This window comes from Acinetobacter sp. 778_lipA (genome assembly GCF_058242985.1).
Map to the genome: position 1 here is coordinate 3,284,001 of NZ_JBZAYT010000001.1, position 922,746 is coordinate 4,206,746.

Genomic DNA, 922,746 nt, shown 5'->3' on the forward strand with positions numbered 1-922,746 from the left:
TACCTAATTTCGCCTGTTGCTTGGCAACCCCAGTCGCAATATTGCCTTGATTTTTACCACCTGCAGTTTGGGTTAATTCAGGATCAATATAGGCAACACCACCGATTACACCAAGATTCGCAATAGGTGCTCCAAAGAAGCTCCATTCAATTTCACTTCAGCTAAAACTTGTTATTGATTATTGATCAGTAATTGTGAAGCCCTCCCACACACGATTCATTAACCAATAACATGCCTTATTGAGTAGTATGATTTCTAGGGATGCACAATAATCTTGACCGCAGATTCGTTGTTATGAATCAAGGTTTCAAAGCCTTGCGAAACCAAATCATCTAAAGCAATTCTTTGGGTAATAAAAGGTTCTAAATTGATTTTACCTTGCTCAACCAAGCGAATGGTTTCTTGATGGTCATTAACATAGGCTATCGTACCGCGAATATCCAGCTCTTTCATCACCACACTATGCACATTAATCGTTGCAGGATGACTCCAGATCGAAACTATCACTACCACACCAGTTGGTTTCATAGCTGCCACCAGTGTATCCATGACCTTATTGACACTACTGCATTCAAAAGCCACGTCTACCCCACGGTCTTGGGTGATTTTCATGACTTCAGCCACAACATCCACTTGAGACGGATCTAGCACATAGTCGGCAACACCCGCTTCTAAGGCTTTTTCTTTACGTTTTGCACTGAGCTCGGTAATGATGACGGTTAAGCCTTTGGCCTTTAAAATTGCAGACAATAACAATCCAATCGGGCCCGCTCCACCCACCAAGGCAATATCACCTGACTGTGCTCCACTTCTTACAAAGGCATGATGCCCGACAGATAAAGGCTCAATCAATGCGGCTTGATCCAACGGAATTTGGGCAGAAATGGGATGTACCCAACGGCGTTGTACCGCAATTTTTTCAGATAGCCCACCACCGCGACCACCTAGACCAATAAAATTCATATTTTTTGACAAGTGATAATTGTCATGCGGTCCAGTCGGAACATCATCCGCAATGATATAAGGCTCAACCACAACATGTTGCCCCACCTGAATATCATCAACGCCATCCCCTACAGCGTACACCACACCTGAAAACTCATGCCCCATGGTTACAGGTGCAGCTTCACCCGAAATCGGGTGCGGATGACCACACGGAGGAATAAAAATTGGACCATCGATAAATTCATGTAAATCTGTGCCACAAATACCACACCATGCGACTTGAATGCCAACTGTTCCTGGTTGTACCTGTGGTTCTGGAATATCCTCTATTCGGATATCCCCTTTATCATAAAAACGAGCTGCTTTCATAGATGCATTCCTCATTCCAATATTAACGATAAACCATTCCGCCATCGGTCAAAATTGACTGTCCAGTAATATAATCAGCGTCCTCACTGGCTAGAAAAGCAACCAATGCGGCAACATCATCTGGGGTTTCGGCACGTCCTAAAGCAATTCCATCCACATATTTCTGATATGTTTCACCAACGGGTGCACCAGTGATATCAGCGAAACGTTGATCTATTTCCACCCACATATCTGTACCAACTACACCGGGACAGTAACTATTCACAGTGATACCAGCACTGGCATATTCTTTTGCTGCTGTTTGAGTCAAAGCACGAACGGCAAATTTAGTAGCTGAATAGACACCAAGCAAAGCAAAACCTTCATGCCCAGCAATCGAACATGCATTGATAATTTTGCCAGAATTTCGGCGCTGTTTAAATTTATCGGCAGCGGCCTGAATCCCCCACAGCACACCACCCACATTGATATTCATAATCCGATTAAATTCATCTGGACTGACCTCTGCCAAGGCTTGGACTTGGGCAATCCCTGCATTATTAATAATGATATCAAAGCCATTTAATGTTGATTCTGCATGGTCAATCGCACTGCTGATTTGTACAGGATCAGCAACATCTGCAATAAATGTGGTGGCTTTAACCCCAAATGCTTGAATCTCTTGCTGAACAGCAGTTAACTTTTCTTGGTGAAGATCAACCAAGGCAATATGTACGCCCTCTTGTGCCAAGCGTAAAGCAATACCGCGTCCTATGCCCTGTGCGGCACCAGTAATTAATGCGACTTTATTGTTTAGACCTCTAGGCATGTTGCGACTCCTTAAATATGGATTGCACGTTGCATTGCCGATAAAACCGACTCATGCATCGCCTCAGATAACGTAGGATGTGGGAAAATAACCTGTGCTAGGCTTTCATCAGTGGCTTCTAAATATTTAGCGATGGCAAAGCCCTGAATATGTTCAGTGACCTCATGACCCACCATGTGTGCCCCCAATAATTCCCCTGTTTCTTGATTAAAAATAGTTTTTACAAATCCTGTGGTCTCGCTTAAAGCCAAAGCTTTACCATTGGCTTGTAAAGGGAATCTACCCACATTGATTGTAAAACCAGCTGCTTTGGCTTTTTGCTCGCTTAGACCAATACTTGCCACCTGCGGATGGGTAAAAATACACCCTGGAATTTGGCTACGATCTAAAGCATGTACATGCGTCAGCCCTGCAATTTTTTCTACACATAAAATTGCTTCATGACTGGCTTTATGCGCCAAGCACGGCGCACCAGCGACATCACCAATGGCATAAACTCCAACTACATTGGTCTTACACCACGGATCAACTTTAATAAAACTATGCTCAAACTCAATACCCAATTTTTCTAAACCCAAATTTTGAGTATTAGGTTGTACACCAATTGCGGAAAGGACTTTTTCAACAGTAATGATTTGTACACCTGTTGCGGTTTCAACATGGCAATGTACTTGGTCCTTATCTATTTCGATGTTTTGTACAGCAGCTTCAGTCAAAACCGTCATACCATGCTGTTCAAATTGCTTTTGCACATATTTGGCAACTTCAATGTCTTCACTAGGTAGGATCTGTTTGGCAATATCAACCAAAGTCACTTGGCAACCTAAGTCCTGATATAAACTGGCAAACTCACTGCCAATGGCCCCTGAACCAATTACCAAAAGTGATTTCGGCAAGTGTTCTGGGACTAAAGCTTCTTTATAACTCCAGACATGCTGTCCATCGACAGGGACATGCGCTAAATTGGCGGCTCTGGCGCCCGTAGCCACAATAATATGCGGTGCAGAAATCTGCTGTTTTTGACCCTTTGCATCAGTCAGTTCTAAGCTTTCTTTCTCGATAAATTGAGCGCTTGCATTAAATACAGTAACTTGATTCTTTTTCAGTAATTGCCCAATCCCTTGTACCAACTGTTCAGAAACCTGACGGCTATGACGAACCAGTTGTTGGATATCAAAATCGATAGAACCTAAAGAAAAACCAAACTGTTGTGAATGTTTAAATTGCTGTGCAAGTGCCGCTCCACTCAATAAAGCTTTGGTTGGAATACAGCCCCAATTCAGGCAAATTCCACCCAAATGCTTTTCTTCTACAATGGCGGTTTTTAAACCCAGTTGGGCTGCACGTATCGCAGCCACATAGCCACCTGGACCAGCGCCAATCACAATGAGATCAAATTGTGTGTCTGACATGCTCATACTCCTACACCAAAATCAATGCAGGATTTTCAACAAACTGCTTAAATGCTGCCAAGAACTGTGCACCTAACGCCCCATCAATCACCCGATGATCACAAGACAAGGTCGCGGTGACCATCTGTCGAATCACGATGCTCTCATTTTCAACAATTGCCCGTTTTTCTGCTGCACCTAAAGCTAAAATCGCACCTTGGGGTGGGTTAATAATCGCGTCAAACTGTTGAACGCCGAGCATACCTAAATTCGAAATACTGAAACTACCGCCCTGAAATTCATCAGGCGCCAATTTGCCAGTTTTGGCACGTGTTGCAAGATCACGCATATCATTGGAAATTTGTGCCAAAGACTTGGTATTGGCAGCTTTAATGATTGGAGTGATGAGGCCATTCTCAATCGCTACAGCAACAGAGATATCCGCCTGATCAAACTGCAAAATCTGCTGATTCTCTTCATCAAACTGAACATTGACCTGTGGCACTTTGATCAATGCAGCTGCTGCCGCTTTAATCAACATGTCATTGATTGACAATTTCACTTGCGGCACAGTGGCATTAATCTGTTGACGTAGTCCCTGAATAGCATCCACATTTAAATTTACGGTTAAACGGAAGTGTGGTGCATTACGTTTTGCTGCCTGTAAGCGTGAAGCAATGGCTTTACGCATACCATTCATCGCAATGGTGGTCACCTTGGCAGTTTCAGTTCGCATTACATCAGCGCTATTTTGGGCAAGTGCAGGGTTTTCACGCTGATGAACTGCTTCAACATCTTCCTTACAAATACGCCCTCTTGATCCTGAGGCACGACAGTCATGTAAATTAATGCCCCATTGTTTGGCTAAACGACGTGCAACTGGTGTTGCCAACACTTGGCTATCATCAGCTTTAGATTTCGCCACTTTACCACTCGGTTGCTGCCGAATATCGGGCCATGATCCACCCGCAGCTTGAACTGCGTTTTGAATGTCTTGCACACTGATACGACCTCCACGCCCTGAGCCTGAAACCAGCGCCAAATTCACTTGATGCTTTTCAGCCAATTTCAAGGCATGCGGTGTTGCAAAAAAATACTCAACATGTTGATAACCTTGTAATGCAGCAGGAATTACATAACCATTTTGGGCAACAGCTTTTGATACCTGCTCAATACGATTCTGTTTAGGCGCAGTTTGTGGCTTGGTTTCAGGCTGCGTTGCCGTCAGCTTTTCAGTAACCACTTCAACAGCTTTGCTTCCATTGAGAATAGGTGCGCCAGCCAAAGATTGAGCAAAGGCATCAATTTCAGCATCGGAAACTTGCGCATCTGCACAAATTGCAATGATCCCGCCCACCACTAAAGTATCGCCATTATTGGCAATGATTTTACGCAAGGTACTATCAAACGGTGCTTCAAGGACATTGACGATTTTTGTGGTCTCAATTTCACAAATTTCTTGTCCTTTACTAAACTGCTCGCCTGCTTGAATCAACCATTGGGCAATGGTGCCCTCTTCCATCGACAAACCCCATTTTGGGATTTCTAAAGTTTTAATTTCGCTCATCCTAAGCCTCCAACGTTTTACGTACAGCCTGTTCGATACGTTCTACACTTGGTAGCCATTGTTTTTCTAATACGGGTGAAAATGGCACAGGTGAATGCGGTGGTGTCACCAGTTCAATGGGTGCTTTGAGATAATGAAAGCCTTTTTGTGCAATCAATGCGGCCACATCATGCCCAAAACCACAACGGGCAGCAGACTCATCAACAATCACCACACGCCCTGTTGACGCGACAGATTCTAAAATGCCTTCTTCATCCAATGGAGAAATCGTTCGTGGATCGACAACTTCGACAGAAATTCCCTCCTTAGCAAGCTTATCCGCGACTTCATTGGCACGATGCACCATTAAACTTAAGGCAATAATCGTGACATCGGTTCCTTCACGGGTGTAATTTGCTACACCAAAAGGAATGGTATATGGTTCATCTGGCACTTCACCTTTGATGTCATAAAGCAATTTATGTTCACAAAAAACCACTGGGTCATCATCACGGATGGCTTGGATCAATAAGCCTTTTACATCATATGCACTGGACGGCACCACGACTTTTAAACCGGGTACAGCAGCAAACACGTTATACGGGGATTGTGAATGTTGCGCGGCAGCAGAAAAGCCTGCGCCGATCATGCCTCGAACCACCAAAGGCGCTTTGGCTTTTCCACCAAACATATAACGAAATTTGGCCGCTTGGTTATACAACATGTCATGACATACGCCATAGAAGTCCATAAACATCAGGTCAGCCACAGGTCGTAAACCTGTTGCAGCAGCCCCTGCCGCCATTCCAATAATTGCAGATTCAGTGATCGGGGTATCAATCACACGCTCAGAGCCAAACTCTGTCCATAGCCCTTTGGTGACACCAAGTACGCCCCCAAAGCCTTCGAGTTTATTGTCATCTGTATTTTTACCGCCATGCCCGCCACGCACATCTTCACCGACAACAATCACACTTGGGTCACGGCGCATTTCTGATTCAATCGCTTCTTTAATCGCGTTTCGATAACTTTTATTTGGCATTGTTTTACTATTCCTTTAGTAAGAGACATAAACATCAGTAAGAAGTTGAGAAAATTCTGGATAATTGGCAGCACGTGCATTTGCGACAGCAGCATCGACATTGGCTTTTGATTCAACATCAATTGCATCCAGCGTGGCTTCAGCAATCTTGCCTTTGACTTTTTCACGGAAAATTTTCAACGGATCTTTATGCTCTTTGACATAATCGAGTTCTTCTTTGGAACGAATCAGTCCTGGGTCACCTTCAAAGTGTCCATAAAAACGATTGGTAATGGTTTCAATCACACTTGGGCCTTCGCCACGCCGTGCACGTTCAATGGCTTTTTGGGCGACCTCATACACAGCAAAGAAATCTGTCCCATCTACTTTTTCAGCAGGCATCCCAAAAGCCGCAGCACGACCTGCAATGTCTTTGCTTCCGACTGCATAATCATGCGCAGTACCTTCACCAAAACCATTATTTTCAAAAACAAAAATCACGGGAAGTTTTAAAACCACAGCCATATTCATGGCTTCAAAGGTCAGACCTTGGTTAGAACCACCATCCCCAGTAAATGACAAACCAACTCCACCCGTCTTTAAGGTTTTTGCGGTTAACGCTGCACCAATTGCCAAAGGTGGCCCACCACCAACAATTCCGTTGGCTCCCAACATACCTTTGTCTAGATCAGCAATATGCATTGAACCGCCTTTGCCACGGCACAAACCATCATCTTTACCAAAAATTTCCAACATCATGCCGTGAATATCACATCCTTTGGCAATGCAGTGACCGTGACCACGATGGGTTGAGGTAATAAAATCTTTGTCAGTCAAATTTTCACAAATTCCAACGGCTACCGCTTCTTCACCACTGTAAAGATGGATAAATCCGGGAATATCACCTGTATTATTTTCATCGTGAAGTCGATCCTCAAACTCACGAATATCTCGCATCCGTCTGTATGCTGCTAGCAATTGCTCTTCCGTTAATTGCATATACTTATTCCTTCATGCTCACAGTTAAAAGTAAAAACCATATATTTAAAAATAAATATTGGTATTTAAAACCCGTATATTTATATAAAATTATTTCATTAAAAATTAATATTAGACTAAAAAAATATCCCTTTATAAAACACAATAAAAATATTAAAAACAGCACCTTACAAAGCAAAAAATATTTTTAAATTTTTATAATTTTCAAAAACTTAAAAAACCAAACCTTTAACCAACCTTTATTTTATAATATTAATATTTTTCACTCTTTTATTATATTTAAAAAAATTTTAAATATAATTGACATCGAAAATAAAAATGTCATCTTATATTAAGTTATTTTATTTAATGGACTATTTAAAATGGATTTAAAAGTTTCAGTCACCACAGGACAAAAACTACGTGGTGCAGATAAATTGGCACGTATTCCAGTAAAAATTATCAGTACAGAACAGATCCCACAAAAGCCTGAATGGATTCGCGCCAAGATCAGCCAGCCTGAAGAAGTGCAACGTATTAAAAATTTATTACGTCAACAAAAACTACATACCGTATGTGAAGAAGCCGCGTGCCCCAATTTGCCACAATGCTTTGGTGGTGGAACAGCGACCTTTATGATTATGGGAGATATTTGTACCCGTCGATGCCCATTTTGTGATGTGGCCCATGGACGTCCAAATATTTTAGATGCTGATGAACCGAAACATTTAGCAGAAACCGTTAAAAATCTAAATTTAAACTATGTGGTGATTACCTCAGTAGACCGTGATGATCTTATTGACGGTGGAGCACAACACTTTGCTGCATGTATTCGAGAAATCCGTAAAAGTAGCCCAGATACGCTAATTGAGATTTTAGTCCCTGATTTTCGGGGCAGATTAGAAGTTGCCCTCAACATTCTGAGCGAAACCCCGCCAGATGTATTTAATCATAATATTGAAACGGTCCCTCGTTTGTACCGTGCAATGCGTCCAGGTTCAGATTATCCACATTCCTTGGAACTGTTAAAACGGTTTAAGCATTTACGTCCAGACATCGCAACGAAATGTGGCTTGATGGTGGGATTAGGTGAAGTCGAAGCAGAAGTTATTGTGTTGCTGAATGACCTCAGTGACTATCAAGTGGACTATGTCACCATTGGTCAATACTTACAGCCATCTAAATCTCATGCCCCAATACATCGTTTTGTTTCATTGAAAGAGTTTGAACATTATCAAGCGCATGGTGAGTTATTAGGGTTTAAAAATATATGGAGTGCGCCAATGGTTCGTTCTAGCTATTTTGCTGATCGTCAATACAAGGGCGAGCCTGTACCTAAGCCGTTTACACGTGAAAACATTGCCACAGAAATTTAGGATGATTCAGTGTTCAAAGTGAATATGTACACCTAAATATTAAACAATGAGTACCAAAAAAAATACGCTGTCTTTTTATTGGTAACTTTATTTAACATTTGTGAGCAGAAAACTCATTTTAAAGCAAAACATTAACTTCTAAAGTGAGAACCTAATAAAGATGATTATTTTCAGAACACTATTTGTTTGAATATAGATTAAAATTTGGTGTCATCAAATAAAATCACCAGATACAGCGATAAAGAATACAAAGTATTAATGGCATAACCATTCATCATAAAGGAATATGATATGAAGCTATTGAATCAACTACAGCCGCAAGCGCTTCGTTTACAGACCACACATTTTGTCAATATCGAATCCGTCACTGCTGCGCCACTTCTCGCTTTACCTCCCGAACCAGAACCCTCTCTGTTTCGTCGTTCTCTTCAACATAATTATGCGGATTTACTAAAAATTGCAGATGATTCTGAAATGGCAATTGGAATCACAGATCATCATGGCACCTTACTTTGGACATGGAGTAGCCGTGCTATGCTCTCCTCTGCTGAGCAAGTGCATTTTGTCGAAGGTGGACATTGGTCAACACAGGCTGTCGGTACAAATGCGATTGGTTTGGCCTTAAATAATCATCTCTCTAGCTGTGTTTATTCACATGAAAATCAGATGAACAGTGTACAGGATTGGGTTTGTTATGCCGCGCCGATCGTTGACCCTGTATCTGGACAATTTCACGGTGTGATTAATTTATCGACCAAGTACAAGAAGCATACTTCACTGGGTGTATTGGCTGTAGAACGCTGTGCAGAGTTGGTTCAACGTGCGATTCAATTTGAACAAAAAAACATGCTTTATCTCAAAGTATTTGGTACACCCAAAGTTCAATTTAACCAACAGCTTTTAACATTGACCCATCGACAAATTGAAATTTTATGCATTCTTGTGTTACACCCTGAGGGTATTAACCTAGATGAACTGCACTATGCCTTATACGGTGATCGGGACATTAGTGAAAAAACCTTAAAAGCAGAAATGTCACAATTACGCACCTTGCTCCCCAACTGTATTTTATCGCGCCCGTATAAGCTAGTTTGTGAGATTCAAACCGACTTTACCAGAGCTGAACAATCCCTCAATACAGGTTTTCTCGCCAGTACATTTTCACTCTACAAAGGAAGTTTTTTGGCGAAATCAGAAAGCCCTTTCTTGACCACATGGCGTGATTGTTTCGATGCGCGTTTAAGTCATCTGATTTATCAAATTCAGGATATTGACCCGCTTTTAAAAATTATTAGTCGTCTTCCTGAACGTAATGATGCAATACAACGGGTACTGGAATTATTGCCTGAACAAAGTCAGCATCGTCCGTATTTTTTAAAATTACTTTAGGCTCAATGAACTTAGATATTTTATTGCACAACTGATAGCACAGCACTGTTTTGCCCTGATGTTTAAGGCTATAAAGTTGCTCTGTATAAAAATAATAAGTGAATCAATCTAAGACTAATTTTTAAAGCCAACGACAGAAAATGCACGGTAAATATAGTCAACCTGTCAAAAAAAATCAGACACAATAATATAATTTCTCTTAATTAATATTTTTAATTAAATCAATAATATGATGAAATAGTATTGTTTAATTATATAAAAGCTTACACTGCCACATCTTACCTCTCTCCGCAATAAATCGATTGCTAAAATTAAAATACAAGTAATTTAAACATAAATGCTCTTTAAATGATAATGATTATATTTTACATTTAACACCATGCAGATTTTCTCGATCCGCTCAGCACTGAAAGAAAGGCAATTGTGGTTTATTGCTCAATAAAGATAGGTAGACTTAATGATGAATAGCCAACAACAAACGACATTAGATCAAAAAATAGTACCAGACCAAAAAAAGGTTTCAGACAAAAAAACAGTATCAGATCAAAAAGCGATACTGAAACAAGATGATCATATGCGGAATCTGGAAGTCATTGAGATGACGCTAACGGCGATTTCTCATCCTTTTCCATCAATTGTACGTATTCGGGGCGAAATCAATACAACACAGCCAGACTTATGGACAACACCTAACCTTGCTATTCGTTTAGAAGTGCATCAACAAGCAGACAGCTTACCTATATCACGTGTATATACCGTGCGTTGCTTTGATCCAAGTACTCGTCAAATTGAAATTGACTTTGTTCTACATGCTGACCCAAGTCCAGCAATGCTTTGGCTAGATTCAGCAAAAATTGGCACTAAAATTCAACTTACGGGTCCAAGACCGCACTTTCTCCCCAATTTTACCCCAGCTAAACGCGTGGTGATGTTTGCAGATGAAACCGCCATTCCAGCCGTCTATTCAATTTTACAGCAATGGCAAATGGGGATTCAGGGAGAGATTTATATTGAAAGTTGTGAAGCCAATATTATTGATGATTTGCCAAAACATCATGGCGTAAATATGCATTTACTCCATCGGGGAAAATCACAGCAAGCGGGTAAATTGGGCTTACTACTTAAAGTTGCCGAACATTTTAAAGATCGTGAAGATATTAGCATTTGGGCAGCCTGTGAACGTAATGAAGCAAGAGCGATACGGAAGCTGTTTACCCAACACGGTCATTTGAGTAAAGATGATATTCGTGTGGCCGGCTATTGGAATGTCGGCATGTCCAGCTCAACATTAGATCTAAGCAGAGTCGCATATTATCAAAAACACCTAGAACAAGGTAAAACGCTAGAAACATTTGATGATCTAGATATGCCTGTTTAAATGAAATCATTGACCTATTTGCCCCCCATCTCAGTTTTCTTAAGACGATTATTTAGAGGGAGTATTTGGAATGTAAATCAATCTTTGAGGTTGATACTCTGGCATTATTATGGCCTAACTCAATGATGACCCAACACAATTAACAGCACTCGACTTGGATCTTACGATCCAAGTCTTTATATTATTCATTGCACAGCCTGTGTTGCATATCTTTACATCATGGTCTGCTTAAAGATCCAAAGCGAATCCACTACAACATTTTTACATGATGGCTAATTATAACAACGGCGAAAACATGGTGATGTAATTGCTGAAAACATGATTGCCAAGCTTATTTTTCTCTAGCCAACTGCAAAGCTTAAAATCAATCTTCCCTCGTTCACAGATAGGCCCATGCAATCTCAAAATGACAGGGATAAATTTATTTGATCCTTTTTTAAATCTCAAACGACATTATAAGCATACTCCTCACATCTTATAAGGCCGCTTTCGATGTCATCAACAAGAATACAAATGGCAGACAAAAAATACCTGTCAAAAATGATTCAAATGATCATGTTAGGTCTCACTTCTGTAGTTGCTTCTACCCTTTTGCATGCTACTGAAGAGATAACTCAAAATAATGCAGAACCTCTTGCATTGCCAACGCTCAAGTTTACAGCAAACCAATTGGGTGAAATTACAGAAAACAGTGGTGTCTATACTCCGGGTTCAATTGCCACAGCAACGCGTTTGGTTTTAAAACCCAAAGAAACCCCACAAACGATTAGTGTGATTACTCGCCAAGAAATGGATGATTTTAATCTCAACTCTATCGATGATGTTATGCGGCATACCCCGGGTGTTAGTGTGGTGACCTATGACAGTGAACGGACAGAATATTACTCCCGTGGTTTTGCAATACAAAACTTCCAGTACGATGGGATCCCGATGAATCGTGATTCGGCCTACTCAGCAGGAAATACCCTAAGTGATATGGCGATTTATGATCGTATCGAAGTTTTAAAAGGAGCAACGGGGCTTTTAACTGGGGTGGGTGATCCTGGTGCAACGATTAATTTGATTCGTAAAAAACCAACCAAAGATTTTCAAGGGAATGTTTCTCTGGGTCTAGGCACATGGAATAACTACCGCGGCCAAATTGATTTAAGCGGTCCACTTAACCAAACGGGCAGTATTCGTGGACGTGGCGTTGCTGCGTATCAAGACAAAGAATCTCAATTAGATCGCTATGAACGCAAGACTCCTGTGTTCTACGGCATATTAGAAGCAGATTTAACTGAGAATACCCTACTGACTATAGGCGCAGATTATCAAGACAATAAACCTAAGGGCTCAACGTGGGGCGGTATCCCAATTTATAATTCAGCGGGTCAATTTAATAAAATGTCGCGTGGCTTTAACAATGGTGCAAATTGGAGTAATTGGGAACAATATACTCGAACTATTTTCTCAACTTTAGAGCATAAGTTTGATAATGATTGGGTCGCAAAAATCCAGTTAAATCATCAAATCAATGGCTATGATGCACAATTAGGCGCAGCGGCAGGTGGTCATCCAAATCCATCGACGGGAACTGGTGTTTCAATGTGGGCTGGAAACTATAAGGGCGAAACCAAAAGTGATGCTGCAGACATCTATGCAACAGGTCCATTTCAACTTTTTGGCCGTGAACACGAGCTGGTTGTAGGCGCAAGCATTTCTGAGAGCACTTGGAAAAATAATGGTTATAGTGCACCAACTGGTTATAAAACCAGTGTAGATCAATATTATCAATGGAATGGGAACGTTGCGGAGCCTGATTGGCAAAAAGGTAATCATTGGTCAAACAATGAAACCACCAAGCAGAATGGATTTTATCTCACCTCACGTTTGAATTTACATGATGATTTAAAAGTCATTTTGGGTGGACGTATTGCAAACTATAAGTCAGAAGAGACTAAAGAGTCAGGTATCTTTATACCTTATGTCGGTGCGGTTTATGATTTAAATGACCAATACTCAGTTTATGCAAGCTACAGCACCATATTTAAACCTCAATCTGCACAAAATCCAAACGGTAAAACACTTGATCCGCTTGAGGGAGAAAACTACGAAGCTGGAATCAAAGGTGAATTTTTTGATGGTCGCTTAAATGCAAGTTTGGCATATTACCAACTCAAACAAGACAATTTTGCGAAAGAGATTCCAAACGTCCTTACACCATCTGGTGGTGTCGCATCTGAAGCGCTCCAAGGTGTCAAAACCAAAGGGGCTGAACTCGAAGTTACTGGTGAAATTCGTCCTGGTTGGAATTTACATGCTGGCTTTAATCATAAAATCTCTAAACAAGATGGGATAAAACAGAGCACTTTGACTCCTGAAAATGAATTTAGCCTTTATACCAGCTATAAGCTCAATCAATGGGTGGATGGTTTAACTGTTGGTGGTGGTGCACGTTGGCAAGATAATACTTGGGGCGATGTCACCAATCCACTGTATAAAGATCCTGTTAAACATGTGGTGTCTGATTATTGGTTATTTGATGCAATGGCAAACTATGAAGTAAATGATCAATTATCCGTTTCTTTTAATGTAAACAATCTTCTAGATGAAAAATATTATACGATTTTTAGCTGGTATAGCACGTATACATGGGGCGAAGGTCGTAATTATAATTTAGGACTTAAATATAAGTTTTAATCAGGTTTAACTGACTTCCTCTAGGTAATAGACAAACATCATACTGCATGGGGAAGTTTCAACTATTCAGTCAGCTTTTACTATTGTTCCAAAATCACTGATCTCATTTCATCCTACGCTAACATCAACCTAATTTGGTCTTAAATCACCCGGTTGATCTGCGGATTTTATTATTTATTTTGAGCATTGAATTTTTTAAAACTCAAGCCCTATCTTTAGCTATGCCTTTTCACTGTCTAGTGGAGGAAAAGGCAAAGCTAAACCAAGCACAAAGAAGAATCATAAAACTATAGTATTTCTGATTTTTATTTGTTCCGATCTGAGGATTCAATGGGTTTGTTGATGACTTTTTTGGGGGCTTGATCAGCTAAGTCCTGATTAATTGCTTTGGTTAAACCAAACATATAAAGCAAAATAATCACCGAGAATGGTAATCCACATAATACCACAGCACTTTGCATCGAATGGAAACTACCTGCTAACAATAAACCAATACTGACAATAGTAATCACCACCGACCAGAAAATTCGCAACCAAATCGGTGAATCACTTTCATTACTTCCGCCTTTTGTAGACAGATTTGCAATCATCAGCGTGCCAGAACCCACTGGAGTCAAAAACAGCACAAAACATATCACCACAACAATCCCAGCCACATAAGGATTAAAAGGTAAATATTCGAGTAACTTAAACAAAGATAAAGCTGGATCGGTGAGAACCATATCGCCCAAAACTTTTTGTTTTTGATTCAAAATTAATTCAATTGCAGTATTACCGAAAATGGAAATCCAAGCCAAAGTAAAGCCTAAAGGGATTAGACACACACCCAAGACTACTTCACGAATGGTGCGCCCTTTTGAAATACGCGCAATAAACATCCCAACGAAAGGTGCCCAAGCAATCCACCAAGCCCAATAAAACACCGTCCAAGAACCGAGCCAGCCTTTCGCTTGTGAATTGTATAAATACACATCAAAACTTTTCGCGACAAAATGGTTGAGATAGTCACCCACGTTCTGTACCAAACCATTGAGCAAATGATTGGTTGGGCCTGTTAAGAATACAAATAACAATAAGCCATAGAGTAAACGTAAGTTAATCCGTGAAAGCCAAGCCAGTCCTTTTTCAATCCCCACCACTGTGGTGATGGTCGCAACAGACATCATCACCAATACCACTGCGATCAGAGTAACATTGTTGTCTGGAATGGCTGGGACTAAATAACTGATGCCCGAAACCAATACCAAAGCACCTATACCTAGATTGGTGACCAAAGATATCACCGTGGCTAAAATCCCAAAACCATCTACGAAGTCACCGATCAAACCATAGATCCGATCGCCAAAAATTGGATAAAGTGCAGAACGTAAAGCTAGGGGTAAATCTAAGCGAAAAGCAAAATAGCCCAAAGTGACACCTAACAAGGCATAGAGCACCCAGCCATGTATACCCCAATGTAAGAAGCTATACATCATGGCATCTCTGGCAGCTTGGATTGTGCCACCCTCGCCTTCAGGTGGTCTTAAAAAATGATCGACAGGTTCAGCAACACCATAATACAGTAAGGCAATACCGATACCTGCGGAAAACAGCATAGATACCCAAGCCAAGTAACCAAACTCAGGTTTATCGCCATCTTTTCCAAGTGGAAGTTGTCCAGCACGAGAAAAAGCCAACCATCCAACAAAACCTAGACATGCCACAATCACCAGCATGTAATACCAACCAAAGAGTTGATTGGCCTGCTCTTGTACATAGGTTAGCCAAAACTGACTTTTTTTTGGAAATAAAACAAACAATAGACCAAAAATACCGATACTGATTGCAGAACTTCCAAACACAAATAAATTTAACCGAATCCGTTCGGATGAATATCCTTTATGGCTATTTGACACCATGCTATTGCTCCTTGCAATTGGTGTATTTTCTTAAAAAATAATAGGATATGTACTCTTTTTACTGAACATTCTGATGGATCAGAATGTTGATGTATACACTTACATTTCTTATTACTCATCAAAAAATTATTGATTTTTGTAGATTATACTTTTTATTGATTGAACGTTCAATCAATAAAAAGTATTATAAAAAAATGCTAAGATGTTCTACATTGAGTAATGTTAAATAAAAAGTGCCTTTTCAGCACTTTAAGTGGATATACATGACAAAACGTAGAGTCAAACCAGAGCATGTGCGACGTGAAGAAATTATTAACGCCGCATTTGATGTGATTTATGAAGTGGGTTTATCCAATATGACCATTGCACAAATCGCAAAGAAAGCCGAGCTATCCACAGGTATTGTGAGTCACTATTTTGGTGATAAACAGGGATTAATAAATACCTGCATGCAAGAAATGTTGAATGTTTTACGTCGCAAAACCGACCAAAATAAAACTGAAGCAGACGAGCATCCAGAAAGCCAACTTAAAGCGATTATTGATTCTAACTTTGATATTAGTCAGGTCAATAAACAAGCCATGCGCATCTGGTTAGACTTTTGGTCTGCAAGCATGCATCTACCCGAACTTGGGCGCTTGCAACAAATTAATGATCAACGCCTGTACTCAAACTTGAAGTTTCACTTTCTCAAGTTATTGGACAAAGAACAGGCAAGCATTGCCGCTCGTGGTTTAGCGGCATTGATTGACGGATTATGGTTACGTGGCAGTCTAAGCAGTCATGATGAATTTGACAGCCAACTGGCACGTTCCATTGCTTACGATTATGTAAAAACGCAATTACAATTTGCGGAAAAGCCTTTGCAGGAGAGACAGAATGAGTGATTCACAAGTTCATCAATTGTACATCCATGGTCGCTATGTAGCAGCGACCAGTGGTAAGACCTTTACCAGTATTAACCCTGCCAATGGTGAAGTGATTGCAACCCTTCAACAAGCATCACAACAAGACATCGAAGCGGCTGTTCAAAGCGCACAACAAGGTCAAAAAATTTGGGCCGCAATGACAGCGATGGAACGTTCTCGTATTTTACGTCGCGCTGTCGACATCTTACGTGAGCGTAATGATGAACTCGCTCGCTTAGAAACCCTCGATACAGGTAAAGCCTTTAGCGAAACATCGACCGTTGATATTGTCACAGGTGCTGATGTCCTCGAATATTACGCAGGTCTCGCGACTGCAATTCAGGGAGAGCAAGTTCCGCTTCGTGAATCAAGCTTTTTCTATACCCGTCGTGAACCACTTGGTGTTGTCGCGGGAATCGGTGCTTGGAACTATCCAATTCAAATCGCATTATGGAAATCTGCCCCTGCTCTAGCTGCTGGGAACGCCATGATCTTTAAACCAAGTGAAACCACACCGCTGAGCGTATTCAAACTTGCTGAAATCTATACTGAAGCGGGACTACCAGATGGCGTATTTAACGTGGTACAAGGTGCAGGCCGTGAGATTGGACAATGGTTAACTGAACATCCTGTTATTGAAAAAATTTCTTTCACTGGTGGTGTTGAAACAGGCAAGAAAGTTATGGCAAGTGCCGCAGGCTCTACACTCAAAGAAGTGACCATGGAACTCGGCGGTAAATCCCCTTTAATTATTTGTGATGATGCTGACCTCAATCGAGCAGCAGACATTGCGGTGATGGCTAACTTCTTTAGTTCAGGTCAAGTATGTACCAATGGTACACGTGTTTTTGTTCCAAAAGCCCTGTTGGCAGATTTTGAAGCCGCTATTGTAGAACGGGTAAAACGGATCCGTATTGGTGATCCAATGGCTGAGCAAACCAACTTTGGTCCACTCACCAGCTTCCCACATATGGAAAAAGTCTTGTCGTTCATTGAGTCAGGTAAACAACAAGGTGCCAAACTGTTGATTGGCGGTGGTCGTGCGACAGAAGCTGAATTGGCGCAAGGTGCTTATGTGTTGCCGACAGTTTTCAGTGACTGCCAAGATGATATGCGCATCGTTGAAGAAGAAATCTTTGGCCCTGTCATGAGCATTCTCAGTTATGAAACTGAAGAAGAAGTCATTCGTCGTGCCAATGACACCACTTTTGGTTTAGCGGCAGGTGTTGTCACACAAGACATCACCAAAGCACATCGTATTATTCATCAAATCGAAGCAGGTATTTGCTGGATCAACACTTGGGGCGAATCCCCTGCTGAAATGCCAGTGGGTGGCTATAAACAATCAGGTGTCGGCCGTGAAAATGGTTTAACCACACTTGGACATTACACCCGTATCAAGTCAGTTCAAGTTGAGTTAGGTGAGTATCAAAGCATTTTTTAATGCACTCAGGCTTTCTCCGTATATCAATCCTATGTGCCATGTCATCACCTGATTGCATTGGCACTTTTAAAAATACAAAAAGGATAATTATGAATACTCTAGCATATGACTACATTATCATCGGCGCAGGATCTGCCGGAAATGTGCTCGCAACACGTTTAACTGAAGACAAAGACATTACAGTTTTACTCTTGGAAGCAGGTGGCCCAGACTACCGTTTAGATTTCCGTACTCAAATGCCAGCAGCGTTGGCTTATCCACTACAAGGACGCCGTTACAACTGGGCATATCTCACTGATCCTGAACCACATATGAATAATCGCCGTATGGAATGTGGCCGTGGTAAAGGTTTAGGTGGTTCATCATTGATTAACGGGATGTGTTATATCCGCGGTAATGCGATGGACTTAGATCACTGGTCGACGCTCAAAGGGCTAGAAGACTGGAGCTATGCAGACTGCTTACCGTATTATAAAAAAGCTGAAACCCGCGATATTGGTGGCAATGACTACCACGGTGGCGATGGCCCTGTATCTGTGGCAACCCCTAAAAATGGCAATAATGTCTTGTTCCATGCCATGGTTGAAGCAGGTGTACAAGCAGGCTATCCACGTACAGATGACTTGAATGGTTATCAACAAGAAGGTTTCGGTCCAATGGATCGTACTGTGACACCAAAAGGCCGTCGCTCTAGTACTGCGCGTGGTTATTTAGACATGGCAAAGGGTCGCCCTAATTTAACTATCGTGACCCATGCCACCACCAATAAAATTTTATTTAATCAAAAACACGCCATTGGTGTGGAATATATTATTGGTGCAGATCAAGCCAATCTCACACAAGCACGCGCAAACCGTGAAGTCTTGCTTTGTGCAGGCGCGATTGCATCCCCACAAATTTTACAACGTTCGGGTGTTGGCGAAAGTAATTTCCTTAAATCGATGGACATCGACGTGGTACATGATTTACCGGGTGTCGGTGAAAACTTACAAGACCATTTGGAAATGTACTTACAATACAAATGTAAGCAACCTGTTTCACTCTACCCCGCTTTAAAATGGTTTAACCAGCCTGCGATTGGCGCTGAATGGTTATTTAATGGGACTGGTATTGGCGCAAGTAATCAGTTTGAAGCAGGTGGTTTTATCCGCAGCTCAGATGAATTTGACTGGCCAAATATTCAATATCACTTCTTACCTGTTGCGATTAACTATAACGGCAGTAATCCCGTCAAAGAACATGGCTTCCAAGCCCATGTCGGTTCTATGCGCTCACCTTCACGTGGTAGAATTAAGCTGAAATCAAAAGATCCTTTTGAGCATCCAAGCATCCTGTTCAACTATATGTCGACTGAGCAAGACTGGCGTGAATTCCGTGATGCCATTCGCATCACACGTGAAATCATGCAACAGCCTGCACTGGATGCATATCGTGGCGAGGAAATCAGTCCTGGAAAACAGGTGCAAACTGATGCGGAACTGGATGACTTCGTGCGCAACCATGCTGAAACGGCATACCATCCTTCATGTAGTTGCAAGATGGGTGAAGACGAAATGGCAGTGGTTGACGGTCAAGGTCGTGTACACGGTCTACAAGGCTTGCGGGTTGTTGATGCTTCGATAATGCCACTGATCATTACTGGAAATTTAAATGCCACAACGATCATGATCGCTGAAAAAATCGCAGATCAAATTCGTGGTCAAAAATTGCCACGTTCTGAAGCGGGTTATTACAAAGCTGGCACTGCACCCGTGCGCAAAGCACCTTTACGTCCGATCGTGTAAAAGTATTCATATTTTAGCGACACCTGAGTTTTGACTGAGTGTGTCGCATCTTGCAAGGACGAATAAAATGAGAAAAAAATTATTATTGACCATCCCTTTGAGTCTATTTTTTCAAACCATACATGCCAATGAATCAGGTGTAGAAACACCATCTCCTTATAGTGCAAATTTGACAGTGGCCAGCCAATATATCTCACGTGGTTTTCAACAGACCTGGGGCAACCCTGCTATACAAGGCGGATTTGATTATGCACATCCCAATGGTTTTTATGCAGGAACTTGGGCTTCTACTGTGAGTGATGACTTCATCCGTGATGCCAATGTTGAATGGGATGTCTATACTGGTTATAGCCGTAGTTTCGGTCAGTTAAATCTGGCTACTAAAGTCGCTTATTACTACTATCCTGGGGCAAAAACCACTGCTGAAACAGGTCATACCCGTTTTGATTATGGTGAAATTATTCCAGAAATCAGCTATGGTCCGCTGAGTGTTAAATATGCAATCACCTATACCCAAGATTATTTTGGCAATAATTCTGACACTTTAGCAATTGGTTCCAATAAGCACTCTCGAGGTTCAGGCTATTTAGATGTAAATTGGTTACAACCCATCGCTCAAGGCTGGTCGGTGAATATGCATTATGGCAATCAACGTATAAAAAACTTTTCTGCCGCAAGCTTTCAAGATGCCAGTTTTGCCATTAATAAAGTGCTACCTTATGGCTTATCTTCCAGTTTAAGTTATAGCAAAGCATGGGACAAAAACGGATATTATCAAAAATACAGCAATGGCAATCACAATGCCAAAGTTTCCAATCCAATTGATTCTACCCTCACTTTTTCACTCACTAAAAAGTTTTAAGCTAAAGTTTAGATATTTAGTAACCTGTTATAGATTAACCAAAAACCATGCCCTCCAAGAGCGTGGTTTTTTAATGTCTATAGTCACCCCCTTAATTATTCATACAAGTGATTTCTATCAAGTCATTGATCAGAAATGAACTTATGTTTTTGTATGTGCTTTTAGAAACTGTTGGGTATCAATTCATTTTTTTTACTTTTGAATTATAGATGGTGATCCTACCCCTCGCCCAACATGAGCAAAAACAAAGCACTGCTTTGTTTGAAACGCAAGGTTTGGCACCTCTTACGAAAGTGAGGCATCGCCTACGCAAAGCTATTTAAAGTTTGAATGTAAGGTGTGGCATTGCAAGCTTTTTATAATTAAATAATTTATTTTCTCATGCAATTGATTTAATTAAAAATATTCATTAAAAAAAATTATATTATTATGTCTGAGCTTTTTTGACAGGTTGACTTATATCTTGGCTTAATTCAATAAAGCAAACTCAAATCTCCCCATACTGTTGAATTATCATTAGACAGCCATTGATTGTTTGTATAAAGTATCAGGAACGATTGTTCCAGTATGAATTAACATTATGCGCACTAAAGCGTTTGATCCAGAAGAAGTTGAAAATGCCGTTATGCAAGTTTTCTGGCGTAAAGGGTTTGCAGCGACATCCATTCAAGATTTGGTTGAGGAAACTGGACTTTCACGCAGCAGTTTATATAGTTCCTTTAACAATAAAGAGCAGCTATACCAACAAGCCTTATCTCGCTATCAACGCCTGATTAGTAAATCAAATATCGACTTATTATCCAGTGATGGATCAGTCAAAAGTATCATCCAACAATTACTATCTCGTATCATTGAAGATGAATTAAACGATCCGCAACAACGGGGCTGCCTAATGGCCAATGCCTGTTTGGAGTTAGCAGGACATGATCAAAAGACAGCTGAATCTGTCACGTATAATTTTGAACGATTACAACTTGCACTAGAACAGCTCATAATCAGAGGAAAGCAATCTGGTGAAATCATCCTACATAGTTCGCCACAAGCTTTAGCTCTTTTTTTCGTGAATACCATTCAAGGCATTCGCGTTTTAAGTAAAGGCTGTAGCCCAGAAAATCGTCAGCAATATCTAGAGAATGTTGCTGAAGTAGCATTGAATATCTTGTATTAATTTCGAGTTACCCCTTAGCAGACTGTCCAATTTGCAATGCTGAGGATTTTATTTACCCTAAAATGGAACGATCGTTCCATTATAATGACAACATGGTGTTTAGTATGGATATTTATCTTCAATATTTTGTGATGCCTATATTCCTTAAGCGAGATGATCTTTCTGTCAATCATACACAGAGGTATCACGCATGAATCAGCTCAACAACAGACCAGAGCTGAATCGATCTGCGTCAAGCTTACCAATTTGGAAATTATTGGCCTTTACGGTTGCAGGTTTTATTACCATTATGACGGAAATCATACCAGCTGGCTTATTGGCATTGATCAGTCATGACTTAGAAGTTTCTCAAGCTTTAGCAGGGCAAATGATTTCAGTTTATGCCTTAGGATCGGTCATTGCGGCGATCCCTGTGGTTGCTGTAACACGAAGTTGGTCAAGAAAACCTTTATTATTATTGGCAATCGCCGGCTTGTTTATCTTCAATAGTCTAACAGCGCTATCTTCTAGCTATATCGTCATCCTGATTTCACGATTTATTGCCGGAATGTCTGCTGGAATTATCTGGGGTATCTTGGCTGGTTATGCTCGAAATCTGGTTCCTGCCCATCTACAAGGCAGAGCGATGGCAATCGTTGGGGTTGGTCAACCCATCGCATTATGTATGGGTGTGCCTTTAGCCATTTGGTTGGGCAATCTGTTTGGCTGGCGTGGGGTTTTCTGGATGATTTCAGGGCTTGCCTTAATCCTAATCATCTGGATTAAAGTAAGCCTTCCTCATTTGGCTGGACAACCCCCGAGTAAGCAACAGTCTATCCTCAAAGTCTTGGTTCACCCTGGTATAGGCGCAATTTTGACAGTTATTTTTGTTTGGATTTTGGCACATAACATACTTTATACCTTTATTTCTCCTTATTTATCAGCTGTTCAGCTGAGTGAGCATATTGATCTTATCCTGCTTATTTTTGGTCTTTCTTCAATATTCGGCATTTGGATTACAGGGATTTGGATAGATAGATCATTACGCAAATTAATCCTGATCAGTTTAACAGGCTTTGCAATCGCTGCTCTTTTCCTGGGCTTGAGCGGTCATCACATCTGGCTTGTGATGCTAGGTATCGTACTTTGGGGAATGACTTTTGGTGGTGCACCAACTCTACTACAAACTGCGCTAGCAGATGTTGCAGGTGAAAATGTAGATATTGCCCAATCAATGCTGGTGACAGTGTTCAATCTTGCTGTTGCAGGGGGCGGTATTTTTGGCGGCATCCTACTGCAAAATGTAGGAATAGACTCATTTTTTGTTTGTATCATCGCCTTATCATTATTGGGGTTATGTATTGTATTTTTAGCAAGTGAAAATGGTTTTAAATCGGGGCATCGTTTAAACAGCAAATAAGTTTAAAACCGTCATTTAACTGCATGTTCTGATGACAAAATCTATTGGATCAAACAGTGCCATCATCGTTGACTGTGCTGTTTGATCAATCTCTTAAACAACAGCTATGGTTTGGTTTACTAAAGTTAGCTTATGGTCTGTTTATTTCACTTTTACACACTTCTGCTGCTGAAGCTTGCTTCATAATGTCAACAATATTTGCGATACAGTAGATGGTATTTAATTGAACATCCGCATTATCATAACTACTTGCATGTTCATAACCATTGATAATAAATGTTTCAATTGGACTACGACCATCAGCACGCACATCCTGTCCAGACTGATAACAAACCGTTCCATCTCCCTTTGAGGTTGGCTTAATATCTAAATAAAACGTGGCTTTATTGGTTTTAGAAATTTTTGACTTTTCATCTAGCAAGACTTCCCTTATGCCATCTTTTTTATAGGCATTGTCTAATAAATTATGGATTTTCGAACCTTTTATGCTTAATTCAGCATCATCTTCCGGAACAGGTGTTACATCGTCTTCTTTTATATCACTTCGATCTTTTATATCTGGGAGTTCAATTAAATTTTTCTTGCCGTATAAGTTCATTAATTCAATTAGCTCATTTTCACTGCTAATATTTAGCTCTTCTTTACAACGCCACACCACTTGACCAAATGCTTTAAACCCTTCGTCAGCACCATAGCTTGCATAAGTATTGGCATGATAAGTATCTTTTATATGATCATGTAACTTTTTTACAATAACTAAAGTATCCCTATAAACATCAAAAATACTATCATATCCTTCTTTATCTACCGTTTTTGCAACCAATCCAGCAGGATCGATAAAATCAGGATTGATCATCGCCCACCAACAGTCTTTTCTTTTATAGAGATCATTATAAGGATCATTGCTTTTTGGCAATGTGGCAGTCATTTCACCTGTAGGCGTTTTCGCTTTAATGACCAACCATGCTTGAGAATTTTTGGGAAAATCCCCAACATTGGAATAATTTGAAAAAGGTAATAACTCTAAGCCACCGGGCGCATTTGCCAATGTTGCGGTGAGACGTTCAGAAGTATTCCCAAACATAAATTTGGTTGCCCAAGCCACAGCACTTTTGAAAAGTCCTGTTGAGGCTTTCCAACCATCCCAGCCTACAGTGAGGCGTTGATATACTGCTGGCGCACCACTGGCAGGCATCGCACCATGTATCACACCAGCAATCTTATCTTTAACCTTAGCATTTTGGATCAAGGCGCGAGTCACTAAGCCCCCCATAGAGTGGCTAACGATAATAAATTTTTTAAATTTTGCTGTAGGAAATTCTTTTTTAACTTGCGCCATAACTTGATTATTCAGTCGGTCTGCAACATGATCTGCTGACTTCATATTACTTTGTAACCAGTTATAGCCACAGGCAAACACTGGAAAAGCATAATCTGCCAATTCCTCATGCTGTTCTAGACCTAATAATTCAACGGTTTTTTGCGACGACCAATTTTTAAGTATTTTTTCCGTATCTGCATTGCCGGGTTGGACAATTTTTTCCCATTCAGCTGTACCATTAAACTTATCCTTCTCTTGATCTTTCAATTTCTTGAAGGGTTGATTTAAATTACTCTCCAAATAAATCAGTAAATTTGCATAACCCATGGTAATCACTGAACCCCAACCGCGTGCCAAAGCCAAGTCTTTGGTCATATGCGGAATTACTTTTTTACTTATTTTTACATCGCCATCATACCCAACCTGAGTTGTTGCTGGGTTCAGGGCAATCTGTCGTTCTCGTGCATCTCGTTTACTGTATTCAATAATTGTAGACAGTGATATTCGGGGATACCAAACCTCTTTATCATCAGCGGTATCTTTAATATTTGACCCCATAATCCCTGGAATAAAAATAATCGGCACAACATATTTGACAGGTGCAGGAATTACACACTCGGAATTAACACTATCTGGTGTGGTATATGAAACATAAGACACACTTCCAGATTCGTAAAGTATTTCATAGGCTTCATGACGATGGACATTATTTGACATTATTATTCTCCGAATTTACGGATGGTTTTTAGAATCGATTCATATAGTTTTAAGGCATCATATTGTTCTAGGCTACTGCTCTGTGTAAGAGGTGAAGAACGTGCCGTATCTACCTCAAAACTAATCAATGGATCTTGGTTATTATTGGCACTGCCTGTATGTTCCCATAAGGCACTAATGCCATTTTTCCCTTTCATTTTTTCTACTGAAATCCATTCTTGTCCCGTTAAATGCGCGGTATTTTTTTCACCTTTACGAATATTGCCTTTATCAATTTGACGCTGGCTTTGCCCGACCTCTTTAAACTTTTTTTCTATCCGTGGAATCATTGGCAAGACATATTCATCATTTGTTTCTGCCTCAAAACGTAACACCACTGTTGGATAGTCCTTAAATCTAAAACCAAGCTTTTGGATACTATAGCGGTACTGTTTGGTTTGATCTTTAATAAAGCCTTGGTAAATACATTGTCCTGCTTCCTTGGGAATCTCATGTTCATTACGATAGCGTAAATTTTTCACTAAATTATGAATCGCCTCGTTACTTCTCTTGGTTCTTGCAGGGGAGTCACTATGCCCTCCTTCAATTAAAAATAAAGTATTTTTATCCCATACGAAACCAAAGACTGTAAAGGGATGTCCTTTATCATTCGATTTTTTACCTTTTATAATTTTAGCAATACGTCCATCAATTTTTTGTTCTTGAGGATCATCAGTGATAAACCAACCGTCTTCAGAATATTCTTTTCTCACTTTTTGAACTGCTTCATCAAAATCTTGACGTGTTGCTTTAGTTTGAACCTTAATAGTAAAAGAATCATATTTATCATAACGTTCTAATGGATTAGCCTCAGCAGGAATATCAACCACATAACGCCCAATACAATAAGTTTTAGTTTTTTCTAAATTGATCATATTATTTCCAGTATTTTTTATTGCTGATTGTGCAAATGCGCAACTTGTCGTGATCATGCAAGTGGTGAGTAATAAAGAAGAAAATAGTTTATTCATTAATATTTCCTTTTTAGATAAGCGTTATCAGATGTATAAGTATTTTTAGCTATTGAAGAAAGTAAAAATATTGTTCAACATTTATTTATTCTTATAGCCTAAAATTAATAAGCAAAACTTAACACAAAATGTAAATAATCTCAAAAAAACAATAAATATCATTTAATTATTAAGCTATTAAAAATAATTGGTATATTTGAACTCTGTAGTTGCAGTCTTTGTTAAATCGATTTTTTCTTATAAAAGCTTTTTAAATTTCACAATACAGCTTTCAACACACCATTTAAGAAATTTAATGATTATCAAATAGACTTTTTGCAAAATATAATTGATAATGATTATCAATTTCATTATCTAAAGATTGGTGAACACTTTGGAACAGCCTACTCTAGCGACTGAAGCGATTCGAGCATTTTTTACCTTACAATGTTGCTGGTTAAACAGTGAAGAAATTTATCTTGAACAAGGTTGTTTGCATTGTGGTTCGGCAGCGACTTATTTAATTTATTTTACTCACGCCCCTATTCAAAAAATAATGCTTGATTTTATTCAAAAATATAACTGCCATAACAGCAAAAAATCAGATTTACTCGACTTATTAGACTTTGAACAGAATTATAATGATTTTTTACAAGTGCTTGAAAATGCAGTAAACAGCTATGCGCGACAATATCAAAACCAAACTTGTCATTTGGTATTTGAAAGTGTTGAATCTATTTTTGAACGTGAAGCAGCAATCGCATGTTAAACAATTCACGCTGTAATAAATCAAGCTGTAATGATTGAATCGAATAGACTATTTTTAACAGCTATTTTTTAATTTAATCACATCAATTTGTTACTCTCAATCTATCAAAATAAAGGGGCCAACATGTTGCTTGAAGTCTTCTAGACAACAGCAACTTATTGCCCCCGATAATAAATCTTAAGTTAAGATCTCGCATATAAAATTTAGCCAACAAAAGTTAAGCGATTAAATTTTCATACTTATACCCAGCTGTACCCCACGCCCAGGAAGAGGTGCAATGTATTTTAATGGCGAGTTCTGTGGTCGTGCATCTTCATTTAACAAATTAGATCCATTGAGGAAAACATCAAAATTGGCATTTTGTAATTTGAAGTGTTTTTGAATTTGTAGATCCAGCAAGTTATAAGACGGCAATGGAATTTCTTTAGACACATTTTTGCCTAAATACTGAGCTTGATCATAGTAAATATTGGATAAGCGTGCTAACCAATCATTTTTATTCCATTCAAGATTTAGCCCATAACGGTTCGTTGGCATATTAGGTAAGTAATTTCCATCATTTGCTAAACTGGTTTTGTTTGGATTCAAGTTTTTATTTTTCACCAAATCAGCAAAAGCAGAGATCAAAAGATTGCCATACTGATTGAGTTCAAACTTTTGTTTTAAATCAATTTCAAATCCAGTAATTTCAGCATCTGTCTGGGTCCAATATTTGAGTGGCAAACGATTACGCATTTGTGCCCCTGAATGCGTCAAATACAAATACTTGTCATATTTCATCTTATATACAGTTGCTTCAAAATTAAAATTTTTATAATTGAACAGACCTGTTAACTCAAGATTTTTGGACTGTTCTTCTTTGAGTTTTTGGTTACCTTCTTCTTGTAACATAATTGAATAATGTGGATGGCTGGCATAAAGTTCATTAATTTCAGGTGCTCTATCTGATACTGAATAACGCAACTTTAAACCCAATAGATCATTATATTTTAAGAATGAACCGAAACTATAGCTTTCAAGATTAAATTTCGTATCGGTGAGTTTTGTATTCGGTGAGTTTCTGGAGGGTACAAAATCACTTTTTTGAATTTTATGTTCAACCTTTTCGTTACGATAACCAGCATCGAGTTCTAGCCAATCAAAGTCTAATTTTTCCTTGATAAACACGGCTTGTGTTTGCGTATTGATATTCGGTAAATAACGTAAATTTCCATGCCCTACCACTTTACGATCAATCTGATTAAAGCCAATAAAACCATTCCAAAATTCAACAGGTCTATGCATAAGTAATAATTCAGCCTGTTGGGTATCAAATTTATAGTTATTGGCCATTTTTGATCCTAAATATTCACCTGATGTATTAACGCTCTTACTCACATCAAATTGTATTTGTTTCAATAACAACGGGCTAAAATTAAACTCGCTGTCTAAGGCATATCTTCGCTGATCTGTTTTTACCCCGACTGGTATGCTGTCACTGGTAGATTGAAAAGATTTATTTTCAAGAGAAAATCCGGGTACCCCATATTCACTTTTTTTTGAATCAGCACTGAGCCCAATACGTCCATTGTTAAGAAAATAAGTGCTTCCAATCGCAAAGTGTTGATTGTCTAAATAGCTATTGCCCAGCTTTTTTTTATAGTTGGGTGTGACATCTTTATTAATTTTGTTTTCAGTATATTGCTGGGTATTGGGCACATATTTAGGGTTTATCGGATTGGTATAGGTTTTTCCACGCATCTCAGTAGTTGGTTGATCCGTATAGAAGGAAAATGAACCATCTGCCCAATCAGGGTTTTCTGTCATAAACTGGTTAATATAAGGCTGAGATGCAGTGTTATAATTTTTTTGAATGCGTGCTTCTTTTTGGCAAGCATCTGCTAATGCTGTATTTACCCCACCCGTCGCTGGAAATACGCCACTATTACATACGCTCGCTTTACCCTCTCCCGGAATTTTATAAGCTGACATATCTTGGCTAGAAAACAATAAATTGGTGGAAAAATTACTTTGGTTATTGAGATTGAGCTTAAAACCTTTGGCATCAAAATCATTCCAGCCCTTTTTCGCTACCAGCTCTAATTGAGAACTTTTATTCGGCATCGCTGTATCGATTAGACCAGAATCAATATTCACACTTCCGCCAATGGCATTGCCACCATAACGTACACTGTCTGAAGATTTATTGACAGTAACAGATTGAGTGAATAAAGGATCAAAAGGGATATTAATATTGCCGCTGATACTATTCATTCCATAAATAGACTGACCATCTTCCAAAATCTGCACTCGGTTTCCACTTAAACTGCGAATCACAGGCGCACCTGAATTGGGACCAAAAGCGCTACTTTGTACCCCTGAAAGATGCTTTAAAGCATCACCTAAAGTTTTATTGTCTGCATTTCTATTTTCTACAACAATACTTTGATTGATAAATGGATCATTTTCGGCATTGACTCGAATCACTGGAAGTACAGTCAGTTGTTTGTTATCAATCGCATATGCAGGAAAGACCGGTAAAGAAATAGCGATTGCTAAAGTATGGTGACGCATCATGGATTCCGAATTGTAATTTATTGTTATGTTATAACATTACATAAACAGATGTACAACAATTATCATCAGTGCTTATACAGCTAGACCAGCTAGCGATTTATATAGGAAATGAAGAAATATAGAAGATGAAACTGGAATCCGTGTTACTTGTGCTTGATCTGTTGCGCCAGCTTCTGAATATTCATGCTAATCTCATCTGGAGTATGCGCTGCATAGCCAAACAATACCGCAGCTTTTTCATAAGGTTGTTGACAGTAGCGGGATAAAGGCTGAACAGCCAAATGAATGGCAAGACACTGGTCAATAAAGCTTTGCTCAGTCCATGGGGCATTTAGCCAACAAATCACATGAATCCCTGAGTCGGTTGGCTGAACAGTCAATACATCTGCAAGAAATTGTTGAATCGCAGCAATTAATGCCTGTTGACGTTCTTGGCAAGCTTTACGCACTTTACGTACATGGCGTGCATAATGCCCCTCTTTGATAAACAAAGCCAAAGCCGCTTGTTCTAAATAAGCACTCCGCGTATCAGTATAGTATTTTGCCAGACTCAATGTTTCTATCAGCGATTCTGGAACCACCATAAATCCAAGTCGGAACTCCGGAAACATCATTTTAGAAAAAGTACCAGAATAGATCACTCTTTGTTGTTGGTCTAAGCCCTGTAAGGCTTGAATTGGATGAGTTCCATATCTAAACTCACTATTATAATCATCTTCAAAAATCCATTTTTGCTGACTCGCTGCCCATTCCAACAGGGCCAATCGTCGACTTAAACTGAGTGTTCCACCTAAAGGGAACTGATGAGAAGGTGCGGTATAGATTAATTTACTTTCGGAATAATGCTGAATAATCTCGGCAACTTTCATCCCTTCGTGATCACTTGATACAGGATGAACTTGAATGCCAAAACTCCGAAAAATATTTAAAGCGGCATCATAGCCCGGCTCATCTAAACAGATCTGATCCAAAGGTTGTAATAATGCATAAGCTGCAAGATGAATCGCTTGTTGGGTACCATTTACAATCAAAATTTGTTGTACATCACATTTTAGTCCCCGTGTAGAACGAACATAATCACAAATTGCCTGACGTAAAGGCAAATAGCCTCGACAATCATGAAACTGCCCCAATTGCTGATGAGACTGCCGCCAAGCACGTCCCAATAATTTCCCCCAAAGCGAATGTGGGAATAAATCGATACAACCAACGCCGACATGAAATATTTTTTCACCCTGCCCAGATACATTTTGTTGCTGCCAAGCAGGTAATAAGCTTGCGATATGCGGATTAATATTTAGCTTGTGACAGATATCAGATGAAGATTCTGTCGGTATCTCTTGTATAGAAATTAATTGATCAGGAATCAGCTCTGCGACATAAGTACCAGAGCTTGGCTTGGTCACAATATAGCCTTCATCCAGTAAACGGTCCATTGCAGCCAAGACTGAATTTCTAGAAATCGACATCATTTCTGCCAAGACACGACTAGAGGGCAGTTTGGTTCCAGAAGCTAGACGACCATCTAAAATTGCATCACGTAAGACGCTATATAAACCCTCTTTAATCACCCCTTTAGGTAAGATCAAATGAGGGAAATAAGCAGAAGTTACTGTCACCATAAACAAAACTGGTACTGTTAAAAATACTCAAAGTGTATCTTATTTCAATACCACAATCATACTTAAACTCATTTCTCCTCTTTCTTTCCCGACAACTGGAGAATACCTATGGAAAATTTAGTGGTTCAAATTGTGCCTGTTGCACAACAAGACTATAAACAATGGCTGGAGTATTGGCTGGCTTATCAAGACTTTTACAAAGTGGCTTTATCCAACACTGTTACGCAAACCACTTGGCAACGTTTTTTTGATGATCAAGAGCCGATATATTGTGCTGTTGCTAAACAAGCTGAGCATGTTCTTGGCTTTGTACATTATGTGATCCATCGCTCGACATGGGCCGAGACCAACTTTTGCTATCTAGAAGACTTATATGTTTCTCCACAGGCAAGAGGTCAACATGTAGGCAAGCGCCTGATTGAATATGTACAACAGCAAGCTATAGTTCAACCCTGCGCGCGTTTGTATTGGCACACTCAACAAAGCAATCAAACTGCACAAAAACTCTATGACTGGATTGCTGAAAAACCAGGGGTCATTGAATATCGTATGCCTTTAAATTAATCCATAAAAAACCAGAAACACAATGCTTCTGGTTTTTACTTAAATCTCAATATATTGTGATTATTTCAATTTGTAGCATCTTTACTTAAACCTAAACCGTTCTAAAGTCAGTTCAACATGACTTAAGCTGATTTTTCAATCTCTTGAGCATCATGAACTCACAAAAACCTGATATAACTTTTCAACAGTTTGACGGATTTCCAATTCGGTCAGGGCTGCAAAACCAAAACGAATATAAAAACTATCATCTGAATGATGCCATACCGAACCAAAATCATATTCAGAATCAATATGTAATTGTTTTAAAAACATTAAAAACTGCTGTTGATAAGGCAACTTAAATTTTACCCACAACGCCATGCCACCTGCCGGTGTGGCTATTTTAACCCTATCTTCAAACGTCTGTTGAAAAGCCATCACAGCAAAATCTCGACGTTGCTGATAAATCTTGCGCATTTTACGGATATGTCGCTTAATTTCACCCTGCTGCATCAGCTCAGCCATTGCCAATTCAGTAATCGCATTGCCCTGTTTATCGATCAGCAAAATATCTTGTTTCATCGCCTGAATAATCTGTACATTGGTCACCACATAACCAATTCTTAAACTGGGCGCGAATACTTTAGACAAAGAGCCGATATGAATCACTTTGTCTGCTGCTGGTAAGCTAATTAACGGCGGAATGGGTCGGCTGTCATAATGAAACTCATGGTCATAATCATCTTCAATAATATAGAAATCAAAGGCTTTAGACAGCTCTAATAGTTTTAATCGTCGATCCATAGACATCGTCACTGTCGTTGGATATTGATGATGGGGTGTGGTGTAGACCGCAGCAACTGCATGGCTGGACAAAATTTCAGTTAAATGATCGGTATCTAAACCATGCTTATCCAAACGCACGCGAATAATTTGATAATGATTAGAAAGAAATGTTTCTACTGCCGGTGGGTAAGCCCATTGCTCTACCACAATCATATGACGCTGAGACTGATGTTGAGCCAGAACCCGCGCAGCTAGAAAAATCCCCATTTGACTGCCACGAACCACACAAATGTTTTCCATAGAGGTTTGTATAAAACGCTCCATAGATAACATATTTAATAAGGCTTGACGAAGTTCTAAACTGCCCTGAGGATCTCCATATCCCATGGTTTGATGGCGTGTCACTTGAATCAATGCATGCCGATAAGCCCGAGAAAACAATTCATAGGGGATCAACCGATTGTCTGGCACACCATCATTTTTGATAAGTATCTGCGTAGGAAAAACGGGAGTGATATCAATCTGTTTGAGTGTAGGCGATGACTGCACTTTTAGGTCTGGTAAGTTTTCTGAAACAAAAGTGCCTTGTCTGGCTTTTGAGACCAGCCACCCCTGTGCCTCCAAATCTTCATATACCGATTGTACGGTTTTTCGGTTAATCCCAAGTTCATCTGCCAGAGTGCGTGAACCAGGCAAGCGTGTTCCCTGAGTAATTCTGCCAGATAAAATCTCTTGAATAATCTGATTTGCCAACTTTAAAAAAAGGGTCTTTTCTTCACGATCTTCTAAATGTAGCCGAATTTTCCAAGGCTGACGCATAACTCTCTGGCCCATATAAGTTTTAGAAACTGGATATTTTAATCCATCCACAGAATTTTTATTCTGTACTTAGGCGATGTGAAAATCAACTCAGCGAGAGGTTTTATTTATGCAAACGGCACAACTAGACAAACAGCAATTGATGCAAAATGCACAGCAAAACATGCAGCAATTTATTCAAGATTCAAGCTATACAGATCGACAAAAGTTGGCATTAACCTGCCGTATTTTATTTGACCACGGACATGATGCTGGCTTAGCAGGACAAATCACTTGTCGTACCACGCAAGGCAATACCTTTATCACTCAGCGTTTTGGTCTCGGCTTTGATGAAATTACAGCGCAAAATTTATTGGAAGTTGATGAAGATCTAAAACCACTTGACCAACAAGGTATGGCAAATCCTGCAAATCGCTTTCATACATGGATCTATAAACAACATCCTGAAGTGAATTGCATTATCCATACCCATCCAACACATATTGCAGCGTTGTCAATGCTCCGTGTGCCCTTAGCGATCGCACAAATGGATACTTGCGCTTTATACGAAGACTGTTCTTTTGTGGAAGAGTGGCCGGGAGTCCCTGTCGGCAATGAAGAAGGTATCTTTATTTCAGAAGCCTTAGGTAAAAACCGCGCTGTACTACTGTCACATCATGGTCAGCTGGTGGCAGGTAAAACCATTGAAGAGGCTTGCAACTTAGCCATTTTAATTGAACGCGCTGCCCGACTTCAGCTTTTGGCAATGGCTGCTGGACAAATTCAACCTATCCCACATGAACTGGCAAAAGAAGCTCATGACTGGGTCTCTACCAACAAGCGTAATCATGTCAATTTTGCATACTATGCGCGTAAAGCTTTAAAAAATCATGCGGACTGTATCGAGGAGTAATGAAAATGAAATTAGAAGGCATTATTGCATACCCAATCACACCATTTCACCCAAACACCCAAGCTGTCGATGTTGATGCGCTGACCATCACATTAAATGCTCTGCTAGAACAACAATGTAATGCGATTGTGCCATTGGGCAGTGCTGGTGAAAGTGCCTATTTATCTTGGCAAGAATGGCAACAAGTCGCACAAAAAAGTATCGAAGTCGTTAATCAACGTGTCCCAGTCATGTTGGGAATTTCTGAACTCACAACGGCGATGGCGATTCAAAAAGCCCAAAAAGCTGAGGAGCTTGGCGCTGATCTAATTATGGTGATACCAGTGTCTTACTGGAAACTCAATGATCAAGAAATCTATGATTATTACCAGCAAATTGCTGCATCGACCAAGCTGCCAATCATGGTATATAACAACCCTGCAACCAGTGGTGTAGATATGTCACCAGAATTGATCGTGAAAATGTTTCAAGAAATTGAGAATATTTGCATGGTTAAAGACAGTACTGGCGATATTCAGCGCATGCATAAATTTCATGAATTATCTCAAGGACAGTTGCCCTTTTATAATGGTTGTAATCCTTTGGCACTTGAGGCATTTTGTGCAGGGGCAAGTGGCTGGTGTACTGTGGCGCCAAATCTACTCGGTGAGCTACCAAGTCAGTTATATCAGGCAGTCAAAGATGGTGATTTAGACCACGCCAAAGCCTTGTTTTATCGTCAATTGCCTTTGCTGCGCTTTATTGTACAAGGTGGCTTACCTAAAACAGTCAAAGCGGGTTTAAATGAATTAGGTTTTTCTGTAGGTGAACCAAGAAAACCGTTACAACATGCTACCCCACTGGAAGTTCAGCAATTAAAGTCGTTGATGGCCTTAGCAAAACAAGCGTAAACGATCGTCGTATGCGCTTGTGAAGTTATAAAATTGATCCGATAAACATGCTTTGTTGCATACACAGCCGATCCGCTGCTTTGACAGATACTCAAATGATAAGTAAATGTCATCCAGCGGTGTTTAAATCTAAGTGCAACAAAGCGGTTATTGCCATAGCAAATATCGGCGTAATAAATAAATCAATTCCCAAATCAGCTTTCTAAAAACTAAATCCAAGGTTTAAATTGATACGATACAACCATTGGTCACTATAGGGTGAAACGGTCGAGCTAAAACCGGTTGAATTCATTGCACCACCAATAATATTGGCATTTTTCCCCCAAGTATAATCGGCCCACACCATAAAGGGTGACGCAATAAACATCATCCCAGTGGTATTCATTTGAGAATCTGACCAATCATCACGTTTCTTATCCATATAACTATAATCATTGTAGAATCGGATCGCTTTGAGTTTGCCCATATTTTGCATAGGTAAGGTATAGGCAAGATTTAAACTGGCAACTGTCGCTTCAGAGGCAATAAAATAAGCAGGGGTAAATCCGTTATTCCCCATTAAAGTCATATCATTATTGACCCCATCAGGATTCTTTGCATCATATTGATAATGAATCACAGAGCTTTGTAAATTAAAGCGTTTGTAATTGTTATCGCTATGCACCCCTACTGCATAATATTGACCATTTTTATCGGTGGTTTTATTATGCAATTGCGCAATTGCCCCTGATACCCCGACTTCCTGCTTACCCACTTTGGTGTCTAGCTTGCGCACAATCCGCGTATTGAATTGATGGCGCTTTTCATTTTGATAGGCTTTTTGACTTGGAAATGCATTGTCGGCTAGGTCATCATAAGTGGCACTTTCGGGCGAATAGCGCAGATTGGTTGCCAGCATTTCAGGGTAATAGCCCAATTTTACATCCCAGTCCTGATTATGAAAATTCCAGTTCAAACCTGGCGCAATGTTATTGCCATAGCCCAAAAAGAATGGGATATGGTAAGTCCAACCATTTTGCGGATAAGGATAAATCGCAAAAGGCTTATATACAAATCCTGCTTCTAGACTATTCTGTTGGTCTAAATTGTAGCCCACATAAGCTTTTTCAATCGAGCGCTTCTCTTGATCTTGAAACAGATAACTTGCATTAAAATAGGCATCGTCAAATTTACCCTTTACATCGACTCTAAAAATATCAAAATAGAGTTTGCCAAAGCCATCATTGGGCCCTTCCCAATTTTCATAGCGTTGGTTTAATCGCACCACGCCACCCAATTTTATAGAGTCCGTCCCATCTTCACTTTTCCATTCTAATGCTGAGCTTTGCGCCAAAACATTGGATGTGGTACCCAAATACATTGCTGCAAGTAGCATCGCGATTGATGTCTTTTTCATAATTGCGTCCTTCCCTTGTGTTCCAACGATCCTGTTGGACTTTTGTTTTACCTATAAAACATAGTTTTTATTGTATTTTGAGCAAAAAAATTTGCCGGAGCTTTTGCTGAACATCCGATGCCAGCATCGGATGTTCAACTGGGTTTAATAGAGTTTTTTCTGCGGTGGTCCTGCAAAGTTCAGTGGTCCAATCGAATTCATATCCAATTCGATCACACTTGGCCCTTGAAAATCGACCGCTTGTTGAATCACGCTTTTAAACTCATCTGCACTGCCCACTTTCCAGCTTTTCACTCCCATTGCTTCCCCTAAGATTTTATAATCTGGGGTATGCAATTCATTGAAATATTGACGCCCTTCAAAGTAATTCTTTTGGATACCACGCATGACGCCATAACCACCGTCGTTCATGATCATCAGCACCATGTTGGTATTTTCTTGTGCCATGGTGGCAATCTCACCGATACCGAGCATCAAACCACCATCCCCTACTAAGCCGATCACTTTTTTATCTGGATTGGCAATAGAAGCACCAATTGCTGTGGCTAAACCAAGACCAATTGCCCCTGCAAGTGAGTGAATATTTTGATTTGGTGCTTGTACTGGAAATAATCGGCTGCCCCAAGTACTGCCTGACATGGTAATGTCACGAACAAAGATGCCGTCTTGAGGTAGTGCCGCACGTAAGTGATCACAGATCAGGGCATATTGATCCAGCTGAGTACGCAACGCCTCAATAGCTGACTGTTTTGCCGCAACAACCGCTGCATCATAATCTGCATCAACTTTTGAGATACCGCTTAGCCCTGTGAGCACACGTTGTAATACATCTTTGGCATCACCACAAATGAAGTTACGAACTTTATAATTACGTTGCTGTGCTACTGGATTGGCATCAATCTGAATCAGATTATCAGGGAATTGTACCGAATAGGTTTTAGTTTCATTGCTGCGTAAACGCGAGCCCACCACCACCAATAAGTCAGCCTCTTTTAACAGTTGCTCAACCCCTGCTGAATTATGGAATGCACCTAAACTACGTGGATGCTCATCCGCTAACACACCACGAGCATGGGTAGAAGAAACAACAGGAATCCCAAGATCCGCAATGGCTTTCACTTCATCAACACTATTTAATGTGCCACCACCAATCCAGAAGATGGGGCGTTTGGCTTTTTTAACTTCTTCAACAATTAAATCTATTTCAACTTGCTCAGCCTGCGGTAATTCAAGCGCTTTGACAGGACCTAAATTCAATGGCAAGTCAATTTCTGCAGCTTGCACATCAATCGGGAGCTCAACACTTACAGGCCCCATCGGTACTGTGGTTGCAACACGAATTGCTTCACGAATTACACCCACTGCATTGTCTGGGCTGGTAATACGAAATGCAGCTTTGCTTGAAGCACGTAAGAAGGTCAGTTGATCTTTGGTTTCATGGATAAAGCTGGCATCACGATCAAGATATTCACGTTCAACTTGCCCTGTTAAATGCAACACAGGACTTCCAGCATTCATCGCTTCAATCAATGAACCTACTGCATTGCCTGCCCCAGCACCGGTACTGGTCAAAGCAACCCCTAAACCTTTAAAGCGTGAGTGACCATCTGCCATCGTGACTGCACCTGCTTCGCCACGCGCTGCCACAAAACGAATTTTTTCACGACGCCCTACGGCATCTGCAATTGGTAGGTTATGAATTGAAATCACCCCATAGATACTTTCCACTTGGTGTGCTTCTAAAACACGCGCGATTGCTTCGCCTACATTTACACGTTCTGTCATTGTTTATTCCTCAAAAACTTTTTCATTCCATGAATTTATTATTCACACCAAGGATTTGGCTGTTCGCTTAATCCCATATAAATACTTTTTTGCTGCATATAAGACAAAATACCTAAACGCCCTTTTTCACGCCCGATACCACTTTCTTTAAAGCCACCAAACGGTGCCGAAATAGAGAATTTTTTATAGGTATTAATCCAGACTGTACCGACTTCCAAAGCACGCGCAATTTGCCAAGCTTTACGGTAATTTTCAGTCCAGATTCCTGCTGCAAGCCCAAAACAACTGTCGTTGGCTTGGGTGATTAAATCAGCTTCATCGTGATACTTCATCACCACCAAGACTGGACCAAAAATCTCTTCCTGACAGGTTTGTGCAGTATTATTTAAGCTGGTGATGATGGTCGGTAAGTAATAACTTCCTTTCGCCAAATCACCATCCGTCAGCGCTTGACCACCCACTACAACTTGACCACCTTCTTGCTTGGCCAATTGCACATAGGCATCGACAGAAGCCAAATGCTTTGGATTAATTAAAGAGCCCAAATGTACACCCGCTGTTTCTGGATGTCCCACTCGTAAAGCTTTGGTAATTTCAACCAAACGCTTAAGGAACTGATCGTAAATACTGTGATGCACGAAGAGTCGTGAACCTGCAATACAGGCTTGTCCTGCGGAACTAAAGATCCCATAAGCCACACCTTTAGCAGCCAATTCAATGTCTGCATCAGGCATAACAATCGTAGGGGATTTTCCACCAAGCTCTAATGAGGTGGTAATCAATTTATCTGCGGCAAGATGAGCCAAATGACGCCCTGTAGTGGTTCCGCCAGTAAATGAAATTTTGCGGACCAAAGGATGCTTTACGATGGCATCACCAATTACAGAACCACGCCCCACTAAAACACTGAGTAAGCCTTTTGGCAGTCCTGCTTGTTCAAAGATTTTCGCAAGTTCCAAGGCAATTAAAGACGTTGCCTCTGCCGGTTTAAGGATCACCGCATTTCCAGCAGCAATCGCAGGGGCAAGTTTTTGAACTTCACTGGCAATCGGTGAATTCCACGGTGTAATCGCGGCCACCACACCGACAGGTTCATGCACACTCATGGTCATAAAGTCAGCCGCACGTTGTGTGGTGAGTTCATCATTCAGCGTTTCACATGCTGCGGCAACATAGCGTGCTGTCGCGGCTGCACTCATCACTAAACCACGTGTTTCAGCCAGTGGCTTACCATTATCACGGGTTTGTAATTTTGCAAGCTCATCTACACGCGCTTCAATAATCTCTGCCACTTTATACAAAATACGCGCACGTTCATGTGGCATGCTATTGCGCCAGCCCGCTTGTCGCCATGCCAAGTCTGCTTTTTCAATTGCTTCATTGACATCATCTAAACTCGCTGTAGAAATTTCAGCATTGACAGATTGATCTGCTGGAAACAGACTTTGAATCGTATTGCCTTTACCTAATCGCCATTCACCTGCGATATAAATTTCCTTTACCATGATCAAATCCTTTTAAATCTGAATTGCTTCAACGCTATTGCGACATGCACGAATCACGCTAAGCGCAGCCAAAGTTGAGGTTTTAGGATTGCTTGCCAAAGGCACACCCACCAATTCAATGGTCATTTCACCAAACACGCCTTCTGCCACAATGGTGTGCTTGTTCTTATTAGTTTTTGGATCAACCGTAAGCTCAACCATGGTTTCATCCATGCCTAAACCTGCGAGTGCAATGGTTGCTGCAACATTGGCATTGGCTGGAAACTTCAGTGCTGCTTCTCTGGCTGTACCACGAAAAAAAACCATAGCTTCACTGACCTGATCGAGATCAACCAATTGTTCAGCATAACTGCCACGCCAACTCTTCGGGCTTTTACAGCCTTTATAGGTGACCTTTTCCAAACCACCTTCTTTTGCCGCAGAGATACCATCGATCCCCGCAATCGCACCCGCTAAAAGATGCAGATGGGCATCGTGTTGTTCCGCAGTCTGTTTCAGTTGAGAGAAAAATTCGCTATCGGCTAAGGTTCCTACTGAAATCAGACCAATGGTCCAACCTTTCTCTAACACCTTTTGGGCATGTTCTTTTACCGCCGCTTGGCCTGCCACTTCGATCACATAATCAGGCGTGCCAAGGCATGCATCAATCGAACTAATTACTTGTACCTGAGCGGATACTTGTGCCTGTACTTTTTCAACACTGCGTGCAGGCACCACAATCCATTTAAGCTGTAAATCTTGTGGCATATGTGCGTACACTTCTGCTGCCATTGCACCGAAACCAATCATCATCAACTGTTTCATGGGCACACCTTATAAATGTTTGTTAAATCCACCAGAGACATCCAAGGCTGCACCCGTGGTATATGATGCCAATGGTGAAGCCAAGAAGACCAAAGCGTTTGCTGGTTCTTCAGGTTTACCTAGACGTTGCATTGGAATACCACGGTTTTTTGCAATATTGCCTGTCCACTGTTCCCATGACGCTTGGCTATCTGAACGTGTTTCAAAACGGCGTTTCCACTGTGCTGACTCCACCATGCCCAATAAAATTGAATTCACCCGAATCCCATACTGGCTAAATTCATGTGCTAAGGAATGAGTTAAATTCAGCAAAGCGGCGCGTGCCGATGAAGTCGCGATCATGTGTGGTTCAGGTTGCAAGGCCAGTAAGGAATTGACATTGGTGATTGATCCACACGCCGAATTTTTTAAATCATCTAAAAATGCACGTACAGGATGCAAAACACTGAAATACTTCAATTCAATTTCTTTCATCCAATCTTCATCTTGGGTGTCTTCAAAATTGGATACACGCCCTTGACCTGCGTTATTGATCAACATGTCGACATTGCCTAAATTTTGATTGACCTGTTGTGCAAAGCGTTTTACATCTTGTTTGTCTAAAACATTGCAGGCTTGAGTAAAAATATGGGCTTGCGGATACTTTTCCAAAATATAATTTTTTGATTCTGCTAAACGCTGTTCATCCCGACCACACCATGCCACTTGGGCACCTTCTGCAACTAAAATTTCGACAGCAGCCAAACCAATGCCTGACGAGCCACCTGTTACTACTGCTATTTTTCCTTCAACTTGGAAGCTCATTTTTTTCTCTCGTTTGAGTATTAACGTGCCGATAAAATAATGTCGTTAAACTGTTGTGGTTGATCGACATAACTCAGATGACCTGCATCTGTAATCAGATGACATCGGCTCAATTGCATTTCTGCGACAAGGTCTTGGATACCTTGTGCAGGTGTAATTTGGTCCTGATCGCCTGCAATCGCGACGCAAGGAACACGAATATCTGTTAAATAATTTCTAATTTCGTCATAGGCCAACAAATACGATGCATGGGTAAAACCGTCTAGGGTCAAATCCTGCATCACCGCTGTGACCAAAGCCAAAGCTTGAGTATCTTGTTTATAAATTAAATGCGGTCCACGACTTGCCGCCATGCCTGCATGACCTAAGCTTTTCAACAGCATTGGGCGTTTTTGATAAACCTGTGATTTGCTTTCCTCATCTGAACGTTGATAACCTTGTGCTACATTGGCAATCAGCAAAGTCTGTACACGTTCAGGATAAAGATGAGCAAAAGCACTGGCCTGTAAAGCCCCAAGGGAATGACCAACCAAAATGGCTTGCGAAATTGCCAAAGCATCGATTAAACCCAACAAACGTTGTGCATAATCTTCTGCATTCGGTTGCGCTGTATTTAAACCTTCTGATAAGCCATAACCCGGTGCATCCCAAGCAATCACACGAAAAGAGTGACTCAGTACATCAAGTTGGTTGATCCATGAAGCAGAACCCGAACTAATCCCATGTAGCAAAATCAACGGCTGGCCTTGACCCGCCTCACGATAGGCGTGTACTTGTCCATCAACTACAATGGTTTTGACTGGATATTTGGCTAATCGATCAAGCAATGTCATGGCTGGATTCCTTTGCTGTAGGGCTGGGCTTTGTCGATTCAATCAACGTTTGATTTGCGACAATGGATGTTCTGGTGGATAGTTCGGAATGGTCGGTTTACCCGCACCTAACATCACACACATCAAGGCATCTTCCTGACCTGGATTAAACAAGCCACGGTAAATTCCAGGTGGAATTGAAATCAGATCACGCTCTTTAAGTTTGGTTTGAAATTTCTCACCGTTATGTTCGATAAATAGGTCAATCTCACCACGCAACATAAAAAACACTTCCTCAACATCATGATGAATATGCAAAGGCCCTTCGCACTGCGGAGGTAAAACCATGGTTGAAAAAGTGAAGTTTTCTGCTGGAACAGTGTTGCCATCATTCACTACACCTGTTGCACCCGTGCCCATATAACGCATTTGGGCACGACGATATTTGGGGTCATAGTCCGCTTGGAACTTCAAGGCATCAAAATCATATTTACGTGTTTCAAAACGTGCGATACGGGTATTTAACCAATCTTGTAAGCTTGTACCTTCAGGCTGTGACCATGATTCGAATTGTTGAGTAGTCATGTTTTAACTCCTAGATATCTTGAATTAATAACGTTTTAGTAAAGGAACTAAGAAGAACGATCCAATCACAGCAACTGCTGCTAAGAAGGTAATTCCTAAATTAAAACTATGGGTTTGCATCACGATGTAACCGATCAGAACGGGTGCAATTGCACTGGCAAAATTACCCAGTCCATTAAAAATCCCACCCGCAGTCGCGCCCACATCAGCAGTGGTCACACGAGCAAGTAGTGCAAATATTGCTGCGACACCAAAGCCCCAAGCCATTGCGCTAAGAGACATTGCAACAATCACTAAAATTGGATCTGTCATAATGACCATGACATACATAAAGATGCCGGCCACCAATAAGCCACTAAAAACTTGAATGGCACGACGACCTAACTTGTCAGAAAGAAATGCACCAATCACTTCACCAATCAACATGGCGATAAATGGGAAACTTGAATAAATTCCAAACTCTTTAAGGTTAAAGCCCTTGTCTTGAATCAGGTAGGATGGAACCCAACTGTTTAATCCCCACAGATAAGTCATCAGTGCAATATTGAAAATACACACCAACCAAAATGAACCGTTCTGTAATAGCACCTTGGTGTTATGGATATGCCCTTTAAAATTGACACGTTTACTGGTCGCCTCCAGCTCAATGGTTTTCTTGAGTTGTAAATTACGTAAGCCAAAGACAATCGCAATCAGTGCAATTACAGTTAAACCAGCCATCACAAAGAAGGTGGTATGCCAATCATGGTTTGCGAGAACAGCGGCGGTAATTGGAAAACCTAAGAAGGCACCAATCGGTGTACCCAACAAAAACATGGTAGAAGCACGTGCTTGCTGACGATCTGTATAGGTTTGTTTCACGATGGTATAAGCCAAGGCAAATAATGGGCCTTCAGCTAATCCAAGCAGAACGCGGAGGACCAACATCCCTGTATAATTGGTGGTAAAACCCATACAGAACATGAGTATTCCCCAAGATAAGACACTCCAAAACAGCATTTTTTTAGGGCTAAAAATATCGCCTAAGAAGCTTAAGAACACAGAGGAAAAACCATAAGCCAATAAAAAGCTGGTCATTAACCATCCAAGTTTTGCTTTGTCTTGGGCAATCCCCATCGCGCCCTGAAAGTGCGGGTCAGCAAATAAGACTGCGATACTAATTTTGTCGAAAAATGCCAGAACGACACAGATCATCAGGACAAAAGCAGGAACCCAATGCTTCAATCCACTTTTCTCTTCATTACTCATATTTCATTCCTTCGATTGAGTCATGAACCGGATCTAGGTGCTGTTGACATTTCACAATGGTTTAAATATCAACAGACTCTAAGGTTTACGGTTTTAATTTCATTACATTAAATTCAGGGTCTGCTAATAATTTGGGGTCTAACACGGTATTGGATTGCATCCAGCGTTTTGCCAGTTTGACCAGTTTTGAGTCATTGATTGCAATCATGTTGATCAAACAGTTTTGCTCATCCAGATAAAGATAACTGCACTGATCTGCTGCATTTTGACGTAGCACAATCTGCTTAGTTTTTTCAGGTTGGTAAGTTCCTAAAATCTGAATGTTGTAGTGATACTGATCTGACCATAACCAAGGAATATCCAGATATTCCGTATCCATACCTAACATTGACTTTGCCGTGGCAATGGCTTGATTTTGTGCATTGGCCCAAGACTGAATGCAATAGCCCAAACTTGGATGTATCGCCACATCACCTGCGGCATAAATGTCTTGGTCTGAAGTTTGTCCAAAACCATTGACGACAATGCCATCTTTAACGTCTAAACCAGCACTCACACCCAGCTCTTTGGCAATATCAGCACCCGCACCCACTACTACACAATCAAACAGTTCACTGGCATTTGGATGATTCACCACTTCAACTTGCTGTTGACCTGCTTCAATCAAATGCACATTTTTACTATTTAAATGGATTTGAGTACCTTGTTGTTGATGCATATTTTGCAGAAATTCAGACACATCAGAGCTAACGCTACGTGCACAAAGTCGATCACCGTATTCAAAAACATGCACTTGTTTGCCTTGTTTCCGTGCCGTTGCTGCAATTTCCAAGCCGATCCAACCACCACCAATTACTGCTAACTTTTGCGTATGTTGTAAGATTTCGGCTAAACGTTCACAGTCTTGTACATTACGTAAAGTCACCACATTGGGAATAAACTGCCATGTATTGACTGGCACACGTGCTCGGCTTCCAGTCGCAATCAATAATTTGTCATAAGGCAAAACTTGACCGCTTTCTAAAACCACATGTTTTTGTTGGCGATCCACTTGAGTTGCCACAGCTGGTTTATGCCACTCGATATTAAAATCTTGAACCTGTTCAGCAGAGAACAGATGCAAACTGTCATAACTGGCTTCTTTGGAGAGGACTTGTTTTGACAGCGGTGGGCGTTCGTAAAATACCCGTTCCTCATTGGATACCACATGAATTTCACCTAGAAATCCATGTTGACGGAGTGTGCTGACCGCCCAACCTGCGGCTTGTCCTGCGCCAACGATGACAATTCTTTGCATAGCTTAATCTCTCTGTTCCAACTGCTTATACAGGTTTGACTTGGCGACGAGTGTGGTCATCTAAACCACCTTCAACCGCCCACTCAGTAAAGAGTTCTAAACAATGTTCTTCAACACGTGGTTGCCATTCTTCCGTCAAATAATCATCATTGGTGTAGTATTCAAATGCACCACCCAAAGGTGAGTTGACATACCAGAAGTAAGCCGAAGAAATTGGATGACGACCCGGACCAATAAAAGTAGACCATTCAGAACGGTTCATGTTTAAGCCACCGCCAATCACTTCATGAATATCACGCACCACAAAGGCCACATGATTGAGTCCAGCAGGTTTATTGGGTACCGAAAGCAAAAACAAATCATGGTGATAGCCTTTGCCACGACAACGTAAAAAAGCACCACGATTACGATAAGCATCCGATAAGAAGAAACCGAGCTTTTCGATATAGAACGATTCTGTTTTTTCTAAATCTGGGGTAAAGAACACCACATGTCCAATCGCAACAGGTTGCCCTTTTTCATACACTGGACTAGCTGCATTGACACGAGTGATACTGCCGTATTGATTAATCCCTTCTGTTTTTAACGCAGGTAGCTCTTGGGTAAAGCTGGCTTGAAAGCGAATGGTCATCCCATTTGGGTCTAAGCATTGCAGCATGTCAGCCGTGGCTTGATAACCATCTACATCTTTCAGGCGAGTTGCTAAATCAGCCAAATCCTGTGCTGCATCATCCAAGCCCCAAGTCACTTCACGTAAAGTTGAGCCTGACTCGATGGCCTGTGGTAGACGCTGATCATCACAATCAAATAAATAAATTTTACTACCGTTCTGGGTTTGGTAAAGATCCGTACCCTCAATATCTGATTGGCTTGGCTTTAAACCAAAATCTGCCAAAAATTTATTTGAAGCAGCCCGATCCTCAACGCCAAACTTTAAAATCTCAATCCCTGTAATCATGAAACAATTCCTTAATTAAAGACAAAACCACCATTTACGGGAATATTCTGTCCAGTCACAAATGAGGACAAATCCGAAAGTAAATAAAGTGCTGTTCCGTTCAGATCCTGTGGTAACTGCTGACGTTGAATGGCACGGCCATTTACATATAAATCATGACGTTCTTGCGGTACATATTCTGTTGCTTCAACCAGCGTCAATCCTGGAGAAAGCGTATTTATACAGATATTAAATGGCCCTAACTCTCTTGCCATCGAACGGGTCATTGCCAGCAAAGCACCTTTACTTGCAACATAAGCCATCAAGTTAGGTGCGCCCCATAAAGCCGTATCCGATGCCACATTAATCACCTTGCCTGCATCGGACTGCTTGAGATATGGCACACATGCTTTGGTGACCAACCACGTCCCTTTGACATTGATGTTCATGACCCGGTCCCATAGATCGGCGTCATAATCCATCAAGCTTTTACCACCCACATTGGTCGCAAGTGCAGCGCAATTCACCAAACCATCTATTCCAGCTAAATGTTCAGCTGCTTGCTGAACAGCCTGTTGAATCGAATCAGCATCAGCCAAGTCAATCGTGACCGCAGTCACCTGTAAACCCTGTGCCTGCAATACTGCTGCTTCTTGTTGCACAAGATCTGTCAAGATATCCGCCATGACCACTTGAGCACCTGCTTCGGCAATGGCCTGTGCAAAGTCTCGTCCCAAGCCTCTTGCTGCGCCTGTAACAAAGACTTTCTTGCCCTGCAACAATGCGACATTAACCATGAACTTGTTCCTGCATTTCAATACGGTTTGAGCTATTCAAGCTCGCAATTTTCTTTAACTGCTTTTCCGCTTCTTTTTTCATTAAACGGCGTAAGCGCGATAAACCGACATCATGTTGATAGAGGAATTCATGTTGACGTGCATTTGGCGCAAGATTTTCTAAAATAATTCGATCTTGTTCCAAGACATCCCAATGCAGTTTTTCTAAATGATTGCGATAAAGAAAACGCCAGACATTACGTTGCCAACCACTGACTTTACGACAACGCCAGAAGAAAACACGGGTATTTTGAGCATCAATCGGTGTGGCATAACCCACAATCCAAAACTCACCGCCTGGACCAAAATCTTTACGATAAGGAATCGAAAGACGCAACCAACTTGCACCGGTATTGGCATATTCAACCCAGTCAAAATTGACCCCTGTTTGTCCCTCTTTTTCAAAGACAAAGCCATTTTCTGTTGAACGGTGTTTCATTTCTGCGGTACGTTCACCGTCTGCCATTGAGTGCGAGGTACAATGCAAATAAGTGCCATGCATTGGGTCCATCACATTATCAATCGCATATTGATGATTGACCTTCCAATCCGCTTGGCATAGGAATGAACTCCACTCCTCACTCGCCAATTGCTCAGGAAAATCAAGGGGTTTAGCGACTTCATTTGGATCAATCCCAAACCACAGGAAAATTGCACCATGTTGTTCAATCACTGGGTAGCTTTTCACACAGGTTGTGCCTTTCATTGGGCATTCATTTACTGCGGGTACATCTTCAACCTTGCCATCATAGCGAACTTCAACGCCGTGATACCAACATGCCACGCGATTACCTAAGTTCCAGCCTAAAGAAAGACGCGCACCACGGTGCGGACAACGATCTTCTAAAGCATGCACCTGACCTTGGTCATCACGCCAAACCACGATATTTTCACCTAAACGGGTAATACCCACAGGATTGGCTGCGACTTCCCAACTTGCCAGTACCGGATGCCATTGATCACGTAAACCTAAATCTAAATACTCCTCAACACTCGGAGTCACTGTTACTGCTGCATTCATCACTGTTCTTCCTTGAATCAATAACCTAAACGTTGCATTTCTTCAGAAAATGTTTCAGAAGTCCAAAGATCGCCAGACTCGCAACGAAAACCTTGTTGATTTAAAGATTGAACCAAATCAGTAAGTTCTGTTACGCCTGAAGAAAAGGCTTGAATTAAATGTTGAACAAAATCCTGCTCATAGACTGTTGGCACTTTATAGCGTGTTTGCCAAACCAGAAGTTCTGGCTGTCCCGGTATTTGAATATTGTTGATCCCTGCTTCGGTCGCTGGCGTGGCATGAATCCAGTTCGCTAGCTTCTCATTAAACGTTTTCATGAGATTCCATCCTTATAAATAAGACTTATAGTTGAATTTGAACGTCCTGCCCTTCAACACGTACGGGATAAGTACACAAATCACGACATCCCGGTCCACTCTTTAGCTCACCTGTTTGAATATCAAAAATTGCCTCATGTAATGGGCATTCCACAGTTTGATCTTCAATAAAACCTTCTGTTAGCAACGCAAAGGCATGTGGGCAAACATTCTCGATCGCAAAATAATTGTCATCGATAAAAAAAACACCAATTTTCTTACCCTCGACTTCTATGGCTTTCGGCTCGTCTTCGGTAATGTCATCTTGCTGACAAACTGAGATCCAACTCATTTTTGCATCCTTATTTGTTTTATATATAAAACTTAATTTAGCATTTAAAACATAATGAATAGCATAAGCTTTGATCATTTTGCTTGTCAAATACTATATTTTTATGTTTTTCAATGGATTAATAAAAAGTTATATTTTTAGATGTTTCTTAATCAAAAAAATGTTTTATATATAAACATTGAGATTAGAAAAATTGATGATTACTATAGTGGTATTCCATGTGCAGGAATTGCAAAATAAACACAGGGCAACTTGGCAATGAACTTAATAAATACAGATGCTCTCTTGGAGCAAAATGCTGAACCCAATAATGATGAGCGTTATTTAGTACCGGGTTTGGTGCGTGGCTTAGCCATTTTAAAATTATTTGATCAACAGCATCAGGAAATGACCATTTCTGAAATCGCAGAAAAATTAGATGTAAACCGTTCGAGTGCTTTTCGTTTAATCCACACCTTAGAGTTTTGTGGTTATTTAAGAAAAATGTCGCAAAAGACTTATGCGCTGAACAGCAACGTGATGGAACTTGGTTTTAACAGCTTATCCAAATCATCGCTGACTGATCTGGCTAGCCCCATCATGCGTGAATTACGCGATAAAATTAAAATCGCTGTGCATCTTTCGATTTTAGAAGGCACTGATATTGTCTTTATCAGCAATGCCCAATCTATTGGTTCATTTACCAGTAATGTGCATATTGGTACACGTTGGCATGCCCATGCCACCGTAATTGGACAATTAATTTTATCTCGCCTTTCTGAGGCTGAAGTGATTAAACGCTATGAACATTTTACCGATTGGAAAGTCTATTCTGATCGTACACCACGTGATTTGGCGAGTTTATTAGAACGTTTAAACTATGTCCGCAGTCAGGATTTTATGATCAGTTGGGGGCACTTTAATACCGATATGGCTGCCAGTGCTGCACCGATTTATAGTCAGGCAACTCAAGAAATCGCTGCCGTATTATCTGTAAGCTGCCCATTGAGCACCTATACAGAAGATTTATTTAGAGGTGAAATTTCTCAAAATGTGGTTGAGTATGCCGATAAAATTTCAAAATTTATTTATTTTTAGGCATCGATAAAATCTAATTACTTCAATTTGGGCATCATGAATACAGACAAAATTTTCTAGATATACACGCCAAAGAAAAAGTCCTTCTGGTTTTTATTTGGCGATCATTATTATTTTATTTCTTTTCTTCTTTTTTTTGAGGGGGGACTTAAAATCTCAATGCTCACGCTATGCTTCGTAAAAGAATCACTATATTTTTGACTAAGCCTGCATGTTTAAAAGTCGCAAACATCGGGCTGCTTTATAATTCAATTTCTCTGCTGATGATGGCAGAAGCAATTGCTTGAGCAGTAGATTTTACTCCTAAGCGCTTTCTTATACTGCGTAAATGATTTTCAACAGTTCTCTCTGAAATTTTTAAAATGTCGGCAATCTCAAAATGCTTTTGACCCACTGCTGCCCATTTTAAAACTTCTTTTTCACGTTTGGTCAGTATTTTTTTATGCGCAATTCTATGCTTTTGTTTATGTAGAATTTCACCAAAAGCAATATTACAAACCATCTGTACTGTGAGTTTAAAATCAGCACCCATATCCGAAAATTCACCCGCAAATGAAATTGCACCCTCTAAACCTGTTCGACCAAATACGGGCACTTGTATTCCATTGACCTCACCAAGATGCAGAGGGCTTTTGATAATCCGATAGGTTTCTTTTGCAGTTTTTTTATGCAAGCTCTTTGCCCAAAAAAAGGCTTGATCGTATTCAAAAATATGCTTGGTGATTGGGCAGCGGCGTAAATATACTTCACGCTCTTCGATATTGCTGCGATCAACCCAGTTACCATGGACAAAGAAAACCTCATCAATCCATTCATGTTGGTTTTGAGGTGAAACACTACATACAATAATTCGATCAAAATTTAGCTTAGCAGCAAATCCCACCAGAATTTTAAATAGACTTTCGAGGTCACGTGCTTGTCTCAATTGGTGAACAGTCTGAAACAATAAATCAGCCAGTTGATTGCTTGCAAGTCTCATAAAGCCGTCTTCTCACTAAACTGAACGCTTAAAACTAAAAATATTGAAGATCAGCAGCAAATCGCCTCTAGATCTCCAATATTGAGATAAAAAGTTGCGTCTAAATAGAAACAACCTCTTGATTGATGCTTATACCAATTCAGGATCAGCCAATAATGTTTCAGCGGCTAACTTACCTAAATTATGCGATGCCAAAGGACTGTCTCCAGTCAGAAGTTTTCGGTCTTTATGGACCTGCCCTGTAATACCTTTATTTAGGATTTTAACGCCTAATTTATCGAGATTTTCACCCACCAACCATTGTAATGGTCCCGGCATATAACCAATTTCAATATTTGCGCCTTTATCTAAAAAGTCAGGAAATACACAAATTTCATAATCTTTAAATATATAGTTTTCTGGTTTTTCATCGACGGCTGCGGCAAGTAAAGCTGCGGGTCCATGACACAGTGTAATCACATATTTATCGTTGTTTATCGCCCATTCTAAAACTTTTTTTACACTTTTACTTTCAGGAATTTTCGCGAGTACACCATGACCACCGGGAATGAAAACCCCTGCATATGGCGAGTTTCCAGCAATGATCTCGTCCAAAATATCATCAAGCTTTAACGGGTTTTTAAGTTTTTCAGCATACTTTGCATAAGTATCTAAAACTACCTTATCTTCATTCGGCATCGCCCACATTTCCAGCTTGGCAGGATTGCCTGAAAGCGTTGCAATATCAAACTCAAAGCCTGCATTGTCTAAATGAAATACTGGGAGTAACATTTCAACTGGATGATTTCCTGTAGAAAAGAATTTTCCGTTCTGCATTAGGATATAGCGCTCATCCGTTGCAATCATCAGAATTTTTTTGTCGCCACGATATGGGTTGGGATAAGTCGTACCGTCATAATCTGTTTTCGATGCGGTGTACTGGCTTAAAGAATAAGGGGATGGAAAAAATGCATTATCTTCAGCAGTATCTGGTGTAGGTATTTTACTTAGTTCAGTCATTTTTACTCCAAGCGTTCTTATAGAGGATATATTCAACATGCACAGTATATTCTGCCCTAAAAAGATTTTTGAATGAGGGAAAACCCCTATTTCTACAATTTTAAAACATATGCTGAATTCAATTTTTATCAGGCTATCACTGCCAATAAACCCTGCTTTTATTAACAGTAAGTATCTGATTTTTATTTAATTAGATTTTAAGAAAATTTTATATTTTCTACGATCAATACTCACCTTCGATACAGAAATACAACGTGGCGATGAAATGGAATACTGGGAGAGATTTTTTAAATGTCGATTGTGTATTGGCTTTGAAACTCAAAATTCCGCTTAAAAAAAATCAATGGCTTTAATGATGAAACTTAACCGTGATCTTAGATTAAGTTTCACCTGATTAGATTAACCCATTATTCTCGTTCACAAACAATGACGAAGTTCATGAATTTAAAACAACAGGTCATCGTTAAATTATTTCCATTCCATCTCACCCGTCAACACTTTAGAGCTTAACTCCAAAGAACTTTCTTCGGCCAAGTTCGGGTATTTTTCTTTTAAAGCAGCAATCACTGATGCTGAATCTTTATGATCTTTTAAAACTTGATCAACATCCACAAGATATTGATAAGTAAAGTCGATTGCTTGAGTTCCTGTTGGAATATCACCAATATAATGTCCAGGAATCACTGCACGAGGGTTTAAACGATTCATTTGTTTTACCGTTTTTCTCCACTCATTACGCTCTTTTTCAGTTTGTGCATCTGCTGTCCACAGATGAATCCCTGAAGATAACCCTACACCACCTAGAATTGTACGATTGCTTGGAACCCAAAGATAAGATGCGTATTTACCCGGTGATTTGATCTCAATTTTTTCACCTTCTAGCACAATGGTTTTATCTTCACTGGCACTCGGTACAATCACTTGAGATGGCGCACCATTTTTTAAGATAGGTCCCCAATAAGCAAACTTGCCTTCTTTGGTTGCTTCAATATGTTTAACAACTTCTGGGGTTGCAATCACTTTTGCATCTGGAAACGCTTGTACCAGTGGCTCTAAACCAAAATAAAAATCTGGATCACCCGCTGTAATCACAATATATTTAAGGTTTTTACCGCTGTCTTGAATGATTTTAACCAAGTTCTTTGCATCGTTAACACTGAATTGCGCATCGACCAGCACTGCATCTTTTTCACCCGAAATAAGTGTAGATGTAACTGGAAAAATGCCTTGTGCTTGTGGGTTATAAACTTTATAGCTTAACTCTGCTGCAAATGCAGAAGCACTCAACATCACTGAACTTGCAAGAAGTGATTTTAAAAATAATTTCATATTGTTGGCTCTCTTTAGAATTAAATTAAGATTTAAGTAGTTGTTGCTCTAAAAAACGTACAAAATCCTCTGATTTATTATAAAAACCATGAAGCGGTATTTTGCCCATTTCACCATGTTGATTTTCATACACCAATGTTGGAAAACCTTGTCCTCGAACATGGGATAATAATTGGCGTGCATGTTGAATATATTCATCTTGTTGATCTTGATCGATCACATCTAAATATTTTGACCATTGGTCATTATTCAGTCCTAACTCGACAGCAAATTGCGCCAGTACACTATATTGTGTGACATTTAGACCTTTTTGATAGTAGCCCTGTTGTATTAAATTTAATAACGATATCATCGCGCTATGCCCTCCCCCCTGCTGAATACTCAGTAAAGCATGAGTTGCAGGGATAGAGTTCATGATCAGTGTGCTGTCTTTAAGCAAGCCATTTTTATATTCATCACCAAAATCCACGCCTGTGAGTTGATGGATTTGTTCATCATAGTGAATGATCTGTGTTCGCATTGCTGCTGTCATTTGTGGTTGATGATCTTCACTATAAAGTCCACCAAAATGTAGACGTTGTAGATTTGGAAATTTTTCTTCGACTGCATTAATTAAAGGCAGTGCACCATAACTCCAGCCGCAGATCGGGTCGATAATCCAGTGTAGAATTGGAGAAGCCATAAATTAACTCTCATCTATAAATATATGATTCAAAATATGTGAAAAGCCACACAGTTTTGCTGATATTTGTTATAGTAAATAATAAACTTACTTTTTATAAGTACTTACTAAAAAGTAAGTGTTTTTTAGTCGTGGAAAGTTTATGAATACTGATGAATCTTGTTTAGCCGCAAATGTGTTGTCAAAGAATTGCCCGTCTCGGGTTAAGCTTATGCATTTAACCAATCGTTGGGGCGTTTTGGTCATGTTCTGTTTAAGAAGAGGGACTCACCGTTTTAGTGAGTTAAGACGGAGAATTGATGGCATCAGTGAAAAAATGTTGACTCAAACTTTACGTGATTTGGAAAATGATGGTTTTGTGATTCGTAAGGAATATCCAATTATTCCGCCACATGTAGAATATTCTTTATCTGAAAATAAAGGAGTTGAAGTCGCTGAAAAAATTTATGATTTGGTTCAATGGATTGAACAGAATGAAAATTAACTTGGAATTGTTATAAGTTTCCATCCATTCTTTAGAGTACGGCACTAATGGTTTTAACGCAGAAGCTTTAAAAGACATTTGGTCTATACTGCCAATGAAATACTTATTTAAACCAAGGACATCAACCCATTGTTTAGAATTTGTGCATATTGATATTTGTTCAATCCACCAAACAATCCAATTGGATCTTTAATTATATATCGCCCAACATTATACGAATAGTAACGATAACGGTATAGTGAAGCCCTATTTCTTGATCCTTGCGCTTCAGACAGAGCAATGCTCTGTCTTTGCTCATGCACCTTGGAAACGGATATTATTACTAATGCTTTCTAGGTTTTTACAATAATAAAATATAAAAACCCAGTTTTTTGACTAGGTTTAATTATATGTATAAAGCTTAATCTTTATGGTTATAAACAATCATTTGACCTTTTGGAAACTCGCCTTTCCATCCACATGGCATCCCCCCTTTCTTCAATATATTGAGTATATTTTGCCAAAATTCTGGTAAAGCATCTATAAAAACCAGATATTTGAATAAATAGAAAAATTCTCCACTTAAACAATTTTGAAGATCTTCATCAATTTTTTTATTATCAGTTATTTCAAATAATACTTTGTTTATTCTTTCATATGATTTCTAACGCTTATCTTGATATTTTTCATAAACATCTTGTGGTAACTAATTCAAAATCATTTAAATAAGTACCATCTCCTTGCATTTCAATAATATGAGTCCAATATTGATACTCTTTTCCTTTAACATAGTCTACATCCTGATCTGTAGCAAAAGTGATAGCATCCTTAGTATCATTAATAATAATACTTTTTGAATCAATATACATACCATCAAGAAAATTTGCTGATTGAATTAGATTAATTAAATCAGAAACTATATTGTCCATCTTGGTGAAGATTTCAAATTCATTCATCTTCTCGCTCCTTTTATTTAAACTTAGTTAAAATTTCTTTCCATTGGTCAGTAGTAGCTCCAAGTTTAGGTATTTATGTACTCAGTTAGATTACGATGGAAGAGTATCTATGCTTTGAAGGTTATTAGAATAAAAAAAGCTCAGCAATATCACACTGAGCTTTAAATTATTTTTTATAAAATCATAAAATTATTCATTAGAAAATACCACTAATCGATCCTCTGGTAAATAACTATCCCATCCACAAGAAAATCAATTATTTAAATATACGTCTAAAATATCTTTCCAAACTTCTGGAAAATAATTATTAGCATAACACTGTAAAATAATTTCTATACATTAATTCGATCAGTATACAAGACTCATCACATTCTAAATTTTTGTCAGTACCATTAATTTTTCCTTCAAAATTAAAGTAATTATTTACTTCTAGTTTTGAAGGAATTTTAGGATCCCATTTAAAAGTTTCAGGAAGGGATTCACATGAATTTGTTACCGTTCCCCACTCATCAAAATCATCAAAACTAGAATTTAAAGCATACTCTCTCAACAGCCGCATCAGTAATAATTTTGAATTTCGCAGTATAAGGGAAATTTTTTGCAAAAAATCTCCGTTTTTAAGAAATTATAAATTTTGATGCTTCTTTTATTACTTCTTCCCAAGTTTTCATTATTATCCTCTTTAAAATATCTCATTATTCAACATCAAATAAAATGTATTTAGTGAAACTTAGAACAAAGACATAGATATCCAAAATTTCAGAACGATTCGAAAAAAATATTCAACTCAATGTTAAATCAAAAATATTGTAATATTTCCGTTTGGTATCATCAATTACTAAAAGATAAGCCGCTGTTATTTCATAATAATCATCTCTATTAAAAAGTTCTCGCCATTCTTTATTTTCATGACTCATAGTCTGCTTTTGCACTATTAACTTTAAACTTGCCACTAGGCGTATCTAGATAACTCTTAAAATTCAGAATACTATCGTCAGTTTACTGTTTTAGAAAAAACTCTAATCTCTACCTTTAAATATTTGAATAAATTTAAAATTTATTGAATTTAAAACAACTGCAAAACTTTCCCCTCCTTCGACACCACCATTCATCCAATCCACTTTATGTGAATGAAAGTGAATTTGATAAACTGGATCTTTTGAGAATTGATTTTCAACAATGTAATGTGGATATATATAAAATTTCTCAGGAATATAGCCATTATCTTCTGCACTCTTAAATGCAATCTGAAGTATTTTGACCCATTTCCTAGACAAATAGTTAAATGGAATTTCTTCTTCATTAATCATTAAAATCTTACCTGTGTTGTATCTAAACCTGTCATTTTATAAAAAACACCACTTGGAGTCCCTAAATAACTTTTAAAATTAGGTATTGCTAAAGAAGCACCTCTATGTATATCTATATCCTTAGGAGAAAAATAGTCACTATTATATTTTGCTTCAATATCCTTTTCTTTAGTAGACCTATTTCCATTACTATCTGTATACTCACCATGTGTATGATAATTACCAACTATTTTAGCACATTTTGGCATTCTACTTTTTGTAGTTGCCATAGACGGTGCTGTTCTACCAGTTCCAAGTCTACCTTCTGTATAACCATAATCTCCCTTACAGTTTTTATAAATTATTCCACCATATTCTCTATTTAAATATTTGGACATTGGATTGTATTTATTTAAAGCAGCTTTAGCAGCTGCATCTGAACTACCGAATCCATTTACATTATTTCTAAGACCAAGTTTATCTGTATATCCTATAGGATTTGATGCATAAGTATGAGTATTAAATCCCCCCAACAACCCAATTGGATCTTTACTTACAAACCGTCCCACATAGGGCGAGTAATAACGATACCGGTTATAGTGTAAACCCGTCTCTAAATCGAAATACTGACCTTGGAAACGAATATTATTGCTGATGATTTCTGAATTTTCAAAGAAATTAGACTTCGCTTTCTCTGTTTGACATTCACCCCAAGCCTTATATTGTGCTTTCCAAATGATTGCCCCTGAGTGGTCTGTCATTTCCTGTGGCGTACCTAAGTGGTCACAATGATAGAACCATACATCATCAAAGCCTTTGCTTTGTTTGGTAGTTTTCCACAATGGGTCACGATGTACACTATACGGCTTGTCTGACCAATGAGGTGTTTGGTGTAGTTCTATAGGGCTTTGATAGACGGCTTGCAGCATCGGCACAAAACTATCTTTTTCGTAGATATAGTGTTTAGTGGCTTGTTCTGTTGACTCATAAGCCAATGTGTCACCATCCCATCCATAGATGATGTTGTGCTCATCACCTGTATGGTGGTGCTTACTACGTTTTTGTATTCTTCGTCCTAAAGCGTCATAGCGATATTCTGCTGTGTATTGGCTGTTACGGCTTTTGATCATTCGACCATAAACATCCCACTCAAGATTTAAATCACCTTGCGTTGATTTTTGTCGAACCAATTGTCCGTATGCATCATATTGGTATTGTTGGTCTAGGTATTCTTTGACCACGTTATTGACTAGACGATTGTAGCCATAGCCTTTTTCTTCTGCTCGTTGTACATAGTTTTGATCTTGATGTTGGGCTTTGTCATCATTGTAGCGATCTATGATGTTACTGGCAGGGTCAAATTTAAAGGTTTCTTTACCCAATTTACTGCTTGCTTCAAGTAAGCGTCCTACAGGATCGTATTTGTAGGCAATGTTGCCACGACGAGAATCTTTGATGGCAGTCAATTCACCTGTTTTATCATATTGATATAGTCGTTGTACCAATTGGCTAGTTTGTTGTAGTGCATTGTTCTTTTCTTGGTTTGGGACTTTGTATTGGTTTTGGTAACCATTGTCATGCTCATTGAGCATGACTTGGCTGTGTAATCGCCCTGCTAAGTCAAACTGTTGCTCTTGGCTAACCCCATTAGCATAGTGGCGAACAACTTCACGATGTAGGTCATCTCGCTCAAAACTCACCAAATCCTGTCCATTGACAATCAGGCTTTGTACATGCCCTGTACCATAAGTTAGCCAATCAATGTTTTGTCCATCAGGACGTATGGTTTTGATTCGATCATTGATTTCATCGTAGCTGTGTTTCCATACTGCTGTTTTGTTACTCTTGTAATCCTGTTGGTGTTCTTTGATCACATTGCCCGCAGCATCGTAGAACCATTGTAGGTTAGTCTCTGCATTCTTGGCATGCAAAATACGCCCCATGTAATCGTAGGCAAATTCTTCAGTCTGTTTGGCTTCAAGTTCTAAGCCGTAGTGACCATAGCCTGCGGTACGTTGTTCCAAACGCCCCATACTGTCAAAGATGAATTGTTGAATTCGATCTTTCGGGGCAGCACGGTCTTTGAGGTCTTGCCCATGTGCTGAAGCAACTTCGATACTGGTCGCAAGCTGTCCTGTGCCTTCATCGTAGTGGTAAATGGTTTCTTTATCATCAAAGTCAATTTCTTTGATTAAGCGTCCACCAAGATCGTAGAAGAATTGGTAACTTGCACCGTTCTCATTAATCAATCGGGTCAAACGTCCAAGGCGATCCCACTTGTATTTCAGTTTATGGTTGAGTGCATCGGTACGTGACAGGATTAAACCTGCTTCGTCGTATTCATAGCGTGTTTGATGTTGTTTTGGATCAATATGAACCAGTAAGCGTCCTTCAGCATCATGAACAAAGTGTTCTACTACGCCATCAGCATGTTGGATTTTTTCCAGTTGACCAAAGGCATTTAAAGGTAAGCCTTTGATGATTGGTTCTCTTTTTTCAGTGGTCAGCTCAGTATAGAAATATTCAACTTTTTGTTTTAGAGCATTTTCAATATTTTTAACACGGCCACGTTCATCGTATTGCCATTTTGTTTCTTTGCCTGAACAATCGGTATAGCTAAGTAAGTTACCTTGATCATCGTATTTCAGGGCTTTAGAGCCACCTTTGGCATCGGTGATTGAAGTCACTAAACCCATGCCATTGTAAGCATAAGCAGTTTCATGTTTCAGTGGATCAATCTCTTTGATCAGATTGCCTGAACTATCGTATTGCTTAAACCAACGACCTTGTTCTGCATCAACCATCCCAATCAGATTATCTTTGTCATCATATTCAAAATAACTGGTTGCACCATTGTCTTGGGTATTGGTTAAGACATTACCACGCTCATCGTAAGTATAAGAGGTTTTTGAGCCATCTTTAGCGATATGCAAAGTGATGTTTTTGGCATTGTCTCTAAAGAACCATTCCTGAAAATTATCGGGATAGACAATACGATAGGTATAGCCATCGATATCGTAAAAATGTTCAGTGGTATTACCTTCAACATCCATCACATAGGTTTTACGAATGTTTTGATCCCAGTCAATTTTTGCAGCACGACTGGCATTGTCTGCCCATTCTTCAATGGCTTTAGATGTCGGTAAAATACCATCCCATTTCAGATTCATACCGCGTTGGGTCAAATCAGTATATCGAGTGATAAGGTGGTGCTTATATTGGTAATGGTAGGATGCAGCAAATTCGTTGGTGGCTTTGATTAAGTCACCGTGCTCATCATAATCGTAGCTGGCTAATACACGATCTAACTGACCTTTTTTGACTGTCCAAATATCAGAAACTAAGCCTTGTGGAGTGAGCTGTAGAGCGAGATGTGCCAGTTCACGGTCGTCCTGTTTGAATAGAATGTCCGAAAGAATAGATTTCTTCTCTGCATTGACATGGTCATAGCGTAGTGCAACTTTAAATCCATGTTTACGTTCTATATAAGACAGGCGATAGTCTTCACCATATTTTTCATAGAATCGCTTTTCATCATCACCATAAGCGATGAGATGTAATTGATCTGACAGTACCGTATAAGTATGCTGTTCGACTGGATCATAAATACTTTGACCTTTCTTTAACTCAGGCAGATCAATTGGTCGTCCATCCAAACCGATATATTCCAAGCCTTTTTGGTAGTCTTTTTGCTCTTTGTTTTTAGGATCGTATTTGAATTTACGTGAAATTTTAGTGGTGAAAGGTGTAATCCAACGTGCGCCAAAAATGGAGTCATCCATCTGATACAAATTTGACGCATAGGTACGATTGATACTGTCTTGAATCATACCGCCAATTTGAGCATCAAAATGGGAGAAGAATTCCGTCCCCATGGCAAAGGTAATTGCACCACTCGTACTCCCCATACAATTTTTACATTGGCTGGCATTTTTATTTGCTGGGGCTTGAGACGTTGATTTTTCTAATCGAGCATCATTATGTTGTTTTTTAGCTTCAGCTGTTTGTTGTGCTTTGATTTGTGCTGCTTTAGCGGCATCTTTTTTATGTTTTTTTACTGCCAATAGTAAAACAGATAACAGCCATCCGATGGTGAAAGCTGTTTCAGCACCCCCTAAACTTTTTATTTTTGTGTTTGCTGTTATTCCGAGTTGATTAATATTGCTACCGAGTTTTAAAACAGCAGCTTTATCTTCATTTTTAATTACCCACATTGCACCTTTGGTCAGTAAATTAGCACCACTCTTTGCATCTCCTTTCCAAGTATTCTCAACAGTGTAAACTATATTTTTTCCTGCTCTTAGAATCTCGCCATTCATTAAGCGAGGAATAATGGCAGCTCTTTGTTCTTCTGCTCTTTTATAATTGGCATCAGGTTTTGCAATTGTCCCTTTCTCAACAATTTCACGTATTCCTGTATTGATTGTTGTTGCACTCTTTTCAACCCATGCACCCGTGTCAGTCAGTGTTGAATTTAATCTCTTCTGAGCTTCAGTCGCAAACTTTTCGACATCGCCCGCCAATGCCGAGCTTAAATGCTCAGCTATAACACTAACAATAGTTGCGCTAATCGCGGGACCAAGTTGCTCTTTAGTGAATTTTTTTACACCATTTTTGGTAATTCGTCTTATTTCTTCTCTAACTAAAAATAATGCAGGACGCGCCATTGTGCGGGCAGTCGCTGTTGCTGGACCTGGGATAATTGCAATTGCATCAATTCCTAAATTTGCCCAATCTATAATATCAGCGTTGCTAAATCCCTTATCATAAATTTGCATCACATCAGAGACCACATCAACAGCAGCAAATATACTCCCTAAAAATGGTATATTTCTTGCCACCGTTTCAACTCGATCCAAAGTAACATTATTATTTGTTTTAGCTTTTAACCATTTATCGATCTTTGCTTTAGAATTTTGGACATCAGCAATTGTTAATGTATTTAAGGGTGCGACAACTTCAGGAGTACTTTGTGCCATGTTCTTCTCTAATTATAAAAATGTTTTAAATGGTGATTGAATATTAGATGTAATGTTGTTGCTTATATTCGGCTGAGAAGACTGTGTTAATGTTCTTAATGGATTACTTTGCTGATCCGATGCTACAAAACCTGTGCTACGACCAAACGACTGACTTAAATTTGTAATCTCACTTGAGCCTGCCACCTGTTGCATCACCATTGGTAATAAAGCTTTCGCACCTTGGTCTTTCAACTTTTTAACAGATTCAATTTTTTGTTGTACCGATTTAACATTACTCGTAAGCTGGCTCAATTGCTTAAAACCATTTTTCAAAGTATCCGTTAAACCTTTAGTACCAGATTGAATACCAATATTCCCTTCTTCATCATTTTTATTTGGCCAATCTACTTTACGTTTAAAATCACTCGATTCATCCCATGGATCACGAGGATCAGGCTCAAATAAAACTTTGACTGAACCAGTCGCTAAACCTGAAACACGCGCAAAACCTTTATCATCCAACTTCCCATTGACAACTTTGCCCAAAGTGTCTGTGACTGTATAACCAGCCCCTTTAACAAATTCACCATGCGAATAATCATGTAATAACTCCAAAATACCTGAAGCACGTTTCGGTGGTGGTGGTAGATTAGATTTAGCACTAACACTTGCCCCGCCCTGAAACACATGCTGTCCAGCATTCACCTCAAACTTCCCACCTGTTTTTGGGAAAATTCCTGAATTATTCAGTGCAATTTGCGATGAACCACCTGTAATCACAACCTCTTTAGGACTACTAATCACAACTTTGTCATCAGTAGATGAAATGTTAATCCCCAGCTTGGCAAATACATCTAAAGCATCGGACTGTGCTTGAATCTCGACTTTACTTTGCGCTGCAATAGCTTTAATGCCACCTTGAGCAGCAAATAAACTGAGTTTGTTTTGCGCGTGTGCAATCAAATTCTTTTGCGTACTCAAGTTGATGCTATCGCCTGCAATTTGATTGATCTGCGAATCTGCGGAGATATGAATATCTTCTGGGGTACTTAAGGCAATCCCATCTTGTGAACTTAATAAAAGTAAGGCTTTATTAAATTTAGCAATTTTTTGCTCGAGCTGTTCTGTAAATTCTTTTAGTTGCTCAATCGATTCTATTTCATCCGTCTTTTGATTCTTGGCAATATCACTTAAGGCTTTACTGTTGGTCTGGCTGCCTTCAAGTTGCTTTTTGGCAAGCTCTGAATCAAGGTGATCACCTTTGGCTTGGTCTTGTTTATAGGTCGAAAGCAGTAAACCTTGCCCTGCGCGAACGGCCCCCCATTGGTCAGTACGAAGTTCAAAACCTTCACCACGATCATCACTTTCTGCTTTGTCTTTAGGATGACTCAGTTTGCCCAAGTTGAGTTGGCTGGCGGCATGACTACTTTGTAACTGGCTGCTGATTTGGCCAGTAGTATCGTCAAACCTCAGTTGATTGTAGCCACTGCCTTGATACTCTCGACTTTTTATTCCTGCCAGTTTCTTGGTGTCAGGCAGTTTGCCTTTGTCATCAAACTTGCTTGGATGACGTTGTGCTTCATGGATGCGCCCAACCACAAAGGGACGGTCAATGTTGCCATCAAAGAAGTCAATCACGACAATCTCACCGATTCTCGGTAAGAACCGCGCACCATAGCCTTCGCCTGCCCATGGGGTCAGGACATCGACCCAAGCTGAATCTGTATCGTTATCATTGGAACCCGCACCGCCATCATGGGTGTTGTCCTCATTACGGCTAAACAAGAAGCGAACTTTGATACGCCCCCATTCATCAACATGGATTTCTTCTCCACTTGGCCCTACTACTTTGGCCCGCTGTGGAGATGCAATCGGTCGGTGTTGTAATGGGTTATAGGCTGGAACCGTGCTGATGTTACGACGTTGAATGGTTAAATTGCTGGCTTGACGTTCATCACTCGTGTTGCTGGTGATTTGACTTGTTTGCCAATTGCTTTGTTGGACTAAAGCGGTGACTTGATCGGTGAGATCTTTAGGTAAGTTATTTTGGTTATAAAAGCTTTTAGCCGTGATTAAAAATTCTTTGTCTGCACCTGAGTGTTGATCTATCTCAGGATGTTCATTTAGTTCAAACCAATAACCAACATGTGCATCGCGCACTGTTGACGTTGCTGTAAATTGTTTGGCTTGTGAATCATAATAGTTGCTGAGGTTTTGGTTAAACTTTTCAATCTGACTGTTGCCCGATGGCGTTGCACCATCTTCACCATTCAAGTCTTGAATCCATGCAGGGCTAAAGTGCCATGCTTGTTCTAAAGCTAGACTGGCATTGTCATAATTTTCACTATGGCTGTGTTTACTTTGGACACTGCCAGCGCCTTCATCAATATCCAGTACATCAGCTTGCCAACGCTGGATATGCACCGAAGTCGGTTGAATGGAACGCTGACCAATAAAATTGGTAATTGAATCAGTTTTTTCTACGGCGCTGCTTCTATGGAAGCGAATATTGCGGCGTTCTAAGGCACTAAATTGTGAATTGTCATCGATTAAACGAAGCTTCTGTGCTTGAATTTGTTCTGTTGAGCTCGATACTTTAAGCTGAGCTTCATCGATCAACCAGTTAATCCCTTCACTTCTCATCAAACGGGTCAGGAAGTCAAAATCACTTTCAGATGCTTGCATAATGAATGGGCGCACATCATAGTCTTTGCTCAGTCCACTCTTATCTAATGTCAGACTTGAAGCAAACAGTGGGCTGCGTCGTACCCATTCTTGGAACACGGTCTGGATCACATCCACAACCGACTTATTCATAAATACTCGAGAGTTTCTACGGTGTTTCCAAAGTGCTGTTGGGTCTTCTACAGTCAAACGATAGATGGTAAGAGAACCATCAGATGCGCCAATATCGGCTTGGGTCACAATTCCTGAAATACGGGTTAATTCAGATTTATCTGTGACAATATCGATTGCAGCTTGCGTTCCAATAAAGCTTTTTAAAGGGATAGTTGCTGACGTTGCAAGACAGATGAGTTGGAGCCGAACACCCTCATTGATTTGATGTGTTCCATCGATACGTTGTAGGAACACTTGTTGGCTCAACGCCGAATTAGAAAATTGTACGTGGATCGCACGTTTTTGTGCTGATAAGCCAAGCTGCTCCAAAGCAGCGTAAATATTGTTAGACATGCATTATTATTTAATTTTAAATTGTGATGTATTCTACTAAAAAGTTAGGCGGACTGTCTATACAGACCTGTCTATTTATTACTGGTTATTTACACAACACTGACTTGGTTTTGAATATGCCCGTTTTAGCTCAATATCATTATTGATAATGGTCATTTGCACTGATTAAAAGCTTGAAAGCGCGCTTAGAGTTTTTTCATCAAACATAAGTGATCAACAGCTCAAGATAAAAAGCTAAAATATCAAACGTATCCAATATTAATATTGGGTTCTTATTCACGCTCTAAAATACGGGGACCAGATCCTTCGTGTCTCAATACATCTTCTGGATTACGTAAAGGACATTGTTTTAGAGATAAACAACCACAACCGATACACCAATCCATTTCATCTCTTAAACGTGTTAGTTTTTGAATACGCTCATCTAAATCCTTACGCCAATGCGATGATAACACTGACCATTGTTCTGCGGTTAATTTGCTTCCCATAGGATAAACACTTAATGCATTTTTAATTTCTTCCAGAGAAATTCCGACTTTTTGTGCAACCTTAATAATTCCAATATAACGTAAGACAATTGATGGAAAACGACGCTGATTTCCATTTGTTCTGATACTTTTAATTAGTCCTTTCGACTCATAAAAATGCAAGGTTGAAACGGCTACACCACTCCGTTTAGCCACCTCTCCTACTGTCATCATTCGATTAAAATCAATTTTTTCTTCTGCCTGCATTTTGATATTTCTCAACATTACTTGAGGTTTTATAATTCAGCAAAGTACATTTGTCAATTGATCTTAGCTGCCATGGCTTTTCATCATTACAACTCAAAATACAAAAAACGTTATCGCCAATTTAAGCCATTATAAAAATCTTATCCCTCTACAAATTTTCTGATCAAAGCCCATTGACCTAAATATAACTTGAGGTTTTAGACTGCTTGCCACAGCTGTTACGAGTAACAACAAGCTATTCATTTTAAAGGTTTTAATCATCCAGTCTTATTTCTTCAGGAAATATTCTCATGCCATATTTCATTAAATTAAGTTTAGAAAACCAATGGCTGTGGGCCATCAGCAGATGTTGTCTTGCGCTTCTGTTTCTAAGTTCAGGACTTAGTAAAATTCTTGCTGTTGAAACAGGATTTTTGGAAATGCAGGCGGCTGGTCTAGAGCCTGCGTGGTTATTTAACTATGCTTCTGCGTTGATTCTACTTGTGGGCGCTTATTGTATTTTATTTGAGCGACATATGTGGTTTGGCACACTGATTCTTTCCGTATTTTTAGCACTGACAATTGTGATTGTGCATCACTTTTGGAGCATGACTGGTCTTCAAGCCAATATCGCCTTTTACTTTGCACTTGAACATATTTCAGTGATTGGCGGTCTTTTAGCGCTGACCATTGCCAGTCATTTTCGACAACAACTCCGCAACCTTGGAGTTGTCGCATGAAAAACAACAAATGGCTTTTTCTAATCACGACCATTTTAATTCTCGTGGGTGTCGCAATCTATTTTTATTTAAATTCTCGTTCCAGTGAAACGCATCAATCTGGCGCTTATCCTCCAGTCAAAGTGGCATTGAGTTCAGTGGTCGAACAAAGTATTCCACAGACACTTTCCAGTATTGGTGAGTTGGAAGCAATCCGACAAGTCAAAGTGTCTACAGAAACAACAGGTATGATCAAACAGATTTATTTCCAATCTGGACAAGCTGTTCAACAAGGTCAAATACTGGTTCAACTCAATACCGATGTGGAACAAGCTCAATTAGGTCGCTTGCAAGCCAAATTGAAACAAGCCGAAATGGCCTATCACCGCACCAAACTTCTGATTGATAGTCATGCGATTTCACGGGCAGAAATGGATACCGCATTGGCTGATCGAGATATGACGCGTGCAGAAATCCAACAGCTACAAGCCAGCATAAAACAGAAAGCGATTCGAGCCCCCTTTTCTGGTGTCATGGGAATACGCCAAGTACATCAAGGACAATATTTAGAGGCAGGCACTGGTATTGCTAATCTGGTCGACTTTCGACAAATTCTTGCCAATTTCACATTGGATGAACAATTGGCATCAAGGTTAAAAATCGGACAATCTGTACAACTCAAAATTGATGCATTTCCTGAAAAGTCCTTTACAGCTGTGGTCAGTGCAATCGAACCGATGATCACAACATCGCGAACTGTGCAGGGGCAAGCAATTTTAAATAACCATGATCAACAGTTAAAACCGGGCATGTATGCCAAATTAGACATCCAAGAATCTGAACGCCCAAGCTTGGTCGTTCCTGAAACTGCAATTACCTATACGGCTTATGGCAATACTGTCTTCCTTGCAAAACAAGACCATAACAAGCTGATTGTGCAACGTGTGGCGGTAGTGCTCGGTGAGCGCCATCAAGCCAAAGTTGTAGTCAAATCTGGGCTCAAAGCAGGTGATCAAGTTGTTGTATCAGGACAACTTAAATTAAGTGATGGTATGCAAGTTGAGCCGACCATAAATACACTTGAGCATCCCCAACCTTCCTCGATCAAGCCCAAAGTCTAGGGAGATAAGCGAATGAAATTTACTGACCTTTTTGTAAAACGCCCTGTATTGGCCTTGGTCGTCAGCACCTTGATCTTGCTGGCGGGCTTGTTTTCCCTGAATAAACTGCCTATCCGACAGTATCCTTTACTTGAAACTTCAACGATAAGTATCAATACAGAATATCCCGGTGCATCTGCTGAGCTTATGCAAGGTTTTGTCACCCAACCCATTGCTCAAGCAGTGTCTTCGGTAGAAGGCATCGACTATCTCAGTTCTTCTACTGTACAAGGTCGTAGTGCTGTAACCTTACGCATGCAATTAAATCGTGACTCAACCCAAGCATTAACAGAGGTGATGGCAAAGGTTAATCAAGTCCGTTACAAACTACCAGAACAGGCATTTGATCCAGTCATTGAACGTTCTTCAGGTGAATCTACCGATGTTGCCTATATCGGATTTTCCAGCGAACAACTGTCCTTGGCTGAATTAACCGATTATTTGTCTAGGGTGGTAGAGCCCATGCTGTCTACCATTGATGGCGTTGCTAAGGTACAGACCTATGGCAGTCAGCGTTTGGCTATGCGGATTTGGTTGGATGCCGATCGTTTGGCCAGTCGTGGGGTAACTGCCGCCGATGTCGCCAATGCGATCCGTCAAAATAACTATCAAGCCGCACCGGGTCAGGTCAAAGGCGAATTGGTGGTTTCAAATGTCAATGTTTCCACAGATCTCACCAGTATTCAGGACTTTAAAAATCTGGTGATACGCAATGATGCTCAAAATCTAATTCGTCTACAAGATGTGGCAACAGTTGAACTTGGCGCTGCTTCGACAGAAACAAGTGCCTCTATGGATGGTAAACCTGCAATTTTTGTTGGTCTACAAGCGACGCCTACAGGCAACCCCTTGGTGATCGTACAGGGAATTAAAGATAAATTGCCTGAGATCAAAAAAACTTTGCCACCGGGGGTTACAGTTAATCTTGCCTATGAAACAGCCCGTTTTATTGATGCCTCTATTGATGAAGTTTTACATACTTTTATCGAAGCGCTGATTATTGTTATTGCGGTGATCTATCTGTGTTTAGGTTCTTTACGTAGTGTCTTGATCCCTGTAGTGACAATTCCACTGTCAATGTTAGGTGCCTTGGGTTTAATGCTGTTATGTGGCTTTAGCATCAATTTACTCACACTTTTAGCCATGGTACTCGCCATAGGCTTGGTTGTAGATGATGCAATCGTGGTGGTTGAAAATGTCCATCGGCATATTGAAGAAGGAGCACCCCCAGTTGCAGCAGCTTTGATCGGGGCACGAGAAGTCGCAGGCCCTGTAATTGCAATGACCATTACACTGGCCGCAGTGTATGCTCCGATTGGTTTAATGGGTGGATTGACTGGTTCCTTATTTAAAGAATTTGCTTTTACTTTAGCGGGCGCAGTTTTGGTTTCAGGGATTATTGCCTTAACCCTGTCTCCTGTTATGAGTTCATTTCTACTTCAATCCAAACAGCAAGAAGGTAAAATGGCAAAAGCAGCCGAATGGTTCTTTGAACATTTGACTCAGCTTTACAGTAAATTGCTCAATTTTTCCTTACATCATCGTTGGATCACAGTGGTTTTTGCGATCGCTATTTTTATTAGCCTTCCATTGCTTTACCAACTTCCTCAAAAAGAATTGGCGCCCAATGAAGATCAAGCCAGTGTATTGGCAGCCATCAAAACACCACAACATGCCAATCTGAATTATGCTGAACACTTTAATCAAAAACTTGATGAAATCTTCTGGACTTTCCCTGAAACCAGTACCACGTGGATTATTAATGGTACAGATGGGCCTGCATCAAGTTTTGGTGGAACAACCCTTTCCACATGGTCTGAGCGAGTGCATTCTGCGGATGAAATTCAACAGCAACTTCAAGCCAAAGTTGGTGATGTAGAAGGCAGCAGTATTTTTGTATTCCAAAATCCTGCGCTTCCCGGTTCAACAGGTGGTTTACCCGTACAAATGGTGTTACGTAGTGCACAAGACTATTCAACCATTTATCAGGCGATGCAGAACATCAAGCAAAAAGCCCGTGAAAGTGGCCTTTTTGTGGTGGTCGACAGTGATCTCGACTTTAATAACCCCGTGATTCGAATCGAGGTTGACCGGGCCAAAGCCAATAGTCTGGGTATTCGTATGCAAGATATCGGCGAAGCCTTGGCGACATTGGTTGGTGAGAATTATATCAATCGTTTTAGTATGCAAGGTCGTGCCTATGATGTGATTCCTCAAAGCATCAATACACAACGTTTGACAGCTCAAGCACTGACACGACAGTTTATTCGTACCGACCAAGGTACACTGATTCCCTTATCGACTGTGGTCAGTCTAAGTGAACAGGTAGAACCCAATAAACTCACTCAATTTAATCAACAAAATGCTGCAACTTTTCAGGCAATCCCCGCCGCTGGGATTTCCTTAGGTCAAGCTTTAAGTTTTCTGAAACAGGCTGCCTCTGAATTACCGACTGGATTTAGTTACGACTGGCAAGCCGATGCACGTCAGTATGTACAGGAAGGTAACGCTTTGATGTTTGCATTTTTAGCCGCGCTGATTGTGATTTATCTGGTTTTAGCCGCTCAATATGAAAGCCTAGTGGATCCATTTATTATTTTAATTACGGTTCCGCTGTCGATCTGTGGCGCATTAATCCCCTTGGCTTTTGGACTTGCCACAGTCAATATCTACACTCAGATTGGTTTAGTCACACTGATTGGACTGATTAGTAAGCATGGTATTTTAATGGTTGAGTTTGCCAATGAATTACAAGTTCATGAAGGTTTAGATCGGCGAGCGGCTATTCTAAAAGCTGCTCAAATTCGTTTACGTCCAATTTTGATGACCACGGCGGCAATGGTGTTTGGGCTGATTCCTCTTCTTTTTGCCACAGGCGCTGGCGCACATAGTCGCTTTGGTCTAGGGCTTGTAATTGTTTGTGGTATGTTGATCGGGACCTTCTTTACGCTTTTTGTCTTACCTACTATTTACAGTCTGTTGGCTCGTCAACACAATCAAGACCTTCACTCTAGCCGTTTACACGAGCTACAACAGATTGACCAACATGAGCAAAAATCATGACGTTGAATGGGTTGAACATCCAGCATGCTGCTGTCTAAGCTTCTGTGTATGATCAGATCGCTTGAATATAATTTTTTATTGATAAAGTTCTATATCTATAGAACTTTATCAATTTTTTAATGCGTGATTCTAACCACTGATTTAAAGCGACTGATTTTTAACGACATGGTTCACTCATATTTTTACAGTTGAGTTTTGCCGATTTGATTGTTTTATGATTCTAGAATCTCATTTCGAACCCTGCTTTGATGGTACGGCCGGGAATCGGCATACCAATCACTGTACCAGGATCAAAGTTATAACGATTGGTTAAGTTATCAACATTAAACGAGAGATTTAGATTTGGATTCAGTTTATAGCTCGCAAAAATATCAACTAAGGTTTCCGAAGAAATTTCGGTCACCGCACGCCCACTCACCCCTGTACCCTGTAACCAACCTTTAGGATTTTTCTTTTCAGAATGATATCTAGCACGTACCCCCACATTAAGTTTATTTTCAAACAAACTCTTGCCTAAGCTCATATTAAAAAGTTTACGTGGTGGCAAGCGTGTTGAAATCAAACTCCAAGAATCACCGACCTCATTACAATCATCTTTCGTCGCTGGGCATACTTTCGGTGCTTGATATAAAGTTCCATTCATGTTTACAAAGAAACTTGGATGATGGTAAGCAAGACTAAACTCTAAACCTTTCAATACAACTTGCTCATAATTTAGGAAAGTATAGGAGGTGGTATAAGGCAAAATAAAATCAGGCGTAATCTCATTAACAATATCTTTACGTTGTACTCCTTGGGTCAGGAAATTTTGGGTTTGATTACGGAAATAATTGATATTGAATTTTAACTGATCTGCTTCAGTGAAAACGTTATCGTTGTGCCCAATAAAGCCAAACTCAACAAGACGAGAATTCTCTGATTTAATCGGCAAATCTGGATCATAACTAAAGGTTTGTTTGGAAACTGTCGATTCAAACAAACTTGGACTGCGGTACATATTGGAAAGTTTTGCATAGACATCAATACCATTCAGCAACTGATAATTCAGCTGCGCCATCCAGTCGATCTTTCCGTCATAGTCTCGAAGCGCATAGCCTTTGTCATTTAAATCTGAATTGGCGACCGGTCTCATTGCGACATACTGGTCTCCATAATCCTTAATTTTTGCCTTATGCCATTTGCTGCCTAAACTCAAAGTAAAATCTTTAAAGAGATAATCGCCATTGAGAAATAGAGAGGATTCCTGACGTAATCCATCACGTGCGATTTCATTATCAATAAGATTTTGTGGCTTCATCCGTTGCTCATCATATGTCAGACCATAATTCAAGGTTAAAGCATCAATTTTACTGGTATTTTCTAAATTAATCCCGCTACGGTAGTCCTGAAAACTCCCCCAATATTGATCACCATACTGTGAATTCGCAATACCAAGCATACCATTGTGCTGGCGATATTTGGCATTGGTATGCCAAACCCCTAACTCTAAATCAAACCACTGATTATTCTTGGGCTTATAGGTATAGTTGGCACTGAATGCATTAATCGCTGCGGTTCCAAGGGACCATTGTGGCATGGTATATGCGCCCTCTATATATTTGGGTAGAACATAATCACCATCGATGTATCCCCAAGGTGGAGAGTTGGGATCAATCACTTGCGATCTATTCCAATAAAAAGCCATGACCTCACCCGCTTTTTGCATATGGCGGCGCATATTCACTTCAACACGATGTTCGTCTGTAATATTCATACCCGCTTTGATGATGCCTGAATCACTTTTATAACTGGTGTTTACCACCTCTTGACCGGGTCCAACATCAACAATATCTCGCGCTTCATAATAATCAATGCCATGTTTTCCAGCATAGTAATTACCGACTTCCCGTTTACTATAAGCAGCCACCAGATCGAATACATCATTCCGATAAGCAGCAGCGATTGTGCCAGCGCCATTTTGAAAATTATTCGAGGACAGTTTATTACGAAGCAGATAAGACATCTGCTCACGCTCATTATCTGAGGTCTGTGGTGCTTTGTTATTGTTATAAAAACTGCCTTTTAGCATGACACCTGATTGACGATTAGGCAGCAAAATATCGTTTGCACTGAGTGTACGCATTTTCACGATTCCGCCAATACCGCCCACACTAAATTTCGCTCGCGATGCGCCTTTTTCGACTTCAATCTGACTAATCAAATCCATATCGATATAAGTTCGGTCACTCTCTCCTTGATAGCCTCGAAAGGTATGACTGGATTGTAGGCTACCATCAATAATTACAGGGACACGTCCCTCACCTTGTACTCCACGGATACCAATATCAATTGCACCCGCTTCGTTACGTAGGCTATTGACTTGCACGCCAGCGATATCAGAAAACACATCGCCATTCCCCGTGCCTCTAAATCGGCTAATGTGTTCACGATTCAGCTGTGTTGTATTGACCTTTTGTTTTTGTTGTACAGCATTGACTTTAATCTGAGGAAGCGTAACAACATCACTGTCCGTATTATTGAAAAGCGAAGGGTTATTTAACGGAGTGCTTGTATTTGCAATCGCAGTGTTTTTCTCTGTATTCGGTTTAACTGAGCCAGATTTAGCAATTAAGACATAAGTCGAACCTTGCTGCTCTACCCGATAAGGGTGATCTGCAAGCAAGTAATCGAAGCCTTGCTTTACACTATAATGCCCGGTAATTCCTTTACTTTTTAGCCCTTTTAAAATATTTGCATCATAACTTAAGGCAATACCCGACTGTGCTGCAAAACTTGATAACACATAGCCCAACTGATTCTCTGAAATTTGATAATATTTTTCTGGCGCTTTTTTCGCTGCCATTGAAACATTTGGAGTCATTTGTGCATAAACACCACTGATACAAAAGCACTGTATTAACATGGCTAGAGTTTGTTTTTTAAACTTCATAGGAACGCCCACACTTGTGAATGATTTTCATTTTCAATAATCATTACCCAGTGAATTGTTAAAACATGACATGAAAATTTATATTTTTTCTGGTCTGGTCCAAATCCCGATCAACCCAATCAGCAAAATGACCAGCAGGCTAAGTTTTAAGTGCAAATGCAGTGAGGACACCATTAACATGGTCGTACCGAATAAAATACTCAATGTCATCATCCATTTACGTGAACGCGAAATCTGTTTAAAACCGCCACGATACTGTGCGAGCAACATTGCAATATAACGATTTTGATGTAACCAACAATGCAAGCGTGCTGAACCTTTTGAGGCAAAAATCGTTGCTAAAAAGAGGAAATCAAAAGTTGGGATCCCCGGCAATACAATGCCCACCACAGCGAGAACAAGACATAAAATTGCCAAGATGATGCAGATCACACGCACCACTGAGGATGAATGTAAATTTGCGGATGGCGTTACTGGCAAAGACGCTAACAGCGTTAAGTCTTTGCCTTGGGTGTGATTGCTGACAGAAGACGCTTTCTTCATGTTGAATGAATGTCTTTTAATAATGCGCCAAAATAATCAAAGGCTTGTTGAGCAGCGTAAATGACGCGATCTTGCTCATCTTGAGTAAAGTCAGCCTGATCAAGTTCCTCAATAAAGTGTTTCCAGACTTTGGCCCGCCCTTCTGGATAGGCAGCTAAATTTCTCGCAGCAAAATCTGCGGAAAACCCCAAACTTTGTTGCGCTTGTTTAAATAAGAATGCTGCACCCAGCGTAGAACCTTCAGATACATAGATCCAACCCAGCGCTTCAGGAAAGCCGATCTTTTCAGTAACCAAGGCCAACGATTCTGGTTCGATCTGAAGGTCTTGTAGATCTAAGTAAGCTGCTTGCGAACGCCCACGAATATCTAAATCAGAAATCAAGTCTGCAACCTTGGGATGTTGAAATAAATATTCGACATTTTTTTGAAAATAATACTGCGACAAAGTAAATTTTGCATAATGTGCGACGTCTTTAAATACTTGGGCTTTTTCCATTAATTGATGCATATATTCATGTTGACTGGCTGTCTCTGTTTTTAAACGAGATGCAAGGCGGTTGAGTGTGAATGAGGTGCTCATCAATTTTCTCCAGTTTGTTTGGTTTAACTGTATTACCCGCCTTGTCTGTAAAAACTGACATCATTTCTTAATTATTTTTACTTTTCTGATTTTCAGCTTTAGGCTGAATACTCAACACACGATCCCCGAAATAACGTTCTACTTTGATTGGATAGCTGAATTGCAATGCTGTTTGTAAGGTGCCAAAGTCATTGACTGGATATGAACCTGAAACTTTTAACGACTTCAATTGAGGGGCAATATCTATATATTGGTGTTGATAGCGCCCAATCTCTTGAAGCAATTTTTCCAACGGCATTTCAAAAGCCATGACCATGTGGTTTTTCCATGCCAATATATTCGGATCTAAACTTTGTAATGCTTTAAAATTGCGATCATCAAAGCATAGCTGCTCACCAGCATGGACAATTTTAGTGTGTTTGGACTGGTTCAAACTGACTTTCACTGCGCTTTCTATGACGCCTAGACAGGTTTGCTTTTCACTGTTGTTGAAATACTGAACATTAAATACAGTGCCAAGCGCTTGCAGATTTGCCGATTCAGTTTCGACCAAGAATGGGCGATAAGCATGATTTTTTTCTTTGCCCGTACGTATTTGTATTTCGCCATAATGTAATTTTACAATACGTTGTTGCGCTGTATAACGCACGTCCAAAGCCGTATGAGTATTTAATTGAAGTTGTGTCCCATCTTCCAGCTCAACCTGTTTCTGCTGACCCACCGCAGTACGATAATCCGATAACCATCTATAGCGATAATCCGAGTTCCATAGCATGACACTGCCAAAACAGAGTAAACAGGCAAGCACCAGTTGTTTGTTTAAATTAAATTGGGCATTTTTCTTGCCTTGCTGAATCAGCTGCTGCCCATCTTTGGGAAATTCCTCAAGGCTATACAATAAGCGTTCGGCTTTAGACCATGCAGCTTGGTGTTGGGAACTTTGCTGTTTCCATTGTTCAAATTCAAGCTGTTCAGTTTCATTCAATGGTGCGTGTTGGATTTTAATGATCCATTGCGCTGTTTCTTGATAAATTTGATCATGCAACATGCAGGCATTAATCCATAACAGCTAAACATTGACTCAGTACTGAAACCAGATCACGCATCACGGTTCGGGTAGAAATATTTAAGCGTGTTGCAATTTCCTGTTGAGTCAGCCCTTCTAATTGTGACCAAATAAAGACCTGTTGCTGGCGCTCAGGCAATTGATTGAGTAATTGATTAATCAAACATAAAGATTCAATTGCCGATATTTTTTGCTCAGGTGTAATTTCATCATATTCAGGTCTGCTTGAAAGCGCCTCTAAATAGGCTTTTTCAATCGATTTACGTTGATACCAATTAATCAAGATTCCCTTGGCAACAGTGGTCAAAATTGCACGCGGCTGATCAAAATACAATTCATCTTTACGCTTTAAGATACGCAGAAAAGTATCATGGGCTAAATCAGCGGCATCTTCACTATGGTTGAGGCGACGTTTTAACCATTGATATAACCAAGAATGGTGATGACGATATAGCGTGCTAATAGGATCAGACATGTTTAAAGAGAATGAGAATTATTAGCAATATCTTAGCAAAAAAATAAAGAAAATGAGAGCTCAGTTTGCCCTTTTAATTGAATTTTTTAATTTATCCAACTCATTTATAAGACTACGCAACATACTCAAATGGGACATATGGTAATTCTAAAAGAACATTTAATTCAAAATTATTATAATTTTATCAAAAACTTATCACTTTTAAATAAAAAAATTTCTCGATCATCCTCAAGATGACCGAGAAACTGTTTATTAGGTATTGACTATAATTTATTTGCTAATCGCTTGATCTATATTTTTAGCAAATTTTTGAATATCACTGGCTTGAATTGTTGTTTTACCTTTACCAATCACTTGAAATTGTTGTGCTGCCGTTTCCTGCATTTTGACTTTACCTGTTGCAATATTGGCATCAAAACGTTGCATAAACTCATCCACATATTCCTTTTCAGTGACAATATGATCACCATTCGCATCGGTTGCAAAATATTGTTTGTCACGCGCTGTTAGATAATCTCCAAGCGTTACATAGTTTTTCCCTTGACCATATTGACTAATAAATTCGTTGATGTTGCTAGGCATTGGCATTGAAATTGGTAGTTTCACACGGAATCCATCATGTGTTGCATTACTATTGCCCGCTAATTTGGCATCTTCTGCATTTACTAAACCATCCAAGTTTTTATCAAACTCATTAAAGGTTTTTAAACCTGTCTCCTGAAATTCCTTTAAAGTCAGTTTCTGGTCTTTATTATTATCGAGAATACCATAACGTACATGCGCCTGTTTTTCTGACATTTCACGGCGCTGTTTAAGTAATGGCTCTAAACGAGCTTGCTCGTATTGAACAAACTGCACTTGATTGACTTTTTTATTCGCCTTAAACAATTCGGCATAGTCCTGAGTATATTGTTTAATTAAGGTGCTACTGTTCTGCTCTTTATTATTAGGATGGTAAAGCACATACAATGCATATGCCTGTTGATAAGCATTGGGTTGATCTACTGTTTCAGCAATCGCTGAACCAGCAGTTGCCATTGCAGTTAAACTGGTCATCCATAGCGCCAATTTTTTCATGTTCGTTTCCTTGTAGGTGAATATTTGTTGAATTAAAAAATTCTTTCCATTGTGCTATTTAAAAAATCAATATTTAAATTCAATACTTGCCACAACATTACGTCCTGGTTCAGCAGCACGATCGATTACACTAGCCTGATTCGCTCCTGTAATTGTTCCCACAGCAGCATAATCCCAATAGGTCTTATCAAAGATGTTATTCAATGCTACGTTCAGCTTGGTAAACTTGGTCACATTCCAATATGCGGATAAGTCAAATACGGTATAACCTGCCACATTCTGATATTTGATATCATCCTGATAAGAACTGACATCTCGCGTTGCCATCCTTCCACCAACAGCAGTTGCGGTCATGCCTAAGCCAAAGACTTTATTTGGATCATCATAAGCAAAGGTAAAGCTGCCTTTTTCTGGCTGAACAGAATTTACACCACTTTTTCCGCCATTTTTATTTTTTGCCGAGCCTTTGGTTTTACCTGCAACAAGTGCAAGACTATAGCCATCTGAGTTTTGAATAAACTGACCTAAGTCAATTCGTGTTGAAAGCTCTCCACCCCAGATCTGTGCATTAGCTAAGTTTTCTGCGCGATAATAGCCAAAAGGATATTGAGGCGTATTGCCATAGTTAAAGTAGTCGATAAAATCTTTATATTTGCTGTAGAAACCTGTCAAATCAAATTTAATCCCTTCAATTGAGGTGTTTCTTAAACCCACTTCGAAAGCATCACTGGTTTCTTTTTTTAAGTTCGAATTACCCACCACAATATAAGCAGGATTAGCTAACATTGTTTGATAAATCCCGCCAATTTCAGTTGGCGATGGAATACGATTACCTCTTGAATATTTTAAATAGCTATAATTATTTGGGGTAAACTGATAACTTGCAGAAAAACTTGGCGAAACATAATTATAGTCTTTGGCTTGTATATCACTATAAGAGGTAATTTCAGGTCTAAACTCCTGACGTTCAAAACGAATCGCTGGAGTTAGAGTTAAATCTCGTCCCAATACATCCAATCGGATATCATCAGCAACATAAGCAGAGTAACGTTTTAATTCAGAATTTAATAAATAACTACCTTGATATATGCTTGTAATTGGAACGCCATTACGAAGATCTAATTTAGTACTTGCGTAATCTTTCTTGTCTGCTGTCATGCCATATTTAAGCTTTTGGTTAGTAAGTTCTTTGCTTGCTTCAATTTTTATACCAGTATTTTTCTCTTTATAAGTGGTTGAAAAATCACGTGCAACTGTCGCACTATTCATAAATGAAGTATCAGTATCATTGTTCGATTCCTGATACCATATTTTACTGTTTAATGTATCAAAGAGCACAAAGTCATTCGGTCGATAAATATGATCAATACTCAATTGTGTTCGATCTATATCTTGGTGTTGTTTTGCATCGCTCTTAAAGTTAGAGAATAAATCGGCTGCAATATTATCTGTGTCAGACTTTTTCTTATAATAATCCGCAGTAAAATTGAGTTGGTGTTGGTCAGATAGATTCCACAATAATCGGGTAAGCACTGCATCCGAGGTCCAATCTGCTGGAAAAGCTGCCGTTTTTGAATTTGGTTTGGTTTCACTCCCCTCACGATGTGCATAAGCCACAAGTGCTTTGAGATTATCATTGCCGACAGCGCCTGTCACAGAACTTAACCATGCGCTGTCCGCAGAGCTATAACCTACTTTTAATGTTCCAGCGGCGGTTTTACCATCAACCAAATAATCTTCTGGTGATTTATTTTTAAAAGAAACCCGACCACCAATACCATCTGTTGATACATCAGTTGTTCCTGAAACAATATCGACACTGGTAAACATCTCTGGTTCAATATAATCCCGACCAGCACCGCGCTTGCTCATGCTTTTAGGTGGTATATAAGTACTTACTGTTGCCTCTGCTAAATCTATCCCATCTACATCTAAGCCAATTCGATTTGCATCTATACCACGGATGTTATAACTACTGGTGCCAGTACCATCAAAAAATGTTCCACTCCCTCCAACGGAAAACGGTGCATTGACCAAAGGCAAATATTTCACTATACCGGCCATATCGGTTACGCCCGTCTTATCCATGTTTTCTCGGTTGATTGAAGTTCGAGAAACAGGCGCATCATTTTTATATTCGGCATAGACCGTAATCGTCGTCAAAGCATTCTCATTCTTTTCCAATTTACGCTTTTCGGAATTATTCTCTTCTGCATAGCCTACCGTAGTGATGCTTGCTGTCATTAACGCAAGCAAACATAATGACAAATAACGTGGTTTTAAAACCACAGTATCAGACTTGGCTATATTATATAGCGCAACAGGGTTTAAATTCATGAGGGAGAAACCTTATTAAATGATATTAATCATCATTAAATGTGTATATTTAGACTCATCCAATATGTTCAAATCGGGAGTCAAAACATGGATTACAAATATACACATACAATCTATCAAATGAGAATAATAATCAATAACAATATCATTTACAATAACAGTACTACCAGATGTATTTTAAAGCATCAAAAAAAATAATTAAGATATTGAAAAATAATAAATATTTATAATTAAAAATTAACTCTTTTATCAAAATTTGTACATGATTTTAAGTGAGAATCTGTATTTTTGGATGATCTTATTGCCTTAGAATTCGTATATTTTGTTGTTGTTTATAGTTTTACAATGTCATTTTCCGTTTAGCTTTTCCACCCCAATTATTCTATTTTTATAATATAAAAACTTATAGCATCTTTCCTTTTTATATCTCTTTAATTTCTCGTTATATTTAGCTTTGTTCAATTTTTTATTTAGATTAGCGTTATTAAAATATAAACACTCAAATATTAAAGATCTTTCATAAATCAAATAATGATCATGTGGAGTGAATCATATTGGTATTGAAAGTTCCTTCTCCCTTTGGGAGAAGGCTAGGATGAGGGCGCTTTTATGTTGATTTATGGTTTTAAAAAGGACTTATGAAAGAAGTCTATTAACCATAATAATCAAGTCTTATAAAAGTTCTAACAGCAAAAAATTAATTTTTACGTTTTAGCGTAAAATTGATTTTGTTATTTTTTATTCAAGGCTTTTTCATTAATATCCAATCTCTGAGTTTGCTCGTGCTTTTATCCAGTCACTAAATGCTTTAACTTTAGGTAATTCATTATTTTTCAATGACGTAATATAGTAATGCTGATCGCATTTTAAATACATATTTTTAAATGGCATTACCAACTCACCACTTTCTAAGTCTTTTTCTACGAGCTTTTTACGCCCCATGGTAATACCCAAGTGATTTTTAGCAGCTATTAAAGCCAGATCAGATCGGTCAAAACTCATCTCTGAAGAATGATCCATATTTACATTAAAGTGCTGCGTCCAACTGTTCCATTCATCTGCGCCTGTGCCGTTACTCCATGCTTGGCAGTCATGCAGCAATGTGCAGTTTTTTAAGTTGTCTAGATGATCGTAGAGGTTAAATTTTTCAGCATATGCCGGACTACATACTGGGATAATATATTCGTCCATTAAATACTGATAATTCAACTGAAAAGACGGTTGATTGTCAAAATAAAGCGCAATATCAATTCCGCTACGTTGAAAATTTACATCCTCATTGCCCGTTAAAACTGAAAGTTGGATCAATGGATAGCGTTGGATGAAATCAGGCAATTGGGGCACTAACCAACACTGAGCAATCGATGGTCTCGCATAAATCGTGAGTGAGCCGACAAGTTGCTGATTTTGCAGTGCCTTAATTTCAACATTTAACGAGTCTAATGAAAATTGTAAAGCAGCTAAAATCCGCTGTCCCTCAGTGGTTAACTTTACTTTACGATGCAAACGTAAAAACAGTTTGATATTAAGTTCTTTTTCTAACAAATTAATTTGGTGACTTACCGCACTTGGGGTTAAAGACAGTTCTTCAGCGGCGAGTGCAAAAGACTCATGTCTTGCCGCAACTTCAAATGTATACAGTTTTGAGAGCTGAAAACCAGTTAGATTTTTATGTGCGGTGGTCATGCGTTTTTCCTTTTTGCTGAAACAAAATGATTGATCACATGCTTCTTGCTGTCCTATGCCCATATAAATAACGTATAAATCATTTAAAAATCAAAATTTATTTAGGATTTATTTTTCAAGTGAATTATTTTAACCCGTAGATCAAATATCATCGTTTGACGGATTTCTCTGGTTTAACTTCAATAGACCAAGAACAACTTTTGTCACAGAGATATATGGTATGGAAACCAATTTCGTGGATGTCGGTATATTATTAACCAGTATCGGGTTAATTATTTTCACTATTTTAAAATTTAAACTGCATCCCTTTTTAGCTTTACTTCTGGCAAGTTTCTTTGTCGGTGTAGCAATGAAAATGCCATTACTGGATATGGTCAATGCAATTGAAAATGGGATCGGAAGCACCTTGGGTTTCCTTGCCACAGTCATTGCACTGGGTACTATTCTCGGCAAAATGATGGAAATCTCTGGTGCTGCTGAACGTATCGCCCTGTCTTTGCAACGATGTCATTGGATATCCAGTGATGTGGTCATGGTGCTGATTGGGCTATTTTGTGGTATCACTTTATTTGTAGAAGTTGGTGTAGTTTTATTAATTCCTTTGGCTTTTTCTATAGCGCAGCATACCAAAACCTCTTTGTTTAAATTGGCGATTCCATTATGCACCGCATTAATGGCTGTACACTGTGTAGTACCGCCTCACCCTGCAGCACTTTATGTCACCAATAAACTAGGGGCTGATGTCGGTACTGTAATTATTTTTGGCTTAATGGTGGGTTTAGCCGCCGCACTAGTCGGTGGCCCATTGTTTTTAAAATTAGTTGGTCAACGTTTAACGTTTAAAGCCGTACCTGTCGAATTTTCAAAGCTTACCTTAAAAGAAGAACACAACTTACCTTCTTTAAAAATCACCTTATTTACGGTATTTCTTCCAATCGGGTTAATGTTAATCAAAACTGTGGCTGAATTAAATAATCATACATCCACTCAGCTTTCACACATTTTAGGCTTTATCGGCAATCCGATCACCGCGATGTTTATTGCGGTATTTGTTGCTTACTACACCCTCGGTCTACGCCGTAATATGCAGATGGGAAGTTTATTAAAAGCCACCGAAGACTCTTTTTCTTCAATTGCCAACATCCTATTCATCATTGGGGCTGGCGGTGCATTTAACAGTATTTTAAAAGCCAGTGGTTTAGCTGACTCAATGGCAGTCACGCTTTCCCACTTGCATATGCATCCAATTTTACTTGCGTGGTTGGTTGCGCTGATTTTACATGCAGCTGTAGGCTCTGCAACTGTTGCAATGATGGGTGCAACCGCTATCGTTGCACCGATGTTAACGCTCTACCCTAATATTAGTCCCGAGATCATGGCGATTGCGATTGGTTCAGGTGCCATCGGTTTTACCATTGTGACAGACTCTTTATTTTGGTTAGTCAAACAATACTGTGGTGCTACATTAAACGAAACCTTTAAATACTATACCTCTGCAACTTTCCTTGCCTCGCTCACTGCATTGGGCTGCACCTTCCTGCTTTCTCATTTTATTTAAGCCTTTAGGAGTATTTTATGAACGCTCAACAGATTCATCAGCTGATTGCCCAATATCCGATTGTTAAAGACCTTATCGCACTCAAAGAAGTGGCGTGGTTTAATCCCAATTTTACCTCACTGGTAGAAGGGCTGCCCTATGTCGGGTTGGACCAAAAAGATATTGATGATGCCAGTGCACGTTTGACACGCTTTGCACCCTATTTGATGAAAGCCTTTCCAGAAACAGCGGCATCTCAAGGTATTATAGAGTCCGAACTGGCAGCGATTCCTCAAATGCAGCAACAGTTGGAACAGTATTTTGGACAATCGATCCATGGTCAATTATGGCTTAAAAAAGACAGCCATCTTCCTATATCGGGTTCAATTAAAGCCCGTGGTGGCATCTATGAGGTACTTTGTCATGCTGAAAAGCTTGCGATTCAAGCACAACGTTTAAACCTTGAAGATGATTATGCAAAACTGGATAGTCCAGAGTTTAAACAGTTTTTTAGTCAATACAGTATTGCGGTCGGTTCTACCGGAAATTTAGGCCTTTCTATTGGTATCATGAGTGCAAAATTAGGCTTTGATGTGACTGTGCATATGTCAGCAGATGCACGTCAATGGAAAAAAGATAAGTTACGTGCGCACAATGTCACAGTAGTTGAATATGCTGAAGATTATGGTGTTGCCGTAGAACAAGGCAGAAAGGCAGCATTAGAAAATCCAAACTGCTTTTTTATCGATGATGAAAACTCACAAACCTTATTCTTAGGTTATGCAGTTGCTGGGCAGCGTTTAAAACAACAATTAGAACAAAAAAATATTTTGGTTGATCAACAACATCCTTTATTTGTTTATTTACCTTGTGGTGTTGGCGGTGGCCCCGGTGGCGTTGCATTTGGCTTAAAAATGGCCTTTGGTGATCATGTACATTGTATTTTTGCCGAGCCGACCCATTCACCTTGTATGTTACTCGGTGTTGCAACAGGTTTACATGATGAAATTTCAGTTCAAGATCTGGGTATAGACAATATCACCGCTGCTGATGGCCTCGCTGTTGGGCGAGCATCTGGCTTTGTTGGTCGAGCCATGCAAAGGTTATTAGACGGTTTTTATACATTAACTGATGAAACCATGTATGTACTCTTGGGCATGCTCAATGATGCAGAACAGCTTAAATTAGAACCTTCTGCGTTGGCGGGTATGCTTGGACCAATTTTGACCAATCAACATCAAGACTATGCCGCGCTACATCACTTTAGCCAACAGCAATTGGAAAATGCTAATCATATTGTCTGGGGGACTGGAGGAGGAATGGTTCCAGATGAAGAAATGGAAAAATATTTAACCCAAGCGAAAGCCTATAAAAAATAATTTGTATAGCCTTGATTCTCACAGACCTTGATCTCATCAGAATCTGGGGCGATAGCAGATAAATAAAGTGATTATCCTCTATCGCCCCCCATTAAAGACTTGAGTCAGGATTTTCCATCTGGAATTAAACGATCCCACCATTGACTCGAAGGACTTGGGCATTGACCCAATTACTCGCTTCATTTACGGCGAAATCCAACACTGCGGCAATATCTTCTACAGTGCCTAAACGCTCTAAAGGTGCAGCTTTGCTTAACTGAGCAATCAATGCATCACTTTTGCCTTCAAGAAAAAGTTCAGTTGCCGTAGGCCCAGGTGCAATTGCGTTTACCGTAATATTTTTTCCTCTTAACTCTTTGGCTAAAATAGCTGTTAAGGATTCAATAGCAGCTTTTGATGCAGTATAAACACCATAAGTTTCGAGCTTCATTCCCACCACACTGCTGGATAAATTAATAATTTTACCGCCCTTTTGCAGTCGCTTAGCAGCTTCACGCATGGTATATAAAGGGCCTTTAATATTAATTGCTAAAACTTGATCAATACTTTCATCGTCTAATTGTTCAATCTTACTTAATTTCAAAATCCCTGCATTGTTGATCAGCACGTCCAATCGACCATAGGTTTGAATTGCATAATCAAATAATGCAATCACTTCATTAGAATGGCTGATGTTGGCTTTAAATAAACTCGCTGTTCCGCCTAACGCTTGAATACTACTCAAAACATGCTCTGCCTCTTTATCATTACTGGCATAATTAATAATGATTTTATGGCCTTGCTGTGCCAATAAGCTGGCAGTAAATGCACCAATTCCGCGAGAAGCGCCTGTAATTAAAATCACTTTTTCTTGCTGTGTTTGATCTGTTGTATGCATGGTGATGACCTCATGGAATAAAATATACCTCTAATCGCGTCTATGATACTGTTCAGATAAAACCAGATAATCTAGTTAAATCTGACATCTTTATCCGAATAAATCGAACAATTGGAATGGCGTATGGATAAACTCAATGCAATGTCTGCTTTCGTCAATGTGGTAGAACAACAAAGTTTTACCAAAGCTGCGCAGATCTTAAACCTGCCACGCTCAACGCTGACTGATGCAATTAAACAATTAGAATTCCAACTCAATACGCGCTTATTGTTGCGTACCACTCGTCAGGTAAAAGCAACAGATGAAGGCCATATTTATTATGAGCGTTGCAAATATATCTTAGGTTATATCAATGAGTCTGATCATGATTTTCTTGATGCAAAACCTCAAGGGCCTTTAAAAATCGCAGTTCATGGTATTTTTGCTGCGTATTTTATTCTGCCAAAATTAGATGATTTTTTAACAGAGTTTCCACAGATACAGTTGCAACTCACCGAAAGCGACCGTTATGTAGATCTGATAAAAGAAGGCATTGATTGTGTGATTCGTATAGGTCAGCTCAATAACAGTGAGTTAATTGTCAGGCATCTGGGCGATATTCAACAAGTGACTTTAGCCAGTCCAAAATACTTAGAAAAATATGGCACACCACAACGCTTAGAAGATCTGCAAGCACATTTTATGGTCGGATTTTATTCATCTGCTCGACAAAAGCCACTGCCGCTTGAGTTTCTGACAGGCAAGAAAACACAGGTTTTTGAGTTGCCGTTGAAGATTCAAGTCAATGGTGCAAATACCTATGCAGCAGCAGCCAAACAGCATTTTGGGATCATCCAAGCACCACGTTATGGTTATTTATCTGAGCTAGAACAAGGCACACTTTGTCAAATTTTAACTGACTATCCTGTTCCATCCCTGCCTATTTCTTTACTTTATCCATCAAAAACACTGGTTTCACCACGACAAAAAGTTTTTATCGAATGGATTGTACGATTGTTTCAGGATAATCGATTGCTTTGAAGTTTGAATCACGCTGCTTGGGATGGATATGATTAACTAGCGCGCTCTCGCATTAATCCCCATAGCATTTATACACCAACACTCAATTCCTGACTCCAAGTTGAATCAGGTTGGTGATAAAGATGCCAACACATATTTTTAACCGAATCCATCAAGGCAATATTCTGACTATCCCAACTTTCCAACATACAATAAGTGATATGGATACCTTTAGGATGAAACTCTCTTGCCAAAGATTGTGCCAATGCCCGAATACTGGCAAACATACTCTGAGTTAAGCCATTATTTTCAGCGATCAGGTTGGGCTGTGTTCCTAGAAAGATCAAAGTTCCTTGTGACTTAATCAGCATCTGTCGAATGATCGCTTGGGAAATATTTACCGCAGCCAAACCAGTGTTTTGCCAAAGTTGTTCGATCTGTTGGGCTGAAGCATCGGAATTCGACAATGATTTTGAAAAATCAGCTTGGAAAATACACAGTTTAACTGAATGCCCTGTGCGTTGAATATAGCCCACTAAGTTTTTTAAAGCAGTCGGATTGATCAGATTCAAACGAACCCGCTTTAGACCTGAATCTTGTTGCTCAATCTTTAGATTGGTTTGCATAGGATCATGCTGAACTTGATATACAGGCATTGCCCTGTTATGTGCTTGATCCACAAAAAGCTGGCTGAGCGAGTGGGTTTCATTGCCAATAACAACAATACAGCCCTGTAGTTTGGATTTTTTTCTCAGCAATGGAGGAATTAAATTGTACATATTAGAATTTCTCCTGATAAGGACGTAAATCCAGTTCATGGGTCCATAAATCACGATTTTGTTGATAAAGCATCCAATAATTCTCAGCAATCGCTTCGATATTTAATCCACCTGTGCCTCGTGTTAGTCTCAGTAAGCGTCCTAAACCTAATACAGCCTTATTGACCCGATCACCATTGACCATGCCATCAACAATAATATGTGCAACATGGATATTTTGAGGCTTATATATCTGGGCGAGATGCAGTGCATAGGTGCGTAATGCGGATTTGCCCATAGTAAATGCCGCAAAAAAAGGTTTACCACGAAGAGATGCACTTGCTCCAGTAAAAATCAACGTGCCATATTGCTGTTGTTCAAAGATTTTTAAGGACTGTTGTGACACTAAAAAAGCCGATAAAAAAGTAGAACGCCACATTTGAGTAAAAAACTGAAGAGAAGTCTTTAAAAAAATTGAGGGAATATTGCCTCCTACATTATGAATAACAGCGACGAGATGCTCCTTTTGCGCATTCCTCTTTGCAAAAAAAGCCTGTACTTGTTGTTCATTTTCAGCATCCAAAGCATGTGCTACGGCATGCCCACCCTGCGCATTGATTGAATCAGCTACGGCTTGCACTTTCACTAAAGTACGCCCCACAACATGTACTTTTAATTTTTCTTGAGCAAAACGGTGACAAACTGCTGCCCCAATTCCTTGTTCAGCCCCTACGCCCATAACAACCACACATGGTAGTGTTGCTATATTTTGAGATGTTGCATTCTGCTTGTTCATAGCAAGTCAATCCATTGAGCAATAGAAGGATAAGCTTTAATTTTAGCGCCCCAAATCTTACTTGTGCGGACAATCTCTAAAAGCTGCGAACCAACCGCAATATCAGCCAGTGTTTTAACCTCGCCAACCAACCATCCTGTTTGAGCCAATACCAATTCGATACGTTCTAAATGACGAAGAAATTCTGCCTCAATATCCTGCTTGGTCATGCGACCTGTACCCTGCATTTTAAGTTGCAGGTTTAATGTTGCTTTGAGCAAAGGTTTCAACAAATATATTTCATGTTTGGGGCGACCTTTTGCACTCATTTCAACCGCATAATCTAAGGCATCAGCATCATTCACACGAAAGTGCATTTCATAGAAATATAACAACTCGTCTGACCAATCTTCCCAAAGTTCAACATAAGCCTTTTGTAAGGGATCAATAGGATATAACCGTGGTAAAGCTGGGTAAGCCTCATCTAGATAACGCGCAATACGTGTACTGTCCTGAATACGTTGACCATCAATATCTAGTACCGGAACCTTGCCTGCTTTACTGAGCATTGGCACCTTTGCACCCAGTACACCGTTATAATCCACAGTCCGATAAGCAATCCCTTTAAATTGCAACATTCTGGCAACTTTTTGGCAAAACGGTGAAATTTCCCATTGATGTAATACAACTGGATTCATTTTATATTCTCAGCTTAACTTTGGGTCGATTGACATTTGAAGAGCGACATCACAGGATCAACGCTTAATACATCACAGACCTGATTCAAAGGCGATAAATCAAAAAACCTGAATTAAAAGCCATGATCCAAAAATTCTGGTTCAAATCCATGATGCAGAAACAGAGTCTTTCAACGACGGATGATCATATTGGTTGCTGTGGCATGTGCATACAATTTTCCATCTTCATCTCGAAGATAACCTTCAGATATAACTAAATTTTTCCCCACGTTAATCACTTTTCCTTCTGCAATCAGCTTTTTATTAAACGGCATCGGCCGGCACATTTTTATCGCCAGATCTGTGGTTCCATAACCTTCACCCGCAGCTAATACTGTATGGGTGGCACAACCTGTAGCCGAATCAAGTACAGTTGCGGCAAAACCACCATGTACCCCACCCAATGGATTGCTATGACGTTCATCCGCAATTGCGATAAATACAATGCGACCGTATTCAACGTCTCCTACTTCCTCCATTCCCATAGTTTTTGCAATACCAGGCGCTGGCACCAGTCCTTTTTGGAATGCTTGCATAATTTCCAGACCCGTCATATTGAGTGGGTTCATCACTATTTCCTATTTTGATAAATATTTATTGAATAAATGTTGATTGTTCAGGGGATAAACCAATTTTTACTTTAGTTTGTGCAACAATTTCAGATTCATCGGTATCATTCGGATGAAAATCAAACTGATAATAAGAGAAAAATTGCGGTACCAGCTTACGATAGGCTTGCACTGTAAACCCAGCAAACTTAGTCCAAGACTTAAAGTTTAATAATTGTTTATCTCTCGACATCAACACCACTTGATATACATTAGAAAATAGCGTGATCAGCACAAGACTAAATGTAAAAATCGCTACGCGAGGAATGTAGGCATCTAAGCCCTTGCCATATAAATATTCATACATGTCATAAGCCACGGCCTTATGTTCAGTTTCTTCTACACTGTGCCATAACCATAAATTACGAATGGTAGTATCGGTCATTAACTCATTGACATTTTTCATCATTTCTACCACCAAAACTGCGGTGTAATGTTCTAGACCCACAGTCACCAAGAGATTCCATTTCTTAGGGAAAGTGCGCTCAATCGCTTTTAATATGATTCCTGTGACTTTTTCTAAAGATTCAGGATCTAAACCATATTGTTGTGCACTAACATGAAAAGCATGATGTTCTTTAGAGTGCATGGCTTCTTGTCCAATAAAGGCACCAATATCACGATCTAATTGTGGATTGTTTTTAATTTTTTCACGCAAAGCGCGCACTGAACGGACAAAGTACGACTCACCTTCAGGAAAAAGCGTCGATAAACCTGTGAAGTAATGGGTAAAGGTTGGTTCGTCATTACACCAATACTTGGGCATATCCTGAAATTCATAATCCATACGACGTACTGGAAATGATGCAGGTGTTTTTTGCTTTGATTTTTCTTTCACCGCTGATATAGACATGGTTCACCTCAAGAATTTATCTTAAAATAACAAGTTCTAAAAAAGAACTTGATGAGTTAAAATAATGATCCATGTTGATCTTGTCAATGATGTGAATACGTTAAAGCTTCAGGTTGTCCTTAAATGACAGACCTGTTCCTATAAAGACAATCGATCTAAGTAAAAAAACTTAAAAACTGTTTTCATCCATCACTTTTTGACCAGATGCATGATTACGCACCCCATAAAATATAAACAATAAAATTAACCACTTAAAATAAAAATACTGAATTGATATCTAGATTTCAACAACAGTTCAAATTAAAATTAAACATTCCCCTCTAACCTCTCCATCAAAACCGATTAAGCTTTTCCAATTTTATTTTCTATTTCTATCTGGATTTCTGTCTCGATTTCTAACGCTATTGCCATGTCAATGATTTGTCATAAAGGTGACGCCTTGCTGTCACAAGCGCTGTCTAATGTGTGGGCATCTTTATAATGGATGAAACACATGTTAAGAAAATCAAAACAATGGCTATCGTACATTTATATTTTCCCCATTTTACTAGCACTCACAGCTTGTAATGATTCAAATGATGATAAGACCACCACACAGCCTGATGGATCTAAAAAACCATTAATGCGTTGCGCACCATAAACATAAAAATACCAAAGGGAAATATTGTGATTAATCGTCGTCAATTTTTAGCAAATACACTTAAAACAAGTTTTGGTGCTGCTGCCTTATCTACATTTCCAGCCAGCATTCAAAAAGCATTGGCTATTCCTGCAAATAATAAAACAGGAACCATTCAGGATGTCGAACATGTGGTTATCCTGATGCAGGAAAACCGTTCATTTGACCATTATTTTGGTACACTAAAAGGCGTTCGTGGTTTTGCCGACCGCTTAACCATTCCTTTGCAAAATGATCGTACTGTATGGCAACAACAACGAAGTAATGGTGCTTTATTAACACCTTTTCATTTAGATGGATCGAGTAATAATGCACAACGTGCACCCGGTACAAATCATACTTGGGTGGATAGCCAAAAAGCATGGGACAACGGCCGTATGTCAAACTGGCCCACCCATAAAACTGATTATGCAATGGGTTATTTTAAAGAGCAGGAAATCCCTTATCAGTTTGCTTTAGCCAATGCTTTTACCATTTGCGATGCGTATCACTGTTCAATGCACACGGGTACAGATGCCAATCGTTCATTTCATTTAACGGGCACCAATGGTGCAGTACCGACCAGTACTGCGTTTGTGAATAATGAATGGGATTGGATTGATGGTGATCCCAAAAACGTTGATGTCGGCTACACTTGGAAAACCTATGCTGAACGTTTAGAAGAGGCAGGTGTTAACTGGATTTGCTATCAAAATATGCCGGATGAATGGGGTGATAACATGCTCGGTGCATTCCGTACCTTTAAAAAAGCCAATATTGCCTCAGGTTACCCAGTTTCAAGTGGTGGTGCGCCGAATAGCCCATACAATAAAGCAGCGCAACCGTTACCTTATAAAGCTTATGATGCCACAACCGATAATGCTAAAAATCCACTGTATAAAGGTATCGCAAACACTCTGCCTGGCAATAAACCCGAAGAGTTTTTAGATGCTTTTAAAAATGATATCAAAACAGGCAAACTTCCCCAAGTGTCTTGGATCAATGCACCATCCATCTATTGTGAACATCCAGGTCCATCAAGCCCAGTACAAGGTTCTTGGTTTATTCAAGAAATCTTAGATGCTTTAACAGCAGTGCCAGAGGTTTGGAGTAAAACCGTTTTCTTGATCAATTTTGATGAAAATGATGGTTATTTTGACCATGTTCCGTCTCCATCAGCACCGACCTTACAAGCAGACAATACGTATGCAGGTAAATCCACACTTAGCCAAGCTGATATGCAGTATGAATATTATCTACATGATGCGCCACTAGGAAGCAACAGCCAGCCTAAAAAAGACAATGGTGTTTATGGACCGGGCCCACGAGTACCACTCTTTGTAATTTCACCGTGGAGTCGTGGTGGTGTGGTTAACTCTCAAGTGTTTGATCATACGTCCGTATTAATGTTTTTAGAACAACGCTTTGGGGTAAAAGAAACGAATATCAGCCCTTATCGTCGTGCCATTTGTGGTGATTTAACCTCAGCATTTAATTTTAAAACCCCAAATGAAGATGTTCTGCCAGAATTAACAGGTAAACAAACCCGTGAGCAAGCAGATCAACTTCGTTCAGCTCAACAAAAGCTGCCCAATGTTCCAATTCCAACCAATTTACAACTTCCAATTCAAGCCAGTGGTATTCGCCCGTCTAAAGCATTGCCTTATGAATTACACACCAGTGCACGTTGTCAAAATGATGGAACAGTTAAACTCATGTTCTCAAATACAGGGACTCAAGGCGCAGTTTTTCATGTCTATGACAAGTTAAATCTCAGCCGTGTCCCACGTCGTTACATTGTAGAAGCGGGTAAAACACTGGATGATGTTTGGAATGTGAAAAAGGATAATCAAGGTTTGTATGATCTTTGGGTAATGGGACCGAATGGTTTTCATCGCCATTTCAAAGGTGATTTAAATCGTAATCAAACCCTGCAAATCAATCCTGAAATTCGTGTGTGTTATGATATTGCCAATGGTAATGTTTATTTAGACCTGACCAATACGGGCACAAAAGATGTTGAACTGGTCATTAATCCAGTCGTCTATCGTAGTGACGCAGCGTTAAAAATCACTGTAAAAGCAGGTCAAACATCAACACGACATTGGGAACTGAAAGATACATGGCAATGGTATGATTTTGCAGTAACTTGTACTCAGGATACTAAGTTTTATCGACGCTTTGCAGGACGCGTTGAAACAGGAGCAGATTCTGTCAGTGATCCAGCGATGGTTTAATATTTAAGCAATTGTAAATATTCAATTTTTTAGATTGTTAACACCGAATCAAATTTAACAGCACCTCAGATTTTATTTAAAACTGGGGTGCTTTTTTTAGTGCTTGCTTAGGAACAGGTCACCCCTTCCATCACCACAGCTTTTTTGGCTTCTGTTGCAACTACAGAAGCGGCAATCGCTTCAACCACCTTACTCAATGACTGCCGTGAAACACTGACTATATCAACAATTTTGTTGCCATCTGCACCAACTGCGTCGGTAAATGCCATTCGACAACTGAGTTGTCGGTTGGGCAACACAGCATTCTGTATTGCTGTTGGCTGATTTAAGGGGCGGGCTGGATCATCACGTTTAATAATCCAAGCAACCGCCACCTCAATATCCCGATTCATCGCTCCCATTAACGAACGTGTGTTAGAGTGTTCGATAATATCAAACCGAGAAAAGTCGGTTGCAACACGGTATGACACTTTACCACCAGTCATACCACTACTATAACGATCTACCGCACCTAATTTCTGTTGCAAGCCTGCAGACAACCCATCACGTAATTCAGCGGCCAAAGTGGACGTCCAGCGTTCATTATCCAATACATTAGATTTACCACTGCTGTCCTGTAAGACTAAGGGTGCCCTGTTTAAACGGTCTGGCAATCCCACTGGCAGTACTTCAATTACCCGTACATTTGAACTCACCAAGGGTTTAACTGTTGGGGTCAAGGTATAGTAATTTGGAGTAGGCGAACTGGAACAGCCAATTAAACCTACAATGGCCAGTAGCAGGCCACAACCTGCTCGACTAGACTGCGGTAAATAGGACTTAAAATGTGGACTATTTTTTTTATTTACCATTTTTAACCTCAGGCGTTTTCCCACGAATGAGTGATTCAGGGTGTTGTTCAATATAGTCTGCCATTAACTGTAAAGATGCGGCAGCACGTGTCATTTGCTGTAAAGCACGGCGAACATCCTGTTGCATTGGCGCGTCACTCGACAAAATAGTTTCAGTAGAGCGCATGGTTTTACGTACATCATCCAAAGTCGCTTGTAGTCCTGGTGCAACTTTACCATCTAACTGCTTCACTAATTTATCTGTTGAGCTAATCGCTGAGTTCATATTATTGAGGGTTTTACGTACATCCTGCCCAATTTCTACCAATGGGAATTTATTCAATTTATCTGCAATTTGCGATACTTGTGCTTGTAATCCCTTCAACTCGGTTGGTGTGGTTGGAACCTCAATCACACCATTTGATCGGATGATTAAGTTTGCTGGTTTTGCTTTAGGGAATAGATCAAAGGCAATATAGTTCTGCCCTGTGAGTAAATTTCCTGTACGCATTTGAGCACGCCAGCCTCTTTCGATGAAGCGTTTAAAAATTTCACCATCAGGGTCTAGCTCTTTACCGTTGGCTAAACGAGATGGATAAATCACCCCCTCAGCCCGCATACGAATCTGAGTGTAATTTGCATCAAATTCAGCATTAATTGACTGTATATTGCCAATTTCAATTCCCATAAAGTCAATCGGTGCACCTGCTGACAAACCACGTAGAGACTGATCAAAATACATAATAATGCGATGAGGATTTCCATCAGGCTCTTTCAATGCTTCAGTACGAGAATCCCATAAATTAAAACGGCTTTGATCCGAAGCAACAGCAGCATGTGAATTCTCAGGATAACCGAATGCAATACCGCCTGCGATAATACTCACTAAAGACTGGGTATCTAGCTTAAATCCTGATGCACTTAAGCTGACATCGACACCACTGGCCTGCCAGAAACGTGCATCGGTTGTCACGAACTTATCATAAGGTGCTTGAATAAAGGTCTGTAGCTCAACACTCTTTCCATCTTTGGCCAATTGATAAGCAGTAATTTGACCCACATTGATCTGACGATAATAAATAGGAGAGCCAATATCCAGTGAACCTAAATTATTGGCTTTGAGGAAAAAGATTTTCCCCGGTACATCTGATGAAATGACTGGAGGAACTTCTAAGCCAGTGAATTCATCCTGTTTTTGTTCAGCCTTACCGCCATCAACCTCAATATAAGCACCCGACAATAAGGTATCAATTCCTGAAACACCACTGGCACCAATGCGAGGACGAACCACCCAGAATCGTGAATCTTTTGCAGCAAAATTACTGGCATCCTTACGTAGTTCAATTTTGGCAATAACATGTGAATGATCATCAGCAAGATCAATTTGGCGAACAAGACCGATATCCACTTGTTTAAAGCGAACGGTTGTCTTACCTGCAACCAACCCTTCAGCGGTTCTAAAAGCAACATTAATGGTCGGACCAGTATCTAATACCGCTTTGACTGCCAACGACAGACCGATCAGCAATGCAATAAACGGAATCAGCCAGATCAACGATGGTCGCCAGCGTCCTTTATTTTTCTCAGGTTCAGGTAAAATCTGCTGCGTTTCATCTACAGCATGAGGATCCTGATGATCTGAGCTTTCGTTATTGGTTTTATTTTCAGACATACACACCCATCATTGTTTTATTGACTGGAATTAGATAAATCATGATTCAAGGGAGGATGATCCACGTGAATCACATCTGAGCCTTGCAGGGAAAGCCCGTTCTTGTTACGCGTATTCTGGGCAGCAGAATAATTATCCCAAATAATACGCGGGTCAAAACTCAGTGAAGCAAACATGGTTAAAACCACGACTGCACCAAAAGCAACCGCGCCTGGCCCAGCAAGAATAGTTGCCAGTGATTGAATCTGAATCAGGGCGGTCAATAAAGCCACCACAAAAACATCAATCATCGACCATCGACCGATAAACTCAACGATCCGATAAAGCATTGAGCAATGCTCAGGTGAAAAATGCAAACGTTTAGAAGACTGCATTTTTACTGCAATCAACAGAAAACACAGAATCAAAAGTTTTAACATGGGAATAAAGATACTGGCCATAAAAATAACAGCAGAAACCAAATAATCCCCATTCTGCCAAAAATAGATCACACCACTCATGATCGTATCTTGCTGACTACCTAACAAAGAATCTGTGACGGTCATCGGAAGTACATTGGCTGGAATATACAAAATACTCGCAGCAATCACTAAAGCAAGGGTTCTGTCTAAGCTCTTTGGTTTACGTTGATGCAGCACACTATGACATTTCAAGCAATGTGAAGCGTGTTTTGCTTCAGCCTCTGGAACCTCTTTATTGAGCGTTCCACAGCAATGACAAAGCACCAAAGACAAATCTTTGGCTCTTGGATATTGCAGCGAATTGTTACTGTCTATATTCGCTGAGTATTTTGAAAAATTAGCCTGAGACGGTTCAGTTTTCATGTAAGTCTCCTGTCGATCTCATCCCAAAGATCTTTGACTTTTACTGAGGCAATATAAACCAGTAATACACTCAGTATGGAGAATCCCCATAATGCAACGCCTGGAATCACCACAACCATTCCGACCAGTTTAACCAAGGTAACCAATACCCCAATCAAAAATACCTCAACCATTCCCCATGTTCTAAATAAAAACAAGGTACGAAATGCTGCAACTAAATAACGAGGCCGAACTTTACAGAAATGAACTGATGAAAGGACATAGAACAGCAGTAACAAATCCAATAGAGGCACCACGAAAGTCGTGATAAGAATCAGCACACCTACCGGCCCTTGCCCGGCATGAAACATCGCCCATGCAGCACCCAGTAGGGTTGTCTGGGAATCATTACCCTGCAATTCCACCTTAACAATCGGAAAACTATTGGCAATCACAAATACGATCAGCGCTGTTGTGACCATTGCCAATAAAACACTAAATGGCTTGCTTTGCCGATAAAGCTCAGCACCACAACAGAGACAATAAGCACATTCACCTTGGGTCAGCTGAATTCGATGATAGAGCGTGTCACATTCCTCACAGGCAACCAGCGTTTGCGGTGCAATATCACCTTTTTGAATCAATGCTTGCTGATTCATGGGCACAGAAACTGGCGGATAGGAGGACGGCTCACGCATAGAACATCAACACCATTTTATAGATTCTTTTTAGACCGAAGCTCATCTTGCTATATTTTACTGAGATGTATACAGATGAGTTGTGATATTTTTTGATGATATCCTGTTGGTTTTATATAAACAATTGATCTGGCGAAATCTAGTCTAACAATTGACCATGCATTTTATCTATTCTCAATATCAACATATATTTTGACATGATTAAAGACACAGTCGTTGCACCAAAAAATCGATAAAGACACGGGTTTTTGCTGGCAAGGTTCCCGTATTCGGATAGAGCAATTGGACATTTTGTACAGGTAAATCAAAATCAGCTAACACCCGAGTTAAACGATTTTGCTGAATATCTTCATCGACCAACCAAGCTGGCGATATCGCAACGCCCAATGAAGCAAGTGTCATCTGATGTATCGCTTCTGCCGAATTAGATTCATACTGACTTCTAACAAAAGGCAATGTATGTTTTTCACCTTGATCATTTTGTAAAACATATTGCGCATCCTGCCAATTCAATAAGCGATGACCAATCCAAGGAACATGTGCTAAATCAGCAATGCTATTGATTGGATAACGTTTTAAAAATTCAGGGCTGGCAACCAAATAAATCGGATATTCAGCAATTTTTCGTGTCCGCATCGATGAGTCTTTTAAGTTTCCCAACCGAATGACCAAATCTAATTTTTCAGTGACTAAATCATCTAAGGAAGAATTAAATGAATATTGTAGTTGTAATTGAGGATATTGGCGGCAAAACTCACCCAGCAAAGGTAAAATGAATTTCCGTCCAAATTCATTGGTCGATGAAAAACGCAATATCCCTGTGACACTTGTGGCTAAGTTTTGACTGCGCTCAAAAGCTTCTTCGATTTGCAATTGAATGTGTTTGAAATCCTCATAAAAGCTTTTGCCTATTTCAGTCAGTGCGATATTACGTGTATTACGAATCAGCAAACTCACATTTAAATGCTGTTCTAAATGCTTAATATCAATACTCACCATCGATCGGCTTAAACCCAAAATCTCTGCTGCCTTGGTAAATGATCCTGAATCAACCACTTGCAGAAAACTTATAATCTGTTTTAGGTTTTTTTGCATAATCACACTGATTGTTTGAAATTATTAAACAATGATTTTACTTCGCATGCATCGACAATAAAAGGCCTGAATCGTACCCTCCTGCATCTTGGAGGTCGCTATGTCATATCGCTATAAAATAGCAACAGTGTTTTTACTTGGGTTCTTTATTGATTGCATCAATATTTTTATGTCTGCAATTGCCTTACCCGATATAGCAACAGCTTTCTCAGTCAGCCCATCGATGGTTGCATGGGTAAGCAATGCTTATATTTTAGGTTTGGTTTTAATCATGCCCATGAGCTTATGGTTAGCAAGCGTATTGGGTGATCGGAAATTGCTTTGTTATTCAATGCTGCTCTTTTCCGTCAGCGTTTGGTTGATTGGCATGAGTGAATCAATCCATAGTTTAATTTTTTGGAGATTTGTTCAGGGTGTGGCTGGCGGATTATTAATCCCTGTCGGTCAAGCATTGGTATTTGCACTGTTTCCAAACCATGAACGGCAACGTATCTCCACAATGATCATGGCAATCGCATTAATTGCACCCGCCTTTTCACCAACGATTGGCGGCATAATTATTGATGCTTTATCTTGGCGTTGGGTGTTTTTTGCCAATATCCCCTTTACCATGATCACTGCTTTATTAGCATGGCGATGGATCAAAGAAACTCAAGCTAAAACGTCTGGGAAACCTGACTTTTTAGGACTGTTTATGGTCAATGTCAGCCTGTTGTGTTTGTTACTCTCTTTCTCATTATTTAACGATTACCATAGTGTTGTACTCGCGATCAGTAGCTTTCTGCTTTCCGTCACAATGCTTCTGATTTATCTCAAATACGCGAAAGGATCTGCTCATCCAATCCTTAATTTGCAATTGTTAAAAAATTATAATTTACGCAATGCATTTATCGTTTATTACGCAGTACCCGGTATTTTTACTGGTGTGAATTTACTGAATATCTTTAATTTACAACGTAACCTTGAGTTTAATGCAAAACAGACTGGCTTATTTATGCTGCTCTATGCAGTGGGTGCATTGGTATCGATGACCAGTGGTGGACTTCTCTATCGCCATCTCGGTAAAAAGCAGCTTTTTATAATCGGTATTACGCTACATAGTTTAGGAATTTCACTGTTGTTCTGGGTCTCAAACGCCAATGATTTAAGCATCTTGATTGTTGCTTATCTACTGATGGGAATGGGTGGTGGTCTAAGTGCCAATACTGCCCAAATCAGTGCCCTCATCGATTTTAACGGCCAAGACTTATTACAAGGCAGTGTGCTGTGGAACATAAATCGACAAGTCGCTTTTAGTTTAGGTACAGTTGCCCTTATTTCAATCTTTAGTCTATTGCCTGCTGCAAATGACTTAATACGTTATCAGCATACTTTTTTGATTGCAGCTGTGCTGTGCCTTTTATCATTAATTTCCATTTTTAAGGAGAAAACCCATGTCTAATCCTATGGACAATGCATTACAACATGTCATCGATTTACATATTTTGATTGAAAATGTATTTACTGGTCAAAATGCAAAAGAAAGCCTAAATCAACTCTTAGCCAGTTTTGACCCAAATTTTAAAATGATTACGACGCAAGGCAATGTCATTGGTTTACCCGAAATAAATGACTTGTTTAGTCAAAATGTAGGTAATAAACCTGCGTTAAAAATTAAAATCTTGAATACACGTGCTTTATTTGAAGCAGACAACCACTGCTGGATTCAATATCAAGAACATCAACAAAGCCATGAACCTGATACATTACGCATATCGACGGCTTGTATCAAAGTTGAATCAGGTCAATGTTATTGGGTTTATCTACATGAAACATTGGTCAATTTAGCCTCATCGAGTTAAATTGTGTGAAGAGTTTATTGATGTAAACAGTCTAAATTGCTATTCATTAAACCTCAGTAATTAACTAACACCAATCCAACCAGTCCTGTGATGGATTTTCCTGTAATAAATTAGGGTTATTTTTTTTTGCCTTTTCAATAGATTCTAAATTAATCTCAATTGGAATTAATATTTTTTTATTTTTTTCATTAGGACTATCCTCTTCCAATAAAATTTTTTCAACATTTAACACCAATTCATTTTCAAGTTTTTTTAAACAACCAATAATTGAAGCTCTATGAAATAAATAAGACTCACCGCCTATAGGAAATATTACTTTTTCATTAAGAATATAAATAATATCCCTATTTGAAATTTTTAATTTCACCGTATCTTTATAATTTATTTGCAAAACCTCATCTAAAAAAATAAATTATTATTTAAGATAGTTAACCATCCCTCCACTTCTACTTTTTTCTCTAAATAATCAATATTCAGAAAAATCAAATCAGAAACTTTCATTTTACTTTCCTATAATAATTGCATTAATATTCAGCAAGGCGTCGAGCTTTTTTAAGTAAGCATTCTCAGCGCGTAAATAGAGTAGTTCACGTTAAAGTTCAGCAGTTGTTTTTTCATGATCTGGTTTATCAACAATATATTTATGTTTATTTTTAGACATGGATACTCTTCCTTTAGACTTTGGTTCTAGTCCAAGCATACCATCAGTTTGATAGATTTTACGCCATACACTGATCAAACTCGGGGAAGAAATACCAAAACGAAGAGAAGTATTAGATAAACTTAATCACTCATCTTGCATAGTTGTTAATACGTTATATTTAAATTCAGCTGTATAAATTGTCTTATTCTGTTTTGGCTTTATTGCATCAATTCCACCTAAGTCAAATTGAGCCAACCATTTAGAGACATCCCTATCACTAATCGAAAAATGCTTGGCTGTTGATAAGCTAGAATGGCCTTGAGCATAATAAGCAATGACTGCTTGTTTAAACTTTAAATCGTATTTGATAAAAATACCCTATAAGTTGTGTCCAACTTATAGGGTTCAGTTCACATGAATAACAGCTCTTTTATTTTATCGATACCTACTAATCATGCAGTAGATTTAAAAATTCATCAAAAGTATCTGCTACTTTTATAACATGCATCTTACTATCACCATTTTCATCTTCTACATAATCATCATGATACATAATTACCACTAGTGGATCATCAGTCGCAGGGTTTTTGCGATAATCAAAGGCTATATAATCACCTCTAGCAGTATTACCAAATACAATTACTTTATCATAGCTATATTCATCAGGTTGGTTACGTTCAATTGCATTTGATTCCTTTATAGAGTTCTGAAATATTAGGAAATCTTCCTGATCGTAAACTTCCTTTTTTTCATAACCATAACCATAACCATAACCATAACCATAACCATAACCATAACCATAACCATAACCATGAAACGATATATCTGCTATTCCAACTTCACCATTATACTCTTTAAAATAAAAATGCTCTTTTAGTGGTCTAAGAGCATTATATTTGGACAATAAATTAATATAACTTTTGGGTAGTCCAATCCCTTTTTGATCAAAAAATCAACAATAATAGATGTATCAATCTCACCATAGTCTCTATAAGAAATGATTTCCACAATTAATTACTTACCTTTATTTAAAGATTTCTTTCCAACATAATATATCCTCTCCACCTTACTAAAAAAACATAGAAAGGAGAAAAATCAATAAATAACAAAATCATCTGGATGTGTATCTAAATCAAGTAATCGCTTTGATTCTCTTAAATATATATTTAATATTTCTTTTGAAACAAAAACATTCAATCTAGAATCATATTCATAATGAAGCATAGCAGTTGCAATTGTATCTAGAAACAAAAATAGTTCTTTATCTGTTATTTCATTTCCTTTACTTAATATATTTAAACGTAGCATAACATTCTTATTTCTTAAATTTAAATAATCTGTCAAGCAATCAAAAAAAGCATCAGGACTTGTACCGCCAAAATAATATTTATAGCCTGAAATTATAGGATTATCATGAGGATAATCTTTATAAACATGTTGACCAATAAAACCAGTTATATCGCCAATAAAATTTAATGATTTGTCGATCATAATTTCTATAATTGGTATATTTTTTTCGTAGTGTTCCGCGCAAAAAAAAGCATATAATTTGGATTCACTCATTTTAATTTTCTCCAGGTATTACCATAAGGTTTATTGCTAGGTGAAATTGCTTTATTTGGATCAGGTCGACTTTGCCCATAATGATTCGGTGAGTACCACATTGATCCATCACTACCTTCTACAATCCGTTGTAGTCTTCTTCGATTAGCACCATTATTAAACATTACTTACTAAAAATTAGCCTTATTGAAAATTAGGATTTACACTATTTTATATATCTTCCAACATTAAATTCTATTTGGTCGAATGTTAAGACTTATTAAAATACCAGCTCTAAATATGAGCCTGCTAATCTTTATTAGATATAGAGTCATTTTTATTGACTCTTATTTTACAATAAGATAATAAAAAGCTATCACATACTCAATTAAAAAATTTTATTAATTAAATAAAAAATTAAGACCTTCTCATTTCCAATATTTTCTCCCAAGCCACACCGCACCAAATATCTGGTTTAATTTTAATATAATTTCCACCATAATATTCATATAAGCGTTCTAAGTCACTTAGTGTTAAAAAACCGACTATTGATTCTGAAAAGAACAATGGATTTTGATTTTTTTTCGACCTCATATAGCTCAAAATTATTCTAAATGCTTTATCAATACACCAATTAATATCATGAATATAAAACTGACGCTTATAAAAATTTTCTTCTACACTTTTAATTAACTTAACAAAATTTTTATCAGCATCCATATAAAAATCACTATCAATACTTAGATTAGTAAAAAAATTTCCAAAGTTTCAACACTTTCTTCACCATTTTCATCGATATATGTTTCACCATGTACATATATTTCAATTTCACTCTTAATATTTACAACCTCAGCATTAGCAACAAGATCTGCTAAATCCAATACCATACCATTCTCAGCAAAAATTTTCTTAAGATTTAAAATCTCTGAATAAAAATCATATTGATTATTTTTTTGTTCTTCAACAATCCAAGCAGAATGCCCCATATTATTTACCTTTCAATATATTTTCCAATTCACTTTTACCAGATACAATCTTAATTTTATCACCATATTGATTTTTTAATTTTCTTGATTCACTATCTAGACCTCTTGCGAAAGTAGCTATATAAATCATTTGGGCTTTATGCAATACCTTATAAATCAAAGATCATGTCTACTCAAATTTTGACTTATACAAGAGATTTAATATTTATAAAATTATTTTTCTTAATTTAAATATGCTTCTTTAGCAGAATATATTCATCTAAATTTTACTAAAAAAGCATAAGAGGAGAAATTTAATAAATAACAAAATCATCTGGATGTCTATCTAAATCAAGTAATCGCCTAGATTCTTTTAGATATATATTTAATATTTCTTTTGAAACAAAAATCCTTAATTTTGAATCATAATCATGATTTAATATATTAGCTAAAAGACCATGCAAGAATACATAAATTTCATTTTCTGAAATTTCAGCACCTTTATCTATTATTTCAATACGTAATAAATTTACATTTTGATCTAAAAATTCAGTTAAACAATCTGAAAAACCATCAGGACTAGCACCAAAAAATAATTTATTCTCAGGTAGTATTGAATTTATATATTTATATTTATTATATATATTAATTGAAAAATACGAATAAACTTCATAAATTGTTTTAAGATTATTATCAATCTTTAAAATTAGCTCTTCATTTTTTTTACATTCTTCAGCACAAAAAAAGGCATATAATTTTGGGCTACTCATTTCAATTTCCTCCACGTAATTCCGTATGGTTTATTTGTTTGTGATATTGGTCTGCTCATATCTGGTCTAATATCACCATAATGATTCGGTGAGTACCACATTGACCCATCACTGCCTACTACAATCCGTTGTGGACCACGCCCATTTACACCTTGAGTAGGAACTACCCATTCTGTATAAGTTGGTCCATTTGGTAATTTTGGATTTGTTCCATTTCCGTAAACCTTCCCGTCCTTCAAAGCTGAACTCGGTTGATTATTTAATATTCGTTGTAATGTTGGCTCAAGATTAACATTTGTTCTTACTATACGATCATTCACCATAATTGGTTGATTTTCGATTGTCTTAGGTAATGAGTCCATCCAAGCTTGTTTTTGTTCAACGGTTAACTGTCTATTATTTACTGTATCTGGATGATATGGATCATTTTTAACAGATGGATTTCCACCACTTACTTGTTGCCCTGCTGGTGGCTTAGTTCTATCACAATTATTATGAACCCAAACTCCATCAAGATTAACATTCAAACCTTTAATAAAATAAGTATGATTTGTATCAACAGTTAAATTATACGCTTGTAATGCTTCAGATTTAACATCAACTGATATAACTTCATACCATTCGTTATTACTTACTAATAACTTATAACCTGCCTTTAAATTTGATGCATCTACCCATTTTCCACCGTTTACAACTCCATGGTATACATGTCCTTCAGATGATTGCGGTACATCATTATATGGAACTGTAAAATAAGGATGAATTTTATTAGAAACTATTGTTTGCTCTTGACCAGTTTTACTCCTAACTGTGACATATACTGTCTCTTTATAAGGGTTACTGTATTGTGCAAGAACCTGCTTATAACTGCCGTTTCCAGTAGTTTCGTTTAATGAATACACCCAATCCCCAACAGAAATTTGCTGTATTGGCGTATATCCATGGTTTGTTTTAACTTGCATATCTCCCCGGAATGAACAAGTTAAGTGCTTATATTGACTCTCAGTTATACTTGCTAAATTTTCTCCTGCTTTAGCTTCAGCACTTGCCAGTTTTGCACCTTTAGTCGCAGCTCCACCAATTGCCATTAGTGCTACATCTGTCCCACTCTCTGGAAATAGAATTTCTGTAGCGACATAGCCTATACCAGCAAGATAGTAACTCGCCCCAGATCTTGGTTTTTCTCCAACGATATAATCCAATACTTTAGATTTTGCAGGAATTAATATATTTTCCGCAGCACTGCGATGACTAACTGTATATTTTGTACCACAGTCACCATAGCTCATACCTTGGCAATTTTTTTGAGCATACTGCAAAAACTCTAATTGCTTAAACAATTGAGGATCTGCTGCTTTAACATCATAATTAGAGGCGAGTCCAACATTCGTTGATCCTAATAATTGTTTTAACTTATTATCATCAAATTGTTCAGCTGCCCAAATTTGTTGTACATTTTTCTCCATACAGGCAGATTGACCAGATGCTTTGCAGGATTTATATACTGATAAATTATCAGCACTTATTTGCTTTATCTTAGCAACAAGTTTATTTTTATCTGCTTGACTACACCCATTTGCGTTTGGCGATGATTTGCAAATTTCCAAATACTTCTGTAAATCTACAAATCTTTTATTCGTCAAATGCTCATCAAATTCATCATTATTTGCTATCTGCGACTCGTATTTTTCAGTATTAGCTTTTAATAAATTCAGTTGTGTTTGAGCATCATTAATACCTGCAACTTCAACTTTTGGAATATTCTGAATTTGGGTTTTAGCAGTATCAATATTTGATGAATTTACCCAACTATTGACATTAAATGCAGCTTCTCCCATCCAACCTAAAGCTTCTGATGATTTCTCTCCAAAACCAACCTGATGCGCATCTTCATGTGTCACCAGATTTACAGTATTTTTCTGAGCGTCCTTATCAAGATAAATATCTGTTTTATTGGTGATATTGGTCGTTGCATCCGCTTTTAAATAATTTTCATTGAATAAACTTTCGACCAAACTAACATCTGTATTTTTTATAGATGTTCCTTTGGTCAACTGATCATTATATTCATTGATCAGTTTTTGGTTATCCATAATATTATTGGATATTCCATCTTGGATGAGCTGTAAGTTAGCAGCCATTTCAACATCATACGCTACGTTCGCATTATTTTTAGTTAATGTTGTTGCATCTTGTACTGAACCTTTTTCATCCAACAACCCAACAATACCAGAACCTAAAATTAATCCGCCTGTCGCAGTCGAACCTGCAATAATTTTTCCATTCTGAGGTAAATCCTTCTGCTCTTGAATAATCTGAGTACAGTTCTAATATAGTAAAATATTAAATTTCAGACCAATCCAATGGATATATAACATTTTTAGGCTCTAAAACTATCGAAGAATCCAAATTCATAATCTCATTTCTAATTTCATTTATTCCATTAAAATATTTTTCCTTATTAAAAATAAATCTATAATTAATACTTCCAATCTCTAAATCCCAGATAATATCATTCGTTAGATGTTTTACTTCTACACCATCCCAGCACCCTTCATCAGCATATCCATTTAAAGCAGTAAAAATTAAAAATCTTCCATCTTTCTTTGTACTTTCAAATAACTCTTTATAAACAATTAATGCATCGTCAAACCCCTTATACTTAAATATATTTTCATAATCAATCTCAATATTCACTATTGCTGAATTTGAAAAAAACAAACCATTCCTTTGATAAACATTATCATCAATATATTGCTCTAGTTTACATTTAAAATCATTCATAATTACTTGCTCTCATATCTAGGGGCTAGAGGAAATTGTGTGGATTTTTCTGCATCAGGATTAATCATGACTACATTAGTATTCGACTTTTGTGAAGTTGGGGATATTTTTGAATCATTAATATTAGTGCTTATTAAAAAATCATACTTTTTTTATAAATTGTAGCAGCACTACCCAAATCACTATAATGTATATCTGGATTTGATAAATTATCTTCTATTAATTTTTTAATATTTAAATAAAAAAGCCGTTACATGAATAACAGCTTTTTTATTTCATCAATGCTTACTAATCATGCAGTAGATTTAAAAATTCATCAAAAGTATCTGCCACATTGAGAACTTTCATTTTAGATTTACCATTTTCTTCTATAAATTCATCATGATACATAATTACCACTAGTGGTTCATCAGTCGCAGGGTTTTTGCGATAATCAAAGGCTATATAATCACCTCGCCCATTAACACCAAATACTATTACTTTATCATACCCTAAACCATCATTATCTTGAAATTTATAAATATTATCAGCACCAATTTCATTTCCATATGCACAAAAACCTATACTGGACTCACCAATATCTCCATTAGAATCTATATAATCAAAACAATTCTCTACGAACTGGACACCATTATGTTTTTGAATTAATTCTATATATTTTTTAGGTAAAGTTAATCCATAGTTTTTCATAAAATCTAAAATAAAACTTTCATTAACAGTTCCAAAATCATACATTACAGTTAAATCTTTCATTTATTTTCCACCACTCAAACTTGCTTCACCAATTTGTTTAACTGCATCATGTATCTCTCTTGCTAATAATTGAAAGTTATTTGGTTTTGACTGAGCATTATAATGTTATTTTTGTATACAGTTACAGAGTCCAATTAATAAACCTGTCACTTGGTTTCAGGTGATTTCTTGAGTATTGTTGATATCACGGTTATTGGTCGTTGTCGTGTTGGTTACACTGCCTTGACCCATCGTCGCTGTGGTTATCTGCTCTTTTCATTCCCTGTACTTTGTAAACCAAGCGTTGTACTACCACTTGGATGACGAGAACTCTCCTTACTCTCTCCTTTGATAGATTTACCCACACTGGTCGATACATTGAAACCACGGTTGCTTTCTAAGCTATGGTCTTGAATATCTTTAAGCTCAATTGCTCCTGTATAATTCAGTTTGCCATGATCTGTTAAAGTTCCATCAGAAAAGTGTTTAGCGGAGCGGAGACTGCTCCGCCACTTTGCAAGACGGAGCTTTAGCGACGTAACTTGGATTGGTAATCACAACATCGATATTAGCAACTCCAAAAATTCATATAAAAGAATTTTCAGAGTTACTTTAACACCGTTTTATCCTCTAATCTCATTTGCTTTTATATATTAAAAACAATCCATCTCAGCAATAATATTTTTTCCAAAATTCGAGAATAAAAATTCATTTCATTCAAAATCAATATCTATTCTATCAACCGTCCACTTCACTTTTCTGTTGTCTAAATACCCATAATCACTTAGTAAAATTTCATCAAATATTAATAAATCATCAACATGTATAACCCCATTTATTAATACTCCTACAATGTTATAACCCAAAGTATTTCCAATTTTTTTAAATCCAACTTCCTCATTGGTTTCAATAACTTGATAATCATCAAATACTTTAGGTTCTAAATCAACCATATAATGATGTGTTTTATCTAAAGGAAATGGCAAATTCAGTGTTAATACTTCGAGTACCACTCCACTCAAATTTATTTTCAAAACATTTTCAACAAATTCATCTACACTTAATATTTCTATCTGATATTTCATTTTACGACCTTTATGCTTTTATCTTGAGCATTACCATTAATTGTTTTCCAAAAATCCTTACCACTTTGAGTATGAAGAGTTGTTATCTGCCCTTGAGCATTTGTACCAACCAAAGCAAATTTTGCTTTACCTTTTGAATCATTACCAATATAAGCTACATATCCTGTCCTAATTTGACCATTATAATTGTACTCAACTTTTTCACCATTTTTGATAATTTCTCTACTTAAGTTTAAATACTCTTGTTCATTCGTAACTCCTAGCTTTTTGAACTCTCCTCCATGTTTTTTAAAATGTTCTGTTAATTTTTGAGAATTAGCAAAATTACTAGGTTGTAATTGATTTGTATTTGAATAATTTTTTACCGAATTTTTTGGGCCATTTGCGTTTTCAGTAACAGACATTCCCCAATGCGGTGCAATAGTAATATCACTTTTCCCTAAAGGCGTATCATTAAATCCACCTGTTTTTATTGCTACACCTGAACCAACAACTGTACCAATCAAAGCTCCACCTATTGCCAAGTTATCTGCTGTCTTATCGTCCACTCCCAATAGACGAGTCGATGAACCTAAAGCACCCAATGGGCTAATTGCAGAACCAATAATTGCATTTGCTCCTCGACTTTCATTGGCTTTGATTGTTTGGGCTGAATTTGCATTTAGACCTAAATTTTTATAGTAATCAGGTAACATTCCATAGTTTTTATCTCCTGGATATAACCACTTATCCTTCTCATTTCCATTATAATAGCCTCGATATAAATCCATATCGACCTTCTTATAAATCTCTTGTTGCATTCCTGCTAACTTTTGTACTTCGTTATACTCTTTCGAGCCTTTGGGGAACATGCTAAATAGCTGACTCAACTGATTGCCATTTAAGAAGGTTGGCAATTTTGCCTTTTGTGCCATCGCATCTATATTGACATTTGGAACTGCAAGTAAACTTTTAGCATCCTCTTTTTGATACTGGTTATATTGCAGATTCATATATTTTGAAAAAATTTCTAATAACTTTTTCGCTTCATTTGGATTATTACCTTTTAATGCGGTATTAATCTTTTCTGAAAAAGCCACGGCCATATTGGTCGTTGTATAATTTTCAAAAGAGTTGGGTTCACTATTGAGTTGATCAAAGAATTTTTGGTTATCTTTGTTTAAAATCGCATCATTATTTAATTGTGTACTTTCATCATTACCGTCTCCAATTTGCTTTTGATAGTAATCTACAGCTGCTTTGCTATAAGTGATTCCTGCTGTGAAACCTAGTTCTCCTGCTTTACCTGATAAGTTACTCAACAACTCATTTGATAGCCCTTGGTTATGGCTGACTTCATGTTCAAGTACTTCTATATTGGTTTTACGATTATCTCCATTTACATCTATCGCAATGATATTTTTATCTGTCGTTCCTTTTAATCCGTAGACATCTGTAATAGTAGTGGTCGATACATTGAAACTACAACTATAGTGGAGTCGTGAAATAATTCATACAAAAATATTTCATAACATTTTGATTTTATTTTAAATTAATCTTTACTTCTGTATGTGGTTAGTATGATTTTGACTATACTTTCAGCACTATAAATCTCTTGCGAAAATAGGTTCTTTGATCATTTGGTCTTTATTTAATACCTTACAAATCAAATGTCATATCTGCTCAAATTTTGACTAACGCAAGAGATTTTATGATCTTGAACATCTTTAAGCTCAAGTACACCTGTATAATTCAGTTTGCTATGCTTCTGCCTTAAAGGCAGAAGCATAAATCCATTTATTGATAATCAGAAAACTTAATTCAAATTAAATACCGTAAACTTGTTTGAGACGAGATATAAAATGAATAATCTTTTCATTATCTTCAGGATTAATTTCAGCATATGCTAATGCTATTAATTCCAAAACCGAGGCAAAAACTTCAAATGGTACTTTACCATCAAGCTCATCATAGAAATAAAATTCTGCTGCATCAACAACATGTCCCTCATCCAAAACATCATTCATAAGGAAATAAGTTGATGTTTCTTGGAGGCTATAACCTTCGCCTCGAATAGCATTTTTAAGGATATCAATAAATGTATGCCCACCAGTACATGTAACAAAATAGTCCATAAAGAAAGATAATTCTGGGTCTGCTTCTGGATATTTTTTCAAGATGTCATTTCGATTATTTCTCAACCACTCAATCATATATTGCATCATAAAATCTCCTATTTAGGTTTATATTGTGGTGGTATAATAGGTTTGTATGTAGATGAATCCGGGATAATTGGAAATGCATTTGATATTTTTCCAGTCTTTCCATCTCGAGTTACACTAAATACATAGCCATTTACATTCACATTTACCATCCTCTCATTTGCAGGCATTTTTAGAAGTGATTCAGCACCTTTTTTCACAGCCTGGATTTGCATACTCACCATTTGCTTATCAGAAATAATTTTAGGGTCATAAACAGTTTTTTGTTGTACTGGTTTATAACTTCCATCTGGTTTACCAGCTCTATCTACTCCGGGAGCCTGATAATTATAAGTTTTTAAACCAGGATATCTAGGATCTATTATAGGTTTACCAATTAATGCTGATCCTGATTTATCTAATGCTTGATTAAATGAGTCAGCGTTATGAGAACCACCAATTGACCCTTTACTATTTCGAGAACCAATCTGTGTATTATGTTCTAGAAGAATTTGCTGCATATTTGATGGAATTGTAGCTGAAACTTTTTCATTAATGACATGAACATCAAAATTAGAAGCATTTCTAGCCTTTTGACTTTCTTCTATATTTGCTTTAATTGTTTCTTTTTGCTTAGCGGCTTCATTCGCTTTTGCTTTTTCTGCCGCTTTCAACTCTTTTTTAAGTTTTACAGCTTCTACTGTAATAGTTGCACCCTTTTTAACTACAGTAACTGAACCAGCACTTAATGCAGCTGAAAGACCATTAAGCGCTGTAGTCATCTCAGCATTACCCATCTTTTCAAATTCCGCTGGGCTGCTACCAACTAAATTACCTTTTGTTATCGTCTTTCCTGTGTCCAATAACTCACCTGGAATATTTTTTACACCTTCCCAAATCGCTGACATTGTTCCCATTGGGTCTTTCGTCAATGCTTCATAAACTTCTTTTGGAACATTAGGTAAATTTTTAATATCATTTATAAATTTTGTTGTCGCCTTTGACTGACCTAACCTATAGGCTTTCTCTTGTGCTGCATCCATTTGTTTATAGGCTGTTACACACTCATCACTCCAGCAACCTAGGTGCTTTATGTCCTGCCAGTATGATGTTTTTTCATCGATCTTTTCCCCATGATCCGATATTGCATCCACAACAGTTGTATTGTCTTTTGCCAATTCAGCTATATTTTGAGCTTGAGTAGAAGCATCTTTGCCATCACCCAGTTGGCCTTTAAATTGATCAATGGTGTCTTGATTATTCTTAACACCTGAATTAAACGCCCAATCTAACGATTTTCCAACCAAATCTGCTGAAGTTTCATTTTTAATCCCTTGACCATGCGCTATTTCATGTCCTGTTGTATTTAAGATTGATGATCTATTTTCATTATTAACATCTAAAACAATTGTATCTGTTTGATGATCATAAGCACCTTTGATATTTAAGAATGAGGTAATTGAAGTTGTGAGAACATTCACATCTTGACCTAAAGCTTGTGCCAATAGCTGGATACTTCCTTTTGTTACTAATAGCCCATCATAATCACCGTTTTTAAACTGCTCTAAAACAGTTGCTGCCTCTGGATGCTTTTGTACGAAATCAAAAGTTCTCGCAGGATTCATCACAATATCGTAAGCTTGTTTGAGATTTTGATCCCCACTTGCTAAAGAAGCCGTTGCAACACCTAAGCTTGTTACACCTGCTGCCGTCATTTTTCCGATAATTTCAGCATTCTGCGGTAAATCCTTCTGCTCTTGAATAATCTGAGCACGACCATTCTCTGTCAGTAAACGATTGTCTACAGTCACTGAACCATTTAATAAACCTGTCACTTGGTCTCGGGTGATTTCTTGAGTATTATTAATATCACGGTTGGTCAGCTCAGTGCTATTTTTCACTGTGCCTTGACCCATTGTCGCTTTAGTTAACTGCTCTTTTTCATTGCCTGTACTTTGTAAACCAACCGTTGTACTACCACTTGGGTGGAATGAACTCTCCTTACTTTCACCTTTGATCGATGTACCCACACTGGTCGATACATTGAAACCACGGTTGCTTTCTGAGCTATGATCTTGAATATCTTTAAGCTCAAGTGCCCCTGTATAATTCAGTTTGCCATGATCTATTAAAGTTCCATCAGCATTCTTATTTACATTGGCAATCACACCACCAATATTACTCACCTTTTGCACACCCATCGCATCGAGGTCTGCATCATTTTGAGCATTGCCGATAAGCAATTTGCTAGTTTCATTCACCCAAGCTTTGTCGTTTTGACCTTTGGCTTGATTATAACTTGCCGTGACATTGCCACCACCTGAACCAATGCCTACACCAACTGAACCACCTTTACTGCTACTGTTGCCTGTTGCTGTATCTTGTAAACTTTCAACATGGATTTGATTGACTTTTATATCGCCACGATCTGCAATACTGACTACTCCACCTTGGATATTTAACTTATTTAAAGATCCAGATACTGTGTTGAGATCAACCGTACTATTTACATTTGTCAGACTTTCATCATGTGATTTCGATGTTTGCTTGCCCACCGATACGCTACCACCACCGCCATAAGTGTAACTCACACTTTGGTTGTTGGTTTTACTGCTGGTATCTTGTTGACTCTGTTCTTTCCCAGCACTTACATTTAAATCTTTGGTACCATCAAAAGTGGTTAAACCTGTTGCTGTGAGACGACTACCTTGAACATTCACGTCTTGATTTTCAGACTTAAGCGTGAGGTTATTTAACTCTAACTGACTGCCTTGCCATTTACCTTGGGTGGTGTTTGTGGTGGTGGTGGTTTCGATACGCTCACCATTTGCACCTATGGTAAAACCATAAGTTGCTGAACTTGCTGCTGCGGTTGCTGCTGCCGAACCTACCGCAATCTGTGCATTGGCAAGATTGGCGGTTGCCAATGCAACATTGGCTTTGGTATCGTTCAAAGCTTCTTTGGTGATTTTTCCTGATGCATAGTCACGCTGTGCCTGACTATATTGATCTTTGGCTTGTTTAACGGCCTCAGCTGCATCTTTGACAGCGCCTACTGCAAGCGCGGCGTCCAAGTATGCATTTCGTACCCCAACTTCAGTACTAATCGTTTCCTTATGCGTCTTATCTTCAACCGTGGTTTTATTTTCATAACCACCAATATTTAAATCACCTCGACCATGATCAATAACAGTATCACCTGTCGCTTTGATATTTTGACCGAGTATGTCTACCCCTTCAGCACCTTGTATTTTAAGGTTTTCAGTCTGGATTGAACCTACTTTATGGGTTATTTCAGTAGTTTTAGTACTTTGCGTGGTATCTTCTGAAACAAAACCACCTAAACGCACGCTATCTTTGTTGAGCTTAACGCCTAATCCTTCAATGGTTTCCTTACTATGTGAAGTGACTGAAATGTTTTGTTCTTCGGCAGCATTCAATGTCACCTTTTGACCTGAAAGGATCGTATTCTTTGCAGTAATATCAGCACTGGTCAGTGTAGTTTGACCTGATGATCCAACATAAACATTGTTCGCTGTTAAATTTGTACCCGTTTGCTTAATTTGCTCTTCACGTTTGCTGTTGGACTCACCCACTGTCAGTTTGGTATCTACTTTAACGCCAGGGAATAAAGATTGAACGCCAGCCAGACCAACTTCGGTGACTTTCATTAACTCTTTAACAACGCCACGATAACCTTTTTGTTGTTCATCCCACTGCTGATCTTGTGTTTCCAGCGTAGTCAGTTTTACATTTTCAGGCATCAATGAACCGTCAGCAGATTTCAATGTCCCATCGACTTGACGTTGCATCAAAGTATTGCCTACAAAAATACTTTGCCCAGCCGTGATATCGTTGGCTTGTAACTCTATATTTTTAGCTGCATTGATATCAATATTTTTTCCAGCAACCAACTGGGTTTGGGAAACTTCTTGATCAATATAACCCTTTTGACGATTGTTATAGGTCGCAAAGTTAGATTTTGAAGATGTTTCGCTTACGCTCTTTTCATTGATTGTTGAGAGTAGGTTGACATTACCTTGTAAAGCTTGAATCTGGATACTATCACCAGCACCTACTTGTAAATGTGTCGCAGTGATATTGCCTTGTTGGCTATTTAAAATAATATTTTTCCCAGCATTTAGCTGATTGGCGATTGAAGTGGTTGTATTCTCATCATAAGTTGATGATTTCTTACTACCAAATGAACCTTTTGAATGAAATTGGCTAGACATAGAACTCAGGTCTAACCCATTCTCAAGTAAAATATTGTTTTGGGCAGAAAGTTGAATACTGCCTTGTTTGCTGTTCAGGTCAACCGCTTTACCACTAATATTTTGGGCATTTATGAGTAACGACCCTTCGCTGCTGATTTGACTGCCTATGTCCTGTTGCTTTTTATACTGGTAACCACTTTTTGAATCAATTTTCAATTGTTCTGTTTGACTTGTGGTTACTGTTCCAATATCAAGATTACCCAAAGTATTGAAGATGGTCGTACCTTGACTATTATTGATTTGCGCAGCTTTTAAGTTGGTATTTCCCGCGACATTTATCAGTAATGTAGTTTGGCTTGGGTCAATCTTGTTCTGACTACCTGAACCAACATAAATTCCCGCCATGCGATCGATATTGGTTTGTGATGAACTAAAACCACCAACTTTCGATTCGGTTGAAAGTGTAGTTGATTCAATATTCAAATTCCCGCCAACCTTCAACGCCATAGACTCTTTGGCACTAATTTGACCACCGATATTGTTCAAATCTTTTTTGGTTTCTATAGCAACTTGATTACCATGAATACGTCCATTTAAATTTTGCACATTATCAGCAGTAATTTGCACTGCTTGGCGTCCAGCAATCGTTGCACCATTGATCAAATCACCATCTAACTTAAACTGAATGGCATCACCAGAAAGTAAGGTACCATCTCCTTTTAAGTCACCCACTCGTGCTTTAACATATACTTGTGGAACAAGGGCTTGAGTCTTTGTGCCATTTGGTAAGATCACAGTTTGTTCAACGAGCCAAACAATATCACTGGTCAACTGCGCAGTTTGAGCAGCAGTTAATGCAATACCAGGACGTAGACCATACAACTTAGCGAAACTTACCCCATTGTTCATGAGTGCTTTATATTGCTCATCATCATTGGCATAACCTTCTAAGAAGCGATAACCAGTTAAGTTCGCAATCTGATCTTGCACTAAACGTTGTTCATATAAGCCATCAGCTAGGCGCTTTTGTTGCAAAGCTGGGTCTAATCCAAGTGCATCCAACATATAGTCAGAAGATAACCAAGTTTTATAATTGGTAAAGCTCGGATCTGTTTCAACAAGATATCCTGCTTTACTGTTTGCATTGACACGATATAAAGCGCTATTTGGAACTTTTATCTCAGTGGATTGTAGCGTTCTTATTTCATATTGTGTTGATTCATCGGCTTCACTAGGTGCATTGGCCTGTTGAGTAAAATTATTAGCTTGTGCTTGACCAGCAGCATCACCTTGTTTTTGCGATGTTTGCCCTACAGAAATATTTAAATCTTTAGACTGTAATGAAGATAAATTTTTCTGTAAATCATTCACTTGACTACTATTATTGACTTGCTTTGTATCATTAAGCTGCTGGTTTCGATCATTCACTTGTCCTGCTTTTGATAAACTTACATTTTCATCAAGCAGATTTGCATTTAAATCTTTTGATTGTTGTGATGGCTGATTGAGTTGACCTGCCTGAGTTTGGATTGTATTCGTTAAATCAGCTGAATGACCCGTTGTTAGGTTTTTGCCATTGACCTGCTCAGCTTGCAATATATTGACATTTACCCCTGAAGCATTTACATCCAAATCTTTTGATTGTAATGAAACTTGAGCCCCTTGACCCTTCTGAGTTTGAATGCTATTGGTGATATCAGATGCCTGACCAGTAGTCAAATTTTGCGCATTGGCATGTTCAACCTTTGATACCGTGACTTGTGACCCTGACACATTTAAATCCAAATCTTTAGACTGCAATGATGATTGGTTTTGCTGTCCTGTTTGAGATTGTGTGCTGTTTGATATATTCTCAGCTTGTTTTACAGTTAAATTCTCGCCTTGAGAGTTTTGAGCTTGCTCAATTTGGGTTGAATTATGAGTCTCTTTTAATCCATTTAGATTGGTCTGCTGAGTTTGACTTGATTGAGTTTTATCTCCACTTTGATTATTAGATACCAAAGTTGTCACAATTTGATTTTGGTTTAGCTTCTGGTTGCCCAAAGCTTGACTGACCGCTAAATCAAATGTATCTGTTTGAGTATTTGTAAAAGATTTATTTTTGGTTTTACGCTTCTTCTTCCCCCAACTGTTATATACAATTTCAGATAAACGCTGTGTACCAGTTGCTACAACCTTTCTAATACCTTTAGTATCCTCAAGATCACCAGATGTGATACTACCGCCCAAATTAGAAAGCACGCCACCTGCCAAGATTTGGCTTTTATCATTGAGGACTTGAGCACCATCGAGATTTAAAGCACCACCCGCTTTAATTTGACCAGGTGCGGATTCCATGACTCGCGTCTCAGAAGTCACTTGGCTATAAGTATATTTGGCCCAATCTTCCTTTTTATCTTTTCTTGCAATAAGTACCCCATCAAATGTTTTCCAATCACCCTGATAAAATTTTTCAAGATTATCCTTGCGCTCAATTTCAACCAGTTGGGTCTTAAAGTTCTTATTAATATTGTTGATTTGCTTCGCTGACAAACGCATATTGCCTAAGGATTCAATGGTCGCACTTTCATTATTGATTACTAAAGCTTGCCCAACAGTCTTGTCATTGGTATCTAATCCACCACCGAGATATAAGTTACCAGCACTAAAAATCAGTGATTGGCTTGCATAGTCAGCTGTGTTTGCCAAGTTATTCAAAACTTGAACACCTAGATGCATATCTCCACGAGAGGCAATCACTGGCGCAACACCAGCACTATTAGGTTGATTATTTAAAGTATTTGCATTGATCGCAAGCGTTGTTCCATAAATACGTCCCGTACCTTGATTGTTGAGTGTATTCGCTTGTAGGCGAGTATAATCACCATTGATCAATCCGGTATTATTCAACTCATTTTGTGCAGTCAATCGGGTTTCATGACTTTCAATTTTAGCATCAACCATATTGCCAATATTGACGGCATTTATATCCAGTCGATTACCTGAATTGATCGTTCCATAGTTAATCACATTGCCTTGAGTAATCAGACTTAAGTTTTGATTGGCTTGTAATTGAGCACCTACACTATGAGTATAGCTCTCTTTTAAGTTCACTTGAGCATCGCCCAAACTTAAAACTTTGCCATCCCCTGAAAGGGATTTCGCTGTCAAATTCAGTCCAGTGCCTGATAAAATTTGCCCTTTTAAGTTATTAATTTCCAGTTGATCGCCCACAATGATCAGTTGTTTTTCACTGCTGATTTGACCTGACTGATTATTCAATATTTGACGAATATTCAGATTTTGGTTACCACTACTACGGATAGCACCTGTTTGGTTATTTAAAATATTAGTCGTGATATTTAAATTATTTGCATCAATCCCCTGAATTGATGTGTCAGTTGGACTGGTTGTCAGGGTATTTTGATTATCGAATTGTTGTGTGGTGATATTTAAGTCACCTACTGCCATGATATGACTATCAGCATCACTTGGCTTTAACTTACCATTGTTATTAATCCGATCAATATTGAGTGTCATTCCCCCCATAGACAACAATTGTCCAGACTGATTATCCAGTAGTTGGTTTTGTCCTGTTCCCCAAATATTTAATTGTTTCCCTGCGAGTATTGTGCCTTGTTGATTCAATACTTGATTGACTTGGATACCTAGCTCTTTAGCACTTGCGAGATATCCCTGTGAATTATTCAACGTTTCAACATTACTTAGCTGTATATCACCTTGACTCAGTATGCCTCCTTGTTGACCACTATTAGTGTTTACAAGATCCTGATTGTGAGTATCAATCTGGATGGTTTGCTGAGCCTGAATCAACCCTTGATTATTGTTTAATCGTCCAGAGTCAATTTTAATACTTTCAGAACTTAACGTTCCCTGACTGTTATCCAGTAGCTGCCCTTGGCTATTGAGTTGTAGTAAATTTTTACTATTGATTTGCCCCTGAGCGTTATTCACACCATTCGCGACAATATTGATCCCTTGACCAGCTTGGATTAGCCCTTGTTGATTTTCAAGACGTAATTGTCCTGCATCCAATTGAATCTGTCCTTGAACACTGCCGATTTGTCCTGCATTGTTATTCAGTCCCTGACTCTTTAAGCTCAGTTGTTGGTTTGAAGCAATTACACCACTTTGGTTATTGATCTCTTTTACCGTGCTGATCGCTAAATCTGCTTGGCTATTGATCTGTCCTTTGTTGCTGTTATCGACTTGGCCTGCATTGAGCGTTAACGCTTTGCCTGACAACACCACGCCTGCCTGATTGCTCAATAAGCCACTGCCTGCATTCAGATCAACATCACCCTGCGCACTTCCGATCTGACCTCGGTTGTTATTTAAACCTTGGCTGTTGAGTTTTAACCCCAAATCCGCTGCAATTAAACCTTCTAGGTTGTTGATCGCCTGTTGGCTAGTCAGTTGTAAGTGTCCCTGACTGTTCATTTGCCCAGACTGGTTATCTACACTTTGTGCTGTAACACTCAAGTCTTTCTTCGCTTGGATTGTACCCGACTGATTGGTCAAGGCACCTTGTCCAGCTTGAACAATCACCTGATCTTGTAAGCTGCCGATCTGTCCTTGAGTATTGTTGAGCCCTTCGTCTTTCACCTGTAATAATCCATTGGCGATCAGTTGACCCGTCTGGTTATTAATCTCAGCTTGGCTCAGAATGTTAAGCTGGCCCTGTGCGGTAATTTGACCTTGTGCACTGTTATCAATACTTTGGGCTATGATCTGCTGGTCTGCTCCACTGTGAATTTGACCGGTCTGGTTGCTTAATGCGCCACCCAACTTAAGACTTAGATTCGACTTCTCGCCTGTCTGGATCAATCCTGACTGGTTACTTAAGTCATTTGCTGTAATCTCTAATTGACCATTTGAAGCAATTTGACCGCCATCATTATGAAGATCACCCTGACTATCAATATTGAGTGTATTTAATGCACTAATTACTCCGCTGTTCGTTAGACCACTACTGCTGATATTAAGTGTCTTAGCTGACTGAATTTGCCCTGTAAGGTTGTCTAGACCTTTCTGACCAGTCTGAATCTTCAAATCTCCCTGTTCAGTACCAATCTGACCGTTATTATTGTTTAAACCTTGACTACTTAAATTTATATTTTGTTTCGCAACCATGATGCCTGCTGCATTGTTTATGTCTTGCACACTGGTAATACGAAGATCACCCTGAGTACTGATTAAACCCTGCTGGCTATTCTCTAATTGCTGGGCATCAATCTGCGTGTCACCACCACTGATCAATTGCCCTGATTGGCTATTGTCCAATTTGCCAATCAGTTTAAAACTTAGGTCTCGACCACTTTGTAATAATCCATCCTGATTATTGAGATCTTGGCCTGTTAAATTCAGGCTTTCACCTGAGATCACTTGCCCTTTATGATTGTTTAACCAGTGTTGTTCTAAGACCAGATTCTCTTGGGTCGCGATTAAACCTGACTGGTTATCAATCCCTTGTGCCTTCACACTCAGGTCTTGTTTAGACTGCAGTTTGCCTTGTTGGTTGCTAATTACACCTTGACCAGCATCTACCTTCAGTGTGCTTTCAACACTGCCGATTTGACCCGCATTATTATTTAAGCCCTGACTATTAAGCTGCACCGATTGATTTGCAATGATCTGTCCTGCATTGTTATCAATCTCTTGTTGAATCTGTGCTTGTATCGATCCTTGCGCATTGATTAAACCTGACTGACTATGTAAGCGTTCTGCTTTGATCGCAATGTCTTTCGCTGATTGTAGTGATCCCGATTGATTACTCAGTAATCCTGTACCTGCATCAATGGTCAAGTGTTCTTTGATACTGGCAATTTGACCTTGGTCATTGTTCAGTCCATGACTTTGAATGGTCACCGCATCATTAGCAACAATCTGACCCGCACTGTTGTCTATGCCTTGGTCAATGCTGAGTTCAATACTCTTCTCTGAACTGATCTTACCCAAATGGCTATTTAATTCTTGAGCCTTAAGCTGAATATCATTCTGTGCCTGTATCACACCAGAATTGTTATCAATAGCACCTGAACCACTATCGACTACAACGCCTGCATGAATACTGCCGATCTGTCCTGCATTGTTATTCAACCCTTGGCTCTTTAAGCTCAGTTGTTGGTTTGAAGCAATTACACCACTTTGGTTATTGATCTCTTTTACCGTGCTGATCGCTAAATCTGCTTGGCTATTGATCTGTCCTTTGTTGCTGTTATCGACTTGGCCTGCATTGAGCGTTAACGCTTTGCCTGACAACACCACGCCTGCCTGATTGCTCAATAAGCCACTGCCTGCATTCAGATCAACATCACCCTGCGCACTTCCGATCTGACCTCGGTTGTTATTTAAACCTTGGCTGTTGAGTTTTAACCCCAAATCCGCTGCAATTAAACCTTCTAGGTTGTTGATCGCCTGTTGGCTGTTCAGTTGCAGTTGGCCCTGACTGTTCATTTGACCAGACTGGTTATCTACACTTGGTGCTGTAACACTTAAGTCTTTCTTCGCTTGGATTGTACCCGACTGGTTGGTCAATGCGCCTTGTCCAGATTGAACTATCACCTGATCTTGTAAGCTGCCGATCTGTCCTTGGGTATTGTTGAGCCCTTCGCCTTTAACCTGTAATAATCCATTGGCAATCAGTTGACCCGTCTGGTTATTAATCTCAGCTTGGCTCAGAATGTTAAGCTGGCCCTGTGCCGTCATTTGACCTTGTGCACTGTTATCAATACTTTGCGCTGTGATCTGCTGGTCTGCTCCACTGTGGATTTGACCGGTCTGGTTGCTTAATGCGCCACCCAACTTAAGACTTAGATTCGACTCCTCTCCTGTCTGGATCAATCCTGTCTGGTTACTTAAGTCATTTGCTGTAATCTCTAATTGACCATTTGAAGCAATTTGACCGCCATCATTACTGAGATCACCATCACTCACTAACTCGACTTTGCCTAAACTATTCAGTGTTCCTTTATTGTTGTTCAGCCCCGTACTCTGTACGTTTAAATCACCTGTCGATTGTAGCGTACCAGATTGGTTAAGCAGTGCGCCCTTGCCTGTGCTGATCGTCACCTGTTCTTTGACACTGCCAAGTTGGCCTTGGCTATTGTCTAATCCTTGACTCTGAATTTCGACAAACTTGTTGGCGGCAATGATACCCGCATTGTTATTGACGTCTTGCTGAGTCCTAATGCTCAAGCTGCCTTGCGCATTGATTAAACCCTGCTGGCTATTCTCTAATTGCTGGGCATCTATCTGCGTGTCACCGCCACTAATCAGCTGCCCTGATTGGCTATTGTCTAGTTTGCCAATCAGTTTAAAACTTAAGTCTCGACCGCTTTGTAATAATCCACCCTGATTATTGAAATCTTGGCCTGTTAAATTCAGGCTTTCACCTGAGATCACTTGCCCTTTATTATTTTTTAACCAGTGTTGTTCTAAGACCAGATTCTCTTGGGTCGCGATTAAACCTGACTGGTTATCAATCCCTTGTGCCTTCACACTCAGGTCTTGTTTAGACTGCAGTTTGCCTTGTTGGTTGCTAATTACACCTTGACCAGCATCTACCTTCAGTGTGCTTTCAACACTGCCGATTTGACCCGCATTATTATTTAAGCCCTGACTGTTGAGCTGCACTGATTGATTTGCAATGATCTGTCCTGCATTGTTCTCAATCTCTTGTTGAATCTGTGCTTGTATCGAGCCTTGCGCATTGATTAAACCTGACTGACTATGTAAGCGCTCTGCTTTGATTTCAATGTCTTTCGCTGATTGCAGTGATCCTGATTGGTTACTCAGTAATCCTGTACCGGCATCAATGGTCAAGTGTTCTTTGATACTGGCAATTTGACCTTGGTCATTGTTCAATCCATGACTTTGAATGGTCACCGCATCATTAGCAACAATCTGACCCGCACTGTTGTCTATAGCTTGGTCAATGCTGAGTTCAATACTCTTCTCTGAACTGATCTTACCCAAATGGCTATTTAATTCTTGAGCCTTAAGCTGAATATCATTCTGTGCCTGTATCACACCAGAATTGTTATCAATAGCACCTGAACCACTATCGACTACAACGCCTGCATGAATACTGCCGATCTGTCCTGCATTGTTATTCAACCCTTGGCTCTTTAAGCTCAGTTGTTGGTTTGAAGCAATTACACCACTTTGGTTATTGATCTCTTTTACCGTGCTGATCGCTAAATCTGCTTGGCTATTGATCTGTCCTTTGTTGCTGTTATCGACTTGGCCTGCATTGAGCGTTAACGCTTTGCCTGACAACACCACGCCTGCCTGATTGCTCAATAAGCCACTGCCTGCATTCAGATCAACATCACCCTGCGCACTTCCGATCTGACCTCGGTTGTTATTTAAACCTTGGCTGTTGAGTTTTAACCCCAAATCCGCTGCAATTAAACCTTCTAGGTTGTTGATCGCCTGTTGGCTGTTCAGTTGCAACTGGCCTTGACTGTTCATTTGACCAGACTGGTTATCTACACTTTGTGCTGTAACACTTAAGTCTTTCTTCGCTTGGATTGTACCCGACTGGTTGGTCAATGCGCCTTGTCCAGATTGAACTATCACCTGATCTTGTAAGCTGCCGATCTGTCCTTGAGTATTGTTGAGCCCTTCGCCTTTAACCTGTAATAATCCATTGGCAATCAGTTTACCCATCTGGTTATTAATCTCAGCTTGGCTCTGAATGTTAAGCTGTCCCTGTGCCGTCATTTGACCCTGTGCACTGTTATCAATACTTTGCGCTGTGATCTGCTGGTCTGCTCCACTGTGGATTTGACCCGTCTGGTTGCTTAATGCGCCACCCAACTTAAGACTTAGATTCGACTCCTCTCCTGTCTGGATCAATCCTGTCTGGTTACTTAAGTCATTTGCTGTAATCTCTAACTGACCATTTGAAGCAATTTGACCGCCATCATTACTGAGATCACCATCACTCACTAAGCTGACTTTGCCTAAACTATTCAATGTTCCTTTATTGTTGTTCAGCCCCGTACTCTGTACGTTTAAATCACCTGTCGATTGTAGCGTACCAGATTGGTTAAGCAATGCGCCCTTGCCTGTATTGATCGTCACCTGTTCTTTGACACTGCCAAGTTGGCCTTGGCTATTATCTAGTCCTTGACTCTGAATTTCGACAAACTTGTTGGCGGCAATGATACCCGCATTGTTATTGACGTCTTGCTGAGTCCTAATGCTCAAGCTGCCTTGCGCATTGATTAAACCCTGCTGGCTATTCTCTAATTGCTGGGCATCTATCTGCGTGTCACCGCCACTAATCAGCTGCCCTGATTGGCTATTGTCTAGTTTGCCAATCAGTTTAAAACTTAAGTCTCGACCGCTTTGTAATAATCCACCCTGATTATTGAAATCTTGACCTGTTAAATTCAGGCTTTCACCTGAGATCACTTGCCCTTTATGATTGTTTAACCAGTGTTGTTCTAAGACCAGATTCTCTTGGGTCGCGATTAAACCTGACTGGTTATCAATCCCTTGTGCCTTCACACTCAGGTCTTGTTTAGACTGCAGTTTGCCTTGTTGGTTGCTAATTACACCTTGACCAGCATCTACCTTCAGTGTGCTTTCAACACTGCCGATTTGACCCGCATTATTATTTAAGCCCTGACTATTAAGCTGCACCGATTGATTTGCAATGATCTGTCCTGCATTGTTATCAATCTCTTGTTGAATCTGTGCTTGTATCGATCCTTGCGCATTGATTAAACCTGACTGACTATGTAAGCGTTCTGCTTTGATCGCAATGTCTTTCGCTGATTGTAGTGATCCCGATTGATTACTCAGTAATCCTGTACCGGCATCTAAATCTAATCTGCCCTGTACAGAACTGATTTGACCTTCACTATTATCAATACCCTGAGATTGAATTTGAACATCGGCATTTGCTGCAATTTGCCCAGTTTGATTGTTAACCTGTAACTGGCTATTTAATTTAAGATTTTGTTGAACATTGATTTGACCTTGCGTATGGTTATCAAGCGAACCTGCCTGAATATTGGCATTATTACCTACATAAATTTTACCTGAATGACTATTGTCTAAAAGCCCTTTAACCTTAAGGTTGAGATCCTGTCCCTGTGCTGTACTAAGTGTTCCACCCTGATTATTTAAAGCCCCCGTATCCATACTCAATACTGTCTGGCTTTGGATAAAACCCAACTGATTATTCAGTTGTTGCTGTATCGCTAAAGTCAAAGGGCTCTGCTTACCACGCTGGATAAGCTGTCCTTGCTGATGATTTAATTGATTCGCTTTCAGAATAATGTGTTCAGCTGAAGTTACACCCTGACTTAAATCAAGAATTCCTGCTTGTAATTGTAATTGACCATTACTGAGTATTTTTCCTTGATTACCCTGTAACTGATCAACCTGAATATCGAGTTGTCCTGTTCCTGCATGGATAAGTTGCCCTGCAGTATTATTTAATGATGTCGTGTTGAGATTGACCTGTGCTGCATTACTACGAATCTCACCTGACTGGTTATTTAGGATCTGACTAAAATTCAAATCCAACTGATCAGTTCCAGTGTGTAAGATATGACCTTGACTATTATCTAAACTATTGGCATTTAGCTTAAGGTCTTTAGCACTTAAAATACCTTGCTGATTATTAATAACATCATGACTATTCAATGATAAGTGTTCTGCAATCACCTGAGCTGAATGCGTCGAGATATTGCCTAACTGACTACTTAATTCAATATTTTTGGATTGAAGTTGCCCTTTACTCGCATCAATGTGATTTTGACTTTGCACATTAAGATTTTCACCTGCAAAGCTTTGTCCATGTAGTTCCACCTGATCTGCAATAATCTTAAGATCGCCTGTTGTACCTAGTTTACCTTGGCGGTCCAACCCTGCTGCAATTAAACCAGACTGTTGATGTTGCAAGGTTTGGCTCTTGAGCTGAATTTCCTGTCCTGCGCTCAAAGATCCGGTATTTTGTAAGTTTTGCCCTATGATATTCAGATTTTGATCGGCATAAATACTGCCACTGTTATTCAACTGTTGATGTTCAAATTCAATATTATTAGCTTGAATCTGCCCTTGATTATTATCAAATTGAATGGCACTACTGATTAGGTTTTGTTTTACAACAATGGATCCTAGAGTATTATCGACTGAACCATGTTTTTGCTGAACATTTTCAGCTAGAATTTGACCTGAGTTGTTATTTAAGTTTTGGCTATTCAGATTCAGCTGAGTTTTCGCTTGAATAATACCTGATGCGTTATCTAGTGCTTGTTGTACGTCTAGACCAATATCTTGTTGCTCAGAATAGAGTAGGCCAGATTGATTATTAACTTGTCCTGCCTGAATGCTCAGTTGTTGTCCGCTCGCAATTTTTCCTTCACTATTGTTTAATGCGTCGTTGATATTAATATCAACTTGATCAACTGCTTGAATGGCGCCTTTGTTATTATTCGCACTTGTTGATTGAACCTTTAAGCTTTTATTGACTGCAATCTGACCTGATTGATTACTCAAGATTGTGCTGAGAATATCTGCCTGTTGAACTGTTAATTGACCTTGATCATTATTAAAGTTTTCGCCCTGAACTTTAATATGACCTAGATTCAGCTTACCCTCTTGATTCGCCAAAATATTATTGGTATCCAAATCAATTACACCACGGGCAATAATCGCGCCTTGATCATTATTCAACTGTTCCTTGACATGGATATAACCCTTATCATAGTCTTTTGGAACATTTGTTGTAGAACTGTCCTTGGCAATCTCAACACTGCCACCATCTTGAGCTGGATTGTTCGGTTTTACTGCAGTTGAACCTGAACCACTTGTTTCACCTGCACTTCCTTGATTATTAACATCAGTGTCACCTGAGGTTGCTGAATTTTTAGCAAGACCAATTCTGCCGCCAGTATTACTTATTGAGCCTGAGATTAAATCTAGTGATTGCGCCCCAGTCTGCTCAATTGAGCCACTGTTTTTTAAGCTCTCGGCATCCAGCACAATACGTGCCGCGTTTAATATTCCTGCATTGGTTAAAGTTTTTTGTTGGTTTAAATACAGTTCATCTGCACTGCTGATTAAACCTGAGTTATCCAAATTTTGGCTATCTACTTTAACTTGTGAGGTAGCACTACTGATATTTCCTGTATTTTTAATATTTTCTGCATTTAATTGCAGTTGATCTTTATTGGCGATCATATTGCCTGTATTGATTAAGTCACCATTGGCATTTAAATGCATTTGACCTGTCGTAGCATTGAGTGACCCGGCATTACGCACTCCTAAACCTTTTTCAGTACCGACCAAATAGATTTTCCCAGCATACATCCCACCTAATTTTCCAACATCAAGGGCAAAGCTCGGTGTAGGTGAAGATGGGGTACTTGTTGTTGCACTAATTTTTGCTGAGTTTGGATCTTGAACATTGATGTCGTTTTGACCCAACACGGTTTTTAGCTCATTGGCATATAGACCCGCATTGACATTTAAAGCACGTGCATAAATATCGGTATAAGGGGTTAAGCTTCCATTTAAGCCTTTCCCTTCAATCGTAACTTGCCCTTCACGTACTCGGAATGAATCAAGATAACCTTGATGCATTACTGCTTGACCCGTGGTTAAGGTAAAACGATCTGCGTTAATCACCCCACAGCCATCACAGACCAAACCAGATGGATTGGCAATCACCACTTGCGCTTGTTTACCCGCAACCTCCAAATAGCCCTTTAATTGACTCGGATTACTGCTGTTCACTTCATTCAGGATGACCTTGGCTTCACCTTTGGCGAGCCATGGATTACCTTGTACCCAGCCACCCAATTGGGTTTGGGTATTATTTCGTGCATTATTTAAAATCGCACCTTCCTGCCCCACATCAAATTGGCTATAGGTATTGCGAGAGACACCACCGGCACTTGGGGTTTGAATATTGACTTGGGTCAAGCCATTGCTGCTGTTGAGAATGGTGGCTTGTTGTGAGTTTGGTGCTGATCGATCTGCCACAATTTGACTTTCAGCAATCGTCGCCATCGGCAAGGTGTAAATTGCTGCACCCAATAGGCTCACCACAGCAAAATTAACAGGATTGAGTTTTTTATAAGTGATTGAAGATGCTCCCGTGACATCCTCTATCTCGATTTCACCAACAGCATGTGATTGCCCCGCTGTTTTGGTACGGCTTTTTACAATCTCAGCAACCGCAATAAACATGCCACGTGCTTGGCTAAAAATAACGCGATAACGATTCTTATTCATAATGTTTTACCTAAATGTTTTAATATTTTTTCAAGATTGAATGTTGCATATGGACATTGAATGTAATGGATTAATACATCCAGTTCAGGCTAAATCCTGTCGTCACATTGTCTGTTTTAAAGTGGTCTGGTTTTTTTAACGGCGTCCCAACAAAAACGTCATAATTGACCGATTTTAAGACTTGCCCACGTAATCCAAAGGCAGCACCCATTAAACTTGTTCCCAGCAATGGATTTGGCTCATGTGCGGTTTTACCCCCCACTTCACCATAGTCAATTCCGATGTACCATTGCATCGGAAGCTTAAACATCGAGCCACTGATTTCATTACGCACTAAAAATCCATTATCTGCCAATAAGGTCTGTTCACCATCAAACCCTCTTACCGTATAGCGATTCCCAATCGAGAATCGATCTTGTGGGGTCAGGGGTTTTTTACTATATTGTGTTCGCCATTCAGCGAGATACTGTAGCGATTGATTACCGACTTTAAATGGCACTTGCAGACCGGCATTGGCTTGTAAAATACCGACATGAGTATAAGCTTCGCCAAACTCTTCTTCAGGTGCATGCATTGCATTAAATGCACCTGTGCCTCGTTTATAGGTTAAATTGCCTGTTAAAGTCGCATTGGCTAGATATTCTATATGATCCAGACTGGCTTTCCAGCCACCAGTTTTTCGACGTTGTACTTCAATTTCTACATCATTGATAAAGTTTTGTGATTCCCGATACCAGCCTCCTACACTGGCTGTAGTTTTTCGTTTGGCATCACGATAAAGTACCCGAGATAAATCAGCCCCGATCAGTTTGCTTTTGCCGCTATAGTTATAGCTTTGGCTATCACCTGCAACCGTTTGGTTATAATCAGACTGACTATAACTGGTGCTAAGTAACCAATATTTGAGTGGAATGCTATAACTTAAGTAATAGCCATCTGTACCTCGTTTACCTTGATCTCCTCCGCCCAAATCATGGTTATAACTACCATAAAACAGGTCATTTGCAGTAAACAGATGGTCTAAAGATAAGGTTGCTGTACCTTGATACTTCCCAGTTGAATCTGAGCCTGCATCATCAACACCTAAATGAATCCGGTAGGGTTTTGTTTGTTGCCATGCCAGTTCTAAATCACTATAGCCAGGTTGATTACGTTGTTCTGAGGGCTTGATTTTAAAGTCTGCCTCAACAGTCGGCACACGTTTAAAGTTTTCTAAGCCTTGTTCAATATCCCGAATATTTAAAATATCCCCAGAGCGAACAGGCAAGGCATTAAATTTATGAGCACGCTTTGACGTTCCTTGAACAAATTGAATTTGATCTACCTTCCCAGCAATCACTTGTAGTTTAATCTCGCCCGAAGCAATATTTTGTTGAGGGAGCAGCATGCGGGTGGTGACATAACCATGACTAATAATACTGTTTTGAATCAGATCTAAGGCTTGGTTTAAGCCTTGTACCCCAATACATCGGCCAATGAGATTATGTTCACCTTGCGTGACAGAGCGCATAGCAAAAGTAAATTGATGCGCATCCTCTCCCATCAACACAAATTTTTTAATTTCAAAACATACATCTTCACTGTTTGATTTTAGATAGTGCAGTTGTGTTTGGGTTTGAAGTTGTTTTTCTAATCCCGTTTGCACTATAGCTTCGGGCTGTAATTGCTTTTGTAATGCTTCATCACGTTGTTGCTGGCGCTGAACAGCATCTAATTCTAACTCTGGACGCGGCTGTGGTTCTGCAGCTTGTATTGTTGTTGCTAAAATGGTAAAAAAAACACTCAAAGTAAGTTTATTAAATTTAAAATTCATATTGAAGTTAGTGTAAGATAATTTTATTAAATTATTACCAATTGGTATAGTTATGTAAACAAAAAATAAATAATCAACGCATTAATTCAAATATACGATTGATTTATAAAAAGTTTATAATTTACAAATAAAACATATTAAAAACACACTATATCTAGATTTTCAACATTTTTTTGGTTATATCAATTCAAAGTATAAACAGCATCATCTGTTTTAAATCCCCCAATCTTGACCTATCAACGGAAAGGTCATATTTGGGGGATAGATCAAAAACATGAAATGGTATTAACTTAGCATTTTGATCGTATCGGCTTTCGTTTTATGCTACAGGCTTGATGTTTTCTTTGCTCTAATTCTCTCGAATGAAAGCCTGAAGATAACAACAAGTACACTTGGCTTTAATTATTTTACAAGCATTAAAGAAATTCTAAATTTCTATGCCTAAATTAAAGAAACCAACTTTGTGTTCAATGGTTTGTAATTTTTGAATTAATAGAAAGCCACCATCTTTAATCAAGATTTAAAACCTTGCTCAAAATAGGTAACTTTTTTATTTTTCAAAATTAATAACTAACCAAGTCTGAATAGTGCCCCTTTATCTCATTAAGCGTTTTAATTTCATAAGGTAAACCCACATAGTTTTCAGCCAATGTAGTTAAACCCGCATGTGAGTCTAAAATATAACTCAATTCAGCCTGCTTAATTTTATGATCAAACTCACTTTCCGTTTCAAAACGATGCAATAAATGCGTCATCCACCATGAAAAACGTTCTGCTTTCCACACACGTTTTAAGCATTTTTCAGAATATTCCTCGATGCCTTGTTCTGAACCATTGAGATAAAATTCAATAAAGGCATTTGACAAATAAGCGATATCAGATGCAGCTAAATTTAAACCTTTTGCTCCTGTTGGCGGAACGATATGCGCCGCATCACCAGCTAGAAATAGTTTGCCAAATCGCATCGGCTCAGTCACAAAACTGCGTAAAGGTGCGATACTTTTTTCAATTGAAGTGCCTGTAACTAAATTTTTACGACTTTCTTCATCAAGGCGATTTTTTAATTCATCCCAAAATCGTTCGTCAGACCATTCATCAACATGATCTGTCACAGGAACTTGCAAATAATATCGGCTACGGGTTTTTGAACGCATACTACATAAAGCAAAACCACGCTCTGACTGCACATAGATCAACTCATCTGAAACAGGTGGAACATCTGCAAGTACCCCCAACCAACCGAATGGATAAATCTTTTCAAAAGTTTTGATTTTATCTTGTGGCACACTTGCACGACAGATCCCATGATAGCCATCACAGCCTGCAATAAAATCACATCTAAGTTGGTAGGTTTGACCATTTTGCTGAAAGCTAACATACGGGTTTTGCTCAAAATCATGAATTTGCACATGCTCAGCTTCATAGTATGTGCGTAAACCTGCCGCTTCACGTGCATGCATTAAATCTTTGGTGACTTCCGTTTGTCCATAAACCGTAACTTGTTTACCCTGAGTTAACTCAGATAAATCCACACGATGTTTCAAGCCATTGGTTAAAATTTCAATACCATCATGCGCTAAGCCAAACTTCTTGAGGTTTTCATCCACACCCGCTTGCTTCAATAAATCAACCGATACTTGTTCAAGTATCCCTGCTCGAATACGTGCAGCTACATATTCAGCACTACGTTGCTCAATGAGCACATGCGAGATACCCGCTTTAAACAACAGTTGTCCAAGCAATAGCCCGGCTGGACCTGAACCAATAATCGCAACTTGTGTGGTTAAATTTTCCATAACATTTTCTCCATATCCTGACTATTAAATTAATTTTTTTGATCTATTTTTGATATGGTGAAAACTGGATAATCACCGTATAGTGGCAGTAATGACCGTATATCGGCCATAAAATCATAATCGGGAAGGGATGAACGATGAGATACGATTTAATTGAGAACGAAGTTTCAGGTGAAACCATTAAGCAAGATGATTACATCGCTGGACTGGCCAAAGGACTAAGTTTACTTGAAGCCTTTGGGGTTGATCGCCAAAAACTCAATTCGACCCAAATTGCAGAACGCACTGGATTGAGCCGTACAGCGGCACGAAGATATTTACGAACTTTAAAATATTTAGGTTATTTAGAAACTGATGACCACTATTTTTGGTTAACTCACAAAGTATTACGCTTATCGAGCTCCTATTTAAGTTCTGCACATTTGCCTAAAGTTGTGCAACCTATTCTCAATCTGTTAAGCGCACAAACCAGTCTAACTTTTTCACTGGTGGTTTTAGATGAACATGAAGTCGTTCCGATTGCCCGAAGCTACTTACCTCAACACGATAATTTGCGCTTAAGCCCTTATGGGATGCATTTGGGCAATCGTTTGCCTGCACATGCAACTTCAACAGGCAAGGTTTTATTGGCAGCATTAAATTTAGAAGAACAAAAACACTGGGTAAATAACTATAGTTTGAAACGCCTCACCGCTTATACCATTCAAGATGAAGCTCAGTTTTACCAAGTATTGGCAGAAATTCAAAAACAAGATTATTGTTTATCAAAAGAACAACATGAATTAGGGGTTATTGCCATTGCAGTCCCCGTATTAAATGCACAAGGCAAAGCAGTCGCTGCATTAAACTGTATTGCACAAACATATCGGGTCACTGAAGAACAACTGATTCAGCAGGTCTTACCATTACTAAGAAATACAGCTTATGAATTGAGAAGTATGGTTTAAAATTATTCCAAAAACTTTTTTATGAATACCGAAATTACTAAATACCTTTTTTATTTTAGAAATAGCTGGCTTTTATGTAAAAAGGCAGCAGATTAGGGAACAATGGTTCAATTCGACCTATTCTACCAAAATCATTCACCGTATTATTATCATATTTATTTTCTGAAACTTGAGTTAATTCAAAAATATTCATTACTGTTTATAGTGGTAACTGCTCCCGATAAAGGATGAATCTTCACATATGCTAAGTTTTACACATTCAATTGAGCTGTCTAAAGCACTTTTTGAAAACCTCCATGTAGATTTTTTAAAGTGGAGTGAATTTTATAAGTATGTTGTGGATTAAGATTCAATTTACGCAATGGTCCTTTAGGTGCTTGAGTTTTAGGAACAATATTTTAGCTGCTTTTAGTATAGTACCCGTACATCCTATAGTTATGAGTAGCGCTATTGTTAAAACGGCTACCACACCAATTTTTAGTAGTTTGCGCATATTTATAGTCTTACTCTTTTGACCAATATACTCATCATTCGCTTTATCATAGTGCACTGAGGGTGTTCTTAGGCGGATTCATCTAAGCTTGATAGTGCCTATAAACTCACATCATCAAGCCTCAAGCATTCATAATTGAAAAAACACCCGAAGGTGCTTTTTAAAAATCAGATACTATTTAATCGCCTGCGCATAACGGTCACTAACTTTCTGCCAATTCACAACTGACCAAAATGCTTTGGTATAGTCAGCTCTGCGATTTTGATATTTTAAATAATACGCATGTTCCCAAACATCCAAACCAAGTAAAGGCTTGCCTTTGACTTCAGCAATATCCATTAGTGGATTATCTTGATTTGGGGTAGAACTTACATCCAGCTTACCTTCTGGTGTCACAATCAACCAAGCCCAGCCTGAGCCAAAACGTCCTGTGGCAGCTTCATTAAATTTTTTCTGGAAATTTTCAAATGAGCCAAAGTCATTATTAATTTGTTTTAACAATGCTGCTGAAGGTTTTCCTGATTTGGATACGGGGGTTAAGCTTTCCCAGAAAAAAGCATGGTTGAAATGTCCACCACCATTGTTGCGAACTGCTGCGTTATACTTTGAAATTTGAGCTTGGATGGCTTCAATATTTAATTTATCTAAAGCAGGATAGTTCTTAATTTGTGCATTTAAATTATCAACATAAGCTTTATGGTGCTTGCCGAAATGGATCTCCATGGTTGTTTGATCAATTGCCGGCTCTAGTGCATTAACACTATAAGGTAATGGTGCTTGCTTGAATTCAGCGTTCGCAGAAAAACTCAGCCCTGCGATTACCGCAACGACTAAGGTTTTTAAACTTTTATTCATCAGACTTCCACTTAAATGATAATACAAATCATTTACACGCTATAGGTATTCGCTCTTATTGTCAAATCTTAATAACCTTCTTATTCAGATATGTATAAAAATCAGAACATAAAAAACACCTGAAGAAAGCTTTTTATTTGAAAGTATTTTCACCAATGTTAAAGTAATGTTTACGCAAAGATTTAGTTTATAAAAGCCTAAAATTCGAGCTTGAATCAAGAAAAATTAAACATATATAAAACTTATTAAATTTATCTCATGAATTAGTAGAAAACTCCCTTCTAATCGCCTTTTTAAACTATACTCAGAGGCCTACAACATTCTATATTTTTATCTAAGCTTCAATAATCTTTATCTGGCCTAATCTATATTATCAGATTTTATTTTACTCGTTGCCTAGAGTATTAAAATAAATAGTTTAATTCTCACCATGAAATTGAAAAAATTTTTTGATTAACGACATGTGTGATCTTAACGCTATAACCTGCACTTTTAAATTCTTTTGTCAAAGCATCAATTTCAGATAAACTAATACCACTTGCAATATATTCATTAGCAAATTTTTCTCCACGACCAGCATTGGCTATAATATTATTGATCAAGTTACTTTTAAGTTGATATAGAGAATCATCCTGAGATGAATCTGAGATTTTCTTTGCCTCATAGGCCGGAATTATGATCATAACTTTATCTCATCTAATCAAATACAATCTATATCCAGATGACATCAAGAAGAATTTATGAGTGCCAAATAAATACTTATAAAATATATATTAGAAAAAAATACCCATGCTTTGGGGAAAGATGGGTATATAAACTTAACAAAGCGTTTTTCTTAACTTTAATAATATAGACTAAACAAAATTATTTCAATTTTATTTAAATTTAAATACATGTTTTAGAAACCATTTCTGATTAAAGTACATAAAAATTTACTTATGAGCGTATTGAGAGGTTAAATTTCAATAAATTTGTTCATAAATAAAGAGCGGTTTAGTTTGTTAAATATTTATTAGCTAAATATCCAATAAAAATTAGATAAATCCAAATCCTAAAAATTCCTGTTTTTATTTAGTGTATTAAATTACATGATTTATTTACATTTTTTAATATTAAACTTATATCTATTATTTTAAAAAACTCATATTTTACTCGATTAAACAAAAAAATATAAATTAATTTAATTATCTCTTAAAATAATTTACTAATCCAACAATCTGGGAATATCTTCAATTTTAAAATCAGCATCATATTTTCTTTTAATAAGGTAAACCAACTCATCAAACATGTTCTGATAATTCTCTGCCCTATTCTGAGCACTTATAACATGTTGTGTGGAGTCAATAACGATCGCAAGTAATTGCTCATTCTCAGAACAAAGGCTGCTTATTTCTTTTTCTGCTTTTTCCAAAGCTTTGATGAGTTGCTCTTTATTCATTTTTTCAACACTCAAATTTTATAACGTAGATAATTTTTTAAATTTTACCTCACATTTCAAGAGCTTTTATTTGCTAAATATTTAATAAATAAAATTTATAACAAAAAAATCCTCCTCTAGATAGAGATAAATATATTTTTATTTATTCAATCATTTTTAATTATAAAAATTTTTAATTCAAGGTTTTAAAAACTATGAATTTTAATAAAATAATTTAATTCTTTTGAATACTAGATTTCCCTCATAGATCCAATAAATTTTCATTACGCAAGTTAGAAGCTCATTTCTCTAGAGTATTTTTCTTAATAAATCCAACTAATCTAGCTTAGGTCAAAATGAGTGATGAATGTCTGATGGCTAATATTATCAAAACATATCCTGATCTAATTATTTTAATAGATAATGCTTATTGAACATTTGCAGATAACTTTAAATCTTTGTTTGCAGTTTACCCTGACAATACCATCTTGATTTATTCTTTCGCTAAATATTTTAGTGCAAATGGATAGAGACTTGGAGTCATTGCCTCGAATAATCATAATATTTTAGATAAGAATGTGCGGTACTATCTACTAAGCACAAAAATGAACTAGAACTATATTACTCATCCCTCACCACAGATCCATCTATTATGAAGTTTATCGACTGCCTTCTTGCCGATAGACGAAAATGTTGCATTAAATTACACGGCTGAATTATCCACACCTCAACAAGTTCAAATGGTTCTCTTTGCCTTATTTAATATGATAGAAGCTCCAAAGCTATAAAAAGCAGTGAAATCGCTAGTTCGAGAACGTGATGCGGCCCTTTATAGACTCCTTGGCGTTCAAACTCCACAAGCTCCGAATGCAGTTGATTACTCTACCTTGGTCAATTTAGAAAATACCTCACAAAAACTATATGGTGATGCGTTTGCTGATTGGCTGAGGAAAAATAAGATTCCAACAGAATTACTCTTCCGAGTTGCTGATGAAACAGGTTTAGTACTGCTTCTGGGTTCAGTTTTTGGAGTTTAATATCCTTCTGCCGATGTCTCGCTAACCAATTTAAAGGAATTCCAATATGCAGTAATCAGAGCTTCATTACGAAAATTTGCTGAAGTAGCCTATCAGGAATATAAAAAAGTCAGCAATAAGAATAAATAAGTATTGATAGCTTAATGATTTTTTTTAAAAGAAAAAGATCGCATTAATACGATCTTTTTTGTTTATGAATGAATAGCCAAGTTAAACTCTTTTACCTGTAGCTATCAAATCTCATAACAGTATTCAAACAGTCTTAATTTTGCACTTTACATTTTATTGCTTGTGCTGGAGTAATATTGGTTGCTGAAACTAATTGAGTAGAATCAAAACCTTCTGTTTCCTCTATAAATAAATGATAGTTTTTAATTTGAATCGTTGCCTGTCCTTCATATTGGCAATACCCTTTTTTAATATTGTTTGGTAATTTAAACGTCTTTTTTGCGACATCAAAGTTGCTAAAGCAAAACCATACATCTCGGGTATCACCTTTTGGACGTGGAATGAGTGTAGCTGATGTTTTGTTGGGTTCAAAGCAAATATCATCGCCCATATAATCCAAATATTCAGGGTCTAAATTACGTGAAAATTTTCCAGTTAAAGTGGCTAGTCCCTGATAATTTTTAAAACCAGACTCGGTATTTTTGTATTTGAAGCTTTGTGCTTGTACAAATACTGGCAATATCCCTAAGGCGATCACTAAAATTTTTTTCATCATCATCCTAATCTACATTTTATAAAGTACTAAATTTTCAGTAATCTTACCCAATCTCAACAAATAAAAAAACTACTTAGACATCTATTACAACTACCTTTTACTCAACAATTTGACTTGTTCAATTTGTTGCGTGGTTACTATGAATTTTAGACAATCGTCAGTAAAAATATATAGAAAATAGATTTTAAATTAGACTCATAGTGAACTGACCCCATAAGTTGAGCACAACTCATGGGGTATTTTTATGTTAAGACACTAGTCTTGTGAGTCAGGATACAAAGGACGATTTCCGGGACTAATTCGGTTGATATGCAAAAAGGTCATATGACGTTCGTACTTATCCAGAATGTCATTAATTACCTGCTCTTTGGTGTATCCAACCAAGTCATTGTCCTGTGAACCTTCGTACAAGAAGGTTTCTAAACGATAATAATATTGCATACCGCGTTTACCCCGTTCACTAAAAGTCGGCGCAATATAACGCACAGGCCAGATCTGATAAACGAAATTAAACTCTTCTTCGATGTAGATGGTTAAATCAAGATGATACAGCGTATCACTATCTTCAACCTCTCCCTGCATTACTTCGATATTCATCCCACGTTTAACCAACTCATCCGCAACCGTCTGAACTGCAGGTTTACACACACTATCGAGCATACTTAGTGTTTCGCTGCTGCCAGGATGATACATGACGCGAGACAAACGTTGCTTCCAATTTAGAATATCAACATTACCTACAACAGGCGCTGCATTTGGGCTACGACTCGCTTTACGATAATCCTCTAAGCGCAAGGATTTATACAAACCTGCCATCACTAACAACATGACAAAACTGAAGGGTAATCCCATGATGACCGTTGCACTTTGCAAGGCGGTAATTCCATTAGCCATCAGCATGGCTATAGTCAGTAAGCCGATTGCAGTAGCCCAGAAGATACGCAACCAACGAGGTGCATCATTATCAACATTTGAGAATTTGGTCGTGAAGTTCCCAAGAACCAAAGCTCCTGAATCTGCCGAAGTGACATAGAATAGTAAACCGGTAATTGTGGCAATACCCGCAATAAAGGCAAAGCCTGGATACTGAGCAAGTAAATCATAGAAGCCATGTGCGGGATTGGTCAATACGGTTTGTGCCAATGTGGTATTACCATCAAAGATCACGCTATGTAAGGCACTATTACCGAAAATAGACAACCATGTGATGGTGAACAATAGCGGAATGATCAAAGTACCGCAGACGAATTCACGGATCGTACGGCCACGAGAAATCCTCGCCAGAAATAAGCCTACAAATGGAGACCATGCTACCCACCATGCCCAGAAGAACAAGGTCCAGCTATTCATCCAGTCTTTTGGTCGATCAAAGGCAAAACTTTCCAAAGCTAAACTTGGGAAGCGACTAATATAATCACCAAAGTTTTGTACCAGCGCATTCAGCAGAAATTCAGTATTTCCGAGGAACAATACGAACAGCATCAAGCCAATTGCAGCATAGATATTAATTTCTGACAGGACCTTGATGCCTTTATTTACCCCAGCAGTCACCGAAATAATGGTCACAATCACTGCGACTAAAATCAGGGCAACCTGAACCCAGAGATTTTCTGGGATATCAAACAGCACATGTAGACCATAATTGATCTGAACTACTGCAATACCGCAGGTAGTAGCAATACCAAAGATTGTGCCGATCACGGCAGCAATATCCACAGTATGCCCAATAGGACCATCAATTTTTTTACCAAAGATTGGATATAGTGCAGAACGAATGGTTAATGGCAAATTATAGCGGTAACTAAAATATCCCAATGCCATCCCCACCAAAGCATACATCCCCCACCCTGTTAAACCATAGTGGAATAATGTCCAGACCATGCCCTGACGTGCAGCTTCATAAGTCTGTCCTTCACCTATGGGTGGATTCATATAGTGTGATAACGGCTCCGCAACCGAGAAGAACATTAAGTCTGTCCCAATCCCCGCAGCGAACAACATCGCTGACCAACTCAGTAAACTAAACTCAGGTTTCGAGTGTTTAGGACCAAGTTTGATATCGCCATAACGTGAAAAGGCAATAAAAATCACAAAGATTAAATACAATGTTGCAGCTAATAAATAATACCAACTGAATTTATCACTGACCCAAGCCAATACCACATTCAATAAATGATTGGCAAAGTCATTAAATAAAATCGTAACAAGTGCAAATGTTAAAATAAGTAGAGCTGAAACATAAAAGACCACACGATTCAAATGATCTTTATTCGCTAATGTAGCATCATCAACCGCTCTTGGATTATCTGTCGCCATACAATCCTCAGGAAGTTAGAGAAGAAAAAGAAGATATTCATCTACGTCTTTCCATCGCTAAATCAATGAAAATAAATATTTGAATAGAAAATGAAAAACAAAAGTTATTTACCCAATTAAAATGTTTCAGATTTTTTCAGTTATGTGATGATTGAGTTAATGTCTTTATCACTTGCATTGCTATAGGACTAAATTGGTCCTCTTTAAGTGTATTGGCTGAGCCAAACATATACAGCACAATAATGATAGAGAACGATATACCAAAACAGCGCGTTAGAGTCGAAACTTCCTACCAACACCTGTCAAATGCATACTATGCTAATCGCCACAGACCAAAAAATTAGTAAACAAATTGGTGATACACTTTCATTACTTCCCCTTTTAAGGAAAGATTTGCGAGCTGAGTATAACAGAACCTACAAATTCAAAAATAATACGAAACAAATCACAACACCCCATTTACATAAGGATTGAAAGATTAAAAGGAAAAATGAGACCGAGTCACCGGAGATTTTTGCTATTGTTCTAAGATAAATCACAATATTGCTAAAATCGGCATTCAATCACCAGATAAAATTCGGGCGAAAAAAGCGTAGACCAAGCATAGCATCACTTATGATCAGAATACTTCCCCCCAAAATAAAACAGATATTCCCTAAAAAGGGAACTGCCAGCTCAAATTTGAGCTAATACATATAAATCTTTCCCTCTTTTTACATCCCACTTCAATATCGAAGTCAAAGGGTAAAATCCGTAAAGCCTCATGTCGATATTTAATGAAAAATTCGACACGTATATATATAGATATGTTGATAAAACTTATAAAAATCGGCATAAGATATTAAATGTGTTGATGACATCAGCATAATGCAATTTGAATAAGGCCGCTATTTTTAAAGCAATTGCAATACATCCACTTAAACCTTAGCCACTTTCGCCTTCAAACTTTTTAAAACTATATTTTGACTCTTTTATATCTTGGTATTGACTCGCCTTATGTGTTAATTCAAAAACAAGATAAAGTTAGAAATTTTCTTTCCAATAAAAAATCTATCATTGAATAAACAAAATAAAGGATCAAAAAATGAAAAAATTCCTACTTCTCTTCCTCTTAATTAGTGGTGAAACTTGGGCTGAGTTGCCAAAATCCAAATCATTATGTCAAATCCAAGCTCAACAATTAAAATTTGCTCGTTTAGTTGCTCTTAGTAGTCTTTTTGATAAAGATGAAAATTCAACTTACGGAAAAAGCTTAAGTGCTTTGTTTTTAAAAAATCAAAAGAAATGTAAAGTTTCCCGTGAACAGATTGAGCCTACAGATGAACAGGTAATGAATGCTTATGATGAACTCATTGGTTTACCTATAGAACAGCAAAAAATACGATGCAGAACGGCAGATAAACAAATCAAAGCCCATTTCTGAAAACTTACGACTTATTCGGTAAAACTATTTCAGCATAGTGAATTATAAAACTGCTTTGGCTAAGATATAGATGTTGAAAGTAAGATTTCAAGTCACCTGTATTATGGTAATTTTACGGAAATCCGAATTATTGGCATTCTTGTATACTCTTATCCCGACTATTGAAATTCATAATTGAATTTTTTTTACTTAGACAGAAGTAATTTATAAATTCATATTGTCTAAAGGATTTTCCTTTTTTTAACTCAATACGGATCTGAGTCTCTAAATAATTTGACATAAGCATATCTTTTGAAAAGCAAAAAATATACTTACTATCTTTATTAGATAAATTTTCTAAACTTTGTGCATATATTTTGTTTGATAATTCATCATTGAAACTTCCACTTTCATTTTTAAATGATGTGTCAAACATTGAAAATTCATTAGAATCATAAATTTCTTGGGGTTTTAATGAACAAATGCTATTATCTTCTAATATTTCATATTGGAAATCAGCTACACGTTTCTCTTTACAACCAATTAATATTATTGATATAAAAAAAACACTTAATATATTAATATTTTTCATGAGATGATAATTCAGAAAATTAAAAAAATTAAAGGAACTAGTGGAATCGGAGTAGAATTAGAAACCAATGTATATCCTGAAGGATTACTTATAATCGGTTGCATTACCTGTCTTATATATTGTGAATTATCAGCTTTATGATTTCGCCAAGCTAAACTGAAATTAATCTGATTATATCCTTCAATTAATCCAAAATAATCAGCTACAATATTAGCCTGTTGCTCAGGATTCAACTTTTTAAAATCCGTATCTTTATTTAATTCATAATTATATGGGTCATAGACAGAATCAGGTAAAGTCCGCTCTAATGTTTGTAGCACTACTCCTCTACCCATTACATTGATATTAAAGCATAAGAAAGAAACAATACAAAATTTGATCACCCTAGCTCGAAACTTCCTCCATTAACAAAATGATTCCTATACGAAATAGCAGGTATTTTCAGTACCAAGCTAGAATCATCCATTAAACAAAAACTACCCGAAAGTAGTTTTTGTTATCCTAAAAAATCATATTAGCTCGATTCCGAATCCTTATTCCCAAGCTTTGCATTTCATATTTTAATCACAAAAAAAAATCTTATGGAAGATTGAGTCTACGGCAATCTTCATAAATAATTTTGCATTGACTCTCAGTAAAGCCATCATAACTACATGCCTCTAAAACTTTTTTCCGCCCCAAAGCTTTTCTACTACCAGGAACCAACATAGGAACAACATCACTTACTTCTCCTGCTGTTGTTCTAGCTTTATATAATTTATTTGTCCCAACCGCTTGCCCTACAGTCGCACAATGATTGTCATCATAAGTGAACCAAATTCTACAATCAGTCCCACCTTTTTTTTCACAATCTTGCAATGCTTTTTCTTCCAACTTTCCACGGAAAATCTTCGCAGTAGCAAAACCAATAACGCCATTTGTACTCGAAGCTACGTAGCCTTCTGTACTTGGTGTACGTGAGCTTGAACCTGAATACCCCCCATTACCACCACCGGGAATAGGCGCACAGCCTTGTACACCTTGACCACCGACAGGATAATACCCCGGAGGACAATTCCCCTCAGCATGTGCAGCACCAGAAATAATAATTGAAAATAGAGCCACACAAATTAATGATATAAAATATTGAATGCTCTGCGGTCTATTGTATTTAGTCATAATTGTTTCATCCGTGTTTGTAATTTAATAGGTGAAATATTTATTTGATCTAAATCTTAAAATAATTCTTAGCTAAAAACCACCTTAGGGTGGTTTGGTTTATCATGTCTTTTATTGAATTAAATGTGTGTCGCAATGAAAACCCACTCAGGTGAGTGAGTTTTTGAGTTTTAATCGGCTTGTTGCACAAAGTCTTGAAAGCTAGAGTTTTCCTAAGTGACATAAATTTAAGTCACAACTTTAGTATATGGACGACCTAATTTAGTAAATTTATTGAGCACTGCTACGCGTGCGTGAATCTCACTCACTTGGCTTTGGAAGTTCCTAGCAGTCAGTTTATCTCCTAATAGTTTGCTACAGTGCATCTTAGTTTCCACTAAACTTCTTCGATGATAGCCTACCCAATTTTTCCATATCGTCCTGCCCAAATGCTTAATCGTTCTTAATCGTTCATTTCTTTCTAGTGAATGAGTTTTTATATCTTTCCACGGCTTCGCATTCTTTCTTAGTGGAATAACGACATGAGCTTTTCTAGATACAATCAATTGACTGCAAATCTTAGTGTCATAAGCACCATCGGCATAGACTGAGTCTATTTGTTCTTCTTATGAAATTTGATGAAGTAAATCACCGAGTACCTGTGAATCACTGAGATTGTTCGTTGTGAGCTGAACTGCACGTCTTTGCAGGGTTTTAGCATCTATCTCTATGTGTAATTGACGCCATTGGCGACGATACTCGGGTTGGTGTTTCTTTCTTTTCCATCAACCTTCATCTAAAAACTTTAAACCAGCAGAATCCACAAGTAGATGTAATCCATTACTGCTTTTTTGATAGCAAATCGCAATATCAATATGCTTTTGTCTTCTGCAAAGAGTGGAGTAATCTAGTGCTGCCCAATCTAAACCACAAATTTAAATGAGGCTTTAAATAAATCCCGAGGTCATTCGTAAAGTTAAACGAAATAGAGATTTGATCATCATACAGCATTGAATTGCTGTATCGGAGTAGGTTTGATTTCGTCCTTGTGTGCCTTTTAATGGCGCATACCATTGGGTAGTAGGATCAAACCAGATCGAGAGATTCCCTCGATTCACCAAAGCTTGGTTGTAAGAAGACCAATTCGTTGTACGATAGGTTTTAGGTGCAGACTTATTCATTCGGAAATTATATTACTGAATCAGACCTTACCAACACCTTTCTGCAACAAAGCCGTATTAGGACATACTTATGACCAAATCAAGATCAGAAATTAATCAAAGAAGTAATGAGCGTCGCGGTATTCTGAGCAAAAGTTATAAGCTTCATGAAAGTACGGTTGAGCAAATCAAAGTACTTTCATAATCTACTGGAGAGTCTCAAGCAAAAATTATCACTGAAGCTGTCAAACTTTACGCTGAACTATTAAATAAGCCCAATTAATTCGCGCTTCTTAAATCTTCAATACAACTTTTCTCTTTTTCTTCCTTATTTCGTGTATCAACCGAGTTCTTAACGCAACTACAGTAATCGTAATACTTTTTCTTATCCAGCTCTTTGGGTGGGTCTATGCCCTGACATTCCGTTAGTACTGTCCCTAGTCTAGGAAATTCTTTACTCTTTTTATTTTCTGAAGGAATACTAGGTTTATATAGAATTATGAGTAGTGATGCTATTATTGCTAAGAAAAATAAATATTTCATACAACCAATAGCCTCCCTAATTCAAAATATTCATATCTATTTATAAAGTAAACCTTAATATTAAATTAAGGATTACTTAAGTCTAATCAATTGAAAATAAAATTAATATAGCAATTTAGATACCAGGAAAAGTAATTACTAAAGCTGATTTCCAATTGAGTTTTGCAGTATTTACGCAGATTTTTGATTGCTTATTATTCAATAAAATATTAGTTCAATTAGTGACAAAATAATAACTAAGGTAGTACCAACGCTTTATTTCAAGCTACTAACAAAATTATTTTGATCAACTTTTCATGTTAAAATGTCATGCATAAAATTAAAAATAACAAACTCTGCTACTGACTGCAAACCATTTGCAATACCTTGCACAACAGCTTACAAATGCGAATCAAACGATATGCAAAATGGATTCATGGTGATAAAAACAGGAAAGAAATGGCAAAACTAAATACACGCACTTAATAAGTGCCTTTTCATATTTATAAAAATGTGGTGCAAAAAATGGTATGTATAGCAAAAATGTGAAAATAAAAAATCCACTTAATATAAGTGGCTTTTTTATAACAAGAATTTGGTGGAGATGGCGGGAGTTTAATTAAAGCCTTAACCCATTATATATATTAAATATTTATTGTCTAGGATATGTATTGTGTAACTTATGTGTAACACACCGCTTTGATAGTTAATGATTTTTTGTGACAGTTTAAAACTTATTCTGAGTTAGGTTTCCGATTTCCGAATTGAACTCAGATCCTCTTTCTTAATTTTACCATCATTTCCTCACTATTAAAGCAAAACATTATAAAAACAAACCGTCGTATTCTGACGCACCTTAGGATATATATTTTGAATCACTTACCAAAATTTCCACCAAGCTTTATGAGGCCAATTAGCGCAAGGGTCAGGAAATAAACCGTGAATTTTGACAAATTCATCTTCTACAAGTTTTCCATCTTGATTTTCATCTAGATATTTAAATAATTTAATGTTTTTATCTTTGCCTTGAAACCGTCTATCATCTGGCCAAGAATATGGTTCAAAATCTTTAACCTTTAAAAATTCATTAAGTTCAAAAGTACCATTTTTATTTGAATCATAGATTTTATAAAATTTCTCCCAGTCTAATGAAGTCGATTCACAGGCATGACTGAAACTTGAAAGTACGCTACAACTGAGAATCAGAATACAGATTATTTTTTTCATTTGTTTTATCCCATCTTTAATTAGCTTTGATTATATAGACAAATTGATTTAGGAAAAATCATTTAAAGAAAGCTATTTTGCAACAATATCAATGTTCCAAAGTGTGATTTCTTTACCCTGCCCTGACTCAAGTTTTAAGCGTTTAGGGCAAGGTATCATTAAGTCATTGGTATAAAATATTACGTAGAATTTGATATAAAACATTACAACACAAATAGTTCCATCAAAATATTATCAATATATTTTTCATTATCTTTCAATGCTTTCTTTTCAACTCCATATGTTTCAAAACCAAATTTTTTATAGAGATGAACTGCTTCCTTGTTATCATCTGCAACAGAAAGTAAAATTTGTTCAACATGCTCTTTACTATATTCTACAACTGAAGTAAGTAGCCGAGTAGCAACGCCTTTTTTTTGAAATTGAGGCTCAATAAACACGCTTGTTAAATGTCCTTTATGAGAAGATTTTGCTGAAATTTGTTTTGTAAATGTGGCTAAACCTATAATTTGATCTTTATGATATACACCAAATACGGTTGAATTTGATAAACAAGCTTCAAAAAAATTTAATGGTTTCTCCACCTCAGCCGAGTATGTAGCTCCAAACATTTCTGGTGCTTTTTCTAAAGCTGATAATCTGATAGTTCTGAAATCTTTAAGCTCATTTTTACTTAAAATTTTAATTTCAATATTTAACATGTACTTATATTTTAAAAATTCAACATGTTTTAACTTTAGCATAAAACACTTATCTAAATTTTTTGAAAATGTAATTCAACCTTTTTTGAATTAATAGCCATTTTACGAGATAGCTCTCAATCTGAGGGCCATGCTTCAATCAATCTTTCCGCATCAGCTGCTTGCAATTTTAAGCTGCTTTGACAAGCTGTCAGCGCTAAGTTTTCTGCTCGCCTCCATGGGAAGGTAAATTTTTTCATTGCTCATAAATTTGGTCTAATAAAAACCCACTCGGGTGAGTGGGTTTTAAGTTGAAGTACATGAGAAGGATTTAGAAATATCTTTTTGACGTAACACTCATGGTATTACCAGATACTGTCGGCTCTTTATCAGCATGCGGAGTTTCGACAATCAAGAATTTTGTTGCTATGAATGCATACATAATCATTGCTAGTATAAATACAGATATTGGAAATAAGTTGCTTTTGCTTTTTTCGCTATCCGATTCATAGTGCGCTGTTGAATTACAAATATTTCGCTCCATGTCCAAGCTCAAATTTTAAAAATATCTTACTTTTAGCACATAATTGTTACTTTATCTTGGATGAAGATTACAGAATTGTAATTTTATAATTAAAAAAACCTCCCGAGGGAGGTTATGATAAATTCAATATCTAATCATTTAATACTTTGGATTTCTTGATCTCTTCGAGTTTAAAAATCTTGGAGTTTATTTTAATCCCATTCGAAGCATACACAACAATTGGAAGTTTACTGTTGTAACGTAAAATTGTGTTACCGCTCAGATTAATTGGAATTTCACCCATTTGGGGTATTTCAGAACAGCCCATCAGAGTTGTTACAACATCACCAATTTTACCAACTTCATAATATGGATATTGCATTCCTTCAACTACTTTTTCCGTATACTTAGCTGATCGGCTTTTAGTGTTGCAATCTTGCATTCCATCTATAGAAGCTGTAATCAAAACTCTATAATCATCTTCATTTTCTTTTGGCTCTAAGACAATCACATTCCTATTTTGATCCTTTTTAACAGGAGGATATACGTTAAGATCATTTACACCTTTATTGGCATGGGCACTAATTGACAGAGCAAGAACACCTAAGACTAAAAATATATTTTTTTTCAAAATCCGACCCTCTTATGTTAATTATTCAATGTGCTTATCAAAGTCATTCTACTGAGTTTTCAAACAATTGATAAAAAAATACACCAATTCATTACTTGAATCTTGCACATTATCAACACGAGTATATAATAATTATTCTTACATGAAAATTATAATCATTATCAAATATAATAGAGGTAAATCATTAAAAAAACCTCCCGAGGGAGGTTTTAACAACTGATCCAGATATTTAATTTCTTTACTGCACAATATGAATTTCACCATTTTGATCTATAGTAAATTCTTTAGAATTTGCTCCTATTTTTTTTGCACCATAAATTTTTGCAAAATACTCGATAGTAATGTTTACTGAATTACCAACCTGATAAATATAAACATTTATTGGAACATAAGAGTGTCGATTTTTAAGACCATCTAGAATTGGAATCTCTGTCATTTTGATCCCAAACAAAGCTTGATCTCTAGTTAATTTTTTCCCATCTTTTTGGTCTACAAATGTTGATACATTCACAATAACGTCTTTTTTATTACCATCTTTAAGTGTTACATCATAATATTTTCCATCTAAAACATAATCATCATCTGTGAGCCTTACTATAGCCGAAGTTTGATTGTCCTTTTGTTCTACTTTTTCACCTTTAGAGTTTGTGGCCAACTCTGCATTACCTAATGCTGGCAATAACCCCAAAGTACCAATTAATAGTAATTTATTCATTCTGAAACATTCCTTTAGGTGTGTTAAAAGTATAAATAAATTAATTAAAAAACCCGCTTATGAGGTTTTTTTAAGTTGAATTAAATGAAAAGACTCTAAAAATATCTTTTTTGATGCAACACTTATAATGTCACTAGTTGCAGTGAGTCTCTTTAGTCAAAGATAAACTTTTCTATCTCGTCAATTATTTTATCTAAACCAGATTTTTCTTCCTCTTCTTTTTCTTTCTTTTCTTCTGAAGTAGTGAGTGGAAGTTCAGGATATGTCCACTTCCATGGAAGCAATATCCCGACTACTCGACTTCTGTTATAGATCATATCAATTTGATATTTTGAAAATATACTTAATCTATCTATAAATTTTGAATCTGTATTATCTTCTCTCTGAGGATAATCCATGAAATTATCTGTATAACCCCTTTTATATATAAACATCTCACCAGACTCGAATGTATGAGTTAGCCCTAGCGCATGACCTAACTCGTGAGCATAAGTTTCAAGAAGTCCAAATTCCACACTATCCTTAAATATTACAACTGCATTTGAAAATTCTTGATCACTTGAATACTCACCTTCAGAATAGAGTATGTTTGAATGGGCCTTGAAACTTGCGCTACCTAAAACATAACTCCATTTGTCAGTATCCTTTACACGTGCATTTCTAACAGATACTGGTGCAAAAAAAATGTAAGTATTCCTTTCTATTTCACTATATGGAGACAACCCCACCTTTTTTTTCCGCCAATATAGTTCTTTTAACTCTCTAATGAATTCAGCATTAGCAAATTCAGTGGGATCTACAGTTTTCTTTCGCTCTATACTTAATTTAAGGAGTTCCTCTTTATTCGAAACAACCTCAAGATACTTTTCTTTACCATCATTTTTTAATCTTTTGTTCCACCATTTATCAACAAAATCTTTTACTTCAGTGTCACTTACAGATAGTAAGTCCAAATCAAAAACTTCCTTTTTAACCACTTTAAAAACAGTAAGTGCTTGATTAAAAAATTTATTTCTTAGTTCTATTTCGTGATTTTTCGATTTTGGTATAATTTTACCATTAACCTTCACATCTATTTCTACAATATTTATAGTATAAATTGTTTCGTTTCGAGCAATATAAATTATCCCGACATCTACTGGCTCACAATTATTTCTTTTTGCTTTAACTATAATGTGCTCATTCTTTTTTAATGTACCTCCAGAACAGATTATCTTTATCGCACTCTTTTTCTTATAAAAGTATCTATTTCTTTCAACTAAGTTATTATGTTCATCATAATCCAATCCTAATTTCATAAAATTTCGATTTGAATTTATAAAATTACTTAAAGGTTCTTCTATACTTTTGGCATTTTGATTATTGTCAAAAGTTGAAATTTTTATATTATCATTTGATGCTTCAAACTGTAAAACAGTTCCATTGTCAGTTAAAGCTTCTTTTTCCTCAATATATTCTCCCTTAATACTTTCCAAATATTCCTGATGAATTTCTATATCAAGGCAAGCTCCCTGTTTATTGATCTCCTCACTCCCATAGATGCCTTTACAATCAGTAGCAAAAATGTATAGCCATGATGGAAAGTATCTAGAAGGAAAATTAATACGAGTATTAACATCATGATAAAATACTTTATATAATTCTGAATGAACAAAACGCGGAGTACCTAAAATATCTATAACTGTATCTTTCTTTCCACCAATACTAAGCAGTGGATAAATATATTCATCCCGCACCCAATCAAACCCATACTCACCATTATAATTATCAGGTGGTATGCCTATTTCATAAGGACGTCGGAATTGAACTGTAAAATTTCTTACACAATTTGAAGATGATTGACCAATTTTGGGACTACTTTTTATATTAGGCATATTAGTTCCACTACTAACTAAATGATTGTTTTAAATAAATATTTATTTTCAATGTAATACTATTATAAATTTAATTAAGTTTTAATTCTAGTTTTTCTGATCCTATGCCTCTTTTCCATAAAGTTGATATAAAAAAACCCAATAGTTGCTAGCTATTGGGGTTTTGTTTGGGGGGTAAAAACCTCACGAAGGAGGATATGTTTTTAATTACATTATTCCACTACAATTTTCATAGACGATTTTGCACCGTTCTTTAGGAAAACCTTCGTTTTGACATTGCGAATATACATTTTCTCGACCATCTAACTTTCGACTCCAGCCACGAATCCTACTGCCAGTAACACGGCCATACAGTAAGGTTGTTCCTTCAGCTTGTCCAACTGTAGCGCATTCAGTTTCTGAATAGGTAAACCAAAGCTTACATTGGGTGCCCCCTTTCTTCTGGCAATCTTCAAGAGCATTTTCCTGTATTTTTCCGCGGAATACTTTGGCAAATGACGTTCCGACAACACCATTAGTACCAGCAGCAATTGCTCCTACAACTTTCCAAGTGCGGTTACTTGCAGCTCCTTGATTACCACCACCCCCTGGAATTGGTGCACAGCCTTGCACACCTTGACCGCCAACTGGATAAGAACCAGAGGGACAATTTCCTTCAGCATGTGCAGAACCAGAAAAAATAATTGAAAATAGAGCCATACAAATTAATGATATAAAATTTTGTATAATCTGAGGTTTATTTTCATTTGTCATAATTGTTTCGTCCCTGTTAGTAATTTAATAGGTGAAATATTTATTTGATCTAAATCTTAAAATAATTCTTAGCAAAAAACCACCTTAAGGTGGTTTGGTTTCTCATGTCTTTTATTGAATTAAAAGTGTGTAGCGCAATAAAAACCTACTCGGGTGAGTGGGTTTTAAGTTTAATGCTGAATAAGTATTTGAATATTAATCACTTGATGAACTTAAACCAAAGCTAAAATCTGCAGTTGTTTTGATAAGTTGAGGCTCCCCATTGATAACTAAAGGCTTAAAACTTGCCTGCTTCATGTATTCACTTAAAACATATTTATCTAGAGCAGGTATTCCAGTCCCTCGAAAAACTTTGACTTTGGTTAATTTACCTTTTTCATTAGCCTCTACACTCAATCTTATCGTTCTATCACTTCCTTTTAAATCAGCATTTTTATAATTAAATTTAGGATACACAGCATAATCAGGAATTCTGGAAACTGAAAAGTTAAAAGGTAATTTCAAGCGCGATGGGTGATTTGTTTTTACATCCCATTCATTCCACACTTTGAGTTTTGATCTTTTCACAGCCCTTAATACTAAATTGTCTAAATCATCCAATCCACTACTTTTGCTTACTTCCGCTTTTTGAACCCTTCCACTCTCATCTGTTTCTAAATAGATTAATATATCTCTGTCGTAACCCTTTAATATTTTATTATCAATTCTAACTTTTGGCGGTATTATCCATTTCATTAACATTCCACTATCTTTGTCTCTGTTTACCTCTCGAACCTTAGAATCTGCTCCAAAACAAAAACTGGAAACCAATAAGCAGAAAATTATAAATAAGCTTTTCATGATATATCTCTATTATATTTAGTCCAAGATACTAATTTTTATGCCAAAAAGAAACCTCCCGAAGGAGGCTTGGTTTATCTTTTATCCAAAACTAGTTTTAACGAATCTTGATGCAATTCTTCCATTTCTAGATCCCAAGAGTTATTACTTTCGAGATAATATTTATTTGAAGATAATCGTTTTTTGCATATAAGATACTTGTTAAAAATGCCTCATATTAAGCCATGTTAAAAATAAGCTAAGATAGTTTAGTAGTCTATATCATATTATCTATCTATATAAAGAATACCTTGTCTATTAATATGACGAGATAATTTTGACTGTATATCTGCCAATAATGTTGATCTTAAACGGAATAGTAAGGTTCCTGTTATATCTTGAGTATGTATCGTCTTTCTTGTAAATAAAAACCTATAATCAAAAACCAAAAATACATTTTTATCTTCAAAGCTAAAAATTGGAGAAATATAAATAGCTTCAGAATTTTTATCAATATATTCTAGAAAACACTCTTCTAAAATTACTCCTTGAATAAATTTAGAATGAACCAATTTATTTTGGACATAATCACATAGTGGATCAATACAAGTTTCTATTAAATATATAGAGTTATTTATATATGTTTCTTCGCTCTCTTTTTTCTTTGATTTCGATAGTTGACCAATTTTAATAGAATATACCGTTTTTTGTAATTCAGTAATTATCTCCCGTTTATATGCTCTTTTTTCACTTACTTCTAATGTATCAAAATGTTCGTTCTCAGAAATGCACTTATTATTGCAAATTTCCGTTTGCATATTTTGGTTTAAATCACAAAATGGAATTTCATTGAGATCCCATTCTGAAATTATTGAAGTCACATTTGATGTCAGTATTTTACTCAATATCATTTTTTTCAAATTTTCATCACTTGATGTTATAACAACACCTGGATAAAAAATATCTTGTTTAACTGCAGTACCAGTTAATAATTTGGTATTAATTTTCTTTTTGGATATGTCATCATTATAAATAGTATTAGAAAACTCAATATTTTCCTTGTCTAAAGCATAGAAATGTGTTTCAAGCTTATCCATAAATAATTGATTAATAACTTCAAAAGAGGAATTCAATTTGGTGCTGTTATCTGATGTAGAAAAATGACTTCCTATGCTTACTTGTGCAAATAAGCTAAGTATATTCCTTGTATTTAAAGCCCAATCTTGATAAGAACCTTGCAAGTTAAAAATTTCTGATGAAACTTGATGAGCAACATTATTTATAGCATTCTCCCATTGCAAAATAGACTTTAACTCCGGAAATTGCTGAAGCTCTGTTTCTATCAAGATTTTTAACTCATTGAAATCTGAACCTACTACCTCTGTCCCATCCAGCTCATAATAAGAAAGCTTATTTGCAGAGATAATATGACAAGGTTTTTTAAGATTCATTCCTCCAACTTCATCAAAAACATAATCTTGAAGCTCGCTTATCTTTTCTTCATGCCTTGACCAGATAACCAATAAATAAGGGTGTGATACACTTTCAATAATTCGATTCAATACAGCTTTAATTTTAGAAAAGTGCGTCCTATCAGGTATGGAATTATCAACTAAATTTAAGTCTAAAAAGATTAATCTAATATCGGTAAAACCTTGTCCTTGATCAGGTAAATTACTTAGCTCGCCATTAAAGTACTTAAACGGAAATCTATATTTAGATAGATAATTAATTAATGGTAATGCTTGATTAATTTTATCATCAATAATAATTATTCTTCCTGTTTCAGGTAAACTCATTATTTGACCTCATTCTTCTTACTAAAGCTAAGAGCTATAATTGCTCCATCCTTGAATTCTTCAGGAATTTCAAAATCATGAAAATCCGGAAACTCCAAAATCCCATTACTCGCAATCAATGCTTGACTAGCAATATGTAATCCTAATCCCATACCTGAATCATTTGGTTTATATGATACAAATGGCTCAGTGAGTAATGATTTATCAGCACTTAAAAAACCTGTACCATTATCAGCAATAAGAAGATGATATTTGTGTTCACTTTCTTGGAAATCGATAAAGATTTTCTTATGACCTATTGATTGATCTTTATCATCATATTTTCGGCCTAACCAATAGAAAGAATTATCAAGGATATTTTGCAAACTTCCTAAAACCAAATTTTTTGAGATTTTAATTTTAATATCTTCACGTTTTTTATATTGACTTATAATTTCGACAGAATGTGACATTTGACGAAATTCGGTATTAAACAAAGCTTGATCAATAATATCACTTAAAGATTGTACTTTTTGAGAAGATTTTTTTAATAATTCAGAATAGCCATCAATCATTGATGATAAATGTTTGACTAAGTTTTGTGCTCTTACGGAGCTCCCTTCTTTTTTAAGAATTTTTTCTACTTCGTAGATAATTTTTTCTACTTCATGAATTACAATTGATAAACTCAAGCCTGAACCAGCCGCATGCAATAGATTTTCTTTAACTAATTTATAATCAGAATCAATTTTTTGAAGATATTTTACAATTTCTTTTCTAACTGGCTCATCTTTAACATTCTTCTCAACATAATTTTTAGTTTCATTAATTACATAATCAACCGTTTTAGATTCTTTTTTTCCACCAAATTCAAGTCTTAATTTAAGTTTGTCTTCCACTCTAAGAGCTTCAATCAGATCCAATACATGTAAAACTGAATCTTTAAAAACGTGATACGCTTCATTCTCAACAAAACCCTCTCTGTTGGTTTTTTCTTGCAAATCAGTACTATTTTTCCTACCTACTTGCACTGCGGCTACGACTAAGTTATTACTCAATGCCTTAGCCGGACTTTGAAATCTACGATGATCTAAACCTAACCAATCATTTTCAGGCTCACCATAATCATAAACCCTTAAGTTATCCCTGAAGACTTTCACACCAGAATTCATTTTTAGAATATCTTTGAAACCTTTTTTATCAACTATTCCAAAATTCATCACCATAGAATCTAAATCGAATATATAACCAACAAATTGAATTTTTCCAATATTATGTTCATCAAGATTTATTAGTGTTCTATTTTTACCTTCTGATTTATAAAGAGTGCGACTTTCAGCAATAAGCGGATAATTTACATCAAGTTCTCTAGGTGAAAGTTTATCTAACATCTCAGGCCAAGGCATAAATTTATAGCTAAATTCTTCAATTATAGTGCCCGAAAGTACTGCTCTAAATTTAAACAAAGCTCTTTCTCGCACAGACTCCCAGTTTTGTAATTCTGATAGCCATGCGTCATTTTGCATAAGCGTTAAAGATGGTTCGAACTTTTCACTTGACTGTACAAATGGTGACTTTAAAGAATTTACCGTTCGTGCGAGCTCACGAACTAACTTTCTATCCCATTTATTTTTGAGCCCTTTAATGATAATTTTAGTGCCAGTCTGATTTTTTGACTCATTAAAAACAGTCGGGATATCATGTTCTACAACTTGGATAGGTACATCTTTTAAATATTTAACACTATTAATGTCTTTCCAATCGATTTTAACTTCGACCTCTTTACAATTTTCTTTTTTTGTAATGAGTTGAATAACATTCCCTAATTTATGCACACCAAATCGTCCAATTCCCTTTTCTCCAATTGGCAATCTTTCATATTTTGGAGAAAGTTTAGGTGTGTTATCAGCATTCACTTTTGAATCACTACCTGGTTCTAACCAAGCATTTTCGACAATATCAATATCCATGCCATTACCATTATCTAGAATAGTAATAGTTCCAGTTTCAGGATTAATAAAGTCATCCAAGATGACTTTACAATATGTGGCATCTGCATCGTAAGCATTTTTAATTAATTCAATTACTGCGATATGCTCATTCTTAATAAGTTGATCACCCAACTGAGCTAGCAAACGAGCACGGGGTTTGAATTCAAATTTTTTATGATCATTCATTATCTAAATTATCCTTTATTGCTTCTGCTATAACTCGAGCTAATAATACTGGAACAGCATTACCAATCTGTTTATATGCACTTGTACGGCTAGGCTTTCCTGATTGACTCTCAAAAAAATAATTATCAGGAAAAGTTTGAAGCCTTGCAGCCTCACGAGGAGTTAACGATCTATTTTGTTTAATATCAGGATGAATATAGTGATGCCCATCTTTAGACATATGTGCAACAACAGTATGAGAGGCTTCTAAGTCACTCGCAACAACTTTAAAACGATCGGTAAATGATGATGTTACTTTATGACTTTTCAATCTTTCAGGCAAGTCATTATAATTTAATCTTTTTTTATGTTTATCCCATTTTTTAACAGCGAATTTATATATTTCTAGATCCTGCTTAGTATTTGGTCTAGATTGATGCCATGTAACAGGCAAATTAGTCTTAATATTCGCTTGAACTAACCATTGACTTTGAGAATGTGAAATTTCACAAGGTAAATGTGACCCCTCTCCAGCTTTTATTTCTGGCAAATCAGCTAGGGCATCATTTACAGTAGCTTTTGGAATATTAATACTTAATTCAGGATAGAAGTCTTTATGGTCTCTACCTTTTTTCCCTATAAGTATAATACGTTTCCTGTTTTGTAAAACACCAAAATCTACAGCATTTAGTATTTTATATTCTACGGAATAACCTACTTCTTTAAAAAGTTTAGTCATCTTTTCTAAATATAATTCACCATCTGGGTCTCTCGCAGAAAGAAGCCCTAGTACGTTTTCAAATACAAAATATTTAGGTTGATAATGCTTTAAAAACTCTACATATTGTATATAAAGATGATTACGGGGATCATCTTTCATATTGCCACGTGCTCTACCAATAATGGAGTATGCTTGGCATGGTGGACCACCTATAATTAAGTCAATTGATTGCCCTTTAAGAGCTTTATCAATTTGTGAAAAAATTCTATCTATTGAATCTGGTCCAATAAACTCGTTAATAATAGAATTTAAAACATCAGGTGGCGCCTCATTCCAAAGCTGATTTCTTCCAATATTACCATTTAGGTATCTTACATAAGGCTCTAAATTATTTTGTTGTTTTAACCAATGAAAAACTTGACGGGTTTTTAGAGTTGCACATGCAGCAACATCTGCCTCGACATGTGCGATAGGTCTAAATCCTGCTTGAATAAATCCTTCAGATAGCCCACCAGCACCTGCAAATAGATCTAGGAAATTAAATGATGAGCTAAAGTTTTCCATACCACAAAAGTCATAAAATTTATATGTCTAGAGTGCCAGGTAACTTAATCAGTTTCAAGTACAAATTACGAATTTTCTCTAGCCTAGTTGGTTAATGCATAAAGCATAAATACAATAAATCGTTCGAGCTTATTACTTGTAAGAAAACTCCATTATGTTAGTAATCACATGGCTTTGGCTTCTTTCTAAACCGCCTTTCGGCGGTTTCTTTTGAGGTGGTTTCCTATTTAAGGATCTCTAATTCTTGAGATCTAATTTTATCAACAAGTCTTGATAAATTTTCATCTGTTTGAATTCCCTCTTGGATAGATTGTGCTATGTTACCAAATCCATCCCAATATTCATTTTTTTTATACATCCCTGCATCCCAAATATCTTCCCACCACGTACTATTAAATTCACTTTTTAATAAAGATAGAGGATGTATTATTCCTTCACTTAAATCATCAAACTTATTATTTTTAACTATGTAACCACGCACATTAACAGCATTTTTACATAAAGAAGATGTATATAGACTATATAAAATTCTTAATGTGACAAAGAAGCTTTTAAGCATTCCATATCCCCCAGCACCAATAACATTACTTACATGCATAGGTGTTCTAAGAATATCGACTCTCCATTCACCATATTTTCGAATTATTAATAATTCTCCAGCTTGTGACTGGTTTCTTATTAAATATATATCTGTTGGCTTTTCTTTCGTTTCATCATTTAAATTTAATAACTCAACTGTAGCTATTTCTGGATTAAGTGACATCCTGAAATAATCTGCGTTAAATTTTGGTAAATTACCATGTTTTAACCAACCCTCATTTACACCAAAAAATACTGCAAATTTCTCTAGCTCCTTAAATGATGGTTCGTTAATTCCCGAGAAATAATCTTGAAATTTTGAAGCAGACTCTTCTCCAAGTAATTCAGCAACTCTAGACGGTGTTAAATTAGGATGAACTAAATCATTGGTCATCTTCAAACAATCAACTAATCTTGTAGCAACCTCAGAACTTCTATCAAACGCGAATTCTTTTGATTTTAATAAATTTTCAATATTTTCTAAACTTTCTAAAACTGTTAATTTAGATAAAGTAATATCATCGTTCAATGTTTTTTCAAGTATTTCAACAATTGCAGAATTCATTGATAAACCATTTTTTTCGGCGAATTTAACGAGCCTTTCATGCAAGTCTAATGGCAAACGAAGTTGCGACCTCTTCAATTCATCTTGTTTGAAAATCATATTAATTCTCTATAAAAGTTTTAAAATAAATTGAAAAAACTATAGTACCAATAATAGTATAAAAATTAATAGTGTCAACAGTAGTGTCAAAAATTTAGTGTCATAAATAGTATTGACTAAAGTTTAACAAATACATATATTAAAAAAGCCCTGATAACTTTCGACGGCATCAGGGCTCCTATCAACTTTCATTCAAGGAAAAGTGACATGACAAGTCTAACATTAAGTTTCAACGAAGTGAAATTTAACCCAGTTCAGCATGAACAACAAATCTGGCTTAAGGTTTCTTGTTTAAGCGTTCCACAACCTTGTCGGCTATAGAATCAATCACACTCTCACTAATCTCCATTTTTTCTTCGATTAAATCAAGATGCTTAATTGGCTTTAATCCCCTTTCCATTAACTCCAACATGGCAGAATTTAGAGATAGGTTGTTTTTTTCAGCATACACCATAACAGCCTCATACTGATCATGAGGAATTCTTAATTGTGTTCGCTTCCATTCATCCTGCTTTTCTCTGCTCATGAACTTAAACTCAAAAATAACTTGACACTAATTTTAGTAATATATTATTGTATTGTCAATGACATTAATTTTAGTGTCAAAACAAGTAACCCCTTGCCTGATTTCGACGTCTGCAAGGGGTTATATCTAAATCTTAGGAGAATTAGACATGTCTAATATAGCATTAAGCTTTAACGATGTGAAATTTAACCCTGTTCAGCATGAACAACAAATTTGGCTTACGGCGAGTGAACTTGCGAAAGCTTTAGGTTATGCAAAATCTGATGCTGTAACTCAAATCTATGAACGTAATAAAGATGAGTTTACTAACGATATGACCTTGACCCTCAATATGAGTGTCAAGGGTTTTGGTAATGGAAACTCTGAAAAATCCACTCGTATATTCAATTCTCGAGGGTGTCACCTTATTACTTTCTTTGCACGAACATCTGTTGCAAAAAAATTCCGCAAATGGGTGCTTGACGTTTTAGATAAAGAAGTCGGTCAACCAGTAGCTAAAACCCACAAATCTGAACGTGAACCTTTAACCAATGCTGTAAATCTTCTCGTAGCCAAGACTAAACATCTTAACTACAGTGATGCTTACAAGCTCGTTCATCAGCGTTTCAACGTAAAACACATTGATGAGATTCCTTACGATACGATTCCTGTCGCAGTTGAATATGTTCATCACTTGATTGCTTTGTATAGTCAGGCAAACAAACACAAAGATACTGAGCCGCATATTCAAGCTGTATTACAAGATCAAAATGTTCAATTTCTAATGTGGTACGTGCCGATTCTTGCGAAGTTCGTTAAAAATGAACTCTACCCTGCACTAACCGCTATTCAAAGCAGTTATGCAAGTCGCCTGATGGGTTTAACACAAGAAGTTTCGTGTCATGCCAATCTATTGAACCGAAAAGCAATTGGTTACGGCATTACGCTAAAGCATGTTGGTGATATGCAACCCCATTCAATGGAATGGTATTTGGCTTGATGGATTGAAGAAAACCCGCTTAGGCGGGTTTTTTAATTTGGTAGCCTTAAACAGCTCCAATAATTTTTCCATCCTGACTAAATTTAAAAATTCGCTTGTTTGCAACATCAGCACCATATGAATTTTTCGCAGTATATTCTACAACCACATACCATAATGTAGCACTGCTATCCAAAATTTGGATTTTTCTAGGTACAAAAGAGTAAGGATTTTTTAATGTTGATTTTGTATTCTCAATCGCTAAAAAAATCATTTTATTCTGCTTTTCTAAATCGAAAGATTTAATGTTCTCAGGAATACCTACCATAAAATCAATTTTTACATCAGTGTCATGATCTTCTCCATTTTTAAGTTTTTTACTTAAAGGATTTGGGTTTCCTGTGATAATTTTATCCGAAAAAATTAAATCATCTTTTGTGATTTTATGCGAGTCTATGGATTTAGAATTATCACTAGCAGCCTTTATCCACGTGCCGTTTGGTTTTAACTCTATTTTCTCGCCAGCAGAATTGGTAACAATTTCAGCATTAGCTAATGTTGAATATAGTCCCAATAAACCGATTAATAATAATTTTTTCATTCTAAAGCACTCCTTGAAGTGCTTATAAAATATCAATTAATCAAGGGAAAAGCCACCAAAGTGGCTATCTACCTTTTTTTATTCTATCCAAAGCACCACCTTGACGCTCAGCGTCTCGCCAAGACTGAGCAATTAATGATTGGGTTTCTGCTTTATTTTGCTTCTTTAAATCCTCAATGATTACTGTCAGCTCCTTCCCATCCCAAGAAGTGGTAGCCTCCACCTTATCTGAGACACTATTGTAAATATTGACAATAGGTGCGCTTGATCCTGAACTATTTTGCTTAATAGATTCAAACTGCTTCCTTTCAACATCAACATTACTTATTCGAGAAACACCAATTAAGCCACCATCCTTGTATGCAGGAATATTCTCACTCTTATTTGGTATTAAAAATTGCATCTTTAACGCTTCATATTCACGTTGATAAGGCATTTCACCAGTGCGGTTCATGTAATTCATGTTTTCAACACCGATTTTTTTTACCGCCCAAGCACGTGTCACAAACTCGTAATCCGATAGTTTTGCATTTATCGAATCACTTGTTTCTGTTCCAGCACCTCTTACTTGACCACTTCCAGTAAATAAGCCACCTGTAGCAAATCCTGCAATTGCTTGTGATGCAATCAGTCCTGCTTGAGCATAACCCATTGCAAGAATAGCTGAGTGTGCTGTCACTTTCCCGAACAAAGTTGGATTTGCGCCATCTGCTGTCACCTGCATTGCTGCTAAATGTGTTGCTATTAGTGTGGATGCAATCGAGAAAGCTTGCTGCATTGCAAACATAGTTTTATATGATGCACTTTGCTCACCAGAAGCTTCTTTAACCGATTGAGTTAGTTGTGACCACATTGTTTGACTGGAAGAAACCAATCCACTCCATATTTGCAATTGATTTTGCTGTTGGAATTTTGCTAAATCTTCCTCTTTACGCTTAAATTCAAGTGAAATAGCATACTCATTCTCTTTATGTAATCGACGCGCATTTTGCATCCTTTCAAAATGCTGCTCCTGAAGGATTTCTCCGTCACGATATTCCTTGTCAACTTTAAGAAGACCTTCTGAATAAGATTTGTCATTTTTAGCATAAGAATCAGTCTGTTGATTTATTAATGCTGTACGTTGATAATCAAATGGATTTAAAGAATATTGTGCAATTTTATCTCTAGCACGATTCAATTGATCAGTGTACATCAAGTTATATTCTAATTGCTTAAGTTGCTGAGTCTCACGAAACTTCTTAAGTTCATATGCAAATTTTTCATCAACCTCTTCTTTAGCAATCTGTTTTTGAATATCAGAATATTCTTTGTTTAAAGAAATAGTTACTTTTTGAGTGTCGATTTCATTTTGAATTCGTTGCTCATATGTCCAGTTCCAACCCCGTACATTTAAGTCAAATTGAAGTTCAGCAAGTCGATTTTCATTTGCAAATCGTTCATTCTCTTGACGCTCAAGTTTTGTGTATGTATCACCAGAAAAATGAGATTGAATATTTGATAATTTCTTCTCATGTTCCGTTTTGCGTTGAATCTCACCACTTGAATATTGCAGTTCTATGTCTTGCTTAACTTGCAAGAACTTAACTAAATCATTGACAGAAGTATCAAAGTCTTTAGTTGAGCCTTCAAAACCATTTGTTCCTGCAATATAGCCTTTTACGTTTTGAACATATTGACGGTTTACTGGTCCAATTTTAGTACCTTTCTCTACGTTCCCTTCGCCTGCATGATAAGCAGATATTGCCTTATCCCACGAGCCAAATTTTTTATAGAGAATTTGAAGGTATTTAGCTGCTGCCTCTGCTGATTTACCTAAGTCAAATACATCGCTTCCAGTCAATTTGAAACGCTTAGCGGTATCATCAAGAAATTGAAATCCACCTTTTGCAGTACCATATTTAGTCATAGGACCAATGGCATTAGCATTACCTCGTGATTCCTGCATATGAATGCCTGAAAGCAGCCCTGGCAAAATACCGTATTTTGACTCTATATTTTCAAAGCCATATTTAGCAGCATTAGCCTTAACTTTTTCGTTAATCTGTAAGACTTTAAGCTGCTTCTCAAGCTCCTTAGTTTGATCTTTTTTCGCTTGGGTAATTAAATCCTCTTTTTCCTTCATTTTTGCCGAAATATCAGCAACCTTAAACATTTCCTGTGCGTAAGGAGTCTTAGTTTTAAGTGGATCAAAATTTAATGCTTTTAAAACCTTCAAGTTTTGCTCAATTAAGGCATCTGACTGCCCCATACTTTGCAATTTAGCCCTTGCTGCCATTTCTTTAATATCATCAAAAGCTCCTGACTTATAACTGTCATAGGCCTTTTTTGACTCTTCAAGAGCTTTCTTCTTAAGAAGGATGGAGTCTGTTTCGTCTTTATTTGCCTTTATTGCAGATGAAGTTTGATTTGTTAATGCTTGTTGAGCAGTTTTAACCTTTTTATATTCTGCATCAGCTTTTGCATGGGCTGTAGTCAACTCATCGATTTCAACTTTATGCTTTTTCTGAACTCCTGATAAGTTATTTACTGCTGTTGCAAATTCAGATGAACTTATTTTGCCCTTATTGTATTCTTTGAATAGCTTATTGATTTCTCTTGCTGTAGATTCTGACACCGAGCCTGACTCTTCAAGCCATCCAATCATTGCGCTCAAATCTGAATAAGCAACTGTATAACTCGTGGCCAAGCTTTTAACTTGCTTTTCGAGCTCTCGCATTGTTGTGCGTTTTTGAAGCTCATCCAACTTTGAATATTCTTCAACTAACTCACTTACAGTGCCCTTTTGTAAATTAAGCGTGGCAGTTGTATCTTTGGTACTATCTTTGAGCATTAGATATGAACCAGCAACAGCCGCAACAGTTAAACCTAATCCTACTGGTCCACCCAGTACACCAAGTAAACCACGGCCAACACCCATTGATAGGTTTTGGGCTGCATTAACTCGGCTTTGAGAAGCGGCCAAAGCATTTTGAGCAACTGTTAATTCAGCAGTAACCTGAGTCTCAACTCTTCTAAGCTCAGCCATTCGTGTTATTGATGCAGTCCGACCAATACTATTGATTTGCTCTTTTAATCTTTGTACCTCTAATGCTTTTTCAGCTGCAATTGCCGCCAAAGTTGCCTGTGTTGAAACTACTCGAGCCTCTGCACCAGCCAACTCTTGAGCTGCTGCTACCCGCTCTGCTTGTATAGCAGCATACTGAATGGATGTCTGTTCAGTAAGTTGCTTAATTTTTCCATAGCCTGCCATTGTGCTTGTATAAAGTGCTGGAATATAAGTACCAAGCCAATACGCCCCACCAATCATGGCAATGTTTGTTACTGTGTTTAAATTATCAGCAAGGCTTTTTAATGATTCTTGCATCGTTTTAGATATACCTGTTGACTTACCAAGTTCACCAGCATAGTTAGCTACAGCATTGCCAAGTTGAACAAACCCTTGACCAATTGAAAAATCAGTTTTCCCAAATAAGTCATCAACAGAAACTTTTGCGTTCTTTAAAGCCTTGATGACCACATCAGTTGTGAGCTTTCCTTCATTAGCCCAATTTCTCAAATCACCAACAGAAATATTTAACCCTTTCGCAATTGCATCTCTTAATCCACCTGCCTGTTCTGCGATAGAATTATATTCCTCCCCCCTTAAGATTCCTGAGCTAAGGGCTTGTCCAAATTGCACCAATGCAGCTTCTGCTGATGCTGCTGTTCCACCGCTAATTGAGATTGCTTTTGAAACTGTCTCTGTGAGTGTTGCTGCATCCTTTAAATTAATTCCAAGTGATTTCGCATTTTGAGCAAATCTTTGATATACCTGAGCTGTTGAATCCCACGCTTGAGCAGTGTTTTGCGCAATAGCAAAAGTATCTTTCATCGCCTGATTAAGCTCATTCTGATTTGCAGTCACAAGCTTCAGTCTATTTTGTAGACCTGTGTACATATCCATCTTAGCGATCGCAGTACCGACAGTCACAACCCCAGCCAAATACCCTGCCAACTGCCTTGCTGCCACTGACATAGAGTTCATTGAAGTAGTTGCGTAATTACCAGTGCGTTCGATACTTTGTAGCTCTCGATCTAAAGCACGTGCATTACGTGCTGCTTGTTCTGAGCTAATTTCAATAATGAGTGTGCTACGTTGTTCAGCCATGACTTTTCCTTAGGCGTAAAAAAAGCGCCTAACGGCGCATTGCTGATAAACAAAACCCCGACAGTGCAAACTCTCGGGGTTTTATTTTGGGTATAAAAAACCGCCTATAGGCGGTAAGATTTGATTAAGCAGAAGGATTAATTAACCGATCTATTTCAGCTTTTAAAAAACCGAAGTTATAAATACTTGAACCTTGCTCTAGTGTCTCTTCATTCAAAAAAAAGATCATTTGATAATTAGAATCTTTACTTTTAGGCAATGCGGTTCGTAAAACATAAGCATTTTTTAGAGCATCTAATTCGATTGAATAAGATATTAAAACTTCTTTTAATTTACTATGAAATAACTTCGATTCATGTACAAGCCAATCATCATATATATTCAACCACTGATTTTTTTCCAAAGTTAACAATGAGTTCATTGCACTTAATAGTTTTGATTCTGTTAATAATGCATAACACACTTGTATAACATCATCTGTAACAATTTCATCGTTTTCATCAATTTCATTAGTCATCGTTTTTTCCTTTATTTGATAAATGATTTTAAAAGATCAATCTCAGCTTGAGTTGCAAACCGTCTATCACCTTGATTCAAAAGTTTATTATGTTGTTTGGTCGTTCTTAACTCAACAGTTGTAATATGTTCAGCATCTTTGCTTACGATATGCTCTCGTGAGTTAACCCCTCTTACAATAAATCTATTATTACTGGTCTGAATAAAAATATCTGAGTTTCTTGCTCTTTGAATATCATTTACAACTTTCCCAACTGGTCTTCCCTCTGATGCTCGAAGTTTGGAATGTTCTGTAGGTTCGATTCCACAATTTACATCTTCAGGATCTGGGTCATCAGAATTACAATTCGTTGAATTATTTTCTAACTGCTGAACAATCGGTTTAGCTTTCTCTGCATCATTCTCAGCTTCATTTAAGATATCTTGAGCTGCTGCAACTGTAGCAACTTGTGCATCAGTATTGCCAGATTGGGCGTTGCTAATGATCTTTTGGGAAACTGCATCAAGTGGGAGGGTTTTCTCGTTATTTTGTGCATTAGGGTCATAAAGAGGATTAGCTTTGCCTTGAACATCCCAATCATCTGGCGAGCCATCTTTACGTAAGCAACGAACATAAGCTATGGTTGAGTTAGAGGGATTATCACTATTTGAATACCAATAAACTGATTTGAAAGTTTCATTGTAAAAAGCACAAACATCACGAGCAGCAGTTTGAGGATCTGAATAAATATAGTCAGTGTTTAATCCTCCACCCGCCTTCCAAATCCATGGAATAGTAGGATCCTCATTAGCAGGTTTTGATTTTTCTTTATACCGAATCTGATTATTCGCTGGATCCATCACCCAATCTACAGCACCCAACAACTCCTCTACTGCTACTGAAAGTGCTAAACCACCAGCACCTCGAACTAAAACCTTACTCACATCTTTTGCAACAGGCGCAATAAGAGCATGAGATTTCTTAGCTAGATCAGCAACATTTTTAGAACCATTAACTAAACCAGATGCATCTAACGCAACTGGATTTGTTAATGCCCAACCATTAAGCGTTACGGCACTTGCTAAACCCGAACTCAGGGCTAAACAAATACCAGTTAAAAAAGCTAAGCTCTTTTTCATTGTGTTTCCTTTTCTTTAGACATAAAAAAAGACAGTCATCGGACTGCCTTGGGGTGAAATTGGTAATAAAAAAGCACCCTGTTTGGATGCTTTCTAATACCTATTAGTAAATTCAGTAAAGCTAAGTTTGACGATTAATTTCATATCGTTAATTACTATTCTTCATATCTGACACTGCGTACTTTAAGTTATCTGCAACCCGGTTCGTCCAGCCTTTGCCATAAGTTCCCCAAGTGGTTAACGATGTATAAAATCGCAAACGCTCAGCAGTTAATAAAATCAAAACATCAGTCACAGATAATGCTTTAACCGCAGCAATCGTTTTTGCACCTAAAATACCGTCATCAATCACACCTGCGACTTGTTGTAATTCTTTTACGGCTCGACTCTTTCCAGCATTCACGGCGAAATCCCATAATTGATAAACAATCGCAGGATGGAGTTGTTCAGCTCCCAGTTTGTCCCACCAATCTTTTTTATAAATTGCTTTGGCTTGTTCGAGTGTTAAGTTTTTGATGTCTAAATTCGGGTAGGTGTTGGCAGCAATACCATATTTAGTTCCTTTCAGAACTCCCTTCCCAACTTTTCCACCTGTCCAGTTACCAGGATCATTACGATCAGTTGAGTAGCCACCTTCATGGCCAATTAATCGAGCAAATGCTTTCTCAAAATTCATTTAAATATCGCTCCAAATGCTTCTTTAATCTCTGTGATGATTTCATTAAATGATTTACCTTTTAGAAGCTGTACGGACTGATAAGCAATACCAATACAAAGCATTCCAAAAATGGCAAAAATCAACATCACAAAACCTTGTGCCATATGTGTGTAATGGGCTAAGTCATAGTATTCAATAAAAGCTGAGCCACCATACAAACTAATGGCCACGCTAAAAGTGAACTTCATAATGACGCCCATGGTGATTTTAATGCGGCCTTGAGTGTCTATATCTCCACTTAAAGTAAGTGCAAAAATAGCCCCAATAACAGCTGCAACAATTTTAAAAAGCCATGGTAGACCTTTGATTGAAATTGGATCGTTCAATATATTTCCCCTAATTTTTGGCAATAAAAAAGCACCCGGTTGGGTGCCTGTTATGTTTTATATTCAGATTCATCTATAAATATGTTCCCTGTTTCTGAGGTACATAAACTACATTCTCAAAGTATCCACCAAATGAATATGCTGTACTTTTACCAACAGAGCTTGTCCTAACCAATTGAACAACAACATTTGTTGGATTTATTGTCATCCTTGGTACATAGAAAGCATCATCCATTCTTACCCCACTGGAACTGTAGTCATACCCAGCATAATATGGTGGTCTTGACCTGAAGGAGATGAAAATATTATTGGAATCAAGTCCGTCTGGGGTAGGGATTGTATACGTCCTAGCAACAGACTGCCCCATATTCAATGAACCTTCAAGAATTCCAATATTTTGCATTGTTCCTCTCATAGCATCAAAAATTAATGTCCCATCTTCAGAAAAAGCATGAACACCAAATTTACTAGGCATCAGCTTTACATCAAATGCATATACAGCAAACTCAACATTTAGGAATTGCGTGTCTGACCTTCCACTAACAGAGATGTAACATTCATTGTTAGATGTAAACCCTACGTTAGAAAAAACCTCAAAAGGTGCATTGGAGCCGATAGACCTACCAAACACCATAATCTTGTTAGAGATCATGTTGGCATTTTGAACAGTAGTATCGTAATCGAAACCAAGCTCTCTTAGTGTGTTTGCCCTCTTAAAAACCATACCACCTTGAAATTTCCAGTACGGTCTGAAGAATCTAATCTGCTTAATATTTGGTGGCACTGGAAGAACTGTATCAATAGAAAAACTCCATCTACCTAGCAGTTTAGGTATCAGGTACTTATCATCAATAACAGTCACTTGATTGTCATTGGTAATTCTTAAATACTCAGCCACGATACCCTCCAAAGTGGATTCTGTAATCCTTATCTGCTGGATTGATTGGGTTTGACCAGTTATGTCTCCGACCTACAGCAGAGTCAACATAATCATCCCCAACGATATATAAGTCCCAAGTATCCCCTGAGACATATCTAAAATAAGAACTAGCATTGTGAATCTTATCGAAGTACAAGAATGGGTTTTGTAATCCAGATGGTAGATCAAATCTATATCGCCCTGTACTGTTCCCATTGTCCAAATTAATTGGTGGCACTTGAATGGAGCCTTGCATATAGCAAATTTGCAATGTAGGGTGAAAGGCACTAACCAATTCACCGGTACCGAAGTAATCAACCAAAAGTCCTGCTGTCAATTTTTAACTCCTATAAAAACTCGAAGCCTATCCGACTCGTCAAAAATCTCAATTGACTGTCCTTGAATTACAGTACGTCCAGCACCAGCAATCCTTGACTCAAACCTCCCCAAGTTCGCACTAACAGCACTCAAACTTTCAGCATGAATCTTAGTTGCTGAAATATAGCCAATGTTAGCGTTATCAAGATAAAGACCAGCAGGAACGACAGTCCCATTTGGTAAAGTCACTGGTCCTGCTTGGTAATTAAAAGCATACTTGGCTTCATTTCCTACCGATGCTGGTGCCGCAATTGCAAACTGGTCGGCACGAATAATAAACAGACTCTTTCCTGAACCCTCGTTAATCAATCCAATACCAGCAACATAACCATTCACATCTGTTTTCACAGTGTACTGGGCCTTGATACCATTAATAGACTGCAATGATTGTTGGACCAAAGCAGTGTTTTCAGACGTAGACTCCTGCCAAGGAATTACAGGTGTTGTATCTGTATTACTTGTAGGTGCAATCTCAGTGAACTGCGCCCTAGTCAAGATGATCCAAGGGCTTGAACCATTGAACTCATGTCCTCTAAAGGCAACAGTCATTGTTGTACAACTAGCAGGTGCAACTCCATTTATATACAACCTATTCCAATCACTTAAGTTTGCTCCAGAACCCTGACCACTATTAATAATCTCGTTTACACCCCAATTACCGAAGTTTGTGCCTACGTTGTTGCCATTAGCATCATAGAAGTACATAAATAATGTACCCTTACATCGGTGTGTTTGGGCGTAACAACTTAGTTGATACTTTGTACCACCTTTAACCCTAACGCCTGTCTGCTGTAGCTCCATGAAGCCACCAGCAACGTTAGTTGAACTGTTTATTCCAAAAGCATTACTAGGCTTAAACAGTGGCATATAAGTTGGGTATAGTGGAGAACCTTCTTTTACAACACCATAACTAATTGTATTTAAGTGCGATACAGCATTCCAACCTGTCGCATCACCTAAAGAAAAGTCAGGGTTTCTCAACAAATTTCCTGATCCTGTAGGGATTCCAGAAACCGTTGTACCGACCTGTGTAATTGCCTGTGAGTTCGCATTAACCTTCCCATCAATATTTGTGACTGTAGCATCCAACCTTGTAGTTGCTGTTGCTGTTGCATCCAACCTACTCTGATTAGAAATCGGCACTAAACTTTGTTGGAAAGCTATAGGTTCAATATACTCGTCCCCAACCAACTCACCTTGAGTTACAAGCCTTGGAGTACCTGTAAACTGGTTACAAGTCAGCTCATACCAAGCACCGCCACGAAGATAAACATACTCATTGCTTGAGTGTGTTAACTGCCCTAAACCTATTGCTGGCGATTGGTTGTTCTGAGTCCAAGCAAAACTAAAGTTAATAACTTGTCTGTCTTCTGATTGTGCGCCCCAAGCAGATGCCCTAGCTGTCCACCTAAGGCCAAGAGAGAATGTGCCTGTACCATGACTAGACCAAGGTGCATTAAATCTCCCAAGCCCCATCTCAAAAGCCATCTCACCAATTCCCTCTGACATGACAGGAATTAAAATTGGATAGTAAGTGTTAGGGTTTAAGCCTGTAAGGTCAAAAGGATATTTCCGACCAAACAGTGCAAGGTTTGTGTTTGCTTCAACCTGAGTCAATGCGATACCTTGGGCTGTGATTGTATTCCCTTGTTGATTAACCCTTGTCTCTAACTGATTCAGTGCATTTACATCAGCTTTTCCAGCAATAGAACTTTGAAGTCCTGTAATGGATTGAGCTTGTGCAGAGATGTCCTGACCATGTTGAACCACAGTAGCATCTAACTTAGAAATAGCTGTAGCATTGGCAAAAGTGTTTTGACGATCTTGTGTGTTCGTACCAAAGCCAACAGGTGTACCATCAACAAGAGTGAAACTATGCGAGAACCAATCCATATTATGTGGTGAATCAAACAACACATAGGCAGGGCTTCCAACAGTTGCACTTCTTCTTGTAATGGCAATTGGCATTCTATTACCTGTCCAGTTTCTAAGGTCTTCCAACCTGAAACCACAGTTAATAAGCACATTTCTTAGGTTTACGACTCGTTGATCCTCGTCCCACCCAACGTTACCAACATTGTCACATCCAGCAATAGCAAAGAAGTTACCGTATGGCATCAGTCCTATTGCATCAGCCATGTTTTGACAAGCATCCCAAGATGCGTAAGTATCAAAATTACTATACTTAATTAAATCACCAAGTCTATTAAACTCATATAAGTTAAGTCCACGACCAATACTTTGAGTCCATTCCCCAAGAGCGTTATACAATCCACGCTTTTCATGTTGGCTGTCACCATTCCTAAAGGTGAAAATAGACCAATTTCTTGTGAGACCAACCTTATTTGCTGTCTCACCAGCTTGGGCTGAAACAGAGGTTATAGCCTGACCTTGTGAAGTAAGCGTATTACCCTGCTGTTCAACAGTTGACTTCAAAGAGTTCAATACAGAAGAATCAGCTTTGTTGCTTACAGAAGTTCTTAAATCAGTGATTGCCTCTGCGTTAGCATTTGTCTTGTCACCGATTGTCGTAACTTTAGCATCCAATGTTTGAACAGCTCTTGCAGTAGCAAAATCGGTATCAGAGATGTTCCAAGCTGTTGGGATGTTGCCACGTTCGATGATAGGTCTTCTGAATCGGTAAACACCTTGGTATGGGAAGCTAAAGTGTGGAGCAAGCCCCCCTTTAACATACTTTCTTGTGTGGTAGTATCTTTGCCAAATATCATACCTTTGTACCTGCCCCTTAGCTAATTGCAGTGGAAGATAGTTCATAGAATCTTTCCAATACAATAGCGGTGGATTAGGTACACTACCGCTCTCGATCAAAATCTCAACAGAGAAAATTACATCGTCATCAGTGTTGCAATTTTCATCAACTCTCTCGATCTTATCTCCAGCTAACATACCTGTAACATAGTTAGATGTACCACCAGACCAGACATACAAGACACTTAAATCTGAGGATAGGGTCGCTACATCTCCACCAGTAGCGAGACCTGTAGACCAAACCCCAGCCTCATCAATTAAATTCTCAGAACCTATAGCGATATTTTCAACTTTAGCCTCAACCTTTGTGATTGCTAGACCTTGTGATGAAATAGTACTGCCCTGTTGCTCAACTGTAGTCTTCAACTGATTGACAGCAGAAGCATCAGCCTTGCCAGCAATCGAGTTTTCAAGAGCGGTAATCGCTTGCCCTTGTGATGTAACGTTGCCATCAATAGTTGATATCTTAGAGTCAAGCGCTGTTAAAGCAGAAGCATCGGCTTTACCTGCTAGAGTATTTTGTAAACCAGTGAGGATATTACTTTGTGAATTAACCTGATCTCCTATAGTCACTACATCATTTTTTAGATTTTGTACTATTGATGCATCAGCCTTATTCACTACAGTATTTTGTAATCCAGTGATAATACTACTTTGAGTATTAACTTGATCTCCTATAGTCACTACATCATTTTTTAGATTTTGTACTACCGACGCATCAGCTTTACCGTCAATCACTGAATCTAATGCAGTCAGCTTGGAAGTGTTGGCTTCAGTTGCCGTTGCAATGGTACTGATACTAGTTTGGACATTAGATAGTGAACCATCTATTGAAGCTTTGTAGTTGTCCAGAGTTTCAATCTGTGACTTATCAGCATCTTTACTTCGTGTAATTTCCTGAGTTAAACCATCATTCAGTGCTTTGATACCCTCTCTACGCTGTACTGTTTCCTGAGTTAAAGCATCATTCAATGCTTTGGTATCATCTCTCCGCTGCGCTGTTTCTGCTGTAAGCTCGTTCGTTAACTTATCGACTTGTAAAGAAGTAGCAGTTGCAATTTTATTTACTTCTACAACTAAGTCTTTTGCCTCTGAACCCACTTCAATGCGACTAATCAAATCTTGATTTAGCTGACTATCTGTAATCTGGCCATCAAGTAATTCAAGTACATCTTTCGCATCAGTTGTTGTTGTACTATTTGTCCAGTCGGACCAGTCACCAACATTCCCGATTCTATCGATCAAACGTGCTTGATAAAATTGAGTTAGATTTGGCTGTAGTCCTTGGATTACTGTGGTTGAGGTTGGATAAGCAAAAGAGCCTAATGTTGCAATGTTAGATTTACCATTTGGTGAGACCTGAATTTCTACATAAGCAGTATCCAAAGCATTTGCTGGATAACTCCAATCCAGTTTCATACCAAATAAAATACCAGTTGCTTGGATAAACGCCACTTTAGGTGGTTTGCCCTGCTTTCCTTTTAATTCAGTCAAAATTGAATAGGTTGGTAAAGATGAAATATCAAAAGCACTAATCGCAACAACTCGCGCTTCATATTTACCTGCGTAGATACCAGCTATCTCTGCCGAATTATTTCCAGTTATTGGTAGCTTTAACCAGGTACCATTATCTTTACGCCATTCAACTTGATACTTGGTTGCACCTTTGGCTTGTGGCCAACTGATCACCATGGTTTCAACTGACATTCCTTGCTGAACCATTTGCTCACTGGAAATGCTGACTGATTCAACAGGATCTTGAGTTGTAGGATTGATGATAGAGATTGGGCGATCATCAATAAATGCACCATGATCAATGGCATTAAATTTAGAATCAGCATGTTGTAATGCAGTAATGGTAAATTGGTGTGGCTCATCTTGTGAGATCGAAACTACACGAAATTTCATCGTCGCTAAATCTTGTGCATCAATCACCCATACATTTTGTGGGGCAACACTATCAAATGCTGATACTACAGTAACAACTCGACCAGCTATACTTGATACAACTCGTGCTTGTGCCTTTCCATTCTCTCCATTAACAACTAGACGGTCCCCAGCTCGGCACACCACATCATCACGATCTAAGGTGATTTGTTTTAAATCAGCACTGACTGAAGAAATACGCCCACCATTTGCACGACCAGCTAACAACTCATCAGCAAGTTCAATCACTTTACCTGGTAATGGAATATAGCCATCTAACCCAACTTTAAATGTGACAGTTCGAGTTTCAAGTTGTTCTGTTTTTAAAGCCCATTGGCCAGTACGTTGTGCTTGTCCTTCTGATGTACAGCCCCATGCCTCTAATTCTAATAAACGTACCGCTTTAGCCTCTGCAATTGATTTTTCATCACGTACAAAAACATATTCAGTCTTATAGCGATTTTGCGGATTATCCCAAGCAACTTTAACTGCATTATGCCGATCACGTGCACGCGTACCGGTGTAATTGATACCAAGAACACCATCAATAATATTGGCAGATGTGTATGTAAAAATAGCATCTTGAGGTACATCAGCCTCACATACGATCGATGCACCATCCCAATAACTGATTGCACGAAATAAACCTGCAAGTTTGCTTAAAATATCGAAAGCAGATTCGGCACTTTGAATATACACATTACAAGTGAACCGTGGCTCTTGACCGCCTTTACCATTCGGTACCAGCTGATCACAATATTGGGCTAAACGATATAAAGACCATTTATCAATCATTTGCTCGGTTAAACGGTTGCCAAGTGCGTATCGCTTATTGGTGCATAAATCGTAGTAAATCCAAGCTGGATTATTACTATAAGCACGCTTAAATAGACCATCCCATATCCCGATGTATGTTCTACTTACTGGATCATAGTTGTTTGGTACTTTGATCTTTACACCCTTTAGATCAACAGCAATTTTGGCAATATTCGAGAATGTTTCAGCATCATATTGCACGCCAATCAATGCAGTATTTGGGTAAGCAAGCTTAAGATCCACAACTTCAGTAATGGCTTGAATATACATCTTATCGCTGACATATTCAGAGCTTGAACTCGGTGTTTTACGTAAGACGCGAATCAACCAACTATTATTGGCTTTAGGCAAACCGATACGATGGGTACGTTCATAATTTGCTGAAGTTTTTCCTGACATTTGAGTATCAAGCATTAACTCCCATGATCCCCCATCAGTCTGCACTTCAATCGAGTAATCAATAACAATACCTGAGACATCGCCATTACTTGGGTCTTGCTGTTTTAAAGCCCCAAAGCGCACTCTTACAATCACGGCATCGAGATTAAGATTGGTAATCCCTTTAACCCAAGGCGTATCACTTTTAAGTTCAACACCCACAGCAGTTTCAGAAGCAATGCTTTCAAAACCTTCCATGTATGCCTGATCATTGGTACCTGAGCGAAAATCTAGAGTGACATCTTGAAAATTTCTTGCACCACTATCGTTTTCAACTGGTGTGTCATCCAGGAAGATTGACTTAAAGCCATTTGCTAAGCCCTCAACTTCGCCCTCACTCATGCCATACTGTAAACGTGCATAGGTTTTTGAAGCGGTTGTATCATTTTCAACTTTTGGTTGTCTTTGGTTTTTGCTACCGCCTTTTGCGCCTTTTACTGTTTTAAGCATACTTTTTCCCACACAATAAAAAAGCGCTTAATGCGCTTATATTCTTAAATTATTTCTTCCCACCGCTGCTGCCACCACCGGTAAAACCAGCATCTGCCGAACTAAAAGTATCTACTGCAAATTGACCAGCATTTACAATGAATCCACCGACTTCGCGCTGACCATACAGAATCGGAACTGGATTGCCTTGTGAGATTGTGGTGACTGCTCCACCAAATCCCTTATTTGCCCTGTTTCCGTCTTGATTTTGATCTTGTGCGTCAACCTTGGGTGTAAGCATCTGTGCAATACCGCCTACAACCATTCCAGCGCCAGCACCAATTAATGCTATGCCTAAATTGGAAGTTGCACCGCCAGTCCAAAAACCAGCAACAATCAAAACCGCCCCAAGTACAAGTTGTAAAACACCACCATTCCCCCCAGCCCCAATGACTTTAGGCACAATCTTGATAACTTTGGCACCAGTCTCAAAATCAATCTGATCCTCACTGATATTTTCATCATCTTGAAAAACAGCAAAGGTAAGTCCTTGTTCATGAGCGGTTAGCATGAATTGTTCAAAGCCGGGCACTTGGACTGATAGTGCTTTTACAGCTTCACGGGTGCTTTCAACAGCAAGCTTAAATTCCTTACCAAACTTCTTTCCGAGTACGCCATATAATTTGATCGTTTTAAGCATTCTTATGCCTCACAATTTTGACAACACGCTCTTGCCATTGTTGCCCAAAGATTTCACGCACTGACTTTCGACCATAAGGATGATGTAGGATTAATGGTCCACCAAAACAACTTGTGCTTTCTTCTGACTTTAATTGCCAGTAATCACCCAACCAAATCACAGCATGATTCGGGTGTTCTGTACGGCCAACATTACACACCAACATGTCACCATACTGAGGTTCACTGACTTCATAAAATCCAGCTGCGTCTAGGTTTTCTAGATAAAGGGATTTGTGATTTTTATCACCCCACCAATCATTTTTACGTTCAAAATCAATCAACTGAACACCTAGCTCACGGTTATAAAAATCACGAATAATTGAATAGCAATCTTGATATCCATGATGGTAATCACGACCAATGAGTGGTGCTTTATAGCCACATGGCTTATAGACTTGAAAATCTACTTCGGGCCAAGCACAGATCACCCATGGCATTTCATGAAGTTCAATTTGCAATAAATCTAAATCAGAAGCACGTGCTGTAGCATTTGGATGTGAATGTACATAAGCTTGAATCTCACCGTGATCTTCAGCATTCGCCAAGTCTTCATGATGAATTTGAAACTGACCATTTTCAGCGACATTACGGCATGGAATATACTCACCTGAAACAATAACCCCGCAACATTCTGCGGGGAAACATTTTTCAGCATGAGATAGAATCGCTGCTTTGAGTTTTTTATTTAATTTCATTTTTACACCATTGAAGATGCAGGGAATCCACCAAAATGAAGCTCATTCTCTCGGCAACGACAGCCTGATGTTCGGTAGTTACATCGATCTAAAGCTGGATTGTCTGTTGATTCATCTTTTTCAGTAAACATTGCAGATCCGATATATCCACACTCTTCACTTCGATATTCCCAATTGCAGTAGTTTGAGATTTGCCGTGTAGGGATTTTTAGCCCTTCAAAATCCACGGGATTAGAAAGTTCAAACGTCACTTGCTGAGCATTTTCAGAAGTCTTTTGTTCAATGAACCAAATCTGCTCGCGCTTCTCACTTGGATTAGCCGTAGCATTACCAGCACTAAAGTTTTCAGCATCAAGATATTTGGCTAATGTGGTAATGACTTTGATTTTCGCACCAGCAAAATCACCAAACTGTAAACAATATGCAGTAACCGCACCTTGAATACCTTTAATATTGTTGGCCATACTTAAAGTTGGTGCTGAAGCCTTGCCATCACTTCGCATTTCTAAGCCTGATACTTGCAACGCCATTGGCTCAAAAGTCTGACCATTAAAAATGATATTACGTTGCCAAACTTTTTCATCACCAGGATCAGATCCCTCACCGGTTGAGACAGACTCATTACCAATCGATGAATAAATCTTTTCCCAGTCTACATAAGAAATATGTCCGTGGAAACGTAAAACGCCAGCTCCTAATGCGCTGGCGTCTAATTCAAATAGTGTGATTAATCCATCTACATACAGCTTTTGAAAATCACTGTTTAACATTGTCATTCACCACAATATCAAGATCCAAGCCTTCCGCATCATAAATGGCTTGAATCGATTGAATTGAAACTCCCGAACGATTCTGTAAAGAAATAATATGGGGGATCAACCAACTTATAAATTGTGCTTCTTTTAATGAGACTCGGCTCACATCAGGCTCTTTATCCTTTTTTAAACCGATTAAGACATCATCTGTGGCCTTGTTATAATCAATCGACAGATAATCTATTTTTGATCCAAATTCATAGGCTGATGCTTCAATTTTGACTATGAGTGCTGCAGTAAAACTTGCTTCAATTTGTGTAAATTGCTTTGACATTTTTCATGTTCCTTCAAGTAAAAAAGCCCCAACGAGTGGGGCGTGAAGTTAATTAGATTTATGGGTAAAAAACTTGGGTAAAGGTTGTGGAAATAGTCCAAATCATTCCACCCACTTGACTAGGTGTATAGCTTGTATCTGTTTTAACTCTCACCTCACCATCCAATGGAGAATTCCATAGAAATGAATCAGCCCCTTTATGTCGATCAAAAAAAGCTTTGATTTGAAGAATCTCTTCCTTGGTAGATGTAAATTTGTAAGGCCATTCCCCCTTTTTATTGTTGATTCCTACTGAGATATTCTGTTCGTAGCCATCACCAAATTTTGAAGTCAAAATATTGAAGTTTTGTTTGCCTGAGTTTCCATCTAGATCACATGGATATGTAAATTTTTCATTGCTCATAAATTGCGTCCAATAAAAATAACCATTTGATGGTTCTATATTTATTTACACCCTTCCAAAAACTTCCCGTCCAACGCAAAAATACACTCTACAAAAACAGCTCGATCTAAATCACATCCATAAACATCAAAATAACTCTTAATGTCTGCTAGTGTAAGTGAATCATATGATCCACCACCGCTAGGAAAAGCAATAAAACGGCGAGCCTTTGAAATTAAATTAAAGGCTTTGATGATATGGTTTGCGGTGTAACTTGGCTCTAACCGCTCAGGTGGTTTTATGCCGAGCTTTTGGTAGACTTCTGAGGTTTTTTCTTCGCACCATTTGATGTTTCTTTGTTCGTAGTGCTTGAGGACTTTCCCACTTCATCAGCAATCTCTTCAGTCTTAGAGTCATGGATCACCTTAGCCTTTTCCATGATGAAAACAATAATTTCAAGTGATTGCTTTGAGCTTGTACAAATCAGCTCTGCATTTTGCGCGCTGTATTCGATCGGCTTCTTATCCTTACCGACTAGTCCAACCCATCCTAACAATAGATGTGAAACAGCACGGTTAAAACCTAATTTTGCTTTAACCGCTCCTTCATCTGTTACTGCTTTAATGCCTGCAAGCTCTTGCTCAGCTTGAATCCCATTGAGCTCTAGTGAACGTTGAAACGATGGCTTATCAATACTTGCAATGAGTAATTTCACGCCATCTTTAAAATCAAACCATTCTTGAACGTATTCAATGGACTTCTGTTCTTCGATTTCAATTAACATGATTAAGGCCCCGCAACTACAGGAATACGTGTAAGAGTCGGTGCAACATCCGCGACTGTGAACGAGAATTGGGTAGTTAATACATCACCAGCACCACCACTTGGCAAAGGCGCAGATACTTGTACCTTAGGTAGTTTGAGCGTGTATTTATTACCTGCAGTATCTTTCAATGAATATTCAAGGCCGATCGGCTCATTTAAGAATTGTTTTTCATAAAGTTCTGCAGTGTTTTTGGACCATGCAATTGTAAAGTTACCACTGCCTTTCATAATGGTTTCTAAGATTGCGGCAATGTTATTTTCGTAGTCTAAGCACTTTTGAATTTGCATTGTATTATCAATGGTTAATTCAATCTGAGTGATGCACATTCCTGGTTTCTTTTCGCCATCAATAAGGATGTCACCAGTGGATAGACTTGTTAATGGAACAGCATCCACTGCAGGTGTTACGGTACCAGTCGGTGCAACCTCATAAGCTGTGCGCTTCATTCCCATAATTGCAAATTTAGAAGTCACAATGCCACTATCAGGAATTGATAAAGTCCATTGGTTAATGTGGCAACCAGTGAAAACTTGGAAGTTATCGATATCACTAAAGCCGCGAATAATCGAAAGCGTTCTTCGAGTAGTACCACCAAATGTTAAAACGTTGCTATTCCAAGCATTGAAGGCAATTAGCTCTAAGACTCCATCTTGAATGCCAAAAGCCCATTCAGATTCAATATCGCCTTGCACTTCAACACCAGTCACTAAAGTACCAGCTGCAATTCGTGAATCTTTTATCGTTTGTGATTCGGTGGTTTGTGCTGATGCATCTAAACCATTAGTGGTAAATGCAAATGTATTCCAGGTTGTTGCAATCACACCAGGTGATGCTTCAAAACCAATTCGGGTTAATTGTTTAGCTCCAGAACTCATTAAGTTCTCCTTAATTTAGGCGTAAAAAAACCTCCGTTAAGGAGGTGGATTGATTAATTAAGGGGTTGGATTTGAAATCTAACCCTCTAGTTTTAAACTTGGTTGAGCATGTTCAATAAGCTCGTCTAATTTTTTCAGTATCTGTGGTCTAATTTGTTTTCCTCCAACGCTTAGAATTCTTCCTGCATTGGATAAGGTTTCTTTCCACTGATCAGCAATCAAAGATAATTTTCCAATTTCAATTTGGATGCCATTTAATGTATTGCGTGCTAATTCTTCTTGCTCAATGTAAAACTTGCGGATTTCAAAACCCTTTTCATTTCGTTCCATCATTCCAAGATGCTTTGTCATATCTACAGAAATAATGTATTCAGTTGTTGGACGACCACCTTTTAGGTTTTCGTCTTTTTTGACGAAAACCGTATAATCAAAATTTTCTTCAAATTTGCATTGGTTAATTCGTCGTTTAATCCAATGAGAAAACTCCGCTTTGACTTCTAGCATTTTGTGCAAATCACGGGCATTTACGCCAAGTTGAATTTTTCCATTAAGTTCCACTTCGATAAATGGACTTTTACCTTCAATTTTTACAATCGCATTCATTGTTATGCTCCGACCACTCATAAATAAAAGAAAGCCAACAAGAAGATGCAATGAGTAGTCGAAATGACCATCTTCCTTTCAGGAGCTACCCTAGTCGGCTTGGATGCCATATTTCAGGCATTAAAAAAGCCGACTTGTTAAATCGGCTTCGCTTGTTAAACTTTAAATCTTTGTCAATAGGTAACGTTACACCTACAGGGGGTGGTCTAATAAATTCAATAACTTAAATTCATTAAAAAAGCCGAACTGAGTAAGCTCGGCTTTAATATTTGAATTAAACAATTTATAAAAATTATTCGCTATTATTTGAATTTCGCTGCATGCATTCTTGCTCAATGTCGCTCATAAAATTCGACATTACAACCATTTTCCCCATTACATTTGAGTTGATTGGCTCTTTATATGCTTTTTGAATAAGTTCGTTAATTTCATTTTTATTATATTTTTCATCTATAGAGTGAAGTTGATTTTGAAGCTCTCTTATCTTTTTCCCATCTTGCCTCAGGCCCATTATTGAAAATGCTCTATTTGCCAGTACAAAGCAATGATCACCCTCATCTTTCTGAAGAATATCTTCGAGTTCATTTGCTTTATTTTCAGCAAACGTTATGGGTGAAACCAATATAAATGACAATAGTAGAGATTTTTTATTTATACCTTTCATCTCAATTCACTCTAAATTCAGCTCTAACTATCTTAGCGTAAAAATTATCATCATCCATATCTTGTGGCGCATGGACGTTATAGACTTCAAGAAATGAAACACCAAAGGATTGTAAGAACTTTCGCCATTGAACGCACAGCGTTGTCATTTCAATCGTGCCTGAATTCTTTGGTGCAAAGCATTGGATTGAAATAGTGCCTATATCTCGAATACAGGGTCCATTTCCAATACCTGCAATCAAACTATCTCCATACTGAATATAAACTTTGCACCAAAGTTTATTTGATGGTGGATCAAATGGTTTACCATCTGGAGTTTTCTGATTTTCAATACGAAGATTTGTTTTTTCCACACCACTAAATTGACCTATTCGCTTGTATATCGCCAATTCAGCCTCTGATAAAGTCATCATTTATATCTACTCGTAACTGACTGAAATGTGATTGAATAAATTCCTAGTGGTGCTTGCCCAGAATGTCCATTCTCTAGAGCGATTGCGTAAGGCAGATTATTACTAATAAAAACTCGCATACCCAATTGAACACTTAGTATTTTAGCCATCCCATCTGCAATGGTTGTGGTGCCTGTTGTATCTTTTTTCTGAAAGTCTTTGGTGTAATCCACACTGCCAATTGAAACTCGATTGTTGCCTCTAAAAGCCCCTGTATCAACGGGACTTCTAAGGATTACTCCTTGAAGCATTGCAGCTGTGATTTTTCTTTGTAGTTCTGAGCCATCACGTAATACTTGGAGTGTGAAATGTGATGGTCTTAATCCTCTCCAACTCATATTACACCTATTAAAAAACCCACCAAGGTGGGTTTAATACTAATTATGTAGTTTAATTATGCCTTGTAGTATTCCCTAGCGTGAAAAAGAAAACTTTTCATATGCTTGTATAAATTTTCATCTCTCCCAGAAAACTGTTCTTTTAATGAACAAATCTGTAATTCCTTATCAATACTTCCATCTAAATCGATTAAAAGCTTTATTAAATTTTCAATTGTTTTAAATTTACTTTGTAAGTCTGTTATTAGTGGAAAAAAATCACGCTCATAATCTTCCCTACTTACAACTTCACAAATATCTGACATTATCTGAATCATCCTATCGGATGCATCATTAAAAATACTAAGAGCTGATTTCAGATCATTAGTAGTATAACCGTCACTTAGTAACTTATTAATTCTAGACATCACTAGATTAATTTTGAATCTATACTCAAAATATCCTTCATATATTTTTAAGAAGAAGTTTGCATTAACGGATTTGTTATGTTGCTCTCGCCAATCACTAAAAAGAAGAAAGGCTGCAATTGGACCTAAAAAATATGCAGTCAAAGTCAAAGAAGTTGTCAATAAATCGTATGCCTTTTTAGTATCCAAATTTGAACCTGTTTTTGTTAAGCATACACCAATTAAAAAATATCCAATTGCAAATATGGCCGCTGACCATTTCACACAATTTATTTTTTGCTGTAAAGTTTTCTTACTCATATATCCCCCTTACCCGTAGGAGGATGATACTAAACTTTCCTCAACTGGCAAACCCAAATACTTTCACTTGGATCCTCACCAACATTTAAAACTTTAAAACTACCATTTGAAGATTCCCAAACATCATCAATCTGAGGTACACCATCAACTTCATTTTGAAGCACCATGGCTTTTACATCCTCTACTTGATAATCGATAGGCTTTACCAAATCTCGCTTGTATGAACCAAATACACCACGTCCAGAGTATTGCTCAACAGTCACTACTGGATAAGTCTGCGTTTCAAAGTCGAAATCACCAGATTGGATTTCTTTAGAACATGTGAAAGTGGTGATGGCATCTGCAAGCTTAGTATTAAAGGCTTTTGCCACTTTAGATTGAATCTTATCTCTCATCCGCGATACACCTTGAATGTGAATCCCTTGGGTTTTAGATCCAGCGAATTTATAAATGCTTTTGCAATCTGCTCAAATTCTGAAATTTCACGACTACCCTCTACAAATGACTCTTCAACTTCAACTGTATCGGCCTTTACTCGTTCACTTGTTGTTTGACGAGAAGTACCAGCGTAAATCACACCAGCTTTGATACCTTTAACAATTTCACAAGCAGCATCGATTAAAAGTGGATCAAATGGTTCTGGAACAAAACCAATTTCATTTTTCATCCAAGTATTTGCCAGTAAAACAAGACGAGCTTTATCACCATCTGGTGCAAAGTCATTACCCAATTTACGATTTGCGTCATCAACAGTGATAAAGCTCATAACTCACCTATTTAGCTTTTGTAGTTTTCGGTTCTTCTTTGTCCGTTTTATTAGAATTAACTTCCAATTCAGCAATACGTGCTTTCATTGCATCGATGTTATTTTGGAATGCAGTAAATTCACCTTGAGAATTTTGAAGCTGTTCTAGACAATCCTTTAATTTGATCTCAGCTTCTTCTAGTCGTTTCTTGTATTCTAAACTTGAGCCAACACCTGAAGCTTGGTTGGACAAATTCGATAATTTAGAATCACCATAGAGTTCGTGTTGTCCATGAATAAAATCAGATTCATTGATTACACGATATCCATCACCATCTTTGATTTGGACTGTATTTAATAAAGTCATTTTTATTTTCCAAAAAATAAGGGCGATTTCTCGCCCTTTTGGTTAACCTAAAAGTAGTCCGATATGTCGCGGTGCAATAGCTTTGACACCCCACGCCAAACTGACTTCATAGACAACTTGTTTGTATTGGCGATAAACCGCAATTTCAAATGCCAATCCAGTAACAGGATCTACAATTTGCGTACGATCATCTGCACTATCCCCACCTTCTGGTAAAGCTGGAGTACGTGTTGCTAATGCAATTGCTGATCGTGAAAATGCTAGGTTTGGTACATAATTGTTTCCAACACTAACAGCAGCTTTATCAGCTGGGACTAAAGCTAATCCATGATTGAGAATTAAATTAGAACCGGCTAAACCACCAGATACATATTGAGTCCCATCACCTGCAAAAGTCACAATATCCCCACCGAGAATTGTTCCAGTTCCTGTGTTTACCTCAATCGACTTATCACCAGCTAATGGAACTCCATTTACAAGATATCCAGCACCAGTCCCTTTAGCATGTACACCTACAGCATGAGAGTGACGAATCGCAAAGTTCATAATACGATCAGTCATACCATTTCGTAGCATGTCATCACGACCAGCTTCATTGACTTTAAATAATCCTGCTTGCTTACCGCGCAAATTACCAATTGCTGCATGACCTAAAACTAATTGCAGGTCATTACGAGGAGCACCATTGTTTTCTAAGATACCTAACGTTCCAGCAAAATCAGTCATATCAGCTGCAGTACTGAACGGCGTTTGTCCTGCAGTACCATATGCAATTGATGCATTTTTATAAGCTTCCAGCCAACAATCTCGTTCGATTTCATTCACTAGCGTTCGCATAGCTTGAGCAAAACGATCGGTTTGAATTGCTGCAAAAGTTCCCGCATTCTGTAGTGAACGGGTTTCTTCACCATTCCAACGAATAGGTACATTTCGTGACTTGGTAATTTTAGCCACGATATTATCTACAGTGCCATCACCTGCATCTGGTGCATGCACACCTGGTTTAGTATCTTGTGCTTCTGCAACGGTTGTTACTGGAATTTTGACATCATCACCAACTGCAGCGCGTTCAATACCTGTATCACGTGTAACTGCTGGAATAAATCCAGTAATCTCACGAGAAACAATATCAAGTGCTGCATAAAGCGTTGGCAATAAGCCATTTAAATTATTAGACATTCGCTAATCTCCAAAATTAATTTTCTGTAATTTGTCCGCCATCTTTCATAAATGACTGTTTTTCTGGTGGTGCTAACTGTTCAAAGCTTTGACGTGACATCGCCTTGCCACCCCCTTGTCCGCCTTGACCTGAAAAACCACCACCACCTGCTTGTGAACCTTTTAAAATGGAATCTTTGTGTTGGTATCCACCAATTAAGATTTCTAAAGCCTCATCAAAAGCAGCTTCATCACCATGATTTGTGCGGGAATAAATTTTTTGACCTTTGCCGTCATATGCGACAGGTTTGCCATCTTCGACCTTGAAGCTTTGGCCAAACATGGCTTGAACCATATCAATAGGAACAGCAACTTTTTCTTGAATAAACTTAGAACGAGCAAATCCACCACCGATCAATTCATTATGTAATTGCTGCTGAAATGCATCACGTTCAGTTGTGATTTGACCAAGTTGTGTTTCATAAGTTTGTTTTACTGAATCAATTGCTTCAGTTCGTACCCGTTCTGCTTCACCTGCATCAATCAACTTTTTATCATCAAAGTTTTTGATGGTATTTAAAGCATTGCGGGCTTTTTCTGCATCTAAACCTTCAAATGTTTTTAAACTTGCTTCCGCTTGTTCTTTGGCAATTCGATGATTTTTTGCTTCTGATCCGAGTTCATTAATTTTTGCAATCGCATGTGGTGCATCAAAGGCAATCTCTGTTCCATCTTCATGGAGGTATAAAGGTTTACCTTCTTCATTCACTTCTGCGTAGGTCTTATTTTCGATTTGAATCGTTTTGAGTTTCATAGGTTTCCACCATTTTTAATTAAGCTTCCGCTCGTTTCACCAATCGTTTCCACTTTTGGCAGGCAATAAAAAAGCACCCTTTTGGGTGCTTGTATTAAAATAAATATGCTAGTTGGTTTCTTGAGGACCAAACTCTTTTTCACAAAGTTCTTTCAGATCATTCCAATATTTAACAGCATTCGGACCATCAAAAGTTAGATATTTCTCTCCTGAAGCCTCTACATCTTTAGTATGAATAATTTGATCAGGTGTAATCCCAAATTTTTCGAGCATTATCTTTTCAAACCGGAGTCTTTCAAGCTCTAGATCTTCTTCCATTAGCTTTTCTCTCTTTTATATTTAAGCCCAAGTTTTTGTGCAGTCAACATCCACAATTGATGTTCTAACTCAGATTGTGCATATCTTGAATTAATCCTATCACTATTAATCATATTTCTAGTTAAATCTAGTGCTTTCGGATTTAACTCTTTTAATGCTTGTCTAATTTCACTCTCACTTGGCCATAATTTATTAGATTCACCTTTAGACATAATAAAGCGCATATGCTGAGTAACAGCTCTAACTTCAGCTAAGTTTAATTCAGCAGCAGTAATAATATCATCAACAGAGAAATTAGAGCCACCTGGGTGATTATGTGTGAATGTTGTTCCGACTACCTTATCCCATAGCTCACTAGGGACGTTAACTTTATTAATGTCTCCAGATAATGGATAAGATTTTTCACCATCATTGCTAATAAATATCCCATACTCCTTTCTGCTTTCTCTAAATTCTTCCTCAAAAGCAACAGCTTTCTTTCTCGCAGGTGTTGAAACGTCAGGCTTTTGTGTTTTGTTAGGTAAATCATAAAAACTTGGTTCATTTTGAGGCTGTTTAAAACTCTTGCCAGTTTTTGAAAATTTAAACACTGACTCAAAGCCTTTTTCATCCAACTTGCGCAATTCATCTAAAGTGAATTTTTGACCAGACAGTGGATCTACAAACTTATCAATTGGAAATCCACCCTCTTTATAGAGCTTGTATTTAACAGGACCTAACCATTCTTTTTGAAAAGACTCATCTTGCCGATTAAACCAATCTTTATAGGTTGTATTCGCATCAACTTGTCCAATCTTTCCATCTCGCTGATCCTTGGGAATATTTTTAACTGAGCGTTTATCTGCAACAAACGGTCGCAAACCCTCCAACGTTCCATCTTTCTCACAACCGACCTGAACAGTTCTACAACGGCGGTGATAAGGAGGTTTTTGATGGCCAACACCAACCAATTGGACACGGCCATCTTTTACAGCACATCCGAAACTTGTTCGACCATCTAAAGTTGCGACATCTCTTGTATATTCAAATCCTAAAGCCAACCACGTCTGCAAATAAACATCATTGCTTAAATGTGCTCGGGCTGTACGCAATTCAGCATCAATTGCATTTCGTGATTGATTAAGCAATCCATCTGCATAATTTAGCTTTTTAGTACCTTTTATTCTTTGAATAATTTGTTGATTTGTCTGACCTAAATTCACACCATCACGAATAACATATTCAACTTTCTTTCGAATACTCTCAGCAACGGTAGGGAAAATATAATCTAATAATTGACCACCCGCATAAGGAGTTTTCTTTGATTTTTTGAGTAAATCAGCTCCATTAATCTTGGGTACTTTTTTACCAGCCAACTTATAAATATATGCCGATTCATACGAAGCCAAAGCAATCATCGAAATATCAAGAATTTCAGGAAGAACAGTAGAAATTGACTGCTGCCAACCTGCCATGACTCCCTGAATTTCTTTCAATGACGAAGTAGAGTATTTAGCACTAGCTAAACTAGTCTTCTCAGCTTCATTTAAATCATCGAGCAAGTCGCGAAGCTTATTTAACGCTTGGATAGATAAAGCATCGAAACTTTTTAAGATTTCATTGATCGAGGTAGAGGAAAGACGCTGAAGATAAGAATTATGTTGATTTAAGGCATCAAGTATTGCTTGCTCTATCAGTTGATCTTTCATCATCTACACCTTGATATGGCTGATAACCAGCTAGTGGCTTACTCATCCGATATTCTTCAATCTTCTTTTCTATCTCTTCCCATTTTGCATCTGAGAATGTTCCAGTTTGCTCATATTGATAAAGAATTTCAGGAGGCAGAAGATCACCTTGGACCATCTCTAAAATCAGTTTTGAACGTTCCACACTGTATTTTTGCTTATTGAAATCTTGAGAAATAACATAGGTCAGTTCATCAGGCTTTATATCGTGATTAGGCAATGCAAATTTTGCACACCAACGTAACGCCATTTGTAATGCTTCGCTGATATTAGACACTGCCAGTGAAACAACTGAATGCTGTAAAGAGTCCTCATTATCTGCTTGTGTCGCAGTTTTATTAGCAGACCCCACCTCAATTAAGCGAGCACCCATTTCTTTCATTTGTAGCCATTTATCAGTCATTAATTGCTTGGCCAAGTTGTTTTCACTCGCTTGAGCAACCTCAACCTTAGTTGGAAAACCATTCCTAGCACCAATCGCTAACTTGTCCTTTTTAATGATTTCATATTGATCAGGTGTGATATTCGGCATTGAAACAATGGGCTGCCCAACAATAAATCCTGATTCTTCAACATCTGCAGAATTACGATAATGAGCAAGATTTAGATCAGCTAATTCAAGCAACGGCGGATTATTAATTTCGTCTGTATTATCTATCGCACCACAAAATGTAAATGGAATATAGTTCCAATGCTTACCGTGATAATCCGTAGGGTAATAAAGCTGTCCAGCTTCAAAAATTTGTTTTTCATTCCGCTCATAAAGCTGTACTGAATAAACAAAATCATCCTGACCTTTGTGTAATCTCAAAACACGGTACTGGGTATCACTTGTACGACCAAATCCATCATCATCAAGCTTTGAAATATTCTCTTCAATCACGACCAAAGATAGTTTTTTCTGATTTCCCACAATGATGAAATCCCAATTAATAACGGATTGAGCTTTCAATGTGTGAATCATTGGAAATGCATTCTTTTGCTTATCTTCAGCCCTATTTCGACTAGGCTCAACTTGTGGGAAATCAACATAAATTCCACAACGATAATGCTTAAAAATCAATCGCAGCATTTGTTGTGAACTTTGATAAATAGATCGTCCAGCACCATCTGCATTTCGCTCTAAATACTCAAGCTCATCAGGTCTTTTAAAATCAGGCAACTTATTAAATGCTGAGCCAATATGACTAATTAAAGTTCGACCAGTCGCACCATAGAAAACCGCTCGATCTAAATACTCTTTATAACGATCTTCATCCCCATCACCAAAAGTGACAGGCACTGGTAAATATGTTTTACCCTTTTTCTTAATTGCATCCTGACCATCACAAACATCATCAACTTTATTCCAGGTATCGATGTTTTTAATATATTCGGGATGCTTTGAAGTTACACCTGTCATCTTCTTCTTCCAAAAATTGGTATATCGAGAGTAGTTACTGGTTTTGGTTTATTCATCGCTACACCAAACATGCGGAATGCATCAGCACCATGAGAGGTATGATCATGCAGAGGTTTATCTTTCCAACACCCTTTTTTGTCATCCCACTCTTTACGATAGTTTTCTAAATGAGAAATACCTTCTTCACACTTGGTTTCATCAAACTCACAGTATTTAAGGATCTCACGAGTCTGTTCGATACCATCCATCACACCTATGCTTTCCACTACTTCAAATCGAACGGAATAGATTTCACCATCGATTTCATAACCTTCTTTAGCGATATCTAGACGAGATTTAGCATCACCTGTTAAAGAACGGTTTTTAATGTCGTGTGGTGCGTAGTGTTTTGAATATGAGTAGCCTCTATCTTTCAGCACTTTAAAGTAATGTCTTAAGCCTTCACCCGAGTTTTCGTAGTAATCAATGACTTGATAACATTCATCAGAAATTTTCCTGATAAACCAAATTGCCATTGAGTCCGAAACGCCCAAATCCCAAAAGGTCATTACGGGCAAATGATCATTACTTGGTAATTCTCCAACTCGGCCATTTGCATATAAGAATTTAAATTGCTTCTTGTAATATGCGCCTTCAACTGATTGCTGAAATGCCTCAGAAGGAATGCTTGGATATTCTCGCTTGATGTCATCACCAAGCGTTTTCTCTTTTTGCCAGTACCACTGTTGTTGTTCTGGTGAGGTGTTTATATTGTATTTTGCCTTTAACTCAGCAAAATAGTCTTTTAGGCGCTGCGGTATTTCTCCAGCAACTGGTAAGGCATATTCACCATTTTTCCACCAAGAGAAAAAAAAGAATTTCCAGTCCAAGATTCCTAATGTTCTGCCTTGTAATTGAAGTTTTTCAGCTTCTTGGCAGTAATCATAAAAATAACCTGCCTTACCTTCAGCTGTTGATTCAAGCGTGATTTTTCCATCAACACTTACTGCTTCAAACGCACCAGTGACAATTTCACGGGCTTTATCTGGATATTTGGCGCAAATTTTACCAAACTCAGAAATATGCAGGCGTTTTAATGTACCGCCCCGAAATGACGTACTAACAGTGACAGATCCACCCTTCTTAAATACCAATTCTTCTTTTGTTTCGATAAGAAGTGGATTTGCAGCTCTTAAAGGGTGAGGTAATTTCTCATAAGCATATTTAACTTTCTCGCGAAACAAGCGCTTAGCATCATGTAAGGTATGTGCAATCAATGCACATTTATCAGACATGAATAAAGCAGCATCTAATTGAATAATACAAACTTCTGTTGTAAACCCAAGCTGCCTTGCTTTTAAGATAATGTTTCTTGACCACTCGTTTTCAAAGTATTCAAGTTGCTCAAGAGTCATCTTGAATTTGAATTGTTTACCTTTTTTATTAGTGATGTAGTAGAGGTTATTTAATCGCCAGTGCTGATCAACAAGTTTTGCTTTATGCTCAGGTTTAAGCATATGCCCTCCTTATTAATCCCCTTTGCTTAATTCATCCATCAAATCGGAAAGAGATTGAATTTCTATAGTGCCTGAGTGTTCTATCTTTCCAACAAACGTACCAAGATGTTTACCAAGCATTTCAATTGCCTTGTTAGCTGCTGCACGGTTCGGCTCTGCACCACTCATGCTGGCTTCCAAATTGTCCTTTAACTTACTCAGTACATAATAAGAGTCTAAACCCAGTTCATCAGCCCGTTCTTCTTGTAAAAACTTAATTCTATCTTGAACATCTGGTCTTAAAATGGCTCGAAATGCGTTTGATTTATCTGTATAGCCTGCCTTTTCCCCTGCTTTCTTTTTACTCGCAGTCTCAACATAGGCTTGGGCTAAGTTTTCATGCTGTTGATTTGCTAGTGGCTCACTCCCTTTCGGAAGCTCAATATCTTCCATAAAGGAATCTCCCAATTGATTAAATTCAATTCAAAATTTATAATTGTTAATGCAGGAGCAAGGACTTCCCGATGGCTTGATGATTCAATGCACAGGGTTCCTGCCGTTAGGAAAGTGTATTTACACTCCTATTGACAGAAGCAGTAACCAGTCTGTAGTCAATCGAAAGAACGAAGGACGCCACCCTAAAAAGAATCACGGTAACTGTGAAATCTTTATTAAAAGCCCAATTTACGGGCTTTTATTTTTTCTGCATTACTTTCCTAGCCCAATAAAAAACCTCCCGAAGGAGGTTATTAATATTTAATTAAGTGTTGGTTTCGGAATTGGTATCGAATTTGGAATAAGTTCTTGGTTTTTAAGAGTGAAACGTTTTGGACAACCTTTATTACCCCATTTAGTTACAATACCATTTTCGATTAAATACTTCATTACACAAAGTGGTGAGTTTGCTCCAATACCCCAATCCACTTCATAAGATATAATTTTTGAACCATTTGAAGCAGTATAGTTATAATCAGGTGGACCTAATTCACTCACTAAAGTGATTTCTGATTGCCCTACTCTTTTACTCATTTTATCGCTAATCGTGGCTACTCTATTACTACTCCCTGGTAAAGTTCCTGTTGGGGAGTTAACACAACCTGAGACGAAAAAAGCAATACTTGTTAATAAAATTATAAATTTCATAATTATGTCGCTTATTATTAATCAAATTCTTTTTTACTTTATATTTTAGTCTGAACATTCTCAACTAAAAAATGTTTTTCTTTTTACAAAGTTCACGGAAGTGCTTGAATTTTGGTGTTGGTTTTTCATCCCACTTTCCTCTAGGTATTAAAAAACCCCTTGGAAGGGGTTTTAAGATTAATTAAGACATTCTTGTTCAGAGGGGATCAGGAACACAACAATCAACCTATAGTATTTTTTAACATTTATTCAATTTTGTGTTTACTACCTTGTAGAACAATTTAGTTCAAATTTACTATTTATTGAATTTATGTGGCATCAGTCACTTTCCCGAACTTTCTCACCATAAAGAAATCTGATTATTCCTAAACGTGTTGGCAGAAGATTTGTTTGATGATCTCCATTTATTAACCCAAAATGTCAAAGATTTTGGCAAATAAAAAGCCCGATTAATTTAGGCTTCTTAAATCTTCAATACAACTTTTCTCTTTTTCTTCCTTGTTACGTGCATCAACAGGATTCTTAACGCATTTACAATAATCGTAATACTTTTTCTTATCTAGCTCTTTAGGTGGGTCTATGCCCTGACATTCCGTTAGTACTGTCCCTAGTCTAGGAAATTCTTTAGTCTTTTTATTTTCTGGAGGAATACTAGGTTTATAGATAATTATGAGTAGTGACACTATTATTGCTAAGAAAAATATATATTTCATACAATCAATAGCCTCTCTAATTCAAAATATTCATATCTGTTTATAAAGCAAACCTTGATATTAAATCAAGGCTTACTTAAGTCTAATCAATTGAAAATAAAATTAATATAGCAATTTAGATACCAAGTAGAGCTATAGCTAAAGCTGATTTCCAATTTAGTTTTGCAGTATTTACGCAGATTGTTGATTGCTTATTATTCAATAAAATATCAGTCCAAGTAGTGACAAAACTAATAACAAAGGCAGTACCAAAGCTTTCTTTCAAACTACTAACGAAATTATTTTGACCAACTTTTCCTGTCAAAATGTCATGAACAAGATTATAAGTAACAAACTCAGCTACTGACTGTAAACCGTCTGCAACACCTTGCACAATTGATGTGAAAATTCCTAAATTTTCAGTACATGTTCGAATCGCCACTAAGATATTATCAACGATTTCAGCTACTTCATCAGAAATTTGGTCATCACTAACGCTAATAGTATTACCATAAAGCTTCTTAATAATTGTCACATACATTTGACGTTCTTCGTTTGTCATAAGTTTTCTCCAGACATAAAAAAAGCCACCCTTATGAGGTGGCTATCAATTGATTTAGCCATTAGATTTTAATGGCACAAAAAAACATCCTTTTAAGGATGTTATACAATACGAAGTTTAGCTAAATTTTCTCTAAACTAAACTCGTACAGTATCTAGTAATAAAATAAAGAAAAATTTAGTTATTAAACTTCTGCATTTTAAATCCATATTAAAAACAAAAAAGCCCACTAAAAAGTGAGCTTTTCTACAAATATAGGTTGACTTATAATATAGGTCATCCTATAATATCATTATCAAGACGAGATGGCAGTCTCAACTTGATGGGTGTAAGTCCTCAAGACTTACGAACTAACAAGGAATCTGGCATGATTAAGTTAGTTATCTTAGTAATTCTACTGTTAATCAGTATGAAAGTCTACTAAGAAAGCCCACCCCGAAAGGGGTGGCACTAACTAACTTAAGAAGTTATCAGGAGTACAGAAAATGGCAAAATCACCTACAGAAATTCAACGTGATAGCGATTCAAAACGAGGCGTAAAAGTTAAATCTTTTAAACTCAAACTTGATGACATCGCATACATTGAACAAGTTGCCAAGAAACATGACTTGAGCCATAACGAATTACTTATGCAAGCGATTCGTTTCTATGATGAGAATAAAAAGTAATAAAAAAACTCACATTTTGTGAGTTTTTTTAAAGGAATATATTGACCTGTATTGTAGGAACACCTACAATATATTTATCAAAGCAATTAAGCGATGATGACAGTAACGGTTAGATGTTACAAACGCTCGGAGAGAAACGATGAACAGAATTGCAATCCTCATCGTAATTGTTCTCTTGGTACTGATCTCTCAATCAGTCTACTAAGATAACAAGGGTTAGGTAGGTGACACTACCTAGCCTCTCCTCCGATTAAATCAACTATAGGACATAATTATGGCTAAATCAAGATCAGAAATTAATCAAGAAAGTAACGAGCGTCGCGGTATCGTGAGCAAAAGCTATAAACTTCATGAAAGTACAGTTGAGCAAATCAAATCACTTTCAGAATCTACTGGAGAATCTCAAGCTAAAATTATCACTGAAGCTGTCAAACTTTACGCTGAACAATTAAATAAGCCCGATTAATTCGGGCAAGTAAAAAGCCCACTAAAATGCGGGCTTTAAATTTGTGATTGGTGAAATCGCGACTTCCACAGCATTGGTTCTGCTTCACACTACCAATTCAATCATATAGTGGATTACCATAACTTCGTCCACTATAGCTGAAATATGCCATATTGCGTCTAGACAGTCAACCTATTATGTTACTAAGCTCAATGAATCCAATAGAGTTTAATACCATGAAAATAATTAAAACTTTTTCTTTAAACGCCTTTTCATCAGCTCCAAAATACTTATTTAAAACCAATTTTAATCTATTAAATTCCATCGTTGTAAAAATAGAAACCAAACCTTGGTAATCATATTCTTCCAAATAACTTAAAGCCTCTTGACGACTCACTCCACTTTTCAAGCTAATCCAATCCATACATTTTATTTCTCTATTTAAATTCGTAATCTTTTATCATGACCAGCCAGATAAAATCTAGCACAACTCACCATAATTGCTGCTTGAGCCTTTGACTGATTAGTAATTGAAGCTACAGCGCTTAGACCTCTATTTTCAACTTTATTTTTAACCAAGCACATCAATGCAAACTTAGTTGTGATGTCCACATTTTCGCTATTGAACACGCTTCTTAGCAATGCCTGTACCTGCTCTGCCTCAAAGTCACTAATCTCACAACGGATATAACACTTCGAGTTACGTGGCGTTTTATCTGCTTCACGAATCAACCAATAAATCTGATTAACATGTAGACCATCAGGCAATTCACCCCCTTTTAAACGAGCGGTTTCACACCAAGCACCAAATTGCTCAAGCCATCCATCAATTGTGTATTTAGACCAATCCATCACTCTCACCGCTACGTTCATTCCAAGCCCCTTAAACTTTACTCAAATCTAAAATTGTCATAGTTCCCCAATGCACCGCACCTGTATCAATGTAATAGCAGTTATCTCGCTTGAGTGGCTTTGGAGTGACTGTATGCCCCATGATGACCGCATCTACACCTGAAACATTGGTATATTGTTCACTGTCTGTATTTGCACGGGCACGTCCCCATATTGCCAATTCTACTGGTCCTCGAAATGGTGAAATTTCATATTCAAATGAGCTTTTAAATTGATTCCAGTCATTTTGTTCAATGTGTCCATGAACAAAACCATATTTACGCCCTTTGTGATTGATCTCTAGCACAACAGGCAATTTAGAAAAGGCTTTTGCAATGTTGTACATCGCTTGCCCATCTAGCTGATAAAACCACTCTCCACCATTCGAGATATGACGGCGCTTATATGATTCTTCTTGAATCCCACCTATACATAAATCCTCATGATTACCAAGAACAGACGTAAACCAAGGCTTTGACAGCAACTCGACACACTCAATGTTTTGAATGCCTCGATCCACCAAATCACCTACTGCAACCAACAAATCATTTTCAAAATCAAAACCAATTTCATTTAAACGATTCATCAGCAAGTTGTAGCATCCGTGAATATCACCGACTGCATAGAGCTTGCCTTTGATCTCTTTGTCCCAAACTTTGACTAAGCTCATACTTCCACCACTTTAATTTTTACCAATCCACCCTTAACCACATTTCCACGTTTTACTAGCAACTCGTCAAACTGTTCATCATCTTCACATAAACCACACTTCACCAAACTATCTAAAACCGCTTTTAAATGATTGTCGATATCTCTAGTACGTTGATCAGGAAAATGAAAAGTAATCTCTGCTTTGAGCCTAGCTGTGCTTTTGAGAGGCTTAACAAACAAACTCACAATCTTCTGAAAATTTTTAGCTCGCTGGCTTAGGTAACGTCTTTTCCCTGCTGCCACCCAGTAATGGTTCACACTAGGCGGAATCATGGCAATTTCACAATTGAGTAAACTCATAAATCCACCACCATTGTGCTTGGGCTAACGTGATTGCGAATATCTGTGATGTGGTCAGTGGTGTCATCAATGCGGTGACCTGCTTTGATTTCTTCGGGGGTTGCGTGGCGCCAGTAGTTCATGTACCACTGACCAATGTGCTGATCTTCAACAGTCTGAATACTGTAGTCCTCTGGAAAGAATGGTTGATCCTTAATAACAACCAAATCCTCCACCTTAAAGTCATGTTTTGTCAGGTTGTTTTTTGTTGTCATAGTGCCACCTTAAATAACTCTTTTGCTTTCTGGGTAGGTTCATAAAAGATCGTTGTGTTATATCCTTTACGGCGCTTACTTTTAATAAATCCTAGCTGTTCTAAATCTCTTAAATATCGTTGTGCTGTTCTGATTTCTTTATCCAAAACTTTTTCTGTAATGTCGTATCGGTTTACTGCACGAGAATTGAATGTGATGAAAATCAAAACATCCAGCATTTGATCAAAGATTTCTGTAATTCTTCTCATACCCCACCCCCTACGCTTTCGATGTCTGCGATGGCTTTTTTCAACTTAAACCCTGCGGATGCAGGCTTTTTTTCATAAGGAGATAAATCATATAGTTTTGCATCCTCTAATCCTCCCCATGACTCCACCAACTCATAAGACTCGACTAGTTTTTTTAGCTCAGTACGGTTACAACAAATAAATCCAAGGTCAACATCAAAAGCTCTAGAAAATTCAGTGATAGACATCCACACTGCTTTTTTTGATCGCTCCCACCCAAAATTCCTCACAAACTCAACTGCATTCATACCAACTCCCCTTGCATCATTGCTCTACGCTTCTCAACAATCTGAGCAAGAGTCATTTCATAATTCCTAATTACATTTGGTACTGGCTTGCCATCTTGTGCCAATCTCGCTTTGTACTGCTCCATATCGTCGAACGGATCAATGTGTTGTTCTTCTACCGCTTCCCAAGGTTGAACCTCTTTAAGCTCAGGTTTCATCTTGTTCACATTGCGTTTTATCTTGGTACCCAATTCGGCTAAAGCTTTCTGAGCTGTCGTTTTATACTTCTCTGCATCAGCTTGGATCTCAGCCTCAGTTTGCTTGTGTTCTAATTGAGCCTGTGCAACTGGTGCAGTTAAAAATCCCTCCAACTCTGCCTGTTGAATTGCAGTGATTTGTTGATCTTTGTTGGTACCCAAACTGGTGATATAGGCTGGTTTCAACCCTTGATCTTTTGCTTGAGTCACTAAACGATCATACGCATCACAAAAGATTTTCTTTGCTTCAGCTCGTTGATACTTGTCACCTGTCTTGACCAGTTCTTCACAGCGACTGAATGCCGTAGACATTTGCTCAGTCCAGATCACAGTCAATTCCTCGCCATCAAAACCAATAGATTTTTCAGCAATTGACCAAGCCTCATGTGCACCTAACCAATCGTCAGTTTGAGGTTCACACCACCCTGCGAATTCTGGAAAAGTAGGACAGAATGTTGAACGTTTCATTCGTGCCAAACCACGTTTGATATCGTTAGGATTTAAACCTTCAAAAACTTCACAAGCATCGTCGATAAGATCACTTTCATATTCTTTTGCTGTTTGTTCAGGTCGAATCGGGAAAGTGTTTGAAAACTTAGCTCGGTAATATCTCTGCATACGAGAAACAATTTCTTCAGCCCATTTTCTTGGAAAAGTTGAATCAAACATTTTGAACCTCCAAAATTTCAACTGTGCTTACAGTTCGTTCAGATTGTTTTTTGTTTGATCCAATCAAAGGAACCTGCTGGACTTGTTGTCTTGGTTGATACGGCTGTTGTTGTGCAGTGTTAAGTTTTGCCCAATCATCACGAATTGCTGTTTTGAATGCAGAATCCCAATTTAAATACTTGTATCCGTTTGCCTCACACTTGCTAATGAAATACTCAAGGTGTTGTTCAAGATGTTTGAAATTTTTCTCATTCGCCCATTTTTGAACTTGAACACTGATTGCGAAGTTTTCAGGAATTGTAGTTTTGGCTTTTCCTAAATTTGATTTTTTTACTTAGATCTTGTTCTCAGTTTTTTCAGGTTCTGATATACAAACTGGTTGTTCCTTATAGTTAATGGTAGTTATTAAATGTTTGTGTGACTCTGCGTCACTGCTTTGTGTGCTTAAAGTCACTGCTTCATGTATTAAAGTCACTGCTTCTATGTCATCAAAGTCACTGGTGACTTTCCGTAACTGGTGACTCTGCGTCACTGCTTTAGAGATATTTTCAGCAATAAATTTGTACTTCGTGTTTCGTCCATTTGCTCTTTTTGCAACAAGCAAACCCACTTTTTCAAGTTCACGAAGATGATGACAAACAACCCTATTTGACAGCCCTGAGTCAGCCATGAGTGTTTGAATTGTTGGATAGCAAATGCCTGTTTCATAATCCGCATAAGTCGCTAAGATGATACCAACAAGTTTTGTTGTGGAATGTAGATCCACTGAGCGAATCCCATTCACATAATTGAATTTCTTCTCCGAATTGAATTTCTTCTCCGACATAGCTTGTCGCTCTTTTTTTGGAAACTGAACCAGCTCTCCTTGTAGGATCGGCGGTTCATGTGCTAAATTTGTTTTCATATTCATTGGTCCCAAAATTGATGAATGGAAACCACTCCAGTTCGCGCTGGCAGTGGTTTTTTTATTTAAATAAGATCCGCATGTATTCAGGCGAACTAAACGCATTACTCAAATAAACTCGCGTTGCTTCCGCAATTTCTTGCGAACAATAAACATCGTTAGCATTTACAACTTTCAATCCAATAGAACTCAACAAAGATGCAAAAAACTCAAGATCAGTCAAGTTATTGGATTTCTTATCATTTTTCATACGAGATAAAGTGCTTGCATCAACTCCAAGTTGTTCAGCAACCTTTCCCTGGTTAGAGGAATTAATTGCTTTCAAAATGAGCGATGCGTTATTGCTAGCGCTTGCGTTTTCTTCAATTGATACTTTGCTCATGGTGGTTCCTAAGCAGAAAGTGCTTGTAAGTTGGCTTTTAACTTGCCTTTGGTTAGAACTTGGATTCTTGCTTGTGTATCTACAGGAATTCCTTTATGACGCCATTTGCTAATGGTTCCTCTAGTGACCCCAAGAATCGTTTTAGTAAGTTGAATATCGTTTTCAACTCTAAAATGCATTTTTAAATCATCAACTGTCATGGTTTACCTTTATAAACTTTTTAGTTTCCATTAGTAAACCATAAGTTTATTTCTAAATCAATATGTATGTTTACTATAGGAAACATTAAAGAGGATGTTTTTATGAGCACTATCAGTGATCGAATAATTCAAAGAATGACTGAGCTAAAAATTCGACAAGTTGATTTAGTTGAAGCTACAGGTGCAACAAAAGGCGCAGTCTCAAAATGGGTGGCTGGGACTAATATCCCTAAAGCTGAATTTTTGTCTTCTTTAGCAAATGTGCTTAAGACTTCTCAAAATTGGTTATTAACTGGCGAAAATGAGCCAAAGAAAAATAACTTTAATATGCAAGAATTTATGGATAAACATGGGTTAACACGAAAAGAAGAATCTTCATTCGATGTTAACGATATCCATGAGCCTACTGTTGTTGACTATGAAATTGAAAATGGATTTATTTGGATAGATGTTGTGGAAGCAAACTTTTCATGTGGTACAGGTGAGTCAATAGAATTTCATTTTGATGTTATTAATGGAAAGTTTCCCTTCCCTCCATCATTTTTCCAAAAAAAATATGTTGATCCTAGATGCATGAGAATCATTAAAGCTAAGGGTGACAGCATGTCTGACTTTATTCATGACGGCGATCTAGTAGGAATTGATATTTCTCAAACTGAAATAATAGATGGTGAAATTTATGCTGTTTATTTTGAAGGTGAAGGCATGATTAAGCAGATATTTAAAGAAGAAGGTGGAAAACTAAGTCTTCACAGCCTTAATCCTAAATATCGTGATCGTGAAGTTAGTGAAATCAACGGGTTGAACTTTAAAGTTATGGGTCGTCAATTTTGGCGAGCAGGTTAAATCAGTAGATACAAATATGAAATTTAAAAAGACTAGCCTTTTACTTGTTTTCATTTCTATTTCTAATTATGTTTACGCTGAAAATTTTATTGTAATTCCGAACAGTAAAGAAAAACTTAGAGGGTATGAAGTTTCTGTAAGTGATGTAATTGAGGGGCAACCTGATGCAACTATCTTATTTACTTATAAAACTAATTTTAACTTCGACCCCTCTATCTACACACTCAATAAGGTTTTAATTAACTGTAGAGAAAAAACTTTTAAATATATGGGCGGTGACGTAATTCCTAAAAGTTCATATAGCTTAAGTTTACAAAGTCATTTTGAACCTTGGAAGGAATTTCGCAAAATAGAACCTCAAAGCGACTTCTTGTTAATTTACAACGAAGCATGCCCAAATTTCTTAAAATAACCAAATTAGGAATTTATCAGCTTGATAATTCGCCCACCCCGTGTGGGTTTTCTTTTGCCTAAAATAATTAAAAGTTTCCAATAATAAAAATAAAGTTTCTTTAAATAAACTTTTTATTGACAATAAAGTTTCCTTTGGTAAACTAAATGCATCAGATAACAAAAAAGCACACCGACCGTCAAATCAAATGTGCTTTTACTCAGAGAGTGAGAACATTATGCAAAAGATACAAACCAAAAGTCAAACAGGAAGGCTATACCAGCACCCCACTCCTGAAAATACAATCAAAAATAAGAAATCAGGCTTACTTATCCCTGCTCTTATCGTTATCGCAATGTGTCTTGCTGGTGTAGTGAATTGCGCAGGCTATCAAAATGCAGTCGCTAAAATGGGGGTTAAACAATGAATATGCCCCTACTCACACTGCCAGTAGTCATCAAGCCACCTTTCAGACTTGACGAAATCAGTTTAGATCAAGGTCAAGCAGACTTCTTTACTGAGAATGATGAGTTTTGTTTGGAAGTGAAATTTAATGCTCGTTACTTCAAAGATGGGGATGGCTTTCAAACTTGGAAAGATGCAGATATTGAAGAACTTTGCAATATCAAGGCATACAACGAAGATGGCTTACTCGATCATTTTTATATTAATCCACAAAATTGGGATGTTCTAAAAGAAGCTATCGAGCAAGAAGTTCAGGAGAGATTGTTATGAAACTCTATGAAATTGAAGTTTCGCGCTTAAAAGCAAAAATTAAGAAAGCCATCAAGCAATTAAAAATAACCTGCACTTCGTATGGCTTTGAAACTTTGGATTTATCTGAATCAGTTTGGATTCACAAGATAGAAAACAATGAATTGGTTTTTAGTAAATCAGTTCTATTAGATGCCAGTAAGCATCAAGACAGTTTACAAATTTATGTTTTAAACCAACAGCTTGAGAAAATTAATGAAATTAAAACTTTCGTTAAGTCAAGTGTTTATGAATTAGTGGCTTAGGAGAAAGAGATGAATTCTCAAGTTCAAAATAGAACACACTGGAAGCAATTAATTAATCCTAAATATTTAGGTGTTTATTGCCTTCCAAATGGGCAGGATCTGACTATCACGATCCGTTCAGTAGGTCGTGAAATTGTTATTGGTGACGGCGGTAAAAAAGAAGAATGTACTGTCGCACAACTCGTAAATTCAAAACCTATGATTCTTAACCGAACCAACTGTAAAACAATTGAACGCATGTATGGTCCATATTTAGAGGATTGGGCTGGAAAATCAATCACAGTGTTTGAGTCATCTGTAAAAGTTGCTGGTGAAATCGTTGCTTGTTTACGAGTCAGAAAAGAAGTACCCCACGTTCAGAAAGTATTACATCCAATTACCCCGCAGCAGTTCGACAAAGCGCTAAAAGCAGTTGAGACAAGTCATTACTCCATTGATCAAATCGTCGCTGGATATGCTTTAACTCAAGATCAACTCAACCAATTAAATGGAGTCAAAAATAATGAAACTAATTAGAGCTTCATCGATGGGGAGGATTATGCCCTACCCTGAAAAAGATACTTTAAGCAGTGGCGCATATACATATCTTGAGTGCTTAGCATCACAAGTTGCTTTGGATTGGGATGAGGATTTAAGTTTTAACATGGTCGAAAAAGGACGCCTCGTTGAGCAAGATTCTATCGATCTTTATAACAGCTATAACTTCACAAGTTATGTGAAAAATACTGAACGTAAAAACTCAGAACTAATCACCGGCGAATGTGACATCGATGATGTGGAAAACAGCCTAATCATTGATATCAAATCTTCTTGGTCTAAAGCCACTCACCCCTACCAATTGAAGCCAGGCGGTAAAACAGCGTATGAATGGCAACTCTTAGCCTACATGCACCTATGGGATAGAAACCAAGCTGAACTAGCACATTGCTTAGTTGATACACCATACGAATTGATTGGCTATGAAGATGAAAATCTGCATGAAGTAAATCATATCGACAAAGCATTACGTGTGACTACGCTTCGTTTTGAGCGTGATGCAATCAAAGAAAAACAAATGTTGGCCAAAGCAAAAACAGCACAATATATTTTGGCTGAATTACTTGATAAGAAAGGAATTGCAGCATGAGTAAACCAATTTCAAATGATGACATTGATTACATATCAGATTTAGCTGAACAGTTAGCTCCACGTGTAATCAGTGGGAATGGCTTTACAGTTGAATTAGATACAGATCAAACCACTTTGTTCTATCACATTCTTACGGATTTTATTGTGAATAATCAAATGAGTGATGATTTGCCAAAAGATATTCGGAAAGCATTGGGAGAAGTGGCGTGAAAAATCACATAGGTATTCGATCTAAACTCAAAGAGCTCAATGTAGAAATGATGTCTACTGTATTGCGTCGCGATAAATATCAAAAAGAAGGCAATGAGTTTGCATTTGATTTAATGCTTGGAAAGCTGGGAGAAATTTTGGCTCAAATTAAAATATTGAAATGGGTTTTAGAAGAAAAGGAGCGAGGTTTATGAAATGGTACTCTATGACGCAAGTAGCGAGTGAATTAGGTGTGTGTCTAAATACTTTCAAAAAATACTATTTAGAGAAGTACCCACCTGATCAGGAATTTGGAGTTCAAAAGAAATATACGGCTTCAACTTTGCTAAGGATGAAAAAAGAAATATTAAAGGAAGGCGCTTAATTAGCGCCTTTCATCCAACGATCAACTTGTTCTGAATACCACTTCATCAACTCTACTCTTTCATCCCAATATTCAGCTCTGTTGTAAATACCGCGAATACGATCTTTAGGAACGTGCGCAATTTGGTATTCAATTACATCAGGTCTGAATAATTTTGAGTTATTTGTGTGGGTAAAGAATAAAGATCGAAAACCATGTGTAACCATCTGCCCTGCATAACCATTTCGCTTAATGATTGCTAAAATGCTTTCAGATCGTACATGCTCACCAGGATTGCGAGTGTGCTTAAAAATATATCCATTATCCGTCTTATGATCATATAGTTCTTTAAATAGCATGTAAGTTTGATCAGTCAAAGGGACAACATGATCTCTACGCATTTTCATACGAGATGCTGGAATCACCCACTGTCTATTATCTAAATCGATTTCGCCACTATCCCAACGTGATTGAAGTAACTCAGAAATACGAACGGCTGTGTAACATGCGAGTTTAAGTGCGTGTAACAGTTCTGGTGTAACATTGCTATGTGTTACACGGTTCCAAAACTCAGGCATCTGCTCTGCATCAAGACTCGGCATATTACGAACAGTTTGCTGCGGAATAACGTCAGAAATCAAAGTACATGGATTTTTTTGCGTATAGTCTGAAGCAATAGCAAAGTTAAAGATTTCATTTAGTAATCGTAGTGAACGTTTTGCGGTTTCTAGTGTTCCCTTATTCACGATTTCTTTTACTTTCTTAACGATTATTTTTCTATCAACTTCATCAATCGGCTGGTTTTTAAAATCTTCAGTAATATAATTTAGCCTATAAATAACTGTATCTATGTACTTTTTACTGGACCAACGTGGCATCATCAGTTTAAGCCATTCTTCAATCACAGCATTTACGGATGGTGAATTTAGCATTTTGCCTTGTGCTTCAGCTTTACACTGACGAGCTAACTGGCGGGCATCTTTACACCCTAACTCAGGGTATTCACCTAAATTCTTTCTAGTCTGTTTTCCATTTACTCGGTATGAAACGATCCATTTCTTTTTACCAGTAGGAAATACATCAACTGACAAGCCCTCACCATCTGCAAGTGAATATCTTTTTTCTTTTGGTTTTAAAGCTTTTACTTGTGAGTCTGAAAGCATAGTTTACCTGTTACACGCGTGTCACACCTGTGTAACATCATATAGTGATAGTGCGTGATTTTCAAATTGCGCTTGTATATGTCCATGATAGAAATTCAGGCATTAAAAAAGCCCTGAAACTGTTAAATTTCAAGGCTTTATTAAGTTTCATGATACATCGTATAACTAAGTGACAGATCATGATTTACAAATTTGGTGGAGATGGCGGGAGTTGAACCCGCGTCCGCCAACACTACACTCGAGAATACTACATGCTTAGATATCGTCAATTATTTTAACATTAAGTGACCCGACGAACAGGGTACAAAACGCGATCCTCTAAGTTTAGTATAAAGCCCCGAGGCTTGACTTTATACGGACTTGTGTGCGTGCGCTACAGTCGGGTCCACTGACCACAAGTATTCAGTGAAGCGGACAAGCTGCCCTTAGGCAGCTAGAGCGTAAGATTCGTCGTTTGCGACTAAAATATGCAAATTTGATTTACGAGAGAAAATGCGCTCTCGGCATGCATCTATGAGCTTCATCATCGGCGTCGAAGCCAATAACATCCCCAGATAACACAGCTATCATAACATAATTGTTGCAAATTAAGCAGATAATTCACTACATTTACATCAAATGATGCGCCTAGTTCTATAATTGCGCTACTATCACTATTTTTCAAGGGACAAATATAAAAAAGATGAGCTATTTACTCTCACTTGATCAAGGAACGACCTCTAGCAGAGCAATTATCTTCGATGAGCGTGGAAAGGTATATGCCTCTGCTCAACGCGAAACCCAAATTAAAACCCCGCATTCTGGATGGGTTGAACAAGATGCGATGGAGATTTGGACAACACAAATCACCGTCGTACAGCAAGCAATCGCATCGGCAAGACTATTGGCCAAAGACATTAAAGCACTTGGTTTAACCAACCAACGTGAAACCACGGTGGTTTGGGATAAGAGAACAGGAAAACCACTTGCTCCTGCCATTGTATGGCAAGACCGACGCGCTACAGACTGGTGCAATCAGTTAGTTCAAAACAATTTATCTGAAAAAATACACAAAAAAACCGGATTAAGAATAGATCCTTATTTTAGTGCTGGAAAACTGGTTTGGTTATTGGAAAATATACAAGGCTTAAGAGCGCTTGCTGAACAAAATCATGTGGCATTCGGGACAGTCGACAGCTGGTTAATTTGGAATTTAACCCAAGGTTCAGAGCATGTCATCGAAGCAAGTAATGCTTCACGCACCATGCTGATGAATTTAAAAACACAGCAATGGGATGCTGAATTAATTGAATTTTTTAATATCCCGGTGAGTGTTCTACCTAAAATCATTCAATCCGATTGTTATATTGCCAATACAGCCACAGGGCTTCTTGGTGCGGAAATTCCAATTTGTGGTGTATTAGGGGATCAACAGTCTGCACTCTTTGGGCAATCATGCTTTGAAGCTGGAACAGCCAAAAATACTTATGGGACAGGCTGCTTTATGCTGTTCAATACAGGAACTGATATTCAATATAGCAAAAATAAATTACTCACCACCTTAGCATGGAAATGCCAGGACCAATCGCATTATGCCTTAGAAGGCAGTGTATTTATGGCTGGGGCGATTGTGCAATGGTTAAGAGATGGTTTAGGAATTATCAAAAATAGTGCTGAAGTTGAAAAGTTAGCTTGCCAAGTCGACACTACAGATGGTGTCGTTCTGGTTCCTGCATTTACAGGTCTAGGAGCACCACATTGGGATAGTGAAGCACGCGCTTTACTCTGTGGAATGTCACGTGGAACCAATAAATCACATATTGCCAGAGCTGCCTTAGAATCAATTGCTTTTCAAGTTTCAGACGTTTTAACTGCAATGCAATCAGATATCGCCCACCCCTTAAAACAATTACGTGTGGATGGTGGTGCAAGTCAAAATGATATGCTAATGCAATTTCAGGCAGATATTTTAAATGTACCTGTGCTACGCCCTAAACTTTTAGAATCTACCGCTTGGGGCGCTGCGGCATTAGCAGGATTAAAGGCAGGTGTTTTTAATAATCTCAGTGAAATTTCCGAATCTTGGCAATTAGATCGTGCTTTTGAGCCGAAGATGAGCGCAGACCAAAGACAATATCACCTAAGCTTATGGAATGGTGCGTTGCAGCGTGCAAAGTCCAATTAACAATTCTGCTTAGAAAAGCTTGGCTAAAGTGAAAGATAAAATTCAAGATGAAATTTTAGCCAAGCTTGCTCAGTTTAAAGTCTTTCAACAAACAGTACCCCATTTAAATGGTCGATTTCATGTTGTACAATACGTGCAGGAAAACCATGAAATTGCTGAATAATCTTTTCGCCAGTGAGGGTAAAAAATTGTACAGTAACTGCTTCAGCACGAGCCACTTGCCCTCTTTCATTGGGCACACTTAAACATCCTTCCTCACCCAAGATAGTCTGTTCAGATTTTTCTAAGATTTCAGGATTAATCATTGTAATTGCATCCATTTCAGGAGCATCTGGATAACGTGGATTCGCTCTTGAAGCAACAATAATCACCCGTTTAGAAACATACACTTGTGGTGCTGCGATCCCAACACCATTACGCTCTAACATGGTGGCCTGTAAGGCCTTGGATAATTCGTTTAACCAAGTACTTGAAAACTCAGCTTCAGCCACAGGCACAGCGATTAATTTTAAAACGTCTTCGCCACGTTGGGCGACAGGTAGCATGGCACTCATTATCTTGTACCTTGATCAAATGTAAATCGAATAAATATGAGTTTAGCATTTGAAATGCGATTTCCAATTCAATTATTGTGCAAAAGTATGTGATTATGTACAAATGAGTTTCTATTTATCCAAACCAAATGACAGCTTGTCTTTTAAGCCGTTTTTAATCATGATCGTGTAAATAACAAACGTCCAGTCTATCGTTGAAAATAATGAATACAGCATCCCTATTTTTAGGCTTGATCTTTAGCTCAATTGGCTTAGGCTATTTTATTTATGGAAAAAGACAGAGAATGAATATACCTTTTATCTGTGGCATGACTTTGATGATTTTTCCTTATTTTATTGAAAATACAATGATTATGTCTGTATGCGGTATTATTCTGAGTCTTATTCCGTGGTTAATTCGCATGTAAATGATCAATATTCAACCCGATTGAAATTTAGCTTAGTGCAATCCTTTTAAAGAAAAATGATTTTTAAATAACCTCGATCACATATAAAAATAAGTAGGATGTATAAAAATAAATATTGATTTTTTAAGTAAAAAATAGTCAATTAAAATGATTACATTCAATCTCTATTTTAAGGCATTGCATCATCATGGACGAAAAATTGGGCCTCAATAAGGAAGCGAAAAGAACGCTTGCGTTGTCTTCTTTGGGCGGTGCGCTCGAATTTTATGATTTCGTTATTTATGTATTTTACGCAAAAATCATTGCTGAACTATTTTTCCCCAGCTCTTTAAGTCCATTTTGGGCAATGCTGAATACTTATGGAATTTTTGCGGCAGGATATTTCTTCCGTCCGTTAGGTGGCGTGATCATGGCGCATTTTGGTGACCTCGTAGGACGTAAGAGACTGTTTAGCTTATCCATTTTACTGATGGCACTCCCTACTTTGTTCATCGGTATAATGCCAACATATGCAGACATTGGTTTAGCTGCCCCGCTGTTATTGTTGTTAATGCGCGTGGTTCAAGGCATTGCAATTGGTGGAGAAATTCCTGCGGCATGGACATTTGTTTCAGAGCATGTACCGACAAAGAAAATTGGTTTTGCCAATGGTTTGCTTACCGCGGGTTTGTCACTGGGGATCTTATTAGGCGCTGTGATGTCGCTGTTTATTTCACTTAAGTTTAGTGAAGCAGAAATCCATGCTTGGGCTTGGCGTCTCCCGTTTATAGTCGGCGGAGTTTTTGGATTAATTGCCTTATATCTAAGAAATTATCTTAAAGAAACTCCTGTATTTAAAGCGATGGAGGCGCGTAAAGAACTCTCAAAAGATCTACCCATCAAGCAAGTTTTGGCATCACATAAATCTGCTGTTTTAATTGGGATGTTGTTCACTTGGTTCTTAACTGGTTGTGTTGTAGTGATTATCCTATCTACTCCAAATTTACTGACCACCACATTTAACTTTCAACGTGCAGACGCATTTCAGATGCAAAGCATGGCGATTCTCATGCAAATGCTGGGTTGTATATTGGCAGGTTTGCTCGCTGACCGTTTTGGTTCAGGGCGCGTTATTTGTTTGGGATCGCTCAGTGTGGCAATCACCGCAAGTATTTTTTATTACAGCTTAGGTCATACCGCTCATTCAACGATCTTCGGATTGTACATGTTACTTGGGCTATTTTCTGGCACAGTCGGTGTGGTTTCCTATAGCTTGGTCAAGATGTTTCCCGCCCCAATTCGCTTTTCAGGAATATCATTTTCATACAATGTTGCATACGCGATTGCAGGTGGCCTGACCCTGCCATTAGTCCAATGGATAAGTTTATATCGTGATATTGGTGCTGTGTACTATATTGTTGTGCTTTGTCTAATCACCCTTATCACAAGTCTAGTTTATCGTAAAAAATTTGAAACAGTTTAACGGCGTTGTTTATATTCAAATGAATGCGGAAGTTCTACTTCAAAGAAATGACAAACCTGATTGCGCCCCTTATTTTTTGCCAAATATAGGGCCTGATCAGCCTGACGAATCAACTCCTCTTTTGTTGTTAAAAAAGGATTCGTTGATACTGCGACACCAAAACTAGCTGTCACTTTGAGCGTCTGTTGATGATCTAATCGTATTTCTTCTTTTTCAATTGCTTGACGGCATCTCTCAGCCAGTCTCAGCGCATTTTCTAATGCACCATTGTTCAAGAGAATAATAAACTCTTCTCCCCCAAATCGTCCAACAACATCCTGTTCACGAATATTTTCAGTCAAAATTTTTGCAACCTGTTTTAAAACTGCATCCCCAATATCGTGTCCATACTGATCATTAACACTCTTAAAATAATCTAAATCTAATAACACAATCGCAAAAGAGCTTTGCTGCTGTTTTAATAAATCAATATTCTCACCAATCCTCCTTCTGTTATAAATACCTGTAAGTGGATCTAGAACGCTAATTCGCTGAATCATTTGCTCTCTTTTGCGCCATTGAATTAAGAGAACCTCGAATAAAACGAGACTTGCAAAAAAAATCGGAATATAAAAATACAACATGCAAAACACCCAAAATGTATTTTTATATAGCGACATCGATTGTAAGTGTTCACTAAAAATTGGTGCATAAGTCATTTTATTCATTAGGCTTAATCCAAGGCTGATCAACATAAAACCAGTGATTGGAATGATGATGAGATACACCACTTTTCGTTCAAATAATACCAGTGCCACCGTGACTAAGCTGACATAACCTGCACTTGATGCTGGACTAAAAACTCCGATGCAATGTGCACCAAAAACAAAGATAAGACCAAAATATGCGATGGTTATATACGGTATTATTATTTCAAAAATAGAAATTTTATTTAAAGCACGAATAATAAAAATAAGCGTAAAAAAACCCAATGCTGAAAAAGACAATAATCTGATGTAGGTTGGATAAAAATCCTGATTAATCCAAGCTTGTAGCTCAACTTGAGCGTTGCTAAAAAACCACCAGACAATCCATGATAAAACAGCAACACCTCCCAAGAGGAGCACAAGAGTACACTTCTTAAGATTACTCCAATTCATAATCATGACATCATGCATGAAGTGTTCCGTTGAGCACTGTATTGCCACTCTATTTTTTTGTTTCATATAATAACTAATCCATAAATTTGTAAATTTCTATCCGTTGTTTTATTTATCTGTATCTATCACTTAAATATAACATTCTAGCTATTTTATGTAAGTGTATTTCAAAACATAGATTTTTATTCTAAATAAACCTTAAGGTTAGGATATTAACCTTCATATTCCTTGCAAATATTTCCTAAAGAACTATCATTTTATTACGTTTATTTTATCAATTTAGATTTTAAGTTTTCCTAAAATTTCAATGAGTAAAGTTATTTTCACTTACCCACTTTGACCGAATTCAACTATTTTTTAATAGCTTTATTTGTCAACCTTTAGCCTATTTGGACATATACGTTGAGTTGGATACAAGCACTTTTTAAAATAAGATTTTCCGCCTTTATCATTTTTATTGTTAATTTACTCTAATTTATTTTTATTTTATATTTTAACTTTCTAAAAGTTAATTTCAGCCGTGTCAAAAATTGAAATATCCAATTAGGCTAGTCTTGATCTGGGACCTGAGTATTAATCATCATACTGTTTTAAAACAACAAGCCATCACTACTTTTATTTAAATTCAGTACATACATCACTTTATCATCATCTCTCCAAAATTACTAAAATACAATTGAAGTAAAAATCAAATAAAAATATTTTTTTCAAACACTTAACAAACATACTTGGCTTTATATTTTTTTATAAACTCTAATATTTTTACTGTTAAATTTTAAAACGATAGAAGTTGATTGAATTTCTATATTAAAAATCAGCTCTCTAAATTTGATCTGAATACAAAATTCTTCTGCGCCATCATCCAAACCAGAAGTATTCCAAATTGTACCCTGTGGAAATTGATCTAACCATTGGGCTTTGTAAAAATCAGAGACTGAATCAAAGTCAAGATAATGCTCAGGTTGAGCCATGATTTTTTCAACAAGTTGTTCAAAATTTTGTTTTTGTAATTGAACAAAATCAATAATCATGGCAGCCCCTTAAATGATGTTAAATTCCATTATACATGCTACTCGTTTGTTTCTTTTTGACCTGTTCCCATTGCCACCATCCAAATGCAGCCAGTCCGACAAACGCTGCATACAAAGCAGCTGTTAGGAATAATTCTTTATACATAAACATGCCGACATAGACAATATCAACAAAGACCCAAAGCACCCAAGTCGCAATATGTTTACGGCTGGTCCAATAGGTTGCCAGTAAACTAAATGCAGCCAATTGGGAATCTAACATAGGCAAAGCTGCATCAGTAAAATAGTGCAACGATAACCCAAATACTCCCCCTCCAACAGCAGCGATGATCATTTGTAGAATTACGGTTTGTACGGCAATCGGCTCTATTCGAATCTCATGATCTTGCTGCTTGCCTTTTAGCCAGTGATAAAAGCCATAAAAATTCACCACCATAAAGAACAATTGTAAGATTGTCTCACCATATAATTTAAATTCAAAGAATAAATAGGCATATAAAACAAAGGCAAAGAAATTAAATACCCAACACCACATATTTCGCTTAATCGTCAATGTGACACCAATAATACTGATAATAACCGCAAATATTTCTAATGGTGACATGGTAAAAAGCTAATAATGAGAGTTAAGGCTATTATGAAAAAATACAGGATGATTGCAAGCAAAACGAACACTAAAATTGAGATGAGGATCTGAAATATAATTTTTGAATCAAAATTCCCAAAAAACGTTATTGTTTTGCGTTTATTTTAATGGCTACGGCAATAAGAAGAATTCATTAAAAAATATAGAATTGTCTTTAAATTACAATTTGCGAATATAATTTTTTAAATGGTGCCTCTTTAAAGATGATACCAAATAGATAAATCAGTCCTCCACGACGAATTGATCATTTCTTTTGAAATATGCAATTTAAGATTTGAAATATGGAAAAATCAACCTAATAGCGCATAGAAACTGTCTGTTTTACATTTAAAAATCACATAAATAACTGATTAAAAAAAAGCGCAACAGAGCATATTTCCAGTCAATAATATGTTTAAAAACATTTATTAAGGTATTATTTTTAGTTGATGTCGATCACATTTCAATCATCTTTACGAGATTTAACACTTGTTTACGTGAATACCAATGAATTTACAGAGGGGAACCTCTACTATCAAACTTAAGTTATGAACAATCCCCAATGTTCATAACATTTCTCCTTAACCGAACTGTGAAAGCAGATTCGTTGTTCTACGCAGTGATCACCCCAATCATTGCGTATTTTTTTGTCTTCAGTTCCCTCTGTAAACTCAATCAGTTATAAGGAATAGTTGGCTAAAATGCAAGCATTACTTTTCAACCAATTCTCATAATATGAAACAATATATTAAATTATAAGATATTGATTTTAATTAATATCATAAAATATTTTGTTGCAACAATACGACAAAACCGATAAACTTAATTTATTAATTGAATTAACTGATGATCATTTAATTATTCAGTTCAAATTAAAAATTTTATTTATAAAAACGCGCGACAATAATTTAGAGTAGAACAATATGTGGGAATTATTTACACACTCATCCAACTTACTGTTTAGCGTGAGTCTTTTCCTGATGTTTTTATTGGGTATTGTGGAGTGTTTACTCCTTATTATTGGTTCAACCTCACAAGGTTTCTTAGACCAGTTTATTCCAGATCAACTCTTAGAAACTCATCATGCAGATGTAGACATTCATACAGATCACAATCTTTTGGTTCAGCTGTTAGATTGGCTCTATCTTGGCCGTGTCCCCGTCTTGGTTTGGTTGATCATTTTTCTAACTGTTTATGCGTTATTTGGTTTTATTGCGCAAAGTATTTTTTTCAATTTCACTGGAAATTATTTTTCAATTTGGATTATTGCGCCAGCCAGTCTTTTTTTATCTATGCCGATTGTGCGAGTGTGTGCAGCACTCATTGCAAAAATTTTACCAAAAGATGAAACCACTGCAATTCACAGTGACGAATTGATTGGTCGTACAGCTCAGATTATTTTAGGCGAAGCAAAACAAAACTATCCTGCACAAGCCAAAGTTATCGATCAATTTGGACAGACACATTATATTTTGGTTGAACCAGAATTAAATGAAATCTTCCAACAAGGTCAAAGTGTGATTTTGACACAAAGAACAAAACTAGGCTTTCAAGCAACTCCACTTTAATTTTTCAATAACAAACCTAGGTATAATAAAATGTTGAATTCAAATTTATATCAAATCCTTGTTTTAGCAGGCATTATATTGATGGCACTGATTGTCATCGGGGTTATTATCGCCCGCCTGTATAAACGCTCAAGTAAAGAAGTTTCTTTTGTCCGTACTGGTTTTGGCGGTGAAAAAGTCATTTTAAATGGTGGCGCAATTGTATTGCCAGTTTTACATGAAGTGATTCCCGTCAATATGAACACCCTTCGTCTTGAAGTCAAACGTGCCACAGATCAAGCGTTGATTACTCGTGATCGTATGCGTGTGGATGTGATGGCTGAATTTTATGTACGTGTTAAACCAACCGCTGAATCTATTGCGACAGCTGCCCAAACCTTGGGTAAAAAAACGATGTCACCACAAGAACTCAAAGATTTGGTGGAAGGTAAATTTGTAGACTCACTGCGTGCTGTTGCCGCTGAAATGGCAATGGAGGAATTACATGAAAAACGGGTTGATTTTGTTCAAAAAGTTCAGCAAGTTGTTTCTGAAGATCTGTTTAAAAATGGCTTAGAATTAGAAACGGTTTCACTGACCGGTTTAGACCAAACCAGTTTTGAATATTTTAATCCTCAAAATGCTTTCGATGCAGAAGGTTTAACTAAACTAACTGAAACAATTGAAGACCGCCGTAAAAAACGCAATGACATTGAACAAGACAATGACTTAGCCATTAAAGCAAAAAACTTAGAAACAGAACAAGCACGCTTGCAAATTCTACGTGAAGAGGAATATGCAAAACTTCAGCAAGAACGTGAAATCGCCATTCGTAAAGCTGAGCAATCGGCAGAAATTGCAACACAAGAAGCCGCAAAAAAACGCGAAGCAGAAGAAGCTCAGATTGCCGCTGAACGTGAAGTCGAATTAAAGCGTATTGCGTCTGCACGTGATGTTGAAAATGAAAATATTCAAAAAGCACAGCTGATCCAAAAAGCCCAAGTTGAACAGAAGAAAACCATTGAATTGGCCGAACAAGATCGTGCAATTGCGATTGCTGAAAAATCACGTGCTGAATCTGAAGCTAAAGCATTGGCTGACCAAGCACGTGCACAAGCTGTAAAAGCGGAAGAAGAAGTGACAACTGTTCGTGAAACTCAGCGTGCAGAGCGTTTAAAAGCCGTTGAATTGGTGGCTGCAAAGCAAGTTGCTGAAACAGATGCGATTGCGATTACTGTAGCAGCAGAGGCCGCTAAACAGGCAGCTGCAGATGATGCTGAAGCAGTCCGTATTGCAGCACAAGCGGATGCTGAAAAAATACGTTTAAAAGCCAAAGGTGAAGCAGATGCAAAAATGTTGCTTGCTGCGGCACAAGAAAAGCAATATCAAGTCGACGCTGAAGGTACGCGTGCAGTCAATGAAGCCAACAACGTGCTATCAACAGAACAAGTTGAGATGCAAATCCGTTTAGCCTTATTGAAATACTTACCTGAAATCATTCGTGAAAGTGTTAAACCAATGGAGAATATTGATGATATCAAGATTCTTCAAGTCAATGGTTTAGGCGGTATGGCAGGTTCAAATGCAACAGGTGAATCTGGTGAACAAAATCAAATTGCTTTGTCTGATCAAGTGGTTAATAGTGCGCTGCGCTATCGTTCTCAAGCCCCACTGATTGATAGCTTAATGAATGAGTTAGGCATTAAAGGCGGAGATATTAATGGTTTAACGCAATCGTTAAAACCAAGCAATGACTAATACAACTCATCTCCTATTTAATTAATTACTAGCCTCTGTCATCAGGGGCTTTTTATTACATAAATTTTTATTCATGATCTGATCGTTTTTAATGGTATACATGTTTACGATACAGATATGCTTATCAAAATAAGTCATGATGGAAACCCATAATTTCTTTTAAAATTGGCTGATTCAACCAAGATTACTCATCTCAATGCTATGCTCTAACTCTATCCAATTTTGTTTAAAATGACTTGGTTTATTTTTATTCTCGGTGCCATGATTGCCGGATTTGTTCAAGGTCTAACCGGTTTTGCCTTTGCTTTAATTGCGATGTCTTTTTGGATTTGGGTATTACCACCACAGTTGGCAGCACCATTGGTGGTGTTTGCTTCGCTATGGAGTCATATCATTGCATTAGGAAAAGAACAAAAACATCAACTCCCGTTTTCCCTTGTTCTCCCCTATATTATTGCAGGATTGATCGGTGTACCTCTCGGTACCTATCTTTTACACCTCATTGATGGAAATACCTTTAAGACCATTCTTGGGTTATTTTTAGTGATTTGGTGTCCAACCATGTTCTTTGCACCTGTGTTTACTCGTATGCAAGCATTGGGTAAAGTTGCAGATGGAAGCATTGGTTTTATTGGTGGTATTTTAGGTGGTCTCGGCGGTTTTTGTGGTGCAGCACCATCAGCTTGGGTCATGCTTAAAAACCTACCCAAACAACAACAACGTTATATTTTAAGACATTTTAATTTTGCAATTCAATTATTCACAATTATTATTTATTTGTGGCAAGGAATCATCCATAAGATCCATCTCCCCTATTTTGCACTCATCATACTGACAGTGAGTATTCCAGCGCTGATTGGTGCGCAAATGTTTTATAAAATATCAGAAAAACAATTTAAACAATTGGTGCTGAGTTTATTATTCGCCTCAGGTTGTTTCTTATTGCTAACATCATTGTTTTAGCAAAATAAAGAGAAAATTGAATGAATTTCACTGGCTATTTATTCAACAACTGGTTGCTAAAATGCAAACAATATCCGAGCGGCTCTATTTTTAATACCCGATTCATCCTACAATTCCGCCACTCATTTTTCTTAAATATCTGTGATGAAAAACTCATTTTTGTTAAGTGCCAGTATTCTCTTAACAGGATGTGTACTTGGCACATCTAGTGAAATTAAAACTGCGGAAAAACTACTTAGCCAATTTCAATGTAATAATATTGAAACAGCAGAATTAGCGCATAGTTCAATTAATACTTATCATGAACGCTCACTTGTAGTGAGTAAAGAAAAAGCCACTGAGTACATCGATCGCTATAAATCTGGAGATGAACTATTTAAAATTCCTCTCGACGAAGTTGTTCAACAGCAATACGATATTTATAAAACAGCCTGTGAATCTCTCGGCGGTGTACAACACTCAATAGTAAGCAACGCTAAAAATAAATAAGCCGCTTACTGTTGAATATTGCAAAGCATTATGTTTTAAAATCATAGTGCTTTTATATCTTGGTATTTAAAAAAATAGGTGGTGTTTCAAAAAGTATGCTGAAAAAAAGCAGGTTGGATTTTGATAAAATAGAGAAATGCGAATAACTCTAGAAATCAAGTGTCCAGCCTGCCTAAGTGACAGTATAAAGAAAAATGGCACAAAAGTAGATGGTAAGCAAAATTACCAATGTAAAATATGCAGACGTCAATTTATTGGTGATCATGCTCTCAGTTATCAAGGCTGTCACTCAGGTATCAAAACCAAAATATTACACCTCATGGTGCGAGGCAGTGGTGTCAGGGATATAGCAGAAATTGAAAGAGTAAGTATCGGTAAAGTTCTACGGACACTTAGCCAATCAAAATATCAACTTCGAGCACAGCAAAGTCATTATGAAACCCTTGAAGTAGATGAGTTTTGGACTTTTGTTGGTCATAAGCAAAATAAACAATGGCTAATTTATGCCTATCATCGAGAAACAGGTGAAATTGTTGCTTATGTATGGGGTAACCGAGATTTAGCCACTGCAAAACGACTTAAATTAAAATTGAAGCAGTTAGGTGTAAGCTATACATGTATATCAAGTGACCATTGGGATAGCTTTGTTACGACCTTTAAAGAATGCAAACAGTTGATTGGTAAATTTTTCACTGTGGGTATAGAAGGCAATAATTGTCGATTACGGCATCGAATCAGGCGAGGCTTTAGGAGAAGCTGCAACTTCTCCAAAAAGCTTGAAAATCATTTCAAAGCCTTTGATTTAGTATTCTTTTATATCAATAATGGATTCGTTTAATGCCAGCATACTTTTTGAAACACCACCAAAAAATAATGTGAAAAAGCATATAGGCTATTCGCCGCTTTTCCACACTACAGTGACTATCATTGTGTTAAATCAGTCTCAAAGATATATAACATATTAATTTTAGGCGTGAGTAAATCGAGTATCTATACTAAATAAATCTGGATGTTTCGGATTGATCTGAGCATAAAATCCCATGATTTCAGCCATGTCCTGTTCATAATTTCCAGTTGGATAAACAATTTTACCAATCCCAGTTTTCTTATTTTTATAATCCATATACGCCAATGCAATAGGTACACCAGCATTAGTGGCGACATGATAAAAGCCTGTTTTCCACTGTTCTTGCTTTGCACGCGTTCCCTCCGGAGTCACCAGCATCACCAATTTAGGGTGGGTCTTAAACAGCTCACTCATCAGTTGAACCATACTTGGACGTTTCTCTCCATCCTGCTTAGGACGGCGATCAATCCCAATTCCGCCCATAGCACGCACAAAAGGTCCAAAAGGCAATTTCATATAGCTGTCTTTAATGGTAATACGTACATGAACGCCCAAAGCTTTCAGCGCTAAACGTGCATATAGTGCATCCCAATTACTAGTATGGGGCGCTGCAATCATGACACATTGGTCGATGTTTAAATCCCAATGGTTATCAATTTGCCATCCCATCCAGCCTAAACTTTGTTCAGCTAATTTTTCAAACACCCAGCACACCAAAATATAAAGAATTTGCGCTGGATTGTAGCAACCAATAGATCAGATAAAAATCCACTTCGTATAAAAAAACAGCAATTAATATATAAATGTATAAAATTAATTCATCGAAAAACTTGTCAGTAAATATTCAGTTTTGATGAAATTCTGCAATGAATTTGCATATATCAATTTTTCGTTTGGTTAAAATAGTTAATCCAATATAATTCACCACAATGATTATCAAAATGAATTTTTTACGGCTGAATATTCACATTTAACTGGTGAAGGACCTGATATTCAATCCAGCTTCCTAGACAAGACACCACTTCAAACAACTGATTGTCTTGTTCTATGCTTTGTTTCAATTGTGTCCCATCTGAAAAGTATAAATTTTGCTAGTCTGAATGATCTCTATATCTTGCTCATAATTTTTTTCGCATTGCAAAATGACATTTTCAATTTTAATTTAATCATTGCTTTTTTGATTGTGGTTTTTTTCATTGTAAATACGAGCAACATATTCAGCCAAATGAGACATAGATTCGACTACTTAAAATAGCACAATAAGAGAAACTCTATAATAGCCTAACTTTTTAACATCGAACTACATTACTCAGCAATTTCTTACATAATTCACATTTCATATCAGGGAGATAATTTATATTCTGGATAAAATCATTCGCATATAATTATTTATTCATTTGGGTTATGTTATGAAAAAAACACTCTTCGTCATGTCTATTTTAGCGCTGTCATTAAGCGCTTGTTCTAAGCCGACTCATAATGCATCAGAGGATATCAAAGCGACAGCTCAAACACAGGCTGCTGCATCGCATGAAGCAGCAACCCCAACGATTGATTCAGAACACAATGCTCAAAGTAGCTTGGACTGGGCTGGGGAATACAAAGGCTTACTTCCGTGTGCTGATTGCTCAGGAATCAAAACCAAACTCATCCTCAAATCAGATCACACTTATGAACTGACTGAAGAATATGAAGGGGTTAAAGGTGAAGGCAAAGAATTTAAAACTCAAGGTCATTTTAGTTTTGATGAATCTGGATCGATTATCGGTCTAGATAAAAATGCAGATAACCGCAAATACTTTGTTGGCGAAAATATGTTAGAAGCACGTAGTTTTGCAACGGGTGAAAAGATTGAAGGTCCAAATGCTGAACTTTATCAATTAACCAAAGACGTGGAATAATTTTTAAATTATTTCCGAAGAACAGCATAGGGTCTGTTGACAATTCGTCTAGGTTTGCGACTACGTGTGTTTTTTAGGCGATACTAGGCGCGAAATACGAAATTTAGTCATTCTAAATAAGTAGTTCGTAACGACGTAACGGCAAAAAACACACTAGTCCCCGCTGCGCCTTGCGCTGCAAACAAAGCACTGCTTTGTTCTTGCTCAGGGTTGTGGCTAAAATTATCTCAGCCTACGTTATGAAACTCGAAAATAGTCTCGCTATTCTCTTCGTTTCATGCCTTGCCTGCTCAATTTTAACCTACAACGCAAGCCATTTATGAAATGTCTACAGACCCAAATAAAACCTGCTTCAAGCAGGTTTTTTTAAATTTTGGAGCATGCTTTTAGCGATGGCCAATCAAATATGCACCAAAGAGCGTAAAGATCCCACCTGAGATACCATCAATCCATCTTGAGGCATTTTGGTAAGCGGCTTTAAAGCTGGGTAATGAAAATACAAAGGCAACAAAGCTAAACCAGATCAGCGTTTCTACGGAAACAATTATAAATAATAATGAATGCACCCCATCTAAATGTGGATTGGCTAAAAACACTGAAAATACACTACCGAAATAAATCACCGCTTTAGGATTTGATAAATTGGTTAAGAAACCTTTAAGAAAGAAACGCAGATTGCTTTGCGGTAACTCAAAATGATGCTGTGACACAGTCTCTTTCTTACTCAAAGCAGATCTAAGCATTTGGTAGCCTAACCAGCACAGATAAATCCCACCAACAACCAACATTACTTGCTTTAACCATGCCATTTTTTCAAAAATGATATTCAACCCAGCCAAAGCTAAAAAAGCCCAAAACATCACCCCTGCGGTAATCCCCAAAACCACAAAAATAGATTGCTTTCTTGAACGGCTAATTGCGGTTTGCGAGACCAGAAAGAAATCAGGGCCTGGTGTAATCAGGGCACAAAAATGAATAAAGATTAACGTACATAATGCGATCAACATGGACCAGATTCCGTTCAGTGAGACAGATTAATATTAGTGTGAAAATTCATGTTTTTCCATCGATATCTGTACATCCATAAAATTCTTTATACTGATCACAATAGTTAAACCACCTAATTATTCATACAAGTAATTTCCATCAATTCATTGATCATCAATGAAGATTATGTTTTTGTAGGAACTTTTAGAAATTATTGATTACTCATTCGTTTTTTACTTTTGAATCATAGATGGTTATTCTACTGCGGGGCGACACGAATCTCTCTGTTGGTCGTGAGTACAGCACGTCCCCCTCGCCCATGAGCAAAAACAAAGCATTGCTTTGTTTGCAGCACAAGGTTTGGCATCCCCTACGAAAAGTGAGGCATCGCCTACACAAAGGTATTTAAACTTTGGATATAAAGTTTAACATGACAAACTTTTGATAATTAGACAACTATACCAAGCAACAAGGATATACAGAAAATTTCTCATAAGACTTGATGTCTATAGGATTTATTGTTTTTTCAGTACTGATTAAACTACCTGAATCTTATGACCCGATTACTGTATTGAATTTCATTTTCTCTACCTGCCTTTAAAACTCTCAGTTTTGCCAAACAGCAAGCCAATCAATTTATGGTCATTGAACAAAAGCAATTTAGTAAAGCTCAAATGGTACTTATCATGTTATTTTCTATTTTTTGGCTCTTGTATTTAATCGACCTATTTCTCAAACCTACATCATTGCAATGAGCCTAAGCTCATTGCAAGCTGTTTAAATTAGACCAAAATATCTCGCTTACCATTTGGTCCTTGTTCACTGACAATACCCTGCTCCTGCATTTGATCAACAATACGGGCGGCACGGTTATAACCTAAGCTAAACTTACGTTGCAGTGAGGATACAGACACTTTACGTGTTTCTAAGACAAATGAAACACATTGATCATAGAGTGCATCACGGTTCGGATCACCATCACCATCTTCAAAACCACGTGTGGCCGGTTCTTCATCAAACGGCGTAAGAATTTCATCAACATAATTCGGTTCACCACGTTCACGCCATGCGTCACAAATACGGTTGACTTCATCATCGGAAATAAATGCACCATGTACACGCTCAGGATCAATTTTACCCGGACCTAGGAATAACATATCTCCATGACCCAAGAGATCTTCTGCACCACCACCATCCAGAATAGTACGAGAATCAATTTTGCTGTTTACACGTAACGCCACACGAGTCGGAATATTGGCTTTGATCAAACCAGTAATGACATCTACCGATGGACGTTGCGTCGCTAAAAGTAAATGAATTCCTGCTGCACGCGATTTTTGTGCCAGACGGGTAATCATTTCCTCTGCCTTTTTACCCACTTGCATGATCATATCTGCAAATTCATCAGCTACAATCACAATCGAAGGCAATGGTTGCAAACGCGGCGCTCTATCTTGTGTCGCAGAATCACTTGGCTTCCAAGTTGGATCAATGAGATCCTCACCATTTGCAATGGCTTCTTCCACTTTACGGTTATAGTCTGCTAATTTACGGATCTTTAAAAAAGACATCAGCTTATAACGACGTTCCATTTCATTGACACACCAATTCAATGCACTGACAGCATCTTTCATGTCGGTTACAACAGGTGTCAATAAATGAGGAATATCGTTGTAGTTCGCTAATTCCAATTGTTTTGGATCGATCAGAATCAAACGCAATTGATCAGGTGTATATTTCAACAACATCGACAAGATCATTGAGTTTACAGCAACTGATTTACCTGAACCTGTCGTCCCTGCAACCAACATATGCGGGGCTTTACCTAAGTCAGTAATTACAGGATTACCCGAAATATCCTTACCCATTGCCATTGAAAGCAATCCATTTGGATCTTTAAAAACAGGAGTTTCTAGCAGTTCAATCAGGCGTACCATTTCACGGCTGCTATTCGGTACTTCAATCCCGATATAAGGCTTCCCAGGAATCACTTCAACCACACGCACAGATGCCATCGACATAGAACGTGCTAAATCTCGGGAAATATTGGTTACTTTCGAGGCTTTTACACCGGGCGCCAAATCTAACTCAAAACGTGTAACCACTGGCCCAGGTTGGGCTTCGATGACTTTGGCTTTGACATTAAATTCTTGAAGTTTAATTTCTAACAGTTCTGATAAACGTGACAGTTGTTCTGCGGTAAAGTTAACTTTTTTATTTGGATCGACTTTATCCAACAATTCATAACCTGGCAATGTTGGTAAGTCTCGACGCTTATTTGCAACTTGCATTGCACGTGACATCGGACGACCAAATGCATCTGTTAATGGTGCATCTAAGTCAAACTCATCATCCAGCGCTGCCAATTCATTTTCTGACTCATCATGCGGTTTTCCTGCAGTTTCTTGCCAAGCATCTCTAAATGCATCTTTATCTGCAACAATTAAAGACTTTTCTTCTTCACTGACCAAGGTCGAACTATTTAGATTAGTTTGAATATTGGCACGAGTAAATGGTGTAGATTGAGCATAATTACTGGTTGTGCGAACTTCTGCAGATTGCTGATTTTGTTGGTACGCAGTTGGGCTTTCAGTAAGCTCTTCATCTGCAAGCGATGCAAGCTCATCTAATTCATTGGCTAAATTTTGTATTGCCACCCCTGAACTTGTTGCTGCAGCCACCCCACTCGCAAAGCTTACTCCACCATGAACAGCAGTATCTACATAACCAGATTCCACTTGAGTCTGCGCCGTAGGAGTATTAAATGGGGTATGGATATCTGTGGCTGTTTGTCCATTTGGCACAACTGACAGCAACTCATCAAACACTTGATCATCATCCCAATCAAGCGAAGATTTTTTATTGATCTGCCTATGATCAACAACATGTTGATGCTCGCGTGGTAAATGATCTGCATATTTTTCTTCAGTTTGATCTTCTGAAGCTTTGATCAAGGCATCAATATCACGATTATGGTCTTGATCTTGATGCAAGGCTTTCCATACTTCACCAGATGAAACAGTACGTTGACTGTCTTGTTCTAGACGATGTGCTTTTTCTAAAGTCCGCTCAAATTCCAAATCATCAATATCATCTTGATCAAATTGAACATGATGTTGAGTTTTATTTTCTTGTTCAATCATGTCATCAAATAAGCGTTCAGCTGTTTGATTATGTTTAGTATTTTTAACAATCAAATGCTCTTTTACTGATACCTGATCATCAGCTTCAACGAATTCAGCTTGAGCTGTTATTGGTTCAACCTTATGCGTATGCGCATGCGCATGCGCATGATTTTTATTTTTTTGAGGGGATGTCAAATCAAAAGCAGATTCACTTTCAGGAACATTTTTATAAAACAAATCTTGTAAATAAGCAGGTATGGCTTTGAGTGTTGTCCACGTTCTGTTCCATTGAATACCAAATGCTAAGGTAAATAGAACAATGAGCAAGAGCAAAATAAATACAACTGCGCCATAAATACTCATCAGTTGGGATAGGCTTTCACCGAGCTCATAACCAATGATTCCACCAGAAGCATTGGCTAATGTGTCTGCTGGTACATTCCAAAGCAAATACAATAGGCTTGAGCTCGCAAGCAAAATAAAAAATTGAGCAGCGTAACGAAACGGGCGACTCACAAAACTTCTTGGCCACCACACTTGGACTGCTTCTATAAAAATAAATACAGGAATGAGTAAGCTTGCCCAACCTAAAAAACCAAACAACAAATCAGCAATCCAAGCACCCGCTACACCACTGGCATTTGAAACCTGTTGTGTATCACTCGAAATATGCATCCAGCCTGGATCAAATGGAGTATATGTCACTGTTGCAAGGAACAGATATATCCCAAATGAAATCAAGAATATTGTTGTTAAAAAGCGCTGTGCATAAACATTTGACACCGCAGTCATATACTATCCTGTAACCAATTGTTCAAATTACTCTTTTCTGAAGCTTGATCAGCTTTCTTGAGAGAAGAAATTTTTATATTATGCACCTGTTCTTAAAAAAAAGATGCACTATTATTTACTTGTGTTGTAAAGCATTGTTAGAAATTTAAGCTTTTATTCCGATAAAAATGCTAAACAGTATTATTTGATTATTCTATATAGCTCAATTCGATTTAGATGATCAATATTATCGACATTGAAGCCACACAACTTTGATAAAGTTTCACGTATAATTCAAACAATTTCTATATTTTTCATAAAAAAGGATGACTCATGAGCGCTCGCCACTCTCGGTTAATTATTTTAGGTTCTGGACCTGCTGGTTATAGTGCTGCTGTTTATGCAGCGCGTGCAAATTTAAAACCAACTTTAATTGCTGGTATGCAACTCGGCGGTCAATTAACCACCACGACTGATGTTGAGAACTGGCCTGGTGATGCTGAAGGTTTAACAGGTCCTGCATTAATGGATCGTATGCAAGCGCATGCTGAACGTTTTGGTACTGAAATTTTATATGATCATATCAATGAAGTTGATCTTCAGGTTCGCCCTTTCGTGCTTAAAGGCGATATGGATGAGTACACTTGTGATGCATTAATTATTGCAACAGGTGCAACAGCGCAATATCTAGGACTTGAGTCTGAACAGGCTTATATGGGTCAAGGTGTAAGTGCTTGTGCTACTTGTGATGGTTTCTTCTATAAAAACCAAAAAGTCATGGTTGTGGGTGGTGGTAACACTGCTGTTGAAGAAGCATTATATCTTTCGAACATCGCCTCACACGTGACCTTGGTACACCGTCGTGACAAATTACGTTCTGAAAAAATTCTTCAAGACCATCTCAATGAAAAAGTTAAAGAAGGTAAAATTTCAATCATTTGGAACCATCAAGTTGATGAAGTTTTAGGTGATAGTAACTCTGGTGTAACTTCTGTACGTATTAAGTCTACCCAAGATGATTCAACTCAAGATGTTGACGTATCGGGTATGTTTGTAGCGATTGGTCACAAACCAAATACAGCAATGTTTGAAAATCAACTTGAATTGCGTAATGGCTATATTCAAGTACGTAGCGGTACTGCTGGCAATGCCACAGCGACATCTGTAGCAGGTGTATTTGCTGCGGGTGATGTTGCTGACGATGTTTATCGCCAAGCAATCACATCTGCAGGTTCAGGCTGTATGGCTGCACTTGACGCTGACCGCTATTTAGATGGCTTAGAATAATTGATTTATTTTGTGTAAAAACAAACCGCCTACATGGCGGTTTGTTTATTTTTGATTTATAAATAAACAAGACCAATGACTTTAAATGAATACAAATTATAGGAAAAAACATGACAACAGCATGGACAGATGGCTATCAGACCGAAGTAAATTACACCTATGGTTACTATAGAGACTTAAGCCCGAATTACCAAAAGTTTTGCTTGTTACTCAATGGGGTTGATTGTCCACCTACCAATGAACGCCACAAACATTGTGAACTCGGCTTTGGTCAAGGTGTCAGTCTAAATATTCATGCTGCATCCAGTTTTGGTTTATTTTTCGGTACAGACTTTAACCCTGCTCATGCTGCCCATGCCAATGTCTTGGCTGAACAAAATCAAGTCCCACATCACTTTTATGACGCAAGTTTTGAAGAGTTACTCAACAAAGACTTACCGATGTTTGACTCGATTAGTTTACACGGGATCTGGAGTTGGATTAGCCACGAAAACCAGCATATTATTTTGCAATTTATCCGAAAATTTTTAAGCCCCAATGGGATTGTCTATATTAGCTATAACTGCCTGACAGGTTGGGCTGCCAATATGCCAATCCGCGAGTTATTTCACAGTCATTTTAAATTTAATAGCACCAGTACCAACCCGCTACAAAAAGTAAATGATTCACTTAACTTTAGTGAAGAGCTGTTAGCGCAAAATCCCCTATTTGCTCAGAGAAATCCAAATGCACTCAACAAAGTGCAAGACTTAAAAAAACAAAATCCAAACTATTTGATTCATGAATACCTGAATCAAGACTGGCAGTGTTTCTCTTTTCAACAAGTGGTAAGAATTTTAGAAGAAATTAAACTGACCTACGCAGGTTCAACAGATTTAAATTCGCATCTAGATAATATTAATTTTAGTGAACAGCATCAGCAATTTTTAAATACCATTGAACACCCTGTTTTTAAAGAGCAATGCCGTGATTATTTTGCCAATACACAATTTAGAAAAGATTTATATATACGCGGGAAAAACACCTTAACCGCATTAGAAATTCAACATCGCTTGAGAAACACAGCCTTTGTCTTATTAACAGCTCCAGAAAAATTACCAAAAACAATTTCAGGATACTTAGGTGAGTTCGATTTAATCCAAGAGATTTATCAACCACTCGGTGCCTATTTTAAACAATGTGACTATAAGCCACAGACGATTGCAGAACTTGAACAAGCCATCCCTGATATTACCTATTCTAAGTTGCTCAATGCCTTGGTGATTTTATGCCACTTAGGTTTAGCACAACCGTGTCAGGCAGCTTCAAATCAAGATATGGTTGAACATGCTCAGAAATTAAATCGTTATTTCCTTGAGCAAGCTAGCTATCATACCAATTATCAAGTCTTGGCCTGTCCACTAACCGGGATTGGTATTCCAGCCGATCAGTTTACCCAACTCTTCTACCGCGCTCATTTTATCGATGGTTTAGACTCTGCCGCACAATTTGCACAATATGTTTGGGATGTGCTAATCCAATTAGGCTGGTTAGTATTAGATCAACAAGGCAATACTGTTTCAGATCCAAAAACCAGCCTTGAAGTCATTCAAGAGAAAGCTCAATTCTTTCTAGATAGTGATAAACTCAAAATTGCAAAACATTTGAAACTTTTTGCATAGGGTCTGTTTAGACATTTAATCACATGATCAGCTAAGATAAAGCTGATCTTTTTTATTGATGAATTCTCGTGAATCAAATCTCCCCTTCACAATTTATTTTTCCAGATCCAATAGAAGCTGATCCAGATGAACAAGGCTTGATTTGTATAGGCGCAGACTTAGCACCTTCTACATTATATGAAGCCTATACACATGGCTTATTTCCATGGTTTTCCGAAGGTGAGCCAATATGTTGGTGGTGTCCAGAACCTCGTTGCATCATTCGCCCTCAGGATTATCATCCAAGTAAATCACTACTGCGAAATATGAAAAAGTTTGATTATAAAATTACCATCAATCATGCTTTTGAACAGGTCATCCGTTCCTGTTCACTCCCACGTAGCTATGCGGATGAAACCTGGATTTCTGAAGAGATTATTCACGGTTATTGCCAACTGTTTGAGGCTGGCTATGCCTATAGCGTTGAAGTCTGGGATCAAGATAAAATTGTAGGTGGATTGTATGGTGTGACGATTGGGCATGGTTGTTTTGGTGAGTCGATGTTTAGCACTCAAACCGATGTTTCTAAAATGGCTTTTTACACACTGATGTTATTGGGCCGAGAAAATAACTTACCGTGGATTGACTGTCAGTTGGTCAATGATCACTTACTCAGCCTCGGTGCTTGTACACTTTCTCGCCATGAATACCTTAAATCGTTACAAGATGTAATAAAACAACCCTCAATAGATTGGAAAAATTATCAAGAGCGTGTATTTTCAAGTAAAACAATAGCGATTTTATCGCGCTTAATGGAATGAAAATAAAAGGAGGGACATGATTTATGAATTCTTATCATCCTAAGTCCCTATTAAACGACTTACAATACTATATTACGCCACCACATGATTGCAGTTATCTAGAAAATAAATCTGCACGTATGGTGTTTCTCGATCCTGTACATCGTATTGATGTTGTCACACTTTCCGAATTATCGCGTGTAGGTTTTAGACGCAGTGGTGACTTTGTTTATCGCCCTGAATGTCATCTTTGCCGTCAATGTTTATCTTGTCGGGTGCCAGTTGCTGAATTTAAAATGAGCAGTGCTCAAAAAAAAGCATGGAAACGCAATCAAGATTTAACCGTTAAAATTATTTCGACCCAAGAGGCGACACAAACGCATTACCATTTATATGAGCGCTATATTATTGAAAGACATGCTGATGGTGATATGTTCCCACCCAGCTATGACCAATTTGAAAAATTCCTGATCCATAGCTGTACCAACAGCTTTTTCCTTGAACTATGGAAAGATGATCGTTTAATTAGTGTCTCTACCTGCGATCAATTGGATGATGGGGTCTCTGCGGTGTATACCTTCTTTGATCCAAATGAAAGTAAGCGCTCACTGGGGGTTTTTGCGATTCTCAAACAAATTGAATATGTAAAATCGTTGGATTTAGATTTTGTTTACCTCGGGTATTGGGTTCCACATGCTGAAAAAATGAATTACAAATCTCAATATGCACCATTTGAATTATTATTAGATGGGCAATGGCGACGGATCAATCGTCATTTGGAGGCTAAAGAAATTGAAGAATTGGGCGATATGCTGATGACCACCCTGCCTTCAGAATGGAATGAGCCGATTATTAAATAATCGGCTTTCACTGTAAATATTCTATAAATTATTAGAACTTATTTAAATAACTTTGAAAAATCATCACTACAGGATTTGACCATAATAATTGCATGTTCACGGCCACCCTGTTGATTTGGATAATAATTTTTTCTTAAATCAATTTGATGAAAGTTGGCTTTTTCATAAAGCGCAATCGCAGCTTTATTTGACTCACGCACTTCAAGAAAGATTTGTACTGGATTATTTTTTAATAATGCAATTGATTCATCTAACAGTTGATAGCCTAGCCCTTTACCTTGCTGGCTCGGATGAATCGCCATGAGTAATAAATTCGCTTCATCTAAAACAGGTTGCAGAATACAAAAACCCACCACTTGATGGTCTTGTTCAATCACCGTACTTAGATAACTTGTTATGGACTCTTCAAATTGACTTTTTTTCCAAGGATGACTTTGTACCAAGTCTTCAATTTGAGAAACAGTGTGCAGATCTGAAGATTGCATTAAACGAATCATCTGCGTTTATCAACTCAATATAAAAAATGAATTATAAGAAATTAAACCAATAAGTCTAATAAAAAGAGCAACAATTGTTGCTCCTTAATTTAAATACTCACTTTAAAAGCCTTACAGACCCAGTTTCGCTTTCCATGTCTCGAGCAAACTTACAGTATCTAGGTCATTTGGATGGAAACCTGGTTTAAAGTATGCCAACATTTCTTTGGTCATTCCTGTGATAATGCCTTTAGATGGGCTATAAGCATATTTATAAATAATACCGAGCTCTTTTAGGTTGAGCTTTCCATCCTCTTTTAATAAACGCACTACAAAAGATGATTGCGCCATAAAGATCAGTACCATTGCAAAAACTAAAGCTGTGGTACGTAAACCATAAGCTTTGATACCTTTACCAAATACAGCTTCATAAACATCATAAGCTACTGCTTTATGTTCATTTTCTTCCACAGCATGCCAATACCACATATACGACATGGTTGGATCAGTCATTAACTTTTGGATATGTCCATTGACTAACAGTTGCGAAGCAATTGTTGCAGTAAAATGCTCTAATGCAGTCGTCGCGGTTAAATCCACCATTTCTTGAGTCATACCAAATGGTTTGACTGCACGTGCAAACCATTTACGTGCACCCTGAATTAACACACCTGTTTCACGCTCGTATTTCTCAACATCATGACCAAACTTTTTTGCTGAAGCATTAAAGTTTTCATGCTCTTTGGTATGCATGGCTTCTTGACCAATGAAAGCACTAATCTCTTTTTGTAATGCTTCATTGTCCTTAATCGCAGGGTGATAACGCACCGCACGTACTGAGTCGATGAAAAGTTTTTCGCCATCTGGGAACAATGCTGACAATGCAGTCATGAAATGTGTAATACCCGCCGAACCACTTGCCCAATATTCAGGTACGTCGTCAAAATTAAAATCCATACGACGTACAGGGAAAGATGCACCAGCACGGTTTGAAATATTCACTTTTGCATTCATTGCGATTCCTCCTATTAAGTGAGATTCACTTAAATTCTTTATGTTTGTTTTTCTCTTTCTTTATATTACGTTTTTATGAAAGTTTAATAATTGCAGATTAGGTCACACAAATATCAGTTAAGGACAGCTTTTGATAGGTATTGTCTAACAATTTATAGCTGGGTTTATTTTATCGATAAAAAAAGCGCTCCAAAGGAGCGCTCTTTTTACACAATCAGCGATTATGCAGTTACTTTAGCAACTACACCAGCACCAACTGTACGACCACCTTCACGGATCGCAAAACGTAGACCTGGATCCATTGCGATTGGGTGGATAAGTTCTACTGACATTTCAACGTTGTCACCTGGCATAACCATTTCAACGCCGTCTTGTAATTGGATTGCACCAGTTACATCAGTTGTACGGAAGTAGAACTGTGGACGGTAACCGTTAAGGAACGGAGTATGGCGACCACCTTCTTCTTTAGAAAGTACATATACTTCTGCATCGAATTTAGTGTGCGGCTTGATTGTACCTGGTTTAGCAAGTACTTGACCACGTTGTACGTCTTCACGCTTAGTACCACGTAAAAGAACACCACAGTTCTCGCCCGCACGACCTTCGTCAAGAAGTTTACGGAACATTTCTACGCCAGTTACAGTTGTTTTAACTGTATCTTTAATACCAACGATTTCAACTTCTTCGCCGACTTTAACGATACCAGACTCTACACGACCTGTTACCACTGTACCACGACCAGAAATAGAGAATACATCTTCGATTGGCATCAAGAATGCTTTATCGATAGCACGTTCTGGTTCTGGGATATAAGAGTCAAGCGCTTCAACAAGTGAAAGTACAGCTGATTCGCCATATTGACCAGCATCACCATTAAGTGCAGCAAGTGCTGAACCACGGATGATAGGCGTGTCATCACCTGGGAAGTCATAAGTAGATAGAAGTTCACGAACTTCCATTTCTACCAATTCAAGTAATTCTTCATCATCAACAAGGTCACACTTGTTAAGGAATACAAGAATATAAGGTACGCCTACTTGGCGAGAAAGAAGGATGTGTTCACGAGTTTGTGGCATTGGACCATCAGTCGCAGCACATACAAGGATCGCACCATCCATCTGAGCAGCACCAGTGATCATGTTTTTAACATAATCGGCGTGACCTGGGCAGTCTACGTGAGCGTAGTGACGAATTGGAGAATCGTATTCTACGTGTGAAGTATTAATTGTAATACCACGTGCTTTTTCTTCTGGTGCAGAATCGATTGCTGCGTAGTCTTTAGCTTCACCGCCGTAAGTTTTTGCACAAATTGTTGCAATTGCAGCAGTTAAAGTTGTTTTACCATGGTCGACGTGACCAATTGTACCCACGTTTACGTGTGGCTTATTACGTTCAAACTTAGCCTTAGCCATGAGAGCTTCCTTTTTAAACTACTCATGCAGGGTCACTGCATGAGCACTTGGTTTTTAACTATGAATTAGTTTGGGCTTATAGTAATCGAAAGATTACTCGTCGTCACCTTTTTTACCGCCAGACTGGAATTTAGAAATGATGCCTTCAGCCACGTTACGTGGAGTTTCAGCATATTTAGCAAATTCCATAGAATATGTCGCACGACCTTGAGACATAGAACGCATTTGAGTCGCGTAACCAAACATCTCAGCAAGTGGAACTTCAGCACGAATTGCTTTAGTACCGCCAGGTAAGTCGTCCATACCCTGAACCATACCACGACGACGGTTTAAGTCACCCATGATATCGCCCATGTAGTCTTCTGGAGTTTCTACTTCAACTTTCATGATTGGTTCAAGCAAGATAGGATCTGCTTTCATGAAACCATCACGGAATGCGTAAGAACCTGCCATTTTGAACGATAATTCGTCAGAATCGACATCATGGTAAGAACCATCAAATAATGTCGCTTTGATACCCACAACAGGGTAACCAGCCAATACACCATTCTTCATACGTTCTTGAATACCTTTGTCAACCGCACCGAAGAATTCTTTAGGTACTACACCACCTACAACTTCTTCAGCGAATTGATATTCTTTACCAGCTTCTTCAACATCCATAGGCTCTAAACGAACATATACATGACCGAATTTACCTTTACCACCTGTTTGACGTACGAATTTACCTTCTTGCTCAACAGTCTTTTTGATTGTTTCGCGGTAAGCAACCATTGGTTTACCAATGTTCGCTTCAACGTTAAATTCACGCTTCATACGATCAACAAGGATGTCAAGGTGAAGCTCACCCATACCCGCAATAATCGTTTGACCAGATTCTTCGTCTGTGCGTACACGGAACGATGGATCTTCTTTAGCCAAACGACCAAGAGCGATAGACATTTTTTCTTGGTCAGCCTTAGTTTTTGGCTCAACAGCAAGAGAAATTACTGGCTCTGGGAATTCCATACGCTCTAGCGTAATGATGTTTTTCTCATCACACAACGTATCACCAGTTGTCACGTCTTTAAGACCTACACATGCAGCGATGTCACCAGCGCGAATTTCTTCAACGTCTTGACGATCATTTGCGTGCATTTGTACGATACGACCAATACGTTCACGTTTAGACTTAACTGGGTTATATACTGGGTCACCTTGTTTAAGAACACCAGAATAAACACGTACGAAAGTCAAGTTACCTACGAACTTATCGTTCATGATTTTGAACGCTAATGCAGAGAATGGCGCTTCATCAGATGCTTCACGAATCGCTTTAGTTTCAGCTTTGTCGTCAAGAATACCTTCGATAGGCTTAACTTCAGTAGGCGATGGTAAGAATTCAATTACAGCGTCCAACATACGTTGAACACCTTTGTTTTTGAATGCTGTACCACAAAGCATTGGTTGGATTTCGCCAGCCAAAGTTTGCGCACGAATACCCGCAACGATGTCTTCTTTAGAAAGATCGCCTTCTTCAAGGTACTTGTCCATCAACTCTTCAGATGCTTCTGCAGCAGCTTCAACCATATTGGTGCGCCATTCTTCAGCAGATGCTTGAAGATCAGCAGGAATATCACCATATTCGAACTGCATACCTTGAGAAGCTTCATCCCAAATGATTGCTTTCATTTCGATCAGGTCAACAACACCTTGGAAATTTTCTTCAGCACCAATCGGAATCACTACAGGTACAGGATGAGCACCTAAACGAGTACGCATTTGTTCAACAACACGGAAGAAGTTTGCACCAGTACGGTCCATCTTGTTCACGAATGCTAAACGAGGCACTTTATATTTATTTGCTTGACGCCATACAGTTTCTGACTGAGGTTGAACACCACCTACAGCACAGTAAACCATGCACGCACCGTCAAGAACACGCATAGAACGTTCAACTTCAATTGTGAAGTCTACGTGTCCCGGTGTATCAATTACGTTGATACGGTGTTCAGGGAACTGCTTACCCATACCAGACCAGAAACACGTCGTAGCAGCTGAAGTGATTGTAATACCACGTTCTTGCTCTTGTTCCATCCAGTCCATTGTTGCTGCACCGTCATGTACTTCACCAATTTTGTGAGATACACCAGTGTAGAACAAAATACGTTCAGTAGTTGTAGTTTTACCCGCATCAATGTGCGCAGAAATACCAATGTTACGATAACGAGAAATTGGGGTTTGACGAGCCATGATTTCTTGCATTCCTAAATTTTGTTGTTTAAAACAGGACGCATCAATGAAGCATTGATGCGTACGGATACTCAATACGTAATGGGCAACTTAAATACCCGCAAATCCCCCACTTTGGTAGAGGGCGATGTTAAATCGTGCTGCAGTACGCATGAGTATTCTCCTGATTAGGGACTGTTTTAGCCGCTTAGAAGCGGTAGTGAGAGAAGGCTTTGTTAGCTTCAGCCATACGATGCACATCTTCACGTTTTTTGATCGCTGCGCCTTTACCTTCAGCTGCATCAAGCAACTCACCAGCAAGACGTAACGCCATAGTTTTTTCAGAACGCTTAGCAGCAGCATCTACCAACCAACGCATAGCTAAGGCAGTACGACGGGATGGGCGTACTTCCATAGGTACTTGATAAGTAGCACCACCAACACGGCGTGCTTTTACTTCGACCATAGGACGAACTTTTTCAAGAGTAGTCTCAAAAAATTCAACTGGGTCTACTTTGTTTTTTTCTTGAACGCGGTCTAAAGCACCGTAAACGATACTTTCAGCAATAGACTTTTTACCATCTTGCATTACGTGGTTCATGAATTTAGCGATTGTTTGGCTACTGAACTTAGGATCCGGAAGGATTTCACGAGCAGCAACTACGCGACGTCTTGGCATTTTAATCTACCTATAAATATGACACTTCAGGTTTATCCAGCATCAGCACAAAGTGTCGTGTGCTATTCACTGGCCTTACTACACGTCGCTTGAATTTCACAAAATTAATGCAGAAATCAGACAAGCGAGACGCTAAAGGATTGCGGCTCTATCTTCTTAAGAAGCTAATCTTTAAAAGATTATTTCTTAGGACGTTTAGTACCGTATTTTGAACGAGACTGGTTACGATCTTTAACACCAGCACAGTCCAAAGAACCACGAACGGTATGGTAACGTACACCTGGTAAGTCTTTAACACGACCACCACGGATAAGAACAACACTGTGCTCTTGTAGGTTATGGCCTTCACCACCGATATAGCTAGAAACTTCGAAACCTGAAGTTAAGCGAACACGGCAAACTTTACGCATTGCTGAGTTAGGTTTTTTAGGTGTAGTTGTATAAACACGTGTACAAACACCACGACGTTGTGGACAAGCCTTCAACGCAGGAACTTTTGATTTTTCAATCAAAGTTGTGCGACCCTTACGGATCAACTGATTTGTTGTTGCCATATGGCAATTCTCCCGTTAATAAAAAGCCTCAAAAAATTACCACTTTTTGAGGGCATGCAATTGTAAGCCAAGAAGTAAAAATGGTCAACATTCAACATGGTGTCAAATATTGACCATTTCAAGCTTTGGCTGAATAGATGATTCAACCTAATCAGGCTTATTTTCTGATTTTGTTTCAGTAACTTCTTGCGATTTTTCAGTTAATTTTACCACATTTTCTGCAGTCGCTTTAGCTTTTATAGGGGTGCGCTTTTTTGTTACAGTTTTCGCAGGTGCCGATGTTTTCGCTACTTCTTTTGCTTTCTCTGTAGAAGCATTCACTGTTACTGCTTTCTTTTGCCCAGTGCGTTGAGGTTTTACTGGTGTCGCTTTATTTTCCAGTTGAGTCGCATGTTTATCTTCAATGTGAGTTTCAGCCAGTTTTTGAATCCCCTGCCCAACTTTTTCCTCAGCATTGGGCTCTTCAACAGTTTCACTGGTTTTTTCTTTCACTTCAACATGAGTAATTGCTTCATTTTCAACCTGATGCTCTGCTTTCTCTGTAAGTGTTTGTGCTTTACTGTCGTCTAAAAGCAAGGGATGCGCATCTGAGATCAATTGACTAAATTTTTCATAAGCCTCTAATACATCAATTTTTTCATCAGAATGCTGTAACAAATATTGCCTTGCACCTGAAAATACGATTTGAGCTTTATCAGTTGCATCATCGACTAACTTCCAGCTATATACAGCACTGATTCCCATCGTAGCTAGGGGTGTAAGTCGTGTCAGCAAGCTAAAATGTGGAAGATTATTCATCCACGGCAACTTAAATGTACCATCCTCATTTGCCACCCATTTTTTTAACAGCTCTATATCATTGCTTGAACCTAAAAGCTGTTGCAATTGACTCACATTGTGAGTTTGCAACACCCCTGCAAAAGTTCGTATTGCCGCCATTAATGCGTGTTTTTCAGCAACAGTGCCTAGATCAATTTGTTTAAAGATGTATTCAACAACGGCATGATCTTTTGCATTCAACTCAAAACCATGCGCTCTTCCAGTGTGATAAACACTTCGAAGTGCCAAAGCCAGTGAACTAGGTACATCAAGAATTGCACCTACGCCACCAAACGCACCAGTAACCGCACCTTGAATTGCAGCTATAATTTTATTCTGATTTGCCAATGCAATACTGATTCGTTGTGAACGTTCAGTATCCTTAGCCAATTCTGCCAAGCTTTTTGCACCCACTTCTTTTAGAACAGCATCTACAGACGTCAATTCTGAAACAAACTCATTGAGCTTATCAAAAATAAAATCAGACAATTTATCGTTTAAATCTGGCGAAATAAACGAAGCGACATTATTGATTTTTTTAAAATGTTTCCCCAAAAGCTGTCCCGTTACATTCGGTAGATGTTCTCGTAGCATCTGTTGAGGATTTTCATATTGTTTACGCTCAAAAGCACTTCTTTCTTGAGCAGTACCTTGCACAACGGATTCAACTTTAGGACTGTGGCTCAATTTACTCACCGTACCAGGAGCAACATGATTGACCACACTTAAACCTGTTTCGCTTAGCTTTTTGGCTACGCCAAAAGCATTTGAAATAAATCCGCCGGATTGTTTTTTATTAGAATTTGCCATGTGCACCCTCGTAACTGTGGTTTTTCAAACACTAAAGCTTGTATTAAATAGTTTCTCAACGCTTACATTAATGTACTGATTTGCGAATCAATACAATCACTATTTCACAAAATTTCAATACAGATCATCATACTATACAATTATAAACAATCTAACCCTAGTTCACTTGCAATTACAGTACTCAATTTACTTAAAAATACTTTCTATAACAAACAGATGTCATAATTTGTCGCGGGCGACTTACGTACTAGTGGTCATCTTAGTCTTTGCCAGTTATGATAGATTCATTGGATAAAATATACAGAATCATTATGAAGCAAAATTTTCAAAATCAAATTAAACACAGTTCAGAACAAAAATATCAAGCAGAACTAGAACGCTTAAAAGAACAAGATCAACATAGAAAGCCAGCAGGTTGGCAACTTTCTGCCTACGCTGTTCGCTCATTTATTTTGGGTGATGCCAAACTTGATATTCAAAAAAAATTTTATGGTGACGATGCTTTAGTTGACCGTGCCTTGGTTACCTTGATGGGCAATCAGGGTTTGATGCTGGTGGGTGAACCAGGTACAGCAAAATCAATGCTTTCAGAGCTATTTAGTGCTGCAATTTCAGCCAATTCTCAGCTCACGATTCAAGGAACAGCGGGGACGACCGAAGACCATATTAAATATTCTTGGAACTACGCATTACTTTTATCGGAAGGACCAACAGATAAATCATTAATTCCCTCCCCGCTCTTCTATGCTATGAAAAATGGACAAATTGCCCGCTTTGAAGAAATCACACGTTGCCCACCTGAAATTCAGGATGTATTGGTGTCTTTACTGTCTGAAAAGCAAATGATGATCCCTGAAATGGGACAAGATTTTAGTTTGCAAGCAACACAAGGATTTAACATCATCGCAACAGCAAACTTGCGTGATCGTGGCGTACATGAAATGTCAGCAGCATTAAAGCGTCGCTTTAACTTTGAAACGGTAAAACCGATTCGTGACCAAAAATTTGAAATCGAACTGGTGGGACTACAACTTAAGAACCAGCTTGCTGATTTATACAGTGAAATCCAAGTTCGCCCAGAAGTCATCGAACTCTTGGTGACCATTTTCAATGAGCTTAGAACAGGACAAAGTCTGCAAGGCGCAACACTTAAAACGCCTGATGCTGTTATGTCTACTGCTGAAGCAGTCAATATTGCCCATGCGGCAGGTCTACAAGCCATTTATCTCAGTGATGGAAAATTAAAAGCAGAACACCTCGCACAACAATTGATTGGGGTTGTGTTTAAAGATAATCCAGATGATGCTAAACGCCTGCGTTACTATCTTGATACTGTGGTGAAAGAGCGTGCACGTAAGGATGCTGATTGGAAAAGTTTCTATGAAGCCAGCCGAGAGTTTTAATCATGCAGCTGCTGGATCGAAATATAGAGAGAGGGGAAATGCCTGAACGCTTAAAACAGGCATTTCAACTGAAACAGCAACTGGCAAAACAAAACGTTTTTTTTGCGCCAATCCGCCATCATAGCCCCGCTTGTGCATACGCGCTCAAGCAATATATCGATGAAGTTAAGCCCACACACATTTTAATCGAAGCACCAACAAGTTTTGAATTCTTAATTGAAAGCTTACAGAACCAAGCCACTCAGCCTCCTGTGGCAATATTTGCACAAGCGCAACGTTATTCAAATAAAACCTCCCCCCAAAAAGGCGCTGCAAATAAAAATGGTGCTGACGAAGCGCATGAAAGTAATGCAGAAGTTCAACCAGAAATCTTTTCTGCCTACTTCCCTTTTTGTGAATACTCCCCTGAATGGGTCGCTATCCAACAGGCAAAATACATTCGAGCAGACGTTAAATTTATTGACTTGGATTGGGCAAAACAAAGTGCCTTAAAAACGCAACAGTCTGATTTGGACTGGCAACAAAAAAGTCTGCTGTCTGAACGTTATTTTGCACATAGCCAATATATCCAAAAACTTGCTGAAACGATGCATTGCCGAAATCATGATGAACTTTGGGATCATTTATTCGAGCTGCAAAATGTTGAACAACTGCAACATGCTCAAACATTTTTTGATGATGTTTTTGCTTGGTGTTCATTAGCACGTTTGGATTATGAGCGTGAGGTACTTTTGCAAGATGCTTCATTACATCGTGAAGATGTGATGTGGAATTGCATCCAAGATAGTATTGATCCCAAGCATAAAATTTTGGTGATCACGGGTGGCTTTCATAGTCTTGCCTTAATTGAAAATCTAGTAGCCCCACAGCAAGCAGAACGTTTTATTGTCCAAGATCAAAAGCAAAACTGGCAAGAGCAAGCTTGGCTGATTCGCTATAGTTTCGATCGTTTAGATGCTTTAAATGGCTATGCTTCAGGTATGCCCTCACCTGCATATTATCAACAACATTGGCAAAATTTAAAATCTGCAAACAATCCAACAGTTGAACAGACACAACTGCAATTTTTTCAATATTTAAATAAGTTGTGCCATTTTTTAAACCAAGAAAATGCACTGGATGTAACGCCTTATATCGCACTAAAAAATACCGCTGAACTTGCTTGGCAATTGGCTTGCCTTCGTGGACATCATCAACCAAGCCGTTATGATTTACTCGATGCTTTGCAATCAGCACTCATCAAAGGGGAAATGGATGATGGACAACAGCATTTATTTACCCTAATTTTTCAGTTTTTAAGTGGACAACAACTTGGTAAGGTTGCTCAAAATCAGCACAGTCCTGCATTATTACAAAATACCTATCAACAGATTAAAGCCTATCGTTTTAATTTAAATGACACCATTATACGCAATCGAAAACTCGATATTTATCGAAAACCTTTACATCAGAACATTAGCCAATATTTGCATTTACTGGAATTTGTAGGCTGTAATTTTGCCCAACGTATTTCAGGTCCAGATTTTGTACAGGGTGCCAGTCTGGATTTGTTGTTTGAGGAATGGCGCTATGCATGGACACCAAGTGTTGAAGCACGTTTGATTGAACTGGCAGAAATGGGCAACCAACTCGAACAAATTGCACTGCTTAAAATTATTCAACTACAGCAAGGAAATGAAGCAAAAGGTGTCGGGCAATCTGCCTTTGAAACTGCCAAATTGCTAGCTTTGGCGTGCCGCTTAGGATTAAAGCAACATTTAGAATTGCTCAGTCAACAACTCGATACTTTTTTAGAAAGCGATCAAAACCTTGCATCGGTGATTGGTGCAGCACAGCAATTGTATTATTTATGGCATGGTCACAAACTGTTAAATTTACCCGAAAAAATCGTGATACAAAGTTTAAGTTTTGCCGTCTATCAGGCCTGTTTTTTACTTGATCAAATTTACGATACCCATGAAGAAAAAATTGAACAAAATCTTAGCAACTTAAAAACCTTGCATGAACTGATTTTAAATATCAAGCAACGGAATTCTTCACTACAACATGCAGTCGTGAATGCACAAGCTGTGGATTTACTGGAACTGATGTATAGCCAAATTGATCTGGCAAAAATTGATGAATTTCATCTTAGCTCACTCAAAGGCGCGCTAAATACTTTGCAATTTTTAGATCATCAAATTGAGCAAAATCAACTTCAACAACAATTACAACTGGCTTTTGCAGTGGGCAGCGATCCTGAAAACGCTGTGCAATACCTACATGGCATGTTTTTTATTGCGCCTGAAATCTTTGTGCAATCCAATGTTGCAATTGATGCACTTCACCAATTGGTCAGTCATTGGACGGAAGACACCTTTATTCGGATTTTACCTGATTTACGCTATATCTTTAGTCAGCTCACCCCAAAGCAAAGCACCAAAGTATCTAAAATTATCGCTAAAACCACAGGACTAGGAGAGAATGTCATTCTCGATCAAGTGCTTAGTCATATTGGGGAACAGGATGTATTCCAGGGCATACAACTTAACCAACTACTGCAAAAAATATTTGAATATGATCACTTAGATCGCTGGGCAATCAATCGCTCTAATCAAGAACAACAGCTTGAACAGCAATCAGAACAACAAGGAGTGAATAAATGAGTCAATTACCTCCTGAACCAAATCTTGATGAAAACTCCGATCCCCCTGCTTCTCTTGATGCCATGGATCAAGCACGCCGTTGGCGCTTGATGCTCGGTCGATATGCCGACCAGAATTTATCAACAGCGGCATTGTCAGGCGATCAACTTAAACTTGAACACAATCTCGATTATCTCTACCAAAATGAATATAAGCGTCGGGGCATCCAACAAGGGAAAAACCGCCATGGCGGTTTAGAAGCCTCTCAACTTAACGCGATTAACTGGCTCAACCAAAGTCGAAAACTGTTCCCAAAATCGACCTTTGAACGTATGCAAAAACAAGCCATAGAACGTTATGAGTTAACTGAATTATTTAAAAACCCAGAGCATGTAAGACAACTTGAACCCAACCCTGCGGTTGCCAAAGCTTTGCTGAGTATGCGCGGTCGTTTAAGTAATGAAATGAAAGATGCGATTCGAGAATTAATTCAAAAAGTCGTGGAAGAGCTCTTACAAAAAATCCGCACACAATTTTTAAAAGCGTTACAAGGTCGCCGTAATCGTTTTAAGCGTTCACATCTTAAACAGGCACAAAACTTTGATTGGAAACGGACCATTCAAGCCAATCTCAAAAATTATCAGCCTGATTTACAAAAACTGATTATCCAAACCCCTTATTTTAATGCCCGTGTACAGAAGCATTTGCCATGGGAAATTGTACTGTGTGTCGACCAAAGTGGCTCGATGATGGATTCGATCATGTATGCAGCAGTATGTGCCAGTATTTTGGCAGCTCTGCCTGCGGTCAATATTAGTCTAGTCCTATTTGACACTCAAATTGTTGATTTAAGCCATTTGGCACATGACCCAGTTGAAGTCTTACTGACCATTCAACTCGGTGGCGGAACCAACATTGGTCAAGCTTTGCAATACTGTCAAAAAAAGATTAAACAACCCAATCGCAGTATTTTAGTCTTGATCAGTGACTTTGAAGAAGGTGCATCCGTTCAACAAATGCTCAACACCACCAGTCAACTCAACCAACAAGGCTGCAAACTACTTGGGCTTGCGGCGCTGGATCAAGCAGCCAATCCTGTTTATGACATCAATATGGCACAAAAACTCCAAGAACGCGGTATGCAAATCGCTGCAATGACCCCCGAACATTTGGCGACATGGTTTGCAGAGGTGATGCAATGAGTTGGCATATTTATACTCAATACGATGAAGACAGCCTAACCATGCACAGCAATGCTGGTCTTCTACGTCGTGCCCGTAAAGCCTTAGATGCTGTTGAACTACTGCAACAAGAGCACGATCAACTGGTATTTAAAGTCGAAGAATGTGAAGTTAAACTGCCCTTTGAAGGCATCACCAAAGCATTGTGTAGTTGTTCAGCACAAGGTTGTTGTAAACACATTCTCAGCAGTATTTTATGGGTTCAGGAACATGAAACACTCCTGACGACCGCAAATACCCCAAGTGAAAATAGCCCTAACAATAATCGAGAAGATACAGTACTGCTCGCTCAACAGGAAGCATCTCAACATACTGAGACATCTAAACAAGCTACAACATCGGCCCTTGAAACTGTTTTAGAATTTGATCTAAGTAAAATCCAAAAACAAGCAGGCAAAGCCAATATTCGTTTGGCCTATGAATTTGTACAAAATTGGTTGCTTCAATCTGAACATTGTCAAATTGGTATTCAAGAATATAAAATCATTTTTCAAACCGATTTAAGTCCCAATCCAGTTGTTCTCTACCCCGCAACAGGGTTTGAAGGCATGTTGTCAGAAATCGCTGACAAACAAAAAGTTGCTGGGCATTTGGCATGTATTGCTTATTTATTTCTCAAAAATGTCCCTGAAAAATGGCAATGGTCAATTGATATAACAGCGCAACAACACCATCCTACACAGCAACTTTCACCTGATGATCGGGTATTGATCCAAGAACTTAAAATCATTTGTCAAAACTTTATTCAGCAAGGTTTGTCACATTTGGCCAAAGAAATGGTCATGTCACTGCATATTTTAAATATGCAAGCACGCGCACAAAACTTACCACGTTTAGGGAGCTTATTGCGTGCTTTACATGGTTCAATGAAGCAGTTTTTAGAAGCAGATATACAGGTTGATGAGCAACAGATTTTTAATCAATTGGCACATTTGTATGCCTATTTGGCTGCACTGTCAGAAATCGAGCATTTAAATCCAGATGTTCAAGCCGAAGCATTGCGACAACTTCGAGGTGCTGTACAACGTGACTATCAACAAGAAAGCATAGCGCATCTGATCCCTCTTGGTTGTGAATGGTGGAATACAGAGAGTGGTGCACATGGTCTAACAGTATGCTTCTGGGATGTAAAAGAGCAACAACTCAAAGAAGTGACTCAGGCACGTGCCAATCATTTAGATCGCACCTTTGATATGCACAGTGCAGCCAATACTGGGATCTGGGGGAGTTCTCTCAGCTTTTTACTGCAACATCAACTTGAATTAACCCATGCAAAATCCAGTTCAGAGACACAACTTAGTGCCAGCACAGATACTCGTTTTTTACCAAAAGGCATGTTGAATGCACTTAGCCAATCCGATTTAGAACAAATGAATATTGGCATTTCAACATGGCAATCTTTACAGCAAATGCTTCTTCCGCATTCAAGCCTAGAACAGCTTAAATCACGTTATGTACTGCTTCGCCATAAAAGTATCACAGCACCTGAACTCAACGAGCTAGAGCAATATTTTGAATACCGTATCACTGACGATGAAAATAGAGCACTCAAACTGGTCATTCCGATAGAACCTGAATACCGTGCACGAATTAAACATCTCACCCAACTGATTCATAATGAAAAAATTATCGCAACGTTGGTACGTATCGAAACAACACAGCAACAAATTCAATTCATTCCATGTAGTGTATTTTTAACAACGCCAAAAGGTTTAAAAATATTCAGTCTGGATTATGACCATCCTGTACAGAAGAAAAGTAGCTTGGTTGAGCTGATTACGGGTCGTATTGAAAAACTGCTCGAACAAAAAAAGCAGTGGAAACAGCAGCAACATTTATCTGTATTAGACCTTTTGATCTTGGAGTCACAAGCCTTGTTTGAATTCTATGCGAATACAGGTCGTTCAAAATTGGATACGGATGATTTGGTTAAACTAGATGATTTTGCTGAAAAGTTTGCAGATTTGGGTTTAAGCTTTATTCAAAACTCACTCAAATCAGATTCCACCCAGCACAGTTTAGCCAGTCAGCTTTTAAAATGGCGACATGTTTTATTACAACTACAACGCCTAAATCATAGAATCGCTTTAGAAGGACAAGTTACGTCGTGATAAATTAAGCTTGCTATTTAAATTGATGATATTTTTCTATAATTTTAGTGAACTACCAAGCACAGTATTAAAGCCTAAAGTATTAGCGCCTATAGAAAAGCAACAGCGATTTGCTCAAAAGGAATACAGATGTTAAATAAACTTTTTTCAAAAATTGAGTCGATGTTTTTAAAGCCTGAGGATAAGGCGGTTAAAGCACAACAAGCAAACTCAACCAATGATCATGACCATATTCAAAAATATAATGAAGATCTAAAAAATAAAGTTGAAAAGCTCTACCATATTTTCCAGCCTTTGGCCGTCATTGAAGAGCAACTTGATCAAAATGTGGTTTTGTTTATTTTGGATGGAGAAAATCCGGAAATATTACTTAAATTACAGCAATACCCTAATGAAAAAGCACTACTTTTACTGGGAAAGCCGGGTACCTATAGCTGGTACTGGCCTCAAAACAATCAATCACTGGATAAAAAAGAAAATAAGCTTGCTGAAGCAGCACTAAAACTACGCCGTCGTTATTATGGTGAGATCTTTGAAGAATTAGAGTTTGAACAAATCATTCGTTTTGCCAAAGTGCTTGAAGCTGCAACACAACAGAAAAATTTTACCAATATTTATGAAAAAGTACCCACTTGGTTTATTTATCTCACAGTAGACACATTTATTACCGCTTTTGATAGCCAGCATTTTAGCGAAGCAGATCCGAATAAATTGTTAAAGCAAAATTGGACCCAACAAAAACTATTTGATTTACTTGAAAGTGATCAACAGGGTTTAGGCGATGAACTGCTACCTTATCTATTTGAACGCCAAAATATCGACAGTTATCATTCTAGTAAATTAGATAAAATATTATTACTCAAGGACACCCAAGATTTCATTTCAGCCCGATTAGATCAACTCAGAAAACTTATTCCAACACTGAGTATCATTGGACAAGAAAACTTTTTAGACTATATCGCCAAACAAACAATATTGATCAAACAAATCCCTGACTTGATTGTAAAACTTTCTGTAGGGAAATCTAAAACTATTCGTACTAAAGCCACCAGTCTATTGACGAATTTAAATCCAGAAGATAGCCAAAAATATTTAAATCAAAATCTATTGGAAGGTTCAAGTCAGGAACGAGGTTTCTCTGCAGATCTATTGGCACGTTTAGGTGCTGACAACCTGACTGTACTAGAACAAGCATTTGAACTGGAAAAACAAAAATCTGTACAACAAATCTTACAAATGGCGATTCAACGCTTAAGATCTGTTGATACTGCGCAATTACAACAAGATTTTGAAGCACCAATCTTTCAACCGTTTGTTGAACAAAAAATTCCAGCAAGTTTTACCGAGGTTATTTTAGAAAATTATCAAGAAATTTTGGCAAAAGCTGAACAGAATGCTGCCGATGAAATTGAAGAGAATAAAACAGCAAGTTATAAAAGAACTTGGGCTCAAGATCATTTAAAGCAACTTAAAAAAATCAATCATCAAACTTTAACGTCGATTGTTGACCAACTGAACGGTGATGCATCTTTTAAAAATGTACACCAAGTTGAAAATATTATTACCCATAAAAATAAATATAAAAAATATCCTGAATTTTCCATTAATCATGCCATGAGAATCATTGCGATACGCAATCGGAATTGGATCTATTGGCCTAATTTATTTGAAATGCTTAAACCTGAAGAATATGCCAATTATGAACTTCGCCATATCGTTCAGGCCTTGGATGCGGCAAAATTTAATAATCCAAAACGTCGAGTTGCTCAAGGGATTCTAGCGGGATCATCCTATTATCAAAGTTTACAAGATCATATTTATGAGAAAGATAAAATTTGGCCATTTTTTGCGGAAAATCAAGAGTATTTAACTGAAGCATTGGGACTTTCTCCATCTTTAGAACAAAATGAATACCAAAGCTTTAATCCATCAGATGCCATCTTTGTACTTAAATGCTTCCCATCCTTGCCAGTACAGTTTATTCCGCGTTTACTCGAATTTGCATTGGGTGAAAATAAGCGTTTGCGTTATGAAGCGCAAGAAACCTTACAACATCTTCCTGACATTCATCAACGTGCCATAGAAGCCTTAGAGTCAGGTAAACAAGACATTCGAATCACCGCAATTGAATGGTTGGCACGTCTACAAAATCAGGATGCAGTAAAACCTCTGAATGCTTTACTTAAAAAAGAGAAAAAAGAAATTGTTCGAGCTGCACTTTTAACTGCATTGGAAAAGCTTGGGCAAGATATTAATGCTTATCTCAAACCAGAAGTGCTGTTGAAAGAAGCAGAAGACAGTTTGAAAGGCAAACTTTCAAGCAGTTTTACATGGTTTGATTTTGAAACATTGCCAAAAGTGAAATGGCAGAATGGCAAAGAGGTTGATCCTAGAATTGTCAAATGGTGGGTGATATTGGCTGAAAAATTGAAAGAGCCTAGAGCCAATGCCCTATTGCAACGCTATAGTGGCTTACTCGATCAAAAAGATCAGGTACAACTTGCCAATCATTTATTACACAGTTTTATTCATCAAGATACCTTACAAACACCATTGGATGAAGCAACACAATATGCAACCACAGAAGCACCTGGCCGTCTGAGTTCTTATCGTGATTCATACAAACGTTATGGTGAAAAATATCCTGAACATTATGCCAAATACGGTACCATCACTTTAGAAGAAGTGATTGAAGAGATTAAACGCGAACGTTTAGGACTTTATCTGGGTTCCGCGATCAAAAGTAAAGGTATGCTTTCACTGACGGCCAATGCGCAAGGAAGTTTCGCAGTAAAACAATTGCAGAACTATATGAAGCAACACTACCCTCGTCGCTCACAAATTGAAGCCATGATTAGTGCATTATCGATCAGTAATGATCCATTAATCATCCAACTGTTGCTTTCACTTTCACGTCGTTACCGTACCGCTTCGGTGCAAACACTTGCAAACACATTGGTTGCTGAAATTGCTGAACGTAATCAATGGACAAGTGATGAGTTGGCCGATCGCACTATTCCAACAGCAGGTTTAGATGAAAATGGAGTGTTACAGCTACAATATGGTTCACGTAACTTTAGTGCAATTGTTGATGATAAAGATAAATTCATTCTTAAAAATGAAGAAGGTAAAGAAGTTAAAGCGCTACCTGCTGCCCGCCAAAATGATGATGAAAGCCTGATCAAAGAAGCCAAAGCACTGTTTAGTACCAGTAAAAAAGAGTTTAAACAAGTCGTTGATATGCAAACAGGTCGTTTGTACGAGGCAATGTGTAGCGAACGTCAGTGGAATGTTGCTGAGTGGCAAGAATATATCTTTGCTCACCCAATCATGAGACGCTTAATCCAAAAACTGATTTGGCTTGAGATCAAAACCAATGGTGAAAAAATCAGTTTTAGACCAAGTGATGATGGTGCATTACTGAATTTAGACGATGATGAAATCGAGCTTTGCACAGACAGTAAAATTCAAATTTCTCATGCGGTTTTGGTCGGTGAAAAGGAAGCGAAAGAGTGGATTGCACATTTTAAAGACTATAAAGTAAAATTCTTATTTGAACAGATGACCCATCACCTGCCAAAGCTTGAAGATGATAATGTCACTGAAATCAAGGATCATAACGGCTGGCTTACAGACACATTTACCCTACGTGGTGTTGTAACCAAATTAGGCTATCAACGTGCCAGCATTGAAGATGGTGGCTCATTTGACCGCTATACCAAACCTTATAAACAGTTGGGTATAGATGTAGAAATTACATTTAGTGGAAGTTATGTACCAGAGGAAAATATTCCAGCTGTACTTTATGAACTCACCTTTAGCAAAAAAGCCAGTCGATCTTGGAATAACAATGAACTTCCACTTAAACAGATTCCACCAATTTTATTGGCTGAGAGCTATGCAGACTATTTAAAAGTTGCTGCATCGACATCAGGTTTTGATCTAGAGTGGGAAAAGAAAACGCCTTGGTAATTCATAAAGACTAAGAATTTTTGTTTAGACTTGCTACAGGGGATGTCAGCTGTATTGCAACCGATATGATGACTGTTGATAGTCATCATATCGGTTATATGGGTAATTCGATTCAGCATCTAAATACAGGCATCGTTCTACAATAGGCAATAAAACACCATGCTCATTCCAGTATTTAAAATTTATTTCAAAAATTACTGCTTCAAACCCTCTCTAATTAGTCCTGCTTATGGATGGTTTTGCCTAATTGATGTAAATATCCATCATGAATTCATATTATTATAAAAATAATAAATATATTTATTTTCAGCCACTTAATTGACTTTTGAGCATACAATATAAGGTTTTTAATGATGCACAAGAATCAATATCTTTCGCCATTGAACTAAAAAAGTAAACGCGTTTAAATGTAAACATTCATTCTGTATTCTAAAATAAAGGACTTTGCATGAACCGTCGTGTTGTCATCACTGGTATGGGTATTAACTCATGTATCGGTAATACATTGGAAGCTGTTAAGCACTCTTTGGAAAATGGTATTTCAGGGACACGTCATAATTCAACGTACGAAGAACTTAATTTTAAAAGTCATGTCAGTGCCGCAGCTGAACAAGATTTTGATGGTATTGACCGTAAACTTAAACGCTTCATGGGCGTATGTGCAATGTATGCCTACAATTCAGCACTTGCAGCTGTAGAACATGCTGGCCTAACACCAGAGCAACTGGGCGGTAATCCTCGTTACGGTATTGCAGGGGGTTCAGGTGGGAACTCAACTGCATCTGTTACAGAGATGGTTAAACTTTTAGAAGAAAAAGGTGCACGTAAAATTGGCCCGTTCTTCGTACCACGTAATATGTCTAACACCATTACTGCCAATGTCGGTGTTGCATTCAAATTACAAGGTGTTGCTCATTCAATCACCAGTGCTTGTGCAACTTCAGCTGATGCAATTGGTTATGCTTACAACCTGATTCAATTAGGTAAACAAGATTTAATGTTGGCGGGTGGCGGTGAAGAAGATCACTGGTCACAAAGCTTATTGTTTGATGCGATGGGCGCACTATGTTCTAAATATAATGATGCTCCAGAAACAGCGTCACGCCCATACTCAGCTGACCGTGACGGTTTTGTGATTGCGGGTGGTGGTGGTTTTGTTGTACTTGAATCACTTGAACATGCTCAAGCACGTGGTGCAAATATTCTTGCAGAAGTTGTTGCTTATGCTGCAAATTCGGATGGTGCGGATATGGTTGCACCATCAGGTGAAGGTGCTACCCGTTGTATTTTGATGGCTTTAGAAGAAGCAAAACAACATGGCGTGGATCAGATTGACTACGTCAATACCCATGGTACTTCAACACCTGCTGGTGACGTGACTGAACTTCTTGCGATGGGTCGTGCATTTGGTGAAGGTAATGTTCCACCATTAAGCTCAACCAAGTCTATGACAGGTCACAGTCTGGGGGCTGCTGGTGTTCAAGAAGCCATTTATTCTGTATTGATGATGCAAAATGACTTTATCGCGCCAAACATCAATGTCACAGAACTAGATGAAGGCACAAAAGGTTATGACATCGTACTTGAAAAACGTGATACAAAATTGAATACTGTGATGAGTAACAGTTTCGGTTTTGGCGGTGTCAATGCTTGTCTCATTTTTAAAAAATGGGAAGGCTAAACAAAGAATTGTTGATCATTCAAATTTATAATAAGTTTGGATGATCGGCATCTCCCACACTGCCCTTAAAAGGGTAAATTGATGGATGCTCCTTCAGAAGCTTTCCTTTGGGTAAAAGCTTTACATATCATTGCAGTCGTGTGTTGGTTTGCAGCACTGTTTTATCTCCCGCGTTTGTTTGTCTACCATGCCATGAGCGATGATAATCTAAGTCATCAGCGTTTCGAGATCATGGAGCGTAAATTATATCGGGGCATTATGTGGCCATCGATGATCGCAACTTTGATCACCGCACATTTTCTCGTAGACTGGGGTGATGCAACACGTCATTACCATGAAGCTTTATGGTTTTATCTAAAAGTCGGTTTAGTTGGTCTTTTGGTGATTTACCACTTTGTCTGCGGTTATTACCGTAAAAAACTGATTGGCAATGCACATTATAAATCGCATAAGTTTTGGCGATTTTTCAATGAGATGCCAACCCTGATTTTATTTGCAGTGGTGATTTTAGTGGTGGTTAAACCCACATTTTAAATTGTAGATAGAAACCTCCTAAATGGAGGTTTTTTATTGATTGTATGTAATTTACAGGCCCACCTAAATAATTTTTTAATAAATTCAGCAACATGAAATTATAAAAACTTAATCAACAATATCATTAAAAACACTTAATACATGCCTTTATAGAGGCTTCACTGTCACATCTTAGATACAAGGTTTAATTTCATTTGTGCTGGCAATGCCCCATTTTTCGTAGGGGACAGCAAACCTTGCGCATGCACGATTCAATAATGTAAAAAGTAGTTGTTATTACCTTAAACACTGCACAATCACTCTATTGCGCTCAACATCAGTCCATTAGATCTGTTCCGGAATAATCATTTGCTTGTGCAAACTCAATATATATAGGATTTCTTTCAATGGCTCTTAATTAGCCAATTTCTAATTTTTGCATTCATCGGTGTTGAATAATACTTTTCAATGGCCCAACTCAATACAAAAACAGCAATAAAATAAATTGGCAATAGCATTAATTTTTCAACAGCTAAGGTTTCTTGAGGAAAATAAAAAACTTTAAATAAACCCAAGATAATCAAATGAAATAAGTACATTTCATAACTACGTTGCCCAATCCACGCTACACCTTTTGACAATATAGAGCGAGATTCAGTGTGTGGGTTCTGAGCAAAACAGAAGATCAGCATTGCTGACAATATGGCAAAAATGCTGATTCCCCACGTACTAACCTCTTTGATTGGTGCATATAAATAAACAGCAGCTATCAACACGACAATGATTGGAACCACGATTTTGGAAACCTGAATTTTTTGTCCCATCCGCTGATTCATTAAAGCAGTTAAGCAACCAATCGCAATTCCGTCAAAACTTGAGAAGTAATGATAAAGATAAGCCCCGCTTTCCTCAGCAAAATGCAATGAACGGAAATAAGGTGCATAAATGATGATTGCCAATAAAAATATAATAAACCCTTTACCACGGCCTAATACAACACACAAAATTGGAAATGCTAAGTAGAAGACTTCCTCAACAGATAAAGACCATAGCACGCCTAGCGCATAATTCACCCAGCCATTTTCAATGATTAGGATATTCATCCAAAAGGTAAAAGCAGAAAATACAGTTAAGCCGTAAGAAACTTCAATATCGTTTGGCGCTTGATTGAGAAAGGGTTTTAACCCCATTGCACCCAGTACTGTGACCAGCACCACCAGTAGGACCAAACAAGGCATAATTCGGGCAATACGGCGAATATAGAAATCTTTGAGTTTAATCTGTGCAAGTGTCCCACTTCTTTGTAAAGTATGTTGAGTGATTAAAAAACCCGAAATCACAAAAAATAAAGTCACTCCATAATTACCATTGCGGGCAATTAAAGTACTTAAGCTTTCTCCAAAGATCTGTATACCTAGAAATGTGTCATGCAGTTTATAAGGAATATTAAAATGGTGGAGAAGGACCAATAAAATTGAAATTCCACGTAAGAGATCGATCTTGTTATTGCGCATATCTGCTATTGCTTATCATAAATGATGCTATTAAACGTGTTTTTTATTTTTATTTCAGTATTTTATTTTGAATAATTTGTTAAATTCTACATTTAATCTATGTAATCAATCACGGATAAAACCAAAAACTTGAGCATTTTATATTTAATCTAAGCGTTTAATTTATATCAAAATTTTTCATATCATAGTTATTCAGGAGATGATCTAACACCATCTCCTGATCAATTGAATATTCAACATTAAAGCTGTTGATTACGTTTTTTCATACGCGGTTTATACATCATTTGATAGGTCACCGCTAAAATAATCACCCACAACGGGCTGATGATTAAAGCTTTTAAAGTATCAGGCTCAAGACTTAAAATCACCAAAGTAAAGGCAAGGAAGATCAAAACAAGATAAGACATCCATACACCACCTGGCATTTTAAAGTTTGATTTCTCATGTAATTCTGGGCGTAATTTACGGTAGCGTATATAACACACCATAATAATACTCCAGATACTAATGAATAAAATCACACATAAAGAACTGGCTAAGGTAAATGCTTCGACGGTATTTGGAACAAAATATTGTAGTGCTGCACCTGCCATAATAAAGCCACAAGAGAACAACAAACCTTTTGCAGGAACGGCGCGTTTAGACAGCTCAGCCAACTTAGTCGGTGCTTGCCCTTCTTTAGCCAATCCAAACAACATACGACTGGTTGAAAATACACCACTGTTCATCGATGACATTACCGAGGATAAAACCACCAAGTTCATAATCACAGCTGCTGCACCAATACCAGCATGTAGGAACAATGTGACAAATGGGCTTTGATCCGCAGGAATTTCATTCCAAGGGGTTACCGACATCACGATAAAGAGTGCCAATACATAGAACAAAATAATACGGGTCGGAATCGCATTGACCGCTTTAGGTAAGTTCTTTTCAGGATCTTTGGTTTCTGCCGCCATAGTACCAATCAGCTCGACACCGACAAAAGCAAACAAGGCAATTTGGAAACCTGCTAAAAAGCCACTTGCGCCTTTCGGGAACATGCCACCATGCGACCAGACATTGCTAAAGCTTGCAACTGAACCTGTCGGTGCTTGGAAATGGCTCAACACCATATAGCCACCAATAAGAATCAATCCAACAATGGCTAAAATTTTGATCAAAGCAAACCAAAACTCAATTTCACCAAACAACTTTACTGTGAGGAGATTAATTCCCAATACCAAGAGTACGCATCCAGCACTAATTAAGGCTTGTCCCATGGGGGTAAAGGCGGTTCCGTCAGGAAGCCAAAAATTGAGATAATTAATAATTGCAGCTAAATCCGCAATACCCACTAAGATCCAACCGAGCCAGTATGACCAGCCAATATAATAGCCAGCACCCGGACCAATTAAGTCATGTGCCATATCAATAAAGGATTTGTAGTGCAGATTTGAAAGTAAAATTTCACCCAATGCGCGCATCAGGAAAAAGAACATTGCACCAATGATCATATAAATGATCAGAATTGAAGGGCCTGCAAGGGAAATGGTTTTCCCTGAACCCATAAATAAGCCAGTACCAATTGCACCACCAATCGCAATTAATTGTAGGTGACGATTGGATAATTTCCGTTGTAGCTCATTTGGCGACGATGGTACGTCATCTGAATGGCTTGAAGTTGTCATAAAAATATCCTTTTTGACAATTTTTTGGAGGTAAAACCCGCTTGTGGCATAAGAACATTCCCGTTCTATTGTTCTACCTAACGCGAACTGGGCCACATGGTTTACATGTGACCAGCTTTAATTCGGGGCAAATACTGCTTTAATTGTTGACAATAATCAATTCTACTTTATGACAAGCGGTTAATTTATGCCTGCGCCGCAATAACTGCGATCTCAATCAACCAATCTGGATTAACCAAATCAGCTTGAATTGTTGCGCGAGATGGAGCAACACAACCTTCTAACCAATCAATCCAAATGGTGTTAAAAGTTGCAAAATCATCTAAATTTTTGATGTAGACATGCGCAGACAATAAACGTGATTTATCGGTATTTGCCTCAAGCAATAATTGATCAATCGTTGCTAAGATTTCTTGAGTTTGACCAATAATATCCTGTTGGGTGTTTTTAGGAACTTGGCCTGACAAATAAACCACTTTATTGAAAATGGTGACTGCACTCATTACTTGATTGCTGTTGAGTTTTTGAATGTCTGGGTGTTGAACGTTGTTTGACATGTTGATGTCCTTATTTTGAAATTTTAAAATTTACCCGTGCAGTTACACCACACATGAGCTCATAACCTACGGTTCCAGAACTTGCTGCAACTTCATCAATCGGCAGTACAGTTCCATTTGAAGACTGTCCCCAAAGTACCACTTCGCTTCCAACTCGCGCATCTGGGATATGAGTTAAATCAACCGCCAACATATCCATACTGACACGACCAATAGTTTGTGTTCGTACAGAATTGACCAATACTGGTGCATCCATCGAAATACGTTGGTAACCATCTGCATAACCACATGCCACGATTCCGATTTTCATGGCTTGGGTTGCAGTAAATTTAGATCCATAACCCACTGTTTCACTCGGCTGTAAATCTTGAATTGCGATGATTTCACTGCGTAAACTCATGCTTGGTTTAAGATTCCAGTCTTGAATTGAGTGTGTTGGATAGTCAGGAGAACTGCCGTACAGCATAATCCCACTGCGAATATAATCTGAACGTAAATCTTGTGAATGTCGGAGAATGGCCGCACTATTTGAAACTGAACGCTCTCCGTCTAAATCTTGAATGGTTTGTTCAAAAATAGCCTGCTGGTAGGCAATCCCAGATTGCCCCAAACGCTCACCATCTGCATCTGAAAAATGCATCATATGCGTGATAGATTTCACCACCTCGAATTGCTTTAATCTTTGCCACATTGCGCGATACGCATCAGCTTTAAAACCAAGGCGATTCATTCCTGTATTCATTTTTAAAAATACATCGAATTGAGTCTGTGCTGGATTGTCTTTGAGAGATTGGCTTTGAAATTGTTCTAGCCAATTCACTTGTTCTTCATTATGTAGGCTAAAACTTAATTGATACCTTTCACAGTCCAATAAATCATCTGCTGAAAAAATACCTTCTAAGAGCAGAATTGGACCTGTCCATCCCGATGTTCTTAGGCGTTTTGCTTCATCGATATCTAACAAAGCAAAACCATCTGCGGATTTGAATGCATCATAGACACGCTCAATACCGTGTCCATAAGCATTGGCCTTGACCACGGTAAAAACTTTACTTTGTGGCATAAATTGACGGGCGACATTCAAGTTATGCAACAAAGCATCCTGATGGATGACAGCAGTAATTGGTCTAGGCATTTTATTCATCCCTGAATATGGATTGGCGTTGTAAATTATTTATCGCTAAACAATTTATTGATTACTGTTTTAACAATGTGGCTGACTTAAGCAGCGTGTGGATAACGCTGAATAGATAAGCCTTCGGTACTAATATCAGTTTGATGATTAAGTACTAGATCGCTGATTAATTTTCCTGAACCACATGCCATGGTCCAGCCTAAAGTGCCATGCCCTGTATTAAGGAATAAATTTTTAAAACGTGTTGCGCCAATAATTGGTGTGCTGTCTGGGGTCATTGGGCGAAGACCGGTCCAAAATGACGCTTGTGCCAAATCACCACCCGGGAATAAATCTTGGGTCACCATTTCCAACGTGCCACGACGATCAGCATTTAAACCATGATTAAAACCGCTTAATTCTGCCATTCCACCAACACGAATACGTTGATCAAAACGAGTAATCGCAATTTTATAGGTTTCATCCAAAACTGTAGATTGTGGTGCAAATGTTGGATCAACAATCGGGATCGTTAAAGAATAACCTTTCACTGGGTAAACTGGTAAATTCAATTCCAGCGGCTTTAAGAAATCACGTGAATAGCTACCAAAAGCCAATACATAGCGATCAGCAGTTAACACGTCACCATTAACCACTACACCTTTGATTTGATCACCTTCAACCACCAATCTTTCAACATTTTGGTTGAATTTAAACTCGACACCTAAACCTTTGGCTAAATTGGCTAAAGCATTGGTAAATAAATAGCAGTCGCCTGTTTCATCATTTGGAAGATGTAAACCACCGACCAATTTATCTTTGGCATGTTCTAGTGCTGGTTCTACTTTAGCAAGATCATCTTTAAGCAATAACTCATGTGGAACACCACATTCTTTGAGTACAGCAATATCACGCTGAACCATTTCTAATTGAGCTTCATTACGGAAAACTTGCAACGTGCCTTTTGAACGGTTTTCGTATTCAATGCCAGTATCTTTACGCAGTTCTCTTAAACAGTCACGGCTATATTCTGCAACACGTGTCATACGTTCTTTGTTAATCGCATAACTTTCTGAGTTACAGTTTTTAAGCATTTGCGCCATCCACTGTAACTGCCACATACTGCCATCGATATTAATCGCAAGTGGTGCATGATGTTGAAACATCCACTTAACCGCTTTAAACGGAATACCGGGTGCAGCCCACGGTGTCGAATATCCTGGAGAAATTTGACCTGCATTACCAAAGCTGGTTTCTTCAGCTGGACCTGCTTGACGGTCTAAAACTGTAACTTGTGCTCCTTGCTGCGCGAGGTAATATGCACTTGCTACGCCAATCACACCACTACCTAATACTATTACACGCATTTCTTATCCTTTATGCATTTACTAGTTTATTTCACTAGTATATTTTTGGTTCAATAGTTTATTTCACTATTTTTAATGCTAAAATTTAGGTGTTTTAATTTATTGTCGTGAAAAATGATTAAAAAAAAGGGAATAATTGATGCGTAAATTAGACCGTATAGATCGAATGATTTTAGATATTCTTCAAAATGAGGGTCGAATTGCCATCAGCGAGTTGGCTTCACGGGTCAGTTTATCGACCACACCTTGTTCTGAACGCGTCAAACGTTTGGAGCGAGATGGCATCATTATGGGCTATCATGCACGACTAAATCCGAAACATCTTGATCGCAACTTATTGGTTTTTCTAGAAATTAGCTTATCAGCAAAGTCTGGTGACGTGTTTGAACAAGTGGCCAAGGACTTAATGGAAATACCAGAAGTACAAGAGTGCCATCTTATTTCGGGAGATTTTGATTATTTAGTCAAAGCCCGATTAAAAGAAATGAGTGCTTACCGACGCTTACTGGGTGATTTACTAAAAAAACTTCCCTCCTCTGCTTCTTCACACAGCTATATTGTAATGGAAGAAATTAAGGAATCATTGTATTTGGACGTTCGCTAATCCATCATTTTTTATTTTTAGATGGATTGATGTGGTGCATTGCAGATTTGAATATCTCTCCACATTAGATCCAAATTTTACTGCAAGTAGATCTTAAATTGAGCGGTGATGGACTTAAGAGTTTAACGCTTCCCCATCATGCGGTATCTCTACCCAATTGAGTGAATGACATTAAAAGATTATCGGGGGGATTCAGTCCGTGTTTAAATGTGTGATTGCTACTCACTATGTGATTACAAGTAAAATCCCCAACCGAGAATATCTTATCGATGTGTTGGGGATGATTAATTTGATTCGAATTACTCCAATAACCTAGATTTAAACCAGATTTAACAATTCAGAAAACTTTGCAATTCTTGCTTTCGGCACTGCTTCGTCCAACTCTTGTTTTGAACCATATCCATATTCTACCGCAATGGTTTCAATGCCATTTTTACGTGCACCAAAAATATCATGTTCCCGGTCTCCCACCATCAAACACTCTTTTGGATTTAACTTTTCTTTTTCAAGGATATAAGTGATTAACTCACCTTTATTGGTGCGCTCGCCATTTAACTCACTGCCATAGGGATAATCAAAATATTTTAATAAATCAAAATGATCTAAGATTTGCCGTGCATAGACTTCAGGTTTTGCAGTGGCTAAAAACAGTCGATAGCCCTTACTTTTTAAGGCTTCCAAGGTTTGTACTACATCATCAAAAACATGGTTTTCAAATAGGCCAGTTACAGCAAAACGTTCACGATAACCTAATAAAGCTTGCTCAGCTAAAATATCATTTGCTTCAACTTTGAGTAGCTTTGCCAATGATGCCTTTAACGGTGGACCAATAATCCAGTCGATATTTTCACTGTCAGGAATCGGATGCCCAACCTTTGCAAGTCCATAACGTGCAGATGTCGTAATGCCTACTTTTGGGTCGGTTAATGTGCCATCGAGATCAATTAAAATATTCTTTATCACCATCCAATCCTTTAAATCTGTGTTTGAAACAATTATCAAATTACTATCGAGTGTTCTCGCAAACTTGCCTATACTAACGTAAATTTGTGAATTAAGGACATCATCGTGCGCCCTACTGTACTTTGTTTTTCAGGTCTAGACCCTTCTGGTGGTGCTGGTATACAGGCTGATATTGAAGCGATTGGTCAAAGTGGCGCACATGCGGCAATTGCTTGTACAGCATTAACCATTCAAAACTCTCAACAAGTTTTTGGTTTTAAAGCCAGCTCCAAAGAACTACTGCTTGCTCAGGCCAATGCAGTTGTTGGTGATTTACCCATTAAAGCCATCAAATCGGGGATGTTGGGGACGACAGATAATATTGCTGCACTGGCTGAGTTTTTACGTGAACATCCAGATTATCTATATGTACTTGATCCTGTTTTAGTGGCAAATAGTGGTGGTTCACTGGGTAATCAAGAGACCTTGGTTAAAGCCTTTATCGAACTGATTCCTCTAGCAACAATCATTACCCCAAATACGGTAGAATTACGTGCATTAACAGCAGAACAGGACATAGAAAAAGCCACAGCCAAGCTATTTGAAATGGGCGCACAAGCTGTTCTGGTAAAAGGTGGTCATGAAGATACCCCAAACTATATTCGTAATGCCTTATATGTGAACGGTGAAATGATCGCTGAATCTAAATGTCCCCGTTTAGAAGGTGAATACCATGGTTCAGGTTGTTCATTGGCAAGCTTTATTGCAGGACGTTTAGCACTAGGAGATCCGCTTAAAATCGCGGTACAACATGCTGAAACATGGTTATTTGGTGTATTAAAAAATGCCGAAACGCCGATTGAAGGTGGCCAAAAAATTCCAAAGCGCTTTTAAATGTTGAATATTACTCTGCACTTTTGAAAATAGCATCCAAGTTTCAATAAACAGCTGAAACTTGGAAATCCCCTAAAACAATGGGAATGACAACGAGAATAACAATGCATAAAACACTCACGACAATAATGCTATCAAGTTTACTTTTAACCCCATTCGCATTTGCCCAACCTCAACAACAAACTGTAAGTCGCAATATTAACGATGTAGTGAATGGGCAAAAAACCCATTTTATTTTTAAAGATGGCGATGACGAATCAGGTCAACTCATCATTCAAACACCGGCTAAACAGCAAGCATTTGATCTTGCAGAATTACCATTTGAACGTAAAAGACAAATTCATTTTCAAGACTACAATTTTGATGGATTTACCGATATTGCTGTGTCTACACCTGATATGGGAATGGGGGTTTATTCAATTTTTGATATTTTTCTCTATCAACCTAAAAGTAAAGACTATCAAGTGTTGAACCAAGGAAAAATTGATTTTAGTCATGCACAGTGTTCTGGATTGACGGATCTCAAACTGATTACCCACAAGAAACAAATGACCAGCTCATGTCGAGGTGGCGCAAGATGGTGGGTCGACACGTATCAATTTAAAAATGGGCAATGGAAATGGTTAAAGTCTAAAGTGGAGGATGAATGAATTTTCGCTTCATCCTCTACTGAACTTAATGCCATAGATATAATATAAGCATCCAATCATACAAAAAATATAATTTAATCTGTAGAATGTTGATTATGCGTAATATGTTCATTTCTCAGTATATTTATCTTTAAGACTTTGTATATGTTGGCGATTGGTTTTCCACGAATTTTCTAAAATTTCTTTCTCTAGACGATACTGAATACGTTTTAATTTCATTGGAGGAATGTTGATTTGCTTAAATTGTTTTACATAATCTGTCCAACCTGCACCACGAAAGACATTGTTTGGCATTTTGGTTTTAAATTCGCAATCAGACATAAAAACCACGATTGAATGGATCTGAGTGGAATCAACAATATCTGTGAGCACACTTTCTAAAACTTTTTGATGCTTATAATTTTGATGTAATGGGTTTTGGAACTTATAGCTCTTTTTATAAATCTTTTGTGTCCAAATCTTTTGACGCTCGCCACCAAATATCCAACCTTTATAATTCTTTGTTTCAATGACAAAAACACCATAAAGACTTAATAAAATATGATCTATTTGGGTGGTCTGATTTTGCGCATCAGGCAGAGTACAATCATTTAATAAAATATAATTTTCTTTATCTAAATAGACTTTTACATGGGTACTGACAGCAAATTCACCTATTTTCCCTTTTAAAAAGGGCTTAAATAATTTAACTAGCGTAATCGCAACGAAAAGTAAAACGATCCAACCTAGATTTGATAAGAATGATGTAAAAATTTGAGCAAGCATTTTAAATTGTAATGTAATAATAAATAGCGTTGAGTCTATGGCACTTGTTCAATTTTTAAAAGAATATCCTTATTATCCAACCCACCCGCAAAACCCACTAATTTACCATCTGCCCCGACCACACGATGACATGGTGCAATAATAGAGATGGGATTTTTACCATTCGCTGCACCCACTGCCCGAACCGCTTTGACATTTCCAATCTGTTCTGCGATCTCTTTATAGCTACGCGTTTCACCAAATGGAATCGTCAATAAAGCTTGCCAAACTTTTTGCTGAAACTCAGTCCCCGCAAAATCTAGCGGTAAATCAAACTGGGTTCTTTTTCCTTGAAAATATTCATTCAATTGTTTCGCCGTCTCCAACAAAACTGGATGCGTATTGTTTTTAATTAATTCAGCCAGACGAACCCGTTTAGGATTTTCATTTTCCCAAAGTACTGCAACCAAGGCATGATCATGGGCGACTAATTTTAATATCCCGACTGGGGAACTCATTTCCATAAATGCAAGTTGCATGTCCTTATTCCCTTTCCAACTCAGCAACAGCTTAACTTAGCTTGAAGATAATTTCATCAAAATAAGACCTGAAATAATCAATACAGCAGCCAACATCCGCATCGCTGAGGCTGGTTCACCTAAAAAGAAAATTCCGACGGCAAATGAACCAATCGCACCAATCCCTGTCCACACCGTATAAGCGGTACCAAGTGGTAATGTTTTCATTGCATAAGAAAGTAAAGCAAAACTTGCGATCATAAAGATGATGGTCAAAATACTAGGTGTCAATTTAGTAAACCCATCAGACACCTTCATAAAATATGCCCAAACCACTTCAAACAAACCAGCAACTGCCAATAAAACCCATGCCATTATATATTCACCATTTTCTATTGGGTGTTTCCAATATTGATTACACCATGAACTACACATAAAAAAAGTGCTACCTCCTACAGAAATAGCACTTAAATATTTAAATAAATTAAGACGAAGAAAGTTTCATTAAAACTAAGCCAGAAACAATCAGTACAGCAGCGAACATACGCATTGCTGTTGCAGGTTCGCCTAAAATAAAAATACCAACCAAGAATGAGCCTATCGCTCCAATCCCAGTCCAAATGGTATAAGCAGTTCCCAATGGCAAAGTACGCATCGCATATGCCAATAGACCAAAGCTTAAAATCATGAAAAATAAGGTGACAATACTTGGTGTAAGCTTTGTAAAACCTTCGGACAATTTCATGCTATATGCCCAAACGATTTCAAAGATACCTGCGAAAATAAGAAAAACCCAAGCCATGACCAGCTCCAAATTTAAATTAGAATCAGGCCGTCCTGACGATTTTTCTCAAATTGAGGGAGGTCGTTCCTCCTGAAGAACGCTAATTATATCAACTCATGTTGAGGAGTTTATTAAAATTTACAAAATTTGACCTTTTTTACATTTCGAATAATTTTTTTTCGTGAGGCTTACTTTATGATCAAGCATGCTAAATATAAAAATCAGGAATCAAAACCATGAAACATGATTATTGGGGTGATATCCACCCGAGCTGGGCTGGGCTTAGTTCAGAAACATTTTTTTCACATTGTTTTTTTAATCAAAATGCTGATCGGGAGATTTTCTTAGGGGAAGAGTTTGATGAAGATGGCGAAGAGATCGAAGAAGCACCCAATCTTGATCAACTCAACGCTTTTGCAAAAACCTACCAATTATTTATCAACAGTATTGAACAACATATTCAGACCATTCAGCAACATGCTTTTGAACGCTATCAAAAGCTTTATGCACATTATTATGAAAATCCAGAAAAATCCGGTAAGGCTGCATTGAATATTCAGGATGTGGAATCCCATAATCCTTATATTCAGACCATGTTAAATTTGCGTGTGAGCGCACCCGATAGCTTAACCCTCTCTATTCACTATGATTTAGATACAGAGCATGGAATGGAATTTAAGTTTGTAAATAATCAGCTTGAATGTGTCGCTGGCATTGCAGAAACGTAAAAGGTCACTCCTAAAGAAGTGACCTTTTGCTTTATACAAAAAACTAAAGCTTAGAATCTAAAACGCAGACCTGCACCATATAACCAACCTGATTCGGACTTAGTTGCAGTTTGCCATGCTGTCTCTTTTTTACCTTTAGAATATGTATAGGCCACACTCACATAAGGCATCACCTTTTTTGTAATTTCATAACGGGTTTCTAAACCTGTTTTAATACTGTTTAGGCCTGTTTTTTGGGCATAGCGTGAATCATCGCTAAATACCACATTTAAATCTAAATAAGGCTTTAAAATCAGCTTTTGTGTCAATAATAAATCACGTTCAGTTTCTAGGCTAAATGCAACCCGACTGTCCTGTCCGAAATACAGATAAGCATCTGTTTCAAAAAAGTACTGCGCCAAGCCGTGTAAACCCAAAGCCGCATCTACACGTTCCTGATCAGTGGTTCGCTCAGGATTATCACTGTAACGCACACCCGCCTGTACATCCCAAAAATCAGCAATGTTACGGCTATAGAGGGCACTTAGATCATATTCTATTTTGTCTGATTCAGCCTTACTGGAGCTCCCTTTAATGAATAACTTATTTTCATCAGTACCTATGCGTAACTCTAAAGATGAATCTAAAGTACCTTTTCCATCTTCATCCAGCATCCAAGCATTATCAATAGTCACTCGCTGATAAACCTGCGCACCATGTTCTTTACCATGATCATGGGTACTATGCGAAGCTACGCTTTCCGCCCCCTTAGTGGTTGTAATCGCTTGATGCTGTGTATGATCTACAACATTGCTTTGCTTATCCAACTGATTCATTTTTGAATGATCCATGCTTGAATGATCAGTCACTACAGTTGATTCAGTCGCAATACTCTCATCACTTTGCATCTGATGCCCTTCATGGGCCAAAGCCAAACCACTCAGCATAAGTAATGAACTTGCCAGAGCTGATTTAGAAAAAAGATTAATGATTTGCATGTTCGTCCCCTTTCACTTCAGCCTTTTGAGTGGTATTTGTTGTTTGAACTGGCTGGGTGGACACTTTGCCATCACTCACATTGGCAACAATCAATTTATTCATCATCCCTGCACTCATGTGGTAGAGCAAATGACAATGGATTGCCCATTCACCCAATTCATCAGCGGTTAATAATGCTGTAACTGTTTTTGCAGGTGGTACAATAATGGTGTGTTTATTGGGCATATACACAGCAGGCTGACCATTTTCAAGTTGCATAAACATGCCGTGTAAATGCATTGGATGCGCCATCATACTGTCATTGATAAATTTAATTCGGATACGTTCGCCATATTTCACTTTGAGTGGTTCAGCATCACTGAATTTTTTACCATTGATCGTCCAAACATAACGCTCCATGGTTCCGCCTAAGCGAATCACCAATTCACTGGTGGCATCACGAGTATCAGGTTGTGGGGTTAGTGATTTTAAATCACTGTATTGCAGTGCTTTATCTCCTTGCGGGGTCGAAGCATTTGCCCACCCATAAACCGCTTGGTCATTTTTTTGAACTGCAGATGAGCTGTTATGCTGTGAATGATCCATAGCTTGCGTATCATTCGCATTCATTTCTGAATGCTCCATACCTTGCATAGCATCAGCACTCATTTTTGAATGGTCCATGCCCTGCATATCATTCGCACTCATTTTCGAGTGATCCATGCCTTGCATAGCATCAGTATTCATTTTTGAATGGTCCATGCCTTGCATATCGTCAGCACTCATTTTTGAATGGTCCATACCCTGCATATCATTCCCATTCATTTTTGAATGGTCCATGCCTGACATATCACCCATACTCATCTTGGAGTGATCCATCCCTCCGCTACCATGACCTCCCATATCATCCATAGTTAGCAGAGCACGTGGACGAGCAGCAGGCATATGAATAGCAGCACTTTTTGCTGTTAATTCATTGTGGAGTGTTCCAATCGCAAATCCTGAACGGTCAATAGACTCTGCTTCGATCTGATAATGACTGATTTTAGGTTCAACAATCACATCATAGGTTTCTGCTGTACCAATACGAAACTCATCCACACTCACAGGTTTTACTGGTTGACCATCGGCACTGACCACTGTCATTTTTAGCTGAGGGATGCGTACATCAAAGAACGACATTGCCGATGCATTCACAAAGCGGAGTCGAACTTTTTCATTTGGCTTAAACTGACCTGTCCAATTTTGTTCAGGCGTTTTCCCGTTTACAAGAAAGGTGTAACCCGTCACATCAGACATATCTGTTTTTAACATACGCATCTGATTCCACATTTTGCGATCAGACCGTGTTGCTTTTAAACCATCACGTTGTAACTGTTTCCAAACATCCCCTAATGTTTCACGTCGATTTTGATAATATTCTGCGGAAACCTTTAGATTTTTTTGGATCTGGTCACTGGTTTGCTCATGGAAATCCGACAACATCACCACATAATCACGATCTGTGCGTTCATGCGCTGCCAGCGGTTTTTTATTCTTTGGATAAATCACTAAAGAACCATATAAACCATCTTGTTCTTGGCCTTTCGAATGGGCATGATACCAATAGGTTCCACTCTGACGAACTTTGAACTTATAGACAAATTCTTCGTTGGGTTTGATCCCGTTATAACCATTAAAGCCAGGTACACCATCCATAATGCCGGGCAATAATAGGCCATGCCAGTGGATCGATGAATCCTGATTCTTTAAATTATTTTTAACACGAATCACCGCTTCATCACCTTCTTCAAATTCTAAAAGTGGTGCGGGAAACTGGCCATTTACAGTAATTCGTTTTACCGGTTTACCTGTTACATTGACGATTCCTTCATCAATGCTGAGTTGATATTCTTTGATTGCGGCAATTCCCCAAGTTGAGGAGACCAAGCACAATGTCGCAACCAAGCTTTGAGCTAATCGCTTTTGAGATAACTGAATAAACATAACTTAACCTAAATTTTAACAAGCAATTTTGAATAAAAAAGTGTCTAAAATCAGATTAAGCTTTTGGAGGACGTAGGATTTCTTGCCAATGCCCTGCGAGGTGCTGAGCTTGGTAATTGATTTGATAGGCTTGAGTGTTGTGCAGATGATCGGGTGCAATCAATTTGGGAATATCAGGATTGAACCAAACCACTGAAGATTGGCATGATAATGCAGCACAGTCTAGGCATTTGCTCTGCTGCGTATCTTGAGATTGAACCTGTAGATTATGGCAATCTTTTAAATTTTGCACCTGCTGCTCATGATTGAGACGCAATTTTTGATCATTTTGTTTTTGTTGTATGTCTAAACAGTGTTGTTTCATTTCTTTTACAGTACTGTTTTTCATCATCGATTGATGTTCATCTAAAAGTGATGCATTCATCATTTGCGCATGTTGCATTATATTTACAGATGCAATAGACACACTGCTCCAACCTATGGCAAAAACCATAAGACAAACAAACCAAAGCTGTTTGTGCAGTTGTCTAAACAAAACTAAAACCTATGTTTTAATCCATAATGAAGCTAAGAGCATAGCCAATAATAACGATTTTGGCAAATATCATGTGGAAAGATTGCCAATATCACTGAATAATTTAGCATCAATTCTACTTTGAATAAAAAATGAATAATCAAATTGATGAAGAGCAGATAATTTTTATAACAAAAGAGCCCATTTGGGCTCTTTTTAAACAGAAATTGCATACATGATAAACGATTGATCACCCTTTGATTAATCTATACCCAGCTTATCCATATGCTTATCAACATGGTTATCCATATAGTTATCATCAGAGTTATCCACAATTCACACAATACACTTGTGGAAAAGTTTAAGCCGAAACTTGTCCAACTTTTGCTAATTCAGCACGCATTTCGTTAATCACAGCTTGATAATCAGGTTTACTAAAAATCGCCGAACCAGCAACAAACATATCAGCTCCTGCTTCAGCAATTTCACGGATATTTGCTGGGCCAACACCGCCATCAATTTCTAACCGAATGTCACGACCTGAAGCATCAATAATTTTACGCGCTTCGCGTAATTTATCCAAAGTCGTTGGAATAAATTTTTGGCCGCCAAAGCCAGGGTTTACACTCATTAAAAGCACTTGATCCACTTTATCTAAAACATAGTCGAGATAATGCAAAGGTGTTGCTGGATTAAATACCAAACCTGCTTTAGCACCACCATCTTTAATCAATTGTAATGAACGGTCAATATGATGTGTTGCTTCAGGATGAAAAGTAATAATATCTGCGCCTGCTTCTAAGAAATCACCAATCATACGATCCACAGGTGAAACCATAAGATGCACATCAATCGGGGCTTTGATCCCATATTTCTTTAATGCCTTACATATACCCGCACCAAAAGTTAGGTTTGGAACATAGTGGTTATCCATGACATCAAAGTGGACAACATCTGCACCAGCTGCCAATACTTTTTCCACATCTTCACCCAGACGGGCAAAATCGGCAGATAAAATTGAAGGTGCAATCAGAAATGGCTTGGACATGAAACAACCTGGCAAAGAGAAATATTTTTCCCATTATAACAAACTTACCTTATTGGGTTGTTTTAAAAAGCAACAGTTTTACTTATCTTGGTCATTTATCAGGTCATAGCAATTAATCTGATTGAATGAGTGACTGTCTATTACTTGATGATATGGGTTTTAGCGAATAATCTAATCTTTTGAGAAAATACAAAAAAATAAAGGGCTTCATTAAGCCCTAGATCAAGTCACCACCACCTTGCACAATCTATAGATAAAACATCGCTTATCTATACTGCTTAAGGTTTAGCCTGTTGTTTTTTCTCAAAATCACGAACCATTTTAACGCGTTCTTCAGTTGCAGGATGTGAAGATAAGGCATCAAAAATCTCTAGAGAGCTTTCTTTTTCACTAGATTCATTTTGAGGTTGTTTTTTATTTGGATCCGCTTTTTTATCAGCTTCTGCTGTTTTACCTGATTGCTTTGGTTTTTCTTCCAGTGCAGTTTCATCACTTAAGCGTTGTAAGAAATTCGCAAAATGAGACACTTCAATGCCTTTACGATCCATCAATTTCAGCGCATACATATCCGCCTCAGCTTCAAATTTACGTGAATAATTTGCACCGATCATCGCGGCAGGTAACGAGGTCAATAGGTCTGAACTATCACCCGTCATGGCAATATACAACACACTCAACCCCAGACTGGTCAAGCCTTGTTGTAAACTATGCCGTTCAACCAAATGCCCTTGCTCATGAGCCAATACACCTAAAATCTCTTGATCACTATGCGCCATTTCAATCAACTCATCAGTGATAATAATGGTATTGTTGGGTAAAGCCACTGCATTGGCACCCAATTGCCCACCTTCACGGAAGACCAATTTTGCAGGTTTTCCTTCAGCGATGGTATTTAGATATTGCTTGGAAATTAGATCTTTTTGACCTTGTGCCAAATGACTGGGGTTAGTCCAATTATTCAATACATATTTTTCCGCTTCATCACCTAATTTATTCAAACTATTTTCAGGCAGCTGAAAAGCAACATAATGTGATGCTGCTGGAACACCCCATTTCACTAAAGCAAAAACAAAAACCGCGACAAAGACGATACTGAATACAATTAAACTTGGAGAACGTTCTAATTTCCAAATTGAATGCTGAACATTTTTAGTCCCAAAATTAAACCATTCTGGTAAAGCCCCCTGAAACTCAATCCTAGCGTCATCTTTAAGCTCAATCGCAGGATTTAATTGCCCCAGTGCGCCAATTAATTCCATATCGCGATATGCATAACGGCGTTGATGCTCTAAACGCTCACCATACTGAATCAGCACTTCGAACTCAGATTGAGCAGAAAGTTGGGCATGGTGTGGTTTAGACACCACACCATCATAGAAAATGACTTCTATTGGTCGTGACATAAATTATTCAACTCATATCATTATAAAGAAATATCAATGTCGAAGATGTCACTAATTTCTTCAGCTAAAGCACTTTGCTCTTGCTGTGCAAGATTCATCATTTGATCTGGATCATCATGCAAAATTAAACTCATCGAATCAACTTGATATTTGTGAATACGAATTGCCGCCCATGCAGACATTAAACCAATGCTTAGAATTTTAACCAGCCAATTTGATGCCACAATCCATGCATAACGCCATTGATTACAATCTGTTTTAAATTGGCTACTCCCCACCGTTGTATTGTTCCATGTAGTAATAAAAATACGTGCTGCGATCAATGGATAAATAAACAAACCTGCCACAGCATACATTGCAAAGACACCAAAGATAAAAAAGTTTGGTGTATACCCAGCAATAAAACCGATAATACCAAAATAGATAATGCCAAATACAAGCATGATTCCAAAAGACATAAAAATTGGAATGTAGACTGCACCCATATAAGCTGACCAATCGGCATTCAATTTAAAATCCAACTGACCTGCATATAAATGATCAATGTAGTATTTTTTATACAACCAGATCGCAACAGGAGAAAATATACCTAAACTAAAAATATAAATTAAAATACTAAGAAAAAAGACTTTATAGGATTCTTTTGTGGTTCCCGCAAAATAAAAACGACTATTTCCAAACTTACTATTTCTTGCAGTAAAGCGCATTGTTGCCCGAATAAGCCAAGGTACAGCTGCATATAGCACAACTAGACCAACTACCGTTGCAATCATGGAATACTGCGAGGAAATTGAAAAGGCTGCATAAATACCCAATGCAATCAATCGTCCAACTAAAATCTTGGTTGGAATACCCGTGAAGTCAAAACGTCTTTTAAAGAATTCAGTATTGCCATAAAAATAACGTAAACGACGCACTTTCGCCCAAGGTGCATACAAACTTAAGGTGATGATGGTCAATAGGATATTCACAATCCATATACCAAAATATTCCATCGCATCACCGTGAAATTTAAAACGATGAATTTTAGGATACTGCTGGTCTATGGGTTGCTGTATTTCTGGTGGTGTAGCGCCCTTTTCCAAATTCAAATGACTTGGAAATGGAGGCGGTATTTGTTCTTGCATATTCTTCTCTTTATTTAAATTATTTAATGACAATCTAAAATGATATGAAATAAAACCTCAAAAAGTAGTTTATATTTTTTCTAAGCTGAAAGAAATAGAGTAAAAGTAAACTATAGTTTACTTTTACTCAAAATTTAATTTTTTGTTAGGTGACCCAACTATTTTTGCAATTGCAAAGCATGAAACTGTAAATGGTCATCAATAAAGCTTTGAATGAAATAATAACCATGATCATAGCCTTCATGAAATCTTAATGTGATTTTTTGCCCTACTTTATTACAGGCTTTCTGGTATTTCTCAGGATTCAATTGACTAAAAAACTGATCTTTTAAGCCTTGATCGATAAGTATTTCGTCAAATAACTGACCTTTAGAAAGCAGTAACTGGGTTGCATCATGCTTTGCCCATTCTGAACGATTATTCGATCCTAAATAATGAGAAAAAGCCTTCTCACCCCAAGGGCATTCAGTAGGCGCACAAATCGGGGCAAATGCGGACACTGATTTAAAATAATTTGGATGTTTCCAAGCAAGTGTTAATGCGCCATGCCCGCCCATGCTGTGACCAAATATTCCCACTGCCTCAGATTGAATTGGAAAAGTTTTTATCAGTAATGGATAAAGTTCATCTACAATATAACTTTCCATCTGAAAATGCTCAGCCCAAGGTGCTTGAGTTGCATTAATATAAAATCCGGCACCCTGTCCCAAATCCCATGAATCACCTTGCGCAACCTGTTCACCACGAGGCGATGTATCTGGTGTAATCAAGATCAAGCCAAGCTGAGATGCCAACCGTTGCGCATGTGCTTTAATAATAAAGGTTTCTTCCGTACAAGTCAGTCCTGCTAAATAGAATAATGCAGGACATTTCTGTCCTTTTAATGCTTGAGGCGGAAGATATGTCGCAAACTTCGTTGCCCCTTTTAAATAATTTGACTGAATTTGGTAAATTCTTTGTTCACCATCAAAACAGATATTTTTACTTAAAAGTTCCATTCGCGCATCGCTCCATATTTCGATCTTTAAATTGTTTAGAACTACAGTCTTAAAGCATCAATACAATCAACCTAAATATAAATTAAAAGCGCTTTTGCTTTCGCATTTAAAGCGCCGCTATTTATCATGGCTTTTGTTGTGTATTCAGTTTTACATTTTGAGTTTGAGCAGTAGTAATAGCCCCTTGTTGTGGAAATAAATGTTGTTCCAATTGCGGTAACATCATTTCCATATTTTTCCCAATCACCCATTGCGGTTCAGATGGATCAAAGCCTTGTGCATTTTCCCATTTCGCAACTGTTTCAGTCGCTTCTTTAAATGCGGCTTTGAGAGAGCCTTGTTCACGCATTGCCTGATCAAAGAAAGCTCGACCAAAATAAGTATAATCAGCTTCATTTGAACAACCAAATGAAGCACGGTCTGCTGCAGAAGCAGTAATAATCAAAGTATCTGGTGATTGGAGTGCTGAAACAAAGCTACCTGAATAACAGGCTGAAATCACAATCACTTTCCAACGAATACCCGATTTGTCTAGGGTTTCTCTTAACCATTTTGGATCGACATCATCCAAATTAATCGGTTCATTTTCTAGTTCAAAACGATTAGGTAAGCCATGAGAAGTCATATAAAGAAACAATACATCACTTTCGCGATTCATCTGTTGACCAATACGGCGTAAAGCAAGGTCGATACTGGTTTTAGATGCAATAGGAGTGTCTTTAATGCTTTGTGGGTTATTAACCAACTCGACAGAGCGTCCAAAAGTTCCAAAACGGGTATCAAATTGTTCTTTAATTCGATCAATTTCAAATTTAAATACGTCTTGATAACTAGCACCAGCAACACCCAAAAAGTACCAATGTGTTTGAGCAAACTCACCAAACTGCACCTGTTCCAATGCTTTATTGAGCAAATGACTTTGTGCATAAAAAGCACTTTCACTGAGACTCGGAGGAACTTCTTCTACTTTCCAAATTGGCTGTTCCTTGATCGAAACCTGCCAAGTGAACAAAGTGGCTATTGTAGCAAACATGATTAAGGCACGTTCCCACCATGGCCATTGTAATTCTCTTGAAAAAACCCATACTACAGCAAGGCTTTGCCAAATAAACAAAGCAAAAAATAGCAATGGGATCACATCATAAGTGAAATAAGGCAGTAGATCTTGGTTGCCCAAATATTGAAGCAAACATTGAAACAACATGATATGCGTATCAAGCACTAACCATAACAGTGCTGGAACCAACATCAAGCGTGGATTATTGGTACGTTGTGATAGAAAAATCCCCACAATCAAGGCAATAAAAGGCCACAATGCATAGCTGACAAGACCCTGTCGATTAAAAACACCACCATCACCAGCAACTAACCAGCTAAACAGTGTATTGGCACCTGCACCCAACAGTCCCCAAAAAATCAGTTGAAGAATAGATGGACGAACAATTTGTAAAGACTTTCGCGAACCTAAGAATAACCAAATCCCTGCACGTTGGTTACTTTTCAAATCATGCCAAAAGTTAATCGAGGGTTTAAGATCTATCATAAAGATTCTGTTAAGGCAGTGGCTTCAATCAGCCTATCTAGTTTAGGCTTGGCTAAAAAATTATCAATCTTTGATTTAACTATATATCAATAATTCGACTATTATTGAAACAGTTACCAAATTACTCAATAAGTTTGCTGTTAAAATAGGCATCAAAACGACAAGCATCACCTTGCCATTGATGATCGGTTGCCTGATCATTTAAAAATACAGCCAGTCTAGGACGTTTTACCACAACTCGCTTCGCAATTTGCCGTGCTAGGACTAAAAGATGATCGCCTAAATCCATTTCACCATCTTCTGGTAAAAGCATGTGTAATAGCTGCATTTGCTTTTTGACTTGAGCCTGTTTTTTTATGGCTTGCTGATTTTGATCCCGTTGCGGAAACATCGGATCTAAATAAACAACATCAACAGTTTGATGCGTGATTATCAATTGTTGTAAATATTCAGCTGAATCAGAAAAAACCAAATGAATACGCTCAACAACTTTGGCTAAAAATGGATCGTTTTCTAGCTGTTTTTTTGAATCTTCCAGTAAAGTAAATAAAATTGGATGACGTTCGATCAGGGTTATTTTTGCCCCTAAATGTGCCATCAATAATGCGTCATGTCCTAGACCCGCAGTTGCATCAATTAAGTTTGGTTTTTCTGAAATACTACATGCCCGTGCAATCATTTCAGATTTTAAACTGGCACGTTTTAAACGTGGGATTTCAGCTTTCCAGTCAGGTTGCATTTTCATGCCATTGGCGCACAGGCTTAAACCTTGTTCATCGACACACAAGGCAAGTTCAGGGTTCAGCCTTAAAAACCGTGCATTGAGGTTTTCAATTGTTGCAATGTTTACTATGACACCACGTAAAGAAAGCACAGTTTGGTAGGACTGTGCTTTCTCAAAAAATGTGGATTCAGTAAATAAGCGAATTTCGCTTACCATAATTTCCAACCTGTTAATGCAAACAATAAAATCAACAAACCTGAAGCAATACGATACCAAGCAAAGACCATGAAATCACGCTTAGAAACATAAGCCACCAAAATACGGATCAAAATTAAAGCAGAAACAAAAGAAACGATAAGACCCACAAAGAATACAGTCCAATCTTGTGTCGTTTCATAAATATGGTAATTCTTAAAAAGATCTAATAAACCTGCGCCGACAATTACAGGTATGCCAAGGAAAAATGAAAATTCAGTCGCAGCCTTACGGGATACACCCAACATCATGCCACCAATAATGGTTGCACCTGAGCGTGAAGTTCCCGGAATAAGCGCCAATACTTGGATTAAACCAATATAAATGGCTTCTTTAATAGAAATATTATCCACTTCAACTGCATTGACTTTTGGAGGATTTTTTTCAACCCACCAAATGATTAAACCACCGACAATCAAACCAATCGCAACAGAAATATCATTAAACAGCAGCTCTTTTACGATATCCCCAAATGTCAAGCCAACAAGCATAATTGGAATAGAGGCCGCAATAATACTGATCCCAAGATGACGGCCTTTCGGTTCACCTGAAAACAAACCAGTTGCTGCGCCCCAAAGCTTGCTCCAATACTCATAAATCACTGCAGCGATCGCGCCCATTTGAATGGCAACAACAAATAAATCACTCTTTTCTTTGGTCCAGAAATTCATTAGCTCGGATGCAAGAATTAAATGCCCTGTACTTGAAATAGGTAAGAATTCGGTAATACCTTCAACAATACCCATAATGGCTGCTTTGAGTAGCAGTAAAAGATCCATTGTGAAATCCTAAAAATTAAAGCGAAAAACGATTATGGTTTACCTTGTTCTGGAATTTTCTTCCATGCATTATCACGTAAATATACAGGTAAGGCCTGCTCTGCACTGAACCATTGCTTTTGCAGTGCATTTTGACGCGCAATTGTGGCAATATCATCAGCGGAAGCAGCAATTTGTTGAAACGCTATTGCCTCAACATTCACCAAAGCTGAACCTGAACCGATCAAGATATATTTTTGATATTCCGCAGCGTGTTGATAGTCCAATAATTTTTCTTCGTCTACAAGTTGCATAATGTTATTTTGGTCAAGCTTAAAACTTGCCATATAGACTTCCTGCATACGCGCATCTAAAACAGCGGTCACTTCAGTCAATTGGGCCTGACGATAAGCAGCTTGAGCCAGCGCTTGCAAGGTTGAAACTGGAATCACAGGAATATCATTTGCCCATGCCAAAGCTTGAGTCACAGCTGCATTGATACGTACACCACTAAAAGAGCCTGGTCCACGACTAAATGCAATTGCAGTCAAGTCTTTATTGGAAATTTTATTTTGCTCAAAACCTTGCTCAATCATCGGCAAAATGGTTTGAGTTTGTGCTTTTGCTCGCGTATCAAGTTGAAAATAGAGTGTTTGAGTTTCATCAACAATCGAAACGGAACACTGCTCATTGGCAGTTTCCAATGCCAGCAATTTCATGCACAACCTTACCATGTTAAAAATGTTGCCTATGATACTCCACTCATTTCAATAGCGCGAGAGCTTAGAGATAAAGCCTGTCAGATAAAATCCATTAGATCAAAATAATCCATAAAAATGCCAAGACATTGTGCTTGGCATTTAAGTGACAAATTTTAAAACTAGTCATTTATTCAAATTTAAACTCTTCTAAATCAATAAAATTCTTGTAATGGGAGGCATAATGCAAAGCACTCATTTTTAATAAGTTCTCCGCATTCTCATCCAACGTTCTTACGACTTTACCCGGCGAACCCACCACCAAGGAATTATCAGGAATAACTTTACCTTCTGGAATCAAACTATTTGCACCTATGATACAATTTTTACCAATCACAGCATGATTTAAAACTACAGCGTTAATACCAATTAAACTATTATCGCCTATCGTACAACCATGCAACATGGCTTGATGCCCGATGGTCACATAATCGCCAACGATTAATTCAATCCCTGTATCTGTATGTAAAACGGCATTTTCTTGAACATTACTAAAATTCCCAATATGAATTTTAGCGTTGTCCGCACGAATGACTGCACCAAACCATACACTGACTTGTTGCCCGAGTTCCACTTGGCCAATCACTGTAGCATTATCCGCAATCCAACCATCAAAAGGTGCATGCAAAGCTTGTGGTGCAAAACCTTTAAATTTATACATCATGGTATTACATTCCTTTGAGATATTTTGAGACCATTGGCTTTGATCATAACTTTTTAGCATTACTTCTTATTGAATATTTGTGACTTAAAAGATGGAGAGTTCAATAAAAACGGCCAGTTTTTTTGATAATCCAAACCATATTTAAATAATGAAATCAGAATTCGAGCGGTTAAACCCCAAATGATTTCATTTTCAATTCTTAAACTGGGAAAATACACCGATTGATGTGCCAAACGTACTTCATAAGGAATAGGCTGTGATTCCATCATTTTTTTAATCGGGGCATAGAATATACGATCAATTTCACTTGGCTGAGCAATCAACTGAATGTCAGGCGGGATTAATCCCACCACAGGTTTTACCGTTATTCCACTTTTTGCCCGCTCCATGGGTAAATCACCAATCAGCTTGACATCAAATGGATTGAGTGCGGTTTCTTCCCATGCTTCTCGCAAAGCCACAACGATATTACTGGTATCATTTGGATCGCGTTTACCACCAGGAAAGGAAACTTCTCCAGCATGATTTGATAGGTAAGCAGAACGTCTTGTCAGCAAAATTTTAGGATCAGCTTCTTGAGTAATAGCAATGAGCACTGCGGCATTGGCTGGATAGGTTCTTTTGCCAAAACGTAATCTATTTTGCAATACTTGGGTTAGCTCATCATCCTTCATTGATCTCACTCTATCTTTTTTGTTCTTGTTCTATCATATAGGAAATTTTATCGATAAGGCTATAAATGATGCGAAAGTAGAATTTTTCAGTTATGCTGAGTTATCTCACATTTTTAATGAAGCTTATGAGTTTTTGCAGTGCATGTGGTCATACAACCATAGAAAAAATTCCTTTAGGTGATCAAAAAATCCGTAAAGTTTGTACACACTGTGGCACCATTCATTATATTAACCCCAAAGTTATTTGTGGTGCACTGGCGATCTGGGAAAATAAAGTTTTACTCTGTCGGCGTGCTATTGAACCACGTTATGGACTATGGACTTTGCCTGCTGGTTATATGGAACTATTTGAAACCATGGAACAAGGCGCAGCTCGTGAAACACGTGAAGAATCTGAAGCTGAGGTTGAGATTGAACAGCTCTACTGCATGTATAATATTCCACGGATTGGGCAAGTTTATGTTTTATTTAAAACACAAATAAAAGATGGTGTATTTGGTGCTGGTGAAGAAACCATTGAAAGTCGTTTATTTGATGAACATGAAATTCCTTGGAACGATTTAGCTTTTCCAAGTGTAGAACGCACCTTAAGACATTATTTTGAAGACCGGAAAACCAATACATTTCCAATGCATCTTGAAACTTTGGGCACTCGATTAGACCAAACAGGATAATATCGAATAGATATTCCTTTGATCAACTGCCCAGTATTAAAAATATGAGTAAAAAAAGCCTCAATTCTAATCACTTGAATTGAGGCTTTTTAATCGACATAAATTACTTGGTTTTAATGCTATAACACTGCGGTAAACTTACAGTTAATGTCCCCGATAAACGTTTCGCTAACTCTTTTTGCTCAGCTGTAACTTTCTCTTTATTTGCTTCAACATTGTTATAGATTGATTGATAAACTGCCTGTAGATTTACCCATGTTGCAGTAATCGTTTGATCCCCATTCCAACTGGTAATATTTACACCACTGGATGTGTTTTGTTCATTGATTAATCTCTGAAGATTTAAACGTATACCACCAGAAGATACAGATGCTTTGGCTAAATCATCATTAGATGAACCGCTAGTTGGTGTAATCACTAATGTTTCATTTAAACCTGCTAATGCACCATCAAGGCTGCCAAATACAGGATTTGCTAAAATCATACGCATTGTAATCGACTTTTCAACATTCCCATTAATATAGGCTGTACCTGTGGTTCCAATACGATATTGTTGTACCCCTGTTTCTTTGTCAATATAAGTGCTTGGATCTACATCAGCACATGTATCTGAATTTAGAGCACTATTTTTACCTAAATTGGTACGTATATCTCCATTTTCATCAATCACAATACCGAGTGTTTGCGTATTTGGAGAAACTTCTTTGTTATCAAACGTAAATGTAATATTTGCATACAGTGGGAAGTAATATTTTTCACCAGTTTTTACTGTATTTTTAGTCAGGAAAACTTTGCGATCTAAGTAATTAGCAGGATTAGTTTTATAAATATCAATCCCCCCAGAAAGCTGATCACCATTTAAAGTTTGACGCCATTTCCCGTATACTGTTGGATCGGTAGGTGCTGTTGTTGCGCCTGTTGCTCGCTTATACATATACTCTGTGCCAGCAACATTGGTATTATTCAGCAAAGCTCCCTGATAAATTTCAAGTTTATCCGTTGAACTTTGATCTTTTTTAAACACAAGTGGAGATGTAATTTTACGTGTGAGTGGGTTAATCCAACCTTGTTGGGCATTTACATTAAGTTTTTGTGGAACAACTTGATTTAGCAGTAAAAATTTTAACAGTGAGTCAGCAATTGTACTCTCTTCCACTTTTTGAGGTACACCAACCCATTGCATAGCATATCCTGAGGTATAGCCTTGACGGTCAGTAACAACATACATGTTGGCAATAGATTCATTCTTGGTACTTAAATCACTTTTACCTGTAAAGCCTTGAATATCAACGTTCGCACCACTAAATATAAGGAAATTTGTCGAATAAATATTAACCAGTGACTGTTGAACCAAACGTTGCGCAGTCGCAATTGCCGAAGCCTCATTAACAGCTTCTACATTGATCCATGGTTTTAGTTTTGCAACATAACTGCCATTAATAAAATCAGTTACGACAATATTGGCATCAACTGCTTTTAAATTATTTTTAATATTATCTGATAATTCAATTGGTTGTACATCCCCTATTTGATTGGCATCCTGTTCCAATCCTATCGCTTGGAAAACTCGGACCAACCCAACCATCACCTTGAACGTATCATCACTCATGGTCATACTTTCTGGTTGTTTACCTGTCATGGCACTTGCAATATCGATCAAGCCAATAGCAGCAGGTTGACCACGAACTTTCAACGGACGAATTTTTGCAAGATCAACATCACCTAAAATGATTTTTCTTTCCGATTCAGAACCTTGGATAAAGAACTTCGCTTTATCTCCAATTAAACAACCACCAAGTGCTAACCCACCCTCAAGTTTAGTTACATAATGATTTTTCGTATCGGTACTACAATCAAAATTTAAACCATCAACAGGATAGTCAACATAAAAACCTAAACATTTTTCTGTAGTATCAGCATCACAACCATTTGAATACGTTTTAATGCCTTTATAAGGATCTTCATTCACTGTCGAACTTTCACCGCCACAACCTGCGAGTGCTAAGCCTAAACTCGTTAAAACGAAAGGGGCTAATAATCTTTTTTTCATATTTTCATCCTTACTGAATAACACTCAGCTTAATTTGTCCATGATTTGTTAACTGTTTATTTTCCACATCTAATGCTGAGGATAATGGTGTTAAAAATAGATATACTGCCTGATCTGGTTTTCTTAAAACGCCTTCCATCGCTGCGTATTGTAAATTATTGTCGTGAGATTCATCATTTTTAAAACCACTCACACCTTCAAGGACACAACCTTGTCCATCTAAAAATACAACTAATGGCCAATAATAACTTTGGATCTTTGAAGAAGATGCATACGATGTTAATAACACATTTTGCACTTTAGGGTCTAATTTCACCACTTCATAGGCAAAACTTTCTTTAATTGGTGCGACTGGCCAAAGCCCAATTTCTTGATTTTTTATTGATAAATCTTTCGCTTTAACTAATTTTTTTCCAGAGAAACATGATTGTTCTAAATTTTGAACAACCTCATCTTTAGCTAAACGAAAATAGGTAGAAGATAAAACAACGGGCTTCTTTTCTTCAGATTCTGAATTCCCACGAATACGGTTTAAAAGACTCGCACTAAGCCCTTTTTGTCGTTCAATAGTTTCATATCGCCCATGAACTGCGCCAATTTCTGGCGTCATATAAAATCTTTTTTTACCTTCTAAATTGAATTCGCGATCTTCTAAATACTCATTATTTACATATTTTTCACCATCAATGACAGTAAAATGCTGATCTTCTACAGGTTGAGTATTTTTCGGCACAACCTCTTGATTGATCTTTACTTCATCTTGGCGTGGTGTACTCTCTTTCGCTAGTTTTTCGACTTTATTTTTTTGTTCAACAGTACTAATGGGCTTCCGTGAAGACTGTTCGACGACAAGTTGAGGAGTTGTTTTTCGTGATACTGACGATGAAGACTGATCTGTTGCCGGAACAGGATTCATTTGAGCTTTAGCTTTGTTGTTATCCATTAAAGGAGGTTGGCTGGCAGGCTGAGAAGTCGGAACAGTCAATGAAGCACTCTTCGGCTCAATCTCTTTCTGATTATGTTTAACTACAGGTAGGGTTTCTATCCCTTGCACATTTGACTTTGTAACTTTAGTTTCTTGTATTTGTTTAGTTTCTTGTATTTGTTTGTTTTTTTGCTTTACTTCCCCTTTGGGACTAGTTTCAGGCTTCTGAACAATCATTGGATGCCCATCAGGGCCAATAATGGTATAAAAATTGGCAGCATAAGAAACAGATGTGGTTGAGCTAAAACTTAAAGCTAGCCACAAAGAGGTTACGACTGTTTTTTTTTCAAGGTTTAAACGCATTACCATCTCGTTCTGTAGTTAATCCCTAGAATTGTAACTTTTGTATTGGTTTTTACATTCAAACCAGCATAAGGGTTCAGTAGCAAGTTATCTACCCCTGTTTTGTTTGCCAAACTACTTGTGTTTGCAGGAATATTATCTCGACTACGCAGGAAACCCACAGACAAGTCAATATCCGTATCTTCATCAAAACGATAGCCCAAACCTAAACCAAATAATTGCGCATTGTTAATCGGAACCATGGTATTACGCTTATCATCTGGGATTGCACTAGCACGAGGTTCATAACCTGCACGAAGCTTTAAGCGATCATTTGCAGAATACTCAACACCGATACCCCAACTCCATGGAGACTTAAAGCCCAATGGAAAAGCCAATGATGTATCTGTAACTTGATTAGATAATAATTTTGCAATTTTTAATGCTGAAATTTGCCGATCGAATTCGAACTGAAACTTTTCCCATGCTTTAAAATCTGTCCAGCCCACGTCAAAGTTTACCTGTAAATCAGGTAAAACCTTATATTTTATCCCCGCTTGGAAGTGAGCTGGATATTCCAAATCCATTGAAATCAAACCAGATTCAGTTGGTGGGATATAACCAGGAAAACCTAAAATCGCAGCAAGAATTTGCCCTGTTGCCGAAGAGTTCAAACCTTTTATCAGCTCTCGTGGTGCATTAGCATTGTCGATAAAGTATTTACCTTTCATACGCATTTTAGCTGAGCTTTGATAAACCATACCAAAACCAAAATTCTCTGTAGGTTCCCACATTAAGCCTAAGTTATAACTTGGACTTAAACTCTGCTCCAGACTAACCTGCATTTTTCCGAATTGGCCAAAAGGATTCATTCCTTCATCGGCATTACAAATACCAAATAGCAGGAGGTCAGTAATCACATTTGAATTATTTCGGAAAGGACCACAAACAGACTCATCAATCATTCGTAAAACGCCGATCATTTCATTCGGAAATCTTAAATCGGTTTTTAATGCCATTGCGTTATATGACATTCCTATTGAAGCACCAATAGACAGTTCATCACTGACTTGGTAGGCAACAGATGGAGATAAGTAGGTTATCCTTTCAATCGCAACTTGTTGCCCCATAAAATTACCAGGATTGCCATCTTCCGAACCAAAGCCTGCAACCATTGGAGCATATGCAGCTGTTGCATAGGTCAATTTTGAGCCAGGGGGATTATAAGAAATACCCCCCGTTGGTGCTAAAACTGGCCAACCGGGCCCCAAATCCACCACTTTCTTTAGAATAGGAATATATAAACTTGCGTATTCCACGTCCCCACGCACTGAATCCTTATAATCTGTACAAAGACTTGAAGGATTATCTGGCGTATCATTACAGATGAGAGGATCATCAGAATACCCAAACACGTTATAACCAGGAGGGGCTGAAAATTCACGCTGTACATCAAAGTTTGCAATAATTCCCTGTACATCAGTTTGCAAACCTTTGAGTTTAGTTAACCCGGCAGGGTTAAAATGAATCGCACTGATCCCCGGTGGGTCTGCAGTTACCGCATTCCCCATTGTTAATGAGCGTATATCTACAGATAGGTTAAGTCCTAAATGTGCAAATACTTGAGTCGAACACCCTGTTAATAAAATCGCTGTAACTAATGGGCGCAAACGTATGTTTTTCATACTTTACACTCCTTTAGTGAGCTTTCTTCTTACCGAAGCCTAAGATGTCCAATGGGAAAGACAAGCCAAGTGAAATATCTGGTGAATCTTCAGTTAAACCAATACCCAATGTTCCATTTACAATCGTATCTGGATTAACACGAACCCCTAAAGCAATTGAAAACATTCCACTAGATTGGTCAGCTGCTTTATATGAATCTGCAAGTCCCTCTGTTGGTTTATATTTAAATGAAGTATTCATATTAAATGATTGTTGGTATGACATAGTCATCGAAACATCATAGTTAAATGAATATGCAAAACCAAAAGAGAAACCACCTGTCATACCAGGATCAAACTCTTCTAAAACGCGTTGATAAGTCTGATCCCCACCTTGCCCATTAGCATTACCTCCACCACGGACTTGATTCAAGCCAGTTTCTTTAAATCCATAATTAGCAGAAACAGATGCAAAGAGTACGACTGGATCGATATATTTACGGGTACTTGCACCGACTCCTACTGAATAATACCCTTTACCTGTTGAAAGGTCTTTTTCAGGGTTTATTTCATATGGACTGTCACCAGTTTTGGTCGATAAGCTACCAAATAAAATTAAAGGTAATCGTCCTGCTTTCAGTGGGAAAGGTTCCCAACGAGCACCTAAATTAATATCCCCCAAACCTGCAGCCGTGGCATCTTTCAAGCTATCTGATTTGGCAATAAAAGGGATAGATGCGGTAAAGGTTAAATTATCCCGTACCCCATACTGCGCAGTAAAAGTATTACTGATGGTATGGCTAGCATCCTCATCAACACGGAGCTGGTAGGCTGTTCCTTCATTAATCCCTAAATTTAACTGTGAATCACGATAGTATGAATAATCTAAATCATAAAAAGTTGAGATTTCACCCTTTTTAATTAAAGAGTATTGACGCTCATTAGATGTAAAAACTTCTTGTAAATTAGTTTCTTGTGAGGCATCGCCTTCTTTTTTCTGTAATGCTTCTGCCGCTTGCGTACCAGGCTTAGGTGCTAAAGATTTTGTTTCATCTTTATTAATTATTACATCTTCTTTAACATCTGTAACAGGAACTGTTTGGCTCGTGTTTTCAGAACTGTTATTGTCTGTGCTTGTAGCCTGATCTACTGCAACCTCAGCACTTGTATCTGTCTCCGCTGCATATAAACTTCCAATTGCAAACTGAATACTCATTGCAAGTAAAGTTCTTTTCATCCATTGATTATTCATATTATTCCTATTCCAAAAATCCAATTCAGTTATGTAATTTTTAATCCATCTTTACTTACGTTTATAATAGAGTCGCATATAGGATGTAATTGGCTGATTGTATGTCGCAGACTTGGTATCTTGGTCAATCACCTTACGCATCGTAGAAGCCTTATCGGCTAATTTATTGGTATAATCGGTTGAATATTGTGCTTCTACTAAAGCATAGCGGTTAATAGTTGCATCATCCACATGGCGCATATCGGCATCCTGTAAGGCCAACATATTCCGTTGCTGATCTTTAGGAGCATTGATCACAAATAATGTGTTGTTTTCCCAAACGTCCTTAAATCGCTCTTGATCAAAACTAATATTCCCCAATGCAGGATCCGCGACATAAACTCGGCCATCTTTATAGGCTTTAAATACAACAAAATGTTTAAAACCAGCATAAGAAATCGGAACAATTACGGGTTGATTTTGGTTGATTAAATCGGTGAACTCCCCCTTATAACCACCACTCTCATATCCAATTGCAGCAACAAAACGCTTCATATCCAGCAATGAGAAACTTCGACGCTCAATAATACGATTGTATTCTCCAAAGCGTAATAAGCCTTCCATGGTTTGCTGTTCAGTTAAATTTGTCCCAACATAACCATTTAACAGTGTTGTTAATGCAGCAGAACCACAGCTATAGTCATATGCTTGACGTACAATGCCACGGAATTGATTTTCCAAGGCGGGTTTAACATGTACCATTTCACGATGGTTACGTGTAAACGATTTATCTCTGGAATCCGCAAGCTCAGTATAGTAAATTCCATCCTTTGGCTTGGGTTTCACATCTAGGGCATGGTTGGCAAAATAATACATTAATGCCGAACCTAAAGTAATTTCTAACATAATTTTAACTATCAAGTATCGGCAGTATTTTGCCTAAAGTGCTGATTTTATTTTTAGAGTGAACACTCTACTTCCCTGTGATTAGAAGATAACGTTTTTTGAAAAAAAAAACAGTTTTTTTTTCAACTTTTGTCGCTTTTACTCAGCTTTTTTGTAAAAAAAAGACGCATGCGTTGCATGCGTCTTTCATTTTCTAATAACTAAACTTAGTGACCAGAAATTGTGATCACAGCACCTGGAGTTGTACCAGCACTACCGTTATAAACTTTCAAACCACTAATCGCAATATCACCAATTGAAGCTGCTGACGCACTACCCAGTTGAATTTTTTGAATATAAATATCAGTCGGTTTAGTCATCGCTGTAATTTGAAGACCATCTGCAGTAGCACCGCTCACACCTGTTGCTCGTACAGCAATAGCTGCATCAGTAGATAAGTTATTAGAACCTGTATCTGTCAATTTAATTGATCCAAGAACAATATCACCACCACCACCAGTTGATGCATCATGCAATGAAAGATTACTAATTGTTAAACCACCAGTCATGCTACCAGCCAATTTAATCATCGCACCTTGTGGAGTGTTACCCAATTGGATATTTGCAGCAGTTTTACCCGTAGTCAAAGTTAAACCATTTAAAATAGTTGCAGTACCAGTACCCACTTTATAAGGGCTTGTAGTAGTCGTTGCATCTACATCATTAACTTCAATTTTACCCAAAGAAATATTTAAACCTGAAACCGCAGCACCAATATTTAGGAATGGACTACCCGCATTACCATCAGTATCAATAGTAATATCTGCCAAATTATGGCTTTGTAATAAAGATGCAGTATTTGCAGTTAATACAATATTATTAATTGTTATTGCACCAGCTGTTGCCGTACCACCCGTGATAGCTGTCCCATCGGTAGTACCATTTACACCATCCGCCAATTTAGCTGTTGCAGATAAACCATCACCATCAAACACATGAACTTTATCAATTTCAACTTTTGAAATACCAATTCCAATAGAAATACCATCTTGACCAGTTGTTGCACTGAGTGCTGCATCATCCATTGCTTGCATTGCCATTGCATTTGAACTGATAGCGATAGCTGAAACCAAAGCAAGTTTAGTAAATAATTTCATAACCTGTACTCTCCCAAGAGCATTTTTTTTCATTTTTAACCACTCTCCGTAGTTCCCTGTTGTTTTAGTTGTTTTACAACTTAGAACACCAATCCTTGAGTAGTCCGTTTTGCCCTTTTAAATTAACTGTATGTTACTTTTTGTTCAACTGCTGTTTATCAAAAAGCCAATTAAACCGATAAACGGTAAACACTTTTATAAGTCCTATTTTCAGGTAGAATAATGCTTTACAAACCCTTTTCGCGCTCGAGTTAAACCTCCCTATGTTTCGGAAGTTATTAGATTTTCCATCAAATGGCATTGCAGATTTATTACACCGACTTGATTCATTATTCGGTTGTATCTATTTAAAAAACTCAGGTGAAGACATTATTGCTTTTTCACCTGAACAATATTGCATTTCAATCCAGCAACAACTTTTTAGCTATTCAAGAAATCATTTTACACATTATCAAAAAGACAAAACCAATCCTTCTTTGAATCACTTTTTTAATTTCACAACTCAATCTGCCCCAAAAACACAGCATACTTTTCAGGGGGGATATATGGGTTTTATTGATTACAACTATGCCAGTCGGCAACACATTGACGCTAATACAAAATCTCAACCCAATTTTTATGTGGGGATTTATAAAACCTTTATTAAACAAGAAAAAGGGCAATTATTTTTTTATAGTTTAGAAGCTTGCGCAGAAGCATTTTTTAAATTTATACAACAGTTATTAGCAACACAATCCTTAAATAATCAAAAATTTAAACTTTTATCAAAATGTAGTGCGACTTGGACAAAATCACAATATGATCAAGCATTTGCACAAATTCAAAAATATATTAAAGCTGGTGATTGTTATCAGATTAATTTAACTCAAGAATTCATAGGAAAAGCAAACGGTTCACTGTTAGATACAGCCGAAAATTTTTGGAAACTCACTGATGCCCCTTATTCAGGTTATTTAAAAATTGATGATTTTGAGTTACTCAGTTGTTCACCTGAGTTATTTATTGATTTCGAGACTGATCGTAAAATCACCACCAAACCCATTAAAGGGACAATGCCTCGTTATGACGATCCAATTTTAGATGAGCAGTCAAAAAATACCTTGATTCACTCTGAAAAAGATCAGGCTGAAAATGTCATGATTGTGGACTTATTACGCAATGATTTAAGTGTATATGCTGAAACAGGTTCAGTAAAAACCCCAAAACTGTTTAATATTGAATCTTTTAAGCAGGTACATCATATGGTAAGTGAAGTCACTGCAACCTTAAAATCGGATGTAAATCCATTTGAGGTTTTATTCACCGCACTACCAGGCGGTTCAATTACCGGCGCACCCAAAATTCGCGCGATGCAAATTATTGAAGAACTCGAAAGTGCACCAAGAGGCGCTTATTGCGGCTCACTGGGGTATTTTAATTTTGATGGAACTGGTTCTTGGAATATTTTGATTCGTTCAATTCAAAAATATCAAGATGAAGTTTCATTGTGGGCAGGTGGTGGGATCACCATTGCTTCAGATTGTAATGCAGAATATCAAGAATGTTTTGATAAAGTTTCTGCCATGCTAGATTTACTCAACACATGGCATCAACCTCAAAATGAATTCTAGACTAAAATCTCATGTTTTAGCGTATCAACAAGGCGTTGATTTTGTTCATCTGTACCAATAGTGATACGTAAGAATTGATCAATCCGTGGCTTATTAAAATATCGAACAATAATGCCATGTTCACGTAATGCTTTTGCCAATTCACCAGCATCTTTTGAGGGTAAACAAGCAAAAATAAAGTTGGCTGAGGATGGTAATACTTTAAATCCTAGCAACTCTAGATCTGCAACAAGTTTGTCACGACTTACAATCACTTTTTGACATTGTGCTGCAAAGTATTCTTGATCTTCAAATGATGCGACAGCTGCTGCAATTGCAAAACGATCAATTGGATAGGAGTTAAAGCTATTTTTTACAGCTTCCAATGCGGCGATCAAATGTGGCTGTGCAATTGCAAAGCCAACTCGTAAACCAGCTAAAGAGCGAGATTTTGAAGTGGTTTGACAAACGACTAAGTTTTCGTATTTTTCCACCAGATTCACGGCTGACTCAGCACCAAAATCTACATACGCTTCATCAATCACAACTACAGAATCTGGATTGGCTTGCAAGACTTGTTCAATTGCAGATATCTCTAATGCAATACTGGTTGGTGCATTGGGATTGGTAATGATAATCCCACCATTCGGCTGTTTATAATCAGCCACATCAATTTCAAAATTCTCATTTAAAGGCAAGATTTTAGTTTGGGTTGAAATTCCAAAAAACTGACTATAAACAGGATAAAAGCTATAGGTAATATCTGGGTATAGAATTGGTTTTTCTTGAACAAAAAATGCTTTAAAAATATGTGCTAAAACTTCATCCGAACCATTACCAACAAAGACATTTTCTACTGCTACATGCTGTTGCTTAGCAATCGCTTGTTTGAGTGCTGATGCATCTGGATCTGGATATAGGCGCAATACATCTGCAGAATCTATAAGTACAGACTGAACTGCTGCAACCACTTTTGGCGATGGTGGATATGGGTTTTCATTGGTATTCAGTTTTAATAAGTTTTGGATTTTAGGCTGCTCACCTGGGACATACGGTTCTAACTCACGTACTTCAGGACTCCAAAAACGCATTTGCTCAGGGCTAATATTTGGCATTTTTATCTCGTATTTTTTCTCACATGACTTACTTTATATAAGCGCTCTCACTCTAGGAGAGGGTTTGGGCATTTCAATAGAATCCCCAAACGTAAGTCAGTTAAATTTTTACGCCCTCATCCTCACCTTATCCCTAAGGGAGAAGGATTTGTACGGATACTGGGCCATTGGTAAATTATTGATAACGATATCTAGCTGATCGGGCATGCGCATCTAAATTTTCTTGTTGAGCAAGAATATCTGCGGCCTTAGCAAGCGATTTAACTCCTTGCTCAGAACACATGATCAAACTTGAACGTTTTTGAAAATCATAAACACCTAAAGGTGATGAAAAACGTGCTGTACCAGAAGTAGGTAGGACATGGTTAGGTCCCGCACAATAATCACCAATCGCTTCTGGTGTATAGCGCCCCATAAAGATTGCACCTGCATGGCGAATACTTTCTGACATCTGCTCAGCATCATCTAAGCACAATTCCAAATGCTCAGGCGCAACTTGATTAATCAAATCAATGGCTTCTTGGCGATCTTTAACCAAGACCAAAGCACCTCGATTTGCAATCGAAGTTCGTGCAATTTCAGCTTTGGGTAATGTAGCCAAATGTTCTTCAATGGCTTGCTCGACATCATTTAACAGCTGTTCATCAGGCGTAATAAAAATCGCTTGCGCAACCGTATCATGTTCAGCTTGTGACAAAACATCCATCGCCAACCATTTAGCGTCATTATGACCTTCTGCATAAACCAAAATTTCAGAAGGTCCTGCAATCATGTCAATACCAACTTGACCAAAAACAGCACGTTTTGCGGCAGCAACGAAACGGTTACCCGGTCCTGTAATTTTATCTACCGCTGGAATCGTTTCTGTTCCATAAGCAAGTGCGGCAACTGCTTGCGCACCGCCAATCGTAAACACACGACTTACACCCGCTAAATAAGCAGCCGCCAATACCAAAGGATTTAAATCACCATTTGGCGCAGGCACCACCATAATAATTTCTGCTACCCCAGCCACGTGCGCGGGTAGAGCATTCATCAGCACAGAGGATGGATAAGAAGCCAAACCACCTGGAACGTAAATACCCACACGGTCTAAAGGGGTAACTTTTTGACCAAGGGTATTTCCTAATTCATCCACATAGGACCAACCGTCTTGTTTTTGAGCCTGATGGAATGAGCGAACACGATTGGCCGCCATTTCCAAAGCTTCACGTACTTCTGAAGTTAAACCTTCAAATGCAACTTTAAGTTGCTCTTGTGTCAGTTCTAAATCTGAAAATTGATGCGCTGGATGTCGATCGAACTGTTGAGTGAGTTTAAGTACATGTGCATCCCCATGTAGGCGCACATCTGCAATAATTTGGTCTACTGTTTTTAAAAGCTCAGGATCACTCACTGTTTCAAAAGCTAACAAGTCAGCAAAGACTTGTTTAAAGTTCTGCTCTTGAGTCGATAAACGTCGCATCAATTTACCCACAAGGTTGTTTAAGAAAGATTTAGTTTACCTTGTTTTAAGTATCTTGTGGGCAACATCACCGCAACATTTCAATTTACTTTCAGAGGAAAGTTTGATTGCAAATGACTTTTGATATAGCAAATTTTTATTTAGGTACTCACATCAGGATAATCCCAGTCACTATCAGCCTGAATCAGCCAGTTCAAGGCGCCATGCCGTTCCACAACAATAGATGAATTTAAATTTTCAGGTGCATCCTGTTGCTTTAAACGCGCATTTACACATGCCCAATCATAACGATAAATTAAATCAGCCTGATCTAAGATTTCTTCAATATCTCGTAATTGGACTTTTTCCATAAATGCAGCAAATGTATCGCACGATGAAACGGCTTGAATTGCAAAATCACAATCAACGATATCTACCGGATAACTCAAATCATCCACAATACCCAAAGCCCATAACAGCACCCAATATGCTTCATATTTCCACACCATATTGATGACATCTTGTGCGGAAGCATCACGATTTAAAATTGCCTGTTCTTTTTCTGTTAAAGCATCAAAAACTTGCAATTTTTTTAAAACATCAAATATAAATATCTTTGTTTCATCATCATATTGATCATTATTTAGGTCACATGCGACCTGAATCACCCATAAACAAGCAATCGCGCGTTTTGCAATTTGTTCTGCACTGCGTGCTTGAACATCTTCTGCAGATTCAATCACAGGTAACCAGTCAATATAAGGAATTGAATATTTTTTAAGTTTTAAAATAGACTGTTCTTTGCGTTGTTGAGGTGTTTTCATAAGCTCTTTTTTGATTCATGCATGGTTATTTTTTAACATAAATTACATAAAAAACCGCCTAAAATTAGACGGCATCTTTATTGAACAAACATGAATGGATTAATTGTTCTTTTGACGCTCTTCTACTGCTTTTTCAAGCTGAGTAAGAATTGGATTTAATAAAGTTTGCTTACGCTTAAAGCTCGCTTTATTCACAATTAAACGTGAAGAGACTTTACAAATTTCTTCCAAAGGCTCTAGACCATTGGCACGCAAAGTGTTCCCAGTATCCACCACATCAACAATATAATCGCCCAAACCAACCAATGGGGCTAATTCCATTGAGCCGTAAAGTTTAATCACATCAACTTGCTCACCTAAGCTTGCATAATATTGACGAGTTAAATTTACATACTTAGTGGCAATTTTTAAACGCCCTTTAGGACGAACCATGCCTACTTTACCAGCTGTCATTAATTTACAGTTGGCAATCTTTAAATCCAATGGTTCATAGACATTTTGAGCGCCATGTTCCATCAACACATCTTTACCCGCTACACCTATGTCCGCTGCACCATTTTCCACATAAGTTGGTACATCAGAAGCACGCAAGATTAAAATACGAACGGATTTATGTGTGGTTGGAAAAATCAACTTACGAGATTTATCAGGATCTTCCAATAAGTTAATTCCCGCAGTTTCAAGTAAAGGCAACGTTTCTTTTAAAATACGCCCTTTACTCAATGCCAAAGTTAAACCATGATCAAAATTGCCCATTACGTCAAAGTTTGGATCATCGTTTCTCATATCGCTCATTAACTTACTCGCTCACTCGCTTAATTTGGGCACCTAGACCTTGTAACTTTGCTTCGATATCTTCATAACCACGATCAATATGATAAATACGATCGATGATGGTTTCCCCTTCAGCAGCTAAAGCAGCCAAAACTAAAGAAAACGAAGCACGTAGGTCAGTTGCCATAACAGGCGCAGCAGATAGTTTTTCCACACCTGTTACAACAGCATCATTACCTTCAACCTGAATATTTGCGCCCATACGAGCTAACTCAGGTACATGCATAAAACGATTTTCAAAAATCGTTTCAGAAATTGTTGCAAAACCACGTCCAATGGCATTTACCGCCATGATTTGTGCTTGCATATCCGTTGGGAATTCTGGATGGGGCAAGGTCCGGAAGCTAACTGCTTTCGGACGTTTCCCCAGCATATCCAATTCGATCCAGTCTTCACCACGTGTGACTTCTGCACCCATTTCTTCAAATTTATCTAAAACAGATTCAAGAAGATTTGGGTCAGTATGTGTGGTTTTTACCTTACCACCCGTTATGGCTGCGGCGGCTAAATATGAGCCCGTTTCAATACGGTCAGCAACCACAGAATATTCACAACCATGTAGACTTTCCACACCAGTTACTACTAATGTATCTGTATCTAAACCCTCAATTTTTGCACCCATTTTAATGAGCATAAGTGCAAGGTCTGTGATTTCAGGTTCACGGGCTGCATTGCGGATGGTAGTAACACCATCTGCCAATACTGCTGCAGTTAAAATATTTTCAGTCCCACCTACAGTCACCATATCAAAGATGACTTCACCACCTTTTAAACGGCCATCCACTTTGGCATGTACATAGCCTGCTTCGACCTCAATTTGTGCACCCAAAGCCTCTAAAGCCTTTAAATGCTGATCAACAGGGCGTGAGCCAATCGCACATCCACCAGGAAGTGAAACTTTTGCACTACCATAGCGCGCCAAGAGTGGACCAAGCACCAAAATAGATGCACGCATGGTTTTAACCAGTTCATAGGGAGCAAATTGATTATCCAGTGTAGATGTATCTGCGACAACCGTGTCCCCCTCATAACTCATGGTGATGCCTAAACCACCAATCAACTTGACTAAAGTACGAACGTCTTTAAGATCTGGAACATTTTTTAATGTAATCGGGGTATCTGCAAGAATCATTGCAGCCAATAAAGGTAAAGCCGCATTTTTTGCACCAGAAATACGAACTTCACCTTCGAGTTTTACACCACCTTGAATGACAAATTTATCCATTGACGCTTAAGCTCCAAACATACTGGCTTTGCGCCATTCTTCTTTAGTCATTGCACGAATAGTTACCGCATGTACCTCACCACTGGCAATATAAGAGTTAAGTGGCGCATAAACAGCTTGTTGACGAGGAACTGGACGTTTCCCTTCAAACTGATTGTCGACAATACGGAGGTCAAATTTACCTGCTTGTCCACTGACAGCAACTTCAGCATCAGGAAAAGCTGCTTTTAAGATTTCAGTGAGCTGTTCACTATTCATTGCATCGACCTCTTATAGGACTGACAGTGTAAAAACTGGCTATTTTACTATAACTCACCGAAATAATTCATTAACTCGTACAAAAAATATAGATAAAAAAAAGAGGTCTTTGCAACCTCTTTTTAAAAATATCAATTTTACGTCGCTAAAATCTCTACAGGTTGATAATCCAACTGCATTTTACGATGCTTGTGTAATTGCCTTTTTAATTTGTCAGTCAATTTTGTAATCGCATTATACATATCATCTGCTGTGGCTTGAGCAAAAAGCTCTATACCTGGCAAACGAAAAATTGCCTCTGCAATATGATTTGCACTGCCTTTTTTTGATCTTTTATCCAATTGATGATCTTTACTGAGTTTGACCTGCATACTGTTCACCTGATCAATATGCTTGGTCATTTGGTTAAATCGATCTCGAATGTTTTCTTCTATTGCGGGTGTAATACTTAAATGATGTCCACGGATTGTAATTTGCATAGCTTTATCCCTCTCCTTATATAGGAATATGAAAGTCATAACCCAAACGATCTCATGACAGCCTTCGCTAAGGAAAACTTTGCTCTATATCATGCAATCATTTAAGTTACTCCAAAAGACAAAAAGCGATTCATTATTTCGTCATAATGAACAATTAGAATAGCCACACTTTAAAATTTAGATCAACACTTTTCGGTCAGATGAAGACGGAATATGTAACGATTCACGATATTTTGCGACTGTCCTTCTTGCCACATCAATTCCCTCTTCTTTTAATAAATTGGCAATTGTATTGTCTGACAATGGCTTACGTGGGTTTTCATCGGCAACAAGTTTTTTGATTTTTGCTCGAATGGCAGTCGACGATGCCTCTCCCCCAGTAGTTGTTCCCACATGGCTAGAAAAGAAATATTTCAGCTCAAATAAGCCACGTGGTGTCAACAAAAACTTATTTGTGGTGACACGAGAAACCGTGGACTCATGTAATTCAACTTCTTCTGCAACATCGCGCAATACCAAGGGTTTCATTCCTTCAGCGCCGATTTCCAAAAACTCACGTTGATGTTGCACAATGCAACTTGCAACTTTTAATAAAGTTTTGTGACGCTCATCGACACTTTTGATAAAGTTTTTAGCTTCAAGCATTTGATTGCGTAAATATTGATTATCATCGCTTTGATCAGCACGTTTAATCATGCCTGAATAAAATGAGTTAATTCGAAGTTTTGGTAAAATATCAGGGTTAAGTTGGACATACCAATGGTCATTTTTCTTAGACACAACCACATCTGGAATTTGATAATCTGATTCTTTTTGGTCGAATTCAGCACCCGGATAAGGTTTAAGTGTTTTCAATAAATCAATTGCTGATTTTAATAACTCAGCATTTAAACCCGTTTGCTTAATCAATTTATTTAAGTCATTACTCACCAAAAGCTCATAATGTTTTAACAACATCAGCGCTTCTTTCCTAAACAATGTAGTTGTAGGTAAAGCCTCAATTTGTACAAAAAGACATTCTGCAAGACTACGAGCACCAATACCAAGAGGTTCTAAGCGTTGGATATGTTTTAAAACCACCAAAACCTCATCCTCTTCAACGTCAATGTCATAATCCATTTGTTGTAGTAGATGTTGTACAGAGCTCACTATTTCTTCAATATCGGCAGCCAAAAATCCTTTTTCATCTAGAGCATCCACAATACAATATGCAATCAATTTATCGACTGGAGAAAAATGCAATAAATTAACTTGCCCTAACATATGCTCTTTTAATGATGCTTCTGAATGACGATTATCTTCACGATCTTCAAACTCAGGGCGCTCCATAGCTGTTGTTTGATGGGTATAGACATCATCCCAATCCGTATCTACAGGCAACTCATCAGGTAAGTGATTGGCATTTAAAGAATCTGAAAGTTCATACTCTTGTTGTTCTTGTTTTACATTTTCAGGGCTTTCATGTGTCTCTTCTTCAACCTTTTCAAGCAAAGGATTACTATCAAGTTGAATTTGAATTTCTTGTTCAAGCTCCAAACTCGATAATTGCAGTAATCGAATGGCTTGTTGCAGTTGTGGCGTAAGCGACAACGAATTTGCAACTTTTAATCCAACCGATAACTTCATACCCATAGTTCCCACACTGTATTATTTCATTTCATCTTATGTGAATAAGCAATGCAAAATTCATGCCTACTCATTTTTTATATCACAGGAAATAGATTAGGACTAGTAAAAAAAATGAATACGTTACATAAAAATGTTTGTTATTTATCAATTAAAGATAAATTATAATTATGTCGTTTTTTTATTCAGTTTTTTTAAAAATCATCAGTTCTAGGTGCGCTGAAATAGTCATCAATTATATAAATAGTGATTTAAAACTTATAAGCAAAAATAAATGGCTTTAGGGCTATTTATTTCAAAATATTTAAATAAAATAGTTTCCACTTTGTGAGAACAGTCACATTTCTAGTTTTTGAAATTTATTATTTTTATCCTTTACTTATTGGAATAGTGAGTATAAAAATAATGATATAAAGAAATATGATGAATCGTAGTTTCAAGGAAAAGGTTTGGCACGATAACTGCTTAATTTTAGAAACGAGCGGCTTAAACTGCCAAAAAAATCATGTAATGGAGAACTCAAAATGACACTATCTACAAAAACACTATCAAAAAAAGTTTTAACCACAGCGCTTGGTGTACTTATGGCTGGCGGTGCTTTTTCACAGGTTCAAGCAGCAGACACATTAGCAAAGATCAAGCAATCAGGAAAAGTGATTATTGGATATCGTGAGTCATCTGATCCAATTTCCTATGTTATTGGTGGTAAACCAATGGGATATGCAGTCGATATTTGTAATAACTTTGCCAATGAGCTGAAAAAAACGCTCAAAATGCCAAATCTTAAAGTTGAATATAAAGCTGTCACTTCTTCTACGCGTATTCCGGAAATGTTAGCAGGTAACATTGATATGGAGTGTGGTACAACGACAAACTCTATTCAACGCCAACAACAAGTAAGCTTCTCTACAAACTATTATGCAACAGAAGTACGCATGGCAGTTAAAGCGAGTGCACCAATTAAAACGATTGCAGATTTAAATGGTAAAGCGGTAGTTACCACACAAGGTACAACATCTGACAAATATATCAAAATGGGTGAGAAAGGCGAAAAAGTTAACGTAAACAATGTTTATGGTAAAGATCACTCAGACTCATTTGCAATGGTGGCTTCTGGGCGTGCTGCTGCATTTGTGATGGATGATAATATTCTTGCAGGGTTAATCGCAAAATCATCAAATCCAAAAGATTTTAAAATTGTAGGTCCAGTACTTTCTTCAGAACCATACGGCATTATGTTACCTAAAGGCGATGCAGCATATAAAGCAATTGCTGATAAAACTGTAACGACGATGTGGAAAAATGGTCAAATGGCGGCGCTATATAAAAAATGGTTCCAATCACCAATTGCACCTAAAAATGTCAATTTAAATATGCCAATGAGCTCATCATATTTAAAACTTAAAGCGAATCCTACGGATGCTGGTATTAACTAAAAACGTAGTTTAAAACAACGGTTTATAGATCAGATTATATTTAAAGTCTGGTCTATAAATTTTTATAAAATTAAAAATACAAGGAGCACACATGTCCGTAGGCTCACTTAACTGGACAGCTTATTGTCTCCCCTCGAATGAATATAGTCTTGATAAAGCTGCATGGGCTGAATCTGTCTGTAAAGCAATTGGTGGTGAAAGTTATTCCCCGGTTGCAGATGCACCAACATGGTTACAACTCCTAGGTTCAGGTGTTTGGACAATGGTGTGGACCGCGATTGCTGCATTTTTCATTGCATTTCTTCTTGGTTCTCTGATCGGGATTTTACGCACATTACCCAATAAACCGCTTTCATTTATTGGTACCTGCTATGTCGAACTTTTCCGAAATATTCCCTTGATCGTACAACTGTTTTTCTGGGCATTCGTATTCCCGCAATTACTCCCACTCAGCTTAAGTACGGGTAGTGGTGAGATGGTTCATGGTGGATGGTGGCAAAATATTCTCAATGACAATCCCGCAGTGGTTGGGGTATTTGCACTCGGTCTGTATACCGCTGCACGTATTGCTGAACAAGTACGCTCTGGCATTAATACGGTTTCAAATGGACAAAAAAATGCAGCTTTTGCAATTGGTTTAAATCAAAGCCAAAGTTATCGCTATGTCATTCTCCCTGTCGCTTATCGTATTGTTTGGCCAACGCTCACTTCTGAAGCAATGAATATTTTCAAAAACTCTGCGGTGCTTTATGCGCTCAGTGTTTTGAACTTCTTTGCTTATACTAAAACCATGCGTGAAGAAACATCTCAAGATATTGTTATTCTTATTCTTTCGACACCAGTTTACTTAGTCATTACCTATACCATTAAATTGATCATGGCTTGGGTTGAAAAACGTATGGCTGTTCCTGGCCTAGGCTCGGGGGGTAAATAGTCATGGATTTTAGTATTTTACAAAATCAAGATGTCATTCAAACGCTACTCGCAGGGTTTAAATTTACAGTTACTGTGACGATTTTATCCATTATTGGTGGAATTCTGATTGGCACACCTTTGGCCATGATGCGTTTATCTAACAATAAAGTCGCTAGTAATTTTGCTAAAGTTTATGTCGATTTCTTCCGTGGTGTGCCACTGATTCAAGTCATCTTCATTTTTTATTTTTTATTGCCAAAGATTTTTGAATTTCAGTCGGATACTTATTATGGCCCACTGTTTTCAAGTGTGGTGACCTTTGCAATTTTTGAAGCCGCATTCTTTTCAGAAATCGTCCGGTCAGGCATTCAGTCTGTCTCTAAAGGTCAAGTCAATGCAGGCTATGCACTTGGTTTCACTTATGGACAAACCATGTCTAATGTGGTGTTACCGCAGGCTTTCAGAAACATGCTCCCTGTAATTCTGACTCAATCTATCGTACTTTTCCAAGACGTATCATTAGTTTACGTGATTAGTGCGCCAGACTTCTTGGGTAATGCCAATACCTTAGCAAATACCTACGGTGCTGAAACCAAAGCAACTTTCTACCTGATTGTAGCCGTTGTTTACTTCTGTATCTCCTTTGCGCTTTCACGACTTGTGAAGCGTTTACATCAAAAAATAGCAATAATTCGATAATTGGAGAATCAATATGCCAATGATAGAAATACAACATATCTCAAAATGGTATGGAGATTTTCAAGTTCTTACAGATTGCACTACTTCAATTGAAAAGGGTGAAGTTGTGGTGGTGTGTGGGCCTTCAGGTTCGGGTAAATCTACCCTGATTAAAACTGTGAATGCATTAGAACCATTCCAAGAAGGTAATATTGTCGTTGATGGAACTGCGTTAAAAGACTCAAAAACTGATCTGGCTAAATTCCGTTCTCGTGTGGGAATGGTCTTCCAACATTTTGAATTATTCCCTCATATGACTGTTTTGGATAATTTAACCATTGGACAACTTAAGGTATTAAATCGTTCTAAAGCAGAGGCTGAGAAAAAAGCGTTGCAATATTTAGATCGCGTTGGTTTGGCAGCCCACAAAAACAAGTTCCCAGGACAACTGTCTGGTGGTCAGCAACAACGTGTTGCAATTGCTCGCGGTCTGTGTATGGATCCTGTGTGCATGTTATTTGATGAACCTACTTCTGCATTAGACCCTGAAATGGTGGGTGAAGTGCTTGAAGTAATGAGTCAATTGGCAAAAGAAGGCATGACCATGATGTGTGTAACTCATGAGATGGGCTTTGCCCGTAAAGTCTCAAGCCGGGTTATTTTCATGGATCAAGGTAAGATTTTGGAAGACTGTGCAACAGATGACTTTTTTAATAAGCCTGATGAGCGTCACGAAAGAACCAAATTCTTCTTAGACAAGATTTCTATGGTGCACTAATCAGCAATATGCATTAAACATAAAAACCCCAATTTTTAATTGGGGTTTTTATTTAATACCTACAAACAATACCAGTAATTAAGGTTTCGCCGCATTTTGGCTAAAGTTTGGAGATCGTGGTCCATATAACAGACCTTTTTGCTGATTTATACTCGGTGAATATAGTTGCGAACTTACAGTATTGGATAAAGTATAGGCTTTGTCTGACAGATGATTAGATATTTGATCAACTAAAGCACCCACCAATGCGCCAATCAAACCAGCATTACTATTATCATTGGCTTGCTGAAGTCTCTGCTCACCTTGCCAAAGTAATGTGCCAGTTTGCAAATCTATAAGTTTGGCTTCTACTGCAACTGCTGCTACAGATTGAATCACCTGATATTTAGAACCATACTCTTTAACTTTAATATATAACGCAGCATCAGCACCGAAAATTTCTTTTAACTTTTGAGGTGGGATTGCTTGAGCATCAAATCCATTGGTCACCCCATTCTCTTTAAACATTATATCAACAACCGAAATTGGAAATACATAATAACCAGCCTCAGCCACAGGCAATGTTACTGTTGACCAGTATCCATAGGTTGCACGGGTATCAGGAGACTCATTGATTGGAGGAAGTACCAAAATCGACTTAGGGATATGCTCACGATATGCTGCTAAATCACGATTTTGTTTAGGTGACACCGCACAACCTGTAAAAAGCATCATCAGTAAACCAAGGATGAATAATTGTTTCATATTTTTCATTTGGAATTTACCTCAGTCGATTGAGTGGTCATTTTCTTCAATAAACGATCCATCAATACAGTTGACTCAGGATAAATTTGGCGCTCTAACTCAAAATACTGAATTGCACGTGGGCCATTTTGAATATTAAGATTTAACAGCCCCAGATGTGCATATAAACCTGGCGGCACTGCAGCATTTTTTGCTTTTGCTTTCTCAACATCTTTTTCGAGCGCTAAAATTTGTTGCTGAGGCGAAGTTTTTTCAGGAACCGCCAGCATTAAATAAGTCTGCTGTGGATATCCGCCCCAACTATATAAAGAGTGTGTTCCAGATGCACACCCAACTAAAGTTAACGTAGAAAAAAAACTTAAGAATAATAAAACCCGTTTCATTTATTCAAACCTATTGTACGGACCACTTGTTTGTTTGAATATCTGTGACAAGGTGATTAACCGCTTCGCGTACAGCCAGATCTAGAACCTTACCATTTAAAGTTGAGTCATAAGATGCTGTAGAACCAAAACCTAAAATTTCACGTTCACTGAGCGCGTATTCACCTGCACCCTGCACAGAATGGACAACTTCTGCTGTATTTACATCAACAACATTAATATTGACTTTTGCATAGGCAATTTGAGTTTTACCACGCCCTAATAGCCCAAACAATTGATGGTCGCCCACTTCTTTGCGCCCAAATTCAGACACATCCCCAGTAAGCACATAACGTGCGCCCTTAATTGATTGAGATGCTTTACCAAAACCAGCCTCTTGTTGCAGTTCAGATAAGTTGTCTCGATTTAAGACTGAAAAATAACCTGTTTGTTGCAAGTGTGTTTCTAAAATCGTTTTTGCTTGACCGCCTAAACGATCTACATTATCAGAGAAAATTCCACGCATATAACTTGAGCGGTTATCAAACTTACCAATCGAAACTGCTGTTTTCACACCTGAATATTTGACCGCTGAAGTCGCTACAGCCACTTGGGGTGCTTGGATGGTTTTAGAACTTTCAGTGGTAGAACAAGCTGTAAGTACCAAGCCATTTAAGGCAGCAATCAATAATATTTTTTTCAAAATTACATCTCTCTAAGGTTTGAACCATTATAATGAATAAATATATAATAAAAAATAAACATACCATTAATTAATTTTTAACAAATAGAATTTACTGATAAAATGCATAACTATTTTTGTTAGTAAAAACAATCATTTCATACCAAAAATTAGCTTTAAACCAAGTAATGTCATAACACCACCCGCGATTCGATCGAAAACTTTCTTAAACTTTAAATAAACACGACGCGGTTTTTCCGCTGAAAGCGCAACAGCAACCAGTGAATACCAGCCTGCATCGATAAAGAAGCACAAGATAGGCAAAACAAAATAAAAATACGTTGGAATTTCTTTGGGTAAAAGCGCAGTAAAAATACTGGCTAAAATAATCGCAATTTTAGGATTACTTAATTGAGTAATTAAACCTAGACGAAACGCTTGTTGATAACTCATCACCGTGGATGAGTCAGATGCTTGTGCCATTGGATCTTTAGCATGTTTAATAATTTTATAGGCCAGCCAAAGTAAATACAGACCACCACAAATTTTTAAAGCTAAATATGCAGAAGGTACAGCCAATAAAATTGCTTGTAACCCCATTACAGCTAAAAAACCAAATAAAGCTGCGCCCGTGCCAGTCCCTAAAGCGGTAAACAGACCATGTTTACGAGAAATCGCAATTGAATTTTTAGCCACATAAACAAATGTAGGACCAGGGCTAATTGCGCCTAGCATTAATGCCAATGCAATTGAACCTAAAATCAATAATGATTCCAAGAGACACCCCAACCCAAACTATTTTTAAGAATAGATATTTTACGCTACAACCGATTTTTGAAGATATAAAAATCTTTATTATTTCGCGACCATGCTTTTATTCAATGCAAATTCATTAAAGTCTCAATCATGAATTTAAATACACTTGTGTATTATTATGCACAGAACAAATAAATTATTTTAGAGCAAAAACTCAATAAAAATTTTATTTTTCAATATTTTAATTATATCAATAAAATCATCAACGTATATAAAACATCCTAAAAAATTATGAAATCGACCATTTTAATCACAAAAATTAACTTCCATTTTCATGTATTTATAGGCTATAAAAAACCATAATAAAACTATGGTTTTAAATTATCCAAAATCAATATTTATACTTAGGGGTAAAAAATGCACAACAACAAAACGAATCGTTTAGATGCAAACCAAGCACATCTATGGATCATTGGTGGTGGAATTGCAGGAATGGCAGCTGCCGCATTTGCCATACGTGATGCTAAAGTACCCGCTAAAAATATCCACATTCTCGAAGAGTTAGATGTCTCAGGTGGTTCAATGGATGGCGGTCATACACCACATGCTGCGCAAGCATGGGTTACCCGTGGTGGGCGGATGCTAACAGATGAAACATATTTATGCCTTTGGGACTTATTTTCGAGTATTCCATCCTTAGAAAATCCTGAAATTTCTGTTCGTGAAGAATGTCGTGAGTTCAATGAACAAGTCAAAACTCATGCACAAGCCCGTTTAATTGATGCGCAACATGTGATTTCAGACGCCGCTAAACTGGGTTTAAATACACGCCATCGTGCGCAGATGCTACGCTTATTGGCAGCGAAAGAAGAAAAAATTGGCAGTCGTCGTATTGATGAGTTTTTTGATGAGACCTTCTTTGAAACGAACTTTTGGCGTATGTGGCGCACTACATTTGCCTTCCAAAAATGGCACAGTGCTGCAGAACTTCGTCGCTATTTCTTACGTTTTATCCAAGAGTTACCACGCATTCATACCCTAGCTGGAGTAAAAAGAACTAAATACAACCAATATGATTCAATGATTTTGCCGCTACAACGTTGGTTGATTGCACAAGGCGTAGACGTTCGTTTTAGCAATTATGTGACAGATGCAGACTTTCAAACCGATGAAGCAACCCTAGAGCGTCGTGCAACACGCTTGTATGTCAACCTTCCTGAAGGTACAGAGCAAATTGACCTTCAAGAGAATGATCTAGCCATATTTACTTTAGGTTCAATTACAGCAGATTCTCGTTATGCAGGGAATGATGATGTTCCAGCGCTTATTCGTGATCGACTTGATCATGGTTGGACGCTATGGGAAACCCTTGCGAAAAAAGCACCTGACTTTGGTCGACCAATGACCTTTTATGGCAACATTGATGAACATAAATGGGAGTCTTTTACCCTCACCATGAAAGATGATGTTCTGTTAAATCGCATCATTGATTACACAGGCAACCAGCCAGGTACTGGGGCACTGATGACTTGGTTTGAATCGGGCTGGCATTTATCAATTGTAGTACCTGCTCAACCTCATTTTGCAAATTTGCCAAAAGGCACATTTACCCTCTGGGGTTATGGTTTTCAAATTGATCAAACTGGTGACTACATCAAAAAACCAATGTCACAAGCAACAGGTAATGAAATACTTACTGAACTAATTCTACAACTCGGTTTTGATGACATTCTTGAGCATGTTCTAGCAAATACCATTGTAACAACTGCAATGATGCCTTATGCATCGGCGTTATTTGCCTGTCGTAAGCCTGGTGACCGCCCACAGGTTATTCCACAAGGTGCAAAAAACTTCGCATTCTTGGGCCAATTTGTTGAAATTGAAGATGATGTGGTTTTTACTGTTGAATATTCTGTTCGTGGTGCCATGATTGCAATTTATGAGTTCTTTGGCGTAGAACGTAAAATTCCTGAGATCTATAATGGATTACTTGATCCTAAAGTCGGATTAAAAGCTTTAGAAACTGTTTTTCATTAATTCATTTAAAATCAACTGAGTTAAATAGAATTAAAACCAAACGAGTGCATCCTCTTTTGATGCACTCGTTTTTATATTTTGAATACAAATCAAGGTTGTGAATCCACTGAACGAGCACTGAGACGATAATCTTTTTCATACACAGGCATACCTGCAATATGGATTGAACGAACTTCAGTTTTTGTTGGTGTAGGTGGTTTCTTTTCACACCCAACCAAAAATACTGCAAGTATTACACTCACACTGATGGCTAGCTTTTTCATAGCATCTCCTCCATTTTTTGTTTTATTTATAGTTCGAGCATAACAGTTCTGATTAAAAATACAGCTATTTTTTATTTCAAAAGGTGTCTATCTATAGAAAGTAGCTATACATCACAAGAATGTATCATTAAAACAGCTTGATCTTCACCATTTTTATTTTTGTAACGGTAGTGAAAGCCACCATTTCCATCAAACTCCATGTCACTAAAATATTGAAAAGCATCTACACTTACAGACTCAATTTTAGGGTGTTGCTCTGGCTGAAGTTGAATTTTGTTTAAAATTTTCGCGGTAAATGCTTTTTGGAAAATAATCATAGGCGCATCTTTTAATTCAAATCGAGCGATACATCCGGTGTTTTCATCCACAGCAACAACGTTGTCTAAAGCCTGAACAATCCCCACCTTCGAAATGAAAAGACTATGATGAACATTAAAAGTATAGCCATAGCTTAAATGCAAGAAATCCTCGGTTTGGTTTTCGACATTTAAACCACGCTCCCAATCCATGACCAAGGGCAATCTATAATCATCACCTTCATAGAGTACAAAATCACAATGATAATTTGCATCTTCATCGCATGTTTGCTGAATGACTGAAAATTGTCCTATCTTCGCCACTGTGCGATGAATCTGCTCAGCATAACTACTGCTTGTATAAGCCATCATGCTAGATAATATCGGAAATATTGTATTGATTATTTTTTTTGGCATCAGACTTCTAATCAAGTTTTACTCAATACCAAATATACAGCCTCACTGGTAAATGTACCATCTTGCTGAATCTGATAATACTGTTGTACTTGATCAGCGGCTTTGGACTGTAAATAGCGAATGGTATTGATCCCCTCTACGGGTGTTTGCATACGCTCTACCCAACTTTGAAAATTTAACTGTAAACTTTGCTTTTCAATGGTTTCTACCTTAAAGCTCGCTTGTTCAACGATTGTTACCCATTCCGCCAAACTATAATTTCGAACATGGCTTGGATCACGAATGGTTTCTATAGTCTGAATAAAGGTATCTAAAATAGGGTTAGAATTACCAATAATATCAAACAAGATTACTTTACCATCAGCGCATAATACACGATAAATTTCATGAATCGCTTGAGTGATACTTTGCCAATGATGCGCAGAATAACGACTGATCACACAATCAAAATGCTCAACAGGAAAGTCCAATTGTTCTGCCGCACCAACCTGCCCTATGACATGATTGAATCCCTTGTTTTGAGATTGCGCAGTCACAAGATTGACCATTTCAGGCGTAATATCATAAGCAATCACTTGCTCAGTCAATGCTGCAATCTGATAAGTCACATGCCCACCGCCACAGCCAAGATCCAAAACTCGCTTTAATTGATGCTGTTGGATTAAATTTTGCATTTTTTCAAACTCAATGCCTTGTGCATGTACTTGGCTATTTAAGTATGCTTCTGATTTATTTTGATATTGTGACTGATTAACTTGCTGTTGAGTGGTCATTATCGTGTCCTTCTTGTTGAATAAAACTACAATAGACAACTCAATTTAAAAATAAAAATAATGAATTTTAATAAAATTAATAACTTTATTTTATTGTTAGCTCATGATCACCCGATAATCAGACTGACACGGGTTTTGAATGATGACATCCTGTACCCCCATCTCGTTTCCGATCTTGATATTATAGTTAAATGAAAAATCACCATTATCCTCAAAATTCGCCGTTGTAGGATAGTTCAGTTTTTTAAATTGCGGCACTTTGTTATTGAGCACTAAACGTACCCGAAAATCAGGAATACTATAAAATACCAATGAATTTGGCATATTTTTTAAATTCGATTCAAAAGTTGTAAAACAACTTTGCTGCGCATTCATCGCAAGAAAACTGCCATAATCTTTTTGTTGGTTTTTATCGTTAATCACAGTGAGATTATACTCACTTCCTGTTACCCCCAACAAAAAACCCATTAAATTTGGATTAAATTGATAAACATTTGCGGTTTTACTCCATTTTTCCATTAATACCTGCTTCTTTCCTTTCGCATCATAGAGCACATAGTCACAACTAGAACCATACTGAGTACACGACTCTTTTTGAATTTTCAGTTTTCCTGCACGCCCCAATACTTCGTATTCAGAATCAACTTCGACAGCAGTATCAGCTTGCGCAAAAGCAGAACAGCTACTCAAAAAAGGCAGAGCAAATAAACAACTCTTTATTATTTTCAACATAAATAACGTTCCCGATATCTCAACATTTTTTAATATAGATGCAAGTTCAATTCTTGCTCAAAAAATACAATTTTAACTTTTTACACACGGCGAACTTTTCGATTTAAAGTCCTTACCCCAAGTACGATATCCTTGAGTATCAATATGATAGCGATTATTACCATAAACGCCTAAACCCATTTTATAACTTTTGCCTTCCACTTGCCAAAAATGACACATTTTTTTAAGTAATACTTCGCGATCTTTTTTAATCGTTTCTTTGGGAGATAGCACGTGAAAATCAACTGCATAATTACTTAAATGCTTACTTTTTTCAGCCCCACCTATGCATTTATTTAATTCAGGGGCACGATAGATCGCTGAAATCGTATATGTTTTAAAATAGTCATTTCGATTTAATTTTTCTACCAATTGTAAACTACTCACCACATTTTTCCAAAAGGCTTTAGGTGGAATGGCAAAACGTTTTGAGTAACACTGTTCTGGCATATAGTTTCGGCTGGTTGTCAGCTCCATCAGACTAGGCGGGTGTTTTAAATACTGCGACATAAACTGATAATAATCTGCCAATAATTGGGGGTCTTGTTGCGCCTTCCAAAGCTTGAATTGTTGTTCAATCTGTTGATCTGATGATTTTCTTGAAGATGTGGCCTGATCTGCTTTTTTCTCAGATGGCGTACAGGCATTGAAAACTAATACACCGATGCAGCAGATCGAAATAACAATATTTTTAAAAATTTTCACAATTTCAGCACACTTATTGTTTTATTTTAAAGGGTAAATATTTAGAAATCTAAACCTATTTATACGATTTATTAATCATTGCCATAAGTCATTCTAACCAATCTCATTCACTTTAAAGCTGCTATTTACAAAAATCCACAGAGTTAGTAATTTACAACGGACAAAAATGTCCGTTAAATATCATAATAAAATTTAATGCAATTTTCCCTATGCGTATACGTCAAAAACAAGCGGCACAAAATCGCGAAGATTTGCTCAATGCTGCACTGAAAATATTCCGTAAACAAGGGATTCGTGCGCCATTACAGCTTGTGATTGATGAAGCTGGTGTTGGACGAGCAACCTTTTATCGAAATTTTCAAGATCGCCGTGAGTTGGTCATCGCCTTAATGGAACAAGCATTAACTCGTCTAGACGAACGTGCAAAAAGCTTTTCAGAATATCCTGATGGTTTGATTCGGTTAATTCGCAACCATGTCGAGAATCTGCCTTATCTCACCGCATTGATGGAATATTGGCGCGTGATTGATCGTAATGACCCAAGTATGGTGGATATTTACCAACGGCGTGATGCAATTCTTCAACCGCTGATTGATCAAGCCATTAACCATCATATTTGCCGACCAGATCTCACCCCAAAAGATTATGCGCTGATTACGGGTATTCTAAGAGCTTCCTTTCAAGGATTAACCGATGAAGAGCAAGTTCAACTGGCCGCACGGGCAGTCGACTTACTAATTGATGGCATCAAGGCGTAATTGAGGCAGTTATGGATAAATCGCCACGTTTACTTGAACCCGCTCCAGATTGGACACCTGAAGAGCGTCCAACCTTACCAGGTTCACCTGCGGCTATCGCTCATCCAACACATAAAAAACTGATTTATTTTTTTATTGGTCTGTTTGTTGCCATTTCAGGCAGTTTAAGTAATGGTTTTATTACCGCAAATTTACCACTTATTCAGGGTGAATACTCGCTAACGCCTTCAGAAGCCGCATGGATTCCCGCAGCTTATGTGATGGCAAATATTAGTTCCAACATGATTCTGTTTAAAGCTCGACAACAATATGGATTACGGCTTTTTTCTGAAATTGGTTTAGTGCTTTTTATTTGTGTATTGCTGCTGCATATCTTTGTGCATACCTTTGAAATGGCATTATTTGTCCGTGTGATCAGTGGTTTAGTTGCTGCCCCTCTTAGTTCTTTAGGCATGTATTACATCATGCAGGCCTTTAAACGAGAAAACTTTGGGCGAGGAATTTATCTCGCACTGGGCTTTCAGCAATTGGGTATTCCACTAGCATGGATCATTTCCCCATCTCTGGTCGATGTAAATGACTGGATTGTGCTCTATACCTTTGAGTTAGGTTTAGCGATATGTTGTTTGGCAATGGTGGTTTCTTTAAAACTGCCACGCAGCTTAAGAATCGAAGTCTTTGAAAAACAGGATTTTTTCACTTTTTCCTTACTTGCACCCGGTTTTGCGCTGCTATGTATCGTCTTGACCCAAGGCCCAATCCTTTGGTGGTTTGAAGTCAAATGGTTAGGTTATGCCTTAATTGCTGGATTCAGTCTTATTATTATAGGACTGACTTATGAACATTACCGTGTCAATCCACTTATCATCACTCGTTGGCTAGGCTCAGCCACCACACTTAAGTTTGTGTTTGGTGCATTGGCAATTCGTTTGCTTATGTCTGAGCAAAGTTATGCGGCTGTTAACTTTTTAAAAACTATGGGCATGGGACCTGATCAGTTCGTTACCTTGTATAGCGTAATTTTTCTTGGCATTGTGCTCGGCACGGTTTTTAGCGCCATGACCTTTAAAAGAGAACGCATCTCATGGCACTTGGTCGGTGCTGTGGTCTTGGTTCTTATTGCCTGCGCTCTAGACTATCACCTCACCAGTGATGTACGACCAGAAAATTTTTACCGCAGCCAATTTATCGTTGGCTTTGCCAGTGGTATGTTTATTGGACCATTATTGCTGACAGGGATTATTAATGCCTTACAAAAAGGCCCATCACACATGGTCACTTTTGTGGTGTTGTTCTCTGCAACACAAAGCTTTGGTGGTTTAATTGGAAATTCATTTTTTTCAACCTATCAACAATTACGCACCCAAAATTATCGGGCTGAAATTGTCAGTGACTTGTCACCAACTGATCCATTGGTGGTACAACGACTTGCAGCCTATCAGCAAGCAGCCAATAAATATACTTTAGATGTAGCACTTGAACAGAACCAAGCTTATCGCAATTTAAACCAGATTGTGACACGAGAAGCGCAAGTGCGTGCCTATAATGATGTGATTGCATTAAATGGAATTTTCGCCATTTTACTGTTGATTTGGAGTAGCTTTAATATTGCTTGGACACGCTATCAACTCAAAAAACAGCAACAGCTCCTCAATAGCAGTTAGACAGATCTCAGGCTATTTCTAGATCAGATGATCCATGATGTCACGCTATGTATTAAAAAATATTTGAGAATTCTTATGTCGCAAGATCAAAAACCAACAGAGCAAACAGCAGTTACACCACCACAAGCACCTGCAACAGCAGCAGCGCCACCACCATCCAGTAAGCTTATTCCAACAGCGAAAAGAACATTGCTGTTGATGCTCTTGGTCTTGTTAGTGGGAATTGCTGTGATTATGCGCGCTTGGAAAATTGGTCCTTTTGATAGCACCATAGAATCCACCGACAATAGTTATATCAAAGGCAGAACCACAGTTTTATCTTCTCAAATTAATGGTTATGTCAAAGATGTGTTGGTGACTGATTTTGACCATGTCAAAAAGGGGCAGCCGTTAATGCATATTGATACTACAACCTATGATCAAAAAGTGACTCAGGCTGAAGCTGGAGTTGATCAGGCCAACACCACTTTAGCCAATCAAACCCAAACTATTGAACAACGTAAAGCGGACATTGTGGCTGCACAAGCCAAAGTTGAACAAGCCAAAGCAAGTTATGAACTTTCAACAGCACAGCTCAATCGTTATCAACAATTGGGAAATAGTGGTGCAACCTCCAAAACAGAGCAAGACAAAGCGGCTGCGGATGTAAAAAATAATTTAGCCTTACTCAAACAAGCTGAAGCCAATGTATTGGTTGCTCAAGAAGCATTAAAAACAGCACAAGTGGCTCAATCGGGCTTAAAAGCACAAGTCACCAATGCCAAGGCACAATTTGATCAAGCGGTAACGACAAAGGATTACAGCCTGATTACGGCACCAATGGATGGGCAGTTGGGCGAAGTTAGCCCTCGTGTGGGACAATATGTTGCAGCTGGAACCCAGTTAATGTATCTGATTCCACAACAAACATGGGTGATTGCCAATTTCAAAGAAACACAAATTGCCGATATGCACATCGGACAAAAAGCATCATTTACAGTAGATGCCATGAAACATCAAAAATTTACTGGCCGTATTGAACAGATTTCTCCTGCTGCTGGTGCTGAGTTTAGTGTACTTAAACCTGACAATACCACAGGTAATTTTACCAAGGTCGTGCAGCGTATTTCTGTGCGAATCGCGATTGATCCCAATCAGAAAGGTTTAGAATTTTTACGACCAGGGATGTCTGTAGTGACTTCCGTAGATACCAGCACTCCATGATCCGCCTAATTGAAAAGCTTGAGTTAAAAACCTAGAGATTGAAAAACGCATATAGGGATGAAACTAAATCAAACCTGTCTTGTTTTACAGGTTTGATTAGAATATCTTGAACAGGCTTAATTCAAAGCGATTCATATAACCCCATTCAGTTAAAAATCAGCATGTTTGATCATATTGCCCAAGCTATTCCCTACCAAAATTTAGATGTTGCTGGATCTGTTCAACTTATAGTTAAACGGCTTGATCTAATCCATCCACAAATTTCTGGCAATAAATTTTTTAAACTCAAATATAATTTGATTGAAGCACGTCAGCTTGGCCTAAAACAGATTCTGACTTTCGGTGGTGCTTATTCCAATCATATCGCTGCAACAGCATATGCAGCACAGTTATTTGGATTTAAAAGCATCGGCATAATTAGGGGTGAGGAGTTAGCGCATAAACCGCTCAACCCGACACTGACAACAGCACAACAATTGGGTATGCAGCTAGTTTTTGTTTCACGTGAAAAATATAGGCAAAAAAATAATCATGACTGGATAGATGAATTAACACAACATTATCCGAACACTTATATTATTCCTGAAGGTGGAACCAATGAGCTTGCTATACAAGGTTGTCAGGAAATTTTAACTATAAAAGATTTAAATCATTATGATGTAATTTGCTGTGCGGTAGGAACAGGTGGCACAATGACCGGTCTGATTAACGCAAGTTCACCGCAGCAGGAAATTTTAGGATTTTCAGCACTTAAAGGTGATTTTTTACAACAAGATATCAGTCAACTCACTCATAAAAAAAATTGGCAAATATTGGATGATTATTGTTTTGGAGGTTATGCCAAAACCAATGATGAATTACTTAGCTTTATAAATAACTTTGAGCAGCAATATCGCATTCCGCTTGAACAGATTTATACTGGAAAAATGTTTTATGGAGTTTTTGATTTGATTTCAAAAGGTTACTTTAAAGAAAATTCAAAAATTTTGATCCTGCATAGTGGTGGTTTGCAAGGACGTAGCTGAATCACATCAGTTTATATTTGTCCTGAAAATTAATTTAAATTTGTCTATAATCCCATGCTCAAAGATTCCATGAGTGTAATATGTCTTCTAACCAATATGATGTGATTGTCCTCGGCGCAGGTGCTTCAGGTTTAATGCTTGCGGCAAAAGCAGCTGCCCGTGGTCGTAAAGTCTTAGTGGTTGAGAAAGCCAATAAAATTGGTAAAAAAATCCTCATGTCAGGTGGTGGTAAATGCAACTTCACCAATCTTTATGTCGAGCCTGAAAATTTTATTTCACATAACCCACATTTTGTCATCTCTGCCCTGACGCGTTATACCAATTGGGACTTTATTGGAATGGTCTGTGAATATGGCATTGACTACGAAGAACGCAAACATGGACAACTGTTTACCTTAAATGGCGCAAAAGAAATCTTAAGCATGCTGCTCAACGAATGTGAAAAAACACATCGTGTTGAGATCAAAACTAGTTGTGAAGTCAAAGCGATAAATACCGTTGACGATCTGACTTTTCAAGTCGCCACCAATTTAGGCTATTTTCAAGCTGAATCTGTTGTTGTTGCCTCAGGTGGCTTATCTATACCAACATTGGGTGGCTCTGGCATCGGCTATGAAATTGCCAAACAATTTGGGCATCATATCTATCCTACACGCGCAGGTTTAGTTCCCTTCACTTTTTCAGATCAATTTAAAGAAGTTACGACTCGTTTAAGCGGGAATGCGGTTGAAGCCACGCTTTCTAACGAGCTAATTGCATTTACTGAAGCGTTGCTGTTTACACATCGTGGCTTAAGCGGACCAAGCTCATTACAACTTTCAAATTATTGGCATGCAGGACAAGCATTCCACATTAACTTTCTACCAAGTCTTGAGCTGTTTGATTTTTTAAAGCGCAAAAAGCAAAGCCAACCGAAGGTGTTAATCAGAACCTTACTGACTGAACATCTACCTAAAAGTGTGGTGATTGAACTCCAAAATCTCATTTGGTCCGAGTGGGCTGAAACGGCGATTGGACAATTAAGTGATGAAAAACTAGAAAATATAGCCAATAAATTACAGCAATTTGAAGTTAAGCCTTCTGGCACTGAAGGTTATCGTACTGCAGAAGTCACTTTAGGTGGTGTCAACACCGCTGAAGTTTCATCAAAAACCATGGAAAGTAAAAAACAAAAAGGTTTATTTTTTATTGGTGAGATATTAGATGTGACAGGTCATTTAGGCGGTTTTAATTTTCAGTGGGCATGGGCTTCAGCACATGCCGCTTCAGAATATGTTTAATCTAAAGTGATCAATAGAAAGCTTATTCTAAATAATCTGTTTTAAATAAAATAAGATGGCTTTGGATTTGCTGCTTCTGCGTCACCCGTTGAATCGCCAAGTCCATCGACTTTAGATCATTGTTTTTTGCAAATAACGACTGATGAATTTTGTTTAAAAAAAAGATTATCTTCATTTCAATTCCTTTGAAAATGATATTTATCAGATATATAAATTTTATATCGCCTACATATTTATCCATCAAATTTAGACAATAAATCATCTGATGTCTATCTATTTTCTTTAAAAAAGCCGATAAAATTCATGCGTTGCAAATACAATCACTCTTGAGATTTGTTTTGAGATTCATGTTGTTGCTTAACGATTTCTGATGGTTGCTTTTTGGGTTTTGCAAATACAAATTTATAAGCACTTGCTAAAAAACCTACAGTGATTCCTGCAATCACAATCGGCGCAATAAAATTATTTGGCTTTTTCTTTGACATCTTTATTTTCCTCTCACTTTTGCCCTAAAAATAAAAAGATCGATCAAGCATCAATCCTGATCGATCTTTAAAAGAATTTAAATGTTAATTCGGGTCATCTTTATCCTGTTTGAGCGAATCAGTAAGTGATTTGTACTCATTTTCAATCGTAGGAGTATCTGCTGTTACTTGCGTAGCATCTGTACTACTTGGCTGTGATGAATAAGTATTTTCTTGCTTTAAAGGATTCGGCTGATTTGCCTCTTTCTTGGCTTTATCAATTAAATCGGTTAAAACGCGTTCTGCAGGTTGACGGCCACCTAGACCAAAAGCCAATGCAAAAGCAACCGCAACAGAACCCAAGGTTAAACCAAATGCAAGGTTAACAATCGAGTCAGCAATTCCCATAGCTTTTAAGCCCATTGCGATAACCAAGCCCATGATCAAAACCCGAACCAAGTTGCCTAACCATCTTGAGCTATTGTACTCACCACGCTGTACCACATTCGCCACGATATTGGCCAACCAAAAACCAATCACCAAAATTACTGCGCCTAACAAAATGTTGGCACCAAAGTAAATAAACATGGAGATCAAATGACTGACTTGTTCAAATCCAAGTCGATTTGCCGCTTCGGAAACTGCAAATAACATGGTAAAGAAAACAATCAGATAACCAATGATACAAGAAACTTTAGTGTCACCCAAAAAGCGTTGCAAATCTAATTTTGCAGGAATCTCATCAACACCTGTTCCAGCAACAACTTCTGAAACCAAACGCCCCACAAAACGAGACACCACATAAGCCACAATTAAAATTAATCCAGCTGCAATAATATGTGGAATCGCATACATGATTTCACCCAGCATAGCGGTTGCCGGCTGTGAAATAGCTTGTATACCAAGTGCTTCAAATGCCACAATTAAAGCAGTAATCATGACAATTGCGAAAACAAAAGAACCTAAAAACTTAGCTAAACCTTGATTTGAGTTTTTAAATAGTCCTACCTTTTCAATTTGGGTTTGTAAATTTAAACTGTTGATTAAACCTTCGACAATCCCTCGTAGGATTTTTGCCAAGATATAGCCTACAAAGACGATTACACCCGCAATGAAAATATTTGGAATATAAGAGACTGCTTCAGTCAACATATTCTGCACTGGAAGCAATAAACCTTGTAAACCTAGAATTGACAAAACAATTGGTAAGAATAGTAATAAAATGAGCCAATAAACAATATCAGCGATATTTTGGCTGATCGGGCTCACTCCCACATCTGCACTTAATTTTTCATCAAGTTGAGTACGATCCAACGCTTTTTTTAAACCAACTTTAACCAGATTTGCTACAATCCAACCAATAAATCCAATAGCTACAGCAGCAAGTAATTGTGGAATAAATAATAAGAATTGCTGAATCATCAAACTGAATGGGCTACTTACGCTGGTAAGATTAAGCACATTTAATGCACCAATCACAGCAATCACCATCACGACCCAAAAAATAATTCGTGAAAGAATATTTTCAATATTTGAACGATGACCTGTTGCGGAAGATAATTTTGTATTTGTACCTAATTTTTCTAGGATTTTTTTAATTCCTGCTGCAACAATAAGTGCAATAATCCATCCAACAATAAGGATGGCTACAGCAGCAAGAATCGGATGGAATTGATCCCAATAATACATGGCATCAAATCGACCCCTTGTTTGTAAAATTTCATTCATTTTTATTCCCTCAAGTTGTAGATTTATAGCAATATGAGCGTGCTCAAATGACTTTAAGCAACATTCTTTATTTGAATTGAATACTTGATGAATTACTCTTCTACTTTATCTATTGCTTATATAACGAGCAAATTTAACTGCATAAATACAACAAAAGCATGCAAAAAATAAAAAACTCCAGCTTTAAAGCTAGAGTCTTGTCTTATGAATATTTTATTTATATGTGATAAATAAAAATTAAAGCCAGTCAGCGATCATGTAAACAAGCAAGGAAACGAGAAATAGCCCCACAAGAATTAGCATATAAATGGGTAAGCGATTCTTATGCGTTATATCTTCAGTACTTGTTACATAAGATGGTTTATTGAAATCGTGTTTCATGACGTCCACCTCCATCAATTGATGTATTTTTATACTAACAGGCTATTTGTGATCTGTGTGTAAAAATATTTTAAGCAAAAGTAAATTTTAATTCGGGCAGTTCTTGAAAGATAAATGAGCTATAATATGTACCCCATTTTTTGGCTATTGTAGATATGGCTTATCAACGACAAAGTGTCGAGTTGGACTTGGACACTGATGTCACGCATCAATGCTTCACACATACCTCAAGAGATGATCATCTCATTGGAATTATTGAATTTAATAAGCCAAGTTATATTCTAAAATGGGGCGATTTGGAGTATTTCCGTCGCCGTACAGATGAATTATCAGTTATGCCATTCCCAGAATGTATCAATGCCATGATTATTGATATTCGCAATATTGTGCCATTTCTGGATAACGAAGTTCCAATCGTGCCATGGCGTTTACTTGAAGAAGACTGCCCTATACGACTTGTTGTACCTCAAGATCGTTTAGAACATTATGCAGGGATCTTTGAACCGACGTGGTTAACAACAGACATTGAAATTGCCATTCAAGAATTACGCGAATTTATGGATATGTTCGTACACTAACAGCATATCCATAGCTTAAAAATAAGATTTATTTTTTACTTATTTGTATTAATACAAATTTCATCAATGACTTTGATTTCTCAAAGTAAAGTCAACAATTTAAATAGCTCATTGACCAAACATTTTAGCTGCCATACGCTGCGCTTGCTTTCCATAAAACCAATAGGTAATTAAATATAAAGGGATTGCTAACATCAGCAACATGATCAATGCAGTGAGCAAAAATTGAGTATTTTGCAGATACATCACAAAGGTTTTCCACACTTCTGGATCATTCTGAGAAAAAAACCAAACACCCGCAAATACCCCAAGTAAATTATAGCCCCAAAATATTGCAGTATAACCAAGGGTCAGTTTTTTACGCTCTTGGTCTGTAGGCGCACGGCGTTGTTGTTTGAGAAAACGATATAACACGATAATCATCGCAATCAAATAAGGTATTGCGGTTAAAACGCCAGCAATTTCATTGGGCAATAATGCAGCCAATACACCTGCAACCATGGTCAAGACTAAACAAAGCAGCAAAAACCACAAAAAATATTTGTTTAAAGACACCATGAATACAGCCTTGATTGCATAAAGAACAATATTATAATTTTTTTTCAACTTTTTTTCATTTTCTTGTCAACCAATTTGAAACTGTTGTCGTTATATAAGTATAAGGTCTGCAGCAACCAAATTGATTGCACGGCATCCGCAAAAAAATTTGGAGACCTTCTCTCAGAGAAACTAAAAACTTATGCTTCTTAAGATTCAACTTAGCAGCCTGAATCTTTATAACGAAGTATTTTGGCCGACGATTTACTCATCACTCGAATCGTCGGCTTTTGTTTTTCTGGCGTTTATGTTTCTAGCGTTTCTGCTGATAAAACTTACATGTGCTTTGTGTACTCGTTCTAAGACAAAAAAATTTTAAAACTTGCAATTAAAATCATGCCTCAATAAAAATGTATAAATCACCTTGTAGTTGATAAAACAATTTTCACTTTTTTGTATTGTCAATAAGTAAGACAATCTCTGGTTAAACATCTGCTCAATGTGAAGTTTGCTTCATTTTGAACTGTTGAGCCACTTTTAAAATCGCCATAAACCCAGCGACTGTAAAAGCCAACATCAAAATTCCCATATTCAATAAATGATTCCATACGAGAAAATTCAATATAACACCACCCAATAGACCACAAGCAAACTGCATACTGCCCATAATTGCACTTGCAGTTCCTGCTCTTGAGCCTTGTTCAGACATCGCTAATGCCATCGCATTCGGCCCAGTAAAACCAATACCTGAAACCGTAAGGAATAAACCCAACATCACAATCGCCAGTGGCGCAATAGACATGAAACCTGCATAGACAACAATCAGCCCACCTATTACTTGAATCACACCACCAATTTTTAAACGTAGAATCACCGAGAGTCGGTTGGCTAAATGCTTATTGATAGAAGACAGCAAAATAATACCGAAAGCATTAAAACCAAAGGCAATAGCAAACTGTTGCTGAGTTAAATGATAGCCATCCATCAACACTGCTGCTGCGGAACTGATATAACAAAATAATGCTGCTCCGGTAAAACAACCTGCCAACATTGGAAAACGAAAGCTTCGGTCTTTAAAAATAGAAGCATAGAGGATAAAAACTTGTTTAAAATTGAGATGCAACCTGCGTTCTGATTCTAGTGTTTCTTTAAAGAAAAAATGTACACAAAACAAGCAAAATAATCCAATTATAAACAAAGCGATAAACACACTTTGCCAACTAAAGAATTGTAGAATGACTGCACCCAAGGTTGGAGCAAGAATTGGGGCAATCCCCATCACAATCATCATACTGGAAAAAGCTTGCGCCGAACCTTGCACATCTAAACGGTCTCGAATTGCAGCCCGTGCCATCACCACCCCCACACAGCCCCCTAAGGCTTGTAAAACACGTGCGGCAATCAACGACCAATGATCAGGTGCTAAAACACACAACAAGCTAGCAAAAGCAAACAAGGTCATACCAAAATAAAGCGGTTTCTTACGCCCAATACGGTCACTGATTGGTCCATAAATCAATTGACCAACAGCAAGACCAAAAAAATACGCCGGCAAGGTATTGGCGATCTGCTGGGTCGTCACATTAAAATCTTGCGCCATTTGTGGCAATGCTGGCAAATACATATCAATGGATAATGGTCCCAAAGAGGTAAATAAAGCCAAAAGCATAATCCAGCCCGTTGAATACTGCTGACCAACGTTTTTTTCAGACATAGATGGTTTATAATTTGATAAGGAATGTTGCAGACAAGTTTACACTGTCCATTGTATGATTTGTCACAAAGATAAGTGAAAAGCCATATAAGCCAAATCGCATTGCCCAAGTAAATAACACCCTATTGATTTAACAAGGATTTCCTTTGAACACTTGGCTGTTAAAACTCAGAAAAGCAACCTACAACACAAGTTTCATGTATAACTTGAGAATGATCATTGCCTTTACAGGGACTGCATTTGTACCTTATCTGTTGGGGCAGCAGTTAATGACTATTCCTCTTACATTAGGTGTGGTTGCAGCAGGTCTCAGTGATATAGACGATCGCTTCTCTGTACGTATCATGAATTTGATCTATACCTATATCGGATTCTTTATCACCGCTGCCTCAGTGAGCCTGCTCTTTCCTTACCCTATTCTGTTTGCCTTAGGTTTGATTGTTTCTTGTATCGGTTGGATTTTATTGGGTTCTTTGGGACGTCGCTATGCCACCATTTCTTATGGCTGTTTGGTGGTTTCTGTGTATTCCATGCTTGGGGTGCATTTATTTGATCAATGGTATATCCAGCCAAGTCTATTGGTGGTTGGTGCAATTTGGTATGGGCTTATTTCAACCATCAGTTTTTTACTGTTCCCAGTACGGCAAGTTCAAGACAAATTGTCTCAATGTTTTTCATCATTAGGTAATTTTCTATTTTCCAAATCCAATTTGTTTGATGTCGATATGACACCAACCAGCTATCAAGACAGTATGATTAGTTTGTCTATGGAAAATGGGCAGCTCATCAACATTTTTAATGATATGCGTACTGCCTTGTTGACGCGTTTAAAGGGTGACCGAGGTCAACGAGATACGCGTCGTAGTTTACAATATTACTTTGTTGCACAAGATATTCATGAACGGGCCGATTCAGCACATATTGATTATCAAAAGCTGGCCAAAATGTTTGAACATAGTGATGTGTTATTTCGTTTTCAACGCATTTTAGCGCTGCAAGGCAAAGCCTGCAAGGATCTAAGCGATAGTATCTTACACCGTACCACCTACCAGCATAATGTCCGTTTTGAGCATGCTTTTAAAAACCTCAGATACTCGCTGGATAAACTCAAAAAAGAAGAAAATTATGACTTAATTTGGGTCAATTCACTGTTTGCGCTTTATCAAAACTTAAAGTCGATTGATGCACAATTACAAAATCTCGAAACTGAACGACATATAAAATACGATCAAAGTAAAAATTTTGAAAACCAACTCAAAGATGATGACCTCAAAGGATGGGATGATATTGCCATTCGAATCAAACAAAATTTAACCCCCGAGTCTGTACTTTTTAGACATGCAATTCGCGTTTCGATTGTTTTGTTTATTGGCTACGTTTTTGTGCAACTCACCAATATTGAATACGGTTACTGGATTCTATTAACCGCGCTGTTTGTCAGTCAACCGAACTTTAACGCCACCAAGCGTCGTTTGAGATTACGGATTATTGGAACATTGGGTGGTATTATTTTAGGTTATATGATTTTGTATTTTGTGCCATCTATTGAAGGACAACTCTTATTACTCGTACTCAGTGGTGTATTGTTTTTTGATTTACGCAGTAAACAATATGCTCAAGCCACAGCCTTTATTACCATCATGGCATTGATCAATTTCAACTTGGACGGATTGGGGTATGAAGCCGCTCTGCCCCGTATGATCGACACTGTTATTGGCTGTGCCCTCGCCTGGTTCGGTGTCAGTTTTATTTTCCCTGACTGGAAGTTCCGTCGTTTACCCCGCACCATTCAACGCTCACTGGAAGCTCAATGCAATTATTTGGCAAACGTTGTCGTTCAATATCATCAGGGACGCAACAATAGTTTAGATTATCGAATTGTTCGTCGTGCTGCGCATAATCGCGATGCAGATGTTGCCTCACTGATTTCAACCCTTGCCACTGAACCAGATTTTGACCCAAGTCAAAAAAGCTTAGCTTTTGAGTTCTTATGTCTAAATCATACCTTCCTTAGCTATATCGCAGCACTCGGTGCACATCGTGAGCAAGTGAAAGATCAACAGGTGCTTAATCTATTGGATCAAGCTTTAGATGATATCTCTGGGGCTTTATTACGGGATGAAATGCCTGATTTAACCGCGCATAATATGTTGAAAGCCATTCGTGCCCGTTTAAGCCAATCTGAGTCAGAAGACTCTAAATCACTCATTATTCTTCAACAATTGTCATTAATGTTCAGTATTTTAAAGCAACTGAGTAGCTTGAAACAGAATTTAAGCCATGAACGAGATGATCAATCTACTGAATTGGCTTCTTTATAAATCTGCATCTAAATTGCATCGTTATTTGGTACAATAGGTGCACTAAATCTTGAGATTTAGTGCTAAACTCTGACTAGATTTACATACATTACTGACACTATGACTGCCAAGAATATTTACGCTTATACCTTACAACCTGTTCCGTACGAAGTTTCGGAAGCCGAACAACGCGGCGCTCAACTTGCAATTTGGCGTAGTACCAATAAAATTGGGATTAAAGCTTGGGCAATCATGGGTGTAGCAGTCATACTCTCATTACTTGGCATCGCTTTAATTAAAAACTATTCAACCATTATTTTTTGGGTGGTTCTTGCTGCAGTTGCCATCTATCTTTTGGTTCGCAAGTTCGGTCTTGAATGGTATGTAAAACGCAAGATGAATGAATTTCCAGTTCAGGAAATCAAAGGTGTAAAATTAGGTGTACAGCCAAGCGGTATTGTGATGCGTCAACAAATGGGTGTACAAGAAGGTGTTGGAACAGTGGCTTGGAAAGACATTTATGAATGGTACAATACCCCTGAATTCTTACTGGTAAACTTTAAAGTAAAAGGCCAACAAGGCGCATATATTCTACCTAAACGTATGGATAGCAAGAATTTCCCCTTTGAAACACTGCGTAAACATTTAAAAGAAGTTGTTGGTGAACCCAAGACACTTTAATTTAAAATTTTAAAAGACCTCCATTTTTGGAGGTTTTTTGTACTTCGCTATTTTAATAAAAATGATAATGAGAATAAATATTATCTGCAAAATTCATTATCTCTCCGATTTATTCAGCTATAATTTGCTATCAAAAATATTCTGCCCTTTGCATTGCCATGTTTAAAAAGACTTTTTTTCAAATTCACTGGTTTCTAGGGATTACAGCTGGTTTAATTCTCTCAATTATGGGAGTGACTGGTGCAATCTATTCTTATGAACAACCTATTCAAAGATGGTTAAACCCAGATAGCTACACGGTAAAAGTTGAAAATCAGGCAAAACTCACGCCTGCTGAAATTTATCAGCATTTCCAAACCCAAAACCCTGAAATGAAGATCAACAGTATTACGGTTGCGAAAGCCGCTGAAGAAGCTTCAAATATTAATATTGTCAAAGAAGGCGCACGTAGAGGTTATACCATGATGGTAAACCCTTATACGGCCGAAGTTCTTCCTGAAGTGAAAGGCAAAGATTTTTTTCAATTTATACAGCAATTACATCGTAACTTAACTGTGGGTGAAGTCGGTAAACAAATTACTGGTGCCAGTACCTTGATGTTAATTTTCTTTGTACTCAGTGGGCTCTATTTACGCTGGCCGAAAAAGCATTCTTTTAAACAATGGTTTGCCATTAAGCCTAAACTCAAAGGTCGTAATTTCCTTTGGGATCTACATGCTGTTGTCGGAACATGGGTGGTGATCTTTTATTTACTTTTAGCATGTACAGGGCTGTATTGGTCGTATGACTGGTGGCGTAATGGTATGTTTAAAGTAATGGGGGTTGAACGACCTCAGCCTGAAATGCAAGCGGTACGCGGTGGAGAAGGTCAAGGACGTCAAGGAGCTTCTGGCAATCCTCAACAACAACATGGCGAAAAGCAAAATCCAACGGCAGGGCATCAAGCACAATCAGGCCGTGAAAATAAGCATGAGAATAAAGAAGGTTTAAAACCAGAACAAATTCAACATGTACTTACTCAAACATGGAATGGGTTTAATGCTCAAATTAAACGTGACTATTCGACACTAACTGTTTCGATTCCTAAAAAGCCAGATGGTAAAGTTGAACTCACCTTTGTTGATGCTATTCCACAACATGAGCGTGCACGAAACAAAGCAACCTATAACTATCAAACTGCACAAATTGAAAAATTAGACTTATACGAAAGTAAACCACTCAATGAAAAAATCATGGGAAGTATGCTCCCTGTGCACCGTGGTAGTTTCTTTGGCCCAGTTTTTCAATTCATCGCAATGCTTGCAGCATTGGCAATGCCATTATTTTTTGTTACTGGATGGATGCTGTATTTAAAACGTCGTAAGCAAAAGCGACTCACCCTTGCTGCAAAACAATCTGGTTCAGCGATTCAAATTGATCCCAACGCAACACCTTGGTTAATTGCTTATGCCTCTCAAACAGGAATGTCTGAGCAATTGGCATGGCGCACCTCAACCAGTCTGCAAGAAGCCCATCAGCCAACAACAGTAAAAGCTGTACAACAACTCTCTGAAGATGACCTCAAGCAAGCCAAACAAATTCTCTTGATTGCAAGTACCTATGGTACAGGTGAAGCACCTGACTTAGCCTCGCACTTTGAGAAAAAGCTTATGGCTACATCATTGGATCTTTCGCATTTGAAATATGCGGTTCTAGCATTGGGTTCACAAGACTATCCTGAGACCTATTGTAGCTTTGGGCATCGCATAGATGCATGGTTTAAACATTCTGGCGCGCAACAATTGTTTGCTACGCTTGAAGTCAACAATGGTAATAATGCAGATATCCAACATTGGAATGATGCTTTAGCAAAAGCCACAAAACTCGATCTACAAACAATGTCTATTGATAAAGTATTTGATCAATGGCGTCTAACAAAACGAGAATTACTCAATCCAAACAGCTTAGGCGCACCCGCATTTAATCTTGAATTACAAACAAGCTATGATACGGATTGGCAAGCTGGCGATATTGCAGAAATTCAAACTGGGAATAGTCCTGAACGTATTCAATTGTTTTTAAATAAATATCAAGTTCATGCAGATACAACCGTGGATTCACTCGAGCAAAGTATTCAAGAAGCACTTTGGGATCGCGATTTAACGGTTGATGTTGAACCTTTTGCCAACATGCAGCATTTACTAGAGCAACTCCCTGCACTACCTACTCGTGAGTATTCGATTGCCAGTATTCCAAGTCAGCAAGTATTGCGTTTAGTAGTTCGCCAGCAACTGAATGCTCAAGGTGAACTTGGTCTAGGCTCTGGTTGGCTGACGGAACATGTTCAATTACGTGATAAAATTGCGTTGAGAATTCGTAATAATGAATCATTCCATTTAATTACGGATAACCGTCCGATTATTTGCATTGGAAATGGTACAGGAATTGCTGGATTAATGAGTTTGATTCATGTCCGTGTCCGTATGGACTATACTGAAAACTGGTTGATTTTTGGTGAACGCCAACAAGCAAACGATTATTTCTTTAAAGATACAATTCAAGCTTGGCAAAATACAGCAATGCTAAAACGTATTGATTTAGCTTTCTCTCGTGATCAAGCTGAAAAAATTTATGTACATCATAAACTGCGTGATCATGCCGAAGAACTGAAAAAATGGGTTACCAATGATGCGGTGATCTATGTCTGTGGCAGTATCAATGGTATGGCGACTGATGTTGATCTCGCTTTAATTGATATCCTTGGAGAAGACACAGTTGAACAATTACGTTTAGATGGTCGTTATCGTCGTGATGTTTATTAGGGGCTATTGAATAAATTTACCCACCAAAACCGAGTTCAATTGCTCGGTTTTTTTTGATTCATATATAATAAATGCACAGATTTCGTTTAGAATTAAACTAATTTTTAATGATTTGTTTTCACCCATGAATAACAATAAACTCTTCCACATTGTCTTTTTTTTGCTGGGATTTGTCTTATTCCTCGATGGATTTATTTTAATTTTATATAAAAAAATCCACTTAGGAACAATACTCCCTTTGCTGATTGGCTTAGTCTTTATCACTACAGCGCTATGGAGCCAACACATTCAGCAGTATTTAGCACAACACTTAAAGTTAAAGAAAATCTGGCGTTTAGGATGGGTTCTATTTACGCTTTGGTCTGTCAGCTTAATCGGCTTCTTTGGTTATATCCACTTAAAATCCCAACAAAATACAGCAGAAAATAATCTACAAGCAATTATTGTATTAGGCAGTGGCATTACCCAAGGAAAAGCCTCACCGACCCTCGCAAAACGTTTAGATCAAGCTGGTGAAATTGCAAAACAACAATCACAAGCTTTGATCATTGTCAGTGGTGGTTTAGATTTTGGTGAAGAAAAACCTGAAGCAGAAATTATGTCGCAATATTTACAAGAGCACATGCAAATCAAAGCCAGTAGAATTCTACAAGAAAATAAAAGCACCAGTACTGACTTAAATCTTAAAAATAGCCAAGCGATTTTAAAAGAACATGATTTGACTTTAAATTCTAAAATTGCAATTGTCACCAGTGATTTTCATACTTTACGTGCCGCAGCAATCGCAAGAAAACAAGGCTATCACAATTTCATTACAGTAGGCGCTGAAACCCCACTCACGACACGCTATAACGCATGGTTAAGAGAGTATTTTGCCTATATCAGTGGTTGGATTTTAGGCGAATATTAAAATGCACAACGCCATCACGTTGATTATGTATACGACTTTACTAATGTAAGCGAATTTTACGTGGTAAAGGCAAGCGCTTATTGTTTTGAAATAGTTCTGGTTGAGTCGTATACATTCGATATAAATAATTCTTTATATCAAGTAGAAATTTATTTGTTGAAACTAAAATATTTTGCCCTTCTGGGGTTAAATTTATAGAAATCGCAGTATTATTTTGTTTAATAAAAGGAATCATCTGTTCAATAAAAACAATGAGTTCAATTTCTTGAACCGCATAACGGCTCCAGTTATCTTTAATCAAAATTTGTGCCAAATTTCGGCTTTGCCAAACGGCTAAAGACTGTTGCCCGGTAGGTGATGCACATAAAGCCCAACCATCATCATAAAGTACAAAAACCTTAGTTTGTGAAACAATCGTTTCCACAAAATGTTTGTATTGATCTAGAGTTTGTACTGAGTTTTTTTGAGTTGCGGACGCAGCTTTACGTTGATATGGATTTCTCATTGAAAATTTATTCTTAAAATACTTATGCTTATATATTATATAGAAGTTCTAAACAAATAACTAGATCGGAAAACATGGTGGGCGCTGACGGGATCGAACCGCCGACATTCTGCTTGTAAGGCAGACGCTCTACCAACTGAGCTAAGCGCCCTGAGCGAGGATAAACAAAGTTGTTAACTCTGTTTGAACCTATAGAAAATCGATGATTTAATTTTAAGTTCTATCCTAAAGATGGGGATAAGCTATACAAAGCATATAATATTTGATCTTTAAAAATCAAAAACTTTGAATTCTTACAGTTCCAAATATCTTGATCTCAGGAAAAAAGATAAATGGCGCAGCGGACGGGACTCGAACCCGCGACCCTCGGCGTGACAGGCCGATATTCTAACCAACTGAACTACCGCTGCGTTGTATATGGTGGGCGCTGACGGGATCGAACCGCCGACATTCTGCTTGTAAGGCAGACGCTCTACCAACTGAGCTAAGCGCCCTAAACTAGAAAAAATAAAAAACTATTTAAATTCTAATTAGGTATTACATCTTACTACAAAATCATTGTAAAGTGGCGCAGCGGACGGGACTCGAACCCGCGACCCTCGGCGTGACAGGCCGATATTCTAACCAACTGAACTACCGCTGCGTTGTATATGGTGGGCGCTGACGGGATCGAACCGCCGACATTCTGCTTGTAAGGCAGACGCTCTACCAACTGAGCTAAGCGCCCTAAACTAGAAAAAATAAAAAACTATTTAAATTCTAATTAGGTATTACATCTTACTACAAAATCATTGTAAAGTGGCGCAGCGGACGGGACTCGAACCCGCGACCCTCGGCGTGACAGGCCGATATTCTAACCAACTGAACTACCGCTGCACTTTTAACAATAAAATTGCTACACATACGATGATTGAATTTAAGTGGCGCAGCGGACGGGACTCGAACCCGCGACCCTCGGCGTGACAGGCCGATATTCTAACCAACTGAACTACCGCTGCACTAAAAAATTCAACGTTAAAGCTTGGTGGGCGCTGACGGGATCGAACCGCCGACATTCTGCTTGTAAGGCAGACGCTCTACCAACTGAGCTAAGCGCCCTAACGACTTCATCGTTTGTGAGGTGCATTATAGAGAATCTTTACTGAGTGTCAAACGCTTTTCTCGATGTTTTACCTATTTTAGGTTTGAGTGATTAAAAAATAGATCATTTTTGTTTTAATTGGTGTTTTTTGTTTATTATTTATCTATTTATAAAGTTTTAAAACCTGTATTTAAATAAATTTAGCTGATCATTTAATCACTATTTTAATCGTATTATTCATTTCATCTAGACTTAATAAGATTTTCAGTGATTAAAAATACCGAATAAAGGCTATTCGGATTTATCCACTTCATTCAGATTTTTTATAGTAAGTTTTGGTTCAGGACGTAACCAAAGCCAGATAGCCACAATTAACATGGTCACATCGGTAAAAATTTTCACAGCCAATGGCGCATTGGTGAATAACATAATCACCCCACTGATCAACATCATAATACTGGCGATCCACTTTGCTTTACGTGGTACTGTGCCATTTTCACGCCATGCACGAAGCGTTGCACCATATTTTGGATGATTGAGTAACCAAGCATCCACCTGTGGCCATCCTTTTGATGCTGCCCAAGCTGCCAAGATGAGGAAAACTGTCGTTGGCATTCCCGGTAATATTGCCCCAATAAATCCGAGTACAATAAAAACAATTACCAATGTTCGCCAAAACAAAATTTTCATAAATTAACTCAATTTGACCGTGCGACTAGTATACCGTCCAAATGATTTTGCCAGTATATTTTAAATCAATTGAAATCATTGTATTTTAAAATCACGATGTTCATCATTTCCAATACAGTCAAATTGAGCTTGCATGTATATCTACTTATTTGCTTGAATCTCAATACACTAAAAACCTTTTCTTTAAAAATAAACTGAGTGAGTCCTCAGCTTAGGACAGCATACAATGACAGACTACTTTGAGCCTTGGTTAAAGTACAAACACCCTATTGTTCGTCAATTGGCTTTTTGCATTGCCAGTCCCAATATTATTCAGCATCTGCCTGATGAATTAGAAATTAAAAATCGTTTTGAAGTACACGACACGGGGTTTTGGCAACAACAATATATAGATTTTCAAACGCGCTTAGATCAACTCGATCACGACCCCACCCCACTCATTGAATTTTTGCAACAACTCAAAAGTACACGTTTAGGGTTACGTTTTGAATATTTATTTTGGTTCTGGTTGCAAGATGAAGCCAATCAACATTATCAACTCATTCAGCATAGTATCCAAATCATTGAAGCAAAGAATACATTAGGCGAAATTGATTTCCTTGTTCGTAATCAGGCCACAAAACAGATCGAGCATTGGGAAGTTGCTTTAAAGTACTATTTAGGCGAATCAAACTTACAATTAATGCATTGGTATGGTCTAAACCGTAGTGACACTCTTTTACGAAAACTTAATCATTTCTCAAAAAAACAATTTCAATTTACACAGGCTTTAGATTTTAAAATTGAAAAGAGGCTGGCTATAATGAAAGGACAACTTTATTTGCCAAATCTTGCAGACCTTACTGTACTTCCCTCATGGATCAATACTCAACATCGATTGGGACAGTGGGGTCATCATATTGAAACAGGGTATTATCGGTTACAGCGGCATGAATGGATTTGTCCAGATCTAGAGCAAAGCTCACCTGTTGCACAATGGTGGTGTAATGGCTTATATCACAACACAAGTACCCTACAATTTTATATGTACCGCCAAGCCCCTCTGGTATTTTCTTTTGACATAAATGCTTAATTATTCACGTTTCTTATACATGGATTAACGAATTCACTCATAAAAGCATAACGATATATTTACGAGATACTCGTATACTAAAATTCTAATTAACGCGTGAAACACGGAGATAGTAATGAAAAAAATTTTAGCAGTTTCAATGTTATTCGCTTTTGTTTTAGCTGGTTGCAACACATTTAAAGGTGTTGGCAAGGATGTCTCTAAAGCGGGGGATGCTGTATCGAATTCTGCAGAAAAAGTTGAAAATAAATTGTAATTCTCAATTTTATTCTACAACATGAGCCTTATCTAATTAGATAAGGCTTTTTAATGCTGATTTAAATAGTTTTCTACTTTCTCTCGTTTTTAGGTTTTCATTCGGTTTTATCTTCCTCTATTATATTATTTAATTTACTTACTTGATCAATGTCCATGAATCATTCGGATACTTTAGAACTGAGTTTACAACTTCTTCGCCAGCCTTCTGTGACACCTATAGATCACACTTGCCAAACCATTATGGCAGATCGTCTATCTGCTATCGGCTTTAATATTGAAAATATGCGTTTTGAGGATGTTGATAATCTTTGGGCAAGACGCGGAACAGCATCTCCAGTTTTCTGTTTTGCAGGTCATACCGATGTGGTACCTACAGGGCATCTAGATGCATGGGAGTCTGATCCATTCTTACCTGAAATTCGAGATGGTAAACTTTATGGTCGTGGTAGTGCTGATATGAAAACAGCATTGGCCGCAATGGTGGTTGCATCAGAACGTTTTGTGAAAAATCATCCCAACCATAAAGGTTCTATTGCTTTTTTAATTACTTCTGATGAAGAAGGCCCTTCTATCAATGGTACGGTTAAAGTAGTTGAAACTTTAGAAGCACGTAATGAAAAAATGACATGGTGTCTGGTAGGTGAGCCTTCAAGTACAGATACGTTGGGGGATATAGTAAAAAATGGTCGTCGTGGCTCATTAAATGCAGTATTAACTGTAAAAGGTAAGCAAGGTCATGTTGCCTATCCACATTTAGCCATTAACCCAATTCATACTGCATCAAAAGCCTTATCTGAATTATGTGATACTGTTTGGGACAATGGCAATGAGTATTTCCCTGCAACTTCTTTTCAGATTTCCAATATTCAAGCAGGTACTGGAGCAACCAATGTTGTACCTGGCAACATGACAGTAACCTTTAACTTCCGTTATTCTACTGAAGTTACTGCGGATCAGCTTAAACGACGCGTTGTTGAAATTCTAAATCTTCATAATGTTGAATATGATATTGAATGGACTTTATCAGGTTTGCCGTTCTTAACTCCAGTTGGCGAGTTGGTCAATGCTGCACAAACTGCAATTAAGAACGTGACAGGAACAAAGACTAAACTATCAACCAGTGGTGGGACTTCTGATGGACGTTTTATTGCGCCTACAGGTGCTCAAGTGCTAGAGTTAGGTGTTTTGAATGCAACTATTCACCAAATTAATGAACATGTAAACATTGATGAATTAGAGCCATTAGCTGAGATCTACGAACAAATCTTAGTCGAATTACTTGCTTAAGTTTTATAATTTTCAATCAATAAAAAGGACGCAAACGCGTCCTTTTTATTGATATTCTTTGGAGTTATGACAGATTAAGTCTTCTTTATCCCAATCTGTAACTGAATTTGATCTAGATCTGGCACATGATAAGTCTGATCACCAATTTTCACATACTGTAAAATAGTTTTATCTTTAACTGTATCCTCTGCATCGACTACTTCAGAAATACGTAACCGTATCGAACTTGGCATTTCATTGCACATCAAGGCAAAACGCTCATCTGCGTCTTCCCCTTCAATGATCAATGCGACACCCAGTGTCTTTTTAGGATCATTCACACTAAAAGTCGGTAACTTCTTTTCATGCCATTCTACGACATTAACATAGGTCGGACTATTCTGAGCAGAAAGCACCACATTTTGTGGTAACAACATCGGTGCTTTATCATAACAATCAATAATATATGCATCAATAAATCCAGTAGACACCGTAATTAAGTGCTGTAATTCTCGTGTGCTAATTTTATCAATGGAAGATTTTTCGATATTCTTTATCATGAGTGCTCCTATTTAACCGTCAACAAAGCATCAATATTTTCCAATAAATCAGCTTCTTGGAATGGTTTACCCATATAATTTGTCACACCTAAGCTAAATGCACGTTCACGATGTTTTTCCCCTGTTCGTGACGTAATCATAATAATAGGCAAATCGCGGTGAATTTCATGGTGGCGAACCAAATTTGTGACTTCAAAGCCATCCATTCGAGGCATTTCAATATCCAGCAACATCAAGTCTGGTTTGACATTTTCAAGTTGCTCAATCGCATCCACGCCATCTTTGGCAGTAATCACATCGAAACCTTGACGCTCTAGCAAGCGTGAAGTGACCTTACGAACTGTAACTGAGTCATCCACAATCATAATCAAACGGCGTTGATCACGATGACGTTGTTTGTCCTGTTGAAGATGTTCAGCACTACTACGAGTAGATGCCTGAACCTGTCGTGCAATATTTTGCCCATCAAGAATCAAACAAACCTGCCCATCACCAAGAATGGTTGCACCTGCAATCGCATTGATTGTTGCAAACTGCTTACCAATTGGTTTGACCACAATTTGTGAGCGTGAACCAATTAATTGATCGACAAGAATGGCAATGGATTGCCCTAAGCTTCCCTTGATCAGCAATACCGGTAATGAATGTGCAAGCCCGTGTAAACGTGGAGTGACTTGACTCGCTGTGAACTCACCTAAATAACGTAGTTTATAGCTCTGGAAATCGATGTCAAAATAGTCATTTTGAGTTTCAAAATACTCTTCCAAAGCAGCTGGAGAAATTCGAACAATACGATCAATTTGCGATAATGGCACTGCAAATTGCTGATCACCCACTTTCACCATCAAGGCATCACTAACCGCAACTGTTGTGGGTACAGTAATTGTAAAGGTTGAGCCGTAACCTAATTCAGAACTGACACTCACTTGTCCACCAAGTGATTTAATTTCACTTTGCACGACATCCAAGCCAACACCACGACCAGAGATTTGTGTTACTTGCTGTGCTGTACTGAAACCAGGATGGAAAATAAACTGAAGTATTTCCTCAGGCTCTAACTGTTGATCAGTTTTGATCAACCCTTTTTCGATCGCTTTGTCACGAATAACTTTTGGATCAATTCCTTTACCATCATCTTTAAACGATACAAGCACATCTGTACCTTGACGACTAATATTCAAATCAATTCGACCTGTCAACGCTTTGCCAGATTTCTGACGCTGTTCGGCATCTTCTATCCCGTGGTCAATCGCATTACGTAGCATATGTTCTAACGGCGAAACTAACTTTTCCAGAATATTGCGGTCCAATTCCCCTTCAGTATTATTGACTAAAAGCTCAGTGGGCTTATTAACTGTTGAAGAGGTCTGGCGAACCAAGCGCTGTAATCGAGGTAACAATCTTGAGAATGGTACAAGACGAGTACGCATCAAGCTTTCCTGAATTTCAGCTTGAATACGAGATTGCTGCAGCAATAAGCCTTCAGTATCACGAATCTTTTCAGCCAGTGTGGTCTTAAAATCAACCAAGTCAGATGCAGATTCAGCCAGCGATTTTGATAACTGATTTAGAGATGAATATTGATCCATTTCTAAAGGGTCAAAATCGGCATAACGAGAGCTTAAATCACCATGTTTTGCAATGATTTGACTTTCCAACTCGCCTTCCATTCGGCGTAGCTGATCAGCCAAACGTTGGATTGCCAACTCCATATCAGTCAAGGTATTACCTAACTGCCCTAGATCCATCTCAATACGTGAACGGTTAATTGCATTCTCACCAGAAAGATCAATCATTTTTTCGACTAAATCCGCAGAGATACGGATCATCTCATTGTTGGATTCAGTTTTTTGTGAAAGATCCCATTCACCCAACATTGACGGTGGCTCAGTGCCATCCCCCTGAACAAACTCATTAATTGATTGCTCAAAAATTAAATTGGTACGGGATAATTTTTCTGGAAGCTGTGCAGATACATCAACATATTCAATGCTATTTAAACTCGATTTTAAGCTTTCAAAGTTGTCATAATCATGTTTAAAAATAGCTGTATCTAGCCAATGAAAGGTTTTTTCCAGCAAGCCATCATAAACATTTGAGTTAAAATTATGTAAACCAAATTGTTCAAATGCATTTTCCAACTCATAAGCAATATCTGCGACTTCTTCCAATTTCACCATCTTCGCACCACCTTTTAAGCTGTGTGCAATACGTTGTAATTGGAGTAAGAAGCTACGATTACTTCGGTGATCAAACCATTGAGTTAAAATGCTTAGACCTTCATCAATTAGCTCTCGAGCCTCTTCAATAAAAGTTTCTTGAGCAATCATTTCAACAGGATCCAAATTCAGATCTTGATCAATATCTACAAACAAGTGATGATCATTAATTGCTGATTGATGATCTTTATCAGATTGTTCAATTTCAAGCTGTTCCGATATTGGATCGTTCGTTAAAACAATTTCATCTTCAATATATTCAACTTCATGCAAATCTGATAAATCATGGGTAAATTGCGATTCAAGTGCTGTTGAAGCTTGGCTCGTGTCAATCGGACGTTGCTGATCAATATTTTGTAAAACATTGAGAATGTGAGTCGCAGGATAATCGATTGCTTTTTCACGAATCAATTGAATACGATCTGCCACATCATCCTGAATTAAACGAATAGATTGAATAAGATGTGGCTCAGCTTTGAGCTGACCTTTGATCACTCGTTCATAAATCGTTTCTAACTCATGTGCAATCAAACCAATAAAGGTGGCTTGAACCATATTTGCCCCACCTTTTAAGGTATGCAAATAACGCATCAAATTATTTAATGCAGTTGTGTCATCAGGATGGCTTGACCAAGTATTTAAGTCATGATCCATCCCAACCAACAACTCATCCGCTTCTTCAATAAAAATGTCTAAGACATCTGCATCAAATTCACGCTGACTATGCTCTGAGTCAATATTCTGTTTATCAAGATTAATTTGTGTCAGTACATAATTACCCACTGATTCAACAGGATTTACTTCAATGAATACTGTACTTGACTGTTGCTCAATTTCCGGCTCTATACTTGTTTCAATAGTCTGATCATCAATACTTGTGTCTATTTCTTGGTGTAAATAGTCATGTAACTCAGCCAGAATCGCTTGTGTTGAATCATTTAAGCTGACCCGTTGGCCTGAGGCCAAGGTGTCGAATAAATGAATAAATTCTTGATGCGCCTTAGAAAACATTTCAAAAGCATAATCAGTATTTAATAAATCAGGCTTGCGAATAACTTGCTCATAGCCATCTTTTAAAGCCAGACTAAAATCATGGATGCCTTGTGCAGCACGATTATTAGTATGATCAATCAGCATCTGTGCTTGTTGTGTTAGCTGTTGGAAATATGCTGGATATTCAACTTGGGCTCGCTTATCAAACTCAAACTCGGCATCTAACAGTAGATCAATCTCCAGATCAACTAATTGTGTGACTAACCCCGTTTGTGAATGCTGGTATTGGTGTTGGAAATCATAACGCTCCCAAGCATCATTAAATTTTTGATATATAGTTTTCAGCTCAATGGCTTGATTACCTTTCAGCTTTAAAACATAGAGATAGTCACTGACAAATTCAGCATAGTAGGTTAGTAAAGCATTTTCATTTTTTGAAGATTCAGTATCTTCTTGAACCAATACTTTAAATAAATGCTCTACTTTACCACTTGCTTCAAAGACCTCATTGACATGCGCCATTGAAGAACTACCACGCAAAGTATGTAAGGCACGAATCAAGCGATTATATTGATCAGGCGTATGTTCTTCTAAGTGCAAAAAGTCTTTAATTGCCGCCAGATGTTCCTCTGACTCTTCGACAAAAATCTCCAAGGTTTCAGATGTTAAACTATCATCTAAAATCGTCGATTCAAGCACTACATCTTCAACAGTATTTAAGGAACCACTTACAACTGGATCAATCACATGCGGAGTTGTCATAGAGATTAGGTCTGCTATTACCGTATCTTCGCCAATCTCCAACCCCGTAATGACATTTTCATTATCTAGTGTATTTGATAATGCCAGTAACTCGCCTAAAGCAGGTTCTAAGCTTTGTTTCTGTTGTAATTGTTGCCCCAAATACACCAAAGGTGCTAAAGCTAAATGATGCGGTTTTCTATTTAAAAACTCTGAATACAGTTTAAACTTATAAATATTAAATACTGCGCGTACATATTGTTGAATCTCAGCAGTAAGTTCCAGATTTTTCGTAATAGTACGATTTAATGTATCTTCAACAGTCCAAGCAAGCTCACCAGAACGTTTAGCCCCCACCATGCGTCCAGACCCTTTAAGAGTATGAAAATAACGGCGAATATTGACCAATTCTGTATCTTTAAACTCTTCGAGTTGCCAGCGATCAAGAGACGTTTGTAACAATTCAAAAATTTCTTCGAGTTCTTCTACAAAAATTTCTAAAATTTCATCATCCTGACCAAGATACTCATCTTCAGGTAAAGTGACATGTTCCACTAAATGTTTTAATATTTCTTTCATAGCTCAGGCTTCTATGTTAGTTCCCGTCTTTGGGACTAAAACCTTTCAAAATACAGTCAATCTGAATGGCTTTAGAAGGCTTTCCATTCAGTGCAATACCCACTTGTTACAGGAGATATTGCACGTATAAAGTATCAATCGTTTTAGTCAGGTAATTTAAAGTCTGAAACTGATTGACGTAATGAATCCGCCATACTTGCCAATTCAGAAACCGAACGGGCTGTATCAAACGTTGCCCCTGTAGTTTGTGAAGTAATTTCTTGTACGACATTCATCGTATTTGCAATATGACCTGCTGAAGCAGACTGCAATTTAGCCGACTCAGAAATACTTTCAATCAAACCAGCCAAATTACTTGATACCGTTTGAATTTCACCCAAAGCAACGCCCGCATCTTTTGCAAGGTTCGCACCACGCACAACTTCCGATGTGGTTTGTTCCATTGAAATTACAGCTTCGTTGGTATCGGTCTGAATGGTTTTAACCAGCGTTTCAATCTGTTTCGTTGCAGATGCTGAACGTTCAGCAAGGCGCTGTACCTCATCCGCAACCACAGCGAAACCACGTCCCGCTTCACCAGCCATAGATGCCTGAATTGCTGCATTCAATGCCAGAATGTTGGTTTGGTCGGCAATATCATTAATTAGCGATACAATGTTACCAATCTCTTGAGAAGATTCACCCAAACGTTTAATACGCTTAGAAGTTTCTTGAATCTGTTCACGAATGGTATCCATACCTTCGATTGAGCGGTTTACCACATCTGCACCATTGGATGCAATTTGTACTGAACGCTGTGCTACTTCTGCTGATTCAGCCGCATTTGCAGATACGTGGTCAATGGACTGTGCAATTTCATTAATCGCTGTTGATGCCCCTGCAATCTCTTGAGCCTGATGCTCAGAGGCTTCAGCCAATTGGTTAGTAATCTGTTGCGTATTCTGAGTATATTGTGCAACTTCTTGAGAAGTATCGTTAATTCGAGATACCAGATCACGTAATTGGTCAATCGCAAAGTTAATCGAATCGGCAATAGCACCCGTAAAGTCTTCCGATACTGTTGCATACGAACTTAAATCACCATCTGCCAAATCGGCAATTTCATCAAGTAAACGTAAAATCGCATTCTGGTTACGGTCATACTCATCTTGTAAGCGTGTTACACGGACTTTATCCGACTCACTACGTAAACCGAGTAGTTTAAATACTGCAAATAAAAATGCGACGAGGGCAAGGATTAAAATCAATGCAGGTAAAATCGTACCCACACCAGTATTCACTGAAAGTCGATCCAAACCTTTTAATAAATTATCCGATTGAGCAAAGATGTCTGACGATGCTTGACGTACTTTAAAAATCTGATCCGAGTTCTTCAATACAGAAGTCGAAGCAAGTTGCACAATTTCATTGTAATCAGCTTTAATACTCTCTAAAGACTCGCGTAGTTCAGGTTTATCAATACGTGTTACACCTAAATCAGCACTACCATCTAATTGAGCATTTAAGTAGGTACCAAAAGTTTCGGTATCCGCATTAAAGTCGTCAGCTGAAGCACGTGTATTATCAGAACCACCTAGTACTGAACCAATAGAACGTAAAATACGTTCCGCAAGAAATACTTGGTTCTTCGCGATGACAACCTGGGTACTTGGCATATTATCACGAGCCATCTGGTCAACCATTGCGTTATATTCAGCCTGCATCCCAGGAATCACATCAGCAACAGCAATGTTGGTATCATATAATTGGTTAATAATTTTCTGATGTGTCGCGATCATGTCGATATCAGCAGAAACTTGTTGCCAAATTTTTTCAACACCCTCTACTTGTTTTGAAGACGCATGAATATCTTTGACGACATCTAAGTTTTCTTTAAATTTCTTTTGTGATGTAACTAAAGCACTAATTGATTCTGCTGAACCAGATGCCGTCGCTTCAGTTGCTTGACGAGATAATGTCTGTGATAAAAGTTTTAATTCACCCAAACTACGAGTTAAGTCGTTATTTCGAGGAACTGTATAGAATAAAACCAAAAGCAAAATAATCGCAACGATGATACTGGCAATGGCCATTTGAATAAATGGCTTAGATTTGTCGCTTTCCCCAAACAACTTTGCAAATTCATCAATTTTTGATTTGGTTTTGGTTACTACACCTGAACTACTTTTTTGAGCAGTATCCCCTGTATTTTTCTTCTTTAGTTTAAAGCCCATTCAGCTTCTCCCGATTCGCTTAACTCTTAATTAGGCGTCAAAGCTAGTTTATAAATTTTTCTGATGCATTCATGTATTGAGGATCATTTAACAAACGACTAAATAAGAATATATTCCAAGCTTGATTATGCTGCTGAAAATATCCCTGACAGTAAGTTTGAAGGTTTTCTTCTAATTCATTGTTTTTAGAAAAAAAACCTTTTTTATTAAAATGTTGAATCCCCAAAACCTGATCTACGATCAGCCCAACATAGTGGTCATTATGACTAATACATAAGACTTTTTGAGTAGGTAGAAATTGGCTTCTATGCCCCGTTAAATAAAAAGCCAAATCAGAAACTGATAATAATCGTCCGCGAATATTTGCTAAACCTTTCACCCAACCTTGAACATTAGGAACAGGTGTATATTTTGGCGGATAAATAACTTCTGAAACCTCACCCAAAGGAGCAACAAAATATTGCCCCATCATTTCAAATGCAATGCCTGACCATCGGTTTACTTCATTTTCATTGTCAGCGTAATTTTTATTTCCTCGCTTAGACAATCGAAGTAATTCGATAAATCCATTTGCTGCCATACACTACCCTGCTTGTAGATGTTGCTTAATCGTATTGATCAGCTGATTCTCATCAATTGGCTTTGTTAAGTAGTCACAAGCCCCTTGACGTTTTCCCCAAACGCGGTCGGTTTCTTGATCTTTAGTACTTACAATCACAATCGGAATATGCTTGGTGACCGCACCGCGCGCGATCTGACGAGTCGCTTGGAAACCATTTACACCTGGCATAACAACATCCATTAAAACAAGATCAGGCAATTCAGCTTGCGCGAGTGTTATACCATCTGCCCCATTGGTCGCTTCAATCACCTCGAATCCATGTTTAGCTAGAATTTCTTTAAATCTAAACATTTCTGTCGGTGAATCATCAACTATTAAAATTTTTGTCATTATTTCCCCCAAATTAACCGTTAAGCAGTTACATGATTGCGAATAGCATTTAATAGTTCATCTTTACTAAATGGTTTTGTTAAATATTCGTCCGAACCGACAACACGACCTTTTGCTTGATCAAACAGGCCATCTTTACTTGATAACATGATGACTGGAATATTTTGATAATTTTGAGAATTTTTAATCAAAGCGCAGGTTTGATAGCCATCAAGACGAGGCATCATGATATCGACAAAAACAATATCTGGATTTGCTTCAGCAATTTTAGATAAAGCTTCAAAACCGTCTACAGCAGTGACAACCTCACAACCTTCTCTTTGTAATAATGTTTCAGCAGTACGACGAATAGTTTTAGAATCATCGATCACCATGACTTTTAAATTTTGAAATTTATCGTCCATTTAATGCCCCTTTCCGTAAGCTTGGAATGAATTGTGCTGTACAGATTTATTTTTACAATTAAGCATGTTTTTTTAACATATATTAACTCACTTTATCAATGAGCATTTCTTGTCGGAAATCTCACTTCAAACAGTAAAACACAGCAAAGCTCACATAAAAAAAAATATTATGCTTTTTTTTAGAAGTTAATTGTTTATTAAAATTTTGTAACCACATAAAATGGCCAAAGATAGTTTCAAAATCATATAACTTACATTGATTTTTTGGGGATGGCAGACTTTAAATGGATAGAATAATCTATTACCAAAATTTAGGTTCAAAAATAAAAAAAATATTCAGTATTTTGCTCTCAGTTTGCTTACTCATTTACACGTTATCGGTCTATGCTGATACACCTCCGGTTAAGGCAGTATGGTATAGGTATTATGATAAAAATGGGGTTGCTAACATCAGCACATCGGTTACACCGGCACACATTAAAAATGGTTATGAAGCACTTGATCGCAATATGCAAGTCATCAAACGCAACCAAGCTTATAATGTCGAAAAAGATTTGCAACAATCGACTTCACGCGCATCTGAAGTACGTAAGTTAGAACAAGATGCACGTTTAAAGCGTGCTTATGGCAACTCATCTGTTGCAATCAACAAAAGAAATGAACTTCTAAACAGTCTAAAACAACAAATAGCACTTCAAAACCAAACACTTAAACAGCTTCAAAGTGCAAGAATTATACTTAAACGACAGGAAATGGAATATTATCGCAAAGGAAATACCGTCCCTGTAACACTTAAAGATCGGATCAAATACAACTCAGAAAATATCGAAAAAACAAAAAATTATATCGAAAACCTACAAAACAACTATCGCTCTACACAAACACACTATGATGATATTATTAACCGCCTCAAAAAGCTTGAATAATCACCTTTTAATTAAAAGTTTTTCAGCTTTATTATTAAAGAAATCTTAACAAAAAATCTAAACTTTGAGAACAGCCACCCGCAATGTTGGATGCTTTTAAGTTAAAAGCAAAGTCAGATCACATCGATAGCGTAAGAATATAAAGTTTCCAATTTAAACAATCATTAAAAATGTTCAGCTTATTTTTTTATCGTATTTTTTTATCGTATAATCCTTTTTTAAATCTAAAAATTTTAGGACAGTTTCCATGCGCGCGAGTCGCTTTTTATTTGCAACGTTAAGAGAAACCCCAAATGATGCTGAAGTCATTTCACATCAGCTCATGTTACGTGCTGGGATGATCCGTAAATTGGCTTCAGGTTTATACACTTGGCTGCCAATGGGTGTGCGTGTGCTCAATAAAGTTGAAGCGATTGTTCGTGAGGAAATGAATCGTGCAGGCTCTTTGGAAACATTAATGCCCGTAACACAACCAGCTTCGCTATGGGAGGAATCTGGTCGTTATGTACAATATGGTCCAGAACTGCTGCGTTTTAAAGACCGTCATAGCAATGATTTTGTATTAGGTCCTACACATGAGGAAGTCATCACGGATTTAGCTCGTAATGAATTAAAAAGTTATAAACAACTTCCGATGAATTTTTATCAAATTCAAACTAAATTCCGTGATGAAATTCGTCCACGTTTCGGCGTAATGCGTTCTCGTGAATTTATTATGAAAGATGCCTATTCTTTTCATGTCGATCAAGCCTCATTACAAGAAACTTATGATGTCATGTATGACACATATTGCCGAATTTTCACACGCTTAGGTTTAAATTTTCGCCCTGTTCAAGCTGACACTGGCTCCATTGGTGGTTCAGGTTCACATGAGTTTCATGTACTTGCTTCAAGTGGCGAAGACGATATCGCCTTTTCAACAGTATCGGACTATGCGGCCAATGTTGAAATGGCTGAAGCAGTATTGACTGGTGAGCGTGCTGAACCAACTCAAGATCTAAAAATTGTAGATACACCAAATAAAAAAACAATTGCTGACGTTTCTGTATTTTTAAATACAGATCCAGCTCAATCTGTAAAAGCCTTACTTGTACAAGGTGTTGTTGATGAAAAGGGCCATGTCCCAGTTATCGCGTTATTCTTACGTGGCGACCACGAGCTTAATGAAATTAAAGCTGAAAAGCATCCACTCATTGCTGCACCTTTAACATTTGCAACAGATGCTCAACTGAATGCTCTAGGTTTAACCGCAGGATTCTGTGGTCCACAAGGACTCGTAGATAAAGGTTTAACTGTAATTGTTGACCGTGCAGCCTCAGTACTTTCTGATTTTGTTGCTGGTGCCAATGAAGTTGATAAACATGCAACTGGAATAAATTGGGAGCGTGATGCAAAATTTACAGAAGTTTTTGACTTACGTAATGTGGTTGAAGGTGATCCCTCTCCAGATGGTCAAGGAACAATTTTAATTAAACGAGGTATTGAAGTTGGTCATATTTTCCAATTAGGTACAAAATATTCTGAAGCATTAGGTTGTAAAGTTTTAGGTGATGATGGCAAACCTTTAGTCGTGACGATGGGGTGTTACGGGATTGGTGTAACACGTGTAGTCGCTTCAGCAATAGAACAAAACTTTGATGAGAAAGGTATTATTTGGCCATCTGCGATTGCACCCTTTGAAGTTGCAATTGTTCCAATGAATGCTCAAAAATCTCCACGTACACTTGAGGCTGCTGAAATACTTTATGCTGAATTACAGGCTGCAGGCTACGATGTTTTACTCGATGATCGTAATGAACGTCCAGGCGTTAAATTCTCTGACTTAGAGTTAACGGGTATTCCTCACCGTATTGTCATTGGTGAAAAAGGCTTAGATGCTGATACTTTCGAATATAAAGGTCGTAGAGATGCAGAATCTATAAATCTAAGTAAAGATGAGTTATTGGCTAAATTAGTAAAATAGTTTTTTCAATAGTATTAAAAAACCCACTGCATGCGGGTTTTTTAATACTTTACTATTTATAAAACATTATTACAGCCCATTAATTTTTACTTTTAAATCTGTAACGGATGTCCCGATTGCCCCAAAGTTCCCCATCGAGCCATTTTGCAAACCATTAAAAGCTCCTGCTGCACTTGCTCCACTTGTTCCCATAATCATCTGATTGATTCCAAGATCAAACTTACTCGATTCACCTGTATTACCAAATACAAAACCTGTTGGTTCAACACCAGCATAGAAACCTTTTAATGAAAAACCATTGGTTTTATCTGTTCCTGTTAACTGGAAATTAAAATTTGCACCAATATCACTATCATCCGATAAAAGTGTAATAGCACAGCCTGTTCCCGTACCACAAATTGATTGAATTGCCCCACCAAATACAATCATACGTCCTTGAGGTGCATTTCCAAGCTGCAAATTAATCGATGGTTTAGCTGCAGTAAAGTTAATATCAAAACCGTTGTCCATTTTTAAAAATTTAATGACATCTGACTTTTCACTGGTTCCTGTAAAAATAGATTGAGATCCTGTAGGCCCAGAAGATGAATTCGCACCAACCAAGTAAAGTGCAAATGGTGAAACTTTAATACCCGAAATATTGCTTGCAAAGCTCATTCCTATATTGGCAAAAGGTTTACCACTTATTCCACTATCTGTGTCCATGACAATATTCATGGTTGGGGTATTTGAAGCCCCAAGAAAAGTAATATTAACGCTTTGGTCAGCAACAGTAGTTGCACTTTTACCCGCAAGAACTAGGGATGCTTTATTGGCATCATTCACAGTCGAACCAAATCCATCACGATCAATGATTGACAGTTGATTCAGTTGAACCTTACTCAGATTTATACCAACATTAATTCCATCTTGCCCTGTTGTTTGGGAAAGACTTTGATCATCCATAGGTTCCATTGCCATCGCAACTGGACTTAGTATCAATAATGATATACATCCTAGCTTTCTATTTTTTTTCATTATCCTAATCCTTAGGAAAATTTATATACTGCCTACCACGTCACAGTCTAATCAGAAATTCTTTATGATAAAAGCATAACCCGACCAATAACGCATTAGTTCCGTGGAATAATGTTGAATTCACTGGTTAAACGACCACCTGTCAACGCCATTTCACCTAAACGCGCACCTGAAACCAAAGCACCATTCATTGAAGGTGGATAAAAGTTTAAATCTCTCGCTCTAAATACACCATCAACCGATTGTGTTGGATTAAATTGTAAACTTGCATTAAATCCAACCTGACCATTCCCAGTGGTTGAGTTTTTGCTGATCACAATCGCATTGTTAAAGCGAATATCGCCTGTCAAGTTATCTAAACCAAGTGTAGAACCATTTGCTGGATCACTAATTTGAATTGTATTATTTGTAGTTGCCAATTTTAAATCGCCGACCACAGTTAATCGATTTCCTGTTCCATCTGCTTTAATTTCACTATTTGGAATAAGTGACAAATCCATATCACCACCAAAGCGAAGTTTTAGACCAAATAGCACATCATCACTTTTGGCGAAATTATTAGAATCTGAAACACGCTTATTTCCACAAGCTACACTTGCTGTCGCAATACCACCAGCACATGATGCATATGTGGTTCCAGGCAAATAACCTGCTGCCACTTCTGCCGCCATTACCACCAGCATGTTTTTTAAACTTAAATTTAAACTTCCATTCTCAACGCCTATGCTGCCATTCCCTTTCAGCAACATATCAATGTTTCTTAAGCCTAAATAATAGTCCCTAGAAGTACCTGCTATAGGAACACCAGCATCATTTTTCACCTGACCACCATCAATCACCAGAATAGATGTGGTTTTATTGCCAAGCTTAGTTGTCCCATTTTTATCCACACCGTCCGTACTAAGACCTAAAGAAAATCCAAGTCGAGAGGTTTGAGTACCAGCTGTTGCTGCTACACTGTTTTTAGTACCATCAGTTAAGTAGTAATAGGCTTTATCAGCATCAACTGTTGTACCATACATCGCTAAATTAGCATTTAAGTTATAAAATGGTAAAGCCAGCCCCCATCGATTATTTAGACCGTTCTCGGTAAATAAATTCCCCGCTGCAACACCAGCAGTAGTAGTAAATCGCCCTCGTCTGGAGATGGCTTGGAACTCTCCACCACGGATTGAAGCTACCACAGCATAAGGACGATTAGCTGCCGATAGAGTCGTATAAATATCTTGTTTATAATCATTCAAACTAGTTAAAGCTTGACCATTACCAAAACTTGAATTTTGAAAGGTTGCATTTACAGGTATGGTGACTTGCTTAGAATCAGTTAGGTTTAAAAAAATATTTCCCGTATCAAAAGAAGCACGAGTTCCTTTTTGTAAACCTGTTAAATTACCAAACTCGAAGCCATAACTATTTAATCCTGCACCACCAATTTCCAAAGTTGTTGCATCTCCACCGCCAGTCAGCATAGTATCGCCCTCTTTGGTGAAATCCGTCTTCATACGAAAGGCGATACCTGAACTACCAACGATATCTTTTCCTGTATCTGTACCACTCGAATTAACAGCAGAACCAATTAAACTACTGGCATTTTGCACACCACGAAATTGGAGTGAGCCATTCACCATACGCCCACTTGCACCTACGCGAATCAGTCCTTTTGCTCCCGTTGGCGTATTATAATTATCTACATCATAAAGAGAGGTAGGATTTATTCCTTTATTATTCACCATAATTTCAAGGTTTAGTCCGGCATTTGTTGTAGAACTTCCGTTTCCATAACTACCTGTATTAATAAAACCCGCTTTTGATGAAGCTGGATCAACCACTCGTGTTAAATCCACATAGCCATAATTAGTATCGGGTGCCTGACTTGCACCTGCTATATTGCTTCCAGAATTCGTTTGTAATTTAAAACCTTCAGCGGCATCTATAAATGCAAAGCCTTTACCTTTAAAATTAAAATTAAAGTTTTTTAGAATTAGTTGATTTAACTCACTTTTTGCACTACTCTGCCCCAAATAGATGTTGGCATTTTGAAGTCCTAAAGTCAGCTCAACCTGATCTGTTTTACTTAAAAGGCCATTGCTGGTTTTTAATCCAATACTTGTATTTGACGCCGTTTGTACCGCTAAATTGCCCAGTTTTGCACTACAACGTGCTCCACTTGGATCACTATCACAAACACGAAATGAATCGACAGTCATAAGCATAGGAGAGAGGGATAAATCTAAATTCACTCCAGTTTTTCCTGCAACAGTCCCTATATTAAGCTTCATATCGGCTTTTAATGGATCTGTAGAAGTATTGCTCTGTTGTATTTTAACCGTATCTGCTGTTGCAATAAGCGCTTGACTGGTTGCATCTGATTCTGCGCGACCGACCTGATCTGTCCAATATAATGTTTTAATATTGGCTTCTTTTAAGCTTGCCTCAATATGTACACCATCTTGACCATTTACGTTTCTTAAATCACTATCATCTAAAGCTTGCAACGCATAAGCTGGTATATGTATAGCCAACAAGCTCAAAGCTAATGTATTTAAAATAAATCTTTTTCCATGGTCTTGTTTTTTTATGTTCATTCCTAAACCCTCAGATTTACTTTATCTTAGCAACGCTTGTTACTCGTAGAATTACAACTAAACATCATAATTTTACCTTGCAATGCCAAATTTCCATTCATACGCATGCCCATAAAACCGGTTTCGTTACCTTGGTCATAAGTGGAGTTGGCTGCAGTCGTTGCATCATAGATGGTCTTTTTTAAATAGCCGTACTTATCGGCTGTTGCTCCAGAAGAGTTTTCAGTGACTGTTCCATTTGCATTGGTCTGGCTTGTGAATTCATCCTTTTCAATTGATAATGCATTAAAACCAAAGTTTCGAATTTGAATTGGATTTGTTGCATCAAAACCCAGCTGAATCGCAGGTTTAATCCATGGTGTCCCAGCAGCGTCAATACCTCTGTAGACTAAGTCCACACCATCTAATCCAAGTTTCTGAATATTAATCGTACCTTGAATTCCTTTAAATACCACCCACAGTTTATTGCCACTGACACTGTTTGCAGCGCCACCAGCATCTACATATCTATTGTTTACTGAAAGTGCTAAGCGGCAAAACTCTAATTTTGCACACACCCCACCAGTATCACTATCGAACTTATAAGCATTTCCAGTAGCGTAATATGAGTCACTTGCATTAACCTGATTCAACACCAATTTTAAAGATAAATCTGCGCCAGCTTGCCCCTCAACCTGTTGCAAATCGGAATCAGTTAAAGCTTCCATAGCGGCCAAATGAAAACTTACCAAACTGGTTAAAATAAGAAGCACACTTTTTTTCATCATATTTCTCCTTATCTTATAAGCCTTTGGTGGTTATTTTCATATGCTGAATCAGCATTCCATCAATTAAGGCTGAACCTAAATTGTTCAAGGGTGTTGCTGACATAGTCGGTGTTGGCGCTACGTTATTCGACATTGTCGTCCCTGTAATACCATTACCTGATCCTATAAAATTATCCACTGTAGTATTTGAAATTGTCCGCCAAGCGGCTCCATTTAAATTTGAATCGGACCATGTACGATTAGCTGTTGAGCCATACAATGGTGTTGTTCCAGAATTCGGACTAGTACATCCAGTGAGAAATCCTGTTGAACAGGTTGGCGTGTCTGGATATTTTGTTTGTGGATCTTTTATTAACCATGCAGTACCAGTGTAATATTCCCACTGTTTGAGGGATCCCGTTGTAGTTGTACAACTTCCAGTCCATGTACAAGTATAACCCTGTCTCCAATTGTAATCATTAAGCTGACGTTGCGCATACCTAACTTCACGACCCGTTGCAGTAGTAGTTGCAGAACGTGATTGGGCTAAATTCCCAAAAGACACCCCCACAGCATCTGCTCCTGTATACGCTTTTAAAGTTTTTCCACCGTCATCACTATAAACGGTTCCGATACTAATACTACTGTGGGTTGCATTGTTACCTTGATAGCCTGAAATACTAGAAGTACCACATTGGTAAATATTACAAGTTGAACCCAAATAGGATGAATCGGCTCCAGTATAATCCGTATAAATCTTTTTATAGATCGACTCTTTATTTGGAATACGTGCAATTTCCAAACTAAAATTCTTACCATCAGATCCTAAAATTAAAGGCTGGTACAGAGAACCTAAAACCAAGTTGGTATTTAAATTATAAATAAAAATACCTTCGTCTTTTGCAAATGTTGGTGCTTTTGCATTTCCAGAAGTATCTAATGCTGGTGTGTACAGTAAATTAGTATCTGTGGTTTCTTGAGTGCTTAAACGTAATACTCTATTTTGATATTCTGCGGGTAAAGACCAGCTTCGTGTTAAAGTCTTGGAGTCAGTACGTGAGCGATTCTGTACTATATATTGACAACCAGTTCCTGTACCGAAAGCTCCAGTTCCCGCATTTCCACAATCCCCTGTAGAAGACGCACTCAAACCTGAGTTTGCTCCAGCATGAATCGTATTCCACGCTGAAAACGTGCCATTATTTTCAGTTATTACATCCGAAGAGTTTAGCTTCAAATTAGCAGCATCACCACTATTTAAACGGATTACACCCGCTAAACCCAAAGTTTTATTATAAAATGGACTCAAACCACCAGTATTAGTTGCACCATCTAAAGTTTGAAATAACTGAATTTTACTACCATTTAAACTAAAGTTATTCCAAATTGCTTGCAACCGAATCCGATTTTCTCGATTTGTTATTTCGGTTCCATTACCTCGAGTGCCTGTACTTGTTCCATATTGAAACTGGTTTGGATCACCATCTTTTTTGTTTGGATTTCGGACAAAAGCATCTGCCCACATCCCTAGTTTAAGCTTATAAGCATCTGAACCCTCGGCATCCAATGTTCCAGTCTCAAAAGCAGGTGCTTCTAAAGCTAAATAAGTGACTTTGCCTGTGTCTGTATTTTTTGAGCCACCTGCAATATCTGGCGTAAATGTTGGGACTGCATCCATCGTATCTACTTTCAAAATCCAAGGATTAGTTGCAGTTCCCCAGCTTTTGATTGCATTAATTGCTGTTGCAACACCTGAAGTGTTTTTAAGCATTCCCACCCGTTCATTGATATCATTTGGATCTGCATCATTGGCTTTAGAAAGTGCTAAACCGTATAAAAATAAATCCGCTTTTCCTACAGCCAAATCACCAGAATCAATGCTGTTATTTTTATTAGTGTCTGCGGCCGTAAGACTTAATGGTCCAACAGGAATATAGTTAATAGATCCCGTATCTTTAGTTCGATCTAATAATTGTGTAGCTGTTTCATTAACACCAACGCCACGAAAAACCATATAAGCATCTTGAGGAAGTAAGGCAATCCCTTCACCCGTTGTATTACTTAACTTTTCATCTGACATTTCTTCAAGTGCGAAGCAAGATTGACTGATCAATAAGCCAATAAAACTCGCTAAAACGGTTTTATGAAATTTTACCGTATAATTGAGTGTAGTCATCCACGACCTTCCTGTGTTATACGATGCTCCGCACCATATTTTATTTTATTTCTTAAATTTTCACTTCAACTGTATAAAATTATCTTCCCTTGTTCATACAGTTTTGTTATCTATATCACATTTTATATTATGCAATATTTTTTATTATGACAAAGTCTTTTGTGTAAAATATACGATTTTCCGATAAACGAATATTCGTAGACAATGAAAAGCAATAGCCTTTAACGCTATTGCTTTATAGATCTTCAAATAGTTGGGTTAACAAAATTTTAAAGAACCATAACAGTTGGTTGAAACTTCTTGGTTCGTTAATTTTAAATTTTGAAGTGTTAATCTTGCTGGATTTGTGGCCGTATATGGACCAATATCAATATTCAGAGTTTTGGTAATTGGCGCACTGACTAATGCTGTAATTGCATCTCCAAGTCCTAAATCAATTGGATTATCTGCTAATTGTTTAGTAATCAGAACTGCTAATTGTGGCAAAACGGGAGAAATGTCAACTTTATCCCCACCTTTTAAATAGCCTAGCTGCACAGGATCAGCAAAAGACATCCACCACCCCTTTTGAGCAACATCAGTTTTTGTCATTTGGTTTAATGTCTTACCAGTAGTATCAGATGAATCCACATAACTTCCTGGCCATAGTAAAGCCATTTGTTGCAAACTTAAATAACCACCTGTTCCTTGTAATGGAATATTATGAAACATACTTAAAGCCTGATTAAAAGTTACATTTAAATTTAAATTACTTAAATTTGAACCTTGACCCATTTTGAAAGTTGCATCACATAACCATAAAATACATGACTCAGCATTATGATTACCCGTATCTCTTAAATTTACTTTTAATTGATCATTTGCCCATTGATTACAATATGTTGCCCCTCCAGTACAATTATCAGGAGTTGCCAAAGGAATTGAAGGAAGTGTTAACAAAATATCTTTTGCTATTGCAGCATTTAGTCGAGAACCATTTACCTGAAATGATGGTAATGTGAAACCTACTCCATTAATTTCAGGAACAGTAATACCTGTTGTACCATTGAGTATATTGTCTTGTGCATTTGGATAACTTTGAATCCATTTATTTATAGCCCCTCCTAATAACTTAATATTTCCACCAATTGATTGATCTTTTACCAAACCAAATTTACCACCTAAAGTATCAACTTCCCCTTGTGTCTGTGCTATACGCATAAAGCCACTAAGTGACTGGATGCCATCTGTTGAAGAAGGAGTGCTTCCATTGGTTAAACCTGCTGTTAAAAGCCCCGTAATTTTTTCAGCACTAAAACGTAAACCAACAATTTCACGAGTTGAAGCGGAGTTTGGATTTTTTACAGCAAACTCCATGAATGGATTGCTTAATTTTGCGCTAGTAGATGCTCGACCCGCACTTCCGAAATCAGGGGAATTACCACTTGAGGAATCGTAATTTGCAGGTAACCCACTCAATGATAAATTTTTAATATCAACATCACATGCACCAGCACCATTTGCACCACCACAACCTAGCTGCAAGTTTTTAATATTTGCATTTAAGTCCATTTCTGCTTCAAGTCCAAGTTTATAAAAACCAACGTTTGAACCACTACTATATTTACTCATTAAATTAGTAGAATCATTTGGTGCAAGATAAGCTAGACTCATCAAAGCTTGGCCTGTGGTTTCAGACAGTTGTTCATCTGACATACTTTTTAAAGTTGTAGGTTCTGCGTATACATTAAATACTGCAAAAGCACTTAAAGAAAAAAGTGTTAAACATAAAGGCTTTATTTTCAGCATGAACATCTCCTTATCCTTAGACTATGTTCAAAATTGTGAATCTCTATTATTTTAATAACGCAGCCAGTTCTTAGATAAATCTCATAAAATTTAGGCTGTTAGCGCTACAAAAATGTATTTTAGTTTTCAATAGAGAAATATATTGTGATTAATCTATCACAATATATTTCTGTTAAGACTAAATTTCCGACAAAATGATTGTAATTTTTATTGAAAAATTATGATGCTATAAAATAAAAAAACTCTAAAACTCATTACAAGGAAAAATCCACGCAAATTCAGCTATCAACCCAAAGCTAAGGACGTCTATAAAATCGATGGCTATTCAGAATTGGTTTATATTTAGAGCAAGATTCAAAACAAATTGGAATAAATTTAAAGGGTGTAGATAAAGACTATATTAATAATACAGCACTATAAAAATCAGTTTCCAAATTTTTGGTCTTATAGATAGCTATCTAGTATTATTTACAGGAACTTATCAGCCAATGGAAACACTTATCTTTGACAGCCACCAAGTGACTTTAAACTACTCTTCCAACACCAAAGATATCTACAGTAATCGTATTTAACATATAAAAACCCACAAAAGTGGGTTTTAAAATATTTATACAGAAAATTAATTCATCAAAATATTAAAACTTTTTGAAATCGCTATAACGTGATAAAACTAACAGAATTTTAATGAGCCATAGCAGTTCGATACTACATTTTGAGAAGTCAAGATCAGATTTGACAAAGGTATATTTACTCGTTGACCACTTAAATCAATATTTGGCAATGTTTTTGTAATACCACTTCCAAATAATGCATTTATACCATCAGCACTATCAACTGAAACTTTATAAGGTGCAGTAGCAAGATATGTACCTAAAATTGACGCTACTTGGCTATATACTGAAGAAATATCAACTTCTCCTTGCGGGTTTAACTTACCTAAATTAATTGGATCTTGCATAGATAACCACCATCCATTTTGAGCAACCTCTTTAGCTCCGGGCCACTGGATTTGCCCCGCTTGCAATGACAAATAACCTGCACTACTGATTGGTATATTATGGATATAGCCTAACCCTTCACTAAACTGAATATCCCCTTTTAAATTAACTAGATTTGTATTTAGTTTAATAAAAGTATCTTGTTTTGCACATATGCCTAAAATCTTAATACAATCAGCCATATGAACACCTAATTGCCCAGCTGTTTCAGTCAAAGGAATAGCAGGAATATCCGTGACAGCTAGTACATTTGCTGACTTCATACGATTGCCCAGTACTTGTGCATTATTAATAACAAAGTCTGCTTTTAGTGAAGGAATCACAATTCCTTTATTATCACTGTTCACATTACCAGCTGTATACTTTTGATTACTACCACAACCACTAGTACACAACGGAGGTAAAACATTTACATCCGCATAAGATGTAACTTGTTCAGAATTTTTTAAACCAAACGTTGATTGCGCGGTCGTTGCTGTACCATACCCAATAATTTGCATGAAACCAGATAATGTATTGATTCCATTAGGTGTATTATTATTAGTTCCAGCCGACAATAGACCGACTATTTTATCAGCACTTAATCGTAAACCAACTATTTCCCTTGTAGACGCTTTATCCGGGTTCTTTATTGCAAACTCAAGAAATGGATTAGTTAGTACTGCATCTGAAGAGGCTCTTTCTTCGTTAGTCATAGCGACATTCCCGTCACTATTTAATTTTAAGCCGCTCAAACTTAAATTATCAATATCAATGTCACAATCTCCAGCACCATTCATACCACCACAACCAAGTTGTAATTTTTTTATGTTCGCATTTATTGATACTTCTGCTTCTAAGCCTAATTTATAAAAACCAACATTTTTCGCACCATTCACTCGCTGAGATTCAAGATTGCTAGCATCTGTAGGTGCTGTATACGTCAAACTCATCAATGCTTGACCTGTCGTTTCTGATAATTGCTCATCAGTCAGTGCTTGTAATGTTGCAGCATAAGTAGCATTTATCCCTAAACCACTCAATGCTAGCAATACAAAACTTAAATATTTTCTTTGGGACATCTTACGCTTCCATCCTTAGCAAAGCTTGACCTTATTACTTATGCCAAATTATCCTTCGAGATAAGAATAAATAACATGATATAAATTACATTTAGATTTAATGTTTATTTGTATCATAGATCGAAATTCAGACCGAATAAAAATTTGTATTTTCCGATAAAAAACAATAATTTCACATAAATTAAAATTTTATTTAACTAAACTTAACTCTCATTCTATTATAAAATTTTTATTATAAAATAATGTCTAAATCATATTTATTATGTTGGTGAACACATAAAGAAGCAAGTGATATACACTTGCTTCTTTCATCTCATTTTCTAATTTAAGCTTTAGGTAAGGTTACCCCAACCTGACCTTGGTATTTACCACCACGATCTTTATAAGAAGTTTCACAGACTTCATCAGATTCAAAAAACAGCATTTGAGCAACACCTTCACCAGCATAAATACGTGCAGGTAAATTCGTTGTATTTGAAAACTCTAATGTTACATGACCTTCCCACTCGGGTTCAAGAGGTGTGACGTTTACAATGATACCACAACGAGCATAAGTCGATTTACCTAAGCAGATCGTCAAAACATTACGAGGAATACGGAAATATTCAACTGTACGTGCTAATGCAAATGAATTTGGAGGGATGATACAGACATCAGACTCAATATCGATAAAACTACGCTCATCGAAATTTTTAGGGTCTACAATGGCAGAGTGAACATTGGTAAAGACTTTAAACTCACGTGCACAACGTACATCATAACCATAGCTAGATACGCCATAAGAAATTAGCTTTTCACCTTGTTCATCATAACGCACTTGGTTTTCTGCATAAGGTTCAATCATACCGTGCTTTTCGCTCATTTCACGAATCCAACGATCAGACTTAATTGCCATTTATCTCTATCCCAAAACTGTGCTATTTACTGCGCTGTACTTTAACTGAAATTGCTTTTGAAAGGAATGTTTATGACGAAATAGAGCAACCCAAGTCTGTAAGTAAACGTACAAACTTAAGTTTAACTAACATCGATTTTTAAAGGCTTAAAAGTGCTGAATAGCTCAGAGGTACAGTAAAACTCACTAAAACTAAAGATGCAGTTCTTTGCATATTGCGCTGATTGAGCCACGTCACTTTATTACTGCAAATTACAGAACCAATAAATGTCCAAAAAAATGCAATGGGGATGATTAACAATAAAAACACCAACATATGTGAAGTATAAGCAGATGCATTTTGCCAAACGTATGTTGGGAAAATTGCAGAAGCAAAAAGAAGTGCTTTCGGGTTTAAAAGGGTTGCAAAAAATAACTCACGCGCCCGAATTGTCGCATGACTAAAGTTTTCATCTCGATTTGCTGTACGCCATAATTTTAAAGCAAGAAATAAAATATAACCTGCACTAAATAATTTAAGAATAACAGGTACACTTGGAAACTGTTTAGACACAGATCCAATAATTAATCCCCAAATCGAAATGGAGATCAGATAGCCAAGTGCTTCTGCTGGAATTAATGCAAGAGATTTTCTAATTCCAACTTGAATCCCAGAAGATGCTAAAAGTGTATTGGTTGGTCCTGGTGTCAAAAGAATCGTCACCACCAAGCCAATAAAAAACCATGAAATCATCAAATGACCTCATCAATGGATTGACCGCAGATTAAATCTTTTAAATTGAATTGGCAAAAAAATAATTGTAAGAGAACTTATTAAAGAACATTATCCCAGATTAAAATACATTTAATTTTCAATGCATTGATAACTTAAAATCCGATAAAAACTGCAAAGTCACTGGTCGAAGAAATACTGCTTTATGTCCAAATTTAAACTTAAAAATTAATAATAATATCTTTTAAATCAGTATGTTTATTCCAAAATAGAACATTGATTAGCCATAAAATAAGAAGTAGTTCCAATATAGGCAGACCTAGTTACGAATAGAGGGCTTTTTTAAGTAAATTTTCAGTTTTATTGACTATTCTTTATCCATATTTTTCCCTTACTCATTAGGTTTTTGTCAGAAAGGTTGTCGTTTTTATCTACATTGATGCACAATAGTGACCTTTCTTGCATTTTCTACTTTTATGGCAAAGCATTTTTTTCAGTCTTGGCTCCCGAGTCCAGAGCGAGTCAACAATTTGAAATTCATGAAGATTTTTGGCGATAAAGCCTTAAGTCCTCAGCTTTGGTATGTCAATCGAAAATCGATTTCTAAGGCAATGTTTATTGGCACGTTTTGGGGCATCTTGCCTATTCCATTCCACACCTTATTAATTATTTTTTCAGTATTATTCTTTGAAGCAAACCTACCCATTGGTTTAATTTTAGCTTGGATCATGAATCCCTTAACTATTGTCCCGATTTTGATTTTTGCCTTTTGGATTGGTTCCAAAATTTATCATGTACATATGATCAATAAGGAAATGCTACTCGGCGTTTTCCATCAAATCATTCATTGGGTCAAAAACTTTGGACACGGACATATTGACTTTAGCCTAGCTAAAATTCTTGCGACGGGTTTGTTTATTGAAGCATTTGTATTTGCATCGCTACTCTTTATTGTGACACGTATTTATTGGCGTTGGAGCGTGATTAAGAAGTGGAATAACCGTAAAAAGCAGCCAAATACTCTCTAAGCAAGCTCCAACTTATTCTGGTAAAACTTTACTTCAAAGTGGCTTGTTTAGCTTTCATGTATTCAACAACGATATCTAAAACATATTGCTGGCATGCTTCTCCAGTACCTGGGTCATATGCGCCCCCGTTGGTAATATTGTTCGATAAAATACGAACACCAAGGAATGGTACTTTATATTGGCTGGCAATCTGTGCTACCGATGCCGCCTCCATTTCCTCTACAGAAGTGCCATAATTTTTATGGAAAAATGCAATTCGATCTAATTCATTGTTCCATACATCAGCTGAACCAATAGTACCTTCAACCACACGACCCTTACTATAATTAGTTTTTGCACGCTGCGCTGCCAATAACAGCTCTTTATCTGCTTCAAATTTACGAATCGCAATCGGTTCAGGATCAGACTCATCCGTAGGAAGCACATCAAAAGCTTCTGTCCATTCAAGAGAATTCGAACCCTCTCCAACAGCTTTTTTAGGTGTTCTAAATGCACCAATATTGGTGGTGTAACGACCTAAAACAATATCATAGACATTAAGATCTGGATCATGGCCACCCGATGTTCCTTGGTTAATAATTGCGATGGGTTTATAACGTTCAATCGCAATTGCTGTTGCAGCAGCAGAGTTGCTCATTCCCATTCTTGTTTTAGAGATAATCACAGGATACCCTTGATAGCTACCCTTCCAAAACGTCCAGCCACCAAAAGTTTCAACTGTAGAATTGCTTAGTTTTGAGGCCATTTGCTCAGACTCTACAGGTAATGCACCTTGAATGACTATGGGTTGTAAAGTTTTCTGGGTCGTTGAATTAGAACTTGTTTTATCTGAATCACTATCGTTACATGCAGCCAAGAACATCGAACTACAGATTCCCAAAGCACATAAAAAAAATTTTAATAGCATGGTCTACTCAATGGTTTAAATTAGAAATTATACCTAAGCAATGAATATACCAGTTGATCAATTTTCTATATTTTTATATCGATATTAAAGAGAAGACGATTTAAATTCTATTATTGAATTAAGAATATTTTTAATCATTTTAGCATAGTACGCTGATTAGCCCTATTTTACCTTACTCCTCATATTTAGCATTAATTATTTGATTTTTAAGGATACTAAAAATGGGCAGTGCGTATAAAATCTTATTATCGAGTAAGTTTAAATATTTCATTGATTCATTCTCAATTTTCCTCTCTTTAATTCGGTCTCTAAAATAAAGAGAGGACGCTTTCGAAGTTGATTCTTAGAAAATTCTATGTGGATCTTTTTCGGCTTTAGGTAAAGCTTGTGCAATTTTTTCAGCAATAGCCATATAGTTTTCTGCAGCAACATCTCCTGCAATTACAGAAGGCTTGCCTGCATCAGCATTTTCACGGATTTGAACATTTAAAGGCAATCGACCCAGCAACGGGATATTATATTGCTCAGACAATTGATCTCCACCACCTGTACCAAAAATTTGTTCTTCATGACCACAGTTTGAGCAAATATGCGTTGACATATTTTCTACAACCCCCATGACAGGAATATGTACTTTATTAAACAGTTCAATACCTTTAACTGCATCCATTAACGCAACATTCTGAGGTGTTGTCACAATCACGGCACCTGTCACAGGAATACGTTGGGCAAGGGTTAATTGGATATCTCCTGTACCAGGTGGCATATCAATGACTAGAACATCTAAATCAGGCCATAGCGCTTGATTAAACAGTTGCATCAATGCACCTGTAGCTTTTGCACCACGCCAAGCAACTGGCGTATTTTCTTTCCCAATTAAATGACCGATCGAAAGTACCGCCATTCCATAAGCTTCTAGTGGAACAAAATTTTCACCTTCAATTTTAGGTGTTTGTCCTGCATTCCCCAACATTGTTGGAATACTTGGACCATAAATATCAGCATCTAAAACCCCGACTTTTAAGCCTAGTTTGTGCAAAGCCAATGCGATATTTACTGTGGTGGTTGATTTACCCACACCACCTTTACCCGATGATATAAGGATGACATTTTGAATTCGAGGATGCTTCGGAATATCTCGTTGTTGTGGTGCTGCTTTTTGAATTGGCGGATTATTAGGATCTACTTGTGTGTTTGCCATTTTAGCAGAAGCATCAACAACAGGAGGAAGATTAGTGTGTTCAGCTTTTGGCTTTGAAGAGCAACTATGTCCTGCTTTTCCATGCTGATCACTAGCACAACTCGAATCATGTTGAATTTTTTGTTGAATCACATGCAGATTCAACTCTTGAATACCGCACTTCTCCAATTCATCTGCAAGATCATCATGAATTTTTTGTAAATGATCTGCTTCTTCAGGATAAGTATTAATTGTCAGTTGTAATACCCGACCTACAACATTGACTTGGGTAATACGTTCTTTTAAAACACTGGAATTTGGCAAAATATAGTTTTGCAAAACAGATTGGACTTCTTCCTCTTTCACCTCCTGTGCAGGAGAAAAAACTGATTTAAGCGAAGAAAGCCACGACATAGATTTGCTCCAAATTTGCAAATACAATAAATACTGAGACAGCTAGTTTAACTGTAAATTGACGTGAGGTTAAGTAAACTTCTATTCAGCTTTTTGAATGTCGTTATTAATCCTACTTATTTAGTTGGTTTTAATATCCAAAATAGTCCATTTAATTATTCTATCTGCTTGTTCAGAATGAACTTTTAGTTTTTATCATTTAGATTTCTATGGCAAACTCTGTGTTAATAATTCCCATACAAATACTGGATAAAAAAATAGCTATAGTCACATTGGGTCAATAACAACTTTATATAATTTTTGACAATAATAAGATCCATCTATGGAGTTTCTATTATTTTTATCTTTAATCATTTCAAGTTTAGCTTTTGCTAGAACGTCTACAACTTCCAACTGCGTACGTACATCTTAAGCATTAAGCACAATTGGTTTCTGTAGGTGATAGTTTGACGGAAATGTCATCGCGTATTGACCAATCTCCAATTTCAATGAACACTTATGAACGTACAAAAAGAAAACGACAGTGACAGTATCTAACTATACCTATGAGATTGATCATTTAAATGATAGTTTTACTGTGGTGAATAATCAGATTTATGAAATTGAGTGGATTTGTAAAAAATATTAACTACAAGGTATCACTGAACAGCGTGACGCTGTTCAGTGATTGTTCCATTTAATTTTCATCATCTTTTTTGTGCTTCAAATCATTTACAGCTTGCTCACCTTTAAGCAGTGTTTCTTTTGCTTTATGTTTGAGGTCATCTGCAACCTTTTCAGCACCTAATTTTGCTTCTTTGGCTTTTAACTTAACGTCATCAATTACTTCAGAAGCTTTGTTTTTTAAATCGTCTAAATTTGTCATGATTTTCTTCCTATTTAATTAAGTCTCACCCTAGTTATAACAACAGAAACTCCATAAAATGTAAAAAGATGCATTTCTTTAACAATTCATACACAGTTTGTATCGATGTGTTTTTTTGTTTCAAAATGAATAAAATAGCTTATTCTGATTGATTGAAAAATCCTTCAATTAAAACAAACACTGAGTCTATTTAATGCAACAAATAATGAAAGAAAAAATTATCCGAGTCTGTAATGATAAAATTGCCAAAAAGGGAGATGATGTTGGTTTATCCTTTTATGCATTCTTTGCCAATAAAAATGATGATCCTGAAACCTTAATGCAAGTGGCAGAATGGTGGATTAAAACCCATCAACTTGATCATTTTGAAAAGGCAATAAAAATTAAGAAAATGATCAAAAATGAAGATTAAGTATTCATTTTTTTAAACAATTCATCATAATGCTGCATATGGGTAAAAATTCCATCTTGTCTTCTATGTTGATCAATTTTCGGAACTAAATCCTGAAAATGGAAGGATTGAACATGGGCGTCTAAAGCAGCACGATCAATCCATTCCTCAATAAATACAAAATGCCCTCTGTTGCGTAAATCATGATATAAATCATAGGCAATACAGCCTGCTTCTTGTTTGGTTTTCTCAACTAACTCTTTATATAATGGTAAAACTAAATCAATTTTATCCACTTGGATAAAGTCTTCGGCAATCAGTTTAAGCATGGATGATTTCTTATTGATATCAAAGCTTGAACATAACATGAAATGTTAACCTATAGGCAATCATTCAATTAAACCCAATGATGCACTTGTTTTCTAAATATCTTCTGAGTATTAAATTTTTTATTTAAAATTAAGTAAACAGCATTTCCGAAGCTTAAACCTATACAAAACGGGAGCAATAACAGTAAATAAACCAAAATTAAATAACTCAATACCTCGATAAAGCTATATAGAGCACCATCTAAACATAAAACTAAGAATAAAAAACTTAGCATCATGATAAAGATCAAAGTTATAGATTTTATAATTTGTGTTGTTTCGATGATTTTTTGAGGTGCTTTAAATACTTTAAAAATAACTGTGTAGCTAAAACACCCGACCAGCAGAAAACACGGGGTGAGATAAAACACGACTTGAATACCCTGTGTTGGGCTTCGTTCTGAAGCCGAAATAAATAAATCACCTTGATAAAAATATAGAAAAAAACAAAATGGCACAACTAAACTGAGAACAGCCGCCAAACTGGCAATTGCTGAGGCAACAAATACATACCAAGACCGCATGATTTTCTCCTTCTTCGATCTTGGTGTTAGTTTCTAAAATTAAAATGTAGCGTGTTTGATTAGGATGTGAAGTTTAGGTGAAGAATCATCACGATTCGAACTTTATGATCGGACATTTCCCATAAAACTGACTGCCGCAAACAGCCAAATAAACAATACGAAACTGCGCTCCTGATTAAAATGATTCAAATCTGTACCATGTAGAATGTTATGCCGGGTCATGCTTACCGTTGAGCTGCTATCCATCTTATAAGCAGCCAACTCTAAAAAATAATGATTCAATTCATTGGCAATTTTAGCTTTATGCCACAAACTTTTAATCTCATGACCTTTTAACCCAGGAACGATTTTATAGACATCAATAAACTTGGTGTCCTGTTGTTTTAAATAACCATTTTGAACTAAAACAGCTGTTAACAAACCTTCCAATTGGGCATAAAGCAATGGAATACATCCCGCATACAACTCTAATTGATAGAGTTTAAAGCTTTGTTCTAACACAGCTTGATATTGTGGCTTCTGCTCGCCCAACGCTAATTGATCAAAAGCTTTAAACATTTCAGACTGAAAAAACTCACTGTTGATCACATCTAAAAGATTAAACTGAGTAATATCTTTAGCTTCATGTATCAATTGCCAAAAATACAATAGATTAAGAGCGTCATTGGCAATTTTAGTCCCAACAGGCTGATTCAATTGATTGGCTAAAACTTCAAAATAAGCCTCCTCCTGAGCAAACCCATTGAGTGTTTCAATAAGATACTGATGTTCATTTTCTGAAATATCTTCAAAATAGCGTTCAGCTTGTTTCAGAATATTTTTTTCAATTAGATTTTTACTATTTTGATTTTGTGGAATACGGATTACAGGCTGGTCATCATCAAAATATTCATCATCAATCATAGATTTATTGCTCTTAAGAAATACACGAATACACCATTCTATAATAATGAATTGGCAGTTATAAGAATAAGCATAAAAATCTACATTTGAAAAGAATTCACCTATTCTGTTGTGCATCTTCATAGCAATTACGCTAAAATCAATGCCCTTGCATTAACTTTGAGAAAGAGAGTTATATCCGTGCGAAATATTTTAGTCACTAACGCCCTTCCATACGCAAATGGTCCTATTCATATGGGTCACCTACTCGGCTACATCCAAGCAGATATCTGGGTTCGTGCCATGCGTGCAATGGGTCATGAAGTGACTTATGTCTGCGCGGATGATGCGCACGGTACAGCAATCATGCTCCGTGCAGAAGCAAATGGGATTAGTCCAGAAGTACAAATTGCCAATGTGCAAAAAGAGCATATCCGTGATTTTGATGGCTTTGGGGTACATTTCGATCACTATGATTCAACCAATAGCGATGAAAATAAAGCACGCTCGGAAGAAATCTATATTAAAAACCGTGAGGCAGGCAATATTGCGATTCGTCCTGTTACTCAGTTGTTTGATCCTGAAAAAAGCATGTTCTTGTCAGACCGTTTCATTAAAGGGACTTGCCCAAAATGTAAATCAGAAGATCAGTATGGCGACTCTTGCGAAGTGTGTGGTACGACCTATAATGCGACAGAGCTATTAAATCCACGCTCAACATTAAGTGGTGCCACACCTGTTGAAAAATCATCAGATCATTATTTCTTTAAACTTCCAAACTTTGCTGAATACTTGCAAAAATGGACGCGTGATGAAGGTCGTTTACCTGTTTCGATCGCCAATAAGTTAGATGAATGGTTTGAAAATGGTCTAAACGATTGGGATATCTCTCGTGATGCACCTTATTTCGGCTTTGAAATTCCAGATGCACCTAATAAATATTTCTATGTTTGGGTTGATGCCCCGATTGGCTATATGTCAAGTTTTGAAAATTACATCAAAACGAAACGCCCAGAATTAAGCTTTGACGACTACTGGAAAAAAGATTCTAAAAATGAGGTGTATCACTTCATTGGTAAAGACATTGTATATTTCCATGCATTGTTCTGGCCTGCGATGTTAGAAGGTGCAAATTACCGCACCCCTACAGGTTTATTTGTAAATGGTTTCTTGACTGTAAATGGTCAAAAAATGTCAAAATCGCGTGGCACATTTATTAAAGCTGAAACCTATTTACAGCACTTAAATCCTGAATATTTACGTTATTACTTTGCATCAAAACTCTCTGATAAAGTTGAAGATTCTGATTTAAATCTTGATGACTTTGTACAAAAAGTAAATTCAGATTTAGTAGGAAAAGTTGTGAATATTGCCAGTCGTTGTGCAAAATTCATTAACAGCAATTTTAACAATCGCTTGTCTGCAACATGTGCTGAACCTGAACTTGTTCAAAGCTTTATTGATGCGGGTGACTCGATTGCTCAATCTTATGAAGCTCGTGAGTTTTCAACCGCTATACGTGAAATCATGGCACTTGCTGATCGTGCAAATCAGTATATTGATGAGAAAAAACCATGGGCTTTGGCGAAACAAGAAGGTCAGGAACAACAAGTTCATGATGTCTGTTCTGTTGGAATCAACCTATTCCGTCAATTGGCTGTTTACTTGGCACCAGTACTTCCAACTTTGGCAACACAAGTTCAAGACTTCTTAAAACTTGAAAGTTTTGATTTTGCTTCAGGAAAAACGGTTTTAGTTGAGCATGAAATTGCTCAATTCCAGCCATTGATGCAACGTGTTGATCCAAAAGCAGTTGCTGCAATGGTTGATGCATCAAAAGAATCTTTAGCTGCGGTAACACCAGCGAAAGCAGAAAAGAAAACTGAAAAAACCAAAGAGAAAAAGCCTGAAGCCAAAGTGGGTGAAGCAGAAATCATTACGATTGATGACTTTATCAAAGTTGACTTGCGTGTTGCTGAAGTCTTAGAAGCAGCAACAGTAGAAGGTTCTGATAAGTTGCTTCAATTGACTCTAAATGTCGGTGAAGCTGAACCACGTAATGTATTCAGTGGGATCCGTGAGTTCTACAAACCTGAAGACTTAACTGGCAAATTGGTGGTTATGGTTGCAAACCTTGCTCCGCGTAAAATGCGTTTTGGTATTTCAAATGGTATGGTGCTTGCTGCTGGAAATGGTGATGGTGTTTGGGTGATTTCACCTGAATCTGGTGCAAAACCAGGTGATAAAGTTTCTTAATTATTGATTGTCTCATCCTAGACGATTATAAATCACTAAAAGGCTTCTTCGGAAGTCTTTTTTTATACTAATGTTTTACTATACTATCATTATAAAAATGAAAAAAGGGGCTAGCCTCAATATGGATATGTCAAAAAATAACAAAAGAAAAATATCTGCATTTATCCTCTGTGGTCCATTCATCGGTACATTTATTATCGCAATCACATTTCACAGCGAAATTATTTTTTATTATCCAATGCGGTTTTTAAAAGGACTCATTACACCATCTATTATATTTCCAATGATCGCTGCATTCATCTTGATTACTCCTTTTGGTTATCTCCTAGGGTGCATTCCAGCTATCATTACCAATCTCTTATTTAAACACTTTTTTGCAAGTAAATTAGCCTTAGCCTCTTGGCGTTATAGTTTAATCTATGGGTGTCTTTTAGGCTTTATGCTAGCTCCTTTTATTCTTATCATCGCTATAGTTACGCCTTCCACTTTATTTACTTTTCTTTACCTCCAGTTTGTCCTTATACTACCAACAACGCTGATTTGTACTTTTATTGAATGGATAAGAGCCAGAAATCGTCAGAATATAAACGAATGACCTCACATAGCTGATTCGATCATTGTGCATATTAATAAAAAATTCGCTTACAAAAGTAGATTTTTTTTCATATATAAAAAGCGCCGTGATGAACCAATCCATGTTAAAAAATAATTCGTTAAATTAATTTTGATCAAATCCAATGAAAAAAACTGCCCTATCATTATCAGTCCTTTTATTCGGCTTATTCCCTCTTACATCACAAGCAGAAGTCACCAAAACATTGCCGATCATTGAACAACAAGCGCAAGTAGCAGGGTTTTACCAACATCAGCTGGGCAATACACAAATTACCGCCTTGCTAGATGGCACCAACTTTATGTCTCCCACACTATTTAAAGATATTTCACAGGACAAGGTTCAAGAAATTTTAAAGAAATATCATGCAGATCAAGCCAAAGGTGTACAAACATCGGTGAATGCATTTTTAGTTAACACAGGTAAATCACTGGTTTTGGTGGATAGTGGTACTGCAGATTGTTTCGGTGCGCATCTAGGCTCTGTATTAAAAAATCTCAAAGCTTCAGGTCATCAACCTGAACAAGTCAATACGATTTTACTGACACATTTACATCCTGATCATTCCTGTGGTGTCAGTAAAAATGGCATAGCAAACTACCCAAATGCCACTGTCTATGTCTCTGAAGATGAAGAAAATTATTGGTTGAATCCGAAACAGGCTGAAAAAATAGCACAAGATAAACGTGCCAATTACTTAGCAACTGTAGAAAAGATCAAAGCCGCCCTTACACCCTATCAAGCTAAAAAGCAGTTTAAAACATTTAAACTGGGTGACAACATCAATGGATTTGAAGTGATCAACACAGCAGGTCATACCCCGGGACATTTTAGTTACAAGCTAAAAACAACGGGTGAAGATATTGTTTTTATTGGGGATATTGTCCACTCTCATACAGTACAATTCGATAAACCTGAAACAGCAATAGAATATGATATTGACCCGAAAACAGCTGTTCAAACCCGATTAAAGCAGTTTGCTGATTATGCAAAACGTGGACAAACCATCGCAGCACCCCATTTGCCTTTCCCAGGCATTGGACATATTTACTCAGCAGATGGGAAGAGCTATCAATGGATTCCTGTTCATTTTAAAGATTAATGATTTTATTGTTTAAGTAGAATCTTTTTAATGATCTTTAAAAGCTCCTGCTAAGGCTAGAGCTTTTATTTTGCTTCTTAATTTCTTATCTTTTTCTTTCATCTGGGCATAAAAAAACACCCCGTTCTCTAACGAGACCGGGGTGTTTTAGATTTAAAAGCTGGCGATGACTTACTCTCACATGGGTAACCCCACACTACCATCAGCGCTAAGAGGTTTCACTTCTGAGTTCGGGAAGGGATCAGGTGGTTCACTCTTGCTATTGTCGCCAGCAAACTGTTATGGACTTGTTCGGGTCTTATTTAAATGCCTTACTTCGTACCAAATGAGTTTAACAGAACATTTGAGTTGAATATTTTAACTAGCTTTACAACTAAATCAAGTATGTTTGATCTTTTATGAATCAAATGATGCTTCGTATACAACTGCTTGGGTGTTGTATAGTCAAGCCTCACGAGCAATTAGTATTGGTCAGCTTCATGCGTCACCGCACTTCCACATCCAACCTATCAACGTCGTAGTCTTCAACGGCTCTTTAGAGGACATAAAGTCCTAGGGAAATCTTATCTTGAGGTAGGCTTCCCGCTTAGATGCTTTCAGCGGTTATCCCTTCCGAACATAGCTACCCGGCGATGCGACTGGCGTCACAACCGGTACACCAGAGGTTCGTCCACTCTGGTCCTCTCGTACTAGGAGCAGATCCTCTCAAATTTCCAACGCCCACGGTAGATAGGGACCGAACTGTCTCACGACGTTCTAAACCCAGCTCGCGTACCTCTTTAAATGGCGAACAGCCATACCCTTGGGACCTGCTTCAGCCCCAGGATGAGATGAGCCGACATCGAGGTGCCAAACACCGCCGTCGATATGAACTCTTGGGCGGTATCAGCCTGTTATCCCCAGAGTACCTTTTATCCGTTGAGCGATGGCCCTTCCATACAGAACCACCGGATCACTAAGACCTACTTTCGTACCTGCTCGACTTGTGGGTCTCGCAGTTAAGCGCGCTTTTGCCTTTATACTCTACGCGTGATTTCCGACCACGCTGAGCGCACCTTCGTACTCCTCCGTTACTCTTTAGGAGGAGACCGCCCCAGTCAAACTACCCACCAGACATGGTCCTCGTCCCGGATAACGGGACAGAGTTAGAACCTCAATATTACCAGGGTGGTATTTCAAGGATGGCTCCATAGCAACTGGCGTCACTACTTCAAAGCCTCCCACCTATCCTACACAAGTAAGATCAAAGTTCAATGTCAAGCTGCAGTAAAGGTTCACGGGGTCTTTCCGTCTAGCCGCGGGTACACCGCATCTTCACGGCGAATTCGATTTCACTGAGTCTCTGCTGGAGACAGCGCCCCCATCATTATGCCATTCGTGCAGGTCGGAACTTACCCGACAAGGAATTTCGCTACCTTAGGACCGTTATAGTTACGGCCGCCGTTTACTGGGGCTTCGATCAAGAGCTTCGCTTACGCTAACCCCATCAATTAACCTTCCAGCACCGGGCAGGCATCACACCCTATACGTCCACTTTCGTGTTTGCAGAGTGCTATGTTTTTAATAAACAGTTGCAGGGGCCTGGTTTCTGTGGCTGCCAATAGCTCAAGGAGCAAGTCCTATCACCGTCAGCAGCGTACCTTCTCCCGAAGTTACGGTACCATTTTGCCTAGTTCCTTCAGCAGAGTTCTCTCAAGCGCTTTGGTCTACTCGACCTGACCACCTGTGTCGGTTTCGGGTACGATTCCTGTGTAACTGAAGCTTAGAGACTTTTCCTGGAAGCATAGTATCAGCCACTTCGCTAGTAAACTAGCTTGCTATCAGCTCTCAGCATAGAGCACCCCGGATTTGCCTAAGATGCATGCCTACTGCCTTTCACCTGGACAACCAACGCCAGGCTGACTTAACTTTCTCCGTCCTCTCATCGCATTACACAGAAGTATTGGAATATTAACCAATTTCCCATCGACTACGCCTCTCGGCCTCGCCTTAGGGGTCGACTCACCCAGCCCCGATTAACGTTGGACTGGAACCCTTGGTCTTTCAGCGTGCGAGTTTTTCACTCGCATTGTCGTTACTCACGTCAGCATTCGCACTTCTGATACCTCCAGCATACTTCTCAATACACCTTCATCGGCTTACAGAACGCTCCCCTACCACGTATACTAAGTATACATCCGCAGCTTCGGCATATAGTTTTAGCCCCGTTACATCTTCCGCGCAGGCCGACTCGACTAGTGAGCTATTACGCTTTCTTTAAAGGGTGGCTGCTTCTAAGCCAACCTCCTAGCTGTCTATGCCTTCCCACATCGTTTCCCACTTAACTATAATTTTGGGGCCTTAGCTGGCGGTCTGGATTGTTTTCCTCTTGACTACGGACGTTAGCACCCGCAGTCTGTCTCCCGGATAGTACTCATAGGTATTCGGAGTTTGCATCGGTTTGGTAAGTCGGGATGACCCCCTAGCCGAAACAGTGCTCTACCCCCTATGGTATTCGTCCGAGGCGCTACCTAAATAGCTTTCGGGGAGAACCAGCTATCACCGAGTTTGATTAGCCTTTCACCCCTATCCACAAGTCATCCCCTGGCTTTTCAACGACAGTGGGTTCGGTCCTCCAGTTAGTGTTACCCAACCTTCAACCTGCTCATGGATAGATCACCCGGTTTCGGGTCTATACCCAGCAACTAAACGCCCTATTAAGACTCGATTTCTCTACGGCTCCCCTATACGGTTAACCTTGCTACTGAATATAAGTCGCTGACCCATTATACAAAAGGTACGCAGTCACCGAACAAGTCGGCTCCCACTGCTTGTATGCATGCGGTTTCAGGATCTATTTCACTCCCCTCACAGGGGTTCTTTTCGCCTTTCCCTCACGGTACTGGTTCACTATCGGTCAGTCAGGAGTATTTAGCCTTGGAGGATGGTCCCCCCATATTCAGACAAGGTTTCACGTGCCTCGCCCTACTCGTCATCATTATATGTGCCCTTTCGTGTACGGGACTATCACCCTCTACGGTAGCACTTCCCAGAGCTTTCCGCTAAAACACATATAACTTAATGGGCTGATCCCCGTTCGCTCGCCGCTACTGAGGGAATCTCAATTGATTTCTTTTCCTAAGGGTACTGAGATGTTTCACTTCCCCTCGTTCGCCTCGCATGACTATGTATTCATCATGCGATACCTACCTTATGGTAAGTGGGTTTCCCCATTCAGAAATCTCCGGATCACAGGATATTTGCCGCCTCCCCGAAGCTTATCGCAGGCTATTACGTCTTTCATCGCCTCTGACTGCCAAGGCATCCACCACATGCACTTAATTACTTGACTATACAACCCCAAACAGTCGCTAATCCCTACAAGGAGGATCAACAATGTGGATTCAACCACTTCTATTTGTTGCCTGTGAATTTAATCACTATACAGCTTCAATTTAATTCATATACCAAAACGCTTGATTCAGTTTTATCGCTAGTTCTCATTTCATTCAATATTAACAATTGCTTGCTAACATCAACTAAAACGAGTTAAACAATTATTTCAACTCAAATATATTCTGTTAATGATTCACTACCGCCTCGTCAGCGAGTAGTTAACTGTGATAAATCACAGAACTTAATAAGCTATCGGCTTACTAAGTTCTGTAATCACTTAGTCTGTAATTAGTGGTGGAGACTAACGGAGTCGAACCGTTGACCTCCTGCGTGCAAAGCAGGCGCTCTACCAACTAAGCTAAGTCCCCAGCTTAAGATCTTAATATATCTGCTCTTCTGTGTTCAGTAGACTTGGTGGGTCTGACAAGACTTGAACTTGTGACCCCACGCTTATCAAGCGTGTGCTCTAACCAACTGAGCTACAGACCCTCAGATACATCAATGAAGAACAACTTGTTGTGGATTCTTACCAATCGTCAATCTTTCGTTAAGGAGGTGATCCAGCCGCAGGTTCCCCTACGGCTACCTTGTTACGACTTCACCCCAGTCATCGGCCACACCGTGGTAAGCGTCCTCCTTACGGTTAGACTACCTACTTCTGGTGCAACAAACTCCCATGGTGTGACGGGCGGTGTGTACAAGGCCCGGGAACGTATTCACCGCGGCATTCTGATCCGCGATTACTAGCGATTCCGACTTCATGGAGTCGAGTTGCAGACTCCAATCCGGACTACGATCGGCTTTTTGAGATTAGCATCCTATCGCTAGGTAGCAACCCTTTGTACCGACCATTGTAGCACGTGTGTAGCCCTGGTCGTAAGGGCCATGATGACTTGACGTCGTCCCCGCCTTCCTCCAGTTTGTCACTGGCAGTATCCTTAAAGTTCCCACCCGAAGTGCTGGCAAATAAGGAAAAGGGTTGCGCTCGTTGCGGGACTTAACCCAACATCTCACGACACGAGCTGACGACAGCCATGCAGCACCTGTATGTAAGTTCCCGAAGGCACCAATCCATCTCTGGAAAGTTCTTACTATGTCAAGACCAGGTAAGGTTCTTCGCGTTGCATCGAATTAAACCACATGCTCCACCGCTTGTGCGGGCCCCCGTCAATTCATTTGAGTTTTAGTCTTGCGACCGTACTCCCCAGGCGGTCTACTTATCGCGTTAGCTGCGCCACTAAAGCCTCAAAGGCCCCAACGGCTAGTAGACATCGTTTACGGCATGGACTACCAGGGTATCTAATCCTGTTTGCTCCCCATGCTTTCGTACCTCAGCGTCAGTATTAGGCCAGATGGCTGCCTTCGCCATCGGTATTCCTCCAGATCTCTACGCATTTCACCGCTACACCTGGAATTCTACCATCCTCTCCCATACTCTAGCTTCCCAGTATCGAATGCAATTCCCAAGTTAAGCTCGGGGATTTCACATCCGACTTAAAAAGCCGCCTACGCACGCTTTACGCCCAGTAAATCCGATTAACGCTCGCACCCTCTGTATTACCGCGGCTGCTGGCACAGAGTTAGCCGGTGCTTATTCTGCGAGTAACGTCCACTCATCCTAGGTATTAACTAGAAGAGCCTCCTCCTCGCTTAAAGTGCTTTACAACCATAAGGCCTTCTTCACACACGCGGCATGGCTGGATCAGGGTTCCCCCCATTGTCCAATATTCCCCACTGCTGCCTCCCGTAGGAGTCTGGGCCGTGTCTCAGTCCCAGTGTGGCGGATCATCCTCTCAGACCCGCTACAGATCGTCGCCTTGGTAGGCCTTTACCCCACCAACTAGCTAATCCGACTTAGGCTCATCTATTAACGCAAGGTCACAAGTGATCCCCTGCTTTCCCCCGTAGGGCGTATGCGGTATTAGCATCCCTTTCGAGATGTTGTCCCCCATTAATAGGCAGATTCCTAAGTATTACTCACCCGTCCGCCGCTAGGTCAATTACCGAAGCAATCTCCCCCGCTCGACTTGCATGTGTTAAGCCTGCCGCCAGCGTTCAATCTGAGCCATGATCAAACTCTTCAGTTAAAAATCATTAGTGACTTAAGGTCACAATTCTGGCTCATCAATGTACTGACAAATTCTCTCAAATAAACTTCGAGTAATTTAAACCAATCAATCAATGATAATATTTCGATCAATCAATCAGTAAAAATCCACACAAGTTGTTCTTCATATTCTCTTAATGATCTTCTCAATGCTTCGTCAGCATCAAGCTAGGTCGGCTATACTACTCTCTATCTCTAAAAAGTCAATCTATAATGTTAATTATTTTTTCTAACAAACCCAACCCTAACCTCATCTTAAAATCTCAATTCGAAATCTTAACAACTTAATCAAGTGCCTGATTTATCAGAAGTTTTATTTAACATCACCGCCGATGGATGTGCATTCTACAGCATTCCATTCCCAACACAACCCCTTTTTTTAAACTTTTTTATCAGTTGGACATTTTTTCGACCAAAATGGCAAAATAAGTCCTTTTTCCGCTATTTTTTGTCGCTTTTTTCATCATAAGAGCAACCCCTTTCATGTTTTTATTTAAATTTTAAGCTATTTATATTTGTTTTTTTTCTTTAAACTATTTGAAATAATTTTATCATTTAATAAATTAAGTCGAATATGGCCCGTTTTATAAATAGAAGAAGCTTCTGTTTAGGAATTTTGCTCTTATGTTGCAACTATTCCTCAGCCAATTCGTCACATAATATTTTCATGATGACATTGTCTATATTAAGCTATGCCAAATGGAACACTCCTAATCCAGAATTGTGCGTCGTTGATAATGCATCCTATGCAAACCAATTTTCTGCTTATATCAAATCAAATAAGTCTCCTTTTAATATAAATTCAATACATTCCGCTGATCTAAAAAATCATCATTGTGATGCGGTATTTTTTTCGAATACTTCAGCACAAACCGAACAGGCCCTTATTGGGAAATCATTAAATTCATCTATTTTATCGTTTAGTTCAAGTAATTCTGAATGTGAAATTGGCAGCGTTTTTTGCTTATCCACCAACAAAACAGGAAATACTATTTTTAAAGTGAATTTAGATAGTTTAGCTCAGTCTAAAATACATGTTGATCCACGTGTTTTATTGCTGGCAAAGAATTCGGATTAAAATAATGATGAATAAATTTTTTAAATCGAGTTCCTTACAAACATTGTTTCGTAAATCTCAATTTACGACCTTTGCAATCACTTTATTTATTAGTACGTCTACTTTTGTCACGATTTCAGTATTTACCGTTGAATCTTATGCGAAACAAAACCTATTATTAATCAGTCGAACCGTGTCTGAACGTGTTCAACCTGCGCTAGTCTTCTCTGATAGAATCGCGATTTCACAGATTATCAATGAATATACCTTTCAACATTCAGTACGTCTGATTGAGGTTTATGATAATCAAGGTCATAAAGTTGCTGAAAGCCTAAAAAATGTTGAACACTATTCCTATATTCAAAACTTTTTTGACCATATCTTTTTAAAAGATGCCATCAAGCTAAATGTGCAACATCAAGGAAAGCTTGTCGGCCAAGTTGTGCTCTATGGAAGTTCCAATGAAATTTTAATGTTTATTTTTAAAATTTTTACGGGCTTAGCATTTGGCATGCTATTTATGGTTTTTGCTGTATGGTGGTCAGTAAACTTAACTTATCGCCATATTATGGGGTCATTTTTACCGATTATACAAATTGCACAACTATTAAGGAATCAGAAAGCATACAACTTAAGATTCCCCAAAAGTGATGTAAAAGAATTTCAAGACTTAAACAGTGTGTTCAACCAACTCTTAGATGAAATTCAATCTTGGCACACCCATCTTCAAAACGAGAATAGTGAACTTTCTTATCAAGTTCAACATGATCATTTAACCGAATTACCTAATCGTAATTATTTTTATCAAGTGTTATGTAATCTATATGAAGATACCAATCAACGTGAGAATTTAGCTTTATTATTTATTGATAATAATAATTTTAAAGCCATTAATGATCAATATGGACATTTGGTCGGTGATGAAGTTTTAAAAGAAATGGCTTCACGATTAAGACGCCATATTCGTCAAGATGATTTTGTCGCGCGCCTTGCGGGAGATGAGTTTGCAATTATATTACGTTCCATTTCTAAAATTGAACACCTCATCTCTATTGCGGAAAATCTGATTAAATGTTGTGAAGATCCTTTAATTTATAAAGGACAATCGATTTCTTTTAGCTTTAGTATCGGTATTGCCATCTCTAGTCAGGCATCAAGCCCAGAAGACTTAATTTCTCAAGCAGATCAAGCCATGTACAAAGCAAAATCTTTACAGCACCATTGGTTTATTTACCATTCATAATATTAGGGGGTTTTTATGACTTTAAAAAACGTACAACTTTCTATTCTTGCAATACTCTGCCTAGCACTTACGGGTTGTATGAATCTAGGTGGATTGAGCTATAAACAAGCTCGTGTACTCAAGAAAGAAGGTTTTGTATTAACAGATGAAGGCTGGAGTCTAGGACTACCAGAACGTTTATTGTTTGGTTTTAATGAATCGAATATTAATACCGAGCGACAAACTGAATTGGTTCGTTTAGCCACGCAATTAAACAAATATCATCTCGATAAGCTTAAAATTGTAGGTCATACCGATAATATCGGAAATCCTGAATACAATTTAAAATTATCCAAAGAACGTGCTCAAAATGTTTCAAATATATTTATTGAGCAAAAATTCAATCCACAAAATATCCAAGTGATTGGAAAAGGGGCTGACCAGCCACTTAAAGCAAATGATTCAGAAGAAAATAAAGCTGAAAACCGTCGTGTTGCTGTGATTATTATTCCTTGATAATCTTCTCTTTATTGAAAAAGATCTCTACGGAGATCTTTTTTTAGATCTATAGAATTTGACACTCGTTGACAAGCACAAATTTTAGGCATAAAAAAACCGCATCTAAGCGGATAATTTATACTTAAGCTAATACTTAAATGGTCGGAGCAGTAGGATTCGAACCTACGACCCCCTGGTCCCAAACCAGGTGCACTACCAGGCTGTGCTATGCTCCGAATTTACAACAAACTTAAGGGAATTGGGGTGAATGATGGGGCTCGAACCCACGACAACCGGAATCACAATCCGGGGCTCTACCAACTGAGCTACATCCACCGTCACATTAAGTTTTAGGATCTATAGTATCAAGCAACATATGGTGCGCCTGACAGGATTCGAACCTGTGACCATCCGCTTAGAAGGCGGATGCTCTATCCAACTGAGCTACAGGCGCATGACCAATGATACTAATATCACAGATTAACTTGCCTTGAAGAATTGGTCGGAGCAGTAGGATTCGAACCTACGACCCCCTGGTCCCAAACCAGGTGCACTACCAGGCTGTGCTATGCTCCGTTCATCTCAGCTTTTGTGTATCGCACATCGTGCGGTACGGTGTGCATTCTAGGCGTGACGCCACAAGACGTCAACACCTATCTTGAAAAAAAGTTAAAAAAACACGTCAAATGTATATTAATCAAACATTTCAGATGTTTTTTATACAATTTCTATCGTTTTAATTGAGCACTAAAGTTCAACATACGATCTAAAGGTAATTTAGCACGTTCAGCCAAAGCTGCATCTACGAATATTTCTTGATCAGCCTTTTGCAAAACTGACAAAATGCCATCTAATTCATTCATTGCCATCCACGGGCAATGTGCGCAAGAACGACAAGTTGCACCCTCACCTGCTGTAGGTGCTTCAATCAAGGTCTTATGCGGTACAGCTTGTTGCATTTTATAGAAAATGCCACGGTCTGTAGCCACAATCAAAGTGTCTTGTGGCAATGTTTGAGCTGCTTTGATTAGTTGTGAAGTACTTCCCACCGCATCCGCAATATCAATCACTGATTCTGGTGACTCAGGATGTACCAATACAGCTGCGTTCGGATACAGTGCTTTCATCTTTTCAATACCACGGGCACGAAACTCCTCATGCACGATACAGGCACCATCCCAAAGCAACATATCAGCACCAGTTTTCTTTTGAATATAACGGCCTAAATGTTGGTCTGGTGCCCAAATAATTTTCTCGCCCAAACTGTCTAAGTGTTCAATGATCTCTACAGCACAACTTGAAGTCACCACCCAATCAGCACGTGCTTTAACTGCTGCTGAGGTATTGGCATAGACCACAACAGTATGTTCAGGATGCGCATCACAAAATGCAGTAAATTCATCTACAGGACAACCTAGATCAAGCGAACAGGTTGCTTCCAAAGTTGGCATAAGTACTGTTTTTTCAGGAGAAAGAATTTTTGAGGTTTCTCCCATAAATTTAACCCCAGCGACAACCAGAGTAGTTGCCTCATGATCACGTCCAAAACGTGCCATTTCCAAAGAATCAGAAACACAACCACCCGTCGCTTCCGCAAGTTCTTGTACATCTGGATCACAATAATAATGTGCCACCAAAACAGCATTGTTTTTTTGCAACTCAGCTTTAATTTGCGCAAACTTCTGCTGTTTTACCACTGGACTCAGACTATTGTCCTTAGGTTCACCTAAACGATCTAAATGCGCTTGCACAACCGATTTTGCTTCGTTGGCAATTAAATTATTCGCATCATTCATAAGAGGTCTTCTCTTTCCTTGTCGCTGGCATCATGCTAGCGTTTATACACTTGTGAATTGATTGTACGGTTTAGCGCACATAAATTCACCACGAAAAATGTTTTGTTATAAAAAAGCCTCACGAATGAGGCTCCTTAAAAAATCAGTAGTTAAGAACGATAGTCCGCATTAATTTTCACATAATCATATGATAGGTCACAGGTATATACCGTATCTTTGGCCTGCCCTCGACCAAGGTTTACATGAATGGTCATTTCTGTCTGTGACATTACACGCGCACCAGCTTCTTCGGTATAGTCTTCAGCAGCACCACCATCTTTACAAATTTGCACGTCGTCTAACCAGACTTGAATTTTTTCAACATCCAAATCTTTCACGCCAGCATAACCAATCGCAGCAAGAATACGCCCCCAGTTTGGATCAGACGCAAAAATTGCCGTTTTAACCAATGGTGAATGGGCAATGCTATAAGCAATATCACAGCATTCTTGTGTGTCATTTCCACCATCAACCGTGATAGTAATGAATTTGGTCGCCCCTTCCCCATCACGAATAATCAGTTGCGCCAAACGCTTCATCACACGCGATAAAACATCCAAGATCACAGTATAACGAGCATCATCTTCACTGCTAATTTCTATACCACCAGCCATTCCGGTTGCAGCAAAGATGCATGAATCATTGGTAGAAGTATCACCATCCACAGTAATCCGATTAAATGATTGGTCTGCACTAATTTTTAACATTTTTTGCACAAGATTTCGTGCAATTGGCGCATCGGTTGCAACAAAACTCAACATGGTCGCCATATTGGGGCGAATCATGCCTGCACCTTTAGAAATCCCAGTCATTGTATAGGTTATACCATCAAGCTCGAACTGTTCTGAGGTGCCTTTTGGTGTAGTATCCGTGGTCATGATCCCAGTCGCAGCGTCTGTCCAAGTGGAGTCATTCAAACTATTTAGTGCAGGCTGTAAACCTTGCGTTAAACGCTCAATGGGCAGTTGTTCACCAATAACCCCTGTAGAGAATGGCAATACCTCAAATTCTTCTACCTGCGCTAACTCAGCAAGCTTTAAACAGGTCAATTGTGCATTTTGCATGCCCAATTTGCCTGTACCCGCATTAGCATTCCCAGTATTGATGACCAAATAGCGCGGATTAGCTTGTGCTAAATGCGCTTTCGACACATGAACTGGTGCTGCGCAAAATGCATTTTGGGTAAATACACCCGCAACATTGGTACCTTGTGCAAATTCAAAAATAACTAAATCTCGTCGATTTGGATAACGGACATACGCCTCAGCAGAGCCAATTTTTACACCTTGTACCACATGCATATGCGGCATAGACACGTCACCAACAGCCATTTTCAAATGTCCACATGAATTAAAATGAAAATACAGCTTATTAGAATTCTCCATAAAAATCGAGCTTATTAAAATGCTTATTTATTTTTACTATAAGAAAAGCTTATTCATTTGAATATAAAATAAAAAAGCCAGTAAATATACTGGCTTTACATCAGCAACGTATCACTGTTGAATAGCAGTTGTTGTATCTGCAGCCAACAATGCTTGCTTTACTTTTTCTTGACTAGATACTGACAAGGCTGGATTCGAAGCAACAACACGATTAATCGTGGCCGGTGTTACCGCAGCAATTGCCGCAGTTTTTAAAATAATTGGGCGTCCGCCTGTATTACCTAAAGTATAACGAATACCAGTACGTGGACTGATTACAGTCGTGGTTTCATTTTTTACTTCTGCTTGGGCTGTCACTGCGCCTGTAGCAGCTTGTACTTTTTCCACTGTCGTCGTTTGTGGTGCTGTATCTGCAAATGCCAATGCTGGAACTGCTAAAGTTGCAACAAATAAAGGTTTTAATAATTTTTTCATTATCTTCCCAAAGATCTTTTCCAATTGAGCAACTTAATACCACTTAATCACATTTCCTGCAATAAAAATTAACGCATGGTAATAACTTGTAAAAAAAGCAGAACAATTGTTCTGCTTTTTCGTAACACTTTCAGGGTCTATTCACTAATTAGATTTTGCCGTGACATTGTTTGTATTTCAAACCTGAGCCACAAGGACAAGGTGCATTTCGGCTTTCTGGTGCAACAACCTTATCACTATCAGTGAATTGTGCATCAACAATTTCATTACTGACCGTACCGCTTAAACCATCCACTTCATCATGTGCAAAGTTAAGACGCATAGATTCAGCTTGAGCCTGTTGTTGAGCTTCCATTTCAGCAAGCTCTTCAGGTGTTGGGATATGCACACGAGAAATATCAGTAACCACGTCTGACTTAATCACACCCAACATATTGACGAATAAATTGAAGGCTTCCTTCTTATATTCTTGTTCAGGGTTCTTTTGTGCATAACCACGTAAGTGAATCCCTTGACGCAAATAGTCCATCGCAGCCAAATGGTCTTTCCAATGACGGTCTAATGAACCCAACATGAAGTGACGTTCAAGTGTCGCAGCAGTATCATCCCCCATCTGTTCACGACGATTACGGTAACGTGTAACGATCTCATCAGAAATACGCTCAACCAAGGCTTCTTCATCTAGACGACGATCTTCTTCCAACCATTGACTTACAGGAAGATTAATCCCCAAATCTTCATTCAATGCATTTTCAAGCCCTTGAATATCCCATTGATCATGGATAGATTCAGGTGGAATATAGGTTTCGATTAAACCTTTCACGACTTCACGGTGCATTTCTTCAATATAATCTTGAAGTGAACTTTCCTCTAAGATTTCATCACGCTGCGAATAAATAATTTTACGTTGTTCATTATTTACATCATCGTATTTCAATAAGTTTTTACGAATATCAAAGTTACGTGCTTCAACTTTGCGCTGTGCATTTTCAATAGAGCGTGACACCATTTTATGTTCAATGGCTTCATTCTCTTGTAATCCCATCGCACGCATCATTGCCACAACACGATCACCTGCGAAAATACGCATCAAATCATCTTCTAATGACAAGAAGAAACGTGAAACACCGGGGTCACCTTGACGACCAGAACGCCCACGCAACTGATTATCGATCCGACGCGATTCATGGCGCTCAGAACCAATGATGTGTAAACCACCTGAACTCAACACCATTTCGTTGTTTTGTTCCCATTCCGCTTTAAGACGAGCTTCGTCTTCAGCAGTATAGTTTTCAATTTTGGCAAGTTTTGCTTTCCAGTTACCACCAAGCAAAATATCTGTACCACGACCAGCCATATTCGTTGCAATGGTTACTGCACGTGGTGAACCTGCTTGAGCAATAATATCTGCTTCACGCTCATGTTGTTTAGCGTTCAAGACTTCATGGGTAATACCTGCATCTCGCAACTTATCAGATAAAATTTCTGATGCTTCAATGGTTGCAGTACCAATCAAGATAGGTGCAACACCTGCTTCATGAATTTTCTGAATTTCTTCAATAATTGCATTGTATTTACCATTACGGTTTAAATAAATTAAATCGTTTTGGTCATTACGAATCATCGGACGATGGGTTGGAATAAGCACCACATCCAAACCATAGATTTCTTTCATTTCCGCAGCTTCAGTATCAGCAGTACCTGTCATACCTGAAAGTTTTTTGTATAAACGGAAATAGTTTTGGAATGTCGTAGTTGCCAAAGTTTGGTTTTCAGGTTGAACTTCTAAGCCCTCTTTGGCTTCAACGGCTTGGTGTAAACCTTCAGACCAACGACGACCTGGCATGGTACGACCAGTATTCTCATCAACAATAATTACTTCACCATCATGTACGATGTAATGAACATTACGTTGATAAAGGAAATGTGCACGAATTGCAGCAGACACATGATGAACGAGATTTAGATTTGATGGTGAATATAAGCTTTCGCCTTCAGCCAACAAGCCCATTTTAATCAATTCATCTTCAACAGTTTCATAACCGACTTCAGTCATTTCAACTTGGCGTTGCTTTTCATCAATCCAGAAATGACCGCCATCTGCGACTTTTTCTTCTTTTTGAGCATGCAACTTCGGTGGAATACTATTGATTGCAACATAAAGCTGTGATGAGTCATCACTTTGACCCGAAATAATCAACGGTGTACGTGCTTCATCGATCAAGATCGAATCGACCTCATCGATAATCGCATAAATCAAACCACGTTGCTTTTTCTCAGCCATAGAGAAAACCATGTTATCGCGCAGATAATCGAAACCAAATTCATTATTGGTACCGTAAGTAATATCTGAACGATATGCTTCAGCTTTCTCTATCGGTGATTGCATCGAATAGATTACACCAACGCTTAAACCCAAGAACTCATAAAGCGGACGGTTTAATTCAGCATCACGTTGTGCCAAGTAATCGTTGACCGTGATGACATGAACACCTTGCTCACTAATTGCATTTAAATATACAGCCAAAGTACCCATCAGGGTTTTACCTTCACCTGTACGCATTTCTGCAATTTTTCCTTCATGCAAAGTAATACCACCAATGAGCTGCACATCATAATGACGCATACCCATGACACGTTTTGCTGCTTCACGACACACCGCAAACGCTTCTGGCATTAATTTATCTAGGCTTTCACCTTTCTTATATCTTTGTTTGAATTCTTCAGTTTTTGCAGATAAGTCTGCATCACTGAGTGCAGATGTCGTCGGCTCGAGCGCATTAATCTTATCGACAATTTTACGCATACGTTTTAGTTCGCGCTCGTTTTTAGTACCGAAGATTCCTCCGATCAGACTTGCCAACATATAAACTCTCTAAATCTTTGTGAAATAAATTTTTCTCAGACGATATTATGGTGGTAGAAATTTGAAGTACAAGGGTTTTGCACAAATCCAATCAAAAAAATCTGACGATTAGTTCTAGCACGTATCAGCTAAGGCGCATTAATGTAGCAAATTTAACCGATATTTGCAGTGAGGTAGAGATCAATTATATGTTTTTTTTCATATGCTTCTTTTATTAATATCCATTTTCTTCATAAAGAAATACAAAAACACTATTTTTAATTATAAAAAAACTGGGTAATAGTAGTTTGGACGAGCCAAATAACAAACAACATTTTTAGATATTGAGGTTTCAAAATGACTTTACGATTAGGTGACATTGCACCAGATTTCACTCAGGAATCTAGTGAAGGTCCAATTAAGTTTTATGATTACTTGGGCGACAGTTGGGGGGTTTTATTCTCACACCCTGCCGATTATACGCCAGTATGTACCACTGAGTTGGGTTATACCGCAAAACTAAAAGATGAGTTTGAACAACGTGGGGTAAAAGCCATTGCCCTTTCAGTGGATGATGTGGAATCGCATAAAGGTTGGATCAACGACATCAATGAAACGCAAAATACCACTGTAAACTTTCCAATCATTGCAGACAAAGATCGGAAGGTGTCGACGCTGTATGATTTCATTCATCCAAATGCCAGTGAAACTCTCACCGTGCGGTCTTTAGTTATTATTGATCCCAATAAGAAAGTTCGCTTAATCATTACCTACCCTGCATCAACTGGACGTAATTTTAAAGAAATTCTACGTGTAATTGATTCATTACAACTGACTGACAATTATAAAGTTGCCACACCTGCAAATTGGCAAGATGGTGAAGATGTGGTCATTATCCCGTCGATCAAAGATGAAGCGGAGCTGAAGCAACGCTTCCCAAAAGGTTATACGGCGGTTAAGCCCTATCTTCGTCTTACTCCACAACCCAATAAATAATATACAATATTGAATTTTTTAGAATAAAGCGATTAACTTCAAAAGATCACATAGCAATTTTATGTGATCTTTTTTTACATCCTTTTGTTATAAAAAAATATTTTCAATACACTTTAAAAAACACTTCAAACAACAATAAAATCATTAAAAAATATAAAAGACACCGAAGTGCCTTTTATGATCAAAGATCAGCGAACAAATATTATGCAGGAATACGTAAAACTTGTCCTGGGAAAATATCATCCGCATTTTTTAATAAAGGGCGGTTCGCTTCAAAAATTTTATTATATTGGTTGGCATCACCATAAAATTCTTTTGAAATTTTAGACAAATTATCACCTGATTTAACCGTATAAAACTTACTTTCAGGTTCAGGTGTTGCAACTGTCATTTGGTCATCAACTTGCGCAACATGATCAATGTTTCCCACAGCAAGAATGATTTTCTCTTTATCTGCCTGAGTTTGTACTTGACCATGAATTGTCGCCAAATCAGAAGCACCGTTATAACTTACGGAAAGTCCTGTTACTGGTAAACCTAACGCTTTAATGTGTCCCAATAACTTATTGGCTATTTCTTGTGCAGATGGTTCTGATGGCGTTGCTGGTGCTGCTTGTGGCTCAGCTGGTGCTGTATTTTTCTTACCAATTCCTTTAATAAAATCAAAAAGACCCATATTTAGTACTCCATATCATTATTGAAAATTGTTTTACTGAGAATGTATTACTGTGAACTGTTATACAAATTTACGAACTCTATTTTTATAGCTAAAAAGCATCAGGATGTGCGTTGTCATTGGTGATAAAAAGGTAACGATATGTAACCAATGTTTTGATTTTAAACTTATTTAGTTGTTATTAATGGTTGAGTCATCGCCAATCAAAGATTCGCTCGAAACCCTAACTTCAGGCGTAAAAAAACCACCCAAAGGTGGTCTTTTTACGTATAACAACACCGTGTTATACAATCAACACATTAACCAAGTTTTTTAGTTACATAGTCGATAGCTGATTGAACAGTTGTGATTTCGTTAGAATCTTCATCTGGAATAGTGATGTCGAAGTCATTTTCGAAAGACATAACAAGTTCTACTAGGTCTAGAGAATCAGCACCCAAATCATCCATGAAAGATGCTTCGTTTTTGATTTCTTCAGCTTTGATACCTAATTGTTCTGCAACAGCTTGTTTAATGCGTTGTTCGATATCGCTCACAGGAATTCTCCTCATTGCTTGTGGCGGCTTTTAATTGCCTGATAGTTTAATTGAATATTTACTTTTTTCAAAGTTTATACATCGCATTACGCCATGTATAAACCACCATTTACGTGTAATACTGTGCCTGTAATGTAACTGGCTTTGTCAGAAGCCAAAAAACTTACTGCATTTGCAATATCTTCTGGTTGACCAAATCGATTTAACGCAACTTGATCACTCATTTTTTTGCGAATATCTTCACTCAACTGCTCAGTCATTTCTGTTGCAATAAAACCTGGTGCAATACAGTTGACTGTAATCTGACGGCTTCCCATTTCTTTTGCGAGACTGCGACTGAAAGCTTCAATCCCTGCTTTTGCAGCAGAATAGTTGGCTTGCCCTGGATTAGCAAAATGTGCAACAACAGAACTAATATTGATAATGCGTCCAAAGCGAGCTTTGGTCATACCTTTCAATACACGTTTAGATAAGCGGAATACAGCTTTTAGATGGATATTGAGAATATCGTCCCAATCCTCTTCAGACATACGCAACAATAAATTGTCTTTGGTAATTCCAGCATTATTCACCAGTATCATCACTGAACCATATTTTTGTTCAATGTCTGATACCAATGCATCAATTGCTGCACCATCACGTACATCTAGTAATGCACCAGCACCATTTTCAGCAAAAACTGTTGAAAGTTTTTCTGCACCCGCTGCCGATGTTGCTGTACCTACAACAAAATAACCATCTTGAATTAATTGCTGAGCGATGGCAGCACCAATCCCTCGGCTCGCGCCTGTCACTAATGCGACTTTGCGTTCTTGTGTCATGCAATTTTCCCTTCAGCCACTAAGATAGCATTCAGTGCATCTTCCATACGACTTTGTGTATCGAGTGGAAATGCTTTTTCGATATTTGGTAAACGTTTTGCTAAATTCGCCAATACATTCCCTGGACCACATTCAGCAACATACTGAATGCCTTGGTCTTGAATGAATTGCATGGTTTTAGTCCACTGTACTGACTGATACAACTGTGCTGTTAACGCTAAGCGCAATTGGCTTGTATCTGTCGCGATTCCAGCATTGACATTTTGTATTACAGGAATGCTTGGTAGCTCAATGGCAGTTTGTTCCAAAGCTTCTGCAAACTGTACAGCAGCAGGTTTCATTAGAGAACAATGTGATGGTACAGATACAGGTAATGCAATTGCTTTACCGCCGTTTTCTTTCGCAATGATCATGACAGCTTCGACTAGAGTTTTGTCACCTGCGATAACAACTTGACCTTGCGCATTATAGTTTGCAGCTTCAACAGAACCACGACCTTGCACATTGGCTTGCTCGCACAATTCAAGTACTTTCGCATCATCTAGACCGAGAATGGCGGCCATTGCGCCTTGCCCCTGAGGCACAGCGCTTTGCATCAATTTACCGCGTAAATTTACCAACTTGACTGCATCTGCCAAAGTCATCGACTCTGCAGCAACTAAAGCACTGTATTCGCCTAATGAATGACCTGCGAGGTATTTTGGTACAACACCACCAAGATCTAACCATACACGCCATAAAGCAATACTTGCTGTCAATAAAACAGGTTGGGTATTTTCAGTTTGATCTAAACCTTCACCGCTTTGTGCAATGTGCCATAAATCAAAACCGATGGCATCTGATGCTTCAGTAAAGGTTTCTTGTACACCACTAAACTGTTCTGCAAGTTCAGCAAGCATACCCACTTTTTGTGAACCTTGACCTGGAAACAAAAATGCAGTTTTTGTTGCTTGAGCTGCTTGTTCGAATCGTTTGGCAGACATATAAAAAGTCCCTTATTTAATCTTGATCGTTTCCGATGGCGCAATTTTACATTAAAAAAAAATTAATTTAATTGCGAAATACAACAAAAAAACCAGTCATTCAAAACAAAAAAAGGGAGCTTTCGCTCCCATTTTTTACTAAGCTTGCGCTTAATACTTACCAATTATTCAGCATCAGCTGCTTTAGCGAATAATTGACGACCACGGTAGAAACCATCTTTAGTCACATGGTGACGACGGTGAGTTTCACCAGTAGTTTGGTCTACAGTTAGTGCATTCTCGGTTAAAGCGTCATGTGAACGGCGCATGTCACGGCGAGAGCGACTTTTACGGTTTTGCTGAACGGCCATGATGGCTCCTTACAAATCGAAAAAATGGATCAGAACAAATTCGGTTGTCTTAACTTAACAGTATAACACAAAATTTAGTTAAGTTTACCCTTCAAACCTGCCAAAACTTCAAACGGATTATCCCGTTTTTCTTCAACAGTGTCCTGAACGGCTGGTTGGTGCTTATGTTCACAAGCATCATGCTTAGGAGACAGAGGCATCAACAATAACAATTCATCTTCTAAAAGTGCAAGTAAATCAACAGTTGCAGGAGTATTGGTTAAATAATCCCCTTTAATTGTTGCTTCACTTTCACCTAGTACGATGAAATCAGCATCCTCATCCAAGCGCTCTATCAGTGACTCATCATCTATTAAAGCTAAATGGAAATCAGAAACTAGTGTAATTTCAACAGAATCCAGACAACGCTGACATTCCATTGGAACTTTAGTATCTACATGACCATCTAGCCAAACAATACGATGATACGCATCCATTGATAGCTTACAGTCTATATTGATCAATTGATCATCAATTGATCCAACAGCTTCACGGGAAATACGAACAAAGCGAGACAATGGCAGGGTACCTGACCATGTAAAGCCTTGTTCAGCCCATTTAAACGGCTCTATCTGTGCCGGAAAGGTATTTGCTGACATAATTAAGGCGGCAATTCTACAAATTCATAGGTACTCTGTCAAAGATTAAGATACAATTTTGTACTTATTTAGACAGATCTCTTGAGTAATACAAGCCATGCATCAGTTGCAGCCGCAACCTGAAGTCACTACTTCATTACAATTCAATACGCATTCAACTTCTGAAAACACATTGCAAGCCGCCGATGTGCAACGCTTATCATGGGCTAACTTACAAACAGAAGTACAACACGTTGATTGGCTTATCTTACACTTTAATCACTGGTTTTCCCACCTAAATGTGACGCTTGTTCGTGGTGATTTTGAACCAGAGTATTTCCCTGCTAGCGAACACAGCCCTGCCCGTATTCAGTTTGCACATGGTTTTTTCAACAGTGCTCTGCATGAAATCAGTCATTGGAGCATTGCCGGAGAACAACGCCGTTTATTGCCTGATCTCGGTTACTGGTATGCACCCGATGGTCGTACAGCTGAACAACAAGCCTTATTTGAGCAAGTTGAAATCAAGCCTCAAGCCATTGAATGGTTATTTTCCAAAGCATTTGGACGAAAATTTCGAGTTTCGCTGGATAATCTGACTGGTGAAGGTGGTGACGGCTCGACATTTAAAGACAATGTCTATGTACAAGTTCAGGAATTTTTTTCGGGTAAAGCCAAACTTCCACGCGATGCAAAACATTTAATTCAGTGTATTTGTCTATGTACTCGAGGTGGCAAAACATTACAAAGCACTGAATTTAATCGTAACGATCTTGATTAAACCCGTAATTTTTTTAAAACATTGATTGCAACGATTTACTTTCCCAAGTAATAATTGAATTAACAATAAATCAGGAGAATAAATATGCTGCATTTAAGAGTACATCCTGACAATCCTCAACCACGTTTAATCAGCCAAGCAGTCGAAAGAATTCGATCAGGTGATGTTGTGGTTTACCCAACTGATGCCGCTTATGCAATCGGCTGTCAAATTGGAAATAAAAGTGCAATGGAGCGTATTGCTCAGATCCGCGGTCTAGGGGCAAAGCATCAGTACGCGATTATCTGTGCAGATTTATCTGATATTGCAACCTATGCCAAAGTAGACAATGCAATGTATCGTCTACTTAAAGCCAATACCCCAGCCGTAACCACATATATTTTACCCGCAACCAGTGAAGTTCCACGACGCTTGATGCATCCCAAGAAAAAAACTATCGGCTTACGTGTTCCAAGTAATCCCGTCTGTCAGATACTATTAAAAGAGTTGGGAGAACCCTTACTGACCAGTACTTTGATTTTACCTGGTCAAGATGCACCAATGGATGATCCCTACGATATTGAACAATTACTGGAAAAACGTATTGATGTGTTTATTGACAGTGGTTTAGGTACCTTAACCACCACTAGTATCGTTGATTTATCAGGAGCGAACCCTGAAATTATTCGTCGTGGTGTAGGCGATGTAAGCGCTTTTGAGTAAGCTCCAAACTGCATTTAATCGCTGATACGTGATTAAAGAATCAAGGCTTGATAGAAGTAAGATGCGATGGATTTATTCACCACGTTATTAAATATTAATAACGTACAAAATGATCAAATTTTCTTTGTTGAAAAGCCTTGGACACCTGAATCACAAGTTACTGTGTTACATGTCTCTTTCGCTAAAAAATCCCTTAGCAAAAAAATTTCAGTTCTATCTAGTAGTCAAAGAACTAAAACACTTAGTCTTGCAGTTTGAAACTCGAAATGTTTGTTTAATAGAGCTGTGCTATTTAATTATCGAACATGTCCTTGAAAAAAATAAAATTATTCAACATCTTTAAAACTTAGATTAAATATGAAAAAAATTCTTTATGTCTTGGTCATTATTCTTGAATTACTTATCAGTTATCCCTTTATTAAATCACCTAATGTTCGTATTTATCATGAAGAGCATGAAATCATTTTAGAAAACATTTTCTTAGGTGAGTATTATTTAGATTTCAATAAACTAAAAATTCAATCTATACAAAATCATACCCTTATTTGTGAAATTGAACACCCTCACATTCTTTACCCTGCAGATCGGCAAAAGATTAATACTCATCAAGTAAGCATTCATCAAGCAAATAATAAGCAACAGATCAGACTCAAAAAAGGGATCAATGATGAACTGAGTATTTGGGGAAGCGCATTTCAACACCCCACAGTAAAACCGTGCCTATTAAAAAATGAAACTTATATTGTTTCAATCTGGGGAAACAACGGCTCTGGTTTTTCAACACGTAAACGCTTAAAAATCTTCATTCCATGAGCTGTGATTTGAGCTCTATTAAACACAACAATTGTATTTTTAGATTGGTATTTTTCTCAATTCAGTTTATAAACAAAGCACAATCCTAAAAACAAATGCTTAATTATGATTTATAAGGTACATCATTTACATTGTGGAACCATGTGTCCGATGTGTGCACCACTATACGGACAAAAAGGTTTGTATGGAAAAATGGTGTGTCATTGCCTATTGATTGAAACAGACAAGGGGCTTGTTTTGGTCGATACCGGTTTTGGGATGCAAGACTACCTTCACCCACAAACACGTTTAGGTAAAGCTTTTACTAAAATAAGTGGCATACAAGCTGATTTCAATCTCACAGCCATTTCTCAAATTCAACAATTGGGTTTTAAACCATCCGATGTTCAACATATTTTGGTCAGCCATTTAGACTTAGATCATGCAGGTGGTATTTCAGACTTTCCCAATGCCACGGTTCACATCTTATCCAGTGAGTTTAATGCTGCACAAAAACTTTCAGTCATGAATAAATTGCGCTATCGACCACAACAATTTAAAAATCATCGCTACTGGAATTTTCTTGAACCTATAAATGGCGAAGCATGGTTTAACTTCCAAAAAGTTCAAGGTTTTAATATTTTCAATGATGAAATTTTATTAATTCCTTTAGTCGGTCATACTGTAGGACATTGCGGTATAGCGATCAAACAACAAGAGAGATGGTTATTGTTCTGTGGCGATGCTTATTTTAATCATCTAGAACTCAACCCTAAGAATAAATTACGCGCGCTCGACAAAATTGAATATCTCCTAGCAGAAGATAATACATTGCGCTTAAAAACATTATCACAACTGCAACAGCTTGCACAGAATAAAGCAAAAATTGAAATTATCTGTGCCCACGATCCTGTTGAACTAGACCGATATTTAAAACATGCTTAAATCTCAATTATTACGTTATACCACTATCTTCGCACTCAGCGTACAGCTTTCAGCATGTATGACAACAGCTGCACTTCCAGATCATGAGCGCCCAAAACAATGGGGAACTATTGTTGCTCCACAGTATAATTTTTATCGAATCAGTGACACCGTTTTTCGTAGTGAACAACCCAGTGCTGAACTTATTCCTGAGTTAAAAACCAATCATATTGATGTCGTTATTAATTTAAGAAGTCGCAATAAAGATAAAACCGTCTTTTCAAAACAAAACTTTCAATTGGTTCATATCCCGATCAATACTTGGGCAATTGATCGTCATGATCTACTCAATGTCATGAAAACAATTCAAATCGCAAAAGCCCAAAACCAGAAGGTTTTAATCCATTGCTATCATGGTTCTGATCGTACTGGGGCAAGTGTTGCAATGTACCGAATTATTTTTGAGAACTGGTCTGTGAAGGATGCTTTAAATGAAATGAAGCATGGCGGTTATGGCTTCCATCCAATCTGGGGCAATATTGAAAAACTTTTTACCCCTGAAAATATAAAATGGATCCGTGAGCAACTCGCGAATCCATCTTTAACCACAAAGACCTAATTCATAGCGTTTAACGTCGGTCTAGAGGTACCCACTCGATTACCCAAGCCGACTTCATGCCTAGACTCGCATCAGAATTGATCTTCTTACGTGCTGAATCAGCAGTCTCTCGATCTTTCGATGGTCCAACCATAATACGAATACCTTTTGAGGTTGGACTCTTAGTCACTTTGTAGCCCTTGGCACGTAGTTTAGCAGCGACAGCATCTGCATTGGCTTCATTGGCGGCAAGCGCAACTTGTACCATCCATTGCTTATCACCATTTTCAAGCAAATCACGTGCTTTTTCAGCTTCCGCTTTTTTCTTTGCTTCTTCTTGTGCTCTATGTTTTTTATCCGCTTCTACTTTCTTGTCTTCCGCTTGCTTTTTCTCAGCAGCAGCTTTCTTTTCAGCATCTAGCTTACGTTTTTCATCTGCTTTTTGTTGTTCTTCTAATTTACGTTTCTTGTCTTCAGCGGCTTTTTTATCTGCTTCTGCGGTAGCTTGACGCTTCTGCTCAGCTAACTTTTTTTCAGCATCGGCTTTTTGCTTTAATTGAGCATTTTGCTGTTCAAGTTTTTTCTGCTCTGCTGCTTTCTGTTGCGCTTTGGCTTTTTCATCCTGTACCAGCTCAGGAGGAATATCAGCCCCTTCCTGTGCTGCCGCAGCAGCTGCACCACGTCTTGCATTTGCAGCGGCATACTCTTCAGCTGCTTTACGTGCAGCATCTGCTTCTGCCTGTTGTTGCGTACGTAAAAAATCAGCTGCTTTTGCTTCTTGTTCAGCAACCGCTTTTTCACGGGCACGCTTCTGCTCTTCTAACAGACGTTTTTCAGTCGCAACGTCGACAGTCAACGGCTGCAATTGTACAGGCTCACCTGCAGGTGTCGCTTTATTTTGCTGAGCTTGGCTTGTCGGCTGTGTCTCCACTTGGCTTTGGTGGATTTCTTCTTTACCTTTTAGAAGCAATGCCGCCAATAGAACACCACCACTTAATAAAACAACACCACCCATCCAGCGTTGTTTGTTATTCATTGACATTCGTCTAAATACTCCCAGACCGCTTCTAAGGTATGGAATGAACCACACACCAAAATCAGCTGATTATTATTGGTTTCTGCAAGCGCTGATTGAAATGCTGCTTGTACACAATCAAACTGTTCAACTGTCTCATACTGTAAAGCAGTTTGTAATTGTTCCAATGATGCCGCACGAGGCACAGTTAATGGTGCAATTTTCCACTTTAATACAGTATTTTTCAACAACTTGACCACAGAATCTACATCTTTGTCGGACAACATTGAAAAAACAGAGACAACTTCTGTGTACTGTTTATTGTATTCTAGGAATTTTCGCAATTGCTTTAACAAAAATTCTACACCATGCGGATTGTGTCCCGCATCAAAAATTACTGTTTTATCGTGTATTTTTCTAATCTCAAAGCGCCCTGACAATTGTGCGTTCAGGATACCTTGCGAAATCGCCTGTTGTGAAACTGTTAAACCACTCACCAAAATTGCAGCGACAGCCGCAGAAATATTTTCCAGTGCCAAGTGTCCCAAAGGAAGTTTTAAAGTCGTTCCTGAGCTTGCAAAATTCCAAGATTGGCCATCTTCTGAGTTATCATAAAAATAATCGTGGTTTAACGCATATAGCGTAGCATTGGTTTCTTGTACTTTATGTTGTATAGCTTGTGGTATGTCTTGTGCACCCGCAAAAATAACGGGGATATTTGCCCGAATAATGCCCGCTTTTTCAAAAGCAATTTTTTCAATCGTATCGCCAAGCCAATCGGTATGGTCTAAGCCAATATTGGTAATCACAGCCACATCTGGATTAACCACATTGACCACATCCAGACGACCACCAAGACCAACTTCAAGTACCCAAACATCACATTGTTTTTGTTTAAAAATAACAAATGCAGCCAAAGTTGTGGCTTCAAAAAAAGATAAAGATAAATCACAAATACGGCGGGCTTGATCAACCGCAACAAAAGCATCAATCAAAGTTTGATCATCAACTTCTTGTCCAGCCAGTTTAACCCGCTCATTAAAACGATAAATATGTGGAGACTGGTATAAACCAACATTCAATCCTTGGGCATTGAGAATCGCAGCGAGTGTAGTTGTGGTTGAACCTTTGCCATTTGTTCCCGCAACAGTAATCACTTTGGCTTTGGGGTTAATCACTCCAAGTTGTTCTGCCACAGGAATCACGCGCTCTAAGCCTAAATCAATCCCTGTAACGTGAACATGGCTCCAATAATTGAGCCATGTTTTTAAATCATCAGTATTTAAAGGTGCTGTTTGGTTGTTCAAGGCAAATTCATCAGTTTCGCTACAATACGATATACAGTATCACGTAATGCGTGACGATGAACAATTTGATCGATTACACCATGATCAAGCAAAAATTCCGCACGTTGGAATGGTTCTTCCAGCTTCTCACGTACAGTTTGTTCAATCACACGTTTACCTGCAAAGCCAATCATCGCTTTAGGTTCAGCAATATGTACATCACCTAACATTGCCAATGATGCTGTTACACCACCATACACAGGATGGGTTAATACCACGATATAAGGAAGATGCGCATCTTTCATTTTTTGAATCGCCGCAGAGGTACGCGCCATTTGCATCAAAGACAACATGCCTTCCTGCATACGAGCACCACCTGAAGCAGCAAAACAAATCAGTGGTTGCTTGTCTTTAATCGCTTTTTCAGCAGCTTGTACAAAACGGTCACCGACCACAGTACCCATTGATCCAGCCATAAAGTCGAATTCAAATGCGCATGCAACCATTGCAATATTTTTAACTTGACCTTGCATCACCACAAGGGCTTCAGTTTCACCTGTTTTTTCCTGCGCTTCTTTAATACGCTCTGGATAAGGCTTGCTGTCTACAAAATGCAGAGGATCTTTTGCAGCAAATTCTTGACCAAGTTCAGTGGTCACATTATCAAAAAACCAATTTAAACGATCACGTGCTTTCATTTTCAAATGTTCATCGCATGACGGACAAACATAAGCATTGAAAGACATTGCAGTACGAGTCACGAGTGCATGACATTCAGGGCACTCAATGGTTGGTTCTGTAAACGTCGCTTTGAGTGTTTGTTGTTGGTCAGGCATATGAATGCCTGGAACTGTACGATCTGTCCACGGCGTTGTTGCGCTGAGGATTTTCCCTGATTTCACTTCTTGATTCATACTAACTCATCGAGCGCGGCTCGAAGCTCCTTGACTTTATTCACTGCTGCTTCAACAGCTTGTTCTGGTGCAAGATTTGCAAATGGTTTGACAAAAGCACTTCCGACAATCACTGCATCAGCAACTTGACCTACTGCTTTTGCAGAAGCGGCATCACTAATCCCAAAACCTACCCCAACTGGAATATCGGTAAAGGTTTTGATTTTTTCAATACGTGCTGCAACTTCAGTTGTATCCAATGTTGCTGCACCCGTTACGCCTTTTAAAGACACATAGTAAATAAAGCCACTTGCTTGTTTCACTACATGCTGAATACGTTCATCGGTAGAGGTTGGTGCAAGCAAAAAGATTTGATCCATATTGTACTTTTGCAATACTTCATCTAAATCTTGTGCTTCTTCAGGTGGTAAATCCACAAGAAGTACCCCATCAACACCACAGTCATTCGCATAAGCCACAAACTTTTCATAACCAATCACTTCAACAGGGTTTAAGTACCCCATTAAAACAACCGGCGTTGTCGTGTCTTTTTGGCGAAATTCTTTAACCATATTCAAGGCATCAAAGGTATTGGTACCCGCAGCTAAAGCGCGCTCTGCTGCAAGTGCAATCACTGGACCATCTGCCATAGGATCGGAAAATGGCAATCCAAGTTCAACTACGTCTACGCCTGCTGCAACCATTTGATGTAACAATGGTACGGTTACATGTGGTTGAGGATCACCCGCCATAACATAAGAAACCAAAGCCTTACGCTGTTGAGATTTAAGCTGTGCAAAACGAGTGGCTAAACGTGACATAGGATTGTACATTCCTTGAATTGTTCAAACTTGAGGAGTTTTTAGATCATTAAACGCCAGTAAACAAACTCAAAATAGATTTATTTACGGTTTAATCATCCAAATGTATAAATACAAGACACTGCATTGTAACGCTATTTTTTACTCAAAGGATAGAGTCACATAGTCGCTCTCGCATATCTTGTTTTATATCACAAATAATAAAACAACCCATGGATACATTTAGCGCTATTTTCAAGTTGAGGACAATGATCAAAGCTACCTATTTTTAAGCTTGTGAAAAAATATCAATATAAGTAAAAAATAAAGTTAAATCATAATCCTATAACTAAAAACCTTATCACCCACATTACTTAATTATTTTTCAGAAATTGCAAAAGCTGTTTATACTAGTCAGGATTCTGATTTTTTATCTCCTCTTATGACCACACATTCTCAGGCTAAAGTGCAAGCCAGCGTGCTTGCGCTCTTGCCGCTTATTGTTTTTTTAGCCATTTTTTTAGGCAGTGGTATTTATCACACGATCATTGGTACTGAATTTGCTTTTTATCAAGTGAAAGCCCCTATTGCTGCTCTTCCTGCAATTATTTTAGCCATCCTGCTGTATAGAGGGAAAATCAATGCCGCTATAGAAACATTTTTGCATGGTGCAAGCCATCCCAATTTAATTTTGATGTTTATGGTCTTTATGCTTGCAGGGGCCTTTGCCAGCGTAACCAGTGCAATCGGTAGTGTGGACTCCACTGTTCAATTTGGTTTATCAATTATTCCATCTGAATTTGTCCTTCCGATGCTTTTCATCATTTCAGCATTTATTGCCACAGCAATGGGAACATCGATGGGAACCATTGCAGCATGTGCACCGATTGCTTTTGGTTTTTCTCAAGCAACGGACATTCAACCTATTTATGCAATTGGTGCTGTGGTCAGTGGGGCAATGTTTGGTGATAATTTGTCCATGATTTCAGACACCACCATTGCAGCTACTCGAAGCCTAAATGTAGAACTGCGTGATAAATTTCGGGTAAATATCTGGATTGCACTTCCTGCTGCGATCATCACCATATTAATTTATATTTTGACCAGCCATCATGCACAAACTATTGAATATAAAAGTTATAACCTATGGCTTATTTTGCCTTATGTAATCGTATTCTTTTTAGCATTTACACGTTTGCATGTGCTTGCAGTACTGACCATTGGAATAGTACTTTCTGGTTGTCTTGGCATCATTGAAAATCCTGAATTTACCCTGCTTAAATACAATACCGCTATTTATGATGGTTTTGTTGGTATGTTTGAAGTTGCCTTACTTTCTATGTTCTTAGGTGGTTTATCTGCCATTATGCAAAAAGAAGGGGGGTTAGAATGGTTAATTCAACATATTTATGCCTTAACCCGCCGATTTAAAATCGGTCAGCAACATGCGGGAGAAATTGGAATTAGCTTTCTTGTGGTTTTCTCAAATGTGTTTGTTGCAAATAATACGGTTGCCATCATCTTATCTGGAGACATGGCAAGAGAAGTTGCCAAAGAATATGCTGTTGATCCCAAACGTGCAGCCGCATTTATGGATATTTTCTCTTGTGTGGTTCAGGGTTTGATTCCATACGGCGCTCAACTTTTACTTGCATGCTCAATTGCCAAACTGTCCCCTGTTGAACTAATTGGTTCAATTTATTATTGTTGGGTATTGGCGATATTTGCAGTATTGGCAATCGTATTTAGATTTCCTAAGTTAAAAAGAACTTGAAACCATGTTAAATCAGGGTTTTAAAAACCAATTCAACAATCAGATCAACCAGCGCTTTGTGCATAAATTAAAAAAATACAATCATACTAAGCACTTTGATCGCAGTAACGCGATCTAAGGTGCTTGACTTTTGAAGCTAACTTTATTTGCACTGGTTTTTTATGTTGACTTCAACTTTTGTTTTTTCTCTAATAAGGTTTGCCCACTAAAAGCCTTATATGCTCTGGTTAAAGCAGACTGATCTGAATAACCTAAATGCATTGCAATTTCACTGAATGGCATTTGGCTTTCCAATAAAAATTCACAACGTTTCATTCGCTCAATTTCTACAATTTTCTTAAACGATGTCTGTAAGTCACTTAACTGTCGTTGTAAAGTCCGTGTAGATATATGAAGTTCTTGAGTGAGTTCTTCTATTTTTGGTGCTTGTTGTTTTAATTTTAAATATTCCGCCACAATCAAATGTAAGCGTTGAGCAATGGTTTCATAACGAGGTTTAGACGCAATGGCCTCCTCTGCCTGCTTGACCAACAACTGCATTAAGGATGGATCTGCCTGTTGGATTTTTAAATTTAAACCTGCTGAGGCTAAGACAAAACTGTATTGCGGTTGATGGAAAGAGACTTCACAGTCGTAGAACTTTTGATAATGATACATTGCCATTTGTGGTGCATGAGCAAAACGCACCGCATGTAATGGAAATTGATTTGGCGGTACAATTTTACGTGCGAGATGCATCATTAACGCATTGGTAAATTCATTTATAAGAATGTATTTTTCATGATGAAAGGGCCAAATTAAATGTACATATTCCCCCTTGAGCCGCATTTGCATTGGAATAACTTCATCACCATCAATCACCAAACGGCTAAAACGCATAATATTTTGTAACGCTTCTGCGACAGTTGTACTTCGCGATGCCATATAGCCCAAAACCCCAAAATGTTCAGGTCGAACATATTCTGCCATTTCAAAAACAATCTGAGGACAATCTAGCACTTGTTTGGTTTTTTCAATCAGTTGATGAAAGAAGAAATAGGAAGATTGTGTATCAATCGGCTGCGATAGAATTTCAATTAAATGTTTTTTTTCATCCGCTTGTAAGAAATCAAGGGTCGCAAGATCAATCCCTTGTTCAGACAAATACATCTGCCAGAGATGAAAATAACCATTAGGGATCTGTAATTCATGCATAGTCTTGCACTCTTTTATGATCATTAAAGTAAAAAACTGACATTCCAAATTTTCATTTTGTCGTAAAATGTATAAAAAATGGCAATATCTGTCAAAACAAACTTGCAAATTCCCGACATACTGAATTCATCAACAGCAATGCAAGTAAAATAAAATGAATGCATTAGTTAAATATCAGGTCGATCCTGTGGTTCGAACCAAGCTCAACTTTAAACTTGAAGAAGTACCGCGCTTCTGGTTTGGAGGAGATCCATTCCGCACGCGACTATTTGACGCACTAAGTCTTACCTTCCCAGATGGTGAGCGCTATTTCATTGAAAGTGTCCGTCTATTTCGTGATAAAATCACCGATCCAGATTTACAACAACGTGTTGCGGATTTTATTCGTCAAGAAGCACAACATGGCATTGCCCATGACAAAATGAATCAAGTCATGAAAGATCAAGGCATGCCTGTTGATCAATTTATCCAGTTTTTAAGTAAAATTTTTAAATTTGAACTGACTCAGCGCTCGCCTCAATACAATATTGCTATGACAGCAGCAGCAGAACACTTAACTGCTTTGATGGCAGAAACATTTTATCGCCATAAAGTAACGCTATCTGAAGCACATCCTTATGTACGAGCGTTACTGGCATGGCATTCTATTGAAGAAATGGAACATCGTGATGTTGCTTTTGATGTCATGAAACAGGTTGGAGAGGTGCCAGATAACTTACGTCGATTTGCTTTAGCCTTTACCACAATAATGATGTTCAACTTTACCCTATACCGTGCCAATATCATGCTTAAACATGATGGATTCAGCCGTATAGAACGTTTAAAAATGGCAACACAAGGATTACCTTGGTTCTTCGGTAAAAAAGGGATTTTATCTGCAATGAAAGGTGAATATTTGGACTGGTTTAAAAAAGATTTTCATCCTAGTCAACACCCTGTAATTCGACAATATCAAGTTTGGGGCGATACGATGGCTGAAACCAATGATCCTATTCAAGCAGGTGAAGCATTTTGGCAGGCTGGATTATAGCCGTCTTGATATAAACTGATCAGTTCTGTCTTGAATAAGGCTTTGAACTGAATAATGCGAGAAATAAAACAATGAATGCATATGTAAAACACCAAGTTGATCCTGTGGTTCGCAGCAATTTAGATTTTAGATTGAATGAAGTTCCACGCTTTTGGTTTGATAATGACCCTTTTCGTACCCGTATGTTTGATGCCCTGAGTTTGACCTTTCCTGTAGGGGAAAGATATTTCATTCAAAGTGTTCGGGCACTGCGTGACAAAATTACCGATCCAAATTTACAGCAACGTGTCACAGATTTTATTCGACAGGAAGCACAGCATGGTATTGCACATGACAAAATGAATGAAGAAATGCTGCACCAAGGCATGCCTGTTGACCAGTTTGTAAAATTTATGAGTGCGCATTTCGAACATATACTCAAACATCGTTCCAAACAGTACAACATTGCTATGACTGCCGCAGCAGAGCATCTCACAGCGTTAATGGCAGAAACTTTTTATAGTAAAAGGGAAACTTTAGCCGATGTTCATCCTTTTGTGCGGGCCCTATTTGCTTGGCATGCAATTGAAGAAATGGAACATCGAGATGTTGCTTTTGATGTCATGAAAGAGGTTGGAGAAGTCCCTGAAAACTTACGTAAATTTGCGCTTGCCTTTGTCACTTTACAAATGTTTGGATTTACCTTCTACCGTGCCAATGTCATGCTCAAATATGATGGATTTAGTCGTTTCCAACGCGCTAAATTTGCTATCAAAGGCATTCCATGGTTTTTTGGGAAACAAGGTAAATTATCTGCAATGCGTGAACAATATCTAGACTGGTTTAAGCCTAATTTTCATCCTAGCCAACATCCTGTGATACGACAATATCAGGTTTGGATAGATGTGTTGGCTGAAACCAATGATCCTATTCAAGCCGGTGAAGCTTTTTGGAAAGCAGCTTTATAAAATTAAAAACCTTAGAGTCGGAACAGCGTTACCATTTAGCATAATGCTGTTCCAACAAACCATAGACTTGATTTAATTGAATACACTCACCAATTTCAGATTCTACAGTTCCACTAATACGTGATTGCCATTGACTAAACTGGCTTCCTACCAAACGTAAATTTAGATTTTCAAACCTACGCCAGCCTGTTTCCACTGTCAGATTTAATTTATGATCTAAAGAACGAATTGACCACACGTTTACATCTAACTTTTCAAAAAGCACATCTGCAACTGGGTATAGAATACCATTGACCCAAAGACAATTTTCATTGCCAAAACTCTCATTCACCCCTGAAGCTAGATTTAACCCTATACGATTTCCTTGCGTATCCCAAAAGTTACACGATAGCCAAAACCACGCTGTTTCTGGTCTTAAAAACCCACAAGTATCATCTAGAGATGCCAATGTTTTTTCATTAAAATCTATACGCACTTTATTTTTATTGATAAAGAAACCTTCTACAGCCAATGTTGTTTTTTTTTGCGTATAGGTCCAACCATTAATGCCGTTGGGGCTACATAAGCTTAAAGGTTCTGTTCCTGCACAGAAAATGCGGGCTTTTAACTGCTCTTCTCCACTTCTTGTCGCTCGAATATAACGCACACCATTCGCATGTTGCATTTCAAATTCAAAAGGTGACTTATTAAAGTGGCTTTGGCTGTATAAAGGTTGTTCATCTAAAGCTGTGCCACGCCCTAAGATTGTATTGGCATTCCATTCAAAAACGTCATTATTAGAATGGTCATATATATAAATAAAACCATGCCCAGCCCAACCAATATCTGCAATTGCGATACCAATTGAATAATGTTCATGCTGGATACCACAAAATTTAAATTTTTTATATTTTAAATGTTTACGCCAACCAGTTAATACTTTGCCATACGGTGTTTTGTAGATGTATTGATTGACATTAATCTTACTTGGAATATCTTTAAAACGCCCATAACGGGGTTGACCATTGCTTTGTATTAAATCCATGTGAATTCCCAATCCTTTTATAAGGGAAATATTAGACTTTAGTCGGTTCTTTGATTATTGCTATTTTTTTGAATATAGCAACACTATCTCACACCCAATCAATCCATTTTTATCATGATTAAACCTATCGACCATTTGGTTGATATGTAAAATATTACTTTGTAGCCCGCCACAGTTTTGTCTGAGGCTTGATATCTGAAATTTACAAGTAGATTAATACCAAACACCTAAGGGAATAAAAACGATCAGGTATCACCCACCAACTCTTCACGCATCATGTAAACGACAAGAAAGGACTGATATTCTAGGCACTATAAATGCTATTGAAGAGATAAGATACAATAACGATAGTTTCTTAAAAATGATTGAATAGATAATCACTACAATGATAAGCACACCCAACTGTATCTACATCAAGAACTTTTATTCATTATGGCGAGCGAGTTCAGAAAAGTTGATGTAGTTACTTAGAGATTTTTAAACCAATCGATTGAATTATATTAATCTTTAGTTTTATTGTGTAATATTGATTTTCTCCGTTTATGTTATAAATGTTAATAGAGTTTTTGCACTCAAGCTGTAGTCAATCTTAACGGGTTCTGCCTATTTTTCTCACACATTTATTCAATTAAAAGTTAAATCTAGTCAAAAAAGAGGCGCTTGGCCTCTTTTTTTAAATCATTGTCTAACCTAGAATTGACTCTTCATCTACAACTTTTAAAGCAATATATAAAATCAGATAATCTTTCCATATGGAATTTGATCAATTAACTTTTGTGGTGCTTTAAAACGCTCACCATATTTTGCTTCAAGCGTGTTCGCTCGAACTAAAGCTTTCTCTAAACCATATTGATTCAAAAATTGAATCGCACCTCCTGTCCATGGTGCAAAACCAATACCAAAAATTGAACCAATATTGGCATCAATCACAGATTCCAATACATTCTCTTCATAGCAACGTAAAGTATCTAAAGCCTGAACAAATAAGAAACGGTCAATCATTTCTTGTTCTGAAATATCAACATCTTTCTTCCAGTGACTTAAACCATCCCACAGATGCTTTTTGCCACCTTCTGGATACTCGTAAAATCCTGCTCCTGCAGCCTTTCCTTTACGTTCAAATGTATGAATCATGGTTTCAATGACATCATCTGCGCCTGAAAGTGGTAAGTCTTTACCTTCTGCTTGAAGTGCTTTACGAGTTTCTTTAGCAACATGTTCAGAAAGTGTGAGTGCCACTTCATCTTGAATTGCCAATGGACCAACTGGCATTCCTGCTTTAAGTGCAGCCATCTCAATACGCGCAGGATGCACACCCTCATGCAGCAAGCGTAAACCTTCTTGCACAAATGTACCAAACACACGGCTGGTAAAAAATCCACGACTATCATTGACTACAATAGGTGTTTTACCAATTTGTTGCACATAATCATAGGCTTTTGCCAAAGTTTCAGCAGAGGTATTTTTACCTTTGATGATTTCGACCAGTTGCATTTTATCGACAGGGCTAAAGAAATGTAGACCAATAAAATGCGTATCGTCTTTAGAAGCTTTAGCTAAACCTGTGATCGGTAATGTTGATGTATTGGAAGCCATAACACCATCATCTGCAAGAAATTGTTCCGCTTCTTGCGTCACTTTGGCTTTTAATTCTTGGTTTTCAAAAACCGCTTCAATAATCAGATCGCAGCCTTTTAAATCCTCTGCGGATGCAGTTGCTGTAATTAAACTTAAAACTTGATCACGTTTTTCAGCGGTCATACGACCTTGTGAAACACGTTTATCTAATAGTTTTTGGCTATATGCTTTACCCTTTTCAGCATTTTCAGTAGATACATCTTTTAGAACGACTTGAATACCTTTGATTGCTGTCGAATACGCAATACCAGCCCCCATCATGCCAGCACCAAGAACACCGACTTTGGTCGCTTGCCACTTGGCAATATTTTTAGGTCGGCTTACACCTGCTTTGATTGCATTCAAGCCGTGCCAGAATGTTCCAATCATATTCTTTGCAACTTGCCCTGTTGCAAGGTAAGTAAAGTAGCGCCCCTCTATACGGAAAGCTGTATCTACATCAACTTGGGCCCCTTCAACGGCAGCAGCCATGATCGCTTCAGGCGCCGGATAACAGCCCTTGGTTTTATCACGTAGCATTGCAGGAGCAATTGCGAGAACTTGAGCAACTGCAGGGGTTTTTGGGTCTCCACCCGGAATTTTATAACCTTTTACATCATAAGGTTGTTGTGATTTTGGATTGGCTTTGATCCAAGCAATCGCTTTATTCATCATGTCTTGCTCATTATCTGCAAGCTCATTGACTAAGCCTAGAGACTTGGCTTTATCTACTCCAAATTGCTTACCTTCCATGAGGAATGGGAATGCATTTTGCAAACCAAGCAAACGCACCATACGCACGACACCACCGCCGCCAGGAAGTAAGCCCAGTGTTACTTCAGGTAGACCTAATTTGGTTTTAGGATCATTTAAAGCAATACGATAATGACAACTTAAAGCAATTTCCCATCCACCACCTAATGCTGTTCCGTTAATTGCCGCAACCACAGGAACACCTAAAGTATCAATTGTACGAAGATCACCTTTTAGCTTTGCAGTCATATCAAAGAATTCAGTAGCATGTTCTGGCGTGGCCTCGATCAGCTCATCTAGATCACCGCCCGCAAAAAAAGTTTTTTTCGCAGAGCGATAAATCACACCTGTTAGGTCTGTTTCAGATTTAAGTTTAGAAACAATATTTTCTAAAGCCACACGAAAATCAGCATTCATGGTATTTGCAGACTGGTTGGGAGAGTCCATCGTTAAAATAACAATACCATCCGCATTTTTTTCATATTGAATTGCACTCATTATTATTCTCCTTATACCAACTCAATAATGGTCGCAATACCCATGCCACCACCTACACATAATGTTGCTAGACCACGTTTTTTACCTTGACGTTCTAATTCATCGAGTAACGTACCGAGAATCATTGCACCTGTTGCACCCAACGGATGCCCCATTGCAATTGCCCCCCCATTCACATTGACTTTTTCAGCTGGGACTTTAAGTTCAGTCATAAAGCGCATCACTACAGATGCAAATGCTTCATTCACTTCAAAGAGATCAATATCATCTATGCTAAGACCTGCTTTTGCCAACGCCTTACGCGCAGCAGGTGCAGGGCCTGTTAGCATGATGGTTGGATCTGTTCCAACCAATGCCGTTGCCAACACTTTTGCACGTGGTTTTAAACCTTGCTCTTTGACTGCTTTTTCAGAAGCAATCAGCACCACTGCTGCACCATCTACGATACCCGATGAGTTTCCAGCATGATGTACATGGTTAATTTTTTGCGCTTCTGGATATTGTTGTAATGCAATCGCATCAAAGCCCATTCCACCCATCATTTCAAAACTTGGATTAAGTTTTGCCAAGCCTTCAGCAGTTGTAGTTGGTTTAATGAATTCATCTTTGTCAAGAATCGTAACACCAGCTTTATCTTTAACAGCAACCACTGACTGATCAAAGCGACCCGCAGCCTGTGCAGCAGCAGCTTTACGTTGGGAGTTGGCAGCAAACTCATCCACATCTGTACGACTATAACCATCTAGCGTGGCAATTAAGTCCGCTCCAATCCCTTGAGGAACAAAATGTGATTTTAAATTTGTTTCAGGGTCTAACGCCCAAGGTCCACCATCAGAACCCATTGGAATACGTGACATAGACTCTACGCCGCCAGCAACAACAATGTCTTCCCAGCCTGAACGTACTTTTTGTGCAGCCATATTGACGGCTTCAAGACCTGAAGCACAGAAACGGTTGATTTGCACACCGGCAACATCATTGTCCCAACCTGCTGCAATTGCAGCAGTTTTAGCAATATCACCGCCTTGATCGGCAATTGGTGTTACACAACCCAGTACGATATCGTCTACTTTTGAAGTATCAAGCTGATGACGATCTTTCAATTCATTGAGCAATGTGGTTAATAATGTAATTGGTTTCACTTCATACAGTGAACCATCTTTTTTTCCTTTTCCGCGTGGTGTGCGAATGGCATCAATGATGTAAGCCTCGCTCATAGCTGTTCCTTCTTATGACTTCTAGGTTGTTATCTGCTTTGAGTGTACGTTATAAAGTTGAGAGTTCAATGACGAGAACGAAATAGTCAGTTGATATTTTTTGTCAATTGGCTGGTTCGTTCTGAATGGGAAAACGAAAACAAATCGCGTATTTCAATTAAGTGCCAATCTCATTGCACATCTGCTGTTACGAGAAAAACCACATGCAACTTCATACTCAAGTTTATGCTCAAGATAGAGAGGCATCTCAAGCGCATTGATCTTTTCAAAGCCTAATTTTTCATAAAATGGCCGATTCCAAATCACATTATGAAAGGTAGTTAATGTCACAGCATCACAGCCCTCTCCCTGAGCTATAGTAATCGCATATTCAATCAATTGCCGACCAATCCCTTGTTTTTGAAATGCGGCACTCACATCTAGTTCAATGATATATAAATCAAGTGCTTGTCTTTCTGCATATAAAAAGCCTGTAGCTTGATTCTTTTGATTAATCGCGATAAATGCATAAGCAGAAGAAATCAATTGTAAGTGATCTTGTGCTGACAATACGGGGCTTTCGACAAGCCAAGATAACTCGGGAATACTTGAAAATGCTTGTGTAGCAGATTTTTCTATTTCGATCAGTTGCGCTATATCCGAAGGATTAATTTTTCTAATTAAACATGCCATCTATGTATCCAGTATAAAAACATTCAAATCTCACCTAATTACTTAGCTCAAATCTAAAATAAGCAGGTGCGATATTCTCTTTTTTCACAATCATCACTAATATTATTCAATGCGCTATTGAGTGGATAAATCTAAATGATAGAATTGATTAAAATCAGACTCCTGATATTCTGAAAAAGAAGCACCTTTAATAAAGCCAAATTTTTTATACAAGCAAATTGCAGGTTCAAAAGATAAGTGTGTTCCCGTTTCCAAACTCAATTTTTGGTATTTACGTTGTTGAGCAATCATTAAAAGATGTTTCAGCATTTCTGTTGCAGCACCTTTACGTAAATGTTTGGGATGTGTCCGCATGGACTTTAATTCGGCATGTGTAGATGAAAGCTCTTGAATTGCACCACAAGCTAAAAGTTCATTTTGCTCCCAAAGGGTAAAAAAGCTAATTTCTGGTTGTTGTAACGCAGTTAGATCTAATGCAAAACTATGCTCAATCGGTGAGTTTTTATGCATACCATGTAAGTGAATTCTGAGTAAATCTTGTACCTGCATATCATCAAACTCAGCCAGCCTAATCATTTTTTAATACCCTATTTGTTTAAAATTCTTTTGCTTTATCGCTTATATCTTACAAGATATTTTAGGTGAAATGATCAGGCATAAAAAAGCCCAAGTGATACTTGGGCTTAGGATCAACAAAAATACTTTTGAATTCATCTATGTTTGATTAATGATAACCATGCAATTGACGATAAAGCCCTGGGGTAACCCCTGTCCATTTTTTAAATGCGCGATGGAAGGTACTGGTTTCACTAAAGCCCACTTGTTGTGCTACATCCTCCAAGGTTAAATCCGGATTTAACAACAAATGAATCGCTGCATCACGACGCAAGGCATCTTTAACGCCTTGGTAACTCTTCCCTTCTGCAGCTAAGCGGCGGCGCAAGGTTTGTGGTGATAAATACAACATTGAAGCCACATCATTTAAGGTTGGCATTTCTTCACCAATTTGACTCTTTAAGACTTCACGAATACGCGAAGTTAAAGAATTGGTATTTTTAAACTTCACCAAAAGCTGAGCAGGCGCAGCTTTTAAAAACTCTTCTAAACTTGCTTCATCCTGACGAATCGGTAAATCCAAATAGTCAGCGGCAAAAGTAATTTCAGTACGTGGCATATCAAATTGCATCACAGGTGCAAAAAACAGCGCATCATACTCATCTGCATGATTTGGACGTGGGTAACCAAAATGTACCCGTTCTAAAGGAATACGACGTTCAATTAACCATGAAGCTAAACCATGCCAAATCATCAGCATACTTTCAGTAATAAAATGATCAGGATCCATGGTTTTTGGAATCAGTGGTACTAAACGCGCTTCATGTTTATCACGTTCAACTGCGACCGACCACTCATCCCCAAATAATTTATAAAATTGTGATGATAACTCTAAAGCATCACCCAAAGTTTTAGCGTGGATAATCAATTGGCACATAATGGCAAAAGACCCCAAACGACGAGGTTGGATATCAAAGCCAACATGTTCATCTTGGGTCACCATCCACAGCATTTTTACAAAACGTGTATATTGCTCTGGTGAAATACGTGCTTTAGGTTGGCGAAGTAACTCTGCTTCTATGCCAACATGTGAAAGTAAGGTGTCAACGTCCATTCCTAGACGCTTCACACCTGTTAAGGCGGCATTCACAAAATGGATACTGATCGTATCACGACTCATGGTAAATCCTTCACTCTCTTTGATGTTCACTAACAATTGACCTAAATGACGCTAAAAAATGTTTTATTGGCGATTTACAACAGTGCAGATCACCTTTTTACATCATAAATTGCCGAAATGATCAAGGTAAATGGCTGAACATGACATTGTTTTGTTAATTTTATATTTCTATTATGGGTCTAAAATCAAGACACTATTGGTAAAAACAATTATGACAACAGCTTTAAAGGGATTGAAAGTACTCGATTTTTCCACTTTATTACCCGGTCCATTTGCAACTTTATACCTTGCAGACTTAGGTGCAGAAGTGATCCACATTGAATCACCAACGCGTCCAGATCTGGTTCGCTTGTTCCCGCCTTATGCCAATGGACAAGCAACTTCACACAGTTATCTCAACAGAAATAAGCAATCCGTCACTTTAGATTTAAAAGACCCTATCAGTATTGAACAAGTCAAACAAAAGATTTCCGAGTTTGATATTGTTGTTGAACAGTTTCGTCCGGGGGTAATGCAACGTTTGGGCTTAGATTATCCAACCTTGGCTGAAATTAACCCGCGTTTAATTTACTGTTCAATTACGGGTTATGGTCAAACAGGCTCATATAAAGACAAAGCTGGACATGATATTAACTATATTGCACTGTCTGGTATCGCTGGACATTGTGGTCGTCAAGACAGTGGGCCACCGCCGATGGGGATTCAAATCGCAGATGTGGCAGGAGGCTCCTTACATGCTGTCATTGGCATTCTTGCTGCTGTAGTGGAACGTCAAAGTAGCGGTCTGGGTCAATATATTGATATTTCCATGACCGATTGTGTGGTGGGACTCAATAATATGGCAGCAGCAGCCAGTTTAGCTGGTGGTCAGCACCAACAACGTGAATCAGAACAGCTCAATGGAGGAACCTTTTATGATTACTATGAAACTGCCGATGCTCGTTATTTATCTATTGGTAGCTTAGAGCCACAATTTATGACAGGACTGGCAAGCGCCTTAGAATTGCCAATCCTTCTACAAAAAGGTGCTTCTTTCGATACTGAAGATCGTCAAATGGTCAAACAAGCGATTCGAGATAAAATTAAAAGTAAAAATCTGGCTGAATGGAATCAACTGTTTGAGCAACTGGACGTTTGCGTAGAACCCGTACTGAGATTAGATGAAGCACTACAGTCCCAAATTTCACAACAACGCAATTGGGTGGTTAATGTTCCATTGAAGCCCAATTCTGATCAAACTGAACCACAGTTAGCCTGTCCAATTAAGTTTTCAAGATCACAAATACAATATCACTATATTGGCCAGCAATTGGGTGAAGGGAAATGGTAATTACCCAGTTAATACAACACAATTCAAGTTAAATAAAATTACAATTCTGTCATTTTCTTTACAATTTGTATAATTTGTAAGCTCAGCATCCTGTGTAATCTTAATTCTAAATAAGTTACACAGGTGGCCTAATTTTCTCGAATCAATTTTAATCCATCGTTTTTAATTAATTTTTAAATAAAATTTAGTAGTTTAAAAACAATAGATTAAATTGACCGAAAATATTCAAAAAGCCAATATTCATTTATTAAAAAATTATCACCATGAGATAAAATACTCACATTAATTACAATTAAAAGTCAAAAATAATAGATTTTTATACAAATATGAGAGTATTATAAATAATTAGTTACAAAGTGTTATCAAGGTCACCAAATATGAATAAATCTAAAGGTCACTTTTATTGGGCTATCAGCTTATTATCTTTATGTAGTTCTTTTCAAAGTGCTCATGCAGCTGAAGCATTTAATGCAGAAAGCCCATGGATGTTTGGTGATTGGAACGGAAAAAGAACCGAGCTCCAACAAAAAGGTTATGACTTCAGCTTCGGCTATACTGGCGAATTAGCCACCTTATTAGATTCAAAAAACCATTCAAGCCATGGAACTGAGTATGCAGACCAGTTTGCAATTGGTAGTCATGTAGACTTGGAAAAAGTGCTTGGATGGAAAGACACTGAAGCCCAAATCACCATCACTGAACGTAATGGTCGTTCATTGTCGCAAACCTCTGATGCCCTTGCAGGACAACTCAGCTCAACCCAAGAAGTTTGGGGTCGTGGTCAAACTTGGCGCTTAACTGATTTTTGGATCAAGAAAAAATTCTTTGATCAAAAATTAGATATTAAAATGGGTCGTTTTGGCGAAGGTGAGGATTTTAACAGCTTTGACTGTGATTTTCAAAATCTCGCACTTTGTGGCTCTCAAGTGGGTAACTGGGTAGGCGATCAGTGGTATAACTGGCCTGTTAGCCAATGGGCTGCGCGGGTTAAATATAACATCCAATCTGACTTATATGCTCAAGTTGGCGCTTATGAATATAATCCTGAAAACTTAGAACGTGGCAAAGGATTTAACTTAAGTACAGATGGTTCACATGGTGCAATTATTCCTGCGGAAATCGTTTGGCAACCGAAACTCAGTGTTGCAAAATTGTCAGGTGAATACCGTTTGGGCTATTACTACAGTACTGTCGATACACAACGCATTAAAAATCCAAATGAAACAGATCATAAACAAGGTGGATGGCTGGTTGCCAAGCAACAACTTACAGCACATCACGGTGATGCACGTCGTGGCTTAACGGGTTTCATTAATTTAACCCTTCATGACTCAGACACAAACACTGTCGACAATATGCAAAATATTGGATTGGTCTATAAAGGTCCTTTCGATGCGCGTCCTCAAGATGATGTCGCAATTGGTTTTTCTCGTATCAGCATCAACAATGATGTGAACAACACTCAAATTCGTCAACAAGATGAAGAGTACAACACTGAAATTTACTACGGTGTACATGCAACAAATTGGCTGACGATCCGTCCAAATGTGCAATATATTCGTCATGTAGGTGCATATAAAGATGGTGAAAATGCATGGGTTGGCGGTATCAAATTCCAAACTGCATTCTAGTGTTATAGATCATAAATATTTCGATGCCATTTTAACTCTTTCTCTCCCCTCGCATCGAAATATTTAAAATCTAAAAATTTAAACAATGTGCTTCATCACTCCTTAATGGGAAGGTAAAGCGTAGAAAATTAATCAAATAGATAGGTGGTCAATATGCAAACTCCATCTTCAGGACTCAGAACCCTAACAGTTGTGATTGCAATTGTTTTCGGTGTAGTTCTATTAGGCGGCGGAGTATGGCTGGCAGCACTGGGTGGGTCTTGGTACTACATCATTGCCGGTATACTTTTCATTGCAACAGCAATCTTATTACGCAAATTAAATAGTTCTGCTTTATACGTCTATTCAGCATTAGTACTCGGCACAGTTGTCTGGGGATTATGGGAAGTCGGTTCAGACTTCTTCGCGCTTGCACCGCGTTTAGATATTTTAGGTGTGTTTGGCTTATGGCTACTCATTCCAGCAGTGACACGTGGTTTCGATGCCAAAGGTGCTAAAATTGCACTCTCAGGTACATTGGCGATCACCATAGCGGTTATGGCTTATTCTATCTTTAATGATCCACAAGAAATTCGTGGGACATTAACCAGTAAACAGCCAACACCAGCAGCGATTGATGGTATTGCAGATGCAGACTGGCCAGCTTATGGTCGGACTCAATCAGGTTTACGCTATTCGCCTCTGAACCAAATCAACTCAGAGAATGTTAAAGATCTTAAAGTTGCTTGGACCTATCGTACAGGCGAAGTCAAGACGGAAAATGACTCAGGCGAGACGACCAATCAAGTCACACCGATTAAAATCGGTAACAACATGTACCTGTGTACAACACACCAAAAATTGGTTTCTCTTGATCCTTCTACAGGTAAAGAGAAATGGGTATTTGATCCTAAACTCAAAGCCGATAATACTTTCCAACATTTAACTTGTCGTGGTGTTTCTTATTACGATTCAGATAATACCGTTGGGTTCGCTGCAAGTTTACAAGCTAAAAAATCGGCTTCTACAGAATGTCCTCGTAAAGTTATTTTACCAGTCAATGATGGTCGTATTGTTGCTGTAAACGCTGAAACAGGTAAAGCATGTTCTGACTTTGGTCATAACGGTGAAGTTGATTTACAGAAAGACATGCCATTCCCTTATCCAGGTGGTTATATTCCAACATCACCTCCAGTTGTAACAGGCACTACCATTATTATTGGTGGTTCAACAACTGATAACTATTCTACTCAAGAGCCTTCTGGTGTTATCCGTGGTTATGATGTAAATACAGGTGCATTGCTTTGGGTATTTGATACTGGTGCTGAAAATCCGAATCAGATTCCGGGTCCTGGTCAGAAATATGTCCAAAACTCACCGAATGCATGGGCTCCGCTGGCATATGATGCAAAACTCGATATCGTTTATGTACCAACAGGTGTAGGTACACCAGATATTTGGGGTGGTAACCGTACAAAACTGCATGAACGTTATGCAAACTCAATGCTAGCAATCAATGCTACAACAGGTAAATTGATCTGGAACTTCCAAACAACTCACCATGATTTATGGGATATGGATGTACCATCACAACCAACCTTAGCGGATATCAAAGATAAAACTGGGCAAACTGTTCCAGCAATCTATGTATTGACTAAAACAGGAAATGCCTTTGTTTTGGACCGCCGTAATGGTAAAGCAATTGTACCGATTAACGAACGTCCAGTACCACAAAGTGTAAAACGTGGTCCGCAAACTAAAGGTGAGTTTTATTCTCCAACACAACCGTTCTCAGACTTTAACTTAGCTCCTCAAGAAAAATTAACGGATAAACAAATGTGGGGTGCAACCATGTTTGACCAGTTAATTTGTCGTGTGTCATTCCACAAGTTAAATTATGACGGTATTTATACCCCACCTTCAGAAAACGGAACTTTAGTTTTCCCTGGTAACTTGGGTGTATTTGAATGGGGTGGCTTATCACTTAACCCTGATCGTCAAATCGCAGTCATGAATCCAATTGGCCTACCTTTTGTCAGTCGATTGATTCCTGCTGATCCTAACCGTAAACAAACAGCTAAAGGTGCAGGCACAGAAGCGGGTGTTCAACCCATGTACGGTGTTCCTTACGGTGTTGAAATCAGTGCATTCCTTTCACCATTTGGCTTACCATGCAAACAACCTGCATGGGGTTATGTTGCTGGTGTAGATTTGAAAACGCATGATGTTGCTTGGAAACGTCGTATTGGTACAATTCGTGACAGTATGCCAGGTATTCCATTGCCACCATTTAAAATGGGTGTGCCAATGTTAGGTGGTTCGATCTCAACTGCGGGTAATGTGATGTTCATTGGTGCGACTCAAGATGATTACATCCGAGCGATCAATGTCAGCAATGGTGATGAGCTGTGGAAAGGTCGTCTACCTGCGGGTGGGCAAGCAACACCGATGACCTATGAAAGCAATGGTAAACAATACGTTGTGATCATGGCGGGTGGTCATGGTTCATTTGGTACCAAAATGGGTGACTCTATCGTTGCTTATGCATTACCAGATAAATAATCTTAAATTGAGGTAAATAAAAAACAGGTCTTGATGGCCTGTTTTTTATTGCTTTATTTAAACCCATACCATTGTCTGAAAGTGAATCTGCTTTTTGAATGAGACGGATATTCTATCCCCTGTTTGATAGCGATATCCAATCCTTAAAATGCCCTGCTCTTTACCTGACCATCAAAATGAAAACAATCTTCAATACGAATTTTTTGCACAGGTGAAAGTTGGTCAAAATCAAACCATCGATACTCTGAATGCTCATCACTTAAATTGATTGGCTGATCGCTCTGCAATGTACACTTAAACATAAATGCGTGGGAATTTACTGCAGAATGATAATAAACCCCTGATAAATATTCGATCGAAACTTCACAACCTAATTCTTCTTGGCATTCACGAATTAGCGCTTCATGCACTGTTTCACCTTGATCCAATCCACCACCAGGTAAACCCCATGCACAATCAGCATAAGTCGCTTTCAACAATAAGACTTGTCGATTTTCATTAAAAATCACAGCGTGCGAACTCAAACGATAAAAATCATGAAATCCCATTGCTCAGAATCCAATTAATTTATTATCTTGCCAAATAACATTTTGAAAAAATCAAACGTAGCGCATAAACAATTGCCATAGCAAAAACAGCATAACCCACTTGGGTAAATATCATCGGAATACAGAGTACGATGGCTGCTGTAATTGGATAAAACCATTTCTTAATCCCTGAAAGATGGTGAATTTCCTGCAATAACCAAAGGCTCGCAGTATAGACAATCAAAGAGATTGCAACAAAATAGCTAACAATGTCAGCCGAGATTTCGGCTTTATGCGTCACAACATCCACGGCAGCAGCTAAACCTGCGCCAAGAGCTGCAATACTCACGAAAATAAAAAAATGACCATAGCCCCATGAAAATGCACGCTTACGGCTATTGAGTCGTTCAGCAACATCATGATCAAAATAAGCCCACCACATAGTAAACATAATGAGTAGCCCACCAATCATCAAAAAGATTAACTCTTGGCTTAATAACTGATTGTTTAATGCATCAGAAATTGCAGCAAAACTACCAATGATCGATTCACCAAGGACAATAATCGTAAGTAAGGCATAACGCTCGGAAATATGATGTGGATGCCAAGGCGTCATATTATGTGCTTCAGCAAAGATTGGCACAGTCAGTTCAGCGACCACCAAAAGTAGAAACAAATAAAGGGTGAAATTGATCGGCGTAAAATGAAAAAGTAACCAGCCAATCTGTACGATGATAATACCAGTTGCATATCTCAATGCTGTTTGTTTACGCTCAGGATCATTTTTAGCAACACGAAACCATTGTGTAACGAGGCCCAAACGCATGATGACATAACCAATAATGATCACATCAAAATCTTGTTGTTGAAATGCGCTAGGTATCCCTGCTGCAATCACAAGTGAACCAATAATCTGCACAAAGGTCATGATTCGATAAAATACATCATCATTGTCATAGGCAGATGCAAACCAGCTAAAGTTCATCCATGCCCACCACAATGCAAAAAACACCATAAAATAAAGTGTTAAGCCATGGGATAAATGATTTTCGATAATGCTATGGTGTAATTGTTGCCCTGCTGTGGCAATGGCTACGACAAAAATTAAGTCAAATAATAATTCTAATGAGGTTGCTGCGCGATGTGGTTCGTGCGGATTTCGTGGAGCAAGTGGCTTTAACCACCCATATTTTACAAATAATGAATTTGGCATTATTTTCACATTATTGGGATTATTATCATGATTTTTTCAAAACTCTAGCTTTCATTCAAGTAAAAAACTGAGTTCTTTTGACAATTTTGTTAATGATCCAAAATGTATCGGAAAAATTTAAAAATTTATCAATAAAAAGCCCAATCAAAGGGCTTAATAACGAATAAATCTAATGGGCTAAACCACTAATTTCAATTTAGAAATATCCTTGATCACGATGGCTTTACCAGTGCTCATATCAATTGGCATAGAAATATGTTGATGAACCACTAACCATTGGCCTCCTTTCTTTTTAAGGCATAATGTCGTTCGGCACCATGGCATCTGTATCTTTTCTTTAAGCACAGCATTCTCCACTTTTGAATGGCAATGCAATACAGCTAAATCGTTTGATACATAAATTTTCATATTTCGACGTACAATCTGCACATTTTCACTAAAATATGGACTGAACTTCTCCCATTCTTTTTTGTATGCATCAACACCGTCTAATTGTATACTCACATCAAACATATTGACATCATCGGCACATTGATCTAAGAGATGATCAATTTTATTACCAAGAACAGCAGCATCCCATAATTCAATTTGAGATATTATCTCGTCAGCAATTTTCACATTACCATCGATTGCTATTTTCATCATAAAACCTCATTATTCTTGTTTGTGATGAATTTAACACTTAATAAGTATTATGTGAAGTTTTTTGTTTATTTTTTCCAGCATAATCAATTTAAATCAAATATCACAGTTACTTAATTCGATTTAATCAGTTTATAAAACAACAATATTATGCTTAGAGATAAACAAAACCTTTCACAAAAATAAATCACTCAATAATACAAATAGATATATTAAGTTAGTCTTTCATCATCAAAAACTTACCTCTTAATTTGATTAATAATACTTTAAAAACTCATTAATTAAAGTTAATAATAATTTTAATTAATGTTGAATCTTTTATTAAATAATCATTCTCCTTTTATTTAATATTGAAGTTAGCCTAACATATTTAAACTTTTAAAAAGCTTTAAAAAAATCATAAAAGATCATGAAAAAAAATCATATTAACTGTTGAGTATAAGGAGAAATTCAAAGCCAAAAATATAGATAAACTCTCTAAACCGATACCGACCTAAAGCGAATATATTGTGATTAGGGTAATTATTCTATACAACTTAATAATACATTTTTTTATCGTTTGTTTTTGGTTCAAAAAAAAGCACATCATTGCAATGACATGCTTTTAGTGATTGATGTGGGTAATTTATTGCTGATCCTATGCCTGTTCTGTTAAATCTTTTACTTTCTCTGATAGACCATTTTTCTTAACTGACTCAATACCATTATCTCGAGCAGCATCGCCTGAATAGAATTGACTTGTTCCGATAATTTGATGATTTGCTGCTTTTAAGTTGAAATAAGGTTTACCATTTTTCGCTTCTAAACGATCATAACGCGCATCATCAGGGCTATTTTTTTGCACGGATGCAATCCCATTTTGTGCAGAAGCTTTAGCTTTATAAAGCTCGCTGGTGAGAATAATTTCCCCATTTCCGGCTTTTAATACAAAGCGATATTGACCATCTTTAGCTTGACTAATTTCATACCATCCTGACATGCTTCACCTCTTCATTATTTTCGGTTTATTTTATTTCACAGCGCTGATTGAACATAAAGTACGCTACTGATATGAAATATAAATGACTTTGCATGTTTAAAAAAGATTAATTTGTTATAACTTTATTCTTTATGTAATCCTGCATTGCCACAAAACCCAAATTACGAAAATTCATTTTATTATCAAAATCATATAAAATTTTAAAGCCATCAAAAAATGACTTTAAATTTTGATTCCAAGTTTAATGATCAAAAAAACCAGTATTGGTATAACTTGGATAGACTGTTTTCATTAAACGCTCTATTTCAACATCATTGCCACGTAAAAAATTTTCTAAACAATCTCGAAATACAGCAAAAGGAACATCATCATTATCAAAACTTGGCATCGCTTCAGATTTAAATAGCCCAAACAAATGCGATTTTTGTTGCTTTTGGTAGAGCTCAGCATGTGTATTAAAGTTAAATTCATTGCGACTATAAACCACAAATAATCCACCAAACTTACGTCCAGTTTGAATATGCTCAATCTGAAAAAATGGAAAATCACCATTGTGCTCTTCCATGTATCCCCATACAGCTTGCTGCATCCAATCAATCTGATCAAAACTACTCAAGATTTGTGTCGCCGCATTACTTTCAAAATCAAGGTAAGTTATTTCAAGTTCTTTAAATAACTCAATTTGAATTTTAAAACTCATCAGGATTACCTTTTATACACATCGCTTTTTTAAAGCATTCAAATTTTTAAGCAATAAAAACACAGAGAATCAAAATAGTGAATCTTGTGTCTCAGCACTCAATTAAGAAATCAAATTAAGAGATTACTGGAATATCAATCCATGCACTGTTCGGAAAATGTTTCATTAAATGATGCTTTAAAAATTCTGCAGTATCTTTTGAAATGACAGCATCCTGAGATTCATCATTTAAATTATAAGCAAGTGCATAAAGTTCTAACCCACGATTTTTTAAAGCTTCTAAACTCAAAATAGTATGGTTAATGCTACCCAATCGCCCTGAACTGACTAAAATCACAGGAAACTTTTTCTCTGCCACATAATCAATTGAAAGCAAAGTAGTTGTTAGGGGTACCATCAATCCACCCGCACCCTCTAACAAGACAACATCATACTTTTCTGTAAGTTGTTGAGTTGCATCTGCAATTTTTTGAAAATCAACCTCACGTCCGTCAATTTTGCTGGCTAAATGAGGAGATGCGGGATAGCTAAAGATTTCAGGCATAGTCAGCTTGGTTTCATCCTCTGGAAACCACCCCATTCCCATAATCTCACGATGTTGTTCGATATCTTCTGAAATATCGGTATTACCAGTTTGGATTAATTTCTGAGTAATGGTTTTCTGACCCTGCTCATTCCATAATTTGGCTAAATACCCCGTGGTATAGGTTTTGCCAATTCCGGTATCTATTCCACTGATAAAGTAAACCGATCCAGTCATGACATTCTCCGCAAAATACAATAAATAGGATGATAAGTCAGTGAGTAGCGTATATTGCCTGACTGATCAGCCTGTGAAAACTGTTGATAGTGATGATAAAAATCGGAGAGACTCTGCTTTGTCCATCTAAAGCCAGATGCTGTCGCAGTCACTCCTGTGGCTTTTAAATGCTGCAAAATATATTTGGGATGTGGAAAATTGAGATGCTCAATTTGCTCGGAAATATGTAGAATTTCAAAACCATTTCGCTTTAATTGTTGTTGCAGATCGTCAAGAGATAAGTAATTCAGACCTTGCCCCGTTAAGCTTTTAATTTCCAGTAAATTATGCTGTCCAAAAGTTGAAAAACAAAAATACGCATTAGGATTTAAATGATGAAAGGCTTGTTGAAAAATACCATTTAAATCACTCATCCATTGTAAAACCGAACTTGAGCTAATTAAGTCTAAATGTTTTGGAAATTCAAGCTGCTCTATATCGCCAATCCGATATTTAATCGGTTTATCCGCAGGAAAATGCTGCTGAACTTCCGGATATAGATCATTTAAAATCAAATGTTTAATTTGAAAATTTTGCAGTAAAAGCTCAGTTAAATTTCCTGAACCACAACCGATTTCAAACACATTTTCATATTGTGCTGGGCAATATTCACTTATTAAATTAAACAGTTGTTGTGCAATACTCTTTTGCACAACTGCATGCTCGGTATAGCTCTGCCCTGCCTGTGCAAAACGCAAGGCAACCTGTGATTTATCAATTTCTGGGGGGGTCACATTCAACTCACAACAACGGAATCAGCTGATCTAGATCAGCTTGGGTGATTTGAGCAGTTAAGCAAATTCGTAGACGTGAGCTGTGTTGCGGCACAGTCGGAGGACGTACAGGCATAATATAAAAACCCTCATCTTGTAAGGCTTTGGCTTTTTCAACCGTTTTAATCGAATCACCCAGAATAATAGGAACAATATGTGATGTTGAGGGGCACTCAAAACCTTTGTTTTGAACAGCCTGTTGTAGATACTGACTTTTAGATTGTAAATGTTGACGGCGCTGATCTAAGCCTAAAACTTTTTGAAAAATAAAGTTTGTCCATGCCATACACATTGGCGGTTGTGCAGTACTGAAAATCAAAGGGCGCATAGAATTAATCAAATATTCCCGAATTACCGCATGACAAATTAAATAACCGCCAACCGAAGCGATTGCCTTACCAAAAGTCCCCACAAGTAGATCAATATCATCAATCACTGTATATTGTTCAGCACAACCTAAGCCCTGCTCACCACGCACCCCAATTGCATGTGCTTCGTCGACATAGAGCATGACTTTTGAAAATTGTTGCTTAATACTCACCAATGCTGCTAAGTCAGTTTCATCGCCATCCATACTAAAAATCGACTCAGTCACCACGATAATGCGCTCAAAAGCCTCATCTGCATGATATTTTTGTAAAAGCTGAGTCAAATGATTTAAATCATTATGGCGATAACGTACATATTTGGCTGAGGATAAACGAATGCCATCAATCATACTGGCATGAATCAATTTATCTGCCAGAATCAGCGTTTTACTGTCTGCAAGTGCAGGTAAAATACCAATATTCATATGATAACCGCTGTTAAATAACAATGCCGCCCGACCATGGAAAGCCTGACTTAAACTATTTTCAAGTAGTTCATATTCTGGAAAATTTCCCGTCAACAAACGTGAGGATGAAGAACTCATTCGTCGTTGATCATGGGGTGTTTCATCAAAAAACTGTTCACGTAATGTGAGATCAGATGCCAATCCTAGATAATCATTTGAAGCCAAATTGAGCATTTGATGCTGATCAAGGCAGATATAGCGACCTTGCTGAACATTCGAACGAAATTGGCGTAAATTGCCTTGCTGCTTAAGCCCATCAAGCTGCTGTGAAAAATGTTCAAGATGTGTATTGATCAAGCTCATGCGCTTTGCTCCATAGCCTTGACCACCTCAACCAATTGCTCAAGTAAAGTTTGTAATTCTTGTGCTGTGATGATATATGGAGGCATAACATAGACCAATTTACCAAATGGTCGTATCCAGATACCACGACGTACAAACTCCTGCTGTAAGGTTTTCATATCGACATTCACAGTCAATTCAACCACCCCTATCGCACCAAGAACTCGCACGTCATGAACATGATTAAAGGACTGTAAGGGCTGTAAAGCATGTCTAAGCTGAGCTTCAATTCGTTGAATATTGCTCTGCCAATCTTGAGAAATTAATAATTGTGTACTTTTGACAGCAACCGCGCATGCCAAGGGATTTGCCATAAAGGTTGGGCCATGCATAAACACCCCCACTTCACCCTGACTTATCGTTTCAGCAATATGTTTGGTGGTTAATGTCGCAGAAAGCGTCATATAGCCACCGGTTAAACTTTTACCGATACACATAATGTCAGGTTCAACTTGTGCATGCTCCCAAGCAAATAGTTTCCCTGTACGCCCAAAACCCGTAGCGATTTCGTCAAAAATCAGCAGAACATTGTATTTTTCACAAAGTAGTTTGGCTTGACGCAAATATTCAGGATGGTAAAAACGCATCCCTCCCGCACCTTGCACAATCGGTTCAAGAATTAAACCTGCAATCGTTGCATGTTGTTCAGCCAAGCTTTTCTCAAGTTCAGTAATATCACTTTGATCCCATTGCTCATAGAATCCGACTTGGGGTGCTGGAACAAATAAGCGATTGGGCAAACTTGAACCAAAAATTTGATGCATGCCTGTTACAGGGTCACATACAGACATCGCATTCCAAGTATCGCCATGATAGCCAGATCGCGGAGTGACAAAATTAGTTTTCTCTGTATAGCCCTGTGAAGACCAAAACTGTACCGCCATCTTTAATGCCACTTCTACAGCGACAGAACCAGAATCGGCAAAGAACACTTTATCTAAATTAGGCGGGGTCAGTTGAACCAGTAATTTTCCAAGCTGAATCGCAGGATCATGGGTAAATCCACCAAACATGATATGTGACATATCCTTTAACTGATCTGTCACCGCTTGATTCAACTCAGGATGGTTATAACCATGAATGGCACACCACCACGAAGACATCCCATCTATCAATTGGCGGCCATCTTCAAGTTCAATAGTTGCAGCATAGGCTTTTTTAACCTTGAAGGTCGGTAACGGATTGGTCATAGAAGTATATGGATGCCAAATATGTTGCCGATCAAAGTCCAGATCATCTAACTTTGATTGTTCAAGATTGACATCATCAAACCCATTGTTTAAATCGGTCATCCGTTCACTCCATGTGCATTACAATTACAGCAAAAAACAGTTTAGCGATGTTAAACCTGCGCGCAATAAAAATAAATTGCGAGATTCACCACTGATCCATAGATTTATTCTATTTTTTGTAAATATTGGCAGATTTTGTCACTTAGACTTAAAAAATCAAAAACTGGAACACCATGTGAACCATTGACCAGCTCAACATCTAAAAACTTTGCTGTGAAATTTTTAAATTTCTCATAGACTTTGTGACTAACTAAGAAATCCTGTTGAGCAAATATATGATACTGTTTGCCTGCATAGTTATTTAAGATAGCCACATTATTTAATTGTTCAAGACAGGCCAAACCCTGTTTCAGTAACTCTAAATTTTGTGGCTGAACCAAACTTTGCAAATGTACAAAATCTTCTCGTGTGGTTGCGGTACCCTGGCAAACCATAAAACCAAATTTCTTTAATGTCGCTATCGCATCATGTTCAAAGGACTGTTTAAAGTTATGAAACATTGCTTGGCTCATTGCGGTTTGCCATTCAGCATTTGCTACGAAACAAGGATTAGAAGCCAGTGTAATCAAGACTTTTTGCTGTTGATATTGCTGTTCAATTTGCTTGACTAACAAAGTCGCCAATTGCCCCCCTAAAGACCAACCACAAATCACATCAAAATCTTTGGCTATTTCCACATGCTGTTGTAAGACACTTTCATCCAATGCATTAAAGATATTGATTAATACAACTTCATGGCCTTGCTGTTGTAGAACCTGTTGTAAAGCATGGAGTAGGTTGGTTCCACCGCCCCAACCGGTGATCAGCAAAATACATTGATTCAATTTAAATCACTATAAAACTGTAAAGATGTTTTATTAGATCATGCTTAAAATTGAAGGACAATCAGACTTACAACTATTTCTGATCTTGTAAATCGACCAATAAGTTAGCTGGAATGACTTTTTGCCAAGTGCGTTTAAATCGCTGATGTACTTGATCGATTGCAAACTGACTTTTTTTCGAAATTTCATGTGCTTTTGCAATATCATCTGCACGAGTATAAGCAATCAAATAATCTAGTCCATCGAGTTCCACATGGATCCATGATTCAATATGCACACCTTCAGCCTGAAGTGTTTCAATCGCTTCATGCTTACGCCTATTCAACTCATTTTGCCATGTAATAACATCGTCCATCATGGCCACTTTTAATTGAATCAATACTGCACCAACGTCCATAATTCTACGTCCTATTTATTTTAAATGTACTTTCATCGTAAATAGCATGTGAACAATTGCAAAACATTTTACATACCGGCAAAACCTTAAAATTTGCTAAGATCAAATCAGGATCAATTTAGGAAAGTGTTTGTCATGAAATTATCACGACTGTTCAGTATTAGCTTACTTTCCGTTTCAGCTTTATGCGTATTGAACACGCCCAGCCATGCGGAAAGCTCTATCCTCTCCAAACTGGATTCCAACCAAAAGCAATGGGTAGGTAAGCCTGCACCAAGTTTTAAACTACAAGATCAAAATTCAAAATGGCATGATCTGAGTCAATATAAAGGTAAATGGGTTGTTTTATATTTTTACCCAAAAGATGATTCACCTGGCTGTACTCAAGAGGCCAATCAGTTTAAATCACTCTACCCACAATTTATAAAAAACAATGCGGTGGTACTCGGTGTAAGTTTGGATGATGTGAAATCTCATCAAAAATTCTCCGAAAAGCTGGGACTAAATTTTCCAATTCTTGCCGATAGTAATCATCAACTCGCAGACCAATTTGGAATTATCCGAAACTTAGGTATCGCCAAAATAGCAAAACGAGAAACTTTTTTGATTGATCCACAAGGAACAATTGTTTATCACTATAGTAGTGTAAATACTCAAACCCATGCTGATCAAGTTTTAGCGGATATTCAGAAGTTTTCAAAAAAATGAAGACTGAAGTATAAAAAAAGCCTTTAGATGAATGTCTAAAGGCTTTTTTAATCTAAAACGTCTCACCTTAAGCAAGAAGCTTAGTGTGTCTTACATTTGAGATTGAATATAATTCTGTAAACCAATTAGCTCAATCAAACCTAATTGTTTTTCAAGCCAGTAAGTATGATCTTCTTCAGTATCGTTCATTTGTTGACGAAGCATATCACGGGTCACGTAATCGCCTTTTTCTTCACATAGCTTTACGCCTTGCGCCAGTTTTTCACGCACATGATATTCCAATGCCAAATCGGCTTTTAAACAAGTTACAACATCTTCACCTGTGACAATATCGTCACGATTCATGTTCGGCGTACCTTCAAGGAAAAGTACGCGGCGAATTAAAGAATCTGCATGTGAAGCTTCTTCTTGCATTTCATGATCAATACGTTCATAAATTTTGCTTAAGCCCCAATCTTCATACATACGTGAATGAATAAGATACTGATCACGAGCAGCCAGTTCGCCACCGATCAACATGTTTAGATAGTCTATGACTTCTGGATTGCCACGCATTTCACTTACTCCACATTCTTTTGCAATAGTATGGACAAATTCCACAAGATTTGCAAAAGACAAAATGTGTAAGTTTATGATTTTTATAAAATTAAAATGATAAGCATACGCATTTGCAATTTGAATAAGCATTTTTCCATATATAAAATAACTGCTTACAATCTTGCACTGATGGTTGATTGGTATTTTTTTCTTTCAAATTCTAAATGATTTATTTTGTAACCATTAAAAATGCTTCTTATTCATCCTCATTATTCTATTTTCTGTTCATTTTCAATGACAGCCCCATCCCTTTATCTTATTGGCTTTTTTTAATACTAATATTTCAAGACAATTTTAACTTTAATATTTATGATATTGAATATTAACAATTAGCAGGAAAAAAATAATGTCTCAGGGAAACACATCAGCACCCATTCTAGTTACAGGTGCAACAGGCTATATCGCCAGTTGGGTGATTAAAAAATTACTTGAGCAAGGTTATACCGTGCATGCGACAGTACGTGATCTGAATAAAAAACAAAGCTTTGCACATTTAGAGAAAATCGCACAAGCAAGCTCTGGTACACTAAAACTATTTAAAGCTAACCTTTTAGAAAATGGTTCTTTTGATGAAGCCATGCAAGGCTGTGAAGTTGTGTTACATATGGCTTCACCATTTGTTGTAACCAATTATAAAGATGCCGTTAAAGATATTATTGAACCGGCAATTTTAGGCACGGAAAATGTCTTAAATAGTGTCAATAAAATAGATTCTGTCAAACGCGTTATTGTGACCTCAAGTATCGCCTCTACTTATGGCGATGCAATTGATATTTTAAAAACACAGCATAATCAGTTTGATGAATCTCACTGGAATACCACCAGTTCAACCACGCACCAACCGTACCCTTATTCGAAAGTTATGGCAGAGCGTAAAGCATGGGAAATGGCGGAAGCACAAAATCGTTGGACGCTGATCTGTGTCAACCCTGCATTGGTACTTGGTCCATCACTGACCGCAAATACACAGTCAGGGAGTGTGGAAGTTTTAGAGCAGTTTGCCAACGGCATGACCTTACTCGGTGTCCCACCGATGTGGAATGGTATTGTAGATGTGCGTGATGTTGCCGATGCACATCTTTTGGCAGCATTCAAGGAAAATGCAGCTGGACGTTACGTTATTAGTGGTGGTTCACTCAGCCTCTTGGAAATGGGTAAAATTTTACGTCAAAATTTTGGACAAAAATTTCCTTTTCCACGCAACCAAGTCCCGAAAAAAGCGTTTAAATTCATTGGACCTGTATTTGGCTATTCACGTGATTTTATTGAAAAGAATATGGGCTACCCTATCTTTTTTAATGCTGATAAAAGCAAACAAGAATTGGGGATGAGTTATCGTAATATTGAAATCAGTTTAGTCGAGCATTTCCAGCAGCTTCTTGATGACGGTGTGGTAAAGAAATATATTTAATAACAACTCAAATGATTGTTAAATCAAAAAAGCCTTTTTCAATCATGAAAAAGGCTTTTTGGCTTATAGCGCTCAATATCAGCTAAGGCTTAGAAATCAAAAGTTACACCGACTTTATAAGTTCTTGCACCACCGACTAAAGCATAGTTTGAATTAAACACACCTTCCCAATATTTTTTATTGGCGACATTATCAACATTGGCGAGGAAGGTGGTATTTACCCCACCAAGTTTGGTTTTATAGCGGGCGCCTAAGTCAACAATCGTATAGTCAGGTAGCTCTAACGTATTCTCTTCATTCAAATATTGCTCACTCACATAACTCACACGAGTATTAATATGAAGCCCCTCAACATTAGGAATGGCATAATCAAGCCCTAACGAAGCAGTAAAATCGGGTACACCATATACTTTATTACCTTCGAAAGCGACCTTAGCTGATTTCACATATTCAGCATCGATATAGGCCAAATTCCCCATCACAGATAAAGTATCTGTAACATTGCCAGAGAATGACCATTCTACCCCACGAGAACGCGTTTCAGCATCATCTTTGACTTTATTACTTATGGTGTCCTGATAAGCCTCAGGCTTTTTAATCTGATAAAGTGCCAAAGTATTTAACCACGAACCCAACTGATATTTTACACCTAACTCATATTGCTTGGTTTGATAAGGTGCAAGTGTTTCGCCCCTATTTGTTGCTGTTGGATAGGTCATTTCAGAGACCGTTACCCCCTCAGCTAAACCCTCGACATAGCTTGCATAAAAAGATAAATCCTCACCAAATGGTTTGACGACAACCCCCAAACTTGGTGATAGCTTGTCTGCACTATAAGCTGATTTTTTGACAAGATTCTTAGTATCGATATCTTGATAACGTCCACCTAAAATAAGTTGTAATTTATCATCCAACATTGAAAGCTGATCCGTTAAGGTATAACTCATATACTCATTATCACCATAAGGAACAATTTCTGGGTAAGTTGTTGGCATTGTACCTGTATTTGATGGCTCATATAAATTGGTCGTAAACCCTGAACTGGTTGCGGATCTATGTTGTGAATATTTGCGGGTTAAATAATCAGTGCGCAATCCCAAAGTATGCTTGATCGCCCCTGTATCAAATTTTGCTTCAAAGCCTGCATTAGCAGCAGTGTTATGTTCTTTTGATCCCACTCGATAATATTGTGAGGTTGCATTTCCATTTAAATTATTGACAATCATACGTGTGCCAAAAAGATGACCATCATATGATTTTTCTACATATCCAATGCCTGCAAATGCTTTGATATCAGGGGTAAATTTATATTCACCTGACAAACCTACAAATTGACTGTCGGTATTGCCTTCTAAGTTTGAAAAGTAGTTTAAATCCCCTTTAGGTGCTGCAAGTACATGATTAACACTGCCCTTACCACCCATGGCAACCATTGCAGGTGAACCGCCTTTACGATTTCCTTTGACCGCATAAGCATCTAAATTAATCTTTAGTTTATCCGTGGTGTAATCCGCAGCAATTGCCCCCAAAGCTTGACGATCATTCATTCCATCAATGATATGTTCACCATCTGCATAAGCACCATTCACACGCAGACCAAACTCTTTGTTCTCACCAAAACGACGAGATACATCAAAGCCTGATTGATAATATCCTTCATCTTGAAACGATGCAGAAACTCGAGTGAGTTCTTGATCTGCCCGTTTAGAATGCCCCATCACAATACCGCCTACACTGCCTGTAGGTGCAACACCTGCAACCAATGCATTTGGACCCTTAAGCACAGTCACTGACTCTAAAAATTCCGTAGGCATCCGACCATAAGGTGCAACGCCATAAAAGCCGTTATAATTTAAATCTTCATGATTGACATCGAAACCACGGATTTTAAAGTTTTCATTTAAATGTCCTTGATTGGTTGTGGTGCGAATACTGACATCATTTTTTAACACTTCCCCCGCAGTGCTTGCTTGTTGATTTTCAATCAATTGTGCTGAATAAGACGTGATACTAAACGGCGTGTCTATGATTTTCTTATTTCCCAATGACCCCAAATCTGTATTTTTTTGCAAAGCACCGTTGGCAAATGTTGGTTTTTCTTGTTCCTTTTCAGCAGCGACTTTAATCGTAGGCAAAGCAGTAATTTCATTATTTGCCCAGATTGTTTGTGTAAGTCCCCCACCAAAAAGCACGATTGAAATAGAATTGACTAGAAATGTTCGAGAAAAATTTTTCATATAAATAATAAGACACTTTTTAGATGATAATGATTATTATATACACTTTCACTATTGTTAAGAATTGTAATTTTTCATCTAAAGTTAAGTTTAATGGAAAATTCAAATGAATAAGAATTATTATCATGTAGCATGCTAATGATAGATCAAGCAAACTTCTGAAATACATCGGTAAATACAGAACTAAAAGTTCTATTGAAAAATGATGACTTGTTGATTTGTTATCACATCAATCTTGAATTGATGATTTTAATTTTTGAAAACTGTAAAGATACAACACCTGTATCTTTACAGTAATTTTAGAGATAATTTAAACGAATCTATGCCTGTCCATACTCAGCCATTAATGCTAAAAACTCCTGTTCATTCAGTACAGCGACACCAAGTTTCTCTGCTTTTTCAAGCTTAGAACCTGCTTTTTCACCCGCAACCACACATTTGGTTTTGCTCGACACACTGCCACTGACACGCGCACCAAGAGCTTGTAGCATTTGAGTCGCATCATCACGCCCCATGGTAGCCAATGTACCTGTAATCACCCAACTCTCACCATTTAAAGGCTGGCGGGTGGGTGCAACTGGTGCATCCCAATGAATCCCAGCTGCAAGCAAACGATCAATCACTTCAAGATTATGTGGTGCTTGGAAAAAATCAACAATCCACTCAGCCGTAATATCACCAACATCTGGAGTTTTCTTCAATGCTTCAAGATCAGCATGACGGATCGCATCAAGCGTTTGGAAAGTGTTGGCCAGCATACGTGCTGTCGTTTCACCTACACCACGAATACCCAAGGCATAAATAAATGCAGCAAGTGTGGTTTTCTTACTGTTCTCAATCGCATCCAATAAATTTTGGACAGATTTTTCACCCATTTTTTCAATGGTCAGTAACTGTTCACGATGCTCATGTAAATGGTAAATATCGGCGACATCCTTTAATAAATCAAGATGTAATAATGACTCTACCCAGCGATCACCGAGACCTTCAATATCCATTGCTTTACGAGAAACAAAGTGACGAATGGCTTCAATACGTTGTGCAGAACAATATAGACCACCTGAGCAACGTGCTAAAGCCTCGCCTTCTGGCATGACCACTGGAGAAGAACATACTGGACAATTTTCAGGTAAATGTACTTCTGTCACGTCATTTGGCCGGAATTCTAACCATACTTTTTCAACTTTGGGAATCACATCACCACTACGATAGACACTGACCGTATCGCCAATACGAACGTCCAAACGGTGAATTTCACCAATATTGTGCAAAGTCACATTAGAAACGGTTACCCCCCCCACAGCCACGGGATTTAAGCGTGCTACAGGGGTTAAAGTCCCAGTACGTCCGACTTGCCAATCAATATTTTCAACTGTTGTTAATGCTGCAACTGCAGGAAACTTATACGCCGTTGCCCAACGCGGTTCACGACTTAAAAAGCCCAGCTTTTGTTGTTGTTGAAGATCATCAACTTTGATCACCATGCCATCAATTTCAACCGCTAAGTTCGGGCGCTCTTGGTTGATTTGCTGATATTTTTCTTGCACTTCTTGAATACTTTCACAAATAAAATGACGTTCTCCCACAGCAAAGCCAAAGTTAGTCAACCATTCAAGACTCGCTGACATTGACTCAATGCCATGATGCGGTTCACATTGTGCAATACCATAAGCATAAAAAGCCAACGGGCGAGATGCTGCAATACTTGGATCAAGTTGACGTAGACTACCAGCCGCAGCATTTCGAGGATTGGCAAAGGTCTTTTCGCCTTTCGCTTCATTTTCAGCATTGAGTCGCTCAAAGCCAGCTTTTGGCATCAATACTTCACCACGAACTTCCAACAAGCGTGGCACTGCCACTTTATCCGAAGACAAGACTTTCGGTAAATTACGAATGGTTTTTACATTTTGCGTAATTACTTCGCCTGTTTCACCATCACCACGGGTTACACCACGTGTCAAGACTCCATTTTCATACCAGAGCGAAATCGCCAATCCGTCAAATTTTAGCTCAACATCATATTGAATCTTTTGATTGGGCAATCGTTCTTCGATACGGCGAGCAAAGGCAAATAATTCGTCCTGATTAAATACATTGCCCAAGGACAGCATCGGTACAGTATGGGTAATGGTTTCAAATTTAGACAGTGGTTTTCCACCCACTTTATTGATTGGGCTATCTGCCTGAGCCAATTCTGGGTGTTGTTGCTCTAAGGCTTTGAGTTGGTGAAATAACTGATCATATTCACTGTCTTCAATACTCGGCTGATCCATCACATAATAAGCATGATTATGTTTCGCAATGAGTTGAATCAATTGACGCATTTGCGTTACGACAGGATTATTTTCCATAAATTTTTTTCACCATAAAAAGGCGGAATACTCCGCCCAAAATTCTGAATACCAATTATAAAGTAAATATGACGTTATGCTAAGCGTCATGCCCTGAACGATAATCGATCGCTTTATGGCGCCAATGCTCTTTCAGTTGTGGGGTAAATTCAAGATTGTTCTCATCATAGACCGTACCGTCTATTTCACGAGCAATTAAGCCAGCAATACTGACCATGGTATCAAAGCCTTTTTGCACATCTGAATGAGGGAGTGCCAAGAAAAAAGCCAAACCTTGAACTTGTTCAGTCGATAAGGTTTCTAAATCAAAACCATCTGGACCGTTGTCGGTGACACGTAATACAGAAAACAGTAAATGGCTTTCTTCCTCTGGATTCTCATAACGATGGAAGCAAGAGAGTTCACCAAAACGTAAACCATATTTTAACAACATTTTTAAGGTTTTATCCCCGGACAATGCTTTACGTGGATTCGGATAAACATTCAGTGCAATAATAGTTTCAGCCGTAGACAATACGCTTTCATCATCATATTTTTGTTGCTCGTTTAAATGAACATCTAAAATACTGCTTTCCTCATCAAACTCTTTGATTTCAGCTGTTTCAACATGGGCATTAAACTGAAAAGCTTCCTCTTTGTCCTGACTGATTACGACTTTGGCAGAATCATTAGTTTGAGTCGTCGGTTCTGTTTGCACATTAAGTGCTTTTTCAGATTCTGTTGTGGATTCAGCACTTGCCACTGTATCCGTCTTTTCAGTTTGTTGTGTAATTGCTGCATGCTCAAGCTCAGTTGACTGAACAACATTCGACTCCGCTGCTGCATCCTCAATCTTTTGCTGTTTTTCATCTACAACTTCGACCGAGTCTAAAGCAGTTAAATTCGGTTCAACACGCACTTGCTCTTGAGACTCACGATCTGTTCGCAATTGATCTCGTACATGACGAGGAATCACGGGTTGCTTACAATCTTCATTGATATGCAATTCAGACTCTAAAGAAGGTGCGGCATCATTGGGCTTTCGTAGCACCATCCTTAAACCCACCAGAATGATGATTACTGCAACAACAATTCCAATAATTGTGGTGACTTCCATACTATGACTCCGCGGCTAAACCGTATTCTCTTGCCTCTTCCAAATTCACAGTGACGAGCTTTGATGTGCCTGGTTCAGGCATCGTCACACCCAGCAAATCGGTTGCCATCGTCATTGCAACTTTATTATGTGTAATGTAAATGAATTGGACTTGATCAGAAAGCTCTTTTACTAAATTACAAAAACGACCAACGTTAGCATCGTCTAAAGGCGCATCAACTTCATCCAAAACACAGAAAGGTGCAGGATTCAAACGGAAAATAGCAAATACCAAAGCCAATGCCGTTAATGCTTTTTCACCACCAGATAACAAAGCCAATGAACTATTTTTCTTACCCGGTGGGCGTGCCATCAGCTTTACGCCAGACTGCCAATCATCCTCAAGGCTTAAACTGGCTTCACCACCATTGAAGACTTTTGGAAATAGTACTTTTAATTCAGCATTAACCTGATCAAAAGTCCCCATAAATAATTTTTTGGTTTCTTGGTCAATGGTCTTCATGGCATCTTTCAATTGCCCAACCGTATTTTCCAAATCTTGCATTTGATGGGTTAGATCTTCAAAGCGCTTAGAAACTTCTTCATATTCTTCTGAAGCTGCTAAATTGACCGCGCCTAATTTCTCAAACTGACGCTGTGCTTTCTCAAATTTTTCTTGATGTGCAGGTAAATCAATCAATACACCTTGCTTAACTTCAGCATTCATCTCTTTGAGTTGATCTGAATAATGCTGGAAATCTGATTTTGCCGCTTGCCAAGCTAAACGTCGCTCTTCCAGTTTTGTACGCAATTGCTCATCATTTTGCTGATGCAAATGGCGCATTTCTGTAAGTTGTTGCTGTTTAGATTGAATATTATTCAATTCAACTTGCCACTCACTCCAAGTTCTTTGCAGTTTTTCAGTTTGTTGTGCCTGCTCAGCATATTGCGATTCTAGACTTGGTAATTCCAATTGAATTGGATCTACAAACTTCTTGGCTTGCGCCATTTGCGCAATAATTTGTTGATATTGCGTTTTAGAGAAAGATAGGTCTTTGTCTAATAATTCAATTTGCTGTTTATTTTGTTCAGCGAGACGACGTGTGGTTTCGGAATCTTGTTGTTTAAGCTGTAATTGCTGTTGTTGTTCTTCAACGTGCTCATTGAGCTCGTCCAATTTGAATTGCAAGGTTTTAAACTCAGGAAGATTTTGTTCAAGCTTGAGGATGACCGAGTGCATATCGATTTCAAGATCATCTTTCTGCATTGCATCTTCTTCAAGTTGCTCATCTAACTGTTGCAATTGACTATTGAGCTGAACTTTCTGCAACTCAAATGCTTGTGAAGCACTTTGCTGCTTAGCAATTTGCACATCAAACAGTTGTAGCTGTTTTTGCTGATGTTTTAGCGTATCTTGCTCTATTTGAATCTGTTTTTGCAGATCCTGCAATTGCTGATTTAAACTCGGCAATATAGTTTCAGCTTCAATCAACTGTGGTTGTAGCTGCGTAAGTTGTGTTTCAATTTCTTCAAGGCGAATACGATGACTGAGTGCACCCTGTGCAGCCTGACTCGACTCATCAAAGAACAAACCAATCACCCAATCTTGACCGACATGATAACCATCCAGCGTCAATATGCTTTGCCCTACTTTTAACTGTGCTTTTTCCGTTAAAGCTTGAGCAAGGTTTTCAATTACAACAACTTGACTCCACAGTGAATACTGTGGAGATTCAATCCAATCTGCTAGACACGCCACTCCATTCATTTGAATTTTATCTTGTGAGCCTGATGCTTTAAGCTGGCGTGCCATACTTTCAGCAAAATCAGCATTTTGATCAACAATATGGGCTGACAACCATTTGGCTAAAAATTTTTCAACCAGCTGTGCATGTGCTTTGCCATGTTCATTCAGCGTTAATACCTGCATCAATTGCACAGTATCAGCCTTACTATTTACAACACTCTTCGCCATTAATTGGGTGAGGTTTTTCTGTTCAGATTGCAACACTTGTACATCAGATTTTAAAGCTGAAATCTGAGCTTTTTGCTGATTAATGCGCTCGTGTAGCTGTTCAAACTGCTGCTTTGCTTGATTAATTTTTTGTTCTAATTCAACAATCGCAGCTTGTATTGCTAATTTTTCTTGCTCAAGTTGTTGAACATCTTCAATTTTAAATTGACTTTGAACCTGAACTGCTTGGGTTTTTAAGGTGTCTTTCTGCTGCTCAATACGTGCAACATTTTTTGCAAGTTGTTCAATTTGCGCCTGCATTTGTGCTTTTTGCTGCTGTTGCTTTTCAACTTGAACTTTGACCTGTTCATATTGTTGTTGTGCTTGCAATTGCTGCGCTTTTAAATCGGTAAATGCTTGGCTACGTTGTTGTGTATCAGCCTCAGCATGTTGTAAATGTTCAGTCTGCTGCTCCAATTGACTGTGCAAGGTTTCCAATTGCAATTCCATCAACTGAATTTTTTCTTTGGTTTGAGCTTTTTGCTGTTCAAAACTTCCCAAAGCTTCTGAGTTTTGTTGAAATAAACTTTGTTTCTGTTCCAAAGTCATTTTCAACTCAGAGAGTTTTTTCTCAGCTTGTTGCCACTCATTTTGCAAAGGCGTGGACTGTTGAATCAGACGTTGGAACAACTCATTGGTTGAAGTCAGATCATGTTCCAAGGTACTCATATCAGAGCGCACCAATTTAAAGTGCTCCCCCAATTCGTTCATTTCAACCGTATATTGTTCTTGTAAACGGGAACTACGATCACACTGAAAAGATAGAATTTCTATCTTTAATGTACGAATTTCAGTTTCTAAAGTCTTATATTGAACCGCAGTTTCAGACTGACGTTTTAAGGTTTTAAGCTGTGATTTGAGTTCTGAAGCAATATCTTCGAGACGGTCTAAGTTCTGCGTGGTATGTTCTAAGTGTTGTAGTGTTTCACGACGACGAGCCTGATAACGAGAAACCCCAGCAGCCTCTTCAAGAAAAATACGCATTTCTTCAGGTTTGGCATCAACCAAACGGTTAATCATTCCCTGTTCGATGATTGCGTAGGAACGAGGACCTAAGCCTGTACCCAAGAAAATGTCGGTAATATCACGACGTCGGCACTTCGTCCCATTGAGAAAGTATTCAGATTTTCCATCACGATTCACTTGACGGCGAACAGCAAGTTCAGTATACGCGTTATAGGCCCCACCTAATTTGCCATAGGTGTTTTCAAAGCGCAGTTCTACACTTGCCATACCTACAGGTTTACGTTTTGCCGTTCCTGTAAAAATAACATCCTGCATACTGCCACCACGGAGCTGGCGTGCACTGGATTCCCCCATCACCCAACGGATAGCATCAATCACATTGGATTTACCACAACCATTAGGACCAACCACCGCTGTACGGTTATCTTTGAATTGTAGTGTTGTACTATCGGCAAAAGATTTGAAGCCTGAAAGTTTTAAGCTGCTTAAACGCATAATGTCCTAGTAATTACCGACGCGATCTCCGCGCCCAAGCGAGTTCGATTTGTTTCATCCGTGTCAGAGATTCCAACACCAGATTACGTAAGTGTCGACAAAAATCTTCCATAAATAAAGTAGCTTGTTGTGATTTTCGGATTAAAATTGCGTCAATCACCAACTTAAGCAATTCTAAAGCTTCTTGAAGCTCGCGTCTTGAAGTATTTAAGGTTAAAAAATAACTTCTTCGGAGTGAGGGTAACAACTCTTTATAAAATTTCATCAGGTAGGGATTCCCCACCATGTCTTGTTGCCCCGATAAAAATTGAAAAATACCATCATAAAACTTTTCAGTATTGCCTTGCTTCACTTGCTCAACCAAATGATTCATCATCTGCTGGATCGCTTCAGCCTCATGATTACGCCATGTTTCACTCATACGTTGCACGATTTGACCTAATAACAGTGCACTGGTATCAAATAATGCGCGTACTTGTTGAGCTGACATTTCTGAGACAATAGCACCACGGCGAGGATAAATTTCAATCAAGTGGGTTCTTTCTAAAAGCAAAAGGGCTTCTCGTACTGAGCCACGACTGACATCCAGTTCTTTGGCAATACGTAGTTCTTGTATTCTTTCTCCTTCAACCAACTCGCCACTAATAATTTGTTCACTAATATGTTTGGCAATTTGTTCTGAAAGGCTATCCACTTCTTCCGAATGCATATAATTCCTATCTTGGGTTTATTATTCTTTCTCAGACAATGTCAATTGTCATTATTTTAGTTTTACCTGATTTAATTCAATTGAAACCATGACATTGTCCGACAATTTTAATGCATTTTAAGTCAATTTAGTGTTTAGAAAAAGTACCTTTGATCGGAATCTACTTAGTAATTCCTTGATAAATAAAATAAAGACCAACAACTGTAAGTAAACATGCAAAACATTTTTTCAACATGGCTGGAGAAAGCGCATGCGCAACCTTTGCGCCGAATTTGGCGGTGATAAAACTCATCACACTGATCCCAATAAAGGCATAGATATGGACATAACCAATTGAATTTTTAATTTCAATTGGTTCTTGCGCGCCGAAGAACATGAAGCCTAATGCCCCTGCGATTGCAATCGGTAACCCACAAGCTGCTGATGTTGCAACGGCTTTTTGCATCACCACACCATTTTTGTTGAGATATGGAACAGTTAAACTTCCGCCACCAATACCAAAAATTGCCGATGCGACCCCGATTCCCCCACCAGCCAGCATTTGCATAGGTGCAGTCGGCAATTGTTTAGATTCATCGACTTTGACATTGGCCCCTTTAAACATTTTAAATGCCACCCAAATTGCAAATGCCCCAATAATCAATTGTAAATGCTGACCTGATAAAATATCTGCAATGCCAGCACCAATAAATGAGCCAATCACCAAACCTGGAGCTAAGTTTTTAAAAACACTCCAAAGTACTGCACCTTTTTTATGATGCGCTGTTACAGAACTAATTGAAGTTACAATAATAGTTGCAAGTGAAGTTCCCAATGCCATGTGCATAATGACCGAAGGATCATAGCCCATTTTGGTAAAGACCACATAGAGAATTGGTACAATAATTAAGCCACCGCCAACACCAAATAGCCCAGCAGCAAATCCTGCGATTGCACCAATACCTAAATATATGATTAACTCCATAAATGTTCCTTCACTCTTCTCAGATTCAACATGGATTTAGAGACTCGTCATCTTAGACAACTTCTTACACAAACAAATGAGCTCCCTGAAGTGCTGCTTTTAAAGCAGACTACAGCATCGACCAATGATGATGTGCGTGAAATTGCGCTCAGCGGCGTCAAGACAGTTTTGGTCTGTAGTGAAACTCAGACTCAAGGACGAGGTCAGCACCAACGGGAATGGGTTTCGCCAATTGGTAATATTTATTTAAGCACATTGCTTGAAACACGAACACCCTTAGATGGGCGTTTAGCATTGGAAATTGCTTTAAATATCTTACAAATGCCAACACTTAAGAATTTACCAGAATTACAAATTAAATGGCCCAATGACCTATATAGCCCTCAAGGAAAATGGGGCGGAATTTTGGTTGAGCCCATTTCACCACATCAAGCCATTGTTGGAATCGGGATCAACTTATTTCCGATCCCTAAAGAAAATGTGACTCAACAAGCCACCTCGCTAATGCAATTAGGCCTACAATTTCCAAATCGAATCCAAATCATTGCAGAAATGTATTTGGCAATTCAACAAGCCGGACAATGGTTTGATCATGGTTGCTATAACCTCTCAGCACGATTTAATCACTATGCTGCCTTTATGGATCAGCAGGTTTATTTTGAACAAATTCAAAATTCAATTGAAGGTATTTTCAAAGGGATTTCTGATGATGGTGCACTGAATTTATTGACGGCTCAAGGTTTAGTCAATGTCTATCAGGGGCGTTTACGCTTAGCTGAAGCATAAATAACGAGGTGATCTGTTTTCTAAAATGAGATGGATTGATCAGATGTATCGTGAAAAAGTGATCGGCAATTAGGGGCTGTTGACATTTCATAAATGGCTTGCGTTGTAGGTTAACATTGAGCAGGCAAGGCATGAAACGGAGAGAATAGCCAGACTATTTTCGAGTTTCATAACGAAGGCTGAGATAATTTTAGCCACAACCCTTCGGGACTAGCGTGTTTTTTGCCGCTACGTTGTTACGAACTACTGATTTAGAATAACTAAATTTCGTATTTCGCGCCTAGTATCGCCTAAAAAACACACGTAGTCGCAAACATAGACGAATTATCAACAGACCCTATTTAAAACAGGGCTTTTTTCGCTATACATTTCGCTATATATTGCGCAGTAATCGTATTGATCCAAAGATCATAGCAAACAGTTACTAACAGTACGGAACAACGTTCAGCAAAATGAACCGCAGGTTATTTGCCCTATTTGATTGATCAGATTGAGAGGCTCTCTAAGTCGTTCAATATTTTCAAATAAAATAATTATGCAGATTGTGTTCAGTTTCAATTAGGCAAAATCATGAAAGCACTTTGGTTAGATATAGGAAATACCCGTCTAAAATATTGGATTACTGAAAATAATCAAATTATCCAACAGGCAGCAGAATTACATCTCCAATCCCCTGCGGATCTGCTACTGGGTTTAATTCAACATTTTCGTGGTTTAGGCTTAGACAAAATTGGAATCTCCTCAGTCCAAGATAAAAAGAACAACGAACGCATTGTCCAGATTTTAAAATTACTCGATATTCCGGTGACTTTTGCCAAAGTGCATGCTGAATATGCAGGATTACGTTGTGGCTATGACCATATAGAACAACTTGGAATCGATCGTTGGTTACAAGTTTTGGCCGTGGCGAAAGCTGATGATGACTTGTGTGTGATTAGCTGTGGTACAGCTTTAACAATTGATTTAACCCAAGGCTTACAACATTTAGGCGGTTATATTCTGCCTAACCTCTATTTACAACGCGATTCTTTAATTCAAAAAACCAAAGGTATTAAAATTCCAGATGCGGCTTTTTCAGAGCTGAGTCCTGGTCGGAATACCATAGATGCAGTACATCATGGCATTTTCTTAGGGCTGTTAAGCACCATTGAAAAAGTGCTTGAGCAACAACCACGCAAGCTTATTTTAACAGGCGGTGATGCCAATCTATTTGCACAATTTCTTGAGAAATATCAACCAAGAATTGAATCAGATTTATTACTTAAAGGCTTACAGTTCTATATAGATCGACAAACCGCTTAAACCCAAATACAATTTAATGGAAGATCAGCAATCTTCCATTTTTAATAAATACAACCATAAACACGATAAAAGAGCAATCATTATGAAAACGATACCCTTACTGCTTAGTGCCTGTTTAATGAGCTTCACAATGGTGGGGTGTACCAGTTTACAAACTACGCACTCATCTTCAACAACCATGGCAACAACTGAACCCGTTATTGCTTACTTTGCTCCAGATGCAGGTGAAGAAGCCTGTGACTGCGGTTTAATCATGGATCAGGGTTATTCACTCACACCCGTAGAAAATGGATATTTCAGAAAATTATTAGGTCGTGATAAAGATGGCCGTTTCTTAGTTCAGGACTTCTATCAAAATAGTCGTAAAAAACAATCTGATCCCTTTTGGATTAAAGCCCCTCAAGGCTTAAATAGCTTTGATAGTAAATATGTCGATGGTGAAGTTGTGGGCTATTTTGAAAATGGAAAAGTCAGCTTTAAATCGACCAGCCAAGACCAGAGATTAGTTGGAAAAACTGAAACGTACTATTCAAATGGTCAACTTGGGCTACAGGAAGAATATCTTGATGCTCAGCCCATCGTTCAAAAGGTATGGTATGAAGATGGCAAACCTGCAGCAGAACTAAAATTAAGCCCAAGTGAAGATTATTCGATTCTAGACAGTAAAGTTTGGGATCAACAAGGCAATTTGATTCAAAATGAGCAACGCGCTCAGGAGATTCTTGACGAGCTTTATCAAAAACTAAATCAATAAAACAAAAGCAAATCGAGATAAATCTAGTATACGACTTGAGTGCGAGATTGAGATTCAGGTTGTAATAAAACCGCTAACTTTTCCCAAAGTACGTTTAAGCGAGTATATCCCTCAGCTGCCATAAAATGCCCAGCATCTTTCACTTCAATCATTTGTGAATTCAGAGAATAACCCTGTTGAATACTGATCGGTGCTGGAACAAAAGGATCATTGTTGGAGAAAAAGACAAAACGATTGAGAATATTCATTCTTAACAATGCATCGTCAACCTCGGCTTGTTGTAAAAATGAATTAAGTTCAGGTACAACGGATAAATTTTTACTAAATCCTGCTACTAAAAACAAAGCACCTAATTTTCGGCCCAATATTTCACTTGAAAGGAAATCCAGAGTGGCAATACCACCTAAGCCATGTGCCACAATGATGGTATCTTCATTGAGTGACTTAATTTGCTGAGTAATATTATGCTTCCACACCTCATAGCGAGGTTGTTCTGCATGTTCTAGATGAATAATTTCACATGTATGCCCTATAGCCAATACTTGCTGCTTCAACCAAGGATACCAATGTTGTTCAGGGGAGTCTTTATAACCGTGTACGATAAATACTTTTTTCATAAATAGACTACTTATCAATTATTGTTTAAATCATATTCAAATAATGTGCTTAGAATATCTAAACAACCAATAAAAGTATGTTATTTTTATTTAACAAAAAAGCGCCCGAAGGCGCTTTTTATAAAATAAATGAGGCTTATTTTTTATCATTATTACCAAACAATGGTCCCATACCGCTACCACCGCCAAACTGTTTTTGCATCCCGCCCAATGAGCGCATCATTTTTGCCATACCCGATGGATTGGCAAATTTCTTCATCATTTTCGCCATTTGCGCATGTTGTTTGATCAGTTTATTGACTTCAACTACATCCATACCACAGCCTGCTGCGATACGCTTTTTACGGCTCGGATTCATTAAGTCTGGATTACGACGTTCTTTGATGGTCATCGATTGAATAATCGCTTCCATCTTTTTCACTTGCTTTTCAGGATTTGCTTGCGCAATCGCATCTTGAATGCCTGAATTGCTCATGCCAGGCAACTTATCCAAGAAGCCCATCATACCGCCCATTTTATTCATTTGTTCAAATTGCATCAGCATGTCTTCAAAGTTGAAGCTCCCACCCTTTTGCAATTTTTTCGCCATTTTTTCGGCTTTTTCTTTGTCGATTTTACGTTCAACTTCTTCGACTAAAGAAAGTACGTCACCCATACCTAAGATACGTTGTGCAACACGCTCAGGATGGAATGGCTCTAAGGCATCGAGTTTTTCACCCATACCTAAAAATTTAATTGGCTTACCAGTAATTGCACGTACCGAAAGCGCCGCACCACCACGTGCATCACCATCGGTTTTGGTGAGGATAACACCCGTTAATGGTAATGCATCATTAAAGGCTTTGGCAGTATTTGCCGCATCCTGACCTGTCATTGCATCAACAACAAATAGGGTTTCGGTTGGGCCAATTGCGGCGTGTAATGCTTTGATTTCGTCCATCATGTCATCATCAACATGCAAACGACCTGCCGTATCGACAATCAAAACATCATTAAAGTTAATTTTGGCTTGACCAATTGCACGTTGTGCAATTTTAATCGGATCTTCAGAAGCATCCGATTCAATAAAATCAACACCCACTTCAGCAGCAACTGTTTGCAGTTGCTTGATCGCAGCTGGACGGTAAACATCGGCAGAAACCATCGCCACTTTTTTCTTTTGACGCTCTTTTAAGAAACGTCCAAGTTTTGCAGCTGTCGTGGTTTTACCGGCACCTTGTAAACCTGCGAGAAGAATCACAACAGGAGGTTTTGCAGCTAAGTCTAGACTTTCGTTTGCCTCACCCATCATTTTGGTGAGTTCGTCATACACAATTTTAACGAAAGCTTGACCTGGTGAAAGCTGAGTCATGACTTCTTGACCCAATGCTTCTTCCTTAACTTTCGCAATAAACTCACGAGTTACAGGCAAAGCAACATCGGCTTCAAGAAGTGCCATACGCACTTCACGTAAGGTATCTTTAATATTATCTTCGGTTAGCTGCCCAGAGCCAGTAACATTTCTGAGACTCTGCGTGAGTCGTTCTGTTAAGGTATCAAACATTGCAAAATCCGCTTAAAATAGCTAGTAGCAAAAAAAATCTTTCTTAAAATAGAAAATTTATGCTCAAGATGCTATAGGATACTGTAGTTCACATGGAATTTATATCTTATAACATGAATATTCATCATCCTGAAAAAGGTTTGACATGATTAGCCTCCCCTTGGTTTATACGATTTTAGCATTAATTGCCTATACCTCTTCATTTTGGTATTTGTTCATGCACTTAATGGCTAAACGTTCCGCAAACCCATGGTTTATTGGCATCATGTCAGGTTTAGGGCTGATATTACATGCAAGTGTACTGCATAACGACATACTTACACCACTAGGGATTAATTACGACGTCTTTAACTTGATGTCTTTTACCTCGGCGTTAATGTTGGTTCTAAGTATGCTTTATAGTACCTATCGTCCTGTTATTTCACTAAATTTGATTGGCATTCCGGTTGCAGCCTTTGGTCTGATTTTAGGATTTTGTTTTAGTAAACCAGATCAATTTATTGAACAGCATTCTATCGGTTTAGACATCCATATCATTCTGTCTTTATCTGCTTATGCCGTTTTACTCATGGCAACCATACAAGCCGTTTTGATTTGGTTTCAAAACCGCGAACTCAAAAAGAAACAAAAAAAACGTATTTGGGTCAACTTCTTACCATCATATCAAGCCATGGAATCCTTACTTTTTGATATGCTCATTACTGGTTTTGTTTTATTAACTGTCGCTTTATCTTTTGGTTTCTTTACCATTGATGACTTCTTTGCACAGCACCTAGCACATAAGACTGTGTTTAGTATTGTGTCTTGGTTTGTTTACGGTGCGTTGTTAATTGGTCACTATAAGTTTGGCTGGCGTGGTCAGAAAGCCATTCGCTTTACCATGATTGGATTCTTTTTATTGGCAGTTGGCTTTATTGGTTCTAAATTTGTTTTGGAAATGATTTTGCATCGTTGATAAACGCAGCACTGAACAAAAATGGGCAGTATTTTGTATTCTTACTATAAGTATATTAATACAGAAGCAGAAGAAATTGTTTTAATTGTTTTATATGAGTTAGATCTGGAATATTACTGCCTTAGATCAATTCTGGTGACAGCTTAACTCAGCATCCAATACAAATTTAAACATAGAACAAGCGCATTTTCTCTTAGCTGAAAGAAGTTTTTCTGACGTTTTAGACGAAATTATTCCCATTGAAAATGTTAAGTTTTTAAATTTTTGGAATCAATCGAACTCTAAATATTTAAGTGATTGGATGAATTAACGAACAAATTTTACATTGGGCAAAACATTGAAACCGAGATCTTGTGTTTCTACCCTCAAAGGGTGATCGTTAAATAAGGCAAAGGATTTCATAGTTTAGCCAATGAGAAGGATTGTGAATCACATTTAGGTTATAAAAACATGTATACACAGCAAAAAACTCGACTTTATATAGAGGTTTCGATAATGAAAATTTATGGATCAACTTTTCAATAACACTCCATTTAGCACTGATCTAGAATATATTTGCATCAGTAGACATCTCCTACAAAAATGCGTATAACGCTGTTTTCATCTCATCAGGTAACAATCGTGAAACTTATACTCGCCCCAATGGAAGGCTTAACCGACCCTATCATGCGTGACGTTCTCACACATGTCGGTAGCTTTGACTGGTGCGTGACTGAGTTTATCCGTGTAACGGATTCGGTCTTACCTGACCATGTTTACCATAGCTATTGTCCAGAACTAAACAATCAAGGCAAAACAGCTGCTGGCACACCAGTACATGTTCAGTTTTTAGGAAATAATCCTGTAATGCTCGCAGCCAATGCGGTACGCGCTGCTGAATTAGGTGCTCCTGCAATCGATATGAATTTTGGTTGTCCTGCTAAAACAGTAAACCGTCATAGAGGTGGTTCAGTACTTCTCGATGAGCCTGAGGTTGTACATGAGTTGGTCAAGGCTGTACGTGATGCAGTACCCAAACATATTCCTGTATCTGCAAAAATGCGTTTAGGTTATATGGACCGAAATTTTACCCTTGAAAATGCGCATGCCATTGAAGATGCTGGCGCAGCTTGGGTCACTGTCCATGCTCGGACCAAAGCTGATGGGTACACCCCTCCAGCATTTTGGGATCAGCTACAGCCGATTCGTGAAGCACTCAAGATCAATGTGATTGCCAATGGTGAAATCTGGACCAATGCTGATGCGAAGCAATGCCAACTTGAATCAGGTTGCCAAGATTTGATGATTGGTCGTGGTGCTGTGACTACACCAGATCTCACACAATGTATTCGTAAAAATACAGATGAACCACTTATCACTTGGTCTGAACTATTAAATTTACAAATTCGTTTTTTAAATGGTCCATATAAAAAAGAGCTGAACATGGTCGGCCGTTATAAACAATGGATTGGGATGATGTCTAAGCATTACCCCGAAGCCAAAGCCTTATGGGATGAAATCAAACGGTTGAAAAAAATTGATGAAGTGCTGGAGAAATTGAATCCTGCACATTTTTAAATTGCTTCATCAATCTCTAAAATTGCTTTAATTTCTTCAGGTTGAAATTCTTTTGATAATTCAGAAGTTGGATTCAATACCAATGTTGCCCCTTGAGTCATTTCAAAAAACTGCCGTGTATTTAAAGCGATATATTCAGCATCGACTCCAATATCATTTTGAATGGTTTCTAGCTCTATGAAGAATGGTATTGCTTGATCACCTTCGGGTGTTTCTAGAATACGGAATTGAATTTTTTTATGCTGATCTTGTGTTCCCAAACAATAAATATCCGATGCTAAAAGCAGATCGATAAAATCAGGGATCAATTCGTAGTTTTCTTGGGTGTTGATAAAGAGTTGTTGTAAATTTTGCATGTTGTTGATTGTCTATTTTTGGTGCCATTAATATAGCTTATTCACGGTAGATATGGAATTGATCTGAGTGCTCAATTGGATATCCTTAAGCCTCGAATTTCAAATTATCAAGATTTAAGCTATTGAATTTAAATTATTATAAAAGCTTTAATCTCGTTTAGGAAACTATATTCATAAAGCATCTACTGCTGAGGGGATACGAAATCACCATCACTATTAGTTTTTCTATAATCACCACAGGATGCCGGAAAAGGGACTAAGCAAAAAATCCAAACAAAGAATTTCACAAATTGCATTTTTGAGGAATTCCTTTACTTTGGTAAATATTGAAATAAGTATTATTCTTTGTGAGTTCAGTATTTAATTCTAACCAATAATCCTTAACATTTACTCTCGTCGTCACTAAAAATTCACAATACTCATTCACATTATTTTTTATATTTAAAATATGTTGCTTCATGAGTGAAACATACACCTCTTTTGATTTCCTCTCATCAATCACATTCAGAGCAGAAATAAAACTTGTGGGAACAATCGGATCTGTATTCATTTTTTTAAATCTTTTCCCATTGTATTCAACACTTAACCCTAGACGAATGCTTTTGAGTTGATTAAATTTAGAGTTCGTTGCATAAATCTCAGAAAAGAGATCAGATGTTTGACTGCTATTATTAAAAAAATAAATTTTCTTGGTCGTCAAACCATAGGATAGCACTTCATAGCGTTTACTATGCGAGACTGTATCCCTATTGATATAATCTATTTTTTCAAGGTTCTTTATTATTTCGCCTAAATCTACAGACATTGCTTTTAAATTAAGCTGGTTTACTGGTGCAAATCTTGAGTAATTTATTTCAGAAGATAACGCTGATATTTCTTTATCTTCAAAATTAAAAATTCGATTTTCTACATTCGCTCCAAAACTATAGGATGTCAAAGAAAAACATATCAGGAATACAGTTTTAAATTTAATAATATAATGATTTTTCATAATTTTTATCTGTCATTTTTGTATAGTATACAGTATAAGCAAAACTATTGACTTGACCTTTGCTTACAAACCATTCAGGTTCAGATTCCAAGATAATATGTACACCATTAAAATTCTTTTCAGAAATAACCTTTCTGTACTGATCCCCACCTTGACATCGCCCTTTAGTTAAAAAATTTTCTATGAAGTTATCAAGACTGCTTTTATCTAAAGCTACTGAATTTATTAAAAAAATTTGATCAGAAATTGATTGATCGATATTTTTATGGATATTTTCATCAAATGGAACGAAATTATCACTAGCATAATAATTTGTATTTGGACCTTGTCCTGTAGTTCGTACTTCTAATGTAGACATATGATGATAATTATCTTCAAAATTTTCATTGTGAACTATTCCATTATCAAAACCTTGAGTAGCAGATAATCGATCTATAACTTTTAACTTCAAATAATTTGAATTCATTTCCTTATATTTGCTATATATTTTTTTAAAATTATAGTCCAAATACAAATCATGATTAACAACAAATAAATTAATATCTCTCGATATTTCCTTTACGTCACTTCGAGTATCGCTTTTCTTAGTTTTGTTATTTATCTGGCATAGATGATCTAATGGCTCATTAGGAGCACATGCAAATAGAAAAAAAGAATATATAAAAATAGTTAAAATTTTCCTCATAACTTATTAAGCCTTATCAAAGGTATAAAATTTTTATATGATTTTCAATATCATAGATATAAAACACTAATATATTGATGTCTCATATTTTTTATCCGTTTTCTTTGTAAAATAAATAAAAAAATTCAAACTATTATATTTCCTATTTTTAATTTGTTTTCCATCAGCTTCCAAAACAATGTGCATATCATTTACATTCCATTCTTCTACTTCAGGTTCATTTGAATTACTACATTTTAGTTTTTTTATAAAAGTACTAACTTTACTATTCAAATCTACCCCACCCACTTTATCACCACTTACCACATAAATCTGATCTTTAACCATAGATACAATTTCTTCTTCTAATTGCTCACTATAAGGAACATAGTTATCACTACTAAAAAACATATGATTACCCTTTAAATTACTATTAGCTGAAAGACGAGAAATGTAATCAAAATTCCTCTTCACATTATTATTAACAGTACCATCACTAAAACCTACTTCAGGAGAAAGACTATCTAGAACTTTCAATACTAAATAATGACTATTTAACTCAAAATATCTTTTAACAATTTCATTTTGATCATAATTTAAATAAATTTTATTATTTTCAACAAATGATGATATATCTCTAGCTACTCGAACATCATAGCCATTTTCATTTTTTATATTTTCACTATTTTTTAAACTACAATTATCCTTATTTGAGTCAAATGAGCAAGCAGACAGACTTAAAATTACTACTAATAAAATCAAAAATTTCATAATATCTTTATCCATTGTAATCTAAGCTTCTATCGTTACGCATAAGTAACCATTGATGCCTAAATAAAGCTATTTGATTACCTTTATAAAGCGATTTTTTAGGTGGATCTTCATCAGTATCCTCATAATCCATAAAATTATCGGTAAAACCTTTATGAAAACAATATGGTATATCTTTCCCATTTTGGAATACATGGGATAATCCAAAGCTATGAACTATTTCATGAACTACAGTCTCCAATTCAGTTGCTCCATGATGATAAATAACAACTGAGTTCCCCCATACTTTTTTCCTATTAGATCCTGCTTCAGGTGCAAAAATAGCACTACCTTTTCTATTAAAAATTTGACCATTTTTGGTATATGAACATTGTGTATTTGTAAAAAAAACATATGTAACATCATTAGAATCAGAATTTATTAAACCATTAACTTTTGCATATTTCTGAAATAAAAAGCGCTATTATGTAGCAACCGCACAATAAATAAAACGATTCGCTGTTTACAATAATTCTTTAAAAAAAGGATGAATGAAATGGCTGAATCGCATGTAGTTTCAAGTTTAATTTCAAAACGTGCAGAGTTACTTGGTCAGATCAGCGTACATAAAAAAGAAATTCAACGTATTTCGGCTGCATTATCCCATATAGATCATACCATTAAGCTGTTTTCACCTGAGTTTGATTTACGCACTGTTAAAGCCAAGCGAACCAATCAACGCAATCCATACTTTGCTAAAGGTGAACTACAGTCATTGCTTTTGGATTGCTTGCGAGATTTCAACCAACCGCTAAGTTGTAAGGAAATATCAAGCAGAATTATTGATACTAAACACCTTGTCGATATTCAAGCGAAAGATATAGAGTCAAATGTGGTTGTCATTTTAAGGCGATTGCGTGATAAGGGTGTTGTGAGTTGTATTGATGCGAGTACACGACCTTATTTATGGCAATTGGTCTAATTAACATGCTAGTCGTTCAGTTTTACGCTTATTACCCTGCCAATAGCCACACCAATCTTTATGCGTTGCTGTTTGGGCGCATTTACTCAGAATATCAGTAAAGATTTCACCATTTGACCATCTGCGAGTATCTTCACGATAAGCTGCTTCATTGGCGTAGTTGGCAAGGTACATCACGCCAAACTTGTGCATTTGTCCTAACTGCATCCGTCTAAAGCGACTAAAATAACTTTCAGCTAAATTATTGGTAATGCCTTCTTCTGAACAGTATTCATATTGGTGATTCACTCGTTTGGTTGCAAACCGAGCATTGAGTGTATCGTATGCTGTGCTTTCATCAGAATGAATAGTTGAGCCTAGATTAATATGCTCATTTGCAAGCTGATTAATATCCATTTGATTTTCACTATAAATCACGTAGGTTTTGGTTTTATCAGCACCTTGCATATCACTATTTGTTGTTTTTTGGCGTAGCACCATGATACATCGTTTGTTCGGGTTTTGATGTTCAGCTTTGCGTCTATCAATACGATCTTCTTTACGATTTTTAGGTCGAATATGCCCATTAACATACGCACCATCCATGTGAACTTCACCTGAGAGTGATTCATCGTCACGTTGCTCAATCAAGCTTTCACGGATTTTATGTGCTAACACAAAAGCAGTTTTGTATTGCACACCTAAATCCCGACCTAGCTGTAAAGCAGATAAACCTTTAACTGCATTAGCGTAAATGGCAATGGCAACTAAATAGATTTTAAGTGGCAATTTATGGAAAGCGAAGATCGTACCTGATGTTACGCTGAATGTATGGTTGCAGCATTTACACCGCCATTGTCTGCGACCACGAATAAAATAGTGATTATCTTGTGTTTGGCAGTGAGGGCAAATTGGGTGAGCTTTACCCCACCGCATTTCCTTGAATAATAAGAATGCTTGTTCATGCGTGATTTGCATGACCTCGCAGACTGATAAAGTACGTGCCTTAGCTGATAATAAAAAATGTTGCTTAGATTCTTTTTTCATAAAATCACCCATCACAAACACGATATGCTAAATATATTGTAATGTTTTTAATCATCAAATATAATGATTTAAAATATTTTAGCGACATACTATGTCGTTTATTTTTAAGAGGTCAAACCGTGAGTGATGATGAATGGAAAGACTATGCCAAAGGCTTAATTAAGGCAGAAATTGCCCGAAAAAATATAAGCTTGATTGATCTAGCAAAGAAATTAGAATCAATGGGTATATCTGAAACACCGCAAAACATTAGCAATAAGATCAATCGTGGTACATTTGGGGCAATATTCATGCTTCAAATACTCAAAGCGATTGATTGTAAAGACATTCGGTTAATTTAATATAAATTTGGATTTCAATATGAACAGCGTTTTGAAAAATACGAATCTCTCAAAAGCAAGATCAGCTAAAAATGATGAATTTTATACTCAATATGTTGATATTGAAAAAGAAATGAATGCTTACTTAGAATTTGATTCAAATGTATTTAGAGATAAAGTAGTTTTATTGCCCTGTGATGACCCTGAATGGAGTAATTTCACATTATATTTTGCTCAAAATTTTAGTCGGTTAGGCTTGAAAAAACTTATAAGCACAAGTTATGCCCCTAAGAACAAACAAGGTGATCAATCTTATCAACCTTCATTATTTGAAGAAAAAAGCCCTCAATTTGATAGTGATAAATCTACTGCTTGTGGCAAGTTTTTTGAACTAGAAAGCGATATAACTAAAGATGGCGTGGTTGATATTAACGATATTCATTGGCAGTACCTCAAAGGTGATGGTGATTTCAGAAGTGATGAAGTCAAAGCGTTGCGTGATCAAGCCGATATAATTGTAACCAACCCCCCATTCTCCCTATTCCGTGATTTTATTGCATGGATTATGGAGGGTGAGAAAAAATTTGCGATTGTTGGGAATATGAACTCCCTTACTTATAAAGATATATTCCCTTTGATTCAAAAGAATATCGTATGGCTTGGTGCGACAATCAGTAGTGGTGATCGTGAATTTAGAGTTCCTGATAGCTACCCTTTAAATGCAGCAGGGTTTAGGGTTGATAGCGAGGGTAATAAATATATTCGAGTAAAAGGTGTTAGATGGTTTACCAACATTGAACATGGACGTAGACACGAACCATTACAACTAATGACAACCGCAGACAATAAGAGATTTAACTCTAAAATTGAAGGTAAAAATGCTTATCAGTTATACGATAATTACAATGCTATTGAAGTGCCTTTTACCAATGCTATTCCTAGTGATTATGATGGTGTTATGGGCGTACCAATTAGTTTTTTAGATAAATACAACCCTGAACAATTTGAAATTTTAGGCATGGATTTTTATGTAAAAGATGATCTATTAGAAAATATTGCTTTAGCAGAATGGCGTGGAAAATTAGATCGTGCATATCTCAATGGAAAACGCTTGTATTCAAGAGTTTTAATTTGTCATAAGAGAATTTAAGCATGGATATTTACTATGTTGATTGTGTGAATAATACACTTCTGAAAACATCCGATAATAATTTTCTTTGTCACTCATTTTCAAATATTCCATTTAGAATACAAAAAATCACTTTAAGTCCTAACAATGAACGTAGCAAAAATATTATTCAGACTGCTAAATCTAGGTTGAGTTCTATACAATTTAATTCAGCTAGTTCATCAGGAGTTGCTAGGGATGAAATTGAGATTAAATTAAAATCATTTTGTGGATTGATAATAGAACAACTATGTTTTTCTATGCTTACTCACTACAACAAAAATCCCAATGTTGTAATTGAATTGGATAGTGGTAATAACTCTATTGATCAAATAGATTTGAAAATTCATAAGAAATGGCTACAGCATGGTTCGGATGATTATAAATCTCTTACCAAGACAGTAGAGATACGCTCATCTTTTCCATTTAAATCAATTGAAAAAGTTGTTTCCCAAGATTTTGACATACTTGGTGGGTACAAGAATGATATTAAAAAAGGAGAAATTGAAAAAGATTTTTACCTTAGATTCTTGTTTGCCTTAGATTATAAGTCTGATTATTACGTGAAAGAAAATGGAAAAATTCATTATGGTAAAACTACAACTAAAACACTAAAGGAATGTTACTTTGATAATGACTTAAACTTAAAAAGAGAGCTTGTGATTTTTTTCATTGGCGGTGCGACAAACGCAATGATGTTGGATGAAAGCATTGCATATCTAGGTTCAATGACTTCATCAAACTTTAACATCAATCAAAATGCTGAATTTAAGAAAATTAAAGTAAGGAATGGACTAGATTGTATCGCAATCATGCAAATGATGCTGAATGTGATAACAACAGAAGCAAGTCAGGGGAAATAAATGCAAACAAATTTAAATACCAAAATCACGATCAAAGACCTATGCGAAGGCTTTATTTATAACGAACTTGAGGGAAAAGGTTTATTTGGCTTGTCGGGTAAATTGACTATTCAGCCTGAATATCAACGGAATTATATATACGCAGATGGTAAAAAAGACGTAGCTGTTATTCAATCCATTTTAAAGGGCTATCCATTAGGATTAATTTACTTTAATCAGACAGGTGATGATACTTTTGAGGTGTTAGATGGTCAGCAAAGAATCACAAGTATTGGACGGTTTTTAACAGGAAAGTTCGCTATATTTTTTGAAGGTAGCAAAACCCCACAATATTTCCATAGTTTACCTAAAGACCAAAAGCAGAAAATACTAGATACAACGATCTTAGTTTACGAATGCAATGGTACTGAAACCGAAATTAAGGAATGGTTTAAAACTATCAATATATCGGGTGTTCCACTTAATGAACAAGAACTACTAAATGCGGTGTATTCAGGCTCATTTGTTACATTGGCGAAAGCCCAATTCAGCAACTCTCAAAACGCTTTAATTCAAAAATGGAGTAGCTTTGTTAGTGGTAGTGCTATTCGTCAGGATTTCTTAGCTACAGCCCTAAATTGGGTGAGTAAAGGCAATGTTAGTGATTACATGGGGCAGCACCGCCACGACAATCATATAAACGAGCTAACTACTTATTTCAACACTGTTATAGATTGGGCGAGTACCATTTTTCTTAATATTGAAAAAGAAATGAAAGGTTTAGAATGGGGTAGCTTGTACGAAAGCTATAAAACCATTGCTTACAACCCGACTAAAATAGCTGATGATGTTAAAAGACTGTATGCAGACCCTTATGTAAAAAACAGAAAAGGAATTTTTGAATACATATTGGGCGGTGAAACTGATACACGCTTATTGGATGTTCGTATATTTGACGATGCAACCAAGCGAAAAGCTTACGCATTACAAACCAATGACGCTAATCAAAAAAGTATCTCAAATTGTCCGTTATGTGCCAATGGTAACAATGCTAATAAGACAAAGATTTACTTACTCAAAGAAATGGATGCAGACCATGTTCAGGCTTGGAGTAAAGGCGGTGCAACAACTTTAGATAATTGTGAAATGCTTTGCATTACACATAATCGAAGTAAAGGTAATCGTTAGTAATATTGGTTTTGTATAGATTGCTGATAGTTATTTTTAAAGAAGCTAAATTTAATTTGGCTTCTTTCTTATTAAATAATTGATTATTATAATTTTGTGCGGTTGCTACATAATATCGATAAAAAGATTAAATCGTGCTTAAATTCATCATCTAAAGTATTGCTAATTATACTATTACCTAAACTGTTTTTCGTTTGATTTACATAATATTTATTATAAAATCCTTCCAAGTCCCATGTTTTATTTTTATCTAACATGTCCTTTATATTAAAAATTGTATCTCTTACTATTTTAGGTCGTATAAGTGCTTGATTAAAAGATTCATATTTTAAACTATATTCCAATCCTGTACCTGTAGGCCGTTGAACTTTATTTTGATTAAAACTAACATCAACAAAGCATATTTTAGCTATTGGAACTTTATCATTTGCAAAAACGCTCATTTGCCCAACTTCAAAAATATTATTCCCTTTTATTGCTTTTACACTAATTAGAGCACCTTTAGTTGTTGCTCCTTCACAAGATATTCTAATTGCATTTTTAGTACTGTAACTCCACCTAGACTGATCTACCAAATCTGTTTTTTTCCTATTTTTTATGAAAAAAGAAATTGGTAACTCCAGACGATTACTTTTTTCATTACCAGTTGATGTAGAAATTTTTATACATTTTTCATTAGTTTCAAATATTATTTTTGTACCATCATCTTGTAGAGGTACTTCATCATCCCCGACAACTTGGTGAAGTTCAATAGATAATAGTGCATCATCTACATTAATTTTAGAACTTGCATTTTTATCTTTTACCTTAGTTGCAAAAATTGCTAAATGAGATGGGATGTACTCTATACCCCAAGGGGTTATTTTCCGTGTACCATCTATATATACTTTCTTTAAACCACTAATGTAATTTTTATTAATTAACGCAGGCTGCATTTTTCTATTTATTTCAAAAACAGGGAATATGTACTCATCTCTTAACCAATCAAATCCAAACTCTCCCTTATATTCTTTTGTTCTTTTTTGAAAATTATAGGGTCTCCGAAAATGAACTGTAAACTTCCTTAAACACGTTGCACATGAAGCACCCGCTGTAGGACTTGCACCACCAACACCCATCTTAAATCTCCAAATTAATCAAATTTTTTATAAAAACGTTATGATGAAATTCTTTTCCCAATACATACTCTTTATATGATTGGATATCATTGGAATAATTTTCTTGAAGTGAACCCAATAAATCTTTTTGTTTTAAAAACTCTATTTTTTCTGGATAAATAATTGAAAGATTTTCTTGAAGATTGGAATGACTAAAACTGTGATTTAACTGGTCTATTGCTTTAAAAACAAATTTAAAATTATGCCCTAAAACCACACTTTTATAGCTTTCCAAAAGTGTATAAAAAGCATCTACATAGGACACTTGCTCCGCAATATTGTAATGCTGCATTTCATTTTTGAGCCAAAGATATTGCGGATCATTTGTATAATCTATTCCCAAATAAACATGGCTCTTCACCATATATTTGAGTGTATAAATTTGATTGATACCTTTTTCAACATATAGATTGATCAGGCTTTGGACAGGTTCTAATAGCTGATCAAATTGCCCATTCAGTTTAAGGGCTAGGTTTTCTTTTATAATTTCATAGACAAGGTCATATAAAAATTCTTTATTTTGCTCAACATCTAATTCATATAATTTTTCTTGGCTGAGTATGAGCATTATGCATTCTCCAATACCATTAATTGATTAGAATCTACATCCTGATAATTTCGAATTGAAATGATCCATTTTGTAATACCCTCAAAAAACTCATCTTCTTGTTGATCTGTCAGTATTTTATGAATTTTTTTAACAATTCTTGGATCAAACCATCTAAATAATTTTTGTGTACCATCAGGAAATTCTACTGTGAGATAGCGTTTCATCTTTTTAACAAACTGAGTCAAATCCAATGAACTGCATACCAGATTTAAAGCCTGTTCATCTTTCCATGTTTGATGAATAAAGCTAAACCCTTCTTCTTCGAGCATCTCTAAATCATTGATTAAAACAAGTACAGGGGCCACTTCAAAAGGTGCATTGCCCTCCGTTGTACCTGAGAATAATGAATAAAACTCTAACCTTGCGTCATTTCGCCATGTATTGATAAAGTGCAAAGTTTGATCTGAAACTTGCGCTGCATCCAAGATTAAATACATGTTCAAATCATGTTGATCATCTTCGATACAGCTTTTTATATTTTTAAATGGAACAATTTTTCTTTTCATTTTATTTATCAACAAATGCCATTCCAAACTTTGCTGCATCCAACAAACAAGGCTTACAAATATTTTCATAGAATGATGGAAGTGAATAATCGACTTTTGCTCCACCAATAAAACTATGTTGCCCTGCCTTCACTTCGAACTTAGCAGCCGTGGTCACAAATACACCTGAACCATTAATTTTTAATTGAGAGCCACCAGATGTGATAATAATTTCTTTGAGACTCTTGAGCTCAATCATCTCTTCAGTCGAAATGATTTGAATACCTTTGCGTGCAATCACATCTGCACCACCATCTTGTGCTTGGATCTCAACCTTACCTTTCCCAGCAAAAAGTCTTGCACCTTCTTGTGCCGCAAAAAGACTGATCTTTGATTGTGCATGTGCAACTAAATTCTTTTGCGTACTCAGGTTGATACTGTCACCTGCGGTATAACTGATTTGTTTATCCGCAGAAAGATGTAAGTCTTCATTGCTTGCCAATGCGATTGAATTCGGTGCAGCCAAAATCATCAAAGCTTGTTTAAATGCATCCGCTTTGTCTTTTTCACCTTTTTCGATTTGATCAAGAAATTGCTTGAGATTTTCCAATACATCCAGTGGATCAGTTTGCTGATTCTTGGCAACTTCACTTAAAGCCTTAGAATTATTTAGGCTGCTTTCTAACTGACTTTTCGCGGCTGTTGCATCAAGGTGATTGCCTGAAGCTGAATCTTGGCTATAGGTACTCAGTAGTAGGCCTTGCCCTGCACGTACTGCTCCCCATTGGTCTGTTCTTAGTTCAAAGCCTTCGCCTCGTCCTTCACTGGTATCCGTTTCTTTAGGATGACTCAGATTACCAAGGTTAAGTTGACTCGCACCGTGACTGCTTTGTAGCTGGCTGCTGATTTGATCAGTGGTATCATCAAATCTAAGTTGCCCATAGCCACTGCCTTTAACTTCTCGACTTTTGATCCCTGCCAGTTTTTTGGTATCAGGCAATTGGCCTTTGTCATCAAATTTCGTTGGACTTCGTTGCGCTTCATGAATACGCCCCACCACAAATGGTCGGTCAATATTGCCATCAAAGAAATCTATCACAACAATCTCACCAATCCTCGGCAAGAACCGCGCACCATAGCCTTCACCTGCCCACGGGGTCAGTACATCCACCCAAGCGGAATCAGTGTCGTTGTCATTGCTCCCTGCACCACCATCATGACTATGATCTTCATTACGGGTAAATAGGAAGCGAACTTTAATGCGCCCCCATTCATCGACATGGATTTCTTCTCCACTTGGCCCAACCACTTTGGCTCGTTGTGGATGGGTACTAGGACGATGTTGTAGTGGATGGTATTCAGGAACAGTGGTGATATTACGGCGTTGTAGTACCAATTGATTGGCTTGGCGTTCTGGGTTGTTTGAGTCTACATTTGAATTGACCCAATTACTTTGTTGGAGCAAGCGATTGATTTGCTCGCTCAGATCTTTGGGTAAGTTGTTCTGGTTATAGAATGTCTTTGACGTAATCAGAAATTCTTTGTCTGAGCCACTGTGTTGGTCTATTTCTGGGTGTTCGTTTAGCTCAAACCAATACCCCACTTGTGCATCACGTACAGTGGAATTGGCTATAAATTGTTTGGATTGAGCATCGTAATAATGGTTGAGGTTTTGGTTGATCTTTTCAATCTGATTGTTATTTGACGCGGTTGCTTGGTCTTCACCATTCAGGTCTTGAATCCATGCTGGACTAATATGCCAAGCCTGTTCTAAACCAAGACTGGCATTATTCTGGTTTTGACTGTGTTGGTGTTTGCTTTGAACACTGCCTGCACCTTCTTCTTGCTCTAACACATCTGCTTGCCAGCGTTGTACATGGACAGCAGTGGGTTGTAAGCTACGTTGCCCGATAAAGCTGGTGATGCTGTCTTGTTGTTCTGTGGCACTGCTACGATGGAAGCGGATGCTTTTGCGTTCTAGCGCTTTGTATTCGTTATTATCATCCACCAAACGCAGTTTTTGTGGTTGAATTTGAGTCGCAGAACTAGGCACAATCAATTGCGCCTCATCAATCAACCAGTTGATCCCTTCACTGCGCATCAAGCGGCTTAAAAATGCATAGTCACTTTCGTTGCTCTGCATAATGAATGGTCGGATATCGTAATCTTTTTTCAGTCCACTTTTATCGAGGCTTAGACTCGATGCAAAGAGTGGGCTTTTATCTTGCCATTCTTTAAACAGCGTTTCTATCACTTGCACAACCGACTTGTTCATAAACACTCGGCTATTACGGCGTTTATGCCACAGTGAAGTGGCATCTTCGAGTTTGAGCTTATATAACGTCAGCGCGCCATCACTTTGCCCTTGTGCTGCTTCGGTAATCACCCCTGTACTACGAAACAGTTGCCCATGATCTGTGACTTGGTCAATGGCCACTTGGCTACCGATGAATTGTTTAAGCGGAATCGTTGCTGAAGTGGCAAGGCAAATCAGTTCCATAGACACACCTTGGTTTAGACCATGTTGTCCATCGATGCGTTGTAAGAAGACTTGGTTGTTTAAGTCTGTATTGCTAAATTGGATATGCAAAGCTCGTTTTTGTACGTTTAGTCCAAGCTGATCCAATATTTTATAAATGCTATTTACTAAGCTGTTCATTTTAATAATTTATTCGTTTTAATTACCTCTATTATAAATTAATTCTAAAATTTTTCTATTAAAAAAAACAATTTCATTACTAAAAATACTTAAATTCAAATAGATTTTTTGATTAATTGTTGAAAAATTAAATAAATAATATCATTAAAAATGTAGTTTAAATATTCATATATTTCTAATAAATCAACATTATTCATTTCCATAAACACCTAAAATCAAGCTCAAAATAATCTTGTTTATATGCTTGATTTCAATTTTAATCTCAGCCTGCTTGTTATGTCTGATATGTATTCATATGCTGATCAACCCATGTTGTGTTTATATACATAAGCCTCATTTAATTTATGTCTTTTATAGCAATGCCAACTTTACTACTGCTTTATGTTATAAAATAGCTACACATTTCATTCTTTTAGGAATTTTCCTATGAACGATGTTAACTCTCCCAAAAAACCGTTGTGGAAATCTAAAGCCGTGATTTTCGCAACAATCTTTAGCTGTTTATTCCTTGTATTCTTCTATATGGCTGTAACCAATGAACCAGATTATATGCCGAGTCAGCAAAATAAGCAGATAGCGACGCCTCAGACGGAGAATACCGATACAGCACCTCCACATGACACGCAGCAAATGTCGAATGATGAAATGAAAAACATGCCACACAACTCAGCTCAGCCAGAACATGCAAACTAAACAATCTATGATCAATGATTCACGTAATGCGCTTGTCGTAGAAGGTGGTGGTATGCGTGGGGCTTTTACCTGCGGTGTACTTGACGCTTTCCTACAACAAAATTTTAACCCTTTCGATCTTTTTGTTGGGGTGTCTTCTGGTTCAACAAACCTCGCCAATTACCTTGCTCGACAACAAGGTCGCAATATCGAACTCTATTTAGACCATTCACTTCGACCTGAATTTATTCGTTATGCTCGCTTTTTTAAAGGTGGGGATTTATTGGATATGCAGTGGATGTGGGATATTGTCGAGAAAGAGAATCCTCTAGATCAACAGGCCATATTTAGTCAAAATCCTGACTTTTATATGGTGTTGACTCATGCTCGTACAGGTTATCCTGAATATTTACGTGCTGGGAAAGACAATATTATCGATGGATTACGTGCTTCTAGTTCTATTCCCTATCTGACACGACAGGCTGTAGAAATTTTTGGAGAGCCTTATTTTGATGGCGGTGTCGCAGATGCCCTCCCTGTTCAATGGGCAGCGCAACAAGCAAATATTCAAAATCTCTTGGTGATTCGTACCCGTACACAAAATTACTTTAAAGCCAGCAGTAAAGCAGATCAATTCTTGGCAAAATATTTGCTTAATCAACATACTGGCTTTGCAGATAGTCTGAAAAACCGTTGTACTCGTTATAACCAAACTGTCGATTTTATCCGTCAAAATACGCAACAAAGCATTTTGGAAATCTGCCCGCCTGACAATAAAAAGTTAGCAGGCCGTTTATGTAAAGATAAACGCAAGTTGCAATATACCTATGAAGTTGGCTTAGAAAGCGGACAAAAAGCCATAGAAGACTGGAGGTAACGCACACAAAGGCTAAAAGCGAAATTCCCAACAGACTAGTTTTTTAGATTGTATTGCGTGACATATCCTTCTTGTGGAAAAGCATCCTGAGTGATGCTTTCTACTTGTACAACTTGCCCTTTGACTAAACTGGTCAAAGGTGGCTGTTCAATCGTAATTCGCATACGTTGATTGACCAGTGATTGACATCCACTATCAGCTCTTCCATTCTTTTTAGCTTTTAATATTTTGATATACATCGTCAATTTACTTTTTTCAAACTCACCTTGTGGCCCATTGATTGCCATCGTCATGGTTGAAGTTTCTTCTAAGACTTTAACCGTTAAGAGACATTTATTGAGATAAGATGCCCAAGTCAAATTGGGTACAATAAGCCCCATCATCAAAAAAATACCGAGTATTGCACGTTTCATTTACTGATCCTTTTTCCAAAACTTCCATGACTTTTCAGGGCAAGTATAAAGCTTGTCAGAAACAGGGATTTGATCATTGGTTTTGAGATCAAATACTTGAAATTGGCATTGGTTATTTTGATATTTACCTAAAATTTCATAATCGTGTCCAGCCTGTGGTCTGAACGAAGCAACAGCATCCACACATTGATCAATCAATTGTGCTTTTGTCCGAGATGAATCAGTCGCTCCAAATACAAAACCATATAAATTCACAGGTTGGTCGGCATTTAAAATAAACTCTTTATAAGAGATCAGTTGGTAAGTCCGCATAGCATTGCTTTCAGCTTCTTTCTGAATCGCACTACGAGGCATCCCTTCTTCGATATTAAAGGTAATTCTGGCATACGCTTTTAGCGCAGATAATGCACCATTTCCACTTAAGTAATCCCGTATCCCAGCTTTTCTTCCAGCACAATCAAATGAATGTTGAATTAAAGTTTTTGTCGCACCCTTTCGATAGACCCGAATCCGTGACTGTGTCGCTGGATCATAAGTTTTTGGCTTTGTTTCCACCTGTAACTCATAGGCTAACGGTTGTTGTTTATCTGTTTCGGCTTGTGCAAATACACTGAATTGAGATACTACTCCAAATAAAAATAAAACCTGAAACTTTACCCTACCGTGCTTATATAATCTTTTCATTTTATTTTTAAAATACTAAGTATGTCTTGAAAAGACTTTACACGATGATCGGCCTGTGTCGATGTTACTTTTTGTTGAGGGTCAAATAAGATCGTTTTCATGTCCAACGCTTTTGCACCGCAAATGTCTGCTACCTCATTGTCGCCAACAAAAATGCAGTGCTGAGGAATAACACCGAGCTGCTGACATGCCAATTGGAAAATTTCTGGATGAGGCTTTCGCAGTCCAACAGCTTCTGACACAATCACACTCGAAAAATACTCACTTAAACCTAAGGCTTTGAAATTATCTTCCTGAAAAGGTGTCTTTCCATTAGAGATTAATCCAAGATAAAAATTTGCCTTAAACAAGCTATAAATAACCAGATCAACACCACTAAAGCATCGACAAAATTTATTAAAGTCTTGAATATAATTCTCTAATAGCGCTTGTGTCGAATAGCTGGATATTTGAAACTCTTGAATAAGTTGAGCATACACCTGATCTTTCCATACAGAACCATTATTATCCAACTCAATAAAACGCTGAATAAATTGTGGTTTCTGTTGAATCGCAACCAGCTCGAAGAAATTTACCTGCCAATTTAAAAAAGCCTTTAGGGAGGAGGTGCGATCAAGTAAGGTTTGATCTAAATCAAAAAGTATAACTTGAATCATCTCACCATCCTCTAAATCGAAAAGACTTGCTAAAGGATCAATAGATTATAATCATTGATTATCTATTCAATCCGATCTATCCATTGAATGCTTGTAGTGTTTCTAGGGTAATCCCTGCGCCACCACATACAATCACCAAGACCTGATCAGCGGGTTTAAATTGAATCGTCTGATCATAAAGCACTGATAACGTTGCACCACATGCCGGCTCAACCAAAATACGATGATCATCCACAAATTTTAAACAAGCATCTACAGTGTCTTGATCTGAAACTACCAAACTACGAACTTCAAGTTCTTGGCCCACTTCAAATGCATTTTGACAAACTTTTTTTGCTGCAAGTGTTGTTGCTATACCACTCACTTGATCCAATTCAACATGTTGCTTAGCGACAATCGAAGCATGTAAGGATGCTGTACCTTGGGTTTCAACCGCATAAATTGGAATATGGGCTAAACCATGTTTCTTTAATCCTGCTGCAACACCTGAAAGTAAACTTCCGCCACCCACAGATAAGACCACTGCATCTGGAGTAACCCCTTCTGCAATGACTTCATCAATCATCGGGATAATGCCTTCCCATAACAGTGGATGATCAAAAGGATGAATAAATACATCATGCTGTGTTAATAAGGACTGCGCTAAAGCATTGGCTTCAGTCCATGAAGCGCCATGTACAATAACCTCTGCCCCTTGCTGGGCAATTAATTCTCTCGCACGTTGTGCTGTGGTTTCAGGAACAACGACGGTCACTGGAACACCCAGTTGTCGACCTGTATAAGCAACAGCTAAGCCTGCATTGCCACCCGATGAACTGATAAAACGCTGGGCACCTTGTTCAAAATATTTCTGACAGGCATGGCTAATACTTCGTTGTTTAAATGATGCCGACGGTTGTAAGGCTTCCATTTTTAACCACACCTGACATTGATTCAGTTGGCTTAAAACTAAAGATTGTATTAACGGGGTTTTTATACTGAGCATGGGCAAATCGATTCTCTTGGTTTATTTCAATCTTGGCTTATTTCAATGTTGGTTTATTACAATTCATTCATTTTTTAAACTTAACCCCATATCGATATGTGGAATCTCACAATCTAAATATTCTTCACCTTGTACCTGAAAGCCTAAGTTTTCATAGAAGTGCGTTGCATAGACTTGAGCAGATAATTGAAGAAATGCTCTATTTTGCTGTTTTGCAACTTGAATAATATGTTGCATGAGCAGTTTACCAATCCCCTCACCTCGATATTGTTGCAACACAGCAACTCGACCAATACTGTTATTTTCCAATAACCGCGCTGTAGCAATGGCTTGATCTTGCGCATATACAACAAAATGCAATGAAATGGCATCCTGCTCATCCCATTCATCTGCTTCACTGATGTTTTGTTCTTCGATAAAAACCATGCTTCGAATCAATTTCGCATCATGTTGAAGCTGGCTCCACGGCCCAGATTGAATGACAAATTGACTCATTATTTAAATCCTAATGGTTGAGAAATTGATCCTTCATTCTTGCAATTATGTTAGGGTCTGTTGACAATTCGTCTACGTTTGCGCCTACGTGTGTTTTTTAGCCGATACTAGGCACGAAATACGAAATTTAGTTATTCTAAATGATGAGAAACATCGTTTCGCAAGGTAACACGTAGCGGCAAAAAACACGCTAGTCCCCCGCTGCGCCTTGCGCTGCAAACAAAGCACTGCTTTGTTCTTGCTCAGGGTTGTGGCTAAAATTATCTCAGCCTTCGTTATGAAACTCGAAAATAGTCTCGCTATTCTCTTCGTTTCATGCCTTACCTGCTCAATTTTAACCTACAACGCAAGCCATTTATGAAATGTCAACAGACCCTCATGTAATGCACAGTGACAATGCGTTCACTTTCACCAACTTAACTAAACTTGTAGAATAATTATGTTTCTAAATCATAAATTTAAAGTATTTATTTATAGCGCAATTTTACTGACGACTCAAAGTATTTATGCAAAAACATCCGAGCTAGATCGTGTGAACATTATCTCAAAAAGCATGATTGGCTTATTTTCTCAAGACCCAAATCAAGATCAGCTTAATTTAAAAATGAGTGCCGCAATTGCAGGTATCTCAGAGGCTGAAGCTAAAAAAAACCGCGATGAAAGTGGCGAAAAACAAGCCACTGCATCTGAAAAGATGAAGGAAATACTCAAAGAACAATTTAATGCCAACGATTTTAAAATTGTCGCGCCAGCATTTGAACGCCAAATGAAAGCTCAAAGTGTTGCATATCAAAGCTGTAAACAGGATGGTAAAATTATTGAAAATAGTCAAAGTTTTCAAGTACCGTTAACCTGTAAAGTCCCTGTGCTTAATTTAGACAATGTCCAAATGCCTGAACGTGCTAGCAAAGAAAGTGATGCGCAATTTGCAGCTAAAGCAACAGACTTTCTGACAGAACTACTGGTTAAAGCCCCAACAGAAACATTAAAAACCAATATCTTGATTCATAAAATGGGTGAACAATTGATTCCAGAAATGGATGATCCACAATATTTTCCAGATACTATTTCTCAAAAAACCACGGGCTCAAGCGAAGCTGAGCTTGATGAAATGAATCAGCAATAAAATAATTTATCTAAATAGTACCAAGAGAGAAAGCAGTTAAACCTGCTTTCTCTCCTCACAACGCGCTAGCACTTAGCGCCAATGTCTTGCTGGTCCCACTGATCATTCAATAATAATTCTAAGGATTGCTTTTGAATCCCATACATCTCTTTTAAAGCACGAATTTGATCTAAGACTGTTTGATCAGGTGCAGTGAAATCTTTACGCTTGGTTGCCAAAATCATTTTGTTTTTACTGGTATGTTCTAATGCCACAAATTCAAAGACTTTGGTTTCATAACCATACGCTTTCAGCAACAGAGCTCGCATGGTATCTGTCAGCATTTCAGCTTGTTGTCCTGCATGAATACCGAATTGCAACATTGGTTGTAGCACTTGCGGACTGTTCAATTGTGGGCGTAATTCTTTATGGCAACATGGTGCACACATAATCATTTGAGCGTTTAAACGGATACCTGTATGTATCGCAAAATCTGTTGCAACATCACACGCATGTAAGGCGATCATAATATCCAAATGGGATGGATGATACGTTCTCACATCACCTTGGAAAAAATCCAATTGATTAAAATCGGACTTTTGCGCAACCTCTTGGCAAAATTTCACCATTTTGTCATTCAGCTCAACACCCGTTACAAATGGGGTTTGATGTTGTTTTGCCAAATAATCATATAAAGCAAACGTTAAATAGCCTTTTCCTGAACCAAAATCGACAATTTTTAAAGCCTGCTCTTTGGTTTTTCCATCATGCACTAAAGTCTCTGACTGTTGAATATGCACTAAAGCACCTGAAAAGATTTCAACAAATTTGTTAATCTGCTTCCACTTACGTGCCATGCTTGGAATAATTTGTGCATTGGCATCGGTAATGCCGAGCGGTTGGAGAAAATAGCTTTCTTGGTCGACAAAACGATGTTTTGTACGATCATGCCCTTGTTGTTGGTTTTTAGCGGTTTTATCTAGCTTATTTTTACTGATGGTCAGCAAGGCTTTCTTTTTATTTTTCTTCAGCTGCGTTTCAGCCTCATCAGTAAATAAATTGGCTTGTTTACAATCCTCAGCCAGCCCCTGAATTGTCGTTAACGCATGGGGAAGTGGATAGTTTTTAGTAATATCATTGGTTTTATAACGATATAGACAGCTTAGAACCGTTTCATTCTGTAGCTGAATGACGCGAAAGGTCATTTTCTCTAAATCAACCAATTCTCCTTTATACTGACTTAAAATCAAACGATCTAAGCTTTGATTATCAATAGCTTGCTGTACGCTATCAAAAAATTGTTGTTCCTGAACAGATAAGCTTGCCACATTGGACATAATCAAAACTCGTATTAATTAAGTTACCTATTTTAAGACGTCTTACTTTAAAGGTAAAACTCCATTACTATACAATTGTATTTTTAGGATAATAAGGTCCAATGTCGACAGATAAATTGATTCACATCTATGCACCACAAGAAGAACGTATTAATGCATTGAGTCATGCATTTGGTGCGATTTTGGCTGCGATAGCGACTGTTTTGATGCTGATTAAAGGCAACTATCTACATGGATGGCAATTTTTTGGATTGCTTGTCTATGGTCTAAGTATGATTCTACTGTTTTCCAGTTCAGCGATTTATCATTTTTCTGTCGATGAAAAAAAACGCCAGTGGTATAAAAAGCTGGATCATACCGCGATTTATTATTTAATTGCGGGAACCTATACGCCCTTTTTGGCAATTGCCATCCCAACAGCAAAAGCACATTATTTATTGATTGCACTTTGGGTCATCGCGGCCATTGGAACACTATTCAAGTTAATATTCATTCATCGTTTTGAAAAAATTTCACTGATTGCTTATTTGGTCATGGGTTGGCTTGCCGTGCTTGTAATGGATGATATGCAACAGTATTTAAAACCAGAAGCATTAAAATTATTGGTCATTGGTGGTTTAGCATATACAATAGGCGCATTGTTTTATGCCTTAAAAAGAGTAAGATACACTCATGCTATTTGGCATATATTTGTTTTGGTCGGTGCAGGATCACATTTCCTTGCAATCTATCTTTACGTCATTTAATTCATAGACACTCAAAATTCAGTGACCCTGATGGAGTGAATTTGGGTTGATCTCGTTGTTTTTTTAAGAAATTACGCCTTTTTTAAAAAGATTACGCTTTAAAGACTCGTTTTACTTTTAAAAGTGTAAGGTTCACCATGGCGTCATTATCTACTGCTACTCCAGAAATTCAAACAAATTCAAAGACTCGTGTGCTTTTCGCAAGTCTTGTGGGTACAACAATCGAATTCTTCGATTTTTATATCTATGCAACTGCTGCAGTCCTCATTTTTCCGCATTTGTTCTTCCCTGCAAGTACAGATCCGATGACGGCAACAATTCAATCACTCGCAACATTTGCCATCGCATTTATTGCCCGCCCTATTGGCGCAGCAATCTTTGGTCACTTAGGTGATCGTATTGGTCGTAAAGCAACCCTCGTCGCGGCTTTATTGACCATGGGTGTTTCAACAGTGTGTATTGGTCTACTTCCAACCTATGCACAGATTGGTATCGTTGCACCGCTATTACTTGCACTTTGTCGTTTAGGTCAAGGCTTAGGTCTTGGTGGTGAATGGTCTGGCGCAGTCCTGCTTGCAACCGAAAATGCACCTGAAGGCAAACGTGCTTGGTATGGGATGTTCCCACAACTGGGCGCACCGATCGGTTTTATCTTGGCAACGGGTTCATTCCTTGGTCTTGGCGCATTGATGTCTGAAGCAGACTTTATGCAATGGGGCTGGCGTATTCCATTCCTTGCAAGTGCTGCATTGGTGATTGTGGGTTTATATATTCGCTTAAAATTGCATGAAACCCCAGCGTTCCAAAAAGTATTAGACAAACAAAAAGAAGTTAATGTTCCATTTAAAGAAGTTGTGACCAAACATTATAAAATGCTCTTCCTCGGCACAATTGCTGCTGTGTGTACATTCGTGGTGTTCTATCTCACAACAGTATTTGCACTCAACTGGGGAACCAAACAACTGGGTTACTCACGTGCAGAATTCTTAGAGATGCAACTGGTCGCAACACTGTGTTTTGCTGCGTTTATTCCGCTTTCTGCTGTATTTGCTGAGAAGTTTGGGCGTAAGGCAACCTCTATTGGGGTATGTATCGCCTCTGCACTTTTTGGTTTAGTATTTGCCAGTATGCTTGAGTCAGGTAGCACAGTGATTGTGTTCTTGTTCTTATGTGTAGGTTTAGCATTGATGGGAATGACATATGGTCCAATTGGTACGGTCTTGTCTGAAATTTTCCCGATTTCTGTACGTTATACAGGCTCTGCATTAACCTTTAACTTGGCAGGTATTCTGGGCGCATCTTTTGCACCTCTGATCGCAACTGAACTTGCAACCAAATATGGCTTACAAGCGGTGGGTTACTACTTGACAGCAGCATCCATTCTTTCACTGTTAGCATTCTTGGCCATTCGTGAAACAAAACATGATGATGTTAACAACCAAGTTTAATCACCCTCTCAATGATCAAAGCCTGCAATTTTGCAGGCTTTTTTGATTTAGCGAAATGCTAAAACTCAGGCTCAGATACAATCTCAACCAGTAGATTATTAAAAGGCTGCATAAAAGACAAATAGCTTGCATGTAATGCCATACGCGCTAAATCAGTGTTAAACGGCGTAGGATGGTAAAGCTTATCGCGCATAATCGGATGCCCAATATGTTGCATATGCACCCGTAATTGATGAGAACGTCCTGTAATCGGTGTAAGTAGCACTCGACTTACATCCTTTTCAGCATCATAGCTTACAGATTCAAATAAAGTTTGAGCGGGTTTGCCTAACTCAAAATGCACGATCTGGCGTGGACGATTTTCCCAATCGGTAATCAAAGGCACATCCACACGACCATTGCTATTGATTTGCCCTTGCACCAAAGCAATATAATTTTTTTTAACAGTTCTCGCTTGAAACATTTTACTTGCTGCAACTTCCGCATCACGATGTTTGGCGAACAACAGAATGCCCGAGGTTGCCATATCCAAACGATGGGTAATTTTGGCATTTGGATATATTGCCAATACTCGAAAATAAGCGCTGTCATGATGTTCAGGCAAACGCCCCGGAACTGAAAGTAACCCTGCGGGTTTATTGATGGCAACAAAGTCATTATCTTCAAAAATAATGTCAAGTGGATCTAAAGGAGGCTGATAAACAAAGCCATCATCAATCGGCATGTGGATCGTATATTGAGAAGAATTGCCGAAAAATAGCAATAGACTAAAAAGCTGTCAAGCATGTACATGCTTTATTATTTTCCGCAATCAAAAAAACTCCAATACACGAGAATATTGAAGTTTTTAAGTCACTATACAATGCACTTGATCTGATCAATCAAGCCTGAATATTCAATACCAACTGACGTTTCTTTACCTGTTGTCCAACTTGCCCAATAATCTCATTAACGACCCCATCAACATCAGACTTAATCTGTTGCTGAATCTTCATCGCTTCTAAAATCAACAAAGTTTGACCTTTAGTCACCGTATCACCCGCATTTACCAAGATATTGATAATCGCACCATCCATTGGTGCACGAATGTTACCATCGCCTGCGACATCGGAAGTTTCAGGTGCTGCATAGGTGGTATTTTCAATGCTGATATTGCCATTTACCGCATCTAAATACAGCTGATTTCCATCTAAGACATAGTCAATCGAACGGCGTACACCATCCACCTCATAAATGAATTTTTCTGCTTGCTGTTCGACAATGCTGATCCCAAGTGTCTGCCCACAAATTTCAACGCTCACTTGGTTTTGATCACGTTTCACCAAAAGCTGTAATAACTGATCATCATGCTTGAGTTTTAAAGGTAAAGATAACGCAATTCCGGTATTCCAACTGCTTTGACTGGAAGCATTGGTCAACAGTGCCGCAGCAATAGCTAGGTGTTCTAAGCCCAAAGCTTGTTTATGTAAGCTGCCATCTGTTTGGAAATGTTCTTGAATAAAGGCAGTATTGGTGTCTCCTTTAACAATAATAGGGTGTCTTAATAAATTCACTAAAAACTGCTTATTACTATTCACCCCCAACAATACACAATCATCTACAGCACGCGCCAAGAGCCGAATGGCATCCTGACGGGTTTGACCATATGCAATGACTTTTGCCACCATTGGGTCGTAAAACGGACTAATTTCATCCTGTTGCAACAAACCATGATCAATTCGAACATTGGGTAAATCAGCAGCTTGCCAGCGCTGTATTTGACCAGTCTGTGGCAAGAAATCTTGGCGGGGGTCTTCTGCATATAAGCGAACTTCTATTGCATGTCCTGACAAGGTCAATTCAGACTGTTGTAAGGGCAAGGTTTCACCATTGGCCACACGCAGTTGCCATTCCACCAAATCTAACCCTGTGATCAGTTCCGTTACTGGATGCTCGACTTGCAAACGTGTATTCATTTCGAGGAAATAAAACTCACCTGATTGATCCAATAAAAACTCCACCGTTCCTGCACCGACATAATCACATGATTTCGCTGCTGCAACAGCAGCCTCACCCATTTGTTGGCGTAAGCTTTCAGTCATCACTGGACACGGGGCTTCCTCAACCACTTTTTGATGACGACGCTGAATCGAACAATCACGCTCAAATAAATACACATAATTGCCATGGGTATCGCCAAACACCTGTATCTCAACATGGCGTGGAGCAATCACAGCTTTTTCAAGAATCAGCTCACCTGAACCAAAGGCATTTTCTGCTTCAGAACGCGCTGTTTTTAAGGCTTCAACAATATCAGCAGATTGCTGTACCAGACGCATACCGCGCCCACCACCACCTGCTGAAGCTTTGACCATCAGTGGATAACCAATTTTATTGGCTTGTTGTTCTAAATACTCTATATCTTGCTGATCACCTTCATAGCCCGGCACACATGGTACACCCGCCTGAATCATGGCAATTTTTGACAGTCGTTTACTGCCCATCAATTCAATTGCTGGTGCAGGGGGGCCAATAAAGGTAATTCCATTTTTCTTACAAGCTGCTGCAAAATCGGTATTTTCAGAAAGGAAGCCATAACCGGGATGAACAGCATCAGCTCCCGTTTTTTTACATGCATCGATAATATTCTGAATAGATAAATAAGACGCTGAAACTTTTGAAGCACCAATATATACAGCCTCATCTGCAAGCTGTACATGACGCGCCTGACGATCTGCATCTGAATAGACAGCCACGGTCTGATAGCCCATTGCTTTTGCTGTTTTCATCACGCGAACAGCAATTTCACCACGATTCGCCACCAATATTTTTGAAAATGCCATTCTCGTTTTCCCTATTTTTAGTTTTATATTCACTTGATTATCTTGGTTGAATCACACCGATCCCAATCAAGATCACTGATCAGCAGTATCACACTTATGCATCAAACCAATTTGGATGACGCTTTTGGATAAAGGCCATTGTGCCTTCTATACCTTCTTCCCCCCCCACAGCATTGGCAAATTGCTGTGCGGCATCATCCAATAAAGGCGTCAAAGCTTCATTTAAAGTACGGTGCAATAGAGCTTTAGTTACACGAGATGCTTGTGGGGCAGTACGTTTAATCTGCTGAATGGTTTCGATCAATAAAACTTCCAGTGCTTTTTCATTCTCAACCACTTCATGTACAACACCAACCTTCAATGCGGTATGCCCCTCAAAACGTGCACCAAGTAAAGCCAAACGACGCGCTTGAGTTAAGCCAATTCGCTTTACCACAAATGGGGCAATCTGGGCGGGAATAACCCCTAATCCTGTTTCAGGTAAACCAAATTTGGCATCGGCAAGACTAATTGCAATATCTGAAACACATGCCAAGCCAAAACCACCACCCAACACCGCACCTTCTAAAACCGCGACAACAGTTTGTGGTACTTGATCCACTTGCTCCAGCATATGTCCAAATTGACGATTGAAATCAACATAAGGCTGATTAGAACCAATATTGATGGCCTCACCACGCAGTTGAGCCATATCTTTAATGTCACCACCTGCACAAAAATGTCCATCTTTGCCACGTAAAATGACTGCACGAATGGAGATATCATCTTGGATCGTTTTAAACACTTGTTGAATCGCTTTGACCATATTCAAACTCATTGCATTGCGACTCTCAGGTCGGTTGAGCCATAAGGTTAAAATACTGCCTTCTTGCTCAAGCTCAATGCTGCGATCAAATTGTTGTGTTGTCAGAGATTGCGAAAGTGCCATATTTATTCTCCTTATTATTTACGCTTAGATGGAAGAATGTCCATCAACTTACAAATAATTCCAAGCATAATTTCATCTGCACCACCACCAATCGAACCTAAACGACCATCACGATACAGCTGAGAAGCGGGGTTATCCCACATAAAACCATTTCCACCCCAAAACTGTAAGCAACTGTCTGCAACTTCTCTAGTTAAACGACCTGCTTTAAGTTTTGCCATAGAGGCAATTTCTGTTGCATTTCCACCGTCAATGTGAATTTCACAAGCACGATAGGTTAAGGCACGTAAAGCTTCCACTTCGGTCATCAACTCAGCAAAACGGAAATGTACATATTGGTTATTAATCAACGGTTGTCCAAAGGTGCTTCGTTCTTTGGTATATTGAATGGTTTGTTGAATCACATTTTCCAAACCACCAATTGCATTGGCAGCCGCCCACATTCGTTCTTCTTGGAACTGCATCATTTGCATCATAAAGCCCATACCTTCTGTACCCACCAAGTAGCGTTGTGGTACACGAACATTGTCAAAATAGACTTCTGCTGTCGTGGTTGAACGCATTCCCAATTTATTAAGTGGTTCAGAGAAAGAGATGCCAGCGGATTTTGCCGGAACAATAATCATAGACTTATTGACATGCGGTTTATCATCAGAGGTATTGGCCAATAAACAAAAAAAGTCAGCTTGCAGGGAGTTGGTAATCCACATTTTGCTACCATTAATCACATAATCATCACCCTGTTTTTTTGCAGTGGTTTTAATGGCTGCAACGTCTGAACCTGCATGTACTTCCGATACAGCAATTGAAGCAACATATTCACCTGCAATTGCAGGTGTTAAAAATTCATCTCGTAATTCTTGACTACCAAAGCGTGCCAAAGCTGGTGTTGCCATATCCGTTTGCACACCAATCGCCAAAGGTACTCCACCACAGGCGGCTCGTCCTAACTCTTCTGCAACTACAAGGTTATAAGAATAGTCTAAGCCTAATCCACCATTTTCTTCAGGCTTACAAATCCCCAGCAAACCCAAATCAGACAGTTTTTTAAACACATCATGAATAGGAAATCGTCCTTCAGCTTCCCATGTCGGAATATAAGGATTGAGTTCAGTCTCAACAAACTGACGTGTAGTACGACGTAGTGCTTCATGCTCTGTTGTAAATTTCATTGTTTTTCCTTAAATTTAATCTTCTCTCACTCGCTTTAATAAAGCGGAGAACACCTCACTTTTAAAAGATGAGGAATAATGCGTTTCGCAAGGGCGAAGGACTTTTAAAGCCTCGATACACCAAATTGTATTGGATTTAGTTTGCGATGTTCTGCTTCATAAATTGTTTCTAGTAAGAAGATCAGGACTTTGCGTGTATCACGCGGATCGATAATTCCATCATCATGCAACATGGCCGTATTAAATAAGGCGGTTGACTGCTGTTCTAATTTGGCTGCTGTACTTTGCTCTAAGAAATCCAGCATCTGCTCGTTAGGCTCCATCCCTGAAGCCTTTTGCTTTCCTTCCGCTACAATACGTAATACCTTTCCAGCCTGAGCTGAACCCATCACCGCCACATGCGAGTTTGGCCATGCAAAAATAAATTGCGGTGATAATGGACGTCCACACATGGCGTAGTTCCCCGCACCATAGGAACCCGCCACAACAATAGAAATTTTCGGCACAGTGGTATTGGCAACGGCCTGAATCAATTTCGAACCATGCTTAATAATGCCATTCTGTTCAGCATCAGTTCCAACCATAAAGCCTGTGGTGTTATGTAAAAACAGTAATGGGCGTTTAGTCTGTTCACAAAGGTGAATGAACTGTGCAGCTTTGGTTGCGCCTTGTGGGGTAATCGGTCCGTTGTTGGTGATAATTCCGATATGTAACCCACCAATTTTTGCCCAGCCACACACGGTCAATGCATCATATTCTTGTTTTACTTCAAAGAATTCAGAGTCATCAACAATTCGTGCAATCACATCTTTCATGTCAAAAGGCTGCTTCGGACTTGCAGGAATGATCCCTAACAGCTCCTCGGCAGGATAACGTGGCTCTTTATAGCTTAAGTTTAACTTTTGAGTTTGCTCTTTCCAGTTAAGATGCTCAAAAACCTCACGGGCAATACGAATTCCATCGGCATCATTCTCGGCTAAAAATTCTGCTGTTCCAGCAACCTGTGCATGCATTTCTGCACCACCGAGTTCCTCTGCTGTTGCCACTTCTCCGGTTGCCGCCAAAAGTAAAGGTGGCCCTGCGAGTAACATCTCAGTTTGCTTACGAACTGCAATCACATAATCAGATAGACCCGGTTGATACGCTCCACCCGCTGTTGCATTGCCATGTACCACGGAGACTTGGGGTAAACCTGCGGCAGACAGTCGTGCCTGATTGGCAAAGGTCATACCCCCATAAGTAAACACTTCAGCAGCGTAGTTTAAGTTGGCACCCCCACTTTCAGTGAGAGTCAGCATCGGTAATTTTTGTTCAAAAGCAATCGCCTGCAAACGTAAGGTTTTTTGTACCCCCATCGGTGACATTGTTCCGCCTTTGATTGCACTGTTACTTGCTGAAATCAGACAACGAACACCGCTGACAAAACCGATCCCTGAAATAATCCCACCACCTGCATCTGACCCATCTTTATCATCATGCATGGCATAACCCACCAAGCCACACAGTTCTACAAATGGTGAATCAGGATCAAGAGCTAAACGGACACGTTCATGCGGTAAAATTTTACCTTTCTTGTCAAACTTAGGTTTGGCTGCATAAGATTTTTCAATATTCTTATTTTGTACTGCACGCACTTCGGCAATTTGAGCAAGTAATGCCTGCTTGTTCTGTTCAAATTGCTCACTACCAACTGTAATTTCGGATTGGAGAACAGTCATGAGTTTTCTCCTGTCTGTTGGTTATTGGTTTGATCACTCAATTGTTGTTTTAATACATCTGGAATAAAGGCACGATGGAAGCCATTAAACGACTCACTATTTGAAGCATCTGCCAATGGGTACATTCGAGTACCTAAGGATGCAGCACCATCAATACGAATCGTCATGCCAGAAATAAAACCTGCGGCTTCTGAAAGTAAATAACAAATGGCAGAAGAAATTTCAGATTCCGTGCCCATCCGTTTCAATGGCACATTTCCCGCCAAACTTGGGATAATAAATTTGGCAAAATCACCGGTATAATTATCCATTCCTGAAGAAACAACCCAGCCAGGTGCAACACAATTAACACGTACGCCAGAACGTCCCCACTCCACCGCTGCTGTTTTGGTTAAATTATCTACCCCAGCACGGGCTGCACCAGAGTGTCCCATCCCCGGCATGCCACCCCACATATCAGCTGCCATATTGACAATACTGCCACCATGTTTTGCCATCCATTGGTTATAGGCTTCTTTCATTAAATAGAAGGTCGAATGCAGGTTGTTCCGCACCACTGCATCAAAACCATTGGCAGAAATCCCTTCTAAATTTGAGGGAAACTGACCGCCAGCATTATTGACAAGGCCATCGAGTCTGCCAAATTTTTCAATCACTTCAGCAATCATCTCTTTCACGTTTTGTTCTTCGCGATTATCACAAACGATAAAATGAACTTTGCCACCATCTTCGATGATTTCTTTGCTGACATTTTCCAGCTTTTCAATTTTCCGCCCTGTAATCACCACTTGAGCCCCTAAAGCAGCCAGTTCATGAGCAGTACAGCGTCCTATACCCGAACCACCACCGGTCACAATGATGACTTGGCCCTGAAAAGCATCCGATCTAAATATTGAGTGATAATGCATTTTTATATCCAAATTGTTGTCGTTTAACTTGCTTAAATACCACTCCAAGCTCCCTTTTAAAAAGCGACGAATTCCCCCTACTTTCTTAAAGAAGGATTAGAGGGACTTTAAACTCGCTGGAATTTTGACTGACATATCTAAAAGCTGCTGTGCAAAAGCTTTACCTTGTGGATCAATACGTAAACTGGCAATTCCTCCACCACCTAATGCGTTTTCAAGCATAAAATTTAAGGCATTAAATCCCGTGATTTCATAACGAATCACTTTAGACTTTTCAGGGTCTAAAACATGCTGCATATATTCTTTGACCTTTTCTTCAGTCAAATTGGCGCGAATCCAGGGTAGATATTCAGGCTGACGTGCGATCACTCCAATATTACTGTGATTGCCTTTATCACCGCTCCGAGCATGGGCAATTTCAACTAAAGGAACTTCAATCTCCTGCCCCGTAAATTGAGCAACCTCACCCACTGCAACAGCATCAAAAGATTGATCTGAGCAACCTGATGGAATCTGTATATTTTGACGCTGACCATTGATATCAATCGCAACACTTAGTTTTGATTTATCCACTAAAAATGAGAACAACTTAATCACAGGGGAAGCTTTGGGACGCCCCCCAACAATTCCAGCCAATGCAGGTGCCATTCCGGTAGATGCTTGGGCAATTTCAGAAGCAAAGAACATACATGCTTCTTTAAACATGTGCTTTACAGCGATTTTGACAACTACTTCTCGACTATTAATCTGCTGCGCATTTGCGCCATAGGTACTTTCAATACCCAATATTTCAACTGATTTTTCTGAGAATGGCGGAACTGAACGTAATGCTAAAACACGCTCACACTTATTTAATATCGCATCTGCAATGACTTGGGCTTTTTCAGGGGCTTCGCGTCCTGCAATCAGGAAGCTCACCAAAACACGATAACCATCGGGATAGGTTGCACTGACTTTATATTGTTGTGTCGGTGCTCTACCTTTTGCACCAGTCACTAAAACTCGATCCTCACCCACTTGTTCTAATTTCACTTGGCTAAAATCTGCAGTGACATCAGGCAGTAAATATGCTTGCGGATTGCCAATTTCATAGACAACTTGTTCAGCAACAGTTGCAACCGAAACCAGTCCACCGGTTCCTTTGGGTTTAGTTACAATAAATGATGCATCTGCTTTCACTTCAACAATTGGAAACCCCATATTGTCAAAGCCTTGTACTAAGCGCCAATCCGTGAAATTGCCACCTGTACATTGTGCACCACACTCAATGATATGCCCTGCTAAAGAACCTTGGGATAGCTTGTCATAATCCTCTAAGGACCATTGATATTCATGCAACAAAGGTGCAAGCACCACAGCTGAATCCACCACTCGCCCAGTGATGACAATATCTGCACCTTGATCAAGTGCGTCTCGAATTGGAACAGCTCCTAGATATGCGTTACAACTGGCCAATTGGCTGGGTAAATCTTCGCCACTAAACATTTCTTTAATATTTTGTGTTTTTAATTCGGCTTGTTGTGGCAATAGGTCATCCCCTAATACCACTGCAATTTTTAAATCCAATCCTTGTGCTGCAAGCACTTTCTGTAAGGCATCACGACATGCCAATGGATTGACACCACCAGCATTGCTAATCACTTTTATTTTTTTATCACTGATTTTTTTAAGCAGCGGTGTCATCACCCGACTGACAAAATCCAAAGCATAACCATGTTGTGGATTGGTCATCATCGCTTTTGCCATGATAGACATGGTAATTTCTGAAAGGTAATCAAAAACCAAATAATTGATGTCAGACAAATGTACCAACTGAAATGCTGCAGTATTGGTGTCCCCCCAGAAACCTGAAGCACATCCAATTTTTACAATACGCTGATCTTCCATTTTCACACCTATCTTGTTTTCATTGTTCTGAATAAAATTTATACTCCAATCTACCAAGCAAGCGCTTGGTTTGTAAAGAGCAAAATGTTATCCTGAATTGGCAAATGTGTTAAAACGCGTTTCTAACAATGAATAATTTGCTTAACTTTATGGAAAAAATGATCCGATGATTGCTCACTCAATCGATGATATCCAACCAATCGCATGTTTTGATGACAGCCCTAAAGGTCGTTTATTACTTGGTGCTGCCTATTTATTTCATAAGCAAGGTTATGCCAAAACCACAGTTCGTGAGTTAGCAAATTTTATTGGAATTCAATCAGGTAGTTTGTTTCATCATTTTAAAAGCAAGGATGATATTCTTGCCCATGTCATGCATGAAACCATTATTTACAATCATGCCCGTATGCTTGATGCGATCCAAAAATCGGATGATGCTGAACAACAGTTAAAACACTTAATCAAAGCTGAGTTAATTTCGATTACAGGAGATACGGGTTCAGCCATGGCTGTTTTAGTTTATGAATGGTTTGCATTGTCAAAACAACGGCAAGAAGAACTCCTTAAACTGCGAAATGATTATGAGGACATCTGGTTCGCTGTGATTGAAAAATTACGTGACCTCGGTAAAGTTCAGCATGATGCTTTTATTTGGCGCCGTTTGCTGGGCGGTGCGATTGCTTGGACCGTCACTTGGTATAATCCCAATGGTAAAATGAGCTTAGATGAACTGACTGAAATCGTTTTGGAAATGGCTTTGAAATGAGCACAGTTTATCTTCGCAAGCCCAACATTTCAGATCTTGAAGAAATCGAAAAGGCCTATAAAAAAAGCCAAATACTTCATCATCCTTGGACATATCCTCCTAATGATTTTCAACATTACCTACAACAAGAAGGCAGATATTTCCTTTGTCTGACTGAAACCCATCAAATTATAGGTACCTTTAACATTTCCAATATCATTCGCGGTTATTTTCATTCTGCTTATTTAGGTTATGAGGTTTTTGAGCCTTTTCAAGGACATGGCTACATGCGTTTAGGCATCAATTTATTGTTGAATGAAGCATTCCATGTTTTAAATTTGCATCGTTTAGAGGCAAATATACAACCTGAGAATACTGCTTCCATTCGCCTTGTTGCGGGTGCTGGCTTTATTCAGGAAGGCTTTTCTCGACAATATTTGCGGATTGGTGGTCAGCAATGGATGGATCATCAACGTTGGGCGATAATTAATGAGGATTGGGCCGAAGATTGACAAGCAATGGTTGATTTCTCAGCTTCACTTGTTCTAAGTTCTATAGAACCGAAATAACTTAACATTTGCTTGCATGATAAAACAGACAGAAATAATTTATAAAATATACCCTCAACGGTACATTACAGCTTCGGCAATTAACGCATTAGCTCAACGTTTCAATTTACCTACTGATCCTTATATGCAAGATTGGGAATATGAAGTTGCAGATCCGAGTCGTATTGATGAATTTATGCATGCTTATCTTTCAAATGAACTTAACGATGACGAAAAATTTGCACTTATGGAAACACTTTTACAATCGTTTGAGGAATCATCGAAAATACTAGGCTCAGATCAACAATGGATGACGATTCTTCAAGTTTTACAAGACAATCTAGACATTCATGCAACGACCATTTGTTATTGGGCATGTGGAAATTCAGCTTACAATCTTTGTTGGAGAATAACGCCATATCTACGTAAAATTAAACTTCGGAATCATCTAAAAATCACACAATAAGAGCAGCATTAGATTTAGGCATTGAGTTGTTCTAAAAGTGAAAACTTTTGAGAATTCACAACAATTTTTCTCAACTTTAAGTACCTTGATCTTCCCGCTCAAGCAAAAAAACTATCTTCAAACTCAAACACAGCCTCTTGCATAATTTCCCAAGGATTATTTAAAGGTAATAGCAAAACACCATTACCAAAGTGTTTAACCACAACTGCTTTGCCCTTAAAATGAAATGCCGTAGGTAAAAGAACGGCCTGACTCTGTCCTGATTGAAAAGTCTTTGTTACTTTCATAAGAACTCCTTAAGTTGATAATAACCAATAGGTCTATAGCGCACCTATGGTTATTTTTTACAGAAAGCAGCATTGTAAGCTTTTATCACTTAAAAATGCCTCATTAAAACCCCAACTGCTTACTAATCAAATCTTTCATGATTTCCTCAGCACCACCACCAATCATATTTACTTTGACTTCACGATAAATACGCTCAGATTTAGTCCCTCGCATAAAGCCCATCCCCCCCAAGGTTTGCACTGCTGCATCTGCACAGAACTGCATAGTTTGGGTTGCGACATTTTTTGACATACAAATTTGGGCAATTAAATCACTGCCCTGTAGTTCAACTTGCCCCATACGATAAGCAGTATCTTCCAATAATGCGCGTGTTGAGGTTAAACGCGTCGCCATATCAACTAACTTATGACGTACTACTTGATGATCAACTAAGCGTTTTCCAAAAGTCTTACGCGCTTTAGACCATTCTAAAGCCTCTTGATAACAGACCAAGGCATAACCATAGGCCATAGAAGCCAACCAAAAGCGTTCCATATTGAAGTTTTTCATAATGACCTTAAACCCAGCATTTTCTTCACCAAGAAGATTTTCGACAGGAACTTTGACTTGGTCAAAATGCAAATGAGCAGTATCCGATGCCCACCAGCCCATTTTTTTTAAAGGTGATTTAGTAATGCCAGAACTGTGTGCATCAACCAATAACATCGAAATACCATTTGCACCTTTATTTTCATGATCGGTTCTCACTGCAACCGTATAATAATCTGCGCGCATACCTGAAGTAATAAAGGTTTTTTCACCACTCACCAAATAAAAATCACCTTCGCGGATTGCTTTGGTTTGTAGTGCAGCAACATCAGAACCGCCGCTTGGTTCGGTAATCGCAAGTGCAGAAATTTTTTCACCTGAAATAATTTGTGGCATCACCTTGTCACGAATATGTGGCTGGGCAAAATGATGAATGGGAGGTGTACCTATGGTATGAATCATCAAAGAAATATGTACACCACCAGAGCCAGCTTTGGCTGTTTCAACTGCTGCTAAGAACACATGAAATGCATCTGCATCTGAGATTCCCCCATGCTCATCATCAAAGCCTAAGCCCAATAGACCAATTGCAGCAGCCTTTTGATAAAGCGCACGAGGAAAAGTTTCAGCCTCATCCCATTCATTCACAAAAGGAGAAATCTCTTTTTCAACAAATTTCTTCACACTGTCTGCAAATACACGATGCTCAGCGGTGTAGTAAATCGGGTTATTTAAATGATCCATATCTTGTTGTTCCCTGCTTATTTTTATTGCGATTTATTGTGTACAGTTCTAGTTTAATCCATTCTCGATATTCTAATAGCCCAATTGACGACTCGCGAGGTCTTTCATAATTTCTTCTGCTCCACCACCAATCATATTGACTTTAACATCACGGTAAATCCGTTCAGACTTGGTACCTCGCATAAAGCCCATGCCCCCTAAAGTTTGTACAGCTGCATCTGCACAAAACTGCATGGTTTGAGTGGCCACATTTTTAAGCATACAGATTTGTGCAATTAACTCATTGCCCTGCATTTCAGGCTTCCCTAAGCGATAAGCAGTATCCTCCAACAAAGCAAGTGTTGTGGTTAAGCGAGTCGCCATATCAACTAATTTATGCCGAACCACTTGATGATCAACTAAACGTTTACCAAAGGTTTTTCGTTCTCGTGCCCATTCCAATGCTTCTTCATAACAGGTTAATGCAAAACCATAACTACTGGCAGCAAGGAAAAAACGCTCCATATTGAAGTTATTCATAATCACAAGGAAACCCATATTTTCTGCACCCAACAAATTGCTTGCAGGAACACGAACCTGATCAAAATGGAGATGAGCCGTATCCGAAGCCCACCATCCCATTTTATCGAGTTTTGATTTGCTTATGCCGTCACTATGTGCATCAATCAATAACATCGAGATACCATTCGGGCCTTTAGCATCAGGATCTGTACGTACCGCAACGGTATAATAATCCGCACGAATGCCCGATGTAATAAAGGTTTTTTCGCCACTAACAATATAGTCTTGACCATCCCGTACAGCTTTGGTTTTAAGTGCTGCCACATCAGAACCACCCGTAGGTTCAGTAATCGCCAACGCTGAAACTTTTTCGCCTGCCAAGATTTGAGTCAGTACAGTTTGTTTAATCTCATCTGAAGCAAAATGGTTGATTGGAGGCGCGCCAATCGAATGTGACAATAAGGAAGCACATAGACCACCTGAACCTGTTTTGGCTAACTCAATCGAAGACAACAACACATGAAAAGCATCGGTTTCTGGAATTCCCCCATAGTTTTCGTCAAAACCTATCCCCAATAAGCCAATATCTGCGGCTTTTTTATAAAGTTCTTTTGGAAAGGTTTCTGCCTCTTCCCATTGATTAATATGTGGCATTAATTCTTTTTGAACAAACTTTCGAATGGAATCTGCAAATGCAAAATGCTGATCTGTATAGTAAATTGGATTATGCTTCATCTTGATTTGCTTCCCAGCATTATTTTGAAAAACTTATACTGACAGATTTTATTTAATTTAAAGTTGCAGAAACGATCAATTTGTATTTAAAAACATGTCATTTTTGATCAAAACTCCTATATTAATTTCAGATTCATGCTCAAAAATCCGTTACACTGTTAGTAATTTCCTTTTAATTTTTAGCTCTATAAATAATGGCGACATTGAATCAATTTTTATCACGTTTTAACCCTGCAACCATTCAAAGAAGCTTGAGTTATGTCAAAAAAATTGATCTAAAATCCTTAGAGGTCTACCCTGATCGGGATAATTTAGTCATCGAAGCTCAAATTCAGGGAACGGATTATTATGAAACGGCTGTTATCTATAATCCTTTAACAAATAAAATTGTGGATACTGACTGTAGTTGCCCTGTTGGTTACGATTGTAAGCATTCGGCTGCACTTGCACGTTATTTTTATGATCAACAACTTTCCAACCCAGTTGCTCGTCAAAAACTAAACCCATTAGACCAAGCTCAAACCACAACAAATAGCTCTACCCACACCACGGCAAAAGCTTGGCTCGCTCAATTTAAACAACAATTGGCACAAGTTCAACGTACTGAAACGCCAGTACAGCACCAACTTATTTATATTTTCCAACCAAAAACTAACACCGCCAAATTACAACTGAGTGTTTTTAAAGTTCGGCGTAACAAAGATGGAAAAATTAGAGATACTGCACTCTACACCAGCTATGACAATGTATTAAATGAACGTCTTAAAGTGAGTAAAGAAGAAAAGAAAATCTTTAGTCATTTGTACTTTTTCGCTAAGCTAAATTTTAGCGATGTTCATTTTTATCCAGCGTCATGGGATATTTCAGGAATCTATCAAGAACATCTAAGAACGGCTATTCAAAGTAGCGCTTGTTTTGCACTAGATGTACAAAGATTACCTTTAACATGGTCTGATCAATCTTATAAAATTGAATTCAACTGGCAAACGCGTACAGAACAGCAAACAGAAAAACTCAAGGCACAATTTTTTGATGAAAATCATCTAGAAATTTCACCTGACCATGCTGAACAAATTTATATTATTCATTCTCATCCATTAAGTTATCTCGATACCCTTAAAAACCAAGTCGGTGTACTTGAGTCGTTATATTCTAGTGAAATGATCGAAGAATTGCTGAATATGCCACAAATGCCTGTGGAATTAATGGCTGAATTTGAGCAAGTGATTCAACCCTATGCATTTTTTGAAGATTTACCTCAAGCGCCATTTACACAAAGTATAGAAATATTAAAAGGCAAACCCACACCTATTTTACGTTTTGGAACACATCCGCAATATGATCGTCTTGGTCATATGCATCATTATGCAATTGCTGAAATTGAATTTGAATACTCAGCTGGACGAATTAAAGCGGGTTTCCCTGATGACAGCTTCATTATCAATATTGATGAAAAAGCAGTTCGCCAACAACGCGACTTAGTTGCTGAAAAGAAACATATTGATGAATTAATTCATTCAGTTAAATCCATGCAACGGATTAGCAAGCTACCAAAGAGCAAACGCCCTGCTTTTGATGACATCACTGAAAACTCAATTGTGTATGCAGATCCCATGGCTTGGGTTGAGCAACTGGTTCCTGAAAATAAAATCGAAGGTCTTGGCTGGAAAGTTGAACATACCCTAGATAGTCAGTTCAATTTAAGTGCAACACAAAACCTGCAACTCTCATTAAATGAATCTGAAAAAAAACAAGACTGGTTTAATGTCGGTGCGACGATTCAGGATATGAATGGCAACACCTATAACCTGATTGATCTTCTTGGCTATGCGATACAGCATAATCCACATCTTTTAGAAGATGACTATATTGAAAAAATGGACAGTGACAGCTTCTTAATTGTTCATTTAAGAGAAGCTCAAACACAACTGGCACTTAGAAATCAAGAAATTAAGCCCATCCTGATCTATTTAAAAGAAATTTTACGACATCCTGAATCTGCAACATTAGATCAATACGATGCCGCTCAATTCTTAGACTTACAGCATCATTTGGGCATGCCTTGGCGCACCAACGAACGCCTGAAAATATTTGCTGAAAAGCTTCAAAATAGTTATCAAGATCAAATCTGTACACCACAAGGTTTCCAAGGCGAACTACGCCCATATCAACAACAAGGTTTAGCATGGCTACAGTTTTTACGTGAAACTGAACATGGTGGTATCCTTGCAGATGATATGGGACTCGGTAAAACCGCACAAACACTTGCACATATTCTATTAGAAAAGCAAGCAGGCAGATTAAATCAACGACCTGCCTTGATTATTGCACCAACATCTTTAATGCATAACTGGCGTAAAGAAGCTGAGAAGTTCACTCCTGAATTAAAAGTTTTGGTCTTACAAGGGCATGATCGAGTTGAGCATTTTCAAGAGATTAAAAATGTAGATATTGTGCTCAGTACCTACCCACTTTTGGGCCGTGATGAAGAGTTTTTACTGCCTTATCAATATCATTTATTGATTTTGGATGAAGCACAAAACATTAAAAATCCACGTGCCAAAGCCTCTCAAGTTGTACGACAAATCAAAGCAAAACATCGTCTATGCTTAACTGGTACGCCGATGGAAAACCATTTGGGTGAGTTATGGTCATTGTTCCATTTCTTAATGCCTGGTTTTTTATATAGTCAGGAATTGTTTAATAAAAAATATCGCAATCCTATCGAGAAATATGCAGATCTTCAGGTTAAAACCAAACTCATTTCTCGTATTAAACCGTTTATGTTGCGTCGTTTAAAAACAGAGGTGGCGAAAGAGCTTCCTGAAAAAACCACGATTGAAGTCAATATTGATATGAATGAACAGCAATCTAAGCTCTACGAAGCTGTTCGTGCAACAATGCAAAAGAATATTCGTGAGTTGATTGCAGCTAAAGGCTTCCATCGTAGTCAGATTCAAATTTTAAGTGCATTACTTAAACTTCGACAAGTTTGCTGTCATCCAAGCCTTTTACAACTGGATCAAATCAAAAATCAAAATGTTGAATCAGCAAAATTAGATCATTTATTGGAAATGGTTCAAGATATGGTTGAGGAAGGACGTAAGATTTTAATCTTCTCTCAATTCACCACGATGCTACAACTCATTGAAGAGCATTTAAAAACCTTAAATATTCGAAATGTAAAACTTACTGGACAAACCAAGAAACGTGATGAAGTGATCACGGCATTCCAAGCAGGTGATATTCCTGTTTTCCTCATCAGTTTAAAGGCAGGCGGTGTTGGGCTTAATCTCACTGCTGCTGATACTGTGATTCATTATGATCCTTGGTGGAACCCAGCGGCTGAAGATCAAGCGTCTGATCGTGCATGGCGTATTGGTCAAGATAAACCTGTATTTGTTTATAAGTTGATTACCAACCAGAGTATTGAAGAAAAGATTTTAGCCTTACAGAAAAATAAAGCTGATCTTGCCAAATCTATTCTGAGTATCGATCATGAAAATGAAGTGAAATTATCTGAAGATGATGTCATGAGTTTGCTGGATTGAAACTTTAAAGATAAGGTGTGAAATTTAACAAAAGCTAGATCTAACGCATCAATATGAAGCCCCCGTCATCGTGATGGGGTTTTCTTTTTTATACCTACATTGTTTTAAAATCTATAGACTGTTCAATACCGTTGCTTCACTTCACTGCATCGTTAGCTTTCCCAACTTAAATGATCCAAATTACCGTAATGATCTGTTTTAACGACGATTAACTGATCAGTTAACTCTCTATTTGTAGTGTAATCAAAGACAGCAAAATACGATGTATCATACTTTCCATCTGGATAAAGCCCAACTCTTGTTAAATATAATTTGGTTAAAAACTGCTGTGCTTTGTCTATTGGATTAGCAATCCCAATTTTTTCTAAGAAATCATCTCCTAATTCTTCAATATGAAAATCCACATATTCTTTAACAGTCCCTTCCTTTTCATTTTCAAGATCTTGCTGAATATAATCTTGGTTTTTTTGATCAAATTTTTCTATATTTTCAATAAAAGACTTAATTCGTTGAAAAGTTTCTACGTCCAAAGTGTTCGCTTCAAAATTTAAATCAACTTGAACGGCTTTGCCATTAAGCTCAATATCCACTTGATAATATTCTTCTAGGGATTCTAATTTCAGTGTTCCAAAATGCGGCAAGGTGTATTCTGACATTTTTTATATTCCTATATTTTTTTCATGTTAGGTAAAGCAATTAATTTATCATTTAATGATAAAAAATTCTTGGTCTAGATTTTATATTTATGTCTTTAAAAATAATAAAACACTTAAAAATAATACGCATAAAAAAACACCCCGTTCTCGTTAGAGACCGGGGTGTTTTAGATTTAAAAGCTGGCGATGACTTACTCTCACATGGGTAACCCCACACTACCATCAGCGCTAAGAGGTTTCACTTCTGAGTTCGGGAAGGGATCAGGTGGTTCACTCTTGCTATTGTCGCCAGCAAACTGTTATGGACTTGTTCGGGTCTTATTTAAATGCCTTACTTCGTACCAAATGAGTTTAACAGAACATTTGAGTTGAATATTTTAACTAGCTTTACAACTAAATCAAGTATGTTTGATCTTTTATGAATCAAATGATGCTTCGTATACAACTGCTTGGGTGTTGTATAGTCAAGCCTCACGAGCAATTAGTATTGGTCAGCTTCATGCGTCACCGCACTTCCACATCCAACCTATCAACGTCGTAGTCTTCAACGGCTCTTTAGAGGACATAAAGTCCTAGGGAAATCTTATCTTGAGGTAGGCTTCCCGCTTAGATGCTTTCAGCGGTTATCCCTTCCGAACATAGCTACCCGGCGATGCGACTGGCGTCACAACCGGTACACCAGAGGTTCGTCCACTCTGGTCCTCTCGTACTAGGAGCAGATCCTCTCAAATTTCCAACGCCCACGGTAGATAGGGACCGAACTGTCTCACGACGTTCTAAACCCAGCTCGCGTACCTCTTTAAATGGCGAACAGCCATACCCTTGGGACCTGCTTCAGCCCCAGGATGAGATGAGCCGACATCGAGGTGCCAAACACCGCCGTCGATATGAACTCTTGGGCGGTATCAGCCTGTTATCCCCAGAGTACCTTTTATCCGTTGAGCGATGGCCCTTCCATACAGAACCACCGGATCACTAAGACCTACTTTCGTACCTGCTCGACTTGTGGGTCTCGCAGTTAAGCGCGCTTTTGCCTTTATACTCTACGCGTGATTTCCGACCACGCTGAGCGCACCTTCGTACTCCTCCGTTACTCTTTAGGAGGAGACCGCCCCAGTCAAACTACCCACCAGACATGGTCCTCGTCCCGGATAACGGGACAGAGTTAGAACCTCAATATTACCAGGGTGGTATTTCAAGGATGGCTCCATAGCAACTGGCGTCACTACTTCAAAGCCTCCCACCTATCCTACACAAGTAAGATCAAAGTTCAATGTCAAGCTGCAGTAAAGGTTCACGGGGTCTTTCCGTCTAGCCGCGGGTACACCGCATCTTCACGGCGAATTCGATTTCACTGAGTCTCTGCTGGAGACAGCGCCCCCATCATTATGCCATTCGTGCAGGTCGGAACTTACCCGACAAGGAATTTCGCTACCTTAGGACCGTTATAGTTACGGCCGCCGTTTACTGGGGCTTCGATCAAGAGCTTCGCTTACGCTAACCCCATCAATTAACCTTCCAGCACCGGGCAGGCATCACACCCTATACGTCCACTTTCGTGTTTGCAGAGTGCTATGTTTTTAATAAACAGTTGCAGGGGCCTGGTTTCTGTGGCTGCCAATAGCTCAAGGAGCAAGTCCTATCACCGTCAGCAGCGTACCTTCTCCCGAAGTTACGGTACCATTTTGCCTAGTTCCTTCAGCAGAGTTCTCTCAAGCGCTTTGGTCTACTCGACCTGACCACCTGTGTCGGTTTCGGGTACGATTCCTGTGTAACTGAAGCTTAGAGACTTTTCCTGGAAGCATAGTATCAGCCACTTCGCTAGTAAACTAGCTTGCTATCAGCTCTCAGCATAGAGCACCCCGGATTTGCCTAAGATGCATGCCTACTGCCTTTCACCTGGACAACCAACGCCAGGCTGACTTAACTTTCTCCGTCCTCTCATCGCATTACACAGAAGTATTGGAATATTAACCAATTTCCCATCGACTACGCCTCTCGGCCTCGCCTTAGGGGTCGACTCACCCAGCCCCGATTAACGTTGGACTGGAACCCTTGGTCTTTCAGCGTGCGAGTTTTTCACTCGCATTGTCGTTACTCACGTCAGCATTCGCACTTCTGATACCTCCAGCATACTTCTCAATACACCTTCATCGGCTTACAGAACGCTCCCCTACCACGTATACTAAGTATACATCCGCAGCTTCGGCATATAGTTTTAGCCCCGTTACATCTTCCGCGCAGGCCGACTCGACTAGTGAGCTATTACGCTTTCTTTAAAGGGTGGCTGCTTCTAAGCCAACCTCCTAGCTGTCTATGCCTTCCCACATCGTTTCCCACTTAACTATAATTTTGGGGCCTTAGCTGGCGGTCTGGATTGTTTTCCTCTTGACTACGGACGTTAGCACCCGCAGTCTGTCTCCCGGATAGTACTCATAGGTATTCGGAGTTTGCATCGGTTTGGTAAGTCGGGATGACCCCCTAGCCGAAACAGTGCTCTACCCCCTATGGTATTCGTCCGAGGCGCTACCTAAATAGCTTTCGGGGAGAACCAGCTATCACCGAGTTTGATTAGCCTTTCACCCCTATCCACAAGTCATCCCCTGGCTTTTCAACGACAGTGGGTTCGGTCCTCCAGTTAGTGTTACCCAACCTTCAACCTGCTCATGGATAGATCACCCGGTTTCGGGTCTATACCCAGCAACTAAACGCCCTATTAAGACTCGATTTCTCTACGGCTCCCCTATACGGTTAACCTTGCTACTGAATATAAGTCGCTGACCCATTATACAAAAGGTACGCAGTCACCGAACAAGTCGGCTCCCACTGCTTGTATGCATGCGGTTTCAGGATCTATTTCACTCCCCTCACAGGGGTTCTTTTCGCCTTTCCCTCACGGTACTGGTTCACTATCGGTCAGTCAGGAGTATTTAGCCTTGGAGGATGGTCCCCCCATATTCAGACAAGGTTTCACGTGCCTCGCCCTACTCGTCATCATTATATGTGCCCTTTCGTGTACGGGACTATCACCCTCTACGGTAGCACTTCCCAGAGCTTTCCGCTAAAACACATATAACTTAATGGGCTGATCCCCGTTCGCTCGCCGCTACTGAGGGAATCTCAATTGATTTCTTTTCCTAAGGGTACTGAGATGTTTCACTTCCCCTCGTTCGCCTCGCATGACTATGTATTCATCATGCGATACCTACCTTATGGTAAGTGGGTTTCCCCATTCAGAAATCTCCGGATCACAGGATATTTGCCGCCTCCCCGAAGCTTATCGCAGGCTATTACGTCTTTCATCGCCTCTGACTGCCAAGGCATCCACCACATGCACTTAATTACTTGACTATACAACCCCAAACAGTCGCTAATCCCTACAAGGAGGATCAACAATGTGGATTCAACCACTTCTATTTGTTGCCTGTGAATTTAATCACTATACAGCTTCAATTTAATTCATATACCAAAACGCTTGATTCAGTTTTATCGCTAGTTCTCATTTCATTCAATATTAACAATTGCTTGCTAACATCAACTAAAACGAGTTAAACAATTATTTCAACTCAAATATATTCTGTTAATGATTCACTACCGCCTCGTCAGCGAGTAGTTAACTGTGATAAATCACAGAACTTAATAAGCTATCGGCTTACTAAGTTCTGTAATCACTTAGTCTGTAATTAGTGGTGGAGACTAACGGAGTCGAACCGTTGACCTCCTGCGTGCAAAGCAGGCGCTCTACCAACTAAGCTAAGTCCCCAGCTTAAGATCTTAATATATCTGCTCTTCTGTGTTCAGTAGACTTGGTGGGTCTGACAAGACTTGAACTTGTGACCCCACGCTTATCAAGCGTGTGCTCTAACCAACTGAGCTACAGACCCTCAGATACATCAATGAAGAACAACTTGTTGTGGATTCTTACCAATCGTCAATCTTTCGTTAAGGAGGTGATCCAGCCGCAGGTTCCCCTACGGCTACCTTGTTACGACTTCACCCCAGTCATCGGCCACACCGTGGTAAGCGTCCTCCTTACGGTTAGACTACCTACTTCTGGTGCAACAAACTCCCATGGTGTGACGGGCGGTGTGTACAAGGCCCGGGAACGTATTCACCGCGGCATTCTGATCCGCGATTACTAGCGATTCCGACTTCATGGAGTCGAGTTGCAGACTCCAATCCGGACTACGATCGGCTTTTTGAGATTAGCATCCTATCGCTAGGTAGCAACCCTTTGTACCGACCATTGTAGCACGTGTGTAGCCCTGGTCGTAAGGGCCATGATGACTTGACGTCGTCCCCGCCTTCCTCCAGTTTGTCACTGGCAGTATCCTTAAAGTTCCCACCCGAAGTGCTGGCAAATAAGGAAAAGGGTTGCGCTCGTTGCGGGACTTAACCCAACATCTCACGACACGAGCTGACGACAGCCATGCAGCACCTGTATGTAAGTTCCCGAAGGCACCAATCCATCTCTGGAAAGTTCTTACTATGTCAAGACCAGGTAAGGTTCTTCGCGTTGCATCGAATTAAACCACATGCTCCACCGCTTGTGCGGGCCCCCGTCAATTCATTTGAGTTTTAGTCTTGCGACCGTACTCCCCAGGCGGTCTACTTATCGCGTTAGCTGCGCCACTAAAGCCTCAAAGGCCCCAACGGCTAGTAGACATCGTTTACGGCATGGACTACCAGGGTATCTAATCCTGTTTGCTCCCCATGCTTTCGTACCTCAGCGTCAGTATTAGGCCAGATGGCTGCCTTCGCCATCGGTATTCCTCCAGATCTCTACGCATTTCACCGCTACACCTGGAATTCTACCATCCTCTCCCATACTCTAGCTTCCCAGTATCGAATGCAATTCCCAAGTTAAGCTCGGGGATTTCACATCCGACTTAAAAAGCCGCCTACGCACGCTTTACGCCCAGTAAATCCGATTAACGCTCGCACCCTCTGTATTACCGCGGCTGCTGGCACAGAGTTAGCCGGTGCTTATTCTGCGAGTAACGTCCACTCATCCTAGGTATTAACTAGAAGAGCCTCCTCCTCGCTTAAAGTGCTTTACAACCATAAGGCCTTCTTCACACACGCGGCATGGCTGGATCAGGGTTCCCCCCATTGTCCAATATTCCCCACTGCTGCCTCCCGTAGGAGTCTGGGCCGTGTCTCAGTCCCAGTGTGGCGGATCATCCTCTCAGACCCGCTACAGATCGTCGCCTTGGTAGGCCTTTACCCCACCAACTAGCTAATCCGACTTAGGCTCATCTATTAACGCAAGGTCACAAGTGATCCCCTGCTTTCCCCCGTAGGGCGTATGCGGTATTAGCATCCCTTTCGAGATGTTGTCCCCCATTAATAGGCAGATTCCTAAGTATTACTCACCCGTCCGCCGCTAGGTCAATTACCGAAGCAATCTCCCCCGCTCGACTTGCATGTGTTAAGCCTGCCGCCAGCGTTCAATCTGAGCCATGATCAAACTCTTCAGTTAAAAATCATTAGTGACTTAAGGTCACAATTCTGGCTCATCAATGTACTGACAAATTCTCTCAAATAAACTTCGAGTAATTTAAACCAATCAATCAATGATAATATTTCGATCAATCAATCAGTAAAAATCCACACAAGTTGTTCTTCATATTCTCTTAATGATCTTCTCAATGCTTCGTCAGCATCAAGCTAGGTCGGCTATACTACTCTCTATCTCTAAAAAGTCAATCTATAATGTTAATTATTTTTTCTAACAAACCCAACCCTAACCTCATCTTAAAATCTCAATTCGAAATCTTAACAACTTAATCAAGTGCCTGATTTATCAGAAGTTTTATTTAACATCACCGCCGATGGATGTGCATTCTACAGCATTCCATTCCCAACACAACCCCTTTTTTTAATTATTTTAATTGTTCGAACAAATAATGTTCGTTTATCATATTTATTCACACTTTTTAATCAAATTTGCTTTAATACATATGCAATAACTACTGTTAGAATACGATTATGAAGTCTTTAATATAGCTATATCATTATCGACTACTTTTACTTTAAGAATATTTCAAGGAATTCTATGCGTCCTTATCATGTACTTTGGGCTTGTTTACTTAGCATTGGTCTGACTAGCCATGTATTTGCTCAAGACGAATTATCTGCTCAAGAGAATTCGGACAATGCTGTTTCTACAAACTCTGATTCAGATGATAAGTCGTCTCAAGAGAATTCTTCGGTACTAGAAAACGAAGCAGCTTCTAAACACCCAAGAATTGAAGCCCTTAGAGAGCTTAAAAACATCACAAAAAATGACTTAAAAGTGAATGCCAATGCAGCTCAACCAGATGCTGTAAAAGATCCACTACAACCATTGAACCGTGAAATTTATGCGTTTAATGACATGATCGACCGTAATGTTGCTCGACCTATTGCTGTTCAGTACAAAGCAAAAGTGCCTGGTGATGTACGTTCTTCATATAGTTTATTTCGTAAAAACTTAAGTGAACCATGGAATGCAGTCAACCAACTTGCTCAAGGGCGTTTTAGTCGTGCAGCCAAGTCTCTAGGTCGTTTTACCATTAACACCGTCAGCTCTTTAGGTTTAGCTGATCCTGCAACTCGCTTAGGTTTAGCAACTGAAGAAGAAAGCTTAGGTACCACATTAGGTTACTACGGTATTCCAAGTGGTCCTTATGTCATGCTGCCTATCTTAGGGCCAAGCACACTTCGTCACTCAGTTGATTATGTTGCTGAAGGTTATGCTAATCCGCTTACCTATCCAATGGATAACAACCATCAAACGGGTTTAATCTGGGGTAACCGTGCATTAGGTGGGATTAATACTCGTTCTAAACTTCTAGATGTGGAAAGTGTATTGCAAGGTGATCGTTACTCAGCAATTCGCGATATCTATTTACAACGTTTAGCATTCCAAATCGCTGAGAAAAAAGGCCGTGGACAGGAAGCTGTGGCGTTTGTAGATGATGACGAGGATGATAGCAATAGTCCTGCTGATACAAACGCAGACAAATAATCACAATATTTTGTTAAACTTATTTGCTAGTAATTCATATGGTTTTACTAGCATTGTGGTGTCATCTATAGTAAATCTACTGGATAATGCTTTTATACCGATTAAGGATCATTCATTTCTTCTATGTATTTCATTCAACCCAGTCGCCAAATTTCAAGCTTAGAACAAGTATTAGATACGCTTCCTAGCTTGCAGATGATTACCATTGAAGACATTCATCGTTATGATCCAACAATTATTGCAATTGCAGACGTCCACGATTTTTTACAGTACCAATGGACTTTGCCTACCATTGTGATTGCGCAAGAAAATGAAGGAAGCGAACTTTCCCAAGCATGGGAGCTTGGCGCCCTTGCGGGTTGGATCTGGACCAAGCTTCCCGCCAATCTTGAAGATTCTTTATTAAAAATTGATGCGCAATATAAACGTAATCAAGATAGCCGTGATTTACCTTCTGCCGCAGAACTACAAAAAAAACTTCTTCCAAATCCAATTGAACTACAAAACTATAAAGTTGAGACGCTTTTCCAGCCTTCTGCGTATTTGTCTGGTGACTGGTATGATTACTGGAAAATCAGTGATAAAGAAATCATGTTCTATTTGGCCGATGTATCGGGTCATGGGGTAACCAGCTCTTTACTGACATCTTGGATGGCTGCCTTTCATGGTCGCTCGAAAACACCAAGAGAATTGATTAAAAAACTCAATGGTATGCTGGTTCAAGAAAATATTGAAAAACATATCACAATGTTGGCTGGCATTCTAAATCTAGAAACACATGCTTTAAAATGGTCAAGTGCAGGGCATTACCCTCCCCCCATTATTTTTGAACCCAACCAAGCCCCTCGTGTTTTGAATACCAGCAGTTTTCCTTTAGGACTCACCGAAGACTTAGAGGTTGAAGAGTTTCAATGTACCTTAACTAAGCATGCGCGGTTTATTATTTGTTCTGATGGTGCCCTTGAACCATTCTCGGGTGGTTTGAATGAACAGTTCTCACAATTGGTCTATCATTTGCAAAATCAATCATTCCGTGCACCAGAACATGTAGCAGATGACATAGCAATCCTCAGTCTCCGCAGAATGAATTAACAATATAATCAAACATATATAACAAATTAGACTAATAACCTATACGCAAACGCTTGAGTATAGACTTGCGCTATGTGATAATTTTCCTATCCTTCTCTGCAAATGGCATTTATATGTCAACAGGTCATGTTGAATATGCAAGCTTGAATGGAACGCATATTTTCAAACTTATTGGTGAAGTGCGAGCCCAATCTTGTATTAGTTTAGACAAACTTTTGGCAAGGATTGAACAACAAAAAAACGTCATTGGCGCAATTGTTGATTTAACCCAAACCACATTTATTGATAGTACAGTTCTTGGAATACTTGCCAAGCTTGGCTTAAAGTTGAAACAAGTACACCACATCCAAGCGGTGATGCTGTCCACAAATCCAGATATTACCACTCTAGCCAATAGCATGGGCTTAGGGCAGGTTTTTGTCATTTTAAATTACTGTGGTGACCCTCAAGTGTGCACCAATGCTTTGATTGACGATAATGTTAATCACAGCACAATGCTGTGTACCGTTCTCGATGCACATAAAACTTTAATGAAGCTCAATGAAAACAACCAAAATATGTTCGAGCCATTAGTTAAACAACTTGAAAAGCAGCAAGATACTATGGAATGTGTATCTTCAAACCAGCAAAACGCTTAATCATCTCAAGATTGCTTTATCAGGGATAGCCCATGACTTTACTTTCCGTTGTTCAAATGAACTCTCAAAATGACATCGAAGCAAACTTCAGTGTGATTGAGTCGTTGATACAACAAAGTAAAGCTGATGGCGCTTCTTTGATTGTGTTTCCTGAAAATTTTGTCTGCTTTGCCGCAGGTAAACAACGGGAAACTGCTGCACGTTTTGAAGAAATTCAAAAGCGTTTAGAAAACTTAGCACATCATTATCAAATATGGATTGTTGCAGGGACTTTACCTTGCCCTTTCCGTCCAGATGGTTCAATTATTGCTGATGGTCGAGTTCGTACTGTCAGCCTATGTATCAGTCCAGAAGGCACTGAAGCACGTTATGACAAAATTCACTTGTTTGATGTACACGTGGGTGACGCTGTTGGCGGGTATCAAGAATCTCAGTTTTTTGAACCAGGCAGTGATGTTGTTGTCGCGAAAACACCTTTTGGACAAATCGGTTTGATGGTTTGCTACGACTTACGCTTTCCAGAACTTGCACTCACCTTGAGAGCGCAAGGTGCAAATATTTTGACTGCACCAGCTGCATTTACCTATACCACAGGCCAAATGCATTGGCAGTTATTACTTCAAGCACGTGCGATGGACAGTCAATGTCATGTTTTAGGTGCAGCACAACAAGGTTGGCATGGTGAAAAACGTCAAACCTGGGGACATGCTGGCGCAACTAATAGTCGTGGACAAATTTTAGCGATCACAGATGCAGAAGGTGCGCAATTGATGACAGTTCCTTTTAATTTGAATGAGCAGCGCTCAATTCGTGAATCAATGCCTTTAATGCAACATCGCAAATTGATGTCATTCTAAGTCCGTATTGCCATTAATGACTTTTATTTCCTGAACAAGACAAAACAACGTTATACTTGTGAGGCGTAATATCTTCACGAGACAAGCATGCAACAAGACTATTCAAACTTAAATCTTGATCATCAACTCTGCTTTCTTGTTTACTCTACAAACTTAGCATTAAATCAACTTTATCGTAAATTACTCACACCACTAGGACTGACCTATCCACAGTATTTAGTTATGTTAGTGCTTTGGGAAAAAGATGGTCTAACTGTGTCTGAAATCGGTGAAAAACTCTTTTTAGAATCATCTACGCTTACCCCCTTACTCAAAAAATTACAAAGTAATGGTATTGTTAACCGCGAACGTTCTACGAAAGATGAACGTCAAGTGATTATCAGCCTCACTGCTGAAGGTCATGCACTAAAATTAAAAGCCGTGGATATTCCATTAAAAGTTGCTCAAGCCAGTGCTTGTGATTTAGATAGCATTACTCAATTGAAAGATCTTCTTTCAAATTTACGCGAAAATATTTCAAACTAAAGTTATCAAATTTTACACAAATGCTACTTGTTTAAATATTTATATCGTATACGATATAATTGAACACAATCAAAAATGGAAGATTTCCGATGTCTTTAGAAAAAGTGGTTTATACAGCACATGCAAAAGCAACTGGCGGTCGTGATGGTCGTGCAACATCATCAGACGGAATTTTAGATGTTAAATTAGCAGTGCCTAAAGAAATGGGCGGGACTGGTGGTGGTACCAATCCTGAACAACTTTTTGCAGCAGGTTATTCTGCTTGCTTCCTTGGTGCGATGAAGTTCGTTGCAAATCGTGATCATTTAAAAATTACCCCAGATGTTTATATCGAAGGTGATGTTGGTATTGGTCCAATTGCTACTGGTTTTGGTATTCAAGTGACTTTAAATATTCATTTAGAAGGTTTAGAGCAAGAAGAAGCACAGAAATTAGTAGATGCTGCACATATCGTTTGTCCATATTCAAATGCGACTCGTGGCAATATTGATGTGACATTGAATGTGATTGTTTAATGCTATGATAAAACCTACCTAGAAGTATAAATTTATTTTTAGGTAGGGGTAATGCTTACTTTTATTTTTCTGGTTGGTTTTTTATGGACTGGGTAGAACTAAAAGATAAAATATATTATTGCGATGATACTCTAAGAGACCTTTATATATTCGATACTAATATTAAAGACCTAAAAAATGGACTGCCTTTGTAAATGAAAATTATACAATCAAATGGCTTAACCAGCAGACACAAAAGAATGAGAGCCAAATTAATTTTGAAGTCCTTCAAGAATGTTTAAATGACGCTCATAATCTATGTTGACATGCTAATCTCTATTTAGACAAAACTCAGATAAATAATCATTTTTTCTTAGTCGACAAAATTGAAAATGATATTAATCCAAATGATATTAATTCACTACAAGACCATGAAAAAATCATCAACTACATGATTTGTATTTCGAATTTAATAAATAAGCAGATTATTTTAACACCTGAGAACGAACCAGAAACTATACTTATAAAAGTAACTAAAGGCTCTGTAGAATTTATAGCTAAATTATAAAGCCTAAAGCATACTCTGAGAAAATTTTAAAAAGATAGATAAATAATTTTCAATTATTCAGCCGCTTCATTGGTAACACGTAAAACCTCTTCCATTGTGGTTTTACCCGCTAATACTTTACGTAAACCATCATCTCGAATTGAACCTGCATCTTTACGTGCATATTCTTCAAGCTCATATTCTGCTGCATTACCATGAATCAAACGGCGCATCTGCTCATCAATCGGCACAATTTCATAAATCGCAGTACGTCCTGTAAAGCCCGTATGGGAACAAAAATCACAGCCGTTCGGCACAGGCAGTTTTAAATTCGATTCCAAACTCACAGGTTTAAATACATCTTTTTCAAAGTCATCTGCTTCACGCCATGTATGACAATGAGAACACAATGTCCGAACTAAACGCTGGGCAATCACCCCAATCAATGAACTGGATAATAAGAAGGGTTCAATGCCCATATCTTTTAAACGGGTCACAGCACCAATTGCAGTATTGGTATGTAGCGTAGACAAAACTAAGTGACCTGTTAAAGAGGCTTGAACTGCGATTTCAGCCGTTTCCAAATCACGGATCTCCCCCACCATCACCACATCTGGATCTTGACGAAGCATGGCTTTTAACGCACGGGCAAAGGTCATATCCACTTTGGTATTCACTTGAGTCTGCCCAATCCCTTCAAGTTGATACTCAATCGGATCTTCAGCAGTGAGGATATTTTTAGAACCATCATTCAAATCAGAAAGCGCGGCATACAAAGTCGTCGTTTTACCCGACCCTGTAGGGCCAGTGACTAGAATAATGCCATGTGGACGATGAACCAATTGGGTTAAACGCTCATAGTCAGGCTTCATTAAACCCAAATGGGTCATGTTGAGTCGACCCGCTTGTTTATCCAACAAACGCATAACGACACGTTCACCATGCGACGATGGCAAGGTCGAAACACGGACATCCACCTCACGTCCTGCAAGACGTAAAGAAATACGACCATCTTGTGGAATACGTTTTTCTGCAATATCGAGTTTTGCCATAACTTTAATACGCGATACCAACAATGGCGCAAGTTCACGACGAGGCTGTACGATTTCACGCAATTGCCCATCTACCCTTAAGCGAACAGATAATTTCTTTTCAAAGGCTTCAACATGAATATCTGAAGCCCCGACTCGAATCGCTTCAGACAATAAAGCATTGATGAGTCGCACAATTGGTGCATCATCTTCCTGATCCATCAAATCTTCAGTTTCAGGAATCTGATCGGCCAGACTCAATAGATCAGGGTGATCTTCAAGACCAGCGGCAACCTGTTGTGATTCGCCCGTTTCACCTGCATAGCTTGAACTGAGCATGTGATTAAACTCAGTTTCATTACATAATTGATGTTGTGCTGTACGACCGAGATAGCGGCGGGCTTCCTGAATCGCAATTTGTGCGGTATCCTGACGGCGAACAATAAAAACTTGATCACCTTCATAACGCAACAGCACTCCATGCCGTTTTGCAAAACTATATGGTATTTGTAATTGTTTGAGAACTTGCATTACAACTTATATTAATGATTTAAATTGCTTTGAGTGTACTCTATGCTCATGACAGCGTGAAGTCTGTTTGTTAAAGATTTGATGATGATTTTATGAATGGGATAAACACTTTTGTCTAAGAAGAAAGAACATCTGGAACCAGAACTCCCTGATTTAAAGTGGTGGGGAGAACAACTGTTTGAATTGAACCAATCCAAAGCATGGCAATTTGGTTCTATGATGATGCGCATTACTCGTGGTCTGCAAGAATGGCGCTTGGAATATTATCGTCCAAAATTCCAATATGACTATGAACAGCAATGGCATAAAATCCATGATGTAAATTTTGGTTTTCCTGAACCTGTACATGTTGAACGCTATATGTTTCGCGAGACCCATAAAGCGTTTCAACTCATGCCCCGTTTAGCTGATCGCTCTGTAGTGATTCGTCCTGTCGATCCAATTTATATTCCAGCAGGCCAACGCGGTACACTCTACATCAGTACACCCCTGTGGATTTCAGGTTTTGTGCAAGCCCAAAAAGAACCCTTATTTGATATTCCCGTAATTTTACCTAAGGATACATGGTTTGGCCCTGATCACCGCACAGGTGAAATGTGTTATGCCACCTCAGTCGATGGTCGTACCGAATTAAATTTATTACGTCCACGTGCCTTTCGTGCAGTAACACCGATTGATTTCCACAACGTCAGTAGTCATCAGCTTCGATTTGACCGTATGAATGTGCCTGTTCCTGCGCTACCTTTATTTTATAGTGAAAGCACAGGACGTTTATGGACATCACAAATCAAGGTCGTGTATGAAGGCAATGACCGCCCTGCCCGTGTAAGAATTGAAAATCGTACACCACCTTTGGCCGGCGAAGTGATTTATGTACATCCGCCACGCTCACCAGGTGGCGCTTTGTTCAATATGTTTGATTCATTTTTCTAAGGGATGAGGTAAAAATGGCTGAATCCAATATTCCCAAAGACATTGCCAATAGCCTAAAAGGCATCTTTACCAATGTAAATGTCGACCGCTTAAGTGAAATTGCTGTTGCTCTGATCCTCTGCTTTGTTGGTTTTGTACTGGCACGTGTTATTTCCAATACCTTTATCCGCACCATAGGTGCACGCTTTAATGCACATCAACGTTTGGTTTGGCGTAGAGGTATTTTTTATTTTATTTTCTTACTGTTTGTGATCGCCAGCTTAAAAGAAGCGGGCTTTAAACTCAGCGTATTTTTAGGTGCAGCAGGGATTTTAACTGTTGCATTGGGTTTTGCCTCACAAACTTCAGCATCGAATTTAATCAGTGGTTTATTTTTAATTGGCGAAGGTTCATTTGAAGTTGGCGATACAATTCAAATCACCCTGATTCGTGGACATACCATTGAAGGTGAAGTGATTTCCATTGACTTACTTTCCGTGAAGCTTTTGACCATGGATAATGTCTATGTGCGCCTCCCCAATGAGCAATTGATTCGCGCCCCTGTACATAATCTATCAAAATTCCCGATACGGCGATTGTCGATTACAGTTGCAATTAACTTTAATGAGAACATCAATAAAGTTCGTGAAGTTTTAATTGATGTTGCCAACGATTACCCGTTGGTTTTAGCAGATCCAAAACCACGTGTGACTGTTTCTGCCTTTGGAGAATCCTCCATTGAAATTTTATTTGCACTGTGGTGTATGCAAGCAAACTATCTACAAGTCAAAGATGAAATTCATGAGTTAATCCGTAATCGTTTTGTGGAAAATCAGATTGAAATCCCTGTACCAAAAATTGGCTTTGTAGATCGTCCAAATCCAAATGAAGTTCTTCAAAATGAAGATATTGACGGTTATGCCAATAAACAGGAATTAAAATTAGAGCAACAACAAGATAAACAACTTTAAGCAGACAAAAGCGATAATCTAGAAAATAAGAGTCCCTCATTTATGATTGAGGGATTCTTATTTTCAATTACAAAATATTCATCAAGTTTTAAACCATGAGCTGATAAATTAATCACTTCAAAACAACAAAATGGACAATCACAATGCAACTCAATCACTATTTAAACTTTGAAGGCCAGACTGAAGCCGCTTTTAATTTTTATAAATCTGTTTTTGGTGGTGAATTTTCATTTTTAAAACGTTATTCCGAACTACCCGATGTCCAAGTGCCAGACCAAGAAAAAAACTATATTTTACATGTTTCTTTACCGATTAATGAGTTTACCGTGTTGATGGGTTCAGACACCAGCAAACAGTTTTGCGCGCCTAATACTGCGGCTTTCAGCAAAGGCACCAACCATTATATTTCGATCAACTTAGAAGCTCATGAAGCGGATGAAGCACAGCGATTATTTACAGCACTCTCTGCCAATGGGCATATTGAAATGGCACTAGAACCTACATTTTGGGGTACTTTATATGGTGCTTTCACCGATCAGTTTGGTATTCGCTGGATGGTAAACTGTCAACTGAGTGAAGGATAATGAACTGAATATTGCGATAGCCTATTGATTGACAATGATATAGGTTATATTGCTGTTACGATAACAACGTCATTTATAACAATATGATCACTGGTCTTACCCATACCCTTCTGATTATTTTAATCACACTTGCGATTTCTTTTATTGCTTGGCAACAACGCAATGTAATGAATCGTTTGATTTTCAATGTTTCAGCGATTAAGCATGGTCAATATGATCGCTTTTTAACCCATGGTTTTATCCATAAAGATGGTATGCATTTATTTTTCAATATGTTTACCTTGTACTTCTTTGGACGAAATGTTGAATGGTTTTTCCGTGATTACTTAAGTGGTATGGGCTTTGTCTTATTTTATTGCAGCGCCATCATCATTGCTGCGATTCCCAGCTATTTACATAATCGAACCCTAAATTCCTACCGAAGTTTAGGGGCTTCGGGTGCCGTTAATGCAGTATTATTTAGTGCGATTCTGTTTAACCCTTGGGGCATGCTTTATATCTATATTTTACCTGTGCCCGCGATTATTTTTGGGACGATTTATTTATGCTATAGCCTGTATGCAATCCGTTCAGGACATTCGCCATTAATCGATCACCGCGCGCATATTACCGGTGCAATCTATGGTTTCTTATTTCCTTTACTGTTAGAACCATCATTAGCTACAGCATTTTTCTATAAGTTTATTAATTCGCCTTTATTCTAAATTTCATATGGATTCAGTGATATCTAAACTGCTCTGTAAGGAAGTAAGACCTCAATATTTGAAAATTGCACAATGATCTTAAAAGCGTTCTATCTTGAGAGAATAAATACGACTAACACAATTTCACCAATACTATAAAAGTTGAATTCTTAAACCCAACTTTTATATTCTTAACATTTAAAATTAATGTTGATCAAGTCGAAATGAGGTCATGGTTAATGAACCAGCGACGGCTTGATCATTAAAAATATGTAACTCATCTTTCTCTTCCTGTAAGCCTAAGGCATATAACATCGGATAATAGTGATCAGGTGTGGGGATCGACAATAAAAACTCAGCACCTTGCTTTTGCCAGTCAATTAAAGCTTGATGGTTATGCGTGGCTAAGAAATTTTTCATCTTTGCATCAGCTTCTAAAGCCCAATCATAACCATAATGATCATCAAATTTATCAAAGGCAATTTTGCTTAGGTTATGTACGAGATTACCACTGGCAACAATCAATACCCCTTTACGACGTAACTGCGCTAATTGTTTAGCCAAGTCATAATGATATTGGGCACCTTGACTATAGTCGACACTCAATTGAACAACAGGAATATTGGCTTGTGGGAATACATGACATAACACGCCCCATGTTCCGTGATCTAATCCCCAACTATGATCATGATGAATTTCTATACTGTGAATTGCTTCAGTTGTTGCCTCAACCAAAGCTTTATTTCCAGTAGCAGGATATTGCACATCAAACAAAGCTTGAGGAAAACGACCAAAATCATGAATGGTTTTCGGTTGTTGCATTGCAGTGACGGCAGTACCACCTTGGGTAAGCCAATGTGCGGAAATACATAAAATTGCTGTGGGCTGTACGTCCATTTCTGCACCAATGCTGTTCCAAGTACGGGTAAAATCATTGGTTTGAATCGCATTCATGGGTGAACCATGTCCCAAAAATAGTACAGGCATGACTTCAGTATTGGGTAAAGTTGCGTTCCAGCCTTTGAGTAGCGATAAGTCACCCATTGTTTGATTTAACATTTCATCCACCATGAATCATCTTTGTTTAATTATCTGCTGTTCATTGTTGTAGATATATAGACTTTTCCATCCTACAACATTGCAAAAATGCAACGATGAAATTTTTATCAATAGTTTTAATCAGAGAAAGGTTTTACCAACAGATGATCTTATGTTGAATCAATATTGATTTGGGCACGATACAGATAAAGCCGAATACCAATTTATATCGTTCATATCATATTCATAATAAGCAATGGCTACACCAGCTTTAACTTGAGAACAATAAAAAGCCGAACTTTCGTTCGGCTTTCATTTCAAAATCAGTACTTAATACAATCAAGCACCTGTTTGATAATGTGCTTTTGGTACAGCTGTAGAGGCTTGGTAAGGATGAGTAAAATCACCTAAACCTGCTGCTGCCTCATGGATATCTTTACCTTCTTTCACAACAAAAGTATCGAAACCAGAACGCTTCATATAGTTCAAAACATCTTTAAACACATCGCCTGTTGCACGAAGATCGCCTGTATAGCCTTGGCGACGTAACAACGCAGCAAATGAATAACCACGACCATCATTAAAACCGGCGAAATCAATAAAGATCGCATCTAACTGATCTAATGGAAACGTATTGGTTTCAGGTGAAGCATCTACGGTAAGAAATAGTGCTTTTTTCCCCGTCACATTCGCAAGCTGATCCAGCTGCTCAACGGTCAACAACACATCACCTTGTGGCAATACTCCATCTTCAGCAATGATTTGATAGGTATTGTCTGCAACAGTGCCATCTTTAGAGAGGACTTGAAGTGCGGTATTAAGCATATGCGCGCTCCTTAAAAGGTTGAATACCCACTCGACGATAAGTTTCAATAAATTCTTCACCTTCGTTACGAAGATCAAGATAAGTATTTAAAATTTCATCAATAATGTCAGGTACAGATTCTGCTGCAAATGATGGTCCTAAAATATCACCAATTGATGCATCATGGTCTGCATTTCCACCTAAGGTAATTTGATAGAATTCAGCACCTTTTTTGTCCACACCCAAAATACCGATGTTACCGACATGGTGATGACCACAAGCATTCATACAACCTGAAATGTTCAAGTCGATATGGCCTAAGTTATAGACTGTATCTAAATCATCAAAACGGCGTGTAATGGCTTCAGAAATTGGAATAGATTTGGCATTTGCCAATGAACAGAAGTCACCGCCTGGGCAGCAAATGATATCGGTAATAAAACCAATATGTGCCCGAGCAAGATTATTCTTTTCAAGCGTTTGCCACAATTCAAATAAATCTTTCTGTGGTACATCAACCAATGAAATATTTTGTTCGTGTGTGGTCCGTAATTCACCAAATGTATATTTGTCTGCAAGATCTGCAATCAAATTCATTTCTTCAACAGTCATATCACCTGGTGCAATACCCGCACGTTTCAGTGAAATAGTGACAATACGATAGCCTGCAACTTTATGTGCATTGGTATTGATATTGAACCACTGTTTAAACTTTGGATATTCAGCAAATAAGCCACTGAAATCTTCATCTGCATAATTTTGATAATCAAACGGCATAAACTCTTCGTCTAATTTTTGCAAAATTTCAGGTTGAACTTTCAATGTTTTAATTGTTTCAGCAAATTCAGCTTCAACTTTTTCAGCAAAAACTTGTGGTGTTAATGCTTTAACTAAAATTTTAATACGAGCTTTATATTTATTGTCACGGCGACCATGCAAGTTATAAACACGCAGAACCGCTTCTAAATAAGCAATTAAATCTTCACGTGGCAACCACTCACGAATCATAGAACCAATGATAGGTGTACGGCCTAGACCACCACCCACTTTGATTTTATAACCCAACTCACCCGCTTTATTACGAGTTAAATACACCCCAATGTCATGGAATGAAGTTGCTGCACGATCAATTTCTTCAAGTGCAGAAACTGCAATTTTGAACTTACGTGGTAAAAATGCAAACTCAGGATGGAATGTAGACCACTGACGAATCAATTCACACGTTGGGCGTGGATCTGCAATTTCCCCAGCAACAACACCAGCATATTGGTCAGTTGTGGTATTACGGATACAGTTTCCTGAAGTTTGAATCGCATGCATCTGAACAGAAGCTAAACCTTCTAGCATATCAGGCACATTTTCTAGCGCAGGCCAGTTAAACTGAATGTTCTGACGTGTCGAAACGTGTGCATAACCACGGTCATATTCTTTGGCAAGCTCTGAAACTTTACGTAATTGTTTAGAGTTCATTAAACCGTAAGGTACAGCAATACGTAGCATTGGCGCATAACGCTGTACGTATAAACCATTTTGTAATCGTAATGGACGATACTCATCTTCAGTGAGTTTTCCAGCTAAATAACGTTCCGTTTGATCACGGAATTGTGCAACACGTTCATTGATCAGTTGCTGATCGAAATCAGTATATAAATACATGGCGTACAGCTAGTAGTTTCATTATAACGATGCACAATATAACGAGTATTGATCTATCAAAGAAATGCTTTTTTTCCATATTTTATAGCGATTTTATTGATAAGCATTGTGCAAAGATCGAATTGGCAATGCTTTACGGGCAAAGCATACTTTTATTACGTTATGGATGTTTTTCTTCATTGCTTATCTTTATTTCAGATAATAAAAAGAGCATATCGAATATGCCCTCTCTTTAATCACAGCTGTCATCCCAATACTGAACTTGTTCAACCCTGTAGTTTATTGATCTTATACAGGATTGATTAAGATCAATGCCCAAAGCTGAGTTTAGCGATTTTGAATTAATCCTCTGATTTCTGCTGCTCATCACTATTTTCTAATTTATCTTCGGCAATTTTTGCGACTTCATAACCTGCAAATGCGCCAGCTGCTTTTTCTAGCAAGCCAGCATCAGGATCTAACTTATCGACACTTTGCTCAGCAATCACTGCACCTGCAATTTTACCTAACTCGTCTAATAAACCACTCATTGATCATACTCCGCAGTGTTTTGTTTGAGTTTCAAGTCTATGCATACTTGCTGAAAACATTGCGAAGATTCTGTTGTTACACTGACTAGATTATGAGAGAGCAATGCAATGATTGATGTCAATTTTTTAAAATTAAGATCCGCTTAATCTTTTAAGGCTGCAATACAACGCCCTTTTAAGCAGATCAAACGATGACAATTCAGATGGTCAAATAGGTATTCTCCCAAACACTTTGGTCAAGCTCTGCATGAAAATCAGCATTCAAATCTACTTCAACCAATTGCACATAACGGCCATATACCTGATCTATCGCCAGACAATCATCTACCTCTAAAACTCGATCGGTATGTGGCTTTTGCCAATGCCCTGCAAAATACTGTTTACCCTTGGCTTTCGCTTCAATCGCATCTTGAGCAACAATCAGGATATAGCGGTGTAACTCACCAAACTCATTTGCATCATAGCCGCCTAAATTAATCAGCCAAAGCTTCTGATCTGATACATTCGGTTGCGCATCAGTAAAATGTATTTGATATTTTTTATTTTCAAACACTAAAGCCTGTAATTTTTGCCATGCGTCGATGTGTAAACCCTGTTGCTCACCAAACCACGCATTTTTTAATTGAGGATAAACCTCTTCAAGCGAATCGCCCACGGCAAGCACCACATCATGAACCTCAACATTGGCACGTGCATGACGGCCACCCAGCATAACAATAAATAAACTAGACATATTCAGTCACTAAGTTAATGTTTGAACAAGTTTTAATAATAAAATCCCACCCACAGATAATATGGCATTATTCAAAAAATGAATGAGTAATACATGCCAAATATTGCGTGTCCACAAATAGATCAGATTTAAAAATAAACCTGCACTCATAAAGCTGATTGTCGAGATTAAATTTCCATCAAAATTATAATAATGGATCAGACCAAATAATATAGAGTTCAATATAATCAGTACAATGCGCCATAACCACGCTTGGATAAATAACTTTTGCAATAAAGTATAGCGAAACACAATATCTTCTAAAAGCGCAGTTAATAGTGGACCCAAGCTAATGATCAACAGACTGAGAAAAGGAATATATTCAGGGTCAATCAGGTCTTTTTCTTGTGTACTCGACCCAAGGGGTAAAAGCTGACGTGTCAATGTGATTACTACTTGTAACACGATTGCACCAACCACCACCAAGACACTTGAGCGCCAAAAGGCCTGTTTATACTTTTGCCAATGTGTAAGCAACATATCCTTATATAAGTAGCACACTAAAATAAATAGCACGCCTCTTAAAATGGTATCACCCAGACTAACAGCTATCGAGATTCCAAAGATTTTTTCTAAAATAAAGCCATTTAAAATAATTAAAGGGATGATACAAATCGCAAATGTGTCTTTCCATCCCCAGACAATTTTTTCAGGAAAAGGTTCAGCTCGAACCCGTTGTAAAAAACGCATATAAAAAATTAACCGATTATTTTCATTAAATTTTGGGTAATTTAGCTCATGATTTCCATGTGCTTTTTGTAGAGTTTCCCCATGATCCTGTCTAGTCCAGAAATAAAAAAGCCTCTATAAAAGAGGCTTTTAAATTGATCGAGTAAGATGAATTACATCTCGACCATTTCAACACCATCAATACGTGCAACAGTCATTAAGTCTTTGTCACCACGACCCGATACCGTCGCAATAATAATTTGATCCTTCGACATTGTTGGCGCGAGTTTAGTCACATAAGCCATTGCATGTGAACTTTCCAATGCAGGAATAATCCCTTCAATATGAGTCAAATCACGGAAGCCTTGAAGAGCCTCTGTATCATTAATTGGCACATAATTCACACGATGCATGTCTTTTAAGAAACTATGTTCAGGACCCACACCAGGATAATCCAAGCCTGCTGAGATTGAATGTGTTTCAATAATCTGACCTTGCTCATCTGACATTAAATAAGTACGGTTGCCATGTAAAACACCAACATGGCCTGCATTTAATGGTGCTGAATGTTTACCTGTTTCAATGCCTAAACCTGCGGCTTCAACACCGTACATTTTGACGTCTTGATCATTTAAGAATGGATAGAACAAGCCCATTGCATTTGAACCACCGCCGACACATGCAACCAAAGCATCTGGTAAACGACCTGCTTGCTCTTGAATTTGTTTACGTGCTTCACGACCAATGATCGATTGGAAATCACGTACCAATTGCGGATATGGATGTGGACCTGCAACCGTACCAATCACATAGTAAGTCGAATCTACATTGGTTACCCAATCACGCATTGCTTCGTTCATGGCATCTTTTAATGTTTTAGAACCACTTTCTACAGGTACAACTGTTGCACCAAGTAAACGCATACGGTAGACATTCATGGCCTGACGTTTTACGTCTTCAGCCCCCATGAATACCACACACTCAAGACCTAAACGCGCGGCAATTGTTGCAGTCGCCACACCATGTTGACCTGCACCCGTTTCCGCAATAATACGTTTTTTGCCAGAAAGCTTCGCAAGTAGCGCCTGACCAATGGTGTTATTGACCTTATGTGAGCCTGTATGATTTAAGTCTTCACGTTTAAGATAAATTTGCGCACCACCCAACTCTTTCGACCATCGCTCAGCATAGTAAAGCGGACTAGGACGTCCGACATAATAAGCGAGATCACGGTCGAATTCTGCCAGAAACTGCGCATCATCTTTCATACGGAAATAGAGTTTCTCTAAATCCTCTAAAGCTGCCATTAAAGTTTCTGACACAAAACGTCCGCCATGGATACCGAAATGCCCGTTTTGATCTGGGAATTGGGTATAGTCAATCACACTATTTTGTTGATTACTTTGCTGATCCACGTTGGACTCCTTGCATAAATCGTTCTACGAGTTGTTGGTCTTTGATACCTTTTGCGGATTCTACGCCTCCGCTGACATCGACTGCATACGCTTGAGTCGTTTGTATAGCGTCTTCAATATTTTCAGGTTTTAAACCACCTGCCAAAATTAAAGCAATATCGAGTTTAGGGAATTGAGACCAGTCAAAACTGTGTCCAGTCCCTCCTTTCAGTTCAGGATGCCATGCATCTAAAAGCATAGCACTTGCGCCAGCCTGTTGGTATTGCTGAATTGTCGTAATAATATCTGAATTTTTTGCATCGGGTTTAATCTGAATCGCTTTATACCAACGACGCTTATTATACTGTGCGATCTGCTGACATTGTTGTGCGGTTTCATCACCATGAAACTGAATGATATCCAAAGGCACCTGCTCTAATACTTGTGCAATGTTTTGTGCACTGGCATTGACAAATAATCCAACAATGTTGATATACGGTGGGATCAGTTGTGCCAATTGCTGAGCCAATTCAATCGTGACATAACGTGGACTAGGTTCATAAAACACAAAACCAATCGCATCTACACCTGCTTGTACAGCAGCTTGGATATCTTGGGGTCGTGTAATCCCACAAATTTTGGCACGGGTACGCATAGCTTTGAACTCGAATTTGTTCAGATCAAACTGATTTTTTCAGTATTTTAAGCAAATCATTGTAAAGCAAATTTATTCACTTGCGTTAAAGTTCAATAGGATTATCTGTTTTACATTGTTTATACACTAAACAAACTTTATACTGCACACAAATGCAACAAGTCTAGCTTAAGGCTTTGGGAAGTTGGTGAAAATCCAACACTGCCCCCGCAACGGTAAAATGAAAATATTATTCTTTATAAGTCAAAAGGCTTACACCACTGCAATGTTTTGTGGGAAGGTGGAATAATCTGAATCACGTTAGGTTCTATATTTAAGTCCGGATACCAACTTGTTGTGCCCTTAAACTCAATCATTCACGGGGAGTGAATGTATGGAGCATATCATGTCTGTTATTTTTAAACCTACTGCACTTGTAGGTGCTGTCGCTATTGCGATGGGGTTATCTTCTACTGCTTTTGCAGATACTTCTTCAAATTCAGAAGCAAATTCGAAACTCGATACAATCGTTGTCACAGCATCTCGTACTGAGCAAAAAATCAGTGAAGTTCCTGCTCGAATCAATATTATTGAGCCGAAGATTCTTGAACAATCACCAATAGCATCTTTACCGCAACTGTTACAGAACGATGCTTCTATCAATATGGTACAAAGCGGTGGCTATGGACAAACAGCTGCTATTTTCTTACGTGGTACAAACTCTAACCATACTTTACTTTTAAGAGATGGCGTTCGCTTAAACTCAAATACTGCTGGTGCAGCATCTTTACCTTTTATTGATACAACAGATATTAAACAAATTGAAGTATTAAAAGGACCTGCTTCAGTTTTATATGGTGCCGATGCGATTGGTGGTGTAGTTCAGCTGATTTCCAAAACACCTGAAAAAACAGGCGCTTTTGTTACTGGTGAAATGGGTGAAAATAACACCTATAAGGCAGTGATTGGGGCTGATCTTGCTCAAGATGGTTTCTATGCCCAAGTTCGCGGACAACGCCTAGAAACTGATGGTACTCCTGTAACAGATGCAAAAAACAACAAGAAAGCAAGTTTTGATCAAAAGGGTTATAGTGCCAAAATAGGTGTTGAAAAAGAGCGCTATGCAGCCTCAGTCGATTATAGTGAAAATCAAGGCTATAGCGATTATGACAATTACGGTAATCTTGTTTCTCAAGATTTTAAAAACGAAATCATTAATGTAAAAGGTCGAGTCGATATTTTAGATAATGTCGCACTTCATGCCCGACTTTCGCAATTTAAAGACAATATTGAGCAAAATAGTTCTCCAGATTATGTACATAGTACAACCAAAGAAGCTGAGCTCTATACAAAATGGCAAATGACACCTGCTCAAAACATTTTATTCGGCTCAACCTTTAAAGATATTAAAGGTGATGTTTATTCGAAAAATCTGTTTGGCGGACAAGATGTTAAATACAAAGAATCTGTAGATACTATTGGCTATTTTGCACAGCATCAATATCAACACAATGGTCTAGAAACTCAAGTCGGTATTCGTGTAGAAGACAACGATAAGTTTGGTACACACACAGTGGGTCAAGGTGCTGTCCGTTATCAAGTTTTACCACTTACAAGCATCTATGCAAATGTGGGATCAGCTTTTCGTGCACCAACAACCAATGATTTATATGCAATTTCTTGGGGAGCAAATCCTGATTTAAAACCAGAAGAAAGCTTTTCTTATGAAATCGGTGTCGATCAAAAACTCAATCATAATATTGATTTAGGTTTATCTATCTATCGCAATAAAGTAGACAACCTGATTAGTTATCAGGCGGGTAAATTAGTTAACGTAAATAAAGCAAACTTTACTGGTGGTGAAGCTTCATTTAAATGGCAACAAGATAAACTCTTTTTAACTACAACTTATGCTTATGTTCAAGCAAAAGATGATGAAACTAAAAAAGATTTGACTCGCCGACCACGCCAAAGTTTAACTCTAACTACAGGTTGGGATGATGGCGTATATGGTATTTCTGCATCTGTCGTCGCAAAATCTAATTCAAAAGATTTTGCAGATTATCCATCGACCACACCAACCACAACGCCTGGTTATGTTAGTACTAATGTCAATGCTTACTGGCAAGCGACTCCAATGATTAAACTCTTTACCAATATTGAAAACATTGGTGATGTTAATTATAAGACAGCATATAACGGTAGTGGTGTTTACTATATCAACGGTGGTCGACTTGCATCTGCTGGGGTAACTTTCCGCTACTAAAAGCGACACCCAAAAAAATATCTAAAACAGCGCAGTTTATGGATAATGTTTTGACCGACATTATCCTTTTTTATTCTTTATCTTTTCATTTTTATCTAGGACAAAATTATGGGACATCGTTTAAGTAAAATTTATACCCGTACAGGCGATTCAGGCACCACAGGATTAGGAGACGGTTCTCGCGTAGCGAAAGATGACTTACGTATTACCGCTCTCGGTGATGTAGATGAACTAAATTCTATTGTTGGTGTATTACGTTCACAAATTTCAATGAGTAACATCGTTGATAAAGCCCATTGGGATAAATCACTGAGCTTGATTCAACACTGGCTATTTGATTTGGGTGGTGAAGTCTGTATTCCCAACTACAACTTACTCCAACCTGTTTGTGTTGAATTCCTTGAAAAGGAAATCGACAAAATGAATGAAGACTTACCAATGCTCAAAGACTTTATTCTACCCTCTGGAACTTTAGCATGTAGTTATGCACATCAAGCACGTGCTGTATGTCGTCGTGCAGAACGTAGCTTAATGACTGTACACAGTCGTGATCAAAATATTCAAGCAACTACTCTACAATTAATCAACAGATTATCCGACTGGTTTTTTGTTGCTTCACGCACCTTACAACGCGCAGAAGGTGGTAGTGAAGTACTTTGGCAAAAGAACATTAATGACACGATTTAACGATAAATCACTGTCTAAAAGTAATTTTTTAACAGTATGATAAAGTCAAGTTATTGCTAAAAGTAAGACTTAAACGATTACCAGACAGATGAAAATGAGTATGTGAGTTCATTATGAGAATTATCGGACATCGTGGCGCACGTGGTGAAGCACCTGAAAATACCTTAGCTGGATTTCAATATATTCACGATTTAGGTATCCGTGCAGTTGAATTCGATGTTCGACAATTAAAAGATGATGAACTCATTATCATGCATGATGATAATTTTTTAAGAACAACTGGAATAGATCAAGCACTGTATGATTTAAACAGCGCTGAATTAGCGGCCTATAACCAAGCCAATATCTGGATGGATTGGGAAAAACAAATTACCCCAACCTTAAGCCAAAGCCTAAAGGTTATGCAGGACTTTGAGCATATTGAAGTTGAAGTGAAAGCTGTAGAAACATTGCAACACGCTGAAAAACTCATCATCGAATTACAAAAACAACTGCAAAGTTTTGAAAATGTTGCGGCGATTACCAGTTTTGATTTAAAAATACATCAAGCCTTACAACAGCAAAACTCAAGTTTTAAACGTGGTCTACTGATTGAAGATGACATCCAACAACGTGCAATCGAACAAGCATTACAACTGGGATGCTGCCAGATTGGATGGATGAATCAATTAGCAACAGATGAGCTCATTCAAGCAACCCAGCGTGCAGGTTTGGACATCAGTGTTTGGACCGTCAATGATATTGAGCGCGCTAAGCATTTAAGAGATTTGGGGATCAATGGATTAATTACAGATTTCCCCAAAATGATGCAGCTTGCCTTAGCACAAATTCAATAACTCAAATCCATTTAATAACACAATAAAGTAGAATTTTATTTTGAACTTTAGAGGGTTTCAAAAATTAAAATTTAACTTGAGAATCAAGCGTCTAAACCCTTAAAAATCAAATTGGATAAGACAGAAAAATTCTTACACTATTTTGACATTTAAATACGACGTTTTAACCATTCATTTTTTTCGATCAAACCGCTAGAATTCATGTTTTATTCTGTTACTGTTTTATACAATACAGATGTACACTAATACTAGTGAACACATGTTCGCCCATGATAATATCTGTGAAAGTATAGCCTAGAAAAATGCTGAAGCTATGCGTTTAACTTTACCTGATAAAGGTTCTTAGGAGTGCTGTTGGAGATGAATGCTCCCCTACCCAAAGCCCCAATAAATTGGATCGGTGTTTTTGCCTTGGTGTTTTTACCCCTTGTGGCAGTAATTGCGATCCCTTTATATGCCTACCACCATGATTTTAGTGCGGCAGCTTGGATTAGTTTATTCGTTTTACTCGGTCTCAGTAGTTTAGGTATTACTGCAGGTTATCATCGCTTGTGGGCACATCGTGCATACGAAGCGACTTTACCACTTAAAATCATTTTGATGATCATGGGAACTTTTGCTGTTCAAAACAGTATTTTGTTCTGGGCTTCTGGTCACCGTACACATCACCGCCATGTGGATGATGTGGATCAAGATCCGTATTCGATTAACAATGGTTTTTGGTATGCTCATATTGGCTGGATGTTACGTAACTATCCCGCTTCTGAATCAAATTATAAAAATGCACCTGATTTGTTGAATGACAAAGTGGTTATGTTCCAAGACAAGTATTATGTCCCACTTGTTATTGTCGTACATGCTGCGATTTTAGTTCCTCTGGGGTGGGCTGTAGGTGACATGTGGGGTGTACTACTCTTAGGTGGTTTACTCCGCTTAATTATTAGCCACCATGTAACATTCTTTATCAACTCACTCTGTCATATGTGGGGCAAACGTCCTTATACTGACGAAAATACTGCACGAGATAACTTTGTTCTTGCCATTGCAACATGGGGCGAGGGTTATCATAACTATCACCATATTTTCCAATACGATTATCGTAATGGTGTGAAATGGTGGCAATATGATCCAACAAAATGGTTGATTTGGTCCTGCTCTAAAATCGGTTTAGCCAAGAACCTACGTCGTATCCCAAGCTTTAATATCAAAAAAGCGGAATTGGCGATGAGATTTAAATATGCTGAACAGGATTTAGCGATTTATGGTCATAACGTCAATGCAGATATTATCGCGATGAAACAAAAAGTATCGCAAGAATATGAAGCATTCACCAATACATTAAATGATTGGGCTGCGTTAAAAGAACAAGAGCTACAAGCGAAAAAAGCATCTGTTGCTGAGAAAATTCACCAAATGGATGTCAAACTCAAAGTTGATTTCCAATTGGTCGAACAGAAACTTGCTTTCCATCGTGAACGTTTAGAAACATTGATGCGTGGAATCAAAAAGAACGTTGTTTCTTAACTCTCAATACACATCAAAAGCAAAGCTCCGAAAGGGGCTTTTCTTTTATCCAGTTTTTACAGACATTCCTACTGATAATATTGAGAGAAAATAGTATGCAAATTAATAACATCCCCTTTGGCATTACCAACTGGTCAGAAGTTCCAACAACGCGTCATGAGGGTGAGCAAGGTTTTGCGCTTTGGCGCACACAACAATTTGATAATATTCGAGTGCGAATGGTCGAATATTCTGTAGATTATTTGGCTGACCACTGGTGTCTTAAAGGTCATATCCTGTTTTGCTTAGAAGGTGAATTGGACACTGAACTCGATGATGGACGTACCTTTACCTTAAAAGCAGGGATGAGTTATCAAGTTGCAGACCAAGCTGAAGCGCATCGTTCTTCCACCGCATTTGGTGCAAAGCTATTTATTGTCGACTAAAACAGTCGACATTATCTCAACAGCTTAAAACTTTGCTATATTGAGAGGACAAGTGAAACCATTGTGACCGATCGCTATGCAATTTGCCCCACGTTACCCATTTCTCGATTCAAAGCTCTATCATGAGCAAATGCCTAGCCCACTGAAAGGTGCAAAGGCTGGGCATTTTAATGCTGCACTTGCGGATGAATTACAATGGTCTGAAGATGAAAAGACCCAATGGGTCAAGATTTGTAGCGGGCAAAAAACCTTTCCTGAATTTCATCCCCTTGCCATGGTTTATGCAGGGCATCAATTTGGACAATGGGCAGGTCAATTGGGGGATGGGCGTGGCCTATTGATAGCGCAAATTTTAAATCAACAAGGTCAAACCATTGACCTCCATTTAAAAGGCGCAGGCTCAACTCCCTACTCTCGTATGGGAGACGGACGTGCTGTATTACGTTCTGTGATTCGTGAATATCTAGCGGGTCATGCACTCAATGCACTGGGGGTTCCTTCAAGCAATTCCGTAGGCTTTACCTCTTCAACCCAAGGCGTACAACGAGAAAAACTTGAACTTGGTGCAATGATGTTACGCACTTCGGATTGCCACATCCGTTTAGGGCATTTTGAATGGATCAATCAATATCAGCCTGAGTTACTCACTGAATTTACCCAAAAATGTATTGAATGGCACTATCCACAATGTTTGAGTACTGAACAACAAAAGTTTGAAGACACTGTTTTAGCATTTGCAACGCAAGTGATGCAAAACACTGCGATCATGATCGCCAAATGGCAATTGGTGGGTTTTGCTCATGGTGTTATGAATACGGATAATCTCAATATTACAGGTTCTACCCTTGATTTTGGCCCTTATGGTTTTATGGAGCGTTTCCGTCCCAATTGGATCAACAATCATAGTGATTACAATGGCCGTTATACCTACCAAAACCAACCGAGTATTGCACATTGGAACTTATGGAATTGGTTAAACAATTTAATTCCACTAGCACAAGCAGAAAATAAAGAACAATTTAAGCAAGACCTCGTCAAATGTTTAGAGCATTTTGAACCGACCTTTCTAGAACATTATACCCATGGGCTATGCCAAAAACTTGGACTACCTGCCTTCCATAAAGATAGTTTTGATTGCGGTATGGCATTTTTAAGAATTCTACAAAGTGAGCAACTCGACTATACCAACAGTTTTCTTCGCTTACAGAATAAAGAATATGAAGCTATTAAAGATGATTGCCTAGATCGCTTTCAATTTGAAAGCTTCTTGACGCAATATCACAGTATTCGTGAGCAGCAAGATATTGATGTACTTGATGCGGAAATGAAAAAGGCCAATCCAGTCTATATTTTAAGAAATCATATGCTACAAACAGCCATTGAACAGGCTGAATGTGATGATTTTTCTGAGGTTGATCGTCTATTTAAATTGCTTGGTCAGCCCTTTACCAAACAAAGGGATTTAGAAACAGCCAAAGACTTAGCACCTTTACCAAGTGATGTTCCTGAAGTAATGGTGAGTTGTTCGTCTTGATCAAATAAATTGCCGAATCACTTTCTTTGATCTGACTCATCATAGTTACCCACAATTTCTGTGGATAAACTTGTGTTTATCCACAGGATAAATCCATAATCACAAATTAACTACAGCTTTTGTCTTTAGAGTGAATAAAATTTAGGCAATACAGGGTTTTACAACATTAGTATTCTAAAATGAATAAAAAATACCTCATTCCATGCTTGATTCTTTTGGCTATAGCTATAGCAAGTGTCTGGACTTATCAAAAATATAATCAATTTATTCCAACGGCAAATGCTGCCATACACGTGCAGAATTTATCTGAGCAAGACATTCAACGTCTCCGTCAAGACACGCCAATCACCGAAGTTAAAGTTTATAAATCAGATCGTATTGTTAAACTCATGCATCATGATCAAGACATACGAACATATCCAATGCGCTTAGGTTTTGATCCTATTGGACATAAGGTTAAAGAGGGTGATGGAAAAACCCCTGAAGGTCGTTATATTTTAGATTGGCGTAATCCTAATAGTGCATTTTATAAATCGCTGCATGTGTCCTATCCAAACCAACAGGATAAATCTAAAGCCAACCAACTCGGCGTTTCTCCTGGTGGCGACATTATGATTCATGGTTCAGCAACACGCTCACAAATGGAAAAACTCCCTAGTTTAATGACGTACTTACCTAGAAATGACTGGACATGGGGGTGTATTGCCGTTAGAAATATAGATATGGATGAAATTTGGAAGCTGGTCGATGATGGAACAGTGATTAGCATTTATTCATAAAGAATATTTTAAAAAGAGACAGTGATGACAGGTGAAGAAATCCGAACTTTAGCATTTAAGATTGCATCAGATTTGCCTAAATCCGAACTTAGCTACCCTTTTGGTGAGGATATTCCTGTTTTTAAGGTGGTGGGAAAAATGTTTATGTTAGGCTCTGAACTGCATGGCAAAAAACTAATTAATTTAAAAGTTGAACCTGATCATGGCGAAATGTTAAGAGATCTCTACCCCTCGATTCAGATGGGCTATCATATGAATAAACGTCATTGGATTTCAGTCTATGAAGGTGAACAGATCAGTGCTGATTTGATTCAAGACTTAGTTGAAGGCTCTTATGAGCTAGTGGCCAAGAGTCTAACCAAAGCTCAAAAGCAGGTATTGGCGGTTTATCAACAGATTAAATAATTAGCGGTCTTTTGATAACTGCATTTGATAGTAGCTTTGAATTACAGGTTTAGATCAACAGACCTGTCTATACCTGATTCAGTCAAGTCAGCATCTATCGATAACCATAAGTTATATGCTTATTTTTCAAACATAAATTTTTACATTTATAAACATTTACCCACAATATCTGTGGATAAACCTGTGTTTATCCACAATGGTGAACTTAAAATGTTGAAAACTTAATCTTCTGGATATTCAAAACGATAGCCTACGCCATAAACAGCTTGTACCCATTCATGACGATTTCCAGTTTCAGCAGCCTCAGATATTTTACGACGTAAGTTCTTGATATGACTATCAATAACACGGTCAGCAACATCAAAACTATCTGGGTTGATATGGTCTAAAAGTTGCGCTCTAGAATAGACTTGTCCCAAATGTTCGAGGAAAAGCTCTAAAAGGCGGAATTCAGTTGGCGTTAAATTCAACGATTTTTGTTGATACCAGATACGTTGTTGTGCTTTATCAATACGAAATAAGTCATTGGCTTCAGGTTCAGCTTTACGTTCTAAACGGCGTAATACCGCTTGTACACGTGCCACCAACTCTTTTGGGCTAAAAGGTTTACAGACATAGTCATCTGCTCCCATATTTAAACCCAAGACACGATCGATTTCTTCTGTTCGTGCAGTCACCATGATAATCGGTAAGTCGGTTTGCTCACGCACTTTACGGCAAATGGTCAAACCATCCATACGCGGGACCATCAAATCCAATACCATTAAACTCGGCTTACGTTGCAGGAAGCTGTCATAAGCTTCTTGACCATCATGAAACATACTGACTTCAAAGCCCGCTGCTTCTAGATAATCCCGCACCAATTGCGCAAGTTCAACTTCATCCTCTACCAGCATGATATGCTTCATGTTGTACTATTCCTTTTAAAATTTAGTATGTTTTGAAAATGTCAGTTTGCAACGCAAACCGCCTAATGGCGAATGATCAAAAGTAAGCTGACCACCGAGTGTTTGTGCAATTTTACCTGATAAAGCCAAGCCCAATCCTGTACCACCTGTACTACGTGTACGTGAATTATCCACACGATAGAAGCGTTCTCCCAAGCGTGCAATCTGTTCATCACTCAGACCCAATGGGCTATCATCTACGATCACACTCCATGAATCTGCATCTTGCTCTGTATGGACTTGAACTTCACCGCCTGCTTCAGTATAACGAATACTATTTCCAAGTAAGTTGACCATAATTTGCTTAAAACGATCTATATCTAATTGTAATTTTGCCCCCTCACCTCTGGCTGAAATTGTTAAATCAGCCTGTTCAAATTTAGGTTTAAAATTCTCTATTTCCTGTAAAATGACGGACCAAGGATCAACTTCTGCAAAGTAGCATTTCAATTGTTGTGCTTCAGCTTGGGCTAAATCCGCTAGATCCTGTGTCAATTTTTTCAAGCTTGTGACTTGACGTAACATCGCTTCAAAATGTTCTGGTGTGGGCTTTCGAATCCCATCTTGCATGGCTTCAATTTGTGCCTGCAATACTGCCAATGGTGTTTTTAACTCATGTGAAGTATCTGCAACCCATTGACGGCGTGATGTTTCATGCTGGTCGAGAATGACAGCCAACTGATTTAACTCAGTAGACAAGTCTCCTAATTCATCATTGCGGTTAATCACCACTTGATGCTGGTAGTTACCTTTGGTTAATTCACGAGTTGCGTTCAATAAACGTTGAATCGGTGTTTTAAAATAAGTCGCCAATAACAAGGCTGCAACCAAGCTTGATAAGAATGTGAAGATATAGATCAGTACTAAATAACGTTTTTGATTACTAAAAAAGTTAATACTCAATGCATCATCCTGATCTAAAACTGGTTTTAAACCTAGATACCCTACCACCTGATCATTGACCAAAATCGGACGATAAGAAACCTGATCATCAGAAGGTTCACCCAAAATAAACTGTTGTTTTGCATCATATAATGAAAGGCGTGAACTGAGTCCTAAGCGGTCAGGCAATGATACAAATATCTTTTTGCCATTCTGTGGATTTACAGTCCGCATTGAATCTCTCGTTGACGTTTCTTTAGGTGCTGAAGCTGCTTCTTCACGACCCGCTGAAAGATGTCCTTTGTCTATAGATGATTTTTTTCCTTTACGATCAGAGGGTCTAAATAAATTTTGATTTGAGCTCAGTGGAAACTTCAAACCTTCAAATGGCTGATAAGCTGAGGGTAAATTCTCTTCAAGAATTTTTAGTTCTTCTTGATCCAGCTGAGACTTATGAACTGCACCATCTGTTTGTCCCAAAGTCGCTACTATCGTATGTTCTTTAAAATAGCGCTGTTGTAAAGCAATATCATATTGACGACGTAGCCACCAGCGTGACAACTTATCATAATCATCAGGAGCAGCATCGCCTTCAATTTGTAAAATCTGTGCTTGAACCGCATTACCCCAGTCTTGATAGACCCCATATACATCTGCCAAATTTTCTATCAGATGATCAAGTTTTTGCATTTCGACATCTGCGACATATTTGGCAAAATTCTTTTGCATGGTCCAGTGCAAAACACTTAAGCTCACCGTTGTAATGACTAATGTCGTCAATAAAACGGTGAGAAATAAGCGCAGTGCAATGGGGACTCGACGTATTTTCAAAACTGATCTCACGTTTTTCTTCTCATTTCAACATTGTACCCAACAGTTGTTCAAAATTCTCTCCATTGTTTCTACATCATTATTATTTAATCTTTACGGTATCAACAGAACACAACACAAAATATTCATTGGAGTAGTAACAATGAAAGCTATGACAAAAATCGCACTGGTATCGGCAAGTATTTTAACTGTAGGGGCTTTGACTGCCTGTCAATCTAATCCAGGTCCAAAAGAGGGCCACCCGATGATGCATGGTGGGCATCATAAAATGTCACCTGAACAACGTGAAGAAATGAAACAGAAACGTGCTCAACATAAAGCGTTACGCCAACAAATGCAAAAAGCCTGTGATGGCAAAGCAATTGGTCAAACGGTTCAGGTGACAGCAGGTCAGCAAAATATTAATGGTACATGTAATATCGTATTCAAGCCTGATCACAAGGCGATGAAAGAGATGAATCAGGATTTCCGTCGTGATGGAGAACAACGTGGTCATATGATGCGTCATGACGGCCCCCGTATGAAAGACATGACCGAAGAACAACGTGCTCAAATTAAGCAAGAATTTGCCCAAAAACGTGCAGAACGTAAAGCGAAGTGGGATGCGATTCAAAAATCATGTGCAGGCCAGACTGATGGTAAGGCAATCCAAGTAAAACTGGATGATAAAATCATCGATGGTAAATGTGTTGTTAAATTCCAGCCAGAGTTTAAATCAGGCGATAACATTCCCATGATACCATCAAAAGTTTAATTCATATCTTGGCTAAATATAAAAAACGACCCTGTTGGGTCGTTTTTTATTTGCCACAATAATTTACTTGGAATTATCCGAAATCAAAGCCACTTGTTGGGCATAATTTAATAACTTAAGTTTAGAAGCCGCTAATTCTTCAGCGGTGGCTTGACGGGTGATATCCCGATGAATACGCAATACATGCTGACGTAAAGAATGACTTTCAGCAGCATTATAAGATTTACAGAATTCTTTAATTGCAGGGTCACGCTGCTCAATCATTCGATCCACCCAACGATCCAATTGCGCCAACTTTTTAATCCCTTGCTTAGGGGTTAAATAAGACAAAATGATGGCTTCATCTTCATTACGCAAAAGCTTACCAATCCGTTGAAATTGACGGCGACGTGCTTCAAAAGATGTGATCAATTGCACATCAAGCAAAGCCTCTATCAACCGATCTTCAACAGGTAAAGATTCAATTTGTTTCTTCGACAACTCTGCGAGTTGTTCACCTAAAGCAGCCATACGTTGTACAGCTTTTTTCTGTTCGGTTTTACTTGCACGCCCTTCTAAAGATTCAAAATCATCTTCAGTAAAACGTTGCGGACGACGTGCCACGATTATTCTGCCTCGTAAAATTTATCTGCGAACAGTGCTTGAACTTCAGACAAAGCTTTTTCTTCATCTGCACCATCAATCACTAGACGCAAGGTGGTTCCTTTACCAGCTCCGAGCATAAGTAAAGAAAGGATATTCTTGGCATCGACTAACTTGTCACCCTTACCAATTTGAATAGAGCATTTAAATTTAGTCGTGACTTCGATTAGTTTTCCAGATGCACGCGCATGTAATCCTAATTTATTAATTACGTCAACAGTTGTGTCAATCATGACCAGTGCTTCATTTCTCTATGTAATACTTGAATAGTCCATTTTGACTCAAGAGCCTTTTTCAACCTATCCACAATATAAACTGAACGATGTTGTCCCCCCGTACAGCCAATTGACACTGTAATATAGTGACGATGACCTTCCGAAAAAGCAGGCAACCACTTATTTAAAAACTGATAGATGTCTTGATACATCTCATTTGCTTGCTCACTGGCTTCTAAAAATTTACGTACTGGTTCATCTAAACCCGAATATTTACGTAACTCTAAATCCCAATGTGGATTTGGCAAATGCCTGACATCAAAAACAAAATCTGCATCTAATGGAATACCATGTTTATAACCAAAAGATTGCAAAATTAAAATGAGTTTATCGGACTGTCCAAGTTTGGACAATAAGGTATCTTTTAAATCGTGTACACTTTTATCCGTTGTATCGATATGTACTGTTGCTCGCAGTTGAATTGGGAGCAATAAATTTTTTTCTTCTTGAATACATTCATTCAAACTTTGGAAGCGGTTTGACAAAGGATGTGGACGTCGCGATGCGCTAAAACGTGAAATCAACTCCTGATCACGCGTCGTTAAATAAATAACGTCTACGCTGCCATGTTTCTGTAACTGTTGAAAAACCTGATCAAAACCTTGTAAATCTTCTTTGGCGCTTCGAACATCGACACCCAGTGCCAATAATTCTAAATTGTTTTCTCTATCCAGCTTTTCAACGATTTCAGGAAGCAATGCCAAAGGCAAATTATCGATACAGTAATAACCCAAATCTTCAAGCACCTGCAAAGCAGATGATTTACCTGAACCAGACTGTCCTGTTACGATAAGTATGCGCTTCATGGCATCGCGATCCTAAAAGCAAAGTTTATGTAAAATGTTTTACTTGTAAATTGTCAATCAGACGAGTCTTGCCTAATTTCGCTGCAACAAACAATACAACATCTTGGTCGAATTGTTCAACTTTTTGCAACGCTAGACTACGTGCTTCGACATAATCCACAATTAACCCTGCATCATTTAAACTTTCACGAATTTGAGCCAAGACATCTGCAAGTGTTTTACCTGCATGTAAATCTTGTTCAGCAGTCGTTAAGGTCTTAAAAATAACAGGAGCTATTTGACGCTCTTGTTCAGATAAGTAACCATTACGCGAACTTAAGGCCAAACCATCTTCAGCACGTGCAATTGGTACACCAATCACTTCAATTGGCATATTCAAATCACGAACAACCTGCTTAATCACAGCCAATTGTTGATAATCTTTCTGTCCAAAAAATGCAAAGTTCGGCTGTACAATATTAAACAATTTGGTGACAACAACAGCAACACCATCAAAGTGACCTGGACGTTGTAAGCCACACAAATCATTGGTAATTTCACCCACAGTAATATTTGTTAAACGTGGGAATTTACCATACATTTGCTCAACAGACGGTGCAAAAACAATGTCACACCCCACTTCAGCAAGTAAATTACTGTCTTGCTCAAGTGTACGCGGATAGTTATCAAAATCTTCATTGGGTCCAAACTGAATTGGATTCACGAAAATACTAACCACCACCACATCACATAATTTACGCGCTTCACGAACAAGGTTTAAATGGCCCTGATGTAGATTTCCCATCGTTGGTACAAAACCGATGATTTTACGTGCCGATCGAGCAGGATTAAGTGATGCTGTTAGTCCTTGAATGGTCGTTTCTGTTTTCATGTCTACAGCTCTACTTGAAAAGTATGTTCTTTTGCAGGAAACGATTTCTCTTGCACAGCAACATGATATGCCTTGAATGCATCTACAATTGCAGATTCACCTGCTTGTTCTTTCATAAAATTGCGTACAAAGCGAGCCACTTTACCAAAAGTCAAACCAAGCATATCTTGCACAACAAGAACTTGACCATCAGTATCTGCCCCAGCCCCAATACCGATCACAGGAACGTGTGGGAATAATTCAGTAATTTCTTTACCCATTTGAGCAGGAACACATTCGAGCAATAACACAGCTGCACCAGCGTCTACCACAGCTTTACAGTCAGCAATTAATTGATCTGCCGCTTCACGCGTTTTCGCTTGTAATTTATAGCCACCAAAGACATGTACCGACTGTGGTGTTAAGCCCAAATGTACACAAACAGGTACACCATTTCGTGTCAAAACTCGTATAGTTTCAGCCAGCCATTCACCACCCTCAATTTTCACCATCTGAGCACCCGCTTGTATCACGGTTTTTGAATTAAGCAACGCATCATTAAGCGTTGCGTAACTCAGAAAAGGTAAATCACACATGATAAATGCGTGTTGATTCGCACGACGTACAGCTGCAGTATGATACGCCATATCTGCAACAGTAACAGGCAATGTAGAATCATGCCCTTGGATTGTCATCCCTAAAGAGTCACCAATTAAAATGGTGTCAATCTCAGCAACTTCCATACCTTTTGCCATACTCGCATCATAGCAAGTTAAGCATGAAAATTTACGTCCCTGAGTTTTGAATTGTCTTAAATCACTTAGGCTAATCATGACGATATTCCTCTATCAATGAGAGTTCCTCTGCCCATTCAATCCTTTAATCAGCCCATGACTGATCTGCTAAAACGCTAAGGGTTGAATGTTGCACGAAATCTAACTTTTGCAATGATTGTCCATTGACTTGAAGCTCAGGATCGAGATCCAACAATGGAATCACTACAAAATCACGCTCTAAAATACCAATATGCGGTACTGTGAGCCGCTCATTTATAATGTTTTTTTCAGCATAAAGCAAAAGATCTAGATCTAAAGTACGCTCACCCCAATGACGTGAACGTACTCGACCTGATTCATTTTCAATGCGTTGCAACTCATCCAACAAGGCCAATGGCGCTAAATCTGTGTGCAATTCTACAACCGCATTATGATAATTTGGTTGATCTTGAGGCCCCATTGGGGGACTTTGGTACAACTTTGAAACCGTAACACCACCAAATTTTCTAAGCTTTTCTACAGCTGCTCGTAGAATTTGCTCAGAATCTCCTAGATTACTTCCTAAACCAATGTAGGTTTTAATCATGGCTGGGTGGGTCCAAAAATCACACTGTTCAAATCACGTTGTACTCGTCTACGCTTGGTAATTGGATGATCAGCAGTGATTTCACCTTTGTTTACAGCTGTTCGAGCATCATTTCGTGTTCTAAAATCATGAGATGATGTTGAATTTGGCTTATTCCGTGAACGACGACTACGAGATTCTTGTTCTTTGACCAATGGCTCAATTTGCGTTGAAACTGCAGCTTTTGCATCTTCAATTGGTGCGACTTCAGCAATTTTTTTACGGCTCTTAGCACGCTGTCGATTATAGCTACCAATTGCACGCTCTTTCTCGTCAGTCGACATATCTTGGTAAGCTTCCCACCATGCTCCCATACCGTTGGTAGAAGTATCACCAGACTTCTCTCTCAATAACAGGAAATCGAATCCTGCACGGAAACGTGCATGACCAGAAAGTGCTTCAATCTGTTGAGGTTTTGGATTTAACAAACGGCTTTGCATTTCCCAAACTTCACGAATAAAGGTTTCCGCAAAACGAGGAATAATGGTTCGAGTCGCTTGACGTTTTAACACATCCAAACCTGCTTGAGCTCGTGCTTCTGCAGCAACAACCCCTTTAGCATGGTAAAAATCACAACGCGCTAAGAAATTATTCCATAGCAATACCGCATAGAAAAAAGCAGGATTAATGGTTTTACCCATTTGAATCCGTTGATCGGTATTTTTCGCAGCACGTTCAATAAACTGAGTAATTTCAGGACTAATATCAGCAAATAATTGCTTCCAAATACCAAATTCAATCAACATAGGCATAACACGATGTAAATGTCCCATCGTGAATAATTTTTGCGACTCATCATATAAACGGTGCGGAGAAACATCACGCAGCAGCTGTGTCATCTCTTGGGTAAAAACGTCTAAAATTTTAGGATCAATACTAAAATTTAACTTCGCAGCAAAACGTAAAGTACGCAACATTCGTACGGGATCTTCTTCAAAACGAAGTCCTGGATCACCCAATAACCTTAAAGTTTTGGTTTTTATATCATCAATAGCATTACAAAAATCGAGCACTTCCCCTTTTCTTGGTTGGTAGTACATGGCATTGATGGAAAAATCACGTCGAGCAAAATCTTGCTCTATAGTTCCCCAATTGTTGTCACGTAAAATCATTCCTTGTGCAGAGGTAATTGCTTTTTTCGGTGGGGCACGGAATGTCGCCACCTCAATCAATTCACGACCTGAATACACATGTGCCAATTCAAAACGTCGCCCAATAATTCGGCAACGACGACCAAATACCTCTTTCACCTGAGAAGGCGTTGCATTGGTCACTGCATCATAGTCTTTCGGATTTAAGCCAAGCATTAAATCACGTACACCACCACCGACTATATAAGCTTCATAGCCAGCTTTAGTTAAAGAATCAATAACATCTAAAATGGAGGAAGGTAATTGAGCGGTGGATAACCCACACTTTGACGCACGCAAAGTTTGCAAAAGACACTGTCTCCTACGTCAGGACGTAAAAATCATAATTGTGCTAATGATATCGCTTACACAGCTAAAGGGCAATTTGATTCTCGCAAACTTCACTTGAATTTAATATATGTTGATAATTCATCGATCCATACAGCATTAAACACGTCACAAACTAAGTCTTGCTTGATTCTGCTCGAAAAATTTCGCCCCAATCCCCTTTACCTTTTTTAAATCATCAATACTTTTAAACTTCCCGTTCTGATTGCGATAATCAATAATCGCCTGTGCTTTCTTTGTTCCGACACCTTTTAACTGTTGTAATTGTTCAATATTTGCAGAATTTAAACTAATTCTCATACCTGAGCTATTTGAATTTTGAACACGTGACAAGGTGTTATTGTTACCACTATTCTTAGGTTGTGATGTCTGGTTATTCGGTGTCGAAAGATAATAGTGACCATCAATCTTGTTTATTTTTCCATCATGTGCTTGTTGTTCTGCTTTCCATTTTAAATAAGCTTGATCAAATTGTTGCGCATATAAGCTGAAAGAGCAGCTTAAAAGCACCAATAAAAAAGACAATTTAATTAACTTTACTACACGATTACAATAAAAATTATGATTACTCATGGATAACCTATGGTTTTAATTGTTGCTTTGCCTGATCCCAAAGAAGATCCATTTCTTCTAAAGATATATCTCCTAATCTTTTATTTTTAAAATTGATTTGATTTTCAATATAAGCAAAGCGAGATTTAAATTTATAAATGGTTCCTAAAAGAGCCATCTCACTTGAAATGCCTAGTTTACGCCCAACATTAATTAAAGAAAATAAACAATCACCAAATTCATCCATAATTTCATCAGGTTTTTCCGATTGCATGGCTTCTTCAAACTCTGCCAGTTCCTCTTTGACTTTATCGTAGGCCTGAGCCACATCAGTAAAATCAAATCCTACTTTTGCAACATTTTTTTGCAGGTTTTCCGCCTGAGACAAAGCAGGACCATGCTTTAACTCATCTAACCGAAATTGAGGTTTACCTTGTTTTTCTTGTTGTTTAATCTCCTGCCACAAAAGTGACACTTGTTCAGGAGTTAAATTCTCAAACTGCTCTTTTTGGAAAACATGCGGATGACGACGTATCAATTTTTGACAAATAGCTTCTACAACATCATTAAAATCAAAAGCACCCTGCTCACTGTACATCTGTGATTGAAAAACCACTTGTAACAATAAATCCCCTAATTCATTTTTAATTTCATCAACATCGCTAGAGCGTACAGCTTCTTCCACCTCGTACGCCTCTTCGATCGCATAGCGCGTTAAACTTTCAGGGGTCTGTTCACGATCCCAAGGGCACTCTGCACGTAATTGTTTCATAATGGCGAATAACTGTTGCATTTAATGTCCTTTAAGATCAATAAGAAATGACTGCACAACACTTGTTGTTATGCATATTTTATGTTCAACTCACTGCAATCAAAATAAACTAAAAAGGATACTGCAATGCGTCAGAGCATATTCATAAGCGGTGCTGCACAAGGCATTGGGGCAGCGATCGCACGTCTATTCTACCAACAAGGTTATCAAGTTGGTATTTATGATATCAATGAAGCTCAGGCTCAAATTTTAGCAGATCAATTAGGTCACAATGCCAAAGCTGGCAAATTAGATGTGAGCGATTATGCACAATGGCAAATAGCGCTTAAAGAGTTTTCTCAATGGGCAAATGGTCTTAACATTTTAGTGAATAATGCTGGCATCCTTTATTCTGGAGATTTTGAGAAAACTGAAATTAGTGCACACCACCGAACAATCAATATCAATGTAAATGGTGTTTTAAATGGCTGTCACGCCGCACTTCCCTATCTAAAAGAAGCAAAATTTGCGCGTATTATCAATATTTCTTCAGCATCAGCCATTTATGGACAAGCAGATTTAGTCTCATATTCTGCCAGTAAATTTGCGGTACGCGGTATTACCGAAGGATTAGATATCGAATGGCAAAAATATGGCATTCGTGTACTGGATGTTATGCCGCTGTTTGTCCAAACGACTATGGTAACAAACATGGATGCAGGCGCGATTCAAAATATCGGTGTTAGCCTCACACCCCAAGATGTTGCTGAGCAAGTGCTTGCACAAGTTAAAGCCAAAGACTCACTTTTCACTGCTACACATCGTCCAGTTGGTTTAAAAACTAAAGTGATGTTTACACTTTCTACCATTAGCCCTCAATTTATCAATCGCTTGAGCAATTTAATACTGACGAGAAAATCTAAGTATTAATATTATAAAAACTCATTCAACAGATATCATCTTTCTTTTTATAAATCAAATTCATAGTTTAATTTATTATACTGAATAATAAAAAACTCGCATTTCGCGAGTTTTGTTATTGTTCAAATCATAAAATCTGATCAAGGCAATATAGCTTAATTACCTTGAACCAAACGTCGAGCACTGATAATGCCAGGCTGTTGTTCCAATCTTGCTAAAAGGCGAGACAATTGCGCCAAACCTTTCACTTCAATCAACAATTTCATATTGGCAATACCATCTGCTTCAGAAATCGTATTTACCTGACGAATATTGATCTGATCTGAAAAAATCACTTGGGTCAAATCTTTTAACAAACCACGACGATCATAAGCTTCCACCACAATTTGCACACTTTGCCCACGTGTCGGTTGCATTTCCCAATCGGCTTCAACAGCACGATCAGGTTCTAACTTGATCATGCGCATGTAATCGGGACACGCAACCTTATGAATACTCACACCACGATTCAAGGTGATATATCCAGCAATCGATTCACCATGAACAGGCTGACAACATTGTGCAATGTGTAATTCAACATTATCCAAACCATCAATTAAAATTCCATGTGCAGATAAGGTATGACTTGCACGTGGATTTAACGTCGGTTTTAGAACAAGTTCTGGTTCATCTTGATCTAAGTGCATGTGGCGATTAACTTGATTAATCAAGGCATGCAGGCTAATTTCCCCACTTACCAATGAAACAAGGATGTCATCACCAGTTTTTACATTGAAATGATTACAATAATCACTTAAATCAATACTTTTTGGATGAATCGCTAGACGTGAAAGCTCTTTATTGAGTAGTTCACGCCCAACTTCCAGATTTTTACTGCGATCTTGTTGTCTAAACCAGTGGCGCAACTTGTCACGGGCACGTGCAGTTTTGATATAACCCAATGAGTTAACTAACCAATCACGATTGGGTTCACGATCTTTCTTGGTTAAAATCTCAACCTGTTCCCCTGTTTTCAGAGTATAGGTTAATGGCACATAGCGTTGATTAACCCTTGATGCATAGCACTTATTCCCGACCTCGGTATGCACATGATAAGCAAAATCAAGCACCGTCGATCCACGTGGTAATTCTTTAATATCCCCATCACGACTAAAAACATAGATTTTTTCGAACCCTTCAAAATCTTGAATTTGTTCAAAATCTTCTGTTTCATCTTCATTGGGATGTGCACTGGTTTCAGTACGTTCTTGATAATGTTCAAGGACTGCACGTAATGAATGCAAACGATGATTAAATGAATAATCAGTGGTTTTCGAGCCTTCTTTATAGTTGAAATGCGAACATACACCCAACTCTGCTTCTTCATGCATTTCTTTGGTACGGATTTGGATTTCCAAAGATTTATTTTCTGCAATCACCGCAGTATGTAAAGAGCGATAACCATTGGCTTTTGGATTGGTAATATAATCATCAAACTGATGAGGAATATGGCGCCAAATTTGATGCACAATGCCCAAAGCGTGATAACACTCTGCTACAGATTTAACCAAAACTCTTAACGCACGAATATCATATAGCTGATCAAAACTCAGATTTTTACTCTTCATTTTACGGTAGATCGAATAAATATGTTTTACTCGACCTGAAATCTCTGCCTCAATATCATGCTCACCAAGCTCACCTTTCAGTTTATCAACCACAAACTGAATATATTGCTCACGTTCCAGCCGCTTTTCATTGAGTAATGAAGCAATCTCTTTATAGCGTTCAGGAGCCAAATAACGGAAAGCAAGATCTTCGAGCTCCCATTTTAATTGAGCTATCCCTAAACGATGCGCCAAAGGAGAATAGATGGTCAAGATTTCTCGTGCAACACGCTCTTGACGCTCTTTTGAAGAGTGTGCCAATTCACGTAAAGCAAATGTCCGTTCAGCCAATTTGATCAATACCACACGAACATCTTCTGTCACAGAAATCAACATCTTATAGATGCCTGTCAGGTGTTCGCGCTGATTATTGTTAAAGTGATCTTCTAACCGTTTATTCTTTTCAATCAGTTCAGAAAGTTTACCCATAGCCAAAGTGCCTTTGACAAGGTTATAAACTTGTTCACCGCATTGCTGCTGTATCTCCTCTAAGGTGGTGAGATCCTCACGCACGCTACGATAAAGTACAGCTGCTGCTAGTGTATCTTCATCGACATGTAAATGCGCGAGGATGTCAGCCATTCCAATACCTGTTGCAAAGGTATTGGTTCTGGAATTTACTGTGGTCGCCAATTCTTTTTGTAATACTAATTGCGCGACTTCTTCTAACTGCTTAAGTTCAGCACCGTCTAAAATTCCACGCACTCGATCTAGCCAAGTTGCTAGAGCGTGTTGCGCTTCATCGGCATGCTCTACAGTCGCTTCCTCTGATAGCTCATTGAGCTCATCAGGAAGTTGCTCACGTACTGTGACCATACCCTACTCCTCTAACTCTATATTTCATTATAAATCGTTTATCTCTAATTTCTTTTCAAACAAAGCAATAGATTCAACATGCCCAGTGTGAGTAAACATGTCCATTACACCTGCTTTAGTGAGCTGATAACCGTGTTGTACCAAAATCCCAGCATCCCTAGCCAAAGTTGCAGGATTACACGACACATAAACGATTCTTTGCGCACCAAATTTGGGCAAATAATGCATAACTTGTTCTGCTCCCGCACGAGGAGGGTCAATCAATAATGCATCAAATCCTTGATTTGCCCAAGAATAATGCGAAAAGTCTTTTGTTAAATCTTGTGAATAGAATTTAACATTGCTGAGGCGATTGTTCAGTGCATTTTCTGTACCACGCTTCACCATTGCTTCACTACCTTCTACAGCAATGACTTTTCCTGTAGCACCCACACGTTTAGCAAGCGGGAGTGAAAAATTTCCCAATCCACAAAATAAATCTAAAACAGTCTCACCTGCTTTCAACTCAAGCAAATCACATGCCAGATTAACCATCTGCGGATTTACAGTAGGATTCACTTGGGTAAAATCTGTTGGATTAAATGCAAACTCAATATCAAAATCTTTTAAACGGTAATGCAAATGCATGTCTGCTTGAGCATGATCTACTCGATGTACACTTTCCACACCCGCAGGTTGCAAATACAACTGCCACTGTTTCTGTAACGCATATTGTTGCAATAGGTTGACATCATGGGCTTTTAATTTTTCAGTATGGCGAACCAATAATGAAATTTCGCTATCGCCTTTGGCTAATTCTATATGACCAATGCTACTTTTGCCTTTTAGACTTTCGAGTAATGCCTTTATTTCAGGTAAGGCCTGATCCAATTCAATATCTAAAATTTTACAGGTTTGGATTTCAGTTAAATGGTTACTCTGTGCTTCACGAAACCCCATAAGCAATTTATTTTGTTTGGGCAAATGACGCACACCTATTCTGGCTTTATGTCGATAATCGGAACGAGTTGAACGCAATGGGTCTAACCATTGTTCAGGCGCTAATCCCGCAAAGTGACTGAGATGCGATTTTAAAACATCTTGTTTTAAACGAATTTGTTCATCTGGATGGATATGTTGCATACTACATCCACCACAAATGCCAAAATGTGGACAGATCGGCTGAATACGATGTGGATTGGCCTCACTGAGTAATTCAATACTGTCCGCTTCTTCAAGTTTAGATACCTGACGAGTCACTTGAGCTTTTACAATTTCACCAGGTAGTGCATAACGAATAAAAAGTTTTTTACCCTGCTTTTCATTTGGATGATTGAGCTCTGTTCCATAATGCGCAATCCCTCGCCCTTCATGTGACAATCTTTCAACTTTAAAAATATATTGTGGAAGCTGAGATGGTCGAGGTTTTGCTCTATGTTTCAAAGGGATACCTAATCGGGTGTGGAGGAAAAATCTGCTTGAGTAAATTCAGTTCGTTGTGACGTTTCACGCCAAACATTTAAAAACTCATGTTGTTGAGGTTGTCCTTGCAAATAATGAATAGAGGCTTGAATCCATAACTGGTGATCTTGCAAAGAAATTTGACCTTTTAACAAAGCCCATCTTAAGAAGATTAACCACGTATTTAAAACATCACCTTCGCAATAGCTGGTTAATTTCAGCCATTGCTTTGTATTCACATATTCGGGAACAAAATAACCTGAAATACCACGTTTACCGGGATAACCCAATAAATGAGCAACATCATCCAATTTCTGAAAATGACGCCCGTTAAACATCGCCATAACATCCATTAAGTCGACATGACGGTTGTGATATCTGTTCTGATAGTTATTATACCTTTTTTGTGTGTCAATCTCACCTTGATCAAACAAACTTGGCGCAGATAGTCCGTGATACATTGCACGGAACAAAATCACTGGTAAATCAAACTGTGAACCATTCCAACTCACGAGGGTTGGGTGTCTTTTATCAAAGATAGATAAAAATTTTTGTAAAATTTCAGTTTCAGTATAGTGCTCACGACTAAATGAAAATAGTTTCATCACACCATTTTCATCAATCCACAAACCCGAAATACAGACAATTTCATGTAAAGATAATCGCTGAAAATCCATCCCTGATTCTTGACGACGTAATTTTGCCAACGCCTGTTCTAAATCGTCCTGTGGTAAATCCAAACCATATAAATGCGCTCCAGATTTAAGATCTGTCAGGGTTTCGATATCAAAAACTAAAACTGGAAGGCGCATAAAAACTTTACTCAATAATCAACTTTACCATCATGAGGCAATTTATGACCTTGAAGCAACTATTCTTCATCCTCAACAGAGAACAAACCTGTAGAAAGATAACGATCACCTCGGTCGCATACAATGCACACAATCACTGCATCTGGGTTTTCTTCAGCAATTTTAACAGATGCCCATACAGCCCCTCCTGAGGAGGTTCCTGCACTAATGCCTTCTTGACGCGCTAAACTGCGTGCAGTTTTTTCAGCTTCAATTTGCGGAATATCCATGATCTGGTCGACACGCTTTGGATCAAAAATTGTCGGCAAGTATTCTTGTGGCCAACGGCGTATACCCGCTATATTTGAACCTTCTGAAGGCTGTAATCCTATAATTTGAATATCTGGATTTTGTTCTTTTAAATATTTAGAAATTCCCATGATCGTGCCAGTTGTGCCCATAGAGCTGACGAAATGAGTAATTTTCCCCGCTGTCTGTTGCCAAATTTCAGGGCCTGTGGTCAGGTAGTGTGCTTCCACATTGTCTGGATTCCCAAACTGATTCAACACCAGACCTTGGCCTTCACTTTGCATTTGCAAAGCCATATCACGCGCAACTTCCATATTGGTTGCTTCGATCAATTCAGCACCATAGGCACGCATCGCATCTTTACGCTCTTGGCTTGAGTTACCTGGCATGATTAATTTCATTTTATAACCACGCATTGCGGCGACCATCGCCAACGCAATTCCCGTATTTCCACTCGTCGCCTCAATCAACGTATCACCTGGCTTAATTTGACCACGCTGTTCAGCTTTCATGATCATATTATATGCAGGACGATCTTTTACAGAACCAGCGGGATTATTCCCTTCCAGCTTTGCCAATACTGTTGCTTGAGTATGACTTGCCAACCGTTGTAAACGCACTAAAGGAGTTTTTCCTACATAGTGATCTAACAAAAATTCGTTGGCTAAGAAATCAGGTTGTGTGTGACTCATCTGTTGCACCTATATCGAGGTGGGCATATTGTATGAAAAAAAGAAACATACTGCACATCTTTCCGCTTTATTTTACTTGGAATGATCAAACTAAATTCATATATATCAACAAGCCTAAGTGGGATCATGATTTTGTTTATTGAATAAAATTAAATACATATAAAAAAATAAACTTTACTTAGAATTAGAAATGATAAAGTTATCTATAAAACAGCATAACTTATTTCCAATTCTCAAGATTTTTAGTCATATTGTCATGCAGGATGAGTAAAGCATGTTAATATCTTTGCCATGGGCAATGAGTTGCTGGAACAATGTCGAATTTCAATAAAAAACTCTTTAAACGCTTAAAACTCAATCACGCTTATGGTCAACTTATTGCGTTAATTTTCGTGCCAATTATGATTTTGGCAGGTGTTGGAACAGCACTTGTTCTTTCTGAAACGTCAGCTGCTGCCAAGTCTAAACAGCGTTTCCAAGCCATCGCGATATTGAGTCGTTACCAATATACTGCTGAGCAACTCACCGCAGTAATGGAACAAAATCCAACACAACACGCAAAAGCTGAAAGCATTTTACAAAAAATGTTTAACGAAAAGCATTTATTGAGTGCAGCAATCATAGATGAAAATAATGTCAATCATTTAAGCGTTGGCTACCAAAATCAGCGTGCTTGGCCAAAAATTCCAAAATCAGGCACATTCTTTGGGCCTGTTCAAAATAAGTACAATAATATTTATGGGATTAAACTTAACCCCATCAACTCTGATCAAAATATGTGGTTGGTGATTGAACTTGATAATCAACCTTTAGAAATTGCACATTATCGTGTCATGATCGTTTTGATTACGACTGCTTTGCTAACCCTTTTGCTACTTCTATTGTGTCTAAACTTCTATTCAAGACGGTGGATTGCACCGATGTACGAAATTCGGATGCAACTGCAACGTTTAAATGCAGATACGCTTGATCAACATATGGTGATCAACAGTACCGGTGAACTACGCTTATTACAGCGTGATATTGCCAATGTGGTGAAACGGCTACATTTCAGCTTCCTTGAACTAAAAGAACATACTGAACAAACAGAAGATGATTTACGTCGTACATTAGACACCTTAGAAGTTCAAAACATTACCTATAAACAAGCCCGTGATCAGGCGATTTCATCCAATCAGGCAAAGTCAGTCTTCCTTGCCAATATCAGTCATGAATTGCGGACCCCGTTAAACAGTATTGATGGCTTTATCCATTTGATGTTGCGCCAAGACAATTTAAGCAATGATCAAAGTTTATATTTACAGACCATTCGCAAGTCTTCTGCACATTTATTAGCCCTGATTAACGATGTACTCGATTTCTCAAAAATTGATGCTGGTAAATTAGAACTTGAGACCGCGCCCTTTGATCTAGAAGAAGCAATTTTCGATGTCATGGATATGCTCTCGCCATTGGCAGCGCAAAAACATATCGAGATGGCATTCTATTTTGCAGACAATGTGCCTAAGCATGTCATTGGTGATGCCTTACGCTTTAAACAAGTACTGACCAATCTAATTTCTAATGCGATTAAATTCACACCCGATGGTGAAATTATTGTTCGTGCGCGTATGGAACATGATGATATTGGGCAATGTTTACTGCATTTTAGTGTGCAAGACAGTGGAATAGGTTTAAGTGGTACAGATCGTAAACGACTATTTGAATCATTCTCTCAAGGTGATGCTTCTGTCACTCGCCAATTTGGTGGTACAGGACTCGGTTTGGCCATTTCTAAGCAACTAGTACATTTGATGCATGGTCAAATTGGCTTTGAAGATAACCAAGAACGTGCACCTACTGAAAAAGGTTCAACCTTTTGGTTTACTGCCCTGTTAACGGTGAATGAAGATGAAGAAATTGTTCACCCATCATTTAAAAACTTAAATGTGGTGTCTTTCTTGGCCCATCCTGCAACAGCCAATGTATTACGTCATTATTTAGAAGACTATCAAGTTAAACATGCCGAAGCACAATCGATTTTAGATCTGTTTAGCAGACTAAACAGCCTAGAAAAAAATACTGAAAATACATGGTTGATCGTTGATCATAGTGGAGATACTGAAGCCTTACTTAAAGAAATTCGTGGTCGTTATCAAGGTCATTTAGCGGTATATGGTTATCAAATGTCACTTGATCCAAATATGTTGACTGAATATAAAGCGCGTCCTTTATATCAACCACTGAGCCGTAGTTCAGTGATTCAACTGCTCAGCAATCAACCTGTCTTTGAACAAGAGCATCACAAAGACTTTAAAGGGCAAGATTTACATGTTTTAGCTGTAGATGATCATTTACCGAATTTGATCGTGCTTGAAGCATTGTTAGGCGAATTGAATGTAAAAACCACTAAGGCACTCAGTGGTCAAGAAGCTTTAACCATTATTCAGCAAGGGGTTGAACAAGGTGCGAAGCCTTTTGATCTCATCTTTATGGATATTCAAATGCCAGTCATGTCAGGGATTGATACCACGCGGGCGATCCGCTCTTTGGAATCAACCTTAGATGGTATGCGTATGCCGATTATTGCGTTAACAGCACACGCATTGGCCGATGAAAAACAAAAATTACTCAAGGTCGGTATGGATGATTATGTAACCAAGCCGATCCAAATTGAACAAATCATTCAAATCCTCACCAATTGGACAAGCGATAAATTTATTCAACATCAGCAACCTATCGAAAATACAGTATATATCGAAGCGCTGGATGCTTATATTCTAGATTGGAAACAAAGTCTTGCTTTAGCAGCCAATAAAGAAGATCTCGCACAAGATTTGTTAAAAATGTTAGTCGACAGCTTCCCAACAGAGCTAGCTGAAATTGAGCAACTCATTGAGCTGGAAGACTTCCCTCAATTAGAGCATGTCTTACATCGCTTATATGGTGCAACCCGTTATGTCGGCACACCAAAATTGCAACGCATTACAGGCGATTTCGAACAATTTATTTCGATGCTACGCAAAGAACGTCGTAAAGCAGATGAAGCCTTTATCCAAGATGTGATGAAACGCTTTGATGAACTTCAATTGGCGATTCATGAAGTTGAAACAGCTGCACAGCAGATTTTACCCGTTTCATAAATACAGCGCTGTTCTATCCGATTCAGCTCTATAAATGCTTTTCTTAAGGCGTTTTGAGCTGTTTTAAATCGTCTGTATAAAACCCAAGTTTACTGTGGGTTTTATCTTACATACGGTTTTATTGTTTCTTTAAATCACCATGAATTAGAATGATCTTTTCATTGCAATCATCTTTTTAGAAATCCAATAAAATTATACAAGCCGCTGTTTCAACCCTGTTTTGGCTTTACCATCCAATTGGCACACCAACACAGTTTCGGTGACTCTACTGTCATGTAACTATTCAATTCACATGCTATGCTGATGACCAAGGAAAAAATGAGTCAAGATCATGGCACTACTACACATAGAAAAAAACAATGGTATCGCAACAGTTTCATTAAATCGTCCAGATAAACGCAACGCCATGAGTTTTGCTTTACTCCGAGAACTGGTAAGCGTCGCACAACAGATTAAAAAAGACCGCAGTATTCGTGTGGTGATTCTAACAGGTGAAGCCAATGTATTTAGTGCAGGTATTGACCTTGCTGACTTAAATAGTCCAAAAAATACAGCCTTTGCTGCTTGGGAACTGATTAAACCTGGTCAAAGCCTATTCCAAAAAGCATTTTTGATCTGGCAAGAACTGCCTGTCCCTGTCATTGCAGCAATTGAAGGTTTCTGCTTTGGTGCAGGGATGCAACTTGCATTGGCTGCAGATATTCGTATTGCACACCCAGAGACTAAAATGTCAATCATGGAAAGCCGTTGGGGGCTTGTGCCTGACATGGGCTTAACCCGCTCAATCAAGGGCGTGATTGGTATTGATTTAGCCAAAGAGCTTACTCTCACTGCACGTATTTTTGATGGCAATTATGCCAAAGACATTGGTTTGGTGACGCATGTAGACGACTCACCGTTGGCAAAAGCTCAAGCCATTGCAGAAGAGATGCTGCAACGCTCGCCAGATGCGCTGATGGCTGCTAAACGTGTTTTAGATGCTATGGAACATCAACCTCAGAAATCTTTACGTTTAGAGAAGATTTGGCAGTTAAAATTACTCTTGGGTAAAAATAGTCAAATTGCACGTAAAAAGGATAAAAATCCTGAATTAAAATTTTTACCGCGCCAATACAAATAATCCAAAATTATTATTGAAAGCTTTTTGAGTTATAAAATGAATTTTGATCGTAACAGTAAAATTGCATTTTTAGGGATGGGATTAATGGGTAGCCGTATGGCAACCCGATTAATCCAAGCAGGCTTGCATGTCGCTGTCTGGAACAGAACAGCATCTGCTTGTGACGCCCTTATTGATCTAGGTGCTCACCCATTACAACTTGAGAATATTGCAGAATATCCGATTATTCTCAGCTGCCTTGCTGATGATAAAGCTGTACAGCTAGTCTATGAGCACATTGAGCCCTATTTACAAGCCAAGCAAGTGATTGTGGATTTCTCCAGTTTATCTGTAGATAAAACCAAGCAACTGGCGGAAAGCGCAACAACAAAACAGGTGATTTGGATTGACTCACCTGTTTCAGGTGGAACCGCAGGTGCTGAAAATGGCACGCTGGTCATTTTCGCTGGGGGAAATGCTGAGGTGATCCAAGCATTGAGCCTCATTTACAATATCCTGTCACAGCGTGTCACCCGTATGGGTGAAACAGGTACTGGACAAGCCACTAAAATCTGCAACCAACTGATCGTTGCTGCCAATAGCACCTTGATCGCGGAAGCTGTTGCGCTTGCCAGTAAAGCAGGTGTAGATACAACCCTATTGGCGCCGGCTTTGGCTGGTGGTTTTGCCGACTCAAAACCTTTCCAAATTTTAGCCCCACGCATGGCGACACATACTTTTGAGCCCGTACAATGGAAAGTACAAACGCTTTCTAAAGACTTAAATAATGCCATTCAACTTGCACAAAAATTTGATTTAGAAATCCCTGTGGCTCAACGTGCACTGGGACAATTACAAAGCCATCAAAACAACGGATTTGCTGAGTCTGATTTAGCCACAGTCATTCATCAAGTGGAAAATAAATCGGGTTAAAATACACGGAACTACACATAAATAAGTTGAAAAATAATCTATTGCCTACTACATTGAAGATGAGAGTCCAAATATAGCAAGGAGCGTTCTTATGACTAAACTCGCAGTAAACCTATCCTTGATTTTTACTGAAGTGCCGCTCATTGAACGCTTTGCTTTGGCACATCTTCATGGCTTCCACAATGTCGAAATTCAATTTCCGTATGAATTAAGCATTGAAGAGATTCAAGCACAGCTTGAACAATATGACCTCAGCCTTTGCCTGATCAACGTTCCCACCGGTGACTTGATGCAAGGTGGAAACGGTCTTGCTGGTGTGCCTGGTCGAGAACTAGCATTTCATCAAGCCTTAGAACTTGCAATTGAATATGCAGAAGCGCTCAATGTTCCAAACGTCAATATTTTAGCAGGTAAACAACCACAAGATGCCGACTTACTCCCCTGTTTAAATACATTGGCAAACAATTTAAAACTGGCTTGTCATCTGCTCTCTAATCGTGATATTCAGCCTGTATTTGAAATGATTAATGGTACAGACATGCCACGGTTCTTAGTTCAAAATATTGCACAAGGCCAAGAAATGTTAGAAGCAGTACAGCATCCTGCATTAAAAATGCAATTTGACTGTTATCACATGGCGATGATGGGCGAAGATGTACTGGCAGCCTTACAAGAAAATATTGATTGGATTGGGCACATCCAATTTGCTGACTGCCCTGGTCGTCACGAACCAGATACCGCACAAATTGATTATTCTGCAATTTTTTCATGGTTAAAACAAAGCGCCTACACAGGCTTTATTGCAGCAGAATACAAACCACAATCTCATTCAAATCAGTCATTTGCATGGAAAGAAAAATATTTTTCAAACAACCATAGCTATTAAATCAGTGTGTACTTAGGCAAACGATTGCATTGTATAATTTGTATTTTTTAGACAAAAGCGCTATATTAGAAGGTGAGATATTTTCTGGAAAATATACCTTATATGAATTTAGAACCATCGCCCAGCGCTTCTAATTCTCACGAACTTGCAATGAACACTCAAAATGAAGATGTACAGACTTGTTTAAAAGTCGTACAAGAAGCTCTACTTGATGTAAAAGCCAAAGATATTATTCAACTTGATGTCAGCGCTATTAGCAACGTTTCAGATGCAATTGTCATCGCGAGCGGGACATCAACACGCCATGTTAAAGCACTTGCTGACAATGTTGCTGAAGAAGCACGTAAAGCAGGCTTTCGCCCAATTGGTGTTGAAGGTGAACGAGACGCTGAATGGATCCTTATCGATTTAGGATTTGTAGTCGTACATGTGATGCTACCAACAGCACGTAAATTTTATGATCTGGAAAGTTTATGGCGTGCGACACCTGAAAGTGTTGCCTAACTTTTAATACAGAACTTAAATATAAAAAAAGCGACTTTATGTCGCTTTTTTTAGTGCTTGGCTTTTTTCAAAGCTTTATTTTTGAATCCTTAATTTAGTATGTATTACGCAATTTACAAATCAGTTTAAATAATAAGAATGCAACGCCAAAACTCCACACAAAATTTACCACAATCCCAATACTTTGATCGATAACACTGGCCTTGTTGGCTAAATTAATCACGGGGTTATCTGTCAAAGAAACAGCCAGTGTCCTCCATGCTCCACAAACACCATGTACCACAACAACTTCACGAATATGTTTAGAATCAATCCAATAAGCCAAAAAACGAGGTAAATATATGGTCAATAAGCCTGAGACTAAGCCAATAATCAATGCTGAAGATAAATTCACCAAGCCACAGCTTGCCGTTATCGCAACTAAACCACCTAAAGCACCTTTAATCATTTCAACCCATGAAATAATTTTATTATTCAATACCAAAGAAAAAACTAAGGATGCAACCATTGCCCCAAAGAGTGCAGCAAAAGCATTGACAACAATTAACCCAATATCCGCATAAAATGCCGAGATATAAACCACATTTAAACCTGACCACGCCAGCCAAAGAATAAAACCAGCCAATGCCAAAGATAAAATCTTATAATCCTCAAAGATTAAATCTTTTTTTAAGATTTCTTGTCGGTCGTGAGGTTTTAAGGTTAAATATCCCGCCAAAACGATCCAAGCCGCAGTGGAATGCACCACAGTTGATCCTGCAAAATCAATAAAGCCTAATTCTTTTAACCAGCCCTTGCCAAATAAGATATTGCCCCAGGTCCAGCTACTAAAGAACGGAAAGATCACACCTGCGATCATTAAACCGGTTATCCAGTTTACAAATAAAGGAACTTTACTCGGAATCACTCGTCCAACTACAGTGGTTATTGTCGTGGCCATCAAAGTATAAAAAAACAATAAATTCCAATGCCAGCCATGTAGCATGCCATTCATATATTTTTCGGAGTAGGCATCACCTGCAAGGAGAATTTTTGCGCAGAAGAAACCAAAAATAAGCGTTCCTAAAATTGCTGAAATATAATTAACCAATAATGCGGAAATTGACTTATAGGTATTTTCATATCCGCCTTCAACTACAGCAAAACCAGCTTGCATCAGAATGACAAATATTCCACCAAAGAATAAAAGCTCGTAGTTGGTAATGAGATTAAAAGCAGCAAGATCACTTTCTAAGCTTGAAGCAAAACTAAAATTTGGATAAAAAAATATGATGCAAATTAAGCTGATGAAGTATTTAAATCGCACTATATAATTAATCCTAACCTATCGCTTTTTCATCGCTTTAAATTCACAATAATTAGTATTTTCGCTACTTAATTATCATTTAATTTATCAAGTATAGAGAATTTCATGGAGAAATAAACTAATTTTTATGTAAAAAATATAGCTTCCAAAGTACACACGACTAGCAAGATTGTTTGTTCGTGATCGAGTACTATTTATTTTTATTTAAAGATAAGCAGCTTACATTTAACTGGATTTATTAAATAATGCCGATTTGCAATACAGGTGGCTTAAGGTTGAAAATTTCAACACTTAGACGTATAGATGCCACACTCCAATATGGAATAACGTTGTTGCAATTTATATGTTATGCAGAATGAAAACGTCTATACGGTCTTTAATTAGCCATGTTGAATGACTTGAATCTGTGGAAATGCAAAACCCTTACAGGATAATTCAGAACGCCATGCCACCGTAAGCATGACTCGGCTCAGCTGGAGATTTTGATAGGCAAAGCTGCCCAATAACGGATGCGTAGAGATCCCACCATCATTCATCACATGCACTCCAGTATTTAGCTCATTTAGACTCAAACGAATCCCTAGGCCCGATGCTTTTAAAATCGCCTCTTTTGTGGTCCACACCTTAAACCAAAAAGTAGGATCAAAGTCTAACGCTTGCCAAGCCTGATATTCTTGGGGATGAAAAGCATGTTTAGCTAAAGCCTCAAAGCGCACCTTTCGATCTAAGTCCTCAACATCTACACCCAAATCTTGGATCTGCTGGCTACTCGCCAAAGCATAATGGTGCTGGCTATGTGAATGATTCACGTGAAACTTTGGATAATCAATTAAATAGGGTTTACCAAAATCTGTTTTTTCAAAAGAGTGGTTACTGATTTCAACTGAAAAAATATCGGACAATAATTGGTTTCTATATTGATAGATCGCCTGTTTCAGTTCTTGGATCTGCCCCTTTCGATCGATCGAATGGTAAGTCGGAAGAATATTTTGAATAGAATTAACATCCAATTGAATAATACGATTCACAATCCATTCCCAAACATTTTTCATTATCTTAAATCAAAAAAACCCAAAGATCACTTTGGGTTTTAATGTGTTCAACGCTAAATTTAGCTTCTAAATTTCTTTTCAGCCTTTTTAAATTTCTGTACATAACGACGACGACGTGCTGCAACACGCTCATCAATTTGAGATTTACGGCCTTCAAATGGATTTTCAGCTGTTTTAAAGTCAACGCGAACCGGTGTACCTTCAAGGTTATACACTTTACGGAAGACATTTTCTAAATAACGACGATAATCCGCAGGGGTCTTATCAACCTTATTACCATGAATCACAATCGTTGGTGGATTTTGTCCACCCATGTGGGCATAACGCATTTTAATACGTTTACCACTGATCATTGGCGGTTGATGTGCTTCAGTTGCATCATTCAAAATCTGGGTTAATTTTGCAGGTGAAACTTTTAAGTGGGATGAATCATAAGCACGGTGAATAGTTGGATACATCTCCCCCACACCTGTTCCATGTAAAGCAGAAATCAAATGCACTTTTGCCCAAGGAATAAAGTCAAAACGACGATCAACATCTAATTTACATTGTTTGCGATCATACTCAGTCATGTTGTCCCATTTGTTAATGGCGATCACCATGGCACGACCAGCTTCGAGTGCATAACCGATCAAATGTAGATCTTGTTCAACCACACCTTCACGTGCATCTAAAACCACTACAATGACATGCGCATCTTTAATCGCTTGTAGGGTTTTTACGATTGAGAATTTCTCAATCATCTCATCAACTTTACCTTTACGACGTACACCAGCAGTGTCGATCAAGGTATATTGACGACCATCACGCTCAAACGGAATATAAATCGAGTCACGAGTTGTACCTGGTTGGTCAAAAGCGACAACACGATCTTCACCTAACAAACGGTTAACCAAAGTAGATTTTCCGACATTTGGACGACCAATAATTGCTAAACGTAGACCTGTTGCCTTATCGTGTTCTTCTGGGTTTTCATCTTCAGGGACATCCACCAAGATATCCTCAAGCATTTGTTGAACACCGCGGCCATGACTTGCCGCAACTTGTAAGGGTTCACCCATACCAAGTTTATAAAATTCAACTAATGCAGCTTCAGCGTGCACACCATCGACTTTGTTGGCAACCAAGTAAACCTTTTTACCAAGTGTACGCAATTCACGGGCAATCTGCTCATCAGAAGCCAGTAGCCCAGCCCGTGCATCGACAACAAAAACAATAATATCAGCTTCATTAATCGCAGTTTTGGACTGCTCTGCCATATATGAGTCGATACCACCTTCATTTTCACCGATACCCCCAGTATCAACGACAATGAAAGATTTATTTTCATAAGTTGCATCACCATATTTACGATCTCGGGTAAGACCAGCAAAATCAGCAACGAGTGCATCACGGCTCTTGGTAATCTGGTTGAATAACGTTGATTTGCCGACGTTTGGACGACCAATGAGCGCAATTACGGGTTTCATAAAATAACCTTTATTCAAGATCAGCCAGTATGACTGGTCTGAACATCAGAAATGTATAGGAAGAAGAATAGGAAAAACCTAAAATAAAAACACGGGGTATTGATTTTCAATCACCCCGTGTATGGAATTCATACGGATTGCTCTATTTTAACACAAGACTAAAAAAATAGAGAATCCTAATCGTGTCTGTTGATTAACTGTTAACGACTTTGCCAGATACTCATAGCACCTTTGCGTGTCGAAACATAAACTTGATTGTCAATCACTCTCAAAGTACGGACTTCACCACTGGTTTTAGCACGCCCTAAAGTTGTTCCAGTATTTGGATCAATTTGATGTAAATAACCATCTAAATCACCCACAACAAGATTTGAACCGAGCAATACAGGGTTGCTTAAGTTACGATTGAGCAGTTGCTCATTTTTCCAAAGTTGCTGACCTGTAATCAAGTCATAAGCAATAATCTGACCATCAGTTTGCGATACGATGACTTTACCATCAGTCACTTCTGGACGGTTGATACTGCTTGAGTTTTCACTCCACAAAACGCGTTGTGAAGCCAAATCTAGAACAGTGACTTGACCTTGGAAACTTGTCGTAACCACATACTGTCCTGAAACAACAGGCTCACTGTCCACATCAATCAAACGCTGAATATCAGAACGCCCTTCAGATACCGCAACACGACGTTGTAAACGCGGTACACCCGCAAGGCTATCTATTGCAAAAATATAGCCAGTAGAGGTACCGATAAGCACTGTACGTGGATCTAGACTAACTGGAGTGGCTTGGCCTCTTAAGCTAAATGAAGCGCTTGGTAATTTATAAGTCCACGCTTGCTGACCTGTCGCAACATCTAAGGCATAAACTGTACCGTCATTTGCAACCACAATCACACGACCAGATTGAATCAAAGCAGAACTGATAATTGCTCCCGACAATTGCGCAGACCATTTGGTCCCACCTGTCGCTTGATCTAATGCAAAAACATGCCCTTTTTGGTTACCCACAATAACCACGCCATCTGCCGCTTCAACACCAGAACTTAAGCCGTCTTTGGTCACTTTAGCATTCCATAGACGCTGTTTACCTTTATAGGCAGCCACTTCGCCTTTTGGATCTAAAGCAAACACAACACCATTGTCTGTATCTAAACGTAGACGTAATGCATCTTCACTGCTGGTCGAAGATACACTGGTCGAAAATACTTGAACCAAGCTCGAGGCTTGTGCAACTTTAGGCAGTGGATTAGGCTTAATCTTCACTTCTTTCGTCTTATTACTTGAACAGCCGATTAAAGCGATTGATAAGATTGCTAAAGCAAAAGGTATTTTAAAATTTCTATCCATTAAGACTCATCCACTTGTGTTGCTAAAATTGGGCGTTCAAGATCAGGATCTTCTACTAATACGCCAACACTTTCGAGTTTAATTTGTAAAATTTGACGTTCTTGTTTACGTTCAACGACCGCATTCCATGCTGCTTGATACGATTTTTTTGCATTTTCGGTGTCATTTTTTGCCACATAAATATCACCTTTCAACTCGTCAGCACTGGCCTGAAAAGCAGGATCATTCACAGCTGACAAGGTTTTCAAAGCTTCATCAAACTTCTTTTGCGCCAATTGTGCATCGGCAAGTTTTATTTTTACAACTTGTAACAAACCAGCATCTTTAATTTTAGAATTTTCAACTTTTTTGAGTTCACGCTCAGCCAATGCATAATCATTTTTATCGTAAGCAACTTTTGCCATGACAATTTGTGCTTGGATCGCTTGAACTGAATCAGGATTATCTTTCACAATTTTATCTGCTGATGCGACTAAAGCTGCAGTAACTTTAGCATTCCCATTAGCTGCTCTCGCCTCATCCATCAATTGCTGAACTTTGGCTGTCTCATTTTGATTTTCAGCCAGAGTTTTCTTTTGCCAATATTCCCAACCGAAAAAGGCAATCAATGCAATGAGGACACCTGTCACCATAGCTGAGCCATATTTCTTAAAAAATGACTTCACACTATCCAGTTGCTCATCATCAGTCATTGCACTCATTTGACTCCCCTTTTCCTTATGATTATCGGCTTATTTTGACGAAAATTTTTCTATGAAGAAAGGCACAATTTCAGTGACCTTAATTTCATATTGTTCTGCTGTCGCAAGTTCTTTGACTAAAACTTGTAGTGCTTCAGCCTCACGCTCTCCAAAGATCAAAGCATAGATAGCACCAGATTGGTCTGCTTTCTTCATTTGACTCTTCATTGAACCCTGTGAACCTGTTTTCAAACGAATTGTACTATTTAGAGCTTCAAGTTGATCACGAATTTGTTCAGCCAATACCAAAGCCTGACCTTGTGTTGCTGGATCTGATACCAAGAATAACTCGCATTCACGCACTGGCGTATTATCTTCAACTTGTTCAAGAAGCAATAATAAACGCTCCATACCCATGGCAAAACCAACTGCGGGCACAGATTGATCCGGCTTACCTTTAAGCTGTCCAACCAAACCATCATAACGACCACCCGCACATACTGTTCCTTGAGAACCTAAATGTGTGGTTGTCCATTCAAAAACAGTTTTGTTGTAATAGTCTAAACCGCGCACTAATTTTTGATTGATGACAAACTCAATACCCGCATTAGTTAAATACTGTTGCAATTGAGCAAAATGATTCAAACTTTCTTCTTTTAAGAAATCATGCAATTTTGGTGCATTTTCAAGAATTTGCTGAGTTCGAATATCTTTTGAATCTAAAATTCGTAATGGATTGGTGGTTAAACGACGTTGTGAATCTTCATCCAAATCAGCGTGATGTGCAGTAAGGAACTCAACCAACGCAGCACGATACTCTGCACGTTCATCCGACTCCCCCAACGTATTCAATTCAAGTTGAACTTTATCCGCAACACCCATGCGTTTCCATAAACGTGCAGTCATAAGAATCAGTTCAGCATCTTGATCAGGTGTCGCCACACCAAAAGTTTCCACACCAAATTGGTGAAACTGACGATAACGACCTTTTTGCGGTTTTTCATAACGGAACATCGGTCCAACATACCACACACGCGGATTTGCACCACGGAGTAAGTTATGTTCCAACATCGCACGTACACAACCCGCTGTGCCTTCTGGACGCAAAGTTAAAGATTCAGGTGGATTACCCTTATCGAAGAAAGTGTACATTTCTTTCTCAACGATATCAGTGGCATCACCAATTGAACGCTTAAATAAGTTGGTATGTTCAACCACTGGCAAACGGATTTGCTGATAACCGTATGCATCCATAAGCGATGCTAAGTGCTGCTCAAGACGTCTCCACGCAGGTGTTTGCGATGGAAGAAAGTCATTAAAACCTTTAATTGCGACAATTGAACTCATGATGAACTACGAATAATCTCTTTAGCTTTAGCTTTTTCAAGCTCTTGAACACGTTGACGAACCATGCTTTCGATTTCATCAACCAACTGATTTGTATCTATTAAGTGACTCTTTTCGCCATTACGATACACGAGTGAGCGCGGGCTTGCACCGACTATACCAATATCAGCTTCTTTTGCTTCACCCGGACCGTTGACTTTACAACCAATGACAGACACATCCATTGAGGTACGAATATCTTCTAACCGTTCCTCTAAAGCCTGCATCACTTTAATCACGTTAAACTCTTGACGTGAACAGCTTGGACAAGCAATAAAATTAATCCCATTTGACCGAAGGCTCAGAGATTTTAAAATATCAAAACCAATTTTTACTTCTTCTTCAGGCTCAGCTGCCAATGATATACGCATGGTGTCACCAATGCCATCCAACAGCAAACCACCTAAAGCAATCGCAGATTTCACTGAACCGGTACGATAAATCCCAGCTTCAGTTACACCTAAATGTAATGGATTATCAATTTGAGCAGATAATAAGCGATAAGCATCCATTGTTAAAAATACATTTGATGCTTTTACTGAAATTTTAAACTCATGGAAATTTAAACGATCCAATATATCGATATGACGCATTGCAGATTCAAGTAAAGCCTGACCTGTTGGTTCACCATATTTCTTTTGGATATCTTTTTCTAAAGACCCTGCATTGACACCAATACGCATGGAAATATCATGATGACGTGCAGCTGCAACAACTTCACGAATCTTAGCTTCAGAACCAATATTACCTGGATTGATTCGTAAACAATCCGCACCCATATCGGCAACTTTCAAAGCGATCTTATAATCGAAATGAATATCTGCAACCAATGGTACAGTGACACGTTTACGAATTTCACCAAAAGCTTCAGCAGCTTCCATAGTCGGTACAGAAACACGCATGATGTCCGCACCCACATCCGCACAGCGTTGAATCTGCGCAACTGTTGCATCTACATCACAGGTTTCAGTATTGGTCATACTTTGAATACTGATAGGTGCATCACCACCGACATACACCGAACCTACACGTATTTTACGAGTGGGACGGCGCTTGATTGGATTCTCAATCATGATCTTATCTACTCTTGCCCATTAACGTGACAAACGGAATTCTGCTTTTCCGTTCACTGTATATGGAGACAATGAAATCTGTTCATTATTAAGGCTTAATGACACAGCAGTTGCATCATCAAGGCGAATTTGGAATGGTGATTGGCCATTGACAGTTAAAGCAGCCGACTGACGACCAGTCGCCAAAACTTTTCCTGTACTATCTACGATATGTACAGAAGTAGGATGACTGAAATTCAACACCATTTGATCACCTGAAGTTGCTGTAGCATTGTTTAAATTCAACACTTCTACTTCTGATTCTTGTGGTTTGCTATCTACATCAGTACTTTTACCCGATGTTATTTTTTGAATTCCAGCAATCACAGCCCAAATCACAGCAATCGCAACAATGGCAATTAAAATTCGCTTTAGCCACTTTTTATTACGATCACTGTTTGAGCCAGGCAGTTTCCCCATAATTTTGATTGGGGAATTGTTCAATGCATGATTTGGTAAAAGCCCTGTATCATTTTGATAAATTTCATCAAAACGCTGAATGACTACTGTTGCATCAACACCTAAAAACTTGGCATATGAACGATAATAACCTTTAATAAAGGTTGCTTCTGGCAAAGACTTATACTCATCTTGTTCCAATGCTTGTAAGGTTTTTACAGGCATTTTTAGTTCGTTTGCAACATCTTTAATGTCTAGGTTCTTGGAGACTCGAATTTGACGCAAGTACTCACCTGGACGTTGAACATTTCCTAAGCCATTAGATGCTACGTTTGAACCTGTAGGTTGCTGTGAATTAGGATTTACTTCCATACGGCCTCAGTACTGTACTGTAATTGCAGATAACGTTGATATTCTTTACTGTCCGGGAATAATGCACGTAGTTGGTTCACCAACACTTGCATTCCCATCTGATCATTATTGGCACGTGCAATACGTAAACCAATCCAAAGTGCTCTAGCACCTTGTTAGTCCTGACCTACTAAACGAACATATTGCTCATAGAGTTGACTTGCTTGTACACTTTTTTGTTGCAAATAGAAAATCTCTGATAACTCTACCAGAGAAATAATCGAATCGCGATTGACTTGTAAAGCTTGTTTGAATGCTTTTTCAGCATTTGCCACATCACCTACTTTTAAATAAACTCGACCTAGATTTTCTAAAGCTTTGTAACGTTGGTCATAACCAAGCGTAGTACCAGCTATACTCAACTGTTCTATCGCATCATTATAGCGCTCAGTAACAAATAAATATGTTCCATAATTATTACGAGCTTGTGCATTTTTTGAGTCACTGGAAATCGCACGCTTAAAATAGCCATCCGCTTTTTCCAGACTAATCTTACTTCCTTCTTGTTGCAGTAAGACACCCATCATCATATTTGCCGCTGAATCACGTGAATCAGTTTCTAAAGCTTGATCTAATGCACGTTTTGCAGCATCTAAATCACCTGTACGGATATATTCAGCAGCAAGCTGAGTACGTACTTTAACGGCTTTTTCAGGATCTTTTTTTATTATTGTGTCTGAATTTGTCGTTTGACAACCCTGTACGACCAATGCAGATAAACCAATTGCCAATATTACAACTGCTTTTTGATACATCGATTTTCTCAAAGTCAGCCCCTGCTTATTTGTTGATATAAATGTATGCCTACAAATCTTTAAGCTTATGAACGGATAATCTCACCACGTTCAGCAACTTTCTTTTTCCACTGCTCTGCACGACGGGTACGATCTGCCACTTGCCCGACCAACTGCCCACACGCCGCATCAATATCATCACCACGTGTCTGACGAATCGTACACACAAAACCTGCATCAGACAAAGTTTTTTGGAAAGAAATAATACGATTTCGACTTGAACGGCCATATGGCGCATGCGGAAAAGGATTGAATGGAATTAAATTAATTTTACTTGGTAAGTTTTTCAGTAACTTAATCATTTGCTGTGCATGTTCAGGATGATCATTCACACCCTCCAACATTACATATTCAATGGTGACATGTTTACGAGAACTTTCATTACCATCTTTGGCAATATAACGCTGACATGCAGCAATTAATTGTGCTAATGGATATTTTTTATTAATCGGCACCAATTCATTACGTAATTCATCATTTGGCGCATGTAAAGAAATCGCCAAAGCCACATCTATATCTTGTGCCAATTGGTCAATTTTGGGTACAACACCTGAGGTTGATAATGTAACTCGACGTTTAGACATTCCGTAAGCGAAATCATCTAACATGATATTCATTGAGCTCAATACAGCGTCATAATTGAGTAATGGCTCACCCATTCCCATCATCACCACATTGGTTACCGAGCGCTCACGTTCAGCAACAGGTACTTCTTCCATATAAGAATAGTTGGCCACCCATAACTGTCCAATGATCTCATCAGGGGTTAAATCACGCTGAAAACCTTGTTTTCCAGTTGAACAAAATGAGCAATCTAAAGCACAGCCCACTTGTGATGAAATACACAGTGTTTTACGTAAACCTGTTTTATCTTCTGCCGGAATCAATACCGTTTCAACCAAAGAGCCCGCACCATCGCCAACACGGAATACCCACTTACGGGTTCCATCTTTCGAATAGTTACGATGCACTACTTCCGGCGCTTTGATTTCACAAATTCTTTCTAGTTTTTCACGCAACTTTCCTGAAATATTGGTCATTTCAGCAAAATCAGTGATAAAAAATTGATGCATCCATTTCATTACCTGCCCAGCACGGAATTTTTTCTCGCCGATTTCTTCGAAGAATTTTTCCAATTGCGGACGTGACATGCCAAGTAAATTCACTTTCTGCACATTTGCAGTCTGAATACGATCAGCCTGTGCAGATTTTGATGATGCAGGCTGCTGTTCATCTAGATTTAACGATGAAGCGACAACTTCAGAATTCATGGGGATTACCTAAATCATGCCGTAGTAATAAAACATATTGACCAATATTTAGCCAAATAAAGCAACAAAAATAAAAAAACCAGACAAGTAGTATATCACCTATCTGGTTTCGGGTCTGTTATCAATTCATAAATCGGAGATTTATTCGTATAGAAAAAAAGACCCTAGATACGTCGAATTAACGAGTACGTGGGCAAACTTCAGTTTGAGCGAAGAAGTAATTTACTTCACGGTCAGCAGATGCAACTGAGTCAGAACCATGCGCAGCATTTTCATCGATGCTTACAGCGAAATCTGCACGGATTGTACCAGGAGCAGCTTCTTTAGGGTTTGTAGCACCAAGAATTTCACGGTGAGCAAGAACTGCGTTTTCACCTTCAAGAACAGATACTACAACAGGACCAGAAGTCATGAATGCAACAAGGTCACCAAAGAAACCACGTTCTTTATGCTCAGCATAGAAACCTTCAGCTTCTGCTTTAGAAAGGTGTTTCATTTTAGTCGCAACGATTTTAAGACCAGCTTTTTCGAAACGAGCAAAGATGTCACCAATGTGGTTTTTAGCAACTGCATCTGGTTTTACGATAGATAAAGTACGTTCAATAGCCATGAGTGGCTCCTTTAGTCAAATTGACACGAAAATTTGGGCGCATTATACCGAATAATGAACAATTTTCTGCTTTTAATCTGTAAAAAATTTGGATTTTTCGATGCGCTGTGACGTTTAGCATCATTCAGCAACATCTCAAGCCATTAATTCGCTTCATCAATCCATGCCATTTGAATGGCTTCTAGCAGACCTTCAGTCGATTTGGTTGGATCATCACTAAATTCTGGCAATGCACAAATCCATGCATGCATATCGGTAAAACGCACCCATTGTGGATCCACATCTGGATGCGCTTCACTGAGTTCAATTGCGATATCAATTGTATCTGTCCAACGTAAGCCCATATCAGGTCTTCCTTTGCTCAATTTAATTCTGCTACTGTATCAAATCTCAATTCATTCAGAAATAAATCATTCTAGACATTTACAAGATTCACCACGGATTCAAGCGTTTAATTTACAAGACGGATTGAATTGAGTCAGTTATTCAAAGTTAAAACCTTGATGATCAAAATCATCAGATTCTTTAAAAATAAAATTACAGACCAGCAGTAAGTAAACCATCATAACATCACTCCTAAATATGGTGCGCTTAACACAATCAAACTCGCGACACTTGCACCAATCAGTGCGCCAACAATGACATCGCTTGGATAATGCAGACCTAAAACCATCCGCGATAACGCCACAAGAATGGTAAAAGGCATCATAATAAACAACATCACTGGCTGAATATAACCAAACACAATTGTGACCATGACCGCATGTAACGTATGACCTGACGGAAAGCTAAAATGATCCAATGGTCGTTCACCCAGAATAATGACTTGATGAACTTGATAAGGTCGTGGTCGCACTGTTTTATGCTTTAAGAACTTATAAATTCCTGTTCCTAAAAGTCCCATAACAACGACATAAAGAAGTTGCAGACCATAGATCCAGCTTTTTTGTAGCCAAATCAGAACCAACATTGCGCACCAGAAAGGACCATCTCCCAAACGGCTCACAGTTTTAAAGAACGTCGCAATACTTTGGGTATGCGATAAATTATTGAGATATAAACAACCTCTAAGGTCGAGATCGAGCATTTTTATTTTGGTATTTTTAAAATTCATTTTCCACTCTCCTCTCATTATTTGAGATGAACTAGGTCAGTCGTTTTGCATACTGCGTTACCTGGTATAGTGCTTCTTCGAATTGTTGTACGGGATGTTGCCATCCGATGCTTTGCACATCATGCATCGCTTGTTGCCCGAAACGTTTGAGTGTGCTGTTATCTGGAATATCTAATACATGTTGAGTGAATTGCTTGATGTCTCCAATTGGACATAACCAGCCATTCTGTGCATGTCTGCCATGAAGTTGAGCACAGGCATAGTCATAAGCAATAATCGGTAAGCCACTCGCCATCGCTTCGATAACGACATTCCCAAAGGTTTCTACTTGACTTGCAAAAACAAAAACATTTGCACTCGCATAGGCTTCAGCAAGTTGTGTGCCAGTTAGACTGCCCATAAAAATCACATGTTCAGCACCGGGCATTTTTTCTAAACGACCACGATCTGGACCATGCCCTACCAGCACCAACTTTACTTTTCGTTGTGCTTGTTGTCGCAGTTCAGAATAGGCATCAATCACCACATTGACTTCTTTTTCAGAAGACAAACGCCCAACATAGATCAAGACTGTGGTGTCTTCATCTGCACCCCACTGTTGTCTCAACTGTTCGGAGTAGCGTTGTGATGAAAACCGTTCAGTATCAATTCCTCGCCCGACCACAACCAATGGACAGGTCACACCAAACTCACGTAATGCTTGTTCTGTATCACGGCTTGGCACACAGGTCAGTTGCGTTGCGTTATGGAACCATCTCAAATAACTTTGAATTGGTTTGACCAAGAATGCTAAATCAAAGAAACGGCTAAATTCTTGGAATTGTGAATGAAAACCACTTGATACCGGAATTCGTCGTGTCTTTGCCGCATGCAGCGCAGTAAAGCCTAAAGGCCCTTCAGTCACGATATGCACCACATCAGGTGAAAATGCTGAAATCGCTTGAGAGACTTTTAGAAATTGGGGCCAGCCAAACTTCATGTCTGGATATTTCGGAATTGATTGCCCAGTCACCAAACACTCTTTATTTGGGCTAAAGTCTTGACATTGGGTCTTTTGTGCAGGGCGAATTAGTAATATTTTATGGCCTTGGTTTTGTAAGCCTTTACACAGTTGCATTAAAGACAAAGCAACACCATTGATTTCTGGTGGCCATGTTTCAGTCACGATTGCAATTTTTAGTCGAGGTCGGGATAAGTCACGAATAAGCTGGTCTTTATTCGTATCGATTTTTTTCTTGTTTGGATTAAAATAAAATTTAAAGTTATCGGGAAAATCTTGTTGTTTAAATTGCAAGGTGTTCGCGTACGGTTTATTCATACGATACCTAATCTCTTCATTTTTGAATAGATTAGGCTAAGTTTTTGACATTTTAATGATTATTTCGTGACATTTCTTTTACAATATGACATGTACTTAGCTTACTCCTTAGAATATTACACACTTAAAAAGTAAAACTCATGAAAATTTATGTATATACAGCAATGCTTTCCAGCATTTTATTGACTACAAATTGCTTTGCAAAAGAAGACTGTTCGATCAGCACTTTACAACTTAAGCAAGAGTCTTCCATAACACAACACTTCTTTACAGGGACGTGCCATTATAGAAATCAAGAATTTTCCTTAGCCGCCACCCAATGGGCGAAAACAATTCAAATTAGACCCGTAAATGCAAAATTTAATCAGCTCCAAATTGACAGCATGAATAATCTAGGCTTTTTATTATTTTATGGATTTGGTGTAACCCAAAATCGTCAAAGAGCACTAACACTTTGGCATACAGCATCGGACTTAGGACAAACTGAATCTACTTTCCATCTATGCCATGCCTACGCTGAACCAGAAGATCGAGTTTATAATTATCAAAAAGCGCAACAATATTGCCCACAGGCCTTAAAGCACTATGCAACTAAAAAAGGAGGAGAATCAGAAAAACAAATGATTGTGAAATATATCCAACAACTCAACAACGCGAAAAAATTGAATTAAAAACTTAGTTCAAATATTTATTCAAATCCAATAACAAATATGGATTTCACTAAGCCTCGCTTTAAAACTTAGCCTTGTAAAATCCATCATTGTGCTTGTAACAACAAAATCAGTTTTGTATAGCAATACGATTTAACAAACCATTCTGAACTTGATAAAGCTGTCCATTACCAAAATCAATTTGTTGTTTTTCACCATGTAAACTTGGGAAACCAACAATTTTTTCCAGTTGCGGAGAACGTTGAAATTGTTGTGTTTTCGGATTGTACATCCAGTAAATATAGCGTTTATCATCAACTGTACGACCTTGTGACAAGTCCGACACAATGACATCATAATAACCATCAAAATTAATATCCATATAGCCAATACTGTTTGGATAACCGCTAAAACCTGACAAGCTCTGTACCACTGTATTGTTGGTTTTATTTAATACATCAACACGTTTTAAGGTTTTTCCATAAGGACTATTAGCATCATCCTGACCATAAAATTTAAAGATAAAAACAGGTTTATTGCTGACTTTAAAAGCAGGCTCAAACTGTATCGACTGCCAAGCAGTATTTGGTTTCTTTAACAATGCTGCTTTAAACACGCCTGTATTTGCATTCAATAAACCAGTTAATTGATCACTACCATTTGCAGAAGAATCTGAATCAGCAGTGATCGACTTTAAATCCAACTGATCAGCTTTTTGTGTCCCTTTAAAATCTGTTGTTGTACCATCCATTAAATCGGTCAACACACCATGCGGATGAGCAACCCCCGCATAAAGGTTCATAAAGTATCGACCTTCACTCGACTTGAGCATACGTTGCATCGATACGCGTACGCCACTCAACGGTTTTAGCGCAGTGTTGGTCGAAGTGGACTGCGTTTCAGCAAAACTAAAGCATGAAATAGACAAAGTCGTCATTGCGATGAGAAGTTTAGATTTCATGCTTGAATACCACGTTTAACCATAATCAATAATGTGTAATTTATCACAAAATAAATTTTTGTTAGTTAAAAATTGCTACTCTAAAGATGACTTTAAAAAGCGCGATTTAGACGCGACCAATTGGCTGCTTGGCAACATGACCTTTTTTATTTAACTCCTCAGTGTACTTTAATTCATTACATGCTTTTGCGTTCGAGGGATCAAGCTTTAAGACTTTATAAAATATTGAGTAGCTTCATCCTGTTGATTTAATTCAATCAAACTCAACCCTAAACTCCATCTTACCCTCTGTTGAATCGCCAATCTTTTTTCTTCAGGCTCAAGCAAATACAGATGCTGTTCAGCAACTTTAAAACTTTCCAATGACGCTTGCCACAGCTTTTGTGCTTGCTGAATAAAGCCTGCCTCTTTTAAATACTCCCTATTGAAAGGTGATAGCGTTAAAGCACGTTTTAACTTAACTTGAGCATTTTTTAGATCATTCATTTCAATAAACGCATAAGCGACTTGAAAATATAAATCAGCCCAACAAGCTGAAAAACTCGAATATTTTTTGCTTTCCCATATCAAATGTTAGGTATTGCAAGATTTCAGCTGTTCCATTGGCAGCCTAGAGAGTGTCTTGGCTACTGTTTTGGTATTTTTCAAAATACTGAATTGCAGTCTGTAATGCTGCGATGACCTGTTGTGGATGAGCCGCATTTAAAGACTGTTTGGCTTTTTCTAAAGTATTGTGCGCAATCTTTTCATCGAGTAATTTATTTTGTGTATTTTGAAGCTGATTATGATTCTGCCTAGGCTTTTGCATAGAATCATCAACACTCACGTTCTGTGCATATACTGGATATATAGCACAACAGCCAAGCATACTGATGCTGACTAAATACATATTTAATGTCATGTTTTATTTTCTTTTTTTATTATTAATTTTAGCTAAAGTAAAACATAAAAAAAACCCACTCAAAAGAGTGGGCTTCGATAAAAACTAAAAATTAGTTCTTTTCTTTGTCTACGATTTTGTTGGCTTGAATCCAAGGCATCATCGCGCGTAATTTACCGCCAGTCACTTCAATACCGTGAGCTGCGTTTTGACGGCGACGAGCTGTCATAGATGGATAGTTCAATGCACCTTCTTGGATGAACATCTTCGCATATTCACCTGATTGGATACGTTTAAGTGCATTACGCATCGCTTCACGTGATTGCTCGTTGATAACTTCAACGCCAGTCACATATTCACCATATTCAGCATTGTTAGATACTGAATAGTTCATGTCTGCAATACCGCCTTCAAACATTAAATCAACGATTAATTTAAGTTCGTGCAAGCACTCGAAATAAGCCATTTCAGGTGCATAACCCGCTTCAACAAGCGTTTCATAACCCATTTTAACCAATTCAACAGCACCACCACAAAGTACTGCTTGCTCACCAAATAAGTCAGTTTCAGTTTCTTCACGGAATGAAGTTTCGATGATACCTGTACGACCACCACCTACACCTGAAGCGTAAGAAAGTGCAACGTTACGTGCATTACCAGAAGCATCTTGATGAATCGCGATAAGATCAGGTACACCTGAACCACGTTGGAATTCTGAACGTACAGTATGACCTGGTGCTTTTGGTGCAACCATGATCACGTCTAAATCTTTACGTGGCACAACTTGGTTATAAAGTACAGCGAAACCATGTGCAAATGCTAAAGTCGCACCTTCTTTGATGTTTGGTTCGATCACATCACGATAAAGCTGTGATTGAAACTCATCTGGCGTCAAGATCATCACTAAATCAGCTTGAGCAACAGCAGCTGGAACTTCAGCAACTTTAAGGCCTGCATTTTCAGCTTTTTTCCAAGAAGTAGAACCAGCACGTAAACCAACAGTAACGTCTACACCTGAGTCTTGAAGGTTTTGCGCGTGAGCATGACCTTGTGAACCATAACCAATGATCGCTACTTTTTTACCTTGGATGATAGATAAGTCGCAGTCTTTATCATAAAAAATTTGCATTGCTGTCTCCGCTAAAATGCTGTGTTTCCTCTTCCTATCCTGAAGATTATTGTTTTGAATCTTCTAGTCTAAGTCCCTCTCCTATTGCGAGGAGAGGTTATACATGAGGGAATAAAAAATCAAATAATTAATTACTGGTTGGGGTGCAACTAAAGTGAAAGAACTTTTTCACCACGAGCAATACCTGATACACCAGAACGAACAACTTCTAAAATTGTGTTTTCTGCAAGTGCATCAATAAAGCCATCAATTTTTTCAGTTGTACCCGCAATCTGAATAGTATAAGTCGTTGGTGTAACATCAACCACTTGAGCACGAAAGATATCCGCTGTGCGTTTAATTTCAGCACGTGCAGAACCCAAGGCTTTAACTTTAATCAGCATCAGCTCACGCTCAATGTGCGCGCCCTCTGATAAATCAACCACTTTAACCACTTCAACCAATTTATTCAGCTGTTTGGTGATTTGCTCAATTTTATGGTCATCACCATAAGTAGTTAATGTCAAACGTGACATGGTTGGATCTTCAGTTGGTGCGACATTTAAAGTTTCAATGTTATAACCACGTTGAGAGAACAACCCCACTAAACGAGAAAGCGCACCAGCTTCGTTTTCAACGAGTACAGAAATAATATGTCTCATTCAGTACGCTCCCCTTTAGACAACCACATATCTTGCATAGATTGACCTGCGATAAGCATTGGATATACATGCTCGGTACGATCAACCATCACGTTAATGAATACACATTTATCGTTAATCGCCATTGCTTCTCTAAGCTTAGATTCAAGCTCATCCGCATGGTCAATCTGGATACCTACATGACCGTAGGCTTCCATCAATTTTGGAAAATCTGGTAATGACTCAACATAAGAACTTGAATGACGTCCTTCATAGTTCATATCTTGCCATTGTTTCACCATACCCAAAGCACGGTTATTCAAGCAGAGAATTTTCACATTTAAGCCATATTGCTTACATGTAGAAAGTTCTTGGATACACATCTGAATCGATGCTTCACCAGTGATACACACCACTTGTTGATCTGGAAATGCAAGTTTCGCAGCCATGGCATAAGGTAAACCCACACCCATTGTGCCTAGACCACCTGAGTTGATCCATTGACGTGGACGTTTGTATTTGTAATACATCGCACCAAACATTTGATGCTGACCAACATCAGAAGTAATGATCGCTTCACCATTGGTTACTTTGTCTAATACTTCAACCACTTGTTGTGGTTTCATCACGCCATTTTCACCTGGCGCATAACGCAAACCATGTACTTTGCGCCATTCATTGATTTGTGACCACCATGCCGAGATTTCTTCAGGGTTTGGTTTAGAAACATTCATTTGTTTCAATTGAACCAACATCTCTTGAAGTACTGGCTCTACCGCACCCACGATTGGGATATGCGCCATAATGGTTTTTGAAATCGTCGCTGGGTCGATATCAATATGAATCACTTTTGCGTTGGTACAAAACTTCGCTGGATTATTGGTTACACGGTCATCAAAACGTGCACCGATCGCCAAGATAACATCAGCATTATGCATACTCATATTAGCTTCATATGTACCATGCATACCCAACATACCCAAGAATTGCTCATCATCGCCAGGGAATGCACCCAAACCCATCAGCGTATTGGTCACTGGGTAATTCAACAAATGCGCCAATTCAGTCAGTAATGCAGAAGCATTGCCCTGAACAACACCACCACCCGTATAAATCACAGGGCGTTTGGCATTAATAAGCTCATCAATAGCTTTACGAATTTGACCAGAATGACCTCGGTGAGGTGGCTGATAAGAGCGCATCTTCACTTTTTCAGGATATTCATAAGCAAATTTGTCGACAGGATTAGTAACATCCTTCGGAATATCAACCACAACAGGACCCGGACGACCTGAAGCAGCAATATAAAATGCTTTTTTAATAACGGCAGGAATTTCACTTGCATGACGCACTTGGAAACTATGTTTTACAATCGGACGAGAAATACCGACCATATCTGTTTCTTGGAATGCATCTTCACCAATAAGATGGCTGGCAACCTGTCCAGACAAAATCACCATTGGGATTGAGTCCATATAAGCTGTAGCGATTGGTGTTACAGTGTTGGTTGCGCCAGGTCCAGAAGTGACCAGTACTACACCTGTTTTACCAGTCACACGTGAGTAAGCATCTGCCATATGACCAGCAGCTTGCTCATGACGTACGAGGTAATGATTGATTTTATCTTGTTTAAATAGCGCATCATAAATATGTAATACTGCGCCGCCTGGATATCCAAAAACATGTTCAACGCCTTCGTCCGCCAATGCACGAACGAGCATTTCACCACCAGATAAAAGTTCCAACGTATTCACCCTAATCTTTATTCCACAGCGCTATGGGAGACACAGACTGTGTTTCATTCATTGATTGTGCGCTCTGTTATAGCACACATATTTACTAGTTTTTGCAGCAATAAAAAAATAAATCGTCACGCAGCTGTTTGAGCTGTATGAATCACTGAAATATGTTGGGATAAACATGCTTCGGTAGAGTCATTTTCTCGGCTTAGAGAAAATGTTATTGCTTGCTTTGATATTTTTACTCGAAGGGTGATCGAAAAAAACATCTGAAACTAAAGCAAGCATTTTTGTAGTTTTAGCGAACAAAGTCAAGGTTTCTATCAGGCTTTTTATTGTTTATTTACCAAGCGTTTATTTTTAAAACTATTCCTTTTTTTTGGTTGTCTTATAAATAAAATTTTCAAAGACTTATAAACCAATAAAATTGCAAAAGAATTATTTAAAATTTTATTTTTCTGTATAAAATAAATACGATTTCTAAAATACCCAGATCAAGCGAAAACAATCCGATGTATATTAGATAGCAGAATGATTTTTCGTTTTTATCTGAATAAAAAATGACTCAAAGGTTTTATAAAATGAAACAACGTCAACGCTTTGCACACACAGCTTTTGTATCGACAATTTTTGTCTTATTCTCTGTGATTGGGGTCAGCGCCAGTCATGCAAAACAGTATTATAAATGGGTAGACAGCAAAGGCTCTACCCATTACACCACCACACCGCCGCCGAAGAATGCGCGTAGTCAAAGCAAGGTGAATACTTATGGCTATCACGGAGATTCGACACCCACCAACCCAACGCCAACAACTCAGCCGCATACACCCCAAAATCAGCCACAAAATGGGCAACCACAAGGTACACAACCTGTAACTCCTGCACCAGTGGTTAACCCACCGAATATACAACAGCCCAATGTCGCACCACAAAATGGGCAAAATACACCTATTAGTGTTGCCCCAGTCAATAATTAAATTAAAAGTAAAATCACAAGTTTTTCAGATTTAAAAGCGCGCAAAATTCACTTTTTGATGGATTTTGCGCTATGCTGTGTGCACAGTTTTTTAACCATTATTCTCAAATACATTTATGACTACTCATATTGACCCTGAATATCAAGCAAATGCGATTGAGCCTCAAGTCCAAAAAGACTGGGAAGATCGCAAATCGTTTAAAGTTGCCGACACTGTAGAAGGTCCACGTCGTTATATCCTCTCGATGTTCCCTTACCCAAGCGGCAAACTGCATATGGGTCATGTGCGTAATTATACTATTGGTGATGTGATCAGCCGTTTTCACCGTCTCAAAGGTGAAACTGTGCTACAACCGATGGGTTGGGATGCTTTCGGCTTACCTGCTGAAAATGCAGCGATTGCCCATCAAGTTGCGCCAGCAAAGTGGACCTTTGAAAACATTGCATATATGCGCGATCAATTGAAGAAACTTGGTCTATCTGTCGACTGGGATCGCGAATTTGCCACCTGTACACCAGAGTATTACCACTGGGAACAATGGTTATTTGTACAGCTCTATAAAAAAGGCTTGATTTATCGCAAGCTGTCTACAGTAAACTGGGATCCTGTAGACCAAACTGTTCTTGCAAATGAACAAGTTGAAAATGGACGTGGTTGGCGTTCAGGTGCATTGGTAGAAAAACGTGATATTCCAATGTATTACTTCCGTATTACCGATTATGCACAAGAATTATTAGACGATTTAGATACATTAAAAGACGGTTGGCCACAACAAGTTTTAACCATGCAACGCAATTGGATTGGTCGTTCAACGGGTATGGACATAACCTTCCCGTCGGCAAATCCTGAAGTTTATGCAGATGGTTTAACGGTTTATACCACACGTGCCGATACCTTGATGGGGGTAACATATGTTGCGGTTGCAGCTGAACACCCTCTAGCGCTCAAAGCTGCTGCGATTCAATCTGAGGCAGGCAAGCCAGAACTTGCTGCCTTTATTGAAGAATGCCGTATGGGTTCTGTTGCAGAAGCGGATCTTGCGACTGCTGAGAAAAAAGGCATGGCAACAGGTTTATCAGTTAAACACCCTGTTACAGGTCAAGATATCCCTGTTTGGATCGCAAACTATGTATTGATGTCATATGGTTCAGGCGCGGTAATGGCCGTTCCTGCACATGATGAACGTGATTTTGAGTTTGCCAATAAATTCAACTTACCAATCAAACAAGTCATTGATGCTAAAGGCTCAGATGATGCCGAATATTCTGCGTCAGAATGGCAAGAATGGTACGGCTCTAAAGAAGGGAAATTGGTCAATTCAGCTGAATTTGACGGTTTAGACTTCCAAGCTGCTTTTGATGCATTCCTAAGCAAATTAGAACCACAAGGTCTTGCCAGCGCTAAAGTTCAATTCCGTTTACGTGACTGGGGTGTTTCTCGTCAACGTTACTGGGGTTGTCCAATTCCGATGATCAACTGTGACAAGTGTGGTCAAGTCACTGTTCCAGAAGATCAACTGCCAGTTGTTCTTCCAACAGATGTGGTTCCAGATGGTTCAGGTAATCCTTTAAATAAAATGCCTGAATTTTATCAAACAAAATGCCCAAGCTGTGGTGGTGATGCACGTCGTGAAACCGATACTTTGGATACCTTTGTAGAATCATCTTGGTATTATGCACGTTATGCTTCTCCTGATTTCACGGGTGGTTTAGTTAAACCTGAAGCTGCAAAATCTTGGTTGCCTGTAAACCAATATATTGGTGGTGTAGAGCATGCCATCCTACATTTACTTTATGCTCGTTTCTTCCATAAACTTATGCGTGATGAGGGTGTGGTACAAGGCAATGAACCATTTACCAACTTACTGACTCAAGGTATGGTTTTAGCGGATACCTTCTATCGTGAAGCGGAAAGTGGCAAAAAAACTTGGTTTAATCCTGCGGATATTGAGTTAGAAAAAGACGAGAAAGGTCGTGTACTTTCTGCTAAATATTCAGGTGATGGTCAAGACGTTGTGGTTGGTGGCCAAGAGAAAATGTCGAAATCGAAAAATAACGGTATCGACCCACAAGCGATTATTGACCAATACGGCGCAGATACTGCACGTGTATTTATGATGTTTGCTGCACCACCAGATCAATCTTTAGAATGGTCTGATGCGGGTGTCGAAGGTGCAAACCGTTTCTTAAAACGTGTATGGCGTTTAGTTGCAGGCTTCCTTGAAAAAGGCAACCATGCAACAGCAATTGATGCTTCGACACTTTCCACTGAAGCACAAGACCTGCGTCGTAAAACTCATGAAACGATTCAAAAAGTGGGTGATGACATCGAACGTCGTCATGCGTTCAATACTGCGATTGCAGCTTTGATGGAACTACTCAATGCCAGCAATAAGTTTGAAGCAAAAGATGACAACGATGTTGCTGTAGCACGTGAAGCGATTACCACTTTATTAACTTTACTTGCACCATTTGCACCACACTTAAGTCAGACCTTATTGACTGAGTTCGATATCGATTTAACTTCTGTACTGTTCCCTATGGTTGATGAGTCTGCATTAACACGTAATACACAAACGATTGTAGTTCAAGTCAATGGTAAGCTTCGTGGCAAGTTAGAAGTCTCTGTCGATGCATCGAAAGATGAATTATTGGCATTGGCTAAAGCATTACCTGAGGTTCAACAATTCTTAACGGGTCCAACCAAGAAAGAAATTGTGGTTCCAAATAAACTTGTGAATTTGGTGGTTTAATTTCCTGCTTAAATCCCCTCTCCTTCTAGGAGTGGGTTAGGGAGAGGTCATTCCCCTCATCCTAACCTTCTCCCTAAGGGAGAAGGTACTTTAGTAGAATAAACAAAACCCAAACAAAGCCCGTTGTCATTCAACGGGCTTTGATTCTAAAATGGCGTGAATTTATAAAGATTAAATATTCCATATCCAATGGAATTTCATGAGGACAAAGCATGCATTTAGTTCAACGTGTTGCTGCAGTTGTATTAACTTTGGGTCTAAGTGCGGGCTTAGTAGGTTGTGGCTTTCATTTAAAGGGCACCAATGCTCAAGCAACACCTTTGGTTTACACCAAATTACAACTAGTATTGCCTGCAAATACTGAAGATCTTGAGAAGAAACTCAGTGTTTATTTAACTGCAACAGGTGTCCAACTGAGTAATTCAAGTGACGCTTATATATTACGAGTATTAGACTACAAGCCTGTTCGTCATGAGTTAAATGGTAAATTGGTGGAAACACTACTCCGTCTAAGTGTTACTTTCCAGATTGAAGATAAACAAGGGAATCCGATTACTGAACCTCGGACCTTAAATGCATCTCGTAGTTATCAATATGATGTTGCAACGGTCAACACAGATGATCAACAATATAAATATCTCAGCCAAATTTTGATTGATGACATTGCACAACAAATGTCGCGTCAAATTGCAGCCAATCGCTTACCTAAAGCACGTACTCTTTCGACCCAACCTGTAGCGCAATAACTCTATGAAACTTGACTATTTACAAGCCCTTAAACGTGTTGATGAAGCGCGAGGTGTCTGGGTTTTACATGGTCAAGAACCACTTTTAGAACAAAACCTACTGGATGCTTTAAGAAAAAGCTGGGCAAAACATGAAGTAGAAAGACAACGCTATGATCTCAATAGCGTTTCCGACTGGAAAAATGTCTTTAATGCTTTGAATAGCTTATCTTTATTTTCTCAAAATCTTGCACTTGAAGTCCATGGCAATATCAAACCTGATGCCAATGGACTCAAACAACTTAAACACTATATTCAGCATAATGAACACAACCTACTTGTGATCATTATGCCTAAACAAGACTCGAGCAACCTAAAGTCAAGCTTCTTTCAAACAGTTGAGGCCAATGGTGTTGTGGTTGCTTTAACCGCTAATTACCCACAAGACCGCCAACGAATATTGTCAATCGAAGCAGATCAACTTGGTGTCCAGTTAAATCAAGATGCCTGGATTTGGCTTGAACAGCACCATGAACACAATCTATTGGCTGCAAAAAATAGTCTGATGCGTGTTGCAGATACCTTCCCTGATCAAAAGCAGATTGAAATTGAACATTTACAAGAATGTCTACAGGATCAATCACGCTATAGTACATTTGATTTAAGTGATGCGTTGATTGCTGGAAACTTGGCGCTGTCAATTAAAATTTTCCAATATCTTGTGGAGTCAGGCGAACCCAACAGTTTAATTTTATGGACAATTAGTAAAGAAATGCGTCTTTTGATGCAGTTGTATGAACAACCACAAAATGCCTTACAGCTCGGTATTTGGAAAACCAAGATTTCTTTGTATCAACAAGCACTTAGACGCTTAAATCCACATTCATTTTTAACTTGGCCACAACTGTTATTGCGTGTAGATGCTGCAATCAAAGGACTCAGCAAAGAAAGCCCAGAACATATCATTCAACAATGTATTGCTGAATTATGTGGAAAAACTTTATTTATCAATGCTTAGATAGATATCAAACAGAATAATTCTCATTTCGATTTATTTTAAAAAATTCACGCTTTATCCTTATTTCCTCATTATAATTTGATCAATTTTTCTCTCAGCCCAAATTATCGCTATGCCAAAAATAAAACCAGCCAAAGCCATTCTTATAGCGGTCTGTCTTGCCATCATTGCAGCGATCGCATGGTACGTGTTAAAGCCTAAAAATACACAACCTCAGTATATAACCTCAGAAGTTACACGTGGTGATATTGAAGATGCGGTTCTTGCAACAGGTGATTTAGAAGCAACCAAGATGGTGAGCGTTGGTGCCCAGGTTTCAGGTCAAGTCAAAAAAATGTACGTCAAGCTGGGTGATCAAGTTAAACAAGGTCAATTAATTGCACAAATTGATTCAGTGCGTCAAAGCAATGACTTAAAAACGGCTGAAGCAAATATTAAAAATCAACAGGCCCAACTGACAACCAAACAAGCGACTTTAGCCAAAGCTGAGGCAGAATATAACCGCCAAAAAAATATGTATGCACAAGATGCAACGTCTAAAGCAGATTATGACAGTGCCTTAGCGGCATTTAAAACAGCACAAGCTGATATTGCTTCGATGGATGCACAAATTGAACAATCCAAACTTACACTTGCAACATCACAAGAAAACTTAGGTTATACCCGTATTGTTGCACCTATGGATGGCACAGTGGTAGCCATTGTGACCGAGGAAGGTCAAACGGTAAACGCCAACCAAAGTGCACCGACGATTGTGAAACTTGCAAAATTGGACACCATGACCATCAAAGCACAAGTGTCTGAAGCAGATGTCATGAAAGTTCAAGAAGGTCAAAAAGTTTATTTCACCACATTGGGTGATAGTGAGAAAAAACGCTATGCAACACTGCGTCAAGTAGAGCCAGCACCAGAATCAATTAACACTGAAACATCAAGCAATTCATCTTCATCATCAACAAGTACAGCAATTTATTATAATGCCCTATTCGATGTGCCAAACGATGACGGTAAACTCCGAATTGATATGACCGCACAGGTGTATATCATTCTGGCTGAAGCCAAAAATGCACTGACTGTTCCTGCTGCGGCATTACAGTCTTCAAACCGTCCACAACGTGCCAATAAATCCGCAAAAGGTGCATCTGGTGCAAATTCAACTCGTTCAGCATCTGCGCCTCAAGGTCAAGCAAATAAAAATGGACAAAATGCTGCTGATCGCCCAGAACGCCTTGAACTCACAGCAGATGAAAAGACTTTGATTGAAGAAGGTAAAGCTTCGGTTTCGATTGTTCGCGTTTTACAGGCGGATGGTAGTGCTCAACGTAAACAAGTTTTAATTGGTTTAAATAACCGTGTAACCGCCCAAGTACTACGTGGCCTCAATGAAGGTGATCAAGTTGTACTAGCAGATGGTTCAGATACATCTAATGACTCTGCAAAACGAAGCAATAAAAACAGTGGCCCAATGAGACTCTAAGCATGGATCAGAACAATCATCAGATCAAACCTCTACTTGAGGTCAGTAATCTGATTCGTGAGTTCCCTGCGGGTGAATCCACTATTCAGATTTTAAAGAGTATTAACCTTAAAATTTACCCTGGTGAACTGGTTGCTATTGTTGGGCAATCTGGTTCGGGTAAATCGACATTGATGAATATCTTGGGCTGTCTGGATCAACCCACATCAGGTAGTTATCAAGTCAATGGTCGTGAAACAGGTCAACTTGAACCTGACGAACTCGCGCAATTACGCCGTGAATATTTTGGCTTTATTTTCCAGCGCTATCACTTATTGGGTGATTTAAATGCCGCAGGAAACGTTGAAGTTCCAGCAATTTATGCTGGTATGGATCCGAGTGTTCGTCAAAAGCGTTCACATGAAATCTTGACTGACTTAGGACTCGGTGAAAAAACTGAAAACCGTCCAAATCAGCTTTCGGGTGGACAACAACAGCGAGTTTCGATTGCCCGTGCTTTGATGAATGGTGGTGATGTCATCCTTGCGGATGAGCCAACTGGTGCACTAGATAAGCACAGTGGTGTCGAGGTTATGCGTATTTTACGTGAACTCAATGCCAAAGGGCATACCATTATCCTAGTTACACATGATATGAATGTGGCAAAAAATGCGACACGTATCATTGAAATCAGTGATGGTAACATCATCGCGGATAAGCCAAATGTTCCCGAACATGATGATGAGATTGATGTTGTTGTCGACCAAGAACCTAAGTCAAATCGTAAAAAATCATCCAAATGGCGCTCTGCATTAGATCGTTTTGCAGAAGCCTTTCGTATGGCATTGCTGGCAATGAATGCCCACCGTATGCGTACCTTTTTAACCATGCTGGGTATTATTATCGGGATTGCATCTGTGGTCTCGGTGGTGGCTTTGGGCAATGGCTCACAAAAGCAAATTCTTGATAACATCAGCAGTTTAGGCACCAATACCATTACCGTCTTTCAGGGACGTGGCTTTGGTGATAACTCGAAAACAGCACAGTTTAAAACCTTGGTTCCAGCAGATGCTGAGGCACTCTCAGAGCAACCTTATGTCGAAGCAGTCAGTCCAACAGTCAATAGTAGCGTAACAGCACGTTTTAAAGACACAGAAGCTTCTGCAACCGTCAATGGTGTCAGTGCTGATTTCTTCTATGTGCGTGGTATGACCTTTAAATCTGGGCAAGCTTTTGATAAAAACAGTATCACTGGGCGAGCGCAGGATGTGGTGATTGATGCCAATACTGAAAAGACTTTCTTTGCAGATGGTACCAATCCAGTAGGCCAAGTGCTGTTATTGGGTAGTGTTCCAAGCCGAATCATTGGTGTGATTGATGCACAGCAAGGTTTTATGGGCAACTCAGACAGTCTCAATGTTTATCTGCCTTATTCAACCGTCATGAGCCGAATGTTAGGCCAATCCAATGTCCGTAGCATCATCGTGCGTATTAAAGATGAATATCCAACTGCAGTTGCTGAAAATGCCATTTTAAGCTTGTTGGAACAACGCCATGGCTCACAGGATGTCTTTACTCAAAACTCTGACAGTATTCGTCAAACCATTGAACAGACCACTCAAACCATGACTTTACTGGTTTCAGCCATTGCGGTGATTTCCTTGGTTGTCGGTGGTATTGGGGTAATGAACATCATGTTGGTGTCGGTGACCGAGCGTACCCAAGAAATCGGTGTGCGTATGGCTGTAGGTGCTCGGCAAAGTGACATTCTGCAACAGTTCCTGATCGAAGCTGTTTTGGTGTGTATTTTGGGCGGTATCTTAGGGGTCCTGCTCTCTTTAGGCATTGGACAGTTGATTGGTCATATTGCCAAAGGCAGTTTCCAAATGGCGTATTCAAGCACCTCAATCATTGCGGCATTTGTATGTTCAACCTTGATTGGTGTGGTATTTGGATTTATCCCAGCTCGCAATGCAGCACAGCTCAATCCTGTTGATGCACTTTCGCGTGAATAACCGAAGAATAAGGAAATTATTAATGCAAATGAATTTAAGCAAACTTGCAAGCGCCTTGATTCTTGGGAGTTCATTGGTCGGTTGTGCGGCTGTGGTTAAAACCCCATACGAGGCCCCTGCTGTGCAAATTCCAAATGGTTTTGTTTATGACAATGCAAAATCGAAACACGTTCAGGCAGATTTATATGCAGATCAGTGGTGGACCTTATTTGGTGATGCTCAGTTAAATCAACTGGTCAATCAAGTAATTCAACGTAATGCTGATTTGGCTGTTGCAGGGATTAACTTACAAACAGCCCGTTTAAGAGCTGGCTTAGCGCGAGACCAACAAGGTCCTCGTGTTAATTCTGGAGTATCTACGGGCCATAGCTTTGACCTTCATTCAGGTGATGATGCTGCCAAAGGTCTATCTCTCAGTGCTGGCGTCAGTTATGAAGTGGATTTGTTTGGAAAATTAGCACGTCAAACGGAAGCATCGAAGTGGGAATCTTTAGCCACTGAACAAGACTTACAAGCGACTGGGCAGACCTTAATTGCCACAACCGCAAATTTATATTGGCAATTGGGTTATTTAAATGAACGCTATAGCTCTGCTCAACAAAGCCTAGCTGCTACTCAAAAAACCTTTGAATTGGTGCGTACTCAATATCGTGCTGGCGCTGTTTCAGGACTAGATTTGACCCAAGCTGAGCAATCGGTACAAAGCCAAAAAGCCAGTTTAAGCCAAATTGAACAGCAACGTGTTGAAACACGTACCGCTTTGGCCGTGTTATTACAAATACCTGTGCAACAGTTAAATATTCAAGAACCACAGCAATTACCGCAGATCAGTCTACCCAATATCTCAGCGGGTTTACCGGCAGATATTTTGTCGCGCCGTCCTGATTTAAAAGCAGCCGAATTGCGTTTACGTGAATCTTTGGCGACCAAAGATGCCACCAAAGCCAGCTATTATCCTTCAATCAGTTTGACGGGGAATTTAGGTTCAACCAGCACATCATTGACAAATTTATTGAAAAATCCTGCACTGACTTTAGGCGCAAGCTTAAGCCTGCCGTTTTTACAATATAATGATATGCAAAAGAATTTAAAGATCAGTGAACTTGACTATGGAAAAGCCATTGTTCAATATCGCAATACCTTGTACCAAGCTTTTGCAGATACTGAAAATGCATTGTCGAATCGTACTGAGCTAGATAAACAAGTCGCCTTTCAACAAAAGAACTTGGAACTTGCGGAAAAAACAGAACGTTTGACCAATGTACGCTATCGTAATGGTGCAATTGCTTTAAAAAATGTTTTGGATGCTCAAGAAACCACGCGTAGTGCTCGTTTGTCTTTAGTCCAAGCCAAGCAAAGCCAATACAATGCTTATGTCACTTTGATGCAAGCTTTAGGTGGTAGTCCGATTAAGCAATTACCTTAAGAATGTGTTGAGATGAGAAAGCCCTGAGGGGCTTTTTTTAAAATTACCATTTGAATAACACAAACGCTCTTTCCGAAAGATTCAATTTACCTTATGATTGATTTATATTTAGTCAACTCCATAATTTAAAACAATATAATGAAACATAATATAATCGCTATTTTACTCTCGAGCTTAGCCTTATCTGCTTGTGCAAAAACAACCAATGAGACACATACCAATTCAACAGCTCAAAAGTCCAATGAAAAAAATGATGTCGAGTTACAACAAAGAATTAAAACACTGGTAGACAAAACCAAAAAGAATATGATTTTTGTACAAGGTGGAACGTTTATGATGGGGGACTTCGGTGAACTCGTCAATAAAGGAAAATTACCCTTTGATGGCGATGGACATAGTAAACCTTTACACAAAGTCACTTTAGATAGTTATAGCCTAAATGCTTATAAGTCCAGTTATGAAGACTTAGACACTTATAGTGCAGCAACAGGGCAACCCAAAGTTATGAATGATCCTGATTTACAAGGTAAAAGATATAAAGATGCAGCTGCAGGGCTTAATTGGTATCAAGCACGCGACTATTGTCAATGGTTAGGTCAACAATTAAATGTGCCAATGGACTTACCAACTGAAGCACAATGGGAATATGCTGCTCGTAACCGTGGACAACAAGTGGTCTATCCCACCGATAATGGTAAAGTAGAATATGGTAAAAACTTTAATAGTTATGAACAACAACAAGCATTCACAGAAACTGTTGCAGAGAATTCGATAATACTCATCACTCAACTCGGTGCCCATCAGCCTACTCCATTAGGTTTTTACGATTTAATCAATGAAAACTTAGAATGGGTCGCTGACTGGTATGCACCTGACTATTATTCAAAATCGCCTGAAAAAAAACCCAAAGGGCCTGAGACAGGTACTGCAAAAGTACTTAGAAGTACCAATATTAATGATGAATATATGATTCGGACTTCTTTTGGCTTTACTTTTTCAAGAATGTTCATGGAACCTAAAAAGCCAAATGATGAATTATCCTACTATACTACCTCTGTTAGATGTGCGGCCAATAGCCCTAAACCTTTATCCTAAATTGTCTTTGTTATAAAACTCAAAGCTCGTTTGACCTTTATATTTTTTAACAGAATCAACCTTTATATCGTGCAAATTAGCAGTTAAGATAAAAACTAAAATACTGATAGTCTTATTTAAAAAATGATGAAACACAATATAATCGCTATTTTACTCTCGAGCTTAGCCTTATCTGCTTGTGCAAAAACAACCAACGAGACACATACCAATTCAACAGCTCAAAAGTCCAATGAAAAAAATGATCTTGAGTTACAACAAAGAATTAAAACACTGGTAGACAAAACCAAAAAGAACATGATTTTTGTACAGGGTGGAACGTTTATGATGGGTGACTTTGGTGAACTCGTGAATAAAGGGAAATTACCCTTTGATGGCGATGGACATAGTAAACCTTTACACAAGGTCACTTTAGATAGTTATAGCCTAAATGCATATAAGTCCAGTTATGAAGACCTAGACATCTATAGTTCAGCAACAGGACAACCCAAAGTTATGAACGATCCTGATATCATTGACAAGAGATATAAAGATGCTGCAGCTGGACTCAATTGGCAACAAGCACGTGATTATTGCCAATGGTTAGGTCAACAATTAAATGTACCTATGGACTTACCAACCGAAGCGCAGTGGGAATATGCTGCTCGTAACCGCGGTCAACAAGTGGTCTATCCCACCGATAATGGTAAAGTAGAATATGGTAAAAACTTTAATAGTTATCAACAACAAAAAGATTTCTCTCGTAAAGTTTCAGGGGATGCCATCATTTTAGTTTCTCAATTAGGTGCATACCAACCCACTCCATTAGGTTTTTATGATTTAATCAATGAAAATTTAGAATGGGTCGCTGACTGGTATGCGCCCGATTATTATTCAAAATCACCTGAAAAAAACCCCAAAGGACCTGAAACAGGTACAGCAAAAGTACTAAGAAGCACCAATACCAGAGATGAATATATGATTCGAACTGCTTTTGGCTTTACATTTTCAAGAACGTTTAAAGAACCTAATTTGCAAGGTCATGACTTTGAAGATTACTATAGAACTTCAGTGAGATGTGCAGCAAATAGTCTCAGCCCAATACAAAAATAAGATTAAATCTAGGTCCATTGGTCTAAGCCTTTAGCATATCTTTCTTACCTAGAGAAAATGCTAAATTTAATTTTTAAATAATTAAAAAAGGCGCTTAGTAAATAAAATGTATAAATTACTTGTTATTCATTAAGCACCTTTATTTGCCTAAGTTAAATATGTGTCATTATCGGGTTCCGAAAATAATGGTCTATCATTGACACTCGCTAAATATAAAATTTCATTATTTTCTTCATATCCTTGCATAATTTTGACTTGTTTAAAAATACTATCATCCTGATTATAAGCAATTTGTGGTAAAGGCCACGTTTTAATACCTTCCAAACTCGTTCTTGCTTCTATAAAGTCTTTAACCCATTTATTGGTAGGTCCGGTATATTTTGTATTGCTATTTAAAGCCAAAACAATATTATCTATTTGAAACCGCACCAAGTTTAAACCGCTGGCTAAAAAATTGATAATATGTCTTTCTAAATTTTTCTGACCACCAGTTATTTTTTCACCCTCTGCATTTATTCGTTCTATAATATTTTTCCATTCATTTACATGCAATGTTGATTTAAAAATATTAACAATTGCTGTTTTTCTTTGATCCAAATAATGAATACCGTCCCAATCTACAGCTGGAAAATCATCATAATGCGCCCAACGAGTATTCCAATGGCATAGTGAATATATCAAAATCCCTTTGGAATTGGGTGTTAAACCAATCAATGACTGTAAATTATTATTAATATTTTGAGCACAGGCCAATTTTGCCTCTTCAGATTTAATTGTAGCTGTCCATTTCCTAAAATCACTAGATACAGCTTCAAAAAAGCGAGATGTATTTTTTAGCTGGATTGAATATTTTTTTAAAATTGTATAATCATTATTTGCTGCAAGCATCGCAAAAAGTTGTGACAATTGTTCAAATAAGTCAGTAGCAATATAGGCCAAATGCATAAAACCCATTTTCAGTAAATTCTTTTTGATAAACAGCATTAAAGATACTAAATCTTTAGGATTAACTTCTAAATCAACCGCACCTTTTGCCCCAACCCCATAACATAAATGAGCAGCCAATTTAATTCTTATCGAACCATTTGTGTGAATATACATATAAAAATTAAATTCTGCTCCTGCACCCCCACTGACTCCAGCGGTAAATGCTGCTTTTGCTAATGTTTCAAACTTAGGGTCTCCACTTGATTCACGAGGATTGCCATTTGCATTAAACCACTGCAATTCAACTTTTGGAGTGAGTGCTAACTGAGCGCCAGCAAAAGCCTTGACTTCCACTTGAGCTTTATTTAGCACATCAGGAGGTATATCTTCATTGCTTTTAACTTCTACTTTTAAGCCTTTTACTGCATCTACTGCATCTTTCATCGATTTTTTAGGATCATGTGAAATTGCTTGTAGTTTTTGATAGCCTGCAACGTTACCAATCGCGACACTCATTTGACCTGCAATTGCTAGATTTGCACCTGCAAATCCTTGTAATGCTGCACCTGCAACAACTCTAATTGTCGCAATGGGATCTCCATCATCAAAAACAATACTCCAACCGTATTTAGATGGCCAAAAAAAGTCCCAATTTGCTCGTCCCTCAAATAATACAAATTTTGCAGCCGCCTTCGCCTCAGCCTTACCATGTAAATGCTCTTTAGACAGATTAAGAGTAGCTTCTGTGCCATTTGTACCGACGAACCTCATCCACTGAGCATCAACAGTGAGTTCATCATTTTCACTCATCATATTATATTGATTAGAGTACTCTCCACCAACACGTCCCAACACAGGTAAATACAAGTCTCGGATACTTTTTTCATCTGCTGACTTTGATTTGTAATTTGCTAATTCAATGCCAACACCATTGATAAACTTTTTTAAGCTATTACTAAACTCTTGGGGATTAGATGTGCTTATCTCATCTGTTCCTTCTCTGGAATTTGCCCCTGTATCACTGGTAATTTTTATTTTAGTTGTGCTTTTATTTATCCTTTGAGTTCTTAACTCTTCAATTCTACGCCTGTTGGCATATCTTCTTAAGATATTCGGATTCCCATTTGAATTTCCACTTGCCTCTATTACAATAACCTCTTGAATTTCTGCACTATTTTTAAATTCTCCATTAATTTTATCTAGTGCTTCTTTTTTCGCAATACCCAGTCTTTCTTCTATTTTCTTAATGTCAGATGGGCTTCTAGACTCAAGCTGTAATTCTAAATCCTTTTTATTCTTATAGATTGAAGATATAGATTTCTCAAAATCTTTAGTCAATTTATCAAATGGCTTAAAAACATCCATCGGTAAAATATAAATTTCATTAGATTCTGGAACAATGATTATTGGTAACGTTGTTTTAGCGCCTAAGCTCGCTGTATAAGTTTCTTTAGGATTTGTAGTGGTACTACTCAATTTAATTTCAAAAGCATGAAAATTCCCTTTGGTTGAAGCAACCAAAGGTGCCATTAATTGGGATTTAAATTTATGTCCATTCAGATCAAATTCGATATAGGTTTTATTATCAGTATACAAAAGATTGGATATCGATTTTTCATTCAATACACTTGGTTTAATTTGTTTGGATGAAGCATCCAACCTTTCATTCTTTTCATTAAATATTCTATAACCGCCTTTGGGGAAATACTTTATCTTTCCACCCAACCTCATAAAAACCTGATATAAAACAAAAGCCTTTTGCAATACCTCAATTTTTTTCTCTACAGTAACTGTTTCTTTTTTTATAGGCTTTAAATCTAGCTTTTGATTAAATACTGACCTCGTATCAATATAGCTATAACTTTCAGCATTTATTCTATAAATTCCATTTTTCCCGTCTCTTGTCTCAGGCTTCTTACCATTAACCCAAATAGTCACTTCTGCATTTAAATAAGCATCAAAATATATTGCTCTTGTCTCTCCTTTACTATTCGTTGAAAAAGAGTCTTGAGCTAATGTACCTCCACCTAGTGAGCTTAAATCTTTTACGATGAGCTTATAATTTACTCCTGCAAGTGAGTTTCCCACATTATCTTTAACAACCAAAATAAGTTTATTATTTTTTGGTTGTAGATTAGCTTTAAAAATGTCTTTATTTTGATTATTTTTTAATGGAAAGCCTCCCATAATTTATTCCTCTACTTTCAAATTGTAGCTATTAATATTTTCATCTTCTATATAAATAGAAATATTTTCTGGTGACCCTGTTGTTACTTTTTTAGTTTTTCCTTGGCTATCTGTAATACCCTGTATAACCTCACCATTTTGTAAAATCATTAAGTACTTTTTGTTCGCTAATGGATTTCCAAATAAATCTTTTGCTTCATAAGTTAAATAACAAGGTGTTTCTTTGAATTCATGAGATTTCATCTCAACCTTCGCACCACTGGTAAATTTCTGTTGTCCCGACTTCACCTCAAACAAACCACCTGTAGTTGCAAATACCCCTGAACCATTGATCTTTAACTCAGAACCATCCCCTATCAGTCTGATTTCTTTCGGGCTGGTAATATAAACTGCTTCTTCAGTAGAGATAATTTGAATACCTTTACGTGCAATCAAATCCGCACCATCGCCTTGTGCTTGGATTTCAACTTTACCTTTTCCAGCAAATAACCTTGCCCCTTCCTGTGCCGCAAAAAGACTGATCTTAGCACTGGCATGCCCAATCAAAGCCTTTTGTGTGCTTAGGTTGATACTGTCGCCTGCGGTATGACTGATTTGCCCATCTGCTGAAAGATGAATATCTTCGTTACTGGCAAGCGCAATCGAATTAGGGGAAGCCAACATCATCACCGCAGACTTAAATGCATCTGCTTTTTTCGGATCTTGTTGGTCTAGTGTATTGATAAATCCTTTTATTCTTTCCAACACTTCCAAAGGATCAGTTTGCTGATTCTTGGCAACTTCACTTAAGGCCTTAGAATTATTTAGGCTGCTTTCTAACTGACTTTTCGCCGCAGTTGCATCAAGGTGATTGCCTGAAGCTGAATCTTGAGCATAGGTACTCAGTAGTAGGCCTTGCCCTGCACGCACTGCACCCCATTGGTCTGTTCTTAGTTCAAAGCCTTCGCCTCGTCCTTCACTCGTATCCGTTTCTTTAGGATGACTCAGATTACCAAGGTTAAGTTGACTCGCACCGTGACTGCTTTGTAGCTGGCTGCTGATTTGCTCTGTGGTATCATCAAATCTAAGTTGCCCATAGCCACTGCCTTTAACTTCTCGACTTTTGATCCCTGCCAGTTTTTTAGTATCAGGCAATTGCCCTTTGTCATCAAATTTCGTTGGGCTTCGTTGCGCTTCATGGATACGCCCCACCACAAATGGTCGGTCAATATTGCCATCAAAGAAATCTATCACGACAATCTCACCAATCCTCGGTAAGAACCGTGCACCATAGCCTTCACCTGCCCACGGGGTCAGTACATCCACCCAAGCGGAATCGGTGTCGTTGTCATTGCTCCCTGCACCACCATCATGACTATGATCTTCATTACGGGTAAATAGGAAGCGAACTTTAATGCGCCCCCATTCATCGACATGAATTTCTTCTCCACTTGGCCCAACCACTTTGGCTCGTTGTGGATGGGTACTTGGACGGTGTTGTAGTGGGTGGTATTCAGGAACAGTGGTGATATTACGGCGTTGTAGTACCAATTGATTGGCTTGGCGTTCTGGGTTGTTTGAGTCTACATTTGAATTGACCCAATTACTTTGTTTGAGCAAGCGATTGATTTGTTCATTCAGATCTTTGGGTAAGTTGTTCTGGTTATAGAATGTCTTTGACGTGATCAGAAATTCTTTGTCTGAGCCACTGTGTTGGTCTATTTCTGGGTGTTCATTCAATTCAAACCAATACCCCACTTGCGCATCACGTACAGTGGAGTTGGCAACAAATTGCTTGGATTGAGCATCGTAATAATGGCTCAGGTTTTGGTTGATCTTTTCAATCTGATTGTTATTTGAAGCGGTTGCTTGATCTTCACCATTCAGGTCTTGAATCCATGCTGGACTGATATGCCAAGCTTGTTCTAAACCAAGACTGGCATTGTTTTGGTTTTGGCTATGTTGATGTTTGCTTTGAACACTGCCTGCACCTTCTTCTTGTTCTAACACATCTGCTTGCCAGCGTTGTACATGGACAGCAGTGGGTTGTAAGCTGCGTTGTCCAATAAAGCTGGTGATGCTGTCTTGTTGTTCTGTGGCACTGCTACGATGGAAACGAATTTTTCTTCGTTCTAGCACTTTGTATTCGCTGTTGTCATCCACTAAACGCAGTTTTTGTGGTTGAATTTGAGTCGCAGAACTAGGCACAATCAATTGCGCCTCATCAATCAGCCAGTTGATCCCTTCACTGCGCATCAAGCGGGTTAAAAATGCATAGTCACTTTCGTTGCTCTGCATAATGAATGGTCGGATATCGTAGTCTTTTTTAAGACCACTTTTATCGAGGCTTAGACTGGAGGCAAAGAGTGGGCTTTTGTCTTGCCATTCTTTAAACAGCGCTTCTATGACTTGAACAACCGACTTGTTCATAAACACTCGGCTGTTACGACGTTTATGCCACAGTGAAGTGGCATCTTCGAATTTGAGTTTATATAGCGTCAGTGCACCATCACTTTGCCCTTGTGCTGCTTCGGTAATCACCCCTGTGCTACGAAACAGTTGTCCATGATCTGTGACTTGATCAATCGCCACTTGGCTACCTATGAATTGTTTAAGCGGAATCGTTGCTGAAGTGGCAAGGCAAATCAGTTCAATAGACACGCCTTGGTTTAGACCATGTTGTCCATCGATGCGTTGTAAGAAGACTTGAGCAGTCAAATCAGGATTGCTAAATTGGATATGCAAGGCTCGTTTTTGCGCAGTCAATCCAAGGTGTTGCAGAGCCGAAAATATATTGGCAAAATTCATTTTCTTATCAAACTTAAAATAATATTAATATTTATGAATATTTAATCAAAAAAAACGATTGAATCCTAGTTTATTGATCGGTTAATTTTTTAAAATTTGTAAAAAAACCTCAATATTCACGTTTTAATATTGAGGTTTATGTCTTTAATTCAATCAGTTAAATAAACTTAACTTTATTCGCTATCCATCATCGACTGGCTCATACCGACCGTATTAAAACCAGCATCGACATACAGAATTTCACCAGTGATCCCATTTGCCCAAGGTGAGCATAGGAATAAGGCTGCATTACCAACGTCTTTAATCGTCACATTACGTTTTAACGGTGCAATTTTTTCATTAGCATCTAACATTTTACGGAAAGATTTAATCCCAGATGCCGCTAAAGTACGGATTGGACCTGCTGAAATTGCATTTACACGGATACCCTCAGCACCTAAGCTTGATGCTAAATAACGTACCCCTGCTTCCAAAGATGCTTTCGCCATACCCATAACATTATAGTTTGGCATAACAGACTCTGAACCTTGGTAAGTTAAAGTCAATAAACAGCCTTGGCGAGCCAACAATAAAGGTTTTGCTGCACGAGCCATAGCAACAAAACTATAAGCACTGATGTCATGAGCAATTTTAAAACCTTCACGATCTGTGACGTCCGTGAAATCACCATCAAGTGTATGCGCAGGTGCAAAGCCGATTGAATGTACAACACCATCCAAACCATCCCAATGCTTTGCTAATTCAGCAAATGCGTGGTCAATCTCAGCATCCACAGCAACATCACAAGGGAAAACTAAAGTAGAACCGAATTGTTCTGCAAAATCATCTACACGTTTTTTTAGTTTATCGTTTGGATAAGTAAATGCGAGTTCTGCACCTTCACGATGTAATGCCTGAGCAATACCAAATGCAATGGATAATTTACTTGCAATACCCGCGATTAAAAAGCGTTTACCTGCCAATAGTCCTTGTGCCATGAAATTCTCACCTGATCAATTTTGTAAGCATAATGCCAAGTCTTGACCCATAACTAAATTGCATAATGCATCTTTTTTTAAAAGTTTACTAAAAACATAAAAAAAGCGCACTGAATCGAGTGCGCCTTTTTAAATCTATCAATCTATATAAAGGGAATAATTAATCATCACCTTGCAATAAGCTCAATAAACGTAAGAATGAATAGTACATCCATACCAATGTTGCCAATAAAGCGATACCACATAACCATTCATAGGCTTTCGGTGCACGTTGTGCAGCAGCAGATTCAATCAAATCAAAATCAAGAATCAAGTTCAATGATGCGATCACCGCAACAAATGCAGCAAAACCAATACCTAAAATGCTACTTTCAAATAAGAATGGAATGCTTGAACCAAAAGCCAAACGCATAATGAACTGCACCACAAAAACCAATGCAATTGCGATAGATGCTGAAATTACAATAGATTTAAATTTTTCAGTTGCACGAATAATTTGGAATTTATATAAACCAAACATCACTAAAGTTGTGATAAATGTAGCTAAAAGTGCTTGTAATGGTACACCCGGAAACTTCAGTTGGAAGATCACTGAAACACCCCCCAAAAATGCACCTTCAAAGAACGCATAAGGAATAGCTAAAACACGTGCCGTCTTCGGCTTAAATGTAGCAACCAATCCAAGAATCAAACCACCAATTGCACCGACCATTGCGGCAGCATAGGCAATTCCAACATTCATTGTGGTAAAGCTATAGAAAAAAATTCCAACACCGAGTATGGCCGCAATAACAGTCAATAAAACTGATTTTTGAATTGCGCCTTGTACAGTCATTGGCTGTTCATAATCTGCATACGTTTCCGCACGCGTTAAAATTGGGTTATTACTTTGCATAGTCAATCTCTTTGTAATAATTCAAATATATATAAGGATATTAAAACGTTTTTTATGCAAACAATTTGAACTGCTTGCTATTTTTTGTAACGAGTTGTCAGAGGACATCAGCTTTAGTATAGCTTAAAAAACCAAAATGCATAGCAAAAAAAGAGGCTAAAAAGCCTCTTGTTTCAATCTGATATGTAATGAGATTTAACCACTCAGATGATTAATCTTGATTGGCGATAAAGAAATACTGACGATAATATTTAAGTTCAGCAATCGAATCGCGGATATCATCCATTGCCAAATGTGAAGCATTTTTCTTTAAACCGCTCATAATTTCAGGTCTCCAGCGTTTTGCTAACTCTTTCACTGAAGACACGTCCAAATTGCGATAATGGAAGAATTGTTCAAGCTCAGGCATTAAACGGTGCATAAAACGGCGATCTTGGCAAATTGAATTACCACACATTGGCGAAGTTTTAGGATTAATCCATTTCTTCAAAAATTCTAAGGTTTGCTGCTCTGCATCTTGCGCTGTGAGTTTACTACGACGTACTCGTTCAATCAGCCCTGACTGACCATGTTGTTTGGTGTTCCACTCATCCATTGCATTGAGGATAACATCTGATTGATGCACTGCGAGTACAGGCCCTTCCGCCAAAATGTTCAAATGATCATCTGTTACAATTGTCGCAATTTCAATGATCTTGTCATTATCTGTATCTAAACCTGTCATCTCTAGGTCGATCCAAATTAAGCGGGTATCCGGAGTGCTGCTCATATAGTGCAATCTTATTAGGCCAATAAAAAATGAATAGTAGCAAATTTCTTGCATCTTCGCTGTAATTCATTCGCCTGTCATGGTATTTTTGCCTTCTCATTTTTAAGGTTTTTAGGATATGAATGGCTTTAATTCGTAAACGTCGTTTAACTGAACAGCAGCAACGCCGCATTCAGAAACAACATAAAACACGTCAAGAAGAAATCGACACTTCCAATGACCTTGAAGGTCTTGTTGTTCAGCATTATGGACGACAACTCGAAGTACAAGCCCTTTCTGTTCCTACTCAACATCCGCAAAAACCCATCGTCAATGAAGGTGATCCAGAGCCCTTTTGGAAACCGATTGAATTAAGCAGTGTTTGGCGCTGTCATACACGAACCAATTTAGAGCTGTTAGTGACGGGCGACAAAGTTCAATGGCAAGCAGATCCCAATACAGGTTTAGGCATCATCACCGCCATTCATCCAAGGACTTCATTGTTAACGCGTCCCGATCGTTATCATAAAGTTAAACCTGTGGCAGCCAATATCAGTTTAATTGTCATCGTCTTTGCAACTCTGCCTGAGCCAGCACCCACGCTGATTGATCGCTATTTAGTGGCATGTGCGGATGCTGATATTTCAGTCCTTTTGGTATTAAACAAATCAGATTTACTCAAAGAAAATGACCCTATTTTAGATCTGATTAAAGAATATCAAGACTTAGGCTATGAAGTACTGATTACTCAGTCTGAAGGTGATATTAGCGAATTAAAGCAACGACTCGACAACGAAACTGTTGCTTTCGTTGGGCAATCAGGTGTCGGCAAAAGTACCTTGATTAATGTCATCGTTCCTGATGCAGAGCAGAAGACCAATATTATTTCTGAAAACTCGGCGCTCGGACAACATACAACGACCTCTACCCGTTTGATTCGTTTTGGTGAAAATGGCGCCTTGATCGACTCGCCCGGCATCCGTGAATTTGGGCTTTGGCATTTGAGCCTAGAAAAGATTGATGCAGGCTTTCCTGAAATTTCGAACTTGATTGGGCATTGCCAATATCGTAATTGCACGCACACGCATGAGAAACAGTGCGCCATTAAAAAAGCGGTAGAAAATGGTGAAATTCTAGCCAGACGACATGAAAGTTATTTACGCTTAATTGAAGAAATCACTGATGCGCAACAAAAAAATTAAATTTCTTCTTTGAGAACCTTGAAGCGGTGATTTTGATCACCATATATATACGCTATACTCGACGCAATTTTTGATTGTAATTAGGTGACTTGTGGAACGTTGGTTTGAGTTTATGGGGAATCACCCCTTCTTATTTGGTATTTTAGGGGTACTGGCGATCTTGTTCTTTATTTTTGAAGGACAACGCAGTGGTCGTAAGATTTCACCACAATCACTTGGTATTTTAGTAAAAGCTAAAAATGCGATGTTGATTGATTTACGCGATGCTAAAGATTTCCGTGAAGGTCATGTGAGTGGCAGCCGCAACATTCCATACAGTCAAATTGCCAGTCACATTGAAGAGTTAAAAACTGCTGACCGTCCTTTAGTATTTATCTGTAACTTAGGTCAAGTTGCAGGAAGTGCTTTGCAACAAGTCGGCCATGCAGACAGCTATCGTCTTGATGGTGGTATCAGTAACTGGAAAGCCCAAGGCTTGCCATTAGTTAAAGCTAAAAAATAAGCTTAAGGAGCTCAACATGACTGCTGAAGTAAAAGTATATTCAACAACTTTTTGCCCATACTGTGTACGTGCGAAATCTCTACTTGAGCGTAAAGGTGTTGCTTTTACCGAAATCAATCTCGATGAAGAAGCACCTGAAGTTAAGACTGAGCTGATCCAGAAAACTCGACACCGTACAGTGCCACAAATTTTTATTAATAATGAATTTATCGGTGGTTTTGACCAGCTTTATGCTTTAGAAAAAGCCGGCAAACTCGATGAGTTACTTGGTTAATCCACAACTTAATTAATGAATCACTTCTTAAAATTTAAGGAATAAAGAATGAGTGAAGAACAACAAGCTCAACCACAACTTGCTTTAGAACGTATTTATACAAAAGACATTTCTTTTGAAGTACCTGGGGCTCAAGTTTTTACCAAAGAATGGCAACCTGAATTAAACATCAACTTGTCTTCTGCTGCTGAAAAAGTGGATGCAACCCACTTTGAAGTGTCTTTAAAAGTTGTTGTTCAAGCGAACAATGCTGGCGATACAGCATTTATCGTCGATGTAACGCAATCAGGTATTTTCTTGATTGATGGTATTGAAGAAGACCGCCTTCCATACATCTTAGGCGCTTACTGCCCGAACATTTTGTTCCCATTCTTGCGTGAAGCAGTTAATGATCTTGTAACGAAAGGTAGCTTCCCTCAATTACTTCTTACGCCAATCAATTTTGATGCAGAGTTTGAAGCAAATATGGAACGTGCCCAAGGCGCTGCTGCTGAAGGCCAAGCTTAATTTCTCAGTAATTAAGTTTAAAAGACCGCGCTATGCGGTCTTTTTTATGTTTGATCAGATAAAATCACTCAAACTTCACAAACGTGGGTGATGCAATTTTTTATAATTTAAACATCACAATAAGCATGAAAAATAACAATGCCATTTACCCCCTTACATTTGGGCTTAGGCGCAAGTTGTAAAGCCATTGCAAATAAAAAATTTAGCTTGTTAATCTTCTTCGGTGTCCAGGTTTTGATGGATATCGAACCTCTAGTTGGTATTATTCAAGGCTGGACCACACTCCATTTATATACTCATAATTTACTTGGTGCTTTGTTGATTGCTTTGCTTGCAGTCCCCATAGGTAAAGTGATGAGTGAGTTTTGCTTACGCAACTTATTTAAACAAGCAAACTGGCAGATCACATGGCAAGTGGCGACAGTCAGTGCCTTGGTCGGTAGTTTTAGCCATGTTTTTTTAGATGCTTTGATGCATGCAGATATGTATCCCTTTTATCCGCTGAGTTATTCTCAAGTTTTACTCAACATGATTCCCTACAATTTTATTTTTTATGGGAGTTTAATCAATTTTATTTTTGCCACAATTGTTTGGCTTATCCGTGAGGAAAAATCATGATTCATCGATTGTTCTAAAGGTTAGATTAATCCGAGCCGTATGCACTTTCTTTGTTGGGGCTAAGCGGTGTAACCAATATGTTTGAGTGGTGTCTTTCATGACCAGCAAACTGCCATTTTCGAGAAAAATCTCAATCTTTTCTTGGCTATTTTTATGTTTAAAGGCAAATTTTCGAACCGCACCTAGGCTTAAAGATGCAATTGCGCCATTCTTTTTTAGATCTGTTTCACCATCACTGTGCCATGCCATACCCTCTTCACCCGTATGGTAAAGATTCAGTAAACAAGAATTAAATGTTTCACCCGTAATTAATTCAATCTGTTTTTTCAGTTCGAGTAATTCTTCAGTCCATGGCAAGGCATATTTGGAACTATTTGAATAAGTGTATTCAAAAGCGCGATCTCCATACCAAGCCACTTTCCGTTTGGTGATGATCTTTTTACCAAAAATAATCGCTTGGTCATTTTGCCATTCAATATGTGCGAGCAATTTCTCAAAATAATCATTGGCGATGGCTTCATCCATAATTTTTCCGAAATAATTCACTATTCCATCTTGTGGAAGCAAATTCTCATGGGGATCGGTTAGAAACTTAAGTTGTTGCATTTTTCCATTTCACATAGGCTGATTTCATACAATGTCCACACGGGCGAAATTGCAATGCCAAGGCTTCAGCTTCACTACTAAAGAATACCCGATTGGTTTTTAACATCCGCTTGCCCGAACCACAGTTTAAACGTCCATAAATTTTTAGCTTTTGATTGCCTGCAAATAAAATTTCAGCATTCCTGATTTTTCGATATAACGCCAAGCGCTCAATATCATCATGCTTAATCATCATTTAACTCACAGCATCATGAAAAATAATCCCCAATGTATAACGCTCCCCTGTATGCACCTGACTGACAGCATGCTTCATATTAACTCGATAATAGCCATAAGTGCTTTTCTTGGGTCTAAACTGTGTGGTAAAAATTAACACATCCCCTTGATCAGGTTGTAAAACAATGGCTTTCGACTGTGCTCGTGGTACTTGCTCAGTCAACACCAACTCACCACCGGTAAAATCGGTATTGATTTGACTCAGTACAAATACCATTTGGATCGGAAAATAGACCTCGCCATATAGATCTTGATGTAAGGTATTAAAACCATCTTGCTGATAGTGCAAAATCAAAACAGTGGCTTTATTTTGACCCGCTTGTTGGCATTGTTGTAAAAATTCAAGATATGAATCTGGATAGTGTCGCTCCAACTTTAAAGCATCAGACCAAGCATTGGCGATAGGAACTAGATAGGGATAAAACTGAGTTCGAAGCTGTTGAAGCAAGTTTGGTAATGGATAATTAAAATATTTATACTCGCCATATCCAAAACGATGTTGCTGCATATTGACGGTTTTTCGATAAAGTTGTTGATGGTTGTAATGACTTTTAATCAACTCACACAATTCATCAGATAAAAAGTCTTTAAGGATTGAGTAGCCTTGCGTATGCATCTGAGCACGGATTGACTCCCAATCTAAACCCTCAATTTTATTGAGCAACGCTGTTGCTTGTTGTGGATTAAACGCTGGCATGTACTTGCACACCTTCCCAGCCAATCATAGCGGCTTTACGTGTTTTACCCCAATGATATTCACCTAAAACACCTGTTGCTTGAATCACACGATGACATGGAATTAAAAAAGCCACTGGATTATTGCCAATCGCAGTACCGACTGCACGGGAAGCTTTGGGATTTCCAATCTGTTCAGCAAGGTTCGCATAGGTCGCCACTTGCCCCATCGGGATTTTAAGCAAACTTTCCCAAACTTTAAGCTGAAAATCAGTACCTTTTAGATGTAGCTTAATTTGGTTCCATGGTTTTTGTTCAGATGAGAAAATGGCCAAAGCATGTTCATGCAACGCATCTGCTTGCTGATAAAATCTTGCTTTAGGAAATTTTTCAACGAGTGCGCTATAAGCATCTTGCTCATGCTCCACAAAAGACATAAAGCAAATCCCTTTGGCTGTTGATGCCACTAAAACGGTTCCAAAACGTGTTTCAGCATACTGGTAGTGGATGGTTAAGTTTTCTCCGCCACTTTTGTATTCAGCAGGTGTCATCCCTTCAATTTGTATAAATAGATCATGCAAACGACTGGTGCTTGATAGTCCTGTGTCATACGTTGCATCAAATACCGAATGCTCTTGTTTTAACAAGTTTTTTGCATGTTCTATGCTGATATATTGCAAGAACTTCTTCGGACTGGTTCCAGCCCATTCAGTGAATAAACGTTGAAAATGTGCAGGGCTTAAATGAATATGCGCAGCCACTTCATCTAAATTCGGTTGTGCTTTAAAATTGTGTTTAATGTATTCAATGGCTTTTGCAATACGTTCAAACTGATTGTGCTGTTGCATCACATTTCTCCTCACTTTTCTACATCTAACTTAACAGTTGTTATGCAATGAGCAAATCCGAATCATGCTGAGTTTTTTGATTCAATATCTTTTAAAAATCTCCTCACAATAAAAAACCGTTAGTCATTAAAACTAACGGTTTTGTGCTTTCAAATGAATCGATTACTGATAGATCTTATGCCCTTGATCACGTATTTCAGCAATTTTCTTGCCTTCCATTTTTGCATGATCTAAATGACCACCTTTGACTAGCGCTTGAGTCTTATCAATTTGCGCAATCAATTGATCATATAACTGAGTCGAAGTTGGTGCACTAGCATCACCACGACCTTTAAGTTTGACTTTTTTAGCGTCCGTTGCAGCAGCACGCATATTATCTAAAGCTTTATTTGCTTCAGCGGCATTATTGGTTTGATTAAATGCTTTATAGTTTTTACCTAATGCCTGCATATTTTGTTGTAGCGTTGCAGCAAAAGTCATTGAGCTGAAACCTAAAGCAGAAATCATCATGACGGTGGCTAAAGTTTTTTTGATCATTATGATCTTCCTTAAAACTGTGGCTATTGTTGGGGGTAAAAAAGCCCATTGTGGCTATTGTCCATTTCCAAGATTAAACATAGTTTAAAAGCACAAAAAATAGCAAATAAAAATGCAACGAATTCGTTGCATTTTTATATTCAAACATAACCTGAAAAACTCTTAAATTGGTTCAATCTCATGGTGTAAAGCATCGTGGATCGCTTCAACCAACTGTTGTGCAATTTCTTGTTTCGAAGCTTTCTCTAAATCACGCTTTTCCATCTGGTACTGTTCTGCAAAAAACACGGTCATCGCATTTTGATCAGAAGCAAAACCAATATCAGCCCGCGAGACATCATTGCAGGCAATCATATCGAGTTTTTTTGCAACGAGTTTTCCTGCTGCATATTCCTCTACATTACGAGTTTCAGCCGCAAAACCCACCATAAATGGGCGCTTTGACTGTTGCGCAATGGTCGCCACAATATCAGGGTTTTTCACCAACGAAACATTCAGCTCATCACCAGCTTTCTTGATCTTATGTTCCGAAACTTCTGCCACACGATAGTCAGCGACAGCCGCGGTTGCAATAAACACGTCACAACCATCCTCAAGCTGATGCATGCTTTCATCAAGCATTTTTATCGCAGAAGAAACATTGATACGACGCACACCATTCGGGGTATCCAAACTGACTGGACCCGCCAGCAACGTCACTTTTGCCCCTGCTGAGTAACAGGCTGCTGCAATAGCAAAGCCCATTTTCCCTGTACTGTGATTGGAAATATAACGTACAGGATCAATCGCTTCACGTGTTGGCCCTGCAGTAATCACCACACGCTTTCCAGCAAGCAAGCCAAACTTTTCAGCAATCGCACGTTGTGCTTGATGGAAGTAATTTTTAACTTGTTCTGCTAAATCTTCAGGTTCAGGCATACGCCCTAAACCGACATCCCCACACGCTTGCGAACCCGCTTCAGGCATAATCACATGTACGCCATCTTCAACTAAAGTATTCAGATTCCGTTGTGTCGGCTTAGCTGCCCACATTTGTTGATTCATTGCAGGTGCAACCCAAACTGGTGCTTTGGTTGCCAAATACAAGGTACTCAGTAAATCATCAGCTAAACCTGCAGCAAATTTCGCAATGCTGTCGCAACTTGCAGGTGCAACTAAAATTAAATCAGCCCAACGTGCCAATTCAATATGCCCCATTCCCGCTTCTGCTTCAGGATCTAATAATTCAGTATGAACTGGATTTCCCGATAGCGCCTGAAAAGTTAAAGGGGCAATAAATGCCTGTGCACCTTTAGTCATTACCACGCGTACATTAAAGCCATAATCCTTTAAACGACGTACCAGGATTGCACTTTTATAGGCGGCTATACCACCTGTTACAGCGAGGATAATATTTTTATTAGAAAATACGCTGAGATCAAAACTCACTATCAAGCTACCTTTCAGTTGCAGTGGCGCTCACAATATCATTAAATAGTCTATCTCCCAAGTTATTCAAGGGAGAAAAACCAGAACTAAAATAAGTTTAAAATGTGAAAAATAATGAATCAGTCAATCAAACAATGGCCTAAACAAGAACGTCCACGTGAAAGATTACTCTTACAAGGGGCGCACAGTTTATCTGATGCAGAACTACTCGCAATCTTTCTCCGCTCAGGCTCAAAACAACACTCTGCTGTTGAATTAGCACGCTTGCTCATTCAACATTTTGGTCATTTAAATGCTGTATTTGATTCGTCTTTAGATGATTTAAAACAATTTCATGGCATTGGCGAAAGCAAGTATTCACAACTGATGGCAGTGAAAGAACTGGGACGGCGTTACTTGAAACATCAACTGAACCAAGGTTTAGACTTGAGTCGTTCTGATTTAATCCGAGATTATTTACGTTATGAATTGATTGGAGAATTTCAAGAAGTCTTTGCTGTACTCTGCTTAGATAGCCAGTTACGTAAATTGAGTTTTAAAAAACTATTTTATGGATCAGTCAATTACTGCAATATTTCCATCAATCAATTATTACGATATGTCATACAAAAACATGCGACTTTTATCGTTGTTGCCCATAATCACCCTAAAGGTTTTGCCAAGCCTTCACGCGAAGATTACGATTTAACTCAAGAAATATTAAAAGCCTGTCAACTACTTGAAATAGAATTATTGGATCATATGATCATTGCTGCTGAGCAAAGCTACTCCTTTGCTGAACACGGACTCATCAAATCCCAAACTTTCCCTACAAATGTGATTGACAAGCACCTTTGAAGCGGTGAAGATCACTAAAAAATATAGATTTAAAAAGTATGATTGTCCGCGATCAAAACGATACCCTTAAAATATTACTCTCTTGGCGTGGTACGATTTTACCTAAAGTGCTACCACCGCTTGGTTTTGTGATGCTCATTTCTGCAATTGTCGGTGGCATTGAGTATACCAATTTATATCGTTTTCCAGAATTACCCTTGGTTGGCTTTACCCTGATTGGTGTGGTGCTCTCTATTTTTCTCGGCTTTAAAAATACTGCCTGTTATGACCGTTGGTGGGAAGCCCGTAAACTTTGGGGGATGCTGATCGCCAACGCACGACACTTTGACCGTGATTGCCGTATTTTTCCTCAAGGGCGCCGTGAACGGATCATCCAACATGTAATTGTATTTGCAAACTTATTAAGAGATCGCCTAAGACATCAAACTGCAAATCCAGATGCGTTGGTAGAAACCAGTGGTATGAGTCAACAGGCACTGACACAATTGTATCAACAAACAAATGCGCCTAAATACACGCTGAGTTTGATCCAATGGGAATTGATGCAAGCGCTCAAAGAAGGCGAAATTTCTGACATTATCTATACCCAATTAAATGAACATGTGAATGAGTTAAGTTTGGTACAAACCGGTTGTGACCGTATTGCAACCACACCTTTACCTTTTGCTTATTCAGTTTTATTGAATCGTACGGTCTATTTTTTCTGCTTTATGTTGCCCTTTAGCTTAGGATCATTACTGGGCTTAGCAACACCTTTGTTGGTGGGTATTTTAGCTTATACTTTTCTAGGGCTAGATGCTTTAAGTACCGAGATAGAAGAACCCTTTGGTACGCAAAGTAATGATTTACCTTTAGATTCGATGGTGCGAATGATTGAAATTGAATTATTGGGAACTCTAGGAAAACCAACTCCCCCACCGATTCAAGCCCATGATCACAATTTGCTTTAACGCATCAGTTTCTGATTTTTCTTTTTTATAGAGACATTAAAGGCCGAACACTGAAAATGAAATACGTGGTTATCTTTAAGGCACAGATCAATACGCTTGATCAACGGTATTTTCAAACTGCACAACTTTTACGAGAGAAAGCATTAAGCCAGTTTAACTGTCAAAAATTTGAGTCTCTTTGTGAAAATGACTTTGAAGTTGCGCTTTCTTATTGGAATACTCTTGAAGATATCCATGCTTGGCATAAAGATGCAGAACATCAAGCTGCCCAACGAATTGGCAAACAACAATGGTATAAAAAATTTAGTGTTGAAATTTGTGAAATCACAAGATCATATTAAAGAAAACGACTAAAATTAATCCGCCAAATATAATTATAAAAGGGATTTTGGTATGTCAGAATTATTCCAACTTATTTTGCATGGTGAATGTAAGGCGTTACTAGAAAAAATCACCCCTGATAACATCAATCAACAGCTTGATGGCTCATCTTTACTGATGTACGCCTTGCAACACCAACAAGATGATATCGCACTCAAACTGATTGAACTTGGAATTGATGTCAACTTACAAAATAGCAAAGGACAGACAGCTCTACACTTCATCGCTGTCTATAAAAATAATATTCATGTCGCCCAAGCAATCATTGACCACGGTGCAGATTTAGCATTGCAAGACAGTTCAGGAAATATTTCACTGTGGACTGCGCTTTATAACGCACAACATCATTATGAATTGGTTAAATTATTACTTGAACATGGTGCAAATTTAAACAGTAAAAATCGGACAGCAAAAAGTCCTTATGATTTAGCATTGTTAATGAAGTTTCCTGAAGGCATTGCTTTGGTTGAGCAATATCAAACCCATCATCACTAACCAATATAAAGATCAGTTTTTATTGTTTTTAAAATGAGTCTTTTTAAAAAAAAAGCACAACCATTCATTTCTACACCATTCAATCAGTGGACTTCAAATTCAGATTCAGCTGGGTCAAAACGCCAAGTACGCACAATCCTCAGTTCAGAGATATCTTTCATTTTTGAGTCAAAACGTCCAAAAGGTGCACCTTTACGCACTGAGTTTTTGGCGGCTTCATCGAGGATTGAATGACCTGAGCTTTCAATCAATCGTATAGCACGAATCCCACCTTCATTATTGAGAATGACCATTAAACGGACTTCCCCCGAAAGACGCTGCTGTTTGGCAAGATCTGGGTAATATCGGTTTCCATACATTTCAACTTTTTCACGAAATTTATCTAAATATCCAGCAGATGCATCTTGCTTGGCTTGAATACCATCTAAGGTTTTAATTTTTTGTTGTTTACTAAAATTTTGTTGTTTCTGTAAATATTGAGCTTCTAGACTCGCCACCATTGCCGTTTTAGCTTGCATCTGGCTCTGCAACTCTTCCATGGCCTTTTTGCGATCATTCTGTTCCGCTTGCTTTTGCCAGCTAAGAACCGTCATTAATACTTTTTCTTCGAATTTCAATTCTCTTTTTTGCTGAATTTGTTCTAAAGCTTCGAGTTGCTGATCACCCGAACTCTTATCTTCTGCTTGCGCTGGCATATCACTTGAAATACGATGCTCTTTACGGAATGTTCCTGAACCCTGCTGATTTGATTGCGCTAAAAAGTCTGCATCTTTAACTTCGTCTTCACTTGGACGAATACTGATTGCGATTTCTTTTGTGCTGGTATTATTTTCTTGGGGCATTCCAAATTGAACAGATAAAAAAAGTACATGTGCAATGACAGCTGCAGAAACAGCTCCAACAAATAATGAGTCTTGCCACCAATACTCAGAATGCTCTGTATTGGCAAATAATTTTTTTATCATGACATTAATCCGACAAAATTCCCCAATCGCCAAATTTAAAATTTATTAAAATAAGTTTGACTTTACATTATTCACAAACTTTGTGACTTATTTAGTAAAAGTAAAAACGTAATTTTAAAACACTCAAAATGGTGCAATGTTTTTTGTTAAACTGCAATCGTTAGACTTGTATTTTTTTAATAATCGACAAGTTTATCGCCTTAAAAAATGATGAAGATTTGGGACAATACTTATGCCGACGCTACTTTCTAACATCGTTAAACGTATTCGACAAGTATACCAAAAAGCAGAAGGTTTTATAGAAGAAGAACGCGAGTTTCCGGTATCACAAGTATTTTTAAATGCAACGTTTAAACGTTTTGTCACAGACAATGTCAAAATTTTAGAAGATTTACATGCTGACCTGCATGATGACTGGCTAAAGCTTTATGCCACACTCAATGTTAATGGTATGCATTTGGTTCTTTCGGTGGATCTTAAATTAGTTCAAATGGAACTCAACAAAGATATGCAGTTGATTGTTTTTGAACAAATCAGTAACACACAAGTGATCGAAGCCAGTTATCCCAATGTTTGGTACAAAATGGGCGTAAACGCTGCTTTATTCTTTTACCAAAAAGTATTGAAAAAAGATCCTTTAGGCATGATCTTAGAAAAATTTGAAGTCATTACAGTAAAAGATGAATTACTTCACTTAGATCTCAATCGCTGGTTAGGGAAAAATCGTTCGATTATGGATACACTAAATAAAGTCCATGTGAATCATGCTGAACTACGTGAGACCGAGTTGGTTGTAATTGGCAATGTGAATCTAACAGCTTTATTTAGTAAATTTAGAGAAGATAAAGACCCAGACTGGGGCGAAGATGATGATCTAGAAACAGAAGTAACCCCGATTGAGCAAAAGAATTAAATCTCTAATTGGTAAGATAGATTTCAAGTCACAGCAATCAAAATGTATACATAAATTCACAGGATTAGAAATAAAGTGAATATTTTATCTTTAATTACACCGCATAATAGGTGTCATATCCAAAAATACTTTTAAATGTATAGGACATTTAATGATGGCAAAAACGTTATTTAAAACATTAAGTATAGCAACTGGTATTTCAACTGCAGTGTTATTGGTTGGATTTTCTAGCAATGCGCTTGCCATGAGTCCGTTCCAAGCAAGTTACCAGTTTGCCTATAATGGTAAAAACTTAGGTACTGCGACTCGTACACTGAGTCAAAATGGCAATAACTGGACTTATGTATTTGCTGCAAAAGCAGCGGCAATTGCATCTGCAAGCGAAACAAGCCGTTTTACCTTTAGTAATGGTCAAATTAATTCAAGTAGTTTTAGTCGCACCAGTAAAGTGTTGGTACATAATGACACCATGACCATTAACTTTAATCCAAACAACAAAACCATTAATACCAAGAAAAAAGATCAGGCACGTTCTTTCCCATGGAAAGCAGGTGCTTTAGATGAATTAAATGCTGAGTTACAAGTACGTGAAGATTTAAAAGGTGCTGGTCTAAAATCAAGTTATTTGATTGCAGATGCAAAAGGTTTAGATGCGCGCCGCTTTGTTAAACAAGGGACTGAGTCAATTAAAACCCCTGCGGGAACCTATAACACGGTCAAAGTTGTACTCACCCATGACAATGGTGAAAAAAGTTCAATTTTCTGGTTAGCACCTCAATTAGACTATTTACCCGTGAAAATGTCACATGTTGATGGTAAAACGTCTTATAACCTAACCTTGACCAGTTACAAAAAGTAAGACATTTTTCACCTTTTGATCAATTTCAGCTTGCATTTTTTTTAGTGCTTTTTAAAATACGCCTTTGCTTTAAAAAGCACCTTGCCTCTAGAGGATTCTCCCTGTGCACGCACTAGAACAGAAAATCTTAGCTGAAGGTATCGTTCTATCTGATCAAGTTCTGAAAGTCGATTCTTTCTTAAATCACCAAATTGACCCTGTGATGATGCAGCTCATCGGTCAAGAGTTTGCTCGTCTTTTTAAAGATGCAGGCATTACCAAAATCATCACAATTGAAGCATCAGGCATTGCGCCTGCTGTGATGGCTGGTTTGGAACTTGGTGTACCCGTTATTTTTGCACGTAAATATCAGTCTTTAACCCTTAAAGATGATTTATATCGTTCAAAAGTATTTTCTTTTACCAAGCAAATTGAAAGCACCATTGCGATTTCTAAGAAACATATTAGCAAAGACGATAAAGCTTTGGTTATTGATGATTTCTTAGCGAATGGTCAAGCCGCTTTAGGTCTTGCTGACTTGATTCATCAAGCAGACGCAGAAGTTGTGGGTATTGGGATTGTGATTGAAAAATCTTTCCAACCAGGCCGTCAATTGTTATTAGATAAAGGCTACCGTGTTGAATCTTTGGCACGTGTTGAATCTTTGGCAAACGGTACGGTAAGCTTTGTAGAAGAATAAGCTGGTCTTACTTCAAAATTTTTCATTAAAAAAGAGTGCTTTAAGCGCTCTTTTTTATGCTTTTTGATCAGTAGCGTCTTTGTTTTGCCTTTTATTTTGATCAAACCCTCAGCTATATTGTGCAAATAAAGATATCACTCAGGTAAATAATAAATGAGATCAATCACTCAAAAATTAGTTGATCTACTCGACGTACAACAATTGGATGATGGTCTATTTCAAGGGCAAAACACACGATTATTTGGATCACACCTTGTGGGTGGGCAATTGGTGGCACAAGCATTAATTGCCGCATCAAAAACCACCAATCGCCCTGCACATTCATTACATGCTTATTTTATTCGCAGTGGTCGCACAGATATTCCAATTTTGTTTAAAGTTGAAAATTTAAGAGATGGCAAAAGTTTTGCCACTCGCCAAGTCTATGCTTGGCAAAATGGCCATATTATATTTTCAGCCATGGTTTCATTTGCCAATATTGAAGCAGGTTTAGAAAATCAGATTGAACCGCCTCACTACCCTTCGCCAGATGAACTGATCCCAGAACAACAACTGAAACAAATGATTTATGAGGATGTTCCTGAACCTGCACGCGCAATATTTATGCGTCAATTTTTTATCAATATCCATCCAGTGCAGCCATTCAACCCATTTAAACCGATAAAATTAGACACAAATTATGCTGAATATTTTCAAACCTTTGAAACTATTCCTACTCAACAAGATACACTCATGATGCACCAAGCCATTGCTGCATATTATTCTGACTATAACCTGCTGACGGTTTCACTTAGACCACATGGTGTCAGTTATGCGAACGGCAGTGTACGTAGTGCAAGTTTAGACCATAGCATTTATTTTCATACAGATTTTAGAGTAGATGAGTGGCTACTTTATGATATGAATGCAACACTATCTAGCCAAGCTAGAGGGCTTAATTTCGGGCGGATATGGCAAGATGGTAGATTGGTGTGTAGCGTTAATCAGGAAAGCTTAATGCGGCTCAAGCAATAACAAGATGTTTCTATAAGCTTGTATCAATCATTCTACCTATTACATTCACACAAAATATAAAGACTGATCACGGTATTCAGTTACAATCAAAATCATGTCATATCCCTGACATGATTGTAACGATAGCGATAAGCATGACAAAAATGCCAGTAGTGAACGTGAATATAAAGCTTAACCATAACTTAATGAAGACAAATGGACTTTGTTGAGTGAGTAAAAATCAATGACTGATGAACAAACAGTAAAGTGCCCAAAGTGTGGCTCTACAGACTTAGAACGCCGTGACCATGAACAACTTTTAGGCAAAGCAGGCAGTGTATTATTGACTTCTGCGGGTGCAGCAGCAGGAACTGTAGGCGGCGCTGCCTCTGGTGCGTCAATTGGTGCAGCTATTGGAACTGTTGCAGGTCCATTAGGTGTTATTGTCGGTGGAACTGTAGGAACCTTCGTAGGTGCAATCAGTGTTGGAATTACTGGTGGATTTCTAGGAAATCGCTTCGGTAAACGAGCAGGTGTGATTGTTGACCAAAATATCTTTTTTGATTACCAATGTAAAAAATGTAACCATCGCTTTAATTTAAAATAATAAAATTCAAAATATCACTCGCCAAAGAACTTCTCTTCTAATCCGTTAAAAGCGTGATAAAAGAGAAGTCTTTCAATTTTTATGCAGCTACCCACAAAATATCAAAAATTATGGGTTTAACTTTTTAACCGTTTCACCTAGACGTTTGCCCTGTTCTGCACATAAAGCTTTTTCATCGGAACTTAAGTTTTGGTCATGACGTGGTCCACTGACATGACTGACCCCATACGGCGTACCGCCTGATTTGGTATTGGATAAGGCTGGATTGGCATTGGTCAAACCCATGATCATCATGCCATGATGAAACAATGGCGGTAGCATCGTTAACAAGGTACTTTCCTGCCCACCATGCATTGAACCTGACGCGGTAAATACACAAGCGGGTTTATCGTGTAATGCACCATTTAACCAAAGACTTGTGGTTTGATCCCAAAAGTATTTCATTTCAGATGCCATATTGCCAAAACGTGTTGGTGAACCTAAAGCTAATCCTGAACAATTTTGTAAATCATCCAATGTACAATAAATATCGCCATGTTCTGGAATGCTGGCTTCTGCTTCTTTTACAACAGTGGAAAGGTTAGGCACCGTCCGAATTTTTACTGCCACACCCGCCGCTTCTACACCGTTGGCAATCAAGTGTGCCATCTCTTTGGTAGATCCATATTTACTGTAATAGAGTACGAGAACATAAGCTTGCATAGAGATTTCTTGATTTCAACATAAGAAAATAAAACTATACGGTATTTTTCTGCTTTTTTGGGTAAGCTAGACAATGAAAATGTAAGACATACTGAAAAATAATTGAGATCAAAGATATATATGCTTGAATTACTTAAAAAACTACCCTTCTATGAAAAAACTTGGTTTCAATTCATTCTTTTTGTAATTGGTCGTTTTGAAGCAGATCGTTGTCGTGAACAGGCGGGTTCACTCACTTATACGACATTATTTGCTGTTGTTCCAATGTTGACTGTTTTCTTGGTTATTATCTCATCAATCAAAGCCTTAGAGCCTGCTAGACAACAACTCCAGCAGATGATTTACAGTAATTTCTTGCCGAAAACCAGCATTGCTTTCGATAAGGCTTTTAATGTCTTTACTGAGAATTCAAGTAATTTAACTGTTATTGGTGTGTTGTTTTTATTCATTACCACAGTACTGATGCTTACCAGTATCGAAACGGTTTTTAATCGGATTTGGCGTGTTCAAGAAACGCGTAATGGCATCATTGGCTTTATGCGTTATTGGACCATTATTTCTTTAGGTCCGATTTTATTGGGAAGTGCCTTTGTCATTTCATCAACATTGGCCTCTATGAATGTTTTAAGTAATAACTTTGCTGGTTATGAAGTTGATGGTACGGCGTTACTTGGAGTCATTTCTTTTGCACTGACCACTTTAGGCTTTTTCATTTTATATTGGACCATTCCAAATCGTAGTATTCCTGTTCGAGCGGCTGCGATTGCAGGTCTTTTCGGTGCGATTGCATTTGAGCTACTTAAAAACCTATTTGGTTTTGTTATGGCAAATTTCACCAGCTATACCCTTGTCTATGGTGCTTTTGCTGCTGTACCAATTTTCCTATTATGGATCTTTTTATCGTGGAATATCGTCTTATTGGGTGTGGAAATCAGCTATGCCCTTACTGCATTTCATACAGGTAAAATCCAGACCCGCCATCCTGTGTTGATGATGCTCGATATTCTAGAATTATTTTATAAAAAACAAAAAACGGGCGAAGTGGTAACTGATGCAGAAGCACTCAATATTTTAGGTCGCGGTGAAATTGGACGCTGGCCAGTTTATATCCAACTTCTAGAAAAACAGAATTTGGTTAAATGTACTGACAATAATGAATATGTGCTGGTCAGAAATTTAGATGAAATTGATTTCTGGTCATTCTATACATCATTACCTTATACCCTCCCTCGTCGTCATGATGTTGAACATGTACATGATGATGATGTTTGGATGAAACATATCGGTCCAACCTTAATCGAATCCGATGAATATTTGGCAGCCAAATTATCGATTCCGCTTTCAACCATTTTGGATGATAAGTAATTTTAATCAAGATAGATAAACAACTTCCCTTTCCAAGCAATGCCCATTGGAAATGGGAAGTTATATAACTTTTTGATGAATCATTATAATTTCGCAATAGCCAAATCCACTGCATAAAGCGGATAAAAGACACCACAATGGTATAAACCTGTCTTTTTTCTAGGATATAATTCAAAGTGGACAACAGATCTTTTTTATTCAGGCAATCTTTGCATGACAATAACAAAAACAAGCGAGAAAAATATACTGACTCAACTCAGTACCAATGATGAGATTATTGCACCATTATGGCTTATTTTTCGACATGATCCCGCACTGTCTGTTTATCCTAAACATGGGCATGCTTGGGGCGAATTTATTTATGCCTTTAATGGGGTAATGGAAGTCAATATTGGTCAAATTAATTATATTACGCCCCCTCCATATGGAGTTTGGTTACCACCAAATACGCAACACAGTGGTTTAAATCGGACTCCTGTTTCCCATGCAACTTTGTATGTTCATCAGTCCTTATGTAGAGCCTTACCCCAACAAGCAGGAATTCTTTTAACCTCACCCTTGGTTTCAGCAATTTTACAGCACATCAAACAGCACCCAATGCAAGCATCTGAGCCTGAATATTTGCGGCTATTACAGGTATTACTTGATCAATTACAACATGCTGAGTTAATCGGTAGTTATTTACCCCATACCAATCATGCTGCCTTAAAACAAGTTTTGGATTTTTTACATGCCCACCCTGCTGATCACAGTACGCTAGAGGCTTTAGCCCAACGGATTAATATGACTGAACGTACCTTGGCAAGACTGAGTCAAAAAGAGTTGGCAATGTCACTCAATGAATGGCGACAACGCCTTAAAGTCATGAAAGCGATGTCTATGCTCAATGAGGGAAAAACGGTTGAAAGCATTGCACTGGATTTAGGTTATGCCAATGCTTCTGCTTTTATCAATATGTTTAAACGTTGGATGATGCGTACCCCAGATCAGTTTAGAAAATTATTACATCACTAAATCAACTTTTTAAATTTTGAGTAGATGAAGTGGAGTGATCTAAATACAGATAATGAACAATCTTCCCGACCAATCTATACGCCGATCTAAAAATGCATGGGCTGAATTTAACTTTGGGTTATGTATTAATTCACCAAAGTCATCCAGCTTTTCTGCTTCTTCGCTATCAAAGCGTTTCGTCCAAGCTTCTGCACGATAGCTAAAAAATAGCGATGCTGTAAATTTCAACTGATAAATAAAGCGGGATATATCCCAAAAGTTAGTGATGAATTATTGTTTTATAAAACTGTAGAGAATAAAAAACCCAATGCGTATTGATTATAAATAAACACTGGGTTACTTGAATTTTAAATGCTTATTTTACAAAAGTTTTCCAAACAAAATCTTGGCTTTGACCATGTAAAGTCATACTCAACTGATCACCAGAAGCCAATGCTGCAACACCTGCTGGTGTCCCCGTCATCACCACATCCCCTGGTTCTAAAGAGAATACTTGGCAGATGTCTGCAAGTAAGTAAGCAATATCAAAAATCAATAAAGCAGTATCGCCCTTTTGACGAACCTCATCATTTACTGCAAATTCAAAAGTAACAGCCGACCAATCTTTAATTTCATCCACACTGACCCAATCTGCCAGTACACATGAACCATCAAAAGCTTTTGAACGTTCCCAAGGCTGGCCTTTGCCCTTTAAGTCATCTTGGAGATCACGTAAAGTTAAATCTAAGCCTAAAGTCACCGCACCAATCGCATCCAATACTTTATCTAAATTGGTTTCACCCTTAAGTGGCTTATCGATACGTAACGTCAGTTCACACTCATGGTGGCAATTTCCCCACGCCTCATTCCAAGAGATACCGTCTTGCAATGAAATCAAACTACTGGGCGGCTTGATAAATAAGACTGGACGATCTGGAATTGCGTTACCTAATTCTGCTGCATGCGCTGCATAACTACGACCGACACATACAATTTTAGATGGACGTGTACTCATATTGTTCCCTTCTTATTGCTCAGCGTTAAAAACTTTATAATTCCAAATTACTTTTTAAAAGTATTGATAAAAATCGTTTGATCTGCGAGTGTAGCAAATGCTCGTTTAGGCACAATCACTACAGTACGATTTTTTAATTCGATCATATAGGTAAGCTTGCCTTCGGCAAATTTATCTACATCTGAATAATGATGAACTTGCTTTGGACGACCACTACTAAATAATTCCATATAGTCTTGAAATAATTCAATACCTTGTTCGCTTTTACCAAATTGATATTTAACGAATTGGCGTTTAAACATCATCGGTAAAAACCAATACCGCATCAGCATTTGCAGAATTAAGAAAAAAGCACCTAAGCAAACATAATATTTACCCACACCCTCTAAACCGAGGTAAATCCCCCAAACCATGATTCCGATGCTGACCAAAGGCGTGAGAAATTGGCTAATTTGCTTTTTACCAAAAGTTGCCAGTTTAAAACCATCTTGAGATTCTTCTAAATTAAGATAATAACGTGCAGATAATGCAGGCTGGGTGTCTGACATAGTTGCTTCAATACAAATGTTTTACGATACCAAGATATTACACTAGATTTTTCCAGCGAGATGCGGATTTTCATCTTGTTTTACAGAACACCTCTATTTTTTAAAAGTGAATCCTTTTAGGGTCTTTCATACAAATGGTTTTTATAAAAACAAAAGATTGCCGCTTATCAAGGTACAAAAGGAATTGAGATGAAAGCTTTTTATTTAAATATCGGTCTCGTGCTCTTAATCGGTATCAGTCAAATCAGTTTCGCGAAATTGGTCACTTGGACCGATAATATTCCCAGCGCGTTAAAGCCATTTGACAATAATGCTCAGCAAATCGCAGCAATTGCACAAGACAATATTTTAATTTATGCCCATCCAGCGACCAAGACGTCGCTACCGACATTCAGCAAACAGCCTCAACCTATCGCTAAATTTTCAACAGCAGCCATTGTTGTGCCTGTAAGTAGCCAAGAAGTGGCTAAAACCTTAAGCCATTACACCCAATATGTTGGGTTATTCCCGACTTTAAAATCAGCAAAAGTCATAGAAACAGCAGGACCTGTCAGTCAATTGAAATATCGTATTTCCATCCCGACACCAATACCAGTATTGAATTTTAATGAAGATGTGGTGATGCAGCATCAAATTGGACAAAATAGCATTTCAACCATGGTGATTGATGGCCCAATTCCTTATGCATTAGGGAAATTTGAATGGTTCAATTTAGCTGACAACAAAACCTTAGTGACCCTGACGCAATGGGGCGATTTAAACCAACCGCAGGGTTTCCTATTTAAGAAAATTTTAAATGCTTTCCCTGAAGTAAAACTGGCGATTCCAAATGGTTCGAGCGCCTTTGTTTTAGAAGCACTCAAAAATAAATATACGGCTAAAAAAGTGACGGCATTAAATGCAGGGCAACTGCCTAGCCCACAATTAAATACAGCTCAAATCAATAAAATTGTTCAGGTCAGTGCCAACGCGCAACAGCCCGTCAGTATTATACTTAATCCTGTTACTGTACCTTATACCCATGGTCGAGAGGTTTTACGCTTTACCACAAGCTTTCAATATTTAAATGCCACCCCGCTACAATTACAACGTTGGACACAACCCTTATCCTATAAAGAAATTTTTCCAAAACAAATCAAAAATATTAAAACCACAGCGATCAATACACAAGGACAAGATGCAGACTTTAAAGTCAGTGTCGGATTGGGGGTTATTAGCATCCCATTTGATTTTAAAATGCGTTTTAGCTATCCCAAAGCCACTGAAAATAACTTCTATGCCAATGGCGGTGATCTACGTTATCTCAAAGGTCAAATTCAATTTTTACCCCAAGGTAATAACACCTTACTCAAAATGACCACCACCATCAAAATTGATGAAAAAGCACCATTTCTACTCAAAGCAGCACGCAGTTTACCCTACCATGAAATGTTACCTGCACTGGGTGCAAATGCAATTTTTGCTCAAAAAGTAAAATAGTGTAGATTGAACTTTTAAACTCAATTAATCAGCCAGATGTTTGATTGTTGTGCCAATATTAAATAGGAAATATAACGGGATTGCGACCAGATCACCGACTAAAGTGACGGGGGTTAAGGCTATTTTCTGCAACAGTGTTTTAGAATGTAATGAGTATTTGGTTTTTCCTTGTGTATACATCGCAATTGTATAGTTCTGACTAAAGTTCTGAAATTTCATATTTTTAATTTCAGCGTTTAACCCCACTACACGTCCAACCAATCCAATTTTTCTTTGATAAAATTCAGAGTTTTCCCGGCCATATTCGTATTGACTCAGTCCAAGTCGAGATAACTTATTTTCTTCCTGTCCAGTTAAATTCTTTTTTGCATAATACAGTTCAATATCACTGCTAAATTGAGCTGCTTGTGGATTTTTTTGATCATCGCTTTCCGGCATTAAAGACAAGCTAAAATAATTGTCACTCGGACGGACTGGTTTGATTCGCCAATACTTGGCGTCTAAATCAGATCGAATGGTTTCTAAAATTTCCTTATTTCCAATATCAATCATATACGCATATTTTTGCCCAACCACGATTAAGGAGATATCTACATTGTTTATATCATGGCTATTTTTTGAGGAAGCATTTTCTTTTAAATAGGCAAAACCGACAATTTGATCCTGATCTACAATTACTCGATCTGCATGGGTTGAAACCACTTTACCCGTCGCCAACCTACCAGAATCACTGTTATTCCACAGAATGGCGGTACATCCAGTCATTTGACTGATGACCAACACGATAAAGAATGAGAGATATTTATGCATGAATGATTGGCCTTATTTTTATTATCTTGCTCATTGTGCCATCATTTAGGCACAAAAAAACCGCAATAAAGCGGTTTTTTTAATATTTTATCAAGTTGGTGCGCTCAGAGAGATTCGAACTCCCGACCCCTTAGTTCGTAGCCAAGTGCTCTATCCAGCTGAGCTATGAGCGCGACGTCTTGATGGGACGCATTATACGCCTTTTCATTTTTTTGTTAAGGATTATTTCAATACTTAAGCACCAAGTGTTTAGTATTTGGGCTATTTATCTTTAAATCGACAAAAACCTAGAATCTACGTATTTATACACTGCTTGCATGCTGTTTCATTTGAAATTGAATTAAATATTTTTCAGTAAACAACCAAAATAAATAGCCAACTATACTCAATAGGATTCCAGCAGCACACACGGCATACCATCCCCAATGACCATAGAGTGTTGTTGCCAGTAATGAGCCCACTGCACTACCCAATGCATAAAATAACATATAAGCACCCACCAATCGCCCATGTAGTCGAATATCCGCTTGGAAGATCAGACTTTGATTAATCACATGGATTGATTGAATAGCTACATCTAATAAAATAATCGCTAAAATAAAAATCCAAATTGAAAAATATAAGCAGTTTAAAATGACCCAAGCTCCGATCAGTAGTAGAAACGCATATTGTGTAACACGCTGCGCATAGCCTCGATCAACCAACACACCAACACGGATTGCCATAACTGCACCGATGGCACCAATGATGCCTAAAAAACCAATCAAGCTATGTGAATATTCAAAAGGCTGAACAGATAAAGGAAACACCAGTGCATTCCAAAACAGATTTAAATTGACGAAAATGATGAAAGCAAGTACACCTCTAATCTGTAACACTCTATTTTTAAACAATTGTTCAAACAATGAAAAGATTATCTGGGAATAAGTGAATTGCTGAGTAGGATCTTTTTCGATGCGGATAACAGCTAAGTATTTCCATAAAAACACACTGATCATACTCATACATAATACTGAGAATATATATACCCCTTGCCATCCAAACCAATCGGCTAAACTACCAGACAGTACCCGAGATAAAAGTATACCAATCAACACACCTGCTTGGACTGTACCCACGATTTTGCCGCGTTCATCAGCAGCCGCCAAAACTGATGCATAAACAATTAAGCCTTGGGTCATCGCTGTGCCCAACATGCCCACAATCAGCATACTCAATAACAACGTGAAAATATGATCTGAAAAAACCAACGAGATTAAAGCTAGGCATAAAATGATGGACTGAAACAACATCAAAGATTTTCGTGGTATTAAATCGCCTAAAGGCACAATAAAAATTAATGCAATGATTGATCCCACTTGAGTCAATGAAACAACTAACCCCACCCACGAATAATCTAATTTAAAATCTTGAGCAATAAGATCCAGCAATGGCTGTGCATAATAAACATTTGCAACACTCAATCCAGCAGCACACGCCAACAACATGACCAAGATTGGAGAAAGATGGGATTGTTGTTGCTCTCTTGTTTTATTGCGCTGATGATGATCTGTTTTGTTCATTTTGCACCAATCTAGTTTTAATTTGCAACCAGATTAAATTACGCAATCTTGTTTTAAATTGCAACTAGATTTATAGTCTATTTTTAAGATGAAATATGGACAACTGATGAATCAAGATAAATATGAAGCTTGCCCAGTTGCGCGGTCAGTGCAATTGATTGGAGATCGTTGGGCTTTATTGATCATTCGCGAAGCTTTTGATGGGGTAAAACGATTTAGTGATTTTCAAAAAAATTTAAATGTCGCCAAAAATATTTTATCTGATCGTTTGGCTAAACTTGTTGATGCTCAAATTCTAAAGAACCAACCAGCATCTAATGGTTCAGCCTATTTGGAATATGTGCTCACTGCACAAGGTTATGCACTGTTTCCAATCATCGTGGCATTACGTCAATGGGGTGAGCAATTTTTATTTGCTGAGGATCAACCACATTCTATTTTGCTTGAGAAAAATACAGGTGATGAATTGGCACTTATGCAGCCAATGACAAAAAAAGGAAAACATCTACTTGCACAAGAGACCTTTGTGAAAAAGATCAATTAAATGCAAATCATGTTTTCCCAGTTAAAGTGGATACTCGTTTTAAAGAGCAAACTTAAGTTTTAATGGTTTTACTCAACCAATAAATCTTTTGGATTAATGCTATCACCGTAGACAGGTTTTAACGTCTTTTCATATGCTTGCTGGATAACCCCTGCTTTAGATAATTTTTCTAAGTCTTGATTCAACCAATCCAATAATTCTTTATCACCCTTCTTGACTGCAGGTGCAATCAAATCATGCTGACCCAAGCTGGTAATACCCACTGTATAATTTGGGTTCTCTTTTGCCCAAGCAAGTACCAATAAATTATCATGTGCCAAAGCCACACCACGTCCATCTTTCAAAGCATCAAAGGTCTCTGTATTCTGCTCGTACTTTTGTAATTTAATTTCAGGATGTGATTTGCTAAAGAATGAGTCTGCTGTCGTGCCTTTATTGACCAATAAAGTCTGGTCTTTAAGTTGTGCAATATCTGTAATTGGCTTGGCTTTAGGCGATACAACACCCAAAGAAACTTTTAAATAAGGCTGAGCAAAATCTACAACTTCCTTGCGTTCAGGTGTCACGGTGAAATTAGCAAAAATAATATCGACCTTATTGGCTTTAAGGTACTCCACACGATTGGCAGCCTCCGTTAAAACAAATTGAACTTTGTTTTCATCTCCTAATAGGTCTTTGGCAACATGCTTAGCAATTTCCACATCAAATCCTTGGTTTTTACCTTGTGAATCCAAGTAACCAAAAGGTGGCTTATCACTAAACACCCCGATACGAACCACACCATTTTTCTTAATTTGTTCAATACTTGAGCTGGTTTTTTCAGTTTCAGCAGTTTTTTCAGTTGTTGAAGCATTTTTATTACACGCCGCCAACCCTAAGCTAAGCACAGAGGCTGCAAGTAGATGAGTCAGCTGTTTTATTGATATGTTCATTTAATTTTCCTCTAATCTATTTTCATACTTAAACGATGATTTCTTTTCGTATTTAAACGCTTTGATGCAATTTTTATTTCAGTTTCACATCCAAAAAGACTTGAGCGTCCACAGTTCCACCGTAAACTGGCTTTAAGGTCTGATCATAAATCTTCTGAATTTCACCTGTTTTTTGTAAGCTTGAAATTTCAGTATTGAGCCAATTTAGAAGTTGGGTATTGCCCTTTTTCACTGCAGGTGCAATAAAGTCTTGATTACCAATTTGCTGAATTCCCGCCGTAAATGTTGGATTCTCAGCTGCCCATGCCAAGGCATAAGTACTGTCTTGAGAAATTGCATCACCACGACCATCTTTCAGTGCATTAAAAGCATCGGTATTTTGTTCAAACTTTAATAAATTAATTTTTGGGTAATTCTTAGTGAAATAAATATCTGATGTCGAGCCTTTATTGACGATCAAGGTTTTGCCTTCGAGCTGCTGAATATTGGTAATCGTCTTGGCTTTAGGGGATACGATGCCTAAAGCAGCCTTTAAATACGGTTGGGCAAAATCAACCACTTGTTTACGTTCAGGAGTGACTGAAAAACTGGCAAATACCGCATCTGCTTTACCCGATTTTAAAAACTCCACACGGTTAGCAGCCTCAGTCACCACAAATTCAACTTTATTTTCATCCCCAAGCAAATCTTTGGTCACTCTTTTTGCTAAAGCGATATCAAAACCTTGTGGTTTACCTGCACTGTCCACATAACCAAATGGTGGATTATCTGCAAAAACAGCCACACGAAACACGCCCTGCTTTTTAATCTGATCTAAAGATTGATCATTCTGGGTATTTTGCTCCGCTGATGCAATTGGTTCAGTTGGCTGACTACATGCGCTCAACATTCCCATACATAAGGCCACACTCAATGTTCGAACAACGTTGGAAATATTAAAAAAAATCGATGGTTGAGTTAAATAAGATAAAGCCATACATCCTCATTTTTATAGATCATTCTGTGTTGCTATTAGGGTGAATATTGATGTCTAAATTACTGTTAATAATTCAACATATTTAAAAAGGCTTTTGCCCGTTCAGTCTGTGGATGCTCAAAAAATTGTCCAGGTGTGGCTTGCTCAATAATTTTGCCTTTATCCATAAAAATAATTCTGTCGGCGACTTTTCTGGCAAAAGACATTTCATGAGTCACGATCAACATGGTCATTCCTTCATGTGCAAGTTTTAAAACCACATCTAATACTTCACGGACCATTTCAGGGTCTAAAGCAGCGGTGATTTCATCTAGCAGAATCACTTGAGGCTGCATCACCAATGAACGCACAATTGCGATACGTTGCTTTTGCCCACCCGATAACTGTCGCGGATAATCTCGCTTACGATCGTATAAACCGACACGTTTCAATAATTCGTCTGCAACTTTCTCAGCTTCAGCTCTTGTTCGTTTTTGAACTTTTAAAGGGCCTAATAAAATGTTATCAATCACATTCATATGCCCAAAAAGTTCATAGTTTTGAAACACCATGCCAATTTTTTGACGTACATCCACCCACGCTAAATCTTTGCCCAATACACCTGAGCCAGCTAAATTGATTGTGCCCCCCTGTATTTTTTCCAAGCCATTGATACAACGCAACAATGTGCTTTTTCCACACCCAGATGGACCAAGGATCACCACGACTTCACCCTGTTTTACGTCCAAATCTATGCCTTGTAAAATATGACTTTCTGCAAATGATTTCTGTAAATGTTGTATAGATAACAAAGTCATGATTACTCCCAAACTTTTTCTAAATGCGTCGCTACACGGGATAAGGGATAGCAAATGATAAAATATAAAATAAAGATCAAACCATAAATCCAAAGAGATGCATTCGGAACAATTAACAGCGAATTTTCAATAATTTGCTGTCCAACTTTAATTACTTCGACCACGCCAATCAGCACTGCCAAAGAGCTGGTTTTAATCATACGCGTGAATAAATTGATTGCGCCTGGTGTGACTCTTTTTAAACTCTGTGGGAAAATCACATAGCTCAAAGTTTGCATAGGACTCAGGCCAAGTGCATGTGCAGAATCGTGTTGATGTTGATCTATCGATGTGATGGCAGCACGAACTAGATCGCCCATTTCAGCTGTGCCCCATAATACAAAGACCACAATACATACCAGTACCGCTGAGAGCTGCCAGTTAAACCATGTTGCAAAGCCAAAATAGAAAACAAACAATAAAACTAGAATTGGAATAATCCGAATCGCTTCTAAATACAATCGACACAAACTTTTAATCAGTAAATTTTTTGACGTCATAATGACACCGAAAATCGTGCCAAAAATTGCTGAAAAAAATACTGATATAAAGGCAATTTTTGCAGTAACCCACAGCCCTTCCAGTAATCGTGCAAGATGACTGGGTTGAAACAGATAATCAAATTCCATGGCTCACCTTCCGACTGCGATATTCCAGATAACTGGTGAGAATAGACACAGGCAATAAAATAATCAGATAAGACATGATCAAGAGAAATAATGCTTCTGTGGTTTTATAATCCATACCAATTAAGTCTTTGGTGACAAACAATAGTTCCACCACTGCAATGGCACTTACCACAGAACTTTCTTTAATCAGAAATAAACAATTTGCACCAATTGCAGGAATTGAAATTGCTAGAGCTTGAGGGAAGATCACATATTGAAAAACTTGCAGTGGATTCAGTCCTATACTTTCACCTGAATCAATTTGCCCTTTGGCCACAGCTTGTAAACCTGCACGAAAGGCTTCAGCCATATAGCTTCCACCTAGAAAAGTTAGACCAATGACCCCACAGGTAAATCCATCAATTTTAATCCCCAGTTTTGGTAAACCGTAATAGAGAAAAAATAACTGAATCAATAAGGGCGTATTGCGTGATAATTCAATGTAAATTTTGACAATTTTGTCAAAGACCCGTACCCGATAGGTAATGAGAATACTGCAAATTAAACCAACCAATATTGCGAGAATAATACTGATGATTGAGATTTTGAGTGTGGTCACCATTGCTGAAGCAAACTGTGGCATCACACTGTAGATATATTGCCAATTCAAAGAAATCGTCCAAAATAATTATTTTATTGTTACGCTCTAAAGCAGAAAAAATGATTTGGAACCATCTTACAGTGAGAATTTTTTCTAAATAAATATGATTATCAGATAAGCTTTTCTATAAAAATAATGCTGGATAATGCTTACTTTTTTGTGAGAAAAAATCAGCGAAGTTAAAATTGAATATTCATCAACCCCAAGCAATTATTCGACATTCACTACGTCTAACAATTCCATACATTCAGCACAGAAGATGACAGATTCATTCTCTAAACTTTGGATTTGCAGTTCATAAACAAAACCTGTCAACGTGCGATTACAGCCATCACACTGTTGCAGGTTGAAATAACAAATAAAATCAACATGCTGGTAAATATAATATCCATCTGTATATTTCTTCATGTTCTTCTTTCTAAAGCTTCGGTTATTTTAATTATTTTAATGTTTTTAGCCCTAGAATAGATGTTCTAATCCTTGCTCTGCGACAGGAATAGACGTGTAAAAAAGGATAAAACTCATTTTATTTAAATTCCAACTCAATCAATCGTGTACTATTATTTCATCAATATTTCTATAAAAATTCAGATAATAAAAGGAAAAAAATGGGACATTACTCAACACTTTTGATTTCATCCGATCTCGATAGAACTATTGGGCAAATGGATGAAAATGAAACCTATCAAGAAGTTAAATACTCTATTCCGTTATTTTGGTTGGCCTTATTTAAAGTTGAAGACATTACCGCTATTCAAGATGAAGATGACTTAACCTATTACGTCTTTCGTGCAACGATCTTAAAAAGCTGTGAAACGTTTAAATCCAGACTCAACATATGGTCAGCACTCTATAATGATGAAAAAGTAGCAATTTTAGCTCAATCATTTTTACAATATTTACAACGTACTCCAACATTTTCAGTCGAGTTAAACATTACTGATATTATGGGAATGATGATTGATCCATTTAGCATAGAAACTAGAAATGAAATGGTGGATATGATCCATTTCATCGAACAAAAACATCGAGATCCCAAAAGTCTATCACCTTCAAAATATTGGCTGCCAAAATCTTTCGAACTTAATACACCCCAAAATCGATATTTAGATATCGATGGTTTTGGAGAGTCTTTACTCCCCTGTTTTGAGGTCGATAAATGGTTAAGTAACAATGAAAAGACACAACAGCCTGTTAAAAACAAATTCAATGCGTCTTTTGATGAGGTCCATTTTTATCGAATGCTGCTATCCAAAGCTGAAATCTCACCAAACAGTTCATTCGGTTTTAAACATCGGTTTTTAATTCTGACGCGAATTAAAAATAAGGAGTTACGCAAAAGGCTCTTTCAAATATTTTTCTTTAATGAAATCCTATTTTTCTGTTTATTATGGCTTAGTCTAAGTTTAATTAGCATCTTTTTTCTTTTTAAAATTAGCACTTTTTCCTATTTAGAGATAACTGGCATTATTATTGGGCTTATTGCATTTAGCTATTTTATTTTTCGTAAAATAGCCAAGAGAATCAATATATTCAACCAACTAAAATCATCAATCTAAATTTCAGGTACAAAAAAACCGCAACGTATGCGGTTAATTCTTCAAGTTGGTGCGCTCAGAGAGATTCGAACTCCCGACCCCTTAGTTCGTAGCCAAGTGCTCTATCCAGCTGAGCTATGAGCGCAATACTTGTGTTGCCAAAAGGCATTCGTTACATCATGATTAACTTATTGGTGCGCTCAGAGAGATTCGAACTCCCGACCCCTTAGTTCGTAGCCAAGTGCTCTATCCAGCTGAGCTATGAGCGCGTCATAAGTAATCGTTGGCGGTGAGAGAGGGATTCGAACCCTCGATACAGTTACCCGTATGCATCCTTAGCAGGGATGTGGTTTCAGCCACTCACCCATCTCACCGTAACGAGCCGCCATAATACAAACTAAAACCCGATTCGGCAAGTGATGACATTAAAAAAAATAGAGAAATTTACTCAATTAAATACTTTTTAAGCGATTTTCATCATTTTGTTGTTTTTTTATGCTGCAAAACAATCACAATCTACAAATACAAAGAAAATTTCTCTAAAAATTAAATTAAAAACACAATATTGCAATCAATTACGTGCAGTATTCCACTGTATGTCTTATGCTAATCCTATCTTCTGACTAGAAACCAAATACATCATGAAAAATTGGGTCGATCCTGAAGCCAAAGCTGAAGCTGAGCGTTACGACAATCCCATTCCAAGTCGTACCCTTATCCTAGAAATCATTGAACGAAAACAAGAAGCATTGTCACATGCAGATCTTGTTGAACTGCTTGAAATTGTCGATCAAAAAAGTATAGATGCGCTCAGCCATCGTTTAAGTGCAATGGTCCGTGATGGTCAATTGATGAAAGATGGTTTTAAATATCAGCTGATGGCCGATCAACCTACCCTAGACGCTACTGTTTATGTCAACGCTAAAGGTTTAGGCGTTGCAAGCTTAGATGGGAAGAAAGATGAGTTCCTTCTGCCTGAGCGCGAATTACGTCAAGTCTTCCATGGTGACCGCATTAAAGTCCAACAAACTTCTGTAGACCGTAAAGGTAAAGCTTGGGGCTATATTACTGAAGTGACTCAACGTCGAGTTAAACAACTGATCGGTAAAGTTGCAGAATTTGAAGGTGAATACTTTATTCAACCTGCACCGCCCAATGCGCATCAACCCATAACTTTAGAAAAAGAACTGATTGAACATGCCAAAGCCAAAGTCGGCGATGCATTACGTGTTGAAATTGATGACTATCCAACACGAGATGAATTTGCGACAGGTCATGTGATTCAATCAATGGCGGATAAAGCCGATACTGAAATCATTATCCCGCAAACCATTTTAGAATATGGTTTACCTTATGAATTCCCAGAAGAAGTCATCAAAGAAGCCGAAGCGTTTAAAGAACCCTCTGCAAAGGATCGTCAAGGTCGTATAGATTTACGAGATTTGCCTTTAGTTACCATTGATGGTGAAGACGCACGTGACTTCGATGATGCAGTCTATGCTGAAAAACGCCCTGGTGGTGGCTATCGTGTCGTTGTCGCAATTGCAGATGTCAGTCATTACGTCCGTGTTGGTAAACCTTTAGATGATGAAGCGCAAGAACGTGGTACATCCGTGTATTTCCCACACTATGTATTACCGATGTTGCCTGAAGCACTTTCAAATGGCTTATGTTCTTTAAATCCACATGTTGACCGTTTATGTATGGTGTGTGATTTAAATTTAAGTCGTGCTGGTAAAGTGACTAAATTTGAATTTTATCCATCAGTGATGCATTCAAAAGCACGTTTAACCTATACCCAAGTTGCACAATATTTAGATGGCGACAGCAATGCGATTCCTGAAGACCGTGATGTCCGTAAGTCAGTTAATACGCTCTACCAATTGTATGAAACTTTAAAAGGTTTACGTGCACAACGTCATGCAATGGAATTTGAAACCGTTGAAACCTACATGACTTTTGATGAATTGGGTGGAATTAAAGAAATTTTACCGCGTTCACGTAATGTTGCGCATAAGCTTATTGAGGAATGTATGTTGCTTGCTAACGTTGCAGCAGCAGAATATTGCTTAAAAAATGAAGTTCCAATGTTGTATCGTGTGCATGAAGCACCAGAGTTTTCACGCATTCAAAAAGTAAAAGACTTTGTAAAATTATTGGGCTTTAAATTCCCTGACCAACCGACACAAGCCGATTATCAAACGGTGATTGAAGCAACCAAAGATCGTATTGATGCACCGAGTATTCATGCGGTGTTGTTACGTTCAATGATGCAAGCCTACTATGGTCCAAAAAATGTGGGGCACTATGGCTTGGCTTATGAAGCATATACCCATTTCACTTCACCAATTCGTCGATACCCTGATCTGCTATTACATCGTGCGATTAAAGCCAGTTTAACCAACAAAAAGTATCCTCTTTCAGGTGCAGCATTAGAAGATGCGGGTGAACATTTCTCTGCAACTGAACGCCGTGCAGATGAAGCTTCGCGTTCGGTTACTTCATGGTTGAAATGTCACTATATGCAGCAACATTTAGGCGAAGAATTTGTTGGTGTGATCAGTGCAACCGCTGAATTTGGCTTATTCGTAACCCTAAAAGATTTATATGTGGATGGTATGATTCACGTGAGTCAATTGGGCGATGACTACTTTGTTTATGACCAAGTTAGTCAAAATTTAGTTGGTCAAAATCGTGGTCAAGCCTTTGGCTTGGGTGACGAAGTCAAGATCAAAGTTGCTGGGGTTAACCTAGAAGAACGTAAGATTGATTTTGAATTGTTACAACAACTGTCGCATGCGGGCCGTGTAATCCGTAGTCGTGCACCACGTGTTGCAAAACCCGTTGCCAAAGAAGAAGTTTTTTCTGAACGTCCTGTCAAAGTTAAATCTGAATCTGACAGTGGGAACGCCAGCGAAGATGGGGAACGTCCCATTCGAAAGAAAAAGCCCAAAGGAAAACCCAGCTCTTACAATAAAAAACCTGGAAAAAGTACTGCAACTCAGCCTGAAACAAAGGCTAAAGATAAAGTGAAGAAAAAGGCTAAAGCAAAAAAGAAGAAGTCGAACGCAAAAGCAAAGACTGAGTAATTTTGACTTACCGCAAAATCAGAGAGTTTCGGCTCTCTTTTTTTATAATTATAGTCACACCACCTAATTACTCATACAAGTGATTTGCTTCAAACCATTGATCACAAATCAAGCTTATCTTTTTGTATGAACTTTTATAAACTATTAATTGTCAATTATTTTTTATACTTTTGAATCATAGATGGCCGTTCTATCGTGTAGCGACAAGGATGTCGCCGTTGGGTGGGGGTACAGGACGTATCCCTCGCCCATGAGCAAAAACAAAGCACTGCTTTGTTTGCAGTGCAAGGTTTGGCATCGCCTACGCGATGGTATTTAAACTTTGAATGTAAAGCGTGGCAATGAAAGCTTTTTATAATCAAACAACTCATTTCCTCATGCAATTGATTTAATTAAAAATATTAATCAATAGAAATTATATTTTTGCGTATGATTTTTTTGACAGGTTGACTATTGTTTTAACAAAACTTTATTTTCAGAGTATTTTTTTAAAAATTGATTTTGTTTTAAGAAAAATGTAGTTTTTCACTTAATGATGGCTCCTCGTATTCTTCATCCCCATCATAAGTAAAGTCATAAACCTCTATCAAATAAATATGTTGCTCTTCTGGTTCTTGTTCAGGATCAAAACTTACTACTTTTAATAAATACTTTTCTTGTACCCTCATAGAGTCTTCCTTGTTTTATAATGCATGCATAGCGACTCTAATAACTCTAGAAATAACAGCATGAAAATTAAAAATATACTATCACTCTCAATACTGCTACTCAGCTGTGTAGCTTCTGCTGAAACCATCACCTTTAAAACCCAAACTATTCCCCCCCAATATACGAATTTTTCAGGAAATATTCCCTTTATCCAAGGCAAAGGTTTTGAAAAAATCAACCAACAGATCAAACACGAACTTTTGGCAGATGATGCTACACGTATCGACTTTAGTTCAGGAAAGATCTATCAGGATCAAAACTTTTTAAGTGTTTATACTCATTTAGAAATTGAAGGCGGACGCAGCTATTATCGTGAAAAGTATTATGTGATCGATTTAAAAAATAAACAGTTCGCAACATTGTCACAAATACTACAAAAATATCAATTGTCCGCAGCACAAATCTCAAATGAAATTGCTCAGCAACTTGATCCATGTATTGAAAATAAAACAGCAACGCTTTCTAAAACGGCTAATGACTGTGATAGCGCAGATCTGCAATACCTATACCGATACTATGCTGAAGATCGAGATTTTATTGCGCTAAAAAATGCAAATGGCTTTTATCTTAAAAAAGATATTTTAGGCATCAGTTTTGATGCGGGTGCATATTCTATCCCTTTTGAATACAACCTGAAAACCAAACAAGTCCATTAACATCTGTGTTAATTTTATTGTCACACCTTGATTTCCCCTGCCAGAAGCCCTACATCTATCTATAACTTAAGAAATGATTTGGCATAAAGCTCATGACACTAGAACAGGCAACGTTGCCAGTACCGCAATTTGATCAAATTAGTTTAGATCAACTCAAACAAAATATTGAAAAAGCCATCCAAGACGGTCAAAACTTTTTAAATGACTTGGTACAAGTCCCTGAAAGCATTCAAAAACAACTTGCAGTGATCGAAAATGTAGATTCACTTGAAAATAACATGAGTGAATCTTGGGGAATTTTGTCACACCTCAACGCAGTGATGAATAACACTGAAACGCGTGAAGTCTATCAAGACTTATTACCAAGTTTAAGTGAATACTACACTCAGATCGGTCAACACGTTGCTTTGTTCCAAACTTATCAAAATGTTTATGATCATGCGATGTTTAGCGACTTGCCAACGGCGCAACAAAGTGCAATTAAACTGGCTTTACGTGATTTTAAACTTTCAGGTGTTGCCCTTGAAGGTGAAGCTAAAAAACGCTATGCAGAAATTTCAGCACGATTATCACAACTGTCTTCTGATTTTTCTAATCATGTTTTGGATTCAACCCAAGCCTATAGCAAAACTTTAACCACGGATCAGCTTAAAGGTCTACCACAAGGCAGTATTGAACTACTCAAACAATATGGTCAACAACGCGAACTAGATCAGCCTGTTGCGACCTTAGATATTCCATCTTATTTGGCCATCATGACCTATGCTGAAGATCGCTCGCTCCGTGAAGAAATTTATCACGCTTATGTTACACGCGCCTCGGACCAAGCTAGCGATACGCAATTTGACAATGCACCCGTAATGGTTGAAATCCTCAGCTTGCGTCAGGAAATGGCTAAGCTTTTAGGTTTTGACAATTTTGCTGAATATTCGCTTGCCTCAAAAATGGCACCGGATGTTGCCACTGTTGATCAATTTCTGGTTGATTTAGCAGAACATGCACGTACACCTGCATTAAATGAAATCGAAGAACTCAAAACTATTGCCAAACAAGATGGCATAGATGAGCTAAAACCTTGGGACAGCAGTTATTATTCTGAAAAACTAAAAGTTCAGCAGTTCAACCTTTCTCAGGAAGATTTAAAACCATACTTCCCTGCGCCTAAAGTGATTCAAGGCTTATTTAATGTGGTCAATCGTTTATATGGAATTCAAGTTATTGAACGCCAAGCACCACTTTGGCATACAGATGCCCATTATTATGAACTAGAAGACCAAGGCACTGTGATTGGTGGCTTTTACTTTGATCTCTATGCGCGTAACGGTAAACGTGGTGGTGCATGGATGAGTGGTTTCCGCTCGCGTATGCAAACCGAAACGGGGTTACAAAAACCAATCTGTTATATGGTTGGGAACTTTACCCCACCTGTCGGTGACCAACCTGCCCTATTAACACATGATGAAGTGAATACCTTATTCCATGAGTTTGGTCATGGCTTACACCATATGTTGACAGAAGTGGACAATATTGCAGTTGCTGGCACACATGGTGTTGCATGGGATGCAGTAGAGTTACCTAGCCAGTTTATGGAATTTTGGACATGGGATACTGAAAGCTTGGCTTTAATCAGTGAACATATTGAATCTAAAAACACACTTCCTGAGCATCTTTTAAAAGCATTACTCGATGCTCGTTTCTTCCAGTCAGGTATGCAAACTTTACGACAAATTGAATTTGCACTGTTCGATTTAACCATTCATAAACTTACACCTGCCCTAAATGCTGAACAAATCCAAGCAACTTTAGATGATATTCGCCAGAAGTATGCAGTTTTAGCAACAGCACCTTATAACCGCTTCCAGAATGGCTTTAGCCATATTTTTGCGGGCGGTTATGCTGCCGGTTATTATTCTTATAAATGGGCAGAAGTTTTAGCAAGCGATGCTTTTGACCGCTTTGAACATGAGGGTGTGTTTAATACCCAAACTGGACAAGAGTTCCGTAAGGCAATCCTTGCAGTTGGCGGAAAAGATACAGCACTTGATGCATTTATCAATTTCCGTGGTCGTGAACCTAAAATAGATGCATTATTACGTCATCAAGGTTGGACGAATAGCTAAAAAAACGCTTAAACTAACGGCCAAAATTGTTTAAAGTGTGGTGGGTGTATGAATATTAGACGTCGTTTCATTGCTGGTGCAAAATGTCCAAAATGTGAAGCGATGGATCGTATTGTTATGCTCACCCAAGACGATGCGGAATGGATTGAATGCATCGAGTGTGGATATTCTGAAAATCGCCCTACTCATGTAGATGCGCCTGAAGAACCTGCTATACCTGATGAAATTGGGGTCATTCAATTCAAGCCTCGCTCTTCAAAATAGATCGGACCGAATAAAATGCATATAGAACAAAGAAACAATTCAAAATTAATGTGGATTATTGCTGGTGGTTTGGGGGCAGTTATCGTTTTAATTGCTATTTTTTTCTGGTTAAATAACACCTCTGAAAGCACCCAAATCAATGAGCAATTGAATCAACCAACACCTACTACGAAGAAAGTGGAAGCAACGGCTCCGCCTGTGGCAACGCCTGTTGAACAAAGTGCTGCTTCAGAGACTGCCAATGTAGAATTGGTCAAAGAATCCATTTTAAAAGATAAAATCCCTGAAAATACCAGTTTAGCTAAAGAAGAAGTGGCTAAACTAGAAGATATCCAAAAACAACTCGATGATCAGCAACAAAACCTCAAGTCTCAACATGCCGATGCAGATCAATTGATTAAACTTAAGGAAGAGCAAATCAAGCTACTTCAACAACAAATAGCTGCACAAAATCAATAATTTTTGCCCATACGCAAAAATGATGATCTGATACCAGAAAAGCCTTAACCTATTTATAAGTTAAGGCTTTTTTCAATTTCAACTATAGATCCTCCAATATTTTAAAGTGAGTCAAATGATTGCTGTGTTGATTTTTTCCATTGGATTGGCTTTTGGATAATTTGCGCCAATAAAATTCCACAGAGTGTTAAACCACCACCAACCAAATGAAAAACTTGTAAATGTTCACCCAATAGCACTACGGCAATTAAAGCTGTAAACACTGGCAATAAATTCATAAAAATACTATTTTTATTGGGTCCCAAATGTCTTACACCTTCAATCCATAAATAAGACAATAAAATCGATGAGAAAATACTGGCATACAAAATCAAAGGAACGGTCTGTTGATTCAGTTGCATTTGTGATGCGGGTAAAAAGATAAAAAACGGCAAAACATATAAGATGGCAAAGGTCGACATGACAAAATTCGATTGCCATGCTGGGATCGGCATTTTCCAACGTTTTAACAGCACACCATATAAAGCGTAGCCGATTGCGGCAAGCAACATCAAGCCATCTCCAAGATGCATACCTTGGCTAAAAACTTGGGCAATATGCCCATGACTCAATAAATACAAAATGCCATAGAATGATAAGAAGCCTCCGATTACTAAGCCGTAGCTAATCTGATCTTTTAAAATCCATGTACTTAAAATAATCGTCAATAATGGAATCAATGCCGTCACAATCGCCATATTGGTTGCTGTCGTGGTTGTCGCTGCTTGATAAGACAAAAATTGGAATAAGGATACAGAAAGAAATCCACCTAAAGCCAAATGTTTCCAATACTGGCGAATAATATGGCGATTTTTCCAACTGGGAATCAATACAAAAGTACTCATCACCGCAAGCGCAAAAACCAAACGATAAAATGTAATCGCTATAGGTGAAATTGCATGGCTTGCCATTTTAGATACAATTACATTTCCAGCCCAAAATAAAATGGCGAACAATGGGTAGAAATAAGCTTTTTGAAACATGCTGCTCTGCCTATACAGAAAGATTCAACCATGTTAAAAAATAATCATTTTGAACTTGTACGATAAAATGACAATAACTATCGCATAAAGTACATTATGATTGAGAACTAAGCAATTCCACGAAGGTGTGATTGGCAGTGCCATATTGATTGAGGACTAAATCATGGGAAATAATTATGATCATGGATTTTTAGATTATCCAATTTATGCTTTTACTGAAAATTATTCCCATGGACATATCGAAGATTGGCATAGCCATGAACGTATCCAACTGATTCATACGCTTTCTGGTGTTCTCCGTATTCAAACGGCAGAAGGAACATGGGTCACGCCACCGGGACGCGGTGTATGGATTCCAGCATATAAGGCCCATGCTCTTCTGATCAGTGGTGATGTACAAGCTTATGGTGTATTTATTGAGCCAGACGCACGTTCAAAATTAGTCAATGAGTGCCGTGTCGTCACGATCTCTCCCCTTTTAAAAGAACTTATCCGCTCAGCAATGCAGATACAATCGACGATTCACCCACAAAGCCGTGAAGCACGATTGCTTGAATTGATTTTAGATGAGATGGAACTTCTTCCTGTTCTACCATTTAGCTTACCTGAGCCACAAAATATTAAATTGCAAAAGCTTTGTGCTGAAATCAAACTTGATCTCAGCCATACATGGACACTCGAACATGCCGCCCAATTTTTACATGTTAGTTCGAAAACCCTCACTCGGCATTTTCAGAAAGAAACCAATATGCATTTTAGTCATTGGGTACGGCAGGCAAGGCTAATGCAGGCCATGACTGATTTGGCAATGAATAAATCTATTTTCAATGTTGCACTTGATTTGGGCTATGACAGTGCCAGTGCATTTAGTGCCATGTTTAAACGTGAAACCAGTTTAACGCCGAGTGAGTACATTCAGCAGTTTCAATTTAAAGATCACTAAATCTATTCAAAGCCACAGACAGAAAAAAAGCGCCCGAAGGCGCTTTTTAGACATTCAATTATTTACTGGCATACCAGTCAAACAAGTTAAACATGTACGGCGCATAGGTCACAATCACCAATGCGGAGAACAGCACCACGATTGGCAAGATCCAACGCTCATAACGATAGTAGAAGCTTGTATATTTGGCTTTTGCCTCAGCATCGGCGGCGGCAACTTCTGCATCACCGACCGAGAGCCTGGTCAGTAAATGGTTGAGCGCAACTGGTGGCGTAACATAACCAAACTCAAATGCAACCAGTACAATCATCCAGAAGTGAATCGGATGGATACCATTTTCAAATGCAACTGGCGCAATCGTCGCAGCAACAAGAATCACCGCACCAAATGGATCTGTTGTCATACCAATTAATGCAAGTAACAATGCCATAAAGCCAAGTGTCACCAAGATACTACCCAAATGCGTTGGCACCATGGTCACGATCTCACTGCGTTCAATCAGACCACCAACACTTGCAGACAATGCCATTAGAATAATTAACGCACCAATATGACCAACACTTTCAGATGTTGCAAAACGAATTGCGCTACGGAAGCCACGTTTCGTTTCAGCGGTATCACCATGCTCACGTAAGTATTCAGAATTTTTTTCATGCTCTAGAGCAAGTGCTTTATTTGGGTTTTCTGGTATCGGTAATTTATTACCAAATAACTTATCAAATAAAATAAATGCCAATAACATGATTGGAAGAATTACAGGGGCGGTAAATTCATCCATTTTCGTGTCCAGACCAAACTGATAGAAGCCAATTACGACAGCAACAATCAAGATATATGGAAGCACAGGAACGAAAGCACGCAACATACCAGGGACAGCAGTTTTCGGTGAGTTAATACGGAACTTATTCTCAGCAAGGAATAACGACACCCCTAAGAAAATAAATGCGGTTAACCAGAATACATAAATACCATGATCAAATAGCTCGTCTGAAGTTACATGACGGCTATCCAACATGGAAATTAAGATCACCAATAGACACGGACGTAATACAACACCCAGTGAACCTGACATTGCCGAAACAGCAAGTGCATATTGACGACGAGCACCTGAATTCCACACTTCTTTGTAGATAATTGCACCAGCAGCAACAACGAAGATTCCCGAAGCGCCTGTATATGCTGTTGGAATTGCAGCACCGATCAAAATGATCCACGTCAATGTTTCAGGCGCTAAGTTCCAAGGACGAAGAATCGCCAAGAAAAGATCCATCACACGTGTTTGGGTCAATAACATACCCGCCCAAATAAACAGTGCTAAATTAAGGAAGATATTTGAAAATTCAGTCAACAAGCCAAGGTAAATACCTTGCCCCATTGGGTAGTCCATAAAGAAAGTAAATGCAATACCTGTCACAATTGCCATAAAGGCATATAAAGGTATGCTCAGCAGCGCAAGGCCAAATTTACCGCCTTCTTCAGCATTTTCTGGGGTACGGAATAATTTAAACAGGCTGATGACTGTCAAGACAACGAACAGGATCATCCATAACCAATAGACCCCAATCGTTTCAAGGGTAGATTCAACACCAGAATTGAGTACTGAACGATATTGGCTAATGACCGAGAAGCTCAGTAAGGCATTCCCCAGTACCATCGCAATATTATAAACTTTAAAATCAAGCTTAGTACGCGCTGGACGTAGCCCAATATGATGCATCTTCAATGATGCTGTAATTGCAGCAATCACCACCATCAAAATCAGAATGAGTACACGATGTTCAGAGCCCCATTTTAATATCCAGAAGAAACCCGTTTCCATCGAACGATATGAACGAAGGGATGGATGATCTTCCATATGTTTGATCGATTTATCATAGAACGCATATTTCTGTTCACAATCCGTTTGAGCTGAAACGAATGAAGCGCGAACATCTGCTTCTGGCGTTAAACCAAAAAATGCCGCATCAGGATCACTGGCTTCCTGTTGCATTTTTTCTTTGACAAGCTTATCGATATCTACATTGCGGTCACATGAAGGTTTGCTGGGCTCAGCACGTAAAAAGGAATATTGCATTCCTATTTTTTCGTCTCCATATAGGCGTTCACCTAAACGAAGCATTTGCCCATGAATCATATCCCCTGTCCCAATGATCAAGGTCAGGAGAAGCAGAATAAGGATGGAAAAGGTTGAGAACCACTCATTCCAGAGATAACTGAGTAGACCTAATCCCGATCTATTATTTACAGGTTCTTGCATTGTTATTCCAGTTTTTATAACCAGTGTACAATCGCTTGCACAGCTTATCTTTTATTATTAGGTGAGAGGTAAAATCCTTTACCAATACCCATTCCTATCATCACCACTCAAATTTGCCCTAATTTTCCTAAGAAAAACATGACAAAGATTAATTTTTTTGGCGAGCTTTTTGTCAACTCATCTATAGTCTTATCATTAAATGTGAAAAAACAACTAAGTACTTATATTTTTTACAACTAAAATTGATGTAACATTCACATAATTAACCACAAATGAGAATCAGCATCCATTCATTACAAAGCATTCATTCAAATTTTTTTTAAATATATTTACGCTTCTATGTGCTTAACCTCATCAAAATAATAAAATTTTATAAAATAATACTTCATGCAAATAATATTCTTGATTCATTTTCTATTTCATAACATTAAGTCGAAAAATTAAGCTCAAGATGGCACAAATACTTCCAAAAATCACCCCAAGCAAATGCGCTTGTATTAAAACAGGATGACCAATCAATTGTTCAGTTTGTAGTGCACCAAAAAAATGTTCCCATGCGATTTTGCCTAAGATGCATAACAATACGATGAAGGCAAAATTTCGTTCTGGCTTTTCTTTTAAACTGACGATTGCACAAAATACAAACAGACCATGAAGAATGCCAGACAAACCTGCATAAGCAAAAATATGAGGATAAATCAGATAAAAACAGAGACTGAGTAAAGGCGGTAAAATAAGCAATAAAGCAATAAAAACTTTCTTTTTAATGTTTGGAAATAAAAAGGGTAAACAAGCCAAAGCCAAAACATTTAAAACATAATGAATCCATCCCACATGAACCCAATGCCCTGTCCACCAGCGCCAAGGCTGGCTTAAAAAAACATCGTGCTGATAAATGAAATGAGTTTGAAAAAGCTGAAGAATTGCAAAGAAAATGATACTGGTTGCAATAAACAATATATTTTTATCTAACTTGTGTTGTTCCATGCTACACCATAAAAAAAGAAGAGCTGTCGCTCTTCCTCAATTCTAACCAATTCATGCAATTGAATACTATGGATTTGCTGCAGGTTCGTCAGCTGAAGCACTTGGCTCTTCAGTCGGTGCAGGTAAATCATTAAATAATTCATCATCACCCGTAGATGCTTGCTCATCCCAGAATGTCGTCATTCCATCATCTGCTGCACGAACACCGGTATGTTCAGTCCAATAACGATCTGCAATGCCTTGAACCATTTGACCCGCCATACCATCTAACAATCTAAATTCAGGGTTTACTGGCTTATCATCTGCTCGCGATGCGGCATAAGCTTTTAACGCCGCTCTTAATTTAGCATCATCACCACTAGCTTGTGCTGCAACAGCATTCATTGCAAATGCTAAACGAACACCTTTCTGTTCTGCGATTTGCATTGATTGTTGTAAGGTCTGTGTTGGATCAGGCTTACCATCTCCTGCACCTGGTAACAATATCCAAATCACTGCACGGGTCGCCATTGGGGCACCCCAGAATTTGTTATTGTCTAAACATGTCATACCACGTTCAACAATCGCAGCAATATCTTTCGGTACATTGACTGCACCACCAGAGTTAATGTCATTGGTCATCGATTGCAAACCACTGAGCATACCGATTAAATAGATGGTTTGATCCAAGTCCTTACGCATGGTTGGACAAGAATCACCTAAAGTATATTTATATTTTGCCTGCCAACGTTCTGCAAATAGTTGATAGCCCGTGTATTGACGTTCTGCGGCAAGAGCTGCCCAACGTTTTTGTTCTATACGAGCATCTTGAGCTTCAGTCACTTTACCGTCTTTTGAAGCCCGTAAATATCTGAGTTCTGCATCCAAAGCACGATTTTCTGCACACATTCCCGCAGCTGAATATAATAATACTGCCATACGGGTTGGGTCAGCCCCCATATCTTTTGTTGCCATAATTGCTGGTGTTAAGGCGTTGCCTGAGTTGCACGCCATATCTGTATCATTACCTGCCAAAATGGGTGGGACGATATGTTTCTCACTAAATCCAAGCGCAACATTGGCACCTGATTTTACAACATATGAACAACCTGATAACACAGATGAGGCAACGACAGCGGTCAGCATCAATTGACCAAGCTTGTGGACCTTAGACATACTTCCTGTCCTCTATATAATTGTGTTTATATCCCTTTTAAAATAACAATATCAGATGCAATCTCTGAATAACAGAGTAATAGCTCTAATTTCATCTGAAGAATTTGCCACAATATAGAAAGTATTCAATTGACCTGATCTAGTTTTTATACAAATTTTAAGCAAAAAAAAGTAGCATTGCGACGGTTCAGCACATGCTACTTGTTAAAAGGTAAACTCTTTAAGAGAGTTTATTCGTTTTAAGTCTTTTAAATTTGCTACCGTTAACACTGTTAGCGTTAGCTTTCTCGATCTGTTCCCTCAGCATAGTTCCTAGTCTTCCAAATATAATTGCAAAAACAATTGCAACCACTAAGAACCAAAACGTATGAATTTCACCCATTTGGAAATTCCTCCTCGCTGTTGGTGATTTTAATTTACATGCAAAATCAGATTTTCACAGATAGAATTGTCGGACAATCTCATAATTGCGCTATTTTCTATATATTTGGTCTAACAATGAATATTCAATAAGAAAAAATACAAATAAACTACTGTTTTATTTAAATTAAATTAAAATTATATTTTTTATATTTGTCAGACAATTAACTTAGCGTGACCCGAGATTTCAAAGATTTCCACTGTATTGTGCTTAGTTGATCTTGCCAAATAATTAGACTTTTATTGCTTTCCTCACAAAAATACACCGCAATATAAAATTGATGATCAATCATTTTCTGAATTTGTATATGATGAATTTGATTGGAATCCTCATATTGTAAGCTCCAATGCTCTAAATCAAAATGTTCCAAACTTCGGACTTCTGGACGCATTCTAAATATTTTTAGACTAAAGCATGCCAGCAACAGCAATAATACACTTGTCCATACAGTTATAATGGAGCACAGCACAATAAAAATAACTGTTAAACACAAAAGCTGAAAACCCAGTGCAATACGACTGGGTTTGAATTGATATCGTTGGTGAGTTTTTACCTCATCCGTGGACATAATCTTTAAGTTTATTAATCAAACCTCTAAGTTCAGGTCGAGGCGGTTCTGAAACTTCCATAAACCAATCCAATAAATCTGGGTCTTCCTGATCAACTAACTCTTTAAACAAGGCTTTTTCTTGCGCACTTGCTTCTAAGTAATATTGTTTTACATATGGGTCAAAATATACATCAATTTCTTTTAAACCGCGACGAGCACGATAAATCACTTTACGTTCTTCTAAAGTAAGTTCTTCTGACATCATTTTCCCCCAATGGTTAATTCTGACTTAGTTTACCTGATTCCCGATCAATTTCTCGCTAAATTCTTTTAAATGACCAAATTCATCATTTAAAAGTGAGTTTTGAGCATTCATCTCATTGCGACAAATAAGCAATTCACATAATTTCAACTCACTAAAACTCATATGGATATTATAAAAATGCAATCAGGTGCTATCCGACCTTTAACCAATATGTTGCCTCGTAAATTGTTTGATTCCGATCACGAAGCTTTTCGTGAAACAGTACGTAAATTTTATGAAAAAGAAGTTGTCCCAAATATTGCTAAATATGAAGAACAACAACATGTAGATCGAGATTTATGGAACAAAGCAGGTGAAATGGGTCTGCTCTGTGCAACCATGCCTGAAGAATATGGTGGTTATGGGGTAGATCGCCTCTACAGTATGATTCTGATTGAAGAGCAAGCTTATGCAATGGATTCTTCTACAGGTTTTTCTTTGCACTCGGATATTGTTGCCAACTACATCAACAACTTTGGTAATGAAGAACAGAAAAAACATTGGATTCCTAAAATGGCTTCTGGAGAAACAGTCACAGCCATCGCGATGACAGAACCAGGAACAGGCTCAGACCTACAAGGCGTTCGCACTACTGCTGTTTTAGACGGGGATGAATATGTAATCAATGGTTCTAAAATTTTTATTACCAATGGTTATCTGTGCGATATGGCAATTGTCGTATGTAAAACAGGCAGTTCAGAGAAAGGTTCTGCCAACCTATCTTTGATTATCGTTGAAGCTGACCGTGCTGGCTTTAGCAAAGGAAAACCACTCAATAAAATTGGTATGAAAGGACAAGATACTTGCGAATTGTTCTTTGAAGATGTTCGTGTACCAAAAGAAAATTTATTAGGAATGGAAGGCATGGGGTTTATCATGCTGATGAAAGAGTTGGCGTGGGAACGTATGCTGGTTGCGATTATCTGCCAAGCAGGCGCAGAAGCAGCGCTAGCACATACGGTTCAATATACCAAAGACCGTAAAGCGTTTGGTAAACCAATCAGTGCTTTTCAAAATACACGCTTTAAGCTTGCTGAAATGCGCACAGAAATTGATTTCTGTCGTGCTTATCTCGATCGTTGTATGGAATTACAACTTGAAGGCACTTTAGGTGTTGATGCCGCAGCTGCAGCAAAATACAAAATTTCAGAAGTATTCTCCAATGTCGTTGATGAATGCCTCCAATTACATGGCGGGTATGGTTATATGCTGGAATATCCAATTGCGCGCGCTTATATTGATAATCGGGCAAATCGTATTTATGCAGGTACAAACGAGATTATGAAAGAACTGATTTCCCGTTCTTTATAATTTATTTGAACACGGTTAAAGGAGCTTTGGCTCCTTTTTCTATCACTAAACATTCTTTTAAATCAATTTTCATGTCGCAATAAAATAAGGAGCTTTCGCTCCTTATTTATTTCATAGTTTCTTTATTTTGCTATTGCTTAGTTTAGTGATTTCTAGGCTTGATTAAGAAACCAGTTTAGGCTTTTTTTCAAGTTGTGCTTCACGCTTATGAAATTTTAAAACTCCATCTTCAAACTTAGCATTTTTGAGTTCTTTGCGATCTGCTAAATAGTTATTCGACACTTTCCAAGGTGCATGCTTACCTTGCTTAGGCATCACATCTGCCGCACGGGCAATATAACCTGAGCTTAAACTGCCCATCACCGTATCTTCCATCAATTCAGTTGCATCACCTTGAGGAATAACTTCATCATAGCCTTTCTTGTCCATATAGTTTACAAGACGGCAAATATACTCACCTGCGATATCAACTTTTAATGTCCATGATGCGTTGATATAACCAATGATCATTGCCATATTTGGCACATCGCTAACCATCACACCTTGATACAACATATGCTGTGAAGTATTCATCGGCTTATTATCAATTGTAGCTTTGATACCACCCAAGATTTGGATTTCTAACCCTGTTGCTGAAACGATGATATCCGCATCTAAATGTTTACCAGATTTTAATTGAATACCCGTGGCAGTAATTTTCTCAATTTGATCTGTTTCAACACTGGCTTTACCAGAACGTAAAATTTTAAATAAGTCACCATCTGGCACAACACATAAACGCTGATCCCACGGATTATATGTTGGGGTAAAGTGTTTCATATCCACTTTACCTTTTAATTGCATTTCAATCGATTTGAGTAAGAACTTACGTAGTAACTTCGGTTGTTTTTGTGCAAGCGCATAAATCCCGCGTTGCATGCCAATATTACGTGCGCGGGTTAACTTATATGCCACATCTTCAGGTAAAACCTTACGCATTTTGTCATAAACAAAATCAATAGATGGAATTGAAGCAATATATGTTGGTGAACGTTGCAACATGGTCACATGCCCTGCCCCACCTTTTGACATAGCAGGAACCAAGGTAATAGCTGTTGCACCACTACCAATAATCACCACTTTTTTACCCGAATAATCTAAGTTTTCAGGCCAAAATTGTGGATTAATAAATTCGCCTTTAAAATCATTTTTACCAGGGTAGTCAGGCTGATAACCTTGATCATAATTATAATAACCAGTACATCCAATGACAAAATTTGCAACCCACGTATTGAGTTTTTTATTTTCATCTTCAATTTGTACCACCCATTTTTTAATTGAAGAATCATAATTTGCAGTACGTACACGCTGATTAAAATGAATTTTATTTTTTAATTTAAATTCGTCGACAACTTCAGCAACGTAGCCTTTGATTGAAGCACCATCTGCTAATACATTGGCTTTTTGCCATGGTTTAAAATTAAACCCAAAAGTAGACATATCTGAATCGGAACGAATACCCGGATATTTAAATAGATCCCAAGTACCACCAAAGCTCTCGCGACGCTCAATAATTTCAAATGAACGTTGTGGTGAGTGTTTTGAAAGATGTGCAGCTACACCAATACCAGAGATACCTGCGCCAACGATAAGAATATCAACTTGCTTTTCCATGTTGTTTTTATAACCTTTTTAAGAGTACTTTTTTATTAAAGCACAAATCTGACAATACGCAATGTCAAGTTTGCATTTTTCTGACGAAATTTAAGTCAATTTGGGACAAAACCATAAATTGTCCAACAAAAAGGCACAAAAAAAGGCCGGTGAAACACCGACCTTTTTCGAACAACCGATTGTTCTGTGACGTGAGTAATTAGTTTACTTCACGATCCACAAGTTCTACATAAGCCATCGGTGCAGCATCACCTGCACGGAAACCAGCTTTAAGAACACGTAGATAACCGCCGTTACGTTCTTTGTAACGAGGGCCAAGAACGGTAAATAATTTACCAACTGTTGCTGCTGAACGAGTACGAGCAAACGCCAAACGACGGTTTGCTACAGTATCGTTTTTAGCTAAAGTGATTAAAGGCTCAGCTACACGACGTAACTCTTTTGCTTTAGGCACAGTTGTTTTAATTAACTCATGCTCAAACAAAGAATTAGCCATGTTTTGGAACATCGCTTTACGATGGCTGCTGGTACGGCCTAATTTCACACCACTATTACGATGACGCATGGTGATAGTCCTACTTAATTAACGGCTACGATAGGCGAAACGATCGTCCATACGGAGACTAGCTGGTGGCCAGTTCTCTAAACGCATGCCGAGCTGTAAGCCCTTAGAAGCCAGAACATCTTTGATCTCAGTAAGCGATTTTTTACCAAGGTTAGGAGTTTTAAGTAACTCAACCTCAGTACGCTGTACTAGATCACCAATGTAGTAAATATTTTCTGCTTTCAAACAGTTAGCAGAACGAACAGTAAGCTCTAGATCATCAACTGGACGAAGCAAGATTGGATCAACTTCTTCACGTGGCTCTTGAGCAACTGGAGCTTGATCTTTCTGAAGATCAACAAAAATTGCAATTTGTTGTTGCAAGATTGTTGCCGCTTTACGGATAGCTTCTTCAGGATCTACAGTTCCATTCGTTTCAAGATCAATGACGAGCTTATCAAGGTCAGTACGTTGTTCTACACGAGCATTTTCAACTGTGTAAGAAACACGTTTAATCGGGCTATAAGAAGCATCTAACTGTAGACGACCTACAGGACGCGTTTCGCCTTCAGGGAAACGTGAGTCAGAAGTTTCATAACCACGACCTTGAGAAACTTTCAAGCGCATTTTTAATGAGCCTGAAGCACTTAAAGTACCAATCAAATGTTCAGGGTTAACCACTTCAACATTATGTGGTAAACGAAGGTCAGCAGCAGTAATATCGCCAGGACCTTGTTTTTCCAATGTCAAATATGCTTCGTTTTGATCGAACAGCTTAATAGACAATCCTTTTAGGTTCAGCAAGAGCTCGACGATGTCCTGCTGCAAGCCTTCTAAAGTACTGTACTCGTGCTCGACACCCTCTATCTCTACTTCAACCACGGCTGCGCCAGGCAAAGAAGATAATAGGATGCGACGTAAAGCATTACCAAGAGTATGACCAAAGCCACGCTCTAATGGTTCAAGAATCACTTTTGCCGAGGTCCCGCTTGCCGCTTCGACTTTGATCGCTTGCGGGGTTAGAAACTCGTTTGCAGTACGCGTCATTATTGCTACCTCAAGGATTATTTAGAATACAATTCTACAATCAAGCTTTCGTTGATTTCAGCAGGTAAATCAGAACGATCTGGTGCAGCTTTAAATGTACCTTCAAGTTTTGAATGATCTACTTCAATCCAAGCAGCTGTGCCACGTTGAGCAGCTAATTCAATCGCGTTTTTGATACGTAATTGTTGTTTAGCGCTTTCGTGAACTGCAATCACGTCGCCCGCTTTAACTTGGATAGACGCGATGTTAACACGACGACCATTTAAAGTGATTGAACGATGAGATACTAGCTGACGAGCTTCTGCACGTGTAGAACCAAAACCCATGCGATAAACAACGTTATCGAGGCGGCTTTCAAGCAATTTCAACAAGTTTTCACCTGTTGCGCCTTTAACACGAGCAGCTTCTTTGTAGTAATTACTAAATTGACGCTCTAAAACACCGTACATACGACGTACTTTTTGTTTTTCACGTAATTGTAGTGAATACTCTGATTGTTTAGCACGGCTTTGGCCATGTTGACCAGGAGCTTTAGCAGATTTTTTTGTTTTGACGTCAAATGGTTTAACGCCAGATTTTAATTGCAGGTCTGTCCCTTCGCGGCGAGAGAGTTTGCATTTTGGACCAATATAACGAGCCATGAATGTTTCTCCTTACACGCGACGTTTTTTAGGTGGACGGCAACCGTTGTGCGGGATCGGTGTCACGTCGGTAATGCTGTTAATTTTATAACCCACTGCACCTAATGCACGAACCGCAGATTCACGACCTGGACCAGGACCTTTAACAAGGACGTCCAAGTTTTTCAAACCGTAATCTAAAGCAGCTTTACCAGCAACTTCAGCAGCTACCTGAGCAGCAAACGGAGTTGATTTACGTGATCCACGGAAGCCTTGTCCACCTGAAGTAGCCCAAGCCAATGCATTACCTTGACGATCAGTAATCGTAACAATGGTGTTATTAAAAGAAGCGTGAATGTGTGCAACACCTTCAGAGACGGTACGAGTGACCTTCTTGCGTGCGCGAGTATCTTTAGCCATCTTTTAGCTTCCAGAAATCTTATTTCTTAATAGGTTTGCGCGGACCTTTACGGGTACGTGCGTTAGTTTTGGTGCGTTGTCCGCGAACAGGCAAGCTGCGACGATGACGAAGACCGCGGTAGCAGCCTAAATCCATTAAACGTTTAATGTTCATGGAAATTTCGCGACGTAAATCACCTTCGGTCGGAACCTTAGCAATTTCTGCACGAATCGCATCAAGCTGAGCATCATCTAATTCACGAATTTTCGTAGTAGTCGTAATACCTGCAGCAGCTAAAATGTTCTTAGCTGTGTGGCGACCAATACCAAAAATATACGTAAGAGAGATAACAGCATGCTTGTTATCCGGAATGTTTACACCGGCAATACGAGCCATTCAAATTTCTCCAAAAAGGCAGTAGAGATAATCAACCGCCCCACAAAAATCTTGAGGGGCGGATAATAACCTAATTAGCCTACTGAAATCAACAGGTCTTAATTAAATTAACCTTGACGCTGCTTATGACGAGGTTCTGCGCTGCAAATTACGCGAATAACCCCATTACGACGGATAACTTTACAGCTACCACAAATTTTCTTTACAGAAGCTTGTACTTTCATGATGAAACCTTCTAAGTGCGCTTATCCCTTAGGATGAGCAGTCGTTTTTCTCATTAACGATTGATCGTCATATTGATGTGATGTTAAGTGGGCTTGAAGCTGAGCCATAAAGTCCATAACAACTACAACTACGATGAGTAATGATGTACCACCCAAATGGAATGGAATACCAAAAGAACTCTGTAAAATCATCGGCATTAAACAGATGACGGTAATGTAGATTGCACCAATAAACGTCAAACGATTAAGAATATGATCTAAGTAACGAGCAGTTTGCTCACCTGGGCGAATACCAGGTACATAAGCTCCACTGCGTTTCAAGTTCTCTGATACTTCTTTCGGGCTAAAAACTAGCGCCGTATAGAAATAACAGAAAAAGATAATTAACGCACCGAAGAGCACTAAATATAACGGTTGTCCAGGCGATAATACCAATGCCAAATCTTGTAGGCTACGTTTTACAATTCCTGCATTTGGATCAGCACTGCCTAACCATTGACCTAAACTTGCAGGGAACAACAATAACGAACTAGCGAAAATTGCTGGAATAACCCCTGCCATGTTGATTTTCAATGGCAAATGCGTTTGCTGTGCAGTGAATACACGACGACCTTGCTGTTTTTGAGCATAGTTCACAGGTATACGACGTTGAGCTTTTTCAATAAACACAATTGCTGCTAAAACAGCAACTGATAGCAATCCAAAGATAGCCAAACCAATTAAACTTGATTGACCATTATCTACCGAAGTAAATGCCTGAATCACTAAATTTGGTAAACCAGCAACAATACCTGCAAAGATAATCATTGAGATACCATTACCAACACCACGTTCAGTAATTTGCTCGCCTAACCACATTAAGAACATGGTACCTGCAACTAACGATGTTAGCGCAGGAATGTAAAAAGCTAATCCTGAAGTCAAAGTAATACCTTGACTGATTAGACCAGCACACATTCCAATACCTTGGACTAATGCAAGTAATAGGGTGCCATAACGCGTATATTGATTAATCTTACGCTTACCTTGCTCGCCTTCTTTCTTCAATGCTTCTAACGAAGGAACCACTGTCGACATCAACTGCACAATAATTGATGCAGAAATATACGGCATGATCCCTAACGCAAGAATGGACATTCGTTCTAATGCTCCACCCGAGAACATATTAAACAAACCTAAAAAAGTACCTTCATTAGCTTTGAAAAAACGTTCTAGAGCAACATTATCAATACCCGGCAGCGGAATATGCGCTCCTAGTCGAAAGACTACCAATGCACCAATCAAGAACATTAATCGGCGAATAATTTCACGATATTTCACGTGAAATGGTTGACCTTTCATCATGTTGACATGACCTGAAGAACTAGGAGACATAGTCACTCGCGATTACTCCTCGACTTTACCGCCAGCAGCTTCAAGAGCAGCTTTAGCGCCTTTAGTCAATGCAACACCTTGAACAGTGAATGCACGAGTGATTTCACCAGAAAGAACAACACGAGCACGCAACATATCTTTACGTACAACATTCGCAGCTTTCAAAGTTTCAAGTGAAACAATATCACCTTCAACTTTAGCAAGTTCAGACAAACGTACTTCAGCAGTTTTCAAAGCCAATTGGCTTGTGAAACCGAATTTAGGTAAACGACGATATAACGCAGTTTGACCACCTTCAAAGCCTGGACGAACGCCACCACTTTTACGTGATTTTTGACCTTTGACACCACGGCCACCAGTCTTACCAACGCCAGAACCGATACCACGGCCTAAACGACGGTTGTCACGTTTTGCACCTTCAGCAGGTGCAAGCTCATTTAAACGCAGAGTCATGGCTTATTCCTCTACACTAACCATATAGTAGACTTTGTTGATCATACCACGGTTAGAAGGTGTATCTATTACTTCTACTGTATGACCAATACGACGCAGACCTAAACCTTGTAGGCAAAGTTTGTGATTTTTCAAACGATGCGAAGAAGATTTAGTCTGGGTAACTTTAATCGTTTTCATGATTGATTACCCTAAAATTTGTTCTACTGAAAGACCACGTTTAGCAGCAACTTTCTCAGGAGACGTCATATCACGTAAACCGTTAAAAGTTGCATTTACAACGTTAGCCGCGTTAGTAGAACCATAACATTTCGTCAATACGTTACGTACACCCGCAGCTTCTAAAACTGCGCGCATAGAACCACCAGCGATTACGCCAGTACCTTCTGATGCAGGTTGCATGTAAACACGGCTAGCGCCATGACGAGCATGAATAGGATGTTGTACAGTACCATCAACAAGATCAACAGTGATCATGTTGCGGCGTGCAGCTTCAAGTGCTTTAGAAATAGCAGCTGGAACTTCACGCGCTTTACCGCGACCAAAACCTACACGACCATTACCATCACCCACAACAGTCAATGCTGTGAAAGAGAAGATACGACCACCCTTAACAACTTTGGCTACACGATCAACGGCAACCAGCTTTTCAACAAGACCTTCGTTTTGTTCAACTTTAGCCATGATTAGAACTCCAAGCCGTTTTCACGAGCAGCATCAGCCAAGGCTTTGATACGACCATGATATTTAAAACCAGAACGGTCAAATGCAACTTTAGTTACACCAGCAGCCTTTGCACGTTCTGCGATTAAAGCACCTACTTTAGTTGCTGAATCTACATTACCTGTAGTTCCGCTACGTAAAGATGCATCCAAAGTAGAAGCTTGCGCTAATACTTTGCCACCATCTGCAGAAATAACTTGAGCATAGATGTGACGCGGCGTGCGGTTTACACACAAGCGAGTCGCACCCAATGCACGAATGTGCAAGCGTGTGCTTTTCGCACGACGCAAACGGGATTGTTTCTTTTCGTTCATAAGAACCTCGCGCCTTATTTCTTCTTAGCTTCTTTACGAAGTACAACTTCGTCAGAATAGCGAACACCTTTACCTTTATACGGCTCTGGTGGACGATAACCACGGATTTCTGCAGCAACTTGACCTAACAATTGCTTGTTAGCTGATTTCAAAATGATTTCAGTAGCAGTCGGAGTTTCAGCAGTTACACCTTCAGGAAGAGCGTAATCAATCGGATGAGAATAACCAAGGTTAAGGTTCACAACTGTACCTTTAACCGCAGCTTTATAACCAACACCGATAAGTTGTAACTTACGTTCGAAGCCTTCATTAACACCTTTTACAAGGTTATTAAGAACAGCGCGAGCAGTACCAGCTTGCATCCAAGAATCGCGAGATTCTTTAACTGGAGCAATATGAAGTTGACCTTCTTCCTGTTTAAGCTCGACCAGCGCATGCAGGTTGAAAGACAACGTACCTTTGCTGCCTTTCACTTCGACCTGCCGGCCGTTCTGAGTAACTGCTACACCGTTAGGTACAGTTACTGGGGCTTTAGCCACACGAGACATGAGGAATCACCTATTAAGAAACAAAAGCAATAACTTCACCACCAACGCCTGCAGCACGTGCAGCGCGATCAGTCATGATGCCTTTGCTTGTAGAAACAATTGCAATACCTAAACCTTGCTTAACGCTTGGAAGTGCATCTTTACCGCGATACTGACGTAGACCTGGGCGGCTTACGCGTTTCACAGTTTCGATAACTGGTTTGCCTTCAAAATATTTTAAAGTAATTGTCAAAGTAGCTTTGCCTTCAAGATCAGCAACTTCTACATTTGAAATGTAACCTTCTTGTTGAAGTACGTTTGCAATTGCAACTTTCAACTTAGAATTAGGCATAGAAACAGTTTGTTTCTTTGCCATTTGTGCGTTACGAACACGTGTTAGCATGTCGGCAACGGTATCTTGCATACTCATTTATAGTCGCTCCTTACCAGCTTGCCTTAACAACGCCCGGTACATCACCCTGCATTACTGTGTCACGTAATTTGTTACGGCTTAAGCCGAACTTACGGAAGTAACCATGAGGACGACCAGTTAAACCACAACGGTTACGAAGACGTACTGGAGACGCATTACGTGGTAATGCTTGTAACTTCATCATCGCTTCGAAACGTTCTTCATCAGATGCATTTACGTTTGCAATCGTAGCTTTTAATTCAGCACGTTTTGCAGCGTATTTAGCAACTGTAGTTTCGCGTTTCAATTCGCGATTAATCATACTTTTCTTAGCCATATCGACCTCTTATTTGAACGGGAAGCCGAATGCACGGATTAGCGCACGGCCTTCGTCATCAGTACGAGCAGTCGTAGTGATAGTAATATCCATACCACGAATACGATCGATCTTATCAAAATCGATTTCAGGGAACATAATTTGTTCCTTGAGACCCATTGAATAATTACCACGACCATCGAATGATTTCGCAGAAAAACCGCGGAAGTCACGAATACGAGGAATCGCAATAGAGATCAAACGGTCTAAGAATTCGTACATTTGTTCGCCGCGTAAAGTTACTTTACAACCAATCGGCCAACCATCACGGATTTTAAAACCAGCGATTGATTTACGCGCTAATGTAAGAACTGGTTTTTGACCAGCAATAGCTTGCATATCCGCCAAAGCGCCATCTAACAATTTCTTGTCAGCTGAAGCTGCACCAACACCCATGTTGATGGTGATTTTAGTAACGCGAGGAATTTCCATCACGTTGCCCAAACCAAGTTCTTCTTTCAACTTAGCTCGGATTTCGTCGTTATAACGTGTTTTAAGTCTGGCCATAGCCTAGTTCAACCTATTACTTCGCTACCGCCACTGATTCACCATTTGATTTATAAACACGAGTTTTCGTGCCTTCAATCACTTGGTAACCAACACGGTCAGCCTTTTGGGTTGCAGCATTAAAAACTGCCACGTTTGAAATATGAAGCGAAGCTTCTTGTGTAACGATAGCGCCTTCAGCACCTGTTGCACGGTTCGGCTTTTGATGCTTCTTAACTAAATTAAGGCCTTCAACCTTAACTTGGTCATTTGAAACAGACAAAACAGTACCCTGTTTGCCTTTTTCTTTACCTGCGATCACAATTACTTGATCGCCTTTTCTAATCTTAGCCATGATTGCCTCTATTATAGAACTTCAGGAGCCAATGAAATGATTTTCATGAACTGTTCAGTACGAAGTTCACGAGTCACTGGTCCGAAAATACGAGTGGCAATCGGAGCCTTGTTGTTGTTCAAGATAACTGCAGCATTATCATCAAAACGGATCACAGAACCGTCTGGACGACGAATACCGAATTTAGTACGAACTACAACTGCATTCATCACGTCACCCTTTTTAACACGGCCACGTGGAATTGCTTCTTTTACAGTAACTTTAATAATGTCGCCAACAGAAGCATAACGACGATGTGAACCACCTAGTACTTTAATACATTGTACGCGGCGAGCACCACTGTTGTCTGCTACGTCTAGCATACTTTCGGTCTGAATCATTGCCCTACTCCAAAACCGAGCATCACCGGTCGCAATTTCGAAAGGCTCAAAGAGTACTCGAAATTGACCGATGATGCAACAAGAACGTCTAATTACTCAGCAGCTGCTTCAATAACTTCCACTAAAGTCCAAGCTTTAGTTTTTGAAATTGGGCGGCTTTCTTTAATGGTTACAACATCGCCAGTTTTAGCAGTGTTATTCTCATCATGAGCGTGTAATTTTGTTGAACGGCGGATTGATTTGCCATACAACGGGTGTTGAACGCGGCGTTCAATAAGTACAACAATAGACTTGTCCATTTTGTCACTTACTACTTTGCCTGTTAACGTGCGAACTGTTTGCTCACTCATTGTGCGTTCCCCTGTTTTTCGGTAAGGAGGGTCTTGATACGAGCAATAGTCTTACGAGTTAACGCAACTTCATGCGATTTACCCAATTGACCAGTTGCTTTCGCCATACGAAGACGGAATTGGTTAAGCTGTTGCTCATCTAGCAAAGCTGCCAACTCTTCTACCGATTTTTCACGTAGATCTTTAGTTTTCATTACATCACCGTCTTAGTAACGATAGTGGTTTTAAATGGAAGCTTAGCAGCTGCAAGCGTAAACGCTTCGCGTGCCAATTCTTCACTAACACCATCCATTTCGTACAAGATCTTACCTGGTTTGATTTGGCAAACCCAGTATTCCACAGAACCTTTACCTTTACCCATACGAACTTCTAATGGCTTTTCAGTAATTGGTTTGTCTGGGAAAACACGGATAAAGATCTTACCACCACGTTTAACACGACGGCTAATTGTACGACGCGCAGCTTCGATTTGACGAGCAGTCATTTGACCACGCTCAACAGATTTAAGTGCGATTGTACCGAAAGATACTGTGCTACCACGATGCGCTAGACCAGTGTTACGGCCCTTTTGCACCTTACGGAATTTAGTACGTTTAGGTTGCAACATGGATTATTCTCCTTTTTCAGCAGAACGATCATTGCGACGACCACGACGCTCTTGACCTTCACCACGACCGCGACCGCGTTTAGCTGGACGTTCTTCAGCAGGAGCAGGGTTCATGACTTGTTTCATGCCACCTAAGATCTCACCACGGAAAATCCAAACTTTAACACCAATCGTACCGTAAGTAGTTTCAGCACGCATAGTTGCATAGTCGATGTCAGCACGAAGTGTATGTAAAGGTACACGACCTTCACGATACCATTCAGTACGTGCAATTTCTGCACCACCTAAACGACCAGAAACCTCAACTTTGATACCTTTAGCACCAGCACGCATAGTGTTTTGAACCGCACGCTTCATAGCACGACGGAACATTACACGCTTCTCTAATTGTGAAGCAATTGCTTCAGCAACTAAACGAGCGTCTAAATCTGGGCGATCGATTTCGTTGATGCTTACTTGCGCTGGAACACCCATAATCTTGGTGAGTTCACGCTGTAATTTCTCAATGTCTTCGCCTTTTTTACCGATAACGATACCTGGACGAGCAGTGCTAATAGTTACTTTAGCAGCGCCTGTAGGACGTTCGATAAGAATTTTGCTGATCATCGCGCTTTTAAGTTTTTTAGTTAAAAACTCACGAACTTGAAGATCTTTAAGCAAATATTCAGCGTATTGTTTCGGACTCGCATACCAGTTGGCGTTATGACGTTTTACAACACCAAGGCGGATACCGATTGGATGAACCTTCTGACCCATATCAAACCCCTACCTTAACGGTAATGTGACAAGTACGCTTAGTAATACGATCTGCACGGCCTTTAGCACGTGGCATAATACGTTTAAGGCTCGTGCCTTCATCAACGTAAATCGTAGTAACCTTAAGGTCGTCTACATCTAAACTGTTATTATGTTCAGCGTTTGCAATTGCAGATTCCAATGCTTTTTTTACTATAACTGCAGCTTTCTTGTTGCTGAAGTTTAAGATATTAAGCGCGTGAGCAATAGATTTGCCACGGATTAGATCTGCAACCAAACGAGTTTTTTGTGCCGAGATAGCGGCACCGCGTAATTTAGCAGTAACTTCCATCATAGCACCTTAACGTTTAGACTTCTTGTCAACACCGTGACCACGATAGGTACGAGTTGGCGCGAATTCACCGAGTTTGTGACCAACCATATGTTCAGATACGATCACTGGAACATGGTTACGACCATTATGTACAGAAATTGTTAAACCAACAAAATCCGGGAGGATCATCGAACGACGCGACCAAGTTTTGATCGGCTTACGGTTATTAGCCGCGATAGCCGCTTCAACCTTAGCGAACAAGTGCGCATCGACGAATGGGCCTTTTTTCAGAGAACGAGGCATTGTCAGATTCCTTTACTTGTTACTTAACGCGACGGTCGCGAATGATCATCTTAGTCGTACGCTTATTGGTACGTGTTTTGTACCCTTTAGCTTTTTGACCCCATGGGCTTACAGGTTGAATACCTTTGTTACGCCCTTCACCACCACCATGTGGATGGTCAACTGGGTTCATCGCCATACCACGAACGGTAGGACGAACACCACGCCAGCGTGCAGCACCTGCTTTACCAAGTGAACGAAGGTTGCTTTCTGAGTTAGATACTTCACCTAACACAGCGCGACATTCAACGTGTACTTTACGCATTTCGCCTGAACGAAGACGAATAATTGCGTAAGAACCGTCACGACCCAACAATTGAGCAGAAGTACCAGCAGAACGCACTAACTGTGCACCTTTACCGATTTTAAGCTCAATGTTATGTAATGTAGAACCGATAGGCATATTACGAAGCGGCAAGCAGTTACCTGGACGAATTGGAGCATCGTTACCAGATTGTACTTTATCACCAGCACGTAAGCCTTTAGCGGCAATAATATAACGACGTTCACCGTCAGCATATTTCAATAAAGCAATATGAGATGTACGGTTAGGATCGTATTCAATACGCTCAACTACAGCTGGGATGCCGTCTTTGTTACGTTTGAAGTCAACAATACGGTAGTTTTGTTTATGACCACCACCAACATGACGAGTGGTAATGTGACCATTATTATTACGACCACCAGTACGTTTCTTAGCTTCAACCAACGGTGCATAAGGCGCGCCTTTGTGAAGATGATTATGAACCACCTTCTCTACAAAGCGACGTCCTGGAGACGTTGGCTTACATTTTTGAATTGGCATAATTTTCGTCCTTATTCCGCTGTGCTTTCAGCGGTATCGCCCAAGTCAGCCATTTCAACATCTTGGCCAGCTTTCAGGGTGACGTATGCTTTTTTAACATCAGAACGACGTCCCAATGTTTTACCAAAGCGCTTAGTCTTACCTTTAGTGATAGTCGTGTTAACTTTAACAACTTCTACACCAAACAATTGCTCTACTGCTTTTTTGATTTCAAGTTTGTTTGCATCAATAGCAACCTTAAAAACTTGAACACCAGCAGTTTCGCCTAGAACTTGTGCTTTTTCTGAAAAAACAGGCCCTTTTAGGACTTGATAGATACGTTCGTTGTTCATCCGAGTTCTACCTCAATCTTCTTAGCAGCCGCAACAGACATAACAACTTTATCAAACGCGATCAAGCCAACAGGATCGATCCCAGCAGCATCAACCACATCAACGTGTGGAAGGTTACGAGCAGCTAAATATAGATTTTCATCTACAGCTTCAGTAACGATTAATGCGCGAGTAGCGTTCAAGCCGTTAAGTTTAGCAAGCAATTCTTTAGTTTTAGGTGCTTCAACAGCAAACTCTTCAACTAGAACAAGACGATCTTGGCGAACAAGTTCAGCTAAGATACATTGCATTGCACCGCGGTACATTTTACGGTTAACTTTTTGAGACCAATCTTGTGGACGAGCAGCAAAAGTTTTACCACCACCAACCCAGATTGGGCTACGAATAGAACCCGCACGAGCTCGGCCAGTACCTTTTTGACGGAATGGTTTCTTACCACCGCCAGAAACGTCTGCACGTGATTTCTGAGCTTTAGAACCTTGACGACCACCAGCTAAATAAGCTGTAACAACTTGGTGTACAAGAGCTTCATTAAAATCACGACCGAAAGCTACTTCTGATAATTCAACAGCAGAGCCGGAAACAGTTTTTAAATTCACGTTATTTCCCCTCAGGCCTTGATCGTAGGACGAACGATAACGTCGCCACCAGTAGCACCAGGAATCGCACCTTTAACAACAAGAACTGAACGTTCTGCGTCGATAGATACAATTTCAAGACCTTGAACTGTTACGCGTTCAGCACCTAAATGGCCAGCCATTTTTTTGCCTTTAAATACGCGACCAGGGGTCTGGTTTTGACCTGTAGAACCCAAAACACGATGCGACAAAGAGTTACCATGTGTAGCATCTTGCGTACGGAAGTTCCAACGCTTAACACCACCTTGGAAGCCTTTACCTTTTGATTGACCAGTTACGTCAACAACTTGACCTACTGCGAACAAATCAACACCGATAGTTCCACCAACTTCACGACCTTCAAGATCAGCTTCTGTAGCACGGAATTCGCTAACTAAACGACCAGCAGCCACACCAGCTTTCGCAAAGTGACCTTTCTGAGCATTTGTTACGCGAGATTCGCGACGTTCACCAGTAGTGATTTGAATCGCTTGATAACCATCAGTTTCAAGCGTTTTGATTTGAGTGATACGGTTAGGATCAACCTCAATCACTGTTACAGGCACAGAAACACCAGCATCTGTAAAGATACGTGTCATACCGCACTTGCGACCGACTAAACCAATAGCCATGTGCATAAACCTCTAAAAAAGCGGCCTAATTAACTTATAAAGCGTTAATTAACCGAAAGCCTTAACCCAATGCGATCTGAACATCAACACCAGCTGCAAGATCCAACTTCATCAACGCATCTACAGTTTTGTCTGTAGGTTGAACGATGTCGATCAAACGTTTATATGTGCGGATTTCATATTGGTCACGCGCATCTTTGTTCACGTGTGGTGATGTTAAAACGTTAAAACGTTCGATGCGAGTAGGCATCGGAATTGGACCACATACTTGTGCGCCAGTACGTTTTGCTGTTTCTACGATCTCTTGAGAAGATTGATCAATTAAACGATGATCAAAAGACTTAAGACGGATACGAATTCTCTGGTTAGACATACCAGTTAACTCCAAGCCAAATATATAAAGAATCACCCTTGACGCATCTCACCCCACTAAAGTAGGCAAGTGTCAAAGGCAGTGAAAATCACTAAGGTCGTGATCGATGCCACGACTGTAACGATCTGAATGACTTTCTTCGCCATTCACCCCACCATATTGGAGGGTCGCTCATTATAACGATTGTTTAACACTTAAGCAAACTTATTTGGACATTTTTACCTTTTTTTGAGTAATTAATTATAAATAAAGCGCTTATTATTTAAACACCAACTTAAACCCTCAAAACGTAGTCAATCGCATGATTGAGTAACTGATTACCAATCACATAGTCCATTTGTTGTGATTTTTTTAAATCCGATAATGATTGACTGTGTAGCCCACTAAACACCATATCCTCTTCTTCATGTTCAATGAAAATTTTTAAGCTATGCGGGGTGATTTCTGGATGAAACTGAAATCCCAACACATTCTTGCCTATTTGATAAAGTTGGTTGGGACATGCTGGATTCTCCGCCAAACGAATTGCACCTTTAGGAATATCAAAGGTCTCACTATGCCATTGCATGACATTGACCCGCTCAGGCAATTGGAAATAATCTTCTGGCACATGGTTGCTTTTATTGACCAAGGTCCAACCGATTTCCCGTACAGTATTACGTCGAACATTAGCACCTAGAGCATTGGCTATCAGCTGCCCACCCAAACACAAACCGATTGCAGGCTTTTCCGATGCTAAATAGCGGCGAATCCATCGTTTTTCAACCTTTAACCAAGGATAGTTAGCTTCATCATTTACACTCATTTCCCCACCCATAATGATGAGTAAATCCACATCATTGACATGCGGTAAAGCTTCTATTTCTAACTGAGAATCTATAGGTAAAGCAAAAAATTCTGTTGCAGTAATTTCTGCGCCCATTGCTTTCAAATACTCATAACAGCTTCCAAAGCCTTCACCTGCAATATGCTGAAAATAATGCACTTTAAGTTTTTTCATGTTATCACCTATTCTTGTTGTATCAATTACGCTACAAATCACAAAACATAGGCGGATAAATGCAAAAATGAAGCCAATATCAATTTTATTTATTATTTTTCACAATTTATTGCTTTTCGTCACTGAGCGATTATGTTTTGCTTACTTTAGTCCAACTATTAACAAAAATTGAGTATTCCTGTGAAACAAGAACCAGTTACTGCTTTAATTCATTCTTCTCGTAAAGCACCACAATATATAAATACAATACAGCCTCCCCTATTTCGTGCGTCAACAATTATATTTGAAAATACCGATGCACTATTTAATCGCCATTGGACAGATCGTTACGATTATAGTTATGGAACACATGGCACACCGACAACATTTACCTTAGGCGATCACATTGCTCAAATTGAAGGTGGTGAATATTGTTTACTTGCACCTAGTGGTTTATCTGCGATTAACATTGTCAATTCATGTTTTTTAAGTCATGGAGATGAAGTTTGGGTCGCAGACAATATCTATGGTCCCAACATGGAACACCTACGTCACCTTGAAAAAAGTTATGGCATTATTGTTCAAGTTTACAATCCTATTGATGTAGACTCATTCCAACCCAATGAAAATGCCAAACTGATTTGGTTAGAAGCCGCAGGTTCGGTCACACTTGAATTTCCGGATCTTGTTAATTTAGTCAAAAAAGCCAAAGCAAAGAAAATCCTGACGGCCTTGGACAATACTTGGGGAGCTGGCATAGCTTTTAATGCCTTTGATTTTAGTCATGAACATCTAAGCGTAGATATCAGTGTACATGCCTTGACCAAATACCCGAGTGGTGGGGGTGATATTTTAATGGGATCTGTGGTCACTCAAGATAAAGCTTTACATCATAAGCTGTTCCGTATGCATGCCATTCAAGGTATCGCGATTTCAGGTGATGATGCCGCACAAGTGCAACGTAGTTTGGCCTCAATGCAAATTCGTTATGAGCATCAGTCTCAAAGTGCTTTAAAGATTTTAAATTGGCTAAAAAATCAAAATGCGTTTGCTCAAATTTTACACCCTGCGGATTCTGACAATATAAGTCACACCTATTGGAACCAGACCTGTCAAACAGGACAAAGTGCTGGTCTTGTTAGTGTTATTTTTAAACCTGAGTTTGATATCAACAAAATCCGAAAGTTTTGTGATCATTTATCTTTATTTAAACTCGGTTTTAGTTGGGGTGGTCCTGTCAGCTTAGTCATGATTTATAATCTGAGTGACATGCGTCATTTAGAACGCGCACATCTAGAGCAAGGTCTATTGGTTCGTTTCTGTATTGGTTTAGAGCATCCAGACGATTTAATCCAAGATATTCAACACGCGCTTCAAGCCATTCAGGCTTAATACATAATATATGGGTCTTTGCTATATCAAATGATGGCAAGGGCTCTATACTCACCTCTAAACACGATTAAGCGCAGAGTTCATTCAGCAAAAAGTACATTTAGTTTTTACTTATTCCCTCTGCATTTCAGGAAACAATTCGCACCACCCTACATTCATATTCAACAATAAAAACAGATTTACAACATCATCATTTAATGCAATTTTGTATAACAACAATGATATAAATATTGAGTCAGATAAAAAACATCCAAACTCAAATTAAAGCTATAGGAATAACAATGGGTACACCAATCGTCATCGCAAAAAAAACTTCGGATACAACACAAGATATTGTATTACATTCACAATTTGCTAACCGTCACGGCTTAATTGCAGGAGCCACAGGGACAGGCAAAACCATTACCCTTAAAGTGCTTGCTGAAAGTTTTTCACGGATTGGTGTACCCGTATTTCTGGCTGATGCAAAAGGGGACGTTTCAAGTATAGCCAAAGCAGGTTCAACCAATCCTAAATTTGAAGAACGCATTAAAAGCTTAGGGATAGACAGTGTCCCTTTTGCTGCATCACCGACTATTTTTTGGGATTTATTTGGTGAGCAAGGACATCCGATTCGTACCACAATCTCTGAAATCGGCCCACTGTTACTTTCGCAAATGCTGAATTTAAATGACACTCAAGAAGGTGTGCTTTCAGCGGTGTTCCGTGTTGCAGATGATCAAGGCTTACTGTTAATTGATTTTAAAGATTTAAAAGCCATGCTGACCTATGTCAGTGAAAATGCTGCGGCTTTAAAAGCAGAATACGGCAATCTCTCACCAGCAAGTTTAGGTGCTATTCAACGTAATCTATTGGCCTTAGGTGATCAGGGCGGTCAACGTTTCTTTGGTGAGCCAAGCCTTGATATTATGGATTTTATCCAAACTGATGCCAATGGACATGGTTATATCAATCTATTGGCTGCGGATAAGCTGATGAACACACCAAAGCTCTATGCAACCTTTCTACTTTGGATGCTTTCAGAGTTATTTGAAAAGCTACCTGAAGTCGGTGACTTAGATAAGCCAAAATTGGTGTTCTTTTTTGATGAAGCGCATTTGCTCTTTGATAATGCCAGCCCAGCATTACAAGAAAAAATTCAACAAGTGGTCCGTCTAATTCGCTCTAAAGGTGTCGGAATTTATTTTATCTCACAAAGTCCATTAGATATCCCAGAAAATGTTTTAGGGCAGCTCGGTAACCGCGTGCAACATGCATTACGTGCCTTTACCCCTAAAGATCAAAAAGCAGTAAAAACTGCTGCCGATACCTTCCGTGCCAATCCAGAGTTTAAAGTAGATCAAGCAATTACAGAGCTAGCTGTCGGTGAAGCGCTTATTAGTTGCCTAGATGAACAAGGTACGCCTCAAGTGGTTGAACGAGCGATGGTGATGCCACCCTACTCATCATTTAGCCCAATTACTTTAGATGAACGAAAAGCATTGATGGCGCAAAGTATTGTCGCAGGTGTTTATGACAATGAAGTGGATCGTGATAGCGCTTATGAAATGCTACAACGTAAAGTTTCTGATAGCTCACAACAGCAGGTGGCTTTTGATGCTGTAGCTCAACAAGCCAAGCAATTAGAAGAGCTCACAAAGCAACAACAGACTCTCGATAAGCAACAAGCCAAAGAGCAAGAACGCTTAGAAAAAGAAGAAGCAAAAGCTGCAGCTGCGCGTGCCAAACTGACTCAAGATGTGATCGGAACTTTTGCTAAAAGTGCTGCACGAACTTTAGGCGGCCCTACAGGACAAAAACTGGTCCGCGGTTTGTTAGGTTCATTATTTGGTGGCCGTTAATTCGCTTAAACACAAATGTGAGGAGCGTTAGCGCTCCTTTTTTATTCTCTATTTTATAGCGCATGTTCTTGCTTATCTTTTCATTCGCTTATCTCGCTTAATCAAGCCATCTAAACATATCTAAAAAATCATTTAAAAAAATTTAAAAATAAGTCCAATGATTTCAATCAATAGGGCTTAAATTTAAAATAAACCATAATTATTTTATGTGTTTTTATTAAAGGTGTATTGCAAATACACTTTATAAGATATATTTTAAATACATCTTATAAATGACAGCCAAGAGAGATCAACAATGACTCCGCAGCAAATTGACCTTGTAAAAGCAACAGTTCCTGTTCTTCGCGAAAATGGTGTAGCACTTACTGGCTATTTTTATAACCGCATGCTCGGCAATAATCCTGAATTAAAAGAAACCTTTAACATGGGGCATCAACGTAGTGGTGCACAGGCTCAAGCCTTGGCTGGTGCTGTTTTAGCATATGCTGAAAATATTGAAGATCCCTCAGTACTTTTGCCTGTGGTTGAACTGATTGCCCATAAACATGTCAGTCTGAATATTCAAGCACCTGATTACAACATTGTCGGTGAAAACCTATTACATTCAATTAGTGAAGTATTAACTATTTCGATGGAAGATCCATTGATTGATGCATGGGCTGCAGCTTATGGGCAATTGGCCGATCTATTTATCAGCACTGAAAAAGCGATTTATGAGCAGCACCAACAAACTCAAGGCAGTTGGTTAGGCTGGCGTAAATTTAAAATCGCTAAAAAAGTGAATGAAAGTGAAGAAATTACCTCTTTCTATCTTGCACCAGTCGATGGTGGCGCATTACCTAAATATGAAGCGGGTCAATATATTTCAGTGCGCGTATTTGTTGAAGCATTAGGCTTAAAACAACCACGTCAATACACGCTATCGACAAGCCCACAAACAGACTATTTACGTATTTCAGTTAAACGTGAAGATGAAAAAGGTGATTTGGCAAGTGGTTGGGTATCAAATACTTTACATGGCTTAGCTGAAGGTTCAGAAATTGAAGTGTCTGCTCCAACAGGTAACTTCTACCTGATTGATAGTAGCAAACGTAATGTCTTCATTAGTGCGGGTGTAGGTTTAACCCCAATGATTGCAATGCTTAACCAATTGGTGACTTTAGACATGCCTCAACCGGCTAGCTTTATTCATGCATGTCGCAGTAGCCAAGTACATGCGATGAAACAACATATTCAAGAGCAAAAAACTAAATTCCCACGTCTCAGTACATTTACAGCTTATGAGTTCCCACATAGCGGTGATGTTATAGGTGAGGACTATGATGTGGCTGGTCGTTTAGACTTGGCAACGGTTGATACAGCACTACTCCCAGCCAATGCTGATTATTATCTTTGTGGCCCAATACCATTTATGCAACAACAACACCAAGCATTGGTTGCTCGTGGTATTAAACCTGAACAAATTCATAGTGAAGCGTTTGGTACGGGTGGTGCAGGTATCTAAATCTACATCCGTTCTTTATAAGGCTGGTCTATGATAGACTGGCCTTATTTATTTCAGGATGAGATACATCTTTACCCATAGATGAGCAGCCTACATGCAACTAAATAAATTTACCGACTATGCCCTGCGCATCTTAATGTACATCGCGCCTCCAAAAGATGTGCCTTATACGATTGCTGAAATTGCAGAAGATTTACATGTTTCAGAAAATCACTTGGTCAAAATTGTGCATTTTATGGGAAAACAAGGTTGGTTGATTACCACACGAGGTAAAGGCGGTGGTTTGCGCTTAAACCCAGATATCTTAGAATTTCGCTTAGGATATATTGTACGAATTCTCCAACGTGATGCACAAATTGTAGAGTGCAATACGCCACCTTGTGTGCTACGTCCACGCTGCGGCTTAAAGGGTATTTTAGATCAGGCCGTTGAACAGTTTTATCAAAGCCTAGATCACTATACTGTTGCCGATGTTCTCAACGCTCCACCACAACATCCAAAGATCGTAAACTCGCCTATTCCCAATCTCAATGTTTAAGTCACAAAAGCTCATCGCCCAGCATCTTAATAGCCAATATTTCAGTTAACACGATCAAAATTCGCTTGAACCTCCGACTTCCTTTATAATGCACTTTGTTTATCCGTTTATTGAAGTTGAAATATGCATCGCAGCAGTGGAAAGTCTAAAAATAGTAAGACCTCAAGCGCCCCTAAACAAAAAATCAGTTATGAAAAAAAGGCTGATCCTGCGATTTCAGAATACTCAACTTCATCTTTGAACTGGTTGCGTAAAGCTGAATTTCTAATGAGTGCGCCTAAACTGAATCTTTGTGTAGAAGATACTGGTTATGAAGTTGCCTTTGCAGGCCGTTCAAATGCAGGAAAATCAAGTGCTATCAATGCATTGACCAATCAAAAGCAATTGGCACGCGCGTCGAAAAGACCGGGCCGTACGCAAATGATTAACTTTTTTAGTTTAGGTAATCCAGATCAACGCCTTGTCGATTTGCCAGGTTATGGTTATGCGGCTGTACCTGAAGCAATGAAAATTGTATGGCAAAAAGAACTTGAGAATTATTTGATTCATCGAAAAAGTTTACAAGGTCTGGTTCTACTCATGGATATTCGCCACCCTTTACAACACTTCGATGTGATGATGTTGGAATGGGCATATTCACGTCACTTGTTTGTGCATGTGCTGTTAACTAAATCCGACAAACTCAACCGTGGCCCTGCCAGTAAAGTATTGTTAGATGTACAAGAGCAATTGAAGAAAATGAAGTTGAATTTTTCTATACAACTGTTTTCATCACTCAACAAACAAGGTCTAGAAGAACTCGCTTCGATTATGGCGGGTCGCTTAAATTACACCTTAGACAAAACTTTAGATTTTGATATTGATTCAATTCCTGAAGCCACTGAAGATGATCTGGATGATGAGTTCATTGATCAAGACCAAGAATCCGAATTCAATAGTGAAAATATTGATGGAAATGTAGATGAAAATCCACAAGCATAAATAAAAAAGTCTTGTCTAACAAAATTCATCACATATTGATACTGGAATGTCCTAAATTGCTAATAACTATTTAGGACATTTTTTTATACTTGAATAATAAAGTGTGAAATCACCAAAGAAAAATTAGGACACTGTGATGAAGTTACTCGCTAAATTAAAGAACAGTCGGATTGGATCGTCTATTCAGTACCACATCAAACCACGTAAAGTGAAATTTGAATGGCAAGATACCCCTGTCGATTGGATTCCAAATCAGCCATTTGTCAGCTACTTTATCAATGAAATTAACAATATTCTTCCAGCAGGTGAATTTTGGTTTTGCCGTTTATACAATCGTGTTTTACCCAAAATCACAGATGAAAAATTAGCTGAAGATGTTCGTGCTTTTATCCGCCAAGAAGCCATGCATGCTCAAGCACATGCTTCGGCAAATAAAGAATACTTAACTGTGCGTAATATTGATATTCAACGTAATCTTGAGATTATGGATTTCTTGTTTGGCAAATTACTTGCAGATCAACCACTCGGCTTTAAAGTACCCAAAGTCCTCGATCATCAATGGGATTTGTTCCGCCTAGGTATCGTCGCCACTGTTGAACATATGACTTGTGTCTTGGGTAAATATGCGCTTTATAATAAAAAATGGGCGGAACTGGGTGCAGATCCAAATATGCTTGATTTAGTCAAATGGCATGGTGCCGAAGAGATTGAACACCGTACAGTGGCTTTTGATCTTTATCGCCATTTGGGCGGTGGTTATATTTCTCGTTATTATCAAAGTGTTATCGTGATTGCCGCTGTATTAGGCTTATGGGTTGATGGTGCTGCACATATCATGGGGCAAGACCCACGTTATGCAGATAAAAAACCTGCTTTCTATAAGCCTTGGATTTGGCGTGAATGGGCAAGTATCGCACAATCAGATAATCGCTTAATGCCACATCCATTATGGTTGGTTTCACAGCAATTGGGCTATTTAATGCCTTGGTATGATCCAGTACATGAAGCTAAAACAGAAGATGCGATTGCTTATTTGGATCAATCCCCAGCAGCAAAACGTGCATTGCCTAGAGTTGCAGCATAATAACTATTGAATAGTGATACTGAAATCAAATAAAAAAAGCAGGATTTAGTCCTGCTTTTTTTGGTCAATCTTTTAGAACAAGATTCTAACCATACACTAAGTTGGACTTTCCATATCTTTGGTGTTTCGGTCAACAACCACACTAATCATCATATCCCCTTGTACATTCACTACAGTACGTACAGTATCGAGAATACGGTCAATTGGCAGAAGAATGGCAATTGCCTCCGCTGGCAATCCCACAGATTGTAGCACCATAATCATGGTGACCATGCCCGCACTTGGAATACCTGGTGCGCCCAATGAAGCAATCATCGCAGTCAGACAGACAATCACTTGTTGGGTAATTGATAACTCTAAACCCATTAAATTGGCAATAAAAAGCGCTGCTGCTGCTTCATAAAGTGCTGTTCCATCCATGTTCAACTGAGAACCAAAAGGAATCACAAAGCCTGCAATCTGCGGACGCACACCTAAATTTTCTTGAGTACACTTTAAACTCAAAGGCATGGTTGCAGAACTTGAACTGGTTGCAAATGCTGTAATTAATGCTGCACGCGTTCCTTTAAAAAAGGTAATCGGATCCATTTTTCCAAAGATCCATAACAACAATGGCAGAACCACGACACCATGAAATATGGTGGTTCCCGTAACAACAATAGCAAACTCGGCAAGACGGCTTAAAATAGAGATATCTTCTGTTGCAATCAGCTTTGCCATCAAAGCAAAAATACCAATCGGCGCAACTTTCATCACCCAACCCACTAACATCATCATGATGTCAAAAAACTGACGTGCCAGTTGTTTGATTGAATTAAAGCGCTCTCCACCATGTACCAGTGCCAAACCCAATAACAAAGCAAACAGCACGACTGACAAAACATTGCCGTCACTAAATGCTTTAAATGGATTGATGAGGGTATTTTGAATAAAATTGGTTAAAAACGAGCTGGGTGTCAGTGAATCTGGGCTTTTATGTTGATTCATTGCATCTTGAAACATTGCAATGTCCACACCTTGTCCTACATTGAATAGATGTGTCGAGACTAAACCGAGAATAAGTGCCAATGTCGTTGTGGTCACACAACAAGCCAATGTTATTTTCCAAACTCGACTGAGTTGACTGCCCGCTTCTAAGTTTGAAACACCCACCAAGATTGAACTAAAAATAAGTGGAACCAAAAGCATTTTTAATAAACCAATAAAAATACTACTGGCGATGCTCAAACCATAAATGCTGGCATCTAAAAATTGAGTATTGGGGAATTGATTTAATAAAAATCCAAATGCCACACCAAGAATGGCTGCAATAAAAATTTGGGTGTTTAAACTCATCTTCGCTGACTATTATAAATATTTACACGTTGAACTATGCCATTGAAGTTATTTAGAATCGAGCATTTTTTTGTCACAAGCTCTGCTAAAAAATAGAAAAGCCATCATAGATGATGGCTTATTTCTAGGATTTGAGTATCAGTATAAAGTCTTATTGGTTTTCGATTTCACGTACCCGCATCAAGCCTTCTTGCACCGTACTACAAACCAATTCGCCATTTTGCCACATGCGACCAAAATTCAGACCGCGTGAATTTGCACTGACGGTTGCATCCATATCGTACAGCATCCAATCATCTGCTTTTACTGGTTTATGGAAATAGATCGTATGATCAATACTGGCACATTGCAAACTTGGCGAGAGGTAATTGAGACCATGCGGCCGCAAAGCAGTCATCATCAAGGTATAGTCCGAATAAAACGCAACAATTGCCTGATTTAAGGAAATATCATCCGCCTGTTCTGCAGCTAATGGCTCATGCGTACGCAAATAATGAGCATAAGACGGCGCTTCAGGTTGTGGTTGAAATGGATTGGTCACATTGATCGGACGAATTTCTACCTGACGTGGACGCATAAATGCAGCGCGAATATTTTCTGGGATAAAACTAATTAAATTTTCTTTAAGCTCTTGCTCTGCTTTTAATTCATCAGGTGCAGGATATTCTGGTTCAGCAATTTGATAATTCAAGCCTTCTTCAGGTGTTGCAAATGACACCATCGCTGAAAAAATGGTACGCCCATGCTGGATTGCACGTACTTGACGACTTAAGAAGCTTTTGCCATCACGTAACCGATCAACCTCATAAATGATTGGGGCATTGATATCACCGCCATATAGGAAGTATGCATGTAAAGAATGTACGGGGCGATCAGCGGTATATGATGCTGCCCGCAGTGCTTGTCCTAAAACTTGCCCACCAAAAACACGCTTACCAACTAAATTTCGACTTTGACCACGAAAAATATGTTCTTCAAGTTTTTCAAGGGTTAAAAGCTCTACAAGCTCTTGGGTTAAAGCATTCATAAGTGACCTTTCTATATACTGAATACTGACTTTATTCCAATGGATAGAACAAAGTATCCATATTTTAGAGATTTAACTCTATTTTGCCATAAGTCCTGAGAGAAACATTAAATTTTCATAAACTGTATTGTCACTTCTCTTGTGCTGATGGATTGTTTAAAATACGTTTTTTAACGATAAAATCTGACAAGCGACCCGCAGTTTGTCAGAAAATGACATACTGTTCTGTGCTTTAATTACAGAAAATATTTTTTATCCGCTTTATTGCGTGATTCACCATTGGCTAGGAGTATTTATGTCCAAGAGTGGCTTTGGTCAAATGTATCGTCGACTTTCGAGTAAAATACTTGACCTTGTGGTAACACCACATGTTCTTGGAGAGGTTCCTACAGAAGCTCAACCTTTAGACCCTTCAACTGAAAATTCTGAGCTCATTCAGCCCACAACTCAAAAAGTTGTCTGCTATGTTCTGCAGAATTACTCACGAAGTAATGCTTTAGTTGTTGATGGTGAAACACGTCGTTTGCAGCTTCCTCCTGCACTTGACCCATTAATGATTGGCAATAGTCGCGAAAAAGCTGCGATTTTATTTTTACAACACCAAGATGAAAACAATTATTTTAATCCACCTACGCATGCTTATCCGCCGCGTTTAGTTAGACTGATTGAATCACTTGATCAAAATACTGATTTAGATATTGAATTAATCCCTGTCACAGTACTGTGGGGACGTTCACCAGATAAAGAAGACTCTTGGTTTAAACTGTTATTTACTGACACTTGGGCAACGCCAAGTAAAGTTAAACAGTTGATGAACATTGGTTTACATGGTCGACAGTCATTCCTTGAATTCCATGAAGCGCAATCACTTAGAGCATTGGTCGATCATGCGAAAATTGATCATCCAAATATTTCACCAGCCACTTATATTGTCAATCAATTAAATGACTACTTAGATCGTCAGCGTGAGGTCATTCTCGGTCCAGATTTATCTGATCGCCGTAATGTCATGCAATCACTGATTAAAGCCCCTGATGTACAGGATGCAATTCGTAAAGAAAGTATTCGCTCAAAAATCAGCATGATTGATGCTGAACATAAAGCAATTGGTTTTGTAAATGAAATTGCATCCGACTATTCTGCATCGGCTGTACGCTTTGCAGATATGGCTTTGACTCGTCTATGGACACAACTTTATGATGGTGTTGAAGTACATAACTTCAATACTGTACGCGAGTTAGTCAAAGACTATGAAGTGATTTATACGCCTTGTCACCGTAGCCATATCGATTACTTGTTGTTGTCTTATGTGATTTATAAACGTGGTTTGATGGTACCGTATATTGCTGCCGGCGATAACCTTAACATGCCATTTGTCGGTCAATTACTGCGTGGAGGCGGTGCATTCTTTATCCGTCGTTCATTCCGCGGCAATGCACTTTATACATCAGTATTTAAAGAATATTTATTTAGTATCCTGTCTAGAAACACACCTCTTGAATACTTTATTGAAGGTGGCCGTTCTCGAACTGGGCGTTTGTTACCCCCGAAAACTGGCATGCTCGCAATGACAGTACATGGTCATTTGCGCGGCCGTGCCAAACCGATTGTCTTTATCCCAACCTATGTCGGTTATGAGCGCTTGATGGAAGGCGCAACCTATGTCGGTGAAATGAATGGTAAGCCAAAAGAAGCTGAATCCATTTGGGGAATCTTGCAAACCCTGAAAAAAATTGAGCGTATTTTTGGTAAAGTGCATGTCAATTTTGGTGAACCTGTTTTCTTAGATGACTTACTCAAAGCACATGGCGCTGATCAAATCACCATTGAACATAATGATGATCCAATCCCGCAAGAAGTCTCAGATGCAGTAACCAGCTCGGCAAATGCGATTCTGGAAAATATCAACCGTGCTGTGGTGATCAACCCTGTTTCTTTATTGTCACTGATTTTATTGGCAACTCCAAAACACACACTTGATGAAGAAATCTGCATTAAACAGCTTGATACATATCGCAAGTTATTAACTGCAAATCCTTATGACAGCCGCACTCAGGTCACGCCATTATCAGGTAAAGAAATCATTGCCTATGGTATGAAACTGAAATTGATTAAACGTGTCCAGCACGTCCTTGGCGATATTATTGCCATTGAAGATAATCAAGCAATTTTACTGACTTACTTCCGCAATAACATTTTGCATGCCTTTGTTTTACCGTCGCTGGTCGCAGCATTGGTCGAACATAATGGCAAGATCAGTAAGTCTGATTTACTTAATGTGATTCGTACCCTTTATCCATTCTTAAAAGCAGAGTTGTTCTTAAAATGGAAAGATAGTGAAATCAAGGCTCAAGTGACTGAATATGTCGATGCTTTGGCTCAAGCGAATTTAATTTTTGTCGATGATGAAGATTTTATTTTCAGCCCTGCGCCAAACTCAGAAGACCATAATCAATTGGCTGTTTTAGCTGCTCCAGTACGTCAAAGTCTTGAACGTTATTACATGACGCTGGCTTTAATTACTCAACGTGGCTCTGGAAATATCTCGATTCGCCAAGTTGAAGAATTAAGTCACTTGGTTGGACAACGTTTATCTGTATTGTATGAGTTCAACTCACCTGAGTTCTTTGATAAAGCGTTATTCCAAAGTTTTATGAAAGTCTTAACTGAACAAGGCTATATCAAAACCAATGAAGACCATGCCATTGTTTTTGATGAGCAGTTTAGAAATGTTGCGCAATATGCCAATTTGGTGCTTGATGATGTAACTTTGCAAATGCTCCACCATATCACCTCATTTACAGATGAGGAGTTAAAAGAAGCTTTAGATGCTTTAGCCGCTCAACAAGCCAAGAAGCGTTTAAAACGGAAGAAGAAGTAATTTTTGTTTAATCTTCTCATATATAAGAAGAACTAGTTTAGAAGTTGAGTTAACTCAGCTTCTAAAGCAATCAAGAACTCTACTAATATTTTGTTGTTTACAGTAAAAATAATTGCTTCTGTATACCCTGCACTCTCAGCACCATAATACACCCCAGAAGGAAACTTGATCATAAACTCAATACTATCTTCATCAGGCTCATCAAAACGTTTAATATCAAAAAGCATAAACATATCATAATGATAAAAGTTTACTTCCTTAACCGTTCCATCTATCAATAGTTTAAGATTTTGAATAAATGTAATTATTACAACTGGCCACAAAGTGAGTACTTCATTTGCCGAATACTTAAAAATACGGTTTGGCGTTATTAGCTCAAAGTCTATTTGAATCAAGTTTTCACTAATTTTTTTCTCGTAAAAGTAATCAATAAATTTAATATTTAAACAAACTGTATTAGTTATGTCTTTTAGTTTAATCATAAAAATTGAAATTCTTAACTACTAAAGTTATTTCAATAAAACATTAATTTTGTTTAAAACAAAGTATTAATTTAAAGAATCTATAGTTCCAACACTCTTAAAATACAAGTAATAATTCGAAAATCTTATATTTTAAATCCAATGAATCTGATAACTATTTAATGATCGTTATTCTTCAACTCAAATCCACTCTCCCTCATTCTCTCCGCAAAAATTCTTTTACCTGTTTCCTTTTCGCTTTCCAAAACCAACTCTGGCAAATTCAACTCACATTGAATATTTAAAATTTTCTCATGCAATGGTAGCGGTTGATTATTTGTACAAATATATGATTTTTCTGGATGTTCCACGTGAAGCAAATGCACTAAGAAATGTGCAAGGTCATCTATATGGATTCGATTTGACCAATGAATATTGGGATAGCTTTGTGTGGTTTCTGCAAGTTTAACCATACGAGCAACGGATGTGCCATAAATCCCAGTTGGGCGCACAATCACACATTTAGATGGATAAGCCTGTTGCCATCGCTGCTCCATTTCCAATAACAACTGACCCTGTTGATCACTTGGAATAGGCGTTGACTCATCATCAATACGTTCACCACGGTTTTCCCCATAAACACGTGTCGATGAAACCACAATAATTCGTTTGAGTGGATGGTCTTTTAAAGCCCTCACAATCGGCTGTACCGAATCAACATAGGTTTGTTGATAATTTTCGATAGCACTTAGCGGAGAATTTCGAGATGGTGCGAGCAATACATACACCACATCGACAGGCTGAATTTGCGCTAAATCGAGTTGTTGAATGTCTTGAATCAAATGTTGTGCGAAATCATCATCTTTCGCACTTCGGCTAACTGTGGTAATTTGGTGATCTTGCTGAAATAATTGTTTGGCAACACGTTGCGATGTTTTACCATAACCAATAAATAGAATATGCATTACACGACCTATTCTTTGAAACCGATTTTCAAAATCAATCAAACTTAAGTTGAGGGGACATGGCTGCCGTCCATCAATTGCAAGGGGTTGGCAATGCCGCCGCTGCTTTACTTGAAAAACTAAATATTTTCACCACAGATGATTTGCTGTTTCATTTGCCACGTGATTATGAAGATCGTAGCACGATCATTCCCATGAACCAATTACAAGTCGGTCGTAGTTATCTCATGGAAGGCGTGGTCAGATCAATCGATATGCCACCCGGTAAACGCAAATCGATGGCGATTTTATTGCAAGATGATTTTGGCAAGGTTACCTTACGCTTTTATCATATCTATAAAGCACTCACAGATCGTGCTAAAGCGGGTAATCGTTTAAGAATCTTTGGGGAAGTTCGTGTTGGTGCTCGAGGCCTTGAACTTTACCATCCTGAGATCCAGTTAATTACTGAACATACAGTACTCCCTAAAACACAACTGACAGCAATTTACCCTGCCACAGAAGGCTTAACCCAACCCAAATTACGTGAATACGTTAAGCAAGCTTTAAACCAGCATGCCGATGCTTTACCTGAGTTATTACCTGAAAAGTTCACCAATGGTTACGCGCTTAAACAGGCACTGGAGTATATTCATCACCCTCCTGTAAATGCCAATATGCTACAACTTTCACAAGGCTCTCACCCTGCTCAACAACGTTTAATTTTTGAAGAATTGGTTGCACATCAAATCAGCCTATTAACCCGACGTGCTTATATTCAACAAATTGCAGCGCCAGCATTTTCAACCAGTAAAAAGTTTGCAAAAGCCTTATTGGCAAGCTTACCTTTTGAAATGACCAATGCACAAAAACGTGTATCAAACGAAATTGCCAAAGATTTAAAACAAAACAAACCCATGTTGCGACTGGTTCAGGGCGATGTAGGTGCAGGTAAAACATTGGTTGCAGGTGTTGCGGCTTGTCATATTTTGGAAGAAGGCTGGCAAGTGGCGCTGATGGCACCGACTGAGATTTTAGCTGAACAGCACTATATCAATTTTAAGAAATGGTTCGAGCCACTCGGTTTAAATGTGTCATGGCTTTCAGGCAAACAAAAAGGCAAGGCACGCGCTGCGGCTGAACAAACCATTAAGGATGGAACTGCCAATCTTGTGGTGGGTACGCATGCTTTATTTCAGGACAATGTTGAATTTTCCAAACTTGGTCTCGTGATTATTGATGAACAACATCGTTTCGGGGTAGATCAACGTCTAGCTTTACGTAATAAAGGCGTGGATAACACCACGCCACACCAATTGGTCATGACAGCAACACCAATCCCTCGCACACTGGCAATGTCTGCCTATGGTGACCTAGATACCTCAGTGATTGATGAATTACCCCCTGGACGTACTCCCATTCAAACAGTCACGATTCCACTTGATAGACGCGAAGAAGTGTTGAATCGTATCACCACCAACTGTGCTGAGGGTAAACAGGCGTATTGGGTCTGTACTCTGGTCGAACAATCTGAAACTCTCGATGCTCAAGCCGCAGAAGCCACCTATCAAGAGATTAAAGATCGCTTTCCACAGATTAATATTGGCTTAGTCCATGGAAAAATGAAAGCCGATGAGAAGCAACGGGTCATGCAACAATTCAAAGACAATGAATTGCAACTGCTGATTGCAACGACAGTGATTGAAGTCGGGGTCGATGTTCCAAACGCTTCCATTATGGTGATTGAAAATGCTGAACGCTTAGGCCTGTCTCAGTTGCATCAGTTACGTGGTCGTGTCGGTCGTGGTGCAACCGCAAGTTTTTGCGCCCTGCTCTATAAGCATCCCTTATCACAAAATGGCCAAGAGCGTTTACGTATCATGCGCGAAACCAATGATGGTTTTATCATTGCAGAAAAAGATTTGGAAATTCGAGGACCGGGTGAATTACTGGGGACCAAGCAAACAGGAGATTTGGGCTTCCGTGTTGCCAAGTTAGAACGAGATGATCATTTACTTAATCAAGCGCATTATGTTGCCAGTCAAGTACTAAAAGATGATCCAGAAAATGCTGAAGCTTTATTAAAACGCTGGTTACCTGAAGCGCCGAGATATGCGTATGTCTAAATAACAAGGAAGAAAAAATGATACCCGAAGTTCCTGTTCCATATGATCCAGAGTTTCAATCTCCAATTCCAACAATTTGGAGAGACACAATTATTTTGATTGTTGATTCTTTTAAAGATAAAGATTTTGCTCGTTTGAATACTATTCCGAATATTGAATTGATTGACCAAGAATATGCTTCAGAGCTTGTAGAATATATTGTGGACTATGGAGCCCATCTTATCAGTTTACCCAAAGACACTTGGAATACATCAGTATGTCTATACATGGGGAGGATGAATTCTGGAAAGCAATCATTGATCTATTTACTGCTGAGGAAGGTTGTAGTGACTTAATTCTTGATCTTCATATTTTTAAAAAACAAAATCAGTTTGAGTTTCAAATTAATGGTATCTATGTACCATAAACAAATTCTCATAAAATCAAAAGAAAAAGAAATTCTATGCTCCAATTTATCAACCAACTTCTCCATAAAAGCATACAAAGCCTTTCCCCTTGCCTCCTTTGTGGAATAGACCGACAACAACAGCATTCCCTTTGTAACACGTGTTGGAACGAACTTCCTTGGTATAAGCAGCATATAGAACGGCATCAACACCAGATTGTTTGTGCTCACCGTTACGACTTCCCAATTGATCGCATCATCCAAGTCTACAAATATGAACAGCAACTGCAATATCAGACGCTATTGGCACACAGTTTATTGAATTTAACTTTACCTAGAATTCAAGCCATCGTTCCTATGCCGATTTCTACAGCTCGTTTAAAAGAACGAGGCTACAATCAAATGCTGATTATCGCCAAAATCATGGCAAGACAATTAAATATCCCTGTATGGCAACCCGTGATTCGAGAGGCGCAACACTCACAAAAAGGTTTAAGTAGAATTGAGCGCTTAGAAAATATTGAATATCAATTTAAAATGATCAAAACAGAAAAAAGAAAATATAAAAAAGTACTGATTATTGACGATGTCGTGACCACAGGCAGCTCAATACATGCTTTAACCCTTGCTTTAGAAAACTTGGGCTGCCAGCAGATTTATAGTGTCTGTATTGCCGCAGCTCAATAAATTTTCATCATCGCTCAGCGATACAAATACTGTGAAGCAAACATAGCGAAAATTATGAATGGATTAAATTTGCTTTACACCATGGGATGACGATCTCTTTGGTCAATGGTGCTAAAAGCGTTTGCGCATCATCCAAATCAATCCATTTCATTTCAGCAATTTCTGCATTAATTTTGGGTGTTTGCTCTAGGTCAACTTGATAGAGATAACTCACCAATTGAAAGTCTGCTTCATTGGCTGCTTTTGTTTCAAAATGCCCAATAAACTGAGTAATCTCTGCTTGAACACTAATTTCTTCTAAAATCTCACGCAACATGGTCTGCTCAGGTGGTTCATTGGGCTCAAGCTTTCCACCAACCTGCATAAAAAATTGTGTATTTTGCTTTCTCACCAAGAGCAATTGATTTTTATCATTCAAAATCACAGCTGCCGCGACAGTAATTACATTCATAAGATTTAAAAATAGAATAAAAACACAATATATTGTGACAGCAATAAATTTAAAAACAATATATTGTGTTTTAGTTTTTAACCAAATGTACGATCTGCTTGATCTAATTTAACCAATTCTTCACGTTCTTTTACGCCCCATTTTGGTTCTGGCGCTTGATAGTGACTAAACTGGGTTAGAATTTCTTCGATCGAGGCAGAATCAATCAACTGATCTGTAAAACGCGCTTTAGAAAAACCTTTGTCTGTCGTGAGTTGAATAAATTTTAATAAATCATCATAAAAACCTTCAACATTTAAAAATGCACAAGGTTTTAAATGAATTCCCAATTGTGCCCACGTCCATTGCTCAAAAATTTCTTCAATGGTTCCTGCACCACCAGGCAATGCAATAAAGCCATCAGAAAGCTCAGACATTTTTGTTTTACGTTCATGCATATTTTTAACAATATACAGCTCGGTCAAATCTGGATGTGCCAATTCACGATCCACCAATCCCTGAGGGATCACACCAATCACTTTGCCTCCTGCTGCCAAAGCGCTGTCAGCAACAATACCCATTAACCCTGAACGGCCACCACCATAGACCAAAGTTTTCCCTTGCTTGGCGATTGTTTCACCAGTCAGCTCCGCAACATCAGCGAAAATTTGATCCGTACCTAATGATGAACCACAAAAAATAGCAATAGAATTCATAAATTTAACCTAACTTTAATTTTGTCATGCTAAAAATGCAGACGGCCAATCAAGATTTTTTTTACAAAACAGCAATGTAATGAGTGTTTTTCCTAAAATCCTTGTCTAAAATACACACATCAAATTGACACCACACTGCGCAAGGGAGAAAAGACATAATGCTTGAAGCCTTTTACGCCACTGAGCGCGGTAGCTTAGAAGATGCAACAATTAATGGTGGATTCGACCTACACCCTGAATTGGTATGGGTTGACCTCATTGCACCTTCACAAGAAGAACAAGAATGGGTTTTAGATGCTTACCAGCAAAATCTACCAACTCTTAAATCTTTAGAAGACATTTCATCCTCTGCACGATTCTACCGTGATGATGATGGGATTCTACATATCAGTACTTATTTTTTAACAAAAAATAAAAATTACCAAGTTGAAGGCGATCCCGAAGATACTTCAAACATGCTTGCCAATGTGCAAACGGTTGCGTTCATTTTGCATAAAGACCGCTTATTTACCTTACGTGGTGAAAAGTTGGTTGCCTTTCGTGCCTTTCGCGCACGCGCACGCCGTAATGACTATGAAATTGAATACAAAGATCCGACATGGATTCTTTTAGGCTTATTGGAAGCAAAGCTAGATGAGCTTGCGGATATCTTAGAAGATATCCACAAAGACTTAGAGTTATATTCCACAGAAGTCCTAAACGTACGTCATCGTGAAATGATTTTAGACTTAGATGACATGATTACCCGCTTAGCACAAAAGGAAGATATGCTTGGAAAAGCGCAACTTTGTCTGATTGACTTACGTCGTGTCTTGACCTTTCTGTCCCGTCCTCGTGCCTTGGGGAGTCATATCTATGATGCAGATATTCGAGAGTTGAGTGAGGATGTCCGCTCACTTGTCGAACACGATGCGTTCTTGTTCCAAAAAGTACGATTCTTGCTTGATACCACCTCTGGATTTATTAACACTGAACAGAACGATACCATTCGTCGCTTCTCCATCTTACCCAGTATGCTTGCGCCACCGATGTTGATTGCCAGTATTTATGGGATGAACACTGAAATTCTGCCATTTGCCCATGGCCACTGGAGCTTTTATGTGGTGATTACCATCTTAATTGCTTTCTTTGTAGGGCCTTTGGCTTACTTTAGATGGAAGAAATGGATTTAAATACTCCACTCCTTCTGTTGGATTGTGTTGAGATTTACAATCGTTCAAAATCCATTAGTCAATAAAAAAGCACCCTTAGGTGCTTTTTTACATCAATCTTGCATATGCTAAATTAATTTCAAGTCATCTTGCAAATGGCAAGCTTGAATAATTTTCATCATCTTTTCAGGCACTGCTTTAAACTGCAGCCCCTGAAGATTTGATGTTTGACGTAACCACTGCACAAACACAGATAAAGCAAGGGTACTGCCATGTTCAAGCTGTGATAGATTCACAGTTATTGGAAAATTTTTCTCATTTTGAATCGCTCTCAAACCATTTAAATAATAGCTTTCAGCATTCTCGTAAGCAATTTTACCGCTAACATATAATTCCTGATTTTTAAATTCAATCACTCGCTTGCACCTATCTATGTTATGAGCTTACTTCTTAACAGCAGCGTCTGCATCAGGCTTGAATGTTGCAATTGCTTTATCAATATTGCCACCGTTGCGTTGCACGTTCGCAGCAAATTGGTTACGGAATTGCAAACCTAGATCGATACCAGACACATTCAAATTACGTACTTTCCATTGGCTACCTGCATCAGACAATTGGAAAGATACAGGGATCTTTTCGCCATTGTTATTGAAGTCTAAAGTAACGACAGGAAACTTGCTGTTGGTTGCCTTATACGGACGCATTGAATACGATTGATTTGAATACTTTGCAAATGCGCTACCATAATTCTCAATCAAAGTATTACGGAAGTTTTGTTCAAATTGCGCACGTTGAGCAGGAGTACTGCTATTTGCATAAGTTCCCATCACAATACGTGTAAACGCTTGACCATCGACATAAGGATCAAGGTTTTGGCGAACAATCGCTTTAACAGTAGCAGGGTTTTGCAATTTACCTTGATCTGCTTTTAAGCGTGAAATCAGGCCATCAGCAACACGTTTAACAAATGCTGGTGGTGCTTCTGCTGGAGCAGCTTGAGCGGCAGTCGCCACCATAGTTGCTAAAATAGTTGCAGTAAAAGTTTGTTTTAACAGCATGTTCATTTTCAATAACTCCTCTAATGCCTATTCAACAAATGAAGTTTGAGCATCAGTTGTTTCAGTGGATGCAGATGCATCTTTAGCTTCCGATGCGCCAGTTGATGATTTTCCTGCACCACCCGTAATAAATTTAGTAATCAAATCCTCTAGATCCATCGTACCTTGGGTGTTTTCAATGCTTTCACCACGTTTAATGTAGTTAATGCCACCACCTGGTACGATTTTCAAATATTTTTCGCCTAAAAGACCATTGGTTGCGACCATTATGTAAGCATCTTCATCAATATTTGTGATGGATTTCATGTTACCTAACAGTTGCGTTTCCATTTCTTTTTGTTTCTCAGGTGTCGCAGCCTGATAGTCAGCACTGTAATGTAAATCGCCTAGCGCATTTTCTTTTACTTTTTTCAACTGTTCTGCATTGAATGTTGTCAATGAACCATCTAAATCGAATTTAACTGTTGCATGACGTGTCACAGGATCAAGTGTAATTGCGTCAACTTGTCCAATTTTAACACCACTCATGGTCACTTTGGCACGCGGTTTTAAACCATTCACATTGTCGAATGTTGCAGTCATTTCATAACTATCTTTTAAGTTTGTACCCACCAAGCCACTCACTTTCATAGCTAAAAAGAACAGAGCGAGACCAAAAATGATGACAAAAATACCGACGGTCAGCTCACTAGCACGTGATTTCATTAAACACCTCCGAACATGACCGCAGTCAACACGAAATCAAAACCTAAAACACATAACGATGAATACACAACAGTACGTGTCGTAGATGTTGCGATACCTTCAGATGTTGGTTCACAAGCATAACCTTGATACACCGCAATCCAAGTACAAATTAAAGCGAATACTAAACTTTTTATGATGGTCCCGTTAAACACATCTTTCATAAACTGAGTACTACTCAGAATACCACTCCAGTACGAGCCTTCGTCTGCGCCGAGAAAATCAACTCCAACCATTTTGCCGCCCATAATACCAATCGCAGCAAAGATCACAGATAGCATCGGTAAACTGACAATACCCGCCCATAAACGTGGAGAAATCACGCGCTTTAACGGATCAACACCGATCATTTCCATACTGGATAATTGTTCAGTCGCCTTCATTAAGCCAATTTCTGCGGTCAAAGCAGAACCTGCACGACCAGCAAAAAGTAAGGCAGCCACAACAGGCGCAAGTTCACGCAACAAGGTTAAAGCCACAGCCGCACCCAACATTGCTTCACTACCAAAAGTGACCAAGATGTTATACATCTGCAAACCGAGTACTGCACCGATGAACAGACCAGATACAGCAATGATCAATAAAGACAGTACGCCTACTCGATACATCTGATAAATGAAAAGTTTTACACCAAGTATTGTTGGCAAAGAGAATAAAATGCGCAACAACATGAGCATTGCAACACCAATGCCCTGAACACGTTCTAGAACGCGTCTACCCAATAAGGCAATAGCATTCATGAACTAACCTCATTACTTAAATAGGCTTGATGACTAAATTGATAATCAACAGGACCTTCAACTGAACCTGTTAAAAATTGCTGTACAAATGGAGAAGCGTGTCGTTGCAATTGCTCAGGTGTCCCCTCGCCTTGCACCTTACCTTCAGCCACAACATAAATATAGTCAGCAATTGATAATGTTTCATCAACATCATGTGAAACAATAATTGTTGTTAGATCTAAAGCATCACGTAATGATCGAATTAATCGGGTCAAAACCCCCATCACAATCGGATCTTGCCCAGCAAAGGGTTCATCATACATAATCAAGTCTGGGTCAAGCGCAATCGCACGAGCAAGCGCCACGCGTCGATTCATCCCGCCAGAAAGTTCTGCGGGCATTAACTTTTCAGCACCACGCAAACCAACCGACTCTAATTTTAGTGCCACCAACTCAGCAATTAAATTTTCTGGTAATTTTGTATGTGCGCGAATTGGAAAAGCAACATTTTCATAGACGGTCATGTCGGTAAATAACGCACCACTCTGAAATAACATCCCCATACGCGCACGTGCAGCAAAAAGCTCATTACGTGACATCGAAGCAATGTTTTTCCCATCAAGTCGTACTTCACCAGCATCTGGGCTAAGCTGACCACCAATGAGCCGTAACAGGGTTGTTTTACCCGTTCCAGATGGTCCCATGATTGCGGTAATTTGCCCACGACGAATCTGCAAACTCACATTATCGTAGATAACGCGTTCACCTCGGTTAAAACTTAAATTTTTGACTTCAATTAAAGCTTCAGCTTCGGAATGACTGTGTTTATTCATAGCTGAACTTTTTCCTGCATTTATCAGCCCACATACTATACTCTTAAATATCTATATGTTTTGTAATTAAAAGATAATAAAAAATCATAAAGAATATTCATCTTTATAAATAAGGTTACTTGGTCTATTTTTAGTTTTTTACTTTTAAATTTTATTTAATGAGCAAATAGATTATCTAAAAAGCAGGCTATAAAAAAAGTACCCAACATTTGAGATTAATAAAAGTGAGAACATGTATAACATAATTACCTCAAAGAAATCACCAACTTTATTAGATTCAATTTTTCATAAGTTAAGTCTAACTGTTTTATTAAATAAATTGAACTATGTCACACTTTATTTTACCAAATACTTTTCAACTTGCAATAAAAAACCAGCCTTTAGGCTGGTTTTTTATTAAAAATATCTAATTAATCGTTGAATTTGCGACGCGGACGGTCTGCATTGAATTCACGCTTTGGACGATCTTCACCACCAAATTCACGTTTAGGACGATCTTCACCGCCAAACGCACGTTTAGGGCGATCTGAATTAAATTCACGCTTCGGACGATCTTCACCACCGAATGTACGCTTAGGACGATCATCACCGAAAGAACGTTGTGGACGGTCACCGAAACCACCTTCACGGCGTGGTGGACGATCACCAAAATCACGCTTAGGACGATCAGCAAAACTACCTTCACGACGTGGTTTGTAATCTACGCTGTTGCCACGGTTGTCATCATTCGAGTTAAAACGAGGTTTATCGTTAAAACCGCCTTCACGACGTGGACGATCAGAGTTGAAATCACGCTTAGGACGATCTTCACCACCGAATGAACGTTGTGGGCGGTCACCGAAACCACCTTCACGACGTGGTGGACGATCACCAAAATCACGCTTAGGACGATCTTCACCACCGAATGAACGTTGTGGACGATCACCGAAACCACCTTCACGGCGTGGTGGACGATCACCAAAATCACGCTTAGGACGGTCATCACCATAAGATGGACGATCACCACGTGGTTTGTCATCGAAGCTACGGCGTGGGCGATCATCACCACCTTCACGACGTTTGAAGTTTGATTCACCTTCAAAACGACGACCACCGCCGAAACCGCCACGACCGCCTTCACGACGACCACCACCGTTACTACGACCACGACCGCCACCATCACGACTACCGCGAGCTGGAGGTGGAGATGGTTCTAAACCTTCGATTTCAGAAACACTTAAACGCGCTTCTAAATAATCTTCTAAAGCACGGATTTTACCGCGTTCACGGTAAGTTGCTAAAGTGATTGCTTTACCGGTACGACCCGCACGACCTGTACGACCAATACGATGCACATAATCTTCATTCTTCATTGGAAGACCGAAGTTAATTACGTGAGAGATTGTTGGTACGTCAAGACCACGAGCAGCTACGTCTGTAGCAACAAGAATTTTTGCACGACCTTCACGGATACTGCGTAAACGACGGTTACGTACAGTTTGTGGCATAGCACCATGAAGCGCAACAACTGAAAGACCTGCTTCTGCAAGCTCTTCAGCAAGCATATCTGTATCTTCTTGAGTTGAAGCAAATACTACTGCTTGATCTACGTCTTCTTCATTTAACCAATGCGTAAGCAATTTTTTCTTATGCTCAAAGCCATCAGTCCAATGTAAAGTTTGGGTAATATCAGTATTTGTAGAATGACCTGTTTCAATTGCAATACGTTCAGGTTCGTTCATCATGCGTTCAGCAAGATTAATGATACGTGGTGCAAATGTTGCAGAGAACATTAATGTTTGTTTACGATTTAAAGCTAAATCGCTGATTGCTTCTAGGTCTTCAGAGAAACCTAAGTCAAGCATACGGTCAGCTTCATCGACGATTAAAGCATCAACTAAATCAAGTTTAATTTGACGACGGTTTACAAGATCAAGTAAACGACCTGGAGTCGCAACAACAACTTGTGCACCTTTTAATTGTTGGATTTGCTTACCAAAAGGCATACCACCCATAATTGCTGCAACACGTACACCTTTCATATGGCGTACAAATGCAATCGCATCTTGACATACTTGTTGTGCAAGTTCACGAGTAGGTGAAATCACCAAGATATTTGGTTGAGTTACTGCTTTCATACGATCTTTAAATGGTACAAAAGTATCTTGACCAGCTAAAGCGTTTAACGTAGGGAGTAAGAATGCAGCAGTTTTACCAGAACCAGTTTGGCTTGATACTAGAAGGTCTTTTCCTTCTAAAGCCGCTGGAATAGATAGTTCTTGAACAGGAGTCGGCGTAGTAAAACCAAGACTCTCGAGTGCTTTCTGTAGCGACTCGTCTAATGAAAATTCAGCAAAAGTTTTGCTCATAGAGATATTCACCCTAATGTGGGTGCTCCATTAATATATGGTCTGATGGACATCGGCAAAAAGCGGCACAGCAATAATCGCTGAAAATATAGAATCAGCGGCGATCCGAGAACGACGATGCGTATAACGCACATTTGATAACAGCCGCAACCTGAAGGAATCGCTTAAGCGATTGGGTGGGGCGCGAAATATTGTCCTCTCTTTGGACCGGACGCGCATACACAATATAGAAGAGAAATGTTCAGGTAATGAACGAAATTTAGTGCGTGCGCAGAGTATAGCAGAATTTATAATAATGTCACGAAGTTTTATTGTTTTTTCCTGTATTGTATTAAATCATTCATAATATTCAGGAATTAAATAAAAAACTTGATCTACAACTAGACTCTCATCCTCAATAATATCTGCTACAGCGACCGCTAAACACCTAATGGTAAACTCACTTAGAATAATCATATTGGATTGCCAATGATATGTGCCTAAAGCGCACTCTCCTGTTTGTTTATTTTTCTGCATTAAATATTGAATATTTTCAGTTGTGCTTGCACTGCCCAAAAATGTTTGTCCATCTATAATGACCCAAAAGTCTATGTTTTGCAGCGCAACATCTTCATGAGGAATTGTATGATGGGTTTTTAGACTAAATTTTTCATTTTGATAAATAGTTTTCAATTGATCTATTCCGAGTTAGTTTTTGGATTTCATCTAAGTGCCACCATTAATTCGATAAATTCTATACCGTGCCTGTTCTGCAAGCTCTTCTTTATCTGAATGCGTATATTCTTCTATTAAATTGATAGCTTCTACTGTACCTATTTCTTGTAATACCCAAAGACATCTTTTGAAATAGGCAGAATCCTCTTCACTAGCTAAATATGCCAAGTGAGGTTTTAAAAAAATTGCTCGCTTTATATAAGGAATAGCATAAGGATCTTTTCTCATTTGAAGATCCCAAATAATTTCCATATGATCCTCATGCTCTAATAGCAATAATCTTTCGCATTGCTCTTGAGTTGTTTTAGATTCATCTATTTTAAGATATGGATTTCCCTGTTCCATTTTTTGGCTCATAGATTTAAAACCAAATAACTTTTTTACTTTATCCAGTAAATTTCTCACCCTTAGCTTCCCCCAATAAGTTGTATTATTTTTTATATAAGTACTATTCGCTAGGTCTTGCAATCACAGAAGTTTAAACAACGACATTCAGTATTGGTAGTATTGCATTAAATCACAACCCATAAAAAAGCCTTCATAAAAATGAAGGCTTTTTAAAACTCAATCTACACAAGTATAAATTACTTCGCAGCTTCACCCCAAGCAGGAACAACAGCTTGCATCAATGGTTTTAACATTTTCATAGAACACGCAATCACTTGACCATTTTCCATAGAATCTGAACCACCACGAGCATCAACGACTGTACCACCCGCTTCTTTCACCATAAGCTCGCCTGCTGCGATATCCCAAGGTTTTAAACCGAGCTCAAAATAACCATCTAAACGACCAGCTGCGACATAAGCCAAGTCTAATGCAGCAGAACCTGCACGACGATATTGTGCACCAGCTTCAGTTACATTTAATAATGATTCAAAATGGTTTTTCGCATAAGAAACAATCTCACCATTACGTTTAGCGCGGTAAGCATGACCTACACCCATAAAGGTATTTTCAAGACTGTCTTTAACATTCACACGAATACGACGTTGATTCAACATTGCGCCACGACCACGGCTTGCAGAGAATAGCTCATCTTTCACAGGGTCATAAATAACACCGTGTTGAGTTACACCTTTATGTTGAACTGCAATAGATACACAGAAATGTGGGAAAGCATTGATAAAGTTTAAAGTACCATCAAGAGGATCAATCACCCAACACCAATCGGCATCATGACCTTTACCTTCTTGTAGCCCAAACTCTTCACCAAGGAAGCTGTGATTTTTATAACTTTTACGAAGCGTATCAATAGTCAACTGCTCGATATAACGATCTACACGAGTCACTGGACCATCAATTCCTTTTTCTTCGACTTGTAGATCGAGTTTATGACGATTTTGATGCGCTTTTAAAAGCTCTTGACCAACTAACTGAGCCGCACGCGCAGCCATCACCACCATAGGTTCCATTGAACACCCACTACAAATTTGAAGATACTGATAAAGAATAATGCATAAAAGCGCCGACATTTTAGCAAATATCGGCGCTTTTTGGGAAATTTTGTTTCTAAAATTTTACAACTTCAATTTTTACATAAGCTTAAACGTGTTGTACTAGCTTTAACCATGCCTGTTCAATCGAGTTTTGAATACCTTTTTCATCTAAACCACAGTCTTGAAGCATTTCAGAGTGGCTTGCTTGTGCAAGAAATTCATCAGGTAAACCTAAGTTTAAAATTGGCTTCAGAATTTGTGCCTGTGCCAAGAACTCATTTACGGCACTACCCGCACCTGCCATCACCGCATGTTCTTCAACAGTAACAAATAAGTGCGTTTTATCTGCCAAATCACGAATAATTTGTTCATCCAGTGGTTTCACAAAACGCATATTGATCACACGAATTGCGATATCCAATGTTGGTGCGAGTTGTTTTGCTGATTCAAGCGCAGGTTGAACACGACTGCCAAAAGCCAAAATCGTGATACCGTCTTCGTGTTCAGTATTGAGTTCTAACAATATTTCAGCTTTACCAATTTCCAGCTCAATCAACTGTTGTTGAATTTCTACACCTAAACCATTACCGCGAGGATAACGTACTGCAGTTGGCCCTTTGTATAGATATGCTGTATGCAACATTTGGCGACATTCGTTTTCGTCTTTTGGCGCCATGATCACCATATTGGGAACAGTACGCATATAAGCATAGTCATAAGCACCAGCATGCGTAGGACCATCTTCACCGACTAAGCCTGCACGATCAATACCAAAGGTCACATCAAGATTTTGTAAAGCAACATCATGAATCAGCTGGTCATAACCGCGTTGCAAGAAGGTTGAATAAATCGCCACAACTGGCTTTAGTCCTTCACAAGCCATACCGGCGGCTAATGTCACAGCATGCTGTTCTGCAATAGCAACATCGAAGTAGCGCTCTGGAAATTGCTTAGCAAACTGTACCATGCCTGAGCCTTCACACATAGCAGGGGTAATCGCGAGTAATTTGTCATCTTGTGCAGCTTCATCGCAAAGCCATTGCCCAAATACATCTGAATATTTTGGTGCTAAATTTTTAGTAGCTGAAGCATTAATTTTGCCAATCGCATGATATTTAATTTGATCCGCTTCAGCAGGCGCAAAACCCTTACCTTTCACAGTATAGACATGGATCAGGCGTGGCCCTTTACGTTTTTTAAGCGCATTAAAGACTTGGACCAGTTGCTCAACATTATGGCCATCAAATGGGCCAAAATAATCAAAACCAATCGCTTTAAATAGATTATCCGCGGCATCAGTCGCAGATTGATGTAAGCGAGAGTTGTAGTTCCATTCAGGACAATCCTGTACAAAAGCTTGCCCTTCTTCATCAATATTGATGAATTGCCCTTGTTCCCAAATTGCAGCCAAATGCTTAGCAAAACCACCAGTGCTACATGAAATCGACATATCATTGTCGTTGAGTACCACCAACAAATCAGCATTATGTGCCACTGCATCATTCATGGCTTCAAATGCCATTCCAGCAGTCATCGCACCATCACCAACGATGGCAACAACTTCACAAGGATCTTTTTGATAACGACGTGCCAAGGCCATGCCCAAGCCAGCAGAAATTGCAGTCGATGAATGTCCTACACCAAAAGTATCGAATTCGGATTCATCACGTGCTGGAAAAGCTGCCAATCCATCTTTAGAACGGATGGTCATCAATTGCTCACGGCGTCCTGTAAGAACTTTATGTGGATACGCCTGATGGCCTACATCCCAAACTAAACGATCTCTTGGGGTTTCAAAACAATAGTGTAAGGCGACTGTTAACTCTATAACGCCAAGGTTTGCACCAAAATGCCCGCCACTTTGTCCAGCAGCATACAAAATAAATTGACGCAATTCGTCTGCGACCTGCGGCAATTGGCTTTGCTCAAACTGACGTAATTGTTGAGGATGATTAATTTCATTCAACAAAGGCGTAACAGGACGATGACTAGGTATTTCGGTATACAACATATGTGGCAAAGCCTTCTAAAGCCTGGCAAATCTAGCTAGGTAAACGGGTTAGCATGATTGTGAGAACAAATCATATCACATTCGATCAGCCACATTTATAATGATGCGTCATTGGAACTTCCAAGTCAGCTAGTGTGCTATTGGTGTCAATTATCATGAATAATCTATCTATATATCAACTATTATCGTGTGCTTTATACAAAAAAGAAATTTTTATAGCAATGTTATCTATAAAAACATGCTTTACAAACCTACCAATGTCCAAGCATTACGCTATACTTTAGCCAATTTCTAAACAAATAGATGGAAGATTCTGTGTCAATAGAGTTTGTTGCCACTTCAAAATTACCCACTGCTTATGGTGATTTTAAAATTTCTGTATTTCAAGATCCACAAACAGGTGAAGAGCATGTTGCTCTTTCTAAGGGTTTAGAAATCGCGCCTACAAACCCCGTTTTAGTTCGTATTCATTCAGAATGTTTAACTGGCGATGCCTTTGGCTCATTAAAATGTGACTGTGGTCCTCAATTGCACAACACCATGAAAATGATGAATGAAGCAGGTCAGGGTGTGATTTTATATTTGCGCCAAGAAGGTCGTGGTATTGGTTTGACCAATAAAATCCGTGCTTATGCGCTGCAAGATCAAGGGCACGATACTGTTGATGCAAATTTATTGTTAAACCTACCTGCTGATGCACGTAAATATGATATGTGTAGCATCATGCTTGATCATTTACAGGTCAAACAAGTTAAACTCATTACCAACAATCCATTAAAATTAAAAGCTTTAACAGATTTAGGTATTGATGTATTAGATCGTGTACCGTTGACAGTGGGCTTAAATAAGTTCAATGAAGATTATTTAAAAACCAAACATGACCGTATGTCTCATATGTATGAGAAAGATGATTTTTAAATAATCACTAAGTTAAATAATAGGAGACTGAACTAATGAAATTAAGCTCAATCTTATTTGCAATCATTCTCCTTTTATTCAACGCATATGATTCAAAAGCCTAATCTGCAATCATTCAATAATTAAAACAGCTCCAACAACAAGGTCACTTTTTGCCCGACATTTTTTATATTCTGAGATACAAAATCCTTAATTAAAGCAAAAACTCGATTAGCTATGAAAAATTTTTAGATATTATTGGCCTAGAAAGCTCAGATATTATTTTAAATACTTGGGTATATGTTGAAGTCATTAATAAGTTAATTGAACAAAAGAATCAGTAAAACCATAACATCTCTAATAATTCACTAATTTTTATAAATAAAACATCAAGAAAGATTTTGCTCTCTCGGATGGCGACAGGGATGTCACCGTTGGGCAAGGATGACAGGAGTCCCCTTTGCCCAACTAAGGATTTTTGTTTCTTTCATCCCTGAAAAGAAAGGAATCATCTACACTTCTTCATCTAAATGTTTAAATACAATATTTTGTAAAATAGAATCATATCGTCATCGAGAAAATTTGCGTTTCAGGTTTTCTACGTTTTAAATGCAAATCAAACGCCATACAGATATTACGGACAAAAGGTTTCCCTTGCTCCGTGATCACAATCCGATCCACTTCAATATTCAATAAACCATCGTGCTGCATTTCAACAAGCTGTTGAATCACATCACCACGTTCGGCAAAATCCATCATGTGATCTGACCAAGAGGTTTGAAAGGTACACATCAAATTCAAAATATGTTGACGAATCTTTAAATCTTCTACACTTAACACATGCCCTTTCACCACAGGAATTTCATCATTTTCAAGACAACTGTAATAAGCTTCTAAATTTTTTTCATTCTGTGCAAAGCTATACCAACTATCACCAATTGAAGATAGACCCAATCCGATCATGACTTGTGTTTTTGATGAGGTATAGCCCATAAAATTACGATGCAAAGTACCTGCATGAAATGCTTGATACATCTCATCCCGATCTAAAGCAAAATGATCCATCCCAATCTCATGATAACCATGGGCTAAAAGTTGCTTTTTCCCTTCTTCATATAGCGTTCGTTTCATTCCATCTTTGGGCACATCATGATCTTTAAACCCACGCTGTCCATTGCCCTTAATCCAAGGCACATGGGCATAACTATAAAAAGCCAAGCGATCTGGCATTAAAGTATTAGTCAAATCAATGGTATGCAATACATCTGCTAATTTTTGAAATGGCAAACCAAAAACCAGATCATGTGAAATGGATGTATAGCCAATGTCACGTGCCCATTGCGTGACTCTTTCTACATTTTCAAAGGGCTGGACACGATGAATGGCTTTCTGAACATTCTCATTATAGTCTTGCACACCATAGCTGACACGGCGAAAACCAAGCTCATATAAGGCCTGTAACTGTTCTCGTGTGGTATTATTGGGATGCCCTTCAAAACTAAATTCATAACGATCCGCAATATTGGCTTTGGCTAAAATACCCTGAATTAATTGTTGTAAATGCTCAACTGAAAAAAATGTTGGTGTCCCACCCCCCAAATGGATTTCTTTAATGATGGGTCTGTCTTCTAGCAACTGACAATATAAATCCCATTCTTTTAAAACTGCTTGAATATAGGGTAGTTCAACATCATGCCGTTTAGTGACTTTTTTATGGCATCCGCAAAAAGTACATAGACTTTCACAGAACGGTAAATGAATATAAAGACTGATGCCTTCAGCGAGATTAGACTCATCAAAAGAGCGCTTTAGCGTTTGTTTCCATTGTTGCAGCGAAAATGAAGCCTCATCCCAATATGGAACCGTTGGATAACTAGTATAACGGGGTCCAGCAACATTGTATTTTTGAATCAAGGAACAACTCATATTCACTGCTCGATACGCAATTAACATTCAAAATGAAATAAACCCAAAATTGAATTTATCCTCAATACATTGTGCTGAGCTTAAGGATAGATTTCAACCTAGCGAATTGCTCGGGATTGCGAAGCTTATGCCAACGATAACCAAAGATTTTCACTCACGTTCAATTAATTCACGGCACGTTCAAAAAATGTCTTCATGATGACTTCATTTTGTTTTTTTTGAATTTTTATGTTTTGATGTAGAAAATTTTTCAATTCTCCTTTGAGGATGATCATGCAAAACCCGACTTCTGCAGATATTCAACGTGTTCGTGATTTCCTGACAGATTTACAAGCTCGAATCTGCTCTGCCCTAGAGCAACAAGAAAAATTAGGCCATGGCACTGCAACATTTGAAATTGATGACTGGCAACGCCCTGAAGGGGGCGGTGGCCGTTCATGTGTTTTACAAAATGGTACTGTGATCGAAAAAGGCGGGGTGATGTTTTCTCACATCAACATTTCCAAACTACCAGCTTCAGCAACAGAACGCCATCCAGCAATTGCTGGAGCCAAAGCACAAGCCTTGGGTGTTTCCTTGGTCATTCATCCAACAAACCCCAATGTTCCAACATCTCACGCCAATGTACGGCTATTTGTTGCAGAACCTGAAGGACAGGCACCAATTTGGTGGTTTGGTGGTGGTTTTGACCTCACGCCTTTTTACCCGAATGATGAAGATGTTTTATCTTGGCACCAAACAGCATTTGATCTATGTGCACCGTTTGGTAAAGAAATTTATATGGAACATAAGCAATGGTGCGATGATTATTTCTATTTAAAACATCGTGATGAACAACGGGGTATTGGTGGATTGTTTTTTGATGATTTAAACCAATGGGATTTTGAAAAATGCTTTGAATATATACAAGCGGTCGCTCATGGTTATTTAAATGCTATTTTGCCTATTTTCCAAAGAAATCAGGATAAACCATTTACACAAGCCCAACGAGACTTCCAACTGTATCGTCGTGGTCGCTACGTTGAATATAATTTGGTTTATGATCGTGGAACTTTATTTGGCTTACAAACTGGTGGGCGAATTGAATCTATTCTGGTCAGCATGCCACCACTTGCTGCATGGTCTTATCGCCCAGAATGGGATGAAAATAGTCCAGAAAAACGCCTCACTGATCATTATTTAAAGCCTAAAGACTGGTTGTCCATATTAAAGTAATCATCAGCAATTTAAGCTTCATCGTTAAAAAGCTATCTTTCATTTAAGATAGCTTTTTAACTTAAACCGTTGAATACTTCTGAGAAAATAAGTCTTGAAAGATTTACTCACAATTAAAATGAGAATAATTCACGATTAGGACACTTTTTTAATTTAATATATGTTCGAACTTGGCTAAGATACCAACCTTAAAATTTCCTTAATTTTTTTGAAAAAAGTCTTAGCATTAAAGATTATTATAGCGGTAGAAACCAGAGGTAGGTATGAGGAATTTATTAGAAAATCACAAGGTTACACTTTCATTCAGTATTTTATTTTTATTAGCATGCTCTATTTCAACCACTATTATCTCTAACAACCATCTCTCTGACAGCATCTCGATTACCTCTAGTGTTGTATTATCTGCTGGATTTCTTGTTGTTTTTGCTATGATTTTTCTTGACTTCTTAGAGTCAGTTTGCAATCCATAAGCATCTTTTTTAAAGCACAACATTTCCCAAAAAACCTTCCTCTTAAAAACCAGCTTTAGCGCGATTAAAAAAGCGCTCTAAATCATCAATTTATTCAAATTTTAGCTTAAGCTAAACTGCATATAGTTTGGTTGTATCATCCATTTTCACGTATATTGTCGAGATTCTCTAAAAATCAACACAATCAATACTTGGACATTTGGCATGAGTAAACTATTCGCAGTCATTGGAAATCCGATTGAACACTCTCGTTCACCTGAACTACACCATGCCTTTGCAGAAAAGACTGGTATTGATCTCAACTATGTAAAACGTCTTGCCCCACTCGATGGCTTTACTGCAAGTGTCAATGAATTTTTTGCACACAATGGCATAGGTATGAATGTTACTGTGCCATTTAAAGAACAAGCTTTTGCCTTATGCCAACAACTGACAGAACGTGCAAAAATCGCTAAGGCAGTCAATACGCTTTGGATGGAAAACGGCATTTTGCATGGTGACAATACAGATGGACAAGGTTTAGTCGATGCGATTAAAGCATTGGACTGGACTTTAGAAAACACAGATATTTTGATTATTGGTGCAGGCGGTGCAACTCGCGGTGTGGTTTACCCTCTGGTAAAAGCGGGGGCTAAAATGATTGTGATTGCCAACCGTACCCGTTCACGTGCGGAACAATTGGTGGCAGATTTACAAAGCGCTGTTCCTGAAGCAGAACTTTCCGCTTGTAGCCTAGATGAATTAGATGGGCAATTTGATCTTGTTATCAATGCGACTTCGGCAAGCTTAACGGGTGATGCACTGATTCTTCCTGAAACCTTAACCTTTCACCATGCTTATGAAATGGCATATGGCAAACCTTCAAGTTTTATCGATCAAGCCAAAGCGCGCCAGATTCCAAGCTCAGAAGGCTTCGGTATGTTGGTTGGACAAGCCATCGAAGCATTTTATATTTGGAATGGGGTTCGTCCAAATTTAAAAGATTTTCTTTAATCATGGATGTATCTTTGTTTTAAAAAATCAATAAAAAAGAACCTCAATTGAGGTTCTTTTTAACCAAACCAAGATCAATTACTTTAACTTGGCATCACTCAAGATCTGATAGGTTTGCTTAAATAAATCATAATCAATAAATTCAGTCGCGTCTTGATCCAAGCCAGCCACTACCTGATCGCTAAATTTATTACGTTTAAATGCAGTATAAGACTTGGCTAAAATCTTCGCTGTTTTGATAAAGTCAGCACGTTGCCCTTTTTCAATCTCATTTTCTGCTTCAAACTTCTGCATATAATATTGCGCAAAAACAGCTTCAGTGGTTTTGTATTTCTTAACTAAATTCTGAATTTCTAAAACACTTTGCTTATCTTTCCAGACTTTAGCCACGATCTCATCAACAGCATTTCCAAGTCCATCATCATATTGGTGGTCATCTTCCAAATGATGTTTTTTCTGTAAAGCTTGGATCTGCTTTAAAGTCTGGCCTTTTGGATTGTAAATCCCTTCATCAGAATAAGAATAAGCGTAGACTGCCGCAATTTCCTGTAAATCTTGAGCAGAGTATTGTTTGATTAGCTCAGGTTTTTCTGCAGTCAGTTTGGCAATAAATACCGCTTTATAGGTTTTTTCATAGGAACCCGTTTGTGCAAACACCTGTTCAGCCAACTGTGCTAAACGCTCATCTAAAGTTAAGTATTTTTGTTCTGAACGGCTGCCTGTATCACCTGAAACACCCGCAATACCACCTACAGCTTGCTCCATAATGCTGCCTTTAAAGATGTCTTTAAATGGTTTGGCTTGCTGTAAAACACTCTGGTCGATCTTGCTGGCATTTCCATAATTAAGGAATTGCATATCCATCTTAACATTCAGCTTACGATTTAATTTATCAAAATCCACACCCAAATCATAATCTACTTTTACCGCCCGGCCTTTGTTATCTAAAGACAGATCAACGATTAAAGGATTACGTTTGTTTTTAGCCGGCAAACTGGCTTCAACTTCAGTATGATGTTGATTCCACAATTGTTTAAATTGTTGAGCATCAACCAACTGGTCTTTCGCATAGCCTGTAAAGGTTTTGACAAGCGCTGCATTACTTTGCTGCTGTAAAGTTTTGCTGGCTGAAGATGCATCATCCTTTTGTTCAGTACTTAAAACATCAATTTCATAATGATACTGGCAATATTCCACATCACCAAAACGTGGATGAGCTTTTGCTTTTGTTAAATCTTCACACTGTTGTTCAGTTAAAATTTTCTGACGCGCTGCTGATACGTCTTCAGACTCAGCTTCAACATTGTCATCTTCCTGCTCAGCAGCATCAGAAGCTTGGCTAGTGGCATAGTCTTCGTCATCTTCAACTGCTTTTTTAGCCGCGTCTTGTGCATCTGCATAAACTGCATCCACCTCTTCTTCAGACGCGTCATGAGATTGACGATTGACTGCACTATAAAGTTGATACATGGCGCTAGCGGCATCAGCCACTCCCGCATCATCAGTATTGATCCCCGCTGAGGCTTCTTCTACTGCTTTCATTGCAGCTTGTGCCGCTTCGTTAGCATCATCGCTAGATTGGCTTTCTCCTGTAGTATCTAATAGTTTTGCAATATTAGTAGCGCTCAATCCAAGCACTGAATTCATGAAATATTGACGATTTACTGTAGAATACAATTGACCTTGCAAAAACATTTCTTCAATGGTGGTATTCAAGCGGATTTTTTCAACCACACCTGTTTGCTTCTCAGCTGAACTCACCGCAAGATTTTCAATTTGATTCGGGGAAGCAATTAAATAAGAGGTTGCGCCTGATTGTTTAAGCAACTCAACCAAGGCTTTTCCATTTACCTTGGCAATATCATCTTTATATTTAGAAAAATCATAATAGGCATATTTATTCTGATCTTGTGAATTAGCCAAATAAGGCATCAAAGAATAGATATGCGTATAGAATTTATAATTATTTAAATCCAAAACTGTAGGAATACGCATTTCCACAGAGAGGTTGGGTTTTTTATACAGTGTCTCTAAGTTAAACGATGCCATTTTCTGACGATAATTTACCGTTCCATCATAACGAATCTGCAAATCATTCACGATATTTTGTACAACATCTGCGCCCATACCAGCAAAACGACTAAAATACTTTGAGTCCTGTTTAGCAATTGCTTGATAAAGATCTTTTTTTTGCGCATCGGTTAACTTGATTTTTTGATCTTTCAGGTATTGATTGACCTTTTTTTCAATTGTAGGATCTAATTGTTTTGTATCAGCTGTGTTGGCTTTCTGAACGCTATCAAGTCGAACCTTAACTTGTCCACGGTAATCAAAATTTGGATATTCATATAAGGCATTAAACCCTTGAATTGCACGTTGCGGAGCGTCTTGATCTGCATTTAAAGCATTGCTTTTAATCACATGTGTAGAACATGCTGATAAACTCAAACCCAATAAACACAATGTTAATTTTTTTAAATGCATGATAGATCTACCCACTTGAATATTATAATGACAATAAAAATAACAATGAAACAATAAAAAACAAAGTGTACAAGACTATCAAAAAATCAACAAATTCACATGTGCTTTTTCTACCAAATTCGCATTTCTGACAATTTTTTTAGAGAGTCTTATCAATGTAATTCCCATATGATTATGAATAATGAAGCTATAGATTGAAAATCCAAAACTATTTTTAAATTAGGATTAAACACATGCCAGCATATAAAGCGCCGCTCCGTGACATACGTTTTTTAATGAATGAAGTTTTTGACTATTCTGCACATTATAAAACACTATCAATTGGCGAAAATGCCGATGCTGATACTGTCGATATGATTTTAGAAGGTGCTGCAGATTTTTGTGAAAATGTACTTTCTCCGCTGAATCAATCTGGTGACGAAGAAGGTTGTCATTTTAAAGATGGTGAAGTCTCGACACCAAAAGGTTTTAAAGAAGCTTATAACCAATTTATTCAAGGCGGCTGGCAAGGCCTGTCTTATCCTGAAGAGTTTGGTGGCCAAGGTTTACCGATGTCATTAAACCTAATCAAATCTGAAATGATGGGGACTGCAAACTGGTCATTCACCATGTACCCAGGTTTGAGCATGGGATGTATGAATACCATCCTGCAATTTGGTACAGACGAACAAAAAAATACCTATATGCCACACCTGACTGCGGGTACATGGTCAGGAACAATGTGTCTGACTGAACCACAATGTGGTACAGACTTAGGTCAAGTAAAAACTAAGGCTGAACCTAATGCTGATGGTACTTACGCGATTACAGGGACAAAAATCTTCATCTCTGCGGGTGAACATGATTTAACTGAAAATATTATCCATATCGTTCTTGCGCGTCTTCCAGATGCACCCGCTGGGACTAAAGGTATTTCATTGTTTATTGTGCCTAAATTCATCCCTACAGCTGAAGGTACAGTGGGTGAACGTAATCCTGTGACTTGTGGTTCTATTGAACACAAAATGGGAATTCGTGCATCTGCTACAGCAGTATTAAACTTTGATGGCGCAACAGGCTATCTGATTGGTGAAGTGAATAAAGGCTTACATGCAATGTTCACCTTCATGAACACGGCGCGTATTGGTACTGCTGTACAAGGCCTTGCTCACGCGGAATTATCATTCCAAGGTGCTTTACCATACGCAAAAGACCGTATGTCTATGCGTGCTCTATCTGGTAAAAAAGATCCAGACAAAGTGGCTGATGCAATCATTCACCATGCAGATGTACGTCGTATGCTTTTGACTCAAAAAGCATTTGCAGAAGGCGGTCGTGCAATGATTTATCATGCCGCTCAACTTGCAGATAAAATGACTGATGCAATGTTACAAGGTGATCAAGCAAAATTTGAAGAATATGATGATAAGCTTGGTTTCTATACCCCAATTCTCAAAGGTTTCTTAACAGAAATGGGGCTTGAATCTGCGAATTTGGGTATGCAAGTGTTTGGTGGTCATGGCTATATCAAAGAGCATGGCATGGAACAAATTGCACGTGATGCACGTATCGCGACTTTGTACGAAGGTACGACAGGTATCCAAGCACTTGATTTAATTGGTCGTAAAGTGCTGCTTTCATCTAAAGGTAAAGTGGTTCGTGAATATACCGCTGAAATCTTGAAATTCTGTGGTCAACATGCACGTAACAAATATATGCGTCGTTTTGCTTGGGATTTAACCAAGATCTGTGCGCAATGGAACGCTTTGACTGTACGTATTATGCTTGCAGCACGTAAAGACCGCGAAATCGTATCATCTGCTTCTGTGGATTTCTTGATGTTCTCTGGTTATGCAATGATGGCTTACTACTGGGCTCAACAAGCAGCAGTCGCTTCTGAAAAACTAGCGTCTGGTAATGGTGCCGAAGTTCCTGAGTTCTATAAAGCAAAAATCAAACTTGCAGATTTCTACTTTGAACAATTATTACCACGTTCACAAGGTCATGCTGAGTCTATGGTAAATCCATCTCGTACCATGATGGCACTTGATGCAGAACATTTTAGTTTTGATTACTAAAATTTAAGATTTCTGAAAAAACAAAGAGCGCTACGGCGCTCTTTGTTTTTTTAAATATAACAGTGCAAGCTGCACTACAGTGATATTCATTTACTTGTAGCAGAAGCCCATCCTTGAAAGCCTGAACTTAAAAATGCCCTTAAGCGCTCGCTTTAATGCTTTTAAAAATTGACCTGTTTAAAAGCCAACAGATAATTCTGTCATCCCCTACTATTGAGTTTTAGAAGCGGGTTGAGTAATGGTTTTAATCAACTTAAATCGATTTTTTTCGAGCACATAAAAACGTGTAGTCACTTGATCCACTTCATAGTTTTGATTCATATGCTCTTCTTGTGTGACCAAGAGACGGCTGTTTGGACGTGTTGCAACCACATCTTCAGTCCGTTCCTCCCCACCAAAGCCATCCGCTAAAAGCTGACCCGTACGTTTATTGACAAAAGAATAGACTCTACATCCCCCGCCACAGCCCCACATGGTGGTGACATATTCACCGGCAAAATCTGGTTTTTGTGTTAATGCTTCTCTTAGTCGAGTGCGGAACATATTGGCACTTGGATCTGAAAGATCAAGTTTCGCGGTCTTGCCTGTATACACAGCCTTCACAGGATAGTCGCTAAATTGAGGAACATCGTTTTTTGCATATGCCAGTGATAGGCTTGCCACAGCAAATAACATGCTGATTAGGAACTTATTCATTGTGATGACCTTAACTTTTAATAGATTATTGTTTTAAGTCAGATCATAACAAAAGCTAAATTTTTATGCTGTAGATTTATAGAAACTCTTCCAGCACAGAATTTAAAAATACATGACCTTGCGCTGTACATGCCAACTGTGCGTCATCATTCAACATCAATTTACGCTGTTTTAATGAACCAATTACCTGATCTAAATCAGACAAATTCAACCCTGTACGTTCAGGATAAATGTGGGCATGAACACCCTCATTTAAACGTAAAGCATTCATCATAAATTCAAAAGGCATGTCTTGTTTTTCAATACGTTTAAATTGCAAATGTTCAGCAGGCACTTTGGCTAAGTAGTCTTTAGGCAAACGGGTTTTTTGAAAACGGTATACACCATCAGCTTGGGTAATTTTGCCATGTGCCCCTGCCCCAATCGCTAAATAATCGCCAAATTGCCAATAATTTAAATTATGTGATGACGGTTTTTCTTTACGCCATGCAGACACTTCATAATTGATAAAGCCATTGGCCTGTAAATATTGTTCTCCCTGTTCTTGAATGGTTTCCAGAACATCATCTACAGGCAAAATAGGTTGAGTGCGGAAAAAAACGGTATTCGGTTCAATGGTCAATTGATACCATGAAATATGGGTTGCCCCGTTTTCGACTGCAAGTTTTAAGTCATACAAGGCTTGTTCTAAAGTCTGTTCTGGTAAACCATGCATCAAATCTACGTTGACACGTTGAAAACCCGCTTGTTTGGCATGTTGAATGGCGGAAACAGCATCATCATTGGAATGGATACGCCCCAGCTTTGTTAGATGATCAGGATTAAAACTTTGCACCCCAAGCGATAAACGATTAATCCCAACATCTAAATAGTCTGCAAAAGGATCATGTTCAACTGTCCCAGGATTGGCTTCCAAAGTAATTTCACAATCCTGCTCAAACGGTATTAAATCTTTTAACTGGGAAAAAAGCCACTGATAACCTTGTGCAGAAATCAATGACGGGGTTCCACCACCAATAAACACACTATGAATTTTACGTCCCTGAGCAAAATCCACTTGGGTTTTAAAGTCTTCAACCAATGCTAGCAAATATTCTTGCTCTAAATCTAAAGACAGCTTCCCATCAGGTACAGCATGTGAGTTAAAGTCACAATACGGACACTTACGGACACACCACGGCATATGGATATAAAGCGACAAAGGTATATTTTGAGGTGTTAAATCAGTCAAAGAAAGCTCAGAACAAGTTTAGAGAGTGATTATTTTAACATGACTTCTACCATCCGATTAGAACAAGTGATCAATTTGCTTTAGACTAAACATTAACAATAAAAGTAGATGAAGAAGAATGCTGAAAATATCGAGTCAATTATTGTTCCTTTTACCACTCACCATGGGTATTGGCATTGCCATGACCTTTCAAACAGCTCTTAACACTCAACTACGTGAATATCTTCATTCCCCATTACAAGCTGCCCTTTTATCCTTTTTAGTTGGTACACTATTGCTCGCTATTTTGGTGATTGTACAAGCTGAACAAAGACCAACCCTTTCCAGTTTAGCGGTGATACCTTGGTATCTTTGGCTGGGTGGATGTTTAGGTGTTTATGCAATCAGTATGAGCATTTATACTGCACCGAAATTGGGTTTTTTAACCCTGTCAGGCTTAATTATTTTTGGACAAATTGCAATGTCGATGATCGTTGACCAATTTGGACTACTGGGTACAGATAAAACGCCAGTCAACTGGCAACGTCTTTTAGGTGGCGTGGTGATTTTTATAGGTGTGCTTCTCACTCTACAACGCTAACCAATCTATTTTCTAAGCACATTTAAAACGAGTATTTACTGTGTCTGCATCGATAAAAGCCACAACTACCCGCTTTGAATTAAAGCAACTTTTTAACTTAATGCTCCCAATATTAATCACTCAGTTTGCTGCGGCAGGCTTTGGATTGATTGATACCATTATGGCTGGGCATATGTCTCCCGAAGATCTCGCTGCAATTGCTGTTGGTGTAGGTTTATGGATTCCTGTCATGCTGCTGTTTAGTGGCATCATGATCGCAACTACACCTTTAGTAGCAGAAGCCAATGGCGCACGCACTCCAGAAAACATCCCTTCGATTGTTCGTCAGTCTTTATGGGTTGCCTTATTGCTGGGTATTATTGGTATGCTCATTTTACAGATTATTCCTTTATTGTTACCTTTGGTTGGTGTGCCTGAATCTTTATTGCCTAAAGCCAGTTTGTTTTTACATGCAATTGCTTTTGGTATGCCTGCTTTTACCATGTATTCAACATTGCGCGGCTATTCAGAAGCTTTAGGCTATCCTCGTCCAGTTACAGTGATTAGCCTTGTAGCACTTGTGGTACAAATTCCGCTCAATTTTATTTTTATGTATGGGCTTGGTCCGATTCCACACTTGGGAAGTGCGGGCTGTGGTTTTGCAACAGCCCTGTTGCAGTGGATCATGTTCATCACGATTAGCATCTATATTTTAAAAGCCAAACGCTATCAAGCTACACAACCCTTAAATATGTTTGAGAAAATAGACCGCGTACTGATTAAACGCATTCTCAAACTGGGATTGCCGATTGGTTTGGCGATTTTCTTTGAGGTCAGTATTTTCAGTACAGGTGCAATTGTACTCAGTCCGCTTGGTGAAGTTACCGTTGCAGCACATCAAATTGCCTTATCCATCACATCGCAATTGTTTATGATTCCGATGTCATTGGCTTTAGCCCTGACCATTCGTACGGGCACTTATTATGGTGAAAAGAATTGGTATGCGATGCGTAAAGTGCAGAAAGTTGGATTAATGACCAGTACCTTATTCGCCTGTATTACCATGCTACTCCTGTTGATTCTTCGTCCACAGATTGTGTCTGTTTATACCAGTGACTATGATGTTTCCCAAGCAGCAATATATTTAATTTTATTTGCGATTGGTTACCAACTTATGGATGCATGGCAAGTCAGTGCTGCAGGTTGCTTACGTGGAATGCAGGATACCAAAGGCCCAATGTGGATCACCATGCTGGCCTACTGGGTCATCGCTTTCCCTGTTGGGATTTATTTGGCACGTTATACCGATATGGGTGCAGCTGGGGTCTGGACAGGACTGATTATCGGACTCACGATTGCCTGTGTTTTATTACTGACACGCTTATATACCAATAATAAAAGGTTAAGTCAGGCTTAATTTAGATTTATTTGATTTAAAGCGTTTAGCTAAAAAATAATGCTGTTTAAATACAGCATTATTTTTTATAAAAGAAAGTCAAGTCAAACTGATCTTTATGATCTGAAAAATAAATCAAAAAACCTAAACTAAAACTAAACATTACGCCAATGAGTTGATATTGTGCTTGGCCTGTAGGTTCAAATAATAGATTAAAAGCCAGTACATAGATAAAAGCCCATACAAAACTATAGATGGCAGTGTTGATCAGCTTATTTTCAGGAGCAAGCTTGGTGATTTGAAATCCAATTAAAATTTTCAAACAAAATCCAATTGAAACATTTAAGATATAAAAACTGATTTTCCCTACTTGCGCAGTATGATTATCAATCAAAATCTCTTGAGCAATCACAAAAATTGTCGCCAGTATGATCATTCCCAAACCATAGACAATTGGGATTAAAATAAATTTCAATCAGGTTTTTAATGCAATTTTTTTCATAAAATACGAAATTTTTATTCTATGTATTTCAATAATATAACATTAAAATATGCTTTTTAGTATAAATTTGATTGGACATTTACTTTATTTTACTCAGATTGAAGCTGATAGGCTTGCTGAAACTTTTCAGACATCTCAGATTCATTGCCAACCTCTTTTACAATGGCTTGCCCGACAATGACATCAGTTCCATTAAACGTCATCGTTGGAGAACCATATAACTCATAGCCGTCATTTAAAGCTTTACTGACCCGTGCACAGAAATTCACATCATCCTTACCCGTTAAATAACGATAAACTTTCATGATCCAACAACGATTAAAATATTGAAGAATATTTTAATCCAAAACCACTGAGAAGAGACCGATAGCATGCTGGATATTTTAAGATTAAAAATAGCCAAGTAGAAACAAACGCTTAACAAATTAGAGTAGGCAGTTTAACAATAGTCGCCTATGATCAAAATGAATTAAACGTTTAATCCCAATTAAAGGATAGTTACGAATGTCGAAAAGTACCAGTACCCCAGGTCGCCGCTTTATGAAACTTGCGAGTATGACTGCAAGTATCGCGACGAAAACGGTATCAAATTCAATTCGTAACTTTAATGCGGATGAAGAACAAAAAAATGAAGCCCGCAGTAAGCTGTTCCAAGATATTGGTGTTCAAATTGCAGATACCTTAGGAGAAATGAAAGGTGCTGTGATGAAAGTTGGTCAAATCGCCTCGCAATATAAAGATATCTTTCCACCTGAAGTCGCACGAGCAATCGCTAAATTGCAACGTCAAGCGCCTGCAATGCCATATGCCGAAATTAAACAACAAGTAGAACGCGAGCTAGGCAAACCGATTGATCAAACATTTCTGCATTTTGAGGAACAACCCTTCGCAGCAGCGTCTATTGGCCAAGTTCACAAAGCCATGTTAAAAAATGGCACTGAAGTTGTGGTCAAAGTACAATATCCTGGGGTAGATGAAGCATGTGAAAGTGACTTAAAACAGGTTCGTTTGGCATTACGCTTAATGGGTGTTTTAAAAGTAGATAAAAAATTACAAGATCGCTTATTTAAAGAAATTCAAGACAGCTTACATGAAGAACTCAATTACGAAATTGAGGCACAAAACTTACAAGTTTTTAGAACATTCCATCAAGCTTTGGACACAAAAATTATTATTCCCAAAGTGTTTACAGACTATTCGAGTCGTCGCATCTTAATCCTAAGCCTTGAAAAAGGTGAAAGTATTGAGACTGCAAGTACTTGGGATTTATCTGTGCGCAATGAAATTGGTCGACGCTTAATATTGGCATTGGGTCAACAGATTTTCTTCTTAAAACGTTTCCATTGCGACCCTCATCCTGGCAACTTTGCTTTCCGTGAAGACGGCAGTGTGATCATTTACGATTTTGGTGGTGTAAAAACCTTATCCAATGAAATCATTACTCATTTTAAAGCCTTGGTCAGAGCTGCACGAAAACAAGATATTGTGACGATTGAAGAGCATTTAACCGTTTTAGATGCGTTAGCTGAAAAAGGTAAATTTCCAGTAGAGTTATATGAGGCATGGCTTGAAATTTTATTACGACCATTGACCACACATTATGATTTTGCTGAAAATTCAGCACATCATGATGGCATCAAACTGGTGAAAAAATCGTTAAAATATTGGGATGTATTCAAACCATCACCAGATACTTTAATGGTAAATCGGACAATTTCAGGCCAATACTGGAATCTGATTCAACTTAAAGTCAATGATAATTTAAAAGACCTCTTTGAAGAGCTGGTGCCTTTACAAGACTAAGTTTTTTATTGAAATCGACTGCATCCAATTTATTTAAAAGTGACAGGATCAACACATTTATTTTAAAAATTTCGTTATGCGCTTCATCTAATTTTAAGAATAGAGCTTTACATTAAACTTATATTTGAAGTCTAAGCCAGATCCTCCTGCTTAGGCTTCTTTTTTTTATCTCACTTTTTTCAAATCCGCTAGACAACACGAATACCCATCAAATGAAGTACTTTACAAACCAAATGTAATATTATAACATTGCACCATATTTAAATAATTAGAGGTTAAAACCATGCGCCAAGGTATCCACCCAGAATATCGTCAAGTGTTATTTCATGACACCAATGCCAATGCATACTTTGTTATTGGTAGTACGATCAAGACAACAAACACCAAAGAATATGAAGGCACACAATATCCTTATGTCACACTCGATATATCCAGTGCTTCACATCCTTTCTATACAGGTGAAATTCGTCAGGCAAGCAATGAAGGTCGTATTGCCAACTTCAATAAACGCTTTGCCCGTTTTAAACGTTAATTGAACTGTATGTTGTGTCTAAGCCTAAGCTTCCCTCAGCTTAGGCTTTTTCATTTTGAATATTGCACATTATTTTGTGGATAAAAGCATTTGAAAAATATAAAAGCCTATCGCTAAACAGATCACACCAACAATCACACTAGAAACAGTATAAGCCAAAGCAATTGGAAACTGTCCCTGCCGAATCAGCTGGAATGTTTCCAGACCAAAACTGGAAAAAGTTGTAAAACCTCCGAGGATTCCAACCATTAAAAATAATCGAGTTTCATTCTGTAAAATAGGATAGCGTTGGGTAAAAGCAAAAAAAATCCCAGCCAAGAAACAGCCCAAGATATTGATCGACCATGTTGTCCAAGGGAATAGGCTATGTGGTTTAGAAATAATAAACCCTGCACCATAACGTAAACTTGCACCAATTGCCCCACCGCATGCGACCAATAGCCAATTCATGTTTAGATATCCTTAAAACTTTTTAAAAAACGCATTTACCCACCATCCGATTTTTTACAGCTCAGCTTGTTTATAAGCAGCTTGTGTATAAGCGGATAGTTATCCACAGATTAACATGGAGAAGCTTAACGATCTAATTTAAGTGGCAACTCATTTCTGACATAAAAGTCCAAAGTTGGCACAACAAAGGCAAATACATCTTGTTCACGAACACCCCATTGTTGTAGCAAGGGGCAAGCAATATTAAGCACTTGCGCAGGCAGAACCTGACTAAAATCAAAAGGCATTTCAATATCCCCTTGTGATAGTTTTTCAGGTTGATCGACCCATTCTACCCATGCATGGTCTTGTTCAGCCAGATATTGAATGGCCTCATCCCATGAAGAGAATAAATTTTGCCACGCCTCAGGTAAGCGCGGATCTGTATTGATTTGAACCGTGCTGGATAATTGATAAACTGGATCAAGTTCAAGCTCTGTTTGAATCAGCTGTTCAGAGACTTGGTGAACAAATTTCTTTGCATATTGTGCTGGCATCGCATCACTTGCCAAACGCCCACTCAAAACATAAAGCTGCTGGTCAATCACAACTTGCTCGAAAATCACCGTTTTATCCTGTTGTATAGGGGCAATATAAAAGCGCCAATTGCTTTGTTTCGGTGATGGCATCAATTTACGTAATGGACCTAAAAAAGAAAAACCAAAATGTTCATGCTGATATATCAGTATGGTAAAAATCGTTTTCCCTTGCTTTTCCCATAACTGAATAGGCTGTGGATAGCGTGAACGAACTTGATCTATATCCACCAACCACGACAAATACACAAGATTCTTGACCTGACTTTGTAGCTGTAGAAAAGGAATAAAACCCATCAAGATACGGCGTAGTTTTAATAATAATGGGCGTTCAGCAAAAAGACCGATCAGGCTCAAAATAAAGTTTGAATCTTTATTTTTAATATTATGACGATTCATACCGACCTATTTTTATGGATTTCGATGCTGTTATTTTAGCAAATATGGTTAAAGAATGGCCCATCTCAAAATATTAAATAGCATTACTGAATTATTTAACCATAGGCTATGATATTGGCACGATTTAACACGGAATTTTCACATCATGGCTCAAGAATTATTGAAACAACTTCAAGCAGGCGATGCAAAATTTGCAGATGTCATCAGTCATATTGAAGCTCGTTATACCCACACACCGACTGCATTTCAAAATGGTCAACAGCATAATGCTGCCACAGAGAACCAAGGCAGTGCTAAAGTTTTTTCTTTTGCACAATTAAATGATTTAGATCAACAACAAACACTGAATCTATTTGCAGAGCATTATGCTGCTGTTTTAGCAACGCCTGATGCAACAGACCATCAGAACATTCGCCAATTTATGCAAAATGGCTGGAATGGCATCAAATTTGAAGGCAATGCTTTAACTGCAAAATAACAACAATACAATTAAGTCAGGGATCTATTCGATCCCTTTCTACACGGTTATGGACGCTCATCATATTGAGGTAAACCGTCGCAAATGGTATCCCACTCTGCTTTATAAGCAGTAAAAATATGCATTGTTGGCTTCTGTTCTAAAGCTGTATCTAAAGTTCCAATTCTTAAACGATAGGTATCTGGTGTTTCTGCTTTAATACTGATGATTGGTGAGCCACATTCTTGGCAGAAACAACGTGTTGTTGTTGCTGTCGATGCAAATTTTTTCAATAATTCCTCACCTTTGGTAATCTTAAAATCTGCTTTTTGAATTGGTGCATTGGTCGCAAATGCTGTACCATTGGCTTTACGACAACGTTGGCAATGACACTCAATCACCGCTCCAATTTCACCATGAATCTCATAGTGAATACCGTCACACAAACAACTTCCTGTATATATTTTTTCAGCAGACATTGAGAAAATCTCCCTATTTCAAAGGCTATTGGCAATAGCATCAAACTAGCATAAAAGTCGCATTTTTAATCAAAACACCATCATTTTTTTTGCCTAATCTCATGTATTGAGATATTGATGTACACCCTCACCCGCAGCACGCCCTGTCGCAAAACACGCAGTTAACAAATATCCTCCTGTCGGAGCATCCCAGTCCAGCATTTCACCACAGCAAAATACAGAGGGATTGGATTTAAGTTGTAAATGCTGAGTTAATACGGCTTGCTTTATACCCCCTGCACAACTGATTGCTTCTTCAATGGGGCGAAATCCTTCTAACTCAATTTTTAAATGCTTAATCTGTTGTGCTAATTTTTCTGGGTTGTTCCAAACCGATTTATCAACCAATTCACGAATCAGATTCGCTTTAACTGTATCTAAACCTGCTTTGCGCCAGATATTGGTACTGGATTGCTTTTTGGACGGCTGCAATTTCTGAGTAAGTTGTTGAACAGTTTGATCAGGTAACAAGTCTAAATAAATCGACAGGGGTTGATTGTGCTGTACCAACTGACGTAATAATCGCCCCTGCTTATAGATTAAGCCACTTTCTAGTCCATAATGGGTAATCACAATATCACCTTGTGTCTTTGCAGAATTATCTACCCAAGCGTCTACGCGTTTAAGAGGCTGACCAAATAAAGGCTGCATATAGTTTGACCATGCCCGAACCACACCGGCATTGCTCGCTTGAAACGCTTCAATTTCAGAAGCAGACAACCACTTTTGCCATGCACCATCACTACCTAAGCGTGACCATGACACAGCACCACAAGCCAGAATAATCGCATCAAAATCTAACTGCTGTGTTTGATTGTTCCTGAGATCAAGAATTTCGAGTTGTTGCTGCTTTAAATCGGTTATTTGATGACGATAATGAAATTGAACGTACTGCACTGCCAATTGCTTTAACCAAGCACGTAACAAAGGAGCGGCCTTCATTTCTACAGGAAAAATTCGTCCTGAACTTCCCACATAGGATTCAACTCCTAAGCGATGCATCCAATTTTGAATCCAAGTTGCATCCCACTTTTCAACCCAAGGTCTTAACCATTCCCCATGATCATAACGTTGAATAAATTGTTCAAATGCTTCTGCATGGGAAATATTCAGCCCCGTCTTTCCAGCCATCAAAAATTTACGTGCAGCAGAAGGTTTCTGTTCAAAAACATGAACTTCATAATCAGTTGTAGACTGACTTAAAACATCTGCAGCCATTAAACCTGCTGGCCCTGCCCCGATGATGGCAATTTTCTTAATTGGCATCAGACGGCTCTGATTGGTAGTCAACACTTTGACCCTGACGTGGTCCGACCTCATCAAAACGAGTTTGATAGTGTTCAGGTTTAGCAATAATCAATTGCTGACACAATTCACCACGTTCTAAATATTTAATTTCAAAATGCGTACGTGCTGAATCTGATGCAATCGTTTGTTTTTCATAAGGTAGTTTCCAAACATCTTTTAGTTGCTGTTCTGCTTCAGCAATATATTCAGGAATATTACTGGCTAAAGTGATGCTGCCATTTGGAGATAATCTGGAAAGCAAAAATTCAAAAAAAGGCATATTTAACCAGCGCTGCGCAGGATTATGCGGTTCTGGATTTGGATAGAGAATAAAAAACTGTTGTACCTGATTGGGATAAAGTGCATGCACCACCCATGGCAATGCATCAGCATGAATAGGGGTTAAATTTGTTTGACCTTCCAGCTGATGCTGTTTTTGCATGGCAATAAATTTTTCACGGGTTCTTTCTATCGCAATCAATTTCAGTTCAGGGTGCTGTTCAGAAAAGAGCAAAGCATGTTTGCCCTTTCCTGCCCCAATTTCTACACAAATTGGGTTATTTTCAATACATTGAAAATCACGAGGAGCATGCATACGCTGTGCTTGAAATTGACGAATCGACATAATCAGATCAAACTAACAAGAAATCGTTCACAAGTTTAACAACTCTTTGCGACTTTTGCTTTTTTAAATGAGGATTTCCATATGTCTAAAACTTTTCCTTGCCCTCGATGCGGCGAACCGTCTACTTGGGTGGGTAATGAATCTCGTCCATTTTGCTCTGAACGTTGCAAACTCATTGATTTAGGTGCTTGGGCCAATGGAGACTATACATTACCTACAGAAGATGCACCTCAAGCAGAGGATTCTGAAGCTTTCTGAAAAGCTTCAGCAAGCTACACTTACTTTAATTACCTATACTTTATTCTTGTTTAGAAAATTTTAAAAAAACTTACAATTACACTTTACAATAAGCATTTATTTTTGAATATATCGCGATATCATACAGCTTGTTTTCACACTTGTATAAAGTCTAATCAGTTTCAACTCATCATGAAAGGTGGAGTAGTCAAGGTGTCAATAGGCTTAAAATTTTTTGTCGCTCTCTTAGCAATTTTATGTGTATTTTTTACTTTTATTGGAGTATATATTCTTGATTTTTCTCTTCTAGCAATCGGGATTTTATTTGCAACTATAATATTATTACTCAAATTGGAAATGATAAAATAAAAATGATTTAAAATAATTAAGTAACTTAATTTCAATGAATACAACTATTCTTGAATATTATCATGCAAATAGTCCCTCTTATTTCAATGATAGATTAAGTAATGTCTAAAAGCTTTATTGTGAAATAAGAAATATAAATACTGTCCTTTAATCGATTTATCTAAGCATAATTTACATGACTATTTAAGTGGCTTATCGTGCATTTAATCATATATAAAATATTGAATTAGAAAAACAATGATGAATAAATCATCTACGACTTCACAATTTTATTATTAATTATTTTTTATAATGAAGTCAGACAGCGGATACTTAACCCGCTTTACTTGCCACAAAAGGATTGTGTTGCTTTTCAAAACCAATGGTACTCATTGGACCATGCCCTGAAATAAATTGAGTTTCATCAGGCAGGGTAAAACATTCACGCTGAATTGAATCTAAGAGCTGTTGATGGTTGCCTTTTGGAAAGTCAGTACGGCCAATTGAACCTTTAAACAGTACATCTCCTGTCCAAAGCACACCATATTTGGCATTGTAAAAAATGACGTGGCCTGGTGTATGTCCTGGTGCAAAACGCACTTCAAACTCTTCATCCCCTAAGCTTAACTTTTCGCCACCCTCTAACCATTGATTGACATGAACAGGCTCAGGAATTGGAAATCCATAACGGGCAGATACTTCTTGAATCATTTCTAACCAAAACAGGTCTTCTTTATGCGGACCAATCACAGGCACATTCCATTCTTTGACCAATGCACCTACCGCACCAGCATGATCCAAATGACCATGTGTTAACCACAATGCTTTGACTGTCAGTCCTAATGCTTCAACTTCTTGTTTTAATTTCTCAGGCTCACCACCAGCATCAATCAATACCGCTTCTTTGGTTTCCGAATCCCAAACAATAGAACAATTTTGGGCGAATGCAGTAACGGGTACAATCTTGACTTGTAACATGATAATTTTCCTAAAAAACCCTATACCTGTAAATGAAACTTGAGTGTATTCAATTGAGTCTGTAAAAGTTGCTCAAATAAGTCAATATGATCCGCACGGCTATTTAATGCAGGAATGTAAGCATAGTGTTTGCCCCCTGCTTTTAAAAATAATTCAGCATTTTGAATCGCCAGCTCTTCCAAGGTTTCTAAACAATCTGCCGAAAATGCAGGGCTTAACACTTGAACAGATTCAACACCTTGCACTGCCCACTCTTGTAAGAGCTGGTCGGTATAAGGTTTTACCCATTCTTGTTTGCCAAAACGGGATTGGAAACTGATCGCCCATTGGTCGTCTCTTAAATTCAACAGCTGTGCCACCTTAAGTGCAGTGATACGACAACGCTCTGCATAAGGATCACCTTTATCTGCATAAGGCTGTGGGATCCCGTGAAAAGACATCAACAGTTTAGTGGCTGGTCCATATTGCTGCTGATAATCACGCACACTGTTGGCTAGCGCCTGAATATAAAGTGGGTGTTGATAATAATCTCGAATAAAACTTAAACCCGGGATATTGCGTTGCTTTAACAACCATTGTGCAACGGCATCATATAAAGGGGCGGTTGATGTTGCCGAATACTGTGGAAATAACGGAAAAAGAATAATATGGTCATACTGCTTGTTTTTCGCATCATTCAATACAGCATCAATACCTGGTCGCCCATAGGTCATTGCTGGCACAATCTCTAAATCTAAATCAGCATTGGTACTTATTAATTTTTTTTGTAGCGATTCAACTTGTTCAAATAGAATTTCACGCATAGGTGAATCATTTGACCAGACTTGTGCATAAGCTTCAGCAACACGCGTTGGTCGAAAAGGCAGAACAAATGCATTTAAAATAATTGCCCATAAAATTTTGGGAATTTCGATGACGCGCTGATCTGATAAAAACTGCTTTAAAAAAGCCCGAACAGCTGGAGCTGTAGGCGCATCTGGTGTCCCTAAATTGGCAATAATAATCAGAACTTTAGGTTTAGATAAAGACATTTTCACCCGATTTACAGAATAGTTTATCTCGTATGATCAGCTTAACAGAGTCTTTATCTAAACAAAATTTTTTATCTTGACTCACTCAATTTATTTAACTTAAAAAATTGAAGAGCGACTGCTAATACGTTGTGAATTTTCAAGTAATTTTACGCATTTATCTGTCATCTGCCATAGCATACGCTGACGATCATCACGCCCCACAGGAATGATCCATTCATTTTGACGGACTTGCTGCTTAATCGTATGCAATGAACGCACATTAATCTGCGCTCTAGACACAGCATGGGCACGTGGCATCACCACTTGTGCGTCGGTTAAACCCGTATTATTCAAATATTCGTTTAAGACTTTAGAGAAAAAATCCTCAGACGTCGGTTGTCTAAATTCAACTGATAAGATTTTTAACAGCTCAGCCCAAGTCATCTCACGCGCTGGCGATAACTCTTTAAAATTACCATCTTGATAGGCATGCATTCGATAATCAAAATTAAACACTTCATGTAATGAAACTTTGGGTAAAGTTAAAAATGGATCTGCTTCTTTTTTCCCTTGCTCTACGGAAATATGCGCCAACTTCGCTTTTAAACGATCAATCTCATCTTGTAGGACTTGAATATTCTGAGGTCTTACCCATCCTACAACAGGATAGCGCTCTAGCATTTGTGGCATATATGAACGTACCGCAAGTTCTAAATCTCGTAAAGTTCGATAGCTAACGACTTGCTCAACTTCTTTTTGTAGTTGATGTCTAAATTCATTAAACTTTTCTTTTAGCAGCGTACTTTCTTCTTTTAAATGCGGTTCGCGAAATTCAGGACTCTCATGCATAAATACAATAATTGGTTTCTGTTTGGTCACCGCATAAATATATTCAAGATGTAAATAACTCACCCCTGAAACAGATTGTTCACCGTACTGACTCCCCAACAACAATAAAACGTAATCACAGTCATCTATCTGACGACGTGCAAATGCGGTACTTAATGGTGTCCGTTGTTCTAATCCCCAAGAAAAAAAACCCATCCCTATAAGGGTTTGTGACACGACCATCCGTTCTGGCTGCATTTCTTTGCCAGATGTTGTAATAAAAACTTGATACCGTTTATCGAGCATAGGTTAACCCATTCTTGTCACACCCTACTTAAATCCATCCATGAGCTTTAAGTTGGATATGCCCTACACTTATGAAAATATATTAAATCTGTTCAATATTGAAAGAATTAGCCGAGTTTTTCAACAATATTTTCTACAGACCATGTAATTTTTGGTTGTATGAGATGTTTGATGACATTTTCTAATTGTTTTGCATTTTCCCCACTCACAAAACATTGTAAACGCACCCCTTTTTCTTGCAAGCTACTTGATATTAACTCATTTTTTAACAATATACGCGCCGTTTGTCGTGCAACCGCTAATCCAGAATCAATTAAGTTAAGCTGAGGGCCGTATAATTCTTGAATACTTTGTTTTAAGTAAGGGTAATGGGTGCAGCCCAACACTAAATAATCTGAACCTTTGGCAATGACTGGATCTAAAACCTTTTGCAGGCTATGTTTGCATTCCAAACTGTTATAACGTCCAGATTCAATCAAGGGAACCAGTTCAAGATTGGTAATCGTCAGTACTTCAACATTGGCAGGTTCTGCAAAACGCTGCATCACATCTTTGATCAATTTTCCACGAAAAGTGGCAGGTGTAGCCAAAACTGAAACCACTTTAGACTGGGTTTGTAGCACTGCTGGCTTTAAAGCAGGCACCAGCCCAACAATAGGAAAGTTTTCACCATAATGATCACGTAAATAATCCAGACTAAATGCTGAAGCGGTATTACATGCCACAACTGCGATTTTACAACCTTGACGATATAACCACTCGATTGCTTGCGCAGTTAATTCACGAATATTTTGATCCGTCCGTGGGCCATAAGGGACATGTGCAGTATCGGCATAATAAACAATACGTTCATTTGGCAAATAATTGGCAATTTCCTGTGCAATAGAAAGCCCACCGATACCTGAATCAAAAATACCAATCGGGGCATCTGCCAAGGCTTTTGGCATTGGATTTTCTAGAGGAGAGAGAGGAAGAATCGCGCTCATTTGATCCACTATTGGCATACGGTAAAAATAATTAACAAGATTAAACCTCAAGTCCCTAATTGCAAGTGAAAATCACCACTTTCTAAAGATAAAATGGTATCTCCTTGTTCATTTTCAAGCAATTTCCCATATTCAATCAGATGAAAAAAAGCAGAACGTTGAATCAAGGCATTTATCCCGAAACGAATATGTACATAAGGTCTTAACTCACCTTGATATTCACGCATAAATATAGGGTGTTCTGGATCAATCAGTGTAATGTCTTGATTGGTGGTGGTAACTTGTAGATAGACCTGCCCATCGAGATTCACCTGATCAACTTGATTGACCAATAAAGGTTCATCCTCAACTTGAATTTCAATCTGTTCAACTGGGGTTTTTAAATAGAACTTTCCATCTTCTTTCCAAAGTACTTTTGTAAACAGGTCTAAAAGCGCTTGGCGTTTGATCAATTGACCTTCGTGCCACCATTCTCCATTGGCCTTTACCGTCAAATCCATTTTGCCACAATGCTTTGGCTGCCACTGCTCTAAAGGAGGTATTGACCTTTTGTGACCCGCCTGTACATCTTTTAAGTATTGTGCAATGCTCATTAAGTTTTTATCATCAGAATCTGGCTGATTTTGAGCCGCTGATGTTGAATTATTTTGATTTACCATGGTTTATGCCTTGCTGACTTAAAAATAATACGACTCAGCCAATTGGCTAGATTAGGGTTTCTAACTATACTAGCGCAAAATATATTATTGGTACGAGCGTTAATTCGTATCACGGAATTTTTAGAACACTCATGGCAGCACCGATTTATTAATTCCCAATAAATGCTCACGGTTGCCACCCTTAGAAATATGAGGAGTCCTACATGGAACACATCGAACGTGAATCGATGGAGTTTGACGTAGTGATCGTAGGCGCAGGCCCTGCGGGTCTTTCTGCTGCGATTAAAATTCGTCAATTAGCTCTTGAAAACAATCTTCCAGACCTTTCTGTCTGTGTGGTTGAAAAAGGCTCTGAAGTTGGTGCGCATATCCTTTCTGGTGCTGTACTTGAACCTCGTGCAATCAATGAACTTTTCCCTGACTGGAAAGAACAAGGTGCACCTTTAAATGTACCTGTGACTGAGGACAAAACTTATTTCCTCATGTCTGCTGAAAAGTCTCAAGAAGCACCACACTGGATGGTTCCTAAGACCATGCACAACGATGGTAACTATGTTATTTCATTGGGTAATGTGGTGCGCTGGTTAGGTCAAAAAGCGGAAGAGTTAGAAGTTTCTATCTTCCCGGGCTTTGCTGCCTCAGAAATCCTTTATCATCAAGATGGTTCTGTAAAAGGCATCCAAACTGGTGATATGGGTATTGGTAAAGATGGTGAACCTACTCATAACTTTACCCCCGGCTACGAGCTTCATGCAAAATACACAATTTTTGCAGAAGGTTGCCGTGGACACCTTGGTAAACGTTTGATTGCAAAATACAACTTAGACCAAGATGCTGATCCGCAACATTACGGTATCGGAATCAAAGAACTTTGGGAAATTGACCCTGCTAAACATAAACCAGGTTTAGTGATGCATGGTTCAGGCTGGCCTTTGGCAGAAACAGGTTCTTCAGGCGGCTGGTGGTTATATCACGCTGAAAACAACCAAGTGACCTTGGGTATGATTGTCGATTTATCTTATGAAAATCCACACATGTATCCTTTTGCTGAAATGCAGCGTTGGAAAACACATCCACTGATTAAGCAATATCTTGAAGGTGGTAAGCGTATTTCTTATGGCGCACGTGCAGTTGTTAAAGGTGGTCTAAACTCGCTACCTAAACTGACCTTCCCAGGCGGTTGCTTAATTGGTGATGATGCAGGTTTCTTAAACTTTGCTAAAATCAAAGGCTCTCATACTGCGATGAAATCGGGTATGTTGTGTGGTGAAGCTGTATTTGAAGCAATCCAAGCAGGTCATGAGAAAGGTGGCGATTTAGCGGTTGCGCGTGTCGCTGAAGGCGAAGACTTCTTTGCTAAAGAATTGACTGCATATACTGAGAAATTCAACAACAGTTGGTTAAAAGAAGAGTTACATCGTTCACGTAACTTTGGACCAGCGATGCATAAATTCGGTTTATGGATGGGTGGTGCATTTAACTTTATCGATCAAAATATCTTTAAAGTGCCATTTACTCTACATGACCTTGCACCTGACTTTAGTGCATTAAAAACTGTAGATGCTGCGACATTTAAACCGACCTATCCAAAGCCAGATGGTAAATTAACCTTTGACCGTTTATCTTCTGTATTTGTATCGAATACTGTCCATGAAGAGAATCAGCCAGCTCACTTAAAGCTGACGGATGCTTCGATTCCAGTCAATGTCAATTTACCAAAATGGGATGAGCCTGCTCAACGCTACTGCCCTGCTGGTGTTTACGAGATTATGGAAAATGATGATGGTTCTAAGCGCTTCCAGATTAATGCTGCGAACTGTGTTCACTGTAAGACCTGTGATATCAAAGATCCATCTCAGAACATCACTTGGGTAACTCCTGAGGGTGGCGGTGGTCCAAACTACCCGAATATGTAAATCAACAAACCCGCTTCGGCGGGTTTATTGTCATTAATTAAATTTCGTTTTTAACGAAAAATTTATACTACTTATCTCCACCACCAAATAGAACAACCAGCCTAACATAGTTTATTTGACTTTCAATTTCATTTTTTGATGAATAAAATTCATATATTATAGAATTATTTTTTTGATTACCAAATATATGTTTATATAATGTATTTGGGCTGTACGGACTAGAGTAAATCGCTGATTCTTTTTCAACCAGCTCCGAATATTTAAAGAAAATATTATTTTCTTTTAACAACTTTACATCAGCCTTTATCGGTTTTTTAAACACAGGTTGATTTGATGGGGAAAAAACAAATTTATATTTTTTCTCTTTATCATTTAAGTTTAAGACTTTGATTGTGGCTGGATAACCAAATTTATTTTTAGATAAAACGTATACGCCTCTATCAGTTAAAGTTCCATCTTTTAGCACATGCACTTTCAAAGCTCCCTCAAAGAAGAGACTACTATTCCACTTTTCTGTTTCACCCACTCTTGTGATTTCATTTATCAACATAATAGTATTATCAATCATCTTGTCATCCATTGTTTTGGAATTTACAGTTGAATTAAATATTAAAAACAATAATAAACTTATCAACTTAAAATAATACATTATCTAACCATTAAAATATGAGTATATTTTGAGAGGATCTTCATCACCCTCACTTAAAAACCAGTCTGTAGTATTCTCATCATCAAACTCAGGAACCATAACACCATAATTCATATTATTAGCTGAATCTGTTCTTAAAAAGTAAGTATATTTCAAATCTTCCTCCTCATTATTTATTTTAAATTTAAATGCAGCTAATAGCTCTTTTGCTTTTCCTACATTTGGATACTCTGGGTAACTATAATGTTTTAAATTAGAATTAAATAAATGTTCATTCCATGCAAATGGACATATAGCCTTTTTCGATATCCCATACATTTTTACATAGCCATAGGCATCAGGAATTTTTTTATCTAAAATATCTGAAAGAATTCTATAAGCTTCTTTTGCACAAGTTTCATTGGTAATTGCTCTATATTTTTTATCATTTGATTTCTTTTGCTCCCATTCATTTGTTTCATGATTATAAAAATGATTATTTGATTTCTCATACATTTTACTTACTTCATTTTTTATTTTTTTTGCGTCATCTTCACTAATATTTAGAACATATAATTGAGCTACCTCACCAATCGGATATTGACATGTTGAAGCATTTCCAATTACTTTATTTTCACCAACCTTCTTTCCAGCGCTAGGGCCAAAACTAAAAAAACTAAAAACATCATCATTTTCTACAACATAAAAAAAAGCATGTCCCCAGTCTAAATTAGGGCCTGTTAAATATTGATGTTTAGCCGATTTCGAGGAGAATGTTATCTTTGCATTTTGATATGCATATGAAGCATTAGCCTCTGTACCAATAACTAAATAATACTCATTAACTTCAATTTCTGTTATAGGCTGATTAATCTCAGTAATATATTTTTTCTCATTCATTATTATAGTTCCACATCCAAGCTAAATTTTTCTTGCTCAGCTGTATAAATCCTATTTGTTTTACCCTCTTTGTCTGTTTTACCTTTAAATTTTTTCCCATTTGCTCCATTTAAAACATAACTAGTATTCGGCATGATTTCACCTTGCTTATTCTTTAAGATAAACTGATGAGAGTATATATTCTTACTTGGTAGAAAAGGAATTTCAAAGTTAACTCTTTCCCCACCCAAAAACTTATGCTGCCCCGCCTTACTCTCAAACTTACCTGCAGTGGTCGGTAAGACACCTGCACTACTAATTTCAACTTGAGAACCATCTGCAATCAAAATAATTTTCTTATCCGCTTTAATCTCGATCTTGTCTTCGGTCGAAATAATTTGAATACCTTTACGTGCAATCAAATCCGCACCATCGCCTTGTGCTTGGATCTCAACTTTACCTTTCCCTGCAAATAATCTTGCCCCTTCTTGTGCCGCAAAAAGACTAATCTTTGATTGTGCATGTGCAACTAAATTCTTTTGCGTACTCAGGTTGATACTATCACCCGCAGTTTCATAGATTTGTCGATCGGCAGAAAGATGTAGATCTTCATTAGTAGCAAGCGCAACCGAATTGGGTGAAGCCAATAACATGAGAGCTTGCTTAAAGGTATCTGCTTGGCTTTTTGCTTCACTGGATTCATCTTTTTCCAAAAATGAAATAAACGATTTCAAATGATCTAAATTTTCTAAAGGATCCGTTTGCTGGTTCTTAGCAACTTCACTTAAGGCTTTAGAATTATTTAGACTACTTTCTAACTGACTTTTCGCGGCTGTTGCATCAAGGTGATTGCCTGAAGCTGAATTTTGAGCATAGGTACTCAGTAGTAGACCCTGTCCGGCACGTACTGCACCCCATTGGTCTGTTCTTAGTTCAAAGCCTTCACCTCGTCCTTCACTAGTCTCGGTTTCTTTAGGATGACTCAGGTTACCAAGGTTAAGTTGACTCGCACCGTGACTACTTTGTAGCTGACTGCTGATTTGGTCAGTAGTATCATCAAATCTAAGTTGCCCATAGCCACTGCCTTTAACTTCTCGACTTTTGATCCCTGCCAGTTTTTTAGTATCAGGCAATTGCCCTTTGTCATCAAATTTAGTTGGACTCCGTTGCGCTTCATGGATACGTCCCACCACAAATGGTCGGTCAATATTGCCATCAAAGAAATCTATCACGACAATCTCACCAATCCTCGGTAAGAACCGCGCACCATAGTCTTCACCTGCCCACGGGGTCAGTACATCCACCCAAGCGGAATCAGTGTCGTTGTCATTGCTCCCTGCACCACCATCATGACTATGATCTTCATTGCGGGTAAATAGGAAGCGAACTTTAATGCGCCCCCATTCATCGACATGAATTTCTTCTCCACTTGGCCCAACTACTTTGGCTCGTTGTGGATGGGTACTAGGACGATGTTGTAGTGGATGGTATTCCGGAACAGTGGTGATATTACGGCGTTGTAGTACCAATTGATTGGCTTGGCGTTTTGGGTTGTTTGGATCTGCTTTATTTTCGTTTACCCAATTACTTTGTTGGAGCAAGCGATTGATTTGCTCGTTCAGGTCTTTGGGTAAGTTGTTCTGGTTATAGAATGTCTTTGACGTAATCAGAAATTCTTTGTCTGAGCCAATGTGTTGGTCTATTTCTGGGTGTTCGTTTAGCTCAAACCAATACCCCACTTGTGCATCGCGTACAGTGGAATTGGCTATAAATTGTTTGGATTGAGCATCGTAATAATGGCTCAGGTTTTGGTTAATCTTTTCAATCTGATTGTTATTTGAAGCGGTTGCTTGATCTTCACCATTCAGGTCTTGAATCCATGCTGGACTAATATGCCAAGCCTGTTCTAAACCGAGACTGGCATTATTCTGGTTTTGACTGTGTTGGTGTTTGCTTTGAACACTGCCTGCACCTTCTTCTTGCTCTAACACATCTGCTTGCCAGCGTTGTACGTGAACAGTAGTGGGTTGTAAGCTACGTTGCCCGATAAAGCTGGTGATGCTGTCTTGTTGCTCTGTGGCACTGCTACGATGAAAGCGAATCTTTCTTCGTTCTAGCGCTTTGTATTCGTTATTATCATCCACCAAACGCAGTTTTTGTGGTTGAATTTGGGTCGCAGAACTAGGCACAATCAATTGCGCTTCATCAATCAGCCAGTTGATCCCCTCACTGCGCATCAAGCGGGTTAAAAATGCATAATCACTTTCGTTGCTCTGCATGATGAATGGTCGGATATCGTAATCTTTTTTCAGTCCACTTTTATCGAGGCTTAGACTCGATGCAAAGAGTGGGCTTTTGTCTTGCCATTCTTTAAAGAGGGCTTCTATGACTTGCACAACCGACTTATTCATAAACACTCGGCTATTACGGCGTTTATGCCACAGTGAAGTGGCATCTTCGAGTTTGAGCTTATATAACGTCAGCGCGCCATCACTTTGCCCTTGTGCTGCTTCGGTAATCACCCCTGTACTACGAAACAGTTGTCCATGATCTGTGACTTGATCAATCGCCACTTGGCTACCGATAAATTGTTTAAGTGGAATCACAGCCGAAGTGGTAAGGCAAATCAGTTCAATAGACACGCCTTGGTTTAGACCATGTTGTCCATCGATGCGTTGTAAGAAGACTTGGTTGTTTAAGTCTGTATTGCTAAATTGGATATGCAAAGCTCGTTTTTGTGCGTTTAGTCCAAGCTGATCCAATATTTTATAAATGCTATTTACTAAGCTGTTCATTTGAATGAGTTAATTATTATTAAAAAATATGTTTAGATTATAATCATAAGTCAAAATTCTGTCATTTTTAATTTTGTAAAATGATTTAATATCCACAATATAATTATTAAAATTCAATAAATTGCATATAACATAAATTTATTAGCCATTAAAACAGGCCAAATAAATTTCAATATTTTTAAATCAATAAAAGGGAAATCATTACATATAACATAGACTGATTTCCACCCATCATGATCTTTTAACCTTTCTTCACTAAATAGTGAAATTCCTTATTCCCGGCATCATCTAGTACTTCTTCTTGTAAAATCAACTCATGACCGAGATGCATACAAAATTTAGGAATGTCCCAAGAGGTTGAATTATCAGTTGCAAATACTTCAACGACATCACCTGATTTAGATTTACGAATTGCTTGATGCAACATCATTACAGGCTCAGGACAACGTAGTCCACGCGTGTTTAATTGAATGCTTGCTGTAGGCATCGGCTCAGACATTATCTATTCTCAAAAAGAAGCGAAATCACTCAATAATTTTAACACAAACTCAAATAATGAATAAGGCTTGCAATATATCTATAATATGACACATACATTCATCTATTTACCTTAGTTAATAGATAGACATCTGTGTTTTCTTCGGTATGATAAAAAAACATTTACTAGATATTAAACGTCTTTAGGAAAGATCATGCACGAGGAATCAGGCCCATCGTGGGGAATGCGTGGCTTACGCAAATGGTTAGGAACAGCGCCAGAAACCCGAGATGAACTGCTAAAATTAGTACAAGATTCACGTCGTTTTTTAGAACCCGATACTGTTGCAATGTTAGAAGGCGTATTAGACCTTCCTGCAACAAAAATCCGTGAAGTCATGACTCCGCGCACAGCGATGGTCAGTTTACAAGAAGATGATCAACTTCTTGATATTTTAGATATTCTTATTGAATCTGCACATTCACGTTTCCCTGTTTTCTCTTCTGATCAGCCTGAAAACGTGGTAGGTATTTTACTTGCTAAAGATCTTTTACCCTTTTTAACTGATCGTTCATCTGTTGTAGATGTGCATGCGTTAATGCGTCAGCCATTATTTGTCCCAGAAAGTGCCCGTTCCGACCAAGTTTTGAGGATGTTAAAAAACACTCAAACCCATATTGCCATTGTAATTGATGAATATGGTTCAACAGCAGGTTTGGTCACTTTAGAAGATATTCTAGAAGAGATTGTCGGCGAAATTGAAGATGAGCATGATAACGTTGACGAAGAAGCACAATTTATCATTCCAGATACAACACATACCACAGCCAATACATGGATTGTGCAGGCACTTACACCAATAGAACATTTTAACAATGTTTTAGATGCTGAATTTCCTGACGATGAAGTAGAGACTATGGGCGGATTACTGCTTCAAGAAATTGGTCTAGTGAGTGATCTTCAAGGCCAAGTGGTTGAGCTTGAGGATTGGGAATTTACAATTATTGAAGCAGATGCGCGCACTATTCATCTGATTCGAGCTGTACATAAATGAGAGCATACTTTGATAAGCTGTTAAATTCATCCCAACAACAAAAACAGCTGCCCTTCATTTTCCCATTATTGATTTCGTTAATATCAGGCGCAGTGTTCAGTTTAGCACTGGCGCCTTATTACTGGTGGTGGTTGGCAATTTTATCGCCTGCCCTGCTATATGCTTGCTTAAAAGGCCGTACACCACGCCAAGCATTTGCGATTGGCTTAAGCTATGGCTTTGGTCTATGGTTTGTTGGCGCATTCTGGCTCTATACCTCGATTCATGTGTATGGGGATACCAATGCTGTATTGAGTGTCTTGATGATCGCCATCATGGCCATTGTCATGGGGCTTTTTACCGCAATTCAGACTTGGGTATATCGTAGATTCTTCCCTGAAACACCATTAACTTTCGCTCCTTTGTGGGTTATTTTTGAATGGTCCAAGACTTGGGTCTTTACAGGTTTTCCTTGGTTATTTGCAGGTTACGCATTTACTGAACGACTCTTAGATGGCTATGCTCCACTCTTTGGTGTGTTTGCAGTATCTTTTGTTGTGATTATCCTTGCCTGTGCATTGGTTGAAATTTTAAATAGAAAAGTCTTTTGGATCTTTCCTGCAATCATTTTAATCCTTGGCGCATGGGTTGCATCATTTATCACTTTCGTACAACCGAAAGCAGAAAAGCCGCTCTCCGTTTCTTTGATTCAAGGCAATATTCCGCAAGATTTAAAATGGTTGACTGAATATCAGGTTAAAACCTTAGAAATTTATGTAAATTTAAGCCGTACTGAATGGGGGCGTGATCTGATTGTTTGGCCAGAATCATCGATTCCACTGTTCCAAACAGATATTCAACAATTCTTGGATATGATGGATCAACAAGCCAAAAGTTCAGGCACAGCATGGGTAACGGGTATTCCTTATTGGGACTTAAAAGAATCACAAAAAAATGGCTATCCGATGTACTACAACAGTATGATGGCTTCTGGCGCAGATTCTTCAGGCTTATATAAAAAACAACGTCTAGTGCCTTTTGGTGAATATATTCCACTTTCAGGATTGTTGGCTTGGGTGTTACCTGCGCTACAAAATGATCCATCCATGAGTGGATTTTCCCAAGGTGCATCCAATCAAAAGCCTTTTAATATTAAAGGACATGATTTGGCTGCAGCCATTTGTTATGAAGTGGCCTATCCGAATCTCACTCGACGTAATGCGATTAATAGTGACTTTTTAGTGACTGTTTCTAATGATGCATGGTTCACGGGTACAGCAGGGCCATTACAACATCTTCAAATGGTGCAAATGCGTGCCAAAGAAAATGGACGCTGGTTTATTCGTGCTACCAATACAGGCGTAACAGCATTTATTGACCACAATGGGCATATTGTAAAACAAGCCCCTGTAGATCAAAAAGCTGTGCTTCGTGGTGACTTACCTGCCATGCAAGGCGAAACTTGGTACACCCGCTTTAGTGATTATCCTATTTTGTTGCTCTCCCTATTATTATTAATTTTGGGCTGGATCTATCGCCCTAAAGCAGTCGATATTAGCTTTAAATCTAGACGTTAATATTTGAATCCCTCATCTCTGGTTTAAGGAGATGAGGTAAACTTCAACAAAAAGCTTGATTCGATTGTTAAAGTAACTTTGTTCCCAATGGTACATTTGCATCAGGCACACACAACGTCACATGCCCATCTTGATTATGAAAACCCGTCACTAAACACTCTGATTGAATCGGTCCAATTTGTTTTTTGGGAAAATTCACAACAGCAACCACCAGCTTCTCAATTAAATCTTCAGGTTGATATAGGTTGGTAATTTGCGCACTCGATTTCTTTACACCAAGCGCTTCGCCAAAATCAACATGCAAAATATAAGCAGGCTTACGCGCTTTCTCAAACACTTCGGCTTGAATAATTTTTCCGACCCTTAACTCTACTTTAAGAAAGTCATTCCATTCTATTTGTTGCATTGCTGAGTCCTCGTATTTTTATCAGTTCATCTCGAGAAATAAAATCATTTTAGATAAATTTAAAGCAATCAACCTTATATAAAACAGACAAATGATCCTGTTAAAAAGACAATCATGTTCAACCTAGCCCCAACCCAAGTCTTATCAAAACGAAATTGAAAATATTTTCGGTGCATTTTTATTATATTTTTTCAAGTTTATGCTAAATTATTTTCGCTGATCATAAAGCCGTAAACGTTTACGTCAATCAACGTGCCAACATATCTCCAACAAGGCTTGGGGCTATTTTTAATCAAAATTTTAATATTTTGGTGCGGCACTGGCGTTTGTTGGTTTACGGAGTAAAAAATGCAAAATTCTAAATCGTCTTATTTTAATTTTAAAAAGATTCCACATCGCTATGCAGCGATTGTTTTACCTTTGTTACTATCTATTATCATGACATTTATTGTTTCATGTATCAGTACATTCAGAAGCATGGGTTTTGAGAATTTTTCGCTATACACATGGCTTTCAGCTTGGGGGATTTCTTGGCTGATTGCCTTTCCAGTGTTACTTTTTATCTTACCTATTGTGCGCAAAATCACCATGAGCCTTGTTCAGCCGACTTAGTTGAAACTTGAATTACTAAATCATCGTGCAAAAAAAACCGAGGATTATACCCTCGGTTTTCCATGATATTTCAACTAAAGTTGAGTCACCAAATAAGACATCATTGCAGCTAAAAATAACATTGGCACATAACAATATGAACGTACTAAATATTGTTCTAATAATGATGAGAATTCAGTTTTCAACTGAAATACTGTCAAATTTAAGGCATTATAAAAACTAATAATAGATAATGCACTAAATACGCTAATCGCCATAAAACCAATCATGATCTGGCTATTGGCATCGGCAACTTGCCAAATATTGAGAAAAAACTGGCTAATCGGTAATAGGCTCAAAATTAAAAGAACAGATTTGAGCATAGTCCAATGAAATTGGCTGATTTCATCTGGTAATAATAATGCTTTCATCTCATCCTCCTCAGCAATTCAGATTGCCCTGAGAACTATTATGCAAGCTTTTAATTAAATAAAAAGTCTATTTTTATACACAATTTAACTTTCTTGTAACTATTAAATATGGGAATAATTCTTATTATAACTCTCAAACATCGTTATTTTAAATATCTGTTATATTTCAATAAATTAAGTACATTTTAGCAAACAAGAAAGATTATCACTTCACTCAATATTTATTAACTCGATTCAATGAAGTGATTAACTCAATAAACTATAACTTAAATATTCTTTAATTAAGGTTGGTAATAAATATCAGCATCATTTCCTTCACCACCTTGTTTACCATCGGCACCAAAAGAATATAAATCAAACTTACGACCTTCAGAACCAGGGATCACATATTGAATATCATTTTCCCAACTGTCTTTCGGATAACCACCTTTAACATAACCACCAGGTAACCAGTTTTTAGCCGTTGCGGGTTGATTGACAAGCGCATCTAAACCACCATCTTGGCTTGTCGGATAACGCCCATTGTCCAATTTATATTGATCTAAAGCACCCGCTACACCTTTTAATGCAATTTTAGTGGTGTCAACTTTGGCTTTTTCACCACGTCCCATCACATTGGGTACGATCAATGCTGCAAGTACGCCTAAAATAACAATCACAACCATCACTTCAATTAAGGTAAAACCTGACTGACGAGTCCTATTCATCTTTCGTTGCATCTGCTTACTCTCTATATATTCTTTATAAAAATAATTGGCTTAAATCATATTGTTCATATTGACGATTGGCAACATAACTGCAATCACAATAACCAAAACAATACCCGCCATAAACACCAACATTAATGGCTCCAATAAAGCCAATAGTGTTGAAATAAATGAAGATACTTCTCGATCCTGCATATCTGATGCACGGCTCAACATTCGGTCTAACTCTCCCGAAGCTTCACCACTTTTAATCATTTGTACCATCATCGGTGGGAAATAACCACAACGCTCCAATTGCGTAGCAAGATTTCCACCCTCAGTGACTTTCTCTGCTGCAATATTGACAGCATCTCGTATTACCCAATTACTACTCACAGCGGCCCCAATTTTCAAAGCATCTACGAGCGGTACACCTGATTGAGTCAGAATAGATAAGGTACTGGCAAAACGTGCCGCATTTATACCACGAGATAATTTACCAAATAATGGCAATCTGAGTGTTAAACGATCAAAAGCATAGTGCCCTGCAGAAGTTCGCAAAAAACGAATTAATAAGAAAAATCCAACCACACTAAAAACCAGCATAAAGGGCCAGGCCTGTCGAATAATCTCACTGGCTTTCATCAGTGCTACAGTGATCCATGGTAAGGCTTGCTTACTTTGGTCAAAGGTTTTAACAATGTCTGGAACAACATATGTCATCAACCCCATCACAATCGCAAAAGACATAAACATCAAGATGATTGGATAGATCATCGCACCTTGAATTTTCTTTTGCATGGCAAAGCGGTTTTCGGTGTAATCAGATAATTGATCTAAAATTAAATCTAAATGCCCTGAACGTTCACCCGCAGCAACGGTCGCAATATACAAATCTGGAAAGCGTCCTGTTTGTTGCATCGCTTGAGCCAAAGAGTGCCCTTCAAGCACTTTTGAACGTGCCGAAAGTAAAAGATTTTGTACATGCACTTTTTCACTTTGTTTGGCAACTGCTCGTAATGCTTCCTCTAAAGGAATCGCAGCAGCGACCAAAACAGAAAGTTGACGTGTCATTAAGGCCAGATCATAAGCCGAGAATTTACGTTGAAAAAATCCTGAACTTTTATTTTTATCTTTTTGTTCAACAGCATCCACCGTGACAGGAATCAATTCCTTGTCCCGTAGTTGTTGTCGAATCTGGCGTGCGGAATCTCCTTCTAACACGCCTTTTTGCTGCTTTCCTGAAGCATCAATTGCAGTAAATTGATATGCTGGCATTATTATGCTCTAGTTTTCCAAAATTTTTTGATTACGCTGTTGCGTCATACCCTATAAATCATTCATATTCATGTTTATAGATGACTGTTACACTCTAACACAAGCCGAATCTGCACATGAAACAATTTCATCACAGCCTCACTAAATTAATGAGTCACTAAATTAAAAATGTCGAATACCCTTGCTACGCCACAGACGATTTATCGTATTCAAGTTGCTGTTCCAGTCTATTTGAATGACTGCTTTGATTACCAAGTCACCGCTGAACAATATGCGCAAGCTGAAGTCGGTGCGCGTGTTGCAGTGTCTTTTGGCAGACAGAATCTGATTGGTGTTATTGTCAAGAAAGTACCGATTGATGAACCTGTGGATTCCCATTTTAAACTCAAAGCCATTACTGAACTGTTAGATGAACAGGCCATTCTAGACAGTAAAGTTTTAAGTTTATTGACATGGTCATCACAATATTATCAATTTCCTATCGGTGAAGTGATTCAAACGGCGTTACCTACCTTATTACGCCAAGGGAAACCTTATAATTTATTGGCACGTATCTGGAAACTTTTAGACTTACATGCCGAAGACAAAGTTAAGCGTTCTGAAAAACAACAAGAAGCCTATAAAATTTTAAAGCTACACCCGAAAGGGACACAGGAAAATATTCTTAATCTAAGTGGTGTTGAAACAGCCACACTCAAAGTCCTTGAGAAAAAAGACATTGTTCGTTGTGATTTAGAACCACAAAATGTCACGCCAGAACCGGTGCAATTGGCACAGATGCCCCTCACGCCAAATGACGATCAGAAGAAAGCCATTCAAGCGATTTTAAAAGCGCAGAAAAAATATCAAGCGTTTCTACTGGATGGTTTAACTGGGAGTGGTAAAACCGAAGTTTATTTGCAAGTGATGCATGAAGTACTTAAACAAGGCAAACAAGTCTTGGTTTTAGTGCCTGAAATCGGCTTAACCCCACAAACCATCAGCCGTTTTCAATCACGTTTTCATTGCAATATTGCCTTACTGCACTCAGGCTTAAATGACACTAAACGTTTACAAGCATGGCAGCATGCGCAAACGGGCAAAGCCTCTATTATTTTAGGCACACGTTCTGCAATTTATACACCTTTGCCACAGTTGGGTTTGATTATTTTAGATGAAGAGCATGATCTTTCGTTTAAACAACAAGAAGGCTTTCGCTATCATGCTCGCGATGTGGCCATGTATCGTGCACATTTAGAAAATTGCCCGATTATCTTAGGTTCGGCCACGCCTAGTATTGACAGTTATTATCTTGCTCGCCAAGAAAAGCTGACACGGATTGAATTAAATCAACGTGCTGGTGCCGCAATCATGCCGAAAATGCATTTGATTGATTTAAAAGTGGCAAAAAAACAGCATGGCTTAAGTGATGTTTTGATTGCTGAAATCAAAAAACGTTTAGAGAAAAAAGAACAAGTTCTGATTTTTTTAAATCGCCGCGGTTATGCCCCTGTGCTTATCTGTGAAAGCTGTGGTTGGCAGGCCAATTGCCCCAACTGCGATGCTCACTTTACCCTGCATTTAAAGCCTTATCAGCATTTGCACTGTCACCATTGTGGCACGATTAATCGTATGCCTGATGCTTGCCCTCAATGCAATCAACAACAATTAAAGCCAATTGGCATGGGAACTGCCAAAGTTGAAGAAACCTTGAATGAGCTGTTCCCTCACTTCCCCGTCTTGCGCGTAGATCGTGACTCAACTAGTCGGGTTGGTAGTTGGCAAAAGATTTATGATCAAATCCAAAAAAGTGAACCGACTATTTTACTTGGCACGCAGATGCTGGCAAAAGGACATCACTTTCCTTATGTCACCTTAGTGGCAATTTTGGATATCGATGCAGGTTTGTTGAGTGTAGATTTCCGTGCTACAGAACGTACTGCGCAATTAATTATTCAAGTTGCAGGTCGTGCGGGTCGTGGTGAAATGAAGGGTGAAGTCTATTTACAAACCCTAAGACCTGATCATCCTTTATTAAACACCTTGATTCATAATGACTATCGGACCTTTGCTAAACAAACTTTAAAAGATCGCCAAGCCGCACAGCTTCCACCCTTTCGTTATACAGCTTTGATTCGCTGTGATTCAAAGCATCAGGAAGAAAATTTAAAGTTTCTGACTGAAATGACGCAGCTCCTTAGACAAACTGCCGAAGATAATTTAATTGATATTTGGGGACCGATTCCAGCGCCAATGGAGCGTAAAGCAGGACGTTACCAAGCTCATGTGGTTTTGCTTTCTCAAGATCGGGCAAAAATGCATTTTTATATTCGTCAATGGTGGCAACAGCTGTTACATAGCAAACCCTCTACGATGAAAATAACCATAGATGTTGATCCGCAAGAATTGAGTTAAATTTTTAATTTAGTTTATTGCTATACAAATTGAGATAATGAACCGAGTCTCAATTAAACCACTGCTGCATTTTGTATTGTTTAAATACGCACAATATATCTATTTATATGACGATAGACTTGCCGCCATTAGGTGAGGGTACAAAGGCTATCCCCCTCATAGTGCTAATCACTGTTAAATTTTTATTAGGTAAATAGACAATTTCTGAATAAATATCTCCAAGCCCATCACAAAATCACGCTACAATTTCTAAATAAAGAAAAAACTTAAGGCAAGTGAATGTCACTGTTACTCCAAATCACTATCTTCCTTGGCGCGGCATTAATCCTTGTTCCATTAGGGAAAAAACTCGGTATTGCTACCGTGCTAGGTTACTTATTTACAGGAATACTTCTGGGTCCAAGCGCGTTTAACATCGCCAACGATCCAGAGGAAATCATGCACCTTGCAGAATTTGGGGTGATTTTACTGATGTTCCTGATCGGTTTAGAACTTCGCCCACAACGTTTATGGGAAATGCGCCAATCTATTTTTGTGATGGGAAGTTTACAGGTAGGGATTACGGGATTGGTTCTGATGGGAACGATCTATTTAATCTTTCAACAATCACTCCCCGCAAGTTTTGTCATTGGTTTTGCCTTAGCACTTTCTTCAACCGCCTTTGTTTTACAGCTTTTGGAAGAAAAACAACAACTCAATACTACCCATGGTCAGCAATCCTTTTCAATTTTACTTTTTCAGGATATTGCTGCTATTCCCCTACTCGCCATTATCCCCCTCTTAGCAGGTAGCGAATCAAGTCATCATGGTATTGCTTACTTTGCCGCGATTGTTGCCACGTTTACAGGTTTATTTTTGTTTAGCCGTTATGTGATGCGACCTTTTTTTCGCTTTGTGGCAAAAAGTGGAGCAACTGAACTGATCACAGCCGTTGGCTTATTTATCGTGCTGGGTGTGGTGTTATTGATGGATACACTCGGAATTAGCACAACCTTAGGCGCTTTTTTAACGGGTGTGCTTCTAGCTGACTCTGAATTCCGTCATGAACTTGAAGCCAGCATCGCCCCCTTTAAAGGTTTATTGCTCGGTTTATTCTTTATGACGGTGGGAATGACCACACAAATCTCGCTAATTGCAGATATGCCATTATTGATTATTGGTGGCGCAGTCAGTTTAATTATGATCAAAATGATCGTGATGGCAGCCATTGCACGTTATAAAAAAATGAGTTGGAACAACAGTTTAATGGTCGCAACCTGTTTAGCCCAAGGGGGTGAATTTGCCTTTGTGGTATTAAACGTGGCAAAAAACGAGAAAGTCCTAGCTGAAGCAATCATGGAACCCATTACCTTAATTGTGACCTTATCAATGGTATTCACCCCGATCTTCTTTTGGTTTGTGAGCACGCAAGTATTGCCATTAATCAATAAAGACAGTGCACCCAAATACGATGAGATTCCCAACGAACACCCTGCTCTTATTGTTGCTGGTTTTGGTCGTGTAGGGCAAATTGTTGCTCGTTTAGCACGTATCCGTCATTTTACCTTTACTGCCATTGATAATAATTTACAAAAAATTGATTTTGTTCGACGCTATGGTGGTACTTTGTATTATGGCGATGTGACTCAACCCGATTTACTACGTGCGGCTGGAATTGAACAGGCTAAAGTTTTTGTATCAGCAATTGATAATGTTGAAGACTCAATGAATGTTGCTCGACATATTTTACTCAATTATCCAAACCTTACCTTATTAGTTCGAGCACGAGATCGCTATCACATGCACCTCCTGCGTGATGTCGGGGTCAAACATATTTGGCGTGAAACCTATTTGACTTCATTGGGTATGGGATATCGAGCATTGTGTGAACTAGGAATGAGTAAACAAGAGGCTTATGATAGTGTTGAGCTATTTAGAAATTACGATGAAGAACTGTTAACGCGTCAACAACGCATTTATACCGATGAGCAAAAGCTTTTTGAAAGCTATCGGGACTTTATTTCGGAGCTTGAGCACCTGTTTGAAAGTGATGCGCAAGTTGAAAACCATAATCCTGATCAATATAAAGATGTCCCAGATTTGGATGAATCCGGTTTAGAAAGACCCACAACAAAAGCTCAAATGCTACATACCAAACACGATCGTATTAATATTATACGTGATGACGAAAATTAACTTTAAGATGCACAGTTTTTCAGGTGAAATAAACTTGTGATTTATAATATCGCCACCATCTAAACAGGGATTTGGAGAATTTTATGTCTGATTTACGTCAACGTTTTTATATTGAAGATAGCCCTGTACGTGGTGAAATTGTACATTTAGATACAGCACTACAAACAATTCTATCGCAGCGTAATTATGCGCCCGCTGTGCGTATTTTATTGGGTGAAATGTTGAGTGCAACAGCATTACTTGCCAGCACATTAAAAATTAAAGGACGTATTAGCTTACAAATTCAAGCACAAGGTACATTCAAATGGGCAATGGCTGAATGTAACCATTTAGGTGATGTCCGCGCACTTGCAGATTATGAAGAAGACCCACATTTTATGTTGAGTGAAGACAGTAGTACTGTGCTTAGCACCTTGCAACAACCTGTTCTATTTATCAATATTGAACCTGAGTTTGGTGAGCGTTATCAAGGGATTGTGCCACTAGATCAACCTACTCTTGCCGCTTGTTTAATGCAGTATTACGATCTTTCCGCACAAATTCCAACACGTATTGTCTTGGCAAGCACGCATCACAATGCGGGCGGTTTACTAATTCAGTTATTACCACGTAATAATGAAGAAGAACAACAACGTGTCGATGAAGACTTATGGCCACGTTTGATTATGCTGACTCAAACGTTAAAACCTGAAGAGTTGACAGATTTAACCGCACAAGAAATTCTTTATCGTTTATATAACGAGGAAGAGGTTCGTCTGCCAGACGTTGAACAACTTCAATTCAACTGTACCTGTTCACGCGATAAATGCAAAAATGCATTGATCCAAATTGGTCTAGATGCGGTCAAAGAAACCCTAGAAATTCAAAATCCAATTGAAATGGATTGTCAATTTTGCAATAAAAAATATCAGTTCACCGCAAAAGAAGCTTTGAATCTGTTTGGTGAGCATTTAAGTTAATCTATTGAGATCTGAATGGTTTAAATTTGCAAAAATTTAACTATCGATTTTTACTAAGAAGAGCAAATTCAGTTTGCTCTTTTTTTTCAATTAAAATTCAAAGCATAATCAGCAAGTTTTATAAGTTAAAATGTTAAATAGCTATTTGGAATCGTCATTTACTTAACCAAAGCAACAACCCGAACACACAAAGCCCATAGAACATGAAACACCACCTTTATCAGGAATAAGCGGGATTTTGTTCTAGATAAGTTTTGAAACAATAACCACACTAAGTTGCTCTTCCATCTGTAGCCAAAAAGGCATAAAACTAGAATAAAGTTAAACAAAATAATGACCTTAAGTATGGCAAAAAATTATTATGAAGATTTGGGTGTTTCTAGAAATGCGACACCAGACGAAATTAAAAAAGCTTATCGAAAACTCGCACGTAAATATCATCCTGACGTGAGTAAAGAAACTGATGCTGAAGCAAAAATGCAAGCCATCAATGTCGCATATGACACCTTGAGTAATGAAGAAAAGAAAAAACAATACGATTTTGAACTCGACAACCCCTATGCCAATACAGGTGGGTTTGGAGGGCAATCTACAGGTCAAAGTGGTTTTGACGGTAGCCAATTCCATCGCTCATACAGTAGCAGTGGTGGACAAGATTTTAGTGGTTTTGAAGATCTATTTGGACGTTTCGGTGGCGGTTTTGGTGGCGGACATCAACAAGATTTTGGACAACGCGGCTCTCAGCAACAGCGCAGCTATAAGGGTGAAGATCAACATGCCAGTATTGAAATTCCTGTAAGCATTGGTTATGAAGGCGCAACCCAGAGTATCACCTTACAAATCCCTACCTATAATGCCTATGGTGAGCCCGAGGTACAACGGAAAACCCTCCAAGTTAAAATTCCGAAAGGCATGAAAGAAGGTCAGCAAATTCGCCTTGCAAAACAAGGACAAGCTGGAATTAACGGTGGTGAAAATGGCGATCTTTATATTGAGATCCAATACCAAGACACTGACCGTATTCGTGTTGAAGGTACTGATGTCTATTACACAGTTGATGTTACACCTTGGGAAGCAGCACTTGGTCAAAGTATTGAAATTGATACCCCAGCAGGTAAAGTAAAAGTAACTGTGCCACAAAATGCCAAACCCAATCAGCAACTCCGTTTAAAAGATAAAGGGATACCGCATAAAACCCCAGGTCATCTTTATTTGGTGATTAATATTGTTTATCCCAAAGCAACCACCGAAACACAGCAAAAAGCCTATCAACAATTTGCTGATGCTTTTAATGACTTTAATCCCCGTTCATAATTTTATAGATACCAACATAACCTTGCTAAAGGAGAGCAATCATGACAACTATTCAATATCGTGAAATTGTCTATGACGGTTTCCATGATGCAGAAATCGTGGATGAAAACCTAAATCTAGATCTCAAGCATTTTGCTGAGGCATGCGGTCAAAGTCCGGATTGGATTTTGCAATTGCTTGAATATGAAATTTTACCCGCACGTCCTGAGGATCGTATTCATCAATTTTTTGGAGAAGACATCTCACGGGCACGCCGCGCCTATCGTTTACAACGCGACTTTGAAGCCAGTTTATCTGCCGTTGCAATGATGATGGATTTACTTGATGAAGTTCAACAATTACGAAAACAAGTCAAACATCTTCACCTTCATACTCATTAATTCATTTCAAAATGTTAATGCCTAGTGACAGGTTAATATTTAACCTGTCATGATGGAGAACTTGTCTCTCCATTTTTGTTTTATCGTTTAGAATTTTATGACAAAGAGGTTAATGAGCTCTGATGAATTCGAAAGTAATGAATAAAAAGTTGAAACACATGTTCCCAGAACACCGTGATCTCATGTGTAGTTTAAAACAAGAAGATCCGCATTTTGCTAAACTTTTGATTGACCACGATGAACTTGATCGTGAAATCAGTCACCTTGAGCTTGATCCACTCAATCATATTCATGAAAATATTGAGCAGCTCAAGCGGAAAAAATTAAGATTAAAAGATCAACTCTACTTAATTTTACAAAAGACAGCTCAAATAAATCCTCAACTAGAATAATGCTTAATTATTTCAGTTTTGTGATTTTTTCGACTTCTTTCATGGTTTGTTTGATCGGTTCATAATCTAAAAACCAGAGTAAATTGACGTGCTGATTTTTATGTTGTTGTGCCAACATATCAATCACACTTCGTTCACCACGTCCTACCAAATGACGACGGTAAAAATAGACTAACAGCCCAATCGTACAACCTAACATCACACCCAACATCACCCAGAAACCTATCGGACTACGTAGACCTGGAATGAATTCAAAATTCATTCCATATACCCCTGTTAATAGAGTTAATGGCGCAAACACGGCAGTAATAATCGCAAGAATTCGCATATTCTCATTGGTTTGATTGGCGATTGCAGAAAAATGTAAATCAATCGCAGTTTGAATTGCCGTACTTAAGCGTACTGTATATTTTTGAATACGCTCAACATGGCTAACGAGATCATCCACGCGAACCAGCATAATGTCCTGCTTCTCAGTGCGTTTTTTACCTTTTAAATGGGCATAATTTTCAACAATTTCATCTCGAAGTTCTTGTAAGGAATCTATTTGTTCTTCGCACAAATTTTCGATTTGTTGAAAAACCAGATTCTCCTGAAACAGTTGATGCCACTTAGTAAAGCGGCGATTACCTTGCAAAAGTTCTTGTTGCCAAAATTCAACGCGACGAGACAAAGGATTACGTAAATCCAAATAGCCATCAATCATACTATTTAACAAGCGCAGTGCTAAATCTAAAGGCGTAGTGGGTAATTTACGTGGTTTATTCTGTTCTTCTAAACTCTTATTCATGATATTGAAAATACGTGCAAGATAACTTTCAAAGGCATGGTTGCCTTTTTCATGAATGGTGATTAAAGCTTGTGAAGTAATAATAAAACTGACTGGCGAAGACGCTAAGCCAAAAACATGATCATGCTGTTCAAGTGCATCTTCACCACTATCGATCTGATCATCTGGGGTTATTAATTTACGAAAAATCAATAAATCATAATCTTCCATTGCATCAAATGCGCATGGATGTTCGATATTTAAAATATCTCGAATATGATATTCATTGAGGTGAATCTCGGTCGCATTATAGACTTCTTTTTGCCATAGCTCAGCACGATTGACCACATCTTCACGGGTACAGTCCACCCAAACAAATTGTTGCTCTGCATTAAAAACAGGCTCTTTTTGTATACAAGTATAAGGTTCATCTGTGTGTTGAAAAAAATAAAAGCTTTGCATATCCACGATATTTTTAGTCTTTCTTGTTATGCATCATGCCATAAAAAAAGCCCTGAGCAAGCCAAAGTTGTAACTTTGGCAAAGCACAAGGCAGTCTTTTCTTTATTAAATTTTAATCAAACTGTAAAAGATTTAAACCTTGCAAATATTATGCTTGGTCTACATCTTTCATAGTTAATTTAATACGACCACGGTTATCTACGTCAGCAACTTGAACTTTAACGTCTTGACCTTCAGCCAAGATATCAGTCACGTTTGCAACGCGTTCGTTTGAAATTTGCGAGATGTGAAGTAAACCATCTGTACCTGGCATGATATTTACAAACGCACCAAATTCAACGATACGAATCACGCGACCTGCATAGATTTTACCTGGTTCAACTTCAGCAGTAAGCGCTTGGATTTTTGCAATCGCTGCTTGAGCAGCCGCTTTCGTTTCACCAAATACACGTACAGTACCGTTATCTTCGATATCAATCGCTGCTTTTGTTTCTTCTGTGATTTGACGGATTGTCGCACCACCTTTACCAATCACATCACGGATCTTATCTGGATTGATGTTGATCACTTGGAATGTTGGTGCATGCATAGAAATTTCAGGACGTGCACGTGAAATCACTTGGTTCATTGCATTAAGAATATGCATACGACCTGCATAGGCTTGATTCAACGCAACTTCCATAATTTCTTCTGTGATACCTTCGATTTTGATATCCATTTGAAGCGCAGTAATACCGTTTGCAGAACCAGCAACTTTAAAGTCCATATCACCTAAGTGATCTTCATCACCTAAGATGTCAGAAAGAACAGCAAAACGCTCGCCTTCTTTTACTAGACCCATTGCGATACCCGCAACTGGCGCTTTAAGAGGAACACCTGCATCCATAAGTGATAATGAAGCACCACATACAGAAGCCATTGAAGATGAACCATTTGATTCAGTAATGTCAGATACAATACGAATCACATACGGGAAGCGATCAGCTGGTGGAAGAACAGCTTGTACACCACGACGTGCTAAACGACCATGACCAATTTCACGACGCTTAGGACCAGATTCACGACCTGTTTCGCCTACAGAATATGCAGGGAAGTTGTAATGCAACATGAAGTTGTCAGTTTTTGTACCAGACAAGGTATCCACCATCAACGCATCACGTGTATTACCCAAAGTCGTTGTAACCAACGCCTGAGTTTCACCACGTGTAAATAATGATGAACCATGAGCACGATCTAACACGCCCACTTGTACATCTAATCCACGAACAGTTTTAGTATCACGACCATCGATACGTGGTTTTCCTGAAAGGATGTTGTCACGTACAGTACGGTATTTAAGATCTTCGAATAATTCGTTTAAGTCATCTGCAATGCCAGATTCGTCATTTTCAGGAACGAATTGAGCAGTTGCTTCAGCTTGAAGGGCATCTAAGGCAGCATAACGGTCATGCTTAACAGCAATGGTATACGCTTCAGAGATTTTAGCTTCAAATGCGTCTTTTAATTTTGCACGAAGATCTTCGTTTTTAACTGGAGCAGTCCAAGTTGATTCTGTTGCACCAGCGGCAGCAGCAAACTCTTTAATCGCTTGGATTGCAATTTGCATTTCGTCATGACCGAAAAGCACAGCGCCTAACATTTGGTCTTCTGAAAGTTCTTTTGCTTCAGACTCAACCATCAATACAGCAGATTCTGTACCTGCAACTACAAGGTCAAGGTCAGATTGAGCAAGTTGTTCTAAATTTGGGTTAAGGACATATTCGCCATTGATCAAACCAACGCGCGCACCACCGATTGGACCACGGAAAGGTGTACCAGCGATTGCAAGTGCAGCAGAAGTACCTAACATTGCAGCAATGTCAGCATCCATGGTTTTGTCTGAAGACACAACTGTTGCAGTAACTTGGATCTCGTTGAAATAACCTTCTGGGAACAACGGACGAATTGGACGGTCAATTAAACGAGAAATTAAAGTTTCTGCTTCTGAAGCACGGCCTTCACGCTTACCATAACCACCTGGGATACGACCCGCAGCATATTGTTTTTCTTGATAGTTAACTGTAAGAGGGAAGAAATCTTGACCCGCTTTAGCAGTAGGTTGTGCAACAACAGCAACCAGTACTGTTACGCCGCCCATTGTAATAAAAACCGTGTTTGCTTGACGAGCAACACGACCTGTTTCTAGCACAACTTGATGTTGACCATATTGAAATTCTTTACGAATAACATTAAACATTGACATGTATTTTTGTTTCCTAATTTTATTCTAGTGGAGACCCCTAAGGTTTGGCATTCACATCAACCGCATAAATGACAAAGCTTAGAAGCCGACCTCACTAGACAATAAATCTTTAGTTAGACTAATTTTAAACACGAAGAAGGAGCGAATATTCGCCCCTTCCCTTTTATCCAGTAAATACTGGATAGACTTTAGTTTTCATCAGTACAGCATTCAGCATGCAATAATCCGAAAATAAAAGTTTAAATCGAATTAACGACGTAAACCTAAAGCAGCAATCAAATCGCTGTAACGAGTAGCATCTTTACCTTTAAGATAGTCAAGAAGCTTACGACGTTGGTTAACCATACGGATCAAACCACGACGGCTATGATGATCGTGTTTGTGTTCTTTAAAGTGACCTTGCAAATCATTGATTTGAGCAGTCAATAAAGCAACTTGTACTTCAGGTGAACCAGTGTCATTTTCAGCACGAGCGAATTTTGCAACGATCTCTGCGCGATCTGCGTTTGTTAAAGCCATTCGATTTCTCCGAGATGCTTAATTTAAATATTTGATACAAATCAAATTGACTCTTCAAAATCAATTTAACTGCCGTGCATCACTACAGCAGTCGCCTATTTTAAAGGAACTGGGGTGAGATTGCAAAAATATCGTACAACCATATTCCATAAGGCTTAACTACAAGACTATTGCAATTTTTTTACAGATAGCATGGCAATTGGGACACTGACATCATGCCCAACTCAGTTCACACTGCCGTGGAATAAAAATAATCATGGAAAAAGATTGTGAAATTGTTTTCAACCAATACCTGCTATGTACCTAAGGACTTAAGCAGTATCACTCAGCGCAAAAATGAAGTGTCTCCAGAACTGGGAGGGATGAACCAACAACAAGTTGAAAAGATTTGGCAAAGTATTGAAAATCTGTATCAAACAGGCAATCATCCCCTGATCACCATGTGCCTAAGACGCAAAGGCAAGATTATTCTCAATCGTAGTCTGGGTTATGCGTCAGGTAATTCTGCCGATGGTCTCGCTTCAAATGCAGTACTTGCCAATCCAGACACCCCGATTTGTCTATTTTCAGCATCAAAAATAATTACAGCAATGCTGATTCACATGTTAGATGAAACAGGTGCAATCAATCTATTAGATCCGATCAGTTATTACATTCCTGAATATGCACAAAATGGGAAGCGCCGTGCAACAATTTTCCATTTGTTGTCCCATCGTGGTGGAATTCCACGGATAGAAATGGAAGTCACCCCTGAACTGCTTTTTGATAAAGATCGTATTTTGCAACACCTTTACGCTGCGCAGCCCATTTCACCAGCTGGTACGCATTTGGCTTATCACGCTGTTACTGCGGGGTATATCTTAGGTGAATTGGTTGAAAGGGTAACAGGACAAGATATTCGTCAGTTTTTACATGAGCACATTGAAAAACCGATGGATATGCAGTTTTTTAACTATGGCTTAGAACCAGAATATAGAGATCAAGTTGCTTTAAATTATCCGACTGGTGTACACCCTAAACTCGGTACAGACTTATATTTAAACCATGTGCTCGGTGGCGGCTTACAGCTTGCTGTCGATGTGACTAATGATCCACGTTTTATGGATACGGTATGCCCTGCTGGCAATATTTACACTAGTGCTGAACAAGCCAATCGCTTCTTTGAGATGTTATTGAATGGTGGTCAATATAACGGCAAGCAAATCATGAGTCCTGAAACTGTATTTCGTGCAACTTTGCCCACTTCAACCACCAACATAGACCGAACCTTGCTTGCACCGATGCGCTATGCTTTAGGGCCTATGCTCGGCAGTAACCCAGTAGGTATATTTGGACCAATGACGGGGCAAGCTTTTGGGCATTTAGGCTTTTCCAACATTCTCTGCTGGGCCGATCCAGAACGTGATATTAGCGTCAGTATTTTAAATACAGGAAAAGCTGTGGTTGGAACACATATTCCTGCTCTGGCACAAACGCTTTATCAAATTTCTAGCCAGTGTCCTAAAATTCCTAAAACACAACGTAGAGCATTATTTGGCACAGATCGAACAGAAACCGAATTGGTTTAAATAACAGCTTTAAACGCGACAGATAAAACATGAAAAAGCCCTAAGATCACTCTTAGGGCTTTCCCTTTGCGCTGTAGTTTCTTGTTTAGTTATTGTGCTTATCTTATTTATAGTATTTGCTTGTACCCTAAGCAGTTTTTGTTTTTGTACATGACACTTATTTCACAACCATGTGACTAATTATGTCCTTATGTGACTTATTATGCCTGTGACAGACATTGAACAGAAGTCGCATTTACCGCAAGATTATGTGAGAAATAACGTACATAGAGGCAATGGCTGTAACCTTTAAAAAAAACCTTGTAAATTTTAACCATTTGCAAAATCACTTTATATTTATAGGTAACCTGTCAAAAAATTCAGACTCAAGAATATAATTATCATCAATTAAATCAAATACAGGAATAAGTAAATTATTTAATTATAAAAAGTTTGCAATAACACACCTTATATTCAAAGTTTAAATACCTTTGCGTTAGCGATGCCCCACTTTTCGTAAGGGTTGCCAAACCTTGCGCTACAAACAAAGCACTGCTTTTTTTTGCTCATGGGCGAGGGGGTGTCCTGTAGCTCCACCCAACATCGAGACATCCATGTCGCCACACGATAGGATCACCATCTAGGGTTCAATAGTACAAAAATTGAATTGATAACTAACAGATTCTAAAAGTTCATACAAAAATAGAAGTTTTATTTCTGACTAATGATTTGATAGAAACCACTTGTATGATTAATAAGGTGGTTTGACTAGACCCAAATTTAAAACTTAATTTAAAAAATAGATTGATTCTCTTTGAGGTAAAATTCAGCATTTAATTTTAATAAAAAAGCCCTGTAGTCTCTCCCAAAACTACAAGGCTTAGCGGCTGTAAGTTTCCTCTTATCACTTACTTTCCTGTAAGTTCGCAGTCTCACGACTTTAAATTATTATTATTTTGCGATTTTACTCAACGATCCTTGCTGAGTTCTTTATGTCTTCATCATCTCAAAAAGTAACAAGAAGCTCTATGCGCAAATCTCTCGAATTCATGTAAGCAATTTCGTACATAGAGGCAAATTATCAACAAAAACTACAAAATAACTATGCCGTGTTAATCATGCTAACCAATCCACTCATTCTAGTTGTGGTGGTGTCTAAAGCGTGGATAAATGCTTGTTGATCAACCAGTAAACTCACCACTGATTTAGCCCGTGTAATAGCAGTATAAATCAACTCTTGGCTCAATAAGCGTGTTGCTGTAACATCCAAAACTACTGCAGTATGGGTGAATTCTGAACCCTGAGATTTATGAATGGTTAAAACAAAAGCGGTTTGCATCGATTTAGGCAAACGTGTTGCAGCAATCCATTTGTCTAAACTGGGGAAATAGACTTCAAATTGATCAACATTCTGGCGATGTTTTAGACAAATTCCGATATCTCCATTGGAAAGACCAAGTTGATAATCGTTATAGCTCATCATCACAGGACGCCCAACATACCAGTCACCATAACGAGCCAATGTTGGAAGATATTCAAATAATGCTTTTTCCATTTCATGGTTTAAGCTATTCAATCCCAATGCACCGTGCCGAACAGCCGTTAAAATACGATATAGGTCAAATGCTTGTGTCACCGCTTCAATCTGATGATGAGAGTCGTCGGCGATCAGATAGTTGTTTAAACTTTGAAAATAAGCTTGAAAACCTAAACTGAGTTTTTGGTAATACTGCATTAGATCTGCTGGAAAAATCTTTTCAGGCAGATATTCAAGCTGAATCACATCTTGCATATTTGCTTTGAGTTCAACTGGTTTAAGCGCACTAGCTGCAACAATCTCTTGCTCAAAATTCGCCAATAATTCTGCACGGGCTATACTTTGATTTTGCTGTGATTGAATAAACTGTGCCATTTTTCCAATTAAGGCACCCTCTTTAAAGCGTTGACTGGTCTGTAGATTGACCCGATTGTACTGTAATGATTGTACATTCTGTAAATCTGCCAATACCGAACCGACATCCACAGAAGCCAATTGATTGGCATCGCCCAAAAGAATTAAACGGCAATGCTCAGGAATCGCCTCAAACAACATCGTGGCTAAATTTAAATCCAACATCGATGCTTCATCGACTATGACCACATCATAAGGTAATCGCTGTCTCAGATTAAAACGTGGAATATGCTGATTTCCCAAACCCAATAACCGATGTAAAGTCATGGGGTTGAATTGATTTTGATTCAATCCAAAGCTTTGTAATTTTGGGTCACTTAAAGATTTTTGTAGTGCTTCGCCCATTCTTTGTGCGGCTTTACCTGTGGGCGCAGCCATTGCAATACGAATATCAGGAATGGTTTGCTGTAATACTGCAATTATTCTTGCCAAAGTATAAGTTTTCCCCGTTCCTGGCCCGCCTGTAATGATATTGAAAGCGTTACCCGCCACCATCTTCAAAGCAGCGCTTTGATGCGGATCATTAAGAAGATGATCAAACCCTACAATATCAATTTGTTGAATTTCAGACTGTTTTAACCTTTCGACTTGTACAGATAAACGTCGCTCAAGTTGCCAATAGCGGTACAGATAAATCAACCCATGCTGTTGAACAAATGGTGCAATCGTTGTTTCAGCCACATCATGGTCAACAATTAGTGGCTTTAATAGGACTATATTTTGATCCTCTGCTGAGATGCAGCTATCCCCTTGAGTCGTCGCCAACAAAATCTCTTGCACTAATTCAACTGCATATTCGTCTAATTCTAAAGCTGTGGAATACTGTGATAAAACATATTTACTCCATACCTCAATCCATTGCGGGACTTGGCTTTCTAAATCCTGTTTATTTTCCACACGGTTATCCTCAGAGTTATCTACAAGGTTTTCAACAGAGTTATCCACAGAATAACTTATTGTTTGCAAAGATGTTCAAGCAACTATTCACACGATTCAACTGGATTTATCCTCAGTAAAATAGCCCAATATGGCATCAAGTCTTAAAATAAATTCCGTAGTGGGTCGCCAGAAGTAGTAACCTTGTCCGCTTTGACCATTCATACCACGTAAATACAAATAGGTTGCGCCTCCCAGATCACGATCAATTTGATAATCTTCGAGCTGGATTTTCAAATAACGATGCAATGCCACCAAATACAAAGATGCCTGTAGCCAATAACTGGCATGCGACATGCTGTCCTGAACAGCTTCAAATGAATAACTTTGCTGATCTACACCCAAAAAATTACTTTTATAATCGGCAATATGATATTGCTGACCATCAAAAAACACCAAATCAATTGACCCATTTAAATAACGTGCTGAATTGGCATCTTTAAACTCAGGCATTGCAATGGCATGCTCATCAAACAATTGATGTATACGTTTAATTGCCAAAACTCGATCTGAAAGGGCCAGATAAAATGGAAACTCAGCTAAATGTTCGTGTGGTTCAAGTTGCTCCATTTTAAAATGACTGAGAATCGGAGTCGATAAAACATCCTGTAACCACTCAGCCATCCAGTCAATCAGCTTCTCTTCTACAGCGTGTTCTGTTTGAGAAACGCCCTCACTCGAATTGTCGTTGAGAAAAGCCTGCTGATATTTTTCCAGTAACTCCGTCCATAAACTTGAATAATCATTTTTAAAGCGACGGCGTATTTCCAAACGCCAGTAATGCGTATCTTTGAAATCAATATGTTCAAAAATTTCATGCAAAAAATTGCCTGCAACCGTCCCCATTGGAAAATTGGCTTTGATCCAAGCAATAGGCTGAGTTGAAATTTCATCTGATGTGGTTTCAGCAATAGGCTGTTGAATTTCATCTTCTGCTGGTTCTAACTTTTGTTCAGAAACTGCTAACGCATCTTGAATTTGTTGCCGAGTTAAATGCTGGGCCAAAGCACTAAAACTGGTTTTGCCACGAGGATAAAAACGTTGAGTAGGAAAGGCTTGTGCAAGTAAAGGCAATTGAACGTCGCTCTTGGCCTTTTCTAAATGCGATGGGCATTCAGTCAACAACGCCTCCATAGCACTTCCAGCATGTTGAAAAGTGTTTGTACCCTGACCTCGCCAAAATGCCAATCCAGTTGTTGATTTTTCCTTTACATCACTCAGCATCGCATAAACGCGATAACTGGCACGTGTCAGTGCCACATACCACAAACGGTGATGCTCTGCTAATGCACGCTCATTGTGCTGCTCAATATCTTTTTTATCGAGAAGATTGGCATCATTGATAGCGACTACACGTTGTTGTTCATTCTGTCCTGTTCGTACATTCAGTTGTTCAACGGTCGAGAAATTCAGCGTTTTATTGATCTCTTTAAACTCTTTATCGGCTCCCAATAAAAACACAAACTTAAATTCGAGCCCTTTGGATTGGTGAATGGTCATCAACTGAACCCCTGCCTCATTGGACAGTTTCCTTTCCATCTCCCACTCTCGTTCCATTGGCGAAGTGAGTTGTTTTAAATACCAATGATAAAGATTTTGTGCACCTTGATAATCTTCACTGTGCTGACTCAATAACTCAGTTAAATGACGTAAATTCACCACCACACGTTCATTGTCACGACTGTGTTTTTCCACCAATTTTGTCCAGGCAGAAAATTGATTGAGCAGATATTGCCAAGCTGTTAAAAACCCTTGATTGAGCCACATCTCACGAATCTGATCGAACAGTTCAATATAGACACTCAGACCATCGGCATGCTGTTCCAAGGCAATCAACGCTTTTAGATCAAAGCCGATCAAACGACTTAACAAAGCGCGTTTTACTTTGGCTTCATGATAAGGATGCAAAATTGCAGCTAGCACAGCCCCAACATCTCGTGCAATCTGACATTCAAAGACACTTTTTTTCGATGGTCGACTGGTTCGAATCCCTAAAAATTCCAACGTGGATTGTGCTTTATCTAGGCCATCATGGTTTTTCGAGAGGATGGCGATATCGTTTTCATCTACTGCACGATGCACTGATTTTTCAATAAAATATAAACTGCCTTGAATCCCTTGATTCAGTAGCTCACGAATTTTCCATGCTACTTGTTCAGCTTCTTGGTTTTTATCTTCGAGCTTTATCCACCTTAAAGGCAGTGGATTAACATGGGTTTGATCAATCAAATCTGGATGCGGACGAGAACCAGCTTGCACTGGTGTATATATCACCTGTTCACCAAAATCCATTTGCTGTTGAAATAAAGCATCAACAACTTCAACCAAAGGCTTTACCGAACGGTGATTATAAATCAGATTATATTCATGCCCTTCTTTACCAAACACGTCCTGATGTGCTTTTAAAAAGGTCAACATATCCCCGCCACGAAAACCATAAATTGCCTGCTTACGGTCACCAACCATAATCATACACCCCTGTTTGACACGACTTGGATGACGCCATATTTGTGCCAACATATCATCTTGATCTTGGTTGGTATCCTGAAATTCATCAACCAAAATCAGGGGATAACGAGCATGGACAAAGGTCGCAAAACGCTGACCTTGTTCACCTTGCAAAGCATCTGCAAGGGTCCGAATTTGTTGTGCAAAGGTGGTTTCGCCTTTTTGTTGCAACACTTGAGGCAAACGTGTTTTAACTTCTTTTGCTAAGTAATATTTTAAGAATGTATTCGTACCAAGTAATTGATTTTCAAATGTTTCAATCTGCGCATAAATAGTGAGTAATTGTTGAATAAGGGGATGATGATAAAAATCGGATTGTACGTTTTCAGGTGCAGCTTTTTTAAAAATTTGCTGCTCGCGAATCACCTTAATCAAGGTTGCAAAGTCGGACTTTTCAACACTCAGCTTTGAACTTAAATAATGCTTATAGTCATGCTGTTGTAGGGTTTGAATAATTCGTGGCAAGCTCTTGGCAAAAATACGATTCAATCGATCATTTCTAAATTTTGTCCCATTCACAAATTTATAAAACTCACCATCCAATAAATAATAATTTTGCAAAGTCTGTAATTGAGCAAGTTGAATCTGAGCAAGCTGTTCAGTGGCTTGTTGGAATACCAGAGCATCTGCATTGGAGAATTTGGGTTCAATAAAATTTGCTGAGGCAAAATTTAAACTTTGTTCAACTGTTGCAACATAATAATCTACACTATATAACTCCCCAGCAAATATCAAACTGTCCACAATATCTTGGGGTTGTTTTTGAATCCATGCGCGAAGTACATCGTGAATCAATTGCTGACTATAACTTTTCGCATCATCAGTAATTTCAGCTCGCTCAATTTTGCCACTTTCAAAAGCGAACTCACGCAGTAATTTCTGACTAAAACTATCCAAAGTCCCGACAAAAAGTTCATCCAGCTGATCAATCACCAATTTCAACCGTTCACAGGCATAAGCAACCCGTGAAGCAAACATTTTTAATACTTTAGAAAATAATGGATCTGACTCTTGGATTGCTTTAGTCAAGACTTGCGCTTCGGTTAATTCACGACACGAGTCAAAATAGCGGTATGTTTCTTGTAATCGTGAGCGAATACGTGTTTTCAATTCCGCTGCAGCTTTACGGGTAAATGTGGTCGCAATGACTTGACTAGGTAAGTATTTTTCTAAAAATATTCGCACCATCAAGCTTGAAAGCGTATAGGTTTTACCTGTGCCTGCTGAAGCTTCGATCCAGTGCAATCCAGCAAATTGCATATCCTCAATCGGATGAATCGAAACTCTTTTGGCTGTGTGATTTTGTGCTGTCGGCAACTGTGAATTTACGGAAGTCATGTTTATTCCTCCGCAACAAATTGATGCTGATAAATCGGCTGATACAACGCATAGGCGAAGTGATCACAGGCATGTTTTAACAATGCGGTTGCATCTTGTTCTTGCAAAATAAATTGCCAGTCCCGATGTTTTTTACTCCATTCCATTTCAGTCAAATCATAAGGTAAAAACGCATCACTTTTATTCCATTCAGTTAAAAGATCTGCAAAGTTATTGATTAACATGCTTTCCACATGATGTTGTGTATCCGCATTTAAACCATGTCCAGCTAAGCCACCTTCAACAGTCCCTAGTGACCATTCCAACTGCTTATTATTTTCAGCGGGTTTTAATAACAAACCCGCAGGCAGAACTAGAGGTTCCGATTGGGCATAAGCAAATGCTTTAAACCACGGCAATAAATATACTTTTGCCTGTTCTGAACTTAAACCTGTACTGATGATCGTGACATCACTAAATACCGCAATACGTTGTAGCGTTTTGGACTTTTCAGCATCTACATTTAAATAGCTTAACCAGAGTAAATATTCTAACCAAACTTTGGCACGACGTTTAGCACGACCACTTGACGCATCCAAACTTACCCAATGCTGTCCTGCTTGCTGAGGTACTGTAATATTCATAATCAAACCAGCATCAATTCGCCATTGGCGTTGCGTTGTCAACGTCACATCAGTAGCATAACGCTGTAAACGCTCTTTTAAACTGTCTTGTTCCGCCAAACTGATTTGCCATGCGCTGTGCTGAACCTTGCCAACGGGTAATTGATTTTGCAGTAATCCAATCTCTTGAGACCAAGAATCTTCAGCGGAATGAGCTGATTGTTTCTGTAAGAAATCTCGAATCTGATAACGTGCCAAACCATCCAAAATTAAGGGTTCATTCATTGCAGGGATATCTTCTGCGCGCAGATTCTCTACACCTAAAGTTTTTAAATATAATTGTGCTGGGAAAGTGACATCTTGAATCCATTGTCGCGCATCCAAAACAGTGAGCTCTTCTTGAACAACAGGGTATTGTGTATTTGCCCAAGCCCCACGTTTAGCAAGCATTTCCGCTTGACGGATTTGTTGTGCAACATTGAACCATTGGTCTTGAAAACGAAGCGGTGTTGTTGATTCAAAACCAGTTGGATCAAAAGGCTGTAAGCTGTGAATTTGAAATAAACACTGCAAATGTTCAGGGACCTGAATCCCGTTAAGTTCAATCATATGATCAACAGGACTGATATCTTTATTGTCCGTAGATAATGCTGTTTCAGATTGGGCAATCAGGGCAATATGATTGACCAATTCCTGTAAAACGCTAGATGGCTCACGAACTTCACCATCACTCACATCAAAGCCATTATAAAATAACCATAGATTTTCCTGCGCCAATAACAAAGCATCTAAGAAAGCCCCTTGATCATCATCAAGACGTGAACGATCCCCCAATTGTGGCTTGAGAATTTTCATTAAATCAAAGGGTAAATGCACATTTCGATCTGGAAACTTACCCCCATCCAAATTTAACAGGACGATCAACTTATAAGGCAAAGGACGAACCTGACCAATTTGGCTAAAGGTAATCTGACCTGTCGGTAAAGCCTGATCAATTTGACCTTCTAATAAATTTTGAATTTCATTCAATAGATAAGGTAAAGGTAAATAAATATTTTTAAGAATAGGTTGTGCGTGTTCATCATAAAAACTGGCTAATGTCAGCATCCGCTCTTGTTTTTTGACAATTTCACGTACGACTTTTAACGACTCAACACCGGCTTGTTCAAACTCAACAATGTCTTGCATCAGTAGTTTTAACCATGCCTCAACATTGCATTTTAAAGCAGTATTTTTTCCCAACTCATGCGCAATCATCCAGTCACGGCGAGCATCAAAATCTTGATAAATCTGAATCAGTTTAGCCACTAACTCAAAATCACTTTGCAAAATTTGTGCATAACTAAGGGTATTTTCAAAAATCGTATGTTCTGGAATCGCAATACCTAAAGCCAAACGATCAAGGGCAAATTTAAAACTAAAACGGAAATCTTCATCATCCTGGCTTAACGATCGTCGTAAATGTTGTGCATCTAGACCACGTTTAAACCCTGCATTGATCAATAACTCAATCATTCTTTCTGTATTTGAAATATCCAAACCGTAACGTAATTGCGTAGCATTTAAACTTAACCAATCTGCAAAATTCTCAACACTAAAACGACCTTCCACCAGTTGAATACGGCCTAAAACAGCACGCCAAGCATTATTGGCATCCAGTTGCGTTACTCCAGCAATCTTCGCGGGTAGATAAATACTGTCTTGGTTTGGTGTATGCGGAAATACACTGCGAATAAGCGGTTCAATTTGTTTTAAATCTGGTACTAAAACCAAAACATCACTTGGTCGATGTGGCCGTTCAGCAGTATTTTTCATCAACCAAGCAACCAATTGGTCTTTTAACACTTCAAGCTGTCGTAAAGACGAATGACACACATGGATTTGAATCGAGTTATCCGTTTTAGCAATTGGGTAAGCATGTGGTTCAGGCTCAACCAAATACAGAATATCTGATTGTAATTTGCTTAATAAATGAGTCGGTTCTTCATCCACAAACGCATCCACCCATTGTCCTTCTTCACCTGAAGATAAATTGGACAAGATCGAAAAATGGTCACGAGCTTGCTTACCAAAACGGGTTAATAATGGATGCCGTGATTCACGAATTTCCGCATTAAAATTTAAAGTAAATTCATCAAAAAACTTTTGAATATCTGCATCGGTCGCTTTAGGATATTTGCTGACAAAACGCGCCTTTACCCGCAAATCATATTGTTTTTTCCAGTTTGGATCGACACTGTCGGCCCAATATTCTTGTGATGGGTTGTAATGTAAAATTACCACATCCAAATATTGTCCCAATCGTCTTAAAAACTGTAATTGACTCGGTGGCAAGTCCAATAAAGTAAATATAATCAGCTGGCTAGGTAATTTCTTTAAAGCTTGAGGACGTTGAAGATCATCATCCATGATTTGCCAAAAATCATGATCAATACTTTGCATTTCAATAAAATCATCATGAAATGTATGTTGCCACAGCCAACGTTGCCAAGTTTCCAACTCTTGTGCTTGATTTAAAGTAAATGCTGAAACTTGTTGATTGGTTTTAAAAAATTGCTGTTCTAGGTTAAGTGCTTGACCATGTCCCCACTGCCCTAACCAATTGCTTGGGCAGCTACATGACTGTCCATTGTTCAGTTGGCAACCGCGTTGACAGTCCCCACGATACAACATGTAATGACTGAATAATTTTGACACTTGTTCAGAGACCCAATACAACATACTTTGTTTTTTGAGTTGCTTCTCTAAACCTTGCTCTAGTTGCGAGGCTGCATCATAAATACGTTGGATAATGCCATGCAAAGGATGATCTTGGGCTAAGCTATTTTCATCCTGCTCTATAAAACTTTTCAACGTTTGATAAATTCGCCACTTCATAATCAAACGCGGAATATTGGCTTTACGGACTTTATCTTTGTCATCTAAAACTTGCTGATAAGCAAACCACTGAAAACCACGAATCCGCTGATGAAATTGGCTATTCGCACTAATGCCTTGTTGTTCAGCAATACGTTGGCTCAACCATTCCTGTACAGCAGGACTTGGGACAATAAAATGTTGCGTTTGCAAGACAGCAAAAGGTTTTTTGGATGGCTTAATGGTATTTTGCAAAAGCCCTTGCACCAAGACATCAATGCGTTGGCTTTGAATCACATGAATTGCCATATATCCTCAACTGTCAATATTTAACTGTCTACGTTTATGCACAAAACATAAACATTCGCCACTATACAACACCATCATACTATGGCATTTTTAAAACATTATTTGGAAATAACTTCACAATTTCAAGCTTAAACATGCGTTTTCAAAAATATGAGAAAAAGCTTGAAACAAAGGTAATTGTTTTATGAAAATTGATAAACTTCCAGACTCAATCGATCCAAGCTTAAATTTAGAACAGATTCGTGATGAATGTTTGGAGCAAGTTAAAAAGCGCTCTTACGTATCTGCTGGAGTCGCCGTGATTCCTGTTCCGTTTTTAGATGTTGTGATTGATGTGGGTATGCTGTCTCTTCTCATCCCTGAAATCAATGCCCGTTTTGGTTTGGCGCCAGATCAAATCAGTGTTTATGACCCTGCAACCAAGAAAATTCATTGGAATGAACTGCGCAAACGTGGTTTTGAATTTTCAGGTTTGGTGGTTGCACGTACTGCAGTAAAAGCATCATTGAATAATATGGCCGCTAAAATCATTACTAAACAGGTGACTAAGTTTATCCCGCTAGGTGGTTCAATCATTGCTGCAAGTCTAGGCTATATCGTAATGAAGAAAGTTGCGGAAGCACATGTAGAGGAATGCTATAAATTAGCGAAAGATATTCAAAACAAACAAACTCAAAAGTTAGTGAGCTAAATATTCCTAATTTGAATATGTATAAAGCGGATTCTTAATCCGCTTTATTTTTTATATGTAACAGAAAAAATAATCAATTAAATTAAAAAACGATTTCTGATCCATGTTTCTATTTTCTTACGATTAATACCCTTAGTGACAGTTATATACGCAATTTTCTCTAAATTAAATTGAACATTTAGCACTTGCTCAATATTTGTCAAAAACAGGTTTAAATATAATAAATCAACTTCTGGTAATTTATCCGGCTCAATATCGATAGTGAATATATGGCTTTCCCTCATCTTTATCCGCTTTCTTTCTGATGAAGAATCGTTATAAATATCGATTAAATATGTATCATTCAATGCTTCAGGCGAATTTAATCTAATTTCTAGTATATAACGACGGTTCTTTTCTTCATCAGTAAGTTCTCTTGGAGTCAACCATTCACCATCGGTTGTTAAAGTAAATGAAATTGACCAATTGAATGGATCAACTGGATGAATATCTAATCGCTTCAATAATTGATAAGCAGGCAACTCAGGTAAGCGTTGATCATAATACTGTTGAATCTGCTCAACAGAAGGATGTAACTCTTCCAAGAAATTAAAAACTTCAAAAAGATTTGCTAAATACACAGGCTGATGACGAATATTTTCTAAAATAAAATCATCAAAATATTGAATAACTTCAGGATTTTTAGAGAAACTTAATATAGACCAGACTGCTCTTAAACTTCCTATATCATGATTGCTTAAATCATAAAGCTCATTTCTCAGTTGATATTTAGCTAAACAATTGAGCAAAAACTTATCTACTTCGCTGGTAGAAAGCATATGTAATTTATGAACATTTTTACGATCAGGTAAATATGAATCATTGTCTAGTTTTCGAATCAACTGATTAACTAACTTTTCACTCGGCTGAGTTAAGTACTGTTTATGATCGAGCAAAATCTTTTGTAATGATCTCATAGGAACCAACGCTTAAAACATTTAATCCGCTTTTAACTGCTTTAAAATCGTTTTGAGGATTTGAATACGTGCCGTGTACTTATCATTGGTCGCAACCACATGCCACGGCGCAGACTCGGTATCAGTTCGCTCAAACATATCCGCAGCAGCATTTAAATAATCATCCCAATGTCCACGATTTCGCCAGTCATCAGGGGTGATTTTAAAGCGTTTATGCGGTGTTTGTTCGCGTGCTTTAAAACGTGCTTCTTGTTCATCTTTGCTGATTGCCAACCAGAATTTAACCAACACCGTTTGATTATCCGTTAAATCTTTTTCAAAGCGATTAATTTCATCATAGGCACGTTGCCATTCCGCAGGCTTGGCAAAGCCTTCAATACGTTCAACCAATACTCGGCCATACCAAGTACGATCAAAAATACTGATTTTTTCCTCGGGTTGAATCTTGGTCCAAAAACGCCATAAATAGGGTCGACGCAATTCATACTGTTCTGGTGCAGCAATGGTATAAATCTCGTATTCACGCGGATCAAGATTTTTCACAATACGCTTGATTGCCCCACCTTTACCAGCTGCATCCATGCCTTCAAAGGTAATAATGACATTGCGTGAATCATTCCGTAGCGCTTCCGATACTTTTTTTGTTAATTTCTTTAATTCAGTTTTGTATCGGTCTTTATCCAGTTCTTCTGTGGCGGGTTGCAATAAACACTCAGGTACAGTTGCCTGTTTCCACTTGGTTCTTACCGTTGTTTTATGTCGAGGCAACTGCTTTAACGCTTGCAGAATATACTGAGCAAATTGTTGGTCTCGGGCAACACAATCTTCACAGTCAATCACATACCAATCATCGGTAAAACGCCGACGTAATTTTTGCACAATATCATATTGTTTTTTATTCCGCCAATCCAAGCCCATTAGCTTATGCCAATGCTGTTCTGATGCATCCATCGCATCTAAACGCTTTTGTAAGCTTTTCCAGGGTAAATCAAACCAAATTTTGATCACATCGACATGATTATTTTTTAGGTCTTGTTCATAAGCGCGCATATTTTCGATATAGGTATCGAACAAAGTTTCATCTAAGGGTTTAGAAACATGCATGGCTGTTGACAATAAATCACTGTACCAATTACCAAAGAACAGCTGGATTTGCCCTTCTGATGGAATATGCCGTGCATAAGGCTGCCAAAAACTTTGTTTATTGCTAAATAAACTTGGTGGGTCTGCTTTAACACGTAAATAACGAGGATCAACCCATTCTCGTAATTGTTTAACCGCTTCCCCTTTCCCCGCAAGCTCGATACCACTGACTAAAATGACCAAGCTTTTGGCATTATTTTTATCTTTAGAATTCTTTAAGGCATATTGTGCCTCAATCAGATCAACGGATAATTCTTCTTCATCACGCAACGCAAACGCTAATTGTTCTTCAATCATCTGCTTCTCTATGGTCTGAAACTTCAATTGAGTATACCTATTCCCAAAAACAGAGTTATATTATTTTCTGTATAAAATCTTTGATATTGTCTATTTAAAAATCCACTGACTATATTTCTCTATTGTTTTTTTACTTTTGTCATAGTGATACCTAGCAACTGCCTTTATGCTGTTGCTAAACGAAATCCAGAGTTTCTGTATGTCAAAACTTGCTGCACTAGATCAGCTTTTAGAACAATATCAACAATTGAGTTATCACAGTGACCCAATTCTAGAAAAACGCCTGCATGAAGCGCAGGACTGGTTAAAAATGCGTATTGAAAAGACCCATCATGCGCTATTCAATCAAAAAGAAAATCAATTGATGGCAAAATATTTCATCAACCGTTTATATGGTGGTCCTGAATTTGATGATTTGGCAATACAGATTGAACGTTTGCTAAAATATGCGCACAAAGCAGAAAAAATTCTTCCTGAAAATGCCATTAAGACTGGCTTAAAATCCGTTGGATTGGCGGTACTGGCCATGCAACTTGATGAGCAGGTTGCTGCACAATTACTTAAGGATTACCCTGTTGATCAAGTGATTGATGATGAAATGATGCGACTGACCTTACTAAAATTAGATCAAGCAGAAGCCCGTCAACAACAGCTAGCTTTATTGGATGATTTGGGTGGAGCACTAGACAAATACATGCGTTCATTCATTATGCATACTGCATTTAAAATGTGTAAAGGTACTGCAACAAAATATAAATTTGAATTGATGTATGACTTTATTGGAGAGGGTTTTATTGCGATGAAGCCAATGAAATCTGCAGCTGATTTTATCCATGCATTTACCCTAAAAGAACGTGATATTGTCGAAAAAGTGCATGCTGGAGATCCCAATCCATTTCAAGATTAATTTAATTTTTGGCTGTATCAAACCGATCTCTAAGATCGGTTTTTGTATATTATTCATAACAATTTCATGATGAGGACTGCAAAATTATGCAGAATCTGTCATTATGCAGAGCAATATAAAATTTCCCATTTTTGTGTTCAGGAGTGACTCAAATGTCGAATGAAAACCAAAAGCCTACAGCCCCTGCTGAAACGGCAACGAATACAGACAAAGTGAGTCCATTTCTAACAGAACCATTACCACAAGGTACTCCACAAGGTCAGCAACAGTCTTTACAGCAACAACAGGTAGATACGCCAGTTTCTGGGACTGTGCCAAAATACAACCTCCCACGTGGTGCCAATACAGGTAATGTCGGCGCAACCACGCATTTCGGCTACAAAACTGTTAATAGTGAAGAAAAAGCGCAAAAAGTCGCTGAAGTCTTCCATTCTGTAGCAAGCAAATACGACATTATGAATGATTTAATGTCATTCGGTATTCACCGCCTCTGGAAACGCTTTGCGATCAATATGTCAGGTGTACGTCGTGGTCAGCACGTGCTTGATATTGCAGGCGGTACAGGTGACTTAGCCAAAGTTTTCAGCCGTGAAGTTGGTCCAACAGGTCATGTGGTTTTATCCGATATTAACGAGTCCATGTTGAATGTTGGTCGTGATCGTTTGATTGATGCTGGCTGTACCAATGTTGATTTTGTATTGGCCAATGCTGAAACCTTAGAGCCATTTGCAGACAATAGTTTTGACTTGCTCACCATCAGTTTTGGTCTACGTAATGTGACTGATAAAGATGCTGCACTCCAAGCGATGTATCGTGTATTAAAGCCAGGTGGTCGTTTACTGATTCTTGAGTTTTCAAAACCAGTATTTGAACCATTTTCAAAGCTCTATGATTTCTATTCATTCACGGCTTTACCATTTATGGGTAAAGTTGTTGCCAATGATGCGGAAAGTTATAAGTATTTGGCTGAATCTATTCGTATGCATCCAGACCAACGTACCTTAAAAGGTATGATGGAAAGTGCCGGTTTCCAAAACTGTGATTACCACAATTTAACCGGTGGTATTGTGGCGGTACACCGTGGCTTTAAACTGTAATTTCCCCAAGATATAACAAGCAAGGTTGAATTATGTGGTCAATTCTGGCACTCGGTGCAGTTGAACGATTAATCAATCAGTTTATTAATTTGGATGCAATTACCCGCATCCAATTTAATCAGTTACAAGGCAAACTGTTACGTGTCGTGATGGATACGCCACAGCTTTCTGTCGATGTTTACTTTGATCAAAATAAAATCCGTCTTGAACCGACTGTGACTGGTAAAAGCAAAACACCTTCAATTTTTGAACAACGTCCTTTTGACAAAAATGTTGCGATTGCAGAAGCGACAGCAACATTACATGTAAAGAATGTTGTTGAATTGGCTAAATTATTTGTTGCGGATGATATTGGCAATATTCCCCTACAAGGTGATTATCACCTGTTACAGGATATTCAAAATATTATCCAACAGCTTGAGCCTGATTTGGCGGCCCAGCTTAGCCCGTGGATTGGTCCTGCACTCGCACATGAAATTGGCAAAATCCAACTGGCGCCAAAGCATCTCAAACGCTCAATGCAAAGTCATTTATTTTTTGTAGAAGACTTTTTAAAAGAAGATACTGGTGTATTGGCTCCGCGTTGGCAAATGGATGACCTGCAACAAGATACCCGTCAACTTAACCAAAATATTGACCGACTTGAAGCAAAAATTCAGCAACTTCAATCTCACTTTACTCAAAATCAAAATCAGGTAATTTAATATATGATTCCGCATATTGCCCGTTTATTCGAACTTTGGCGCATCGCCGCGCACTATAGACTCGACACACTGGTCCCTGCGGAAGAATTACCTGAGAAAGCTCGGCATGCTTTAGCTTTAATTCGGCTACACCCTGCGGCATGGTCAAGTAAAGAACGTAAAAACCCGCTCAAGCTTAAAGAAGCCTTAGAGGAAATGGGGCCTTTGGCAATTAAGCTGGGCCAATTACTTTCCACGCGTCGTGACTTAATTCCACCTGAAATTTTACAGCAATTGGTTTTATTACAAGATCGGGTTAAACCCTTCGATGTCAATATTGCAAAAGAGCGTATTGAGCAATCTCTGAAAGCCAAAATTTCTACAATTTTTGCTCGTTTTGATGAACAACCTTTGGCTGCTGCATCTATTGCACAAGTCCATACTGCTGCGCTACATGATGGTCGTGAAGTGGTGGTTAAAGTCACTCGTCCAGATATTCGCAGTCAGATTCTACAGGATTTTGAAATTCTGCAGTGGCTAGGATCAAGTTTAGAAAAACGGCTTGAAGCAGCTCGTGCAGTGCATTTGTCTGAAATCATCCAGAATTATCGTCAAGTCATCTTAAATGAACTGGATCTTACGCTAGAAGCAGACAATACCCGTCGTATGCGCCATTACTTCACAGGTTCAAGCATGATGTATGTGCCTGAAGTCTATATGGATAGTAAGGATGTCATGGTTGCTGAACGGATCACAGGGGTTCCAATTTCGGATATTGAAACCTTTGAAAAACTTGGTATGGATCGAAAAGACCTTGCTGAAAAAGGTTTGACTATTTTCTTTACCCAAGTATTTCGTGACAATTTCTTCCATGCAGATATGCATCCTGGAAACGTTTTTGTTGAAACATTGAATCCAAGCCACCCTCGTTATATTGCCCTTGACTGTGCAATTATGGGTGAGCTATCTAAACAAGATCAGATGACCGTTGCACGTATGTTGCTTGCGGTCATGAACAGTGATTTCTTGCAACTGATTCAAATTGTGCATCAGGCCGGCTGGATTCCACCGGGCACCGATCAAGATGCGTTATCCCGTGAAATGCGCCGTACCGTTGGACCAATGGTGTCTAAACCGATGCATGAATTGGACTTTGCGGGTATTTTGATTCAAGTCATGGACATTGCACGTCGTTTCCATTTAGAAATTCCACCACAATTGATGTTATTACTCAAAACGTTGGTACATGTGGAAGGTTTAGGTACTGATTTATATCCTGAACTTGACATTTGGAAGCTGGCAAAACCGATTCTCACTGAATGGGTAAAAGCGCAAATGAATCCTCAGAAAAACTTAAAAGAGTTAGGACAAAAAATTCCTGATTTACTTTTAGGTGCACAGGATTTTCCAACTTTAATGGTTGATAGTTTAAATGGTTTAAAAAATCAATCTGCATGGCATGCTAAACAATTACATGAATTGCAAATGATGCGTTTGGAAGTGGAACAACAACAAAAACGTAGCTGGATTTTCGGAAGTATCATGGCGATTTTACTTTCTATTGCGATCATTGCACCGTGGTATATTTCAATTGTTTTGATTATCTTGTCCACTGTTTTAGCAGTTTGGCGGATTGCCAAATAACGCAATTCAGCCCATTCAATGAATAGGCTTTTTTGTCTATGACTGCTAAGTCACTGAGTGACATCTCTCGCCATTGTTCAATATATCACTCACTCTACAATAAAAATATCCGTTTGAGTGAGTGAAATCATGACCCAAATTCTACAAAAACGCCCTGCAGGAATTGTCTTACGTGCAGGCTCACTTGCCAAACAACGCATACAACAAGAAGGATTATCTGCACATCAAGTAGATATGATTCCTGGTGCAGCTGGCGGCCCCAAAGGTATTGGTTTAATGGGGCTAGATCAAGCAATTTTCGGGGATTTTCTCCAACGGGCAAAACAAAGACGCTTTTTAATCGGTTCATCCGTCGGTGCATGGCGCTTTGCTGGAATTTTAGCGCAAGGTGAACAAGTCGGTCCTGAGCGTTTGGCAGAGTTATATATTAACTTACCCTTTCATAAAAAGATGAACATTGCAGAGATTGAGAAAATATCTCGCGACATGTTGTCCAACATTTTAGACCAACACAGCCAAAAACTGGTCGAACATCCCGAGTATCACCTCACAATTATCGCTGCAAAAGCAGAACATTTATTTCAAAGTGACCAAAAGCTTGCACTGTATAGCTCCTTACTCGGCATTATCGGCAGTAATGCAATTTCAAGAAACCATCTGAATAAATTTATGCAACGGGTCATCTGTCAGCCAGCCCAGTTCCCTCAATTTAAAATTCAAGATGACGCTTTTAAAACCCATTATTTAAATTTTAATCAGCACAATGTTGCGGATTGGCTGATGGCCTCAGGTTCGATTCCAGCAATTACACCTGCGGTAAGAAATATTTCCGATGCGCCACCAGGCGCGTATCGAGATGGTGGTTTGATCGACTATCACATCGATTTGCCTTTTGAGAGTAAAGGGATTGTTTTATATCCACATTTTTCCGACAGCATCATTCCAGGTTGGTTTGACAAAATGTTTAAATCTCGCACTGCCAATCCTGAAAACCAAGCACGGACTTTACTGATCTCGCCTTCTCAAGACTATTTAAAATCTTTACCTTTAGGACGTTTACCAGATCGTAAAGATTTTGTGATGAAAGGTCTGGATGATCAGAAGCGAAAACAATTGTGGAAGCAGTCTGTAGCAGAAAGTCAGCGGCTGGGTGATGAATTTTTAGAAATGCTGGAGAAACAAAATTTTACTGAAGTGATGCTAGATTTATAATTATTACACTGCATTGGTCACCTCATCCAGCATTCAATTAATATGATTTTCAATAATTTAAATTTACCAAAACAGCATTCTTGATGATTTGGGATAAATGACGTGAGATATAAGTCTGAGACATGAGCCAGTCATAGCTCAAGCTTTACATCATGTATTTTTCACTGAATTTAATCAGTGTCTGGCCTCGTCTATATGCGTTGATTTTTGGCTAAGCCCAATCAAGGAATAAAGAGCTTGATTCAAATTATCCCTTGTTAATTTCTTGCTTTTTGTTAAATTTAAATTATTCAAAGCACTTACTCTAATAATGAATCAAACTAAAATTCCAAAATTTGCCATCGTCGGTGCAGGAACAGCAGGGCTTGCTGCAGCAATTTTACTCGCACAACAAAATATTCAGGTCACCATTTTTGAGAAAGTATCTGAGCTTAAACCTGTCGGTGCGGGCTTATTACTTCAACCGTCTGGACTTGCAGTTTTTGAGCACTTAGATGTGCTTGATGATGCGGTTAAACTCGGTGCAATGGTCACAGGCTTAGAGGGACAACTCGCCAATGGTTTTAAATTGGTAGATAGTCATTATGCTCAAGCCGATCCTGATTTTTATGGTTTAGGTATCCATCGAGCCAGCTTATGCCATGTCTTGGCAAAGAAATGTCATGAATACCCTGATCTGATCACTTGGCAAATGAATGCCGATATTCAAAAGCTTGAAGAATCTATTTATGAAATTAGAGTTTTGGGTACGGTCAATGCTGAGTCTTTTGATGAGGTCTTTGATAGCGTTATTATTGCCAACGGCGCGCGAAGCCAACTGAGACCAAACGCATGGGTTAAAGTCGATCAAGCCTATCCTTGGGGCGCCAAATGGACCATTGTTCCCGAATGCTTACAGCTCAACACTCAAATTCTGCATCAATTTTATGACCGCTCCAAGATCATGATGGGAATATTACCGACAGGTGCGATTCCATCCCAATCAGATCAACGACTTTCCAGTATCTTCTGGAGTCTTCCAACAGATCAGCTTGGAAATTTTTTACCTCATCAACACGCCCGCTTAGAATGGTTAAAAGAAGTATCTAAACGCTGGAAGCCCGCTGCAGAATGGTTAGAGCAAGTCATTGTCAATCCTGAACAAAAACAGCAATGGTTTTCTGCCCATTATCGTGATGTGGTTTTATCTAAGTTTGGTGAAAGACGTATAGGCATTATTGGAGATGCTGCACATGCTATGAGCCCACAGCTTGGGCAAGGTGCAAATATGGCACTTTTAGATGCATGGGCTTTAGGACAAGCAGTCCATGTGGCACGGAACAATGAAACGATCGATTATTCGAAGCTGTGGCAAAACTATCATCAACATCGCAAAAGCTCATCCGCATTTTATCAATTTTTAAGCCGTTTACTGACGCCTTTATATCAATCTGATCTTTGGTGGGCAGGTGGTTTACGAGATCTAAGCTTCTCGTGGATGTATCGTATCCCTTATTTTCGTAAAGAAATGGCAATCACCGTGTCGGGATTAAAATCGGGTATATTTAGTCAAATGAAGTATGAGGATATTGCTCGATCGTCTTTGGTAAGAGGAAAATAATGTGCACTCAAGTTGCCAATTCTGTAATTTTAAAGCGTGAACAAGCGTTTTTATCTCGACTCAATCCATAATCAATATTTTCCTAAAATGCTAGAAATAACGTACACTATACAACCGCTAGCATGTCAACGTAGCACTCTTTCTTTTTATAACTTGGTGAAATCCTATGAACAATCTGCAATGGCTCGATGAAGTAAAATTTAACGAACAAGGACTTATTCCTGCTATTGCACAACATCATCAAACTGGACGTATTTTGATGGTGGCATGGATGAACCGTGAGGCATTACAACTGACTGCTGAAAAAATGCAGGGCGTTTATTTTTCTCGTTCACGAAATAAGTTATGGTTCAAAGGCGAAGAGTCTGGCCATTTTCAAACCGTTTATGAAATCCGTTTAGACTGTGATGCCGATGTCATCGTCTTACAAATTGAACAGCATGGTGGAATCGCCTGCCATACAGGTCGAGAGTCTTGCTTCTATCGTAAGCTCACTGCAACTGGTTGGGAAACTGTCGATGCACAATTAAAAGATCCAAATGCAATATACGGTGAAAAACTTTCATCAAATCCACATAGCATTGCCATGAATAGCTCCAATGCGCAGGCTGAACAGGTAGAAGTCTTGGGTTATTTAGGCAAAATGATGGCTGAACGTAAAGCAGCTGATCCAGATTCTTCTTATGTGGCAAAGCTTTACCACAAAGGTTTAAATAAAATCTTAGAGAAAATTGGTGAAGAAAGTATCGAAACCATCATTGCTGCAAAAGATTTTAAATCTGAAGCGTGTGAAGATCATAAAAATGATCTGATCTATGAAGTTGCAGATCTATGGTTCCATACCATTGTGATGCTTGGTTATTTTGAGTTGGATGTGCAATTGGTACTCAACGAACTTGCACGCCGTCAAGGGCTTTCTGGGCTAGTTGAAAAAGCCAATCGAGATCATTAATTGGGTATTTATAAAAAAGCAGCGAAATATCGCTGCTTTTTTATTTAAAACTAAAATTAAGAAGATTTTTTCTCAACCGAAGGTGCAACTGGGTCTGCTGTTAAATAACCCACTGCTGCTGCAAAACGATCTTTATAATTCGCTCGAATCAAAGGATCTAAAGTTGCTTGAACCTTACTATGTAAAGAACCCCAATCCCCTGCATGCTGGAAGTTACTCATAATATAAGTCCAACCATTGATTGAATCGACTGCATGTAAACCTGTAGATTCAGCACCTGCTGGGCAAGAAAGAATACGATCTAATTTCTTGGTATCTACATTATACGCCCATAAGTAGTTATTCACATGGTTACCACTGTCTTCACCAATGAATAAGGTACGGAATGTTTCAGAGAACTTTAAGTTATCCGCACTTGCAATCGTGTTTGGATCAGAAGTGTTACCAATACCTAGTGGATCAGCAGCTGCATCAATATCCTTCCCGATTAACAGCATATGCGATTGATAAGGTACCCACTCACTGACGATTGGACTACCTGATTTATCACTCTTAGACCCTGCTAGATCATGTGCAACAATTCCACCTGCTGAAATTTTCTTAGCGAATGACACGTTATGCGTATCGACCCAAGCCGCATTGCCTTTGATCATTGAATCTTGAATATTGGCTAAAGCAGAATAAGCAACTTTGTCTTTGGCATTGACTGTTGTGCCTTCCATTTTTGTAAATGCCATACTACCGCCCATCAAAGCAGCGTAACGATGGGTTTCTAAGAATGCTGCTGCTTTTTCCATTCCAGGTTTAACTTTCACCCAAATGGTTTTCTTTTGCAGAATAATTTTAGTATAGCTTACATCTTGTGGATCTTTGTCCAAGCTTTCCATGATCTCTGTTGGTTGAATATTTCTAACATTCACCAAATCTTCAATTTCTTGGCTAGTTGCATGACCCAACTTAATCCATTGAATTTGTGCTGTTGAGGTTTCATTTAACTCATTCAAATACTTCGCCACATACAATGTTCCCGCAGATAAGTCTTTTTCTTTATCTGCAACAAACATAAACAAGCCACCATTGGTATAGTCATCACCCATTAACGCAGTACGATTATCTGGCATAACTTGGATTAGTTCATGTGAGATACGACCTAAACAATAATGTTTTTTTGCAGTACCTGTACCATCTTTGTTCACTGTAATTTCAGGCAAATGTCCATAGTTATAAGGTTTTGCAGAGGTTTCATCACCATAGACGTTTTTACTATAGGCTTTCATTGTTGCCATATCCGTGCCTAAGCCCTGACCAAATGCATCTGGCTCGTATTCTTCACTTGAAAGGTGTGTTCCCCAAGGTGATAAACTCGCACCACACGTAATCCATAAACCATGTGCTTTAGACATATCGACATTATGATATTTAACTAAAGTTAAATGACCTGTTTTCGGATCTTGATCCAGTGAAATTACCCCAATCGGTGATGGCAATTTACCATACATATCATTGCCAGCTAAATCACGAGTCGTATATTCAAATTGCACCACCGCAAATACAGGGTTGCCTTTTACACCATCAACCTTGGCATCTTTGACTGTCAATAATGAAGTACCATCTGGGCAATCTGAAAAGAATTGACGTTCTTTGCCTGCTACAGATTTATCCATAATTGGTTGGTTTTTGATATCATAATAACCACCAGCCAAGATCTTCCCACCTTTTCCATCATTGATCATATCGCCTGTTTGGAAGAAGGTTTTATAGGCAAGTTTGTAGTCAGTCTTGGTATTGTCATCCCAAGTTACAGCCAAGCCTGAAGCAACTGTTGTTGTTGCCATTGCTGCTGCATTTGCCAATGTTGGTGCATCCATCGGCGTAAATGTTGCAGATTTTAATTTAGCTGGATTGATCGGCGGTTTAACTGCAGTATTTTTATCATCATCGTTACATCCTGCTAGTGTGGCTGAAGTTGCCATTGCCCCAAGTGGAAGAAATGGAATGCTGGCTAACCAAGTAAGCACTTCACGGCGTGTATGTCGGCTGGCTGAATTTTTCATAACTTTATCCGAATATGTTTTAGAATTTTCCCCTGCTCAGTTTAGAAAGCAGTTATGACAATCTAGTTTCACTTTTAAGTCATTTTAAAGACAAAAGCCCCAATACCTCATATTATGATAAAAATGATCAGGATACGCTCCGCAGATTATTAGCGCAGTCGTTTAAATAACATCTTGTTAGATTTCACCCTAGTGCTGAGCAATTTTTGCTATACTCTGTCCCATATTGAATTTTCAAGCTAATAAGATTTTATAAATACTGTGCCTTATTCTTTTACACCCACATCTGAGCAAAGCTTTGCAATCGCAGAAGCGAAAAAAGGACAATCATTTAAAGTGATTGCCTATGCTGGCACAGGTAAAACCACGACTTTGCAGTTAATCAGTGATGCGATGACGGAGCGCCGTGGGATGTATTTGGCCTTTAATAAGGCAATTGCCACAGAAGCACAGAATAAATTTCATCAAAATGTAGATTGCCGAACCTTCCACTCTTTGGCGTTTCGTAGTGTATCGCGGGGAGTCACCGATAAATTACGCCTGCCGCGTTTAAGTCCCAGTTTTATTGCCAAAGAATATCGCCTCGAACCCATCACACTTAGACGTTTAATGGGCGGGCGTTATGAAAAATATGTGCTAATGCCCAGTCGTTTAGCGAGTTTAGTGGCCAATGCTGTAAGTTATTTCTGCTCGACCAGCTCACAATATCCAGCACCACGTCATATCCAAGCACCAAGTTGGCTGCATGCAGATGATATCGAGTCTTTACAAAAACACCTTTACCCTGCTGTAGAAAGACGTTGGTTAGAGTCGATTGATACCAATCATCAAGCAGGCATAGGTCATGATATTTATTTAAAACTCTGGGCATTATCAGACCCATTTATTCCAGCAGATTATGTACTCTTTGATGAAGCACAAGATGCCGATCCATTAATGCTTGGTATTTTATTGCGCCAGCGTAATACTCAAGTGATTTATGTGGGTGATGCACATCAACAAATTTACGCATGGCGTGGTGCGGTCAATGCCATGCAACAAATGCCACTTCCTGAATCTCGTTTAACCACTTCATTCCGTTTTGGTGATGCGATTGCAGATGTGGCCAATTATTTGCTCGGTGCATTGGATGAAACTGTGCCTTTATTGGGCAACCCTGAAATGAAATCGAGTGTGGTCAATAAACCACATACCAAAATGCGTGATGCGATTTTATGTCGTACCAATGCACGCGCAATGGAGTTACTACTTTCTGGTCTCGTGCAAGGCGATAAGGTTGGATTACAAGCCGATCATGCAAAACTCAACCGTTTTGTTGATGCGGCAAGTTTGCTTAAACAAGGCAAACGTGTTGTTGATGTGCCTGAACTGGCTTGGTTTAACTCTTGGCATGATGTACATGAATACTGTGAAACCAACGATGGCAGTGATATCAAACCCTTAGTCAAATTGGTTGACGATCACGGTACGGAACCGCTCAAAAAAGCACTTGCTAAAATAACCCCAATAGAGCAAGCTGATTATGTGATTTCAACTGCACATAAGGCCAAAGGGCTAGAATGGAATCGTGTACATATCGAAGATGATTACCAATTTAAAATAAACGGTTTAGAACATAAAATCAGCGATGAAGAATTAAGGCTGTTATATGTCGCCTGTACACGGGCAAAGGTCAGCTTAAATATTCATCACATCTATGATCTCGTGCAACAATTGAAAGTAAAAGCGCCATTTAAAAATAAAGCAACAGCATAAGGTTTTTGACTCACTCATCTGTATCAGCGAAAAAAATCGCAAGGTGAAAATATCAACAGCTTTTTATGCTGTCAGTCAATTTTCAGGTATCCTATGAAACTAGCAGCAATTCATTTTCGCCACACATACCATTTTGCTGATTTAAAAATAGACTTTAATTATAAAAACAAACCAATCAGTTTAATTGTTGGCGAACAAGCCAGTGGTAAAACGGCAATTATTAAAAATATTTACCAAGCTTTGACTTGGTTTCCTGCACGTCTAAAAGATTTGCGCACCCCTGGTGTGGTAATGCTCGACCAAGACATTATGCAAGATCGAGTACAATCCAAAATAGATGTTAAAATCAAATTCCCAATAGAGTTTGGTCAACTTGCAGAAAGCACTGCAACAGCAGAACAAGATCCGCAAACTTGTCATTGGCAACTATATAAAACCTTAAATAGTTCTGGTGTTGGTCTGAGTAAAGTTGACTTAGCACAACTCGAACAGCTGGTAGAACGTTATAATCTAGTACTCAAAAAAGATCCTGTTCAAGGCTTACCTTTAATTGCCTACTACCCTGCTGAACGATTTGTAAATGAAGTGAATATTCTCAATAAAAATAATCCTATTATTTTACAAGCGCACTATGCCTATGAATTAGTACCGATTCCATATACCACCTTTGCACGATTTTTCGAATGGTTTCGCGAAATCAGTGATATCGAAAATGCACAAATCGCGCAACTTTTTCAAATTGTTTTGGCGCAAAAAGAATCATCAAATCAAGTTGATGAGGATTTTCAAAGTATTTTATTTCAAGCTCGTTCTCAATTACATGCCCCTAGCTTAAAAGCCTTAAAGCAAAGCTTGAGTATCGTCCTTCCTGAAGTCACAGATCTCTATTTAGAGTATCAACCTAAATTGCAGTTGATGGTCACTTATAGAAATCAAAGTTTGACTTACTCACAACTTTCTAACACAGTCAAAAATTGGTTGGCCTTAGTCGGTGATTTAGTGCGTCGCATGTGCTTACTCAATCCTTTAAGTCTTTATCCTTGTGAAGAAGGTGAAGGCATCTTACTGATTGATCAAATTGATGTTGATTTAGACCAATTTGGCCTACAGCTAATTCTCGATCGTTTAAATCAGGCCTTTCCTCGTTTACAGATCATTGCCACAGCCAGTCATGAAGAGCTTCTCGAGCAAGCCGACGAATATCAATGTTTTAAATTGGATAATAAAGAGCTTTATGAAATTCAGAACAATAAAGTATGGCAAGAATACCAAGATATTTATGAAAACTTGCTCAAAGAAATCCCAGAAACCTCTGAACAAGATTTACTTGAACCCGAACCCAATCTGCCAGTCAATGTTCAACAACTTTTTGAGCAGTTTAAACACCTTACTGAAGAACAAAAAACCGAATTAAAACGTTTAATCCAATCTGGTGATGACCAAGCTTCACATAAGTTCTTATCATAAGAAATAACTCAGCCTAAAGACGTCAATATCAGACAATGAATGATCATTAATCGCATGACACTGTCTTTTATACTCCTTTCTCAAATCATGAATATATTCACGTTCATATTCATTGTTGTATAAAATTCAATACAACATAGATTGATTGTTACAGCATGATTTTCAAGCAGCAAAAAGTCATATGAAGCGTATAATTACAAATGTTTGCGTAAAAAACGACAAAATAAATTGATGTTATTCTACTCATGTAATAAGATGAAAAAATCAATTTAAATTAGATTTTTCAATGCAAATTGATTTTCTAATCGCTTTCTCAAGTTGCGCAACACAACTCATTTTTTAATTACTAATTTAATTCGGCTTTCAAGATTTAAGTTATTGGACTGTTCCTTGCATTCCTCAAATCCTTGAAAGATAAGATTCACATAGGTTTCACGACCTATTCACGACAATGGATACGCGTGTGCTTCCGATTATTATTCTTTTACCATTAATACTTGGCACTATCGTTGTTCTGTGGCTGAAGCAATTCTCTCGCGGGGTAACAGCTTTAGGGGCAATCGGGGTCAGTTTAAGCAGTTTTATCCTGCTACTGACTCAAGCGAAAACAGTATTAAGTGGACAAGCCGTTTTAGAGCAGTGGCAATGGCTACCTCAAATTGGTATTGATTTTAGTTTCCGATTAGATGCTTTAAGTTTAATTTTTTCATTGCTGATCACGGGGATCGGTACACTGATTTATATCTATGCCTATTATTATCTAAACCCGAAAAATTCTCTGAGTAAGCTCTATGCATTGTTGATGCTGTTTATGGCCGCAATGTTGGGCATTTCTTTGTCGAATAATTTAATTATTTTATTGGTTTTTTGGGAATTGACCAGTATTTCATCGTTCTTGCTAGTGGGCTATTGGAGTAACTACGACGCTGCGCAACGTGGTGCACGGATGGCGCTGACCATCACTGGTATGGGTGGCTTAGCCATGCTGGGTGGATTTATTCTGATTGGTCAAATCGCAGGAACCTATCAAATTGACCAACTCACCATGATGGCGAGTACAATTCAAAATAGTGGTTTATTTGTTCCCGCTTTATTGTTGATTTTATTGGGTGCGTTTACTAAAAGTGCGCAATTTCCCTTCCATTTCTGGCTCCCCAATGCCATGGCAGCACCAACCCCTGTATCCGCCTATCTGCATTCAGCAACTATGGTAAAAGCAGGGATTTTTCTGGTTGCACGCTTATTGCCAATCTTTGTTGGCTCGGCATTGTTCCATAATCTTGTCACCACAATTGGTCTGCTGACCTTATGTATGGCGGCATTTTTTGCCATCTTTAAAGAAGATTTAAAAGGCTTACTGGCTTATTCAACCATCAGTCATTTAGGCTTGATCATGTGCCTTTTGGGTATAGGTTCACCTTTAGCCGTGGCTGCTGCAGTTTTCCATATCATCAATCATGCAACCTTTAAAGCGGCATTATTTATGCTGGCGGGGATCATTGACCATGAGTCTGGTACACGTGATTTAAGAAAGTTAAGTGGACTATGGCAATTTCTTCCATTTACAGCAACATTAACCATGATTACCGCTGCAAGTATGGCCGGTGTACCTTTGACCAATGGCTTTATCTCGAAAGAAATGTTCTTTACTGAGCTATTGGCAAACTTATCTGGTGGCTATGTTGTGTTGGCAGCGATTATCGCTACATTGGCAGGTTTATTTGCGGTTGCTTATTCAGTTCGTTTGGTACATGGTGTGTTTTTTGATGGTGATGTGGGGCGTGATGTTCCCAATAAAAATGCCCATGAGCCGCCAATCGGTATGCGAATTCCAGCAATCATATTGGCAACTTTATGTATTTTAGTGGGGATCATTCCTGCGCTGTTGGTTGAAAACATTGTCAATGCCGGAACACGCGCATCAACACAAATTGCAAGTTTTGAAGGGGTTCATTTAGCCATCTGGCATGGCTTTAATTTACCGTTACTGATGAGCGCAATTGCCTTAATTGGTGGCGTAATTTTCTATTTCGCCATGGCCAAAGGCGGGCGAATTCGTGAAATTGATCTTGATCCACGCTTAGGTCGTTTCCAAGGCAAATTATTATTTGAAGATTTCCTTAAAAATCTCCTGCTGATTTCACGCAAAATTAAGAAAAAAACTGAAACTGGCTCATTACAGAACTATTTATTGTGGATTTTGGCCTTAAGTATTGCCGTGGTTGCCACACCATTGATCAACCAAAATTTAACGACAGGAACACGTGAACTCACACATGCACCCTTTACTGCAATCGTGCTGTGGTTGTTATTGTTCTCTGCCTGCTGGATGATGCTGTGGTTTCACCATGAACGTATCAAAGCGGTTCTGATTAGTGGTGCAATTGGTTTGGTCGTGACAATGATTTTCATCACTCTCTCTGCGCCAGACTTAGCACTGACACAAATTACCGTGGATGTTGTCACAACAGTTCTGCTATTGATGAGTTTATCACTACTTCCTCAATTAACCCCTTATGAGTCCAGCCAAACACGTCGTTGGCGTGACGCAATCATTGCAATTGGTGGTGGTATTGGTATCGGTTGGATTACATGGTTGATCATGACACGTGATCATAATTCGATTTCATGGTTCTTTGTTCAGCAGTCCATTCCTTTAGGTGGCGGCTCAAACATCGTCAATGTCATTTTGGTTGATTTCCGTGGTTTTGATACATTTGGTGAAATTGCTGTATTGGGCATCGCAGCCATTGGTGCACTATGTATGATGGATGGAATGCGGGCACATGGCACCACCATCACTCAAGGTCTGAGCTATCGCTTCAATCCATCTCCGTTGATGTTCCGTATGACGGCTTCATGGGTACTACCGGTTGCACTTGTGGTAAGTCTGTATATCTTCCTACGAGGACATAATTATCCTGGTGGTGGTTTCATTGCAGGCTTGATTACCTCTATGGCATTGGTCATTCAATATATTGCGATGGGACAAGATCATGCTGAAAAAATGCTACGTGCTCAATCGGGTCGTTTATATGAAATCTGGATTGGTTTAGGGCTGATCATTGCTGGAATTTCAGGCCTTGCATCTTGGTTCTGGGCACGTCCATTTCTCACCAGTGCACATGTTTATGTGGAATCAGGACTGTTTGGCAAATTCCATTTTGCCTCTGCTGCTGGTTTTGATCTTGGCGTATACGTCACGGTTGTTGGTGCAGCAATGCTTCTCATTTCTGTTTTAGGCGACTCCAGACATTCAAGTATGTCTGGTCCAGTACCCAAGGAGTAATGCATGATCAGTTTAGAATTTTTAATTGCATCTGCGATTGGATTATTGGTTGCCTCAGGAATTTATCTCATTCTTCGTGCCCGTACCTTTCCTGTTGTTCTTGGATTGGCAATGATTGGCTATGCAGTCAATATTTTCCTGTTTGCAATGGGAAGAATACAAATCAGTTCACCTGCAATTTTAACTCAAGCGACCAAAGTCACTGACCCTTTGCCCCAAGCCTTGGTATTAACTGCAATTGTTATTGGCTTTGCGACAACTGCTTTTATTGTTCAGTTAGCATTACGCAGTCGTTATGAGTCAGGAACAGACCATGTCGATACCAAAGAGGAACCGAGTAATTTTGACCCACGTGAGGATGAGCCATAATGACCAGCTTTTTAGATTTTTGGTATGCTCACTCTCCAATCCTGAGTATTTTGATTCCTGCATTTACAGGCTTTTTGCTGATTTTATTAGGCAATCCTGGTTCTGGTGCTTTAAAACATGATTGGCGCCAACCTTGGCGTCGTGGCATTAGCTTAATTTCGGTTATCCTTGGACTTGCCACTGCTATTGCTTATCTTATTCAAGCCAATACAGGGAAAATCTTTGTTTATCAACTCGCTGAGTGGTCGGCACCTTTTGGGATTGTCTTGGTACTGGATCGCTTATCCGCGTTAATGTTGGTGCTCACCTACACTCTTGCAGCGCCTGTATTATGGTTTGCCAGCAAAGAATGGGACGAACGTGGTCGTTATTTTCATGCCATGTTTCATCTTCTGTTAATGGGGTTGAGTGGTGCATTCTTAACAGGTGACTTATTTAACCTCTTTGTATTTTTTGAAATATTACTAATGGCATCTTATGTCTTACTGTTACATGGTCAAGGTAAAGCCCGTTTTCAATTAGGTATTCACTACGTCACCATCAACTTACTGGCTTCTGCCCTATTCCTCATCGGTTTAGGCATGATTTATGGCAGTGTGGGCAGTTTGAATATGGCGGATGTCGGCCGTTTATTACCAACCTTGGAACATGATCAACATCGTCTTGCTATAGCAGGTGGTTTGCTTCTATTTGTTGTATTTGGCATCAAAGCAGCGATGTTACCTGTGGGTTTCTGGTTACCAAAAACCTATGCTGTTGCCGCGACACCCGTTGCTGCTATTTTCACTATTATGACCAAAGTAGGTGTGTATGCAATTTTACGGGTCAATGGCACTGTCTTTAATGATGAACTTGGTCAAACGATCTTTAGCAATTACTTATTACCAATTGGTTTAGTAACTTCATTATATGGTGTGATTGGTGCGCTTGCAGCTGAACGCTTACGCCGCTTTGTTGGCTTTATGGTGTTATCCTCAGTCGGAACGATTTTAGTTGCCATTGCCATGTTTAACATAAAAGCATGGACGGCTGGGTTATATTACCTCGTTCACAGTACCATCATTGCGGCCTCATTCTATTTGCTTTGTGGTTGGATTACCTCACAGCGTGGCGCATTCAAAGATCATCTCAAAGTGGCGCCGAAGATGAAGCAAGATAAAGTCATTGCCATAACGTTCTTCCTCATCGCTTTGATAATGGCAGGTTTACCACCATTTAGCGGTTTTTTAGGTAAAGTATTAATCTTACAGGCAACTGCAAATTTGGCTGCGCAAGGTTGGATTATTGCAATTATCTTGATTGTGAGTTTTTTAAGTATTGTTGCATTTACGCGCGTCGGATTTATCTTATTTTGGCGAGCAACAACACCTGAGGACAATCCGAAAGAAGATGCTTATAAAGCCTATCAAGCTTTACCCGAGCAAGCCCCTGTACGTAACGACAAAAGCGTTTACCTATTACTGGCAGGACTGATTGCCTATGTGGTTTGTGCAGCTCCGATTTTAAATTATGTTGAAAAAACAGCGTTGCAAATTTCTGATACATCTATTTATCAACACAGTATTTTAAAAATGGATGGGCATGGAGAAACCATTAGTGTACAGCCCTTCGATCCAAACTATGTCCCTGAAACAAAATACAACGGTGAAATGATTGATCAAAATGCACACTATATTCCGTATATTATTAGCCCTGAAACCTTAAAAGGTGAACATATTTCTGAATTTAAACAACGTCAAATTCAGGGACAAGAACAGCAACAACATGTTGAAAATACTCAACTTAAGCCAATGGAGCAATAAATGCAAAATAAATCATTATTCGCTCGTATTTTGCCCCATCCTTTTGTGTCGGTAATTGTGGCAATGAGTTGGCTCATGTTGAATCATAGCGCTGAAAGTTTTGATATTGTTGTAGCGATTAGCTTGGGATTACTCATCCCTAAACTGATTCAACCTTTTATCATTCATACGCCCAATATTCATTGGAAAAGCGCCATTCAATTATTTTTTGTGGTGCTATGGGACATCGTCATCAGTAATATCAAAGTTGCTAAACAAGTCTTAGGTCCAACCAAAAATCTCACCCCGAAATGGTTTCGAGTTCCTTTGGAAACCGACCATGAACATGTCAATACTTTATTGGCGATGATCATTACCACGACCCCAGGTACAGTCAGTGCTGGGATTGATCAAGAACGTGGTGATATTTTGGTTCATGCACTAAGTTGTGATGATGTAGACGCAGAAATTCAAGCGATTAAAGCCCGCTATGAAGTTCCTTTAATCGAAATCTTTGACCTGCAACGAGGAGCACGTTCATGAGTATTTTACCTTATGCACTTGGTATTTGCCTGCTCGCAGTGACCATCTCCATGTTGTTATGTTTGGTCCGTTTGGTGATGGGCCCTTCTATCGTAGATCGATTACTGGCATTGGATACATTGTTTTTAAATGCAACCTGCTTAGTTGTCATTCTTGGCATTTATTGGGCAAGTACCTCAATGTTTGAAGGCGCATTATTGGTTGCAATGCTGGGCTTTGTTTCAACTGCTGCACTGGCTCGTTATTTTACAACGGGTCATGTGGTTGATTAAGGAGAAAGTACATGGAAAATAATATGCAAATTGTCATGGAAATCATCGTTTCATTGTTCTTGATTGTTGGTGCGTTTTTTACTTTGGTGGGTGGCATAGGTATGGTCAAATTACCAGACTTATTTATGCGTCTACATGCACCGACCAAATCCAGTACCTTGGGTTTAGGCAGTTTTTTAATCGCGGGAATGATTTACGCAGCATTTAACAGTCGTTTAGGTTTTGCAGAGTTATTGATCACACTGCTTGCCTTTATTACAGCTCCCGTATCGGCAAATTTGATTGCGCAGGCAGCAATTCATTTACGTCTACGTTCAACCTCTGGTGATGTACCTGAAGCGATTAATCGTCCTTTACCATGGCAACGTCAAAAAATCATAAAACAGTTTAAAGATAAGATTTAATTCATTTTCTGACTGATTGTTGATTGGTTGGTTGGCTAAATTAAATTGGACTGAGTCTAGGTACATACTGACTTAGTCCAATTTAAGCCACAATCAAGCTTAGATCGTCTGAAATACATTATCATCAAACTATATAAACTTTTCACTATAAAATAAGTCTTTGCAATCCTTACTGCTATATTCATTCTCTTTTAAAAAGTCATCTAAGTATGATGTTAGGCTCTTCTATACAACATAAATCTAAAATTCAGCCCTAGTCCTCTTCAATGAAATCTGTACAATAAAAATCAGCTAAATAAAAGAGATCAGCGATGTATACAGGTATCGTTCAAGGCTTAGAAAAAGTTGTAAACATCCAACAAGGTGATAATTTTACAACCCTTTATATTTCCAATGAAAAAGGCTTTTTAAATGATGTTTTTATTGGCGCCAGTGTCGCAATCGATGGTACATGCCTAACCGCAACAAGTTTTGATGCTGTTGCAAATATAGCCTCATTCGATGTTTCAGCATTGACCACGTCTCTCACCACATTACAATTTTTAAAAATTGGTGATGAAGTCAATATCGAAAGATCTATCAAAGCTGGCATGGAAAACGGTGGGCACAATATTTTTGGGCATATCGAAGGTATGGCAACCATTAAAGATGTGGTTCATACCGGTGAAACACTACACATTGATATCGTTATTCCAGATGACAATATCAAATACTTCTTTAAAAAAGGCTTTATTGGACTGCAAGGTTGTAGTTTAACAGTCAATCGTGTGGATCGGAAAACCAATGAAATTTCAGTGGATTTAATTCCAGAAACCTTACGTTTGACGACATTTAAACATGTCCAAATTGGTGGCAAACTCAATTATGAAATTGACCAAATGACCCGCACTATGGTCGATACTTTAGAAAGTATCCATCAACGTCAGCAAGAAAACTAAAAGAGCCAATCATATAAATTAGCCCTTTGATCTAAAGCATTGTCTTAACTATATAACGGCAGGTGCACTTCTTCTTGGAAACTTTCCATTCCATAATCATCTGCCAGCTTTTCTTTCCAATACGCCACAATCTTCGAATAATCAATTTCATCCGGATGAAAGTCAGATTTGTAATAAGATAAATATTCAGGAATCAATGAAATCAACATTTTAGAAATCATATATACTCCAAAGATATTTTGCGGCACTTTTGGTAGACTTTTTCTCCAGTCTTGCATAAACAAACGGGTAGCCGAATAAAACGTTAAACTTGCAAAACCCGTAGTCACATTACGCATTACTGTACGACGAGTACGATCATCTTTATAAATCGCCTGATATACATCAAATGCCACTGCACGATGCTCAATTTCTTCGATTGCATGCCATACCCAAAGCTTAACGGCATCATCATCTAGAGTGCTTAAAACTTCAGGGTGACGAAGAATATAGCCGCCCAATAATGCAGTAAAATGTTCAAAAGCTGCGGTAACAGCAAGTTGTAATTTCGGATGTACACTTTTAATCAGTGTATCTCGACGCGCCAACCATGCTTGGAAACTGTCTAAGTTATAATCATCACGGCGCCATGCATCATTGAATTCCGTATGGGCTTTGGAGTGCATGGCCTCTTGACCAATAAATGCTGCAATTTGCGCTTGCAATTTTTCATCCGTGATTTTGTCACGTACATTACGCACACTATGTACAAAGAACTGCTCACCAATCGGAAATGTTGAAGAAAGCGCAGTCAATAAATGTGACATCACAGGAGAATTGGCAAAAAAATGTCTGCGAATTGCTTTTGGGTTAAAGCTTGGTTTACGGACTTTGATACCAATAGCTTTAGGACGATTTAAATATGATTTTTCTGCCGTCGCTTGAACTGTTGACATAAGGATAATCCTACATTTGTCTGAATTTAAGCTATATTGGCACAATCTCAATATTTGTATATTGCAGAATCATCCACACAGTTGACCTAAAATATCATTTTCAAGAAAACACATGGCTCAATTAAAAATCCAAAAAAATTAAAAATATAAGATATTGATAAAATTAAATTTATTAAAAATAAATATATTTATTATCTTCACAAAAAGTGCTTTATCGTTTACACAAAGCCTAAAATCGAGATTTATAAGCATGCTTTTATTGACTTAAATGACATTTTTCAATCAGATTGAATTATGTTTTAATTTTTAAAACAATCACATAGGATCCATTCAAAATTAGAACTCAATTTATAAATATTTATGCTTGCAACGTCATATAAACATTCAAAAAAGCATGTGTTTTATAGAACTCAAACAAACAGGATTCGTCTAGGAATTTTTTGTATAAAAAACAAATTGTTGCTTTAGTGTGATTGGCAAATTTTATGACCAAACCACTCTACTCATCGCCTTTTATAGCTGATTTAATCTTTAAAACTGCTTCTTTCAACGCCATCACTTTGAATTAGCTTTGCGCTGAAAAATCATGTGCCCAAGCAGATAAAGCGTCTAATACAGGAATAAATGTTTGACCAAATGCAGTTAATTCATACACCACTTTGACTGGAGGCTTGTCACCAAATACGGTTCTGGAAATAAAACCATTCTTTTCCAATTGCTTGAGTTGCAAACTTAAGGTCATTTCTGTGATATCTGGCATATCACGCTTAAGTTGATTAAAGCGTTTTGACTCCTCCTTTAGGTAATAAAGAATCACGGTTTTCCATTTCCCACCGATTAAATCCATCACCATACTAATCGGGCAATGATAGGTCTTATCGTGAAACGTCACTTCACAAGTGTTTTGTTCAATATTCATTTTTCAGCCAGCTATCAAAATGGATAGTTATTGTACATAAAAACTATAATATTTATATTCACTATAATTTTTATAGTTGGAAAAACCAAGATGGCATTACTGATTTTAGCACATCCCAGTTTTACTGAATCTGTCGCAAATAAAACCATTGTCGATGAATTATCAAGAACTCAAACTGATTTAGAAATTCGCCATATCCATGATTTATATCCAGATTATCAAATTGATATTGCTACTGAACAAAGTGCACTCTTAAGACATGAGCTGATTATTTTACAATGTCCTATGTACTGGTTCAGTATACCTGCCATTTTAAAAATTTGGTTTGATCAGGTATTTACCTATCAATTCGCCTATGGTTCCAAAGGAAACAAGCTTAAACATAAAAAGCTTTTGCTGAGTATGACCATTGGCCAACCTGAGCAGAATTTTAGTACGGAACAACAGCATTCATTATTGGAGAACTTTTTATCTCCAATTCAAAAATCAGCACTTTATACCGGAATGGAATATTTAGAACCTGTCTTCTTATACGATATTTCAACTGTTTTAGGGCATACACATGCTGAAATCAGAACTCGAGCAAAACAACATAGCTTAAAGTTAAATCATTATCTTCAAAATATTGACTCAGATTAATTTTTTGAGTTTGCTGCATTAAAAAGCCCGCATGACTGCGGGCTCTTAAATAGCTGTTATTTAGTATCTAAAAATTAAACATCAAGATAATCCAAAATTCCTTCAGCAGCTTCACGACCTTCCCAGATTGCAGTCACCACCAAATCAGAACCACGTACCATATCTCCGCCCGCAAAGATTTTTGGGTTAGAGGTCTGGAATTTAAATTGTTGTTTTTCAGCTGCAATGACTCGGCCAGAACCATCTAACCCAATATTTGCACCTGCAAACCATTCTGCTGGGCTGGTACGGAAACCAAAAGCCAGCAATACCGCATCTGCGGGTAAAACTTCTTCAGAGCCTGGAATCGGTTCAGGGCTACGACGACCACGGCTATCTGGGTCACCCAGCTGGGTAGTCACAACTTTTACACCCGTCACTTTACCGTTTTCACCGACGATTTCGATCGGCTGGCGGTTGAACTGGAAGTCCACCCCTTCTTCACGCGCATTCTTCACTTCTCGACGTGAGCCTGGCATATTTTCTTCATCACGACGGTAAGCACAGGTTACTGATTCTGCGCCCTGACGGATTGAAGTACGGTTACAGTCCATTGCCGTATCACCACCGCCTAGAACGATGACTTTTTTGCCCTGAACACTGATGTATTCAGACGGGTCTTTTTCCCATCCTTGTGTGCGGTTAACATTTGCAATTAAGAAATCAAGTGCATCATAAACACCATCAAAATCTTCACCTGCAAAACCACCTTTCATATAGGTATAAGTTCCCATACCCATGAATACAGCATCATAGTCTGCAAGCAGTTGGTCAATCGTAATATCTGTACCAATTTCAGTATTTAAGCGGAATTCAACCCCCATACCTGTGAAAATTTCACGGCGGCGTTTCATCACGTCTTTTTCCATTTTAAATTCTGGAATACCAAAAGTAAGCAATCCACCAATTTCAGGACGCTTGTCAAATACAACAGGTTTTACCCCATTACGCACTAAAATATCTGCACACCCTAAGCCTGCTGGACCTGCACCGATAATGGCAACTTTTTTGTTGGTCCATTTTACCGATGACATATCTGGACGCCAGCCCAAAGCAAAGGCGGTATCGTTGATATATTTTTCGGCATTACCAATGGTCACAGCACCAAAACCATCATTCAGGGTACAAGCACCCTCACATAAACGGTCTTGTGGACATACCCGACCACATACTTCTGGCAAGGTATTGGTTTGATGGCAAAGCTCAGCCGCTTGAAAAATACGTCCTTCTGCAATCAGTTTTAACCAGTTTGGAATATAGTTATGTACAGGACATTTCCATTCACAATATGGGTTACCACAGCCTAAACAACGGTGGGTCTGGTTTGCTGCAACTTCCGCTGTAAAAGGTTTATAAATTTCCACAAACTCTGCTTTGCGGACATTAATATCTTTTTTCTCTGGATCTTGGCGTGCTACATCCAGAAATTGAAAGTCATTATTCAGGCGTTCAGCCATGTCTCTCTCCGTGGGTGAGCGTGGATAACTTCATTCGCTTGTGTATATCTGCGAAGTTATCCACACCTACCTAAAATTTGAGTAGTGGAATTATTGTGGATCTGCTTGAGTTGTTTTCAAAAGCGTTTGTAAATTAGCCGCTTTTGGTTTCACAAGCCAGAATTTACGGCTATAGAAATCAAACTCGTTGCGAATCTTGTACGCCCAAGCACTACCTGTTTCAGCAATGTGTTCATCTAAGATACGAAGTAAGAATTCTTGATGTTCTTCCATCGCTTCTGTAGAAATACGGTTTAATTCAATCAATTCGTGGTTGTAGTAATCAACAAAGTCGTTATCCAAGTCAAGTACATAAGCAAAACCACCGGTCATACCTGCACCAAAATTGTGTCCAACTTTACCCAGTACAGTCACGATACCGCCTGTCATATATTCACAGCAATGGTCGCCTGCACCTTCAATGACGGCAAACGCGCCAGAGTTACGTACAGCAAAACGCTCGCCCGCTGTACCCGCAGCAAATAATTTACCGCCTGTTGCACCATACAAACAGGTATTGCCGATAATTGCCGTTTCTTGAGTTTGGAATGGTGAACCTTTTGGTGGGAAGATCGATACTCGACCACCTGCCATACCTTTGCCCACATAGTCGTTTGCATCACCTTCAAGGCTGATATGCAAACCACCAGCATTCCATACACCCAATGACTGACCCGCAGTTCCTTTTAAATTCACTTTAACAGGATGTGCTTCCATACTGAGGTTGCCATAACGTTTGGCAATTTCACCTGAGAGACGCGCACCAATTGAACGGTCACAGTTACCCACGGTAAAATGGAACTCACCACCAGTACTTGCTTCAATCGCTGGTAGCATTTCTGCCACCATTTTTTCGGCAAGAATACCCTTATCAAATGGTTCATTGCCTTGTACTTGGCAATATTGCGCTTTGCCTTCCGCAGATGGGTGTGATTCTAACAATGCACTTAAATCTAAATGCGCATGTTTATCCGTTTCACCCGGCAACATCTCAAGTAGATCAGTACGACCGATCAAATCTTTCAATGATGCAACACCTAAAGCCGCCAACCATTCACGTGTTTCTTCCGCAATAAAGTGGAAGAAATTAATCAGCATTTCTGGCTCGCCAATATAATGTTCTTGACGTAAATGATCTTGCTGAGTTGCCACACCTGTTGCACAGTTATTTAAGTGACAAATACGCAGATATTTACATCCAAGCGCGATCATTGGGGTAGAACCAAAACCAAAGCTCTCCGCACCCAGAATCGCAGCTTTTACTACATCTAAACCGGTTTTCAAGCCACCATCCGTTTGTACACGTACTTTACCGCGCAGGTCATTGACACGAAGTGCTTGATGCGCTTCTGAAAGACCCAATTCCCATGGTGAACCAGCATGGTGAATTGACGATAAAGGTGAAGCAGCTGTACCACCGTCATATCCAGAAATGGTAATGAAGTCTGCATAGGCTTTTGCAACACCTGCTGCAATTGTCCCCACTCCTGGCTCCGATACTAGTTTTACAGATACCATGGCTTGTGGATTGACTTGCTTTAAGTCAAAGATCAGCTGCGATAAATCTTCAATAGAATAAATATCATGGTGCGGTGGTGGTGAAATCAAAGTCACCCCTGGAACCGAGTAGCGTAAACGTGCAATTAATCCATTCACTTTACCGCCAGGTAACTGACCGCCTTCACCTGGTTTTGCACCTTGCGCTACTTTGATCTGTAACACTTCAGCAGAGGTTAAATATGCAGGTGTTACACCAAAACGGCCTGAAGCAATTTGCTTAATTTTAGAGTTACGGATGGTACCATAACGTGCAGGATCTTCACCGCCCTCACCTGAGTTCGAACGACCACCGATCGTATTCATTGCGATCGCAATGGCTTCATGTGCCTCTGGTGACAATGCACCTAAAGACATACCAGCAGAGTCAAAACGTGGCAGGATTTCTTCAACTGATTCAACTGCTTCTAAAGGAATAGAATGATCAGTTTTTAGTTTCAATAAGTCACGAATCGTCGCAATTGGACGTGTATTCACCAATTCTGCGTATTCTTTAAAGTCAGCATAATTACCTGAACGTACAGATTTATGCAACGCATTGATCACATCAGGATTAAATGCATGGTATTCCTTATCAAACACAAACTTGAGCAAACCACCTTGTTCAATTGGCTTACGTGCTTTCCAAGCAATGTCTGCTAGTTTTTTCAAGTCATTTTCAAGGTCAATAAATGTTGCACCTTTAATACGGCTTGGCACCCCTGTAAAGCACTTACTAACAACTTCTTCAGATAAACCTACTGCTTCAAATAACTGCCCACCACGATAAGATGCGACTGTTGAAATCCCCATTTTTGAAAGGACTTTAAGTAAACCTTTATCAATACCTTTACGGAAGTTCGCTTGGGCATGAATTGGATCACCTAATAATTCACCTTTAGCAATCAAATCATTGATCACATCGTAAGCCAAATATGGATAAATCGCAGTTGCACCAAAACCTAAGATTACGGCAAACTGATGCGCATCACGGGCAAGTGCTGTTTCAACAATGATGTTTGCATCGGTACGTAAACCTGCATTAATCAAGAAGTGATGAATTGCACCAGTCACCATTGCAGCATTTGCGGGTAAAAAGCCTTCACGGATTTTACGATCTGAAATGACCAATAAGGTTTTGCCATCGCGAATCGCCTGTGCTGCTTCTTCACAAATACGTGAGATTGCGGCTTCAAGACCTTCAGCCACAGGGTAATTCAAATCGATATCTGCAATTTCGTAACCTTTACGGCCAAGGGTACGAATCTGATGCATTTTAGAATTTGAAAGGACTGGGCTCGATACAATTAAACGATCTGCGTGCTCTGGGCCTTGTTCAAATACATTTTGCTCACGCCCAAAACATGTTTCCAATGACATGACGATTGATTCACGTAATGGGTCAATCGGTGGATTAGTCACTTGCGCAAATTGCTGACGGAAATAATCTGTCACATGACGTACTTGACGAGACAATACCGCCATTGGTGTATCATCACCCATTGAACCTACCGCTTCCTGTCCACTTTCAGCGATTGGACGAAGCAGTTGATCACGCTCTTCAAATGTGACCATGAACATTTTTTGAGCTGCTTTTAGGTCATCGCCTTTTAAGCCTTGATCACATAAATATTCTTCAAGCTCTGGACTACCTTGCAAGCGAACTGAGTTTTCACGTAACCATTCACGGTAAGGACGCATTTTTTTCAGATGATTGCTCACATCTTTGGTATCCAGCAATTTTCCAGTCAACGTATCAATTACAAGAATTTGACCAGGGCCTACACGGCCTTTAGAGATCACATCTTCAGGTTCATAACCCCACACACCAATTTCTGATGCCAAAGTGATATAACCATTTTTAGTAATCACCCAACGTGCAGGGCGTAAGCCATTACGGTCTAGCATACAAATTGCATGACGACCATCTTGGATCACCAGACCTGCTGGACCATCCCAAGCTTCCATATGCTTAGAGTTAAATTCATAAAATGCACGTAAATCCGCATCTAATGTTTCAACGTTTTGCCACGCTGGTGGAACAAGCATACGTAATGCACGGAATAGATCCATGCCACCACCCACAAGTAGCTCAAGCATATTGTCCATACTTGATGAATCTGAACCAGTACGATTTACAATCGGATTCAACTCAGTAATGCCTGGTAATAATGGGTTTTCAAATTTTGGTGTACGTGCTACTGCCCAGTTACGGTTTGCAGTAATGGTATTAATTTCACCATTATGTGCCAAATAACGGAAAGGCTGTGCCAATGGCCAACGTGGTAAAGTATTGGTCGAGAAACGCTGATGGAATACCACAATGTGTGAATCTAAACGTTCATCGGCAAGATCTGTATAGAATTCTGCAATATATGCAGGCATCATTAAGCCTTTATATGTAATCACTGTAGAGCACAGTGTTGTCACATAAAAATATGGATCTGTTGTTAATTGTTGTTCTGCACGACGACGTGCCATAAGTAACTTACGGTTAAATTCAACCTCAGTCACACCCATTGGGCAATTTACAAAAATTTGTTCAAATGCAGGTAAAGACTGCATTGCGATTGAACCCAATGCATCATTATTGGTAGGAACTACACGCCAACCAATGACTCGACAACCTTCTTCTTCAATTTCATGGGTTAGAATTTGCTTTGCATGGGCCGCAAGTGCTGGATCTAAATTTAAAAATATAGTCCCTACTGCAAAAATTTCACTCAGTGTAATGTCACTGATTTTTTTTGCTTCTTCACGGAAAAATGCTTTAGGCATAGCCAAGAGCAAACCACAACCATCACCGGTCTTACCATCTGCGGCAATACCACCACGGTGCGTCATACAGCTTAGACTATGAATTGCGGTCTTGACTAAGTCATGACTCGCATCACCCTGCATATGGGCAATCAAGCCGAAACCACAGTTATCTTTAAACTCATCCGGTTGGTATAAACCTTGAGCGGGAGCTACAGTGTTAGGCGATGGCATGTGCATAGCGTACCCTTCTTTCTACATAGGCCCATGGGAGGGCGAAAAACATTCGAACACTAAATTACGATTTTTAAGTATTTTCTTATCCCAAGTAAACCACTTAGACAGAATCGAATACCAGTCTGTTTTTACTTTAATTGCAAGATTGTTTTACAACTTCCGCACTGAAATAAAGCACTCAACCAGACTTAAATCGCACACCAACTGAATCATTTCGCTCCAAAACAGGGACAATCAACTCAATTAGCGCAACAATAAAGCAAAAAATATGCCAAATTTTATTTTTGTTCACCAAATCACTAAAAGATAGTGAAATAAAGATATTCTTTAAAATTCTAAGCTTCTTATAAAGGCATATATAGCACCATTTTTGTGCAAATATAAAATTAAATAATTAATTTCGCTTCATTTTAGAGCTTATTTTAATTAAAAGGGTCACTTACCTCATGCTCAGTTGGCTTTTTATCAGAAGAATTGCCTGCTGGCTCTTTTGTATTGCCTGAAGTCTGTGCATGAGATTGCGACTTTTGTACATCCACTACATTGCCAGATGCATCACGACGAGTGATTGTAGTTTTGGTGGTCTGGTTCGTAGGAGTTGAACCTGTTAAAGATGACAATGCCGATTTTGCTTGCGCCAGTAGTGTTTCATCAACAACAGGCAAAGGTGCAGACTTTAACTTCACTTGATAGAGTTTATTTGTACCTGCCATTTCATCTGAGCCTAGATCATTGACTAAAGGAATGTATTTTTCAAACTGAATGGCCTGCGGATGTATAGATGCTGGTAATTTTAAATTTAACTGTCGTAACTGATTTTTCGCCTGCTCATCACTTTTAAATACGCCATAGGCTAAAACATATTGCTCTGTTTGATCTTCACCACTTAAACGAAAATAAATAAAATTTTTACGATCCGCTTGTTTTTGTAAAAACCCAAGAATGACATCTTCATCTGAGGTTTTAAATAGTTCTATCATCCAAGCTTTCTTATTTTCTTGAAAAAATTTTGTACCACGAAACTCTACATCATGGTTACCTGCAGTCACGATACGTGTGGTCATTTCAAGTGGGCGCACCTCATCCATCAAAGCACCTAAGTGCGATGTCGCAGCAACTTTTTCAGGCTGAATTTGAACTTGTGCCTCTTCGATAGGATTGACGACAGTGACTAGATCTTTCGTGTCAGTCACTACCCAAAAAATCAGTGCTACCAAAAGACAGATTAATCCACCAACCAACCAAATATATTGTCGAATATTTTGCCAATTTGTACGAATTGCTGCCATTTGGAACTAACCTTTTCTATATCTGATTCGCTAGAATCGCTTGTTTCATCAACTCGACATCAAAATCTTTGGTTATGATGGCTTGTCCGAGTTGTTTTATCAATATTAAACGAAGTTGACCATTTAATACTTTTTTATCATGTGACATATATGCCAAAAATTCATCAAGCGGAATTTTAGGACATGCTACAGGTAATTGGGCACGTTGTATGATTTTTTTTGTACGTTCCAGATCATCGTGTGAAATCCACCCCATACGATAAGATAAATCAGCAGCCATCACCATACCCGTTGCAATCGCTTCTCCATGCAACCAAACTCCATAGCCTAGATACGATTCAATAGCATGCCCAAAAGTATGACCTAAATTCAATAAAGCGCGTTCGCCTTGTTCTTTCTCATCATTAGCCACAATTCTTGCTTTATGTGCACAAGAACGATAAACCGCTTCAGCCAAGAATTCTGGATCTTGGGCAATCAGCCCATCCATATGATCTTCTAACCATGTTAAAAATTCTAAATCACCCAATAGCGCATATTTAATCACCTCTGCCAAACCAGCTGAAAGCTCACGTTCAGGCAGTGTTCTGAGTTGTGCCATATCAGCCAAAACCACTTGAGGTTGCTGAAATGCACCAATCATATTCTTGCCTAAAGGGTGATTAATTCCGGTTTTTCCACCAACACTCGAATCTACTTGAGATAATAATGTGGTCGGAACTTGGATAAAATATACGCCTCGCTGGAAACAGGCTGAGGCAAAACCTGCCATATCACCAATCACCCCACCACCTAAAGCCAAAACCGTACAATCACGATTAAAGCCAGCTTGAAGCAAAGCATCAAAAATCAAATTGAGGTGCTGGATATCTTTATATTTCTCACCATCAGGCAAAACACATGTTGTAACCTGCTTCCCCAATTGTTGAATTGCTTCAACATAGTGCGACAAATACAAAGGCTGAACTGTGGTATTTGTAACAATCATCACTTGATGTCCCTGAATATAAGGTTCAAGCAATTCTTGAGGATTCAAATGACTACCAATAAAGATTGGATAACGACGTTCACCCAGTTCAACATGTAAAGTTTGCATGATTCTGCCAAATAACAATGAATGATAATTTACTGACTAAATAATTTCTTTTGAAACGATCAGTTGCAATATTCTCAGCGCTAAATCTCGCGCAGCACCCTGATTGGTTTCAATAATATAATGTGCAACATCTCTATATAGTGGATCTCGTGCTTTAAGTAGATCCTTTAACTTTTGCTCAGGATTCTCGACTTGCAATAAAGGACGATTTTTATCTCGATGTGTACGTAATAATTGGATTTCTACAGGGGTATATAAATAAATCACAATACCTCTATGCTTGAGATATTCTCGATTCATGGCTTGAGTGACAGCACCACCACCTGTTGCAACCACTAAATTTTTTTTTGATGTGAGTTCATCAATCACGATTGTTTCTCTTGTACGGAAACCTTGTTCGCCTTCTTTTTCAAAAATCCAAGGAATAGATGCCCCTGTTTTTCTTTCTATTTCATGATCGCTGTCTAAAAACTCACGACTTAACAGTTCCGCTAGATGCCGACCAACTGTTGTTTTTCCTGCTCCCATGGGCCCTACCAAATAAATATTTGGTAGGGTTTCCAACTCTTTGCTTGGCAAGGAGTCACCTATCGAATTGCTTTCATTGAAAGTATATTAATGATTTCTGGTACGACTGTCATTAACAATTCTTGGTGTCACAAAGATTAGCAACTCTCGTTTATTCTCTGTTTTGGCATCCTTACGGAACAATCGTCCTAAATACGGAATATCGCCTAAAAATGGGACTTTGACTTGGTTCGTGGTATTTTCTTGTTCAAAAATCCCACCTAACACCACAGTTTCACCATTATCAACCAAGACATTGGTATTGATCTCATTTTTATTCAGAATGATTTCACCATTTGGTGCCACTCCACCACGTGCATCGCTGGTAATATTCAATTGCATTTGTACTTTCCCTTCTGGGGTAATACTTGGTGTAACATCCAAACTGAGCAGAGCATCTTTAAATGAGGTTGTCGCTGTAGCCGTACCACCTGCTGTTGAAGTGGTTTGATAAGGAATTTGTTGACCCGAAGCAACTTTGGCTTTTTGCTTATCCGCCGTCATCACTTTTGGTGTCGAAATCACTTCACCATAACCGTCAGATTGTAAAGCTGATAACTCTAAGTCCAACATAAAATCAGAAAGGCTAATTAAACCAAATGCGATTTTACTTGCACCCGCAGTAGTCACGCCAAGATCGACGTTTAGATTATCAGGGCGAGTAATCGTATATTTGCCTTCATCATCTGGATCACGTAAATCCCATAAAGTCTTATCACTACCACCGACCAATAGATCATTATTTCGTGTAATCCCTTGAGATAAAATCCCCCACTTTACCCCCATTTCTTTGGTAAAATCTGTTGTTGCTCGGACAATACGTGCTTCGACCATGACTTGTTTGACCGAAATATCCAATAGATCAATCATTTTACGAACTTTATCGATATTATTAGCCGTATCATTAATAATTAATGTATTTGTTCGTATATCTGCTACCGCACTTCCTCTTGAGCTGAGTAGACTTTCTAAAGCTAAAGAATCTGTATTCGTGGTATTATTCGCCTGTGCATTTTTAGAATTTCTAGAGTCTTCGAGTAACTTTAGAACATCGGCAACTTTTGCATAACTGAGTTGTATATACTCTGTTTGAATCGGTGCCAACTTAATACTTTGTGCAATTGCTTTTGCTTCATCTTCTTCAGCTTTAATCAGCTCTGTGACTGGCGCAATCCAAATCACACTACCATTACGGCGCTTGTCTAAATTCTTGGTTTTTAAAATGATATCTAAGGCCTGATCCCAAGGCACATCTTTTAAACGTAAAGTGATATTACCTTGAACTGAATCTGCAGCCACCATATTGATACTGGTGAAGTCAGCAAGTAGCTGTAGCACACGGCGTACTTCAATATCTTGAAAATCAAGCGAGATTTTCTTACCAGTATAAGACTGACTTGAACTTGGGCGATTTACTTTATTTTCTATAGGACGTTTTAAACTCACGGTCAGTTTATTTTCCGCTTGGAAGGCCATATATTCATAGCTACCCGCAGATTGAATGGTAATCACGCCATTTGAACCATCATTATAAGCATCCACAGAAGAAACTGGGGTTGCAAAATCATTGACATTTAAACGACGAATTAAATGTGCAGGAATTTTATTTCCTAAGGTTCGAATAACAACTTTACTGCCCTGTTGCTGTACATCTACAGGTGTATTTGCACCTGACAGATTTACAATAACCTGCCCCTCGCCAGCATTGCCACGCTGAAAACCGATATCTGCGATGCCTTGATTTTGCTTATTCAGCGTAGATGCAGATGAGGCATAAGTCGGTAAAGCAGCAGCTTGATTGGCATTGTTAATCTTTAAAATAAAGGTATTCCCTTCAACACGTGTTGTAAAAGAACCACTATTTTTTAAATTTACCGTTAAGCGTGAACGTTGATCATCGGCCGCAATATCCACCGTCGACGCTTCTTCACTTGCCACAGCAATAGACGGCTGATTGATCGTTTGCTTCGCCTGATCAAAATCCAAAATCAGTCGAGATGGATTATCCAATTGATAGGCTTGAGGCTGTGGCGGTAAGCCATTAAACATCACCCGAATTTCTGTACCTTGCCCCGGTATTTTCATCGGTACAATATTGGTCATGGTTGTTTGTGCTGCTGCAACCTGCATAATCGCAATTGACACTGCCGCCATAGTAAATTGACGAAGTTGACTATTCATAAACTTACTATCCCCGTTAAAGATATTTTTCAAACTCTTTTTCATTTTTATTCCTTTATTCCGTTTTAATCTATTGGACCGATTAGAACTAGACTCCGTGGTCTTTCTATATAACCGTCTCGACCATCTGGAACAATTTCCAATAAATCAATACGGGTCGGCGTAATTTCAATAATTCGCCCCTGATTCATGCCCATGTAATTGCCAAGTTGTACCCGCTCAATCTCACCATCTGGTGTTTTGATCAAACCTACGGTCTGACCAACGGACCCTTTCATACTTCCTTTCAGTGTTAATGACTCCAAAGGATAGCTTTCAAGCGGCTGTGGCTGTCTTGAAAAATTCGGGTAGACGCGCTTGCCTGACATGATTTTCAATTCATTTGCTAATGAGTTTGGCAAAAATGGGCTGCGTAACTGTTGAGCAGAATAATTAAAACTTGGCACTGGATTAAATACTGGCGCAGGTTCAATCGGCAATGGTTGCTGATTTCTAATATTTGCCATTTCTTGATTAACGGCATCAATTCTAGAATCGCACCCCACCAACAGCATCGCAAATGAGATTCCACAAACTATTTTACTGAGCTGTTTCATTGTGGCGTCCCTCCTTGCTGAGGTGTCGTTGTCTGCGCAGCAGCATTCGCTGATTTATTTATCTTCTGCTCATCAGCACCGATATAACGATAGGTTTTTGCTTTAATTGTATAGTCAATCACTGGCACATCAGATTTGTTATCTTGACTAGGCGTTCCTGTAATTGTGAAATCATGCAAAGTGACAATACGTGGTAAAGCTGCCAAACTACTTACAAAACTACCAAATGAATGATAATCCCCTGTTGCGTCAATCGAGATCGGCTGCTCAATAAAAAACTCCTGCTTCACTTCTGGTTCTAATTTAATATTTTTAAATTTCAAACCAGAACTTACCCCTGTCACGTTAATGTCTTCAACCAGACTCGGAATTTCAGTTTCTTTAGGTAGCTGTTCTAATTGCTGATTAAAATTTGCTTCCATTTGTTGCAATTGTGCTTGATATTGCTGCAAGTTTCTTAATTTGGAATCTTTTTCTTTAAACTCATTTAATAAGTTTTGTTCAACTGTACGTGCTTGATCAATTGCATCTAATTTAGGCTTAATTGCTAAAAAATAGCCAATTGCACACACCACAAAAAACAAGAATACCCAACAGGTGACTTTAACGGATAAGGGCCAACTGCCATAATTATTCATATCCAAGGTATTGAACTGTTGAAAAAACTTCTCAACGGTCATCTTGTTCTTTTTTGGAGCATCATTTACAGATGATTCTAATTGCTCAAAATCTTCACGACTCATTTTGCACTCCCAGCAGCTGGAACTTGTTCAGCTTTAGTTGTATCCCCATCTGCAGTCGCTGCTATTTCACCGATATCTACAGTCACAACAAAACTTCCATATGATTCTTCCACACGAGGAATCACCGAAGTCTGTTCTTTATTTTTATTTTCATCTGCGGCTAAGAATGAATTCATAAACGCATTTCGATACCATTCAGAAGCTTCTAATCCACGCAACAATTCAGCAACTGTGTTTGGACTTTCAGCTTTCCCCTCAATGGTAAATTTATCGCCCACACGACTAAATTTTGTGATGTACATTTGTGCAGGGACAATCCGAACCAATTCATCAACGAGGCGAACAATCACAGGACGTTGACCTTGTAAGCCTTGAATCAGTTTCATCCGTTCAATAATGGCATTACGACGTTCTTGTAAACCATCTAAAGTTTTTAATTGCGTATCTAAATTTTGATTGGTACTGGTCACCAATTGATTGGCTTGCTCCTGATCTTCTAACTTATGATCAAAATAGAACCACGCCAATAACACTGTAACTAAGCCAATCAGTGCAACCCCAACACATATTGCAACAAATTGCTTCTTCTTCTGTTCTCTTAGCTCATCACGCCAAGGGAGTAAGTTAATCTTTGCCATTAATCAAAACTCCTCAAAGCCAAACCACACGCAACCATTAAAGAAGGTGCATCATTTTCTATTTTTTTTAAGTCAATTTGTGGTGAAAACCCCATCTGCAAGAAAGGGTTTGCAATCGTGACCCGATAACCGAGTTTTTGTTGTAATAATTTTGCCAACCCAGGAATATTGGCATTACCACCCGCCAATAAAATATGGTCGATCTCGTTAAACTGAGAAGATGAAAAGAAAAACTGTAATGAACGAGCAGCTTGTTGTACCACTGCTTCTAAAAACGGCATTAAGACTTCTGTTTCAAAATCGTCAGGTAAAGTCCGATCTTTTTTGGCCCGACCAGCTTCGTCATAAGACAAGCCATAGCGGTTCTGTACATCTTGAGTCAGCTGCTTACCACCAAAAACTTGCTCTCGGGTATAAATGATCTTGCCATTTTGCATCACAGACAAGGTGGTCATGGTATGGCCGATATCCAAGATACCCACAAGATTTACACCGATTGGTAAGGTATCGGAAAAGACATCAAAAGCACGCTCAATTGCATAACTTTCTACATCTGCAATTTTAGGTGATAAGCCTGCGATTTCTAAAACTTCAACACGAGAATCAATATTCTCTGCACGTGTTGCAACAAGTAACACATTGACTCGATTTGGATTTGCTAGCTTATCTTTTAACACTTCAAAATCTAAACTGACTTCATCCAGCGGGAAAGGGATATATTGTTCAGCATCCATTCGAATCTGAACTTCTCTTTCCTCATCCGACATATCGGCATCCATTTCGATGATTTTGTGAATCACCATAGATGTAGGTACAGCAACCGCAACATTTTGCGATTGAGGATTGCCAATATTGACAGCCCTTTCCAACGCATCAGCAACTGCTTCAGGATTAAGAATGTTTTTTTCAACAACACTCCCATCAAGCAGTGGACTTAATCCATAACTTTCAACCCAGTAACGACCGTTCTTAACAGAGAGCTCTAAAATCTTTACAGTAGTAGAACTAATATCTACTCCTATTAACCCCTTATTTGGCTTACGATATAGTCTAAGCACGATTGATTTCCTATTATTTTTTTATCCCCAATAAATAACACAAACCGACTGCATTTGGTCTTAATTTTTTACAGATACAATATCCCATCTAACAATCCATCACATGAGAAGCTATACTGAACGCAATTAGTTTGCCATTAGCTATTATTAAAACTTACTTGTTATGAAAAAGCTATCTTGTTCAGGTTATATTCATCCCTTTTTTTTGCTGATTATCATTATTTTAGTCGCAATTCCGATGGGCTTTTATGGAATGTATCTATATATTGCCCCATCACTACCAGAAATGAGCTCTTTAAAAAAGGCGCCATTGCTTAAACCTTTGCAAGTTTATTCAGCAGATAATCAGCTGATCGCTGAATATGGTGGCAAGCTTTCGGTGCCTGTTGAGTACAAGCAGATCCCACCGCATTTCATTCATGCCTTCCTTGCTGCTGAAGATTCATCGTTCTTCGAACATAGCGGGATTAGCTTTAAAGGCTTAGGGCGTGCAGTGAGTGAAAGTGTCACTGGATCAAATGTACAAACAGGTGGCTCAACAATTACCATGCAGGTGGCTAAAAATTATTATTTATCACCTGAACGAACACTTAAGCGCAAACTTACCGAAGTTTTTTTGGCACGTAAAATAGAACAAAATCTATCGAAAGAAGAAATTTTATCTTTATATGTCAATAAAATATTTTTGGGTAAAAATGCTTATGGTATTGCTGCTGCTGCAAAAATTTATTATGACAAAAGCTTAGATCAACTCAGTGTCGCACAAATGGCGATGATTGCGGGCTTACCCAAAGCACCATCAAAATACAATCCTGTAGTGAATCCTGAACGCGCATTAGAACGTCGCAACTGGATTCTTGGCCGCATGTTACAACTTGGCTATCTTAAACAAGCAGAATACGAAAAAGCTGTCGCTGAGCCGATTAATCTGAGTATGCCTGATCGCGGCTTAAGTAATCGATTTCCCTATGTAGGTGAAATGGTTCGCTCAGAATTGGTTGAAAAGTTTGGTGAACAAGCAATTGATTCGGGTTATAAAGTTTATACAACGGTCAACAGCAAACGCCAACAATATGCAGAAGATGCAGTACAAAAAGGCTTGGAAGATTATGATCGTCGTCATGGATGGCGTGGTGCTGAAGCACATGATAAACCTTTAAAAGAATTCATTGCTTATGCCAATACCTACCCTGCTGAAGTCATCAAGGTAGGCAGCAATAGTTTTGATGCCAAAATGCAAGATGGTTCAACAGTGACTGTGCCTTGGTCAGGTATGTCTTGGGCAAGAAAATATATCAATGCCAATGCAGTTGGTGGGGCACCAAGCCGCGCTTCGCAGATTGTAAGTGTTAAAGATATTATTCGCTTACGTCCCAATGAAAATAAAACCGCGTGGTCATTGGTTCAAACACCGAAAGCACAAGGTCAACTCATTGCAATCAACCCGAATGATGGTTCAATTGAAGCTGTGGTGGGTGGATACAACTTTTACCAATCTAAATTTAACCGCGCAATACAAGGTTGGCGTCAACCAGGTTCAACCATTAAGCCATTCGTCTATGCACTGGCGCTTGAACGCGGTATGACCCCTTATACCATGGTCAATGACAGCCCTATTACGATTGGTCGTTGGTCACCAAGAAACTCAGATGGTCGTTATTTGGGTATGATTCCTTTGCGTCGTGCGTTGTACTTATCTCGTAATACGGTATCTGTACGTTTATTACAAAGCGTAGGCGTAGAACGTGCGCGCCAATTATTGATGGATTTTGGCCTACAAGAAGATCAAATCCCACGTAACTTCACGATTGCGCTCGGTACCCCACAAGTACTTCCAGTTCAAATGGCAACTGGCTATGCCGCAATTGCCAATGGTGGATATCGCATTCAACCGCATTTCATCAGCCGTATTGAAGATGCTTATGGCAAAACCATTTATGAAGCAGCGCCTGAATATGCGTGTATTCCATGTATCAATCAAAAAGAGACGGTAGTCGATACCCAAGCCATCACCCCTGATGATGAAGTGATTGAAGGTGCAAACCTTACAGTGGATGAGGTTCAAACCCCACTAAGCAAAGAAGAACAAAGTAAATATCGTCAAGCACAACGGATTTTAAAATCACAATCGGCTTTTGATATGGCAAATATTCTTCGTGATGTGATTGTGCATGGTACTGGTCGTGCAGCACTTAAAATTGGTCGCGATGACATTGGCGGTAAAACAGGGACAACCAACGATGCTAAAGATGCGTGGTTTGCTGGCTTCAACGGCAAATTAGTTGCGATTGCTTGGGTCGGTTTTGACCAGCCTTCAACACTTGGTCGTCGTGAATATGGTGGGATCGCAGCGCTTCCAGTTTGGACAGGCTTTATGGGTAAAGCCTTAAAAGACACGCCATCTGCTTGGGTACATTTTGATAAAAATGCCAAAGCACCAATCTCTCGTGAAGAACGTAATCAGACACAAGTTGAAGGTGCTACTCAAAATGAAGGCAATGGTTCATCACCGCCTTTAGCCCGTCCAATCTTTAAACCTGCACCTGTTACACCATCACGTAATTCATCAAATGACTTTGAAGACTTACCTGATGAAGGTTCAGATCAACCGCTAAAACCGAACAAAGTAACACCGCCTGCAATGAATCAAGGCAGTGCAAAACGAGAAAGTGATTCTCTTGAGAATTTGATTAATGAAGTTCAATAATTAGTTTCTCAAATAAAAAATGCCATCAATTGATGGCATTTTTTATGGCTTAAATTTCTATTATTTTTTCTGAAAAATATAAATTTGAAAGGCTGCCTTTAACATCGTTTTAGCTTGTGCTTCTAAAACTAACCGCTTTTCAGGTTTTGCTTTATAAGCATAAGGGGTCATCGCAATCAGGTTTTTGAGTTGTGCTTGATCCAGCTCAAACGTTGTTTCGATAATCGGCTGCTCTACTAATTCAAAAGATGCCTGTAATTGCGTGACAAACTTTTGCGGTTCATGGGCTTTAACTTCATCAAACAAGCCCTCACGCATCCCATATAAATGCTCTGGTGCAGGTGTTACCACCATCAAATAAGCCTTCGGCTTAAGCACTCGGAGTATTTCTTCTTCTGGGATCGGGCTAAATAAGCTGGTACACAAATCAATCGAATGATCCAAAACAGGTAGAGTCGCTCCTGTTCCCACAATCCATGTCACATCTTTATTGAGTTTTGCAGCAACTTGAACCGCATTTTTTGCAATATCAACCCCAATACATTGCATCACTTGATGTTGCATTGCATCGGTATAGTAGCCTTCACCACAGCCGATATCCAGCAGGTTTTTAACCTGTAACTCACGAATTTTCTCAACCACGGCTTGCTGTAAAGGTGCATAAAATCCACCACTTAAAAATCCACGTCGTGCTTGTACAGATTCAGGCGTATCCCCTGGATTTTTACTATGCTTATGTTGTACTACATGTAAATTTACATAGCCTTGTTTTGCCACATCATAACTATGATTATTTACACAGCGCCAAGTCCGATCCGATAGGCTCAATGCCTCACGACATACAGGGCACATCAACAAATTCATCGTATTCTCCAAAAGATATTTTTAGGCCATAAAAAAAGCCGGCAAATGCCGACTTTTCAAATCACTTTGGCTTAACGTAATTTTAATGTCATTAGACCTAAAACTACCAGCATAATTGTGATAATCCAAAAACGGATCACCACTTGAGTCTCACGCCAGCCTTTTTTCTCATAATGATGGTGCAACGGTGCCATAAGAAATACACGTTTATTGCGCATACGTAATGATCCGATTTGTAAGAATACCGAGATTGCTTCTACTACAAAGACCCCGCCCATAATTGCAAAGACGATCTCTTGACGAACCATTACCGCGATAGTGCCCAGCATTGCACCCAATGATAATGCACCGACATCTCCCATAAAGACTTGGGCTGGATGCGCGTTATGCCAAAGAAATGCTAAACCCGCTCCAATCATTGCAGCACAAATAATCACCAGCTCAGAGGTATATTTTACATAGGGAATATGTAAATAATTGGCAAAGCGTATATCACCTGCCAAGTATGCAAAAACACCTAGACCTGCGGCAACCAAAACAATCGGCATGATCGCCAGACCATCTAACCCATCGGTCAAATTCACTGCATTTGACCCACCATTGATTACCAGATAGGTAAAAATAATGAAGCCAATACCCAATGGAATTGAAGACAATGGAATACTCAGATTTTTAAAAAATGGTATCAACAAATCCAGCATATTCGCTGTATGTACGGGGCTGTCTTGCTGAGTTGCAATGATATACAACGCAATACCCGCCCCCAAAGAGCCAACCGAAGTCCAAAAGAATTTCTTCTTGGCAGGTAAACCCGCATTGTCTTTATAACGGACTTTAATCCAATCATCCGCCCAACCTACAGCACCAAAGATCACCATAACAGCCAAGACAATCCATACATAAGGATTGGATAAATCTGCCCAAAGCAAGGTACTAATCCCGATCGAAAGCAGAATTAAAATCCCGCCCATTGTCGGCGTACCCATTTTTTTGGCATGATTTTCAGGTGCATATGAACTGACAGCCTGACCATATTTGAGCGCTTGTAATTTACGGATCATGACTGGTCCCAAGGCCCAACCAATCGCAAGTGCAGTCAGTACACTGAGCAATGCTCGTAACGATAAGTATCGAACAACTTGGAACGCGTTCTCATAACCCGCCAAGTGTTGAAATAACCAATACAGCATTAAACTTTCTCCATCAAATCAGCCATCAACGTTTCCATATGGGTATAGCGAGAACCTTTAAACAGGAAACTCATGGACTGTGGTTGATGTGTTGCAATTAAACTTAACAATAAAGGTAAAGCTTGTTCTTGGCTAAGAAAAGCTTGTAATTTTTTACCATATTGAGTGCTTCGCGCACCTTCTTGTGTAGCAGGAGCAAACTCCCCTACCGCGACAACAAATTGGATCCCATCCACTGAAACTAGATCACGACCCAACATATAGTGTTGCTGCGCAGCAGTATCACCCAGTTCGCCAATATCGCCAATCACCATCACTTTGATGCCTTGCTGTTGCGCAAGTACTTCTGCTGCTGCACGCATTGAAGTCGGGTTGGCATTATAGGTATCATCAATAAATAAATGCTTGTGCTTATGAATAAAATTCAAACGCCCTTTTGCACCTTGTGCCGACTCCAAGCCGATTACAATATCGTCTAAATCAACGCCAATCGCCAAGGCAAATGCAGTCGCTGCTTCTGCATTATGGACATTATGTTCGCCTGCAAAAGGAAGATTGACTGTTCTTGCACCTTGAGGTGTATTAAGGGTAAAGATTGCAGACTGTGCGTGTAACTGAACATCTGTCGCAAAGACTTCACCACCCTGACCAAAACTTAACACTTGCTCAGTGTCTATCACTTGACGAATCGTATCGGTAAAATCATCCTGAGCAGGAACAATTGCTGTTCCAGCTTGATCAATATGACGGTAAATTTCAGATTTGGCACGGCAAATTCCATCACGTCCACCAAATTCGCCTAAATGTGCAGTTCCAATATTTAAAATACCGGCAACATGTGGCTGCACAAGATTTGAGGTGTAATCAATTTCACCTTGATGGCTTGCACCAAGTTCCATCACCGCATATTGATGCTCTGAACGCAGCTCCAATAACATCATTGGCACACCAAGATCATTATTTAAATTGCCACGTGTAATCAAGGTCGGCGCTAAACGTGAAAGAATACTCCCCAACATTTCTTTGGTGGTGGTCTTGCCACTACTGCCTGTAAGTGCAATCACTTTTAATTGTGGATGTTGAGCACGACGATACGCGCCTAAATGCCCCAATGCCAAACGTGTATCTGCCACGACAAGTTGACAGATATTTACATCAACAGGATGGCTCACGATGGCAATTTGGCAGCCATTCGCAGCCACTTGAGCAACAAAATCATGTGCATCAAAACGCTCACCTTTGAGCGCCAAAAAAGCATCACCTAATTCAGCATGACGTGAATCAGTCAAAATACGTTTAATTTCACCTTGTGGTGCTTGATCTAAATACCAATAACCTTGAGTTGCTTCGGCAAGTTGTGCTGCTGACCATGGCTCCAAAGGCACAGTACTGGTGGTAGAGGTGTGCATCTCTTATTCCTAATGAGCTGGATAAGCTGAATTGGGTTTATGGTGTTGTGCATCTATTGCCGATTGCACTTCAACGACATCGTCAAACCAATGACGAACACCATCAATTTCTTGATAATTTTCATGCCCTTTTCCGGCAATCACAACAATATCACCTGATTGGGCATGCTTTACTGCATATTTGATTGCTTCACGGCGATCACGAATTTCGTGCACCTCATGCTGGCTAAAATCAATTTCATGCTTCATATCGGCAAAAATTTGCTCAGGATTTTCTGTACGCGGATTATCTGATGTGATCATTACGGGATTGGCTTGTTCCAAAGCTGCTTTGGTCATCAATGGGCGTTTACCGCGATCTCGATCACCGCCACAACCAAAAACAGCCCAAAGCTGATTTTCAACATGACGTTTTAAGGTTTTTAAAACCTGAGTTAAAGCGTCTGGAGTATGTGCATAATCCACCACAAACAGACGATCTTGATCACGAATCACCTGCATACGTCCAGGTGCACCTTTTAAGTTGGGTACAGTTGCGATAAGTTGTTTTAAATCAAAACCTGCTTGTTCAGCAACAATTAAACTGGCCACCAAATTTTCAATATTAAAATGCCCAAGCAATGGGCTATTCACGGTAAATTCAGCTTTGGCTGTTTTGAGATGGAATGTTGCCCCATCTAAGCTATATTTAATCCCAAATACTTGGTAATCAGCCGCTTTAGAGGTTGAATAAGTCAATACTTTCGGATGTGACAGATTGCTGCTTGCCGCATTCATCATTAGATCTGCATGCGCATCATCTATGTTAATTACTGCAACTTTTAACGCAGCAAATTTAAACAGCAACGCTTTCGCTTCAGCATAGGCTTCAAGCGTCCCGTGATAATCCAAATGATCTCGACTCAGATTACTATATGCAGCAATCTCAATATCACAACCATTTAAACGACCTTGTTCCAAACCATGCGAGCTTGCCTCAATTGAAGCGAATTCAGCACCTTGCATAGCAAAATCATGCAAAAGATTTTGTAAATGCAACGCATCTAAAGTGGTATGTGAAGACGCTTCTAGGTTTGGCAGAATCCCGTTGCCCGTAGTTCCCATCACTGCACATTTTTTATTTTGTAATGCCAGTAATTCAGCAACGAGGCGTGAAATCGTGGTTTTACCATTGGTTCCCGTGACTGCAAGAATTCGTGCAGCTTTTACTGGGGATGTCGCTTGTAAATATTGTTTTTGCCATTGTCCCATCAACTGACGCACATCTGGGCAGATCAATGCAGATTCAAAGCCTAAATCTGTTTCACTAATAATGGCCAATGCGCCTTTGTCTAAAGCGATTTGAGCAAATTGTGCGGTTTTTTCTGGTTGCGAATAACTGGTCAAAGCAATAAAAATTTGCCCTTGTTGCACATAACGACTATCTAGAGAAAAGCCATTAAATGACTCAGACATCCAAGCCTTTGTATTATCAACTTTATAAATATCTTGAAAATTAATCATTATAGTTTACCTATGGCTTGGCCTTAGCCGTTTCAAGAGGTTTATCTAAAGGCACATTCATTAAACGTAAAGATTCTTGCATAATTCGAGCAAACACTGGAGCGGCAACCAAACCACCATAGTATTGTCCACGCGGATTTTCGACTACAACAATAACCGCCAAACGAGGATCACTAATCGGCGCCACACCGGCAAATAAAGCACGGTATTCAGTATTCGAATAACCTCTATGGTCAGGGCGCAACTTGTGTGCTGTACCTGTTTTACCACCCACGCGATAACCGGGAATATTGGCTTGTTTTGCAGTACCACCAGGCATCGTAACTTGCTCTAACATCAACAAAACTTCATCAGCAATTTTAGGCGCTAAAACCTGTTTGCCTTTGGGCTGATCATTTAATTTATAGAGACTTAAAGGATATTCCACACCATGATTGGCCAACATTGCATAGCCTTGCGCCAACTGTAAAATCGTAGCATTTAGACCATAGCCATAAGCCATTGTACCAATTTGTGAAGAATTTAACTTTTCAGGTGGAAGCACTAAACCTCCACTCTCACCCGGGAATTTAACCGCCGAACGCTGACCAAAACCGACCTTTCTAAAGAAACTTGGCAAGGTTTCTTTTGGTAAAGACAAAGCAATTTTTGCCGAACCGACGTTCGAGGATTTAATGATCACACCAGTAACGGTCAACGAACCATAGTTATGCGTATCACGAATGGTATGGGAACCTAAACGCATCGAACCTGGGCTGGTACTAATCACCGAGTTTGGGGTATATTTGCCACTTTCCAAACCCGCTGCAATGGTAAAAGGTTTCATGGTTGAACCAGGTTCAAACATGTCAATTGCACCACGGTTACGCATGGCATCTTTATTACTTAAGCCATTTTTATCGTTGGGATTATAAGAAGGCCAACTCGCCATAGCCAGAATTTCGCCCGTTTTTACATCCACAGCAATTGCAGAAGCAGAACGTGCATTATTGGCAACACCCACCGCAGTCAACTCACGATACATAATATATTGCAAACGTGAGTCAATACTTAAGGTGATATTCTCCCCTGCTTTCACTTCTTTTACAACTTCAGGGGTGGTAATACGGTTACCATGTTTATCACGAGAAATCTTTTGCTCACCATCTTCACCAGCCAGACGTGAGTTTAACTGCATCTCTAAACCTTCAATCCCCGTCCCTTCACTATTGGTGAGACCAATAATTTGCGCATTGGGCTGTGGCTGAGGATAATAACGTTTATAGGTTTTCTCGGCATAAACGCCAGCAAATTTATGCTGGGTAATAAAATCTGCTTGTGGTGGCGGAACTTCTTTTTTAAGTACCAAATAACGAGAACGTGGACGTTCATTTAAACGTTTTTTTAAGTCTGCACGATCAAGACCGACCGCATCTGCCAATTCATCTAAATTTAAATTTTCATCAGGCAATTGGCGTTTAAGTTTACGACTGTTGGGTGTCTTCTGTAATTCAGCCGTGATGGTATCAAACTGTTTTTTAGTCTCAAAATATTCACGTGGATCAATCACCACTTTCATGATTGGAGAACTGATTGCCAAAGGCACGCCATGACGATCACTAATCACACCACGCATGGCTTTTAATGTTTCAGAACGTAGAATGTTGGCATTGGCTTTATTTTGTAAAAAGTCTTTATTAATCACTTGCACATAAAATGCACGTCCGACCAAGCCGACAAAACATAAAAGCACCACGCCCCACATTAAATAGAAGCGCCACATATCTATCGATACAGTACTTTTCTGGGTAATGGAAGGCTGCTTTTTACGTGGCTGCCGAGTCGGTTTAGTTTGCTTATCTGCCATACAGATGCCTTACTTCTTCTGCTCTGATTCAGTTGGTAATGAAATGACAACTGTTTGCGCAGCTGGCGGTGAATACATTCTCAATTGTGTTACGGCACGTGTTCCTATTTGCGCAGTTGCACCAAATGTTTGTTGTTCAATGAGCAAACGTCCCCATTCTGCATTGATATCTTCACGTTCACGCATATAACTATTTAAATCACGAAAATCATGACGATAAGCAAAGACTTGCAACACCACCATAAAGGCACTGATCAACACTGCAACAACCAATACGCCATAAACAATCGCTTTTTTTATTGCCAGCTTATGACTTGATTCTTCTATAATTTCTTGTTTCATTCTGCGCCTTTTTGTTCTAAGCGTTCTGCAACTCGAAGCCAAGCACTACGTGAGCGAGGATTGGCTTTGACTTCTTCCTCACTGGCACGGACTCTGTCAACTTTTTTCAGTCGACGAGTATCTTGTACTTTTTGCGGTAATCCCCAGCCATCATCTTCTGGCAACGTTGATTCTTTTTGAATAAATTGTTTAATAATTCGGTCTTCAAGTGAATGGAAACTAATGACGGCCAAACGTGCATTTGATTTTAACAAATCTACGGCTTGAGGTAAAAAGGTATGTACGTCATCGAGTTCTTTATTAATTTCAATACGAATAGCTTGGAATGTCCGTGTCGCAGCATGTTTATTCTTTTCCCACTTAGGATGCGCAACTTTCACAATTTCCGCTAATTTTCCAGTGGTTTCAATATAACCTGCTTGCTTAATCGCACGTGCAATACGACGACTATAACGTTCCTCACCATATTGAAAAATTACATTGGCCAAATGTTCTTCGTCTACATCCACTAGCCAATCTGCGGCTGTTTGTCCTTGAGAATTATCCATACGCATATCAAGTGGTCCATCTTTCATAAAACTAAAACCACGGTCTGCTTGATCTAGCTGTGGTGATGACACCCCTAAATCTGCCATAATCCCATCGACTTGATAAATATCTAATTGATTTAATTCTTGTTGTAAATCTGCAAAACTGGCATGAATAATTTTAAAACGAGGATCTTCTTTTTCTAACTGATATGCTACTTCTAACGCTTGTGGATCTTTATCAAAAGCATAAACTTTTGAATGTTCATCTAATTTAGATAACAATAAACGCGTGTGTCCACCACGTCCAAATGTCCCATCCACGTAAATTCCTGTATTGCGATCTGCAAGTAAAGCATCGACAGTTTCATGTAGTAATACAGAAATATGAGACATAATTATGGTTTCAGTTTAAGCAAAAAAAGTAACTGCACATTATTACCTTGTTTTGCCAAAGCTCCAAACGACTTTTTGTAGGGAAATATTACTTTTTATAGAGAAAACCGTTTTAAAGTACATTTTATAAAAGTTCAGTACAAAAAATGGCTCATTCATTCTGCTACAAAGCGTTATTGTGTCTTGACCATTTTCACATCACCCTTGTCAAAATACTCTGAAACACGCCAATCCTGTCGGAGATAAAATTCAAAAGTACTACTTTTTTGATCAGTTTCTAAGCAAATTTCGTGAAAAGATTCAAATAATAAATCTTCTGATTTTTTCAAAAGCGCAGTTTCGACACCTTTGGCTTCAAAATCGGGCTGGACAAACATGGCAAATACACTGCTCTCAGTTAAATCTGCGATCGAAAAACCACACGCTTGATGCTGTAGCTCTGTAAGCTAGACAGTCGAAGTATTTTGAATCAAATCTAATATTACCAACTCAGTGATACCAAGTTCAGTCAGTTGTTGTTTTGACAAATGGTTGTCTTTGACTGACGTTCGTATATCAAAAATAATCTCAATATCATCTTCAGTTGCGAGCCTTAGTACAATATCCATAGTTAAATTGATTACTCAGTTTAATATTAGTCTAAATGATTCATAACAGAATGAAAAAACCTCCTAAAAAGGAGGTTGATTCAATCAAAATAGTTGATGTTTAGCGCTTGCTATTATAAATCTGATCAAAAACACCGCCATTGGCAAAGTGAGTTTGTTGCGCTTTTGCCCAACCACCAAAGACTTCATCAATCGTAAAAGTTTTCAGTTCAGGGAATTGATTGGAATATTTAGCTAAGATTTTTGCATTGCGCGGGCGATAGAAATGGCGTGCTGCCATATCTTGACCTATTGGAGAATACAAATAGTTAATATAACCCGTTGCTAACCATTTATTGCCATTCTTCTCTACTGTTTTATCAACAATTGCCACTGATGGTTCAGTCAAAATTGACATCGAGGGGTAGACAATATCAAACTTATTGCCAGATGCTTTCTTACTCACCATGGCTTCATTTTCCCACGTCAGTAAAACATCACCAATCCCACGTTCAGCAAATGTGGTCATCGATGCACGTGCAGCTGGATCCATAACTTTTACGTTATGGTACATCTTAGAAACAAAATCACGTGCTTTAGCATCATTACCACCTGGTTGTTTAAGTGCATAGCCCCAAGCTGAGAGATAGATCCAGCGAGGTAAACCACCTGTTTTAGGGTTAGGCGTAATGATTTGTACCCCAGGTCTGGTCAAATCTGTCCAATCCTTGATGCCTTTGGGATTACCTTTGCGTACCAAAAACACAACGGTAGACGTATACGGTGCTGAGTTATTTGGAAATTCTTTTTCCCATCCTGGGTTAATTTGACCTGATTTCACAATTTCGTTGATATCATTGGCCAAAGCTAAGGTCACCACATCACCTTTTAAGCCATCAACCACGGCACGCGCTTGTTTTCCCGAACCACCATGCGATTGTTTAAAATCAACAGTCTTACCTGTACGAGATTTCCAGTAAGCACCAAATGATTTATTAAACTCATCATAAAACTCACGCGTTGCATCATAAGACACATTTAAAAATTCACGGTCAGCAGCATAACTTGCTGTCGTTGCAACAGTTAATCCCGTCACCATAACCACAGCACTCATCAGTGCTTTAAAATTAGTTTTCATATTATGAGTGCTAACATCGCTAAAATTATTCTAAATATATGAAATAAGCGAATAAACTTCAATCAAAAAGCGAAATACCCGCAAACTTAGAACAGATTAAAAAATCCATCTATGGTTTTAATTGATGAAAGCGCTCAACATCACTGTGGCTTATATTTTGTCTGTTTTATTTGTTTTATCACAAATATTTCAAGCTAAAAAAGCCCCCCTTTGATCAAAGAGGACTTGTTTGTATTTGATTCAAATTACTTTTCAGCCGTAAATTGATCGTAAATCCCCCCATTGGCAAAATGGGTTTTTTGCGCTTTTGCCCAGCCGCCAAAAACTTGATCTATGGTAAAGAGTTTAATTTTCGGAAATTTTGCCGAATATTTGGCTGCAGCTTTGGCATTACGCGGACGGAAATTATATTTTGCTGCCAAGTCCTGCCCAACTGGTGAATAAAGATAATTTAAATAGCCTTTTGCTAAATTACGATTACCATCTTTATCAACCACTTTATCGACGATTGCGACTGAAGGCTCAGCTAGGATTGAAATGGATGGATAAATAATTTGATATTTATCTTTATCTGGACCAGACGTCGCCAAAATTGCTTCATTTTCCCAAGACAACAAAACATCGCCAATACCACGATCCGCAAATGTTGTGAGCGAACCACGTGCACCTGAATCTAACACTTTGACATTTTTATATATTTGTTTGACTAATTCACGCGCTTTTGCATCATTGCCACCCGGTTGTTTTAATGCATAGCCCCACGCTGATAAATAAATCCAGCGCGGCGCACCGCCTGTTTTAGGGTTTGGTGTAATAATTTCAACCCCAGGTTTTACCAGATCATTCCAATCTTTAATTGCTTTGGGATTGCCCTTACGCACTAAAAAAACAACGGTAGATGTGTAGGGCGCAGAATTATTTGGAAATTCTTTTTGCCAGCCCTTTTCAATCAAACCCGCATTGACAATTTCATCAATATCATTGGCCAAAGCCAGTGTCACCACATCTGCTTGTAAACCATCTACTACTGAACGTGCTTGCTTACCAGAACCGCCATGAGACTGCTTAAATTCAATATCTTGGCCTGTTTTTGATTTCCAAAATTGACCAAAACTCTTGTTATATTCCTGATAAAATTCACGGGTAGGATCGTAAGATACATTTAAAAATTCTTTCGCTGCATAAGCATTCCCCGTGACGATTAAACTGATCGCACTTAAAAGCAGTAGTTTTTTCATTTCTTTCTCGGTTTTTAATGATTTAGAAGCACTATATTTTTATTATTTTAATTTAACAATCAATTATTTATAAATATTTAAACTATCTTATTCATAATTTAAGATATCTAAAAATGTGTATTACTCATGTAAATTATTTGGTATATTTTTTACACAATTTAACCTAAACTTGAATTCTTCACGATTCATCCACATTTATGTGTTATCAATTAAAATATTACATTTCGTTTCAATGATTGTTTTTTAAACATTTTTTGTGTAGTATTATTAAAAAATGTGACGTAGTTATGCTTTTTGTAAGTTGTTTTGCTACAATAACCATGTTCAAGAACAAAAATTTGACCATCAAGGGGAGCCGATGGAATGAATGATTCTTATTTAAAGATCTTGGGCTTAAGTCTAGGACTCGCAGTGATGGCACAGACAGGCCATACTGCTGCAATTAAAGATACGACCAAGCCAATACAATCGTTAATTGTTGTGGTAGATAAACAATCACCGATTGAAAAAGCGCTCAATCAACAAAAGCGTGGCGAGAATAAACTGATCTCAGATAAAGATCAGCTTAAAGTTTTAACGTCGATTAAAACCACAGCCTCACAAAACTTTTTAGCTGAACAACATCAGAAATTTTCTTGTTTTGTACAAGCTTTATTCCAACCGCATACTTTGTAAAAATTTGATTTAGAAAAATAAATTCTACGCTCCTCAAAAGAATTTAGAAGCCCAATCGTTTATTGGTGAATTAACCCTTAAGCAGTTGGGCTTTTTCGTTATAATAGTTTCAATTTACATTCTGAATAATATTTAGTTATGAAAGTCCGTACTCGTATTGCACCCTCTCCAACTGGTTTTCCGCATGTAGGCACTGCCTATATCGCCTTGTTTAATTTATGCTTTGCACAACAACATGGTGGCGAATTCATTCTTCGTATTGAAGATACCGACCAACTCCGTTCAACCCCTGAATCTGAAAAAATGATTTTAGATTCACTACGATGGTTAGGTTTAAATTGGTCAGAAGGGCCTGATATCGGCGGACCTCATGCTCCTTATCGCCAATCTGAGCGAATGGGAATCTATAAACAATATGCTTTAGAACTTGTTGAAAAGGGTCATGCCTTTTACTGTTTCGCAACGGCGGAAGAGCTTGATCAAATGCGTGCTGAACAACAAGCCCGTGGTGAAACCCCTGGTTATGACGGTCGTGGCCTAAAACTTTCCCCAGAAGAGGTACAACAGCGTTTGGCTGCGGGTGAAGCCCATGTGATCCGTATGAAAGTCCCTGAAGAAGGCGTTTGCCAATTCAATGACTTACTTCGTGGTGAAGTGGAGATTCCTTGGGCGCAAGTCGACATGCAAATTCTACTCAAAACAGATGGTTTGCCAACTTATCATTTAGCCAATGTAGTCGATGACCATTTAATGGAAATCACCCATGTGATTCGTGGTGAAGAATGGATTCCATCTGCACCAAAACACCAGTTGCTCTACCAATATTTTGGTTGGGACATGCCAACATTGTGCCATATGCCATTGTTGCGTAACCCAGACAAGTCAAAATTGTCTAAACGTAAAAATCCAACCTCAATCAACTACTATAAAGACATCGGTGTGCTGCCTGAAGCGTTACTAAACTATTTAGGCCGTATGGGTTGGTCAATGCCAGATGAAAGAGAAAAATTCTCTTTGGCTGAAATGATTGAACACTTTGATATTCAACGTGTGTCTTTGGGTGGTCCAATTTTTGATGTTGAAAAACTAAACTGGCTCAATGGACAATGGATCAAAGCACTCAGCCCTGCTGAACTGTTAAATACACTTTTGGCTTGGAAATCTGATCGCCAAACCTTAGAAGATATTGCTGCGGCCATTCAACCACGTATTAACTTACTGTCTGAAGCAGTAAATTGGGCTGGTTTTTACTTCAATCAATTCCCAACATTGACCAAAGAGCAATTTGACAGCAAAAAGTTGACTGAAGAACAAGTTCGTCAAAGCTTACAATTTGCAATTTGGCGTTTAGAAAGCTTGTTTACCTGGAACAACGATACTGTGAGCCAAACATTGATGGATTTAGCGAATCAAATGGAAATCAAACTCCGTGATTTCATGCCAGCATTCTTTATCGCAATTGCTGGTTCAACATCATCTACTCCTGTGATGCAATCGATGGTCACCATTGGCCCGGATTTAACCTTTGCCCGTTTACGTCATGCACTTGAAATTGTGGGTGGCCCGAGCAAAAAAGAAGCAAAAGTTTGGGAAAAACTGAACGAAAGCATCAAATTGCCGAAAAATGATGCAGTTGATGAAGCTTAATTAAATTTTCTGTTGACGTGTGAGCGCAATATCCCTAATATTGCGCTCACACAGACTGGGGGTTATAGCTCAGTTGGTAGAGCGCTACAATGGCATTGTAGAGGTCAGGAGTTCGATCCTCCTTGACTCCACCAAAAGTTTTACCTGTGTTGCCTCACTTGTCCCTATCGTCTAGAGGCCTAGGACATCGCCCTTTCACGGCGGTAACCGGGGTTCGAATCCCCGTAGGGACGCCATATTCAAGATGGCGACATCTTTGTAAAAAGCCCAAGCATAATGACTTGGGTTTTTTATTGCCTAAATTTTGCTTTTAAGCTGCTATTCAGTCTTTTTTGCATTCTAAAATAGAACGATTAGAATATGCTTAGATTATAAATGTGGAGCCACCATGCAATACCAATGTCCAAAGTGCCAAAGTCGAAAAATCTTGCCTGTTACCCATGGGAATACGCCTGCTGTACGTCCTGTTGTTCCAAAAAGCTTGGTATTTTTGATTCCGTTACTGTTTATTTTGTTGTTACTGGTCGTCATTAGTATTGTGATGTGGATTTTCAGCAACGGTGCAGGTCAAACATTGCAAATTGCAACAGTTGTGGTCTTCATTGCAGCTGTGATTGCAGGGGTAATGTTTTGGCGTGATCTGCCTGATTTTAAAATATCAATGCAATCATTTATGCAAGCCAATAAAAGCTGGAAGTGCCGTGACTGCAATCATGAGTGGCAAATCTAATCCTTCAGCTTTGCCTCATGTTCAAATCAAACCATTCACCTTAATGTGAATGGTTTTTTGCTTCATCTGTATGTGTGTCATCATCAGCATTACTGTGATCATGCCCATCTGATTCATGCGAATGCACCATACACTCATTGTCTTCAATTTGTAGCGTCATCTCAGTAATCCCATGTTGATGGCTGAGCATTTCCATGACCTGTTGATACAGTTGATTCCGATCCGCTTCTGGTGCAAATAAATGTACTGTCAGATGCACATTTTTAGATGTAATGGCCCAAACCTTAAGTTGATGAATACTTTCTACACCTTTAACCGATAAAAGATCATTACGTAATTTTTCAATATCAATTTCCTCAGGCACACCTTCCAGTAAGATATTGATACTTTGTTTTAGCAGAACCCATGTTCTTGGTAAGACCCAAAAGCCAATGAGTACAGCAATAATCGTATCCACCCACATCCAGCCGGTGAAATAAATAATTGCGCCCCCGATGATCACCCCCACAGAACCCAGTGCATCACTTAACACTTCCAGATAAGCACCTTTTATATTGAGGCTTTCCTTTGAACTGGAGAATAAAATCTTCATTGAAATGAGGTTAATCACCAACCCAATAACCGCCACAACCATCATACCGACACTCTGAATTTCAGGGGGTTGGCTAAAGCGCTGATACGCCTCATAGAGAATATAAATTGCAACCACAAACAGCATCATGGCATTAAACAGCGCTGCTAAAATTTCAAAACGCTGATAGCCAAAGGTCCGTTTATCATCTGCGGGTAATTTACCAATTTTGATGGCAACCAATGCAATTGCCAATGCTGCTGCATCAGTAAACATATGTGCTGCATCGGACAATAAAGCCAAGCTTTGCGTCATGAAACCCGCAATCACTTCAACAATTAGAAAGGTACTGGTTAACGCCAATGCAAAGGTTAGTTTTTTTACATTTCCTTCTGTGACGACAGCATGACTATGATCATGCCCTTGTTGTTCACTCATGTTCATACCTCTGATTTTGTTTTATCAAAATATTGAATATTTTTTCTATTTATTATTGATAATAATTATTATTATCAATAATAAGGTTTCTTCTATATAATGGCGACTATATTTTCCACAGTTCAAATACCCCTGTTAATGGAATATCGACAATGAAAAAATACCTCTACCTTTCTGTACTTCTTTGCTCTTATAGTTATGCACATGAACCCTATGTTGCACCTCTGGGCTATAACACCACAAATACACAAATCCCAGTGATTGCATCCTATGCTGAAGAAGCACTAAATGCAGAACATGCCATGAAACAAACCGCGCTCAACGTGATTCAACCAGATCAAAGCAAATTACAAGTTGAAGCTGCAAGCACTTTAAAATCGGCTACGGTGTTTGACTTAGCCTTACCACAAGCAGGCACCTATCACCTGTTCAGCAAAGCGTCTTTCCCACTCAAATATGTCCAACATAATAAAGAATGGAAAATGCTTTTTGATGTCCCTGCTGAGAAAGCAGGTAAGATCGCTGAGCGCGAATATGTGATTCCTGCTGACTTTAAGAAACCGCCTGTACCGATCACCATTAACCGAGAATGGTCAATCCAAAGCTATATTTCTAAAGAAAAAACGTCACCTATTCAAAACAACACTGATGCTGCAATACAAGTCGAATTTAAAACCCACCCCAACAGCATTACTGCGCAGCAACCTGTACAAATCTTGATTAAAAAATCAGGACAAGCACTCAAAAATGCTGAACTGCTCATTCGTGCTCAAGGGCAAACCGATAAACAAGCACAAAAAGTTCTAGTTGCTCAAGATGGTTCAGCAACAGTCACTTTTCCTTATTCAGGGCAATATTTGCTTGAAGTCAGTGAAGCATTTAACAAAACCACTCAACCTGTAAATCAAAATTACACCATCATTAGTTTAGGTGTATTGCCTATCAGTCAATAATAAACTGTCTATACAGTTTCAATGCCTCACCCTTCTTGGCTAAGAACGGTGAGGTTATTTTTAAATTAACGATCAACCATCCGTTTGTGCTTTAACTTTACGTTCATTCATCCAGCGATAAATCACCGGTAAAATCACCAAAGTCAGTAAGGTGGATGACATGATGCCGCCAATCACCACGGTTGCCAGTGGACGCTGAACTTCCGCACCTGTCCCTGTAGCCAACGCCATCGGCACAAAACCTAACGATGCCACACAAGCCGTCATCAATACGGGCCTTAAACGTAAAATTGCACCTTGCCATGTGGCCTGATAAACATCCAGTTGTTGACGTAATTCCTTAATAAAGGTCAACATCACCAAACCATTTAATACCGCCACACCTGAGAGCGCGATAAAGCCCACACCTGCAGACATCGACAATGGTATACCGCGAAGCCACAGTGCAATCAAACCACCACACAGTGCAAATGGCACACCAGTAAATACCAGCAAACTTTCCTTAAAGTTATGGAAAACGGCCATCAACAGCACAAAAATAGTTATCAACGCCAGTGGAACGACCAGCTGCATACGTGCCTTCGCAGAGGTTAGGTTTTCGAACTGTCCGCCATAACTCAACCAATAACCCGCAGGCATTTCCTGCTTCGCCAAAGTCGATTGTAATTCGGTGACAAATGAGCCCAAATCGCGCCCTTCGACATTGGCAGTCACAACGACACGACGTTTACCATTTTCACGACTAACCTGATTAATACCGAGGATATTTTCAACTTTAGCCACATCCTGAAGTTGGATTAGACCACCATTCGGTGTTTGAATAGGTAAAACGGCCAGATGTTCAGGTGTACGTTGAGCATCATCCAGACGAATCACAAAGTCGAAACGGCGGTCACCTTGTAGGATTTGCCCAACATTCTGCCCACCGACGCTGGTTGCCACCAAGTCTTGAATCGCTCTCACCGACAGACCATATTGCGCTGCCGCGGCTTTGTTCACTTCAACATTTAAAAGTGGTAGGCCTGAAGTCTGTTCCACATTGACGGCAGTTGCGCCAGTAATCCCTTTGATTTGTTGTGCAATCTTAGTGGCTTGTTGATTCAACACCTCCATATCATCGCCAAAAATCTTGATCCCCACATCACTTCGCACACCAGAAATTAATTCGTTGAAACGCAGCTCAATCGGTTGAGAAAACTCACTATTATTTCCGGGTAATGTACCAAGAAATGCAATCATACGTTGACGTAGCTCATCAATTGTTTGCTTTGGATTCTTCCATTCATCACGTGGCTTTAACAGCACCACAGCATCGGAAATATTAGGTGGCATGACATCTGTTGCCACTTCTGCCGTCCCTGTACGGGCAAATATAGCTTTGATTTCTGGAAACTCTTTGAGCAATAACTTTTCAGTATTCTCCTGCATACGTAAAGACTGCTCTAGGCCAGTACTTGGTGAACGCATTTGTTGTACTGCAAAATCGCCCTCACTCAAGGTGGGTGCAAACTCACTACCAATTTGAGTGGCAAGCACACCTGTTAAAAACAGAATACTCACCGCAAGGGTGACGACTAACATTCTAAAGTTATAGGCTAAATTGAGTAGTTTTTCATATTTTTGCTTTAACCACAGCATCCAGCGACTTTCTGTTTCTTTAACTTCACCATTAACAAATAAAGCCACTGCAGCAGGGACAAAAGTAACCGAAAGAATGATTGCACCCACCAATGCCAATACCACCGTCATAGCCATTGGGTGAAAGAGCTTCGCTTCAACACCAGACAGAGCGAAAATAGGCAAGTACACCACTAGAATAATTAATTGACCAAAGATTAAAGGGCGACGCGCCTGCTTTGCCGCAAGAAAAACTTCTTTAAAACGTTCTGCTCGTGAGAGTAATCTGCCTTTTGCATGCTGTGCCTCTGCCAGTCGCCGAATACAGTTTTCAACAATAACGACCGCACCATCCACAATGATCCCGAAATCCAGTGCGCCTAAGCTCATCAGATTGGCACTAATTTTCTGCTCAGCCATACCCGCCAAAGTAAACAGCATCGATAACGGAATCACACACGCAGTAATTAACGCGGCACGGAAATTACCAAGAAATAGGAACAGAATAACAATAACCAGAATGGCCCCTTCTACAAGGTTCTTCTGTACTGTACTAATCGCACGCTCGACCAAAGCTGTCCGGTCATATACGGTTTGAATCACAATACCTTTCGGTAAAGATTGCTGGACTTCCTTGATTTTGGCATCCACTGATTTCGCCACAGTACGGCTATTTTCACCCATCATCATCATGGCGATACCGAGTACTGTTTCCTCGCCATTGTAAGTTGCACCACCTGTACGTAGATCATGTCCAATCGAAACAGTCGCTACATCTGCAACTCGGATCGGAAAACCATTTTTATTGCCGATACTTACATTTTGAATATCTTCAATATTGTTCAAGGTTCCTGGAACACGTACTGTCAATTGCTGCCCATTGGTTTCAATAAAACCAGCACCACGGTTTTCATTGTTTCCAGTTAAAGCGTTTTGTAGATCACTGACAGGGATTTGTAATTGTTGCAAACGATTTAAATCAGGCGTGACCACATAGGTTTTATTGAAGCCGCCAATGGAGTTGACCTCTGCAACACCAGGAACACGTTGTAACTGCGGTCGTACAATCCAGTCCTGAATTTCACGTAAATCCATTGCTGTATAGGGCGTACCATCAGGTTTTTTCGCATTCGGCTTAGCCTTGATCACCCACTGATAAATCTCCCCTAGCCCTGTCGATACAGGGGACATTGTCGGTGCAATATCATCTGGCAGTTCGGTTTGGGCTTCTTGTAAGCGTTGATTAATCTGTTGTCGTGCCCAATAAATATCCGTTCCATCTTTAAAAATAATGGTCACTTGCGATAAACCATAACGGGAAATAGAACGGGTCAACTCTAGCTTAGGTAAACCCGCCATCGCAGTTTCTATGGGATAGGTAATCCTTTGCTCAACTTCTAATGCAGTAAAACCAGCCGCTTGGGTATTCACTTGCACTTGGGTATTGGTAATATCAGGTACAGCATCAATCGGTAATTTTTGATAACCGTAAATCCCTACGCCAATCCATGCCACAATAAACAGCATGACCCAAATGGCATTTTTAATCGAAAATTGAATCAGTCGATCAAACAATCCTTCAGGTTGAGGTAATGCTGAATCCGCATCGAGATCTAACTTAGAATCAGAAGAATCATTAATGCCCATGGCTCGCCTCTCCTTTTTCTAATTCAGATTTCAGCAAGAAGCTGCCTTGAGCTGCATATTGCTGCCCTTGGGTCAAACCAGACTTCACTTCAATCCACTGACCATCACCGGATACCTGACCCAGTACAACAGGCTGTGCAGTAAACTCGATTTTCTTGTCATGTTCACTGGAAACGAAAACAATATCCTTTCCTTCAACTTTCTGTATGGCACTTTTCAGTACACGCAATGCTTGAGCAGTGCCTTGTTGTTGCAGTTGAACATTGACCATCAAATTCGGGCGTAATTCAGCCGCATTCGACAACACTTTGGCACGCATTTGTAAACGTCCAGTCTGCACATCAGCTTCACTATTTAAACTTTGAATCTGTGCTTTAAAGGTATTCCCTGTTTGCAGTGACTTAAATTCCAGCTGTTGATTTGGTGCAATCGCTGAGAATTCAGAACTTGGTACAATAAATTCAAGCCATAACTGATCCAGTTGATCAATGATAAATAACTGGCTGGCAAGCTGTACATTTTCACCCATGACCAAATCTTTTTTGCTGATGATGCCTGCGATTGGTGCTGTGAGAACATAGCGACCATTACTGCTCGATGAGGCACCAAAAGCAGATAAACGTGATCTGGTGGCTTGTACCTGAATCTGTGCTTGTTTATAGGCATTGTAAGCCCGTTGATAATCCTGCTTGGCAGAAATACCTTGTGACCATAACTGACGCTCTCGTTCATAGTCCTGACGTGCCAGCTCTAAGCTTGTTTGTGCGACCTGTAAATTCGCCTGCTGATCAACCAAATCAGGCACCACCAAGGTCGCCAATGCCTGCCCTTTTTGCACACGCTGGCCTAACTCAACATTGACTGCAACCACCTGCCCACTAAATGCAGGTGATACATGTGCTTGACGGTCGGTATTGACCATAACCTTTGCAGGATAAGAAGCTGATTTGGTAACAGTACCCATCTCTACTTTAGCAAGTTTGATTCCTTGTTCAGTAATCTGCTGAGCAGTCAAACTAATGGCTTCAGCATTCTCTTTCTCGCCACCCTCTTCTTCACTGTGCTTCGCTTCTTCGGAACCATCTTTGGTGGTTCCCTTAGCATTTTCATCATGTGAATGTCCTTCTTCAGCATGTTCTGCTTCTTTTTCACCGCCTTCTTTGCTCGTGCCTTTTTTGGTTGAAAAGAACAACCCCATGGCAATAAGAGCAGTCATTACAATAGTAATGATGATCAGTAGGCGTTGAGAAATTTTGCCTTTCTGAAGTTTAAAAGATTTAAATTGATTCAGCATATTAATTTCCCCCACCCACGATTGGTAAAGCTTGTGTTTCCTGCCATAAACTCTGATTGATCTGTGCTAAAGCGTCTTTTGCCATGATTTGACTTGGTTCAATACCGAGACTCAGACTTTCCGCTTCAATGGCACGTTGCCAGCCATCTTTCAATAATTGCACTTTTCTCAAACGCACTTCTTGCAACTGTAACGTTGCGAGTTGCACATCGTTAACGGCAAATTTACCGACAGTAAACCCCTGCAAAGTTTTACGTTGAACCTGAGCTGCAAGCGGAATCTGAGACTCATCGACTGCTTTAAACTGTACTTCCAGTCCTTGCAATTCAGTCAATAATGTTCCCACCTGCAAAGCATTTTGGCGGAGATAAAACTCCTGTTGTCTACTGAGTAAATCCTGCTTTGCTTGCGCAATTTGCACACCGTATTGCTGGCGGTTGAAAATATTCAATGGGATAGAGACCCCTACAACTAAAGCATTGTCAGTCGAGGTTTCAGGTGATCGAGTACGATTCACGCCTAAATTCACAGTCGGATTAGGCCGTGCCGAAGCTTTTAATTGCGCCACTGTCGCTTTTGCTTGCAACACCTGTAACTGACGTGATTTTTCAAAAAGATTGTCGGCGAGATATTCTTGTACCTGTTGGTGTGTCGAAGACGGCCATAAAGATTGAGGATTTAAACCGATACGAATCGATTTATCAGCATCCCCCCAAAGGTTGGACAATTGCTGCTTGGCAACTTGCACCTGCAAATCGGCTTGACGATATAAGCGAGCATTTTCTGCATGACTCAGTCTGGCACGATCTACATCAACCTGAGCGACACTTCCGGCTTGATAGCGCTTCTGAATCGCATTCAGATTTTCTTCACTGACGTTGAGCTGCTCTTGAACCACGTTGCGTTCTAACTCAAAAATCGCGAGCTGTGACCATTGGTATTTCACAGCCAATTCAAGTTGAGCCTGATAAATCCGCTGATTTAAGTCACTTTGATCTTTTGAAAGTTGTGCCAACCTCTGTGCTGACTTACGTTCACCAAAAATATCCAATCGTTGAGAAACACCAATTGAAAGCTCTTGATCTTGATTGGAACCAAAACCCGTTTGCGATACGGATAACTCTGGATTTGTCCACAGTTTTGCTTGTTTGATGTTCGCCGTTGCAATTTGTTGCTGTGTTTGCCAGACGTTCTGCGTTTGCTGATATTGCTCAGTTTTTGCAATTGCCTGTTGTAAGGTTAATGCTTGAGATGGGTTGTCTGCCCAACTAAGAGATGACATCACACTCAACATCAGTGCACCGAGCAAAGACGGCCTAAAACCAAATACAGGCTTTTGTACTAAATTACGTATTTCTTTTGACATAAAAATGCCCCACTAAATTAAACCATTAGCGGTGGGCAATCTTTTTGGCTACCCCACCTTATAGCGGGGATGAGAGAGGCGGAGGATTGGGCAAATATAGATCAGGTGACTGGTACAAATTATTCCAGCCAATAAAGCGGGATTCAGGGTAGCCTATACCTATAAACTTAGGCTGCGCTGTTTGTTGCTGATCATCAACCACAATAAAATGCGCAAAGGAAGGCAAATGGTCACGATGATCATCATTTATATGATTAAGGAAATCATTGGAACGCACATCATGTTGGTGTGCTGATAATTGTTTTGACGCGGACTGATCAGAAATCGGTTTATCTATCCCATACACATCCAATAGCTGCGGATGCTGTTGCTGATCTTGAGTACAATCAGGCGCATTATGGTGCCCAAAATGCTGACTAATTAATCTTTGTGATGGAAGCGCAGTATTTTCATGATCACAAAAAGCCGCCGCTACATTCCAAAGACTTTGGAACATAAACAAACTAAGCAAGACTGTGATGAAAACACTTGAGCGTTTCACAGATTCTATCCGAAATCAAAAAAACAACCTAAATATAGCAAATTTTCTCAATGTAATAAAATTACAGTGCGTGATTTAATCTTTTAAATAAAAATTGTTGGTTTGTTAAATAATGTATTTTTTAACAAATGTGTAAAAATCGCAATTGACAAATTACATTTAACTATTTGCAAAGTGAAAAAAATCAGCTAGATTAATTATATCTAATCATTTTTTTGTGATTAGCAGTCTCTTTTACTTTGTTAATGGATTAGCAAGGAGGTTGTATATGTTGGTACATATTTTTAACCGTTTTTTAGGAGATTCAACATCTCGCCGGGCATTTGAACAGAATGCTTCCGAAGCTGCTCTCGAAAAAGCGCAAGCACATCATTTTGAAGATCAAAATCTAAGTTTAGATGAAATCGCAAATCGTAATGCTATGTGGTGCTACTTAAGAGCTGCTTTACGTGGAGATCAAGAAGCTCAGTATAAAATGGGACTCAGCTACTTAAATGGACAACTTGGGTTAGACCGAAGTTATAGTCATGCAGAAAAGTGGCTTGAACAAGCTGCACATCAAGGTCATACCCACGCCAAAGAACAATTAAAAAAAGCATATGATGAGCTTGCTTTTTCATAAATCATGATAAAAATATTACATATATCCACCTATAAACAGAGTTGAAATAAACTCTGTTTACTTAAAAATATATTCAAATTTTCAAGTGAATTTATTTGGTTATGTTTTATACAACAAGATTGATTTTTTGCTTTTAATACTCATTTTTATATGGTAAAAATCACGAAATAAGTAAAAATATAATAGAGTATTTACTCTAAAAATATTTTATAAATTCAGTCACTTAATACTAGTATTTTTATTTTTTTTGTATATTATTGCCTTCCAACAAAAGTGATCATCTTTTAAACAAAGACCCAATCACCCGAAACAAAAAATACAGCATATATTTATGCCAGTAGAATCAGGAAAATAGCTATGAATCAAAAATTAGAGCAACTTTTTCAAAAAAAGGTTCAAGGTAAAATTGCACTAATCACAGGTGCATCTAGTGGTATCGGTTTAACGGTTGCAAAAAAACTCGCAGCAGCAGGTGCACATGTACTTTTAGTGTCTCGTACTGAAGAAACATTGAAAGAAGTTCAAGCTGAAATTCAGGCTGAAGGTGGGCAGGCTGATATTTTCCCTTGCGACCTAAATGATATGGATGCTATTGATGAAGTGTCTAAACAAATCATTGCCTCTGTTGATCATATTGATATTTTGATCAATAACGCAGGTCGCTCGATTCGCCGCGCGGTACATGAATCTGTTGACCGTTTCCATGATTTTGAACGTACGATGCAGCTGAATTACTTTGGCGCAGTTCGTTTAGTTTTGAATATTTTACCGCAAATGATGGTTCGTAAAGACGGTCAAATTATCAATATCAGTTCAATTGGTGTTTTGGCGAATGCAACTCGCTTCTCTGCTTATGTTGCATCAAAAGCAGCATTGGATGCATTTAGCCGTTGTTTATCTGCGGAAGTACATTCACATAAAATTGCGATTACTTCAGTTTATATGCCTTTAGTCCGCACGCCGATGATTGCACCGACTAAAATTTATAAATATGTACCAACACTTTCGCCTGAACAAGCAGCAGATTTAGTGGCATATGCGATTGTGAAACGACCGAAGAAAGTTGCGACAAACTTAGGCCGTTTAGCTTCTATTACTTATTCGATTGCGCCTGGAATCAATAACAAATTAATGTCAATTGGCTTTAATTTGTTCCCAAGTTCTACTGCGTCTGTGGGTGAGCCACAAAAATTGAATCTGGTACAAAGAGCATATGCGCGTTTGTTCCCAGGTGAGCATTGGTAAGCTTAAGATGTCATGGAAAGTTTACGCTTGAGTAAGCTTTCCAACCAATCAATAAAGAATTGGAAATATACTGGTCGATACTTTCTTTCTAAAAAAAGAAAATTGATGGGTATTTTTAGACATGCTTCGTGCTCAAATATTCTGGTTAATCTTTTGGTCTCGATAAACGGGATTGCATCAAAAGCTGGAATCTGAATAATCCCCAACCCTTGCAAACCCGCATGTAAATAACTTTCGGTATCCTCAACTGAAAGTTGATAAGGGAGTTTGATCTGGGTATCTTTAAATACCAGACTTCCAAAATCTGAATCCATATTTTTCATTTGATAACCAATCATAATATGCTGATTTAACGGCTCTTTTTCTAGAGTATTCTTCAATGTATTTAAATATTTTGGAGCAGCAACTGTATATAAATCAACGTTTGTGATGGGTCTCACAATTAGATTTTCATTCATCACATTTCCAACACGAAGCACACAATCCAGTCGCTGTTCAATTAAATCCGAATAGTGATCGTGGCTATAAATTGAAATTTTAATATTGGGATACTTTGCATAGAATTCATGCAGATAAGGAAGAAGATATTGCGTTGAAATTCTTAACGGTAAGCCAATTTTAACTTGTCCCTTATATTGACGGTTTTTTAATTTAAACTTATTTAGCCCTTCAGCCTGAAAAATCAATTGTTGAACTTCTTTAAGAAACTGAACCCCATCATTGGTTAAGTTAACTTTTCGCGTTGTTCGATTAAATAACAATACTTGATATTCTTTTTCTAAGCCTTGTATTGCATAGGTAATTGTTGAACGTGGTAAATCCAGCATTTTAGCGACTTGGGCAAATGAATGCTTTTCCGCAACTAAGCAAAAAATTTTTAGCCGGTCAATTTTATCCATTTATTATTCAACTTTTTCAAACAATCTATTCGATTCTAATCACTATTTAGAACAAAAAATAGCTTTTAGAATTTCAGCATCATTTATCAAAATTGGAGAATAAAAATGATGCAGCATAGCTTAAAAGATAAAACAGTGATTATTACGGGTGGCGCTAAAAACCTAGGTGGTCTGATCGCGCGAAAATTTGCAGAACAAGGAGCAAATCTTATCATTCACTACAACAGTCTAGAAACCCAAAAAGATGCAGAAGAAACACTCAAAGCCGTTGAACAACTTGGTGTTAATGCAACGTTGATACAAGCAGACCTCTCTAATATTCAAAATATCGAAACATTGTTCATCAAAGCCAAAGAAATCTTCGGTGGTGTCGATATCGCGATTAATACCGTAGGGCGAGTACTTAAAAAACCATTGATTGAAACAACAGAACAAGAGTTTGATTCAATGAATGACATTAACAATAAAATTGCCTATTTCTTCATTCAATCTGCGGGTAAACATCTTAACAATGGTGGAAAAATTTGTTCTATCGTGACCAGCCTTTTGGCAGCCTACACAGGATTATATTCAACCTATGAAGGCTTAAAAGCACCTGTAGAACACTATACACGTGCAGCATCGAAAGAGTACGGCGATCGTGGTATTTCCGTCACTGCTGTTGCACCGGGTCCAATGGATACACCATTTTTCTATGGTCAAGAAGCGCCTGAAGCAGTGGCCTATCATAAATCTGCCTCTGCACTGGGTGGTCTAACCAAGATTGAAGATATTGAACCTTTGGTACGCTTTTTAGTGACAGAGGGTTGGTGGATTACAGGTCAGACTATTTTTGCCAATGGTGGTTATACAACACGATAATAATAAATTGCCCATTTATTGAAATGGGCAATTTATTGCTAGATCTGATGATTCCGATCTACCCATTCTGCAGTCAGTGCAATGGTCTGTTTAAGATTGGTTTCTGGTATTTGCCATTTCTTATTTAATGTTAAAAACTGATCCATATTTAATTGCTCAGTTCGGATAAAGCTCAACATCTCAGCAGATAGATCCAGCTTTTGAGCAAGCCACTTCCATCTTAAAATCAATTTTAAGATGTGTAGCGAAACAAAATATTGCGGTGCTTTTAGATTTAATCTGTGAGCCGCATTGTCAATAAGAGCTTGTAAAGAAATCTGAGTAGGATTGGCAATCAATATATCTTGGTGAATTGTGAGTTGATCCTGTGATGCTTTGAATATCGCATTGACCAACATTGTCACTGAAACCAAAGGTAAATAATGCTGAGGAGTTGCAGGAATTGCGGTCATTTTACCCTGTTTAAGCTGGGTAATCAGGTGAGCAATTGGCTGGTTTTCTGCAATTTCGCCAGAATTTTCATCCCCTACCACTGTTGCTGGATGGATTACTGTCCAATCAATTTTCAACTGTTGAGCGCATTTTACCCAAGCAAAATGAGCTTCAATTTTAGAAGCCTCATAAGCACCCAGTTTTTGGTACACCCGCCCCCAATTCGTACTCTCGATATTTTCTAAACAGACCCCAGCATCTTGTAAGTGCTGAGTGAGTGTCAACATATAGCCAGAAAGATGAATTGCCCGTTTCAATTGGCAATGCTCGTTTACGCATTCAAGTAAATTGATTAAGCCTCTAACATTGACTTCCCTTGCCTGTTGTGTCGAAAGATTCCATGCAAATAATGCACTGGTATTAAATAAATAATTTACCTTAGCAAGCCGTTTCCAATCTTCAGCTGAAATACCCAAATCAGGCAAGGTAACATCGCCTTGTAGACAGAATAATTTTTGATGACTTATTCCTTGTTTTTCCAGCCACGTTCTCAAACTCAGCTCTTGCTGATCGAGACGACGACACAAGGCAAAAACTTGGTCATTGCTTTGAAGTAATCGTGCTACAAGAAATTTACCAATAAACCCTGTTGCACCAACCACCAAAGCAACTTTTTCTACACTTTGATTATTTTGCATCACTTTATACACCCTTTATATGCTCGCACTTAAGCTAAAGGATGGAGTACACTCCACAGTCAAGTGTTTCTTGCAAATACATAAAATTTGGAGCAAGTGATGTTAATCGGTGAATTATCAGAGCAATTAAATCTCAGTCGGGATACCATTCGTTTTTATGAAAAGCTTGATCTTATCCGCCCATTGACACGAAATAATGGTTATAAGGATTATTCAAAACAAGACTTACAGCAATTACAACTGATTCAAGTCGCTAAAAATTTAGGTTTTACTTTGGCTGAAATTAAACAGATTTTAGACTTGGTCAACGTTAATGAAATTCCAGCAGAACAATTTCATATGATTTTAAAAGACAAGCTCAGTGTCATTGGTGAAAAAATTCTCCAATTACAGAATATTCAGAATCTACTTGAAAATCTTGTGGTTGGGGAAGCATGCCCATTTAAAAAAGATTGTGATCTTTCTGCAATTGTCTAATCCATAAAAAACCGCCTTACGGCGGTTTCTTTATGGAGAAATTAAGGCTTATTTAGACCCTTTAATCCCTGCTTGTAATAACAACGCACCTAAACCACCAATTTTGTTTTCTTGAGGTTTAGCTGCTTGTGGTTTCTTGTCATGACGTGGTGCTTTGTCTTTATTGTCATAGTTTGGACGACCTTGCTGTGGACGTTTACCCTGAGGCTTACGCTCACCGCGTTGTTCATTGTTATTGAACTCACGCTTTTGACGTGGTGCTTTAGCTGGTGCTTCCGAACCTTCTGGGCGCATCGATAAATTCACACGATTGCGCTCAGCATCTACTGTCAACACACGTACTTGTACGATTTGCCCTGGTTTCACCACTTTATGTGGATCAGAAACAAATTCATTGGCAAGTTCTGAAATATGTATTAGACCATCTTGATGCACACCAACATCGACGAATGCACCGAAGTTAGTCACATTGGTAATCACACCCTCAAGCTGCATCCCTTCAGTCAATTGACTGACTTCAGTGATATCTTCACGGAATTTTGCTGTACGGAACTCTGGACGAGGGTCGCGACCTGGTTTTTCCAACTCGCTTAACACATCTTGAATTGTTGGTAGACCAAATTTGTCGTCAGCAAAATCTTCTGCTTTCACTTGACGAATAATTTCAGTATTACCAATGATATCTTTCACTGTGGTCGCTTTCGCTTCAACAATTTTGTTGACCAAACCATACGATTCAGGGTGAACAGATGATGCATCTAGAGGTTCTGAGCCATCTTGAATACGTAAGAAACCAGCAGCTTGCTCAAATGTGCGCTCGCCTAAACGTGGTACATTTTTCAATGCTTGACGATTGTCAAAACGACCATTTTCTTTACGGTAATCTACAATTTGCTGTGCAATGGCTTTATTTAAACCTGCGATATAGCCCAAGATTGCTGGAGATGCTGTATTTACATCTACACCCACCGCATTCACACAGTCTTCAACCACAGCATCTAATGTTTTTGCCAAATTGGTTTGATTCACATCATGCTGATATTGACCTACACCAATAGATTTAGGGTCAATTTTTACCAGTTCAGCCAATGGGTCTTGTAAACGACGTGCAATTGAAACAGCGCCACGAATCGCAACATCAAGCTCAGGCAGTTCAGCAGAAGCCAATTCTGATGCTGAGTAAACAGATGCACCAGCTTCACTTACAGAAACACGCGTTAATGTAAGATCCGCATTTGCAGCCATCATTTCTGCAACAACAGCTTCAGTTTCACGACTCGCAGTACCATTGCCAATCGCGATTAAATCTACATTAAATTCACGGCAAAGACGTGCAAGTTCAGCAATCGAACCTGCTTTATCTTCTTTTGGTGCAAATGGATAAATTGTGCTATGCGCAAGCACATCACCTGAATTTGAAACAACCGCCAGTTTCACCCCTGTACGAATACCAGGGTCAACACCTAAAGTTGTACGTGAACCTGCAGGTGCAGAAAGCAATAAATGACGTAAGTTTTCTGCAAACACGTCCATTGCTTCTGATTCTGCTGCAAGGCGCTTTTCAGTCAACAAAGAATGCTCAATCGTTGGGCGAATTTTACCTAACCAAAACAGCTTTGCGATTTGCTTTAAGAAATCTTGACGTGCTTGTGGCTGAACACTTTCAAGCGCGTATTCAGTTTCAATACGTGCAAGTGGTGCATGATCATCACCATCAACTTTAAGACCCAATACATTTTCTTGGCGGCCACGTAGCATTGCCAATAAACGATGCGAAGGAACTTTATTTAAATTTTCAGAGAAATCAAAGTAATCACGGAATTTCTTACCGACTTCTTTTTTCTCATCAGATGCCACTAAACTTTTTAACACCGCTGTTTTGGCAAATGTTGATTTAAGTTCCGTGGTTAATGAAATATTTTGTGCCCAGTCATCAATGATGATGTGTTGAATCGCGTCTAATTGGCTTTCAACATCTGGGTATTCTTCATGGCTAAAACCAGCCAAAGCTTCAGTCGGATCAATTTGCTCTGCGATAATTTTCTCAGCAAATTCCCCTAATCCTGCTTCTCTCGCTTTGAATGATTTACTGGTACGTTTTGGACGGTACGGTGCGTAAAGTTCTTCTAATGCATTTTTTGTTTCAGCGCCATTTACCCGAGCAAGTAAGTCATCAGAGAGCTTATTTTGTTCTTTTAATGATTCGATTACTTTTTCACGGCGTTCAAATAAATCACGTAGATAAACAAGGCGTGTATCAAGTTGGCGTAATTGGATGTCGTCTAAGCCTTGCGTTACTTCTTTACGGTAACGTGCAATAAATGGAACACTAGAGCCTTCATCTATCAGTTTAATGGCAGCTTCTACTTGGTTTGGACGTACGGCAAGTTCACTTGCCAACTGCTGAACTAAGTCAGTCATCGTGTTTAATTCCACAAGGATAAGGACTAAAAGTTAGTGATTATAAAGACCAAGACCATAAAATCCACAATTGTTTTGCAAATTAGCAGTGAAAAAAGTGATAAAAGATCATTTTTCTTGAGTTTTTACAGTGCAATCGGGTATTTCATCCTGCTTTGCTACATTTAAATTGCTTTGTAAAATAATTTTTCCAACTTTCCACTGTGCACCTTTGCGCTGTCCACCGCCATGAGAATTGAAATATTGCAAATCACATGGCTGATAACCCTGTTTACTTAGACGCTCTTGTACAAATATTGGTGGTGCTTCCATATACATGATTTCTTTCAGCAAAAATGCAGCATAGCGTCGCTCCTTGAGTCGAAAGTTACCCTGCACATCTGTTTGCGTTTCACCAACTTGAACCTGATCAATCGGTTGGTCAAATTGGTCAATCACTTGTCCTGAGATTTCAGGTCTGGAAAGTCGGCTAATACATGCACTTAAAGCAAAACTTATTGCCAAAATACATAAAACTTTCATTTGCATATGGTATATCTTTTTATTTATAAACATAGAATCATCTTAAATCGTTATAGATGTTGTTTTTTGGTTTCAAAACAGCCTGAAAATTGTATTTTTGAGCAATTTGATACATAGTCTTAACAAGAGCTTAGGCAGTATACTGAGATTGACGAATATTTATAATTTACAACATTAAGGGAGTACATCATGAGTTTGGTTGTACCTGCTGAAAATACAGATATCGTACATAACGAAACTGACCGCGTCGAACGCATTTTAGTAGTCGATGATGATGTGCGTTTACGTACCCTTTTACAGCGTTTCCTTGAAGATAAAGGCTTTGTGGTAAAAACGGCCCACGACGCAACGCAGATGGATCGCCTATTACAACGTGAGTTATTTTCACTCATCGTTTTAGACTTTATGCTTCCTGTAGAAGATGGTTTAAGCATTTGTAGACGTTTACGCTCATCAAATATAGATACACCTGTCATCATGCTGACCGCACGAGGCAGTGACTCTGACCGTATTGCTGGCTTAGAAGCTGGTGCGGATGATTATTTGCCTAAACCATTTAATCCAAATGAGTTATTAGCACGTATTCGTGCCGTATTACGTCGTCAAGTCCGTGAAGTTCCAGGTGCACCAAGTCAAAACGTAGAAGTTGTGTCTTTCGGCCCTTGGTCTTTAGATTTATCAACACGTACCCTGACGCGTGAAGGGCAAGTGGTCACATTAACCACAGGTGAGTTTGCGGTCTTGAAGGCATTAGTTCAGCATCCACGTGAACCATTAACACGTGACAAGTTGATGAATCTTGCACGTGGTCGTGAATGGGGTGCAATGGAACGTTCAATCGATGTTCAAGTTTCTCGCTTACGTCGTTTGATTGAAGAAAACCCTGCACGCGCACGTTATATTCAAACAGTTTGGGGCGTAGGTTATGTGTTCGTTCCAGATGGTGCGGAATAAATAGATCTTGATTCGATAGCATGAATCAGTTTCAAAAGTACTGGTCACATACTTGGTTTTGCATGTGTCCAGTATTTTTTTATCCATATTTATTCATCCTAAATAATAGTCTTGATGGCTTTGCCCTAGAGCTACACTTATTTACTTATGATTTCACTGGTATTTTAAATATAAGCATATTGGGCGACTCTACAAAAACTGTTTGATCTCAATGCAATAAGTCTCCTATTTTGTTGAGTTTAAATATTTTAATCTGAGTATTTATGACAATAAATAAGTTAAAGCCGAGTAACCTAACATTTTTAATATTGCGATAAATCTGCCATCCTTTAAACTGAAATCCATAGATTAAGAATATCGCACAGATTGGAATGCTCCTGTGAAATTAGAACCCATAGACCCACAAGAATTTACCGACTTTGTCACCTACAAAGAACGCAAACGTACACCTTGGGAACGCTTCCTCGATAAAGTCAAACCTCGTTCAGCGGCAATGCGCACCACAGTATTGGTGGTATTCGTGGTGTTCTTTAGCCTATTTATGTCACTGTGGTTTTTCTGGAAAACGCTTTATTTACCTGAAATTCAACAACATGCACGATTTTTGGCAGTTGAACTGGAAATGGTCAATAATCCGCGCTTGCAGATTTACCATGACGAAATACAACTCGATATTGACGAATGGTTAAAGCAACGGGTTGGGGTTGAATATGTTACAGATCCCAAAGAATACCCAAATGTAAAAGACAAAATTATTGCAGATTTCTTTACCAATCGTATTGAGAACCAGCTTGCTCAAGAATTAAAAATCAAAGATGTGACGGTTTATTTCCAGTTTAAGCCCAGTCCGCGCATTTGGGTTCAAACCCCTGAAATGAATGGCAATTGGGTCCGTGAACCTCTCAATACCTATGCTAACTATAGTCCTGAACTGATTTTAGCCTGGTTATTGGGTATTCCACTGATTGCCGCAGCGATCATCCTGACACTGGTCAGACAGCTCAACCGCCCGTTACGTCGCTTACAACATGCAGCAAATAACTACAGTAAAACAGGAAAGGCACCCTACTTGGAAACCAATCACGGACCACAAGAAATTCGTGAGGTGAATCAAGCTTTTAACCAGATGGTGTATACACTTGAACAAACTGAACGTGATCGCCAAATCATGTTGGCGGGTATTTCTCATGATTTAAGAACACCGCTGACACGGATCCGTTTAAGTGCAGAGATGATGTCTGATGATGACTTTTTAAAAGAAGGTTTGATTTATGATGTTGATGATATGGATGCCATTTTAAGCCAGTTTATTTCCTATATGCGTGATGGCTCAGATGAGGAGCTTCAAGAAACCAATATCAATGCTTTGCTACAAGAATTAATCATTCAGTTTAAACCCTTAGATATTCAGTTCACGCCGCAAGAATTACCGATCATTACTGCACGCTCACTGTCGTTAAAACGCCTGATTGGCAATCTCATCAACAACTCAAAACGCTATGGGGCTGAACCAATTGAACTCAGTGCTTTTGTAGAAGATGAGCATATTAAAATCTGTGTAGCAGACAATGGTGAAGGAATTCCCGAAGACCAAATTGAAGGACTTATGCAACCTTTTGTCCGTGGTGATGCCGCACGTACAGTACAAGGGAGTGGTCTAGGTTTGGCCATCGTCAAACGGATTGTGGATATTCATCAAGGTGAACTGTTGATTTCCAACCGTCCTGAAGGCGGGTTACAAGCCATCATTTCACTACCAACTTCAATAAAAGTTGAGGAAGAATCGATACCTACAAATCCAATTCAAAAAATCAAACAAAGTTTGAGTGATCACTTTTAGTGATTGCTCAATAAACCAGCACTTAACTTTGTTTATTTAACAAACAGCCATCATTATTTTATTAATAAATAACAACTTAAAAACCATCACCAGAATTTATACCTGCATTTATTGAAAAAATTAGACCTTAGCATTAGAGGCATGCACAATTCAGTTTGAGGGCGGTACAATCCGTCTAGTTTTGAACAAGAATTGAGCGTAAACCATGTCTTTAGATCGTATTCGTTTAGCATCTCTCCATGACAAAGTCATGAGCGCAGAACAAGCTGCAACTTTTATCCAAGATGGGATGACTGTGGGGATGAGTGGATTTACTCGTGCAGGTGAAGCAAAAGCTGTACCTTTAGCGCTGGTAAAACAAGCCAAAGTGAATCCGTTGAAGATTACTTTAATCACAGGTGCAAGTTTAGGTAATGATCTAGACAAACAATTAACTGAAGCTGGTGTACTTGCGCGTCGTTTACCATTCCAAGTCGATAACACTTTACGTAAAGCCATCAACAATGGTGAAGTGATGTTCATCGATCAGCATTTGTCTGAAACTGTTGAGCAAATGCGTAACCTCCAGTTGAAAAAACCTGATGTTGCGGTGATTGAAGCGATTGCGATTACTGAAGATGGTGGCATCATTCCAACAACATCTGTGGGTAACTCTGCAAGCTTTGCAATTTTTGCTGAAAAAGTGATTGTTGAAATCAACACCAACTTAAGCCCTGCTTTTGAAGGCTTACACGATATTTATATCCCAACTTACCGTCCAACACGTCAAGCAATTCCTTTGACGCATGTTGATCAACGTATTGGTACACCTGCAATCAATATTGATCCTGCAAAAATCGTGGGTATCGTAATTAACAACGAATATCATGATTCTCCATCAACAGTGACACTACCAGATGATGAAACTCAAGGTATTGCCAACCACTTAATCGCATTCTTTGAAAAAGAAGTTGAAGAAGGTCGTTTACCTTCGAATCTTGGTCCTTTACAAGCAGGCATCGGTTCGATTGCCAATGCGGTATTAACTGGTCTTAAAGATTCTAACTTTGAAGATTTGGTGATGTATTCAGAAGTACTGCAAGACTGTACTTTCGAGTTGATTGATGCGGGTAAAATGAAGTTTGCTTCAGGTTCATCAATTACCCTTTCTGCTAAATATGGCGAAAAAGTATTTAACAACCTAGAACAATACAAAGACAAACTGGTTCTACGTCCACAAGAGATTTCAAACCATCCTGAATTGGTTCGCCGCTTAGGCATCATCGGGATCAATACTGCACTTGAGTTCGATATTTACGGCAACGTCAACTCGACCCATGTCTGCGGTACCAAGATGATGAATGGTATTGGTGGTTCAGGTGATTTCGCACGTAATGCACATTTAGCAATCTTCGTGACCAAATCAATTGCAAAAGGTGGCGACATCTCTTCTGTTGTTCCATTTGCTTCACATATCGACCATGCTGAGCATGATGTTGATATTCTTGTGACTGAACAAGGTCTTGCTGACTTACGTGGTTTAGCGCCTCGTGAACGTGCTCGTGCAGTCATCAACAACTGTGCTCACCCAATGTATCGTGATGCATTGAATGATTACTTTGATCGTGCATGTGAAAAAGGCGGTCAAACGCCGCATATTCTTCGCGAAGCACTTTCTTGGCACTATAACTTTGAAGAAACAGGCCATATGCTTGCTTCTTTAGAAGATCAAGCTAAAAAATCTGCATAAGATTTTAAATCTGATGTAAAAAGTAAAAACGCCCTTCAGGGCGTTTTTTTATGGGCTTATTTGGGTTTGAATGCCCACCCACTGATTTTTAAATATCTAAAGACTCAGATTGCAACACGCACTTTATCTTTCTTTTCAATAAACGCCACACCAGCTTGGTCCTGATTAATCATCTCAACCGCTTTCTCTGCAATCATAATTGCAGGGGCATTGGTATTGCCATTCACCACTTTTGGCATGATTGACGCATCGACCACACGCAGGTTTTGAATACCATAAACCCGTAACCGTGGATCAACCACAGCCATATCGTCTACCCCCATTTTACAACTTCCCACAGGGTGATAAACGGTATCTGAGCGATCTCTTAAAACTTGGCGAATGTCCTCATCTGTTTTTACCGTGGCTGTAAATAAATCTTCTTTAATCATGCTTTTAAAAGCATCAGATTGCATTAATTTCTGAGTGAGTTTAAAGCCTTTTACCATTTCTTCTAAATCAGATTCTTCACCATAAAAATTCGGATCAATCAATAAAGGATCATCGATACTTGGCCCACTTATCTTAATCGATCCCCGACTGACTGGATTTAAAAGGCAGACATGACAGGAAATACCATGCCCTGTGTGCATCGTTCGTGCATGGTTATCCACCAGTGCAATCACAAAATGTAATTGTAAATTTGGTAGACTTTGCTCATTTGAACTTTTAATAAAACCGCCACACTCAGCAAAATTCGTAGTCATCAAACCACGGCGTTCTTTACGATAACGCCTAATTTGTTTAAATAGATCAATTGAACCTGGAATAGATAAGCCAAAGGTGCCTTGAATTTCACTGACTTTATAACCAAAAATAAAATCAGGATGATCATGAAAATTTTTCCCTACACCATGTAAATGTTGTTTCACCTCAATGCCATGTTGCGCAAGTTCTTGTTGGTCGCCAACACCTGACAGCATCAGAATCTGTGGCGACTGCATCGCTCCCGCACTCAATAACACTTCTCGACGTGCAAAGATTTGTTTCAGATGACCACCTTGCTTGTATTCCACCCCAACAGCCACGCCATTTTCAATCAAGATTCGCTGAGTCTGTGCATGGATTTCAACCGTTAAATTTTTACGATCTCGGTGAGGAAATAAATAAGCCCGTGCGGAACTACAACGCTCCCCATTGATATGGGTCACTTGATAAACGCCTAAACCTTCCTGCTCTTCTCCATTGAAGTCATCCAGAATTCGATAACCCTGCTCTTTGGCGGCTGCGATATATTTTTGCTGTAAGGGATTATCACTGCGTAAATCAATAACTGAAAGTGGTCCAGCATTGCCATGATATTGATTTTTAATTCTTTGGTTATTTTCAGACTTAATAAAATAAGGCAAGACCTCATCATATGACCAACCAGTATTGCCTAAGGCTGCCCAATCATCATAATCTTGTCGATGTCCACGGATATACACCATGGCATTAATTGCCGACGAACCACCTAAGCATTTTCCACGAGGCTGATAACCTTTACGACCATTTAAGCCCTTTTGCGGTACAGTTTCAAAGGCCCAGTTATTGATCTTGGTTGGAATGCTAATCACTGCTGCACAAGGAACTTCTACTTTCCAACCCTCACCTGCCCCCCTGCTTCAAGTAGACAAACAGAAACTTGCGGGTTTTCTGATAAACGCCCAGCCAACACACAGCCTGAGCTTCCACCACCGATAATAATATAATCAAATTCCTGTTTATTCACGTGAAGTTCCTTTTTTGTTTTAAATTATGCCTCCATTATTATGCACACTTTCAATCAATAAAAAATCACTATTCTCAGCCTATAACGTTTTTATAAGTTAACAAACTCAACAAAAAGTATTTACGTATTGTCTAAAAAATAAACTTATCAACTGAGACTTTTTATATTAATCTGCTGTAAAGATTGTTTTAAAAAACAAGAGATAAAAATTCTATGTTTATTATCAGACAGTTTCAGGAAACCGATTTAGATGAAGTCATCGCACTGTGGGAAGTCTGCGATTTAACCCGTCCTTGGAACAACCCAGAAATTGACATCTTCCGTAAAGTCGCACAAAAAGACGGATTGTTTCTATTGGCGGTCAAAGATGAACAATTGATCGCCACGGTTATGGGGGGCTATGATGGACATCGGGGTTGGGTCAATTATCTTGCTGTACATCCTCATGATCAGCGTAATGGTGTTGCAACTGCACTGATACAACAACTTGAAAAGCGTTTAATTGCATTAGGTTGCCCCAAACTGCAACTGTTAATCCGTAAGGATAATATTGATGTACAAAGCTTTTATGAGCAACTCGGCTATGAAGAAATTGAAGTGGTGTGTTTGGGTAAACGTCTTATTCCAGATTAAAATTCTCTCGAATCCAACTGATCTCAAAGCAATTGACAGAAAAACTTAGAATTTATAGCCATATGACAGCCCTAAAATGTCCTGACTCATTTTGAGTTTCGCTTCACCACCACCAAACGCAGGGGAAATTTTGCCTTTTACTTCATCTTCTAAGGCATGTGTATAGGCAATACTGATTTCTTGATGTTGATCGAAATTCCAAGTTGCACCCACGCTGAGGTGGTCTTGAATTACCCCAGGAGCAAGAATATTTAAAAACACTTCACTGTCTGGAATCGGTTGATCATTATGACTATAACCGGCTCTTAGTGTGAGCTTTGGATGGGCTTGATAAGACACACCCAGTTTATAGATATTGATATCATTCCAGCCAAATCCTGGCCCTTGTAATGTACCAAACGCATGACCTTGTTGTAATTGTGCAAGATCAAAAGGATTTCCTACCGATTTCACATCCGAATAGTTAATTCGTTGTATATCCGCAGCCACTGTTAATTGAGGTGTGATGTTGACAGCTGCACCCACACCATAACTTTCAGGAACATCAAAGTCACCGCGTTCAGCAAATAATCCACGATATCGATCAAAGCGATCTGCATTAATTTTTGAAGAATAATTTGCGCCTAAGGTTAAGCGTTGATCAAAGAATTTTCCAGCCCAACCAATACGTGCACCAATGCCAGTCGCAGAACCCTTACCACGATTGCTTAAATTTGAAGCATCGGCTGAAAATCCGCTAAACCCAGCAATTCCCCGTGCTTCAAAACGTTGATAGAGAATATTGGTTGCAATGCCGATAGATTGATTTTCTGCATATTTCCAAGCAACTGCTGGAGTAATGAAAACCTGGGTTAAATCCACTCCTGCTGTTCCACTGTTGCCAAATGCTGCAAATGGATTATTTTTATACCCCGTATTCATTCCTCCATTCCCATATATTGCTAAACCTAAAGCAACTTGGTCATTGATTTGATGGTTGAATACAAGCTCTGGGAGTACAAAGTATTTGCGTCCATTGCCATCATATCGACCATTGGCGTTGGGATAAGCTTGTGGCATTTGATTCGCGGTAATCTCAGCTGAACGATCAGGTGAAAACACTGTTGCACCCACATCTATACGATCACCAATCCAGCTTAAACCTGCTGGGTTATTGGCAATCGTTAATGCATCTTGAAATTGAGCGATTGAAGTCCCTGCATTGCCTTGGGCTTTTACCCCATAGCCATGCATAAAATAGCCTGTCGTTGCAAAAGCGGTAGAACTGAATGCCGATAGCCATACAGCAATGGATAATATTTTAACTGGAGCTTTCATGACTTATCTTACTTTTAAATAATATATAAGTAAGTATATTGTTAGCTATATCTGTTGTAATCGAAGATAAAATGCGATCCTTATTTTATTTGTGCATAAAGCATTTTTTCTTTGATTTTTTAATTTTACCCACTCTTAAAAAAACTGGGAATGTGATGGTTAGATCTGCAAGCTCGCTGGTTAATGCTTCAGCTAGATCAAGTAATGGATGATCCTGATTTCTTTCGCAATAGTGTTTAATTGCAGACCAAGTAGATAAATACTTTAACAGTTGTGCAGAGGACTACTGATACTGCATCTTAAACTCAGCAACGTTTATTTCATCAAAAGGAAAGGGAATGGTTTTATATTCTTCATCGATATAACGGCGCTCCGCATCCCAATAACCATCTAGTTTTTCAGCATATAAGTTTTGAATCATGGTATTGATGGCTGCATTTTCGACATGAATTAAGCCATAACCGATCACAGCAAGAATACCTTGTGGTTTTAATGTGCGTTCAACTTCTTTATAAAAGCCATCAAAATCAAACCAATGAATGGCCTGAGCAACAGAAATCAAATCAAAACTTTGTGCTGTAAATGAAGTCTGTTCAGCAGATTGTACTTGATAGCTCACATTGTCAAAATAAGGCGCAAGGTTTAATTGTTTTTCGCTCATATCTGTTGCAACAACATGATCGAAATAAGGGCTAAGCAATTGAGTAAATTGACCTGAACCCGCACCACAATCCCAAGCAAAACCGCGCTCTGGAACATGATTTAAAATTTCCTGAACCACTTCTTGCGGATAACTCGGTCGAGCTTGCTGATAAAGCTGGCTGCCTGATGAAAATAAATCTTTCATTGTTCTTATAACAATCTATTTCACTTACCAAAGGTTTATCTTACGATATTTATAGTCCATGGCAAGATATTTTGTAAGACAATGGGTTCAATTTACGCATTCAAAATGACATGCTGTTTTTAATGATGAGCATCTATTTTTAATTGATGATAAAAAGCAGGCAATAAAAAAACCCCAAACAATGTTTGAGGTTTTTCAAATATGGTGGCGAGACCCAGGATCGAACTGGGGACACACGGATTTTCAATCCGTTGCTCTACCTACTGAGCTATCACGCCGATGCGGTGTATTAAGCCGTATCTCAGTTCAATAGTCAATAAAAATCATGACTTTTTTATTCAACCGAATATTTTTTACCCAAAAAAAATCCCTGATGGGATCAGGGATTGAAATCTCAAAGATTTTTAAATATGGTGGCGAGACCCAGGATCGAACTGGGGACACACGGATTTTCAATCCGTTGCTCTACCTACTGAGCTATCACGCCGATGGGGCGTATTAAACAATTTAATGGTTTAGTCGTCAAGCATTGAAATCACTAAAATCATTCAATAGTTTATTTTTACAACAAAAACCGCCTATTTATTCTAAATAAGGCTGTTTTTTATGCGTTTTTCAGCTTTAGAGGGCAAATTTTGGCACGCTTAATTTAATTTTTCCCCCAAAGTGTTTTGGTCGTGACTGCAATATGCTGCTGAGATCTGCTCAAACTTATAGTTCTGAAAAAATAGTCAAATAAAAAAGCAACCTGATCAGGTTGCTTAAATTGGTCAAAGATCCAAGATAATCTTAGATTTTACCTAAGTGAGCTAAACAACGATGGATTGCTCCACAGCCCGGCTCAAAGTTTTTAATGCCCTTTTCTTCCTCGATACGACAAACTTCTTCGACCAAACGTTCTGCAACGCCGCGTCCGCGGTTAGCAGGATGCACCACAATATTTTCCAAAGTCCGACTTTCACCTTGTCCCGTACACCATAACGCACCAATAATCTTTGTATTAAATTCTGCGACATAAAGTAAGGTATAATGAGCCAAGTTTTGCTCAAGTTGTTCTATGGCATCATGACCATCCCCAAACTCGGGACTGGTGTCATATAATCGCTCAAGCTGATCGCGAACTTCTTCATTTTCTAGTGAAGTTTTAGCATGTACGGTAATAGGCATTGATTAACCCTCCTGAGCAATCTAATATGCTGTCACTTTCGTCACAGCGAAATATCTTTACATCAAACTTTTAATTTTTGACGTTTTTTGAGGAACGTGTCTATGGCGCAACGTATCAGTGAAGTGGTAAGAAACACCAACGAAACTAAAATTCGAGTTCGTGTGAATCTTGATGGTACTGGTCAAGGCACGCTCAATACAGGTGTTCCCTTTTTAGACCATATGGTTGATCAAATCAAGCGTCATGGTTTATTTGACATCGATATTCATTGTGATGGCGACTTAGAAATCGATGATCACCATACTGTAGAAGACTGTGGAATCACACTAGGCCAAGCATTTGCGCAAGCACTCGGTGATAAAAAAGGCTTAAAACGTTATGGTCATTTCTATGCACCACTTGATGAAGCTTTAAGCCGTGTCGTGGTTGATTTATCAGGTCGTCCAGGTTTATGGATGGATATCCCATTTACACGTGCCCGTATCGGCAGTTTTGATGTGGATTTATTTTCCGAGTTTTTTCAAGGCTTTGTAAATCACGCTTTAATGACTTTGCACATTGACAATTTAAAAGGCAAAAATAGCCATCACCAAATTGAAAGTGTTTTTAAAGCATTTGCACGTGCGCTTCGTATGGCCTGTGAAGTTGATCCGCGTGCAGAAAATACTGTTGCATCGACGAAAGGAACCTTGTAATGACCCGTATTGCCCTTCTTGACTATGGCATGGGAAATCTTCATTCAGCAGCCAAAGCACTCGAACATGTTGGCGCAACTGTAGATGTCACAAATGATCCAAAATTAATCGCTCAGGCAGATAAAATCGTATTTCCGGGTGTAGGTGCAATGCGTGATTGTATGCAGGGGATGCATGAAGCAGGTATTGATGAGGTTGTGCGCCATGCTGCGTTTAATAAACCGGTACTTGCCATTTGTGTTGGCATGCAAGCTTTGCTTGAATCGTCAGAAGAAAATGCAGGCACTCAAGCGCTGGGTATTTTTGAAGGTGTGGTAAAACATTTTCCAGATATGGACGGCTTAAAAGTCCCTCATATGGGCTGGAACCAAGTCCATCAGGCAGATCCAAATCATCCGATGTGGAAAGATATTGATCAAGATAGCCGTTTTTACTTTGTACATAGCTATTATGTCGAACCCAAAGCCCCGTCTCTTGTTGCTGCAACATGTGATTATGGTTTGCAGTTCTGTACGGCTATTCATAAAGAAAATTTATTTGCGACACAGTTCCATCCTGAAAAGAGCCATACAGCAGGTTTACAGTTACTGAAAAACTTTGTGGAATGGAAAATCTGATTTATTCAGGTCAATTTCATCCCGATTTATATCTCTAAAAATCAAGCCAATTGCGATTGGCTTGATTTTTTTATTCTATTTTGACTTTATTTTTTATCGTCTGTTTATTATGATTCAACCAAATTGAATAAAAATCCAACAATTGATTTTAAAAATTGATTTAAAAACCTTAATTCATTCTAGGAACATAACAATGTCTTCTAATTTTCAAACCCATGATTCAGCTTTAAGTGCCAGTGGCCGTTTTGGTCGATTATCCTATTTGGGCTGGAATATGCTGTTGGGTCTATCTATGTTTGTACTGGGTATTATCGCTGCACTATTCATCCCAGCTTTAAGTAACTCACCTTCAAATACGCTCATCTTTATTCTCGGCACAGTTGCGATTATTATTTATATCGCAGTGATCTACTTTAGCTTTATTTTTACAATTCGTCGCTTACATGACAAAAACCAAAGTGGCTGGTTATCTCTTCTTATGCTTTTACCTTTGGTGAATTTATTCTTTTTTGTTTATTTAAGCTGTGCAAAAGGAGATGCTGGGACAAATAACTATGGCGCACCTCGAATTACTCGTGGTTGGGAAAAAGTATTGGCTTGGATTTATATTGTGATCTTCCCGATTAGTATTCTAATTCTTGCAGTTACAGCAATCCCAGCATATCAAAGTTACCTTGACCAAGCGCAACAGTTTCAGCAATATCAACAACAAATCAATCAATCTGAATAAATCAGCCGAAATAACCACCCTATTTTTATAAGGTGGTTATTTTACTCTTTGGTGACAAAACCACCTTCTAATGGCTCTACACTGATCTTGATATCTGCCTTTAAATTTAAAGCTGCATAACGGTCTTTAATTTCGTTAATCAATTGTTCCATGGTCACATGGCTTAAATCCAATTCAGACTCAGCATACGCTTTGGTCACCAGATCTGCTTTATCTTGCTGTTTAGATTCCATATTCCAGCGTTCAGTCATCCCAACTAAACGCGCCAATTCAATTAAGCTTTGCGCACTCGACGGTGTTGAGTTTTGCAACCATTTGGTCATGGTTCCTTTTGAAGTTTCCAGTACGTTAACAATATCACTGGCTTTTATATTTTTATCCTGAATTAATTGCTTTAAACGCTTGGCGCCTTCTATAAAAAGATCATCATCTTTTTCAACCATACAATTTATTCCTGTGTTTTTGACCCACAAAACTATCATCTTTTATTCAAAGTTTGTTATAACACAATATGGTTAATATTTTTAATGCTTAAACTGGTCGACTAAAATTTGTGAGCTTAAATTTGTGAATATTCAAACTCAGCAACTTCCTAGTAAAGAACAAATTCAGAGCTTTCCCCGTTTTCAAAATTTGCCTTTGAGTAACATCGTTGTGGTCAATAGCTTACAACAATGCCAAGCAATTGAAGCAGAATTAAAAACGGCGCACATTTTTGGTTTCGATACTGAGTCCAAACCTACCTTTAATAAAGGTGAAATACAAACTGGTCCACATCTTATTCAACTGGCGACATTTGAAAAAGCCTATTTATTTCAAGTTTCAGCAGATATTTTGGCTTTTCTAGCGCCCTTTTTTGAAAATCCTGATCAGATTAAAGTCGGTTTTGGCTTAAAAAATGATGCACATTTATTTCGTAAAAAAGGCATGCAACTCAACAGTGTCATCGAACTTTCAAAATGCTTTTCGAGTTTTGGCTTCAATAATCCTTTAGGGATTAAAAATGCCATGGCAATGCTATTTCAAGTCAATTTCCCTAAAAGTAAATCTATTAGCACCTCAAATTGGGCACGTAAAATTCTCACAACACCACAAATTGAATATGCAGCAGCCGATGCCTATGCTGCACTTTTAATTTTCGAAGCCTTACTAGATTTAGACTTAATACCTGACACGATTGCACATACTCAGCTTAAATTGAGCATTCGCGCCAATAAAAGCCTAAACTGACACTTAGAAATTGATCAAGTTTTTGCTAAGATGAAGATCAATAAATTCTTCATTGAGATTAAGCAAGGAGCGAAAGCATGCTGATCATCCCGGCAATTGACCTGAAAGATGGTAAATGTGTTCGTTTAAAACAAGGTCGTATGGAAGACGATACCGTATTTTCTGATGATCCTGTTGCAACAGCACAGCATTGGGTAAATGAAGGCGCTCGTCGTTTGCATTTGGTTGATTTGAATGGGGCTTTTGCTGGAACACCAATTCATAAACCTGTCGTTGAAGCAATTGCAAAAGCACAGCCTGAACTGCCAATCCAGATTGGCGGTGGTATTCGCTCTTTGGAAACAATCGAACATTATTTAGATGCGGGCGTTTCTTTTGTCATCATCGGGACCAAAGCAGTTCAAAATCCTGAATTTGTTGAAGAAGCCTGTAAGAAGTTTGCGGGACACATTATTGTCGGTATTGATGCGATCAATGGTATGGTTGCAACTGATGGCTGGGCAAATGTCACTGATGTAAAAGCCACTGATCTTGCAAAACGTTTTGCAGATGCCGGTGTATCGAGTATTGTTTATACCGATATCGCACGTGACGGTATGATGCAGGGTGTCAATGTTGAACAGACAGTAAATCTCGCACAATACTCAGGTCTTCCAGTGATCGCCTCAGGCGGTGTAACTAATCTGGATGATGTGCGTAATTTAAAAGGTAAACCGGGTATTTTAGGTGCGATCACAGGTCGTGCAATTTACGAAGGCACATTAAACCTACGTGAAGCGCAGCTGTTATTGGATGAACAAGGCTTTTAATTTCCCAGCCTAGATCTGATTAAAAAAAGAGAACTTAGATGTTCTCTTTTTTATGCGTTAAAAAGTGGTCTTTAAATCAACATATCGATATTTAAACCAATGTATTTTCAAAATGTTGCATTTCAATTTTACTTGCTAAAAAGGGCTTCATTGCCGTAAACCACTGTTTAAATTCATCTGTTTTCATAAAAACATCTGTATGGGTTTTAAGATCAATCCAGTGAATTTGTAGAATATATTTTTGGTTGTCTTCTATACCACGGATCAATTTAAATTTTTCACAACCTTGTGCATTCCGGAAGGTGTCTGATAATTCATAAAATTTCTTTTCAAAAGCCATTTGTTGACCATCAACAATATGAAATAAAGCCTGTTCGATCACCATGATTTATTTCTCTTTATCAAAATTTTGATTCAATATGCTAGCACGACTGCATGACAATTGAATGATTTAACTACCCGATTACTCAGCTTAACATCTGCACAATACTGTGCTTTCGCGTAAAATAGCCCTGCTCTTCTACATTACTTTATTTTATGTCTTCCTCTCCCCTCGCTTTATTTTTAAAGTCCAGAACGCCTCAAATTGCACTGATCCTGATGACCATGATTTGGGGTGGTACATTTGTCATTGTACATTATGCCCTAAACTATAGTTCCCCTATTTTTTTTGTCGGTTGTCGTTTTGCTGCAGCGACCCTTGCTGTTGGATTACTGTCTTATAAATATCTAAAAGGTATCAATTTAAAAGAACTCATCGCTGGTGCACTGATTGGCGGCATGATTGCCGCAGGGTATGGCTCGCAAACTGTCGGTATGCAAACCATCAGCAGCAGTGAGTCTGCATTTTTAACAGCATTATATGTGCCCCTTGTGCCGATTCTTATCTGGATGATTTTTCGCAAAAGACCACATATCATGACTTGGCTTGGTGTTTTACTGGCGTTTATCGGTTTAATTTTTTTGACAGGAAATGGTTTTCATCACATTGATTTAAATACGGGGCAAATCATTACATTAGTTGGCTCGTTTGCAATTGCTATGGAGATTATTCTCATCGGGCACTTTGCAGGGAAGGTCAATATTCAGCGTGTAACGGTGATTCAGCTTGCTTTTGCTTCATTGATTTCATTTGCCAGTATGCCTTTTGTCGGTGAGCTGCATATTCCAACCTTTTCGTGGCAATTGGTGATGCTTGCTGTTGGACTGGGCTTAACCAGTGCTTTATTACAATTGACGATGAATTGGGCACAACGTTCTGTCGATCCTTCTCAAGCTGCCGTGATTTATGCAGGTGAACCAGTTTGGGCAGCTTTATTTGGGAGAATTGCAGGTGAACGCTTGCCATTGCTGGCACTTTTTGGCGGTTTACTTGTGGTATTGGGAGTGATCATCAGTGAATGGAGACCCAAATTTTTATACACACGACAGCTTAAAGAAAATTCAGTTGAGATAGAAAAACAGCGTTCTTAATTAGAACGCTGTTTTCACTAAAATTAAGGTTTGATCAAGCTGTATTGCTTGGGAACAAGATCCATCAAGCATTATTGATTCAATTATATCGGTAAGGCTTGATCATCATTCATCGCAATAATGCCTCGAATGGCCCGATAGACAATCCATATCCAAGAAATAAATAAAGTGGCAGCACAAAAAATCGTAGCACCCACGGCTACACCAGCAAAGGCGTTGACATTATCCATGGTGAAAAATAGAAAAATAAACGGAATAAATGCAATTACCGTCCAGACTAAATACCACCAAAAAGTGCGAATTTGCCATCTAAAATGACTTTCGAAAATCGTACCACGGACCGAATTCAATTTTACATAATTGATAATCAATGCAATGATTGCAAGAATTCCCGCAGAAAAAATTGCAACAATATAAAGAATATATAAAATTAAAGTCAGAGATTTACTATTATTTGGATCAACATAATTATTCATTGTAAGCCCTTTTAAATTTGCTAACGCCCGTTTTAAATCTTAAACATATTCAAAGGCGAAATTAACCATAAAATCAATAAAATATTAAAGAATATGGTACACAAATAAATCTTTTTAAAGGGTTGTTTTTGTGTTTTATGTCGTAAGCGTTGCTGCGCTAACCAAGCGGCAGGCCAACCGCCTAAAAAAGCTAAAATATGCAGGGTATTTTCAGGAACACGACGCTGATTGCTCTGCGCAGCTTCTTTATCTTGTGCATAAAACCAATAGGTCATCACATTGATAATACTGACAAAAAGAATAAACATGCCATTGAGCAAACCGCTTATGCTCAAGATTGCCAAAGCAATAATATAAACAGCGCACAAAATTTGCATCGGCTGTAATTTAGCCTGCTTTGCTGCATGCAACTGCTTGGCTTTAGCCGCTTGCTGGCTTGTCACTTTCGCCATTTGTGTGGCTTTTAAATATGTGACTTGTTTTGCTTTATAACGCCCTTGGCCGTCTAATTGCACCACATATTCAAGGGCACAGCCCACGATTGGGCGTGGCCCTTTTTGTGCAAAATCTTTGATGTGTAAAAATACGCGATCTTTTACACCATCATTTGGTTGAATAAAGCCATAGCCTTTATCATCGAACCATTCAACTAAACGACCTTGATCACGCATTTTATTTCCCACAAAAAGCTATTAAGCAGTCACGAACTTTAATCTTTCAATCAACATATTACGCATTTCTTGCGGATTTTTCTGCAAAATATCGTCACCTGTGCGTGCTTCAGCGGCATTCATCTGAGCGATTTGTAAACGCATCATCCAAAAGCGACCTGCGGCCATAGCCAAATATAACTCTAAACAAGCTCTTTCATCTTCAGTCAGGGGACGAATCGAGGTATATGCATTTAAGAAAGCCGTTGCTTTGGCTTCATTCAAGCGAACACTTGGATATTCTGTACAAAAGTCATTTAAGGTAATCGCAATATCAAAAAGTAATTCATCTTGATTCATTTCATAAAAATCAAGAATGCCTTTTAACTCATCGCCTTCAAACAAAGTATTGTCACGGAACAAATCCGAATGAATAAAACCTTTAGGTCGATTTGGATACATCATGGTCAGTGCTTCATATAAACCTAAAAGGTTATTCAGCAAAGCGCTATCCGCCACATCCAAAGTCGGTTTGATTTGTTGAGCAACGTTGTACCAATAGGTATGATCACGCGCCACTTGGCGCTGCAATGGAAAATCTTGTAACGCCACATGCATTTTGGCCTGTGCTACAGCAATTTGCTCAACTTGAGCGATTGTAGAAGGCATCGGATGTTTACCTGACATCCGTGGCGCAATTTGTGCGGGTTTATCTTTTAAACTATGAATCGACTGACCGTTGTGTTTTAACGGGACAGGAACTGCCAAACCTTGTTGACCCAAGTGTTCTAAGACAGGAATTAATTCCCCTGCTGCTTGTGCATCCATATTTTCAAATAATGTTAATACAAACTGTGTTCCATCAGCACAAATGATAAAATAGTTGGTATTTTGCACACCGCCTTGAATTGGTTTAAGTTCAACCACCTCTAATCCATAAGGTGCTGCAAAGTGTTGAACTTCTTTTAAACTCAAAGTGGTATAAACCGACATAGAAAACCTGCGAAAAAACTTACATAAGTTTGATAGAATAACCGCTTCGACTATCGAGGTGTAGCACCTAAGTCACGAACTTTCATAATCGCCTGTTATTTTTGGAAAAAATTATGCTCGCTAAACGTATTATTCCTTGCCTGGACGTAGATAATGGTCGTGTGGTGAAAGGTGTCCAGTTTCTGGATATCCGTGATGCAGGAGATCCTGTAGAAGTTGCCCGTCGTTATAATGAGCAAGGTGCAGATGAAATCACCTTTTTAGACATTACCGCAACATCAAATGGCCGTGATACCACTTACCGTACTGTTGAACGTATGGCTGAAAGTGTGTTTGTTCCACTTACAGTTGGTGGTGGTGTTCGTAAAGTTGAAGATATTCGTTTGTTATTAAATGCAGGCGCAGATAAAGTCAGCATCAACTCTGCTGCGGTATTTAATCCTGAGTTCGTTCAAGAAGCGTCTCAGCGCTTTGGTGCACAATGTATTGTTGTAGCAATCGATGCGAAAAGAACGGGTGAAAATAAATGGGAAATTTTCACCCACGGCGGCCGCAAACCAACAGGCATAGATGCAATTGAATGGGCGGTCAAAATGGCAGAATTCGGTGCAGGTGAATTATTGGTTACCTCTATGGATGCGGATGGGACGAAAGCGGGTTATGACATTGGTTTAATGCGTCAAATCAATGATCGTGTCACCATTCCGACCATTGCATCAGGCGGTGTGGGTAATTTACAACATTTAGCAGATGGTATTTTAAAAGGTGGTGCCGATGCTGTATTGGCAGCCTCGATATTCCATTTTGGTCAATACTCTATTCCTGAAGCGAAACAATACCTTGCTGAACAAGGGATTGAAATGCGCCTCTAATTGATTGTGAGCGCACATATATAGAAGAATGTTATTTTGGCATTCTTTTATATATGCAATTGATTTAGTCTGATTCAAATAGCAAAAATTAAAATACCGAGAATTAAAACACCAAGATAAAACTGATAAACAATCCATATGATTTTAAATAGCTCCTCATAGCTCATTTTATACAAAGTACCAAGCCTTAAACTCATTAGGCCTAGTTCATCAATCAAAAAACGATCATTTAGAGTGAATCATATTGGTATTGAAAGTCCCTTCTCCTTTTGGGAGAAGGCTAGGATGAGGGGGCTTTTTATTGATTTATAGTTTTAAAAAAATTTCAAAGAAGCCTACTGCCATCAAAAATTGAATAAATGATTAATCTCGAACCACTTTAGCAATACTTTTATATGAAAAAAAATCATGGTTATTGGGATTACTTATTCTGGTTATTTCCTTTAATCTTATAGTGAAAATTTCATAAAAATAAGTGCGAGTCATTATGGATTTAATAAAAATAATACGGAAACTCAAGCAAATCATCCGCTATAAATACCATTATTCCAGTTCCTATCATGCATTTAAAATGTCTGAATCAATGCATACTTACCACCGCGCAACCAGTTATGAACATCTGGCACTCAACCAGTGTGACCCTCTTGATTTAGATCAGCGATTAAATGAAAAAATCCAAAAATACCAACGCAACGCGATTTGGTATTTTTTACATTCAGCACTTAAAGGATATAGCACAGCACAATATAAATTGGGCATGATTTACCTACAAGGCCAGCTCGGCCTATCGCCAGATAAAAAGAATGCATACAAATGGTTGTTGCTTGCTGCAAATCAAGGTCATCTCGAAGCACAACACCAACTTTATCGGCTTTATTTACAATAAAAAACCAGCTCGAAAGCTGGGTTTTTATCTATAAAATTAGTGATTAACCACCAATTTTTTTGTATTTGGTACGTTTTTGCACAGCAGCATCACCCAAACGCGCTAAACGATATGCTTCATATTCAGCATAGTTACCTTCGTAGAATTCTGGCTGTTCATTTTCAAATGACAAGATATGTGTAGCAATACGGTCAAGGAACCAACGGTCATGCGATACCACCATGACAGTACCAGGGAATACAAGAATTGCATCCTCTAGCGCACGTAAAGTTTCAATATCCAAGTCGTTTGATGGCTCATCCAGTAAGATTACGTTGGCGCCCATCTGAAGGATCTTCGCAAGTTGTAAACGGTTACGTTCACCACCTGACAATTCACCAACACGTTTTTGCTGATCTTGACCCTTAAAGTTAAAGCGACCGATATAGGCACGAGATGCAATCTCGTATTCGCCAATTCTTAAGATATCTAAACCGCCAGAAACTTCTTCCCAAACTGTTTTATTGTTATCTAAAGTGTCACGAATCTGACCAACATAAGCAACTTTTACAGACTCACCTAATACAACTGTACCGGTATCAGGTTGCTGTTCGCCTGTCATCATACGGAATAAAGTGGTTTTACCTGCACCGTTTGGACCAACGATACCAACAATCGCAGTTGGTGGCACTGTGAACGATAAGTTTTCATAAAGTAGACGGCCATCAAACGATTTGCTGATGCCTTCAACTTCTACAACCTTATTCCCTAGGCGTGGACCAGGTGGAATATAGATTTCAGAGGTTTCATTACGTTGTTGGAACTCACGTGAGTTAAGCTCTTCAAAGCGCTCCATACGTGCTTTGTTTTTCTTTTGCTGACCTTTAGCATTTGAACGAACCCATTCCAATTCTTTTTTCAATGCTTTAGCAAAAGATTCTTCTTGTTTATTTTCCTGCTCTAAACGTGCATTCTTTTGTTCCAACCAAGAAGAATAGTTACCTTGATAAGGAATACCATGTCCACGGTCAAGCTCAAGAATCCACTCTGCAACGTTATCCAAGAAATAACGGTCATGGGTAATCGCAACGATTGTACCAGCAAAGTCTTTTAAGAAACGCTCTAACCAAGATACAGATTCTGCATCCAAATGGTTGGTTGGTTCGTCAAGCAATAACATGTCTGGTTTAGACAATAACAAACGACACAATGCTACACGACGACGTTCACCACCTGAAAGTAAGCTTACGTCAGAATCCCATGCTGGAAGATTCAATGCTGCTGCAGCTTGATCCATTTGGTTGCTAAGGTTGTGTGCATCCCAAGCATGAATAATTGCTTCTAATTTCTCTTGCTCTTTTGCAAGTGCATCAAAGTCAGCATCTTCAGCTGCATATTCAGCAAAAACTTCATCTAAACGTGCCAATGCATCTAATGGTTCACGTAAACCATCTTCAACGTTTCCACGTACATCTTTATTTGGATCTAATGGTGGTTCTTGCTCTAGATAACCGATTTTAATACCTGGTTGCGCACGAGCTTCACCTGAGAAATCTTTATCTACGCCAGCCATAATACGGAGTAGGGTAGATTTACCTGCACCGTTTAAACCAAGTACACCAATTTTTGCACCTGGGAAAAATGATAAAGAGATGTCTTTTAGGATTTCGCGCTTAGGCGGAACCATCTTCGACACACGGTTCATCGTGTAAATATATTGGGCCACGTAGGACTCCTCTATAATGAATAGAAATTCGCAAAATGCGAATAAATAAATACCGTCAATTATACGCTGAATTTATCTATTTTTGTTCAGATTTGTCCAATTGATTGAGATATTTTAAAAGCATCAAGAAAACATTTTTCAACACCAATACACGCAATCAAATCGCGATCTCAAACATGATCACGAACAAAAATTCGGCTGATACTGATATACAAATTGCGTCTTGGTTTGAGTTGAACTTGGTGCATTGTAGTTTGACAATGTTTTCAAAGCAGAAAAACTAATGGCAGCACGTTGTACAACCTTATTGGTGTAATTTGCATTTGGGTCTTGGTACTTAAACGAGACTTCAACTACAGCAGGTTTTAATCCTGCATAAGGTGCTTGGGTATACCATAAACTCATATCTACCTCTGCATCAAACTCGCCTAAATCAATGCTGACCCCACGATAACTTCGTTCATAAAGGGTGAGTCCACCTACAGGTGATAACAGCTGATTATCACTGATGGCAAAGGTTTCTTTAAATTTTGGAAAATGCGTATGGATGTCTAAAAACTTATTGATTGTCCGTGTATTTGCCACTGTGGTGGATTTACTGGACCCCGCCAAAAACCCTTGTGTTGCTGTTTGCGTGATATCATCTTCAAGCTTAGTTTTGGCTCCTGCAGTCGAGCTACTCAAATCGGCAAAATCAGACAGATAATGATCATAGCTTCTAAATTTAAGCGTCACTTCAGATGCTCCGTTTTCAGTCCGTTCTCGAAAGCTATAGCCCATATTATTGAGTAGGCAGCTGCTGGGTGAATCATAAAAACGTATTTGGCGTTGTTTGTCTAAGCGCATCGTTCCTGAAACTGTACGGTTAATTTGCTGGGCAATAACCGTTTTGGCTTGTTGCATATAGCTATTTACGTTGGCGGACTCATTGGCATAGCTAAATTTGTCTGGCTGTAACAACAACTTATATTCACGTGATGTCACTTGCGGTACAGCCCAAGCAGTTGCAGTCATTAAACTCGTTAGGACGGTGAGAATGGCTATTTTTTTCATTGAGGAACCTATTATTTTTAAATGATGCTGATAGAAAAAGCCGCCTCTTGGGCGGCTGTTGTTATGCAATTATTGGCCTTTTAAATTCAATTTATCCATGATGTACAAGGTATTGATATCAATACGTGTACGCGCCGCATCCAGATACTTTGGCTCCATACCTTTGGCATTATTCCAAAGCCCCATATCGTCATCATTTAAAATCCCAAGTGTCGTACTATTGATCAACCACAGACCTTCCATTTTATCATGTGGATATTTAACCGCTTTCCCCATATCCAGTACCAATGTTTTAGGTGCTGGAAAAATATTAAATGCTTTTAAACCGTCCCAGCCTTTATCCAATTGGTATTCTTCTAAGGTCTTGCCCGCAATGGTTAAACCGAGCTTTTCGTCTTGTTTGACATCATTTTGTGTTTGAATATCTTCTAAATTGGTGGCTTTGCTTAAATCAATACGATAGACATTTTTCATCACATTTGGCGTATCTTTATAAAACAATCCATCACGTTCTAAAACCAGAAATTGTGTTGCACTGAGGGCAATAATGGCAGAGTTTGAATTTTCAGCTATCTCCTGCTGATATAAATATTGTGCGACTTTGCCCGTTTCAAGATTAATCGTCACAATACGCGTCAATGTTGATTTATTGACATTTTTATTCGGCAAACTCATGGTCGATTGCATAATTCCAACCAAAGTTTTTTGGTCTGGGCTAATGGTTAAACCTTCCATCCCTCGATTGGCACGGCGATAGCTAAACTCATTCGGCAAAGTCCAATTGTTGCGCTTATCAGCCTTAAATGGGTTGATACGCCCTATTTCTTTACCATTGGCATCATAATGCACAATATGTGGTCCATATTCATCGCTGACCCAGAACGTACCATCGTTAAGTGCAGTGATCCCTTCACTATCCAAGCCATAATCATCCAGTCTAATTGGATTATTGACCACATCGTAAGGCTTGGTTGGATCTACAGTAATCACTTTCCCATTAACATCATACGGTGTTTCCCCTGTGCCGCCTAAAGCAGAAGTATTGGGTAATCCCGTGATGTCTTTTCCATCGCGATCTTTTAAATTGATGGTTTTAATTAATTTCACAGTGCCATTGTCTTGAACTTCAAATAAACCAATTTTCGGCACATAGTCTGGAATGGCGAAAACCTTACCAGCACCATATAATTTATCAGTAAAGTCTGCATTTGGCCCCCGATCGGTCAATGCATAGAATTGCTTTTTATTGCTTGGATGTGCAGCAACATCAGAACCAAAACCACCCTGACGAATATCAAATGTGCTATCAATGGTCGTACCATTCGCAGGGTAACGTCCCAGTACGTTAAATGGTAATGCTACACCTTGCGCAAACAAATTGGGCTTACAACTGTTTTCTGTTTTAGTGATTTCACTGGCTTCAAGTTTGCCATTGCCATTGCGATCTAAACCGCTCTGAATACGTGTTCCCCCCATTACACAGGCTTCATCACCAAATGCCAATGTTATATTTTGGGTTAAGGTCTTCTGTGTTGTTGAATCTTGATCATCATCAGAACATGCGGTCAAACCCAGTAAACTACAGAGGACTAAAGTTAAAGTGCTTTTATGGCGGGTCAGTTTATTTATTGCTGCTTTTTTCATTGTGTTTTTAATAACTGAATTTATAGAATTTGTTATGCTAATTTCAGCAAATGACACCACAATGACAGCTCACAAACTCAGCGATATTCGGTCTGTTTTTCCTCGTCGAAACTCAATTTATCTCGGGCTGCATTGTTGGCTTTATCTGTTTTTATGATTTTAAAATATATAAACCCTTGTTTACTTCATATATTTATTTGTTACACTCTATTGAAATTTAATAAAAAGTTGACGGAAGAACATGACATATAAAGACGAAACTCTAGCCATACATGCAGGCTATGAACCTGAAGCAACCACTAAAGCAGTAGCCGTTCCAATTTATCAGACTACCTCTTATGCCTTTGATAATACCCAACATGGTGCGGATTTATTTGACCTCAAAGTTCAGGGTAATATTTATACACGGATCATGAACCCAACGACCGCTGTGCTTGAGCAACGTCTGAGTGCGCTTGAAGGCGGTATTGGTGCTTTAGCATTGGCTTCGGGTATGTCTGCGATCACCTATTCTATCCAGACCATTGCAGAAGCGGGTGACAATATTGCATCGGTTTCAACACTTTATGGTGGAACATATAATTTATTTGCCCACACTTTGCCCAAACAAGGCATTGAAGTACGTTTCTTTGATTACCAAGATCCTGAAGCATTGCGCGGCTTGATTGATGAAAAAACCAAATTGGTTTTCGTTGAGTCGATTGGCAATCCGCTGGGTAATATTATTGACCTAGATGCCATTGCTAAAATCGCACATGAATATGGTGTACCCGTGATTGTGGATAATACTGTTGCAACACCTGCCCTACTGAAACCTTTTGAACATGGTGCAGATATCGTGGTGCATTCATTGACCAAGTATATTGGCGGTCATGGTAATTCGATTGGTGGCGCGATTGTCGATAGCGGTAAATTCCCTTGGGGCAAATATCCCGAGCGCTTCAAAGTCTTAAATACCCCAGATCCAAGTTATCATGGGGTGAACTATGTAGAAGCTTTAGGTGCTGCGGCATATATCGCCCGCGCACGTGTTGTTCCATTAAGAAATACAGGCGCAGCGATCAGCCCGCTCAGCGTATTCTTAATTTTACAAGGCTTAGAAACACTGAATTTGCGTATGGAACGCCATACTGAAAATGCACAAAAAGTTGCTGAATATTTACAGGCACACCCAAAAGTAAAATGGGTCAACTATGCTGGCTTAAAAGATCATCCACAACATGCTTTGGCACAAAAGTACGTCAAAGGTAAACCGTCTGCAATTCTGTCTTTTGGTGTTGAAGATGGTCGTGAAGGTGGCACCCGTTTTATCGATGCATTACAGCTGTTTACTCGCCTAGTGAATATTGGTGATGCAAAAAGTTTAGCCTGTCACCCAGCAACTACCACGCATCGTCAACTGAATGAAACAGAGCTAAAAGCAGCAGGCGTGAGTATTGATATGGTACGTTTATCTGTGGGGATTGAACATATTGATGACTTGATTGCAGACTTAGAACAAGCACTTGCTCAAGTGTAATTTTCTTTTTGTGATCTTAAATTTTTCAAATAAAAAGACCTGAATCATTCAGGTCTTTTTACTTATAAATTCAATTATTTACCTTGAACTTTTTGTTCAATCTCTTCAACACTGGTATGTCGCGCATCAAAACCTTTTGCCATATAAATGACTTGTTCTGAGATATTACGGGCATGGTCACCAATTCGCTCTAGTGAACGCAATACCCACATCACATTGATGACACGACTAATATGACGTGGATCTTCAATCATATAGGTCATCAGTGTGCGCGTCGCAGATTGATATTCACGGTCAATATCTGCATCGGCCAACAAAACTTTTAATGCCTGTTCTGCATCCACACGCGCAAAAGCATCTAAAGCATCATGAATCATGACACGCACTTGATTGCCAATGTGCCGTGTTTCCATATAGCCACGCGGAGACTCGCCCTCTTCACATAAAGTCTGTGCAATACGGGCAATTTTTGCAGCTTCATCACCAATACGTTCTAAATCGGTATTGGCTTTACTCATGGCAATCACCATACGTAAGTCGATTGCAGCTGGATGACGACGCGCCAAAATCAAAGTCAGTGCTTCATCAATTTCTCGTTCATAACGATTAACTGTATTGTCTTGGAATTGAACATCAATCGCCATATTGGCATTGGTATCCAATAACGCATGCACTGCATTTGCGACTTGTTGTTCTACCAAACCGCCCATGGTCATAAATTTGGTATTCACATCCTGTAAGTCCTCATTAAATTGAGAAGATATATGATGGTTTAATACAGGATTACTTGGGCTCAAGGTCAGATGCTCCACACGCAACAAAAACTATTTTTATGGGTTAATATTAAAGCATATTCATTATGAATGTTTTATGACAAGTATTTTTCTTTCAAATGAATTTCTCAATATCGCTCATTTCACTTTTGATCAAAGCAATTTAGAGTAAAGATACTACTACAATTTGCTGAATTTACATATGTAACTTTGCTGTGAGCATCCATTTATCGCAAATCCACGATGCTGTACTCAGGTTAATTTTTGCAGTTCTTAAATCAGACACATGACTCAGTTTCTTGCAAAAAGTAACGTTTCATTATCACAAAACTACAAAATATTTCATTTATTTAGCCTCGATTCAGCGACAATGGCATCGAACAAAACTGAGCTTCTTTTAAATGCTGGTCGAATGAAATTTCCTCGCAATATCCTTCATTTTCTTATTTCAGGCATACTCGTTATCTTGAGTTGCATGGTGGTTATCGCGTGTCAAAAACCCACAACCGACATTGTCAAAGAATCCAAAGAAGCGCCGCAAAAAGAAAATCCAATTCCTGATTTAACGCAAATTTGCCAAAATCTCAAAAATGAGATGCTGGCAATCAATGCAAAAAGAACCACGCTTGCGATAGAACAAGTCAATCAAGATATTCGTATGTGTTTGCCCTTGATGAAACCTACGGAACAAATGGAATTGATGCATCAGTCGAAACGTATGTATCAACAATTTTTACAGATTGAGCGCACGTCAGAACAACAGCAAGCATTTGAAAACTATGCTTTAGATCAAGCTGCATACCCCACTATTCAACAGAGTAAATTTGAACAACTTAATCTACGTGACCAATATTTATTACGTCACAAAGGCCAAGCTTATATTGAGCTGAGCGAACAAACAGATGATAAAATTGTCTATCGGAGAAGCCCGCAATATTTAGCCAAAGTTTTCGCCCCATATCTGACTGCACCTGAACAAATTTTTATCGAAAATCTTGCAGAACAAAATACCCAACCGCTTTTTAAAAATCATAAACCCGATATAGATGCTGAAGAAATTGCAAAAAGAGCTAAGTTTTGGCAAGAATATCTACAAACTTATCCCACTAGCCCTTTTTTACATGATGCGCGGTTCTTAAAAAATGCCTATAGCAGTTTATTGTTTTTAGGCACTGAAGAAGCACCTATATCGACCAGTTTTGAAAATCAAACTGATATCGATGCAGCCAGCTGGTTGGTGATTGAACGCTTGGCAAAATCCAATGATGGTGAGCTTTCAGCTCAGGCCAAGAAGTTTGTTCATTTTTTAGCGATGAGCAAAGAGCAAAGACAGCAAAAAATTCAAATTAGTGAAAAAGAACGCACTAAACTGGAAAATATCCCTCAATTATTGGCGCTGTCCCAGCTCAATCAATATCTAAATTTAAGCCCGATCGACTTTAAGCATGTTAAAAAAGATTGCTTTAGTGATGCAATTTGTTCTAACAGTTAGATGTTATTTTAGCTCAATTTTTATTATCCTTGTGGCATTCAAAAATACACAACAAAGTCATACTATGAAAGCTTTAAAACAACATCTATCACTCACAACACTCTGCCTGTGTACCCTATTCAGCGCTTGCCAAAAGCACGAGAACAATCAAACAATTGAGACAACTAAAGCAGCTTCTAAAGCGACTCAGACCAGTACAGCTGAAATACCAGCACTTCCACAAGACTGTAACGAGATAGATACAAGCATCAAAAAATTAGAAAAAACGGTCATCGTTGAAGATTTAAATGACCTCAATCAATTACTAAAAAAATGCCTCGCATCTGCACCGTTAAAAACACGTTATCAATGGCAAGCAAAAATTGAAAACATTTATCAAAAACTCATCACCGATGCCTCACCTGAAGTCTTTCAATATATGACCGATACACTTGCAGACGGTCAGTCTATGACAGCTCAACAAAAACAAGAACTGTATAAAAAGTTAAAACCGCGTGAGAAATATTTAGTTGATCATGCAAAGGACTTATATTTAGCAAAATTTTATATCGGTGAAGGTGAATACACCTTTGTACAGCATCCACAATATGATCTGGATATTTTTGCACCCTATTTAGAAAAATCAGATCAGGTTTACTTTAAACAGATCCGTAAAGAGTATACAGGTGCCAACTATATTATGGACGCAGGGCTAGCAATTAGTTTTGATGAGGTGGCCAATCGATTGTTATATTGGGAAAAGTTCAATAAAGATTACCCCAACAACCATTTTAAACCTCAAGTCATAGAGAACATTGAACAATACCGTAGTGCACTTTTTCAAGGCGAGGATAACACCCGCACGCTCTGGTTCGATGACGATAAAATTGCAGATGAACAAGCAATCAAAGCGATTGAAAAAATTGCAAAAAGTAAAACTGCAAGTCGCACAGCTGCACAGAAATTTGTGAATTTAATCAACGCAAGTGAAACGCTTTGGCAACAAATGCCAAAACCATCTAGCCAGTATCCTGAAGATAACTCACCTGAGCAGCAAGAGATCCGGGCACAACGTGAGGCATTTGAACAAAAAGTCAGAAAATCTGTTGAGGAAATTCTAGCTCAAAAAAATAATTGAAATTGATATCGGCATGCCAGCATATTTTCAATGAGAACATGCTAAGATTTGGACATCGCTTGACGGAGCGCGAGTAATTCCTCGCTGAGATTTAGTCAGTTTTGCATCTCCTTGCCAAAACTTAAACTAAAGTACCGTTGAACCTGATCAGGTTAAGACCTGCGTAGGAATCAAGCATCTAAAAACTGACAGCCCATAATTTATCTATTTTTTCGCAATAGCGCTTTATTCTGATGATGGATTTAGCAGATAAAATAGACTAAATTTGCCACCGTTTTTGGTCGTGCTTGATTCGTTGATGTCATTCATAAGGATCATTGTAATGAACCAATTAACGAATCTATCCCCTGCTGATCAATTGGCTCAACACGAGCAAGAAGCCAAAGATCTGACTCGAATTTTACCCGCATCTAAAAAAGTTTATATTCAAGGGTCACGCCCAGATATTCAAGTACCGATGCGTGAAATTGAACTCACGGATACTCCGACAGGCCTTGGTGGTGAAAAAAACCCACCAATTATGGTCTATGATACTTCAGGTGTTTATACCGATCCCAACGTACACATTGATTTGAATAAAGGCTTACCCAATGTCCGTGAAACTTGGATTGAAGAACGTGCCGATACTGAGCATTTAGCCAGCTTAACCTCTAAATTTGGCCAAGAACGTCTGAAAGATATTCGTACTGCTGAAATCCGTTTTGCCCATATTCAAAAACCACGTCGTGCAAAAACAGGCAACAATGTCACACAAATGCATTATGCCAAACAAGGCATCATCACGCCTGAAATGGAATACATTGCGATTCGTGAAAATCAGCGCCAGCATGAAGGTGTCGATATGCGCCAGCATGCAGGACAAAATTTTGGTGCACACAACCTCATGGAGATTACCCCTGAATTTGTGCGTAAAGAAGTCGCTGAAGGTCGTGCCATTATTCCAGCCAATATTAACCATCCTGAATGCGAACCCATGATCATTGGGCGTAATTTCTTGGTAAAAATCAATGCCAATATTGGCAACTCAGCTTTGGGTTCATCGATTGATGAAGAAGTGTCGAAAATGACCTGGGCAACCCGCTGGGGTGCTGACACCATCATGGACTTATCGACGGGTAAAAATATCCATGAAACCCGTGAATGGATTATCCGCAACTCACCAGTTCCAATTGGTACGGTACCAATTTATCAAGCACTTGAAAAAGTCGATGGTGTTGCTGAAGACCTGACATGGGAAATCTTTAAAGACACCCTGATTGAACAAGCTGAGCAAGGTGTCGATTATTTCACCATTCATGCCGGGGTCTTATTACGTTATGTACCGATGACAGCCAATCGGTTAACAGGGATCGTATCACGCGGTGGTTCGATCATGGCGCAATGGTGTTTGGCGCATCATGAAGAAAACTTCCTCTATACGCATTTTGATGAAATCTGCGAAATCATGAAAGCCTATGATGTGTCTTTCAGCTTAGGCGATGGTTTACGTCCGGGCTGTATTCAGGATGCCAATGATGAAGCGCAATTTTCCGAATTACGCACTTTAGGTGAACTGACTCATCGGGCATGGAAACATGATGTTCAGGTCATGATCGAAGGACCAGGCCATGTGCCAATGCATATGGTGAAAGAAAATATGGACTTGCAACTTGAAGTTTGTCAGGAAGCACCTTTCTATACCCTTGGTCCGCTCACCACCGATATTGCTCCAGGCTATGACCATATTACCTCGGCAATTGGTGCAGCGATGATTGGTTGGTACGGCACTGCAATGTTGTGCTATGTGACTCCCAAAGAGCATTTGGGTCTGCCCAATAAGAAAGATGTTAAAGACGGGATTATCACCTATAAAATCGCAGCCCATGCAGCGGATTTAGCCAAAGGTCATCCGGGCGCACAAGTTCGTGACAATGCTTTATCTAAGGCACGCTTTGAGTTCCGTTGGGAAGATCAATTCAATCTCAGCTTAGATCCTGATACTGCAAGATCAATGCATGATGAAACCATGCCTAAAGAAGCACATAAGTCAGCACACTTCTGTTCAATGTGCGGACCTAAGTTCTGTTCGATGAAAATCACCCAAAACGTGCGAGATTATGCACAAAATCAACAAAATGCAGCCCATCCTGTAAATAGCGAAACGCTTATAGAAGATGGTCTCAAAACCATGAAATCCGTTTATCAGGAACAAGGGCAAAAGTTGTACCATAAAGTGTAAAGATTAAAAAAAACTTTTGTCTTTCACTATTTCTCAGTTAGGATGAAGTGAATATGTTTCATCCTAACTGTGCACATGAACATCATTCAGCAAGCAACCTACACCCATAATGATGTAGAAATACAATCTCGTGAATATGCCTTTAAAGGTTTTGTTCAAGTCGAAAAAGTGAGCTTGCGACACCGATTATTTAATCAAACTGAATATACCTCAGCCATTCAACGTGAATTAATTCGCCGTAAAGAAGCTGCTGGTGTACTGATTTATAATGATCAACAACAAAAATTTGCATTGATTGAACAGTTTCGTGTGGGGGCAATTGATGATGAAATTTCACCTTGGCAACTCGAAATCATTGCAGGCGTACTTGATGGAGATGAATCTCCAGAAAGTTGCATTCGACGGGAAAGCATCGAAGAATCTGGATGTGAATTAAACCAAATCAAACACCTGTTTAGCTTCTATCCATCTGCTGGGGCATGTGATGAAATCTTTCATCTCTATGTTGCGCAAGCCGCATTACCTGCTGAAGGTGGTGTGTTTGGTATGCCAGATGAAGGTGAAAATATCCAACTTCATATCATTGATTATTCAGATTTGAGTCTATTATTAAAAAGTAATCGTTTAAAAAATGCACCTGTGATTATGGCTTTGCAATGGCTACAACAGCACTTGCATGCATTTGAAGATGTCTAGGGGAAAGGCATGCAATCAGAGATATTGCCGCAAACAGATAAAGATAGAGTGATTATCCAAATCACAGATACACACCTGATGGATAAACCTGATGCAGAGTTTGTCGGGATTAATCCTGAAGAAAGCTTTCATGCCGTCATGGATGATATTCAGCAACGCTATAAAAATATCGATCTGATTTTACATACTGGTGATTTGGCTCAAGCTGCATTTCCAGAAACTTATGCGCGCTATTTAGAATATATGCAGCGTTTTGGTGTCGATTTTTATCAAATTCCGGGAAATCACGACAATATCAACTTGTTCCCGTTCCATTCGCCAGAACCTATTCCAGCAGTAATTGAGTTAGATCAATGGCGTATCATTTTGCTGAATAGTGCTGTGGGTGGACGTACTGATGGAAACATTCAAACGGAACAATTGGTCCATCTAAAACGGCTATTGGAACAATTGCGTGACAAATTTATCCTTATCGCCTGTCATCACAATCCTTTTGATATGCATTCCAAATGGCTCGATCAACATAAGCTCAAAAATGCCGATGAATTAAAAGCCGTACTCGAACCCTTTGATAACATCAAAGCCGTGTTACATGGTCATGTCCATCAAGAATCCTATAATGTATGGAATGGAATACAGTTTATTTCTACCCCTGCGACGTGTGTACAATTTAAACCACTCAGCCAAGAGTTTTCATTTGATCCGATTGCGCCTGGTTACCGTTGCTTACATTTAAAAGCCAATGGTGAATTTGAGACCTCTGTACACCGCTTGGATCACTTCAAAGTTACAATTAATGAAGAAATTTCAGGTTACTAGCTTTTCATTTTGGTTTTTTTCTATTAAGTTATTCGTCCAACGAGATATGCAGAAAGTCGAATTCAGGGTTAGGTGACTTTCATCTTGGTAAAAAAATCTATATGATGACGCCCCCGATAGATTCATTCTGTTGGTAGTGATAAAAATACTTGCATATCACCATATTTTTTGCGTATAGATAATACGTATATGATGAGGAATGCCCTTTATGGCGAATGACAACCAAAATCAAGTCTTGGAAGAACAAACAGCAATTGCAGATGACAAGTCTGTAAAGCGAGTGCGTAAAACCAAGCCGAAGACCAATGAAAACGGTACTACAGCAAGTCTATTCGGTATCGAGCCTTATCAGCCAAAGAAAAATGAAGAATACATGTCTGAGGGGCAACTCGAACATTTTCGTAAAATTTTGCTGGCATGGAAAGCAGAATTGATGTCGGAAGTGGATCGCACCCTAAATACAATGCAAGATGAATCTTCTTCTTTACCTGATGTAAATGACCGTGCGACGCAAGAAGAAGAGTTTGCCATTGAATTACGTACCCGTGACCGTGAACGTAAACTTATTCGTAAAATAGAGCAATCTATTGAAGCGATTAAAAATGATGACTATGGTTTCTGTGAAACTTGCGGTATCGAAATTGGTTTACGCCGTTTAGAAGCACGACCAACTGCAACTTTATGTATCGACTGTAAAACCCTTGCAGAGATCAAAGAGAAGCAAAATAACGGTTAATACTGTGTCAAATTCCTCCCCAACCCTCTCTTTTCCAAAGGGAGGGAGGAAGAGTACTGCCTACAAAGGTCGGTTTGCACCCTCCCCCACAGGGCCATTACATTTTGGCTCCTTAGTGACCGCTGTCGCGAGTTATTGCGACGCTAAAGCGCATCATGGGCAATGGATCGTCCGCATCGAAGATACGGATATTCCACGTATTTACCCAGATAGTGAACAGCATATTTTAAAGTGCCTAGATGCTTTTGGCTTCCAATCCGATGCTGAAATCATTTATCAACAACATCGCTTAGACATTTATCAATCTGTAATCGAACAACTCAAACAAAAACATTTCGTTTATGCCTGTGAATGTACCCGTAAAATATTAGGCTCAAATCATATCTATGCTGGCACCTGCCGAGACAAACAGCTCGACTTTCAAGACCAAGCCATTCGTGTAAAAGTTTCTGATCAAAACATTTGTTTCAATGACCGCTTACAAGGACAACATTGCGCGAACTTACAACGCGATTTGGGTGACTTTGTACTAAAGCGTCGTGATGGCATTATCAATTATCAACTGGCAGTCGTTGTCGATGATTATTTACAAGAAATCAGCCATGTCGTGCGTGGTGCGGATTTATTGGATAATACTGAACGTCAAATTTGGCTAGGACAGCTTTTGGGTTATCCCGCTCTTAAATATATGCACTTACCCCTCGCCATGAATCATTTGGGGCAAAAACTCTCTAAACAAAACCTTGCGCAAGCGCTTGATCTCAAACATGCACCTGAATTGCTGTTACAAGCGATTATAGCACTTGGACAAGCTCCAGTAGACCTAGATCAGCCAAATCTCATGTTGGCTCAAGCTGTCGCTCAATGGGATATCTCTCGCATTCCTCAAGGGACAACGCTACAATCCATTTATCAGTAATCCCTGATTAAGCAACAATACCAACATAAGAATACCAACATCATTCAGGATTGAGATGAACCTTTTAAAAAATCTAATAACGCTGAGTTTTCTCATGATCACAGGCCTTACACAGGTCTATGCACAAATGGCAATTTTATGTATTTCCCCGATTTCTAAAACTGCTGTTGTTGATGAAATGAGTGGCGCACCACGTGAACAATGGGGTAAACCATTACCAACTTATTCAGTTCAAGTCGATCGCTCTGCAATCATCAAGGTCGATCACAAAACCCCAATCAAACTTAAACTTGCAAATACCTCTGGAAAACATCAGATCAAGATTTATGCCAATGATGTATTGGAAACTTCGTTTTATTATTCCCCAACAGCGATAGATGTATTAGGACTGAGTGAGTCCGGTTATCAAACTTGGGATTGGGTAAAATTTAAAACCACCCAATCGGCATTAAAATATTGCAATACGCAAAATCCAAACTAAATCACCCATAAAAAAAGCCATTTGTGATCAAATGGCTTGTCTATTTAAGTTCAATAAAAAATTAAAAACTAGACTCTTCTCGCGCTGGATTGGCATCCTTGGTGGTTGCATCAATTTTGAGAATTAAACTGATCATCACCGCACACATAATTAAAGATGAACCACCATAACTAATAAATGGAAGCGTTAGCCCTTTGGTCGGCAACATGCCCATATTCATACCCGCATTCACCAAGATCTGTAATAAGAAAATAATACTGATCCCGTAAGCCAAGTAACCTGCGCGCAAATATTGATGATTGAGCGCACGCTGACCGATACGAATACAGCAAATCAACATCACAAACGAGAGTAGCAAAACGGTCGAAATACCAAAGAAACCGAATTCTTCACCTAAAATTGCCAACATAAAGTCAGTGTGTGCTTCAGGCAAATAAGACATTTTTTGAATACTATGTCCTAAGCCCACCCCAAACCATTCACCACGACCAAAGGCCATCAAGGCATTCGACAATTGATAACCTGAGCCCAACGGATCAGCCCAAGGGTTTGAGAATGACATTAAGCGTTCATAACGATATGGTTCAAACACGATTAAGGATACAAATGCCACCAGAATCGCACCAAATGCAAAGCCGAACTGGATCATGGGTGCACCAGCCAAGAAGAACACACCCAGCATCGAAACAGCAATCACCACTGTTGCCCCTAAGTCTGGCTCTGCAATAATCAGTCCGACCGTCAGCAACATCACCACACCTAAACGTACCAAGCCCTTAATATTATTACGGACTTCTTCAGCACGACGAACCACATAGTCTGCGGTAAATATGGCCATCATCACCTTGGCGACTTCGGTTGCCTGCAAGGTAAATCCACCTACACGAATCCAACGTGTTGAACCATTGACCTCTGTACCCACCACCAAGACGGCGAGTAATAAAGCAATGGTGATCAACCACAATGGAAAGGTATTTTTAAACCATAGGTTGAGTGAAACTCGATAGGTAATTGCCGCCGCAACAAAAGCCACCACGATCGAAATTGCATGACGAATCACATAGTGAAATTCGTTTTCATGCATCCGTTCGGCATAAGGCATTGAAGCCGAAGCCACCATCACCGTGCCAATACACAACAATGAAATGACGCAAAATATCAGTACATTACGCGGTGTAATCTCTGCTGGCAATTTTGGCATCCAGCGATCATACACTTGGTGAATCTTACTTATAGTCGTCTGAGCTAACCCAGCCATACTTTATTTCCTTATGATTCTTTTTAGTTTAGAGCATTTACATATTCAACAAAGCGATGACCACGCTCAGGATAGCCTGTAAACATATCAAAGCTTGCACATGCAGGTGATAATAGCACTACATCTTGCGCATGCGTATGTTGTTGACAAAGTTCTACAGCTTGTTGCAAAGATGCTGCATGTAGCAGCGTTGTTGTCCCTGCAATGGCATTTTCAATGATTGAGCGATCTTCACCCATCAGTACCGCAACTTTGGCATATTTTTGTAGAGACTCACGTAGTGCAGTAAAGTCCTGCCCTTTGCCCTGACCACCCAAAATAATTGCAACCTGACCACCTTGGGCTTCAATTGCAGCACCTAAGCCGTCCAATGCCGCCAAAGTTGCACCGATATTGGTACCTTTAGAATCATTATAATAACGAACGCCATTCACTTCTTTAACGAATTCGCAACGGTGCTCTAAACCTTTAAAGGTTTTTAAGGTTTCAAGCATCGTGTCCATCGGTAAACCAATCGCTTCACCCAAAGCTAAACATGCCAAAGCATTGGCAACATTGTGCGTGCCTTGGATATACATCTCTGAGCTTTTAAGTAGACGTTCACGACCTCGCGCTAACCAAATCGTACCGTTATCTTCTCTTAGGATACCGTATTGTTTTAAATCAGGTGCATTGAGCCCAAAGCTTTGCATCGGTGTGACATCTGGCACCAATGGACGCGTCAATGAATCATCGCGGTTATATACGACTTTTTTCACACCTTGGAAAATACGATGTTTTGCCGCATGGTAACCTGCCATATTCCCATGACGGTCCAAGTGATCTTCACTCATGTTCAAGACCACAGCCACTTCTGCATTTAAACTTGAGGTTGCTTCCAATTGAAAGCTGGAAAGTTCAAGGATATAAACATCTGGGTCATCATGGGTTAAATCCAAAGCAGGACGACCCAAGTTACCCCCTACCGCAACTTTAACCCCTGCGTCTTGTGCCATTAAACCAATCAAAGTGGTCACGGTACTTTTTGCATTTGAGCCAGTAATCGCCACAATCGGTTTATCTGTAGCACGGCGGAGAATTTGAATTTCACTGATGACTGGAATACCTTTTGCAATCGCAGCTTGAATTGCTGGCAACTGAGGATCTAACCCCGGGCTAATGACAATTTCTTCAGCTTGCAAAAGTAAATCTTGATCGAGTTGACCAAAGCTGGTTTGAACTGCTGCTGGAATTTGCTCATGTCCTGGTGGAACTTCACGAGAATCTGTGACTGCAACACGGTAGCCATTTTCATGAAGAAAATTTACGGCTGAAACGCCTGAAATTCCAAGCCCAGCCACAACTTTTAACCCACCACGTTGTATTAACATTTTTGCTCACCAGCATTAAGATTTTAAAACTTGCAAAATGTTAGCACTTTGGCGATTTGAAAGCTTTTTCTGTTTGCACTTTCTGGATATTTTTTTGTGTCAGTGCGTAAAAACAGCAGCAGATTATTTTAATAAATACAGCTGATTTCTTAAATAAAACCATTCGCGTTTTTATTCTATTCTCAATATGAATAAGCCGAATGTTGAGGATCAGCATTCGGCTTATTCATCGGGGCAGTTTATGACGGTTTGAATCTGATTAAAATGAATCGAGCAGTAAGGATAATAAATTACCCGCGCCATAACCCGCACCAAGTAACAGCGCAATCCAAATCCATCCGCCTAAAATGTTATACAACATGAATACAGGCATTTTCATATGCCCTGCACCCGCTGCAAAAGGAGCAAAAGAACGAACAAAAGGCACAAAACGGGCAACAAGAATGGTTTTCCCGCCATGCTTTTCAAAATAATGGTTGGTCTTTTTAATATATTCAGGCTTAAACCAACGTGAATGCGCGTGGAAAAACTTAAAACCCAGCGCACGTCCCGTATAATAGTTCACCATATACCCCAAAATTGAAGCAATAATCAGCAACACACCCATATAGTGCAAATGCACAGATTCAGCGGTAGAACATAAAGCACCGACAGCGATCAATAAACTATCGCCTGGGAGAAAAAACATAAAGACTGAGCCAGTTTCTGCAAAAATGATTAGAAACAAAATGGCATAAATCCACAGCCCGTAATTTTCTAAAAAAGTGGGCAATAATTGTTCTAAATGCAATAAAAATTCAAGCAATACTCAACTCTCTTACAGAAGAATTCACGATATATTAGCCTAATTTAATCATGTATATATTAAAAGGCCTAAATAAATTAGGCTTTTTTTAATCGGTTTTGGTTTTTATTTATTTTAAAAAACCATTGGCTGCCAGAAATTCCATACTGAGTTTAGACTCTGCTTTTGGCTCAGCAGCTTTATCACCAAGTAACAATCTTTCTATATAACGTGCCAATACATCGACTTCTAAATTCACTTGAGAGCCCACTTTCCACGTTCCAATATTGGTCCGTTCAGCAGTATGTGGAATTAAATTTAAACTTAAGATATTTCCACGTAAATGATTGATGGTGAGGCTAATTCCATCTACAGTCACAGAACCTTTTTCAGCCAAATATTTAGCAATTTCAACAGGTGCAGTGACTTCGAAATACAGTGAGCGAGCATCTGAACGCACTACGGTGATTTCACCCACAGCATCGACATGTCCACTGACGATATGTCCACCGAAGCGTGTTGTTGGCAACATTGCTTTTTCTACATTGACCGCCTGCCCCGCTTTCCAACTTGCTAAAGTCGAACGATTTAAGCTTTCACGGGACACATCAGCAGCGTACCAGTTTTCACCCCAGTCGATCACAGTTAAACAGATGCCATTGGTTGCAATAGAGTCGCCCAAATGTACATCAGACATATCCAAGTCTGTCTGAATACGTAAGCGCACATCACCGCCTACATTTTGTAAACTTTCGACTTTACCCAAACTTTCAATGATACCTGTGAACATAATTCTACCTACTGCTGCAGTGAGAGGAACTGATGAAGTTCAATCGTGTTTATTTTGCATTTGCCCATATTTTAAAGGCAAAGGTGCATTCTTACCATAAGGCCAGTTGCGTACTTACACCTGAGGTATCCACACCACCCAATTCTGCAAAATGATAGAGTTGACCCAACAGCTGACGCAATGGTGGTCCAGACTTAGCATGGGTATCGGTGATTACAATAAACTCAAGCACACGTGCGCGTTCAGACTGACGCTGTTTACTGACACGATAACGAGGCACATCCTGAGTCAATAAGGTGACTTTGCCACGTTTCAGATTGGCCGCCAATAAGTCTTTGGCCTCAATATTTCCATCGGTTGAGTAACTGGTGAGAATATAACGCGCATTAATAGTTTCCAACAAATTCTCATAAGCTTCTTGTGCATGCTTAGAAGAATTATAAGGACTTGGACGTTCTTTACGCCACGCACGGTCAATCCCACTTTTAAAACCTTTGGTATCTGGTGTCGGTAAATCAACTTGATCCCACAGTGTTAACGAGTTGAGTACATGATAATTACTACTATAGGCATGTTGGTTATACGGTGGATCTAGATAAGCCACATCAACTTCAAAACCACTCATTTGATTTGCCAAGTGCTGTGCATCTACACACCACACCTCTGCCATTGGGGTTTTCTGCTTATTCTGCCCGACTTCACTAAAGCGGCTCGGTGTAAGCCATAATAAAGACTCAATCCGTTCCAACGCAGTTTGGGTTTTACCGCCCCAACCATGATGGAAGCTTTTAAATACACCGCTGGTATTACTGACAAAACTTGCTGAATAGAGCAAAGGTGCCAATAAGGCACTCATTTCTACATCGTCAATTGCACCCTGTGCTTGCCAAGTGGCAATTTGCTGACGAATTGCATCTATACGCATCCCATTACGGCGTTTAAAAAACAAACGGTCTCGTGCAGGGTCATAAATTTCATCATTCCGCGGACAAAGGTTATGCGTAACCCATCCTTTCACTTCAGGCAAGCGGTTTAAATAATCGATGGCTTTTTGATACCCACCCAATTCTTTAAATGCAGGTGCATCTGTGCATGCCAAAATGGCATGATTTAATGCATGGCTATACGGTTCCCAATCATTGGCAATCACCCGATAGCCATTTTGACGTGCTAAACGTGAAACCACCCCACTGCCTGCAAAAAAATCGGCAAAAATCGGGGCGCGTTTACCCTTAGGATTCAAAGTACCTGTGATTTCAAGCGCTTCAAGAATCAGATGCAACAAACGACGTTTGTTTCCCAGATAGGGAACCAACTGATGAAAAAGATATTCATCTGTTGTACGCGCAGCATGACGACGTTTATGGTAAACCGATGATGTTGACTCTGGATTCATACTGACTCTTGTGAAGGGATAAGTCTTAAGCGAATGTCATCACCAAACTGATGAACATCTTGTAACTTAAAACGTAATTGTTGTGCCATCGTTTCAAATTCGGCATTGAACATGGCACGTGCTGATTGTCCTAAAAAGGTTGGCGCAACATAACTGATTAATTCATCCACCAGTTTTTCCTGCAAAAATGCAGTGGATAATGTCGCACCTGCTTCAACCAACACATCGTAAATTTGGAAATCTTTTAAAGTCGTAAGCAAATCTTTTAAAGATTGTACTTCTAATTGTACCACGCCCAGCTTGGCAAGTTCTTGACGAAATGGTCCCATGACCATCACTGTTTCAGGCGCGCTAAGAATTTGAGCATTGAGTGGCAAACGTCCTTGTCGGTCTAAAATTACCCGCTTAGGCTGGACAATCGTTGCAATATCAATATCACCCAATGAACGCACATTTAATTGAGGGTCATCTGCCAAAATGGTATCGATCCCGGTAATCACTGCACCTGAAATAGCCCGCCAATGCTGAACATCTTGACGTGATTCAGCCCCAGTGATCCATTTAGACTCACCAGACGCCATTGCTGTACGGCCATCTAAACTTGACGCAACCTTTAACCGCACATAAGGCACACCCGTTGCCATTGCTTTTAAAAAGCCTTGATTGAGTTGAGCCGCTTGTTGCTCACAAACCCCTGTTTCAACCTCAATCCCTGCCTGGCGTAAAATATCCACGCCTTTTCCCGCCACCAAAGGATTTGGATCAGCACATGCAATAACAACTTTGCTGACACCCGCTTCAACCAAGCCTTTAGCACAAGGTGGTGTACGGCCATAATGCGCACAAGGTTCCAAAGTGACATACGCGGTTGCGCCCTTGGCAGACTCGCCTGCTTGACGCATGGCAAAAACTTCGGCGTGTGGCTGACCAGCTCTAGGATGAAAACCCTCTCCCACCCATTGCCCATCTTTTACAATGACACAACCGACGTTCGGGTTTGGTCGTGTGGAATATTGTCCAAGCTTCGCGAGCTCAATTGCTTTCTGCATCCAAACCTGATCTATGTTGACATAATCTTCGGGTTTAGAATTTGAATCAAACTCAGACATAAAATTCCTAATCAATAACGTTCAAAAATAAAATTAGTGGTCTTGCCCACGATCTTGCATTTGTTCAATTTGATGACGAAACGCATCAATATCTTGGAAATCTTGATACACCGACGCAAAACGCACATAAGCCACATGATCCAATGCAAACAACGATTTCATGACAATTTCACCAATGGTGCGTGAACGTACATCACGTTCACCGAGGCGGCGAATTTGCAATTGAATATCACTAATGACGGTTTCAATCTGTTCTTGAGTCACGGGTCTTTTTTGTAAAGCGTGCATTAAAGAACGTCGTAATTTTGCTTCGTCAAACGGTTCATTTTTACCATCTGACTTGGTCACGCGTGGCATGACCACTTCATAACTCTCAAATGTCGTAAAACGTTCGCCACAACTGATACATTCACGACGTCGACGAATCTGGCTACCTTCAGCGGCCAAACGAGAGTCGATTACTTTACTATCTGCAGCGTTGCAAAATGGACAATGCATAGTGGTTTTATTGAACAAAATTCATGATTTCATCTAGTGTAGCAAAAAAACCTGATTTTGTTGAGCCTTTCGCAAGATATGGAAAAAAAACAGCCCTTACGGACTGTTTTATACTATATATAGTTATTATTCTAATTAGATTGATTATTCGATACGTTCGCCATGTTGGCTTAAATCAAGCCCCATACGCTCATCATCAGATTCAACACGGATCCCAATCACCACATCGATAATTTTAAGTAGGATAAAGGTCACAACTGCTGAGTATGCGATTGTTGCTAACACACCTTCAACTTGTACCCATAATTGATGCATAACATCTGTCGGTGCTTTGTCGCCCATAATGAATGAGCTGGCAAATACAGCTGTTAAAATCGCACCAACAATACCGCCTACACCATGTAAACCAAATGCATCCAATGAGTCATCTGCTTTAAGGATACGTTTAAGACCAGAGATCCCCCAGAAGCACACCACACCACCGATTAAGCCCATGATCAACGCACCACTTACCGTCACAAAACCTGCTGCTGGCGTAATCACAACCAGACCAGCAACTGCACCAGATGCTGCACCCAATACTGAACCTTTACCACGAACAATTTTTTCAACCACTAACCAAGCAATTGCTGCCGCTGCGGCTGCGATTTGAGTTGTGACCAAAGCATACGCTGCTGAACCATTTGCACCTAAAGCAGAACCACCATTGAAACCAAACCAACCGACCCATACCAAGCTTGCACCCAATACAGTTAAAGTTAAGTTATGTGGTGCCATAGATTCTTTGCCTAAGCCCATACGTTTACCCAGTAAATACGCAGCAACTAGACCAGCAACACCCGAGTTAATATGAACAACAGTACCACCAGCAAAATCAAGCGCGCCATCATTCATTAACCAGCCACCACCCCATACCCAGTGTGCAATCGGTGCATAAACAATAATGACCCAAATCGTAATGAATGTGATCCAAGCACTGAATTTCATACGATCAGCCACAGAACCACTGATAATGGCAACGGTAATAATCGCAAAAGTCATTTGGAAAATAACGAAAAGAATTTCTGGAATTGTGCCACTCAGCGCATCTGTTGTAATTCCAGATAACATGATTTTATCGAAACCACCAATAAAAGCGTTACCAGAACCAAATGCAAGTGAATAACCAATGACCACCCATACGATGCTGACCACTGCTGCGGCAGTAAAGCTTTGCGCCATGGTGGCAAGCACATTTTTCTTACGAACCATACCGCCGTAGAATAATGCTAAACCGGGAATTGTCATCAGTAATACAAGTGCTGTAGATACAAGAATCCACGCTGTATCACCTGTATTTAAAGTTGGTTTTTCTGCCTCTGCTGGAGCAGCTGCGGCAGTCACCGTTTCAGGCGCAACGGTTGCCGATGTATCGTCGACTGTTGCAGTCACATCACTTGCCGTTGCAACAGCTGTAGATGCAGGCTCAGCTACGTTTTCTTCTGCCCACGCAACTGATCCGCCAAGAAGTGCGCCAGACAGGCTGAGCGCTAATAGCATTTTTTTCATTCGTATCCCCCAACCTAATTTTGTGAGTTATGTATTGATATACATAACCAGCAATCTTCGTGCCAAATTAAACAGCGTCTGGACCTGTTTCACCTGTACGAATACGAATTACTTGCTCTAAATTAGTCACGAAAATTTTTCCATCACCAATTTTTCCAGTGCTAGCAACGCGTGTAATAGATTCAATCACTGAATCTACCATGTCATCACTGATTGCGATTTCGATTTTCACTTTAGGCAGAAAATCAACAACATACTCAGCGCCACGATAAAGTTCAGTATGCCCCTTTTGACGACCAAAACCTTTAACTTCAGTTACGGTAATCCCTTGAACGCCTATATCAGACAGTGCTTCACGCACGTCATCTAATTTAAACGGTTTTACAATTGCAGTTACGAGCTTCATATTGTTTTCCTTCGGCTTATTTCACCAGTAAGGTTTTATGTTCAATTTTCATGCCAATCTTATTAATGGTTGGGGTGATTAATTCAATCAACATGCATTGCCTTTATAACCTATTGTATATACTTAGGTGAAGTTGCAACTTTAAAAAACACATAATATTGCGTGTTTTTTTAGATTTCACTGCTAAATTATAGGAGACATCATGCTTTAAGCATCGGATAAAAAATTACTTAAATAAAATGAATACGCGATGTTACACTAGGCAAAGAACATTACTCATTTGGATTCCTCATGATTGAAACATTATTACAAGCAATTTTAGAACAGGTCGATCAGCCTAAAAAAGACATAGAACATAATTTACGCGCCTTACTTAATGAAGCCATTTCTAAAATGGATATCGTTTCAAAAGACGAAATTGAACGCCAAAAGACTGCACTAAATAATGCCAATTTACGCTTGACCGATTTACAAGAACAGGTCAAAGCACTTGAGATACTGATTCAGGATAAAAAGTAAACTAAATTTGCACATTATTGGTGCAAAAAATATAATAATGATTAAAAATAAAGCACAAGTGGAAAACAACAATGTCTTTAGCAAAAATTTATACCCGAGGCTTGCTCGGGCTACATGCACCTTTAATTGAAGTTGAGGTCCATGTTAGTGCAGGGCTTCCTTCTTTAACAATTGTTGGCTTAGCTGAAGCTGCAGTTCGTGAAAGTAAAGATCGCGTTCGATCTGCCATCATTAACAGTGGTTATCAATTCCCAAGCAAACGCTTAACCATCAATCTCGCACCTGCGGATCTGCCCAAAGATCGCTCTCGTTTAGATCTGCCCATTGCACTTGGTATCTTGATTGCCACAGGGCAACTTCCCGAAAATGTCACAGATCATTTTGAGTTTATTGGTGAGTTGGCACTGGATGGGCACTTAAGGCCCAGCACAGGAACATTAACCATTGCGATGGCATGTCAAATGGCCAAGCATCAATTGATGTTGCCACAGGAAAATGCCGCAGAAGCAGCGCAACTGCCTGAGTTTCAGGTGTTTGCTGCACAGCACTTAAAACAAGTCTGTGAGCATTTCTTAAACCTACAAAAAATTGATGTAACTGTTCGGCAAAAAGTACAGCAAAACAATGCCTACAAATTTGATTTGGCAGATGTCAAAGGACAATTACGCCCGCGGCGCGCTTTAGAAATTTCAGCAGCAGGTGGACACTCTCTTTTATTTAAAGGCCCACCAGGTACAGGTAAAACCCTGTTAGCTTCTCGCTTACCGAGTATTTTGCCAGCCTTAAATCCACAAGAAAATCTTGAAGTTGCCAGCATTTATTCAATTGCCAAGACTAAACACCATTTTGGACAGCGCCCATTTCGCGCCCCGCACCATACCGCGTCTGCAATCGCTCTTGTCGGTGGCGGTTGTCATTTACAAACAACTATGCGACATTCCAAACAACTATGCGATAAATTACAGGTTTTATCTTTACAGTAATCTTTATTTGAAATAAATCATTGAATATAAAAAATAATTTAATATAATTTAAAACAATATCAAAGTACTAACTATATATTTGGATCTTGCAATGTATAATATCTTTTTAAATAATATTAAAGCAGCACGTAAATTAAAAACACAAAAAAATATTGCTGAAGTAAGTCTGAGTATTTTTAGAATGCTTATTCAACATATTTGTATTTCAAATGCAGAATATATAAATATTTTAGCTAAAGAAAGTTCTGAAAACATGTCAAAAATTGATATTAGTTTTATTGAGCTATCTCAACCGGCCGATGGAACATGCGTTGATTTTATAAGTAACTCTCTAACACAGATAGCAAAATTGAAAAACAGCTCTTTAGCTAGATTCTACTTTGAAGATAAAGATATTTCAAACGAACCTGCATTAGTAGAATGGCTACAAATCAAAGAAATATCTTTAAGAAATATCTTACATACATATGTTGAAGATCGAAATGAAAGTATCTTTGGTCATGGTATTTCATCAACTAATTTATTTTTAGATATCGATATTATTGAATATATTTTAGAAAAATTAAAAGTTTATCTACCAGAAAGTAAAGGCGACGATTTTTTATTTTTTCCTAAAAATTTTAATATCTCTACTCCTATTCAAACATTAAGATTATTTGATGGAAATCCTACGTGTTACAGAAAAATCAAAAAAACTAATAATGGGATGATTCATGTTACTGCTAAAGTTCAAACATCCTTAACAAACGCTACCGATCAATCTTATGAAGTACCAAATAAAATTTTTAATATTTCTACAAAAAAAACTTATGAGGTATATGAATATAATGATTGGAATCCGCTAATTTTTTTACCAGAGAGAGCTATATCAGTAGCTGACTTTACAGGACGAAAAAAAGAAATCACTGAGCTTATTGACTGGTTTAATGATCCAGAAGACTCAAAACGATGTCTTGTATATGGTGATGGTGGCATTGGAAAGACAACTCTCATTTTAGAATTTATGCATCGTGTCCTTGAAGGTTCTATTGAGGTCGAATGGAAACCCAGTGTTATTACTTTTTACACAGCAAAAAAGACTCGTTGGGGAATACATGGTTTAGAATCACTCACGAACAACAATCTAGGCGTTGCAGATGTCGCTTTACATATAGCACAACTATTAGAAGTCAAACTTGACAATAGTTGGTATCAAAAAGATGCAGAAACTATTATTCAAAAATTAAAAGGCTTACTTGAAAAAGAGAAGATTAAAAAAAATGAGCATCTCATTATTTTAGATAATACAGAAACTATGGCTGAAAATGATGATGATATTATTAATCTAGGTAAACAAATACACTTACTTTCCCGTTATGCTGGAAGAGTAATTCTTACTTCTCGTCGTACAGAAAGACTTGAAGCAAGACCAATTGAAACAACTAAATGGTCCGATGAAGAAGGTGTAGAATATATTCAAAAAAGAGGAGATATATTAAATATTGATGCAATAAAAAAGGCTGGCATACCTACTTTAAAAAAAATCACTCGAGAACTCAATAATAAACCATTGATTTTGAATGTTTTCATTCAATTTGCAAATGAACTACAAAGCTCACTTAATAGCGCATTAGATAAAGTGAAAAGATTACAGGAAAAAGACTTAGGGATGTTCTTGTTTTCTGATGTTTGGGAAAGATTTAATGAAAAAGAAAAGCACTTTTTACTTCTCTTAACCTATTTTGGTCCTGATCATGATCAATATTTTATGCAATTAGCTTCTGATAAAGCTAATTTAACTTTTTCTTTAGCTCAGAGCACATTAGAAGGTAGTAAAGGGATTTGTCAACTTAGTAGTATTGATGGCCAACTTCAGATTACTTTCAACAATGATTTTATGAAATTTTGTAAAGATAGAACTGTAAATTTTAATGATCAAACACATCCTCTTCAAAAAGATCTAGAAACAATCCAAAAAAGATATATAGAGTTTTTAAAACATATTGAAGTAGAAATATCAGATAATGATCAAAAAGCTTATTTAAGTAGGTTTGCACGGGCAGCTAGAAAATTCTTTAATGAGGGTAATAAAGAACAAGCAATTTCATACTATGAATTAGCGATAGATGAGGATCCAACAAATATTTGGTTATTAGAGAAGTATTCAAACACTCTATTTATATATAAAGATTTTCTACCAGCATTAGAAAAAATCAATAAAGCTACTAACATTGATCCTAATCACTCAGAACTCCAATTTACTAAAGGTAAAATATTAGCCAGAATTAAAAATAAAACCAAAGAATCTATAACGTGCTTAGATTTAGCTCATAAACTCGGGAAATCTATGCACCTATGTGAGTTACAAAAAATATATGCTTATTTAGCAGATGGAGATATAGAGCACGCAACCATATCATTAAATATCGCTAAGAGTAATATCCCTAACGATTCTTATTACCAAAAGTGCAAGATAGAAATTGAACGCTTAGAACGCAAAATAAATCAATATATATTGCCTCTATAGAAAATGTTACTTTAGATGTATTTATAGAATTACCTATAAGCACATTAATGAGGGTCAATAAATTTAACTTTTTAATAATCAATGAGGCAGTATGTTTTATATATTTCTTGATACGTGTGTTTTTTTAGATATTTCTACTAAGAAACAAGAATTACCACTAGTTTCTGCATTGGAAGAACTTGTTCGTACTAAAGTAGCAAAGTTAGTCGTAATTGACTTAGTAGCTCAAGAATATGAAAGAAACAAAGAAGAGGTCGCAAACAAAACAGCAAAACGATTATCTCAAGAATTTAAACAAGTCAAAGCAGTTGTAAGTGAGTTTGCAAAAAAAAATAAAGCTCAAACCATTGAAGTACTAAACGATATAAATGCAAGACTTCCTCTTTTGACTGATGCTAACTATGCAACCATTAACAGAGTTGAGAGACTAATTGAATCAGCGGAAAAAATAAGTATTAGCGAGCGCTCAAAGATTGCAGCCATTCAACGAGGCTTAGATAAAAAAGCTCCATTCCATATCAGTAAAAACTCAGTAGCTGATGCTGTAATTATTGAGCAATTTTATGAATTTTCATTAGGTGTCAATACGGCAGATAGTTGTTTTTTCATAACACATAATCATAACGACTTTTCTGCCAAAGACCATCGAAAGCCTCATACTGATTTTGAAAATATTTTCAATGGTAATACTTGTTATTTTAACAACTTAGCATCCGCAATCAACCAGATTGATAATAATTACTTAGCTGAAATAGAGTTTGAATATGACTTTACAGAAGAAACTCGGGGTTTAAGAGAAATTCTCGATGTATTAGACGAGCTAGTGGATAAAATTTGGTATAACCGTCATCAAAATCTAATCTGGAAAATAAATGAAGGTGAGATAGAAATTGTTCCTAAAGGTACGAAACACTATGGTAATCATTTTATTCACGAAGATATTCTTGAAGGTGCAATCAAATCTGCCAAACAAGTTAAAGAGACATATGAAGATGTTGGCCCTTGGAATGACTTTGAATGGGGTATGATTAACGGTAAATTGTCAGCTCTACGTTGGGTATTAGGTGACGAATGGGATATGTTAGATACCTAAGATAACAATCGATATCGTTTTCAACTGAATATTATATTTTTCAATCTCTTAAGTATGATACTTTACTAAGAAATATGAATAAAGATAGTTAGAACAGGATATTCCCCTTTCTCAAACCAACCGTACTACAAATTTAATTGTCTAATCGTATAACTCTCAAAACCACTAAATCAAGTAGAGCCATTTCAATTTATCTTCTTAAGATTGCAAAACAATAAAATACAATATATGGTATCAAAATTCAAAGAACTACCACTATATATAGTGGTTATTAAAAATAGAAACATTTTAGGAATAATTTGTAGAAAAATTTGCATACTCTTTACTGTTCAGTTATTATTCATTTAACTTGATCTGTAAGTCAATGATCTTGGAGGTGAATATGACTCATTTCAATCCTGATATGCTTAGTATTGCACGAAACTTTCGTGGCCTTAGTCAAACTGAACTAATTGCTGGAATGGGACAGTCTATTACTCAGGCTTCATTATCTAAAATTGAAAGTGGGGACTTAAAACCTTCCGATGAAGTTATCCAAAATCTATCTAATGCCCTACATTTCCCTATACGATTTTTTGAACATATTGAAAAGCTAAATGCACTGCCGATTAGTTTGCATGCATACAGAAAAAAAAGCTCTACCACAGCTAAAGCATTGAGCCGTATGAATGCTGAAATGATGTTAAAAATGGGCCATGTACAAACATTAGAATTGCTCACAAATGTACCAAAAAGAAAAAACTCCTTACCAACTTTTAAAATTGGCATAGATGTAAACACCCCTCAAGAAGCGGCTAAAAAGCTTAGATCATTGTGGGTGCTAGGAAATGAACCTCTTGAAAACCTAACTGCCACTGTGGAAGATGCAGGGGTTTTAGTCTTTTTATGCGACTTTAAAGATAACAATGTTGATGGCGTATCCTTAAAAATGCATGGCGTGTCTCCATGCGTATTTCTAAATGCAAACCAGCCAAATGACAGAATACGCTTCACATTAGCACATGAACTTGGGCATTTGGTCCTCCATGAAGAGCCATCTGAATTCATGGAAAAAGAAGCAAATGACTTTGCTGCCGAATTCTTAATGCCAGAAGAAAAAATTATTGATCAATTAGGTTCAACCAATTTAGCTCATTATCTAAGACTTAAAAAGGAATGGAAAACCTCAATGGCGGCCTTAATCTATAGGGCGTCAGAGTTAGGAACTATAACTTCAAGTCAAAGTGCCAATTTATGGCGGCAGATGGCTATGCGTGGTTATCGTAAAGTTGAACCAAATGAATTGGATCGAGAACCGACATATAGAGTAGCTTCCATGCTCTTTGACTACGCAATAGATGCAAAAAAAACATCAACATCTGTCATTAGTGAGTTATCTCAATTATTTGACTTATATGAAGATGACTTTAAAAAACTATATTATTTTGACCTAGATTCAATGGAGACTATTGAGATGGTTTCATAAATTAAAAAGCCGACTCTATTGGGTAGAGTCGGCTTGATAGATTTTCACACAGGAAAGGCATATGGCTCTAAGCCCTACGCATACCTCATGTTAGATCTGGCTGTCAGAACCCCATTCTAACATTTAGGCCCGTAAATCTCAAGATTTACCCGCTTATTTTGGTATGCGCCCTGAAAAACGAGCCGCCAAAATAGGAGGGCTAACAATGCCTACCGAAAATCAAGACTTCGTGTTTTGTAAATCTTATCGCCATAAATCTGGAAAAATTATTGTCCATCCAACTGGATATTTTAAATTTCCCAGAACTCGGCCATTGAAAGAAGAAAAGGATACTATCCGTAATAAAAAATCGGATGATCCTGATAACTCAAACTCAATATCGTAAACAAGGTTAAATAACCTACTGCTATGCAACAAAGTTCACAGTAGTAGGTTACTTAATTTTTCTGATCGCACTTAATTTTATGCCCCATTTTAGTACATGGGCTCAGAGAGAATTATGACAACTCAACAGCAGTTTCTTGACCTACTTTCCGATATTGAACCCTCTACAACAACGGTTAATGATTGTTCAAGCGCACATAATACGCTTCGTGATGCTTTAAAAGTGCATAATGAATTCAGCAAAGTACATGTGCATACATTCTTATCAGGTTCTTATAAAAGAAATACGGCAGTACGTCCGACTACCATAGGCGGAATCACACAAAGGCCAGATGTAGATATTATTGCCCTTACAAATCACACAATTAATGATGACCCTCAAATTGTCCTTGATGCAGTACATACGGCATTAAAGGATATTGGATATACCGATCTTACCGTTAACCGTCGTTCAGTAAATGTTAAGTTGAAAAAAGTTGATATGGATGTTGTCCCTATCATTTCAGATGGATATGGCGGCTATCTGATTCCAGACATTCATCTTGAAGAATGGCTAGTTACCAACCCTCCAGCTCATACCGAGTGGACTGTTGAGGTGAATAAAAATGCAAATGGTCGATTTAAGCCTCTTGTGAAGCTATTTAAATGGTGGCGTCGTGAGAACTTGTCTGATTTAAAAAGACCAAAAGGATTCATTTTAGAATGCCTGGTTGCCAAGCATATGAATTACTACGAATCCAACTATGAAAAGTTGTTTGTTTATCTTTTAGAAACGATCAGGGATTCTTATGGGATTTATGCGTCACTAGGCATAATTCCACATTTAGAAGATCCTGGTGTTGCAGGCAATAATGTTTTTTCTGCGGTTACAGCAGATGAGTTCAAAACTTTTTTTGAAAAGGTAGAAGAACAAGCTGCTATTGCACGAAACGCCTTAAATGAAACAGATGATGATAAAGCATTAGCCCTATGGCGGCAGGTTCTGGGTAATCGTTTTCCACGTTCGGCTTCACACAAAAGTGCAAACTCTGCTGATATGGCCAGCTCTTTAATCCGTTCTGCTCTAGGTGCGGGATTAACATTTCCATCAACCCCTGTTTATCCAAATAAACCAGGAGGCTTTGCGTAATGGAACTGCTAAAAACACCATTAGAACGCCTAGCTCAAGAACGGCAGTTATTGACTGATCTTGAGAAAGAGAAAAATAGTTTTAAGATTCAGGAATGGAACTCAACAGACACAAATGAACTGCATTTGAACTTCTCTCTAAAGATAGGAACTATAGATTTTAATGGTGTTTTAGTATATCCAGAGCTTTTCCCAGAGCTACCAGCATATATACGCCCACAAAAATCTGGTGAAAGATGGAGTATCTTGCACCAGTATGGTGGTTCAGGAGTGCTGTGTCTAGAATATGGCCCAGATAATTGGAATACCAATATCAGTGGAGTGGATCTAGTTAGAAGTGCCCAGCTTCTTTTATTAACAGATGCAATGACTGTATTGGAGATGAATGTAGAACCTGTACCATCTAGGCATTCTGAAACAATAGGTCAAAAATTAAGAAGTGTTTCAGAAAGGTTCATTGAAACACCTATGTTACGTCACATACTCTTGGGTAGTGATTCCGAGAAAATGGACTTTAAGATTGCCATCTCAAGCTTTCGAGACAAAACCGTTATTGTTCCAACAAATATTCAGAACAAACCTCTACCTGACATCGTACCATCATTTTCTAATGAAAGATTTGAATTGTCTGGATGGGCAATACGAATTGATTCTGTTCCTCAATTAAAGGAATCCGTAAATGACCGAGTTTCATTAGAATCCTTTTTAGGCAATTTATGGCCTGCTCAGGAGGAATTCACAAGTTCCATACAGCCTATATTGTTATATGACATAAAGGGTAACTTGGAACTATTCTTGGTTAATAATACAGCACCACTTTTCGTAAGTTATCCTGCTATTAATCTACATGATGATCAGAGCCAAAGATTGCCAGCACAATTTAGCCATCTCAATGATATAAGGGTAGCAATAGTAGGTCTTGGATCGTTAGGAAGTAAAATTGCAATTTCACTGGCACGGTCGGGTTGTAAAAACTTTCTACTTATTGATGATGATATTCTGCTCCCCCACAATCTTGTCCGTAATGAACTCAACTGGTTAGATGTTGGCTTTGCTAAAACCTATGCTGTTGAAAGAGCATTAAAACGAACAGCATTAGACATACAAGTTGAAACGTATGAAATGCAAATTGGTGGACAGGAAAATCCTCATTTAAATTCCAATATCGCTAATGCCATTGCCACATGTAATCTGATTGTTGATGCGACAGCAAATACCCATACGTTCTTAACATTAGCTGCAATTGCTAAAAGAAAACACATTCCCATGGTATGGGGTGAAATTTTTGGTGGCGGTGGTGGAGCAATGATGGCCCGTAGTCGTCCAACGTTAGATGCCTCCCCCTTAGAACTTCGCAATCATATTTATGGTGTCTTACAAACGTTGGAACCAATTCCAGAGGGCAAAGTTAATAATTACGGCTTTCAAACACAAAACCAAACATATATAGCATCAGATGCAGATGTAACAGCTCTTGCAGCATCTATGACGCAGTTCACATTAGATACTTTATGTACAATTGATGAGCAATCCTCTTATCCATATTCAGCATATTTAATAGGGTTCCGTAGATATTGGATGTTTCAATGTCCTTTTGATACTCGTCCTATCGACTGTTCGGGTGCTTTAGTAGCAGAATCTCCTACGGATAAAGAAATATTTGAAAGGGAAAATGGCAATTCTATTGAAGAGCCTGAACCGATGAAAGGTTAATACTGATGCTGAAAATATCCATTCCTACTGACATACAAGTTTTACTGGTAAAAGCCCTATTGAAGTCTGGAACCCACGAATGTGGCGGTGTTTTAATGGGTGAGCATATTGGTACAAACCATTTTAGAGTTAACTCATTAACTATTCAAAAGAGTGGAACGATAGCATCCTTTGTACGTGGAATTACGGATGCTATTAAAGCAATCCGTCTTTTTCATAAATCAACAAACAATAATTATCAAAAATTTAACTATTTAGGTGAATGGCATAGCCATCCTCTCTTCAGTGTACAACCCAGCAGTAAAGACCATCACACCATGAGGGAATTGGTGTCCGATCCAAAAGTGGGTGCAAATTTTGTAGTCTTACTGATTTTTCATTTAAAAAACAATCATCTTGATGGCAGTGCTCACACCTACCTACCAGATGGTTCCTGTTACCGATCCACCCTAGATTTAGAGAGATAATAATGAGTGCGAGTCTGTTAGAAAAACAATCAACTGGTGGTGCGATTGCACGAGTAGGATTTGAATATCAGGATGCATTTGTATTAAGGAGCTTACCGCTATGGCTTTCACAAAGTGCATTTAGCCATATAGTGAGTGAAGCATTAAGTGATATAGAAGTTTGTTATTTTTCTTCGGAAAAGTCATTACATGTAATGTATGAAGCAAAAAATCACTCCTTAACGGCTACGGAATTTTGGGATGAAATAAGGCGTTTTAAAAGTCTTTTTGATACCCACCCAAAAAACTTTATTTGGTTTAATTTAGTATGCCCAAGTTATAACACCGCTATCTCACCATTAATTTCAAAAATAGACCGATTAAGAGGGGTTGGATCTTCTTATGATGACGACTCTTCAGTTTCAGTGAATGGGCGCTCGGAATACCTTGATTGGTGTGTTGGTAAAAAAATTGATTTCTCTTTAGCTGAATTTGCTCTTGATTATGTTGGTTTCATAACTTTTAATTCTGAGAATAGTGAGTCTATATTTCTAAGTGAAATTCAAGACACAATAAATATTGAACTGCTCAGGAGTCAGGTCAAACAACTAAAAGATCAGTTTAAAAACCTGATTTCTCGTTCTTCTTTTGGTCCAATATATCGCAAAGACTTTGAAAATTTTATTTGCCATGCTCTTGAAGAAGATAGAAGCCAGTGGCTATTAGATCCTATTAAAATTAATCTTTCAGCATCATCCAGTCAGTATCAAGACTTAAACTTAGATATTAGTGATTTCAATGGTCCTGATCGTGCTCAAAAAACCTCCAGCGACTGGAACAGCCTAATCAAAAAAGCAGTATCGATTGGGGATTTCATTCATAACAGTGGTGACCGTAGAACCCTCCTTATAGATGGCAAACAAAGAATGTCCACTGCATGTATGCTTGGCTATGTTTTTAGTGCCACACGTAATTTCCTACTCGAAATAGAACATAATGGCCTCATTTATCGCACTGATGACCATAAACAGAAAGAGGGACAATTTTTTACTAAAATCGAAGCTGTTGAACCACAGGGTGAAACTGAAGCCATAGTCGCTATCGGATTTCCTACAGCTATAGGTAAAGACATTGACTCTACGATTAATGAAGTAAAGAGCTTGCCTAGATTGAATTTAGAAAGCTCTCATGCCATTGATAATATGGAGACTCTAAATCTTGCTGTGAGAGAGGCAAAATCTGCTTTAGTTTCATTTAAATCCGAAAATAAGTTATCTAAATTACACCTCTTTATTAAAGCACCCTCAGTTTTTGCAATGGTCTTGGGACATCGCTTGAATGGTATTTGCGATATCCAGCTTTACGATTGGGTAGATGGGCAATATATCCCTACAGCCGAACTGAACTTATAAGAAGAATTGATTATTCGATAATATTACCAATAGAGAGGTTGATCATGAACAATCATTCTAATGAAGAAAATACTGATAACTCTTCAGATAAAAAATCACCCGCATTCAAAGTCCTTGAATCCAATGCTGAAAAGTTCTTAATGGTTTGGTGGTATGGGGCGTTAGCAAAAGCTGATCGTAGAAATGCTCAACCTAAAGTTCATGTGGCTTTTAGGGAACTTCTGGAAGATTACACACCCACAGATAATTTTATTTTTATTGATGCAAATATAACAGATTTGATGTCTTGGCCTATTGGAACAGTTTGGCACCATGAACGATTAGTTGACTATCTTCCTTTGGAAATACGGGAATTTGATATTGATCATACAAATTTTAAACATACCTTTGTTCAAGCATATAAGCGAGATGAAAAGACAGGAAAAATAGATCATTTCTTCTCAGACAGGAATAAGTTTTATATTAACCCAAGCCAACGTGAAAATTGTATTTCTTTCTCTTTAAAGGATCAGGAATATAAGGAGCTTCTCGTACCTTGTTTTGAGTTTCTGGTGAGAGGATATGGCCTCTCTACAGAACTTCCTAGAATTCTAACAACATATGATGAGGTCGAAAGACATGAAAGGCTCTACACCCCTCATCCAGAAGAAGAAAATACATGGACTATCCTTATAGGTGATAGTCTCACATCAGATGATCATGTATTTATTGCCTACTATAAATATAGCGAATATACCCAAGATGCCGTAAGAATCTTATTTAGCAGTATTGCAAAACATGATGATTTTATCCAAAGAAACCATATATACCCTAAAGTAATGCCGTGGCATAAGGAAACGAGAAAAATTAGGGTTTCAGGTTTTTGTATTCCTGACACCAATGCTTTTTTAGCCTTGACAATTCTTGGAATAGAACTACCTGATCAAACACTTATCAGACGTGTTCCAAAGGTAATTCACCGCATTAAGAAACCTGTAGATGTCAACTCACCTAATCCTCCTCAGTTGCAACTAGGTCCTGGTCAGATTAACGTATCTGAAGATCAAGGAGGGCGCAAACCATTATTACAATCGGTTATTTTAGGTCATGAATTTACATGGTTAGGTTCAGGCCCTATCGGGGAAAAAAGTAAAACAAAGTATGAAAGAACCATCACCCAACCACAGAGAAAGAAAAATACTAAAGAAACCAATACAGTTGGTACAGGAGAACCTGATAGCTCTAAGGAAGTTCTAAATGTCCAAATTAACCCGACCACTAATGGAGATACAGAGTTTGAAGCTCCATATCATGGAAGAATCATGGGCCTATGGAATGCATGTTTAAAGGCACGCTCGTTAAATCCCAGTATTGTCAATGCAGTCCACTATTATACTTTTGAGGAAGAGTTTGATTACAGCGATAAACCCACTCTCATGGCTTTTTTCGTTAATTCAGAAACATTAAATAATAAAGATATTACAGATGGAGAAAAACAAACTTATAAAAATTGGTGTTATGCAAACTCAAATAAAACAGCACTTCGTGGAGCATTGGTCATCCGATTATCTCTTGTAAATTGCCCTCCAGTTTATCTTTTCGATATACAACCAGCGACTTACGTTTCAACTGTAGATGGGGAAAGTGTTCTCAAGGAGCGTGGGCATGCTGGTCTAATATTTAGGTCAAGAACCGTAGAACAATTTGAGCAGTATATTTCTGGGCTCATGGAGAGCCTGCCTTTGTCAGAGGGCTCTTATACGACAACTCTCCTAGGCTCCAATTTGGTTACTCAATTATTTGTTTTTAGACATTCAAAATCTGCTGGCTTGTCAGAGGGTGAATCAACGTTATTGAATGCTCTAAGAAAAATTGGAATTACGAATATCAAGTTAAAGGAGGAAAAGGAGGAAAAGGAGGAAAAGGAGGAAAAGGAGGAAAAATAATTTTCGAATCTTACAATTGTGACCATCTTCTTTTAGCCTATTCCATAATTCTTTCCTATGGGTAATTTTATTACATATCAAATTGAATTATATATAGTTTAATGGCACTTTTAAGTGCCATTAAACTTGGGTACCACTTGTGACTAGATAAGCACCTATATTAGGAATATTTAACCTTTTTAAACTCAGTGTTCTGAATCCTTTGGTATATTTTCAATAATGCAATGATGAATATCATCGTGATTGTTGAGTGATGTTTCAGCCTGAATAGTGACATGCTCAATACCTAGATTTTGTATGACATTCTCCAGATCATGTAAGAGTATCTGCACTTCCTGCATACTCATTTCTTCACTTACAACAATATGGCAGGATAAAATATAACGTTTACTTGTCAGACTCCATATATGTAAATCATGTACACCTTGAATTCGCTGGTCTTGAAGAATGGTTTCTTTGATTTCTGCCAAGTCAAATTTTTCTGGTGTACCCTGCATTAAAACATGCGAAGCCTTTACTACAACTGAATATCCACTGCGAAGAACAAGTATTGCAACTAGAACACTGGCTAAAGTATCTGCCCAGGCCCATCCAAAGAAGTAGATACATAGCGCAGCAGCAATTGCGCCAATAGAACCTAACAAATCACTGAGTACATGCAGGTAAGCACCTCGCATATTCAAGTCGTGTTCGGTATCACTACCTTTAAAAATCATTACTGCAACAATGATATTAATCAGCAATCCAATACTGGCAACGATCAACATCCCTTGTACTTCAATATGTTGTGGCTGCTGGAACCGTAGAATTGCCTCAATAAAGATGTACAGTGCGATACCAACCAGTGTAATACCATTCAATGCAGCAGCCAGTATTTCAAAGCGTTGATAGCCGTATGTTTTATTTTTGGTAATCTGTTTTTGACCGATAAAGACTGCTGCAAGTGCAATACCAAGTGCAACAGAGTCACTCAGCATGTGGCCAGCATCCGAAATCAAGGCCAAACTATTGGTAATAAAACCACCTATAAATTCCACTGCCATAAAAATGGTAATCAGTAAAAAACTTATGGTCAGAATTTTTTTATTACTCGGGATATGGCTGTGGTCGTGATCATGATGATGACCACCATGACCGTGATGGTGTCCTGAGTGATCATGGTTGTGTTTATGGCCGTTACCATGACTATGCTTATGCCCAGAATGATCATGTTCAGAGTGTTTATGCTTGTGATCTTGTGTATGGTTGTGCGAAGACATTTTATAGCATTCCTGATTATGGCTCTAACTGACTACGCAATGGATGATTGTTGTAGTAATCACCGATGTATGTAATCTTATTATTTTTAACCTCAAAAAATGAAGCACCTTTAAAAGTGATTACTTTTGCGTCTTTTTTACCAGACTGGTCTTTTTTATTGAGGGTTCCCTGAAGCTGCCATTCGACAGCAACCTTATCACCAACAATGAGTGGCGGGGATGTAAGCGTCATCTTCCGATCAGGAATGACTGTTAATAAAAACTTGGGTACCTCAATTACAGATGCTGTACCTTTACGGGTTTCTTCATTACTTGTATTGAAATACTCAACATTCGGGTCAAGAACTTTAGTCAGGTCATCTGGCTGCGTACCATTCCAGATATTAAGATAGCTCTCCACGGTTTCCAAAGCTGTATTGATCGGTGCTTTTGCATGCGAAATTGAAGCTAATCCTAACGTCATAAGAATGAGTAAGAATGTCATGAAAAAAGGCTTTGATTTTTCCTCTTGACCATCAAAATCTTGCTTCAATTGATTGATATAAATAATGTTCATCACATTCACCTTAGACTTGAGTAAGTTCATCAGCGATCCGTTCGGCATCTTCCCTGGTATCGACGATTTCATAAGGTATGCCAAATGCCTTTACAGCCATTTCCGTCATCTTTCTGATGGCAACTCTTTTTTCCTGATCAGGTTCAATGCAGATAATTGCCTTACACAACTGATTAAGTTCATCTTTATGGTTTTTAAGCCAAAGACCACGTTGTTTAAAGTCTTCAGGTGTTTCTTGCATTGATAATTGATCATAAACAATCACAAACGGACTACTCATTTCCAGGAACTCCTGCATTTCCAACTGCCATTGAGGTGAATAGCCTGGAACTGCCTGATCTTGCTTAAACTCAACAAATGGGAAGTTTTCTATATCATGGATAATAAATTTCATTTACATGACCTCATATTCTGTTTCATCTTTTCAGGAATTCATCTCTTTCCATCAAAAGATGAACTCCATCGATGTGCTATTTCAAAGATTTACGTTCAATCTGTACGGTATGTTCATTCCAGCCTCCACCTAATGCCTTGTAGAGGTTGACCTGATTATTCAGGCGTTCCAGGCGGGTCTGTATAAGTGCCTGCTGAGATGCGTACAGTGTTCGTTGTGAGTCGAGGACTGCGAGATAATTATCTTCACCAGCATCAAAACGTAAGGTTGCCAACTTATGAGCATCCTGGCTGGCCGCAATCATTTGCTGCTGCGATTTGATCTGTTCATCTAGCGTAGATTTGCCAGCCAGCCCATCAGCAACTTCACGAAAAGCTGTTTGAATAGATTTGTCATAGTTGATGACTTCAATCTGCTTCATGATATGTGAGCGATCCAGATTTGCCTGTACTGTAATTTGTTTTTTCATGGTGCTTACCTTTCATGCAATGCTACAACACGCTCTCAATAAGGTTTCTGTAGCAGTTGCCTGTATGCTAGAGTTTCCAATAATTGGAAGGTCAATAGATCAGCCTTAAAAATACATAACAAATTAACATATGTTTAATCATTCATATGTTTAGTGCTAAAATAACTTAAATATTGCTACTTGAATAGCAAATATGAATAAATGATCATATGTATATATTTTTAAGAAGAAAAAGGAGTGAAGAAAATGAGTGTTTGCTACATTACTCTGAAATATGCTTAGCCATATCCGATAGAACCTGACTTACATGAATATCATCTATTTCATAAAAGACTTGTTTAGCTTGACGTTCACCTTTGACTAAACGGGCTGAACGCAATAAACGTAGATTGTGACTGACCAAGGACTGGGATAAATCAAGGGCATCACTGATTTCACCTACTGAACTAGGTCCACGCATACAAAAAAGTAGAATTTTAAGTCGTGAAGCATCACCCAATAGCCGAAATGTTTCAGCTAAAGACATAATCTCCTCTTGAGATAATTCTGTAGGGTGATCTTTAAAACTCATATTTATACTTAAATTCCAGTCATTAGCGAAAATATAGATGTTTACATATTCTACCCTTGACCTTTCCATAATGGCAAGGTTTATGCTCTTAGCAACTGGATAAGCTCTATAGGTATATCTTATGGGAACAGCAACAAATAAGCTTTCTAATAATATGAAAGTTACATTAAAAATTGAAGGTATGACATGTGCCAGTTGTGTTGGACGTGTTGAAAAAGCCCTCAAAAAAGTTGATGGTGTACAGTCAGCCTCGGTCAATCTGGCGACAGAACGTGCAGATATTGTACTTGATCAGCCTGTGGATCGTCAGGTACTGGTTCATGCCATTGAACAGTCAGGCTATGACGTGCCTGCAAATAATATTGAATTATCAATTAAAGGCATGACCTGTGCCAGTTGTGTAGGTCGTGTCGAAAAAGCCCTTAAAGCCGTTGCAGGTGTAAAAGAAGCCAATGTCAATCTTGCAACTGAGCGTGCAACGGTCAGTGGTACAGCAAATGTCGATGCCTTGATTGCCGCAATTGATAAAGCTGGTTACGATGCCACAGAAATTCAGGCTTCTATTCCTGACCAGACAGAGCAGCTTGAGAAAAAAGATCAGGAACGTGCTGAACTTAAACGTGATTTGATTCTCGCCTCCCTGTTGGCTTTACCTGTATTTATTCTGGAAATGGGATCTCACCTTATCCCTGGTGTACATCAACTGATTGATCAAACTATTGGGATGCAGAATAGCTGGTATTTACAATTCATACTGACCACACTGGTTTTGGTTATTCCAGGACGAAGATTCTATCAGAAAGGTTTTCCTGCATTATTCCGTCTAGCTCCTGATATGAATTCTTTGGTCGCTGTGGGAACATCAGCAGCATATTTGTTTTCTATTGTTGCCACATTCATACCAAACATCCTCCCATCAGGAACGGTGAATGTGTATTACGAAGCGGCTGCGGTGATTGTCGCATTAATCTTACTGGGTCGTTTCCTTGAAGCAAAAGCCAAAGGGCGAACCTCTGAAGCAATCCAGCGTTTAGTCAGCTTACAAGCCAAAACTGCCCATGTTTTACGCAATGGTCAAATGGTGGATATTGCAATAGACCAAGTGGTTGCAGGTGACATTATCATTGTAAAACCAGGGGAAAGAATCCCTGTTGATGGTCAAGTCACGGATGGAAAAAGCTTTGTCGATGAATCCATGATTACAGGTGAACCAATCCCTGTGGAAAAAGGCATCGGCAGTGATGTAGTGGGCGGTACCATTAACCAGAATGGCACGTTGACTTTTACCGCTGTGGCGGTGGGTGGCGAAACTATGCTGGCTCAAATCATTCGTTTGGTTGAGCAGGCACAGGGTTCTAAAATGCCGATTCAGGCTGTGGTGGATAAAGTGACCTTATGGTTTGTACCTGCGGTGATGATTGCCGCAGTGCTTACATTCCTGGTCTGGCTGATTTTTGGTCCATCACCAGCCTTAACTTTTGCATTGGTTAATGCGGTGGCAGTGTTGATCATTGCCTGTCCTTGTGCAATGGGATTGGCGACACCAACCTCAATTATGGTCGGTACAGGTCGTGGTGCAGAGTTGGGAGTACTGTTCCGCAAAGGCGAAGCCTTACAACTGTTAAAGGATGCCAAAGTTGTTGCAGTCGATAAAACAGGGACATTAACAGAGGGTCATCCCGTACTGACTGACTTTGAAGTGACTCAATTCTTTGAGCGTGATTATGTCCTAGGCATGGTTGCGGCTGTTGAATCCCGTTCTGAACATCCGATTGCTAAAGCAATTGTTGATGCGGCAAAAAGTGAAAACCTGACTTTACCTAAAGTTGATACGTTTGATTCAGTCACAGGCATGGGTGTCTGTGCAACCATCAATGGTAATGAAGAAATCAATATTGGTGCAGACCGTTATATGGTTCAACTTGGTATTGATGTTGCTCCATTTGTTGCCACAGCTCAGCGTCTGGGTGATGAGGGTAAATCACCACTTTATGTTGCTGTCGATGGTGAACTGGCAGGAATTATTGCAGTTGCTGACCCAATCAAAACCACAACGCCAGCAGCGATTAAGGCTCTACACCAATTAGGTCTCAAGGTAGCAATGGTGACGGGTGACAATGCTCGTACTGCTCGGGCAATTGCCAAACAATTGGGTATTGATGAAGTGATTGCTGAAGTTCTACCAGAGGGTAAAGTCAGTGCGGTTAAAGAGCTGAAAGCAAAATACGGCAATATCGCTTTTGTGGGTGATGGGATTAACGATGCACCCGCTTTGGCTGAAGCTGATGTCGGACTTGCGATTGGTACAGGTACAGATGTTGCAATTGAATCTGCCGATGTCGTGTTAATGTCAGGAAACTTACAAGGTGTTGCCAATGCGATTGCCTTGTCCAAAGCAACGATTGGTAATATTCACCAGAACTTATTCTGGGCATTTGCCTATAACACCATGTTGATTCCTGTTGCTGCTGGTATATTGTACCCAGCCTATGGAATACTGATGTCCCCAATCTTTGCAGCAGGAGCAATGGCTTTGTCCAGTGTATTTGTACTTGGCAATGCATTACGTTTACGTCGATTCCAGCCACCATCCGTCAGTCAAGGCTAAGGAGGATATGATGAACATTGGTAAAGTCTCTAAAGCTTCGGGAGTTACCGCCAAGATGATTCGTTATTATGAGCAGATTGGCCTAATTCCTGCTGCGGGACGTAATAATGCAGGTTATCGCTCTTACTCAGCAAATGATGTTGAACGTTTAAAGTTTATCAAGCGAAGTCGTGAACTCGGTTTTTCAGTAGCAGAAATATCAGACTTACTTGATTTATGGAATAACCGCGGTAGACAGAGTGCTGATGTCAAACGCCTTGCTCAGGGTCATAGTGAAAAGCTGGAAGAACGTATCAATGACCTACAGCAAATGGCGAATACCCTCAAGGACTTAATCGACTGTTGTGCTGGTGATAATAGACCCGACTGTCCGATTCTTGAAGGCTTGCAAGAACCTCACAATGAAATAAAGGACGTTCACCATCATAACGACCTGCTTTCCGTTTCACCTTTAACCCGAAAGAAATAGCAATAGGATATAGGGAGAAGTAAAATTAATTTTACTTCTCCCTATTTTTTATATTTATAACTATGAACTAAAATATGTCATTTCTTTTAGATACTTACATTGTCAAATAACTGCTAATTTAACATCACAAACATTCCTAAATATTGAGCTTATAATTCATTGCCCACAAAAAAGCGACTCAATAGAGAGTCGCTTTATCATTTCGTCCGTTTTTAACGAGGAGGAAAACCAGCCTCGGTTAAAGCCTCAACGATTTGCTGCTGTGTTGCAGTTGTTTCAACTTTTACACTACGATTGGGTGGTTCGGTGATGACCTTTGCATTGGCATCTATTGCTTGAATTGCTCTGGTTACACCACGGGCACAGCCACCACAAGTCATATCTTCAACATGAAATTCCATATTTAACTCCACTATTACTATTCAGGATGTGTTTAATATAAACCTTGCCATAATTGTAAGGTCAAGCATTAAAAGTAAAATTAATGTCCCTCAGATATATAATTGACTGTGTACTTAGGTATTTCTACCTCCAAGTTTTCATCTTGGACCTTAACCTGGCAAGATAGTCTTGATTGGGCCGTAAGCCCCCAGGCACGATCCAGTAAGTCCGCCTCTACATCATCCATTTCTTCTAAACTGTCGAACCCTTTTTTCAGAACAACATGGCATGTTGTACATGCACCTGATAAATCGCAGGCATGTTCTATGGGAATGCCATGATCCAATAAACTTCGACATAAATTACTTCCGCTTTCAATTTCAAGTTCCGCACCCTCTGGACAAATCTTTTCATGCGGAATAACTATAATTTTTGGCATATAACATAATCCTCAATTCATCAAATTTATAGATAAAACAAGGGGCTTTAAAAAGCCCCTCATTTAAAAGAATATCGAATAGAGAAGTATCTACTTATGTTTACTTAACCATTCATTCATCATCTTGATTTCTGATTCCTGGGCAGAGATAACATCTTCAGCAAGCTGGCGTACTTCTGGATCAGAACCATATTGAAGAACTACTTTTGCCATATCAATTGCACCTTGATGATGGGGGATCATGCCTCTCATGAAATCAACATCAGCATTTCCTGTAAATGGAACCATCATATCTGCGTGCATTTCATCATTGATCTTAATATATGCTTGAGTTGATGGGCTATCTTCATTTTTGCTGCCAGAATGATTTTTGTTTTTTGCCAACCATTCATTCATCATCTTGATTTCTGACTCTTGGGCAGAGATAACGTTCTCGGCAAGCTGACGCACTTCTGGATCAGAACCGTATTGAAGAACTACTTTTGCCATATCAACCGCACCCTGATGGTGAGGAATCATACCCAACATAAAGTCAGTATCTGCATTTCCCGTGAAATCAATACCCATTCCGCTGTGCATACGAGTATTTACTTCCATATAGGCATTTGTAGATGGATTATCTGTTTTAGCTGAACCATTCATATCATGGTGCATTGAATGGCTTTCATGTTTATTCTCACTCATTGAATTTTCCTTTGGAGCGTCAGAAGAGGAACACCCCGCACTAAATACAATCGCACCGATCATTAACATTGGAACAAAGTGTTTCATGGAGTTATCCTCTTACTACAATTATGAAAAAATAATGGGTAATAAGCTCGGAAGTTATTCTTTCATATCAGGTACATCATTACCCTTGATGTAGCAACTCTATTCTTTCCAATTATGGTAAGGTCAACACCTAATCAAATAAAAATAATTAAAAGAATAAAACAATTAAAAACAAATACTTAAAGACAATTAACTCCGTAGTGAGTCACAATAATCAATAGAATTAAAAAAATCACCTCCAATCACAAATAATATTTTTATATAAATATCAATGTGATATGTGTCTTCATGGTTTCACAATTATTTATTTGACTATTGGATGCACTACAAAAGACTACAAACATTCTCAAACTTTATACTTAAAAATTATCTTACTTCCCATCTTAAATTTGAGCATTTATGACAATAAAACCTTGATCCTAGACAAAATAATGGACAGCACGTCCCTCTAAAGATAACGTAACTTTAATCTTTGGAGATTCAAGAAATGGCTAAACGTTTTAGTCCCGAATTTAAACAGCAAGCGATTGATTATGCACTTTCAAACTCACACGAGTCTGTAGCTGCAATCGCCCAGAAATTAGGTGTGGGTTATTCAACATTAGATAAATGGATTCGTGAAACCAATCCGGCAGGTTCAAGCAAACGTCAACTTTCTCCTGAACAACAGCGGATCTTGGAATTAGAGAAAGAAGTCAAACAGCTCAAGGAAGCCAATCACATCTTAAAAAAAGCGCATGTGTACTTTCTGACAGATCATGCCAAGAAAAGTACACGGTAATTCAAGATATGGATGTGAATGAAGTCACTGTGTCTTCTGTCTGTAAATGCCTAGATGTCAGCACTTCAGGCTATTATGCCTGGCGAAAACGCCAGACCAATACAGCGCAGAAATACAATGATTTAAAAGTTGTATATTGGCAGCATCATGCGCGCTTGGGTGCACCGTCATTGGTACATGACATGCATGATTTAGGTTATCGCATGAGCGAACGTACCGTTGGAAGGATGCTAAAAAAGCTTGGTTTATGTAGTAGGATTGCACGTAAATACAAGCATACGACTGATTCAAATCATCGTTTGTCTACAGCACCAAATTTGTTGGATCGCCAATTTACAGTTACTCAGCCTAATAAAGTTTGGACAACGGATATTACCTATATCCGCACTAAAGAAGGCTGGCTGTATTTATGTGTGATGCTAGATCTATTCAGCCGTCGTATTGTGGGTTGGCAAACCAGCCATCGAATAGACCGCCAATTGGTGTGTGATGCGTTTAATTATGCAATGGCTCGTCAGGGTTATCCAACGAGTGTCATGGTGCATTCGGATCAAGGTAGTCAGTACTGTAGTCGTGATTTTAGGGCGCTATTATTGACGAATAACTGTATTCAAAGCATGTCTAGACGAGGAAACTGTTGGGACAATGCAGTGACCGAAAGCTTCTTCCATACCCTGAAGGGGCATGTAGTACATGGCAGTGTATTTTCTACGAGAAAAGAGGCAAATGCTATCTTGTTTGAGTATATTGAAGTTTACTACAATCGAATCAGAAGGCATTCTGCAAATGGCTGGTTAAGTCCAGAAGCCTTTGAACAGAAATATTTCAAGAATTTAGAGGGATCGGTTGTCCACGATACTGTCTAGGATCACCTTATTTATTAAAACCTTAAAATAATTATTAAGGTATAATTATTTTAACCATAACTACTATTTTTTGAGTTTCACAATGTCTGAAATTGATTTTTATAAAAGATTGAACAGATTAGAGAAAAGACGAAAAGGTACTGACCTTACATACAATGCTTTTGATAGTGTAACAGCAGGCGTAACTTCATTTAATGAGTTTGATGAATTAAAACGTACAATAGAAAAATGGCAGATTGTATCAGACAAACCATCTATCCGTTATGCAGTAGGAGCAATGCAAGAAGTTAGTAAACGTTACACAGAAATCAGTATTGAAACTGCTAAAAGAATTGAAAAACAATTAGAGCCTAGGCTACTAAATAATCATAACATTGTCACAGAATACAGATTACAAGGGTCAGTTCCCCTAAATATTCATATCAAAGGTGTAAGTGATGTTGATTTACTTGTACTTAACAAATCACATTATCGTACAGAGGGTTATTTAGGTACTTTACGTCATGATGATATAAAAATATTAAGAGAACTCAGGAACGCGTGCACTTATGAATTAAGACAAGCATATCCTGCCGTAACAATTGATACTACTGGTGCTAAATCTATAACTTTAACAGGTGGATCACTTCCTCGGGATGTAGATGTTGTACCCTCTCATTGGGTAGAAACATATGAGTACCAACAACAAAAGCACCTTTATTTAAGAGGAGTCAATATTCTAGATAATAAAACTCCTACTACATTGATGAACTTACCTTTCAAGCATATTTTTTATATAGATTACAAATGTAAATACTATGCTGATGGAGGATTGAAAAAATCTATCCGCCTTTGTAAAACAATAAAAGCCGATTTAGTTGAAGAGGGCAAAGTAATTTACTTAAGTAGTTTTGATCTAGCCTCTATTATGTATCATTCCAATCTAGAAAATTTAAAGAAAGGTAGAACAAATGCTTTAGCAATAGTTCTTGAAACAAAAAGATTTTTTGATTATCTGTATCATAACCCAAACTATAGAAATAGCTTATATACACCTGATATGACCAGAAAAATATTTGATAGTTATCAGAAAGAAACCTCTCTCACAACAATGAGCATTGCCTTAGATAAACTCGTTACGGAAATACGTAAAGATTTGGGTTACCTATATGACGAAACCATTGGCTCTTATCCATTAGTTATCTAATTTTTCCCATAACATTGTTCCCATGGTTCTTCGACCAGTAACATTATAATATTTAGCACTGGCACTTTTATTGTCTTTATGAAGTGTCAGCTCTACAAATCCTCGATGGATACGTAACTCTTCATGATCTAAATCTTTTGGTTTGTTTTCATAACTATAAAGAACTTTGTATTCTTCAATTTCGTCATAAATAATTGCAGCAGAAATACTGTCAGATGTGGAAAATTCTGTTTCTAATCTGATTCTTACTTTATCCCAACTTTGTAAAATTGTTACTTTTCCAATCCACTCTCTATTGTGCTTAATCATTTCAGAATTTTCTTCTTGGTAATCAGAGATACCTTTACATGACCATTCTCCCGAAATATCAGGATATTTCAGAATCTTGAAAAATAAACCTGTTTTCCATATCCATTTATCAAATAGAAAATAAAAAGTAAGAAATAATAAAGCAGTGATAGCACTAGAAATGATGACATTCCAATAAGGAGACAATCCACCCAAGAACTTCAGTAAAAAGTAAATCAATATCCAAGATATAAACGTAGCAAGTGAATAAACATATTTCCCTGCATGAGACCTATTGAATCCATTATGAACACAATATTCATGACCTAATTGCCCCATACATACCCTCTGGAAGCCCAAAATTCAGTTTTAACTTTATGTAGCTACATTAGCGTTATATGGTCCAGTTATACAAGCAATTTAGGTATCCAATATTGCTGATCACCAAACCTCACTTCAAAGCCATCATTCAGCCCCCTATAATTAATACTATCCATTTGATTAAAAAAGGATTTATCCAAATTATGAAAATACATCAATCCTAACTTTATCCACTCTAGTTCATTAAAATTTTCCTCTGGGGCTTTCATGATGGCCAACAATTGTTTTTCCAGTTTCTTCATATTACTTTTTTCTGTTATTTTTTCATCTAGTACCCATGACGTATCAAGGTTCGTATCATAATTCTTGTTTAAAAAATTAAGAAAGCCAACAATAGCGCAAGCTTGTCCAGGGGACTTAAATAAGTAATATTTTACATGCCACATTGTTGGTAAATCTAATCGTGATTGACTTACCAACAGCATTAAAGCAGATGCTGGTTTCATGGCTAAACGGGCAGAACGTATACTCGTTTTCCCTAAATCCATTTTATTTATTAAAACCTGATAATAGTTCTGAAGAATTTGGGCTGAAAGCGATGAACCAGGACATGAGTTCGCCAGTTTTCTCAGTTGGTCAAATTCAGAACAGTGGCCTTTAGATTGGGTATCTATATGCAGGTGATGTACTGCAACCAACCACCGGATGGGCAGCTCATATTTGCGTAAACCACTTGTTCTTAGTCTATGTAATAAAGAGTCATTGTCTGGGATCTGATCTCCCCAAAGATCACTGGTCTTTTCAAAAAAATGAATATGTTTACGAATTAGTAATGCAGCCTTATGCGGTCCAACCTCATGATCAAGCCAATTCATATAATCTTTAAAGTAACCTTTGAGGCTTGGATTTACTAATGTATTAACCAGTTCCTTAATCCTATTCCCCAATATTCTTCGCCATGTACATAATTCACAGTATTTCCCATATCCAGCAGGAATCTGTTGCTGGCAAGTTAGACATTGAAGTGGTGGACAGGTCAAACATTTCTTACAAAGCATTTTGCCTGACACAACATCCTGTTCAATCAACCTATATCTTCTACAACTTTGGCATGTCTGGTAATCACGGGTTGCACACTTTGGGCAAACTCTTAAATTATCTCCAAAACGGCTGATACGAGATAAGCGTTGTGATGTCACACCACACCGTTCACAAGCTTGAAACTCTCTAAAATAAACTGAACAACTATTACAAACAGGGCCTTGCTCCGTTATTTTTCCTATAGGGTAATCAATACGCTGACATCTAATGCAAGGTCTATTGGTTTCACATTGTTGGCAAACGGCCAAGTTATCAGCTTTATATAATCTGGAACTTTTACCACACGACGGACAATCCTGTTTTTTAAAAACTCGTACATAGCACTTATGGCAATAGTTACGCTGTTTATAAAGTCGGTGTATCTTTTCAACCGCATCACCACATTCATCACACTGAGGCATGGTGTTGTCCCCCCAAAAGTTACCCTAGTTTTCTTTTTAATCTTAAAAACTTGCGTATTACAGTCTCCTTACTTTTAGGTTTAAAGGTAGCTACCAATGCTCTCTTTGGAGGGTAGTTCCGATAAATCGAGCCTAATTGTTCTTCAACAGGCCTTAATATGGCTGGCAACTGGTTTCTCTTATCCCAAAATGAAGACCTGTTCATATTTAAAGATTTTGCTGTTTCAATAAACTTTTCCTGGGGAATAATGAGTAATTGATAAATACAGGAAAATAGCCGTTCTCTCTCGGTAACTGGAAGTTGGTTAACAGCCAATCCATTCGATATAAGCTCAGGATGGGGCACCTGAATTCTGAGTTGTTCAAGAAAAGCCCATCCTTTTCCATTTACTGAGCCAGCTAAAGCTTTTCTAATAAATTGTGAAAATAACTTAATCACCGTTAACCAATCAGTTACTGAAATCAACTTGTCTTGATAGGTTGCACAGCCTTGTTCCAGGAATTGATCAAAGATTTTTTGGAATGCCAAGGCATGACAATCCACAAGGCTTTTATTAACCTCCAATAGACTTTTTTTACATATTGAACAGCAAGTCATAACCTGATCAGGGGCTTCAAGACGTCTAGGTTGAATAGCATTATGGCAATGAGGACATTGATCATGTAAATGCTGATTATGTTTTATACAACCTGTATGCCAGGCAAAACGCCAAGGCAGACGGAAATAGGCAACATTATCCTCAGATAGACACTCAGGACAATATTGCCAGCCACCTCGATGCTTACGGTTTCTTGTACCTAATACCAAGTACCATGCATCAAGAGTTTGATTATCCAGATTATATTTAATTAAAAAATTGCGAAGCGTAGCAGAATTAAATTGGCTTTCATCAATTTTTGTCGTATTGATCAATACCTGTACTTGCTCTGCACTTAAACCACGATCTACATCTACAGACCAGATTCGCCATTTGGGCCAAAGTACTCCAGTTAAACTTAATGGGTCACAACCACTGTCAAGTGCGGCACGTATCAACCAAGAAGATAATGCCTCATCTTGCTTTAAGTCCGTGGGAATAAACCATGAATGGATTTCTGTTGCACTTATCATACCTAGTCCTCCACATTGCTTATTTCACACTTTCTAGCAAGCTACGGTCGATAAACTCCTGACCAGAAACAACAGCTTTCTTTGCGGCGTCCCGTAAAATCGTTCGCAGATTACCTAAGTTTCCATCTGTAATATCATGCAGATATTTTACTGTTGCTGGTTCAGCCAGTTTTGAAGCCTGTTTGAGGGGAAGAACTTTCTCAAATTTATTTACCATAGCTTGAAAGTCTTTATCTAGTTTCCATAAGGGCAAATTAACCACACGAAAACGGCTGACATGCTGTGGATCAGTACGCAGAACACTAATTGCTTCTTCTGTACCAAACCCAACAATGGGTATCTGTGTTTCATTACACAAATACTTAATCGCATTCATTACTGTTCTTTGCTTAATCGGACTGCCACATAATAGAGAATTCATTTCGTCGATAATGAGGAGCTTTACCTCATAAAGTTTAAGGCAATGGACCACTTGGTAACGTAGCTTCGCAACGGGATCTCTTTCTCGAAAAGGAACCCAGAACTTATCAAGAATAGCCATATACAGAGCTTTTTCATCAGGGGAAACAGGTGCCTGTACAATGATTACAGGTTTTACTGCATTATTTTCTGCATTGACATAACCCTCCCCATACAGCTTAAAGAACTGGTTAATAATTGAGGTTTTACCATTATTTGGCTTACTCAATACCAGTAAGTTGGGCATACGGCTCCGCTTAGGAAGTGTCAGGAATCCTTTCAATTGGTCTAACAAGTCATTGGCTGCTGGATACCCAATCCATCGGTCCTCTTCCAGGAAGTAGAGTCTGTCCTCATTAGACTGTTCCACAATAGGGCGAAACTCTTGAAAAACATGTGAATAGTTACTCATGAAATATCCTCATCATTTTCCAGCTCATCGAGAGGCAATAAACCATATACGTTTTCAAGCTGTTGCTCCAAAATCGTACTCTCTTGTTGAGGTTTTTTGCCCTGAATTGAAGCAGGGTTAACACTCTGTTGATGTTGGGTACTGCGCTGATGTGATCTGCGAGCCCGTCGAGTTTTAGTACTTGCCTCCTGAACACGCTCCCGAAGTTTAGCTAGAGCCTGTCCAAGTTCATGATCTTTTAGATATTCGCCAGTTTCCTTTTTCAGTTCCTGAATCTTTTTGTGTTCCCAAATACTAAATGGTGGAATACTTTGATCCGCTAAAGGAACCTTAAAATAATTTTTGATTTCGGGATCAAAGAACCATATCTCACTAATATTTCTTGGATCACGCCTAAAGATAAATTTACGTTTTTCCTTTTGATTATCAGGGTCTACAGCATTAATCCAACCTCTTAGTACATCAGCATAATAAGCAAGACCATCAATTGTTACACCTGTTGTTTGAATCGTCCTTTCAAAACTTGGTAGAAAATCAAGAAAGAAATTATGATCATTTGCAGGCAATCTAGCAGCCCCAGAACCTAACGTGTTTTTATCACCAAAGATACCTAACTCAAAAGCATGTAGTGGAGAAGTACCTAAAGCAGAGTGTTTCCTTTTGTGGTAAACATTACAGATAAAATCAATCAGCCAGTCCTCAAATTCGGAGAATGTGAAAACTGCTTCCGCATCTGAGTTATAGCCTTTTCTTTCAAAAATATTTGAAAAAGTTGTTCCTGGAACTGCGTGAATATCGGTTGCAAATGTTCCCATCAAACGTTCAATGTGCCCGCCAAAACGTGGTTTTTTAACTGGTCGGTATTCCAGACGAATATCATGTGCCATACAAGCATTTCTGAAAGTTTCTGAGTGAAACTCAGGTCCATTATCGACATGAATGGTGTTCATAATTCCCCAGACAGGCCATTCAGCTTGAATCTTGCGCGAAGCTAGCCATTTCTCTTTGGGCAGTACAGCTTGAGAAACGCTCATTGCAATAGACATAACAGAGGGGGCATCTAATGATAAGTAATATCCCACAACTACCCTTGAACGCACATCAATTGCCAACGTAAGAAAAGGTCGTCCTATAGGACACCTGCTAAAATCATCAACCAGAATAAGATCAACAGGCGTATGGTCAATCTGTACGACGGCAAGTGGATAATCAGCATGAGGGAATTTCCCTGCGGCAGGTGTAAATTTGTTATCGGCCTTTTCCTTATGTCCCCTCTTACGAAGAGAGTCTCTCTGGCTAATCGCTGCAATACGATTTCTTACTGTATTGGCATGAGGCACCTCTAGGATATGGTATTCATGACATAAGCGTTTCACTTCAAGTACAACTTTTTGAACACTTATTCTTTGATTAGTTAGGTATAAATCCTTGATGGCTTTTTCAATGATTGCTTCAGCATGTTTATTAATTATCTTCTTGCCTTGTGGCAATCCCTCTTTTCTGGGCCGCAATCCATCAATAGTTCCATATGCCTTATAGATTTTTAACCATCTATAGATAGTGGCTGGATTAATATCATGTTCTTGGGCTCGTAACTCTACTTCCTTACGACCACTCACGCCTCCCTCAATGAAAGGTCGGATGATGTTGAAACGTCTTTCAGCCTCAATCCAGTCTTTATCAGCGATGAGCTCTAGATCTTCATACTGTTCCACAGCTATTGATGGCCTTAATTCACTGATAGCCGCGATACTTTTCCTGCCAGTATTATTGTTTTCAACAAAAACCGATTTTAGGTCAATGACTTCAATAATCGTATGGGGAATCCCTTTTATCTGAACCGGCTCCCCAGCAGCTATTTTGATATTCACACGTCTATCATTCATGACAACTCCCATTTACCCAAAGTTCAGTAGATGGCTGTAAAGGCATACTTAAATCGCAAACCAGATAACCATGAGCAACTAAATACCAGATTTGACTAATTCCATTGGCTCTGTCCCATTTTCCAAGAAAATGTCTGGCTAATAGAGTCTCAAAAGTTACTGCTCCTCGATCTCTCACATAATCCAATAAGTGCTTTGAATCAGCAGGGGGAAATTCCATCTTTCGGTACTTTTGTAAAAACATGGCATTCGACCATAACTGGTCCCGAATACGCCCCTCATGTGCAATATGAAATTTCCAACCCTCTTCTTTGCATACCCTCATGGCAGCACGATATCTAGCTTTCCATAGATGCAAATTAAGTTGCAATTCATCTGTAGGTTTTACTTCAACCAGTTTAGGTGCAATAAATGGAATAAAATCATTATGCTTATAAGTTACTAGGTAGTCAGGGGTGTAAACTCGTTTCTGTCCATTATCAAAATACTCAATGGTAAATGGTTGAGACTCAACAGCAAGAACATTGGGATCAACCTCTAATCGAATAAGGAAATCCCGTTCAAGAGTTGATTCAAAGGCAACTGCGGAATCTTTTTTAAAAGGATATAAACCAGATACACTGATACGTGTATTACCAATTTTTCTTCGAGCTGGTACGATGTTAACGGTGTCGCATGATTGATTGTTCATTCTAGGTTCCGTTGCATAGTTCTTTATAAAATTTGTCGCATAGTTCTTTATAAAAGGTGGTCTAAGTCTTTGACCCTAGCTTATATTGTCGCATAGTTCTTTGTAAATAACAGCGGTTCAAATCCAAAACCTGGAGAGATTACGCTGGCGCACCTAGGTGTACTATTTTTAGATGAATTGCCTGAGTTTGACAAAAAAGTGCTCGAAGTTTTAAGGCAACCACTTGAATCTAAAGAAATCGTTATTTCTAGAGCATCACGCCAAATTACATTTCCTGCAAACTTTCAATTGATTGCAGCAATGAACCCCTGCCCTTGTGGTTATGCATTTAACCAAGACAGTCGCTGCCAATGTTCTGCCGAAGCAATTAAACGGTATCAAAACCGAATTTCAGGTCCATTATTGGATCGTATTGATCTCCATATCGATGTGCCACCATTAAAAGCCCAAGAATTACAGGATCAAACGCCTGTCGAAGATTCAGCAACTGTACGGGAACGGGTGATTGATGCGTGCGATTTTCAAATCCAAAGACAAGGCTATTTAAATCACAACTTATCGCCAAAAGACTTAGAAAAATATGTGATTTTAGATGAAACATCCAAGCAAATGCTCGAAACGGCACAACAACGTTTGAATTTATCTGCGCGGGCGTATCATCGTATTTTACGTGTTTCAAGGACCATTGCAGACTTAGCTCAAAGTGAGCAAATCCAAAGTGCCCATTTAACCGAAGCCTTGTCATATCGGGGAACTCAATCTTAGAATCCAAGCTATGACGTATAGAAGATAAATAACATGCTAAATTTAACCTTACGCAACGAACATGCAGATGATATTGAAAATATTTTCAATCTCACTCAACTGGCTTTTCTAAATGCAGCGCATACCGACCATACTGAACACTTGATCGTCAATGCACTCAGGGATGCAAATCAATTAACCATTTCCATTGTTGCTGAATTGGATCAACAGATTATTGGGCATGTGGCAATTTCACCTGTTGAAATTTCTTCTGGTGCACAACATTGGTATGGTTTAGGTCCAATTTCAGTTGCACCAGAATATCAACAACAAGGTGTTGGCAAAGCTTTAATCCAACACGCATTACAGCAGTTACAACAATTCAATGCCGCAGGATGTGTTGTGCTTGGAGATCCTGCCTATTATTCAAAATTTGGCTTTCAGCCACATGACCGTTTGATCCTTGAAGGTGTTCCTGCTGAATATTTTCAAGTCCTTAGCTTTGACCAAAGCATTCCACAAGGAACGGTAAAATATCATCCAGCATTTGAAGTGAAAGCCTAATTTATTTCAAAATCGCAAAAAATAAAGGTGACTCAAGGTCACCTTTATAGATCTTAATTTGCGCTTAGAACGCTTTAGTTAAAGTAAACACCGCACCTGTTTCAACACCACGTTTCCCAGAATTAGTGAATCCATCAGTATCAATATTGGTTCCCACTGCTGCAAGTTCCGCAGTTACTCCTGGAATAGATTTAACTGCATAATTCACCCCGACTTTCCAGTCGACATAATTGTCGTTACCATCAGCTAATGCTTTTTTATCCATTGTGGTATAGCCAACATTTGCAAGCCCACCAAAACCAGTATCACCAAATGGAGCTGAATAGCCAACGTTAAAATTCCAACTGTTCCCACCGACTGCTGCCCAGTCATTGGTATAGTTCACATTGGTCAATAAACTACTGCCTTTAACCAAGACATCTGCAAATATTAATTTTGCATAAAACTCAGTCCAGTTAAACTTACTGGTTGCACTTGGATAATTATATTCAACAACACCAACATCCAAAGTTGGTTTAAAGGTCGGAGATAACGCCAATGCTGTTGTATAACCAATAGATGGGTCTAATTCTAAATGTGGATCTGCCTCACCAAAATTTACATTTGAACCCCAAAGACCCGCATATAAACCTGAACTATGCGATAAGGTAAAACCCGCTTGTACTGCTGGGTCGTTATAAGTTTGAGTCATACCGCGGAAACGATAGTCACTCGTTACGGCAGCACTACCTGAAAAGCTTAAACCTAATTTTGACAGTGCGTTGTCTTCCGCCATTGCCATTGTTGCTGTAGACGATAGAACTGCCAATGTTAGTGCTTTAGTTGAGAATTTCATCTTGAGTGCTCCCCCATCATATGATGTTTATTTGTTATGCTAAAATTTGATGAACTCCCTAAGCAATTAGCAATTGCCATGCCAAGATGAAATTCAAGCTGTTTATAAAATTCAGCAATATTCAGCAATCTATTAATAATCAATAGTTTAAAATTAAAAGATTGTGGATGATTTTTCTTATTCTTCAGTTGTTGAACATATGCTATTTCAAGCATCACTTGATGGAACTGATTCATACTGACCTACTTTAAGCATGGTTTTAATGCAAAGTAGTATGAAAAATCTAAGCGTAAATTTTCTATAACGTGCTTTATTGTTGTCATAAAAAGCGTATAAATATTGCTTTAAGCTTTTCATGTAAGATGATTTTAATGGTGCATATTATTTTTGCTCAAAAAAAGCACATATTTTAAAAAATGCCTAAAAAAAGTGCATGTCCTATCTTCGGTCATACACTTCGATAAAATAGGTAAGTAAAATAACTCACTCATATTCATCTTAAAAACTATAAGTTAATCTTAAAAACTATAAGTCAGACCAAATACCAAATTATCCTTATAATCTTCACCTAAACGGTCTTTACCACCAATTACATAGTCTAATGAAGCTGAAACACCTGTATTGGCAATGACTTTACTGAGCCCCAAGCGCATTTCACTTAACGCAAAATCCTGTTCTGTCTGCACAATACTGTCATCATGATGACTGTTATATAGAGATGCACCAATAGAAGTGTTGAAAATAAAATCTTGAACCAAAGCATGACGATACGCGATGCTTAGATAAACATCACCCGCATTGGTAGAGGATGCATCGGCTAACATCACTGAAGCACCTGCGGTTAAATTTTTATAACTCAGCTCAGCGGATAGATCTGTATAGGTGGTTTTACGATGATCTGCTTGATCAGCATAAACAGTACCGCCTTTATGATAAACATATGCAGTGGTTTTTAAGTTATAGCTCCAATTTTGCGCAATTTCTTGAGCATAAGCTAAATAAAAATTATTTTCAAAACCATGATCTTGCGTATCATCTGCAGGGTTGTAGCTCAGTGTAGAACCCCAATACCCCACCGTGATGCCACTTTTATGTGCATAACTTAAACCGCCTTGCACAGCGACATCATCATTTTCAATTCCACCTCGATAGATGTACTTGGATACCAGTCCCACATTTCCAGAGATCATGCCATTTTTAACCAAGACATTTGCTTCTTCAGCAAATGCTGGGCACGACGTGATACAGATAGGCATTGCCCATAACAGTTTAGAAATAAGTGAGTTCATGATGACAAACGGGTGGGCGTATAAATAAAGGCGAATTTTACTGTGTTTTTAAATTTTTGGTAAAAAACATGGAGATAAATTCAGCATATTTTTCAATTTATTTCATATTTCACATAAAATCAGCATTTTAACAATTCTTTAGAACTTTTTTTCATAAGAAAAGAAATTAATATTGTGTAAAACATTACAGAAATGTAATATTTTTAAGCAAAAGAGATTCCCTTTTTATAGATTAAATATACAATTCATCCACAATCTGTTCTGAATTCGATCAGTCAGTGCAATCTATTCTCGTTCACGAGGCAATTCATGTTGAATGCTCCAAAACTTACTTTAGCTGTATTAATTAACGCGGTTCTAATATCCCCTACATTTGCTAGCGAACAAAGTGATGCAAAAGGGTTCGTTGAAGATGCCAAAGGTTCTGTATTGTTTCGTACAGGTTATATTCTTCGTGATAAAAAACATGGTATTGACGATCAAAGCTCATTTGCACAAACGGCAATTGTTGACTTAGATTCTGGCTTCACTCAAGGTATCGTCGGTTTCGGTGTTGGTGTAGTTGGTGATGGTTCTTTTAAAATCGGTCCAAACACCCATGCTGGCAATAATATGATTGCACTCAAAAATAATGGTGCAAGAGACGCAAATGGACGAGTTGATCCATATGATCATTGGGCACGTGGTGGCGCAAACGTAAAAGCTCGTTTCTCAAATACAACTGTACGTTATGGTACGCAAGTTCTCGACTTACCTGTACTTGCAAGTAATACAACGCGTCTTGTTCCTGAATATTTTACAGGTACGTTATTAACCAGCCATGAAATTAAAAATTTAGAACTTGTTGCTGGTAAATTCACCAAAGACCAAATGTCTGATCAGATCAAGACTGATGGTAATAAATTAGATGATGCGATTGTTTGGGGTGCTAAATACAAATTTGATGACCAGCTTAGCGCGTCTTATTATGGTTTAGATTCTAAAAATGCGTTAGAACGTCATTATATCAATGCTAATTATAAATACCCATTGGCAAATCAAAGTTCTTTAACTTTTGATTTCAGTGGTTATCACACCAAGTTTGATAAAAATGCCAATACCTATTCTGCAACAGGTCCTGTTGATGCGGATTATGCAAATACAGGTAAAGCAGGCGTAGAAAAAACTAATAATATCTGGGCATTGTCTTCTACTTATAATCAAGGTCCGCACACTGTGATGTTGGCTTACCAACAAAATACAGGTGATGTGGGTTATGACTATGGTCAAAATGCTGACGGTTTCCAAAGTATTTATCTACCAAACTCTTATATGTCTGATTTTATTGGTAACCATGAAAAATCAGCACAAGTTCAATATAACCTAGACTTTAGCAATTATGGTGTTGCTGGCTTAAATTGGACCACAGCATTTGTCTATGGTTGGGATATTAAAGTCCGCAATGTAACTGATGATGCACAAGAACGTGAATTCTTTAATCAGGTGAAATACACCATGCAAAGTGGTTTTGCAAAAGATGCGAGCTTACGTCTACGTCACTCTTACTACCGTGCAAGTGAAGCGTATAATCCTGTCTACATTGGTGATACCAATGAATGGCGTATTTTCTTAGATATTCCTGTGAAATTTTTCTAATTTAGAATAAATCCACAGAAACAAAAAAACCTGCATTTAATCATGCAGGTTTTTTTATGGGTTTGAACATTTTTCAATCTTCAAACCACGTTTTAATCTGGCTTATTTTGCAGCTTCGATTGCTTTTAAGACTTCAGCTTTTGCAACTTCTGAACTTTCCCAACCTGTCAATTTAACCCATTTACCAGGCTCTAAGTCTTTGTAATGTGCAAAGAAATGTTCAATTTGATTCAATAATAAAGCAGGAAGATCTGAATATTCTTTCACATCTTTATAAAGTGGAGTCAATTTGTCATGTGGAACTGCGATCAGTTTCGCATCGATACCACCATCATCTTCCATGTTTAATTTACCAACAGGACGACAACGAATCACTGAACCATGTACCAATGGGTGTGGAGTTACAACCAATACGTCTAATGGGTCACCATCTTCAGACAATGTATTTGGTACATAACCATAGTTCGCTGGGTAGAACATCGCTGTACCCATGAAACGATCTACAAATAAAGCATCTGAATCTTTATCTACTTCATATTTAATCGGTGCAGCATTTGCTGGGATTTCGATAATTACGTAGATGTCATTTGGTGCATCTTTACCAGCAGGAATATTGCTATAGCTCATAGGATACTCTTTCAAGTGAGGTCTTATTTAAAATCTTGTCGATTATAACGCTAAATTGCGCAAACAGATGCGGATTATACATTTTGCATCATCAAAATGAATGAATTTCATCGAAAACTGTTTAGACGATTCGAATAACCAATAACAATAAAATAATTGGGCAAGCTAAGGACAAAGCCCAAATAATGGTACGTAGCGCTGAAATATTGGCAAGATAGCAAATTCCATAAATAATGCGTAACACAATATAGGCGATGCCTAACATCATAATCAGATGTTGCGATACCACCATATACTCTGCCATTAAAATCGCAGCAATAAATAAAGGTAAGCTCTCAAAACTATTCTGTTGTACTGCATTGGCACGTGCAGCCAAACCTGTAGTTTTGGCTAAAAATTCACGGGGATTCTGATTATCAGTAGCTTTAAAACCACCAGACGCTTTCGCAATAATGGTAAAAACATAAGGAAGTAAACAGGCAATTAGAATTAAATATATGATGCCATCTATCCCAGACATGATTTTTTCTCATGAAGTGTTAATGCGAGTTATCATAGCATGGCATGAACAGAATATTTTTTGTTAAATGCAGAGTTTTGCAAAATTGTGTAGTGAGGACAATAACGTGCAACCAGATCAAAATGAATTGTTTGAGGTTTTAGAAAAGCAGCGCCATCAACAAGCGGAGATTGATCGTATTCTTAAAATTGTATTGCCAATTTTGGCTTTTCTCTTGTGCGTGATTTGTGCAAATTACAATTGGCAATCCACCTTGGGAACGCTCATTGTTTTGGTGGTGGCTTTTTTTGCCGTCGGCATAAAGCGTATGAATCTATACTTTTGGTTAGCTGCTATTGTCGTATACTGTTTAATCGATATTTATTTTAGCTATGGCAGTATTCATCCTTCTGCACTAGGGCGTCAAATGGGCACTATGCTAACCTTTACAGCAATTGTTGGCTTAAGCCGCCCCTATATTGATGGTTGGTATATTCGTTCTCACAAAAAATAAATGTTGAAATCACCGCATAAAGCGATCGATTACTTTACATCGAAGATAAAAAAGCGCCACTATTGGCGCTTTTTTATCTTTAATTTTTCAATTATTTACGTAAATCTTTACGTAGGATTTTACCTACATTTGATTTTGGTAAATCATCCATAAACTCAACATAACGCGGACGTTTATAACCGGTTAGGTTTTCTTTTGCATATTCAAGAACTTCTTCAGTGGTTAAAGATGGATCTTTTTTCACTACAAATAGTTTTGGCACTTCACCAGATTTTTCATCAGGTACGCCAATTGCAGCCACTTCAAGCACTTTAGGATGTTGCGCAATCACTTCTTCAATTTCAGAAGGATAGACGTTGAAACCAGATACTAAAATCATGTCTTTCTTACGATCGACAATTTTGAAATAACCACGGGTATCCATGATCCCAATATCACCTGTACGGAAATAACCGTCAGCTGTCATGACTTTTGCAGTTTCATCTGGACGATTCCAATAGCCTTTCATGACTTGAGGACCACGAATTGAGATTTCACCCTGCTCGCCTTGTGACAAATGATTGCCATCATCATCTAAGATCGCAACATCCGTCAGTGGTAAAGGAATACCAATTGTGCCACTAAACTCAGTCGTTGCAGGTGGGTTTGCAGTTGCGACTGGAGAAGTTTCAGATAAACCATAACCTTCAATAATGATGGTTCCTGTAACTTTTTTCCATTCTTCAGCAGTTGACGGTAACACAGCCATACCACCGCCCATCGCCATTTTTAACTTACTAAAGTCGAGCTGTCTAAATTCTTCATTATGCACCAGCGCATTAAACAAGGTATTTACCGCAGGGAAGAAACCTGGTTGGTATTTACGTAATTCTTTAATCACTGCAGGTAAATCACGTGGATTTGGAATCAGAATATTTGCTTGACCTTTATACATACCATACATCGCACAAACCATAAATGCGAAGATGTGATAAAGCGGTAAAGCACAGAAGATACGATCATCTTTAGCGCCATCACCTTGGCCAAATTTACTTTGGAAAATACCGTCACATTGCAACAAGTTTGCAACTAAGTTACGGTGGGTAAGTTCCGCTCCTTTTGAAACACCCGTAGTACCGCCTGTGTACTGAAGTACAGCAGTATCACTGAGTGTCATAGTTGGACGTTTATAATTACTTGGACTTACTTTTGCCAATGCGGCATTAAACTTAGTATGTCCTGGAATATTCCAATCTGGAATTTGTTTACGCACTTTACGTAAAACAAAATTTACCAAAGTACCTTTTAAGGTACCTAACATATCGCCAACTGAAGCAATGACAACATGTTTTACTGGTGTTTTACCAATAATCGCTTGATAAACGGTCGCAAAGTTTTCAACAATGACCAACGCTTCAGCGCCTGAATCATTAAGTTGGTGTTCTAATTCACGTGCTGTATAAAGTGGATTCACATTCACAAGTACCAAACCTGCACGGAGTACACCTAAAGCGACAACTGGATACTGAAGGACGTTAGGCATCATCACTGCAACACGTGAACCTTTTGCCAAACCTAAACTTTGCAAATAGGTTGCAAATTTACGGCTTGCCAATTCAAGATCACTGAATGACATCACTTTATCCATGAAGATAAAGGCATCACGTGAACCAAATTTTTGGAAATTACGCTCAAAAATATCAATAAGAGAGCTATTTTCCTGTGGCAATTCTACTGTTTCTGGAATCCCAGTTTTTTGATATTCAGCGAACCAAACTTTTTCCATAATGCCATAATCTCCAATCAGTAATCCTTAGTTTTAAACTGTTTTTCTCAATATTGAACATAATTTTTTGGCTTCTTTGTGCTCAATATTGCATCCATTTTCACGAACACTTTGCATATATAACGTATTTCAATCCAAGGATGCTAGTTTTATCTTTGAATCAACAGTTTATTTGCTTTTTGATATCCGCGCGGCAACAACTGACCTTTTGATGCGCGTTTACCGATATATTTCTGTAAATCTTCCCCTTTTAATTTTAATTGTTGCTGCCCTGCAAGCACTTGTATTACTTCATCTAAATTCAAAGTTAACATAAACTGAACAGACTCATTAGTTTCAAGTTGTATCAACTTATTTCCTTTACCTTTATTGAGCGTTGGCAAGTCAGATAATTCAATTAAAAGTAGGCGTCCTGCTGAGCTGAGTATAGCCAAATGAGTATGGTTTTCAACGACTTCGATTGGCATTGCTGTCGCATTTTCAGCAACAGTCAGGAATGTTTTACCTGCTTTGGCATTGGTATCCAATTGTTTAGCTTGCGATTTAAAGCCATAACCTTTTGAACTTACAGCAACTATTTCTTTTTCTTCATCTTCAATTAGGACTTGCATAAAGCCCACACCATTGGCTGGAGAAAGTTTTGAACTCAACGGTTCTCCTAAACCACGTGCCGATGGCAAACTATTGATGGCCAAAGCATAACTTCGTCCAGTTTCATCTAAAATATATACTTTCTGATTCGACTTACCTTGTGCTGAACTTAAGTACTGGTCACCGGCACGGAAATTTAATTTTTCAACATCAATATCATGACCTTTGGCTGCACGAACCCAACCCGCCTCAGAAAGGATCACCGTTACCGCTTCAGCAGGCATTAAATCTTGTTCACTAATGGCCTGTGATTCTTCACGTTGCACAATCGGTGAACGACGATCATCACCAAACTTCTTCGCATCATCTTTAAGTTCTTCGATAATCAAAGATTTTAATGACTCTGGATTTGCAAGTTGTTCACGAATCACCGCTGCTCTGGCCTCAAGTTCTTCTTGCTCACGGCGCATTTCCATTTCTTCAAGTTTTGCCAAATGGCGTAACTTAAGCTCTAAAATTGCTTCTGCCTGAACTTCATCAATATTGAAACGCATCATCAACACGGGTTTAGGTTGATCTTCTTCACGAATAATTTTGATCACTTCATCAATGTTCAAATACGCAATGATCAAACCACCAAGAATATGTAGGCGCTTTTCAATTTTATTCAGATGATATTGCAGACGACGTGTGACAGTACTCTTACGAATTTCAATCCATTCTAATAAAATGCGACGGATTGATTTGACTTGTGGACGACCATCAGCACCGATCATGTTCATATTGACACGATAGCTCGACTCTAAATCGGTTGTCGCAAACAAATGACTCATGACTGCATCGGCATCGATACGATTTGAACGTAATACAATCACCAAACGTGTTGGGTTTTTATGGTCTGATTCATCACGTAAGTCACTGACCAATGGCAATTTTTTGGCTTGCATTTGATCTGCAATTTGCGTGATGACTTTCGAGCCAGAAACTTGATATGGCAGCTCAGTGATGATAATTTCATTTTTTTCAATGGTATATACTGCACGGGTACGATAGCTACCACGTCCAGTCATTTGAATTTTTAATAATTCATCACGTGGTGTAATAATTTCTGCTTTGGTCGGTAAGTCGGGTGCAGGAATATATTCTGCAATTTTTTCATCTGTTAAGTTTGGATTACGGATTAAAGCAATCGTACCTTTAACCACTTCACGTAAATTGTGTGGCGGAATATCCGTTGCCATTCCCACTGCAATACCAGTAGTACCATTGAGTAAAATATTTGGTACACGCGCTGGTAAATTGACTGGCTCTTTCATTGAACCATCAAAGTTATCTTGCCAATCACAGGTCCCTTGACCTAATTCAGAAAGTAACAAATCACTATAAGGTGAGAGTTTGGCTTCGGTATAACGCATGGCTGCGAATGATTTAGGATCATCAGGCGAACCCCAGTTCCCTTGCCCTTCAATAAATGGGTAACGATAACTAAATGGCTGTGCCATCAACACCATGGCCTCATAACAGGCTGAGTCACCATGCGGATGGTATTTACCCAATACATCACCGACTGTACGTGCAGACTTTTTCGGCTTACCGCTTGGTTTTAATCCCAATTCGCTCATCGCATAAACGATACGGCGTTGTACAGGTTTTAAACCATCACTAATGTGTGGCAATGCACGATCCATAATCACGTACATGGCATAGTTGAGGTAAGCTTGTTCAGTAAATTCTGCTACGGAACGATTTTCTGTCGCATGATGCGCAAGGCTTGTCATAACAACCTTTTATCCTAAATAAGTGCGTTCTAAATAAATGTTTTGTATCTACGTTCTTATGCTAAGTCGCAGGGTCTGACTACACAAGTGCAAGTGTACCCTACAACGACAAATTGCGTCTTAAGATCTTTCTAATGACGTAAAATTATCCATTTTTTAAGAAATGAGCAACTTTTATTTAAACTGCTATTTTTAAATTGGGGTATGCGCTTTATTTCAAATGAAATTTATAAATGCTGAAACTTATTGAAGTGGTCCATTTCGCGTTTGTATAGAATGGATGCTCGAACTCAACAACCACCCGATCCCATATAGAAGCAGCAAAGTAACAGGAACTACGAAGCTATACGCTTGCGTCCAAGACAACCGATCGAATAAAGGGCCTAATCCAATTGCATTAAATGCCGACACTTGAAAACCTATGGGTAATTGTAAGAAAACAAAGTTTCCTTTGTTATCCGTCATTGGATCTAATGCGATATAAAGGCAAAATGCGGTAAGCAAAAGATAAACAATACAAAAGCTTAATCCAATTTTACTTTTCATTATTTCGCCCTCAATATTGGTCTGATCTATTTCATAATATCGATATGAATTGTTGTTTTTTTAATTTAACCTTCGAGAAATTTAAATGGCTGAGAAGCAAGATTAACCCTATATCAGCCATTGTATACTTTTTCTTTGTTATCATTTTTTAGCGCTATGTTTTTATATATTTCAATAAACGACTATAACCCAATCTCTTCTAAGGTCTTACCTTTGGTTTCTTCACCCAAGATCAAAACCACAGCGGCAACAGCGAAAAGTACAATCGTAAACATCATAAAGACTGAACTAAACCCATCACTTGCCACCATCATATGGGTCACCACCAACGGTGCGACAATTCCCCCCATACGACCGATTGCAGATGCCCAGCCTGAGCCAAAAGCACGAATATTGGTTGGGTATTGTTCAGGTGTATAAGTATATAGAACCCCCCATGCACCCAAATTAAAGAACGACATTAAGCATCCCCACAACATAATCATATTGACTGAGGTTGCTTGACCAAAGAAGTAAGCAGAAAGCGCACACAGACCAATAAAACCAGCGAGGGTTGCTTTACGTCCAAGCTTTTCCACCAACCAAGCCGCAGCCACATAACCAGGTAATTGTGCCAAAATCATCCCGAGTACATATTCAAAAGACTGCACAATGGTATAGCCCTGTTTGACCAGCAAACTTGGTAACCAAGTAAAAATGCCATAATAAGAATAGACGATACCAAACCAAATCAACCACAGCATCAAAGTACGACGGGCAAAAGCACCTGACCAAAGCTGTGAAAATGAAATCGTTTGTTTTGCTGAAACAGGTTTGACTTCAATGGTTTCAATCACTTCTACCCCACACTGCCGTTCCAGTTTCTGTACCAGTGCATGAGCTTCTTCAATTCGTCCGCGATTAATCAGATAAGGAACCGATTCGGGCACTTTTTTGAGAATCATAAAAACATAAATTGCAGGTAAACCACCAATCAAAAATGCAATATGCCAACCATAATCAGGAATTACAAAATAAGAAATAAGCGCAGCAACAAGCCAGCCAAGTCCCCAGAAACTTTCTAACAGTACAATAAATCGACCACGTACTTGAGCGGGGATATATTCGCTGACCAAAGTCACCGCCACAGGAAGTTGCCCACCCAGCCCTAAGCCGACAATAAAACGGAATACCAATAACCAAGTCAGATTCGGCGCAAAAGCACATAACGCGGTTGCAATGCTATAGGTCACCAAAGTAATCGCAAAGACTGTTCTACGACCAATTCGATCAGCCAAACCACCTGAAAATACAGCACCAATTGCCATACCCACAAAGCCAATGGAGACTACCCAGCCTTTTTCAGTAGGGGTCATTTGCCATTCTTCTGCCATTTTGGTGAGAATAAAGGAGATCAGTCCTGTATCCATGGCATCAAACATCCAGCCCAGTCCGATCACCCAGAGTAAGGTATAGTGAAATTTACCTATGGGTAAGCGTTGTACACGTGATACTAAATCCATAATGCACTCAACAAATATGTAAAAGCAGAAACAACTTTGGCTCGCTGTTTAATTTTAAAGACTGAACAGCAGAATTTCTCCTGCTAGACCGTCAAAATCTTTAAACTCTTTAGAATGGAAACCATTGTTTATCAATATTTTTCTTGAAGGTATATTTTCGGGATCAATAATAGCCATGAGATCCTTTAAATATGGTTGTTTTTTTGCATGCTCAATTAAAAATGTAACAACTTGACTGGCAATACCTTTCCCCCAATATTCGGGTAAAAGCATATAGCCCAACTCCGCAGTTGTTGCTGTTGGCTGATCCAACTCGAGTTTAGCTAAACCGATAAAGTCATTTGTTTGAGCATCAAGAATTTTATAATTTCCCAATGCTACATCATAGGCATTCTTAGATAAAATCTTGGCAAATTCGGTATGCGCTTCCTCCAGCGTTAATGCTCGCTCGGTAATCATTTGCATGACTTTAATATTTTTGACCAATTCAAAATACACAGCAAAATCTAGGTCAGTAAATTTTTCAAGTTTAATATTTTGATGAATCTGATATGACATACCAAGCTCAAAGTTAAATGCAGAGATTCACAATCAATAGCTGCTGTTCAAGCATCCATCCTTAGGACTCATCTTTAGAAGATGCCGATTGTTCATCATCATCTTTATAGATAAATTTCGGCATTTCCAAACCAAAATAAATCGCCACACAACGTAATGCAAAACCAAAAACTAAAGTAGAAACCACGGTAATTTCAAGCGATAAACCGAAATCTATACAGAACCAATAGAAAATCACCGCAACAAATGAAATCGATGCATACAGTTCACGACGGAAGACCAACGGAACATCATTACACAGAATATCTCGTAGAATACCACCAGATACCCCTGTTAATACCCCAGCAACAGCGGAAACCACAAAACCATGTCCCATTTGCAAGGCAATTTGACAGCCAATAATGGTAAAACCAATTAAGCCTAAAGCATCCAACAATAAGAAAATTGAATGTAAGTGCTTCATCCATTTGGCAATAATAATAGTGACAAAGGCAGCACAGCATGTCAGAACAAGGTATTCAGGATGTTTCACCCAAGTCAGTGGATAATGTCCAAGTAAAACATCTCGCACAGAACCACCACCGAGTGCAGTGACACAGGCAATCAGTATCACCCCAAACCAGTCCATACTGCGTCGTCCTGCGGATAACGCTCCAGTCATGGCTTCTGCTGTAATGGCTATAATATAAATAATCGTCAGTAACATTGCCCTTCATCCACTGATGGGAAAAGATGCGCGCTATTTTAAGTCAAAAATGAACTAAAAGTTATAAAAATTGTGCGCAACATTGCTTAAATTTTTTGGTGGATCCACAAATACATGGCTGTTTCATAGTGATAGGCTGATCTGTGGTTGGATCTAGGAAATACCATACACCAGCATGCTGGACAAAGTATGAAACTTCATGGTGTATTTGAGCCTGCTGACCATCATGAAAATGTGCTTTAAATTCAACTTGAGCATGATTTTTATCGAGCTTTTCTTGGGCTTGCACCACGTCAAGACTGAGCCATTGATTGGCTTTGCTCCAGTCTGAAATCGCTTTAACATCCAAAGCTTGCTGCTGTCCAAGCGCAGTGGTCTGAACAATATAATCAATCTCATGTTTGGCAAAAGCGCTATAACGGGAACGCATCAACTGTTCTGCTGTCGTGGCTTTATTCTTCCCCAAATGTAGCGGCTGACAACATTCAGCATAAAGCGCTGAACCACATGGACAGGATAGATTGGACATGAAAATACTCAAAATCTGAATAGGTTCAATGATAATCTAACCCAACTGGAAATCGAAACCTATTCTTTCTATATGAATGATGCCATTCAGCCATCATTTTAACGATATGGTTTAAATCATTATTTTCAAAAATAAAATAAAAAGAAGCCAGTCTTTCGACTGGCTTCATTACGACAAATCCATTAGGACTCGGCATCTTTAGATTTTGTTAATGCCATAATATGCACCTTCTCAATCTTATGCCCATCCATCGTTACCACTTCAAACTCATAACCATCGACTTGAAGCTTTTGACCATTTTCAGGCAAACGCCCGAGATGGAACAAGATATAACCCGAAAGGGTTGAGTATTGTTCTGACTCATCGACTAAATCACGACCTAACAGCAAAGAAACATGACGAATATCGGTTGAACCTTCAAGGATCAACGAACCATCTTCAAGACTTTCCGCAGCAGCTTCTAGTTCATCTTCATCAGGGAACTCGCCTGCAATTGCTTCAAGCACATCAATCGGCGTTGCAATCCCTTCAATTGACCCATATTCATTTAATACAATCGCCATTTGTAAGGGTGACTGACGAAGTTGTTCCATCACCATCAACACTTGCGCATTTTCATGCACAATCACAGGCTCGCGTAAGTGTTTTTCAAAATTTAAAACACCCGTTTCGATATAATCATTCAAGACTTTATGGGTTAAAACAATACCCGCAATATTATCCAATTCACCATGTGCCAAAATTAAACGAGAATGTGACATTGCCATCAAATTTTCTTTAATGCTGGCTTCATCTTCATCCAAATCTAACCATTCTAATTCAGGGCGCGGTGTCATGACCGATTTTACAGGACGTTCTGATAGTCCCAAGACCCCTTGAACCATAACACTATGGTAAGCACCATTTTCATCATCAAAAATTTCATCTGCCAATGCTTGTGTTGCAATCACATCATCCGCTTTACCATTTTGACTATCGGCACTTTTCCCACCTAACATTTTCAATACTGCTGAAGCTGTACGGAAACGTAAGTCGGTCGTTGTCACCATTTTCTCTTGGTTTTTACGCATGGTTTGGTTCATAAACTCGATCAGTACCGAGAAACCAATCGCTGCATATAAGTAACCTTTTGGAATGTGATAACCAAAACCTTCGACGATCAATGAGAAACCAATCATCATCAAAAAGCCTAGACATAGAATCACGACTGTCGGGTGCTTATTGACAAAGTCCATCAAGGCTTTTGATGCCCACAGCATAATAGCTACAGCAATCACCACAGCGATCATCATCACTGAAAGTTCTTTCACCATTCCCACAGCGGTGATCACACTATCTAGGGAAAATACGGCGTCTAAAACAACAATTTGAACAATGACCATCCAAAATACAGCATGTACAGGATTTTCTTCTTTAAGATCCTGACCACCTTCAAGGCGCTCATGTAGTTCCATAGTGCCTTTAAACAATAAGAACACACCGCCAAACAACAGGATCAGATCACGCCCAGAAAAAGCATGCTCAAAGAGATGGAATAATGGTTCGGTTAATGTCACCACCCATGCAATAGATGCCAGTAACACCATCCGCATACAGAGAGCAAGTAAAAGCCCAATAATCCTTGCTTTATCACGTTGTTCAGGCGGAAGCTTTTCTGCCAAAATTGCAATAAATACAAGGTTATCAATACCCAAAACGATTTCTAAAACAACTAAAGTTGCAAGACCAACCCATGCAGAAGGATCAGACATCCACTCAAGTATCATTGATCTTGCTCCATTGAAAATGTGCAATAGCTATTTTCAGCATTTGAGAACTGTAAATTTCGGAATTGAGAAGAAAACTTTAGTGTATTTTGAACTATTATTTTGTCTAAAGATTGTGCATTTTCGGAGCGACTACAACCACTACCCATGATGATTCATTTGTTGATAAATAAGCGTTAATTATAGGCAATCCAGACAGGAATTTCATCTCATTTATCAGGATTTTTACTGATTTACCTAAAATTAAATACAAAATCAAAGCGATACAAATCATTGCAAAAGCGCCGATAACACAACATGTTTTTGTCACATTTCTTACTTAAAGTAGTAGAAATGTATAAGAACATGATAAGTTAAGGTGAAAAAATAAATTATGAATAGTGTATTGCCTGTAATGATGAATAAACCTTTCGAATTAGATCAACAACAACATAAAGCCACACAATGTTTAATCGCTCTCTATTGTGGCTCCCGACCTGGAAATAACCCTACCTATCGAGAAAAAGCCATCCAACTTGCCCAAGGCATCGCAGAACAAGGTTTTGGAATCGTCTATGGTGGTGCAAGTATTGGCTTAATGGGCCAAGTTGCAGATACGGTCACGGAACATGGTGGTGATGTTGTTGGTGTTATTCCCGAATTTATGCTGGATTATGAAATTGCCCATAACCAATTAACAGAATTACATATTGTGCAAAACATGCATGAACGCAAAGCAATGATGGCTGAACGTGCAAGTGCTTTTGTCGCACTGCCAGGTGGCTTTGGTACCTTTGAGGAAATTCTAGAAGTCGCGACATGGGGACAATTGAATCAACATCAAAAACCGATGATGTTATATAACGTCAATGGTTTCTATGACCATTTGATTGCGCAATTAGACCATGCTGTTATTGAAGGTTTTTTACCGCCTCAACATCGGGCAAAACTGATTGTGTGTAATCATGCAGATCAAATTTACAATGCCATTAAGAACCTAGAAAGCCCAAAACAATTTATTGTTTAAATATCTCATTATTAAAATATATCCTTAAAAAATGAGCCTTGATCAAAGGCTCACTAACTTTACAATCAACTCAAAAGTATTCATTGCAACTCTTTTTTATTGATTCAATAAATCATAAAACCGATCCATTCTGAAACAATTGCCATGCATAAATCAAAACAGCAGCAGCCACAATCCAGCATAACGTTGCAATCCCTAAACAAGACCACGTCGAAAGCTTAGTTGCCAATAAATAGACTGTGAACAAATAAATGAAATACGGTATCAACGACCACAGCCCGAATAAAGCTGTTTGCTTTAAGGCTTCAGCACCTTTTTCCTGCGCCACAATCACATGTGCGATCAATGCAAATGTTGGAAAAAGTGGAACTAAACCTGCAATATAAAATGCCTTACTTTTTGAAAGAATTGAAATCAACAAAACCACTGCTGCACCCAGAATACATTTCAAAAATAAGGACAACATCTAAAATTACTCGAACACATGATCAGTGCAAGAGTTTACGCCAAGCGTGTAAATTTGAAATCTAAAATATTAGAAATTTAATGCGCTATAAGTTAAAGCTTTAAAAAGCGCGTTTTAATTTGCCACGGTTAATAAACGCAACCAAGCCCATGACAATCGCCATCACAATAAAAAAGATAAATTTTAGCTCACTTCTACTCAAGTGCGTCTCAGATTTATTCACCTCAGCTTGAGTAAAATCGGCTGATACTGGAGGCAAAGGAGAGGCATAAGTGGCTTGAATATTTTTAAAATTTAATTCACTGAGTTCAGCAGGCTTTTCACCTTTGCCCACCAAAACATAAGCCGCAACAATGTCAAAATCCAAAGGATTTTGAATGCCAAATTTCACTTTGGTGGGTTCATAAGTGTTGTATTCAGGGATCCAGTCATTCACTTGACTATAAATACGAATGCTATCTGTTTTTTCCAATATTGGATCTGTAATCAGCTGTTCTGACGTATCTTCAATGAATGTCTTTAAGCCTTTGAATTGCCTGAGAGAATATTGATTAGTTTGCGTCAAATTTTCTGCGATCAGTGCTTGGTATACAGCATGCTCACTTGGATTGGCTTTATTTAACAAACCTTGATTGTCCATGACAAACTCAACTTTTGCAGTAAGTCCCGGATAATTTTGTCGCCCAACCAAATAAACCGCAGTCCAAATCTGATCCCCCGCTTGTACATCTTCTAATTCTAATTCGTACAATTGATTGGGTTTTAAATTTAACACTTGATCAAATAAAACTTGTGAAGTCTCGCCAGCCAAGACATTGCAAGAAAATGCAAAACAAATAACTGATATAATTTTTCGTATATTCATTTTCAAGCCCTCCACAAGTGCGATAGATATCACATATTTTATAATAAAAACAATGGTTAATCACAGAAACCTTGTCTAACAATTCTCTTTTTTAGATAAGTGGTTATTGATTGCATCATAGGACCAATCTTGAAGCTGATCTGGTTTATTCGTTCTACCCTATGCAATATCGAAATAAGTATTCAGAAATCAGCACAGCATCAAAAAAACTGACTGCATATCTCATTTTTCTTCAATGACTTATTTTAAATAAATTATATCTTTGATTTTAAATTAGCTGAATGCGACCCTAAGAATTGTTTAAAACTATCATAAACATATGAATCTTATTATTTTATTCAAAAACTCAAACTCCATCACAGTTTTAAATGGTCAGTTACATGACACAATTTGTCGTTTAAAAACTATTTTTTACAGCTTGAACAAAATTAAATCGCTATCATATACCCCTTTAATTCGCATAATTTCGAGAAAGCTTTTATGAGTCAAAGTCATATCCGTATTCGAGGCGCACGTACCCATAATTTAAAAAATGTGTCACTCGATATTCCACGTGACAAGTTTGTGGTCATCACAGGACTCTCAGGCTCAGGGAAATCATCTCTGGCTTTCGATACCTTATATGCTGAGGGTCAGCGCCGTTATGTCGAATCTTTATCTGCTTATGCACGTCAGTTCCTTTCACAAATGGAAAAGCCTGAAGTTGATTCAATTGAAGGTTTAAGCCCTGCGATTGCGATTGAACAGAAGTCTACCAGCCATAACCCCCGTTCAACCGTGGGAACCATTACTGAAATCTACGACTATTTACGTTTACTCTATGCACGCGTTGGTACACCTTACTGCCCAGAGCATGACTTGCCGATGGTTGCACAGACTGTTTCTGAAATGGTCGATGCAGTGAAAGGACTGGAAGAAGGTACAGCGTTGATGCTCCTTGCACCAGTTGTTCGTGAGCGTAAAGGTGAATACAGCAACCTATTTGAGCAATTACAAAGCCAAGGTTTTGTCCGCGCGCGCGTGGATGGTGAAGTGATTGATATCGATACACCACCAGAACTCGATAAAAAGAAAAAGCACACCATTGAAGTTGTGGTTGACCGCTTTAAAGTCCGTGATGACTTAGGTAACCGAATTGCCGAAAGCTTTGAAACAGCTTTACGTTTAGGCAGTGATCTGGCGATTTTATCGTGGATGGGTGGTGAACATCCAGACCGTGTATTTTCAGCAAAACATTCCTGCCCTGAATGCGACCGTGCTGTTGCTGAACTAGAGCCACGTTTGTTCTCGTTCAATAATCCATTTGGTGCCTGCCCTGTCTGCGACGGTTTAGGTACCCGTAGTCATTTCAGTGCTGAAAAACTCATTCCAAGCCCAGATGTTTCTATTAGCCAAGGCGCAATCCGTGGCTGGGACAGACAACGCCCATACTATTACAGCATGATTCAGAAAGTTGCAGATCATTTTGGGTTTTCGTTAGACACCCCTTGGAATGAACTCGACGCTGATACGAAAAAGAAATTTCTCTACGGTACAGGCAAAGAAAAAGTTGATCTTAGTTATATCGATGAGCGTGGTCGTAAACACAATCGGGTACAACCTTTTGAAGGTATTTTGCCTCATTTAGAGCGTCGTTATCGTGAAACTGAATCTAATTATGTCCGTGATGATCTGGCGCAGTATTTATCCAATGCCGCTTGTGATGCTTGTGGCGGCTCACGTTTAAATGAAATTTCACGTCATGTCCGCGTTAAAGACAAAACCATTGCCCAAATTACCAAAATGTCGATTGGTGATGCTGAAAGCTACTATCAAGATTTAAATCTTGAAGGTGCCAAAGGTGAAATTGCCGATAAGATTTTTAAAGAAATTCGCGAGCGTTTGCACTTCCTTGTATCAGTCGGTTTAAATTATTTAAGCCTGTCTCGCTCTGCTGAAACGCTTTCAGGTGGTGAAGCACAACGTATCCGCCTAGCCTCACAAATTGGTGCTGGTCTAATGGGGGTGATGTACGTTTTAGATGAGCCATCCATTGGTTTACACCAACGTGATAATGATCGTTTACTTGAAACACTGGTTCGTTTGCGTGATCTGGGTAATACAGTTTTAGTGGTTGAGCATGATGAAGATGCAATTCGTGCAGCTGACCATATTATTGATATCGGTCCGGGCGCTGGTGTACATGGCGGTCATATCATTGCCGAGGGAACCTATGATGAACTCGCAGCCAACGAGAACTCACTAACAGGAAAATACCTATCTGGTAAGTTAAAAATTGCGGTGCCCAAAGAGCGGGTTAAACCACCTAAGCCTGAAGAACAAATTAAACTGATGGGCGCATCAGGGCATAACTTACAAAATGTTGATTTGACGATTCCTTTAGGTGTGATGACTTGTGTGACAGGTGTTTCGGGTTCAGGTAAATCAACCTTAATTAACCGTACCCTGTTACCACTTGCAGCAACGCAATTAAATGGTGCAACCACCTTAACTGCTGAAAAGTTTGATTCGATTGATGGCTTACAGTTCCTTGATAAAGTGGTAGACATTGACCAAAGTCCTATTGGACGTACTCCACGTTCCAACCCAGCGACATATACCGGTTTGTTTACCCCGATTCGTGAATTGTTTGCGCAAACCCCTGAAGCCAAAGCCCGTGGTTATGCTGCAGGTCGTTTCTCGTTTAACGTCAAAGGCGGGCGCTGTGAGGTGTGTGAAGGGGATGGTATGATCAAAGTTGCCATGCACTTCTTACCCGATATGTACGTGCCTTGTGATAACTGTCATGGTCAGCGTTATAACCGTGAAACCTTGGAAGTTGGTTATAAAGGCAAGAATATTTCTGACGTATTGGAAATGACCGTCGAAGATGCGATGCATTTCTTTGATGCAATCCCTGTGATTCACCGTCGTTTGGAAACCTTAAACCAAGTCGGGTTAGGCTATATCCGCTTAGGTCAGTCAGCAACAACGCTATCTGGTGGTGAAGCGCAACGGGTCAAACTGGCACGTGAGCTAGCAAAGCGTGATACAGGTAAAACCTTGTATGTACTGGATGAACCAACCACTGGTTTGCATTTCCACGATATTGCCAAACTGCTCGATATTCTTCATGAACTACGCAATAAGGGCAATACCATTGTTGTGATTGAGCATAATCTCGATGTGATTAAGACGGCGGACTGGGTGATTGATTTAGGCCCTGAAGGTGGTGCAGGTGGTGGTCAGATTATTGCGGAAGGTACCCCAGAACAGGTGGTGAAATCTAAAGTTTCACATACAGCGAAATTCTTAAAGCCGTTGTTAAAGTAATTCACTGCATCTTCCCTTCCCTCCTTTAAATAAGGAGGGAGTTTCTCTCTTTATCCCACAGGACTTAGGAGGAGATTAATCAGCTAAGCTCGAAATTAAATAGCTCATATAATTTTTATAAAACTCAGATTCTCAGCCTTTTTTCATCCTATATTTCAATAATCATCTGCTTAATTTTGTGATTTTTTAAAGCAAATTTTGCATTTCTAATTTAAACAAGGCAAGATCAATGCATAGCACAGGATATTTTCCTTATGAAGCTTTTTTACTCATGCCTTTTAGTCCCAAGTATCTGTTTACTCAGCAGTTGTAGCATAAACATTGCGGGTGGTAATGGCAGACCCGACAATCCTTATTTTATAACCACCCAACCCTTACTAATTAAAAAAATACAGCTTCCTGCTGGCTCAACTTTGACCTATGAAAAACAGGGCTTTAAAACAGGCAGACAAAGTCAGTTAATGAATGAAAGTAAACTGAAAGGCATCTCATTGCCGAGTGGACAAACCATTATATGGGCCGGTGTGCCAATCAATGCAATCAACAAATTCAGCAACTCAGAAATGCGCGGCTTTAGCCTTAACGCAGAATTTAAGCAGCTTGCTCTCAATCAAAACTCTGGCTTCTCCAAACAGTGGCAACGTTGTGGTGATGATCTAGGGATTAGTATTAAAAATACAGAGGATTGGTCATTTAATCCAAGTAATATTGTTGATGTGGAAAGCTGTAGTGTGCTTTATCAACGCTACTTTAAAGACAATGCCGAACAGCAACGATTTTTAAATCAATTGTATGCTGAGTTGCTTAAAGTCACTTCAAAATAATTCAGTATTTTTATCATTAAATGCTGACGATAAATCAACTTTTTCAAACGGGTTAATCATCATCAAGATACCCAATCGATCATCCCACAACTTTATTTCGACCTTGTGCTTTGGCTTTAAATAGCGATGCATCTGCCCGATTAAACAAAGCTTCCCAACTTTCAGCCCCTGTTGCCACGCCAATACTGACAGAAACATTCAGCTGTTCGTTAGACATCGAACTATTAAAATTTAACCGTGATACATCAGCCAAAATACTTTCAGAAATTTGTAATGCCCAATCCCATTGGATGCGATCAATTAAAATCAAAAACTCATCACCACCAAAACGTACAATTAAATCGGATTGCGCAATATTTGCTTTTAAACATCGAGCAATTTCAACAATAACCGAATCACCTAAAATATGTCCAAAGCGATCATTCACATATTTAAAATTATCAATATCCACCATGATCAAGGTCAACTCTTGAAAGCGATCAGGTTGTGTTGCGATATTTTTTAAATAAACCTCTAAAGCGAGTCGATTTGAAACACCGGTTAAGCTGTCGGTGTTGGCACTATTTTGTAATTGAAATTCAAAAGCATCGCGTTGCTTGAGCATTTCTTTTAATTTATCCAATGCATCGGTTAGGGTATGCACCTCTTTGGTTTGTATCGAAGCTGCACCTATATAATCACGCTCTTGAACTTGTGATAACTCTAAGATCATATTTCTTGCATATATCAAGGGTTCAAATAACTTTTTACGTGTATATAACATCGTAAAAACTGCTACCGACAATGACAAAAGAGAAATAAATAAAGTGATAAAAAATTGACGTTGCTCCGATTCCATTCGATGACGCGCACTTAAGGCGTGGGTTTCAAGTAGATATTTTTGTAAATTTACCACCGTGGTAAACTTATCCACGATTGCATCTGTCAGTTGGTTTGCCGTTAAAAAATAAGGCTGCTGATTTCTACTCTCTTGCACCAAACGATTTACAATGGGTAAACCTTGGTCAATAAATTGAGTTTTTACTTGACCATATAAATAAAGATACTCAGGGGTTTTTAAGGATTCTATTTGCATGGTATCCATCAAACGCCATAAATATTTAACCTGTTCTTGCGTTTGTAATGAGCGTGCTTTGTTATATTCAGGCAATGGTTCGGAAAAGCTTAGGGGTGCCATGATATTGGACGCGACTCGTCCAGATTGATCACGTAAATCAGCCAATATCAGCACAATTGAAGCATAATCAGTAACATCGCTATTATTCTTTTTTGAATGGTTAATTAATTGCTGCAACATGGCTCTACAACTGTCCCATGCCCGAAACATTCCCTGAATCACTTGATCCATTTGCACTGAATTACGTTCTTTTAACGGCAAGGCTAAATAAGCATCGACTTGTTTACGGGCGATGTTCAAATCATGTCTTAATTGAACATCTACTTGATCCGCCAAACTGGTAAACCCCGCCTTGTTTAAGGTCTCTACGGTTAAATTAATCTGTTGATCTACGTCCTTACGATAGTCCTGCAATTCTTTTATTCTGTCTGGAAAATTTGCTGTCGAGCTCGACATTGCTTTATTTGTTGGCGCTCTTTCCCGTGAAATTTTATTGGATGTTTCAGCAAAAACTTGCAAGGCTTGAATATTGACTAAAGCTCGATTTGCTCGGCTATACTCTCGATAATTACTGATGATTTGTGGAACAGCAATTAACAAAACAGACAAAATGATGACTGACATGAGGATAAGCAAACGCGTGCTTATTTGTTCTGATCTGAGTTCATGCACCATCACCATGGTCCTGTGGGAAGTTATATCGTAATAAAGCTAAAGAAATTTTGTTTATATTATAGAATATATACACATAAACTACTCCACATAATCAAGTTTAATCTACAGCGTTCAACTGCTTTATATTATCGTTTTTATAGATGAGTAATATTCAAAATTCACATTTTACATATAAATAGAATTTGCATAAAATCAGACTCAGATAGAAATTCTCATGATTTGAAAATAGATCTTTTTTATTGCCCAGTTTCCCCCAATAAACTGGGCATTTTTTTACCTACTGCATTTATCTCAAATAAAAGAATAAGCCTAATTTATCTAAGATACTTAATGTCAGTTGCTTACGTTCAGCAGGATCATCCCCTGTCTGCATGTGCATATTTAAAGCAAAAGCGGTGATCTGACCATTCGGCTGTTCTATCCATCCTGTATACCAACCCACTTGTGGCTCAACATCCATTCCCCAGCCACTTTTGGCATAGAGCTTGGAATCACCACGTCTTTCGACATAAAGCATATCTTTGACTTGCTGTTGTACAGCATCATCAAAAGACAATGTTTTCTTTGCCAATTGATAAGCAAATTTAGCTTCTTGCTCTGGGGTGATTTTCAATGGACCAACCAACCAGAAATTATCCACCTGTTGACCAATTTGTGTATTACCAAAACCAACACGTTTGACTTCTTGACTAATCAAATCCAAACCAATACGTCGTGCCAACTCCTGATATACAGGTACGGCGGAAGCCTGCATTGCTTGTGCCAAGGTCATATCTTTTTCCCATGCAGGAAAAGATCTTTTTTCACCATTCCACTTAAATACTTCTGTATTTGTCGTTTTCGCATGTTGCAAACCAATTAAGGCATTCAACATTTTAAAAGTAGAGGCTGGAATATACGCAGTCTTGGCTCTATTTAAATCATTCCCATAGCGTTTAAATTGAGTTCCGTCATAAGTCACAAAGACGGCTTGAGTTTGCGCATAATTAAACAACAACGGAATTTCACTTGTTCTTTGTGATGAAGCTGGATCATACAAATTAAGCTTCGAAACACAACCTGAAAAAGCCAAACTACTCAGGATGATCAATACACTGCTTTTTATTTTAAATATGTTATTACTCATAAACTTTACTTAGGCATCGACTCTATCTGAAATAGTGTAGATGAGCCCATGAATTATTTTTTAAATTGAATGTAAGAAAATATTTACATGTGCAATATATTGGTGCATAATGCACCTCATTAGGGCAATTTATTAATATTCCTCAGCAGAATTTATTGATTTGCTCCAGATTTTGGCGAAAAATCCCAGTTTTCTTTGAAAATTGGGATTTTTTTTGGCAAGAATCATGCCAACATAATTCATCTTTTGCTTATTTATGCTATATATTGGTGCAATATTTTTATGATCTATTTAATGCGATTTGCTTTGAATTTTTAAATAAAAAAAAGCCCAACCTTGGGGAAAGCTGGGCATATAAACTCAAAATCTCAAAAAAATTCATTTAAAATGAATGAACTTTATTGACTCATTATCCAAAATATCTTTTACTTTGTAAAACCTATTAAATTGATCGGATATAAATTAATTATCGTTTTTATAAATAATTGAGAATAAAACAACAATATTCACATGAAATGATTATACAATCACAAATTAATTCTAAAAATAAGCAGAATTTAATGACATTTTCTTGACATTGATCGCAAAACAACCATCGGTAATATCGATCAAAAAACACAAATAAACAATAAAATAAATGTATTAATTTAACAATTTGATATCTGTTTTATATGAAATAAAACTTTTGTCTGAATTTAGTCTGTTGTTCTAATTAAGTTTTTTTCCAGGTTGACGTAAAGCTGTTCAAATGTACGTTTTTTAAACAATGTAAATTTCATGTATCTACTTTGTAAACAGTGGCCTTAAACGTCATTGACTTAATATCTTGTTACAATACAATGCCGTCTGTTTCACCAATTTCTCCTATTGGAAAAGATTATGAAAAAACTCGGTTTAGCCACTGCTTTATTATTAGCCATGACCGGCGCTCAAGCATACCAATTTGAAATTCAAGGTCAATCAGAGTATATCGATACAACTGAAAATGACAAAGATTTCACTGGTGGTTTGCAAGGTACTTACTACTTCAAAAATGTTGACTCTTCAAAAGGTCCATTGGCTGAAGCAGCGTTCTTAAACCAAGCTTCGAATGTTTCTTTAGCATATAACTATGGCGAATTAGACGCTGATGTAATTGCACATAACTACGGCGCTAAAGCTGAACTTTATGTTCCTACTCCATATGTACCTGCATACGCAAGTGCTTCTTATAGCCACACGATCCTTGACGGTAAAAATGGCTTGTCAAATGATCAAGGCGATCGTTTTGCATTAGAAGTGGGTGCTCTTCCTACTCAAAACTTCTTGGTTGCTGTTGGTTATACTAACGTTGCTGACCAAGTTGCTTTAGATGCATTCAATGTTATGGGTAACGGCGTTGCTAAAGCGACTGCTGAAGCTGCAACAATTGGTGAAGACCAAGACGCAATCACTGCACGTGCTAAATACGTTGGCGGTATTGACGGTACAAATATGTCTTTAGCGTTTGAATCAGGCATTATCTATGGTGATGCGACTGCATACCAGTTCAAAACTGATTTCTATTTGAACCCACAATTAAGCGTTGGTGCTTCTTACGCAGCATCTAGCTACGAAGGTTCTCCAGATTCAGCTTGGGGTGCAAACGTAAACTACTTCATCACTCCTGCGATTGCAGTTGGTGCAAGCTACGTAAATGCAAACTACGAAGCGAAAAAAGATCAAACTGTTGCCTATGTTGGTGATACGCAAACTGTTGGCTTAAACGCTAAATTCCGTTTCTAAGTTGCTTAGAAATTGAATCAAAAAAAGGACTCATACGAGTCCTTTTTTATTGCCTTTGTTTTTAAATAAACAACTTAGTTTCTCAGTACATTTAAAAAATGTAGATGGCGTTCATATTGGTCAATGATGTCTTGAATCAAGTCTTCTTGCGTCCACTCCATCACATCATAATTTTGACCACCTTCTCTTAAAAATATTTCTGCTTGATAAAAATCATCGGTTTCTTGATGTTCTTCATTCATCATAAAGCTTGGCGCAACCATTTTGCGTGCAATGACTTTATAGATAAAATTGAACTCATCATGATGATCCACACTCAGTTGAACACCGTCTTCAGTTTCTTTAATCACCACATTTAAATCACGGCGTTTAAACTCAAAACGAATACTTTCAAAAGCCTTAATTACATCAACCTGAATATAGTGTTGTACTTCAGCCAGCGTATGCGGATAGTGCATGATTAAGCCTAAACGTTGCTGCCAGCTGCGTGGGTTTTGCACAGCTCTCGGCGTGATTCTTGCCACTTGTAAAGCCTGCATTTTGGTAACATCTAAGCGCAATGCTTTGACTAAGCCCCAACACAACAGCAGCATAATAAAAGTGAATGGTAGTGCACTCATCATGGTGGCCGATTGTAGCGCGCCTAGCCCACCAACCATTAAAAGAATGATCGACAAGACCGCCATTAAAACAGTCCAGAACAAGCGTTGCCATATCGGCGAATTTTCTGTTTTCGCAGTGAGATAATCGGTCACCAATGCACCAGAATCCGCGGAGGTAACGAAGAACAAGACCACCAGCAGTGTTGCAATAAGACTAAACACACCTGAAAAAGGCAGATGGGTTAAAAATTCAAACAATGCAACTGATGAATCTTTTTGTACCGCAGAAATTAGCCCAACCTGCCCTTGTTCCATAATACTGAACAAGGCAGCATTGCCAATAAAACCCATCCAGATCAAGGTAAAGCCTGTCGGAATAAGCAGTACCCCAACAATAAACTCTCGAATGGTTCGACCTTTTGAAACACGCGCAATAAACATACCAACAAATGGTGACCAAGAAATCCACCATGCCCAATACATGATGGTCCAACCACCAATCCAGCCATTTGATTGATAAGCATATAAATTAAAGGTCATGCTAAACAAATTCGAAATATATTGTCCAGCGTTTTGAATGGTTGCTTGTAGGATATAAATACTGGAACTGGCGAGGAATACAAAGCCTAGCAATACCAAAGCTAAAATCAGATTCAGTTCAGAGAGTCGTTTAATTCCTTTGTCTAATCCGAGGAAAACCGACAATGAAGCCAGCGTACTCACCACAATAATCAAAAAGATTTGGGTGCTAATATTACTTTCCCAGCCAAATAAATAATTTAAGCCAGAATTAATTTGAGTTACCCCAAATCCTAACGTGGTAGCCACACCAAATACCGTACCAATGGTGGCAAAAGTATCGACCGCATCTCCGATTGGACCATGAATTCGTTGACCAATAATCGGAAACAAACCCGAACGAACTTTGAGTGGCAAGTTATAGCGAAAAGCAAAATAAGCCAGCGTTAAGCCAACAACTGCATAGATAGCCCAAGCATGTAAGCCCCAATGGAAAAAGGTAATTCTCATTGCTTCTTGGGCAGATTCAATGGTTTGTGGATCACCAGCAGGTGGATTGACATAATGCATGACAGGTTCTGCAACACTGAAGAACATTAACCCGATCCCCATACCCGCAGTAAATAGCATGGCAAACCATGACCCATTACTATACTCAGGCTGGCTATGATCAGGTCCAAGCTTGATTTTACCCATGTCAGAAAAGGCAATAAAAATCAGCACAATTAAAAATATTGCGACAGATAAAACATAGAACCAACTAAATGAATCGGTGATCCAGCGGTTCATCCTTTGAGTAATCAGTTCAAAGGCATTTGGTGCAAAGACAACAACGGCTAAAAAAAGCGCAATAATTCCAACAGTGCTCAAGAAAACATTTGGATTGACATTGTCAAACCAAGTGATTTTTTTGGAAGGCATATTTCCCCCAGGTTTTTATACTCAATGGACAGACTTTTTAAAGTCAAAAAAAGGCATTCACAGGTGTGAAAAAAGACGAATCCTGTAGAACAGCGATTGGATTCAGGCCACATTATAATTTAAATTAACATTTTCAACAATTTACTAAATGTAACAAGATCATTAGCTCATGATTTTGGTTTATTTTCAATATATTGCAGGGCAATCATCCGTGAGACGATCAGGGCAAAATACATCACGCCACAGAACATTTGCAACATTGAAATCACCCGCGCAGCAGGTGCAACAGGAATCAAATCGGACAATCCTGTTGCCGATTGCAAACTAAAACTAATGAACAATAAATCCAGCCAAGATTGGTAGTCCGCAATATGATTTGGGTTTTGAAAACTCTGTGGAACCACCAATTGACAGATACTGTATAAGAAGGCAAATCCCCATGCGATCAGGGTAAATACTGCACCTGCAGCAAACAGCTCATCTTTGGTTAAATAACGATCTGCAAACATATAACGGATTAAACCATATGCTGCACAAAAATAAGCGGCTGCTTCAAATGAATGTGCAAAGATTTGCAAAGTAACAGAATGAAAACCGATCAACATTAGAAAGGACAGTACAAATGCCCCTGTGACAAAGGTTAAGCCCAACAGTGTAAATGTCGGTGTTTGTCGAATCACTTTGGCAATAATCAGTAACGCGGATACACCGAGTAACCAAGTTAAAATTTGATAACTTCTGCTGGCATTGGTATAGACAGATAAAACTAAAATAAGCAGTTGGACCAACAATAACCATGCTGATGGTAATTGTTTAAAACCTTTCCAAAATTCGATCATTGAACGCATATTTTCTGATTCTGATTGTTCTTTTAAACATTCAAATTAACATATTCATTGGGTTTCTTAAATCCTTTCAATTTTTCGTGATCATTCAACTGATCAATCTGCATAAAACAAGCTGTATATCGCTTAAAGGCTGAAACTGGGATGATTGAGTTCTAGTTTTGCATCACCCATAAAAAAACACCTTCGAAAAGGTGTTTTTTAGGCTGATCTCAAATCACTTAGTGATCTGAAGCACCAGAGATACCAATACCTGTTTGTGAACGTACAAACTGTGCATCAAATGCTTTGCGCTCTGCTTCTGCACGTGCAGATTTATCTGTCACAGAGAATAACCAGCAGCAGATGAATGCTAATGGCATGGCAAAAATTGCAGGACCATTGAATGAGTTGATCGGAGTATCAGAGATTTTTAATGTGTCTACCCAAACTGCTTTAGACAAGATAATTAAAGTCACCGCTGTCACTAGACCGACAACACCACCTACAACAGCACCACGTGTAGTTAAGCCTTTCCAGAACATTGAAAGAACCAATACTGGGAAGTTTGCACACGCCGCGACAGAGAATGCTAAACCAACCATGAAGGCAACGTTTTGTTTCTCGAACAAAATACCTAAGATCATCGCAAAGATCGCAAGACCAAGTGTTGCAATCTTCGACATACGTAATTCAGATTCAGGGGTTGTTTGACCTTTTTTCAATACGTTTGCGTACAAGTCATGTGAAATTGCTGAAGCACCTGACAGTGTCAAACCCGCAACTACCGCAAGAATCGTTGCGAATGCAACTGCTGAAATAAAGCCCATGAACAGATCGCCACCCACTGCATCTGCAAGGTGTACCGCTGCCATGTTGTTACCGCCAACTAATTCTAGTTTGCCAGTCACAGCCATTTTTGCAACATCAATAAATTGTGGGTTGTTTGATACGAAAAGGATCGCACCGAAACCAATAATGAAGGTTAATAAATAGAAGTAACCAATGAAACCTGTTGCAACAACCACAGATTTACGTGCTTCTTTAGCATCTTTAACTGTAAAGAAACGCATAAGAATATGTGGTAAACCTGCTGTACCAAACATGAGTGCTAAACCAAGTGACAAAGCATCGAGTGGGTTTTTCGCCAAACTGCCTGGTCCCATAATTTTGGTTGCATCATCAAGACTAACATCATGTACTTTTGCAAATACATCAATAGATTGCTTGAACATTTCAGAGAAGCTATAACCGACAGAATGCATCACCATGAACGCCATGAATGTTGCACCTGAAAGTAACATCACTGCTTTAATGATCTGTACCCAAGTTGTCGCCAACATCCCACCAAAGATCACGTAAGCCATCATCAGAAGGCCAACAATCACAACTGCGATGTTATAGTTCAAACCAAATAACAGTTTGATCAACTGACCTGCACCCACCATTTGAGCAATCAAATAGAAAGCCACAACAACAAGTGAACTGATTGCTGCAAGTGTACGTACTGGTTTTTCTTCTAAACGGAAAGAAACTACGTCAGACAGGTTATATTTACCTAAGTTACGTAGGCGCTCAGCAACCAAGAACAATACGATTGGCCAGCCGACCATGAAACCCAGTGAATAAAGCAAGCCATCAAAGCCTGAGCTAAACACCAATGCAGAAATACCCAAGAACGATGCAGCAGACATATAGTCACCTGCAATCGCTAAACCATTTTGGAAACCAGAGATACCACCACCAGCGGTGTAGAAATCCGCGGTATTGGTGGTTTGTTTTGCAGCCCATTTGGTAATAAATAAGGTTAAACCAACAAAAATTGCAAACATAATGATTGCATGCCAGTTAGTCGCTTGCTGCTGAGCTTCACCTAAATCTGGGCCTGCTTGTGCAACAGTAGAAAGCAGTGCAGTAGATGCAAGAGCTGCTTTAGTCTTTAAAGAGTTCCATTTCATCTTAGTGCAGTCCTTTTTCGTGGGCGATTGCTTCGACTTCTTTCATTGCATCTGCATTCAATTGATCCAATTTATTGTTGGCAATATATGAGTACACACCACACAATACGAAAGATAAAACAATAATTCCTAAACCTAAAGGAATCCCCCAAGTGGTGATGCCACCACTAAATGAACTCATTAAAAATTCTTTGTTATAGCCAACTAAAAGCATAAATCCAACATAAACGAACAACATAATTGCAGTTAATGTCCAGCTTAATTTACTTTTTTTAGCAACCATTTCCTTGAATTTTGGATTTTGTAGAATCGCCTCTACCTGTCTCTCATCCATAACCATGCTCCTTGATAAGCGACCAGAACGCTGGTTGCTTTTTTTAATATTTTTTTACATGGTCAAAATTAACAATATTGTGGGGTTCTCGTAACTTAGACTTTGGTCGTTAAATTTTGAGCAAAATAAACGAGACAGTTCATGTATGCGTTATTATAGGCGCAGCTTTTTATACTGTAGTCCTTATGAACAGTTGGTTAATTATAGGGGTTCTGGCCCTTTACATCCTCATTCTATTCGTTTGTGCTTTCTTTGGTGAGAAGCATGCGAGTCGATTAAGTACGCGCGGCAGGATGCTTCTCTTTAGTCTAACATTGGGGGTATATTGCTCATCTTGGACATTTTATGGAGCAACAGGTGCTGCAGTACGTGAGGGAATTATTTTCCTTCCGATTTATTTAGGACCTTTATTATTTGTCTGGTTGGGTTATGACATTTGGCGTCGTTTAGGTCGCGTTCGACAACATCATGCGATTTCTTCAATTGCCGACTTTGTCGCAGCACGTTATGGTAAAAGCGGAACATTAGCGTCCTTAGTGACCATCTTGGCTGTTATCGCCATCATTCCTTACTTAGCACTACAATTACGCGCCATTGCGCTTAGCGCTTCCGTCATGCTCGATCACAATACCCAAGTGGTCTCCACTACCACCAATGGTGTGCTTGGTCTTACCGCTGTATTGGCGATCTTGGCCATGATGTTTGGCACAAGACAAATTGCCAATACCGAACAACATGGCGGTTTAATGCTTGCCGTTGCTTTTGAATCATTTGTAAAACTATTTGCCCTGCTCTGCGTGGCATTTTTCTTTATTTTTGATCATCCACAAAATATTGTACAGATCTCACAGGATGTGCAAAAAACTTTTCATGAAGTACAACTGTTTGGTGTGCCAGACACCTTTTGGGTTCAAACTTTATTAGCCTCATTGGCGATTATCTGTTTACCACGTCAGTTCCATGTGGCAGTGGTTGAATTACGCGATGAAAAACATATTCGTGGTGCAAGACGGTGGTTTGCGGCATATTTGATTCTAACCATTATTGCCATTATTCCAATCGCCAGTTGGGCACTGCATGCAGCACCTAAGTATCTGACCATTCCTGATGTTGCAGTACTCTCTTTACCGATTAGTTATAACCAAGACTGGTTATCTTTACTGGCATTTTTAGGCGGTTTTTCAGCATCAACAGGTATGCTGTTAGTCTCGTCTGTGGCACTGTCCATCATGCTCAGTAATGACTTGATTATGCCTTCTCTATGGAAGTTTGGCATTCTTTCTCGTCATGACAAGCGCTTACCACAGGTACTTAAATTTACCCGTCGTGTGTGTATTTTAGCGGTAATGTTACTTGGATTTTTATTCTTCCACTTCTTTAATGATATTGACCAATTATCCACCTTTGGGTTATTGGCATTTAGTGCAGTTGCACAATTTTCGCCGGCTTTAATTGGTGGTTTATACTGGCGTGGTGGAAGTCGCCAAGGGGTTTATGCAGGCTTGGTCGTAGGCTTTATCCTTTGGTCATATACCTTATTATTACCAACGATTTTACGTAGCTTACCTGTTGAGTATAGCCAGTTTGCACATCAATTCTTGATGTTTGGACCTTTAAATATTGAATGGTTAAGACCAGAAGCCTTATTTGGCTTTGAATCTTTTGCCCCGCTTACCCATGGTGTAATCTGGGCACTTGGCTTAAATATTACTTTATATATTTGGGTCTCTCGTATTTATCGCCCAAGTATTGCTGAGCAAATTCAGGCAGAGAGCTTTTTCTATTATGAAACCAAGCCCTTACCTGCACAAAATACCTCTACCGATATTAATTATTTACACCATGATGTCGCTAAACTTAAAGTCGGCGATCTGATTGCACTTGCCAAACGGATTACTGGTGAAGGCCCAGCAACCCATGCCTTTCAGCAATTTTGCACCATGAATAATGTGGTGCTCAATGAGAATAGCAGTGCCAATGGGATGTGGTGGCGGTTCACTGAACAATACCTCGCAGGCACAATCGGTGCAGCCTCAGCACGGACATTACTCACCACGGCTATGGTCAATAACGGCTTGGCTTTAGGCCAAGTGGCAAATATTCTCGACCAAGCGTCACAATGGCAACGCTTTAACCAAAATCTCATCATGACCATGATTGACCACATGACCCAAGGCGTGAGTGTGGTTGATGAAAACATGTGTTTGGTCGCGTGGAACAACCAATATTTAAAGTTGTTTGATTATCCAAAAGATTTAGTCTATGTCGGTTGCCCAATTGCCGATTTGATTCGTTATAACGCAGAGCGTGGCGAATGTGGTCCAGGCTCGGTAGAAGAACATGTACGTAAGCGAATTCATTGGATGAAAGTCGGTAGCGCACATGAATTTGAACGGATTCGTAAAGATGGCCGTGTGATTCAAATGCGTGGTAATCCCATTGAAGGTGGTGGTTTTGTTACGACCTTTGCGGATATTACTGCATTCCGTGAAAATGAAGCGGTACTTGAAGCACGTGTGTCGGACCGTACTCAACAGCTTGCAAATGCCTTATCTGAACAACAACTGGCACGTGAGCAAGCCGACAAAGCCAATATGTCAAAAAGCCGCTTTATTGCAGCAGCCAGTCACGATTTGCTTCAACCGATGCACGCAGCACGCTTATTCAGTACTGCTTTAGAACAAAGCGTACAATCGGATGAAGATCGTAAAACCTTACAACAGCTTGATCGTGCCTTACATGGTGCTGAGAGTATGTTGTCTGCCCTTTTGGATATTGCACGACTGGAAGGTGGTTCAATCCAACCGAAACGCCAAGCTTATCCGCTGCATGATTTATTGAGTGATTTAGAACTGCAATTTAAATCAATCGCTGCACAACGCAATATCCAATTGCATGTCCATGATGCCCAATTCTGGATTGATACCGACCCACAATGGATTCGCCGTATCATCCAAAATTTTGTCAGCAATGCCTTACGTTATACTGCTCGCGGACGTGTGATTGTTGGTGTATTACGCGCGTCTAATCGCCCAAATCATATCCGTATCGGTGTCTGGGATACCGGCCCAGGGATTGCAGAAGAACAACGCATTAAGCTGTTTCAAGAATTTGAGCGTTGTGGACATACCTCGCCATGGGGTGAGCAAGGCCTAGGACTTGGTCTAGCAATCGTACAACGTATGACCAGTTTGCTTGATTATCCTGTGCATGTTTACTCTGAATTGGGTAAAGGTTCATGCTTTATGATTGATGTGCCAATGGTAGCAGCACCTAAAGTGGTTTCATCACCTGTACAAGCGGTACCATTAAAAGCCAAAGCTTATAAAATCTTATGTTTGGACAATGATGATACGATTTTAGAGGGTATGGCAACGCTACTGACCAAATGGGGTTATCAAGTCTTTAAAGCCACTGAACCTGAACAAGCTTTGGAAATTATTCAAAAAGAAAATATTCAAGTCTGGCTGGTTGATCAGCATTTAAATCACGGCAAAATTGGCTTAGATTTTATTGTCGAAAACCGTCAGGAAAATGTTCCTTCAGCACTGATTACTGCAGATTCTGATCCTGAATTACCAGAACGTGTTAAAGACCTCAACGTGGTGTTGTTGAAGAAACCATTGAAACCTGCTTCTCTTCGAGCATGGTTATCTGGCTTGAAGATTTCTAAATAATCTTCCACTACGTTCAACCCTTTTCAGTTTATTGATCACGTTCTTCTTTAATGTTTTGAAACATTTACAACCTCTAGATCGTTGCATTCTAGAGGTTTTGTAACGCAATTTTTTAAGTGGAATAGCAATTTTTTTTAAGCCTTGTGCAAAAGCATTCAAAAAAAAGCAAAACTCCAACCCATTTATTGACTAAAAACTTCAAAGCCCTCTTTTCTATGGCAAATAACATCAAAATAGTAAATATACACTTGTATAGTTAGTTACAATTTTCTATTTATATGATTTTAAAAAATAAAAAACTACTTTTCACCCTGTCTACAACTTTAGTCGTATTCCTATTGCATCTCAGATAAATCAAAAATTACTTCAAGACAAAACTACGCTCATGTTTAGGAAAACAAAAACAGCGTTTGAATTCAATTTTAAATAGGATTTTTAACCATGAATATTTCAGAAACTGTTCCACATGGGCTACACCAAGCTCAACAATTTCATCGTCAATATGGTGCAAATGCAATCCTGCCTGAAATTGATTGGCAAGATCTGTTTAAACACAGCAAACTCCACGACACACAAATACAAGCACTCAACACGATTTATCAAGCAGCTGTGCCTTTAGCACTTCAAGTATTTGATGAATTAAAATTTGATGTATTTACCCCTGTTGCTTATCATCCTCAAGGCTTAGGTCTGTTTGATAAATTAGCGCAACAAGAAGAAAAACTGGTTCAACGTCTCGAAGATGAATGCGAATGCTTAAATGATGAAGTTCGTCATCAAGTGTGGAGCATGTTACTGCGTGGTGGTGCGGTACTGGTCTTTAAAGCATGGTTAGGTAAAGTAAAAACGGGGGTAAATATCTTAGATATGACCCAATTTGATGAATTATCAGATTTGCTTTTTATCAAAACCTCACCGACAACATTGGCAGCTCGTTTAAAAATCGATGCACATGCAGATTACGACCATGTTTTCCTAATGTATGGCAATGATGTGTTTCTAGACCGTTTTAATAGCTTAGAAGCGGCTGCTTTATTTGTAGATTTAGGTGTTTATGATGCAGCTTTCTTAAGTCTACGTGATGACCGAGTAGCAGATTACCTAAAATCTAAAGGCTATGTCACCCATGAACAAATTGAAGATTTAAAATGTGCTTTAAACCCATTGGGCTGCCCTGATCAAGTTTCGAAACAAGACTGTTTAGCTTAATCCTCATGCTTGAATGATGTATAAAGAAAGCCAGTCAATTGACTGGCTTTTTATTAGAGTGAAGCACCAATACATTTTATCGTGTATTAATACAATGCTTTAGGCAATTTAATCTGAATAATTTCATTATCATCCGCACGCTTTGCATTTCGTCCTGATGAACCAGGGAAGTTATTGTCATTTAAAACAGTTAAAGTATTTTTATTTTCAATAATCACATCTTCAATGGTTTCAAATGGAAAAGCAAAAGTTGTAGCTGTACCAATATCTCCATCTCGCGCTGTACCATATAAATTATTCGGGTTGGCGATATTCATAAGATCAACTAAGTCAGAACGTTTTACCGCTTTCCCTGAATCTCCTAGTTCAATTTGAATCAGCTTCTTATAACCATCTAACTTGTTTTGGCTCGCATCACGCTCAATGATAATGCCAGACTTATCATCAAACATTTGGAAGTCACCAATATTGGTCGCCTTGGCATTCAAGGTAAAATAATAATATCGACCAGTATACGCTTTCTTCTTCACATCAAATTGTGAGATAAGCAACTGTTGTGTGGTCTCGCCTTTTAACGGTTTTTCTAACAAAGGATATAAATATTGACCATCCTTAGACAATGCCATTCCTTCAAAGCCACCGCTTTGCTGAACCAAAGGCTCTACATAATTTATGTTGGCTTTATTGAATTGATTTTGCGGAGAACGCAATTCCACACCAGCTTTCAATGGATGAGGTAATGCAATCGGCGCATCAAGCAGTATTCCATCTTTATCAAAATGCAGTAAATATGGTCCAAATTCATCACCAATCCAATAGGTACCATCCGCAGTACGTTGTATCGATTCAGGATCAAAATCTGCCCCAGTGAGTAAACGATCTGTGCTGTTTTGATTGATGATTGAAAATGGTATTAATTTATTGGGATCACGAAGCTGAATAAAGCTCATCACTTGAACTTTTGCAGATCCTGCTGATTTCGTCCGAAAATCAGGTTTTACTTGATAAACACGGAGTAAAAAGTCAGATGAATTGTCTTGTGTACCAAAGCCATTGTCTGCCATAACCATATAAGTGCCATCACCGTTCTTTACAGCACCAGAGAAGCCTTGAACTGGCTGACCTTTAAAAGGTGGAAATATGCCATTGGCGCCCTTTACAAAGGCACCTGAGTTTGGACCAGCTGCATAAGTTTCGACATCAAGTTTGGCAAATGAAACCGAGGTCGGTACAGTGACAGATGGTTCAAATGAGAAATCCTTGTCATCATCATTACATGCGGTTAAAGCCAATACGCCTAACACTAAAACAGAGTAAGCAATTTTTTTCATAAAGGTCTTTTTTATTGATTTAAATGAGCTTTATTAGAAACCAATAGCATGACATTTTGAGGTCATTTCAATGACAATACTGCGTCAGTTTGATGATACGTAGACATGTTTCACTCATCATATACTCCACCGTATAAGCGCTCGTCGGCTGAATTAAAATATTGAATTTAAATAATATTAACAACTGAGTAATCTTCCTCTATCTGCTTAAATTCATATTGAATTTGAGCTTGAGCTAGACTTGAATATCAAACCCCAAATCCACATCACAGGCAGCTTGACCACCACGGACTCCCCAATTTTCAGCGGGAATTTCTCTTAATAAAATTTTGATATGATCTTTTGGAATCCCCAATACAGATAGATTCTCTACAATACTGCGATACAAATTTCGTTTTGTATCCAGTGTACGCCCAGCAAAACAATCAATACGAATCAGGGTAAATTTTTCAGGATAAAGCTTATTCGGTGGACATTGAAAGCGATGTGGTTCATGTACCAATAAACGAATATCACGATCATATTCAGGAATTTTAAAAGCACTCACCAATGCATGATGAACTGCATCGATTAAGTCCACTTCTTGTGCTACAGAATATTGATATCTAATTTCAATTGTAGTTGCTGGCATTATTGTTCTCGATTTATATTATTTTAAATCGAGAGAATAGCATAATTTATAGACAATCCTAACAATTCAGCTGCTTCCACATCTTTTCAATAATATAATAATCCATTGAATTAAATTAATTTTTTACTTAGGTAACAATCTTAATAGCCCCGCATTTTTCCCATCCTCCAAAACCCAAATCGAACCATTATGGGCGGGATGGATATCTCGAATGCGTTGCTGCATGTTTAAACGCTGTACCTCACGAACAGGCTTCGATTCAGTATCAACCACAATAATCGCCTCTGAAGATAACCCACCAATCAAGGCTTTATGATTCCATTTCGGGAATAATTCATCTTGATAAAAGACCAAACTGGAGGGTGATATTACTGGTGTCCAACTGATTTCTGGCGCCTTAAATTCAGGACGCGTCGCATGATCTGGAATCGATTTTCCTGAATAATGATCACCATTGGAAACAATCGGATAACCATAATTTTCGCCCTTCTTAATCAGATTTAACTCATCTCCTCCTTTAGGCCCCATTTCAACCACCCACAATTGATCCTTCGCATCAAAAGCCATACCTAATGGGTTACGATGACCCAACGACCACACTTGTTTTGCGATCTCACCTTGTTGAGTAAATGGATTATCTGCAACAACAGTACCATCATCATTCAATCTTAAAACTTTTCCTAAATTGGAATTAATATCTTGAGCAGGATCAAATTTTTGGCGTTCACCAGAACTAATCCAAAGCTTGCCATCCTTTGCAAAAATCATTCGATGTGCATAATGCCCTTGTCCTGAAACTTTAGGAACTTGCTCCCAGATTCTTTTAATATTGATTATTCGAGGATTTTTCTCTTGTAGATTTAATTCACCACGAATCACAACCGCACCATATCCCCCTTTTCCTGTTTCGGCATAACTTAAATAAATTTGATGATTGTTTGCAAAATCAGGATGTAAAACAATATCACCTAAGCCACCTTGTCCACCATAAGCCACTTCGGGAAGCCCTAAAATTTCTATACTTTTCAATGTGGAAGGATCAAACAGTTTTAACTTTCCTTTTCTTTCGGTAATCAGTAAACGACCATCAATCAACTCAGTCATCGCCCAAGGTTCATCAAATGTCGCGACTTTTTGGATCTGATAGGTCTGGTTAATCAAAGAGTTAGCCGTAGTGCTTTGATTATTTTGAGCATTACATGCACTCAACAAGCTACAGCTGAGCAATAGGGGTAAATAGATTAAGCACTGTCGAAAAGCCTTCATTTTAGATTCCCTCAATATTGTTATGACTTATCGATTTATTTTAAACAAAAGTATCCATCTCACCATTTCATATTAGTAACTGAGCGAATTGGGCCTTAATTTTTAATTGGATCATCTTGTAAGCTTTAACCTACAACAATCGCAGTGATTAGCGAATATACGGACCTAGACATTGCGCTTATCATAGCAAACATAAAGAGACAGGAAGTCTCATTGAGAATAAGAAAACACACAGGACGTGAGATTCGACAGGAGTCAAATCTAACACACCAATACGAAGAAAACCCCATCAGGATGATGGGGTTTTCTTTTTGCATCTACAAAAATCTATTTATTTTCAGTCACTTATGCACTTCAATTCTTTCATAGCTTTCTCTTTCATTATGCCCATAAACACCACGCATAAAAAAACACCCCGCTCGCTAGAGATCGGGGTGTTTTAGATTTAAAAGCTGGCGATGACTTACTCTCACATGGGTAACCCCACACTACCATCAGCGCTAAGAGGTTTCACTTCTGAGTTCGGGAAGGGATCAGGTGGTTCACTCTTGCTATTGTCGCCAGCAAACTGTTATGGACTTGTTCGGGTCTTATTTAAATGCCTTACTTCGTACCAAATGAGTTTAACAGAACATTTGAGTTGAATATTTTAACTAGCTTTACAACTAAATCAAGTATGTTTGATCTTTTATGAATCAAATGATGCTTCGTATACAACTGCTTGGGTGTTGTATAGTCAAGCCTCACGAGCAATTAGTATTGGTCAGCTTCATGCGTCACCGCACTTCCACATCCAACCTATCAACGTCGTAGTCTTCAACGGCTCTTTAGAGGACATAAAGTCCTAGGGAAATCTTATCTTGAGGTAGGCTTCCCGCTTAGATGCTTTCAGCGGTTATCCCTTCCGAACATAGCTACCCGGCGATGCGACTGGCGTCACAACCGGTACACCAGAGGTTCGTCCACTCTGGTCCTCTCGTACTAGGAGCAGATCCTCTCAAATTTCCAACGCCCACGGTAGATAGGGACCGAACTGTCTCACGACGTTCTAAACCCAGCTCGCGTACCTCTTTAAATGGCGAACAGCCATACCCTTGGGACCTGCTTCAGCCCCAGGATGAGATGAGCCGACATCGAGGTGCCAAACACCGCCGTCGATATGAACTCTTGGGCGGTATCAGCCTGTTATCCCCAGAGTACCTTTTATCCGTTGAGCGATGGCCCTTCCATACAGAACCACCGGATCACTAAGACCTACTTTCGTACCTGCTCGACTTGTGGGTCTCGCAGTTAAGCGCGCTTTTGCCTTTATACTCTACGCGTGATTTCCGACCACGCTGAGCGCACCTTCGTACTCCTCCGTTACTCTTTAGGAGGAGACCGCCCCAGTCAAACTACCCACCAGACATGGTCCTCGTCCCGGATAACGGGACAGAGTTAGAACCTCAATATTACCAGGGTGGTATTTCAAGGATGGCTCCATAGCAACTGGCGTCACTACTTCAAAGCCTCCCACCTATCCTACACAAGTAAGATCAAAGTTCAATGTCAAGCTGCAGTAAAGGTTCACGGGGTCTTTCCGTCTAGCCGCGGGTACACCGCATCTTCACGGCGAATTCGATTTCACTGAGTCTCTGCTGGAGACAGCGCCCCCATCATTATGCCATTCGTGCAGGTCGGAACTTACCCGACAAGGAATTTCGCTACCTTAGGACCGTTATAGTTACGGCCGCCGTTTACTGGGGCTTCGATCAAGAGCTTCGCTTACGCTAACCCCATCAATTAACCTTCCAGCACCGGGCAGGCATCACACCCTATACGTCCACTTTCGTGTTTGCAGAGTGCTATGTTTTTAATAAACAGTTGCAGGGGCCTGGTTTCTGTGGCTGCCAATAGCTCAAGGAGCAAGTCCTATCACCGTCAGCAGCGTACCTTCTCCCGAAGTTACGGTACCATTTTGCCTAGTTCCTTCAGCAGAGTTCTCTCAAGCGCTTTGGTCTACTCGACCTGACCACCTGTGTCGGTTTCGGGTACGATTCCTGTGTAACTGAAGCTTAGAGACTTTTCCTGGAAGCATAGTATCAGCCACTTCGCTAGTAAACTAGCTTGCTATCAGCTCTCAGCATAGAGCACCCCGGATTTGCCTAAGATGCATGCCTACTGCCTTTCACCTGGACAACCAACGCCAGGCTGACTTAACTTTCTCCGTCCTCTCATCGCATTACACAGAAGTATTGGAATATTAACCAATTTCCCATCGACTACGCCTCTCGGCCTCGCCTTAGGGGTCGACTCACCCAGCCCCGATTAACGTTGGACTGGAACCCTTGGTCTTTCAGCGTGCGAGTTTTTCACTCGCATTGTCGTTACTCACGTCAGCATTCGCACTTCTGATACCTCCAGCATACTTCTCAATACACCTTCATCGGCTTACAGAACGCTCCCCTACCACGTATACTAAGTATACATCCGCAGCTTCGGCATATAGTTTTAGCCCCGTTACATCTTCCGCGCAGGCCGACTCGACTAGTGAGCTATTACGCTTTCTTTAAAGGGTGGCTGCTTCTAAGCCAACCTCCTAGCTGTCTATGCCTTCCCACATCGTTTCCCACTTAACTATAATTTTGGGGCCTTAGCTGGCGGTCTGGATTGTTTTCCTCTTGACTACGGACGTTAGCACCCGCAGTCTGTCTCCCGGATAGTACTCATAGGTATTCGGAGTTTGCATCGGTTTGGTAAGTCGGGATGACCCCCTAGCCGAAACAGTGCTCTACCCCCTATGGTATTCGTCCGAGGCGCTACCTAAATAGCTTTCGGGGAGAACCAGCTATCACCGAGTTTGATTAGCCTTTCACCCCTATCCACAAGTCATCCCCTGGCTTTTCAACGACAGTGGGTTCGGTCCTCCAGTTAGTGTTACCCAACCTTCAACCTGCTCATGGATAGATCACCCGGTTTCGGGTCTATACCCAGCAACTAAACGCCCTATTAAGACTCGATTTCTCTACGGCTCCCCTATACGGTTAACCTTGCTACTGAATATAAGTCGCTGACCCATTATACAAAAGGTACGCAGTCACCGAACAAGTCGGCTCCCACTGCTTGTATGCATGCGGTTTCAGGATCTATTTCACTCCCCTCACAGGGGTTCTTTTCGCCTTTCCCTCACGGTACTGGTTCACTATCGGTCAGTCAGGAGTATTTAGCCTTGGAGGATGGTCCCCCCATATTCAGACAAGGTTTCACGTGCCTCGCCCTACTCGTCATCATTATATGTGCCCTTTCGTGTACGGGACTATCACCCTCTACGGTAGCACTTCCCAGAGCTTTCCGCTAAAACACATATAACTTAATGGGCTGATCCCCGTTCGCTCGCCGCTACTGAGGGAATCTCAATTGATTTCTTTTCCTAAGGGTACTGAGATGTTTCACTTCCCCTCGTTCGCCTCGCATGACTATGTAT

The 922,746-nt window shown here is 38.6% G+C and carries 824 protein-coding genes, 24 tRNA genes, 8 rRNA genes, 1 other RNA gene, 13 pseudogenes and 2 riboswitches (2 of these 872 running past the window's edge); of the genes and pseudogenes, 300 read left to right on the forward strand and 570 right to left on the reverse strand.

Features of this window, described 5'->3' with window-relative positions; all coding sequences use genetic code 11:
* The 7 genes and pseudogenes from AC4CUY_RS15560 to AC4CUY_RS15590 form a co-directional block, all read right to left on the reverse strand.
* Positions 1–151, reverse strand: a pseudogene (locus AC4CUY_RS15560) (TonB-dependent siderophore receptor) (its annotated part extends 281 nt beyond the left edge of the window); the annotation flags it as partial.
* Between the two features lie 104 nt (positions 152–255).
* Entirely contained in the window at positions 256–1,314 is a 1,059-nt protein-coding gene (locus AC4CUY_RS15565) for a 2,3-butanediol dehydrogenase (protein ID WP_336951905.1), read from the reverse strand.
* Positions 1,315–1,336: 22 nt separating this feature from the next.
* A complete protein-coding gene (locus AC4CUY_RS15570) occupies positions 1,337–2,122 on the reverse strand; it encodes an acetoin reductase (protein WP_336951906.1) in 786 nt (261 codons plus the stop codon).
* Positions 2,123–2,133: 11 nt separating this feature from the next.
* Positions 2,134–3,534, reverse strand: a complete 1,401-nt coding sequence (gene lpdA, locus AC4CUY_RS15575) for a dihydrolipoyl dehydrogenase (protein ID WP_336951907.1) — start codon at positions 3,532–3,534, stop codon at positions 2,134–2,136.
* A gap of 10 nt (positions 3,535–3,544) precedes the next feature.
* Complete coding sequence (locus AC4CUY_RS15580) at positions 3,545–5,080, reverse strand: dihydrolipoamide acetyltransferase family protein (protein WP_490774370.1); 1,536 nt, start codon at positions 5,078–5,080, stop codon at positions 3,545–3,547.
* A 1-nt stretch (position 5,081) separates the two neighbouring features.
* Entirely contained in the window at positions 5,082–6,101 is a 1,020-nt protein-coding gene (locus AC4CUY_RS15585; RefSeq protein ID WP_004717558.1) for an alpha-ketoacid dehydrogenase subunit beta, read from the reverse strand.
* 15 nt (positions 6,102–6,116) lie between these two features.
* Positions 6,117–7,079 carry a thiamine pyrophosphate-dependent dehydrogenase E1 component subunit alpha gene (locus AC4CUY_RS15590; protein ID WP_490774371.1) on the reverse strand — a complete coding sequence of 321 codons (963 nt, stop codon included), beginning with the start codon at positions 7,077–7,079 and terminating at the stop codon, positions 6,117–6,119.
* Between the two features lie 362 nt (positions 7,080–7,441).
* Between AC4CUY_RS15590 and lipA the strand changes: the two genes are divergently transcribed.
* The 4 genes from lipA (at position 7,442) to AC4CUY_RS15610 (ending at position 13,883) form a co-directional block, all read left to right on the forward strand.
* On the forward strand, positions 7,442–8,434 hold the full coding sequence (gene lipA, locus AC4CUY_RS15595) for a lipoyl synthase (protein WP_490774372.1): 993 nt from the start codon (positions 7,442–7,444) through the stop codon (positions 8,432–8,434).
* Positions 8,435–8,725: 291 nt separating this feature from the next.
* Positions 8,726–9,823 carry a transcriptional regulator gene (locus tag AC4CUY_RS15600; protein WP_419359779.1) on the forward strand — a complete coding sequence of 366 codons (1,098 nt, stop codon included), beginning with the start codon at positions 8,726–8,728 and terminating at the stop codon, positions 9,821–9,823.
* 460 nt (positions 9,824–10,283) lie between these two features.
* A complete protein-coding gene (locus tag AC4CUY_RS15605; RefSeq protein ID WP_490774676.1) occupies positions 10,284–11,201 on the forward strand; it encodes a siderophore-interacting protein in 918 nt (305 codons plus the stop codon).
* Between the two features lie 513 nt (positions 11,202–11,714).
* Entirely contained in the window at positions 11,715–13,883 is a 2,169-nt protein-coding gene (locus AC4CUY_RS15610) for a TonB-dependent siderophore receptor (RefSeq protein ID WP_490774373.1), read from the forward strand.
* A gap of 305 nt (positions 13,884–14,188) precedes the next feature.
* Here the strand turns inward: AC4CUY_RS15610 and AC4CUY_RS15615 are convergent, their stop codons facing one another.
* Positions 14,189–15,781 carry a BCCT family transporter gene (locus tag AC4CUY_RS15615; RefSeq protein WP_336951914.1) on the reverse strand — a complete coding sequence of 531 codons (1,593 nt, stop codon included), beginning with the start codon at positions 15,779–15,781 and terminating at the stop codon, positions 14,189–14,191.
* A 263-nt stretch (positions 15,782–16,044) separates the two neighbouring features.
* On the opposite strand from AC4CUY_RS15615, the gene betI reads away from it, so the two are divergent.
* From betI to AC4CUY_RS15645, 6 genes are all read left to right on the forward strand, one after another.
* Positions 16,045–16,668 (forward strand): transcriptional regulator BetI, encoded by a 624-nt coding sequence (gene betI, locus AC4CUY_RS15620; protein ID WP_336951915.1) that lies wholly within the window; start codon positions 16,045–16,047, stop codon positions 16,666–16,668.
* A complete protein-coding gene (gene betB / locus AC4CUY_RS15625) occupies positions 16,661–18,133 on the forward strand; it encodes a betaine-aldehyde dehydrogenase (protein WP_336951916.1) in 1,473 nt (490 codons plus the stop codon). The genes betI and betB overlap by 8 nt, the downstream gene beginning before the upstream one ends.
* 89 nt (positions 18,134–18,222) lie before the next feature.
* Positions 18,223–19,917: a choline dehydrogenase gene (betA, locus tag AC4CUY_RS15630; protein ID WP_336951917.1), complete on the forward strand. Its 1,695-nt coding sequence runs from the start codon at positions 18,223–18,225 to the stop codon at positions 19,915–19,917.
* 67 nt (positions 19,918–19,984) lie between these two features.
* Entirely contained in the window at positions 19,985–20,779 is a 795-nt protein-coding gene (locus AC4CUY_RS15635) for a TorF family putative porin (protein ID WP_490774374.1), read from the forward strand.
* A gap of 580 nt (positions 20,780–21,359) precedes the next feature.
* A complete protein-coding gene (locus AC4CUY_RS15640) occupies positions 21,360–21,947 on the forward strand; it encodes a TetR/AcrR family transcriptional regulator (RefSeq protein WP_336951919.1) in 588 nt (195 codons plus the stop codon).
* 190 nt (positions 21,948–22,137) lie between these two features.
* The gene (locus tag AC4CUY_RS15645) at positions 22,138–23,346 is read left to right on the forward strand and encodes an MFS transporter (protein ID WP_490774375.1); all 1,209 of its coding nucleotides are present in this window, start codon (positions 22,138–22,140) and stop codon (positions 23,344–23,346) included.
* 130 nt (positions 23,347–23,476) lie between these two features.
* On the opposite strand, the gene AC4CUY_RS15650 is transcribed toward AC4CUY_RS15645, so the two are convergent.
* A complete protein-coding gene (locus tag AC4CUY_RS15650) occupies positions 23,477–25,384 on the reverse strand; it encodes a lipase family alpha/beta hydrolase (RefSeq protein WP_490774376.1) in 1,908 nt (635 codons plus the stop codon).
* Positions 25,385–25,386: 2 nt separating this feature from the next.
* Entirely contained in the window at positions 25,387–26,394 is a 1,008-nt protein-coding gene (locus tag AC4CUY_RS15655) for a T6SS immunity protein Tli4 family protein (protein WP_490774377.1), read from the reverse strand.
* 364 nt (positions 26,395–26,758) lie between these two features.
* Between AC4CUY_RS15655 and AC4CUY_RS15660 the strand changes: the two genes are divergently transcribed.
* The gene (locus AC4CUY_RS15660; RefSeq protein WP_336951924.1) at positions 26,759–27,142 is read left to right on the forward strand and encodes a hypothetical protein; all 384 of its coding nucleotides are present in this window, start codon (positions 26,759–26,761) and stop codon (positions 27,140–27,142) included.
* Positions 27,143–27,367: 225 nt separating this feature from the next.
* Here AC4CUY_RS15660 and AC4CUY_RS15665 read toward each other — a convergent pair whose 3' ends face one another.
* Positions 27,368–29,695: a TonB-dependent receptor gene (locus AC4CUY_RS15665; RefSeq protein WP_490774378.1), complete on the reverse strand. Its 2,328-nt coding sequence runs from the start codon at positions 29,693–29,695 to the stop codon at positions 27,368–27,370.
* A gap of 146 nt (positions 29,696–29,841) precedes the next feature.
* Positions 29,842–31,320 (reverse strand): MocR-like pyridoxine biosynthesis transcription factor PdxR, encoded by a 1,479-nt coding sequence (pdxR, locus tag AC4CUY_RS15670; protein ID WP_336951926.1) that lies wholly within the window; start codon positions 31,318–31,320, stop codon positions 29,842–29,844.
* 108 nt (positions 31,321–31,428) lie between these two features.
* On the opposite strand from pdxR (AC4CUY_RS15670), the gene AC4CUY_RS15675 reads away from it, so the two are divergent.
* Positions 31,429–31,884 (forward strand): GNAT family N-acetyltransferase, encoded by a 456-nt coding sequence (locus AC4CUY_RS15675; protein WP_336951927.1) that lies wholly within the window; start codon positions 31,429–31,431, stop codon positions 31,882–31,884.
* A gap of 150 nt (positions 31,885–32,034) precedes the next feature.
* Here the strand turns inward: AC4CUY_RS15675 and pdxR (AC4CUY_RS15680) are convergent, their stop codons facing one another.
* On the reverse strand, positions 32,035–33,468 hold the full coding sequence (gene pdxR / locus AC4CUY_RS15680) for a MocR-like pyridoxine biosynthesis transcription factor PdxR (protein WP_483770728.1): 1,434 nt from the start codon (positions 33,466–33,468) through the stop codon (positions 32,035–32,037).
* Between the two features lie 109 nt (positions 33,469–33,577).
* Here pdxR (AC4CUY_RS15680) and AC4CUY_RS15685 point away from each other — a divergent pair, with 109 nt between their 5' ends.
* Together AC4CUY_RS15685 and AC4CUY_RS15690 are read left to right on the forward strand one after the other, a co-directional pair.
* Positions 33,578–34,360: an aldolase gene (locus AC4CUY_RS15685; protein WP_336951929.1), complete on the forward strand. Its 783-nt coding sequence runs from the start codon at positions 33,578–33,580 to the stop codon at positions 34,358–34,360.
* Between the two features lie 5 nt (positions 34,361–34,365).
* Positions 34,366–35,250, forward strand: a complete 885-nt coding sequence (locus AC4CUY_RS15690) for a dihydrodipicolinate synthase family protein (RefSeq protein ID WP_490774379.1) — start codon at positions 34,366–34,368, stop codon at positions 35,248–35,250.
* A 202-nt stretch (positions 35,251–35,452) separates the two neighbouring features.
* On the opposite strand, the gene AC4CUY_RS15695 is transcribed toward AC4CUY_RS15690, so the two are convergent.
* The 14 genes from AC4CUY_RS15695 to AC4CUY_RS15760 form a co-directional block, all read right to left on the reverse strand.
* On the reverse strand, positions 35,453–36,646 hold the full coding sequence (locus AC4CUY_RS15695) for a hypothetical protein (RefSeq protein ID WP_419327097.1): 1,194 nt from the start codon (positions 36,644–36,646) through the stop codon (positions 35,453–35,455).
* A 144-nt stretch (positions 36,647–36,790) separates the two neighbouring features.
* The gene (locus AC4CUY_RS15700; RefSeq protein ID WP_419327096.1) at positions 36,791–38,431 is read right to left on the reverse strand and encodes a thiamine pyrophosphate-binding protein; all 1,641 of its coding nucleotides are present in this window, start codon (positions 38,429–38,431) and stop codon (positions 36,791–36,793) included.
* A 38-nt stretch (positions 38,432–38,469) separates the two neighbouring features.
* Positions 38,470–39,936 (reverse strand): aldehyde dehydrogenase, encoded by a 1,467-nt coding sequence (locus tag AC4CUY_RS15705; RefSeq protein WP_490774380.1) that lies wholly within the window; start codon positions 39,934–39,936, stop codon positions 38,470–38,472.
* A 12-nt stretch (positions 39,937–39,948) separates the two neighbouring features.
* Positions 39,949–40,740 (reverse strand): aspartate dehydrogenase, encoded by a 792-nt coding sequence (locus AC4CUY_RS15710; RefSeq protein ID WP_336951932.1) that lies wholly within the window; start codon positions 40,738–40,740, stop codon positions 39,949–39,951.
* Between the two features lie 9 nt (positions 40,741–40,749).
* On the reverse strand, positions 40,750–41,544 hold the full coding sequence (locus tag AC4CUY_RS15715; RefSeq protein WP_336951933.1) for an SDR family oxidoreductase: 795 nt from the start codon (positions 41,542–41,544) through the stop codon (positions 40,750–40,752).
* A 20-nt stretch (positions 41,545–41,564) separates the two neighbouring features.
* The gene (locus tag AC4CUY_RS15720; protein ID WP_419359787.1) at positions 41,565–42,377 is read right to left on the reverse strand and encodes an alpha/beta fold hydrolase; all 813 of its coding nucleotides are present in this window, start codon (positions 42,375–42,377) and stop codon (positions 41,565–41,567) included.
* A gap of 42 nt (positions 42,378–42,419) precedes the next feature.
* On the reverse strand, positions 42,420–42,941 hold the full coding sequence (locus AC4CUY_RS15725; protein ID WP_004717620.1) for a cupin domain-containing protein: 522 nt from the start codon (positions 42,939–42,941) through the stop codon (positions 42,420–42,422).
* 24 nt (positions 42,942–42,965) lie between these two features.
* The gene (locus tag AC4CUY_RS15730; protein ID WP_336951935.1) at positions 42,966–44,189 is read right to left on the reverse strand and encodes an MFS transporter; all 1,224 of its coding nucleotides are present in this window, start codon (positions 44,187–44,189) and stop codon (positions 42,966–42,968) included.
* Positions 44,190–44,274: 85 nt separating this feature from the next.
* Positions 44,275–45,486, reverse strand: coding sequence for an NAD(P)/FAD-dependent oxidoreductase (locus AC4CUY_RS15735; protein WP_490774381.1), 1,212 nt, complete (start codon positions 45,484–45,486; stop codon positions 44,275–44,277).
* A 25-nt stretch (positions 45,487–45,511) separates the two neighbouring features.
* Entirely contained in the window at positions 45,512–46,444 is a 933-nt protein-coding gene (locus AC4CUY_RS15740; RefSeq protein WP_004823457.1) for a VOC family protein, read from the reverse strand.
* Positions 46,445–46,455: 11 nt separating this feature from the next.
* The gene (locus tag AC4CUY_RS15745) at positions 46,456–47,220 is read right to left on the reverse strand and encodes an SDR family oxidoreductase (protein ID WP_419300929.1); all 765 of its coding nucleotides are present in this window, start codon (positions 47,218–47,220) and stop codon (positions 46,456–46,458) included.
* Positions 47,213–48,280 (reverse strand): Rieske 2Fe-2S domain-containing protein, encoded by a 1,068-nt coding sequence (locus tag AC4CUY_RS15750; protein ID WP_483770724.1) that lies wholly within the window; start codon positions 48,278–48,280, stop codon positions 47,213–47,215. Before AC4CUY_RS15750 ends, AC4CUY_RS15745 begins: the two co-directional genes overlap by 8 nt.
* Positions 48,281–48,297: 17 nt before the next feature.
* Positions 48,298–48,597 carry a recombinase-like helix-turn-helix domain-containing protein gene (locus tag AC4CUY_RS15755; protein ID WP_419327090.1) on the reverse strand — a complete coding sequence of 100 codons (300 nt, stop codon included), beginning with the start codon at positions 48,595–48,597 and terminating at the stop codon, positions 48,298–48,300.
* A gap of 25 nt (positions 48,598–48,622) precedes the next feature.
* Positions 48,623–48,928: a non-heme iron oxygenase ferredoxin subunit gene (locus AC4CUY_RS15760; protein WP_034615827.1), complete on the reverse strand. Its 306-nt coding sequence runs from the start codon at positions 48,926–48,928 to the stop codon at positions 48,623–48,625.
* A gap of 258 nt (positions 48,929–49,186) precedes the next feature.
* On the opposite strand from AC4CUY_RS15760, the gene AC4CUY_RS15765 reads away from it, so the two are divergent.
* Positions 49,187–50,005, forward strand: a complete 819-nt coding sequence (locus AC4CUY_RS15765) for an IclR family transcriptional regulator (RefSeq protein WP_151802858.1) — start codon at positions 49,187–49,189, stop codon at positions 50,003–50,005.
* Positions 50,006–50,246: 241 nt separating this feature from the next.
* Here AC4CUY_RS15765 and AC4CUY_RS15770 read toward each other — a convergent pair whose 3' ends face one another.
* The 4 genes from AC4CUY_RS15770 to AC4CUY_RS15785 form a co-directional block, all read right to left on the reverse strand.
* On the reverse strand, positions 50,247–50,984 hold the full coding sequence (locus tag AC4CUY_RS15770; protein ID WP_490774382.1) for a PA1136 family autoinducer-binding transcriptional regulator: 738 nt from the start codon (positions 50,982–50,984) through the stop codon (positions 50,247–50,249).
* Positions 50,985–51,113: 129 nt separating this feature from the next.
* Positions 51,114–51,983: a glyoxalase III HchA gene (gene hchA / locus AC4CUY_RS15775; RefSeq protein ID WP_166781975.1), complete on the reverse strand. Its 870-nt coding sequence runs from the start codon at positions 51,981–51,983 to the stop codon at positions 51,114–51,116.
* Positions 51,984–52,451: 468 nt separating this feature from the next.
* A complete protein-coding gene (locus AC4CUY_RS15780) occupies positions 52,452–53,312 on the reverse strand; it encodes a Vmh family MBL fold metallo-hydrolase (protein WP_419327088.1) in 861 nt (286 codons plus the stop codon).
* A gap of 25 nt (positions 53,313–53,337) precedes the next feature.
* Positions 53,338–53,994, reverse strand: a complete 657-nt coding sequence (locus AC4CUY_RS15785) for a DsbA family protein (RefSeq protein WP_490774383.1) — start codon at positions 53,992–53,994, stop codon at positions 53,338–53,340.
* Positions 53,995–54,136: 142 nt separating this feature from the next.
* Here AC4CUY_RS15785 and AC4CUY_RS15790 point away from each other — a divergent pair, with 142 nt between their 5' ends.
* Positions 54,137–54,478: a winged helix-turn-helix transcriptional regulator gene (locus AC4CUY_RS15790; RefSeq protein WP_004717650.1), complete on the forward strand. Its 342-nt coding sequence runs from the start codon at positions 54,137–54,139 to the stop codon at positions 54,476–54,478.
* Between the two features lie 107 nt (positions 54,479–54,585).
* Here AC4CUY_RS15790 and AC4CUY_RS15795 read toward each other — a convergent pair whose 3' ends face one another.
* The 7 genes from AC4CUY_RS15795 to soxR form a co-directional block, all read right to left on the reverse strand.
* Positions 54,586–54,780, reverse strand: a complete 195-nt coding sequence (locus tag AC4CUY_RS15795; RefSeq protein ID WP_490774384.1) for an RHS repeat-associated core domain-containing protein — start codon at positions 54,778–54,780, stop codon at positions 54,586–54,588.
* 363 nt (positions 54,781–55,143) lie between these two features.
* A complete protein-coding gene (locus AC4CUY_RS15800) occupies positions 55,144–55,413 on the reverse strand; it encodes a hypothetical protein (protein WP_490774385.1) in 270 nt (89 codons plus the stop codon).
* A 307-nt stretch (positions 55,414–55,720) separates the two neighbouring features.
* A complete protein-coding gene (locus AC4CUY_RS15805; protein WP_490774386.1) occupies positions 55,721–56,017 on the reverse strand; it encodes a hypothetical protein in 297 nt (98 codons plus the stop codon).
* A gap of 415 nt (positions 56,018–56,432) precedes the next feature.
* Positions 56,433–56,723 carry a hypothetical protein gene (locus AC4CUY_RS15810; RefSeq protein ID WP_490774387.1) on the reverse strand — a complete coding sequence of 97 codons (291 nt, stop codon included), beginning with the start codon at positions 56,721–56,723 and terminating at the stop codon, positions 56,433–56,435.
* Complete coding sequence (locus tag AC4CUY_RS15815) at positions 56,723–61,681, reverse strand: RHS repeat-associated core domain-containing protein (RefSeq protein ID WP_490774388.1); 4,959 nt, start codon at positions 61,679–61,681, stop codon at positions 56,723–56,725. The genes AC4CUY_RS15810 and AC4CUY_RS15815 overlap by 1 nt, the downstream gene beginning before the upstream one ends.
* Before the next feature lie 12 nt (positions 61,682–61,693).
* Entirely contained in the window at positions 61,694–64,855 is a 3,162-nt protein-coding gene (locus AC4CUY_RS15820; RefSeq protein WP_490774389.1) for a type VI secretion system Vgr family protein, read from the reverse strand.
* A gap of 272 nt (positions 64,856–65,127) precedes the next feature.
* Complete coding sequence (gene soxR / locus AC4CUY_RS15825; protein ID WP_004823478.1) at positions 65,128–65,589, reverse strand: redox-sensitive transcriptional activator SoxR; 462 nt, start codon at positions 65,587–65,589, stop codon at positions 65,128–65,130.
* A gap of 290 nt (positions 65,590–65,879) precedes the next feature.
* Between soxR and AC4CUY_RS15830 the strand changes: the two genes are divergently transcribed.
* Genes AC4CUY_RS15830 through AC4CUY_RS15840 form a run of 3 tightly spaced genes read left to right on the forward strand, consistent with a single transcriptional unit; the run spans position 65,880 to position 70,510 of the window.
* Positions 65,880–66,308 (forward strand): DoxX family protein, encoded by a 429-nt coding sequence (locus AC4CUY_RS15830; RefSeq protein ID WP_419359795.1) that lies wholly within the window; start codon positions 65,880–65,882, stop codon positions 66,306–66,308.
* Positions 66,305–67,408, forward strand: coding sequence for an efflux RND transporter periplasmic adaptor subunit (locus AC4CUY_RS15835; RefSeq protein ID WP_490774390.1), 1,104 nt, complete (start codon positions 66,305–66,307; stop codon positions 67,406–67,408). Before AC4CUY_RS15830 ends, AC4CUY_RS15835 begins: the two co-directional genes overlap by 4 nt.
* Positions 67,409–67,420: 12 nt before the next feature.
* Positions 67,421–70,510, forward strand: coding sequence for a MexW/MexI family multidrug efflux RND transporter permease subunit (locus AC4CUY_RS15840; protein ID WP_490774391.1), 3,090 nt, complete (start codon positions 67,421–67,423; stop codon positions 70,508–70,510).
* 220 nt (positions 70,511–70,730) lie between these two features.
* Here AC4CUY_RS15840 and AC4CUY_RS15845 read toward each other — a convergent pair whose 3' ends face one another.
* The 8 genes from AC4CUY_RS15845 to dsdC all read right to left on the reverse strand — a co-directional run bounded on the left by AC4CUY_RS15845 (position 70,731) and on the right by dsdC (position 81,204).
* Complete coding sequence (locus AC4CUY_RS15845) at positions 70,731–73,439, reverse strand: TonB-dependent receptor (RefSeq protein ID WP_336951965.1); 2,709 nt, start codon at positions 73,437–73,439, stop codon at positions 70,731–70,733.
* 78 nt (positions 73,440–73,517) lie between these two features.
* Positions 73,518–73,982 (reverse strand): YbaN family protein, encoded by a 465-nt coding sequence (locus tag AC4CUY_RS15850; protein WP_336951967.1) that lies wholly within the window; start codon positions 73,980–73,982, stop codon positions 73,518–73,520.
* The gene (locus AC4CUY_RS15855) at positions 73,979–74,563 is read right to left on the reverse strand and encodes a biliverdin-producing heme oxygenase (RefSeq protein ID WP_154130887.1); all 585 of its coding nucleotides are present in this window, start codon (positions 74,561–74,563) and stop codon (positions 73,979–73,981) included. Before AC4CUY_RS15855 ends, AC4CUY_RS15850 begins: the two co-directional genes overlap by 4 nt.
* Before the next feature lie 67 nt (positions 74,564–74,630).
* Positions 74,631–75,611 carry a FecR domain-containing protein gene (locus AC4CUY_RS15860; RefSeq protein ID WP_490774392.1) on the reverse strand — a complete coding sequence of 327 codons (981 nt, stop codon included), beginning with the start codon at positions 75,609–75,611 and terminating at the stop codon, positions 74,631–74,633.
* A 7-nt stretch (positions 75,612–75,618) separates the two neighbouring features.
* Positions 75,619–76,104, reverse strand: a complete 486-nt coding sequence (locus AC4CUY_RS15865; RefSeq protein WP_004717675.1) for a sigma-70 family RNA polymerase sigma factor — start codon at positions 76,102–76,104, stop codon at positions 75,619–75,621.
* A 270-nt stretch (positions 76,105–76,374) separates the two neighbouring features.
* Complete coding sequence (locus AC4CUY_RS15870; RefSeq protein WP_336951973.1) at positions 76,375–77,181, reverse strand: hypothetical protein; 807 nt, start codon at positions 77,179–77,181, stop codon at positions 76,375–76,377.
* Positions 77,182–77,247: 66 nt separating this feature from the next.
* Positions 77,248–79,518 (reverse strand): TonB-dependent receptor domain-containing protein, encoded by a 2,271-nt coding sequence (locus tag AC4CUY_RS15875; RefSeq protein WP_490774393.1) that lies wholly within the window; start codon positions 79,516–79,518, stop codon positions 77,248–77,250.
* A 756-nt stretch (positions 79,519–80,274) separates the two neighbouring features.
* Positions 80,275–81,204 (reverse strand): DNA-binding transcriptional regulator DsdC, encoded by a 930-nt coding sequence (dsdC, locus tag AC4CUY_RS15880; protein WP_490774394.1) that lies wholly within the window; start codon positions 81,202–81,204, stop codon positions 80,275–80,277.
* 220 nt (positions 81,205–81,424) lie between these two features.
* On the opposite strand from dsdC, the gene dsdX reads away from it, so the two are divergent.
* On the forward strand, positions 81,425–82,762 hold the full coding sequence (dsdX, locus tag AC4CUY_RS15885) for a D-serine transporter DsdX (RefSeq protein ID WP_490774395.1): 1,338 nt from the start codon (positions 81,425–81,427) through the stop codon (positions 82,760–82,762).
* A gap of 17 nt (positions 82,763–82,779) precedes the next feature.
* Positions 82,780–84,120, forward strand: coding sequence for a D-serine ammonia-lyase (gene dsdA / locus AC4CUY_RS15890; protein WP_336951980.1), 1,341 nt, complete (start codon positions 82,780–82,782; stop codon positions 84,118–84,120).
* A 124-nt stretch (positions 84,121–84,244) separates the two neighbouring features.
* Here the strand turns inward: dsdA and AC4CUY_RS15895 are convergent, their stop codons facing one another.
* Positions 84,245–84,997, reverse strand: coding sequence for an SDR family oxidoreductase (locus AC4CUY_RS15895; RefSeq protein WP_336951982.1), 753 nt, complete (start codon positions 84,995–84,997; stop codon positions 84,245–84,247).
* Between the two features lie 123 nt (positions 84,998–85,120).
* Between AC4CUY_RS15895 and AC4CUY_RS15900 the strand changes: the two genes are divergently transcribed.
* Positions 85,121–86,017 (forward strand): LysR family transcriptional regulator, encoded by an 897-nt coding sequence (locus tag AC4CUY_RS15900; RefSeq protein WP_336951984.1) that lies wholly within the window; start codon positions 85,121–85,123, stop codon positions 86,015–86,017.
* Positions 86,018–86,085: 68 nt separating this feature from the next.
* Here AC4CUY_RS15900 and AC4CUY_RS15905 read toward each other — a convergent pair whose 3' ends face one another.
* The 5 genes from AC4CUY_RS15905 to AC4CUY_RS15925 all read right to left on the reverse strand — a co-directional run bounded on the left by AC4CUY_RS15905 (position 86,086) and on the right by AC4CUY_RS15925 (position 89,727).
* On the reverse strand, positions 86,086–86,775 hold the full coding sequence (locus tag AC4CUY_RS15905) for a Rossmann-fold NAD(P)-binding domain-containing protein (RefSeq protein WP_336951986.1): 690 nt from the start codon (positions 86,773–86,775) through the stop codon (positions 86,086–86,088).
* 1 nt (position 86,776) lies between these two features.
* A complete protein-coding gene (locus AC4CUY_RS15910; protein WP_419329001.1) occupies positions 86,777–87,550 on the reverse strand; it encodes an SDR family NAD(P)-dependent oxidoreductase in 774 nt (257 codons plus the stop codon).
* On the reverse strand, positions 87,547–88,227 hold the full coding sequence (locus tag AC4CUY_RS15915; protein WP_419329003.1) for a glutathione S-transferase family protein: 681 nt from the start codon (positions 88,225–88,227) through the stop codon (positions 87,547–87,549). The genes AC4CUY_RS15910 and AC4CUY_RS15915 overlap by 4 nt, the downstream gene beginning before the upstream one ends.
* A 170-nt stretch (positions 88,228–88,397) precedes the next feature.
* Positions 88,398–88,835: a PaaI family thioesterase gene (locus AC4CUY_RS15920; protein ID WP_419359810.1), complete on the reverse strand. Its 438-nt coding sequence runs from the start codon at positions 88,833–88,835 to the stop codon at positions 88,398–88,400.
* Between the two features lie 25 nt (positions 88,836–88,860).
* Positions 88,861–89,727, reverse strand: coding sequence for a metal-dependent hydrolase (locus AC4CUY_RS15925; protein ID WP_336951991.1), 867 nt, complete (start codon positions 89,725–89,727; stop codon positions 88,861–88,863).
* A gap of 666 nt (positions 89,728–90,393) precedes the next feature.
* Between AC4CUY_RS15925 and AC4CUY_RS15930 the strand changes: the two genes are divergently transcribed.
* Positions 90,394–92,622, forward strand: a complete 2,229-nt coding sequence (locus tag AC4CUY_RS15930) for a phosphocholine-specific phospholipase C (protein WP_419329008.1) — start codon at positions 90,394–90,396, stop codon at positions 92,620–92,622.
* A gap of 107 nt (positions 92,623–92,729) precedes the next feature.
* On the opposite strand, the gene AC4CUY_RS15935 is transcribed toward AC4CUY_RS15930, so the two are convergent.
* The 5 genes from AC4CUY_RS15935 to AC4CUY_RS15955 form a co-directional block, all read right to left on the reverse strand.
* Entirely contained in the window at positions 92,730–93,473 is a 744-nt protein-coding gene (locus AC4CUY_RS15935; RefSeq protein ID WP_490774396.1) for a PqiC family protein, read from the reverse strand.
* On the reverse strand, positions 93,463–95,130 hold the full coding sequence (locus AC4CUY_RS15940; protein WP_336951994.1) for a PqiB family protein: 1,668 nt from the start codon (positions 95,128–95,130) through the stop codon (positions 93,463–93,465). The genes AC4CUY_RS15935 and AC4CUY_RS15940 overlap by 11 nt, the downstream gene beginning before the upstream one ends.
* Positions 95,131–95,141: 11 nt before the next feature.
* Complete coding sequence (locus tag AC4CUY_RS15945) at positions 95,142–95,948, reverse strand: paraquat-inducible protein A (RefSeq protein ID WP_336951995.1); 807 nt, start codon at positions 95,946–95,948, stop codon at positions 95,142–95,144.
* Positions 95,945–96,586 (reverse strand): paraquat-inducible protein A, encoded by a 642-nt coding sequence (locus tag AC4CUY_RS15950; protein ID WP_490774677.1) that lies wholly within the window; start codon positions 96,584–96,586, stop codon positions 95,945–95,947. Before AC4CUY_RS15950 ends, AC4CUY_RS15945 begins: the two co-directional genes overlap by 4 nt.
* A 240-nt stretch (positions 96,587–96,826) precedes the next feature.
* Positions 96,827–97,720 carry a LysR family transcriptional regulator gene (locus AC4CUY_RS15955; RefSeq protein ID WP_224964117.1) on the reverse strand — a complete coding sequence of 298 codons (894 nt, stop codon included), beginning with the start codon at positions 97,718–97,720 and terminating at the stop codon, positions 96,827–96,829.
* Between the two features lie 100 nt (positions 97,721–97,820).
* Here AC4CUY_RS15955 and AC4CUY_RS15960 point away from each other — a divergent pair, with 100 nt between their 5' ends.
* On the forward strand, positions 97,821–99,161 hold the full coding sequence (locus tag AC4CUY_RS15960; RefSeq protein WP_490774397.1) for an MFS transporter: 1,341 nt from the start codon (positions 97,821–97,823) through the stop codon (positions 99,159–99,161).
* Positions 99,154–99,561, forward strand: a complete 408-nt coding sequence (locus AC4CUY_RS15965; RefSeq protein WP_490774398.1) for a hypothetical protein — start codon at positions 99,154–99,156, stop codon at positions 99,559–99,561. The genes AC4CUY_RS15960 and AC4CUY_RS15965 overlap by 8 nt, the downstream gene beginning before the upstream one ends.
* Before the next feature lie 64 nt (positions 99,562–99,625).
* On the opposite strand, the gene AC4CUY_RS15970 is transcribed toward AC4CUY_RS15965, so the two are convergent.
* The 10 genes from AC4CUY_RS15970 to AC4CUY_RS16015 form a co-directional block, all read right to left on the reverse strand.
* Positions 99,626–99,928: a hypothetical protein gene (locus tag AC4CUY_RS15970; RefSeq protein WP_490774399.1), complete on the reverse strand. Its 303-nt coding sequence runs from the start codon at positions 99,926–99,928 to the stop codon at positions 99,626–99,628.
* A gap of 420 nt (positions 99,929–100,348) precedes the next feature.
* Positions 100,349–100,579: a helix-turn-helix domain-containing protein gene (locus tag AC4CUY_RS15975; protein WP_490774678.1), complete on the reverse strand. Its 231-nt coding sequence runs from the start codon at positions 100,577–100,579 to the stop codon at positions 100,349–100,351.
* Between the two features lie 73 nt (positions 100,580–100,652).
* The gene (locus AC4CUY_RS15980; protein WP_490774679.1) at positions 100,653–101,138 is read right to left on the reverse strand and encodes an SMI1/KNR4 family protein; all 486 of its coding nucleotides are present in this window, start codon (positions 101,136–101,138) and stop codon (positions 100,653–100,655) included.
* A gap of 161 nt (positions 101,139–101,299) precedes the next feature.
* Entirely contained in the window at positions 101,300–101,767 is a 468-nt protein-coding gene (locus tag AC4CUY_RS15985; RefSeq protein WP_490774400.1) for a hypothetical protein, read from the reverse strand.
* 396 nt (positions 101,768–102,163) lie between these two features.
* On the reverse strand, positions 102,164–102,466 hold the full coding sequence (locus AC4CUY_RS15990; RefSeq protein WP_483770699.1) for a hypothetical protein: 303 nt from the start codon (positions 102,464–102,466) through the stop codon (positions 102,164–102,166).
* Between the two features lie 20 nt (positions 102,467–102,486).
* Positions 102,487–102,732 (reverse strand): hypothetical protein, encoded by a 246-nt coding sequence (locus AC4CUY_RS15995; RefSeq protein ID WP_483770698.1) that lies wholly within the window; start codon positions 102,730–102,732, stop codon positions 102,487–102,489.
* Between the two features lie 293 nt (positions 102,733–103,025).
* Positions 103,026–103,481, reverse strand: a complete 456-nt coding sequence (locus AC4CUY_RS16000) for a hypothetical protein (protein WP_490774401.1) — start codon at positions 103,479–103,481, stop codon at positions 103,026–103,028.
* The gene (locus tag AC4CUY_RS16005) at positions 103,478–105,700 is read right to left on the reverse strand and encodes a polymorphic toxin-type HINT domain-containing protein (RefSeq protein WP_490774402.1); all 2,223 of its coding nucleotides are present in this window, start codon (positions 105,698–105,700) and stop codon (positions 103,478–103,480) included. Before AC4CUY_RS16005 ends, AC4CUY_RS16000 begins: the two co-directional genes overlap by 4 nt.
* 124 nt (positions 105,701–105,824) lie before the next feature.
* Complete coding sequence (locus AC4CUY_RS16010) at positions 105,825–106,265, reverse strand: hypothetical protein (protein ID WP_490774403.1); 441 nt, start codon at positions 106,263–106,265, stop codon at positions 105,825–105,827.
* Positions 106,266–106,553: 288 nt separating this feature from the next.
* Positions 106,554–107,018: an SMI1/KNR4 family protein gene (locus AC4CUY_RS16015; protein ID WP_490774404.1), complete on the reverse strand. Its 465-nt coding sequence runs from the start codon at positions 107,016–107,018 to the stop codon at positions 106,554–106,556.
* 168 nt (positions 107,019–107,186) lie between these two features.
* On the opposite strand from AC4CUY_RS16015, the gene AC4CUY_RS16020 reads away from it, so the two are divergent.
* Positions 107,187–107,321, forward strand: coding sequence for a hypothetical protein (locus AC4CUY_RS16020; protein ID WP_490774405.1), 135 nt, complete (start codon positions 107,187–107,189; stop codon positions 107,319–107,321).
* A gap of 389 nt (positions 107,322–107,710) precedes the next feature.
* Here AC4CUY_RS16020 and AC4CUY_RS16025 read toward each other — a convergent pair whose 3' ends face one another.
* The 6 genes from AC4CUY_RS16025 to pobA form a co-directional block, all read right to left on the reverse strand.
* Complete coding sequence (locus tag AC4CUY_RS16025; protein ID WP_490774406.1) at positions 107,711–108,082, reverse strand: hypothetical protein; 372 nt, start codon at positions 108,080–108,082, stop codon at positions 107,711–107,713.
* Positions 108,079–109,383 (reverse strand): hypothetical protein, encoded by a 1,305-nt coding sequence (locus tag AC4CUY_RS16030; protein WP_490774407.1) that lies wholly within the window; start codon positions 109,381–109,383, stop codon positions 108,079–108,081. Before AC4CUY_RS16030 ends, AC4CUY_RS16025 begins: the two co-directional genes overlap by 4 nt.
* A gap of 504 nt (positions 109,384–109,887) precedes the next feature.
* A complete protein-coding gene (gene cdiI, locus AC4CUY_RS16035) occupies positions 109,888–110,286 on the reverse strand; it encodes a ribonuclease toxin immunity protein CdiI (protein ID WP_490774408.1) in 399 nt (132 codons plus the stop codon).
* A gap of 8 nt (positions 110,287–110,294) precedes the next feature.
* Complete coding sequence (locus tag AC4CUY_RS16040) at positions 110,295–127,739, reverse strand: filamentous hemagglutinin N-terminal domain-containing protein (protein WP_490774409.1); 17,445 nt, start codon at positions 127,737–127,739, stop codon at positions 110,295–110,297.
* Between the two features lie 70 nt (positions 127,740–127,809).
* Complete coding sequence (locus tag AC4CUY_RS16045; protein ID WP_490774410.1) at positions 127,810–129,552, reverse strand: ShlB/FhaC/HecB family hemolysin secretion/activation protein; 1,743 nt, start codon at positions 129,550–129,552, stop codon at positions 127,810–127,812.
* 563 nt (positions 129,553–130,115) lie between these two features.
* Positions 130,116–131,348 (reverse strand): 4-hydroxybenzoate 3-monooxygenase, encoded by a 1,233-nt coding sequence (gene pobA / locus AC4CUY_RS16050; protein WP_490774411.1) that lies wholly within the window; start codon positions 131,346–131,348, stop codon positions 130,116–130,118.
* A 137-nt stretch (positions 131,349–131,485) separates the two neighbouring features.
* Between pobA and AC4CUY_RS16055 the strand changes: the two genes are divergently transcribed.
* Positions 131,486–132,295, forward strand: coding sequence for an IclR family transcriptional regulator domain-containing protein (locus AC4CUY_RS16055; RefSeq protein ID WP_336952000.1), 810 nt, complete (start codon positions 131,486–131,488; stop codon positions 132,293–132,295).
* 667 nt (positions 132,296–132,962) lie between these two features.
* On the opposite strand, the gene AC4CUY_RS16060 is transcribed toward AC4CUY_RS16055, so the two are convergent.
* The 3 genes from AC4CUY_RS16060 to AC4CUY_RS16070 form a co-directional block, all read right to left on the reverse strand.
* A complete protein-coding gene (locus AC4CUY_RS16060) occupies positions 132,963–133,643 on the reverse strand; it encodes a superoxide dismutase (protein ID WP_490774412.1) in 681 nt (226 codons plus the stop codon).
* A 425-nt stretch (positions 133,644–134,068) separates the two neighbouring features.
* Positions 134,069–134,326 carry a hypothetical protein gene (locus AC4CUY_RS16065; RefSeq protein WP_336952002.1) on the reverse strand — a complete coding sequence of 86 codons (258 nt, stop codon included), beginning with the start codon at positions 134,324–134,326 and terminating at the stop codon, positions 134,069–134,071.
* Between the two features lie 521 nt (positions 134,327–134,847).
* Positions 134,848–135,081: a hypothetical protein gene (locus AC4CUY_RS16070; RefSeq protein ID WP_336952003.1), complete on the reverse strand. Its 234-nt coding sequence runs from the start codon at positions 135,079–135,081 to the stop codon at positions 134,848–134,850.
* A gap of 263 nt (positions 135,082–135,344) precedes the next feature.
* Between AC4CUY_RS16070 and AC4CUY_RS16075 the strand changes: the two are divergent.
* Positions 135,345–136,226, forward strand: a pseudogene (locus AC4CUY_RS16075) (aminotransferase class I/II-fold pyridoxal phosphate-dependent enzyme); the annotation flags it as partial.
* A gap of 133 nt (positions 136,227–136,359) precedes the next feature.
* On the opposite strand, the gene AC4CUY_RS16080 reads toward AC4CUY_RS16075, so the two are convergent.
* The 3 genes and pseudogenes from AC4CUY_RS16080 to AC4CUY_RS16090 form a co-directional block, all read right to left on the reverse strand.
* Positions 136,360–136,818 carry a hypothetical protein gene (locus AC4CUY_RS16080; RefSeq protein WP_336952004.1) on the reverse strand — a complete coding sequence of 153 codons (459 nt, stop codon included), beginning with the start codon at positions 136,816–136,818 and terminating at the stop codon, positions 136,360–136,362.
* Positions 136,819–137,076: 258 nt separating this feature from the next.
* Complete coding sequence (locus AC4CUY_RS16085; RefSeq protein ID WP_336952005.1) at positions 137,077–139,137, reverse strand: choline transporter; 2,061 nt, start codon at positions 139,135–139,137, stop codon at positions 137,077–137,079.
* Between the two features lie 136 nt (positions 139,138–139,273).
* Positions 139,274–139,589: pseudogene (locus AC4CUY_RS16090) on the reverse strand (BCCT family transporter); the annotation flags it as partial.
* A gap of 632 nt (positions 139,590–140,221) precedes the next feature.
* Here AC4CUY_RS16090 and AC4CUY_RS16095 point away from each other — a divergent pair.
* Positions 140,222–140,560: a hypothetical protein gene (locus AC4CUY_RS16095; RefSeq protein WP_490774413.1), complete on the forward strand. Its 339-nt coding sequence runs from the start codon at positions 140,222–140,224 to the stop codon at positions 140,558–140,560.
* A 127-nt stretch (positions 140,561–140,687) separates the two neighbouring features.
* Here AC4CUY_RS16095 and AC4CUY_RS16100 read toward each other — a convergent pair whose 3' ends face one another.
* From AC4CUY_RS16100 to AC4CUY_RS16175, 16 genes and pseudogenes are all read right to left on the reverse strand, one after another.
* A complete protein-coding gene (locus tag AC4CUY_RS16100) occupies positions 140,688–141,131 on the reverse strand; it encodes a hypothetical protein (protein ID WP_490774414.1) in 444 nt (147 codons plus the stop codon).
* Positions 141,132–141,142: 11 nt separating this feature from the next.
* The gene (locus AC4CUY_RS16105) at positions 141,143–141,466 is read right to left on the reverse strand and encodes a hypothetical protein (RefSeq protein ID WP_419820091.1); all 324 of its coding nucleotides are present in this window, start codon (positions 141,464–141,466) and stop codon (positions 141,143–141,145) included.
* A 244-nt stretch (positions 141,467–141,710) separates the two neighbouring features.
* On the reverse strand, positions 141,711–142,289 hold the full coding sequence (locus AC4CUY_RS16110; RefSeq protein WP_419820090.1) for a DUF4189 domain-containing protein: 579 nt from the start codon (positions 142,287–142,289) through the stop codon (positions 141,711–141,713).
* Between the two features lie 227 nt (positions 142,290–142,516).
* A pseudogene (locus AC4CUY_RS16115) lies at positions 142,517–143,449 on the reverse strand (IS5 family transposase).
* Between the two features lie 1,380 nt (positions 143,450–144,829).
* On the reverse strand, positions 144,830–145,177 hold the full coding sequence (locus AC4CUY_RS16120; protein WP_490774415.1) for an EF-hand domain-containing protein: 348 nt from the start codon (positions 145,175–145,177) through the stop codon (positions 144,830–144,832).
* 203 nt (positions 145,178–145,380) lie between these two features.
* Positions 145,381–145,878 carry a GNAT family N-acetyltransferase gene (locus tag AC4CUY_RS16125; protein ID WP_490774680.1) on the reverse strand — a complete coding sequence of 166 codons (498 nt, stop codon included), beginning with the start codon at positions 145,876–145,878 and terminating at the stop codon, positions 145,381–145,383.
* A gap of 653 nt (positions 145,879–146,531) precedes the next feature.
* Positions 146,532–147,011, reverse strand: a complete 480-nt coding sequence (locus AC4CUY_RS16130) for an ecotin family protein (RefSeq protein ID WP_490774416.1) — start codon at positions 147,009–147,011, stop codon at positions 146,532–146,534.
* 238 nt (positions 147,012–147,249) lie between these two features.
* A complete protein-coding gene (locus tag AC4CUY_RS16135; RefSeq protein ID WP_336952017.1) occupies positions 147,250–147,726 on the reverse strand; it encodes a hypothetical protein in 477 nt (158 codons plus the stop codon).
* 152 nt (positions 147,727–147,878) lie between these two features.
* Positions 147,879–149,600 carry a M43 family zinc metalloprotease gene (locus AC4CUY_RS16140; RefSeq protein WP_490774417.1) on the reverse strand — a complete coding sequence of 574 codons (1,722 nt, stop codon included), beginning with the start codon at positions 149,598–149,600 and terminating at the stop codon, positions 147,879–147,881.
* A 207-nt stretch (positions 149,601–149,807) separates the two neighbouring features.
* Positions 149,808–150,299 carry a DUF4189 domain-containing protein gene (locus AC4CUY_RS16145; protein ID WP_490774418.1) on the reverse strand — a complete coding sequence of 164 codons (492 nt, stop codon included), beginning with the start codon at positions 150,297–150,299 and terminating at the stop codon, positions 149,808–149,810.
* Positions 150,300–150,548: 249 nt separating this feature from the next.
* Positions 150,549–151,193, reverse strand: a complete 645-nt coding sequence (locus AC4CUY_RS16150) for an energy transducer TonB (RefSeq protein WP_490774419.1) — start codon at positions 151,191–151,193, stop codon at positions 150,549–150,551.
* Positions 151,194–151,459: 266 nt separating this feature from the next.
* On the reverse strand, positions 151,460–152,971 hold the full coding sequence (locus AC4CUY_RS16155; protein ID WP_490774420.1) for a hypothetical protein: 1,512 nt from the start codon (positions 152,969–152,971) through the stop codon (positions 151,460–151,462).
* Positions 152,971–155,127 carry an ATP-binding protein gene (locus AC4CUY_RS16160; RefSeq protein ID WP_490774421.1) on the reverse strand — a complete coding sequence of 719 codons (2,157 nt, stop codon included), beginning with the start codon at positions 155,125–155,127 and terminating at the stop codon, positions 152,971–152,973. Before AC4CUY_RS16160 ends, AC4CUY_RS16155 begins: the two co-directional genes overlap by 1 nt.
* Entirely contained in the window at positions 155,120–156,391 is a 1,272-nt protein-coding gene (locus tag AC4CUY_RS16165; protein ID WP_490774422.1) for a DNA cytosine methyltransferase, read from the reverse strand. The genes AC4CUY_RS16160 and AC4CUY_RS16165 overlap by 8 nt, the downstream gene beginning before the upstream one ends.
* Positions 156,392–156,614: 223 nt before the next feature.
* Positions 156,615–157,634, reverse strand: coding sequence for a helix-turn-helix domain-containing protein (locus AC4CUY_RS16170; RefSeq protein WP_490774423.1), 1,020 nt, complete (start codon positions 157,632–157,634; stop codon positions 156,615–156,617).
* A 277-nt stretch (positions 157,635–157,911) separates the two neighbouring features.
* On the reverse strand, positions 157,912–158,160 hold the full coding sequence (locus tag AC4CUY_RS16175; protein ID WP_490774424.1) for a hypothetical protein: 249 nt from the start codon (positions 158,158–158,160) through the stop codon (positions 157,912–157,914).
* A gap of 148 nt (positions 158,161–158,308) precedes the next feature.
* Between AC4CUY_RS16175 and AC4CUY_RS16180 the strand changes: the two genes are divergently transcribed.
* A complete protein-coding gene (locus AC4CUY_RS16180; RefSeq protein WP_490774425.1) occupies positions 158,309–159,139 on the forward strand; it encodes a BRO-N domain-containing protein in 831 nt (276 codons plus the stop codon).
* 46 nt (positions 159,140–159,185) lie between these two features.
* Here AC4CUY_RS16180 and AC4CUY_RS16185 read toward each other — a convergent pair whose 3' ends face one another.
* From AC4CUY_RS16185 to AC4CUY_RS16350, 34 genes and pseudogenes are all read right to left on the reverse strand, one after another.
* The gene (locus AC4CUY_RS16185) at positions 159,186–159,719 is read right to left on the reverse strand and encodes a hypothetical protein (RefSeq protein ID WP_490774426.1); all 534 of its coding nucleotides are present in this window, start codon (positions 159,717–159,719) and stop codon (positions 159,186–159,188) included.
* A gap of 64 nt (positions 159,720–159,783) precedes the next feature.
* The gene (locus AC4CUY_RS16190) at positions 159,784–163,869 is read right to left on the reverse strand and encodes a tape measure protein (RefSeq protein WP_490774427.1); all 4,086 of its coding nucleotides are present in this window, start codon (positions 163,867–163,869) and stop codon (positions 159,784–159,786) included.
* 124 nt (positions 163,870–163,993) lie between these two features.
* Positions 163,994–164,386 carry a hypothetical protein gene (locus AC4CUY_RS16195; protein WP_490774428.1) on the reverse strand — a complete coding sequence of 131 codons (393 nt, stop codon included), beginning with the start codon at positions 164,384–164,386 and terminating at the stop codon, positions 163,994–163,996.
* An 11-nt stretch (positions 164,387–164,397) separates the two neighbouring features.
* Positions 164,398–165,504, reverse strand: coding sequence for a hypothetical protein (locus tag AC4CUY_RS16200; RefSeq protein WP_490774429.1), 1,107 nt, complete (start codon positions 165,502–165,504; stop codon positions 164,398–164,400).
* 148 nt (positions 165,505–165,652) lie between these two features.
* Positions 165,653–166,180, reverse strand: coding sequence for a glycoside hydrolase family 108 protein (locus AC4CUY_RS16205; protein WP_490774430.1), 528 nt, complete (start codon positions 166,178–166,180; stop codon positions 165,653–165,655).
* Positions 166,177–166,548 (reverse strand): hypothetical protein, encoded by a 372-nt coding sequence (locus AC4CUY_RS16210; RefSeq protein ID WP_303578003.1) that lies wholly within the window; start codon positions 166,546–166,548, stop codon positions 166,177–166,179. The genes AC4CUY_RS16205 and AC4CUY_RS16210 overlap by 4 nt, the downstream gene beginning before the upstream one ends.
* A 73-nt stretch (positions 166,549–166,621) precedes the next feature.
* Entirely contained in the window at positions 166,622–167,446 is an 825-nt protein-coding gene (locus AC4CUY_RS16215) for a hypothetical protein (RefSeq protein ID WP_490774431.1), read from the reverse strand.
* Entirely contained in the window at positions 167,439–167,804 is a 366-nt protein-coding gene (locus AC4CUY_RS16220) for a hypothetical protein (RefSeq protein ID WP_490774432.1), read from the reverse strand. Before AC4CUY_RS16220 ends, AC4CUY_RS16215 begins: the two co-directional genes overlap by 8 nt.
* Complete coding sequence (locus AC4CUY_RS16225) at positions 167,801–174,244, reverse strand: TipJ family phage tail tip protein (RefSeq protein WP_490774433.1); 6,444 nt, start codon at positions 174,242–174,244, stop codon at positions 167,801–167,803. Before AC4CUY_RS16225 ends, AC4CUY_RS16220 begins: the two co-directional genes overlap by 4 nt.
* A gap of 49 nt (positions 174,245–174,293) precedes the next feature.
* Entirely contained in the window at positions 174,294–174,923 is a 630-nt protein-coding gene (locus tag AC4CUY_RS16230; RefSeq protein ID WP_490774434.1) for a tail assembly protein, read from the reverse strand.
* On the reverse strand, positions 174,916–175,659 hold the full coding sequence (locus AC4CUY_RS16235) for a C40 family peptidase (RefSeq protein WP_490774435.1): 744 nt from the start codon (positions 175,657–175,659) through the stop codon (positions 174,916–174,918). The genes AC4CUY_RS16230 and AC4CUY_RS16235 overlap by 8 nt, the downstream gene beginning before the upstream one ends.
* A gap of 2 nt (positions 175,660–175,661) precedes the next feature.
* Positions 175,662–176,429 carry a phage minor tail protein L gene (locus AC4CUY_RS16240; protein WP_490774436.1) on the reverse strand — a complete coding sequence of 256 codons (768 nt, stop codon included), beginning with the start codon at positions 176,427–176,429 and terminating at the stop codon, positions 175,662–175,664.
* Entirely contained in the window at positions 176,416–176,748 is a 333-nt protein-coding gene (locus tag AC4CUY_RS16245; protein ID WP_490774437.1) for a hypothetical protein, read from the reverse strand. The genes AC4CUY_RS16240 and AC4CUY_RS16245 overlap by 14 nt, the downstream gene beginning before the upstream one ends.
* A 58-nt stretch (positions 176,749–176,806) precedes the next feature.
* The gene (locus AC4CUY_RS16250) at positions 176,807–177,151 is read right to left on the reverse strand and encodes a phage tail protein (RefSeq protein WP_287839110.1); all 345 of its coding nucleotides are present in this window, start codon (positions 177,149–177,151) and stop codon (positions 176,807–176,809) included.
* Between the two features lie 277 nt (positions 177,152–177,428).
* On the reverse strand, positions 177,429–177,914 hold the full coding sequence (locus tag AC4CUY_RS16255) for a phage-derived protein YdaY family protein (protein WP_154129854.1): 486 nt from the start codon (positions 177,912–177,914) through the stop codon (positions 177,429–177,431).
* 2 nt (positions 177,915–177,916) lie between these two features.
* The gene (locus AC4CUY_RS16260) at positions 177,917–178,831 is read right to left on the reverse strand and encodes a phage tail tube protein (RefSeq protein WP_490774438.1); all 915 of its coding nucleotides are present in this window, start codon (positions 178,829–178,831) and stop codon (positions 177,917–177,919) included.
* Between the two features lie 78 nt (positions 178,832–178,909).
* On the reverse strand, positions 178,910–179,434 hold the full coding sequence (locus AC4CUY_RS16265; protein ID WP_434278967.1) for an antA/AntB antirepressor family protein: 525 nt from the start codon (positions 179,432–179,434) through the stop codon (positions 178,910–178,912).
* 292 nt (positions 179,435–179,726) lie between these two features.
* A complete protein-coding gene (locus tag AC4CUY_RS16270; RefSeq protein WP_490774439.1) occupies positions 179,727–180,098 on the reverse strand; it encodes a hypothetical protein in 372 nt (123 codons plus the stop codon).
* Between the two features lies 1 nt (position 180,099).
* Positions 180,100–180,510: a hypothetical protein gene (locus AC4CUY_RS16275; protein ID WP_490774440.1), complete on the reverse strand. Its 411-nt coding sequence runs from the start codon at positions 180,508–180,510 to the stop codon at positions 180,100–180,102.
* Positions 180,507–180,887, reverse strand: a complete 381-nt coding sequence (locus AC4CUY_RS16280; RefSeq protein ID WP_490774441.1) for a hypothetical protein — start codon at positions 180,885–180,887, stop codon at positions 180,507–180,509. The genes AC4CUY_RS16275 and AC4CUY_RS16280 overlap by 4 nt, the downstream gene beginning before the upstream one ends.
* 56 nt (positions 180,888–180,943) lie before the next feature.
* Positions 180,944–181,594: a hypothetical protein gene (locus AC4CUY_RS16285; RefSeq protein ID WP_490774442.1), complete on the reverse strand. Its 651-nt coding sequence runs from the start codon at positions 181,592–181,594 to the stop codon at positions 180,944–180,946.
* 29 nt (positions 181,595–181,623) lie between these two features.
* A complete protein-coding gene (locus tag AC4CUY_RS16290) occupies positions 181,624–181,989 on the reverse strand; it encodes a glutamate 5-kinase (protein WP_490774443.1) in 366 nt (121 codons plus the stop codon).
* Positions 181,986–182,360: a hypothetical protein gene (locus AC4CUY_RS16295; protein WP_490774444.1), complete on the reverse strand. Its 375-nt coding sequence runs from the start codon at positions 182,358–182,360 to the stop codon at positions 181,986–181,988. Before AC4CUY_RS16295 ends, AC4CUY_RS16290 begins: the two co-directional genes overlap by 4 nt.
* Positions 182,361–182,367: 7 nt before the next feature.
* Positions 182,368–182,706: a hypothetical protein gene (locus AC4CUY_RS16300; RefSeq protein WP_490774445.1), complete on the reverse strand. Its 339-nt coding sequence runs from the start codon at positions 182,704–182,706 to the stop codon at positions 182,368–182,370.
* Positions 182,707–182,748: 42 nt separating this feature from the next.
* Entirely contained in the window at positions 182,749–183,885 is a 1,137-nt protein-coding gene (locus AC4CUY_RS16305; protein WP_490774446.1) for a major capsid protein, read from the reverse strand.
* A gap of 16 nt (positions 183,886–183,901) precedes the next feature.
* The gene (locus AC4CUY_RS16310) at positions 183,902–184,678 is read right to left on the reverse strand and encodes a DUF6651 domain-containing protein (protein ID WP_303578024.1); all 777 of its coding nucleotides are present in this window, start codon (positions 184,676–184,678) and stop codon (positions 183,902–183,904) included.
* A 108-nt stretch (positions 184,679–184,786) separates the two neighbouring features.
* Positions 184,787–184,996, reverse strand: coding sequence for a hypothetical protein (locus AC4CUY_RS16315; RefSeq protein ID WP_303578025.1), 210 nt, complete (start codon positions 184,994–184,996; stop codon positions 184,787–184,789).
* Positions 184,997–185,583: 587 nt separating this feature from the next.
* Positions 185,584–186,684: pseudogene (locus tag AC4CUY_RS16320) on the reverse strand (phage head morphogenesis protein); the annotation flags it as partial.
* On the reverse strand, positions 186,650–188,125 hold the full coding sequence (locus tag AC4CUY_RS16325; protein ID WP_490774447.1) for a DUF4055 domain-containing protein: 1,476 nt from the start codon (positions 188,123–188,125) through the stop codon (positions 186,650–186,652). The pseudogene AC4CUY_RS16320 and the gene AC4CUY_RS16325, both read right to left, overlap by 35 nt.
* Positions 188,122–189,621: a terminase gene (locus AC4CUY_RS16330; RefSeq protein ID WP_490774448.1), complete on the reverse strand. Its 1,500-nt coding sequence runs from the start codon at positions 189,619–189,621 to the stop codon at positions 188,122–188,124. Before AC4CUY_RS16330 ends, AC4CUY_RS16325 begins: the two co-directional genes overlap by 4 nt.
* 12 nt (positions 189,622–189,633) lie before the next feature.
* Positions 189,634–190,053 (reverse strand): terminase small subunit, encoded by a 420-nt coding sequence (locus AC4CUY_RS16335; RefSeq protein WP_490774449.1) that lies wholly within the window; start codon positions 190,051–190,053, stop codon positions 189,634–189,636.
* A gap of 303 nt (positions 190,054–190,356) precedes the next feature.
* Positions 190,357–190,743: a hypothetical protein gene (locus AC4CUY_RS16340; protein ID WP_419329079.1), complete on the reverse strand. Its 387-nt coding sequence runs from the start codon at positions 190,741–190,743 to the stop codon at positions 190,357–190,359.
* Positions 190,744–191,192: 449 nt separating this feature from the next.
* Complete coding sequence (locus AC4CUY_RS16345) at positions 191,193–191,456, reverse strand: hypothetical protein (RefSeq protein WP_490774450.1); 264 nt, start codon at positions 191,454–191,456, stop codon at positions 191,193–191,195.
* Between the two features lie 115 nt (positions 191,457–191,571).
* The gene (locus tag AC4CUY_RS16350; protein WP_490774451.1) at positions 191,572–191,997 is read right to left on the reverse strand and encodes a hypothetical protein; all 426 of its coding nucleotides are present in this window, start codon (positions 191,995–191,997) and stop codon (positions 191,572–191,574) included.
* Between the two features lie 485 nt (positions 191,998–192,482).
* Here AC4CUY_RS16350 and AC4CUY_RS16355 point away from each other — a divergent pair, with 485 nt between their 5' ends.
* A complete protein-coding gene (locus tag AC4CUY_RS16355) occupies positions 192,483–192,665 on the forward strand; it encodes a hypothetical protein (RefSeq protein ID WP_327857655.1) in 183 nt (60 codons plus the stop codon).
* Between the two features lie 274 nt (positions 192,666–192,939).
* Complete coding sequence (locus AC4CUY_RS16360) at positions 192,940–193,131, forward strand: hypothetical protein (RefSeq protein WP_490774452.1); 192 nt, start codon at positions 192,940–192,942, stop codon at positions 193,129–193,131.
* A 166-nt stretch (positions 193,132–193,297) separates the two neighbouring features.
* Here AC4CUY_RS16360 and AC4CUY_RS16365 read toward each other — a convergent pair whose 3' ends face one another.
* From AC4CUY_RS16365 to AC4CUY_RS16415, 11 genes and pseudogenes are all read right to left on the reverse strand, one after another.
* Positions 193,298–193,534, reverse strand: coding sequence for a hypothetical protein (locus tag AC4CUY_RS16365; RefSeq protein ID WP_490774453.1), 237 nt, complete (start codon positions 193,532–193,534; stop codon positions 193,298–193,300).
* 17 nt (positions 193,535–193,551) lie between these two features.
* A complete protein-coding gene (locus AC4CUY_RS16370; RefSeq protein WP_490774454.1) occupies positions 193,552–193,983 on the reverse strand; it encodes a hypothetical protein in 432 nt (143 codons plus the stop codon).
* Positions 193,984–193,993: 10 nt separating this feature from the next.
* On the reverse strand, positions 193,994–194,671 hold the full coding sequence (locus AC4CUY_RS16375; RefSeq protein ID WP_490774455.1) for a metallophosphoesterase: 678 nt from the start codon (positions 194,669–194,671) through the stop codon (positions 193,994–193,996).
* A pseudogene (locus AC4CUY_RS16380) lies at positions 194,668–195,006 on the reverse strand (RusA family crossover junction endodeoxyribonuclease); the annotation flags it as partial. The gene AC4CUY_RS16375 and the pseudogene AC4CUY_RS16380, both read right to left, overlap by 4 nt.
* Positions 195,007–195,008: 2 nt before the next feature.
* Entirely contained in the window at positions 195,009–195,266 is a 258-nt protein-coding gene (locus tag AC4CUY_RS16385) for a hypothetical protein (protein ID WP_490774456.1), read from the reverse strand.
* On the reverse strand, positions 195,263–195,514 hold the full coding sequence (locus AC4CUY_RS16390; RefSeq protein WP_490774457.1) for a hypothetical protein: 252 nt from the start codon (positions 195,512–195,514) through the stop codon (positions 195,263–195,265). The genes AC4CUY_RS16385 and AC4CUY_RS16390 overlap by 4 nt, the downstream gene beginning before the upstream one ends.
* Entirely contained in the window at positions 195,511–195,801 is a 291-nt protein-coding gene (locus AC4CUY_RS16395; protein ID WP_490774458.1) for a hypothetical protein, read from the reverse strand. The genes AC4CUY_RS16390 and AC4CUY_RS16395 overlap by 4 nt, the downstream gene beginning before the upstream one ends.
* Positions 195,798–196,706 carry a hypothetical protein gene (locus AC4CUY_RS16400; RefSeq protein ID WP_490774459.1) on the reverse strand — a complete coding sequence of 303 codons (909 nt, stop codon included), beginning with the start codon at positions 196,704–196,706 and terminating at the stop codon, positions 195,798–195,800. The genes AC4CUY_RS16395 and AC4CUY_RS16400 overlap by 4 nt, the downstream gene beginning before the upstream one ends.
* Before the next feature lie 334 nt (positions 196,707–197,040).
* Positions 197,041–197,610, reverse strand: coding sequence for a helix-turn-helix domain-containing protein (locus AC4CUY_RS16405; RefSeq protein ID WP_490774460.1), 570 nt, complete (start codon positions 197,608–197,610; stop codon positions 197,041–197,043).
* 61 nt (positions 197,611–197,671) lie between these two features.
* Positions 197,672–197,992, reverse strand: coding sequence for an XRE family transcriptional regulator (locus AC4CUY_RS16410; protein WP_490774461.1), 321 nt, complete (start codon positions 197,990–197,992; stop codon positions 197,672–197,674).
* A gap of 8 nt (positions 197,993–198,000) precedes the next feature.
* The gene (locus AC4CUY_RS16415; RefSeq protein WP_303577964.1) at positions 198,001–198,192 is read right to left on the reverse strand and encodes a Cro/CI family transcriptional regulator; all 192 of its coding nucleotides are present in this window, start codon (positions 198,190–198,192) and stop codon (positions 198,001–198,003) included.
* 102 nt (positions 198,193–198,294) lie between these two features.
* Between AC4CUY_RS16415 and AC4CUY_RS16420 the strand changes: the two genes are divergently transcribed.
* The 10 genes from AC4CUY_RS16420 (at position 198,295) to AC4CUY_RS16465 (ending at position 202,150) form a co-directional block, all read left to right on the forward strand.
* Positions 198,295–199,038 (forward strand): S24 family peptidase, encoded by a 744-nt coding sequence (locus tag AC4CUY_RS16420; protein ID WP_303577965.1) that lies wholly within the window; start codon positions 198,295–198,297, stop codon positions 199,036–199,038.
* A gap of 16 nt (positions 199,039–199,054) precedes the next feature.
* Positions 199,055–199,450 carry a hypothetical protein gene (locus AC4CUY_RS16425; RefSeq protein ID WP_490774462.1) on the forward strand — a complete coding sequence of 132 codons (396 nt, stop codon included), beginning with the start codon at positions 199,055–199,057 and terminating at the stop codon, positions 199,448–199,450.
* A gap of 217 nt (positions 199,451–199,667) precedes the next feature.
* The gene (locus AC4CUY_RS16430) at positions 199,668–199,856 is read left to right on the forward strand and encodes a hypothetical protein (RefSeq protein WP_303577969.1); all 189 of its coding nucleotides are present in this window, start codon (positions 199,668–199,670) and stop codon (positions 199,854–199,856) included.
* Complete coding sequence (locus AC4CUY_RS16435) at positions 199,853–200,164, forward strand: hypothetical protein (RefSeq protein ID WP_490774463.1); 312 nt, start codon at positions 199,853–199,855, stop codon at positions 200,162–200,164. The genes AC4CUY_RS16430 and AC4CUY_RS16435 overlap by 4 nt, the downstream gene beginning before the upstream one ends.
* Entirely contained in the window at positions 200,161–200,448 is a 288-nt protein-coding gene (locus AC4CUY_RS16440) for a hypothetical protein (RefSeq protein WP_303577971.1), read from the forward strand. The genes AC4CUY_RS16435 and AC4CUY_RS16440 overlap by 4 nt, the downstream gene beginning before the upstream one ends.
* A 9-nt stretch (positions 200,449–200,457) precedes the next feature.
* Complete coding sequence (locus AC4CUY_RS16445) at positions 200,458–200,964, forward strand: hypothetical protein (protein ID WP_490774464.1); 507 nt, start codon at positions 200,458–200,460, stop codon at positions 200,962–200,964.
* Positions 200,951–201,574 carry a hypothetical protein gene (locus tag AC4CUY_RS16450; RefSeq protein WP_490774465.1) on the forward strand — a complete coding sequence of 208 codons (624 nt, stop codon included), beginning with the start codon at positions 200,951–200,953 and terminating at the stop codon, positions 201,572–201,574. The genes AC4CUY_RS16445 and AC4CUY_RS16450 overlap by 14 nt, the downstream gene beginning before the upstream one ends.
* A complete protein-coding gene (locus tag AC4CUY_RS16455; protein WP_490774466.1) occupies positions 201,571–201,786 on the forward strand; it encodes a hypothetical protein in 216 nt (71 codons plus the stop codon). The genes AC4CUY_RS16450 and AC4CUY_RS16455 overlap by 4 nt, the downstream gene beginning before the upstream one ends.
* Complete coding sequence (locus tag AC4CUY_RS16460) at positions 201,783–201,980, forward strand: hypothetical protein (protein WP_490774467.1); 198 nt, start codon at positions 201,783–201,785, stop codon at positions 201,978–201,980. Before AC4CUY_RS16455 ends, AC4CUY_RS16460 begins: the two co-directional genes overlap by 4 nt.
* Complete coding sequence (locus AC4CUY_RS16465; protein WP_171252532.1) at positions 201,977–202,150, forward strand: hypothetical protein; 174 nt, start codon at positions 201,977–201,979, stop codon at positions 202,148–202,150. Before AC4CUY_RS16460 ends, AC4CUY_RS16465 begins: the two co-directional genes overlap by 4 nt.
* On the opposite strand, the gene AC4CUY_RS16470 is transcribed toward AC4CUY_RS16465, so the two are convergent.
* On the reverse strand, positions 202,147–203,292 hold the full coding sequence (locus AC4CUY_RS16470) for a tyrosine-type recombinase/integrase (protein ID WP_490774468.1): 1,146 nt from the start codon (positions 203,290–203,292) through the stop codon (positions 202,147–202,149). The genes AC4CUY_RS16465 and AC4CUY_RS16470 overlap by 4 nt on opposite strands.
* Before the next feature lie 193 nt (positions 203,293–203,485).
* Positions 203,486–203,844: a transfer-messenger RNA gene (gene ssrA, locus AC4CUY_RS16475) on the reverse strand.
* Between the two features lie 130 nt (positions 203,845–203,974).
* Between ssrA and glpK the strand changes: the two genes are divergently transcribed.
* Positions 203,975–205,456: a glycerol kinase GlpK gene (gene glpK, locus AC4CUY_RS16480; protein WP_419328229.1), complete on the forward strand. Its 1,482-nt coding sequence runs from the start codon at positions 203,975–203,977 to the stop codon at positions 205,454–205,456.
* A 74-nt stretch (positions 205,457–205,530) separates the two neighbouring features.
* Here glpK and def read toward each other — a convergent pair whose 3' ends face one another.
* Complete coding sequence (def, locus tag AC4CUY_RS16485; protein WP_336952032.1) at positions 205,531–206,010, reverse strand: peptide deformylase; 480 nt, start codon at positions 206,008–206,010, stop codon at positions 205,531–205,533.
* A gap of 203 nt (positions 206,011–206,213) precedes the next feature.
* On the opposite strand from def, the gene AC4CUY_RS16490 reads away from it, so the two are divergent.
* Entirely contained in the window at positions 206,214–206,417 is a 204-nt protein-coding gene (locus tag AC4CUY_RS16490; protein WP_419328228.1) for an amino acid transport protein, read from the forward strand.
* A gap of 187 nt (positions 206,418–206,604) precedes the next feature.
* Positions 206,605–207,879 (forward strand): MFS transporter, encoded by a 1,275-nt coding sequence (locus tag AC4CUY_RS16495; protein WP_490774469.1) that lies wholly within the window; start codon positions 206,605–206,607, stop codon positions 207,877–207,879.
* Here AC4CUY_RS16495 and AC4CUY_RS16500 read toward each other — a convergent pair.
* The 3 genes from AC4CUY_RS16500 to pnuC form a co-directional block, all read right to left on the reverse strand.
* A complete protein-coding gene (locus AC4CUY_RS16500; RefSeq protein ID WP_336952036.1) occupies positions 207,876–209,018 on the reverse strand; it encodes a GGDEF domain-containing protein in 1,143 nt (380 codons plus the stop codon). The two genes, AC4CUY_RS16495 and AC4CUY_RS16500, sit on opposite strands and share 4 nt — an antisense overlap.
* A gap of 734 nt (positions 209,019–209,752) precedes the next feature.
* Entirely contained in the window at positions 209,753–210,049 is a 297-nt protein-coding gene (locus tag AC4CUY_RS16505; RefSeq protein WP_336952037.1) for a hypothetical protein, read from the reverse strand.
* A gap of 19 nt (positions 210,050–210,068) precedes the next feature.
* Positions 210,069–210,653: a nicotinamide riboside transporter PnuC gene (gene pnuC / locus AC4CUY_RS16510; protein WP_336952038.1), complete on the reverse strand. Its 585-nt coding sequence runs from the start codon at positions 210,651–210,653 to the stop codon at positions 210,069–210,071.
* A 944-nt stretch (positions 210,654–211,597) separates the two neighbouring features.
* On the opposite strand from pnuC, the gene AC4CUY_RS16515 reads away from it, so the two are divergent.
* From AC4CUY_RS16515 to AC4CUY_RS16535, 5 genes are all read left to right on the forward strand, one after another.
* Entirely contained in the window at positions 211,598–212,242 is a 645-nt protein-coding gene (locus AC4CUY_RS16515; RefSeq protein WP_336952039.1) for a YqiJ family protein, read from the forward strand.
* A gap of 30 nt (positions 212,243–212,272) precedes the next feature.
* Positions 212,273–213,979, forward strand: a complete 1,707-nt coding sequence (locus AC4CUY_RS16520) for a flotillin family protein (protein WP_336952040.1) — start codon at positions 212,273–212,275, stop codon at positions 213,977–213,979.
* Between the two features lie 231 nt (positions 213,980–214,210).
* A complete protein-coding gene (locus AC4CUY_RS16525; RefSeq protein ID WP_336952042.1) occupies positions 214,211–214,942 on the forward strand; it encodes a sulfite exporter TauE/SafE family protein in 732 nt (243 codons plus the stop codon).
* Positions 214,943–215,086: 144 nt separating this feature from the next.
* The gene (locus AC4CUY_RS16530; RefSeq protein ID WP_336952043.1) at positions 215,087–215,431 is read left to right on the forward strand and encodes a hypothetical protein; all 345 of its coding nucleotides are present in this window, start codon (positions 215,087–215,089) and stop codon (positions 215,429–215,431) included.
* A gap of 136 nt (positions 215,432–215,567) precedes the next feature.
* On the forward strand, positions 215,568–216,269 hold the full coding sequence (locus AC4CUY_RS16535) for an IS1 family transposase (RefSeq protein WP_004282341.1): 702 nt from the start codon (positions 215,568–215,570) through the stop codon (positions 216,267–216,269).
* Between the two features lie 129 nt (positions 216,270–216,398).
* Here AC4CUY_RS16535 and AC4CUY_RS16540 read toward each other — a convergent pair whose 3' ends face one another.
* Positions 216,399–216,983: a 1-acyl-sn-glycerol-3-phosphate acyltransferase gene (locus AC4CUY_RS16540; protein ID WP_336952044.1), complete on the reverse strand. Its 585-nt coding sequence runs from the start codon at positions 216,981–216,983 to the stop codon at positions 216,399–216,401.
* Between the two features lie 704 nt (positions 216,984–217,687).
* Here AC4CUY_RS16540 and AC4CUY_RS16545 point away from each other — a divergent pair.
* Positions 217,688–218,179: a copper resistance protein NlpE gene (locus AC4CUY_RS16545; protein ID WP_336952045.1), complete on the forward strand. Its 492-nt coding sequence runs from the start codon at positions 217,688–217,690 to the stop codon at positions 218,177–218,179.
* A gap of 386 nt (positions 218,180–218,565) precedes the next feature.
* Here the strand turns inward: AC4CUY_RS16545 and rhtC are convergent, their stop codons facing one another.
* Together rhtC and AC4CUY_RS16555 are read right to left on the reverse strand one after the other, a co-directional pair.
* Positions 218,566–219,186, reverse strand: a complete 621-nt coding sequence (rhtC, locus tag AC4CUY_RS16550) for a threonine export protein RhtC (RefSeq protein WP_151957848.1) — start codon at positions 219,184–219,186, stop codon at positions 218,566–218,568.
* A gap of 762 nt (positions 219,187–219,948) precedes the next feature.
* Positions 219,949–223,083 (reverse strand): DNA translocase FtsK, encoded by a 3,135-nt coding sequence (locus tag AC4CUY_RS16555; protein ID WP_490774470.1) that lies wholly within the window; start codon positions 223,081–223,083, stop codon positions 219,949–219,951.
* Positions 223,084–223,395: 312 nt separating this feature from the next.
* Between AC4CUY_RS16555 and trxB the strand changes: the two genes are divergently transcribed.
* From trxB to AC4CUY_RS16575, 4 genes are all read left to right on the forward strand, one after another.
* Positions 223,396–224,349 carry a thioredoxin-disulfide reductase gene (gene trxB, locus AC4CUY_RS16560; RefSeq protein WP_004723647.1) on the forward strand — a complete coding sequence of 318 codons (954 nt, stop codon included), beginning with the start codon at positions 223,396–223,398 and terminating at the stop codon, positions 224,347–224,349.
* Positions 224,350–224,459: 110 nt separating this feature from the next.
* Entirely contained in the window at positions 224,460–226,010 is a 1,551-nt protein-coding gene (locus tag AC4CUY_RS16565) for a methyltransferase regulatory domain-containing protein (protein WP_336952047.1), read from the forward strand.
* A gap of 68 nt (positions 226,011–226,078) precedes the next feature.
* Positions 226,079–226,810, forward strand: a complete 732-nt coding sequence (gene aat / locus AC4CUY_RS16570; RefSeq protein ID WP_336952048.1) for a leucyl/phenylalanyl-tRNA--protein transferase — start codon at positions 226,079–226,081, stop codon at positions 226,808–226,810.
* 23 nt (positions 226,811–226,833) lie between these two features.
* On the forward strand, positions 226,834–227,649 hold the full coding sequence (locus AC4CUY_RS16575) for an arginyltransferase (protein WP_336952049.1): 816 nt from the start codon (positions 226,834–226,836) through the stop codon (positions 227,647–227,649).
* A 38-nt stretch (positions 227,650–227,687) separates the two neighbouring features.
* Here the strand turns inward: AC4CUY_RS16575 and rimI are convergent, their stop codons facing one another.
* From rimI to AC4CUY_RS16610, 7 genes are all read right to left on the reverse strand, one after another.
* On the reverse strand, positions 227,688–228,146 hold the full coding sequence (rimI, locus tag AC4CUY_RS16580) for a ribosomal protein S18-alanine N-acetyltransferase (protein ID WP_336952050.1): 459 nt from the start codon (positions 228,144–228,146) through the stop codon (positions 227,688–227,690).
* A 111-nt stretch (positions 228,147–228,257) separates the two neighbouring features.
* On the reverse strand, positions 228,258–229,139 hold the full coding sequence (locus AC4CUY_RS16585; protein WP_096735010.1) for a metal-dependent hydrolase: 882 nt from the start codon (positions 229,137–229,139) through the stop codon (positions 228,258–228,260).
* Positions 229,140–229,360: 221 nt separating this feature from the next.
* Complete coding sequence (gene tuf / locus AC4CUY_RS16590; RefSeq protein WP_004723653.1) at positions 229,361–230,551, reverse strand: elongation factor Tu; 1,191 nt, start codon at positions 230,549–230,551, stop codon at positions 229,361–229,363.
* 93 nt (positions 230,552–230,644) lie between these two features.
* Complete coding sequence (gene fusA, locus AC4CUY_RS16595; protein ID WP_336952051.1) at positions 230,645–232,783, reverse strand: elongation factor G; 2,139 nt, start codon at positions 232,781–232,783, stop codon at positions 230,645–230,647.
* Between the two features lie 187 nt (positions 232,784–232,970).
* The gene (gene rpsG / locus AC4CUY_RS16600) at positions 232,971–233,441 is read right to left on the reverse strand and encodes a 30S ribosomal protein S7 (RefSeq protein WP_004655203.1); all 471 of its coding nucleotides are present in this window, start codon (positions 233,439–233,441) and stop codon (positions 232,971–232,973) included.
* Between the two features lie 179 nt (positions 233,442–233,620).
* Positions 233,621–233,995: a 30S ribosomal protein S12 gene (gene rpsL / locus AC4CUY_RS16605; protein ID WP_004648013.1), complete on the reverse strand. Its 375-nt coding sequence runs from the start codon at positions 233,993–233,995 to the stop codon at positions 233,621–233,623.
* A gap of 147 nt (positions 233,996–234,142) precedes the next feature.
* Positions 234,143–235,624: an EcsC family protein gene (locus AC4CUY_RS16610; protein ID WP_419360718.1), complete on the reverse strand. Its 1,482-nt coding sequence runs from the start codon at positions 235,622–235,624 to the stop codon at positions 234,143–234,145.
* Positions 235,625–235,935: 311 nt separating this feature from the next.
* Here AC4CUY_RS16610 and AC4CUY_RS16615 point away from each other — a divergent pair, with 311 nt between their 5' ends.
* The 8 genes from AC4CUY_RS16615 to hemJ all read left to right on the forward strand — a co-directional run bounded on the left by AC4CUY_RS16615 (position 235,936) and on the right by hemJ (position 249,190).
* The gene (locus AC4CUY_RS16615; RefSeq protein WP_336952053.1) at positions 235,936–237,027 is read left to right on the forward strand and encodes an ATP-binding protein; all 1,092 of its coding nucleotides are present in this window, start codon (positions 235,936–235,938) and stop codon (positions 237,025–237,027) included.
* A gap of 38 nt (positions 237,028–237,065) precedes the next feature.
* Positions 237,066–239,672, forward strand: coding sequence for a DUF5682 family protein (locus AC4CUY_RS16620; RefSeq protein WP_490774471.1), 2,607 nt, complete (start codon positions 237,066–237,068; stop codon positions 239,670–239,672).
* Positions 239,669–240,853 (forward strand): VWA domain-containing protein, encoded by a 1,185-nt coding sequence (locus tag AC4CUY_RS16625; RefSeq protein ID WP_336952055.1) that lies wholly within the window; start codon positions 239,669–239,671, stop codon positions 240,851–240,853. Before AC4CUY_RS16620 ends, AC4CUY_RS16625 begins: the two co-directional genes overlap by 4 nt.
* A complete protein-coding gene (locus AC4CUY_RS16630) occupies positions 240,850–243,003 on the forward strand; it encodes a hypothetical protein (RefSeq protein WP_419360714.1) in 2,154 nt (717 codons plus the stop codon). The genes AC4CUY_RS16625 and AC4CUY_RS16630 overlap by 4 nt, the downstream gene beginning before the upstream one ends.
* Before the next feature lie 129 nt (positions 243,004–243,132).
* Entirely contained in the window at positions 243,133–246,975 is a 3,843-nt protein-coding gene (locus AC4CUY_RS16635) for a DUF4132 domain-containing protein (protein ID WP_490774472.1), read from the forward strand.
* Positions 246,976–246,995: 20 nt separating this feature from the next.
* Entirely contained in the window at positions 246,996–247,121 is a 126-nt protein-coding gene (locus AC4CUY_RS16640; protein ID WP_419820040.1) for a hypothetical protein, read from the forward strand.
* A gap of 302 nt (positions 247,122–247,423) precedes the next feature.
* Complete coding sequence (locus AC4CUY_RS16645; protein ID WP_336952059.1) at positions 247,424–248,656, forward strand: beta-ketoacyl synthase N-terminal-like domain-containing protein; 1,233 nt, start codon at positions 247,424–247,426, stop codon at positions 248,654–248,656.
* A gap of 81 nt (positions 248,657–248,737) precedes the next feature.
* Positions 248,738–249,190 carry a protoporphyrinogen oxidase HemJ gene (gene hemJ, locus AC4CUY_RS16650; RefSeq protein WP_004723664.1) on the forward strand — a complete coding sequence of 151 codons (453 nt, stop codon included), beginning with the start codon at positions 248,738–248,740 and terminating at the stop codon, positions 249,188–249,190.
* 383 nt (positions 249,191–249,573) lie between these two features.
* On the opposite strand, the gene AC4CUY_RS16655 is transcribed toward hemJ, so the two are convergent.
* The 5 genes from AC4CUY_RS16655 to AC4CUY_RS16675 all read right to left on the reverse strand — a co-directional run bounded on the left by AC4CUY_RS16655 (position 249,574) and on the right by AC4CUY_RS16675 (position 255,391).
* A complete protein-coding gene (locus tag AC4CUY_RS16655) occupies positions 249,574–250,683 on the reverse strand; it encodes an acyltransferase family protein (RefSeq protein WP_490774473.1) in 1,110 nt (369 codons plus the stop codon).
* A 239-nt stretch (positions 250,684–250,922) separates the two neighbouring features.
* On the reverse strand, positions 250,923–252,353 hold the full coding sequence (locus AC4CUY_RS16660) for an amino acid permease (RefSeq protein WP_004723666.1): 1,431 nt from the start codon (positions 252,351–252,353) through the stop codon (positions 250,923–250,925).
* A 185-nt stretch (positions 252,354–252,538) separates the two neighbouring features.
* A complete protein-coding gene (locus AC4CUY_RS16665; protein WP_336952061.1) occupies positions 252,539–252,910 on the reverse strand; it encodes a RidA family protein in 372 nt (123 codons plus the stop codon).
* Between the two features lie 10 nt (positions 252,911–252,920).
* A complete protein-coding gene (gene alr, locus AC4CUY_RS16670; protein ID WP_490774474.1) occupies positions 252,921–254,045 on the reverse strand; it encodes an alanine racemase in 1,125 nt (374 codons plus the stop codon).
* Between the two features lie 86 nt (positions 254,046–254,131).
* Entirely contained in the window at positions 254,132–255,391 is a 1,260-nt protein-coding gene (locus AC4CUY_RS16675) for a D-amino acid dehydrogenase (RefSeq protein WP_336952064.1), read from the reverse strand.
* A gap of 139 nt (positions 255,392–255,530) precedes the next feature.
* Here AC4CUY_RS16675 and AC4CUY_RS16680 point away from each other — a divergent pair, with 139 nt between their 5' ends.
* Complete coding sequence (locus AC4CUY_RS16680; protein ID WP_004723670.1) at positions 255,531–255,995, forward strand: Lrp/AsnC ligand binding domain-containing protein; 465 nt, start codon at positions 255,531–255,533, stop codon at positions 255,993–255,995.
* Between the two features lie 318 nt (positions 255,996–256,313).
* On the opposite strand, the gene AC4CUY_RS16685 is transcribed toward AC4CUY_RS16680, so the two are convergent.
* A complete protein-coding gene (locus AC4CUY_RS16685) occupies positions 256,314–256,961 on the reverse strand; it encodes an HAD-IA family hydrolase (RefSeq protein ID WP_419328215.1) in 648 nt (215 codons plus the stop codon).
* A gap of 102 nt (positions 256,962–257,063) precedes the next feature.
* On the opposite strand from AC4CUY_RS16685, the gene AC4CUY_RS16690 reads away from it, so the two are divergent.
* Together AC4CUY_RS16690 and AC4CUY_RS16695 are read left to right on the forward strand one after the other, a co-directional pair.
* On the forward strand, positions 257,064–257,831 hold the full coding sequence (locus AC4CUY_RS16690; protein ID WP_336952066.1) for a hydroxymethylpyrimidine/phosphomethylpyrimidine kinase: 768 nt from the start codon (positions 257,064–257,066) through the stop codon (positions 257,829–257,831).
* Positions 257,832–257,935: 104 nt separating this feature from the next.
* A complete protein-coding gene (locus tag AC4CUY_RS16695) occupies positions 257,936–258,481 on the forward strand; it encodes an XAC2610-related protein (RefSeq protein ID WP_336952067.1) in 546 nt (181 codons plus the stop codon).
* Between the two features lie 108 nt (positions 258,482–258,589).
* Here AC4CUY_RS16695 and AC4CUY_RS16700 read toward each other — a convergent pair whose 3' ends face one another.
* The 4 genes from AC4CUY_RS16700 to AC4CUY_RS16715 all read right to left on the reverse strand — a co-directional run bounded on the left by AC4CUY_RS16700 (position 258,590) and on the right by AC4CUY_RS16715 (position 260,545).
* Complete coding sequence (locus AC4CUY_RS16700) at positions 258,590–259,246, reverse strand: nuclease-related domain-containing protein (RefSeq protein ID WP_419328214.1); 657 nt, start codon at positions 259,244–259,246, stop codon at positions 258,590–258,592.
* Positions 259,247–259,281: 35 nt separating this feature from the next.
* Positions 259,282–259,764, reverse strand: a complete 483-nt coding sequence (locus tag AC4CUY_RS16705) for a methylated-DNA--[protein]-cysteine S-methyltransferase (protein ID WP_336952069.1) — start codon at positions 259,762–259,764, stop codon at positions 259,282–259,284.
* 36 nt (positions 259,765–259,800) lie between these two features.
* Positions 259,801–260,118 (reverse strand): DMT family transporter, encoded by a 318-nt coding sequence (locus tag AC4CUY_RS16710; protein WP_336952070.1) that lies wholly within the window; start codon positions 260,116–260,118, stop codon positions 259,801–259,803.
* 109 nt (positions 260,119–260,227) lie between these two features.
* A complete protein-coding gene (locus AC4CUY_RS16715; RefSeq protein WP_004723678.1) occupies positions 260,228–260,545 on the reverse strand; it encodes a DMT family transporter in 318 nt (105 codons plus the stop codon).
* 218 nt (positions 260,546–260,763) lie between these two features.
* Between AC4CUY_RS16715 and AC4CUY_RS16720 the strand changes: the two genes are divergently transcribed.
* Complete coding sequence (locus AC4CUY_RS16720; protein WP_490774475.1) at positions 260,764–261,255, forward strand: DUF6985 domain-containing protein; 492 nt, start codon at positions 260,764–260,766, stop codon at positions 261,253–261,255.
* 50 nt (positions 261,256–261,305) lie between these two features.
* On the opposite strand, the gene AC4CUY_RS16725 is transcribed toward AC4CUY_RS16720, so the two are convergent.
* The 13 genes from AC4CUY_RS16725 to AC4CUY_RS16785 form a co-directional block, all read right to left on the reverse strand.
* Positions 261,306–262,232 carry a copper resistance protein B gene (locus tag AC4CUY_RS16725; RefSeq protein ID WP_490774476.1) on the reverse strand — a complete coding sequence of 309 codons (927 nt, stop codon included), beginning with the start codon at positions 262,230–262,232 and terminating at the stop codon, positions 261,306–261,308.
* Complete coding sequence (locus AC4CUY_RS16730) at positions 262,219–264,198, reverse strand: multicopper oxidase domain-containing protein (protein ID WP_490774477.1); 1,980 nt, start codon at positions 264,196–264,198, stop codon at positions 262,219–262,221. The genes AC4CUY_RS16725 and AC4CUY_RS16730 overlap by 14 nt, the downstream gene beginning before the upstream one ends.
* A gap of 55 nt (positions 264,199–264,253) precedes the next feature.
* The gene (locus tag AC4CUY_RS16735) at positions 264,254–264,664 is read right to left on the reverse strand and encodes a hypothetical protein (protein ID WP_419360705.1); all 411 of its coding nucleotides are present in this window, start codon (positions 264,662–264,664) and stop codon (positions 264,254–264,256) included.
* Positions 264,665–265,073: 409 nt separating this feature from the next.
* The gene (rpe, locus tag AC4CUY_RS16740; protein WP_419330484.1) at positions 265,074–265,760 is read right to left on the reverse strand and encodes a ribulose-phosphate 3-epimerase; all 687 of its coding nucleotides are present in this window, start codon (positions 265,758–265,760) and stop codon (positions 265,074–265,076) included.
* A 278-nt stretch (positions 265,761–266,038) separates the two neighbouring features.
* Positions 266,039–267,163: a M48 family metallopeptidase gene (locus tag AC4CUY_RS16745; RefSeq protein ID WP_336952077.1), complete on the reverse strand. Its 1,125-nt coding sequence runs from the start codon at positions 267,161–267,163 to the stop codon at positions 266,039–266,041.
* 20 nt (positions 267,164–267,183) lie between these two features.
* Positions 267,184–268,290: a YjgN family protein gene (locus AC4CUY_RS16750; protein ID WP_336952078.1), complete on the reverse strand. Its 1,107-nt coding sequence runs from the start codon at positions 268,288–268,290 to the stop codon at positions 267,184–267,186.
* A 158-nt stretch (positions 268,291–268,448) separates the two neighbouring features.
* Positions 268,449–269,288 (reverse strand): S-formylglutathione hydrolase, encoded by an 840-nt coding sequence (gene fghA, locus AC4CUY_RS16755; protein ID WP_336952079.1) that lies wholly within the window; start codon positions 269,286–269,288, stop codon positions 268,449–268,451.
* Positions 269,289–269,412: 124 nt separating this feature from the next.
* Positions 269,413–270,831, reverse strand: a complete 1,419-nt coding sequence (locus tag AC4CUY_RS16760; protein ID WP_336952080.1) for a C13 family peptidase — start codon at positions 270,829–270,831, stop codon at positions 269,413–269,415.
* A gap of 121 nt (positions 270,832–270,952) precedes the next feature.
* On the reverse strand, positions 270,953–271,771 hold the full coding sequence (locus AC4CUY_RS16765; RefSeq protein WP_490774478.1) for a class I SAM-dependent methyltransferase: 819 nt from the start codon (positions 271,769–271,771) through the stop codon (positions 270,953–270,955).
* Positions 271,765–272,589, reverse strand: coding sequence for an undecaprenyl-diphosphate phosphatase (locus tag AC4CUY_RS16770; RefSeq protein ID WP_336952081.1), 825 nt, complete (start codon positions 272,587–272,589; stop codon positions 271,765–271,767). Before AC4CUY_RS16770 ends, AC4CUY_RS16765 begins: the two co-directional genes overlap by 7 nt.
* Positions 272,590–272,621: 32 nt before the next feature.
* Entirely contained in the window at positions 272,622–273,287 is a 666-nt protein-coding gene (gene tsaB, locus AC4CUY_RS16775) for a tRNA (adenosine(37)-N6)-threonylcarbamoyltransferase complex dimerization subunit type 1 TsaB (protein WP_419328205.1), read from the reverse strand.
* A gap of 169 nt (positions 273,288–273,456) precedes the next feature.
* Positions 273,457–273,990 carry a gamma carbonic anhydrase family protein gene (locus AC4CUY_RS16780; protein WP_336952083.1) on the reverse strand — a complete coding sequence of 178 codons (534 nt, stop codon included), beginning with the start codon at positions 273,988–273,990 and terminating at the stop codon, positions 273,457–273,459.
* A gap of 59 nt (positions 273,991–274,049) precedes the next feature.
* Positions 274,050–274,664 (reverse strand): CoA pyrophosphatase, encoded by a 615-nt coding sequence (locus tag AC4CUY_RS16785; protein WP_336952084.1) that lies wholly within the window; start codon positions 274,662–274,664, stop codon positions 274,050–274,052.
* 125 nt (positions 274,665–274,789) lie between these two features.
* On the opposite strand from AC4CUY_RS16785, the gene AC4CUY_RS16790 reads away from it, so the two are divergent.
* Positions 274,790–275,338: an NUDIX hydrolase gene (locus AC4CUY_RS16790; protein WP_336952085.1), complete on the forward strand. Its 549-nt coding sequence runs from the start codon at positions 274,790–274,792 to the stop codon at positions 275,336–275,338.
* Positions 275,339–275,441: 103 nt separating this feature from the next.
* Here AC4CUY_RS16790 and filF read toward each other — a convergent pair whose 3' ends face one another.
* The 6 genes from filF to filA form a co-directional block, all read right to left on the reverse strand.
* Entirely contained in the window at positions 275,442–277,388 is a 1,947-nt protein-coding gene (gene filF, locus AC4CUY_RS16795; protein ID WP_419328204.1) for a putative pilus system protein FilF, read from the reverse strand.
* 10 nt (positions 277,389–277,398) lie between these two features.
* A complete protein-coding gene (filE, locus tag AC4CUY_RS16800; RefSeq protein ID WP_490774479.1) occupies positions 277,399–278,676 on the reverse strand; it encodes a putative pilus assembly protein FilE in 1,278 nt (425 codons plus the stop codon).
* Positions 278,676–280,340 (reverse strand): putative pilus system OmpP1/FadL family transporter FilD, encoded by a 1,665-nt coding sequence (filD, locus tag AC4CUY_RS16805; protein WP_336952088.1) that lies wholly within the window; start codon positions 280,338–280,340, stop codon positions 278,676–278,678. The genes filE and filD overlap by 1 nt, the downstream gene beginning before the upstream one ends.
* A 13-nt stretch (positions 280,341–280,353) precedes the next feature.
* On the reverse strand, positions 280,354–281,571 hold the full coding sequence (gene filC / locus AC4CUY_RS16810; protein ID WP_336952089.1) for a putative pilus system protein FilC: 1,218 nt from the start codon (positions 281,569–281,571) through the stop codon (positions 280,354–280,356).
* Between the two features lie 51 nt (positions 281,572–281,622).
* Positions 281,623–282,456, reverse strand: coding sequence for a putative pilus system C39 family peptidase FilB (gene filB / locus AC4CUY_RS16815; protein ID WP_490774480.1), 834 nt, complete (start codon positions 282,454–282,456; stop codon positions 281,623–281,625).
* 206 nt (positions 282,457–282,662) lie between these two features.
* Positions 282,663–283,592, reverse strand: a complete 930-nt coding sequence (gene filA, locus AC4CUY_RS16820) for a putative pilus system protein FilA (RefSeq protein ID WP_336952091.1) — start codon at positions 283,590–283,592, stop codon at positions 282,663–282,665.
* 263 nt (positions 283,593–283,855) lie between these two features.
* Between filA and AC4CUY_RS16825 the strand changes: the two genes are divergently transcribed.
* Positions 283,856–285,202 carry an anthranilate synthase component I family protein gene (locus tag AC4CUY_RS16825; protein WP_336952092.1) on the forward strand — a complete coding sequence of 449 codons (1,347 nt, stop codon included), beginning with the start codon at positions 283,856–283,858 and terminating at the stop codon, positions 285,200–285,202.
* On the opposite strand, the gene hisC is transcribed toward AC4CUY_RS16825, so the two are convergent.
* The 8 genes from hisC to AC4CUY_RS16865 form a co-directional block, all read right to left on the reverse strand.
* Positions 285,199–286,296: a histidinol-phosphate transaminase gene (gene hisC, locus AC4CUY_RS16830; RefSeq protein WP_336952093.1), complete on the reverse strand. Its 1,098-nt coding sequence runs from the start codon at positions 286,294–286,296 to the stop codon at positions 285,199–285,201. The genes AC4CUY_RS16825 and hisC overlap by 4 nt on opposite strands.
* A 175-nt stretch (positions 286,297–286,471) precedes the next feature.
* Entirely contained in the window at positions 286,472–287,773 is a 1,302-nt protein-coding gene (hisD, locus tag AC4CUY_RS16835; RefSeq protein WP_336952095.1) for a histidinol dehydrogenase, read from the reverse strand.
* A 128-nt stretch (positions 287,774–287,901) separates the two neighbouring features.
* Entirely contained in the window at positions 287,902–288,564 is a 663-nt protein-coding gene (locus tag AC4CUY_RS16840; RefSeq protein WP_490774481.1) for a DUF4272 domain-containing protein, read from the reverse strand.
* 99 nt (positions 288,565–288,663) lie between these two features.
* Entirely contained in the window at positions 288,664–289,359 is a 696-nt protein-coding gene (hisG, locus tag AC4CUY_RS16845) for an ATP phosphoribosyltransferase (RefSeq protein WP_056515646.1), read from the reverse strand.
* Between the two features lie 4 nt (positions 289,360–289,363).
* Positions 289,364–290,623: a UDP-N-acetylglucosamine 1-carboxyvinyltransferase gene (gene murA, locus AC4CUY_RS16850; RefSeq protein WP_419328199.1), complete on the reverse strand. Its 1,260-nt coding sequence runs from the start codon at positions 290,621–290,623 to the stop codon at positions 289,364–289,366.
* Between the two features lie 6 nt (positions 290,624–290,629).
* Positions 290,630–290,881 carry a BolA family iron metabolism protein IbaG gene (ibaG, locus tag AC4CUY_RS16855; RefSeq protein ID WP_004723729.1) on the reverse strand — a complete coding sequence of 84 codons (252 nt, stop codon included), beginning with the start codon at positions 290,879–290,881 and terminating at the stop codon, positions 290,630–290,632.
* Between the two features lie 137 nt (positions 290,882–291,018).
* The gene (hpf, locus tag AC4CUY_RS16860; protein ID WP_490774482.1) at positions 291,019–291,360 is read right to left on the reverse strand and encodes a ribosome hibernation-promoting factor, HPF/YfiA family; all 342 of its coding nucleotides are present in this window, start codon (positions 291,358–291,360) and stop codon (positions 291,019–291,021) included.
* Positions 291,361–291,537: 177 nt separating this feature from the next.
* Entirely contained in the window at positions 291,538–292,986 is a 1,449-nt protein-coding gene (locus tag AC4CUY_RS16865) for an RNA polymerase factor sigma-54 (RefSeq protein ID WP_419328197.1), read from the reverse strand.
* A 524-nt stretch (positions 292,987–293,510) separates the two neighbouring features.
* On the opposite strand from AC4CUY_RS16865, the gene AC4CUY_RS16870 reads away from it, so the two are divergent.
* The 4 genes from AC4CUY_RS16870 (at position 293,511) to AC4CUY_RS16885 (ending at position 296,793) form a co-directional block, all read left to right on the forward strand.
* The gene (locus tag AC4CUY_RS16870) at positions 293,511–294,422 is read left to right on the forward strand and encodes an amino acid ABC transporter substrate-binding protein (protein WP_004723734.1); all 912 of its coding nucleotides are present in this window, start codon (positions 293,511–293,513) and stop codon (positions 294,420–294,422) included.
* A gap of 91 nt (positions 294,423–294,513) precedes the next feature.
* Complete coding sequence (locus tag AC4CUY_RS16875) at positions 294,514–295,356, forward strand: amino acid ABC transporter permease (RefSeq protein WP_336952101.1); 843 nt, start codon at positions 294,514–294,516, stop codon at positions 295,354–295,356.
* Between the two features lie 2 nt (positions 295,357–295,358).
* Positions 295,359–296,036: an amino acid ABC transporter permease gene (locus AC4CUY_RS16880; RefSeq protein ID WP_336952102.1), complete on the forward strand. Its 678-nt coding sequence runs from the start codon at positions 295,359–295,361 to the stop codon at positions 296,034–296,036.
* Positions 296,037–296,049: 13 nt separating this feature from the next.
* On the forward strand, positions 296,050–296,793 hold the full coding sequence (locus AC4CUY_RS16885) for an amino acid ABC transporter ATP-binding protein (RefSeq protein WP_004723740.1): 744 nt from the start codon (positions 296,050–296,052) through the stop codon (positions 296,791–296,793).
* Between the two features lie 78 nt (positions 296,794–296,871).
* Here AC4CUY_RS16885 and AC4CUY_RS16890 read toward each other — a convergent pair whose 3' ends face one another.
* From AC4CUY_RS16890 to AC4CUY_RS16905, 4 genes are all read right to left on the reverse strand, one after another.
* The gene (locus AC4CUY_RS16890) at positions 296,872–297,546 is read right to left on the reverse strand and encodes a DUF799 domain-containing protein (protein ID WP_336952103.1); all 675 of its coding nucleotides are present in this window, start codon (positions 297,544–297,546) and stop codon (positions 296,872–296,874) included.
* On the reverse strand, positions 297,543–297,920 hold the full coding sequence (locus AC4CUY_RS16895; protein WP_336952104.1) for a DUF4810 domain-containing protein: 378 nt from the start codon (positions 297,918–297,920) through the stop codon (positions 297,543–297,545). The genes AC4CUY_RS16890 and AC4CUY_RS16895 overlap by 4 nt, the downstream gene beginning before the upstream one ends.
* 10 nt (positions 297,921–297,930) lie before the next feature.
* Positions 297,931–298,602 (reverse strand): CsgG/HfaB family protein, encoded by a 672-nt coding sequence (locus AC4CUY_RS16900; protein ID WP_336952105.1) that lies wholly within the window; start codon positions 298,600–298,602, stop codon positions 297,931–297,933.
* 132 nt (positions 298,603–298,734) lie between these two features.
* Positions 298,735–299,358 carry a LysE family translocator gene (locus AC4CUY_RS16905; RefSeq protein WP_336952106.1) on the reverse strand — a complete coding sequence of 208 codons (624 nt, stop codon included), beginning with the start codon at positions 299,356–299,358 and terminating at the stop codon, positions 298,735–298,737.
* Positions 299,359–299,754: 396 nt separating this feature from the next.
* Between AC4CUY_RS16905 and AC4CUY_RS16910 the strand changes: the two genes are divergently transcribed.
* On the forward strand, positions 299,755–301,374 hold the full coding sequence (locus AC4CUY_RS16910) for an oleate hydratase (RefSeq protein WP_419328194.1): 1,620 nt from the start codon (positions 299,755–299,757) through the stop codon (positions 301,372–301,374).
* A gap of 89 nt (positions 301,375–301,463) precedes the next feature.
* Here AC4CUY_RS16910 and AC4CUY_RS16915 read toward each other — a convergent pair whose 3' ends face one another.
* The 5 genes from AC4CUY_RS16915 to AC4CUY_RS16935 form a co-directional block, all read right to left on the reverse strand.
* A complete protein-coding gene (locus AC4CUY_RS16915) occupies positions 301,464–301,637 on the reverse strand; it encodes an NF038215 family lipoprotein (protein WP_336952108.1) in 174 nt (57 codons plus the stop codon).
* 104 nt (positions 301,638–301,741) lie between these two features.
* Entirely contained in the window at positions 301,742–302,302 is a 561-nt protein-coding gene (locus AC4CUY_RS16920; protein ID WP_419328235.1) for a hypothetical protein, read from the reverse strand.
* 59 nt (positions 302,303–302,361) lie between these two features.
* On the reverse strand, positions 302,362–303,123 hold the full coding sequence (locus tag AC4CUY_RS16925) for a class I SAM-dependent methyltransferase (RefSeq protein ID WP_490774483.1): 762 nt from the start codon (positions 303,121–303,123) through the stop codon (positions 302,362–302,364).
* Between the two features lie 96 nt (positions 303,124–303,219).
* The gene (locus tag AC4CUY_RS16930; RefSeq protein WP_336952110.1) at positions 303,220–303,855 is read right to left on the reverse strand and encodes a hypothetical protein; all 636 of its coding nucleotides are present in this window, start codon (positions 303,853–303,855) and stop codon (positions 303,220–303,222) included.
* Between the two features lie 72 nt (positions 303,856–303,927).
* The gene (locus AC4CUY_RS16935; protein ID WP_419328192.1) at positions 303,928–304,599 is read right to left on the reverse strand and encodes a D-Ala-D-Ala carboxypeptidase family metallohydrolase; all 672 of its coding nucleotides are present in this window, start codon (positions 304,597–304,599) and stop codon (positions 303,928–303,930) included.
* A gap of 209 nt (positions 304,600–304,808) precedes the next feature.
* On the opposite strand from AC4CUY_RS16935, the gene AC4CUY_RS16940 reads away from it, so the two are divergent.
* The 5 genes from AC4CUY_RS16940 (at position 304,809) to AC4CUY_RS16960 (ending at position 310,529) form a co-directional block, all read left to right on the forward strand.
* Positions 304,809–305,357 carry a TetR/AcrR family transcriptional regulator gene (locus AC4CUY_RS16940; protein WP_419328191.1) on the forward strand — a complete coding sequence of 183 codons (549 nt, stop codon included), beginning with the start codon at positions 304,809–304,811 and terminating at the stop codon, positions 305,355–305,357.
* Positions 305,358–305,368: 11 nt separating this feature from the next.
* The gene (locus tag AC4CUY_RS16945) at positions 305,369–307,021 is read left to right on the forward strand and encodes an MFS transporter (RefSeq protein WP_483770670.1); all 1,653 of its coding nucleotides are present in this window, start codon (positions 305,369–305,371) and stop codon (positions 307,019–307,021) included.
* Positions 307,022–307,096: 75 nt separating this feature from the next.
* Positions 307,097–308,224 (forward strand): HlyD family secretion protein, encoded by a 1,128-nt coding sequence (locus AC4CUY_RS16950; protein ID WP_336952114.1) that lies wholly within the window; start codon positions 307,097–307,099, stop codon positions 308,222–308,224.
* A gap of 161 nt (positions 308,225–308,385) precedes the next feature.
* Entirely contained in the window at positions 308,386–309,249 is an 864-nt protein-coding gene (locus tag AC4CUY_RS16955; RefSeq protein WP_336952116.1) for a 1-aminocyclopropane-1-carboxylate deaminase/D-cysteine desulfhydrase, read from the forward strand.
* An 80-nt stretch (positions 309,250–309,329) separates the two neighbouring features.
* Positions 309,330–310,529: a BaiN/RdsA family NAD(P)/FAD-dependent oxidoreductase gene (locus tag AC4CUY_RS16960; protein ID WP_490774484.1), complete on the forward strand. Its 1,200-nt coding sequence runs from the start codon at positions 309,330–309,332 to the stop codon at positions 310,527–310,529.
* A 22-nt stretch (positions 310,530–310,551) separates the two neighbouring features.
* On the opposite strand, the gene AC4CUY_RS16965 is transcribed toward AC4CUY_RS16960, so the two are convergent.
* From AC4CUY_RS16965 to AC4CUY_RS16975, 3 genes are all read right to left on the reverse strand, one after another.
* Complete coding sequence (locus AC4CUY_RS16965) at positions 310,552–310,704, reverse strand: hypothetical protein (RefSeq protein WP_336952118.1); 153 nt, start codon at positions 310,702–310,704, stop codon at positions 310,552–310,554.
* A 145-nt stretch (positions 310,705–310,849) separates the two neighbouring features.
* Positions 310,850–311,014, reverse strand: coding sequence for a hypothetical protein (locus tag AC4CUY_RS16970; RefSeq protein ID WP_004723765.1), 165 nt, complete (start codon positions 311,012–311,014; stop codon positions 310,850–310,852).
* A gap of 84 nt (positions 311,015–311,098) precedes the next feature.
* Positions 311,099–312,721, reverse strand: a complete 1,623-nt coding sequence (locus tag AC4CUY_RS16975; RefSeq protein WP_336952119.1) for a mechanosensitive ion channel — start codon at positions 312,719–312,721, stop codon at positions 311,099–311,101.
* Between the two features lie 536 nt (positions 312,722–313,257).
* On the opposite strand from AC4CUY_RS16975, the gene AC4CUY_RS16980 reads away from it, so the two are divergent.
* Positions 313,258–313,680: a hypothetical protein gene (locus AC4CUY_RS16980; RefSeq protein WP_004817681.1), complete on the forward strand. Its 423-nt coding sequence runs from the start codon at positions 313,258–313,260 to the stop codon at positions 313,678–313,680.
* Positions 313,681–313,788: 108 nt separating this feature from the next.
* On the opposite strand, the gene AC4CUY_RS16985 is transcribed toward AC4CUY_RS16980, so the two are convergent.
* Together AC4CUY_RS16985 and AC4CUY_RS16990 are read right to left on the reverse strand one after the other, a co-directional pair.
* Positions 313,789–314,238: an ABZJ_00895 family protein gene (locus tag AC4CUY_RS16985; protein WP_105714347.1), complete on the reverse strand. Its 450-nt coding sequence runs from the start codon at positions 314,236–314,238 to the stop codon at positions 313,789–313,791.
* 475 nt (positions 314,239–314,713) lie between these two features.
* On the reverse strand, positions 314,714–315,931 hold the full coding sequence (locus AC4CUY_RS16990) for a multidrug effflux MFS transporter (RefSeq protein WP_419328183.1): 1,218 nt from the start codon (positions 315,929–315,931) through the stop codon (positions 314,714–314,716).
* Between the two features lie 146 nt (positions 315,932–316,077).
* Between AC4CUY_RS16990 and yccS the strand changes: the two genes are divergently transcribed.
* The 4 genes from yccS to AC4CUY_RS17010 all read left to right on the forward strand — a co-directional run bounded on the left by yccS (position 316,078) and on the right by AC4CUY_RS17010 (position 322,623).
* The gene (yccS, locus tag AC4CUY_RS16995; protein ID WP_490774485.1) at positions 316,078–318,252 is read left to right on the forward strand and encodes a YccS family putative transporter; all 2,175 of its coding nucleotides are present in this window, start codon (positions 316,078–316,080) and stop codon (positions 318,250–318,252) included.
* Between the two features lie 99 nt (positions 318,253–318,351).
* The gene (locus AC4CUY_RS17000) at positions 318,352–318,912 is read left to right on the forward strand and encodes an SdpI family protein (protein ID WP_004817689.1); all 561 of its coding nucleotides are present in this window, start codon (positions 318,352–318,354) and stop codon (positions 318,910–318,912) included.
* A gap of 158 nt (positions 318,913–319,070) precedes the next feature.
* Positions 319,071–321,713 (forward strand): PepSY domain-containing protein, encoded by a 2,643-nt coding sequence (locus tag AC4CUY_RS17005; RefSeq protein ID WP_490774486.1) that lies wholly within the window; start codon positions 319,071–319,073, stop codon positions 321,711–321,713.
* 124 nt (positions 321,714–321,837) lie between these two features.
* Positions 321,838–322,623: a YdcF family protein gene (locus tag AC4CUY_RS17010; protein WP_490774487.1), complete on the forward strand. Its 786-nt coding sequence runs from the start codon at positions 321,838–321,840 to the stop codon at positions 322,621–322,623.
* A 40-nt stretch (positions 322,624–322,663) separates the two neighbouring features.
* On the opposite strand, the gene AC4CUY_RS17015 is transcribed toward AC4CUY_RS17010, so the two are convergent.
* From AC4CUY_RS17015 to AC4CUY_RS17060, 10 genes are all read right to left on the reverse strand, one after another.
* The gene (locus AC4CUY_RS17015) at positions 322,664–323,128 is read right to left on the reverse strand and encodes a DUF2750 domain-containing protein (RefSeq protein ID WP_419328179.1); all 465 of its coding nucleotides are present in this window, start codon (positions 323,126–323,128) and stop codon (positions 322,664–322,666) included.
* A 75-nt stretch (positions 323,129–323,203) separates the two neighbouring features.
* Positions 323,204–323,279: transfer RNA gene (locus AC4CUY_RS17020), tRNA-Val, on the reverse strand.
* Positions 323,280–323,461: 182 nt separating this feature from the next.
* Positions 323,462–323,538: transfer RNA gene (locus AC4CUY_RS17025), tRNA-Asp, on the reverse strand.
* Between the two features lie 8 nt (positions 323,539–323,546).
* Positions 323,547–323,622: transfer RNA gene (locus AC4CUY_RS17030), tRNA-Val, on the reverse strand.
* A gap of 72 nt (positions 323,623–323,694) precedes the next feature.
* Positions 323,695–323,771 (reverse strand) — tRNA-Asp (locus tag AC4CUY_RS17035).
* Positions 323,772–323,779: 8 nt separating this feature from the next.
* A tRNA-Val gene (locus tag AC4CUY_RS17040) sits at positions 323,780–323,855 on the reverse strand.
* 72 nt (positions 323,856–323,927) lie between these two features.
* Positions 323,928–324,004 (reverse strand) — tRNA-Asp (locus tag AC4CUY_RS17045).
* Positions 324,005–324,049: 45 nt separating this feature from the next.
* Positions 324,050–324,126 (reverse strand) — tRNA-Asp (locus AC4CUY_RS17050).
* Between the two features lie 24 nt (positions 324,127–324,150).
* Positions 324,151–324,226 (reverse strand) — tRNA-Val (locus AC4CUY_RS17055).
* Positions 324,227–324,500: 274 nt separating this feature from the next.
* Entirely contained in the window at positions 324,501–324,899 is a 399-nt protein-coding gene (locus AC4CUY_RS17060; protein WP_490774488.1) for a YbaN family protein, read from the reverse strand.
* Positions 324,900–325,125: 226 nt separating this feature from the next.
* On the opposite strand from AC4CUY_RS17060, the gene AC4CUY_RS17065 reads away from it, so the two are divergent.
* From AC4CUY_RS17065 to dapE, 3 genes are all read left to right on the forward strand, one after another.
* Positions 325,126–325,971 carry a DUF1853 family protein gene (locus tag AC4CUY_RS17065; RefSeq protein ID WP_419361334.1) on the forward strand — a complete coding sequence of 282 codons (846 nt, stop codon included), beginning with the start codon at positions 325,126–325,128 and terminating at the stop codon, positions 325,969–325,971.
* Positions 325,972–326,086: 115 nt separating this feature from the next.
* A complete protein-coding gene (locus tag AC4CUY_RS17070; RefSeq protein ID WP_336954649.1) occupies positions 326,087–326,227 on the forward strand; it encodes an entericidin A/B family lipoprotein in 141 nt (46 codons plus the stop codon).
* Between the two features lie 155 nt (positions 326,228–326,382).
* Positions 326,383–327,516, forward strand: a complete 1,134-nt coding sequence (gene dapE / locus AC4CUY_RS17075) for a succinyl-diaminopimelate desuccinylase (RefSeq protein ID WP_490774489.1) — start codon at positions 326,383–326,385, stop codon at positions 327,514–327,516.
* Positions 327,517–327,590: 74 nt separating this feature from the next.
* Here the strand turns inward: dapE and AC4CUY_RS17080 are convergent, their stop codons facing one another.
* From AC4CUY_RS17080 to pilG, 6 genes are all read right to left on the reverse strand, one after another.
* Positions 327,591–328,055, reverse strand: a complete 465-nt coding sequence (locus AC4CUY_RS17080; RefSeq protein ID WP_419329189.1) for a hypothetical protein — start codon at positions 328,053–328,055, stop codon at positions 327,591–327,593.
* 8 nt (positions 328,056–328,063) lie between these two features.
* Positions 328,064–332,587 (reverse strand): hybrid sensor histidine kinase/response regulator, encoded by a 4,524-nt coding sequence (locus AC4CUY_RS17085; RefSeq protein ID WP_336954653.1) that lies wholly within the window; start codon positions 332,585–332,587, stop codon positions 328,064–328,066.
* Between the two features lie 143 nt (positions 332,588–332,730).
* Positions 332,731–334,800: a methyl-accepting chemotaxis protein gene (locus tag AC4CUY_RS17090; RefSeq protein WP_336954655.1), complete on the reverse strand. Its 2,070-nt coding sequence runs from the start codon at positions 334,798–334,800 to the stop codon at positions 332,731–332,733.
* Positions 334,801–334,843: 43 nt separating this feature from the next.
* The gene (locus AC4CUY_RS17095; protein WP_336954656.1) at positions 334,844–335,380 is read right to left on the reverse strand and encodes a chemotaxis protein CheW; all 537 of its coding nucleotides are present in this window, start codon (positions 335,378–335,380) and stop codon (positions 334,844–334,846) included.
* Positions 335,381–335,383: 3 nt separating this feature from the next.
* On the reverse strand, positions 335,384–335,752 hold the full coding sequence (locus AC4CUY_RS17100) for a response regulator (RefSeq protein WP_483770662.1): 369 nt from the start codon (positions 335,750–335,752) through the stop codon (positions 335,384–335,386).
* A 20-nt stretch (positions 335,753–335,772) separates the two neighbouring features.
* Complete coding sequence (gene pilG / locus AC4CUY_RS17105; protein ID WP_004723803.1) at positions 335,773–336,156, reverse strand: twitching motility response regulator PilG; 384 nt, start codon at positions 336,154–336,156, stop codon at positions 335,773–335,775.
* Positions 336,157–336,440: 284 nt separating this feature from the next.
* Between pilG and AC4CUY_RS17110 the strand changes: the two genes are divergently transcribed.
* Positions 336,441–337,082, forward strand: a complete 642-nt coding sequence (locus AC4CUY_RS17110; protein ID WP_490774490.1) for a hypothetical protein — start codon at positions 336,441–336,443, stop codon at positions 337,080–337,082.
* 247 nt (positions 337,083–337,329) lie between these two features.
* The gene (locus AC4CUY_RS17115) at positions 337,330–339,045 is read left to right on the forward strand and encodes a proline--tRNA ligase (protein ID WP_490774491.1); all 1,716 of its coding nucleotides are present in this window, start codon (positions 337,330–337,332) and stop codon (positions 339,043–339,045) included.
* A gap of 69 nt (positions 339,046–339,114) precedes the next feature.
* Here the strand turns inward: AC4CUY_RS17115 and AC4CUY_RS17120 are convergent, their stop codons facing one another.
* The 8 genes from AC4CUY_RS17120 to AC4CUY_RS17155 form a co-directional block, all read right to left on the reverse strand.
* Positions 339,115–340,062, reverse strand: coding sequence for a DUF6160 family protein (locus AC4CUY_RS17120; RefSeq protein WP_336954661.1), 948 nt, complete (start codon positions 340,060–340,062; stop codon positions 339,115–339,117).
* A 95-nt stretch (positions 340,063–340,157) separates the two neighbouring features.
* A complete protein-coding gene (locus AC4CUY_RS17125) occupies positions 340,158–342,647 on the reverse strand; it encodes a DUF6160 family protein (protein ID WP_336954662.1) in 2,490 nt (829 codons plus the stop codon).
* Positions 342,648–342,673: 26 nt separating this feature from the next.
* Entirely contained in the window at positions 342,674–343,411 is a 738-nt protein-coding gene (locus AC4CUY_RS17130) for a hypothetical protein (RefSeq protein ID WP_336954663.1), read from the reverse strand.
* Positions 343,412–343,427: 16 nt separating this feature from the next.
* Positions 343,428–345,569, reverse strand: a complete 2,142-nt coding sequence (locus tag AC4CUY_RS17135; RefSeq protein WP_419820018.1) for a hypothetical protein — start codon at positions 345,567–345,569, stop codon at positions 343,428–343,430.
* Between the two features lie 258 nt (positions 345,570–345,827).
* Positions 345,828–347,357, reverse strand: coding sequence for a hypothetical protein (locus tag AC4CUY_RS17140; RefSeq protein ID WP_336954665.1), 1,530 nt, complete (start codon positions 347,355–347,357; stop codon positions 345,828–345,830).
* 670 nt (positions 347,358–348,027) lie between these two features.
* Entirely contained in the window at positions 348,028–349,416 is a 1,389-nt protein-coding gene (locus tag AC4CUY_RS17145) for a hypothetical protein (RefSeq protein ID WP_490774492.1), read from the reverse strand.
* A gap of 325 nt (positions 349,417–349,741) precedes the next feature.
* A complete protein-coding gene (gene dcd, locus AC4CUY_RS17150; protein ID WP_056515236.1) occupies positions 349,742–350,311 on the reverse strand; it encodes a dCTP deaminase in 570 nt (189 codons plus the stop codon).
* A gap of 139 nt (positions 350,312–350,450) precedes the next feature.
* On the reverse strand, positions 350,451–351,044 hold the full coding sequence (locus AC4CUY_RS17155) for a LysE family translocator (protein WP_336954672.1): 594 nt from the start codon (positions 351,042–351,044) through the stop codon (positions 350,451–350,453).
* Between the two features lie 455 nt (positions 351,045–351,499).
* Here AC4CUY_RS17155 and AC4CUY_RS17160 point away from each other — a divergent pair, with 455 nt between their 5' ends.
* Positions 351,500–352,051 carry a DUF2062 domain-containing protein gene (locus AC4CUY_RS17160; RefSeq protein ID WP_490774493.1) on the forward strand — a complete coding sequence of 184 codons (552 nt, stop codon included), beginning with the start codon at positions 351,500–351,502 and terminating at the stop codon, positions 352,049–352,051.
* Between the two features lie 28 nt (positions 352,052–352,079).
* Here AC4CUY_RS17160 and AC4CUY_RS17165 read toward each other — a convergent pair whose 3' ends face one another.
* The 3 genes from AC4CUY_RS17165 to AC4CUY_RS17175 all read right to left on the reverse strand — a co-directional run bounded on the left by AC4CUY_RS17165 (position 352,080) and on the right by AC4CUY_RS17175 (position 355,417).
* A complete protein-coding gene (locus AC4CUY_RS17165; protein WP_490774494.1) occupies positions 352,080–352,958 on the reverse strand; it encodes a 5'-methylthioadenosine/S-adenosylhomocysteine nucleosidase in 879 nt (292 codons plus the stop codon).
* Positions 352,959–353,301: 343 nt separating this feature from the next.
* Positions 353,302–354,552 (reverse strand): iron-sulfur cluster carrier protein ApbC, encoded by a 1,251-nt coding sequence (gene apbC / locus AC4CUY_RS17170; protein ID WP_336954676.1) that lies wholly within the window; start codon positions 354,550–354,552, stop codon positions 353,302–353,304.
* Positions 354,553–355,228: 676 nt separating this feature from the next.
* Positions 355,229–355,417 (reverse strand): hypothetical protein, encoded by a 189-nt coding sequence (locus tag AC4CUY_RS17175; RefSeq protein ID WP_336954677.1) that lies wholly within the window; start codon positions 355,415–355,417, stop codon positions 355,229–355,231.
* A 193-nt stretch (positions 355,418–355,610) separates the two neighbouring features.
* Between AC4CUY_RS17175 and AC4CUY_RS17180 the strand changes: the two genes are divergently transcribed.
* Positions 355,611–355,829, forward strand: a complete 219-nt coding sequence (locus AC4CUY_RS17180) for a DUF6500 family protein (RefSeq protein WP_336954678.1) — start codon at positions 355,611–355,613, stop codon at positions 355,827–355,829.
* On the opposite strand, the gene AC4CUY_RS17185 is transcribed toward AC4CUY_RS17180, so the two are convergent.
* The 3 genes from AC4CUY_RS17185 to AC4CUY_RS17195 all read right to left on the reverse strand — a co-directional run bounded on the left by AC4CUY_RS17185 (position 355,826) and on the right by AC4CUY_RS17195 (position 357,603).
* On the reverse strand, positions 355,826–356,137 hold the full coding sequence (locus AC4CUY_RS17185) for a putative quinol monooxygenase (RefSeq protein WP_336954686.1): 312 nt from the start codon (positions 356,135–356,137) through the stop codon (positions 355,826–355,828). The two genes, AC4CUY_RS17180 and AC4CUY_RS17185, sit on opposite strands and share 4 nt — an antisense overlap.
* Positions 356,138–356,205: 68 nt before the next feature.
* The gene (locus AC4CUY_RS17190; protein ID WP_483770656.1) at positions 356,206–356,700 is read right to left on the reverse strand and encodes a hypothetical protein; all 495 of its coding nucleotides are present in this window, start codon (positions 356,698–356,700) and stop codon (positions 356,206–356,208) included.
* 102 nt (positions 356,701–356,802) lie between these two features.
* On the reverse strand, positions 356,803–357,603 hold the full coding sequence (locus AC4CUY_RS17195; RefSeq protein WP_336954680.1) for a hypothetical protein: 801 nt from the start codon (positions 357,601–357,603) through the stop codon (positions 356,803–356,805).
* A 180-nt stretch (positions 357,604–357,783) separates the two neighbouring features.
* On the opposite strand from AC4CUY_RS17195, the gene metG reads away from it, so the two are divergent.
* The 3 genes from metG (at position 357,784) to AC4CUY_RS17210 (ending at position 361,553) form a co-directional block, all read left to right on the forward strand.
* Entirely contained in the window at positions 357,784–359,838 is a 2,055-nt protein-coding gene (metG, locus tag AC4CUY_RS17200; RefSeq protein WP_490774495.1) for a methionine--tRNA ligase, read from the forward strand.
* A gap of 121 nt (positions 359,839–359,959) precedes the next feature.
* Positions 359,960–360,433: a hypothetical protein gene (locus tag AC4CUY_RS17205; protein WP_490774496.1), complete on the forward strand. Its 474-nt coding sequence runs from the start codon at positions 359,960–359,962 to the stop codon at positions 360,431–360,433.
* A 142-nt stretch (positions 360,434–360,575) separates the two neighbouring features.
* Positions 360,576–361,553 (forward strand): MBL fold metallo-hydrolase, encoded by a 978-nt coding sequence (locus AC4CUY_RS17210; protein WP_490774497.1) that lies wholly within the window; start codon positions 360,576–360,578, stop codon positions 361,551–361,553.
* Between the two features lie 158 nt (positions 361,554–361,711).
* Here AC4CUY_RS17210 and rrf (AC4CUY_RS17215) read toward each other — a convergent pair.
* From rrf (AC4CUY_RS17215) to AC4CUY_RS17235, 5 genes are all read right to left on the reverse strand, one after another.
* Positions 361,712–361,826: ribosomal RNA gene (gene rrf / locus AC4CUY_RS17215) — 5S ribosomal RNA — on the reverse strand.
* Positions 361,827–361,993: 167 nt separating this feature from the next.
* Positions 361,994–364,884 (reverse strand): 23S ribosomal RNA (locus AC4CUY_RS17220).
* Positions 364,885–365,220: 336 nt separating this feature from the next.
* A tRNA-Ala gene (locus AC4CUY_RS17225) sits at positions 365,221–365,296 on the reverse strand.
* A gap of 44 nt (positions 365,297–365,340) precedes the next feature.
* Positions 365,341–365,417, reverse strand: a tRNA-Ile gene (locus AC4CUY_RS17230).
* A gap of 59 nt (positions 365,418–365,476) precedes the next feature.
* Positions 365,477–367,015, reverse strand: a 16S ribosomal RNA gene (locus AC4CUY_RS17235).
* The 16S, 23S and 5S rRNA genes sit together here with 2 tRNA genes alongside, the layout of an rRNA operon.
* A 594-nt stretch (positions 367,016–367,609) precedes the next feature.
* Between AC4CUY_RS17235 and yfiR the strand changes: the two genes are divergently transcribed.
* From yfiR to yfiB, 3 genes are read left to right on the forward strand one after another with little or no spacing between them, the layout of a single operon-like run.
* On the forward strand, positions 367,610–368,113 hold the full coding sequence (gene yfiR, locus AC4CUY_RS17240; RefSeq protein ID WP_490774498.1) for a regulatory sequestration protein YfiR: 504 nt from the start codon (positions 367,610–367,612) through the stop codon (positions 368,111–368,113).
* 4 nt (positions 368,114–368,117) lie between these two features.
* On the forward strand, positions 368,118–369,335 hold the full coding sequence (gene dgcN, locus AC4CUY_RS17245) for a diguanylate cyclase DgcN/YfiN (protein ID WP_151958163.1): 1,218 nt from the start codon (positions 368,118–368,120) through the stop codon (positions 369,333–369,335).
* 15 nt (positions 369,336–369,350) lie between these two features.
* Positions 369,351–369,830, forward strand: a complete 480-nt coding sequence (gene yfiB / locus AC4CUY_RS17250; RefSeq protein ID WP_336954394.1) for an outer membrane lipoprotein YfiB — start codon at positions 369,351–369,353, stop codon at positions 369,828–369,830.
* 141 nt (positions 369,831–369,971) lie between these two features.
* Here yfiB and AC4CUY_RS17255 read toward each other — a convergent pair.
* The 8 genes from AC4CUY_RS17255 to secA form a co-directional block, all read right to left on the reverse strand.
* Positions 369,972–370,048, reverse strand: a tRNA-Pro gene (locus AC4CUY_RS17255).
* 24 nt (positions 370,049–370,072) lie between these two features.
* Positions 370,073–370,148, reverse strand: a tRNA-His gene (locus AC4CUY_RS17260).
* A 41-nt stretch (positions 370,149–370,189) separates the two neighbouring features.
* Positions 370,190–370,266, reverse strand: a tRNA-Arg gene (locus AC4CUY_RS17265).
* Positions 370,267–370,311: 45 nt separating this feature from the next.
* Positions 370,312–370,388 (reverse strand) — tRNA-Pro (locus AC4CUY_RS17270).
* Positions 370,389–370,540: 152 nt separating this feature from the next.
* The gene (gene nadA / locus AC4CUY_RS17275; RefSeq protein ID WP_336954393.1) at positions 370,541–371,608 is read right to left on the reverse strand and encodes a quinolinate synthase NadA; all 1,068 of its coding nucleotides are present in this window, start codon (positions 371,606–371,608) and stop codon (positions 370,541–370,543) included.
* 149 nt (positions 371,609–371,757) lie between these two features.
* Positions 371,758–372,978 carry a bifunctional glutamate N-acetyltransferase/amino-acid acetyltransferase ArgJ gene (gene argJ, locus AC4CUY_RS17280; protein WP_419328406.1) on the reverse strand — a complete coding sequence of 407 codons (1,221 nt, stop codon included), beginning with the start codon at positions 372,976–372,978 and terminating at the stop codon, positions 371,758–371,760.
* A gap of 165 nt (positions 372,979–373,143) precedes the next feature.
* The gene (locus tag AC4CUY_RS17285; protein WP_336954391.1) at positions 373,144–373,506 is read right to left on the reverse strand and encodes a hypothetical protein; all 363 of its coding nucleotides are present in this window, start codon (positions 373,504–373,506) and stop codon (positions 373,144–373,146) included.
* Between the two features lie 148 nt (positions 373,507–373,654).
* Positions 373,655–376,372, reverse strand: a complete 2,718-nt coding sequence (gene secA / locus AC4CUY_RS17290) for a preprotein translocase subunit SecA (protein ID WP_490774499.1) — start codon at positions 376,370–376,372, stop codon at positions 373,655–373,657.
* Between the two features lie 336 nt (positions 376,373–376,708).
* Between secA and AC4CUY_RS17295 the strand changes: the two genes are divergently transcribed.
* Positions 376,709–377,347 carry a peroxiredoxin gene (locus AC4CUY_RS17295; protein WP_336954388.1) on the forward strand — a complete coding sequence of 213 codons (639 nt, stop codon included), beginning with the start codon at positions 376,709–376,711 and terminating at the stop codon, positions 377,345–377,347.
* 202 nt (positions 377,348–377,549) lie between these two features.
* On the opposite strand, the gene lysM is transcribed toward AC4CUY_RS17295, so the two are convergent.
* From lysM to AC4CUY_RS17325, 6 genes are all read right to left on the reverse strand, one after another.
* On the reverse strand, positions 377,550–378,023 hold the full coding sequence (gene lysM / locus AC4CUY_RS17300; protein ID WP_336954387.1) for a peptidoglycan-binding protein LysM: 474 nt from the start codon (positions 378,021–378,023) through the stop codon (positions 377,550–377,552).
* A 299-nt stretch (positions 378,024–378,322) separates the two neighbouring features.
* Complete coding sequence (acpP, locus tag AC4CUY_RS17305) at positions 378,323–378,559, reverse strand: acyl carrier protein (RefSeq protein WP_004723957.1); 237 nt, start codon at positions 378,557–378,559, stop codon at positions 378,323–378,325.
* Positions 378,560–378,645: 86 nt separating this feature from the next.
* Complete coding sequence (gene fabG, locus AC4CUY_RS17310; RefSeq protein ID WP_336954385.1) at positions 378,646–379,380, reverse strand: 3-oxoacyl-ACP reductase FabG; 735 nt, start codon at positions 379,378–379,380, stop codon at positions 378,646–378,648.
* Positions 379,377–380,363, reverse strand: coding sequence for an ACP S-malonyltransferase (fabD, locus tag AC4CUY_RS17315; RefSeq protein WP_490774500.1), 987 nt, complete (start codon positions 380,361–380,363; stop codon positions 379,377–379,379). The genes fabG and fabD overlap by 4 nt, the downstream gene beginning before the upstream one ends.
* A gap of 164 nt (positions 380,364–380,527) precedes the next feature.
* Entirely contained in the window at positions 380,528–380,713 is a 186-nt protein-coding gene (rpmF, locus tag AC4CUY_RS17320; RefSeq protein WP_004723964.1) for a 50S ribosomal protein L32, read from the reverse strand.
* Between the two features lie 74 nt (positions 380,714–380,787).
* Positions 380,788–381,351, reverse strand: a complete 564-nt coding sequence (locus AC4CUY_RS17325) for a YceD family protein (protein ID WP_336954381.1) — start codon at positions 381,349–381,351, stop codon at positions 380,788–380,790.
* A 97-nt stretch (positions 381,352–381,448) separates the two neighbouring features.
* Between AC4CUY_RS17325 and AC4CUY_RS17330 the strand changes: the two genes are divergently transcribed.
* The 5 genes from AC4CUY_RS17330 to AC4CUY_RS17350 all read left to right on the forward strand — a co-directional run bounded on the left by AC4CUY_RS17330 (position 381,449) and on the right by AC4CUY_RS17350 (position 385,148).
* Complete coding sequence (locus AC4CUY_RS17330; protein WP_336954380.1) at positions 381,449–382,111, forward strand: elongation factor P hydroxylase; 663 nt, start codon at positions 381,449–381,451, stop codon at positions 382,109–382,111.
* An 84-nt stretch (positions 382,112–382,195) separates the two neighbouring features.
* A complete protein-coding gene (locus tag AC4CUY_RS17335) occupies positions 382,196–382,813 on the forward strand; it encodes an L-threonylcarbamoyladenylate synthase (RefSeq protein WP_490774501.1) in 618 nt (205 codons plus the stop codon).
* A 357-nt stretch (positions 382,814–383,170) separates the two neighbouring features.
* Entirely contained in the window at positions 383,171–383,626 is a 456-nt protein-coding gene (locus AC4CUY_RS17340; protein ID WP_490774502.1) for a hypothetical protein, read from the forward strand.
* A 105-nt stretch (positions 383,627–383,731) separates the two neighbouring features.
* Positions 383,732–384,550, forward strand: a complete 819-nt coding sequence (locus AC4CUY_RS17345) for an MBL fold metallo-hydrolase (RefSeq protein ID WP_336954376.1) — start codon at positions 383,732–383,734, stop codon at positions 384,548–384,550.
* On the forward strand, positions 384,543–385,148 hold the full coding sequence (locus AC4CUY_RS17350) for a dual specificity protein phosphatase family protein (RefSeq protein WP_336954375.1): 606 nt from the start codon (positions 384,543–384,545) through the stop codon (positions 385,146–385,148). The genes AC4CUY_RS17345 and AC4CUY_RS17350 overlap by 8 nt, the downstream gene beginning before the upstream one ends.
* Positions 385,149–385,158: 10 nt before the next feature.
* Here the strand turns inward: AC4CUY_RS17350 and AC4CUY_RS17355 are convergent, their stop codons facing one another.
* The 4 genes from AC4CUY_RS17355 to trpA are packed head-to-tail and all read right to left on the reverse strand — an operon-like array spanning position 385,159 to position 389,142.
* A complete protein-coding gene (locus AC4CUY_RS17355) occupies positions 385,159–386,169 on the reverse strand; it encodes an SPOR domain-containing protein (RefSeq protein ID WP_336954374.1) in 1,011 nt (336 codons plus the stop codon).
* Complete coding sequence (gene folC / locus AC4CUY_RS17360; RefSeq protein WP_490774503.1) at positions 386,160–387,449, reverse strand: bifunctional tetrahydrofolate synthase/dihydrofolate synthase; 1,290 nt, start codon at positions 387,447–387,449, stop codon at positions 386,160–386,162. Before folC ends, AC4CUY_RS17355 begins: the two co-directional genes overlap by 10 nt.
* Positions 387,446–388,342, reverse strand: a complete 897-nt coding sequence (gene accD / locus AC4CUY_RS17365; RefSeq protein WP_336954371.1) for an acetyl-CoA carboxylase, carboxyltransferase subunit beta — start codon at positions 388,340–388,342, stop codon at positions 387,446–387,448. Before accD ends, folC begins: the two co-directional genes overlap by 4 nt.
* On the reverse strand, positions 388,339–389,142 hold the full coding sequence (trpA, locus tag AC4CUY_RS17370) for a tryptophan synthase subunit alpha (RefSeq protein WP_004723986.1): 804 nt from the start codon (positions 389,140–389,142) through the stop codon (positions 388,339–388,341). Before trpA ends, accD begins: the two co-directional genes overlap by 4 nt.
* Positions 389,143–389,563: 421 nt before the next feature.
* Between trpA and AC4CUY_RS17375 the strand changes: the two genes are divergently transcribed.
* Complete coding sequence (locus tag AC4CUY_RS17375) at positions 389,564–390,895, forward strand: Na+/H+ antiporter NhaC family protein (protein WP_483770649.1); 1,332 nt, start codon at positions 389,564–389,566, stop codon at positions 390,893–390,895.
* 159 nt (positions 390,896–391,054) lie between these two features.
* On the opposite strand, the gene AC4CUY_RS17380 is transcribed toward AC4CUY_RS17375, so the two are convergent.
* Positions 391,055–392,089, reverse strand: coding sequence for an AraC family transcriptional regulator (locus AC4CUY_RS17380; protein WP_419328400.1), 1,035 nt, complete (start codon positions 392,087–392,089; stop codon positions 391,055–391,057).
* 154 nt (positions 392,090–392,243) lie between these two features.
* On the opposite strand from AC4CUY_RS17380, the gene AC4CUY_RS17385 reads away from it, so the two are divergent.
* Both AC4CUY_RS17385 and AC4CUY_RS17390 read left to right on the forward strand, forming a co-directional pair.
* Entirely contained in the window at positions 392,244–393,119 is an 876-nt protein-coding gene (locus AC4CUY_RS17385; protein WP_490774504.1) for a metal-dependent hydrolase, read from the forward strand.
* A gap of 71 nt (positions 393,120–393,190) precedes the next feature.
* Complete coding sequence (locus tag AC4CUY_RS17390) at positions 393,191–394,066, forward strand: metal-dependent hydrolase (RefSeq protein WP_419328398.1); 876 nt, start codon at positions 393,191–393,193, stop codon at positions 394,064–394,066.
* A gap of 28 nt (positions 394,067–394,094) precedes the next feature.
* Here AC4CUY_RS17390 and AC4CUY_RS17395 read toward each other — a convergent pair whose 3' ends face one another.
* The 6 genes from AC4CUY_RS17395 to AC4CUY_RS17420 all read right to left on the reverse strand — a co-directional run bounded on the left by AC4CUY_RS17395 (position 394,095) and on the right by AC4CUY_RS17420 (position 401,582).
* Entirely contained in the window at positions 394,095–395,090 is a 996-nt protein-coding gene (locus AC4CUY_RS17395; protein ID WP_336954363.1) for a DUF2804 domain-containing protein, read from the reverse strand.
* A gap of 735 nt (positions 395,091–395,825) precedes the next feature.
* Positions 395,826–397,958: a 3-hydroxyacyl-CoA dehydrogenase NAD-binding domain-containing protein gene (locus AC4CUY_RS17400; protein WP_490774505.1), complete on the reverse strand. Its 2,133-nt coding sequence runs from the start codon at positions 397,956–397,958 to the stop codon at positions 395,826–395,828.
* 11 nt (positions 397,959–397,969) lie between these two features.
* On the reverse strand, positions 397,970–399,175 hold the full coding sequence (locus AC4CUY_RS17405; RefSeq protein WP_004724005.1) for an acetyl-CoA C-acetyltransferase: 1,206 nt from the start codon (positions 399,173–399,175) through the stop codon (positions 397,970–397,972).
* Positions 399,176–399,328: 153 nt separating this feature from the next.
* On the reverse strand, positions 399,329–399,847 hold the full coding sequence (locus tag AC4CUY_RS17410; RefSeq protein ID WP_336954361.1) for a GNAT family N-acetyltransferase: 519 nt from the start codon (positions 399,845–399,847) through the stop codon (positions 399,329–399,331).
* 114 nt (positions 399,848–399,961) lie between these two features.
* Positions 399,962–400,423, reverse strand: a complete 462-nt coding sequence (locus AC4CUY_RS17415; RefSeq protein WP_336954360.1) for a GNAT family N-acetyltransferase — start codon at positions 400,421–400,423, stop codon at positions 399,962–399,964.
* Positions 400,424–400,571: 148 nt separating this feature from the next.
* Positions 400,572–401,582, reverse strand: coding sequence for an AraC family transcriptional regulator (locus tag AC4CUY_RS17420; RefSeq protein WP_004724010.1), 1,011 nt, complete (start codon positions 401,580–401,582; stop codon positions 400,572–400,574).
* Between the two features lie 211 nt (positions 401,583–401,793).
* Between AC4CUY_RS17420 and AC4CUY_RS17425 the strand changes: the two genes are divergently transcribed.
* The 3 genes from AC4CUY_RS17425 to AC4CUY_RS17435 all read left to right on the forward strand — a co-directional run bounded on the left by AC4CUY_RS17425 (position 401,794) and on the right by AC4CUY_RS17435 (position 407,084).
* The gene (locus AC4CUY_RS17425) at positions 401,794–402,912 is read left to right on the forward strand and encodes a CaiB/BaiF CoA transferase family protein (protein ID WP_490774506.1); all 1,119 of its coding nucleotides are present in this window, start codon (positions 401,794–401,796) and stop codon (positions 402,910–402,912) included.
* 377 nt (positions 402,913–403,289) lie between these two features.
* On the forward strand, positions 403,290–404,543 hold the full coding sequence (locus AC4CUY_RS17430) for a carbohydrate porin (RefSeq protein WP_490774507.1): 1,254 nt from the start codon (positions 403,290–403,292) through the stop codon (positions 404,541–404,543).
* A gap of 153 nt (positions 404,544–404,696) precedes the next feature.
* Positions 404,697–407,084 (forward strand): glucose/quinate/shikimate family membrane-bound PQQ-dependent dehydrogenase, encoded by a 2,388-nt coding sequence (locus AC4CUY_RS17435; protein WP_490774508.1) that lies wholly within the window; start codon positions 404,697–404,699, stop codon positions 407,082–407,084.
* Positions 407,085–407,227: 143 nt separating this feature from the next.
* Here the strand turns inward: AC4CUY_RS17435 and AC4CUY_RS17440 are convergent, their stop codons facing one another.
* From AC4CUY_RS17440 to AC4CUY_RS17490, 11 genes are all read right to left on the reverse strand, one after another.
* Positions 407,228–407,632, reverse strand: coding sequence for an NUDIX hydrolase (locus tag AC4CUY_RS17440; protein ID WP_336954356.1), 405 nt, complete (start codon positions 407,630–407,632; stop codon positions 407,228–407,230).
* A gap of 22 nt (positions 407,633–407,654) precedes the next feature.
* Positions 407,655–408,824: a low temperature requirement protein A gene (locus AC4CUY_RS17445; RefSeq protein ID WP_336954355.1), complete on the reverse strand. Its 1,170-nt coding sequence runs from the start codon at positions 408,822–408,824 to the stop codon at positions 407,655–407,657.
* A gap of 177 nt (positions 408,825–409,001) precedes the next feature.
* Positions 409,002–409,466, reverse strand: coding sequence for a YybH family protein (locus AC4CUY_RS17450; protein WP_336954398.1), 465 nt, complete (start codon positions 409,464–409,466; stop codon positions 409,002–409,004).
* Between the two features lie 637 nt (positions 409,467–410,103).
* On the reverse strand, positions 410,104–410,445 hold the full coding sequence (locus AC4CUY_RS17455) for a YegP family protein (protein ID WP_336954354.1): 342 nt from the start codon (positions 410,443–410,445) through the stop codon (positions 410,104–410,106).
* A gap of 241 nt (positions 410,446–410,686) precedes the next feature.
* Entirely contained in the window at positions 410,687–411,145 is a 459-nt protein-coding gene (locus tag AC4CUY_RS17460; protein ID WP_336954353.1) for a hypothetical protein, read from the reverse strand.
* A 115-nt stretch (positions 411,146–411,260) separates the two neighbouring features.
* Positions 411,261–411,905: a dethiobiotin synthase gene (gene bioD, locus AC4CUY_RS17465; RefSeq protein WP_336954352.1), complete on the reverse strand. Its 645-nt coding sequence runs from the start codon at positions 411,903–411,905 to the stop codon at positions 411,261–411,263.
* Positions 411,902–412,678, reverse strand: a complete 777-nt coding sequence (bioC, locus tag AC4CUY_RS17470; RefSeq protein ID WP_336954350.1) for a malonyl-ACP O-methyltransferase BioC — start codon at positions 412,676–412,678, stop codon at positions 411,902–411,904. The genes bioD and bioC overlap by 4 nt, the downstream gene beginning before the upstream one ends.
* 7 nt (positions 412,679–412,685) lie before the next feature.
* A complete protein-coding gene (locus tag AC4CUY_RS17475) occupies positions 412,686–413,855 on the reverse strand; it encodes an 8-amino-7-oxononanoate synthase (RefSeq protein WP_336954349.1) in 1,170 nt (389 codons plus the stop codon).
* Positions 413,852–415,186 (reverse strand): adenosylmethionine--8-amino-7-oxononanoate transaminase, encoded by a 1,335-nt coding sequence (gene bioA, locus AC4CUY_RS17480; protein ID WP_336954348.1) that lies wholly within the window; start codon positions 415,184–415,186, stop codon positions 413,852–413,854. The genes AC4CUY_RS17475 and bioA overlap by 4 nt, the downstream gene beginning before the upstream one ends.
* 104 nt (positions 415,187–415,290) lie before the next feature.
* Positions 415,291–416,010 carry an alpha/beta hydrolase family protein gene (locus AC4CUY_RS17485; RefSeq protein WP_336954347.1) on the reverse strand — a complete coding sequence of 240 codons (720 nt, stop codon included), beginning with the start codon at positions 416,008–416,010 and terminating at the stop codon, positions 415,291–415,293.
* A 73-nt stretch (positions 416,011–416,083) separates the two neighbouring features.
* Positions 416,084–416,407, reverse strand: a complete 324-nt coding sequence (locus tag AC4CUY_RS17490; RefSeq protein WP_490774509.1) for a DUF6176 family protein — start codon at positions 416,405–416,407, stop codon at positions 416,084–416,086.
* 135 nt (positions 416,408–416,542) lie between these two features.
* On the opposite strand from AC4CUY_RS17490, the gene AC4CUY_RS17495 reads away from it, so the two are divergent.
* On the forward strand, positions 416,543–417,115 hold the full coding sequence (locus AC4CUY_RS17495) for a peroxiredoxin (protein WP_336954345.1): 573 nt from the start codon (positions 416,543–416,545) through the stop codon (positions 417,113–417,115).
* 90 nt (positions 417,116–417,205) lie between these two features.
* On the opposite strand, the gene ftn is transcribed toward AC4CUY_RS17495, so the two are convergent.
* The gene (gene ftn, locus AC4CUY_RS17500) at positions 417,206–417,670 is read right to left on the reverse strand and encodes a heteropolymeric bacterioferritin subunit Ftn (protein ID WP_336954344.1); all 465 of its coding nucleotides are present in this window, start codon (positions 417,668–417,670) and stop codon (positions 417,206–417,208) included.
* Between the two features lie 388 nt (positions 417,671–418,058).
* On the opposite strand from ftn, the gene AC4CUY_RS17505 reads away from it, so the two are divergent.
* Complete coding sequence (locus tag AC4CUY_RS17505) at positions 418,059–419,123, forward strand: SDR family oxidoreductase (protein WP_336954343.1); 1,065 nt, start codon at positions 418,059–418,061, stop codon at positions 419,121–419,123.
* Positions 419,124–419,212: 89 nt separating this feature from the next.
* Here the strand turns inward: AC4CUY_RS17505 and AC4CUY_RS17510 are convergent, their stop codons facing one another.
* The 6 genes from AC4CUY_RS17510 to AC4CUY_RS17535 form a co-directional block, all read right to left on the reverse strand.
* Complete coding sequence (locus AC4CUY_RS17510) at positions 419,213–421,360, reverse strand: TonB-dependent receptor (protein ID WP_419328385.1); 2,148 nt, start codon at positions 421,358–421,360, stop codon at positions 419,213–419,215.
* Between the two features lie 320 nt (positions 421,361–421,680).
* Positions 421,681–423,711 (reverse strand): NAD-dependent DNA ligase LigA, encoded by a 2,031-nt coding sequence (ligA, locus tag AC4CUY_RS17515; protein WP_490774510.1) that lies wholly within the window; start codon positions 423,709–423,711, stop codon positions 421,681–421,683.
* A gap of 79 nt (positions 423,712–423,790) precedes the next feature.
* Complete coding sequence (locus tag AC4CUY_RS17520) at positions 423,791–424,807, reverse strand: cell division protein ZipA C-terminal FtsZ-binding domain-containing protein (RefSeq protein WP_419820001.1); 1,017 nt, start codon at positions 424,805–424,807, stop codon at positions 423,791–423,793.
* A gap of 1 nt (position 424,808) precedes the next feature.
* Positions 424,809–428,261, reverse strand: coding sequence for a chromosome segregation protein SMC (gene smc, locus AC4CUY_RS17525; RefSeq protein WP_490774511.1), 3,453 nt, complete (start codon positions 428,259–428,261; stop codon positions 424,809–424,811).
* Between the two features lie 13 nt (positions 428,262–428,274).
* Positions 428,275–428,970 carry a GntR family transcriptional regulator gene (locus AC4CUY_RS17530; RefSeq protein ID WP_004724049.1) on the reverse strand — a complete coding sequence of 232 codons (696 nt, stop codon included), beginning with the start codon at positions 428,968–428,970 and terminating at the stop codon, positions 428,275–428,277.
* A gap of 160 nt (positions 428,971–429,130) precedes the next feature.
* Positions 429,131–429,934, reverse strand: coding sequence for a sulfite exporter TauE/SafE family protein (locus AC4CUY_RS17535; RefSeq protein ID WP_336954335.1), 804 nt, complete (start codon positions 429,932–429,934; stop codon positions 429,131–429,133).
* Between the two features lie 30 nt (positions 429,935–429,964).
* On the opposite strand from AC4CUY_RS17535, the gene AC4CUY_RS17540 reads away from it, so the two are divergent.
* From AC4CUY_RS17540 to AC4CUY_RS17550, 3 genes are all read left to right on the forward strand, one after another.
* Positions 429,965–430,720 (forward strand): biotin--[acetyl-CoA-carboxylase] ligase, encoded by a 756-nt coding sequence (locus tag AC4CUY_RS17540; RefSeq protein WP_490774512.1) that lies wholly within the window; start codon positions 429,965–429,967, stop codon positions 430,718–430,720.
* Between the two features lie 570 nt (positions 430,721–431,290).
* Positions 431,291–432,022 (forward strand): type III pantothenate kinase, encoded by a 732-nt coding sequence (locus AC4CUY_RS17545; RefSeq protein WP_004724053.1) that lies wholly within the window; start codon positions 431,291–431,293, stop codon positions 432,020–432,022.
* A gap of 82 nt (positions 432,023–432,104) precedes the next feature.
* A complete protein-coding gene (locus tag AC4CUY_RS17550; RefSeq protein WP_336954333.1) occupies positions 432,105–432,776 on the forward strand; it encodes a toxin-antitoxin system YwqK family antitoxin in 672 nt (223 codons plus the stop codon).
* Positions 432,777–432,799: 23 nt separating this feature from the next.
* Here the strand turns inward: AC4CUY_RS17550 and AC4CUY_RS17555 are convergent, their stop codons facing one another.
* Positions 432,800–433,393 carry an RBBP9/YdeN family alpha/beta hydrolase gene (locus AC4CUY_RS17555; RefSeq protein ID WP_336954332.1) on the reverse strand — a complete coding sequence of 198 codons (594 nt, stop codon included), beginning with the start codon at positions 433,391–433,393 and terminating at the stop codon, positions 432,800–432,802.
* Between the two features lie 136 nt (positions 433,394–433,529).
* Positions 433,530–434,936, reverse strand: a complete 1,407-nt coding sequence (ffh, locus tag AC4CUY_RS17560) for a signal recognition particle protein (protein ID WP_490774513.1) — start codon at positions 434,934–434,936, stop codon at positions 433,530–433,532.
* Positions 434,937–435,081: 145 nt separating this feature from the next.
* On the opposite strand from ffh, the gene AC4CUY_RS17565 reads away from it, so the two are divergent.
* Entirely contained in the window at positions 435,082–435,891 is an 810-nt protein-coding gene (locus AC4CUY_RS17565) for a cytochrome C assembly family protein (RefSeq protein WP_336954330.1), read from the forward strand.
* Positions 435,892–436,512: 621 nt separating this feature from the next.
* Positions 436,513–437,448 (forward strand): tRNA dihydrouridine synthase, encoded by a 936-nt coding sequence (locus tag AC4CUY_RS17570; RefSeq protein ID WP_336954328.1) that lies wholly within the window; start codon positions 436,513–436,515, stop codon positions 437,446–437,448.
* Here AC4CUY_RS17570 and AC4CUY_RS17575 read toward each other — a convergent pair.
* The 5 genes from AC4CUY_RS17575 to AC4CUY_RS17595 all read right to left on the reverse strand — a co-directional run bounded on the left by AC4CUY_RS17575 (position 437,445) and on the right by AC4CUY_RS17595 (position 440,471).
* Positions 437,445–437,804, reverse strand: coding sequence for an SseB family protein (locus AC4CUY_RS17575; protein ID WP_483770643.1), 360 nt, complete (start codon positions 437,802–437,804; stop codon positions 437,445–437,447). The genes AC4CUY_RS17570 and AC4CUY_RS17575 overlap by 4 nt on opposite strands.
* Before the next feature lie 283 nt (positions 437,805–438,087).
* Positions 438,088–438,795 (reverse strand): hypothetical protein, encoded by a 708-nt coding sequence (locus AC4CUY_RS17580; protein ID WP_483770642.1) that lies wholly within the window; start codon positions 438,793–438,795, stop codon positions 438,088–438,090.
* Entirely contained in the window at positions 438,773–439,480 is a 708-nt protein-coding gene (locus AC4CUY_RS17585) for a hypothetical protein (RefSeq protein WP_336954326.1), read from the reverse strand. Before AC4CUY_RS17585 ends, AC4CUY_RS17580 begins: the two co-directional genes overlap by 23 nt.
* Positions 439,481–439,546: 66 nt before the next feature.
* Positions 439,547–440,230, reverse strand: coding sequence for a hypothetical protein (locus tag AC4CUY_RS17590; protein ID WP_335954537.1), 684 nt, complete (start codon positions 440,228–440,230; stop codon positions 439,547–439,549).
* Positions 440,231–440,237: 7 nt separating this feature from the next.
* Entirely contained in the window at positions 440,238–440,471 is a 234-nt protein-coding gene (locus tag AC4CUY_RS17595; RefSeq protein ID WP_490774514.1) for a hypothetical protein, read from the reverse strand.
* Positions 440,472–440,765: 294 nt separating this feature from the next.
* On the opposite strand from AC4CUY_RS17595, the gene AC4CUY_RS17600 reads away from it, so the two are divergent.
* Positions 440,766–441,191, forward strand: coding sequence for a hypothetical protein (locus AC4CUY_RS17600; RefSeq protein ID WP_284887794.1), 426 nt, complete (start codon positions 440,766–440,768; stop codon positions 441,189–441,191).
* On the opposite strand, the gene AC4CUY_RS17605 is transcribed toward AC4CUY_RS17600, so the two are convergent.
* Positions 441,192–442,217, reverse strand: coding sequence for an IS1595 family transposase (locus AC4CUY_RS17605; protein WP_300044046.1), 1,026 nt, complete (start codon positions 442,215–442,217; stop codon positions 441,192–441,194).
* A gap of 119 nt (positions 442,218–442,336) precedes the next feature.
* Here AC4CUY_RS17605 and AC4CUY_RS17610 point away from each other — a divergent pair, with 119 nt between their 5' ends.
* From AC4CUY_RS17610 to AC4CUY_RS17625, 4 genes are read left to right on the forward strand one after another with little or no spacing between them, the layout of a single operon-like run.
* Positions 442,337–442,558, forward strand: coding sequence for a DUF6471 domain-containing protein (locus AC4CUY_RS17610; protein ID WP_120384338.1), 222 nt, complete (start codon positions 442,337–442,339; stop codon positions 442,556–442,558).
* Positions 442,559–442,577: 19 nt separating this feature from the next.
* Positions 442,578–443,687 carry an adenine-specific methyltransferase EcoRI family protein gene (locus tag AC4CUY_RS17615; protein WP_120384337.1) on the forward strand — a complete coding sequence of 370 codons (1,110 nt, stop codon included), beginning with the start codon at positions 442,578–442,580 and terminating at the stop codon, positions 443,685–443,687.
* 2 nt (positions 443,688–443,689) lie between these two features.
* Positions 443,690–444,568 carry a hypothetical protein gene (locus AC4CUY_RS17620; RefSeq protein WP_120384336.1) on the forward strand — a complete coding sequence of 293 codons (879 nt, stop codon included), beginning with the start codon at positions 443,690–443,692 and terminating at the stop codon, positions 444,566–444,568.
* Positions 444,569–445,735 carry an HNH endonuclease family protein gene (locus tag AC4CUY_RS17625; protein WP_284887784.1) on the forward strand — a complete coding sequence of 389 codons (1,167 nt, stop codon included), beginning with the start codon at positions 444,569–444,571 and terminating at the stop codon, positions 445,733–445,735.
* An 86-nt stretch (positions 445,736–445,821) separates the two neighbouring features.
* On the opposite strand, the gene AC4CUY_RS17630 is transcribed toward AC4CUY_RS17625, so the two are convergent.
* The 4 genes from AC4CUY_RS17630 to AC4CUY_RS17645 are packed head-to-tail and all read right to left on the reverse strand — an operon-like array spanning position 445,822 to position 450,646.
* Positions 445,822–446,853: a hypothetical protein gene (locus AC4CUY_RS17630; protein WP_490774515.1), complete on the reverse strand. Its 1,032-nt coding sequence runs from the start codon at positions 446,851–446,853 to the stop codon at positions 445,822–445,824.
* Position 446,854: 1 nt separating this feature from the next.
* Positions 446,855–447,460 (reverse strand): hypothetical protein, encoded by a 606-nt coding sequence (locus tag AC4CUY_RS17635; RefSeq protein WP_490774516.1) that lies wholly within the window; start codon positions 447,458–447,460, stop codon positions 446,855–446,857.
* Positions 447,460–448,008: a DUF4123 domain-containing protein gene (locus AC4CUY_RS17640; protein WP_423853065.1), complete on the reverse strand. Its 549-nt coding sequence runs from the start codon at positions 448,006–448,008 to the stop codon at positions 447,460–447,462. The genes AC4CUY_RS17635 and AC4CUY_RS17640 overlap by 1 nt, the downstream gene beginning before the upstream one ends.
* A 1-nt stretch (position 448,009) precedes the next feature.
* Complete coding sequence (locus AC4CUY_RS17645; RefSeq protein WP_490774517.1) at positions 448,010–450,646, reverse strand: type VI secretion system Vgr family protein; 2,637 nt, start codon at positions 450,644–450,646, stop codon at positions 448,010–448,012.
* Between the two features lie 426 nt (positions 450,647–451,072).
* Here AC4CUY_RS17645 and AC4CUY_RS17650 point away from each other — a divergent pair, with 426 nt between their 5' ends.
* Positions 451,073–451,339: a hypothetical protein gene (locus AC4CUY_RS17650; RefSeq protein ID WP_004724087.1), complete on the forward strand. Its 267-nt coding sequence runs from the start codon at positions 451,073–451,075 to the stop codon at positions 451,337–451,339.
* Between the two features lie 7 nt (positions 451,340–451,346).
* On the forward strand, positions 451,347–452,195 hold the full coding sequence (locus AC4CUY_RS17655; protein ID WP_490774681.1) for a patatin-like phospholipase family protein: 849 nt from the start codon (positions 451,347–451,349) through the stop codon (positions 452,193–452,195).
* 35 nt (positions 452,196–452,230) lie between these two features.
* Here the strand turns inward: AC4CUY_RS17655 and AC4CUY_RS17660 are convergent, their stop codons facing one another.
* The 5 genes from AC4CUY_RS17660 to AC4CUY_RS17680 form a co-directional block, all read right to left on the reverse strand.
* Positions 452,231–452,608: a hypothetical protein gene (locus AC4CUY_RS17660; protein WP_419328363.1), complete on the reverse strand. Its 378-nt coding sequence runs from the start codon at positions 452,606–452,608 to the stop codon at positions 452,231–452,233.
* A complete protein-coding gene (locus AC4CUY_RS17665) occupies positions 452,609–453,292 on the reverse strand; it encodes a hypothetical protein (protein WP_419328362.1) in 684 nt (227 codons plus the stop codon).
* Complete coding sequence (locus AC4CUY_RS17670; protein ID WP_419328361.1) at positions 453,289–453,948, reverse strand: HAD family hydrolase; 660 nt, start codon at positions 453,946–453,948, stop codon at positions 453,289–453,291. The genes AC4CUY_RS17665 and AC4CUY_RS17670 overlap by 4 nt, the downstream gene beginning before the upstream one ends.
* A gap of 76 nt (positions 453,949–454,024) precedes the next feature.
* Entirely contained in the window at positions 454,025–454,933 is a 909-nt protein-coding gene (locus AC4CUY_RS17675; RefSeq protein ID WP_336954317.1) for a pyridoxal-phosphate dependent enzyme, read from the reverse strand.
* A 63-nt stretch (positions 454,934–454,996) separates the two neighbouring features.
* Positions 454,997–455,428 (reverse strand): GNAT family N-acetyltransferase, encoded by a 432-nt coding sequence (locus AC4CUY_RS17680; protein ID WP_419360633.1) that lies wholly within the window; start codon positions 455,426–455,428, stop codon positions 454,997–454,999.
* Positions 455,429–455,867: 439 nt separating this feature from the next.
* On the opposite strand from AC4CUY_RS17680, the gene AC4CUY_RS17685 reads away from it, so the two are divergent.
* Positions 455,868–456,554, forward strand: coding sequence for a hypothetical protein (locus tag AC4CUY_RS17685; RefSeq protein WP_419360631.1), 687 nt, complete (start codon positions 455,868–455,870; stop codon positions 456,552–456,554).
* Positions 456,555–456,619: 65 nt separating this feature from the next.
* Here the strand turns inward: AC4CUY_RS17685 and AC4CUY_RS17690 are convergent, their stop codons facing one another.
* Positions 456,620–457,870, reverse strand: coding sequence for a class I SAM-dependent methyltransferase (locus tag AC4CUY_RS17690; protein WP_419360629.1), 1,251 nt, complete (start codon positions 457,868–457,870; stop codon positions 456,620–456,622).
* A 101-nt stretch (positions 457,871–457,971) separates the two neighbouring features.
* Between AC4CUY_RS17690 and trhA the strand changes: the two genes are divergently transcribed.
* Together trhA and AC4CUY_RS17700 are read left to right on the forward strand one after the other, a co-directional pair.
* Positions 457,972–458,616 carry a PAQR family membrane homeostasis protein TrhA gene (trhA, locus tag AC4CUY_RS17695; RefSeq protein ID WP_151957606.1) on the forward strand — a complete coding sequence of 215 codons (645 nt, stop codon included), beginning with the start codon at positions 457,972–457,974 and terminating at the stop codon, positions 458,614–458,616.
* A 137-nt stretch (positions 458,617–458,753) separates the two neighbouring features.
* On the forward strand, positions 458,754–460,064 hold the full coding sequence (locus tag AC4CUY_RS17700; protein WP_004817867.1) for an MFS transporter: 1,311 nt from the start codon (positions 458,754–458,756) through the stop codon (positions 460,062–460,064).
* Positions 460,065–460,122: 58 nt separating this feature from the next.
* On the opposite strand, the gene AC4CUY_RS17705 is transcribed toward AC4CUY_RS17700, so the two are convergent.
* From AC4CUY_RS17705 to AC4CUY_RS17735, 7 genes are all read right to left on the reverse strand, one after another.
* The gene (locus AC4CUY_RS17705; protein ID WP_336954310.1) at positions 460,123–460,788 is read right to left on the reverse strand and encodes an RluA family pseudouridine synthase; all 666 of its coding nucleotides are present in this window, start codon (positions 460,786–460,788) and stop codon (positions 460,123–460,125) included.
* Positions 460,789–460,945: 157 nt separating this feature from the next.
* Positions 460,946–462,886 carry an acetyl/propionyl/methylcrotonyl-CoA carboxylase subunit alpha gene (locus AC4CUY_RS17710; protein ID WP_490774518.1) on the reverse strand — a complete coding sequence of 647 codons (1,941 nt, stop codon included), beginning with the start codon at positions 462,884–462,886 and terminating at the stop codon, positions 460,946–460,948.
* Between the two features lie 94 nt (positions 462,887–462,980).
* The gene (locus AC4CUY_RS17715; protein ID WP_336954307.1) at positions 462,981–463,814 is read right to left on the reverse strand and encodes an enoyl-CoA hydratase/isomerase family protein; all 834 of its coding nucleotides are present in this window, start codon (positions 463,812–463,814) and stop codon (positions 462,981–462,983) included.
* 14 nt (positions 463,815–463,828) lie between these two features.
* Positions 463,829–464,986 (reverse strand): acyl-CoA dehydrogenase family protein, encoded by a 1,158-nt coding sequence (locus AC4CUY_RS17720; RefSeq protein WP_336954305.1) that lies wholly within the window; start codon positions 464,984–464,986, stop codon positions 463,829–463,831.
* A gap of 104 nt (positions 464,987–465,090) precedes the next feature.
* Entirely contained in the window at positions 465,091–466,704 is a 1,614-nt protein-coding gene (locus tag AC4CUY_RS17725) for an acyl-CoA carboxylase subunit beta (RefSeq protein WP_490774519.1), read from the reverse strand.
* Positions 466,701–467,612, reverse strand: coding sequence for an SDR family oxidoreductase (locus AC4CUY_RS17730; protein ID WP_419360621.1), 912 nt, complete (start codon positions 467,610–467,612; stop codon positions 466,701–466,703). The genes AC4CUY_RS17725 and AC4CUY_RS17730 overlap by 4 nt, the downstream gene beginning before the upstream one ends.
* A gap of 96 nt (positions 467,613–467,708) precedes the next feature.
* The gene (locus AC4CUY_RS17735; protein ID WP_490774520.1) at positions 467,709–469,499 is read right to left on the reverse strand and encodes an acyclic terpene utilization AtuA family protein; all 1,791 of its coding nucleotides are present in this window, start codon (positions 469,497–469,499) and stop codon (positions 467,709–467,711) included.
* 166 nt (positions 469,500–469,665) lie between these two features.
* Here AC4CUY_RS17735 and AC4CUY_RS17740 point away from each other — a divergent pair, with 166 nt between their 5' ends.
* The 3 genes from AC4CUY_RS17740 to AC4CUY_RS17750 all read left to right on the forward strand — a co-directional run bounded on the left by AC4CUY_RS17740 (position 469,666) and on the right by AC4CUY_RS17750 (position 471,258).
* Positions 469,666–470,265: a TetR/AcrR family transcriptional regulator gene (locus AC4CUY_RS17740; RefSeq protein WP_336954300.1), complete on the forward strand. Its 600-nt coding sequence runs from the start codon at positions 469,666–469,668 to the stop codon at positions 470,263–470,265.
* A complete protein-coding gene (locus AC4CUY_RS17745; protein WP_419360618.1) occupies positions 470,262–470,756 on the forward strand; it encodes a GNAT family N-acetyltransferase in 495 nt (164 codons plus the stop codon). Before AC4CUY_RS17740 ends, AC4CUY_RS17745 begins: the two co-directional genes overlap by 4 nt.
* Before the next feature lie 73 nt (positions 470,757–470,829).
* Positions 470,830–471,258: a hypothetical protein gene (locus AC4CUY_RS17750; protein WP_056515678.1), complete on the forward strand. Its 429-nt coding sequence runs from the start codon at positions 470,830–470,832 to the stop codon at positions 471,256–471,258.
* Between the two features lie 98 nt (positions 471,259–471,356).
* Here the strand turns inward: AC4CUY_RS17750 and AC4CUY_RS17755 are convergent, their stop codons facing one another.
* From AC4CUY_RS17755 to AC4CUY_RS17765, 3 genes are all read right to left on the reverse strand, one after another.
* Positions 471,357–471,545 (reverse strand): antitoxin, encoded by a 189-nt coding sequence (locus tag AC4CUY_RS17755; protein ID WP_419360614.1) that lies wholly within the window; start codon positions 471,543–471,545, stop codon positions 471,357–471,359.
* A gap of 103 nt (positions 471,546–471,648) precedes the next feature.
* The gene (locus tag AC4CUY_RS17760; protein WP_490774521.1) at positions 471,649–472,818 is read right to left on the reverse strand and encodes an acyl-CoA dehydrogenase family protein; all 1,170 of its coding nucleotides are present in this window, start codon (positions 472,816–472,818) and stop codon (positions 471,649–471,651) included.
* A gap of 72 nt (positions 472,819–472,890) precedes the next feature.
* Positions 472,891–474,054: an acyl-CoA dehydrogenase family protein gene (locus AC4CUY_RS17765; protein WP_336954295.1), complete on the reverse strand. Its 1,164-nt coding sequence runs from the start codon at positions 474,052–474,054 to the stop codon at positions 472,891–472,893.
* A 194-nt stretch (positions 474,055–474,248) separates the two neighbouring features.
* On the opposite strand from AC4CUY_RS17765, the gene AC4CUY_RS17770 reads away from it, so the two are divergent.
* Positions 474,249–477,605: a DEAD/DEAH box helicase gene (locus tag AC4CUY_RS17770; RefSeq protein ID WP_490774522.1), complete on the forward strand. Its 3,357-nt coding sequence runs from the start codon at positions 474,249–474,251 to the stop codon at positions 477,603–477,605.
* A gap of 152 nt (positions 477,606–477,757) precedes the next feature.
* Here the strand turns inward: AC4CUY_RS17770 and AC4CUY_RS17775 are convergent, their stop codons facing one another.
* From AC4CUY_RS17775 to AC4CUY_RS17800, 6 genes are all read right to left on the reverse strand, one after another.
* Positions 477,758–478,261 (reverse strand): DUF2004 domain-containing protein, encoded by a 504-nt coding sequence (locus AC4CUY_RS17775; protein ID WP_336954292.1) that lies wholly within the window; start codon positions 478,259–478,261, stop codon positions 477,758–477,760.
* A gap of 178 nt (positions 478,262–478,439) precedes the next feature.
* Positions 478,440–478,554, reverse strand: a 5S ribosomal RNA gene (rrf, locus tag AC4CUY_RS17780).
* A gap of 167 nt (positions 478,555–478,721) precedes the next feature.
* A 23S ribosomal RNA gene (locus AC4CUY_RS17785) occupies positions 478,722–481,612 on the reverse strand.
* A 336-nt stretch (positions 481,613–481,948) separates the two neighbouring features.
* A tRNA-Ala gene (locus AC4CUY_RS17790) sits at positions 481,949–482,024 on the reverse strand.
* A 44-nt stretch (positions 482,025–482,068) separates the two neighbouring features.
* Positions 482,069–482,145: transfer RNA gene (locus AC4CUY_RS17795), tRNA-Ile, on the reverse strand.
* Positions 482,146–482,204: 59 nt separating this feature from the next.
* A 16S ribosomal RNA gene (locus tag AC4CUY_RS17800) occupies positions 482,205–483,743 on the reverse strand.
* A gap of 576 nt (positions 483,744–484,319) precedes the next feature.
* On the opposite strand from AC4CUY_RS17800, the gene AC4CUY_RS17805 reads away from it, so the two are divergent.
* The 6 genes from AC4CUY_RS17805 to AC4CUY_RS17830 all read left to right on the forward strand — a co-directional run bounded on the left by AC4CUY_RS17805 (position 484,320) and on the right by AC4CUY_RS17830 (position 488,900).
* Positions 484,320–485,273: an MlaA family lipoprotein gene (locus AC4CUY_RS17805; RefSeq protein WP_336953599.1), complete on the forward strand. Its 954-nt coding sequence runs from the start codon at positions 484,320–484,322 to the stop codon at positions 485,271–485,273.
* Between the two features lie 123 nt (positions 485,274–485,396).
* Positions 485,397–486,365, forward strand: a complete 969-nt coding sequence (gene gigA, locus AC4CUY_RS17810; protein WP_419327636.1) for an RsbU family protein phosphatase GigA — start codon at positions 485,397–485,399, stop codon at positions 486,363–486,365.
* A 113-nt stretch (positions 486,366–486,478) separates the two neighbouring features.
* Positions 486,479–487,003 carry an anti-anti-sigma factor GigB gene (gigB, locus tag AC4CUY_RS17815; RefSeq protein ID WP_016539397.1) on the forward strand — a complete coding sequence of 175 codons (525 nt, stop codon included), beginning with the start codon at positions 486,479–486,481 and terminating at the stop codon, positions 487,001–487,003.
* A 32-nt stretch (positions 487,004–487,035) separates the two neighbouring features.
* Positions 487,036–487,860, forward strand: a complete 825-nt coding sequence (locus AC4CUY_RS17820) for a carbon-nitrogen hydrolase family protein (RefSeq protein WP_336953598.1) — start codon at positions 487,036–487,038, stop codon at positions 487,858–487,860.
* 87 nt (positions 487,861–487,947) lie between these two features.
* On the forward strand, positions 487,948–488,385 hold the full coding sequence (locus AC4CUY_RS17825; protein ID WP_336953597.1) for a MarR family winged helix-turn-helix transcriptional regulator: 438 nt from the start codon (positions 487,948–487,950) through the stop codon (positions 488,383–488,385).
* Between the two features lie 89 nt (positions 488,386–488,474).
* Positions 488,475–488,900 (forward strand): organic hydroperoxide resistance protein, encoded by a 426-nt coding sequence (locus tag AC4CUY_RS17830; protein WP_490774523.1) that lies wholly within the window; start codon positions 488,475–488,477, stop codon positions 488,898–488,900.
* Between the two features lie 600 nt (positions 488,901–489,500).
* On the opposite strand, the gene gspE is transcribed toward AC4CUY_RS17830, so the two are convergent.
* Complete coding sequence (gene gspE / locus AC4CUY_RS17835) at positions 489,501–490,988, reverse strand: type II secretion system ATPase GspE (RefSeq protein ID WP_419358874.1); 1,488 nt, start codon at positions 490,986–490,988, stop codon at positions 489,501–489,503.
* Positions 490,989–491,099: 111 nt separating this feature from the next.
* Between gspE and AC4CUY_RS17840 the strand changes: the two genes are divergently transcribed.
* The 4 genes from AC4CUY_RS17840 to AC4CUY_RS17855 all read left to right on the forward strand — a co-directional run bounded on the left by AC4CUY_RS17840 (position 491,100) and on the right by AC4CUY_RS17855 (position 494,159).
* Positions 491,100–491,921 carry a DUF432 domain-containing protein gene (locus tag AC4CUY_RS17840; RefSeq protein ID WP_004725984.1) on the forward strand — a complete coding sequence of 274 codons (822 nt, stop codon included), beginning with the start codon at positions 491,100–491,102 and terminating at the stop codon, positions 491,919–491,921.
* A gap of 14 nt (positions 491,922–491,935) precedes the next feature.
* Positions 491,936–492,871, forward strand: a complete 936-nt coding sequence (locus tag AC4CUY_RS17845) for a mechanosensitive ion channel family protein (RefSeq protein ID WP_336953594.1) — start codon at positions 491,936–491,938, stop codon at positions 492,869–492,871.
* A 143-nt stretch (positions 492,872–493,014) separates the two neighbouring features.
* Positions 493,015–493,455, forward strand: a complete 441-nt coding sequence (locus AC4CUY_RS17850; RefSeq protein WP_490774524.1) for a VOC family protein — start codon at positions 493,015–493,017, stop codon at positions 493,453–493,455.
* An 83-nt stretch (positions 493,456–493,538) separates the two neighbouring features.
* Positions 493,539–494,159: a rhomboid family intramembrane serine protease gene (locus tag AC4CUY_RS17855; protein WP_336953592.1), complete on the forward strand. Its 621-nt coding sequence runs from the start codon at positions 493,539–493,541 to the stop codon at positions 494,157–494,159.
* A 183-nt stretch (positions 494,160–494,342) separates the two neighbouring features.
* Here AC4CUY_RS17855 and ygiD read toward each other — a convergent pair whose 3' ends face one another.
* The 8 genes from ygiD to AC4CUY_RS17895 all read right to left on the reverse strand — a co-directional run bounded on the left by ygiD (position 494,343) and on the right by AC4CUY_RS17895 (position 501,657).
* Positions 494,343–495,209, reverse strand: coding sequence for a 4,5-DOPA-extradiol-dioxygenase (gene ygiD, locus AC4CUY_RS17860; protein WP_035371919.1), 867 nt, complete (start codon positions 495,207–495,209; stop codon positions 494,343–494,345).
* A gap of 306 nt (positions 495,210–495,515) precedes the next feature.
* The gene (locus tag AC4CUY_RS17865; RefSeq protein WP_490774525.1) at positions 495,516–496,001 is read right to left on the reverse strand and encodes a DUF934 domain-containing protein; all 486 of its coding nucleotides are present in this window, start codon (positions 495,999–496,001) and stop codon (positions 495,516–495,518) included.
* Positions 495,994–497,637: a nitrite/sulfite reductase gene (locus AC4CUY_RS17870; protein ID WP_490774526.1), complete on the reverse strand. Its 1,644-nt coding sequence runs from the start codon at positions 497,635–497,637 to the stop codon at positions 495,994–495,996. The genes AC4CUY_RS17865 and AC4CUY_RS17870 overlap by 8 nt, the downstream gene beginning before the upstream one ends.
* Positions 497,638–497,978: 341 nt before the next feature.
* Positions 497,979–498,167, reverse strand: a complete 189-nt coding sequence (locus tag AC4CUY_RS17875; protein WP_490774527.1) for a hypothetical protein — start codon at positions 498,165–498,167, stop codon at positions 497,979–497,981.
* 199 nt (positions 498,168–498,366) lie between these two features.
* A complete protein-coding gene (locus tag AC4CUY_RS17880; protein WP_336953589.1) occupies positions 498,367–498,900 on the reverse strand; it encodes a DUF1543 domain-containing protein in 534 nt (177 codons plus the stop codon).
* A gap of 9 nt (positions 498,901–498,909) precedes the next feature.
* Positions 498,910–499,629, reverse strand: coding sequence for a CPBP family intramembrane glutamic endopeptidase (locus AC4CUY_RS17885; protein WP_490774528.1), 720 nt, complete (start codon positions 499,627–499,629; stop codon positions 498,910–498,912).
* A gap of 152 nt (positions 499,630–499,781) precedes the next feature.
* Entirely contained in the window at positions 499,782–501,023 is a 1,242-nt protein-coding gene (trpB, locus tag AC4CUY_RS17890) for a tryptophan synthase subunit beta (RefSeq protein WP_004725964.1), read from the reverse strand.
* The gene (locus tag AC4CUY_RS17895; RefSeq protein ID WP_336953587.1) at positions 501,007–501,657 is read right to left on the reverse strand and encodes a phosphoribosylanthranilate isomerase; all 651 of its coding nucleotides are present in this window, start codon (positions 501,655–501,657) and stop codon (positions 501,007–501,009) included. The genes trpB and AC4CUY_RS17895 overlap by 17 nt, the downstream gene beginning before the upstream one ends.
* Before the next feature lie 142 nt (positions 501,658–501,799).
* Positions 501,800–502,006: riboswitch (cobalamin riboswitch) on the forward strand.
* A 36-nt stretch (positions 502,007–502,042) separates the two neighbouring features.
* Here AC4CUY_RS17895 and AC4CUY_RS17900 point away from each other — a divergent pair.
* The 8 genes from AC4CUY_RS17900 to AC4CUY_RS17935 all read left to right on the forward strand — a co-directional run bounded on the left by AC4CUY_RS17900 (position 502,043) and on the right by AC4CUY_RS17935 (position 510,092).
* Positions 502,043–503,902: a TonB-dependent receptor plug domain-containing protein gene (locus AC4CUY_RS17900; protein WP_483770625.1), complete on the forward strand. Its 1,860-nt coding sequence runs from the start codon at positions 502,043–502,045 to the stop codon at positions 503,900–503,902.
* 108 nt (positions 503,903–504,010) lie between these two features.
* On the forward strand, positions 504,011–504,589 hold the full coding sequence (locus AC4CUY_RS17905) for a cob(I)yrinic acid a,c-diamide adenosyltransferase (RefSeq protein ID WP_336953585.1): 579 nt from the start codon (positions 504,011–504,013) through the stop codon (positions 504,587–504,589).
* Positions 504,590–504,702: 113 nt separating this feature from the next.
* On the forward strand, positions 504,703–505,425 hold the full coding sequence (locus tag AC4CUY_RS17910; protein ID WP_336953584.1) for a glycerophosphodiester phosphodiesterase: 723 nt from the start codon (positions 504,703–504,705) through the stop codon (positions 505,423–505,425).
* 360 nt (positions 505,426–505,785) lie between these two features.
* Positions 505,786–506,949 (forward strand): acyl-CoA desaturase, encoded by a 1,164-nt coding sequence (locus AC4CUY_RS17915; RefSeq protein ID WP_336953583.1) that lies wholly within the window; start codon positions 505,786–505,788, stop codon positions 506,947–506,949.
* A gap of 95 nt (positions 506,950–507,044) precedes the next feature.
* Positions 507,045–507,374 (forward strand): DHCW motif cupin fold protein, encoded by a 330-nt coding sequence (locus AC4CUY_RS17920; RefSeq protein WP_336953582.1) that lies wholly within the window; start codon positions 507,045–507,047, stop codon positions 507,372–507,374.
* Between the two features lie 76 nt (positions 507,375–507,450).
* A complete protein-coding gene (locus AC4CUY_RS17925) occupies positions 507,451–508,908 on the forward strand; it encodes a protein adenylyltransferase SelO (protein ID WP_490774529.1) in 1,458 nt (485 codons plus the stop codon).
* 179 nt (positions 508,909–509,087) lie between these two features.
* On the forward strand, positions 509,088–509,687 hold the full coding sequence (locus tag AC4CUY_RS17930; RefSeq protein ID WP_336953580.1) for a L,D-transpeptidase family protein: 600 nt from the start codon (positions 509,088–509,090) through the stop codon (positions 509,685–509,687).
* 24 nt (positions 509,688–509,711) lie between these two features.
* Positions 509,712–510,092 (forward strand): MmcQ/YjbR family DNA-binding protein, encoded by a 381-nt coding sequence (locus AC4CUY_RS17935; RefSeq protein WP_336953579.1) that lies wholly within the window; start codon positions 509,712–509,714, stop codon positions 510,090–510,092.
* A 221-nt stretch (positions 510,093–510,313) separates the two neighbouring features.
* Here the strand turns inward: AC4CUY_RS17935 and AC4CUY_RS17940 are convergent, their stop codons facing one another.
* Together AC4CUY_RS17940 and baeS are read right to left on the reverse strand one after the other, a co-directional pair.
* A complete protein-coding gene (locus AC4CUY_RS17940; RefSeq protein WP_004725942.1) occupies positions 510,314–511,000 on the reverse strand; it encodes a response regulator in 687 nt (228 codons plus the stop codon).
* A gap of 15 nt (positions 511,001–511,015) precedes the next feature.
* Positions 511,016–512,752 (reverse strand): sensor histidine kinase efflux regulator BaeS, encoded by a 1,737-nt coding sequence (gene baeS / locus AC4CUY_RS17945; RefSeq protein WP_336953578.1) that lies wholly within the window; start codon positions 512,750–512,752, stop codon positions 511,016–511,018.
* Positions 512,753–512,894: 142 nt separating this feature from the next.
* Between baeS and AC4CUY_RS17950 the strand changes: the two genes are divergently transcribed.
* On the forward strand, positions 512,895–513,506 hold the full coding sequence (locus tag AC4CUY_RS17950) for a hypothetical protein (RefSeq protein ID WP_336953577.1): 612 nt from the start codon (positions 512,895–512,897) through the stop codon (positions 513,504–513,506).
* Positions 513,507–513,569: 63 nt separating this feature from the next.
* Here AC4CUY_RS17950 and yjgA read toward each other — a convergent pair whose 3' ends face one another.
* The 9 genes from yjgA to mazG form a co-directional block, all read right to left on the reverse strand.
* The gene (yjgA, locus tag AC4CUY_RS17955) at positions 513,570–514,109 is read right to left on the reverse strand and encodes a ribosome biogenesis factor YjgA (RefSeq protein ID WP_004725935.1); all 540 of its coding nucleotides are present in this window, start codon (positions 514,107–514,109) and stop codon (positions 513,570–513,572) included.
* A gap of 2 nt (positions 514,110–514,111) precedes the next feature.
* Positions 514,112–514,381 (reverse strand): HPr family phosphocarrier protein, encoded by a 270-nt coding sequence (locus AC4CUY_RS17960; protein ID WP_004725933.1) that lies wholly within the window; start codon positions 514,379–514,381, stop codon positions 514,112–514,114.
* Complete coding sequence (rapZ, locus tag AC4CUY_RS17965; RefSeq protein ID WP_004725931.1) at positions 514,378–515,229, reverse strand: RNase adapter RapZ; 852 nt, start codon at positions 515,227–515,229, stop codon at positions 514,378–514,380. Before rapZ ends, AC4CUY_RS17960 begins: the two co-directional genes overlap by 4 nt.
* A gap of 25 nt (positions 515,230–515,254) precedes the next feature.
* Complete coding sequence (panC, locus tag AC4CUY_RS17970) at positions 515,255–516,100, reverse strand: pantoate--beta-alanine ligase (protein ID WP_419327652.1); 846 nt, start codon at positions 516,098–516,100, stop codon at positions 515,255–515,257.
* Positions 516,101–516,102: 2 nt separating this feature from the next.
* Positions 516,103–516,912 carry a 3-methyl-2-oxobutanoate hydroxymethyltransferase gene (gene panB / locus AC4CUY_RS17975; protein ID WP_336953575.1) on the reverse strand — a complete coding sequence of 270 codons (810 nt, stop codon included), beginning with the start codon at positions 516,910–516,912 and terminating at the stop codon, positions 516,103–516,105.
* 46 nt (positions 516,913–516,958) lie between these two features.
* On the reverse strand, positions 516,959–517,441 hold the full coding sequence (gene folK / locus AC4CUY_RS17980; protein ID WP_419327653.1) for a 2-amino-4-hydroxy-6-hydroxymethyldihydropteridine diphosphokinase: 483 nt from the start codon (positions 517,439–517,441) through the stop codon (positions 516,959–516,961).
* Complete coding sequence (gene pcnB / locus AC4CUY_RS17985) at positions 517,438–518,919, reverse strand: polynucleotide adenylyltransferase PcnB (protein WP_419327654.1); 1,482 nt, start codon at positions 518,917–518,919, stop codon at positions 517,438–517,440. Before pcnB ends, folK begins: the two co-directional genes overlap by 4 nt.
* Before the next feature lie 147 nt (positions 518,920–519,066).
* A complete protein-coding gene (locus AC4CUY_RS17990) occupies positions 519,067–519,531 on the reverse strand; it encodes a ComEA family DNA-binding protein (protein ID WP_490774530.1) in 465 nt (154 codons plus the stop codon).
* Positions 519,532–519,538: 7 nt separating this feature from the next.
* On the reverse strand, positions 519,539–520,303 hold the full coding sequence (gene mazG / locus AC4CUY_RS17995; protein WP_490774531.1) for a nucleoside triphosphate pyrophosphohydrolase: 765 nt from the start codon (positions 520,301–520,303) through the stop codon (positions 519,539–519,541).
* 105 nt (positions 520,304–520,408) lie between these two features.
* Between mazG and AC4CUY_RS18000 the strand changes: the two genes are divergently transcribed.
* Entirely contained in the window at positions 520,409–521,191 is a 783-nt protein-coding gene (locus tag AC4CUY_RS18000) for an SDR family oxidoreductase (protein ID WP_419327656.1), read from the forward strand.
* Positions 521,192–521,337: 146 nt separating this feature from the next.
* Here the strand turns inward: AC4CUY_RS18000 and AC4CUY_RS18005 are convergent, their stop codons facing one another.
* From AC4CUY_RS18005 to cysM, 4 genes are read right to left on the reverse strand one after another with little or no spacing between them, the layout of a single operon-like run.
* Entirely contained in the window at positions 521,338–523,644 is a 2,307-nt protein-coding gene (locus AC4CUY_RS18005) for a RelA/SpoT family protein (RefSeq protein WP_336953569.1), read from the reverse strand.
* Between the two features lie 27 nt (positions 523,645–523,671).
* Complete coding sequence (rlmD, locus tag AC4CUY_RS18010) at positions 523,672–525,066, reverse strand: 23S rRNA (uracil(1939)-C(5))-methyltransferase RlmD (protein ID WP_490774532.1); 1,395 nt, start codon at positions 525,064–525,066, stop codon at positions 523,672–523,674.
* A gap of 8 nt (positions 525,067–525,074) precedes the next feature.
* Positions 525,075–525,896: a 3'-5' exonuclease gene (locus AC4CUY_RS18015; RefSeq protein ID WP_336953567.1), complete on the reverse strand. Its 822-nt coding sequence runs from the start codon at positions 525,894–525,896 to the stop codon at positions 525,075–525,077.
* A 59-nt stretch (positions 525,897–525,955) separates the two neighbouring features.
* Positions 525,956–526,876, reverse strand: coding sequence for a cysteine synthase CysM (gene cysM / locus AC4CUY_RS18020; RefSeq protein ID WP_336953566.1), 921 nt, complete (start codon positions 526,874–526,876; stop codon positions 525,956–525,958).
* Positions 526,877–527,190: 314 nt separating this feature from the next.
* Between cysM and AC4CUY_RS18025 the strand changes: the two genes are divergently transcribed.
* The 5 genes from AC4CUY_RS18025 to rsfS all read left to right on the forward strand — a co-directional run bounded on the left by AC4CUY_RS18025 (position 527,191) and on the right by rsfS (position 533,420).
* A complete protein-coding gene (locus tag AC4CUY_RS18025; protein WP_490774533.1) occupies positions 527,191–529,998 on the forward strand; it encodes a GacS-like sensor histidine kinase in 2,808 nt (935 codons plus the stop codon).
* 331 nt (positions 529,999–530,329) lie between these two features.
* The gene (locus tag AC4CUY_RS18030) at positions 530,330–531,118 is read left to right on the forward strand and encodes a crotonase/enoyl-CoA hydratase family protein (protein ID WP_004725906.1); all 789 of its coding nucleotides are present in this window, start codon (positions 530,330–530,332) and stop codon (positions 531,116–531,118) included.
* Between the two features lie 36 nt (positions 531,119–531,154).
* Positions 531,155–532,030 carry an NAD(P)-dependent oxidoreductase gene (locus AC4CUY_RS18035; RefSeq protein ID WP_419327661.1) on the forward strand — a complete coding sequence of 292 codons (876 nt, stop codon included), beginning with the start codon at positions 531,155–531,157 and terminating at the stop codon, positions 532,028–532,030.
* Positions 532,031–532,121: 91 nt separating this feature from the next.
* On the forward strand, positions 532,122–532,916 hold the full coding sequence (locus tag AC4CUY_RS18040; protein ID WP_419358844.1) for a hydroxypyruvate isomerase family protein: 795 nt from the start codon (positions 532,122–532,124) through the stop codon (positions 532,914–532,916).
* A gap of 102 nt (positions 532,917–533,018) precedes the next feature.
* Complete coding sequence (gene rsfS, locus AC4CUY_RS18045) at positions 533,019–533,420, forward strand: ribosome silencing factor (protein ID WP_336953562.1); 402 nt, start codon at positions 533,019–533,021, stop codon at positions 533,418–533,420.
* A 94-nt stretch (positions 533,421–533,514) separates the two neighbouring features.
* Here the strand turns inward: rsfS and AC4CUY_RS18050 are convergent, their stop codons facing one another.
* The 14 genes and pseudogenes from AC4CUY_RS18050 to AC4CUY_RS18115 form a co-directional block, all read right to left on the reverse strand.
* Positions 533,515–534,726 carry an ammonium transporter gene (locus AC4CUY_RS18050; protein ID WP_490774534.1) on the reverse strand — a complete coding sequence of 404 codons (1,212 nt, stop codon included), beginning with the start codon at positions 534,724–534,726 and terminating at the stop codon, positions 533,515–533,517.
* 380 nt (positions 534,727–535,106) lie between these two features.
* Positions 535,107–535,778, reverse strand: coding sequence for a 4'-phosphopantetheinyl transferase family protein (locus tag AC4CUY_RS18055; protein ID WP_483770616.1), 672 nt, complete (start codon positions 535,776–535,778; stop codon positions 535,107–535,109).
* A 59-nt stretch (positions 535,779–535,837) separates the two neighbouring features.
* The gene (der, locus tag AC4CUY_RS18060; protein WP_004725892.1) at positions 535,838–537,247 is read right to left on the reverse strand and encodes a ribosome biogenesis GTPase Der; all 1,410 of its coding nucleotides are present in this window, start codon (positions 537,245–537,247) and stop codon (positions 535,838–535,840) included.
* Positions 537,248–537,447: 200 nt separating this feature from the next.
* Positions 537,448–538,596 (reverse strand): outer membrane protein assembly factor BamB, encoded by a 1,149-nt coding sequence (bamB, locus tag AC4CUY_RS18065; protein ID WP_336953559.1) that lies wholly within the window; start codon positions 538,594–538,596, stop codon positions 537,448–537,450.
* Positions 538,596–539,297, reverse strand: coding sequence for a YfgM family protein (locus AC4CUY_RS18070; protein WP_490774535.1), 702 nt, complete (start codon positions 539,295–539,297; stop codon positions 538,596–538,598). The genes bamB and AC4CUY_RS18070 overlap by 1 nt, the downstream gene beginning before the upstream one ends.
* 30 nt (positions 539,298–539,327) lie before the next feature.
* A complete protein-coding gene (hisS, locus tag AC4CUY_RS18075) occupies positions 539,328–540,623 on the reverse strand; it encodes a histidine--tRNA ligase (protein ID WP_419819972.1) in 1,296 nt (431 codons plus the stop codon).
* Positions 540,620–541,735, reverse strand: coding sequence for a flavodoxin-dependent (E)-4-hydroxy-3-methylbut-2-enyl-diphosphate synthase (ispG, locus tag AC4CUY_RS18080; RefSeq protein WP_490774536.1), 1,116 nt, complete (start codon positions 541,733–541,735; stop codon positions 540,620–540,622). Before ispG ends, hisS begins: the two co-directional genes overlap by 4 nt.
* A 21-nt stretch (positions 541,736–541,756) precedes the next feature.
* The gene (locus AC4CUY_RS18085) at positions 541,757–542,545 is read right to left on the reverse strand and encodes a helix-turn-helix domain-containing protein (RefSeq protein ID WP_419358835.1); all 789 of its coding nucleotides are present in this window, start codon (positions 542,543–542,545) and stop codon (positions 541,757–541,759) included.
* A pseudogene (pilW, locus tag AC4CUY_RS18090) lies at positions 542,536–543,339 on the reverse strand (type IV pilus biogenesis/stability protein PilW). The gene AC4CUY_RS18085 and the pseudogene pilW overlap by 10 nt, the downstream one beginning before the upstream one ends.
* A gap of 65 nt (positions 543,340–543,404) precedes the next feature.
* Complete coding sequence (gene rlmN, locus AC4CUY_RS18095) at positions 543,405–544,649, reverse strand: dual-specificity RNA methyltransferase RlmN (RefSeq protein ID WP_419327666.1); 1,245 nt, start codon at positions 544,647–544,649, stop codon at positions 543,405–543,407.
* 178 nt (positions 544,650–544,827) lie between these two features.
* Entirely contained in the window at positions 544,828–545,259 is a 432-nt protein-coding gene (gene ndk / locus AC4CUY_RS18100) for a nucleoside-diphosphate kinase (protein ID WP_004725878.1), read from the reverse strand.
* Between the two features lie 143 nt (positions 545,260–545,402).
* Positions 545,403–545,603 carry a Fe-S cluster assembly protein IscX gene (iscX, locus tag AC4CUY_RS18105; protein WP_004725877.1) on the reverse strand — a complete coding sequence of 67 codons (201 nt, stop codon included), beginning with the start codon at positions 545,601–545,603 and terminating at the stop codon, positions 545,403–545,405.
* Between the two features lie 218 nt (positions 545,604–545,821).
* Positions 545,822–546,373 (reverse strand): phosphatase PAP2 family protein, encoded by a 552-nt coding sequence (locus AC4CUY_RS18110; protein WP_004725875.1) that lies wholly within the window; start codon positions 546,371–546,373, stop codon positions 545,822–545,824.
* Positions 546,374–546,404: 31 nt separating this feature from the next.
* The gene (locus AC4CUY_RS18115) at positions 546,405–547,691 is read right to left on the reverse strand and encodes a glycosyltransferase family 4 protein (RefSeq protein ID WP_336953553.1); all 1,287 of its coding nucleotides are present in this window, start codon (positions 547,689–547,691) and stop codon (positions 546,405–546,407) included.
* 140 nt (positions 547,692–547,831) lie between these two features.
* On the opposite strand from AC4CUY_RS18115, the gene AC4CUY_RS18120 reads away from it, so the two are divergent.
* The gene (locus AC4CUY_RS18120) at positions 547,832–548,362 is read left to right on the forward strand and encodes a hypothetical protein (RefSeq protein WP_490774537.1); all 531 of its coding nucleotides are present in this window, start codon (positions 547,832–547,834) and stop codon (positions 548,360–548,362) included.
* A gap of 109 nt (positions 548,363–548,471) precedes the next feature.
* On the opposite strand, the gene AC4CUY_RS18125 is transcribed toward AC4CUY_RS18120, so the two are convergent.
* From AC4CUY_RS18125 to AC4CUY_RS18150, 6 genes are all read right to left on the reverse strand, one after another.
* Positions 548,472–549,302, reverse strand: a complete 831-nt coding sequence (locus AC4CUY_RS18125; protein WP_419327668.1) for an XAC2610-related protein — start codon at positions 549,300–549,302, stop codon at positions 548,472–548,474.
* Positions 549,303–549,509: 207 nt separating this feature from the next.
* Positions 549,510–549,788, reverse strand: a complete 279-nt coding sequence (locus AC4CUY_RS18130) for a hypothetical protein (RefSeq protein ID WP_490774538.1) — start codon at positions 549,786–549,788, stop codon at positions 549,510–549,512.
* A 124-nt stretch (positions 549,789–549,912) separates the two neighbouring features.
* A complete protein-coding gene (locus tag AC4CUY_RS18135; protein ID WP_419327670.1) occupies positions 549,913–550,203 on the reverse strand; it encodes a hypothetical protein in 291 nt (96 codons plus the stop codon).
* Positions 550,204–550,294: 91 nt separating this feature from the next.
* On the reverse strand, positions 550,295–551,311 hold the full coding sequence (gene ilvC / locus AC4CUY_RS18140) for a ketol-acid reductoisomerase (RefSeq protein WP_004725869.1): 1,017 nt from the start codon (positions 551,309–551,311) through the stop codon (positions 550,295–550,297).
* 149 nt (positions 551,312–551,460) lie between these two features.
* Positions 551,461–551,952, reverse strand: coding sequence for an acetolactate synthase small subunit (gene ilvN, locus AC4CUY_RS18145; RefSeq protein WP_004725868.1), 492 nt, complete (start codon positions 551,950–551,952; stop codon positions 551,461–551,463).
* Positions 551,949–553,676 (reverse strand): acetolactate synthase 3 large subunit, encoded by a 1,728-nt coding sequence (locus AC4CUY_RS18150; protein WP_336953549.1) that lies wholly within the window; start codon positions 553,674–553,676, stop codon positions 551,949–551,951. Before AC4CUY_RS18150 ends, ilvN begins: the two co-directional genes overlap by 4 nt.
* Before the next feature lie 575 nt (positions 553,677–554,251).
* Between AC4CUY_RS18150 and AC4CUY_RS18155 the strand changes: the two genes are divergently transcribed.
* The 9 genes from AC4CUY_RS18155 to AC4CUY_RS18195 all read left to right on the forward strand — a co-directional run bounded on the left by AC4CUY_RS18155 (position 554,252) and on the right by AC4CUY_RS18195 (position 566,223).
* Positions 554,252–554,647 (forward strand): DUF4124 domain-containing protein, encoded by a 396-nt coding sequence (locus tag AC4CUY_RS18155; protein WP_336953548.1) that lies wholly within the window; start codon positions 554,252–554,254, stop codon positions 554,645–554,647.
* 115 nt (positions 554,648–554,762) lie between these two features.
* Positions 554,763–557,399, forward strand: a complete 2,637-nt coding sequence (gene leuS, locus AC4CUY_RS18160; RefSeq protein WP_490774539.1) for a leucine--tRNA ligase — start codon at positions 554,763–554,765, stop codon at positions 557,397–557,399.
* A 212-nt stretch (positions 557,400–557,611) separates the two neighbouring features.
* Positions 557,612–558,145, forward strand: a complete 534-nt coding sequence (locus AC4CUY_RS18165; protein WP_336953546.1) for an LPS-assembly lipoprotein LptE — start codon at positions 557,612–557,614, stop codon at positions 558,143–558,145.
* 4 nt (positions 558,146–558,149) lie between these two features.
* Positions 558,150–559,142, forward strand: a complete 993-nt coding sequence (gene holA / locus AC4CUY_RS18170) for a DNA polymerase III subunit delta (protein ID WP_336953545.1) — start codon at positions 558,150–558,152, stop codon at positions 559,140–559,142.
* A 112-nt stretch (positions 559,143–559,254) separates the two neighbouring features.
* Positions 559,255–560,619, forward strand: coding sequence for a MacA family efflux pump subunit (locus tag AC4CUY_RS18175; protein ID WP_419819967.1), 1,365 nt, complete (start codon positions 559,255–559,257; stop codon positions 560,617–560,619).
* Positions 560,620–560,621: 2 nt separating this feature from the next.
* Positions 560,622–562,613, forward strand: a complete 1,992-nt coding sequence (locus tag AC4CUY_RS18180) for a MacB family efflux pump subunit (protein WP_490774540.1) — start codon at positions 560,622–560,624, stop codon at positions 562,611–562,613.
* A 22-nt stretch (positions 562,614–562,635) separates the two neighbouring features.
* Entirely contained in the window at positions 562,636–564,039 is a 1,404-nt protein-coding gene (locus tag AC4CUY_RS18185; RefSeq protein WP_419358828.1) for an efflux transporter outer membrane subunit, read from the forward strand.
* Between the two features lie 138 nt (positions 564,040–564,177).
* Complete coding sequence (locus AC4CUY_RS18190; protein WP_490774541.1) at positions 564,178–565,134, forward strand: formylglycine-generating enzyme family protein; 957 nt, start codon at positions 564,178–564,180, stop codon at positions 565,132–565,134.
* 126 nt (positions 565,135–565,260) lie between these two features.
* The gene (locus tag AC4CUY_RS18195; RefSeq protein WP_336953541.1) at positions 565,261–566,223 is read left to right on the forward strand and encodes a formylglycine-generating enzyme family protein; all 963 of its coding nucleotides are present in this window, start codon (positions 565,261–565,263) and stop codon (positions 566,221–566,223) included.
* 147 nt (positions 566,224–566,370) lie between these two features.
* On the opposite strand, the gene AC4CUY_RS18200 is transcribed toward AC4CUY_RS18195, so the two are convergent.
* From AC4CUY_RS18200 to orn, 5 genes are all read right to left on the reverse strand, one after another.
* Positions 566,371–569,337 carry a hypothetical protein gene (locus AC4CUY_RS18200; protein ID WP_490774542.1) on the reverse strand — a complete coding sequence of 989 codons (2,967 nt, stop codon included), beginning with the start codon at positions 569,335–569,337 and terminating at the stop codon, positions 566,371–566,373.
* Between the two features lie 3 nt (positions 569,338–569,340).
* Positions 569,341–572,124: a type VI secretion system Vgr family protein gene (locus tag AC4CUY_RS18205; protein WP_490774543.1), complete on the reverse strand. Its 2,784-nt coding sequence runs from the start codon at positions 572,122–572,124 to the stop codon at positions 569,341–569,343.
* A gap of 173 nt (positions 572,125–572,297) precedes the next feature.
* A complete protein-coding gene (locus tag AC4CUY_RS18210) occupies positions 572,298–573,101 on the reverse strand; it encodes an enoyl-ACP reductase FabI (RefSeq protein ID WP_490774544.1) in 804 nt (267 codons plus the stop codon).
* A 160-nt stretch (positions 573,102–573,261) separates the two neighbouring features.
* Positions 573,262–573,996, reverse strand: a complete 735-nt coding sequence (locus AC4CUY_RS18215) for a Bax inhibitor-1/YccA family protein (protein ID WP_490774545.1) — start codon at positions 573,994–573,996, stop codon at positions 573,262–573,264.
* A 211-nt stretch (positions 573,997–574,207) separates the two neighbouring features.
* On the reverse strand, positions 574,208–574,765 hold the full coding sequence (orn, locus tag AC4CUY_RS18220; protein ID WP_004725833.1) for an oligoribonuclease: 558 nt from the start codon (positions 574,763–574,765) through the stop codon (positions 574,208–574,210).
* Between the two features lie 122 nt (positions 574,766–574,887).
* Between orn and rsgA the strand changes: the two genes are divergently transcribed.
* From rsgA to AC4CUY_RS18245, 5 genes are all read left to right on the forward strand, one after another.
* Positions 574,888–575,946 (forward strand): ribosome small subunit-dependent GTPase A, encoded by a 1,059-nt coding sequence (gene rsgA, locus AC4CUY_RS18225; protein WP_490774546.1) that lies wholly within the window; start codon positions 574,888–574,890, stop codon positions 575,944–575,946.
* 91 nt (positions 575,947–576,037) lie between these two features.
* Positions 576,038–576,448, forward strand: a complete 411-nt coding sequence (locus AC4CUY_RS18230; RefSeq protein ID WP_004725828.1) for a rhodanese-like domain-containing protein — start codon at positions 576,038–576,040, stop codon at positions 576,446–576,448.
* A 16-nt stretch (positions 576,449–576,464) separates the two neighbouring features.
* Entirely contained in the window at positions 576,465–576,722 is a 258-nt protein-coding gene (gene grxC / locus AC4CUY_RS18235; protein WP_004725827.1) for a glutaredoxin 3, read from the forward strand.
* Between the two features lie 48 nt (positions 576,723–576,770).
* On the forward strand, positions 576,771–577,229 hold the full coding sequence (gene secB / locus AC4CUY_RS18240) for a protein-export chaperone SecB (RefSeq protein WP_004725824.1): 459 nt from the start codon (positions 576,771–576,773) through the stop codon (positions 577,227–577,229).
* A gap of 138 nt (positions 577,230–577,367) precedes the next feature.
* Entirely contained in the window at positions 577,368–577,847 is a 480-nt protein-coding gene (locus tag AC4CUY_RS18245; protein WP_419358810.1) for a DUF4184 family protein, read from the forward strand.
* On the opposite strand, the gene AC4CUY_RS18250 is transcribed toward AC4CUY_RS18245, so the two are convergent.
* From AC4CUY_RS18250 to coaBC, 6 genes are all read right to left on the reverse strand, one after another.
* Positions 577,842–578,453, reverse strand: coding sequence for an alpha-ketoglutarate-dependent dioxygenase AlkB family protein (locus tag AC4CUY_RS18250; RefSeq protein ID WP_419358808.1), 612 nt, complete (start codon positions 578,451–578,453; stop codon positions 577,842–577,844). The two genes, AC4CUY_RS18245 and AC4CUY_RS18250, sit on opposite strands and share 6 nt — an antisense overlap.
* Positions 578,440–578,685, reverse strand: a complete 246-nt coding sequence (locus tag AC4CUY_RS18255) for an Ada metal-binding domain-containing protein (RefSeq protein WP_336953604.1) — start codon at positions 578,683–578,685, stop codon at positions 578,440–578,442. The genes AC4CUY_RS18250 and AC4CUY_RS18255 overlap by 14 nt, the downstream gene beginning before the upstream one ends.
* 3 nt (positions 578,686–578,688) lie before the next feature.
* Positions 578,689–579,426, reverse strand: a complete 738-nt coding sequence (locus AC4CUY_RS18260; protein ID WP_490774547.1) for a 2OG-Fe(II) oxygenase — start codon at positions 579,424–579,426, stop codon at positions 578,689–578,691.
* On the reverse strand, positions 579,413–580,252 hold the full coding sequence (locus AC4CUY_RS18265) for a methylated-DNA--[protein]-cysteine S-methyltransferase (RefSeq protein WP_490774548.1): 840 nt from the start codon (positions 580,250–580,252) through the stop codon (positions 579,413–579,415). The genes AC4CUY_RS18260 and AC4CUY_RS18265 overlap by 14 nt, the downstream gene beginning before the upstream one ends.
* Before the next feature lie 162 nt (positions 580,253–580,414).
* Complete coding sequence (locus AC4CUY_RS18270) at positions 580,415–580,789, reverse strand: cytochrome b562 (RefSeq protein WP_004725812.1); 375 nt, start codon at positions 580,787–580,789, stop codon at positions 580,415–580,417.
* A 162-nt stretch (positions 580,790–580,951) separates the two neighbouring features.
* On the reverse strand, positions 580,952–582,217 hold the full coding sequence (gene coaBC, locus AC4CUY_RS18275; RefSeq protein ID WP_336953532.1) for a bifunctional phosphopantothenoylcysteine decarboxylase/phosphopantothenate--cysteine ligase CoaBC: 1,266 nt from the start codon (positions 582,215–582,217) through the stop codon (positions 580,952–580,954).
* 114 nt (positions 582,218–582,331) lie between these two features.
* Here coaBC and radC point away from each other — a divergent pair, with 114 nt between their 5' ends.
* The 4 genes from radC to AC4CUY_RS18295 are packed head-to-tail and all read left to right on the forward strand — an operon-like array spanning position 582,332 to position 584,880.
* Positions 582,332–583,054, forward strand: a complete 723-nt coding sequence (radC, locus tag AC4CUY_RS18280) for a RadC family protein (RefSeq protein ID WP_336953531.1) — start codon at positions 582,332–582,334, stop codon at positions 583,052–583,054.
* 38 nt (positions 583,055–583,092) lie between these two features.
* On the forward strand, positions 583,093–584,004 hold the full coding sequence (locus AC4CUY_RS18285) for a bestrophin family protein (RefSeq protein ID WP_490774549.1): 912 nt from the start codon (positions 583,093–583,095) through the stop codon (positions 584,002–584,004).
* Between the two features lie 56 nt (positions 584,005–584,060).
* Positions 584,061–584,345 carry an antibiotic biosynthesis monooxygenase family protein gene (locus AC4CUY_RS18290; RefSeq protein ID WP_336953530.1) on the forward strand — a complete coding sequence of 95 codons (285 nt, stop codon included), beginning with the start codon at positions 584,061–584,063 and terminating at the stop codon, positions 584,343–584,345.
* Between the two features lie 52 nt (positions 584,346–584,397).
* Positions 584,398–584,880, forward strand: a complete 483-nt coding sequence (locus tag AC4CUY_RS18295; RefSeq protein ID WP_336953529.1) for an ankyrin repeat domain-containing protein — start codon at positions 584,398–584,400, stop codon at positions 584,878–584,880.
* Positions 584,881–584,963: 83 nt separating this feature from the next.
* On the opposite strand, the gene AC4CUY_RS18300 is transcribed toward AC4CUY_RS18295, so the two are convergent.
* Positions 584,964–585,845 carry an energy transducer TonB gene (locus AC4CUY_RS18300; protein WP_419327688.1) on the reverse strand — a complete coding sequence of 294 codons (882 nt, stop codon included), beginning with the start codon at positions 585,843–585,845 and terminating at the stop codon, positions 584,964–584,966.
* A gap of 232 nt (positions 585,846–586,077) precedes the next feature.
* On the opposite strand from AC4CUY_RS18300, the gene AC4CUY_RS18305 reads away from it, so the two are divergent.
* The 5 genes from AC4CUY_RS18305 (at position 586,078) to AC4CUY_RS18325 (ending at position 589,896) form a co-directional block, all read left to right on the forward strand.
* Positions 586,078–586,758: a hypothetical protein gene (locus AC4CUY_RS18305; protein ID WP_419327689.1), complete on the forward strand. Its 681-nt coding sequence runs from the start codon at positions 586,078–586,080 to the stop codon at positions 586,756–586,758.
* Positions 586,759–586,912: 154 nt separating this feature from the next.
* A complete protein-coding gene (locus tag AC4CUY_RS18310; protein WP_336953526.1) occupies positions 586,913–587,617 on the forward strand; it encodes a DUF3108 domain-containing protein in 705 nt (234 codons plus the stop codon).
* A 103-nt stretch (positions 587,618–587,720) separates the two neighbouring features.
* Positions 587,721–588,296, forward strand: coding sequence for a xanthine phosphoribosyltransferase (locus AC4CUY_RS18315; protein ID WP_336953525.1), 576 nt, complete (start codon positions 587,721–587,723; stop codon positions 588,294–588,296).
* Positions 588,297–588,449: 153 nt separating this feature from the next.
* The gene (locus tag AC4CUY_RS18320) at positions 588,450–589,310 is read left to right on the forward strand and encodes an acyl-CoA thioesterase (protein WP_419327690.1); all 861 of its coding nucleotides are present in this window, start codon (positions 588,450–588,452) and stop codon (positions 589,308–589,310) included.
* Positions 589,311–589,533: 223 nt separating this feature from the next.
* Positions 589,534–589,896, forward strand: a complete 363-nt coding sequence (locus AC4CUY_RS18325; protein WP_209827964.1) for an FmdB family zinc ribbon protein — start codon at positions 589,534–589,536, stop codon at positions 589,894–589,896.
* A 108-nt stretch (positions 589,897–590,004) separates the two neighbouring features.
* On the opposite strand, the gene wrbA is transcribed toward AC4CUY_RS18325, so the two are convergent.
* Positions 590,005–590,598 carry an NAD(P)H:quinone oxidoreductase gene (gene wrbA / locus AC4CUY_RS18330; RefSeq protein ID WP_336953523.1) on the reverse strand — a complete coding sequence of 198 codons (594 nt, stop codon included), beginning with the start codon at positions 590,596–590,598 and terminating at the stop codon, positions 590,005–590,007.
* Between the two features lie 120 nt (positions 590,599–590,718).
* Between wrbA and AC4CUY_RS18335 the strand changes: the two genes are divergently transcribed.
* Both AC4CUY_RS18335 and AC4CUY_RS18340 read left to right on the forward strand, forming a co-directional pair.
* Entirely contained in the window at positions 590,719–591,963 is a 1,245-nt protein-coding gene (locus tag AC4CUY_RS18335; RefSeq protein ID WP_336953522.1) for a YihY family inner membrane protein, read from the forward strand.
* Positions 591,964–592,176: 213 nt separating this feature from the next.
* Positions 592,177–592,977 (forward strand): AraC family transcriptional regulator, encoded by an 801-nt coding sequence (locus tag AC4CUY_RS18340; protein ID WP_419358795.1) that lies wholly within the window; start codon positions 592,177–592,179, stop codon positions 592,975–592,977.
* A gap of 355 nt (positions 592,978–593,332) precedes the next feature.
* Here the strand turns inward: AC4CUY_RS18340 and AC4CUY_RS18345 are convergent, their stop codons facing one another.
* Positions 593,333–593,971: a fumarylacetoacetate hydrolase family protein gene (locus tag AC4CUY_RS18345; protein ID WP_004725784.1), complete on the reverse strand. Its 639-nt coding sequence runs from the start codon at positions 593,969–593,971 to the stop codon at positions 593,333–593,335.
* Between the two features lie 47 nt (positions 593,972–594,018).
* Positions 594,019–594,519 (reverse strand): YcxB family protein, encoded by a 501-nt coding sequence (locus tag AC4CUY_RS18350; protein WP_483770603.1) that lies wholly within the window; start codon positions 594,517–594,519, stop codon positions 594,019–594,021.
* Between the two features lie 189 nt (positions 594,520–594,708).
* Between AC4CUY_RS18350 and AC4CUY_RS18355 the strand changes: the two genes are divergently transcribed.
* On the forward strand, positions 594,709–595,998 hold the full coding sequence (locus tag AC4CUY_RS18355; protein ID WP_490774550.1) for an SRPBCC family protein: 1,290 nt from the start codon (positions 594,709–594,711) through the stop codon (positions 595,996–595,998).
* A gap of 24 nt (positions 595,999–596,022) precedes the next feature.
* On the opposite strand, the gene AC4CUY_RS18360 is transcribed toward AC4CUY_RS18355, so the two are convergent.
* The 3 genes from AC4CUY_RS18360 to AC4CUY_RS18370 all read right to left on the reverse strand — a co-directional run bounded on the left by AC4CUY_RS18360 (position 596,023) and on the right by AC4CUY_RS18370 (position 598,370).
* Entirely contained in the window at positions 596,023–596,808 is a 786-nt protein-coding gene (locus AC4CUY_RS18360; RefSeq protein ID WP_490774551.1) for a YidX family protein, read from the reverse strand.
* A 96-nt stretch (positions 596,809–596,904) separates the two neighbouring features.
* Positions 596,905–596,981, reverse strand: a tRNA-Arg gene (locus tag AC4CUY_RS18365).
* A gap of 129 nt (positions 596,982–597,110) precedes the next feature.
* The gene (locus AC4CUY_RS18370) at positions 597,111–598,370 is read right to left on the reverse strand and encodes an MFS transporter (protein WP_483770600.1); all 1,260 of its coding nucleotides are present in this window, start codon (positions 598,368–598,370) and stop codon (positions 597,111–597,113) included.
* A 106-nt stretch (positions 598,371–598,476) separates the two neighbouring features.
* Between AC4CUY_RS18370 and AC4CUY_RS18375 the strand changes: the two genes are divergently transcribed.
* A complete protein-coding gene (locus tag AC4CUY_RS18375; RefSeq protein WP_483770599.1) occupies positions 598,477–598,914 on the forward strand; it encodes a winged helix-turn-helix transcriptional regulator in 438 nt (145 codons plus the stop codon).
* Positions 598,915–598,982: 68 nt separating this feature from the next.
* On the opposite strand, the gene AC4CUY_RS18380 is transcribed toward AC4CUY_RS18375, so the two are convergent.
* The 6 genes from AC4CUY_RS18380 to AC4CUY_RS18405 all read right to left on the reverse strand — a co-directional run bounded on the left by AC4CUY_RS18380 (position 598,983) and on the right by AC4CUY_RS18405 (position 603,335).
* Complete coding sequence (locus AC4CUY_RS18380) at positions 598,983–599,846, reverse strand: cysteine ABC transporter substrate-binding protein (protein ID WP_336953516.1); 864 nt, start codon at positions 599,844–599,846, stop codon at positions 598,983–598,985.
* Between the two features lie 73 nt (positions 599,847–599,919).
* On the reverse strand, positions 599,920–600,741 hold the full coding sequence (locus AC4CUY_RS18385) for a transporter substrate-binding domain-containing protein (RefSeq protein WP_490774682.1): 822 nt from the start codon (positions 600,739–600,741) through the stop codon (positions 599,920–599,922).
* 146 nt (positions 600,742–600,887) lie between these two features.
* Positions 600,888–601,619, reverse strand: a complete 732-nt coding sequence (locus tag AC4CUY_RS18390) for an amino acid ABC transporter ATP-binding protein (protein ID WP_490774552.1) — start codon at positions 601,617–601,619, stop codon at positions 600,888–600,890.
* 2 nt (positions 601,620–601,621) lie between these two features.
* Positions 601,622–602,287, reverse strand: a complete 666-nt coding sequence (locus tag AC4CUY_RS18395) for an amino acid ABC transporter permease (RefSeq protein WP_483770598.1) — start codon at positions 602,285–602,287, stop codon at positions 601,622–601,624.
* Entirely contained in the window at positions 602,277–602,936 is a 660-nt protein-coding gene (locus tag AC4CUY_RS18400; RefSeq protein WP_490774553.1) for an amino acid ABC transporter permease, read from the reverse strand. Before AC4CUY_RS18400 ends, AC4CUY_RS18395 begins: the two co-directional genes overlap by 11 nt.
* 201 nt (positions 602,937–603,137) lie before the next feature.
* Positions 603,138–603,335 carry a hypothetical protein gene (locus AC4CUY_RS18405; RefSeq protein ID WP_490774554.1) on the reverse strand — a complete coding sequence of 66 codons (198 nt, stop codon included), beginning with the start codon at positions 603,333–603,335 and terminating at the stop codon, positions 603,138–603,140.
* A 200-nt stretch (positions 603,336–603,535) separates the two neighbouring features.
* On the opposite strand from AC4CUY_RS18405, the gene AC4CUY_RS18410 reads away from it, so the two are divergent.
* Positions 603,536–604,486 (forward strand): hypothetical protein, encoded by a 951-nt coding sequence (locus AC4CUY_RS18410; RefSeq protein WP_490774555.1) that lies wholly within the window; start codon positions 603,536–603,538, stop codon positions 604,484–604,486.
* A 47-nt stretch (positions 604,487–604,533) separates the two neighbouring features.
* Here AC4CUY_RS18410 and AC4CUY_RS18415 read toward each other — a convergent pair.
* The 3 genes from AC4CUY_RS18415 to AC4CUY_RS18425 form a co-directional block, all read right to left on the reverse strand.
* Positions 604,534–604,610 (reverse strand) — tRNA-Arg (locus AC4CUY_RS18415).
* A 47-nt stretch (positions 604,611–604,657) separates the two neighbouring features.
* Positions 604,658–604,734 (reverse strand) — tRNA-Arg (locus AC4CUY_RS18420).
* A 15-nt stretch (positions 604,735–604,749) separates the two neighbouring features.
* Positions 604,750–604,839, reverse strand: a tRNA-Ser gene (locus AC4CUY_RS18425).
* Positions 604,840–605,103: 264 nt separating this feature from the next.
* Here AC4CUY_RS18425 and rnr point away from each other — a divergent pair.
* Positions 605,104–607,554: a ribonuclease R gene (rnr, locus tag AC4CUY_RS18430; RefSeq protein ID WP_490774683.1), complete on the forward strand. Its 2,451-nt coding sequence runs from the start codon at positions 605,104–605,106 to the stop codon at positions 607,552–607,554.
* A gap of 506 nt (positions 607,555–608,060) precedes the next feature.
* On the opposite strand, the gene AC4CUY_RS18435 is transcribed toward rnr, so the two are convergent.
* Positions 608,061–608,222: a hypothetical protein gene (locus AC4CUY_RS18435; RefSeq protein WP_419327697.1), complete on the reverse strand. Its 162-nt coding sequence runs from the start codon at positions 608,220–608,222 to the stop codon at positions 608,061–608,063.
* A 60-nt stretch (positions 608,223–608,282) separates the two neighbouring features.
* Between AC4CUY_RS18435 and AC4CUY_RS18440 the strand changes: the two genes are divergently transcribed.
* The 4 genes from AC4CUY_RS18440 (at position 608,283) to AC4CUY_RS18455 (ending at position 611,761) form a co-directional block, all read left to right on the forward strand.
* Positions 608,283–608,918, forward strand: coding sequence for a hypothetical protein (locus tag AC4CUY_RS18440; protein ID WP_490774556.1), 636 nt, complete (start codon positions 608,283–608,285; stop codon positions 608,916–608,918).
* Between the two features lie 92 nt (positions 608,919–609,010).
* On the forward strand, positions 609,011–611,038 hold the full coding sequence (locus AC4CUY_RS18445; RefSeq protein WP_490774557.1) for a M3 family metallopeptidase: 2,028 nt from the start codon (positions 609,011–609,013) through the stop codon (positions 611,036–611,038).
* A 54-nt stretch (positions 611,039–611,092) separates the two neighbouring features.
* Positions 611,093–611,302 (forward strand): YheV family putative zinc ribbon protein, encoded by a 210-nt coding sequence (locus AC4CUY_RS18450; RefSeq protein WP_419327730.1) that lies wholly within the window; start codon positions 611,093–611,095, stop codon positions 611,300–611,302.
* A 15-nt stretch (positions 611,303–611,317) separates the two neighbouring features.
* A complete protein-coding gene (locus AC4CUY_RS18455; protein WP_336953506.1) occupies positions 611,318–611,761 on the forward strand; it encodes a hypothetical protein in 444 nt (147 codons plus the stop codon).
* A gap of 101 nt (positions 611,762–611,862) precedes the next feature.
* Here AC4CUY_RS18455 and AC4CUY_RS18460 read toward each other — a convergent pair whose 3' ends face one another.
* On the reverse strand, positions 611,863–612,783 hold the full coding sequence (locus tag AC4CUY_RS18460; RefSeq protein ID WP_336953505.1) for a DMT family transporter: 921 nt from the start codon (positions 612,781–612,783) through the stop codon (positions 611,863–611,865).
* Positions 612,784–612,946: 163 nt separating this feature from the next.
* On the opposite strand from AC4CUY_RS18460, the gene AC4CUY_RS18465 reads away from it, so the two are divergent.
* Complete coding sequence (locus tag AC4CUY_RS18465) at positions 612,947–613,726, forward strand: AraC family transcriptional regulator (RefSeq protein WP_419327701.1); 780 nt, start codon at positions 612,947–612,949, stop codon at positions 613,724–613,726.
* Between the two features lie 58 nt (positions 613,727–613,784).
* Here the strand turns inward: AC4CUY_RS18465 and AC4CUY_RS18470 are convergent, their stop codons facing one another.
* From AC4CUY_RS18470 to AC4CUY_RS18485, 4 genes are all read right to left on the reverse strand, one after another.
* On the reverse strand, positions 613,785–615,983 hold the full coding sequence (locus AC4CUY_RS18470; RefSeq protein WP_419306027.1) for a TRAP transporter large permease subunit: 2,199 nt from the start codon (positions 615,981–615,983) through the stop codon (positions 613,785–613,787).
* Between the two features lie 414 nt (positions 615,984–616,397).
* On the reverse strand, positions 616,398–616,970 hold the full coding sequence (gene rrtA / locus AC4CUY_RS18475) for a rhombosortase (RefSeq protein ID WP_336953503.1): 573 nt from the start codon (positions 616,968–616,970) through the stop codon (positions 616,398–616,400).
* Positions 616,971–617,036: 66 nt separating this feature from the next.
* The gene (locus tag AC4CUY_RS18480) at positions 617,037–618,125 is read right to left on the reverse strand and encodes a hypothetical protein (RefSeq protein WP_336953502.1); all 1,089 of its coding nucleotides are present in this window, start codon (positions 618,123–618,125) and stop codon (positions 617,037–617,039) included.
* 975 nt (positions 618,126–619,100) lie between these two features.
* Complete coding sequence (locus AC4CUY_RS18485; RefSeq protein ID WP_336953501.1) at positions 619,101–619,358, reverse strand: FAD assembly factor SdhE; 258 nt, start codon at positions 619,356–619,358, stop codon at positions 619,101–619,103.
* Positions 619,359–619,538: 180 nt separating this feature from the next.
* Here AC4CUY_RS18485 and AC4CUY_RS18490 point away from each other — a divergent pair, with 180 nt between their 5' ends.
* The gene (locus AC4CUY_RS18490) at positions 619,539–620,711 is read left to right on the forward strand and encodes an acyl-CoA dehydrogenase family protein (protein WP_336953500.1); all 1,173 of its coding nucleotides are present in this window, start codon (positions 619,539–619,541) and stop codon (positions 620,709–620,711) included.
* Positions 620,712–620,873: 162 nt separating this feature from the next.
* Here the strand turns inward: AC4CUY_RS18490 and AC4CUY_RS18495 are convergent, their stop codons facing one another.
* The 30 genes and pseudogenes from AC4CUY_RS18495 to AC4CUY_RS18640 form a co-directional block, all read right to left on the reverse strand.
* The gene (locus AC4CUY_RS18495; RefSeq protein ID WP_336953499.1) at positions 620,874–622,364 is read right to left on the reverse strand and encodes a flavin-containing monooxygenase; all 1,491 of its coding nucleotides are present in this window, start codon (positions 622,362–622,364) and stop codon (positions 620,874–620,876) included.
* A gap of 199 nt (positions 622,365–622,563) precedes the next feature.
* On the reverse strand, positions 622,564–622,929 hold the full coding sequence (gene rplQ / locus AC4CUY_RS18500; RefSeq protein WP_004281488.1) for a 50S ribosomal protein L17: 366 nt from the start codon (positions 622,927–622,929) through the stop codon (positions 622,564–622,566).
* A gap of 18 nt (positions 622,930–622,947) precedes the next feature.
* Positions 622,948–623,955 (reverse strand): DNA-directed RNA polymerase subunit alpha, encoded by a 1,008-nt coding sequence (locus AC4CUY_RS18505; RefSeq protein WP_336953498.1) that lies wholly within the window; start codon positions 623,953–623,955, stop codon positions 622,948–622,950.
* Between the two features lie 17 nt (positions 623,956–623,972).
* On the reverse strand, positions 623,973–624,596 hold the full coding sequence (rpsD, locus tag AC4CUY_RS18510) for a 30S ribosomal protein S4 (protein WP_004725725.1): 624 nt from the start codon (positions 624,594–624,596) through the stop codon (positions 623,973–623,975).
* Positions 624,597–624,608: 12 nt separating this feature from the next.
* Complete coding sequence (gene rpsK / locus AC4CUY_RS18515) at positions 624,609–624,995, reverse strand: 30S ribosomal protein S11 (protein ID WP_004281491.1); 387 nt, start codon at positions 624,993–624,995, stop codon at positions 624,609–624,611.
* Positions 624,996–625,014: 19 nt separating this feature from the next.
* On the reverse strand, positions 625,015–625,371 hold the full coding sequence (gene rpsM / locus AC4CUY_RS18520; protein WP_336953497.1) for a 30S ribosomal protein S13: 357 nt from the start codon (positions 625,369–625,371) through the stop codon (positions 625,015–625,017).
* A gap of 107 nt (positions 625,372–625,478) precedes the next feature.
* Positions 625,479–625,595: a 50S ribosomal protein L36 gene (gene rpmJ, locus AC4CUY_RS18525; protein WP_000867907.1), complete on the reverse strand. Its 117-nt coding sequence runs from the start codon at positions 625,593–625,595 to the stop codon at positions 625,479–625,481.
* Positions 625,596–625,616: 21 nt separating this feature from the next.
* Positions 625,617–626,936 (reverse strand): preprotein translocase subunit SecY, encoded by a 1,320-nt coding sequence (secY, locus tag AC4CUY_RS18530; RefSeq protein ID WP_171066869.1) that lies wholly within the window; start codon positions 626,934–626,936, stop codon positions 625,617–625,619.
* A 45-nt stretch (positions 626,937–626,981) separates the two neighbouring features.
* A complete protein-coding gene (gene rplO / locus AC4CUY_RS18535) occupies positions 626,982–627,422 on the reverse strand; it encodes a 50S ribosomal protein L15 (RefSeq protein WP_336953496.1) in 441 nt (146 codons plus the stop codon).
* A 3-nt stretch (positions 627,423–627,425) separates the two neighbouring features.
* Positions 627,426–627,602, reverse strand: a complete 177-nt coding sequence (gene rpmD, locus AC4CUY_RS18540; protein ID WP_004725717.1) for a 50S ribosomal protein L30 — start codon at positions 627,600–627,602, stop codon at positions 627,426–627,428.
* 6 nt (positions 627,603–627,608) lie between these two features.
* The gene (rpsE, locus tag AC4CUY_RS18545; protein WP_004725715.1) at positions 627,609–628,106 is read right to left on the reverse strand and encodes a 30S ribosomal protein S5; all 498 of its coding nucleotides are present in this window, start codon (positions 628,104–628,106) and stop codon (positions 627,609–627,611) included.
* 2 nt (positions 628,107–628,108) lie between these two features.
* Positions 628,109–628,459 carry a 50S ribosomal protein L18 gene (gene rplR, locus AC4CUY_RS18550; protein WP_004725713.1) on the reverse strand — a complete coding sequence of 117 codons (351 nt, stop codon included), beginning with the start codon at positions 628,457–628,459 and terminating at the stop codon, positions 628,109–628,111.
* 14 nt (positions 628,460–628,473) lie between these two features.
* A complete protein-coding gene (gene rplF, locus AC4CUY_RS18555; RefSeq protein ID WP_004725711.1) occupies positions 628,474–629,007 on the reverse strand; it encodes a 50S ribosomal protein L6 in 534 nt (177 codons plus the stop codon).
* Positions 629,008–629,020: 13 nt separating this feature from the next.
* Positions 629,021–629,416 (reverse strand): 30S ribosomal protein S8, encoded by a 396-nt coding sequence (gene rpsH, locus AC4CUY_RS18560; RefSeq protein ID WP_004725709.1) that lies wholly within the window; start codon positions 629,414–629,416, stop codon positions 629,021–629,023.
* Between the two features lie 13 nt (positions 629,417–629,429).
* A complete protein-coding gene (gene rpsN / locus AC4CUY_RS18565) occupies positions 629,430–629,735 on the reverse strand; it encodes a 30S ribosomal protein S14 (protein ID WP_004725707.1) in 306 nt (101 codons plus the stop codon).
* Between the two features lie 9 nt (positions 629,736–629,744).
* Positions 629,745–630,281: a 50S ribosomal protein L5 gene (rplE, locus tag AC4CUY_RS18570; protein ID WP_336953495.1), complete on the reverse strand. Its 537-nt coding sequence runs from the start codon at positions 630,279–630,281 to the stop codon at positions 629,745–629,747.
* Positions 630,282–630,297: 16 nt separating this feature from the next.
* The gene (gene rplX / locus AC4CUY_RS18575) at positions 630,298–630,615 is read right to left on the reverse strand and encodes a 50S ribosomal protein L24 (RefSeq protein WP_336953494.1); all 318 of its coding nucleotides are present in this window, start codon (positions 630,613–630,615) and stop codon (positions 630,298–630,300) included.
* Between the two features lie 11 nt (positions 630,616–630,626).
* Positions 630,627–630,995: a 50S ribosomal protein L14 gene (rplN, locus tag AC4CUY_RS18580; RefSeq protein ID WP_004725701.1), complete on the reverse strand. Its 369-nt coding sequence runs from the start codon at positions 630,993–630,995 to the stop codon at positions 630,627–630,629.
* Positions 630,996–631,087: 92 nt separating this feature from the next.
* On the reverse strand, positions 631,088–631,345 hold the full coding sequence (gene rpsQ, locus AC4CUY_RS18585; RefSeq protein ID WP_004725698.1) for a 30S ribosomal protein S17: 258 nt from the start codon (positions 631,343–631,345) through the stop codon (positions 631,088–631,090).
* Positions 631,342–631,539: a 50S ribosomal protein L29 gene (gene rpmC / locus AC4CUY_RS18590; RefSeq protein ID WP_004725696.1), complete on the reverse strand. Its 198-nt coding sequence runs from the start codon at positions 631,537–631,539 to the stop codon at positions 631,342–631,344. The genes rpsQ and rpmC overlap by 4 nt, the downstream gene beginning before the upstream one ends.
* Positions 631,539–631,952 (reverse strand): 50S ribosomal protein L16, encoded by a 414-nt coding sequence (rplP, locus tag AC4CUY_RS18595; RefSeq protein WP_004725694.1) that lies wholly within the window; start codon positions 631,950–631,952, stop codon positions 631,539–631,541. Before rplP ends, rpmC begins: the two co-directional genes overlap by 1 nt.
* A pseudogene (gene rpsC / locus AC4CUY_RS18600) lies at positions 631,892–632,708 on the reverse strand (30S ribosomal protein S3). Before rpsC ends, rplP begins: the two are co-directional and overlap by 61 nt.
* A gap of 1 nt (position 632,709) precedes the next feature.
* Positions 632,710–633,039 (reverse strand): 50S ribosomal protein L22, encoded by a 330-nt coding sequence (gene rplV, locus AC4CUY_RS18605; RefSeq protein ID WP_004725688.1) that lies wholly within the window; start codon positions 633,037–633,039, stop codon positions 632,710–632,712.
* Positions 633,040–633,048: 9 nt separating this feature from the next.
* Positions 633,049–633,324, reverse strand: coding sequence for a 30S ribosomal protein S19 (gene rpsS / locus AC4CUY_RS18610; RefSeq protein ID WP_004281508.1), 276 nt, complete (start codon positions 633,322–633,324; stop codon positions 633,049–633,051).
* 19 nt (positions 633,325–633,343) lie between these two features.
* Complete coding sequence (gene rplB / locus AC4CUY_RS18615) at positions 633,344–634,168, reverse strand: 50S ribosomal protein L2 (RefSeq protein ID WP_004725686.1); 825 nt, start codon at positions 634,166–634,168, stop codon at positions 633,344–633,346.
* An 11-nt stretch (positions 634,169–634,179) separates the two neighbouring features.
* Positions 634,180–634,500 carry a 50S ribosomal protein L23 gene (gene rplW, locus AC4CUY_RS18620; RefSeq protein WP_004725684.1) on the reverse strand — a complete coding sequence of 107 codons (321 nt, stop codon included), beginning with the start codon at positions 634,498–634,500 and terminating at the stop codon, positions 634,180–634,182.
* Positions 634,497–635,099, reverse strand: coding sequence for a 50S ribosomal protein L4 (gene rplD / locus AC4CUY_RS18625; protein ID WP_004725681.1), 603 nt, complete (start codon positions 635,097–635,099; stop codon positions 634,497–634,499). The genes rplW and rplD overlap by 4 nt, the downstream gene beginning before the upstream one ends.
* 11 nt (positions 635,100–635,110) lie before the next feature.
* Positions 635,111–635,749: a 50S ribosomal protein L3 gene (rplC, locus tag AC4CUY_RS18630; RefSeq protein ID WP_004725679.1), complete on the reverse strand. Its 639-nt coding sequence runs from the start codon at positions 635,747–635,749 to the stop codon at positions 635,111–635,113.
* 61 nt (positions 635,750–635,810) lie between these two features.
* Complete coding sequence (gene rpsJ / locus AC4CUY_RS18635; protein ID WP_004725677.1) at positions 635,811–636,122, reverse strand: 30S ribosomal protein S10; 312 nt, start codon at positions 636,120–636,122, stop codon at positions 635,811–635,813.
* A 274-nt stretch (positions 636,123–636,396) separates the two neighbouring features.
* The gene (locus tag AC4CUY_RS18640; RefSeq protein WP_490774558.1) at positions 636,397–637,122 is read right to left on the reverse strand and encodes a type 1 glutamine amidotransferase; all 726 of its coding nucleotides are present in this window, start codon (positions 637,120–637,122) and stop codon (positions 636,397–636,399) included.
* 180 nt (positions 637,123–637,302) lie between these two features.
* Between AC4CUY_RS18640 and AC4CUY_RS18645 the strand changes: the two genes are divergently transcribed.
* The 6 genes from AC4CUY_RS18645 (at position 637,303) to AC4CUY_RS18670 (ending at position 644,441) form a co-directional block, all read left to right on the forward strand.
* Positions 637,303–638,493, forward strand: coding sequence for a PLP-dependent transferase (locus AC4CUY_RS18645; RefSeq protein WP_490774559.1), 1,191 nt, complete (start codon positions 637,303–637,305; stop codon positions 638,491–638,493).
* 281 nt (positions 638,494–638,774) lie between these two features.
* Positions 638,775–640,334, forward strand: coding sequence for a helicase HerA-like domain-containing protein (locus AC4CUY_RS18650; protein ID WP_209827921.1), 1,560 nt, complete (start codon positions 638,775–638,777; stop codon positions 640,332–640,334).
* 295 nt (positions 640,335–640,629) lie between these two features.
* Positions 640,630–641,838, forward strand: a complete 1,209-nt coding sequence (gene hmpA, locus AC4CUY_RS18655; protein WP_154129674.1) for an NO-inducible flavohemoprotein — start codon at positions 640,630–640,632, stop codon at positions 641,836–641,838.
* A gap of 94 nt (positions 641,839–641,932) precedes the next feature.
* On the forward strand, positions 641,933–642,376 hold the full coding sequence (locus AC4CUY_RS18660) for an RrF2 family transcriptional regulator (protein ID WP_004725666.1): 444 nt from the start codon (positions 641,933–641,935) through the stop codon (positions 642,374–642,376).
* 123 nt (positions 642,377–642,499) lie between these two features.
* Positions 642,500–643,357: a ribosome biogenesis GTP-binding protein YihA/YsxC gene (gene yihA, locus AC4CUY_RS18665; RefSeq protein WP_419355547.1), complete on the forward strand. Its 858-nt coding sequence runs from the start codon at positions 642,500–642,502 to the stop codon at positions 643,355–643,357.
* Between the two features lie 136 nt (positions 643,358–643,493).
* On the forward strand, positions 643,494–644,441 hold the full coding sequence (locus tag AC4CUY_RS18670) for a metal-dependent hydrolase (protein WP_056512178.1): 948 nt from the start codon (positions 643,494–643,496) through the stop codon (positions 644,439–644,441).
* A 96-nt stretch (positions 644,442–644,537) separates the two neighbouring features.
* Here AC4CUY_RS18670 and AC4CUY_RS18675 read toward each other — a convergent pair whose 3' ends face one another.
* Both AC4CUY_RS18675 and AC4CUY_RS18680 read right to left on the reverse strand, forming a co-directional pair.
* The gene (locus AC4CUY_RS18675) at positions 644,538–645,776 is read right to left on the reverse strand and encodes a dicarboxylate/amino acid:cation symporter (RefSeq protein ID WP_490774560.1); all 1,239 of its coding nucleotides are present in this window, start codon (positions 645,774–645,776) and stop codon (positions 644,538–644,540) included.
* Positions 645,777–645,927: 151 nt separating this feature from the next.
* Positions 645,928–646,803, reverse strand: coding sequence for an acyl-CoA thioesterase (locus AC4CUY_RS18680; RefSeq protein ID WP_004725658.1), 876 nt, complete (start codon positions 646,801–646,803; stop codon positions 645,928–645,930).
* A 295-nt stretch (positions 646,804–647,098) separates the two neighbouring features.
* On the opposite strand from AC4CUY_RS18680, the gene plsB reads away from it, so the two are divergent.
* Positions 647,099–649,684, forward strand: coding sequence for a glycerol-3-phosphate 1-O-acyltransferase PlsB (gene plsB / locus AC4CUY_RS18685; RefSeq protein WP_446083704.1), 2,586 nt, complete (start codon positions 647,099–647,101; stop codon positions 649,682–649,684).
* A gap of 32 nt (positions 649,685–649,716) precedes the next feature.
* On the opposite strand, the gene AC4CUY_RS18690 is transcribed toward plsB, so the two are convergent.
* Positions 649,717–650,166 (reverse strand): hypothetical protein, encoded by a 450-nt coding sequence (locus AC4CUY_RS18690; RefSeq protein WP_490774561.1) that lies wholly within the window; start codon positions 650,164–650,166, stop codon positions 649,717–649,719.
* A 158-nt stretch (positions 650,167–650,324) separates the two neighbouring features.
* Positions 650,325–651,110: an NAD-dependent epimerase/dehydratase family protein gene (locus AC4CUY_RS18695; RefSeq protein WP_490774562.1), complete on the reverse strand. Its 786-nt coding sequence runs from the start codon at positions 651,108–651,110 to the stop codon at positions 650,325–650,327.
* A gap of 59 nt (positions 651,111–651,169) precedes the next feature.
* Here AC4CUY_RS18695 and recG point away from each other — a divergent pair, with 59 nt between their 5' ends.
* From recG to AC4CUY_RS18715, 4 genes are read left to right on the forward strand one after another with little or no spacing between them, the layout of a single operon-like run.
* Complete coding sequence (recG, locus tag AC4CUY_RS18700) at positions 651,170–653,215, forward strand: ATP-dependent DNA helicase RecG (RefSeq protein WP_490774563.1); 2,046 nt, start codon at positions 651,170–651,172, stop codon at positions 653,213–653,215.
* A 17-nt stretch (positions 653,216–653,232) separates the two neighbouring features.
* On the forward strand, positions 653,233–653,550 hold the full coding sequence (locus tag AC4CUY_RS18705; RefSeq protein WP_490774564.1) for a DUF7668 domain-containing protein: 318 nt from the start codon (positions 653,233–653,235) through the stop codon (positions 653,548–653,550).
* Positions 653,511–653,621, forward strand: a complete 111-nt coding sequence (locus AC4CUY_RS18710) for a DUF7668 domain-containing protein (protein WP_490774684.1) — start codon at positions 653,511–653,513, stop codon at positions 653,619–653,621. The genes AC4CUY_RS18705 and AC4CUY_RS18710 overlap by 40 nt, the downstream gene beginning before the upstream one ends.
* A 36-nt stretch (positions 653,622–653,657) precedes the next feature.
* On the forward strand, positions 653,658–654,287 hold the full coding sequence (locus AC4CUY_RS18715; protein WP_056512164.1) for a ComF family protein: 630 nt from the start codon (positions 653,658–653,660) through the stop codon (positions 654,285–654,287).
* A gap of 52 nt (positions 654,288–654,339) precedes the next feature.
* Here the strand turns inward: AC4CUY_RS18715 and AC4CUY_RS18720 are convergent, their stop codons facing one another.
* A complete protein-coding gene (locus tag AC4CUY_RS18720) occupies positions 654,340–654,738 on the reverse strand; it encodes an NUDIX hydrolase (protein ID WP_446083706.1) in 399 nt (132 codons plus the stop codon).
* Between the two features lie 77 nt (positions 654,739–654,815).
* Positions 654,816–655,433, reverse strand: a complete 618-nt coding sequence (locus AC4CUY_RS18725) for an LOG family protein (protein ID WP_004816846.1) — start codon at positions 655,431–655,433, stop codon at positions 654,816–654,818.
* A gap of 158 nt (positions 655,434–655,591) precedes the next feature.
* Here AC4CUY_RS18725 and AC4CUY_RS18730 point away from each other — a divergent pair, with 158 nt between their 5' ends.
* The gene (locus AC4CUY_RS18730; protein ID WP_004725641.1) at positions 655,592–656,605 is read left to right on the forward strand and encodes a magnesium and cobalt transport protein CorA; all 1,014 of its coding nucleotides are present in this window, start codon (positions 655,592–655,594) and stop codon (positions 656,603–656,605) included.
* A 107-nt stretch (positions 656,606–656,712) separates the two neighbouring features.
* On the opposite strand, the gene AC4CUY_RS18735 is transcribed toward AC4CUY_RS18730, so the two are convergent.
* From AC4CUY_RS18735 to dxs, 10 genes are all read right to left on the reverse strand, one after another.
* On the reverse strand, positions 656,713–657,000 hold the full coding sequence (locus tag AC4CUY_RS18735; protein WP_336953480.1) for a toluene tolerance protein: 288 nt from the start codon (positions 656,998–657,000) through the stop codon (positions 656,713–656,715).
* Between the two features lie 27 nt (positions 657,001–657,027).
* Complete coding sequence (locus AC4CUY_RS18740; protein WP_004725637.1) at positions 657,028–657,648, reverse strand: MlaC/ttg2D family ABC transporter substrate-binding protein; 621 nt, start codon at positions 657,646–657,648, stop codon at positions 657,028–657,030.
* Positions 657,649–657,669: 21 nt separating this feature from the next.
* A complete protein-coding gene (gene mlaD, locus AC4CUY_RS18745; RefSeq protein WP_244014196.1) occupies positions 657,670–658,347 on the reverse strand; it encodes an outer membrane lipid asymmetry maintenance protein MlaD in 678 nt (225 codons plus the stop codon).
* Positions 658,347–659,126: a lipid asymmetry maintenance ABC transporter permease subunit MlaE gene (gene mlaE, locus AC4CUY_RS18750; protein WP_004725633.1), complete on the reverse strand. Its 780-nt coding sequence runs from the start codon at positions 659,124–659,126 to the stop codon at positions 658,347–658,349. The genes mlaD and mlaE overlap by 1 nt, the downstream gene beginning before the upstream one ends.
* Complete coding sequence (locus tag AC4CUY_RS18755) at positions 659,123–659,941, reverse strand: ABC transporter ATP-binding protein (protein WP_490774565.1); 819 nt, start codon at positions 659,939–659,941, stop codon at positions 659,123–659,125. The genes mlaE and AC4CUY_RS18755 overlap by 4 nt, the downstream gene beginning before the upstream one ends.
* Before the next feature lie 410 nt (positions 659,942–660,351).
* Entirely contained in the window at positions 660,352–662,289 is a 1,938-nt protein-coding gene (locus tag AC4CUY_RS18760; protein WP_016539375.1) for a DEAD/DEAH box helicase, read from the reverse strand.
* A 336-nt stretch (positions 662,290–662,625) separates the two neighbouring features.
* The gene (locus AC4CUY_RS18765; protein ID WP_419327714.1) at positions 662,626–662,961 is read right to left on the reverse strand and encodes a hypothetical protein; all 336 of its coding nucleotides are present in this window, start codon (positions 662,959–662,961) and stop codon (positions 662,626–662,628) included.
* A 33-nt stretch (positions 662,962–662,994) separates the two neighbouring features.
* Entirely contained in the window at positions 662,995–663,408 is a 414-nt protein-coding gene (locus AC4CUY_RS18770) for a hypothetical protein (protein WP_419327715.1), read from the reverse strand.
* 179 nt (positions 663,409–663,587) lie between these two features.
* On the reverse strand, positions 663,588–664,418 hold the full coding sequence (locus tag AC4CUY_RS18775) for an inositol monophosphatase family protein (protein ID WP_004725624.1): 831 nt from the start codon (positions 664,416–664,418) through the stop codon (positions 663,588–663,590).
* Between the two features lie 130 nt (positions 664,419–664,548).
* Positions 664,549–666,453: a 1-deoxy-D-xylulose-5-phosphate synthase gene (gene dxs, locus AC4CUY_RS18780; protein WP_336953477.1), complete on the reverse strand. Its 1,905-nt coding sequence runs from the start codon at positions 666,451–666,453 to the stop codon at positions 664,549–664,551.
* A gap of 315 nt (positions 666,454–666,768) precedes the next feature.
* Here dxs and ribA point away from each other — a divergent pair, with 315 nt between their 5' ends.
* Together ribA and AC4CUY_RS18790 are read left to right on the forward strand one after the other, a co-directional pair.
* Positions 666,769–667,371 carry a GTP cyclohydrolase II gene (gene ribA / locus AC4CUY_RS18785; protein ID WP_336953476.1) on the forward strand — a complete coding sequence of 201 codons (603 nt, stop codon included), beginning with the start codon at positions 666,769–666,771 and terminating at the stop codon, positions 667,369–667,371.
* Between the two features lie 212 nt (positions 667,372–667,583).
* Positions 667,584–667,694 (forward strand): annotated as a pseudogene (locus AC4CUY_RS18790) (DUF4844 domain-containing protein); the annotation flags it as partial.
* 217 nt (positions 667,695–667,911) lie between these two features.
* Here the strand turns inward: AC4CUY_RS18790 and hemN are convergent.
* Entirely contained in the window at positions 667,912–669,276 is a 1,365-nt protein-coding gene (hemN, locus tag AC4CUY_RS18795; protein ID WP_419327716.1) for an oxygen-independent coproporphyrinogen III oxidase, read from the reverse strand.
* A 273-nt stretch (positions 669,277–669,549) separates the two neighbouring features.
* Between hemN and hemF the strand changes: the two genes are divergently transcribed.
* Both hemF and aroE read left to right on the forward strand, forming a co-directional pair.
* Complete coding sequence (gene hemF / locus AC4CUY_RS18800; protein WP_336953474.1) at positions 669,550–670,491, forward strand: oxygen-dependent coproporphyrinogen oxidase; 942 nt, start codon at positions 669,550–669,552, stop codon at positions 670,489–670,491.
* Between the two features lie 674 nt (positions 670,492–671,165).
* Complete coding sequence (aroE, locus tag AC4CUY_RS18805) at positions 671,166–671,954, forward strand: shikimate dehydrogenase (protein WP_336953473.1); 789 nt, start codon at positions 671,166–671,168, stop codon at positions 671,952–671,954.
* A 78-nt stretch (positions 671,955–672,032) separates the two neighbouring features.
* Here aroE and AC4CUY_RS18810 read toward each other — a convergent pair whose 3' ends face one another.
* Positions 672,033–674,438: a hypothetical protein gene (locus AC4CUY_RS18810; protein WP_490774566.1), complete on the reverse strand. Its 2,406-nt coding sequence runs from the start codon at positions 674,436–674,438 to the stop codon at positions 672,033–672,035.
* 233 nt (positions 674,439–674,671) lie between these two features.
* Here AC4CUY_RS18810 and AC4CUY_RS18815 point away from each other — a divergent pair, with 233 nt between their 5' ends.
* Entirely contained in the window at positions 674,672–676,495 is a 1,824-nt protein-coding gene (locus AC4CUY_RS18815) for an acyl-CoA dehydrogenase C-terminal domain-containing protein (RefSeq protein WP_336953471.1), read from the forward strand.
* Positions 676,496–676,705: 210 nt separating this feature from the next.
* On the opposite strand, the gene AC4CUY_RS18820 is transcribed toward AC4CUY_RS18815, so the two are convergent.
* Together AC4CUY_RS18820 and hemW are read right to left on the reverse strand one after the other, a co-directional pair.
* Positions 676,706–677,191 (reverse strand): hypothetical protein, encoded by a 486-nt coding sequence (locus AC4CUY_RS18820; protein ID WP_419327718.1) that lies wholly within the window; start codon positions 677,189–677,191, stop codon positions 676,706–676,708.
* Between the two features lie 76 nt (positions 677,192–677,267).
* The gene (gene hemW, locus AC4CUY_RS18825) at positions 677,268–678,422 is read right to left on the reverse strand and encodes a radical SAM family heme chaperone HemW (protein WP_490774567.1); all 1,155 of its coding nucleotides are present in this window, start codon (positions 678,420–678,422) and stop codon (positions 677,268–677,270) included.
* Between the two features lie 118 nt (positions 678,423–678,540).
* Here hemW and AC4CUY_RS18830 point away from each other — a divergent pair, with 118 nt between their 5' ends.
* Positions 678,541–679,002 carry a DMT family transporter gene (locus AC4CUY_RS18830; RefSeq protein ID WP_336953468.1) on the forward strand — a complete coding sequence of 154 codons (462 nt, stop codon included), beginning with the start codon at positions 678,541–678,543 and terminating at the stop codon, positions 679,000–679,002.
* 40 nt (positions 679,003–679,042) lie between these two features.
* Positions 679,043–680,398, forward strand: a complete 1,356-nt coding sequence (locus AC4CUY_RS18835) for an MATE family efflux transporter (protein ID WP_419327720.1) — start codon at positions 679,043–679,045, stop codon at positions 680,396–680,398.
* Positions 680,399–680,456: 58 nt separating this feature from the next.
* On the opposite strand, the gene AC4CUY_RS18840 is transcribed toward AC4CUY_RS18835, so the two are convergent.
* Positions 680,457–680,813 (reverse strand): hypothetical protein, encoded by a 357-nt coding sequence (locus tag AC4CUY_RS18840; RefSeq protein ID WP_419358753.1) that lies wholly within the window; start codon positions 680,811–680,813, stop codon positions 680,457–680,459.
* Positions 680,814–680,968: 155 nt separating this feature from the next.
* The gene (locus tag AC4CUY_RS18845; RefSeq protein WP_034616427.1) at positions 680,969–681,184 is read right to left on the reverse strand and encodes a DUF1737 domain-containing protein; all 216 of its coding nucleotides are present in this window, start codon (positions 681,182–681,184) and stop codon (positions 680,969–680,971) included.
* A gap of 199 nt (positions 681,185–681,383) precedes the next feature.
* Here AC4CUY_RS18845 and AC4CUY_RS18850 point away from each other — a divergent pair, with 199 nt between their 5' ends.
* Both AC4CUY_RS18850 and AC4CUY_RS18855 read left to right on the forward strand, forming a co-directional pair.
* Positions 681,384–682,682 (forward strand): ABC1 kinase family protein, encoded by a 1,299-nt coding sequence (locus AC4CUY_RS18850; protein WP_490774568.1) that lies wholly within the window; start codon positions 681,384–681,386, stop codon positions 682,680–682,682.
* Positions 682,683–682,965: 283 nt separating this feature from the next.
* Positions 682,966–683,214: a type B 50S ribosomal protein L31 gene (locus tag AC4CUY_RS18855; protein ID WP_004816804.1), complete on the forward strand. Its 249-nt coding sequence runs from the start codon at positions 682,966–682,968 to the stop codon at positions 683,212–683,214.
* Between the two features lie 69 nt (positions 683,215–683,283).
* Here AC4CUY_RS18855 and crcB read toward each other — a convergent pair whose 3' ends face one another.
* Together crcB and AC4CUY_RS18865 are read right to left on the reverse strand one after the other, a co-directional pair.
* A complete protein-coding gene (gene crcB, locus AC4CUY_RS18860; RefSeq protein WP_034616430.1) occupies positions 683,284–683,664 on the reverse strand; it encodes a fluoride efflux transporter CrcB in 381 nt (126 codons plus the stop codon).
* A gap of 125 nt (positions 683,665–683,789) precedes the next feature.
* Positions 683,790–684,638: a hypothetical protein gene (locus AC4CUY_RS18865; RefSeq protein WP_419327721.1), complete on the reverse strand. Its 849-nt coding sequence runs from the start codon at positions 684,636–684,638 to the stop codon at positions 683,790–683,792.
* A gap of 145 nt (positions 684,639–684,783) precedes the next feature.
* On the opposite strand from AC4CUY_RS18865, the gene AC4CUY_RS18870 reads away from it, so the two are divergent.
* Positions 684,784–685,116 carry a HopJ type III effector protein gene (locus AC4CUY_RS18870; protein WP_336953464.1) on the forward strand — a complete coding sequence of 111 codons (333 nt, stop codon included), beginning with the start codon at positions 684,784–684,786 and terminating at the stop codon, positions 685,114–685,116.
* A 47-nt stretch (positions 685,117–685,163) separates the two neighbouring features.
* Here the strand turns inward: AC4CUY_RS18870 and AC4CUY_RS18875 are convergent, their stop codons facing one another.
* The 3 genes from AC4CUY_RS18875 to AC4CUY_RS18885 form a co-directional block, all read right to left on the reverse strand.
* Positions 685,164–685,574 carry a GFA family protein gene (locus AC4CUY_RS18875; RefSeq protein WP_004816796.1) on the reverse strand — a complete coding sequence of 137 codons (411 nt, stop codon included), beginning with the start codon at positions 685,572–685,574 and terminating at the stop codon, positions 685,164–685,166.
* Between the two features lie 99 nt (positions 685,575–685,673).
* A complete protein-coding gene (locus AC4CUY_RS18880; protein ID WP_490774569.1) occupies positions 685,674–686,879 on the reverse strand; it encodes a TIGR03862 family flavoprotein in 1,206 nt (401 codons plus the stop codon).
* Positions 686,869–687,531: a class I SAM-dependent methyltransferase gene (locus tag AC4CUY_RS18885; RefSeq protein ID WP_419327732.1), complete on the reverse strand. Its 663-nt coding sequence runs from the start codon at positions 687,529–687,531 to the stop codon at positions 686,869–686,871. The genes AC4CUY_RS18880 and AC4CUY_RS18885 overlap by 11 nt, the downstream gene beginning before the upstream one ends.
* A gap of 75 nt (positions 687,532–687,606) precedes the next feature.
* Between AC4CUY_RS18885 and AC4CUY_RS18890 the strand changes: the two genes are divergently transcribed.
* On the forward strand, positions 687,607–687,783 hold the full coding sequence (locus AC4CUY_RS18890; protein ID WP_490774570.1) for a DNA gyrase inhibitor YacG: 177 nt from the start codon (positions 687,607–687,609) through the stop codon (positions 687,781–687,783).
* A gap of 660 nt (positions 687,784–688,443) precedes the next feature.
* Here the strand turns inward: AC4CUY_RS18890 and AC4CUY_RS18895 are convergent.
* From AC4CUY_RS18895 to AC4CUY_RS18915, 5 genes are all read right to left on the reverse strand, one after another.
* A complete protein-coding gene (locus tag AC4CUY_RS18895) occupies positions 688,444–689,088 on the reverse strand; it encodes an MBL fold metallo-hydrolase (RefSeq protein WP_096735244.1) in 645 nt (214 codons plus the stop codon).
* Between the two features lie 20 nt (positions 689,089–689,108).
* Positions 689,109–690,119, reverse strand: coding sequence for a ferrochelatase (gene hemH, locus AC4CUY_RS18900; RefSeq protein WP_336953460.1), 1,011 nt, complete (start codon positions 690,117–690,119; stop codon positions 689,109–689,111).
* Positions 690,120–690,218: 99 nt separating this feature from the next.
* Positions 690,219–691,235, reverse strand: coding sequence for a DUF4062 domain-containing protein (locus AC4CUY_RS18905; RefSeq protein WP_419327723.1), 1,017 nt, complete (start codon positions 691,233–691,235; stop codon positions 690,219–690,221).
* 107 nt (positions 691,236–691,342) lie between these two features.
* Entirely contained in the window at positions 691,343–692,221 is an 879-nt protein-coding gene (gene murI, locus AC4CUY_RS18910) for a glutamate racemase (protein ID WP_034616447.1), read from the reverse strand.
* 47 nt (positions 692,222–692,268) lie between these two features.
* Entirely contained in the window at positions 692,269–692,880 is a 612-nt protein-coding gene (locus tag AC4CUY_RS18915) for a DUF1285 domain-containing protein (protein ID WP_490774571.1), read from the reverse strand.
* 203 nt (positions 692,881–693,083) lie between these two features.
* Here AC4CUY_RS18915 and AC4CUY_RS18920 point away from each other — a divergent pair, with 203 nt between their 5' ends.
* A complete protein-coding gene (locus tag AC4CUY_RS18920) occupies positions 693,084–694,796 on the forward strand; it encodes an electron transfer flavoprotein-ubiquinone oxidoreductase (protein ID WP_490774572.1) in 1,713 nt (570 codons plus the stop codon).
* A gap of 67 nt (positions 694,797–694,863) precedes the next feature.
* Here AC4CUY_RS18920 and AC4CUY_RS18925 read toward each other — a convergent pair whose 3' ends face one another.
* From AC4CUY_RS18925 to tusA, 4 genes are all read right to left on the reverse strand, one after another.
* On the reverse strand, positions 694,864–695,364 hold the full coding sequence (locus AC4CUY_RS18925) for a hypothetical protein (protein ID WP_419327960.1): 501 nt from the start codon (positions 695,362–695,364) through the stop codon (positions 694,864–694,866).
* A gap of 84 nt (positions 695,365–695,448) precedes the next feature.
* Positions 695,449–696,324, reverse strand: coding sequence for a hypothetical protein (locus AC4CUY_RS18930; RefSeq protein ID WP_490774573.1), 876 nt, complete (start codon positions 696,322–696,324; stop codon positions 695,449–695,451).
* 2 nt (positions 696,325–696,326) lie between these two features.
* Entirely contained in the window at positions 696,327–699,098 is a 2,772-nt protein-coding gene (locus tag AC4CUY_RS18935) for a type VI secretion system Vgr family protein (protein ID WP_490774574.1), read from the reverse strand.
* A gap of 241 nt (positions 699,099–699,339) precedes the next feature.
* Positions 699,340–699,597: a sulfurtransferase TusA gene (gene tusA / locus AC4CUY_RS18940; RefSeq protein ID WP_004725563.1), complete on the reverse strand. Its 258-nt coding sequence runs from the start codon at positions 699,595–699,597 to the stop codon at positions 699,340–699,342.
* Between the two features lie 193 nt (positions 699,598–699,790).
* Here tusA and AC4CUY_RS18945 point away from each other — a divergent pair, with 193 nt between their 5' ends.
* Both AC4CUY_RS18945 and lnt read left to right on the forward strand, forming a co-directional pair.
* Positions 699,791–700,630: a CorC family transporter gene (locus tag AC4CUY_RS18945; RefSeq protein ID WP_004816763.1), complete on the forward strand. Its 840-nt coding sequence runs from the start codon at positions 699,791–699,793 to the stop codon at positions 700,628–700,630.
* Positions 700,627–702,186: an apolipoprotein N-acyltransferase gene (gene lnt, locus AC4CUY_RS18950; protein WP_490774575.1), complete on the forward strand. Its 1,560-nt coding sequence runs from the start codon at positions 700,627–700,629 to the stop codon at positions 702,184–702,186. Before AC4CUY_RS18945 ends, lnt begins: the two co-directional genes overlap by 4 nt.
* Before the next feature lie 67 nt (positions 702,187–702,253).
* Here lnt and AC4CUY_RS18955 read toward each other — a convergent pair whose 3' ends face one another.
* Complete coding sequence (locus tag AC4CUY_RS18955; protein ID WP_419327963.1) at positions 702,254–702,592, reverse strand: tRNA-binding protein; 339 nt, start codon at positions 702,590–702,592, stop codon at positions 702,254–702,256.
* Between the two features lie 348 nt (positions 702,593–702,940).
* Between AC4CUY_RS18955 and AC4CUY_RS18960 the strand changes: the two genes are divergently transcribed.
* Positions 702,941–703,204 (forward strand): DUF2798 domain-containing protein, encoded by a 264-nt coding sequence (locus tag AC4CUY_RS18960; protein ID WP_034617824.1) that lies wholly within the window; start codon positions 702,941–702,943, stop codon positions 703,202–703,204.
* A 74-nt stretch (positions 703,205–703,278) separates the two neighbouring features.
* On the opposite strand, the gene AC4CUY_RS18965 is transcribed toward AC4CUY_RS18960, so the two are convergent.
* The 3 genes from AC4CUY_RS18965 to gspF form a co-directional block, all read right to left on the reverse strand.
* Positions 703,279–703,614 carry a hypothetical protein gene (locus AC4CUY_RS18965; protein WP_336953727.1) on the reverse strand — a complete coding sequence of 112 codons (336 nt, stop codon included), beginning with the start codon at positions 703,612–703,614 and terminating at the stop codon, positions 703,279–703,281.
* 281 nt (positions 703,615–703,895) lie between these two features.
* Positions 703,896–704,333 (reverse strand): type II secretion system major pseudopilin GspG, encoded by a 438-nt coding sequence (gspG, locus tag AC4CUY_RS18970; RefSeq protein ID WP_004816754.1) that lies wholly within the window; start codon positions 704,331–704,333, stop codon positions 703,896–703,898.
* 39 nt (positions 704,334–704,372) lie between these two features.
* The gene (gspF, locus tag AC4CUY_RS18975) at positions 704,373–705,578 is read right to left on the reverse strand and encodes a type II secretion system inner membrane protein GspF (RefSeq protein WP_336953726.1); all 1,206 of its coding nucleotides are present in this window, start codon (positions 705,576–705,578) and stop codon (positions 704,373–704,375) included.
* Positions 705,579–705,746: 168 nt separating this feature from the next.
* Between gspF and AC4CUY_RS18980 the strand changes: the two genes are divergently transcribed.
* The 6 genes from AC4CUY_RS18980 to AC4CUY_RS19005 all read left to right on the forward strand — a co-directional run bounded on the left by AC4CUY_RS18980 (position 705,747) and on the right by AC4CUY_RS19005 (position 713,192).
* Entirely contained in the window at positions 705,747–707,972 is a 2,226-nt protein-coding gene (locus AC4CUY_RS18980; protein ID WP_336953725.1) for a primosomal protein N', read from the forward strand.
* A 279-nt stretch (positions 707,973–708,251) separates the two neighbouring features.
* On the forward strand, positions 708,252–710,147 hold the full coding sequence (locus tag AC4CUY_RS18985) for a monovalent cation:proton antiporter-2 (CPA2) family protein (protein WP_490774576.1): 1,896 nt from the start codon (positions 708,252–708,254) through the stop codon (positions 710,145–710,147).
* An 83-nt stretch (positions 710,148–710,230) separates the two neighbouring features.
* Entirely contained in the window at positions 710,231–711,106 is an 876-nt protein-coding gene (gene hslO, locus AC4CUY_RS18990; protein ID WP_004725526.1) for an Hsp33 family molecular chaperone HslO, read from the forward strand.
* A gap of 345 nt (positions 711,107–711,451) precedes the next feature.
* A complete protein-coding gene (locus AC4CUY_RS18995) occupies positions 711,452–712,420 on the forward strand; it encodes a DnaJ C-terminal domain-containing protein (protein WP_336953723.1) in 969 nt (322 codons plus the stop codon).
* A gap of 41 nt (positions 712,421–712,461) precedes the next feature.
* Positions 712,462–712,800, forward strand: coding sequence for a chaperone modulator CbpM (locus AC4CUY_RS19000; protein ID WP_004725521.1), 339 nt, complete (start codon positions 712,462–712,464; stop codon positions 712,798–712,800).
* A 122-nt stretch (positions 712,801–712,922) separates the two neighbouring features.
* A complete protein-coding gene (locus tag AC4CUY_RS19005) occupies positions 712,923–713,192 on the forward strand; it encodes an HP1242/YdcH family protein (RefSeq protein ID WP_004725519.1) in 270 nt (89 codons plus the stop codon).
* Positions 713,193–713,199: 7 nt separating this feature from the next.
* On the opposite strand, the gene AC4CUY_RS19010 is transcribed toward AC4CUY_RS19005, so the two are convergent.
* From AC4CUY_RS19010 to rpsO, 3 genes are all read right to left on the reverse strand, one after another.
* A complete protein-coding gene (locus tag AC4CUY_RS19010; protein WP_336953741.1) occupies positions 713,200–714,423 on the reverse strand; it encodes a magnesium transporter CorA family protein in 1,224 nt (407 codons plus the stop codon).
* Between the two features lie 148 nt (positions 714,424–714,571).
* Positions 714,572–716,659, reverse strand: coding sequence for a polyribonucleotide nucleotidyltransferase (pnp, locus tag AC4CUY_RS19015; RefSeq protein WP_336953740.1), 2,088 nt, complete (start codon positions 716,657–716,659; stop codon positions 714,572–714,574).
* A gap of 255 nt (positions 716,660–716,914) precedes the next feature.
* Positions 716,915–717,184, reverse strand: a complete 270-nt coding sequence (gene rpsO, locus AC4CUY_RS19020) for a 30S ribosomal protein S15 (protein WP_004725514.1) — start codon at positions 717,182–717,184, stop codon at positions 716,915–716,917.
* 269 nt (positions 717,185–717,453) lie between these two features.
* Here rpsO and AC4CUY_RS19025 point away from each other — a divergent pair, with 269 nt between their 5' ends.
* Positions 717,454–718,752 carry a serine hydrolase domain-containing protein gene (locus tag AC4CUY_RS19025; protein ID WP_336953721.1) on the forward strand — a complete coding sequence of 433 codons (1,299 nt, stop codon included), beginning with the start codon at positions 717,454–717,456 and terminating at the stop codon, positions 718,750–718,752.
* 1,081 nt (positions 718,753–719,833) lie between these two features.
* On the opposite strand, the gene recD is transcribed toward AC4CUY_RS19025, so the two are convergent.
* The 3 genes from recD to AC4CUY_RS19040 all read right to left on the reverse strand — a co-directional run bounded on the left by recD (position 719,834) and on the right by AC4CUY_RS19040 (position 729,231).
* Complete coding sequence (gene recD / locus AC4CUY_RS19030) at positions 719,834–721,579, reverse strand: exodeoxyribonuclease V subunit alpha (RefSeq protein WP_419328027.1); 1,746 nt, start codon at positions 721,577–721,579, stop codon at positions 719,834–719,836.
* A gap of 96 nt (positions 721,580–721,675) precedes the next feature.
* Positions 721,676–725,464, reverse strand: coding sequence for a UvrD-helicase domain-containing protein (locus AC4CUY_RS19035; RefSeq protein ID WP_490774577.1), 3,789 nt, complete (start codon positions 725,462–725,464; stop codon positions 721,676–721,678).
* Positions 725,465–725,466: 2 nt separating this feature from the next.
* A complete protein-coding gene (locus AC4CUY_RS19040) occupies positions 725,467–729,231 on the reverse strand; it encodes an exodeoxyribonuclease V subunit gamma (RefSeq protein WP_490774578.1) in 3,765 nt (1,254 codons plus the stop codon).
* 184 nt (positions 729,232–729,415) lie between these two features.
* Between AC4CUY_RS19040 and AC4CUY_RS19045 the strand changes: the two genes are divergently transcribed.
* On the forward strand, positions 729,416–729,922 hold the full coding sequence (locus AC4CUY_RS19045) for a hypothetical protein (protein ID WP_336953718.1): 507 nt from the start codon (positions 729,416–729,418) through the stop codon (positions 729,920–729,922).
* 77 nt (positions 729,923–729,999) lie between these two features.
* Here the strand turns inward: AC4CUY_RS19045 and AC4CUY_RS19050 are convergent, their stop codons facing one another.
* Together AC4CUY_RS19050 and pap are read right to left on the reverse strand one after the other, a co-directional pair.
* A complete protein-coding gene (locus AC4CUY_RS19050) occupies positions 730,000–730,878 on the reverse strand; it encodes a hypothetical protein (protein WP_419327967.1) in 879 nt (292 codons plus the stop codon).
* A 21-nt stretch (positions 730,879–730,899) separates the two neighbouring features.
* Entirely contained in the window at positions 730,900–732,318 is a 1,419-nt protein-coding gene (gene pap, locus AC4CUY_RS19055; RefSeq protein WP_490774579.1) for a polyphosphate:AMP phosphotransferase, read from the reverse strand.
* A 199-nt stretch (positions 732,319–732,517) separates the two neighbouring features.
* Here pap and AC4CUY_RS19060 point away from each other — a divergent pair, with 199 nt between their 5' ends.
* The 7 genes from AC4CUY_RS19060 to hisIE all read left to right on the forward strand — a co-directional run bounded on the left by AC4CUY_RS19060 (position 732,518) and on the right by hisIE (position 740,413).
* On the forward strand, positions 732,518–733,225 hold the full coding sequence (locus tag AC4CUY_RS19060) for a DUF8198 family protein (RefSeq protein ID WP_419358734.1): 708 nt from the start codon (positions 732,518–732,520) through the stop codon (positions 733,223–733,225).
* Between the two features lie 152 nt (positions 733,226–733,377).
* Positions 733,378–734,322: a bifunctional demethylmenaquinone methyltransferase/2-methoxy-6-polyprenyl-1,4-benzoquinol methylase UbiE gene (gene ubiE, locus AC4CUY_RS19065; RefSeq protein ID WP_336953714.1), complete on the forward strand. Its 945-nt coding sequence runs from the start codon at positions 733,378–733,380 to the stop codon at positions 734,320–734,322.
* A gap of 32 nt (positions 734,323–734,354) precedes the next feature.
* The gene (locus tag AC4CUY_RS19070; RefSeq protein WP_490774580.1) at positions 734,355–735,026 is read left to right on the forward strand and encodes a ubiquinone biosynthesis accessory factor UbiJ; all 672 of its coding nucleotides are present in this window, start codon (positions 734,355–734,357) and stop codon (positions 735,024–735,026) included.
* Positions 735,027–735,029: 3 nt separating this feature from the next.
* Positions 735,030–736,649, forward strand: a complete 1,620-nt coding sequence (locus tag AC4CUY_RS19075) for an ABC1 kinase family protein (protein ID WP_336953712.1) — start codon at positions 735,030–735,032, stop codon at positions 736,647–736,649.
* A 129-nt stretch (positions 736,650–736,778) separates the two neighbouring features.
* Positions 736,779–737,861: a patatin-like phospholipase domain-containing protein gene (locus AC4CUY_RS19080; RefSeq protein WP_490774581.1), complete on the forward strand. Its 1,083-nt coding sequence runs from the start codon at positions 736,779–736,781 to the stop codon at positions 737,859–737,861.
* 310 nt (positions 737,862–738,171) lie between these two features.
* Positions 738,172–739,461 carry an FAD-dependent oxidoreductase gene (locus tag AC4CUY_RS19085; protein WP_419358730.1) on the forward strand — a complete coding sequence of 430 codons (1,290 nt, stop codon included), beginning with the start codon at positions 738,172–738,174 and terminating at the stop codon, positions 739,459–739,461.
* A 166-nt stretch (positions 739,462–739,627) separates the two neighbouring features.
* Positions 739,628–740,413, forward strand: coding sequence for a bifunctional phosphoribosyl-AMP cyclohydrolase/phosphoribosyl-ATP diphosphatase HisIE (gene hisIE, locus AC4CUY_RS19090; protein ID WP_419358728.1), 786 nt, complete (start codon positions 739,628–739,630; stop codon positions 740,411–740,413).
* Between the two features lie 56 nt (positions 740,414–740,469).
* Here hisIE and AC4CUY_RS19095 read toward each other — a convergent pair whose 3' ends face one another.
* Entirely contained in the window at positions 740,470–742,467 is a 1,998-nt protein-coding gene (locus tag AC4CUY_RS19095) for a PhoX family protein (RefSeq protein WP_490774582.1), read from the reverse strand.
* Positions 742,468–742,728: 261 nt separating this feature from the next.
* Between AC4CUY_RS19095 and AC4CUY_RS19100 the strand changes: the two genes are divergently transcribed.
* From AC4CUY_RS19100 to AC4CUY_RS19140, 9 genes are all read left to right on the forward strand, one after another.
* Positions 742,729–744,222, forward strand: coding sequence for a UvrD-helicase domain-containing protein (locus AC4CUY_RS19100; RefSeq protein WP_490774583.1), 1,494 nt, complete (start codon positions 742,729–742,731; stop codon positions 744,220–744,222).
* 93 nt (positions 744,223–744,315) lie between these two features.
* Positions 744,316–745,689: an ATP-binding protein gene (locus tag AC4CUY_RS19105; RefSeq protein ID WP_490774584.1), complete on the forward strand. Its 1,374-nt coding sequence runs from the start codon at positions 744,316–744,318 to the stop codon at positions 745,687–745,689.
* A 451-nt stretch (positions 745,690–746,140) separates the two neighbouring features.
* Positions 746,141–748,978, forward strand: coding sequence for a monovalent cation/H+ antiporter subunit A (locus AC4CUY_RS19110; RefSeq protein ID WP_336953706.1), 2,838 nt, complete (start codon positions 746,141–746,143; stop codon positions 748,976–748,978).
* A 3-nt stretch (positions 748,979–748,981) separates the two neighbouring features.
* Positions 748,982–749,347: a Na+/H+ antiporter subunit C gene (locus AC4CUY_RS19115; RefSeq protein WP_336953705.1), complete on the forward strand. Its 366-nt coding sequence runs from the start codon at positions 748,982–748,984 to the stop codon at positions 749,345–749,347.
* The gene (locus AC4CUY_RS19120) at positions 749,347–751,149 is read left to right on the forward strand and encodes a monovalent cation/H+ antiporter subunit D (RefSeq protein WP_419327974.1); all 1,803 of its coding nucleotides are present in this window, start codon (positions 749,347–749,349) and stop codon (positions 751,147–751,149) included. Before AC4CUY_RS19115 ends, AC4CUY_RS19120 begins: the two co-directional genes overlap by 1 nt.
* The gene (locus AC4CUY_RS19125) at positions 751,150–751,671 is read left to right on the forward strand and encodes a Na+/H+ antiporter subunit E (protein ID WP_336953703.1); all 522 of its coding nucleotides are present in this window, start codon (positions 751,150–751,152) and stop codon (positions 751,669–751,671) included.
* Positions 751,668–751,943: a monovalent cation/H+ antiporter subunit F gene (locus AC4CUY_RS19130; RefSeq protein WP_004816687.1), complete on the forward strand. Its 276-nt coding sequence runs from the start codon at positions 751,668–751,670 to the stop codon at positions 751,941–751,943. The genes AC4CUY_RS19125 and AC4CUY_RS19130 overlap by 4 nt, the downstream gene beginning before the upstream one ends.
* 23 nt (positions 751,944–751,966) lie before the next feature.
* Positions 751,967–752,347 carry a Na+/H+ antiporter subunit G gene (locus tag AC4CUY_RS19135; protein WP_419328028.1) on the forward strand — a complete coding sequence of 127 codons (381 nt, stop codon included), beginning with the start codon at positions 751,967–751,969 and terminating at the stop codon, positions 752,345–752,347.
* 311 nt (positions 752,348–752,658) lie between these two features.
* Complete coding sequence (locus AC4CUY_RS19140; RefSeq protein ID WP_490774585.1) at positions 752,659–753,285, forward strand: riboflavin synthase subunit alpha; 627 nt, start codon at positions 752,659–752,661, stop codon at positions 753,283–753,285.
* A gap of 44 nt (positions 753,286–753,329) precedes the next feature.
* Here AC4CUY_RS19140 and AC4CUY_RS19145 read toward each other — a convergent pair whose 3' ends face one another.
* Both AC4CUY_RS19145 and AC4CUY_RS19150 read right to left on the reverse strand, forming a co-directional pair.
* A complete protein-coding gene (locus AC4CUY_RS19145; RefSeq protein ID WP_336953701.1) occupies positions 753,330–754,220 on the reverse strand; it encodes a metal-dependent hydrolase in 891 nt (296 codons plus the stop codon).
* A gap of 565 nt (positions 754,221–754,785) precedes the next feature.
* Complete coding sequence (locus AC4CUY_RS19150) at positions 754,786–755,139, reverse strand: winged helix-turn-helix transcriptional regulator (protein WP_490774586.1); 354 nt, start codon at positions 755,137–755,139, stop codon at positions 754,786–754,788.
* A 90-nt stretch (positions 755,140–755,229) separates the two neighbouring features.
* Here AC4CUY_RS19150 and AC4CUY_RS19155 point away from each other — a divergent pair, with 90 nt between their 5' ends.
* Positions 755,230–755,778, forward strand: coding sequence for an NAD(P)H-dependent oxidoreductase (locus tag AC4CUY_RS19155; RefSeq protein ID WP_490774587.1), 549 nt, complete (start codon positions 755,230–755,232; stop codon positions 755,776–755,778).
* 74 nt (positions 755,779–755,852) lie between these two features.
* On the opposite strand, the gene AC4CUY_RS19160 is transcribed toward AC4CUY_RS19155, so the two are convergent.
* From AC4CUY_RS19160 to AC4CUY_RS19205, 10 genes are all read right to left on the reverse strand, one after another.
* The gene (locus AC4CUY_RS19160; RefSeq protein WP_004725441.1) at positions 755,853–757,274 is read right to left on the reverse strand and encodes an FAD-dependent oxidoreductase; all 1,422 of its coding nucleotides are present in this window, start codon (positions 757,272–757,274) and stop codon (positions 755,853–755,855) included.
* 90 nt (positions 757,275–757,364) lie between these two features.
* Entirely contained in the window at positions 757,365–761,840 is a 4,476-nt protein-coding gene (gene gltB / locus AC4CUY_RS19165) for a glutamate synthase large subunit (RefSeq protein ID WP_336953698.1), read from the reverse strand.
* 425 nt (positions 761,841–762,265) lie between these two features.
* Positions 762,266–763,132 carry a hypothetical protein gene (locus AC4CUY_RS19170; protein WP_336953697.1) on the reverse strand — a complete coding sequence of 289 codons (867 nt, stop codon included), beginning with the start codon at positions 763,130–763,132 and terminating at the stop codon, positions 762,266–762,268.
* Positions 763,133–763,148: 16 nt separating this feature from the next.
* On the reverse strand, positions 763,149–764,228 hold the full coding sequence (gene aroB / locus AC4CUY_RS19175) for a 3-dehydroquinate synthase (RefSeq protein ID WP_490774588.1): 1,080 nt from the start codon (positions 764,226–764,228) through the stop codon (positions 763,149–763,151).
* A gap of 36 nt (positions 764,229–764,264) precedes the next feature.
* Positions 764,265–764,807 (reverse strand): shikimate kinase AroK, encoded by a 543-nt coding sequence (aroK, locus tag AC4CUY_RS19180; RefSeq protein ID WP_004725433.1) that lies wholly within the window; start codon positions 764,805–764,807, stop codon positions 764,265–764,267.
* A gap of 36 nt (positions 764,808–764,843) precedes the next feature.
* Positions 764,844–767,021 carry a type IV pilus secretin PilQ gene (locus AC4CUY_RS19185; protein WP_490774589.1) on the reverse strand — a complete coding sequence of 726 codons (2,178 nt, stop codon included), beginning with the start codon at positions 767,019–767,021 and terminating at the stop codon, positions 764,844–764,846.
* A 20-nt stretch (positions 767,022–767,041) separates the two neighbouring features.
* Positions 767,042–767,572 carry a pilus assembly protein PilP gene (locus tag AC4CUY_RS19190; RefSeq protein ID WP_166781734.1) on the reverse strand — a complete coding sequence of 177 codons (531 nt, stop codon included), beginning with the start codon at positions 767,570–767,572 and terminating at the stop codon, positions 767,042–767,044.
* The gene (locus AC4CUY_RS19195; protein WP_490774590.1) at positions 767,569–768,315 is read right to left on the reverse strand and encodes a type IV pilus inner membrane component PilO; all 747 of its coding nucleotides are present in this window, start codon (positions 768,313–768,315) and stop codon (positions 767,569–767,571) included. The genes AC4CUY_RS19190 and AC4CUY_RS19195 overlap by 4 nt, the downstream gene beginning before the upstream one ends.
* Entirely contained in the window at positions 768,312–768,953 is a 642-nt protein-coding gene (locus AC4CUY_RS19200; RefSeq protein ID WP_490774591.1) for a PilN domain-containing protein, read from the reverse strand. The genes AC4CUY_RS19195 and AC4CUY_RS19200 overlap by 4 nt, the downstream gene beginning before the upstream one ends.
* Entirely contained in the window at positions 768,953–770,011 is a 1,059-nt protein-coding gene (locus tag AC4CUY_RS19205) for a pilus assembly protein PilM (RefSeq protein WP_004816660.1), read from the reverse strand. Before AC4CUY_RS19205 ends, AC4CUY_RS19200 begins: the two co-directional genes overlap by 1 nt.
* 163 nt (positions 770,012–770,174) lie before the next feature.
* Between AC4CUY_RS19205 and ponA the strand changes: the two genes are divergently transcribed.
* Positions 770,175–772,718 (forward strand): penicillin-binding protein PBP1a, encoded by a 2,544-nt coding sequence (gene ponA, locus AC4CUY_RS19210; RefSeq protein ID WP_154129432.1) that lies wholly within the window; start codon positions 770,175–770,177, stop codon positions 772,716–772,718.
* A gap of 60 nt (positions 772,719–772,778) precedes the next feature.
* On the opposite strand, the gene AC4CUY_RS19215 is transcribed toward ponA, so the two are convergent.
* From AC4CUY_RS19215 to AC4CUY_RS19265, 11 genes are all read right to left on the reverse strand, one after another.
* Positions 772,779–773,582 (reverse strand): putative RNA methyltransferase, encoded by an 804-nt coding sequence (locus tag AC4CUY_RS19215; protein ID WP_488632761.1) that lies wholly within the window; start codon positions 773,580–773,582, stop codon positions 772,779–772,781.
* Between the two features lie 71 nt (positions 773,583–773,653).
* Positions 773,654–774,772 carry a phospho-N-acetylmuramoyl-pentapeptide-transferase gene (gene mraY / locus AC4CUY_RS19220; RefSeq protein WP_490774592.1) on the reverse strand — a complete coding sequence of 373 codons (1,119 nt, stop codon included), beginning with the start codon at positions 774,770–774,772 and terminating at the stop codon, positions 773,654–773,656.
* On the reverse strand, positions 774,772–776,181 hold the full coding sequence (locus AC4CUY_RS19225) for a UDP-N-acetylmuramoyl-tripeptide--D-alanyl-D-alanine ligase (protein WP_434278740.1): 1,410 nt from the start codon (positions 776,179–776,181) through the stop codon (positions 774,772–774,774). Before AC4CUY_RS19225 ends, mraY begins: the two co-directional genes overlap by 1 nt.
* Before the next feature lie 9 nt (positions 776,182–776,190).
* The gene (locus AC4CUY_RS19230; RefSeq protein WP_303576668.1) at positions 776,191–777,687 is read right to left on the reverse strand and encodes a UDP-N-acetylmuramoyl-L-alanyl-D-glutamate--2,6-diaminopimelate ligase; all 1,497 of its coding nucleotides are present in this window, start codon (positions 777,685–777,687) and stop codon (positions 776,191–776,193) included.
* Between the two features lie 7 nt (positions 777,688–777,694).
* A complete protein-coding gene (gene ftsI, locus AC4CUY_RS19235; protein WP_004816649.1) occupies positions 777,695–779,530 on the reverse strand; it encodes a penicillin-binding protein PBP3 in 1,836 nt (611 codons plus the stop codon).
* A 9-nt stretch (positions 779,531–779,539) separates the two neighbouring features.
* Positions 779,540–779,872 (reverse strand): cell division protein FtsL, encoded by a 333-nt coding sequence (gene ftsL, locus AC4CUY_RS19240; RefSeq protein ID WP_004725407.1) that lies wholly within the window; start codon positions 779,870–779,872, stop codon positions 779,540–779,542.
* The gene (rsmH, locus tag AC4CUY_RS19245; RefSeq protein WP_270383312.1) at positions 779,869–780,795 is read right to left on the reverse strand and encodes a 16S rRNA (cytosine(1402)-N(4))-methyltransferase RsmH; all 927 of its coding nucleotides are present in this window, start codon (positions 780,793–780,795) and stop codon (positions 779,869–779,871) included. Before rsmH ends, ftsL begins: the two co-directional genes overlap by 4 nt.
* 173 nt (positions 780,796–780,968) lie before the next feature.
* The gene (locus AC4CUY_RS19250) at positions 780,969–781,172 is read right to left on the reverse strand and encodes a hypothetical protein (protein ID WP_490774593.1); all 204 of its coding nucleotides are present in this window, start codon (positions 781,170–781,172) and stop codon (positions 780,969–780,971) included.
* A 69-nt stretch (positions 781,173–781,241) separates the two neighbouring features.
* A complete protein-coding gene (locus AC4CUY_RS19255; protein WP_336953683.1) occupies positions 781,242–781,403 on the reverse strand; it encodes a hypothetical protein in 162 nt (53 codons plus the stop codon).
* A 100-nt stretch (positions 781,404–781,503) separates the two neighbouring features.
* Positions 781,504–782,520, reverse strand: a complete 1,017-nt coding sequence (locus tag AC4CUY_RS19260; protein WP_336953682.1) for a sulfate ABC transporter substrate-binding protein — start codon at positions 782,518–782,520, stop codon at positions 781,504–781,506.
* Between the two features lie 245 nt (positions 782,521–782,765).
* A complete protein-coding gene (locus tag AC4CUY_RS19265) occupies positions 782,766–783,758 on the reverse strand; it encodes a sulfate ABC transporter substrate-binding protein (RefSeq protein WP_004816641.1) in 993 nt (330 codons plus the stop codon).
* Positions 783,759–784,121: 363 nt separating this feature from the next.
* Here AC4CUY_RS19265 and AC4CUY_RS19270 point away from each other — a divergent pair, with 363 nt between their 5' ends.
* The 5 genes from AC4CUY_RS19270 (at position 784,122) to AC4CUY_RS19290 (ending at position 786,810) form a co-directional block, all read left to right on the forward strand.
* Positions 784,122–784,433 (forward strand): hypothetical protein, encoded by a 312-nt coding sequence (locus AC4CUY_RS19270; protein ID WP_004725398.1) that lies wholly within the window; start codon positions 784,122–784,124, stop codon positions 784,431–784,433.
* Positions 784,434–784,571: 138 nt separating this feature from the next.
* Positions 784,572–786,080, forward strand: coding sequence for a glutamate--tRNA ligase (gene gltX / locus AC4CUY_RS19275; protein WP_004725395.1), 1,509 nt, complete (start codon positions 784,572–784,574; stop codon positions 786,078–786,080).
* A 58-nt stretch (positions 786,081–786,138) separates the two neighbouring features.
* Positions 786,139–786,214, forward strand: a tRNA-Ala gene (locus AC4CUY_RS19280).
* Between the two features lie 26 nt (positions 786,215–786,240).
* A tRNA-Glu gene (locus tag AC4CUY_RS19285) sits at positions 786,241–786,316 on the forward strand.
* Positions 786,317–786,468: 152 nt separating this feature from the next.
* On the forward strand, positions 786,469–786,810 hold the full coding sequence (locus AC4CUY_RS19290; RefSeq protein WP_004725393.1) for a hypothetical protein: 342 nt from the start codon (positions 786,469–786,471) through the stop codon (positions 786,808–786,810).
* Positions 786,811–786,850: 40 nt separating this feature from the next.
* On the opposite strand, the gene AC4CUY_RS19295 is transcribed toward AC4CUY_RS19290, so the two are convergent.
* Positions 786,851–787,819: a cation diffusion facilitator family transporter gene (locus AC4CUY_RS19295; protein ID WP_105713824.1), complete on the reverse strand. Its 969-nt coding sequence runs from the start codon at positions 787,817–787,819 to the stop codon at positions 786,851–786,853.
* 152 nt (positions 787,820–787,971) lie between these two features.
* Between AC4CUY_RS19295 and AC4CUY_RS19300 the strand changes: the two genes are divergently transcribed.
* The gene (locus tag AC4CUY_RS19300) at positions 787,972–788,772 is read left to right on the forward strand and encodes a DUF4198 domain-containing protein (RefSeq protein WP_419306235.1); all 801 of its coding nucleotides are present in this window, start codon (positions 787,972–787,974) and stop codon (positions 788,770–788,772) included.
* Positions 788,773–788,844: 72 nt separating this feature from the next.
* Here AC4CUY_RS19300 and AC4CUY_RS19305 read toward each other — a convergent pair whose 3' ends face one another.
* The 4 genes from AC4CUY_RS19305 to AC4CUY_RS19320 are packed head-to-tail and all read right to left on the reverse strand — an operon-like array spanning position 788,845 to position 795,237.
* Positions 788,845–792,036, reverse strand: a complete 3,192-nt coding sequence (locus AC4CUY_RS19305) for an efflux RND transporter permease subunit (RefSeq protein ID WP_419306234.1) — start codon at positions 792,034–792,036, stop codon at positions 788,845–788,847.
* Positions 792,026–793,330 (reverse strand): efflux RND transporter periplasmic adaptor subunit, encoded by a 1,305-nt coding sequence (locus AC4CUY_RS19310; RefSeq protein WP_490774594.1) that lies wholly within the window; start codon positions 793,328–793,330, stop codon positions 792,026–792,028. Before AC4CUY_RS19310 ends, AC4CUY_RS19305 begins: the two co-directional genes overlap by 11 nt.
* Before the next feature lies 1 nt (position 793,331).
* The gene (locus tag AC4CUY_RS19315; RefSeq protein ID WP_089605281.1) at positions 793,332–794,696 is read right to left on the reverse strand and encodes a TolC family protein; all 1,365 of its coding nucleotides are present in this window, start codon (positions 794,694–794,696) and stop codon (positions 793,332–793,334) included.
* Between the two features lie 58 nt (positions 794,697–794,754).
* Complete coding sequence (locus AC4CUY_RS19320; RefSeq protein ID WP_490774595.1) at positions 794,755–795,237, reverse strand: cation transporter; 483 nt, start codon at positions 795,235–795,237, stop codon at positions 794,755–794,757.
* Between the two features lie 268 nt (positions 795,238–795,505).
* Between AC4CUY_RS19320 and AC4CUY_RS19325 the strand changes: the two genes are divergently transcribed.
* Positions 795,506–795,859, forward strand: a complete 354-nt coding sequence (locus tag AC4CUY_RS19325) for an SEL1-like repeat protein (protein ID WP_004816626.1) — start codon at positions 795,506–795,508, stop codon at positions 795,857–795,859.
* Between the two features lie 357 nt (positions 795,860–796,216).
* Entirely contained in the window at positions 796,217–797,104 is an 888-nt protein-coding gene (locus AC4CUY_RS19330; RefSeq protein WP_004725376.1) for an SDR family NAD(P)-dependent oxidoreductase, read from the forward strand.
* A gap of 2 nt (positions 797,105–797,106) precedes the next feature.
* On the opposite strand, the gene AC4CUY_RS19335 is transcribed toward AC4CUY_RS19330, so the two are convergent.
* Complete coding sequence (locus tag AC4CUY_RS19335; protein ID WP_419306230.1) at positions 797,107–798,003, reverse strand: LysR family transcriptional regulator; 897 nt, start codon at positions 798,001–798,003, stop codon at positions 797,107–797,109.
* A 105-nt stretch (positions 798,004–798,108) separates the two neighbouring features.
* On the opposite strand from AC4CUY_RS19335, the gene AC4CUY_RS19340 reads away from it, so the two are divergent.
* Positions 798,109–798,864, forward strand: a complete 756-nt coding sequence (locus AC4CUY_RS19340; RefSeq protein WP_166781723.1) for an SDR family oxidoreductase — start codon at positions 798,109–798,111, stop codon at positions 798,862–798,864.
* Between the two features lie 38 nt (positions 798,865–798,902).
* Here the strand turns inward: AC4CUY_RS19340 and AC4CUY_RS19345 are convergent, their stop codons facing one another.
* The gene (locus AC4CUY_RS19345) at positions 798,903–799,994 is read right to left on the reverse strand and encodes an SDR family oxidoreductase (RefSeq protein WP_419306228.1); all 1,092 of its coding nucleotides are present in this window, start codon (positions 799,992–799,994) and stop codon (positions 798,903–798,905) included.
* A 99-nt stretch (positions 799,995–800,093) separates the two neighbouring features.
* On the opposite strand from AC4CUY_RS19345, the gene AC4CUY_RS19350 reads away from it, so the two are divergent.
* Entirely contained in the window at positions 800,094–800,471 is a 378-nt protein-coding gene (locus AC4CUY_RS19350; RefSeq protein ID WP_004725368.1) for a MerR family transcriptional regulator, read from the forward strand.
* A 48-nt stretch (positions 800,472–800,519) separates the two neighbouring features.
* On the opposite strand, the gene AC4CUY_RS19355 is transcribed toward AC4CUY_RS19350, so the two are convergent.
* Positions 800,520–802,892 (reverse strand): Tex family protein, encoded by a 2,373-nt coding sequence (locus tag AC4CUY_RS19355; RefSeq protein ID WP_419306226.1) that lies wholly within the window; start codon positions 802,890–802,892, stop codon positions 800,520–800,522.
* A 108-nt stretch (positions 802,893–803,000) separates the two neighbouring features.
* Positions 803,001–803,420, reverse strand: coding sequence for a carboxypeptidase regulatory-like domain-containing protein (locus AC4CUY_RS19360; RefSeq protein WP_154129422.1), 420 nt, complete (start codon positions 803,418–803,420; stop codon positions 803,001–803,003).
* A 183-nt stretch (positions 803,421–803,603) separates the two neighbouring features.
* Between AC4CUY_RS19360 and ompR the strand changes: the two genes are divergently transcribed.
* The 3 genes from ompR (at position 803,604) to scpC (ending at position 807,937) form a co-directional block, all read left to right on the forward strand.
* On the forward strand, positions 803,604–804,368 hold the full coding sequence (gene ompR, locus AC4CUY_RS19365; protein ID WP_004725363.1) for an osmolarity response regulator transcription factor OmpR: 765 nt from the start codon (positions 803,604–803,606) through the stop codon (positions 804,366–804,368).
* A gap of 379 nt (positions 804,369–804,747) precedes the next feature.
* The gene (locus AC4CUY_RS19370) at positions 804,748–806,208 is read left to right on the forward strand and encodes an ATP-binding protein (protein ID WP_004725361.1); all 1,461 of its coding nucleotides are present in this window, start codon (positions 804,748–804,750) and stop codon (positions 806,206–806,208) included.
* A 205-nt stretch (positions 806,209–806,413) separates the two neighbouring features.
* Positions 806,414–807,937 (forward strand): succinyl-CoA:acetate CoA-transferase ScpC, encoded by a 1,524-nt coding sequence (gene scpC, locus AC4CUY_RS19375; RefSeq protein WP_004816606.1) that lies wholly within the window; start codon positions 806,414–806,416, stop codon positions 807,935–807,937.
* A 104-nt stretch (positions 807,938–808,041) separates the two neighbouring features.
* Here the strand turns inward: scpC and AC4CUY_RS19380 are convergent.
* Positions 808,042–809,687, reverse strand: a pseudogene (locus tag AC4CUY_RS19380) (GMC family oxidoreductase).
* Positions 809,688–809,900: 213 nt separating this feature from the next.
* On the opposite strand from AC4CUY_RS19380, the gene AC4CUY_RS19385 reads away from it, so the two are divergent.
* Positions 809,901–810,320, forward strand: coding sequence for a GNAT family acetyltransferase (locus AC4CUY_RS19385; RefSeq protein ID WP_419306222.1), 420 nt, complete (start codon positions 809,901–809,903; stop codon positions 810,318–810,320).
* 45 nt (positions 810,321–810,365) lie between these two features.
* Here the strand turns inward: AC4CUY_RS19385 and AC4CUY_RS19390 are convergent, their stop codons facing one another.
* The 5 genes and pseudogenes from AC4CUY_RS19390 to AC4CUY_RS19410 form a co-directional block, all read right to left on the reverse strand.
* On the reverse strand, positions 810,366–811,637 hold the full coding sequence (locus tag AC4CUY_RS19390) for an OmpP1/FadL family transporter (protein WP_490774596.1): 1,272 nt from the start codon (positions 811,635–811,637) through the stop codon (positions 810,366–810,368).
* Positions 811,638–811,722: 85 nt separating this feature from the next.
* Positions 811,723–812,484, reverse strand: a pseudogene (locus tag AC4CUY_RS19395) (class I SAM-dependent methyltransferase).
* Between the two features lie 202 nt (positions 812,485–812,686).
* Positions 812,687–812,762: transfer RNA gene (locus tag AC4CUY_RS19400), tRNA-Phe, on the reverse strand.
* Between the two features lie 133 nt (positions 812,763–812,895).
* Positions 812,896–812,971: transfer RNA gene (locus AC4CUY_RS19405), tRNA-Phe, on the reverse strand.
* Positions 812,972–813,273: 302 nt separating this feature from the next.
* The gene (locus AC4CUY_RS19410; RefSeq protein ID WP_004816597.1) at positions 813,274–813,651 is read right to left on the reverse strand and encodes a GNAT family N-acetyltransferase; all 378 of its coding nucleotides are present in this window, start codon (positions 813,649–813,651) and stop codon (positions 813,274–813,276) included.
* Positions 813,652–813,753: 102 nt separating this feature from the next.
* Between AC4CUY_RS19410 and hisB the strand changes: the two genes are divergently transcribed.
* The 3 genes from hisB (at position 813,754) to AC4CUY_RS19425 (ending at position 815,694) form a co-directional block, all read left to right on the forward strand.
* Positions 813,754–814,347: an imidazoleglycerol-phosphate dehydratase HisB gene (gene hisB / locus AC4CUY_RS19415; protein ID WP_004725347.1), complete on the forward strand. Its 594-nt coding sequence runs from the start codon at positions 813,754–813,756 to the stop codon at positions 814,345–814,347.
* On the forward strand, positions 814,347–814,964 hold the full coding sequence (gene hisH, locus AC4CUY_RS19420; protein WP_105713816.1) for an imidazole glycerol phosphate synthase subunit HisH: 618 nt from the start codon (positions 814,347–814,349) through the stop codon (positions 814,962–814,964). The genes hisB and hisH overlap by 1 nt, the downstream gene beginning before the upstream one ends.
* Before the next feature lie 193 nt (positions 814,965–815,157).
* Positions 815,158–815,694, forward strand: a complete 537-nt coding sequence (locus AC4CUY_RS19425) for a DUF805 domain-containing protein (protein ID WP_262087234.1) — start codon at positions 815,158–815,160, stop codon at positions 815,692–815,694.
* Between the two features lie 41 nt (positions 815,695–815,735).
* On the opposite strand, the gene AC4CUY_RS19430 is transcribed toward AC4CUY_RS19425, so the two are convergent.
* Positions 815,736–816,137, reverse strand: coding sequence for a transcriptional regulator (locus tag AC4CUY_RS19430; protein ID WP_004725342.1), 402 nt, complete (start codon positions 816,135–816,137; stop codon positions 815,736–815,738).
* A 124-nt stretch (positions 816,138–816,261) separates the two neighbouring features.
* Between AC4CUY_RS19430 and AC4CUY_RS19435 the strand changes: the two genes are divergently transcribed.
* Together AC4CUY_RS19435 and hisA are read left to right on the forward strand one after the other, a co-directional pair.
* Positions 816,262–816,924 (forward strand): 3'-5' exonuclease, encoded by a 663-nt coding sequence (locus AC4CUY_RS19435; protein WP_419306219.1) that lies wholly within the window; start codon positions 816,262–816,264, stop codon positions 816,922–816,924.
* 77 nt (positions 816,925–817,001) lie between these two features.
* A complete protein-coding gene (hisA, locus tag AC4CUY_RS19440) occupies positions 817,002–817,733 on the forward strand; it encodes a 1-(5-phosphoribosyl)-5-[(5-phosphoribosylamino)methylideneamino]imidazole-4-carboxamide isomerase (RefSeq protein WP_004725338.1) in 732 nt (243 codons plus the stop codon).
* 91 nt (positions 817,734–817,824) lie between these two features.
* On the opposite strand, the gene AC4CUY_RS19445 is transcribed toward hisA, so the two are convergent.
* Positions 817,825–818,118, reverse strand: a complete 294-nt coding sequence (locus tag AC4CUY_RS19445; RefSeq protein ID WP_004725336.1) for an antibiotic biosynthesis monooxygenase family protein — start codon at positions 818,116–818,118, stop codon at positions 817,825–817,827.
* 152 nt (positions 818,119–818,270) lie between these two features.
* Between AC4CUY_RS19445 and AC4CUY_RS19450 the strand changes: the two genes are divergently transcribed.
* Positions 818,271–819,206, forward strand: coding sequence for a DMT family transporter (locus AC4CUY_RS19450; RefSeq protein WP_419306217.1), 936 nt, complete (start codon positions 818,271–818,273; stop codon positions 819,204–819,206).
* Positions 819,207–819,289: 83 nt separating this feature from the next.
* Here the strand turns inward: AC4CUY_RS19450 and AC4CUY_RS19455 are convergent, their stop codons facing one another.
* Genes AC4CUY_RS19455 through AC4CUY_RS19465 form a run of 3 tightly spaced genes read right to left on the reverse strand, consistent with a single transcriptional unit; the run spans position 819,290 to position 821,325 of the window.
* Positions 819,290–819,682, reverse strand: a complete 393-nt coding sequence (locus AC4CUY_RS19455) for a DUF4870 family protein (protein ID WP_490774597.1) — start codon at positions 819,680–819,682, stop codon at positions 819,290–819,292.
* Positions 819,683–819,714: 32 nt separating this feature from the next.
* On the reverse strand, positions 819,715–820,353 hold the full coding sequence (locus AC4CUY_RS19460) for a DUF1294 domain-containing protein (RefSeq protein ID WP_034612616.1): 639 nt from the start codon (positions 820,351–820,353) through the stop codon (positions 819,715–819,717).
* A 21-nt stretch (positions 820,354–820,374) separates the two neighbouring features.
* Positions 820,375–821,325: a homoserine kinase gene (locus tag AC4CUY_RS19465; RefSeq protein ID WP_166781715.1), complete on the reverse strand. Its 951-nt coding sequence runs from the start codon at positions 821,323–821,325 to the stop codon at positions 820,375–820,377.
* Positions 821,326–821,438: 113 nt separating this feature from the next.
* Between AC4CUY_RS19465 and hisF the strand changes: the two genes are divergently transcribed.
* Together hisF and AC4CUY_RS19475 are read left to right on the forward strand one after the other, a co-directional pair.
* Complete coding sequence (gene hisF / locus AC4CUY_RS19470; RefSeq protein WP_004725324.1) at positions 821,439–822,197, forward strand: imidazole glycerol phosphate synthase subunit HisF; 759 nt, start codon at positions 821,439–821,441, stop codon at positions 822,195–822,197.
* Between the two features lie 571 nt (positions 822,198–822,768).
* Positions 822,769–823,083: a tetratricopeptide repeat protein gene (locus tag AC4CUY_RS19475; protein WP_419306216.1), complete on the forward strand. Its 315-nt coding sequence runs from the start codon at positions 822,769–822,771 to the stop codon at positions 823,081–823,083.
* Between the two features lie 43 nt (positions 823,084–823,126).
* On the opposite strand, the gene ettA is transcribed toward AC4CUY_RS19475, so the two are convergent.
* The 3 genes from ettA to AC4CUY_RS19490 all read right to left on the reverse strand — a co-directional run bounded on the left by ettA (position 823,127) and on the right by AC4CUY_RS19490 (position 827,485).
* Complete coding sequence (gene ettA / locus AC4CUY_RS19480) at positions 823,127–824,788, reverse strand: energy-dependent translational throttle protein EttA (protein WP_004816581.1); 1,662 nt, start codon at positions 824,786–824,788, stop codon at positions 823,127–823,129.
* A 180-nt stretch (positions 824,789–824,968) separates the two neighbouring features.
* On the reverse strand, positions 824,969–825,841 hold the full coding sequence (locus tag AC4CUY_RS19485) for a hypothetical protein (protein WP_419306215.1): 873 nt from the start codon (positions 825,839–825,841) through the stop codon (positions 824,969–824,971).
* 69 nt (positions 825,842–825,910) lie between these two features.
* On the reverse strand, positions 825,911–827,485 hold the full coding sequence (locus tag AC4CUY_RS19490) for an esterase-like activity of phytase family protein (RefSeq protein ID WP_335954845.1): 1,575 nt from the start codon (positions 827,483–827,485) through the stop codon (positions 825,911–825,913).
* A gap of 241 nt (positions 827,486–827,726) precedes the next feature.
* Here AC4CUY_RS19490 and AC4CUY_RS19495 point away from each other — a divergent pair, with 241 nt between their 5' ends.
* The gene (locus tag AC4CUY_RS19495; protein WP_004725315.1) at positions 827,727–829,004 is read left to right on the forward strand and encodes an O-acetylhomoserine aminocarboxypropyltransferase/cysteine synthase family protein; all 1,278 of its coding nucleotides are present in this window, start codon (positions 827,727–827,729) and stop codon (positions 829,002–829,004) included.
* A gap of 74 nt (positions 829,005–829,078) precedes the next feature.
* Here AC4CUY_RS19495 and phoU read toward each other — a convergent pair whose 3' ends face one another.
* Positions 829,079–829,801, reverse strand: a complete 723-nt coding sequence (phoU, locus tag AC4CUY_RS19500) for a phosphate signaling complex protein PhoU (protein WP_004725313.1) — start codon at positions 829,799–829,801, stop codon at positions 829,079–829,081.
* A 262-nt stretch (positions 829,802–830,063) separates the two neighbouring features.
* On the opposite strand from phoU, the gene AC4CUY_RS19505 reads away from it, so the two are divergent.
* From AC4CUY_RS19505 to AC4CUY_RS19540, 8 genes are all read left to right on the forward strand, one after another.
* Positions 830,064–831,269, forward strand: a complete 1,206-nt coding sequence (locus AC4CUY_RS19505; RefSeq protein ID WP_490774598.1) for a hypothetical protein — start codon at positions 830,064–830,066, stop codon at positions 831,267–831,269.
* Positions 831,270–831,333: 64 nt separating this feature from the next.
* Positions 831,334–832,386 carry a hypothetical protein gene (locus tag AC4CUY_RS19510; protein WP_419306213.1) on the forward strand — a complete coding sequence of 351 codons (1,053 nt, stop codon included), beginning with the start codon at positions 831,334–831,336 and terminating at the stop codon, positions 832,384–832,386.
* A gap of 53 nt (positions 832,387–832,439) precedes the next feature.
* Positions 832,440–832,573: riboswitch (TPP riboswitch) on the forward strand.
* Between the two features lie 135 nt (positions 832,574–832,708).
* Positions 832,709–834,604, forward strand: a complete 1,896-nt coding sequence (thiC, locus tag AC4CUY_RS19515) for a phosphomethylpyrimidine synthase ThiC (protein WP_034612636.1) — start codon at positions 832,709–832,711, stop codon at positions 834,602–834,604.
* A gap of 75 nt (positions 834,605–834,679) precedes the next feature.
* Entirely contained in the window at positions 834,680–835,300 is a 621-nt protein-coding gene (locus AC4CUY_RS19520) for an NUDIX domain-containing protein (RefSeq protein WP_004816566.1), read from the forward strand.
* A gap of 9 nt (positions 835,301–835,309) precedes the next feature.
* Positions 835,310–836,119: a 3',5'-cyclic-AMP phosphodiesterase gene (gene cpdA, locus AC4CUY_RS19525; RefSeq protein WP_262782661.1), complete on the forward strand. Its 810-nt coding sequence runs from the start codon at positions 835,310–835,312 to the stop codon at positions 836,117–836,119.
* Positions 836,120–836,327: 208 nt separating this feature from the next.
* Positions 836,328–836,855: an RNA polymerase-binding protein DksA gene (dksA, locus tag AC4CUY_RS19530; protein WP_004725300.1), complete on the forward strand. Its 528-nt coding sequence runs from the start codon at positions 836,328–836,330 to the stop codon at positions 836,853–836,855.
* A gap of 4 nt (positions 836,856–836,859) precedes the next feature.
* Positions 836,860–837,774, forward strand: a complete 915-nt coding sequence (gluQRS, locus tag AC4CUY_RS19535) for a tRNA glutamyl-Q(34) synthetase GluQRS (RefSeq protein ID WP_419306211.1) — start codon at positions 836,860–836,862, stop codon at positions 837,772–837,774.
* 94 nt (positions 837,775–837,868) lie between these two features.
* Positions 837,869–838,255 (forward strand): hypothetical protein, encoded by a 387-nt coding sequence (locus AC4CUY_RS19540; protein WP_419302607.1) that lies wholly within the window; start codon positions 837,869–837,871, stop codon positions 838,253–838,255.
* A 61-nt stretch (positions 838,256–838,316) separates the two neighbouring features.
* Here the strand turns inward: AC4CUY_RS19540 and ftsW are convergent, their stop codons facing one another.
* The 9 genes from ftsW to glnK form a co-directional block, all read right to left on the reverse strand.
* Positions 838,317–839,513, reverse strand: a complete 1,197-nt coding sequence (gene ftsW, locus AC4CUY_RS19545; protein WP_004725295.1) for a putative lipid II flippase FtsW — start codon at positions 839,511–839,513, stop codon at positions 838,317–838,319.
* A 23-nt stretch (positions 839,514–839,536) separates the two neighbouring features.
* Positions 839,537–840,883, reverse strand: a complete 1,347-nt coding sequence (murD, locus tag AC4CUY_RS19550) for a UDP-N-acetylmuramoyl-L-alanine--D-glutamate ligase (protein ID WP_419306209.1) — start codon at positions 840,881–840,883, stop codon at positions 839,537–839,539.
* Positions 840,884–841,142: 259 nt separating this feature from the next.
* Positions 841,143–841,688 (reverse strand): VTT domain-containing protein, encoded by a 546-nt coding sequence (locus AC4CUY_RS19555; protein ID WP_004725292.1) that lies wholly within the window; start codon positions 841,686–841,688, stop codon positions 841,143–841,145.
* 109 nt (positions 841,689–841,797) lie between these two features.
* Positions 841,798–842,457 (reverse strand): riboflavin synthase, encoded by a 660-nt coding sequence (locus AC4CUY_RS19560; protein WP_004725291.1) that lies wholly within the window; start codon positions 842,455–842,457, stop codon positions 841,798–841,800.
* 91 nt (positions 842,458–842,548) lie between these two features.
* The gene (locus AC4CUY_RS19565) at positions 842,549–843,853 is read right to left on the reverse strand and encodes a DNA adenine methylase (protein ID WP_004725289.1); all 1,305 of its coding nucleotides are present in this window, start codon (positions 843,851–843,853) and stop codon (positions 842,549–842,551) included.
* On the reverse strand, positions 843,850–844,962 hold the full coding sequence (gene ribD, locus AC4CUY_RS19570) for a bifunctional diaminohydroxyphosphoribosylaminopyrimidine deaminase/5-amino-6-(5-phosphoribosylamino)uracil reductase RibD (protein ID WP_004725287.1): 1,113 nt from the start codon (positions 844,960–844,962) through the stop codon (positions 843,850–843,852). The genes AC4CUY_RS19565 and ribD overlap by 4 nt, the downstream gene beginning before the upstream one ends.
* Positions 844,963–844,995: 33 nt before the next feature.
* Positions 844,996–845,460 carry a transcriptional regulator NrdR gene (gene nrdR, locus AC4CUY_RS19575; protein ID WP_004725286.1) on the reverse strand — a complete coding sequence of 155 codons (465 nt, stop codon included), beginning with the start codon at positions 845,458–845,460 and terminating at the stop codon, positions 844,996–844,998.
* Between the two features lie 144 nt (positions 845,461–845,604).
* On the reverse strand, positions 845,605–847,008 hold the full coding sequence (locus tag AC4CUY_RS19580) for an ammonium transporter (RefSeq protein WP_419306207.1): 1,404 nt from the start codon (positions 847,006–847,008) through the stop codon (positions 845,605–845,607).
* A gap of 67 nt (positions 847,009–847,075) precedes the next feature.
* Complete coding sequence (glnK, locus tag AC4CUY_RS19585; RefSeq protein WP_004725283.1) at positions 847,076–847,414, reverse strand: P-II family nitrogen regulator; 339 nt, start codon at positions 847,412–847,414, stop codon at positions 847,076–847,078.
* A gap of 291 nt (positions 847,415–847,705) precedes the next feature.
* On the opposite strand from glnK, the gene AC4CUY_RS19590 reads away from it, so the two are divergent.
* From AC4CUY_RS19590 to AC4CUY_RS19640, 11 genes and pseudogenes are all read left to right on the forward strand, one after another.
* The gene (locus tag AC4CUY_RS19590) at positions 847,706–847,933 is read left to right on the forward strand and encodes an accessory factor UbiK family protein (protein ID WP_056517583.1); all 228 of its coding nucleotides are present in this window, start codon (positions 847,706–847,708) and stop codon (positions 847,931–847,933) included.
* A gap of 71 nt (positions 847,934–848,004) precedes the next feature.
* Positions 848,005–848,850 (forward strand): annotated as a pseudogene (locus AC4CUY_RS19595) (YifB family Mg chelatase-like AAA ATPase); the annotation flags it as partial.
* Between the two features lie 157 nt (positions 848,851–849,007).
* Positions 849,008–851,422 (forward strand): tetratricopeptide repeat protein, encoded by a 2,415-nt coding sequence (locus AC4CUY_RS19600; protein WP_000282330.1) that lies wholly within the window; start codon positions 849,008–849,010, stop codon positions 851,420–851,422.
* A gap of 91 nt (positions 851,423–851,513) precedes the next feature.
* On the forward strand, positions 851,514–852,515 hold the full coding sequence (locus tag AC4CUY_RS19605) for a PIN domain-containing protein (RefSeq protein ID WP_000499370.1): 1,002 nt from the start codon (positions 851,514–851,516) through the stop codon (positions 852,513–852,515).
* Between the two features lie 382 nt (positions 852,516–852,897).
* A complete protein-coding gene (locus AC4CUY_RS19610) occupies positions 852,898–853,980 on the forward strand; it encodes a helix-turn-helix domain-containing protein (protein ID WP_000148671.1) in 1,083 nt (360 codons plus the stop codon).
* Between the two features lie 205 nt (positions 853,981–854,185).
* Positions 854,186–854,365 carry a hypothetical protein gene (locus tag AC4CUY_RS19615; protein ID WP_001141891.1) on the forward strand — a complete coding sequence of 60 codons (180 nt, stop codon included), beginning with the start codon at positions 854,186–854,188 and terminating at the stop codon, positions 854,363–854,365.
* A gap of 114 nt (positions 854,366–854,479) precedes the next feature.
* Entirely contained in the window at positions 854,480–855,493 is a 1,014-nt protein-coding gene (locus AC4CUY_RS19620; protein WP_000211630.1) for an SMODS domain-containing nucleotidyltransferase, read from the forward strand.
* Positions 855,493–857,205, forward strand: coding sequence for a ThiF family adenylyltransferase (locus AC4CUY_RS19625; RefSeq protein WP_000421732.1), 1,713 nt, complete (start codon positions 855,493–855,495; stop codon positions 857,203–857,205). The genes AC4CUY_RS19620 and AC4CUY_RS19625 overlap by 1 nt, the downstream gene beginning before the upstream one ends.
* A 5-nt stretch (positions 857,206–857,210) precedes the next feature.
* Positions 857,211–857,672 carry a Mov34/MPN/PAD-1 family protein gene (locus AC4CUY_RS19630; protein ID WP_000913090.1) on the forward strand — a complete coding sequence of 154 codons (462 nt, stop codon included), beginning with the start codon at positions 857,211–857,213 and terminating at the stop codon, positions 857,670–857,672.
* A gap of 2 nt (positions 857,673–857,674) precedes the next feature.
* Entirely contained in the window at positions 857,675–859,063 is a 1,389-nt protein-coding gene (gene cap4, locus AC4CUY_RS19635) for a CD-NTase-associated endodeoxyribonuclease Cap4 (protein ID WP_001276481.1), read from the forward strand.
* Between the two features lie 44 nt (positions 859,064–859,107).
* Complete coding sequence (locus AC4CUY_RS19640) at positions 859,108–860,988, forward strand: hypothetical protein (RefSeq protein WP_016659713.1); 1,881 nt, start codon at positions 859,108–859,110, stop codon at positions 860,986–860,988.
* Between the two features lie 185 nt (positions 860,989–861,173).
* On the opposite strand, the gene AC4CUY_RS19645 is transcribed toward AC4CUY_RS19640, so the two are convergent.
* From AC4CUY_RS19645 to AC4CUY_RS19665, 5 genes are all read right to left on the reverse strand, one after another.
* Positions 861,174–862,247 (reverse strand): cation diffusion facilitator family transporter, encoded by a 1,074-nt coding sequence (locus AC4CUY_RS19645; RefSeq protein ID WP_000094607.1) that lies wholly within the window; start codon positions 862,245–862,247, stop codon positions 861,174–861,176.
* Positions 862,248–862,263: 16 nt separating this feature from the next.
* Positions 862,264–862,803, reverse strand: a complete 540-nt coding sequence (locus AC4CUY_RS19650; RefSeq protein WP_007479719.1) for a nuclear transport factor 2 family protein — start codon at positions 862,801–862,803, stop codon at positions 862,264–862,266.
* A 10-nt stretch (positions 862,804–862,813) separates the two neighbouring features.
* Positions 862,814–863,197, reverse strand: a complete 384-nt coding sequence (locus AC4CUY_RS19655) for a hypothetical protein (protein ID WP_005060897.1) — start codon at positions 863,195–863,197, stop codon at positions 862,814–862,816.
* A 76-nt stretch (positions 863,198–863,273) separates the two neighbouring features.
* The gene (locus AC4CUY_RS19660) at positions 863,274–863,666 is read right to left on the reverse strand and encodes a TolC family protein (protein ID WP_207778880.1); all 393 of its coding nucleotides are present in this window, start codon (positions 863,664–863,666) and stop codon (positions 863,274–863,276) included.
* Positions 863,667–863,928: 262 nt separating this feature from the next.
* Positions 863,929–864,237: an ArsR/SmtB family transcription factor gene (locus tag AC4CUY_RS19665; RefSeq protein WP_000008556.1), complete on the reverse strand. Its 309-nt coding sequence runs from the start codon at positions 864,235–864,237 to the stop codon at positions 863,929–863,931.
* Positions 864,238–864,358: 121 nt separating this feature from the next.
* Between AC4CUY_RS19665 and AC4CUY_RS19670 the strand changes: the two genes are divergently transcribed.
* Together AC4CUY_RS19670 and cueR are read left to right on the forward strand one after the other, a co-directional pair.
* Entirely contained in the window at positions 864,359–866,845 is a 2,487-nt protein-coding gene (locus AC4CUY_RS19670) for a heavy metal translocating P-type ATPase (protein ID WP_000536249.1), read from the forward strand.
* 10 nt (positions 866,846–866,855) lie between these two features.
* Positions 866,856–867,314 carry a Cu(I)-responsive transcriptional regulator gene (cueR, locus tag AC4CUY_RS19675; RefSeq protein ID WP_001020605.1) on the forward strand — a complete coding sequence of 153 codons (459 nt, stop codon included), beginning with the start codon at positions 866,856–866,858 and terminating at the stop codon, positions 867,312–867,314.
* Positions 867,315–867,526: 212 nt separating this feature from the next.
* Here cueR and AC4CUY_RS19680 read toward each other — a convergent pair whose 3' ends face one another.
* The 3 genes from AC4CUY_RS19680 to copM form a co-directional block, all read right to left on the reverse strand.
* Positions 867,527–867,715, reverse strand: a complete 189-nt coding sequence (locus AC4CUY_RS19680) for a heavy-metal-associated domain-containing protein (RefSeq protein ID WP_000394310.1) — start codon at positions 867,713–867,715, stop codon at positions 867,527–867,529.
* Positions 867,716–867,795: 80 nt separating this feature from the next.
* Positions 867,796–868,134, reverse strand: coding sequence for an ISC system 2Fe-2S type ferredoxin (gene fdx, locus AC4CUY_RS19685; RefSeq protein ID WP_001124186.1), 339 nt, complete (start codon positions 868,132–868,134; stop codon positions 867,796–867,798).
* 90 nt (positions 868,135–868,224) lie between these two features.
* Positions 868,225–868,905 carry a CopM family metallochaperone gene (gene copM, locus AC4CUY_RS19690; RefSeq protein WP_000680279.1) on the reverse strand — a complete coding sequence of 227 codons (681 nt, stop codon included), beginning with the start codon at positions 868,903–868,905 and terminating at the stop codon, positions 868,225–868,227.
* A 487-nt stretch (positions 868,906–869,392) separates the two neighbouring features.
* Between copM and AC4CUY_RS19695 the strand changes: the two genes are divergently transcribed.
* Both AC4CUY_RS19695 and AC4CUY_RS19700 read left to right on the forward strand, forming a co-directional pair.
* Positions 869,393–870,552 (forward strand): IS3 family transposase gene (locus tag AC4CUY_RS19695; protein WP_153310065.1). Its coding sequence is split into 2 segments (ribosomal slippage): positions 869,393–869,627 and positions 869,627–870,552, totalling 1,161 coding nucleotides; the frame shifts between segments, so codons are not numbered across the junction.
* Positions 870,553–870,634: 82 nt separating this feature from the next.
* Positions 870,635–871,738 carry a nucleotidyltransferase family protein gene (locus tag AC4CUY_RS19700; RefSeq protein WP_001289337.1) on the forward strand — a complete coding sequence of 368 codons (1,104 nt, stop codon included), beginning with the start codon at positions 870,635–870,637 and terminating at the stop codon, positions 871,736–871,738.
* On the opposite strand, the gene AC4CUY_RS19705 is transcribed toward AC4CUY_RS19700, so the two are convergent.
* The 6 genes from AC4CUY_RS19705 to AC4CUY_RS19730 form a co-directional block, all read right to left on the reverse strand.
* Positions 871,727–872,365: a Cap15 family cyclic dinucleotide receptor domain-containing protein gene (locus AC4CUY_RS19705; RefSeq protein ID WP_000530048.1), complete on the reverse strand. Its 639-nt coding sequence runs from the start codon at positions 872,363–872,365 to the stop codon at positions 871,727–871,729. The genes AC4CUY_RS19700 and AC4CUY_RS19705 overlap by 12 nt on opposite strands.
* Before the next feature lie 68 nt (positions 872,366–872,433).
* On the reverse strand, positions 872,434–873,849 hold the full coding sequence (locus AC4CUY_RS19710) for a hypothetical protein (protein ID WP_004777765.1): 1,416 nt from the start codon (positions 873,847–873,849) through the stop codon (positions 872,434–872,436).
* A gap of 19 nt (positions 873,850–873,868) precedes the next feature.
* On the reverse strand, positions 873,869–874,960 hold the full coding sequence (locus AC4CUY_RS19715; RefSeq protein WP_000622362.1) for a TniQ family protein: 1,092 nt from the start codon (positions 874,958–874,960) through the stop codon (positions 873,869–873,871).
* Positions 874,961–874,979: 19 nt separating this feature from the next.
* Positions 874,980–875,831, reverse strand: a complete 852-nt coding sequence (locus tag AC4CUY_RS19720; RefSeq protein WP_000073961.1) for a TniB family NTP-binding protein — start codon at positions 875,829–875,831, stop codon at positions 874,980–874,982.
* A complete protein-coding gene (locus tag AC4CUY_RS19725) occupies positions 875,828–877,717 on the reverse strand; it encodes a TnsB C-terminal domain-containing protein (RefSeq protein ID WP_000999878.1) in 1,890 nt (629 codons plus the stop codon). Before AC4CUY_RS19725 ends, AC4CUY_RS19720 begins: the two co-directional genes overlap by 4 nt.
* The gene (locus AC4CUY_RS19730; protein WP_001064759.1) at positions 877,710–878,408 is read right to left on the reverse strand and encodes a heteromeric transposase endonuclease subunit TnsA; all 699 of its coding nucleotides are present in this window, start codon (positions 878,406–878,408) and stop codon (positions 877,710–877,712) included. The genes AC4CUY_RS19725 and AC4CUY_RS19730 overlap by 8 nt, the downstream gene beginning before the upstream one ends.
* Positions 878,409–878,522: 114 nt before the next feature.
* Between AC4CUY_RS19730 and AC4CUY_RS19735 the strand changes: the two are divergent.
* Both AC4CUY_RS19735 and AC4CUY_RS19740 read left to right on the forward strand, forming a co-directional pair.
* Positions 878,523–879,173, forward strand: a pseudogene (locus AC4CUY_RS19735) (ATP-binding protein); the annotation flags it as partial.
* A gap of 33 nt (positions 879,174–879,206) precedes the next feature.
* Complete coding sequence (locus AC4CUY_RS19740) at positions 879,207–879,716, forward strand: GNAT family N-acetyltransferase (protein ID WP_419306203.1); 510 nt, start codon at positions 879,207–879,209, stop codon at positions 879,714–879,716.
* Positions 879,717–879,780: 64 nt separating this feature from the next.
* Here the strand turns inward: AC4CUY_RS19740 and AC4CUY_RS19745 are convergent, their stop codons facing one another.
* The 3 genes from AC4CUY_RS19745 to AC4CUY_RS19755 form a co-directional block, all read right to left on the reverse strand.
* On the reverse strand, positions 879,781–880,551 hold the full coding sequence (locus tag AC4CUY_RS19745) for a TorF family putative porin (protein WP_419306201.1): 771 nt from the start codon (positions 880,549–880,551) through the stop codon (positions 879,781–879,783).
* A complete protein-coding gene (locus AC4CUY_RS19750; protein WP_004725275.1) occupies positions 880,548–880,787 on the reverse strand; it encodes a hypothetical protein in 240 nt (79 codons plus the stop codon). The genes AC4CUY_RS19745 and AC4CUY_RS19750 overlap by 4 nt, the downstream gene beginning before the upstream one ends.
* A gap of 282 nt (positions 880,788–881,069) precedes the next feature.
* Positions 881,070–881,840, reverse strand: a complete 771-nt coding sequence (locus AC4CUY_RS19755; RefSeq protein ID WP_419306199.1) for a TorF family putative porin — start codon at positions 881,838–881,840, stop codon at positions 881,070–881,072.
* Between the two features lie 309 nt (positions 881,841–882,149).
* On the opposite strand from AC4CUY_RS19755, the gene AC4CUY_RS19760 reads away from it, so the two are divergent.
* Entirely contained in the window at positions 882,150–883,475 is a 1,326-nt protein-coding gene (locus tag AC4CUY_RS19760; protein ID WP_056517603.1) for an OprD family outer membrane porin, read from the forward strand.
* A gap of 102 nt (positions 883,476–883,577) precedes the next feature.
* On the opposite strand, the gene ppa is transcribed toward AC4CUY_RS19760, so the two are convergent.
* Both ppa and AC4CUY_RS19770 read right to left on the reverse strand, forming a co-directional pair.
* Positions 883,578–884,102, reverse strand: coding sequence for an inorganic diphosphatase (ppa, locus tag AC4CUY_RS19765; protein ID WP_004725270.1), 525 nt, complete (start codon positions 884,100–884,102; stop codon positions 883,578–883,580).
* Positions 884,103–884,223: 121 nt separating this feature from the next.
* On the reverse strand, positions 884,224–884,622 hold the full coding sequence (locus AC4CUY_RS19770; RefSeq protein ID WP_234624287.1) for an MAPEG family protein: 399 nt from the start codon (positions 884,620–884,622) through the stop codon (positions 884,224–884,226).
* 67 nt (positions 884,623–884,689) lie between these two features.
* On the opposite strand from AC4CUY_RS19770, the gene AC4CUY_RS19775 reads away from it, so the two are divergent.
* Positions 884,690–885,115 carry a hypothetical protein gene (locus AC4CUY_RS19775; protein WP_154129402.1) on the forward strand — a complete coding sequence of 142 codons (426 nt, stop codon included), beginning with the start codon at positions 884,690–884,692 and terminating at the stop codon, positions 885,113–885,115.
* Positions 885,116–885,206: 91 nt separating this feature from the next.
* On the opposite strand, the gene AC4CUY_RS19780 is transcribed toward AC4CUY_RS19775, so the two are convergent.
* The 7 genes from AC4CUY_RS19780 to AC4CUY_RS19810 form a co-directional block, all read right to left on the reverse strand.
* The gene (locus tag AC4CUY_RS19780; RefSeq protein WP_004725264.1) at positions 885,207–886,880 is read right to left on the reverse strand and encodes a long-chain-fatty-acid--CoA ligase; all 1,674 of its coding nucleotides are present in this window, start codon (positions 886,878–886,880) and stop codon (positions 885,207–885,209) included.
* Positions 886,881–887,029: 149 nt separating this feature from the next.
* Positions 887,030–889,249 (reverse strand): DNA topoisomerase IV subunit A, encoded by a 2,220-nt coding sequence (gene parC, locus AC4CUY_RS19785; protein ID WP_105713793.1) that lies wholly within the window; start codon positions 889,247–889,249, stop codon positions 887,030–887,032.
* Positions 889,250–889,977: 728 nt separating this feature from the next.
* Complete coding sequence (gene niaP / locus AC4CUY_RS19790) at positions 889,978–891,297, reverse strand: niacin transporter NiaP (protein WP_335954627.1); 1,320 nt, start codon at positions 891,295–891,297, stop codon at positions 889,978–889,980.
* A 54-nt stretch (positions 891,298–891,351) separates the two neighbouring features.
* The gene (locus AC4CUY_RS19795; RefSeq protein ID WP_056517612.1) at positions 891,352–891,855 is read right to left on the reverse strand and encodes a GNAT family N-acetyltransferase; all 504 of its coding nucleotides are present in this window, start codon (positions 891,853–891,855) and stop codon (positions 891,352–891,354) included.
* 61 nt (positions 891,856–891,916) lie between these two features.
* The gene (locus AC4CUY_RS19800; RefSeq protein WP_004725253.1) at positions 891,917–892,561 is read right to left on the reverse strand and encodes a trimeric intracellular cation channel family protein; all 645 of its coding nucleotides are present in this window, start codon (positions 892,559–892,561) and stop codon (positions 891,917–891,919) included.
* Positions 892,562–892,622: 61 nt separating this feature from the next.
* Positions 892,623–893,090, reverse strand: coding sequence for a YchJ family protein (locus AC4CUY_RS19805; RefSeq protein ID WP_419306198.1), 468 nt, complete (start codon positions 893,088–893,090; stop codon positions 892,623–892,625).
* 182 nt (positions 893,091–893,272) lie between these two features.
* Entirely contained in the window at positions 893,273–894,856 is a 1,584-nt protein-coding gene (locus AC4CUY_RS19810; RefSeq protein WP_419306197.1) for a TerC family protein, read from the reverse strand.
* Between the two features lie 373 nt (positions 894,857–895,229).
* On the opposite strand from AC4CUY_RS19810, the gene AC4CUY_RS19815 reads away from it, so the two are divergent.
* Positions 895,230–895,862 (forward strand): LOG family protein, encoded by a 633-nt coding sequence (locus tag AC4CUY_RS19815; protein ID WP_004816519.1) that lies wholly within the window; start codon positions 895,230–895,232, stop codon positions 895,860–895,862.
* A 112-nt stretch (positions 895,863–895,974) separates the two neighbouring features.
* Here AC4CUY_RS19815 and AC4CUY_RS19820 read toward each other — a convergent pair whose 3' ends face one another.
* Both AC4CUY_RS19820 and AC4CUY_RS19825 read right to left on the reverse strand, forming a co-directional pair.
* Complete coding sequence (locus AC4CUY_RS19820; RefSeq protein WP_490774599.1) at positions 895,975–896,328, reverse strand: GlpM family protein; 354 nt, start codon at positions 896,326–896,328, stop codon at positions 895,975–895,977.
* Between the two features lie 100 nt (positions 896,329–896,428).
* Complete coding sequence (locus AC4CUY_RS19825) at positions 896,429–897,193, reverse strand: hypothetical protein (protein WP_490774600.1); 765 nt, start codon at positions 897,191–897,193, stop codon at positions 896,429–896,431.
* Positions 897,194–897,673: 480 nt separating this feature from the next.
* On the opposite strand from AC4CUY_RS19825, the gene uvrA reads away from it, so the two are divergent.
* Both uvrA and AC4CUY_RS19835 read left to right on the forward strand, forming a co-directional pair.
* Complete coding sequence (gene uvrA / locus AC4CUY_RS19830) at positions 897,674–900,505, forward strand: excinuclease ABC subunit UvrA (protein ID WP_004816511.1); 2,832 nt, start codon at positions 897,674–897,676, stop codon at positions 900,503–900,505.
* A 254-nt stretch (positions 900,506–900,759) separates the two neighbouring features.
* A complete protein-coding gene (locus AC4CUY_RS19835; protein ID WP_490774601.1) occupies positions 900,760–901,329 on the forward strand; it encodes a hypothetical protein in 570 nt (189 codons plus the stop codon).
* A gap of 79 nt (positions 901,330–901,408) precedes the next feature.
* Here AC4CUY_RS19835 and AC4CUY_RS19840 read toward each other — a convergent pair whose 3' ends face one another.
* Positions 901,409–903,121, reverse strand: coding sequence for a GGDEF domain-containing protein (locus tag AC4CUY_RS19840; RefSeq protein ID WP_004725238.1), 1,713 nt, complete (start codon positions 903,119–903,121; stop codon positions 901,409–901,411).
* Between the two features lie 286 nt (positions 903,122–903,407).
* A complete protein-coding gene (gene blaOXA / locus AC4CUY_RS19845) occupies positions 903,408–904,247 on the reverse strand; it encodes an OXA-274 family carbapenem-hydrolyzing class D beta-lactamase (protein WP_490774602.1) in 840 nt (279 codons plus the stop codon).
* 879 nt (positions 904,248–905,126) lie between these two features.
* Here blaOXA and omp33-36 point away from each other — a divergent pair.
* The gene (gene omp33-36 / locus AC4CUY_RS19850; RefSeq protein ID WP_490774603.1) at positions 905,127–906,011 is read left to right on the forward strand and encodes a porin Omp33-36; all 885 of its coding nucleotides are present in this window, start codon (positions 905,127–905,129) and stop codon (positions 906,009–906,011) included.
* Between the two features lie 74 nt (positions 906,012–906,085).
* Here omp33-36 and AC4CUY_RS19855 read toward each other — a convergent pair whose 3' ends face one another.
* The 4 genes from AC4CUY_RS19855 to AC4CUY_RS19870 all read right to left on the reverse strand — a co-directional run bounded on the left by AC4CUY_RS19855 (position 906,086) and on the right by AC4CUY_RS19870 (position 911,169).
* On the reverse strand, positions 906,086–908,053 hold the full coding sequence (locus AC4CUY_RS19855; RefSeq protein WP_151956280.1) for a glycine betaine transporter: 1,968 nt from the start codon (positions 908,051–908,053) through the stop codon (positions 906,086–906,088).
* A gap of 167 nt (positions 908,054–908,220) precedes the next feature.
* Entirely contained in the window at positions 908,221–908,901 is a 681-nt protein-coding gene (locus tag AC4CUY_RS19860) for an ion channel (protein WP_490774604.1), read from the reverse strand.
* Between the two features lie 218 nt (positions 908,902–909,119).
* Positions 909,120–910,835, reverse strand: a complete 1,716-nt coding sequence (locus AC4CUY_RS19865; RefSeq protein ID WP_004725228.1) for a cation acetate symporter — start codon at positions 910,833–910,835, stop codon at positions 909,120–909,122.
* Between the two features lies 1 nt (position 910,836).
* Positions 910,837–911,169, reverse strand: a complete 333-nt coding sequence (locus tag AC4CUY_RS19870; RefSeq protein WP_004725226.1) for a DUF485 domain-containing protein — start codon at positions 911,167–911,169, stop codon at positions 910,837–910,839.
* Between the two features lie 185 nt (positions 911,170–911,354).
* Here AC4CUY_RS19870 and AC4CUY_RS19875 point away from each other — a divergent pair, with 185 nt between their 5' ends.
* Together AC4CUY_RS19875 and AC4CUY_RS19880 are read left to right on the forward strand one after the other, a co-directional pair.
* Complete coding sequence (locus AC4CUY_RS19875; RefSeq protein ID WP_035371643.1) at positions 911,355–914,846, forward strand: PAS domain-containing hybrid sensor histidine kinase/response regulator; 3,492 nt, start codon at positions 911,355–911,357, stop codon at positions 914,844–914,846.
* Between the two features lie 441 nt (positions 914,847–915,287).
* The gene (locus AC4CUY_RS19880) at positions 915,288–916,055 is read left to right on the forward strand and encodes a hypothetical protein (protein ID WP_490774605.1); all 768 of its coding nucleotides are present in this window, start codon (positions 915,288–915,290) and stop codon (positions 916,053–916,055) included.
* Positions 916,056–916,141: 86 nt separating this feature from the next.
* Here the strand turns inward: AC4CUY_RS19880 and AC4CUY_RS19885 are convergent, their stop codons facing one another.
* The 5 genes from AC4CUY_RS19885 to AC4CUY_RS19905 all read right to left on the reverse strand — a co-directional run.
* The gene (locus AC4CUY_RS19885) at positions 916,142–917,386 is read right to left on the reverse strand and encodes an esterase-like activity of phytase family protein (protein WP_490774606.1); all 1,245 of its coding nucleotides are present in this window, start codon (positions 917,384–917,386) and stop codon (positions 916,142–916,144) included.
* A gap of 235 nt (positions 917,387–917,621) precedes the next feature.
* Positions 917,622–918,017 carry a tautomerase family protein gene (locus AC4CUY_RS19890; protein WP_419279546.1) on the reverse strand — a complete coding sequence of 132 codons (396 nt, stop codon included), beginning with the start codon at positions 918,015–918,017 and terminating at the stop codon, positions 917,622–917,624.
* A 123-nt stretch (positions 918,018–918,140) separates the two neighbouring features.
* Positions 918,141–919,283 (reverse strand): PQQ-dependent sugar dehydrogenase, encoded by a 1,143-nt coding sequence (locus tag AC4CUY_RS19895; protein ID WP_490774607.1) that lies wholly within the window; start codon positions 919,281–919,283, stop codon positions 918,141–918,143.
* Positions 919,284–919,733: 450 nt separating this feature from the next.
* Positions 919,734–919,848 (reverse strand): 5S ribosomal RNA (gene rrf, locus AC4CUY_RS19900).
* 167 nt (positions 919,849–920,015) lie between these two features.
* A 23S ribosomal RNA gene (locus AC4CUY_RS19905) occupies positions 920,016–922,746 on the reverse strand (it continues 160 nt past the right edge of the window).

Bases quoted from the DNA above. Each gene is read 5' to 3' on its own strand.
- AC4CUY_RS17450 (WP_336954398.1), bottom strand. From the start codon at position 409,466: ATGAAAATAGCAATCGATGGTAATGTGAAAATTGCTGACGAGATAATA.
- AC4CUY_RS18865 (WP_419327721.1), bottom strand. From the start codon at position 684,638: ATGAATCGTCATAATATTAAAAATAAAGATTCAAACTTTATTTTGAGC.
- AC4CUY_RS17940 (WP_004725942.1), bottom strand. From the start codon at position 511,000: ATGAAGCATATCATGCTGGTAGAGGATGAAGTTGAACTTGCGCAATTG.
- rsgA (WP_490774546.1), top strand. From the start codon at position 574,888: ATGGCTTTAATTCGTAAACGTCGTTTAACTGAACAGCAGCAACGCCGC.
- AC4CUY_RS18030 (WP_004725906.1), top strand. From the start codon at position 530,330: ATGGCACTACTACACATAGAAAAAAACAATGGTATCGCAACAGTTTCA.
- AC4CUY_RS19505 (WP_490774598.1), top strand. From the start codon at position 830,064: ATGACTCAGTTTCTTGCAAAAAGTAACGTTTCATTATCACAAAACTAC.
- pap (WP_490774579.1), bottom strand. From the start codon at position 732,318: ATGATTGAAGAACAATTAGCGTTTGCGTTGCGTGATGAAGAAGAATTA.
- AC4CUY_RS16200 (WP_490774429.1), bottom strand. From the start codon at position 165,504: ATGAAAAAGAGCTTAGCTTTTTTAACTGGTATTTGTTTAGCCCTGAGT.
- AC4CUY_RS19385 (WP_419306222.1), top strand. From the start codon at position 809,901: ATGTTTATTATCAGACAGTTTCAGGAAACCGATTTAGATGAAGTCATC.
- AC4CUY_RS17355 (WP_336954374.1), bottom strand. From the start codon at position 386,169: ATGTCAATGAATAACAAACAACGCTGGATGGGTGGTGTTGTTTTATTA.
- rpsE (WP_004725715.1), bottom strand. From the start codon at position 628,106: ATGGCTAAAGTTGAACAAAACGAAGGTCTTGTTGAAAAGCTGGTTGCC.
- AC4CUY_RS16680 (WP_004723670.1), top strand. From the start codon at position 255,531: ATGCGTAAATTAGACCGTATAGATCGAATGATTTTAGATATTCTTCAA.
- AC4CUY_RS16140 (WP_490774417.1), bottom strand. From the start codon at position 149,600: ATGCCTAATATAAAAAGTAGTCCCAAAATTGGTCAATCATCTTCAAAT.
- AC4CUY_RS18190 (WP_490774541.1), top strand. From the start codon at position 564,178: ATGAAACATAATATAATCGCTATTTTACTCTCGAGCTTAGCCTTATCT.
- AC4CUY_RS16375 (WP_490774455.1), bottom strand. From the start codon at position 194,671: ATGAGCTTAGTCAAAGTTTGGGACAAAGAGATCAAAGGCAAGCTCTAT.
- AC4CUY_RS18125 (WP_419327668.1), bottom strand. From the start codon at position 549,302: ATGAAATCTAAACTTCTCATCGCAATGACGACTTTGTCTATTTCATGC.
- AC4CUY_RS18180 (WP_490774540.1), top strand. From the start codon at position 560,622: ATGGATCAGAACAATCATCAGATCAAACCTCTACTTGAGGTCAGTAAT.
- AC4CUY_RS15790 (WP_004717650.1), top strand. From the start codon at position 54,137: ATGAATACTGATGAATCTTGTTTAGCCGCAAATGTGTTGTCAAAGAAT.
- fghA (WP_336952079.1), bottom strand. From the start codon at position 269,288: ATGGAACTTTTAAGTAAAAATATCTGTTTTGATGGTGAACAAAGAATT.
- AC4CUY_RS16105 (WP_419820091.1), bottom strand. From the start codon at position 141,466: ATGGGTAGAGGAGTAGTGCTACAAACATTAGAGCGGACTTTACCTGAT.
- AC4CUY_RS15925 (WP_336951991.1), bottom strand. From the start codon at position 89,727: ATGTCTATATCAGCGGTGAAAGAAAAATCAAAGCAAAAAACACCTGCA.
- AC4CUY_RS17510 (WP_419328385.1), bottom strand. From the start codon at position 421,360: ATGAAAAATTTTTCTCGAACATTTCTAGTCAATTCTATTTCAATCGTG.
- AC4CUY_RS15845 (WP_336951965.1), bottom strand. From the start codon at position 73,439: ATGAAGTTTAAAAAACAAACTCTAGCCATGTTAATACAGTGCTTTTGT.
- AC4CUY_RS16920 (WP_419328235.1), bottom strand. From the start codon at position 302,302: ATGGCTTATACAAGCAGTAGTTATGCTGAGCAGATTCATCGCACAGTG.
- AC4CUY_RS18680 (WP_004725658.1), bottom strand. From the start codon at position 646,803: ATGAATGCTTTAACCCAAGAGCTTGTAGAGCTTTTAACCCTTGAAAAA.
- dapE (WP_490774489.1), top strand. From the start codon at position 326,383: ATGAATCATTCGGATACTTTAGAACTGAGTTTACAACTTCTTCGCCAG.
- argJ (WP_419328406.1), bottom strand. From the start codon at position 372,978: ATGGCTGTTGGTGACGTGTCTATGCCGCATATGCATGTGGTACAAGGT.
- AC4CUY_RS16780 (WP_336952083.1), bottom strand. From the start codon at position 273,990: ATGATGTATAAATTTAAAGGTTTTGCACCACAAGCTTTGCATGCACCT.
- AC4CUY_RS17665 (WP_419328362.1), bottom strand. From the start codon at position 453,292: ATGAAAAGATTATATAAGCACGGTAGGGTAAAGTTTCAGGTTTTATTT.
- rrtA (WP_336953503.1), bottom strand. From the start codon at position 616,970: ATGGAACAACACAAGTTAGATAAAAATATATTGTTTATTGCAACCAGT.
- AC4CUY_RS19610 (WP_000148671.1), top strand. From the start codon at position 852,898: ATGACTCATTTCAATCCTGATATGCTTAGTATTGCACGAAACTTTCGT.
- AC4CUY_RS16420 (WP_303577965.1), top strand. From the start codon at position 198,295: ATGAGCACTATCAGTGATCGAATAATTCAAAGAATGACTGAGCTAAAA.
- yihA (WP_419355547.1), top strand. From the start codon at position 642,500: ATGCATCGCAGCAGTGGAAAGTCTAAAAATAGTAAGACCTCAAGCGCC.
- AC4CUY_RS16685 (WP_419328215.1), bottom strand. From the start codon at position 256,961: ATGGTGATAAAGAATATTTTAATTGATCTCGATGGCACATTAACCGAC.
- AC4CUY_RS18380 (WP_336953516.1), bottom strand. From the start codon at position 599,846: ATGAACATATCAATAAAACAGCTGACTCATCTACTTGCAGCCTCTGTG.
- AC4CUY_RS17675 (WP_336954317.1), bottom strand. From the start codon at position 454,933: ATGCTCAGTATAAAAACCCCGTTAATACAATCTTTAGTTTTAAGCCAA.
- AC4CUY_RS16010 (WP_490774403.1), bottom strand. From the start codon at position 106,265: ATGAATGATTTTAAATGTAAACTAGAGCAATATATTGATGATAATGTT.
- AC4CUY_RS17180 (WP_336954678.1), top strand. From the start codon at position 355,611: ATGCAACAAATAATGAAAGAAAAAATTATCCGAGTCTGTAATGATAAA.
- AC4CUY_RS18110 (WP_004725875.1), bottom strand. From the start codon at position 546,373: ATGAATTTTAAAAATACCAAAATAAAAATGCTCGATCTCGACCTTAGA.
- AC4CUY_RS16000 (WP_490774401.1), bottom strand. From the start codon at position 103,481: ATGAGTAGCCCAAAATTATATGCCTTTTTTTGTGCTGAAGAATGTAAA.
- AC4CUY_RS19050 (WP_419327967.1), bottom strand. From the start codon at position 730,878: ATGAGATCATTACAAAAGATTTTGCTCGATCATAAACAGTACTTAACT.
- AC4CUY_RS19805 (WP_419306198.1), bottom strand. From the start codon at position 893,090: ATGTCCAATCTATCCTGTCCATGTGGTTCAGCGCTTTATGCTGAATGT.
- AC4CUY_RS19660 (WP_207778880.1), bottom strand. From the start codon at position 863,666: ATGAAAAAACAAATTACAGTACAGGCAAATCTGGATCGCTCACATATC.
- AC4CUY_RS16545 (WP_336952045.1), top strand. From the start codon at position 217,688: ATGAAAAAAACACTCTTCGTCATGTCTATTTTAGCGCTGTCATTAAGC.
- AC4CUY_RS18695 (WP_490774562.1), bottom strand. From the start codon at position 651,110: ATGCATATTCTATTTATTGGTTATGGTAAAACATCGCAACGTGTTGCC.
- AC4CUY_RS15915 (WP_419329003.1), bottom strand. From the start codon at position 88,227: ATGAATCCAGTTGTATTACATCAATGGGAAATTTCACCGTTTTGCCAA.
- AC4CUY_RS15995 (WP_483770698.1), bottom strand. From the start codon at position 102,732: ATGGGGCATTCTGCTTGGATTGTTGAAGAACAAAAAAATAATCAATAT.
- murD (WP_419306209.1), bottom strand. From the start codon at position 840,883: ATGTTAATACAACGTGGTGGGTTAAAAGTTGTGGCTGGGCTTGGAATT.
- rpsG (WP_004655203.1), bottom strand. From the start codon at position 233,441: ATGCCAAGACGTCGCGTAGTTGCTGCTCGTGAAATCCTTCCGGATCCT.
- AC4CUY_RS17730 (WP_419360621.1), bottom strand. From the start codon at position 467,612: ATGCATTATCACTCAATATTTAGATCGGATGCTTTTCAGGGCCAAGTC.
- pdxR (WP_336951926.1), bottom strand. From the start codon at position 31,320: ATGGTGACAGTAACTTCTGCTTATTTCCCTCATTTGATCTTACCTAAA.
- AC4CUY_RS17750 (WP_056515678.1), top strand. From the start codon at position 470,830: ATGATAAAACAGACAGAAATAATTTATAAAATATACCCTCAACGGTAC.
- AC4CUY_RS15865 (WP_004717675.1), bottom strand. From the start codon at position 76,104: ATGTCTGATCCTATTAGCACGCTATATCGTCATCACCATTCTTGGTTA.
- AC4CUY_RS15605 (WP_490774676.1), top strand. From the start codon at position 10,284: ATGAATAGCCAACAACAAACGACATTAGATCAAAAAATAGTACCAGAC.
- AC4CUY_RS16645 (WP_336952059.1), top strand. From the start codon at position 247,424: ATGAACCGTCGTGTTGTCATCACTGGTATGGGTATTAACTCATGTATC.
- AC4CUY_RS16100 (WP_490774414.1), bottom strand. From the start codon at position 141,131: ATGAAAAATATTAATATATTAAGTGTTTTTTTTATATCAATAATATTA.
- AC4CUY_RS17505 (WP_336954343.1), top strand. From the start codon at position 418,059: ATGTCTCAGGGAAACACATCAGCACCCATTCTAGTTACAGGTGCAACA.
- AC4CUY_RS17010 (WP_490774487.1), top strand. From the start codon at position 321,838: ATGAATAACAATAAACTCTTCCACATTGTCTTTTTTTTGCTGGGATTT.
- AC4CUY_RS16040 (WP_490774409.1), bottom strand. From the start codon at position 127,739: ATGAATAAGAATCGTTATCGCGTTATTTTTAGCCAAGCACGTGGCATG.
- AC4CUY_RS17775 (WP_336954292.1), bottom strand. From the start codon at position 478,261: ATGTCAGAATACACCTTGCCGCATTTTGGAACACTGAAATTAGAATCC.
- AC4CUY_RS17205 (WP_490774496.1), top strand. From the start codon at position 359,960: ATGGATATGTCAAAAAATAACAAAAGAAAAATATCTGCATTTATCCTC.
- AC4CUY_RS19750 (WP_004725275.1), bottom strand. From the start codon at position 880,787: ATGAATCAGTTCCATCAAGTGATGCTTGAAATAGCATATGTTCAACAA.
- cap4 (WP_001276481.1), top strand. From the start codon at position 857,675: ATGAGTGCGAGTCTGTTAGAAAAACAATCAACTGGTGGTGCGATTGCA.
- AC4CUY_RS18870 (WP_336953464.1), top strand. From the start codon at position 684,784: ATGGCTCAAGAATTATTGAAACAACTTCAAGCAGGCGATGCAAAATTT.
- AC4CUY_RS17600 (WP_284887794.1), top strand. From the start codon at position 440,766: ATGGCTGAATCGCATGTAGTTTCAAGTTTAATTTCAAAACGTGCAGAG.
- AC4CUY_RS15960 (WP_490774397.1), top strand. From the start codon at position 97,821: ATGTCATATCGCTATAAAATAGCAACAGTGTTTTTACTTGGGTTCTTT.
- rplP (WP_004725694.1), bottom strand. From the start codon at position 631,952: ATGTTGCAACCTAAACGTACTAAATTCCGTAAGGTGCAAAAGGGCCGT.
- AC4CUY_RS19295 (WP_105713824.1), bottom strand. From the start codon at position 787,819: ATGAGTGAACAACAAGGGCATGATCATAGTCATGCTGTCGTCACAGAA.
- lysM (WP_336954387.1), bottom strand. From the start codon at position 378,023: ATGGGTCTTTTTGATTTTATTAAAGGAATTGGTAAGAAAAATACAGCA.
- dksA (WP_004725300.1), top strand. From the start codon at position 836,328: ATGGCGAATGACAACCAAAATCAAGTCTTGGAAGAACAAACAGCAATT.
- AC4CUY_RS15860 (WP_490774392.1), bottom strand. From the start codon at position 75,611: ATGTTGCATGATCAAATTTATCAAGAAACAGCGCAATGGATCATTAAA.
- AC4CUY_RS18725 (WP_004816846.1), bottom strand. From the start codon at position 655,433: ATGAATTCTATTGCTATTTTTTGTGGTTCATCATTAGGTACGGATCAA.
- AC4CUY_RS18440 (WP_490774556.1), top strand. From the start codon at position 608,283: ATGAAAATTAAAAATATACTATCACTCTCAATACTGCTACTCAGCTGT.
- AC4CUY_RS15835 (WP_490774390.1), top strand. From the start codon at position 66,305: ATGAAAAACAACAAATGGCTTTTTCTAATCACGACCATTTTAATTCTC.
- AC4CUY_RS18035 (WP_419327661.1), top strand. From the start codon at position 531,155: ATGAATTTTGATCGTAACAGTAAAATTGCATTTTTAGGGATGGGATTA.
- AC4CUY_RS18120 (WP_490774537.1), top strand. From the start codon at position 547,832: ATGAAAATTTATGTATATACAGCAATGCTTTCCAGCATTTTATTGACT.
- secY (WP_171066869.1), bottom strand. From the start codon at position 626,936: ATGAAAGGTCAACCATTTCACGTGAAATATCGTGAAATTATTCGCCGA.
- AC4CUY_RS16185 (WP_490774426.1), bottom strand. From the start codon at position 159,719: ATGAAAAAATTATTATTAATCGGTTTATTGGGACTATATTCAACATTA.
- AC4CUY_RS16345 (WP_490774450.1), bottom strand. From the start codon at position 191,456: ATGAAATATATATTTTTCTTAGCAATAATAGTGTCACTACTCATAATT.
- hisH (WP_105713816.1), top strand. From the start codon at position 814,347: ATGACCCGTATTGCCCTTCTTGACTATGGCATGGGAAATCTTCATTCA.
- AC4CUY_RS15735 (WP_490774381.1), bottom strand. From the start codon at position 45,486: ATGCAAAGAATTGTCATCGTTGGCGCAGGACAAGCCGCAGGTTGGGCG.
- AC4CUY_RS18935 (WP_490774574.1), bottom strand. From the start codon at position 699,098: ATGAACAGCTTAGTAAATAGCATTTATAAAATATTGGATCAGCTTGGA.
- ftsW (WP_004725295.1), bottom strand. From the start codon at position 839,513: ATGGCTGGGTTAGCTCAGACGACTATAAGTAAGATTCACCAAGTGTAT.
- AC4CUY_RS18830 (WP_336953468.1), top strand. From the start codon at position 678,541: ATGCTGAAAATATCGAGTCAATTATTGTTCCTTTTACCACTCACCATG.
- AC4CUY_RS19700 (WP_001289337.1), top strand. From the start codon at position 870,635: ATGTCTGAAATTGATTTTTATAAAAGATTGAACAGATTAGAGAAAAGA.
- AC4CUY_RS17490 (WP_490774509.1), bottom strand. From the start codon at position 416,407: ATGGACGTTGGTGCAGTATTGATTCAATTAAAAGTGGCCATGATGGAC.
- AC4CUY_RS15945 (WP_336951995.1), bottom strand. From the start codon at position 95,948: ATGAAAACTGAACCGTCTCAGGCTAATTTTTCAAAATACTCAGCGAAT.
- AC4CUY_RS18660 (WP_004725666.1), top strand. From the start codon at position 641,933: ATGCAACTAAATAAATTTACCGACTATGCCCTGCGCATCTTAATGTAC.
- AC4CUY_RS16770 (WP_336952081.1), bottom strand. From the start codon at position 272,589: ATGGATCTTTTACTGCTACTCAAAGCAGCCATTATGGGTATTGTTGAA.
- crcB (WP_034616430.1), bottom strand. From the start codon at position 683,664: ATGAATTGGCTATTGGTCGCATGCGGTGGGGCAATTGGTGCAAGTTTA.
- AC4CUY_RS16625 (WP_336952055.1), top strand. From the start codon at position 239,669: ATGAGTCAATTACCTCCTGAACCAAATCTTGATGAAAACTCCGATCCC.
- pnp (WP_336953740.1), bottom strand. From the start codon at position 716,659: ATGTTTAATGTTATTCGTAAAGAATTTCAATATGGTCAACATCAAGTT.
- hpf (WP_490774482.1), bottom strand. From the start codon at position 291,360: ATGCAAATTACAATCCGTGGACATCATTTAAGTATTACACCCGCAATA.
- cueR (WP_001020605.1), top strand. From the start codon at position 866,856: ATGAACATTGGTAAAGTCTCTAAAGCTTCGGGAGTTACCGCCAAGATG.
- AC4CUY_RS16885 (WP_004723740.1), top strand. From the start codon at position 296,050: ATGCCAATGATAGAAATACAACATATCTCAAAATGGTATGGAGATTTT.
- rpsJ (WP_004725677.1), bottom strand. From the start codon at position 636,122: ATGTCTAACCAGAGAATTCGTATCCGTCTTAAGTCTTTTGATCATCGT.
- AC4CUY_RS17135 (WP_419820018.1), bottom strand. From the start codon at position 345,569: ATGACTACACTCAATTATACGGTAAAATTTCATAAAACCGTTTTAGCG.
- hemF (WP_336953474.1), top strand. From the start codon at position 669,550: ATGCAAAACCCGACTTCTGCAGATATTCAACGTGTTCGTGATTTCCTG.
- AC4CUY_RS15695 (WP_419327097.1), bottom strand. From the start codon at position 36,646: ATGAAAAAGACATCAATCGCGATGCTACTTGCAGCAATGTATTTGGGT.
- AC4CUY_RS15870 (WP_336951973.1), bottom strand. From the start codon at position 77,181: ATGAAAAAATTGGCGCTATGGATGACCAGTTTAACTGCAATGGCAACT.
- AC4CUY_RS19045 (WP_336953718.1), top strand. From the start codon at position 729,416: ATGAAAATTGATAAACTTCCAGACTCAATCGATCCAAGCTTAAATTTA.
- AC4CUY_RS16630 (WP_419360714.1), top strand. From the start codon at position 240,850: ATGAGTTGGCATATTTATACTCAATACGATGAAGACAGCCTAACCATG.
- der (WP_004725892.1), bottom strand. From the start codon at position 537,247: ATGAAACCCGTAATTGCGCTCATTGGTCGTCCAAACGTCGGCAAATCA.
- AC4CUY_RS18040 (WP_419358844.1), top strand. From the start codon at position 532,122: ATGACTAAACTCGCAGTAAACCTATCCTTGATTTTTACTGAAGTGCCG.
- AC4CUY_RS17710 (WP_490774518.1), bottom strand. From the start codon at position 462,886: ATGGCATTTTCAAAAATATTGGTGGCGAATCGTGGTGAAATTGCTGTT.
- dsdC (WP_490774394.1), bottom strand. From the start codon at position 81,204: ATGACCACCGCACATAAAAATCTAACTGGTTTTCAGCTCTCAAAACTG.
- AC4CUY_RS16045 (WP_490774410.1), bottom strand. From the start codon at position 129,552: ATGAATTTTAAATTTAATAAACTTACTTTGAGTGTTTTTTTTACCATT.
- AC4CUY_RS16235 (WP_490774435.1), bottom strand. From the start codon at position 175,659: ATGAAATTAAATAAAAAACTCAAAGCAGCGATTCTATCTCATGCTGAA.
- scpC (WP_004816606.1), top strand. From the start codon at position 806,414: ATGTCTTTAGATCGTATTCGTTTAGCATCTCTCCATGACAAAGTCATG.
- AC4CUY_RS18875 (WP_004816796.1), bottom strand. From the start codon at position 685,574: ATGTCTGCTGAAAAAATATATACAGGAAGTTGTTTGTGTGACGGTATT.
- AC4CUY_RS19615 (WP_001141891.1), top strand. From the start codon at position 854,186: ATGCCTACCGAAAATCAAGACTTCGTGTTTTGTAAATCTTATCGCCAT.
- AC4CUY_RS17385 (WP_490774504.1), top strand. From the start codon at position 392,244: ATGAATGCATTAGTTAAATATCAGGTCGATCCTGTGGTTCGAACCAAG.
- AC4CUY_RS16865 (WP_419328197.1), bottom strand. From the start codon at position 292,986: ATGAAGTTATCGGTTGGATTAAAAGTTGCAAATTCGTTGTCGCTTACG.
- iscX (WP_004725877.1), bottom strand. From the start codon at position 545,603: ATGGGCTTACGTTGGACAGATACAATTGATATCGCAATTGAACTCAGT.
- AC4CUY_RS16280 (WP_490774441.1), bottom strand. From the start codon at position 180,887: ATGAGTTGGAGAGGATTAAGACCATCACATTTCACACTCCAAGTATTA.
- AC4CUY_RS19720 (WP_000073961.1), bottom strand. From the start codon at position 875,831: ATGAGTAACTATTCACATGTTTTTCAAGAGTTTCGCCCTATTGTGGAA.
- pobA (WP_490774411.1), bottom strand. From the start codon at position 131,348: ATGGAAAATTTAACCACACAAGTTGCGATTATTGGTTCAGGTCCAGCC.
- AC4CUY_RS18925 (WP_419327960.1), bottom strand. From the start codon at position 695,364: ATGATTGATAATACTATTATGTTGATAAATGAAATCACAAGAGTGGGT.
- AC4CUY_RS18490 (WP_336953500.1), top strand. From the start codon at position 619,539: ATGCAATCAGGTGCTATCCGACCTTTAACCAATATGTTGCCTCGTAAA.
- AC4CUY_RS16695 (WP_336952067.1), top strand. From the start codon at position 257,936: ATGCATAAAACACTCACGACAATAATGCTATCAAGTTTACTTTTAACC.
- AC4CUY_RS19665 (WP_000008556.1), bottom strand. From the start codon at position 864,237: ATGAGTTTTAAAGATCACCCTACAGAATTATCTCAAGAGGAGATTATG.
- AC4CUY_RS16890 (WP_336952103.1), bottom strand. From the start codon at position 297,546: ATGAAAAATATGAAACAATTATTCATCCTTGGTTTACTGATGATGCTT.
- AC4CUY_RS19445 (WP_004725336.1), bottom strand. From the start codon at position 818,118: ATGGTGATCGAACAGGCTTTATTTCATATTGTTGATGGTCAACAAATG.
- AC4CUY_RS19800 (WP_004725253.1), bottom strand. From the start codon at position 892,561: ATGTTACTGACGATTATTTATATTATAGCCATTACAGCAGAAGCCATG.
- AC4CUY_RS18025 (WP_490774533.1), top strand. From the start codon at position 527,191: ATGTCGAATTTCAATAAAAAACTCTTTAAACGCTTAAAACTCAATCAC.
- AC4CUY_RS19140 (WP_490774585.1), top strand. From the start codon at position 752,659: ATGTATACAGGTATCGTTCAAGGCTTAGAAAAAGTTGTAAACATCCAA.
- AC4CUY_RS19075 (WP_336953712.1), top strand. From the start codon at position 735,030: ATGATTCCGCATATTGCCCGTTTATTCGAACTTTGGCGCATCGCCGCG.
- AC4CUY_RS17825 (WP_336953597.1), top strand. From the start codon at position 487,948: ATGCAACAAGACTATTCAAACTTAAATCTTGATCATCAACTCTGCTTT.
- hemJ (WP_004723664.1), top strand. From the start codon at position 248,738: ATGGATGCTCCTTCAGAAGCTTTCCTTTGGGTAAAAGCTTTACATATC.
- hisG (WP_056515646.1), bottom strand. From the start codon at position 289,359: ATGAGCGATATGAGAAACGATGATCCAAACTTTGACGTAATGGGCAAT.
- rpsS (WP_004281508.1), bottom strand. From the start codon at position 633,324: ATGCCTCGTTCTCTGAAAAAAGGCCCATTCGTCGATGCGCACTTGTTC.
- AC4CUY_RS15740 (WP_004823457.1), bottom strand. From the start codon at position 46,444: ATGATTACAGGGATTGAGATTTTAAAGTTTGGCGTTGAGGATCGGGCT.
- AC4CUY_RS16535 (WP_004282341.1), top strand. From the start codon at position 215,568: ATGCGAATAACTCTAGAAATCAAGTGTCCAGCCTGCCTAAGTGACAGT.
- AC4CUY_RS17915 (WP_336953583.1), top strand. From the start codon at position 505,786: ATGAATGCTCCCCTACCCAAAGCCCCAATAAATTGGATCGGTGTTTTT.
- AC4CUY_RS18210 (WP_490774544.1), bottom strand. From the start codon at position 573,101: ATGGCACAAGGACTATTGGCAGGTAAACGCTTTTTAATCGCGGGTATT.
- AC4CUY_RS15655 (WP_490774377.1), bottom strand. From the start codon at position 26,394: ATGAATAAACTATTTTCTTCTTTATTACTCACCACTTGCATGATCACG.
- AC4CUY_RS16970 (WP_004723765.1), bottom strand. From the start codon at position 311,014: ATGTCAAAGAAAAAGCCAAATAATTTTATTGCGCCGATTGTGATTGCA.
- rpmC (WP_004725696.1), bottom strand. From the start codon at position 631,539: ATGAAAACTAAAGATCTACGTGAAAAATCGGTAGAAGAGTTGGCAGCT.
- AC4CUY_RS15570 (WP_336951906.1), bottom strand. From the start codon at position 2,122: ATGCCTAGAGGTCTAAACAATAAAGTCGCATTAATTACTGGTGCCGCA.
- recG (WP_490774563.1), top strand. From the start codon at position 651,170: ATGGCTGCCGTCCATCAATTGCAAGGGGTTGGCAATGCCGCCGCTGCT.
- AC4CUY_RS17540 (WP_490774512.1), top strand. From the start codon at position 429,965: ATGGATTTAGAGACTCGTCATCTTAGACAACTTCTTACACAAACAAAT.
- pdxR (WP_483770728.1), bottom strand. From the start codon at position 33,468: ATGCGTCAGCCTTGGAAAATTCGGCTACATTTAGAAGATCGTGAAGAA.
- AC4CUY_RS16915 (WP_336952108.1), bottom strand. From the start codon at position 301,637: ATGAAAAAGCTAGCCATCAGTGTGAGTGTAATACTTGCAGTATTTTTG.
- AC4CUY_RS18945 (WP_004816763.1), top strand. From the start codon at position 699,791: ATGCACGAGGAATCAGGCCCATCGTGGGGAATGCGTGGCTTACGCAAA.
- AC4CUY_RS15965 (WP_490774398.1), top strand. From the start codon at position 99,154: ATGTCTAATCCTATGGACAATGCATTACAACATGTCATCGATTTACAT.
- AC4CUY_RS15685 (WP_336951929.1), top strand. From the start codon at position 33,578: ATGCAAACGGCACAACTAGACAAACAGCAATTGATGCAAAATGCACAG.
- AC4CUY_RS15855 (WP_154130887.1), bottom strand. From the start codon at position 74,563: ATGAGCACCTCATTCACACTCAACCGCCTTGCATCTCGTTTAAAAACA.
- AC4CUY_RS18345 (WP_004725784.1), bottom strand. From the start codon at position 593,971: ATGAGTACACGTCCATCTAAAATTGTATGTGTCGGTCGTAGTTATGCA.
- AC4CUY_RS19035 (WP_490774577.1), bottom strand. From the start codon at position 725,464: ATGACTTCCGTAAATTCACAGTTGCCGACAGCACAAAATCACACAGCC.
- ponA (WP_154129432.1), top strand. From the start codon at position 770,175: ATGAAAAAGCTATCTTGTTCAGGTTATATTCATCCCTTTTTTTTGCTG.
- AC4CUY_RS17495 (WP_336954345.1), top strand. From the start codon at position 416,543: ATGAAATTATCACGACTGTTCAGTATTAGCTTACTTTCCGTTTCAGCT.
- pilG (WP_004723803.1), bottom strand. From the start codon at position 336,156: ATGGACGATAAATTTCAAAATTTAAAAGTCATGGTGATCGATGATTCT.
- hemH (WP_336953460.1), bottom strand. From the start codon at position 690,119: ATGTCTTTATCTAAACCTAAAGTTCTGATTATTATTGCCAATTTAGGG.
- rplF (WP_004725711.1), bottom strand. From the start codon at position 629,007: ATGTCTCGTGTGGCTAAAGCCCCAGTAACTGTACCTAACGGTGTAGCA.
- AC4CUY_RS16120 (WP_490774415.1), bottom strand. From the start codon at position 145,177: ATGAAAAAAATAATCTGTATTCTGATTCTCAGTTGTAGCGTACTTTCA.
- AC4CUY_RS16910 (WP_419328194.1), top strand. From the start codon at position 299,755: ATGCACAACAACAAAACGAATCGTTTAGATGCAAACCAAGCACATCTA.
- AC4CUY_RS16080 (WP_336952004.1), bottom strand. From the start codon at position 136,818: ATGAAAAAAATTTTAGTGATCGCCTTAGGGATATTGCCAGTATTTGTA.
- AC4CUY_RS17345 (WP_336954376.1), top strand. From the start codon at position 383,732: ATGATTTATAAGGTACATCATTTACATTGTGGAACCATGTGTCCGATG.
- AC4CUY_RS16170 (WP_490774423.1), bottom strand. From the start codon at position 157,634: ATGATTTTCAAACAAGATGAATTGAAGAGGTCGCAACTTCGTTTGCCA.
- rlmN (WP_419327666.1), bottom strand. From the start codon at position 544,649: ATGAATTCTGAAGTTGTCGCTTCATCGTTAAATCTAGATGAACAGCAG.
- AC4CUY_RS19625 (WP_000421732.1), top strand. From the start codon at position 855,493: ATGGAACTGCTAAAAACACCATTAGAACGCCTAGCTCAAGAACGGCAG.
- AC4CUY_RS17725 (WP_490774519.1), bottom strand. From the start codon at position 466,704: ATGACTGTTCTCCAATCCGAAATTACAGTTGGTAGTGAGCAATTTGAA.
- AC4CUY_RS16125 (WP_490774680.1), bottom strand. From the start codon at position 145,878: ATGTTAAATATTGAAATTAAAATTTTAAGTAAAAATGAGCTTAAAGAT.
- AC4CUY_RS17900 (WP_483770625.1), top strand. From the start codon at position 502,043: ATGTCTGTTATTTTTAAACCTACTGCACTTGTAGGTGCTGTCGCTATT.
- AC4CUY_RS15985 (WP_490774400.1), bottom strand. From the start codon at position 101,767: ATGAGTGAATCCAAATTATATGCTTTTTTTTGCGCGGAACACTACGAA.
- gspE (WP_419358874.1), bottom strand. From the start codon at position 490,988: ATGCAAGTTCTCAAACAATTACAAATACCATATAGTTTTGCAAAACGG.
- rplB (WP_004725686.1), bottom strand. From the start codon at position 634,168: ATGCCAATTCAAAAATGTAAGCCAACGTCTCCAGGACGTCGCTTTGTA.
- AC4CUY_RS16665 (WP_336952061.1), bottom strand. From the start codon at position 252,910: ATGTCAAACAACGTTCAACACCCAGACATTCAAAAACTCAACAGCAAT.
- rpsN (WP_004725707.1), bottom strand. From the start codon at position 629,735: ATGGCTAAGAAAAGTATGATTAATCGCGAATTGAAACGCGAAACTACA.
- AC4CUY_RS15730 (WP_336951935.1), bottom strand. From the start codon at position 44,189: ATGAGTAATGAAGAGAAAAGTGGATTGAAGCATTGGGTTCCTGCTTTT.
- AC4CUY_RS16435 (WP_490774463.1), top strand. From the start codon at position 199,853: ATGAATATGCCCCTACTCACACTGCCAGTAGTCATCAAGCCACCTTTC.
- plsB (WP_446083704.1), top strand. From the start codon at position 647,099: ATGTCCAAGAGTGGCTTTGGTCAAATGTATCGTCGACTTTCGAGTAAA.
- AC4CUY_RS18290 (WP_336953530.1), top strand. From the start codon at position 584,061: ATGAAATACGTGGTTATCTTTAAGGCACAGATCAATACGCTTGATCAA.
- AC4CUY_RS16980 (WP_004817681.1), top strand. From the start codon at position 313,258: ATGGCTTATCAACGACAAAGTGTCGAGTTGGACTTGGACACTGATGTC.
- AC4CUY_RS18995 (WP_336953723.1), top strand. From the start codon at position 711,452: ATGGCAAAAAATTATTATGAAGATTTGGGTGTTTCTAGAAATGCGACA.
- AC4CUY_RS17720 (WP_336954305.1), bottom strand. From the start codon at position 464,986: ATGAAATTTACAACAGAGCATGAAGCACTACGTCGTACTACACGTCAG.
- AC4CUY_RS17455 (WP_336954354.1), bottom strand. From the start codon at position 410,445: ATGTCAGGATGGTATGAAATTAGTCAAGCTAAAGATGGTCAATATCGC.
- AC4CUY_RS19110 (WP_336953706.1), top strand. From the start codon at position 746,141: ATGGATACGCGTGTGCTTCCGATTATTATTCTTTTACCATTAATACTT.
- mlaD (WP_244014196.1), bottom strand. From the start codon at position 658,347: ATGAAATCACGTGCTAGTGAGCTGACCGTCGGTATTTTTGTCATCATT.
- AC4CUY_RS18250 (WP_419358808.1), bottom strand. From the start codon at position 578,453: ATGCAACAACTTAAGTTTCTAACCGATCCCCATGAGAATTTGCTTCCA.
- AC4CUY_RS16710 (WP_336952070.1), bottom strand. From the start codon at position 260,118: ATGGCATGGGTTTTATTGGCAGTTGCTGGTTTGTTTGAAGTGGTTTGG.
- AC4CUY_RS18855 (WP_004816804.1), top strand. From the start codon at position 682,966: ATGCGCCAAGGTATCCACCCAGAATATCGTCAAGTGTTATTTCATGAC.
- AC4CUY_RS15810 (WP_490774387.1), bottom strand. From the start codon at position 56,723: ATGATTAATGAAGAAGAAATTCCATTTAACTATTTGTCTAGGAAATGG.
- fdx (WP_001124186.1), bottom strand. From the start codon at position 868,134: ATGCCAAAAATTATAGTTATTCCGCATGAAAAGATTTGTCCAGAGGGT.
- AC4CUY_RS17530 (WP_004724049.1), bottom strand. From the start codon at position 428,970: ATGCATTCGGAAGAAGTGGATAGCCTTTCAGAACAAATTGCCAAACAT.
- AC4CUY_RS16330 (WP_490774448.1), bottom strand. From the start codon at position 189,621: ATGCTTAAACCTGAGCATAAAGCAAAACTTGTTGATCAGCACTGGCGA.
- AC4CUY_RS15910 (WP_419329001.1), bottom strand. From the start codon at position 87,550: ATGAACAAGCAGAATGCAACATCTCAAAATATAGCAACACTACCATGT.
- AC4CUY_RS16555 (WP_490774470.1), bottom strand. From the start codon at position 223,083: ATGACTGCGGTGTCAAATGTTTATGCACAGCGCTTTTTAACAACAATA.
- AC4CUY_RS17425 (WP_490774506.1), top strand. From the start codon at position 401,794: ATGACAACAGCTTTAAAGGGATTGAAAGTACTCGATTTTTCCACTTTA.
- AC4CUY_RS16470 (WP_490774468.1), bottom strand. From the start codon at position 203,292: ATGCTTTCAGACTCACAAGTAAAAGCTTTAAAACCAAAAGAAAAAAGA.
- AC4CUY_RS17125 (WP_336954662.1), bottom strand. From the start codon at position 342,647: ATGAACATAAAAAAACAAGACCATGGAAAAAGATTTATTTTAAATACA.
- AC4CUY_RS17765 (WP_336954295.1), bottom strand. From the start codon at position 474,054: ATGAAGCATAATCCAATTTACTATACAGATCAGCATTTTGCATTTGCA.
- AC4CUY_RS17155 (WP_336954672.1), bottom strand. From the start codon at position 351,044: ATGATTTCATGGTTTTTTATTGGCTTGGTGGTGACGATTCTTTTGACA.
- filF (WP_419328204.1), bottom strand. From the start codon at position 277,388: ATGAAAAAAAGATTATTAGCCCCTTTCGTTTTAACGAGTTTAGGCTTA.
- AC4CUY_RS16525 (WP_336952042.1), top strand. From the start codon at position 214,211: ATGACTTGGTTTATTTTTATTCTCGGTGCCATGATTGCCGGATTTGTT.
- AC4CUY_RS16715 (WP_004723678.1), bottom strand. From the start codon at position 260,545: ATGGCTTGGGTTTTTCTTATTTTCGCAGGTATCTTTGAAATCGTTTGG.
- AC4CUY_RS18375 (WP_483770599.1), top strand. From the start codon at position 598,477: ATGAATCAAGATAAATATGAAGCTTGCCCAGTTGCGCGGTCAGTGCAA.
- AC4CUY_RS19330 (WP_004725376.1), top strand. From the start codon at position 796,217: ATGAATCAAAAATTAGAGCAACTTTTTCAAAAAAAGGTTCAAGGTAAA.
- bioA (WP_336954348.1), bottom strand. From the start codon at position 415,186: ATGACCGATTTAAACAATGGGTTTGATGATGTCAATCTTGAACAATCA.
- AC4CUY_RS18820 (WP_419327718.1), bottom strand. From the start codon at position 677,191: ATGAATAAGTTCCTAATCAGCATGTTATTTGCTGTGGCAAGCCTATCA.
- AC4CUY_RS18985 (WP_490774576.1), top strand. From the start codon at position 708,252: ATGTCACTGTTACTCCAAATCACTATCTTCCTTGGCGCGGCATTAATC.
- tusA (WP_004725563.1), bottom strand. From the start codon at position 699,597: ATGTCTGAGCCGATGCCTACAGCAAGCATTCAATTAAACACGCGTGGA.
- AC4CUY_RS18115 (WP_336953553.1), bottom strand. From the start codon at position 547,691: ATGAATAAACCGTACGCGAACACCTTGCAATTTAAACAACAAGATTTT.
- nadA (WP_336954393.1), bottom strand. From the start codon at position 371,608: ATGAATGATGCGAATAATTTAATTGCCAACGAAGCAAAATCGGTTGTG.
- AC4CUY_RS18705 (WP_490774564.1), top strand. From the start codon at position 653,233: ATGATACCCGAAGTTCCTGTTCCATATGATCCAGAGTTTCAATCTCCA.
- AC4CUY_RS18455 (WP_336953506.1), top strand. From the start codon at position 611,318: ATGCATATAGAACAAAGAAACAATTCAAAATTAATGTGGATTATTGCT.
- rpsD (WP_004725725.1), bottom strand. From the start codon at position 624,596: ATGGCTCGTTATATTGGTCCAAAATGCAAACTCTCTCGCCGCGAAGGG.
- AC4CUY_RS18000 (WP_419327656.1), top strand. From the start codon at position 520,409: ATGCGTCAGAGCATATTCATAAGCGGTGCTGCACAAGGCATTGGGGCA.
- gigB (WP_016539397.1), top strand. From the start codon at position 486,479: ATGTCAACAGGTCATGTTGAATATGCAAGCTTGAATGGAACGCATATT.
- AC4CUY_RS17410 (WP_336954361.1), bottom strand. From the start codon at position 399,847: ATGGCATGTTTAATTAGAAAAATTAATCCTTCGGATATAGCGCAACTG.
- AC4CUY_RS18325 (WP_209827964.1), top strand. From the start codon at position 589,534: ATGACTGATGAACAAACAGTAAAGTGCCCAAAGTGTGGCTCTACAGAC.
- AC4CUY_RS19255 (WP_336953683.1), bottom strand. From the start codon at position 781,403: ATGGATATTGTACTAAGGCTCGCAACTGAAGATGATATTGAGATTATT.
- AC4CUY_RS17585 (WP_336954326.1), bottom strand. From the start codon at position 439,480: ATGAGGAAAATTTTAACTATTTTTATATATTCTTTTTTTCTATTTGCA.
- AC4CUY_RS18185 (WP_419358828.1), top strand. From the start codon at position 562,636: ATGCAAATGAATTTAAGCAAACTTGCAAGCGCCTTGATTCTTGGGAGT.
- AC4CUY_RS17330 (WP_336954380.1), top strand. From the start codon at position 381,449: ATGCATCAGTTGCAGCCGCAACCTGAAGTCACTACTTCATTACAATTC.
- AC4CUY_RS17085 (WP_336954653.1), bottom strand. From the start codon at position 332,587: ATGAAAGAAATATTAAAACATTTAGTGGAACATGTCACTTTACCTGAA.
- yfiB (WP_336954394.1), top strand. From the start codon at position 369,351: ATGACTTTAAAAAACGTACAACTTTCTATTCTTGCAATACTCTGCCTA.
- rpsQ (WP_004725698.1), bottom strand. From the start codon at position 631,345: ATGAGTGAGCAAACAGTTCGCACGTTAACAGGCAAAGTAGTAAGTGAC.
- AC4CUY_RS19780 (WP_004725264.1), bottom strand. From the start codon at position 886,880: ATGGAAAAAGTTTGGTTCGCTGAATATCAAAAAACTGGGATTCCAGAA.
- AC4CUY_RS16155 (WP_490774420.1), bottom strand. From the start codon at position 152,971: ATGAGTTTACCTGAAACAGGAAGAATAATTATTATTGATGATAAAATT.
- AC4CUY_RS17820 (WP_336953598.1), top strand. From the start codon at position 487,036: ATGACTTTACTTTCCGTTGTTCAAATGAACTCTCAAAATGACATCGAA.
- ompR (WP_004725363.1), top strand. From the start codon at position 803,604: ATGAGTTTGGTTGTACCTGCTGAAAATACAGATATCGTACATAACGAA.
- AC4CUY_RS16070 (WP_336952003.1), bottom strand. From the start codon at position 135,081: ATGAATAAAGAGCAACTCATCAAAGCTTTGGAAAAAGCAGAAAAAGAA.
- AC4CUY_RS18305 (WP_419327689.1), top strand. From the start codon at position 586,078: ATGCCGACGCTACTTTCTAACATCGTTAAACGTATTCGACAAGTATAC.
- AC4CUY_RS15565 (WP_336951905.1), bottom strand. From the start codon at position 1,314: ATGAAAGCAGCTCGTTTTTATGATAAAGGGGATATCCGAATAGAGGAT.
- AC4CUY_RS16205 (WP_490774430.1), bottom strand. From the start codon at position 166,180: ATGAATTTTGAGAAAGCATTTGCTCGATTAATTGGCCATGAAGGTGGC.
- hchA (WP_166781975.1), bottom strand. From the start codon at position 51,983: ATGACTGAACTAAGTAAAATACCTACACCAGATACTGCTGAAGATAAT.
- AC4CUY_RS16955 (WP_336952116.1), top strand. From the start codon at position 308,386: ATGTTTGATCATATTGCCCAAGCTATTCCCTACCAAAATTTAGATGTT.
- AC4CUY_RS17575 (WP_483770643.1), bottom strand. From the start codon at position 437,804: ATGCAAAATTTACAACAACTCTTTATCAACACCCAAGAAAACTACGAA.
- AC4CUY_RS16615 (WP_336952053.1), top strand. From the start codon at position 235,936: ATGAAGCAAAATTTTCAAAATCAAATTAAACACAGTTCAGAACAAAAA.
- AC4CUY_RS16240 (WP_490774436.1), bottom strand. From the start codon at position 176,429: ATGTTAAACAGTGATTTTCAAAAGCTGTATGTAGATGGATTAATCACA.
- AC4CUY_RS16445 (WP_490774464.1), top strand. From the start codon at position 200,458: ATGAATTCTCAAGTTCAAAATAGAACACACTGGAAGCAATTAATTAAT.
- AC4CUY_RS18850 (WP_490774568.1), top strand. From the start codon at position 681,384: ATGTCGAAAAGTACCAGTACCCCAGGTCGCCGCTTTATGAAACTTGCG.
- AC4CUY_RS18915 (WP_490774571.1), bottom strand. From the start codon at position 692,880: ATGGTAAATCAAAATAATTCAACATCAGCGGCTCAAAATCAGCCAGAT.
- AC4CUY_RS16310 (WP_303578024.1), bottom strand. From the start codon at position 184,678: ATGAAACTCAAAACGATTCAAATCGAAAATAAGACCTACGCAGAAGTG.
- AC4CUY_RS16195 (WP_490774428.1), bottom strand. From the start codon at position 164,386: ATGACTAATGAAATTGATGAAAACGATGAAATTGTTACAGATGATGTT.
- AC4CUY_RS17415 (WP_336954360.1), bottom strand. From the start codon at position 400,423: ATGATTAGGCTGGCTGAGTTTGATGATATGCAGGTACAAGATTTACTC.
- AC4CUY_RS15645 (WP_490774375.1), top strand. From the start codon at position 22,138: ATGAATCAGCTCAACAACAGACCAGAGCTGAATCGATCTGCGTCAAGC.
- AC4CUY_RS16400 (WP_490774459.1), bottom strand. From the start codon at position 196,706: ATGTTTGATTCAACTTTTCCAAGAAAATGGGCTGAAGAAATTGTTTCT.
- AC4CUY_RS16275 (WP_490774440.1), bottom strand. From the start codon at position 180,510: ATGATGACTTTATCAGAGGCTGAATTGGCGATATACAAGCGAATAGGT.
- AC4CUY_RS16790 (WP_336952085.1), top strand. From the start codon at position 274,790: ATGAGTTTTTGCAGTGCATGTGGTCATACAACCATAGAAAAAATTCCT.
- rpsM (WP_336953497.1), bottom strand. From the start codon at position 625,371: ATGGCTCGTATTGCCGGTGTAAACATTCCGGATAACAAGCATGCTGTT.
- AC4CUY_RS17165 (WP_490774494.1), bottom strand. From the start codon at position 352,958: ATGCTATTAAAATTTTTTTTATGTGCTTTGGGAATCTGTAGTTCGATG.
- AC4CUY_RS16530 (WP_336952043.1), top strand. From the start codon at position 215,087: ATGAAAAACTCATTTTTGTTAAGTGCCAGTATTCTCTTAACAGGATGT.
- yfiR (WP_490774498.1), top strand. From the start codon at position 367,610: ATGGCCCGTTTTATAAATAGAAGAAGCTTCTGTTTAGGAATTTTGCTC.
- AC4CUY_RS16255 (WP_154129854.1), bottom strand. From the start codon at position 177,914: ATGTTAATTGAAATCGAAGAACAGAAGTCCATTGAATACGTTCAAGAA.
- AC4CUY_RS17185 (WP_336954686.1), bottom strand. From the start codon at position 356,137: ATGCTTAAACTGATTGCCGAAGACTTTATCCAAGTGGATAAAATTGAT.
- AC4CUY_RS18815 (WP_336953471.1), top strand. From the start codon at position 674,672: ATGCCAGCATATAAAGCGCCGCTCCGTGACATACGTTTTTTAATGAAT.
- AC4CUY_RS17950 (WP_336953577.1), top strand. From the start codon at position 512,895: ATGAAAGCTATGACAAAAATCGCACTGGTATCGGCAAGTATTTTAACT.
- AC4CUY_RS17990 (WP_490774530.1), bottom strand. From the start codon at position 519,531: ATGAGTAATCATAATTTTTATTGTAATCGTGTAGTAAAGTTAATTAAA.
- AC4CUY_RS18270 (WP_004725812.1), bottom strand. From the start codon at position 580,789: ATGATCAAAAAAACTTTAGCCACCGTCATGATGATTTCTGCTTTAGGT.
- AC4CUY_RS17100 (WP_483770662.1), bottom strand. From the start codon at position 335,752: ATGACAAAAATTTTAATAGTTGATGATTCACCGACAGAAATGTTTAGA.
- AC4CUY_RS16705 (WP_336952069.1), bottom strand. From the start codon at position 259,764: ATGCAACTTGCATTTATGGAAATGAGTTCCCCAGTCGGGATATTAAAA.
- AC4CUY_RS16355 (WP_327857655.1), top strand. From the start codon at position 192,483: ATGGCAAAATCACCTACAGAAATTCAACGTGATAGCGATTCAAAACGA.
- AC4CUY_RS17130 (WP_336954663.1), bottom strand. From the start codon at position 343,411: ATGAAAAAAAGTGTGCTTCTTATTTTAACCAGTTTGGTAAGTTTTCAT.
- AC4CUY_RS18340 (WP_419358795.1), top strand. From the start codon at position 592,177: ATGACAATAACAAAAACAAGCGAGAAAAATATACTGACTCAACTCAGT.
- AC4CUY_RS19730 (WP_001064759.1), bottom strand. From the start codon at position 878,408: ATGAACAATCAATCATGCGACACCGTTAACATCGTACCAGCTCGAAGA.
- AC4CUY_RS16350 (WP_490774451.1), bottom strand. From the start codon at position 191,997: ATGACAAACGAAGAACGTCAAATGTATGTGACAATTATTAAGAAGCTT.
- AC4CUY_RS17605 (WP_300044046.1), bottom strand. From the start codon at position 442,217: ATGAAAAAAGAATCTAAGCAACATTTTTTATTATCAGCTAAGGCACGT.
- pnuC (WP_336952038.1), bottom strand. From the start codon at position 210,653: ATGTCACCATTAGAAATATTTGCGGTTATTATCAGTATTATTGGTGTC.
- secB (WP_004725824.1), top strand. From the start codon at position 576,771: ATGAGTGAAGAACAACAAGCTCAACCACAACTTGCTTTAGAACGTATT.
- hisIE (WP_419358728.1), top strand. From the start codon at position 739,628: ATGAACAATCTGCAATGGCTCGATGAAGTAAAATTTAACGAACAAGGA.
- AC4CUY_RS17630 (WP_490774515.1), bottom strand. From the start codon at position 446,853: ATGGGTGTTGGTGGTGCAAGTCCTACAGCGGGTGCTTCATGTGCAACG.
- AC4CUY_RS15920 (WP_419359810.1), bottom strand. From the start codon at position 88,835: ATGAACCCACTCAATATGACGGGTCTGGAAATTATGCAAGCATTCCAA.
- rpsL (WP_004648013.1), bottom strand. From the start codon at position 233,995: ATGGCAACAACAAATCAGTTGATCCGTAAGGGTCGCACAACTTTGATT.
- AC4CUY_RS17760 (WP_490774521.1), bottom strand. From the start codon at position 472,818: ATGGATCATTTAAATAACCCGATTTACTACACCGCTGAGCATCGTGTA.
- AC4CUY_RS16975 (WP_336952119.1), bottom strand. From the start codon at position 312,721: ATGAATGAAATTTTACAAACAAGGGGTCGATTTGATGCCATGTATTAT.
- AC4CUY_RS17060 (WP_490774488.1), bottom strand. From the start codon at position 324,899: ATGAAAATTTTGTTTTGGCGAACATTGGTAATTGTTTTTATTGTACTC.
- AC4CUY_RS16990 (WP_419328183.1), bottom strand. From the start codon at position 315,931: ATGTCTGAAAAAAACGTTGGTCAGCAGTATTCAACGGGCTGGATTATG.
- AC4CUY_RS17340 (WP_490774502.1), top strand. From the start codon at position 383,171: ATGAAAAAAATTCTTTATGTCTTGGTCATTATTCTTGAATTACTTATC.
- rpsO (WP_004725514.1), bottom strand. From the start codon at position 717,184: ATGGCTTTAACAAACGCAGATCGCGCAGAGATCGTTGCAAAATTCGCT.
- AC4CUY_RS18845 (WP_034616427.1), bottom strand. From the start codon at position 681,184: ATGAAAGTTTATCGTTATTTAACGGGTAAGGATGATGTGAATTTCTGT.
- AC4CUY_RS18640 (WP_490774558.1), bottom strand. From the start codon at position 637,122: ATGAAAAAACTTAAAGTGCATTATTTTCAGCATATTGCAGGTGAAGGC.
- AC4CUY_RS16230 (WP_490774434.1), bottom strand. From the start codon at position 174,923: ATGCTTAAAACGATCAAATTATATGGCGTACTCGGAAAGAAGTTTGGT.
- AC4CUY_RS19810 (WP_419306197.1), bottom strand. From the start codon at position 894,856: ATGATACTTGAGTGGATGTCTGATCCTTCTGCATGGGTTGGTCTTGCA.
- rpsK (WP_004281491.1), bottom strand. From the start codon at position 624,995: ATGGCTAAAGATACTCGCGCACGCAAGAAGGTCACTCGTACCGTCTCT.
- AC4CUY_RS19430 (WP_004725342.1), bottom strand. From the start codon at position 816,137: ATGGTTGAAAAAGATGATGATCTTTTTATAGAAGGCGCCAAGCGTTTA.
- AC4CUY_RS19355 (WP_419306226.1), bottom strand. From the start codon at position 802,892: ATGACTGACTTAGTTCAGCAGTTGGCAAGTGAACTTGCCGTACGTCCA.
- AC4CUY_RS17175 (WP_336954677.1), bottom strand. From the start codon at position 355,417: ATGACAAATTTAGACGATTTAAAAAACAAAGCTTCTGAAGTAATTGAT.
- AC4CUY_RS18505 (WP_336953498.1), bottom strand. From the start codon at position 623,955: ATGACGCGTACTGCAAACGAGTTTCTAACCCCGCAAGCGATCAAAGTC.
- ppa (WP_004725270.1), bottom strand. From the start codon at position 884,102: ATGAGCTATAGCAATATTCCTGCTGGTAAAGATGCACCAAATGACATC.
- AC4CUY_RS18460 (WP_336953505.1), bottom strand. From the start codon at position 612,783: ATGTTTCAAAAAGCTTATTTCTACCCATTGTTCGCCATTTTATTTTGG.
- AC4CUY_RS17935 (WP_336953579.1), top strand. From the start codon at position 509,712: ATGACAGGTGAAGAAATCCGAACTTTAGCATTTAAGATTGCATCAGAT.
- radC (WP_336953531.1), top strand. From the start codon at position 582,332: ATGAATCAGTCAATCAAACAATGGCCTAAACAAGAACGTCCACGTGAA.
- ubiE (WP_336953714.1), top strand. From the start codon at position 733,378: ATGTCGAATGAAAACCAAAAGCCTACAGCCCCTGCTGAAACGGCAACG.
- AC4CUY_RS19410 (WP_004816597.1), bottom strand. From the start codon at position 813,651: ATGCCTATTACCGTACATGCTAAAACTTCACTAGAAAATGAAGAAGTT.
- AC4CUY_RS19650 (WP_007479719.1), bottom strand. From the start codon at position 862,803: ATGAACATTATTTATATCAATCAATTGAAGCAAGATTTTGATGGTCAA.
- rplN (WP_004725701.1), bottom strand. From the start codon at position 630,995: ATGATTCAGACCGAAAGTATGCTAGACGTAGCAGACAACAGTGGTGCT.
- AC4CUY_RS16065 (WP_336952002.1), bottom strand. From the start codon at position 134,326: ATGATCATAATTCCGGCCTATGAGGCAAAGAAAATCTCAGATTCATCT.
- hisB (WP_004725347.1), top strand. From the start codon at position 813,754: ATGGCGCAACGTATCAGTGAAGTGGTAAGAAACACCAACGAAACTAAA.
- AC4CUY_RS17885 (WP_490774528.1), bottom strand. From the start codon at position 499,629: ATGCGTTTTTTACAACGGGTTCGAGCTGAACCTTTTCCTGAAAAAATT.
- thiC (WP_034612636.1), top strand. From the start codon at position 832,709: ATGAACCAATTAACGAATCTATCCCCTGCTGATCAATTGGCTCAACAC.
- AC4CUY_RS17770 (WP_490774522.1), top strand. From the start codon at position 474,249: ATGGCGACATTGAATCAATTTTTATCACGTTTTAACCCTGCAACCATT.
- AC4CUY_RS17650 (WP_004724087.1), top strand. From the start codon at position 451,073: ATGAACGATGTTAACTCTCCCAAAAAACCGTTGTGGAAATCTAAAGCC.
- AC4CUY_RS16335 (WP_490774449.1), bottom strand. From the start codon at position 190,053: ATGGAAGATATTGAGCTTCCGAAAGGGAGTGAGCCACTAGCAAATCAA.
- AC4CUY_RS19880 (WP_490774605.1), top strand. From the start codon at position 915,288: ATGAATATTTCAGAAACTGTTCCACATGGGCTACACCAAGCTCAACAA.
- AC4CUY_RS19875 (WP_035371643.1), top strand. From the start codon at position 911,355: ATGAACAGTTGGTTAATTATAGGGGTTCTGGCCCTTTACATCCTCATT.
- copM (WP_000680279.1), bottom strand. From the start codon at position 868,905: ATGAAACACTTTGTTCCAATGTTAATGATCGGTGCGATTGTATTTAGT.
- AC4CUY_RS18310 (WP_336953526.1), top strand. From the start codon at position 586,913: ATGGCAAAAACGTTATTTAAAACATTAAGTATAGCAACTGGTATTTCA.
- AC4CUY_RS16325 (WP_490774447.1), bottom strand. From the start codon at position 188,125: ATGACAGGTGTAACTTCAAAGCATCCCGAATATATTAAAAACATCGAT.
- AC4CUY_RS17545 (WP_004724053.1), top strand. From the start codon at position 431,291: ATGAAAGCACTTTGGTTAGATATAGGAAATACCCGTCTAAAATATTGG.
- folK (WP_419327653.1), bottom strand. From the start codon at position 517,441: ATGATTAAAACCTACATTGGTTTAGGAAGTAATCTAGGAGATTCTGAG.
- AC4CUY_RS15830 (WP_419359795.1), top strand. From the start codon at position 65,880: ATGCCATATTTCATTAAATTAAGTTTAGAAAACCAATGGCTGTGGGCC.
- AC4CUY_RS16505 (WP_336952037.1), bottom strand. From the start codon at position 210,049: ATGATTATTGATTTTGTTCAATTACAAAAACAAAATTTTGAACAACTT.
- AC4CUY_RS19000 (WP_004725521.1), top strand. From the start codon at position 712,462: ATGACAACTATTCAATATCGTGAAATTGTCTATGACGGTTTCCATGAT.
- AC4CUY_RS18410 (WP_490774555.1), top strand. From the start codon at position 603,536: ATGGGACATTACTCAACACTTTTGATTTCATCCGATCTCGATAGAACT.
- AC4CUY_RS17870 (WP_490774526.1), bottom strand. From the start codon at position 497,637: ATGTATTTATATACTGATTTCGATCAGCAACTGATCAATGAACGTGTT.
- AC4CUY_RS19640 (WP_016659713.1), top strand. From the start codon at position 859,108: ATGAACAATCATTCTAATGAAGAAAATACTGATAACTCTTCAGATAAA.
- AC4CUY_RS16340 (WP_419329079.1), bottom strand. From the start codon at position 190,743: ATGAAATTTATAATTTTATTAACAAGTATTGCTTTTTTCGTCTCAGGT.
- AC4CUY_RS19755 (WP_419306199.1), bottom strand. From the start codon at position 881,840: ATGAACTCACTTATTTCTAAACTGTTATGGGCAATGCCTATCTGTATC.
- AC4CUY_RS16825 (WP_336952092.1), top strand. From the start codon at position 283,856: ATGTTTCGGAAGTTATTAGATTTTCCATCAAATGGCATTGCAGATTTA.
- tuf (WP_004723653.1), bottom strand. From the start codon at position 230,551: ATGGCTAAGGCTAAGTTTGAACGTAATAAGCCACACGTAAACGTGGGT.
- AC4CUY_RS16930 (WP_336952110.1), bottom strand. From the start codon at position 303,855: ATGTTGAAAATAATAAAGAGTTGTTTATTTGCTCTGCCTTTTTTGAGT.
- AC4CUY_RS16430 (WP_303577969.1), top strand. From the start codon at position 199,668: ATGCAAAAGATACAAACCAAAAGTCAAACAGGAAGGCTATACCAGCAC.
- AC4CUY_RS19710 (WP_004777765.1), bottom strand. From the start codon at position 873,849: ATGCCTCAGTGTGATGAATGTGGTGATGCGGTTGAAAAGATACACCGA.
- rpmF (WP_004723964.1), bottom strand. From the start codon at position 380,713: ATGGCCGTTCAGCAAAACCGTAAAAGTCGCTCTCGCCGTGACATGCGC.
- AC4CUY_RS15580 (WP_490774370.1), bottom strand. From the start codon at position 5,080: ATGAGCGAAATTAAAACTTTAGAAATCCCAAAATGGGGTTTGTCGATG.
- fabG (WP_336954385.1), bottom strand. From the start codon at position 379,380: ATGACACAAGAACGCAAAGTCGCATTAGTGACAGGCGCGAGCCGAGGG.
- AC4CUY_RS17435 (WP_490774508.1), top strand. From the start codon at position 404,697: ATGCAAACTCCATCTTCAGGACTCAGAACCCTAACAGTTGTGATTGCA.
- AC4CUY_RS19495 (WP_004725315.1), top strand. From the start codon at position 827,727: ATGACATATAAAGACGAAACTCTAGCCATACATGCAGGCTATGAACCT.
- murI (WP_034616447.1), bottom strand. From the start codon at position 692,221: ATGAGCGCGATTCTTCCTCTCTCTCCTCTAGAAAATCCAATGCCAAAA.
- AC4CUY_RS18670 (WP_056512178.1), top strand. From the start codon at position 643,494: ATGAAGTTACTCGCTAAATTAAAGAACAGTCGGATTGGATCGTCTATT.
- AC4CUY_RS19425 (WP_262087234.1), top strand. From the start codon at position 815,158: ATGTCTTCTAATTTTCAAACCCATGATTCAGCTTTAAGTGCCAGTGGC.
- AC4CUY_RS18495 (WP_336953499.1), bottom strand. From the start codon at position 622,364: ATGGAAAAGCAAGTTGATATTCTTATCGTTGGCGCAGGTATCTCTGGT.
- AC4CUY_RS19745 (WP_419306201.1), bottom strand. From the start codon at position 880,551: ATGAAATTCTCAACTAAAGCACTAACATTGGCAGTTCTATCGTCTACA.
- glpK (WP_419328229.1), top strand. From the start codon at position 203,975: ATGAGCTATTTACTCTCACTTGATCAAGGAACGACCTCTAGCAGAGCA.
- AC4CUY_RS18265 (WP_490774548.1), bottom strand. From the start codon at position 580,252: ATGCAACAGCACAATCAGTTTGAACGTATTGCAAAAGCCATTGAATAC.
- cpdA (WP_262782661.1), top strand. From the start codon at position 835,310: ATGCAATCAGAGATATTGCCGCAAACAGATAAAGATAGAGTGATTATC.
- AC4CUY_RS15850 (WP_336951967.1), bottom strand. From the start codon at position 73,982: ATGAAGAAAGCGTCTTCTGTCAGCAATCACACCCAAGGCAAAGACTTA.
- AC4CUY_RS17390 (WP_419328398.1), top strand. From the start codon at position 393,191: ATGAATGCATATGTAAAACACCAAGTTGATCCTGTGGTTCGCAGCAAT.
- AC4CUY_RS17645 (WP_490774517.1), bottom strand. From the start codon at position 450,646: ATGAACAGCTTAGTAAATAGCATTTATAAAATATTGGATCAGCTTGGA.
- AC4CUY_RS16940 (WP_419328191.1), top strand. From the start codon at position 304,809: ATGCGTATACGTCAAAAACAAGCGGCACAAAATCGCGAAGATTTGCTC.
- hslO (WP_004725526.1), top strand. From the start codon at position 710,231: ATGTCTGATTTACGTCAACGTTTTTATATTGAAGATAGCCCTGTACGT.
- AC4CUY_RS16495 (WP_490774469.1), top strand. From the start codon at position 206,605: ATGGACGAAAAATTGGGCCTCAATAAGGAAGCGAAAAGAACGCTTGCG.
- AC4CUY_RS19265 (WP_004816641.1), bottom strand. From the start codon at position 783,758: ATGAAAAAACTACTGCTTTTAAGTGCGATCAGTTTAATCGTCACGGGG.
- AC4CUY_RS17705 (WP_336954310.1), bottom strand. From the start codon at position 460,788: ATGCCGATTGATGATGGCTTTGTTTATCAGCCTCCTTTAGATCCACTT.
- AC4CUY_RS19580 (WP_419306207.1), bottom strand. From the start codon at position 847,008: ATGAAAAAAATGCTATTAGCGCTCAGCCTGTCTGGCGCACTTCTTGGC.
- AC4CUY_RS19125 (WP_336953703.1), top strand. From the start codon at position 751,150: ATGCAAAATAAATCATTATTCGCTCGTATTTTGCCCCATCCTTTTGTG.
- AC4CUY_RS17430 (WP_490774507.1), top strand. From the start codon at position 403,290: ATGAATAAATCTAAAGGTCACTTTTATTGGGCTATCAGCTTATTATCT.
- AC4CUY_RS19450 (WP_419306217.1), top strand. From the start codon at position 818,271: ATGTCTTCCTCTCCCCTCGCTTTATTTTTAAAGTCCAGAACGCCTCAA.
- AC4CUY_RS19270 (WP_004725398.1), top strand. From the start codon at position 784,122: ATGAATGATTCTTATTTAAAGATCTTGGGCTTAAGTCTAGGACTCGCA.
- AC4CUY_RS19360 (WP_154129422.1), bottom strand. From the start codon at position 803,420: ATGCAAATGAAAGTTTTATGTATTTTGGCAATAAGTTTTGCTTTAAGT.
- AC4CUY_RS15600 (WP_419359779.1), top strand. From the start codon at position 8,726: ATGAAGCTATTGAATCAACTACAGCCGCAAGCGCTTCGTTTACAGACC.
- AC4CUY_RS17805 (WP_336953599.1), top strand. From the start codon at position 484,320: ATGCGTCCTTATCATGTACTTTGGGCTTGTTTACTTAGCATTGGTCTG.
- AC4CUY_RS19155 (WP_490774587.1), top strand. From the start codon at position 755,230: ATGGCATTACTGATTTTAGCACATCCCAGTTTTACTGAATCTGTCGCA.
- rimI (WP_336952050.1), bottom strand. From the start codon at position 228,146: ATGATTCGTTTAATGCAATCTTCAGATCTGCACACTGTTTCTCAAATT.
- AC4CUY_RS17590 (WP_335954537.1), bottom strand. From the start codon at position 440,230: ATGAAATTTTTGATTTTATTAGTAGTAATTTTAAGTCTGTCTGCTTGC.
- AC4CUY_RS17620 (WP_120384336.1), top strand. From the start codon at position 443,690: ATGGATATTTACTATGTTGATTGTGTGAATAATACACTTCTGAAAACA.
- AC4CUY_RS17580 (WP_483770642.1), bottom strand. From the start codon at position 438,795: ATGAAAAATCATTATATTATTAAATTTAAAACTGTATTCCTGATATGT.
- AC4CUY_RS17005 (WP_490774486.1), top strand. From the start codon at position 319,071: ATGTTTAAAAAGACTTTTTTTCAAATTCACTGGTTTCTAGGGATTACA.
- AC4CUY_RS15720 (WP_419359787.1), bottom strand. From the start codon at position 42,377: ATGACATTGCTTGATCGATTAGCCAAATATCCAGTCAAAACCATTGTA.
- AC4CUY_RS17555 (WP_336954332.1), bottom strand. From the start codon at position 433,393: ATGAAAAAAGTATTTATCGTACACGGTTATAAAGACTCCCCTGAACAA.
- AC4CUY_RS16395 (WP_490774458.1), bottom strand. From the start codon at position 195,801: ATGAATGCAGTTGAGTTTGTGAGGAATTTTGGGTGGGAGCGATCAAAA.
- AC4CUY_RS18485 (WP_336953501.1), bottom strand. From the start codon at position 619,358: ATGTCAGAAGAACTTACTTTAGAAGAACGTAAAGTGATTTATCGTGCT.
- AC4CUY_RS15705 (WP_490774380.1), bottom strand. From the start codon at position 39,936: ATGGTAAAGGAAATTTATATCGCAGGTGAATGGCGATTAGGTAAAGGC.
- fusA (WP_336952051.1), bottom strand. From the start codon at position 232,783: ATGGCTCGTCAAACCCCAATTTCTCGTTATCGTAACATTGGTATTTCT.
- AC4CUY_RS18320 (WP_419327690.1), top strand. From the start codon at position 588,450: ATGAGATCAATCACTCAAAAATTAGTTGATCTACTCGACGTACAACAA.
- AC4CUY_RS16760 (WP_336952080.1), bottom strand. From the start codon at position 270,831: ATGATAGATCTTAAACCCTCGATTAACTTTTGGCATGATTTGAAAAGT.
- blaOXA (WP_490774602.1), bottom strand. From the start codon at position 904,247: ATGAGTAATAACATATTTAAAATAAAAAGCAGTGTATTGATCATCCTG.
- AC4CUY_RS19840 (WP_004725238.1), bottom strand. From the start codon at position 903,121: ATGGTGCATGAACTCAGATCAGAACAAATAAGCACGCGTTTGCTTATC.
- AC4CUY_RS18350 (WP_483770603.1), bottom strand. From the start codon at position 594,519: ATGTCAGACACCCAGCCTGCATTATCTGCACGTTATTATCTTAATTTA.
- AC4CUY_RS18840 (WP_419358753.1), bottom strand. From the start codon at position 680,813: ATGATCATACTGGCGACAATTTTTGTGATTGCTCAAGAGATTTTGATT.
- AC4CUY_RS16515 (WP_336952039.1), top strand. From the start codon at position 211,598: ATGTGGGAATTATTTACACACTCATCCAACTTACTGTTTAGCGTGAGT.
- apbC (WP_336954676.1), bottom strand. From the start codon at position 354,552: ATGTCGTGGCTTTCTTCGCTTAAATCAGTTTTTTCTCCTGCACAGGAG.
- AC4CUY_RS16055 (WP_336952000.1), top strand. From the start codon at position 131,486: ATGAGATACGATTTAATTGAGAACGAAGTTTCAGGTGAAACCATTAAG.
- AC4CUY_RS15725 (WP_004717620.1), bottom strand. From the start codon at position 42,941: ATGACTACTCAACAATTCGAATCATGGTCACAGCCTGAAGGTACAAGC.
- AC4CUY_RS15955 (WP_224964117.1), bottom strand. From the start codon at position 97,720: ATGCAAAAAAACCTAAAACAGATTATAAGTTTTCTGCAAGTGGTTGAT.
- AC4CUY_RS16655 (WP_490774473.1), bottom strand. From the start codon at position 250,683: ATGCGCAATAACAAGATCGATCTCTTACGTGGAATTTCAATTTTATTG.
- AC4CUY_RS18675 (WP_490774560.1), bottom strand. From the start codon at position 645,776: ATGAGTTTAAACACCCAAATTTTTATTGCAGCCATTCTTGGTGTGGCA.
- AC4CUY_RS15905 (WP_336951986.1), bottom strand. From the start codon at position 86,775: ATGTACAATTTAATTCCTCCATTGCTGAGAAAAAAATCCAAACTACAG.
- AC4CUY_RS19195 (WP_490774590.1), bottom strand. From the start codon at position 768,315: ATGAGTCGTGAAGATTTTGAGCAATTAGAATCATCTGTAAATGATGCT.
- AC4CUY_RS16730 (WP_490774477.1), bottom strand. From the start codon at position 264,198: ATGTTTATTCAGTTATCTCAAAAGCGATTAGCTCAAAGCTTGGTTGCG.
- smc (WP_490774511.1), bottom strand. From the start codon at position 428,261: ATGCGTTTAAGCAGCTTAAAACTTTCAGGCTTCAAATCTTTTGCCGAT.
- soxR (WP_004823478.1), bottom strand. From the start codon at position 65,589: ATGCAGGCAGAAGAAAAAATTGATTTTAATCGAATGATGACAGTAGGA.
- betB (WP_336951916.1), top strand. From the start codon at position 16,661: ATGAGTGATTCACAAGTTCATCAATTGTACATCCATGGTCGCTATGTA.
- AC4CUY_RS16060 (WP_490774412.1), bottom strand. From the start codon at position 133,643: ATGAATAAAAGTTTAAAAACCTTAGTCGTTGCGGTAATCGCAGGGCTG.
- AC4CUY_RS19540 (WP_419302607.1), top strand. From the start codon at position 837,869: ATGATCACAGGCCTTACACAGGTCTATGCACAAATGGCAATTTTATGT.
- AC4CUY_RS16610 (WP_419360718.1), bottom strand. From the start codon at position 235,624: ATGGCAAATTCTAATAAAAAACAATCCGGCGGATTTATTTCAAATGCT.
- bamB (WP_336953559.1), bottom strand. From the start codon at position 538,596: ATGGATAGAAATTTTAAAATACCTTTTGCTTTAGCAATCTTATCAATC.
- AC4CUY_RS18465 (WP_419327701.1), top strand. From the start codon at position 612,947: ATGGGAAATAATTATGATCATGGATTTTTAGATTATCCAATTTATGCT.
- AC4CUY_RS19105 (WP_490774584.1), top strand. From the start codon at position 744,316: ATGAAACTAGCAGCAATTCATTTTCGCCACACATACCATTTTGCTGAT.
- tsaB (WP_419328205.1), bottom strand. From the start codon at position 273,287: ATGAAATTGCTGGCATTGGAAACTGCCAATGAGCAGTGTTCCGTTTCG.
- uvrA (WP_004816511.1), top strand. From the start codon at position 897,674: ATGAGTCAAAGTCATATCCGTATTCGAGGCGCACGTACCCATAATTTA.
- AC4CUY_RS17090 (WP_336954655.1), bottom strand. From the start codon at position 334,800: ATGGGCTTTAAACTAAAGAAGAAAAATACAGGGGATACTGCTCAAAAA.
- AC4CUY_RS17905 (WP_336953585.1), top strand. From the start codon at position 504,011: ATGGGACATCGTTTAAGTAAAATTTATACCCGTACAGGCGATTCAGGC.
- AC4CUY_RS19775 (WP_154129402.1), top strand. From the start codon at position 884,690: ATGCAGAGTTTTGCAAAATTGTGTAGTGAGGACAATAACGTGCAACCA.
- AC4CUY_RS19040 (WP_490774578.1), bottom strand. From the start codon at position 729,231: ATGGCAATTCATGTGATTCAAAGCCAACGCATTGATGTCTTGGTGCAA.
- AC4CUY_RS17565 (WP_336954330.1), top strand. From the start codon at position 435,082: ATGATTAGCCTCCCCTTGGTTTATACGATTTTAGCATTAATTGCCTAT.
- omp33-36 (WP_490774603.1), top strand. From the start codon at position 905,127: ATGAAAAAACTCGGTTTAGCCACTGCTTTATTATTAGCCATGACCGGC.
- ibaG (WP_004723729.1), bottom strand. From the start codon at position 290,881: ATGAATAGTGAACAGCTCACTGAAATCTTAAAAGCAGCTTTTCCTGAT.
- AC4CUY_RS16095 (WP_490774413.1), top strand. From the start codon at position 140,222: ATGAAAAAATTCCTACTTCTCTTCCTCTTAATTAGTGGTGAAACTTGG.
- AC4CUY_RS19655 (WP_005060897.1), bottom strand. From the start codon at position 863,197: ATGAAATTTATTATCCATGATATAGAAAACTTCCCATTTGTTGAGTTT.
- AC4CUY_RS16110 (WP_419820090.1), bottom strand. From the start codon at position 142,289: ATGACTAAATACAATAGACCGCAGAGCATTCAATATTTTATATCATTA.
- AC4CUY_RS17195 (WP_336954680.1), bottom strand. From the start codon at position 357,603: ATGATTGATGATGAATATTTTGATGATGACCAGCCTGTAATCCGTATT.
- AC4CUY_RS19630 (WP_000913090.1), top strand. From the start codon at position 857,211: ATGCTGAAAATATCCATTCCTACTGACATACAAGTTTTACTGGTAAAA.
- AC4CUY_RS17850 (WP_490774524.1), top strand. From the start codon at position 493,015: ATGCAACTCAATCACTATTTAAACTTTGAAGGCCAGACTGAAGCCGCT.
- AC4CUY_RS18165 (WP_336953546.1), top strand. From the start codon at position 557,612: ATGCATTTAGTTCAACGTGTTGCTGCAGTTGTATTAACTTTGGGTCTA.
- AC4CUY_RS17685 (WP_419360631.1), top strand. From the start codon at position 455,868: ATGTTTCTAAATCATAAATTTAAAGTATTTATTTATAGCGCAATTTTA.
- hmpA (WP_154129674.1), top strand. From the start codon at position 640,630: ATGACTCCGCAGCAAATTGACCTTGTAAAAGCAACAGTTCCTGTTCTT.
- AC4CUY_RS19455 (WP_490774597.1), bottom strand. From the start codon at position 819,682: ATGAATAATTATGTTGATCCAAATAATAGTAAATCTCTGACTTTAATT.
- ndk (WP_004725878.1), bottom strand. From the start codon at position 545,259: ATGGCTATTGAACGTACTTTATCTATCGTAAAACCAGATGCAGTTGCT.
- AC4CUY_RS19890 (WP_419279546.1), bottom strand. From the start codon at position 918,017: ATGCCAGCAACTACAATTGAAATTAGATATCAATATTCTGTAGCACAA.
- ffh (WP_490774513.1), bottom strand. From the start codon at position 434,936: ATGTTTGATACCTTAACAGAACGACTCACGCAGAGTCTCAGAAATGTT.
- rplW (WP_004725684.1), bottom strand. From the start codon at position 634,500: ATGAACAACGAACGTATCTATCAAGTCCTAAAAGGGCCTGTTTTTTCA.
- AC4CUY_RS16720 (WP_490774475.1), top strand. From the start codon at position 260,764: ATGAAACATGATTATTGGGGTGATATCCACCCGAGCTGGGCTGGGCTT.
- AC4CUY_RS17080 (WP_419329189.1), bottom strand. From the start codon at position 328,055: ATGATAAAGAATATCGAAAAATCTTCCATTGATAAAATTAGCACACGA.
- trpA (WP_004723986.1), bottom strand. From the start codon at position 389,142: ATGTCACGTTTAGCCACTCGTTTTGCACAGCTTAAATCTCAACAGCGT.
- AC4CUY_RS15640 (WP_336951919.1), top strand. From the start codon at position 21,360: ATGCGCACTAAAGCGTTTGATCCAGAAGAAGTTGAAAATGCCGTTATG.
- AC4CUY_RS19885 (WP_490774606.1), bottom strand. From the start codon at position 917,386: ATGAAAAAAATTGCTTACTCTGTTTTAGTGTTAGGCGTATTGGCTTTA.
- AC4CUY_RS19160 (WP_004725441.1), bottom strand. From the start codon at position 757,274: ATGGCTGAACGCCTGAATAATGACTTTCAATTTCTGGATGTAGCACGC.
- gigA (WP_419327636.1), top strand. From the start codon at position 485,397: ATGTATTTCATTCAACCCAGTCGCCAAATTTCAAGCTTAGAACAAGTA.
- AC4CUY_RS17615 (WP_120384337.1), top strand. From the start codon at position 442,578: ATGAACAGCGTTTTGAAAAATACGAATCTCTCAAAAGCAAGATCAGCT.
- AC4CUY_RS17960 (WP_004725933.1), bottom strand. From the start codon at position 514,381: ATGATTGACACAACTGTTGACGTAATTAATAAATTAGGATTACATGCG.
- AC4CUY_RS19670 (WP_000536249.1), top strand. From the start codon at position 864,359: ATGGGAACAGCAACAAATAAGCTTTCTAATAATATGAAAGTTACATTA.
- rsfS (WP_336953562.1), top strand. From the start codon at position 533,019: ATGAATTTAGAACCATCGCCCAGCGCTTCTAATTCTCACGAACTTGCA.
- AC4CUY_RS19590 (WP_056517583.1), top strand. From the start codon at position 847,706: ATGATTGAAACATTATTACAAGCAATTTTAGAACAGGTCGATCAGCCT.
- AC4CUY_RS16565 (WP_336952047.1), top strand. From the start codon at position 224,460: ATGACAACAGCATGGACAGATGGCTATCAGACCGAAGTAAATTACACC.
- AC4CUY_RS18715 (WP_056512164.1), top strand. From the start codon at position 653,658: ATGCTCCAATTTATCAACCAACTTCTCCATAAAAGCATACAAAGCCTT.
- AC4CUY_RS15700 (WP_419327096.1), bottom strand. From the start codon at position 38,431: ATGACAGAACGTGTAAATGTAGGCGAAGCAATCGCGCGTGTTTTAGAA.
- aroB (WP_490774588.1), bottom strand. From the start codon at position 764,228: ATGCAAACTTTACATGTTGAACTGGGTGAACGTCGTTATCCAATCTTT.
- AC4CUY_RS19715 (WP_000622362.1), bottom strand. From the start codon at position 874,960: ATGATAAGTGCAACAGAAATCCATTCATGGTTTATTCCCACGGACTTA.
- AC4CUY_RS19095 (WP_490774582.1), bottom strand. From the start codon at position 742,467: ATGAAAAATTCAGCCAGCCGACATACACGCCGTGAAGTGCTTACTTGG.
- AC4CUY_RS17895 (WP_336953587.1), bottom strand. From the start codon at position 501,657: ATGCGTACCCGTGCCAAAATTTGTGGGATTACACGACCCCAAGATATC.
- AC4CUY_RS19460 (WP_034612616.1), bottom strand. From the start codon at position 820,353: ATGCGTGATCAAGGTCGTTTAGTTGAATGGTTCGATGATAAAGGCTAT.
- AC4CUY_RS17115 (WP_490774491.1), top strand. From the start codon at position 337,330: ATGCGCGCGAGTCGCTTTTTATTTGCAACGTTAAGAGAAACCCCAAAT.
- rplC (WP_004725679.1), bottom strand. From the start codon at position 635,749: ATGGCTATTGGTTTAGTCGGTCGCAAGTGCGGTATGACACGTATCTTT.
- AC4CUY_RS16965 (WP_336952118.1), bottom strand. From the start codon at position 310,704: ATGAAGATAATCTTTTTTTTAAACAAAATTCATCAGTCGTTATTTGCA.
- secA (WP_490774499.1), bottom strand. From the start codon at position 376,372: ATGTTGGCAAGTCTGATCGGAGGAATCTTCGGTACTAAAAACGAGCGC.
- AC4CUY_RS15815 (WP_490774388.1), bottom strand. From the start codon at position 61,681: ATGGCACAAAGTACTCCTGAAGTTGTCGCACCCTTAAATACATTAACA.
- AC4CUY_RS17160 (WP_490774493.1), top strand. From the start codon at position 351,500: ATGGCAAAGCATTTTTTTCAGTCTTGGCTCCCGAGTCCAGAGCGAGTC.
- AC4CUY_RS18285 (WP_490774549.1), top strand. From the start codon at position 583,093: ATGATTGTCCGCGATCAAAACGATACCCTTAAAATATTACTCTCTTGG.
- AC4CUY_RS18810 (WP_490774566.1), bottom strand. From the start codon at position 674,438: ATGCATTTAAAAAAATTAACATTGTGTTTATTGGGTTTGAGTTTATCA.
- AC4CUY_RS18405 (WP_490774554.1), bottom strand. From the start codon at position 603,335: ATGAAGAAATATACAGATGGATATTATATTTACCAGCATGTTGATTTT.
- aroE (WP_336953473.1), top strand. From the start codon at position 671,166: ATGAGTAAACTATTCGCAGTCATTGGAAATCCGATTGAACACTCTCGT.
- AC4CUY_RS19865 (WP_004725228.1), bottom strand. From the start codon at position 910,835: ATGAAATGGAACTCTTTAAAGACTAAAGCAGCTCTTGCATCTACTGCA.
- AC4CUY_RS17635 (WP_490774516.1), bottom strand. From the start codon at position 447,460: ATGCTCATACTCAGCCAAGAAAAATTATATGAATTAGATGTTGAGCAA.
- AC4CUY_RS18245 (WP_419358810.1), top strand. From the start codon at position 577,368: ATGCCATTTACCCCCTTACATTTGGGCTTAGGCGCAAGTTGTAAAGCC.
- AC4CUY_RS17000 (WP_004817689.1), top strand. From the start codon at position 318,352: ATGACTGCCAAGAATATTTACGCTTATACCTTACAACCTGTTCCGTAC.
- AC4CUY_RS18015 (WP_336953567.1), bottom strand. From the start codon at position 525,896: ATGCGCCTTCCAGTTTTAGTTTTTGATATCGAAACCCTGACAGATCTT.
- AC4CUY_RS19085 (WP_419358730.1), top strand. From the start codon at position 738,172: ATGAATCAAACTAAAATTCCAAAATTTGCCATCGTCGGTGCAGGAACA.
- AC4CUY_RS19335 (WP_419306230.1), bottom strand. From the start codon at position 798,003: ATGGATAAAATTGACCGGCTAAAAATTTTTTGCTTAGTTGCGGAAAAG.
- AC4CUY_RS16465 (WP_171252532.1), top strand. From the start codon at position 201,977: ATGAAATGGTACTCTATGACGCAAGTAGCGAGTGAATTAGGTGTGTGT.
- AC4CUY_RS17140 (WP_336954665.1), bottom strand. From the start codon at position 347,357: ATGCTGAAAATAAAGCCTTTATGTTTAACACTTTTTTCTTTAAGTGCT.
- AC4CUY_RS18130 (WP_490774538.1), bottom strand. From the start codon at position 549,788: ATGAATGATCTAAAAAATGCTCAAGTTAAGTTAAAACGTGCTTTAACG.
- AC4CUY_RS17405 (WP_004724005.1), bottom strand. From the start codon at position 399,175: ATGAGCGAGGCTTACATCATTGATGCCATTCGCACACCACGCGGAAAA.
- AC4CUY_RS19130 (WP_004816687.1), top strand. From the start codon at position 751,668: ATGAGTATTTTACCTTATGCACTTGGTATTTGCCTGCTCGCAGTGACC.
- AC4CUY_RS17700 (WP_004817867.1), top strand. From the start codon at position 458,754: ATGGCGTCATTATCTACTGCTACTCCAGAAATTCAAACAAATTCAAAG.
- AC4CUY_RS15895 (WP_336951982.1), bottom strand. From the start codon at position 84,997: ATGCATACAACAGATCAAACACAGCAAGAAAAAGTGATTTTAATTACA.
- mazG (WP_490774531.1), bottom strand. From the start codon at position 520,303: ATGCAACAGTTATTCGCCATTATGAAACAATTACGTGCAGAGTGCCCT.
- AC4CUY_RS18720 (WP_446083706.1), bottom strand. From the start codon at position 654,738: ATGAATGTAATTACTGTCGCGGCAGCTGTGATTTTGAATGATAAAAAT.
- AC4CUY_RS18390 (WP_490774552.1), bottom strand. From the start codon at position 601,619: ATGACTTTGTTATCTATACAACATTTACAGAAATCATTTGCAGAAAGT.
- accD (WP_336954371.1), bottom strand. From the start codon at position 388,342: ATGAATCAAGAAGTGAAATCAGGGAAAATCCTCAGCGCAACAACGCCG.
- AC4CUY_RS15820 (WP_490774389.1), bottom strand. From the start codon at position 64,855: ATGTCTAACAATATTTACGCTGCTTTGGAGCAGCTTGGCTTATCAGCA.
- AC4CUY_RS17690 (WP_419360629.1), bottom strand. From the start codon at position 457,870: ATGTCCAATGTGGCAAGCTTATCTGTTCAGGAACAACAATTTTTTGAT.
- AC4CUY_RS17655 (WP_490774681.1), top strand. From the start codon at position 451,347: ATGATCAATGATTCACGTAATGCGCTTGTCGTAGAAGGTGGTGGTATG.
- AC4CUY_RS19070 (WP_490774580.1), top strand. From the start codon at position 734,355: ATGTGGTCAATTCTGGCACTCGGTGCAGTTGAACGATTAATCAATCAG.
- AC4CUY_RS16385 (WP_490774456.1), bottom strand. From the start codon at position 195,266: ATGACAACAAAAAACAACCTGACAAAACATGACTTTAAGGTGGAGGAT.
- rpsH (WP_004725709.1), bottom strand. From the start codon at position 629,416: ATGAGTATGCAAGATACCGTTGCCGACATGCTAACACGTGTTCGTAAC.
- AC4CUY_RS16520 (WP_336952040.1), top strand. From the start codon at position 212,273: ATGTTGAATTCAAATTTATATCAAATCCTTGTTTTAGCAGGCATTATA.
- AC4CUY_RS17880 (WP_336953589.1), bottom strand. From the start codon at position 498,900: ATGTCTAGTTTATTTATTGTTATGCTGGGTGGCCGTCATGCACGTGCC.
- AC4CUY_RS15610 (WP_490774373.1), top strand. From the start codon at position 11,715: ATGGCAGACAAAAAATACCTGTCAAAAATGATTCAAATGATCATGTTA.
- AC4CUY_RS19315 (WP_089605281.1), bottom strand. From the start codon at position 794,696: ATGTCAAAAGAAATACGTAATTTAGTACAAAAGCCTGTATTTGGTTTT.
- AC4CUY_RS18085 (WP_419358835.1), bottom strand. From the start codon at position 542,545: ATGGAAGTAAATCCTAATTCACAGCAACCTACAGGTTCAAACGTAGCA.
- AC4CUY_RS16165 (WP_490774422.1), bottom strand. From the start codon at position 156,391: ATGGAAAACTTTAGCTCATCATTTAATTTCCTAGATCTATTTGCAGGT.
- AC4CUY_RS15585 (WP_004717558.1), bottom strand. From the start codon at position 6,101: ATGCCAAATAAAAGTTATCGAAACGCGATTAAAGAAGCGATTGAATCA.
- AC4CUY_RS16490 (WP_419328228.1), top strand. From the start codon at position 206,214: ATGAATACAGCATCCCTATTTTTAGGCTTGATCTTTAGCTCAATTGGC.
- AC4CUY_RS19310 (WP_490774594.1), bottom strand. From the start codon at position 793,330: ATGCTGAATCAATTTAAATCTTTTAAACTTCAGAAAGGCAAAATTTCT.
- dxs (WP_336953477.1), bottom strand. From the start codon at position 666,453: ATGTTGTATACCGAAATACCTAGTCATCGTCCTGTTACGCCTTTGTTG.
- AC4CUY_RS18215 (WP_490774545.1), bottom strand. From the start codon at position 573,996: ATGCAAAGTAATAACCCAATTTTAACGCGTGCGGAAACGTATGCAGAT.
- AC4CUY_RS16150 (WP_490774419.1), bottom strand. From the start codon at position 151,193: ATGAAAAGCTTATTTATAATTTTCTGCTTATTGGTTTCCAGTTTTTGT.
- AC4CUY_RS16225 (WP_490774433.1), bottom strand. From the start codon at position 174,244: ATGCTTAAAACAGTAAAAGGCGCAAAAGGCGGTAGCAAAAACCAAAGA.
- AC4CUY_RS16725 (WP_490774476.1), bottom strand. From the start codon at position 262,232: ATGCAAATCATTAATCTTTTTTCTAAATCAGCTCTGGCAAGTTCATTA.
- AC4CUY_RS19120 (WP_419327974.1), top strand. From the start codon at position 749,347: ATGACCAGCTTTTTAGATTTTTGGTATGCTCACTCTCCAATCCTGAGT.
- AC4CUY_RS18360 (WP_490774551.1), bottom strand. From the start codon at position 596,808: ATGCATAAATATCTCTCATTCTTTATCGTGTTGGTCATCAGTCAAATG.
- AC4CUY_RS19645 (WP_000094607.1), bottom strand. From the start codon at position 862,247: ATGTCTTCGCACAACCATACACAAGATCACAAGCATAAACACTCTGAA.
- AC4CUY_RS18155 (WP_336953548.1), top strand. From the start codon at position 554,252: ATGAAACAACGTCAACGCTTTGCACACACAGCTTTTGTATCGACAATT.
- AC4CUY_RS18175 (WP_419819967.1), top strand. From the start codon at position 559,255: ATGCCAAAAATAAAACCAGCCAAAGCCATTCTTATAGCGGTCTGTCTT.
- AC4CUY_RS17325 (WP_336954381.1), bottom strand. From the start codon at position 381,351: ATGTCAGCAAATACCTTTCCGGCACAGATAGAGCCGTTTAAATGGGCT.
- AC4CUY_RS19560 (WP_004725291.1), bottom strand. From the start codon at position 842,457: ATGTTCACAGGTATCATTGAAAGTTTGGGTAAAGTCGAAAGTTTACAA.
- AC4CUY_RS15785 (WP_490774383.1), bottom strand. From the start codon at position 53,994: ATGGCTTCTCCAATTCTACACTGGATTATCGACCCGATCTGCGGCTGG.
- AC4CUY_RS19060 (WP_419358734.1), top strand. From the start codon at position 732,518: ATGTCAAAACTTGCTGCACTAGATCAGCTTTTAGAACAATATCAACAA.
- AC4CUY_RS16500 (WP_336952036.1), bottom strand. From the start codon at position 209,018: ATGAATTGGAGTAATCTTAAGAAGTGTACTCTTGTGCTCCTCTTGGGA.
- AC4CUY_RS17015 (WP_419328179.1), bottom strand. From the start codon at position 323,128: ATGAGAAATCCATATCAACGTAAAGCTGCGTCCGCAACTCAAAAAAAC.
- trhA (WP_151957606.1), top strand. From the start codon at position 457,972: ATGTCGACAGATAAATTGATTCACATCTATGCACCACAAGAAGAACGT.
- hisF (WP_004725324.1), top strand. From the start codon at position 821,439: ATGCTCGCTAAACGTATTATTCCTTGCCTGGACGTAGATAATGGTCGT.
- AC4CUY_RS15690 (WP_490774379.1), top strand. From the start codon at position 34,366: ATGAAATTAGAAGGCATTATTGCATACCCAATCACACCATTTCACCCA.
- AC4CUY_RS19855 (WP_151956280.1), bottom strand. From the start codon at position 908,053: ATGCCTTCCAAAAAAATCACTTGGTTTGACAATGTCAATCCAAATGTT.
- AC4CUY_RS16250 (WP_287839110.1), bottom strand. From the start codon at position 177,151: ATGAGCAATGAAAAATTTACATATCCATGTGATCTAGATGGAAACTCA.
- AC4CUY_RS18070 (WP_490774535.1), bottom strand. From the start codon at position 539,297: ATGAGTGCAATGACTGATGATGAGCAACTGGATAGTGTGAAGTCATTT.
- AC4CUY_RS16960 (WP_490774484.1), top strand. From the start codon at position 309,330: ATGTCTTCTAACCAATATGATGTGATTGTCCTCGGCGCAGGTGCTTCA.
- AC4CUY_RS16660 (WP_004723666.1), bottom strand. From the start codon at position 252,353: ATGACAACTTCAAGCCATTCAGATGACGTACCATCGTCGCCAAATGAG.
- dsdX (WP_490774395.1), top strand. From the start codon at position 81,425: ATGGAAACCAATTTCGTGGATGTCGGTATATTATTAACCAGTATCGGG.
- alr (WP_490774474.1), bottom strand. From the start codon at position 254,045: ATGCCTAGACCAATTACTGCTGTCATCCATCAGGATGCTTTGTTGCAT.
- lipA (WP_490774372.1), top strand. From the start codon at position 7,442: ATGGATTTAAAAGTTTCAGTCACCACAGGACAAAAACTACGTGGTGCA.
- hemN (WP_419327716.1), bottom strand. From the start codon at position 669,276: ATGAGTTGTTCCTTGATTCAAAAATACAATGTTGCTGGACCCCGTTAT.
- AC4CUY_RS16875 (WP_336952101.1), top strand. From the start codon at position 294,514: ATGTCCGTAGGCTCACTTAACTGGACAGCTTATTGTCTCCCCTCGAAT.
- AC4CUY_RS18055 (WP_483770616.1), bottom strand. From the start codon at position 535,778: ATGAAAAATGTTTGGGAATGGATTGTGAATCGTATTATTCAATTGGAT.
- AC4CUY_RS19600 (WP_000282330.1), top strand. From the start codon at position 849,008: ATGTATAATATCTTTTTAAATAATATTAAAGCAGCACGTAAATTAAAA.
- AC4CUY_RS18335 (WP_336953522.1), top strand. From the start codon at position 590,719: ATGCTTGAATTACTTAAAAAACTACCCTTCTATGAAAAAACTTGGTTT.
- AC4CUY_RS18470 (WP_419306027.1), bottom strand. From the start codon at position 615,983: ATGCAAGAACCTGTAAATAATAGATCGGGATTAGGTCTACTCAGTTAT.
- AC4CUY_RS19145 (WP_336953701.1), bottom strand. From the start codon at position 754,220: ATGTCAACAGTTCAAGCGACGGCAGAAAAATCATATTTAAATCGTCCT.
- AC4CUY_RS16750 (WP_336952078.1), bottom strand. From the start codon at position 268,290: ATGCAAGAACAAATACCGCCTCCATTTCCAAGTCATTTGAATTTGGAA.
- AC4CUY_RS17660 (WP_419328363.1), bottom strand. From the start codon at position 452,608: ATGAAACGTGCAATACTCGGTATTTTTTTGATGATGGGGCTTATTGTA.
- AC4CUY_RS17065 (WP_419361334.1), top strand. From the start codon at position 325,126: ATGACAGACTACTTTGAGCCTTGGTTAAAGTACAAACACCCTATTGTT.
- AC4CUY_RS18955 (WP_419327963.1), bottom strand. From the start codon at position 702,592: ATGCAACAAATAGAATGGAATGACTTTCTTAAAGTAGAGTTAAGGGTC.
- AC4CUY_RS15780 (WP_419327088.1), bottom strand. From the start codon at position 53,312: ATGAAATTATTTTTAAAATCACTTCTTGCAAGTTCAGTGATGTTGAGT.
- panB (WP_336953575.1), bottom strand. From the start codon at position 516,912: ATGATTAGCCTAAGTGATTTAAGACAATTCAAAACTCAGGGACGTAAA.
- AC4CUY_RS19350 (WP_004725368.1), top strand. From the start codon at position 800,094: ATGTTAATCGGTGAATTATCAGAGCAATTAAATCTCAGTCGGGATACC.
- AC4CUY_RS16765 (WP_490774478.1), bottom strand. From the start codon at position 271,771: ATGGTAAGCGAAATTCGCTTATTTACTGAATCCACATTTTTTGAGAAA.
- AC4CUY_RS16455 (WP_490774466.1), top strand. From the start codon at position 201,571: ATGAGTAAACCAATTTCAAATGATGACATTGATTACATATCAGATTTA.
- AC4CUY_RS17910 (WP_336953584.1), top strand. From the start codon at position 504,703: ATGAGAATTATCGGACATCGTGGCGCACGTGGTGAAGCACCTGAAAAT.
- AC4CUY_RS18965 (WP_336953727.1), bottom strand. From the start codon at position 703,614: ATGAAAGCATTATTATTACCAGATGAAATCAGCCAATTTCATTGGACT.
- AC4CUY_RS19190 (WP_166781734.1), bottom strand. From the start codon at position 767,572: ATGAAACAGCTCAGTAAAATAGTTTGTGGAATCTCATTTGCGATGCTG.
- AC4CUY_RS19680 (WP_000394310.1), bottom strand. From the start codon at position 867,715: ATGGAATTTCATGTTGAAGATATGACTTGTGGTGGCTGTGCCCGTGGT.
- AC4CUY_RS18195 (WP_336953541.1), top strand. From the start codon at position 565,261: ATGAAACACAATATAATCGCTATTTTACTCTCGAGCTTAGCCTTATCT.
- AC4CUY_RS16365 (WP_490774453.1), bottom strand. From the start codon at position 193,534: ATGGATTGGATTAGCTTGAAAAGTGGAGTGAGTCGTCAAGAGGCTTTA.
- rpe (WP_419330484.1), bottom strand. From the start codon at position 265,760: ATGTCCAAGCCATTTCTGATTGCACCTTCAATTTTATCTGCCGATTTT.
- AC4CUY_RS18205 (WP_490774543.1), bottom strand. From the start codon at position 572,124: ATGAATTTTGCCAATATATTTTCGGCTCTGCAACACCTTGGATTGACT.
- AC4CUY_RS18355 (WP_490774550.1), top strand. From the start codon at position 594,709: ATGAAAGCTTTTTATTTAAATATCGGTCTCGTGCTCTTAATCGGTATC.
- AC4CUY_RS15840 (WP_490774391.1), top strand. From the start codon at position 67,421: ATGAAATTTACTGACCTTTTTGTAAAACGCCCTGTATTGGCCTTGGTC.
- dgcN (WP_151958163.1), top strand. From the start codon at position 368,118: ATGATGAATAAATTTTTTAAATCGAGTTCCTTACAAACATTGTTTCGT.
- AC4CUY_RS16880 (WP_336952102.1), top strand. From the start codon at position 295,359: ATGGATTTTAGTATTTTACAAAATCAAGATGTCATTCAAACGCTACTC.
- mraY (WP_490774592.1), bottom strand. From the start codon at position 774,772: ATGCTGTATTGGTTATTTCAACACTTGGCGGGTTATGAGAACGCGTTC.
- AC4CUY_RS19860 (WP_490774604.1), bottom strand. From the start codon at position 908,901: ATGCGTTCAATGATCGAATTTTGGAAAGGTTTTAAACAATTACCATCA.
- AC4CUY_RS15750 (WP_483770724.1), bottom strand. From the start codon at position 48,280: ATGAATGCAGCAGTAACAGTGACTCCGAGTGTTGAGGAGTATTTAGAT.
- ilvN (WP_004725868.1), bottom strand. From the start codon at position 551,952: ATGAGACATATTATTTCTGTACTCGTTGAAAACGAAGCTGGTGCGCTT.
- AC4CUY_RS17755 (WP_419360614.1), bottom strand. From the start codon at position 471,545: ATGAAAGTAACAAAGACTTTTCAATCAGGACAGAGTCAGGCCGTTCTT.
- AC4CUY_RS17420 (WP_004724010.1), bottom strand. From the start codon at position 401,582: ATGAGTCGTGATACGATCAGTATCCATTTTGTGAATGCCGCCTTAACA.
- AC4CUY_RS19005 (WP_004725519.1), top strand. From the start codon at position 712,923: ATGAATTCGAAAGTAATGAATAAAAAGTTGAAACACATGTTCCCAGAA.
- AC4CUY_RS15635 (WP_490774374.1), top strand. From the start codon at position 19,985: ATGAGAAAAAAATTATTATTGACCATCCCTTTGAGTCTATTTTTTCAA.
- AC4CUY_RS19870 (WP_004725226.1), bottom strand. From the start codon at position 911,169: ATGGATGAGAGACAGGTAGAGGCGATTCTACAAAATCCAAAATTCAAG.
- AC4CUY_RS15935 (WP_490774396.1), bottom strand. From the start codon at position 93,473: ATGGTAAATAAAAAAAATAGTCCACATTTTAAGTCCTATTTACCGCAG.
- AC4CUY_RS16015 (WP_490774404.1), bottom strand. From the start codon at position 107,018: ATGAAAGATTTAACTGTAATGTATGATTTTGGAACTGTTAATGAAAGT.
- AC4CUY_RS16925 (WP_490774483.1), bottom strand. From the start codon at position 303,123: ATGACCACTCAACAGCAAGTTAATCAGTCACAATATCAAAATAAATCA.
- mlaE (WP_004725633.1), bottom strand. From the start codon at position 659,126: ATGAATGCTATTGCCTTATTGGGTAGACGCGTTCTAGAACGTGTTCAG.
- AC4CUY_RS18740 (WP_004725637.1), bottom strand. From the start codon at position 657,648: ATGAACATGCTGTTAAAACAAACTTTTACTGCAACTATTTTAGCAACT.
- AC4CUY_RS17670 (WP_419328361.1), bottom strand. From the start codon at position 453,948: ATGATTCAAGTTATACTTTTTGATTTAGATCAAACCTTACTTGATCGC.
- parC (WP_105713793.1), bottom strand. From the start codon at position 889,249: ATGACAAGCCTTGCGCATCATGCGACAGAAAATCGTTCCGTAGCAGAA.
- AC4CUY_RS18005 (WP_336953569.1), bottom strand. From the start codon at position 523,644: ATGGTCACAGTACGTGAGCAACTTCCTGATGAGCTCAATGAGCTATCA.
- AC4CUY_RS19465 (WP_166781715.1), bottom strand. From the start codon at position 821,325: ATGTCGGTTTATACCACTTTGAGTTTAAAAGAAGTTCAACACTTTGCA.
- filC (WP_336952089.1), bottom strand. From the start codon at position 281,571: ATGAATAATCAATGGATGAAAAGAACTTTACTTGCAATGAGTATTCAG.
- AC4CUY_RS16440 (WP_303577971.1), top strand. From the start codon at position 200,161: ATGAAACTCTATGAAATTGAAGTTTCGCGCTTAAAAGCAAAAATTAAG.
- ftsL (WP_004725407.1), bottom strand. From the start codon at position 779,872: ATGAAACAAGAAATTATAGAAGAATCAAGTCATAAGCTGGCAATAAAA.
- AC4CUY_RS15590 (WP_490774371.1), bottom strand. From the start codon at position 7,079: ATGCAATTAACGGAAGAGCAATTGCTAGCAGCATACAGACGGATGCGA.
- cysM (WP_336953566.1), bottom strand. From the start codon at position 526,876: ATGAGTCACACACAACCTGATTTCTTAGCCAACGAATTTTTGTTAGAT.
- AC4CUY_RS17680 (WP_419360633.1), bottom strand. From the start codon at position 455,428: ATGAGTCAATTTGTCATTCAATCTGGGCCGTGGAGCCAGCTTCAACAT.
- AC4CUY_RS16360 (WP_490774452.1), top strand. From the start codon at position 192,940: ATGGCTAAATCAAGATCAGAAATTAATCAAGAAAGTAACGAGCGTCGC.
- AC4CUY_RS19705 (WP_000530048.1), bottom strand. From the start codon at position 872,365: ATGGGGCAATTAGGTCATGAATATTGTGTTCATAATGGATTCAATAGG.
- AC4CUY_RS16265 (WP_434278967.1), bottom strand. From the start codon at position 179,434: ATGAATGCGATTGTAAAAATTGAAGGTAAAAGTCCATTTATCGAAGTG.
- filD (WP_336952088.1), bottom strand. From the start codon at position 280,340: ATGAAAAACATACGTTTGCGCCCATTAGTTACAGCGATTTTATTAACA.
- ligA (WP_490774510.1), bottom strand. From the start codon at position 423,711: ATGGAAAATAATCCTGTCGTAACGCAAATGCGTCAATTGATTCAACTC.
- AC4CUY_RS18730 (WP_004725641.1), top strand. From the start codon at position 655,592: ATGCTTGAAGCCTTTTACGCCACTGAGCGCGGTAGCTTAGAAGATGCA.
- AC4CUY_RS18300 (WP_419327688.1), bottom strand. From the start codon at position 585,845: ATGATAAAAAAATTATTTGCCAATACAGAGCATTCTGAGTATTGGTGG.
- rpmJ (WP_000867907.1), bottom strand. From the start codon at position 625,595: ATGAAAGTACAAGCTTCTGTAAAGAAAATTTGTGGTAGCTGTAAAGTT.
- AC4CUY_RS17745 (WP_419360618.1), top strand. From the start codon at position 470,262: ATGAGCACAGTTTATCTTCGCAAGCCCAACATTTCAGATCTTGAAGAA.
- AC4CUY_RS16145 (WP_490774418.1), bottom strand. From the start codon at position 150,299: ATGGCTCTATTTTCAATTATTTTTTCTGGTTCTGCACATGCTGAAGGA.
- AC4CUY_RS18920 (WP_490774572.1), top strand. From the start codon at position 693,084: ATGGAACACATCGAACGTGAATCGATGGAGTTTGACGTAGTGATCGTA.
- AC4CUY_RS18890 (WP_490774570.1), top strand. From the start codon at position 687,607: ATGTCTAAAACTTTTCCTTGCCCTCGATGCGGCGAACCGTCTACTTGG.
- AC4CUY_RS16700 (WP_419328214.1), bottom strand. From the start codon at position 259,246: ATGCTTGCTCAAATTTTTACATCATTCTTATCAAATCTAGGTTGGATC.
- AC4CUY_RS19795 (WP_056517612.1), bottom strand. From the start codon at position 891,855: ATGTCATATCAGATTCATCAAAATATTAAACTTGAAAAATTTACTGAC.
- AC4CUY_RS17190 (WP_483770656.1), bottom strand. From the start codon at position 356,700: ATGCGGTCTTGGTATGTATTTGTTGCCTCAGCAATTGCCAGTTTGGCG.
- rplO (WP_336953496.1), bottom strand. From the start codon at position 627,422: ATGACTCTGCGTTTAAATGAGCTTGCACCTGCTGAAGGTGCAAAACGT.
- AC4CUY_RS16305 (WP_490774446.1), bottom strand. From the start codon at position 183,885: ATGTCTAATAATTTAAATGGCTTATTGCCAACGCTTTATGCAGCACTT.
- AC4CUY_RS16175 (WP_490774424.1), bottom strand. From the start codon at position 158,160: ATGAGCAGAGAAAAGCAGGATGAATGGAAGCGAACACAATTAAGAATT.
- AC4CUY_RS18480 (WP_336953502.1), bottom strand. From the start codon at position 618,125: ATGTCTAAGGTCCACAAGCTTGGTCAATTGATGCTGACCGCTGTCGTT.
- AC4CUY_RS19605 (WP_000499370.1), top strand. From the start codon at position 851,514: ATGTTTTATATATTTCTTGATACGTGTGTTTTTTTAGATATTTCTACT.
- AC4CUY_RS19260 (WP_336953682.1), bottom strand. From the start codon at position 782,520: ATGAAAACTAATTTTAAAGCACTGATGAGTGCTGTGGTTATGGTGACG.
- AC4CUY_RS18960 (WP_034617824.1), top strand. From the start codon at position 702,941: ATGCAAAATTCTAAATCGTCTTATTTTAATTTTAAAAAGATTCCACAT.
- ilvC (WP_004725869.1), bottom strand. From the start codon at position 551,311: ATGCAAATTTTTTATGATAAAGACTGCGACTTATCTATCATCCAAGGT.
- AC4CUY_RS17460 (WP_336954353.1), bottom strand. From the start codon at position 411,145: ATGAGTTTTAAAATTCAAATTGAGTTATTTAAAGAACTTGAAATAACT.
- AC4CUY_RS19225 (WP_434278740.1), bottom strand. From the start codon at position 776,181: ATGCACACCTCTACCACCAGTACTGTGCCTTTGGAGCCATGGTCAGCA.
- AC4CUY_RS15615 (WP_336951914.1), bottom strand. From the start codon at position 15,781: ATGGTGTCAAATAGCCATAAAGGATATTCATCCGAACGGATTCGGTTA.
- AC4CUY_RS15800 (WP_490774385.1), bottom strand. From the start codon at position 55,413: ATGAATGAATTTGAAATCTTCACCAAGATGGACAATATAGTTTCTGAT.
- AC4CUY_RS15990 (WP_483770699.1), bottom strand. From the start codon at position 102,466: ATGGATGCTGATAAAAATTTTGTTAAGTTAATTAAAAGTGTAGAAGAA.
- AC4CUY_RS17070 (WP_336954649.1), top strand. From the start codon at position 326,087: ATGAAAAAAATTTTAGCAGTTTCAATGTTATTCGCTTTTGTTTTAGCT.
- AC4CUY_RS19115 (WP_336953705.1), top strand. From the start codon at position 748,982: ATGATCAGTTTAGAATTTTTAATTGCATCTGCGATTGGATTATTGGTT.
- AC4CUY_RS19820 (WP_490774599.1), bottom strand. From the start codon at position 896,328: ATGTTGTCCTTATTTTTGAAATGTATTCTGGGTGCAGCAGTGGTTTTG.
- ispG (WP_490774536.1), bottom strand. From the start codon at position 541,735: ATGATTGAGAATCCAATCAAGCGCCGTCCCACTCGTAAAATACGTGTA.
- AC4CUY_RS17865 (WP_490774525.1), bottom strand. From the start codon at position 496,001: ATGCTTAATACCGCACTTCAAGTCCTCTCTAAAGATGGCACTGTTGCA.
- AC4CUY_RS16785 (WP_336952084.1), bottom strand. From the start codon at position 274,664: ATGAAGGATGATGAGCTAACCCAAGTATTGCAAAATAGATTACGTTTT.
- rplR (WP_004725713.1), bottom strand. From the start codon at position 628,459: ATGAACGAAAAGAAACAATCCCGTTTGCGTCGTGCGAAAAGCACACGC.
- AC4CUY_RS17855 (WP_336953592.1), top strand. From the start codon at position 493,539: ATGATCACTGGTCTTACCCATACCCTTCTGATTATTTTAATCACACTT.
- wrbA (WP_336953523.1), bottom strand. From the start codon at position 590,598: ATGCAAGCTTATGTTCTCGTACTCTATTACAGTAAATATGGATCTACC.
- AC4CUY_RS19520 (WP_004816566.1), top strand. From the start codon at position 834,680: ATGAACATCATTCAGCAAGCAACCTACACCCATAATGATGTAGAAATA.
- AC4CUY_RS19010 (WP_336953741.1), bottom strand. From the start codon at position 714,423: ATGCAAAGCTTTTATTTTTTTCAACACACAGATGAACCTTATACTTGT.
- AC4CUY_RS19170 (WP_336953697.1), bottom strand. From the start codon at position 763,132: ATGGCAGCAATTCGTACAAATTGGCAAAATATTCGACAATATATTTGG.
- AC4CUY_RS16410 (WP_490774461.1), bottom strand. From the start codon at position 197,992: ATGAGCAAAGTATCAATTGAAGAAAACGCAAGCGCTAGCAATAACGCA.
- AC4CUY_RS17095 (WP_336954656.1), bottom strand. From the start codon at position 335,380: ATGGCAGCAAATGGATTTATCGAATTACTTCGATTGTCTAAGCGAGGA.
- AC4CUY_RS16085 (WP_336952005.1), bottom strand. From the start codon at position 139,137: ATGGCGACAGATAATCCAAGAGCGGTTGATGATGCTACATTAGCGAAT.
- cdiI (WP_490774408.1), bottom strand. From the start codon at position 110,286: ATGATGCAATATATGATTGAGTGGTTGAGAAATAATCGAAATGACATC.
- AC4CUY_RS16585 (WP_096735010.1), bottom strand. From the start codon at position 229,139: ATGAATGCAAAAGTGAATATTTCAAACCGTGCTGGTGCATCTTTCCCT.
- AC4CUY_RS15770 (WP_490774382.1), bottom strand. From the start codon at position 50,984: ATGAGACTTGCAAGCAATCAACTGGCTGATTTATTGTTTCAGACTGTT.
- AC4CUY_RS18760 (WP_016539375.1), bottom strand. From the start codon at position 662,289: ATGAGCAAAACTTTTGCTGAATTTTCATTAGACGAGTCGCTACAGAAA.
- hisA (WP_004725338.1), top strand. From the start codon at position 817,002: ATGCTGATCATCCCGGCAATTGACCTGAAAGATGGTAAATGTGTTCGT.
- AC4CUY_RS17395 (WP_336954363.1), bottom strand. From the start codon at position 395,090: ATGGATTTAATACAAAGCAATGGTCAACCCCGTTATGGGCGTTTTAAA.
- AC4CUY_RS16950 (WP_336952114.1), top strand. From the start codon at position 307,097: ATGTCGCAAGATCAAAAACCAACAGAGCAAACAGCAGTTACACCACCA.
- AC4CUY_RS19770 (WP_234624287.1), bottom strand. From the start codon at position 884,622: ATGTCTGGGATAGATGGCATCATATATTTAATTCTAATTGCCTGTTTA.
- AC4CUY_RS17350 (WP_336954375.1), top strand. From the start codon at position 384,543: ATGCTTAAATCTCAATTATTACGTTATACCACTATCTTCGCACTCAGC.
- AC4CUY_RS19325 (WP_004816626.1), top strand. From the start codon at position 795,506: ATGTTGGTACATATTTTTAACCGTTTTTTAGGAGATTCAACATCTCGC.
- AC4CUY_RS15765 (WP_151802858.1), top strand. From the start codon at position 49,187: ATGAACTTAATAAATACAGATGCTCTCTTGGAGCAAAATGCTGAACCC.
- lpdA (WP_336951907.1), bottom strand. From the start codon at position 3,534: ATGTCAGACACACAATTTGATCTCATTGTGATTGGCGCTGGTCCAGGT.
- AC4CUY_RS18135 (WP_419327670.1), bottom strand. From the start codon at position 550,203: ATGACATTAAATATGTATTTAGTCAGCATCAGTATGCTTGGCTGTTGT.
- rplX (WP_336953494.1), bottom strand. From the start codon at position 630,615: ATGGCTAAGATTAGAAAAGGCGATCAAGTAATTGTGATCGCAGGTAAA.
- AC4CUY_RS16840 (WP_490774481.1), bottom strand. From the start codon at position 288,564: ATGAAAACACCTCAACAACGCAAAGAACAGTCTATTTTAAAACTTAAA.
- AC4CUY_RS17295 (WP_336954388.1), top strand. From the start codon at position 376,709: ATGACTTTACGATTAGGTGACATTGCACCAGATTTCACTCAGGAATCT.
- AC4CUY_RS19215 (WP_488632761.1), bottom strand. From the start codon at position 773,582: ATGAATTTGTTGATGTGCCCTGTATGTCGTGAGGCATTGAGCCTATCG.
- AC4CUY_RS19150 (WP_490774586.1), bottom strand. From the start codon at position 755,139: ATGAATATTGAACAAAACACTTGTGAAGTGACGTTTCACGATAAGACC.
- AC4CUY_RS16405 (WP_490774460.1), bottom strand. From the start codon at position 197,610: ATGAAAACAAATTTAGCACATGAACCGCCGATCCTACAAGGAGAGCTG.
- filA (WP_336952091.1), bottom strand. From the start codon at position 283,592: ATGAAATTATTTACTAAACTTGCTTTGGTTTCAGCTATCGCTATCAGT.
- AC4CUY_RS16390 (WP_490774457.1), bottom strand. From the start codon at position 195,514: ATGAGAAGAATTACAGAAATCTTTGATCAAATGCTGGATGTTTTGATT.
- trxB (WP_004723647.1), top strand. From the start codon at position 223,396: ATGAGCGCTCGCCACTCTCGGTTAATTATTTTAGGTTCTGGACCTGCT.
- AC4CUY_RS15675 (WP_336951927.1), top strand. From the start codon at position 31,429: ATGGAAAATTTAGTGGTTCAAATTGTGCCTGTTGCACAACAAGACTAT.
- AC4CUY_RS17640 (WP_423853065.1), bottom strand. From the start codon at position 448,008: ATGAAAAGAAAAATTGTTCCATTTAAAAATATAAAAAGCTGTATCGAA.
- filB (WP_490774480.1), bottom strand. From the start codon at position 282,456: ATGTTAGAAATTACTTTAGGTTCGGCATTAATGTATTATTTTGCCAAC.
- AC4CUY_RS18755 (WP_490774565.1), bottom strand. From the start codon at position 659,941: ATGAATAAACACAGTCATTCCGAAGCTGAAGCTTTAATTGAAGTCAAA.
- AC4CUY_RS18445 (WP_490774557.1), top strand. From the start codon at position 609,011: ATGACACTAGAACAGGCAACGTTGCCAGTACCGCAATTTGATCAAATT.
- AC4CUY_RS17440 (WP_336954356.1), bottom strand. From the start codon at position 407,632: ATGGGATTTCATGATTTTTATCGTTTGAGTTCGCACGCTGTGATTTTT.
- AC4CUY_RS16985 (WP_105714347.1), bottom strand. From the start codon at position 314,238: ATGGTGTCTTTAAACAAATATTTTTTGTGGTTTTTGCTGCTTTGTTTA.
- rplV (WP_004725688.1), bottom strand. From the start codon at position 633,039: ATGGAAGTTACTGCTAAATTACGCGGTGCCGCTATCTCGGCACAAAAA.
- ftsI (WP_004816649.1), bottom strand. From the start codon at position 779,530: ATGGCAGATAAGCAAACTAAACCGACTCGGCAGCCACGTAAAAAGCAG.
- AC4CUY_RS16315 (WP_303578025.1), bottom strand. From the start codon at position 184,996: ATGGAAGAAGATCTAGAGCTTGAAAGACTCCGGTTTGAAAAGATAATG.
- grxC (WP_004725827.1), top strand. From the start codon at position 576,465: ATGACTGCTGAAGTAAAAGTATATTCAACAACTTTTTGCCCATACTGT.
- AC4CUY_RS17120 (WP_336954661.1), bottom strand. From the start codon at position 340,062: ATGAAAAAAAATAGAAAGCTAGGATGTATATCATTATTGATACTAAGT.
- AC4CUY_RS16295 (WP_490774444.1), bottom strand. From the start codon at position 182,360: ATGAGCTTTATCACTGTTGATGACGCAAATCGTAAATTGGGTAATGAC.
- AC4CUY_RS16575 (WP_336952049.1), top strand. From the start codon at position 226,834: ATGAATTCTTATCATCCTAAGTCCCTATTAAACGACTTACAATACTAT.
- AC4CUY_RS16135 (WP_336952017.1), bottom strand. From the start codon at position 147,726: ATGAATAAATTACTATTAATTGGTACTTTGGGGTTATTGCCAGCATTA.
- nrdR (WP_004725286.1), bottom strand. From the start codon at position 845,460: ATGCATTGTCCATTTTGCAACGCTGCAGATAGTAAAGTAATCGACTCT.
- AC4CUY_RS18775 (WP_004725624.1), bottom strand. From the start codon at position 664,418: ATGGAACCTATGGTGGTGATGGCTGCGCGTGCGGCTCAGTTAGTTGGT.
- AC4CUY_RS18980 (WP_336953725.1), top strand. From the start codon at position 705,747: ATGTCGAATACCCTTGCTACGCCACAGACGATTTATCGTATTCAAGTT.
- fabD (WP_490774500.1), bottom strand. From the start codon at position 380,363: ATGTCTGCCAAACGATTCGAACAAGCAGCTCAAGCAACAAAAACTGCA.
- AC4CUY_RS19390 (WP_490774596.1), bottom strand. From the start codon at position 811,637: ATGAAAGCTCCAGTTAAAATATTATCCATTGCTGTATGGCTATCGGCA.
- AC4CUY_RS16270 (WP_490774439.1), bottom strand. From the start codon at position 180,098: ATGAAAGGTATAAATAAAAAATCTCTACTATTGTCATTTATATTGGTT.
- filE (WP_490774479.1), bottom strand. From the start codon at position 278,676: ATGCGTTTAAACCTTGAAAAAAAAACAGTCGTAACCTCTTTGTGGCTA.
- AC4CUY_RS16190 (WP_490774427.1), bottom strand. From the start codon at position 163,869: ATGGCTGAACAACGTAGCACACTCATTATTGAAATTAGCTCAGAACAA.
- AC4CUY_RS19080 (WP_490774581.1), top strand. From the start codon at position 736,779: ATGACCCAAATTCTACAAAAACGCCCTGCAGGAATTGTCTTACGTGCA.
- AC4CUY_RS17475 (WP_336954349.1), bottom strand. From the start codon at position 413,855: ATGAGCTTGATCAATACACATCTTGAACATTTTTCACAGCAGCTTGAT.
- AC4CUY_RS19345 (WP_419306228.1), bottom strand. From the start codon at position 799,994: ATGCAAAATAATCAAAGTGTAGAAAAAGTTGCTTTGGTGGTTGGTGCA.
- AC4CUY_RS16245 (WP_490774437.1), bottom strand. From the start codon at position 176,748: ATGTCAAAGCAATTTACACAAATTGAAGCAAGTTTTACTGCAGCACTC.
- AC4CUY_RS17335 (WP_490774501.1), top strand. From the start codon at position 382,196: ATGCTGCATTTAAGAGTACATCCTGACAATCCTCAACCACGTTTAATC.
- dsdA (WP_336951980.1), top strand. From the start codon at position 82,780: ATGAACGCTCAACAGATTCATCAGCTGATTGCCCAATATCCGATTGTT.
- AC4CUY_RS19185 (WP_490774589.1), bottom strand. From the start codon at position 767,021: ATGAAAAAGAGTTTGAAAAATATCTTTAACGGGGATAGTAAGTTTATG.
- lnt (WP_490774575.1), top strand. From the start codon at position 700,627: ATGAGAGCATACTTTGATAAGCTGTTAAATTCATCCCAACAACAAAAA.
- AC4CUY_RS17845 (WP_336953594.1), top strand. From the start codon at position 491,936: ATGGCTGAATCCAATATTCCCAAAGACATTGCCAATAGCCTAAAAGGC.
- AC4CUY_RS18200 (WP_490774542.1), bottom strand. From the start codon at position 569,337: ATGGGAGGCTTTCCATTAAAAAATAATCAAAATAAAGACATTTTTAAA.
- AC4CUY_RS15745 (WP_419300929.1), bottom strand. From the start codon at position 47,220: ATGGTTAATGTCGCATTGTTGCAGGGCAAGAAAGTCTTTGTTACAGGC.
- AC4CUY_RS16450 (WP_490774465.1), top strand. From the start codon at position 200,951: ATGAAACTAATTAGAGCTTCATCGATGGGGAGGATTATGCCCTACCCT.
- AC4CUY_RS17920 (WP_336953582.1), top strand. From the start codon at position 507,045: ATGCAAATTAATAACATCCCCTTTGGCATTACCAACTGGTCAGAAGTT.
- AC4CUY_RS19740 (WP_419306203.1), top strand. From the start codon at position 879,207: ATGCTAAATTTAACCTTACGCAACGAACATGCAGATGATATTGAAAAT.
- AC4CUY_RS18435 (WP_419327697.1), bottom strand. From the start codon at position 608,222: ATGAGGGTACAAGAAAAGTATTTATTAAAAGTAGTAAGTTTTGATCCT.
- AC4CUY_RS16415 (WP_303577964.1), bottom strand. From the start codon at position 198,192: ATGACAGTTGATGATTTAAAAATGCATTTTAGAGTTGAAAACGATATT.
- AC4CUY_RS16870 (WP_004723734.1), top strand. From the start codon at position 293,511: ATGACACTATCTACAAAAACACTATCAAAAAAAGTTTTAACCACAGCG.
- AC4CUY_RS16300 (WP_490774445.1), bottom strand. From the start codon at position 182,706: ATGACTTTATTAAATACAGTCCAAATCAAAGATGGTGATGGATATCGT.
- AC4CUY_RS17375 (WP_483770649.1), top strand. From the start codon at position 389,564: ATGACCACACATTCTCAGGCTAAAGTGCAAGCCAGCGTGCTTGCGCTC.
- ribD (WP_004725287.1), bottom strand. From the start codon at position 844,962: ATGTCTGAGTTTGATTCAAATTCTAAACCCGAAGATTATGTCAACATA.
- leuS (WP_490774539.1), top strand. From the start codon at position 554,763: ATGACTACTCATATTGACCCTGAATATCAAGCAAATGCGATTGAGCCT.
- AC4CUY_RS19490 (WP_335954845.1), bottom strand. From the start codon at position 827,485: ATGAAAAAAGCAGCAATAAATAAACTGACCCGCCATAAAAGCACTTTA.
- AC4CUY_RS16945 (WP_483770670.1), top strand. From the start codon at position 305,369: ATGGATAAATCGCCACGTTTACTTGAACCCGCTCCAGATTGGACACCT.
- AC4CUY_RS17535 (WP_336954335.1), bottom strand. From the start codon at position 429,934: ATGGAGTTAATCATATATTTAGGTATTGGTGCAATCGCAGGATTTGCT.
- AC4CUY_RS16285 (WP_490774442.1), bottom strand. From the start codon at position 181,594: ATGAGTAAGAAAACTTTACAGCAAAAAATAAATTGTGTGAAATGGTCA.
- AC4CUY_RS19305 (WP_419306234.1), bottom strand. From the start codon at position 792,036: ATGGGCATTAATGATTCTTCTGATTCTAAGTTAGATCTCGATGCGGAT.
- AC4CUY_RS19565 (WP_004725289.1), bottom strand. From the start codon at position 843,853: ATGAATCCAGAGTCAACATCATCGGTTTACCATAAACGTCGTCATGCT.
- AC4CUY_RS17380 (WP_419328400.1), bottom strand. From the start codon at position 392,089: ATGCATGAATTACAGATCCCTAATGGTTATTTTCATCTCTGGCAGATG.
- AC4CUY_RS18385 (WP_490774682.1), bottom strand. From the start codon at position 600,741: ATGGGAATGTTGAGCGCATGTAGTCAGCCAACTGAACCAATTGCATCA.
- AC4CUY_RS17400 (WP_490774505.1), bottom strand. From the start codon at position 397,958: ATGAGTGCAATTCAATATGAAAAAAATGCGGATGGTATTGTTATTTTA.
- AC4CUY_RS17715 (WP_336954307.1), bottom strand. From the start codon at position 463,814: ATGGCACTTTCGCAATCTCTGACAACACAACAATTTGATCGCAGCATT.
- AC4CUY_RS19835 (WP_490774601.1), top strand. From the start codon at position 900,760: ATGAAGCTTTTTTACTCATGCCTTTTAGTCCCAAGTATCTGTTTACTC.
- AC4CUY_RS17930 (WP_336953580.1), top strand. From the start codon at position 509,088: ATGAATAAAAAATACCTCATTCCATGCTTGATTCTTTTGGCTATAGCT.
- AC4CUY_RS19510 (WP_419306213.1), top strand. From the start codon at position 831,334: ATGAAAGCTTTAAAACAACATCTATCACTCACAACACTCTGCCTGTGT.
- niaP (WP_335954627.1), bottom strand. From the start codon at position 891,297: ATGGATTTAGTATCACGTGTACAACGCTTACCCATAGGTAAATTTCAC.
- AC4CUY_RS18880 (WP_490774569.1), bottom strand. From the start codon at position 686,879: ATGCCAATTAAGAAAATTGCCATCATCGGGGCAGGGCCAGCAGGTTTA.
- AC4CUY_RS18905 (WP_419327723.1), bottom strand. From the start codon at position 691,235: ATGCTCGATAAACGGTATCAAGTTTTTATTACAACATCTGGCAAAGAA.
- AC4CUY_RS16620 (WP_490774471.1), top strand. From the start codon at position 237,066: ATGCCTGAACGCTTAAAACAGGCATTTCAACTGAAACAGCAACTGGCA.
- rpmD (WP_004725717.1), bottom strand. From the start codon at position 627,602: ATGAAAACGATTAAAGTTACCCAGACTAAATCTTCTTCGCATCGTTTG.
- AC4CUY_RS19290 (WP_004725393.1), top strand. From the start codon at position 786,469: ATGCAATACCAATGTCCAAAGTGCCAAAGTCGAAAAATCTTGCCTGTT.
- AC4CUY_RS17830 (WP_490774523.1), top strand. From the start codon at position 488,475: ATGTCTTTAGAAAAAGTGGTTTATACAGCACATGCAAAAGCAACTGGC.
- betI (WP_336951915.1), top strand. From the start codon at position 16,045: ATGACAAAACGTAGAGTCAAACCAGAGCATGTGCGACGTGAAGAAATT.
- AC4CUY_RS17925 (WP_490774529.1), top strand. From the start codon at position 507,451: ATGCAATTTGCCCCACGTTACCCATTTCTCGATTCAAAGCTCTATCAT.
- AC4CUY_RS19475 (WP_419306216.1), top strand. From the start codon at position 822,769: ATGTCTGAATCAATGCATACTTACCACCGCGCAACCAGTTATGAACAT.
- AC4CUY_RS15650 (WP_490774376.1), bottom strand. From the start codon at position 25,384: ATGTCAAATAATGTCCATCGTCATGAAGCCTATGAAATACTTTACGAA.
- AC4CUY_RS17625 (WP_284887784.1), top strand. From the start codon at position 444,569: ATGCAAACAAATTTAAATACCAAAATCACGATCAAAGACCTATGCGAA.
- AC4CUY_RS19895 (WP_490774607.1), bottom strand. From the start codon at position 919,283: ATGAAGGCTTTTCGACAGTGCTTAATCTATTTACCCCTATTGCTCAGC.
- hisC (WP_336952093.1), bottom strand. From the start codon at position 286,296: ATGCCAAATATTAGCCCTGAGCAAATGCGTTTTTGGAGTCCTGAAGTA.
- panC (WP_419327652.1), bottom strand. From the start codon at position 516,100: ATGAAAACAGAAACGACCATTCAAGGACTAACAGCATCACTTAATCCT.
- AC4CUY_RS18260 (WP_490774547.1), bottom strand. From the start codon at position 579,426: ATGCCAGCGTTTAATCCACAACAAGCAACAGCGTTGCTCAATAAAATT.
- AC4CUY_RS16745 (WP_336952077.1), bottom strand. From the start codon at position 267,163: ATGTCACGACCAATAGAAGTCATTTTCTATGATGGTGTGGTGTCTAAA.
- AC4CUY_RS18395 (WP_483770598.1), bottom strand. From the start codon at position 602,287: ATGGAATTTGATTATCTGTTTCAACCCAGTCATCTTGCACGATTACTG.
- AC4CUY_RS19485 (WP_419306215.1), bottom strand. From the start codon at position 825,841: ATGAAAAAAATAGCCATTCTCACCGTCCTAACGAGTTTAATGACTGCA.
- AC4CUY_RS15760 (WP_034615827.1), bottom strand. From the start codon at position 48,928: ATGAGTTGGATCTCAGTTTGTCAGCAAGATGACATTACCGAAGACGAG.
- hisS (WP_419819972.1), bottom strand. From the start codon at position 540,623: ATGAGTTCAATTGTCGCAATTAAAGGTTTTAATGACTTTCTTCCATCG.
- AC4CUY_RS15665 (WP_490774378.1), bottom strand. From the start codon at position 29,695: ATGCGTCACCATACTTTAGCAATCGCTATTTCTTTACCGGTCTTTCCT.
- AC4CUY_RS19760 (WP_056517603.1), top strand. From the start codon at position 882,150: ATGTTGAATGCTCCAAAACTTACTTTAGCTGTATTAATTAACGCGGTT.
- AC4CUY_RS19300 (WP_419306235.1), top strand. From the start codon at position 787,972: ATGAAAAAATACCTCTACCTTTCTGTACTTCTTTGCTCTTATAGTTAT.
- murA (WP_419328199.1), bottom strand. From the start codon at position 290,623: ATGGATAAATTTGTCATTCAAGGTGGTGTAAAACTCGAAGGTGAAGTT.
- AC4CUY_RS16370 (WP_490774454.1), bottom strand. From the start codon at position 193,983: ATGAACGTAGCGGTGAGAGTGATGGATTGGTCTAAATACACAATTGAT.
- AC4CUY_RS19725 (WP_000999878.1), bottom strand. From the start codon at position 877,717: ATGAATGATAGACGTGTGAATATCAAAATAGCTGCTGGGGAGCCGGTT.
- bioD (WP_336954352.1), bottom strand. From the start codon at position 411,905: ATGACTGGATCGGTTTACTTTATCAGTGGAATAGATACCGGAATTGGC.
- AC4CUY_RS15875 (WP_490774393.1), bottom strand. From the start codon at position 79,518: ATGAATTTAAACCCTGTTGCGCTATATAATATAGCCAAGTCTGATACT.
- rsmH (WP_270383312.1), bottom strand. From the start codon at position 780,795: ATGTCTCATATTTCTGTATTACTACATGAAACTGTCGATGCTTTACTT.
- AC4CUY_RS15755 (WP_419327090.1), bottom strand. From the start codon at position 48,597: ATGAAAACGTTTAATGAGAAGCTAGCGAACTGGATTCATGCCACGCCA.
- AC4CUY_RS17735 (WP_490774520.1), bottom strand. From the start codon at position 469,499: ATGGAAGATCAGCGTATTGTAAAAATTGGATGTGCTTCAGGTTTCTGG.
- AC4CUY_RS19135 (WP_419328028.1), top strand. From the start codon at position 751,967: ATGCAAATTGTCATGGAAATCATCGTTTCATTGTTCTTGATTGTTGGT.
- gltB (WP_336953698.1), bottom strand. From the start codon at position 761,840: ATGCCATCGCCTAACACTGTAGCTCCCGCTCAAGGTTTATACCAACCG.
- AC4CUY_RS18255 (WP_336953604.1), bottom strand. From the start codon at position 578,685: ATGATTAAGCATGATGATATTGAGCGCTTGGCGTTATATCGAAAAATC.
- AC4CUY_RS15715 (WP_336951933.1), bottom strand. From the start codon at position 41,544: ATGAGCTTCCAAGTTGAAGGAAAAATAGCAGTAGTAACAGGTGGCTCG.
- AC4CUY_RS17520 (WP_419820001.1), bottom strand. From the start codon at position 424,807: ATGGAAGTCACCACAATTATTGGAATTGTTGTTGCAGTAATCATCATT.
- def (WP_336952032.1), bottom strand. From the start codon at position 206,010: ATGAGTGCCATGCTACCTGTCGCCCAACGTGGCGAAGACGTTTTAAAA.
- AC4CUY_RS17740 (WP_336954300.1), top strand. From the start codon at position 469,666: ATGATTGCTCACTCAATCGATGATATCCAACCAATCGCATGTTTTGAT.
- AC4CUY_RS19340 (WP_166781723.1), top strand. From the start codon at position 798,109: ATGATGCAGCATAGCTTAAAAGATAAAACAGTGATTATTACGGGTGGC.
- AC4CUY_RS16675 (WP_336952064.1), bottom strand. From the start codon at position 255,391: ATGCGTGTAATAGTATTAGGTAGTGGTGTGATTGGCGTAGCAAGTGCA.
- dcd (WP_056515236.1), bottom strand. From the start codon at position 350,311: ATGGCAATTAAGTCTGATCGTTGGATTCGTGAAATGAGCGAAAAGCAC.
- AC4CUY_RS15710 (WP_336951932.1), bottom strand. From the start codon at position 40,740: ATGAAACAGTTGATGATGATTGGTTTCGGTGCAATGGCAGCAGAAGTG.
- rplE (WP_336953495.1), bottom strand. From the start codon at position 630,281: ATGGCCAGACTTAAAACACGTTATAACGACGAAATCCGAGCTAAGTTG.
- AC4CUY_RS16895 (WP_336952104.1), bottom strand. From the start codon at position 297,920: ATGAAACGGGTTTTATTATTCTTAAGTTTTTTTTCTACGTTAACTTTA.
- AC4CUY_RS18930 (WP_490774573.1), bottom strand. From the start codon at position 696,324: ATGAATGAGAAAAAATATATTACTGAGATTAATCAGCCTATAACAGAA.
- AC4CUY_RS17550 (WP_336954333.1), top strand. From the start codon at position 432,105: ATGAAAACGATACCCTTACTGCTTAGTGCCTGTTTAATGAGCTTCACA.
- AC4CUY_RS19815 (WP_004816519.1), top strand. From the start codon at position 895,230: ATGAATAGTGTATTGCCTGTAATGATGAATAAACCTTTCGAATTAGAT.
- gspF (WP_336953726.1), bottom strand. From the start codon at position 705,578: ATGCCAGCATATCAATTTACTGCAATTGATGCTTCAGGAAAGCAGCAA.
- rplQ (WP_004281488.1), bottom strand. From the start codon at position 622,929: ATGCGTCATCGTAATAGTGGTGTGAAATTAGGCCGTACCAGCAGCCAT.
- AC4CUY_RS17210 (WP_490774497.1), top strand. From the start codon at position 360,576: ATGAAAAAAACTGCCCTATCATTATCAGTCCTTTTATTCGGCTTATTC.
- orn (WP_004725833.1), bottom strand. From the start codon at position 574,765: ATGAGCAGCACTCCGGATACCCGCTTAATTTGGATCGACCTAGAGATG.
- AC4CUY_RS18295 (WP_336953529.1), top strand. From the start codon at position 584,398: ATGTCAGAATTATTCCAACTTATTTTGCATGGTGAATGTAAGGCGTTA.
- AC4CUY_RS18895 (WP_096735244.1), bottom strand. From the start codon at position 689,088: ATGTTACAAGTCAAGATTGTACCCGTTACTGCATTCGCCCAAAATTGT.
- gspG (WP_004816754.1), bottom strand. From the start codon at position 704,333: ATGCAACGAAAGATGAATAGGACTCGTCAGTCAGGTTTTACCTTAATT.
- AC4CUY_RS16290 (WP_490774443.1), bottom strand. From the start codon at position 181,989: ATGAGAGATAAGATTCAATCTAAAGTGGCAAAAGCCTTTAATACTAAG.
- AC4CUY_RS19620 (WP_000211630.1), top strand. From the start codon at position 854,480: ATGACAACTCAACAGCAGTTTCTTGACCTACTTTCCGATATTGAACCC.
- ygiD (WP_035371919.1), bottom strand. From the start codon at position 495,209: ATGGTGGATGAAATGTTAAATCAAACAATGGGTGACTTATCGCTACTC.
- AC4CUY_RS16025 (WP_490774406.1), bottom strand. From the start codon at position 108,082: ATGAAATATCAGATAGAAATATTAAGTGTAGATGAATTTGTTGAAAAT.
- AC4CUY_RS19200 (WP_490774591.1), bottom strand. From the start codon at position 768,953: ATGGCAAAGATTAACTTACTCCCTTGGCGTGATGAGCTAAGAGAACAG.
- AC4CUY_RS19250 (WP_490774593.1), bottom strand. From the start codon at position 781,172: ATGTTTGTCCAGCCCGATTTTGAAGCCAAAGGTGTCGAAACTGCGCTT.
- AC4CUY_RS17285 (WP_336954391.1), bottom strand. From the start codon at position 373,506: ATGAAAAAATTATTAAAACCTTTATTTGTTGCAACTTTAGCAGTTCCA.
- glnK (WP_004725283.1), bottom strand. From the start codon at position 847,414: ATGAAGCTCGTAACTGCAATTGTAAAACCGTTTAAATTAGATGACGTG.
- AC4CUY_RS16260 (WP_490774438.1), bottom strand. From the start codon at position 178,831: ATGAGTTCTGGAGCTAAACAATTAACCCGAATTGGTTTTGAAGCATCA.
- AC4CUY_RS15900 (WP_336951984.1), top strand. From the start codon at position 85,121: ATGGATAAACTCAATGCAATGTCTGCTTTCGTCAATGTGGTAGAACAA.
- holA (WP_336953545.1), top strand. From the start codon at position 558,150: ATGAAACTTGACTATTTACAAGCCCTTAAACGTGTTGATGAAGCGCGA.
- AC4CUY_RS17445 (WP_336954355.1), bottom strand. From the start codon at position 408,824: ATGCCAAATTCATTATTTGTAAAATATGGGTGGTTAAAGCCACTTGCT.
- AC4CUY_RS17875 (WP_490774527.1), bottom strand. From the start codon at position 498,167: ATGAGTGGTTTATTAGACGAGTTAGGTAAAATTGCAGGTGCAGTGATT.
- AC4CUY_RS15950 (WP_490774677.1), bottom strand. From the start codon at position 96,586: ATGAATCAGCAAGCATTGATTCAAAAAGGTGATATTGCACCGCAAACG.
- AC4CUY_RS17110 (WP_490774490.1), top strand. From the start codon at position 336,441: ATGGATAGAATAATCTATTACCAAAATTTAGGTTCAAAAATAAAAAAA.
- AC4CUY_RS18370 (WP_483770600.1), bottom strand. From the start codon at position 598,370: ATGAACAAAACAGATCATCATCAGCGCAATAAAACAAGAGAGCAACAA.
- AC4CUY_RS18650 (WP_209827921.1), top strand. From the start codon at position 638,775: ATGGGTACACCAATCGTCATCGCAAAAAAAACTTCGGATACAACACAA.
- AC4CUY_RS17145 (WP_490774492.1), bottom strand. From the start codon at position 349,416: ATGTCCCAAAGAAAATATTTAAGTTTTGTATTGCTAGCATTGAGTGGT.
- rapZ (WP_004725931.1), bottom strand. From the start codon at position 515,229: ATGAAGCGCATACTTATCGTAACAGGACAGTCTGGTTCAGGTAAATCA.
- AC4CUY_RS16635 (WP_490774472.1), top strand. From the start codon at position 243,133: ATGTTAAATAAACTTTTTTCAAAAATTGAGTCGATGTTTTTAAAGCCT.
- gltX (WP_004725395.1), top strand. From the start codon at position 784,572: ATGAAAGTCCGTACTCGTATTGCACCCTCTCCAACTGGTTTTCCGCAT.
- ftn (WP_336954344.1), bottom strand. From the start codon at position 417,670: ATGCGTGGCAATCCAGAAGTCATAGACTATCTAAACATGTTGATCGGT.
- AC4CUY_RS16180 (WP_490774425.1), top strand. From the start codon at position 158,309: ATGTCTAATATAGCATTAAGCTTTAACGATGTGAAATTTAACCCTGTT.
- AC4CUY_RS19825 (WP_490774600.1), bottom strand. From the start codon at position 897,193: ATGAATATACGAAAAATTATATCAGTTATTTGTTTTGCATTTTCTTGC.
- AC4CUY_RS18690 (WP_490774561.1), bottom strand. From the start codon at position 650,166: ATGATTAAACTAAAAGACATAACTAATACAGTTTGTTTAAATATTAAA.
- AC4CUY_RS16160 (WP_490774421.1), bottom strand. From the start codon at position 155,127: ATGAATGATCATAAAAAATTTGAATTCAAACCCCGTGCTCGTTTGCTA.
- AC4CUY_RS16425 (WP_490774462.1), top strand. From the start codon at position 199,055: ATGAAATTTAAAAAGACTAGCCTTTTACTTGTTTTCATTTCTATTTCT.
- betA (WP_336951917.1), top strand. From the start codon at position 18,223: ATGAATACTCTAGCATATGACTACATTATCATCGGCGCAGGATCTGCC.
- rhtC (WP_151957848.1), bottom strand. From the start codon at position 219,186: ATGTTGATCGCATTATGTACGTTAATCTTTATTCATTTTTGTGCCCTG.